Annotated in this window: 688 protein-coding genes, 5 tRNA genes, 9 pseudogenes and 3 riboswitches (2 of these 705 cut by a window edge); of the genes and pseudogenes, 352 read left to right on the forward strand and 350 right to left on the reverse strand. The window is 65.1% G+C overall.

All coding sequences use genetic code 11. The features are described 5' to 3' along the window. Positions 1-263: the 3' end of a CHASE3 domain-containing protein gene (locus ACSQ8Y_RS06950; RefSeq protein ID WP_436269776.1), read on the forward strand. It extends 1,243 nt beyond the left edge of the window; 263 of the gene's 1,506 nt are visible here — the last part of the coding sequence; its start codon lies off the left edge, out of view; the stop codon is at positions 261-263. Here ACSQ8Y_RS06950 and ACSQ8Y_RS06955 read toward each other — a convergent pair. Beyond that, entirely contained in the window at positions 166-975 is an 810-nt protein-coding gene (locus ACSQ8Y_RS06955; protein ID WP_436265718.1) for a Crp/Fnr family transcriptional regulator, read from the reverse strand. The genes ACSQ8Y_RS06950 and ACSQ8Y_RS06955 overlap by 98 nt on opposite strands. Positions 976-1,281: 306 nt before the next feature. Here ACSQ8Y_RS06955 and ACSQ8Y_RS06960 point away from each other — a divergent pair, with 306 nt between their 5' ends. Further along, positions 1,282-1,614 carry a low molecular weight protein tyrosine phosphatase family protein gene (locus ACSQ8Y_RS06960; RefSeq protein WP_436265719.1) on the forward strand — a complete coding sequence of 111 codons (333 nt, stop codon included), beginning with the start codon at positions 1,282-1,284 and terminating at the stop codon, positions 1,612-1,614. 622 nt (positions 1,615-2,236) lie between these two features. Here the strand turns inward: ACSQ8Y_RS06960 and ACSQ8Y_RS06965 are convergent. After that, positions 2,237-4,270: a methyl-accepting chemotaxis protein gene (locus tag ACSQ8Y_RS06965; RefSeq protein WP_436265720.1), complete on the reverse strand. Its 2,034-nt coding sequence runs from the start codon at positions 4,268-4,270 to the stop codon at positions 2,237-2,239. A 188-nt stretch (positions 4,271-4,458) separates the two neighbouring features. Between ACSQ8Y_RS06965 and ACSQ8Y_RS06970 the strand changes: the two genes are divergently transcribed. From ACSQ8Y_RS06970 to ACSQ8Y_RS07015, 10 genes are all read left to right on the forward strand, one after another. After that, a complete protein-coding gene (locus tag ACSQ8Y_RS06970; protein ID WP_436265721.1) occupies positions 4,459-4,794 on the forward strand; it encodes a hypothetical protein in 336 nt (111 codons plus the stop codon). 92 nt (positions 4,795-4,886) lie between these two features. After that, entirely contained in the window at positions 4,887-5,567 is a 681-nt protein-coding gene (locus ACSQ8Y_RS06975) for a response regulator transcription factor (RefSeq protein ID WP_436265722.1), read from the forward strand. Then, entirely contained in the window at positions 5,560-7,011 is a 1,452-nt protein-coding gene (locus ACSQ8Y_RS06980) for a sensor histidine kinase (RefSeq protein WP_436265723.1), read from the forward strand. Before ACSQ8Y_RS06975 ends, ACSQ8Y_RS06980 begins: the two co-directional genes overlap by 8 nt. A gap of 106 nt (positions 7,012-7,117) precedes the next feature. Beyond that, positions 7,118-7,540 carry a type IV pilin protein gene (locus ACSQ8Y_RS06985; protein ID WP_436265724.1) on the forward strand — a complete coding sequence of 141 codons (423 nt, stop codon included), beginning with the start codon at positions 7,118-7,120 and terminating at the stop codon, positions 7,538-7,540. Further along, complete coding sequence (locus ACSQ8Y_RS06990) at positions 7,528-8,166, forward strand: pilus assembly FimT family protein (RefSeq protein ID WP_436265725.1); 639 nt, start codon at positions 7,528-7,530, stop codon at positions 8,164-8,166. Before ACSQ8Y_RS06985 ends, ACSQ8Y_RS06990 begins: the two co-directional genes overlap by 13 nt. A 7-nt stretch (positions 8,167-8,173) precedes the next feature. Continuing rightward, the gene (locus ACSQ8Y_RS06995) at positions 8,174-8,635 is read left to right on the forward strand and encodes a type IV pilus modification PilV family protein (protein ID WP_436265726.1); all 462 of its coding nucleotides are present in this window, start codon (positions 8,174-8,176) and stop codon (positions 8,633-8,635) included. 1 nt (position 8,636) lies between these two features. Continuing rightward, positions 8,637-9,794, forward strand: a complete 1,158-nt coding sequence (locus tag ACSQ8Y_RS07000; protein WP_436265727.1) for a PilW family protein — start codon at positions 8,637-8,639, stop codon at positions 9,792-9,794. Then, positions 9,791-10,381 (forward strand): pilus assembly PilX family protein, encoded by a 591-nt coding sequence (locus ACSQ8Y_RS07005; protein WP_436265728.1) that lies wholly within the window; start codon positions 9,791-9,793, stop codon positions 10,379-10,381. Before ACSQ8Y_RS07000 ends, ACSQ8Y_RS07005 begins: the two co-directional genes overlap by 4 nt. A gap of 45 nt (positions 10,382-10,426) precedes the next feature. After that, positions 10,427-15,109, forward strand: coding sequence for a PilC/PilY family type IV pilus protein (locus ACSQ8Y_RS07010; RefSeq protein ID WP_436265729.1), 4,683 nt, complete (start codon positions 10,427-10,429; stop codon positions 15,107-15,109). A 76-nt stretch (positions 15,110-15,185) separates the two neighbouring features. Continuing rightward, positions 15,186-16,856, forward strand: a complete 1,671-nt coding sequence (locus tag ACSQ8Y_RS07015; protein WP_436269777.1) for a peptide chain release factor 3 — start codon at positions 15,186-15,188, stop codon at positions 16,854-16,856. A gap of 147 nt (positions 16,857-17,003) precedes the next feature. Here ACSQ8Y_RS07015 and ACSQ8Y_RS07020 read toward each other — a convergent pair whose 3' ends face one another. The 6 genes from ACSQ8Y_RS07020 to ACSQ8Y_RS07045 form a co-directional block, all read right to left on the reverse strand. Next, complete coding sequence (locus ACSQ8Y_RS07020; RefSeq protein ID WP_436265730.1) at positions 17,004-17,411, reverse strand: cupin domain-containing protein; 408 nt, start codon at positions 17,409-17,411, stop codon at positions 17,004-17,006. Further along, positions 17,408-17,803, reverse strand: a complete 396-nt coding sequence (locus ACSQ8Y_RS07025) for a hypothetical protein (protein WP_436265731.1) — start codon at positions 17,801-17,803, stop codon at positions 17,408-17,410. Before ACSQ8Y_RS07025 ends, ACSQ8Y_RS07020 begins: the two co-directional genes overlap by 4 nt. A gap of 63 nt (positions 17,804-17,866) precedes the next feature. Beyond that, complete coding sequence (locus ACSQ8Y_RS07030) at positions 17,867-19,996, reverse strand: peptidase domain-containing ABC transporter (RefSeq protein WP_436265732.1); 2,130 nt, start codon at positions 19,994-19,996, stop codon at positions 17,867-17,869. Positions 19,997-20,010: 14 nt separating this feature from the next. Beyond that, positions 20,011-21,300 (reverse strand): HlyD family secretion protein, encoded by a 1,290-nt coding sequence (locus ACSQ8Y_RS07035; protein ID WP_436265733.1) that lies wholly within the window; start codon positions 21,298-21,300, stop codon positions 20,011-20,013. A 111-nt stretch (positions 21,301-21,411) separates the two neighbouring features. Further along, complete coding sequence (locus ACSQ8Y_RS07040) at positions 21,412-21,597, reverse strand: hypothetical protein (RefSeq protein ID WP_436265734.1); 186 nt, start codon at positions 21,595-21,597, stop codon at positions 21,412-21,414. 90 nt (positions 21,598-21,687) lie between these two features. Next, positions 21,688-24,975: an nSTAND1 domain-containing NTPase gene (locus ACSQ8Y_RS07045; RefSeq protein WP_436265735.1), complete on the reverse strand. Its 3,288-nt coding sequence runs from the start codon at positions 24,973-24,975 to the stop codon at positions 21,688-21,690. Positions 24,976-25,124: 149 nt separating this feature from the next. Here ACSQ8Y_RS07045 and ACSQ8Y_RS07050 point away from each other — a divergent pair, with 149 nt between their 5' ends. After that, positions 25,125-26,819: a hypothetical protein gene (locus ACSQ8Y_RS07050; protein ID WP_436265736.1), complete on the forward strand. Its 1,695-nt coding sequence runs from the start codon at positions 25,125-25,127 to the stop codon at positions 26,817-26,819. Between the two features lie 246 nt (positions 26,820-27,065). On the opposite strand, the gene gcvP is transcribed toward ACSQ8Y_RS07050, so the two are convergent. From gcvP to ACSQ8Y_RS07070, 4 genes are all read right to left on the reverse strand, one after another. Continuing rightward, positions 27,066-29,957 carry an aminomethyl-transferring glycine dehydrogenase gene (gcvP, locus tag ACSQ8Y_RS07055; protein ID WP_436265737.1) on the reverse strand — a complete coding sequence of 964 codons (2,892 nt, stop codon included), beginning with the start codon at positions 29,955-29,957 and terminating at the stop codon, positions 27,066-27,068. A gap of 121 nt (positions 29,958-30,078) precedes the next feature. Beyond that, positions 30,079-30,462, reverse strand: coding sequence for a glycine cleavage system protein GcvH (gene gcvH, locus ACSQ8Y_RS07060; RefSeq protein WP_436265738.1), 384 nt, complete (start codon positions 30,460-30,462; stop codon positions 30,079-30,081). Between the two features lie 53 nt (positions 30,463-30,515). After that, positions 30,516-31,649: a glycine cleavage system aminomethyltransferase GcvT gene (gene gcvT / locus ACSQ8Y_RS07065; RefSeq protein WP_436265739.1), complete on the reverse strand. Its 1,134-nt coding sequence runs from the start codon at positions 31,647-31,649 to the stop codon at positions 30,516-30,518. Between the two features lie 55 nt (positions 31,650-31,704). Further along, positions 31,705-31,810, reverse strand: a riboswitch (glycine riboswitch). A gap of 19 nt (positions 31,811-31,829) precedes the next feature. After that, positions 31,830-31,916, reverse strand: a riboswitch (glycine riboswitch). An 84-nt stretch (positions 31,917-32,000) separates the two neighbouring features. After that, on the reverse strand, positions 32,001-32,780 hold the full coding sequence (locus ACSQ8Y_RS07070) for a hypothetical protein (protein ID WP_436265740.1): 780 nt from the start codon (positions 32,778-32,780) through the stop codon (positions 32,001-32,003). A 151-nt stretch (positions 32,781-32,931) separates the two neighbouring features. On the opposite strand from ACSQ8Y_RS07070, the gene ACSQ8Y_RS07075 reads away from it, so the two are divergent. Further along, complete coding sequence (locus ACSQ8Y_RS07075; protein WP_436265741.1) at positions 32,932-33,489, forward strand: ATP-dependent Clp protease proteolytic subunit; 558 nt, start codon at positions 32,932-32,934, stop codon at positions 33,487-33,489. Positions 33,490-33,709: 220 nt separating this feature from the next. Here the strand turns inward: ACSQ8Y_RS07075 and ACSQ8Y_RS07080 are convergent, their stop codons facing one another. Beyond that, positions 33,710-33,922, reverse strand: coding sequence for a hypothetical protein (locus ACSQ8Y_RS07080; RefSeq protein WP_436265742.1), 213 nt, complete (start codon positions 33,920-33,922; stop codon positions 33,710-33,712). A gap of 203 nt (positions 33,923-34,125) precedes the next feature. On the opposite strand from ACSQ8Y_RS07080, the gene ACSQ8Y_RS07085 reads away from it, so the two are divergent. Next, a complete protein-coding gene (locus ACSQ8Y_RS07085) occupies positions 34,126-36,873 on the forward strand; it encodes a DUF1631 family protein (protein ID WP_436265743.1) in 2,748 nt (915 codons plus the stop codon). Positions 36,874-36,879: 6 nt separating this feature from the next. Here the strand turns inward: ACSQ8Y_RS07085 and ACSQ8Y_RS07090 are convergent, their stop codons facing one another. Then, the gene (locus tag ACSQ8Y_RS07090; RefSeq protein WP_436265744.1) at positions 36,880-37,365 is read right to left on the reverse strand and encodes a low molecular weight protein-tyrosine-phosphatase; all 486 of its coding nucleotides are present in this window, start codon (positions 37,363-37,365) and stop codon (positions 36,880-36,882) included. 178 nt (positions 37,366-37,543) lie between these two features. Between ACSQ8Y_RS07090 and smc the strand changes: the two genes are divergently transcribed. The 8 genes from smc to ACSQ8Y_RS07130 all read left to right on the forward strand — a co-directional run bounded on the left by smc (position 37,544) and on the right by ACSQ8Y_RS07130 (position 49,024). Then, positions 37,544-41,083, forward strand: a complete 3,540-nt coding sequence (gene smc / locus ACSQ8Y_RS07095; protein ID WP_436265745.1) for a chromosome segregation protein SMC — start codon at positions 37,544-37,546, stop codon at positions 41,081-41,083. After that, on the forward strand, positions 41,080-42,243 hold the full coding sequence (locus ACSQ8Y_RS07100; RefSeq protein ID WP_436265746.1) for a cell division protein ZipA C-terminal FtsZ-binding domain-containing protein: 1,164 nt from the start codon (positions 41,080-41,082) through the stop codon (positions 42,241-42,243). The genes smc and ACSQ8Y_RS07100 overlap by 4 nt, the downstream gene beginning before the upstream one ends. A 9-nt stretch (positions 42,244-42,252) precedes the next feature. Beyond that, on the forward strand, positions 42,253-44,601 hold the full coding sequence (ligA, locus tag ACSQ8Y_RS07105) for an NAD-dependent DNA ligase LigA (RefSeq protein WP_436265747.1): 2,349 nt from the start codon (positions 42,253-42,255) through the stop codon (positions 44,599-44,601). Next, entirely contained in the window at positions 44,598-45,491 is an 894-nt protein-coding gene (gene galU, locus ACSQ8Y_RS07110) for a UTP--glucose-1-phosphate uridylyltransferase GalU (protein WP_436265748.1), read from the forward strand. Before ligA ends, galU begins: the two co-directional genes overlap by 4 nt. Then, positions 45,488-46,024, forward strand: coding sequence for a peptide deformylase (gene def / locus ACSQ8Y_RS07115; protein WP_436265749.1), 537 nt, complete (start codon positions 45,488-45,490; stop codon positions 46,022-46,024). The genes galU and def overlap by 4 nt, the downstream gene beginning before the upstream one ends. A gap of 553 nt (positions 46,025-46,577) precedes the next feature. Then, on the forward strand, positions 46,578-46,982 hold the full coding sequence (locus ACSQ8Y_RS07120) for a hypothetical protein (RefSeq protein WP_436265750.1): 405 nt from the start codon (positions 46,578-46,580) through the stop codon (positions 46,980-46,982). 389 nt (positions 46,983-47,371) lie between these two features. Further along, positions 47,372-48,700, forward strand: a complete 1,329-nt coding sequence (locus tag ACSQ8Y_RS07125; RefSeq protein WP_436264815.1) for an IS4 family transposase — start codon at positions 47,372-47,374, stop codon at positions 48,698-48,700. A 21-nt stretch (positions 48,701-48,721) separates the two neighbouring features. After that, positions 48,722-49,024, forward strand: coding sequence for a hypothetical protein (locus tag ACSQ8Y_RS07130; RefSeq protein WP_436265751.1), 303 nt, complete (start codon positions 48,722-48,724; stop codon positions 49,022-49,024). A gap of 68 nt (positions 49,025-49,092) precedes the next feature. Here the strand turns inward: ACSQ8Y_RS07130 and recJ are convergent, their stop codons facing one another. Further along, on the reverse strand, positions 49,093-50,787 hold the full coding sequence (recJ, locus tag ACSQ8Y_RS07135; RefSeq protein WP_436265752.1) for a single-stranded-DNA-specific exonuclease RecJ: 1,695 nt from the start codon (positions 50,785-50,787) through the stop codon (positions 49,093-49,095). Beyond that, the gene (locus ACSQ8Y_RS07140; protein ID WP_436265753.1) at positions 50,784-51,899 is read right to left on the reverse strand and encodes a hypothetical protein; all 1,116 of its coding nucleotides are present in this window, start codon (positions 51,897-51,899) and stop codon (positions 50,784-50,786) included. The genes recJ and ACSQ8Y_RS07140 overlap by 4 nt, the downstream gene beginning before the upstream one ends. A gap of 143 nt (positions 51,900-52,042) precedes the next feature. On the opposite strand from ACSQ8Y_RS07140, the gene ACSQ8Y_RS07145 reads away from it, so the two are divergent. From ACSQ8Y_RS07145 to ACSQ8Y_RS07165, 5 genes are all read left to right on the forward strand, one after another. Beyond that, on the forward strand, positions 52,043-53,317 hold the full coding sequence (locus tag ACSQ8Y_RS07145) for a lipoprotein-releasing ABC transporter permease subunit (protein ID WP_436265754.1): 1,275 nt from the start codon (positions 52,043-52,045) through the stop codon (positions 53,315-53,317). 11 nt (positions 53,318-53,328) lie between these two features. Next, a complete protein-coding gene (locus ACSQ8Y_RS07150) occupies positions 53,329-54,606 on the forward strand; it encodes a lipoprotein-releasing ABC transporter permease subunit (RefSeq protein WP_436265755.1) in 1,278 nt (425 codons plus the stop codon). Further along, positions 54,599-55,309: a lipoprotein-releasing ABC transporter ATP-binding protein LolD gene (gene lolD, locus ACSQ8Y_RS07155; protein WP_436265756.1), complete on the forward strand. Its 711-nt coding sequence runs from the start codon at positions 54,599-54,601 to the stop codon at positions 55,307-55,309. Before ACSQ8Y_RS07150 ends, lolD begins: the two co-directional genes overlap by 8 nt. A gap of 2 nt (positions 55,310-55,311) precedes the next feature. After that, on the forward strand, positions 55,312-56,115 hold the full coding sequence (locus ACSQ8Y_RS07160) for a TatD family hydrolase (protein ID WP_436265757.1): 804 nt from the start codon (positions 55,312-55,314) through the stop codon (positions 56,113-56,115). Between the two features lie 102 nt (positions 56,116-56,217). Then, the gene (locus ACSQ8Y_RS07165; protein WP_436265758.1) at positions 56,218-58,770 is read left to right on the forward strand and encodes a DNA internalization-related competence protein ComEC/Rec2; all 2,553 of its coding nucleotides are present in this window, start codon (positions 56,218-56,220) and stop codon (positions 58,768-58,770) included. Between the two features lie 176 nt (positions 58,771-58,946). Here ACSQ8Y_RS07165 and ACSQ8Y_RS07170 read toward each other — a convergent pair whose 3' ends face one another. After that, on the reverse strand, positions 58,947-59,471 hold the full coding sequence (locus ACSQ8Y_RS07170; RefSeq protein WP_436265759.1) for a PEP-CTERM sorting domain-containing protein: 525 nt from the start codon (positions 59,469-59,471) through the stop codon (positions 58,947-58,949). 357 nt (positions 59,472-59,828) lie between these two features. Here ACSQ8Y_RS07170 and ACSQ8Y_RS07175 point away from each other — a divergent pair, with 357 nt between their 5' ends. The 3 genes from ACSQ8Y_RS07175 to ACSQ8Y_RS07185 all read left to right on the forward strand — a co-directional run bounded on the left by ACSQ8Y_RS07175 (position 59,829) and on the right by ACSQ8Y_RS07185 (position 61,973). Then, positions 59,829-60,662: an alpha/beta fold hydrolase gene (locus tag ACSQ8Y_RS07175; protein WP_436265760.1), complete on the forward strand. Its 834-nt coding sequence runs from the start codon at positions 59,829-59,831 to the stop codon at positions 60,660-60,662. 67 nt (positions 60,663-60,729) lie between these two features. Further along, positions 60,730-61,296: a dCTP deaminase gene (gene dcd / locus ACSQ8Y_RS07180; protein WP_436265761.1), complete on the forward strand. Its 567-nt coding sequence runs from the start codon at positions 60,730-60,732 to the stop codon at positions 61,294-61,296. 95 nt (positions 61,297-61,391) lie between these two features. After that, positions 61,392-61,973, forward strand: a complete 582-nt coding sequence (locus tag ACSQ8Y_RS07185; protein ID WP_436265762.1) for a BPSL1445 family SYLF domain-containing lipoprotein — start codon at positions 61,392-61,394, stop codon at positions 61,971-61,973. A 9-nt stretch (positions 61,974-61,982) separates the two neighbouring features. On the opposite strand, the gene ACSQ8Y_RS07190 is transcribed toward ACSQ8Y_RS07185, so the two are convergent. Together ACSQ8Y_RS07190 and ACSQ8Y_RS07195 are read right to left on the reverse strand one after the other, a co-directional pair. Next, complete coding sequence (locus tag ACSQ8Y_RS07190; RefSeq protein WP_436265763.1) at positions 61,983-63,821, reverse strand: HAMP domain-containing sensor histidine kinase; 1,839 nt, start codon at positions 63,819-63,821, stop codon at positions 61,983-61,985. A gap of 2 nt (positions 63,822-63,823) precedes the next feature. Continuing rightward, the gene (locus ACSQ8Y_RS07195; protein ID WP_436265764.1) at positions 63,824-64,513 is read right to left on the reverse strand and encodes a response regulator; all 690 of its coding nucleotides are present in this window, start codon (positions 64,511-64,513) and stop codon (positions 63,824-63,826) included. 175 nt (positions 64,514-64,688) lie between these two features. Between ACSQ8Y_RS07195 and ACSQ8Y_RS07200 the strand changes: the two genes are divergently transcribed. From ACSQ8Y_RS07200 to ACSQ8Y_RS07245, 10 genes are all read left to right on the forward strand, one after another. Beyond that, a complete protein-coding gene (locus ACSQ8Y_RS07200) occupies positions 64,689-65,366 on the forward strand; it encodes a Spy/CpxP family protein refolding chaperone (protein WP_436265765.1) in 678 nt (225 codons plus the stop codon). A 24-nt stretch (positions 65,367-65,390) separates the two neighbouring features. Further along, positions 65,391-66,308, forward strand: a complete 918-nt coding sequence (locus ACSQ8Y_RS07205; protein WP_436265766.1) for an intradiol ring-cleavage dioxygenase — start codon at positions 65,391-65,393, stop codon at positions 66,306-66,308. A gap of 151 nt (positions 66,309-66,459) precedes the next feature. After that, positions 66,460-67,044, forward strand: coding sequence for a hypothetical protein (locus ACSQ8Y_RS07210; protein ID WP_436265767.1), 585 nt, complete (start codon positions 66,460-66,462; stop codon positions 67,042-67,044). A 53-nt stretch (positions 67,045-67,097) separates the two neighbouring features. Continuing rightward, on the forward strand, positions 67,098-67,865 hold the full coding sequence (locus tag ACSQ8Y_RS07215; protein WP_436265768.1) for a hypothetical protein: 768 nt from the start codon (positions 67,098-67,100) through the stop codon (positions 67,863-67,865). Between the two features lie 6 nt (positions 67,866-67,871). Further along, positions 67,872-69,203, forward strand: a complete 1,332-nt coding sequence (locus tag ACSQ8Y_RS07220; RefSeq protein ID WP_436265769.1) for a hypothetical protein — start codon at positions 67,872-67,874, stop codon at positions 69,201-69,203. A gap of 9 nt (positions 69,204-69,212) precedes the next feature. Further along, positions 69,213-71,417 carry a carboxypeptidase-like regulatory domain-containing protein gene (locus tag ACSQ8Y_RS07225; protein WP_436265770.1) on the forward strand — a complete coding sequence of 735 codons (2,205 nt, stop codon included), beginning with the start codon at positions 69,213-69,215 and terminating at the stop codon, positions 71,415-71,417. 8 nt (positions 71,418-71,425) lie between these two features. Next, entirely contained in the window at positions 71,426-72,628 is a 1,203-nt protein-coding gene (locus ACSQ8Y_RS07230) for an aminotransferase class I/II-fold pyridoxal phosphate-dependent enzyme (RefSeq protein WP_436265771.1), read from the forward strand. Between the two features lie 377 nt (positions 72,629-73,005). Continuing rightward, the gene (locus ACSQ8Y_RS07235) at positions 73,006-73,518 is read left to right on the forward strand and encodes a hypothetical protein (protein ID WP_436265772.1); all 513 of its coding nucleotides are present in this window, start codon (positions 73,006-73,008) and stop codon (positions 73,516-73,518) included. 45 nt (positions 73,519-73,563) lie between these two features. Continuing rightward, complete coding sequence (locus ACSQ8Y_RS07240) at positions 73,564-74,232, forward strand: hypothetical protein (RefSeq protein WP_436265773.1); 669 nt, start codon at positions 73,564-73,566, stop codon at positions 74,230-74,232. A 7-nt stretch (positions 74,233-74,239) separates the two neighbouring features. Continuing rightward, positions 74,240-74,971 carry an amidohydrolase family protein gene (locus tag ACSQ8Y_RS07245; protein ID WP_436265774.1) on the forward strand — a complete coding sequence of 244 codons (732 nt, stop codon included), beginning with the start codon at positions 74,240-74,242 and terminating at the stop codon, positions 74,969-74,971. Positions 74,972-74,974: 3 nt separating this feature from the next. Here the strand turns inward: ACSQ8Y_RS07245 and ACSQ8Y_RS07250 are convergent, their stop codons facing one another. The 4 genes from ACSQ8Y_RS07250 to ACSQ8Y_RS07265 form a co-directional block, all read right to left on the reverse strand. Next, complete coding sequence (locus ACSQ8Y_RS07250; protein WP_436265776.1) at positions 74,975-76,477, reverse strand: sigma 54-interacting transcriptional regulator; 1,503 nt, start codon at positions 76,475-76,477, stop codon at positions 74,975-74,977. A 226-nt stretch (positions 76,478-76,703) separates the two neighbouring features. Then, positions 76,704-78,956, reverse strand: coding sequence for an Orn/Lys/Arg decarboxylase N-terminal domain-containing protein (locus ACSQ8Y_RS07255; protein WP_436265777.1), 2,253 nt, complete (start codon positions 78,954-78,956; stop codon positions 76,704-76,706). 171 nt (positions 78,957-79,127) lie between these two features. Next, positions 79,128-79,742 carry a DUF4337 domain-containing protein gene (locus ACSQ8Y_RS07260; RefSeq protein ID WP_436265778.1) on the reverse strand — a complete coding sequence of 205 codons (615 nt, stop codon included), beginning with the start codon at positions 79,740-79,742 and terminating at the stop codon, positions 79,128-79,130. A gap of 34 nt (positions 79,743-79,776) precedes the next feature. Further along, positions 79,777-80,262 (reverse strand): dihydrofolate reductase, encoded by a 486-nt coding sequence (locus tag ACSQ8Y_RS07265; RefSeq protein WP_436265779.1) that lies wholly within the window; start codon positions 80,260-80,262, stop codon positions 79,777-79,779. A gap of 166 nt (positions 80,263-80,428) precedes the next feature. Between ACSQ8Y_RS07265 and ACSQ8Y_RS07270 the strand changes: the two genes are divergently transcribed. The 4 genes from ACSQ8Y_RS07270 to ACSQ8Y_RS07285 all read left to right on the forward strand — a co-directional run bounded on the left by ACSQ8Y_RS07270 (position 80,429) and on the right by ACSQ8Y_RS07285 (position 88,412). Beyond that, positions 80,429-81,202, forward strand: a complete 774-nt coding sequence (locus tag ACSQ8Y_RS07270; protein ID WP_436265780.1) for a PEP-CTERM sorting domain-containing protein — start codon at positions 80,429-80,431, stop codon at positions 81,200-81,202. A 406-nt stretch (positions 81,203-81,608) separates the two neighbouring features. Continuing rightward, a complete protein-coding gene (carA, locus tag ACSQ8Y_RS07275) occupies positions 81,609-82,778 on the forward strand; it encodes a glutamine-hydrolyzing carbamoyl-phosphate synthase small subunit (protein WP_436265781.1) in 1,170 nt (389 codons plus the stop codon). Continuing rightward, positions 82,771-86,628 (forward strand): carbamoyl-phosphate synthase large subunit, encoded by a 3,858-nt coding sequence (carB, locus tag ACSQ8Y_RS07280; RefSeq protein WP_436265782.1) that lies wholly within the window; start codon positions 82,771-82,773, stop codon positions 86,626-86,628. Before carA ends, carB begins: the two co-directional genes overlap by 8 nt. A gap of 14 nt (positions 86,629-86,642) precedes the next feature. Next, positions 86,643-88,412 (forward strand): methyl-accepting chemotaxis protein, encoded by a 1,770-nt coding sequence (locus ACSQ8Y_RS07285; protein WP_436265783.1) that lies wholly within the window; start codon positions 86,643-86,645, stop codon positions 88,410-88,412. A 1-nt stretch (position 88,413) separates the two neighbouring features. On the opposite strand, the gene ACSQ8Y_RS07290 is transcribed toward ACSQ8Y_RS07285, so the two are convergent. Continuing rightward, complete coding sequence (locus ACSQ8Y_RS07290) at positions 88,414-89,481, reverse strand: ABC transporter substrate-binding protein (RefSeq protein ID WP_436265784.1); 1,068 nt, start codon at positions 89,479-89,481, stop codon at positions 88,414-88,416. Positions 89,482-89,660: 179 nt separating this feature from the next. On the opposite strand from ACSQ8Y_RS07290, the gene ACSQ8Y_RS07295 reads away from it, so the two are divergent. Next, complete coding sequence (locus ACSQ8Y_RS07295; RefSeq protein WP_436265785.1) at positions 89,661-90,215, forward strand: hypothetical protein; 555 nt, start codon at positions 89,661-89,663, stop codon at positions 90,213-90,215. Positions 90,216-90,311: 96 nt separating this feature from the next. Then, positions 90,312-90,932: a type 1 glutamine amidotransferase family protein gene (locus ACSQ8Y_RS07300; RefSeq protein ID WP_436265786.1), complete on the forward strand. Its 621-nt coding sequence runs from the start codon at positions 90,312-90,314 to the stop codon at positions 90,930-90,932. A 78-nt stretch (positions 90,933-91,010) separates the two neighbouring features. Here ACSQ8Y_RS07300 and dsbD read toward each other — a convergent pair whose 3' ends face one another. Genes dsbD through mrtJ form a run of 6 tightly spaced genes read right to left on the reverse strand, consistent with a single transcriptional unit; the run spans position 91,011 to position 97,482 of the window. After that, positions 91,011-92,852: a protein-disulfide reductase DsbD gene (gene dsbD, locus ACSQ8Y_RS07305; protein WP_436265787.1), complete on the reverse strand. Its 1,842-nt coding sequence runs from the start codon at positions 92,850-92,852 to the stop codon at positions 91,011-91,013. 29 nt (positions 92,853-92,881) lie between these two features. Continuing rightward, complete coding sequence (locus tag ACSQ8Y_RS07310; RefSeq protein WP_436265788.1) at positions 92,882-94,036, reverse strand: DUF3570 domain-containing protein; 1,155 nt, start codon at positions 94,034-94,036, stop codon at positions 92,882-92,884. A gap of 17 nt (positions 94,037-94,053) precedes the next feature. Further along, positions 94,054-94,293, reverse strand: coding sequence for a DUF4266 domain-containing protein (locus tag ACSQ8Y_RS07315; protein ID WP_436265789.1), 240 nt, complete (start codon positions 94,291-94,293; stop codon positions 94,054-94,056). Beyond that, entirely contained in the window at positions 94,290-94,859 is a 570-nt protein-coding gene (locus ACSQ8Y_RS07320) for a TlpA family protein disulfide reductase (RefSeq protein ID WP_436265790.1), read from the reverse strand. The genes ACSQ8Y_RS07315 and ACSQ8Y_RS07320 overlap by 4 nt, the downstream gene beginning before the upstream one ends. Continuing rightward, the gene (locus ACSQ8Y_RS07325; protein WP_436265791.1) at positions 94,856-97,030 is read right to left on the reverse strand and encodes a choice-of-anchor D domain-containing protein; all 2,175 of its coding nucleotides are present in this window, start codon (positions 97,028-97,030) and stop codon (positions 94,856-94,858) included. Before ACSQ8Y_RS07325 ends, ACSQ8Y_RS07320 begins: the two co-directional genes overlap by 4 nt. Before the next feature lie 23 nt (positions 97,031-97,053). Continuing rightward, positions 97,054-97,482: a JDVT-CTERM system glutamic-type intramembrane protease MrtJ gene (gene mrtJ / locus ACSQ8Y_RS07330; protein WP_436265792.1), complete on the reverse strand. Its 429-nt coding sequence runs from the start codon at positions 97,480-97,482 to the stop codon at positions 97,054-97,056. Positions 97,483-97,653: 171 nt separating this feature from the next. Here mrtJ and ACSQ8Y_RS07335 point away from each other — a divergent pair, with 171 nt between their 5' ends. From ACSQ8Y_RS07335 to ACSQ8Y_RS07345, 3 genes are read left to right on the forward strand one after another with little or no spacing between them, the layout of a single operon-like run. Beyond that, positions 97,654-98,259: an RNA polymerase sigma factor gene (locus tag ACSQ8Y_RS07335; RefSeq protein ID WP_436265793.1), complete on the forward strand. Its 606-nt coding sequence runs from the start codon at positions 97,654-97,656 to the stop codon at positions 98,257-98,259. Beyond that, complete coding sequence (locus ACSQ8Y_RS07340) at positions 98,256-98,999, forward strand: zf-HC2 domain-containing protein (RefSeq protein WP_436265794.1); 744 nt, start codon at positions 98,256-98,258, stop codon at positions 98,997-98,999. Before ACSQ8Y_RS07335 ends, ACSQ8Y_RS07340 begins: the two co-directional genes overlap by 4 nt. After that, the gene (locus tag ACSQ8Y_RS07345) at positions 98,996-100,285 is read left to right on the forward strand and encodes a S8 family peptidase (RefSeq protein ID WP_436265795.1); all 1,290 of its coding nucleotides are present in this window, start codon (positions 98,996-98,998) and stop codon (positions 100,283-100,285) included. Before ACSQ8Y_RS07340 ends, ACSQ8Y_RS07345 begins: the two co-directional genes overlap by 4 nt. Before the next feature lie 38 nt (positions 100,286-100,323). On the opposite strand, the gene ACSQ8Y_RS07350 is transcribed toward ACSQ8Y_RS07345, so the two are convergent. After that, positions 100,324-101,970: a methyl-accepting chemotaxis protein gene (locus tag ACSQ8Y_RS07350; RefSeq protein WP_436265796.1), complete on the reverse strand. Its 1,647-nt coding sequence runs from the start codon at positions 101,968-101,970 to the stop codon at positions 100,324-100,326. A gap of 440 nt (positions 101,971-102,410) precedes the next feature. Here ACSQ8Y_RS07350 and ACSQ8Y_RS07355 point away from each other — a divergent pair, with 440 nt between their 5' ends. Beyond that, positions 102,411-103,106, forward strand: coding sequence for a TorF family putative porin (locus tag ACSQ8Y_RS07355; protein ID WP_436265797.1), 696 nt, complete (start codon positions 102,411-102,413; stop codon positions 103,104-103,106). A 46-nt stretch (positions 103,107-103,152) separates the two neighbouring features. On the opposite strand, the gene ACSQ8Y_RS07360 is transcribed toward ACSQ8Y_RS07355, so the two are convergent. Genes ACSQ8Y_RS07360 through ACSQ8Y_RS07370 form a run of 3 tightly spaced genes read right to left on the reverse strand, consistent with a single transcriptional unit; the run spans position 103,153 to position 106,989 of the window. After that, a complete protein-coding gene (locus ACSQ8Y_RS07360) occupies positions 103,153-104,127 on the reverse strand; it encodes a thymidylate synthase (protein WP_436265798.1) in 975 nt (324 codons plus the stop codon). A gap of 55 nt (positions 104,128-104,182) precedes the next feature. Beyond that, entirely contained in the window at positions 104,183-105,880 is a 1,698-nt protein-coding gene (locus ACSQ8Y_RS07365) for a DEAD/DEAH box helicase (RefSeq protein ID WP_436265799.1), read from the reverse strand. A 14-nt stretch (positions 105,881-105,894) separates the two neighbouring features. Then, positions 105,895-106,989 carry a threonine aldolase family protein gene (locus ACSQ8Y_RS07370; RefSeq protein ID WP_436265800.1) on the reverse strand — a complete coding sequence of 365 codons (1,095 nt, stop codon included), beginning with the start codon at positions 106,987-106,989 and terminating at the stop codon, positions 105,895-105,897. 148 nt (positions 106,990-107,137) lie between these two features. Between ACSQ8Y_RS07370 and ACSQ8Y_RS07375 the strand changes: the two genes are divergently transcribed. Beyond that, positions 107,138-107,818, forward strand: a complete 681-nt coding sequence (locus ACSQ8Y_RS07375) for a PEP-CTERM sorting domain-containing protein (RefSeq protein WP_436265801.1) — start codon at positions 107,138-107,140, stop codon at positions 107,816-107,818. A 50-nt stretch (positions 107,819-107,868) separates the two neighbouring features. On the opposite strand, the gene ACSQ8Y_RS07380 is transcribed toward ACSQ8Y_RS07375, so the two are convergent. From ACSQ8Y_RS07380 to ACSQ8Y_RS07425, 10 genes and pseudogenes are all read right to left on the reverse strand, one after another. Further along, positions 107,869-109,734 (reverse strand): ABC transporter transmembrane domain-containing protein, encoded by a 1,866-nt coding sequence (locus ACSQ8Y_RS07380; protein ID WP_436269778.1) that lies wholly within the window; start codon positions 109,732-109,734, stop codon positions 107,869-107,871. 38 nt (positions 109,735-109,772) lie between these two features. Further along, complete coding sequence (locus tag ACSQ8Y_RS07385; RefSeq protein WP_436269779.1) at positions 109,773-110,819, reverse strand: lipocalin-like domain-containing protein; 1,047 nt, start codon at positions 110,817-110,819, stop codon at positions 109,773-109,775. A 143-nt stretch (positions 110,820-110,962) separates the two neighbouring features. Then, positions 110,963-113,512 (reverse strand): FtsX-like permease family protein, encoded by a 2,550-nt coding sequence (locus ACSQ8Y_RS07390; protein WP_436265802.1) that lies wholly within the window; start codon positions 113,510-113,512, stop codon positions 110,963-110,965. Positions 113,513-113,538: 26 nt separating this feature from the next. Further along, positions 113,539-113,973 carry a DUF4124 domain-containing protein gene (locus tag ACSQ8Y_RS07395; protein WP_436265803.1) on the reverse strand — a complete coding sequence of 145 codons (435 nt, stop codon included), beginning with the start codon at positions 113,971-113,973 and terminating at the stop codon, positions 113,539-113,541. Beyond that, complete coding sequence (locus ACSQ8Y_RS07400; protein WP_436265804.1) at positions 113,970-115,400, reverse strand: FAD-binding oxidoreductase; 1,431 nt, start codon at positions 115,398-115,400, stop codon at positions 113,970-113,972. Before ACSQ8Y_RS07400 ends, ACSQ8Y_RS07395 begins: the two co-directional genes overlap by 4 nt. Beyond that, positions 115,397-115,807, reverse strand: coding sequence for a DUF2069 domain-containing protein (locus ACSQ8Y_RS07405; RefSeq protein ID WP_436265805.1), 411 nt, complete (start codon positions 115,805-115,807; stop codon positions 115,397-115,399). The genes ACSQ8Y_RS07400 and ACSQ8Y_RS07405 overlap by 4 nt, the downstream gene beginning before the upstream one ends. Further along, the gene (gene wrbA, locus ACSQ8Y_RS07410) at positions 115,807-116,415 is read right to left on the reverse strand and encodes an NAD(P)H:quinone oxidoreductase (RefSeq protein ID WP_436265806.1); all 609 of its coding nucleotides are present in this window, start codon (positions 116,413-116,415) and stop codon (positions 115,807-115,809) included. The genes ACSQ8Y_RS07405 and wrbA overlap by 1 nt, the downstream gene beginning before the upstream one ends. A 237-nt stretch (positions 116,416-116,652) precedes the next feature. Continuing rightward, a complete protein-coding gene (locus ACSQ8Y_RS07415) occupies positions 116,653-117,015 on the reverse strand; it encodes a type II toxin-antitoxin system HicB family antitoxin (RefSeq protein ID WP_436265807.1) in 363 nt (120 codons plus the stop codon). After that, positions 117,012-117,188 (reverse strand): type II toxin-antitoxin system HicA family toxin, encoded by a 177-nt coding sequence (locus ACSQ8Y_RS07420; RefSeq protein WP_436265808.1) that lies wholly within the window; start codon positions 117,186-117,188, stop codon positions 117,012-117,014. The genes ACSQ8Y_RS07415 and ACSQ8Y_RS07420 overlap by 4 nt, the downstream gene beginning before the upstream one ends. Before the next feature lie 402 nt (positions 117,189-117,590). Continuing rightward, positions 117,591-117,733 (reverse strand): annotated as a pseudogene (locus ACSQ8Y_RS07425) (IS5/IS1182 family transposase); the annotation flags it as partial. A 152-nt stretch (positions 117,734-117,885) separates the two neighbouring features. Between ACSQ8Y_RS07425 and ACSQ8Y_RS07430 the strand changes: the two are divergent. After that, the gene (locus ACSQ8Y_RS07430; protein ID WP_436265809.1) at positions 117,886-119,262 is read left to right on the forward strand and encodes a YihY family inner membrane protein; all 1,377 of its coding nucleotides are present in this window, start codon (positions 117,886-117,888) and stop codon (positions 119,260-119,262) included. A gap of 193 nt (positions 119,263-119,455) precedes the next feature. On the opposite strand, the gene ACSQ8Y_RS07435 is transcribed toward ACSQ8Y_RS07430, so the two are convergent. Further along, a complete protein-coding gene (locus tag ACSQ8Y_RS07435) occupies positions 119,456-120,256 on the reverse strand; it encodes an alpha/beta fold hydrolase (protein ID WP_436265810.1) in 801 nt (266 codons plus the stop codon). A 1-nt stretch (position 120,257) separates the two neighbouring features. Further along, positions 120,258-121,568 carry an O-acetylhomoserine aminocarboxypropyltransferase gene (locus ACSQ8Y_RS07440; RefSeq protein WP_436265811.1) on the reverse strand — a complete coding sequence of 437 codons (1,311 nt, stop codon included), beginning with the start codon at positions 121,566-121,568 and terminating at the stop codon, positions 120,258-120,260. Positions 121,569-121,754: 186 nt separating this feature from the next. Here ACSQ8Y_RS07440 and ACSQ8Y_RS07445 point away from each other — a divergent pair, with 186 nt between their 5' ends. Continuing rightward, the gene (locus ACSQ8Y_RS07445) at positions 121,755-122,210 is read left to right on the forward strand and encodes a CBS domain-containing protein (RefSeq protein WP_025595507.1); all 456 of its coding nucleotides are present in this window, start codon (positions 121,755-121,757) and stop codon (positions 122,208-122,210) included. A gap of 149 nt (positions 122,211-122,359) precedes the next feature. On the opposite strand, the gene ACSQ8Y_RS07450 is transcribed toward ACSQ8Y_RS07445, so the two are convergent. After that, positions 122,360-124,621 carry a GGDEF/EAL domain-containing response regulator gene (locus ACSQ8Y_RS07450; RefSeq protein WP_436265812.1) on the reverse strand — a complete coding sequence of 754 codons (2,262 nt, stop codon included), beginning with the start codon at positions 124,619-124,621 and terminating at the stop codon, positions 122,360-122,362. A 249-nt stretch (positions 124,622-124,870) separates the two neighbouring features. Between ACSQ8Y_RS07450 and aroC the strand changes: the two genes are divergently transcribed. Together aroC and ACSQ8Y_RS07460 are read left to right on the forward strand one after the other, a co-directional pair. Beyond that, the gene (gene aroC / locus ACSQ8Y_RS07455; protein WP_436265813.1) at positions 124,871-125,974 is read left to right on the forward strand and encodes a chorismate synthase; all 1,104 of its coding nucleotides are present in this window, start codon (positions 124,871-124,873) and stop codon (positions 125,972-125,974) included. A 168-nt stretch (positions 125,975-126,142) separates the two neighbouring features. Then, on the forward strand, positions 126,143-127,291 hold the full coding sequence (locus ACSQ8Y_RS07460) for an MFS transporter (RefSeq protein ID WP_436265814.1): 1,149 nt from the start codon (positions 126,143-126,145) through the stop codon (positions 127,289-127,291). 46 nt (positions 127,292-127,337) lie between these two features. Here ACSQ8Y_RS07460 and ACSQ8Y_RS07465 read toward each other — a convergent pair whose 3' ends face one another. Together ACSQ8Y_RS07465 and ACSQ8Y_RS07470 are read right to left on the reverse strand one after the other, a co-directional pair. Next, complete coding sequence (locus tag ACSQ8Y_RS07465; protein ID WP_436265815.1) at positions 127,338-128,831, reverse strand: HDOD domain-containing protein; 1,494 nt, start codon at positions 128,829-128,831, stop codon at positions 127,338-127,340. Further along, entirely contained in the window at positions 128,828-130,525 is a 1,698-nt protein-coding gene (locus ACSQ8Y_RS07470) for a putative bifunctional diguanylate cyclase/phosphodiesterase (protein ID WP_436265816.1), read from the reverse strand. Before ACSQ8Y_RS07470 ends, ACSQ8Y_RS07465 begins: the two co-directional genes overlap by 4 nt. Before the next feature lie 347 nt (positions 130,526-130,872). Here ACSQ8Y_RS07470 and upp point away from each other — a divergent pair, with 347 nt between their 5' ends. From upp to ACSQ8Y_RS07485, 3 genes are all read left to right on the forward strand, one after another. Continuing rightward, positions 130,873-131,523 (forward strand): uracil phosphoribosyltransferase, encoded by a 651-nt coding sequence (upp, locus tag ACSQ8Y_RS07475; protein WP_436265817.1) that lies wholly within the window; start codon positions 130,873-130,875, stop codon positions 131,521-131,523. Between the two features lie 2 nt (positions 131,524-131,525). Then, on the forward strand, positions 131,526-131,888 hold the full coding sequence (locus ACSQ8Y_RS07480) for an Hpt domain-containing protein (protein WP_436265818.1): 363 nt from the start codon (positions 131,526-131,528) through the stop codon (positions 131,886-131,888). A 288-nt stretch (positions 131,889-132,176) separates the two neighbouring features. Then, positions 132,177-132,380, forward strand: a complete 204-nt coding sequence (locus tag ACSQ8Y_RS07485; protein ID WP_008448165.1) for a cold-shock protein — start codon at positions 132,177-132,179, stop codon at positions 132,378-132,380. Between the two features lie 191 nt (positions 132,381-132,571). Here ACSQ8Y_RS07485 and ACSQ8Y_RS07490 read toward each other — a convergent pair whose 3' ends face one another. After that, positions 132,572-133,489, reverse strand: a complete 918-nt coding sequence (locus ACSQ8Y_RS07490; protein ID WP_436265819.1) for a LysR family transcriptional regulator — start codon at positions 133,487-133,489, stop codon at positions 132,572-132,574. A gap of 150 nt (positions 133,490-133,639) precedes the next feature. Here ACSQ8Y_RS07490 and aceB point away from each other — a divergent pair, with 150 nt between their 5' ends. Continuing rightward, the gene (gene aceB / locus ACSQ8Y_RS07495) at positions 133,640-135,238 is read left to right on the forward strand and encodes a malate synthase A (protein WP_436265820.1); all 1,599 of its coding nucleotides are present in this window, start codon (positions 133,640-133,642) and stop codon (positions 135,236-135,238) included. A gap of 44 nt (positions 135,239-135,282) precedes the next feature. Here aceB and ACSQ8Y_RS07500 read toward each other — a convergent pair whose 3' ends face one another. Continuing rightward, entirely contained in the window at positions 135,283-135,933 is a 651-nt protein-coding gene (locus ACSQ8Y_RS07500; protein WP_436265821.1) for a 2-hydroxychromene-2-carboxylate isomerase, read from the reverse strand. Positions 135,934-135,942: 9 nt separating this feature from the next. Then, positions 135,943-136,734, reverse strand: coding sequence for a hydroxyacylglutathione hydrolase (gene gloB / locus ACSQ8Y_RS07505; RefSeq protein WP_436265822.1), 792 nt, complete (start codon positions 136,732-136,734; stop codon positions 135,943-135,945). A gap of 14 nt (positions 136,735-136,748) precedes the next feature. Here gloB and ACSQ8Y_RS07510 point away from each other — a divergent pair, with 14 nt between their 5' ends. The 4 genes from ACSQ8Y_RS07510 to ACSQ8Y_RS07525 all read left to right on the forward strand — a co-directional run bounded on the left by ACSQ8Y_RS07510 (position 136,749) and on the right by ACSQ8Y_RS07525 (position 138,896). Further along, entirely contained in the window at positions 136,749-137,537 is a 789-nt protein-coding gene (locus ACSQ8Y_RS07510; protein ID WP_436265823.1) for a class I SAM-dependent methyltransferase, read from the forward strand. Beyond that, a complete protein-coding gene (rnhA, locus tag ACSQ8Y_RS07515) occupies positions 137,530-137,967 on the forward strand; it encodes a ribonuclease HI (RefSeq protein WP_436265824.1) in 438 nt (145 codons plus the stop codon). Before ACSQ8Y_RS07510 ends, rnhA begins: the two co-directional genes overlap by 8 nt. A 67-nt stretch (positions 137,968-138,034) precedes the next feature. Further along, positions 138,035-138,748 (forward strand): DNA polymerase III subunit epsilon, encoded by a 714-nt coding sequence (gene dnaQ, locus ACSQ8Y_RS07520; protein WP_436265825.1) that lies wholly within the window; start codon positions 138,035-138,037, stop codon positions 138,746-138,748. 73 nt (positions 138,749-138,821) lie between these two features. Then, a tRNA-Val gene (locus tag ACSQ8Y_RS07525) sits at positions 138,822-138,896 on the forward strand. A 491-nt stretch (positions 138,897-139,387) separates the two neighbouring features. Here ACSQ8Y_RS07525 and galA (ACSQ8Y_RS07530) read toward each other — a convergent pair. From galA (ACSQ8Y_RS07530) to ACSQ8Y_RS07555, 6 genes are all read right to left on the reverse strand, one after another. Beyond that, positions 139,388-142,279: a beta-galactosidase GalA gene (galA, locus tag ACSQ8Y_RS07530; protein ID WP_436265826.1), complete on the reverse strand. Its 2,892-nt coding sequence runs from the start codon at positions 142,277-142,279 to the stop codon at positions 139,388-139,390. Between the two features lie 57 nt (positions 142,280-142,336). Then, a complete protein-coding gene (locus ACSQ8Y_RS07535) occupies positions 142,337-143,866 on the reverse strand; it encodes an alpha-N-arabinofuranosidase (protein ID WP_436265827.1) in 1,530 nt (509 codons plus the stop codon). Positions 143,867-144,079: 213 nt separating this feature from the next. After that, a complete protein-coding gene (locus ACSQ8Y_RS07540) occupies positions 144,080-145,207 on the reverse strand; it encodes a glycoside hydrolase family 27 protein (RefSeq protein ID WP_436265828.1) in 1,128 nt (375 codons plus the stop codon). 642 nt (positions 145,208-145,849) lie between these two features. Then, positions 145,850-147,058, reverse strand: a complete 1,209-nt coding sequence (locus ACSQ8Y_RS07545) for a helix-turn-helix domain-containing protein (RefSeq protein WP_436265829.1) — start codon at positions 147,056-147,058, stop codon at positions 145,850-145,852. A 96-nt stretch (positions 147,059-147,154) separates the two neighbouring features. Further along, positions 147,155-150,055 carry a beta-galactosidase GalA gene (galA, locus tag ACSQ8Y_RS07550; protein ID WP_436265830.1) on the reverse strand — a complete coding sequence of 967 codons (2,901 nt, stop codon included), beginning with the start codon at positions 150,053-150,055 and terminating at the stop codon, positions 147,155-147,157. Then, the gene (locus tag ACSQ8Y_RS07555; protein WP_436265831.1) at positions 150,052-150,291 is read right to left on the reverse strand and encodes a hypothetical protein; all 240 of its coding nucleotides are present in this window, start codon (positions 150,289-150,291) and stop codon (positions 150,052-150,054) included. The genes galA (ACSQ8Y_RS07550) and ACSQ8Y_RS07555 overlap by 4 nt, the downstream gene beginning before the upstream one ends. Positions 150,292-150,732: 441 nt before the next feature. Between ACSQ8Y_RS07555 and ACSQ8Y_RS07560 the strand changes: the two genes are divergently transcribed. The 5 genes from ACSQ8Y_RS07560 (at position 150,733) to ACSQ8Y_RS07580 (ending at position 158,457) form a co-directional block, all read left to right on the forward strand. Further along, entirely contained in the window at positions 150,733-153,261 is a 2,529-nt protein-coding gene (locus tag ACSQ8Y_RS07560; protein ID WP_436265832.1) for a cellulose binding domain-containing protein, read from the forward strand. 16 nt (positions 153,262-153,277) lie between these two features. Then, positions 153,278-153,874, forward strand: coding sequence for a PEP-CTERM sorting domain-containing protein (locus tag ACSQ8Y_RS07565; protein ID WP_436265833.1), 597 nt, complete (start codon positions 153,278-153,280; stop codon positions 153,872-153,874). A gap of 100 nt (positions 153,875-153,974) precedes the next feature. After that, positions 153,975-155,534 carry an alpha-N-arabinofuranosidase gene (locus ACSQ8Y_RS07570; RefSeq protein ID WP_436265834.1) on the forward strand — a complete coding sequence of 520 codons (1,560 nt, stop codon included), beginning with the start codon at positions 153,975-153,977 and terminating at the stop codon, positions 155,532-155,534. A 166-nt stretch (positions 155,535-155,700) separates the two neighbouring features. Continuing rightward, on the forward strand, positions 155,701-156,750 hold the full coding sequence (locus ACSQ8Y_RS07575) for a glycoside hydrolase family 43 protein (protein WP_436265835.1): 1,050 nt from the start codon (positions 155,701-155,703) through the stop codon (positions 156,748-156,750). A 129-nt stretch (positions 156,751-156,879) separates the two neighbouring features. Beyond that, positions 156,880-158,457: a GH39 family glycosyl hydrolase gene (locus tag ACSQ8Y_RS07580; RefSeq protein ID WP_436265836.1), complete on the forward strand. Its 1,578-nt coding sequence runs from the start codon at positions 156,880-156,882 to the stop codon at positions 158,455-158,457. A 182-nt stretch (positions 158,458-158,639) separates the two neighbouring features. Here ACSQ8Y_RS07580 and ACSQ8Y_RS07585 read toward each other — a convergent pair whose 3' ends face one another. The 3 genes from ACSQ8Y_RS07585 to denD all read right to left on the reverse strand — a co-directional run bounded on the left by ACSQ8Y_RS07585 (position 158,640) and on the right by denD (position 163,266). Further along, a complete protein-coding gene (locus tag ACSQ8Y_RS07585; protein ID WP_436265837.1) occupies positions 158,640-159,866 on the reverse strand; it encodes a XylR family transcriptional regulator in 1,227 nt (408 codons plus the stop codon). A 712-nt stretch (positions 159,867-160,578) separates the two neighbouring features. Then, positions 160,579-161,784: a helix-turn-helix domain-containing protein gene (locus ACSQ8Y_RS07590; RefSeq protein WP_436265838.1), complete on the reverse strand. Its 1,206-nt coding sequence runs from the start codon at positions 161,782-161,784 to the stop codon at positions 160,579-160,581. A 528-nt stretch (positions 161,785-162,312) separates the two neighbouring features. Then, positions 162,313-163,266 carry a D-erythronate dehydrogenase gene (denD, locus tag ACSQ8Y_RS07595; protein ID WP_436265839.1) on the reverse strand — a complete coding sequence of 318 codons (954 nt, stop codon included), beginning with the start codon at positions 163,264-163,266 and terminating at the stop codon, positions 162,313-162,315. A 145-nt stretch (positions 163,267-163,411) separates the two neighbouring features. Between denD and ACSQ8Y_RS07600 the strand changes: the two genes are divergently transcribed. Then, positions 163,412-164,182 (forward strand): FadR/GntR family transcriptional regulator, encoded by a 771-nt coding sequence (locus ACSQ8Y_RS07600; RefSeq protein ID WP_436265840.1) that lies wholly within the window; start codon positions 163,412-163,414, stop codon positions 164,180-164,182. A gap of 235 nt (positions 164,183-164,417) precedes the next feature. Here the strand turns inward: ACSQ8Y_RS07600 and ACSQ8Y_RS07605 are convergent, their stop codons facing one another. Further along, positions 164,418-164,855, reverse strand: a complete 438-nt coding sequence (locus ACSQ8Y_RS07605) for a hypothetical protein (protein WP_436265841.1) — start codon at positions 164,853-164,855, stop codon at positions 164,418-164,420. A 211-nt stretch (positions 164,856-165,066) separates the two neighbouring features. Between ACSQ8Y_RS07605 and ACSQ8Y_RS07610 the strand changes: the two genes are divergently transcribed. Together ACSQ8Y_RS07610 and ACSQ8Y_RS07615 are read left to right on the forward strand one after the other, a co-directional pair. Further along, positions 165,067-165,807, forward strand: coding sequence for a substrate-binding periplasmic protein (locus ACSQ8Y_RS07610; RefSeq protein WP_436265842.1), 741 nt, complete (start codon positions 165,067-165,069; stop codon positions 165,805-165,807). A 155-nt stretch (positions 165,808-165,962) separates the two neighbouring features. Beyond that, on the forward strand, positions 165,963-168,260 hold the full coding sequence (locus ACSQ8Y_RS07615; RefSeq protein ID WP_436265843.1) for a TonB-dependent receptor domain-containing protein: 2,298 nt from the start codon (positions 165,963-165,965) through the stop codon (positions 168,258-168,260). Positions 168,261-168,264: 4 nt separating this feature from the next. On the opposite strand, the gene ACSQ8Y_RS07620 is transcribed toward ACSQ8Y_RS07615, so the two are convergent. Further along, complete coding sequence (locus ACSQ8Y_RS07620; protein WP_436265844.1) at positions 168,265-169,473, reverse strand: D-amino acid dehydrogenase; 1,209 nt, start codon at positions 169,471-169,473, stop codon at positions 168,265-168,267. A gap of 327 nt (positions 169,474-169,800) precedes the next feature. Between ACSQ8Y_RS07620 and ACSQ8Y_RS07625 the strand changes: the two genes are divergently transcribed. Together ACSQ8Y_RS07625 and ACSQ8Y_RS07630 are read left to right on the forward strand one after the other, a co-directional pair. Further along, positions 169,801-172,686, forward strand: coding sequence for a ligand-binding sensor domain-containing diguanylate cyclase (locus tag ACSQ8Y_RS07625; protein WP_436265845.1), 2,886 nt, complete (start codon positions 169,801-169,803; stop codon positions 172,684-172,686). A 318-nt stretch (positions 172,687-173,004) separates the two neighbouring features. Beyond that, positions 173,005-173,406: an ATPase domain-containing protein gene (locus tag ACSQ8Y_RS07630; RefSeq protein ID WP_436265846.1), complete on the forward strand. Its 402-nt coding sequence runs from the start codon at positions 173,005-173,007 to the stop codon at positions 173,404-173,406. On the opposite strand, the gene ACSQ8Y_RS07635 is transcribed toward ACSQ8Y_RS07630, so the two are convergent. Further along, complete coding sequence (locus tag ACSQ8Y_RS07635) at positions 173,351-174,679, reverse strand: IS4 family transposase (protein WP_436264815.1); 1,329 nt, start codon at positions 174,677-174,679, stop codon at positions 173,351-173,353. The genes ACSQ8Y_RS07630 and ACSQ8Y_RS07635 overlap by 56 nt on opposite strands. A gap of 138 nt (positions 174,680-174,817) precedes the next feature. Between ACSQ8Y_RS07635 and ACSQ8Y_RS07640 the strand changes: the two genes are divergently transcribed. From ACSQ8Y_RS07640 to ACSQ8Y_RS07670, 7 genes are all read left to right on the forward strand, one after another. Next, positions 174,818-176,224: an ATPase domain-containing protein gene (locus ACSQ8Y_RS07640; protein WP_436265847.1), complete on the forward strand. Its 1,407-nt coding sequence runs from the start codon at positions 174,818-174,820 to the stop codon at positions 176,222-176,224. Positions 176,225-176,230: 6 nt separating this feature from the next. Then, the gene (locus tag ACSQ8Y_RS07645; protein ID WP_436265848.1) at positions 176,231-176,515 is read left to right on the forward strand and encodes a circadian clock KaiB family protein; all 285 of its coding nucleotides are present in this window, start codon (positions 176,231-176,233) and stop codon (positions 176,513-176,515) included. 30 nt (positions 176,516-176,545) lie between these two features. After that, positions 176,546-179,203, forward strand: coding sequence for an EAL domain-containing protein (locus ACSQ8Y_RS07650; RefSeq protein WP_436265849.1), 2,658 nt, complete (start codon positions 176,546-176,548; stop codon positions 179,201-179,203). Between the two features lie 104 nt (positions 179,204-179,307). Then, the gene (locus ACSQ8Y_RS07655) at positions 179,308-180,789 is read left to right on the forward strand and encodes a glycosyl hydrolase family 28 protein (RefSeq protein ID WP_436265851.1); all 1,482 of its coding nucleotides are present in this window, start codon (positions 179,308-179,310) and stop codon (positions 180,787-180,789) included. A gap of 170 nt (positions 180,790-180,959) precedes the next feature. Then, complete coding sequence (locus tag ACSQ8Y_RS07660; RefSeq protein WP_436265852.1) at positions 180,960-183,866, forward strand: TonB-dependent receptor plug domain-containing protein; 2,907 nt, start codon at positions 180,960-180,962, stop codon at positions 183,864-183,866. A 77-nt stretch (positions 183,867-183,943) separates the two neighbouring features. Beyond that, positions 183,944-186,310: a hypothetical protein gene (locus ACSQ8Y_RS07665; RefSeq protein ID WP_436265853.1), complete on the forward strand. Its 2,367-nt coding sequence runs from the start codon at positions 183,944-183,946 to the stop codon at positions 186,308-186,310. Further along, positions 186,307-189,252, forward strand: coding sequence for a heparinase II/III domain-containing protein (locus ACSQ8Y_RS07670; protein WP_436265854.1), 2,946 nt, complete (start codon positions 186,307-186,309; stop codon positions 189,250-189,252). The genes ACSQ8Y_RS07665 and ACSQ8Y_RS07670 overlap by 4 nt, the downstream gene beginning before the upstream one ends. A gap of 78 nt (positions 189,253-189,330) precedes the next feature. On the opposite strand, the gene ACSQ8Y_RS07675 is transcribed toward ACSQ8Y_RS07670, so the two are convergent. From ACSQ8Y_RS07675 to kduI, 14 genes are all read right to left on the reverse strand, one after another. After that, positions 189,331-189,462 (reverse strand): hypothetical protein, encoded by a 132-nt coding sequence (locus tag ACSQ8Y_RS07675; RefSeq protein ID WP_436265855.1) that lies wholly within the window; start codon positions 189,460-189,462, stop codon positions 189,331-189,333. A gap of 77 nt (positions 189,463-189,539) precedes the next feature. Next, positions 189,540-190,205, reverse strand: a complete 666-nt coding sequence (locus ACSQ8Y_RS07680) for an NF038129 family PEP-CTERM protein (protein WP_436265856.1) — start codon at positions 190,203-190,205, stop codon at positions 189,540-189,542. Between the two features lie 11 nt (positions 190,206-190,216). Next, positions 190,217-194,947, reverse strand: a complete 4,731-nt coding sequence (locus tag ACSQ8Y_RS07685) for a discoidin domain-containing protein (protein ID WP_436265857.1) — start codon at positions 194,945-194,947, stop codon at positions 190,217-190,219. A gap of 385 nt (positions 194,948-195,332) precedes the next feature. Continuing rightward, entirely contained in the window at positions 195,333-196,148 is an 816-nt protein-coding gene (locus tag ACSQ8Y_RS07690; protein WP_436265858.1) for a hypothetical protein, read from the reverse strand. A 31-nt stretch (positions 196,149-196,179) separates the two neighbouring features. Further along, complete coding sequence (locus tag ACSQ8Y_RS07695; protein ID WP_436265859.1) at positions 196,180-197,400, reverse strand: glycoside hydrolase family 88 protein; 1,221 nt, start codon at positions 197,398-197,400, stop codon at positions 196,180-196,182. Between the two features lie 22 nt (positions 197,401-197,422). Then, positions 197,423-198,715 carry an oligosaccharide MFS transporter gene (locus tag ACSQ8Y_RS07700; protein ID WP_436265860.1) on the reverse strand — a complete coding sequence of 431 codons (1,293 nt, stop codon included), beginning with the start codon at positions 198,713-198,715 and terminating at the stop codon, positions 197,423-197,425. 92 nt (positions 198,716-198,807) lie between these two features. After that, complete coding sequence (locus ACSQ8Y_RS07705) at positions 198,808-200,484, reverse strand: glycoside hydrolase family 43 protein (RefSeq protein WP_436265861.1); 1,677 nt, start codon at positions 200,482-200,484, stop codon at positions 198,808-198,810. Positions 200,485-200,491: 7 nt separating this feature from the next. After that, entirely contained in the window at positions 200,492-202,423 is a 1,932-nt protein-coding gene (locus tag ACSQ8Y_RS07710) for a glycoside hydrolase family 97 catalytic domain-containing protein (RefSeq protein WP_436265862.1), read from the reverse strand. A 140-nt stretch (positions 202,424-202,563) separates the two neighbouring features. Then, complete coding sequence (locus ACSQ8Y_RS07715; RefSeq protein WP_436269780.1) at positions 202,564-203,487, reverse strand: carbohydrate kinase family protein; 924 nt, start codon at positions 203,485-203,487, stop codon at positions 202,564-202,566. After that, complete coding sequence (locus ACSQ8Y_RS07720) at positions 203,487-204,701, reverse strand: AGE family epimerase/isomerase (protein WP_436265863.1); 1,215 nt, start codon at positions 204,699-204,701, stop codon at positions 203,487-203,489. The genes ACSQ8Y_RS07715 and ACSQ8Y_RS07720 overlap by 1 nt, the downstream gene beginning before the upstream one ends. A gap of 14 nt (positions 204,702-204,715) precedes the next feature. Beyond that, positions 204,716-205,768, reverse strand: coding sequence for a hypothetical protein (locus ACSQ8Y_RS07725; RefSeq protein WP_436265864.1), 1,053 nt, complete (start codon positions 205,766-205,768; stop codon positions 204,716-204,718). Beyond that, the gene (locus ACSQ8Y_RS07730; protein WP_436265865.1) at positions 205,755-206,798 is read right to left on the reverse strand and encodes a sugar kinase; all 1,044 of its coding nucleotides are present in this window, start codon (positions 206,796-206,798) and stop codon (positions 205,755-205,757) included. Before ACSQ8Y_RS07730 ends, ACSQ8Y_RS07725 begins: the two co-directional genes overlap by 14 nt. Then, a complete protein-coding gene (kduD, locus tag ACSQ8Y_RS07735) occupies positions 206,795-207,577 on the reverse strand; it encodes a 2-dehydro-3-deoxy-D-gluconate 5-dehydrogenase KduD (protein WP_436265866.1) in 783 nt (260 codons plus the stop codon). Before kduD ends, ACSQ8Y_RS07730 begins: the two co-directional genes overlap by 4 nt. Positions 207,578-207,587: 10 nt before the next feature. Beyond that, positions 207,588-208,436: a 5-dehydro-4-deoxy-D-glucuronate isomerase gene (gene kduI, locus ACSQ8Y_RS07740; protein ID WP_436265867.1), complete on the reverse strand. Its 849-nt coding sequence runs from the start codon at positions 208,434-208,436 to the stop codon at positions 207,588-207,590. Positions 208,437-208,720: 284 nt separating this feature from the next. Between kduI and ACSQ8Y_RS07745 the strand changes: the two genes are divergently transcribed. The 4 genes from ACSQ8Y_RS07745 (at position 208,721) to ACSQ8Y_RS07760 (ending at position 218,908) form a co-directional block, all read left to right on the forward strand. Continuing rightward, the gene (locus tag ACSQ8Y_RS07745) at positions 208,721-211,669 is read left to right on the forward strand and encodes a TonB-dependent receptor (RefSeq protein ID WP_436265868.1); all 2,949 of its coding nucleotides are present in this window, start codon (positions 208,721-208,723) and stop codon (positions 211,667-211,669) included. Positions 211,670-211,762: 93 nt separating this feature from the next. Beyond that, positions 211,763-214,159 carry a beta-L-arabinofuranosidase domain-containing protein gene (locus ACSQ8Y_RS07750; protein ID WP_436265869.1) on the forward strand — a complete coding sequence of 799 codons (2,397 nt, stop codon included), beginning with the start codon at positions 211,763-211,765 and terminating at the stop codon, positions 214,157-214,159. Between the two features lie 69 nt (positions 214,160-214,228). Beyond that, positions 214,229-215,272: a LacI family DNA-binding transcriptional regulator gene (locus tag ACSQ8Y_RS07755; protein WP_436265870.1), complete on the forward strand. Its 1,044-nt coding sequence runs from the start codon at positions 214,229-214,231 to the stop codon at positions 215,270-215,272. A gap of 60 nt (positions 215,273-215,332) precedes the next feature. Beyond that, positions 215,333-218,908, forward strand: coding sequence for an EAL domain-containing protein (locus ACSQ8Y_RS07760; protein ID WP_436265871.1), 3,576 nt, complete (start codon positions 215,333-215,335; stop codon positions 218,906-218,908). Between the two features lie 190 nt (positions 218,909-219,098). Here the strand turns inward: ACSQ8Y_RS07760 and ACSQ8Y_RS07765 are convergent, their stop codons facing one another. Further along, positions 219,099-219,605 carry a hypothetical protein gene (locus tag ACSQ8Y_RS07765; protein ID WP_436265872.1) on the reverse strand — a complete coding sequence of 169 codons (507 nt, stop codon included), beginning with the start codon at positions 219,603-219,605 and terminating at the stop codon, positions 219,099-219,101. Positions 219,606-219,777: 172 nt separating this feature from the next. Between ACSQ8Y_RS07765 and ACSQ8Y_RS07770 the strand changes: the two genes are divergently transcribed. Together ACSQ8Y_RS07770 and ACSQ8Y_RS07775 are read left to right on the forward strand one after the other, a co-directional pair. Further along, entirely contained in the window at positions 219,778-220,140 is a 363-nt protein-coding gene (locus ACSQ8Y_RS07770; RefSeq protein WP_436265873.1) for a YbaN family protein, read from the forward strand. A 129-nt stretch (positions 220,141-220,269) separates the two neighbouring features. Then, complete coding sequence (locus ACSQ8Y_RS07775) at positions 220,270-220,509, forward strand: hypothetical protein (protein ID WP_436265874.1); 240 nt, start codon at positions 220,270-220,272, stop codon at positions 220,507-220,509. An 83-nt stretch (positions 220,510-220,592) separates the two neighbouring features. Here the strand turns inward: ACSQ8Y_RS07775 and ACSQ8Y_RS07780 are convergent, their stop codons facing one another. Continuing rightward, on the reverse strand, positions 220,593-221,099 hold the full coding sequence (locus tag ACSQ8Y_RS07780) for a hemerythrin domain-containing protein (RefSeq protein ID WP_436265875.1): 507 nt from the start codon (positions 221,097-221,099) through the stop codon (positions 220,593-220,595). A gap of 235 nt (positions 221,100-221,334) precedes the next feature. Between ACSQ8Y_RS07780 and ACSQ8Y_RS07785 the strand changes: the two genes are divergently transcribed. The 7 genes from ACSQ8Y_RS07785 to ACSQ8Y_RS07815 all read left to right on the forward strand — a co-directional run bounded on the left by ACSQ8Y_RS07785 (position 221,335) and on the right by ACSQ8Y_RS07815 (position 228,586). Beyond that, positions 221,335-221,583 (forward strand): hypothetical protein, encoded by a 249-nt coding sequence (locus tag ACSQ8Y_RS07785; protein WP_436265876.1) that lies wholly within the window; start codon positions 221,335-221,337, stop codon positions 221,581-221,583. Between the two features lie 76 nt (positions 221,584-221,659). Further along, the gene (locus ACSQ8Y_RS07790) at positions 221,660-222,064 is read left to right on the forward strand and encodes a BlaI/MecI/CopY family transcriptional regulator (RefSeq protein ID WP_436269781.1); all 405 of its coding nucleotides are present in this window, start codon (positions 221,660-221,662) and stop codon (positions 222,062-222,064) included. Between the two features lie 2 nt (positions 222,065-222,066). Further along, positions 222,067-223,821: a M23/M56 family metallopeptidase gene (locus ACSQ8Y_RS07795; protein WP_436265877.1), complete on the forward strand. Its 1,755-nt coding sequence runs from the start codon at positions 222,067-222,069 to the stop codon at positions 223,819-223,821. 69 nt (positions 223,822-223,890) lie between these two features. Next, positions 223,891-225,990: a TonB-dependent receptor plug domain-containing protein gene (locus ACSQ8Y_RS07800; protein ID WP_436265878.1), complete on the forward strand. Its 2,100-nt coding sequence runs from the start codon at positions 223,891-223,893 to the stop codon at positions 225,988-225,990. Between the two features lie 156 nt (positions 225,991-226,146). After that, positions 226,147-226,719: a transcriptional regulator gene (locus ACSQ8Y_RS07805; RefSeq protein WP_436265879.1), complete on the forward strand. Its 573-nt coding sequence runs from the start codon at positions 226,147-226,149 to the stop codon at positions 226,717-226,719. Next, entirely contained in the window at positions 226,716-227,834 is a 1,119-nt protein-coding gene (locus ACSQ8Y_RS07810) for a sensor histidine kinase (protein ID WP_436265880.1), read from the forward strand. Before ACSQ8Y_RS07805 ends, ACSQ8Y_RS07810 begins: the two co-directional genes overlap by 4 nt. After that, positions 227,831-228,586: a LytR/AlgR family response regulator transcription factor gene (locus ACSQ8Y_RS07815; protein ID WP_436265881.1), complete on the forward strand. Its 756-nt coding sequence runs from the start codon at positions 227,831-227,833 to the stop codon at positions 228,584-228,586. Before ACSQ8Y_RS07810 ends, ACSQ8Y_RS07815 begins: the two co-directional genes overlap by 4 nt. Before the next feature lie 9 nt (positions 228,587-228,595). On the opposite strand, the gene ACSQ8Y_RS07820 is transcribed toward ACSQ8Y_RS07815, so the two are convergent. From ACSQ8Y_RS07820 to ACSQ8Y_RS07835, 4 genes are all read right to left on the reverse strand, one after another. Continuing rightward, a complete protein-coding gene (locus ACSQ8Y_RS07820) occupies positions 228,596-229,087 on the reverse strand; it encodes a hypothetical protein (RefSeq protein WP_436265882.1) in 492 nt (163 codons plus the stop codon). Between the two features lie 107 nt (positions 229,088-229,194). Next, positions 229,195-229,632: an NUDIX domain-containing protein gene (locus ACSQ8Y_RS07825; protein WP_436265883.1), complete on the reverse strand. Its 438-nt coding sequence runs from the start codon at positions 229,630-229,632 to the stop codon at positions 229,195-229,197. 10 nt (positions 229,633-229,642) lie between these two features. Continuing rightward, a complete protein-coding gene (locus ACSQ8Y_RS07830) occupies positions 229,643-230,125 on the reverse strand; it encodes a DUF1854 domain-containing protein (RefSeq protein WP_436265884.1) in 483 nt (160 codons plus the stop codon). Further along, positions 230,115-232,397: an ABC transporter ATP-binding protein gene (locus ACSQ8Y_RS07835; protein WP_436265885.1), complete on the reverse strand. Its 2,283-nt coding sequence runs from the start codon at positions 232,395-232,397 to the stop codon at positions 230,115-230,117. Before ACSQ8Y_RS07835 ends, ACSQ8Y_RS07830 begins: the two co-directional genes overlap by 11 nt. A gap of 202 nt (positions 232,398-232,599) precedes the next feature. Between ACSQ8Y_RS07835 and ACSQ8Y_RS07840 the strand changes: the two genes are divergently transcribed. The 4 genes from ACSQ8Y_RS07840 to ACSQ8Y_RS07855 all read left to right on the forward strand — a co-directional run bounded on the left by ACSQ8Y_RS07840 (position 232,600) and on the right by ACSQ8Y_RS07855 (position 238,427). Then, positions 232,600-234,765, forward strand: a complete 2,166-nt coding sequence (locus ACSQ8Y_RS07840; protein WP_436265886.1) for a cyanophycin synthetase — start codon at positions 232,600-232,602, stop codon at positions 234,763-234,765. Between the two features lie 52 nt (positions 234,766-234,817). Then, on the forward strand, positions 234,818-237,388 hold the full coding sequence (cphA, locus tag ACSQ8Y_RS07845) for a cyanophycin synthetase (RefSeq protein WP_436265887.1): 2,571 nt from the start codon (positions 234,818-234,820) through the stop codon (positions 237,386-237,388). A gap of 62 nt (positions 237,389-237,450) precedes the next feature. After that, the gene (locus tag ACSQ8Y_RS07850; protein WP_436265888.1) at positions 237,451-237,816 is read left to right on the forward strand and encodes an MmcQ/YjbR family DNA-binding protein; all 366 of its coding nucleotides are present in this window, start codon (positions 237,451-237,453) and stop codon (positions 237,814-237,816) included. A 68-nt stretch (positions 237,817-237,884) separates the two neighbouring features. Beyond that, on the forward strand, positions 237,885-238,427 hold the full coding sequence (locus tag ACSQ8Y_RS07855) for a DUF488 domain-containing protein (RefSeq protein WP_436265889.1): 543 nt from the start codon (positions 237,885-237,887) through the stop codon (positions 238,425-238,427). A gap of 26 nt (positions 238,428-238,453) precedes the next feature. On the opposite strand, the gene ACSQ8Y_RS07860 is transcribed toward ACSQ8Y_RS07855, so the two are convergent. After that, positions 238,454-238,891, reverse strand: coding sequence for a hypothetical protein (locus ACSQ8Y_RS07860; RefSeq protein ID WP_436265890.1), 438 nt, complete (start codon positions 238,889-238,891; stop codon positions 238,454-238,456). 6 nt (positions 238,892-238,897) lie between these two features. Next, entirely contained in the window at positions 238,898-239,992 is a 1,095-nt protein-coding gene (locus tag ACSQ8Y_RS07865; protein ID WP_436265891.1) for a LacI family DNA-binding transcriptional regulator, read from the reverse strand. 201 nt (positions 239,993-240,193) lie between these two features. On the opposite strand from ACSQ8Y_RS07865, the gene ACSQ8Y_RS07870 reads away from it, so the two are divergent. The 3 genes from ACSQ8Y_RS07870 to ACSQ8Y_RS07880 all read left to right on the forward strand — a co-directional run bounded on the left by ACSQ8Y_RS07870 (position 240,194) and on the right by ACSQ8Y_RS07880 (position 243,714). Beyond that, positions 240,194-241,450 (forward strand): Hsp70 family protein, encoded by a 1,257-nt coding sequence (locus ACSQ8Y_RS07870; RefSeq protein WP_436265892.1) that lies wholly within the window; start codon positions 240,194-240,196, stop codon positions 241,448-241,450. Next, the gene (locus ACSQ8Y_RS07875; protein ID WP_436265893.1) at positions 241,450-242,124 is read left to right on the forward strand and encodes a 3'-5' exonuclease; all 675 of its coding nucleotides are present in this window, start codon (positions 241,450-241,452) and stop codon (positions 242,122-242,124) included. The genes ACSQ8Y_RS07870 and ACSQ8Y_RS07875 overlap by 1 nt, the downstream gene beginning before the upstream one ends. Before the next feature lie 171 nt (positions 242,125-242,295). Beyond that, positions 242,296-243,714 (forward strand): SEL1-like repeat protein, encoded by a 1,419-nt coding sequence (locus ACSQ8Y_RS07880; protein WP_436265894.1) that lies wholly within the window; start codon positions 242,296-242,298, stop codon positions 243,712-243,714. Positions 243,715-243,734: 20 nt separating this feature from the next. On the opposite strand, the gene ACSQ8Y_RS07885 is transcribed toward ACSQ8Y_RS07880, so the two are convergent. Beyond that, on the reverse strand, positions 243,735-245,540 hold the full coding sequence (locus ACSQ8Y_RS07885; RefSeq protein ID WP_436265895.1) for a GGDEF domain-containing protein: 1,806 nt from the start codon (positions 245,538-245,540) through the stop codon (positions 243,735-243,737). A 139-nt stretch (positions 245,541-245,679) separates the two neighbouring features. Here ACSQ8Y_RS07885 and ACSQ8Y_RS07890 point away from each other — a divergent pair, with 139 nt between their 5' ends. From ACSQ8Y_RS07890 to ACSQ8Y_RS07915, 6 genes are all read left to right on the forward strand, one after another. Next, complete coding sequence (locus tag ACSQ8Y_RS07890; protein WP_436265896.1) at positions 245,680-246,351, forward strand: methylamine utilization protein; 672 nt, start codon at positions 245,680-245,682, stop codon at positions 246,349-246,351. A gap of 8 nt (positions 246,352-246,359) precedes the next feature. Beyond that, positions 246,360-248,798, forward strand: a complete 2,439-nt coding sequence (locus tag ACSQ8Y_RS07895) for a putative bifunctional diguanylate cyclase/phosphodiesterase (protein WP_436265897.1) — start codon at positions 246,360-246,362, stop codon at positions 248,796-248,798. A gap of 92 nt (positions 248,799-248,890) precedes the next feature. After that, positions 248,891-251,080 carry a prolyl oligopeptidase family serine peptidase gene (locus ACSQ8Y_RS07900; protein WP_436265898.1) on the forward strand — a complete coding sequence of 730 codons (2,190 nt, stop codon included), beginning with the start codon at positions 248,891-248,893 and terminating at the stop codon, positions 251,078-251,080. Between the two features lie 83 nt (positions 251,081-251,163). Next, positions 251,164-253,614: a zinc-dependent metalloprotease gene (locus ACSQ8Y_RS07905; RefSeq protein ID WP_436265899.1), complete on the forward strand. Its 2,451-nt coding sequence runs from the start codon at positions 251,164-251,166 to the stop codon at positions 253,612-253,614. Positions 253,615-253,876: 262 nt separating this feature from the next. After that, complete coding sequence (locus ACSQ8Y_RS07910) at positions 253,877-255,079, forward strand: ammonium transporter (protein ID WP_436265900.1); 1,203 nt, start codon at positions 253,877-253,879, stop codon at positions 255,077-255,079. A gap of 2 nt (positions 255,080-255,081) precedes the next feature. Continuing rightward, the gene (locus ACSQ8Y_RS07915; protein WP_436265901.1) at positions 255,082-255,606 is read left to right on the forward strand and encodes a GGDEF domain-containing protein; all 525 of its coding nucleotides are present in this window, start codon (positions 255,082-255,084) and stop codon (positions 255,604-255,606) included. Positions 255,607-255,657: 51 nt separating this feature from the next. Here the strand turns inward: ACSQ8Y_RS07915 and ACSQ8Y_RS07920 are convergent, their stop codons facing one another. Together ACSQ8Y_RS07920 and ACSQ8Y_RS07925 are read right to left on the reverse strand one after the other, a co-directional pair. Then, a complete protein-coding gene (locus tag ACSQ8Y_RS07920) occupies positions 255,658-256,968 on the reverse strand; it encodes a Vps62-related protein (protein ID WP_436265902.1) in 1,311 nt (436 codons plus the stop codon). Between the two features lie 270 nt (positions 256,969-257,238). Further along, positions 257,239-258,057 (reverse strand): annotated as a pseudogene (locus ACSQ8Y_RS07925) (DeoR/GlpR family DNA-binding transcription regulator); the annotation flags it as partial. 314 nt (positions 258,058-258,371) lie between these two features. On the opposite strand from ACSQ8Y_RS07925, the gene glpD reads away from it, so the two are divergent. From glpD to ACSQ8Y_RS07980, 11 genes are all read left to right on the forward strand, one after another. Continuing rightward, positions 258,372-259,910 (forward strand): glycerol-3-phosphate dehydrogenase, encoded by a 1,539-nt coding sequence (glpD, locus tag ACSQ8Y_RS07930; protein ID WP_436265903.1) that lies wholly within the window; start codon positions 258,372-258,374, stop codon positions 259,908-259,910. A gap of 27 nt (positions 259,911-259,937) precedes the next feature. After that, positions 259,938-261,038: an ABC transporter ATP-binding protein gene (locus tag ACSQ8Y_RS07935; protein WP_436265904.1), complete on the forward strand. Its 1,101-nt coding sequence runs from the start codon at positions 259,938-259,940 to the stop codon at positions 261,036-261,038. Further along, on the forward strand, positions 261,025-262,131 hold the full coding sequence (locus ACSQ8Y_RS07940) for an ABC transporter ATP-binding protein (protein WP_436265905.1): 1,107 nt from the start codon (positions 261,025-261,027) through the stop codon (positions 262,129-262,131). Before ACSQ8Y_RS07935 ends, ACSQ8Y_RS07940 begins: the two co-directional genes overlap by 14 nt. Then, the gene (locus ACSQ8Y_RS07945; RefSeq protein ID WP_436265906.1) at positions 262,128-263,018 is read left to right on the forward strand and encodes a carbohydrate ABC transporter permease; all 891 of its coding nucleotides are present in this window, start codon (positions 262,128-262,130) and stop codon (positions 263,016-263,018) included. The genes ACSQ8Y_RS07940 and ACSQ8Y_RS07945 overlap by 4 nt, the downstream gene beginning before the upstream one ends. After that, complete coding sequence (locus ACSQ8Y_RS07950) at positions 263,011-263,835, forward strand: carbohydrate ABC transporter permease (protein ID WP_436265907.1); 825 nt, start codon at positions 263,011-263,013, stop codon at positions 263,833-263,835. Before ACSQ8Y_RS07945 ends, ACSQ8Y_RS07950 begins: the two co-directional genes overlap by 8 nt. Before the next feature lies 1 nt (position 263,836). Then, positions 263,837-264,121 carry a DUF2160 domain-containing protein gene (locus ACSQ8Y_RS07955; protein WP_436265908.1) on the forward strand — a complete coding sequence of 95 codons (285 nt, stop codon included), beginning with the start codon at positions 263,837-263,839 and terminating at the stop codon, positions 264,119-264,121. A 123-nt stretch (positions 264,122-264,244) separates the two neighbouring features. Then, positions 264,245-265,951, forward strand: a complete 1,707-nt coding sequence (locus ACSQ8Y_RS07960) for an ABC transporter substrate-binding protein (protein ID WP_436269782.1) — start codon at positions 264,245-264,247, stop codon at positions 265,949-265,951. Positions 265,952-266,088: 137 nt separating this feature from the next. Next, positions 266,089-267,570: a glycerol kinase GlpK gene (gene glpK, locus ACSQ8Y_RS07965; protein WP_436265909.1), complete on the forward strand. Its 1,482-nt coding sequence runs from the start codon at positions 266,089-266,091 to the stop codon at positions 267,568-267,570. Positions 267,571-267,726: 156 nt separating this feature from the next. Next, complete coding sequence (locus ACSQ8Y_RS07970; RefSeq protein ID WP_436265910.1) at positions 267,727-269,022, forward strand: maltoporin; 1,296 nt, start codon at positions 267,727-267,729, stop codon at positions 269,020-269,022. 70 nt (positions 269,023-269,092) lie between these two features. Beyond that, positions 269,093-270,157: an oxidoreductase gene (locus ACSQ8Y_RS07975; protein ID WP_436265911.1), complete on the forward strand. Its 1,065-nt coding sequence runs from the start codon at positions 269,093-269,095 to the stop codon at positions 270,155-270,157. Positions 270,158-270,166: 9 nt separating this feature from the next. Next, positions 270,167-270,649 (forward strand): heme-degrading domain-containing protein, encoded by a 483-nt coding sequence (locus ACSQ8Y_RS07980; protein ID WP_436265912.1) that lies wholly within the window; start codon positions 270,167-270,169, stop codon positions 270,647-270,649. On the opposite strand, the gene ACSQ8Y_RS07985 is transcribed toward ACSQ8Y_RS07980, so the two are convergent. Continuing rightward, positions 270,626-271,201, reverse strand: a complete 576-nt coding sequence (locus tag ACSQ8Y_RS07985; protein ID WP_436265913.1) for a helix-turn-helix domain-containing protein — start codon at positions 271,199-271,201, stop codon at positions 270,626-270,628. The two genes, ACSQ8Y_RS07980 and ACSQ8Y_RS07985, sit on opposite strands and share 24 nt — an antisense overlap. A 165-nt stretch (positions 271,202-271,366) precedes the next feature. Here ACSQ8Y_RS07985 and kbl point away from each other — a divergent pair, with 165 nt between their 5' ends. The 4 genes from kbl to ACSQ8Y_RS08005 all read left to right on the forward strand — a co-directional run bounded on the left by kbl (position 271,367) and on the right by ACSQ8Y_RS08005 (position 275,872). Continuing rightward, on the forward strand, positions 271,367-272,572 hold the full coding sequence (kbl, locus tag ACSQ8Y_RS07990; RefSeq protein WP_436265914.1) for a glycine C-acetyltransferase: 1,206 nt from the start codon (positions 271,367-271,369) through the stop codon (positions 272,570-272,572). A gap of 19 nt (positions 272,573-272,591) precedes the next feature. Continuing rightward, positions 272,592-273,554: an NAD-dependent epimerase/dehydratase family protein gene (locus tag ACSQ8Y_RS07995; RefSeq protein WP_436265915.1), complete on the forward strand. Its 963-nt coding sequence runs from the start codon at positions 272,592-272,594 to the stop codon at positions 273,552-273,554. A gap of 43 nt (positions 273,555-273,597) precedes the next feature. Beyond that, positions 273,598-274,977: an L-serine ammonia-lyase gene (locus ACSQ8Y_RS08000; protein ID WP_436265916.1), complete on the forward strand. Its 1,380-nt coding sequence runs from the start codon at positions 273,598-273,600 to the stop codon at positions 274,975-274,977. Between the two features lie 409 nt (positions 274,978-275,386). Further along, positions 275,387-275,872: a hypothetical protein gene (locus tag ACSQ8Y_RS08005; protein ID WP_436265917.1), complete on the forward strand. Its 486-nt coding sequence runs from the start codon at positions 275,387-275,389 to the stop codon at positions 275,870-275,872. Positions 275,873-275,897: 25 nt separating this feature from the next. On the opposite strand, the gene ACSQ8Y_RS08010 is transcribed toward ACSQ8Y_RS08005, so the two are convergent. Then, positions 275,898-280,490: a DEAD/DEAH box helicase gene (locus ACSQ8Y_RS08010; RefSeq protein WP_436265918.1), complete on the reverse strand. Its 4,593-nt coding sequence runs from the start codon at positions 280,488-280,490 to the stop codon at positions 275,898-275,900. A gap of 177 nt (positions 280,491-280,667) precedes the next feature. Between ACSQ8Y_RS08010 and thrC the strand changes: the two genes are divergently transcribed. The 3 genes from thrC to moaD are packed head-to-tail and all read left to right on the forward strand — an operon-like array spanning position 280,668 to position 283,633. Continuing rightward, positions 280,668-282,143, forward strand: a complete 1,476-nt coding sequence (gene thrC, locus ACSQ8Y_RS08015; RefSeq protein WP_436265919.1) for a threonine synthase — start codon at positions 280,668-280,670, stop codon at positions 282,141-282,143. Between the two features lie 3 nt (positions 282,144-282,146). Further along, the gene (locus ACSQ8Y_RS08020; protein ID WP_436265921.1) at positions 282,147-283,379 is read left to right on the forward strand and encodes a molybdopterin molybdotransferase MoeA; all 1,233 of its coding nucleotides are present in this window, start codon (positions 282,147-282,149) and stop codon (positions 283,377-283,379) included. Beyond that, positions 283,376-283,633: a molybdopterin converting factor subunit 1 gene (gene moaD / locus ACSQ8Y_RS08025; protein ID WP_436265922.1), complete on the forward strand. Its 258-nt coding sequence runs from the start codon at positions 283,376-283,378 to the stop codon at positions 283,631-283,633. The genes ACSQ8Y_RS08020 and moaD overlap by 4 nt, the downstream gene beginning before the upstream one ends. A gap of 106 nt (positions 283,634-283,739) precedes the next feature. Here moaD and ACSQ8Y_RS08030 read toward each other — a convergent pair whose 3' ends face one another. Beyond that, on the reverse strand, positions 283,740-283,964 hold the full coding sequence (locus ACSQ8Y_RS08030; protein WP_436265923.1) for a hypothetical protein: 225 nt from the start codon (positions 283,962-283,964) through the stop codon (positions 283,740-283,742). 80 nt (positions 283,965-284,044) lie between these two features. On the opposite strand from ACSQ8Y_RS08030, the gene ACSQ8Y_RS08035 reads away from it, so the two are divergent. Then, complete coding sequence (locus ACSQ8Y_RS08035) at positions 284,045-285,298, forward strand: TIGR03862 family flavoprotein (protein ID WP_436265924.1); 1,254 nt, start codon at positions 284,045-284,047, stop codon at positions 285,296-285,298. Positions 285,299-285,327: 29 nt separating this feature from the next. Here ACSQ8Y_RS08035 and ACSQ8Y_RS08040 read toward each other — a convergent pair whose 3' ends face one another. The 6 genes from ACSQ8Y_RS08040 to hpnC all read right to left on the reverse strand — a co-directional run bounded on the left by ACSQ8Y_RS08040 (position 285,328) and on the right by hpnC (position 290,658). Then, the gene (locus tag ACSQ8Y_RS08040) at positions 285,328-286,137 is read right to left on the reverse strand and encodes a head GIN domain-containing protein (RefSeq protein WP_436265925.1); all 810 of its coding nucleotides are present in this window, start codon (positions 286,135-286,137) and stop codon (positions 285,328-285,330) included. A 17-nt stretch (positions 286,138-286,154) separates the two neighbouring features. Beyond that, positions 286,155-286,958, reverse strand: a complete 804-nt coding sequence (locus tag ACSQ8Y_RS08045) for a DUF1700 domain-containing protein (RefSeq protein ID WP_436265926.1) — start codon at positions 286,956-286,958, stop codon at positions 286,155-286,157. Between the two features lie 16 nt (positions 286,959-286,974). Continuing rightward, complete coding sequence (locus tag ACSQ8Y_RS08050) at positions 286,975-287,100, reverse strand: hypothetical protein (RefSeq protein WP_436265927.1); 126 nt, start codon at positions 287,098-287,100, stop codon at positions 286,975-286,977. A gap of 146 nt (positions 287,101-287,246) precedes the next feature. Beyond that, positions 287,247-288,842 carry a hydroxysqualene dehydroxylase gene (locus ACSQ8Y_RS08055; RefSeq protein ID WP_436265928.1) on the reverse strand — a complete coding sequence of 532 codons (1,596 nt, stop codon included), beginning with the start codon at positions 288,840-288,842 and terminating at the stop codon, positions 287,247-287,249. Positions 288,843-288,923: 81 nt separating this feature from the next. Beyond that, positions 288,924-289,757, reverse strand: a complete 834-nt coding sequence (gene hpnD / locus ACSQ8Y_RS08060; protein WP_436265929.1) for a presqualene diphosphate synthase HpnD — start codon at positions 289,755-289,757, stop codon at positions 288,924-288,926. Positions 289,758-289,791: 34 nt separating this feature from the next. Then, positions 289,792-290,658 (reverse strand): squalene synthase HpnC, encoded by an 867-nt coding sequence (gene hpnC / locus ACSQ8Y_RS08065; RefSeq protein ID WP_436265930.1) that lies wholly within the window; start codon positions 290,656-290,658, stop codon positions 289,792-289,794. Between the two features lie 199 nt (positions 290,659-290,857). On the opposite strand from hpnC, the gene ACSQ8Y_RS08070 reads away from it, so the two are divergent. The 12 genes from ACSQ8Y_RS08070 (at position 290,858) to ACSQ8Y_RS08125 (ending at position 304,481) form a co-directional block, all read left to right on the forward strand. Continuing rightward, complete coding sequence (locus ACSQ8Y_RS08070; RefSeq protein ID WP_436269783.1) at positions 290,858-291,961, forward strand: efflux RND transporter periplasmic adaptor subunit; 1,104 nt, start codon at positions 290,858-290,860, stop codon at positions 291,959-291,961. Continuing rightward, the gene (locus ACSQ8Y_RS08075; RefSeq protein WP_436265931.1) at positions 291,958-295,044 is read left to right on the forward strand and encodes an efflux RND transporter permease subunit; all 3,087 of its coding nucleotides are present in this window, start codon (positions 291,958-291,960) and stop codon (positions 295,042-295,044) included. Before ACSQ8Y_RS08070 ends, ACSQ8Y_RS08075 begins: the two co-directional genes overlap by 4 nt. Positions 295,045-295,277: 233 nt before the next feature. Continuing rightward, positions 295,278-295,364: transfer RNA gene (locus ACSQ8Y_RS08080), tRNA-Leu, on the forward strand. Positions 295,365-295,397: 33 nt separating this feature from the next. After that, a complete protein-coding gene (gene tig / locus ACSQ8Y_RS08085; protein ID WP_436265932.1) occupies positions 295,398-296,738 on the forward strand; it encodes a trigger factor in 1,341 nt (446 codons plus the stop codon). 39 nt (positions 296,739-296,777) lie between these two features. Next, positions 296,778-297,395 carry an ATP-dependent Clp endopeptidase proteolytic subunit ClpP gene (gene clpP, locus ACSQ8Y_RS08090; RefSeq protein ID WP_436269784.1) on the forward strand — a complete coding sequence of 206 codons (618 nt, stop codon included), beginning with the start codon at positions 296,778-296,780 and terminating at the stop codon, positions 297,393-297,395. Positions 297,396-297,642: 247 nt separating this feature from the next. Next, positions 297,643-298,911 (forward strand): ATP-dependent Clp protease ATP-binding subunit ClpX, encoded by a 1,269-nt coding sequence (clpX, locus tag ACSQ8Y_RS08095; RefSeq protein ID WP_436265933.1) that lies wholly within the window; start codon positions 297,643-297,645, stop codon positions 298,909-298,911. Between the two features lie 273 nt (positions 298,912-299,184). Beyond that, the gene (gene lon, locus ACSQ8Y_RS08100) at positions 299,185-301,596 is read left to right on the forward strand and encodes an endopeptidase La (RefSeq protein WP_436265934.1); all 2,412 of its coding nucleotides are present in this window, start codon (positions 299,185-299,187) and stop codon (positions 301,594-301,596) included. Between the two features lie 181 nt (positions 301,597-301,777). Beyond that, positions 301,778-302,050, forward strand: a complete 273-nt coding sequence (locus tag ACSQ8Y_RS08105) for an HU family DNA-binding protein (protein ID WP_436265935.1) — start codon at positions 301,778-301,780, stop codon at positions 302,048-302,050. Between the two features lie 53 nt (positions 302,051-302,103). Continuing rightward, positions 302,104-302,179: transfer RNA gene (locus ACSQ8Y_RS08110), tRNA-Val, on the forward strand. A 43-nt stretch (positions 302,180-302,222) separates the two neighbouring features. Then, positions 302,223-302,299, forward strand: a tRNA-Asp gene (locus tag ACSQ8Y_RS08115). Positions 302,300-302,324: 25 nt separating this feature from the next. Beyond that, positions 302,325-302,401, forward strand: a tRNA-Asp gene (locus tag ACSQ8Y_RS08120). A 160-nt stretch (positions 302,402-302,561) separates the two neighbouring features. Further along, positions 302,562-304,481 carry a SurA N-terminal domain-containing protein gene (locus tag ACSQ8Y_RS08125; RefSeq protein WP_436265936.1) on the forward strand — a complete coding sequence of 640 codons (1,920 nt, stop codon included), beginning with the start codon at positions 302,562-302,564 and terminating at the stop codon, positions 304,479-304,481. Positions 304,482-304,549: 68 nt separating this feature from the next. Here the strand turns inward: ACSQ8Y_RS08125 and mnmH are convergent, their stop codons facing one another. Together mnmH and ACSQ8Y_RS08135 are read right to left on the reverse strand one after the other, a co-directional pair. Continuing rightward, complete coding sequence (gene mnmH, locus ACSQ8Y_RS08130; RefSeq protein ID WP_436265937.1) at positions 304,550-305,605, reverse strand: tRNA 2-selenouridine(34) synthase MnmH; 1,056 nt, start codon at positions 305,603-305,605, stop codon at positions 304,550-304,552. Continuing rightward, a complete protein-coding gene (locus tag ACSQ8Y_RS08135) occupies positions 305,602-306,246 on the reverse strand; it encodes an arylesterase (protein ID WP_436265938.1) in 645 nt (214 codons plus the stop codon). The genes mnmH and ACSQ8Y_RS08135 overlap by 4 nt, the downstream gene beginning before the upstream one ends. Before the next feature lie 112 nt (positions 306,247-306,358). Here ACSQ8Y_RS08135 and ACSQ8Y_RS08140 point away from each other — a divergent pair, with 112 nt between their 5' ends. Further along, the gene (locus ACSQ8Y_RS08140) at positions 306,359-306,997 is read left to right on the forward strand and encodes an ABC transporter ATP-binding protein (protein ID WP_436269785.1); all 639 of its coding nucleotides are present in this window, start codon (positions 306,359-306,361) and stop codon (positions 306,995-306,997) included. A 107-nt stretch (positions 306,998-307,104) separates the two neighbouring features. Here ACSQ8Y_RS08140 and ACSQ8Y_RS08145 read toward each other — a convergent pair whose 3' ends face one another. Then, on the reverse strand, positions 307,105-308,610 hold the full coding sequence (locus ACSQ8Y_RS08145) for an NAD(P)H-hydrate dehydratase (protein ID WP_436265939.1): 1,506 nt from the start codon (positions 308,608-308,610) through the stop codon (positions 307,105-307,107). Between the two features lie 142 nt (positions 308,611-308,752). On the opposite strand from ACSQ8Y_RS08145, the gene ACSQ8Y_RS08150 reads away from it, so the two are divergent. Beyond that, positions 308,753-312,442, forward strand: coding sequence for a hydantoinase B/oxoprolinase family protein (locus ACSQ8Y_RS08150; RefSeq protein ID WP_436265940.1), 3,690 nt, complete (start codon positions 308,753-308,755; stop codon positions 312,440-312,442). 190 nt (positions 312,443-312,632) lie between these two features. Next, the gene (locus ACSQ8Y_RS08155; RefSeq protein ID WP_436265941.1) at positions 312,633-313,337 is read left to right on the forward strand and encodes a sulfite exporter TauE/SafE family protein; all 705 of its coding nucleotides are present in this window, start codon (positions 312,633-312,635) and stop codon (positions 313,335-313,337) included. Positions 313,338-313,388: 51 nt separating this feature from the next. Here the strand turns inward: ACSQ8Y_RS08155 and ACSQ8Y_RS08160 are convergent, their stop codons facing one another. The 3 genes from ACSQ8Y_RS08160 to ACSQ8Y_RS08170 form a co-directional block, all read right to left on the reverse strand. Beyond that, positions 313,389-315,026 carry a tetratricopeptide repeat protein gene (locus ACSQ8Y_RS08160; protein ID WP_436265942.1) on the reverse strand — a complete coding sequence of 546 codons (1,638 nt, stop codon included), beginning with the start codon at positions 315,024-315,026 and terminating at the stop codon, positions 313,389-313,391. 76 nt (positions 315,027-315,102) lie between these two features. Then, positions 315,103-316,740 carry a tetratricopeptide repeat protein gene (locus ACSQ8Y_RS08165; RefSeq protein WP_436265943.1) on the reverse strand — a complete coding sequence of 546 codons (1,638 nt, stop codon included), beginning with the start codon at positions 316,738-316,740 and terminating at the stop codon, positions 315,103-315,105. Beyond that, positions 316,740-318,467: a response regulator gene (locus ACSQ8Y_RS08170; RefSeq protein WP_436265944.1), complete on the reverse strand. Its 1,728-nt coding sequence runs from the start codon at positions 318,465-318,467 to the stop codon at positions 316,740-316,742. Before ACSQ8Y_RS08170 ends, ACSQ8Y_RS08165 begins: the two co-directional genes overlap by 1 nt. Positions 318,468-318,754: 287 nt before the next feature. Here ACSQ8Y_RS08170 and purL point away from each other — a divergent pair, with 287 nt between their 5' ends. Continuing rightward, entirely contained in the window at positions 318,755-322,801 is a 4,047-nt protein-coding gene (gene purL, locus ACSQ8Y_RS08175) for a phosphoribosylformylglycinamidine synthase (protein ID WP_436265945.1), read from the forward strand. Between the two features lie 131 nt (positions 322,802-322,932). Here purL and ACSQ8Y_RS08180 read toward each other — a convergent pair whose 3' ends face one another. After that, positions 322,933-323,118, reverse strand: a complete 186-nt coding sequence (locus ACSQ8Y_RS08180; protein ID WP_436265946.1) for a 4-oxalocrotonate tautomerase — start codon at positions 323,116-323,118, stop codon at positions 322,933-322,935. Between the two features lie 8 nt (positions 323,119-323,126). Beyond that, complete coding sequence (locus tag ACSQ8Y_RS08185; protein WP_436265947.1) at positions 323,127-323,906, reverse strand: class II aldolase/adducin family protein; 780 nt, start codon at positions 323,904-323,906, stop codon at positions 323,127-323,129. A 122-nt stretch (positions 323,907-324,028) separates the two neighbouring features. Here ACSQ8Y_RS08185 and ACSQ8Y_RS08190 point away from each other — a divergent pair, with 122 nt between their 5' ends. The 3 genes from ACSQ8Y_RS08190 to sigJ are packed head-to-tail and all read left to right on the forward strand — an operon-like array spanning position 324,029 to position 325,992. Beyond that, a complete protein-coding gene (locus ACSQ8Y_RS08190) occupies positions 324,029-324,466 on the forward strand; it encodes a hypothetical protein (RefSeq protein WP_436265948.1) in 438 nt (145 codons plus the stop codon). Beyond that, positions 324,426-324,989 (forward strand): hypothetical protein, encoded by a 564-nt coding sequence (locus tag ACSQ8Y_RS08195; RefSeq protein WP_436265949.1) that lies wholly within the window; start codon positions 324,426-324,428, stop codon positions 324,987-324,989. The genes ACSQ8Y_RS08190 and ACSQ8Y_RS08195 overlap by 41 nt, the downstream gene beginning before the upstream one ends. Beyond that, positions 324,970-325,992 (forward strand): RNA polymerase sigma factor SigJ, encoded by a 1,023-nt coding sequence (sigJ, locus tag ACSQ8Y_RS08200; RefSeq protein WP_436265950.1) that lies wholly within the window; start codon positions 324,970-324,972, stop codon positions 325,990-325,992. Before ACSQ8Y_RS08195 ends, sigJ begins: the two co-directional genes overlap by 20 nt. A gap of 31 nt (positions 325,993-326,023) precedes the next feature. Here sigJ and ACSQ8Y_RS08205 read toward each other — a convergent pair whose 3' ends face one another. From ACSQ8Y_RS08205 to ACSQ8Y_RS08235, 7 genes are all read right to left on the reverse strand, one after another. Continuing rightward, positions 326,024-326,683 carry a DNA alkylation repair protein gene (locus ACSQ8Y_RS08205; protein ID WP_436265951.1) on the reverse strand — a complete coding sequence of 220 codons (660 nt, stop codon included), beginning with the start codon at positions 326,681-326,683 and terminating at the stop codon, positions 326,024-326,026. Between the two features lie 337 nt (positions 326,684-327,020). Further along, positions 327,021-327,794 carry a peptidylprolyl isomerase gene (locus ACSQ8Y_RS08210; protein WP_436265952.1) on the reverse strand — a complete coding sequence of 258 codons (774 nt, stop codon included), beginning with the start codon at positions 327,792-327,794 and terminating at the stop codon, positions 327,021-327,023. 93 nt (positions 327,795-327,887) lie between these two features. Beyond that, complete coding sequence (locus tag ACSQ8Y_RS08215) at positions 327,888-328,667, reverse strand: peptidylprolyl isomerase (RefSeq protein ID WP_436265953.1); 780 nt, start codon at positions 328,665-328,667, stop codon at positions 327,888-327,890. A gap of 92 nt (positions 328,668-328,759) precedes the next feature. After that, entirely contained in the window at positions 328,760-329,032 is a 273-nt protein-coding gene (locus ACSQ8Y_RS08220; protein ID WP_436265954.1) for a BolA family protein, read from the reverse strand. Next, on the reverse strand, positions 329,029-329,661 hold the full coding sequence (locus ACSQ8Y_RS08225; protein WP_436265955.1) for a septation protein A: 633 nt from the start codon (positions 329,659-329,661) through the stop codon (positions 329,029-329,031). The genes ACSQ8Y_RS08220 and ACSQ8Y_RS08225 overlap by 4 nt, the downstream gene beginning before the upstream one ends. A 28-nt stretch (positions 329,662-329,689) precedes the next feature. Continuing rightward, positions 329,690-330,088 carry a peptide-methionine (R)-S-oxide reductase MsrB gene (gene msrB, locus ACSQ8Y_RS08230; protein ID WP_436265956.1) on the reverse strand — a complete coding sequence of 133 codons (399 nt, stop codon included), beginning with the start codon at positions 330,086-330,088 and terminating at the stop codon, positions 329,690-329,692. A gap of 10 nt (positions 330,089-330,098) precedes the next feature. Then, the gene (locus ACSQ8Y_RS08235) at positions 330,099-331,574 is read right to left on the reverse strand and encodes a protein adenylyltransferase SelO (RefSeq protein WP_436265957.1); all 1,476 of its coding nucleotides are present in this window, start codon (positions 331,572-331,574) and stop codon (positions 330,099-330,101) included. 151 nt (positions 331,575-331,725) lie between these two features. Here ACSQ8Y_RS08235 and ACSQ8Y_RS08240 point away from each other — a divergent pair, with 151 nt between their 5' ends. The 7 genes from ACSQ8Y_RS08240 to ACSQ8Y_RS08270 all read left to right on the forward strand — a co-directional run bounded on the left by ACSQ8Y_RS08240 (position 331,726) and on the right by ACSQ8Y_RS08270 (position 340,625). Further along, positions 331,726-333,375, forward strand: coding sequence for a 3-(methylthio)propionyl-CoA ligase (locus tag ACSQ8Y_RS08240; protein ID WP_436265958.1), 1,650 nt, complete (start codon positions 331,726-331,728; stop codon positions 333,373-333,375). Positions 333,376-333,427: 52 nt separating this feature from the next. Then, the gene (locus tag ACSQ8Y_RS08245; RefSeq protein WP_436265959.1) at positions 333,428-334,657 is read left to right on the forward strand and encodes a branched-chain amino acid ABC transporter substrate-binding protein; all 1,230 of its coding nucleotides are present in this window, start codon (positions 333,428-333,430) and stop codon (positions 334,655-334,657) included. An 80-nt stretch (positions 334,658-334,737) separates the two neighbouring features. Next, positions 334,738-335,682: a branched-chain amino acid ABC transporter permease gene (locus tag ACSQ8Y_RS08250; RefSeq protein WP_436265960.1), complete on the forward strand. Its 945-nt coding sequence runs from the start codon at positions 334,738-334,740 to the stop codon at positions 335,680-335,682. Then, complete coding sequence (locus ACSQ8Y_RS08255; RefSeq protein WP_436265961.1) at positions 335,679-336,959, forward strand: branched-chain amino acid ABC transporter permease; 1,281 nt, start codon at positions 335,679-335,681, stop codon at positions 336,957-336,959. Before ACSQ8Y_RS08250 ends, ACSQ8Y_RS08255 begins: the two co-directional genes overlap by 4 nt. Then, positions 336,956-337,708: an ABC transporter ATP-binding protein gene (locus ACSQ8Y_RS08260; RefSeq protein ID WP_436265962.1), complete on the forward strand. Its 753-nt coding sequence runs from the start codon at positions 336,956-336,958 to the stop codon at positions 337,706-337,708. Before ACSQ8Y_RS08255 ends, ACSQ8Y_RS08260 begins: the two co-directional genes overlap by 4 nt. Positions 337,709-337,719: 11 nt before the next feature. Further along, a complete protein-coding gene (locus ACSQ8Y_RS08265) occupies positions 337,720-338,415 on the forward strand; it encodes an ABC transporter ATP-binding protein (protein ID WP_436269786.1) in 696 nt (231 codons plus the stop codon). A gap of 122 nt (positions 338,416-338,537) precedes the next feature. Continuing rightward, positions 338,538-340,625, forward strand: a complete 2,088-nt coding sequence (locus tag ACSQ8Y_RS08270; RefSeq protein WP_436265963.1) for a 3-hydroxyacyl-CoA dehydrogenase NAD-binding domain-containing protein — start codon at positions 338,538-338,540, stop codon at positions 340,623-340,625. A 101-nt stretch (positions 340,626-340,726) separates the two neighbouring features. Here ACSQ8Y_RS08270 and ACSQ8Y_RS08275 read toward each other — a convergent pair whose 3' ends face one another. Beyond that, positions 340,727-341,338, reverse strand: a complete 612-nt coding sequence (locus ACSQ8Y_RS08275; protein WP_436265964.1) for a GNAT family N-acetyltransferase — start codon at positions 341,336-341,338, stop codon at positions 340,727-340,729. Positions 341,339-341,413: 75 nt separating this feature from the next. Between ACSQ8Y_RS08275 and ACSQ8Y_RS08280 the strand changes: the two genes are divergently transcribed. Beyond that, on the forward strand, positions 341,414-342,163 hold the full coding sequence (locus ACSQ8Y_RS08280; RefSeq protein ID WP_436265965.1) for a substrate-binding periplasmic protein: 750 nt from the start codon (positions 341,414-341,416) through the stop codon (positions 342,161-342,163). A gap of 131 nt (positions 342,164-342,294) precedes the next feature. Here the strand turns inward: ACSQ8Y_RS08280 and nadB are convergent, their stop codons facing one another. Further along, complete coding sequence (nadB, locus tag ACSQ8Y_RS08285) at positions 342,295-343,914, reverse strand: L-aspartate oxidase (RefSeq protein WP_436265966.1); 1,620 nt, start codon at positions 343,912-343,914, stop codon at positions 342,295-342,297. A gap of 255 nt (positions 343,915-344,169) precedes the next feature. On the opposite strand from nadB, the gene ACSQ8Y_RS08290 reads away from it, so the two are divergent. Genes ACSQ8Y_RS08290 through prsR form a run of 3 tightly spaced genes read left to right on the forward strand, consistent with a single transcriptional unit; the run spans position 344,170 to position 349,179 of the window. Next, the gene (locus tag ACSQ8Y_RS08290; protein ID WP_436265967.1) at positions 344,170-345,537 is read left to right on the forward strand and encodes a TIGR03013 family XrtA/PEP-CTERM system glycosyltransferase; all 1,368 of its coding nucleotides are present in this window, start codon (positions 344,170-344,172) and stop codon (positions 345,535-345,537) included. After that, positions 345,537-347,783 carry an XrtA/PEP-CTERM system histidine kinase PrsK gene (prsK, locus tag ACSQ8Y_RS08295; protein ID WP_436265968.1) on the forward strand — a complete coding sequence of 749 codons (2,247 nt, stop codon included), beginning with the start codon at positions 345,537-345,539 and terminating at the stop codon, positions 347,781-347,783. The genes ACSQ8Y_RS08290 and prsK overlap by 1 nt, the downstream gene beginning before the upstream one ends. A gap of 46 nt (positions 347,784-347,829) precedes the next feature. Next, positions 347,830-349,179, forward strand: coding sequence for a PEP-CTERM-box response regulator transcription factor (prsR, locus tag ACSQ8Y_RS08300; protein WP_436265969.1), 1,350 nt, complete (start codon positions 347,830-347,832; stop codon positions 349,177-349,179). On the opposite strand, the gene ACSQ8Y_RS08305 is transcribed toward prsR, so the two are convergent. The 3 genes from ACSQ8Y_RS08305 to ACSQ8Y_RS08315 are packed head-to-tail and all read right to left on the reverse strand — an operon-like array spanning position 349,172 to position 350,938. Next, entirely contained in the window at positions 349,172-349,951 is a 780-nt protein-coding gene (locus tag ACSQ8Y_RS08305; RefSeq protein WP_436265970.1) for a tetratricopeptide repeat protein, read from the reverse strand. The genes prsR and ACSQ8Y_RS08305 overlap by 8 nt on opposite strands. Positions 349,952-349,964: 13 nt before the next feature. Then, positions 349,965-350,210: an acyl carrier protein gene (locus ACSQ8Y_RS08310; RefSeq protein ID WP_436265971.1), complete on the reverse strand. Its 246-nt coding sequence runs from the start codon at positions 350,208-350,210 to the stop codon at positions 349,965-349,967. Beyond that, positions 350,189-350,938 (reverse strand): N-acetyltransferase family protein, encoded by a 750-nt coding sequence (locus ACSQ8Y_RS08315; protein ID WP_436265972.1) that lies wholly within the window; start codon positions 350,936-350,938, stop codon positions 350,189-350,191. Before ACSQ8Y_RS08315 ends, ACSQ8Y_RS08310 begins: the two co-directional genes overlap by 22 nt. Before the next feature lie 142 nt (positions 350,939-351,080). Here ACSQ8Y_RS08315 and ACSQ8Y_RS08320 point away from each other — a divergent pair, with 142 nt between their 5' ends. The 5 genes from ACSQ8Y_RS08320 (at position 351,081) to ACSQ8Y_RS08340 (ending at position 358,520) form a co-directional block, all read left to right on the forward strand. Next, positions 351,081-353,159, forward strand: coding sequence for a glycosyltransferase (locus ACSQ8Y_RS08320; RefSeq protein ID WP_436265973.1), 2,079 nt, complete (start codon positions 351,081-351,083; stop codon positions 353,157-353,159). A gap of 160 nt (positions 353,160-353,319) precedes the next feature. Next, a complete protein-coding gene (locus ACSQ8Y_RS08325) occupies positions 353,320-354,765 on the forward strand; it encodes an oligosaccharide flippase family protein (RefSeq protein ID WP_436265974.1) in 1,446 nt (481 codons plus the stop codon). 16 nt (positions 354,766-354,781) lie between these two features. Continuing rightward, the gene (locus ACSQ8Y_RS08330) at positions 354,782-355,849 is read left to right on the forward strand and encodes a glycosyltransferase (protein WP_436265975.1); all 1,068 of its coding nucleotides are present in this window, start codon (positions 354,782-354,784) and stop codon (positions 355,847-355,849) included. Continuing rightward, positions 355,839-357,347, forward strand: a complete 1,509-nt coding sequence (locus ACSQ8Y_RS08335; RefSeq protein WP_436265976.1) for an MBOAT family O-acyltransferase — start codon at positions 355,839-355,841, stop codon at positions 357,345-357,347. Before ACSQ8Y_RS08330 ends, ACSQ8Y_RS08335 begins: the two co-directional genes overlap by 11 nt. A 3-nt stretch (positions 357,348-357,350) precedes the next feature. After that, entirely contained in the window at positions 357,351-358,520 is a 1,170-nt protein-coding gene (locus tag ACSQ8Y_RS08340) for a hypothetical protein (RefSeq protein ID WP_436265977.1), read from the forward strand. Between the two features lie 47 nt (positions 358,521-358,567). On the opposite strand, the gene ACSQ8Y_RS08345 is transcribed toward ACSQ8Y_RS08340, so the two are convergent. From ACSQ8Y_RS08345 to ACSQ8Y_RS08365, 5 genes are all read right to left on the reverse strand, one after another. Then, positions 358,568-359,335 (reverse strand): class I SAM-dependent methyltransferase, encoded by a 768-nt coding sequence (locus ACSQ8Y_RS08345; protein ID WP_436265979.1) that lies wholly within the window; start codon positions 359,333-359,335, stop codon positions 358,568-358,570. A gap of 36 nt (positions 359,336-359,371) precedes the next feature. Then, on the reverse strand, positions 359,372-360,520 hold the full coding sequence (locus ACSQ8Y_RS08350) for a glycosyltransferase (protein WP_436265980.1): 1,149 nt from the start codon (positions 360,518-360,520) through the stop codon (positions 359,372-359,374). Further along, a complete protein-coding gene (locus ACSQ8Y_RS08355) occupies positions 360,504-361,286 on the reverse strand; it encodes an XrtA-associated tyrosine autokinase (RefSeq protein WP_436265981.1) in 783 nt (260 codons plus the stop codon). Before ACSQ8Y_RS08355 ends, ACSQ8Y_RS08350 begins: the two co-directional genes overlap by 17 nt. A gap of 20 nt (positions 361,287-361,306) precedes the next feature. Beyond that, positions 361,307-362,830, reverse strand: a complete 1,524-nt coding sequence (locus ACSQ8Y_RS08360) for an XrtA system polysaccharide chain length determinant (protein WP_436265982.1) — start codon at positions 362,828-362,830, stop codon at positions 361,307-361,309. Between the two features lie 144 nt (positions 362,831-362,974). Further along, positions 362,975-363,907, reverse strand: a complete 933-nt coding sequence (locus tag ACSQ8Y_RS08365; protein WP_436265983.1) for an EDSAP-1 family PEP-CTERM protein — start codon at positions 363,905-363,907, stop codon at positions 362,975-362,977. 302 nt (positions 363,908-364,209) lie between these two features. On the opposite strand from ACSQ8Y_RS08365, the gene ACSQ8Y_RS08370 reads away from it, so the two are divergent. Beyond that, positions 364,210-364,956 carry an N-acyl amino acid synthase FeeM domain-containing protein gene (locus ACSQ8Y_RS08370; protein WP_436265984.1) on the forward strand — a complete coding sequence of 249 codons (747 nt, stop codon included), beginning with the start codon at positions 364,210-364,212 and terminating at the stop codon, positions 364,954-364,956. Positions 364,957-364,958: 2 nt separating this feature from the next. Further along, the gene (locus ACSQ8Y_RS08375) at positions 364,959-366,599 is read left to right on the forward strand and encodes an FAD-binding oxidoreductase (protein WP_436265985.1); all 1,641 of its coding nucleotides are present in this window, start codon (positions 364,959-364,961) and stop codon (positions 366,597-366,599) included. Between the two features lie 2 nt (positions 366,600-366,601). Here ACSQ8Y_RS08375 and ACSQ8Y_RS08380 read toward each other — a convergent pair whose 3' ends face one another. From ACSQ8Y_RS08380 to ACSQ8Y_RS08420, 9 genes are all read right to left on the reverse strand, one after another. Further along, a complete protein-coding gene (locus ACSQ8Y_RS08380) occupies positions 366,602-367,564 on the reverse strand; it encodes a hypothetical protein (protein WP_436265986.1) in 963 nt (320 codons plus the stop codon). Between the two features lie 139 nt (positions 367,565-367,703). Beyond that, on the reverse strand, positions 367,704-370,481 hold the full coding sequence (gene prsT / locus ACSQ8Y_RS08385; RefSeq protein WP_436265987.1) for an XrtA/PEP-CTERM system TPR-repeat protein PrsT: 2,778 nt from the start codon (positions 370,479-370,481) through the stop codon (positions 367,704-367,706). A gap of 79 nt (positions 370,482-370,560) precedes the next feature. After that, positions 370,561-371,820 carry a SpoVR family protein gene (locus tag ACSQ8Y_RS08390; RefSeq protein ID WP_436265988.1) on the reverse strand — a complete coding sequence of 420 codons (1,260 nt, stop codon included), beginning with the start codon at positions 371,818-371,820 and terminating at the stop codon, positions 370,561-370,563. Further along, positions 371,817-373,085, reverse strand: coding sequence for a DUF444 family protein (locus tag ACSQ8Y_RS08395; protein ID WP_436265989.1), 1,269 nt, complete (start codon positions 373,083-373,085; stop codon positions 371,817-371,819). Before ACSQ8Y_RS08395 ends, ACSQ8Y_RS08390 begins: the two co-directional genes overlap by 4 nt. Before the next feature lie 17 nt (positions 373,086-373,102). After that, on the reverse strand, positions 373,103-375,025 hold the full coding sequence (locus tag ACSQ8Y_RS08400; RefSeq protein ID WP_436265990.1) for a serine protein kinase: 1,923 nt from the start codon (positions 375,023-375,025) through the stop codon (positions 373,103-373,105). A 113-nt stretch (positions 375,026-375,138) separates the two neighbouring features. Continuing rightward, a complete protein-coding gene (locus ACSQ8Y_RS08405; RefSeq protein WP_436265991.1) occupies positions 375,139-375,795 on the reverse strand; it encodes a LuxR C-terminal-related transcriptional regulator in 657 nt (218 codons plus the stop codon). A gap of 143 nt (positions 375,796-375,938) precedes the next feature. Continuing rightward, positions 375,939-376,679 (reverse strand): YoaK family protein, encoded by a 741-nt coding sequence (locus tag ACSQ8Y_RS08410; protein ID WP_436265992.1) that lies wholly within the window; start codon positions 376,677-376,679, stop codon positions 375,939-375,941. A gap of 71 nt (positions 376,680-376,750) precedes the next feature. Then, complete coding sequence (locus ACSQ8Y_RS08415; protein ID WP_436265993.1) at positions 376,751-377,659, reverse strand: LysR family transcriptional regulator; 909 nt, start codon at positions 377,657-377,659, stop codon at positions 376,751-376,753. A 12-nt stretch (positions 377,660-377,671) separates the two neighbouring features. Continuing rightward, positions 377,672-378,079 (reverse strand): hypothetical protein, encoded by a 408-nt coding sequence (locus ACSQ8Y_RS08420; RefSeq protein ID WP_436265994.1) that lies wholly within the window; start codon positions 378,077-378,079, stop codon positions 377,672-377,674. A gap of 548 nt (positions 378,080-378,627) precedes the next feature. Between ACSQ8Y_RS08420 and ACSQ8Y_RS08425 the strand changes: the two genes are divergently transcribed. After that, positions 378,628-381,060 (forward strand): heavy metal translocating P-type ATPase, encoded by a 2,433-nt coding sequence (locus ACSQ8Y_RS08425; protein WP_436265995.1) that lies wholly within the window; start codon positions 378,628-378,630, stop codon positions 381,058-381,060. A 14-nt stretch (positions 381,061-381,074) separates the two neighbouring features. Here ACSQ8Y_RS08425 and ACSQ8Y_RS08430 read toward each other — a convergent pair whose 3' ends face one another. From ACSQ8Y_RS08430 to ACSQ8Y_RS08455, 6 genes are all read right to left on the reverse strand, one after another. Then, positions 381,075-381,950 carry a peptidase gene (locus tag ACSQ8Y_RS08430; RefSeq protein WP_436265996.1) on the reverse strand — a complete coding sequence of 292 codons (876 nt, stop codon included), beginning with the start codon at positions 381,948-381,950 and terminating at the stop codon, positions 381,075-381,077. Positions 381,951-382,068: 118 nt separating this feature from the next. Next, positions 382,069-382,872, reverse strand: coding sequence for a transglutaminase family protein (locus ACSQ8Y_RS08435; RefSeq protein ID WP_436265997.1), 804 nt, complete (start codon positions 382,870-382,872; stop codon positions 382,069-382,071). A gap of 9 nt (positions 382,873-382,881) precedes the next feature. After that, positions 382,882-383,826 carry an alpha-E domain-containing protein gene (locus tag ACSQ8Y_RS08440; protein WP_436265998.1) on the reverse strand — a complete coding sequence of 315 codons (945 nt, stop codon included), beginning with the start codon at positions 383,824-383,826 and terminating at the stop codon, positions 382,882-382,884. After that, on the reverse strand, positions 383,820-385,247 hold the full coding sequence (locus ACSQ8Y_RS08445) for a circularly permuted type 2 ATP-grasp protein (RefSeq protein ID WP_436265999.1): 1,428 nt from the start codon (positions 385,245-385,247) through the stop codon (positions 383,820-383,822). Before ACSQ8Y_RS08445 ends, ACSQ8Y_RS08440 begins: the two co-directional genes overlap by 7 nt. Positions 385,248-385,345: 98 nt before the next feature. Beyond that, on the reverse strand, positions 385,346-386,797 hold the full coding sequence (locus tag ACSQ8Y_RS08450; protein ID WP_436266000.1) for a chondroitinase-B domain-containing protein: 1,452 nt from the start codon (positions 386,795-386,797) through the stop codon (positions 385,346-385,348). Between the two features lie 25 nt (positions 386,798-386,822). Beyond that, positions 386,823-387,620 (reverse strand): YdcF family protein, encoded by a 798-nt coding sequence (locus tag ACSQ8Y_RS08455; RefSeq protein ID WP_436266001.1) that lies wholly within the window; start codon positions 387,618-387,620, stop codon positions 386,823-386,825. A gap of 161 nt (positions 387,621-387,781) precedes the next feature. On the opposite strand from ACSQ8Y_RS08455, the gene ACSQ8Y_RS08460 reads away from it, so the two are divergent. Continuing rightward, positions 387,782-387,979 carry a hypothetical protein gene (locus ACSQ8Y_RS08460; protein WP_436266002.1) on the forward strand — a complete coding sequence of 66 codons (198 nt, stop codon included), beginning with the start codon at positions 387,782-387,784 and terminating at the stop codon, positions 387,977-387,979. A gap of 101 nt (positions 387,980-388,080) precedes the next feature. On the opposite strand, the gene ACSQ8Y_RS08465 is transcribed toward ACSQ8Y_RS08460, so the two are convergent. Next, positions 388,081-388,986 (reverse strand): ZIP family metal transporter, encoded by a 906-nt coding sequence (locus ACSQ8Y_RS08465; protein WP_436266003.1) that lies wholly within the window; start codon positions 388,984-388,986, stop codon positions 388,081-388,083. Positions 388,987-389,249: 263 nt separating this feature from the next. Further along, a pseudogene (locus ACSQ8Y_RS08470) lies at positions 389,250-390,122 on the reverse strand (manganese catalase family protein); the annotation flags it as partial. A gap of 300 nt (positions 390,123-390,422) precedes the next feature. On the opposite strand from ACSQ8Y_RS08470, the gene ACSQ8Y_RS08475 reads away from it, so the two are divergent. The 6 genes from ACSQ8Y_RS08475 (at position 390,423) to ACSQ8Y_RS08500 (ending at position 402,254) form a co-directional block, all read left to right on the forward strand. Continuing rightward, positions 390,423-392,189 (forward strand): glycoside hydrolase family 2 protein, encoded by a 1,767-nt coding sequence (locus ACSQ8Y_RS08475; protein WP_436266004.1) that lies wholly within the window; start codon positions 390,423-390,425, stop codon positions 392,187-392,189. A 10-nt stretch (positions 392,190-392,199) separates the two neighbouring features. Then, positions 392,200-396,063 (forward strand): FAD-dependent oxidoreductase, encoded by a 3,864-nt coding sequence (locus ACSQ8Y_RS08480; protein ID WP_436266005.1) that lies wholly within the window; start codon positions 392,200-392,202, stop codon positions 396,061-396,063. Beyond that, positions 396,060-397,235 carry a UDP-glucose 4-epimerase GalE gene (gene galE, locus ACSQ8Y_RS08485; protein ID WP_436266006.1) on the forward strand — a complete coding sequence of 392 codons (1,176 nt, stop codon included), beginning with the start codon at positions 396,060-396,062 and terminating at the stop codon, positions 397,233-397,235. Before ACSQ8Y_RS08480 ends, galE begins: the two co-directional genes overlap by 4 nt. Before the next feature lie 37 nt (positions 397,236-397,272). Next, positions 397,273-398,421 carry a galactonate dehydratase gene (gene dgoD / locus ACSQ8Y_RS08490; RefSeq protein ID WP_436266007.1) on the forward strand — a complete coding sequence of 383 codons (1,149 nt, stop codon included), beginning with the start codon at positions 397,273-397,275 and terminating at the stop codon, positions 398,419-398,421. Beyond that, positions 398,415-399,842 (forward strand): 2-dehydro-3-deoxygalactonokinase, encoded by a 1,428-nt coding sequence (locus tag ACSQ8Y_RS08495; RefSeq protein WP_436266008.1) that lies wholly within the window; start codon positions 398,415-398,417, stop codon positions 399,840-399,842. Before dgoD ends, ACSQ8Y_RS08495 begins: the two co-directional genes overlap by 7 nt. Positions 399,843-399,953: 111 nt before the next feature. Continuing rightward, the gene (locus ACSQ8Y_RS08500; protein WP_436266009.1) at positions 399,954-402,254 is read left to right on the forward strand and encodes a PAS domain S-box protein; all 2,301 of its coding nucleotides are present in this window, start codon (positions 399,954-399,956) and stop codon (positions 402,252-402,254) included. An 8-nt stretch (positions 402,255-402,262) separates the two neighbouring features. Here the strand turns inward: ACSQ8Y_RS08500 and ACSQ8Y_RS08505 are convergent, their stop codons facing one another. Both ACSQ8Y_RS08505 and ACSQ8Y_RS08510 read right to left on the reverse strand, forming a co-directional pair. After that, on the reverse strand, positions 402,263-403,216 hold the full coding sequence (locus ACSQ8Y_RS08505) for a transposase (protein WP_436266010.1): 954 nt from the start codon (positions 403,214-403,216) through the stop codon (positions 402,263-402,265). Between the two features lie 266 nt (positions 403,217-403,482). Then, on the reverse strand, positions 403,483-405,186 hold the full coding sequence (locus ACSQ8Y_RS08510; RefSeq protein WP_436266011.1) for an MFS transporter: 1,704 nt from the start codon (positions 405,184-405,186) through the stop codon (positions 403,483-403,485). A 225-nt stretch (positions 405,187-405,411) separates the two neighbouring features. Here ACSQ8Y_RS08510 and ACSQ8Y_RS08515 point away from each other — a divergent pair, with 225 nt between their 5' ends. The 7 genes from ACSQ8Y_RS08515 (at position 405,412) to ACSQ8Y_RS08545 (ending at position 412,066) form a co-directional block, all read left to right on the forward strand. Next, positions 405,412-406,590 carry an acetyl-CoA C-acyltransferase gene (locus ACSQ8Y_RS08515; protein WP_436266012.1) on the forward strand — a complete coding sequence of 393 codons (1,179 nt, stop codon included), beginning with the start codon at positions 405,412-405,414 and terminating at the stop codon, positions 406,588-406,590. Between the two features lie 61 nt (positions 406,591-406,651). Beyond that, positions 406,652-408,532 (forward strand): acyl-CoA dehydrogenase, encoded by a 1,881-nt coding sequence (locus tag ACSQ8Y_RS08520; RefSeq protein ID WP_436266013.1) that lies wholly within the window; start codon positions 406,652-406,654, stop codon positions 408,530-408,532. Positions 408,533-408,545: 13 nt separating this feature from the next. Then, the gene (locus ACSQ8Y_RS08525; protein ID WP_436266014.1) at positions 408,546-408,848 is read left to right on the forward strand and encodes a Dabb family protein; all 303 of its coding nucleotides are present in this window, start codon (positions 408,546-408,548) and stop codon (positions 408,846-408,848) included. Positions 408,849-408,864: 16 nt separating this feature from the next. Beyond that, positions 408,865-409,647 carry an SDR family oxidoreductase gene (locus ACSQ8Y_RS08530; RefSeq protein ID WP_436266015.1) on the forward strand — a complete coding sequence of 261 codons (783 nt, stop codon included), beginning with the start codon at positions 408,865-408,867 and terminating at the stop codon, positions 409,645-409,647. A gap of 18 nt (positions 409,648-409,665) precedes the next feature. Beyond that, positions 409,666-410,661, forward strand: coding sequence for an NADP-dependent oxidoreductase (locus ACSQ8Y_RS08535; RefSeq protein WP_436266016.1), 996 nt, complete (start codon positions 409,666-409,668; stop codon positions 410,659-410,661). A gap of 13 nt (positions 410,662-410,674) precedes the next feature. Then, positions 410,675-411,589: an SDR family oxidoreductase gene (locus tag ACSQ8Y_RS08540; RefSeq protein WP_436266017.1), complete on the forward strand. Its 915-nt coding sequence runs from the start codon at positions 410,675-410,677 to the stop codon at positions 411,587-411,589. Between the two features lie 45 nt (positions 411,590-411,634). Continuing rightward, positions 411,635-412,066, forward strand: coding sequence for a GNAT family N-acetyltransferase (locus tag ACSQ8Y_RS08545; RefSeq protein WP_436266018.1), 432 nt, complete (start codon positions 411,635-411,637; stop codon positions 412,064-412,066). A 16-nt stretch (positions 412,067-412,082) separates the two neighbouring features. Here the strand turns inward: ACSQ8Y_RS08545 and ACSQ8Y_RS08550 are convergent, their stop codons facing one another. After that, positions 412,083-412,487: a VOC family protein gene (locus ACSQ8Y_RS08550; protein ID WP_436266019.1), complete on the reverse strand. Its 405-nt coding sequence runs from the start codon at positions 412,485-412,487 to the stop codon at positions 412,083-412,085. Between the two features lie 106 nt (positions 412,488-412,593). After that, positions 412,594-414,018 (reverse strand): MFS transporter, encoded by a 1,425-nt coding sequence (locus tag ACSQ8Y_RS08555; RefSeq protein WP_436266020.1) that lies wholly within the window; start codon positions 414,016-414,018, stop codon positions 412,594-412,596. Positions 414,019-414,142: 124 nt separating this feature from the next. Between ACSQ8Y_RS08555 and ACSQ8Y_RS08560 the strand changes: the two are divergent. Continuing rightward, positions 414,143-415,034, forward strand: a pseudogene (locus tag ACSQ8Y_RS08560) (LysR family transcriptional regulator). Here the strand turns inward: ACSQ8Y_RS08560 and ACSQ8Y_RS08565 are convergent. Genes ACSQ8Y_RS08565 through ygfZ form a run of 5 tightly spaced genes read right to left on the reverse strand, consistent with a single transcriptional unit; the run spans position 415,031 to position 417,698 of the window. Further along, a complete protein-coding gene (locus ACSQ8Y_RS08565) occupies positions 415,031-415,309 on the reverse strand; it encodes a type II toxin-antitoxin system RelE/ParE family toxin (protein ID WP_436266021.1) in 279 nt (92 codons plus the stop codon). The pseudogene ACSQ8Y_RS08560 and the gene ACSQ8Y_RS08565 sit on opposite strands and share 4 nt — an antisense overlap. A 3-nt stretch (positions 415,310-415,312) precedes the next feature. Then, a complete protein-coding gene (locus ACSQ8Y_RS08570) occupies positions 415,313-415,582 on the reverse strand; it encodes a CopG family ribbon-helix-helix protein (protein ID WP_436266022.1) in 270 nt (89 codons plus the stop codon). Positions 415,583-415,610: 28 nt separating this feature from the next. Then, on the reverse strand, positions 415,611-416,354 hold the full coding sequence (locus tag ACSQ8Y_RS08575; protein ID WP_436266023.1) for an NRDE family protein: 744 nt from the start codon (positions 416,352-416,354) through the stop codon (positions 415,611-415,613). After that, positions 416,345-416,635, reverse strand: coding sequence for a DUF4936 family protein (locus ACSQ8Y_RS08580; protein ID WP_436266024.1), 291 nt, complete (start codon positions 416,633-416,635; stop codon positions 416,345-416,347). Before ACSQ8Y_RS08580 ends, ACSQ8Y_RS08575 begins: the two co-directional genes overlap by 10 nt. A 1-nt stretch (position 416,636) precedes the next feature. Next, positions 416,637-417,698 carry a CAF17-like 4Fe-4S cluster assembly/insertion protein YgfZ gene (gene ygfZ / locus ACSQ8Y_RS08585; protein ID WP_436266025.1) on the reverse strand — a complete coding sequence of 354 codons (1,062 nt, stop codon included), beginning with the start codon at positions 417,696-417,698 and terminating at the stop codon, positions 416,637-416,639. Positions 417,699-417,844: 146 nt separating this feature from the next. Between ygfZ and mltG the strand changes: the two genes are divergently transcribed. The 10 genes from mltG to ACSQ8Y_RS08635 all read left to right on the forward strand — a co-directional run bounded on the left by mltG (position 417,845) and on the right by ACSQ8Y_RS08635 (position 425,942). Then, positions 417,845-418,831, forward strand: a complete 987-nt coding sequence (mltG, locus tag ACSQ8Y_RS08590; protein ID WP_436266026.1) for an endolytic transglycosylase MltG — start codon at positions 417,845-417,847, stop codon at positions 418,829-418,831. A gap of 14 nt (positions 418,832-418,845) precedes the next feature. Then, positions 418,846-419,463 carry a dTMP kinase gene (tmk, locus tag ACSQ8Y_RS08595; protein ID WP_436266027.1) on the forward strand — a complete coding sequence of 206 codons (618 nt, stop codon included), beginning with the start codon at positions 418,846-418,848 and terminating at the stop codon, positions 419,461-419,463. Then, the gene (locus ACSQ8Y_RS08600) at positions 419,460-420,482 is read left to right on the forward strand and encodes a DNA polymerase III subunit delta' (protein ID WP_436266028.1); all 1,023 of its coding nucleotides are present in this window, start codon (positions 419,460-419,462) and stop codon (positions 420,480-420,482) included. The genes tmk and ACSQ8Y_RS08600 overlap by 4 nt, the downstream gene beginning before the upstream one ends. A gap of 11 nt (positions 420,483-420,493) precedes the next feature. Next, positions 420,494-420,871, forward strand: a complete 378-nt coding sequence (locus ACSQ8Y_RS08605; RefSeq protein ID WP_436266029.1) for a PilZ domain-containing protein — start codon at positions 420,494-420,496, stop codon at positions 420,869-420,871. A gap of 16 nt (positions 420,872-420,887) precedes the next feature. Then, positions 420,888-421,403, forward strand: coding sequence for an N-acetyltransferase family protein (locus tag ACSQ8Y_RS08610; RefSeq protein ID WP_436266030.1), 516 nt, complete (start codon positions 420,888-420,890; stop codon positions 421,401-421,403). 15 nt (positions 421,404-421,418) lie between these two features. Continuing rightward, the gene (locus ACSQ8Y_RS08615; protein WP_436266031.1) at positions 421,419-422,615 is read left to right on the forward strand and encodes a hypothetical protein; all 1,197 of its coding nucleotides are present in this window, start codon (positions 421,419-421,421) and stop codon (positions 422,613-422,615) included. Between the two features lie 459 nt (positions 422,616-423,074). Next, entirely contained in the window at positions 423,075-423,854 is a 780-nt protein-coding gene (locus ACSQ8Y_RS08620; protein ID WP_436266032.1) for a TatD family hydrolase, read from the forward strand. An 82-nt stretch (positions 423,855-423,936) separates the two neighbouring features. Further along, positions 423,937-424,641, forward strand: coding sequence for an ankyrin repeat domain-containing protein (locus ACSQ8Y_RS08625; protein WP_436266033.1), 705 nt, complete (start codon positions 423,937-423,939; stop codon positions 424,639-424,641). Between the two features lie 83 nt (positions 424,642-424,724). Further along, a complete protein-coding gene (locus ACSQ8Y_RS08630) occupies positions 424,725-425,648 on the forward strand; it encodes a methyltransferase domain-containing protein (protein WP_436266034.1) in 924 nt (307 codons plus the stop codon). 48 nt (positions 425,649-425,696) lie between these two features. Further along, a complete protein-coding gene (locus ACSQ8Y_RS08635; protein WP_436266035.1) occupies positions 425,697-425,942 on the forward strand; it encodes a hypothetical protein in 246 nt (81 codons plus the stop codon). 79 nt (positions 425,943-426,021) lie between these two features. On the opposite strand, the gene ACSQ8Y_RS08640 is transcribed toward ACSQ8Y_RS08635, so the two are convergent. Further along, positions 426,022-427,005: an NAD(P)H-dependent flavin oxidoreductase gene (locus ACSQ8Y_RS08640; protein WP_436266036.1), complete on the reverse strand. Its 984-nt coding sequence runs from the start codon at positions 427,003-427,005 to the stop codon at positions 426,022-426,024. 96 nt (positions 427,006-427,101) lie between these two features. Between ACSQ8Y_RS08640 and ACSQ8Y_RS08645 the strand changes: the two genes are divergently transcribed. Continuing rightward, the gene (locus tag ACSQ8Y_RS08645; protein WP_436266037.1) at positions 427,102-427,737 is read left to right on the forward strand and encodes a TetR/AcrR family transcriptional regulator; all 636 of its coding nucleotides are present in this window, start codon (positions 427,102-427,104) and stop codon (positions 427,735-427,737) included. A gap of 218 nt (positions 427,738-427,955) precedes the next feature. Continuing rightward, positions 427,956-428,156: a hypothetical protein gene (locus tag ACSQ8Y_RS08650; RefSeq protein WP_436266038.1), complete on the forward strand. Its 201-nt coding sequence runs from the start codon at positions 427,956-427,958 to the stop codon at positions 428,154-428,156. 26 nt (positions 428,157-428,182) lie between these two features. On the opposite strand, the gene ACSQ8Y_RS08655 is transcribed toward ACSQ8Y_RS08650, so the two are convergent. Together ACSQ8Y_RS08655 and ACSQ8Y_RS08660 are read right to left on the reverse strand one after the other, a co-directional pair. Next, complete coding sequence (locus ACSQ8Y_RS08655; protein ID WP_436266039.1) at positions 428,183-429,277, reverse strand: phospholipase A; 1,095 nt, start codon at positions 429,275-429,277, stop codon at positions 428,183-428,185. A 112-nt stretch (positions 429,278-429,389) separates the two neighbouring features. Continuing rightward, a complete protein-coding gene (locus ACSQ8Y_RS08660; protein ID WP_436266040.1) occupies positions 429,390-431,000 on the reverse strand; it encodes a methyl-accepting chemotaxis protein in 1,611 nt (536 codons plus the stop codon). A 146-nt stretch (positions 431,001-431,146) separates the two neighbouring features. On the opposite strand from ACSQ8Y_RS08660, the gene fusA reads away from it, so the two are divergent. Next, the gene (gene fusA, locus ACSQ8Y_RS08665) at positions 431,147-433,258 is read left to right on the forward strand and encodes an elongation factor G (RefSeq protein WP_436266041.1); all 2,112 of its coding nucleotides are present in this window, start codon (positions 431,147-431,149) and stop codon (positions 433,256-433,258) included. Between the two features lie 18 nt (positions 433,259-433,276). On the opposite strand, the gene ACSQ8Y_RS08670 is transcribed toward fusA, so the two are convergent. Next, on the reverse strand, positions 433,277-435,250 hold the full coding sequence (locus ACSQ8Y_RS08670) for a bifunctional diguanylate cyclase/phosphodiesterase (RefSeq protein ID WP_436266042.1): 1,974 nt from the start codon (positions 435,248-435,250) through the stop codon (positions 433,277-433,279). 81 nt (positions 435,251-435,331) lie between these two features. Next, positions 435,332-435,865, reverse strand: a complete 534-nt coding sequence (locus ACSQ8Y_RS08675; protein WP_436266043.1) for a hypothetical protein — start codon at positions 435,863-435,865, stop codon at positions 435,332-435,334. Positions 435,866-435,991: 126 nt separating this feature from the next. Here ACSQ8Y_RS08675 and ACSQ8Y_RS08680 point away from each other — a divergent pair, with 126 nt between their 5' ends. Continuing rightward, on the forward strand, positions 435,992-437,722 hold the full coding sequence (locus tag ACSQ8Y_RS08680; protein WP_436266044.1) for a methyl-accepting chemotaxis protein: 1,731 nt from the start codon (positions 435,992-435,994) through the stop codon (positions 437,720-437,722). A 282-nt stretch (positions 437,723-438,004) separates the two neighbouring features. Then, positions 438,005-441,130: a TonB-dependent receptor gene (locus ACSQ8Y_RS08685; protein ID WP_436266045.1), complete on the forward strand. Its 3,126-nt coding sequence runs from the start codon at positions 438,005-438,007 to the stop codon at positions 441,128-441,130. 129 nt (positions 441,131-441,259) lie between these two features. Here ACSQ8Y_RS08685 and ACSQ8Y_RS08690 read toward each other — a convergent pair whose 3' ends face one another. Further along, on the reverse strand, positions 441,260-441,664 hold the full coding sequence (locus ACSQ8Y_RS08690) for a nuclear transport factor 2 family protein (RefSeq protein ID WP_436266046.1): 405 nt from the start codon (positions 441,662-441,664) through the stop codon (positions 441,260-441,262). A gap of 87 nt (positions 441,665-441,751) precedes the next feature. On the opposite strand from ACSQ8Y_RS08690, the gene ACSQ8Y_RS08695 reads away from it, so the two are divergent. Further along, positions 441,752-442,669: a LysR family transcriptional regulator gene (locus ACSQ8Y_RS08695; RefSeq protein ID WP_436269787.1), complete on the forward strand. Its 918-nt coding sequence runs from the start codon at positions 441,752-441,754 to the stop codon at positions 442,667-442,669. Positions 442,670-442,721: 52 nt separating this feature from the next. On the opposite strand, the gene ACSQ8Y_RS08700 is transcribed toward ACSQ8Y_RS08695, so the two are convergent. From ACSQ8Y_RS08700 to ACSQ8Y_RS08725, 6 genes are read right to left on the reverse strand one after another with little or no spacing between them, the layout of a single operon-like run. Further along, entirely contained in the window at positions 442,722-444,191 is a 1,470-nt protein-coding gene (locus ACSQ8Y_RS08700) for an FGGY-family carbohydrate kinase (RefSeq protein WP_436266047.1), read from the reverse strand. Next, the gene (locus tag ACSQ8Y_RS08705; protein ID WP_436269788.1) at positions 444,188-445,186 is read right to left on the reverse strand and encodes an ABC transporter permease; all 999 of its coding nucleotides are present in this window, start codon (positions 445,184-445,186) and stop codon (positions 444,188-444,190) included. Before ACSQ8Y_RS08705 ends, ACSQ8Y_RS08700 begins: the two co-directional genes overlap by 4 nt. 14 nt (positions 445,187-445,200) lie before the next feature. After that, entirely contained in the window at positions 445,201-446,193 is a 993-nt protein-coding gene (locus ACSQ8Y_RS08710; protein WP_436266048.1) for an ABC transporter permease, read from the reverse strand. Then, positions 446,190-447,842, reverse strand: coding sequence for a sugar ABC transporter ATP-binding protein (locus ACSQ8Y_RS08715; RefSeq protein WP_436266049.1), 1,653 nt, complete (start codon positions 447,840-447,842; stop codon positions 446,190-446,192). Before ACSQ8Y_RS08715 ends, ACSQ8Y_RS08710 begins: the two co-directional genes overlap by 4 nt. Positions 447,843-447,854: 12 nt before the next feature. Further along, on the reverse strand, positions 447,855-448,859 hold the full coding sequence (rhaS, locus tag ACSQ8Y_RS08720; protein WP_436266050.1) for a rhamnose ABC transporter substrate-binding protein: 1,005 nt from the start codon (positions 448,857-448,859) through the stop codon (positions 447,855-447,857). Next, entirely contained in the window at positions 448,856-449,722 is an 867-nt protein-coding gene (locus ACSQ8Y_RS08725) for a DeoR/GlpR family DNA-binding transcription regulator (RefSeq protein ID WP_436266051.1), read from the reverse strand. The genes rhaS and ACSQ8Y_RS08725 overlap by 4 nt, the downstream gene beginning before the upstream one ends. Before the next feature lie 289 nt (positions 449,723-450,011). Here ACSQ8Y_RS08725 and ACSQ8Y_RS08730 point away from each other — a divergent pair, with 289 nt between their 5' ends. The 6 genes from ACSQ8Y_RS08730 to ACSQ8Y_RS08755 are packed head-to-tail and all read left to right on the forward strand — an operon-like array spanning position 450,012 to position 459,427. Beyond that, the gene (locus tag ACSQ8Y_RS08730) at positions 450,012-452,111 is read left to right on the forward strand and encodes a bifunctional rhamnulose-1-phosphate aldolase/short-chain dehydrogenase (RefSeq protein ID WP_436266052.1); all 2,100 of its coding nucleotides are present in this window, start codon (positions 450,012-450,014) and stop codon (positions 452,109-452,111) included. A 29-nt stretch (positions 452,112-452,140) separates the two neighbouring features. Further along, complete coding sequence (rhaI, locus tag ACSQ8Y_RS08735) at positions 452,141-453,436, forward strand: L-rhamnose catabolism isomerase (RefSeq protein ID WP_436266053.1); 1,296 nt, start codon at positions 452,141-452,143, stop codon at positions 453,434-453,436. Between the two features lie 21 nt (positions 453,437-453,457). Beyond that, positions 453,458-456,406: a glycosyl hydrolase gene (locus ACSQ8Y_RS08740; RefSeq protein WP_436266054.1), complete on the forward strand. Its 2,949-nt coding sequence runs from the start codon at positions 453,458-453,460 to the stop codon at positions 456,404-456,406. A 23-nt stretch (positions 456,407-456,429) separates the two neighbouring features. Beyond that, positions 456,430-457,917, forward strand: coding sequence for a glycoside hydrolase family 28 protein (locus ACSQ8Y_RS08745; RefSeq protein WP_436266055.1), 1,488 nt, complete (start codon positions 456,430-456,432; stop codon positions 457,915-457,917). After that, positions 457,917-459,116 carry a glycoside hydrolase family 88/105 protein gene (locus tag ACSQ8Y_RS08750; RefSeq protein WP_436269789.1) on the forward strand — a complete coding sequence of 400 codons (1,200 nt, stop codon included), beginning with the start codon at positions 457,917-457,919 and terminating at the stop codon, positions 459,114-459,116. The genes ACSQ8Y_RS08745 and ACSQ8Y_RS08750 overlap by 1 nt, the downstream gene beginning before the upstream one ends. Continuing rightward, a complete protein-coding gene (locus ACSQ8Y_RS08755) occupies positions 459,113-459,427 on the forward strand; it encodes an L-rhamnose mutarotase (RefSeq protein WP_436266056.1) in 315 nt (104 codons plus the stop codon). The genes ACSQ8Y_RS08750 and ACSQ8Y_RS08755 overlap by 4 nt, the downstream gene beginning before the upstream one ends. Positions 459,428-459,435: 8 nt before the next feature. Here ACSQ8Y_RS08755 and ACSQ8Y_RS08760 read toward each other — a convergent pair whose 3' ends face one another. Then, positions 459,436-460,347, reverse strand: a complete 912-nt coding sequence (locus ACSQ8Y_RS08760) for an alpha/beta hydrolase (RefSeq protein WP_436266057.1) — start codon at positions 460,345-460,347, stop codon at positions 459,436-459,438. Between the two features lie 50 nt (positions 460,348-460,397). Between ACSQ8Y_RS08760 and ACSQ8Y_RS08765 the strand changes: the two genes are divergently transcribed. The 4 genes from ACSQ8Y_RS08765 to ACSQ8Y_RS08780 all read left to right on the forward strand — a co-directional run bounded on the left by ACSQ8Y_RS08765 (position 460,398) and on the right by ACSQ8Y_RS08780 (position 466,986). Then, the gene (locus ACSQ8Y_RS08765; RefSeq protein WP_436266058.1) at positions 460,398-461,012 is read left to right on the forward strand and encodes a 3-keto-disaccharide hydrolase; all 615 of its coding nucleotides are present in this window, start codon (positions 460,398-460,400) and stop codon (positions 461,010-461,012) included. A 211-nt stretch (positions 461,013-461,223) separates the two neighbouring features. After that, a complete protein-coding gene (locus ACSQ8Y_RS08770; RefSeq protein ID WP_436266059.1) occupies positions 461,224-465,660 on the forward strand; it encodes a GDSL-type esterase/lipase family protein in 4,437 nt (1,478 codons plus the stop codon). Positions 465,661-465,752: 92 nt separating this feature from the next. Further along, positions 465,753-466,499, forward strand: coding sequence for a DUF6250 domain-containing protein (locus ACSQ8Y_RS08775; protein ID WP_436266060.1), 747 nt, complete (start codon positions 465,753-465,755; stop codon positions 466,497-466,499). Positions 466,500-466,503: 4 nt separating this feature from the next. After that, complete coding sequence (locus ACSQ8Y_RS08780; protein WP_436266061.1) at positions 466,504-466,986, forward strand: nuclear transport factor 2 family protein; 483 nt, start codon at positions 466,504-466,506, stop codon at positions 466,984-466,986. 156 nt (positions 466,987-467,142) lie between these two features. On the opposite strand, the gene ACSQ8Y_RS08785 is transcribed toward ACSQ8Y_RS08780, so the two are convergent. From ACSQ8Y_RS08785 to ACSQ8Y_RS08805, 5 genes are all read right to left on the reverse strand, one after another. Further along, positions 467,143-467,841, reverse strand: coding sequence for a GDSL-type esterase/lipase family protein (locus ACSQ8Y_RS08785; protein ID WP_436266062.1), 699 nt, complete (start codon positions 467,839-467,841; stop codon positions 467,143-467,145). A gap of 25 nt (positions 467,842-467,866) precedes the next feature. Further along, positions 467,867-469,198: a rhamnogalacturonan acetylesterase gene (locus ACSQ8Y_RS08790; protein WP_436266063.1), complete on the reverse strand. Its 1,332-nt coding sequence runs from the start codon at positions 469,196-469,198 to the stop codon at positions 467,867-467,869. Between the two features lie 3 nt (positions 469,199-469,201). Continuing rightward, positions 469,202-471,568 (reverse strand): glycoside hydrolase family 2 TIM barrel-domain containing protein, encoded by a 2,367-nt coding sequence (locus ACSQ8Y_RS08795; protein WP_436266064.1) that lies wholly within the window; start codon positions 471,566-471,568, stop codon positions 469,202-469,204. A 125-nt stretch (positions 471,569-471,693) separates the two neighbouring features. After that, positions 471,694-472,851: an alpha-hydroxy acid oxidase gene (locus ACSQ8Y_RS08800; protein ID WP_436266065.1), complete on the reverse strand. Its 1,158-nt coding sequence runs from the start codon at positions 472,849-472,851 to the stop codon at positions 471,694-471,696. A 213-nt stretch (positions 472,852-473,064) separates the two neighbouring features. Continuing rightward, entirely contained in the window at positions 473,065-473,418 is a 354-nt protein-coding gene (locus tag ACSQ8Y_RS08805; protein WP_436266066.1) for a universal stress protein, read from the reverse strand. A gap of 182 nt (positions 473,419-473,600) precedes the next feature. Here ACSQ8Y_RS08805 and ACSQ8Y_RS08810 point away from each other — a divergent pair, with 182 nt between their 5' ends. Continuing rightward, positions 473,601-474,620: a diguanylate cyclase domain-containing protein gene (locus ACSQ8Y_RS08810; RefSeq protein ID WP_436266067.1), complete on the forward strand. Its 1,020-nt coding sequence runs from the start codon at positions 473,601-473,603 to the stop codon at positions 474,618-474,620. 82 nt (positions 474,621-474,702) lie between these two features. Here ACSQ8Y_RS08810 and ACSQ8Y_RS08815 read toward each other — a convergent pair whose 3' ends face one another. The 3 genes from ACSQ8Y_RS08815 to ACSQ8Y_RS08825 form a co-directional block, all read right to left on the reverse strand. Next, positions 474,703-475,533 (reverse strand): response regulator, encoded by an 831-nt coding sequence (locus tag ACSQ8Y_RS08815; protein ID WP_436266068.1) that lies wholly within the window; start codon positions 475,531-475,533, stop codon positions 474,703-474,705. Further along, entirely contained in the window at positions 475,526-477,265 is a 1,740-nt protein-coding gene (locus tag ACSQ8Y_RS08820; RefSeq protein ID WP_436269790.1) for a PAS domain-containing hybrid sensor histidine kinase/response regulator, read from the reverse strand. The genes ACSQ8Y_RS08815 and ACSQ8Y_RS08820 overlap by 8 nt, the downstream gene beginning before the upstream one ends. A 191-nt stretch (positions 477,266-477,456) precedes the next feature. After that, a complete protein-coding gene (locus ACSQ8Y_RS08825; RefSeq protein WP_436266069.1) occupies positions 477,457-478,182 on the reverse strand; it encodes a Crp/Fnr family transcriptional regulator in 726 nt (241 codons plus the stop codon). 302 nt (positions 478,183-478,484) lie between these two features. On the opposite strand from ACSQ8Y_RS08825, the gene ACSQ8Y_RS08830 reads away from it, so the two are divergent. The 10 genes from ACSQ8Y_RS08830 (at position 478,485) to ACSQ8Y_RS08875 (ending at position 490,867) form a co-directional block, all read left to right on the forward strand. Beyond that, on the forward strand, positions 478,485-479,027 hold the full coding sequence (locus tag ACSQ8Y_RS08830) for a TRAP transporter small permease subunit (RefSeq protein WP_436266071.1): 543 nt from the start codon (positions 478,485-478,487) through the stop codon (positions 479,025-479,027). Continuing rightward, a complete protein-coding gene (locus tag ACSQ8Y_RS08835; protein ID WP_436266072.1) occupies positions 479,024-480,775 on the forward strand; it encodes a TRAP transporter large permease in 1,752 nt (583 codons plus the stop codon). The genes ACSQ8Y_RS08830 and ACSQ8Y_RS08835 overlap by 4 nt, the downstream gene beginning before the upstream one ends. Positions 480,776-480,902: 127 nt before the next feature. Further along, positions 480,903-481,406, forward strand: coding sequence for a hypothetical protein (locus ACSQ8Y_RS08840; RefSeq protein ID WP_436266073.1), 504 nt, complete (start codon positions 480,903-480,905; stop codon positions 481,404-481,406). A gap of 15 nt (positions 481,407-481,421) precedes the next feature. Continuing rightward, the gene (locus tag ACSQ8Y_RS08845; protein WP_436266074.1) at positions 481,422-483,116 is read left to right on the forward strand and encodes a putative bifunctional diguanylate cyclase/phosphodiesterase; all 1,695 of its coding nucleotides are present in this window, start codon (positions 481,422-481,424) and stop codon (positions 483,114-483,116) included. Positions 483,117-483,205: 89 nt separating this feature from the next. After that, positions 483,206-483,610 (forward strand): hypothetical protein, encoded by a 405-nt coding sequence (locus ACSQ8Y_RS08850; protein ID WP_436266075.1) that lies wholly within the window; start codon positions 483,206-483,208, stop codon positions 483,608-483,610. Next, positions 483,603-485,057, forward strand: a complete 1,455-nt coding sequence (locus ACSQ8Y_RS08855) for an RAD55 family ATPase (protein WP_436266076.1) — start codon at positions 483,603-483,605, stop codon at positions 485,055-485,057. The genes ACSQ8Y_RS08850 and ACSQ8Y_RS08855 overlap by 8 nt, the downstream gene beginning before the upstream one ends. 53 nt (positions 485,058-485,110) lie before the next feature. Further along, positions 485,111-486,073 carry a sensor histidine kinase gene (locus ACSQ8Y_RS08860; RefSeq protein ID WP_436266077.1) on the forward strand — a complete coding sequence of 321 codons (963 nt, stop codon included), beginning with the start codon at positions 485,111-485,113 and terminating at the stop codon, positions 486,071-486,073. Between the two features lie 161 nt (positions 486,074-486,234). Then, entirely contained in the window at positions 486,235-487,956 is a 1,722-nt protein-coding gene (locus ACSQ8Y_RS08865) for a PAS domain-containing sensor histidine kinase (RefSeq protein ID WP_436266078.1), read from the forward strand. Between the two features lie 17 nt (positions 487,957-487,973). Then, the gene (locus ACSQ8Y_RS08870) at positions 487,974-488,351 is read left to right on the forward strand and encodes a response regulator (RefSeq protein ID WP_436266079.1); all 378 of its coding nucleotides are present in this window, start codon (positions 487,974-487,976) and stop codon (positions 488,349-488,351) included. Continuing rightward, positions 488,348-490,867, forward strand: a complete 2,520-nt coding sequence (locus ACSQ8Y_RS08875; RefSeq protein ID WP_436266080.1) for an EAL domain-containing protein — start codon at positions 488,348-488,350, stop codon at positions 490,865-490,867. The genes ACSQ8Y_RS08870 and ACSQ8Y_RS08875 overlap by 4 nt, the downstream gene beginning before the upstream one ends. A 10-nt stretch (positions 490,868-490,877) precedes the next feature. Here the strand turns inward: ACSQ8Y_RS08875 and ACSQ8Y_RS08880 are convergent, their stop codons facing one another. After that, positions 490,878-491,675 (reverse strand): substrate-binding periplasmic protein, encoded by a 798-nt coding sequence (locus ACSQ8Y_RS08880; protein ID WP_436266081.1) that lies wholly within the window; start codon positions 491,673-491,675, stop codon positions 490,878-490,880. A gap of 155 nt (positions 491,676-491,830) precedes the next feature. On the opposite strand from ACSQ8Y_RS08880, the gene ACSQ8Y_RS08885 reads away from it, so the two are divergent. Next, the gene (locus tag ACSQ8Y_RS08885) at positions 491,831-492,442 is read left to right on the forward strand and encodes a hypothetical protein (protein ID WP_436266082.1); all 612 of its coding nucleotides are present in this window, start codon (positions 491,831-491,833) and stop codon (positions 492,440-492,442) included. Next, on the forward strand, positions 492,439-492,948 hold the full coding sequence (locus tag ACSQ8Y_RS08890) for a DUF4123 domain-containing protein (RefSeq protein WP_436266083.1): 510 nt from the start codon (positions 492,439-492,441) through the stop codon (positions 492,946-492,948). The genes ACSQ8Y_RS08885 and ACSQ8Y_RS08890 overlap by 4 nt, the downstream gene beginning before the upstream one ends. A gap of 3 nt (positions 492,949-492,951) precedes the next feature. On the opposite strand, the gene ACSQ8Y_RS08895 is transcribed toward ACSQ8Y_RS08890, so the two are convergent. Further along, positions 492,952-493,416, reverse strand: coding sequence for a carboxymuconolactone decarboxylase family protein (locus tag ACSQ8Y_RS08895; protein WP_436266084.1), 465 nt, complete (start codon positions 493,414-493,416; stop codon positions 492,952-492,954). A gap of 179 nt (positions 493,417-493,595) precedes the next feature. On the opposite strand from ACSQ8Y_RS08895, the gene ACSQ8Y_RS08900 reads away from it, so the two are divergent. Together ACSQ8Y_RS08900 and ACSQ8Y_RS08905 are read left to right on the forward strand one after the other, a co-directional pair. Next, positions 493,596-494,267, forward strand: coding sequence for a DNA-binding protein (locus ACSQ8Y_RS08900; protein ID WP_436266085.1), 672 nt, complete (start codon positions 493,596-493,598; stop codon positions 494,265-494,267). A gap of 46 nt (positions 494,268-494,313) precedes the next feature. Next, complete coding sequence (locus ACSQ8Y_RS08905; RefSeq protein ID WP_436266086.1) at positions 494,314-494,955, forward strand: transglutaminase-like domain-containing protein; 642 nt, start codon at positions 494,314-494,316, stop codon at positions 494,953-494,955. 29 nt (positions 494,956-494,984) lie between these two features. Here ACSQ8Y_RS08905 and ACSQ8Y_RS08910 read toward each other — a convergent pair whose 3' ends face one another. Then, complete coding sequence (locus ACSQ8Y_RS08910) at positions 494,985-495,644, reverse strand: DUF6901 family protein (protein ID WP_436266087.1); 660 nt, start codon at positions 495,642-495,644, stop codon at positions 494,985-494,987. A 108-nt stretch (positions 495,645-495,752) separates the two neighbouring features. On the opposite strand from ACSQ8Y_RS08910, the gene ACSQ8Y_RS08915 reads away from it, so the two are divergent. Genes ACSQ8Y_RS08915 through cysC form a run of 3 tightly spaced genes read left to right on the forward strand, consistent with a single transcriptional unit; the run spans position 495,753 to position 497,237 of the window. After that, a complete protein-coding gene (locus ACSQ8Y_RS08915) occupies positions 495,753-496,196 on the forward strand; it encodes a hypothetical protein (protein WP_436266088.1) in 444 nt (147 codons plus the stop codon). Positions 496,197-496,218: 22 nt separating this feature from the next. Continuing rightward, positions 496,219-496,605 (forward strand): hypothetical protein, encoded by a 387-nt coding sequence (locus ACSQ8Y_RS08920; protein ID WP_436266089.1) that lies wholly within the window; start codon positions 496,219-496,221, stop codon positions 496,603-496,605. 14 nt (positions 496,606-496,619) lie between these two features. Beyond that, complete coding sequence (gene cysC, locus ACSQ8Y_RS08925; protein ID WP_436266090.1) at positions 496,620-497,237, forward strand: adenylyl-sulfate kinase; 618 nt, start codon at positions 496,620-496,622, stop codon at positions 497,235-497,237. Here the strand turns inward: cysC and ACSQ8Y_RS08930 are convergent. Together ACSQ8Y_RS08930 and ACSQ8Y_RS08935 are read right to left on the reverse strand one after the other, a co-directional pair. Beyond that, positions 497,225-498,637, reverse strand: a complete 1,413-nt coding sequence (locus tag ACSQ8Y_RS08930; RefSeq protein WP_436266091.1) for an OmpP1/FadL family transporter — start codon at positions 498,635-498,637, stop codon at positions 497,225-497,227. The genes cysC and ACSQ8Y_RS08930 overlap by 13 nt on opposite strands. Positions 498,638-498,803: 166 nt before the next feature. Then, positions 498,804-499,421, reverse strand: coding sequence for a TetR/AcrR family transcriptional regulator (locus tag ACSQ8Y_RS08935; RefSeq protein WP_436266092.1), 618 nt, complete (start codon positions 499,419-499,421; stop codon positions 498,804-498,806). A 147-nt stretch (positions 499,422-499,568) separates the two neighbouring features. Here ACSQ8Y_RS08935 and ACSQ8Y_RS08940 point away from each other — a divergent pair, with 147 nt between their 5' ends. The 5 genes from ACSQ8Y_RS08940 (at position 499,569) to ACSQ8Y_RS08960 (ending at position 507,658) form a co-directional block, all read left to right on the forward strand. Next, positions 499,569-500,648 carry a helix-turn-helix domain-containing protein gene (locus ACSQ8Y_RS08940; protein ID WP_436266093.1) on the forward strand — a complete coding sequence of 360 codons (1,080 nt, stop codon included), beginning with the start codon at positions 499,569-499,571 and terminating at the stop codon, positions 500,646-500,648. A 277-nt stretch (positions 500,649-500,925) separates the two neighbouring features. Next, positions 500,926-502,518 carry a GMC family oxidoreductase gene (locus tag ACSQ8Y_RS08945; RefSeq protein WP_436269791.1) on the forward strand — a complete coding sequence of 531 codons (1,593 nt, stop codon included), beginning with the start codon at positions 500,926-500,928 and terminating at the stop codon, positions 502,516-502,518. A gap of 40 nt (positions 502,519-502,558) precedes the next feature. Beyond that, a complete protein-coding gene (locus tag ACSQ8Y_RS08950; protein ID WP_436266094.1) occupies positions 502,559-504,205 on the forward strand; it encodes an AMP-binding protein in 1,647 nt (548 codons plus the stop codon). 24 nt (positions 504,206-504,229) lie between these two features. After that, positions 504,230-505,678, forward strand: coding sequence for a coniferyl aldehyde dehydrogenase (locus ACSQ8Y_RS08955; RefSeq protein WP_436266095.1), 1,449 nt, complete (start codon positions 504,230-504,232; stop codon positions 505,676-505,678). A 78-nt stretch (positions 505,679-505,756) separates the two neighbouring features. After that, positions 505,757-507,658, forward strand: a complete 1,902-nt coding sequence (locus ACSQ8Y_RS08960; RefSeq protein ID WP_436266096.1) for a fatty acid desaturase — start codon at positions 505,757-505,759, stop codon at positions 507,656-507,658. 98 nt (positions 507,659-507,756) lie between these two features. On the opposite strand, the gene ACSQ8Y_RS08965 is transcribed toward ACSQ8Y_RS08960, so the two are convergent. The 3 genes from ACSQ8Y_RS08965 to ACSQ8Y_RS08975 are packed head-to-tail and all read right to left on the reverse strand — an operon-like array spanning position 507,757 to position 510,532. Further along, positions 507,757-508,578 carry an arginase family protein gene (locus ACSQ8Y_RS08965; RefSeq protein ID WP_436266097.1) on the reverse strand — a complete coding sequence of 274 codons (822 nt, stop codon included), beginning with the start codon at positions 508,576-508,578 and terminating at the stop codon, positions 507,757-507,759. Next, on the reverse strand, positions 508,575-509,834 hold the full coding sequence (locus ACSQ8Y_RS08970) for a sulfotransferase (protein WP_436266098.1): 1,260 nt from the start codon (positions 509,832-509,834) through the stop codon (positions 508,575-508,577). Before ACSQ8Y_RS08970 ends, ACSQ8Y_RS08965 begins: the two co-directional genes overlap by 4 nt. Positions 509,835-509,839: 5 nt before the next feature. Beyond that, on the reverse strand, positions 509,840-510,532 hold the full coding sequence (locus tag ACSQ8Y_RS08975) for a methyltransferase (protein WP_436266099.1): 693 nt from the start codon (positions 510,530-510,532) through the stop codon (positions 509,840-509,842). A 292-nt stretch (positions 510,533-510,824) separates the two neighbouring features. On the opposite strand from ACSQ8Y_RS08975, the gene ACSQ8Y_RS08980 reads away from it, so the two are divergent. Beyond that, complete coding sequence (locus tag ACSQ8Y_RS08980) at positions 510,825-511,529, forward strand: substrate-binding periplasmic protein (RefSeq protein WP_436266100.1); 705 nt, start codon at positions 510,825-510,827, stop codon at positions 511,527-511,529. 52 nt (positions 511,530-511,581) lie between these two features. Here ACSQ8Y_RS08980 and ACSQ8Y_RS08985 read toward each other — a convergent pair whose 3' ends face one another. Next, a complete protein-coding gene (locus tag ACSQ8Y_RS08985) occupies positions 511,582-512,325 on the reverse strand; it encodes a substrate-binding periplasmic protein (RefSeq protein WP_436266101.1) in 744 nt (247 codons plus the stop codon). Positions 512,326-512,491: 166 nt separating this feature from the next. On the opposite strand from ACSQ8Y_RS08985, the gene ACSQ8Y_RS08990 reads away from it, so the two are divergent. Together ACSQ8Y_RS08990 and ACSQ8Y_RS08995 are read left to right on the forward strand one after the other, a co-directional pair. Further along, a complete protein-coding gene (locus ACSQ8Y_RS08990) occupies positions 512,492-513,544 on the forward strand; it encodes a DMT family transporter (RefSeq protein WP_436266102.1) in 1,053 nt (350 codons plus the stop codon). A gap of 143 nt (positions 513,545-513,687) precedes the next feature. Then, positions 513,688-515,667: a sialate O-acetylesterase gene (locus ACSQ8Y_RS08995; protein ID WP_436266104.1), complete on the forward strand. Its 1,980-nt coding sequence runs from the start codon at positions 513,688-513,690 to the stop codon at positions 515,665-515,667. Between the two features lie 36 nt (positions 515,668-515,703). Here ACSQ8Y_RS08995 and ACSQ8Y_RS09000 read toward each other — a convergent pair whose 3' ends face one another. After that, positions 515,704-516,912 carry a DUF418 domain-containing protein gene (locus tag ACSQ8Y_RS09000; RefSeq protein WP_436266105.1) on the reverse strand — a complete coding sequence of 403 codons (1,209 nt, stop codon included), beginning with the start codon at positions 516,910-516,912 and terminating at the stop codon, positions 515,704-515,706. Positions 516,913-517,327: 415 nt separating this feature from the next. On the opposite strand from ACSQ8Y_RS09000, the gene ACSQ8Y_RS09005 reads away from it, so the two are divergent. The 5 genes from ACSQ8Y_RS09005 to ACSQ8Y_RS09025 all read left to right on the forward strand — a co-directional run bounded on the left by ACSQ8Y_RS09005 (position 517,328) and on the right by ACSQ8Y_RS09025 (position 526,953). Continuing rightward, a complete protein-coding gene (locus ACSQ8Y_RS09005; RefSeq protein ID WP_436266106.1) occupies positions 517,328-518,431 on the forward strand; it encodes a helix-turn-helix domain-containing protein in 1,104 nt (367 codons plus the stop codon). 759 nt (positions 518,432-519,190) lie between these two features. After that, positions 519,191-520,732 (forward strand): alpha-N-arabinofuranosidase, encoded by a 1,542-nt coding sequence (locus ACSQ8Y_RS09010; protein ID WP_436266107.1) that lies wholly within the window; start codon positions 519,191-519,193, stop codon positions 520,730-520,732. Positions 520,733-520,791: 59 nt separating this feature from the next. Beyond that, positions 520,792-522,084 carry a hypothetical protein gene (locus ACSQ8Y_RS09015; protein ID WP_436266108.1) on the forward strand — a complete coding sequence of 431 codons (1,293 nt, stop codon included), beginning with the start codon at positions 520,792-520,794 and terminating at the stop codon, positions 522,082-522,084. A gap of 96 nt (positions 522,085-522,180) precedes the next feature. Beyond that, complete coding sequence (locus tag ACSQ8Y_RS09020; protein ID WP_436266109.1) at positions 522,181-525,327, forward strand: TonB-dependent receptor; 3,147 nt, start codon at positions 522,181-522,183, stop codon at positions 525,325-525,327. A 129-nt stretch (positions 525,328-525,456) separates the two neighbouring features. After that, complete coding sequence (locus tag ACSQ8Y_RS09025) at positions 525,457-526,953, forward strand: tryptophan halogenase family protein (RefSeq protein WP_436266110.1); 1,497 nt, start codon at positions 525,457-525,459, stop codon at positions 526,951-526,953. A 232-nt stretch (positions 526,954-527,185) separates the two neighbouring features. Here ACSQ8Y_RS09025 and ACSQ8Y_RS09030 read toward each other — a convergent pair whose 3' ends face one another. From ACSQ8Y_RS09030 to ACSQ8Y_RS09080, 11 genes are all read right to left on the reverse strand, one after another. Continuing rightward, positions 527,186-529,477 (reverse strand): hypothetical protein, encoded by a 2,292-nt coding sequence (locus tag ACSQ8Y_RS09030; protein ID WP_436266111.1) that lies wholly within the window; start codon positions 529,475-529,477, stop codon positions 527,186-527,188. Positions 529,478-529,720: 243 nt separating this feature from the next. Further along, on the reverse strand, positions 529,721-532,057 hold the full coding sequence (locus ACSQ8Y_RS09035; RefSeq protein WP_436266113.1) for a WD40/YVTN/BNR-like repeat-containing protein: 2,337 nt from the start codon (positions 532,055-532,057) through the stop codon (positions 529,721-529,723). A 29-nt stretch (positions 532,058-532,086) separates the two neighbouring features. Further along, positions 532,087-532,725 carry a PEP-CTERM sorting domain-containing protein gene (locus tag ACSQ8Y_RS09040; protein WP_436266114.1) on the reverse strand — a complete coding sequence of 213 codons (639 nt, stop codon included), beginning with the start codon at positions 532,723-532,725 and terminating at the stop codon, positions 532,087-532,089. Positions 532,726-533,394: 669 nt separating this feature from the next. After that, positions 533,395-534,504, reverse strand: a complete 1,110-nt coding sequence (locus ACSQ8Y_RS09045; RefSeq protein ID WP_436266115.1) for a helix-turn-helix domain-containing protein — start codon at positions 534,502-534,504, stop codon at positions 533,395-533,397. A 220-nt stretch (positions 534,505-534,724) separates the two neighbouring features. After that, complete coding sequence (locus tag ACSQ8Y_RS09050) at positions 534,725-536,209, reverse strand: tryptophan halogenase family protein (protein WP_436266116.1); 1,485 nt, start codon at positions 536,207-536,209, stop codon at positions 534,725-534,727. Positions 536,210-536,232: 23 nt separating this feature from the next. Continuing rightward, the gene (locus ACSQ8Y_RS09055) at positions 536,233-537,168 is read right to left on the reverse strand and encodes a PA14 domain-containing protein (protein WP_436266117.1); all 936 of its coding nucleotides are present in this window, start codon (positions 537,166-537,168) and stop codon (positions 536,233-536,235) included. 436 nt (positions 537,169-537,604) lie between these two features. Beyond that, positions 537,605-540,745, reverse strand: coding sequence for a family 43 glycosylhydrolase (locus ACSQ8Y_RS09060; protein WP_436266118.1), 3,141 nt, complete (start codon positions 540,743-540,745; stop codon positions 537,605-537,607). Between the two features lie 4 nt (positions 540,746-540,749). Then, entirely contained in the window at positions 540,750-542,285 is a 1,536-nt protein-coding gene (locus ACSQ8Y_RS09065; RefSeq protein ID WP_436266119.1) for an alpha-N-arabinofuranosidase, read from the reverse strand. A 35-nt stretch (positions 542,286-542,320) separates the two neighbouring features. Further along, positions 542,321-543,415 carry a non-reducing end alpha-L-arabinofuranosidase family hydrolase gene (locus ACSQ8Y_RS09070; protein WP_436266120.1) on the reverse strand — a complete coding sequence of 365 codons (1,095 nt, stop codon included), beginning with the start codon at positions 543,413-543,415 and terminating at the stop codon, positions 542,321-542,323. A gap of 55 nt (positions 543,416-543,470) precedes the next feature. Beyond that, on the reverse strand, positions 543,471-545,861 hold the full coding sequence (locus ACSQ8Y_RS09075; RefSeq protein WP_436266121.1) for a dockerin: 2,391 nt from the start codon (positions 545,859-545,861) through the stop codon (positions 543,471-543,473). A 916-nt stretch (positions 545,862-546,777) separates the two neighbouring features. Next, complete coding sequence (locus tag ACSQ8Y_RS09080; RefSeq protein WP_436266122.1) at positions 546,778-547,227, reverse strand: hypothetical protein; 450 nt, start codon at positions 547,225-547,227, stop codon at positions 546,778-546,780. A 163-nt stretch (positions 547,228-547,390) separates the two neighbouring features. Between ACSQ8Y_RS09080 and ACSQ8Y_RS09085 the strand changes: the two genes are divergently transcribed. Beyond that, the gene (locus tag ACSQ8Y_RS09085; protein WP_436266123.1) at positions 547,391-547,942 is read left to right on the forward strand and encodes a hypothetical protein; all 552 of its coding nucleotides are present in this window, start codon (positions 547,391-547,393) and stop codon (positions 547,940-547,942) included. 141 nt (positions 547,943-548,083) lie between these two features. Here ACSQ8Y_RS09085 and ACSQ8Y_RS09090 read toward each other — a convergent pair whose 3' ends face one another. From ACSQ8Y_RS09090 to ACSQ8Y_RS09115, 6 genes and pseudogenes are all read right to left on the reverse strand, one after another. Then, entirely contained in the window at positions 548,084-550,288 is a 2,205-nt protein-coding gene (locus tag ACSQ8Y_RS09090) for an OsmC domain/YcaO domain-containing protein (protein WP_436266124.1), read from the reverse strand. A 105-nt stretch (positions 550,289-550,393) separates the two neighbouring features. Further along, positions 550,394-551,527 (reverse strand): tyrosine-type recombinase/integrase, encoded by a 1,134-nt coding sequence (locus tag ACSQ8Y_RS09095; RefSeq protein WP_436266125.1) that lies wholly within the window; start codon positions 551,525-551,527, stop codon positions 550,394-550,396. 145 nt (positions 551,528-551,672) lie between these two features. Further along, the gene (locus tag ACSQ8Y_RS09100) at positions 551,673-552,560 is read right to left on the reverse strand and encodes a LysR family transcriptional regulator (RefSeq protein ID WP_436266126.1); all 888 of its coding nucleotides are present in this window, start codon (positions 552,558-552,560) and stop codon (positions 551,673-551,675) included. Positions 552,561-552,597: 37 nt separating this feature from the next. Then, positions 552,598-554,919: an FdhF/YdeP family oxidoreductase gene (locus tag ACSQ8Y_RS09105; protein WP_436266127.1), complete on the reverse strand. Its 2,322-nt coding sequence runs from the start codon at positions 554,917-554,919 to the stop codon at positions 552,598-552,600. Positions 554,920-554,985: 66 nt separating this feature from the next. Continuing rightward, positions 554,986-558,519 (reverse strand): patatin-like phospholipase family protein, encoded by a 3,534-nt coding sequence (locus ACSQ8Y_RS09110; RefSeq protein ID WP_436266128.1) that lies wholly within the window; start codon positions 558,517-558,519, stop codon positions 554,986-554,988. A 35-nt stretch (positions 558,520-558,554) separates the two neighbouring features. After that, positions 558,555-558,845: pseudogene (locus ACSQ8Y_RS09115) on the reverse strand (NAD(P)/FAD-dependent oxidoreductase); the annotation flags it as partial. Here ACSQ8Y_RS09115 and ACSQ8Y_RS09120 point away from each other — a divergent pair. Continuing rightward, on the forward strand, positions 558,820-559,131 hold the full coding sequence (locus tag ACSQ8Y_RS09120) for an Rrf2 family transcriptional regulator (protein ID WP_436266129.1): 312 nt from the start codon (positions 558,820-558,822) through the stop codon (positions 559,129-559,131). The pseudogene ACSQ8Y_RS09115 and the gene ACSQ8Y_RS09120 overlap by 26 nt on opposite strands. 33 nt (positions 559,132-559,164) lie before the next feature. Here the strand turns inward: ACSQ8Y_RS09120 and hmpA are convergent, their stop codons facing one another. Then, positions 559,165-560,349 (reverse strand): NO-inducible flavohemoprotein, encoded by a 1,185-nt coding sequence (gene hmpA, locus ACSQ8Y_RS09125; protein WP_436266130.1) that lies wholly within the window; start codon positions 560,347-560,349, stop codon positions 559,165-559,167. A gap of 251 nt (positions 560,350-560,600) precedes the next feature. Between hmpA and ACSQ8Y_RS09130 the strand changes: the two genes are divergently transcribed. After that, complete coding sequence (locus ACSQ8Y_RS09130; RefSeq protein ID WP_436266131.1) at positions 560,601-562,319, forward strand: response regulator; 1,719 nt, start codon at positions 560,601-560,603, stop codon at positions 562,317-562,319. A 51-nt stretch (positions 562,320-562,370) separates the two neighbouring features. On the opposite strand, the gene ACSQ8Y_RS09135 is transcribed toward ACSQ8Y_RS09130, so the two are convergent. The 13 genes from ACSQ8Y_RS09135 to queE form a co-directional block, all read right to left on the reverse strand. Continuing rightward, the gene (locus ACSQ8Y_RS09135; protein WP_436266132.1) at positions 562,371-563,042 is read right to left on the reverse strand and encodes an aquaporin; all 672 of its coding nucleotides are present in this window, start codon (positions 563,040-563,042) and stop codon (positions 562,371-562,373) included. Positions 563,043-563,167: 125 nt separating this feature from the next. Continuing rightward, positions 563,168-566,434 carry an EAL domain-containing protein gene (locus ACSQ8Y_RS09140; protein ID WP_436266133.1) on the reverse strand — a complete coding sequence of 1,089 codons (3,267 nt, stop codon included), beginning with the start codon at positions 566,432-566,434 and terminating at the stop codon, positions 563,168-563,170. 138 nt (positions 566,435-566,572) lie between these two features. Next, positions 566,573-569,620, reverse strand: coding sequence for an EAL domain-containing protein (locus ACSQ8Y_RS09145; protein ID WP_436266134.1), 3,048 nt, complete (start codon positions 569,618-569,620; stop codon positions 566,573-566,575). 121 nt (positions 569,621-569,741) lie between these two features. Next, positions 569,742-570,620, reverse strand: a complete 879-nt coding sequence (gene nadC / locus ACSQ8Y_RS09150; protein WP_436266135.1) for a carboxylating nicotinate-nucleotide diphosphorylase — start codon at positions 570,618-570,620, stop codon at positions 569,742-569,744. After that, positions 570,617-571,753, reverse strand: coding sequence for a quinolinate synthase NadA (gene nadA / locus ACSQ8Y_RS09155; protein WP_436266136.1), 1,137 nt, complete (start codon positions 571,751-571,753; stop codon positions 570,617-570,619). Before nadA ends, nadC begins: the two co-directional genes overlap by 4 nt. 115 nt (positions 571,754-571,868) lie before the next feature. Beyond that, entirely contained in the window at positions 571,869-573,470 is a 1,602-nt protein-coding gene (locus ACSQ8Y_RS09160; protein WP_436266137.1) for an ABC-F family ATPase, read from the reverse strand. A gap of 88 nt (positions 573,471-573,558) precedes the next feature. Continuing rightward, positions 573,559-574,182 (reverse strand): hypothetical protein, encoded by a 624-nt coding sequence (locus tag ACSQ8Y_RS09165; protein WP_436266138.1) that lies wholly within the window; start codon positions 574,180-574,182, stop codon positions 573,559-573,561. A gap of 68 nt (positions 574,183-574,250) precedes the next feature. After that, the gene (gene ldcA / locus ACSQ8Y_RS09170) at positions 574,251-575,177 is read right to left on the reverse strand and encodes a muramoyltetrapeptide carboxypeptidase (protein ID WP_436266139.1); all 927 of its coding nucleotides are present in this window, start codon (positions 575,175-575,177) and stop codon (positions 574,251-574,253) included. Positions 575,178-575,210: 33 nt separating this feature from the next. After that, entirely contained in the window at positions 575,211-576,122 is a 912-nt protein-coding gene (locus ACSQ8Y_RS09175) for an alpha/beta fold hydrolase (protein ID WP_436266140.1), read from the reverse strand. Between the two features lie 2 nt (positions 576,123-576,124). Beyond that, positions 576,125-576,937 carry an esterase/lipase family protein gene (locus ACSQ8Y_RS09180; RefSeq protein ID WP_436266141.1) on the reverse strand — a complete coding sequence of 271 codons (813 nt, stop codon included), beginning with the start codon at positions 576,935-576,937 and terminating at the stop codon, positions 576,125-576,127. Positions 576,938-577,030: 93 nt separating this feature from the next. Beyond that, positions 577,031-577,564 carry a tRNA adenosine(34) deaminase TadA gene (gene tadA / locus ACSQ8Y_RS09185; protein ID WP_436266142.1) on the reverse strand — a complete coding sequence of 178 codons (534 nt, stop codon included), beginning with the start codon at positions 577,562-577,564 and terminating at the stop codon, positions 577,031-577,033. Beyond that, a complete protein-coding gene (gene queD, locus ACSQ8Y_RS09190) occupies positions 577,557-578,003 on the reverse strand; it encodes a 6-carboxytetrahydropterin synthase QueD (protein ID WP_436266143.1) in 447 nt (148 codons plus the stop codon). Before queD ends, tadA begins: the two co-directional genes overlap by 8 nt. 6 nt (positions 578,004-578,009) lie before the next feature. Beyond that, positions 578,010-578,645 carry a 7-carboxy-7-deazaguanine synthase gene (gene queE, locus ACSQ8Y_RS09195; RefSeq protein ID WP_436266144.1) on the reverse strand — a complete coding sequence of 212 codons (636 nt, stop codon included), beginning with the start codon at positions 578,643-578,645 and terminating at the stop codon, positions 578,010-578,012. A 171-nt stretch (positions 578,646-578,816) separates the two neighbouring features. Between queE and ACSQ8Y_RS09200 the strand changes: the two genes are divergently transcribed. Further along, entirely contained in the window at positions 578,817-579,593 is a 777-nt protein-coding gene (locus ACSQ8Y_RS09200) for a sensor histidine kinase (protein WP_436266145.1), read from the forward strand. 41 nt (positions 579,594-579,634) lie between these two features. After that, on the forward strand, positions 579,635-580,621 hold the full coding sequence (locus tag ACSQ8Y_RS09205; RefSeq protein ID WP_436266146.1) for a diguanylate cyclase: 987 nt from the start codon (positions 579,635-579,637) through the stop codon (positions 580,619-580,621). Between the two features lie 13 nt (positions 580,622-580,634). Here the strand turns inward: ACSQ8Y_RS09205 and ACSQ8Y_RS09210 are convergent, their stop codons facing one another. From ACSQ8Y_RS09210 to ACSQ8Y_RS09250, 9 genes and pseudogenes are all read right to left on the reverse strand, one after another. After that, positions 580,635-582,344 (reverse strand): DUF4214 domain-containing protein, encoded by a 1,710-nt coding sequence (locus tag ACSQ8Y_RS09210; protein ID WP_436266147.1) that lies wholly within the window; start codon positions 582,342-582,344, stop codon positions 580,635-580,637. 132 nt (positions 582,345-582,476) lie between these two features. Continuing rightward, positions 582,477-582,911 carry a GNAT family N-acetyltransferase gene (locus tag ACSQ8Y_RS09215; RefSeq protein ID WP_436269792.1) on the reverse strand — a complete coding sequence of 145 codons (435 nt, stop codon included), beginning with the start codon at positions 582,909-582,911 and terminating at the stop codon, positions 582,477-582,479. 255 nt (positions 582,912-583,166) lie between these two features. After that, positions 583,167-583,691 (reverse strand): annotated as a pseudogene (locus tag ACSQ8Y_RS09220) (GNAT family N-acetyltransferase); the annotation flags it as partial. A gap of 11 nt (positions 583,692-583,702) precedes the next feature. After that, on the reverse strand, positions 583,703-584,275 hold the full coding sequence (locus tag ACSQ8Y_RS09225) for a helix-turn-helix domain-containing protein (RefSeq protein WP_436266148.1): 573 nt from the start codon (positions 584,273-584,275) through the stop codon (positions 583,703-583,705). Between the two features lie 47 nt (positions 584,276-584,322). Then, a complete protein-coding gene (locus ACSQ8Y_RS09230; protein ID WP_436266149.1) occupies positions 584,323-585,075 on the reverse strand; it encodes a YoaK family protein in 753 nt (250 codons plus the stop codon). A 40-nt stretch (positions 585,076-585,115) separates the two neighbouring features. Next, positions 585,116-585,751 (reverse strand): LysE family transporter, encoded by a 636-nt coding sequence (locus ACSQ8Y_RS09235; protein ID WP_436266150.1) that lies wholly within the window; start codon positions 585,749-585,751, stop codon positions 585,116-585,118. A gap of 17 nt (positions 585,752-585,768) precedes the next feature. Further along, positions 585,769-586,020 (reverse strand): hypothetical protein, encoded by a 252-nt coding sequence (locus ACSQ8Y_RS09240; protein WP_436266151.1) that lies wholly within the window; start codon positions 586,018-586,020, stop codon positions 585,769-585,771. A gap of 11 nt (positions 586,021-586,031) precedes the next feature. Beyond that, entirely contained in the window at positions 586,032-586,799 is a 768-nt protein-coding gene (locus ACSQ8Y_RS09245) for a DNA/RNA non-specific endonuclease (RefSeq protein ID WP_436266152.1), read from the reverse strand. A 78-nt stretch (positions 586,800-586,877) separates the two neighbouring features. Then, positions 586,878-587,831: a helix-turn-helix transcriptional regulator gene (locus ACSQ8Y_RS09250; protein WP_436266153.1), complete on the reverse strand. Its 954-nt coding sequence runs from the start codon at positions 587,829-587,831 to the stop codon at positions 586,878-586,880. Positions 587,832-587,910: 79 nt separating this feature from the next. Here ACSQ8Y_RS09250 and ACSQ8Y_RS09255 point away from each other — a divergent pair, with 79 nt between their 5' ends. Beyond that, positions 587,911-588,603, forward strand: a complete 693-nt coding sequence (locus ACSQ8Y_RS09255; RefSeq protein WP_436266154.1) for a LysE family translocator — start codon at positions 587,911-587,913, stop codon at positions 588,601-588,603. 13 nt (positions 588,604-588,616) lie between these two features. Here ACSQ8Y_RS09255 and ACSQ8Y_RS09260 read toward each other — a convergent pair whose 3' ends face one another. From ACSQ8Y_RS09260 to ACSQ8Y_RS09285, 6 genes are all read right to left on the reverse strand, one after another. After that, positions 588,617-588,970 (reverse strand): GFA family protein, encoded by a 354-nt coding sequence (locus tag ACSQ8Y_RS09260; protein WP_436266155.1) that lies wholly within the window; start codon positions 588,968-588,970, stop codon positions 588,617-588,619. Between the two features lie 38 nt (positions 588,971-589,008). Then, entirely contained in the window at positions 589,009-589,341 is a 333-nt protein-coding gene (locus ACSQ8Y_RS09265) for a hypothetical protein (RefSeq protein WP_436266156.1), read from the reverse strand. A 34-nt stretch (positions 589,342-589,375) separates the two neighbouring features. Beyond that, complete coding sequence (locus ACSQ8Y_RS09270) at positions 589,376-590,704, reverse strand: ATP-binding protein (protein WP_436266157.1); 1,329 nt, start codon at positions 590,702-590,704, stop codon at positions 589,376-589,378. Positions 590,705-590,800: 96 nt separating this feature from the next. Next, the gene (locus ACSQ8Y_RS09275; protein ID WP_436266158.1) at positions 590,801-591,790 is read right to left on the reverse strand and encodes a response regulator; all 990 of its coding nucleotides are present in this window, start codon (positions 591,788-591,790) and stop codon (positions 590,801-590,803) included. Positions 591,791-591,819: 29 nt separating this feature from the next. Continuing rightward, a complete protein-coding gene (locus ACSQ8Y_RS09280) occupies positions 591,820-593,175 on the reverse strand; it encodes a sensor histidine kinase (protein WP_436266159.1) in 1,356 nt (451 codons plus the stop codon). An 18-nt stretch (positions 593,176-593,193) separates the two neighbouring features. Beyond that, positions 593,194-594,579: a class I SAM-dependent methyltransferase gene (locus ACSQ8Y_RS09285; protein ID WP_436266160.1), complete on the reverse strand. Its 1,386-nt coding sequence runs from the start codon at positions 594,577-594,579 to the stop codon at positions 593,194-593,196. Between the two features lie 2 nt (positions 594,580-594,581). On the opposite strand from ACSQ8Y_RS09285, the gene ACSQ8Y_RS09290 reads away from it, so the two are divergent. The 4 genes from ACSQ8Y_RS09290 (at position 594,582) to ACSQ8Y_RS09305 (ending at position 598,545) form a co-directional block, all read left to right on the forward strand. Then, positions 594,582-594,758, forward strand: a complete 177-nt coding sequence (locus ACSQ8Y_RS09290) for a hypothetical protein (protein WP_436266161.1) — start codon at positions 594,582-594,584, stop codon at positions 594,756-594,758. 98 nt (positions 594,759-594,856) lie between these two features. Next, a complete protein-coding gene (locus ACSQ8Y_RS09295; protein ID WP_436266162.1) occupies positions 594,857-596,578 on the forward strand; it encodes a methyl-accepting chemotaxis protein in 1,722 nt (573 codons plus the stop codon). Between the two features lie 67 nt (positions 596,579-596,645). Beyond that, positions 596,646-597,716 carry a flavodoxin family protein gene (locus tag ACSQ8Y_RS09300; protein ID WP_436266163.1) on the forward strand — a complete coding sequence of 357 codons (1,071 nt, stop codon included), beginning with the start codon at positions 596,646-596,648 and terminating at the stop codon, positions 597,714-597,716. Between the two features lie 157 nt (positions 597,717-597,873). Next, a complete protein-coding gene (locus ACSQ8Y_RS09305; protein WP_436266164.1) occupies positions 597,874-598,545 on the forward strand; it encodes a hypothetical protein in 672 nt (223 codons plus the stop codon). On the opposite strand, the gene ACSQ8Y_RS09310 is transcribed toward ACSQ8Y_RS09305, so the two are convergent. Genes ACSQ8Y_RS09310 through ACSQ8Y_RS09320 form a run of 3 tightly spaced genes read right to left on the reverse strand, consistent with a single transcriptional unit; the run spans position 598,542 to position 600,614 of the window. Further along, positions 598,542-599,771 carry a glycosyltransferase gene (locus tag ACSQ8Y_RS09310; RefSeq protein WP_436266165.1) on the reverse strand — a complete coding sequence of 410 codons (1,230 nt, stop codon included), beginning with the start codon at positions 599,769-599,771 and terminating at the stop codon, positions 598,542-598,544. The genes ACSQ8Y_RS09305 and ACSQ8Y_RS09310 overlap by 4 nt on opposite strands. A gap of 4 nt (positions 599,772-599,775) precedes the next feature. After that, a complete protein-coding gene (locus ACSQ8Y_RS09315; RefSeq protein WP_436269793.1) occupies positions 599,776-600,435 on the reverse strand; it encodes an HAD family hydrolase in 660 nt (219 codons plus the stop codon). Beyond that, on the reverse strand, positions 600,435-600,614 hold the full coding sequence (locus tag ACSQ8Y_RS09320; RefSeq protein WP_436266166.1) for a hypothetical protein: 180 nt from the start codon (positions 600,612-600,614) through the stop codon (positions 600,435-600,437). Before ACSQ8Y_RS09320 ends, ACSQ8Y_RS09315 begins: the two co-directional genes overlap by 1 nt. A 164-nt stretch (positions 600,615-600,778) precedes the next feature. On the opposite strand from ACSQ8Y_RS09320, the gene ACSQ8Y_RS09325 reads away from it, so the two are divergent. After that, positions 600,779-603,502: a diguanylate cyclase domain-containing protein gene (locus tag ACSQ8Y_RS09325; protein ID WP_436266167.1), complete on the forward strand. Its 2,724-nt coding sequence runs from the start codon at positions 600,779-600,781 to the stop codon at positions 603,500-603,502. Positions 603,503-603,631: 129 nt separating this feature from the next. Further along, complete coding sequence (locus ACSQ8Y_RS09330; protein ID WP_436266168.1) at positions 603,632-605,116, forward strand: methyl-accepting chemotaxis protein; 1,485 nt, start codon at positions 603,632-603,634, stop codon at positions 605,114-605,116. A gap of 10 nt (positions 605,117-605,126) precedes the next feature. Here the strand turns inward: ACSQ8Y_RS09330 and ACSQ8Y_RS09335 are convergent, their stop codons facing one another. After that, positions 605,127-605,600: an ATP-binding protein gene (locus ACSQ8Y_RS09335; protein ID WP_436266170.1), complete on the reverse strand. Its 474-nt coding sequence runs from the start codon at positions 605,598-605,600 to the stop codon at positions 605,127-605,129. A 39-nt stretch (positions 605,601-605,639) separates the two neighbouring features. Here ACSQ8Y_RS09335 and ACSQ8Y_RS09340 point away from each other — a divergent pair, with 39 nt between their 5' ends. The 3 genes from ACSQ8Y_RS09340 to ACSQ8Y_RS09350 are packed head-to-tail and all read left to right on the forward strand — an operon-like array spanning position 605,640 to position 607,478. After that, the gene (locus ACSQ8Y_RS09340) at positions 605,640-606,134 is read left to right on the forward strand and encodes a FecR family protein (protein WP_436266171.1); all 495 of its coding nucleotides are present in this window, start codon (positions 605,640-605,642) and stop codon (positions 606,132-606,134) included. After that, positions 606,134-606,727, forward strand: a complete 594-nt coding sequence (locus ACSQ8Y_RS09345) for an OmpA family protein (RefSeq protein ID WP_436266172.1) — start codon at positions 606,134-606,136, stop codon at positions 606,725-606,727. The genes ACSQ8Y_RS09340 and ACSQ8Y_RS09345 overlap by 1 nt, the downstream gene beginning before the upstream one ends. Positions 606,728-606,737: 10 nt before the next feature. Beyond that, complete coding sequence (locus ACSQ8Y_RS09350; RefSeq protein ID WP_436266173.1) at positions 606,738-607,478, forward strand: substrate-binding periplasmic protein; 741 nt, start codon at positions 606,738-606,740, stop codon at positions 607,476-607,478. A gap of 10 nt (positions 607,479-607,488) precedes the next feature. Here ACSQ8Y_RS09350 and ACSQ8Y_RS09355 read toward each other — a convergent pair whose 3' ends face one another. Genes ACSQ8Y_RS09355 through ACSQ8Y_RS09365 form a run of 3 tightly spaced genes read right to left on the reverse strand, consistent with a single transcriptional unit; the run spans position 607,489 to position 610,955 of the window. Then, positions 607,489-609,600, reverse strand: a complete 2,112-nt coding sequence (locus ACSQ8Y_RS09355) for a CHASE2 domain-containing protein (RefSeq protein WP_436266174.1) — start codon at positions 609,598-609,600, stop codon at positions 607,489-607,491. Between the two features lie 18 nt (positions 609,601-609,618). Then, positions 609,619-610,590 carry an MBL fold metallo-hydrolase gene (locus tag ACSQ8Y_RS09360; RefSeq protein WP_436266175.1) on the reverse strand — a complete coding sequence of 324 codons (972 nt, stop codon included), beginning with the start codon at positions 610,588-610,590 and terminating at the stop codon, positions 609,619-609,621. Continuing rightward, a complete protein-coding gene (locus tag ACSQ8Y_RS09365; RefSeq protein WP_436266176.1) occupies positions 610,587-610,955 on the reverse strand; it encodes an STAS domain-containing protein in 369 nt (122 codons plus the stop codon). The genes ACSQ8Y_RS09360 and ACSQ8Y_RS09365 overlap by 4 nt, the downstream gene beginning before the upstream one ends. A 213-nt stretch (positions 610,956-611,168) precedes the next feature. On the opposite strand from ACSQ8Y_RS09365, the gene ACSQ8Y_RS09370 reads away from it, so the two are divergent. Beyond that, positions 611,169-612,509: a hypothetical protein gene (locus ACSQ8Y_RS09370; RefSeq protein WP_436266177.1), complete on the forward strand. Its 1,341-nt coding sequence runs from the start codon at positions 611,169-611,171 to the stop codon at positions 612,507-612,509. On the opposite strand, the gene ACSQ8Y_RS09375 is transcribed toward ACSQ8Y_RS09370, so the two are convergent. Continuing rightward, complete coding sequence (locus ACSQ8Y_RS09375) at positions 612,510-614,693, reverse strand: hybrid sensor histidine kinase/response regulator (protein WP_436266178.1); 2,184 nt, start codon at positions 614,691-614,693, stop codon at positions 612,510-612,512. It lies immediately after the preceding gene. Between the two features lie 195 nt (positions 614,694-614,888). Between ACSQ8Y_RS09375 and ACSQ8Y_RS09380 the strand changes: the two genes are divergently transcribed. From ACSQ8Y_RS09380 to bla, 3 genes are all read left to right on the forward strand, one after another. Beyond that, positions 614,889-616,187, forward strand: coding sequence for an NCS2 family permease (locus tag ACSQ8Y_RS09380; RefSeq protein WP_436266179.1), 1,299 nt, complete (start codon positions 614,889-614,891; stop codon positions 616,185-616,187). Between the two features lie 363 nt (positions 616,188-616,550). After that, positions 616,551-617,021, forward strand: a complete 471-nt coding sequence (locus ACSQ8Y_RS09385) for an Lrp/AsnC family transcriptional regulator (protein ID WP_436266180.1) — start codon at positions 616,551-616,553, stop codon at positions 617,019-617,021. 76 nt (positions 617,022-617,097) lie between these two features. Then, positions 617,098-617,967 (forward strand): subclass B3 metallo-beta-lactamase, encoded by an 870-nt coding sequence (gene bla, locus ACSQ8Y_RS09390; protein ID WP_436266181.1) that lies wholly within the window; start codon positions 617,098-617,100, stop codon positions 617,965-617,967. A 70-nt stretch (positions 617,968-618,037) separates the two neighbouring features. Here bla and ACSQ8Y_RS09395 read toward each other — a convergent pair whose 3' ends face one another. Beyond that, a complete protein-coding gene (locus ACSQ8Y_RS09395; protein WP_436266182.1) occupies positions 618,038-618,964 on the reverse strand; it encodes a LysR family transcriptional regulator in 927 nt (308 codons plus the stop codon). A gap of 109 nt (positions 618,965-619,073) precedes the next feature. Here ACSQ8Y_RS09395 and ACSQ8Y_RS09400 point away from each other — a divergent pair, with 109 nt between their 5' ends. Then, complete coding sequence (locus tag ACSQ8Y_RS09400) at positions 619,074-619,847, forward strand: SDR family oxidoreductase (RefSeq protein WP_436266183.1); 774 nt, start codon at positions 619,074-619,076, stop codon at positions 619,845-619,847. A gap of 86 nt (positions 619,848-619,933) precedes the next feature. Then, on the forward strand, positions 619,934-620,677 hold the full coding sequence (locus ACSQ8Y_RS09405) for a DUF481 domain-containing protein (protein WP_436266184.1): 744 nt from the start codon (positions 619,934-619,936) through the stop codon (positions 620,675-620,677). A 9-nt stretch (positions 620,678-620,686) separates the two neighbouring features. Here the strand turns inward: ACSQ8Y_RS09405 and ACSQ8Y_RS09410 are convergent, their stop codons facing one another. From ACSQ8Y_RS09410 to ACSQ8Y_RS09420, 3 genes are all read right to left on the reverse strand, one after another. Beyond that, positions 620,687-623,254, reverse strand: coding sequence for a cbb3-type cytochrome c oxidase subunit I (locus ACSQ8Y_RS09410; protein ID WP_436266185.1), 2,568 nt, complete (start codon positions 623,252-623,254; stop codon positions 620,687-620,689). Continuing rightward, the gene (locus ACSQ8Y_RS09415) at positions 623,251-624,171 is read right to left on the reverse strand and encodes a cytochrome c oxidase subunit II (protein ID WP_436266186.1); all 921 of its coding nucleotides are present in this window, start codon (positions 624,169-624,171) and stop codon (positions 623,251-623,253) included. The genes ACSQ8Y_RS09410 and ACSQ8Y_RS09415 overlap by 4 nt, the downstream gene beginning before the upstream one ends. Before the next feature lie 203 nt (positions 624,172-624,374). Next, complete coding sequence (locus ACSQ8Y_RS09420; protein ID WP_436266187.1) at positions 624,375-624,749, reverse strand: c-type cytochrome; 375 nt, start codon at positions 624,747-624,749, stop codon at positions 624,375-624,377. An 81-nt stretch (positions 624,750-624,830) separates the two neighbouring features. Between ACSQ8Y_RS09420 and ACSQ8Y_RS09425 the strand changes: the two genes are divergently transcribed. Together ACSQ8Y_RS09425 and ACSQ8Y_RS09430 are read left to right on the forward strand one after the other, a co-directional pair. Further along, positions 624,831-625,682, forward strand: a complete 852-nt coding sequence (locus ACSQ8Y_RS09425; protein ID WP_436266188.1) for a c-type cytochrome — start codon at positions 624,831-624,833, stop codon at positions 625,680-625,682. Between the two features lie 69 nt (positions 625,683-625,751). Next, a complete protein-coding gene (locus tag ACSQ8Y_RS09430; protein WP_436266189.1) occupies positions 625,752-626,837 on the forward strand; it encodes an AI-2E family transporter in 1,086 nt (361 codons plus the stop codon). Here ACSQ8Y_RS09430 and msbA read toward each other — a convergent pair. After that, on the reverse strand, positions 626,834-628,678 hold the full coding sequence (gene msbA / locus ACSQ8Y_RS09435; RefSeq protein ID WP_436266190.1) for a lipid A export permease/ATP-binding protein MsbA: 1,845 nt from the start codon (positions 628,676-628,678) through the stop codon (positions 626,834-626,836). The two genes, ACSQ8Y_RS09430 and msbA, sit on opposite strands and share 4 nt — an antisense overlap. A 96-nt stretch (positions 628,679-628,774) precedes the next feature. Here msbA and ACSQ8Y_RS09440 point away from each other — a divergent pair, with 96 nt between their 5' ends. The 4 genes from ACSQ8Y_RS09440 (at position 628,775) to ACSQ8Y_RS09455 (ending at position 633,252) form a co-directional block, all read left to right on the forward strand. Continuing rightward, positions 628,775-629,587 (forward strand): crotonase/enoyl-CoA hydratase family protein, encoded by an 813-nt coding sequence (locus tag ACSQ8Y_RS09440; RefSeq protein ID WP_436266191.1) that lies wholly within the window; start codon positions 628,775-628,777, stop codon positions 629,585-629,587. Between the two features lie 111 nt (positions 629,588-629,698). Continuing rightward, entirely contained in the window at positions 629,699-630,856 is a 1,158-nt protein-coding gene (locus tag ACSQ8Y_RS09445) for a choice-of-anchor J domain-containing protein (protein WP_436266192.1), read from the forward strand. Continuing rightward, on the forward strand, positions 630,843-632,306 hold the full coding sequence (locus ACSQ8Y_RS09450; protein ID WP_436266193.1) for a PA domain-containing protein: 1,464 nt from the start codon (positions 630,843-630,845) through the stop codon (positions 632,304-632,306). Before ACSQ8Y_RS09445 ends, ACSQ8Y_RS09450 begins: the two co-directional genes overlap by 14 nt. 64 nt (positions 632,307-632,370) lie before the next feature. After that, positions 632,371-633,252, forward strand: a complete 882-nt coding sequence (locus tag ACSQ8Y_RS09455) for a DMT family transporter (RefSeq protein ID WP_436266194.1) — start codon at positions 632,371-632,373, stop codon at positions 633,250-633,252. A 206-nt stretch (positions 633,253-633,458) separates the two neighbouring features. Here the strand turns inward: ACSQ8Y_RS09455 and ACSQ8Y_RS09460 are convergent, their stop codons facing one another. The 5 genes from ACSQ8Y_RS09460 to ACSQ8Y_RS09480 form a co-directional block, all read right to left on the reverse strand. Next, the gene (locus ACSQ8Y_RS09460; RefSeq protein ID WP_436266195.1) at positions 633,459-634,409 is read right to left on the reverse strand and encodes a hypothetical protein; all 951 of its coding nucleotides are present in this window, start codon (positions 634,407-634,409) and stop codon (positions 633,459-633,461) included. Between the two features lie 243 nt (positions 634,410-634,652). Continuing rightward, on the reverse strand, positions 634,653-635,003 hold the full coding sequence (locus tag ACSQ8Y_RS09465) for a hypothetical protein (RefSeq protein ID WP_436266196.1): 351 nt from the start codon (positions 635,001-635,003) through the stop codon (positions 634,653-634,655). 134 nt (positions 635,004-635,137) lie between these two features. After that, on the reverse strand, positions 635,138-635,488 hold the full coding sequence (locus ACSQ8Y_RS09470) for a hypothetical protein (protein WP_436266197.1): 351 nt from the start codon (positions 635,486-635,488) through the stop codon (positions 635,138-635,140). 234 nt (positions 635,489-635,722) lie between these two features. Next, positions 635,723-637,606: an ATP-dependent nuclease gene (locus ACSQ8Y_RS09475; protein ID WP_436266198.1), complete on the reverse strand. Its 1,884-nt coding sequence runs from the start codon at positions 637,604-637,606 to the stop codon at positions 635,723-635,725. Between the two features lie 214 nt (positions 637,607-637,820). Next, complete coding sequence (locus ACSQ8Y_RS09480) at positions 637,821-638,507, reverse strand: DUF6348 family protein (protein WP_436266199.1); 687 nt, start codon at positions 638,505-638,507, stop codon at positions 637,821-637,823. Positions 638,508-639,174: 667 nt separating this feature from the next. Here ACSQ8Y_RS09480 and ACSQ8Y_RS09485 point away from each other — a divergent pair. The 4 genes from ACSQ8Y_RS09485 (at position 639,175) to ACSQ8Y_RS09500 (ending at position 646,864) form a co-directional block, all read left to right on the forward strand. Beyond that, positions 639,175-639,909, forward strand: a complete 735-nt coding sequence (locus tag ACSQ8Y_RS09485) for a hypothetical protein (protein ID WP_436266200.1) — start codon at positions 639,175-639,177, stop codon at positions 639,907-639,909. A gap of 199 nt (positions 639,910-640,108) precedes the next feature. Beyond that, a complete protein-coding gene (locus ACSQ8Y_RS09490) occupies positions 640,109-641,026 on the forward strand; it encodes an ABC transporter substrate-binding protein (protein WP_436266201.1) in 918 nt (305 codons plus the stop codon). 169 nt (positions 641,027-641,195) lie between these two features. Continuing rightward, on the forward strand, positions 641,196-642,356 hold the full coding sequence (locus tag ACSQ8Y_RS09495; protein WP_436266202.1) for an ABC transporter substrate-binding protein: 1,161 nt from the start codon (positions 641,196-641,198) through the stop codon (positions 642,354-642,356). A gap of 11 nt (positions 642,357-642,367) precedes the next feature. Continuing rightward, a complete protein-coding gene (locus ACSQ8Y_RS09500; RefSeq protein WP_436266203.1) occupies positions 642,368-646,864 on the forward strand; it encodes an EAL domain-containing protein in 4,497 nt (1,498 codons plus the stop codon). 77 nt (positions 646,865-646,941) lie between these two features. Here the strand turns inward: ACSQ8Y_RS09500 and trhA are convergent, their stop codons facing one another. After that, entirely contained in the window at positions 646,942-647,568 is a 627-nt protein-coding gene (gene trhA / locus ACSQ8Y_RS09505; protein ID WP_436266204.1) for a PAQR family membrane homeostasis protein TrhA, read from the reverse strand. A 346-nt stretch (positions 647,569-647,914) separates the two neighbouring features. Here trhA and ACSQ8Y_RS09510 point away from each other — a divergent pair, with 346 nt between their 5' ends. From ACSQ8Y_RS09510 to ACSQ8Y_RS09530, 5 genes are all read left to right on the forward strand, one after another. Then, positions 647,915-649,801 carry a thiamine pyrophosphate-binding protein gene (locus ACSQ8Y_RS09510; protein WP_436266205.1) on the forward strand — a complete coding sequence of 629 codons (1,887 nt, stop codon included), beginning with the start codon at positions 647,915-647,917 and terminating at the stop codon, positions 649,799-649,801. 9 nt (positions 649,802-649,810) lie between these two features. Beyond that, entirely contained in the window at positions 649,811-650,563 is a 753-nt protein-coding gene (locus ACSQ8Y_RS09515; RefSeq protein WP_436266206.1) for an SDR family oxidoreductase, read from the forward strand. Between the two features lie 10 nt (positions 650,564-650,573). Next, positions 650,574-651,437, forward strand: coding sequence for a citryl-CoA lyase (locus ACSQ8Y_RS09520; RefSeq protein ID WP_436266208.1), 864 nt, complete (start codon positions 650,574-650,576; stop codon positions 651,435-651,437). Then, positions 651,434-652,294 carry a citrate/2-methylcitrate synthase gene (locus ACSQ8Y_RS09525; protein WP_436266209.1) on the forward strand — a complete coding sequence of 287 codons (861 nt, stop codon included), beginning with the start codon at positions 651,434-651,436 and terminating at the stop codon, positions 652,292-652,294. The genes ACSQ8Y_RS09520 and ACSQ8Y_RS09525 overlap by 4 nt, the downstream gene beginning before the upstream one ends. 114 nt (positions 652,295-652,408) lie before the next feature. Continuing rightward, positions 652,409-654,532 (forward strand): TonB-dependent receptor plug domain-containing protein, encoded by a 2,124-nt coding sequence (locus ACSQ8Y_RS09530; protein ID WP_436266210.1) that lies wholly within the window; start codon positions 652,409-652,411, stop codon positions 654,530-654,532. Between the two features lie 155 nt (positions 654,533-654,687). Here ACSQ8Y_RS09530 and ACSQ8Y_RS09535 read toward each other — a convergent pair whose 3' ends face one another. From ACSQ8Y_RS09535 to cyoA, 10 genes are all read right to left on the reverse strand, one after another. Next, the gene (locus ACSQ8Y_RS09535) at positions 654,688-655,779 is read right to left on the reverse strand and encodes a serine hydrolase domain-containing protein (protein ID WP_436269794.1); all 1,092 of its coding nucleotides are present in this window, start codon (positions 655,777-655,779) and stop codon (positions 654,688-654,690) included. A 71-nt stretch (positions 655,780-655,850) separates the two neighbouring features. Beyond that, complete coding sequence (locus tag ACSQ8Y_RS09540) at positions 655,851-656,672, reverse strand: arylamine N-acetyltransferase family protein (protein WP_436266211.1); 822 nt, start codon at positions 656,670-656,672, stop codon at positions 655,851-655,853. Positions 656,673-656,679: 7 nt separating this feature from the next. Beyond that, positions 656,680-657,078, reverse strand: coding sequence for a glutaredoxin family protein (locus ACSQ8Y_RS09545; protein ID WP_436266212.1), 399 nt, complete (start codon positions 657,076-657,078; stop codon positions 656,680-656,682). A 150-nt stretch (positions 657,079-657,228) separates the two neighbouring features. Then, positions 657,229-657,768, reverse strand: coding sequence for a response regulator transcription factor (locus ACSQ8Y_RS09550; protein ID WP_436266213.1), 540 nt, complete (start codon positions 657,766-657,768; stop codon positions 657,229-657,231). Further along, positions 657,769-659,094 carry an ATP-binding protein gene (locus ACSQ8Y_RS09555; protein ID WP_436266214.1) on the reverse strand — a complete coding sequence of 442 codons (1,326 nt, stop codon included), beginning with the start codon at positions 659,092-659,094 and terminating at the stop codon, positions 657,769-657,771. It lies immediately after the preceding gene. Between the two features lie 15 nt (positions 659,095-659,109). Continuing rightward, on the reverse strand, positions 659,110-659,976 hold the full coding sequence (locus ACSQ8Y_RS09560) for an SURF1 family protein (RefSeq protein ID WP_436266215.1): 867 nt from the start codon (positions 659,974-659,976) through the stop codon (positions 659,110-659,112). Continuing rightward, entirely contained in the window at positions 659,973-660,362 is a 390-nt protein-coding gene (gene cyoD, locus ACSQ8Y_RS09565; RefSeq protein WP_436266216.1) for a cytochrome o ubiquinol oxidase subunit IV, read from the reverse strand. The genes ACSQ8Y_RS09560 and cyoD overlap by 4 nt, the downstream gene beginning before the upstream one ends. Beyond that, complete coding sequence (cyoC, locus tag ACSQ8Y_RS09570) at positions 660,359-660,970, reverse strand: cytochrome o ubiquinol oxidase subunit III (RefSeq protein WP_436266217.1); 612 nt, start codon at positions 660,968-660,970, stop codon at positions 660,359-660,361. Before cyoC ends, cyoD begins: the two co-directional genes overlap by 4 nt. Beyond that, the gene (gene cyoB, locus ACSQ8Y_RS09575; RefSeq protein ID WP_436266218.1) at positions 660,963-662,957 is read right to left on the reverse strand and encodes a cytochrome o ubiquinol oxidase subunit I; all 1,995 of its coding nucleotides are present in this window, start codon (positions 662,955-662,957) and stop codon (positions 660,963-660,965) included. The genes cyoC and cyoB overlap by 8 nt, the downstream gene beginning before the upstream one ends. Beyond that, a complete protein-coding gene (gene cyoA, locus ACSQ8Y_RS09580) occupies positions 662,941-663,951 on the reverse strand; it encodes a ubiquinol oxidase subunit II (protein WP_436266219.1) in 1,011 nt (336 codons plus the stop codon). Before cyoA ends, cyoB begins: the two co-directional genes overlap by 17 nt. Positions 663,952-664,083: 132 nt before the next feature. Between cyoA and ACSQ8Y_RS09585 the strand changes: the two genes are divergently transcribed. After that, a complete protein-coding gene (locus tag ACSQ8Y_RS09585; RefSeq protein ID WP_436266220.1) occupies positions 664,084-665,427 on the forward strand; it encodes an MFS transporter in 1,344 nt (447 codons plus the stop codon). A 70-nt stretch (positions 665,428-665,497) separates the two neighbouring features. Here the strand turns inward: ACSQ8Y_RS09585 and ACSQ8Y_RS09590 are convergent, their stop codons facing one another. Beyond that, positions 665,498-665,758: a hypothetical protein gene (locus ACSQ8Y_RS09590; RefSeq protein ID WP_436266221.1), complete on the reverse strand. Its 261-nt coding sequence runs from the start codon at positions 665,756-665,758 to the stop codon at positions 665,498-665,500. Positions 665,759-666,110: 352 nt separating this feature from the next. Here ACSQ8Y_RS09590 and ACSQ8Y_RS09595 point away from each other — a divergent pair, with 352 nt between their 5' ends. Both ACSQ8Y_RS09595 and ACSQ8Y_RS09600 read left to right on the forward strand, forming a co-directional pair. Further along, positions 666,111-667,214, forward strand: coding sequence for a porin (locus ACSQ8Y_RS09595; RefSeq protein WP_436266222.1), 1,104 nt, complete (start codon positions 666,111-666,113; stop codon positions 667,212-667,214). A 28-nt stretch (positions 667,215-667,242) separates the two neighbouring features. Next, positions 667,243-669,339, forward strand: a complete 2,097-nt coding sequence (locus tag ACSQ8Y_RS09600; RefSeq protein WP_436266223.1) for an ATP-binding protein — start codon at positions 667,243-667,245, stop codon at positions 669,337-669,339. Here the strand turns inward: ACSQ8Y_RS09600 and ACSQ8Y_RS09605 are convergent. Beyond that, on the reverse strand, positions 669,316-670,182 hold the full coding sequence (locus ACSQ8Y_RS09605; RefSeq protein ID WP_436266224.1) for a phosphate/phosphite/phosphonate ABC transporter substrate-binding protein: 867 nt from the start codon (positions 670,180-670,182) through the stop codon (positions 669,316-669,318). The two genes, ACSQ8Y_RS09600 and ACSQ8Y_RS09605, sit on opposite strands and share 24 nt — an antisense overlap. 176 nt (positions 670,183-670,358) lie before the next feature. Between ACSQ8Y_RS09605 and ACSQ8Y_RS09610 the strand changes: the two genes are divergently transcribed. Next, entirely contained in the window at positions 670,359-671,723 is a 1,365-nt protein-coding gene (locus ACSQ8Y_RS09610; protein ID WP_436266225.1) for an amino acid permease, read from the forward strand. A 99-nt stretch (positions 671,724-671,822) separates the two neighbouring features. Beyond that, positions 671,823-672,596 (forward strand): ferredoxin--NADP reductase, encoded by a 774-nt coding sequence (locus ACSQ8Y_RS09615; RefSeq protein ID WP_436266226.1) that lies wholly within the window; start codon positions 671,823-671,825, stop codon positions 672,594-672,596. A 56-nt stretch (positions 672,597-672,652) separates the two neighbouring features. Here ACSQ8Y_RS09615 and ACSQ8Y_RS09620 read toward each other — a convergent pair whose 3' ends face one another. Beyond that, complete coding sequence (locus tag ACSQ8Y_RS09620) at positions 672,653-674,869, reverse strand: hybrid sensor histidine kinase/response regulator (protein ID WP_436266227.1); 2,217 nt, start codon at positions 674,867-674,869, stop codon at positions 672,653-672,655. 211 nt (positions 674,870-675,080) lie between these two features. Here ACSQ8Y_RS09620 and ACSQ8Y_RS09625 point away from each other — a divergent pair, with 211 nt between their 5' ends. Further along, complete coding sequence (locus ACSQ8Y_RS09625; protein WP_436266228.1) at positions 675,081-676,391, forward strand: esterase/lipase family protein; 1,311 nt, start codon at positions 675,081-675,083, stop codon at positions 676,389-676,391. A gap of 3 nt (positions 676,392-676,394) precedes the next feature. On the opposite strand, the gene ACSQ8Y_RS09630 is transcribed toward ACSQ8Y_RS09625, so the two are convergent. Continuing rightward, positions 676,395-677,165, reverse strand: coding sequence for a Crp/Fnr family transcriptional regulator (locus ACSQ8Y_RS09630; RefSeq protein ID WP_436266229.1), 771 nt, complete (start codon positions 677,163-677,165; stop codon positions 676,395-676,397). Positions 677,166-677,387: 222 nt separating this feature from the next. Here ACSQ8Y_RS09630 and ACSQ8Y_RS09635 point away from each other — a divergent pair, with 222 nt between their 5' ends. From ACSQ8Y_RS09635 to ACSQ8Y_RS09675, 9 genes are all read left to right on the forward strand, one after another. Then, complete coding sequence (locus tag ACSQ8Y_RS09635; protein WP_436266230.1) at positions 677,388-677,603, forward strand: hypothetical protein; 216 nt, start codon at positions 677,388-677,390, stop codon at positions 677,601-677,603. A gap of 185 nt (positions 677,604-677,788) precedes the next feature. Further along, the gene (locus ACSQ8Y_RS09640) at positions 677,789-679,222 is read left to right on the forward strand and encodes an amino acid permease (RefSeq protein ID WP_436266231.1); all 1,434 of its coding nucleotides are present in this window, start codon (positions 677,789-677,791) and stop codon (positions 679,220-679,222) included. Between the two features lie 60 nt (positions 679,223-679,282). Then, on the forward strand, positions 679,283-679,690 hold the full coding sequence (locus ACSQ8Y_RS09645; RefSeq protein WP_436266232.1) for a hypothetical protein: 408 nt from the start codon (positions 679,283-679,285) through the stop codon (positions 679,688-679,690). A gap of 417 nt (positions 679,691-680,107) precedes the next feature. Continuing rightward, on the forward strand, positions 680,108-680,656 hold the full coding sequence (locus ACSQ8Y_RS09650; RefSeq protein WP_436266233.1) for a PEP-CTERM sorting domain-containing protein: 549 nt from the start codon (positions 680,108-680,110) through the stop codon (positions 680,654-680,656). A 150-nt stretch (positions 680,657-680,806) separates the two neighbouring features. Then, a complete protein-coding gene (locus ACSQ8Y_RS09655) occupies positions 680,807-701,986 on the forward strand; it encodes an Ig-like domain-containing protein (RefSeq protein ID WP_436266234.1) in 21,180 nt (7,059 codons plus the stop codon). Beyond that, positions 701,983-703,797 carry an efflux RND transporter periplasmic adaptor subunit gene (locus ACSQ8Y_RS09660; protein ID WP_436266236.1) on the forward strand — a complete coding sequence of 605 codons (1,815 nt, stop codon included), beginning with the start codon at positions 701,983-701,985 and terminating at the stop codon, positions 703,795-703,797. Before ACSQ8Y_RS09655 ends, ACSQ8Y_RS09660 begins: the two co-directional genes overlap by 4 nt. Next, a complete protein-coding gene (locus tag ACSQ8Y_RS09665; RefSeq protein WP_436266237.1) occupies positions 703,734-705,944 on the forward strand; it encodes a hypothetical protein in 2,211 nt (736 codons plus the stop codon). The genes ACSQ8Y_RS09660 and ACSQ8Y_RS09665 overlap by 64 nt, the downstream gene beginning before the upstream one ends. After that, positions 705,937-707,898: a hypothetical protein gene (locus ACSQ8Y_RS09670; RefSeq protein ID WP_436266238.1), complete on the forward strand. Its 1,962-nt coding sequence runs from the start codon at positions 705,937-705,939 to the stop codon at positions 707,896-707,898. The genes ACSQ8Y_RS09665 and ACSQ8Y_RS09670 overlap by 8 nt, the downstream gene beginning before the upstream one ends. Then, positions 707,895-708,815 (forward strand): efflux RND transporter periplasmic adaptor subunit, encoded by a 921-nt coding sequence (locus ACSQ8Y_RS09675; RefSeq protein ID WP_436266239.1) that lies wholly within the window; start codon positions 707,895-707,897, stop codon positions 708,813-708,815. The genes ACSQ8Y_RS09670 and ACSQ8Y_RS09675 overlap by 4 nt, the downstream gene beginning before the upstream one ends. A gap of 138 nt (positions 708,816-708,953) precedes the next feature. Here ACSQ8Y_RS09675 and ACSQ8Y_RS09680 read toward each other — a convergent pair whose 3' ends face one another. The 3 genes from ACSQ8Y_RS09680 to ACSQ8Y_RS09690 all read right to left on the reverse strand — a co-directional run bounded on the left by ACSQ8Y_RS09680 (position 708,954) and on the right by ACSQ8Y_RS09690 (position 710,822). Continuing rightward, on the reverse strand, positions 708,954-709,553 hold the full coding sequence (locus tag ACSQ8Y_RS09680; protein WP_436266240.1) for a LysE family translocator: 600 nt from the start codon (positions 709,551-709,553) through the stop codon (positions 708,954-708,956). Between the two features lie 91 nt (positions 709,554-709,644). Continuing rightward, positions 709,645-709,821, reverse strand: coding sequence for a hypothetical protein (locus ACSQ8Y_RS09685; RefSeq protein WP_436266241.1), 177 nt, complete (start codon positions 709,819-709,821; stop codon positions 709,645-709,647). A gap of 98 nt (positions 709,822-709,919) precedes the next feature. Next, on the reverse strand, positions 709,920-710,822 hold the full coding sequence (locus tag ACSQ8Y_RS09690; protein WP_436266242.1) for a LysR family transcriptional regulator: 903 nt from the start codon (positions 710,820-710,822) through the stop codon (positions 709,920-709,922). Positions 710,823-710,917: 95 nt separating this feature from the next. On the opposite strand from ACSQ8Y_RS09690, the gene hmgA reads away from it, so the two are divergent. After that, complete coding sequence (hmgA, locus tag ACSQ8Y_RS09695; RefSeq protein WP_436266243.1) at positions 710,918-712,213, forward strand: homogentisate 1,2-dioxygenase; 1,296 nt, start codon at positions 710,918-710,920, stop codon at positions 712,211-712,213. 45 nt (positions 712,214-712,258) lie between these two features. On the opposite strand, the gene ACSQ8Y_RS09700 is transcribed toward hmgA, so the two are convergent. The 8 genes from ACSQ8Y_RS09700 to ACSQ8Y_RS09735 form a co-directional block, all read right to left on the reverse strand. Then, a complete protein-coding gene (locus ACSQ8Y_RS09700) occupies positions 712,259-714,313 on the reverse strand; it encodes a TonB-dependent receptor (protein ID WP_436266244.1) in 2,055 nt (684 codons plus the stop codon). Further along, the gene (locus ACSQ8Y_RS09705) at positions 714,310-718,494 is read right to left on the reverse strand and encodes a cobaltochelatase subunit CobN (RefSeq protein WP_436266245.1); all 4,185 of its coding nucleotides are present in this window, start codon (positions 718,492-718,494) and stop codon (positions 714,310-714,312) included. Before ACSQ8Y_RS09705 ends, ACSQ8Y_RS09700 begins: the two co-directional genes overlap by 4 nt. After that, on the reverse strand, positions 718,481-718,819 hold the full coding sequence (locus tag ACSQ8Y_RS09710; RefSeq protein ID WP_436266246.1) for a DUF2149 domain-containing protein: 339 nt from the start codon (positions 718,817-718,819) through the stop codon (positions 718,481-718,483). The genes ACSQ8Y_RS09705 and ACSQ8Y_RS09710 overlap by 14 nt, the downstream gene beginning before the upstream one ends. Position 718,820: 1 nt before the next feature. After that, the gene (locus ACSQ8Y_RS09715; protein ID WP_436266247.1) at positions 718,821-719,438 is read right to left on the reverse strand and encodes a MotA/TolQ/ExbB proton channel family protein; all 618 of its coding nucleotides are present in this window, start codon (positions 719,436-719,438) and stop codon (positions 718,821-718,823) included. A gap of 80 nt (positions 719,439-719,518) precedes the next feature. Beyond that, positions 719,519-719,736: riboswitch (cobalamin riboswitch) on the reverse strand. 47 nt (positions 719,737-719,783) lie between these two features. Continuing rightward, positions 719,784-721,400 (reverse strand): PAS domain-containing sensor histidine kinase, encoded by a 1,617-nt coding sequence (locus ACSQ8Y_RS09720; protein ID WP_436266248.1) that lies wholly within the window; start codon positions 721,398-721,400, stop codon positions 719,784-719,786. A gap of 151 nt (positions 721,401-721,551) precedes the next feature. Continuing rightward, a complete protein-coding gene (locus ACSQ8Y_RS09725) occupies positions 721,552-723,819 on the reverse strand; it encodes a molybdopterin cofactor-binding domain-containing protein (RefSeq protein ID WP_436266249.1) in 2,268 nt (755 codons plus the stop codon). Positions 723,820-723,829: 10 nt separating this feature from the next. Continuing rightward, positions 723,830-724,303, reverse strand: coding sequence for a (2Fe-2S)-binding protein (locus ACSQ8Y_RS09730; protein WP_436266250.1), 474 nt, complete (start codon positions 724,301-724,303; stop codon positions 723,830-723,832). A gap of 107 nt (positions 724,304-724,410) precedes the next feature. Beyond that, positions 724,411-725,280, reverse strand: a complete 870-nt coding sequence (locus tag ACSQ8Y_RS09735; RefSeq protein WP_436266251.1) for an AraC family transcriptional regulator N-terminal domain-containing protein — start codon at positions 725,278-725,280, stop codon at positions 724,411-724,413. 230 nt (positions 725,281-725,510) lie between these two features. Between ACSQ8Y_RS09735 and ACSQ8Y_RS09740 the strand changes: the two genes are divergently transcribed. The 4 genes from ACSQ8Y_RS09740 (at position 725,511) to ACSQ8Y_RS09755 (ending at position 730,105) form a co-directional block, all read left to right on the forward strand. Further along, positions 725,511-725,975, forward strand: a complete 465-nt coding sequence (locus ACSQ8Y_RS09740) for a hypothetical protein (protein ID WP_436266252.1) — start codon at positions 725,511-725,513, stop codon at positions 725,973-725,975. A 50-nt stretch (positions 725,976-726,025) separates the two neighbouring features. Then, the gene (locus tag ACSQ8Y_RS09745) at positions 726,026-727,459 is read left to right on the forward strand and encodes a Dyp-type peroxidase (protein WP_436266253.1); all 1,434 of its coding nucleotides are present in this window, start codon (positions 726,026-726,028) and stop codon (positions 727,457-727,459) included. A 147-nt stretch (positions 727,460-727,606) separates the two neighbouring features. Beyond that, the gene (locus ACSQ8Y_RS09750; RefSeq protein ID WP_436266254.1) at positions 727,607-729,091 is read left to right on the forward strand and encodes an MFS transporter; all 1,485 of its coding nucleotides are present in this window, start codon (positions 727,607-727,609) and stop codon (positions 729,089-729,091) included. Positions 729,092-729,127: 36 nt separating this feature from the next. Beyond that, positions 729,128-730,105: a glycoside hydrolase family 43 protein gene (locus ACSQ8Y_RS09755; RefSeq protein WP_436266255.1), complete on the forward strand. Its 978-nt coding sequence runs from the start codon at positions 729,128-729,130 to the stop codon at positions 730,103-730,105. A 1,022-nt stretch (positions 730,106-731,127) separates the two neighbouring features. On the opposite strand, the gene ACSQ8Y_RS09760 is transcribed toward ACSQ8Y_RS09755, so the two are convergent. Both ACSQ8Y_RS09760 and ACSQ8Y_RS09765 read right to left on the reverse strand, forming a co-directional pair. Further along, a complete protein-coding gene (locus ACSQ8Y_RS09760; RefSeq protein ID WP_436266256.1) occupies positions 731,128-731,772 on the reverse strand; it encodes a hypothetical protein in 645 nt (214 codons plus the stop codon). Positions 731,773-732,362: 590 nt separating this feature from the next. Then, positions 732,363-733,430 carry a LacI family DNA-binding transcriptional regulator gene (locus ACSQ8Y_RS09765; protein WP_436266257.1) on the reverse strand — a complete coding sequence of 356 codons (1,068 nt, stop codon included), beginning with the start codon at positions 733,428-733,430 and terminating at the stop codon, positions 732,363-732,365. Positions 733,431-733,526: 96 nt separating this feature from the next. On the opposite strand from ACSQ8Y_RS09765, the gene ACSQ8Y_RS09770 reads away from it, so the two are divergent. Further along, entirely contained in the window at positions 733,527-735,308 is a 1,782-nt protein-coding gene (locus ACSQ8Y_RS09770) for a glycoside hydrolase family 43 protein (RefSeq protein WP_436266258.1), read from the forward strand. Positions 735,309-735,388: 80 nt separating this feature from the next. Continuing rightward, positions 735,389-735,574, forward strand: a complete 186-nt coding sequence (locus tag ACSQ8Y_RS09775) for a DUF3606 domain-containing protein (RefSeq protein WP_436266259.1) — start codon at positions 735,389-735,391, stop codon at positions 735,572-735,574. 98 nt (positions 735,575-735,672) lie between these two features. Here the strand turns inward: ACSQ8Y_RS09775 and ACSQ8Y_RS09780 are convergent, their stop codons facing one another. After that, positions 735,673-736,839 (reverse strand): 4-hydroxybenzoate 3-monooxygenase, encoded by a 1,167-nt coding sequence (locus tag ACSQ8Y_RS09780; RefSeq protein ID WP_436266260.1) that lies wholly within the window; start codon positions 736,837-736,839, stop codon positions 735,673-735,675. A gap of 119 nt (positions 736,840-736,958) precedes the next feature. Here ACSQ8Y_RS09780 and ACSQ8Y_RS09785 point away from each other — a divergent pair, with 119 nt between their 5' ends. Further along, positions 736,959-737,852 (forward strand): helix-turn-helix domain-containing protein, encoded by an 894-nt coding sequence (locus ACSQ8Y_RS09785; RefSeq protein WP_436269795.1) that lies wholly within the window; start codon positions 736,959-736,961, stop codon positions 737,850-737,852. Positions 737,853-737,860: 8 nt separating this feature from the next. Here ACSQ8Y_RS09785 and ACSQ8Y_RS09790 read toward each other — a convergent pair whose 3' ends face one another. Continuing rightward, entirely contained in the window at positions 737,861-738,634 is a 774-nt protein-coding gene (locus ACSQ8Y_RS09790; RefSeq protein ID WP_436266261.1) for an IclR family transcriptional regulator domain-containing protein, read from the reverse strand. A 139-nt stretch (positions 738,635-738,773) separates the two neighbouring features. Between ACSQ8Y_RS09790 and pcaH the strand changes: the two genes are divergently transcribed. The 5 genes from pcaH to ACSQ8Y_RS09815 all read left to right on the forward strand — a co-directional run bounded on the left by pcaH (position 738,774) and on the right by ACSQ8Y_RS09815 (position 744,523). Then, positions 738,774-739,466 (forward strand): protocatechuate 3,4-dioxygenase subunit beta, encoded by a 693-nt coding sequence (pcaH, locus tag ACSQ8Y_RS09795; protein ID WP_436266262.1) that lies wholly within the window; start codon positions 738,774-738,776, stop codon positions 739,464-739,466. 12 nt (positions 739,467-739,478) lie between these two features. Then, positions 739,479-740,000, forward strand: a complete 522-nt coding sequence (locus ACSQ8Y_RS09800) for a protocatechuate 3,4-dioxygenase (protein WP_436266263.1) — start codon at positions 739,479-739,481, stop codon at positions 739,998-740,000. An 18-nt stretch (positions 740,001-740,018) separates the two neighbouring features. Beyond that, complete coding sequence (gene pcaB, locus ACSQ8Y_RS09805) at positions 740,019-741,500, forward strand: 3-carboxy-cis,cis-muconate cycloisomerase (protein WP_436266264.1); 1,482 nt, start codon at positions 740,019-740,021, stop codon at positions 741,498-741,500. Then, positions 741,497-742,759 (forward strand): bifunctional 4-carboxymuconolactone decarboxylase/3-oxoadipate enol-lactonase PcaCD, encoded by a 1,263-nt coding sequence (gene pcaCD, locus ACSQ8Y_RS09810; RefSeq protein WP_436266265.1) that lies wholly within the window; start codon positions 741,497-741,499, stop codon positions 742,757-742,759. The genes pcaB (ACSQ8Y_RS09805) and pcaCD overlap by 4 nt, the downstream gene beginning before the upstream one ends. A 159-nt stretch (positions 742,760-742,918) precedes the next feature. Then, positions 742,919-744,523: a methyl-accepting chemotaxis protein gene (locus tag ACSQ8Y_RS09815; RefSeq protein ID WP_436266266.1), complete on the forward strand. Its 1,605-nt coding sequence runs from the start codon at positions 742,919-742,921 to the stop codon at positions 744,521-744,523. Positions 744,524-744,559: 36 nt separating this feature from the next. Here ACSQ8Y_RS09815 and ACSQ8Y_RS09820 read toward each other — a convergent pair whose 3' ends face one another. The 3 genes from ACSQ8Y_RS09820 to ACSQ8Y_RS09830 are packed head-to-tail and all read right to left on the reverse strand — an operon-like array spanning position 744,560 to position 747,784. Next, positions 744,560-745,753 carry an ABC transporter substrate-binding protein gene (locus ACSQ8Y_RS09820; protein ID WP_436266267.1) on the reverse strand — a complete coding sequence of 398 codons (1,194 nt, stop codon included), beginning with the start codon at positions 745,751-745,753 and terminating at the stop codon, positions 744,560-744,562. Positions 745,754-745,778: 25 nt separating this feature from the next. Then, positions 745,779-746,756, reverse strand: a complete 978-nt coding sequence (locus ACSQ8Y_RS09825) for a PDR/VanB family oxidoreductase (protein WP_436266268.1) — start codon at positions 746,754-746,756, stop codon at positions 745,779-745,781. Further along, the gene (locus ACSQ8Y_RS09830) at positions 746,753-747,784 is read right to left on the reverse strand and encodes an aromatic ring-hydroxylating dioxygenase subunit alpha (protein WP_436266269.1); all 1,032 of its coding nucleotides are present in this window, start codon (positions 747,782-747,784) and stop codon (positions 746,753-746,755) included. The genes ACSQ8Y_RS09825 and ACSQ8Y_RS09830 overlap by 4 nt, the downstream gene beginning before the upstream one ends. A gap of 115 nt (positions 747,785-747,899) precedes the next feature. On the opposite strand from ACSQ8Y_RS09830, the gene ACSQ8Y_RS09835 reads away from it, so the two are divergent. Further along, positions 747,900-748,376, forward strand: coding sequence for a MarR family winged helix-turn-helix transcriptional regulator (locus tag ACSQ8Y_RS09835; protein WP_436266270.1), 477 nt, complete (start codon positions 747,900-747,902; stop codon positions 748,374-748,376). Positions 748,377-748,523: 147 nt separating this feature from the next. After that, a complete protein-coding gene (locus ACSQ8Y_RS09840; RefSeq protein WP_436266271.1) occupies positions 748,524-748,988 on the forward strand; it encodes a cache domain-containing protein in 465 nt (154 codons plus the stop codon). Positions 748,989-748,994: 6 nt separating this feature from the next. Here ACSQ8Y_RS09840 and ACSQ8Y_RS09845 read toward each other — a convergent pair whose 3' ends face one another. From ACSQ8Y_RS09845 to ACSQ8Y_RS09875, 7 genes are all read right to left on the reverse strand, one after another. Then, entirely contained in the window at positions 748,995-749,696 is a 702-nt protein-coding gene (locus ACSQ8Y_RS09845) for an ABC transporter ATP-binding protein (protein WP_436266272.1), read from the reverse strand. Further along, a complete protein-coding gene (locus tag ACSQ8Y_RS09850) occupies positions 749,689-750,543 on the reverse strand; it encodes an ABC transporter ATP-binding protein (RefSeq protein ID WP_436266273.1) in 855 nt (284 codons plus the stop codon). Before ACSQ8Y_RS09850 ends, ACSQ8Y_RS09845 begins: the two co-directional genes overlap by 8 nt. Continuing rightward, positions 750,540-751,511 carry a branched-chain amino acid ABC transporter permease gene (locus tag ACSQ8Y_RS09855; protein WP_436269796.1) on the reverse strand — a complete coding sequence of 324 codons (972 nt, stop codon included), beginning with the start codon at positions 751,509-751,511 and terminating at the stop codon, positions 750,540-750,542. Before ACSQ8Y_RS09855 ends, ACSQ8Y_RS09850 begins: the two co-directional genes overlap by 4 nt. Positions 751,512-751,639: 128 nt before the next feature. Continuing rightward, positions 751,640-752,506 carry a branched-chain amino acid ABC transporter permease gene (locus ACSQ8Y_RS09860; RefSeq protein WP_436266274.1) on the reverse strand — a complete coding sequence of 289 codons (867 nt, stop codon included), beginning with the start codon at positions 752,504-752,506 and terminating at the stop codon, positions 751,640-751,642. Positions 752,507-752,586: 80 nt separating this feature from the next. Beyond that, positions 752,587-753,789 (reverse strand): 3-oxoadipyl-CoA thiolase, encoded by a 1,203-nt coding sequence (gene pcaF, locus ACSQ8Y_RS09865; protein ID WP_436266275.1) that lies wholly within the window; start codon positions 753,787-753,789, stop codon positions 752,587-752,589. An 11-nt stretch (positions 753,790-753,800) separates the two neighbouring features. Continuing rightward, on the reverse strand, positions 753,801-754,445 hold the full coding sequence (locus ACSQ8Y_RS09870) for a CoA transferase subunit B (protein ID WP_436266276.1): 645 nt from the start codon (positions 754,443-754,445) through the stop codon (positions 753,801-753,803). Then, a complete protein-coding gene (locus ACSQ8Y_RS09875) occupies positions 754,442-755,107 on the reverse strand; it encodes a 3-oxoacid CoA-transferase subunit A (RefSeq protein ID WP_436266277.1) in 666 nt (221 codons plus the stop codon). The genes ACSQ8Y_RS09870 and ACSQ8Y_RS09875 overlap by 4 nt, the downstream gene beginning before the upstream one ends. 165 nt (positions 755,108-755,272) lie before the next feature. On the opposite strand from ACSQ8Y_RS09875, the gene ACSQ8Y_RS09880 reads away from it, so the two are divergent. Next, positions 755,273-756,133 carry an IclR family transcriptional regulator domain-containing protein gene (locus ACSQ8Y_RS09880; protein WP_436266278.1) on the forward strand — a complete coding sequence of 287 codons (861 nt, stop codon included), beginning with the start codon at positions 755,273-755,275 and terminating at the stop codon, positions 756,131-756,133. A gap of 9 nt (positions 756,134-756,142) precedes the next feature. On the opposite strand, the gene ACSQ8Y_RS09885 is transcribed toward ACSQ8Y_RS09880, so the two are convergent. Then, positions 756,143-757,234, reverse strand: coding sequence for a porin (locus ACSQ8Y_RS09885; protein WP_436266279.1), 1,092 nt, complete (start codon positions 757,232-757,234; stop codon positions 756,143-756,145). A gap of 206 nt (positions 757,235-757,440) precedes the next feature. On the opposite strand from ACSQ8Y_RS09885, the gene ACSQ8Y_RS09890 reads away from it, so the two are divergent. Beyond that, positions 757,441-758,616 (forward strand): ABC transporter substrate-binding protein, encoded by a 1,176-nt coding sequence (locus ACSQ8Y_RS09890; protein ID WP_436266280.1) that lies wholly within the window; start codon positions 757,441-757,443, stop codon positions 758,614-758,616. Between the two features lie 30 nt (positions 758,617-758,646). Here ACSQ8Y_RS09890 and ACSQ8Y_RS09895 read toward each other — a convergent pair whose 3' ends face one another. From ACSQ8Y_RS09895 to ACSQ8Y_RS09905, 3 genes are all read right to left on the reverse strand, one after another. After that, positions 758,647-759,081 carry a VOC family protein gene (locus ACSQ8Y_RS09895; protein WP_436266282.1) on the reverse strand — a complete coding sequence of 145 codons (435 nt, stop codon included), beginning with the start codon at positions 759,079-759,081 and terminating at the stop codon, positions 758,647-758,649. 119 nt (positions 759,082-759,200) lie between these two features. Further along, positions 759,201-760,931 carry a tannase/feruloyl esterase family alpha/beta hydrolase gene (locus ACSQ8Y_RS09900; RefSeq protein ID WP_436266283.1) on the reverse strand — a complete coding sequence of 577 codons (1,731 nt, stop codon included), beginning with the start codon at positions 760,929-760,931 and terminating at the stop codon, positions 759,201-759,203. A gap of 11 nt (positions 760,932-760,942) precedes the next feature. After that, a complete protein-coding gene (locus tag ACSQ8Y_RS09905) occupies positions 760,943-762,097 on the reverse strand; it encodes an ABC transporter substrate-binding protein (RefSeq protein ID WP_436266284.1) in 1,155 nt (384 codons plus the stop codon). 152 nt (positions 762,098-762,249) lie between these two features. On the opposite strand from ACSQ8Y_RS09905, the gene ACSQ8Y_RS09910 reads away from it, so the two are divergent. Then, a complete protein-coding gene (locus ACSQ8Y_RS09910) occupies positions 762,250-762,732 on the forward strand; it encodes a MarR family winged helix-turn-helix transcriptional regulator (RefSeq protein ID WP_436266285.1) in 483 nt (160 codons plus the stop codon). A gap of 187 nt (positions 762,733-762,919) precedes the next feature. Here the strand turns inward: ACSQ8Y_RS09910 and ACSQ8Y_RS09915 are convergent, their stop codons facing one another. Continuing rightward, on the reverse strand, positions 762,920-764,764 hold the full coding sequence (locus ACSQ8Y_RS09915) for a sigma 54-interacting transcriptional regulator (RefSeq protein WP_436266286.1): 1,845 nt from the start codon (positions 764,762-764,764) through the stop codon (positions 762,920-762,922). 289 nt (positions 764,765-765,053) lie between these two features. Here ACSQ8Y_RS09915 and ACSQ8Y_RS09920 point away from each other — a divergent pair, with 289 nt between their 5' ends. From ACSQ8Y_RS09920 to ACSQ8Y_RS09955, 8 genes and pseudogenes are all read left to right on the forward strand, one after another. Further along, a complete protein-coding gene (locus ACSQ8Y_RS09920) occupies positions 765,054-766,523 on the forward strand; it encodes a benzaldehyde dehydrogenase (protein WP_436266287.1) in 1,470 nt (489 codons plus the stop codon). Between the two features lie 30 nt (positions 766,524-766,553). Then, positions 766,554-767,321, forward strand: coding sequence for a coniferyl-alcohol dehydrogenase (locus tag ACSQ8Y_RS09925; RefSeq protein ID WP_436266288.1), 768 nt, complete (start codon positions 766,554-766,556; stop codon positions 767,319-767,321). A 74-nt stretch (positions 767,322-767,395) separates the two neighbouring features. Then, positions 767,396-769,108, forward strand: a complete 1,713-nt coding sequence (locus ACSQ8Y_RS09930) for a DUF1302 domain-containing protein (protein WP_436266289.1) — start codon at positions 767,396-767,398, stop codon at positions 769,106-769,108. A 13-nt stretch (positions 769,109-769,121) separates the two neighbouring features. Then, a complete protein-coding gene (locus tag ACSQ8Y_RS09935) occupies positions 769,122-770,480 on the forward strand; it encodes a DUF1329 domain-containing protein (RefSeq protein WP_436266290.1) in 1,359 nt (452 codons plus the stop codon). Between the two features lie 15 nt (positions 770,481-770,495). Then, positions 770,496-771,839 carry a YCF48-related protein gene (locus ACSQ8Y_RS09940; protein ID WP_436266291.1) on the forward strand — a complete coding sequence of 448 codons (1,344 nt, stop codon included), beginning with the start codon at positions 770,496-770,498 and terminating at the stop codon, positions 771,837-771,839. Between the two features lie 32 nt (positions 771,840-771,871). Further along, positions 771,872-774,277, forward strand: a pseudogene (locus ACSQ8Y_RS09945) (efflux RND transporter permease subunit); the annotation flags it as partial. Positions 774,278-774,310: 33 nt separating this feature from the next. Beyond that, positions 774,311-776,059, forward strand: a pseudogene (locus ACSQ8Y_RS09950) (carboxylesterase/lipase family protein); the annotation flags it as partial. Then, positions 776,056-777,339: a thiolase family protein gene (locus ACSQ8Y_RS09955; RefSeq protein ID WP_436266292.1), complete on the forward strand. Its 1,284-nt coding sequence runs from the start codon at positions 776,056-776,058 to the stop codon at positions 777,337-777,339. The pseudogene ACSQ8Y_RS09950 and the gene ACSQ8Y_RS09955, both read left to right, overlap by 4 nt. On the opposite strand, the gene ACSQ8Y_RS09960 is transcribed toward ACSQ8Y_RS09955, so the two are convergent. Then, a complete protein-coding gene (locus ACSQ8Y_RS09960; RefSeq protein ID WP_436266293.1) occupies positions 777,316-777,774 on the reverse strand; it encodes a MarR family winged helix-turn-helix transcriptional regulator in 459 nt (152 codons plus the stop codon). The genes ACSQ8Y_RS09955 and ACSQ8Y_RS09960 overlap by 24 nt on opposite strands. Positions 777,775-777,892: 118 nt before the next feature. Between ACSQ8Y_RS09960 and ACSQ8Y_RS09965 the strand changes: the two genes are divergently transcribed. The 3 genes from ACSQ8Y_RS09965 (at position 777,893) to ACSQ8Y_RS09975 (ending at position 782,164) form a co-directional block, all read left to right on the forward strand. Then, positions 777,893-778,726 carry a p-hydroxycinnamoyl CoA hydratase/lyase gene (locus ACSQ8Y_RS09965; protein WP_436266294.1) on the forward strand — a complete coding sequence of 278 codons (834 nt, stop codon included), beginning with the start codon at positions 777,893-777,895 and terminating at the stop codon, positions 778,724-778,726. A 67-nt stretch (positions 778,727-778,793) separates the two neighbouring features. After that, on the forward strand, positions 778,794-780,260 hold the full coding sequence (locus ACSQ8Y_RS09970; RefSeq protein ID WP_436266295.1) for an aldehyde dehydrogenase: 1,467 nt from the start codon (positions 778,794-778,796) through the stop codon (positions 780,258-780,260). Positions 780,261-780,274: 14 nt separating this feature from the next. Beyond that, entirely contained in the window at positions 780,275-782,164 is a 1,890-nt protein-coding gene (locus ACSQ8Y_RS09975; RefSeq protein WP_436266297.1) for a feruloyl-CoA synthase, read from the forward strand. A 50-nt stretch (positions 782,165-782,214) separates the two neighbouring features. On the opposite strand, the gene ACSQ8Y_RS09980 is transcribed toward ACSQ8Y_RS09975, so the two are convergent. Both ACSQ8Y_RS09980 and ACSQ8Y_RS09985 read right to left on the reverse strand, forming a co-directional pair. Then, positions 782,215-782,673, reverse strand: a complete 459-nt coding sequence (locus tag ACSQ8Y_RS09980; RefSeq protein ID WP_436266298.1) for a cache domain-containing protein — start codon at positions 782,671-782,673, stop codon at positions 782,215-782,217. A 14-nt stretch (positions 782,674-782,687) separates the two neighbouring features. Then, entirely contained in the window at positions 782,688-782,852 is a 165-nt protein-coding gene (locus tag ACSQ8Y_RS09985) for a hypothetical protein (RefSeq protein ID WP_436266299.1), read from the reverse strand. On the opposite strand from ACSQ8Y_RS09985, the gene ACSQ8Y_RS09990 reads away from it, so the two are divergent. Next, positions 782,851-784,398: a methyl-accepting chemotaxis protein gene (locus ACSQ8Y_RS09990; protein ID WP_436266300.1), complete on the forward strand. Its 1,548-nt coding sequence runs from the start codon at positions 782,851-782,853 to the stop codon at positions 784,396-784,398. The two genes, ACSQ8Y_RS09985 and ACSQ8Y_RS09990, sit on opposite strands and share 2 nt — an antisense overlap. Before the next feature lie 22 nt (positions 784,399-784,420). On the opposite strand, the gene ACSQ8Y_RS09995 is transcribed toward ACSQ8Y_RS09990, so the two are convergent. The 10 genes from ACSQ8Y_RS09995 to ACSQ8Y_RS10040 form a co-directional block, all read right to left on the reverse strand. After that, positions 784,421-787,252 (reverse strand): TonB-dependent receptor, encoded by a 2,832-nt coding sequence (locus ACSQ8Y_RS09995; protein ID WP_436266301.1) that lies wholly within the window; start codon positions 787,250-787,252, stop codon positions 784,421-784,423. Positions 787,253-787,339: 87 nt separating this feature from the next. After that, positions 787,340-788,278: a carbohydrate kinase family protein gene (locus ACSQ8Y_RS10000; protein WP_436266302.1), complete on the reverse strand. Its 939-nt coding sequence runs from the start codon at positions 788,276-788,278 to the stop codon at positions 787,340-787,342. Continuing rightward, positions 788,275-789,393 carry an ABC transporter ATP-binding protein gene (locus tag ACSQ8Y_RS10005; protein ID WP_436266303.1) on the reverse strand — a complete coding sequence of 373 codons (1,119 nt, stop codon included), beginning with the start codon at positions 789,391-789,393 and terminating at the stop codon, positions 788,275-788,277. The genes ACSQ8Y_RS10000 and ACSQ8Y_RS10005 overlap by 4 nt, the downstream gene beginning before the upstream one ends. Position 789,394: 1 nt before the next feature. Beyond that, positions 789,395-791,704, reverse strand: a complete 2,310-nt coding sequence (locus ACSQ8Y_RS10010; protein WP_436266304.1) for a GH32 C-terminal domain-containing protein — start codon at positions 791,702-791,704, stop codon at positions 789,395-789,397. A gap of 45 nt (positions 791,705-791,749) precedes the next feature. Further along, positions 791,750-792,727 carry a family 43 glycosylhydrolase gene (locus ACSQ8Y_RS10015; RefSeq protein WP_436266305.1) on the reverse strand — a complete coding sequence of 326 codons (978 nt, stop codon included), beginning with the start codon at positions 792,725-792,727 and terminating at the stop codon, positions 791,750-791,752. A 13-nt stretch (positions 792,728-792,740) separates the two neighbouring features. Further along, the gene (locus ACSQ8Y_RS10020; protein WP_436266306.1) at positions 792,741-793,640 is read right to left on the reverse strand and encodes a carbohydrate ABC transporter permease; all 900 of its coding nucleotides are present in this window, start codon (positions 793,638-793,640) and stop codon (positions 792,741-792,743) included. Further along, positions 793,637-794,707 (reverse strand): carbohydrate ABC transporter permease, encoded by a 1,071-nt coding sequence (locus tag ACSQ8Y_RS10025; protein WP_436266307.1) that lies wholly within the window; start codon positions 794,705-794,707, stop codon positions 793,637-793,639. Before ACSQ8Y_RS10025 ends, ACSQ8Y_RS10020 begins: the two co-directional genes overlap by 4 nt. Then, positions 794,704-796,005, reverse strand: a complete 1,302-nt coding sequence (locus ACSQ8Y_RS10030) for a sugar ABC transporter substrate-binding protein (protein ID WP_436266308.1) — start codon at positions 796,003-796,005, stop codon at positions 794,704-794,706. Before ACSQ8Y_RS10030 ends, ACSQ8Y_RS10025 begins: the two co-directional genes overlap by 4 nt. Continuing rightward, complete coding sequence (locus ACSQ8Y_RS10035; protein ID WP_436266309.1) at positions 796,002-797,054, reverse strand: LacI family DNA-binding transcriptional regulator; 1,053 nt, start codon at positions 797,052-797,054, stop codon at positions 796,002-796,004. Before ACSQ8Y_RS10035 ends, ACSQ8Y_RS10030 begins: the two co-directional genes overlap by 4 nt. 21 nt (positions 797,055-797,075) lie before the next feature. Beyond that, entirely contained in the window at positions 797,076-797,333 is a 258-nt protein-coding gene (locus tag ACSQ8Y_RS10040; RefSeq protein ID WP_436266310.1) for a hypothetical protein, read from the reverse strand. A gap of 54 nt (positions 797,334-797,387) precedes the next feature. Here ACSQ8Y_RS10040 and ACSQ8Y_RS10045 point away from each other — a divergent pair, with 54 nt between their 5' ends. The 4 genes from ACSQ8Y_RS10045 to ACSQ8Y_RS10060 all read left to right on the forward strand — a co-directional run bounded on the left by ACSQ8Y_RS10045 (position 797,388) and on the right by ACSQ8Y_RS10060 (position 799,166). Further along, the gene (locus tag ACSQ8Y_RS10045) at positions 797,388-797,708 is read left to right on the forward strand and encodes a hypothetical protein (RefSeq protein WP_436266311.1); all 321 of its coding nucleotides are present in this window, start codon (positions 797,388-797,390) and stop codon (positions 797,706-797,708) included. Beyond that, on the forward strand, positions 797,698-798,297 hold the full coding sequence (locus tag ACSQ8Y_RS10050; protein WP_436266312.1) for a GNAT family N-acetyltransferase: 600 nt from the start codon (positions 797,698-797,700) through the stop codon (positions 798,295-798,297). Before ACSQ8Y_RS10045 ends, ACSQ8Y_RS10050 begins: the two co-directional genes overlap by 11 nt. 8 nt (positions 798,298-798,305) lie before the next feature. After that, complete coding sequence (locus tag ACSQ8Y_RS10055) at positions 798,306-798,470, forward strand: helix-turn-helix domain-containing protein (protein ID WP_436269797.1); 165 nt, start codon at positions 798,306-798,308, stop codon at positions 798,468-798,470. A gap of 69 nt (positions 798,471-798,539) precedes the next feature. After that, the gene (locus tag ACSQ8Y_RS10060) at positions 798,540-799,166 is read left to right on the forward strand and encodes a glycoside hydrolase family 25 protein (RefSeq protein WP_436266313.1); all 627 of its coding nucleotides are present in this window, start codon (positions 798,540-798,542) and stop codon (positions 799,164-799,166) included. Positions 799,167-799,184: 18 nt separating this feature from the next. Here ACSQ8Y_RS10060 and lnt read toward each other — a convergent pair whose 3' ends face one another. From lnt to ACSQ8Y_RS10080, 4 genes are all read right to left on the reverse strand, one after another. Then, complete coding sequence (lnt, locus tag ACSQ8Y_RS10065; protein ID WP_436266314.1) at positions 799,185-801,617, reverse strand: apolipoprotein N-acyltransferase; 2,433 nt, start codon at positions 801,615-801,617, stop codon at positions 799,185-799,187. A gap of 71 nt (positions 801,618-801,688) precedes the next feature. After that, positions 801,689-802,300, reverse strand: a complete 612-nt coding sequence (locus ACSQ8Y_RS10070) for a hypothetical protein (RefSeq protein WP_436266315.1) — start codon at positions 802,298-802,300, stop codon at positions 801,689-801,691. Positions 802,301-802,309: 9 nt separating this feature from the next. Further along, positions 802,310-803,398 (reverse strand): SGNH/GDSL hydrolase family protein, encoded by a 1,089-nt coding sequence (locus ACSQ8Y_RS10075; protein WP_436266316.1) that lies wholly within the window; start codon positions 803,396-803,398, stop codon positions 802,310-802,312. A gap of 198 nt (positions 803,399-803,596) precedes the next feature. Next, positions 803,597-805,840: a putative bifunctional diguanylate cyclase/phosphodiesterase gene (locus tag ACSQ8Y_RS10080; RefSeq protein ID WP_436266317.1), complete on the reverse strand. Its 2,244-nt coding sequence runs from the start codon at positions 805,838-805,840 to the stop codon at positions 803,597-803,599. Positions 805,841-806,159: 319 nt separating this feature from the next. Between ACSQ8Y_RS10080 and ACSQ8Y_RS10085 the strand changes: the two genes are divergently transcribed. Next, positions 806,160-806,441 (forward strand): type II toxin-antitoxin system Phd/YefM family antitoxin, encoded by a 282-nt coding sequence (locus ACSQ8Y_RS10085; RefSeq protein ID WP_436266318.1) that lies wholly within the window; start codon positions 806,160-806,162, stop codon positions 806,439-806,441. Positions 806,442-806,636: 195 nt separating this feature from the next. Here the strand turns inward: ACSQ8Y_RS10085 and ACSQ8Y_RS10090 are convergent, their stop codons facing one another. Both ACSQ8Y_RS10090 and ACSQ8Y_RS10095 read right to left on the reverse strand, forming a co-directional pair. Further along, entirely contained in the window at positions 806,637-806,984 is a 348-nt protein-coding gene (locus ACSQ8Y_RS10090; protein WP_436266319.1) for a hypothetical protein, read from the reverse strand. A 126-nt stretch (positions 806,985-807,110) separates the two neighbouring features. Further along, positions 807,111-807,833: a ThuA domain-containing protein gene (locus ACSQ8Y_RS10095; protein ID WP_436266320.1), complete on the reverse strand. Its 723-nt coding sequence runs from the start codon at positions 807,831-807,833 to the stop codon at positions 807,111-807,113. A gap of 232 nt (positions 807,834-808,065) precedes the next feature. Between ACSQ8Y_RS10095 and ACSQ8Y_RS10100 the strand changes: the two genes are divergently transcribed. The 3 genes from ACSQ8Y_RS10100 to ACSQ8Y_RS10110 all read left to right on the forward strand — a co-directional run bounded on the left by ACSQ8Y_RS10100 (position 808,066) and on the right by ACSQ8Y_RS10110 (position 815,574). Further along, positions 808,066-808,425 carry a hypothetical protein gene (locus ACSQ8Y_RS10100; RefSeq protein WP_436266321.1) on the forward strand — a complete coding sequence of 120 codons (360 nt, stop codon included), beginning with the start codon at positions 808,066-808,068 and terminating at the stop codon, positions 808,423-808,425. Positions 808,426-808,644: 219 nt separating this feature from the next. Next, positions 808,645-814,302: a discoidin domain-containing protein gene (locus ACSQ8Y_RS10105; RefSeq protein ID WP_436266322.1), complete on the forward strand. Its 5,658-nt coding sequence runs from the start codon at positions 808,645-808,647 to the stop codon at positions 814,300-814,302. Between the two features lie 222 nt (positions 814,303-814,524). Next, a complete protein-coding gene (locus tag ACSQ8Y_RS10110) occupies positions 814,525-815,574 on the forward strand; it encodes a diguanylate cyclase (protein WP_436266323.1) in 1,050 nt (349 codons plus the stop codon). 32 nt (positions 815,575-815,606) lie between these two features. On the opposite strand, the gene ACSQ8Y_RS10115 is transcribed toward ACSQ8Y_RS10110, so the two are convergent. The 10 genes from ACSQ8Y_RS10115 to ACSQ8Y_RS10160 all read right to left on the reverse strand — a co-directional run bounded on the left by ACSQ8Y_RS10115 (position 815,607) and on the right by ACSQ8Y_RS10160 (position 826,993). Further along, complete coding sequence (locus ACSQ8Y_RS10115; RefSeq protein WP_436266324.1) at positions 815,607-816,521, reverse strand: GntR family transcriptional regulator; 915 nt, start codon at positions 816,519-816,521, stop codon at positions 815,607-815,609. A gap of 255 nt (positions 816,522-816,776) precedes the next feature. After that, positions 816,777-817,910 (reverse strand): FMN-dependent L-lactate dehydrogenase LldD, encoded by a 1,134-nt coding sequence (gene lldD, locus ACSQ8Y_RS10120; protein ID WP_436266325.1) that lies wholly within the window; start codon positions 817,908-817,910, stop codon positions 816,777-816,779. Between the two features lie 175 nt (positions 817,911-818,085). After that, positions 818,086-819,831, reverse strand: a complete 1,746-nt coding sequence (locus tag ACSQ8Y_RS10125; RefSeq protein ID WP_436266326.1) for an alpha-L-fucosidase — start codon at positions 819,829-819,831, stop codon at positions 818,086-818,088. Between the two features lie 269 nt (positions 819,832-820,100). Beyond that, on the reverse strand, positions 820,101-820,865 hold the full coding sequence (locus tag ACSQ8Y_RS10130) for an SDR family NAD(P)-dependent oxidoreductase (protein WP_436266327.1): 765 nt from the start codon (positions 820,863-820,865) through the stop codon (positions 820,101-820,103). Beyond that, positions 820,858-822,180, reverse strand: a complete 1,323-nt coding sequence (gene fucP / locus ACSQ8Y_RS10135) for an L-fucose:H+ symporter permease (protein ID WP_436266328.1) — start codon at positions 822,178-822,180, stop codon at positions 820,858-820,860. Before fucP ends, ACSQ8Y_RS10130 begins: the two co-directional genes overlap by 8 nt. Positions 822,181-822,287: 107 nt before the next feature. Next, the gene (locus ACSQ8Y_RS10140; RefSeq protein WP_436266329.1) at positions 822,288-823,154 is read right to left on the reverse strand and encodes a fumarylacetoacetate hydrolase family protein; all 867 of its coding nucleotides are present in this window, start codon (positions 823,152-823,154) and stop codon (positions 822,288-822,290) included. Between the two features lie 13 nt (positions 823,155-823,167). Next, positions 823,168-824,208, reverse strand: a complete 1,041-nt coding sequence (locus ACSQ8Y_RS10145; RefSeq protein WP_436266330.1) for an aldo/keto reductase — start codon at positions 824,206-824,208, stop codon at positions 823,168-823,170. Between the two features lies 1 nt (position 824,209). After that, positions 824,210-825,430, reverse strand: a complete 1,221-nt coding sequence (locus tag ACSQ8Y_RS10150) for a UxaA family hydrolase (RefSeq protein WP_436266331.1) — start codon at positions 825,428-825,430, stop codon at positions 824,210-824,212. Further along, positions 825,430-825,765: a UxaA family hydrolase gene (locus ACSQ8Y_RS10155; protein WP_436266332.1), complete on the reverse strand. Its 336-nt coding sequence runs from the start codon at positions 825,763-825,765 to the stop codon at positions 825,430-825,432. Before ACSQ8Y_RS10155 ends, ACSQ8Y_RS10150 begins: the two co-directional genes overlap by 1 nt. 142 nt (positions 825,766-825,907) lie before the next feature. Continuing rightward, on the reverse strand, positions 825,908-826,993 hold the full coding sequence (locus ACSQ8Y_RS10160) for a 4-oxalomesaconate tautomerase (protein WP_436266334.1): 1,086 nt from the start codon (positions 826,991-826,993) through the stop codon (positions 825,908-825,910). A gap of 230 nt (positions 826,994-827,223) precedes the next feature. Between ACSQ8Y_RS10160 and dctA the strand changes: the two genes are divergently transcribed. Beyond that, complete coding sequence (gene dctA, locus ACSQ8Y_RS10165) at positions 827,224-828,585, forward strand: C4-dicarboxylate transporter DctA (protein WP_436266335.1); 1,362 nt, start codon at positions 827,224-827,226, stop codon at positions 828,583-828,585. Positions 828,586-828,705: 120 nt separating this feature from the next. On the opposite strand, the gene ACSQ8Y_RS10170 is transcribed toward dctA, so the two are convergent. After that, on the reverse strand, positions 828,706-829,623 hold the full coding sequence (locus tag ACSQ8Y_RS10170) for a LysR family transcriptional regulator (RefSeq protein WP_436266336.1): 918 nt from the start codon (positions 829,621-829,623) through the stop codon (positions 828,706-828,708). Between the two features lie 108 nt (positions 829,624-829,731). Here ACSQ8Y_RS10170 and ACSQ8Y_RS10175 point away from each other — a divergent pair, with 108 nt between their 5' ends. The 5 genes and pseudogenes from ACSQ8Y_RS10175 to ACSQ8Y_RS10195 all read left to right on the forward strand — a co-directional run bounded on the left by ACSQ8Y_RS10175 (position 829,732) and on the right by ACSQ8Y_RS10195 (position 835,077). Further along, complete coding sequence (locus ACSQ8Y_RS10175; protein WP_436266337.1) at positions 829,732-830,595, forward strand: FAS1-like dehydratase domain-containing protein; 864 nt, start codon at positions 829,732-829,734, stop codon at positions 830,593-830,595. Continuing rightward, positions 830,592-831,772: pseudogene (locus tag ACSQ8Y_RS10180) on the forward strand (CaiB/BaiF CoA transferase family protein). The gene ACSQ8Y_RS10175 and the pseudogene ACSQ8Y_RS10180 overlap by 4 nt, the downstream one beginning before the upstream one ends. Further along, on the forward strand, positions 831,769-832,599 hold the full coding sequence (locus ACSQ8Y_RS10185) for an HpcH/HpaI aldolase/citrate lyase family protein (protein WP_436266338.1): 831 nt from the start codon (positions 831,769-831,771) through the stop codon (positions 832,597-832,599). Before ACSQ8Y_RS10180 ends, ACSQ8Y_RS10185 begins: the two are co-directional and overlap by 4 nt. Positions 832,600-832,639: 40 nt before the next feature. Then, the gene (gene pcaB, locus ACSQ8Y_RS10190) at positions 832,640-834,004 is read left to right on the forward strand and encodes a 3-carboxy-cis,cis-muconate cycloisomerase (RefSeq protein ID WP_436266339.1); all 1,365 of its coding nucleotides are present in this window, start codon (positions 832,640-832,642) and stop codon (positions 834,002-834,004) included. 77 nt (positions 834,005-834,081) lie between these two features. Then, the gene (locus ACSQ8Y_RS10195) at positions 834,082-835,077 is read left to right on the forward strand and encodes a porin (protein WP_436266340.1); all 996 of its coding nucleotides are present in this window, start codon (positions 834,082-834,084) and stop codon (positions 835,075-835,077) included. A 26-nt stretch (positions 835,078-835,103) separates the two neighbouring features. Here ACSQ8Y_RS10195 and ACSQ8Y_RS10200 read toward each other — a convergent pair whose 3' ends face one another. The 3 genes from ACSQ8Y_RS10200 to ACSQ8Y_RS10210 all read right to left on the reverse strand — a co-directional run bounded on the left by ACSQ8Y_RS10200 (position 835,104) and on the right by ACSQ8Y_RS10210 (position 842,055). Continuing rightward, positions 835,104-836,468 (reverse strand): glycoside hydrolase family 27 protein, encoded by a 1,365-nt coding sequence (locus tag ACSQ8Y_RS10200; RefSeq protein WP_436266341.1) that lies wholly within the window; start codon positions 836,466-836,468, stop codon positions 835,104-835,106. 202 nt (positions 836,469-836,670) lie between these two features. Continuing rightward, complete coding sequence (locus tag ACSQ8Y_RS10205; protein ID WP_436266342.1) at positions 836,671-837,306, reverse strand: NF038129 family PEP-CTERM protein; 636 nt, start codon at positions 837,304-837,306, stop codon at positions 836,671-836,673. Positions 837,307-837,318: 12 nt separating this feature from the next. Beyond that, the gene (locus tag ACSQ8Y_RS10210; RefSeq protein ID WP_436266343.1) at positions 837,319-842,055 is read right to left on the reverse strand and encodes a discoidin domain-containing protein; all 4,737 of its coding nucleotides are present in this window, start codon (positions 842,053-842,055) and stop codon (positions 837,319-837,321) included. Positions 842,056-842,401: 346 nt separating this feature from the next. Between ACSQ8Y_RS10210 and ACSQ8Y_RS10215 the strand changes: the two genes are divergently transcribed. Continuing rightward, the gene (locus tag ACSQ8Y_RS10215) at positions 842,402-843,526 is read left to right on the forward strand and encodes a glycoside hydrolase family 43 protein (RefSeq protein ID WP_436266344.1); all 1,125 of its coding nucleotides are present in this window, start codon (positions 842,402-842,404) and stop codon (positions 843,524-843,526) included. Positions 843,527-843,707: 181 nt separating this feature from the next. Continuing rightward, positions 843,708-845,780 carry a family 43 glycosylhydrolase gene (locus ACSQ8Y_RS10220; protein WP_436266345.1) on the forward strand — a complete coding sequence of 691 codons (2,073 nt, stop codon included), beginning with the start codon at positions 843,708-843,710 and terminating at the stop codon, positions 845,778-845,780. Between the two features lie 78 nt (positions 845,781-845,858). Here the strand turns inward: ACSQ8Y_RS10220 and ACSQ8Y_RS10225 are convergent, their stop codons facing one another. Genes ACSQ8Y_RS10225 through ACSQ8Y_RS10235 form a run of 3 tightly spaced genes read right to left on the reverse strand, consistent with a single transcriptional unit; the run spans position 845,859 to position 850,524 of the window. Beyond that, positions 845,859-846,872, reverse strand: a complete 1,014-nt coding sequence (locus ACSQ8Y_RS10225; protein WP_436266346.1) for a hypothetical protein — start codon at positions 846,870-846,872, stop codon at positions 845,859-845,861. Further along, positions 846,869-848,524, reverse strand: coding sequence for a family 43 glycosylhydrolase (locus tag ACSQ8Y_RS10230; protein WP_436266347.1), 1,656 nt, complete (start codon positions 848,522-848,524; stop codon positions 846,869-846,871). The genes ACSQ8Y_RS10225 and ACSQ8Y_RS10230 overlap by 4 nt, the downstream gene beginning before the upstream one ends. Positions 848,525-848,559: 35 nt before the next feature. After that, complete coding sequence (locus ACSQ8Y_RS10235; RefSeq protein ID WP_436266348.1) at positions 848,560-850,524, reverse strand: glycoside hydrolase family 97 protein; 1,965 nt, start codon at positions 850,522-850,524, stop codon at positions 848,560-848,562. 233 nt (positions 850,525-850,757) lie between these two features. Here ACSQ8Y_RS10235 and ACSQ8Y_RS10240 point away from each other — a divergent pair, with 233 nt between their 5' ends. Continuing rightward, a complete protein-coding gene (locus tag ACSQ8Y_RS10240; protein WP_436266349.1) occupies positions 850,758-853,670 on the forward strand; it encodes a TIM-barrel domain-containing protein in 2,913 nt (970 codons plus the stop codon). A gap of 62 nt (positions 853,671-853,732) precedes the next feature. On the opposite strand, the gene ACSQ8Y_RS10245 is transcribed toward ACSQ8Y_RS10240, so the two are convergent. Next, a complete protein-coding gene (locus ACSQ8Y_RS10245; protein WP_436266350.1) occupies positions 853,733-854,893 on the reverse strand; it encodes a helix-turn-helix domain-containing protein in 1,161 nt (386 codons plus the stop codon). A 142-nt stretch (positions 854,894-855,035) separates the two neighbouring features. Here ACSQ8Y_RS10245 and ACSQ8Y_RS10250 point away from each other — a divergent pair, with 142 nt between their 5' ends. Next, a complete protein-coding gene (locus tag ACSQ8Y_RS10250; protein ID WP_436266351.1) occupies positions 855,036-856,322 on the forward strand; it encodes an oligosaccharide MFS transporter in 1,287 nt (428 codons plus the stop codon). A gap of 284 nt (positions 856,323-856,606) precedes the next feature. Here ACSQ8Y_RS10250 and ACSQ8Y_RS10255 read toward each other — a convergent pair whose 3' ends face one another. Continuing rightward, positions 856,607-857,659: a LacI family DNA-binding transcriptional regulator gene (locus ACSQ8Y_RS10255; RefSeq protein ID WP_436266352.1), complete on the reverse strand. Its 1,053-nt coding sequence runs from the start codon at positions 857,657-857,659 to the stop codon at positions 856,607-856,609. Between the two features lie 306 nt (positions 857,660-857,965). On the opposite strand from ACSQ8Y_RS10255, the gene ACSQ8Y_RS10260 reads away from it, so the two are divergent. The 4 genes from ACSQ8Y_RS10260 (at position 857,966) to ACSQ8Y_RS10275 (ending at position 865,540) form a co-directional block, all read left to right on the forward strand. Next, on the forward strand, positions 857,966-859,009 hold the full coding sequence (locus ACSQ8Y_RS10260; protein WP_436266353.1) for a LacI family DNA-binding transcriptional regulator: 1,044 nt from the start codon (positions 857,966-857,968) through the stop codon (positions 859,007-859,009). A gap of 368 nt (positions 859,010-859,377) precedes the next feature. Next, the gene (locus tag ACSQ8Y_RS10265; RefSeq protein WP_436266354.1) at positions 859,378-862,335 is read left to right on the forward strand and encodes a TonB-dependent receptor; all 2,958 of its coding nucleotides are present in this window, start codon (positions 859,378-859,380) and stop codon (positions 862,333-862,335) included. Positions 862,336-862,427: 92 nt separating this feature from the next. Beyond that, the gene (locus tag ACSQ8Y_RS10270) at positions 862,428-863,918 is read left to right on the forward strand and encodes an alpha-N-arabinofuranosidase (RefSeq protein WP_436266355.1); all 1,491 of its coding nucleotides are present in this window, start codon (positions 862,428-862,430) and stop codon (positions 863,916-863,918) included. Positions 863,919-863,989: 71 nt separating this feature from the next. Next, entirely contained in the window at positions 863,990-865,540 is a 1,551-nt protein-coding gene (locus ACSQ8Y_RS10275) for an alpha-N-arabinofuranosidase (RefSeq protein WP_436266356.1), read from the forward strand. Between the two features lie 176 nt (positions 865,541-865,716). Here ACSQ8Y_RS10275 and ACSQ8Y_RS10280 read toward each other — a convergent pair whose 3' ends face one another. The 3 genes from ACSQ8Y_RS10280 to ACSQ8Y_RS10290 all read right to left on the reverse strand — a co-directional run bounded on the left by ACSQ8Y_RS10280 (position 865,717) and on the right by ACSQ8Y_RS10290 (position 869,595). Further along, complete coding sequence (locus ACSQ8Y_RS10280) at positions 865,717-866,310, reverse strand: PEP-CTERM sorting domain-containing protein (protein ID WP_436266357.1); 594 nt, start codon at positions 866,308-866,310, stop codon at positions 865,717-865,719. Positions 866,311-866,359: 49 nt separating this feature from the next. Beyond that, on the reverse strand, positions 866,360-868,846 hold the full coding sequence (locus tag ACSQ8Y_RS10285) for a cellulose binding domain-containing protein (RefSeq protein ID WP_436266358.1): 2,487 nt from the start codon (positions 868,844-868,846) through the stop codon (positions 866,360-866,362). A gap of 419 nt (positions 868,847-869,265) precedes the next feature. Beyond that, a complete protein-coding gene (locus ACSQ8Y_RS10290; protein WP_436266359.1) occupies positions 869,266-869,595 on the reverse strand; it encodes an L-rhamnose mutarotase in 330 nt (109 codons plus the stop codon). 271 nt (positions 869,596-869,866) lie between these two features. Between ACSQ8Y_RS10290 and ACSQ8Y_RS10295 the strand changes: the two genes are divergently transcribed. The 6 genes from ACSQ8Y_RS10295 to ACSQ8Y_RS10320 all read left to right on the forward strand — a co-directional run bounded on the left by ACSQ8Y_RS10295 (position 869,867) and on the right by ACSQ8Y_RS10320 (position 875,465). Continuing rightward, positions 869,867-870,697, forward strand: a complete 831-nt coding sequence (locus ACSQ8Y_RS10295; protein WP_436266360.1) for a GntR family transcriptional regulator — start codon at positions 869,867-869,869, stop codon at positions 870,695-870,697. A 105-nt stretch (positions 870,698-870,802) separates the two neighbouring features. Continuing rightward, positions 870,803-871,813 carry a zinc-binding alcohol dehydrogenase family protein gene (locus tag ACSQ8Y_RS10300; protein ID WP_436269798.1) on the forward strand — a complete coding sequence of 337 codons (1,011 nt, stop codon included), beginning with the start codon at positions 870,803-870,805 and terminating at the stop codon, positions 871,811-871,813. Position 871,814: 1 nt separating this feature from the next. Beyond that, positions 871,815-872,957, forward strand: coding sequence for a mannitol dehydrogenase family protein (locus ACSQ8Y_RS10305; protein ID WP_436266361.1), 1,143 nt, complete (start codon positions 871,815-871,817; stop codon positions 872,955-872,957). Then, positions 872,954-873,907 (forward strand): sugar kinase, encoded by a 954-nt coding sequence (locus tag ACSQ8Y_RS10310; RefSeq protein ID WP_436266362.1) that lies wholly within the window; start codon positions 872,954-872,956, stop codon positions 873,905-873,907. Before ACSQ8Y_RS10305 ends, ACSQ8Y_RS10310 begins: the two co-directional genes overlap by 4 nt. After that, positions 873,904-874,749: an amidohydrolase family protein gene (locus ACSQ8Y_RS10315; protein WP_436266363.1), complete on the forward strand. Its 846-nt coding sequence runs from the start codon at positions 873,904-873,906 to the stop codon at positions 874,747-874,749. Before ACSQ8Y_RS10310 ends, ACSQ8Y_RS10315 begins: the two co-directional genes overlap by 4 nt. After that, complete coding sequence (locus ACSQ8Y_RS10320; RefSeq protein WP_436266364.1) at positions 874,746-875,465, forward strand: FadR/GntR family transcriptional regulator; 720 nt, start codon at positions 874,746-874,748, stop codon at positions 875,463-875,465. Before ACSQ8Y_RS10315 ends, ACSQ8Y_RS10320 begins: the two co-directional genes overlap by 4 nt. Positions 875,466-875,494: 29 nt before the next feature. Here the strand turns inward: ACSQ8Y_RS10320 and ACSQ8Y_RS10325 are convergent, their stop codons facing one another. Continuing rightward, on the reverse strand, positions 875,495-877,669 hold the full coding sequence (locus ACSQ8Y_RS10325; RefSeq protein WP_436266365.1) for a molybdopterin cofactor-binding domain-containing protein: 2,175 nt from the start codon (positions 877,667-877,669) through the stop codon (positions 875,495-875,497). A 253-nt stretch (positions 877,670-877,922) separates the two neighbouring features. On the opposite strand from ACSQ8Y_RS10325, the gene ACSQ8Y_RS10330 reads away from it, so the two are divergent. The 3 genes from ACSQ8Y_RS10330 to ACSQ8Y_RS10340 all read left to right on the forward strand — a co-directional run bounded on the left by ACSQ8Y_RS10330 (position 877,923) and on the right by ACSQ8Y_RS10340 (position 883,549). Further along, on the forward strand, positions 877,923-880,541 hold the full coding sequence (locus tag ACSQ8Y_RS10330; protein WP_436266366.1) for a glycoside hydrolase family 2 TIM barrel-domain containing protein: 2,619 nt from the start codon (positions 877,923-877,925) through the stop codon (positions 880,539-880,541). Positions 880,542-880,589: 48 nt separating this feature from the next. After that, the gene (locus ACSQ8Y_RS10335) at positions 880,590-883,061 is read left to right on the forward strand and encodes a glycosyl hydrolase family 95 catalytic domain-containing protein (protein ID WP_436266367.1); all 2,472 of its coding nucleotides are present in this window, start codon (positions 880,590-880,592) and stop codon (positions 883,059-883,061) included. 125 nt (positions 883,062-883,186) lie between these two features. After that, the gene (locus ACSQ8Y_RS10340; RefSeq protein WP_436266368.1) at positions 883,187-883,549 is read left to right on the forward strand and encodes a cupin domain-containing protein; all 363 of its coding nucleotides are present in this window, start codon (positions 883,187-883,189) and stop codon (positions 883,547-883,549) included. A 41-nt stretch (positions 883,550-883,590) separates the two neighbouring features. Here ACSQ8Y_RS10340 and ACSQ8Y_RS10345 read toward each other — a convergent pair whose 3' ends face one another. The 11 genes from ACSQ8Y_RS10345 to ACSQ8Y_RS10395 all read right to left on the reverse strand — a co-directional run bounded on the left by ACSQ8Y_RS10345 (position 883,591) and on the right by ACSQ8Y_RS10395 (position 897,655). Further along, on the reverse strand, positions 883,591-884,265 hold the full coding sequence (locus ACSQ8Y_RS10345) for a hypothetical protein (RefSeq protein WP_436266369.1): 675 nt from the start codon (positions 884,263-884,265) through the stop codon (positions 883,591-883,593). Positions 884,266-884,480: 215 nt separating this feature from the next. Continuing rightward, positions 884,481-885,098: a flavin reductase family protein gene (locus tag ACSQ8Y_RS10350; protein WP_436266370.1), complete on the reverse strand. Its 618-nt coding sequence runs from the start codon at positions 885,096-885,098 to the stop codon at positions 884,481-884,483. Beyond that, positions 885,098-885,565 (reverse strand): acyl-CoA thioesterase, encoded by a 468-nt coding sequence (locus ACSQ8Y_RS10355; RefSeq protein ID WP_436266371.1) that lies wholly within the window; start codon positions 885,563-885,565, stop codon positions 885,098-885,100. Before ACSQ8Y_RS10355 ends, ACSQ8Y_RS10350 begins: the two co-directional genes overlap by 1 nt. Before the next feature lie 259 nt (positions 885,566-885,824). Continuing rightward, entirely contained in the window at positions 885,825-888,410 is a 2,586-nt protein-coding gene (locus tag ACSQ8Y_RS10360; protein WP_436266372.1) for a bifunctional aconitate hydratase 2/2-methylisocitrate dehydratase, read from the reverse strand. Positions 888,411-888,558: 148 nt separating this feature from the next. Continuing rightward, the gene (locus ACSQ8Y_RS10365) at positions 888,559-889,008 is read right to left on the reverse strand and encodes a hypothetical protein (RefSeq protein ID WP_436266373.1); all 450 of its coding nucleotides are present in this window, start codon (positions 889,006-889,008) and stop codon (positions 888,559-888,561) included. Next, the gene (locus ACSQ8Y_RS10370) at positions 889,005-889,811 is read right to left on the reverse strand and encodes a thioesterase II family protein (RefSeq protein WP_436269799.1); all 807 of its coding nucleotides are present in this window, start codon (positions 889,809-889,811) and stop codon (positions 889,005-889,007) included. The genes ACSQ8Y_RS10365 and ACSQ8Y_RS10370 overlap by 4 nt, the downstream gene beginning before the upstream one ends. Continuing rightward, on the reverse strand, positions 889,811-891,370 hold the full coding sequence (locus ACSQ8Y_RS10375; protein ID WP_436266375.1) for a GMC family oxidoreductase: 1,560 nt from the start codon (positions 891,368-891,370) through the stop codon (positions 889,811-889,813). The genes ACSQ8Y_RS10370 and ACSQ8Y_RS10375 overlap by 1 nt, the downstream gene beginning before the upstream one ends. A gap of 10 nt (positions 891,371-891,380) precedes the next feature. Further along, positions 891,381-896,018 (reverse strand): amino acid adenylation domain-containing protein, encoded by a 4,638-nt coding sequence (locus ACSQ8Y_RS10380; protein WP_436266376.1) that lies wholly within the window; start codon positions 896,016-896,018, stop codon positions 891,381-891,383. A 682-nt stretch (positions 896,019-896,700) separates the two neighbouring features. Further along, positions 896,701-897,060 carry a HepT-like ribonuclease domain-containing protein gene (locus tag ACSQ8Y_RS10385; protein WP_436266377.1) on the reverse strand — a complete coding sequence of 120 codons (360 nt, stop codon included), beginning with the start codon at positions 897,058-897,060 and terminating at the stop codon, positions 896,701-896,703. Beyond that, on the reverse strand, positions 897,057-897,347 hold the full coding sequence (locus ACSQ8Y_RS10390; protein ID WP_436266378.1) for a nucleotidyltransferase family protein: 291 nt from the start codon (positions 897,345-897,347) through the stop codon (positions 897,057-897,059). The genes ACSQ8Y_RS10385 and ACSQ8Y_RS10390 overlap by 4 nt, the downstream gene beginning before the upstream one ends. A 149-nt stretch (positions 897,348-897,496) precedes the next feature. Next, a complete protein-coding gene (locus tag ACSQ8Y_RS10395; protein ID WP_436266379.1) occupies positions 897,497-897,655 on the reverse strand; it encodes a hypothetical protein in 159 nt (52 codons plus the stop codon). Between the two features lie 206 nt (positions 897,656-897,861). Here ACSQ8Y_RS10395 and ACSQ8Y_RS10400 point away from each other — a divergent pair, with 206 nt between their 5' ends. Beyond that, on the forward strand, positions 897,862-898,563 hold the full coding sequence (locus ACSQ8Y_RS10400) for a GntR family transcriptional regulator (protein WP_436266380.1): 702 nt from the start codon (positions 897,862-897,864) through the stop codon (positions 898,561-898,563). A 128-nt stretch (positions 898,564-898,691) separates the two neighbouring features. Here the strand turns inward: ACSQ8Y_RS10400 and ACSQ8Y_RS10405 are convergent, their stop codons facing one another. From ACSQ8Y_RS10405 to ACSQ8Y_RS10430, 6 genes are all read right to left on the reverse strand, one after another. Continuing rightward, positions 898,692-899,336: an NF038129 family PEP-CTERM protein gene (locus ACSQ8Y_RS10405; protein ID WP_436266381.1), complete on the reverse strand. Its 645-nt coding sequence runs from the start codon at positions 899,334-899,336 to the stop codon at positions 898,692-898,694. 11 nt (positions 899,337-899,347) lie between these two features. Next, positions 899,348-904,357, reverse strand: a complete 5,010-nt coding sequence (locus ACSQ8Y_RS10410) for an OmpL47-type beta-barrel domain-containing protein (RefSeq protein ID WP_436266382.1) — start codon at positions 904,355-904,357, stop codon at positions 899,348-899,350. 101 nt (positions 904,358-904,458) lie between these two features. After that, entirely contained in the window at positions 904,459-906,672 is a 2,214-nt protein-coding gene (locus tag ACSQ8Y_RS10415; protein WP_436266383.1) for a LamG-like jellyroll fold domain-containing protein, read from the reverse strand. Positions 906,673-907,073: 401 nt separating this feature from the next. After that, on the reverse strand, positions 907,074-909,848 hold the full coding sequence (gene galB, locus ACSQ8Y_RS10420) for a beta-galactosidase GalB (protein WP_436266384.1): 2,775 nt from the start codon (positions 909,846-909,848) through the stop codon (positions 907,074-907,076). Between the two features lie 80 nt (positions 909,849-909,928). After that, positions 909,929-912,739: a glycosyl hydrolase 115 family protein gene (locus ACSQ8Y_RS10425; protein WP_436266385.1), complete on the reverse strand. Its 2,811-nt coding sequence runs from the start codon at positions 912,737-912,739 to the stop codon at positions 909,929-909,931. 23 nt (positions 912,740-912,762) lie between these two features. Beyond that, positions 912,763-914,145, reverse strand: a complete 1,383-nt coding sequence (locus ACSQ8Y_RS10430) for an enolase C-terminal domain-like protein (protein WP_436266386.1) — start codon at positions 914,143-914,145, stop codon at positions 912,763-912,765. Positions 914,146-914,426: 281 nt separating this feature from the next. Here ACSQ8Y_RS10430 and ACSQ8Y_RS10435 point away from each other — a divergent pair, with 281 nt between their 5' ends. The 3 genes from ACSQ8Y_RS10435 to ACSQ8Y_RS10445 all read left to right on the forward strand — a co-directional run bounded on the left by ACSQ8Y_RS10435 (position 914,427) and on the right by ACSQ8Y_RS10445 (position 920,721). Next, positions 914,427-917,519 carry a TonB-dependent receptor gene (locus ACSQ8Y_RS10435; RefSeq protein ID WP_436266387.1) on the forward strand — a complete coding sequence of 1,031 codons (3,093 nt, stop codon included), beginning with the start codon at positions 914,427-914,429 and terminating at the stop codon, positions 917,517-917,519. A gap of 130 nt (positions 917,520-917,649) precedes the next feature. Then, complete coding sequence (locus tag ACSQ8Y_RS10440) at positions 917,650-919,245, forward strand: family 43 glycosylhydrolase (protein ID WP_436266388.1); 1,596 nt, start codon at positions 917,650-917,652, stop codon at positions 919,243-919,245. 57 nt (positions 919,246-919,302) lie between these two features. Further along, on the forward strand, positions 919,303-920,721 hold the full coding sequence (locus tag ACSQ8Y_RS10445) for a rhamnogalacturonan acetylesterase (RefSeq protein WP_436266389.1): 1,419 nt from the start codon (positions 919,303-919,305) through the stop codon (positions 920,719-920,721). Between the two features lie 15 nt (positions 920,722-920,736). Here the strand turns inward: ACSQ8Y_RS10445 and ACSQ8Y_RS10450 are convergent, their stop codons facing one another. Next, positions 920,737-922,062 carry a M20 metallopeptidase family protein gene (locus ACSQ8Y_RS10450; RefSeq protein ID WP_436266390.1) on the reverse strand — a complete coding sequence of 442 codons (1,326 nt, stop codon included), beginning with the start codon at positions 922,060-922,062 and terminating at the stop codon, positions 920,737-920,739. Continuing rightward, positions 922,062-922,746, reverse strand: partial view of a cyanophycinase gene (locus tag ACSQ8Y_RS10455; protein WP_436266391.1) — the 3' portion only. Its footprint extends 605 nt past the window's final position; the window shows 685 of its 1,290 coding nt (coding positions 606-1,290); its start codon lies beyond the right edge, outside the window — the gene reads right to left on this strand; its stop codon occupies positions 922,062-922,064. The genes ACSQ8Y_RS10450 and ACSQ8Y_RS10455 overlap by 1 nt, the downstream gene beginning before the upstream one ends.

Below are 922,746 nucleotides of genomic sequence, written 5' to 3' on the forward strand. Positions count from 1 at the left end.
AGTCGAATACGCTGGTGAAGCCGATGTCGCACGGCTTGCTGGGGATGCGCGAGCGGGCGCTGCTGCTTGGCGGCACGCTGACCATACGGCGCGGCCGCAATGACAAGGGCACGTGTATCGAAGTGCATATTCCGCTGCGCGCCAAGGTCGATGCGGCCGAAGGGATCAGCAGCCCGCCACGTCCACCAGCAGGCGATCGTACTCCGTCTTCGCTACCTTATAGCACTCGCCCGCATAGCGTTCCAAGCCTGAACGATCAATGACGGTGATGTTGCCGCGGCGGTAGGTGATCAGGCCGTCTTCCTGCAGCTTGCCGGCGGCGGCAGTGATGCTCTCGCGGCGCACGCCCAGCATGATGGAAATCATTTCCTGGGTCACTTTGAGCTCGTTGCTCAGGGAGCGGTCCAGGCGGTCCAGCAGCCAGCGGCACAGTTTTTGTTCGATCGAGCTGTGGCGCCCGCCGACGGCGTTCTGCGCCATCTGGGCGAACAGCGCATGGTTGTAGCGCATCAGCAACTGGGGCAGGGCGCCGCCCTGGTTGAAGGCTTCGCGCAGGTGCTGCGCCTTCAGGCGGTAGCCGTAGCCGGCGCTTTGCACCACGGCACTGCACATGGCGCGCTCGCCGGGGAACATCGACACGCCCACCACGCCCTCGTGGCCCACCACGGCGATCTCGGTGGTGGCGCCGTCTTCCATCACATACAGCAGGGAGACGATGGCGGTGGTTGGAAAGTACACGTTTTCCAGCTTGCTGCCGAATTCGAACAGTTCCTTGCCGAATGGCATGGCAACCAGTTCCAGATGCTCAAACAGGGATTCCAGGACTTCACGAGGCAAGGCGGCCAGCAGTTCATTCTGCTGTGTACCGCTATAGCTGACAACCGGCCGGGACGCAACTTTGAATTCCCGCGAGCCCACAGGCATCGTCTGGGAGAGCGACTGTTTTGCGGTATCGCTAAGTTGAGTGTTGTTCATTTTATTCCTCACAGGCTAAGTACAAAGTAGCGGTGGACGCCGGTTTGCTGTCTCCGGGTGGGCTTCTGTTCTCGCTCCACTTGATCCATCGCGTTGTTAGTACTTTAAGTTCTTATGTCATTGACGAACATAAGACGGGGCACCGCCCCCGTGTAGGCTCGATGCATGGGGGTTTGTAAGTCTAGTCCTACTGCAACAAATAGCGGCAGAGGGTCTCAGCCGCCGGTGCTGGTGGGAATTCGATAGTTTGCGCGCCTGCCAGTTGTGATATGTTCGGCAAACGAGGCCGATGCATGGAGAATGAGCGTGAAACGAGCACTGTTTATCTGCAGCCAGAACCGGCTGCGCAGTCCGACAGCGGAGCAGGTTTTCGCCTTATGGCAGGACGTGGAAACCGATTCGGCGGGTTTGGGCGGGGACGCGGCCGTGCCGCTGTCGTCCGAGCAAATAGCTTGGTCCAATATTATCTTTGTCATGGAAAAGGCGCATCGGAATCGCCTGTCGGAAAAATTCCGTGCACATTTAAACAGGAAGCGGGTGATCTGCCTCGATATCCCTGATGACTACGATTATATGCAGCCCGAGCTCATCAAATTGCTTGAAATGAAGGCCGGGAAATTCTTGCGCACGGCATCTTAGACGGAGCAAGTTTTCATGAACATTCGAGAAGCGCCGGCAGGCGCTTTTTTTCGCGGATATGGCCAGATACTGGCACGAACACGCCAATATCCGGCATGATCCAAGCGACGTTGCCGGGCGTATGCCCGCAGCGCGGCGCAAGCGGCGAGTTTCAGGTTCTTGGCCGGCAGGAGAATCGCGCCTTGTGGAATGCGCATTCCGGAGAGCTTGCAAAGGCCGAGTCCGGCGCTATTGCCAGCGTTCCGGTCTTACGGCAGGGGAATATGTCGGGCACCCAGGTTAAATATCCCGGCGGCCGCAGTAATAAGTGAAAAGAACAGCTTGGCCACTGAATCCGGAACAGAATTTCAAGTTCGCCGGGTATGCCAGTGCCGTCCACTTTCACAGGCTATGGAGAAGGCAGCTCGAATAAACACCAATTTGTCATTATCGCGCAGCGGGAATCCATACTGCGCCCCGGAGCACGCGATGTATGGGTTGCGCGGCGGCCCGTCGATGCGGAAGGGCGGGTATTTCGAGGTATCCAACAGCCGATCGCCTGAATATTAATCCGCGACTGGCGAAATGGTTCGGGAACGATGACGGCGCTTTAAAATAACAGCGCCGTCCCGCGCGTCTGCGCTTAGCCGATCAGGCGCTTGCGGGATACGATGCTGGGTTTGTTTGCACTCCATTCGTGCGGCGGGGCGACCGTTTCCAGCAGGGCGCGGGCGGCGGGTGCTGCCTTGCCGTCCAGGCGGAAGCGGCTGACCGCTTCGCCCAGGTGCGCCGCTTCTTCGTGCAAGCGGTCCGCGCCGACCGACGCTTGCAGCACCAGTGCGCCGTTCTGGCGCGTCATGTCGTCGATGCGGGCGAGCGCATGGTCGACCTGCTCGATCTCGCCGCGCTGGGCCGCTTCGGCCGCGCTGATCTCTTCGATCAGGGCGGCGGTCTGCTGCACAGAGCGCACCACCTGCGTCATGGTGGCGCCGGCCGAGTTCACCAGCGCGCTGCCGGCCTCGACTTTGCTGACCGAGTCGACGATGAGCTTCTTGATCTCCAGCGCGGCGGCGGCCGAACGCTGCGCCAGGTTGCGCACTTCGCTGGCCACGACCGCGAAGCCGCGCCCCTGCTCGCCGGCGCGCGCCGCTTCCACCGCCGCGTTGAGCGCCAGGATGTTGGTCTGGAAGGCGATGCCGTCAATGACGCCGATGATGTCGCTGATCTTCTCCGAACTGGCGCGGATGCCGGCCATGGTGTCGACCACGGCGGCCACGCTGCGGCCACCCTGCAGGGCGATGTCGGAGGCCGTTTGCACGAGCTTGCGCCCGCTTTCCGCGTGGGCGGCGTTGCGCTGCACATTGGCTGTCAGCGCGCGCATGGAGGCGACCGTGGCCGACAGGTCGCCGGCCTGCGCCTCGGTGTGGCCGGACAGGGCGGTATTGCCGCTGGCCAGTTCGTCGGCGCCGTCGGCGATGCGGCCGGCGCCGCTGCGGATGTCGTCCACCAGCAGCGCCAGCGCCTGCGTCATGCCGCCGAAGGCGTTGACCAGCGCGCCGATCTCGTCGCGCGCCGGAGAGCTGATTTCCTGGGTCAGGTCGCCCGCCGCGGCCGCCTGGACAGCGAGGTTGAGGCTGCCAACGTCGCGCGAGAAGGACAGGTAGAAGCCGGCGAACAGCCAGGCGGCCACGCCCAGCGTGGCCAGCACGGCGGCCAGCATCAGGTTGCGGTGCAGCAGGTCGCGCGCCATGCGCTCGGCCAGCAGCCGGTCCAGCGCCTTGGCGGCGGCGCCGGCAAAACCGTACAGGCGGTCGATGGCTGCGCTGCCGGCGGCGTTGAATTCCTTGCCGCTGGTCTGGTTGTAGGCGTTGGTGACTTCGTTCTTGCCGCGCTCCAGGAAGGCCAGCGCGGCTGGCAACGCGGCCAAGTGCGGCTGCAGGTCGCTTTTCAATTGCGGGTTGTGCTGCAGGATGGCTTCGATCTGCGCCGGCAGGCGGTCGAGCTTGTCCCGTGCCAGCATGGCGGTGGCATTCAGCAGCTGGTCTTCATTGCCTTCCATTAAGCCGCTGTCGATGTAGGCGGCGCCGCGGGCGGCGATGACGGACAGGTCGTCCGCCACTTCCGGCAGCGTTTTCTGGAAAGCTGCGATCAGGTAGTTGGTCTGCACCTCGGGATCCATCCTCAGGCTGGAACGGTCGGCAAGCTGCGCGCCGAGGCGGGCGATGCGGCCCAGCAGGGCGCCATGCAGCGCCAGGCTGTCCTTGGCGTCGGCGCCGCCTTGGCGGCCGGCCAGATCGCTCCAGGCAAGTCGCACCGCGGCCCACTCCGGCAGGCCGGCCATGCCCGCGGCCCGGCCCTGCCAGGCATCGAGGCGCTGCAGCCTGGCCCCGATGTCGGTGCGCAGGGCCTGGACGTCGACTGGCTGTTTGGCGGCCAGGCGCAGCCGCTCCAGCGCGCGGTGCTGCTGCGTCAAGCGTGCCACTTCCTGCAATTGCGCGATGTATTCCACGCCCAGCTGTTCCCGCTCCGTGAGCTGTAGCGATTTCTGCAATTCGCTCATCAGCAAGGCCGTCACTAGCAGCAGCGGCAACAGGAAAATCAGCGTAACGAGCATGAATTTGGGGAACAGGCGCAGGCGTTGCATCAGCGCGATGGCGGGGCGAAGTAGTGTGTTCATCAAGTTTTCAGCCTAGAAGATTTCCGTATCGCAATGGTGCCTGCCAAATATGACGACTTCGTGAATTATTCGCGCACAAGCGTGAGAATTCGATAGATTTTCCACCGCGAAACCTGTCATTCTTGGTAGAATTTTCCAAACGGTAAATTTAGTTGCTTCTGATGAAGGAGTGACAAGAGGGTGGCTACATGGACGCTATATTGTTTTTCTACCTGGGCAGCACGCTGCTGCTGCTGACGCACTGCGTGAGCGCAGCGTATTTCGTCGCCAAGGGAAAGCGGAAATCGAAGCAGGTCAAGGCGGCGATCTTCGTCACGCTGGCCGCCGTCACCAGCGTCATGGTGGCGCTGCTGTTCTTCGAAGTGCTGTTCGCCGGCAAGATGGAACGGCTGGACGCCATCATGCTGATGGTGCCGCTGATCGTCTGCGTCTGCGGCGACATACTGATGTTCCGCGTCTCCGCCACCAAGCGTTACGCCACCGGGGACGGGGTGCGCACGCGCCGCCGCACCGCCACCTTGTAAGCCGCCACTGGCGCGGCTGTACATCGGCCGTGCTTGCCCTTATAGTGCCTGCAGACGCAGCCCGGACTGCGTGAAATACAAAGAGGCAGCCCATGCACGTTTTACTGGTGGAAGATGACGCTGTGCTGGCCGATGGCTTGCACCGCGTGCTGAGCGGGCATGGCATGGCCGTCGACGTGCTGCGCAGCGGCACCGAGGCCGACGCGCTGCTGCAGCGCGCCGAGTCGGCCGAGGTGGCGGTGGTGGTGCTCGACATCGGCCTGCCCGGCATCGACGGTTTTGAAGTGGTGCGCCGCCTGCGCGCGCGCGGCAGCAGCACGCCGGTGCTGTTGCTGACCGCCCGCGACGCCATCGAGGACCGTGTGCGCGGCCTGGAGCTGGGCGCCGACGATTACCTGGTAAAACCCTTTGCGACGCCGGAACTGGTGGCGCGCCTGCGCGCGCTGGTGCGGCGCAACGCGCCCAAGCCCAGCGTGCTGGCCATGGGCGACCTGGTGCTGGACGGCGACACCAAGCGCGCCCGCGTCAAGGACCGCAGCATCGAGCTGTCGGCGCGCGAGTGGGCGGTACTGGAATACCTGCTGCAGCATGGCGCGCGGGTGGTGTCCAAACAGCAGATCATCGACGCCATCCTGCCTTGGGGAGAGGAGCTGACCCTGAACGCGGTCGAAGTGTACATCTCCCGCCTGCGCCTGAAGATCGCCGACGCCGGCATCACCATCCGCACCATACGCGGCTTCGGCTACATGCTGGAGCAAGCGCCGCATGCCTAGCATCCGGCTGCGCCTGCTCAAATGGCTGATCGCGCCCATCCTGGTGATCAACCTGGCGGGCGGCGCGCTGACCTATATGCTGGCCTGGCTGCCGGCCCAGATCGCCTTCGACCAGAGCCTGTCCGACGCCGCCGGCGCGCTGAGCGCGCGGCTGTCGGCCGCAGGCGGCGCCTGGCGCATCGATTTGCCGCCCCAGGCCGAACAGGTGCTGCGCAACGGCGACGCCGACGCCGTGTATTTCGTGGTGCGCGACAGCGCCGGCCGCCTGGTGGCGGGCGACGCCGACTTCCCGGCGCTACGCCAGCCCGGCCGGGCTGCGGTGCCGCTGGCCTACGACGGCGCGATGCGCGGCGAGCAGGTGCGCATTGCCACGCTGCGCGTGCAAGTTGCCGCCGCCGCCGGCCCCGGCGCGGCCGCAATGTCCGGCGCCAGCGCCGCCAGTCCCGGCATCGCCGCCACTGCCGCCGCCGAGCGGCCCGCCGCACCGGTCACGATAGGCGTGGCGCGCACGCTGCGCCAGCGCACGCAGGTGCGGCAGGCCATATTCCGTGCCCTGGTGCTGCTGGACGGCCTGTTCACGCTGGCCTGCGTGGGCTTGATCTGGTTCTCGGTTACCAACGGCCTGCGTCCGCTGGACCGCCTGCGCGCCGCCCTGAACGCGCGCGCCGGCGACCAGCTCGCGCCCATCCAGCAGGCCGACGTGCCCTACGAACTGGAAGCGGTGGTGCATGCCTTCAACGGCCTGCTGGCGCGCGTCAGCGAGGGCGCGCAAGCGCAGCAGGATTTCCTGGCCAACGTGGCGCACCAGCTGCGCACCCCGCTGGCCGGCCTGCAGACCCAGCTTGAATGGCTGGGCAACCGCCACGCCGAGCCGGAAACCGCGCATTCGATCCGCCTGATGCTGTCCTCGGCCGAGCGCATGATACGCCAGACCAACCAGCTGCTGGCGCTGGCGCGCGCCGAGCCCAGCCATTTCGAGAAGACGCGCCTCGAGCCGCTGGCGCTGAACGCGCTGGTGGAGGAGACGGTGCAGCATTTCGTCGAGCAGGCCGCGCGCAAGCGTATCGACCTGGGCTTCGAGTTGCAGCGCGCCACCGTGCTGGGCGACCGTTTCCTGCTGCGCGACCTGATCGACAACCTGGTCGACAACGCCATCCGCTACACGCCGCCGGACGGCGTCGTCACGGTGCGCTGCCTGCCGGGCGACGGCGGCGGCAGGGACGGCGGCGCGCTGCTGGAAGTGGAGGACTCCGGCCCCGGCATCGCGCCGGCGCTGCGCGAGACCGTCTTCAGGCGCTATGTGCGCCTGGACGACAAGGTCGACGGCAGCGGCCTGGGCCTGGCCATCGTGCGCGACATCGTCAGCGCCCATGGCGCCCGCATCGCCATCGCCAGCGGTGCGGACGGACGCGGCGCGCTGTTTTCTGTGCGCTTTCCAGCCTGAATTTGTGTTTGTCAGGAATTTGTCAGTGTTTCTTCAGGGAAATGCAAGCTAGGCGCGCTACCATCCGGTCATGACTCATGACAACAAAGCCGGGGAGGGCGCCAGAATGAAACGCACGCAGCAGGGTTTTTCGCTGATCGAGGTCATGGTGACCATCGCCATCGTCGGCATCCTGAGCGCCGTGGCGCTGCCGGCCTACACCAAATACGTGACCCGGGCGCGGCTGACCGAGGCCTTCACCTCGCTGGGCGGGGCGCAGCCGGCGGCCGAGCAGTTCTGGGCCAACAACCGCAGCTACGCCGGCTTCGACGCGGCCAGCAATTTCCCCGCCTCGACCGACAACTTCGACTACGCGCTGTCGAGTTCGAGCGCCTCGGCCTACGTGATCACCGCCACCGGCAAGGGCAAGACGGCGGGCTTCAGCTTCACGGTGAACCAGAACGGCGCCCGCGCCACCACCGCCACGCCGGCCTGGGGCACCAGCACCAGCTGCTGGGTCGACCGCGAGGGGGGCTTATGCACCAACTAGCGTCCGGGGCGCGCCGGCAGCGCGGCTTCACCATGGTCGAGCTGATGGTGGGGCTGACCATCTTCGCCGTGCTGGCCGCCGTCGGCATTCCCAGCATGGTCAACTGGATCAGCGGCAACAAGGCGATCTCGGCCGGCGAGTTCTACGCCGACGGCTTCGCCATGGCGCGGCGCCAGGCGGTGCTGCACAACGCGGCCAGCCGCATCATGCTCACCCCCAACGTCAACAACGGGCAGATGGACTGGCAGGTCGACCTGTGCTTCCCCAGCCCCGGCGTGCCGTGCTCGGAGAGCAGCGGCGCCTGGTCCACCACCGCCAGCGCGGCCGATCTCGATCCGGACGGCAGTAACGGCTATACATCGGTGTTCCGCCCGGCCGACGCCTTGCCGCCCAGCGAGAAGCTGGTGCCGACGCTGGAGCCGGAGGGCACCTCCGCCGTGTATTTCACGGCGCTGGGCTGGGTCGACACCAACTATAACGACCGGCTGGCCCGCATCCGCCTCGACCCGGCCGGCGCCGGCGCCAGCGAGATCGCGCCGATCGCGGTGGCCGTGTCGCTGGCAGGCATGGCCATCAAGTGCAATCCCGTCCTCGCCGCGCCCGACTCGCGCGCCTGCCCTCCCTGACACCGCCATGACCATCCATCCCATCCCGCGCCCGGGCTTGCGCCCCGGCCCACGTTCCCAGCAGGGCATCGCCATGCTGGAGGCCATGATCGCCATCGTCATCCTCGCCATCGGCCTGCTGGGCACGGTGGGTTTGCAGGCGCGCTCGTATTCGGCGCTGTCGGACGCCAGCATGCGCGCCGAGGCCACCATGGCCGCCGAGAAGCTGCTCGGCCTGATGAGCAACGATGTCGCCAACATCAACAGCTACGCGCTGACCGAGAGCGGCACCGGCAGCACGGCGGTGGCGCCGTGGCTGGCCGAGACCAAGGCCCAGATGCCGGGCGCGCTGGTGTCGGTCCGGCTGACCCCGCAGACCGCGCGCACCATGGTCGTGATCACCATCCGCTGGACCCGCAAGACCGGCAGCGCCGAGAACCGGCACGTGCTGACGTCCTATGTGGCCGGCGCCACGGCGGTGGGGTTCTGACATGGCCGCCGCGCGCATTTCCCGGCCAGGCGGCTTTTCCGTCGTCGAACTGATGGTGGCGGTGACGGTCGGCATGCTGGCCATCATGTTCGCCACCCGCCTGATCATCAACGCCGAACAGAACAAGGCGGTTTCGCTGGGCAGTTCGGACCAGATGCAAAACGGCATGCTGGCGCTGTTCTCCATCACGGAGGACGCGGCGCAGGCCGGCTGGGGCATGAACGACAACCTGGTGGCCGGCTGCAACACCGTGTTCAGCGACACCAGCGGCTACGCGCTGGCGGCGGCGGACCGCGGCGGCGTGGCCGTCACGCCGCTGGCGGCCGTGGTCATCGTCAACAACAGCGCCGGCTCCGACCAGATCAGCCTCAATTCCGGCAGTTCGCCATCGGGCATCGGCTCGGTCAAGGTGGCGGCCGACTACCTTGGCGCCAACAGCCTGAGCATCTCGACGGCGGCGCCGTTCGGCTTCCTGGCCGGCGACGCCATCCTGGTGGCGCCGGAGCCGGCCAACGGCAACTGCGCGCTGGCCCAGCTGACCGCCGACCCGCTGGCCACGACCTTGACCTTCGACGCGTCGGCCGACGCGCGCTACAACCGCAACGCCCTGGGCGCGGCCTTCGCCGCCAACCAGTCGCGCGTGTTCAACCTGGGGCCGGCGCGCAACCTGTCGCTGCATACCTGGTCGGTGCAGAACGGGGTGCTGCTGCTGCGCGCTTCCAACCTGGGCGGCGCCAGCGCCGCCGGTTCCACCGTTGTGGACAACATTGTCGCGCTCAAGGCGCAGTACGGTTTCGGCAACGGCGCTTTCACCGCCGAATTCGGCCAGCAGGTCACGCAGTGGTCCAACACCATGGTCGACGCCGACGGCGACGGCGTCACCGGCGGCGCGGGCGATTACCGCGCGGTGGCGGCGATCCGCGTGGCGGTGGTGGCGCGCAGCAAGTTGCCGGAAAAGCCGAATCCGAGCACCGGCCTGTGCAGCGCCACCGCGACCGCGCCGGCGGTGTTCGGCACGGCCAGCCCGGCCGGCGTGGCGGCGGTGCCGGTGACGGTCAGCGTGGCGCTGGCGGGCGACACCATCAACTGGAAGTGCTACCGCTACCGCGCCTTCGAAACCATCATCCCTATCCGCAACGCGGGCTGGAGGCCGATGTGAAGCAGCTCAGAAAATCCCGCGCAGGGCAGGCCGGCATTGCGCTGCCGGTCATGCTCATCATGCTGGCCGTGATGATGCTCAGCAGCATATACCTGCTGAAGTCGACCACCTCGACCACCATGACCACCACCAACCTGGCCTACGATTCCACGCTGGCCAAGGCGGCCGACCTGGGCCTGCACACGGCCTTCCAGTTCCTGGCCACCGAACCCAAGGCGGCGCTGCTGGCCGACAATGCGGCGGCCGGCTATGTGGCCACGCTGAATCCGGCGCAGGGCGTGAACAACCCGGCCTTCTGGGCCGGCTCGGCCACCGTGACGGACAGCGCGCACAACAGCATCCAGTACGTGATTCACCGCATGTGCATGCTGCCGGGCGCCTTCAATTCTTCTGCGCCGGCCAATAATTGCACCCTGACGGCGGCCAAGCAGATGCTGAACAGCCCGACGCGGCCCGGCGACAGCCTGTCGGCCGACCGCAACGAATACCAGAACATGCCGGAACTGCATTACGTGGTCACGGCGCGCATCTATGGCGCACGCGGCGGCAACGTCGTGACGCAGGCCGTGGTGATGATGGGGCCTTGAGCCCCGTCGCCCGCATCCCCGGCCGCAACTTTGATAGGACCCAGCATGACCAAGCTCAGCTCCGCGCTCTCCACCCTGCTTACCGGCGCCCTTGCCAGCGCGCTGGCCATGCTGGCGCCCGCCGCCCTGGCCGGCACCACCAGTATCGCCCAGGTGCCGCTGCTCAACATCGCCGGCACCGGCTCGGTCAAGCCCAATTTGATGCTGCTGTTCGACAACTCCGGTTCGATGGAGCAGCACTACACGCCGGACTATGTGAACGACAACCTGTGCCGCGCCAACGCCAAGCTCTCCAGCGGCGTGACGGCCTGCAACGTCGGTCATCCGCCCTTCATGGCCGCCGACTTCAACCGCCAGTACTACAATCCGAAGATCCGCTACCAGCCGCCGATCAAGGCCGACGGCACCTACTATCCGGAGAAGACCGCCGCCAACACCAGCACCTGGAGCAGCGTGGTGAGCGACGGCTTCGGCGTCTACAACCGGAATCTGTACGGCGTCAGCGACACGGACATCAACCTGGTCACCGGCTATCCCGACCTGAAATGGTGCGACCCGAACAACACCAGCGACTGCCGCTTCAACAGCGCCACCTACACCTATCCGGACAACACCTACCGCAGCGCGACGGCCATCAGCACCGGGCCGTACTACTACAACATCGCCGTGGCCGAGTACTGCACCGACGAGACCATGACCAACTGCAAGTCGACCGCCGCCGGCGCGGCCGCGCCGGCCGGCTATCCGGTGCCGGTCAAGGTGCGCTGGTGCAAGGAAACCTCGCTGATCACCTGCCAGGCCAAGCGCGTCGGCACCTATATCTACCCGCGCTATTCGACCGCCGCCGGCGCCGTGGCCTCGTTCGGCACCATCGCCATCGGCGCCTCGTCCAGCGCGGCGTCGATGACGATAGCCAGCGTCACCATCCCCGACCCGAGCACGGTGCGCACCATCACCAACGCCGCGGTGACGGCGCCGGCCGGCACCAACACCGCGCTCAAGCAGCAGACCATGGCCAGCGCGCTGGCCGCCAGCATCATCGCCAAGACCGGCTTGACCAACCAGTATTACGCCTGCGTGAAAACGCCCATCGGCCAGGCGACGGTGCCGGCCTGTTCCAGCTTCGGCATCACGCTCACGGCCGAGAACGTGGTGGCGGTGGTGGCGGTGACGTGCAGCGGCACCAAGTCGCTGACGAACTGCCTGCCGGTGAGCGACAACAGCCGCTCTGGCTGGGGCATCACGGTCACCGCGCCCAGCGTCGCCGTGACGGCGGCCGTGCCGCGCGTGTCGCCCACCGCCGTCATCAGTGTCACCGGCACCACCCGCAACGGCGGCTCGCCCTCGCTGGCCAGCGTCAGCTGGGGCGGCAGCACGCTGGCGACCAGCACCACCCTGGGCAGGGCCAAGAGCGCCGCCACGGTGGCTGCGCTCATGATCGCGGACATCGGCACCAGCGCCAACATCAAGGCCTACGCCGCCGGCAACAGCGTCACGCCCATCTGCGCGGCGCAAAGCGGCGACAAGATCTGCCTGGTCGACACCACCATCAACGGCAATTCGAACACGCCGTCGACCGGCGCCCTGACCGACGGCGGCAGCATCGCTTTCGCCTACACGGCCGGCGCCGGCTACGTGGCCGCCGCCGCCGCCGTCAACGATGCCATACCGACCACCACCGCCGCCATGTCGGCCGGCGCGGAACCGCCCAGCACCTTCGTGCGCGTCAACATCGTCTCCGGCAGCACCTATCCGAAGGGCGCGGACCGCGTCGACTGCGTCACCACCGCCGGGGTCTGCACCTACAACGAGGAAATGACCAACTTCGCCAACTGGTACAGCTACTACAAGAGCCGTCTGCAAATGATGAAGACCTCGGTCGGCATCGCCTTCGCCTCGCTCAACAGTAATTACCGCGCGGGCTTCGTGCGCCTGTCGCAGGCGGCGGTCGGCGGCGCCATGGACATGAAGCCGGCCGATTTCGTCGGCAGCGCGCGCACGACCTGGTACAGCACCTTGTACAACACCGTCACGACCGGCTCGACGCCGATCAGGGCGGCGATGGACAACGTGGGCCGCATGTACGCCAACTTGAGCCCCTACGCCTATGCGGCGGGGCAGGAAGTGGTGCAGTTTCCCTGCCAGCCCAACTTCATGATATTGACCACCGACGGCTACTGGAACGGCAGCACCACCGCCAACGTGGTCAACAATGACAACGTGGAGAGCGCCGCGCGCTTCTGCACCCAGGCGCGCGGCTGCGTCGACCCGCGCGCGCAGAGCGAGCCGTCGATCTCGGACGTGGCGCTGCACTGGTACAACGGCGGCTCGAGCACCGGCACCGTGTCGCTGCGCCCAAGCCTGGAGCCGGACATGAGCAAGCCGGGCCAGGTGCCCGCCGCCGGCGGCGAGAATACCCACCTGCACATGAACACCTACACGCTGGGCCTGGGCATGGACGGCGTGATGACCTACGACGCCAACTACGACACCGCGCCCAAGCCGGGCGGCGACTTCTACAACCTGGTCACCGGCGTGGCCACCGGCTGCCCGTGGAACGCCAACGGCGCCTACGTGTGGCCGGACCCGCAGACGGCCAGCACCGCCAGCACGGTGCAGGAGCGGGTGGACGACCTGTGGCACGCCGCCATCGCCGGCCACGGCAAGTACTTCAGCGCCAACGAACCGAAGGAAGTGGTGCAGGGCCTGGCCTCGGCGCTGGCCAATATGCAGGTGTCGGTCGGGGCCGCCGCGGCCGCCGCCACCTCGACGCCGAATATTTCGCAGCAGGACAACGATATCTTCTCCGACACCTTCACCACCGTGAAATGGTACGGCGAACTGTCGGACAAGAAGATCGACCCGGCCACCGGCATCGTCGGCACCACTGCCGTCTGGGTCAGCTCGGACACGGTCGGCCCGCAGGCGATCGCAGGCACGGACGGCACGCCGGCCACCGGGGGCGGGCGCACCATCTATATGCTGGACCCGGCCAATACGGCCACGCTGCGGGAATTCCGCTACAGCGAGATGGGCGGTTCGACGCTGATGCAGGGATGGTTCAACAACAAATGCACCTTGCTGGCGCAATGCACCTTGCTGTCGACGGCGGACCGCGCCATCGTCAACAGCGGCGCCAACCTGGTGAACTGGCTGCGCGGCGAGCAGACCTACGCCAACGACGAGATCTTCCGCGCCTACAGCCTGACGGCCAACACCCCGGCCGGACAGGCCGGACCGGTGCCCATCGTGCTTGGCGACATCGCCTCGTCCAAGCCGGCCTATTTGCGCGAGCCGCGCAAGGCTTACCCGGGGGCGAGCTATGAGACGTTCAAGACCTATTGGACCACGAACCGCATACCGACCGTGTTCACGGCCGCGAACGACGGCATGCTGCACGCCTTCCGCGCCTCCGACGGACACGAACTGTGGGCCTACGTGCCGCGCATCACGATGAAGAAGCTGTACAACCTGGCCAGCACCACCTACGGCACCAACCACCAGTTCAGCACCGACGGCTCGCCCGAGGTGGCCGACGTGGAAATCGGCGGCGCCTGGAAGACCGTGCTGGTGGCCGGCCTGAACGGCGGCGGGCGCGGCTACTACGCGCTCGACGTGACCGACCCGACCGCGCCCCGGGCGCTGTGGGAAACCTGCGCCGACAGCACCGTCTGCGCGCATGCCGATCCCGACCTGGGCCTGACCTTCGGCAATCCGCAATTCGGCACCTGGCGCGGCCAGTGGGTGGTGTTCGTCACCTCCGGCTACAACAACGTGCCGGGCATCGACGGCGTGGCCGGCGGCAGCGGCAAGGGCATCCTGTTCATCATCAACGTCGCCACCGGCGCCATCATCGAGAAGATCTCGACCGAACTGGGCGACACGACCACGCCGTCCGGCCTGGCCAAGATCACCGCCATCACCAACGATCCGGCCAGCGATCCGCTGGTGACCTATATCTACGGCGGCGACAACCAGGGCCGGATGTGGCGCTTCGACCCGGCCGCGCTGACTGTGCGCAGGATGGGCGACGCCGGCGCGCTGCAGCCGGTGACGACCCGGCCTGAAGTGACGCTGTGCGCCGTCAGCAGCACCGACGCCACCACCGGCGTGGTCAGCGTCTACGCCCAGCGTGTGGTGCTGTTCGGCACCGGCCGCCTGCTCGACGTGCCCGACACCGTCAATATCGACCTGCAAAGCCTGTATCTGCTCAAGGACGCCGACACCTGCGCCGGCACCGGCGTCAACTGCATCGACATCCGCGGCACCGGCATGGTGAGGCAGACGCTGGCGCTGCAAGGCTCGAGCAGCAACGTCAACAGTTACACCATCAGCGCCAACGACGTGAACCTGGCCACGCAGAGCGGCTGGTACTTCGACTGGTCGCTCAATGCCGGCGAGCGCATGAACCTGGACCCGAAGGTGGTCAGCGGCGTGGCCAACGTGGTCACCAACCTGCCGACCTCGTCGTCGTCGTGCTCGGTGGGCGGCACCAGCAACGCCTACGCGGTCAACGTGTGCAGCGGCCAGGCGGTGCAGGGCACCCTGGCCGGCAGCACGCTGTCGAACACCTCGGCGGCGGTCGGTTTCATCATCGTGCGGCTGCCGAAAGGCGAGCTGAAGATGATCACCACCACCGCCAAGGGCGAGACCCTGACGCGCCCGCTGATCGAGGAAAACTCGACCAAGGCCCACCGCGCCGGCTGGCGCCGTATCAAAACGGACTGAAAACAAACGGATTGAGGCGAGGGCCGGCCCCGTGTAAAATGATGGGTTTTACGCGGGGCCATTTATGGTCGCGAACATGGCCAACGACATCGAATCCAGCATCCCAGAACAATCAGACGACGCCGCACCGGCAGCCGCCAGCGGCAAGACGCCGGCGCTGATCGCGCGCGAAACCCTGCGCCGCCGCACTTTCGGCATCATTTCCCACCCCGACGCGGGTAAAACCACGCTGACTGAAAAGCTGCTGCTGTTTTCGGGCGCGATCCAGATGGCCGGCACCGTCAAGGCCCGCAAGAGCGGCCGCCACGCGACCTCGGACTGGATGGAGATCGAGAAGCAGCGCGGCATTTCGGTGGCCTCGTCGGTGATGCAGTTCGAGCACCGTGACCACGTCATCAACCTGCTCGACACGCCCGGCCACCAGGACTTCTCGGAGGACACCTACCGCGTGCTGACGGCGGTCGACTCGGCGCTGATGGTGATCGACGCGGCCAAGGGCGTGGAAGCGCAGACCATCAAGCTGCTCGACGTTTGCCGCATGCGCAACACGCCCATCGTCACCTTCATGAACAAGCTGGACCGCGAATGCCGCGATCCGCTGGAACTGCTCGACGAACTCGAATCGGTGCTGAAGATCCAGTGCGCGCCGGTGACCTGGCCCATCGGCATGGGCAAGAACTTCCGCGGCGTATACCACCTGCTGAACGACGAGATCCTGCTGTTCCGCGCCGGTTCGGAGAGCGCCGACCAGGCTGTCGAGATCATCAAGGGCATAGACAACCCGCGCCTGCAGGAGATGTTCCCGCTGGAGATGGACCAGTTGCGCATGGAAGTCGAGCTGGTCAGCGGCGCCTCGCACCCCTTCGACCTGGAACAGTTCCTGGCCGGCATACAGACGCCGGTGTTCTTCGGTTCGGCCATCAACAATTTCGGCGTGCGCGAAATCCTGTCGGCGCTGGTCGACTGGGCTCCGGCGCCGCGCGGACGCGACGCCACCGTGCGCGTGGTCGAGCCGACCGAGCAGCCGTTCACCGGTTTCGTGTTCAAGATCCAGGCCAATATGGACCCGGCGCACCGCGACCGCATCGCCTTCCTGCGCGTATGCTCGGGCCGCTTCGAACGCGGCATGAAGGTCAAGCACTTGCGCCTGGGGCGCGAGGTCAAAGTGTCGTCGGTGGTGACCTTCATGGCATCGTCGCGCGAGCAGGTGGAAGAGGCGTACGCGGGCGACATCATCGGCCTGCCCAACCACGGCAATATGCAGATCGGCGACTCCTTCTCGGAAGGCGAACCGCTGACTTTCACCGGCATTCCCTACTTCGCGCCGGACTTCTTCCGCCAAGTGCGCATCCGCAACCCGCTGAAAATCAAGCAGCTGCACAAAGGCTTGCAGCAGCTGGGCGAGGAGGGCGCGGTGCAGGTCTTCAAGCCGGTGCAGGGCGGCGAACTGGTCCTGGGCGCGGTCGGCGTGCTGCAGTTCGAGGTGGTGGCCAGCCGTTTGATGAACGAATACGGCGTCGATGCCGTGTTCGAAGGCACCAGCATCAGCAGCGCGCGCTGGGTCTCGTCGGACGACAAGAAGGCCCTGGCCGACTTCGAGGCGGCGCTGGGCCACAACGTGGCCTACGACGCGGCCGGCAATATGGCCTACCTGGCCACGTCCGGCGTCAACCTGCGCCTGACGCAGGAGCGCTGGCCCAAGCTGCAGTTCCACGCCACGCGCGAGCACGCGGCCAAGCTGACGTAAGCCTCCTCGCGCGTGTCACTCCCGCGTAAGCGGGAATCCAAGAGGCCTGTCATTCCCGCGAAAGCGGAATCCATGCTGGCTTGGGTCAGCATGGGGCCCGCATCGCTGCACCGCCGTACGACGCGCCTTTACGAGGCGTGCGAGGCCTTACTTGGCGGGGCTGGCCAGCGGCTTGCCTTTCTCCACCACGTACACGCCCACCAGCTTCATCGGCACCGTGCCGACGTTGCGGGCGTCGTGCACGACGCCGGCCTTGATCACGAATGCTTCGCCCGCCTTCACGCGGCGCGGGTCTTCGCCGTCTATCATCAATTCGCCTTCTCCCTCCATCACATAGCTGATCTCGTCGCCCGGATGGGTATGGCGTCCCGCCACGACGCCGGGCGCCAGCTCCACGCTGGCCACCACGGCCTCGCGGCCGGGCACCGACACGTCCTCCTTCTTGACCACGGTGCGCTTGATGCCGGTGCTTTGCGCCGCCGCCATACCGGCGGCCAGCATCAGCAGGCAGGCTGCGAGGGTTTGCGGCAGGGGAGCCGAGCGTGTTGTTCTCATGGTTGTCCTTGATGTTGGGCGGGGTGGCGGGGGTGGTGGGGGGCGTGCACCGGGTCGCAGTGCGGATCGTTGCCGAACAGTAACGCGTCCAGTATGCTGGCGCTCCAGCACAGCACGCAAGCCAGCGTGGCGGCCGTCATGGCCGGACCGTTGGTGCGCGAGGCGGCGATATGCTGGGCGATCAGCGCGACGTCGAAAGGCAGGGCGCCGCTGGCCAGTTGCCCGGCCAGCGCATTTATTTGCTCATATGCAATGCGAACGATATACAGGGCGCCGGCGAGCGTCGGCAGCAGGAACACGCTGCCCCGCGCGAAGCGCTTGAGCACCAGCATTTGGCCCAGCCCCGGGAAAATCAGGCCCGATATCAGAGCCGCCTTGAACGATGGTTTCATGGCCGTCCTCCTGAACAGTGATGGCCCATCTTACCCTTTTTGCAAATGTTTTGGAATTGGCGCTCAACCAGCCGCTTGCATCTCCTGCCTCGGCTCTTGCAGCACGCGCCCGCCGTGTATCCGTATCACGCGGTCCGCCATGGCGATGGTCTCCGGGCGGTGCGCGACAATGATGCGGGTCAGCCCGAGCGCCTTGACCGTCGCATTGACGCTCTTTTCGTTCGCGATGTCGAGCTCGCTGGTAGCCTCGTCCAGCACCAGTATCCGTGGCCGGCGGTACAGCGCGCGCGCCAGCAGCAGGCGCTGCTTCTGGCCGCCGCTGATGCCGATGCCGTTGTCGCCGGTGATGGTGTTGTAGCCCATCGGCATGTGCTCGATCTCCTGCGCCACGGCGGCCTGCTGCGCGCACGCGCGGATGCGCGGCCAGTCCGGCTGCGGGTCGAAAAAGCTGATGTTCTCGGCCACCGAGCCGGAAAACATGCGGTCCTCCTGCATCACCGTGCCGATCAGCTGGCGGTAGCTGGTCAGCCCCAGGCGCTTGATCGGCATGCCGCCCACCAGCACTTCGCCATGTTCCGGGGTGAGCAAGCCCAGCAGAACCTTGATCAGCGTGGTCTTGCCGCAGCCGGACGCGCCGGTGATCGCCACGCATTCGCCGGCGCCTATGTGCAGGTCGATGTTGTCGACCACGAAGGGCTCGGTGGGCGAGTAGCGGAAGCTGACGTTGCGCAATTCCAGGCTGGGCGCGCTGGCGGGAAGGTCCGGCTCGTCGCCGTCGTGCGGCCCCTCGGCCTCGGTTTCGCTCAGCACGATGTCGGCCACCCGCTCGCCGTGCAGGCGCAGCATGCGGAACTCGACCAGCTTGTCGATCAGCGCGGCCAGGCGCTGCGAGAACTGGTCCTGGTAGGCGATGAAGGCGAACAGCATGCCGACCGTGAATTCGCGGTCGAGCACGGCGCGCGCGGCCAGCCAGATGATGAGGATGCGCTCGACACCGAACAGCAGCGTGCGCGCCGTCTCGTGGCTGATGTTGACGCGCTGGATGCGCAGTTCGGCGTTGAACTGCTCGGCCAGGATGTTCATCCAGCCGGTGCGGCGCTGCTCGGCCTTGCCGAACAGGCGCACGCTCTGGATGCCGCCCGCCGTTTCGACGAAGTGCGTGGTCTGGCGCGCGGCGTGGATGATCTGCTCGGCGGTGGCATCGCGCAGCGCGTGCAGCAAGCTCCAGCGCAGCAAGCCGTACAGCGCCACTGCCGCCAGCGCCACCAGGGCCAGGCTGCGGCTGTAGAGCAGCATCATGGCCAGGGTGCCGAACACCATGGCGCCGTCGACCACGGCCTGCACGAAGCCGGTGGTCAAGGTCTTCTGAATAGTGGAGATGGAGCCGAAGCTGGCGATGATGCGTCCGACATGGCGCTTTTCGAAGTAGTCCAGCGGGAGCCGCATCAGGTGCGAGAACACATTGCCCAGCCACTGGAAATTGAGCCTGGCGCTGAGCGCGACGACAAACCAGCCGCGCACGGCGCCGATGGCGGCCTGGATCGCCACCAGCAGACCGAAGCCGAACGCCAGGGTGGCCAGCAGGTCGCGGTCGGCCGACAGCAGCGCCTGGTCGACCACCCATTGCAGGAAGAAGGGCAGGCCGATGGCCACGCACTCCAGCCCCAGGGTCAGCAGCAGGATCTGGCTCAGGCCGCGCTTCAGGCCGGTGATCCGGCCCATCAGGCCGCGCAGGGTGAACTGCAATTCCGCGCGCGCCGGGCGGAAGTCGGTGGCCGGGCTCAGCTCCAGCGCCACGCCGGTGAAGTGCTTGCCGAACTCTTCCAAGGTGAAGCTGCGCCGGCCGACAGCCGGGTCGTGGATCACCACCTTGCGCGCCGAGACCGAGACCAGCACCACGAAGTGGTCCATGTCCCAGTGCAGGATGGCGGGCAGGGCCAGTTCCGGCAAGTTGCCCGGTTCCAGCCGCAGCGGCCGGGTTTCCAGCTTGAGCGCGCGCGCGATGCGCATCAGGCTTTCCAGCGTGGCGCCCTTGCGCGAGATGGGGAAGCGCAGCCGCAGCGCGGCCAGGCCGGCGCGGTAGCCGTGGAAATCGGCCACCATGGCCAAGCTGCACAGCCCGCACTCGGTGGCTTCGGTCTGCAGGAACACGGGCACCTTGCGGCACAGTCCCAGGGTCTCTATGGCGTCCATTCAGTACGGTTCTTTCAAAGCCTGCCCTTGATGCCCAGCAGCGGTTCCAGCGCCCACTCCGCCAGGGTGCGCTGTTCCAGCACCAGGGTGGCGCCCAGCTGCATGCCGGGCATGAGCACGCGCGCCTGGCCGCCGGCGGCTATCTGTTGCGCGTCCAGCCGGACGCGGATGCGGTAGACCGGTTCGCCGGCGCCTGTGCCCGGCATGCCGGCGGCGCCGTTCCCGGCCGCCGTGCCGCCGCCCGAGGCGCGCTGCACCTCGCCCAGCGCCACAGTGGCTTGCGAGATCTCGCGCACGCGGCCCTTGAACTGGCCGAATTTCTGGTAGGGGAAGGCGTCGTAGCGCAGCAGCACCTCGGTGCCCGGGCGGATGAAGCCGGCCGCGCGGGTGGGCGCGTACAGCTCGGCTTCCAGCATGTTGCCGTCCGGCAGCAGGCTCGCTACGCGCTGGTCGGCCGTCACCGCCTGGCCTTCGTCGAGTACGATGGCGGCGATGCGGCCGGCTTGTTCGGCGCGCACCAGCAGTTCGCGCCGCGCTTCGCTCTCGCTGGCCTGCTGCTTCAGCGCCTCGATGTCGCGCTGCAGCTGGGACGCTTCACGCCCGCTTTGCAGCGGCAGGTCGGCGCGGCTGGCGCCCAGCGTGCCGATCTCGCGCTGCATCGCCAGGCGCTCCAGTTCGAGGGCCGAAATGCGCGCTTCCTGCTCCAGCAGCTCGGCGGCCTTGTCGCCGGCGGTGTTGCGCGAGACTGCGCCTTCCTTGGCAAGATCGGCGACGTTGCGGGATACTTCGCGCAAAATCTGTACTTTTTGGCGGCGCAGCGCCAATTCGGCGTGGATCTGCGCGAGGCTGGCCTGCAGATTGGCCAGGCGCCGCTCCAGCTCCTGGCCTTTGTTGCCGTGTTGTTGGCCTTGCTGCGCCAGTTCCCGGTTCAGGTGGGCGATGCGTGCCTGTAATGTGGTGTTGACGGCGGCCTGCGTGGCGCCGGCGGCGCTGGTGCGCTCGCCCGACAGCAAGTACAGCGGGTCGCCGGGCCGCACTGGCTGGCCTTCGCGCATGAACAGCCGGGTGACCACGCCAGCCTGCGGCGTGGCCAGGCGCACCGTGCCGCGCTCGGGCACCAGCATGCCGGATACGGTTTCCTTGCGGCTGAAGCCGAAGTTGAGGGCGAAAGCGATGACTGCCGCGATGATGGCGCAAAACAGCAGCGTCAGCGCGGGATAGCTCCAGGTGCGCGCAAGCAGCACGGTGCCGTGGAAGCGGTGCGACTTGTGGATGATGGCCTGTTCGCGGAACAGGTCGCTCATGCTGTGTATGTCATAAGGCGAGATTCGGGGAGGCCGGACCGGCTGTTGCTCCGGCCCGGCTTGGTTGATGCGTATAGGGCGCCGCCCTATACCTCCGTCACTGCGGTGTGCTTAGATGCTTGACGCTGGAACGGCGTCGGCAAGCGCCAGCGGGATAGGATCGTGCGGGTGATCCGGACCGCCGGCCACAGCCGCGATTTCCATTGCCGACAGTTTGCGCATCGGTGCGGGCGCAACTTGCGCGTTGCCTGCCGAGAAAGTGCCGACCAGCTTGGACAAGATCGATTTGTTCAGCATAATGTGCTCCATATGGGTTAGTTTGGAAAAGTAAAACAAGCAGGCGTTGCGGCATGCCTGTAGGGTGGTGCAACTGCGAAAAAACTCGGTTCAAGGCTTTGCCCCCTTGGCTGGGATGGCGGCAATCGCCTTCATATAATTGAGTTCGTGGTAATTCATGCTCTCCAGTTTGGCTTTCTGGGTTTGCGCCCCCTCCAGCTCGCCCAGGCAGTGTTGGGCCAGAACGTAGGGAGCGAGCAGCGTATAGTTGGAACTTTGCTCGCCCACTGCGCCAAGCAACTGCTTCACTTTCAGGCAGATGCGTTGCGCGGACCCGGAGGCGCCGTTCGCACGCTCCAGGTCGGCCTGCATCAGCAGTCCCATGGCCAGCTTGGGAATGTAGTAACTGTCCCCCTTGCTGGTCTCATACAGACGTTCAAGCATGGCGGTGCTGACGGTCAGTTGGCGGCGCGCCTCGGCCAGGTGGCCCAGCTTGACCTGGGTGGCCGCCAGCGATTGTTGCGCCACCGCCGTCAGTTGAGGCAGCAGGCTCGGTTGTTCCTTGGCACTCAAGGCGCCCAGCGCGGCCAGTTTGGCCAGCAAGTCCAGCTGCTTGGGCAAGGTGCCGGCTGCGTCGCCAAGATCCCTGTCCAGATCGAGCAGCTTCATCTGTACGGTGTACAGGCTGAGCTGCCAATGCCGGTTGCTGAGGTCTTGGTTGACCACCTCGCGCAGCAGCTCCTCGGCGCTCAGCAAGTTGATGCGCGCGCTGCTTTGCTGGCCTAGCGAAATTTTCAGCTCGCCCTGGAACGTCAGGGCGCTGGCCAGGCGGTTGGTCCACGTTGCGTTGCCGGGCGCCGCGTCGTGCAGCGGGCGCAGCAGCTCTTCCTCGCGATGATAAAATTCCATCGCCTCCTTCAGCAAGCCCTGCTTGGCCTTGGCTTCGGCCAGCCATGAGAGCGTGTTGGCCAGGTCGGCCATCAGTTTCTGGTTGCCCGGCTGACTGTCGTGCGCGCGTTGCTTGAGCTGCACCGAGGTTGCAAATTCCTCGGCCGCGCGGACGAACTGGCCGCGCTTCATCGCCATCGCGCCCAGGCCGTTGTGGGCATAGGACTGCTCCATCCAGCCATCGCTGTCGGCCGGATCGATGGCGGCCATGCGGTCGCTCTGGACACGGTATTCCTGGATGTACTGCTCGGCCTGGTCCAGTTCTTCCCGGCGGAAGTGGACCTGGCTTTGGAAAAAGGCGTTGTTGCCCAATGCCTTATACAGTTCCTTGCGGTCGCTATTGGTATGCTCCAGTTTCAGCAGGATGTTGCGCGCGGCCTGCAGCGCCTCGCTCGCCTTGGCCAGGTTGGAGCGTGCAATATTCACTTCGCCGATGACTTGCAGGGCCTTGGCGCGCTGCACCAGCGTGGCCATGCCGACGTTGGTGTTGCGCGTCGATGACAGATAGGTCAGCGCCTTGCCGCTGATGCCGTCGAGCAGGTCGAGGCGGCCCAGCGGGCGCAGTTTTTCCACGAACTCGCCCAGCATATAGCTCATCAGGCCCTCGGCCTCGGTGCGCTGCTGCTCGGCGTCGCGCTCGGCGTTGCGCGCGACTATGCCGAGGATGACCGCCAGGATGGCCAGCAGCGTCACGCCCACCGTCATCGCCAATTTGATGCGCTCGCCCAGTTTGACGCGCTGCACCGAACTGCGCACGAACTCCTGTTCCAGCGGCGCCAGCGTGAAACCGTCCAGGTCCAGCAGCGCCCGTGCCTGGTTGACCTGGCTGCCGCGCGGCAGCAGCAGGTCGCGCGGACGGCTGGCCGCCTGCCAGCGCTCGGCGTCGCGGCCGATGCGGGTGCGCACCTGCAGCGCATTGCGGTGCTGCTCTATCCAGTCGGCCACGCGCGGCCAGCGCCGCAGCAGCGCTTCATGGGTGACGCCGAAGCTGGCCACGTCGCTGGCCAGCTCGCTGACGAACAGGCGCGCCTCGACCAGCGCGCGCACCAGGGCCTGCGCCTCGTCGCTGTGCAGCGAGGACCAGGCGGCGCGGCGCGCGGTGACCGTGCCTTGCTCTTCCGACAAGTCGACCAGCAGCGACAGCACGTGCGGCAGCGCGGCGCGCTGGGCCGGTTCCAGCGCCGCGACCACCTGCTCGGCGCGCGCGGCGATGGCGCCGTCGATCCCGCCCAGGTCGGCAAACACGGAAAACAGCAGCGTGCCGTCTGCGCTGCGCTGGCGGTACAGCTCGTTCAAACAGTATTGCAGCAGCGGCAGGGTGTCCGGGCTGCCGCGTGCGGCGTCGCACAGCACGTCGTCCAGGCTGGCGCCGCTGCCGGCGTCCTGCTCGAAGCGCAGCTGCGCCGCGCGCGCCGGCTGGCGCACGATCTGCGCGATGTCCGCGCCCTCGGGCGGGCTCAAGTCGAAGTGGCCGCCGCGCGATTTCAGCGCCATCAGGGCGGGCAGGGCGATCACGTCGGGATAGAAATCGTTGCGGCAAGCCAACATCACCAGCGCCGCGCCGGAGCGCGCCAGCTGTTCCAGTACAAACAGGAAGTGGCTGCGCAAGTCTTCGCTGACGCCAGGTGCGCGGAAGATCGCCTCCAGGCGGTCGACAAACAGGCCGACGCGGGGCCGGCGCTGGTTCAGGCCCAGGCGCTCGACGACGGCGTCGCTGTGCGGGCCCTCCAGGCGCTTGGCCAGCGCTTCGGCATTGTCGCCGGTAAACACCAGCTTGCCGTCCAGCTCGGTGTCCAGCAGCACCGCCGCCAGGGCCTGGAACAGGCCGCCGTCGGCCATGTCGGCGCAATCGAGGTAGAGCGTGCATTCGAGCGCCACCGGTTCGGTCGCACTGCTGTTTGTCTTCATCAGCTGGGGCAGCAGCCCGGCGCGCACCAGCGAAGTCTTGCCGGAACCGGATGGCCCCAGCACCAGGGCCATGGCGCAGCCGGCCGCAGCTTGCTTGCGCACCACATCGCGCAATTGGGCGATGGCCTGCATGCGGCCGAAGAACACGGCGGCGTGATTTTCCTGGAACGCTTCCAGACCCCGGAACGGCGAACCTTGCAGCCAGCCGCCTTCGTCGGCCGCCACGTTGGCCACGACGGCGGCGATGGCGCGGTAGCCGCGCTTGCGTATCGTTTCGATGAAGCGCGGCTCGGTGCTCGAATCGCCCAGCGCCCGGCGCAATTGGGTGATGGCTTTGTGGACCGGATTGTCGCCCAGCTCGATGTTGCCCCAACAAGCTTGCAACAGCTCTTCGGCGGGTATCACGGCACCCGCGTGGCGGCATAAATAGCGCAAAACGTCCATCGCCCGTGGTTCCAGCTGGTTACGTTCATTGCCATTTTGCAAGATATTGCTTTCTGGCTCGATCTGCCATTCGCCGAAGCGAAAGCCCCTGTCACTCATTTTGCTGCCTATACTGAAAAAATATTTTGATAAAAATCAAACACTTACATCACCGGAAGATTCCAGGAAGGCTCCGGAACGTAATCCGCATTACATTGCGTCTAGTTCGCCAGGCTAGATATTAGCATTTCCTCAAGAGAGAATATAAGATGTCAAATGTTTCCATGTTTACCTTTAGCAACGCTGTCGAGGCTGGCGGCATCCGCGCCTTGAGGCTGCCTCCGCAAGGGTCGGCATTGCACGCGCCGGCCACTTTGGGCGGCTACGACGTGGTCTGGGCGCTGGCGCCCGAGACGCTGCGGGCCCAGTTTGGCGCGCTGCAGCAAGCCGGCCGTTTGCCGGTGGAAGTGCAGGCCGGCAATCTCGACGAGGCCGGTTTGCTGATCGGCGGCGAGGGCGCCGACCGGGTCCTGCTGGCGCCGCCGCAACTGCTGCTGGGCGCTGCCGCGCCGCGCAGTGCCAGCTTGAAGCTGACTTTTACCAGCGGCAACATCAGCTTCTACAACGGCAACCGCAGCGGCGTGCTGAAACAATCAGTTGCCGGATGGAAACTGGCGTTTGCCGTCACTTTGCAGCTGGAGCCGGTGGCGCTGGCCGAGGCGCTGGCGGGGGCGTCGCCGGAGTGCGCCGAGGCGTTGTCGCGCTTCGACGAGAGCCGTTACTGCCTGCACAAGCTGGTGCCGGACTTCGCGCAATGCGATCCGATGCAGGCGGACTGGTCGCACAGCGCTTTGGTCACCGACAATGATTTCCTGAAAGACAACTTCACCAAGCTCATCGGCGCCTGGCTGAAGGACCTGGGCGGCGCCGGCAACCCCTTCGTGCTGGGCTATGCGTCGGTGCGCCTGGCGCCTGGCGACGAGGTGCTCGCGCGCCTGCAGGCCGGCTGCGTGAACCTGTCGTCCGGCGGCACGGTGAATCTGCTGCAGATGCTGGGCCGCAAACCCAGCACGGACGGCCGCAACATGACGTCGGTGGCCGGACTGGCCGATTTGCGGCCGGGCTACGCGCCCGGTTGCGCCGGGCGGCTGGTGGTGGCGCGGGATGTCTTCTTCAAGCGCTTCCTCAAGCCCATGCTGATCGACCCTATCCAGGAGCGTCTGAGTCTGCTGCCCGACTACCGCAATCTGCGGGTCGCCCCGGACGTCGGCCTGAACCGGGACGAATCGTTCAATGAGAAATCGGGCGTGTCGGCCACCTTGGACAACGCCATGCGCGCCGTGTTCGTCGCCAACGCCGGCGGCTGGGGCTACCGCGACCACGTGCTGCTGCACTGGCGCGAAGGCAACCGCCTGTCCCATGTGCGCGAATCCGAGCAGGACTTGCAGTTCAGCGTGACGGTGTCGACCCAGCCCGACGGCGCGGGCGTGCCGCGCCTGACGGTGGACTTGTACAGTTCGCTGATGCGCTACGAATGGGACCGCGCCAGCCAGAAGATGGCGCTGTTCAACCGCAAGGTCAACCTGGGCAAAGGCTGGGCGCGCAGCACCATGCACTGGTCGATGCGGCTGCAGTTCGTGCCGGACGACAGCGGCGTGGTGCGCCTGGCGGTCAATGGCAAGCGGGCGCCGGCGGCCACCGACTCAGGCGTGGTGGGCATGTACGTGGTGTCCGACGCGCTGGCGCACCTGCTCAATATGAACAAGCTGACCAACGACTGGGAAGGCAACCCGGCCAGCCTGGCATCGCTGCAGCAGACCGTGGTGGCCGAGTTCGGCGAGACATCGGCCGAGCTGTTCAGCCAGCTTGCCGGCCAGCTCGTGCTGCCGACCGGTCCGCAGCCCGGCTGCCGCAGCATCCAGCTCAACGAGGAAGGCAACATCGAGCTCGACCTGGGCTGGTAGGCGGTCCACCTCGTAGCATGGCCGATCTTGCGCTGTGCCCCAGCCCACGGGGTCGTCCACCTCACGGGGTTGCCCACCACACGGCGTCGCCCACCATACGGTGGGGGGTCTCGGCGCGCCGTCATTCCCGCGTAGGCGGGAATCCATACTCAGTCAACTGCGGATGGTCGGTATGGATTCCCGCGTGCGCGGGAATGACATATCGTGGTCGCTATATCGGTTCCCGCTTGCGCGGGAATGACACGCTTACTCGTAGTCGCTGATCGGTGCGCAGCCGCACATCAGGTTGCGGTCGCCGTAGACGTTGTCGGCGCGGCCCACCGTCGGCCAGTACTTCTGCTTGCGCAGCGACGGCACCGGGAAGGCGGCCGTTTCGCGGCTGTACTTGCGGTCCCAGCTGTCGGATGTCAGCACTTCGGCCGTGTGCGGCGCGAACTTGAGCGGGTTGTTCTGCTTGTCGAACTCGCCGCTTTCCACTTTGGCGATTTCACCGCGAATGACGATCATCGCGTCGATGAAGCGGTCCAGTTCGCCCTTGGCTTCGGATTCGGTCGGCTCTATCATCAGCGTGCCCGGCACCGGGAAGCTCATGGTCGGGGCATGGAAACCGAAGTCCATCAGGCGCTTGGCCACGTCTTCGTTGCTGATGCCGGTGGCATCGGTCAGCGGACGCAGGTCCAGGATGCACTCGTGCGCCACCAGGCCGTCGTGGCCAGAGTACAGCACGGGGTAGTGCGGTGCCAGGCGGCGCGCGATGTAGTTCGCGTTCAGGATCGCGGTTTCGGTCGCCGCGGTCAGGCCGGCGCCGCCCATCATCGCGATGTACATCCACGAGATCGGCAGGATGGACGCGGAGCCGAATGGCGCTGCCGAGATCGAACCGATGCCGTCTTCGCTGCGCACATAGCCGTTCGAGCGCTGGTTGGGCAGGAATTTGGCCAGGTGGGCGCCAACGCCGATCGGGCCGACGCCAGGGCCGCCGCCGCCGTGCGGAATGCAGAAGGTCTTGTGCAGGTTCAGGTGCGAGACGTCGCCGCCGAATGCGCCCGGCGCGGCCACGCCGACCAGCGCGTTCATGTTGGCGCCGTCTATATAGACCTGGCCGCCGTGCGAGTGGATGATCTCGCACAGTTCCTGGATGCCGTCTTCGAACACGCCGTGGGTCGAAGGGTAGGTGACCATGACGCAGGCCAGGTTCTTCGAATGCTGCTCGGCCTTGGCTTTCAGGTCGGCCAGGTCGACGTTGCCGCGTTCGTCGCAGGCGGTGACCACCACCTGCATGCCGACCATATTGGCCGATGCCGGGTTGGTGCCGTGCGCCGAGGACGGGATCAGGCAGATGTTGCGGTGGCCTTCGCCGCGCGACTGGTGGTACTTCTGGATCACCAGCAGGCCGGCGTATTCGCCCTGCGAACCGGCGTTGGGCTGCAGCGACACGGCCGCGTAGCCGGTCACGGCGCACAGCATTTCTTCCAGCTGGGCGATCATTTCGCGGTAGCCGACGGTCTGCTCGTCCGGCGCGAACGGGTGGATGGTCGAGAATTCCGGCCAGGTCACCGGGATCATTTCGCTGGTGGCGTTCAGCTTCATGGTGCACGAGCCCAGCGGGATCATGGTGCGGTCCAGCGCCAGGTCCTTGTCCGCCAGGCTGCGCAGGTAGCGCAGCATCTCGGTTTCAGAGTGGTAGCGGTTGAAGACCGGGTGCGTCAGGTAGGCCGAGCTGCGCGCCAGCGCTTCGGGGAAGCTGTTGTTCACGCCGGCTTCGACGGTGTCGAAGTCGGGTGCGGCAGGGGCGTTGGCGACGCCGGTGGCAAACACCGTCCACAGCGTGGCGATGTCGTCACGGGTGATGGTCTCGTCCAGCGAGATGCCGACATGGCTGGCGTCGATCCGGCGCAGGTTCACGCCATGGGCGACGGCGGCCGCGTGCAGCGCGGCGGCGTTGCCGGTCTTGACGGTCAGCGTGTCGAAATAGCTGTCGTTGATGGTGTAGCCCAGGGTGCGCAGGTTGGCCGCCAGGATGCCGGTGTAACGGTGCACGCGGGTGGCGATCTGCAGCAGGCCGGCGGGGCCGTGGTAGACGGCGTACATCGAGGCGATCACCGCCAGCAGCACCTGGGCGGTGCAGATGTTGGAGGTCGCTTTTTCGCGGCGGATGTGCTGCTCGCGGGTTTGCAGGGCCAGGCGGTAGGCCTTGTTGCCCTGCTGGTCGATGGTGACGCCGACCAGGCGGCCCGGCATCGAACGCTTGAATTCGTCGCGCGTCGACAGGTAGCCTGCGTGCGGGCCGCCGAAGCCCAGCGGCACGCCGAAGCGCTGCGAGTTGCCGACCACAACGTCCGCGCCCCATTCGCCCGGCGGCGTGAGCATGGTCAGCGCCAGCAGGTCGGCTGCCACGACCACCATGGCGCCGGCCGCTTTCACGGTCTCGACGGCGGCGCGGTAGTCGCGCACCACGCCGTTCACGCCGGGGTATTGCAGCAGCACGCCGAAGGCATCGCTCACGCCGGCCAGTTCGGCCGGGTCGAAGCTCTTCACGGTGATGCCCAGCGGCAGGGCGCGGGTTTGCACCACTTCCAGGGTTTGCGGCAGGACGTCCGAAGCGACATAGAAGGTGCTCGACTTCGACTTGCCCACGCGCTGGATCAGCGTCATGGCTTCGGCAGCGGCCGTGCCTTCGTCCAGCATGGACGCGTTGGCGATGCCCATGCCGGTCAGATCGGTGATCACTTGCTGGAAGTTCAGGATCGCTTCCAGGCGGCCCTGCGAAATCTCAGGCTGATAAGGCGTGTAGGCGGTGTACCAGGCCGGGTTCTCGAAGATGTTGCGCAGCACGACGCCGGGCGTGTGGGTGTTGTAATAACCCTGGCCGATCAGCGATTTGAGCACCTGGTTCTGCGTGGCGATGCCTTTCAGCTTGGCCAGCGCGGTGGTTTCCGGCATCGGCTCGTAGAACTGGCCGAGCGGCAGGGCGCTCTTGTTGCGGATGGACGGCGGCACGATGGCGTCGATCAGCGCGCTGCGGGTGGCGTAGCCGAGCACGTCGAGCATTTGCTGCTGCTCGTTGGCGTCCGGGCCGATGTGGCGGGCGATGAAGGCATCGCGCGCTTCGAGTTGGGTCAGGCTGGTACGGGTCATGATGGCGGGGAGCGGAAAGTGAAATCTGGGCCGGCGGCCTGGCGTTCCCGCGAAGGCGGGAACCTATGCTGCGCCGGCCGGGAGGCGGTGTATGGATTCCCGCATGCGCGGGAATGACACATCAGCCTTCGGTGGTCTTGCCGTAGGCGGCTGCGTCGAGCAGGCCGTTGATGGCTGCCGCGTCGACAGGCTTGAGCTTGAACAGCCAGGCGCCGTAGGCGTCGCTGTTGATCGACTCGGGCGCGTCGGCCACGGCGTCGTTCACCGCCACGACTTCGCCCGACAGCGGCGCGTAGATGTCGGAGGCGGCCTTGACCGATTCCACCACGGCGGCGTCGTCGCCGGCGGTGTAGCTGGTGCCGACTTTCGGCAACTCGACGAAGACGATATCGCCCAGTGCGTCCTGCGCGAACTCGGTGATGCCGACGGTCACGGTGCCGTCCGCTTCAGCGCGTACCCATTCGTGGGACTCGGTGTACTTCAGGTCTGCAGGAATATTGCTCATGTATGGCTCCAGTTGGTTATGTTTGGTGGTACGTTTGGTCGTAACAATTCGGGTCAGGCTACCAGGATTTTACCGTTGCGCACGAACGGCAGCTTCACGACCGTGGCGGCCAGTTTCTTGTCGCGGATTTCCACGTGCACGGTGTCGCCGACGGCCACGCCGTTGGGCACGCGCGCCAGCGCGATGGCTTGCTGCATGGTCGGGCTGAAGGTGCCGCTGGTGATCTCGCCGGCCTGCTCGCTGCCGGCCACGATGACTTTCTGGTGGGCGCGCAGCACGCCGCCTTTTTCGCGCAGGATCAGGCCGACGAACTGGGCGTTCTGCCCCATCGCCTGCAGCGCCGCCTTGCCGATGAAGTCGCGCTCGGACACCAGGTCTATGGTCCATGCCAGGCCCGCGTCCAGCGGATTGACGGTTTCGTCCATGTCCTGGCCGTACAGATTCATGCCCGCTTCCAGGCGCAGCGTGTCGCGCGCGCCCAGGCCGGCAGGCTTCACGCCGGCAGCCAGCAGCGCGTTCCACAGCGCCTCGGCCTGTTCGGCGGCGACGCCGATCTCGAAGCCGTCTTCGCCGGTGTAGCCGGTGCGGGCGATCATCGCCTCGCCGAACGGCGTATCGTGCACGAAGGCGACGTTGAACGGCTTCATGTCGGCGGTGGCCGCCTGCGAGCCGGCGATCACGTCCCACACCTTGGCGCGGGCGTTCGGGCCCTGCACGGCGATCAGCGCCATCGGTTTTTCGTCACCTGCGGCGGCGTCACGGCGCTGGGTGATCGTCACGCCCGAGCCGGTGGCCGCGTTCTGCGCCTGCATCCACGCCACGTCCTTCTCGGCGGTGCCGGCGTTCACGACCAGGCGGAACCAGCTCTCGTTGATGAAGTAGACGATCAGGTCGTCGATGACGAAACCTTGCGGGTTCAGCATGCAGGAGTAGAGCGCCTTGCCGGACACTTGCAGCTTGTCGACATTGTTGGCCAGCAGGCCGCGCAGGAAGGCGCGCGTATTGTCGCCCTTGATGTCGACCACGCACATGTGGGCGACGTCGAACATGCCGACGTCGCTGCGCACCGCGTGGTGTTCCTCGATTTGCGAGCCGTAGTTGACTGGCATGTCCCAGCCGCCGAAATCGACCATGCGGGCGTTGAGGGCGCGGTGAGCGTTATTGAGTGGGGTCGCTTTGAGCGTCATGGGGCAGTCCAATAGATATAGGGGTTAACGGAAGCAGAATGCACAGCACAATGCGACGAACCCCTCTGTCCTTGGTACCTGAGAGATAGCGGATGGGAATCCGCACGCCCCTTCGGTGGGCTGCCGGCGTGACGCCGCAGCCGCTCTCCAGAGTTTGACCCAGCTGCGACGTGCGCCGCTGGCCCTTGACCGGTCCTTTTGCCTGAGAGTTTTTGGGTAGTGCCCCTTCGGCGGCAGCGCAAGTCTGCCCTCTCCCGATCAAGACTGTGGAATATATGTCAGAAGGGTCGGGTTGTCAATCTTGCGCCTTCTCCGAAAGCGCCGGTTTCGCCGTGGAATATTGTCTTATTTTTAACTTCGGGCGCGCGGCGGAGGCACTGGATCGGCGTTTGGCAACAGATGCCTGAAGGTCGGTTCGATATTTTTCGCGTGCAGAAATCGCACGATGTCCTCGAGCGTGGCGTCTTTGAGCAGCAAGCCTGGCTGGGCCGCGGCAGCTTGCGGCGCCGGATCGCCGGCTGCCGGCATGGCGCCGTGCGCTTGCCGGAGCTTGTCGAGTGCGCTCAGGAACTGCGCTTCGCCTATGCGCTGCAGGCCTTGCAGCAGCGCGGTCTGTCCGGCGAACGGCGGCGCCATTTCCAGGCCCGATTCGTCGGCGAAGGACGCGCCCAGGCCGGGGTTGATGAAGGCGGCCCACTTGCCGGTCGCGGGATGCAGGCCGGGCGGCAATTCAAGCGGCGCGCTGGCGGCGTCCGGGCGCAGCGCGATGTCGGGGAAGTAGGCTTGCCTCAGCAGCGCCAGGAACTGTTGCGCCAGGTGCGCCGCGATCGGCTTTTCCAGCGACAGCCACAGCGCGAAGCCGTTCTCGCCGGAGATGCTGACCGCCGGCGCCGGAAAGCCGAGCGCAATTTGCAGGGCATTGGCCACCTCGCACAAGCGGCTCCAGTGCTGCGTGTCCTCGCCGTCGGCCATTTTGGGGAAGGGGATGGCCAGCGCCCGCGTCCGGCCGTCGCTGGCGGCCAGCCTGACCGGATTGGCGGCCTGGCCCTGCACGTGCCGCGCCAGCACGCCCTCCGGCAGGCCGCCGTCCGGAAGGTAGAGCCTGGTTAATTCTGAAATGAGCTTTTGCATCTGATACCTCGAAGTCCAACCGTGCGGAAGCGCAGTGTGGCCGATAACGCCGGGAATTGCCACCCACCCGCGCACGAATGGCGTGCAACTCCCTCTATGACGCCCTATGTTTTGTTAGAATCATTGCATGCATAAAAGTGAGGGCACATTCATGGAAGACGAGGACAAACTGCAGGGGCACGCCTGGTTCACGCTGTCGGGCGACGTCAACAGCGACATGGTGCACCGCCTGTTCGAAGCGGCGGCCGACATGAGCGAAGATATGGTCACCGATGCGCACGTGCTGCTGCAGTCGAACGGCGGCTACGTCAGCGACGGCATCTGCCTGTACAACTACATCAGCAACCTGCCGATCCGCTTCCACATGTACAACGCGGGCGCGGTGGCCTCCATCGCGGTGATCGTCTATCTGGCCGGCCACAAGCGATACGCCAGCAAGACCGCGCGCTTCATGGTGCATAAATCGCACGCCAGCGCGCCGTCCGGTGCGCGGCCGGAGGCGCTGCGCATCATCGTCGAGGGCCTGCAGGCCGACGACGCCCGCACCGAGGAAATCCTGCGCACCCATGTGCGCTTCAGCGAAGAGCACTGGCGCATCCACGCCTATTCCGACCTGCACCTGACCGCGTCGGAGGCGGTGTCCGTCAACATGATCAGCAAAGTGGCCGACTTCATCCCGCCGCCAGGCCGCCGCATCACCAACATCTGAATTCGGCAAGGAAAGGCCGCCCGGGACCTGCGTCACGGGCGGCCTGTTGCGTAAACGAAAACTCCGAAAACGCCGAACTATCGGGCACCTCGAAATACCTGTCGTTCCGCATCGGCGGACCGCCGCGCAGGCGGGAACCCATACTTCGCATGCTCAGAGGAGTAGCATGGATTCCCGCCTGCGCGGGAATGACAATTTAGCGGTTATTCGAGGTTCCCTATCAACGGTTGCGCGACCCGCTGCGGCTCGGGGTACGGCTGACGTCGCTGCGCGCTTCCTCGCTGCGCGAGCGGCGCCCGTCCTCTTTGCGGTCGATGGCCCCGCCCTGGATGTCGGCGCGGCCCACCGACGATGATCCCGGCGTACCCGATTGACGGCTGGCGCTGTTGGCGTCACTATCATGTTGCCGGTCGCTTCTTTGCTTCGATTTCATGTCGCTGTCCTTTACGCAGTGAGAAAAAAATCAAACAAAACCACCAATTGTTTCCTGCGGGCTATTGCCTTGTGGCAAGAATGTGCAAGAATGTGGTATCGCGGCTGTTTTTGATGCACGGACCGGCCCGCCGCAGCAGCCCATCCCACTCAGGTTAGACCATGCTTTCAGATCCGACAACTACAGCAACGCCAAAAAAAGCGGTGACGCCGCGGCATGCGCTGCTGGAGAATCTGATCGAGATCGTCAAGCGGCACGTCAACGACCAGTTTCTGGATTTCACCACCCGTGTTGCGGGGGCCTTGGTGGACGTGGTCGATGTAGTTGCCGACGTGCGCGAACTCCAGGCGCGCATCCGCGCCGGCAATCTGTTGCGCAATGACCACTATCGTTACCTGAATCTCGTCATGAAGGAGCTGGAGCGCGCGCTGCGCCGCGAGATCGCCGAACTGGCGCCCGGCCAGAAGGTGAAGGTGCGCGTCGCCGACCAGCCCTTGTCGCTGGTGCCGTTCGAGGAAATGGACAGCAAGGTGACGCTGGGCGGCATATGCAAGCCCTTCGAGGTGCAGTATTCCGATGCCTTGGCGACGCTGAACGTGCGGCTGGCCTTCCTGCTGGACCGCGAAATCCTGCGTGTGAACCAGAATCCCTTCCGGCCCGAAGTCTTCCTGGACGCGCTGCAGCAAGCCTGGCTGGAGTTCAACCCGGACGAAGAGGCGGCCAATCTACTGCTGGCGCTGCTCAAACCCGGCATGTTCATGGAACTGTCGAGCATGCTGGAGGAACTCAGCCTGACCTTGCAGCGCAAGGGCGTACTGCCGGGCTCGGTGGACGGTTACAAGGCGCGCAAGGCCGACACGCACGACGCCAGCAGCGCCAGTCCGGCGCGCAAGCGCAAACAGCAGGCCGAACTGGCCCAGCAACTGCGCCAGTTTTTTTCGGCCACGCAGGACCCGGCCATCGATCCTGACCTGATGATCCCCGATCTGCCCGACATCGCCAACCTGAAGGCCGGCGCTTGGGCGCAAGGCGCGGCGCAAAGTCCGCAGGGCCGGCCGAACGAGGCGGCGCAGCGGGCGGCGCAGAGCGCGTCCAAACAGCCTTTGTTCAACTACCTGGCGCAGATGCAGCAGAGCGGCATGCCGCCTGCCGGATTCATGATGGCGGGCGGGCAGGGCGGCGGCGCCACGGCGCAGATGCAGGCCCCGTTCGCGGCCGGCTTCATGCCCGCCGGCGGCCTTGCCAGTGCCATGCCCGGCGGTGGTTTTGTTGTCGGCGTGCCGGGTGGCTGGGGCGCTGCGGCTGCGGGGGGCGCGGGGACGCCGGTAGGTGCGGCAGGTGTGGCAGACGCGGGCGCTGCAGGCAGTGCGGGCGTTGCTGCCTTCGGCGGCGGACAGAGCGTGCCCTTCGGCGGCTTCGTGCCGGCCCAAGGCATGATGGCCGTACCGGCCGCAGGTTTCGCAGTTCCCGGCGGCATGCCGATGATGATGGCGGGCGCGAGCGGCTTTGGCGCCCACGGCGGCGCGGCAGGCCAGGGCGGGCAGGGCGGCCAGGGCGGCCAGGCAGGCGGCGGACAAGGCCTGCTCGGCCTGCTGAACGCGGCAGCCAATGCGGCTGGCGCGGGCGGCATGGCCGGCCTGGGTGCGGCGCCCAACGCCGGCGCTTCCGGTGCGGACGGCGCGGCGCCCAACGTCTTTTATCTGCCCAACATCAAGAAGAACGCGCCGGAAGGCAGCCTGACGCGCGCCGACGAGAGCACCATCGATTTGTTGTCGGCCGTGTTCGACACCGTGTTCCGCGACCAGAATATTTCGCCGGAAATCCGCGACCTGTTCCGCTTCCTGCAAATCCCGGTGCTGAAAGCGGCCTTGGTCGACAAGGATTTCTTCTTCCAGGATACGCACCCGGCGCGGCGCCTGATCGACATGCTGTCGCGCATGGGCTGGGAGCAGCGCAAGAGCCCGGACGATCCGCTGTTCCAGGCCATGCAGCGCAGCGTCGAGCGCGTCGGCCGCGATCACGAGATGGAAATGTCGGTCTTCAGCGAAGCCGTCACCGAGCTGGAAGCGTCGATCAAGGCCGAGGAGGCCGCATCGGCCGCCGCCATCGCCGAACCGATCGCCGCCGCGCTGAAACAGGAAAAGATGGCGGTCGCCGCCAAGGCCGCGCAAGGGGCTGTAGCGCTGCGCATCGGCACCGGCGAGGTGATCGCCATGGTCGAGACCTTCCTGGAAAACCGCTGGGTCTCGGTGCTGACCATCGCTTACGGCGTCGAGGACGACAAGCCTGGCGCCGTCAAGAACGCGACCCAGACCATGGACGACCTGATCTGGAGCGTCAAGCCCAAGATCACCCCCGACGAGCGCAAGCAGCTGATCTCCAAGCTGCCCAAGCTGCTCTCGACCTTGAACAAGTGGCTCGACATCATCAAATGGCAGGACGCCGACCGCCTGCAGTTCTTCGCCGAACTGGCCGAGTGCCACGCCTCCATCGTGCGCGCACCGCTGGAGCTGTCGCCCGAGCGCCAGCTGGAGATCGCGATGGAAGTGGCGCAGAAGGCCGCCGAGCGGCGTCTGGAACTGGAAGCGAAGGCCGCCGCGGGCGCCGCCAAGGCCGAGCCCGAACCGCAGTTGCCGCTGGACGACGACGCCACCATCGAAGCGGACGGCCTGGCGCGCGGCATGTGGCTGGAGTTCGACCAGGCCGACGGCAGCGTGCGCAAGGTCAAGCTCGCCTGGATCAGCCCGCTGCGCACGCTCTACATCTTCTCGACCAGTGCGCGGCAGGAAGCGTTCTCGCTGTCCGGCGACGCGCTGGTGCAGCAATTCCGCCAACGCAGGGTGCGCGCCGTGCGCACCGAAGGACTGGTCGCACGCGCGCTGTCCGAAGCCATGGGCGGCCTGGCCGTCAACGACGCCAGCGTCGACCTGCCGGCTGGCGTCGCCGCCTGAACTGGTCTATTTTTCCCGCAGGGCGGCGATCAAGCCGTCCGACGCATCCTCGATGTAATCCAATACCTGGTCGAAGCCATTGGCGCCGCCGTAGTACGGGTCCGGCACCACGTCCGAATCGGAGCGGGTGGCGTATTGCATGAACAGGGCCAGTTTGTGGCGGTGCTGCGGCGGACAGGCCGCCTGCAGCAGCTTCAGGTTGTCGTGATCCATCGCCAGCAGGTGGTCGTAGCGTTCGAAGTCGCTCGCTGCGACCTGCCGCGCGCGCTGGGCGCTCAAGTCGTAGCCGCGCAGCGCCGCATGGCGCGCCGAGCGCGCGTCCGGCGGGGCGCCGACGTGGCAGGCATGCGTGCCCGCCGAATCTATCTCCAAGGCCAGGCCAGCCGCCTCGGCGCGCTGGCGGGACACGCCCTCGGCGGTCGGCGAGCGGCAGATATTGCCCATGCAGACGAATAGCACCGATCTTTCTGTACCCAGTACTTTTACTGTCATGCAAAAACCTCATCGGAGCGATAAAAATAAGACCTTGGGTAAACCGGACTCCAACGCCGAACCCGCATGCTCTAGAGGCGAGCCTCGCCCCGCAGCGCGCGCGTTTTTGGCCTGAATCGGGCGTCGAAATGGTATGATAAGCCACTTTTCATTGTGGCAATTCAATTCGTCCTAAAACGTGCGTCTATCTTCCATCAAATTGTCGGGATTTAAGTCTTTCGTCGATCCCACCAATTTCCAGGTGCCGGGTCAATTGGTAGGCGTGGTGGGTCCCAACGGTTGCGGCAAATCGAACATTATCGATGCCGTACGATGGGTGCTGGGCGAATCGAAAGCGTCGGAACTGCGCGGCGAGTCCATGCAGGACGTCATTTTCAACGGCTCGACGGACCGCAAACCGGCTGGCCGCGCCTCGGTCGAGCTGGTGTTCGACAACAATGACGGCAAGGCTTCCGGCCAGTGGGGCCAGTACGCCGAGATTGCGGTCAAGCGCACGCTGACGCGCGACGGCACCTCCACCTATTACATCAACGGCCAGCCGGTGCGCCGGCGCGACATCCAGGACATCTTCCTCGGCACCGGCCTCGGCCCGCGCGCCTACGCCATCATCGGCCAGGGCATGATCTCGCGCATCATCGAGTCGCGCCCGGAAGAGCTGCGCGTGTTCCTGGAAGAGGCGGCCGGCGTGTCGAAGTACAAGGAACGCCGCCGCGAAACGGAAAACCGCCTGCATGATACGCGCGAGAACCTGCTGCGGGTGGAAGACATCCTGCGCGAACTGAACGCCAACCTGGAAAAGCTGGAGGCGCAGGCTGCCGTCGCGCACCGCTTCCACCAGCTGCAATCGGACCAGGACGAGAAGCAGAAGCTGCTGTGGCTGCTGCGCAAGAACGAGGCGCAGTACGAGCAGACCAGATACTTCCGCGAAGTGGAGCAGGCCCAGACCGACCTGGAAGAGCAGACCGCCAAGCTGCGCAACGTGGAGCTGAGCCTGGAGCAGATGCGCCAGTCGCACTTTTCCTGCGGCGACCGCCTGCACACGGCGCAAGGGCACTTGTACCAGACCAATTCCGAGATCGGCAGCCTGGAGGCGCAGATCAAATTCGTCATCGAGTCGCGCACCCGCTTGCAGAACCAGCTGGGCACGCTGGCCGCGCAGCGCGACCAATGGCAGAACCAGGCCGCCGAGTTCTCGGAGCAGATCGAAGAGGCCGAATTCAACCTCGAAGAGCTGGCCGCCAAGGTCGAACAGGCGCGCATGATGGCCGAGCAGAAGTCGGAGTCGCTGCCGGTACTGGAAGCCGCGTGGCGTGCCGCGCAGCACAAGAGCAGCGAATCGCGCGCCCGCATCATGCAGGCGCAGCAGCAGCTGGAACTCGAATCGGCGCACCAGCGCAACGCCAGCAACATCCTGAACGGCCTGGCCGTGCGGCGCGAGCGCCTGCAGCAGGAAAAGAACGGCCTCAGCCTGCCCGATTCCAGCCATTTGTCCAACCTGAAGATGCAGCTGGAGGAGAAACAGCAGACGCTGGAAGAGCAGAGCTACCACCTGGAAGAGGCGCTGGAGCTGCAGCCCAAGCTGGAGGCTGAGCGCCAGGAGGCCCAGTTGCAAGTGAACGCCGAGTCTGCCGCGAACGCGCAGCTCGAAGCGCGCTTGAACGCGCTGCGCCAGTTGCAGGAGCGGGTGCAGACGCAGGGCAAGGTCACGCCGTGGCTGCAGAAGCACGAACTGGACGCATTGCCGCGCCTGTGGCAAAAACTGCAGATCGAAGCCGGCTGGGAAACCGCGATGGAAGCGATCCTGCGCGAGCGCACGTCGGCGCTGCAGGTGTCCAATATCGAATGGGCCAAGCATTTCTTCAACGACGCGCCGCCGGCCAAGCTGGCGCTGTTCGCGCCGGGCGCCGGCGCGGCGCCGGTACAGCATGAGTACACGCAAGAGCGAGCCGGGCTGAAGCCCTTCATCTCGCTGCTGAAGCTGAACGACCCCGGCCTGCGCGCCGTGCTGCAGGACTGGCTGCACAACGTCTTCATCGCCGACGACGCGGACGCGGCCTTCAAGGCGCGCGGCAACTTGCCTGCGGGCGGCTACTTCGTCACGGCGCAGGGCCACGTCGTCACCCAGTCGAGCGTGCGCTTCTACGCGGCAGACGCGGAGCAGGACGGCATGCTGGGCCGCCAGCAGGAAATCGACAACATCGGCAAGCAACTGCGTGCGCAGACCATGCTGGCCGACGAGGCGCGCGCCCGCTCGGTGCGCGCGGACGCCGCCGTGGCTGCGCACACGCGCAACGTGACGGAACTGCGCCAGAAGATGCAGTCGCTGACGCAGTCGGTGCACACGCTGCAGCTGGAAGTGGTGAAGCTGTCCGAGATCGAAGCGCGCTTCAACCAGCGCAGCACGCAGATCGGCGCTGACCTGGCCGAAATCGCCGCGCAGGAAGCGGAGCAGATGCAGGCCAAGATGGAGTCCGAGGAGAAGTTCGAGCACCTGGACATGGAGCTGGGCAATCTGCAGGGCGAGCACGAGGACGGCCAGACCGAATTCATGCAAAAGGAACAGAAGCTGGCCGACGCGCGCCAGGCGCTGCGCGACATGGAACGCGCTGCGCAGGAAGCCGAATTCGCCGAAAAGTCCCAGCGCAGCAAGATCGACGAACTGCGCCGCAGCATCGCCACCGCCACCACGCAGGCGGCGCAAGTGGCCGAGAGCTTGCACGCCGGCCAGCGCGAGCTGGAAAGCCTGGAAGCGGGCACCGCCAACGAAGGCTTGCAGGAGCTGCTGGACCGCCGTACCCACCAGGAACGCGCGCTGTCGGACGCGCGCCACGAGCTGGACCAGATCACGCAGCAGCTGCGCACCTTCGAGGACGCGCGCATGAACAACGAGCGCAGCCTGCAGCCGCAGCGCGACAGGATCATGGAACTGCAGCTCAAGGAGCAGGCCGCGCGCCTGAACCAGGAGCAGTTCGCCGCGCAGCTGGCCGAGGCGCAGGCCGACGAGGCGGCGCTTTCGGAGAAGCTGAATCCGGACATGAAGGCATCCTACCTGCAGGGCGAAGTCACGCGCCTGAACAACGCCATCTCCATGCTGGGCGCCGTCAACCTGGCGGCGCTGGACGAGCTGGCGCAGGCGTCCGAGCGCAAGAACTTCCTCGACGCGCAGAACGCAGACCTGACCGAGGCGATCAACACGCTGGAAGACGCGATCGCGCGCATCGACAAGGAAACGCGCGATCTGCTGCAGGACACATTCGACCGCGTCAACGGCCACTTCTCCGAGCTGTTCCCGATTTTGTTCGGCGGCGGCCAGGCCAAGCTGATCATGACCGGCGATGAAATCCTGGACTCCGGCGTGCAAGTCATGGCCCAGCCGCCGGGCAAGAAGAACGCCACCATCCACTTGCTGTCGGGCGGCGAAAAAGCGCTGACCGCGACCGCGCTGGTGTTCTCCATGTTCCGCCTGAACCCGGCGCCGTTCTGCCTGCTCGACGAAGTCGACGCACCGCTGGACGACGCCAACACGGAACGTTTCGTCCGCATGGTGAAACGTATGTCCGACCAGACCCAATTCCTCTTCATTTCGCATAACAAGATTGCGATGGAGATGGCTCATCAACTGATTGGTGTGACGATGCAGGAGCAGGGCGTATCGCGCATCGTGGCGGTGGATATGGAAGCCGCCGCCAACTTCGCTTCCGAGGCACAAGCAGCATGACAGACCTTCAAATGAGTTTGATCGCAGCCGGCGGCGTCTTCATCGTCGGCGTTTTCTCGTACAACAAATGGCAGGAGTACAAGGCCAAGAAGAGCGTCGAGCGCGCCTTCTCGTCCGACCACGACGATGTGCTGATGCGCACCGGCGAGGAGGCCGCCGTGCCGCGGCACGAGCCGAGTTTCTCGCTCGACGGCAGCGACCCGGCCACGGCTGCCCCCCATGCCCGCGCGCACACGGGTGGCGGCGGACACGACGGCGGCGCGGCCGGCGGCGCTGCTTATGGCGGCGCTGGCGGTGAAGCGCCGGGCAGCCCTGCCGCCCCGGCCGCGCATGGCGCCGCCGCGCTGACACCGGCCGCCGAGCAGGCAACCAGCCTGGTCGATCCGCTGATCGACTGCCTGCTGCCGCTGGCGCTGGAAGCGCCGGTGCGTGGAGACAAGATCTTGCCGGTGCTGCAGACGCTGCGCCTGGTCGGCAACAAGCCGGTGCACTACATCGGCCTGCACGTGAACGGCGACTGGGAACCCATCGTCCACGGCGGCGTGTACACCGAGCTGCAGGGCGGCGTGCAGCTGGCCAGCCGCAGCACCGCGCTGAACGAACTGGAATATTCGGAACTCGTCACGCGCCTGCGCGCGGTGGCCGACGAAATCGGCGCCGAGCCGGCCATTCCGGACATGATGGAAGTGATGGCGGAGGCGAAGAACCTGCACCGCTTCGTGTCCAGCCACGATGCCCAGCTGGGCGTGAACCTGCACACCAACGGCGCGCCGTGGGCCATCAGCACGCTGCTCGGCGCGCTGGAGAAGCAGGGCTTCGACGTGCGACCGGACGGGCGCTACGTGATGCCGGACGGCGAGGGCGGCCATTTGTTCACGCTGTCGACCAACGTCACGCTGGCCGAGGAAACCACGCCGCGCCTGACGCTGCTGCTCGACGTGCCATGCGTGGCCCCGTCGCGCGACGGCTTCGGCGCCATGATCGCCTGCGCCAAGTCGCTGGTGGCGCGCCTGGACGCGACCATCGTCGACGACTACAGCCAGCCGCTGTCCGACGAGGCCCTGGCCGAAATCGCCGGCCAGGTGCAGGAGTTCTACACCGAGATGGAGTCTTCGGACATTCCAGCCGGCTCAACCCGCGCGCTGCGCCTGTTTTGCTAAGGGTTTGCAATGAGCGACAAGGATTACCAGGCCAAGGTTGAACGCGCGGCCTGGCTGACGACCGAATTGAACCGCCACCTGCACGCCTACCACGTGCTCGATGCGCCAACGATACCGGACGCCGAATACGACCTGCTGTACATCGAGCTGCAAAAGCTCGAAGTGGAACACCCCGAACTGCAAAAGCCGGATTCGCCCACCTTCCGGGTCGGCGCCGCGCCGCTGCCGCAGTTCGCGCAAGTGACGCACACGGTGCCCATGCTCTCACTGAACAACGGCTTCAGCGACGAGGACGTGGAGAACTTCGACCGGCGCGTGCGCGAAGGCCTGGACGTGCTGCAGGTGGAGTATGCCGCCGAGGTGAAGTTCGACGGCCTGGCCATCAATCTGCGCTACGAAAACGGCCTGTTCGTGCAAGCCGCCACCCGTGGCGATGGTTATACGGGCGAGGACGTCACCGCCAATATCCGCACCATCAAGGGCATTCCGCTGCGCCTGCACGGCGACAGCGTGCCCACGCTGCTGGATGTGCGTGGCGAGGTGCTGATGTACAAGAGCGACTTCGCCAAGATGAATGCGCGCCAGCGCGAAGCGGGCCAGAAAGAATTCGTCAATCCGCGCAATGCCGCCGCCGGCAGCTTGCGCCAGCTCGATTCGCGTATCACCGCACAGCGCGCGCTGAGCTTCTTCGCCTACGGCATCGGTGCGCTGGAAGGCGCGGAGATGCCGCCTTCGCATTCCGCTCTGCTGGACTGGTATCGCGCACTCGGCCTGCCTGTGGCCAAGGAACGCGCCGTGGTGCGCGGCGCCGCCGGACTGCTGGAGTACTACCGGAAGATAGGCGGCGAACGCGCCACCATGCCGTACGAGATCGACGGCGTGGTGTACAAGGCCAACCGCCTGGAAGACCAGCGGCAGCTCGGCTTCGTTTCGCGCGCGCCGCGTTTCGCCATCGCGCATAAATTCCCGGCCGAGGAAGCCACCACCATCGTGCAGGACATCGAAGTACAGGTGGGCCGCACCGGCGCCATCACGCCGGTGGCGCGGCTGGAACCGGTGTTCGTCGGCGGTGTCAACGTCACCAACGCCACGCTGCACAACGAAGGCGAGGTACAGCGCAAGGACGTGCGCGTGGGCGACACCGTCATCGTGCGCCGTGCCGGCGACGTGATACCGGAAGTGCTGGCCGTGGTGCTCGAAAAGCGCCCGCAGCCGGAACCGCCGCGCTACGTGCTGCCGAAAATCTGCCCCGTGTGCGGCTCGCACGTGGTGCGCGAAGAAGGCGAGGCGATCGCACGCTGCTCCGGCGGCCTGTTCTGCCGCGCCCAGCGCAAGGAAGCGATCCGCCACTTTTCCGGCCGCCGCATGATGGACATCGAAGGCCTGGGCGACCGCTACATCGACAACCTGGTCGAATGCAACCTGGTGCAGCGCGTGGCCGACCTGTACACGCTGACGCTGGACGACTTGCTGAAGATGAAGCGGCTGGCCGATGAGCGCGAAGGCACCACCCCTGAAACCGTCCAGCAGGGCAAGATCGCCACCAAGTGGGCGGACAATCTGCTGGAAGCCATAGCGGCCAGCAAGAACCCGCCCTTGGAACGCATGCTGTTCGCGCTCGGCATCCGCCACGTCGGCGAATCGACCGGCAAGACGCTGGCCGAGTGGCTGGGCCGTTTCGACCTGATACGCCGCGCGCCGGTGGCCTTGCTGCGCGTACTGCCCGACATCGGCGGCACCGTGGCCGTATCCATTGCCGAATTCTTCGCCGAGCCGAAAAACCAGGAGGCTATCGACGCGCTGCTGGCCGCCGGCGTGCAGCCGCAGGGCGAGCACGCGCCGAGCGCCAAGCTGCGCGACAAGCTCGACACCGTCAAGCTGATGGCCGCTCTGGGCATACCGAAGATGACGGAGCCGCGCTGCAAGCAGCTGGTGGAGCAGGACGTCACGCTCGAAGTGCTGGCCCACCTGGGCGTGTTCACCGTCTTCGGCCTGCCGGCGGCGGTGGCCACGGCGCTGGAGGAATGGATGGCGCAGCCTGGCAACCGCGAGCAGTTGCTGGCGCTGGACGCACTGCGCAAGGAACTGCTGGCGCAACTGCCGGAAGTCGTGGAAAGCGCGGGCGCCTTGGCCGGAAAGACCTTCGTGCTGACCGGTACGCTGCCCAACCTCAGCCGTGACCAGGCGGGGGCGATGATCGAAGCGGCCGGCGGCAAGGTGGTAGGATCGGTATCGAAAAAGACCGGCTATGTGGTTGCCGGCGCCGAGGCAGGCAGCAAACTGGCCAAAGCGGAAGAACTTGAAATTCCAATCTTGGATGAAGCAGCCCTGTTGACGCTTCTGGAGAAAAATCAATGACGCTAATTCGTAAAGCCGTATTCCCTGTCGCAGGCCTGGGCAGCCGCTTCCTGCCCGCCACCAAGGCGCAGCCGAAGGAAATGCTGCCCATCGTCGACAAGCCCTTGATCCAGTACGCGGTGGAGGAGGCGGTTGCCGCCGGCATCACGGACATGATCTTCATCACCGGCCGCAACAAGCGCGCCATCGAAGACCATTTCGACAAGGCCTACGAACTCGAAGCCGAGCTGGAGGCGGCGCAGAAGATGGCGCTGCTGGAGCAGGTGCGCAACATCATCCCCAAGCACATCAACTGCATTTTCATCCGCCAATCCGAGCCGCTTGGACTGGGCCACGCGGTGCTGTGCGCCCGCCCTGTGGTAGGCAACGAACCCTTCGCCGTGCTGCTGGCGGACGACTTCATGGATACCGCCAACGGCACCAAGCCGGTGCTGGCGCAAATGACGGAAGTCTATTCCTACGAGCGCGCCAGCGTCCTGGCGGTGCAGGACGTGCCGCGCGCGAACACGCGCCAGTACGGCATCGTCAGCGCCAGCCCCTACCAGGAAAGGCTGGAGCTGGTGTCCGGCATCGTCGAAAAACCGGACCCCGAACTGGCGCCGTCCACGCTGGCCGTGGTGGGCCGCTACGTGCTGTCCGGCCGCATCTTCGACCATCTGGAACACCTGGGCGCCGGTACCGGCGGCGAAATCCAGCTGACCGACGGCATCGCCGCGCTGATGAAGTCCGAGCGTGTGCTGGCCTACCGCTACGACGGCACCCGCTACGACTGCGGCTCGAAGCTGGGCTACCTGAAGGCCACCACGGCCATGGGCCTGAAGCACCCTGAAATGGGCGAAGAGTTCCGCAAATACCTGCAGCAGATGCAAACCGACCTGGGGCCGAAATGACCGTACGTGAAATCCTGAAGATGGGCGACCCGCGCCTGCTGCGCGTGGCGGAGCCGGTGACCGAATTCGATACGCCGGAACTGCACGCACTGATCGTCGACATGTTCGACACCATGCACCACGCCAACGGCGCCGGCTTGGCCGCGCCGCAGATCGGCGTCAACCTGCAGCTGGTGATCTACGGTTTCAAGAACAACGCCCGCTACCCGGACGCGCCGCAGGTCCCCGAGACGGTGCTCATCAATCCCGTGTTGACGCCGAATTCGGAAGAGAAGGAAGAAGGTTTCGAAGGCTGTTTGTCGGTACCCGGCCTGCGCGGCAGCGTGGCGCGCTATACGCAGCTGCACTATGAAGGCGTGGACCAGTACGGCGTTGCCATCGCGCGCGACGCCGACGGCTTCCACGCGCGCGTGGTGCAGCACGAAGTCGACCACCTGCACGGCATCCTCTACCCGATGCGCATCACCGACTTCAGCAAATTCGGCTACACCTCGGTGATGTTCCCCGACCTCGATCCGAACGACGACGACTGATTTTCTGCGGTCTACCTGCGAAGAGCCTGCTACTCCTTGCCATCTTCTTCGTTGCGTACACCCTCGCGGCCTATGTTTTTCAGCGGTGGATGGCTCGGTCGCGGGTGGCGGCGCTTGCTGTGCGTTCGCGGACTAGCAACAAGGTCCGCGCGCTTGCGTTCACGGGATAGTGTCGCTCGCGTTGGCGCCGCCGCTGGCTGGGCTGGCTGTCCGCTTGCTGCAGGGCGCGCCGTTGGATGATCTGGCGTTTTCTTCATTCATCGTCGCATGGATTATTGCGTCGATTCCGGGCATAGTCGTGAATCGCAGGATTTTAAAGGCAGGTGGAATCAACCCGGATGCCGTGTAAATAGAAAGAACCGCATCGGACCGGCGCCGCAGTACGGTTCTGTCATCTCGGATCCTGCTAATGGACAAGCCGAAAGTCGGCGCGGAGTTTTCTACTTCGTGAACCTGTGGCCCGCGTTTTCTTGGCTTGGTGCTGGTGAGAATGTGTGTATTTCCTACGGTCAACTAGATGCTATCCTTAGCTTTTCCTATAGGAAGGCTCGACATGCCCGACCACAATCCCTACCTTCCACCGCAAGCGGCGCCCGACGGTCTGCACGATTGCGCCACAGATCCTGAGTATGGATGGAATATCGCGCGCGCCCAGAAGGCCCTCATGATTGCGGTGTTGATGCAGATTGGGGGCGGTGTGATTCCAGAATTTGGCTGGTTGATTTATCTGTGCGGGGTGGGCTTGTCTTTTTGGGCAGTATATAACCTTGGTGACGCGCTGCAGACGAAGAAGGAAGGTTTCTCCACCGGTGGTGGCGGAAAGTGGTTACTGCTGATATGGATTCCTTACGTCGGCATCATCGCTCTTTTGATCCTGAATGCGAAGGCCACACGGTTCTTGAAAGAAGCTGGCTATACGGTCGGCCTGTTGGGCGCCCGCCGCAAGGCGATTCACTAGCTCGCCGTGGATTTCATTTTGGCAAGCCGAATCCTGAAGTGAACCATGCGGGTGAGCATGGCGCTGTCGGTATTTACGCTGGGCATTAAATACTAGGGAACCTCGAATAACCGCTAAATTGTCATTCCCGCGCAGGCGGGAATCCATGCTGCGCCTCTGAGCATGCGAAGTATGGGTTCCCGCCTGCGCGGGAACGACAGGTATTTCGAGGTGCCCACTAGTACATAAGCAGGGACTGATTTCGTTCCAGGGTGCTCAAGCCCATGCCCTTATACATAAGTCGGATCTGACCGAAGCGCACCCAGAAAACCCGTTTACATTCAAGGACTTGCAACGCCCCTTGTAAACTACCGCCATTTCGCGTTTACTCTCGCCTTTTAGGTGACGCGTTGACGATAGCATCAGCACACTGGGCGGCCAATGAATTTGCACAGTTGGATCTCGGCGACGCGCGCCTCAACAAGCGAGCGAGGACGTTGATGGAACGATTTGCAGCCGATCCGGTGGCCAGTATCCCGGATGCCTGCCATGGCTGGGGCGAAACGATGGCGGCCTACCGTTTCTTGGGTAACGAGGCGGTCGATTGGCGCGACATCATGGCACCGCACTGGGAGCAAACGCGGCGCCGGATGCAGGAGCACCCCGTGATGCTGTGCCTGCAAGACACGACCGAATTGAATTTCAACGGGCAGGAGACCGAGGGGCTAGGGCCGTTGAGCTACGAGGCCCAACGCGGCATGTATTTGCACCCTACCTATGCCGTGACGCCGGCGCGCGAAGCGCTGGGCGTGCTCGATGCCTGGATGTGGGCGCGCACCAAGAAGGACGACTCCGGCAAGCGGGGTGGTCCGAAGGAAAGCCTGCGCTGGGTGGAGGGCTACGACCGCATTGCCGAGATGGCGGCCGACTTCCCGCATACCAGGCTGGTCTATCTGGCCGATCGGGAAGCCGATTTGATGCCGCTGATGCGGCGTGCTCAAGAGTTGGGAGCGCCAGCTGATTGGTTGATCCGTGCGGCGCACAACCGCTGCCTGCCTGACGGCGGCAAGCTGTGGGACCACACCACGGCCGGCCCCGTCCTGGGCGAGATCGCGTTCACGATGGCCTCCCGGCACGGCGTCAAGGCAAGGCCCGTGCGTCAGCAACTATGGGCTCAGCGCATCGAACTTCCCGCAGGCAAAGGCAGGGTTGCCGTGACCTGCATCGTGGCACGCGAGATCGATGCGCCGAAGGGGGCCAAGCCGGTCGAATGGCGCTTGCTGACGAACCGGCAGGCCACCAGCCGGGACGAGGTCATCGAATTGATCGACTGGTATCGCGCACGCTGGGAAATTGAAATGCTGTTCGATATCCTCAAGAACGCCTGCCGCATTGAAGCGCTTCAATTGTCGCAGGCGGGCCGGCTGGAGCGCGCCATTGCCATGTATCTCGTCGTGGCTTGGCGCGTTGCGCATCTGATGCGCTTGGGCCGTACTTGCCCCGATCTGGACGCTACACAATTCTTTGACCGGGCAGAAATTCAGGCGGCGTACATGCGCAGCAAAGGACCACCGCCGGCATCACCACGCCTGAACGAAGTGCTGCGCCTGATTGCCGGATTCGGCGGCTTCCTAGCTCGCAAAGGCGATGGAGAACCCGGCGTCAAAGCAATTTGGAACGGACTCAGAAAAGTGCGCATGGCAGCCGAGGCCATCCGCGCTGTCTCGACCTATCGATGAAACGGATTTCTGTATAAGGGCATGGCTCAAGCCCCGCAGCAGTCTATGCTAGCTCAGGCGTTTATTATCACTCCCTGCGCCAACGAGCCCGCAATTTATTTTTTCGGGCTATTGGGCGAAGTTCTATTTGATTTTTTTGAGTGGCTAGACAAGGTTGAATCCCTGCTGTCGGGCTATCTGCAGGCCAAGTTTAATTGGATACCACCAGCGACCTGCGCCAGTCCAAATCTGCCTATCGGTTATCCCATAGGCACAACAGTCCTTTATAGTGAATATTTTGTGCTGCACTATGCAATGGATCCGCCCCGTTGCCGTGGTCCATAACGATCAAACGTTAGTCTGAGGCGACTTTGCAGAGACCGGTAATGCGGTGGCACTCTTCAGTCCAGTACTCACGCCGGTTCGGCGTGCTCCACCATCAGCTGCACTTTGGTCGTGCCGTTGTACTCGTTCGCGTCCAGCCTGAACGCCACGCGCGCGCGTTCGCCGATTGAATCAGTGTGTCCGAACCAGATGGCGTCGTAGCGGGCGCCGTTTTTCTCCAGCAGCAGCTTGAGGTGGCGCTCCTTCAGTATGCGCTGGCTCACCACGCGGAACTCGTCGCAGAAGACCGGCGGCGCGAAACCCTGGCCCCATACCTGCCCATCCATCAATTCGATGAACTGCGTCGTGTAGTATGCGTCCTCCAGCGGCCCGTCGGTTTCAATCACGCGTTCCAGTTGCTGTTCGCTCAACCAGGCGCGGCCCACTGCCTCGAACGCCTCCGAGAACGCGTCGAACGCGTCGGCGCGGATGCTCAGGCCGGCGGCCATCGCGTGGCCACCGAATTTGTCGATCAGGCTGGGCGCGCGCTTGGACACCAGGTCCAGCGCGTCGCGCAGATGGAAGCCGGGGATGGAACGTCCGGAGCCCTTGATCCAGCCGTCGCCCGCCGGCGCGAAGGTGATCGTCGGCCGGAAGAACTTCTCCTTCAGCCGCGATGCCACGATGCCGATCACGCCCTGGTGCCAGGTATCGTCGAACACGCTGATGGTGCTGCTGGCCGCTGGTTCGAAGCGGTCCAGGTGCAGCAAGGCAGCATCCTGCATCTCGGCTTCGATCTCTCGGCGTTTCAGGTTGATTTCGTTGAGCTGCTGCGCCAGTTGCCAGGCGCGATCCTCGTCGTCCGTCAACAGGCATTCGATGCCGAGCGACATATCCTCCAACCGTCCCGCCGCGTTCAGGCGCGGGCCGAGCGCAAAGCCCAGGTCGAACGGCGTGGCGGTGCGCGCCTGGCGTCCGGCCACGCGGAACAGGGCGGCCACGCCCGGATGCATGCGGCCGGCGCGCATGCGCTTCAGGCCTTGCGCCACCAGGATACGGTTGTTCGGGTCCAGCTTGACGACGTCGGCCACCGTGCCCAGCGCCACCAGGTCCAGCAGGCTGTCCAGCTTGGGCTGCGTCGCGGCGTCGAATACGCCACGGCGGCGCAGTTCGGCGCGCAGCGCAAGCAGCACATAGAACACCACGCCCACGCCTGCCAGGTTTTTGCTGGGGAAGCCGCAGGCCGGCTGGTTCGGGTTGACGATGACGCGCGCGTTGGGCAGCACGTCGGCCGGCAAGTGGTGGTCGGTGACGACGACTTCGATGCCGCGCCGGTTTGCCTCGGCCACGCCGTCGATGCTGGCGATGCCGTTGTCCACGGTGATGATGATGTCCGGCTGCTTCTCGCGCGCGGTCAGCGCGACGATCTCCGGCGTCAGTCCGTAGCCGTACTCGAAGCGGTTGGGCACGATGAAGTCGACATTGGCGCCCATGGCGCGCAGGCCGCGCATGGCGACGGCGCAGGCGGTGGCGCCGTCGCAATCGTAGTCGGCCACGATCACCATGCGCTTTTGCGCGGCGATGGAGTCGGCCAGGAAGACGGCGGCGACGTCGATGTGCAGCAGGCCGGCGGGCGCGATCAGCGCAGCGAGCTCGCTGGACAGGTCCTTCACGTCGGTCAGGCCACGCGATGCGAACAGGCGCGCCAGTACAGGGTGGATACCGCCTTGGCGGAGCATTTCCGAGGTGCGGAACGGGCAGGAGCGTGTGGCGATACGGGTCATGTCGATAATTTGCTCAGTGAGGGCTTGCGCCAGAATTTGCGCAGCGCGCCTTTTGTTACGGTAATTTCGGCCAGCTTCAGACGGCTGCTCAGCACCATTTTCAGGCTGCCGAGGCGGCCCGACTTCAGCGCGGCCAGCAGCGGCGCAAACCAGTCCTGTTCCAGCTGCTGCATATGCCCCAGCCATGGCGACCAGTCGCCTGCCTTGCCGTCGGCGATCAGTTCTCCCAGCACGACGGTGGCGTCGCCGGGACGCGCGAGCAGTTGCTCTGCGGTGGCGGCGCGCAGCGCGGGTTCGGCAAGCAGCGCCATCCATTCGGGGCAGTTGGCGGTGGCCAGCGTAGTGCCGGCAACTGCCTGATGCCGGTCCGATCCGGTCAGGGTCCCTGCTCGCGTCGCCGGCTCCAGGCCGGCGGCACCGGCGGCATGGGCCGCGCCAGGCACGGCCGCCCCTGCAGGCGCGCCTGCCCACAGCCAGAAGGAGTTGACCGGCGACAGGCCGCGCTGCTGGCGCGCTTCGTTGATCGGGTGCTCGTGCCATAGCATCTGCACTTCGTTCTGCAGCTTGCGGAACTCGCGCTTGGCGGCGCCTTCGGGCATCCAGTCGGCCAGGTTGTCGCCGGCGGCGGCGTCTGGCGACGCTGTGCGCAGCTCGCTCCAGTCGTCGGCGCGGACGAACCACATGTCCGGCGTCGCGTACAGCAGCGGCTTGCCCACTTCGTCGAAGTAGGGTTGGACCAGCTCGAACAGGGCGCGCGCATCGGCTTCGCCCAGGCGCAGATCGCGCGGATCGGCCAGCACCATGTGGGTGCGCGTCAGTTGCAGGTGCACCGGCTGGACGATGAACCAGTAGCCTTCCTGCTGCGGCAGCCCCAGCGCGCGCATGGCCGCCCCGGCGAACGGCGCCGCATCGGACGCGCCCGCCGTCAGCGTGCGCGAGAGCCAGGTCTCGTGCGGCAGCAGGCGGTTTCCACCGTCGTCTTCGCTCAGCGTGAACATGGAATTTCGTTCAAGCAACATTTCCAGTGCCGGCACCTGCATGGCGCGGGCCAGGTCTGTGGCGAGTTCGGGAGGGGTGAGCGAGAAGGGAAGGACGAGGGTAAGCTGATTCATAGACCGGGATTGTATCAGTCCGGCGGGATGCGTTGGCCGGAGCCGCCGGCCTGCGTGCGGTGTTTCACTCACGAAACGTGATTTGTATGGCACACTTCGGGCTCGGACGTTTTCCACCTATGGCATCACCACATACAAGGCCCATGAGCATCATCAAGAATCTGCCTTTCGAATGGCTGGTCGGCCTGCGCTATACCCGCGCCGGCAAGCGCAGCGGGCGCAATAGTTTTCTGTCGTTCATCTCGGCGATTTCCATGGCCGGCATCGGCCTGGGCGTGGCCGCGCTGATCGTCGTGCTGTCGGTCTACAACGGCTTCCAGAAGGAAGTCACGGAGCGCATGGTGTCGGTGCTCGGCCATATTGAAATGTACGATCTGCGCGGCGGCGGCCTGGCCGACTGGAAGGCCACGGCGCAGGAGGCGTTCAAGAACCCGGCTGTCAGGGGCGCGGCGCCCTTCGTCGAGACCCAGGCCATGCTGGTGCACGGCAGCGACAACCTGCGCCCGGCCGTCGTGCGCGGCGTGATGCCGCAGGCCGAAGCCACCGTGTCCGATATCGGCAAGCAGATGAAGCAGGGCAGCATGGATGCGCTCAAGCCGGGCGCCTTCAATATTGTGCTGGGCGTCGGCCTGGCCAAGGCGCTGGACGTGCAAGTGGGCGGCAAGGTTGCCATGGCCTTGGCCGCGCGCGGCGACAACGTGCTGAGCGGCGGCGTACCCAGCATGCGCTACTTCACGGTGGCCGGCATTTTCGAAGCGGGCCACAACGAATTCGACTCGGGCCTGGCCTACGTCCACCTGGGCGACGGCATGGAGCTGCTGCAACTGGACGTGCCGTTTGGCTTGCGCCTGAAGGTGGACGACGTGCAGCGTGCGCCCATGGTGGCGCACCAGCTGAAAATGTCCATGCCGGGCGAGCTGCTGGTTCGCGACTGGTCCAAGCAGAACGCCAACTGGTTTGCCGCCGTACAGACGCAGAAGAACATGATGTTCATCATCCTCACGCTGATTATCGCGGTCGCCGCCTTCAACCTGGTGGCGACGCTGGTGATGACGGTGACCGACAAACAGGCCGATATCGCTATCTTGCGCACGCTGGGCGCCTCGCCGCGCTCCGTCATGCAGATCTTCATGGTGCAGGGCGCGCTGGTCGGCGTGGTGGGCACCGCGCTGGGCGTGGCGCTGGGTGTGCTGCTGGCGTGGAATGTGGACGTCATCGTGCCAGCCATCGAACGCCTGCTGGGCATGAAATTTCTGGCCAAGGACATCTATTTCATCAGCGCCGTGCCGTCCGATCTGCGCCTGGCCGACGTCGGCGTGATCGCCGCGACGGCGGTGGCGCTGGCTTTCGTGGCCACGTTATACCCGAGCTGGCGCGCCGCGCGCGTGAAGCCTGCCGACGCGCTACGCTATGAATGAGACCACACAGCATGCTTAAGAATCTACCCTGGAATTTGCCATATGAGTGGCTGGTCGGCCTGCGCTATACGCGCGCGGGCAAGCGCAGCAGCCGCAACAGCTTCATCTCCTTCATCTCCCTCATTTCCATGGGCGGCATTGCGCTGGGCGTGGCCGCGTTGATCATCGTGCTGTCGGTGATGAACGGCTTCCAGAAGGAAGTCACCGGCCGCATGCTGTCCGTGCTGGCACACATCGAAGTGTTCGACACCCAGGGCGGCGGCATGCCGGACTGGCAGGAGCAGGCCAAGGCCGCGTTCAAGAACCCGGCGGTGAAGGGCGCCGCGCCCTTCGTCGAAACCCAGGCCATGCTGCAGCACGGCGGCGACAATCTGCGCCCTGTCATCGTGCGCGGCGTGCTGCCCGAGCAGGAACCCAACGTCTCCGACGTGGCCAAGCACACCAGGTATGGTGATTTCAACGCGCTGCGCCAGGGCGAATTCAATATCGTGCTGGGCATCGACCTGGCGCGCGCCTTGCAGGTCAACCTGGGCGACAAGGTGACCATGGCGCTGGCGCAGGGCACCGTGACGCCGGCCGGCATCGTGCCGCGCATGCGTTCCTTCACCGTGACCGGCATCTTCCAGGCCGGCCACGCGGAATTCGACGCGGGCTTGGCCTTCATCCATATCGTCGACGCTGAGAAGATGCTGCGCCTGTCCGCCCCGGCCGGCTTGCGCCTGCGCCTGGCGGACATGCACCGCGCGCCGGAGGTGGCGGAAGAACTGAAGAAAATCATGCCAGCCGGGCTGGAGATGCGCGACTGGTCCAAGCTGAACGCCACCTGGTTCGCGGCGGTGCAGACCGAGAAACGCATGATGTTCATCATCCTGGCCTTGATCGTCGCGGTGGCCGCCTTCAACCTGGTGTCGACGCTGGTGATGACGGTGACCGACAAGCAGGCCGACATCGCCATCCTGCGCACGCTGGGTGCCTCGCCGCAGTCCATCATGAAGATTTTCGTGATCCAGGGCGCCATGGTGGGCACCATGGGCGCCTTGCTTGGCGTCGCGGGCGGCGTGCTGGTGGCCTTGAATATCGATGTGATCGTGCCGTTTATTGAACAAACTTTGGGAGTGCAGTTCTTGTCTAAGGATATCTACTACATCAGCACCGTGCCTTCGGACATGCGCTGGCCGGACGTGACCAAGATCGGCGTGGTGGCCGTGGTGCTGGCCTTCCTCGCCACCATCTACCCCAGCTGGTGGGCTGCCCGTGTGAAACCTGCGGAGGCGCTGCGCTATGAGTGACGCAGTCAACAACATCGATACGAATGCCGTGGTGCTGTCCTGCCGTGGCCTGGGCAAGACTTTCACACAAGGCACGTACTCCGTGCAGGTGCTGAACGGGATCGATATCGACGTGCGGCGCGGTGAACGCGTGGCCATCGTCGGCGCCTCCGGCTCCGGCAAATCGACGCTGCTGCACTTGCTGGGCGGGCTCGATACGCCCAGCAGCGGCAGCGTGACACTGCTGGGCAAGGACTTCGCCAACCTGGGCGAGACGGAACGCGGCGACCTGCGCAACAAGTCGCTCGGCTTCGTCTACCAGTTCCACCACTTGCTGCCGGAATTCTCTGCGCTGGACAACGTCGCCATGCCGCTGATGATACGGCGCGTGAAGCGCGCGCAGGCGCAGGAACAGGCGCAGCAGATCCTGACGCGCGTGAACCTGGCCAAGCGCGTGACGCACGTGCCGGGCGAACTGTCCGGCGGCGAACGGCAGCGTGTCGCCCTGGCGCGCGCGCTGGTGACGCAGCCGGCCTGCGTGCTGGCCGACGAGCCGACCGGGAACCTGGACCACAGCACGGCCGAACAGATCTTCGACCTGATGCTGGAGCTGTCCCGCACCCTGGGCACGGCTTTCGTCATCGTTACCCACGACCCCGAGCTGGCGCGCCGCTGCGACCGCGTGTTGCGCCTGACCGACCAGGGCCTGCATCCGGAGAAATAAGCATGTGGATAGACACGCACTGCCATCTGGACGCGCACGAATATGGCGGCGCTTCGCTGGACGTGGCGCGGCGCGCCGGCGAGGAAGGCGTGTCCATGATCGTGATCCCGGCTATCGACCGTGGCAACCTCGATATCGTGGCAGGCCTGGCGGCCAAGGCGGACAATGCCTGCTATGCGCTGGGCATCCATCCCATCTGCGTACCGAAAGCGACCGACGACGACCTGGCGGCCTTGCGCGCGAAGGTGGAGGCGTCGTTGGGCGACCCGCGGATGGTGGGCATAGGCGAGATCGGGCTGGACTTCTTCATCCCCTTGCTGGCCGAGCCGGCAATGCGCGAAAAGCAGGTGCACTTCCTGCGCGAGCAGTTGCGCATCGCGCGTGACTTCAAGCTGCCGGTGCTCACGCACGTGCGCAAATCGCAGGACCAGGTGCTCAAGCACGTGCGCCAGATCCCGCCCAACGGCGGCATTGCGCACGCTTTCAACGGCAGCTTCCAGCAGGCGCAAGGCTATATCGATGTGGGTTTCAAGCTGGGCTTCGGCGGCAATATGACCTTCACGCGCGCCTTGCAGATCCGGCGCCTGGCGGCGGAGCTGCCGCTGTCGGCTATCGTGCTGGAGACGGATGCGCCGGACATTTCGCCCGCCTGGGTCCACCCGGGCGTCAATACCCCTCAGCAGATTCCCCGCATCGGCGCCGTGCTGGCCGAACTGCGCGGCATCGGCGTCGAGGAGGTTCGTGACGCGACCGGCGTCAACGCCCGTGACATACTTCCCCGCATGTCCGAGCTGTTGCCAAGCTAGCAACGCATCAAGCGCCTGCGCATGGCATCGACAAAGCTTGATCTCGAATAGAACGTTCTGGCAAGCATCTGGCAATAATCGGTTCTTTGCCTGGGGTCAATTATGCGATGCGCGCTACTCGGATTCGTCGGCGGTGCGGCATGGCTGCAGACGCAAGCCATGCTGCCGCCGCATATTCCCGAGGTGTTGCTGGCGATTGCCCTTGGGCTGGCTATCGTTCGTGCTGCGCCTGGCCTGCTGCCGCTCGTGCGACGGCGCCCCACATCCTTGCTGGCAGGCGCGCGTCCGCACGCTTGGACCTGGCAGCGCGTGCTCAAGCCGCTCTTCGCACTCTTGGCGGGCTTCGCCATCGGCTTCTACTGGGCCGCCATGCTGGCCCATTCCGCGCTCGCTCCACAGCTAGCGAAAGCGGACGAGGGCAGGGACGTCACGCTGACCGGCACCATAGACAGCCTGCCGAACCGCTTCGAGGGCGGCGTGCGCTTCAACTTCGCGGTCGAGCGTGTGGAAGGCCGCACGATGCAGGTTCCGCCGCGCATCGCGTTGTCGTGGTACGCCGGCTACCGTGGCGCAGTGGTGACTATCGGTGACGTCCAGCCAGGCGAGCGCTGGCGCCTGACGGTGCGTCTCCAGCGGCCGCACGGCAACGCCAACCCCTACGGCTTCGATTACGAACTGTGGCTGCTGGAGCAGGGCGTGCGCGCCACCGGCTACGTACGCGCCGGCACCGGCACCGGCAACGCGCGGCTCGCGTCTTTCGTCTATAGTTTCAGCAACGTCGTTGAGCACTGCCGCGCCGTGCTGCGCGACCGCATCCTGCATACGCTTGCGGGCAAGGAGTACGCGGGCGTGATCGTGGCACTCGTGGTGGGCGAGCAGCGCGGCATACCGCAATCGGACTGGCAGGTGTTCAACCGTACCGGCATCAGCCATTTGATCAGCATATCCGGCCTGCATATCACGATGATCGCCGGCTTGTTCGCGCTGGCGGCGTCGGCGTTGTGGCGGCGCTCCTTCTTCACCCGCGCGCAATTGCCTTTGCTGCTGCCGGCGCAGAAGGTAGCCGCCGTCGCCGGCATGCTCGCGGCACTGGTCTACGTGCTGCTGGCCGGTTTCGGCGTACCCGCGCAGCGCACCTTGTACATGCTGGCCGTGATCGCCGCCGCGCTCTGGCTGGACCGGCTCGCCAGCGTGACCCATGTGCTGTGCCTTGCCGCTGGCGTGGTGGTGCTGTTCGATCCCTGGGCCGTGATGTGGCCGGGCTTCTGGCTATCCTTCGGCGCCGTCGCCACCATCCTGTACGCCACCGTCGGCCGGACTGCCGACCATCATCGCGGCGCCGACGCCGTCGCCGTGGCGGCGGGCGCCGCGATCGCCGGCGCGGCCAGCAGTGGCAACAGGCCGCTGAGCCATGGGCGCCGCCCGCAGTTGAACCGGCGCCAGCGTTTCACGGCCGACCTGAAGGCGGCGGCGCGAGTGCAGTACGCGGTGACGGTCGGCCTGGTTCCGCTGACGATGCTGCTGTTTGCCCAGGTATCCCTGGTCAGTCCTTTGGCGAACGCGGTCGCCATCCCGGTGGTCAGCCTGCTGGTGACGCCGTTGGCGCTGGCGGGCGCGGTGCTGCCGGAGTTGCTGGCCGCACCTGTGCTGCAGTTGGCGCACGGCACCGTTTGGCTGCTGGTGCAGGTGCTCGAGTGGATGAGCGCCAGCCGCGTCGCCGTCTGGACCGCGCCCACGCCGTCGCCATGGCTATTTTGCTGGGCGCTGTTCGGCACGCTCTGGCTGCTGGCGCCGCGCGGCTGGCCGGTGCGCTGGCTGGGCCTCGTGGCTTGGGTGCCGTTGCTGGCGGCCAGCCCGAGCCATCCGCCCGAGGGGACGTTCCGCGTCATCGCCTTCGACGTCGGCCAGGGCATGGCGCTGCTGGTCGAGACCAGCGGCCACCGGCTGCTGTATGACACGGGACCGGCCTACACGCCCGAATCCAACGGCGGCAACCGCGTCATCGCGCCATACCTGCGAGCGCGCGGCATTTCGGCGCTGGATGCCATGATCGTCAGCCATGCGGACGCGGACCATTCCGGCGGCGCCCTGGCCGTCGTTCAGAATATCCGCGTCCTATGGAGTGCAAGCTCGCTGCCGCCCGGTCATCCCATTATCCGCGCCGCAGGCCTGCACACGCGTTGCGAGGCGGGGCAGGGCTGGACCTGGGATGGCGTGCGGTTCGATATGCTCCATCCAACGGCGGCCAGCTATGGCGACAAGACGCTGAAACCCAACGCCCGCAGTTGCGTCCTCAAAATCAGCGCAGGCGGCCAGTCCATGCTGCTGGCGGGCGATATCGAAGCCGCGCAGGAAGCCGAACTGCAGGCCCGCGCGCAAGACCGGATCGCTGCCGACGTGCTGCTGGCGCCTCACCACGGCAGCGGCACATCGTCGACGCCGCCCTTCCTGGCGGCCGTCCGGCCTACGCTGGCCGTGTTCCAGGTCGGCTACCGCAACCGCTACCACCACCCGCAAGCGCAAGTCTACGAACGCTATGGCAGGCTGGGTGTGCGCAGGGCCAGGAGTGACGAGTCGGGCGCGTTGACGCTGGAATTCAATGGTCAGCTCAGCATAGAGAGTTACCGCGACGCGCATCGCCGCTACTGGCGATAGACTTTCACTTCGCCTTCGATGCCCGTCCGGTGCCTGAACCGGGGGTGTTGGCGTGGCCGGCATCGATTCGCGGGGAATGCTCTGCATGCACCGTCGGGCGGGCCGCTGGTCCTGCGATGTGGCGAAAAGAACCGCCATGTCTTGGCGGGCATGGCGGCTTCGTGTTCAGGCGCGGATCAGCTTGCGCGGCGGCGGCGCAGACTTCCCAGCGCCACCAGCCCCAGGCCGAACAGGGCGATGCCGCCCGGTTCAGGCAGCGTGCCCGGCGCCCGAGGCGGCACAGCGTCGGCGGCCAGCAAGGTGATGGTGGCGTTCTGCGTTATTGTGGCGGCGCCGGTGAACGAAAGGTCCGACAGCGAGATCGAATACTGTCCGCTGGTGCCGAAGTTCACCATGACCGGGGCCCAGTCGAGCACATAGTCCACGCCGCTGTCCGATATGCCGCCCGCAGTCGCGGTGGCGGTCGTGAAGACGAAAGGCGTTCCACTGCCAGGCTGGACAAAGGTAAAGGTGACTTTGACGCCCAGGTTGTCCTGTTCGTTTGCGACGATGCCTTGCGAACCGTTCGGCTCGGCCAGTTGCACGGTGCCGATGGCGAATGTCTGGAAATCGCCTGCGTTGGCCAAGCTGAAGTTTTGCGGGGCGAACGAGACGTTGGAGAAACGCACGTCCAGCAGCGTAGGGTTGTTCGATTCGCTCAAGTCCGTCCCGTAACCGTCATCCGCCGCAAAGTTCGCTGCTGTAATGGAGAAAGTCGTCGCCGCAGCCAGTCCAGCCGTAGCCCACGTCGACAGCGCCAATAAACTCTTTCTAAATAAACTCTTTCTAAAGATTGTCATTTTTCCCACCTATGATGGTTATTATGGAAGTGCTACAGTGTCCAAGGCAAGATGTGTTCCAGAAACTAAATAGTGACTATTATCAATGACTTGCGTGGACAAAATTCAATTTAACTTGCCGACATGTAAAGTATTCCGACAGTCGAAGAAAATTAGAGCAAGCGTTCTATTTTTTCTCTGCAGCTCTCCTTACAATGGACCTAAGGAGGCACTACAAAAATGAACAAACCCAAGCTGCACTTCTCGCACGCCAACAGCTATCCGGCAGGCACCTACCGCCGTCTGTTCGAGTTGTTGGGGGCGCACTATGACGTCCAGGCGCTCGACATGCACGCGCATAACCCCGCCTACCCGGTGCAGACCGGCTGGCCGCACCAGGTGCAGGAGCTGATTGACGAGTTGACATCGCGCTACCGCGAGCCGGTCATCCTGGTCGGCCATTCCCTGGGCGGCATGCTGAGCGTGATGGTGGCAGCCATGCGGCCGGACCTGGTGCGCTGCGTGGTGATGCTCGATGCGCCGGTGGTGGCGGGCTGGCGCGCCATGCTGCTGCGCGTGATGCGGCGCTGGCCGGTGGCCGACAAGTTGTCGCCGGCGCGTTTTTCGGCCAAACGCCGTAACGTGTGGCCGGACGAGAGGGCGGCCTACCAGCATTTCGCCAGCAAGGACATCTTCGCGGCCTGGGCGCCGGGTGTGCTGGAGGACTACATCGCCGCCGGCCTGAAACCGCATCCGCAGGGCGTGCAGCTGCGGTTTACGCGCGAGAACGAGACCGAGGTCTACCGCGGCCTGCCGCACCACATTGGCGGCCTGGTGAAAGATGGCTTGGCGGTCCCGGCCGGTTTTATCGGCGGCGACAAGTCGGTCGAATGCCGCCAGGCAGGGCTGGAAGCGACGCGCCGTTTGGTGGGCCGCAATTTCCGCATCATCCCGGGCGGGCATCTGTTCCCGATGGAGTCGCCCGAGATGACGGCGAAAACCGTGCACGAAATGATAACGGGGCTGCTGCCGGGAGTTTGCAAAAATGTTCTGGCAGGCGGGGCTTTCGCGTAAAATCGCGGGTGAAAATGGCGCCGCCGGCCCGGCGCGCCTCCCTGCAATCTTTAAAAGTGGTTTTGCGATGACGATTAAGAGCGACAAATGGATACGCCGCATGGCGGAGCAGCACAAGATGATCGAGCCTTTCCACCCGGACCAGGTGCGCGAGGACAGCGGCCGCAAGGTGATTTCCTATGGCACGTCGTCGTACGGCTACGATATCCGTTGCGCTGACGAGTTCAAGATCTTCACCAACATCAACAGCACCATCGTTGATCCGAAGAACTTCGATTCGAACTCCTTCGTCGATGTCAAGAGCGACGTCTGCATCATCCCGCCGAATTCCTTCGCTCTGGCGCGCACCATCGAGTACTTCCGCATTCCGCGCAACGTGCTGACGGTGTGCCTGGGCAAATCCACCTACGCGCGCTGCGGCATCATCGTCAACGTGACGCCGTTCGAGCCGGAATGGGAAGGTTACGTCACGCTGGAGTTCTCCAACACCACGCCGCTGCCGGCCAAGATCTACGCCGGCGAAGGCTGCGCGCAAGTGCTGTTCTTCGAGAGCGACGAAGTGTGCGAGGTGTCGTACAAGGACCGCAACGGCAAGTACCAGGGCCAGCACGGTGTGACCCTGCCGAAGGCTTGATGCTTCTCAAGCACTGAACGGAAGAGGGAGGCAGTCCCGCGCCGAAGATGTCAGAATCGTAGAGATTCCCTCGACACCGACGACTGGAGATTGCCATGCGTAAGCGTATTTTCCTGTTCAAAACCGCCGCCGCGCTGGCGCTTTTCAGCGCCGTGCTGGCGGGCTGCACCACAACCACCTCGTCCGGCAAGCCCGGCGCGGACGACAGCCGCGCCGAGATCGACGCGGGCTTCGATACGACCCTGAACCGCCTGTATGCGGAAGTGAAGGGCTCGCGCGAGCTGGTGGCGAAATCCCATGCGATCCTGGTGTTCCCGCGCGTGCTCGCCGCGGGCTTTGTCGTGGGCGGCGAGTATGGCAAAGGCACTTTGCGCGTCAAGGGTGCGCACGGCGGCTATTACCGGATGACGTCGGCCTCGGTGGGCCTGCAGGCGGGGGCGCAGTCGAAAGCCGTGGTGATGCTGTTCATGACGAAGGACGCGTTCGAGAAGTTCGGCCAGAGCAAGGGCTGGACGGCGGGCGTCGATGCTTCCGTGGCCGTGGTCAAGGTTGGCGTGAACGGCGAAATCGACACCACCACCGCCAACAATCCGGTCCAGGCCTTCGTGCTGACCAACGCCGGCCTGATGGCGAACCTGACGCTGGAAGGCACCAAGATCACCAAGCTGGAGCTGTAAGCCGGCTGCTCAGGCGTGCTGCGTGATCGGCAGCACGATTTCCACGCACAGGCCGCCGTCCTCGCGGTTGCGGGCGGCCACGCTGCCGCCGTGCGCCTGCACCACCTGCTGCGCGATCGCCAGGCCCAGTCCGTGGCCTTCCACATCCTTGGGCGTGTCGCTGCTGCGGAAGAAGGGGTCGAAGATGGCCTCGAGGTCGGCCTGCGCCACGCCGGGACCGCGGTCGAGCACGCGGATGTGCAGGCGGTCGCTGGCCTCGTCGGTGTCCAGTTCCACCCGCACGATGCCGCCGGCGCGGCTGTGCTTGATGGCGTTGCGCACGATGTTCTCGATCGCCCGCGCCAGCAGGTCGGCGTGGCCGTTGACCGCCACGTCGGCGCTGCCGCGCAGTTCGATGGCGCGGTCGTGCGAGGCCGCTTCGAATTCGGCATCGCCGACGATTTCGTCCATCAGGTCGGCCATGCTGATTTGTTCTTTCGATGCATTCAGCGGACCCGCTTCGAGACGGGCCAGCGTCAGCAATTCGCCCACCAGTTTGTCCATGCGCACGCTTTCGCGCTCGATGCGCTCCATCGATGCGCGCGCTTTGTCCGGCTGCTGGTGCGCCAGACCGATGGCGGCTTGCAAGCGCGCCAAGGGCGAGCGCAGTTCGTGCGATACGTCGTGCAGCAAGCGCGTTTGCGCGTCCATCAGGCTGCGCAGGCGGGCTGTCATGCGGTCGAAATCGCGTCCCAGGTCGCTCAGCTCGTCGCCGCGCTTGCCGCTGACATGGGCGAATCGGGGGGCGAGGTCACCCTGCGAGGCGGCCTCGAAAGCCTGCCGCAGCGAGCGGATGGGGCGCGCGAAATACCATGCCAGCAAGGCCGCGAACAGCAGGCTGGCCAGCACGGCGGCGGCGACGGGGACGAAGGGCGTGAGCGGTTGGAAGCGCGGCGGGCCGTCCGTGCCGGGGCCGCCGGGATTGGGCCCTGGCCCGGCTTCACCTGGCCGGCCAATGCCGCCTTCAGGTGGCCGCTGGCCGAACCCCGGTTGCGCCGCGCCGGAGGCTTGCGTGGCGGAGGCATTCATGCCAGCGCTTGGGCCGCGGCCAGTTGCCGGGCCCGCCTCTAGACCTGCGCGTGGACCGGGGCCCGGACCATAGCCCGGATTCGGACCATAGGCTGGAACATGTCCGTAGCCTGGACTCGGGCCTGACCGTGAACCTGAGCCTTCCCCTGGACCTCGGCCCGGACTTGAGCCTGGACCTGCTCCTGCGCCCAGCCCTGGACTTGGCGCTGGCCCCGGAATTGACCCTGGACCGGGCCTCGGACCTGAGCCGGGATCCGGCCCCGGACCGTGCCAGTGGCCGGGGGCGCGCCCATTGAATGGCGTGTCGGCCAGGCCAGCCAGGTTGCTCAGCGCCGCCCCGGACATCAAATGCCCACCCGGCGGCATGCCGCCCGGGTGCTCGCGCGATGGCAGGAACAGCACATAACGGTGGCCGTCGGCCGCTTTCACCTCGCGTACCACGCGCTGGGTGCCGTCGCGCTTGAGCATCAGGCGCGCCTCCAGCATCATCGCAGGCTTGACGATGCGCCCGAGCAGTTCGCGTCCCATCTCGTTGACCGCGTACACGCGGTGCCGGTTCATATTCTCCAGCAGGCTTTGCAGCGCATGGACGCCGCCGAATTCCAGCGTGGCGGCGGCCGATTCGATGGCATCCTCGGCGCGCGGGCCGGTGTCGATGTCCTGCCTGCGCTGTACTGCGGCCTCGCGGTTCTTGAGCCAGATGGTGCCGCCTATGCCCACTGCGGCCACCACCTGTGCCAGCAGGATGGAGAAGAAGAACTTCCAGAACAGGCGGCCCACGGCTATTCCTTGATCAGCTGGTAGCCGAGCCGGTACACCGTCTGCAGGCAGGAGCGGCCATCGGCGATGGTGCCGAGCTTGTGCCGCAGGCTGCTCAGGTGAACGTCGATATTGCGGTCGAAGCGCGCCATCGGGCGGCCCAGGCCCTGCTCGGACAGCACGTTCTTGCTGACCGGCTTGCCCGCGTTGCGCGCCAGGACTTCGAGCAGGTTGAATTCGGTGCTGGTCAGCTCCAGCGCCGCGCCGGCCCAGGTGGCGCGCCGCTGTTCCGGCCACATCGTCAAGTTGCCGACCACCAGTTGCACGGCGCCGCCCGTATCCATCGCCACGCCCAGCGTGCGGCGCAGGATGGCGCGGATGCGTGCCGTCAGTTCACGCGGCGTGCAGGGTTTGGCCACGTAGTCGTCCGCGCCCAGTTCCAGGCCGACAATGCGGTCGGTGTCGTCGCCGCGTGCCGTCAGCATCAGGATGGGTAATTGGCTGTGGGCGCGGATGCGGCGCAGGGTCTCCAGGCCGTTCATTCGCGGCATCATGACGTCCAGCACGGCGATGGCGTAAAGCCCCGACAGGGCGGCAGCAGCGCCGGCCTCGCCATCATGCGCGGTCTTGACTTCGAAGCCCTCCTGTTCCAGGTATTCCTGGAACATGCCTACCAGTTCAACGTCGTCGTCTATTAACAGTACCTTGCTCATTGCAGCGTGATTCGTGATTTCGATAAACCCATCATAACAAACAAGATGGCGGCGAAAGTGTGCATTTACCCCGATTTACACCAGCCCTCTTTACACGGATTTACCTTGTCCTAACCGCGCTTTACATGCTCCCGCCAGACAATGGCCACTCCCAACGACACATTCGGAGCGCGACATGAAAACCAGGAAGACAACCCTCCAACTATGCCTGCTGGCCGCCGTCATGGCATTGCCGCTGGTTTCCCACGCAGACAACGGCCTCGATGCCTACGGCGTCCAAAGCCAGGAATCCAGCGCTCGCAACGGCGCTGACGCCGGCCCCGGCGCGGACGTTCGTTCCGGTCATGGCGGCCCGGACGGCGAACGTGGCATGCGCGGCCCCCCTAGCCCCGGCCGTCCTGGCGTTTCGGGAGATTTTGGCGGCCCTGGTGGCCGCGGTGGTATGGCTAGTCATGGCGGCCCGGGTGAGATGGGGCCATGGGGCCTTGGCCTCGGTTCCGGACCCGGCTCCGGCCCGCGCAGAATGCCTTTCGGCCAGCCGCCATTCATGCATGGTCTGGCTTTGAGCGAAGCGCAGCAGGACAAAGTGTTTGCCATCCTTCACGCGCAGGCCCCCTATCTGCGCGAGCAGGGCAAGGCTTTCCACAAGGCGCAGGAAGCGCTGCACGCGTTGGGCAGCGCTGATAAATACGACGACGCGAAAGCCGCGTCGCTGTCTCAAGCCGCCGCGCAGGCGATGTCCAATCTGGAATTGCAGCGCGTGCGCACCGGTCAAAAACTGCTGGCCGTGCTGACTGCCGAACAGCGCAAGCAACTGGACCAGCGTAAACCTCCCCATCCTCAACCCCAATAAACCTCGGTACCAATGGAGTAATTAATGAAACATCACGAATCGGAACATCACGAATCGCAGCACCACAGCCTGGCCGACGACCTGAACAAAATGATGCAGATGGCGGCGGGCCGCCGCAAGTCCCTGCGCTGGCTGATAGGCGGTGCCGCCGCGCTGCCCATCCTGGGCTGCGGCGGCTCCGGCGACAGCGCCGCCACGGCCAGCACGGGGAGCGACACCGGCACGTCCACCACCACGCCATCGACGGGAACCACCACCACGCCGTCCACCGGCACCGGCACCGGAACCTCCGGCGCCTGTACCGTGATTCCCGAGGAAACCGGCGGCCCCTATCCGGGCGACGGGACCAACAGCAATGGCAGCGGCGTGGCCAACGTGCTGATCCAAAGCGGCGTGGTGCGCAAGGACATCCGCAGCAGCTTCGGCGGTGCCACCGGCACCGCCGCCGGCGTGCCGCTCACCATCAAGCTGAAAATCGTTAATGCCAACGCCAGTTGCACAGCGGCGGGCGCGATGGCGGTCTACCTTTGGCACTGCGACCGCGACGGCAAGTATTCGCTGTACTCCAGCGGTATCACCGACCAGAACTACCTGCGCGGCGTGCAGGAAGCTGACGCGAGCGGCGAATTGAGCTTTACCACCATCTTCCCCGGCTGCTACGACGGCCGCATGCCGCATGTGCACTTCGAGGTCTACCCGACGCTGGCAAAGAGCAGCAACGCCAGCAACCGCGTCAAGACCTCGCAATTCACCTTCCCGATGGCCACGCTGACCGAGGTCTATGCCGCCACCGGCTACAGCGCCAGCGTGAGCAACCTGGCGCGCACCAGCTACACTTCGGACATGGTGTTCGGCGACGGCTACTCGTTGCAGCTCGCAACCATGACCGGCAACATCACCGACGGCTATGTCGCGACGCTGACACTGGCTGTGATCGCTTAATCCCATCCCGCGCGAAGCACACTTCGCGCAATTCCACCCTCATGGCGGCCGCCGCGAAGCCTTTTTCGGCATCGCGGCGGCCGTTTGCCTTTGCTGCGCGCTGGCACGGGGCTTGCGACGTCTGGTGTACACCGCCAGACCGGAGCCAAGTATGAACCGCCTGCTCGAATACCTGCCTGAAGTCGAGATTCCGCCGCCACCCGGCACGCCGCCAACATCGCTGTCGCTGGAGGCGCCGGAAACGGATCTGGAAATGGTGTACGCGGCCGAACTTCTGGAAGCCAGCGCCGCCAATGGCGCCGGGCTGCCGCCCTTCATTGCCGGGATGATCGCGCGTTCCGGACCGGCGGGCCGCAGCGCCCTGCGCCTGCCGCTGGGCCGCGCACTGATGGGCACGTTGCTGCAAGTGGCGCGCCGCTTGCTGCCCTTCGGCAGCCGGGCCGCGCAGCTGCGCGCGGCCACCATCTTCGGCCTGGAACTGGAAGGACTGAGCCCGGAGGACAAGGAGTTCGCACTGGCCCGCCATTTCGTCCGGCTGGCGCAGGACGTCATCGGCGGCGCACTGGCGGCGGGTGTGCCGGCGCGGGGGCAGGATGCGGGCGGCCAGGTGCAAGCCGCGCTGGCGCAGGCGGCGCGGCGGCATGCGCCAGGGCTGCTGCACCGGGTGGCGCGGCAGGAGCCGGCGGGAGGACGCTGGCAGCGCAGCGGCAAGCGCATCGTGGTCCTCAATTGCTAGTCAGTTGTTTCGTCGTTGTTTAGTCAGTTTTACACCAACATCGGGAGCTAATCATGCATGACATCGATCGTACCACCCTGGAATTCGGCCAGGAAATGGGTTATGAAGGCGAGCAGTACGAGTTCGGCCAGGGCGAATGGAGCGGTGAGGGCGGCTTGCTGTCCGAAGCGGACGAAACGGAATTGGCCAACGAACTGCTGTCCGTCACCAACGAAGCCGAGCTGGAGCAATTCCTCGGCAACTTCCTGAAGAAAGCCGCCTCGGTGGCCGGTTCCGTCATCAAGTCGCCGATAGGCCAGGCGGTGGGCGGCGTGCTGAAAGGCGTGGCCAAGAAAGCCTTGCCGCTGGCCGGCGGCGCCATCGGCGGCTACTTCGGCGGACCGCTGGGCGCCAAGATCGGCAGCGGCCTGGCGTCGGCCGCAGGCGGCGCGCTCGGTCTGGAAGCCGAGGGCGAAATGATGGGCGAGGACCGCGAATTCGAAGGGGCGAAGACCTTCGTGCGGCTGGCGGCCGACACCGTGCAGCGGGCGGCCCAGTCGCGCGGCGGCGATCCGCGCGCCGTCGCGCAGGCTGCGGCCACGGCGGCTGCGCGCCAGCACGCGCCCGGCCTGCTGGCCAAGGGCGGCACGCAGGGAGGCATGCAGGGCGGGCAGTGCACGCAAGCGCGCGGCCAGGCCGGCGGCTTCGGCGGTGCGCAGCGCGGCGGCACCGGCAGCATGGGCAGCATGGGCGGCTCCGGCGCGAGCGGCGGCATGGGCGGCGGCGGTTCTTCGGGCCGCTGGGCGCGCCAGGGCCGCAAGATCATCCTCTACGGCGCCTGAACCATCATGGCCATCAGCTCCTACGCCCTGTGGATGCTGGCGCAAGAAGCGCGCTCGCTGCTCACGCGGCTGGGGCGCGTGCGTCCCTTCGTGCTGATCGAGCCCATGGTGCCGGCGGCGGCGCTGCTGCCGTCGGCGCAGTCGGCCATCGAAGCGTATCTGGCGCAGGGGCGGCGCGAGCTGCATGGCATGGTGAACGGCTATCTGGACTGGTTGCGCAGCCCGGCCGCGCGCAGCGCTACGGCGGCCGAGGCGCAACGCCGCTTCACCTTCGTGCGCCTGAAGTTCAACGCCGCGCTGACGCAGTTCGACCTGTTCAACGACGTCATCACGCAGCGCAGCGAGCATAAGAACGGCATCTGGCTTGCCGGGCTGGACGTGGCCTCGGCCGATGCGCTGGCGCTGCCGGGTGCCTACTTCCGTGCACCGCCCGTGATCTGCTACCTGGACCGCGGGCCCGGTGCGGCCATCCGGCGCGCGCGCACCCGGCTGCCGGGCGGCGGCGACAACCCGGTCGCGGTGGTGCGGGTGCCGCGCGAGCGCATGGTCGGCAGCAGCATCGCGTCGTCCCTGTTCCACGAGGTGGGCCATCAGGGCGCGGCGCTGCTGGACCTGGTCAACTCGCTGCGGCCGGTGCTGCAGGCCATGCAGCGCGGCGGCAGCGGCAGCCTGGGCACGCCGGCGCACGTGTGGCAGCTGTGGGAGCGCTGGATCTCCGAGGTGGTGGCCGACCTGTGGTCGTTGGCGCGGGTAGGCGTGGTCGCCACGCTGGGGCTGATCGGCGTGGTCAGCCTGCCGCGCGTGTTCGTGTTCCGCGTCAACGCGGACGATCCGCATCCCGCGCCGTGGATACGGGTCAAGCTCAGTTGCGCGCTTGGCCAGCAGCTGTTCCCGCATCCGCAATGGCGGCGCATCGCCGCGTTGTGGGAGTCATTCTATCCGCTGGCCGGGCTGGCGCCGCCGCAGCGCGCGTTGCTGCTGCAGCTGGAACAAAGCCTGCCCGCGGTCGCCGCGCTGCTGGCGCGGCACCGGCCGGCCCTGCTGCGCGGCCGCACGCTGCCCGAAGTGATGGCCGTGCGCGCGCGCCAGCCGCGCCGCCTGGCCGGCCTGTTCCGGCAATGGAGCAGGGCGCCGCGGCAGCTGTACGAGGCCGCGCCGTCGCTGGCGTTCGCGGTGATAGGCCAGGCCCGTGCCGACGGCCGCCTCAGCCCCGAGGACGAAAGCGTCCTGCTGGCGCGGCTGCTGACGCACTGGGCTTTGCGCAGCACGCTGGACCTGAGCGCGCTTTGCAGCGACGTGGCGCAGGAGCGCCCCGAATACCGTAGCACTATCCTTTAGGAGATAAACATGGCAAACATCAAGAACGCGGCGGCCAAGGCGGACATGCGCGGGGCGATCCAGGTGACGGTCCACGACAGCCACAGCGGCGCGCCGGTGGTCAACGCCGCGATCAAACTGTACGAGGCGCAAACGCAGCAGGGCGTACCCATGCAGGAATGCAATGTGGATGAGGTGAGAAACTGGCTGCCCGACGAGCAGTTGCTGGTGGCGACCGGCTTCACGGGCGCGGACGGCGCGGTGCTGTTCAGGCAGCTCGATGCCGGCGCTTATATCGCCGCCTACGACAACATCGTGCCGATGAAAATGGACGCGCTGTTCTACCAGTGCGCGGTGGTGCGCAACGGCTGCACGGAGAACGTCTGCTTCGACTTCGCCTTCCGCTCCACCGTGGCCATGACGTTCGAATCGAACTGCCGCGAGGTCGACCAGAACTGCGCCTTCGTGGGCGACAAGGCTATCGCGGAGGTGCACGTGGACGGAGACGGCCCGCTGGCCGAGGACAAGCTGCGCGTGGTGCCGCGCTCGCCGTGGCAGCCGCGCGGCGACGGGCGCCGCTTCACCTCCATCATGCGCCACGCCGGTCCGCAGCGCTTCGAGGCGCAGGTGCTGTTCGCGCGGCGAGGCCGGCCGAACGGCGCGGCGCCGCAGGGCGCGGCCGGCATGCCCATGGTGCGCAGCGGCGGCGCCGGCGCCTCGCTCACGGCCGAGCAGCTGGCCGGCGTGGTCCCGCCGGGTACGATGGCGGCGCTGGGCGTGGGGGCGGACTTCGAAGCCGAGCAGCGCGTGCCCAGCCCCATCAGCGGCAATGTGGGCGTGTCGCTGTCGCGCACCGAGACCGAGCCGACCGAGGACCTGCCGCTGTGGACCCTGATCCGCAACAGCACCGAGGCGCTGTCCTTCACCAACTACCTGGCTTTCATGGACAAGCTGTTCTGCGACCCCAACGGCGGCCTGCCGGACAACGACCGCCAGCGCATCGCCTTCAACAACCTCAAGCAGCGCCGCGCGCTGCCGTTCAACGACTCGGATTCTTACCGCGTGCTGAAGGCGGCCACGGAGGCCTTCGTGATGGTCAACTGCGGCGTGCTGAACCTGCCGCTGGCCTTCCGGCCGGGCGAGGATGCGGCCTATCTGGACCGGCGCGACATTCCCAACGGCGGCAGCCTGGCCGACGTGCTGGCCAACGAGTACCTTGAAACGGTGGACGGCACCACGCTGACCTTGCCCTACCTGGCCGTGATCCGGCGCAAGCTGCCCGACATTCCGATCAACGTCGGCGGCGCCGAGGCGGACCTGTGCTTCGGCATCATCCAGGAGCGGCTGTCCAACCCCTGCCTGGTGGAGCTGATCTGGTCCTACTGGCAAGAGGAGGGCATGCTGGTGCAGACCATGAACGCCATCACGCAGCGCTTCCAGAACCTGCGCGCGCCCGGCCATGGGCTGGACCCGCTGGCCAATACCGAGATCGACATGCTGCGGCCCCTGAACAATCTGCTGTGGGGCTACACGCAGGACGAACAACATCGCCTCACGGTGGTGCGCCGCAACTACGAGTACGACCATCATTACGGCGTGCGGCTGGACGGCAAGGCTGTCCGGCAATTCCGTCCGGCCGACAGCCGCTCGAAATTCCTGGAAGCGTTCCACCATTTGCTGCGGCTGCTAACCTCCTTCTACAAGCAGGACGACGACACCACCGTCAAGGCGGACGCCTTCCCGGTACTGAACGCGCTCAAGGAAGTGCATCTGATCCTGTCGCAGGGCGCGCACAACCAGTTCGGCGACCTGCCGTCCACCGCGCGCATCGAAATGCTGATGCAGCAATGGCTGCTGGGCAGGCCGGAGTTCCGCGAGTTCCTGCCCACGCGCGTCATGGTGGCCTATCCGGAGCCTTGGATGGACCGGGTGGATGCGATGAAGAAGCTGCAGGGTTGGACCGATACCAGCGTGATGCATTTCCGCGCGCTGGCCATGTTCGGCGAACAGCTGCTGCTGTCCATCCGCTACGGCAACTGGAGCGACATCTATGAATCTACCCAAGCGTTCAACTGGGCGCGCTTTTGGCGGCCGCAGGCGCAAGGCTATATCCACGCCTACCGCGCCGCCACCGGTGTCGACCTGTCGGTCGACGGCTCGGACGTGGCCTCGGACGCCACGCTGCCGTCGGTGCTGTTGCGACAGCGCCTGGCGATCCAGCAGCAGCGCGCCTGAGGCGCGCGATGGCGGGCCAGGGGACAAGCAAGGAGCGCGGCGGCGGGACGCGTCCCGCCCCCGCCAAGTCGGCGCGCGGTGCCGCCGGTCCACGGTCCAGCGCGGCCACGCTCGACTTTACGAGTGCGCTGTATCTCGATATGCGCCATCCAGCCGCGGCGCTCGATCCGTGGGCGGCCCTCACACTGGGCAAGCCGGCGGCCTTGGAGGAGCTGCCCGCCGCGCGTGCACTGGCGCGCGAACTGGCGGCTTTGCAATGCTGCGAGGCGGCGCTGCTGCTGCCGTCCACGCTGCATCTGTATTGGGACTTGTTCGCCATGCTGGCGCGGGATCCGGTGGCGCTGCTGGTGGACGGCGCCGCTTATCCGATCGCCCGCTGGGGCGCACAGAGGGCCGTGGCGCAGGGCGCGACCATGCAGGTGTTCCGCCATGGCGATGCGGCCGGCCTGGCGCGGTTGGCGCGGCGCTGGTCGAAGCAGGGCCGCCGTCCGGTGGTGCTGGCCGACGGCTACAGCCCCGGCACCGCCGCTCCGCCGCCGCTGGCCGATTACGCCGAGATCGCCGCACGCGGCGGTGGCTACCTGGTGCTTGACGACACGCAGGCACTGGGCCTGCTGGGCTTGAACGGCGGCGGGTCGGCCGTGCTGCACTGCCTGGCCGGCGCGGCGCCGGACCGGCCCGCAGGTGGGGCGGGGCGGCAGCGCGCCGGGATAGCGGCGCATGGTTGCTCGGGCGCCCCGGTGCTGGTGGGCGCTTCGCTGGCCAAGGCTTTTGGCGCCCCGCTGGCGGCGCTCGCGGGCAGCGCCCCGTTGATGGCGCGCTTCGAGGCGGAGAGCGGCACGCGCGTGCACGGCAGCCCGCCGTCGTCGGCTGCCATCGCCGCCGGCTTGCGCGCGCTGCGTCTGAACCGGAGTTGCGGCGACGCGCTGAGAACAACGCTGCGGCTGCGGGTGCGGCAGTTCCGCGCCGGGCTGGCGGCGGCCGGAATCGCCTGCCGGGGCGGCCTGTTCCCGGTGCAGGTGGTTCCGCTGGCAGCGCACGTTGATGGCGCCGCGCTGCACGCGGCTTTGCAGGCGGGCGGCGTCGCCGCCCTGTTGCAGCGCCACGGCGGCTCTGCGGCATTGACCTTTTTGCTGCGCGCCGGGCACAGTCCAGGCGACGTGGCACGCGCCCTGGCGGCGCTTGAACATCACATCAAGGAGCTGGCATGAACCAGGAATTCGAAGCCCTGCCGTTTGAAATGGGGGGTGAAATGGAGCAAGAGAGGGAGCAGGAGAGGGAGCAGGAGAGGGGGCAAGAGTGGGAGCAAGAGTGGGAATCGGAACGCGGCATGCGGCCGATGGGGCGCGGCATGGGGGCGGCGCGAAGTCCAGCCAGGGGCGGAGGCGGCCGTGTCAGTTCCGCGCGCCCGCCGGGCTCGCGCGTCCAGGCAAAACCGTCGCCCATGGGCAGATCCGGTCGCGCCGTAAAACCGGGCGGTTCCGGGTGGCCAGGGCGGCCGGGGCGGCCGGGTTTTCCGGCGCGGACCTGGCCCGGACGCTGGCCGTACTACGGACCTTACTACGGTGGACTGTGGCCCTACACGGGTGTGCTTGTCGAACCGCGCGAACCGGCCGATCCCGGAGACTGGTCGGATGCAGCGGCGCCTCCTGCCGAACCGGCGTTCGACGACGGCGTGGACCCCGGACCTGTCGAGGGCGAGGTGCCGCCCACGCTGGCCGGGACGATAGGGAGGCTGCCGGCGGCCCAGCGTCCAGCCTACGTCGCGCTGGGCGCGATCACGAACGCCCTGCGCGATCCGCGCGCCACCGGGGCGGGGTTTTACCTGATCGAGTTTACCGTCAACGGCGTGCAGCGCGCCTACAGCGGACAGACCAACAACCTGCGCCGCCGCCTGCAGCAGCACGCGCTGTGCGGCCAGATGATGGGATTGCCGCTGTCCGCGCACTCCGTGTACGTGGCGCAGTCGGGCCTGACGGACGCCCAGCGCCGCGCGGTGGAATACCGCATCCACGACGATATGTTCCGCAACAGCGCCGGCGTGCTGACCAACCAGCGCCGCGAGCTGGAGGCAGAGTTGTTCGGTAGTGGCTGGCGATGACTGGCGATGGCTGGTGCTATAGCGCGAGAACCCAAGGAGAACACCATGTACAAGAAACAATGCAACTGCGCCAATTGCCGCAACGAGGCGGCAGGCACATTCGAAGTGATGGAATTCGGCGGCGCCCAGGAAGGGCCGTTCAACGAAGCGCAGGAAATGGAACTGGCGCTGGAACTGCTGTCGGTGACCAATGAAGCGGAGCTGGAACAGTTCCTGGGCGGCGTCTTCAAGTCGATAGGCAGAGGGCTGAAGAAGATCGCCAAGCCGCTGGGCGGTGTCTTGAAGGGCATCGCCAAAAAGGCCTTGCCCTTCGTCGGCGGCGCGCTGGGCTCCTTCATTCCGATACCCGGCGTCGGCACGGCGCTCGGCTCGGCGCTGGGAAGCGCGGCCGCCAATGCGCTTGAGATGGAATTTAGCGGCATGGAATTCAGCGGCATGGAATACGGGCAGCAGGAATTCGAGATGGCGCGCCGCTTCGTGCGCGTCGCCGGCACCGCCGCGCAACTGGCCGCCGACAGCGACGGCAGCCCGCGCGCGCTGCGCCAGGCTTTGTCCGAATCGCTGGTGCGGCATATCCCCTACTATGAACTGAGCGGGGAAAACCAGGGGGAGGGCGAGGCGGAGGCCTATGGCGGCCGCTGGCGCAAGCGCCGCGCCGAGCGCATCTGCGGCGCCGGCAGCTACGGCTACGGCGGCAGCATCTACGGCCGTTGAGGCGGCGATGATCATCGACTGCCATTGCCACGCCGGCCCCGGTGACGGGCTCACAGGCCCGTGGGACAGCAACGCCGGGCTCGGACGCTATCTGCGGCGCGCGGGCGCGGCAGGCATAGACCGTACCGCGCTGCTGGCCGCATTCCACAGCGACTACGCACGGGCCAACGCCGGCGTGGCACGCATCGTCGCATCGCGGCCGAAGCAGTTCTATGCCTTCGCCTTCGTGCACGCCGTGCGCGACCGGGGGCGGATCGCGGCCATGGTGAAGACAGCGGTCGAGCAGTATGGCTTCATCGGCATCAAGCTGCACCGGCACGACGCGCGCATCACGGGGGAGGTGTGCGAAGCCGCGCGCGTGTTCGGCGTGCCGGTACTGTACGACCCCGTGGGCGAGGTGGCGGTGGCTGAACTGCTGGCCGCGCAGTATCCCGACGTCGATTTCATCCTGCCCCATCTTGGCAGCTTTGCCGACGACTGGGCCGCGCAGCTTGCGCTGATCGACCATCTGGTGCGGCACAAGAACATCTATACCGACAGTGCGGGTGTGCGGCGCTTCGACCTGCTGGAGCAGGCGGTGCGCCGCGCAGGACCGCACAAGGTGCTGTTTGGGTCGGATGGGCCCTGGCTGCACCCCGCGCTCGAGCTGGAGAAGATACGCTTGCTGCGTTTGCCCGAGGGCGATGAGCGGTTGATCTTGGGTGGCAATTTTCTACGGCTGATCCGGCGAGTTGCGTGACCGTCAGCTTGCAGGGCGGGTTGCGGGGGGCGCCGAGCCGGCGTAACTTGCCATCTCGCCCCAGGCCTTGCGCCGCAGCTGCAGCGCGCGGTCCGTCACGCCCAGCCGGGCGGCGGCGCGCTGGTTGTTGTCGCCCTCCTGCTCGAGCACCAGCTGGATCGCCATGTCGCCTGCCGCCTGTGTGATGCGCCCCAGCCCCACGCCCATATCCACCGCGTGCCGGACGGCGTTGGCAAAGCAGCTGTCCGGCCATACGGACGCGCCGTGTGGCCGCTCGTCCGGCGGCACGTCGCCTATGGTCACCGGCCCCGGTCCGCAATGCCTGTGCCAGATGCGGGCCACCGTCTGCCGCAGGTCGCGCACATTGCCGGGATAGTCGCGCGTGAGCAGGTAGTCGCGCACCGCCGGGTCCAGCTCGCAGCCCGGTCCCTCCGGCGCCAGCAAGCGGATGAAGTGCCGGGCCAGCGGCAGGATGTCGCCCTGGCGCTCGCGCAGCGGCGGCGGACGGCAACGCCAGCCGGCGATGCGGTAGTACAGGTCGGCACGGAAGCTGCCGTCCGCCACGCCGGCTTCCAGGTCGCGGTTGGTGGCGCAGACCAGGCGGAAGCGGGTCGGCTGCCAGGTATTGCTGCCGACCCGCTTATACTTCTGTTCCTGTATCACGCGCAGCAATTGCGCCTGCATCGCCAGCGGCAATTCGCCCACTTCATCGAGGAAGAGGATGCCGCCGTCGGCCAGCGCGAAAGCGCCGTCGCGTGCGTTGGCGGCGCCGGTGAATGCGCCGCGTTCGTGGCCGAAGAATTCGCTGCCCGACAGTTCTGCCGACAGCGTGGTGCAGTCGAGCACCACCAGCTCGCCGCGCGCGCCGCCGAGGCGGTGGATCAACTGCGCGATCTGCTCCTTGCCGGTGCCCGTTTCGCCGGTGATCAGCACCGGCGACTGCGAAAACGCCGCCACTTCCACCACGTTGCGCACCAGGGCGCGCCAGACCGGGCTGTCGCCGACCAGGCAGGCCTGCACCAGGTCCGAGTCCATCAACTGCTGCACCGCGTGCCAGCGCCGCAGCCGCGCCGCTGCCTGCGCCGCGATAATGCCGGCTGTGGCTGCGGTGGCCTTGGCCGTGGCTGACGCCGTCGCCGTTGCCGAGTTCGGCCCCGACGCCGTAGCGGCAGTAGCGGCGGTCCCCGCGCCGACGGGCCACTGCAGCAAGTCCGACGCGCCTGCTGCCAGCGCCGCCCACATGGCATCCGCTGCCGGCGGTGCGCTGCCGCAACTGATCGCCAGAACCGTTGCGCGTGCCGACAGCGCCATCACCTGTTCGGCCAGCCCATCGTCCCAGGCACTGAACAGAACGATGCCGAAGCTGCCAGCAGGCGCGGCCGGAAGCTGCAGCGCCTGCGTCTTGATGCCCGTCTTGTCAAGCTCAAGCACCAGGGCCCGGGCGATCTCCTGCTGCGCCTGTCCGACGAGGTGCAGCCACACAGCAAGCGCATCCAGACGTTCCATGGCAGGTTTGGAGGAGGGCGACGCGATACTATGCGCACGCTGCCGGCCGCGGCGTTTGACCTGCGCCAAAAGTGTGCGTTATGCGCGTCGGATTCGCTTACACGCGCGCCCACCGCACCAAATAAGAACGCCAGCGCGAAGGCTGGCGTTGCGGTACTGCATGGATGGCGCTGCCGACTATTGCCGACTATTGCCGACTATTGCCGGTTATTGCCGTTATCGCCGATTATTGCCTGACGCAGTCGACGAAGTAGTCGCGCTTGCCGTTCACTTCGCGCTTGACCAGGCCGTGCACGTCCGTCTCGAAGCCCGGGAAGCGCTCGTTGAAGTCGCGCGCGAAGCGCAGGTAGTCGACGATGGTCTTGTTGAAGCGCTCGCCAGGAATCAGCAGCGGAATGCCCGGCGGATACGGCGTCAGCAGGATGGACGTGATGCGGCCTTCCAGCTCGTCGATCGCCACGCGCTCGATTTCGCGGTGCGCCATCTTGGCGAACGCGTCCGACGGCTTCATGGCAGGGATCATGTCCGACAAATACATTTCCGTCGTCAGGCGCGCCACGTCGTAGGCTTTGTAGAAGTCGTGGATCTGCTGGCACAGGTCGCGCAGGCCCATCGCCTCGTAGCGCGGATTGGCGGCGGCGAATTCCGGCAGGATGCGCCAGATCGGCATGTTCTTGTCGTAGTCGTCCTTGAACTGCTGCAGCGCGGTCAGCAGCGTGTTCCAGCGGCCTTTGGTGATGCCGATGGTGAACATGATGAAGAAGGAGTACAGGCCGCACTTCTCGACGATCACGCCGTGCTCGGCCAGGTACTTGGTCACGATGGACGCAGGGATGCCGGTGTCGCCGAACTGGCCGTCAAGAGACAGGCCGGGGTTGACGATGGTGGCCTTGATCGGGTCCAGCATGTTGAAGCCCGGCGCCAGCTTGCCGAAACCGTGCCAGTCGTCCTCGGCGCGGATGATCCAGTCTTCCTGCGTGCCGATGCCTTCCTCGGCGAAGGTGTTCGGGCCCCACACCTTGAACCACCAGTCCTTGCCCCATTCCTCGTCGATCTTGCGCATGGCGCGGCGGAAGTCCAGCGCTTCCAGGATCGACTCTTCGACCAGGGCGGTGCCGCCAGGCGCTTCCATCATGGCCGCCGCCACGTCGCACGAGGCGATAATGGAGTACTGCGGCGAGGTCGAGGTGTGCATCAGGTAGGCCTCGTTGAAGGCGTCCTTGTCCAGCTTGACCGTCTCCGATTCGCGCACCAGCACCTGCGAAGCCTGCGACAGGCCGGCGAGCAGCTTGTGGGTGGACTGGGTCGAGAAGATCATCGACTCTTTGGCGCGCGGCCGGTCCTTGCCGATGGCGTGCATGTTTTTGTAGAAGTCGTGGAAGGTGGCATGCGGCAGCCATGCTTCGTCGAAGTGCAGGGTGTCGATTTCACCGTCCAGCATCTGGCGCAGTGTCTCGACGTTGTACACCACGCCGTCGTAGGTCGACTGGGTGATGGTCAGGATGCGCGGCTTCTTGTTCACGGCGTCGCGCGCGAAGGGATTCGCCTCGATCTTGCGGCGGATGCTCTCCATCGTGAACTCTTCCAGCGGGATCGGGCCGATGATGCCGAGGTGGTTGCGGGTCGGCATCAGGAACACCGGAATCGCGCCGCACATGATGATGGAGTGCAGGATCGATTTGTGGCAGTTGCGGTCCACCACCACGATGTCGCCGGGAGCGACGGTCGAGTGCCACACCATCTTGTTCGAGGTGGAGGTGCCGTTGGTGACGAAGTAGCAGTGGTCGGCGTTGTAGATGCGCGCCGCGTTGCGCTCGGACGCGGCCACCGGGCCGGTGTGGTCCAGCAGCTGGCCCAGTTCCTCGACCGCGTTGCAGACGTCGGCGCGCAGCATGTTCTCGCCGAAGAACTGGTGGAACATCTGGCCGATAGGGGACTTCAGGAAGGCCACGCCGCCGGAGTGGCCGGGGCAGTGCCAGGAGTAGGAACCGTCGTTCGCGTAGTGCACCAGCGCGCGGAAGAAGGGCGGCGACAGGCCGTCCAGGTAGGACTTCGCTTCGCGGATGATGTGGCGCGCGACGAATTCCGGGGTGTCCTCGAACATGTGGATGAAGCCGTGCAGCTCGCGCAGGATATCGTTGGGGATATGGCGCGACGTGCGGGTTTCACCGTACAGGTAGATCGGGATGTCGGAGTTCTTGTAGCGGATCTCTTCGACGAAGGCGCGCAGCGACTTCAGGGCGTGGTCGGTTTCTTCCACGGTGCCGCCGCCGAATTCCTCGTCGTCAATGGACAGCACGAAGGCCGACGCGCGCGACTGCTGCTGCGCGAACTGGGACAGGTCGCCGTAGCTGGTAACGCCCAGCACTTCCATGCCTTCTTTTTCCATCGCGGCGGCCAGGGCGCGGATGCCTAAGCCAGACGTGTTCTCGGAACGGAAATCCTCGTCGATGATGACGATGGGGAAACGAAATTTCATTGCTGTCTCCAAAAAGAAGAACCGCCCCGGGCTATCGATGACCGGAGCGGGCTGGGCGCCTGCCTATGCGGCGCGGGCGCGAAAAAAATAAGAACGGGATTCTCGCAGAAAACGCCGCCGATTGGTAAAAAAATTACGCTGTTGATGCTGTCGGCGGCATCGGGGCGCATATCAGTGGTGCGCGGCGGCGCCGCCGCCCGTCAGCATGGCGATCGGATCGATGTGCGTGGCGGCGAAGATGCCCAGCAAGATGCCGGCGCCGGCCACCGCGTACGCAGTGTACAGCAGCCAGCGGCGGTGCGTCAGCAGGGTGATGGCGGCCAGCGAAATGGCGATCTGCTCGGCGGTGGTGGCCAGCGCCCACTGGTGGTGCTGGTGCATGGCCGCGTCGGACTTCTTGTTCCAGTCGGAAGAGGACGCTTCCCACTTCTCGGCGTCTTTCTTGATCTCTTCCTTTTCGGCGCGGTAGCGCGCCACGTCGGCCTTGTACTTTTCCGGATCCACGTTCGGCAGCGTCATCGCCAGCTCGGCCAGGTTCTGCTTGTTGGACTTGGCCTGGTAGTAGTTCCAGCTGTTGGACGCCTGGGTCTTGTCGATGGCCGCGTTGTTCTTGAACAGGGCCGCCTCGTTTTGCGTGGCGCCGCCCTGGTAGCCGAACAGCGCGCCTACCGTGGCCAGGATGGCCGTGGTGACGGCGATATTGCCGGAAAATTTGTCGGCGCTGTGCGCCGCGTGTTCCACGGCGTGGTCGTGCGGGCCGTGGACGTGAAAGCCGTGTCCTGACATGGGATTCCTTTGTGGTCTGAGAGAGGGTAGCGAATTACGCCGGCTTGCGGCGCAAGGTAACAAAAGCGTAGGGCAGGCCGTTGGCCGATACATAGTCCTGGCGCTCCATTTGCTGCCATTCCGCGCCCAGGGGCGGGAAAAACGCGTCGCATTCGAAGGTATGGCCGATTTCGGTCACGATCAGCTGGTCCGCCATGGCCAGCGCATCGGCGTAGACCTGGGCGCCGCCGATGATGAAGGCCTCGGTCTCGGACTGCACCAGCGCGCGCGCTTCTTCCAGCGACTGCACCGCCTCCACGCCCTCGGCGCGCCAGCCGGCGTTGCGGGTAATGACGATATTGCGGCGGTTCGGCAGCGGCCGGCCGATCGATTCGTAGGTCTTGCGGCCCATGATGACCGGGTGGCCGGTGGTCAGGCGCTTGAAGTGCGCCATATCCTCCGGCAGCTTCCACGGCAGCTTGTTGTGGATGCCGATGCCGCGCTGGGCGTCAGTGGCGACGATGATGGTCAGGAGTGTCATGGCGCTAGCGGTCACGGTGTTGGCTTGGCCCGACATTATAGCCGCCCGGGGCGCTAGCTGCTTGGCTGGGGGGCTGCACACCGCACAGCCGGCGGTGTTCTTTTTCCTGCTTCAATGCTCTAATCAAAGGGGGAATTAACTTAATATTAATTAAAGAGGGAATGTGATGAACAGGAAACTGATAGTTCTACCCGCACTTATTTCATCTATTGCATTTTCATCGCTGCCTGCCTATGCTGCCACTTCCACAGCGGAGATAGTCGATTTTAATATGCAATTGATTGATCTGGATCCGGCTGACGGTATTGCGCCGGCGTTTTCAATACTTGGCGGCCCTTATATTCACGTACTCAACTATGCGTATGCGCTCGGACAGGGTCTGTTCGATCATTCTGATATCGAAACTTTCGGCACGCTGCAGCATACCTACCCTTACGGCAGCGTATTCAGCATGGCTGCCGCTGATACGTTCGCCAGCCGCGCCGAAGCGGACAAGGCCGGAACATACAGCGGCGTCAGCAGCTTGGGATTCGACTTCTCGCTCACTCCCAACACGTCCGCCGTGTTCACCGCCACGGCAACGGTCAGCGCGCACCCGCGGGACGGCTACCGCACGTACGGCCAGGCATTCATGATGGCAATGCTGTTTGGGGGCGGCGATTTCTACGAGCAGCTGAGCACCGCCGATGCAGCAACGGGAGAGGCAGGCACGCGCGCATTCTATGGAGAGTTGCACAGTGGGAGCGCGGCCATGGCCGGCAGGTTCGACATGGAGGCGCGGGCGACCGCGCAGGTGCCGGAAGTGCCGGAGCCTGGCAGCTGGGCGATGCTGCTTGCAGGCATTGCCGTCATCGGGCTGGCGGGCGCGCGCCGATTAAAACCTCGAATAACCGCTAAATTGTCATTCCCGCGCAGGCGGGAATCCATGCTACGCCTCTGAGCATGCGAAGTATGGGTTCCCGCCTGCGCGGCGGTCCGCCATTGCGGCACCACAGGGAATTCGAGGCGCCCTAAATATCGATATGAAAGCGATTAAGGCGGCATCGTAACCGGTGCCGATAAGCTGTCGTACCATTGATCACCGGGGGTATCCGGTGATTGCAACTTTTAGTTGCCTGGCTTATTCGGCAATGAAAGGTTTGCGGTTTCAATAATGACCGTTGCGTAATTGCGTCACAGCAACTCCGTTGTCTAGGACGTTGAGCCACGAAAACACTTTATTGTGAGTTTTGGATAGAATTTCCCTGCCTTTTTCCCGTATCGTGACCTTCCAGAGGCAGCAATTGATTTCTATCGGGAAATCAAAAACTGCTCAAATGTCAATAGTTGGAGCGGAGGAAACGCAGATGAAACATCCACTCACGCACGCCTTGGGCGAGGTCGAACTCGCCGTACTGGCACTCGCGGATGGCAGTATCTTTGAAGGCGTGGCGATAGGCGCCGCCGGCAGTACCAGCGGTGAGGTGGTGTTCAATACCGCGATGACGGGCTACCAGGAGATACTCAGCGATCCCAGCTACAGCCGCCAGATCGTCACGCTGACCTACCCGCATATCGGCAACACCGGCGTCAACCGGGAGGACGGCGAATCGCCGAAGATCCACGCCGCCGGACTGGTCATCAAGGATTTGCCTCTGCTGGCCTCCAATTTTCGTTCGACCCAGAGCCTGCCGGACTGGCTGCGCGGGCAGGGCATCGTCGCCATCGCCGGCCTCGACACCCGCATGCTGACCCGCATCCTGCGTGAAAAGGGCGCGCAGAACGGTGCCATCGTCGCCGGCGGCACGGCCGCCGAGGCGGCCGCGCAGGCGCTGGAACTGGCCCGCAGCTTCCCCGGCCTGAACGGCATGGACCTGGCGCGCACCGTCACCACGGCCACCGCCTACGAATGGACCGACACCGAATGGAAGCTCGGCAAGGGTTTCGGCAAGCTGCAGCAGCCGCGTTTCCACGTGGTGGCCTACGACTACGGCGTGAAAACCAACATCCTGCGCATGCTGGCCGAACGCGGCTGCCGCGTCACCGTGCTGCCGGCCGAAGCCGGCGCGGCGGCGGCGCTGGCGCTGAACCCGGACGGCATCTTCCTGTCCAACGGCCCCGGCGACCCGCAGCCCTGCGACTATGCGATCGCCGCCGCGCGCGAACTGATCGAGCGCGGCATCCCGACCTTCGGCATCTGCCTGGGCCACCAGATCATGGCGCTCGCTTCCGGGGCGCGCACCATCAAGATGAAATTCGGCCACCACGGCGCCAACCATCCGGTGCAGGAACTGTCCAGCGGCAAGGTGATGATCACGTCGCAGAACCATGGCTTCGCTGTCGATCCGGACTCCCTGCCGGTCAACTGCCGCGCCACCCACATCTCGCTGTTCGACGGCTCGCTGCAAGGCTTCATGCGCACCGACCGTCCGGCCTTCTGCTTCCAGGGCCACCCCGAGGCGTCGCCAGGCCCGCACGACCTGGCCCCACTGTTCGACCGTTTCGTTAATCTGATGGGAGGCCAGCAGCATGCCTAAGCGTACCGACATAAACAGCATCCTGATCATTGGCGCCGGCCCCATCGTCATCGGCCAGGCCTGCGAGTTCGACTACTCCGGCGCGCAAGCGTGCAAGGCGCTGCGCGAGGAGGGCTACAAAGTCATCCTGGTCAACAGCAACCCGGCCACCATCATGACCGACCCGGACATGGCCGACGTCACCTATATCGAGCCGATCACCTGGGAAGTTGTGGCCCGCATCATTGAAAAGGAGCGGCCGCAGGCCGTGCTGCCGACCATGGGCGGCCAGACCGCGCTCAATTGCGCGCTCGACCTGCACCGCCACGGTGTGCTGGAGCAGTTCGGCGTGGAACTGATCGGCGCCACGCCGGAAGCCATCGACAAGGCCGAGGACCGCGCCAAGTTCAAGGCCTGCATGGGCAAGATCGGCCTGGAATCGGCGCGCTCGGGCATTGCCCACAGCATGGCCGAAGCGTGGGTCGCGCAGGAGGAACTCGGCTTCCCCATCGTCATCCGTCCCTCGTTTACGATGGGCGGCAGCGGCGGCGGCATCGCCCACAACGCGGCCGAGTTCACCGAGATCTGCACCCGCGGCCTGGAACTGTCGCCTACCTCCGAACTGCTGATCGAGGAGTCCCTGATCGGCTGGAAAGAGTTCGAGATGGAAGTGGTGCGCGACAAGGCGGACAACTGCATCATCATCTGCTCCATCGAGAACCTGGACCCGATGGGCGTGCACACGGGCGACTCCATCACCGTGGCGCCGGCGCAGACGCTGACCGACAAGGAATACCAGATCATGCGCAACGCCAGCCTGGCGGTGCTGCGCAAGATCGGCGTGGACACCGGCGGCTCGAACGTGCAGTTCGCGCTGAACCCGGCCGACGGCCGCATGATCGTCATCGAGATGAACCCGCGCGTGTCGCGTTCCTCTGCGCTGGCATCGAAAGCGACCGGCTTCCCGATCGCGCGCGTGGCGGCCAAGCTGGCCGTCGGCTTCACGCTCGACGAACTGCAGAACGACATCACCGGAGGCGCCACACCGGCCTCCTTCGAGCCGGCTATCGATTACGTGGTGACGAAAGTGCCGCGCTTCGCCTTCGAGAAATTCCCCGGCGCCGACGAGCGCCTGACCACGCAGATGAAATCGGTCGGCGAAGTGATGGCCATGGGCCGCACCTTCCAGGAGTCGTTCCAGAAAGCCCTGCGCGGCCTGGACATCGGCCTGGACGGCCTGCGCCTGGCCAACACCGGCACCGACGTCATCACCGAGCAACTGCGCTCGCCCGGCCCGCAGCGCATCTGGTACGTGGGCGAAGCCTTTGCCCAAGGCATGACGCAGGACGAGGTGCATAGGCTGTCCCGCATCGACCCGTGGTTCCTGGCCCAGATCCACGACCTGGTGCAAGTGGAGCAATGGGTGCAGGCCCAGGCCCTGGAGGAGTTGAGCAGGCCGGAGCTGTTCCGCCTCAAGCAGCAGGGTTTCGGCGACCGCCGCTTGGCCACGCTGCTGGGCGCGACCGAGAAGCAGGTGCGCACCTACCGCCACCTGCTGGGCGTGCGTCCGGTGTACAAGCGCGTGGACACCTGCGCCGCCGAATTCGCCACCCGCACCGCCTATATGTATTCGACCTACGACCAGGAATGCGAGGCGCATCCGAGCAACGAGCGCAAGATCATGGTGCTGGGCGGCGGGCCTAACCGCATCGGCCAGGGCATCGAATTCGACTACTGCTGCGTGCATGCCGCGCTGGCCATGCGCGAGGACGGCTATGAGACCATCATGGTCAACTGCAATCCCGAGACCGTGTCGACAGACTACGACACCTCCGACCGCCTGTACTTCGAGTCGCTGACGCTGGAGGACGTGCTGGAGATCGTCGCCATCGAACGTCCGATGGGCGTCATCGTGCAGTACGGCGGCCAGACCCCGCTCAAGCTGGCGCTGGAACTCGAAGCGAACGGCGTGCGCATCATCGGCACCTCGCCGGACATGATCGATGCCGCCGAGGACCGCGAGCGTTTCCAGCAGCTGCTGCAGAAGCTGGACATGCGCCAGCCGCCCAACCGCACCGCCCGCACCGAGGCCGACGCCGTGCGGCTGGCCGAGGAAATCGGCTACCCGCTGGTGGTGCGCCCCTCCTATGTGCTGGGCGGCCGCGCGATGGAAATCGTGCACGAGCGCGCCGACCTGGAACGCTATATGCGCGAGGCGGTCAAGGTGTCGCACGACTCGCCGGTGCTGCTGGACCGCTTCCTCAACGACGCCATCGAAGTCGACGTGGATTGCGTGTCCGACGGCGCGCAGGTGGTGATGGGCGGCGTGATGGAGCATATCGAGCAGGCCGGCATCCACTCCGGCGACTCGGCCTGTTCGTTGCCGCCGTACTCGCTCTCGCACGAGACCGTGGCCGAGATCAAGCGCCAGACCGAGCGCCTGGCGCGCGGCCTGAACGTGGTGGGCCTGATGAACGTGCAGTTCGCGGTCCAGCGCAGCAAAGTCGACGGCCGCATGCACGACCACATCTTCGTGCTGGAAGTGAATCCGCGCGCCTCGCGCACCGTGCCTTTCGTGTCCAAGGCCACCGGCCTGCCGCTGGCGAAAATAGCGGCGCGCTGCATGGCCGGCCAGTCGCTGGCGTCGCAGGGCGTCACGGCCGAAGTGGTGCCGCCGTACTTCAGCGTCAAGGAGGCGGTGCTGCCGTTCGCCAAATTCCTCGGCGTGGACACCATCCTCGGCCCTGAAATGAAATCGACCGGCGAAGTGATGGGCTGCGGCCCGACCTTCGGCGAGGCCTACTTCAAGGCGCTGCTGGGCGCCAATGTGCGCTTGCCGCGCGGCGGCCGCGCCTACCTGCGGGTGCGCAAAGGCGACCAGGCGCGCACCGTGGCGCTGGCGCGCGAGCTGTCGGCGGCCGGCTTCGAACTGCTGGCCAGCCATGTCACCTCGCTGGTGATCGCCGCCGCCGACGTTCCGGTGCGCGAGCTGCAGGACGAGCAGGTCATGGCCATGCTGGCCAGCAAGGAGATCGGCCTGGTGGTGGTGACGGTGGACGAGAAACGCACCGCCATCGGCGCCTCGCGCGCGCTGCGGGTGGCCACGCTGGGCTCCGGCGCAGCCTACTTCACCACCATCGCGGCTGCCGAGGCGGCCGTGGAGGCGATGCGCCACGCGGACGACTACAGCCTGCACTCGCTGCAGGAACTGCACCGCCAGGCCGCGCATACGCATCTCGAAACGCAGGCCGCGCAAGTGGCGCGCGACGCCATCGCCGCAGCCAGCGGACGGCGCGAACCCAGCGCCGCCGACCTGGCCGCCGCCGCCACCGAATTGCCGGAACGGCGGCGCGGTCCGCGCGAGCGCAGCGTGGGCGTGGCCCCGCTGAAGCTGTTCATCCGCCAGCCGTTCACAGAGTCAGACCAGCGGCAGCAGCGCATGATCGCCGACATCCTGCAACTGATCGACAGCGCCAACGGCTTGCCGCATCCGTTCAGCTACCTGACCGGCACCGAGGCGCAAAGCGCGGACACTTTCCGCCTGGCCTTCGAGCGCGACCAGCAGCAGCCGTTCACGCCGAAGAATTTCCGCCGCCACCGCCTGCAGATGCTGGACCAGGCGGACGTGATGATCAACATCCGCGTCGGCATGAGCGAGAGCAGCGCGTTCGAGCTGGCCTACCACATATTCCAGGGCCGCCGCACGCCGGTTCTGTTCCTGGTCTGGAAAGGCGCGCCGATCAAGACCACGCTGCTGCGCGAGCTCGACGACCTGTGCGACGTGACCTATATCGAGTTTGACGAAGTAGAAGAACTGCGCGGCGCTTTGCACCGCTTCTTCAGCAGCAAAGCATTACACATCCAAGACTAAGCAAGGAGTATCACATGTTGGCTAATATGAAGATCAAGAACCTGGTGGTAATCGCGCTGGCAATTCTTATATCACTGATCATGGTGATCGGCGCGATGGGTATCTACAGCGCCAATCGCTCCGTCAGTCTGCTCAAGGAGGTAACGCTGAGCGATCAGGCGAACGTCAATGAGCGCAACGCCATCCGTCTCGACATGGAAACCAACCGCAGCCAGATCCTGCAGGCGCTGCAGCACAACACCGCTTTCGAGTGGTCCAAGCTGCACGACCATCCCCTGACCGCACACTGGGGCATCGTCGACGGCGCCTCGGCGCGCGCGGCCAAGAGCTGGGAACACTACCTGGGCAGCATCAAGTCCGAGGAAGAGAAGAAGCTGGCGCAGGAGTGGTATGACAAGAGCGCCGGCCTGGGCCTGGAACACATCAAGGCGGCGGCAGCCGCCATCAAGGCCGAGCAGTGGGACGAGGCCGAGATGGTGCTGATCAAGAAGATCAACCCATCCTACCGCGTCGGCGACGTGGCCCTGAAAGCCCTGGCCGAGTACAGCGACCAGCGCGGCAAGGCCAACGAGGTCACGGTGCAGGCTGGCCTTGACAGCTCGCGCAACTCCACCATCGTCGTGCTGGTGGCGGGCGTCGCGCTGTCCGTGTTTGTCGGCATGCTGCTGGTGAAAGCCATATCGGGCCCGCTGCAGCAGGCCATGGACATCGCCATCCAGGTGGCCGAAGGCGACCTGACCGGCAAGGTGGAAGTGCGCAGCGGCAGCGAGATCGGTTCCTTGCTGACCGCGCTGGACAAGATGAAGACCAACCTGGCGGGCATCGTGGCCGAAGTGCGCGGCAGCACCGACACCATTTCCAGCGCCTCGGGCCAGATCGCCGCCGGCAATATGGACTTGTCCGAGCGCACCGGCCAGCAGGCCGGCTCGCTGGAGGAGACCGCGTCGTCGATGGAAGAGCTGACCGGCACCGTCAAGCAGAACGCCGAGAACGCGCGCCAGGCCAACTCGCTGGCGCAGTCCGCGTCGGAGGTGGCGATCAAGGGCGGCGTGGTGGTGGCGCAGGTGGTCGATACCATGGGTTCCATCAATGACTCGTCCAAGAAGATCGTGGACATCATCGGCGTCATCGACGGCATCGCCTTCCAGACCAACATCCTGGCGCTGAACGCGGCGGTTGAAGCGGCGCGCGCGGGCGAGCAGGGCCGCGGTTTCGCGGTGGTGGCGTCGGAAGTGCGCAATCTGGCGCAGCGTTCGGCGGCGGCGGCCAAAGAGATCAAGGCCCTGATCGACGACTCCGTCGACAAGGTGGGCAGCGGCGCCAAACTGGTTGACCAGGCCGGCGCGACGATGCAGGAAATCGTCACCAGCATCCAGCGCGTGACCAGCATCATGAGCGAGATCACGCAGGCCAGCCAGGAGCAGACCATGGGCCTGGACCAGATCCACTCCGCCATCACGCAGATGGACGGCCTGACGCAGCAGAACGTGGCACTGGTGGAGGAGGCCGCCGCGGCGGCCGAATCGCTGAACGATCGCGCGCAAGGCCTGACCCGCGTGGTCAGCGTCTTCAAGCTCGACGGCAAGCTGGCGGCCGCCGCTTACGCGCCGCAGGCCGCTGTCCGGCCGGCGCGCGCCGCCGTCAAACCGGCCGCGCCCGTGCCCAAGCTGGCTGGTGTTTCCCGTGGCGCTTTTGCCGCAAAACCGGCCACAAAACCGGCCGCGAAAGCCGCGCCCCAGCCGCGTGTCGCCAATGGTGCGGAAAGCGACTGGGAAGAGTTCTGATCTATTCCCAGTCCAGTTGCCAGTAGCCGTTCCTGGCCTGCGTCTTATGGGCCAGGACGGCGTCCGGCAGCGTGATATCCAGCGCCGCCAGCCGGGCCGGGTCGACCAGCACGGTCGGCTTGTCCTGGCGCAGTATCGGCAGCACCTCCGGCTTGGTGTGGTGCTTCAGTATCTTCGCCGCCTGCGCGCCAGCCAGGGCGCCCACCTTGCCGAACTCCGCGCCCACATACAGGGCCGCGCCGGGCACGCGCACCATCGCCAGCGTGACCACCGGCACCTTGTTCTCCACGCCGAAATCACCCAGGTCTATCGCCGCCTCGTAGCGGTGCAGGCCGTAGTAGGTGTCCAGCGGCACCGCGAACATCTGAACGCCTTCTCCCTGCCGGTGCAGCGCTTTCAATGACGGCACGATGCTGTCCGTCTTTGCCACCTGGCGCGAACTCACCGCCATGCCCATTTCCCGCGCGCTGCCGGCCGCCGCAGCGACGTTGGCCACGCCGTTTTCATCGTCGGTGTGGATCATGCCGATGCGGTTCGCATTCGGAAAGACGCGGTGCACCATGCCGAGCGAGTCGCGCATATTGGTATACAGCGTGGAGCCGGTAACGCCTGGGCCGCAGTCCGCGAGCGAGGCGCAGCCCGCGTCCACCGGATCGGCCACGGCCGTGAACACCAGCGGCACCTTGGCGTCCTCCAGTATCCCGCGCGCGTACTTGGTGGCCGGCGTGCCGATGGCCAGCACCAGGTCCGGCTTGGCGGCGGCGATGCGCTGCGCTTCCTGGCGTATGCGCATCACCACGCCGACCTTGCTCCAGAAGCCGCCGCGCTCGACGTCGAAGTCCACCTTCACGCGGTTCACGCGCAGGTTGCGGCCCGTCTCGATCTGGCTGACGCGCAGCGCCTCGATAAAGCCGGCATAGGCTTCCTGGTAGGGTTCGATGTCGGTCACCTGCAACACTTCGATTTTGAATTCCGGCGGCTGCTCCATGGTTTCCAGCGGCAGCGGCTCGATGGCGTGGGCGAGGGCATGGGAGGCGCAGAGCGCGGCGGCAAGGGCAAGTTTTTTCATGAGGTTTCCATGGCTGATGATCGATGGCCCCAATTTAAGCAGGAAACAATAATCATTCGGCAATTATCGACAGACCGCGCGAGCCAATCTGCATTCCGTCTCGGCCAGCGCAACAGTGCAGGGCTTTTCGCCTGGCCTGGGGTAGCATGCAGCCAGAAAAACTTATGTGAGGAGCAGCAATGAAATGGATCACACTGCTGGCCGCAAGCGGCCTGATCGCAAGTTCGGCGCTGGCCCCGGCCGCGGCATCGGCCGCCGCCGCCACACCTGCAGCCACCGCTGCGGCTGGCAGCGCCGCGCCAAGCGCTGCGCAGGTCAAAGCCGCGCACGACCTGCTGGCGTCCATGCAAGCCGAGAAGCTGACGCGCACGGTTGCCGGTGGCAGCAAGTTCGGCAACGAGCAGCAGCGCCTGGCCTTCATGGCCAAGCTGGATAAGGTGCCCGCCGACCAGGTCTACAGCCGCCTGGCCGCACCCGTGGCCAGGCTGGTGTCGGCCGAGACGGCAGCCGAAATGACGCGCTTCTACCAGTCGACCTACGGCCAGAAAGTGCTGTACAAGGCCTATAACGGCGGCCCATCCATGTACGACGAAGCGCCCAAGCCGACGCCGGCCGAAAAAGCCGAACTGGCCAAACCCGCCTATGTCAAAGCCGACAAGGAATTCCAGGCCGCCAAACCCGCCATACGGCACGAAGTCTTCGTTCTGGTGAGCGAACTGTCGAAAGCGAAGTAGGGAAATTCTCGATGGCAGCTTTGAATTCCTTAGCATATTGGCCAGATTGCCAATATCATGACTATTCGGACCGACGCCGGATAGGGAGGAGTTGCCATGAAGATTTATCTGATTGTGCTGAACACGCTGGCCGATTGGGAAATCGGCTACCTGACTGCTGAATTGCACAGCAAGCGCATGATGGCCGATCCCGGCCGGGAATGCGACATTGTCAAAGTCGGGCTCACCGCAGCGCCCGTCGCGACCATGGGCGGCATCGGCTTGACGCCGGACGTCGTCTTCGACGCGGTGCGGATGGAAGCGGACGATTTGCTGCTGATGCCGGGCGCAGACACCTGGCAGGCGCCGGAAACGGCGCCGCTGCTGGCCTTCGCCAAAGACCAGGTGGTGCGCGGCTACCGCGTCGCCGCCATCTGCGGCGCCACCGTCGGCCTGGCGCGGGTGGGAGTGCTGGACGGCAGGCAGCACACCAGCAACGACAAGGGCTACCTCAAGATGACTTGCCCCGGCTATACCGGCGAGCAGCGCTACGTCGAAGCGCCGGCGGTCCGCGACGGGAACCTGATCACCGCTTCCGGGCTGGCGCCGCTGGAATTCTCGTACGAGGTGATGAAAATGCTGGGCCTGTTCCGCCCCGAGACGCTGGACGCCTGGTTCAAGCTGTACTCGACCCGCGAAGCGCACTACTACGACGCCCTGGTCGCGTCGATGCGCTAGGACGCGGCGCTTGCCCAGGATGCCGGGCGTCTTCGAGCGAGCGACCGGCCCGGCCCAGCCCGGTCAACTTGCAGGTACTCAGCTCGGCCTGTGTGCACGCTGCAGCTGTTGGATGAAGGGCTCGGGCGGGATGTAGCCGATCAGGCGGCCCTGCGGTATTTCCTTGCCGTTGGCGTCGAACAGGATGATGCCGGGCGGGCCGAAGAGGCTGAATTTCTTCATCAGCGCGCGGTCGTCGGCGTTGTTGGCCGTGACGTCGACCTGGATCAGACGCATCTTCTTCATTTCCGCGCTGACGGCCGCCTTGGAGAACGTCATGCGCTCCATCTCCTTGCAGGCGACGCACCAGTCGGCATAGAAGTCGAGCAGCACCGGTTCCTTGGCTGCGGCCAGCACGGTTTCCAGTTCGGCCACGTTGCGGATGCGGGCGAAACGCGGTTCGTCGTGGCCCTCGGCCGCCAAGGTGGCCGCGCTGGCGCTGCCGCCGCGCAGATGGGCCAGCGGCTGCAGCACGTCGCGCCCGGCGCTGGCCGCGCCCACCAGTTCGAACAGGCCGCCCACCAGGAACAGCAGGCCAAGCGCCTTGGCCGCATAGGCGCCGGGCTTGCTGCCCGCAGGCAGCGCCTGGCCGACATGCAGGAACACGGCGCACAAGATGGCCAGGCCGCCCCACAGCGCCATCATCACGGCAACCGGGAACACCGGCGAGACCATCCAGATGGCGACTGCGACCAGCAGCAGGCCGAACACCTTTTTCACGCCGTTCATCCAGGCGCCCGCGCGCGGCAGCAGGCTGCCGGCCGAGAGGCCCGTCAACAGCAGCGGCACGCTCATGCCGCACGCCATCGAGAACAGCGCCCAGCCGCCTATCCAGGCGTTGCCCGTCTGGCTGATGTAGAGCAGGGCGCCGGCCAGCGGCCCGGCCACGCAAGGGCCGACGATCAGCGCCGACAGCGCGCCCATGGCGAACACGCCGGCGAAGCGGCCGCCGCGCAGCTTGCCGCCGGTTTCGCTCAGGCGCGTTTGCAGGCCGCCGGGAAGTTGCAGCTGGTAGACGTCGAACATGGACAGGGCGAGGCCGAGCAGCAGGGCACCGAAGGTCAGCAGCACCCAGGGTTTTTGCAGCGCGCCGGCAAGGCCTTCGCCCGCCAGGCCGGCGCCCACGCCGAGCGCCGTGTACACCAGCGCCATGCCCAGGCAGTAGGCGGTGGCCAGCAGCAAGCCCCGGCCGCGCGACACGCTGCCTTCACCGACGATGATGGAGGACAGGATGGGCACCATGGGCAGCACGCATGGCGTGAACGAGAGCAGCAGGCCGAAGACGAGGAAGGCGCTGCCGATACGCCACAAGCTGCCGCTGCGCAGCGTGCGCTGGGCCAGCGTGCTGTCGTCTTCCGGGACGTCGGACGCCGCCGGTGCGGCGGCGCCGGCCACGGCGGCGCCTGGCAGCTCGACCGCTGCAGGCACCAGCGCCAGCGTGCCGGTGCGCGCAGGATCGACCTTGAAGGCCAGCTCCATCGGCGGGTAGCACAGCCCGGCGTCCGCGCAGCCTTGGTAAGCGACCGTCAGCGTGAACGGCGCCGCTGCGCCGCCATTGGCCAGCGGCAGCGTCACCACCAGTTCGCGCTGGTAGGTTTCCATCTCCTTGTTGAAGTTCTCGTCGAAGGTGCGTACGCCGGGTGGCAAGTCCGGCTTGCCCAATGCGGCGCCGCCCTTGAAGGCCAGCCGTTCGCGGTACAGGTGGTATCCGGGTGCGATGGTCCAGCGCAGCACCAGCGTGCTGCTGTCGCGCAGTTCGCCGCGCAGCTGGAAGGCCTGCTCGGGCGCGAGAAAGTCATCGGCCGCCAGTGCGGTGCCGGGCACGCCGGCAAAAGCCAGCATGGCGCACAGCGACAGCAGCCAGTTAAGTACACGTTGCATCAGATCCTCCGATTGTCGATAGCCAGGTTCTACCACTGGCGCGTCAGGCCCAGCTGGATGCTGCGCGCGCGCATCGCATCCAGCCCCGGGCTGCCGCTGTTGAAGGCGCGCCAGGCGCCGCGCTGCTGGTAGGCTTCCACTTTCAGGTCCACGCTCCAGTCGCGGTTCAATTCCTTGGCGACCTTGAAGCCCAGCGTGACCGCCCCGAAGCCCGACAGGCGCTGGTCCGCGGACGAGAAGCGCGTGCCGCCGAACACGTAGCCGGGCGGGAAGGGCTCGCCCAGCCTGGCGTCGTACACCGGGTCGTAATAGAAGCTGGCGGCGCGCTGGCTGTAGTAGCGGACCGAGGGCGTCACCCGCCAGCCCTGCGACAGCGGCTGCACATATTCCGCCCCCAGCGTGTGGGCGCGGATGCCGAAGCTGTCCGTGTAATAGCGGTAGCTCAGGCGGCTGGTGCCGCCGCTGCCGTCGTGATGGTGGTTCCAGCGCGCCAGCAGCGTGTTCTGGTTGCGCTCGCGCGGCCGGTTGTCGAACGCCTTGTAGGGGTCGGAGAAATAGCCGTGGCCGTGGTTGCGCGTCAGGGTCAGCTGGGCGATGTCGCGGGGGCTGAGCACCTGCGTCACGCCCAGCATCACGTTGACAGTCTGCCGGCCTTCGCCGCTGACGATGTTGTTGACCGGGTCGATCGCGTCGTCCGAACCGCCCACGCCGAACGACCAGGTGGTGTTCTTGTCGATGCTGGAAACCGTGCCGGTCAGCGACAGCGCGCGCGACACGTAGTCGTGCTCGGTCGAATAGGCCGCGCCCACGGTCACGCTGCCGCGTGGCAGGTAGCGGGTGACGGCGACGTCGCCGGCGCGGCGCATGTCCTTCATGCGCGAGGCGCCCGATACGGCGGTGTGGTAACGCGGCGACGCGCCCGAGACATGATCCGATGTCAGCGTGCCCGACAGGGACCAGTCGCCGGCCACCGGCGTCACCAGCGCGACCGATGGCGCGGCCACGTGCACCCGGTCCAGGCCGGACTGGCTTTCCTCATAGTTCAGATATTTCACGCTGAGGGAGGCCCGTTCAGGCGGTTCCTCGGCGTGCACGGCCAAGCCCGGCAGCAGCAGCGCGGCTGCCAGAAGCGCGCTGCCCAACGGGGGGCGTTCGGAGAGTTCAGCGGAGTGTTTAGTATTCATGCGCATCCTTTTGCCGTTCAATTGCAGCCGCAGCCGCCGCCACCGACGCCGCCGCCGCCCGAAGCGGCTTCCTTGCTGGCGTAGATATGTTCGTTGTAGCGCGCCTCCAGCAGGTCGCCTTCAATCAGCATCTCGGGTTTGGCCAGCGCGCCCCGTTCCCAGGCCTGCACCGGTTTGACGGCGCCGCAGCCGGTGGCCGCAACAGCGATGGCGGCCAGCGCCGCCAGGCGCGCCAGTGTGGTCGTGGACGGGTTCATTTCGCCACTCCCAGCGCCGCGCGGATACGGCCCTCCAGTTCGACGCGGTCGGCCTCCCGGAATCCGCTGTGCTCGAACAGCACCCTGCCGTCCGGGCCTATCAGCACGCTGCTCGGCATGCCCTTGATGCCGTACTGGCGCGGCGCGGCGCCGGCCGGATCGAAGGCGATCACGAAACGTGCCGGGGTGGCGGCCAGGAAGCTGCGCGCATCGTCGGTCTTGGCGTCGAGGTTGATGCCCACTACCTGCAAGCCTTGCGCGCCGTACTTGGCCTGCATGTCGTTCATCCACGGGAAGGAATGGCGGCAAGGGCCGCACCAGGAGGCCCAGAAGTCCAGGTAGACCAGCTTGCCCTTGTATTGATCCAGGCGCACCGCGCCGCCCGGGCCGGCGAGCTCGAATGCCGGCGCCGCCTGGCCTGGCACGACCGCGGCGTGGATGGTCGGCGCAGACAGCAGCGCAACTGTGGCAGCGGTGGCGGTGGTGGCGACGGTCGTGCCTGCGGCGCCGAGTGCGCTCAGGACGCCCGCCGCGCCACGCAACGCCAGTTTCTGTACGAAGTTCATGCTGCCTCCTTGCTTGTGTTGTCATCGTTGCCTGGCTGGCGCGCCGCGCGGCGCCAGCCGATCACGCCCAGGGCCAGCAGCACCAGCAGTGCCAGCATCGGATCGTTGCCGTCGCGGGCGGCCGAGCAGCCGCCGCCTCCCTGGTTCTGCGCTTGCGCGGCGGTGGCGCTTGCGGCGCCAGCCTGCCCGGTCAGGGCGATGCTCCATGTGGCCGAGCCGTCGCCCTGCAACTTGACGTCGCCGGTGCTGGCGCCGGCGGCAGTCGGGGTGTAGCGTACTACCAGCTCGCAGGAAGCGCCTGGCTGCAAGGTGAACGGCATCGCCGCGCATCCCGTGCTGTCGCTCACGGCTGCGAACGGGCCGGTGAACACGGCGCTGGCCACGTTGAGCGCTGCGCTGCCGGTATTGGTCAGGCTGAAGCGTTTGGTGGGCGCGCTGCCGCCGACGGTGGCGGCGCCGAAGTCGTACGATTGCGGGGAAACGGTCAGCGCCGGGCCGGCCGCGACGGCCACGCCGTTGCCTTTCAGGCCGAGATTGAGCTGCACGTCGCCGTCGGTCACCAGCACCAGGTCGGCGCTGCGCGCGCCGGCCGCGGTGGGTTTGAAGCTACTGTCGATGGTGCAGCTGGCTGCCGGGCTCACGGTGCCGTTCACCGCGCAACTGCCGCCCAGGACGAAGTCGCCCGTGTGCGAACCGCCCAGCAGCAGCGTGGCGATTTTGAGCGCCGTGCTGCCGTCGTTGCGCAGCACGGTGCTGTGCACCGCCGAGCTTTTTCCGAGCTGGGTGTCGGCGAACGTCAGGGGGCTGGCGTCCGACAGCACGGGCTTGGCCGCAGCTGCGGTGGTGCCGGCGCCGGTGATGGCCACTTGCAGGTCCGGCGCATTGGAGCGCACCAGCAGGGTCGCTGCCACGTTGCCGGCGGCGGCGGGAGCGAAGCTCACCGGCACGGCGCAGCCGGCGCCGACGGCCAGCGTGGCGCCGCACGTGCCGGCGCTGGAGGTCACGCCCGCGGCGCCGCTGACGGCGATGGAAGTGATGCCGAGGGCGACGTTGCCGCTGTTGGTCAGCGTGACGTTTTGTGTGACGGCCGCGCCGCCCACGGTCTGCGTCCCGAAAGCGAGCACGCTGGGGTTCGGCGTCAAGGAAGCCGTGGCTGCGGCGCCGCTGCCGGACAGGCCTATCGTGGCATTGCCGTTGCCCGCGTTGGACACCAGGCTGATACTGCCCGAGAAAGCGCCCGCCGCCGTCGGCATTGCCTGCACGGTGACCGTGCAGCTGCCGCCGGCCGCCACCGGCGCGGCCGTGGCGCAGGTGCCGCCCAGCGTGAAGAAGCCGCTGTTGGCGCCGCCCAGGGAGATGCTGGTGAAGCTGAGCGGCGCCTGGCCGCTGTTGCTGACGGTGATGGTCTGCGTGCCGGAGGGCGCGTTGACCAGCAGCGCGCCGAAGTTGACGCTGGTGGCCGACACGGCGATGGTGGGCTGGGCCACGGCATTGCCGGTGCCGCTCAGGGCGACCGTGCTGGCGCCGCCGGTGGCGTTGTGGCCGATGGTGAGCGTGGCCGCGCGCGTGCCGGCCGCCACCGGCTTGAAGCTGACTTGCACGGTGCAGCTGGCGCCTGCCGCGACCGCGCCGCCGGCACTGCAGGTGCCGCCGCTGACGCTATAGTCGCCGGCGGCCGCGCCGGACAGTGCGATGGTGCCGACGTTGAGCGCGGCCGAGCCGGCGTTGGCCAGCGTGGCGGACAGCGCGGCGCTGGTCTGGCCGACGGTGGTGCCGCTGAAGGTCAGGCTGGCCGGAGTGAGCGAGGCGGCCGGCGCGGCCACTACGTTCGGATCGCCGATGAAGGCGGCCAGGTCGGCGATTTCGGCGCTGCTGAATTTGCCGTTGAACAGGCTGCCCATGCCGCCCTTGTTGGCGGCGAAGGCGGCGCTGATCACCGACGGCGCGTTGGCGCCGCGCAGGATGCCGCTGACATTGCTGGCCGGCGAGGGGCCGTGGCAGGAGGCGCAGTTGGCGCCCCCGCCCACTGGCCCGTTGAGGTACAAGCTCTTGCCGTTCAGCGCGTCGGCCGCCTGGGCCGACGCCAGGCTGGCGCCGATTGCCAGCAAGGCCAGGCAGGCGCTGCGCACCTGCCGTGGCAAGCCTGGGTGTTGCGGTCTATATACTGTCATCGCTGCTCCTGGTGGATTCGTTTTTAAAAGTTCGTATTGCAAAAAGTCAGGGCGTAGCCGTTGCACAGCGCGTGCACGGCGGCGCACAGCCGCCAGTCCCGCCAGCGCCGGTACAGCAGGCCCAGGGCGAGACCCGGCAGGAATACGGCGGCCGCCGCGCCCCAGCCGGCGCCGATATGCAGCAGGCTGAAACAGGCCGCCGGTATCAGCACAGTCAGCACAGCCACCGTCCTGCCGGACCCGGACCCGGACCCGGACCCGGACCCGGCGCCGCGCGCGGGGGCCGGCAGCGGGCTGCGCCGCATCAGCCATTCCTGCAGGCCGGCGCGCACTATCCATTCCTCCAGCAGCGGCGCCAGCAACAGCAGGCGCAGCAGCGTGGCCGGGTCCGTTTTCAGCAGGGGCGCGCCGCACAGGGCAGGGAGCGCAAGCAGGGCGGTATCAACTGGCACGGGCGGTCCGGAAGTGGTCATGTCACCCGGTCAATACTGGCAAGTTTGAAAAAGGTTCAAACGAAACCGGATTTATTTTTCGGCAGGGGGTGCCGTGTAAAATGAATTCAAAATTCTTTGAACCTTTTCGGTGCGCGCGCGTATATACCGCCAACAGGGAGAAACAGGCAGATGCGGCAGATGCTGAATGGAGGGGGGGCGGATGGCAGTGGCGCACGCAAGCATCCGGCCGAGGGGGGCGAACCGCAATTGCTGCGGCAGATCGCCGATGGCGACAGGGCGGCGTTCCAGGCCCTGTACCGCATCTATTTTCCCAGGCTGGCCAGGTTCCTGGACCGGATGGTGCGCAATGCGCCGCTGATGGAGGAGATCATCAACGACACCATGCTGGTGGTGTGGCAGAAGGCTCGGACCTTTGACCATAGTTGCAAAGTATCGACCTGGATCTTTGCCATCGCCTACCGGCAGGGGCTGAAGGCGGTAAACGCGCTGGACGAGCCGGTCGAGTCGGATTTCGAGCAGCAGGCCGGTTGCGCCAGCCGGGAGCCCGAGCAGGCTGCCTTGCAGCTGCAGCTGCAGCAGGACGTAGGCCGCGCGCTGGATGCGCTGCCCATGGAGCAAAGGGTAGTGGTGAGCCTGGCCTATTATCACGACATGGCTTACCAGGAGATCGCGCAGACGATGGATTGCCCGGTCAATACGGTGAAGACGCGGATGTTCCACGCGCGCCAGCGCTTGCGCGGCATGTTGTCCGCCCATATGGAAGAAATATCATGACTGTGAAAGAAGACGCGGACACGCACGGCACGGTGCAAGCCTTGCTGCCGTGGTTCGCCAACGAGACGCTGCCTGCGGACGAGATGGCGCTGGTGCGCGAGCATCTGCGTGCGTGCCGGCAATGCCGCGATGACGCGGCCTGGCAGCAGCGCCTGCGCGCGGCCGAGCCGCAATCGCCCGCCGGCCTGGACCCGGAACGTGCACTGGCGCGCCTGATGCCGCTGCTGGAGCCGGCCCTGCCAGCCGAATTCGAGGAGGCTCCGCAAACGGTCCTGCAGCCGCAAACGCAGCCGCAGCCACAGCCGCGAGCGCAACCCCAGCCGCGTCGGCGCGGCACGCGTGCAGGCTGGGGCGATCGCATCGTCTCGCTATGGCGCGGGCTGTGGTCCGGACATGGCTGGATGCCTTGGGCGCTGGCCGGGCAGGGCGTGCTGATCGCCGGGCTGGTGTTCCAGCTGCTGCCCGACGGCGCCAGCGATTACCGGGCGCTGAGCAATGGCGGTGCCGGCGCGCCGCCGCAGGCCGGCAATGTCGTGGTGGCGTTCCGTCCCGAGGTGCAAATGGGCCAGGTGCAGGCTGTCCTGCAGGCGCACGGAGCCCGCGTGGTGGACGGGCCGACCGTGACCGGCGCCTACGTGCTGGACGTGCCGGATGCAAGCCAGCCACGGGTGCTGGCGGCGCTCAAGGCCGATCCCCTGGTACAACTGGCGGAGCCGCTTGGCGCCCGGCGGGCGCCATGAAGCGCGTCCTCATCCTTTGTTGCGCGCTGCTGGCTATCGTCGCAGCCGGTTCGGCAGCGGCCGCCGGTACCGGCCAGGCGGCAGAATCGCACCCATCGCACCCATCGCACCCATCGCAGGCGAAGCAGCCCGCCCGCGAAATCCTCGTCATGCTGCACCTGCCCGCGCCGCACTTCCGGCCGGACAGCTATTACCCGCCCGACTACCGCGACGACGCCGGCCATGCTGCGCGGCGCCGCACGGCCGAGGCGCTGGCCCGCGAATACGGCCTGCGCCTGCTCGAAGACTGGGCCATGCCGGTGCTGAATGTGGATTGCTACCGCATGGCCGAGCCGGAGGACGCGGTGCCAGGCAAGATCGTCGAAGCCCTGTCGCGCGACCCGCGCGTGAAGTGGGCGCAGGCGATCGAGACGTTTTCCGCGCAGGGAGGCGGCGATCCGCTGTTCCCGGTGCAGCCGGCCGCCCAGCAATGGCAACTGGCGGACATGCGCAAGGCCGCCACCGGCCGCAACGTGACGGTGGCCGTGATCGACAGCGGCGTCGAGGCCGCGCATCCGGATCTGGCGGGCCAACTGGCGTACAAGGAGAATTTCGTCGACGGCCAGGCTTACGTGGCAGAGAGCCATGGCACCGGCGTGGCGGGCGTGATCGCCGCGCTGGCCGGCAACGGCGTGGGCATCGAAGGCGTGGCGCCGGAAGCGCGCCTGATGGCGCTGCGGGCCTGCTGGGAGCAGGCCGACGGCGCCACCCGCTGCAACAGCTTCACGCTGGGCAAGGCAATGAATTTCGCGCTGTTGCACGGTGCGCAGGTGATCAACCTGAGCTTGTCCGGACCGCCGGACCGGCTGCTGCGGGAACTGATCGACGTGGCCTGCGCGCGCGGCGTGCGGGTGGTGAGCGCAGTCGATCCGGCCAGCGCCGACGGCGGCTTCCCGGCCTCGCACCCTGGCGTGTTCGCCGCCACGGCCCTGGTGGCCCAGATGGTGTCCGGGCGCGTGCTGCTCGCGCCCGGGCGCGACATACCCACAGCGGCGCCCGGTGCGCGCTGGGGCATGGTATCGGGTTCATCGTTTTCCGCGGCCCACATCTCCGGCATGATGGCTTTGCTGAGCGAACTGCGGCCCGCGATGGCCCTGCCCAAGCTGCGTGCCAGCATCGTCATGCAGCCCGCCGGCCAAGCCCAGGCGGCCGGCATCGACCTGTGCGCCACGGTGAGCCAGCTGACCGGGAAGTGCACCTGTTTGTGCGGCAGCACGGCGAACCTGAAGGATGGGCGCGTTCCCTGACGCGGAACCGGGCAGCGCCCGCCTGCGTGCCGCCGGGATCAGGCGGCGGCCAGGCGCCCGTCCGTCACCAGCCGCAGCCTGGACGCCGCCGGCCGCTGGGGCGCCGCTGCGCCGTGGCCGCCGCCGGCGGTATTGTTGGTGATACTGTTGGTGGTAAAGGCCGCCACCACCTGCGTCAGGCAGGCGGCTTGTTCCTGCAGGGAGATGGCGGCCGCCGCAGCTTCTTCGACCAGCGCGGCGTTGCGCTGTGTGACCTCGTCCAGCTGGCCGATCGCCTGGTTGATCTGGTCCAGGCCCGAGCTCTGTTCCTGGCTGCCGCTGGCGATGTCCGCCATCACGCCGGCCACGCCGTTGATGCCCTGGACCACGGACTCCATGGTGGCGCCTGCCTGGCCGACCAGTTGCACACCTTGTTCAACCTGCTTCACCGAATTGCCGATCAGCTCCTTGATCTCCTTGGCGGCGGTGGCCGAACGGTGCGCCAGATTGCGTACCTCGCTGGCCACGACGGCGAAGCCGCGGCCCTGTTCGCCTGCGCGCGCCGCTTCCACGGCCGCGTTCAAGGCTAGGATGTTGGTCTGGAAGGCGATACCGTCGATGACGCCGATGATGTCGGAGATCTGCCGGGACGAGGTGTTGATGGCATCCATGGTCTGCACCACCTGCGCCACCGCCTTGCCGCCCTCGGCGGCCACGGCCGACGCCGATGCGGCCAGCTGGTTGCCGCGCAGTGCGTGCTGGGCGTTTTGTTTGACGATGCTGGTCAGCTCTTCTATCGAGGCCGCCGTTTCCTCCAGCGCGCCTGCCTGCTGCTCGGTGCGGGTGGACAGGTCTGCGTTGCCGTCGGCGATCTCGCGCGAGGCGATGGCGATCGCGTCGGCGCCGCCGCGCACCTGCTCCACGATGCCCGACAGGCTGCCGTTCATCTCCTTGAGCGCCTGCAGCAGATGGCCGGTCTCGTCCCCCGAGCCGACCTCGATCACGCTGCCCAGGTCGCCCGCCGCGACGGTTTGCGCGACGTGCACCGCCTGATTGATGGGACGGGTGATGGAACGTCCGACCGCCCACGCGGTCAGGCAACCCGCCGCCAGGGCCACGCCGGCCGCGCCCAGCATCAGCGTCAGTGCACGCGTGTTGCTGGCGTCGCTGTCGCGTTCATCCTGGCGGCACTTGGCCAGTTGCACCTCGACATAGCGCTGTATGGCGTCCTGCCAGGCGCCGGTGGCCGGTCCGGCCTGGCGCAGCAGATAGGTGACGGCTGCGTCGCGGTCGGTCTTGCTCAACTGTTGGAACTGGTCGTAGGTAGGCAGGGCGGCGTCGTGGCCGGTCTTGATTTCCGCCATCAGCGTACGGCCGGTCTGGTCCAGTTGCATCCCGTCGAGTGCCGCGTAGGCCTTGTCGTAGCGGGCCTTGGCGTCCACGATCTTTTGCGCCTCGATACGGGCGGCCGCCTCGTCCGATTGCAGGGCGATGGTGCGGATAACGCGCGCGATCACGTGCGTGGACTGGGACATTTCCTCCAGCAGCAGGATCTTCTGGAGATTGACGTCGACGATATGATGCATCGCGTGGCTGGCGGTGTTCAAGCCGGCGATGCCGAACAGCGCGACGCCCGCCAGCAGCGTCAGCACAATTGCGTAGCCGGCCGCGAGCCGCTTGCCGATGGTGAGATTGGTGAGTTTCATGTTTGCCTCCAGAGTAAGTACAGCTACGATGCAGCAGCCTGGAACTGGGGCCGGACGCCGTCACTGCGGCGCGGCCCGGGACGCGGAGGGGGCGTCAAGGCGCTGCATCTACAGGCGAGGACGTGGCCTGAAGGGAAAGTTTGTTGCCACCGTTACATTTGGTGAGAATTCAGGATAGCGTATGCCGCGCGGTTTGTCCCGGAAATACATGAGCTGATTCGAGCTGATTCTATTTTTGTTGTTTGTTTGGTCTCGCGGCGCGTGTCCGCGTCTTCCTGTTCAGCGGCGTGCATCTCTGGCATGATGGCAATAAGCGCAATTGTTAAACCACCGACCGGAAATATTCATGTTGATGCCCCAGCACGGCCAGGCTGAAGACCACCCGCAGTCCCCGCGTTTCCCCAGGTGCCGCGGTGGCCACCCAGGCGGCGGAGGCGCGGTTGCGTAAAGCGTGGGCGATCCTGCTGCTGTGCGGCTGGCAGGGGCGCGAGGCCCAGGCGCAGCTGAGCGGCAGCGCCGCGCTGGTGTCCGACCACGTGTATCGCGGTGTCAGCCTGAGCGACGGCGGGCCGGCGCCCCAGCTCAACCTGAACTATGATGGCGCCGACGGCTGGTATGTCGGCGGTTTCGCGTCCCGTTACAAGCTGCAAGGCAATCCGCGCAGCGGCACGCAATACATCGCTTATGCCGGCTACGCGCAGCGGCTGTCCTCCGGCTTGACGCTGGACACGGGCCTGTCGCGCTATGGCTATACGCCGGGGGCGAGCCTGAATTACAGCGAGGTCTACGCCAGCCTGGCGCTGGACAATCTGAACGCCCGCCTGTCTTATTCGCCGGACTACCTGGGTGCGAATGCGCGCAGCGCCTACCTTGAACTGAACAGCAGCCACGCGCTGGGCGCCGGTGTCAGCCTGTACCTGCATGGCGGCTACCTGGGCTACCTGTCCCCGGTGTCGTCGTACACCCGCCGCCGCACGCTGGACGGCCGCGTGGGGCTGGGTACCGCTTGGGAAGGCTGGCGCTGGCAAGTGGCCTATGCCATGACCCAGGCGCGCCGCAGCGGCTACGCCTGGTCCTATGGCGGCGCTTCCGGGTCGCGCGGCAGCCTGGTGCTGAGCGCCACCCGGCCTTTCTAGCAGCGCCGCTGCGGCGGGATGATGCGCCGATAAAGCGTTGCCGGGTTCAGACCGCCATGGGCGCGCTCAAGGGGGCGTGGTGCCGGTAGCCTTCCAGCATGAAGTCGGCGGGTTCGATCTTCTCCAGCCACTCGGGTTCATACTTGCCGGTTTTCGCATAGTCCGGCACGCGGTCCGAGATGAGCAGCCTGGGAGCGGGGAAGGGCTCGCGCGTGAGCTGTTCCCGCACCATGTCCATATGGTTCTCGTAGATGTGGGCGTCGCCGATGAAGTAGGTAAACCAGCGCGGTGTGTAGCCGGTCAGGCGGCCAACCAGGGCCAGCAAGGCTGCGCCTTCGGCCAGGTTGAACGGCGTGCCCAGGCCGATGTCGTTGCTGCGCACATAGAGGCACAGCGAGATTTCGCTGGTGGTCGCGTTGGGGATGAACTGGTACAGCAAATGGCAGGCGGGCAGCGCGACCTGGTCCAGCACGGACGGGTTCCAGCCGTGGAACAGGATGCGGCGGCTGCCCGGATTGCTGACGATGGTGTCCAGGCATTCGCGCAGCTGGTCGATGGCTTTGTACATCAGTACTTTTTGCACGCCGCCTTCTTCCAGCGGGGCTACCTGGCGGTAGCCGTTCTTTTCGGCGTCGGCGATCTGCGCGGCGGCGGCCGCGTCCAGCAGCTTGTAGCCGGGCCATTCGCGCCATTGCACGCCGTACACGGGACCGAGGTCGTCGGTGCCGGTGCGGTAGGGGTTGTCCAGCCACTGCTGGTTTTCGTTGGCGTTCTGGTCCCACACCTTGCAGCCCAGCGCGCGGAAATCGGCCGCGCTGCGCGAGGCGCGCAGAAAGGCGCACAGTTCGCCCACCACGGATTTGAACGCGAGTTTCTTGGTCGTCACGGCGGGGAAACCGTCCTTCAGCAGGTCGAAGCGCATCATGGCGCCCGGTACGCTGAGCGTGCGGATGCCGGTGCGGTTGTCTTGCCAGCTGCCGGTTTCGAGGACGGTGTTGATCAGATCAAGGTATTGCTGCATGTGTTCTCCAACGTGATGCGTGTTCTTCAGGGTGACGATTGTATCAGGCGGGCGGCTAGCGTTTTACGCTGCCGCGGCCGGTCTTTTTGCTCGGCGCGATGGCCTGCGCGCGGCCTTCGGAACGGGCGGTGGACTTGGCGCCGCGTCCGCCGGTGACGATGACGGCGCCTTTTGGCGCGGACGCAGCGCCTGCGCCCCGGCCTTGGCCCGGGCCCAGGCTACGGCCGGGGGCGCGGCCCGTGCCGCCACCACTACCACCTCCGCCGCCACCACCGGCGGCTTCGGCCAGCGCGCGCAGCGCCGCGGCATTGCTGCCTCGGCTGCCCGGCGCGACCACCTTGCCTGCCGGGGCGCCGGCCTTGCCCGCGCCGGCACCGCGTGGGGCACCGCCGGTGCCTGGTCCGCGTGCCGGGCCGCTGGCACTGGAGCCGCCGCCACCTGCGCTGCGCGCGGCCGCGCCCGCATTCTGGCCGCGCGCCGGGGCACCGCCTTTGCCGCCAGCCGCTTGCGCGCCCGGCGCAGCCTTGCCGCCGGCCGGGCCGGTGAAGGGGCGCTTCTTCTTGCCGCTTGCAGTTTCCTTGCCGGCCGGTTTCGGGCTGCCGGTTTCCGGCACGCGATGGTCGGCCTCGAAACCGGGCTCCTCTTCGCGCCGCAGCACCTGCCTGGTCAGCTTTTCGATGGCCGACAGCAAGTCCACTTCGTCCGCGCATACCAGCGAGATGGCCACCCCTTCAGCGCCGGCGCGGCCGGTGCGGCCGATGCGGTGGATGTAGTCTTCGGCCACGGTCGGCAGGTCGAAATTCACCACCAGCGGCAGCGCCTCGATGTCCAGTCCGCGCGCGGCCACGTCGGTGGCCACCAGCACTTGCACTTCACCGGCCTTGAACCGCTCCAGCGCGCGCAATCGCCCCAGCTGCGGCTTGTCGCCGTGGATGGAATCCGTGCTGATGCCCTGCGCGACCAGTGTCTTCACGAGTGCCTCGACGCCTTTGCGCGTCTTGACGAACACCAGCGCCTGGCCCCAGCGCTTCTTCTTGAACAGGTGCAGGAACAGTTCCGGCTTGTGCGCCTTGTCGGTGGTGATGATCCACTGCTTGACCGACTTGGTGGCCGTGTTGCGGGGGCTGACGGAAATCGACAGCGGGTCGTTCAGCAGTATCTGCGCCAGATCCTGCACATCGTTCGAGAACGTGGCCGAGAACATCAGCGTCTGGTGCTCGTCCGGCAGCGCGAGCAGGATCGCTTCCAGGTCTTGCGCGAAGCCCAGGTCCAGCATGCGGTCCGCCTCGTCGAGCACCAGCGACTGCAACTGTTCGAACTGCACTGCGCCCTGGCGGTACAGGTCCAGCAGGCGGCCCGGTGTGGCCACCATGACGTCCAGGCCCTTGTTCAGTTTCGCGATCTGCGGCTCGATCGGCACGCCGCCGTAGGCGACGTGGCAGCGCATCGGTATGTTGCGGCCGTAGCTGCGGAAGCTCTCGTACACCTGCTCGGCCAGTTCGCGCGTCGGCACCAGCACCAGGCAGCGCACGGCATTCGGCGCGGCGCGCTCGCCGCCGATGGACAGGCGCTGCAGCAGCGGAATGGCGAAGGCGGCCGTCTTGCCGGTGCCGGTTTGCGCGGCGGCCATCAGGTCGCGGCCCGCCAGTACCGGCGGGATGGCTTGCGTCTGGATAGGCGTGGGCGTGGTGTAGCCGACGGTCTCCAGCATGCGCAGCAGTGGATCGATGAGGCCTAGGGATGCGAAAGTCATGGGATTCTTTATTGTTATTGTCTGGAAGCGGCCAGGTCGGCGCTCCAAAGTGAGAGGATGTCGTGCAGGCGCTGGTCCGGAAGGGCCAGCAGGTTGTCGCCCACATACCATTCTGTGACGCAGTGGCCAGGCAGCTGGGCGTGGCCGACGCGGTTGAACAGCCACACGCCGTGTTTTTCAGCGTGCCGGTTGCGGATGGCGACGGCGAGGTCGCGGGCTACCGGCATATGCAGATGCAGCAGGTTGGCCTGCGGGCGCGATGGATTTGCGGTCAGCAGCGGGAAGCTGCGCAGCGTTTCATACAGCGCCTCGGTGCGCTTGAAGTAATGCGGCATGGCGGCCAGGCGCGCGTCGAACTGCATGGCGGCCGCCACGACGTAGGGTGTGCGGTGGATGACGTTGCCGCCCTGGCGCCGGAACCATTCCTGCGCCTTCGCCACGAAGGCGGGATTGCCCAGCAGCACCGCGCCGCCCAGGCCTGCTATGCCTTTGTAGAGCGAGACGTAGACCGAATCGAAGCCGGCGCAGATGTCGCGCAGCGGCTTGCCGTAGGCCGCCGCGCATTCCCACAGGCGGGCGCCGTCCATGTGCAGGTGGATGTTCTGGGCACGGCACCAGGCCTTGATGGCTTCCAGCTCGTCCCAGCTTGGGCACTGGCCGCCGATCTCGCGGGCCGGCAGTTCCAGCGAGACGGCGCCCAGCTGCTCGGGCAGCGCCTGCAAATCCTCCAGCGTCCAGGGGCGGTGCGGATCGCCGATCTGCAGCGCATGGAAGTGGCCCAGCAACTGGTGGTTGCCGCGTTCATGCTTCAGGATGTGGGCGGTGGGATGCAGCCCGACCAGCGTGCTGCCGCGCTCCGCGCAAGCCAGGCGCAGCGCCGTCACCTGCGTCATGGTGCCGGTGATGCAGAAGGCGCCCGCCTGGTAGCCCAGCAAATCGGCGATCTTCTGCTCGAAAGACTGGATCAGCGCGCCGTCGCCGTAGGTGTCATGTTCCACGTTGTTGGCGGCGCACCAGGCGGCCATCGCCGCGAAGGTCTCGGCCGGCGCGGGCTGGCGATGGCCGGGCAATACGGTATGGCACATCTGGCGCAGTTCGGCGTCGGTCACGGGCAGTCTCCTGAAAGACGTGATTCTACAGGAGGCGCGGCGTACCAAAAAATTCACGCCTTGGTCTGGCTGGCAAAAGAATGGTATATAATTGCTTAAAGAAAAACTATGTTGTCATTAAGTACTTAAATCCAGCCGGAATCCACCGATGAATAAATTATTGAAGGCACTCCTTGTTGCCACTATCCTTATCTCCAGCGTTGCTCAGGCGGTCGTCGTGCGCGGCAGCGGCACTACAGCCCTGATCGGCGGCGACCTGACCGATCCTGAGAACAACGGCAATCCCGAGGCGGATGTCGGCTACAACGCGTCCTTCCGTTCTTCCGTTGAGCAGGGCTTTGGCGGCGGAGAATACGCCTTCAACGTGTTCGACAACCAGGTCGGCGGCGGCAACGACAAATGGTGCTGCGACGGCGCCACCGTCTGGGTCGAGGCCAATTTCGGCGCCAAACGCTACAACCTGACCAAGTTCACCGCCGCTTCCGGCAATGACGCCCCGGAGCGCGACGCCGACATTTGGCAGATACAGGGCTCAAACGACGGCATCAACTACACGTCCATCTTCAGCTACAACAACAACGGCGTGTCGGCCTGGGGCGGCAATCGCCTGCAGGTCCTTGAATACAGCAAGGCTGGTGGCGATTTCAGCTCGAATGCCGCGTACAGCATTTTCCGCTACCAGGCGACGTCCGTGGTAGGTGAAGGTGGCATGCACCAGTTGAACGAGCTGGAATTCTTCGGCACCCAGGTGCCGGAGCCGGGCACGCTGGCACTGAGCGCCCTGGGTTTGATCGCCCTGGTTGCCGGCCGCCGCAAGAAGCGCGCATGAGCTGAGCAAGCCTTCGCAAAAAGAAAAGCCGCAATTTGCGGCTTTTTTTCTTAGTGCATCACGTGCACGTTGTGGAACTGCAGCGCGGCCAGGTTGGCGTAGATGCCGCCCAGCGCCACCAGCGAGGAGTGGGTGCCGGTTTCGACGATTCTGCCGTCTTCCATGACGATGATGCGGTCGGCGCGCTGCACGGTCGCCAGGCGGTGGGCGATGATGACGGTGGTGCGGCCCTGCATCGCGGCCTCCAGCGCACCCTGCACCAGGCGCTCGGATTCGGCGTCCAGCGCGCTGGTGGCTTCGTCCAGCAGCAGCAGCGGAGGATTCTTCAGCAGCGCGCGCGCGATGGCGATGCGCTGGCGCTGGCCGCCGGACAGGCGCACGCCGCGCTCGCCCAGGAAGGACTGGTAGCCGTTCGGCAGGCGTTCGATGAACTCGTGCGCGGCGGCCAGCTTGGCGGCCTGGATCACTTCCGCGTCGGTGGCGCCGGCGCGGCCATAGCGGATGTTCTCCATCGCGTCGGCCGAGAAGATCACCGTATCCTGCGGCACGATGCCGATGGCGCCGCGCAGCGTGTGCAGGTCGAGCTGGCGGATGTCGACGCCGTCGAGCTTGACGGCGCCCAGCTGCGGGTCGTAGAAACGCAGGAAAAGCTGGAACAGCGTAGTCTTGCCGGCGCCGGACGGGCCGACCACGGCCACCGTTTCACCGGGCTTGATGTCCAGCGACAAGTGCGACAGCGCGGCCGCGTCCGGGCGCGACGGGTAGTTGAAGGTGACGTCGGCCAGGGTCAGCGCGGCGCCGTTGGCGGCGCGCGGCGGCAGCGCCAGCGGATGCGCGGGGTTCTGGATGTCCGATTTGACCGACATCAGTTCCAGCAGGCGCTCGGTGGCGCCGGCCGCGCGCTGGGCTTCGCCCATCACTTCGGACAGCGCGCCGATGGCGCCGGCCACGATGGAGGCGTACAGGATGAACTGGCCCAGATCGCCGCCGGTCATCGAGCCTGCGATCACGGCGTGCGCGCCCAGCCACAAAACGAACACGATGGTGCCGAACACCAGCACGATGGCCAGCGCAGTCAGCATGGCGCGCGCGCGGATGCGTTTCATGGCCGTGGTGAACGCGCCTTCGACCGAGGCGCCGAAGCGATCCGTTTCGATCTTCTCGTGCGTGAAGGCCTGCACGGTGGGCATGGCGTTCAGGATTTCGCCGGCCACGGCGGAGGCGTCGGCGATGCGGTCCTGCGAGTCGCGCGAGAGCTTGCGCACGCGGCGGCCGAACATCACGATGGGCAGCACGGTCAGGATCAGCAGGCCGATGATGATGGACGAGAGCTTGATGCTGGTGACGAACAGCATGGCCAGGCCGCCGACGAACAGCAGCACGTTGCGCAGCGCCATGGAGATGCTGGTGCCGACCACGGCCTGGATCAAGGTGGTGTCGGTGGTGATGCGCGACAGCACTTCGCCGGTCTGCGTGGTCTCGAAGAAGGCCGGGCTCTGCTTGACGACGTGGCTGTACACGGCGCTGCGGATGTCGGCCGTGACGCGTTCGCCCAGCCAGGACACCGTGTAGAAGCGCGCCGCCGTGGCCAGCGCCAGGACGGTGGCCACGCCGAACAGCGCCAGGAACACCAGGTTCACGTTTTCGATGCTGTGCGCGCCGGCCGAGGCGCCGAAGCCCAGGTCTATCATCTGCTTGAAGGCGGCCGGGATGGCGAGCGTGGCGCCGGCGGCCACCACCAGTGCCACGCCGGCCATGGCGAACTGGCGGCGGTAGGGGCGCAGGAAGGGCATCAGCCCTTTGAAGGCGGCCAGGCTGCCCTTTTTGCTGTCGCGTGCGTCGCTGGGGGAGGATGGCGCGGCGGTGCTGCTTGGGGTGCCGGCGCTGCTGGCGGTGCGGTTGATACTGTCGGTCATCGTGTTGCCGTTGTTATTGGTGAGCGTGGTGAGCGTGTTCAAAGTTTCATGGGCCTTACATAGCCGGTCAGTTCCAGATAGCCGCGCCCGGCGCGCGCGCCGCCGCGGCTGACCGTGGCCGCGCCCTCCCAGTACACCGCGCCCGTGCTGCGGCGCGAATCGAGCTCCTGGTCGTCCTGCAGGGGCGCGATCTGCCACAGCGTGTTGCCTGTGGCGAGCTGGGTGGCGACGGGATACTCGGCATTGGTGCGGGGCGAACGCCACCGCCGTTGCGGGGTAAAGCTGACCTGGTCCGGCGAATACTGCGTGATCTTACCGGATGCATCGCGCCATGTCGCGTGCGCCCATAGTTTAGCACCTGTTTTGCTGCGGATCTGGAATGCCATCAAAGCGCCGCCGTCGTCCAGGTTGGCGCCGACCCAATCCCAGCCGGCGGCGTCGGCGTCGAGCACCTGGCTGGACCATTCGTGATCGAGCCAGGTGCTGCCGCTGACGGCCTGCGGCTGGCCGCCGGCGCGGGTGATGGTGCCGCTGGTCTGCAGATGCGGCTCGCTGTAGTAATAGCTGGCCTGCGCGGGCTTGGCGCCCTTGCGGGAATAGCCCTTATCGCCCTGCAGCAGCGTGGGCTGGGTGGGCGTAAGCGTGAGCTTGAGCGTGAAGCTGGCGGCGGCCAGCGTGACCTGGTAGCTGCCGTCGGCGGCGCGCACCATGCGCCAGTCGTCCAGTTTGACGTCGGTGTTGCCGGGCTTGGCGTAGGCCAGGCCGAAGCCCTCGCGCGCGCTGCGCTGGTCGTGCAGCAGCTTGCCCTGGCTGGCGTCCGACAGCGCCGCGTGGCCGACGATGAGCTGCCGGGGCGCGAATCTGCTGGGGTTGGCGCGGCCGTGGCCGGTGGCGCTGCGGAAAAACGTGACCTGGTAGCCGATGTCCTTGCCATCGGGCGTCTTGAGCCAGCCGGTGGCGTACCACCATTCGGTTTTGTAGTCGGGGTGGGCGCCGAAGTCCTGGGGGAAGGATAGCGCCGTGCCGGGCGGCAGAGGTGTGACGGGCGCGAACTCGGGCGGCGCAGCCAGCGCCGCCGCCGTCATTCCCGCGTACGCGGGAATCCATAGGGCGCGTCCCAGCAGGCGAAGTATGGATTCCCGCCTGCGCGGGAATGACAGGGTGCGCGGGAATGGCAGGGTGCGGGCCAGGCGCGCCAGGAACGACAGGAACGACAGCACGCGGCGCTTCACCAGTCCTCCCGCACCGCGCGGATCGGCGCGCCGGACAGGGCTTGCCTGCCCGCCAGCAGCGCCGTCAGCGCGGCCGCCGCCAGCAGCGCCGAGGCCACGGTGCCCAACAGCCCCCAAGGCAAATGCAGCTGCATGGTCCAGTGGAAGGACTGCGGATTGACGACGAACACCAGCACCAGGCTGATGACCCAGCCCAGCATGGCGCCGGTGGCGATGCCCAGCCCCGTCAGCGCACCGCCTTCGAGCGCCAGGATGGCCAGGATCTGCCGCCGCGTGACGCCGATGTGCCTCAGCATACCGAATTCCTTGGAGCGCGCCAGCGTCTGCGCCGAGAAAGTGGCGGCCACGCCGAACAGCCCGATAATAATCGCTATGGCTTCCAGCAGATAAGTGACCGCGAAGCTGCGGTCGAATATCTTCAGGCTCATGTCGCGCAGTTCCGACAGCGCGCTCAGTTCCAGCGATGCGCCGAAGGGCAGCGCCTTCAGCGCCGCTTTCACGTCCGCCATTTCCGCATCCTTTGCCAGCCAGAAGGCCGCGTTGTTGATGTCCATGTCGCCCGTGATGGCTCGGTAGTCGGCCAGGCGCATCTGCACCGCGCCGGATGAGCGCGCATAGTCGCGCCAGACGCCCGCCACGAAGAACTCCTGCAGCTTGCCCTGCAGCGGCAGTTTGATGATGCTGCCCGCCGTCACGCCATACAGGTCCGACATCGGTTCCGACACCCAGACCGGCCGCCGGCCGGCGGGAACCGGCACCGTGGGGCCGGCCATGGCCAGGGTCTTCTCGGCGTTGGCGGGCTCGATATCGCGCGCCATGAGCAGCACTGGCGGCCGTTCCGGCGCCAGGGTGACGCCGCGCAGGCGCAGGAAGTCGACGCGGGCCACGCCGGGCACGGCGCGCAGCCGCTCTTGTTCGCGCGGCCCGAGGACGGCCGTGTTGCCGCCGCTGGCGCTGCTGGCGTACAGGTCGGCAGGCAGGATCTGCAGCAGCCAGTCGTCCAGCGACACGCGGAAGCTGGACACCATGATGGCCATCGCCACCATCAGACTGAAGCTCGACAGCACGCCGCCGAGCGCGATGCCGGCTTGGCCGGAGGCGTTGGCAAGGCGCGCCAGCGTCAGCGCCAGCACCGGCGAGCTGTCCGCGCGACGTTCGGCCCCGGCGCTCCAGCGCGCGTGCACGAAGCGGAACACGGTGGCCGACAGGCGCGGCATCAATGCGATCGCGCCGACCAGCATCAGCGCGATCGACAGGTAGCCGAAGATGGGCAGTTCCCAGACCGGCGGCAATTGCGACAGCGCGCCGGCTGCCGCGAGGCAGATCAAACCCGGCCAGGCGCGCGACAGGCGGGCCATGGCGGTTTCCTCGCTGCCGGACTTCAGCGCGACAGCGGGCGTGGCGCGGGCCGCCTCCAGCGCGGGCGCCGCGCAGCCGAGCACCGCGACACCGACGCCCAGGGCGAAATAGACCAGCGCCGCCACCGGCGTGAACTGCACCTGCGGCTGCACGCCGGCGAAGTAGCCCGCGCCAAGGTCGCCGCCGAACAGGCGTAGCGCGGCGGCCGCCATGCCGTAGCCCGCCGCGATGCCGGCCAGCGAACCGGCCACGCCCAGTGTCCAGCCTTCCAGCAGGATCTGGCGCAGCAGGCGGCCGCGTTCCATGCCGAGCACGCGCAGCAGCGCGAATTGACTGCGGCGGCGCATGACGGACAGCGCCTGCGTGGAGAACACCAGGAAGGCGCCGGTGAACAGCGCCACCAGCGCGAGCACGCTGAGGTTGACGCGGTAGGCGCGGCTCATATTGTTGTTGCGGCTGTTCTGGTCCTCGTCGTTCGGGCTGCCGACGTGGAAGCGGCCCGGGTAGTCGCGTTCCAGTTCGCGTGCCAGCGCGGCCTTGAAGGCTTCCCGGTCCACGCCGCCGCGCAGCTTCAGGTCCACGCGCGACAGCAGACCGAGCCGGTCCAGGCGCCATTGCAGCGCGCCGATGTCCATCACCCCCAGCCGCTGGCCGGCCCGGGTGCGCTGCAGCGCGCCGGCCACGCGCAGCGGCACCGTTTGCGTGCCCGATTGCAGTGCCAGCCTGCCCTCCTGGGGCTTGAGCCACGCTTGCGCTGCCGGCGACAGGAAGATGGCGTCGTCCGCCAAGGTGTCGAAGACCTGGTCCTCGCCGGGCACGCCGATCAGGTCCGGTGTGACATAAGCGGCGCGAAAGGCGTCCAGGCCGATGATCTGCAGCGCCCCGCGCTGGCCCGGCACCGACGCTTGCACTTCCAGGACTGGCGAGGCCACCGCCACGCCCGCACGTGCGGCCAGCCGCGGGTAGATTTGCTCGTCGAAGGTGGTTTCCGCGCCGGTGACCTGCACGTCGGCCTGGCCGGACAGGCTCTGGATGGCGGACGAGAACTCGTTGAAAGCGGCTGCGTTGATCAAATGGATGGCAAAGCCCAGCGACACGCCGATGGCGATGGCGGCGATGGCCGTGACGGCGCGGACCGGATGCGCGCGCCATTCGCCCAGCAGCAGCCAGCGCGACAGCTTGCGCATGGACCCGCTCAGGGCAGGGGCGCCGCTCAAGCGCCGCACGACAGCTTCAGTTTCTCACCGGCGCGCTGCGCCTTGATGCGGGCGCGTTCCTCATGCTGCGGCTGGGCGCGGCGCATGTCCTCGTCGGCCCACTTCTTTTCCAGCTTGAGTTTTTCGCACGTTTGATGGCGCTTGGCCAGCGTCCTGCTGGCGGCGGCATCCGCGCGCTCGTCGGCGTCTTCCTTCTTGTGGCGCGCCAGTTCCAGCGCGTCGGCCTGTTTTTTCAGGCGAGTCAGGTCGGCGGGGGCGGCTTTGTCCTGCGCCGGAGCGTCCGGCACGGCGATCACGCTGGCCTGGCCGCCCTGGCAGGGCTGTTCCGCATAAGTGACCTTGCCGTCCACCGTGCACTTGTGGACGGTCTGCGCAGGAGCGGGGGCGGAGGCCGCGACCGTCAGCAGCAGCGCGGCAAGGCGCAGGCTCACAGGATTTTCCCCGGGTTCATGATGCCTTGCGGATCCAGCGCGGCCTTGATGGTGCGCATCAGCTTCAGTTCCAGCGGCGACTTGTAGCGCGCCAGTTCCTCGCGCTTGAGCGCCCCGATGCCGTGTTCGGCCGAGATGGAACCGTGGAATTTGGCCACGTTGTCGTGCACCACGCGGTTCACGGCGTCCTGGTTGGCGAGGAAGGCCTCGTTCGTCATACCTTCCGGCGGCGCCACGTTGAAATGCAGGTTGCCGTCGCCGAGGTGGCCGAAGCAGACCAGCTGGCAGCCGGGGAAGGCCTGCTCCAGCAGCGGCGCCGTCTGCGTGATGAAGGCCGGGATGCAGGACACAGGCAGCGAGATGTCGTGCTTGATGTTCTTGCCCGCCTTGGCCTGCGCCAGCGGGATATGCTCGCGCAGCTGCCACAGGCCGCGCGACTGTGCCACGGACGTGGCGACCACGGCGTCGTCGATGACGCGGCGTTCCAGCGCGGCGCCGATGGCGCGCTCCAGCAGGCCCACGGCATGTTCCTCCGATTCGCTGCTCGACAGCTCCAGCAGGACGTACTGCGCGTGCGGCTCGGCGAAGGGCCTGGGCAGATGCGGGAACTGCGCCACCACCAGGTCCAGGCAGAACGACGACATCAGCTCGAAGCCGGTCAGGCTGGCGCCGCAATGGTCCTGCATCAAGGCGAGCAGGCGCAGCGCCGAGGAAGGCGAGGCGAGGGCGGCCAGTGCCGTGATGCTGGCCTTGGGCTGCGGATACAGCTTGAGCACTGCGCCCGTGATGATGCCCAGCGTGCCCTCGGCGCCGATGTACAGGTCGCGCAGGTCGTAGCCGGTGTTGTCCTTGCGCAGGCCGCGCAAGCCGTTCCAGATGTCGCCCTGCGGCGTGACCACCTCCAGGCCCAGGCACAGCTCGCGCGCGTTCCCGTAGCGCAGCACGGCGGTGCCGCCCGCGTTGCTCGACAGATTGCCGCCTATGGTGCATGTTCCTTCAGCCGCCAGCGACAGCGGGAACAGGCAGCCATGGGCGGCCGCCGCCTCTTGCACGTGCTGCAGGATGCAGCCGGCGTCCACCGTCATGGTGCGGTTCAGCGCATCGGTCTCGCGGATGGTGTTCAGGCGCGCCAGGGACAGCACCACGGCCTGGCCGCTGGTGTCCGGCACGCCGCCCAGCACCAGGCCGGTGTTGCCGCCCTGCGGCACGATGGGTATGCTCCACTGTACGCAGGCGCGCACCACATCCGCCACCTGCTGCACGCTGCCGGGCCGCAGCACGGCCAGCGCATGGCCGGTGTGGCGGCCGCGCCAGTCGGTCAGGAAGGGCGCCATGTCCGGGGCGCCGGTCAGTACATAGGTATCGCCCAGCAGTGTGCGGCAATGCGCCAGGAAGGTGCTGCTCATCGCGGTGGAGAGCAGGCTCATTTGGTAGAGTCGACCTTGTTGACCTTCTCCAGCAGATCCTTGGTCATCTGCTTGGCGGCCTTTTTGTAGGGCCGCACATACATGACGGCGCACAGGAAGTAGACCGTCACGACGATGGCTTCGCCCCAGCCCAGCCAGGCGGACAGCTGGCCGGTGTCGCTCCAGCCGCGCACCACGCCTTCGGTGAAGTAGAGCAGGATCACCATCGAAGTCCATTGCAGGGTGTAGACGTCGCGCTTGATGATGCCGGCCAGCGGGAACAGCAGCGGCGCCGCTTTCAGCACCAGCCAGGAGCCGCCCGGCTTCAGCGGCGCGAGCCAGGCTTCCCAGGCCACGCACCAGAGGATCAGCAGCACCATGCTGGCGATGGCGCCCCGGTGGAAGAATTTTTGCGACTTGGTTTCCATTATGTCCCCTGCAGCTTGCGGGCGGTTTCAGCGAGCCGGCGGCCCTGCGCCGCGGCCAGGCGTTTCTCATCTTCCGTCAGCGGCTTGTTGCCGTCAAGGCCGGACCAGTGGCTGGCGCCGTACGGCGTGCCGCCGCTTTCGGTGGTCATCAGTTCGGCGTGGGTGTAGGGCAGGCCCATGACCATCATCCCGTGGTGGAACAGCGGCACCATCATGGTCAGCAGCGTCGATTCCTGGCCGCCGTGCAGGCTGCCGGTGGAAGTGAACACGCAGGCCGGCTTGCCCGCCAGGGTGCCGGACAGCCATTCGGCGGAGGTGCCGTCCCAGAAGTACTTCATGGCCGAGGCCATGTTGCCGAAGCGGGTGGGCGATCCCATGGCCAGCGCCGCGCAGTCGCGCAGGTCGTCCAGTTCCACGTAGGGGGCGCCTTCCGGCGGCACGGACGGCGCGGTGGCCTCGGCCACGCTGGACACGGCGGGCACGGTGCGCAGCCGCGCTTCGCAGCCCGGCACGGCGTCGATACCCTGGGCAATCAGTTCGGCCAGTTTGCGCGTGGCGCCATGGCGCGAATAATATAAAACGAGGATTATGAGATCGGGTGGTGTCATCTTGGTATTTTATGCCAGATTAAGCCCAGAGCTCGCATAGCCACTGCATTTTTCAAGGTTTTGATAATATTCGTTGAATAATCGTTTAAATCACGTAACGCAATACGCAGCCAACCCTGGCCTCGCAGATCGTTGTATTTTGCGGTCGTGGCGGCATTTTTGGGCCCGAGCAGTACTGTCCTTCGTCAAGCAGTTGTGAGCGGCGAGGGACAGCAAAGTGTTCCGTCCCGCATTCCCTCAAGCCGTGAGCGCGTACGAGTTGTCACTCGCCATCAATGACATTTTGAGGACATCCGAAGCCCATTGGTTCAGGCTTTTGCCATCAGCTGCAGCAGCAAGTGCGGCAGCTTCGTGAACTACTGGATCAACGCGAAGAACAAATTTTCCGGAGAAGTTCTTCAATGGCTCGATACCTTTTTCCTTGCATGTCCGAAGGAACACGGCAAGCGAAATGGATCCTTCGCGATGTAGGCCTGCCACGTCTGCCGCGTAAAAATCAGCACCGCCATTCAGTCCAATGAATTCTCCCCTAAAAAGCTCGATCTCAGGGTCGTACGCGATGACGGCCTGATGGCCATCGATTTTCATAATGTTATTCATGGTTTCACTCCGTTTTCTTCAAGCCATTTCCGGATAGATGCGACAGCACCTTTGTCAATGTCAGGCGATGGATGCGGCCGGTGCAGCACTTTCACCTGCCCAAAAAGAACCACCGTTACGCGGGAGCCCTCAGCCTCTGAAATTTCTGCATTGAGGGCCTCAAATAATGACACCGCATCAAGCCACTTGACCCCGGCTGGCGTAGGTCTGGAAAAATGAGTTGCAGGGTTTTTTGGTGTTTGGCTTTCATGGCGAATAGTACTAAAAACTAGTACTTAGTGCAAGTGCGAATGGCAAGTTTATGCGCCAACTTCGGCGACATTCTTGCATCGCAGCCCGACGCCACACAGGGTAGGCGGTGGGCGGCAGTGCCACAGAGTTGCCTCTATGCTCTCTCTGTGGCAACAGCCCTGGAAGCGCCACTGCGCCGGAAAGGGAAGGAGCTAAGTTGTTGATGTGCAATACGGCTTTTAGCTCAGCATTCCGTTTCGTGCTTCGATTCGGTAGTTTTGGGAGGCGAATCATGGCGATTTTTGCGCACGATTCTCCTGAATGGCGTCCCTGCTTGTTGTTCGGCCTGCGTTGCCCAGCGCGGCAATCTCGCCGCCGTGCAGCCGCGCGTGTGCCTGCGTGCCATCGGCCACGTTGCGGCCGTCCCGATCTTGGTGTGGACCAGGTCCGACGTGGCGTCCATGCCGATATGCGCTTTAATCCCGAATTATGGCGGTGCCGGCTCGTCATAAAGCACGTAAGTAATTGATTTTGCGCGACAAACTTCCAATAACATAAAATATTGGTATTATAGGGCGCTTTGGCGGGCGGCAACCAGACCGCGTGCGCGCTGCTATCCCGCTTTCACTACTGAGTTCCATGTTTTCAACCTATATTAATCCGTTTTTCCAGCACCTTTTCCATACCTGCAAGGCCGGCGTGGCCGAGTTGCGGGACCTGTCGTGGCACGAAGTGCGCGACATCTTTCTGTTCGCGCGCCGCCGCCTGAAGGAGGAAAGCCTGCCCCAGGTGGCCGGCAGCCTGACCTTCACCACCGTGTTCGCGCTGGTGCCGCTGCTGACCATTGCGCTGGCCATTTTCACCACCTTCCCCATGTTCGCCGCCCTGCGCAAGGCGCTGGAAGTGTATTTCGCGCAAAGCGTGATGCCGAAGCAGATCGCCACGCCCATCCTGAACAACCTGACGATGTTCGCCGCCAAGGCCACGCGGCTGTCGGCGGTCGGCGCGGTGGCGCTGGTGGTGACGTCGGTGGCGATGATGGGCATGATAGAACGCGTGTTCAACCGCATCTGGCGCGTGAAGGCCGAGCGCAGCTGGACCCGCCGCATCCTGGTGTACTGGGCGATCCTGACGCTGGGGCCGGTGCTGGTCGGGGTCTCGCTCAGCATGTCCACCCACCTTTACATGGCCACCAGCGACCTGGTGGGCGACGTCCCGGTGCTAGGGGCCATCCTGTACACGCTGCTGTCGCTGGCCGCCACGACGGCGGGCTTCACGCTGATGTACGTGGTGGTGCCCAACCGCCAGGTGGACTGGCGCGACGCGCTGTGGGGCGGGCTGTTGGCGGCGCTGTTCTTCGAGCTGGCCAAGCGCGGCTTCGCCATCTTCATCACCCAGTTCCCGACCTATTCGCGGATTTACGGCGCGCTGGCGGCGCTGCCGCTGTTCCTGCTGTGGATCTACCTGTCCTGGCTGATCACGCTGGTGGGGGCGCTGTTCACGGCGGCGCTGCCGGTGGTGAAATACGAGCGCTGGTGGTACGAGGCGGTGCCGGGCGGCGAGTTTGTCGACGCCATGGCCATCCTGCGGGTGCTGCACGTTGCTGCGCATTGCGGCGACACGGCGCTGGTCAACTCGGCGGCGATCCGGCAGCGCACGCGCATGGGCTACGACGAGATGGACTCGCTGCTGGAGCGGATGCAGGCGCAGGGCTGGGTGGGCAAGGTCAAGGCCGAGATGCCGCCGCGCGTGCAGTGGGGCAAGCGGGTCAGCGAAGGGGCCGACAACTGGGTGCTGCTGGCCAATCCCGACCGGCTGACGCTGGCCGATGTGTACCGCGTGTTCGTGTTCGGCGGCATGGCCGTCAACAGCGGCGTGCCGGACGATGAAGAGGACGACCGCGACCGCCAGGCCGCCCGCGACGCGGCCAGCCTGGCGCGCCAGGTCGAAGAGTCGGTCGAGCGGGGGCTGGGGCGTACCTTGGCCGAGCATTTCGGCCCGCTGGACTGCCGCTGAGTTAAGCGATAGGCGCCTTGCATTTGGGCCCAGCATGGATTCCCGCGTGCGCGGGAATGACAAGCAAACTGCCGTTCTCACGCAAGCGCACACCCGTACTACGCGCAGGAATGACAAGCAAACTGTCGTTCCCGCGCACGCGGGAACCCACACTACGTGTGCTGTCCCTCTGACATGGAACTTGCCCGGGGTTTTAGCGCAGGAAGGCAGTCAGGGCGTCCAGGACGGCGTCTGGCTGCTCCGACATCAGCGAGTGGCCGGCGTCGACCTGCACCACCTTGCCGTGGCAGATGGCGCCGGTCAGCAGCTTGGCGGACCTGGGCGGCGTCATCATGTCCTTGCTGCCGAAGATGAACAGCGCCGGGCAGGCCACCGCAGCGGCGGCCGCTTCGCCGTTGGCATAGGCGTTGCAGGCGTAAAAGTCGGTGTAGAACAGCTGCTGTGGGTTGATTGCCGACATGCGCTGCATCAGCCGCTGCGCGCCGCCCATCACCGAGAAGCCGGGGCCGGGACAAGACGGCTTCTGCGCCATCGTCGAGTGCGAAAAGATGTTGACCATGTCGATCGCCGCCTGTTCGTTGTCGCGCGCTGTGTTCAGCAGCGCGTCCGACACCTTCATCGGATACGTGGTGCCCAGCATGGCGAGCTTGCCGACCCGCGCGGGCGCCTTGTGGCTGGCTTCCAGCGCGATCAGGGAGCCCATGCTGTGGCCGACCAGCGCCGCCTGCGTCACTCCGGCCGCATCCAGCACGGCCAGCAGCCAGTCCGCCATTTTTTCGACGCTGCGCCTGGCGGCGCCTTTGCTGCGGCCGTGGCCGGGCAGGTCGACCGCCAGCACGCTGTAGCCGTGGTGTGCGAGGTAGCGGCTTTGCAGCGCCCACACGGAGTGGTCGTTCTGCGCGCCGTGGATGAAGACCACCGTGGGCAGGCCGGCGTCGAACGCCTTGCCGCCGGTGTAGCAGTAGGCTGCCGCGCCATCGATGTCGAACAGCATCTCAGCCCCCTTTCTGCGACAGCTTCAGGCCGCGCGCCAGATCTTCAGTCAGGTCGTCCACGTCCTCCAGCCCGACCGACAGGCGCATCGTGCCTTCGGCGATGCCGGAAGCGGCCAACTGCTCGGCCGGTACGCGGAAGTGCGTGGTGGAGGCGGGGTGGATCACCAGCGACTTGGCGTCGCCCACGTTGGCCAGGTGCGAGAACACTTTCAGGCTGTCGACGAAGCGCCGTCCGGCGGCGCGGTCGCCCTTGACGGTGAACGAGAACACGGCGCCGCAGCCCTTGGGCAGCAGGGTCTTGGCCAGCTCGTAGTCGGGGTGCGATGCCAGTTCGGGGTAGGACACCGATTCCACCGCCGGATTCGACACCAGGAATTCGACCACCTTGCGCGTGTTGGCGACGTGGCGTTCCATGCGCAGGCCCAGCGTTTCTATCCCTTGCAACACGGCGAAGGCGTTGTGCGGGCTCATGACGGCGCCGAAGTCGCGCAGGCCTTCGCGCCGCGCGCGCAGCGCGAACGGGGCCACCGTGGACTCCTCGGAGAACACCATGCCGTGGAAGCCGTCGTACGGCTCGCACAGTTCGGCGAAACGGCCGGTCTTGTCGTAGGCGGCCTGCCAGTCGAAGGTGCCGCCGTCCACCAGCAGGCCGCCGATGGCGGTGCCGTGCCCGCACAGGAACTTGGTGGCCGAGTGGAACACCAGGTCGGCGCCATGGTCGAAGGGCCGCAGCAGCCAGGGCGTGGTGAAGGTGGAGTCCAGCATCAGCGGCAGGTGGTGCTCGTGCGCCAGCGCGGCCACCACGGGCACGTTCAGCACGTCCAGGCCCGGATTGCCCAGCGTTTCGGCGAACAGCACCTTGGTTTCGGGCCGGATGGCGGCGCGCCAGGCGTCGATGTCGCGCGGATCGACGAAGGTGGTCTCTATGCCGAAGCGCTTGAGCGTATAGCCGAGCAGGTTGTGCGAGCCGCCGTACAGCGCGCGCGAGGCGACGATGTGGGAGCCGGCACCGGCGATGGTGGCCAGGCCGAGGTGCATGGCGGCTTGGCCGCTGGCGGTGGCAATGCCGGCCACGCCGCCTTCCAGCGCGGCGATGCGCTCTTCCAGCACCGCGTTGGTGGGGTTGGAAATGCGCGAGTAGACGTGGCCGGCGCGTTCCATGTTGAACAGCGCGGCGGCGTGGTCGGAGTCGCGGAAGGCGAAGGAAGAGGTGAAGTGGATCGGGGTGGCACGTGCGCCGGTGGCCGGGTCGGGCGCGGCGCCTGCGTGCAGGGCAAGCGTATCGAAGCCAGGGTAGTGGGGATCGCTCATGGATGTCTCGTTGGGCTTATTGAGGTGGCAAGATCCTACCCGGATTCGGTTCGCCGCAACAGTGCCGCGCGCGCAGCAATGTTTGATTTTGCGCAATGCTGGATTTTTTCCCGGGCATACGCTACATTCGCTGGTAAGGCTTACAATAACTACAAAACCCCATTCACACGGACAGGACGGCCCAAAATGAAAGTCTCCGAAATTCTTCAAGTTAAAGGCAACATCCTCTACACCATCAAACCGGACCAGCCTTTGGCTGAGGCGGCGAAGACCATGGCCGAGAAGGATATCGGCTCGCTGGTGGTGATGGAGTTCGGCGACCTGGTCGGCATGCTGACCTTCCGCGAAGTGCTGAAGGCGCTGCACGAGAACGACGGCTCGGTCGGCGGCGGCACGGTGCGCAAGCACATGGAAGACCATCCGATCACCGTCACGCCGGATACGGAAGTGAATGAAGTGCGCCGCATCATGCTGGAAAAGCACGCGCGCTATCTGCCGGTGATGAACGCGAAAACCCTGCTGGGCGTGATCTCGTTCTACGACGTGGCGCGCGCGGTGCTGGAGGCGCAGAGCTTCGAGAACCGCATGCTGAAAGCCTATATCCGCGATTGGCCGGCCGAGGAAGAGCAGCCAGCCGACTGAAAACGGCAGGCCGGACGAAAAACGCCATCCATCGGATGGCGTTTTTTTATGCCAACCGCAGTGTCATCCTCGCGCCAGCGGGGATCCACGCTGAGTTGGCGGCGGATGCTGTTTATGGATTCCGGCTTGCGCCGGAATGACATGCGGGCTTACGCGACGCCTTCGAGCGCGTCGTTGCTCAGCCATCCGTTGAGGGCGTCGGCCGTCATCGGACGGGCGAACAGGAAGCCTTGCGCCAGCGGGCAGCCCAGCGACTGCAGGATCTGCGCCTGGCGCTCGTCCTCGACGCCTTCGGCGATCACCGCCAGTCCCAGGTTGCGGCCCAGCTGGATCACCATCTCGGCGATGCTGCTGCCACGCGCCGAACCGGTGATCTCGGTGACGAAGGCGCGGTCTATCTTAAGCCGGTCGATCTGCAGCCGCTGCAGGTAGGACAGCGACGAGAAGCCGGTGCCGAAGTCGTCGATCGCGATGCTGACGCCGGTCTGCTTGATCTGGCCCAGCATCTTGATCAGCAGGTCCGGCTCTTCCATGGCCATCGATTCGGTGATCTCCAGTTCCACGAATTCGGGCGGCGCGCCGGTGTCGGCCAGCGCGCGGCGCAGCATTTCGAGGAAGTAGGGGTGGCGGAACTGCACCTGCGAGACGTTGATCGACATGGTGAAGTTGTCGTGCCCGGCCGCGCGCAGGGCCACCAGCTCGCGGCAGGCGGTGCGCATCACCCATTCGCCGAGGTCGATGATCAGGCCCGAATATTCGGCGATGGGAATGAAGCGGTCCGGCGAGATGAATTTGCCGTCCGGCGTCTGCCAGCGCAATAGCGCTTCGGCGCCGACCGGGCGGCGCGTCACCAGGTCGATCTGCGGCTGGTAGACCACGAACAGCTGGTTCTGGCCGAAGGCGGTGCGCAGCGCGTGCATCATGCGCACGCGCTCGCGGATTTCGACGCCCATGCTGCGCGAGAAGTAGAAGTGGCCGGCGCGCTGCTGGGTCTTGGCGCGCTTGAGCGCGATGTCGGCGTCCTTCAGCGCGTCGGCGCCGCTGCCGTCATGCTCGCCCAGGCGTACCAGGCCCAGCGTGGCGGACAACTGGACGTCCTGGCCGTCGATGCTGAACGGGACCTGGAACAGTGCCAGGATCATGGCCGGGTTCACTTGCGCGGCGTCGCCCAGCACGCAGAAGATGTCGCCGCCGATGCGCGCCACGGTCAGCTGCTGGCCCAGGCGCGACTGCAGCCGGTCGGCCACGGCCAGCAGCAGCAGGTCGCCGAACTGGTGGCCGAGGGCGTCGTTGGTTTCGGCGAAGTGGTCGAGGTCGACCAGGGACAGGGTGGCGTCCTGCTTGGCCGGGCCGAGCAGGGTGGCATCCAGGATCTCGACCAGGCGGGTGCGGTTCGGCAGTTTGGAGAGTTGGTCGTAGAAGGCGGCGTTGTGCAGGTGCGACACCAGCTCGACGTTGTCCAGGCCGACGGCGACGTTGCTGCAGAATATTTCCAGCAGCCGCTCCTCGATTTCGGTAATGTCGCGCTCCACCAGCATGTAGGCGACGAAGGCGCGGCTGGCCTTGCCGGCGAAGTACAGGGTGATGGCGCCGTTGCCGTAGTGGTTGCGGCGCTCGTCGAGCGTGCGCTCCATGGCCGCCGTCACGGCGGGCTCGTTGCGTGCGCTGACCTGGGTGCTGTCGAGATGGGCGTAGCTGCCGGCGGCGGCCATGGCCATCAGCTCGTGGCAGCCGCTTTCCGGGCATTCCTGCACGCACAGCACGCCGTGCGTCTGCTGGCGCAGCAGGCTGGCGATCTGGGTCAGCACGCCGGCGGCGAAATTGTGCACGCCGTGCAGCGACATCAGCTCGGTGCTGGCGTGGACGATCTGGTCCAGGCCGCGCCGGCTGTCGCTGATCTTGCGGATTTGTTCATACGAGCGGATCGCCGCGGTCACCGTGGTGAACAGCTTGATGCGGGTCAGCTCGGACTTGGTCTTGTAGTCGTTGATGTCGTAGTCGCGGATGGCGTCGATTTCCGGCGCGTAGCCGGGCTGGCCGGTGCGCAGGATGATGCGCACGTCGGCCAGTTTCAGCGTTTCGCGGATGTAGCGCACCAGATGCAGGCCGGCGTCGTCCTGTTCCATCACCACGTCGAGCAGGATGACGGCGATTTCCTGCTCGTGCTTGAGCATCTCGCGCGCCTGGCTGGCCGAGTAGGCGTGCACGAACTCCAGCGGACGATGCTGCATGTCCAGGTTGCCGAGCGCGAAAGTGGTGGTCGAGTGGACGTCTTCGTCGTCGTCGATGATCATTACGCGCCATGCTTCCCGGTTGGCATGCGCTGCCGGTTCCGCCGGATGTTCTTCTAAGAATACCAGATCGTCTTGATCGTCCTTGGAGTGTTCAAGGGGCGTGATCGATGGGGGCATGTGTCGCTTCTCCAGGTATCTCGGTGTTCTTGATTCAAGTATATAGCGAATTGTTAAAGAGAACGATCATTTCAGCGCTTTCAGCATGCCTATAAGTAGCGTTTTGCAAGGAATGTCGGTTTTGCGCGCCACTTCGAACCGGGCCGGGCTTAGTACTGATGCGGACTATTTTGGCGCGGCATCACGCGCTTGCCGTCGGACTGGTAGAATTGGGAAGGTTTTTCAATAATTCTTCTACTAAATTCTCCTATGTCCGGCAATTCCTTTGGCAAGCTGTTTTCTGTTAGCACTTTCGGCGAATCGCACGGTATCGCGATCGGTTGCGTCATCGACGGCTGCCCGCCGGGTCTGGTCCTGAGCGAGGCCGACATCCAGCCTGAGCTGGACCGCCGCAAACCGGGCACCTCGCGCCACGTGACCCAGCGCCAGGAACCGGACCGTGTCGAGATCTTGTCCGGCGTGTACCAGGGCGTCACCACCGGCACCCCGATTGCGTTGCTGATACGCAATGAAGACCAACGCAGCAAGGATTACGGCAACATCACGGAAAGTTTCCGTCCTGGACATGCAGATTACACCTATTGGCATAAATATGGTGTGCGCGATCCGCGCGGCGGCGGCCGTTCGTCGGCGCGCCTGACCGCGCCCGTCGTCGGCGCCGCGGCGATCGCCAAGAAATGGCTGCAGCAGCAGTATGGCACCACGTTCAAGGGTTGCATGAGCCAGCTGGGCGACATCCCGGTGCCGTTCGAGGCCTGGGAGCACGTGCCGAACAACCCCTTCTTCGCCGCCAGCGGCGACGCGGCCCTGATCCAGCGCATGGAAGATGCGATGGACGAGCTGCGCCGAGCGGGCGACTCGATCGGCGCGCGCATCGACGTCATCGCGCAGAACGTGCCGGTGGGCCTGGGCCAGCCGATCTACGACAAGCTCGATGCCGATATCGCCTACGCGATGATGGGCATTAACGCGGTGAAGGGTGTGGAGATCGGCGCCGGTTTCGGGTCGGTGGCGCAGAAGGGCTCCGAGCACGGCGACGAACTGACGCCGGAAGGCTTCGTCGGCAACAACGCGGGCGGCGTGCTGGGCGGGATTTCTACCGGCCAGGATATCACCGTGTCGATCGCCATCAAGCCGACGTCGTCGATCCGCACGCCGCGCCGTTCCATCGACAAGGATGGCAATCCGGTGATGGTGGAGACCTTCGGCCGCCACGATCCATGCGTGGGCATCCGCGCCACGCCGATCGCCGAGGCGATGCTGGCGCTGGTGCTGATGGATCACGCGCTGATGCACCGCGCGCAGTGCGGCGACGTGCGTGTGTCGACGCCGGACATCGCCCGCAGCAAGTAGCAAGCCCGTGGCGTCCCCGCGCTGGATTTAGCAGGGGTTTCGTGGGCCATGCCCCACGCCTGCGGCACGGCTTGCGGCAGCAAGGGACGCCATGCTGAGTACGGCTTGCGCAGCGGCGCGCCGCCGCCTGCGCGGGAATGACAACGCGTAGTCCCCATGCCTTCCGCCATGCCCACACAGTTCTTCAGTTACGGTTCCTTCCTCTTCTTTTACTACGCCCACGCGGGCACCTTTTCCACCTACGCCAGCCTGTTCTTCGCCGACCAGGGCATGACGGTGGCGCAGATCGGCGTGCTCATGTCGCTGATCCAGGTGCTGCGCATCTTCGGTCCCAATCTGTGGGGCTGGGTGGCGGACCACTCCGAGCGGCGCGTGGTGGTGCTGCGCATCACCGGCCTGGCCGCGCTGGCGGCGTTCTCCGGCTTCTTCATCGGCTCCACCTTCGCGCACTTCTTCGCCGCCATGGTGCTGCTGAACCTTTTTACCAGCGCCCAGGGCCCGATCTGCGAGGCGCTGATGCTGTCCGAGATGCGCGGCGACCTGAGCAACTACGGCCGCATCCGCCTGTGGGGCTCGGTCGGCTTCATCGTCGCCACCATGCTGACGGCCTACGCGCTCGACCACTGGGGCACGCGCGCGCTGCCGTGGACGGCCGGCGCACTGCTGGCGTGCGTGATCGCGGCCGCGTTCCGCATGCGCGAGGTGCCGCGCCAGTCCCACGCGGGGCCGCGTCCGGCGCTGCTGGCGGTGCTGCGCCAGCGCGAGGTGCTGGCCTTCTTCGCCTCCACCGCGCTGATGGTGTCGGCCCACAGCTCGCTCTACACCTTCTATTCGCTCTACCTGGAGCGTGCCGGCTACAGCAAAACCGTGATCGGCGCCATGTGGTCGCTGGGCGTGATGGCCGAAGTGATGCTGTTCTATTTCCAGGCGCCGCTGCTCAAGCGCTGGGGGCCGCGCCGCCTGTTGATGCTGGCCTTCGCCTCGGGTGTCGCCCGTTTCGCGATGATAGGCGGCGGCGCGCACTGGCTGGCGCTGCTGGTATTGGCGCAGCTGCTGCACTCGGCCACGTTCGCGCTGCACCATTCCTCTTCCGTGCTGGCCATGCAGCGCTGGTTCTCCGGGCCGCTGCAGGCGCGCGGGCAGGCGCTCTACATCAGCATCTCGTATGGCGTGGGCGGCTCGCTGGGCGGCTTGGGATTGTCGCAGTGCTGGGAGAGGCTGGGGCCGGAGTCGGTGTACTACGTGGCCTCCGGCCTCGCGGGCAGCGCCGCCATTGCGGCCGCGCTGTCGTTCCGCTGGCAGGATCGCAAGGCTTGACCGCGCGGCCGGGGCGCTGGAACAAGGCGCGGGCTGGGCGCGCGGCTCAAGCCACGCGGTTGTTGACCGATTCGAGCTGGTGGCGGCGTTCCACGGCTTTCACCACGAGGGCGCGCAACTCATTCAGCAGGCCGAACTCGGCCTGGCTGAGCTGGATCGGCGGGAAGGATTCGTCCCAGTCGCCGTAGATGAAACCGGCCGGCTGCGTATTCGACTGGAGCGGCAGGATCACAAAGCTGCGCGCCTCGGACAGGGTGGACTTCCACCAGGCCGGCAGCTTGGCGGCGAACTTCGGATCGCGCGCGTTCTCGATGAAGATCACACGGTCGCTATTGAGCGCGGCGTGGAACACGTTCGGCTCGTAGGCATCGTCGAAGGACATGTCGCCCAGCAGTTCCTTGACGCCGTCGCCGAAGCACATCTTCGCGGAGTAGCGGCCTTCGCGGCGGTTGCGCACGAACGCCACGGCGCGCGAGAAGTCCAGGCCCTGGTAGACCGTTTCGAGTGCGATGGACACCATCTGGCCCGGGCTGGCAGTGTCGACCAGGTCGCGCATGTCGGCCAGGCCGCTGAGCAGGATCTTGTTGCCCTCGGCGCGCTGGCGTGTCTTGGCCAGGGCCTTGGCGCGCCGTTCGGCCGGTTTCGACAGCGGCGCGATCGACAGGTCGTTGGCGGCCACCACCTTGGCCTTTTCGATGGCCTCGCTCATCTGTTCGGGGTTCACGCCCAGCATGCCGGAATAGCTTTCGGTGATGCGGCGCACTTGCTCCGCGCCTTCCTCGTCGTCGTGCCACAGCGATTCCGCGCAGCGCGCCGACATGGTGGACAGGCCGGCGATCCAGTCGGCATGGCTGACTTCGGCGCCTTCTTCGGCAGGCCCCACGGCGCGCATGCCGCTGATCAGGTTCTTCGGCAGGCCCCAGTGTGCGGCTGCCGCGCTGCCGACCTCCTCCATCGACAGGCCGAGGATGGGGAGCGCGGCATCGTCTTCCTTGCCTGCGCCGGCCGCCTGCTGCATGTCGGCCCAGCGCTCGGGCATGTAGAAGGTGATCATCATGCGGCCCAGCGTGTGCAGCAGCGAGCAGACCACGGCCTCTTCGGCGTGGCGGCTGTTGGCTGTGCTGGCGACCTGCTGCGCCACGATGCCGGCCAGGACGGCCTTTTCCATTTCAACGTGGGCCACGGTGGAGGAGGGCGAGGCGACCGACAGTTCCTCGATCAGCTTCAGGCCCAGCGCCAGGTGGCCGATGGCTTCGGTGCCCAGCACGAGCACGGCCTTGCTGACCGTGTTGACGTGCTGGCCGAAGGCCGAATACATGCCGCTGTTGGCCAGGCGCAGCACTTTCTGCGTCAGCACCGGGTCGGACAGCACGGTTTGCGTCATGTTGAAATCGCTCTCGTCCTCGCCGCGCATGGCGCCGAGGATGGCCGAAATGGCTTTCGCGAAGCCGGGCATGTCGCCCTGCATGCGGGTGCGGTCCCACAGCTGGGACAGCGTCTTGGCGCCGTCCACCGCGGTCTCTTGCACGGCCGCGTTCATGCCTGCACCTGCCGCAATTCGGGCGGCACCAGGTTGGCGTAGGTGCGTTCGCGCAGCGCCGCCATGGCGACGTGGGCGGCCATAGGCTTGCCGGTCAGGTAGCCCTGGATGTACTGGCAGCCGCGTTCCTGCAGGTGGGCCAGTTGCTCCTCGGTTTCCACGCCCTCGGCCACCACGGACAGGTCCAGGTGTTTGGCCAGGTCCAGCACGGCGTTGCAGATGGCGCCGTCCTTTTGCGAACCGGGCAGGTCGCGGATGAAGGCGCGGTCGATTTTCAGCACCGAGATCGGGAAGCGTTTCAGGTAGGCCAGCGAGGAATAGCCGGTGCCGAAATCGTCGATGGCGATGCGCGCCTTGCGCTCGGCCATCTTGGTCAGGATCGTTTCGGCGTGCGCCGGGTCGATCATCAGCGTGCCTTCTGTAATTTCTAGTACCAATTGCTCACCAGGGAGGCCGGAAAACGCCATCGCGTCGTCCAGAACGTCAAGGAATTTGTCATTGCGGAACTGCCGCGGGCTGATGTTAACAGAAATATACAATGGCCGCTTTGCCACCTCTTCAAACTGCTTGAGCTGCACGCAGGCCGCTTTCAGCGCCCAGGCGCCCAGCAGGTTGATCAAGCCGTTGGTTTCGGCGATCGGGATGAAGCGCACCGGCGGCACCATGCCCAGCGTCGGGTGCTTCCAGCGCATCAGCGTTTCGAAGCCCTCGATGTCGCGCGTGCGCGCGTCCACGATGGGCTGGTAGTACAACATGAATTCGCCTTCGCGCACGGCCTGGAACATGGCCGCTTCGAGCGAAATGTCGTGTTCCGGAGGGCCGCCGTGGCGCGCGCTGTAGACCACGCAGCGCGCCTTGCCGGTTTCCTTGGCGCGCGACATGGCGGCGTCGGCCAGCGCGACCAGGCGCACTTCGTCCTCGGCGTGCTGCGGATAGACCGACACGCCGACGGAGCAGCCCAGGTAGATGGTGTGGCTGTCGATTTCGAACGGCGCCTGCAGCGTGGCCAGCAAACGGCCGGTGACCAGCTTGATCTGCGCCTCGGACGCGGTGCCGGGCAGGACGGCGACGAATTCGTCGCCGCCGACGCGGGCCAGCGTGTCCGAATCGCGCAGGGTTTTGCGCAGGCGGGCGGCAGCCATGCGCAGCACGGCGTCGCCGACCGGGTGGCCGAGGCCGTCGTTGACTTTCTTGAAGCCGTCGATGCCCACCGTGGCGACCGAGAAGCCCTGGCCCGAACGGCGCGCCTGGGCGATGGTCATGCGGATGCGGTCGGACAGCAGCAATCGGTTCGGCAGTTCGGTCAGCGCGTCGTGCGTGGCCATGTGGCGCAGCCGTTCCTCGGTGCTGTGCTGCGCGGTGAGGTCGCGTCCCACCACCAGGATGCCGGGTGCGGGACCCGGCTGGCCGTACACGGACAGGCGCAGCTCGAACCAGGTTTCCGCCATTTCACCCCTGAGCCGCATGTCGACCCGGCTGGCGGCACCGGACTGCACCAGCTCCAGCAGCGCGGCCCTGAAGGCGGGCTGGTCGCTTTCGGCGAGCAGGGTGGCGAGGTTATGGCCGTCGAGGCTGCCCTGGGCGCCGTCGTTCAGGCCGATCAAGGTGCTGGCGTGCCTGCTGGCAAACAGCACCATGCCTTGCAAATTCAGGCGGAATACGACATCGCCAGCCTCTTCTAGCAGGCTGTCCATCTCGTTTCGGCTGTCGCGCAGAGGCACGGTCGGGGCACTGGATAGCATCGTGTCGATCTACTCTTTCAGAACTATTGTTGCAAAACCAGAACGAAATGTATCACTGATGAGGCGCGAAAAACATGAAAAATGACAACATATGCGCATGTTTTACAAAAAAGCACGGCGGCGTATCGAAAATGGCCTCCTACAGAGTAGCAGATGGGCACGCTTGTCGTATCAATGTGGCGCTTTTTCGTCTGGGCGGGGAAGGGCGCCGGGGCCGACAATAAATTCGGCAAAACCATTCCATGGCAGGCGGATGACTGGGATAATGCCGGATATAACCGATTAGATATGAGTCCCCCATGAAACAAGACCCGCGCTTCCCCAACCTCTTCATCACCGACCATCCGCTGATCCAGCACAAGCTGAGCCATATGCGCGACAAGTCGACCTCGACCCGCACCTTCCGCGAGTTGCTGAAAGAGATCACGCTGCTGATGGGTTACGAGATCACCCGCGACCTGCCGCTGGGGACGCGCGAAATCGAAACGCCGCTGATGACGATCGCTGCGCCCGTCATTGCCGGCCGTAAATTGGCCATCGTGCCCATCCTGCGCGCCGGCATCGGCATGAGCGATGGCCTGCTGAGCCTGGTGCCTTCGGCGCGCGTCGGCCATATCGGCGTATTCCGCGACCCGGAAACCCACCAGCCGGTCGAATACCTGGTGCGCCTGCCGGATCTGGTCGAGCGCACCTTCATCCTGTGCGATCCCATGGTTGCCACCGGCAATTCGGCCGTGCACGCCATCGATGTGCTGAAAAAGCGCGGCGTAACGGACGAGCAGATCATCTTCCTGGCCCTGGTGGCGGCGCCGGAAGGCATCGAGGTGTTCCAGAAGGCCCATCCGGGCGTGAAGATCTATTGCGCCTCGCTGGACAGCCATCTGAACGAGCACGCCTACATCGTGCCTGGGCTGGGCGACGCCGGCGACCGTATTTTCGGCACCAAATAAGTATGGCGACGCCGGTCGATCCCAATTTTCGTGCGCGCCTGAGTGCGTTGGGCGACAAGTACGCGGCCGGCATCCCCGCCACCCTGCAAGCGATTTCGGACGCCTTGTCGCATTGTTGCAACGCCGATGCGGGAGTGGAATCGTTGCGGAAATTGCATGACTTGCTGCATGGTGTGGCGGGTTCGGCAGCCACTTTCGGCTTCCCCGCTTACGGTGCCGAAGCACGCCGCCTGGAGCAGGAACTGTTGCCGTTGCAGGGGAAACGCCCCGCCGAGGTCGCCGACTGGGCTATGCTGGCCGAGCAGGTGCAGCGCTTCCTGTCCTGGGCAGGCCGAGATCCGAAAGCGGCTGTGTTCGACGCCTGAAACCGAAGTTTGTATGCGCACTTTTGATTTTCCTCAAGCGCGAACTCCGGATCTTGTCTATAGTGCACCTATGCCGCGCGAATGTGTGCACGGGAGATCTGGCTAGATGGCTACACCACCAAAAGTCACATCCTTGCATTTATTTTCGTGGGAACGGAATTTTTCCGTTTCATGCGGTATAATGCGGGATCGTTAGATTCAAGAGTAGTGCAGTTTGTCTGTCATTTCTTACTTGCTTCAAACGATATCACGGGCGTAAAGCCCAACTTAACTGAAATAGGAATTGTAATGGCAACTGGTATCGTAAAATGGTTCAATGATTCGAAGGGTTTTGGCTTCATTACCCCTGACGAAGGCGGCGAAGATCTGTTCGCTCACTTCTCGGCTATCCAATCGGCTGGCTTCAAATCGCTGCAAGAGAACCAGCGCGTTTCGTTTGAAGTAACCGCAGGCCCTAAGGGCAAGCAAGCTTCGAACATTCAGCCACTGTAATACGCTGAATCTTACGAGATAAGAAAATCCACGGTTACCGTGGATTTTTTTTCGTCTGTACCTTTCGTTTGTACCTACAGCTTGAACATTCCATTCATGGCGGGTTAGGGCGTACAGCCTAAGCCGTCCCACGGCGCGGCAGCGGAACGGTAGGGCGGCTTAGATGCGCAGCATCGTAACCCGCCAAGCGCTCACGCGGCCGCCTTCTCCTTGCGCCAATAGCCCTGTTGCGCGTACGTCCTGCGCAAAAAGTCCACGAAGGCCCGTATACGCAGCGGCAAGTGGTTCCTTTGCGCGAACACCGCATAAATATCGTTGCCCGGCGCCGCATACTCGTCCAGCACGGTGCGCAGACGGCCGGCTTCAATGTCGCCGCCCACCTCCCACATCGAGCGCCACGCCAGGCCTTTGCCCGCCAGCACCCAGTCGTGCAGCACCGCACCGTCGTTACAGCCCATATTGCCGCCCACCTTGAGCGTGACGATCTTGCCGTCCTGCCGGAAGGTCCAGCCGCGCTGCGAGCCGTCGCTGCTGATGGCCAGGCAGTTGTGCTTGTTCAAATCATCGAGCTCGCGCGGCGTGCCATGCCGCTTCAGATAGGCCGGCGTGGCCACCAGCACGCGCTGGTTGTCCGCCAGCTTGACGCCGACCAGGCTGGAATCGGTTAGCGAGGCGATGCGGATCGCCACATCCACCCCTTCGCCGATGATGTCGACCACGCGGTCGTTCAGGTTCAGCGTGGCGCGCACGTCGCGGTGCTCGGAGAGGAAGGAGGGCAGCAGCGGCGCCACGTGCTGGCGCCCGAAGCCGGCCGGCGCCGACACCAGCAGGTGACCTGTTGCGCGCGCGCTGCGTTCCGCGACCGCCGCTTCGGCATCTTCGAGTTCGGTGAGGATGCGCTGGCAGTCCTCCAGGAAGGCCGCGCCCTCGTTGGTCAAAGCCAGCTTGCGGGTGGTGCGCTGCAGCAGCTTCACACCTAGCCGCTGCTCCAGCGCATCGAGCCTGCGCCCAATAACGGCGGGCGCTATGCCTTCCGCGCGGGCCGCGGCAGAGAGGCTGCCCTTGGCCACCACTTCGACGAAAGTGGAGATTTGTCTGAACTGACCCATAGGAGTTTTCCTAGTACTTGTGCAAAAAAAGCATAGATGAAGTGATTTATAGTCTAGTTTCTATAACTATTTAGTGAATATACTGCAAAAAACATGTAGACGCCCAGCGCCTATACTGAGGATTCCTCACCTACCACCATCGGAGATCACATGACGCAAGCCACCATCACCCTGCCAGCAGGCATGGAAATCACCGGCGCCATCAAGCCCGGCTACGACACCGTACTGACCCCTGCAGCGCTGGCGCTGGTCGCCAAGCTGACGCGTGCGTTCGAACCGCGCCGCCAGGAGCTGCTGGCCGCCCGCGTGGCGCGCGCCAAACGCCTGGACGAAGGCGAGCGTCCCGACTTCCTGAAGGAAACCGCGCACATCCGCGCCGGCGACTGGACCATCGCCCCGATTCCGAAGGCGCTGGAGTGCCGCCGCGTCGAGATCACCGGCCCGGTCGAGCGCAAAATGGTCATCAACGCGCTGAACTCGGGCGCCGACAGCTACATGACCGACTTCGAAGACTCGAACACGCCGAACTGGGACAACCAGATCAGCGGCCAGGTCAACATGATGGACGCCGTGCGCAAAACCATTTCGCTGGAACAGAACGGCAAATCGTACAAGCTCAACGACAAGACCGCCACCCTGGTGGTGCGTCCGCGCGGCTGGCACCTGGATGAAAAACACGTGCTGGTGGACGGCAAGCGCATCTCCGGCGGCATCTTCGACTTCGCGCTGTTCATGGTGCACAACGCCAAAGAGCAGCTGGCGCGCGGCGCCGGCCCGTACTTCTACCTGCCGAAGATGGAATCGCACCTGGAAGCGCGCCTGTGGAACGACATCTTCGTCATGACGCAGGACGAGCTGGGGCTGCCGCAGGGCACCATCAAAGCCACCGTGCTGATCGAAACCATCCTGGCGGCGTTCGAAATGGACGAGATCCTGTACGAACTGCGCGAGCACAGCTCGGGCCTGAACGCCGGCCGCTGGGACTACATCTTCTCCTGCATCAAGAAATTCAAGCTGGACAAGGACTTCTGCCTGGCCGACCGCGCCAAGGTGACGATGACCGCGCCATTCATGCGTTCCTATGCGCTGCTGCTGCTGAAGACCTGCCACAAGCGCAACGCGCCGGCCATCGGCGGCATGGCCGCGCTGATCCCGATCAAGAACGATCCGGAAAAGAACGAAGTGGCGATGGGCGGCGTGCGCAACGACAAGGCGCGCGACGCGACCGACGGCTACGACGGCGGCTGGGTGGCGCACCCGGGCCTGGTCGAGCTGGCCATGGGCGAGTTCAAGAAAGTGCTGGGCGACGCGCCTAACCAGATCAGCAAGCTGCGTCCCGACGTGGAAGTGCAAGCGTCCGACCTGCTGAACTTCCAGCCGGAAGCGCCAATCACCGAAGCCGGCCTGCGCTACAACATCAACGTCGGCATCCACTACCTGGGCAGCTGGCTGGGCGGCAACGGCTGCGTGCCTATCCACAACCTGATGGAAGATGCGGCCACCGCCGAGATCAGCCGTTCGCAAGTGTGGCAGTGGATCCGTTCCACCAAGGGCGTGCTGGACGACGGCCGCAAGGTCACGGCCGACATGGTGCGCGCGATGATCACCGAAGAACTGCCGAAGGTGAAAGCCTCGGCGCCGGACGGCAGCAGCATGAACTACGAACGCGCCGCCGAGATCTTCGAAGAGATGTCGACCGCCACCGCCTTCGCCGAGTTCCTGACCTTGCCGCTGTACGAAGAAATCTAAGGTCGCGGCGGGTTACGCGGGCGAGGCCCGCTAACCCGCCAGCGTCACGCCGCCTTGCGCTGCGCCAGCGCAGGGCGCTCCAGGAAGGCCTGCAACACAGCCTCGTCGATGCGCTTCCCTGCCACGCGCCACAGCAGGGAGTCGATGCGGTCAGCGCCCCAGAACAATTCCCCCTCGAATTCAAACGTCGGCACGCCGAAGATGCCGGCCGCGATGGCCTGCTCGGTCGCTACGGCCAGCGCCTGCTTGACCTCGGCCGTCGTGGCAGCCTGCGCCAGCGCCTTGCCGTCCAGCCCGCATTCATCGGCCAGGCCCGACAGCACGTCCATGTCCGACACATCGGCGCCACGCTCCCAGCACGCCGCGTACATCGCCGCCACGAAGCGCTTGCGCGCCGCCGCATCGCCGATCGCCGTGCTGATGCGCAGGGCCGGCAGCGGGTTGAATGGATGGCCGGGCGGCCCGGCGAAATGCAGCCCCCTTTCCGCCGCCAGCCGCATCACGTCGCGGAAAGTGTGCACGCGCTTGGCCGGTATCTCGGCCGGGCCTTTCTGGCCGTGCGCATTGAGCATGGCGGCGAACAGCACCGGCACGAACTCAACCGTGCAGCCCGCCGCCTCGATGCGCGCGATATCCTTGGTGGCCAGCCATGCAAAGGGGCTGATCGGATCGAAATAGCATTTCACCTGTTTCATTCAAGCTCGCTAGAAAGTGTTTTTCCACTGCCGGAGGGCCGCGAATACGGCCACCGGCGCTTCGCCGCCCTGCAATTTGCCCGCTGCCACCAACTGCGCGGCGATCTGCGGTTCGGCATACCGCAAAAAGGGATTCGTGTTGCGTTCCAGACCCACGGTGCTGGGCACGGTGGGGATGCCTTGGGCGCGTTTGGCGGTCTCGGCCTCGATGCGCGCCTGCAGCGCCGCGTTGCCGGGATCGACCGCGCTGGCGAAACGCAGATTGGACAGCGTGTATTCGTGCGCGCAGAACACCTTGGCGTCGGCCGGCAGGGCGGCCAGCTTGTTGAGCGAGGCTACCATTTGCGACGGCGAGCCCTCGAACAGCCGGCCGCAGCCGCCGGCGAACAGCGTGTCGCCGCAGAACAGCCAGGGCTCGTCCCCGGCGCGCACGTAGGCGATGTGGCCCAGCGTATGGCCCGGCACTTCGAGCACGGACAGCTGCAGGTCCAGGCCGGGCACGTCCACCGTGTCGCCCTCGGAGAGCGGCTTGGTGACGGCGCGGATGCCGTCCTTGCGCGGCCCGAACACGGGTACCGAGTAATGCTGCAATAATGCCGGGACACCGCCTATGTGGTCAGCATGGTGGTGGGTGAGTAGAATGGCGGTAAGTGTGAGACCATGCGCCTGCAGAGCAGCCAATATCGGCTGCGCATCGCCCGGATCGACCACGGCGGCGTTGACGCCGTCATGGATCAGCCACAGGTAATTGTCATTGAATGCGGGAACTGTGAGTACAGCAAGAGTGCGGGCAGAAGTCATAGGGGAAGGGCGGCATGGATAGCGCGGCATCCGAAAAATCCATTATAGCGCTGGACGGCTGGCTGCAAACGCCGCCGGGCGCCTACGTGCGCGCCTGGGAGCAGGCGCGGCTGGATGAGCTGACGGCCGACATTTTCGGTTTCAACGCGGTCCAGATCGGCCTGCCGCAGATCGACGCGCTGGCGGCCAACCGCATGCCGCGCCAGTGGCTGGCCGACACCCAGCCGCGTCCGCTGCGCACGGCCAACGGCAGCGCGCTGCGCCAGATGGCGCTGACGCTGGACTACGCCGAGCTGCCGTTCGCCTCGCAAAGCCTGGACTTGGTGGTATTGCCGCACGTGCTGGAATTCGCCGCCGAGCCGCACCAGGTGCTGCGCGAAGTCGAGCGCGTGCTGCGGCCGGAGGGCCAGCTCATCATTTGCGGCTTCAATCCCGCCAGCCTGTGGGGCTTGCGGCAGGTCACGGCGCGCCTCACCGGCTCCTATTTCCTGCCCCGGGACGGCGAATTCATCTCTATGCCGCGCCTGAAAGACTGGTTAAAATTATTGAATCTGGGCGCCACGCAAAGCCACTTCGGCTGCTACGCGCCCGCATGCCGCACGGAAAAATGGCTGCAGCGCCACGCCTTCATGGACAAGGTGGGATCGCGCTCATGGCCGTATTTCGGCGCGGTGTACATGGTGCAGGCGGTCAAGCGCGTCAAAGGCATGCACTTGATCGGTCCCGCATGGAGCAAAAAAACGGCCACCGCCCCGGCGGGTGTGCCGGCAACGAATAAAAGACGGGAACAGCAGGATGGATAAGGTTGAGATTTTTACCGATGGCGCATGCAAGGGCAATCCCGGCACCGGCGGCTGGGGCGCATGGCTGGTGGCCGGCGGCGCCGAGAAGGAAATGTTCGGCGGCGAGCTCAACACGACCAATAACCGCATGGAGTTGCGCGCGGTGATCGAATCGCTGAACGCGCTCAAGCGGCCGTGCGAAGTGGTGCTGCACACCGACAGCCAGTACGTGCAGAAGGGCATCAGCGAGTGGATCCACGGCTGGAAGAAGCGCGGCTGGAAGACGGCCGCCAAGGAGCCGGTCAAGAACGCCGACCTGTGGCAGGAGCTGGACCAGGCGCAGTCGCTGCACAAGGTCGATTGGCGCTGGGTGCGCGGCCACAGCGGCCACCCCGGCAACGAACGCGCCGACCAGCTGGCCAACAAGGGCGTGGACTCGGTCCGCAAATAAGGGTGGGCGGCCGCGCTTTGCTATACTGCGCGGCTAGCCTGATTACTCGTCCAACCTGAAGAATTCCATGCGTCAAATCGTCCTCGACACTGAAACCACCGGCATCAACCCCAAACTGGGCAACCGCGTCATCGAAATCGGCTGCGTCGAACTGGTCAACCGCATGCTGACGGGCAATAACTTCCACGTCTACATCAATCCGGAGCGCGAATCGGAAGAGGGCGCGCTGAACGTCCACGGCCTGACCACCGAGTTCCTGCGCGACAAGCCGCGCTTCTTCGAGATTGCCGACAAGTTCCGCGAGTACGTCCAGGGCGCCGAGCTGATCATCCACAACGCGCCGTTCGACATGGGTTTCCTGAACCATGAATTCCGGCTGATGAATTTGCCGCCGCTGGACGATCACATCCACGGCGTGATCGACACCCTGGCTAACGCCAAGGAAATGCGTCCCGGCAAGCGCAACTCGCTGGACGCATTGTGCGACTTCTTCGGCATCTCCAACGCCCACCGCAAGCTGCACGGCGCGCTGCTCGATGCCGAGCTGCTGGCCGACGTCTACCTGTCGATGACGCGCGGCCAGAACAGCCTGGGCATGGATGTGGAAGACGAGGTGCAAGAGGGCGGCATTCTGCTCGAGCCGGTGCCGTTGGCCGACATCATCTTCCTGCCGGCCGATGCCGACGAACTCGCGGCCCACGAAGCGGCCTTGAGCGGCCTGGACAAGGCCGTCAAAGGCAGCTGCATCTGGCGCGCAGCGCTGGCGCTCCCCGCCGCCTGAAGAATGTTGCGCGCGGCATAGCGTTTGGGCCTTTTACAAAAGGATTTCATACGCTATAATGCTCGCACTCAACGGGAGGTTAGCTCAGGGGTAGAGCACTGCATTCACACTGCAGGGGTCACAAGTTCGAAACTTGTACTTCCCACCAAGAATTCCAAGTGATTTCAATCACTTACATCGAAAGCCGATCTAAATACAGGTCGGCTTTTTTGTTGGGTGTAAATTCTGGGTGTAATTCACTTCGCCGCCACATGCTCAGATAGCTTGTCCAGCGCCCAGCGCCCAGCGCCCGGCGCCGGGCGTCCACCTGCAGGTGAGCGTAGCGCTGGGTGGTCTGCACATTGGCAGCTACGAAAACCTCGCAAAGCACGCCGCCACCGCCGTCATGGTGGGCGCGCACCGAGCAGCGCGCCTATCGCGCTATCGGTCGAGCTCAACCTGCAGATCCCCTCGTTCGCCAATGCCCCCGAGGTGGCGCAAAGGCTGCCTAGCCATGAGGCTTACCTGACCCATGTGCTGGGGTCGCGCGGCAAAAAATAGCCGTCACCTTAGAACCAAAACAGCAACGAGAAAAACGTCGTCCCCGCTTTACGCTGGGACGACGTTTCTGCTTGCGCGCGATGAAGCCAGGTGCCTGGCTTAGTGCTGCGGTTCCACCAGCACCTTACCCATGATGCCCGACGGGTGAGCCGGCTGGTTCTGGATCAGCACCGTCAGTTCGCGCTTGCCCTCGGTGGCCGGCAGGTCGACCGGGAAGTTGGTCGCGCCCGGCGATTCCTTCTTCGCCACCAGTTTGCCATCGAGCCAGAACTCGGCCTGTCCGCCTATCCATTCGAAGCGCAAAAGGGCATGCGACAAAGACCTGGTCTGGTTGAAGCTGGTCCGGTACAGCTGGAAGGTGGGGGCCGGGGTCGCGTCGAGCACCATGGCGGGCGACGCCGGCGCCCAGCTGTTCATATCGGTCGGCGACAGCACCTGGTTGGGGTCCGGGCGGGTGGCGCTGGTCGGCGACACGCGCCAGTTCTGCAGGTAGAAGGTGGACGACTGGGTCACCGGCACATAGGCCAGGGTGGTGCCGGGGCGCACCGGGATCTTGATGCGGGCGGGGGCTAGTCCGGGCGCCGACGCTTCCACCTCGACGCTGCCGGAACCGGCGTCATTGGTTTGGACGATCAGCTGGGCCAGGCCGTTGAACAGGCTGCGGGCCGGTCCCTTTTCATCTTCATGCGAGTTGGGGTCGCCATTGCCGTGGCCGATCGAGCGGCCCGCGCCACGCACCGTGAAGGTCGCCAGCGGCGCCGCGGTCGGCACGGCACGTCCCTGGGCATCGAGCGCCCTGACCGTGATCGGCATGGCGTCCTGGCCGTCGCCCAGTAAGCTCTCGCGGTCCGGCACCAGCTCCAGCGATACTGCCGGCCCGGTGGTCTCGACCGCGCTGCGCACGACTTCCTTGCCGTCGTTGTAGCCGATCGCTTCCAGCTTGCCCGGCGCGTAAGGTAGCTGGAAGCTGTTCATGCGGTAGGGATCGGTGTCCTGGGTGCCGATCTCGCGGCCATTGAGCAGCAGCTTGACGGTCTTGGTATTGGCCATGACCATGACCTTGACCGGCTGGCCTTCCTTGCCGGCCCAGTTCCAGTGCGGCGCAATGTAGATCAGCGGACGGTCTTTGATCCATTGCACCTGGTGCATATAGTAGGCGGTCTTCGGAAATCCATTGACGTCCATGATGCCGAAAAAGGAGCTGACCGATGGCCACTCGTACGGCGACGGTTCGCCGCGGTAGTCGAAGCCGGTCCACACGAAGCTGCCGGCCACAAAAGGCCGCTTGGCGATCGCCTCCCAGGCATCGCGGTGGGTATTGCCCCACGATGAAGGTTCTTCGTCATAGCTGGCGAACACCTGTTTCGCTTTGTCGGTGTGGAATTCGCCGCGGGTCATGAAGGCCGAGGTGTCTTCCGAGCTGGTAAACGGCCTGTTCGGATTGGCCTTGTGATACTTGTCGTAGTCGGGCACCTGGTAGTTCGCGCCCAGCACGTCCACCGCATGCGAGACGTTCAGCTTGGTGAACAGGCCGGCGTTCATGGCGGCCGTCACCGGACGGGTGTCGTCGAGCTGCTTGACGCGGGCGATCATGCGGCGCACCAGCTGATAGCCGACCTCGGTGCCCTGGACCGGCTCTTCGTTAAAGACCGACCACAGGACCACGCTGGGATGGTGGCGGTCGCGCTTGATCAGCCACTCCAGCTGCTTCATGTAGTCCGGCGAGGGATTGAAGTTGCGGTTCTCGTCCATCACCAGGAAGCCCATGCGGTCGGTCATGTCCATGATCTCGCTGGCTACCGCATTGTGCGAGAAGCGGATCGCGTTCACGCCCAGTTCCTTCAGGCGGCGCAGGCGGTATTCCCAGATCGCGGCCGGCACGGCCACGCCGACGCCGGCATGGTCCTGGTGGATGCACACGCCTTGCAGCTTGGTGTATTCGCCGTTCAGGAAAAAGCCTTTTTCGGCATCGAAGAGCAGGGTGCGAAAGCCGGTCGACAGGGCCACTTCGTCGATCGTATTGCCCGCCTGGCGCACGCGGGTGGTGACCTTGTACAAGTTGGTGTTCTTGAGCGACCACAGGGCCGGCGCCTTGACAGTGAGCGGCAATTTTGCGGTGGCTTCGCCAAGCACCGGGACGGACAGCGCGCTGGAGGCGCGCGCCACCACTTTGCCTTGCGGGTCGCGCAGCTCGACGTCGACGCTGACTTTGGCGGCTTTCTCGCCGCTGTTGGCCAGTGTGACCGCGACCGGCACCGACCAGTTGCTGCCATTGATGTGGCGCGGGGTCGCATGCACGCCATCCTGGGTCACGCGCACCGGGTTGGTCTTGATCAGCCAGGTGTGGCGGTACATGCCGGCGCCTTCATACCACCAGCCCTCCTGGGCATTGGCGTCGACCCGTACCGAGATGATGTTGCCGATCTCGCCGTACTGAAGGTATGGGGTGAGTTCGATGCGGGTGCTGTTATAGCCCGACCAGTTGCGGTTGACGATGTGGCCGTTGACCCATACGGTCGAATGGGTGGCAATGCCGTCGAACTGTAGTTCGACATGCTTGCCGCGTTCCGATTCGTCGATCTTCAGGTGGCGGCGGTACCAGCCGATGCCGCGCGGGCGGTAGCCCTGCGAGGCGTTGGCTTTGGGGTCGAACGGGCCTTCCACCGCCCAGTCGTGCGGCAGGCTGACTTTGCGCCAGGTGCTGTCGTCGAACACCGGCGCGGCGGCGCCCCAGCCGGCGCCGGCCTTGGCGTTGTGGTAGGACATGCCGTGCCCGCTGATCTCGGGCATGGGCACGTCGCCGAGGTGAAACAGCCAGCCGCGGTCGAGCGACAGCGTGGCGCGTTCGCCGCCATGGGCGGCGCCGGCCAGCATGGTGAAGATCAGCGCCAGCAGGCTGCTTTGCAAGATGCGCGTCCAGCCGGACCAGCGGAAAAATAACAAGATTGCCGGCCAGACTTGCGGCAGCATGGCGGGGGGCACAGCGGGCATGAGATATATCCTATTCAGTAATTAACGAGCCAGATGAAGGAGGTGGGCGAGAGACGTTTACTCCACCAGAGCAACCACCATCACGGCCTTGGCAGGCACCTTGATCGACAGCTTGCCGCCTGCGGCACGCGCGCTGAACGGCGCCGGCTTGATTGCCTGCGGATACTGGAACGTGTTGTGCGCATCCATCGCGGCCGAGGTCAGCACCTTGCCGGCAGCACCTTTTACCTTCGTGCCGGCGACGTCAACGGCGACATCGACCGGCTGGTGCGGATCGGTGTTGACCAGCGCCAGGTACAGCTTGCCGTCCTTGGCACGTGCCGCCGTAGCGCTCACGCCGGGAATGGTCGTCGCGCCCAGGGTGTAGCTGGTGTTATCCTTGATGGCCAGCGGCAGCGTCTTGGCATCCTGGAACGGCACATACATCTGGAATGTGTAGTAGGTGGGGGTCAGGACCATCTTCTCCTTGTCGGTCAGGATCATCGCCTGCAGGACATTGACCATCTGGGCGATGGTGGTCATGGGGACCCGCTCCGCGTGCTCATGGAAGATGTGGAAGCTGAGCGCCGCCACCAGCGCGTCGCGGAGGGAATTCTGCTGGTACAAGGCGCTACTACTGGCGTCCGCATCGGCATACCAGGTGCCCCACTCGTCGATCATCAGCCCGATCTTCTTCTCGGGATCGTTCTTGTCCAGTATGGCCCCGTGATCTTTGATAATCTGATCCATTTTCAAGGTATTGGCAAGGGTCGAGATCCACTCTCCTTCCTTGAAGCCGAGGGCCGCGCCCTTGGTCTCCCAAGTGGCACCCGCGATTGTGTACTGATGGATGCTGATGCCGGTCGTGCGGCCCTTCAGTTCACGGCTCAGGACGTCGGTCCACGTGGTGTCGCCGCCGCTGGCGATTATTTTCGGCTTGTTGTGCTTGGGTGCCCTCAGGAAGGTCTCGTAATTGCTGTACAGGTTCGCGTAGTACTCGGGCTTCAAGTTGCCGCCGCAGCCCCACAACTCATTGCCGATACCGAAGTAGGCGACTTTGAACGGCTTTTCGCGCCCGTTCTGGGCGCGCAGCCTGGCCAGGGGCGAGCCGCCGTCCGCAGTCATGTACTCGACCCAGTCGGACATCTCCTGCACGCTGCCGGTGCCGACGTTGCCGTTGACGTAGGCGTCGGCGCCCAGCATGTCGATCAGGTCGAAGAATTCGTGGGTGCCGACCGCGTTGATCACCTCTACTTCACCCCCGTTGACGTTGCTCGGGCGGGTATCCTGCGGGCCGACGCCGTCGCGCCAATGGTAGGTGTCGGCGAAGCAGCCGCCCGGCCAGCGCACCAGCGGCACATGCAATTCCTTGAGCGCGCCGACCACGTCATTGCGCCAACCCCTGGTGTTGGGGATGTTCGACTTGGGGCCGACCCACATGCCTTGGTAGACGCCGGTGCCGAGGTTTTCGGCGAACTGGCCGTACACGTTCTTGTTAATGACCGGGCCGGGTTTGCCGGCGTCGATGCTGATGCTGACCTGGCCGGCGGCAAAAACCGGTGCCGCGATCATGCCGAGAACGACGAGGCCGTGTTTGATAATGTTCATGCAGACGTATCCAGACAGAAATTATTTAGAGAATGCTATAAAGCCGCCATGGCCGGAACGAATCCCGGCGGGGTGAAGCGCCGGGTCCACGACAGCGTGCGCTGATTGGATTTTCACCCTTCGCGGTGATAACGCCGAAACATCCAGGGCTGCCGCGCTCGGCAAGGGCATCGCCAGGTAAGGACTCCTTGCGCGCCGCGCGGCGGGCGCGCCCTATGGTTTCGCAGGTCCGGTCAGGCGCAGCATCAGCACGCTGTGCGGCGCCAGCCGCGCTTCCAGTTTGCTGCTGGTGTCGCCCGTCTTCTTGCTCCACAGGTCGGACCAGCGGTAGACGGTCTGCTTGAAATCGACCGACCGCTGGCTCAGGTCATCGCTCAGGACTTGCTTCATCCAGTCATGGCGAACGTCAGCAGGCTGGATGGAGCGGTTCAGGAACATCAGTGCCCAATCCCCGCCGTCGAGCGGCTTGGCATAGACCTCCAGTGGACCGTCGGCCAGGACACGCAGCGCCTGCACACCCAGCTTGTCCTGGCTCACCGCGATCACGCCGGGGTTGGTCAGGATGCGGCGGGTCGACTCGGACATGGAACGCAGGTCGTTGCCCAGGATGAGGGGCGAGGCCATCATGGCCCAGATCGACAGATGGGCGCGGTCTTCATCCTCGCTCATGCCGTTGCCCACTTCGAGCATGTCCATATCGTTCCAGTGGCCGGGCCCTGCGAACTTGCGCAGGTTTGCCTCATAGTGCTTGTCGAGGATGCGCAGCACGCCCAGACCCGTCGAGAAACCGGGATTGTATTCGCAGTCGAAGCAATTATAGATATCGGGCGTGGTGCGCCACGAATGGGCGACTTTGCCGGCCCACTCCCACGGCTTGCTCATGCCCCATTCGCACGCGCTGAACACCATCGGACGCCCCGCCTTGGCGATCGCGTCGCTCATCGTGGTGTAGGCCGGTTCGGCGTTCATGCCCGGGGTGTTGCACCAGTCGTACTTGACGTAATCGATGCCCCAGCGCGCATAGGTCCGCGCATCCTGGTACTCGTGGCCGCGGCTGCCGGGACGGCCGCCGCAGGTGGTCGCGCCGGCGTCCGAGTAGATGCCCAGCTTGAGTCCCTTGCCATGCACGTAGTCCGCCAGCGCCTTCATGCCGGAGGGGAAGCGCTTGGGGTCGGGCTGGATGTTGCCGTCGGCGTCGCGCTGGCCTTGCCAGCAATCGTCAATGTTCACGTACTGGAAGCCGGCGTCCTTCAAGCCCGACTTGACCATGGCATCGGCGGTTTCGCGGATCAGGCGCTCGTCGATCTCGCAGGCAAACTTGTTCCAGCTGTTCCAGCCCATTTGCGGGGTGCTGGCCAGGCCTTCAGACTTTTGAGCCCAGCAATTGCCCGCCGCGCCAACGAATAGGGTCAACGCCGCGGCGGCCGCCCTCATTGCCTTGCTCGGGAACAGCGGCTTGTGTGCTACGTGCTTTGTTTTCATTTCTAAATCGCTTTTAAAAAAGGGGAGGCATCGTACAAATCCATGACGCAAAAACCATGCTGAAGTTTCAAATCGTGAAGTCCGGCGGATTGGGGCTAGCTCCAGGTGTAATAGGAAAACAGCCGCACCTGCGCATACAATAAACCGAAGGGCATGATCGTCTCTGTATTTGTATTTTTATAGGGTGCCTCGAATAACCACCGATTTTCCGCGCAAGCGGGAATCCATACTACGCCTCTTAGCATGCGACGTATGGGTTCCCGCGTACGCGAGAACGACAGGTATTTCGAGGTAACTTATAGTAGGAACATATCGGCGCACATACCCACCATTTCATATATATGAAATACATTCAGTGCGTTTTTCAGTGCGTTTTCTCGACGACGGACGTCGACCGACAGCCCGAGCATAGATACAGGGGCCAAGAGAATCTAGCGATACAAGCGAAACCTCTACAAAACTGTAGAAATTGCGATTGCTACTGTCAGGAGTGGAAGAGTGTCAGGCCGGCGAGTCCGCTGCTGACTGCGCCGGGAAACCCTCGACGGGCGCTGATTGTTGCCCCGAAATCGATCGAAACACTTTCGGGGTGCAGCCGTATTCTTCCTTGAACAACTTATTGAAGTACGAAACATTGGCATAACCAACGGAATACGCAATCTCCAGGATCGCGGCGCCGTTATTTTCGGACAGTAAGCGGGCCGCTTCCGTCAGCCGCAATTTATTCAGGTAGCCGGTGAAAGTCATGCCCAGTTCTGATTTCAATAGATCATTGACTTTGGTTCGGTTGATCCCGGTCGCGGTAACAACCGACTCCAAGACCAGGTCGGCATCGGTGTAATTGGTGGCAATATATTTCAGAAGCCCCGCCTTTTCCTTATCCTTATACGGTTCCAGGGTTAATTGACGGTAGGCAGCCATGGGAACATCTTTTCTCAGGCTGGTCGCCACGCTGGCAACCAGCGCGCGCGAATGGGCCCGGAAAAACCAGACCGCAAATACGGCCCAGCTGGCCAACAGCGCCACGGCCATCCATGCGAAAGCGTGATAGTCGCGACCATGCAGCACGAGTTCGCTGATTTCCACTTGGGAATCGACGTCCGGGGAACTATTCAAATTGGCGCCGAAGGAAATTTTTGCCACCTTGTCGAGGGCATAACCCTGGCTCGACATGTCCAGCTTCATCTTGTTGAGCCACCAGTCAGGCAGGGTGAGCCGGGTCAGGTCCAGGGAAACCGGCACCCCTTTCTTATTGCATGAGAAATAGGTGGCCGGAACCCGGTAGGTTTGGAAGTCGGCCTTCTTCGAGATCTTCTCGTCGAAGGTGGTAACGGAAAATACCATCGAATTCGAGGGAGTGCATTTTGCCAGGAAGGTGATGCTGGTGTACCTCGACCAGTTCGCCAGCACGTGCTGTCCTGTCGCGTCGATGAGCATCAGGTCGGCAGTAGCGAACGGGAATGCCACCGCTTTCGTCAGCTTCATGTCGAAACGCAGTTTGTCCGGCTGGTCATCGTGGATGCGGACGATCGAGGTGCCGCCCATCCCGCTATCGGTCCAGCCGGCCGCCTCCAGGCGAACCCCGTCTCCCGCCCAAGGCAACAGGGACAGGGAGCGATAGCTCTGGTAAGTGAAAAAAGACACCATCAGCGCATTGGCGGCCACGAGGAGGATAAGTGCGAGCAGCGCCTTCTTATATATCTCTTGCATTATGTAATATTGACTGAACTCTCGTGAAGCCCAACGCTTGCCAGGCGCCCGGTCCGCATCATAGCAAGATTTCTAAACGCGGCCCCCGATAACAGACTAGCGCAGTTCGAAGCGAAGCGCCATCTCAGTCAGCTTACCGGACGTCGCAGTGAGCGTCGCCGCGCCAGGCTGACCGGTCGACTGCACGATCACCTGCGCCCAGCCGTTAAAGACGCTGCGCTGCCACGGCGCTGCGGGCTCGGTCGTGCGCAGCACGCCCCATTTGCCGGTGCCGGCCGAGGAATCGAACATGGCCTGCACGCCCCCCTTCGGGGTGCTTATCACATAGGTCAGGCTGTTCGAGGCCTTCAGGCTGGCCGCCGCGATCTCCACCACGAGCGCGCCGTCGACCTCTTTCGGCTGAACCTGCTGGCCGTTCAGATACACCTTCTGGTCGCCGCTCAGGCGGTCGATGAACAGCGCCAGCCGGGTGTCACCCTGCATGGCCGGACGGGGGAACTGGCCGCGCAGCACCAGGTGGCTGGTGCGCGGCGGCTGCGCCTCCGGCGCGAGCCCGGCCGACGGGTCGCGCCAAAACGAAACGTCGGCCGTGTCGGCGACGGCTTGCGGCTGGTCGGCACTGTCGGTCGCCAGCACGCGCCATCCGGACAGGCCATGGAAGGCATGCCGTTCGGCCGGATGGTCCGGCTCGTGCGAGCCAGGGTCGCCGTTGCCGACCCCGATGATGCGGATCGGACCGCTGGTGGCGAAGCGGACCGTGTCGCCGGCGGTCGGCACGGTGCGGCCTTCCCGGTCGGCGACGTTGACCCACACGACGGCGACATCACGGCCGTCGGCCGCCAGCGCCGCCTTGTCGGCGGACAGTTTGAGTTGCGCGGGCGCGCCGGTGGTCGCGACTTCGCCGCTGGCGACCGCCTGGCCGCCACGATAGGCGGTGGCAGTCAGCTTACCCGCCCGGTAAGGCACCATCCACTCCAGTTTCGAGTCTTTGACCATGGCGCGGCGTCCCAGCGAGCGGCCGTCCTGGAACAGCTCGACCGCGTCGCCATTGCTGTACACGTGCACCTTGACCGGCTGGCCTTCCTTGCCGGCCCAGTTCCAGTGCGGCAGGATGTGCACCATCGGCTGATCGGTCCAGACCGACTTCAGGTAGTAGGCCGTATCCTTGAGCACACCGGTGGTGTCGAGCATGCCGAATTGCGAGGACACCGCCGGCCAGCCGAACGGCGTGGTCTCGCCGCGGTAATCGAAACCGGTCCAGACGAACATCCCGCCCATCCAGTCGCGCGCCACCACCCGGCGCCAGCCTTCCTCGATGGACAGGCTGCTGCCGGGGCGGGGCTGGTTGTCGTAGGCGTTCAGGTGCGAGCGCTCCGGCGCATCGGCATAGATGCCGCGGGTAGCGTAGGTCGTGCCTTCCTCCGTCATGATGGCCGGCTTTTCCGGGTGGTCGCGGTGGAATTTGTCGACATCGTGCTGGACGCCATAGTTAAAGCCGATCACGTCGGCGGCGACTGACACGCCCGCGCCCGAACCGCTGGCGGCCAGCGTCGTGCGGCGGGTCGGGTCGAGCCGGTGTACATAGTCCTGCATCTCGCGCGAAATGTGGGTGCCCAGATCCTTCCATTCCAGCGCCCACTCTTCATTGCCAACCGACCAGAGGATCACGCTCGGATGGTTGCGGTCGCGCCGCACCATGCGTTCCAGCTGTCCGCGCAACTCGGGCGTGGTGCCCATCATGCGGTGCTCGTCGATCACCAGCATGCCGAGCCGGTCGGCCTCGTCCAGCAATTCCGGGGTCGGCGGATGGTGCGAGGCGCGGTAGGCGTTCACGCCGAAGGATTTGAGCTGGCGGAGACGCCAGGTCTGCAGGCCGTCCGGCAGCGCGACGCCGACGCCGGCGTGGTCCTGGTGGTTGTTGGTGCCCTGCAGTTTCAACGCTTTGCCGTTCAGGAAAAACCCCTTGTCCGGATCGAACACCACGGTGCGGATGCCGAAGCGGGTATCGTAGCGGTCGATCACGCGGCCGCCCTGCAGCACCGTGGTGGTCAAGGTGTAGAGATTCGGCTGATCAAGCGACCACAGGCGCGGATGGGGCACGCTGAGCGTGGCCTTGAACCCGGCTTCGGCGCTGCCGTCGACCGCCACGGTCGCCTGCCGGGCCGGCCCCGCCGGCTTGCCGTCGGGGCCGGCCACTTGATGGCGCAAGGTGAAGGATTCGCGCAGCTTGCCGTCGTTGGCGATGGTGACGTCGACCGCCACCTGAGCCTGCGCGCCCTCGACCTTCGGTTTCACAAAGGTGCCCCACTGCGCCACGTGCAGCGGCGCCGTCTTGGTCAGCCATACATGGCGGTAAATACCCGCGCCTTCGTAGAACCAGCCTTCTTCCACCGTGGCGTCGACCCGCACCGCGACCAGGTTGTCGCCACCCACGTTCAGGTAATCGGTGATGTCGTAGCGAAAACTCGAGTAGCCGCTCGGCTCGGTGCCGATGTAATGGCCGTTCACCCAGACGGTGCTGTTGCGGTAGACGCCGTCGAACTCGAGCGAAATGCGGCGCCCCTTGTCGGCGGCGGGAATGTGGATCAGCTTGCGGTACCAGCCGACACTGCTTTCCGGAAAATTGCGGCCGACCGCCAGCGAGCCGTGGCCGGTGCTGGCGCGCGCATCGAAGGGCTGCTCGACCGCCCAGTCATGCGGCAGGTCCACCTTGCGCCAGGCGGCATCGGGAAATTCGGCGCCGGCCGGTCCGTCGCCGAAACCGGCCTTGGCGAAGAAAAAGGAACGGGTGCCGTGACCGAAGTCCTTGGCCGTGTCGTGCGAGTGGCCGAAGGCGAAGCGCCAGCCGCTGTCGATGTTGATGCGCTCACGGCCCGCCGGCGCCGCCGCTTGCGCGCTCCCCTGGCTGGGGCTTTCGGCCACTGCGGCGGCAGCGGGCACGCAGGCGGCGCTTGCCAGCACGAGCGCCAGCAGAATACGGTTAAATGGATTGCTCACGCATTGTCCTCTCCGGTGTTTTTGTTCAAGATAATCCTGCTGACCGCGCCGATGCGGAATTGGACGCCATTCTTCAAGCGAGCGAAGCCGACGCCATCGCGGCTGGCGAGCTGTGCCGCAGCCACATGTCCGTTCAGGTCAACGCCGGTTTGCACCGGTGCGGCGGCAACTGCCGTCGAGAGCGCAAGTGAAGTGATGGCAATGGTTGCTACGCAGTAGTGCCATGCCAGGCACACGATCCCTCTCTCTCAGTTGAAATCGTTTTCTTTGGCAATCCAATTATGCATCCATGCAAGGTTCTTGAGAATGTGAAACCCACCAATTCTCAAACTTAAATTTAGCAAGAGTGACGGAACCGAACTCGTCCAAACGGCTTTGCGGGCGTTTCCGGCCATCGAATCAAGCACTTACCGAAACCCTCCAAACATCCCCTCTCGATCAGCTTGAATCGGGCTTCCTGCTGCGGGAACGACAAGCACCGGCGGGCCGGGGTCCCTCCGCCACGCCTGCTGATTTTGAGTGTGAGAATTGGTGAGTTTCACATTCTCAAGAACCTTGCATAGATCCACAATCGGATTGCCAAGAAAACGATTTCAACTGAGAGAGGGGTCGTTTCGCGCGGCGAACTGAATGATGTTGCTGCCAGGGCAACCATTTTAAAACTTGTGGAGACGGTTATGCATGTGAAGAAAACAATACTGGCACTGGCGACAGCGTGCCTGATGGTCCAAGGGGCCGGGGCGGCCGAAACTTATCGCTGGGACACCGTTGCAATGGGCGGCGCCGGCTTTGTTTCCGGCGTAGTTACCAGCAAGAGCGAGCGCGGCGTGGTATTTGTGCGCACCGACGTCGGTGGCGCCTACCGCTATGATGCCCAGAACGAGCGCTGGGTGGGCCTGAATGACTGGCTATCCGAAGACAACGCCGGCCTGATGGGCGTCGAGTCGATCGCAATCGACCCGCGCAATGCGGCCAATGTGTACATGCTGGCCGGCACCGAATACTACAACAGCGGCAAGAGCGCGATCCTGCGCTCGACCGACTACGGCAAGACCTTTACCACCACTGACGTGACGGCGCAGTTCAAGTCGCACGGCAACGGCGCGGGCCGCGCGAATGGCGAGAAGCTGCAGGTCGACCCGGGGTCAAGCAATGTGCTGTTCGTCGGCACGCGCAAGAATGGCCTGTTCAAGAGCGTCGATTCGGGTGCGACCTGGAATCGCGTCGACAGCCTGAACATCACCGAAACGCCGAACGGCGCCGGCATCAGCTTCGTGCTGCTCGATCCGACCAGCGTCAAAGACGGCACGGCCAAGCGCATCTACGTCGGCGTGTCGCGTTACGGCTCGGTGGGACCGAACCTGTACCTCAGCAAGGATGGCGGCGCCACCTTCGCCCCGGTCGCCGGCGCGCCGGCTGGCCTGATGCCGCATCGCGCGGCAATCACCAGCAAGGGCCGCCTGTACCTGACCTACGGCAACGGCGCGGGCCCGCACTCGAATTTGGCAAGCGAGCCGCTGAACACGGGCGCGATCTGGGAATACAATACCATCGGCGGCGTCTGGACCAACGTCACGCCGGCCGGCCAGACTGCCGTGTTCAGCGGCATCAGCGTCGACCCGGTCAACCCCAAGCGCCTGGTCGCTACGACCTCCAGTCTCTTTGCCTACCAGACGGCGCAGCCGGCCAATATGTGGGGCGACCTGATCTTCACCTCGATCGATGCAGGCCGCACCTGGACCAACCTGATGGAACGCGGCATGTCGGTCGATACGAACGGCATCGGCTACGCCAACACCGCCTCGATCCACTGGGCCGGCGCGGTCGAGTTCGATCCCTTCGATCCGAAGACCGCATGGGTCATTTCGGGCAATGGCCTGTACAAGACGACCGACGTCGACGCGCCCAAGAGCGTCTGGAAGTTCGACGTCAAGGGCATCGAAGAGAGCGGCGCCTACCAGGCAGAGAGCATCCCGGGCGGGCCGCTGGTGTCGATCATCGGCGACTTCGACGGTTTCAGCCATACCGATCCGTCCCAGTACGTCCAGCGCCATATGCCGGCGATGGGTTCCACCACCGGCCTCGCCGTGGCCGCCCAGGCCACGCACGTGATGGCGCGGGTGGGCAACGAGCTCTACACCTCGACCACCCAGGGAGCGACCTGGGAAAAAGCGCCGACAAAGATGGCCACAAGGGGCAACCTGGCGCTGTCGGCCGATGGCTTCGTGCTGCTGCATAGCCCGGAAAATTCGACCACCACCTATCGCTCGACCGATTTCGGCGCCAACTGGACCCCAGTCACCGGCCTGGCCGTGAACAATGCGCGCCCGGTGGCCGACGCGGTCAACCCGGCCAAGTTCTATGTCTACGACCGCCCCACCGGCACGCTGCTGGCGAGCACCGACGGCGGCGTGTCGTTCAGCCCCAAGGCCCAACTGTCGAGCTGGGGCTCTGACTTCGTGCGCGCCACGCCGGGGCGCGAGGGCGACCTGTGGATGTGCATGGAATGGAATGGCCTCTCCCACTCGACCGATTCCGGCGCCACCTTCACCAAAGTGGGCGCGATCAATTCCTGCAGCGGGGTAGGCCTGGGCAAGGCCGCGCCGGACGCCAGCTATCCGACCCTGTACCTGTGGGGCGCGGTGGACAGCAAACGCGGCCTGATGCGTTCGATCGACCAGGGCGTCAGCTGGGACCGCGTCAACGACGATATCCATCAATTTGGCGGCATGATACCCGGCCGCTTTGTGACCGGGGACATGAACACCTACGGCACGGTCTACTTTGCCGCCAACGGGCGCGGCATCGCCTACGGCAAGATCGACCCGGCCGGCGACGTCAAGGTGACGCCGCAGACGTATGCGCCGCCGCCGCCGCCGCCCTCGCTGAAACCGGCCGAATGCAAGTACATCGTGACTTCCACCTGGTGGGGCGGCGGCGTCGCCGAAGTGCACATCACCAACCAAAGCACCTCAGTCATCAGTGGCTGGACAGTGAACTGGACCTATGCCGACAACTCGGACTTGGAAGGTCGCTGGAGCGCGGCCGTGAGCGGCACCAAGCCGAGCTTCACGGCGACGAACAGCGAGCCTTGGAACCACGACATCTATCCGAACCAAATGGTCTCGTTCGGCTTTGTCTTCAACAATGGCGGCACAGAGAATCCTGGGCCGGCACCGGCTGTCACCGGCGACATTTGCAAGTAAAAGCAAGGAAATTGTCATGAAAAAAATTGTTTGCGCATTCATCGCCGGCGCCAGCCTGATGCTGGCCGGCGCCGCCCATGCTAGTCCAATCGGTTTCGAAGACGTGGCCACTGGCGGCGATTTCGCCAGCCTTTCCGACCTCAACCCTTACGCCGGCCTCTCCTGGGGTTCGGACTGGTATGCAGGCGACGAGAGCATCGACGGCTTCGCCAACGGCGCACATTCCGGCAGCAATTTCGCCGTCAATGGCTTCGGCGACGCCCCCATGAACGTGAGCAGCGCGGCCGGCTTCAACTTCGCCGGCGCCTGGTTCGCCACGCCGGCCGGCGCCAGCGACAAGGCCGGCTGGATCAACATCAGCGCCTACGATGCCTTGAACCAGTTCATCGGCAGCACCGGCAACATCGCCATTGGCGACAGCTACCAGTGGGTGGCGGCCAGCTTCAGCAATGTGGCGATGTTGACCATCACGCGCGACAGCGGCTGGTATGTGATGGACGACTTCACCACCGTGGCCGCCGCCGGCTCGGTGCCGGTGCCGGCCACGCCTCTGCTGCTGGGCATCGGCATGCTCGCGCTGGGGCTGGGCCGGCGCCTGAATCGCCGCGGCTAACAAGTAACCACGTCGTCCCGGCGCAGGCCTTCCCGCCTGCGCCGCGATGGCGTCACGTTTGCCGTCGGGTAGCGACACCACCCTGTTTCGAGAATAGTTAATGAAAAAAATACGTGTAGTGAAGAACAGCTTACTGGCGCTTGCCATGCTGGCGAGCGCGCCAGTATTCGCCGCCGTGACCATCAACATCAATCCGGCCAAGCCTGGCGCCGTTATCAACAAGAACGTTTATGGCCAGTTCGCCGAGCACCTGGGCACCGGCATCTACGAAGGCTTGTGGGTCGGTCCCGGCTCTACAATCCCGAATACCAAGGGTTGGCGCAACGACGTGGTCGCTGCGCTGAAGGACATGCACGTGCCGCTGGTGCGTTGGCCGGGTGGCTGCTTCGCCGACGAGTACCACTGGAAGGACGGCATCGGAGCGCGCGCCAAGCGTCCAGTCAAGGTCAACACCAACTGGGGCGGCGTCGAGGAGAACAACGCGGTCGGCACGCATGAATTTTTCGACCTGGTCGAGCTGCTGGGCGCCGATGCCTACGTCAATGGCAACCTCGGTACCGGCACGGCACAGGAAATGTCGGAATGGCTTGAATACATGACCTCCAACAGCAAGTCGACACTGGCCAATCTGCGCCGCAAGAACGGACGCGGCAAGCCTTTCAAGGTGGACTTCTTTGCGATCGGTAATGAAGCCTGGGGCTGCGGCGGCAATATGACGCCTGAGCACTACGTCAACCTCTACAAGAATTACGAGACGTTCCTGCGCGCGCCGGCCGAATTCCGGCCGAAGATGATCGCCAGCGGCGGCAACGGCTGGGACGCCGACGCCAAGTGGACGGACGTACTGAGCAAGAATCTGAAGAATCAGACCACCGGTATCAGCTTCCACTACTACACGATGCCGACCGGCGAGTGGGGCGTCAAGGGCGCCGCAACCGGCTTTGCGGAGCCGGAATGGATTTCGACGCTGGCGAATACCATGAAAATCGATGCGATGATCAAGAACAACGTCGCCAAGCTCGACAAGAACGATCCGGAAAAGAAGATAGGCTTCCTGGTCGACGAGTGGGGCACCTGGTATGACGCCGAGAAGGGCACCAATCCGGGCTTCCTGTACCAGCAAAATACCCTGCGCGACGCGCTGGTCGCGGCGCTGAACTTCAACATCTTCCATGCCCATGCGGACCGGGTCACGATGACGAATATCGCGCAGATGGTCAATGTGCTGCAGGCGATGATCCTCACCGACAAGGACAGGATGCTGCTGACCCCGACCTACCACGCCTACAAGATGTACGTACCGTTCCAGGATGCGACCTCCTTGCCAGTGGCCTTGAGCGACAACGTCGAATACAAGGTCGGTGCGGTCGGCATCCCGGGCATCAGCGCCTCGGCGGCGCGCGCCAAGGACGGCAAGCTGTACCTGGCGATCGTCAACACCAACCCGAACGAGGCGTCGGACGTGGCGGTCAATGTCGCCGGACAGCAGGTTTCCGGCGTCAGCGGCCAGGTGCTGACAGCGGCGGCGATGGACGCGCATAACACCTTCACGCAAAAGGATGCGGTCAAGCCGGCCCCGTTCGCAGCGAAGGCGGCCGATGGCAAATTGCGCCTGAAGATCCCGGCCAAGGCCGTGGTGGTGGTCGCGGTCGACAGGTGAGCAGGGGTGGCGCGGTGTACCGCGCCCCTGCGCAACGGGCCCGCCTTGCAAGGCAGGCCTCCTGAGCCCAAAGGGTTTTTCGGCGGGCAGAGGTGGCGCGGTGTACCGCGCCCCTGATCACCGGCCCTGCCTTGCAAGGACGATTTAGCTTTTGAATAGTTGACACATGGCCAATATGGATACCTGCATGATAAGTTTCTTGAAAAACAGTAGCGGCCCAAAGTGGCTGGCTTTGATATCGTTATGCGCGGCCGCGCTTACCGTTCCTGCGTGCGCACAACTCAAGCCCGGCAATGCCGCCGGCGCGAACCCGATCATCCGCGATAAGTTCACAGCCGATCCCGCTCCGCTGGTTGTCGGCGACACGCTGTATTTGTATACCGGGCACGACCAGGCGTCGGACAAGGAAATGTTCACCATGCGCGAGTGGCTGGTCTATTCGACCAAGGACATGAAGACATGGACGGACCATGGGCCGATCATGAATGTCAAGGATTTCAAATGGGCCAAATCGGATGCGTGGGCGGCGCAGGCAATCGAAAAGAACGGTAAATTCTATTTCTACGCCTCCGTCTCGAACGATGACAAAAACCCCGGCATGTCCATCGCTGTGGCGGTCTCGGACAAGCCGACCGGCCCGTTCGTTGATGCGCGCGATTCGGCCCTGGTGACCAATGCAATGACGCCCAAGGGCACGCACACCTGGGAAGACATCGATCCCACCGTGTTCACCGATGACGACGGCAGCAGCTGGCTGGCCTGGGGTAATGGCAATTGCTACATCGCCAAACTCAAGCCCAATATGATCGACATCGACGGACCGATCCGCGAAATCACACCGCCGCACTTCGTCGAAGGCCCCTGGCTGCACAAGCGCGGCGAGCTGTATTACCTGACCTATGCGTCGATGGACAGCAAGACGGAGACCTCCGAACACATTTCGTACTCGACGGCGCCAAGCATCAACGGCCCCTGGACTTACCGCGGACTGTTGACGGGACCGGCAAAAAACAGTTTCACCATCCACGCCGGCATCGCCAATTTCAAGGAGAACTGGTACCTGTTCCTGCATAACGCCGCACTGGACATCGGCGACATGAAAGGCTCGGCCGGCCGGCGTGCTGTTACCGTCGAGCATCTGCAATACAATCCGGACGGCACGATGAAGCCGGTCGTGCAGACTGAACTCGGCGTAAGTGTTCCGGGGGCGCGTTAGGACTTGCCCCGGGGCGAGAACGCCGCGTCCGCCGTGGCGCCTATGTCGTTGCGCTGGGGATCTGACCGCGATCTTGCAGGACGCTGGCAGCGCTAAGAATTACAAAGTCTAAAACCAATGGAGATACGAATGAGTAATAAAAAAATCGCGGCGATGCTGCTGGGCGCCTTAGTGGCCTGCGCGCCACTCAGCTGGGCACAGGATCGCGTCATCGACGTTGACGTCAAAGCCGTCAAGGGCAAGTTGAATCAGACGTTCAATCTGACGATCGGTGCCGGCCGCGCGAACGAAGGCTTGCGCGCCGACTGGCAGCAGCAGCTGGCCGAGATCAAACGCGACGCCGGCTTCAAGAACATTCGCATGCACGGCCTGCTCAGCGACGACATGGGCGTCTATGGGGGGACGGACGCGCAGGGAAATGAACGATACAACTTCCAGTACATCGACTCCCTGTTCGACTACCTGCTCAGCATCGGCGTCAAGCCCTTCGTTGAACTTGGCTTCATGCCGCAGGCGATGGCGAGCGGCAGCCAGACCATCTTCTGGTGGCGCGGCAACGTGACTCAGCCGAGCAGCTACGAAAAGTGGGAAAAGCTGATAAAAGCCCTGACCCAGCACTGGACCGAGCGCTATGGCAGGGAGGAAGTGGCCAGCTGGTACTTCGAGGTGTGGAACGAACCGAATCTGAATGAAAACGGCTTCTGGGCGGGAACGCAGGCGGATTACTTCAAGCTGTACGCCCACGCCGCGCGCGGGATCAAGAGCGTCAACCCGCGCTACAAGGTCGGTGGTCCGGCCACCGCAGGTGCCGCATGGATCCCGGAGATGATCGCCTACTGTGTACAGAACAAGGTGCCGCTCGATTTTCTCACCACCCATACCTATGGCGTGGGCGAGGGCTACCTCGACGAGTTCGGCACCAAGGGCACCGTGCTCAGCGCCGACGACACCGCGGTCGTCGGCGACGTGCTCAGGAACCGCAAGGAGATCGAGGCCTCGGCCATGCCCGGGCTGGAACTGCACTATACCGAGTGGAGCTCGTCGTATACGGCGTCCGATCCGACGCACGACAGCTACCACCAGGCGGCGTATATCCTGGACAAACTGAAGCAGGTCGGGAACGCGGCGCAATCGATGTCCTACTGGGTGTTCACCGACATCTTTGAAGAGCCAGGCCCGCGCTTTGAAGCGTTCCACGGCGGTTTTGGCCTGATGAACACGCAGGGGATCAAGAAACCGGCCTACTTCGCCTATCAGTTCTTGAACCAGCTGGGGCAGAACGAGCTGGCCAACTCCGACAAACGGTCGATGGCGACCACCGATGGCAAGGGCAATGTTCAGGTCCTGCTGTGGGACTACACCCACACGCTGCCGGAGAAGGTCAACAACCAGCAGTTCTTCATCAAGGATTTGCCGCCCAAGAACAAAGGAGAGGTGCAGCTCAGCCTGAAGGGGCTGAAAAAGGGCGCGTACACGATGGAAATTTCGCAGGTTGGCTACAAGCGCAACGATGCCTTCACCGCCTACATTGGCATGGGCTCGCCGAAGCAGCTGTCCCGGCCGCAGGTGGCCACGCTCAAATCGATTGCCAACGGCAAGCCGACCGAGCAGAAGAAGGTGCAAGTCGGCGCCGATGGCAAACTCAGCATGAAGCTGCCTTTGCGCGAGAACGACGTCTACCTGCTGAACCTGCGCGCGGCGAAATAAAGGTCTGTACTATCCGGCCGGCCCGGTGGTTGCCGGCTGGCGCGCGAAAGCGACTTGGGATGGTATTGGCCACCCAGTGGACGGGAGAAGGCATGGACGTTCCCAAGCTGTCGCTGCCGGGAGCCTTATTTCCCAGGAATAGGACCTTGCCCCGGGCGAGAACGCCGCGTCCGCCGTGGCGCCTATGCCGTTGCGCTGGGGATCTTGACCTGGACCCCGGCCATCTTTCCGCGCTCGCTGAGCACGCGTTGGCGATAGGCGCGCGGCGTGCAACCAAGCTCGCGCTTGAATACCACGTGCAAGTATTCGATGGACGTAAAGCCGCTGAACAAGGCCACGTCCTCGATGCTGCAATCACTGCTCTCCAGGCCGGCCTTGGCGGCATTGAGTTTGGCGCTCAGGATCATGTCGTGCACGCTGCATCCCAGCTCCTGGCGGAAGTAGGCTTCGAGCCAAGAGCGCGATACCCCCACATGATCGGCCACCTGCTCGGTCTTGATGCCCTGACAGGCATACTGACGAATGAAATGGCGCGCCCGCATCACGTGCGGATGCTTGACCAGCTCGTACTGGCTGGACGCGAGCACGTTGATGCCGGCCGGCGGCATCACGGTCCGCGTGTCCGGCAGGGGCACCCCGCGCAGCAGTTGCACGAGCAGATGGGCTGCCGCGCGCCCCATCTCCTGCGTGCCCTGGATCACGGAACTGAGCGGTATGCGGCTAAGCCTGCGCACCAGCGGATCGTTGTCGATGCCGATGATCGCCACCTGTGCCGGCACGTCGATGCCGGCGATGATACAGGCCTGCAGTAACTGGCGCGCGCGCGCATCCGTCACGGCGACGATGCCTAGCGGTTTGGGCAAGCTGCGCAACCAGTCGATCTGCCGCTGGACCGCCTCGTCCCATGAATGGACGCTGGTTTCGCAGCCGCGGAAGATCTCCGGTTCCAGCTGGTCGCCCTGCATCAGGTTGCGGAAGGCATTCTCGCGCTCCTGCGCCCAGCGGTTTTCCGCGGTGGCGGGAACGCTGAACATGGCGAAACGCTGCAGGCCGACATCGATCAGATGCTGGCGTGCCAGTTCAACCAGCTTGAAATTGTCGGTCGCCACGTAGGGCACCCCGGCCGGGTAATTGGCCGGGTCGGCATAGGAACCGCCGACCGCCACCACCGGTACGCTACAGCGCGACAAAGCTTCTGCCACGGCCGGATCGTCAAAATTGGCAATGATGCCGTCGCCTTGCCACTGCTCGATGCCTGACAGTCGCAGTCGGAAATCTTCCTCCAGGAAAAAATCCACGGCAGCGCGCGTTCTTCCCAGATAAGCGGCGATGCCTTCAATGACTTCGTAATCGAATATATTGTTTGCGTTAAATAGCAACGCGATCCGGTGTACTTTCGTCGTCTTCATTTTAATTGAATGCTTGGAAAGCATTTCCGAGAAAATGAAAACAGCCGCACCAGCGCATACAAAAAACCGAAGGGCATGATCGTGTCTCCAACTGTATTTTTATAATAGAAACATTCCGCTTGCAGGCCAACGGACCTGCCGCAAGCCAGTCCACCCGCGATCACGCGATTCCAGCGCGGTCTTGCATTAAGGCATCACACGCTCAACAGCGGAACTGCGCCCCTTATCTTGCGTCTACGACGGTGCGGTAGCTGGCCCACGCCTACAGCCTAGGCTGTGCATCATGAGCAACACTATCGTCGGCGGGCAAATTTCTTGCAAACCACAGAAATTGCAAGGAAAATTAGCCATAGTGAAAGTCCGCCGCGCCGTGGCAGCTGGCGGAAAGGTCGGGCAAGTGGACCGGGAGACGTGGTTGCCATGCCACGGTCCACTCGTGGAGCAGTCGTGGATCGGCCGGAGAAATGGGCACTGGCAAGGGATGGAATCGCGAATGCCCCCTGCGCCTGGCATAAGCGCGCGATAGCAACGGTTCAGCCGGGGTGTTCAGGCTGAGCAGGGAGGACGAGTGAGCTCAGACCTAGTGGATCGTTTGGCAACAGACCGTGGCATAAAAGCGCGTCTTTTTGCGCCTTGCCTGGCACAAAAATCCGTCGCTTTGATTTGCCACTCCAGTCGCCAAGTAAGCCACTAGTGCCTGGGATGCAGCGGTTCAGGCGAGTGGTGCTGACGGCGCGCTGTCGGCGGGCTGCTCTTGCTGTCGTTGCTGGGCGGCAAGCGTCCTGAATGACTTCGGCGTGCAGCCAAATTCGTCCTTGAACAGCTTATTAAAATAAGGAACATTCGCGTAGCCAACCATATACGCAATTTCCGACACGGCGGCGCTGCTTTTTTCAGTCAGCAGCCTGGATGCCTCAGTCAGCCGCAATTTATTCAGGTAACCGGTAAATGTCATGCCAAGTTCAGATTTCAGCAATTCATTGATTTTATGGCGGTTGGCGCCGGTCGCTTCCACCACAGTGTCCAGGTCCATTTCGGGATCGATATAAGAGCTGGCGATATATCGCAAGACCGACGCCTTCTCCTTGTCCTTGTACGGTTCCAGCGTTAACTGACGATAGGCCACGAACGGCAAATTTATTTTCATTTTTGAATCCACGCTGGCCAACAGCGCGCGGGAATGGGCCAGAAAAAACCAAACGCCAAATCCCACCCATCCACCCAGGATAATGACCACCAGCGCGGCCAAATAGCGGTCATCGCGGCCATGCAATGTCAGTTCGCTGATTTCAATATAGACATCGACATTGTGTGGAGTAGCAGCGCTGGTGCCAAACAGGATTTTCCCGACCTTGTCCAGTTTATAACTCTGGCGCCCCAAGTCCTGCTTCATCGAGGTGTACCACCAATCGGGAATAAGCAGCCGGGCCAGATCGAGCGTCACCGGCATACCCTGTTCATTGCACGAAAAAAACGTTCTAGGTGGAAGGTAAGTCTCGAACTTGCCTGGCTTGGAGATTTTTTCATCGAAGGCGGACACCTCGAAGGCCAAGGCAGTGGCTAGTGAACATTTAGCAACGAAGGAAATGGTACGGAACTTCGACCAATCCTCGTGGATTTTCTGTCCTTTGTCGTCATGGAGTTTCAGGTCGCCGGCGACAAAGGGATACGTGGCCACGTCCTTCAGCTTGAAGTCAAAGCGCAGCCGGTCGGGCGACGTGTCGTGCAAGCGCACTGACGACGCTCCGCCAGCTGCCACATCGGAATACGTTCCGTAATGCCAGCGGGAGCCATCTTTATGCGCCGGCATCAGCGTCTGTGTCGGAAAGGCGCGGTAAACAAGAAATACCGCCAGCAGCGCGTCCACGACGAGCAGGACAATCAGCGCCAGCAGCGCTTTCTTATAGAACTCTTGCATATACGTAGGATATCGAACTGTCTCAGTGCCGCACGTTCTGGACGGGTACGGTCTCCGGCATCATAACAGGCGAAATATGGACGGCCCCAGGTATTTTTGCAGCGGACGAACCTAACTCCGACAGGCTTCTGGTCAAGGATCGCAGTTAAGCCTTGAACCTGTCAATTCCGGATCTTGAACAGCGCGCGCAGGCCAGCCTGGCGGCCGCTCAGGTACAGGGTCAGGCGCTGGCTGGTCGCGGGTCCCTCCGTCTCCCATCCTGTCTACAACGTCAGCGCATCCACACGCCCCGGGATCTCGCGGTCCAGTGGCAGTGGCCCGTGCCAGGAACTGCTTGGAAAAACCGGCGATCAATTCGTCAAGCAAGGCCTTTGCACGGAGCAGAGGCATGCTACGACGAGGAATATGATCGCACGAAACTACACGCTTGGCGACTTGCCCAGCGCCTTGGCGGCCTGCTCCACGAATTCGATCGACGAGTGCGACGGATCGAACAGGCGGTCAACTTGCGGCCGCCGGGCAGCGGCTTCAGCGCGCAAGGTCGTCTTCGATGTAGGCCTGGATGATGGCGTCGACGTTGCTGTCAGCTTCGAAGCCTAGCGCGCCGGCGCGCGCCGTGTCCCAGGCGGCGGGCCAGCCGCCGACGATGCGTTCGACCGTGGCGTCCGGTTCCCAGCGGATGCGGGCGACAGCATCTTCGCCGCCGGCCCGGTGCAGGGCGCTGACCATCTCGGCCACGCTGACCGAGATCCCCGGCAGATTGACGATGCGGCTGTCTTCCAGCGCGGACGCGGGCAGGTCATGGCCCTGTACCAGGCATTCGATCGCCTGGCGCGGCGAGAGCAGCCATAGGCGTGTGTGCGCCGGCACAGGGCAGGTGGCTGGTTCGCGGTTCAGTGGCTCGCGGATAATGCCGCTGGCGAAGGAGGAGGCGGCCTTGTTCGGCTTGCCGGGCCGCACGCTGATGGTCGGCAGGCGCAACACGCGGCCGTCGATATACCCGCGCCGGCTGTAGTCGTTGACCAGCAGTTCGCCGATGGCTTTCTGCATGCCGTACGACGAGCGCGGGCTGAGCGCCGTGTTGTCCTGCACTACGTCTGGCAAATGGCCGCCGTACACCGCCACCGAGCTCGTAAACACCAGCTTGGGCCGGTTGCCGTTGGCGCGGCAGATATCGAGCAGCGCGCGCGTGGTGTCCAGGTTGACGCGCATGCCCAGGTCGAAATCCGCTTCCGCCTGGCCGCTGACGACTGCGGCGAGATGGAAAATCGAGGAGACATCGGCGCCGACCGCTTCGCGCAGCATGCCGCTGTCCGAGATGTCGCCTACCATGCTACGGACCCGCGCATCGCCAAAGTCGTGGGCCGGGAACATGTCCACCAGCGTCAGCTTGGTGACGGCGTCGCCGCCGGTCCGTTGCAGCAGTTTGCGCGCCAGGCGCTGCCCAAGGAAGCCTGCGCCTCCGGTAATCAAGACATGCATATTTTCCCCTTTGCCTTCCATGTTGTCTGAAATCTGTATGTTTTAAGCATATTCGTCTGAAATTTGTATGTCAATCAATTCCTTTGAACTTTTTCAGCAAGAATGGGCTTCGGGTGGGTAAAATGTTCCTATGCACACAGTAAATATGGAAAACAGCTTTCAGACAGGCACCCTGGGCGCACGGGTGGCCGAGCAATTGCTGAGCAAGATACGCGCGGAAGGGCTGGCGCCGGGCACGCGGCTGCCGTCCGAGCAGGCCATGGCGCAGCACTTCGGGGTGAGCCGGACCGTGGTCCGCGATGCGATAGGCCTGCTGAAAGCGGACGGCTTGCTGGAAACCCGGAAGGGAAGCGGCGCCTTCGTGTGCCAGGCCGACGCGGCGCCGGCGTTCCGGTCCGACAGCATGAGAGCGCAATCGATCCAGTCGCTGCTCAACATCATCGAAGTGCGCGAGGGGATGGAGGCCGAGATTGCGGCGCTCGCCGCGGTGCGCCGCACGCCGGGACAGCTGGCCGACATCGAACACGCGCTACGCAAACTGGAAGAAGCGGTGGCTGCGGGCTCGGACGGCGTGGAGGAAGATGCGAATTTTCACCAGTGCATCGCCATGGCGACCGGCAATCCGGCCTGGGTGCGCCTGGTGGACATGTTTGCCGAGCCGATACGTTCGGCCGTGAAGGTCACGCGCGCCAACGAGGCGCGCCGCGAAGACTTTACGCGCCAGGTGCAGGACGAGCACGAGCAACTGCTGGCCGCGATCGCGGCGCGCGACCCCGAACAGGCGCGCGCCGCAGCCAAGAGCCACATGGAGCACGCGGCCAAGCGGGTGCGCGAGGCGGACCGTGAGTTCTGGCGCGGCAAAGGCGGCGAACTGGCGCGCAGCCTGTCGGAACAATCGGCCGACTGGACAAGCTGACGCCAGCCTGAGCCGGCGTTCCGATGTCTGCTCCCACAGAGAGCGCATCAAGCCCGTCATTGCCTCGCCGCTGGAACCGGTCGCGCCTTTCGTGGCGTAGCGCCCCAGCAGAAGCAGGGCACTGATAAAGCACAGCAGTGCGGCGACGGTTCGCACCAGCTTGCTCTGGTTCAAAGTCGCACGTGCCTGAACCAAGTCGCTTGGCGCGCGGAGGGCAGACGGGCGCCTGCCGCCTCTACTTTGGACGGTTCGCAGGGACAGCTTGAGTCGCTGGCGCCGCTTCGGCTGGCGCCGGCTGTGCGTAGACGACTACCGGAGCGGCAGATGCGGGAGGGCACTTGAGACCTGCGCTGCTCAGCAGGAAAGACGTGGCCGAGATTGTTACTGCGGCGCCGCCTATGATTGCACCGACAACCCACCTGATGATTTCGCTTTGGACCCGGTAGACGTTGGCCTCAATCAGCGCCAATTTCGTATTGAGCTCGTCGCGCGCGGACAGTATTCCCGATTTTATCGTTTGGTCCAGCATGTCCATGCGCGCAATTGACTGCGCCTGGTACTCCTTCAGGTTCCCGGCAAATTCGGCATTTGCGAGACGAACTTCGCCAAGCAAGTGGGCGGATGTGCCCTCGAGCTTGGCATCAATGTAGTCCTTATCGGTACTGGCGGCCATACGATCATCATCCGCCCGGACATCGCCAGTGTCAAATGTCCAGGCGGGGAAAGTTAATCCAGGTCAATATTTCGTTTTGCCAAGGCCTTTTGGCGCGCGCCGGAGGCCGGGGCTTTGCTCATGCTGGCGGCCAGCCCATTTTAGGGTAAGCTAGCTCGGTGCTATGTCTCTATGGAATATTTCTGCCCTCACACCATTAGGATGATCCGCCATGAGTATGGTCCCGCTGAAAGTGCTGTCTGTTCTCCTGCCGGGCATCGTCGCGTGCGGCGTACAGGCCAGGGAGATCAAGGTTTACTGGACCGACAATCCGCCGTTGATATGTGAAAAGAATGGCGAACTGGATTGTGTCGCTGGAGTATTGATCAGGAATGCTGCCAAGGCGGGCGGCATCAGTATCCGGAGTGTGGAGATTCCCTGGGCGAGGGCGCCGGGAGTTCTCGACAGAATCCCGAATGCCATTTTTGCTGCCACAGGGAAAAATGAATTCACGGAGAAGAGCTTCAACTGGTTCTTCCAGGTCTATTCCGACAAAGTCAACGTCTTTACCCTCGATGAGAAAACCATCAAATCGGACGCGGAACTGGCACGCCTGGGGAAAATCGCGGTACGGCGTGGCAGCCCATTTATCGACTACCTGAAAAAACGCGGTATTCAGGACAAGGTTCACGAGACCAACGATTGGCGCCAGGCGGTCGCCATGATGGAAATGCGGCGCGTCGATGCGCTATGCCTTACCAACCTGATCGGCACGACGAACATCGTCACCTTGGGCAATGTCAGCGAGTCGCGCCTTAATCGTTACCAGGTGGGGGATATGTCCTGGTACATCATCACCGCTTCGGACCATGCGCTGAACGAAGACCTGCAGCAGCTTCAGGCGCTGATGACAGTGGAAAAGGCGAAACCTTACTTTCAAGAGATACTGAAAGCATACAAGGTGCAGAACTGATGCCTGCTCGGCGTCCACGGGACGATGGGCCTGTGCGGCTAAATGTTTCTGCTGTGTAAAGCCCGTGTAAAGCTGCGTAAATGCAAACTATCTATCGCTGAAGCACGGATAGAATGCGGTCATCCCTTACATGCAGCTCTATTTATCACCGGCCGATGCAAAAAATTTTCCTCACCTGCTGCGTCGCCAGCGGCGCCGCACTGCTTCCCGGTAGCGCCGCTCTGGCGCAGACGAAACCCGCCGCCCCGTCCGAGGTGGTGCTGAAAGCCAAACCGGAGCCCAAGTCCGCCGCCGCGAAGTCCACCGAAACCGGCGCGCCCGTGACGTCGGTGACGGTGGCCGGCGAGCGCCCGACCAACCGCATCGACCGCCAGGTATACGACGTCAAGTCCGACGTCGGCAGCAGCAACGGCACGGCGGCGGACGCCTTGAACAACGTGCCCTCGGTGGCCGTCGATCCCGACGGCACGGTCACTCTGCGCGGCAGCACCAATGTGCAGATCCTGGTCGACGGCAAGCCGTCGGCCATGATGCAGGGCGATAACCGCGGCGCCACGTTGAACGCGCTGGCGGCGGACGACATCGAATCGGTGGAAGTGATCAACAACCCCGGGGCCCAGTTCGGCAACGAGGGCGGCGGCGGCCCCATCCTGAACCTGGTGATGCGCCGCAACCGCAAGCCGGGCGGCTTCGCCACGGTCAACGCCAACGGCGGTACGGCGGGGCGCTACAACAGCGCCGTGTCGGGCAGCTACAACGAGGGCCCGTGGGGCTACCAGGGCGGCATCAACGTCCGCCACGACGGCCGCAACTCGACCGGTGAAACCGTGCGCGACCGGTTCAATCCCGCCACCGGCGCCACCGAGCACAGCACCCAGGCGTCGGTCGCCAAGGGCCTGAACAACATGGCCGGCCTGAACGGACTTGTCAGCTACAACCTCGGCGCGCAGGACACGCTGACCGCCAGCGCGTCCTACAACGCGCGCGGCAACGACCAGACATCGACCGACCGCTACGTCTCCTACGCCGGCGCGGCCACCATCGGCGACTACGTGCGCAGCACGCTGCGCGACGGCGAAGGCAAGAATTACAGCTGGGGCGCGCGCTGGGACCGCAAGGGCGCGCTGCCCGGCGAAACCCTGAAGACCGATCTGCGCGTCTCCGCCTCCGACAACCGCAGCGACAGCGCCTACGCCAACGTGGTCGCCGTGCGCCGTTTCAACGCTGGCGACAGCCGCAGCCGCCAGTCCAGCGAGTTCAGCAACCGCATCGTCGACTTTACCGGCGACTATGAACGGCCGCTGGCGGGCGGCACGGCCAAGCTGGGCTACAAACTGGCCAGCACCAGGAACAGCTTCGACACACTGTATGCCGGCATCAACCTGGCCACGCTGGCGGAAACGGCCGATCCGGCGCGCAGCAACCGCTTCAATCTGGAGGAACGCACGGTGGCGTTGTACGGCTCCTACCAGATGCGCTTGAACGAGCGCTGGGGTGCGCTGGCGGGCCTGCGCGCAGAATACACCGACATGGACATCGAACAGGTCACCAGCGGCACCGAGGCCAGGAACAGCTATGTCAACGCCATTCCCAGCTTCTTCGCCACCTACAAGGCGAGCGACACGGCCAATTTGCGTTTCAGCTACGCGCACCGCATCCGCCGTCCGCTGGCGAACGACTTGAATCCCTACGTTGTTTACCGCGATGAGCTGAACGTCTCGTCCGGCAATCCGATGCTGAAGCCGACCAAGACCGATTCCTTCGAACTGGGTTACGAAACCAGGTTCGGCGCGCTGGAGACCAATCTGCGCGGCTACTTCCGCAGCGACACCGACGCCATCGTCGACCGCCGCTACTTCATCGGCGACAACGTGCTGCTGACCACGCGTGAAAACGGCGGCAGCGGCCATGCGGGCGGCCTGGAGTTCACCGTCAACGGCAAGCTGACGCCGTCGCTGACGCTGAATACCAGCGGCAACCTGGCCCGCAGCGAGCAGACCGCGCGCGACCTGACGGGCGCGGAGATCACGCGGAGCGCGACGTCGCTGAGCGGCCGCGCGCGCCTGAACTACCAGGTCGACAGCGCCACCCAGCTGCAGGCGGCATTGCAAATGCAGGGCAAGACACTGACCGGCCAGGGTTACCGGGAACCGAACCGGACGCTCAATCTGAGCCTGCGCCGCGCGCTGACTCCGCAGCTCAACCTGGTGCTGAACGTGACCGATGTGTTCAGTTCAAACAGGATGGCATCGGTCATCGATACGGCGACGCTGAAGGAAAATACGATACGTCGCTTTGACGGCCGCGTCGCCTACATCGGCCTGTCCTACCGCATAGGAGGCGCGTCGAGCGCGGCCGAGGCGCGGCCGGAGCAGCGTCCAGGACCGGGGCAGGGTCCCGGGCAAGGACCAGGCGGTCCGCCGCGCGGCGAGGGAGCCGGGCCCGTTTTCTGACGCCTCAGCGCCGGCTGTCCCGCAGCACGGCCTCGGCCACCGCGTCGGCGGTGACGGCCGCCAGCGTCCAGCCCAGATGGCCGTGCCCGGTGTTGTAGAACACGCCCGGCGCGCGGCCGCGTCCCACCTTGGGCATCATGTCGGGCATGGTTGGCCGCAGGCCTGCCCACGGCACCACCGAGCGCGTATTGACGTCGGGGAAGCAGCGCTCCACCCAATCCACCAGCGGCCGGATACGGTCGGCGCGGATGTCGCGGTTCATGCCGTTGAATTCGGCCGTCCCGGCGATGCGCAAGCGATCCTGCCCCAGCCTGCTGGCCACCAGCTTGGTGGCGTCGTCGAGCAGGCTCACCTGGGGCGCGCCGAGCTGGCTTTCCGGCGTGGTCAGGTTGACGGTGATCGAATAGCCTTTGACCGGATACACGTTGACATGGTCCCCCAGCATCGCGCCGAAGCGGCGGCTGCCATTGCCGGCGCACACGACGACGCCGTCGTAAGTCGCGCCGCCGCGCGCGCCCACCAGCACGCCGCGGCCGTCTGCGGACAAGCGGCCGATGTCGCTTCCGTACACGCAGCGCACGCCCAGGCGCTCGATGGCCGCCGCCATGCCGACGGTGAATTTGTGTATGTCGCCGCTGGCGTCGCTGTCGGTGTAGAACCCGCCGTAGTAATCGCCGGCCAGCGTTGGTTCGATCGCCCGCATCTCCGACGGCGTGACCGCGCGCCGTTCCAGGCCGCCCTGCGCCAGCAGGCGCGTGACTTGCGCCGCATGGTCGAAGCCGGCCTTGTCGTGGTAGATGTGCAGGATGCCTTTACGCTTGAGGTCGAACTCGATGTTTTCCTCGGCGGCCCAGGCGTACAGATGCTGGCGCGCGGCCACCGCCATGCGCGCCGTCGCGATGGTGTTGTCGCGGTAGCGCGGCATGGCGCCAAGGAACTCGGCGAACCAGGAAAGCTGGTGCCAGCTTGCCGCCGGACGCACCAGCAGCGGCGCATCGTGGCGCCACATCCATTTCAGCCCTTTGAGCACGGTGGACCAGTGGTTCCAGGCTTCCGCGTTCGATGCCGACAGCTGGCCGCCATTGGCGAACGACGTCTCCATGGCAGGGTAGCGGTGACGCTCATACAAGGTGACGTCCAGGCCGCGCTTGGCCAGCGCGTAGGCAGTGGTGACGCCGGTGATGCCGCCGCCGATGACTGCGATAGTCTTCATGGGTCAATATTTGGTCAGGTGAGGCGATAGCGCGCAGTCTAGCTTGCGCATCTTACACGATCCCGGGCTGGCGTGCGGCGGGCTCCGCCTGTGGCTGGGCCGCGTCGGCGGGCCGATTGCGAAGGAATTCTTCTTGGCAAAGGCGGAGCTCCGCCGTAAGCTGATCCTGCGCAATAGTGCAACCATGAACGCAGAGGCCGAGCCTTGCCGGGACGACAAACATTCATCAAAACGCGTGATCGGGCCCCCGGTCCGTATTGCGGACTGCGGACCCTGCGGCCGCTGCTGCTGCTGGCACGGCTGCTGGCACGGCTGTTGGTACGGTTGTTGGCGCCGTTGTTGGCGCCGCTGGTGGTGCTGTTGCTGCCAGCCCTTGCTGCGGCGCAGCAAATGCCTTTGCGGTATTTCGGCCAGCAAGAGGGCCTGGCCAATCTGGCCGTCACGGCGCTGGCGCGCGACGGCGCCGGTTACCAGTGGGTGGGCACCGAGAACGGCTTGTTCCGCTACGACGGCGCCGGATTCCAGCGTTATGGGCAAGCCGAGGGTCTGAGCGATCCCCTGGTCACTGCGGTGCTGGTCGATCATGAAGATAAATTGTGGGTCGGCAGCTACAACGGTCTCTTCCTCAAGGTCGGTGAGGGCTTGCAGCCCGTGCTGCTGGAAGACGGCCGGAAGATCGGCGTGCGGCCGTCCCAGAGCCTGGTCGCCGGTCCCGGCGGGAGCCGCTACCTGGTGAGCGGCCAGCGCGTCCACAGGCTGACGCTGCGCGACGGCCGGGCCCGGCTGCAGCCGGTGTTCTCCGAGCAGCAGATCGCGCAGCACGCCGTGCTGGCCGAGATCGCCAGCGTGCACGCCGACAAGGATGCTAGCCTCTGGCTGGGTTGCGGCCAATCGCTGTGTCAGAGCGGTGCGGCGGGCGTGACCGTGTGGGGCCCCGCGCAGGGCGTGCCTGCCGACAGCTGGCGCGCCATCGTGCGCGATCGCAGCGGACAGTTATGGGCGCGCGGAGACCACCGCATCGCGGCCCTGCCGTCCGGGGCCAAACGATTCGTCGACCGCACCCCGCCGGGCGATCTGCTGCGCAAGACCAATCTGCGGCCGGTGCTGGGCGAGGACGGCCAGGGCCGCATCCTGAGCAATGCCGATGTCGGCCTGCTCCGCTGGGACGGATCGCGCTGGGAACACTACGGTTCCGCCAACGGCTTGCGCACGGCCGGCAGCCTGACCGCGCTGCAGTTCGATCAGGGCGGCGGTCTGTGGATGGGTTCGCGCGGCCTCGGTCTGATTACCTGGCTGGGCTACGGGAACTGGGAAAACTGGACCGCCGCGCAGGGCTTGCCGGACGACGTGGTGCTCTCCTTCGTCCGCGATGCCGCCGGCGTGCTCTACGCCGGCACCCGCTCCGGCCCGGCCAGGTTGATGCCTGGCGCGCAACGTTTCATCCCGGCTGCGGCAGGCGTGTCCGGCGACCAATGGTCCAGCATGGTGCTGGACGGGGGCGGCCAGGTATGGGGCGGCTCGTATTCCGGTGTGCTGACGCGCCTGACCGGCGAGGGCGAGGCGACGTTTCATCCGAGCCGCCTGCCGCTGATTAACCGCTTGCTGGTCGACGAGCGGCAGCGCCTCTGGCTGGCCACGCGCGATGGCATCGCCGTGCTCGACACCACCAAGCCGGAGCAGCCGGCGCATCCTCCGGAAGGCCTGGTGCAGCCCGGCGGCGCCGAGCAGGCTGGCTACACCTCCCTGTGCAGGGGCGGCGGCGGGGCAATCTGGTTCCAGAGCGCGCAGCAATTGCTGCGCCTGGACGGCGGCGGCTGGAGCCGGCATCCCATCGATAAGGCAATCGGCGGCGCGGAGTTGAGCGACATGAGTTGTTCCGCGGACGGCTCCCTGTGGCTGGGCGACACGTCGGGGCGCTTGTGGCGTGCCACTCCCGGCAAGCAAGGCTTGCAGTACCGGGCTATCGACAACCGCCTGCTGGGCGGCGCCAGCATCCTGGGCCTGCACGAGGACAAACGCGGCTGGCTCTGGGTGGGCACGGACGCCGGCATCGCCATCTGGAATCGGGCGCAATGGCGCTTTTTCAACCAGAACGATGGCTTGGTCTGGAACGACACCAACGGCAGTGTCTTTTACGAGGACACCGATGGCTCCATGTGGATCGCAACGAGCAACGGCGCCTCCCATGTGCACCGCCCCGAACTGTTGTTCGCGCCGCAAGACCTGAGCGTGCGGATCCAGGCGGCCCGCAGCGACGGCCAGCCGCTGGCGCTGGGGGCGCCTTGGGCCTTGCCCTGGTCGAGCGCGTCGCTGGAGCTGAATCTGGCCAGTCCGCACTACCAGGACCGCAGCAGGTTGCGCTTTCACTACCGGATGGCCGGGCTCGAAAGCGGCTGGGCCGAGTCCGCCGTTCCGCACGTGCGCTATGCCGCCTTGCCGCCGGGCGACTACCAGTTCGAATACTACGTCAGCAACGCCAACAGCCAGAGTGCATCGGCAGTGCAAACACATGCGGTCAGGGTATCTCCGCCGTGGTGGCGCACCGTGCCGTTCTACCTGCTGAGCGGTGTGCTGGCGGTCCTGGCGCTGACGTTGTTGTATCGCCTGCGGATCCGGCATTTGCTGCGGCGCCAGCATTACACGGAGCAGCTGGTGCGCGAGCGGACGCGGGAACTGGAGCTGTCGCGCGAGCAGCTGGCGCAGCGCGCCCTGAGGGACAGCCTGACCGGCGCCTGGAACCGCGGTGCCATCCTGGACATCCTGGAGCGCGCGCTGGAACAGGCGCTCGCGCAGCAACGCCCCTTGCTGGTGATCCTGCTGGACCTGGACCATTTCAAACGCGTCAACGATACCCATGGCCATGCCGCCGGCGACGCCGTGCTGCGCGAAGCGGTGGCGCGCCTGGGGGGCGCTGTGCGGCTCAGCGACGCCGTGGGGCGCTACGGCGGCGAGGAGTTCCTGGTGCTGCTGCCGGGACTGGACGAGGCCAGCGGACACCAGCGCGTCGAGCAGCTGCGGCAGGCGATCCGCTGCGAACCGATCCGCGTCAGCGAGCAGGAGTCGATCACCGTGACCGGCAGCTTCGGCGTCATCGCTTTCGAACCGCGCCGCCCGCTGGCCTCGGCGGAACTGATCGAGCGAGCCGACCAGGCCCTGTACCGCTCCAAGGAAAACGGGCGCGACCGTATCGAATACGCGGCGGACGGGGGTTGATATTCAAATGAAAGTAAATACCCTCCGCCTTATACGCCGTCGCGGAATCGAATTTTTGCCGATTCGCATACGCATGATGTTCCTGTAAATGTGAGATAGGGCTTGTCCAGAACAGCGGCCGCTGTTTAGCGCTTTTGTGGCCGAAAAACTGATTAAATATATTATTGCCTGAGAATAAGAAGGGTGCGTGCTAAACTGAATTTTACGTTTCCGGCGGCTGAAAAATATTTCAGATGGCCTGTTCTGTCCCGGTCGTATCCTTTCCGCAGCCGGACTTTAGCGCTAGCGGATTTCATCTTATTCATAGGGTATACGGCCATGAACCAAGCACCGACGGCGTCATCGCGGGGATTTTCGAAAGCGTTGACCGGCATTACCGGCCTGAATGAAATGACCGACGGCGGTTTGCCGAGAGGACGGACGACTTTGCTGGCCGGCGGCCCCGGCTCGGGAAAAACCATTTTATCGTTGCAATTCCTGGTGCACGGCGCCCGCGAGTGCAATGAACCGGGCATTTTCGTCGCGTTCGAAGAGGCGTCGGAGCGCATCGTTGCCAACGCCAATGGTTTCGGCTGGGACATTCCGTATTTGCAGGACAAAAAGGCGCTGTATTTCCTCAATGCGCAGCCCGCGCCCGACCCATGCCCTTATACAGAAATCCGTTTCATCGATAGGTCGAGACAGCGCGGATGGCCTCGGCTGCCATGCGCACTTTTCTGAGTCCGTTCCAAATTGCTTTGACGCCGGGTTCTCCATCGCCTTTGCGAGCTAGGAAGCCGCCGAATCCGGCAATCAGGCGCAGCACTTCGTTCAGGCGTGGTGATGCCGGCGGTGGTCCTTTGCTGCGCATGTACGCCGCCTGAATTTCTGCCCGGTCAAAGAATTGTGTAGCGTCCAGATCGGGGCAAGTACGGCCCAAGCGCATCAGATGCGCAACGCGCCAAGCCACGACGAGATACATGGCAATGGCGCGCTCCAGCCGGCCCGCCTGCGACAATTGAAGCGCTTCAATGCGGCAGGCGTTCTTGAGGATATCGAACAGCATTTCAATTTCCCAGCGTGCGCGATACCAGTCGATCAATTCGATGACCTCGTCCCGGCTGGTGGCCTGCCGGTTCGTCAGCAAGCGCCATTCGACCGGCTTGGCCCCCTTCGGCGCATCGATCTCGCGTGCCACGATGCAGGTCACGGCAACCCTGCCTTTGCCTGCGGGAAGTTCGATGCGCTGAGCCCATAGTTGCTGACGCACGGGCCTTGCCTTGACGCCGTGCCGGGAGGCCATCGTGAACGCGATCTCGCCCAGGACGGGGCCGGCCGTGGTGTGGTCCCACAGCTTGCCGCCGTCAGGCAGGCAGCGGTTGTGCGCCGCACGGATCAACCAATCAGCTGGCGCTCCCAACTCTTGAGCACGCCGCATCAGCGGCATCAAATCGGCTTCCCGATCGGCCAGATAGACCAGCCTGGTATGCGGGAAGTCGGCCGCCATCTCGGCAATGCGGTCGTAGCCCTCCACCCAGCGCAGGCTTTCCTTCGGACCACCCCGCTTGCCGGAGTCGTCCTTCTTGGTGCGCGCCCACATCCAGGCATCGAGCACGCCCAGCGCTTCGCGCGCCGGCGTCACGGCATAGGTAGGGTGCAAATACATGCCGCGTTGGGCCTCGTAGCTCAACGGCCCTAGCCCCTCGGTCTCCTGCCCGTTGAAATTCAATTCGGTCGTGTCTTGCAGGCACAGCATCACGGGGTGCTCCTGCATCCGGCGCCGCGTTTGCTCCCAGTGCGGTGCCATGATGTCGCGCCAATCGACCGCCTCGTTACCCAAGAAACGGTAGGCCGCCATCGTTTCGCCCCAGCCATGGCAGGCATCCGGGATACTGGCCACCGGATCGGCTGCAAATCGTTCCATCAACGTCCTCGCTCGCTTGTTGAGGCGCGCGTCGCCGAGATCCAACTGTGCAAATTCATTGGCCGCCCAGTGTGCTGATGCTATCGTCAACGCGTCACCTAAAAGGCGAGAGTAAACGCGAAATGGCGGTAGTTTACAAGGGGCGTTGCAAGTCCTTGAATGTAAACGGGTTTTCTGGGTGCGCTTCGGTCAGATCCGACTTATGTATAAGGGCATGCGCCCGACCTGGTGCTCTCAGGCAACTTCGACCTGAGCGGCATGCTGGCCGCGCTGGAAGGGCAGGCTGCGGCGATGAAATCGAAGCGCATCGTCATCGATGCGCTCGACATTGTGCTGGCCTTGCTGCCCGACGCCATGTCCAAACGGCGCGAAATCTATCGCCTGCACGATTGGCTGCTGCGGCACGAAATGACGGCCATCATCACCGCCAAGACAGGCGAGGGGGCCGACAACTTCATGCCGCAGTCCTTCGGTTTCATGCAGTTCATGGTCGATTGCTCCATCGTCCTGAACCACAGCGTCGTGCTCGGGGTGTCCCAGCGCAATGTGAGGGTGCAGAAATACCGCGGCTCGGCGTTCGATGAAAACGAGTCGCCCTTCCTGATCAGCAAGAAGGGCTTCGAGGTGGCTGTCGCGCGCACCCTGGGCCACGTCGACGCGAACGTGACCAATGAGCGTGTCTCCAGCGGCATCGAACGGCTGGACACCATGCTGGGGGGCGGCTACTACCGCGGCGCCAGTGTCCTCATCACCGGCTTTCCCGGCACCGCCAAGACCACGCTGAGCGGTGCGTTCGCGGAGGCGGCCTGCCGGCGCGGCGAGCGCACCATGTTCGTCAGCTTCGATTCCGACGGGTCGGAGGTGGTGCGCAACCTGTCCTCGGTGGGCATCAAGCTGGACGCCTATGTCAAGAGCGGGTGCCTGAGCATGATATCGGCGCGCACCATCACCGGCAGCGCGGAAACTTACCTGGTGCGCATCAAGACGCTGGCTATCGAGCACGCCGCGCGCTGCCTGGTGATCGATCCCGTCTCGACGCTGTCCAAATCGGGCAACGAGCTGACCGCGCACAGCGTGGCCGAACGGTTGATCGACTGGTCCAAGTCGCAGGGTATCACGCTGGTATGTACCAGCTTGCTCGACGAAATGGCGAGCCAGGCGGAAGGCGGCTCGCCGCTGCAGATTTCGACCTTGGCCGACACCTGGATACACCTCAACTACCTGGTCCAGGCGGGCGAGCGCAACCGTGGCATGTCCATCATCAAATCGCGCGGCACGGCGCACTCGAACCAGGTGCGTGAACTGATCCTCAGCGACACCGGCGTCACCCTGGCCGATACGTACAGCGCCGGCGGCGAGGTGCTGATGGGCACTTTACGGTGGGAGAAGGAGAGCGCGGAGCGGGTCAACGCGGAATTGGCGGAAGTGGCTGCCCAGCTCAAGCAAGTCCGGCTCGATGCCGAGGAGGCGGAACTGGAGGTGCGGCTCAAGGCCGTGCAGACCGAACTGGTCGCCAAGCAGGTCGAGAAGGCGCTGCTGGTCCGCACCATCGAAAGCCGGGAGCGCGAAGTGGTGCGGGGACGCAGCCGGATGGCGGAGTTGCGAGGCGCGGACCTTCATACGGAGAGAGAGTAAGACAGCATGGATTGTACTTCCATTTACAAATTCCGCCTTTACGTGGCGGGCGACGCGCAGAATTCCGTACAGGCCAGGGCGAACCTGCAGGCGCTGTGCGACACCCATCTGGCTCAGCGCTACGAAATCGAAGTCATCGACGTCTTCCGCGAGCAGATGCGCGCGCTGGAGGACGGTGTCTTCATGACGCCGACCCTGCTCAAGCTGGAGCCGCTCGCCGAGCGCAGGATAGTGGGCACCTTGAACCAGACGGGCGACGTGCTGCTCGCCCTCGGCCTGCCGCCGGGATAAGACGCGCGGGCATGCAGGAAGGAGGCCGCCATGGAAGTGACGAAACTGATTGCCACGCTGCACGACAGCGTGGAGCGGCTTGAGCAGCTCACCGGCGGCGAGATCGATTCGATCACCGACCGGCATGGCCGCCCATTTCTGCTGCGCCGCGCGCAGGAGCAGATGCGGCTGAACGAAGCCTCGCGCCAGACCGCCATGCTCAATGCGCTGCCGGCCCACATCGCGATGCTCGGCCCGGACGGCGTCATCATGTCGGTCAACGACGCTTGGCAATGCTGTGGCACGACGGATGCGGTACAGGCGCCCGGGCACGCCGTCGGGGAAAACTATCTTCGGCTGTGCGAACAGGCGCGGCGGGAAGGGACGCGCGGGGCAGAGGCGGCGCTCATCGCTGACGGCATCCGCGCCGTGTTGTCCGGCAAGCAGACCCGCTTCTCCTCCGAATATTCCTGCATGGCGGATGGCCAGCTGGTCTGGTTTCTGCTGACCGCGTCACCGCTGGCGGCGGAATCCCGCCAGGGCGCTGTGGTGATGCACTTGGACATCACCGAGCAAAAGCAGGGACAGGAAGACCTGCGGCGCTTCCGCACGGCGATGGATTCCACCGCCGACGGCATCTTTCTGCTGAATCGGGCGACGATGCGTTTCGTGGAAGTCAACGACACCGCCTGCACCATGTGCGGCTACAGCCGGGAGGAGCTCATGCTGATGGGCTCGGCCGATATTTGTGCCGCGTCGCCGTCCGATCTTGAAGCGCTGTACGACGATCTGATTGCGAAGGGGACCAACGAATGCGCTTTGGCCCGCATACGCCGCAAGGATGATTCCTGGGTGCACGTCGAAATCCATCGCCAGGCCCTGCGTTCCGGTGCCGACTGGATCATCGTTGCCGTGCTGCGCGATATCACAGAACGGAAGCAGGCAGAGCACCGGTTGCAGCACCAGGCCCACCACGACGGCCTGACGGGCTTGCCGAACCGCACGCTGTTCTACAATATCCTCGAGAAAATGCTGGGGCAGGCGCAACTCAATGGCTGGCTGCTCGCGGTGCTCTTTCTCGACCTGGACAACTTCAAGAACGTGAACGACACGCTGGGCCATTCTTGCGGCGACGAGCTGCTGATCCAGTTCAGCGACCGCCTTTCCCAATGCGTGCGCGTGCGCGACACGGTTGGGCGCCTTGGCGGCGACGAGTTCGCACTGATCGTCCTGATGCCGGACGGGAACAATACGGCGGCTGCCGTGGCCAACAAGATACGCGAAGTGCTGCGCCCGCCGTTCGCGCTCGGGGGGCACGAAGTGAACATGACGGCCAGCATCGGCATCACCATGCACCCGAATGACGCGTCGACTCCGGAAGAGCTGATCAAGTACGCCGACACGGCAATGTACCGGGCAAAACAGGCCGGGCGCGATGCTTTTCGCTTCTTTACCGCGCAGATGAACGTCGAGGTGCTGGCCAGGCTGGATTTGGAGATTGCCTTGCGCAAGGCACTGGAGAACGACGAGTTCCTGCTGCATTACCAGCCCAAGGTGCAAGCGGCCAGCGGGCGCATCGTCGGCCTGGAAGCGCTGTTGCGCTGGCAGCGCCCCGGATACGGCCTGGGGTCGCCGCAGGTCTTCATCGGCGTGCTGGAGGAAACCGGCCTGATCGTGGCAGCCGGGCGCTGGGTGATCGGCACGGCTTGCCGCCAGATCGGGGCCTGGCTGCGCTCCGGGATCGGCCCGGTGAATGTCTCGGTCAACGTCGCCGGGCGCCAGTTCGCCGAGGGCGACCTTGGGGCCGATGTGATCGAGGCGCTGCAAACCCACGGCGTGCCGCCGGATCTGCTTGAACTGGAACTGACCGAGAGCTCATTGATGGCCAACACGGAACGGACCATCACCACCCTGAAGAATCTGAAGCGGCTGGGCGTGCAAATATCGATCGACGACTTCGGCACCGGCTACTCGAGCCTGGCCTATCTGCGCCGCTTCCCCATCGACAAGCTGAAGATCGACATCGCCTTCATCCGGGAAGTGACCAGCAATCCGGACGATGCCGCCATCGTGCTGGCCATACTGGGCATGGCGCGCAGCCTGAAGCTCAATGTGATCGCCGAAGGGGTAGAGACGCCCGCCCAGCTGGCGTTCCTGCGGCGCCACCACTGCGACGAGATCCAGGGTTATCTGTTCAGCAAGCCGCTGCCGGTAGCGGCGCTGGAAGCGCTGCTGCTGCAGGATTTGCGCCTGCAACTGCCGGCGGCCCGCGCGGGCGAACTGCAAAAAACACTGTTGCTGGTCGATGACGATCCCAGTGTGCTGTCGTCGCTGCGGCGCCTGCTGCGCCTGGATGGCTACCGCCTGCTGTCGGCCGGGTCGGCGGCGGAAGGGTTCGACTTGCTGGCCAGATACGAAGTCCAGCTGATACTCTGCGACCAGCGCATGCCGCACATGAACGGGACGGAATTTCTCGACCGCGTCAAGGAAATGTATCCGGACATCTTCCGCATCATCCTGACCGGCTATACCGACCTGGAATCGATTGTGCAGGCGGTCAACAAGAGCGCGATCTACCGCTTCTATACCAAGCCCTGGGACAACAAAGTCCTGCGCGACGACTTGCGCGCCGCGTTTCGCCACTATAGCCTGCTGCACGACGTGTCGCTGGCCGATAACGACGGGGCCGATGCCTGTTCCCCGACCTGAGTCTAATATCTTGTGTCGCCCGCGAAAATCCTGATAATATTCGTTGTTGATATCGATAACACGGCCCGGGCATTCCACCCGGCCCATACAGGAGACAGCAAGTGTTGACAAAATATATCGCGGCAGTAGTGTGCGTGCTCGGCTGCGCAGCGGCTGTCCAGGCCGCGCCGGCCGCGCCGGCCGCGGCGGCGGCCAGCGGGGCGGATCGCCTGCAGACGTTCGCCTTCCCCCAGCCCATACGCTACACCCACCACAACGACGACTTCACGGTGCGCGTGCGCACCCCGGGCGGCGTGTGGCAGGACCTGTATGAATACCGGGTCAAGGTCGACCTCGATACCAAGCAGGAAGCGTCCATGGTGTACTTCAATTTCGACGGCAGCGTCGAAGTCGCCGTGCAAAAGAATAACGGCCGCTTCTCGGCGGTGGCGGTGCGGCCGGACGCCAAGGGCATCAAGCCGACGGTGAAGGACGGAGTTGCCTATTTCACGCTGCGCAAGCCTGAGAACCTGAGCGTCGAATTCGACGGCGACCGCCTGCACAACCTGCATCTGTTCACCCATGCGATCCGCAAGGACATGCCGGCCATCCCGGAAGGGCTGACCTCCGAGCAGATCACGCAGGGCACGGCGCCCGATTTCACGCAGCCGACGGTCTTCTTCGGCCCGGGCATCCACGCCGGCGAATTCCGCCTGCGCTCGAACTCCACGGTCTATATCCACGGCAGCGCGATGCTGAAAAATCCGCTGATCATCGACGGCGTGGAGAATGTCCGCGTGGTCAGCGACGGCCTGTTCTACGGCGTCAGCCAGCTGCAGATCCGCAATTCGAAGAAGGTGTCGATCGACGGTCCCATCTTCGTCAACCAGCCCGAAGGCACGATGCGCTGCATCACCTCGCAGGACGTGGAGGAGCGCAGCATCCGCTCCATCGGCGGCGCCCCCTGGTCGGACGGCCTGGGCCATTTCGCCTGCGAACGCGTCAACATCAGCGACAGCTTCATCCGCACCTCGGACGACTGCGTCACCATCTACAACCATCGCTGGGACATCTGGGGCAACTCGCGCGACATCAGCGTGCGCGACTCCACCCTGTGGGCCGACGTCGCGCACGCGGTGATGATAGGCATCCACGGCAACACGCCGAGCGCCGCCCATCCCGAGCCCGAGGTCATCGAGCGCATCCGCTTCAGCAATATCGATGTGCTCGAGCATGACGAGGACGATCCGGAGTACGAGGGCGTCATCGGCATCATGGCCGGCGACGACAACCTGGTGCGCGACGTGGTGTTCGAGGACATCCGCGTGGAACGCATCGAAGAGGGCATGCTGTTCAACCTGCACATCGCCTACACGCCCAAGTACAACACCAGCCCCGGCCGCGGCATCGAGAACGTCACGCTGCGCAACATCGCGTTCTCGGGCAAGGGTTCGCCGAATGCGTCCGTCATCTACGGCCACGACGCGAACCGCAAGGTCAAGGGCGTCTTGCTCGACAACGTCACCGTGGCCGGCAAGCGCCTGACGGGGCCGGAGCAGAATGTCCTGCACATCGGCCCCTTCGTCGAAGGCGTCAGCTACAAATAAGCAGGGCAGGGGCGGCGGCGCCGTCCCTTCGATTCAAGCGTGTGAACGACATTGTCGCCCCGTCTGGCGGCGTGTCGTTGCACGCCTTTTTTTGGCTCGCGCAGGTTATCGATAACATTTGCAAGCGCACCTGGCGCCACCAGGTAATAAAAAAGAGAAAAGAGGAAGACATGAAGAAAAAGTTCACCCTGAACGAACGCCGCTACGCGGCCCCCAGGCCGCAGGTCGCGCTGGCCATACTGGCCAGCGCCGGCTTGCTCAGCGTGAGCGCCGCGCTGGCGCAGGAAGTCGCGCCGGCCAAGGAAAAGGCGAAGGCGGAGGCCGTTAAAAAGGAGGAGGTCAAAAAAGAGGCGGTCAAGAGCGACAGCCAGACCGTCATCGTGACCGGCACCGTGGGCGCGACCGAAGCCAAGTCGGCCAACGTATCGTACTCGGTGCTGGACGCGAAAGACCTGGGCAAGTTCGCGCCGATCAGCGCGGACGACTACCTGCGCGACATGCCGGGCGTGGTCGTCGAGACCAACGAAGGGGTGGCGCGCAACGAATCCTACACCCGCGGCATGAGCGTCGGCACCGGCAGCCCGACCACCGGCAACTTCTGGACCGCCATCCTGGAGGACGGCATGCCCGTGCTGCCGGTGCGCTTCAATAATTTCCAGGACAGCAGCTTCTTCCGCGCCGACATCGGCACCAGCCGCGTGGAATCGGTGCGCGGCGGCTCCGCCGGCACCTCGGTCGCTTCCTCGGCCGGCGCCGTATTTAACTTCATGCCCGGCGCCATCCAGCCCGGCGCGGCCATCCAGACCCGGCTCGGCTTCGAGGGCGAGGATCCGCACCTGTCGTGGAAGCAGGTCGACGGCTATTTCGGCTGGAAGAACGAGACGGGCGACCTGCGCGCCAGCCTGACGGGTTTCTACCGCACCTCGACCGGCGCGACCGACCCGGGTTACCCGCTCAACCTGGGTGGGCAGGTCAAGCTGCGCGTGCTGAAGAACTATGAGAGCGGCGATGCCACCGGTACCGTCAGTGTCACGGTCAAGCACCTGGACGATACCAATTCCTGGAATGGCCAGTTCACCCAGCCTGTGCACGGCTACGTCAATCCGGTGCCCGCGCCTGGCTTCGTACGCAGCGGCAATATGTTCCTGCATGGCGGCCAGCATAACGTGCCGACCGACCTGGTGGACGGCCCCGGCAGCACCCGTTACCATGATCCGGAAAAAGGCGCCAACTACAAGCAGGACGCCATCTGGCTGAAGTGGGACCACGAAACCGGCGGACGCTGGAGTTTCAATTCGGCGCTCAAGGCGCAGAACAGCAAAGCCTTGCTGCAGCAAGGCTTTTACGGCGCCGGACCAGGCTCGCTGTGGGGCAGCAATATTTTGCAGGATGCGTTCATCGTCAACCAGGGGCTGGCCAAGGTCAACGAGTCGGCCAACCTGAACCGCCAGGCGGGTTACTACGAGCTCTACGACATCGGCAGCGGCGCCGTGCGCGCCAAGATCTACAACAACGTGGGCACCTCGAACGGGGTCAACTACCGCACCGGCGCAGCATGTCCTGCCGGCGCCGCCGCCAGCCCCGCGCAATGCGTGGCCTACACCAATTTGCCGAACGCAAACTTCGACATGGCGGGCGGCATGGTGAACGGCGTCATGGTGCCGGCCGGCGGCGGCACCACCAACCAGGACGTGGTGTACGTCACCAATTCGAACTACGCCACCCGCGAGTCGAAAGACCTGATGCTCAACTTCCAGGCCAACTATGCCGGCGACAATTTCAGGCTGCAGGCCGGCCTTTTCGCCGTGCAGGCGAAGCAGGGCCTGGTGACGTATTTTAACGGCCGTGGCATCTCCGCCTTCGGCAACGGCGAAATCGCCAACCTGGGCGCGCGCTTCGTGACCGACAAGGGCACCTACCAGCTGACCGACGAGGGCGGCTGGGGCCGCATCGGCGGCGGCAACGTCGACGGGCTCACCCCCTATGTCTATTCGAGCCGGCAGCGTGACATCCAGCCTATGCTGGGCGGCTCCTGGTCGCCCGGAAAGTGGGACTTGAACGCCAGCTACAAGGGCAACCTGACCCTGGTGAAAACCCACACCGTCCCCTTCCTGACGGCGCCGCAGTCCTACGGCCCCAATTCGCGCAGCTATGGTGGCCTGGACGGCAACCCGCTGACCTGGTACGACAACCAGAACTACGTGCGCGGCGCAACGGTCGATGCGTCCAAGAAGGTGTATTTGAAGAACTACAGCGCCTCGGTCGGCTACAACCTCACGCCGCAGGACAAGGTCTACTACCGCCACAGCTTGGCCGGAAACAACATCATCGGCACCATCAACCGCTATCAAACCCAGTTCGCGGCCGACAACAAGCCTTTGTTCCCGCAGGTCGACCTGAAGCAGGACGAGATCGCCTACGTGTTCGGCCACGGCCCGGTCACGGGCCAGTTGACCGCCTACCGCACCGAAATGCTGGAGTGGATACAGCAAACGCCTGCGGCGGTCGACGGCAGTACCTATGTGGTGGAATACCTGAACCACTACCTGACGAAGGGCCTGGAAGGCTGGCTGAAGTGGCGTGTCACGCCCAACTTCAGCTGGAGCACCTCAGGCCTGTACTCGCAGGGACGCGCGATCGCAGTCGGCAACTGGTCTGCCGGCAGCCCCGGCCCGCAGGACGACCAGCTGACCATGTTCGCCGGCATCATGGCGAAGACGCCGCGCTGGGTGGTGTCGAACACGCTTTCCTACCAGGTGGGCGATGTCCAGATGAACTTGCGCCATCGCTTCATGGACAAGCGCAAGCTGAACAACAATCCGGCCGACCTGAACTACTTGCCGCAGCAGCGTAACTTCGACTTCTCGATACAGTACGCCGGCATCAAGAACCTGCAGATTGCATTGGACGTGCGCAACGTGCTCAACAACAAGTACATCAGCGCGTACGACACCATGCTGCCGACGGTCACCGGCGTCAACAAGAACGACATCATGCAGCAGTTGCCGAACTCCGGCGCATGGGACGTGATGAATCCGCCGCGCTCGTTCTGGCTGACGGCACGTTACGACTTCTAAGCGAAGCAGGCCGGCACGCTCGCGTGCCGGTTTTTCAACGCCGCCCGGACTGAGTCGCCACCTATACGGAAACAATCATGCATCTACCAACTTTGCGTCTGCGCGCGCTGCCGGGCGCGCTGGCGCTGATCATCGCCGCGTTCCCGCCGTCCGCGCGTGCGTCGGACACGATCGATTTGCTGCGTTTCGGGGACCCTGCCTCGGAACGGGCGCACGGCCTGGCAGCCGAGGCCAGCGAGGCCGCCGCCGGCGCGCTGGGCCAGCCGCTGCGCCGCTTCCTGCCGCTGGGCGGTGGCGAGTGGCGCGGCGGTTCGGCCGCGTTCCGGCTCAAGGTGCGCGGCGACGCGCAGAACTACCTCAGCGTGAAGCTGTGGGGGGAGGATGTGAACAGCAACCACGCCACCCTGTACTGCGACGGCAAGCAGCTGGGCCAACGGCATGCCAGCGACGTGGACATACTCGACCAGGGCAGCAAGTACGCGGTGGCGCCCGGGCGCTTCCATTATGTGACCCATCCCTTGCCGCTGGCGCTCACCAGGGGCAAGCGCGAAATCGCCTGCAGGATGCGGGCAAGCGGCCCGATCTGGCGCTACGGCGCCGAGTTCTCCCGCTTCCAGAAGCCGATGACCGAGCCCACGCGCGGCTTCTATGCGCTGCTCGTCCACGGCGGCAAGATGGTCCCGCTCGACAAGGTCGAGGGCAGGGCGCCCGCCGCGCCGGTACAGGCAGGCGGCGGCGCGGCCGTGCTGGAAAGAGTCCAGCAGCGTGTGGACGCGCAAGTGGCGCAGTTGTGGGCGGCGCAGCGGCCGCCCGGCCAACTGGAGATCGCCTTCCTCGGCAAGACCTTCGCTACGGCATGGAGCAAGGGGCACGCAGCGCCGCAGAACCTGGCCGCCATCGTGGCCGGCATCGACGCGATGTGGGAGAACTACAAGAAGGACCGCAGCATCGCCTACTACGACAAGGCGACCCCGAACGAAGGCTGGTTCGGTTTCGGCCTGATCGGCATGGCGCTGAAAACCACCGCGCCGCATCTGCAGGCGGAACTCGATGGGAAAGTGGCGGACGCCGACGGCCGCGCGATCAGCCGCCGCCAGGCGCTGGAGGCCATGTTCACCGACAGCCGCAAGTGGAACAAGGAGCACAGGCGCTTGTACACCAACCAGTCGATGATCAAGGATCTGTATGGCATCTGGTACAACAACGAAGGCCTGATCGCCATCGGTAGCGCGCAGGCGGATCCGCGCGAGCAGCTGCTGGCCTTCTTCTATGAGTCGGTCGGCCTGGCGCCGTGGACCGGCAGCGTCAACGAGCGCGGCGAGCCGACCTACGCGGCGGCGGAGGCGGACGCGAAGTTCGCGGTCGAAAAGGATTATTACGAAACAACGAAAAAAGGCTTGACCAAGGAACTGGGCTACGTCGGCGGCTACGGCGAAGTGCTGGACTGGGTGGCCGAGATTTACGACGCGACCCGCCCGTCCAAGGGGGCGCCGGGGGACCTGCGCATCCGCGAGCAACTGGTCAAGATCGCGCAGGCGCGCGGCTATTTCCGCTATCCGCACTGGGACGCCCAGGGCAACCGTGCGATGCGGCTGGAAGCGGCGATAGGCTGGCGCGACACCTACGGTCCCGGCGACGTGACCTATGCGCAGCGCGCGTCGTGGGATGCATCGCCGCTGCAGGTGGCACTGGCCACGCGCGATCCCAGGCTGCTCGGCTACGCGCAGCAGATGGCGGCGGACCGGCAGTTCTACCCCAGTGTGGAACACATGATGGAGGCCCCCGGGCTGCGCGCCACCATAGGCTTGATCGCCGTCGTCGAGGAGCATGCCGAGATGCAGGCGCTGCCGGCCCAGCCGCATGCCTTGCCGATGACGCCGGGCCAGCCGGATTTCGTGTTCGCCGACGAGGAGGACGGCGTGGTGGCCGTCAAGTACGGCGAGGACATCCTGTACGCCTCGCTGTACTGGCGCGCCAACTATGGCGTATCGGGCCTGGCCCGCGTCCACTACGTGACGCCGGTGACGGACCGTACTGCCACCGTGGCACTGGACCGCCAGGAGTATGAACCGTCCGGTTTGTTCTTCACCAGGCCTGACAATCCGCATATCAACGGCAGCCGCTTCAGCATCCGCTATCCGGACGACGGCGGCGTGTGGGGCGCGGGCGAGCGTCAGCCGGTGGCGAAACTGCCGCCCGGATCGAACTACGCGCCGGGCGAAGACAACGCCCACGCCGGCCGCGCCGACTATTACGAATTGCGCTACGGGCCCTACCTTATCGCGATGAACAGCTCCAAGGACAAGACGTTCACGCTGAAACTGCCACCGCGCAAGGGCATCGTGCAGGAACTGGTCAGTGGCGCCATGATAGGCCAGGGAAAAACCAGCCTGCCGCTAAAGGCGGGCACCACTGCGGTGCTCTTCCTCGGGAGCGGAAAATGATGGCATTGACAGCAAAGCGGGCGCTTGCCCTACCGGTGCGCCGGGCCGGACCCGCAGCCAGGCGGCGCGCGCTCAGCACGCGTGGGCTTGCGCTGGCCGTCCTGTCCATAGGCCTCGCGTTGCAAGCTTGCGCCAAGGCCGGGCAAGGTGGTCTACAGCCACTCCCCCAGGCGGTACTGGTGCCCGGCGTGGAGGCTGGACGCGAAGCGCTGCGGACGCGCATCGCCCGCGACGACGCCAGCGCCAAGCTGTACGAAGCCATCCGCGCGGGCGTGCAGCCCTACGTCGCGAGGCACGCCGGCGATCCGGCCTGGATCGTATCGCGCCTGCAGATGTACTGGCAGGCCAAGCATACGCAGGTCTACGTCAAGAATGGCTACTATGACCATGCCGAAGGCACGGCGCCGGTGGCCACCGTGCGCTTTACCGGCGCGCGCGACACCAGCACAGCCTATGCCACGCCGAAACTGGAGGACGTCAAACCCTACATGGGCGAGAACGACCTGCTCTATCTGCAGAACAGGAGCGCGCCCGGCCAGCCGTGGGAATGGGCAGCGCAGGCCAAGACCGGCCGCATCGTCGAGTCCATCAATATGCGCATCGCCGAACTGGCGCGCGATGCCGCCTTCGTCTACTGGTACAGCGGTGACGAGGCTTACGCCAAATTCGCCTACGACATCTTCGATACCTACATGAGCGGCTTGTACTACCGCGAGATGCCGCTCGACCTGAACCGCGGGCACGACCAGACGCTGGTCGGCTTGCAGTCCTTCGAGGTAATCCACGAGGACATCGCCGGACCGCTGGCCGAGACCTACGACTTCATGCGCGCCTACGCCGCTCAGCGCGCGGGCGACAAGCGCGCGGTGCACGAGGGCGCGTTCAAGAAATGGGCGGACCTGATACTGGCCAACGGCGTGCCCTGGAATAACTGGAATCTGATCAAGGCGCGCTTCGTGCTGCAGATTGCCGCCGTGCTGGGAGACGACGAGCACTATCCGGACAAGCACGGCAAGCGGCACTATGTCCAGGCCGTGATCGAAGGGAAAGGCGCGCGCCAATGGTCGCTGCGCCGGCTGCTCGACGCGGGCTACGACAGCAGGTCGGCCATGTGGAACGAGTCGCCCGGCTACTCGATGAACGTGGTGGGCGACTATCTGGAGTGCCTCGAGATGCTGGAACGCGTGTTCGGCATCGATCTGCTGCCGCAGATGCCAATACTGCCGCGCACCGCGACGGCGCTGCCGCAATACCTGCTGCCGAACGGCCGCACGGTCGGCTTTGGCGATACGCGCTACGACTATATGCGCACTGCCGCGATCGAGCGCCTGCGAAGCTATGCGGTGCAACACGGCCGCACTGCGGACGCCCGGTCATACGGCGCGCTGCTGGACGCGGTACGTAGCGCCGGGGACGGCCAGGCTGCGCGTGCGCCGCAGGGCGACAAGCTGCACTTGCTGCTCGGGGCAGCCGCGCCGGCCAACGCTGAGCCGCTCGCTGCGCCCGGTCTCGGCGCGCGGCCTGCGCCGGCGGCTGGCGCGCTGGCTGCCTATCAGACGCCGACCTACTACGCGCCCAACGCGAGCTGGCTGGTCCAGCGCAACGGCTACGACAAGGAGGGCGCGCGCGGCAACGCACTGGTGATCTCGCAGGTGGGTTCTTCAGGCAACCATGCGCACGCCAACGGCATCGCCATGGAACTGTACGCGCAAGGACTGAGCCTGGCGCCGGAAAGCGGGCGAGGCTCGGGATACTTCCAGCTCGACCACAAGGAGTACTACGCGCAGTTCGCCGCGCACAACACGGTCGTGGTGGACGGAAAATCGACCTATGCGTCGATGAAGAGCAACCACCCGCTGGCGGTGCAGGCGGTCTATCCGCAGCCGGGCACACCCGCTGCCGGCGCCTTCCCGCTGGTGACGTTCAGCGCTGTCGCGTTCCGCGAGCCGGAGACCGATGCAGACCAGCAGCGGGTGATGGGCACCGTGCGGCTTGATGACAAGACCGGCTATTTCATCGACATCTTCCGCTCGCGCCGGCGCGACGGTGCGGACCGCTATCACGACTACATCTATCACAATCTCGGCCAGTCGATGCGCTTCCTGACCCCGTCCGGAGAAGCGCTTGCCGTTGCCGCGTCGTCCAAGCTGGCGTTCGCCGACAACGACTTGATCGGCTATGACTACTGGTGGGACCGCAAATCGCTGACCTCGGGAGGTCCGCTCAAGGCGCAATTCGACCTTGCCCTGCCGGAGCGCAGCGTGAGCATGACGGCCTGGTTGCAGGGCGGCGCCAAGCGCGAGTACTTCTCGGTCAAGGCGCCGCCGTCAACCGCCTGGCCTGCCGGCATGCTGCCCGCCGGAATAGACGCCTTGCCTTTGCCGACGCTGGTGGTGCGCCAGTCCGGCCAGGCCTGGACGCGGCCCTTTACGGCGGTGTTCGAAGCCAGCGGGGGCGGCACCGGCGCCAGCGTGCTCGGTGTCGAGGAAATCGTCCCGGCTGAGGGGGCGGGACACGCGGTCGCGCTGCGCGTGAGCACGCAAGGCGGCCGCCGCCAGACCATCATGTCCGGCGACGGCGACAAGGCCAGCTATGAGCACGCCGGCCAGCGCCTGCTTGGACGCTACGGCATCGCCGCCGAGCGCGCAGGCGCGCTGGACTACTTGTTCCTGGGGCATGGCAAAGAGGTGGCCGGGCAAGGCTATGCGCTGAAGGCCGCCAAGGACGGCGCTTCCGCAGCGCTATGGCAGGCCGAGGGACGCTGGTTCCTGAGCGCCGGACAGCCGGTGCTGCTCAGCGTTCCTGTCGACGGCTGGCCGCGCCAGCTGGCCATCGTGGTAAACGGCAGCACGCTCAACGTGTCGGGGCGTGATGCCACGGCCGGCGGCCGCAGCGTCAGGGTGTACGCCTTGCCCGCCATGCCGCCGACGGCGATTCGTTGAAGGCAGGGGCAGGCAGCCGTGTAGAGAAAATCGTGGAGCAGCTTGCGCTGTCCACGATGATGCATCACGGTCGTGCCATCAGGCCGTGTAGAGCGCCGTGACCGCGGCCTGGTCGAGGGCGCCGCGATAGATGCGGAAATCGTCGATCTTGCCGTTCTTGCAGGCGGTGACGTCGGCCGCCGCCCAGCCGCCGAAGACTATCGATACCATTCCATCTTGAAAAAAAACGCCCCGCCTATCCTGTTACGGAAGGGCGGGGCGCTGCCATTCGGCTTGCTGGTTTAAGCTCAGGCGGCCAGTCCGAAGCCCATGCCCGCGCCGTGACGATGGCGCGGCGGGACGCTGCGGCGCCGCAAGACCAGTGCCATGGCGACCAGGCCGACGGCCATCAGCAGCAAGGCGGCCGGCTCGGGCACGACCGTCACGCTCTGGTTGGACACGGCCAAGCCGAGGCTGCCGCTGCCGCCCTGGGTGAGCGACGGCGTCCAGCTGAAATCGGCCAGCGCGCCGGTCGCCTGGTCGAAGGCGCCTTGCGGTGCGAAGGCCTCGTCGTATGCGGTCACCACGAAGTGCGACACATACTGGGTCAGCGGATCGTAGGCGCCGTCGAAGGCCAGGTCGAAGGACAGCAGGCCGCCGAAGGTGGCGGTGTGCGACAGGTAGTTGGGCGTGTCGTTGCGGAAGCCGAAACCGCCGGCCACCGCGGTCACGCCGAAGTTCAGGTCGATGCCGCCGAAACCGACCATATTGCTGACCACGGCGGTGGCCAGCGGCACGCCGCCGCTGGCGCTAAGCTGCATGTCCAGGTAGCCGCTGGCCGCGTTGAAGGTGGACGTGTCGATAGCCACGTGGATTACGCCGGCCGAGGCGAAACTGCTGCCGGCCGCCAGCGTTACCGCCAGCGCCAGGTGGCGCAGCAGGGAAGAGAAGCGATGCTTGATGTCGATATTCATATTATGTCTCCTTAGAAGTTGCCTTGGTACAGCGCAGGCGTGTAGCTGACGGTGCTGCGGGCCGGGTTGCTGAAGGTCAGCGGTACGTTGACGGTGGCGCCCGCGTTCAATGGGCCGGCCACGGTGACGTAAGGCGCGCCGGCGTTGCTGCCGCTGGCGTTGTCCAGCGTCAGCCCCGAAGTCAGGCCGTTCAGCTTGAGCTGCAGCGGACCGGGCAGCGCCGCGCCGCTGGTGTTGGTCACCGTCACGCTGCCGACGTATTTGCCGGTGGCGCGGTTGAGGGTGGCGCCTTGCTGCGTCATTTTCACGCTGGCGCTGACGTCCGCCAGGTGGTGTATGGTCACGGTAGCCGATTGCGCCTGCTCCACGTTGCCGGCCTTGTCCACGCTCCAGTAAGTGACCGTGTTGCCGCCTTCCGTCGTCAGCACCGCCGCCGTGCCGGTTTGCTGCGCGCCGCCGTTCACCTTGTAGTAGGTGGTGGCGACGCCCGAACCCGAGTCGCTGGCGCTGAAGGTGACGGTGGTGTCCTGGTTCACAGTCGCCGCCGGCGCGTTGCTGGTGGTGGTCGGCGCCGTGGTGTCCGCGCCCTGCACCGTGCCGTGGAAGCGCAGCTCGGCCAGGTTGCCGAACCAGTTGTTGCCGTTAAACACGCGGACATAGCGGTACGGTACGCCGCCGCCCACGGGCAGGGTTTGCCAGTCAGCCGTCGTCACCGCGGCCGCGGTCAAGGTGGTCCAGTTGGTGTTGTCGTTCGACCCCTGGACCACCGTGCCTTTTGCCCTGGCGGTCTGGTCTTGTCTCGCAACGAGTTCCACGCCGCTCAAGGTGGCCTGGTTGCCGGTCTTGAAGTCGAACGTGATGTAGCTGCCGGTGCCGAGGTTGCCGGTTCCGGTGCGGTAGTCCGTGGTCGTGCCCAGGTTGCTGTCGAACAGGGAATTGGTGATCGACAGCGTCGTGGCCGCCGTCCGGTTCACGGTGGAATCGATCAAGGTGGCGATGCTGGTCACGTTCTTGATCGTGTCCGCCTCGTCCACCAGGGTCAGCAGGGTGCCGTCCGTGGTGGCCGTGTTCGGGTAGCCCGCCTTGCCCGCCGCCGTCTTGTAGTTGATGGCGAAGGTCACCGCGCCTGCCGCCGTGCCTTGCGGCAGGGTGGCGGTGGCCGTGAAGTTGACATTGTCCGCCGTGGTCACGGTGGCCGGCACGCCCTGTATGGTGGCGGCCACATTGTTGATGGCTTCCTTGGCCGTGAACGCCACCTTGACCGTGTTGCCCGGCACGATGCGGGTACGCAGCGCCTGCGTCGACGAGATCGACGCGGTGGAGATCATGTTGACCGATTCAACCGCGCCATACATGCGCAGCTCGGCCATATTGCCGTACCACTGGTTGCCGTTGAGTACACGGATATAGCGGTATGGCGTGAGGCTGTTGATCTTCAGCGTCTGCCAATCCGACGAGCCGTTCGAGGCCGGGGAAATCGTGTCCCAGGTCGCGTTGTCGTTCGAACCCTGCACCACGGTCCCATTGATGCGCGAGGCGTACTGGTCTTGCCGGCCGATCACTTCGACCCGGTTCAGCGTGGCCAGGCCACCGCCCTTGAAGTCGAATTCGAGCCAGCCGCCGTAACCGGAGCCGTTGACGCGGAAGTCGGTGAAGGTGCCGAGGTTGCTGTCCAGCAGCGCGTTCATTTGTCCCAGCACGTCGGTCTGGTTGCGGCCGCTGGAGTCGCTCAGCGTGGTGAGGCCGATCGGATTGATCAGGCCGGTCTGGTCGGAAATGAACAGCGAGGAGCTGTCGGTGGTGAACAGGTACGGTTCGGCGTCGGCGCCGGCAGCCGTCTTGTAATTGATCACGAACTTGACCGTGCCGGTGGCGGCGGTGGCGTTCGCGACCCAGGTGGCGGTCCAGTTCAGGTTGTCGGTGGTGGTGATCGTGGCCGGCTGGCCCTGCACCAGGACATTGACGTTGTTGATCGCTTCCTTGGACTGGAACGTCACTTTCACCGTGTTGCCTGGAACGATGCGCTTTTTCAGGCTCTGGTCGGAACTGATGGACACGGACGAGATCTTGTTGACGGTCTCGTAGCGGGCGCCGAAGATGCGGAATTCGCCCACTTCGAGGATGGCGTAGGTCGGCGCCACCATTTGCAGCTTGAAGAAGCGGAAGCGCTGGTTCTTCAGGTCTTCCTGTACCTGCAGGGTCTGCATGTCGTCCGAGATGACGGTCAGGCCCGGCGTCAGACGGGTCCAGTTTTCGCTGTCGTTGGAGCCGAACATCGCCACGCCGCCTATCCGTTCAGGGAAGCTGGCGCGCACCTGCATCTGGAAGGTCGATGCAGAGGCCTTGAAGTCCGGGCCGAAGTCCATGATGTGCGCGAGGTTGGGCGCGTACGTGCCCGGCGCCGTCGACCAGGTGGTGGCCGCGTTGTCCAGCAGCAGCGGCACCGCGCTGCCGAAGGTGGACGTGGTGAACATGTTCAGGAAATTCATGCTGCCGTCGGCCAGCAGCGGGGTCAGTTCCTGCAAGCCGGTCACGGCGGTCGTCAGCGCCGTCAGTTTTTGCTGGAACACCGCGTCGCTGGCGCTGCCCGCCGCGTTGACGATGTCCGCATAAGCCGCGTTATAGGTGTCCAGGCTGGCCGACACGTACAGCGAATTGGGCTTATAGGCGGCGATGACGGTGCTGATGGCGCTCTGACGGTCGCCGGTCACCACGATCTTGACGAGCTTGCTGGTGACGGTGATGCCGTCGGTCGTGGTGACCACGAAGGAATAGGTGCCCGCCTGGGTGGGCAGCCACGAGAATGCGCCGGTGGCGGTGTCGAAGGTGGCGCCGGCCGGCAGGCCGTCGACCTGGTAGGTCAGCACGTCGGTGGTGCTGGCGTCGGTGGCCGCGAAACTGTGGTCGACTGCGGCGCTGGAGGTCGCATAGGTGACCAGGCTCAGGTCGGCATCGCCTTCCGTGAAGGCCGGTGCGGTGAAGGTGCCGCCCGAGACGTTGATGTGATCGATGTCGACGCGGGTGCCGGCGCCCTTGAACGTCAGGAACAGGACGTCGTACAGGCCGTGGTAGTTGTCGAGCGTGAAATTGATGTAGCGCCACTGACCCTTGGTGTCCGGCAGCGCGATGGTGTCGTCGAACGCTTCCAGCGACGCGACGCCGTTGGTGCGGATCTTCATGGCGAAGGTCTTGGTCGAATTGCCGTAACCCACCACCGCCAGCTTGGCGCCGGCCGCCGTGGTATTGACCTGCAGGTAGGACGCGGTTTCGTCCTGCATGGCGGTGATGTCGCCCTCGATCACCGTGTAGCGGTCTTCCACTTCGCGGTATGGGTCGGCGATGGGCTTCATCAGCAGTTGCGCGCCTTCGGCTTCGGCTGCCGCCGGCATGAACAGCCAGTAGTCGCCGCCGCCATCCACGCCGTCCCAGTTGTAGCTGGTGCGCATCGAGAACATGTGGCTGAAGTAGGGGGCGCGCTGCGCGATGTCGATGCCCTTGACGTATTTGTAGTAGTAGTACGGTTCCCAGGTGCTGGAGAACATGCGGCCGCGGTAGCCGCTGGCGATCTCGCGGTAGACCACGGTCGGCACGCCGTTGGCGTCGGTATGCGAGGCGGTCGGGACCCAGGCCGGCTGGTCGCCGGTCATGTAGCGACCGAAGTATTCGGCCGCGTCCAGGATGCGGTCGTTCAGGAATTCGTAGGGACCGACCGCGTCGGGCGCGGTGGAGGCGGTGCCGACTACGGGATCGACCTTGGTGTCCTGCGCGATCAGCAGGCGCGCCAGGATGCCGGCGTTGGTGATGTCGCCACCGCCGTGGGCCTGGTCGCGGCCCATTTCAACGTGCTGCACCACCGGCGTCACGGCTTCGCCGGTGACGTCGTTTTTCTCGACCAGGCGGAACAGCGCCTTGATGGCGCCGTTCTGGCCCTGGTCCTCGGCCGTCTTGTTCACAGTGAACCATTCCACGCCCTCGTTGTAGCGGGCCCGGTTGCCGGTGAAGATATAGCCCGACATCGCGCCCAGCAGCGGATACAGGTGCTGGTTCATGAAGCGGTAGTTGGTGTGCTGGAAGGTCTCGATGACCGGGTTGATCAGGTTGGTCGAGAAATTGGCCGTGTCCTGCTCGGTCCACGCCAGCGCGGGCGTCTGGCAGCTGGTGTAGCGCAGGATTTCGGCGGCGGCGACCATGCGCGACAGCGGAATGCCAGTGTGGATGTGCGAGTCGACGAAGTAGACGTACTGGGCCGGGTCCATCTGCGCCCAGATGCGGATGATGCGCATCGCGTTCGCGCGATAGGTCTCGTCGCCGGTGATGTAATACAGCAGCGCCTGGGTGTAGGCCTTCAGGCCGTCTGCGATGAATTTGGAATTGAAGCCCTGGCTGCTGAAGGCCAGGCTGCCGGGTTTGGTGGGGTCGCTGCCGGAAGCGTTGCTGGAGGTGGCCGTCTTCGACGCGGTGCCCGACAGCAGCATGGCGTTGAAGTGCGTGTTCCACGGTTCCTTTTTCGCCAGCACCTGGGCGCGCACGTTCTCCAGCATTTCCTTGGTCAGGCCGACTGCGGGGTGCTTGAAACCGTTGGCGTCGATGCTCTCGTTAATGGCCGGCTGATAGGCGGTCGCCAGCACGTCGATGGTGTCCGCAGCGGCTGCGGCGTGCGGCAAGAGCGTTCCGATGATGCCGATCGAAAAAAGCATGGCGGCGATGCGCGTGGGCTTGATGCGAGATCCCAGTCTTTTCATTGTGCTCCCCTGTCTCTTTATTTAGTTATTGTGGTGTTATCGATAACACGCATGGGCAAAAAAAATTTAACGCTTTGTGACACCGATTGCGTTGAACCAATTCTATCCAATTGTTTCAGCCGTTACTTATGCCTTTTTTACCGGCATGTATCAATTTCGTATAAGTTTATCGATAACCCGGACAATAAATTGATCACTTTGGCCAGGCGGCGGGCAAAAAAAATCGTGGAGCCAGCTTGCGCTGGTCCACGATAAAGCATCACGGCCGGTAACGTAGCCGCAATACGGAGATCTGGGCAGGGCCGCTATGCGATCAGCGGGCCCTGCGATAAATGGTCGTTATCGATAACAATTTTTTGCGTGAGGATACGGTATTGTGTCTCTTTTAGACAACAAGGATGCCCTGGAGTGAAGAGAAACGGTCTTCCGCCGACCAGCTGCCCTGCAAGCGGCCGTCGGCCGAGAACTCCAGCAGCTGGCGGCCCTTGCTGCCGTTGTCCGGTCCGTGGCCCTGCCAGTTCGCCACCAGCAGGCGGCCGTCGGGCAGTTGCTCGAAGCTGGCGTAGAAGAACGGCGCCACCGCGCCCGGCACCTTGTCCTGTGCGCCGAAGCGCTGGATGCAACGTCCCTCGTCGTCGAATATCGCCATGAAGGCGCCGTAGCCGGCCGACACCAGCGTGCCGCCGTCGGCGCGGCGCTCGGCCTTCCATGCGTGCTCGAAGCCCGGCTCGGCGTAGCGGCGCAGTTCCACCAGTTCCGGCGTGGCTTCCAGGATGTGGTCGTTCATGCACAGCAAGTATGTGCCCTGCGGGGTGGTGCGCATCAGGCGCACGTAGTCGCCGTCGCGGCGCGCCGTGTGGATCAGTTTCAGCTCGCGGTCCAAGGTCAGCACGTTGATGCCGCCGGTGCCGTCCAGGTTGAAGCCGGTGACCAGGGTGTTGCCGTCGGGCCGGCGGCATACCGCCGTCACGTCGACCCAGCGTTCGCACACGGCGGCCACGGTGCCGGTGGCGATCTCCAGTTCGAAGAAGCCGCGGTCGTAGCCGATCAGCACGCGGCCGCTGTCCAGGCGCTGCATGTCGCGCGCCAGCGGATAGGCGGCCAGGTCCCTGGTCCACAGCACGCCTTCTTTACCCGTGTCGACCAGGGAGAGTTGCTGGCGGCCTTCGTCGATCGCCAGGAATCGGTGTTCAATTTTCATCTTGGTTTCTGCTTGCTTTGTCTTTGATTAATTACCAGTACGGTTCCCAGGTGCGCGTCAGGCGCACCAGTGCTTCGAGATAGAAATAGTCGCCCCAGATGCAGCTTTCATCGACGCCGATGCCGTGCGGCTTGTGATACACGGCGTGCTTCAGCAGACCGCCGCCGGGCTGGCCTTCGGTGTTGACGTAGCGTGCGGACAATTCCTGCACCATGCCCAGCGCGGCCGCTTCGTAGCTGGCGCGCAGCGGGTCGAGCAGGGGCAGGTTTTTGGCCAGCTCCAGCAGGCCGCAGGCGGCGATCGCAGCGGCCGAGCTGTCGCGCTCCTGGGCGCCTTCGGTGAAGATCAGGTCCCAGTAGCAGATGCCGTCTTCCGGCAGGCGGTTCAGGTAGTAATTGGCCAACACTTTGGACAGCGCGATCAGGCGCGTGTCGCCGTTGTGGCGGTACACCAGCGGGAAGCCGGAGATGCCCCAGGCCTGGCCGCGTGCCCAGCACGAATCGTCGGCGTAGCCCTGGTGCGTCTTGCCTTCACGCGGCTTGCCGGTGGCGGTGTCGAAGAAGAAGGTGTGGAAGGTCGAGCCGTCCGGGCGCACGATGTGGCGCGCGGCCGCTTCGATATGCTGGTTGGCCGCGTCGCGGAAGGCCGTTTCGCCGCTGTAGTCGCTGGCCCAGTACAGCAGCGGCAGGTTCAGGTTGCAGTCGATGATCATGCGGCCGCTCTGCGCCGGGTCGTTCAGGTCGCCCCAGGCCTGGATGATGCCGGTGCGCGCGTTGTGGCGCTCGAGCAGCAGCCGGGCCGCGCCCATGGCCGCTTCGGCCGCCACCGCGCTGCCGGTCAGCTTGTAGGCCGACACGCAGGACAGGCTGTAGAGGAAGCCCAGGTCGTGGTGGTTGACGTTGTGGCGCTCCAGCTGGCGTTGGTGGAAGCTGCGTACGTGCACTTCGGCCGCGTCGCGGTAGCGCTGGGCGCCGGTCAGCTCGTAGGCCAGCCACAGCATGCCGGTCCAGAAACCGTTGGTCCACTCGCTGTTGTCCATGGCCGGATACACCGAGGCCACGCTGGACGGCTCGGGGAACTTGTCGCCGAAATGCGCCAGGTTGCGGTCGACGGCGGCCAGCGCTTGTTCGATCGCGCGGGCTATGCCGGCGGCGTTGGCGCTGTCCGGCGCCTGGCCGCCTGCGGTCCAGCGCCGCACGGCGGGGGAGGCCGCCAGCGTTTCGATGGCGGCGTTGTTCAGTGGGGCGGTCATGCAAAAACTCCTTGAAAACGGTTCAATTGGCGTTGTGGGGGGCGTTGGCCAGGGCCGCGTCGGTCCCGTTCGCCGCAGCCGGCGGGGCCTTGGCGTCGCGTGTGATTTCCGGCGGCGTCGGCGCCAGCAGCCAGGCCGACAGGACCAGGAAGACCGCGCCCAGGGCGGCCAGCGCCAGGTAGGTGTGGGAAAAACCGATCAGGTCGTAGCTCTTGCCCGCGACCGGCGACAGGATGGACACGCCCAGCGAATGGCCGAAGCTGACGCCCACCATATAGATGGTCGAGGCCAGGCGGTTGTCGAAATGATAGGCGATGTAACGGAACACGGACACCACCAGGATGGGCAGCTCGACCGAGTGTAGCATCTTCATGGCCGAGATCGAGGCCGGGCCGACGGCCAGGCCGGAACCGGCGATGCGCAGCATCATGATGCTGCCGGCAAGCAGCAGGCCGTTCTTGGCGCCGATGCGCTTGACCAGGATGGGCGACAGGAACAGGCCGCAGGCTTCGATGAAGATCTGCAGGGAATTCAGGTAGCCGAACATGGCCGTGCCGGTCTTCGGGTCCGGGAACATGGACGTGAAGTAGCTCGCGAACTGCTGGTCGAACACCAGGTAGAGATTGGTCACGCCCAGGATGAACACCATGAAGCGCCAGAACGAGGCGCGGCGCAGCAGCGACAACGCTTCGCGCAGGCTCACGCCGTCGGCGGCGCCCACGGTTTTGGCGGCGCCGGCGTCGCCGCTGTCGGTGCGCCAGAACAGCAGCAGGGCCAGCATCAGCAGTCCGGCCGACGAGGCCAGCGTGAAGTTGATTTCAGGCGCGATATTGTAGAGGCGGCCGCTGAACAGGGCTGCGCTGGCGAAACCGAGCGAGCCGAACAGGCGCACCCGGCTGTATTCGAAACCTTGGCGGCGGCCGATGCGGTCGATATAGGATTCGATGGCGTAGCTGCCGGCGTTGAAGGTCACGCCCAGGTAGATGCCGCCGACCGCCGCGCCCAGCATGATGTTGGACTTGAGCAGGGGGGCGTAGGCGTAGATGAAGAACAGGGCGCTCAAGGAGCACAGCGCGCTAACCACCCACAGCAGGTGCTTGCGTTCGCCGATCCGGTCGGACACGAAGCCGTAGATCGGCTGCGAGATCATGGCGGCGGTGCCGTTGGCGGCGAACACAATGCCGGTTTCCGTGCCGCTCAGGTGCAAGGTGTTGCGCAGCCAGACCGTCAGCAGCGACACGCTCATGGCCTGGGCGAAAAAATACACAAACACGAACGAGCACAGGAAACGGAAGTGCGATTGCTTGGGGGTCATGATCTCGGGTCTCTCGGTAACGCTATTTTAATTTATTATGGCTGTTATCGATAACATAGCGTAAGCCGAGTCCGCTGTCAAGCACGGCGGCGTTATTGGGCCCGGAATCTGAAGTAATCGACGTCCAGATACGACGTTCCCGGCGCGGCGGCCTCTTTGCCCACGCTGAACAGGCCTACCTGGGCGCCCACCCAGCCGCCCTTGGAGGCCGCGTAGGGCGCGGCGACCGGTTTGAAATCGACGTTGTCGGTACTGTAATAGAAAGTGGCCATGCCGCCTTCCGCCATGCGCATGCGCAGGTAGAGCGAGGAGGGCGCCGACGCCAGCACCACCCAGGTCTTTTCGGTGCAGGCCGGGCCGAACTGGCGGAAGGGGCCGCACTGGGTGTAGACGAGTTCGGTGGCGGCGGGGGTCTTGCGCAGTCCGATCCAGGCGTACTGGATGGCGTTGACGATCAGGCCGGCGCGGTCGCCGTCGGCCGCGTTGTGCAGTTCGATGTGCGTGTCCACCACGAAGGATGGCGCGGGCAGCTTTTGCGCCAGGATGGCGGGCGAATTGCGCACGTAGTTGTCGGCTTGCGGCACGGCCTGCGTGTGCAGCCGCAGCATGCCGGGGCGCGCCGTCAGGCTGTACCACTCGGGCCGGTTGTTGGCGTTCCACTGCCACTGCAGGCCGAGCCGGGGCGCGCTGAACTCGTCGCTGGTGGGCGGCACCTTCACCGGATAGCCTTGCACCGGCTTGTCGTACGTCAGCACCGGCTGGCCGGCGCCGGGCAGGCGGCTGTCCTCGCCGATCACGGGCCAGCCGTCTTTCCAGCGCATCGGCTGCAGATGCACCACGCGGCCATAGGCATACTTGTCCTGGAAGTGCAGGAACCAGTCGCGCCCGTCCTGCGCGCGTATCCAGGCCCCCTGGTGAGGACCGTTGATGGCGGTGTCGCCCTGCGTCATCACGGTGCGCGATTCGTACGGGCCGTAGATGGAACGCGAGCGGAACACGGCCTGGTAGCCCTGTTCCACGCCGCCCGCCGGGGCGAACACGTAGTAGTAGCCGTCGGCCTTGTAGAGTTTCGGTCCTTCCAGCGTGTGCATGCCGAGCACCTGGTTGCCGTCGATGACCACCGGGCCGCTCTCGTCGAGCATGCGTTTGGCGTCGGGCGCCATGGCGCGCAAGGTCACGATGTTGTTCTTGCCCGAGCGGCTGCCGGCCCAGCCGTGCATCAAATAGGCCTTGCCGTCGTCGTCCCACAGCGGGGCCGGGTCGATGATGCCTTTGCCCGGCAGCAGCAGGTGCGGGGCGCTCCAGGGGCCGGCGAAACGCTCGGCCGTCATGACGTAGACGCCGTAGTCGGGGTCAGGATAGAAGAGCCAGAACTTGCCGTCGTGGTGGCGCAGGACGGGCGCCCAGACGCCCTTGGCGAACTGCGGCGTGGCGAACTGCGCCGCCGGCACCAGCGCCGGCAGCGCGTGGCCCACCAGTTCCCAGTTGACCAGGTCCTTCGATTCCAGCAGCGGCAGGCCGGGCGTCTGGGCGAAGCTGGAAGACACCATGTAGTAGGTGTCGCCGACGCGGATCGCGTCCGGATCGGCGTAGTCGGCGTGCAGCACGGGGTTCTGGTATTTGCCGTTGCCCAGGTCGGCCACCCAGGGCTGGTCCGCCGGCGCCGCGGCGCCGAGGCCGCCTGGTGCGCCGGTCTGGCAGGCCGCCAGCGCAAGCGGCAAGGTAATCAGGAGGGCGAGGCGCTGCGCGCGGGGGAAGTGAAGTTGCATGATGTTCCTATTTTGCCAAAGTCAGCCAGACGGCCTGGCCGCCGGATGCCAGCAGCGCCACATCGAGCACGGTGGCCGAATCGACCTGCATGCTGCGTACCGCAACCTTGGTCTTGGTGGGCAGGCTGGCGTCGTCGGCGAAGATCTTCGCCTCGTAGCGCTTGCCCGGCTCCAGGAAAGTCAGCGCCAGCTTGAGCTTGCGGCTGCTGTTGTTGGTGATGGTGCCGACGAACCAGTCCGCGCCCTTGCGCCTGGCGGTGCTGACGAATTCGCCCGGCGCGCCGTCCAGCACGCGCGTTTCATCCCAGGTGGCCGGGATCCGGTCCCAGAACTCCAGCTCGGGGCCGTGGTCCGACATGGCGGGCTTGTCGTACCAGTACAAGGTCTGCAGGGGGCTGTAGTAGATGGCCGCCAGCGCCAGCTGGTGCGCGTGGGTGGTCTTGATGCGCGGGTCGTAATAGCAGATCGTGTAGTCGGCCGCGCCGGCCAGGTAGCGCGTGAAGGGCAGCACCGTGTTGTGGGTGGCGTCCGGCATCTCTTCGTTGCCGCGTATGCCCTCGGACGTCAGCAGATTGGGCCAGGTGCGCTGTTCGCCGGTGGGGCGCCAGTCGTCGTGCACATTGACCATGATGCCCGCTTCGGCGGCCTGCTGTATCGCTTTTTCTATCCAGGTGGTCCAGCGGTGCGAGCCGACCTGCACGAAGCCGAACTTCACGCCTTTCACGCCCCAGTCGCGGTAGGTCTTGAACAGGGTGTCGGATTGCGCCAGCAAGGCTTGCTGGTTGACGTAGAGCCAGACGCCGATGCCGCGCTCCTTGCCGTAGGCGATGATGGCGGGCAGGTCGAAGTCGGGGATGGCGACTTTGGTCGCGTCCGAGGCGAAGGTGAAGGCCGGGCCGTACCACTTCCAGTCGAACAGGATGTATTGCAGGCCGTGGCGGGCCGCGAAATCGATGTTGGCCTTGGCGTCGCCGGTGGTCTGCGTCATCACGCGCATGATCTTGCCGGGCTGGACCCAGCTGTCGTCGCGGATTTTCGACGGTTCGTTCAGGTTCAGGATGAAGTGGCTGTTCTCGGCCAGTTTGGCCGGGGTATCGGCCACCATGATGCCGCGCCACGGGGTGCCGAAGGGCGACACCAGGTCGGCGGCGCCGTGCATGGACGTGACGATGGTGTCGGCCTTGGTCGGGCTCAGCTTGAACTTGGTGCGCGCGTAGTCGACCATTTGCGCTTCCAGCAGGCTGGCGTAGACGCCGCCTGGCAGTTCCAGCGTCAGCGGACGCTCGGATTCGTCCGGCCAGTTCTTCAGGGGCAGCAGCGCGTAGGGCGCTTGCGCCCAGCCGTGGAACCAGGCTTTGGTCCCGGCCGGCAGGGAGAACTCGGTGTTTTCGGCCGTGACGCGGTAGTAGGTGCCCTTTTCATTCTCGGGGAAGAAGAAGCGCAGCGCCACGCCTTCGTTGTAGGCCCGCATTTCCAGCGTCAGCTTGTAGATCGGATTGTCGTCCTTGACCATGTCGATGGCCACCGCGTTGTAGTGGTCGCGGATCCGGCTGCGTTCGCCGGTGCGCGGCGTCCAGGTGCTATCGTTGGCGCTGGGCTTGACGGCGGTCACCGCCAGGTTGTCGAACCAGTGGGCGTGCCGGTCCACCTTGAGCGCCATGGCGTTTTCGGACAGATGGTTGTCCAACTCCAGCTCCAGCTTCGATTCGCGGATGACGGGCTTGCCCTGGTAGCTCAGGGTGTAGCGCAGTTCCCTGGCGCCGCCGTCGACCGGCGTCTGGTACACGTCCAGCACCAGCTTGTGGTCGGGCGACTGCAGCGTGGCCAGGCGCTGGCCGGTGGTGGCTGCAGCCTGGCACGCGAAAGAGGCCAGCGAAGCGGCAAGCAGCAGGGTGCAGGACTTCAGCAAAGCGGACTTGAGCAAATTGAGTTGGTTCATTTAAATCTTACTCCGTTTAGGGTACCTCGACCTGTCATTCCCGCGGGGTGCCGAGCCGCACGCAAGAATGACAAATCGGTGCCTATTGGAAATACCCTTCAGTTCGACAGGCCCGAAGGCCTGTCGTATTTAAGTTGCTTTCAAAGCGACGCCGCTGTGCGGGTCAGCTGGAACAGCCGTTCAACCGCGTCCAGCGCCGGCGGGCTGGCGCCGGCCGACTCGCAGGCGGCGGCGCCGGCGGCCACCGCGAAGCGCAAATGCTCGCCTGGCGGACGCTCGCCATACGTCATCATGCTATAAATCAGGGCGCCGATGGAAGCGTCGCCTGCGCCGACCGTGTCGGCTACGGTCACCGGCGGGGCGGGCGCGTGGCATACCGTGCCGTCCTGGTACAGGCTGGCGCCCTGGGCGCCGCGCGTATACAGGTAGCTGGCGCCGGGATTCATGGCCCGCAAGGCGGCAAAGGCAGCGTCGGCGTCGTCGCAACGGAACAGGCCCTGCAAGTCCTCGTCGGACACCTTGATCACGTCCGCCAGGGCGGTCATGCTGCGCAGCGTGGCGTCGTAGCGCTTGTCCATCAGCGCGCGGAAATTAGGGTCGTAGCTGATGCGCACGCCCTTGACCTTGACCTCCCGCGCCAGCGCAAGCAGCTTGGAGGCCAGCGGTTCGCGCGCCAGGCTGATGCCGCCGAAGTGCACCCAGCGCAGTTCGTCCAGCCAGGCGGCGGGCAGGCGCGAGGCGTCGAAGTGCAGGTCCGCGCTGTCGTCGCCGATGAAGAAGTACTGCGGCGGATTGAGCTCGTGCACCATGGCCAGCAGCGGCGCGCGGTCCAGCTGCTGCAGGAAGCGGCCGTCCAGGCCGGCGGCGGCGTTGGCCGCGGCCAGTTCCTGGCCGAAGACGTCCTTGCTCACGGCGCCGGCGAAGGCGCTGGACATGCCCAGCCTGGCCGCCACGCGCGCCACGTTCCAGGTCGAGCCGCCCACCTGGCTGGACCAGCTGTTCGGGCCGGTCCTGAGCATGTCGGTCAGGGCTTCGCCTGCGGAAACAAAGCGCGGCAGCGGCATCACTGTGCCTCCCCGAGCACGCGCAGCACTTCGTGGCAGGCGCCCATGGTGTGGTAATCCACCTTGCCGGCCGGGCTTTTCTCGGCGGTCAGCTTGCCGTTTTCCGGACTCAGGATGCGGTACCAGGCGCCATGTTCGTGGTCGACGAAGTGCTCCCAGCTATAGGCCCAGATCTTGTCATACCATGCCCAGTAGCGTTCCTCGCCGGTGCGCGCGGCCAGCACCGCCGCCGCCGCCAAGCTCTCGGCCTGGACCCAGAAATATTTGTCGCCGTCGCAGATCTCGCTCTCGGTGCCGAAACCGTAATGGATGCCGCCGTGCTGCGCATCCCAGGCCTTCTCCAGCGCGGTGTCGAACAGCCATTGCGCGCGCGGGGCCAGCCAGTCGGACGGCCCTTCCAGGTGTGCCGCGTGGCGCTCCAGTTGCAGCAGCAGCTTGGCCCATTCGGTGAAGTGGCCCGGCTGGTAGCCCCAGGGGCGGAAGATATTGCTCTTGTCGTTGCGGTTGTAGTCCCAGTCGATGCGCCATTCGGGATCGTAGTGTTCCCAGATCATGCCGCCGGCCAAGGATGCCTGGCGCACGGTGATGTTGTGCGCCAGCGTGGCGGCGCGTTTCACGTAGCGCGGGTCGCCGCTGGCCTCAAAGGCCGCCAGCATCGCCTCGCAGGCGTGCATATTGGCATTCTGGCCGCGGTAGGGATCGGTGACCGACCAGTCGGCGCTGGCCTGGTCGGCGTACAGGCCGTGCACGGGTTCCCAGAAGCGTTGCTCCATCAGCGCGTAGGTTTCTTCCATGTAGCCGCGCGCCTCCTCCAGGCCGGCGGCCAGCGCGTGCGAATAGGCCAGCAGCACGAAGGCCAGGCCGTAGCAGTGGTTGTCGCCGTCGATCAGCTGCTTTTCGCCGTCGCGCCACGCCAGCTGCCAGGCATAGCCGCCGGTGGCGGGATCGCGGTGGGCGTCGCGCAGGAAGGCCACGCCGTGCCGCACCGCCGCCAGGTATTCGGCATTGCCGAATTCGCGGTAGGCCATGGCGAAATTGAAGACGAAGCGGGTGCTGCTCACCAGGTGGCGCGTGCTGTGGTCATAGATCGTGCCGTCGTCCATGTAGAAATGGTAAAAGCCGCCGGACGGATCGACGCAGCGCGGATAGTAGAAGCGCATGGTATGGGCGATATGGGCCTGGAGCATGCCGCGCGAACGGAATTGTGGAGACATAGCGATGTTTCTATTCAAGGTGAAGGGAAGGCTGGTGCGGTGTGCGTCCAGGCCGCAATGCGATAGTGGGTTTCCCATGGCTGTTCCGGCGTGAGCGCCACGCCCAGGCGATCGGCCAGCGGATGGCCGTCCGGTGCGCTGCACACGCGCCCCAGGTCGAACAGGCTGTTGACCGGCTCGGCGCCCAGCGCCACGTGCCTGCTCATCCAGGGGAATTGCGGACGGCCGCCGTTGCTGACCCATAGCATCAGGTCGGGCAGTTGCGCGGTGTTCCACCACAGGCCGACACAGGCGTCGTAATCGAGGTAGTGCAGGGCGAACGGCGCGCCGCCGGTCTCCCGCAGGCCCCGCACCTGCATCAGCTCTTCCGAGCGGCAGGCCTGGGGCAGGCTGGTGAAATCGGCAACACCGCCGGCGGCGGCCATGCGCGACAGGCTGTCCGAGCGGGTGTCCGGCACCAGCCGCGAGATCTCGCCGGCCGACGCGGACGGGTAGCTGAACACGCCGTCGTGCGATCCGAGCAGCACCTGCACCCGGCCGGGGGCAGGCGGCAGGCGGAAGGTCGGATGCAGGCCCACCGGCAGCGTCGCCGCGCGGCGCGACCACACCTTGAGGGCGATGTCCAGCGCCGGGGCGTTGGGATCGACACTGATGGTGCGTTCGAGCCGCCGCACCGCCGATTCGGCGGGGTAGTCGATGGCCAGCGTCACGCTGCCCGCGCTCGCTGCGATGCAGTTCCAATGATGGTTGGAGGCGTAGCCGTGCGGCCAGTTGTCGCTCGGCGCGCGCGCCGTCCATTCCGGGGGCAGGTCGGCGGGCAGGTCGGTGCGGCCGAAGGGCACGCAAGGCCATTCGCCGCGCAGGCGGCGCATCAGCCCGGGCAGGGCGCTGGCGTCGCGCATGCCGGCCCAGGGCGCCACATGCATCACTTCGAGTTCCCGTTCGCCGCCCAGGCGGAAGCAGACCGGGCCCAGCATGCCGCCCAGCGCCTGTACCTCGGCGCTGCCGTGGTCCCATTCCAGGCGCATCGGCGCCCGGCTGGGGAGGGCGGACCTAACGGCGGACATCGAGGCCTCCGCTGCGGATGGCCAGTACCTGCGACTCGCTGGCGGGACTGAAATCGCCGGCCACGGCGTGTTTGAGCGCGCCGGCGGCGGCGCCGAAGGCGATCGTGTCGGCGTCGCTCCAGCCGCGCTGCAAGCCGTGCAGCACGCCGGCCGCGAAGGCGTCGCCGGTGCCGATGCGGTCGACGATGCCGCGCAAGGGGAAGGCGCCGGATTCGACCGAGCCGGCGCGCGTGTGCAGGCAGCCGCGCAGGTCGTGGTTGTCCACGCTGTGCTGGACGCGCACCGTGGAGGCCATGCGCTGCAGCAGCGGGAAGGCGCTGAAGGCGGCGGCCACCGCATCGTTGCGCGCGCTTTCGCCGGCCGATTCGGCCGATTCTGCCAATTCCGGCCGGTCCAGTACCAGCGCGATGTCGCGCTGGTCGGCGAAGGCCAGGTCGCTATGGGCCATCAGTTCGCACAGCACGTCGGCGCCGGTGCGGCCGCGCTGGGCCCACATCGAGGCGCGGTAGTTGCCGTCGAAGGCCACGCGCACGCCCAGGCTGCGGGCGGCGCGCATGGCGTCGACCACCGCCTGCGCGGCATCGTCGCCGACGGCCGGCGACACGCCGGAGACGTGCAGCCAGGCCGCGCCGTCGAGCAGGGCGGGCCAGTCGTAATGGGAGGGCGAGGTGCGCGCGAAGGCCGAGCCGGCGCGGTCGTAGACGATTTCGGAGGGGCGCAGCACGGCGCCCGGCGTGAGGAAATACAGGCCCATGCGGCCGGACTGGAACGTCACCGCGGCGGTGTCCACGCCGTGCGCGCGCAGGCCGTCGCGGGCGGCCAGGCCCAAAGCGTTGTCCGGCAGGGTGCTGACCATGGCGGCGTCATGGCCCAGGTGCGCCAGCGATACGGCCACGTTGGCCTCGGCGCCGCCGATGCAGGCCTTGAGCGCGGGCGACTGCAGCAGCATCTCGCCGGCCGGGGACGACAGGCGCCACAGCACCTCGCCGAAGCAGACGATGCGGCCCTTGGGGTTGGGAGCACGCGTCATCGCGCCAGCCATCCGCCGTCGACCGGCAAGACGATGCCGTGCACGTAGTCGCTGGCGCGGCTGGCCAGGAACACGGCGGCCCCGGCCAGGTCGGCCGGCGTACCCCAGCGCCCGGCAGGGATGCGGGCCAGGATGGCCGGCGCGCGCACCGGATCGTCGCGCAGCGGGGCCGTGTTGTTGGTCTCGAAATAACCGGGCGCCAGCGCGTTCACGTTGATGCCCTGCTGGGCCCATTCATTGGCCAGCGCGCGGGTCAGCCCGGCCACCGCGCTCTTGCTGGCGGTGTAGGCCGGCACCCGGATGCCGCCCTGGAAGGACAGCAGCGAGGCGACGTTGATGATCTTGCCGGCGCCGCGTTCGGCCATGCCGCGCGCCACGGCTTGCGACAGGAAGAACAGCGATTTCAGATTGGTGTTGACGACGGCGTCCCAGTCCTCTTCGGTGACGTCCAGGCTGTCGGCGCGGCGGATGGTGCCGGCGTTGTTGACCAGGATGTCGATGCGGCCATGGGGCGCCAGGGCTGCCGCTGCGGCGGCGACATCGGCTGTCGCGCGCGCGGCGCCGCCGGCCGCGAAATCGGCCCGCACGAAGTGCAGCGTGCGGCCGGCCGCGGCCACTTGGGCCGCCGTCTCCACCGGTTCGGTGCGGCCGGCGGCGATGATGTCGGCGCCGGCTTGCGCCAGCGCGACGGCGATCGCCTGGCCCAGGCCCGTGTTGGCGCCGGTCACCAGGGCGGTCCGGCCCTGGAGGGAAAACAGTTCGGATGACTGAGCGTGCATGATGCTGTTCCTACTTCAACTGGCAGATGTCGAGGACGTTCATATCGGTGTAATCGAGGTTTTCGCCACCCATGGCCCAGATGAAGGCGTAGTTCGCCGTGCCCGAGCCCATGTGGATGGACCACGGCGGCGAGACCACCGCCTCCTGGTTGGCCACGATGATGTGGCGCGCGGCGTCCGGCTCGCCCATGAAGTGGAACACGCGCTCGGACTCCTTCAGGTCGAAGTAGAAATAGACTTCCGAGCGGCGCTCGTGCAGATGGGGCGGCATGGTGTTCCATACGCTGCCCGTCTTCAGTATGGTCAGGCCGAGCAGCAGCTGGGCGGACTTGCACACGCCCGGTATCACGTACTGATAGATGGTGCGCGCGTTGGAGGTCTCGGCGCCGCCGCGTTCCAGCGGGATGGCCTCGGCGTGGGTGATCTTGACCGTCTCGTAGCGCACGTGCGCCGGGGTCGAGGCCAGGTAGAAGCGGGCCGGGTTGGCCGGGTCGAGCGACTCGAACACCACGTCGCCGCTGCCCATCGGCACATACAGGCCGTCGCGCGGCGCCAGTTCGTAGGCCACGCCGTCGACACTGACGCGGCCGGCGCCAGCCGCGACGTTGATGATGCCCAGCTCGCGGCGCACCAGGAATGGCTGGCCTGCGGCCGAGGCCGGTTCGGTGTGGCGCGGCAGCGCTACCGGGGCGTGCACAGGGGCGGCGCCGCCGATGACGAAGCGTTCGTTGTGGCAGTAGTTCAATACGACACGGTCGGCCGCGAACAAGCCGTCGATCAGGTAACGGTCGCGCAACTGCTCGTTGCTCACCTGGGACATCATGTCCGGATGGGTGGCGTGGTAGGTCTTTTCAAACATGTTTTTCTCCGCGTGGGGCTCAGTTTGCAACAATAAACTGATATCGATAACAAGTCTACGGGATAAAACGCTACGCCGTAAAGCCAAAAGTTGTTGCGACACGTCGGAAACAATCTTTTTTAAACTTTTTTTAGGCGATTCCGACAATTTCAGTTGCCAAGCTGAATAGTTATGACTACATTCGTGTTATCGATAACCTGGACAGGGTAAAGAAATCGATGCACAGCTGTAGTAGGCAGGGTATGCCGCCGAGACGGTACGATTCAATCAAATTGGGGACAGTGATGGACAAAAAAGCAGGTTTTTCCTTAAAAGCAACTGGCGTAGCGCTGGCTGTATGGCAGGCGTTCGCGCCGAACGTGATGGCGCAGCAGGCCGCCTCCGACCAGACCGTGGTGGTGACCGGTATTCGTGCCAGCGCCCGTTCGTCGGTGGCGATCAAGCGCGACACGATGGAAGTGGTTGACTCCATCACTGCCGAGGACATCGGCAAGCTGCCCGACCAGAACGTTGCCGAGACGCTGACGCGCATCCCGGGCGTGCAGGGCTACCGCTATGGCGGCGAAGGCGCTTCGCCGGTTGGCGCCGGCTCCGGCCTGACCATACGCGGCCTGAGCAACCAGACCGCTTCGCAAATCAACGGCCGCTCCTTCAACACCGCAGGCGGCCGCGAATTCAATATCGAGAGCGCGATTCCGGGCATGATCGCCGGCGTCGACGTCTATAAAAACCCGTCGGCCGAGCACATCGAAGGCGGTATCGGCGGCCTGGTCAATATCCGCAACCGCAATCCGAGCGATTTCAAGGGCCCGACCTTTGCCGCATCGGTCACCGCGAGCCACAACGACCTGGCCAAGGATACCCAACCTGAACTGTTCGTGATGGGCGCCAACCGCTTCGACCTGGGTGGCGGCAGCCGTATCGGCGTGATGGGCGCGGCGGTCTACCAGAAGAGCACCGGCCGTTCCGACAACAACCCTGCCAACCGCGGCGGCAGCCTGAAGCGCGCGGTCCGCGCCGACAGCGCCGAATACGCGACGCGCGCCGCCGCCAACACGGCCAACAGCCCCTTCCTGCCGATGTCCTCCTATGTGGGCCGCAGCGACGTCAACTTCATGGACAACGTCGGCACCACGGGCGCCAACATGCCCAACCTGGCCGGCCTGAGCGCCGATCAGATCAGCAACGTGATGTCGGGCACGGGCGTGACGACCAACGCGTTCCAGGAAACCATCATGCGCGAGCGCAAGGGTTTGAACCTGGGGGCGGACTATCGCGTCAATAACACCCTGCGTTTCTATGCAGAAGCCAACTATGTGTACTACCTCTACCATCAGAATTACCGCGGCCTGAACTCGGTTGACGGCGCCAACGTGCAAAATCTGCAGACCACGCCGTTCAACTACACCGAATCGCTGGCCAACCGCAACATCAACGGCGGCAGCGACGACGTGCTGGTGAACAAGCGCGCGCTGAGCGGCACCATGCTCAATTCGGCCGTCACCAGCCTCGGCGGCGACGAGCACACCCCTTACACCACCTGGGTAGGCGCGGCCGGCGCCGAATGGAGCCCGACGGCGGAACTGTCGCTGAAGGCCGACTTCTCGTACATCAAGTCCGACAAGACCCAGGACAACCGCTCCGTGATCATGGATTCGGCCCCCGGCAAGCTGTGGTCCACCAACCGCATCGCCGACGGCGCGCCGCACCAGCTGACCTTCACCGGTCCCGATCTGGGCGATCCTTCCAACTTCGTGTTCCGCTCGTATGACAACGGTACCAACCAGAGCTGGGACGACAGCGGCCACGCTACCGCGCTGAGCGGTGCCTACAGCATGGACGTCGGCCCGTTCAACCGCTTCAAGTTCGGCACGCGCTACGCCCACATGGACAGCCTGTACAAGAACTTCCGCTTCGTCGGCAAGCCGCTGACCACCGACGGCCTGCCGCTGACGGCCAGCCGTTCGAACGCCATCAACGCTGCCTCCATGCCCGGCGTGATCCAGAACGCGCCGACCAACTTCATGGACGGCAAAGCCGGCTATGCAGGCGGCTTCGCGGTCTATTCGCCGGATGCCCTGCTGGGCAACGGCGTGGCGACCGCCTTCCCGAAAGCGGGCATCCCGGCGGACGGCGCCTACCCTGAACTCGCAGGCGAGCGCCGTTATGTCGAAGAGAACACGCTGGCCGGCTATCTGGTGGGCGAATTCTCGGCCTTGGACGACCGCCTCAAGGGTAATGTCGGTGTGCGCCTGGTGCGTACCTCCGGCGAGGCCGTGGCGCGCGCGGTGGGCTTGAACGGTGCCCTGGTCGATGTGGTGGGCAAGACCAAGTACACCAACGCATTGCCGTCGTTCAACGCCACTTACGACCTGACGAAGGAATCGCTGGTGCGCTTCGCTTACGGCCGTGGCATGACCCGTGCCGGCATCGGCGACCTGAACCCGTCCATCAGCGGCGTGAACACCACCAACGGCACCGCCAACGTCGGCAATCCGGACCTGCGTCCGCTGGTCGCGGACAGCTACGACTTGTCGTACGAACACTACTTCAACAAGACCAACTACGCGTCGGTCGCCGTGTTCGACAAGGAGATCGATGGCTTCTTCAATTCGCTGATCTCGTGCCAGACGCTGGACCCTGCGGTCGCCGCACCTTACAACGGTCCCACCGGCAATGCCTGCACGGGCGGCCAGTATTCGGTGAGCAAGCGCGTCAATGCTGAAAAAGGTTACGCACGCGGCCTGGAAGTGGCTGGCCAGTACTTCTTCGACGGCGCCGAAGGCATCCTGAAGAACTTCGGCGTATCGGGTTCCTACACCTTCGTGAAGACGTCCAACCCGCTGAACTTCGGCACCGCCGCAGCGCCGCGCGTCGTGTCCATGGCGCAGCCGTTCCAGTCCAAGCACAACTACACCCTGTCCGCCATGTACGAGGACAAGAAGTTGTCGGGCCGCCTGGCTTACACCTGGCGTTCGATGTCGCTGTTCAACGACGTGGCGGTCAACCCGATCGACAGCCGCTCCATCGACGCCTACGGCATCCTGGATGGCGCGATCAACTACGAGTTTGCTGACAACCTGACGCTGTCGTTCAACGCCAAGAACATCACCAACAAGGCGCTGCATCGCTACATCGGCGAGCCAGACTACAAGACCGGCATCGAACTGCAGCACTACGCCAACGGCCGCACCTTCAGCCTGGCACTGCGCTACAAGTTCGGCGCACTGTAATTGGAGGACGGGAGGCGGCTGCTGCAGCCGCTTCCTTTAGTTTTGCCCGATCGGCACGGCATCGCCGTGCCGATCGTCTTTTGAGAGGTCCGAATGACACGCAGCAACCGCCGACACTTCCTGCAGGGCGCCAGCGCGCTCGGCCTGCTGTCCTGGATGCCTGGTTCCGCCATGGCGCAGGCTGTCCCGGCGCGCGCCCGCGCCTTTCCGCTGTCGCAAGTGAGGCTGACACCGTCGCCCTGGCTGGACGCGGTGCAGGCCAACCAGCGCTTCATGATGACGCTGGAGCCGGACCGGCTGCTGGCGCGCTTCCGCGAGAACGCCGGACTGCCGCCCAAGGGCGAAGTCTACGGCGGCTGGGAGAGCGACACCATCGCCGGCCACACGTTGGGCCACTACCTGAGCGCACTGTCGCTGATGCACGCGCAGACCGGCGACGCCGAGTGCCGGCGCCGGGCCGACTACATCGTGGCCGAACTGGCGCTGTGCCAGGCCCAAAGCGCGGACGGCTACGTCGCCGCGCTGGGGCGCCGGGTCGGCGACCAGGTGCACAAGAACGGCAAACCGCTGTTCGACGAGGTGATGCAGGGCCGCATTGATCCGCGCTTCGGCAACCTTAACGGCGGCTGGGCCCCGCTGTACAACCTGCACAAACAGCTGGCCGGCCTGCTGGACGCGCACGCACACCTGGCCAACGCCCAGGCGCTGGCGGTGGCCGCCGGCCTGGCCGGCTATATCGACCAGGTGTTCGCCAAGCTCGACGAGCGCAACACGCAACTGGTGCTCGATTGCGAATACGGCGGGCTGCAGGAGTCCATCGCCGAGCTGTACAGCCGCACCGGCCAGCGCCGCTGGCTGGACCTGGCGCGCCGCCTGCGCCACGACAAGACCTTCCGCCCGGCGGCCGATGGGCGCGACGAGCTGGACAACACACACTCCAATACGGAGATCCCGAAATACGTCGGCGCCGCCCGCCTGTACGAAGTGGGCGGCGGCGAGGACAACGCGGCCGCCGCGCGCTTCTTCTGGCGCGCCGTGACGCGCCGGCGCAGCTATGTCGTCGGCGGCAACGGCGACCGCGAATGGTTCCCGGCCGGAGACGCGCTGTCGCGCCACATCACGGAGCAGACCTGCGAGCACTGCTCGACCTATAACATGCTGAAGATCACGCGCCACCTGTTCCAGTGGGAGCCGGACGCGAAGTGGTTCGACTATTACGAGCGTGCGCACCTGAACCATACCCTGGCCGCGCAGGATCCCGGCACCGGCATGTTCGCCTACATGATGCCGATGATGGCCGGGGCCAAGAGGACCTGGTCGCAGCCGGACGGCCAGTTCTGGTGCTGCATGGGCTCTGGCATGGAGGCGCACGCCAAGCACGGGGACTCGGTCTACTGGCAGGGCGGCGACGCGGCGCAGCCGGTGCTGTACGTGAACGAGTTCATTCCTTCCACGCTGGACTGGCCCGGCGTCGGCGCCTTCGAACTGAAGACCCGGTATCCGCACGGCGAACGGATCGAACTGGTGGTCACGCGCGCAGCGGGCCGGCGGCCGGTGTCCGTCAAGCTGCGCCTGCCAGGCTGGGCGGCGGTGCCGTCGCTCACGCTCAACGGCAAGGCCGTGCCGGCACGCGGAGCCGACGGCTACGCGACGCTCAGCAAGCGGCTGCGCGCCGGCGACCGCATCGTCCTCACTTTGCCGATGGCCGTGTACCGCGAGGCGGCGCCGGACCATCCCGCGCTGCAGGCCTATCTGCACGGCCCCATGGTGCTGGCCGCCGACCTGGGCCGCGACGGCGCGCCGCTGCCGCCGGAGGAGACGCCGGCGGTGTTCGCCGGGGGGGACAGGCCTGCGGCGCAGGCGCCGTCCGGCGGCGTGCCGGCGAGCGCCGGCGCGTTGGCAAGCACACCGGCCGGCACCGACGTCGCCTACACCCTGACCACCACCACGGGCACGGTCTTGACGCTGCGGCCCTTCTACCGCCAGTGGAATCAGCGCACGGCGGTCTATTTCGAAGCCTATTCTCGGCAGGGCTGGGCCGCAGAGGCCGCGCGCCGCGCGCAGGCGGTGGCCGGGCGCAAGCAGGTGCTGGCAGCCACGGTGGACCTGCTGTCGCCCGGGGACCCGGCCTCGGAAGCGGGCCACGCCTGCGCGGACGCGCGCACCGAGCCGGCGCCGTACCGGGGGCGCAGCGGCCGCCTGATCAAGACCGGCGGCGGTTACATGGAGGCCGACCTGCGCTGTGCCGCGCGGCCGATGACGCTGTACGTGACGTACTGGGGCGAGGCCGAGCGCGGCCTGCTCGACATCGTCATCGACGGCAAGCTGATCGCCACGCAGCGCCTGAGCCGCGAGGCGCCGGGCGGCTTCTTCGAGGCAGCCTACCTGGTGCCGTTCGCGTATTCGAAGGGCAAGGACAAGGTGCGGGTGCGTTTCGAGCCGCATGCCAACACGCGCGGGCCTTCCATTTATGAAGTTCGCATGGCCTGAATATTGCTATAATAGTTTTGGAAGGTCGGCCCGGTGCCGGCCTTGTTACTTATCAGCCAGCAAGGGACGATGGAACAACAAAAGCAGAATGATAGCGCCATAAGCGGAGCCACCATTTACGACGTGGCGCGCGTCGCAGGCGTGTCGGCGATGACCGTCTCCAGGGTCGTCAACGGCAGCGCGCAGGTTACGGACGTCACCCGCAAAAAGGTGATGGCCGCGCTCGAGTCGCTGAACTACCAGGTCAACTTCGCTGCCCGCGCCGCGCGGGTGGGCACCTTGCGCGTCGGCCTGCTGTACAGCAATCCCAGCGAAGCCTTCCTGAGCGCCTTCCTGGTCGGCGCCATGGACCAGTGCGGCCAGATGGGTGCGCAGCTGATACTGGAGCGCTGCGACGACCTGCGCAGCCAGCGTGCCGCGATCGGCAAGCTGATCGCGAACGGCGCCGACGGCATCCTGGTGCCGCCGCCGCTGTGCGACACCAAGTCCGCGCTGAAGCAGCTCGACGAGCTTGGCATCCCCACGGTGGCGGTGGCGACCGGACGTCCGTCTCCCGGCGTGTCGGCCGTGCGCATCGACGACTATGACGGCGCGCTCACCATGACGCGCCATTTGATCTCGCTCGGCCACACCGACATCGGCTTCATCAAGGGCGACCCCAAGCACACGCCGGCGCAGGCGCGCTACCAGGCCTTTGTCGACGGCATGAAGGAAGCCGGCCTGGAGGTGCGTCCCGAACGCGTCGCCGAGGGCATGTTCACCTACCGCTCAGGCATGGCGGCGGCCCGCCAGTTGCTGGGGCAGGAGAGCCGCCCGAGCGCCATTTTCGCCTGCAACGACGATATGGCGGTGGCGGTCATCGCGGTCGCGCACGGCTTGCACCTGCAGTTGCCCGACGAGCTGACTGTGTGCGGCTTCGATGACACGCCGGTGGCCACCACGGTGTGGCCGGAACTGACCACCATTCACCAGCCCATCGGCGACATGGCGCGCGCCGCCGTGGACCTGCTGGTCGAGCAGATCCGCCGCCGCCGCGTGGGCGAGGAGAAGCTGGTGCAGCACAAGCTGCTGCCGTTTACCCTGGTCGAACGCGAGTCTTCCACCCGGCACTAGGCCGCGCCCTGCCGGGCTTCTTTCCTCTATAATTTATCAGCCACAACGCAAGGAGTGCGCATGATCAGGAAAGATGACTCGTCTTTTGTCGCCTTGTTTGTCGCCCATCCCACGCCGATGTGGGTGTATGACCTGGAAACGTTGCGCTTTCTGGCCGTCAATATCTCCGCGATCAACCACTACGGCTACAGCGAGGCCGAGTTTCTCGGCATGACGATCAAGGACATCCGGCCCAGGGAGGACTTATCCAGGCTGGGCGCCAACTTGCGCGATGCGCCCTTGCTGACGCTGGAAAAGGCCGGGGTGTGGCGCCACGTAAAAAAAGACGGCTCGCTGATCGACGTCGAGATCACGTCGCACCCTTTGTCCTTCAATGACCGCCCTTGCAAGTTCGTATTGGCGCACGACGTCACCGAGCGCCTGCAGGCGCAGCGCAGGGTCGCGCGCCTGAACCGCATCTATGCCGTTCTGAGCCGTATCAATTCCATCATCATGCGCACGCGGGACCGGGCCGAGCTGTATCGCGAGACCTGCCGCATCGCCAGCGAGGAGGGCGGTTTCGTGGCCGCCTGGATAGTCGAAATTGCGCCGGACGCGCTGGACGGCGTCATCGTCGCGCGGGCCGGAGCAGACCTGCCCTTGCTCAGCGAGGCGCGCCAGACCGTGCGCGCCGGTACGCCCGACAGCGATTGGCCCGCCAGCCGTGCTGCGCGCGAGGGCCGTGCGGTGGTGTGCAACGACGTGTGGGCCACGCCTGAGCTGGCCTGCCTGCTCCAGGGCAGGGACGGGCAAGGCGCTGACGCGGTGGCGGCGCTGCCCCTGTCCGCGGGCCGCCGCGTGGCCGGCGTGCTGGTGCTGTGCGCGGCAGTGGCCGACTACTTCGACGAGGCCGAACTGCGCCTGCTCAAGGAGTTGGCGGCCGACGTCTCGTTCGCGCTCGAATTCATCGAACGGGAAGCGGAACTGTTCCATACCAACCAGCGCCTGGCAGCCAGCGAGGCCGGCTTGCGCCAGGCGCAGCTGACTAACAAGAGCGCGCACATGATCACCGGCCGCGACGGCGCGTTTGAAAGCTGCTCCGACACGCTGCCGGTGCTGCTCGGCCTGGAGCCGGCGGACATGCCGGGCGCGGCGCGGCGATGGCTGGACCGCGTGCATCCGGACGACCGCGAGCGCATCCGCGAGGTGTGCATCGAGGCTGCGCAGCGCGGCGTGCGGATGGGGACCGAATACCGTTACCGGCGCGGCGACGGCGCCATGGTGCAGCTGCGGCACATCCTTGAGCCGCTGCCCGGATCCGGATCCGCATCGGACGCCGGCGCCGTACGCTGGTTCAACACGATCCAGGACATTACGGAACAAACGCAGCAGCAGGAGCGCAGTGCGCGGCTGGGGCGCATCTACGCCGTTTCGAGCGGCATCAATTCGGCGATCGTGCGCATCCGCAAGCGCGACGAATTGTTCCAGGAGGCGTGCCGCGTCGCGGTCCAGGACGGCGCGTTCAGCATGGCCTGGATAGGCGTGCTCGATCCTGACACGCTGGAGGGCACCGTGGCGGCCTGGTTCGGCGGCAAGCCCGGTCTTGCCGAGCGCATCCGGCTCACTGCGCGCGACGACGTGCCGGAGCGCGGGCGCCCAGCGAATACGGCGCTGCGCGAACGGCGGCCTGTCATTTGCAACGACATCGCCAACGACGCGTCGCTGGCCTTCATCGCCGGCGAACTGCTGGCGCGCGGCCACCGCGCCTCGGTGGCGCTGCCCTTGATGCGCGACGGCCGCGCCGTGGCCGTGCTGTCCCTGCTGGCCGATGCCGTTGGCGTTTTCGACGAGGCGGAAATGCAGCTGCTGGACGACGTGGTGGGCGACTTGAGCTTCGCGCTGCAGTTCATCGACAACGAGGAACGCCTCAGCTACCTGGCCTACTACGATGCCCTGACCGGCCTGGCCAACGCCAAGCTGTTCGAGGACAGGCTGACGCAGTTCATCCACGCCGCGCAGGCGGATGGCAGCGGCATCGGCGTGGTGCTGGTCAACGCGGACCGGTTCGCGGAACTGAACGACGCGCTCGGGCGCTACGCCGGCGACGAGCTGCTCAAGCAGCTGGGCGGCCGCCTCGACCAGGCGCTCGAGGGCGGCTGCAGCCTGGCCAGGATCTCCGGCTCGACCTTCGCCATCGCCATACCGGATGTGCGCAGCGATGCGGACCTGGTGCGGATGCTGGAGCAGGACATACTCGACGCCCTCGCACCGCCGTTCGAGCTGGGCGGGCCGGAGGCGCACAAGGAGGTGCGCATCACCGCGCGCGCCGGCCTGGCGCTGTTCCCCGCCGATGGGCAGAACGCGGAAACCTTGTACAAGCACGCCGAAGTGGCGCTCAGGAACGCCAAGAGCGCGGGCGAGCGCTATGCCTATTACGCGCCGGCGATGAACGCGGCGCACGCGGTGCGCCTGCAGCTGGAGAACGACCTTCGCTTGGCGCTCGACGCCGGCCAGTTCGACGTGTTCTACCAGCCCAAGGTCGACCTGGCCAGCGGGCGCATCGTCAGCGCCGAAGCGCTGGTGCGGTGGCGCCACCCGCAGCGCGGCCTGGTCGGGCCGGTATCGTTCATCCCGCTGGCCGAGGAAGTCGGCCTGATCGTGCCGATCGGCGCCCTGGTGCTCGACGCGGTGTGCGTCCAGCAAGCCGGCTGGATCGCGCGCGGCTTGCGGGTGGTGCCGATCGCCGTCAACCTGTCCGCCGTGCAGTTCAAACAGGGCAAGGTGGTGCAAGCCATACGCGAGGCGCTGGCCCGGCACGGCCTGGAGCCGCGCCATGTCGCCTTCGAGCTGACCGAATCCATGGTGATGGGCGACCCGGACCAGGCGGCCCTGCACTTGAAGGCGCTCAAGGCGCTGGGCGTGCAACTGGCGCTGGACGATTTCGGAACCGGCTATTCTTCGCTGGCCTACCTGCAGCGTTTCCCCTTCGACTTCGTGAAGATAGACCGCTCCTTCATCGCCAGCGTGAGCAACAGCCCGGGCGACGCCGCCATCGTCACGGCGGTGATCGCGATGGCGCACAGCCTGCATCTGCGGGTGGTGGCCGAGGGGGTGGAGACCGAGGGCCAACTGCGTTTCCTGCGCGAGCGCCGCTGCGACGAGATGCAGGGCTACCTTTTCAGTCCGCCGGTGCCGGCCGGCGAGTTCGAAATCATGCTGCGGGAGGGCAAGCGCCTGGCATTGGCGGCCGAAGGGGAGGATGAGGGCGACACCTTGCTGATCGTCGACGACGAGGCGAGCAATCTGGCCGCGCTGAACCGCTCGCTGCGGCGCGAAGGCTACCGGATACTGACGGCCGGCAGCGGGCGCGATGGGCTCGGCCTGCTGGCGGTGCACAAAGTGCAGGTGATCATCTCGGACCAGCGCATGCCCGGCATGTCCGGCTCCGAATTCCTCGGCATCGTCAAGGAGCTGTACCCGGACACCATGCGCATCATGTTGTCCGGCTACACGGACCTGAACGCGGTCACCGACAGCATCAACCAGGGCGCCGTATTCAAGTTCATGACCAAGCCCTGGGACGACGCCAAGCTGCGCGACGTGGTCCGCGACGCCTTCAAGCGCCACCGGCCGGCCCGGCAACTCCCGGTGCGGTAAGGCGGCTCAGTAACCATGCTGGCGCTGCGGTCGGGCAGGATACTTGGCGCCCAAGCGAATGCGCCATTGGGGGCCACGGCCTGCGTCGGGTAGGCGTTCGCGGGGTGGCTTGCGCTGGCATACGCGAAGTGCGGCCCGGGCGGACATGGCGCCCGGTACCGCCAAGCCGGTATCGCGTCCCGTAAGTCAATTAGGGGAAGTGAAGCATAATTCTGACAGCCTCCGGCTCGAGATGCGCGGGCAGGCTGAGCAGGTGGGCAGCAGCGCTCGGCGTTCGCGCGCCGCCGACGATCATCCGCTGTGAATGATATGCAAGAAAATCGATCGCAAGCAGGACATTGCCGCCGCGCGGTACATTGTTGGCACTGGCCGTGGTTACCCCTAAATGCAGATGTTCATCCATGAGAGGATTCGGATTCTCTTGATCGTCAAAAAATCGGGAGCCGGCCGAGCTTCCTGTCCTCCATTTGCCCCCTAAGCCTGCATACACATCCGTGATGTTCAGTCCCGCGACCTGAGGCGCGGGCGGGAGCGCCGCCGGCGCGGCGACATGTGGCGGCGCGCCGACCGGCACCGGCGGCGGGCGGTGAATGCGGAGGCGGCCTTGGCCGGGCCGATATAGAGCCTGTTGAGGGCGCTTGGCTGCCGCCGACTTCTTTGCCGCTGCTGGCTTCTTTATTTCATCCTGATTCGGCATAAAACCTCCTGTCGTCTGTGGTGTGGAAATTGTGTATGGAAAGCGTCGCGTTTGCTGTGCTACGTTGGGGGAGGTCGCGACTGTGGTCAATGTATAAATATTTATGATAGTGACTTTGCGACCCGCTGCCGGCTGGCGGTCGCATGGCCGGGTGGTTTATACTGTATCCCCAATGAAATACATTTTGATCGCCCTCGGCGGCATCTTCCTCTTCCTGGCTGTGCTGGGCGTCTTCCTGCCATTGCTGCCGACCACGCCGTTCCTGCTGCTGGCGTCGGCCTGCTTCGCGCGCAGCTCCACCCGTTTGCACCAGTGGCTGCGCACGCACGGCACCTTCGGCCGCTACTTATCGGATTTCGAGGATGGACGGGGCATACCGCTGCGCGGCAAGATACTCGCCCTGGCGCTGATGTGGCCGTCGATGTTGTATTCGATGGTCCGCGTGCCGCTGCTGCCGTTGAAAGTGATGCTGTTGCTGATCGCTTGCGGCGTCACCATCTACCTGCTGAGCTTGCCGACCTCGCGGCGCGATTGAAACAGTCACGCTGTTGACTCGACCATCGCAGCGGTGTGCTTGGTATCGCAAGCATTTCATGCTGCCCAAGGGCGCTGCCGGTAAGAAGGCATTCCTGGAGTTCGAGGGCGCGTCAGGCGGCCGAGGTGTATGCCAACGGCCGACGGGTCGGCCTGCACGAGAACGGACGCCTTCGGCTTGACATCGGCAGCGCGCTGGTGGCGGGCGGCCGGCAGCACGGTGCGCATCGCGCTGGACGGCGCGGCCGATGGGGCCAACGCCATCCAGCTCACCGAAGTGGCCAACCAGGCCAATACCGACACCGGCGCGCACAGGAGCCCGAAAGACGTGCTGTCCATAGTCGAGGCAGAGTTCTACGGAGCACCTTAGGCCATGGGGATACTGGGCCGGGATACCGGGCCGGGATCGCGCCCCGGGCCATGTTGGCGCGCCTGCGGCCACGACCGCGGGCCTCAGGCCGACGGCGGAATCTCTTCCTTGCGCTGAGCCATCTGCTCACCCAGCGCTGCCAGGTCCAGGCCGGCTTTGCGCACTTTCGGGAACAGCTCGCCTTCTTCTTCGCTGACGTGGTGTTCTATCATCTCGGACAGGACTTTGACTTTCGCATCGTACAAGTCGTCGCCCGGGTCCATGGCTTCGATCTCGGCGATCAGCTGCTTGGCCGAGCTGTGCTCGACAAAGGCTTCGTCGATCACGTCCTCGAACTCCTTGCCGGCCGCGCGCACGGCGGGGTAGAAGATTTCCTCCTCCACCATGGTGTGCAGGGTCAGCTCCTGGCAGACCTCGTCAGCCAGTTTTTTCTTGCTCACCTTGGCGCGGTCGCTCAGGTTGTCGAACTGCTCGAACAGGTCTTTTACATGTTCGTGGTCTTGCATCAGCAGGCTGATCGCGTCGGTGTCGCCGGACTTGGTCGCCATCGATTTGGGCATGGCTTTGGATTGTTCGCTTTGGGTACGCATTTGGGCCTCCTCAGGCTGGTAGGTTGAGTGGAGCGAAGCCAGTGTGGGGCAGCGCGGCAGCGTCCTCGGTGCGCCACTTCACTCAAAATCCGATCCCTTCTATGTTCCAGGAGAACTCAGCGCAGTCCTACATCAATGTTGCCTGCGCTCCGATTTTTCCTCATGGATGCGGCGCGCATCATGCGCCTTACCGGTCTACGGCCGGGGATTTTTCAACTTCACAGGAGAAAGCATCATGGCGAATCAGAACTCGAAGGACGATAGCAAAGGCGGTAAATCAAGCGGCTCGCGCGACAATAGCAGCGCAAGCCGCCAGTCCGGCTCGCAGGGTTCGGGCAGCTCGTCCGGCTCGCGTTCCGGCTCCGGCACCCAAGGCGGCACCCATGAGCAGCACGTCGAAGCTGGCCGTCAAAGCCACAAAAACGACGGCAACAAGCAGTCCGGCGGCTCCGGCAGTTCTTCCGGCGGCAGCAAGTCGCGCTAAGCAGCGGTGCTGGTAAAGCACGGCTGCGACAGTTGTCGCATAAAGCGATTGCGAAGTATGCGACAACTGTCGTATGATGGCGTCATCAGTCACATCGGGAGATCCCGTGTCTACGCCATCGGTTACGGAATTGAGTTTATTGAAGTGTTTATGGAAGCAACAGCCGCTCAGTGCGCGCGAAATCCACGAGCGGGTCGCGTCCGAACTGGAGTGGTCGTACTCGTCCACCCGAAAGACGCTGGACCGGATGCTGGAAAAGCAGATGGTGGCGCAACAGGCGCTGCACGGCGTGAACGTCTATTCGGCCACGCTGGAGAAGGTGGCCACGTTGGCCGCGTTCGCCCATGATTTCGGCCAGCGCGTGATGGAGATGGACGCGCCGCTGCCGGTCAATATGTTCACAGGCAGCAAACTGGTGGATGGGCAGGAACTGGCAGCGCTGGAACAGCTGCTGCTGGACTGGCCTGCGGCGAAGGAGTAAGCATGCTGCCGCTGACCTCCCTGATTGCTACTCCCGTATTCTTGCTCGCCAGCGCCACTTGCCTGGCTGCCGGCGGCCTGGCGTGGGCGTTGTTGAAACTGGCTGAACGCGTGTGGCCCGGCATCGCCGCCCAGCGCGCGGTATGGTTGCTGGCGCAGTTCGCCGTCGCAGCGACGTTCGCACTGGCGCTGCTGCCGCGCGATCCCGAATTGAGCATGGTACCGCCGATTGAACTGGCCCGGCCGGCGCAGCGCGCTGCGGATTCGGCTGTCGGTCTGCAAGCGTCCGTCGGCGTGCTGAATCGCATCGGCCTGGACGCCGGACCGGATGGCGGCTACGGCGATGCGGACCTGGATGCCGCCGGCGCTGCTGTGGCGCCGCCCTGGCTGGTGCTGATGTCGCAAGCCTGGCTGGCGTGCTATGGCGCGGGCCTGCTGTATGCCGCTGCGCGCTGGGCCGGCGCCCAGCGTGCCTTGCGCGGCTTGCTCGGAACTGCGGACCGTCTGGGCGGCCCTGCGCTGCGCATGCATGCCGGGTTCGCGGACGAGCTTCCGTATCGCGGCCCGCCGGTACTGGAAACGGATGCGCCGGTGTCGCCCATGCTGGTGGGTTTGCTGGCGCCGCGCCTGCTGCTGCCGGCGCACCTGGCCAGCTTCGACGCGCAGCAACAGCAGCTCATCATCGCCCACGAACTGACGCACTGGCGCCGCCGCGACCATTTGTGGCTGCATGTCAGCCTGCTGCTGGAGACCGTGTTCTGGTTCAATCCCGCGGTGCGTTTGCTGCGCGTCAAGCTGAACTGGGCACAGGAATTGGGCTGCGACCAGCAGGTGCTGGCGGGCCGGCCGGCGCAAGAGCGGCAAAGCTACGCGGCGGCGCTGGTGGCGCAGCTGAAACTGCAGCACGCCATGATGCCGGGCGCATATCCGACGTCGGCGTTCGGCGGAGCCGGGCTGGCGGCGCTGAGCGCGCGCATCAAGCTGATCCGGTCCTACGGAACGGCGCGCAGTCTGGGTGCGCTGGGCAAGACTTTGATGGGCGGCAGCCTGCTGGCGCTGCTGGCGGGCAGCGTGCTGTTGCAGCCTGCGTTCGCATGGCGTAGCACGGCGCCGGCGCCAGCGGCAACGCTCGGCGACGGCGCGGTAGCGCTGGCCGCCCCCGGTCCCGGCGGTCCTGGCGCCCTGGAACGAAGGGGCGCTGCGCAAGCTGATGCCGGTTCGGCTAGCGGTCTCGCGGGCGCCGATGGCCTCGACGGCGCGCAGGCCGATGAGGTCGGGACGGCGGACGGCTGGCGCTGGCCAGCTTGGCGCGCACCGTTGGAACCGGCGCGGGTGAGCAGTTTCTATGGCCGCCGTCCCAAGCCGCTGCCCTCGAGCAGCGGCTTCCACGCGGGAATCGACTTCGCGGCGAAGCGCGGCACGCCCGTGCTCGCGCCAGCCGCCGGCACGGTGCTGCAATCGACCGCGCTGTACGACGGCCAGCCGAAGTACGGCCAGGTCATCGTGATCGATCACGGCAACGGCCTGCGCTCCATGGTCGCCCACCTTGACCGCCGCTCGGTGCGCGCCGGCGACAGCGTCGCCGCCGGCCAGGAGATCGGTTTGTCCGGCGCCAGCGGCCGCGTCACCGGTCCCCACCTGCACCTGGAAGTGCTGCGCGACGGCGAACACGTCGACCCGGCGCGGCTGATAGCCAAACTGGACGACAAGGCCTTCCCATCCGCGCTGCGCGCGCGCGCGGCGGCCCTGGCCGACTGATCCCACTGCTTTAGTACGAAGTCCATGCCCGCGCGGCAGGACTTCGCACGTCCCTATGACTGGAGAAAAATGAAATTACGATTGTGCGCACTGGCCATCGCCATCGCCTTCCCCGCAGCCAGCCTAGCGGCGGACGGGGAAGTGCTGAAGATCGAAGTGAGCGGCGCCAAAGCGGACCTGCGGCGCGAAGAAACCGCGGCGTCCATCGTGGTGGGCAAGGAGGAACTGCTGCGCCAGGGCGACCGCACGCTGGCCGACGCGCTCAAACGCGTGCCCGGCGTCAGCGTCGGCAAGGGCGGCGAGTTGCGGATGCGCGGCCTGGGCAACGGCTACACGCAGGTGCTGCTGAACGGCGTGGCGGTGCCGCCAGGCTTTGCGGTGGACAGCCTGGCTCCTGAGCTGGTCGAGCGTGTCGACATACTGCGCAGCGCGTCGGCCGAGCTGGGAACGCAGGCCATCGCGGGCAGCATCAACATCATCCTGCGCAAGAGCGCGCCGCGTGCGCGGCAGGAGGCCAAGCTGGCGCTGGATGCACTGTCCGGCGAGCGCTCGCCGTCGCTTGCATGGCAGGCTTCGGACAAGCGCGATGGCTACGCCTACACGGTGGCCACGGCTGCCAGCCGGACTACGCTGCCGGCATCGCGCCGCTTCGAGGAGACCTTGGCCGATCCCGACGGCGGTCTGCCTTTGCTGCGCATGACATCGGAGCGTGAGTACAACGTGGCCAGGGCCGCCAGCATTGCGCCGCGCTTCACCTGGAACCGGGGCGGCGACACGCTGGCGTCCCAGTCTTTCCTGAACCTGTATGAGCGCAGCAACGGCTTTGTGGCGCACGAGTCCGCGCTGGCCAGCGCGCCGACGCAGTTTCCGGACAGCGGACGGCATGTCGATTTGCGGGGTTTTTTACTGCGCAGCGATTTGTCCTGGCAACGGCCAATGGAGCATGGCGCGCGGCTGGAGGCCAGGCTGGGCGGCACCTGGAATCCGCGCAGTTCGGACTTCGAGTTCCACTCGCTGGCGGACGGCGTCCGTTCGCCGGACCTGAAAGCGGTGCATTCCGACATCCGCGAACTGGGCGCCACCTTCAGCGGCAAGTACCAGCTGCCGCTGGGCGGTGGCCGTTCCGCCAGCCATACCCTCGCGCTGGGATGGGACGGAGGCTACACGACGCGCTCGCAAACCCGCGTGGAACAGGACCGCACGGTCGGCATGGATTACGACGAGCGCTATCGCGGCAGCATTGCGCGCGCGGCCTTGTTCGCGCAGGACGAATGGGAGATCGCCCCGGCCTGGTCGCTGTCTGCCGGCGTGCGCTGGGAAGTCGTGGAGACCGAGGTGGCCACGCGCGGCCAGGGCGCCACTGCGCAACGCTCGCCGGTGCTCAGCCCCGTGCTGCAGACGCTGCTCAAGTTGTCGCCGCAGCGCCAGATGCGCCTGGCGCTGGCCCGCACCTTCAAGGCGCCGGCCATGCAGGAACTGATCCCGCGCCGCTACACCGTCGACAACAACAACAGCGCCACCAATCCTGACAATGAGGGCAACCCTGCGCTGCGGCCGGAACTTGCCTGGGGACTGGACGCGGGGTACGAGCAGTATTTCGGCAAGGAGGGCATGTTCAGCGCCAGCGCCTACGCGCGCCGCATCGACGACGTCACTTTGCCGCTGCTGTTCCGCGACCGCGATCGCTGGGTCGTCACGAAGGCTAACCAGGGCAGGGCGCAGGCGTACGGGATTGCGCTGGAAGCGAAGGGGGAGTGGATGCCCGGCTTGTCGCTGCGGGCCAACCTCGCGCGCAACTGGTCGCGCGTGGCCAGCGTGCCGGGCCCGGACAACCGGCTGGACCGCCAGGCGCCGCTGAGTGCGAACGCGGGCTTCGATTACCAGGCGCTGCCCGCGCTCAAAGTGGGCGTGGACCTGAACTATCAGCGCGGCGCAAACACCCGGGTGTCGCTGCGGGAGGCGTCCGGCACCGACAGCGTGCGCAAGCTGGATTTATACGCTACCTGGCAGTGGAGCGCGGCCACCCGGCTGCGCATCGGGGCCGCCAACCTGCTGCGCCGGGACGGCGTGGAACTGCAGACCTATACCGACGCGGCGGGCGTGCGGCGCGTGCTGACGCGCACGGACAGCGCACCCACACTGCGCGCCAGCGTGGAACGCAACTGGTAGCAGCGCCGCTTCATCGTTGCGCTTCATCGTTGTTATCGGTGTTTTAGGGCGTTTGTCGCGGGGCCGGGCGCGCTCGTCGCATGCTTGCCAAAAATGGATCGGAATTAGGCAAAGTGGCTGCCATGACAATTTCGTCATGCCATGGGAGAATGCAGCATGAAACCTCATTTCGTTATTTCGGCCGCACTGGCCGCCGTGTCCGTGCTGGCGCTGGCGCAGCAGCCCGCAAGCTTGCCGGAACCCTGGATCGTGGCCGGGGAGTCGCCCAAGATGTACGAGGCCGGCATCGACCTGGACGGCAGCGCGAGCGGCAGCAAGGGCGCCAAATACCTACGGCAAGCGAAGGGCGACGGCAGCAGCTGGGGCACGCTGATGCAGCAGTTTTCGGCGGAAGCCTATCGCGGCAAGCGCGTGCGCTTCCAGGCCGACGTGATGACGCACTCGGTCAGCAAATGGGCCGGGCTGTGGATGCGGGTGGACAGCCCGGCCAAATACAGTTCATCCTTTTATAACAGCCAGGACAAACCGATGAAGGGCACCATGGTGTGGGAACGCCGCAGCGTGGTGCTGGACGTGGCGGAGGACGCGACCGCCGTGTCGCTCGGCGTGATCAGCGCAGGCACGGGCGAGACCTTTATCGACAAGCTGAGCGTGGAAGTCGTCGGCAAGGACGTGCCGGTGGACGTGTTCCCGGCCCGCCGCGCCTTACCGCAAGGCCCCAGCCTGTGACGGTGGCGCTGCCATTTGCTGCCGGCGAACTGGGACCGGCCCCGGCCTTGCGCCGGCTGGCCGGATGCAACGCCCGCCAGGCCAGCGCCAGCGCCGCGCTGGTGCTCGCCCTGTGCGGTCTGGCGTGGCAGCGGCATGCTTATTCCTGGCTGATCCTGTTCGCTGCCCTGCTGGTGGCGGCGGCGCTCGGCCTGGCGCTGTTGCAGCTGGTGCGTCTGGTGCTGTCGGTCCAGCCGGCGTCGCCCGACGGCGGCTGGGGCTGGGCCTGGGGTGGCTTGCTGGCCGCGCTGGCAGCCGGCGCCGGCGGCGCAGCGCTGGCCTATCGCGGCCTGGCGGCGCTGTTGTCGCTGCACAGCCTTGGCGGCGGGCAGGTCTTCGGCAGCGCGCTGGCCTTCGGGGCGCTATTGCTGGCGCTGCCGCTGATGGTGTCGCGCCGGCAGTCGCAGGCGCTGCATCTGGCGGCGCTGAGGCAGGCGGCGCTGTCGGCGGAGCTCAAGTCGCTGCAGGCACAGGTGGAGCCGCATTTCTTGTACAACACGCTGGCCAATACGCGCTATCTTGCGCGCCACGAGCCGGCCAAGGCGGTGGAGATGCTGGACCATTTGATCGCCTATCTGCACACGGCGCTGCCGGACATGCGCACGACCGCGTCCACCTTGGGGCGCGAGTGCGAGCTGGCCGAACACTATCTGGCGCTGATGGCGATCCGCTTCGGCGAGCGCATGTCCTACCAGGTTGAGTGCCCGGCCGGACTGGCGCAGGCGGCCATGCCGCCGCTCATGCTGATGTCGCTGGTGGAAAACGCGGTACGGCACGGCGTTGAGGCCAAGCCGGGCCCGGTGCTGGTGCGCGTGGGCGCCGAGCAAGTCGATGGCAGCCTGCGGGTGCTGGTGGCCGACAGCGGCGCGGGACTGGCCGAGGCGGTGTTCGGCAGCGGCGTCGGGCTGCGCAATGTGCGCGAGCGCCTCGCTGCGCAGTATGGCGGGGCGGGCGGCTTCGAACTGCGCACCGGCGTCGCGGGGCACACTGAAGCGGAACTGCGCTTGCCGCTGGCGTGGACGGAAACAGTCCCCGCGAGGCGAGCGAAAGCGGCAGCGGCGGGAGGGGTGGCTTGAGCGGCTATCCGGCATTGCGCCCCCGCATCCTGATTGCCGACGACGAGCCGCTGCTGCGCGCCGAGCTGCGTGCGGCCTTGAGCCAGATCTGGCCGGAGGCCGAACTGGTGGCCGAGGCGGCCGACGGTTTCGAGGCGCTGCGCCTGGCGCGCGAGCTGGCGCCGGATGTGGCATTCCTCGACATCCGCATGCCCGGCCTGAGCGGCCTGGAACTGGCGCGCACATTCGGCATGCGCACCCACGTGGTGTTCGTCACCGCTTACCACGAGCACGCGGTGGCGGCCTTCGACGAGGGCGCGGTCGATTACGTGCTGAAGCCGGCGGACCCGATCCGGCTGGCGCGCTGCGTCGCCCGCTTGCGCGAGCGGCTGCGCCAGCCGCCGCCTGACCTGACCAGGCTGATGGCGCGCCTGCAGCAGAAAGCTGCCGCGCCGGCGTGGATACAGGCGTCGATCGGCCAGACCATCCATTTCATCGATCTGAGCGAGGTGGTGTACTTCACGGCCGAGGCGAAGTACACGCGGGTGGTGACCGACCGGCTGGAGGCGCACATCCGCACGCCGCTGAAGGAGCTGGCGGACACGCTGGACGATGCGGGGTTCTGGCAGATCCACCGCAGCCACGTGGTGGCGGTGAAGCGCATTGCGGCGGCCAGCCGCGATGGCGACGGGGCGCTGTGGCTGGCGCTGCGGGGGCACGATGCGCGCCTGCCGGTGAGCCAGCGCTACCAGCACCGCTTCAAGGGCATGTAGCGGCGCCGCCTAGACGGCGAACTGCTGGCTTTCGGCTGAGCTGCGGCGGTATTTGCGCTTGCGCGAGATAGGGTCGCGCGCGTACAGCAGGATGCCGGAAACGGCCGCCGTCGCCATGCCGAGCGCGGCCAGTCCCAGCAGGGCCGGGTCAAGCTCGTCGCTGGTGCGCAGCGGGTAGGGGCCGTAGGGGTCGTTGGCGGCCAGATCCGGATCGTTGCGGGGCAGATGCAGCCGGGCCGCGAGGGCGTCGTTGTCGTGGACTTTGGAGAAGCCGTGCGCGGTCAGATAGCCGTTGCTGAAGCTGTTGGCAGCGAGGAAGGCGGTATCATGCTGCTCCAGCCATTCCAGCCCGGTCGCTTCGGCAGGTTCGGCGGGTGCCGCCAGCGGTATCGGCAGTAGCAGCGGTATCGGCGGCGCCACCTCGGCGCGCAGCGGTGCCGCTGCCGCACACAGCAAACCGATAGCCAGCAGCAGCCGGTGGGCGATTGATGTAGGGCGCATGGCTTCCTCCGATGCTGTTTTCGAGGCACATTGTTGCCTCCAGCTACCATGCTATTCCAGTCGGCAAGACTAAGCAATCGAAGTTAATATTTGTTGCTTTTAGGATACTAGGTGGAGGCCGCTTGCGGCGGCTGGCTGCTGAGCTTGTGGGCCCATTCCAGCACGGCGCGTACGCGCGCGCCCAGCAGTGCGCGGGCCTCGTCCACGTCGACCCAGCGGAACTCGTCGTGCTCCGGGAAGCCCAGTTCGGCGCTGACGCCCAGCACCACGTCGCGCGTGGCGCTGACCGCCAGGTAGTAGCGCGCGACTTTGCCGTCTCCATAGGGCGCGGTCTCGATGAATTCTTCGCCCCAGGGGAAGTCCAGGTCCCTGAGCGAGGCTTCCTCTTCGATTTCCCGCTGCGCCGCCAGGAAGGGCGATTCGCCCGGCTCGACCATGCCCTTGGGGAAATCCCAATACTGGAAGCAGCGCATCAGCAGGTAGCGCCTGGCGTCGCCGGCGCCGTGCAGCACCACCGCGCCGGCCGAGAGGGATTTCTGTTTCATTTTTGCGTCATCAAAGGAAACGGTCCAGTATTTTCTTGCTGTGCTTGTCCAGCTCGTACTGGTTGCGTATCAGGAAGTGGATGCCGTGATTGTCCGACACCAGCAGCGACTCGCTGCCGATGCGGCGGATGTCCTCCTCGCCGCGCAGCACGAATTCGGTCGGGCCGCGGTTGGTCTCCACGCTCCAGGTGCACGGCGTGGCGTAGCTGGTGACGGCCTCGATGCGGGTGATTTCGGGCATGAATTCGCGCCCCTGCAGTTCCTCGTGCACCAGCGCGGCGTTGGCCGGCGACAGATCCGCGAAGCTGTCTATCCACGCGATTTCCTTGCCGTCGGTGCTGACCAGGGAGATGCCCCGGTCCGGCGCCTGGATAGGAAAGGCGCGCACCGGCGCCACGTTCTCGTGCACCGCGCCGGCGGCATCGGTCAGGTTCAGGCGGCCGAAGCTGTCGCGCGCCAGCGTGAAGGTGTGGGTGATTACATCAGTCGTCATGTCGTTTTCCTGGGGAGTCGTCGAGGTCGGTGTCGACGTTGCGTGCCTGTGCCATGTAGAGGCGGTAGTAAGCGCCTTCGGCGGCCATCAGTTCATCGTGGCCGCCTTCCTCGACCACGCGGCCGCGGTCCAGCACCACCAGGCGGTCGGCCTTTTGCAGCGTGGACAGGCGGTGCGCGATGGCGATGGTGGTGCGGCCGGTGACCAGGTTGTCGAGCGCCTTCTGGATTTCCTTCTCGGTTTCCGAGTCGACCGAGGCGGTGGCCTCGTCCAGGATCAGGATGGGCGGGTCGATCAGCAGCGCGCGGGCGATCGAGATACGCTGGCGTTCGCCGCCGGACAGGCCCTGGCCGCGCTCGCCGACCATGGAGTCGTAGCCCTGCGCCAGGCGCAGGATGAATTCGTGCGCGTGGGCGGCGCGGGCGGCGGCGATGATCTGCTCGCGGGTCGCGTCCGGCTTGCCGTAGGCGATGTTCTCGGCGATGGTGCCGAAGAACAGGAAGGGCTCCTGCAGCACCAGGCCGATGTTGCGGCGGTAGTCCGACACGCCCAGCGTGCGGATGTCCACGCCGTCGAGCAGGATGGCGCCCTCGGTGACGTCGTAGAAGCGGCAGATCAGGTTGACCAGCGTGCTCTTGCCGGAACCCGAGTGGCCCACCAGGCCGACCATTTCGCCGGCCTTGATGTTGATGCTGATGCCGCGGTTGACGGCGCGGTTGCCATAGCGGAAACCGACTTCGCGCAGCGCGATATTGCCCTGCACCTTGCCCAGTTTGACCGGGTTGGCCGGTTCGGGCACGCTGGACACGTGGTCCAGTATGTCGAAGATGCGCTTGGCGGCGGAGGCCGACTTCTGCGTCACCGAGACGATGCGGCTCATCGAGTCCAGGCGGCCGTAGAAACGGCTCGAATAGGCGACGAAGGCGCTCAGCACGCCGACCGTGATGTGCGATTTCGACACCTGGTAGATGCCGAACACCCAGATCACCAGCAGGCCCAGTTCGGTCAGGAAGGACACGGTGGGCGAGAACAGCGACCACACCTTGTTCAGCTTGTCGTTGACGGCCAGGTTGTGGCGGTTGGCGACGCGGAAGCGGCCCGCCTCGCGCGATTCCTGGGCGAAGGCTTTGACCACGCGGATGCCGGGGATGGTGTCGGCCAGCACGTTGGTGACCTCGCCCCACACGCGGTCTATCTTCTCGAAACCGGTGCGCAGGCGGTCGCGCACCAGGTGGATCAGCCAGGCGATGAAGGGCAGCGGCAGCAAGGTGATGGCAGCCAGCCAGGGGTCGATCGAAACCAGGATGACGCCGGTCATGATGATCATCAGCACGTCGGAGGCGAAGTCCAGCAGGTGCAGCGACAGGAACACGCAGATGCGGTCCGATTCGCTGCCGATGCGCGACATCAGGTCGCCGGTGCGCTTGCCGCCGAAGTATTCCAGCGACAGCCGCAGCAGGTGCTCGTAGGTCGTGGTGCGCAGGTCGGCGCCGATGCGCTCGGACACCAGGGCCAGCACATAGGTCTTGCCCCAGCCCAGTATCCAGGCCAGCACGGCCGAACCGAGCAGTCCGCTCATATACATGGTCACCAGGCCGGTGTCGACCGGCTTGCCGCTCTGGTAGGGGATCAGCACATTGTCCATCAGCGGCATGGTCAGATAGGGCGGAATCATGTGCGCGGCCGTGCTCAGCAGCATGAGCAGGAAGCCGGCCAGCAGCGGCCAGCGGTAGGGCGCGGCGAAGCGCCACAGGCGGAACAGGGTCCAGGTCGACGGCGGCGTGTGGACCACCTTGGTGCAGATCGGGCACTCGTCCTGGTCCGGCTCGAGCGGCGCCTTGCAGCTCGGGCAGACGTGCTCGTCGTCCCGCACGACAGGCTTGCCGCTCACGTGGCTGTCGCGCAGCGCATTGAACTTTTCGGCCAGGCGGATGGCCAGCAGGTTCTGGCCCAGTGTGAAGCGCCAGTTGGCCAGGCGGCCTTGTTTGTTGAATAACTCCAGGTGGCCGACGCCCGCGTGATCGTGCAGTTTCAGCGTCAAATCCTGCTCATAAGGCCAAGATTGCCATACCGTTTCCCCCGGCGCGCGTGCCATAATGCGGCGCTCGGAGACGAGCACGAGCCCCTTGGAAAAATGAAGTCGCGCATCGAGGTCAACCTCCAGGGCACTTGAAACGTTTTCCCCTGTGGCAAGTTGTAGTTGCACCTCGGCACGCCATACTTGCGGTAGTTCCGTATAGCTGAGTTCCGAGGAAAGCGGTATTGTTATCATTGTGCAACGTACTCCAGTGCGGGCTTTGCCAAGTGGCAATGAAATTGAAACGGTGGGAAAATAGCAGGCGAGCAGCGCCGTATGAAAGCGTTTATTTACGGTATTCTGTCAGCTATCGGCCATTTGACGAAATTAAGAGGGGGACCGCCGAGGGCGGCCTGCTTTTGCGGAAGTATACCGCAAGAGGTACAAGAGCAAAAACATGACAAAGAAGAAAGACATTGAATTTCTCCGTGTAACACATCTGCGCGGACCGAATATCTGGACCTATCGCCCGGTGATCGAGGCCTGGCTGGATATTGGCGAGCTGGAAAATTTCCCCTCTGACAAAATCCCCGGACTGTACGAGCGCCTGACGGCGCTGCTGCCCCACCTGGTCGAGCACCGCTGCGGTGTCGGCGAGCGCGGCGGCTTCAACGAGCGCCTGCGCGACGGCACCTACGCCGGCCACATCCTCGAGCACGTGGTGCTGGAGTTGCAGAACCTGGCCGGCATGCGCACCGGCTTCGGCAAGACCCGCCAGACCTCCGAACACGGCGTGACCTACAAGATGGCCTTCCGCACGCGCCAGGAGCAGGTCGGCCGCGCCGCCCTGGCCGCCGGCCGCGAACTGCTGATGGCCGCCATCGAGGACCGCCCCTACGACGTGGCCGCCACCGTGGCCAGCCTGACCGACATGGTCGAGTCGCTGTGCCTGGGTCCGAGCACGGCCAACATCGTCGACGCCGCCACCGACCGCAAGATCCCCTCGATCCGCCTGACCGACGGCAACCTGGTGCAACTGGGCCACGGCTCGCGCCAGCGCCGGATCTGGACCGCCGAGACCGACGCCACCAGCGCCATCGCCGAGGGCATCGCCAGCGACAAGGATCTGACCAAGAGTTTGCTGGCCTCGGCCGGCGTGCCGGTGCCCGAGGGCGAACTGGTGCGCAGCGCCGAGGAAGCCTGGGAAGCGGCCGAGGACATCGGCCTGCCGGTGGTCGTCAAGCCCTACGACGGCAACCACGGCCGCGGCGTGACCCTGAACCTGACCACCGAGGCCGACGTGCACGCTGCCTACGCGCTGGCCGCGCGCAAGGGCGGCAGCAAGAGCGTCATCGTCGAGCGCTTCATCGCCGGCGACGAGCACCGCCTGCTGGTGGTGGGCAAGCGCCTGATCGCGGCCGCCAAGGGCGAGTCGCTGTGGGTGACCGGCGACGGCCAGCACACGATCAAGCAATTGTGCGACCTGCACATCAACATCGACCCGCGCCGCGGCGAGACCGAAGGTTCGCCGCTGGGCCTGATCAAGCCGGACGTGGCGGCCGAGATCATCCTGGAACTCCAGCGCCAGAGCATGACGCACGCGTCCGTGCCGGCCGCCGGCCACAAGGTGCTGATCCAGCCGAACGGCAACGTGGCGGTCGACGTCACCGACCTGGTGCACCCGGACACCGCCGAGATGGCGACCCTGGCGGCGCGCGTGATCGGCCTGGACATCGCCGGCATCGACATGGTGGCGCAGGATATTTCGCGTCCGCTGGAAGAGCAGGGCGGCGCCATCATCGAAGTCAACGCCAGCCCCGGCCTGCTGGCCCACCTGAAGCCCGCCGAGGGCGGCCAGCCGCGTCCCGTGGGCGCCGCCATTGTCGACCAGCTGTTCGCCCATGACGACAGCGGCCGCATCCCCGTGGTGGGCGTGGCCGGCCAGCGCCATAGCGCGCTGATCGCCAAGCTGACCGCCTGGCTGCTGCAGGTGAGCGGCAAATCGGTCGGCCTGAGTTGCGAAGAAGGCATCTACCTGAACGGCCGCAAGGTGCCGCGCGGCCCGTTGTCGGCCTGGGAATCGGGCCAGCGCCTGCTGCTCAACCGCAATGTCGAAGCGGCCGTGTTCCACAACGGCAGCCACATGATCCTGACCGAAGGCCTGGCCTACGACAAATGCCTGGTCGGCATCGTCACCGACACCGGCGGCCACGAGGCGCTCGGCGAGTTCTATATCAGCGATGAAGAGGATATGTACCGCGTGATGCGCACCCAGGTCGACGTCGTGCTGCCGGACGGCGCGGCGGTACTGAACGCGGCCGAGCCGCAAGTGGTGGAGATGGCCGAGCTGTGCGACGGCGCCGTGATTTTCTACGGCCTGGACGAGGAACTGCCGGCCATCGTCGAGCACCGCCAGGACGGCGAGCGCGCCGTGTTCCTGCGCGCCACCGGCTACGTGCTGGCGGCCGGCGCCAACGAAGTGGCCATCCTGCCGCTGTCCTGCAAGCCGGCCGGCCAGGCCGGTAACGAGGAAGCCGTGCTGGCCGCGATCGCCGCCGGCTGGGCGTTGGGCCTGGAGCCCGGGCTGATCGCCGCCGCGCTGCGCACCTTCAAGGCGAACTAAAAATTATCGCTGGCATACAATAAAAAAGACATCACCACACAGGATACAGGTAATGGAAGTTATTCGCATCCGCGCGCTGCGCGGTCCCAATCTTTGGAGTCACCACACGGCTGTCGAAGCCATCGTCTCCTGTTCGCCGGAAGAAGAGAACATCGACAAGCTGCCAGGCTTCGAAGTGCGCCTGCGCGCGCGCTTTCCGGGGATCGCCGCGCTGCAGCCTATCGGCCACGACGACGCGATTCCGATGGCGCACGTGCTGGAACTGACGGCCCTGGCGCTGCAGGCCGAAGCCGGCTGCCCGGTGACCTTCAGCCGCACCACGCAGACGCTGGAAACGGGCATCTACCAGATGGTGGTGGAATACACCGAAGAAGAAGTGGGCCGCCTGGCGGTGGAGCTGGCCGAGCAGCTGATCAAGGCCGCGCTGGATGACGCGCCGTTCGACCTGCCCGGCGCGCTGGCGCAGCTGCATGACCTGGACGAGGACGTGCGCCTCGGGCCGAGCACCGGCGCCATCGTGCACGCGGCCGTGGTGCGCAACATCCCCTTCAAGCGCATGACCAAGGGCTCGATGGTGATGTTCGGCTGGGGCTCGCGCCAGCGCCGCATCCAGGCCGCCGAGATGGATTCCACCGGCGCCATCGCCGAGACCATCGCGCAGGACAAGGAACTGACCAAGAAACTGCTGGACGCGGCCGGCGTGCCGGTGCCGCACGGCCGTTCGGTCGAGGACGAGGAAGACGCCTGGAAGGCCGCTTGCGAAGTCGGCGTGCCGGTGGTGATCAAGCCGAAGGACGGCAACCAGGGCAAGGGCGTGACGGTCAACATCACCACCCGCGACCAGGTCAACAAAGCCTTCGCCGCCGCGCGCGAATTCCGCGACGACATCCTGGTCGAGCGCTTCCTGCCGGGCCACGATTTCCGCCTGCTGGTGATCGGTAACAAGCTGATCGCCGCTGCGCGCCGCGATCCGCCCCACGTGGTCGGCGACGGCGTGCACTCGGTGCGCGAACTGGTTGACCTGGTCAACGCCGACCCGCGCCGCGGTTCCGGCCACGCCACTTCGCTGACCAAGATCCGGTTCGACGACATCGCCCTGGCGCGCCTGGCGCTGCAAGGCTACGAAGCGGACTCCGTGCCGCCCAAGGGCCAGCGCGTCACTTTGCGTAATAACGCCAACCTGTCGACCGGCGGCAGCGCCACCGACGTCACCGACGACGTGCACCCTGAAGTGGCGGCGCGCGCGGTGGAGGCGGCGCAGATGATAGGCCTCGACATCTGCGGCGTGGACGTGGTGTGCGACAGCGTGCTGCAACCGATCGAAGCGCAGGGCGGCGGCGTGGTGGAAGTCAACGCCGCGCCCGGCCTGCGCATGCATCTGACGCCATCTTACGGCAAGGGCCGTCCGGTGGGCGAAGCCATCATCTCGGCCATGTTCCCCGACGGCGAAGACGGCCGCATCCCGGTGGTGGCGGTGACCGGCACCAACGGCAAGACCACCACCGTGCGCTTGATCGCGCACCTGATGGCATCGAGCGGCCTGCGGGTCGGCATGACCAACACCGACGGCGTCTACATCAACGGCCGCCGCACCGACAGCGGCGACTGCTCCGGCCCGCGCAGTGCGCGCAACGTGCTGCAGCACCCGGACGTGGACGCGGCCGTGTTCGAAACCGCGCGCGGCGGCGTGCTGCGCGAAGGCCTGGCCTTCGACCGCTGCAAGGTCGCCGTGGTGACCAATATCGGCGCGGGCGACCACCTGGGCCTGAACTACATCACCACCGTGGAAGACCTGGCGGTGCTCAAGCGCGTCATCGTGCAAAACGTGGACAAGAACGGCGTGGCCGTGCTGAACGCGATGGACCCCATCGTCGCCGCCATGGCAGCCACCTGCCGCGGCAAGGTGACCTTCTTCGGCGCCGACCGCGAGCACCCGGTCATCGCCACGCATCTGGCGCAAGGCCGCCGCACCGTCTACATCGAGGACGGCCAGCTGATCGCCGCCGAGGGCAAGCACGCCGAAGCGGTGGCATTGTCCGAAGTGCCGATCACGCGCAACGGCGCCATCGGCTTCCAGGTCGAGAACGTGATGGCCGCCGTGGCGGCGGCTTGGGGTGCGGGCATAGCCTGGGAGGCTATCCGCAAGGGCCTGGCCACCTTCGCCAACGACAGCGACAACGCGCCCGGCCGCTTCAATATGTTCAGCTACAAGGGCGCCACCGTCATCGCCGACTACGGCCACAATCCGGACGCCATGCTGGCGCTGGTGCAGGCAGTGGACGCGCTGCCGGGCAAGCGCCGCTCGGTGGTCATTTCCGGCGCCGGCGACCGCCGCGACGAAGACATCCGCCAGCAGACCGAGATCCTCGGCCGCGCGTTTGACGACGTGCTGCTGTACCAGGACCAGTGCCAGCGCGGCCGCGCCGACGGCGAAGTCGTCGCGCTGCTGCGCCAGGGCCTGGCCGATGCGCCGCGCACCAGCTACATCGACGAGATCAACGGTGAATTCATCGCCATCGATACCGCGCTGGCGCGCTTGCAGCCGGGCGACTTGTGCCTGGTGCTGGTGGACCAGGTGGAGGATTCGCTGGCCCACATCGCCAAGCGCGTGGCTGAAGCCTGAGCCGTTTTGTGTTCCGGTAAAACCCGCCGCGTGCGGGTTTTATTTTGCCTGGCGGAGAAAACATGAATACTAAACAACTAAAAGCCTACTGCGCGCGCTTTCCCGGGGCCGTCGAGACGTTGCACGGCGCCCCCAGCAACATCCTCGTCTACAAACTGGGCGACAAGACATTCGCCTACTTCAAGACCAGCGAGCCCGAGCAGTGGCGCTTCAGCTTCCGGGCCAGCCCGGACCGTTTCCTCGAGCTGACCGGCATGCCCGGCATCAAGCCCGCGCGCTACATGGGCCGCTTCCACTGGGTCACCATCGTCAACGTCCAGCAGTTCCCGGAGGACTATTTGACCGAGCTGGTGCAATGGTCCTATGACAAGGCCATGTCCTCGCTCAGCAAGTCCAAGCGCATTGCAGCGCTGGCACCGCAAGCCTGAGGCCGCGGACATCCGGGTATGCTGCCGGACGTGCGCTTCGCGCTCCGCGTCCATGCCAGAATACGCGTATGAAAGGGGAACTCGTCTGCACGATAGGCCATTCGAACCGCTCTATCGAAGAGTTCATCGAACTCTTGCGACAGAACGGCGTCGCCTGCCTGCTCGACATCCGCACAGTGCCGAAATCGCGCCATAATCCGCAATTCGGGCAGGACCGGCTGCCAGCCTCGCTGGCCGAAGCCGGCATCGAATACCGCTACCTGCCCGGCCTTGGCGGGCTGCGCCGCCCACGCAAGGATAGCCCGAATGCCGGCTGGCGCAACGTGTCGTTTCGCGGCTACGCCGACTATATGCAGACCGGCGAGTTTGCGGCCAACGTCGACGCGGTCGTCGAACTGGGCCGCAGCAGGCCCTGCGCGCTGATGTGCGCGGAAGCCGTGCCGTGGCGCTGCCACCGCTCGCTGGTGGCCGACGCTTTGCTGGTGCGCGGCGTGCCTGTCGACGACATCATCGATGCCCGCCAGCGGCGCCCGCACAAGCTGACGCCCTTCGCCCGCGTCGACGGCTTGCGCATCACCTATCCGGCGGAGCAGCCGGCGCTCTCCTTATGAGCTCGGCGTGAGCGCCAGGTCCAGGCCTACAGCCGCTGCCAGACCTGCAGCAGCCCCGCCAGATGCAGCACCCCGATGAACAGGCAGACCGCCGAGCTCCAGTACCAGAAGCCCATGCTGCGTCCCAGGTCGATGTTCAGCATGGCCAGCGGCAGGAAGGCGAGGCCGCGCAGCAGGTAGATGCCGGTGATCGCGGCCATGACCCAGCGCATCAGCGGCAGGCTGAAGGCCGCGCCGGCAGCGGCGAAAGCGTAAAGCGACCATCCTGCCAGCACCAGCACGATGATGGAGGTAATGACCGTCGGCAGCAACTGGCCGGCCGCCGCCATCCTGGCCATGTGCTCGCCCGCGCCGAAAAAGCGATACCACTCCGCGCCGAACACGATGCACCCCATGTGCGCCAGCGCGGCCGTCGCGCTCAGCAGGGCGGCGGTGACCAGGAAAGGGTTCATCAGCTCGTTCATAGGGCCTCAGGCGGCCAGTTCGATGCTGGCGGGCGGGGTGAGGCGCGCGGTGGCGCCCTCGATGAACTGCGGCGCGAACATGCGCTTTTCGGCGGCGCCCTCGCTGCATTCCATCAGATTTTGCAACAGTTCCGCGGCAGCCGCAGCCATTTGCTGGATGGGCTGGCGCAAGGTGGTTAAATTATAACTGAGCCAGTTGGACGGCTCGACCGCGTCGAAACCTGCCACCGACAGCTGCTCCGGCACTGAAATGCCCAGTTCGTGCCGTGCGCAGTCCAGGCAGCCGATGGTCATCATGTCGCTGCCGCAGAGGATGGCGTCCGGAATGCTCCCGTTGCCGCGCGCGATGATTTCGCGCAGGCCCAGCTTGCCGCTCGCATAGTCGAACGCACCTCGCACGATCACCGGTGCCGGCAGTCCCAGTTCGGCCAGCTGTTCGCAGGCGCCGCGCCGGCGTTCGCTGGCCACCGTGTTGTCCTGCTCGCCGTCGATGATGCCGAACAGCCGGTGTCCGGCCGCCGCCAGGCGCGCCGCCAGCGCGCGGCCGGCCTCGTACTGGTCGCAGGCCACGGTATTGGCGGCCTGGCCACGCGGGTTGCGGTTGAACACCACCAGCGGCAGCCGCCGCCGCCCGAATTCGGCCACTTGTCCGTCACTCAAGGTGGCTGCCGCGATAACGCCGTCGACCTGGTATTGCCAGACGTCGTTCAGCACGGCTTCCAGCTCGCTTTCCTCCTGTAGCGTGAACAGCAACACGCGCTTGCCACGCCGCCCCACTTCTCTGCTCAGCTCAGACAGCGCCTCGGGGTAATATAGATTGGCGAGGTTGGAGATAATCACCGCCACCATATTGCTGCGCCGCGTGATCAGGCTGCGCGCGGCCGCGTTGGGGATGTAGTCGAGCCCGGCCGCCGCCTTCATCACGCGGGCATAGGTTGCCTTCGATACGCTGGCGCCCGGTTTGAAACAGCGCGACACGGCCGACTGCGAGACGCCGGCCACCAGCGCCACGTCGTAGGACGTGACGCGGCGGTTGTCGCGCAGGATGGCGGCCTTGTGGTCGGCGAGGGTGAGTGCGGGCTCAGGTTTGATTGTTCTCATTATGTCTCGGCCCACGCCATGCTTGTATATAGTTGTTTCTCGAGGATATCGTACAGTCTTACTCAATGGCAATAATTTTGCCCGCAAACGGCCGGCAAGTGTCGTTAAATCGGCGCAGGATGGTTGTCGCTGCGGGCCGGTAGCCGGACTGGGCGGTTTCTGGTAGACTACCGCCCCTTTAGAATTAACTGGAAAACAGACATGGCCATAGCTTGCGGAGTCGATTTTGGCACGTCCAATTCCACGGTCGGCTGGGTGCGCCCGGGCCACGCCACCATGCTGGCACTGGAAGACGGTAAAGCCACCTTGCCCTCGGTGGTGTTCTACAACGCGGAGGACGAGGAAGTGACGTTCGGCCGCGCCGCGCTGGCCGAGTACCTGGCCGGCTACGAGGGGCGGTTGATGCGTTCGCTCAAAAGCCTGCTGGGCACGAGTCTGATCGACGGCCAGACCGAAGTCGGCGGCCGCGCGCTGCCGTTCCGCATGCTGCTGGCCAACTATATCGGCGAGGTCAAGAAGCGCGCCGAGCAGGCCGCCGGCCGCCAGTTCACCTCGGCCGTATTCGGCCGCCCCGTCTATTTCATCGACGACAACGCCGCCAACGACCAGCTGGCCGAGGATACGCTGGCCGAGATCGCCCGCTCGGTCGGCTTCAAGGACATTGCCTTCCAGTTCGAGCCCATCGCCGCCGCCTTCGACTATGAGTCGCAGATCGATCGCGAGGAACTGGTGCTGATCGCCGACATCGGCGGCGGCACCTCTGACTTCTCGCTGGTGCGCCTGTCGCCCGAACGGGCGAAAAAGGCCGAGCGGCGCGACGACATCCTGGCCACCGGCGGCGTGCACATCGGCGGCACCGACTTCGATAAATACCTCAGCCTGTCGGCCGTGATGCCGCTGCTGGGCTATGGCAGCCAGCTCAACAACAACAGCGAAGTGCCGTCGAGCTACTTCTTCAACCTGGCCACCTGGCACACCATCAACCTGGCTTACACCAAGAAGATGTGGACCCAGTTGTCCGAGCTGGTGCGCGACGCGCGCGAACAGGACAAGCTGGGCCGCTTGCAAAAGCTGATCGACCAGCGCGCCGGCCACTGGCTGGCGATGAAGGTGGAGGAGGGCAAGATCGCGCTGTCCGGCGCCGAACACGTGGCGCTCGAACTGGACCGCCTGGCGCCTGCCGTCACGCTGGACCTGAGCCGCGCCGGCTTCGACAGCGCCATCGGCCACCTGGTCGGCTCGGTCGAGCAGACGGTGGGCAAGATGCTGGCCGACGCGGGCGTCAAGCCGGAGCAGGTCGATACCGTGTTCTTCACCGGCGGTTCGAGCGGCGTGCAGTCGCTGCGCGAGAAGATCGCCGCCGTCGTGCCCTCCGCGCGCAAGGTCGAGGGCGACCTGTTCGGCAGCATAGGCGCCGGCTTGGCGCTGGACGCGGTGCGCAAGTTCGGAAACGCGTGATGGCCGTCTACAGCAAAGCGATCGTCATGATCGACTTCGAGACCACCGGCTTGTCGCCCGACATGGGCGACCGCATCACCGAGGTGGCGGCAATCCGCATCGTCGACGGCCGCATCACCGAGCGCTATGTCTCGCTGATCAACTGCCAGGTGCGCATTCCCTCCTTCATCACCGGCCTGACCGGCATCACGCAGCAGATGGTCGACGGCGCGCCGCCTGTGGCCAAGGTGCTGCCGGAACTGCTGGAATTCATCGGCGCCGACGCCTTGGCCGCCCACAACGCCAGCTTCGACGAGAAATTCCTGCGGGCGGAGGCGGCCCGCCTGGGCCTGGCGCCGGCGCACCAGGGCACGGTGTGCTCGCTCAAGCTCGCGCGCCGCGTGTTCCCGGCGCTGGGCAGCTACAAGCTGGGCCAGCTGTCCGGCCAGCTTGGCATCCGCTTCAAAAGCGCGGCCCACCGGGCCGAGTCGGATGCTGAAGTGGCGGCGCAAGTGTTGTTGCATATCGGACAGCACCTGGGCGACAGTTATGGGATCACCGAGGTCGAGCCGGAATTGCTGCTGTCGATCAACAGGCTGGCGGCCGCCAAGGTGCACGCCTATCTGCTCAAGCACGCCGGCGGGGCAGGCGGCGGTGCAGGCGGCGGGGTAGCCGGATTACGCACGGCGCGCTAACCCGCCCCAGGCGTTAGCCGTAAGCCGCCAAATCAGCCCGCCGGAAGCGAACTCGGCGGGCTTTTTTTCGTCCCCGTCCTTGCAATTTGCAATGACGATTGAGCCGCATCAAACGCGCGCCGCTTCATCTGATTAAGCTTTAGACAACGGAAGCGCACGCAAAGGCTCATCATGGAACATCGCCGTTCAGCAACCGACGGTAGCATCTTCGCTTGGTACTTGGCCGCCGCCGAGCGCGGCAATCCCTATGCACAGTTCAACCTGGCCCTGCTGTACAAAAAAGGCAAGGGCATCCGCCGCGACGAGGCGAAAGCCTTCATCTGGATGCGTCTGGCCGCGCTGCAGGGCCTCGCCTTTGCCCAAAACCACGTCGGCGCCATGTATTACAACGGCCGCGGCACGCCGTGCAGGGACGGCGAGGCGGCGTTCTGGTTCCGCCGCGCCGCCGAGCAAGGCGAGGCGTCGGCCCAGCAAAACCTGGGCCAGATGTACCGCAAGGGGCGCGGCGTGCCGCACAGCGAGGTGGACGCGCTGGCCTGGTTCAGCCGGGCGGCCGGGCAGGGCGTGGCAAGCGCCCAGGCCTTGGTCGGCGAGGCCTATATGCTGGGCCTGGGCACCCACCGCAGCGACGCGCTGGCGCTGGCCTGGCTGCGCAAGGCCGCGCTGCAGGGGGACGCCGGCGCCCAGCTCAACCTGGGCCTGATGCACCGGCGCGGCCAGGGTGTCATGGCCAGCGACATCGCCGCGCTGGCCTGGTTCCGGCAGGCTGCGGCGCAGGGCCATCCGGTGGCGCAGCGCCAGGTCGGGGTGGCCTACTCCGAGGGGCGCGGCGTGGCGCCGGACCAGCGCCGCGCCTACTGCTGGCTGGCGCGCGCCGCCGCGCAGGACGACGTCGACGCGCAGTTCAACCTCGGCGTGCTGCTGGCCAACGGCCACGGCGTCGACAAGGACGAGCCGGAAGCCTTCATCTGGTATCGCCGCGCCGCCGAGTCCGGCCATGCGCTGGCGCAGTACAACCTGGGCACCATGTACGCCCAGGGGCGCGGCGTGCAGGCCGATGCCGCCCTGGCGCTCGAGTGGTACTGCCTGGCCGCTGCGCAGGGCGTGGTCAACGCCCAGTTCAACGCGGCCGTGATGTATGCCGACGGCAACGGCGTCGACAAGGACGAAGCGCGCGCGGTCGAGTGGTACCGGGTGGCGGCCGCGCTGGGCGATCCCAGTTCGCAGAACAACCTGGGCGTGATGTACGCCAACGGCCACGGCGTGGCGCAGTGCGACAGCGCGGCGGTGGACTGGTATCGCAGGGCGGCCGAGCAGGGGCATCCGCTGGCGCAATACAACCTGGGCGGCATGTACAGCGGCGGACGCGGCGTGGCGCGCGACCTGGTGCGCTCTTTCATGTGGATTTCGCTGGCCGCCGCCGCCGGCGACAAGAGCGCGGCGGCGCAGCGCGAGCTGCTGCTGGGGCGTTTGACGACGGCCGAACTGAACGCCGCGCGCGAACTGGCGTCACGCTTCAAGCCCCGCACCGCGCGGGTGCCGACCACGCACCGGCGGCGCTCCGCCGACGCCGCGGCGGAGGCGGGCTAAGGCCGCGTCAACAGTGCGTCCTAAGGCTGCTGGCGGCGGTCGATGAACAGGCTGTTGCCGTGTATTTTCTTGGCCTGTTTCTTGGCGTCCGAGGCCAAGGTCGCGATCTGGTGGTGGGAATAATACTGGTGCGGTTCGACCCGTATCGTTCCCAGCGACAAGCTGATCAGCGAATAAAACACCTTCTTGCCCTGCCTGTCCTCGCTGATGTAGCCGCCCCGGTCGCGGTCCTCCAGGCTGTAGAACTCCAGCACATTGCCGGCGAAGCGCTCCAGTATGGCGCGGCAGCGTTCTTCCCAGTCCTCGCTCTGGAACAGGATCATGAAGTCGTCGCCGCCGATGTGGCCGATGAAATCGCGGTTCGGATCGCAGTGCTCGCCCAGGGTGCGGCCCGTCATCTGGATCACGTCGTCGCCGCGCCGGTAGCCATAGACGTCGTTGAAGGGCTTGAAATGGTCCAGGTCGCAATAACAGACCCAGAACCGCGTGCCGCTCTCGAGCAGGCGGTCGATGTGCTCGTTGATCGGCACATTGCCCGGCAGCTGCGTCAGCGGATTGGCGTAGCGCGCCGCGTTGATCTGCATCTGCGTGATTTCGCGCATCAGGTCGTGCCCGGTGCCCATGCCCACGTAGCGCCCGTGTTCGGTAATGATGAAGCCGTTGAACAGGTGGTGCGCCGCCGACTCCACCATGCGATAGGACAGGTCCTGCAGGCTGGTGTCCTTGTCGGCGATCAGCGGATTGGCGTCCATGAACACGCGGCACGACTTCTTGCCGTACAGCTCGCGCTGATAGGGGCGCGCGAAATGGTCGATCATGTCGAAGCGGCTGATCAGTCCCAGCGGTATGCCCTGGTCGACCACGGGAATGATCAGCAACTTGGGCTCGCCCATGAAGATTTCGTACACTTCGTTGTTGCTCATGGACGGCGGCACCACCGCCACCTGGTGCAGCAGTTTCTCGATGCTCACGCTGTGCTTCTCCGTGCCGCGCTGCGGATACACCGCCACGCCGTTGCGGCTCAAGGCCTTGGCCACTTCGGCCGGCAGCGCTTTGGCCGGGGCGGCAGCCGGCCGTCCCAGATGGTAGCCCTGGCCGAAGGCAACGCCGATGTCGCGCAGCACCAGCAGTTCGGCCTGGGTTTCGATGCCCTCGGCGATCACCAGCGTGTCCGACTTGTCGGCGATCTCCTGGATCGAGCGCACGAACTGCAGCTTGACGGGGTCGCTGTTGATGCCCTGGATGAAGTGCATATCGATCTTCACGTACTCCGGGCGCAGCTCCGACCACAGGCGCAGGCTGGAAAAACCCTCGCCCAGGTCGTCGATGGCGATCTGGAAACCCATGTTGCGGTAATGCAGAACCGCTTCGCGCATCAACTCGTAGTCGTAGGTCGGCTGGTTCTCGGTCAGTTCGATGATCACCCGCTCAGGGTTGATGCCGATTTGATGTATGTATTGCAAGGTCTCGCCGCGCGTGCCGTCCGGCTGCAGCAGCAGGCATTCCGGGCTGACGTTGAGGAAGAGCTTGCCCGGCAGCTTCAGCTCGGCGAAGCGCTCCAGCACCACGCGCCGGCACAGGTGCTCCACTTCCACGGTACGGCCGCAGATGCGCGCCGCCTTGAACAGGTTCAGCGGCGAATGCAGCGGGCTGTCCGACGGCCCCCGTATCAGCCCCTCGTAGGCGATGATTTCACCGTCCTGCATGCGCGCGATCGGCTGCAGCAGCGCACTCAGCTGACGGCGTTCGATGATCTCGTTAAGCTGTAGACGCAGCAAGGCTTCCTCGTCGGTATCGGCGCGGCGCAGGTAGGCGACATTGTTCATGATAGGCTGGCAAGGGTGTGACAAGGCTGCCATATTATGTAATGAATGTGACAGCTTGATGAATTCAGGAAACTACTTAACGCCCCCAGCCTCAAGCGCTACAATAGGTTTCCATGATACGCCCAGCGACAGCCACACGATGATCAAGCCGTTCTTCCCCCGCGTTGCCGCTGCCGTCGCAGTCGCAGTCGCCGCCGCTGCCCTGTGCCTGGCGCCCGTCCCGGCCCGCGCGGCTGGCGCCGCCGCCATTTCCGTGCACGTGGCCGACAGCGGCGGGGCGCCGCTGCCGGACGCCGTGGTCTATGTGGAGGCCGAACCGGGTGCGGCCCAGACCCCGCCCAGGGCGCAGAAGGCGGCCGAGATCGAGCAGAAGGGCTTGAAGTTCGTGCCGCTGGTGACCGTGGTGCAAACCGGCAGCCGCATCGAGTTTCCCAACAACGACAGGGTGCGCCACCACATCTATTCCTTCTCGCCGGCGCACAAGTTCGACCAGAAGCTGTACTCCGGCACCTCGGCCACCCCGCAGATCTTTGACAAGGCCGGCGTCGTCGTACTCGGCTGCAACATCCACGACAAGATGGTGGCCTATGTGCGCGTGGTCGACACGCCGCACTTCGGCAAGACCGACGTCAGCGGCCTGGCGCGGGTGGAACTGCCCGCCGCCGGCAAATACGTGGTCAAGGTGTGGCATTTCAATATGGCCGGCGGCCAGCCCGCCGAGCAGGCGGTAGCGGTCAAGGCCGGTGACGCGCCCGCCACGGCCAGCTTCCGCCTGACGATGAAGCCGCCTTCCGGCGGCGACGCGCTGTAGGAGTCCGCATGCGCTTTCAATTCCGCAGCCTGGAGAGCCGCATCGTCACCTTGTTCCTGCTGCTGATCGTCGTGGTGCAGGTGGTGGGGCTGCTGGTGATACAGGGCGGGATCGACAGCAATGCGCGCGCCGCCATCGGCGTCGAATTGAACAACGGCGGCAAGGTGTTCCGCCGCCTGCTGGAGCAGAATGCGCAAAGCCTGCGCTTCGGCGCCCGCCTGCTGGCGCGCGACACCGCCTTCGTCGCCGCCATCGGCAACAACGACGAATCGGACCGCGCCACCATCGAATCGGCGCTGGCCAACAGCGGACGCCGCATCAAGGCCACCGCCTCCATGCTGGTGTCGGCCGAGCGCAAGATCACCGCGTCGACCAGCCATGCGCAGTCGGCCGGCCTGGAAAAGCTGGTCATGAGCATGCTGGACCAGGCCGAGGCGTCCGACGGCGCCAACGGCATCGCCCTGGTCGAGCGCCATCCCTACCAGGTGGTGGTGATGCCGGTCAAAGCGCCCATCGTCATCGGCTACATCGTCATGACCTTCCCGATCGACCGCCAGATCGCCAGCGAGATGCACAATGTCAGCGGCCTGGATACTTCCATCCTGACGCGCGACGTGCAAGGCAACTGGCTGCCGGTGGCGTCCACGCTCGGCACGCCCGTCGTCGCCGGCGTGGTGCAGCGCCTGCAGGGCCAGGGCAAGCAGGGCGCAGCGGAAGTGCCGTTCGACGTCGAGGTGCAGGGCATGCGTTACAGCGCGCGCCGGCTGCTGATCGGCGAGGACGCGGGCCAGAGCGCGAGCGTGGTGCTGACGCGCTCGATCGACGAAGCCATCGCCGAGTACGCTCGCCTGGAGCGCTGGCTGCTGGGGCTGGCGATCGCCGGCATCATCGTCTCGGCGGCCGTCAGCGTGTTTACCGCCAAGCGCATCGCCCAGCCGCTGACCCTGCTGGCCGACACCGCCAAGCGGCTCGAACGCGGCGACTACAAAGGGCAGATCGCATTCAAGCGCGAGGACGAGATCGGCGCACTGGCGCAGGCTTTCGACAGCATGCGCGACGGGATCGCCAAGCGCGAGCAGGAAATCCGCCGCCTGGCGTACTGGGACACGCTGACCGGCCTGCCGAACCGCGCCCAGTTCGTGCTGCACCTGAACGACTCGATCGCCGAGGCGCGCCAGCGCGAAGCGCCGGTGTTCGTGCTGATGATGGACCTGGACCGCTTCAAGCACGTCAACGACGTCATGGGCCACAGCTTCGGCGACGCCTTGCTGCGCCAGGTGGCGGGGCGCTTGCAGCTGCAATTGGCCAACCGCCGCAACACCTCCGCCCAGGTGGCGCGGCTGGGTGGCGACGAATTCGCGGTGCTGCTGCCGGACACCGACCTGGAGCAGGCGCTCGCCATCGCGCGCGAAATCCTGGCCGCGCTGGAGACGCCGCTGTCGCTGGAGGACCAGATGGTCGACATCGGCGCCGGCCTGGGCATCGCCGGCTACCCGCTGCACGGCGACGGCGCCGAGCAACTCCTCAGCATGGCCGAGGTCGCCATGTACGCCGCCAAGCAGCGCAACGACGGCGCCGTGGTGTACGACGCCGGCATCGACAAATCCAGCGCGCAAAGCCTGTCGCTGCTGACCGAACTGCGCAACGCCGTCGAACGCAACGAGTTCCGCCTGTTCGTGCAGCCCAAGCTCATGCTCGGCAGCGGCCAGGCGGTCGGCGCCGAGGCGCTGGTGCGCTGGGTGCACCCCGAGCGCGGCAACGTTTTCCCCGACGAGTTCATCCCCTTCGCCGAGCAGACCGGCTTCATCCGCACGCTGACGCGCTGGGTCATGGAGCAGTCCGCCATGCTGTGCCAGGAGCTGGCGTCGCAGGGCATCCACCTGAAGATCTCGGTCAACCTGTCCACGCGCGACCTGATGGACCAGGACCTGCCTGTCAAATTCGCCGACCTGCTGGCGCGCTACCAGCTTGGCCCCGGCTCGTTCTGCCTGGAAATCACCGAAAGCGCCATCATGGACGACCCGGTGCGCGCCCAGCAGACGCTGGAGCGGCTGCACGCCATGGGCCTGGAGCTGTCGATCGACGACTTCGGCACCGGTTATTCCTCGCTGGCCTACCTGAAACGCTTGCCGGTGGACGAGCTGAAGATCGACAAGTCCTTCGTGCTCAACATGGAAAACGATATCGGCGACAGCAAGATCGTGCGCTCGACCATCGACCTCGGCCACAACATGGGGCTGCGCGTGGTGGCCGAAGGCATCGAAAGCGAAGCCGTGTGGCGCCTGCTGGCGCGCATGGGCTGCGACCAGGGCCAGGGCTACTTCATGAGCCGTCCGATGCCGGCAAGCCAACTGGCCGGCTGGCTCGAAAAATGGCAGCCGCCGCTCGGGCTCGCCGGCGCCGACGCCAGCACGAATCCCGCAGCCGGCTTGACTTTGGCCGAATAAAATCCGTTGCACTGTACGTGGGAACGTTTCATATTTGTCAAATTCCACGCTATGATCGCTGTTCACTTTGACCTGGACAAGACGGAATCCTTATGCAATTACGACGTGCTTCCCTGATTTTCGCGCTGGCCGCCGCCTTGGGCGGCAGCGCGCTGGCGCAAACCTGCCCGGGTAATGGCGCGACGGTCAGCTATCCGCTCAGCAAAAAAGTGGACCAGCAGGACAACTACCATGGCACCACCGTGTCCGATCCTTACCGCTGGCTGGAAGACGCCAACAGCGCTGAGACCAAGGAGTGGGTGGATGCGCAGAACAAGCTGACGCAAAGCTACCTGGGCCAGATCCCGGCCCGCGAAGCGATCAAGGCGCGCCTGACCAAGCTGTGGAACTTCGAGCGCTACAGCGTGCCCTACAACGAAGGCGGGCGCTATTTCTACAGCCGCAACGACGGCCTGCAGAACCAGTCGGTGCTGTACACCCTCAAGTCCCTGGGCGGCACGCCGCGCGTGCTGCTGGACCCGAACACGCTGTCCTCCGACGGCACCGTGGCGCTGGCTGGCGCCGCCGTCAGCCCGGACGGCAAATACCTGGCCTACAGCACCGCCGCCTCCGGCTCGGACTGGAATGAAGTCAGGGTGCGCGCCATCGACAGCGGCAAGGACACCGATGACCACATCAAGTGGGTGAAGTTTTCCAATACCGCCTGGAACCGCGACGGCTCCGGTTTCTACTACAGCCGCTACGACGAACCCACCGAAGCGGCCAAGCTGGCCGGCGTGAACTACTTCCAGAAGCTGTACTTCCACAAGATCGGTACGCCGCAAAGCGCCGACGTGCTGGTGTACGACCGTCCCGACCAGAAGGAATGGGGCTTCGGCGCCGAAGTCACCGACGACGGTCGATATCTGATCGTCAACGCCAGCCACGGTACCGAACGCAAGAACCGCGTGTTCTACAAGGACCTGGCCAGCAAGGACGGCAAAGTGGTGGGCCTGCTGGAGCAGTTCGACGCGTCCTACAACTTCATCGCCAACGACGGTCCGCTGTTCTACTTTGTCACCGACAAGAACGCGCCGAAGTCGCGCATCATTGCCATCGACATCCGCAAACCGGCGCCCGAGCAGTGGAAGGAAGTGGTGCCCGAGAGCGGCGAGACGCTGACCTCGGCCAATATCATCAACCGGCAGCTGGTGCTGAACTACCTGAGCGACGCGCACAGCGCCGTGCGCATTGTCGACCTGAAGGGCCAGGCCGTGCGCGAACTGGCGCTGCCGGGCATCGGTTCGGCGGGCGGTTTCAACGGCAAGGCCAGCGACACCGAGACCTTCTATTCCTACACCAGCTTCACTACGCCGGCCACCATCTACCGCTACGACATGAAGTCCGGCAAGAGCAGCGTATACCGCCAGCCCAAGGTCGATTTCGACCCGAGCGCCTACGAGACGCGTCAACAGTTTTTCACCAGCCGCGACGGCACCAGGGTGCCGATGTTCATTGTCGCGAAGAAGGGCCTCAAGCTTGACGGCAGCAACCCGACCTATCTGTACGGCTACGGCGGCTTCAATGCGTCGATGACGCCGGGTTTCTCCGTGCCCAACCTGGCATGGCTGGAAATGGGCGGCGTCTACGTGCTGGCCAACCTGCGCGGCGGCGGCGAATACGGCGAAGCGTGGCACAAGGCCGGCACCAAGCTGCAAAAGCAGAACGTGTTCGACGACTTCATCGGCGCGGCCGAATGGCTGGTGGCGAACAAGGTCACGTCGCCGTCCAAGCTCTCCATCGGCGGCGGCAGCAACGGCGGCCTGCTGGTCGGCGCGGCGATGACGCAGCGTCCGGACCTGTTCTCGGCCGCCATTCCCGCCGTGGGCGTGATGGACATGCTGCGCTTCCAGAAATTCACCATCGGCTGGGCGTGGACCTCGGACTACGGTTCGTCGGACGATCCGGAAGAGTTCAAGGCGCTGCTCAAGTACTCGCCGCTGCACAATCTGAAGCCGGGCAGCTGCTACCCGGCCACCATGGTCACCACCGCCGACCATGACGACCGCGTGGTGCCTGCGCACAGTTTCAAGTTTGCCGCCGCCGCGCAAGCCGCGCAGGCGGGCGGGCATCCTATCCTGATCCGCATCGACACCAAGGCTGGCCACGGCGCCGGCAAGCCGACCGCGAAGCAGATCGAAGAAGTGGCCGACCGCTGGGGCTTCCTGAGCCGCGCGCTGAACATGACTTTGCCTGCCACTGCCGCCGCGCCATCGGTACCGGTAGCCGGCGGCACCCAGTAAGCCAAACCGTGTCATTCCCGCGTTCGCGGGAATGACGGAGCGCGCCCTCCGGGGCGCGTTTTGCCAACCAACTTCCGCTCCCAATGACCAAGCCCGCCTCGCTGCTGCTCTCCCTCCTGCTGCTGAACGCCGTGCCCGCGACGTCGGCCGACGCGCCGAAATCCCTGGCCGACCACACCAAGGGCCTGCAGCAGCAGCCCGGCTTCATCGACCTCTGGCGCGACGCCGACAAGGGCAGGGTGCTGCTCACCGTGGCAAGCCTGGACCAGCCCTTCCTGCTCATGAGCTCCCTGCCATACGCGCTCGGCTCGAACGACGTTGGCCTGGACCGTGGCCAGCCCGGCGACGTGAAAATGGTGCGCTTCCAGAAACACGGCAACCGCTTGTTCCTGATCCAGGACAACACCCGCTTCGTCGCCAATTCGCGTGACGCCGACGAGCGCGCTGCCGTGGCCGAATCCTTCGCCGGCGCGGTGCTGTGGGCCGGCGACATCATCGCCAGCGACGGCGGCAAGCACCTGGTCGACTTCTCCGGCTTCCTGCTGGCCGACCAGCACGGCGTGGCCGAGCGCCTGGCCGGCGCCAAGCAGGGCGCCTACAGCGTGGACGCCAAACGCAGCGCCGTGCTGCCTGCACTGGCCAAGAGCTTCCCCGACAACATCGAACTTGAATCCCTGCTGACCTTCCAGGGCCCCGGCCAGGCCGACTTCGTCAAGCAGGTCGCTGCCGATCCGGCCAGTTTGTCCATGCGCCAGCACATCAGCATGGTGCGCCTGCCCGATGCCGGCTACCAGCCGCGCGCCTACCATCCAGCGTCCGGCGGCTTCGACGTCGCTTACTATGATTTCGCCACGCCGCTTGCCCAAAGCCTGGATGTGCGCTGGCAGGTGCGCCACCGCCTGGAAAAATCCGACCCGGCCGCTGCCGCCGCCGGCACGCCTGGCGCGGTGAAGAAGCCGCTGGTCTACTACGTCGACCGCGGCGCGCCCGAACCAGTGCGTTCGGCTTTGCTCGACGGCGCGCGCTGGTGGTCGACCGCCTTCGAAAAGGCCGGTTTCAAGGACGCCTACCGCGTCGAACTGCTGCCCGAAGGCGCCGACGCCATGGACGTGCGCTACAACGTCATCACCTGGACGCACCGCGCCACGCGTGGCTGGTCTTATGGCAATGCGCTGGCCGACCCGCGCACCGGGGAAATCATCCGTGGCGCCGTCAACCTCGGCTCCCAGCGCGTGCGGCAAGACATCCTGATTGCTGAAAGCCTGCTCGCGCCCTACGGCAAGAATGCCGGCGCCGGCAAGGCGAAACTCGCCGAAGCGATGGCCCTGGCGCGCCTGCGCCAGCTATCCGCGCACGAAGTCGGGCACACGCTCGGCTTCGCCCACAACTTCGCCGCCAGCCGGCACGGCAACGGCTCCGTCATGGATTACCCGCATCCGGTCCTCAAGATCGATGGCCAGGGCGAGATCGACCTGCAGGATGCCTATGGCGTCGGCGTCGGCCCCTGGGATGATTACATCGTCAAACATGTCTATGGCCAGTTTCCCGGCGATGAGCAAGCCGCGCTGGCCACGCTGCGCCGCGAAGCGCGCGCCGCCGGGCTTGAATACGCGGGCGACACGGACGCGCGCTCGCCCGGTTCCGTCCACCCGCAAGGCTTGCTGTGGGACTTCGGCCCCAACTCCATCAAGACCTGGGACAGCCTGACCGCCGTGCGCCGGCGTGCGCTCGACAACTTCTCGCTCGACGCCTTGCCCAACGAGCGCCAGCTGGGCGAACTCGAAGCGCGGCTGGTGCCCGTCTACCTGCTGCAGCGCTACCAGGGAGAAGCGCTGGCACGCCTGATCGGCGGCGGCGATTTCGAATACGGCACCAGCGGCGACGTCAAGGCCGGCCTCGCGCAAAGCGGCGTGCGCACCGTCCCCGCCATCACCCAGCGCCAGGCGCTGACCCGTCTCGCAGACACGTTGCGCGCCGAATACCTCGCGCTGCCAGCCAGTGTGCTGGACGTGCTCACGCCCCCGGCCCAAGGTTATGAGCGCAACCGCGAATACTTCCAGAGCCGGATGGACAGCGTGTTCGACGCCTTCTCGGCGGTGGAAGCGGGCGCAGCGCACAGCGCCGGCTTCCTGCTCGACCCGGCGCGCCTGAACCGCCTATCCTGGCAGCACGCGCGCGACCCGCAGCAGCCCGGCGTGTCCGAAGTAGTCGGCATGCTGCTGCAGCGCACCTGGAAACGCGACGCCGTGCCAGCTTCCGTGACGGGCGGCGAAGCGGTGCAACTGGCCGCCAACTGGGTGCTGCTGGACGCCGCCCTGAATCTGCTCGACGGCGGCAAGCTGCATCCCGGCGTGCAAGCCGAAACGCGCCAGCTGGTGGGCGAATTCGGCGGCTGGCTGGGCAAGAATCCGGGGCAGGGCACGATTGCCGCCAGCCGCAAGCAAGCGGCCGACCTTATCCGTGCCTACCTGGCCGATCCACGCAGTGTAAAACTTCGCGCTTCGCCTGCGATACCGCCCGGCGCTCCCATCTAGCCAGCCGCGTGCCACGGCGCCGATCCAGCCCATCGGCCTGCCATCCCGCTTCGGCGCAACGCCGTGCACCCGGGAAATCCAATTCAGGAAAAACGCACCATTGCAGTGAGTGCACATGCAGCATTCACTGCAATGGTGCAAGGCGCTGGACTATCCAAATTCAATCAAATCAATACCTTATCACTTTGCACCAAATTGGTACGAATTTTGCTTAAGAGAATACTCTTTATTAAATTTTGCATTCTTTTGGGGAGTGGTTGGTATGGCTGGTAACAATTCTGGTGCAGACGCGCTATTCATCCTGCTCGGCGCCATCATGATTTTGGCGATGCACGCGGGGTTCGCCTTTTTGGAACTGGGCACGGTACGCAAGAAAAACCAGGTCAATGCGCTGGTGAAGATCCTGGTCGATTTCGCGGTTTCCACCATCGCCTATTTCTTCATCGGCTACAGCATCGCCTACGGCGTCGACTTCTTCTCCAGCGCCGACGTGCTGGCAGCCAAGAACGGCTACGAGCTGGTGAAGTTCTTCTTCCTGCTGACGTTCGCAGCCGCCATCCCCGCCATCATCTCCGGCGGCATCGCCGAGCGTGCGCGCTTCCATCCGCAGTTGATCGCCACCGCGCTGCTGGTCGGTTTCGTCTATCCGCTGTTTGAGGGCATGGTCTGGAACCAGCGCTTCGGCTTTCAGCAGTGGCTGCTGCACGCTTTCGGCGCCGAGTTCCACGACTTCGCCGGTTCGGTCGTGGTGCATGCCATGGGCGGCTGGGTCGCGCTGCCGGCCGTGCTGCTGCTCGGTGCGCGTCGCGGCCGCTACATGAAGAACGGCGCAATCGCCGCCCATCCGCCATCGTCCATTCCCTTCCTCGCACTGGGCGCCTGGATCCTGACGGTGGGCTGGTTCGGCTTCAACGTCATGAGCGCGCAGGCACTGGACAAGATGAACGGCCTCGTGGCGGTGAACTCGCTGATGGCCATGGTGGGCGGCACGCTGGTGGCCGTCCTGATGGGCAAGAACGACCCCGGCTTCGCCTACAACGGGCCGTTGGCCGGCCTGGTCGCCGTGTGCGCCGGCTCGGACCTGATGCACCCCTTGGGCGCGCTCGCCACCGGCGGCATCGCCGGCGCCATCTTCGTGTGGATGTTCACGCTGGCGCAAAACAAATGGAAGATCGACGACGTGCTCGGCGTGTGGCCGCTGCATGGCCTGTGCGGCGCCTGGGGCGGCATCGCGGCCGGCATCTTCGGCCTGAAAGGCCTGGGCGGCATCGGCGGCGTATCCTTCGTATCGCAACTGCTGGGCACCGCGCTCGGCGTCGCGATCGCGGCCGGTTCAGGCTACATCATCTACGGCGCCCTGAAAGCCGCCATCGGCCTGCGCCTCGATCCTGAGCAGGAATTCCAGGGCGCCGACCTGTCGGTGCACCGCATCAGTTCGACGCCGGAGCGCGAGTCGAACTGGTAGGTTTGCTCAGTCGCCAAGGAAGAGTACTTGCAACCCTACTATGCCGCCGTTGGGGCTATTCCTGCCACGGCAGGCGCGCTGCGCGCCGGCATCCATGCAAGCGCGTCAACGACACCTACGGCCACGACGCGGGCGACCTGCTGTTGCGGAAAGTCGGCCAGGTCTTGCGCCAGAGTGTGCGCAACTGCGACGTCGCGTGCCGCTTCGGCGGCGAGGAACTGGTGCTCATCCTGCCCGAATGCGACCTGGGCGCGGCGGTGGTGCGGGCCGAGGCGGTACGCGTGGCGGTGGGGGCGATCTGCATCAGCAGCGAGGGAGAGGCGCTGGTGGTATCGGCCTCGCTGGGGGTTGTCTCGTCGCCCGACCACGGCGACAGCGCCGAGGCGCTGCTGCGGGCGGCGGACATGGCACTGTACTCCGCCAAGCAGACAGGCAGAAACCGGGTTGTATCAGCGACGCCGGCGGAGCACCCCGATGGCGGCGTGTCAGGTGAGGCGCATGTGGCGGCGCTGCACGTCGCTCCGTAGATTGGGGCCTGCCTTCGGCAAGAGGGCAGGTGTTTTTAGCGATATGGCCTGTTAGAGCTTGGCGCTGAGTTTAGAACTGATTGCGCGGTGCCTCACCGACGTTTCCTCTACGCTGGCCGGCGGAGGGAATTGCGCGGATCGATAGGCGGTGTTGCTCGCCTTAAATTCAAGTGCTTGACCGACTGGTTCGTTGTTGGCGCGGTAGACCCGCAAGCTGTGCTTCTCCAGCCAGACGGCTGCAGCTTTGCCGGCCGGGATAAGCAATTCAGCATCGTCTTGAGCTGACCTCAGTACCGAAATTCCGGTTGTTGTCGAATACCCCAATTCCAGGCTGATTTCCACGCCGACCTTGGAGGAAAATCCGCCGGCTTCAACCCCGCTTTCATACGACACTTTGATGCCGGTGGTAATGGAGAAGGTTTGACTTTGCTCCGTGGTGACGCCGACTACGATAGAGCGCCGCTTGGTTTGATCTGCTCCGGTATTGTTGTCTTCAAATATGATCAGCTCATAGCAAACCGCGCGTCTGATTTCATAGAATGGCGAGTTTTGCATTTTCCATTCAAAGCTCTTGTCGTTGTCGATGATGGCAGTGAAAGGAACCGTGACTACACGGTCAATTGTCGGGTTCGTGGTTGGGAAGGGCGTAGCGCGGCTCTCCAATGTAGGTTTGGCGGAGTCGCCACCCATATACGTAGGTAGCGGCAAACGCAAGACGTTCACGACGGGTGCCAGGCCGGGGTTGTCGTGCGTATCCACTCCGACGAAGGTGTTTGCGGCGAAAAATCCGTCGGCCGTGTCGTAGTATGCGCTCGAGACGTCGATTTGCCAGGAGCTGAAGTCGCGATCGGCGCCCGAGCCGCCATCATTCCAGACTTGGCGGCCGACTTTCCCCTCGCCAACCAGTTCCGCAGCAACGCACATCACTTGCACGCCGCTCGGCGCATCGTGCCCAAGGACGAACACGTCGCCCAGCGCCACATAGCCGTCGGGCGGGATCGGACGCCAACAGGAACCGTCGTCGTCGGCGCCGGAGCCTGAATCATCCCATATGTAGCCGTATCCGAGCGGAACCGCCAGCGGAGCTTTTCCGCCGACATCGGCGCCGGCTCGCACGCAGATCGCAGCGTACTTCCCGTTCGGGTCCTCCGCGTTGCTCATCGATACCGAGCCCAGTGCGTAGTAACCCTCTGGCGGAATGGGATGATAGAAGGCCACGTCGTTGTCGGCGCCGCTACCGCCATCATCCCAGCGTTTTTCGAAACTTGAGGTGAACGCGAGTTGGAGGTCGCCAAAGCGCATCGTGGACTGTGCTGCTGGCGTGAACTCGCCAAGTTTCGTCGTATCCGAGAGTGTTTGCATGAAGTCGTTCCCTTTTGGGTTGCCTGCTGTTGGAATTCAAAATGCCAAGAGTTTATTCAGACGCATGTTGTTGCGGATCGAAGACTAGCATGCGATCAATTGGAGTTCTGACGGGCAGGGGCATCCGCTTGAGCGGTATCAAGGCAGGGGGATGTGAGGGCTTTTGAATGTCAAAGTCCTGTATGCTGACGAGCCGAAACGACCTGCCGAACCAAGGCACCAGCAGGAGGAGTGGGACCTAATCCAGGCGCTTCAAATGGCGACCGCCTGTTACGGTGCCGGCTGGCCCCCGGCTTCCAATGGATCGGTCACCAGCACTTCAACGCCGGCCTTTTCGAAAGCGTCCAGCGCTTCCGGGGGCACCGGCAGGTCGGTGAAGAATTTGTCCACCTGGGCGATGCTGCCCAGTCGCACCAGCGCGTGGCGGCCGAACTTGGTGCGGTCCGCCACCAGCCACACTTCGCGCGACTGCTCCATGATGGCCTGCGTCACGCGCACTTCCCGGTAGTCGTAGTCGAGCAGGGTGCCGTCGTTCTCGATGCCGGAGATGCCGATGATGCCGATGTCGACCTTGAACTGGCGCATGAAATCGATGGTCGCTTCGCCCACGATGCCACGGTCGCGTTTGCGTACCAGGCCGCCCGCGACGATCACTTCCGCATCCTCGCAGTCCGACAGGATGGACGCCACATTCAGGTTGTTGGTCACCACCCGGATGCCCTTGTGCCGCAGCAGCGCTTTCGACACTTCCTCGGTCGTCGTGCCGATGTTGATGATCAGCGAGCGGCCGTTCTCGACCTGCGCTGCGGCCAGCTCGCCGATGCGGCGCTTGGCGTCGCAGTCCATCACGCGGCGCTGGTCGTAATCGATGTTTTCCACCGTGGACGGAATGCCCACGCCGCCGTGGTAGCGCGCCAGCAGCCGCGCATCTTCGAGTTCGCGGATATCGCGCCGTATGGTCTGCGTGGTCACGCCCAGTATCCGCGCCAGGTCGTCTACGGAGGTGTCGCCGTGCTGGCGGATGTGATCGAGCAGGCGGCGGTGGCGTGGGGTCATGTGGTCTCGATGCGTGAACAGTGAGTGAACAGAGCAGGTGTTCGGACGCGTTCATTATAGTTCACATGAAATACGCACGTTCGTACTATTCCGGTATGATTGCCAGAACAATCACAGCAGGCGAGTCGTGTGACAAACGAACATCCCGTCGCAAGTAAACGAACAACAAAATGAACATAAACGAAAAAAAATGATAATTTTCGGTTGTCGAAATTTTAAATGTGAGTAGAATGACCACCTGACAGAGCGGCATGACCGGTCATAAAAGCTCGTCGAATTCAGCTGAGCGCACAGGGAAACCCTGCGTTGGCGCCTGTGCAGCCACGCAAACCGATGAGAGACTGGATATGAAAACAAACAAACATTTTCGTGACTGCGACCTGCTGATCGTGGGCGGCGGCATCAACGGCGTCGGCATCGCCCGCGACGCCGTCGGGCGCGGCCTCGAGGTCATCCTGTGCGAACAGCACGACCTGGCCCAGCACACCTCGTCGGCCAGCACCAAGCTGATCCACGGCGGCCTGCGCTATCTCGAATACTATGAATTCAAACTGGTGCGCAAGGCCTTGCAGGAACGCGAAGTGCTCTTGCGCGCCGCGCCGCACATCATGTGGCCGCTGCGCTTCGTGATGCCGCACGATTCCAGCCAGCGCCCAGCGTGGATGATACGCACCGGATTGTTCCTCTACGACCACTTGGCGCGGCGTGCGTTCCTGCCAGCCTCGGAAGGCGTCTCGTTGCGCACACACGTGGCCGGCGGCCCGCTGAAAGGCGACTACCGCAAGGGTTTCGTGTATTCGGACGGCTGGGTGGACGATGCACGGCTGGTGGTGCTGAACGCGCTCGATGCCAGCGAGCGCGGCGCCACGATACTGACCCGCACCAAGTGCACCGGCGTCCAACAGGAGGGCACGGGATGGCAGGCGACGCTGGAGAGCGAACAGCACGGCCGTATCGGCGTGCGTGCGCGCGCCATCGTTAACGCGGCCGGACCCTGGACCGGCCAGTTCGCCGAGGCCGCCATGGGCGCGCGCGATGGCCATGGCCTGCGCCTGATCAAGGGTAGCCACATCATCGTGCGGCGCCTGTTCGAGCACCCCTATGCCTACATCTTCCAGAACCCGGACAAGCGCATCATCTTCGCCATCCCCTACCAGGAGGAGTTCACCCTGATCGGCACCACCGACCTGGAATACACGGGCGAGCCGGGCAAGGTCGCCATCAGCGATGAGGAAGTGGACTACCTGTGCGGCATGGCCAACCGCTATTTCAGCAAGCAGATAGGCCCCGCCGACGTGGTCAGCACCTATGCCGGCGTGCGTCCGCTGCTCGACGACAGTTCGCAGAACGCGGCCGCCGTGACGCGCGACTACCTGCTCGAATGCGACGAGGACAGGCCGCCCTTCCTGAACGTCTGGGGCGGCAAGATCACCACCTTCCGCAAACTGTCCGAGGAAGCGCTGGCCATGCTGCAGCGCCGCCTGGGCGGCGGCGGCCCGGACTGGACCGCGCACGCGCCGCTGCCGGGCGGCGACCTTGAAAAACCGGGCATGTTGGCCGGGGACCTCGCTTTCGGCCAGTTCCTGGCGCGTTTCGCGACGCAGTATCCGTGGCTCCCGGCCAAGCTGGCGCAGCGCTACGCGCGCAATTACGGCAGCCGCGCCGTGCGCATGCTGGGCAAGGCCGCCGGCATGGCGGACCTGGGCGAGGAACTGGCGCCGGGCTTATATGAACGGGAAGCGCGCTACCTGGTGAAAGCGGAATGGGCGCGCAGCGCGGAAGATATTTTATGGCGCAGGACCAAATGCGGCTTGTACTGCCAGCCGCACCATGTGGAGCGCCTCCGGCAATGGATGGCGCAAAGCGAAGAGCAGCAGATCGCGTGACGATAGACCGAGGTTAGGAGAAGTGCAGTGATATTAGAGCTTAAAGACATAAGCCTGAGAGTTGGAGCGGAGACCCATCTCTACCCCCTGGACCTGAAGCTGGTGCAGGGCGACATCAACGTTCTGCTCGGCCCCACCCAGGCCGGCAAGACCACCTTGATGCGCGTGATCGCGGGCCTGGACCGGCCCACGGCGGGGAGGGTGCTGGTGGACGGCAAGGACGTCACCGGCGTCAGCGTACGTGACCGCAACTTGGCGATGGTGTACCAGCAGTTCGTCAACTACCCGGCGATGACGGTGTTCGACAACATCGCCGCGCCGCTGCGGCTGCAGCATTGCCCGGCAGCCGAAGTGGCCGAGCGCGTCAACGCCATTGCGGCCAAGCTGCACATCGGGCACCTGCTGCAGCGCCTGCCGGGCGCACTGTCCGGCGGCCAGCAGCAGCGCTGCGCGCTGGCCCGCGCGCTGGTCAAGCGCGCGCCGCTGGTGCTGCTGGACGAGCCGCTGGTCAACCTCGATTACAAGCTGCGCGAGGAACTGCGCATGGAACTGGCGTCGCTGTTTGCCGACGGGAACACCACCGTCGTCTACGCCACCACCGAGCCGCAGGAAGCGTTGCTGCTGGGCGGTCACACCGTGGTAATGGACGCCGGGCGCATCCTGCAGACGGGCCGCACCTTGACCACCTACGAGCGGCCGGCGTCGATCCGCGCCGCCGCCATCTTCAACGATCCGCCGATGAATATCCTCGACGCCCGCGTCGAGGACGAACACACGGTGCGCCTGGCCAGCGGCCCGGCACTGAAGATCGGCGGCGCCGCGCTGGGCCTGGCCAAGGGCAAGCCCTGCAAGGTCGGTATCCGCTGCCATCATGTGCTGCTGTCGTCGGACCACAGCCAGGCCAACCGCCTGGACTGCACGGTCGACCTGTCCGAATTGAGCGGCTCGGAAACCTATGTCCACCTGCACCTGGGCAGTGACAGCCTGGTGGCGCAACTGCCGGGTGTGCACGCGGTGGCGATCGACGCGAAGGTGCAAGCCTGCGTCAGCCCCGACAAGCTATTCTTATTCGACGCGGACGGCGCACTGCTGCGCGCACCAAAGGAGAGCTGCCATGGCGCGCATTGAATTCCGCAACCTGGGCCACGCCTACGGTTCCAACCCCGCCGCGCCGTCCGACTACGCGCTGCAGCCGATGAATATGGTGTGGGAGGACGGCGGCGCCTATGCTTTGCTGGGGCCGTCCGGCTGCGGCAAATCGACGCTGCTGAACATCATCTCCGGCCTGCTGGTGCCGTCGCACGGCCAGGTCCTGTTCGACGGCAAGGACATGACGGGCACGCCTACGCGCGGCCGCAACATCGCGCAGGTGTTCCAGTTCCCCGTGCTGTACGACACCATGAGCGTGTTCGACAACCTGGCCTTCCCGCTGCGCAACCGCAAGGTGCCGGAAGCGGAGGTGCGCAAGCGCGTGCATGAAGTGGCCGAGATCCTCGGCATGGAAAGCGCCTTGCAGCAGCGCGCGGCCGGCATGTCGGCCGACGCCAAGCAGAAGATTTCCCTGGGCCGCGGCCTGGTGCGCAAGGACGTGTCGGCCATCCTGTTCGACGAACCGCTGACCGTCATCGACCCGCACCTGAAATGGCAGCTGCGGCGCCAGCTCAAGCAGATCCACCAGCAGCTCAAGCTGACGCTGATCTACGTCACCCACGACCAGGTGGAGGCGCTGACCTTCGCCGACGAGGTGGTGGTGATGACGAACGGGAAAATCGTGCAAAAGGGTGCGCCGGACGCGCTGTTCGAACGGCCCGACCACGCCTTCGTCGGCTACTTCATCGGCAGCCCGGGTATGAACTTCTACCCGGTCAGCCTGGACCCGGACGACATCGGCGCGGTCCGCATCGGCGCGCACCGGCTGGAGCTCGACAGCGCCACGGTGGCCGCGCTCAAGCGCGCCAAGGGCAGCGGCGGCAATATCAGCATGGGCTTGCGCCCCGAGTTCATCGAACTGGCGCAGCCGGGTTCGCCCGGCACGCTGGAGGCGGAGATCTTCAGCGTGCAGCAACTGGGCACCTGCCAGCTGGTCACCGGTTCGGTGGCCGGGCATCCGCTCAAGGGAAAGCTTGGCAGCGATATTCCGGTGCAGCCGGGGCGGCACTGGCTGCGGCTCGCGCGGCCCGAGACGATCTTCTTCTGCAACGATGAAAGGATAGCGCGGTGAACAAGCCCTATAACAACAAAGCCTGGTTCTTCATCCTGCCGGTGTTCCTGTGCGTGGCCTTCTCGGCCATCCTGCCGCTGATGACGGTGGTGAACTATTCGGTGCAGGACATCCTGAGCCCGACCCAGAGCGTGTTCGTCGGCCTGGAGTGGTTCCGCGCCATGATGCGCGACTCCGAGCTGCACGGCGCGCTGCTGCGCCAGCTGATCTTCTCGGTCTGCGTGCTGCTGGTGCAGATTCCGCTCGGCGTGGGCCTGGCGCTGGCCATGCCGTCCAAGGGCTGGAAGTCGTCCGCCTCGCTGGTCGTGCTGTCCATGCCGCTGCTGATCCCGTGGAACGTGGTGGGCACCATCTGGCAGATTTTCGGCCGCGCCGACATCGGCCTGGGCGGGCACGCGCTGCACATGCTGGGCGTCGACTACAACTACGCCTCGCACACGCTGGACGCCTGGCTGACCGTGCTGCTGATGGATGTCTGGCACTGGACGCCGCTGGTGGCGCTGCTGGGCTTCGCCGGCCTGCGCTCCATTCCCGACGCCTACTATCAGGCCGCGCAGATCGACGGCGCCAGCCGCTGGGCGGTGTTCCGCTACATCCAGCTGCCCAAGATGCGCGGCGTGCTGATGATCGCGGTGCTGCTGCGTTTCATGGACAGCTTTATGATCTACACCGAGCCCTTCGTGCTGACCGGCGGCGGCCCCGGCAACTCGACCACCTTCCTCAGCCAGTACCTGACGCAGAAGGCGGTGGGCCAGTTCGACCTGGGACCGGCAGCGGCGTTCTCGCTGATCTATTTTCTGATCATCCTGCTGTTCAGCTTTGCGCTGTACAACTGGATGCAAAGCGCCGGCAGCAGCGGCAAGACCACGGAGACCGAACATGGCTAATCACTTCCCAAAGAATAACCGGCTGCCGCGCGCCGTCACGCTGCTGCTCTACGTCGCCTTCACGCTGGTGCCGCTGTACTGGATGCTCAACACCTCGCTCAAGACCAACGAGGAAACGCTGTCCGTGTTTACGCTGTGGCCGCGCGACCTGACGTGGAACAACTATAAGACCATCTTCACCGATCCGTCCTGGTACAGCGGCTACATCAACTCCATCATCTACGTGGCGTTGAACACCAGCTTGTCGCTGCTGGTGGCCTTGCCAGCCGCCTACGGCTTCTCGCGCTACCGCTTCCTGGGCGACAAGCACATGTTTTTCTGGCTGCTGACCAACCGCATGACGCCGCCGGCCGTGTTCCTGCTGCCGTTCTTCCAGCTCTATTCGACGGTGGGCCTGATGGATACCCACATCGCCGTGGCGCTGGCGCACATGCTGTTCAACGTGCCGCTGGCGGTGTGGATACTGGAAGGCTTCATGTCCGGCATCTCGCGCGAAATCGACGAAACCGCCTACATCGACGGCTTCTCCTTCCCGCGCTTTTTCATCCGGATCTTCCTGCCGCTGATCAAGGCCGGGGTAGGGGTGACGGCCTTCTTCTGCTTCATGTTCAGCTGGGTGGAACTGCTGCTGGCGCGCACGCTGACGTCGGTCAACGCCAAACCGATCAGCGCCATCATGACGCGCACCGTATCGGCCACCGGCATGGACTGGGGCGTGCTGGCGGCGGCCGGTGTGCTGACGCTGGTGCCGGGCATGCTGGTGATCTGGTTTGTCCGCAATCATATTGCCAAGGGTTTCGCGATGGGGAGGGTGTGAGATGGAACTGACATTTGCATGGATGGCATGGACCGCGCCGGTGGCCCTGTTCTTCATCGGCATCGCGCTGATGCTGGTGGGGATGACGGTGTGGGAGCTGCGCTCGCCGACGATAGAGCGCAAGGGCTTCCTGCCGATGCGTACCACGCGCGGCGACCGCCTGTTCATCGGCCTCCTGACGGCCGCCTACATCAACCTGGCGTGGGTCGGGCTGACCGACATGAACCAGTGGATAGGCGCGGCGCTGGGCTTCATCGCCCTGATTTTCGTGATGGCCAAAGCTTAAAGAAGACGTGGAGGTTCCAGCAGCGGCACCCTTCCGCCGCTGCCGAGGCAGTACAGGGAAGGTAATAAAAAACTTGGAGATGACATGAAACGATGCAAGCAAGCGGCGTTCAAGCTGGGTGTAATGGCAACCGCCGTCATGGCGCTGTGCGGCAATGCCGCAGCGGACGGCAAGTCGGCCGAGAAATGGATCGACAGCGAATTCAAGCCCAGCACCCTGTCGCGCGCGCAGCAGCTCGAAGAAATGAACTGGTTCATCGGCGCGGCGGCCAAGCTCAAGGCCAAAGGCGTCAAGGAGATCCACGTGGTGTCCGAAACCCTGGACACCCATGTCTACGAATCGAAAACCCTGGCCAAGGCCTTCGAAGAGATCACCGGCATCAAGGTGATCCACGATGTGATCCAGGAGGGCGACCTGGTCGAGAAGATGCAGACCTCCATGCAATCCGGTAAATCGATCTACGACGGCTGGGTCAACGACTCGGACCTGATCGGCACCCACTACCGCTACGGCCAGACCGTGGTGCTGTCCGACTACATGGCCGGCGCCGGCAAGGAGTACACCAACCCGGGCCTGGACCTGAAGGACTTCATCGGCACCAGCTTCACCACCGCGCCGGACGGCAAGCTGTACCAGCTGCCGGACCAGCAGTTCGCCAACCTGTACTGGTTCCGCGCCGACTGGTTCGCGCGCAAGGACCTGCAAGCCAGGTTCAAAGCCAAATACGGCTACGACCTGGGCGTGCCGCAGAACTGGTCCGCCTACGAGGACATCGCCGCCTTCTTCACCAATGACGTGAAGGACCTGGACGGCAAGAAGGTGTTCGGCCACATGGACTACGGCAAGAAGGACCCGTCGCTGGGCTGGCGCTTCACCGACGCCTGGCTGTCGATGGCCGGCACCGCCGACAAGGGCTTGCCGAACGGCCTGCCGGTCGATGAATGGGGCATCCGCGTCGCGGCCGACAAGTGCACGCCGGTGGGCGCCTCCGTGGCGCGCGGCGGCGCCACCAACTCGCCGGCGGCCGTCTACGCGCTGAGCAAATACCTGGACTGGATGAAGAAGTACGCACCGCCGGAAGCGCTCGGCATGACCTTCTCCGAAGCCGGCCCGGTGCCTGCGCAAGGCCAGGTCGCGCAGCAGATCTTCTGGTACACCGCCTTCACCGCCAGCATGACCAAGACCGGCCTGCCGGTGGTGAACGGCGACGGCACGCCGAAATGGCGCATGGCGCCCGGCCCGCACGGACCGTACTGGAAAGAGGGCATGCAGAACGGCTACCAGGACGTGGGCGCCTGGACCTATCTGAAAAGCACGCCGCCGGACCGCATGTCCGCCGCCTGGCTGTACGCGCAGTTCGTCACCTCGAAGACGGTCTCGCTGAAGAAATCCATGGTCGGCCTGACCTTCATCCGCGATTCCGACATCCGCTCCAAGGCGATGACGGACATGGCGCCGAAGCTGGGCGGCCTGGTCGAGTTCTACCGCAGCCCCGCGCGGGTGGCGTGGACGCCGACCGGCAACAACGTACCCGACTACCCCAAGCTGGCGCAGCTGTGGTGGAAGAACGTCTCCACCGCCATCTCCGGCGAGAAAACGCCGCAGGGCGCGATGGACACGCTGGCCGACGAGATGGACGCCATCATGGGCCGTTTGCAGCGCGCCGGCATGAAAGCCTGCGCGCCCAAGCTGAACGACAAGAAAGATCCGGCCACGCAGCTGAGCAACACCGGCGCGCCGTGGGCCAAACTGGCCAACGAGAAGCCGAAGGGGGAGACCATCCCCTACGACGAGCTGTTGAAAGCCTGGTCTGCGGGCAAAGTGCGCTAAGCACGACAGCTGCGGCGTGGGCGCTTTGCACCTGCGCTGCGCCCGCGTCCAAACCCACGCGCAAGGCCTGCGCCTCCTCCCGCATGGGAGGGGGCACGGCCGCGCCATCGAACTTTGCACAACTGGATGGATTAGGTATGGCCTATTTGCTGGCACTGGATCAAGGCACCTCGAGCTCGCGCAGCATCATCTTCCGCGACAACGGCGAGGTGCTCGCATCGGCCCAACAGGAATTCAAGCAGATCTTCCCGCAGCCCGGCTGGGTCGAGCACGACCCGCGCGACCTGTGGGAAAGCCAGCTGGCGACCGCCCGCGCGGTGCTGGCCAAAGCTGGCATCGGCGCGCACGAGATCGCCGCGCTGGGCATCACCAATCAGCGCGAAACCACCGTGGTGTGGGAGCGCAGCACTGGACGGCCGATTTTCAACGCCATCGTCTGGCAGGACCGCCGCACCGAGCCGCTGTGCGAACGCCTGCGCGGCGACGGCCTGGCCGACGCGATCAAGCGCAAGACCGGCCTGGTGCTGGATCCGTATTTCTCCGCCACCAAACTGAAATGGATACTGGACCACGTGGACGGCGCCCGTGAACGCGCCAAGCGCGGCGAGCTGGCCTTCGGCACCGTGGACTCTTGGCTGGTCTGGAACCTGACCGGTGGACGCCTGCACGTCACCGACACGAGCAACGCCGCCCGCACCATGCTGTGGAATATCCACGACGGCCGCTGGGACCCGGAACTGCTGGCGTGGCTGGAAATTCCGCCCGGGGTGCTGCCCCAGGTGCACCCGTCCAGCCACCAGTATGGCAGCACGGATGCGCAGTGGCTGGGCGCCGAACTTGCCATCGGCGGCATCGCCGGGGATCAGCAGGCCGCGCTGTTCGGGCAGGCCTGCTTCAAACCCGGCATGGCCAAGAACACGTATGGGACCGGCTGTTTCATGCTGCTCAATACGGGCGCCGACTGCGCCGAGTCGCGCAATGGCTTGATCAGCACCGCCGCCTGCCAGGTGGGCGAGGACAGACAATATGCGCTGGAAGGCAGCGTCTTCATCGGCGGCGCCGTGGTGCAGTGGCTGCGCGACGGGCTGAAAGCCATCGAGGACTCGGCCGACATCGAAGCGCTGGCCGCGTCGGTGCCGGATTCGGGCGGCGTGGTGTTTGTGCCGTCCTTCACCGGCCTGGGCGCGCCGTACTGGGTGCCTGCCGCCAAGGGCGCCATCCTGGGCCTGAGCCGGGGCAGCACCGTCGCGCACATCGCCCGTGCCGCGCTGGAGTCCATCGCCTTCCAGAGCGCGGCCCTGCTGCAGGCGATGGTGGCGGACGCCTCCGCACCCATCACCGAGTTGCGGGTGGACGGCGGCGCCTGCGCCAATTCGCTGCTGCTGCAGTTCCAGGCCGACCTGCTCGGCATTCCCGTCATCCGTCCGCAAGTGACGGAAACCACCGCCTTGGGCGCCGCCTATCTGGCGGGCCTGTCCAGCGGCATCTACCGCAGCACCGCCGAACTGGCGGACCAATGGCGGGTCGAGCGTGTGTTCGAACCGGCCATCAGCCGTGACCGCGCGCAAGCGCTGCTGCATGGCTGGGAGCGCGCCATAGGGCAAGTCCGGCCGGGCTAAGGCCGTTTAAGCCGGGCCTCGGGGCCCGGCGTTCCATCCGATATACCGATTAAAAGCGGCGCACAACCCCGCAGGGGTCCCCTTGCGCCCAGGATTTTGAACCGCCCGGCTCAGGGAGTGGTGCCCTACACCACATATAAAAAACGGAGAAGAAGAATGAACAGCAACGCACGTAACTTGAATACCCGGTCCGCCGCCAAGGCAACCCTGGCCACCATGGTCGCGCTGGCTGCCGCAATGATGGGCAGCGCCGGCATGGCGAGCGCCAGCGAAGCCGAAGGCGAATTCCACGGCTACTTCCGTGCCGGCGCCGGCGTCAGCTCCACGCACGGGGCGCAGACCTGCTACGGTTTGGGCGGCAACTCGATGAAGTACCGGTTCGGCAACGAGTGCGACTCATTCTTCGAAGGCGGCTACACCAAGGAACTGGCCAAGTCCGCCAACGGCGTAAGCTTCGTCGGCACCATCTGGGGCGTGGCCTATACCCCGAACTCGGACTTCGGGGGCGGCAAAGTCGAACTGGCCAAAGCCTACGTCGAAGCCAAGGGCCTGGACTTCCTGAACGGCGGCGTCGCGTGGATCGGCAAGCGCTACTACTTCCGTCCCGACATCCACATGCTGGACCTGCAATATATCAACCTGAACGGCACCGGTGGCGGCCTCGATCGCATCAAGGCAGGCCCGGGAAAATTCAGCTACGCCGTCTTCAAGGACAACGACTTCAATTCGATCGATCCCAAGACCGGTCTGCGCACGGACGCCGCCTCCGCGCTGCGCCAGAACTTCGCCTACGAAGACCTGCCGGTCAACGCCAACGGGACGGTGGACGCGGTGCTGTCGCTGATCAGCGCGGACGCCCAAGGCAAGCATGGCGGCTGGCAGCTGTCGATGTTCCATAGGCAGGGCGATTTCTTTGGCGGTTTCAATAAGGTGGGCGTGCAATACGGCGTCGGCCCCGGAACCGGCATCGGCGGCCCGTGCTGCGACCGCATGGGCGCGGCCGGCAGCACGGACCTCGGCTCGGACGTCAAGCGCTTGCGGATTTTCGACAACATTGTTATCCAGCCCACCGGGAAGTTCAGCATGGAGTTCGTCGCGCTGCTGCAAAAGGATAAGTCCGCCGCAGCTCGCACGCAGACCTGGACCACGCTCGGCGCGCGCCCCGTGTACGCGTTAACGCAGAACTTCAAGCTGCAGGCGGAAGTGGCCACCAGCCGCGTGACGTCGCTCACCGGCGGTGACGCCATGCGCCTGACCAAGGTGACGTTCGCGCCGACGATCGCGGTCGGCCCTGCTTACTGGGACCGCCCGGAGCTGCGCGCCTTCGTCACCTACGCCAAGTGGAACGATGCGGCCACGGCGGCGGTCAACGCCGCCAACAACAGCGGCCCGGTGTTCGGCAGCAAGACCAGCGGTGCGTCCGCGGGCGTCCAGGTGGAAGCATGGTTCTGATCGCGATTTGCGCAGATCGTCTATAGTTGCGGGGTATGTCTCATTCAACACGAACAGTAAAGGCAAGCCCATGCAACCATGTTCCGTAGGCCTTATCGGATACGGCCTCGCCGGCAAAGTATTCCACGCACCCTTGATCGCAGCGGCTGGCGCCGCGGGCCTGAAGCTGGCCCGCATCTCCAGCGGCAGCGCCGACGCGGACGAAATCCAGCGCGACTATCCGGGCGTGATACTGGACCCGAACCCGAAGGCCATGCTGGCGGATCCCGGCATCGGCCTGATCGTTGTCGCGACCCCCAACGCGAGCCACTACGAGCTGGCCCGCGCCGCGCTGGAGGCGGGCAAGCACGTTGTCGTCGACAAGCCTTTCGTGCTGTCGTCGGCGGAAGGCGAGGAGTTGATCGCGCTGGCTAACGCCAAGGGACTGCTGGTCAGCGTGTTCCAGAACCGCCGCTGGGATAATGATTTCCTCACGCTGCGCAGCTGGGTCGAGTCGGGGCGCCTCGGGCCCGTGCATTCCTACTACGCCCATTTCGACCGCTACTCGCCGGAAGTGAAGGTGCGCTGGAAGGAGCAGGAGCAGCCCGGCGCAGGCATCTTGTGGGACCTGGGCTCGCACCTGATCGACCAGGCGCTGCAACTGTTCGGCCTCCCGCTGGCCGTGACTGCGGACTTGTCGGTGCAGCGCGCCGGTGCGCAAGTCGAGGATCTGTTCCACCTGACGATGGACTATGGCCACTGCAAGGCTGTGCTGCGCGCCGGCATGCAGGTGTGCGCGCCAGGGCCTCGCTACGAAGTGCACGGCACGCGGGGGAGTTTCACGAAATACGGCATCGACGGCCAGGAAACGGCGCTGAAAGCGGGCGCGCGGCCGGGCGATGCGGGCTGGGGCGAGGACGACGCCGCCAACTATGCGACCGTGACCTTGGCCTCGGATGGCGCTGCCGCCAGCCAGCGCGTGCGCACGGCTGCCGGCAGTTACGAAAGCTACTACGCCGGCATGGCGCGGGCAATCGCCGGCGGCCAGCCGGTCCCGGTCGCCGCGGCCGACGCGCTCGATGTCGTGCGCGTGATCGAAGCCGCGCGGCAAAGCCACCGCGAGCGCCGCACCGTCGATTTGTCAATATACCTGTAAAGGACCGGCATGCAAGAACAACTCATCCTGCTTGAGGAGCTCGGCCGGCAGGAGGAAGCGCTGCAGTTCGAGCGCTTCTCGAACGAGGACGCCCTGGCGCTGGGCCTGCGGCTGGTGGAGTACGCCCGCCGGAACGGCAAGGCAGTCACGGTCGACATCGCGCGCAACGGCCATCAGCTGTTCCATCACGCGATGGCCGGTACCACGCCGGATAACGCGGGCTGGGTGCGGCGCAAGAACAATGTCGTCCAGCGCTTCGGCCACAGTTCGTACTATATGGGCACGCAGTACCGCAGCAAGGGAAAGACGTTCGAAGAACACAGCGGCCTGGACTTCTCGGAATACGCGGCGCACGGCGGCGCCTTTCCTCTCCTGATCAAGGGCACCGGCCCGGTCGGCACCATCACCGTTTCGGGCTTGCCGCAGCGGGAAGACCACGAACTGCTGGTCACCGTGCTGCGCGAATTTCTAGCGGTGGATCACCACCAGTAATGCTTTGGCCTCGGTCTTGCCCGCGTTGCGGATGGCATGATCGAGGTCGCCCGGGTAGCGGGCAGTGCCGCCCATCTTGATTTTCTTCTTGCTGCCGCCCACTTCCAGTTCCATCGCGCCGTGCAGCACCGTCAGGTGCTCGGTGGTGCCGGGGTCGTGCGCCTGGGACACCAGTTCGCCGCCGGCCGCCAGCGTCAGTTCGTACCACTCATATTTTCCTGCAAGTTCCATCGGCCCCAGGATGCGCATCGTGTAGCCCGCGTGCGCGCCCGGCAGGGTGGGCGTTTCGTGCGCGTCCAGCACCCTGATCGTTTCGACACTCTTCCCGGACTCCGACAGCAATTCGCCGATGGCCACGCCCAGCGCGTTCGCCAGGCGCCAAGTGATGGCGATGGTTGGGTTTGCCTTCTCGCGCTCGATCTGCGACAGCATCGATTTCGATACCCCGGCAATGCGCGACAGGTCTTCCAGCGTCAGCCCGCGGGCCAGGCGCAGGCGTTGCAGGGCGGCGCCGACTTCCGGCGGGGCGTTGCTTGTGGCGGGTGCTTTCATGCGGATTTCAATTTTCTATATATTGCAAAGTTCAATAGAGTTCGGTAATATCCATTATATTGAACTTGAGTTCGAAATAACGGATTTCAAGGGTGTGGTGAAAAAACTGGAGTAAACTCCAAGGATCACGACAGCATAACCCAACCACCATATAAGAGGAAGATCATGAGCGAACAAGCGAAAAACGCCTTCTACACCGGCCTGAAGCAGAACCTGGACACCCTGCGCGAGCAGGGTCTGTACAAGCCGGAACGCGTGATCGCTTCCCGCCAGGGCTCCGAAGTGGTGGCCGACGACGGCCGCACCCTGATCAATATGTGCGCCAACAACTACCTCGGCCTGTCGGGCGAGGAGTGGGTGGCCCAGGCCTCCATCGATGCGACCGAGAAATACGGCTACGGCCTGTCGTCGGTGCGCTTCATCTGCGGCACCCAGACCGTGCACAAGGAACTGGAGCAAGCGATCTCCACCTTCCTCGGCACCGAAGACACCATCCTCTACGCGGCCGCCTTCGACGCCAACGGCGGTGTATTCGAACCGCTGTTCGACGAAAGCGACGCCATCATTTCCGACGCGCTGAACCACGCCTCCATCATCGACGGCATCCGCCTGTGCAAGGCCGCGCGCTTCCGCTACGCGCACAACGACATGGCGGACCTGGAAAAGCAGCTGCAGGACGCGGCCGGCAAGCGCAACAAGATCGTCGTCACCGATGGCGTGTTCTCCATGGACGGCACCATCGCCCAGCTGGACAAGATCGTCGAGCTGGCCGGGAAATACGGCGCGCTGGTGATGATAGACGAATGCCATGCATCCGGCTTCATGGGCAAGACCGGCCGTGGCACGCACGAGCACCACAACGTGGTCGGCAAGATCGACATCATCACCGGCACCCTGGGCAAAGCCCTGGGCGGCGCGATGGGCGGCTTCACCTCCGGCCGCAAGGAAGTGATCGACACGCTGCGCCAGAAATCGCGTCCCTATCTGTTCTCCAACACGCTCGCGCCGTCCATCGCCGGCGCCTCGCTGGCAGTGCTGAAGCGTCTGTCCGCCTCGACCGAGCTGCGCGACCGCCTGCACGAAAACACCGCGCATTTCCGCAAGGAGATCGAGCGCATCGGCTTCACCATCAAGCCGGGCACGCACCCGGTGGTGCCGGTGATGCTGTTCGACGCACCGGTGGCGCAAAAGTTCGCTGCACGAATGTATGAGCTGGGCGTTTTGCTCAGCGGCTTCTTCTACCCGGTAGTACCGATGGGCCAGGCCCGCGTCCGTGTGCAGCTCTCCGCCGCCCACACCCGCGAACAGCTGGACACCGTACTCGCAGCATTCGAGCAGGCGGGCCGGGAACTCGGCCTGCTGAAGAACTAAAAATCAGAGAAAGAACAGCATGGAACGAATCTTAGTCATCGGCGCCAACGGCCAGATCGGCAGCGAACTGGTGGATGCGCTGGCGCAGAAGCACGGCGCACAGAACGTCATCGCCACCGATATCGGCACCCGCAACGTCTACAATGCGGCGCGCTACCAGGTGCTGAACGTGTTGGACAAGGATGCACTCGCCAGCCTGGTGGCCGAAGAGGGCATCACCCAGGTCTACCAGCTCGCCGCCATGCTGTCCGCCACCGGTGAAGCGGCGCCGCTGAAAGCCTGGACCCTGAACATGGACGGCCTGCTGAACATCCTCGAAGTGGCGCGCGTGCGCGGCGAAGAGGGCAAGCCGCTGCGCGTGTTCTGGCCATCGTCGATTGCCGCCTTCGGCCCGAACACGCCGTCGCACGACACGCCGCAGCTGACCGTCATGGATCCGACCACGATCTACGGCATCAGCAAGCTGGCCGGCGAGCGCCTGTGCGAGTATTACTTCCTCAAATACGGCGTGGACGTGCGCAGCATCCGCTACCCCGGCATCATCAGCTATAAGTCGCCACCGGGCGGCGGCACCACCGACTACGCCATCGCGATTTTCCATGCGGCGCTGCGCGGCGAAACCTACGAATGCTTCCTCGGCCCGCAAAGCACGCTGCCGATGATCTACATGCCCGATGCCATCCGTGCCACCGTGGAGTTGATGGAAGCGCCAGCCTCGCAAATTAAAGTACGTTCCTCCTACAATGTGGCCGGCGTGTCGTTCAGTCCCGCGCAATTGGCCGAGGCGATCGCGCGGTCCGTGCCGGGCTTCAAGATCGAATACAAGCCGGACGGCCGGCAGGCCATCGCGGCAACCTGGCCGCACAGCCTGGACGACAGCCACGCCACCGCCGATTGGGGCTGGAGGGCCCGCGTCGGCACCGAAGAGATGGTCAAGGACATGCTGGCGCACATCGACGTCAGCCTGGGCCAGGCCGCCTGAGCGCCACGGTAGACTACCCACAACTACTATAAAGAGACATCCTATGGACATGAGCGTTTTCGACCTGTTTAAAATCGGCATCGGGCCATCCAGTTCCCACACCGTGGGACCGATGGTGGCGGCGCGCCGTTTCCTGGTCGACGCCGGTCCCCTGGATGATGTGATTGAGGTGGAAGCCGCGCTGTATGGCTCGCTGGCGCTGACCGGCGTCGGCCACGCCACCGACAAGGCCGTGATACTCGGCCTGATGGGTGAAACGCCGCAGCATGTCGATCCGGCGCAAGTCGACGCCATGCTGGCGGCCGCCGAAGACAAGAAGGAGCTGCGCCTGCTCGGCACCCACGCGGTGCCGTTTACGCGCGCGGCGAATTTGCTGTTCCACAAAAGCGAAACCCTGCCCGAGCACCCGAACGGCATGCGCTTTACCCTCAAACGGGCCGGCGGCAGCGTCAGCAGCAAGGTCTACTACTCGGTGGGCGGCGGCTTTATCCGCGAAGAGGGCGAGACCGGCGGCATCGACGGCCGTCCCGCAGCGGTACTGCCGTACCCATTCGACACCATGGCGCAGTTGCTGGAACACGGCAAGCGCACCGGCCTGACCATCCCTCAAATGCTGCGTGCGAACGAGCTGACACGGGTCGGCGAAGAAGAGCTGAACGCAGGCATAGACCGCATCTGGCACGTCATGCACGACTGCATCGCCCACGGCCTGGTGACGGCCGGCCAGCTTCCGGGCGGCCTGAAAGTGAAGCGCCGCGCCGCCGACCTGTGGCGTCAAGCCAATGGCGGCGACCGCGCCAACGCGCTGCCGCACGACGCGCTGCACCAGGTCAGCCTGTACGCGATGGCGGTGAACGAGGAGAATGCCGCCGGCGGCCGCGTTGTCACGGCGCCGACCAACGGCGCGGCCGGCATCATTCCGGCGGTGCTGCGCTACTATGCGGAAGACTGCCATCCGAGCGACCCGGTGCAAGGCGTGCGCGTATTCATGCTGACGGCAGCGGCCATCGGCATGCTGTGCAAGCGCAACGCGTCGATTTCCGGCGCCGAAATCGGCTGCCAGGGCGAAGTCGGCGTGGCCTGTGCGATGGCGGCTGCGGGCCTGGTGGCGGCGCTGGGCGGCAGCAATCTGCAGATCGAAAACGCGGCCGAAATCGGCATCGAACACCACCTCGGCATGACCTGCGACCCGATCGGCGGACTGGTGCAGATTCCATGCATCGAGCGCAACGGCATGGGTGCGGTGAAAGCCATCACGGCCGCATCGCTGGCGTTGAAAGGGGACGGCACGCACTTCGTCAGCCTGGATGAAGTGATCGAGACCATGCGCCAGACCGGCGCGGACATGCAGGTCAAATACAAAGAGACCTCGCTGGGCGGCCTCGCCATCCACGTCGTTACTGTCAACCACGCCGCCTGCTAAAGGATAGGAATGGCTACTTGGCAACTGCCTGAGGGGTACCTCGAATGACCGCCCAACTGTCATTCCCGCGCAGGGCTCGGCGCCCCCGCGGGAGTCCATGCAACGCCTCTGCGCATGCGACGTATGGGTTCCCGCCTGCGCGGGAACGACGGGTATTTCGAGGCGCCCTAAGGTTTCCTGAACGGCGATATTGGTAATCGGCCTGGGTGCAGTTATGATTCTGCATACATGGACAATGCAAGTTGTCGTCGATTAAACCGATTGGGCCCACATGAAACATCTCCGTCCGGCAGTTTTTCTGCCCTTGGTCTTGGCACTCGGCGCTTGCGCCGCTCCGCCGGTTGTGCAGCAGTTCACGGAATCGCCAGACCAAAGAGTGCCTGCGCCGCCAAAGAAGAAGGCGCAAATCGTGTTTCTCGAGCCGATCAACCCGGTCCAGGGCGTGCATCCGGTCGGCCTGTTCGAGGTGAACGGCGACACCAGGACCCACCTGGCCACGACGGGATCGCACACCAAGGCCGCGCTCAACTTCACGCCCGGACGCCATCTGCTGATGGCACTGCAAGTTGGCGGACGTGCGCATTTCCTGGAGGTCAATGTCGAAGCCGGGAAGCGCTACTATGTGCTCGAGCGCTTCGTGCACGGCGATGGATTCCAGTTGCTGCCTTTGCGCACCGATGGCTTGTCCGACTACAGTACGATGCACAGGGATTTCCCGGCCTGGATTTCCGAATCGCGCTTTGTCAACATGACGTCCGAGAGCGTTGAGATTTTCGAGAGGAACAAGGACAGCGTGAACAAGCTCCAGGCGGAAGGCTGGAAAACCTGGAATGAAAAGACCCCTCAGCAGCGTGCCGACCTGACCTTGAATCCGGCGGACGCCTTTTTCGATTGACCCGGTGTAGCGCTCATGCCTGGTGCTAATGCCTGCCCACCAAGTGGGCGTGCAGCAGTTCGCGTTCCGCGCCGGGCGGCGAGAGGTAGGCTATCTTTCCGGCGACGATGGTCGCCACCGGTACGCCATCGCGTAAAAGGATGCGGTTGCCGGCCAGTGCGGGCACCTTGTCGCCCGGCAGCAGGGTGCCGCACAGATTGAGCGGATCGACGCCGGAAATGCATACCAGGCTGCCGTCCGGCGCGCGCCGCCGCACTTCGCGCAGCAGCGGAATGGCTTCGGGCAGCGCGAACTGTTCGCCTGAGAAGCCGGCCACGAAACGTCCGCCCCGGATGTCGCCGCGCGCTTCGAGGCGGTGGTACACCGGCAGCAGTTCGCGCCATGACGGCAGCCAGGCTGCTTCCCGTTCCAGCAGCCGCCAGAACATCACACCGTATCGCCTCAGCAAAGTCATTGCGACATGTTCGAGGACGGCTGGATCGGTGCGCGGTTTGCGGGCCGGCTTTGCGGCCAGCTTCCCGGCCGGCGCCGCGGGAGCTGCGGCGGCAGGCGTTTCGGCGCCGGCGCGCCGCACCAGCGCCCAGCGGCCGGCTTCCTCCATGGTCGGTCCGGCGCCGCGCCGCCGCTTCTTGTCGTTGCTGGCGCGCTTGTTCGCGGGGAGCAGCATGGCGCGCATGCCGGCGAAGCTGTCGGCATTGACCAGCCCTGTAGAAACCAGTTCGCCCAGCGCGTTTTCCAGTTCCACGGGCAGCATGCGCACATCGTGCTGCAGGTCGTCGAAGAACATGGCGCCGTCGCGCCGCAAGGCTTCTAGCACGTCGGCTGCGCGCGGCGATATCTCCGGCGCGCCGGCAATGGCGGGCAGGGCTTGCCATTGCGCGGTCTGTCGGCGCGGCAGCAGCACGATGGGCGTGCTGCGTACCGGCCCGCCGGCCGCCGAGCGGGGCGCGCCGACGCGGGTCCAAACTACCTTGCCGGAGCGGCACAAGTCATCCAGCCATAAAGTGGAGTAGTCGCGCAGCCGCAGCGCGAACAGGTCGCTTTCCCAGGCGCCGGCGGCGGCCTCGTAGCCTTCCAGTTGGGCGAGCACGCCCGGCAGCGATTCCTGGCCCTGCAGTTGGGTCTCTGGCGACAGGTGCTGCCAGTCGAACAGGAAGCGCATGAAGTCTTGCCGCTCGACCGGCTCGATTTCGCGCCGCAGCCGCTTGATGGTGTAGCGGTGGATGCGCGCCAGCAGGTGGCGCTCGCACCATTCCTCGTCGCTTGCGCCTGGCGTGAACCGGCCGCGCATGACGTAGCCTTCGCTTTCGAGCTGCGCCAGCGCGATGGCTGCGCTGGTTTCGGGGAGCGCCAGCGCGGAGGCGATGGCCGCCAGCGGCTGCGGGCCGAAACCGCTCAGGCGGGCGCGCAGGATCTCGACCAGCGCCGAGTCGCGTGTCCAGTCCTCGCTGCCGTTGCCGCGGTGGCTGTCGGGGATGGCGAGGAAGGGCGACGCCAGTGCCTGGGGATAGGCGGCTTGCAGGCAGTCCAGCCGTTCCAGCGGCACCCAGAAGTCGGCGCCTCGGCTGTCGCGCAGGCGCGTGGCGCGACCTTGGGCGGCCAGTTCCTCAAGCCAGGCCGGCCAGCCGTCCTGCCCAAGCACTTCCGCCGGCGTGATGCAGGCCAGCGCCACCAGCGCCTCCTGTACTTCGTCGCGGTTGCGGGCATTCGGCCAGGCTTCCTCTGCGACGCTGGCGATGGCGCCGATGTCCAGCGCGCCCAGGTCGTCGGTGGAGGCGGGGTCGGTCCAGCGCCGGCTCATGACGGCTTGGGTCCGGCGTTCTTCGAGCGGCGCGTCGTCCAGGAAGGCGTAGGGGCGGGCGTTGAGGATTTCCATCGCCAGGGGCGAGGGCGCGGGCAGGTCGCGCGACAGCAGCTGGACTTCGCCCGCTTCCATGCGGCGCAGCAGGGCGAGCCAGCCTTCGCTGTCCATGGCGTCGTGCAGGCAATCGTCCAGCGTCTGGTCGACCAGCGGGTGGCTGGGCAATTCGCGTTCCCCCACCACGTTTTCCAGGCATGCCGCCTGGTCGGGGAAGACCGAGGCCAGGAGGTCGTCGCTTTTCATGCGCTGCAGCTGGGGCGCGACTTTGCGGCCACCGGTGTAGCGCGGCAGGGCGAGCGCGGTGGTGGCGTTCCAGCGCCAGCGCACGTTGAACAAGGGGGCGTCGAGCAGTGCCTGGACCAGGATGGGTTCGGCCGTGGCCGCGCGCAGGTAGCGCCATACCTCGTCCAGCGGGAAGCTGTGGCTGGTGGAAAGTGAGAGGATGATGGCGTCTTCGGTGGCGGCAGCCTGCAGTTCGAAGTTGAAGGTACGGCAGAAGCGCTTGCGCAGCGCCAGTCCCCAGGCGCGGTTGATCCGGCTGCCGCAGGGCGCGTGCAATACCAGCTGCATGCCGCCGGATTCGTCGAAGAAGCGCTCCATGATGAGCGTGTCTTGTGTAGGCAGGGCGCCCAGTGCCGAGCGCGCCCGGGCCAGATAGTCGACGATCTGGCGCGCCGCGTCCTCGTTCAGGCCTAGGTGCTCGGTCAACCAGTCCACGGCACGGTCCAGCGCGGCCAGCCCATCGCCGGCGCCCGCGTTGCCGCTTCCACCGCTGCTTTTGCTACCGTCCGTGCCGCCGCGTTTGGCCGCCGGCGCTTGCCTGCGGGTGGCGGGGGCACTGAAGGCACTGGGGGCGCCGGGAACGCCTGACGGCGCCGGATCAGCCAACTGCCGGTCGATCTCCGCGCGCAGCCGGGCCACGCCGGCCGACAGTTCGTCGCTGCGGCCGGGCGCCTCGCCCAGCCAGAACGGGATGTTGGGCGCGGCGCCGTGCGCGTCCTCCACGCGCACCTTGCCGGCATCGACCTTCATGATGCGGTATGAGGTGTTGCCCAGCTGGAATACGTCGCCCGCCATGCTTTCGATCGCGAAGTCTTCGTTGACGGTGCCGACCGACTGGCCTTGCGGTTCCAGCAGCACCGTGTAGTCGGCGTTGTCCGGGATGGTGCCGCCGGACGTGACGGCGGTCAGCTTGCCGCCGCGCCGGCCGCGCAGCGAGCCGGCCGCGGCGTCGCGGTGCAGGTAGGAGCCGCGCACGCCGTTGCGGGTCGTGTAGCCGTCGGCCAGCATGCGCAGCACGGCGTCGTAGCGCGTCCGCTCCAGTTGCGCATAGGGCTGGGCGCGGCGAACCAGTTGAAACAGTTCATCCTCGCCCCACTCGCGGCATGCCACTTCGGCCACGATCTGCTGCGCCAGCACGTCCAGCGGCGCAGATGGAATGCGCAACGCATCCAGTTCCCCGCGCCGGACGCAGTCCAGCAGCGCGGCGCATTCGATCAGATCGTCGCGCGAGGTCGGGAACAAACGGCCCTTGGGCATGCCGCCCACGTGGTGGCCGGAGCGGCCTACGCGCTGCAGCAGCGCGGCGATGTTGCGCGGCGAGCCGACCTGGCAGACCAGGTCGACGTCGCCGATATCGATGCCCAGCTCGAGCGAGGCGGTGGCGATCAGGACCTGCAGTTGGCCACCCTTCAGGCGCTGTTCGGCTGCCAGGCGGTATTCCTTGGCAAGGCTGCCGTGGTGCGCGGCAACGTGCTCCGGACCGAGGCGCTCGCCCAGATGGCGCGCGACGCGTTCTGCCATGCGCCGCGTGTTGACAAAAATGAGCGTGGTACGGTGTAGTACCACCAGTTCCGCCATGCGGTCGTAGACGCGTTCCCATACCTCGTTCGGCATCACCGCTTCCAGCGGCACCGGCGGCAATTCCAGCGCCAGGTCGCGCGCGCGTACGTGGCCGACGTCGACGACGGCACAAGTGGGGGGATGCGTACCGGCGCTGCCGTCAGGGCCGTCGCCCTTTGCTGCGCCGCCACCGCCAACGGCGCGGCCATCGCTATGATCGCCGCCCGGGGCTGCGCCGCCGCCGACAAGAAACGCCGCAACAAGCGACAACGGTTTTTGCGTCGCCGACAGGCCCACCCGCACCGGGCGGCGGGCGCACAGCGCGTCCAGACGCTCCAGGCTGAGCGCCAGGTGGCTGCCTCGTTTGCTGCCGGCCACGGCGTGGATTTCGTCCACGATCACGGTGCGCACCGTGGCCAGCATCGCGCGGCCGCTGTCGGAGCCCAGCAGCACATACAGCGATTCGGGCGTCGTGACCAGGATGTGCGGCGGGCGCTTGCGCATCGCCATGCGTTCGGCCGTCGTGGTGTCGCCCGTGCGCACCGCCGTGCGGATGCCGTGCGGGGGCAGCTTCATGGCGGCCAGTTGGGCGGCGATCCCCTCCAGCGGCGCCTGGAGATTGAGGCGGATATCGTTGGACAGCGCCTTCAGCGGCGACACATACAGTACCTGCGTCTCATCGGGCAGCGGCGCCGCGCTGCTTTCCCGCACCAGCGCGTCGATGGCGGCCAGGAAGGCGGTCAGCGTCTTGCCTGAGCCGGTCGGCGCGGCGACCAAGGTGGGCTTGCCGCCCTGGATCAGCGGCCAGGCGCGCAGTTGCGCCTCGGTCGCGGCAGGGAAGGCCGCACCGAACCACGCCGCGACGGCGGGATGGAAGTCCGCGAGGATGCTGGATAAGGGCGCACGCTTGTTCATGGTCGGTCAGATGTGGGCGGCACGGTTGATGACAAGGCCGGCCGCGTTGTTTTTGGTTATTTTAACAACTCGGCCCCGGGCTAATAATAAACATAAAACTATGCGATCTAACAGTCGGGCGCGAGCCGCACTATAATAGATGCTCGATTTCGCACGCCCAACCGGACTTTCTCATCTATGCAATATGTGTCTACCCGCGCCGCAGCGTCGGCCGCATCGCAATCTCCGCAGCAGTTCTCCGATATTCTACTGGGCGGCCTGGCCCCCGACGGTGGGCTTTATCTGCCGTCCGAATACCCGCAAGTGACCGGCGCCGAGCTCGATGCCTGGCGCAAGCTGTCCTATGCGGACCTGGCCTTCGAGATTCTGAAGAAGTTCGCCACCGACATCCCTGAAGCCGACCTGAAGGCGCTGACCGCGAAGACCTACACGGCCGACGTGTACCGCAACGCGCGCGAGGGCGAAGCCGCCGCCGAGATCACGCCGCTGCGCGTGCTGGAAGAATCCAAGGGCAAGAAACTGGTGCTGCAAGCGCTGTCGAACGGCCCGACCCTGGCTTTCAAGGACATGGCGATGCAGTTGCTGGGCAATCTGTTCGAATACACGCTGGCCAAGAATAGCGCTGAACTGAACATCTTCGGCGCCACCTCGGGCGACACCGGCAGCGCCGCCGAATACGCAATGCGCGGCAAAAAAGGCATCCGTGTCTTCATGTTGTCGCCGCACAAGAAGATGAGCGCCTTCCAGACCGCGCAGATGTTCAGCCTGCAGGATCCGAACATCTTCAACATCGCCGTCGAAGGCGTGTTCGACGACTGCCAGGACATGGTCAAGGCGGTCTCGAATGACCTGCCCTTCAAGGCAAAGCAGAAGATCGGCACCGTCAACTCGATCAACTGGGCGCGCGTCGTGGCGCAGGTGGTGTACTACTTCCGCGGCTACCTGTCGGCCACCGCCAGCAACGACGAGAAGGTGTCGTTCACCGTCCCGTCCGGCAACTTCGGCAACATCTGCGCCGGCCATATCGCCCGCATGATGGGCCTGCCGATCTCCAAGCTGGTGGCCGCCACGAACGAAAATGACGTGCTGGACGAGTTCTTCCGCACCGGCGTGTACCGCGTGCGCAAGTCCGCCGAGACCTATCACACCAGCAGCCCGTCGATGGACATTTCGAAGGCTTCGAACTTCGAACGCTTCATCTACGACCTGGTGGGCCGCGACGCGGAGCGCACCCGCGCGCTGTTCGAGAAAGTGGAGACGCACGGCGGCTTCGACCTGTCCGGCTATCCGGGCAGCGACGGCGACGAGTTCACCAATGTGGCGCAGTACGGCTTCAAGTCCGGCAAGTCCACCCACCAGGACCGCCTGGACACCATCCGCGACGTGGCGGACGACTACGGCATCATCATCGACACGCACACCGCCGACGGCATCAAGGTCGCGCGCGAGAACCTGGAAAACGGCGTGACGATGATCGTGCTGGAAACGGCGCTGGCCGCCAAGTTCAACGAGACCATCCTCGACGCACTGGGCGAGGACGCGGAACGTCCCGCCGGCTTTGAGAACATCGAAGCGCTGCCGCAGCGTTTCGTCGTGATGCCGGCCGACGTGGCGAAGATGAAAGACTACATCGCCACCAACACGGGACTGTAAGCGATGAGCGACGCGGCGAAAACCCAGCCGAAACCCCTGCTGCCGGTGCGCGAGGCGCTGGACTTCATGCTGGCCGCCGCGCGTCCGGTGGCGGACATTGAGTTGCTGTCCACGCTGGAGGCAAACGGCCGCGTGCTGGCGCAGGCGCAGGTGTCAAGCATGCACGTGCCGGCGCAGGACAACACGCAGATGGACGGCTACGCGGTGCGCGCGGCTGACTGCGCGAGCGGCGCCGCCACGCTGACGGTGTCGCAGCGCATTCCGGCCGGCCATGTCGGCCAGCCGCTGCTGCCCGGCACCGCCGCGCGCATTTTCACCGGCGCGCTGATACCTGAGGGCGCCGACGCTGTGGTGATGCAGGAACAGTGCGAACTGGCCGGCAGTGTGGTCACCATCAAGCACGCGCCGGTGCCCGGAGAGTGGATACGCCGTGCGGGAGAGGACATCACCAACGGCAGCATCATCCTGCCTGCGGGCACGCGTTTGCGCAGCCAGGAGCTGGGGCTGGCCGCGTCGGTCGGGCTGGCTGAACTGCCGGTGCGGCGCAAGCTGCGCGTGGCGGTGTTCTTCACCGGTGACGAGTTGGCGATGCCGGGCGAGCCCTTGGCGCCGGGTGCCATCTACAATTCCAACCGCTTTACCTTGCGCGCGCTGCTGGAAAACCTGGGCTGCGTGATCACCGACTTCGGCATCGTGCCGGACTCGCTGGAGGCGACGCGCTCGGTGTTGCGCCAGGCTGCCGAAGGCAATGATTTGATCATCACCTCCGGCGGCGTGTCCGTTGGCGAGGAAGACCACGTGAAGCCGGCGGTGGAAGCCGAGGGCAAGCTGAATATGTGGCAGATCGCACTCAAGCCGGGCAAGCCGTTGGCGTTCGGTGAAGTGAAGGATGCGTTCTTCGTCGGACTGCCGGGTAATCCGGTGTCCAGTTTTGTGACCTTCCTGCTGTTCGTGCGGCCTTTTATCCTGCGTCTGCAAGGGGTAGGCGATCCGAAGGCGCTTGCGCCCAGGACTTACCAGCTGCGCGCGGATTTCAGCTGGCCGAAAGCCGACCGCCGCAACGAGTTCCTGCGGGCGCGGCTGAACGACCATGGCGGTCTGGATCTGTTCGCGAACCAGAGTTCGGGCGTGCTCACTTCCACCGTGTGGGGCGACGGCTTGATAGACAATCCGCCGGGCCGGGTGATACACCCGGGCGATACCGTGCGCTTTATTCCTTTCAGCGAGTTGATATGAACGTGACGCTGAAATTTTTCGCCAGTGTGCGCGAGGCGGTTGGTACGTCGACCGAGGTGCTGGAGTTGCCCGAAGGCGTGGCGACGGTGGGCGGCATTCGCGCCTTGCTGATTTCGCGTGGCGGCGCCTGGGCGCAAGCCCTGGGCGAAGGCCGCGCGCTGCGCATGGCCTGCAACCAGGTGATGTGCCAGCCAGGGACGCTGATTAATGAGGGCGCCGAAGTGGCGTTCTTCCCGCCAGTGACTGGCGGCTAATGCGTATGGATCGCATCGGCGGACCGCCCCGCATTCGCGGGGATGACAAGGGGCCGCTGGCGTTGTCATTCCCGCGAACGCGGGAATCCATGCTGAGCGCCCGAAGTCATGGCCGCTTATTCAGCATATCGCAGGCCGAGCATGCCAGGTTCTTGCGGTAGCGCCGGTACTGCGAACCGATAAATACCCCCGCGGCCACCACGGCCCACGCTGCGGCGCTCAGTATGTCGGCCTGCGTCGGCGTTCCCTTGGCGTATTCCACACCCGCCAGGATGGCGAACAGCGGCACCGCCGCCAGCAAATATCGCTTGATCCAGTACGCTGCGCCCATGACTGCCTCCCAAATTGGTAGATGCATGCCAGTATGCCCTAGAATGCCGGATTGCCTCAATATTTCACCCGGATTCCCCCATGCAGTCAGAGTATAAGAATACCTTCCGCGTCGCCGTGATCGGCGGCGGGCCGGCCGGTTTGATGGCGGCGCAAACGCTGGCCATGTCTGCCGATGCGGCCGCACTGCAGGTCGACGTCTACGACGCCATGCCATCGGTCGGCCGCAAGTTCCTGCTGGCCGGGCGCGGCGGCATGAACATCACCCACGCCGAGCCGTATGAAACCTTCGTCACGCGCTACGGCAAGCGCGCCGCCACGCTGCAACCCATGCTGGACGCCTTCGGTCCGCAGCATGTGCGCGACTGGGTCCATGGCCTGGGCATAGCCACCTTCGTCGGCACATCCGGCCGCGTGTTTCCGACCGAGATGAAGGCCGCGCCGCTGCTGCGCGCATGGCTGCACCGTCTGCGCGAGCACGGCGTTCATTTTCATCAACGCCATCGCTGGACCGGCTGGCGCGAGGACGGCGCGCTCTTGCTCGACACACCGGACGGCGAACTCGCCGTGCAGGCAGATGCCACCATCCTGGCGCTGGGCGGCGCCAGCTGGGCGCGGCTCGGGTCCGACGGCGCCTGGGTGCCGCTGCTGGGGCGGCAAGGCGTCGAGGTGGCGCCGCTGGTGCCGGCCAACTGCGGCTTCGACGTGCAATGGAGCGAGCATTTCAGCGGCAAGTACGCGGGCGACCCGCTGACCACCGTTGCCATCATTTCGACCGACGCCTCCGGGCAGCTTTTGCACAAGCAGGGCCAGTTCGTGGTGACGGCTAGCGGCGTCGAGGGCAGCCTGATCTATGCGCTGTCGGCCGCGCTGCGCGATCAGATCGCGGCCGACGACAGCGCCTTGATTTACCTGGATCTGCTGCCGGACCTGGGCGAGGAACGCGTGCTGGACGAGGTAAGCCACCCGCGCGGCTCGCGTTCGATGGCGAGCCATCTGCAAAGCCGGCTGGGGATCAAGGGAGTGAAGGCGGGACTGCTGCGCGAATGCGCCACGGCGGAAGAATATGCGGATCCGGCCAAGCTGGCGAGGGTGCTGAAAATGCTGCCGCTGCGCCTGCGCGCGCCGCGCCCCATCGATGAAGCGATCAGCACTGCCGGCGGCGTGCGTTTCGAGGCGCTGGAGGGAAGCATGCTGAAGGCGAAGCCGGGCGTGTTCGTGGCCGGCGAGATGGTGGACTGGGAGGCGCCCACCGGTGGCTATTTGCTGACCGCCTGCCTGGCGAGCGGCCAGGCAACGGCTAATGACGTGCTGCGCTGGCGTAACTCGGCGTAACTCGCGGCGCAGCCTGGCCCGCCAGACGCTCAATGGTCCCAGCTGACCTCGCCCGACCCGGTGCGGTTCACGTTGCGGTTATCCGGATTGCCGAACACGCGGATATCGCCGCTGCCGTTCAGGGTCAGCTCGGCTGATTTACGGGCAAACACATTCGTCGTGCCCGATCCCTTCAAATTCACGGTCACCTTGTCGGATGCCAGGTGCTGCGCGTCCAGGTCGCCGGAGCCGGTCAGTTCGGCGTTCAGGGTCTTGCAACTGCCGCTGCTCTTGATCTGGCCCGAGCCCACCATTTCCAGCGTCACCATTTCGCTGGCGCCGGTGTTCAATACCAGGTCGCCGCTGCCGTGCACGCCGGCGTCGACCTTCTTGAAGCGGCCGTTGAAGTTCACATTGCCGGGCCCGTGCAGCTGCACCGACAGCTTTTCGCCGCTGAAGCCATTGATCGTGCTGTCGCCGCTGCCGTGGACTTCCAGTTCGGCCAGCGAGGGCAGCACCAGTTCCACCTGCAGCGGACGGCGGTGATGCAGCAGCATGCCCTTGGTGCCGATGTGCAGCGTTGTGCCTTCCTGCTCGGTTTCCACGTTGCCCAGCAAGCGCTGTTCGCCGCGCACCTTGAGGGAGGGTTTGTCGCCCTGGCGCAAGGTCAGGTCGATCGGGCCGCTCAGCACGACTGACGTGATGCCGCTGCCGATCTCCCGCACTTCACTGGCCGGCGCGCGGCCCTGGGCGCTGGACGGGTTGGTGGCGCCGTGCGCCCGCAGCATGTTGTAGGAGATCGCAATCAGCACGAAGGCCAGCAGCAGCATGCTGATTCCGACTTTGATCAATGAACGCATAATTGCTCCTGTCCGCCTCAGCGGCCCTTTAGCAGGGAAAAATTCATCTGGATGTAGCGCTTGATGCCCATGACGGTGTATTTGGTCACCACCAGGCTAAGCAGGCTGAGCAGGATGCCGAGGATCACCAGGGTCATGCCGAGCACGGACTGGGTCGTGCGCGATTCGCTGTCCAGGTCGGTCGAAATGTGTACCGCGCTGCTGGCCATGCGTTCGGCCTTTTCGATGATCTGGCCCGATTTGCTGTCGCCCTCGCTCTCACTGTCGTTGTCTTCGTTCGGTTTCTGGCTGTAGCCGTCCATCGGCTCCTGGAACACCTGGATGCCGTCGTGGCCGATGGAGACCTTGGTTTGCATGCGGTGGCCATCGTCGCCGTCGTCCGTAAAACGGATCATTTCGCGCAGCGGGCCGTCGAGCACCAGTTCGTTGGTGCCGGACAAACCGCTGGCCGTCACCACGATGCCGCTCAGGTAAAAGCTGAAGGCGCAGACGTAAATCGTGGCCAGCAGCGCGCCGTACACCATGGCGGGCACCACCATGAACAGGTTGAAGATGGCCAGGCCGATCAGCGACACCGCCATGCGGCCGGCGTTGACCGGGGTTTTCTTCTGTTCGAAGTTGGCCATGTGGACATTGGCGCGCAGCGTCATGGCGATCTTGCGCGGATCGCCCAGTTCGGCGGCGATGTCCGCTTCGCTGCGGCCGCTCATGACGCCGTCGACGAAACGCTGCTCGTAGTAGGCCAGGGTCTTGGCGACCGTTTCCGGCGGGAGTCCCGCCAGGGCCTTTTGCAGCGCGTCCAGGTAAGCCTGCTTATCCATCAAAAAACTCCTGCGCTTAAAACGCTGCGTGTTGCGAAATTGGAACTGCCATGACCATCTGTTCGCTCAGCACGATGGCAACCGTGCTGGCTGCCACGAAGGCGACGATAGCCAGGGTCTTCAAAGTCAGTGCCAGTGTCATTTGCTGCTCCATGTATAACCGTTTGTCGATGATGCGACTGTACGCAAACCCACTTGTACAGACCACCGGTGTGCGACAGGATGCGTAAATGGCGGAGCAGACTACGTATTAAGGGGATAGCCGGGGTGTGCCGTGTGCCACCCATGTTATTTTGAAAGCAACTTTTTGGCGGCGGCGACGCCGCTGCGCACGGCGCCTTCCAGCGTGGCCGGGTAGTCGCCCGCCGTGTAGTCGCCCGCCAGCAGCAGGCCGGGCAGGGCGGTGGCGTTGTCCGGACGGGCCAGGCCGGGGCTGCAGGCGTAGGTGGCGCGTTTCTCGGTGATGACCCGGGACCAGGAGGGCTCGGCCAACTCGGGACGGCGCAATACTGCAGCCAGCTGGGCCGCGATGGCGCTGGCCAGGGCCGCCTGGCCGAATTGCGCAGCGCTTGCCGAGGCGCTGATGACAACGGCCAGCATGCCCTGCTGATTGTTGTCGAGTTGGCCACGGTCGAAGACGAACTGGCCCCAGTGCTGAACGAGCGGATCGTCGAGCAAGGCGTAGAAGGGCAAGTCGAGGCGCACGCCGGGTGCGTATTGCAGGTAGCAGGTGGTGATTGCCTCGTGCTCGAAGGCCTCCAGCTGGCCCGTTTGGACAAGGAGGGCTTCGCGCTGCGCGGCGCCGATGGGCGAGCCTGCCGCGGGCTGCCCGGGCGCCGATGCTAGAGCGCCAGCCAAGGCCGGGACCGGCGTCGCAGCGCCGCTTGCAGCGGCCGGCACGGCTGTGAGGTAAGCCGTGAGTGCTGCTGCGCCGCTTGCAGCGGCCGGCACGGCTGTGAGGTAAGCCGTGAGTGCTGCTGCGCCGCTAGTTGCCGCCGCCCGGGTGTCTGCGACCGTACCGGGAGCTGAGCGCGCGAGCAGGTCGCGCAGCAGCGCGGCGCTGCCGGGGGCGCCGGTAGCGAGGACGACGGCGTCGTAGTCTTCGCCCCACGCGCCGCCGAGGGCGCTGCCGGTGGCTGCGACGTGCCAGCGGCCGCCGGGCAGCGGCGTCAGCGCGGCCACTTTGGCGCCCAGTTGGACGCTGCCGCCACGCTGCGTGACGCAGGCCGCAGCGGCCTCGGGGAACAGTGCGCTCAGGTCGGCGCGCGGGATCAGCATGTCGGACGCTTGGCGGCGCGCGCCGAGGCTGTCGCGCAGCACGTTCAGGAAGACCTGGGCCGACGCGCGCTCGGGCGGCGTGTTCAGCGCGGCGAGGCACAGCGGACGCCACATCAGCTGGATCAGGCGCGGGGTCTGGTCGAAGCGCAGCAGCAGTTCATTGACGCTGCAATCGGCGTTGAGTTGCCAGTCCATCCAGCGCGCGGTGGTGGAAAAGCGCGCCAGCGACAGCTTGTCTTCGCGCGCCAGGCCGGTGGCGCGCAGCAGGGCGCCGAGCAGATGCAGCGGCGCGGGCAGGCGCGGCGCCAGGAAATCCATGCCGCCGGAGCCGGGCGGGTAGCGCATTTGCAGCGGCAGCGTCAGCACGGCCTGCTTCATGTCGATGCCGGCCAGTTTCATCACGCGCAGGGATGCGGCGTAGGCGCCGAGCATGATGTGCTGGCCGTTGTCCAGCTGGTGTCCGTCCACCTCCACGCGCCGCGCGCGGCCGCCCAGGGTGCGGGCCGATTCGAGCAGCGTCACCGCGCAGCCGGCGTGCGCCAGTTCCAGCGCCGCCGCGCATCCTGCCCAGCCGGCGCCGGCCACGGCGATTTTGCGTCGCGTCATTTCTCGGGGGCCGGTATGGGTCCCCGCTTGCGCGAGGACGACAGCTTGGCCGTCGTCGCAGCCTGAGGGGCCGCCATGAACTTAGCCACGAATATAGGTCTTCCACGCCAGCCACAGCTTGCGGATCGGCGTCAGCGAGATGCGCTGGGTGAGCACGTGGTAGCCGTCGTTTTCGATTTCGGTGAGCAGGGTGCGGTAGATGGCGGCCATCATCAGGCCGGGGCGCTGGGCGCGGCGGTCTTCTTTCGGCAGCAGCGCGAACGCTTCGTCGTAGGCCTTTTGCGCGCGCGCGATCTGGAACTTCATTAGGTTCTCGAAGTTCTCGGTGTGGCGCGCGTTCAGCAGGTCGGCGGCGGTCACGTTGAATTGCTGCAGTTCGTTGACCGGCAGGTAGATGCGGCCTTTGCGCGCGTCTTCGCCGACGTCGCGGATGATGTTGGTCAGCTGGAAGGCATGGCCCAGCTTCTCGGCGAACTGCAAAGTCTGCGGATTCGTTACGCCGAAGATGCTGGCGGACAGGATGCCGACCACGCTGGCCACGTGCCAGCAGTACTTCGACATGCCGGCGTAATCGAGGTAGCGCGTCTGGTTCAGGTCCATCTCCATGCCGTCGATGATGGCCTGCATGTGCTCCTGCTTCAGATTGAAGGTCGCCAGGTGCGGCTGCAGCGCCTGCGTCACCGGGTGGGCCTGCTTGCCGTCGTACATGCCGGCGATCTCATTGCGCCACCATGCCAGCTTGATACGCGCCACCGATTCGTCGGTGCATTCGTCCACGGTGTCGTCCACTTCGCGGCAGAACGCGTACAGCGCCATGATGGCGCGGCGCCGCTCCTGCGGCAGGAACAGGAAGCTGTAGTAGAAACTGGACCCGCTGGCGGCGGCTTTTTGCTGGCAGTATTCGTCTGGTGACATGGTCAAAAAAGCAAGGGCGAGGCTATCGAAGCCGCTATTCTAAGGGAAGCGCCGCGGCGGAGGGGCTTTTCATGGCGCGTTTCATCCGCGCTTTCATGCGCAAACCGCGCCAGGCGACCTTGATCCAGTCGCGCTTGGTCAGCTTGGGGCGGCGCCGGAACACGTCGTAGTCCACTTCCTCGATCGCTTCCAGGATGCGCAGGCCGCCTTGCACAACCATGCGCAGCTCCAGGCCGATGCGCCCGCGCAGGCGCACGGCCAGCGGCGCGCCGCTCAACATCAGGGCGCGCGCGCGTTCGACTTCGAAGCGCATCAGGCTGCGCCACTTGGCGCTGCCGCCCGGGTGGTCCAGCGACGCCGGCGAGACGGCGTAGCGGGCCAGGTCTTCCAGCGGCAGGTAGATGCGCTCCTTGTGCAGATCGATCGCCACATCTTGCAGGAAATTAATAATTTGCAAAGCTGAGCAAATGGCATCGGAGTCGCGTACATTCTCAGCATCGGCCTTGCCGTACAGCGACAGCATCAGCAGTCCGACCGGGTTGGCCGAACGCGCGCAGTAGTCCAGCAGCAGCTCGTAGCTCGGGTAGCGCGTCACGCTGACGTCCTGCTTGAAGGCGGACAGCAGGTCGCGGAAGGGCTGCAGCGGCAAATCGTATTGCTGTACGACCTCGGCCAGGCGGGCAAACATCGGCTCCAGTCCGGCCTGGCCCTGGGCGATGGCATCAAGCGCCTGCTCATAGGCGGCGAGGGCGGCCAGGCGCTGCTCCGGCGTGGCGTCGCCTTCGTCGGCGAGGTCGTCGGCGCTGCGGGCGAAGGCGTAAATGGCTTCGACGGCGGGCACCAGCCGGCGCGGCAGCAACACCGAGGCGACAGGGAAATTCTCGTAATGGTCTACAGGCATAGTCGGGGTGTCAAATAAATGACGCTAAAGTCATTTGCAAAGATTGTAGCGCAGCTTATAATTTTAATTAACGGAAAGTCATTAACTTTCCAGCAGGATCATAATAGTGGCAATGTGACATCGCCGCAATCAAGCAGCCCGCATACTAAAGGAAAATAACGTGTTCTCCCCGAAAAAACTGCGCACTTTCCCGATATTGATGTCCTGCATCGTTTTGCCCCTGGCCGGGTGCCAGAAGGAAGCGCCGAAGACCGAGGACATCCGTCCGGTGCGCGCCATCGTGCTGCAGAGCAGCGATGTCGACGTGGACTCGGAGTTTTCCGGCGAGGTGCGGGCGCGGGTGGAGTCCAAACTGGGCTTTCGCGTGGGCGGCAAGATCGTGGCCCGCAGCGTGGACGTGGGGGCCGTCGTCAAGAAGGGCCAGGTATTGATGCAACTGGACCCGCAGGATTTGAAGCTGTCGCAGGCGCAGGCGCTGGCCGCGCTGCGCGCCGCCGAGACGGCGCGCGACTTCGCCAGGGCGGAATTGAAACGCTACCAGGATCTGAAGGGGCAGAACTTCGTCAGCCAGACCGTCCTCGATAGCAAGGACTCGGCCTATAAGGCGGCGCAGGCCAACGTGGAGGCGGCGCAGGCGGCCTACCGCGGCCAGTCCAACCAGGCCGGTTACGCTTCCCTGGTGGCCGACATCGACGGCGTGGTGACGGCGGTGAACGCGGAAGTGGGCCAGGTGGTCGCCGCCGGCACGCCGGTGGTGCAGGTGGCGAAGTCGGGCGACAAGGAAATCGTCATCGGCGTGCCGGAAGACCAGGTCGACCGGATGAAGTCCATTTCCGACGTGCGCGTGCGCTTGTGGGCCAATCCGCAGTTGTCGGTGCCCGGCAAGGTCCGGGAAGTCTCGCCGGCGGCCGATCCGGCCACCCGCACTTATACGGTCAAGGTGACCGTGCCTGAAACCCTGCCTGCGAAATTGGGCATGACGGCGGTGGTGCAGTTCGTGTCCAAGACCCCGCAGCCGCTGATCAAGGTGCCGATGACGGCGCTGTTTTACGAGAAGTCCGCGACCTCGGTGTGGGTGGTGGAAAACGGCGCGGTCAAGCTGACCCCGGTCACGTCCGGCGGCGTTGCCGGCAACGACCTGATCCTGGCGTCGGGCGTCAAGCCGGGCCAGACCGTCGTGACGGCGGGCGTGAACGTGCTCAAACCGGGCCAGAAGGTGAAGATACTCGGCGATGAGGTGGCCAGCGCCAAGCCCCCCGCCCAATCCACGATAGCCGCTCCCGCCGTCGGAGCCGCCAAATGAAGGACGGCTTCAATCTCTCGCGCTGGGCGCTCGAACATATTCCGCTGACCCGCTACCTGATGGCCGTGCTGCTGATTGGCGGCGCGCTCAGCTACGTCAACCTGGGGCAGGACGAAGACCCGCCGTTCACCTTCCGCGTGATGGTGGTGCGCGCCTTCTGGCCGGGCGCGACGTCGCTGCAGATGGCTGAACAGATTACCGACAAGCTGGAAAAAAAGCTGCAGGAAACGCCCTTCGTCGATGAAATCAGCAGCTACTCCAAGCCCGGCGAGACGCTGATCCTGGTGCAATTGCGCGAATCGGCCACGCCGGACGAAACGGCCTCTTCCTGGTACCAGGTGCGCAAGAAGATAGGCGACATCAAGGGCACCTTGCCGCAAGGGGTGTCCGGGCCGTTCTTCAACGACGAATTCGGCGACACCTACGGCTCCATCTTCGCGCTGTCCGGCGACGGCTTCACCTACGAGGAGATGAAGGACTACGCGGACTTCGTGCGCCAGCAGCTGCTGGGCGTGTCGCAGGTCGCCAAGGTCGAACTGTTCGGCGTGCAGGAAGAGAAGATCGTCATCGAGTTGTCGCACAAGAAGCTGGCGCAGCTGGGCATATCGATCCCTGAAATCGCCAACCAGCTGGCCACGCAGAACAGCATCGAATCGACCGGCGTGCTGGTGACGCCGACCGACAACATCCAGGTGCGCGTCACCGGCGCGATGAAGACCGTCAAGGACCTGGAGGAACTGGAGCTGCGCGCCGGCGGCGTCACCTTCCGCCTGGGCGACTTCGCCACCGTCAAGCGCCAGTACGAAGACCCGCCAAGCGACAAGATGCGCTTCAACGGCAAGGAAGTGATCGGCCTGGGCGTGTCGATGGAAAAGGGCGGCAACATCATCAAGATGGGCGAGAGCATGGAGAAGACCGTTGCCGCGCTCAGGACCAAGCTGCCGGTCGGCATCGAGCTCAATCGCGTGTCCGACCAGCCGACCGCCGTCAAGGCCTCCGTCGGCGAATTCGTGCGCACGCTGATCGAGGCGGTGCTGATCGTGCTGGCGGTGAGCTTCGTCGCGCTCGGCATGCACACCAAGCCCAAGTTCCGCCTCGACGCGCGGCCCGGCCTGGTGGTGGCGCTGACCATCCCGCTGGTGCTGGCCGTGACCTTTTTGTTCATGCGCATGCTGTCCATCGACCTGCACAAGATTTCCCTGGGCGCGCTGATCATCGCGCTCGGCCTGCTGGTCGACGACGCCATCATCGCGGTTGAAATGATGGTGCGAAAAATGGAGGAGGGCTTCTCGCGCTTCGACGCCGCCACCTTCGCCTACACCTCGACCGCGCTGCCCATGTTGACCGGCACCCTGATCACCGTGGCGGGCTTCCTGCCCATCGGCCTGGCCAAGTCGGCGGCCGGCGAGTACACCTTTACGCTGTTCTCGGTGAACGCGCTGGCGCTGATCATTTCCTGGTTCGTGGCGGTCATCTTCACGCCCTACATCGGCTACCTGCTGTTGAAGGTGACGCCCCATGGTGACGGCCACCACGAGCTGTTCGACACGCCGGGCTTCCGCAAATTCCGCGCCGTCGTCAACTGGTGCGTGGAATGGCGCAAGACCGCCATCGCCGCCACGCTGGCGATTTTCTTCCTCGGCATCTACGGCTTCGGCTTCATCGAGAAGCAGTTCTTCCCGGACTCCAGCCGTCCCGAACTGATGGTGGAGATCTGGATGCCGGAAGGCACGGCCTACGCGGCCAACGAGGCGCAGGTCAAGAAGTTCGAGACCTGGATCCAGAAGCAGGAGGGCGTGGTCAGCGTGACCAGCTATGTCGGCACCGGCAGCCCGCGCTTCTACCTGCCGCTGAACCAGATCTTCCCGCAGTCGAACGTGTCGCAATTCGTCGTGTTGCCCAAGGACTTGAAAGCGCGCGAGACGCTGCGCCGGAAGATCACCGAGATCTTCAAGGTGGACTTCCCCGAAGTGCGCGGCCGCGTCCAGCTGCTGCCGAACGGGCCGCCCGTGCCTTACCCGGTGCAGTTCCGCGTCACCGGCACGGAAGTGGCCAAGGTGCGCGCCATCGCCGACCAGATGAAGGACGTCATGCGCGCCAATCCGAACACGCTGGGCGTGAACGACAACTGGAACGAGTCCGTGAAGGTGCTGCGCCTGGACCTGGACCAGGACAAGATGCGCGCGCTGGGCATCACTTCGCAAACCGTGATGCGCGCTTCGCAGATGATGTTGTCCGGAATACCGATCGGGCAGTTCCGCGACGGCATCAAGCTGATCGACATCCAGGTGCGCCAGCCGCTGGATGAGCGCAGCACCATTTCCGTGCTCCACAACGCCACCGTGCCCACCGCCAGCGGCAAGGCCGTTACGCTGGGCCAGGTCGCGCGCGTGCACTTTGTGTGGGAGCCGGGCGTGGTGTGGCGCGAGGGCCGCGAATGGGCCATCACCGTGCAGTCGGACGTGGTGGAGGGCATACAGGGGCCGACCGTCACCAACCAGATCAACCCCAAACTGGACGAGTTGCGCAAACAGCTGCCGGCGGGCTACCGCATCGACGTCAAGGGCGCGGCGTCCGACAGCAGCGAGGCGGAGGCGTCGATCTCGGCCAACCTGCCGCTGGCCATCTTCATCATCTTCACGCTGCTGATGCTGCAGTTGCACAGCTTCTCGCGCGCGCTGCTGGTGTTCCTCACCGGCCCGCTGGGCGTGGCCGGCGCCGCCGCCGCGCTGCTGTTGCTGGGCAGGCCGCTGGGCTTTGTGGCCAACCTGGGCATCATCGCGCTGTTCGGCATGATCATCCGCAATTCCGTGATCCTGGTCGACCAGATCGAACAGGACATCAAAAACGGCGCAGAGCCGTGGGACGCGATCGTTGAATCGGCGGTGCGGCGCTGCCGCCCCATCATCCTGACGGCCGCCGCGGCGGCGCTGGCGATGATACCCTTGTCGCGCTCCGTGTTCTGGGGGCCGATGGCGGTGGCCATCATGGGCGGGCTGGTGCTGGCCACGGCGCTTACCTTGCTGTTCCTGCCGGCGCTTTACGCAGCCTGGTTCCGGGTGAAAAAACCGGTCCGCGGCTGATTTTGCGGCCGGGTGCGCGCGCCTGCGCACCCGTTAAGCCGGCTAAATTGCATACGAATCAACGCATTACATTTTAATGTTGTGTTTAGGTTAAAAAACCCTTCCGCTCTCTGAAAAAAACAGTAAAATGCTGCGTTGAAGTTGAAAGCCCCTGCCGAGGCGGGGAAGGGCGAAGCGTTTTCAATGGACCTTAATTGAAGACGGGTCGCCCTTTGCTTTTGTACAAATACGCCGCGAGGATGGCGAAATTGGTAGACGCACCAGGTTTAGGTCCTGACGCCAGCAATGGTGTGGGGGTTCGAGTCCCCCTCCTCGCACCACAGTATTCTTTATATTTTTTGGACGATTTTTACATGGCAACTGCAGTCGAAACCCTGGGCAAACTCGAACGTCGTATCACGATCTCCTTCCCGCTGACCGAAGTGCGCGCGGAAGTTGAGAAGCGCCTGAAAGTGCAAGCCAAGTCGGCTAAGGCACCAGGCTTCCGTCCTGGCAAAGTGCCCATGAAAATGGTCGCCGCACAATACGGTTATCAGATCGAGACCGAAGTGCTGAACGACAAAGTCGGCCGCGCGTTCAACGATGCCGCCAACGAAAACGAACTGCGCGTAGCAGGCTACCCGCGCATCGAACCGAAGAACGACGCGCCAGAAGGCCAGCTGACCTTCGACGCCACCTTCGAAGTGTATCCGGAAGTCGTCATCGGCGACCTGTCCACCGTTGAAATCGAAACCGTGAAAGCCGACGTGTCGGACGCGGAAATCGACAAGACCATCGAAATCCTGCGCAAGCAGCGCGTGCACTTCCACACCAAGGGCGAAGCCGGCGAACACGGCGACGGCGGTGCTCCGATCGCCGCCAATGGCGACAAAGTGACCGTGGACTTCGTCGGCTCGATCGACGGCGTTGAGTTCCCGGGCGGCAAAGCCGACGACTACGCTTTCGTGCTGGGCGAAGGCCGCATGCTGCCGGAATTCGAAGCAGCCACCCTGGGCCTGAAAGTCGGCGAAGCGAAGACCTTCGACCTGGCCTTCCCGGAGGACTACCATGGCAAGGACGTGGCCGGCAAAACCGCCCAGTTCACCATCACGCTGAAGCAGCTGGAATGGGCGCACCTGCCGGAAGTCGATGCTGAATTCGCCAAATCGCTGGGTGTTGCCGATGGCGACCTGGCCAAAATGCGCGAAGACATCAAAGTCAACCTGGAACGCGAAGTGACCGGCCGTGTGAAAGCACGCAACAAGGAAGCCGTCATGGACGCCCTGGTGAAAACCGCCTCCCTGGACGTGCCGCAGTCGCTGATCGCCCAGGACAGCGAGCGCCTGGCCGAAATGACCCGTCAAGACATGGCGCAGCGCGGCATGAACGTCAAGGACGTGCCGTTCCCGCAAGAACTGTTCGCCGACAAGGCCGAGCGCCGCGTGCGCCTGGGCCTGATCCTGTCGCAGCTGGTCAACGAAAACAAGCTGCAAGCGCTGCCTGAGCAAGTCAAGGCGCAAGTGGAAGATTTCGCCCAAAGCTACGAAGATCCGCGCGAAGTGCTGAAGTACTACTACAGCGACCGTCGCCGTCTGGCTGAGGTCGAAGCCCTTGTATTGGAAGAAAACGTCGTCAACTTCGTACTGGGCCTGTCGAAAACCACGTCGAAAGCTGTTGCGTTCGACGAGCTGATGGGTAGCAACGCGCAAGCGTAATCCAGCTTCACAGAAGCTGCATCACAAGGAAAATGCATGATGAACCGTAATCCGGCACTCGACACTGAAATGCTCGGCCTGGTGCCGATGGTGGTTGAACAAAGCGGCCGCGGCGAGCGCTCCTATGACATTTATTCGCGCCTGTTGAAGGAGCGTGTGATTTTCATGGTGGGCCCCGTCAACGACCAGATGGCCAACCTGATCGTAGCCCAGTTGCTGTTCCTGGAAAGCGAAAATCCGGACAAGGATATCTCGCTCTACATCAACTCTCCTGGCGGTTCGGTTTCGGCCGGCCTGGCGATTTTCGACACGATGCAGTTTATCAAGCCGGACGTCTCCACCCTGTGCACCGGCATGGCGGCCTCGATGGGCGCCTTCCTGCTGGCGGCTGGCGCGAAAGGCAAGCGTTTCTCGCTGCCGAACTCGCGCATCATGATACACCAGCCATCGGGCGGCTCGCAGGGCATGGCATCGGACATCGAAATCCAGGCCAAGGAAATCCTGTACCTGCGCCATCGCCTGAACACCATCATGGCCGAGCGCACGGGCCAGACGGTGGAACAGATCGCCAAGGACACCGACCGCGACCGTTTCCTGTCCGCCGACGAGGCAGCAGAGTATGGTCTGATCGACAAGGTGTTGACCAGCCGCGGCTAATCCTGGCTGCATGTCATCCCCGCGCAGGCGGGGATCCATGCGGTGCATCTCCCGGCGCTGCTGTATGGATTCCCGCCTGCGCGGGAACGACAGCTTGGCCGGCAGGCTGAAAAAAACGCCCGGACGCTACAACGTTCCGGGCGTTTCTTTTTTATTTCAGGTAGCATGTGCCTATGTGCACCGACGCAGAGTTCCGTTGTGCGTCCGTGTATGCGGCACCAATCTTGCAACTACATAAACAAGTCCCATGTCCGAGAAAAAATCCTCCAGCGGCGAAAAACTCCTCTACTGCTCGTTCTGCGGCAAGAGCCAGCACGAGGTGAAGAAGCTGATCGCCGGCCCGTCCGTGTTCATTTGCGACGAATGCATCGACTTGTGCAACGACATCATTCGTGACGAAACGTCGAGCATCGAATCGGTCACCGGCGCCAAGTCGGATCTGCCGACCCCGCACGAAATCAAGGAATTGCTGGACCAGTACGTCATCGGCCAGCAAACCGCCAAGCGCATCCTGTCGGTCGCGGTGTACAACCACTACAAGCGTCTGAAGCACCTGGGCAAGAAGGATGACATCGAACTGGCCAAGAGCAACATCTTGCTGGTCGGTCCTACCGGCTCGGGCAAGACCCTGCTGGCCCAGACCCTGGCGCGCATGCTGAATGTGCCCTTCGTGATCGCCGACGCGACCACCCTGACCGAAGCCGGCTATGTCGGCGAGGACGTCGAGAACATCATCCAGAAGCTGCTGCAAAGCTGCAACTACGATGTGGAAAAGGCGCAACGCGGCATCGTCTACATCGATGAGATCGACAAGATCTCGCGCAAGTCCGACAATCCGTCCATCACGCGCGACGTGTCGGGCGAGGGCGTGCAGCAGGCGCTGCTCAAGCTGATCGAGGGCACCATGGCCTCGGTGCCGCCGCAGGGCGGCCGCAAGCACCCCAACCAGGACTTCGTGCAGATCGACACCACCAACATCATGTTCATCTGCGGCGGCGCCTTCGACGGCCTGGCCAAGATCATCTCCAACCGTTCCGAGAAGAGCGGCATCGGCTTCTCGGCCACCGTCAAGAGCAAGGAGCAGCGCGCTGCTTCCGACGTGCTGATGGAAGCCGAGCCGGAAGACCTGATCAAGTTCGGCCTGATCCCCGAACTGGTCGGCCGTCTGCCTGTCGTCGCCACCCTGGCCGAACTGACGGAAGAGGCGCTGATCCAGATCCTGGTCGAGCCGAAGAACGCGCTGGTCAAGCAGTACTCCAAGCTGCTCGACATGGAAGGCTCCGAGCTGGAGATCCGCCCGGCGGCGCTGCATGCCATCGCCAAGAAGGCGCTGGCGCGCAAGACCGGCGCGCGCGGCTTGCGTTCCATCCTGGAGCACGCGCTGCTCGACGTCATGTACGAGCTGCCGAACGAAACGAATGTGAGCAAAGTGGTCATCGATGAGAATACGATCACGAGCGGCGCCAAGCCATTGTTGATCTATCAGGAAACGCCAAAAGCGTCTGGTGAAAATTAAATAAGTACTGCACACATGCGCAAAATTCCTTTTGCATCCATGAGGCAAGGCGGTACAATTTAAATCAATAAAAGAATGCAGGCTTCATTCGGAAAGCCACACGCGATGCCTGCGTCGCGCGTGGCTTTTTTATTTGAATTCTGCATATTTTTATAGCACGGCAGTCTCTCTGTTAAGCAATACACAGTATTTCAGAGAATTATTATCTGCCGGGACTTGTGATTTGGCATCTTTGCGCCAATATCTGCAACACGCTTTCACATAAGGTACGCCATGACAACTTCCAAATTAACTGAGCAAACTCAACTGCCGTTATTGCCGCTGCGGGATGTTGTAGTTTTCCCGCATATGGTGATACCGCTGTTTGTAGGACGCCCCAAGTCGATCAAGGCGCTGGAAGCCGCGATGGAGCAGGGCAAGAGCATCATGCTCGCCGCCCAGAAAGCTGCCGCCAAAGACGAACCTTCCGCCTCCGACATCTATGAAATCGGTTGTGTGGCCAACATCCTGCAGATGCTGAAACTGCCGGACGGCACCGTCAAGGTGCTGGTCGAGGGTGCCCAGCGCGCCCGCATCAACAAGATCACCGACGCGCCGACCCACTTCGTGGCCGACCTCACGCCGCTCGATTCCGAGATCGGCGATGATTCGGAAATCGAAGCGATGCGCCGCGCCATCGTTCAACAGTTCGACCAGTACGTCAAACTGAACAAGAAAATTCCTCCGGAGATCCTGGCGTCGCTGTCGGGCATCGACGACGCCGGCCGCCTGGCCGACACCGTGGCCGCGCATCTGCCCCTCAAGCTCGAGCAGAAGCAAGTCATCCTGGAGATCTTCAACGTCGCCAAGCGCCTGGAGCATCTGCTCGGCCAGCTGGAAGGTGAACTCGACATCCTGCAGGTCGAGAAGCGCATCCGTGGCCGCGTCAAGCGCCAGATGGAGAAATCGCAGCGCGAGTACTACCTGAACGAGCAAGTCAAAGCCATCCAGAAAGAGCTGGGCGAGGGCGAAGACGGCGCCGATCTGGACGAGCTGGAAAAGAAAGTGGCCGCCGCCAAGATGCCGAAAGAGGCACTGGACAAAGCCAATGCGGAGCTGAAAAAGCTCAAGCTGATGTCGCCGATGTCGGCCGAAGCCACCGTCGTGCGCAACTACATCGACACCCTGGTCGGCCTGCCTTGGAAGAAGAAGTCCAAGGTCAACAACGACCTGTCGAACGCCGAGAAAGTGCTCGAGGGCGATCACTATGGCCTGGACAAGGTCAAGGAACGCATCCTGGAATACCTCGCGGTGCAACAGCGCGTCGACAAGCTGAAGGCGCCCATCCTGTGCTTCGTCGGTCCGCCAGGCGTGGGCAAGACCTCGCTGGGCCAGTCCATCGCCCGCGCCACGAACCGCAAGTTCGTGCGCATGGCATTGGGCGGCGTGCGCGACGAAGCCGAGATCCGCGGCCACCGCCGTACCTACATCGGCTCCATGCCGGGCAAGGTGCTGCAGTCGCTGGCCAAGGTCGGCGTGCGCAACCCGCTGTTCCTGCTCGATGAAATCGACAAGATGGGCGCGGACTTCCGCGGCGATCCATCGTCGGCCCTGCTCGAGGTGCTGGACCCTGAACAGAACCACACGTTCTCGGACCACTACATCGAAGTGGACTTCGACCTGTCCGACGTGATGTTCGTGGCGACCTCGAACTCGTACAACATCCCGCCGGCGCTGCTGGACCGCATGGAAGTGATACGCCTGTCGGGCTACACGGAAGACGAGAAGACCAATATCTCGCAGCGCTACCTGCTGCCGAAACAGATCAAGAACAACGGTCTGAAGGAAGAAGAGATTTCGGTGTCCGAAGCCGCGCTGCGCGACATCATCCGCTACTACACGCGTGAAGCCGGCGTGCGTTCGCTGGAACGCGAAGTGTCGAAGATCTGCCGCAAGGTGGTCAAGATGCTGCTGCTGAAGAAGACCGAGAAGAAGGTCGCCGTGACGCCGAAAAACCTGGACAAGTTCCTCGGTGTGCGCCGCTACGACTTCGGTGTGGCCGAGAAGGAAAACCAGGTGGGCCAGGTGGTCGGTCTGGCATGGACCGAAGTGGGCGGCGATCTGCTGACCATTGAAGCCGTGACCATGCCGGGCAAGGGCAACACCATCCGCACCGGCACCTTGGGCGACGTGATGAAGGAATCGATCGAAGCGGCCCGCACCGTCGTGCGCAGCCGTGCCAATCGCCTCGGCATCAAGTCGGACATCTTCGAGAAGAGCGACATCCACATCCACGTGCCGGAAGGCGCGACGCCGAAGGACGGTCCTTCGGCCGGTATCGCGATGACGACCGCGCTGGTATCCGTGTTTACGGGCATACCGGTACGCGCCGACGTGGCGATGACGGGCGAGATCACGCTGCGCGGCGAAGTGCTGCCGATCGGCGGCCTGAAGGAGAAGCTGCTGGCGGCGCATCGCGGCGGCATCAAGACGGTCTTGATCCCCGAGCAGAACGTGAAAGACCTGGCTGAAATTCCGGACAACGTGAAGAACAAGCTGGAAATCGTGCCGGTGCGCTGGATCGACAAAGTGCTGGAAATCGCGCTGGAACGCCAGCCGGAAGCCATCGTGGAAACCCCGCCGGTAGAGGCGGTGGCGGCTGCGGCGGTCAAGGTTGACGGGCAAGGGGAAGTGGTCAAACACTAAGCACTTCTTGTTGCTTTAACCATAAACAGGCGCCAGTTGGCGCCTGTTTCCATTTTTACTGTGATTTTATACTGTGTTTCCCTTGACACAAGGTTGCACGGCTTGTTTAATACGGCCTGAGATTTTTCTCTGCCGTGTGAAAACGGTATAAACGATATAAACCTTTGTGACGGGGATGCTTGTGAACAAGACTGAATTGATCGACCATATTGCCACTTCCGCTGACATCTCGAAAGCGGCTGCTGCGCGCGCACTGGATGCGGTGATCGATGGTGTTACTACTACTCTGGCTAAAAACGACAGCGTCACCCTGGTCGGCTTTGGCACTTTCTCCGTGAGCGAACGCGCTGCCCGCACCGGCCGCAATCCGCGCACGAAAGAAGAAATCACGATCGACGCGGCAAAAGTTCCTAAATTTAAAGCTGGCAAAGCTTTGAAGGATGCTGTAAACTAACGGACTTCGGTGAGTTGCTTGCTTATCTGCACACTCGCCGAGGCGGTTTGATTGGGCGCTTAGCTCAGTTGGTAGAGCGGAGCCCTTACAAGGCTTAGGTCGGGAGTTCGAGCCTCTCAGCGCCCACCATTCAAGCCCGAGCAGTAACAGTGATGCTGTACCTGTATTTGCTGGAGCGGTAGTTCAGTTGGTTAGAATACCGGCCTGTCACGCCGGGGGTCGCGGGTTCGAGTCCCGTCCGCTCCGCCAACAAATACACATAAACATCTGACCAGGAGCGGTAGTTCAGTTGGTTAGAATACCGGCCTGTCACGCCGGGGGTCGCGGGTTCGAGTCCCGTCCGCTCCGCCAAGAATTGGAAAGCCCTGCAGCTGAAGAGTTGCAGGGCTTTTTTCATTTCCGCGCGCGCTATTTGCATGCTTGCCGTTTTCTCAAAACTGCGGCTTGTATAGAGCGGTGCGGCGCTGTAAAATCGCGACGGAATATTTCCTCTCCCTAGAATTGGCGGACCATGTTTGAATTTATACGCACGCATCAAAAGTTGATGCAGATTTTACTGGCGATCCTGATCGTGCCATCGTTCGTGCTGGTCGGCGTGAGCGGCTACAACAGCTCGGGCGACGCGGCCAACGTGGTCGCCAAGGTCGGCGACCAGGCGATCACCCGCCAGGAATGGGAAGCGGCCCAGCGCACCCAGCTGGACAACTTCCGCCAGCGCATGGGCGCGCAGTTCGACCAGAAGCTGTTCGACACCCCCGAGTTCAAGCAAAACGTGCTGGAAAACCTGGTGGCAGAGCGCGCAGTGAGCGCCGAAGTGGCGCGCAGCCACCTGACCGTGGCCGACAGCGTGCTGCAGAAATCCATCCTCGACACGCCAGGCCTGAGGAAGGCCGACGGCAGCTTCGACATGGAGCGCTACAAGGCGCTGCTGGGCGCGCAAGGCCTGTCGCCTGCCGGCTATGAGGCGCGTCTGCGCCGCGACATGGCGCTGCAGCAGCTGAGCGGCGCCGTGCAAGGCACCGGTTTCGTTCCGCATGCCGTCGCCAAGCAGATCTCCGATTTCGGCGCGCAGGAACGCGAAGTGCAGGAACAGCTGTTCCCGGCCGCGCAATATCTGCCGCAGGTCAAAGTCACCGACGAGATGGTGAAAGCCTACTACGAGAAAAACGCGAAGCTGTTCGAAGTGCCTGAGCAGGCCAAGATCGAATACGTGGTGTTCAGCGCCGCCGCCGTGGCCGACCAGGTCAGCGTGACGGACGCCGAAATCGCCGCCTACTACGAAGCCAACAAGGCCCGCTTCGGCAGCGGCGAAGTGCGCCGCGCCAGCCACATCCTGGTGAAAGCCGGCAAGGACGCCAAGGCAGCCGACAAGGCCGCCGCCAAGGCCAAGGCCGACGCCATCCTGGCCGAGGTGAAGAAAGCCCCGGCCGAGTTCGCCAACGTCGCCAAAGCCAAGTCGGAAGACGTGGTGTCCGCCGCGCAGGGCGGCGACATGGACGTGATCGAAAAAGGCACGCTGCCGAAAGCGCTGGAAGATGCGGCCTTCGCCTTGAAGCAGGGTGAGATCGCCGGCCCGGTGGAAACCGAATACGGCTACCACATCGTCACCGTCACCTCGCTCAAGCCGGCCGCCACCAAGCCGCTGGAAGAAGTGAAGGACAGCATCGCGGCCGAGCTGAAGAAACAGAAGGCCGGCAAGAAATACGCGGAACTGGCCGAGGCGTTCACCAACACCGTGTACGAGCAGTCGGACAGCCTGAAGCCGGCGGCCGAGAAGCTGAAGCTGAAAGTGGAAACCGCAGAGAACGTGACGCGCAATCCGTCGCCGGCACTGGGGGCCGCGCCGTACAACAACGCCAAGTTCCTGACCGCCCTGTTCTCCAGCGACTCGCTGAAAAACAAGCGCAACACGGAAGCGGTTGAGGTCGCGCCGGCCACGCTGGTGGCAGGCCGTATCGTCGAGTTCAAGCCTGCGGCCAAGCGTCCGCTGGCCGAAGTGGACGCCGCCATCCGCCAGCGCGTGACCGCCGAAGAAGCCGTCAAGCTGGCCCGCAAGGAAGGCGAAGCGAAGATGGCAGCTGCCAAGGCCGCAGGCAGCGCCGAAGGCTTCGGCCCGGCGCAGCTGGTGTCGCGCACCGAAGGCAAGGGCCTGAACCCGCAGGTGCTGGGCGAGATCATGAAGGCCGACGCCGCCAAGCTGCCGGCTTATGTCGGTGTGGAAGTGCCCGGCATGGGCTACAGCGTCTACCGCATCGGCAAAGTGCAGCAACCGGCCAACCAGGATGCGGCGCGCCGCAAATCGGAAGAAGAGCAGATCGCCAACATCGTCGCCGAGCAGGAACTGAGCAGCTACGTCGAAGCGCTGAAGCACAAAGCCAAGGTCAAAGTCCTGGCCAGCGCGGCGCCGGCCAAGACCGCCGAAGCCAAGTAAAAAAATGCCACCTTCGGGTGGCATTTTTCTTGTCTTGTCATTCCCGCTTGCGCGGGAATGACGGGCGACTACCCTTTATGCAAACTATGCGCGGCGGCGAGCATGTCGGCGTCGGCGATGCCGGGCAGCTCGAGCACCAGCGCGTCGGCGATGCGCGGGAAGTTACGGGCTATGGAGCGGGTGTAGGCCGGGTCGTAATGCTCGGCGAGCAGGGCGTCCACCAGCTCGGGCATGCGGCCCTCGCTGGCCAGGCCTTGCCAGTTGCTGATCTTGTCGCGCCCGTGCAGCGTAGCGAGGTAACCCAGCTGCTCGTTCAGCGGACCTGCGTCCTGCGTGTAGTGCTGGTAGTCCTCCATCAGCAACTGCACGCGGTGCGCGCGCGAGAGCTGCAGCGAGATGCAGGCGGACGCGCGGATCTGCTCCATCAGTGCGCCCGGCACGCGCAGCGCGCCCACCTTCTTGCTTTCCGATTCGACAAACACCGGCAGCGCCGGATCGAAGCGGCGCAGACGATCCCAGATCGCCGTCTCGAACGCCTTCTGTGTCGGCTGCGGCTGGCTGGGCAGGCCGCCCAGCACGGAGCCTCGGTGGCAGGCCAGCTGCTCCAGGTCCAGCACCTGCGCGCCGATGGCATCCAGCGTTTGCAGCAAGCGGCTCTTGCCGCTGCCCGTGGTGCCGCAGACCACGCGGAAGTCGAGCACGGGCGGCTGCTCCAGCGCGGCGCTGACGAAGGCGCGGAAGTCCTTGTAGCCGCCTTCGAGCTGCACCACCGGCCAGCCTATCTTGGCCATGATGAGCGCCAGCGAGCCGCTGCGGTTGCCGCCGCGCCAGCAGTAGACCAGCGGTTTCCAGTCGCGCGGCTTGTCCTGCCACAGCGCGTCGATGTGGCCGGCGATGTTGCGCGCTACCATGGCCGCGCCCATCTTGCGCGCTTCGAACGCGCCGACCTGCTTATACGTGGTGCCGACCAGGATGCGTTCCTCGTCGTCGAGCACCGGGCAGTTGATGGCGCCCGGGATGTGGTCGAGCGCGTACTCCGACGGGCTGCGCGCGTCGATGATGGCGTCGAACTGGTCGAGGCGGGGTGCGGTGTCGGCGAAGCTCAGGAGTTCGGGATATTTCATTTTGCTTTCAGGAGCGGCTGCAGATGCGGCCAGATGTTGCCAAGGATGATGGGATGGGCGGACGCCAGCGGGTGCAGGCGGTCGGCCTGGAACAGTTCGGTTTTGTCGGCCACGCCGTCGAGCATGAACGGCGCCAGCGGCGCTTTGACGTCCTTGCTCAGGGCGCCGAACATGGCGAAGAATTTGTCGGCGTAATCGCGGCCATAGTTGGGCGGCATGCGCATGCCGACCAGCAGCACCTGGGCGCCGGCGGCGCGCGCCTGCGTGACCATGGTGCGCAGATTGGCTTCGGCGGCGGCCACCGGCAGGCCGCGCAGGCCGTCGTTGGCGCCCAGTTCGATGATGACGATGGATGGCTGGTGCTTGCTCAGCAGGGCAGGCAGGCGGGTGCGCCCGCCGCTGGTGGTCTCGCCGCTGACGCTGGCGTTGACGATGCGCGCGTCCACCTTCTGGCTCTGCAGTTTCTGCTCGAGCAGCGCCACCCAGCCTGCGCCGCGCGCCAAGCCGTATTCGGCAGAGAGGCTGTCACCCAGCACCAGCACGGTTTTTGGTGCAGAATAGGCGCTTGCGGCGGTGCTCAGCCAGAGCATGGCCGCCAGCGCCAGCCACAGAATCCGACGACCATTTTTCAAGAAGACCATGCCTGAATTTCCTAAAGCGTCCAGCAGTTTTATTCCGGATGCGCCGTCCTTCACGGACAGCGCTCTTGCGCAAGCCGGCGCGCCGGGCCAGGCGGCCATCGTGGTGGCGGGGCTGAGCAAGCGCGTGGCGGACGCCAGCGGCGAGCTGACCATCCTGCACAGCGTGGATTTTACCGTGCAAAAGGCCGAGACGCTTGCCATCGTTGGGGCGTCGGGCTCGGGCAAATCGACTTTGCTGGGACTGCTGGCCGGGCTGGATACGCCGAGCACCGGCAGCGTGCGGCTCGACGGCAGCGATATCTACGCGCTGGACGAGGATGGCCGCGCAGCGGTGCGCAAGGAAAAGCTGGGCTTTGTGTTCCAGTCCTTCCAGCTGCTGGCCCATTTGACGGCGCTGGAGAACGTGATGCTGCCGCTGGAGCTCGCGGGCGACGCGCAGGCGCGCGCCAGGGCCGAGGCCATGCTGGGCAGGGTGGGGCTGGCTAGCCGCTTGAAGCACTATCCCAAGTATTTGTCGGGCGGCGAGCAGCAGCGCGTGGCGCTGGCCCGGGCTTTCGTGGGCGAGCCGCCGCTGCTGTTTGCCGATGAGCCCACCGGCAGCCTGGATGCCGCCACCGGCGAAGCGGTGATACAGCTGATGTTTGAACTGAACCGGGAGCACGGGTCGACCCTGGTGCTGGTGACGCACGACCCGTCGATCGCCGCGCGTTGCGGACGGGTGATTACGATCGCGGCGGGACGGATCGTGTGATACCTGTCGTTCTCGCGTAGGCGGGAACCCATACGTCGCATGCTCAGAGGCATAGTATCGATTCCCGCGTGCGCGGGAATGACAGGCTGGCGGCCCCGGTGGGCAGGCTAGCGGCCGTGGTGCTGCACCATGCGGTTCAAGGCGGTGCGGATCGCCGGTATCAATTCCCCCGCCGTCAGCCCGATCGGCCCCATGCCGTCGGTGACCATCACATCGGCGGCCATGCCGTGCAGCCAAACGCCCGCCAGCGCGGCCTCCCACACCGGCCATCCTTGCGCCAGCAGGCTGCCGCACAGCCCGGCCAGCACGTCCCCGGTGCCCGCAGTGGCCAGCGAGGGGTTGCCGGTGGTGTTGATGACCAGGTGCCCCTCCGGCGACGCCAGCACCGTCCCCGACCCTTTGAGCACCACCACCGCATGCAAGCGCGCCGCCAAGGAACGCGCCGCAGCCGGCCGGTCGGCCTGCACTTCAGCGGCCGAGAGGCCGAGCAAGCGCGCAGCCTCCAGCGGATGCGGCGTGATCAGCGTGCCTCCGACCCGTTCCGCCAGCGCCGCCTGCTGCGCCGGATCGCCCGCCAACAGATTGAGTGCGTCCGCGTCCAGCACCAGCGGCTCCCGGCTGGCAAGCGCGCGCGCCAGCAGTTCCTGCGCCGCGCGCGCCATGCCCAGGCCCGGGCCCGCCACTATCACGGCCGAATCGACATTGAAATCGCGCGCATGGCGGCACATCAGCTCAGGATACGACGTATCGTAAGCCGGCGCTTCCTCGGCGAAGCAGGCGTAGACCCGGCCCGCACCGGTCAGCAGCGCCGCGCGGGCGGCCAGTATCGGCGCCCCGGCCATGCCGTGCGCGCCACCGAACACCGCCACGCTGCCGTAGCTCCCCTTGTGGGTGTTGTGGCGCCGCGCGCGCAGGTGCCGCGAGAAGAATTTGACCTCGTTCAGGTGCTGGCGCGACGGCTGGTACACCGACGCGTCCAGGTCGAGTTTCGATACTTGCACCACGCCCGCGTGATCGCGCCCCTCGCAAGTGTACAAGCCCGGTTTGTCGCCGATGAAGGTGACGGTGTGGGTGGCGCGTACCGCTGCGCCATCCGGGCCGACTATGGCGCCGGTGTCCGCGTCCAGCCCGCTGGGCACGTCGAGCGCCAGCCGCGAGCAGGGCAGGGCGTTGACTGTGTCGACCAGCTCGCGGAGCTGTCCCTCGATCGGCCGCTTCAAGCCTATGCCGAACAGGCCATCGACAAGCAGGTTCCACTCCGAGGTGGCGATCGCTTCCAGGTTGATTTCTGCGAACTTTGCCGCGCTGCCGCGTGCGCGCTGCAGGGCGTGGGCACGCTCGGGCGAAGGCTCGGCGCTGCTTTCGATATGCAAGATGGTGACCTGCGCGCCGGCGTATGCCAGGTGGGCGGCGGCTTCCAGCGCGTCGCCGCCGTTGTTGCCGGGGCCGGCCAGCACCAGCACGCGCGCCCGGGCGGTGGAGAAGGGCAGCAAGTCCAGCGCGGCGTTGGCGCCAGCCTGGCCGGCCCGCTGCATCAGGGCGCCCGCTGGCAGCCGCTGCGCGGCCGTATGCTCGATCAAGCGAATTTCAGCGACGGTGTAGAGTGGATTCATGGCCCGGGGCTAGGAAGGGTGGTGATGAAATTCTAGCATCGAACATTGATTCCCAGCCAATCTGTTTCAGCGCGCGAATCATGGCCCGGATTTCTCCGGTGCGCACTACAATAAGCGCTTCTTGCACAGCATGGGGTGGCGTATGGACTGGCAGTTCTGGATTGACCGGGGCGGTACGTTTACCGACATCGTGGCGCGCCTGCCCGATGGCGGGCTGCGCACGCACAAGCTGCTGTCCGAGAATCCTGAACAGTACCGCGACGCGGCCATCGCCGGCATCCGCCATCTGCTGGGCGTGGCGGCGGGCCAGCCCGTCCCTGCGGTGCAGATCGAAGCAGTGAAGATGGGCACCACGGTGGCCACCAATGCGCTGCTTGAGCGCAAGGGCGAACCGACCGCGCTGGCCATCACGCGCGGCTTCCGCGACGCGTTGCGCATCGCCTACCAGAACCGCCCGCGCCTGTTCGATCGCCACATTGTGCTGCCGGAACTGCTCTACAGCCACGTGGTGGAGATCGATGAGCGCGTCGGTGCGCACGGCGAGGTGGTGCAGCCGCTCGATGCCGGCACCGCGCGTGCCGGGCTGCAGGCCGCCTACGACAAGGGGCTGCGCTCGCTGGCCATCGTGTTCATGCACGGCTACCGCTACCATGAACACGAGGCGGCGGTGGCGGCCATCGCACGCGACATCGGTTTCACGCAGATATCGGTGTCGCACCTGGTCAGCCCGATGATGAAGCTGGTGGCGCGCGGCGACACCACCGTGGTTGATGCTTATCTGTCGCCGATCTTGCGGCGCTACGTGGACCAGGTGGCCAGCGAACTGCCCGGCGTGAACCTGCAGTTCATGCAATCGAACGGCGGCTTGACGGACGCGCGCGCCTTCCAGGGCAAGGACAGCATCCTCAGCGGCCCGGCCGGCGGCATCGTCGGCATGGTGCGCGCCAGCAGCCTGGCGGGTTTCGACCGCGTCATCGGCTTCGACATGGGCGGCACCTCGACCGACGTGTCGCACTACTCGGGCGACTTTGAGCGGGTGTTCGAGACGCAGGTCGCTGGCGTGCGCATGCGCGCGCCGATGATGAGCATCCACACCGTGGCCGCGGGCGGCGGCTCCATCCTGCACTTCGACGGGAGCCGGTTCCGCGTGGGGCCGGACAGCGCTGGCGCCAACCCCGGTCCGGCCAGCTACCGGCGCGGCGGTCCGCTTGCGGTCACCGACTGCAACGTCATGGTCGGCAAGATCCAGCCCGGGTACTTCCCAAAACTGTTCGGCGCCGATGGCAGGCAAGCGCTGGACGCGGCCGCCGTGCGCGAACGCTTCACCGCGATGGCGGACGAGATCAACGCGGCGACCGGCGCCCGGCCCGCTGCCGAAGGGCGCACTGGCGCGGCTGGAGGCGAGGCCGCCGCTGGCCCATCCGTCCAGGCCGACACTGGGGCGGCGCCTGCCGCCGTCACTCCCGAGCAAGTGGCTGCCGGCTTTATCGAAATCGCGGTCGGCAACATGGCCAACGCGATCAAGCAGATTTCCGTGCAGCGCGGCCATGACGTCACCGAATACACGCTGACCAGCTTCGGCGGCGCCGGCGGGCAGCACGCCTGCCTGGTGGCCGACGCGCTGGGCATGAAGACCGTCTTCATCCACTCGCTGGCCGGCGTGCTGTCCGCCTATGGCATGGGCCTGGCCGACCAGACCGCGATGCGCGAGGCTGCCGTGGAAGCCAGGCTGGCCGACTGCGGCGAGCAGCAACTGGAAGCGCGCCTGGCGGCGTTGGGCGAGGAAGCGCGCGGCGAACTGCTGCGCCAGGGCGTCGCCGCCGATCGCATTTCCCTGATCCGCCGTGTGCACCTGCGCTACGAGGGCACCGACTCCGCGCTGATCGTCCTGTTCGACACCAGCGGCAGCATGCAGGCCCAGTTCGAAGCCGCCTACAAGAAGCGCTTCTCCTTCCTCATGCAGCACAAGCCGCTGATTGTGGAAGCCGTGTCGGTGGAAGCGGTCGGCGCCTCGGACGCGCCTGCGGAAGCCGCGCCGCAGCAGGCCCCGCGTGCGGCGAACCTGACGCCATCTGCCGTCGTGCCGATGTTCGCGGCCGGCGCCTGGCGCGACACGCCGCTCTACCAGCGCGAAGACACCCGCATCGGCGACGCCATCCGCGGTCCGGCCATCATCGCCGAGGCCAATGCCACCACCGTGGTGGAGCCGGGCTGGGAAGCCGTCGTCACGCCGCAGGACCATCTCGTGCTCACGCGGGTCGAAGCGCTGCCCGTACGGCGCGCCATCGGCACCACGGCCGATCCGGTGATGCTGGAGATCTTCAACAATCTGTTCATGTCCATCGCCGAGCAAATGGGGCTGCGGCTGCAGAACACGGCCTACTCGGTCAACATCAAGGAGCGGCTGGACTTCAGCTGCGCCATCTTCGACGCCGACGGCAACCTGATCGCCAACGCGCCGCACATGCCGGTGCACCTGGGCTCCATGGGCGAGAGCATCAAAACGGTGATGCGCGAGAATGCGGGGCAGATGCGCGCGGGCGACGTCTACATGCTGAACGACCCGTACAACGGCGGCACGCACCTGCCGGACGTCACCGTGATTTCGCCGGTGTTCAACGAGGAGGGCAGCGAGATCCTGTTCTACGTCGGCTCGCGCGGCCACCACGCCGACATAGGCGGCACCACGCCCGGCTCCATGCCGCCGGATTCGCGCAGCATCGAGGAAGAGGGGGTGTTGATCAACAACTTCAAACTGGTCGACGGCGCTTCCGGCGGCCAGTTGCGCGACGCCGAAGCGCGCGCGCTGCTGCTGGGCGCCAGCTATCCGGCCCGCAATCCTGACCAGAATATGGCGGATTTACGCGCGCAAGTGGCCGCCAATCAAAAAGGCGTGGACGAGCTGCGCAAGATGGTCGCGCACTTCGGCCTGGAGGTGGTGCGCGCCTACATGGGCCACGTGCAGGACAACGCCGAAGAGGCGGTGCGCCGTGTGATCGGCGCGCTGCACGACGGCAGCTACACGCTGAAGCTGGACAATGGCGCGCAGATCCAGGTCGCGGTGCGCGTGGACCGCGCCGAGCGCAGCGCCGAGATCGACTTCACCGGCACTTCCGGACAGCTGGAGAACAACTTCAACGCACCGTCGGCAGTGTGCATGGCGGCGGTGCTGTACGTTTTCCGCACCTTGGTGGACGACGAGATCCCGCTCAACGCCGGTTGCCTGAAGCCCCTGCACGTGCTGATACCGCCGGGCTCCATGCTCAATCCGCACTATCCGGCGTCGGTGGTGTCGGGGAATGTCGAGACGTCGACTTGCATCACCAACGCGCTGTACGGCGCGCTGGGCGTGCTGGCCGCTTCGCAGGGCACGATGAACAACTTCACCTTCGGGAACGCGCGCTACCAGTATTACGAGACCATCAGCGGCGGATCCGGCGCGGGCGAAGGCTTCGACGGCACGTCGGTGGTGCAGACCAATATGACCAATTCGCGGCTGACCGACCCGGAGATACTGGAGTTCCGCTTCCCGGTGCGGCTGGAGAGCTACGAGATCCGCGAAGGATCGGGCGGAGCGGGGCGCTGGCGCGGCGGCAACGGCGGGGTGCGCAAGGTGCGCTTCCTGGAGGCGATGACGGCGGCAATCCTGTCCAACAACCGTATCCACGCGCCGTTCGGTATGGCGGGCGGGCAAGCGGGCGAAGTGGGCCGCAACTCCGTGCAGCGCGCCGACGGCCGCGTCGAGCAGCTCGGCCACATCGGCAAGACGGACATGGCGCCGGGGGACGTCTTCGTCATCGAGACGCCGGGCGGCGGCGGCTATGGCATATAGCGGCGGAGTTCCTGCCACGATCTCTTTCAACTTCCTTTCATTGCTCTGTCAGTATCCTTTCAAGCACTTGGTGGCGAGCAATTGATTGTCTGGCATTGGATATACTGCGCCGGCGATCCTGCCGACCAGGGAATACATAGTCATGATAATCACAGATCCCATCTTTTACTTAGTAGCGATACCAGCGGTCTTGCTGACCGGAATTTCCAAGGGAGGATTTGGCAGCGCTTTCGGTGGCATTAGCGTACCGTTGATGGCACTCGCCATTTCGCCCGCGCAGGCGGCTGCGATCCTGTTGCCGGTGCTTTGCTTTATGGATCTGGTCGGATTCCGCGTCTATTATGGAAAATGGGACGTCGCGAATTTGAAAATCATGGTGCCGGGCGCCATCGCCGGCGTGGCTATCGGGGCACTGACCTTCGGCACCATCCCGGAGGCGCACATCCGGATTGTCATTGGCGCGATCGCGGTGCTTTTTACCTTGAATCAGTGGCTGAACTTCGCATCCAGGCAGGCGCCGGCATCGCGATCGGCCACCAAAGGCGTCTTCTGGGCCGGGATTTCAGGATTCACCAGTTTCCTGGCCCACGCAGGCGGTCCTCCGGCTCAGGTGTATATGCTGCCGCAGCGGCTGGATAAGACCACCTATGTGGCGACGGTCAGCCTGTTCTTCATGATAGTGAACATGGTGAAGCTGATACCGTATGCCTGGCTCGGGCAATTCTCCTCAGCCAATCTATGGACCGCCTTGCTGCTCGCCCCCCTGGTCCCGGTCGGCGTGAAGATCGGCCTGTGGCTGCAGGCGCAGGCGAGTCCCAAATGGTTCTACCGCATTGCTCAAATTTGCCTGCTGCTGACCGGATTGCAGCTGATCTATCAGGGCATGCTGCGATGAAGGGGCGAAAAAAGCCGCAGGTGCGCATGCCAGCGCTATGGCGCCAAGTTTTCACGCAGTGGTGGAAATCCCGTACTTCCGCTGCGTGGCGCTGTGTTGCTGGACGAGTGTGTCAAATTCCGGGTTGCCGCTGTCGATGCGGCGCAGGCGCTCCAGCAGCACGCCGGCCTGTTCGCCCAGCGGCGCCTCCCAGCCCAGCTCGTCGAGCTGGCGCAGCATGGCGCTGATGGTGGCGTACAGCACCGGCAAGTTGCTCGGGCTCTTGCGCAAGGCCATGCCGAGCGTGGTGACCGCCGCGCGGTGGTCGCCCTGGTCGAGGTGGTTTGCCGCGCTCTCCAGCAATTCTTCCACCTGATGTCCGATCTGCTCGCCTATGCCGCGCGCCAGGTCGTGCCGCCCGGCCTGCTCGAACACGTCCACTGCCTGCTCGAGCGACAAACCGCTCTCGGCGTCGTTGGTCATGTCGATGATGACGTCGGCGGCATCCTTGTCCAGTTTGTGCTTGAGGCAGCTTTGTACCAGGCCCAGTTTCAGGCCGCTCGACAAGCCCTTGGCCAAGCCCACCGCGGCAACCGCGTTGCTCAGTTCCGTGGCGGCTGCGGTGTCGTTGCCGCCCAGGTCCTGTAGCAGGGCAACGGAGATGGCACGGCACACTTCGGTGTTGGCGTTGCCCCGCAGGGAACGTTCCAGGTCGCGGATCACGCCGCTGGCCTGATTGGTGTCTCCCTTTTTGACCAGCGCCTTGACCAGGTTGACGTGGTCTTCCGGATCGCGGAATTCGGAATACTTGGCCTTGGCCACCACCTGCTTGAAGGCCTTCTCGGCCACGCCGATGTCGCCCGTTTCGTAGGCCACCGTGCCGAGGTGGCGCAAACGGCTGACCATGTGCGGCGAGATCGCCACGGCGTCCTCCAGCACTTTTTTCGCCTGCACGGCCTGGCCCAGCGCTTCGTGGGTGCGCGCCAGCAGGTCGTAGGCGGCCATGAACTCCGGATTCTGCGTCAGCAGCTTGTCCAGCGTGGCGAGCGCGTCTTCGTAGCGCTGGCCGGCGTACTGGCAACGCGCCAGACCCAGGTGCGCCCAGCCTACCGGCCGCCCGGCCAGGATGGTGTGGTAGGTCAGCTCGGCTTCGGCCAGATGGCCTGCGCCAAAATGCAGCTCGGCGCGCAGGCGGGCGAAATCGGTGGCATGGCGCGGGTAATTGGCTTCGCCCGTGCCGGTCGCGGCAATGGCGTCGCGTACATTGCCCTGGTTGATCAGCTCGTAAATCGGCAGGAAGGAGGTGCGCTTGCCGACCGCGCGGGCGATGCGCTGCAGCAGCACTTCCACTGTGAACGGTTTCAATATGTAATCGGACGGCAGCAGCTCGGCGGCGCTGACCACCTTGCCATAGACACCCTCGGACGTCAGCATGATGAAGATGGTCCAGGGGCCGATCAGCTTGTGGTGGCGCAGGTCTTCCAGCAGTTGCTGGCCGTCCTGGCCGTTGTCGCTGCTGCCGCTGCCCAGGTCGTACTCGCACAGCACGATGTCGTAGGCCTTCTTGCCCAGCTGGCGGATGGCCGTGCCGGAGCTGACGGCGTCGTCGATGCGGGTGATGCCCGACTGGTTCAGCATGTTGCGCAGGCTGGCGCGCATGCCCTGGTTGGGGTCCACCAGCAGGACCGATAGTTCAGCGTAGTCTTGCATTAGCTGGTCTCGACGATGGTGCGTGGGCAGTCCGGGCAAATGGACGTGCGCTCGATTCAATCATAGCCATATACCCTCACGCGGTGGTGGAGATGCCGTATTTGCGCTGGGTAGCGCTGTAATGCTGGAGCAGGCTGCCGAATTGGGGCGCGTCGCCGTCGATGCGGCGCAGACGCTCGATCAGCATGCCGGCCTGCTGGCCGAGCGGCGCTTCCCATCCCAACTCGTAAAGCTGGCGCAGGATGGCATTGGCGGCGGCGTACAGCACTGGCCCGTTGCTTGGACTTTTGCGCAGCGCCAGGTTGAGCGTGCTGACCGCGCCGCGGTGGTCGCCCTGGTCCAGCAGGGCGGCGGCGCTCTCCAGCATCTCATCGACCTGGTGGGAAATCTGCATGCCTATGCCGCGCGCCAAGTCGTGCCTGCCCGCCAGTTCAAACACCTCGACCGCTTCCTCCGTGGACAGATGGCTGGCCCCGTCGTTCACCATGTCGATGACCACGCCGATGGCATCGTCGTCGAGGTTGTGTTTGATGCAGCTCTGCGCAAGATCCAGCCTCAGCGAATTGGACAGTCCCTTGGTCAGCACCACGCCGGCCGCGGCCGAACTCAGTTCCTTGGCGGCCATGCTGCCGTTGCCCGTCACGTCCAGCACCAGGGCCGAGGACAAGGCGCGGCACACCTCCGCGTTGGCGTTGCCGCGCATCGTGCGCTCCAGGTCGTGGATCGTGACGGTGGCCTGATTGATATCCCCTTTCTTCACCAGCACCCTGACCAGCTTGACGTGGTCTTCCGGGTCGCGGAACTGGGAATGCTTGGCCTTGGTCACGACCTGCTTGAAGGCCTTTTCCGCGACGTTGATGTCGCCCGTCTCATAGGCGACCGTGCCGAGGTGGCGCAGGCGCCTCACCGTGTGGGGTGAAATGGCGACCGCCTCTTCGAGCACCTTCTTCGCCTGCACCGCCTGGCCCAGCGCTTCATGGGTGAGCGCCAGCAGGTCGTAGGCCGCCATATACTTCGGATTGAGGTTGATGAGCCGTTCCAGCGTGGCCTGGGCGTCGTCGTAGCGTTGGGCGGCGTGCTGGCAGCGCGCCAGGCCCAAGTACGCCCATCCCAGCGGGCGCGCGACCAGTATGCCGTGGTAGATCAGCTCGGCCTCGGCCAATTGGCCCTGGTCGAAATGCAGTTCGGCCCGCAGCCGGGCGAATTCGGCGGCATGGCGCGGGTTGTGCAATTCGCCGGCGCTGGCGATCGTCAGCGCATCGCGCAGATTGCCGTGCCTGATTTGCTCGTAGACCGGCAGGAAGGCCGACCGGCGCGTCACCGCCCGAGCTATGCGCTGCAGCAAGACTTCGACCTTGAACGGTTTCAGCACGTAGTCGGTGGGCAGCAATTCAGCGGCGCTGACCACCTTGCCATAGACACCCTCGGACGTCAGCATGATGAAGATGGTCCAGGGGCCGATCAGCTTGTGGTGGCGCAGGTCTTCCAGCAGTTGCTGGCCGTCCTGGCCGTTGTCGCTGCTGCCGCTGCCCAGGTCGTACTCGCACAGCACGATGTCGTAGTCCTTCTTGCCCAGCTGGCGGATGGCCGTGCCGGAGCTGACGGCGTCGTCGATGCGGGTGATGCCCGACTGGTTCAGCATGTTGCGCAGACTGGCCCGCATGCCCTGGTTGGGGTCCACCAGCAGCACTGACAGTTCCGCGTAGTCTTGCATTACCTGCCCTCGGCGGTGGCGGCCGGCGCGCCGGCGGGACTCTGGGCCGCCGCGGCTGCGGCTGCGGCAGCCGTTGCCGCCGCGGCCGAGGCGGCCACGGCCGGCGCGTATTTCTGGCGGATCGCCGTGTACTGGGCGATCAGGCCCGGCAGCAGCGGATTGGCCGGATTGTCGTCGCGGATGCGGCGCAGCAGGCCGGTGCACTGGATCGCCAGCGTCGCGTCCCAGCCCTGGTCCATGATCTGGCGCAGCATGGCGGTCGCGGCCACCGTCCACAAGCCGGTGTGCTCGGGGCGCCGCCGCAGCGCCTGCTGCAGCACGTCCACCGCGCCGCGCAGGTCGCCTTCGCGGCTTTTGATGGCTGCCTGGCGCACCATGGAATCGACTTCGGAATCGAGGTTCTTGTCGTATTGCTCGGCCATGTCTTCGCGTCCGGCCTGCTGGCACAGGCTGACGACGTCGGCGTCGGTCACGCCGCTGCCCGGGTCGGCGGTCAGTTCCTTGAACAGCACCGAGGCCTGTTCGTCCATGCGGTTGGCCAGGCAGCTGTGGGCCAGGCCCAGCTTGAGGTTGCTGGACATGCCGGTCGCCTCGGACAGCACGGCCATGGCCTTGGCCAGCTCGGCGGCGGCCTTGTCGGTGTTGCCGTTCAGTTCCTGCACCATGGCGGCCGAGTAGGCGCGGCACACTTCGGTGCCGGGTCCGCTGCGCAGCGAACGTTCCATGTCGCGGATGACGGCGGAGGCGCCGGAGCCGTCGCCCTTCTTGACCAGGGTGCGCACCAGGTTGACGTGGTCGGCCGGGTCGCGGAACTCGGAATACTTGGCCTTGGCCACCACTTGTTTGAACGCTTTCTCGGCACTGTCGATGTCGCCGACGGCAAGCGACACCTCGCCCAGGTTGCGCAGGCGGCTGACCATGTGCGGCGAGATGGCGATGGCGTCTTCCAGCACCTGCTTGGCGCTGTCGTCCTTGCGCTGGGCGCGCAGCACTTGGGCCAGCAAGTCGTAGGCGGCCATAAGTTTGGGATTGGCTGCCAGCAAGGCCTCCAGCTGCGCCTGCGCATCCGGATAGCGCTTCAGCGCGAAAGCGCAGCGCGCCTGGCCCAGCTGGGCCCAGCCCAGCGGCTTGCTGGCGACGATGCCGATGTAGGCCTGCTCGGCCTCAGGCATGCGGTCCAAACTCATCAGCAGCTCGGCACGCAGGCGGGCGTAGTCGGTGGCGTAGCGCGGCTGCGCCGCTTCTGCAGCCAGGCAGGCGGCGATCGCTTCGCGCGCCTTGCCCTGGCCTATCATCTGGTAGACCGGCAGGAAGGTGGCGCGGCGTTCCAGTGCGCGGCCGATGCGCTGCGACAGCACGTCGACGGTGAACGGTTTCAGGATGTAGTCGGTCGGCAGCAGTTCGGCCGCGCTGACGACCTTGCTGTACACGCCTTCGGAGGTCAGCATGATGAAGATCGCCCACTGGCTGATGACGCGGTGCAGCCGCAGGTCTTCCAGCAGTTGCTGGCCGTCCTGGCCGGCTTCGTTGCCGCCGGCGCTGCCGAGGTCGTATTCGCACAGGATGACGTCGTAATTCTTAATGCCGAGGGCACGGATTGCGGTGCCGGCACTGACGGCCTGGTCGACCTTGGTGATGCTTACCTGCGTCAGCATATTATGGATGCTGGCGCGCATGCCCTGGTTGGGGTCGATGATCAGGACGGTCAGGTTGCTGTAGTCAGCCATGTTTCACTCTCTTGGGCGGAGCCAACTCCATATCGCATGAGCATACTCCAAGCATGGGCAAAATAGCTCGCCATCGGGGCCATTTGCCCCTGTAAGCCGTTTGTTTCAGTATAAAAAGACAAAAAATGTTGCTTCCGTGGCACTGGGAGGCCGCCCGGGGCAGGGGAAGGGCGCATTGCTGACCCTGCCCGGGGAGGGGCTAAACGGGTATAATTCGGGGCAAAGGATTTTAGCCGCACCGATTTCTTCTTTAATCCGCAGCCACGCTGCTCAACCACCTCCCAACCATGTTGATTTTGCCGGGCTCCAACGCCCTGTCTGCCTTCCGTAGCCAACGCCTCCTCACCCAACTGCAAGCAGTGCTGCCCGCCATCACGGCCGTGCAAGCGCACCACCTGCACTTCATCGACGCCGCCGGGCCGCTTTCGAGCGACGACACCAGCCGCCTGCAAGGGCTGCTGACCTACGGCGAACCCGCCCATGCCGAGTCGGCAGAAGGCGGCGCGGTCGAAGAATTTGTCGTGATTCCGCGTTTCGGCACCATATCGCCATGGGCTTCCAAGGCCACCGACATCGTGCACAACTGCGGCATGGCCCACATCAAGCGCGTCGAGCGCGGCGTGGCCTACCGCATCCACCTGAAAGCCGGTTTCCTGGGCAGCAGCATAGGCGCGGGCAAAATGTCGGCCGAGCAGGCCGAAGCCGTCGCGGCGCTGCTGCACGACCGCATGACCGACTCCGTGCTGCGCCACGCCGACGAAGCCGCCGGCCTGTTCCGCACGCTGGAAGCGAAGCCGCTGGAGGCGATCGACGTGCTGGGCGCGGGCAAGCTGGCACTGGAAAAAGCCAACACCGACCTCGGCCTGGCCATGTCGGACGACGAGATCGACTATCTGCACGACGCCTTCACCAAGGCCAAGCGCAACCCGACCGACGTCGAACTGATGATGTTCGCGCAGGCGAACAGCGAACACTGCCGCCACAAGATCTTCAACGCCGACTGGACCATCGACGGCGTGGCGAAGGACAAATCGCTGTTCAAGATGATCAAGAACACGCACGAGAAGCAGCCCAAGGGCACCATCGTGGCCTACAGCGACAACTCGTCCATCATGGAAGGCGCCGTGGTGTCGCGCTTCTTCCCGCAGGGGGCCGGCCAGGAATACGCTGCCACCACCGAGCTGACCCACACCCTGATGAAGGTCGAGACGCACAACCACCCGACCGCGATTTCCCCGTTCCCGGGCGCCTCCACCGGCGCCGGCGGCGAGATCCGCGACGAGGGCGCGACCGGCCGCGGCGCCAAGCCGAAAGCCGGCCTGTGCGGCTTCACCGTGTCCAACCTGATGATACCCGGCGCCGTGCAGGCCTGGGAAAACGCCGCCTCCGTCACCGGCGCCAAGACCGCGCTCAACACGGCTAAAGCCTACGGCAAGCCGGACCGCATCGCCTCGGCGCTGCAAATCATGATAGACGGCCCGCTGGGCGGCGCCGCGTTCTCGAACGAATTCGGCCGTCCTGTGCTGGGCGGCTACTTCCGTACCTACGAGCAGAACGTCGGCAGCCAGGTCGCCGGCGCGCCGGACACCGTGTACGGCTACCACAAGCCCATCATGATCGCGGGCGGTATCGGCAACATCTCCGGCCAGCACACGCACAAGAACGACATCCCGGTCGGCAGCCTGCTGATCCAGCTGGGCGGTCCCGGCATGCGCATCGGCATGGGCGGCTCGGCCGCTTCCTCGATGGCCACCGGCACCAACACCGCCGACCTGGACTTCGACTCGGTCCAGCGCGGCAACCCGGAAATGGAACGCCGCGCGCAGGAAGTGATCAACGGTTGCTGGCAGCTGGGCGCCAACAATCCGATCATTTCCATCCACGACGTGGGCGCGGGCGGCCTGTCGAACGCCTTCCCGGAAATCACCAACGACGCCAAGCGCGGCGCGCTGTTCGACCTGCGCAAGATCCCGCTGGAAGAATCCGGCATGGCGCCCAAGGAAATCTGGTCCAACGAATCGCAGGAACGTTACGTGCTGGCCATTGCGCCGAACGACCTGCCGGCGTTCAAAGCCATGTGCGACCGCGAGCGCTGTCCGTTTGCCGTGGTCGGCACCGCCACCGAAGAACGCCAGCTGCAACTGATCGACAAGGACATGGGCAACTTCCCGGTCGACATGCCGATGGACGTGCTGCTGGGCAAACCGCCTAAAATGCTGCGCGACGTGCACCATGTGCAGAACGATTATCCGGCCATCGACCTGACCGGCATCAACCTGGAAGAAGCCGCCAAGCGCGTGCTGCTGCTGCCTACCGTGGGCGACAAATCCTTCCTGATCACCATCGGCGACCGCAGCGTGGGCGGCATGTCCGTGCGCGACCAGATGGTCGGTCCTTGGCAAGTGCCGGTGGCCGACTGCGCCGTCACCACCATGAGCTATGAAGGCTACCTGGGCGAGGCGATGGCGATGGGCGAGCGCACGCCGCTGGCCGTGATCGACGCGCCGGCCTCGGGCCGCATGGCCGTCGGCGAGACCATCACCAATATGGCTGCCGCGCCTATCCGGGCTATCGAAGACATCAAGCTGTCCGCCAACTGGATGGCCGCCTGCGGCCAGCCGGGCCAGGACGCAGCCCTGTACGACACCGTGCAAGCGGTCGGCATGGAGCTGTGCCCGGCGCTGGGCATCTCCATCCCGGTGGGCAAGGATTCGCTGTCCATGCGCACCACCTGGAAGGACGAGGACGAAAGCAAGGCCGTGATGTCGCCGGTGTCGCTGATCGTATCCGGCTTCGCGCCGGTCTACGACGTGCGCAAATCGCTGACCCCGCAGATCCGCATGGACGCGGGCGATACCGTCATGATCCTGATCGACCTGGGCCGCGGCAAGAACCGCATGGGTGCCTCGGCATTGGCGCAGGTGATGGGCCAGCTGGGCAATGAAGCGCCGGACGTCGACAGCGCGGAAGACCTGAAGGCCTTCTTCACCGCCATCCAGCAACTGAACAGCGACGGCAAACTGCTGGCCTACCACGACCGTTCCGACGGCGGCCTGTACGGCACGCTGGCCGAGATGGCCTTCGCCGGCCGCGCCGGCCTGTCGATCAACCTCGACATCTTGACCTTGGAAGAGGGCCACGGCGCCGACCAGGGCGACGCCAAGAACTGGGCCGGCCAGATCGCCGAACGCCGCAACGAGCAGACGCTCAAGGCGCTGTTCAACGAAGAACTGGGTGCTGTCGTGCAAGTGCGCGCCGACGAGAAGTCGCTGGTCATGGACGTGCTGCGCTCGTTCAACCTGGGCGCCTGCAGCCACATCATCGGCAAGCCGAACGACCGTGGCGTGATCGAATTCACGCGCGACGCCAAGCTGATCTACAACCAGCCGCGCGCCGACCTGCACCGCCTGTGGAGCGAGACCAGCTGGCGCATTTCGCGCCTGCGCGACAACCCGGCCTGCGCCGACGCCGAATACGACCGTCTGCTGGACGAAACCGACCCAGGCATCACGCCGAAGCTGACGTTCGACCCCGCCGAGAACGTCGCCGCGCCCTTCCTGGCCACGGGCGCGCGTCCGCGCGTCGCCATCCTGCGCGAGCAGGGCGTCAACTCGCACATCGAAACGGCATGGGTGATGCACCAGGCCGGCTTTGCGGCGGTGGACGTGCACATGAGCGACCTGATTGCAGGCCGCGTCAAGCTGGACGATTTCCAGGGCGTGATCGCCGTCGGCGGCTTCTCCTACGGCGACGTGCTGGGCGCGGGCGAAGGCTGGGCCAAATCCATCCTGTTCAACCCGGCGATGGCGGAGCAGTTCGCGCGCTTCTTCGGCCGCAGCGACACCTTCGGCCTCGGCGTGTGCAACGGTTGCCAGATGATGAGCAATCTGAAATCCATCATTCCAGGCGCGCACGCCTGGCCGAAGTTCACCACCAACAAGTCCGAGAAGTTCGAAGCGCGCTTCTCGATGGTGGAAGTGCTCGATTCGCCGTCGATCTTCTTCCAGGGCATGGCCGGCACGCAAACCGCGATCGCCATCGCCCACGGCGAGGGTTACGCCGACTTCACGCAGACCGGCAACATCGGCGAAGCCATCGGCGCGCTGCGCTTCATCGACAACAAGGGCGCAGCGACCGAAGCCTACCCCTACAACCCGAACGGTTCGCCGCAGGGTTTGACGTCGGTGACGACGGCAGACGGCCGCTTCACGGTAATGATGCCGCACGCCGAGCGCGTATTCCGCAGCGTGCAGCAATCGTGGCACCCCGAATCGTGGGGCGAAGACTCCCCGTGGATGCGCATGTTCCGCAACGCCCGCAAGTTCGTGGGCTAAGCCAAAAAAGCCGGGTCCGCCCGGCTTTTTTTCGGCTCTCGAAAAGGGGCCAGGGTCAAATATTAAAAAGGGTCAGGGATATTTATACGGAATGTACACGTTCCAGATAAATAACCCTGACCCTTTTTTCCTTATTCGTCTGACCAAAGGCGGCCGGCGGTGGCCCAGTGCTCTTTCTTGACTTCGTGGATCAGGATGTCGACCGATTCCGGGCTCGAACCCAGGGTCGCGCAAGTCGCTTCGGTGACGGCCTGGACGAATGCGCGCTTTTGCTCGGGCGTACGGCCTTCGAAGAGCTGGACGTTGATGGTGGGCATGGGACTCCTTAGGTTCGGTAGCTGGGGTTGGTGGCATCGAGCTTGCGCAGCAGGGCAGGCCATTCCAGGCGGCCTTCGGGCGCGCCGTCGCCGACCAGCTCGAGGTGGGCTTTGAGACAAACCGCTTCGGACGGCTGGCGCAGGGGCATGCAGGCGGATTGCGCCAGCAGTTGCAGCTGGCAGGCCTTGTCCAGCGTTTCCATCAGCACGAAAGCTTCGGCGATGGTGCGGCCTACCGTCAGACTGCCGTGGTTGCGCAGGAGCATGGCAGGGCGTTGGCCAAGGCCGGCTGTCAGCCGCGCCTGCTCGGCCGGGCTCATCTCCAAGCCTTCGTAGTCGTGGTAGGCCAGTTGGCCATGGAAGCGAAGGGCGTAGGGCGTCAGCGGCTGCAAGCCGGCTTTTTGCATGCCGACGGCGATGCCGTTGGGGTTGTGCAAGTGCATGACGCAGGCGGCGTCGTGCCGGGCAGCGTGCACGGCGCCGTGCAGCGCGAAGCCGGCCCGGTTGACCGTGTGCTGGGATCGGCAGACGATATTGCCGTTCCGGTCGACTTTCACAAGGTTCGATGCCCGTACTTCGTCGAAGCGAAATCCGAAGGGGTTGATCAGATAATGGCCGGGTTCGCCGGGCACGGCTGCGGATATATGGGTGTAAATGCCGTCGTCCCATCCGAACCTGGCGGCTAGTTGATAGCAGGCTGCCAAGTCGATGCGGGTCTGCCATTCGGCGGGGCTGCTGATGCCGGGCGGCGCAATGGCGGCCTGGGCTAGTGTAGAGAGTCTGTCCATTCGGGCAGCTTAGCAGCCGCCCTCGGCACTACCAATGCGGAGCTGGTAATGGCTCCCATGCGCGCACGCATATATATGTACGCCCGATGTCACATCCATCAGGGCTGCGTCGTCTAATAAGTATGGACAAATCGATATCTCAATGTGCACGTTGGCTGCTCGCTTCCGGACTGTTGTGCAACGCCGCCGCCATGTTGCTTGCGCCGCAGGCTTGGTACCTCAGCATGCCCGGCGTGCTCTATACAGGCCCGTTTAACATCCACTTCGTGCGTGATATTGGCTGTGCTTATGCTATGGCTGGCGGCGGCCTGCTCTGGCGCGCCTGTCGGCCCGCCACCGGCGCTGCTGCTGCCATTGCAGGGGCCGGTTTCCTGCTCATGCACGCCCTTGTTCACTTGGGCGAGACCCTGGCTGGCTTGTGTGGCTGGAGCCAGCTGCTGCAAGACGTCCCTGGCGTCGTGTTGCCCGCGCTGTTGGCAGCAGGGCTTGCGCTTCCCCCTCACTTCAATAGGAATGATCATGATCGACTGGCTGATCCGTTTGCGCCTCGCCGCCTTTGAGAAACGTTATGATTACGATACGAGCTATTTGCGCTGCCTGCTGGGCTTGAGCCGAAAGGGTATGCTAAGTTTCGGTCGCGCGACCGCACTCGGCAAATACCGGGAGGACGTGCCGGTCGCCGCTTGGTATGCTGCCAAAATCGTCGCGGTGCAATCCGAAGACTGTGGACCTTGCGTGCAGTTAGTGATTAACATGGCACGCGAACAGCGGGTCGACGACTTGGTGCTGCACGGCGTGCTGCGCGCGGATGTGGCGCAAATGGGCGTGGACGCGGCGTTGGGCTGGCGCTATGCGTGTGCGGTTGTCGCACACGGCGAGGACATCGCTGCCTTGCGCGACGAGGTGCTGTCCCGGTGGGGGCCGCGCGCGTTGGCGTCGCTGGCGCTCGCCATCACTGCCTCACGCATGTATCCGATGCTCAAATACGCCTTGGGTCATGGTCTGTCATGTCAGCAAGTGCGCGTGGGCGATGCGGCATTGAACGATGTAAGCTGGAGACAAGATGCGCATAAGTCCGCCTGATCAACTCGACGGCACCGTGCAATTTGAAACGCAGCGGCGCTATTTGCGTGCGCTGGCATATCGCATGCTTGGCTCCCGTGCAGAAGCCGAAGACGTGGTGCAAGACTGCTGGTTGCGCTGGAATAAGGTCGACCTCGATACGGTTCGCGATGCTCGCACGTATTTGTCGCAGACGGCTTCCAATCTGTGTCTGGACCGCTTGCAAAGCGCACGCCAGCGGCGTGAGCAATATGTCGGCGTCTGGCTGCCCGAGCCCCTGATCGATGAAGCGCCGGATTACTGCCCCGGCCCAGAAGTCGCGACCGAATATGCGCAAGAAGTCGGCATGGCCTTCATGCTGGCGTTGGAGCGGCTAAGCCCTCTGGAGCGCGCTGCTTTCATCTTGCACGATGTTTTCGACATCGACTTTGATGAAGTTGCAACACGTTTGGGGCGGTCAGGTGATGCCTGCCGTCAACTGGCAAGCAGGGCACGCACGCACGTGAAGAGGTCAGCGGTGCGTTCACAGATGGGCGTGGCGCAGCGCGACCGATTACTCCGGGCCTTCGGCTGGGCTTTGCAACGTGGCGATATTGAAACCTTGTCGGGCATGCTGTCGGCCGATGCCGAGATGCTGAGCGATGGAGGCGGTATTGTGACGGCGGTGCCGAAGGCACTGCAAGGTGGATTGCGCGTGGCCAAGGCATTGATCGGCTTTACCCGCTCATACAGCCCTCTGCAAGTCGAGGTCAGGTCGGCTTGGGTTAATGGCCTGCCTGGCGCGATCATATTCGACCGTAAGACGGGCGCAGCAATCCAGGCACTGGCTCTGGGTGTTGACGAACAGGACCGCGTTGCTGCTGTTTATATCGTGCGCAATCCGAGCAAGCTCACCCATTTACACCGGAGCCGTGACGGATTAACGCCGGGCGGTGGAATTGTAACTGCGCTGGGTAATATGGTGTTGGGGGTCTATTGGCTGCTTGCATGGTCAGCGCGCAAATTCTTACGTGCGCGGTCTTAAGCCGATGACCATTGATGTTTTACGGGCGCGTTTAAAGATGCTTGTTGGCTTCTCTGAAACTCAGCGGAGCCAATAGGCTTTGGTGCCGCAGCGTGAATGCACGGACTTCTTCGGGAGCGTGGCGGGCGTAATCCCTCAAAGCCCAGCCGATTGCCTTCTGAATAAAGAATTCTTTTTCGTGCGCGAGCGTCAGGCAATATCCGAAAAGCCGTTCGGTATCGGTTTTATCGCGCCAGCCTAGCTGGTGCAGCAGGGCAATGCGGCGTATCCAGAAATTGTCGTGCGCAGAGGCGTCGTTCATATAATTGTGCCGATGGCGTAGTACATCGCTAATAATCCCCGCCAAGGCATCCACCGTATCCCACCATGATTTGCGCTGCGCCAGGGAAAGAAGGGCGGGTATATGCTCGGCGTCCAGCGCTTGCTTATGCATGGCCAGAAGATCCAGCGCCGCGTATTGATATTCCCGCTGCGCTAACTCCCATAGCTCGTCGGCTATTTGCAAAAGCAGCGGGGCGCCGTGGCCCTGGAGCTGCCGCAGCAGCGGCTTTAATGCGGCGCGGCGGTCTGGCGTGGGCACGCCGATAAATTCAAATTGATCGCGCATATAGGCGCGCATGCCCGCAGCGCGTTCCGGCTTGGCTGCCGCTGCCAGCGCGGCCTGTAGTTGCTGCTGGAAGTCAGGACTCATAGGCAATCCATGCCATAGTTGGGCTTGATCGCGCCATATTCTAGCATGAATGGCATAAAGAAATGCACCCATCGTGGGCGCGCACTTGCCGTCTCGTGTATCAAAGTTGAAAGCGGCTGGCTATCGGAGCGGGATTGGCCGGTTCGTCCTGAATGGCTGCGGCGGCTTGTTCCACCAGTGTTGCATTCTTTTACGATGGCCGCTGATTCCTGCATCGCCCCTTGATCGCCTTGCCGGGTAATATGCCGAGTGGAGAAATTCCCTGTTGCTGGGTGTTGGCAAGTACAAATAAAAATGGCGCTCCGGAGGGAGCGCCATTTTATTGAATGAAAAACTATTACTGTACTTTGGCTTTCTTGACCAGCTCTTCGCGGTAAGCGGCAACTTTTTTCTGGGTCAGGGACTCGGCGACCTGGCCTTTGACTTCATCCAGCGACGGCAGCTTGGCGGCGCGCGAGCCTTCCAGCTTGATGACGTGGTAGCCGAATTGCGATTTCACCGGCGTTTCGGTGATCTGGCCGTCTTTCAGCGCCACCATGGCGTCGGAGAATGGCTTGACGTAGGACGATGGGGCTGCCCAGTCCAGATCGCCGCCGTTATTAGCCGAACCGTCTTTCGATTGCTTGGCCAGTTCTTCAAACTTGGCGCCGCCTTTCAGCTTGGCGATAATGTCTTTCGCTTGCTGTTCGGTTTCCACCAGGATGTGGCGAGCGTGATATTCCTTGTCGCCGACGGCCGATTTGTATTTGTCGTATTCGGCCTTGATGTCGGCGTCGGAGACGGGATTCTTTTTAACGTAGTCCGCCAGCATTGCGTTGATGATGATGCTTTGACGGGTGTTTTCCAGGGCGGCTTTTACTTCGGCACGGGTGCCCACGCCTTGCTTGTCGGCTTCCTGGATCAGTACTTCGCGGCCGATCAGGTCTTTCTTGATGGCTTCGCGCAGTTGCGGGGAATCGGCCTGTTTGCCTTGGGCGACAACTTGCTTGACGATGGCTTCGACTTTCGAAGCTGGAATGGCTTTGCCGTTCACGGTCGCAACGTTTTGTGCGAATGCCGGAACAGCAACGACGGCGATCAGTGCTAACAACAGGCGGGCTGGCTTGAACATCTTTTCACATCCTATAAAAAAACAAGGGAGCGCATTGCGCATAGCCCAAATAATAGCGGCGCCACCAGGGCGCCGTTCCTTACTGCTGATTCATTACTGAACTTTGGCTTTCTTAACCAGTTCTTCCTGGTAGGCCTGCAGCTTCTTCTGGGTCAGCGCGTCCGCGATTTGCGGCTTCACTTCTTCCAGGGTCGGCAGTTTGGCATCGCGCACGTCGTCCACTTTGATCACGTGGAAGCCGTTCGGGGTCTGGACAGGTTTTTCGGTGACTTGGCCTTTTTGCAGGGCAACGAAAGCGTCCGAGAACACTTTAGGGAAGGACGACGGGGTCGCCCAGTCCAGGTCGCCGCCGTTGGCAGCCGATCCAGTGTCTTTCGAGGTCTTGGCCAGCTCTTCGAACTTGGCGCCGCCCTTCAGCTTGGCGATCACCGCGTTCGCTTCCGCCTCGGTCTCCGTCAGGATGTGGCGAACATGGTATTCCTTGTTGCCGGTTTGAACGACGAACTTGTCGTACTCAGCCTTGATGTCGGCGTCCTTGATCGGGTTCTTCTTCACGTAGTCCGCCACCAGGGCGTTGATGAAGATGGCTTGACGCGCGTTTTCCAGCGCCGTCTTGACGTTGGCGTCCTTCGAGTAACCTTGTTTCTCCGCTTCCTGCATCAGGACTTCGCGGCCGATCATTTCTTTCTTGATGGCTTCACGCAGTTGCGGCGAATCTGGTTGCTGGCCCTGGGCTACAACTTGCTTGACCACTGCATCCACGCGCGATGACGGGATGGCTTTGCCGTTGACGACGGCCAGGTTTTGGGCAAATGCGGGTGCGGCAACAGCAGCGATAAGTGCGATCAGCAGACGGGCTGGCTTCAAATTCATTATTTCAAATCCTAAGGGGTAAAGTTCTTGAAGGTTGCGGAGGCCGGAATATCAGTGATCGCAATGTCTCTTAATCCGAATCTCCGCGCATATCATACTTCAGACGGTGCCAGTGCGGTAATGGCCAATGCGTGTATCTCCCCACGCATCATATCGTGCACGGAATCATACACGAGTCGATGTCTTGTGACGAGTTTCAGGCCTTCGAATTTGGCCGAGACGATGCGCAGCTGATAATGCCCTCCGCCCGATGCCGCTCCGGCGTGTCCGGCGTGCAGCGCGGACTCGTCTTCCAGCACCATTTCGGCCGGCGCCAGCGCTGCGCGCAGCCGCTCTTCAATCTTGCTAATGCGTGGGTCGCTCATGCTTCTTCATCTTTGATGTACTTGGCCAGGAAAATAGTCTGGACGATAATGAAGGCAAATGTCAACCCGGTCGTACCGAAGGCTTTGAAACTGACCCAGGAGGCCGTGTCTGCTTTGAACAGCACGAAGGCGACAAACAGGTTGATGCAGCCGAGGGCGGCGAAAAACACGGTCCACGACAGGTTCAGCTTTTCCCATACCTCGTCCGGCAGGCTGAGCTGGGTGCCCATGGCTTTGCGGATCAGGTTGTTCTTGAAATAGTAACGCGCCACCAGCAGGCCTACGGCGAAGCACCAGTAGATCAATGTCGGTTTCCATTTGATGAAGTTTTCATCGTGGAAATAGATGGTCAGGCCGCCGAAGACGACGAAGAAGAACAGCGACAGCCACAGCATGAAATCGACCTTGCGGCCGCGCGCTTTCAGGTAGACGATCTGCAGGGCGTTGGCCAGGATGCCGGCCAGGGTGGCGATGACCATCGGCGCCTGCTCGGCCGTGGCCGAACCGCCGGCCAGCAGGCTGCTCATATAGGTGTTGACGAAGGCCTGGACCGCTTCCGCGTGCATGCCGCCCAGTTTGTAGCAGGCGAAGAAGACCAGCAGCGGAAGGAAGTCGAAAAGAATTTTCATGTGAGGCTTTTGGATGGTGTCTGGTGGATCAGTCTTGAGGATCGAAGCGCAGCGAGGCTGAATTGATGCAGTAGCGCAAGCCGGTTGGCGGCGGGCCGTCGGGGAATACGTGGCCCAGGTGGGCGTCGCACACAGCACAAATTATCTCTGTGCGCAGCATACCATGGCTGCGGTCGACCACCTCCGTTACGTTGGCGGGATCGAGCGCCTTGAAATAGCTGGGCCAGCCGCAGCCGGAATCGAATTTGGTGTCGGAGGCGAACAGCGGGGTGTTGCAGCACACGCAGGTGTAGATGCCGCGCTCATGGTGATCCCAGAATTTGCCCGTGAAGGCGCGCTCGGTGGCGGCGTGGCGGGTGACCTGGTATTCCATCGTGTCCAGCTGGGCACGCCATTCGGCGTCGGTCTTGGTGACTTTATTGCTCATAATCGCTTTCTTAAGAAGAACAGCTGACTTCCAAATGACTGGCCCAGTCCGGTGGCAGGGCCGCGTATTTCTCATTCTCTGGCTGTTCGTCGAACGGGCGCTGCAAAACTGACAGTAGGCGCGCTACTTCAGTAAAGTCCTTATTCTGCGCCTTTTCAATTGCTATCTGGGCCAGGTAGTTCCGAAGTACGTATTTGGGGTTGACAGCGTCCATTGCAACTTTGCGCGCGGCATCATCGCTGTTTTCGGCGCGCAGGCGCGCCCGGTACAGGCTGGCCCAGGCGTCGAAAGCTTCCCGATTGATGAATTCGTCGCGCAGATCTTCGTCCGGTGCGTCGTCGTAGGCCTTGAGATTGCTCAAGGTCCTGAAGAATTGCGTGAAATCGGCGTGATTTTCCTGCAGCAGGGTGAACATGGCGTCCATCAGCTCGCGGTCGCCGTCCCGGGCGGTGGCCAGGCCCAGTTTGGCGCGCAGCAGCGTGTCGACCTTGGCTGCGAAGGCGGGCTGGTACTGGTCCAGCGCGGCCTGGGCGGCAGGTATTTCGTTAATGAGCGGCAGCAGGGCCTGGCCCAGCGCATAGCAGTTCCAGTGGCCGATCTGCGGCTGGTTGCCATAGGAATAGCGGCCTTGCTGGTCGCTGTGATTGCAGATGTGGCCGCTGTCGAAGGCCTCCATGAAGCCGAACGGGCCGTAATCGATGGTTTCACCGAGTATCGACATATTATCGGTGTTCATTACGCCGTGCATGAAGCCGACCGATTGCCACTGCGCCATCAGCTCGGCCGTGCGGCGCGTCACTTCGGCCAGTAAAGCGGCGTACGGATTCTCTTCGACGCGCAACGCCGGGTAATAACGGTCGATCACGTAGTCGGCCAGGATTTTCAGTTCTTCCGGCTTGTCGCGGGTGGACCAGTGTTCGAAGGAACCGAAACGGATGAAAGTGGGCGCCATACGCAGCACGACCGCCGCCGTTTCCACCGTTTCGCGCATCACGCCCTGATCCGATCCGACGACCGCCAGGGCGCGCGACGTGGGGATGCCGAGCGCGGCCATGGCTTCGGAGCACAGGAACTCGCGGATGGACGAGCGCAGCACGGCGCGGCCGTCGCCCATGCGGGAATAAGGCGTCAGGCCGGCGCCTTTCAGTTGTAGCTCCATCGGACCGCGCTGCGTAGCCACGTCGCCCAGCAGGATGGCGCGGCCGTCGCCCAGCTGGCCGGCCCAGACGCCGAACTGGTGGCCGGAATACACGGCCGACAGTGGTTTGGCCTGTTCGGGTATGGCATTGCCGGCCAGGATGTCGATGGCTTGCTGTTCGGCCAGCGCGGCGGCGTCCAGGCCTATCAGCGCCGCAGCGGGCCCGCTGACTGCTACCATATAGGGAGCGGGCAGCGGAGTCGGCATCAAGCGGGTGTAGAAGGAGGGCGGGAGACTCGCAAACGAGTTGTCCAGAGGCAGCTTATTGATGGCGGTTCCAGTGTTCATGGGTGTGAATTTCAAATTCTAACGCACCGTGCCAAAACGTGGCGGTGTCGCGTTTGCTGCATCGCAGCATAGAAACTGTTTGACGAAAATAGCACGCGCGTACGAATATGGGTTCGCCTTACCAGAAAAACAAAGTTCCGAAGGAGATCAGATGTCGCTTCCGCAGAGTCCCTTGATGGGCCAGATGATGAATCAGCCATTGCTTGTGTCCGGTATTATTGAATTTGCGGCGCGTCATTTCGCCGATAGCGAGATCGTCTCGCGCCGTGTCGAGGGCGATATCCACCGCTACACCTACCGCGACTGCCACCAGCGCGCGCGCCGCCTGGCCAACGCCTTGCACGGCATGGGCATCGCCCTTGGCGACCGTGTCGCCACCCTGGCCTGGAACGGCTACCGCCACCTGGAAGCCTACTACGCCGTGTCCGGCTCGGGCGCCGTGCTGCACACCATCAATCCCCGCCTGCATCCCGAGCAGATCGCCTACATCATCAACCACGCCGAAGACCAGGTGCTGTTCTTCGACCTGACTTTCCTGCCCGCAGTGGAAGCGGTGGCAGCGCAGTGCAAGCAGATCAAGACCTATGTGCTGATGTGCGACCGCGAGCGCATGCCGGCGGAAACGAAAATCGCCGGGCTGGTCTGCTATGAAGACCTGATCGCCAGCCATTCGGACGAGTACGCCTGGCCGCTGTTCGACGAAAACTCCGCCTGCACGCTGTGCTACACCTCGGGCACGACCGGCAACCCCAAGGGCGCGCTGTATTCGCACCGTTCGACCGTGCTGCACGCTTACGGCTCGGCGCTGCCCAACGCGCTTAACGTGACGTCCAGGGACGTGGTGTTGCCGGTGGTGCCGATGTTCCATGTGAACGCATGGGGTTTGCCATACTCGGTGCCGTTGAGCGGTGCCAAGATGGTCTTCCCCGGCGCCGCGCTGGACGGCAAGTCCTTGTTCGAGCTGTTCGAATCCGAGCAGGTGACGTTCTCGGCCGGCGTGCCGACCGTCTGGCTGGGCCTGATCAATTATATGCAGCAAAACAAGCTGCAATTCAGCAGCTTCCGCCGCACCGTGATTGGCGGCTCGGCCTGTTCGCCGGCAATGATGAACACGCTGATGGACGATTTCGGCGTGGAAGTGATCCATGCCTGGGGCATGACGGAGATGTCGCCGCTGGGCACGACCGGCGTATTGCTGGGCAAGCACCGCGACTTGCCGAGGGAGGAGCAGCGCAAGATCCTGCTCAAGCAGGGCCACGCGGTGTATGGCGTGGACATGAAGATCGTCGACGACGACGGCAAGGAACTGCCGTGGGACGGCGTCAGCTACGGCCATCTGCTGGTGAAGGGGCCGTGGGTGATCGCGTCCTACTTCAAGGACGAAGGCGGCGATCCGCTGCAGGACGGCTGGTTCCCGACCGGCGACGTGGCCATTATCGATGCCGACGGCTATATGCAGATCACCGACCGCAGCAAGGACGTGATCAAGTCCGGCGGCGAGTGGATAGGCACCATCGACCTGGAAAACATCGCCGTGTCGCACCCGGCGGTGATGCAGGCCGCCTGCATCGGCGTGCACCACCCGAAATGGGACGAGCGCCCGCTGCTGGTCATCGTGCGCAAACCGGGCCAGGATGTCAGCCGGGAGGAACTGCTGGCCTTCTACGAGGGCAAGATCGCCAAATGGTGGCTGCCGGATGACGTGGTCTTCAGCGACGCGCTGCCGCTGGGCGGCACCGGCAAGGTGCAAAAGAATAAATTGCGCGAGGTCTACAAGGAGCACAAGCTGCCGACCGCATAATGCCGAAGTTGCAACACGTTGGACAATCACAACTAAAAGAAGGATGGAGACCATGACCTACCGCAAGCTCGCCGTTGCTGTCAGCCTTACCCTGTTGTCCACGGCCGCACTGGCCGAGACCGTGAAAATCGCGTTCATCGACCCGCTGTCCGGTCCGTTCGCCCCGGTCGGGCAGAACCAGCTGAAGGGATTCCAGCTGATCGCCGACATGGCCACCCAAGGGAAATGGGCGGGCGACAACAAGATCGAAGTGGTCGGCTTCGACAACAAGGGCAGTCCGCAGGAATCGCTGACCCAGCTCAAGGCCGTGATCGACCAGGGCTACCGCTACATCACGCAGGGCAACGGCTCCGGCGTGGGCCTGGCGCTGCTGGACGCGGTCAACAAGCACAACGAGCGCAACCCCGGCAAGGAGATCGTCTACCTGAACTACGCGGCGGTCGATCCGGACATGACCAACAGCAAGTGCAGCTTCTGGCACTTCCGCTTCGACGCCAATTCCGACATGAAGATGGAGGCGCTGACCAGCTACATGGCGCCGGACAAGAATATCAAGTCGGTCTACATCATCGGCCAGAACTACGCCTTCGGCCACGCGGTGAGCAAGGCGGCCAAGGAATACCTGGCGCGCAAGCGGCCCGACGTCAAGATCGCCGGCGACGATCTGCATCCGATCGGGCAGGTCAAGGACTTCTCGCCCTACATCGCCAAGATCAAGGCGTCGGGGGCCGATTCCGTCATCACCGGCAACTGGGGCGCCGACCTGGCGCTGCTGATACGCGCCGCCAAGGACGCCGACCTGAAGGCCAATTTCTACACCTACTACGGCATCACCACCGGTGTGCCGACGGCGATGGGCGCGGCCGGCGCCGAGCGCACCAAGATCATCGGCAACTGGATGATCAACAATGAGACCTTCAACGGCAAGGAAGTGGTCGAGGCCTTCAAGGCCAAGTACAACGACGACTACTACGCGGCGCAGTCCCACGTCATCATCACCATGCTGTCGCAGGCGATCAAGGCGAGCAAGTCGGCGGACCCGGTGAAGGTGGCGGTCGCGCTGGAAGGCATGAAGTCGCAGTCGCTGAACGGCGGGGTGATGATGCAGAAGGCCGACCACCAGCTGCAGCAGAACCTGTACATCGGCACCTGGACCAAGGTCAACGGCAAGGATGTCAAGTACGACCAGGAAAACACCGGCTACGGCTGGAAGATGGACAAGAAGATCGACGCCTACGTGGCCGGCCAGCCGACCTCCTGCCAGATGAAGCGGCCAGGCTGATTAGTTAAGTTAACGTCAAATTGGATTCCCGCAGTTGCGGGAATCCATAGCGTGCCACCACAACGCCAACGCGGAATTCCATGGAATTTACCCTGTTTACTATGCTCAACGGCATCAGTTATGGACTGCTGCTGTTCATGCTGTCGTCCGGGCTGACGCTGATTTTCAGCATGATGGGCGTGCTGAACTTCGCGCACGCCTCCTTTTATATGCTGGGCGCTTACATCGCCTACACCATCAGCAGCGTGGTCGGCTTCTGGCCGGCGCTGCTGCTGGCGCCCGTCGCGGTCGGCTTGCTGGGCGCGATGGTGGAACGCTACGGGCTGCGTCCGCTGCACAGGTTCGGCCACATCCCCGAGCTGCTGTTCACCTTCGGCCTGTCCTTCCTGATCGTCGAACTGGTGCAGCTGATCTGGGGCCGTGCCGCCGTGCAGTACGCCATCCCCAAGGAACTGGACGGCCCGCTGTTTACGCTGTTCTCGACCAGCTTCCCGACCTACCGCGCCTTCATGATGCTGGTGGCGCTGGCCATGCTGGGCGGTATCTGGCTGGTGCTGACCCGTACCCGCGTCGGCCTCGTGATCCAGGCCGCGCTGACCCACCCGGACGCGGCCGAAGCGCTGGGCCACAACGTGCCGCGCATCTTCATGTGGGTGTTCGGCGGCGGCAGCGCGCTGGCAGGCCTGGCCGGCGTCATCGGCGGCAACGCCTTCGTCACCGAGCCGGCCATGGCGGGCACGGTGGGCAGCATCATCTTCGTGGTGGTGGTGGTCGGCGGCATGGGTTCGCTGGCGGGCGCCTTTGTGGCATCGCTGCTGATCGGCATCATGCAGACCACGGCCGTGGCGCTGGACTACTCGCTGGCGCACCTGCTGGGGCAACTCGGCGTCGCCGTCACGCCGTCCACTCCGGCGTACGCGCTGCTGAACGTCACCATCGCGCAGAGTTCGGCCATCCTGCCGTATCTGCTGCTGGTGCTGATCTTGATCTTCCGCCCGAAAGGCTTGATGGGGACCCGCGAATGAACGAACTTCGATACACGCCGGTCAACCTTGGCCGCTGGATGATCTGGAGCGGCTACGCCGTCATCCTGCTGATCGCGCCGCTGGTGTTCAGCAAGGGCGGCGGGCTGACCTTGCTGTCGCAGATGGGCACGGTGATGATCTTCGGCCTGTCCTACAATATGCTGCTGGGGCAGGGCGGCATGCTGTCCTTCGGCCACGCGGTCTATTCCGGCCTGGGCGCCTTCTTCGCCATCCACGCGATGAATCTGGCGGGCGCGGGTGCGCTGCCGATACCGACCAGTTTGATCCCGCTGGTGGGCGGCATCGCCGGCGTGGGTTTCGGCCTGCTGTTCGGCTACATCACCACGCGCAAGGCGGGCACGACCTTCGCCATGATCACGCTGGGGCTGGTGGAACTGGTGTTCGCCAGCTCGCTGATGTTCCCCGGCTTTTTCGGCGGCGAGGGCGGCATCACCACCAACCGCGTGATCGGCAAGCCTGTCATGGGCATCAGCTACGGCCCGCAGATCCAGGTCTATTACCTGATCGCGGCCTGGCTGTTCGTGTGCACCGCCGCCGTGTACGCCTACACGCACACGCCGCTGGGCCGCATGATCAACGCCGTGCGCGACAACCCGGAGCGGGTCGAATTCATCGGCTACGACACGCAGTGGGTGCGCTACCTGGTGGTGATCCTGTCGTCTTTCTTCGCCGGGATTTCGGGCGGGCTGTCGGCGATCAACTTCGAGATCGTCAGCGCCGAGAACGTCAGCGCGATCCGCTCGGGCAGCATCCTGCTGTTCACCTTCATCGGCGGCATAGGCTTCTTCTTCGGGCCGCTGCTGGGCGCCATCGTCGGCATCCTGTTCTCGGTGCTGCTGTCGGACTTCACGCCGGCCTGGCAACTCTACCTGGGCCTGTTCTTCGTGCTGCTGGTGCGCTACGCGCCGGGCGGACTGGGCAGCTTGATCATGCTGCTGCTGCACGCGGCCAAGTTCGGCCAGTTCGGCCGCATCGCCAAACCGCTGGGCTGGGTTTGCCTGGCGGTGCTGCCGGGGCTGGCCGGCTTCGTCATCGGCGTGGAGATGCTGTACCACCTGACGCTGGAGGCGGCCAACGGCAGCGTCAAGCAGCTGTTCGGCATGGCGGTCGACACGCGCGGCGCCACGCCGTGGGCCGTCGTGGCCGGCTTGCTGGTGGTGAGCGTGGCGGGCTGGCGCAAGGCGCAGCCGGTGTTCGCCGATGCGTGGGGCGAAGCGAGTGCGGCCATTGTGCTGCAGACAAGGAATGCACGATGAAAGCACTGGAATTACTGGACGTGCGCAAGAGCTTCGGCAAGTCGGAGATCATACGCGGCGCCAATCTGAGCGTAGGGCAGGGCGAACGCTGCGCGGTGATCGGGCCGAACGGCGCCGGAAAATCCACGCTGTTCAACCTGATTTCGGGACGCTTCCCGCTCAGTTCCGGCGAGATCAAGCTGAACGGCCAGCGCATCAGCGGCTTGAAACCCTATGAGATCAACCGGCTGGGGCTGTCGCGCAGCTTCCAGATCAGCAACCTGTTCGTCAACCTGTCGGTGTACGAGAACCTGCGCTGCGCGGTGCTGTGGTCCTTGGGCTATAAGTACTCGTTCTGGCACCGGCTGGGCAAGCTGCGCGACGCGCACGAACGGGCCGAGCAGGTGCTGGAGGAGATCGGCCTGCAGCGCCAGCGCCATGTGCCGGCCGGCGTGCTGACCTACGCCGAGCAGCGCGCGCTGGAGATCGGCATCACCATCGCCGGCGGCGCGGACGTGATCCTGCTGGACGAGCCGACTGCCGGCATGAGCCGTTCCGAGTCGGACGCGGCGGTGGAACTGATCCGCAAGGTGACGGTGGGCAAGACTCTTTTAATGGTGGAGCACGACATGGGCGTGGTGTTCGGGTTGGCGGACAAGATCGCCGTGCTGGTGTACGGCGAGGTGATCGCCTGCGACACGCCGGCGCGGATACGCGGCAACGCGGCGGTGCAGGCGGCCTACCTGGGCGGCCACGAGGAGGCGGCATGACGGCACAACACATGCTCGATATCCGCAACCTGCACGCCTATTACGGCAAGAGCCACGTGCTGCACGGCGTGGACCTGCACGTGAGGCCGGGCGAGATCGTCAGCCTGCTGGGCCGCAATGGCGCGGGCCGTTCGACGCTGGTGAAGGCTGCCATGGGCCAGGTCAGCGCCAGCGGCACGGTCAAGCTGAAGGGGCAGGAGATTTTGGGCCTGAAGGCTTACCAGATCGCGCACAAGGGCCTGGGCTATGTGCCGGAAAACCGCGACGTGTTCCCGACGCTGAGCGTGGAGCAGAACCTGGTGCTGGGGCAGAAGAACAGCGCGCCGGGCGGGCGCTGGTGCCTGGACGATATGTTCCGCATGTTCCCGCGATTGGAGGAGCGGCGCGCGGTGCCGGCCGGCGTGCTGTCCGGCGGCGAGCAGCAGATGCTGACATTGTGCCGCACGCTGATGGGCGACCCCGACCTGATCATGATCGACGAGCCGACCGAAGGGCTGGCGCCGAAGATCGTGGCGCTGGTGGCCGAGTATCTGCTGGCGCTCAAGGAGCGCGGCATTTCCGTGCTGCTGGTGGAGCAGAAGCTGGCCATCGCGATGGAGATATCCCAGCGCGTCTACGTCATGGGCCACGGCGCCATCGTGTTCGAAGGCACGCCGGACGCGCTGCGGGCCGACGCCGCCGTCCGCAAGGAATGGCTGGAAGTGTAGCAAAAACGAACACAGTGCTAGGATGGCGGCTAGCCGTTTTCCATAAAATAACACGACCGTTCGTTTTTTTGCGGTATAGTGAGGTTTTACAGCCTGTTCACACTGACAAGAAGGAAGAGACAATGAGTGCCGAATACCAAGTACACGGTTCCGTAGCCGTCATCACGCTGAACAATCCTCCGGTCAATGGCCTGGGACATGCCACCCGTACCGCCGCCGTGCAGGGCATCCAGCAGGCGCTGGCGGACGACGCGGTCAACGCCATCGTCATCACCGGCGCCGGCAAGGCCTTCTCGGGCGGCGCCGACATCAAGGAATTCAACTCGCCCAAGGCGCTGGCCGAACCGAGCTTGCACTCACTGATCCGCACGGTGGAAGAATCGACCAAGCCTGTAGTGGCGGCCATCCACACCGTCTGCATGGGCGGCGGGTTGGAACTGGCGCTGGGGTGCAACTACCGCGTCGCCATGCCGGGCGCGCAGATCGCACTGCCGGAAGTGAAACTGGGCCTGCTGCCCGGCGCCGGCGGCACGCAGCGCCTGCCGCGCGTGCTGGGCCTGGAAATGGCACTGAACATGATCGTCTCCGGCACCCCGGTGGCGTCCGACAAGCTGGCCAAGACCGCGCTGTTCGACGCAGTGTTCGCCGCCGATGCCAATTTGCTGGAATCGGCCATCGCCTTCGCGGGCAAGGTCGCCGACGCGCGTCCGCTGCCGAAAGTGCGCGAGCGCAAGGTCGACTACCCGAACCACGAAGCCTTCCTGCAATTCTCCCGCAACACCGTGAAAGCCATGTCGGGCCCGTTCCCGGCGCCGCTGGAGTGCGTGGAGTGCGTGGCAGCGTCCGTGACCATGAAGTTCGAGGACGGCCTGAAGTTCGAGCGCGATCGTTTCCTCGCGCTGATCCAGACCAGCGAGTCGAAATCGCTGCGCCACGCTTTCTTCAGCGAGCGCCAGGCCAGCAAGGTGCCGGACGTGCCGGCCGACACCCCGACCCGCACCATCAGGAAGGCGGCCGTGATCGGCGCCGGCACCATGGGCGGCGGCATCGCGATGAACTTCGCCAACGCCGGCATCCCGGTCACCATCCTGGAGATGAAGGCCGAGGCGCTGGAAAAAGGCCTGGCCACCATCCGCAAGAACTATGAGAACACGCTGAAGAAGGGCAAGCTGACGCAGGAGAAGTTCGACCAGCGCGTGGCCCTGATCACCGGCACCATGGTGTACGAGGAAATCGGCGATGCCGACATCGTGGTCGAAGCGGTGTTCGAAGACATGGGCGTGAAGGAAATCGTATTCCGCAAGCTGGACGAAGTGATGAAGCCGGGCGCCATCCTGGCGTCGAACACCTCGACCCTGGACGTGGACAAGATCGCCGCCTTCACCAAGCGTCCGCAGGACGTGATCGGCACCCACTTCTTCAGCCCGGCCAACGTGATGAAGCTGCTGGAAATCGTGCGCGGCAAGGCAACCGGCAAGGACGTGCTGGCCACGACCCTGGCGCTGTCGAAGAAACTGAAGAAGACCGGCGTCGTGTCGGGCGTGTGCGACGGCTTCATCGGCAACCGCATGATCGAACAGTACAGCCGCCAGGCCGGCTTCCTGCTGGAGGAAGGCTGCCTGCCGGAGCAGGTGGACAAGGCGGTTGAGAAGTTCGGCTTCGCCATGGGGCCGTTCCGCATGGGCGACCTGGCCGGCAACGACATCGGCTGGTACATCCGCAAGCGCCGTTACGTGGAATCGCCGGAAATCACCTACTCGAAGACGGCCGACCTGCTGTGCGAGATGGGCCGCTACGGCCAGAAGACCGGCGGCGGCTGGTATGACTACAAGGCAGGCGACCGCAAGGCCTATGCCAACGAAGCGGTGAACGCGATGATCGTCCAGCACTCGGCCGACATCGGCGTGGTGCGCCGCAAGATCAGCGACCAGGAAATCATCGAGCGCCTGGTGTATGCGCTGGTAAACGAGGGCGCGCAGATCCTGGAAGAGGGCATAGCGATGCGCGCGTCGGACATCGACATGGTGTATCTGACCGGCTACGGCTTCCCGCTGCATCGCGGCGGTCCGATGTTCTACGCCGACACGGTGGGCTTGCCCAATGTGCTGGGCACCATCGAGCGCCTGGCGCGCGGCCGTCACGGCGAAGCGTGGAAGCCGGCGCCGCTGCTGGTGAAACTGGCGGCTGAAGGCAAGGGCTTCAACGGCTGAGCCTCGTAGGCGGCGGGGCTGGCGGCGGAGATGGCGGCGAGATGGCGAGATATGGGCTGCGCGCTCGGCGCGCCCCGCTCGGCGCGCCCCGCCAACCCGTCCTACGGCTCCATGGTTTGCGCAGCTGCGTAGGGCGGCTTGCTGCCGCAAGGACCTAAGCCGCCTATCTGTTTGCGCATGCGCGCCAGCGGCACGTTCACGCCGCCTGGCAGCGCAATCTCGAATGGTTCGATGACTTCAAAGCCGCTGGCCAGGTAGAGCGGCACGCCGGGCATGGTTGCCGCCAGTTCCAGCGTCCGGAAGCCGGCTGCGGCCGCCTCTTTCTGGCAGTGCTCCATCAGCATGCTTCCCCATCCTTGGCGGGCCGCCGAGGGCGCCACGAAGAAGGCGCGGATGCGGCCGGCTTCCAGCGCCGGGTCGAGCAGGCGGTCCGGGCCGGTCTTGGTGCGGTCGGCGCCGAACAGCGTGGCGCGTTTGCTCCAGCCGCCGCACGCCAGCGCATCCCCATCGCGCTCGATGATGAAATAGCTGCCGTCCTCGATCAGCTGGGTATCGACGCCGAATACGAGTGCCGTCACGGCCTGGGCCTGCTCGGGCGTGTAGAAGCCCGCGCTCAAGGCGACGCCGGACAGCGCGATCAGCGCCTCCATCTGGGGCACGTCGTCCATGCTGGCCGGACGCAGCACGGCGTCTGTCGTTCTGTTTGTCGTCATACGACCATAAAATAGCGCAAATCTTTTGCCAAGTCCACGCCGTTGGGTATCATGTGTCTACCGACAGGAGATGCTGTGCCGACACGTTTGATTCCTCTGCTGCTACTGCTCGCCATGGCGGCTGGCCACGCTTCCGCACGCGATTTGCTGGCGGTGGGCGCGCATTTCGAGCGGGTGTTCGAGCGCCGTGCGGATGGCGAATTCGTCGGTTTGGGACCGGACATTGTGCGCCAGGTTGCGCGCCGCACCAAGGATACCGTGCGGTTCGAGCTGTATCCGTGGGCGAGGGCGCAGGCGATGGTGGCGCAGGGGCTGGCCGACATCCTGGTCGGGCCGTACAAATCGCCCGAGCGGCTGGAGCGCATGTCGTTTTCGCGGTCGGCCTTCTACCGCGACGACATGGTGTTCTACCAGCTGGCCGGCGCCGGCAACACCTGGCAGGGCGACTACGCGGCGCTGGAAGGCAAGCCCATCGTGGCAATGAACGGCTGGGCCTACGGCGTCGGCTTCGACGCGGCGCGCCCGCGCTTGCGCGTCAGCGTGGCGAACAACGTGGAAAACGGCTTGCTGATGCTGACACACAAGCATGTGGCGCTGTTCGCCAGCAACCGGCGCAACACCGAGCCGGTGCTGGCGGCCCTGAAGCTGGGCGGGCAGGTGGAAGCGCTGGCGCAAGTGATCCAGGTGCAGGACGGCTATTTCGCTTTCCCCAAACGCCCGTCCCACGACGCCCTGCGCGCCGGTTTCGACGCCGCCTTCGACGCGATGATAGAGAGCGGCGAGCTGAAACGCCTGGGCCTGCGCCACGACGTCGATGTGCCTTAAGACGAATGTCGCTGCGGGCACGCGGTGGCGGGTTACGCGCGTTGCGCCAAGCCGCCCTGCGGCCCGGCGATTGCGTACCGCGTAGCGGGTTAGACGCAACGCGTCGTAAGCCGCCAGGCAGGCCGGCGGCCTTAGCGCCGGTTCGGCGTCAGGATGCTGGGCAGCGCTTTGGGCAGGGTTTCCGGATAGTCGCGGCTGAAGTGCAGGCCCCGGCTTTCGCGGCGCTGCAGCGCGCTGTTGACGATCAGCCCGGCCACGTCGACCAGGTTGCGCAGCTCGAGCAGATCGCTGGTGATGCGGAAATTGCGATAGTACTCGTCTATCTCCTCTTTCAGCAGGGCGATGCGGTGCTGCGCCCGCTCCAGGCGCTTGGTGGTGCGCACGATGCCGACATAATTCCACATGAAGCGGCGCAGCTCGTCCCAGTTGTGGGCGATCACCACTTCCTCGTCGGCGTCGCTGACGCGGCTCTCATCCCAGTCCGGCAGATAGGGCGTGCCGATCCGTTCCTTGTTTTCGATGTCCTGCGCGCAGGCGCGCCCGATCACCACGCATTCGAGCAGGGAGTTGGAGGCCAGGCGGTTGGCGCCGTGCAGGCCGGTGCAGGCGGTCTCGCCCACGGCGTACAGGCCCGGCATGTCGGTGCGGCCTGCCAGGTCGGTCACCACGCCGCCGCAGGTGTAGTGGGCGGCCGGGACGATGGGGATGGGCTGCCTGGTGATGTCGATGCCCAGTTCCAGGCAGCGCGCGTAAATGGTCGGGAAGTGCTCGATCAGCCAGGCGGCGGGTTTGTGGCTGATGTCCAGGTGCACGTAATCGAGGCCGCGCTTCTTGATTTCGAAGTCGATCGCGCGCGCCACCACGTCGCGCGGCGCCAGCTCGGCGCGTTCGTCGTGCGCCAGCATGAAGCGCTGCCCGGCCGCTGCGCCGGCTTCCGGCGGCAATTTGAGCAGGCCGCCTTCGCCGCGGATCGCTTCGGTGATCAGGAAGGACTTGGCGTATGGGTGGTACAAGCAGGTCGGATGGAACTGGATGAATTCCATATTGGACACCCGGCAACCGGCGCGCCAGGCCATGGCGATGCCGTCGCCGCTGGCGGTGTCCGGGTTGGTGGTATACAGGTAGACCTTGCCGGCACCGCCGGTGCACATCACCGTGTGCTCGGCGGCCACCGTGTGCACTTCGCCGCTGCGCACGTCCTGCACGTACAGGCCGTGGCACTTGGGCTGGCGGTTGATGTGGGTGTGCGGCGTTTTCTGGTCCAGCTTGTCGGACGTGATCAGGTCGATGGCGCAGTGGTGCTCGAACAGGCTGATGTTCGGGTGCGCGCGCACTTTCTGTTCCAGTGTCACTTGCACCGCGTGCCCGGTGGCGTCGGCCGCGTGGATGATGCGTCGCTGGCTGTGGCCGCCTTCCCTGGTCAGGTGGAAGCCGAGTTCGGCGCTGTCGTCGCGCGTGAAGGGCACGCCCTGCTCGATCAGCCATTCGATCGCGGCGCGGCCGTTCTCGACGATGAAGCGGGTGGCGTCCGTGTCGCACAGGCCGCCGCCGGCCACCAGGGTGTCGGCGATGTGCTGTTCGTAGCTGTCGCCCGAGTCGAGCACGGCGGCGATGCCGCCCTGGGCCCAGTTGCTGGCGCCGTCGAGCAGCTCGCGTTTGGAAATAATGGCCACTTTGCGGGTTTCGGCCAGATGCAGAGCCACCGACAGGCCAGCCAGGCCGCTGCCAACTATAGCAACATCAAATTTCATGATTCTCTGTTCACAATGCTGTGTAGGGAAGCAAGACTATAGACGATTTGCGGCTTGCCTGTCGGCCAAGGCTGATTTTTGCGCAAGATGTTGATCTGGCGCTGGTTCGCAGCGCGCTGGGCTTGTGATGCCTCAAGACGGCTGCGCAAAGCTCGCGTCATCATGGCTCGACCACTGCCGGCGCGGTGGCGCGGGCGCCCATCCGGGGCGCGGGAGTGAGCCGTGATCCGAATCTTTAACCATTATGTTCCTCGCATGGCCTTCATTCTGCTGTTGATGGAGCTCATGCTCTTGCTGGCCACGGCCGGCCTTGCTTCGCTGGCCTGGCTGGCCGAGACGCACCGCGTGGCGAGCGCGGGCAACGTCTATCTGACGGCGCTGTTGTTCGCGTTCCTGATCGTGTTAAGCATGAGCACGCTCGGCATGTACCAGCCGGATTTCCGCGTCCACCCCGGCGACGCGCTGCGCGTGACGGTGATGCGCATCCTGCCGGCTTTGCTGCTGGCCTTTTGCCTGCTCAACCTGCTGGCGCGCCTGTTGCCTGGACTCGGGGCGGGCAAGCTGGGCAGCCTGGCCTTCGTGCTGGGCGGCGCCGCGGTGCTGCTGACCAGGCTGTTGCTCTATTCGACGGTGCGCACCGACCGCATGACAGAGCGTCTGATCCTGCTGGGCGACGGCGCGCTGGCGCAGGAATGCATGGAACTGGCCGCCAGCAAGCAGGGCTTCCAGCGCTTCCACGTGGTCGGCTGCGTGGCCGTGGCCGGCGAGCAGCGCTGCGTGCCCGCTGCCCATGTGCTGCCGGCCGGGCCTTCGCTGCTGGAGCTGGCCCGCGAACACGGCGCGTCGGAGGTGGTGGTGTCGCTGGGCGACCGGCGCGGGGGCGCTTATCCGGTGCGGCAGTTGCTCGAATGCGCGCTGGGCGGCGTGCGGGTGGTGGACGCGGCGTCGTTCTTCGAGCGCGAGGCTTGCCAGATCCGCATCGATTCAGTGCAGCCGAGCTATCTGATTTTCGGCGGCGGTTTCGACCAGAGTTTCCTGCGCGCCAGCGTGAAGCGGGCCTTCGACCTGACCGCCAGCGGCGCCATCTGCCTGGCGGCGTTGCCGGTGATGGCGCTGACCGCCCTGCTGATACGGGCCGAGGACGGCGGGCCGGTGTTCTACCAGCAGGAGCGGGTGGGCAAGGACGGCCGCCTGTTCCAGGTGCTGAAATTCCGCAGCATGCGCAGCGACGCCGAGCAGGACGGGCGTCCGGTCTGGGCCGCCGAGGACGATCCCCGCATCACACGGATCGGCCGCTGGATACGCAAGCTGCGCATCGACGAGCTGCCGCAGATGCTCAATGTGTTCCGCGGTGAGATGAGTTTTGTCGGACCGCGCCCGGAACGGGCGTTTTTCGTCGAGCAGCTGGCGCGCGACGTGCCCTACTACGAGGTACGGCACAGCATCAAGCCCGGCATCACCGGGCTGGCGCAGGTGCGCTACCAGTACGGCGCGTCGGTGGACGACGCGGTGCAAAAGCTGCAATACGATTTGTATTATGTGAAAAACAACAGCCTGTTCCTCGATCTGCTGATCTTGATCGATACCGTGCAGGTCGTGCTGTTGGGTAAAGGGAGCCGCTGATGGCTGGCGGGCCGCAGCTGTCCGCGTCCTTTGCCGCCGGCGCCAGCCACGCGCTGCTGGCGCTCGCCTATCTGGGACTGAGCCTGCTGCTGCTGCGCGGCTGGCGGCAGGGCCGGCACGCGACGGCCTTGCTGGTCGCCTGCGGGCTGACCGGGCTGTGGGCGGCGGCAGTTGTAGTGGCCGCCTACGCCGGAAGCGCCGGCCTGCCGGCTGGCGGCGGCCTGCCTGGCGCGCCGGCACCGGTCCGGCCCGACGTCGTCCATGGCGCGCTGGCGCAAGCCGCCGAGGTGCTGGAGGCGGCCCGGACCGTGGGGTGGCTGCTGTTCCTGCTGTCCTTGCTGGGCCGGGCCGGGCAGCGCCGCAACTGGCTGCTGGCCGCGGCCGTGTTTCTGGCCGTCCTGCCCCTGGCGTACGACGAGCTGGCCGGCGCGCTGGAGCAGGGCTTGGCCGTTTATACCACCGAGCCGGCAGGGGCGACGGTGCGGGACGCAGTGCCGGCGGCGGCCGCCGCCGGCACCGATGCGGCGGCCCTGTCCGGTGCCACGGCCGGCCTAAGGACGCCCGACGCCATCCTGCCCATCATCTGCCGCCTGATGCTGGCGGTGGCGGGCTTGCTGCTGCTGGAGCAGCTGTACCGGGGGACTGCGGCGCACGAGCGCTGGGGCGTGAAATACGCCTGCCTGGGCATAGGCGTGCTGTTCGCCTACGATTTCTATCTCTATAGCGACGCGCTGCTGTTCCGCCGCATGAACCCGGACCTGTGGGCCGCGCGCGGCCTGGTGGGCGCGCTGGGGGCGCCTTTGCTGGCGATCGCGGCGGCGCGCAAGCCGCGCTGGACGCTGGGACTGGCGCTGTCGCGCCAGATGCTGTTCCGCTCGGCGGCCCTGATGGGCAGCGCGCTCTATCTGCTGGCCATGGCCGGCAGCGCCTGGTACTTGCGCAGTTTCGGCGGCGACTGGGGGCCGCTGATGCAGGCCGTCTGGCTGGCGGGCGCGGCCATCGTGCTGGCCGGAGTGCTGTTCTCGGGCGCCGTGCGGGCCTACGCCAAGGTATTCATCAGCAAGCACTTCTACCAGTCCCGCTTCGACTACCGCGACGAGTGGCAGCGCTTCACGCGCACGCTGTCGCTGGAAGGGCCGGACCTGGGCCTGCGGGCGGTGCAGGCGCTGGCCGCGCTGGTGGAGAGCCCGGCCGGGGCGTTGTGGCTGCGGCGCGACGGCGACGGCGGCAGCCGCTGCGTGCCGGCCGCCAGCTGGAACCTGGCGCCGCAGCATGGCACCGCCAGTGCCGAGTTCTGCCTGTTCATGGAGGACAGGCAATGGGTGCTGGACGTGCCGGAATGTCTGGCGCGGCCCGAACGCTACGCGGGGCTGGAGCTGCCGCTGTGGCTGCACGGCGTGCCGCAGCTGTGGCTGGTGGTGCCGCTGGTGCTGCAGGGCCGCCTGTACGGCCTGGTGGCGCTGACCCAGCCCCGCACGCCCCTGGAGCTGGACTGGGAAGTGCGCGACCTGTTGAAGATCGCGGGCAGCCAGGCCGCCAGCTACCTGGCGCACCAGGAGTCGTCCGACGCGCTGGCTGTGGCGCGCCAGTTCGAGTCGCTGAACCGCATGTCGGCATTCATCGTGCACGACTTGAAGAACCTGGTGTCGCAACTGTCGCTGCTGCTGTCCAATGCCGAGCGCCACAAGGGCAACCCCGAATTCCAGCGGGACATGCTGGAGACACTGGCCCACTCGGTGCGCAAGATGACGCTGCTGCTGCAGAAGTTGAGCCGTGGGGAGGCGCCGGAACGCAAGCTGCCCTTGCCGCTGGCGCAAGTGCTGGAGCAGGCGGTGCAGGCGCGCGCGGCCGCCCGGCCGCGGCCGCAGCTGGAGGTACGCGATAACAGCTTGCTGGTATTGGCCGACTGGCACCGCCTGGAGCGGGTGCTGGGCCACTTGATCCTGAACGCGGTCGAGGCCACGCCGCCGGACGGCAAGGTGGCGTTGCTGCTGCGCCGCGAAGGCGACAGCGCGGTGGTCGAGTTGTCCGACACCGGCGCGGGCATGAGCGAACAGTTCATCCGCGAACGGCTGTTCAAGCCATTCGACACCACCAAGACGGCCGGCATGGGCATAGGGGTGTTCGAAAGCCGCGAGTACCTGGGCGCGATCGGCGGCAGGCTGGAGGTTGCCAGCGAGCGCGGCGTCGGCACCACTTTCCGCGTCACGCTGCCGCTGCATGCTGCGGCAGCGGCGGCGGCCTGATTGCGAAAATCGAACGAGACGAACTAGAAACCGAACGGAGGAAGGGATGCCGAAGAAGAAGCTGCTGGTGGTGGAGGACGACCCCGGCTTGCAGAAGCAATTGCGCTGGGGGCTGGACGAGTACGAGGTCGTGGTGGCCGAGCGGCGCGAACAGGCGCTGGCGCAGTTGCGCCGCCACCAGCCCGCCGTGGTGACCATGGACCTGGGCCTGCCGCCGGACCCGGACGGCGCCACCGAGGGACTGGCGCTGTTGCGCGACATCATCACCAACGCGCCGGACACCAAGGTGATCGTCCTGTCGGGCAACCAGGACCGCAGCAATGTGCTCAAGGCGGTGGGCATGGGCGCTTATGATTTCCAGCAGAAGCCGCTCGACGCCGACCTGCTGCGGCTGGTGATCCAGCGTGCCTTCTTCCTGCACGGCGTGCAGCAGGACAACCGCCGCATGCTGCAGATCGAGGCCGATTCGCCGCTGGCCGGCATCATCAGCCGCGACCCGGGCATGTTGAAGATGTGCCGCAGCGTGGAAAAGGTGGCGCCGTCGTCGGCCAGCGTGATGCTGCTGGGCGACTCGGGCAGCGGCAAGGAGCTGGTGGCGCGCGGCCTGCACCGGCTCAGCGCGCGGCGTGAGCGGCGCTTTGTCGCCATCAACTGCGCGGCCATCCCCGAGCACCTGCTGGAGAGCGAGTTGTTCGGCTATGAAAAGGGGGCGTTCACCGGCGCCGTGCGCCAGACGCTGGGCAAGATCGAACTGGCCCACGGCGGCACCTTCTTCCTGGACGAGATCGGCGACATGGCGACCGGGCTGCAGGGCAAGCTGTTGCGCTTTCTGCAGGAGCGGGTGATCGAGCGGGTGGGCGGGCGCAGCGAGATCGCGGTGGACGTGCGGGTGGTGTGCGCCACGCACCGCAACCTGAAGGCGCTGGCCGAGGAGGGACGGTTCCGCGAGGATTTGTTCTACCGCCTGAGCGAGATCGTGCTGGCGATACCGCCGCTGCGCGAGCGGGTCGGCGACAGGGTGCTGCTGGCGCAGCATTTCAAGAACCGCTTCTGCGTCAGCGAACGCCGTTCGGCGCTGCACTTCCGCCCGGAGGCGCTGGCCGCGATCGACGCCTACACGTGGCCGGGCAATGTGCGGGAGATGGAGAACTGCATCAAGCGCGCCGTCATCATGGCCGAGGGGTCGCAGATCACGCTGGAGGACCTGGGCCTGCCGGAGGTGGAGTCGCAGGCGCCGGAGAATATCGACTTGCGCCAGGCGCGCGACGCGGCCGAGTACCGGGTGATGATCAAGGCGCTGGCGCGGGTGGACGGGAATATCCTGCGCGCGGCTGAACTGCTGGGCGTAAGCCGGCCCACCCTATATGACTTGATGAGCCATCACGGTATCAAGTAGGCCGGTTCCCGGGCAATGCGTCCGTGGCGGCGGCGGGTTCCGGCTTCTTCTCTTCCTCCGCCTGGCCTTCGTCCGGCTTGCTTTCCTCCTGCTTGACTTCTTCCGGTTTTTCCTGCGTCTTGTGTTCCACCTTCTTCTCCTGCCACTTGCCGGCTTCGGTCAGCTTGTTGCGCAGGCCGGGCAAGGGAAAACCCAGGCCGTAGGCGCGCTGGGCCGACGCCAGCGCGTTGCCGTAGTCCTTCTTCTTCATATACAGCAGACCGAGGTTGTAGTGGTTGGTGGCATTGTCCGGCTCCAGCTGCACCGCCGCGTCCAGGTGTTCGCGCGCGTCATCGAGCTTGTTTTGCGCCAGCTGGTAGCCGGCCAGGATGGAATGGACCTTGGCATCCTTGGGGCGGTATTGCAGGGCGCGCTGGAAATAGCAGTCCACGCTGTATTTCGCGCCTTGCGGCTGGGGCGACTTCTCGCGCAGCGCCAGCTTGGCCAGGGAACTGAGCGCGCGGGGATGGTTGGGATAGTGCTCCAGCGTGTAGGACAAGTCGCCGCCGACGTAGCCGGTCTTGCCGCGCTGCAGGCGCTCGACCTCGGGTGTGAAGTGGTAGCTTTCCACCACGGTCAGGTTGCGGCGGTCGTCGCCGTTGTTGTAGTCGCCGCCGACCACGCCCTTGACATAGGGAGGACAGTCGGCGCGGGCCGCGGCGGCCACCAGCATGAGCAGGGTGATGGCGGAGACCAGCAGGATGGCGGTGTTGGGCTTGATCGGCTTTTTCATCGGGGCCGCCTTCTCAATCGGCAAGCTTGCGCTGGACGAAGGCCGCCAGGCTCCCCAGGGTCTCGAAATGGCGGGCGCTGATCTCGTCGTCTTCGACCTGGATGTGGAACTGGCTTTCGATGGCGGCGATCACGCTGGCCACGCTCATCGAGTCCAGTTCGGGCAAGGCGCCCAGCAGCGGCGTGGCGGGATCCATCGGCAGCGCGGGCAGCGCCAGCGTGGTGCGCAGGATGTCGTTCAACTCGTCGAGACAGGACATGGGGACTCCGGATTGGCGCCGCCTTGCAGGGTGCTGGTGTCGAACAGCAGTTCCGGATAGGCGGCGGGGTTGCGGGAAAAGTGAATATAGGGCGCTTGCGTGGCGGCGGTCCATTGCCAGCGGCCGCAGCTCAGGAAGACTGCCGAACCCAGCGTGACGGCGCCCAGCCGGGCGTGGGCGGCGCGCGAGCCCGGGTTGTAAGCCGAGATGCGGCTGCAGGTCCAGCGCACGCCGCGCTGGCGCATCAGCAGGTGGGCATCGCTCCACAGGCGGCGGAAGGCGGGGCCGAGGCGGTAGGCCGGCGCCACGTAGACGTCGAAGTCCCACAGCGAGTCGGCACTGGCCAGGCGATAGCGCGCGCGCACCTCGTCTTCCTGGTAGGCGTTGGGCAGGAACCACAGGAAGGCGGCCAGTTCGGCGCCGTGCCACGCTTGCAGCGTTTGCGCGCCCTGGGCGAAACGCTGGGCGATCACGGCGCGCGGCCGGGGATGGTTGAGCGGAATGTCGCGCCCGTCGCTGGCCAGGCGCACCGACAGGCCGGCGCCGCGCTGGGGCACGAGCTGCCGGCCCTGCTGCCGGCTGGCCGGCGCATGGGTCGGCTGCGCCACGAAATAGTATTTGCGCAGGCGCCAGCCCTTGCGCTGCAGCAGGCTGTCCAGGCTGTAGCAAAGCGTGTCGAGCAGGCCGAGCTGGGCAATGGAGCGGCGGAGGCGGTCTAGTGGGTTCATTTGTTCATTTGACCCCGTCGGCCGGACCCTGACTTTGAGGCGGCGCAAGCTGTGGTTTGAGCAAGGTCAAGAAGCGACAGCCGCAGGCTCCGTAGACTGGCTTGCATCACTGGACTGGATCATCGATCCGAGGAGAAGCGCCTTGCTCACCGTATTCATGGCAACCCGCAATGGCGCCGCAACCCTGCCGCGCGTGCTCGACGCCTATTGCGCGCTGGCCGCGCCTGCCCAGGGCTGGCGCATGATCGCGGTCGACAATGGCAGCACCGACGCCACGCGCGCCGTCCTGGCCGGCTATGCCCGGCGCTTGCCGCTGACCTGTTTGTACGAGGCGCAGCCGGGCAAGAACGTGGCGCTGAACCGCGCCCTGGCCGAGGCGCTGGCCGTAGCAGGGGACGGCCTGTTCGTCTTTACCGACGACGACGCCACGCCGGCCCCGGATTGGCTGCTGCGCCTGCAGCAGGCGGCGGACGCCCAGCCGGGCTACGCCGTGTTCGGCGGCAGCATCGTGGCCGACTGGGCGGCGCCGCCGCCGGAATGGGTGCTGAGGCTGGTACCGCTGGGCATGACGTTCGGCATCACCTCGCCCAGTCTGCCGGAAGGACCGGTGTTTCCCGGCCTGGTATGGGGTGCCAATATGGCGGTGCGGCGCGCCGTGTTCGAGGCCGGCTACCGTTTCGACGAGAGCGTGGGCCCGAACGGCGGCGCCTATGCCATGGGCAGTGAAATCCAGCTCACGCGGCGTTTGTGCGAGGCCGGCTATTTGCCCTGGTTCTGTCCGGCGGCCAGGGTGGCGCACCACGTCCGCGCGCATCAGACGGAGGCCGGCGAAATCCTGCGGCGGGCCTGGCGTTTCGGGCGCGGAAAGTTCCGGCAGGATAAGAAGGGACCGTATCCCTATTTGTTGCGGGTGCCGCGCTGGATGTGGAAGCGGCTGGCGCTGGAGGGGCTGGGGCTGGCGAAGGCGCTGCTGGGCGGGGACCGCGACGCCCAGTTCCTGCGCCGGTGGGAACTGGCGTATCTGCGCGGCTATATCCACGAGGCCTGGCATGGGCCGCGCAGCGCCGGCCGGCGCGTGCTGATCACCGGCTATTCGGGCGCCCTGGGCGGCATGGAGATGCGGCTGGCGCAGGAGGCGCGCTTTCTGAACGCCGCCGGCTGCGACACCGAGCTGGCGCTGCACCGCTTCCCCGGCAGCGACGCCTGGCGGCGCACCCTGCACGGGGAGCACATCGCCGCCTCGGTGCTGAGCATGCCGCTGTTTTTCGAGGAGTGGCGCTGGCACCGCTGCAACAAGCTGCGCGCGCAGTTGTGGACCGGACTGGCGCTGCGCCGCTACCGGGCCGACCTGGTGCACGTGGCGTTCTGCTGGACCGGTTACGGCGCGTCGGCCCTGTGGCTGGCGCAGCGCTGCGGCCTGCCGACCGTGGTCAGCGTCCACAATGCCTTCCCGCCGGCCGAATACAGTCCGTGGCACCGGACGCTGCTGGATCAGGCGTTCAGCGCGGTGCGCGGCATTTATGCGGTGTCCGAGTCGGCGCTGCAGCACTTCATGGCGCTGTACCACCCTTACGTCCGCCCGGAAACGCGGCTGGCGGTGATACCGAACGGCGTGGACACGCGCCGCTTCCGGCCGTCGCCGGCCTTGCGCGCCGAGGCGCGGCGCACCTGGGCGATACCGCCCGGCAGCCTGGTGCTGGGTTCGGTGGCCCGGCTGGCACAGCAAAAGCGACCGCTGGCCGCGCTGGCGCTGCTGGCCGCGCTGCGCCTGGAGTTTCCGCAGCTCTACCTGGTACTGGTGGGCGAGGGGCCGCTGGAGGCGGCGCTGCGGCAACAGGCGGCCGAGCTGGGGGTGGACGCCTACGTGGTGTTCACCGGTTTCCAGTCCGACGTCGAGCGCCAGTTGCCTGGCATGGACGTGCACATACTGCTGAGCCGCAACGAGGGCTTCGGCATCGCCACCATCGAAGCCATGGCTTGCGGCGTGCCGGTGGTGGGCACCGACGTGCCGGGCACGGCCGACGTGCTGCGCGGCAGCGCCGGCGGCCTGCTGGCGCCGCTGGACGACCCGGATGCGCTGGCCGGCTCGGTGGCGGCGCTGCTGCGCGACCCCGAGCGCCGCGCACGCATGGGCATGGCCGGGCGGCACGAGGTGGAGCGGCGTTACAGCCAGGAGCAAGTGGCCGAGATGGTGCAGGATTTCTACCGCGGCCTGCTATGACGCCCGCTGTGTACCAGCCGATGGGCTGTGGCGGCCGGGCCGCGGACGGAGCGTCTTTGGCCGGCGTGGCCGGAGGGCTGCCGGACTCGCGCGGCTGCGCTGGCCCGACCCGGCCCGCAGCGGGCAATCGGGACCGCACCGGCGCGGCCAGGCGGCAGGCGTGAGCGGCGCGCCCGCCGCAACGCGCCGCTCGCTGGCCGTGTCCTTCGCCGAAAAATACGCGCTGCTGTTGCTGGCGCTGGCCGGCAGCATGGTGCTGGGCCGCTTGCTGACCCCGGCCGAAATCGGCGTCTATTCGATCGCCGCCTTGCTGGCCGGCTTCGCGCAAGTGCTGCGCGACTTCGGCGTCGGCCAGTTCCTGCTGCAGGAGAAGGAACTCACGCGCGACAAGCTGCGCGCGGCGCTGGCGGTCGGGCTGGCGAGCGCGACCGCGCTGGCGCTGGCGGTGCTGCTGCTGGCCGGCCCGGTGGCCGCCTTCTACGGCGCGCCGCGCTTGCGTCCGGTGCTGCAATTGCTGGCGCTGAACTTCCTGCCGGTGCCGTTCACCGCGCTGGCCCTGTCCATGCTGCGGCGCGACATGCGCTTTGCGGCCGTCTTCGCCGTCAACGCCGGCGGCGCGCTGGTCCAGCTGCTATGTTCGGTCGTGCTGGCCTTGCTGGGATACGGCAGCCTGAGCCTGGCCTGGGGCGCGCTGGCGGGCACGGTGGCCGCGCTGCTGGCGAGCGTGCCGCTGCGCCCGCCCGGTCTGCCCTGGCTGCCGGGCTGGCGCGGCGCCGGCCGCATCCTGCACTTCGGCGGCTACGCGGCCGGCGGCGGCCTGATCGACGAAGCCGGCGTGGTCGCGCCCGACCTGATCGTGGGCAAGCTGGTCGGCGTGGCCGAGGCCGGCATCTACGGCAAGGCGCAAAGCGTCATCGGCCTGTTCAACCAAGGCATCACCAGCGCCGTCTCGCCGGTGGCCTATGCGCTGTTTGCCGCGCAGGCGCGCGCCGGGCAGGACGTGCGCGTGGCCTATCTCACCGCCATCAGCTGCATGACGGCCTTGGCATGGCCGTTTTTCGCCTGGCTGGCCCTGATGGCGCTGCCTGTCGTGCGTTTGCTATACGGCGATCAATGGGACAGCGCAGTGCCTTTGATCCAGGTCATGTGTTGCGCGTCCGCGCTCTATAGCATGTTCAGTATGGCGCGCTACCTGTTCCTGGCCGGCGGCCATGTGCGGGCGCAGGCCCGGCTGGACGCGCTGTCGGTGCCGGTGCGCGTCGCCGCGGTGCTGCTGGCCACGCCGTTCGGCCTGGACTACGTGGCCTGGGGCGTACTGCTGGGCGTGCTTGGCCGCTGCTGCTTCACCGCGGGCTATCTGGCGCGGCTGGCGGCGCTGCCGCTGGCGCCGCAGTGGAAGGCGGTGGCGCGCAGCGCGGCGCTGGCCGCCCTGGTGGCGCTGGCGCCGTTGGCGGCGCGGCTGGCCATGCCGCCCGGGCCGCTGCAACTGATGGCGGCGGCCAGCGGCGCGCTGGCGCTGTGGCTGGCGGGCGTGGTGTGGCTGAAGCATGAACTGGCGGACGAATTGGCGCTGCTGCGGCGCAGGCTGCGGCGGCTGGGAACTTAAGGTAAGGGAGGCTGCGATGCGTGTGGGCATATTGTCATATCCAATGCTGTTCCAGCGCGAAGGCGGCCTGCAGATCCAGGTGCGCGAGACCATCGCGGCGCTCAACGGCCTGGGCCGCGTGGATGGACGCGGCCTGGAGGTCGAACTGGCCGACCCCAACCGCGACCGCCTCGATTCCTACGACCTGGTCCATGTGTTCGCCGCCGTCAACGGCAACCACCGGGTGGTGGAGGCGGCCCGCGACATGGGGGTGCCGGTGGTGCTTTCGCCGCTGGTGTCGCCCGGCTGGAACCGTTCCAGCGGCTTGCGCGCGCGCATGGTCGACCGGCTGGCAGGACGCCTGACGGCGTGGAATGTACAGACCAGCTACGCGCAGATGAAGAGTGCGCTGCAGCTGTCGCAACTGGTGATCGCGCTGGGCGAGGCCGAGCGCGCGGCCATCATGGACGGCTTCCAGATCGAAGCGGGCAAGATCCGCGTCTTCCCGAACGGCATCGCGCCGCAGTTTTTCGGCGCGGACGGTGAACTGTTCCGGCGCCACAGCGGCATCGGCGGCCCCTTCGTGCTGATGGTGGGCGGCATATCGCCCTACAAGAATCAGCTGGGTCTGGTCCAGGCGCTGGCCGGCAGCGAACTGCCCGTGGTGCTGATCGGCCGCGCGGCGCGCGAATTCCTGCCTTACCTGAGGAATATCACGGACAAGCCCTGGGTACGCTGGCTGGGCGAGCTGGCGCACGACGATCCGCTGCTGGCCAGCGCCTACGCCGCCGCCGCCGTGGTGGCGCTGCCCAGCCAGGGCGAAGTGCTGCCCTTGTCGGTGCTGGAAGCGCTGGCGGCGGGCACGCCGGTCGTGGTCACCAAGGAGAATGCGCTCCATTTGCCCAACAGCGCCTTCGCGCTGAAAGAGGTGGCCTGGAGTGACGGCCCGGCGCAGCGCGCCGCCATCCTGGCGCTGGCGGCGGCGCAACCGCCGCGCGACAAGGTGAGGGCGCTGGTCGCGCACTACACCTGGCAGCGCGTGGCCACCCAGATCGCGGGCTGTTATGCCGAACTGCTGCCCGAGGGAGTGGCGTGTGCTGTTTAACTCCTTCGGCTTCCTGTTTCTCTACCTGCCGGCGGTGCTGGCGGGCTATTTCCTGCTGGGGCGGCTCGGGGCGCGCTGGGCCATGGCGTGGTTGGCCGCCGCCTCGCTGTTCTTCTACGGCTATTGGAGTTTGCGTTTCCTGCCGCTGCTGTTCGCCTCCATTTGCGCCAACTACGGCGCTGCCATCTTGATCGCGGGCGCCGCCGGCGCCGCCCGCAAGCGCTGGCTGGGCTGCGCGCTGGCCGGCAACTTGCTGTTGCTGGCCTACTATAAATACGCCAATTTCTTCGCCGCCAGCCTGATGCCGGCCGGAGCGGGCTGGAACGCCTGGGACATCGTGCTGCCGATCGGCATTTCCTTCTTCACCTTCACGCAGATCGCCTACCTGGTCGATTGCTACCGGGGCGGGGCCAGCGACAGGCGCTTCGTCCATTACGTGCTCTTCGTCAGCTATTTCCCGCACCTGGTGGCCGGGCCGGTATTGCATCACAAGGAAATGATGCCGCAGTTCGCGGACCCGGACAACGCGCGGCCGCAGGCGGAGAATTTCGCCATCGGGCTGTCGATTTTCGTGCTGGGGCTGGCGAAAAAGGTCTTGCTGGCCGACACCCTGGCGCCGCTGGCCGCGCCCGTGTTCACGGCCGGTGCCCATCCGCAGCTGCTCGAGGCATGGATAGGCGTGCTCGCTTACACGTTCCAGCTCTATTTCGACTTCTCCGGCTACTCGGACATGGCGATCGGGCTGTCGCGCCTGTTCGGCGTGCGCTTGCCGCTGAACTTCAGCTCGCCGTACAAGGCGCGCAACATCAGCGAGTTCTGGCGCTGCTGGCACATGACGCTGTCGCGCTTCCTGCGCGACTACCTCTACATTGCGCTGGGCGGCAACCGCGCCGGCCGGGTGCGCCGCTACGTGAACCTGATGGCAACCATGGTGCTGGGCGGGCTGTGGCACGGCGCGGGCTGGACTTTCGTCGCCTGGGGGGCGCTGCACGGCGCCTTCCTGATCTTGCACCAGGGCTGGCGGCGCATGCGCGGCGCTGCCCAGGCTCCGGCGCCGGGCCGGTGGGGCGTGCCGCTGACGTTTCTGTGTGTGATGCTGGCCTGGGTGCTGTTCCGCGCACCGGACCTGGCGACGGCTGCTGACATCCTGGGCGCGCTGGCCGGCGGCAACGGCGTGTCGTTGCCGCGCGGCCTGCAGTTTCTCGCCGGGGCGCTGGAGCGGATCGGCCTGCATGCCGGCTTCGAAGGCATCCGCTGGATGGCGCTGGACGGCGCCGGTCTGCCGGCCCTGCTGGCGGCGGCCGTGCTGGCGTTCGCGGCGCCGAACACGCAAGAAATATTCTGCCACTACCAGCCCTGCATTGAAAGAATCTTGCGCCATCCGGGCTGGCCCGCATGGCGTCCGAGCCGCCGCTGGAGCGTCGCGATCTCGGCGCTGTTCCTGTGCTGCGTGTTCAATATGAACCGCGTGTCCGAATTCCTCTATTTCCAGTTCTGACCCATGCGTGCCTACCTGAAGCTGTTCTGCGGCGTGTCCGCATCCGTGGTGGGCGCGGTCGGCGCGCTCAACTATGTTGTCGACCCCTACCTGACGCACCAGTGGGACACGCCGCCGATACAACTGCTGCGTCCGGTGCGCGAGCGGCTGGGCCCGTGGGCCAAGACTTACGCGCTGGCGCGCTACCGGCCGGACGTGGTCTATGTCGGCAATTCGCGCACCGAGGTGGGCTTGCCGGCCCTGCCTGCGCTGTTCGGCGGGCGCACGGTGTTCAACGCGGGCCTGTCGGGCGCGACGTTGGGCGACGCGGCCATGATGGCCCAGCATGCGGCGCGGGTGTCGCGCCTGCACACCTTGGTGTGGGGGCTGGACGCGCCGTCCTTTTCGCTCGACGTCGGCAACACCGAAATGGACGCTGCGCTGCTGGCCGACGGCGGCGGCTATCTGGCCAGGCGCGCCATGCTCAACATGAAGCGCGCCGTGAGCCTGGAGATGGCGCGCGACTCCTTGCGTCTGCTGAGCGGAGCGCAAGAAGGGGTGTGCAGGTCCAGCCTGGCTTTCTTGGGGCAGCGCGACACGGCTTGCCTGGTGCACCGCTTTGCGCAAAAGGGCGGCACGGCGGCCGCGGTACAGCCCCGCCTGGGGGAATTCGTGCACGGCGTCGGGCCGACTGCCGACGCGCTCAACGTGTTGCGTGCGCGGCTGGCGGAACTGTGCGGCAAGGGGGCGCGTGTGCGCCTGTACGTCAATCCGACGCATGCGCTGATGCTGGATACGCTGTACTGGGCCGGGAAATGGGGCGCGATGGAGACGTGGTTGCGGGCGCTGGCGGCGGCCGCCGACCAGCGCCGCGCCGGCGGCTGCGATGTGACGCTGGTTGACTTTTCAGGCTTCAACAGCGTGACCACGGAGCCGGTGCCGCAGGCGAGCGGACGGCAGGACATGGCCTACTACTGGGAGCCGTCGCACTACCGCGACAACGTGGGCCGCATGATTTTGTCGCGCATCCTGGGCGATGGCGGGATGGCGCCGGCGGACTTCGGCGTCGAACTGACGACGGCGCGGCTGCCGGCGCACCTGGCCGCGATGCGCGCGGCGCGGGACAAATACCATATGACGCACGCAGCGGAGACGGCGTTCGCGCGCAAGGCGGCGCAGCAGCTGGAACCGTGAACGGTGCGGGGCGCGCGGGCCCGGCTGGAAACTGTCGCGCCAGCGTGCTAGGCGCGCTGCAATAGCGCGCAGCCTTTCTCGCAGGGACGTGTGCTTTGCTTCAGTTCGGGGAATTCCGTGCGCCACAGCGCCAGCATATGCTGCTCGTCGGGGCGGCGGGCGTCGTCGAGGAAGACGGCGGCGCCCGGCGCCAGCAGCGGAAACAGCGCCGGGCCGGCCGGGTAGCGGGCCAGCTTGCGCGTCGCCTGGGGCGGGCCGTCGATGGCCAGCATGTCGATGCCCTGGCCGGGCGGCAGCGCGGCGCGCAGCCGGTCCAGCGCGTACCAGGGCCAGGTCTCCTCGCCAAACTGCTGCGGCTGCAGCGGCGCGTCCAGCACCCGCGCCCAAGCCGTCAAGCCGTGCCGCTCCAGCTCGCGCCGCGTGTGCGTGGCATAGTCTTGATCGTGCTCCAGGCTGTACACCATGCCGCCGCCGTTCAGCTGCATGGAGCGGGCCAGCACCAGGGTGGATGTGCCGCTGCTGCACTCGACCACCACCTGCGGCCGAGCGGCCTGCGCGTGGCGCGCCAGTTCCAGCAGGAAGTCCGGCGAGGCAGCCCAGCCGCGCGTGCCCGGCAAGCTCTTGCCCAGATGCAGTTCGGCGTACAGCCCTTGCAGGGCCTCGAGCTGCCGGTACAAGCCGGCCGGTTCGTGCAGCGCATGGTCGCGCACTTCGTGCAGCAGGATGTGGACCAGCCGCACCTTGTGCAGGGTGTAGCCGCATAGCAGCAGGAGAAAAACGATGAAGAGGAAGGAGGTGGAGGAGAACATCGGCATGCCTTTCCGCTTGCGCTGGACTATGGACGGTGGAATTCAGCGCGCCTGGCGCGCGAGCAGGGTGTCGTACAGGGTGAGGTAGCGGTCGGCGACGGTGGCCAGGCTGTGGTGGGCCAGCACCAGGCGGCGCGCGCGCTGGCCGTGGCGCCGGGCCAGGCCGGGAATGCGGTAGTAGTCGGCCACCGCGTCCGCCAACAGCTCGGGCTGGCCGGGCGGCACCAGCGTGCCGGTCCAGCTTGCTTGTACCAGCTGCGGGTGGGCGCCCGCCATGGCGGCGACCACCGGCAGGCCGCTGGCCATGGCCTCCAGCACGCGCAGGCTGTCGCCGTAGACCGGCGTGGCGGACGGCGCAACGAACACGTCCATTGAGCGCATCAAACGGGCGGCGTCGTCGCGCGCGCCGGGCAGCCACGCCAGGTGGCCCGCGCCGGCGGCGCACAGCATGGCCTTGCACAGATCGCGGCAGGGGCCGTCGCCGGCGATCAGCAGGCGCAGCGGTGTCGCGTCGCGGCCCAGCTCCTCCAGCAGCGCCAGGAAAGCCTGCACCAGCGAGACGTGGTCCTGCGCCCTGTCCATGGGACCGACGGCGCCGATGACGAAGGCGTTTTCGCACAGGAAACCGGGCGGTCCGACAGCAGCGGCGGCCAGTCCCAGGCGCGGATGGAATTGCACGCTGTCGATGGCGCCGTGCGCCGGATGGACCAGCACAGGGCCGGCGCCGAGCGCGTCGGCCAGCCAGCGCCCCAGCGCGTGGCGCGCGGGCAGCGCGTCGGCCGGCTGGGCGTTCGGCAAGCGGATGCGGACGCCGGCCACGGCAGCGAGCAATTGCGCGCGCACGCTGCGCGTATGCAGCAAGTCCGGTCGCAGCCGGCGCAGCAGGCCGTACAGGCGCACGCAGCCGGTCCAGCCCAGGCCGCCGCCCGCGCTCAAGCTCATCACCTGCACCGTGGCGCCGTTGTGGCGCACTTCGCATTCGGCGGCGCCGTTCAGGGTCAGCACGACATGGCGGTAGCGGCCGGCCGGCATCTGGCGCAGCAGCTTGAACAGGCTGTCCTCGCGCCCGTCCTCGGGCAGGCGGTCGACCAGGTGCAGCACCAGCGGCGCAGGCGCGGCGGGGGCGGTCGCGGCGCTGGCAACGGCGGCGGCGGCGGCCAACACGGCGGCGGCCTTATTCGTAATAGCCATAATATTCGGTGCCGGGGAACGCCTTGATCTTGTTGTAGATGAGGTTGACGTGCTTGCACGAGTCGAGCAGGCGCAGCGCTTCGCGCACCGCGTTCTGTGTGGTGGTCTCGGCTTCCACCACCATGACCACCTGGCCCATCTGCGACGCCAGCACGCTCGCCTCCGTGGTGATCAGCAGCGGCGGCGAGTCGAAAATGACGATGCGGTCGGCGTAGCGGTTGGCGATCTCGCTGAGCAGCGTGCTCATGCTGCGGCTGGCCAGCAGCTCGGTGGCGTGCCGGTTGCTGCGCCCGGCCGGCAGGATGCTCAGCGTGGGCACATTGGTTTTCAGGATCACGTCGGCCAGCTCCAGCTCGTCGTTCAGCAGGATGTCCATCAGCCCGGCCTCGGCGCCCAGGCCCAGCACCTTGAGCACCGACGGCCGCGCCACGTCGGCGTCCACCAGCAGCACGGTGATGTCGCGTTCCATGGCGATGCTCATGGCCAGGTTGATGGCGCAATAGGTCTTGCCCTCGCCGGGCAGCGCGCTGGTGACGACGATCAGGTTGCCGTTGCGGATGGTCACGCCGTTGTCGCCGCGCAGATTGCGCAGCAAGGGCCGCTTGATGATGCGGAAGTCCTCGGCGGCCGGCGTGCGGCCGCCCTCGTGCGTCACCATGCCCAGCTGCGCCATGCGCTCCAGGTCCAGTTCGACGTGGCGCTGCACGCGCGCGGCGGGGGAGGGCGCGGCCATGTGCGCGGGCTGGGCGGGTAAATTCTCTGGCATGTTCATGGAAGTCCTCGGCGTTATTGAAGCAGGGTGCTGGCCATCACGCCGCTATAGGACAGCAGCAGGCAGGCGAGGGCGGCGCCGAAGCCGGCCTTGCCGCGCCGCCGCTTGGTCTGCTGGGCCGGCGTCCAGTTCATGGTCACCGTGCCCAGCACCGGCAGGCCGGTGATGGTGCGCAGTTCGGCCGGGCTCAGGAAAGTGGGCCGGATCTGGCTGATCAGCAGCGCCGCCGCCGTGCCCACGATGAGCGCGCCCAGCAGTGCGCCGCTGTAGAGCAGGGCGCGGTTCGGGCCGACCGGCCGCATCGGCACCGTGGGCGGGTCGATGATCTTGAAGCTCATCATTTCGGTCGTCTGGCTCAGGTCGCCCGACAGCTTGGCCACTTCGCGCCGGCTGATCAGTTTTTCGTAATTTTCCTTGTTGATCAGGTAGTCGCGGTTGAGCGCGGCCAGCTGGGATTCGGCCTCCGGCACCGCCTGGCTTTGCGCCTCCAGCCGCGCGTGGCGCGCGCCCATCTCCACCACCCGCACCTTGGCGGCGGCCACTTTGGCGTCGGCCTCGGTCAGCGCCACCTTGAGCTGCTGCAGCATGGGGCTGTAGTTCTTGCCGGGGTCGGCGTTGGCCGGCCGGCTCTTCTCTTCCTCCACCTTGCGCTGCTCCAGTTGCTGCACCAGGCGTTTGGTGGAGACGATGTCGGGGTGCAGCTCGGTGTACTGCAGGCGCAGCGTGTCCAGGTTCTTGTTGAGCGCGCTGATGCGCTCGTCGATTTCGGGATTGACGATGGCCGCCGGGCTGAGCTCACCGAGGATGGGCTCGTCGCCGGTGGTCTGCGACTTGATGGCGTTGCGCACCTGTTCGGCCTCCATCAGTTCGAGCTTGGCGGTGTTGAGCGCGTCGGCCGACATCAGCACCTGCACGCCGTAGTCTATGCCCTGGCGCGGCAGCAGCGTGTTGTGCGCCATCTTGAACTCCTTGACGGTGTTCTCGGCGGCAGCCAGCCTGTCCTCGTAGGTCTTGATCTGGTCGTCGATGAACTGCACCGCCTGTTGCGACTCGCCCTTCTTGCCCTTGAAGCTGCCCTCGACGAAGATGGTCAGCAGCGACTGCACCACGTCGCGCACCAGGCGCGGATTGCTGTTACTGTAAGTGATGGTGTAGATGTCGTAGCTGCCGGTGCTGGCGATCTTGATCTTGCTGAGCAAGTCCTCGACCTGCTGCTCGTGCTCGCGCGCCGTGTTGCTGCTCAGGTCCATGTCCACCATGCGGATCACGCGTTCGATATTCGGACGGCTCAGCAGGGTGCGGCTCATGATGGCGACCTGTTGCTCGACGTTGGGCACGCTGGTCATGCCCGACAGCAGCGGCTTGAGTATGGTCTGCGTGTCGACGAAGACGCGGGCCGAGGTCTGGAAGTTGTCCGGCAGCGAGGCGATCCTGATCCACGCTCCCATCGCCACCAGCCAGGCGATGCCTATGGCCGGCCAACGGTATTTCCAGATCCCGCGCACGCTGGTGAGTAGCTGGTTGATGAAGTCTTCCATGTCCCGGGCTCCTGAAGGTCGGCGGCGGATGCTGCTTGGTGTTCCGATTATAGGAGGGGCTAGACGCGGCTCAGACCGTATGTGGCCTCGGTTTGAGCCGCGTCAAAGTATTGCGGGGGTGGTGCGGTGAATCAGGAACCGGGCCTAGCTTTGACGGCGGCGGCTCAGCAGCGACATGCTCAGCAGGCCCGCTGCCAGGATGGCCAGCGTGCCCGGTTCGGGCAGTTCCTGCTGCAGCGCGTTGGCCAGCGAGTTGTGCTGGATGGTGAGCTGGTAGGCCACGCCGGCCACCAGCAGCGGCGTGGTGGCGGTGAAGAACTGAGAACCCGGCGCGTAGATCAGGTCGTTGGGCGCGCCGTCGGTGGCGCTGACATTGCTGTCGCCGTTCAGGTAGTCGGGCGAGAAGGTCAGCACGTTCGCGCCGGTGGCGATTTCGACGATCCTGAGCGACCAGGACAGGCGCGCGTTGGCGTTCGAGGTCGGACCCGAGCCCGGCGTCACCAGCGCGCGGGTGTAGGGATTGGCGTCGAAGGCGATGGTCATGGCGTCGGCCGAACCCAGCGTGAAGGCGAAGGTGGTCGAGGTGCCCACGTCCGAATTGCCCGAGGCGACCGCATTGACGGCGGTCGACGCGTCGGCCCGGGTCGACGCGTTGGCGCCGGCCGGCGTGGCGCCGATGATGATGGAGGCGCCCGTCAGGCGCTGGTCGGCGTGGCCGTAGGTGGTGAGCACGGGCGGGATGCCGGCGATCGGGGTGTAGGTGTCCGGCGGCACCGGCGGGCAGGTGCCCACGCATTGCTGGGCCATATTAGGCGGCACGGGATTGAGAATGCTGCGCGAATCGGCGTCGTTCGCGAACACGCCGTTCAGTTGCGCGGTGGCGTGCGCGTCGTTGGTGCCGGTCAGCCGCGAGAAATCGGTGGTGCTGAAGGCGGTGCCGGTCGAATCGAGCAGACGGAAGTTGCTGATGTTGAGGATGGACGAGGCGAAGGTGTTGGCATGGGCCGGGACGACGGCGGCCAGGGCCAGGCTGGCTGCCAGCGTCGTTTGCAGAAAACCTCTTTTGACGATGTTCATGGTGTGTTTCTCCTATTAAGTGACTCCACGATGACGGCGCGGGTGGGTGCCGTTGATGTTCATTGAGCAGTAACCGTGCCAGGCGAAATAACCCTTGATAATCAACGGTTTACATGTAGCTGCCGGGGCCTCGTGCGGACGCCGGCCGGGCGCTGGCAAGGAAAGCGACACTGCCGTCTGACGGCCCCAGCAAAAAAATTCGCGTTTTGTTGAACTTCTTCCAGATCTGCCTGTCTGATTCAGATGAGCCCAGCTCGCCGTTGCGAGGTGGCCGCGAAAACGATAAACAAAGGAGTGCGAGCGTGCACCAAGACGACGACACCATCATTTCCTTTGACGCGACGACCGGGTTGAGCGACCTGGTCATCGGCGAAGGACTGGCCGATCCCTCGTTGGATCACGAGATCGACCAGCAGATCTTCCATATCCGCATGGCCAATTCACGCGGCCGGCGCGAAGCCGCCACCCTGTTATTAAAGAAGATGTACGGTTGGCGCGGCTATGATGTCGATCCTTCCGCCCACCATGTGCTGAACCGCATCACGCTGTACGCGGAAACCGGCGGCGAAACCGTGGGCACCATGTCGTTGTGCCTGGACGACCCCGAACTCGGCCTGCCGGCCGATGAAAACTTCCGCGACAAGCTCGACCTGCTGCGCGGCCAGCAGCGCCGTCTGTGCGAGCCGTCCCGGCTGGCGATCGACAAGGGCGTGTCCAAGCGCGTGTTCGCCGCCCTGATCCACATCTCCTATATCTACGCGCACAACATCCACGGCTACACCGACTACGTGATCGAAGTCAATCCGCGCCACGTGATGTTCTACAAACGCATGCTCGGCTTCAAGGACTTCGGCGGCGAGCGCAACTGCAGCAGGGTGGGCGCGCCGGCCGTGCTGCTGCGCCTGGAGCTGGACTTCATGGGCGAGCAGATCCGCAAGTTCGGCGGCCTGATGGAGCAGCAGACCACGGAACGCTCCTTCTACCCCTATTTCTTCCCCATTTGGGACGAGCCCGGCATCACCTCGCGCCTGGTGCAGGGACGGAACTAGCCGTGGCCGGCACCGACTCGGCCGGCCTGGCCGGGCTGTCCGTGGCGCTGGCCCAGTGGCGCGCCCTGCTTGGCGCGCAGCGGGCGCTGGACGACAGCGCGACGCTGGCGGCCTATGCCAGCAGCACCTCCTCGTGGAGCACGCGGCCTGCGGCGGTGCTGCGGCCGCAGCACCGCGGCGAGGTGGAAGGGCTGGTCCGCATCGCCGCGGCGCAGCGCGTGCCGCTGTACCCGATCAGCACCGGACGCAACTGGGGCTATGGCGACGCGTGCGCGCCTTACGACGGGCAGGTGATCGTCGACCTCAGCGGTATGAACCGCATCCGCGAAGTGGATCCCAAGCTGGCCTATGTGGTGATCGAGCCCGGCGTGACGCAGCAGCAGCTGTCGCAGTACCTGCTGTCGGAGGACTTGCCATTGTGGATGGACAGCACCGGCGCCGGCCCGGACACCAGCCTGATGGGCAACATCCTGGAGCGCGGCTTCGGCCACAGCCCCTACGGCAACCGCTTCCAGAACGTGTGCGGCATGGAGATCGTGCTGGCCGACGGCGCGGTGCTGAACACCGGCTTCGGCCACTTCGCGCATGCGCGCAACGCGCGGGTGTTTCCCTACGGCGTGGGCCCCTGGCTCGATGGCCTGTTCACGCAGTCCAATTTCGGCATCGTCACCAGCGTCGGACTGTGGCTGATGCCGAAGAGCGAAGCGATCAACCATTTCCTGTGCATGGTCGAGCGGCACGAGGATATCGCCGCCGTGGTCGACGCCTTGCGGCCGCTGCGGCTGGACGGCACGTTGCGCAGCATCCTGCATATCGGCAACGACTTGCGCGTGATCTCGGGCGGCACCACGTATCCGCATGCGCGGGCGGGCGGGGCGGCGCCGCTGCCGGCCGCGCTGCGGCAAGCGCTGCGCGCCGAGGCCGGCGTCGGCGCGTGGACGGTGTCGGGCGCCCTTTACGGCAGCGCCTGCCAAGTGGCATGCGCGCGGCGCGCGGTGCGGCAGGCCCTGCGGCACACGGCGGCCCGGCCGCAGTTCCTCGACGAGCGCAAATTGGCCGTGGGCGCCGCCGCAGCGCGGCTGCTGGGGCGCTGGCCGCTGGGGAAGCGGCTGCAGGCCAAGGTGGCGCTGGGCCGTTCGCTGTTCGACATGAACCGGGGCATCCCGAACGGACGCTTTCTCGCCGGCGCCTACTGGCGGCGGCGCGGCGGCTTGCCGCCGGGCTTCCCGGCCAACGCCAACCCCGCGCTGGACAACTGCGGCCTGCTGTGGGTATCGCCGGTGCTGCCGATGCGCGGCGAAGACCTGCTGCGGGTGCATGCGCTGGCCGAGCCGATTTTCCGCCTGCACGGCTTTGACCTGTTCGTCACCTTCAGCATGATCAACGAGCGTGCGCTGGGCGGCGTGATCACGGTCGCCTACGACAAGGAGGACGAAGACGAATCGGCGCGCGCCATCCTGTGCTACCGGCAGCTGTTCGACGCCGTGATGGAGGCCGGCTACGTCCCCTACCGGGTCGGCCTGCAGTCGATGGCCGGGCTCGACAGCGGCACCGACAGCTACTGGAACGTGGCGGCGCGCATCAAGCAGGCGCTCGATCCGCAGGGCATCGTGGCGCCCGGCCGCTACCAGCGGCCGGGGTAGGACTAGGCATGCAGGCCGCGCCGGCGGCGCGAAGCCGGCGCCAGCATGGCCAGCACGCCTGCCGCCAGCAGCAGCGGCATGCCGGGCAAGGACAGCTCGACCTGGGCGATGACGGGATCGGCCAGGCGGCTGCTCCAGCCGTTCCTGGCGATGGCCGAGCCGGTGGCCAGCGCGGTCATCGTGTTGATGCCGAAGAAGTCCGCGCCGCCAGCCTGGCCGCTGCTGCGGAAGTAGAGGCAGGCTGGACCGGAAGTGCAATTGGCCAGATAGGTGCCGGTGCCATAGGCAGGGATGGGCAGGCCGTCGAGCTCCTGGAACAGCGTGGTGTAGAGCGGGTCGAAGGCCAGGTTGCTCATGCCGGCCACCGGACCGGTGACCAGGCCGGGCGTGAATTCCCAGCTCATCAGCAACTGGCCGTCGGTGATGCCCTTGAGCTTGTTGAAGGACTGGCGGTCGCTCGCTTTCAGGCCGCCCGCGCCGAAGCCGGGATTGGTGCCGCCGACCAGCTTGTCGAGATAGAAGTCCAGGTGGATCTTGTGGTCGCAGCCGAAGGCGGCGTTGCTGCAGCCCGCGCTGTAGACCCGCCGGCCCGTGCCGCCGGTGCCCAGCGACTGGCTGGTGTCGTTGGCGCCGTACATCATGAAGGAGATGCTCTGGTTGTTCTGGCCCTGCTGCCAGTAATTGTTGGCGGGATTGTCGACCTCGTTGATCGAGGTCATATAGCCCGCGCCGAACGAGGATTCCCTCGCATACTTGGCGCCCGGGTCGGCGCTGAAGGCCTGATAGCCGGTGTATTTGATTTCCACCAGGCCCGGCTTGCTCAGCACGAAGGGGGCCAGCGGCGCCGCCATGGCCAGGGGCGCCAGGGTGGCGGACAGGCATAGCAGCGTGTTGCGCAAGACGGTAAGGCTGGGCATGGTGAATTCCTGCATGGTGAACTCCTGGTTGGTGGGTAACTCATCCATATGTAGCAATATGTGCGCCATGAGTCAGCCGTTCCGTGCTACGCCCGTGGCGTGCAGACCGGCAGGAGCGTACTGGGCCGCAGCGATGCGCATGTGTAAGCAAAAGCGACGCTGGCGGCATGCCGGCCTTCCTGCCCATTCACAACTGCGGCAGCAGCGCGCGCACTTCGGCCTGGCGCGTGAAGGACTTGTCCGCCAGCAGCAGCTCGAACTGGCGCCGCGCCGCGGGCTTGTCGCCGGTTTTCATCAGCGCCGTCGCGTAGTGGAAGCGGATGTCGGCCGCTTGCGGCACCGCCTCGCTGGCCTGCTTCAGCAGCGGCAAGGCCCGCCCGGCCTGGCCTTGCTCCGTCAGCACCCAGCCCAGCGTGTCCTTGATGGCGGGATTGTCGCCGGCCAGCTTGTGGGCGCGCTCGGCGAATTCCAGCGCCCGTTGGTCCTTCATCGACTGCAGCGTCCACGCCAGGTCGTTCAGCGCCATCACGTTGCCGGCGTCCGCTTCGACGATCTTTTCGTACTGCGCAGCGGCGCCCGCATAGTCCTGTGCCGCCAGCAGCGCACTGGCCAGGTAGATGCGGGCCGCCCCGTCGCGCGGATTCAGCTTGAGCCACTGCAGGAAGCGCTCGGTGGCCTCCGGCTTGCGCCCCAGCGTCGTCAGCGCGCGGTGGACGGCGATCATGGCCGGCCCGCTCGGCTCCAGCTTATAGGCATACTCGTATTGCTTCAGCGCCGGCGCGGTCCGGCTTTGCGCCATCAGGATGTCGGCCTCCAGCCTGTAGCCCAGCGGCAGCTGCGGGTTGCGCTTCTGCGCCGCCTGCGCGATGGCGAACGCCTCGTTCCAGCTGCCTTGCTCGACCAGCAGGCGCACCGTGGTCAGTTGCGCCAGCCCGTTCTCCGGCTGCAGCGCCAGGGCCTTGCGCGCCGCCGTCAGCGCTGCGGGCAGCTTGCGCAAGCCCATGTTCGCGCCGGCAATCTGCATCTGCACCATGGGCGAATCCGGCTGCAGGGCGGCCAGGCTGCTGTAGCTGTCGAGCGCGGCCTCGTGGTTGCCGGCCGTGGTCTGCGCCAGCGCCAGCAGCGCCAGCGCTTCCGTGTTGCCTGGATTGCCGGCCTGGATCTTTTGCGCCAGGATCAGCGCCTTCGGCGTGTCGCCCGCGCGCAGATAGTATTTGGCCAACAGCATGGCCGGCGCCAGCGCGTCCGGGTTTTCGCGCTGGGCGCGCTCCAGCCAGGCGATCGCTTCGGCGATGCGGCCCTGGCCGGTGGCCAGCCGGGCCAGCGCCGTCATGACGGCGATGTTCCTCTTGTCCTTGGCCAGCACCGCCTCGTAGCGCTGGCGCGCGCGTTCCGGCTGCTGCTCCAGCACATCGAGCTGCGCCAGATTGTCCAGCGCCGGCTGATAGGCGGGGTCGAGTGAGAGCGCGCCCTGGAAGGCGACGCGGGCGCCGGCGAAGTCCTGGCTGGCGAGCAGCACGCCGCCCTTCAGGTTTTGTACCGCGGGATTGTTGCCCTGCTTTTCAAGCGTGTGCACCGCCGCCAGCGCCTTGGGGTAGTCCCTGGCGCGCAGATGCACCACCACCAGCATGGTGCCGGCGCGGCTAGACTTGCTGTCCAGCCCGCTGGCGCGCTCCAGTTCGGCGATCGCGCGCTGGCCGTCGCCCATGCCCAGGCGGCTGGCGCCCAGCGCGGTGTGCAGCGCGGGCGCGCCTGGCGCCAGCTCCACCGCGCGCTGCAAGTAGTCGGCTGCCTGGTTGAACTGCTGCAGCCGCATGTGGGCGTCGCCTGCCGTCGCCAGCAATTCCGGGTCGTCCGGAAGGCGCTCGAGCAGCGGGGCCAGCAGCGCCAGCGCCTCGGACGGTTTGCCGTTGCGCAGCAAGGTCGCCGCCAGCAGCTTGCTCGCATACAGGTGGCCGGGCTGGCTTTCCAGGAATCGGCGCAGGTGCAGCTCGGCCTGAACATTGTTGTTCAGCTCGTATTGCACGGCGCCGCTCAGCAGCACGCCGGGCATGTAGTCGGGTGCGCCGCGCTGCACCAGTTGCAGCCGTTCCAGCGCGGCCGGATATTTTTGTTCGCGGAAATCCAGCAGCGCTTGCGTGAAGTCCAGGGCCAGGCCACCCTGCGAGATGGTGCGCGCCTTGGCGAGTTGCTGCTTCGCTTCGGCGAAGCCGCCGGCCTGGATCAGCAGGCCGGCGATGTCGATGCGGGTTTGCAGGTCGGCCGGGCGCAGCGCCAGAATCTGGTCGTAGTAAGTGCGCGCCTCGGTAGGCTTGCCCTGCGCGCGCAGCAGGTCGGCCTTGAAGCGCAGGTGGTCGATGTCGGCCGGGTGCAGGGCCAGGGCCTGGTCGGCGTAGGCCATCGCGCCCGCTGGATCGGCCTTCATCAGGGCCAGGCGGGCCTTGCCCAGCAGCGCGAAGCTGTTGCCGCCCTGGAGGGCCAGCGCCGCTTCCAGCAACTGGGCGGCGTCGGCGCGCTTGTCCAGGCCGAGCAGGGCGGCTGCCCGCAGCGCCATCAGGTCCGGCACCTTGCCGTCGTCCGGCAGGGTCGCCAGCACCTCCTTGTATTGCTGCTGCAGCAGCATCACGCGCGCCAGGCGCGGCAGGATCTCGGTGTCGGGCAGGCGTGCCTGGCGCGCGCGGCGGTACTCTTTCTCGGCGGACTGCAGGTCGCCGCCCTCCAGGTAATAGTCGCCCAGCAGCGCGCGCGCGGCGCCGTCGTCCGGATTGGCTTGCAGTATGTTCTTGAGCTGGATGATGGCGGCCTTGATGTCGCCGCGCCGTTGGTACTGCTGCGCCTCGGCCAGCAGTTTGGGCGCATCCGGCTTGCCGGTGCAGGCAGTCAGGCTGCCTGCGAGCAGGGCGGCGCTGAACAGCACGCTGAGGATAGTGCTCGATGGATATTGTTGTTTAGGAAGTGTGGACATGATCTCTCCGGGGCGGACGTAGAGTTCCAGCGTAGGCCCTAGTCCAGCTACGCTTGTTGATTCGCCTCAATGATCGGTCTCAGGGCGGTCCCGGTTCCGCCCGCAATGTGTGGATGACGCCGCGCTCGCCGGATGTTTGCAAGGTGACCGGCCGCTGCCAGACGCGCGCGATGTAGCCCAGCACGCGCTCGGCCTGGGGCAGCGCCAGGCCGCGTCCGTCGCGCCGGTAGTCGTGCATCAGTTTCAGGCCGCCGCCGGCGTCTACTTCCCGCACGGCAATGCAGGGTGCCCCGTAGTTGTAACGCGGCGACAGGATGGCTTCGCGTACCTCGGGCAGGCTGCGGCTGCCGATGTAGGCCGCACCGTCGACTTCCTCTTCGTAGACGAAGAGCTGCAGCCGGTCCGCCAGCGGCTGGTCCAGGTGGTTGCGGATGAAGCCGAAGTCGTCCTCGTCGCGGCAGATGCGGCGCGCGCCGGCGATGCCGTGGCGTTCGATCAGGTATTCCCACATCACGAAGCCCAGATGGTAGGCGCTGAGCTGCAAGGCGGCCCGGCCCTCGGCGCCGCTCGGGCGGACCACGTCGGAATGCGCCTTGATCGCCTCCAGGTACAGGCCTGGCGGCAGGAAGTGCGCCTCGCGTAGCAAACGCGCGTGCCAGTACGAGGCCCAGCCCTCGTTCATGATCTGGCAGGCGAATACCGGGTAGAAGTAGAACGCCTCCTCGCGCACGGCCAGGAAGATGTCGCGTTCCCAGTCCTGCAGGGCGGGGGCGTAGTGGGCGATGAACCATAGCAGGTCGTATTCCGGATGCGGCGGCAGCGTGGCGCCGGGGTAGCGCTGGCGTTGCAACGGGGCATGGATGTCGATATGGGTTTCCAGCGCCAGCGCCGCGTCCAGCACGGCCTCGACCTTGCGCTGGCCGTGGTGCAGCAAGGCGCGCTCGATGCGCCGGGCGCGCGCCGCGCTGTGCTCGATGATGTGCCCGCCCGCCATGTCCATGAAGCGCGCGAACAGCGCATTGCGGCGCGCGAAGTCGGCGTGCCCCAGCACGTGGGCGGTGACCAGCGCGTTTTCCGCCTCGCTATTGCTGTCCATGAGGTAGGCGCGGCAGGGATCGCCCGGGAACATCACTTCGAAGATGTGCGACTGGCCCATGTGCCGCATCACCATCTGGCGCAGGTAGCGCAGGCCGTAGGACCAGTGGCGCATGCGCACCGGCAGGCCGTAGACGGCGATCTCCATGATGAAGCTGGCCGGCACGGTCTCGAACACGACCGGATTGCATTCCAGACCCAGTTCGACGGCCAGCGCTTCGATGGCGGCGGCGTGGCGGCTCATGGCTCCGCCGCCGCGTGCACGAAGAAGCGGCGGATCGCTTGCCAGATGTCCTCCGGCTGCATCAGCACGCTGATGCCGGCCGCGCGGCCGGCATGCTGCTGGGCCTGGAACAGGCGGCGCAGCTCGCTGTCGCGGGCGGCCGCCTGCGCGGCGGCCAGGCCGGGCACGGTCTCCAGGTAGCCCATATAGTTCAGCAGCGGCGCCAGTTGCCCCAGCGCCTGGCTGGCGGCGACCCGGTCTTCGCTGTAGTTCTCGCCGTCGGAGGCGTAGAACAGGTAGACGTTGTGGCGCGCGCCGCCATAGTCGCGCCGCACCAGTGCGTGCGCCAGCTCGAACGCGCTGGACGCTTGCGTGCCGCCTTCGCCGGCGATCTGGAAGAAATCCTGCTCCGGGAATTCCCAGGCGCGGGTGGTGTGGGCGATGAAGCGCACCGCCACTTCGCTGTACTTGCGGCGCAGGCCTTGCAAGGCGAAGTAGAAGAAGGTCTTGGCCAGCTTGCGTTCGGGCAGCGTCATGCTGGCTGACACGTCCAGCGCGCACAGCACGACGGCGCCGCTGGCCGCGCGCGGCCGGGCCACGTGCTGGTGGTAGCGCAGGTCGCTGCTGGCGAAGGCGTGCGGCGGCGCCCCTGTGCTGGCCGCGGCCGGCAGCGCGACGCGGCGCCGGATGGCTTGCTTGACGGTGCGGCGGCGGTCCAGTTGCGACGGTGCGCCGTGCGTGTCCCAGCCGCTGCGCGCGCTCGCCAGCTCGCGCCCGGGCGCCGGCTTGGGCTCCAGCAAGGGCAGGCGCATTTCCTCCCACAAGCAGTCCATGATGTCGCTGGCCGCAAATTCGAGCAGTATGGGAACGCTGTCGCCGTTGTAAGCACCGCCGGCGTCGCTGCCGCCGGCGCCGCCGGAACTGCCGATGCCCTCGCCGTCGCCGCCCCCGCCGTGCACGGCCGCTTCGCCGTCGTGCGGGCCGCCGTCATCGCGTCCGGGCCGCAGCATGTCGCCCGGACGGCCTGCGCCCCTGCCTGCGCCGCTGCCCGCGCCGGGCGGGGCGGCCAGGCGGAAGCGCGCGTGCTCCAGCAGATGCAGCGGTATTTTTACCGGCCGGTCCTGCGGCCCGGTGATCAGGTCCGGACTGTCCAACATGCGCGGCAGGTAGGCGCGCACCGCCTCGCGCACCTTGTCGTTGTGCCGCAGCCAGTCGCGCTCGCCGCGCGAGAACAGCGCATACCAGCGCTGCGGCTGCAAATCCGGATGCTGCTGCCTGTCGCCCATGGAGCACCTCCGGGCCGTCATTCCTGCGCCAGCAGGGTGGTGACGTAGGCCAGCGCTTCGCGCGCGCTGTGGCTGTCGTAGCCGTACTCGTCAACGAGCCGCTGTTCGACCGCGGCGACCCGGCCGCGCATGGCGTCGTCGGGCCGGTGTTCGGAACTGACCAGGCGCAGCACGTCGCGGCGCTGTTCGAACAGGTATTGCTGGATGGCTTCGCGCAGGGGCGCGTGGCTGGCCAGGCTGAACCGCTCACCGCGCTTGTAGGCGCCCATGGCCTTGCGCACCACCTCCTGCCGGAACGACTGCTTGCCCGCCTCGCTGACATGGATCTTTTCCTCCACAGCGCGCAGGAAGCGCTCGTCCGGGCGGCGTTCGTCGCTGGTGATGGGATCGCTGACCTGGCGGTTGTCCAGCATGGCTTCCACCTCGTCCAGGTATTTGTCCAGCAAGTCCTGCGCCTCCCGTTCGAAGGAGACGAACAGCGCGCGGTGCACGTCTTCCTTCACCCAGCCGTTGTAGAAGGCCTTGCGCGCCACCACCAGGTGCGCGATCCAGCGCCGCTTGCACCTGGCGTCGATACGGGCGTCGCCGTCGATCGCTTCCTTCAGCGCCAGCAGCACGTCCATGGTGCCCAGGCTGGCGCGGCCGGAGCGGATGATGGCGTGCGACAGCGCATTGACCACGAAGCGCGGCGATACCCCTGCCAGGCCCTCGTCCGCCGCCCCTTCGCGCGCGCGCGCGGCGGCGCGTTCGGGCCGCTGCATGCCGTCGACGTCTTCGCCGGCCCGCAGCCGCACCGTGCGTATCGCTTCGTCCTCCTTGCCATCGGCGTCCGGCAAACGGCTCAGGATGGCGAACACGGCCGCCGCATGCAGCGCGTGCGGATCCAGGTGCACGTCGCGGAAGGCGGGCGCGGCGGACTTGATCAGCTTGCCGTATATGCGCGCTTCCTCGCGGTAGTCCAGCGTGTATGGCACCTGCACGATGACCATGCGGTCGAGCAGCGCCTCGTTCTCGCTCTCCTGCACGAAACGGCGGAACTCGGCCAGGTTGGTGTGGGCGACGATGGTCTCGTCCAGGTGGATCAGCGGAAAGCGCGCCACCTTGACGTTCTTTTCCTGCGTCAGCGTCAGCAGCAGGTGCAGGAATTCGCGCTTCGCCTTCAGGATCTCTATCATTTCCAGCATGCCGCGGCTGGCGGCGTAGACGGCGCCCGACCAGGACCAGGCGCGCGGATCGCCCTCGTCGCCCACCTCGGCCACCTTGGCCAGGTCGATCGAACCGACCAGGTCGGACATGTCGGCCGTGGACGGGTCGTGCGGCGCGTAGGTGCCGATGCCGCTGCGGCCCGCCTCGGAGATGACCATGCGCTCGACCGGCATTTGCAGGAAGTCGCCGCCGTGCTGCTGCTCCAGCCGCGCGCGGCAGTGCGGACACAGTTCACCGGACGCCTCGGCGCCATAGGTTTCGCGGAAGCTGCCGCGCAAGGTGTGCGGCAGCAAATGCAGCGGCGACTCATGCACCGGGCAGCCGGCGATGGCGTACAGTGCGCCGGCCTCGGTCTGGCTGTATTCCTCGAGGCCGCGCTTGAGCAGGATGACGAGGGTGGATTTGCCGCCGGATGGCGGACCGAGCAGCAGCAGCAGCCGGCGCCCGACTTCGGAGCCGGCCGCCGCCGCCTGGAAATAGCTGGTGACGCGGGCGATGGCATCGTCCATGCCGAACAGTTCTTCTGCGAACAGCCCGCCGGGATGGCTCTCTCCGCTCCAGCGCAGCATGTCCCAGGTGTACTGGTGCGCGCTGCGCGCCAGCAGGGAGGGCGCGGCCGGGGAGGCCGCCAGCACCTGCTCCATGAATAGTCCGAAGTTGCCGCGCCATGGTTCGGCGCGGTGCTGCTGGGTGTAGGCGTGCAGGCAGTTCAGGAATTGCTGATGCTGGGCCACGGTGGTCTCCTCCGGTTTGCCCCAGTATCGTCCGTGGAGCAAAGCAGAGGCTGATCTGGGTCAATGGTGCTGAGGGAACTTTGCGGTTTGCGGAGGTTCAGTCCGCACGAACCTTATTGGAGTGCGGCGTTGTGGAAGCCGTTGACAGGCCGGCGCATCAGGCCCTGGCTCGGGCCGATCAGGCCGCGCTGGGTTGCCACCACCACCGCGTGGGTGCGGGCGGTGGCGTCGAGCTTGCTCATCAAACCCTTCACGTGGGTCTTCACCGTGCCGACGCCGATGCCCAGTTCGCGCGCGATGGACTTGTTGCAGCAGCCCTGGGCCAGCAGGCGCAGCACGTCGGTTTCGCGGCCGGTCAGGGACTCGCGGCTCAGGCTGTCGGCCACGCAGCGGGTCACCGATTCGCTCAGGTGGCGCAGACCCTGGCTCAGGGAACGCGTAGCCTTCACCAGTTCGTCGGCGCTGCAGCCTTGCAGCAGATAGCCGTGCACGCCGCTGTCCATGGCCATGCGCACTTCCCATTCCTTGTCGAACTGGGTCACGATGAGCACGCGCGGGGCCGGGCTGTAGCGGTCCTGCGGCATCTGGCGGGCGGCGGCGATGCCGCCCTGGTAGTCGGCCACGATGACGTGGGCCATGCTGAGGGCATGCGGGCAGACCGCGTGCGTGGAGACGGAGAAGTCGGCATGGTCGCCGAGGATGACGCGCAGACCCGCCGTCATGACCGGGTCTGCATGCATGATGTGAACGTTCAGGGTATGGGGTTGCATGGTGGTTCTCCTGCGTGCTGCAGCAGCGGGCGCTGCTGCTTCTCATGCATACATGATGGACGGGCAACGCAGGCAGGGCAAGTTAAGAGATGTTAATCCGGTTTAACATCGGCTTTGCACGCGGTTTGCGCGCGGCTTGCACGCTAGCCGGCCCGCAGCGCGAGCCAGGCCAGCAGCGCGGCCGGCAGCAGCAAGCCGTAAAAGCCGGCATAGACAAAGCCAAACGCCCCCCCTGCGCAGCCCACGCCGAAGGCCAGGATGGGCCACAGGAATTTGGCGCAGCGGCGGTGGATGGACGTGTCGGCGCCGCCGCGCAGGATGTCGACCAGGTCGATCACCAGCTGCGTGACGTTGCCCGTCATGACCGTGGTTGGTGTCAGGTTGGCGAGCAGCAACTTAGCGGCGGCATTCTGCACGCCCATCGCGGCGGCGCCCAGGGTGCCGGCCAGCAGCGCCAGCGGCGTGTCGGAGGCGGTCAGGGGCAGTGCGGCCAAGCCCGCCAGCATGAAGCCCAGCAGCAAGACTAATTGCAGCCACAATACCGAACGCAGCGGCGCTGCCTGGCCCCGCTCCAGCCACAGGATGTACAGGCGGGTCAGGGCGACGGCCGCCACGAAAGACGCAAAGGCGAGGAATTTGATCGTTACGCTGCTGCCGCCTGGCCGCGCCAGCTCGCTGCCGATCAGCACGAAGTTGCCGGTGACGTGGGCGGTGAACAGCCCGAACAGGGCCACAAAGCCCAGCGTGTCGACGTAGCCCGCGATGAAGCCGAGGGCGACCGCCTGCCTTCCCGCCTGCCGGGCAGCCAGCTGCGCCGCGCCCGGGTCCGCTGCAGGGACCGCCGCCTCGCCGGTTTTACTGTCAATGAGCTTGCCGTCCGCCATGAAATCCTCCACATCCTGTCAATGCAGGCACTGTAACGCAGGCGGCCGCCGTGCGCGCTCTCCCATATGCCCTAGGCGGGCCGTTCCCAGGGCGGCGTTTCCTTGAACGCCTCGGCCAGGAAATCGATCATCACGCGCACCTTGGCGCTCAGGTGACGGCGGCTGGGGTAGACGGCCTGGATGTCGATGTCGGGCAGGTGGTAGTCGGGCAGCACCTGCACCAGGCGGCCGGCGCGCAGGTCGGCGCCGATCAGGAAGGTTGGCTGCCAGATGATGCCCTGGCCGCCCAGCGCAACGGCGCGCGCGGTGTCGCCGTTATTGGTGCGCATCATGAATGGAATCTTCACCGTGTGCAGTTTCTGTTCCAGATCCAGCAATTGCCACTCGTCGCTGGCATGGTAGCTATAAGCTATGCAGTTGTGCTTGAGCAGGTCGGCCGGCGTGGCCGGCATGCCGCGCCTGGCGAGATAGGCCGGCGCGGCGCACAGCATATTGCGGGAACTGGCCAGCTTGCGCGCCACGTTCGAGGTGGGGCCGGCGCGCGAGATGCGCACCGCCATGTCATAGCCTTCCTCGACGATGTCGACCACGCGGTCGATCAGCGCCACTTCCAGCTGCACGTCGGGGTAGCGCTCCATGAAACGCGGCCACAGCGGCGCCAGGTGCTGCACGCCGAAACTGAGCGGGGCATTGATGCGCAGCAGGCCGCGCGGCTGCATGGTGGCGGAGGAGACGATGGCTTCGGCTTCGGCCACTTCGTCGAGGATGGACTTGGCGCGTTCAAACAGCGCTTCGCCGCTGGAGGTGAGCGACATGCGGCGCGAGCTGCGGTTCAACAGCCTGGTGTGCAAATGCGCTTCGAGATCGCTGATATAGCGGGTGACGTTGGCGGGGGAAGTATCAAGCGCTTCGGCTGCCCGGGCAAAGCTTTCCTTGCGGACGACTTCGACAAAAACTTCCAGCGCGCGCAGGCGATCCATCTGGCTGGCAGCTTAGTAGCGGTTCCAGCTGTTGGCGGCGGTGCGGGTGGCGGCGGCTTCCTTGATGGAGCCGAGTCCGGCTTCCCGGATTTCACGGTGCAATTCAGACAAATGCATGACAGCCTGGCTGTCGCCGGCGCTGGCGGCCTCCTCGAACAGCTTGAGCGCTTCATCGCGCCGCGCTGCGTCGGACAGGTACTGGCGGGCCAGTTCGCGGCGCGCCACGGCGGAACCTTGTTCGGCCCATTCGCGCAGTCGCCGCTCCGCAGCAATATTTCCATTTTTATTCATCTGCAATGCCGTCGCTTCGATGACGGGGGCAGGGGGAACCATATCGTCCTTGGCCTGCACACCGATCAGTATGCCAACGGAAACCAGCACCGTTGCCACCAAAACGCCGGACTTGTTGAATAATTCCATCTTCGAGTTTGCCTTTTATGCGAGCCGAATTCTAGCGGCGTGGACTTGGATGATATCACTATTACTCCAAGACAACAAATATTTTATTTTTTTGACATTTGGTGCACTGCATTACATCATGCGCCAAATGCAGAGTGTATGCAAAGTGGAGGCGATATTATCATGCTCATTTTGCAGAAAACGCACACATTCCCACCGGACAGGGTAACAATTGTAACGATGTGTTAAAACCGGTAACGCACGATAGGATTGCACGGGGATCGTTAGGCATTTATGAACAATCCATGAGCAATACTTATGGCTGCGGGCAATGAGCATCAATGCCATGCATGCGACTGGCTAGGCGCGCCCGGCAGCTTCTGTGTGCCAGCTGTTGACTGTCCCGGTGTGAAACGGGCGGCGGCGGCCGCCGGCGTTTTGGCCCAGTGCAGCATCGGCGCGCTGGCCTGCTTGGCACATGAACATGATGTCGTTTTCGACAGCATGCGCTTGACCTTCCCATCATGGTAAGGTCTAGACTGCAAGCTCGATAAGTTTAGGACGGCATCATGGACAATTCGGCTATGCAAGAATCCCCCCAGGAATCCGCGCGGCACGAGATCTCGCTCGACATAGAAGGCATGAGCTGTGGCTCCTGCGTGGGGCGGGTGGAGAAGGCAATCAGGAAGGTTGCAGGCGTCGCCAGCGTCAGTGTCAACCTGGCCACCGAGCGCGCGCACGTCGTCGCGGACCGGGCGGTCGACGCAGGGCAACTGGTGCACGCAATCGCGGCGGCCGGCTACCAGGCCACGCCGGAAGCGGATGCCGCCACGGCCGTGCCGCTGGAGAGCGCGCCTGAGCATGCCGCGGCGCATCGTGCGGCGGCGGACCGGCAGGGCGCGCACGTCGGCATCGCGGCACTGCTGTCGCTGCCGCTCATCGTACCGATGCTGGCGCAGCCGTTCGGCGTCCACTGGATGCTGCCCGGCTGGCTGCAGCTCGCGCTGGCTGCGCCGGTGCAGTTCTGGCTGGGCGCGCGCTTCTACAAGGCCGGCTGGAAGGCGGCCAGGGCAGGCGCGGGGAATATGGATTTGCTGGTTGCCATCGGCACCAGCGCGGCTTTCGGGCTGAGCGTCTACCAGTTGCTCGCTTCCCAGGCAGCCATGCCTCACCTGTATTTCGAGGCCGCGTCCGTGGTCATCACGCTGGTACTGCTGGGCAAATGGCTGGAGGCCCGCGCCAAGCGCCAGACCATGCAGGCGATCCGCGCCTTGCAAGCCTTGCGCCCGGAGGTGGCGCGCGTACGCCGCAACGGCGTGGACGCCGAAGTGCCGGCCGGCGCGGTGCGGGTGGGCGACATGGTGGTCGTGCGGCCGGGAGAGCGCGTGCCGGTCGACGGCACGGTGAGCGAGGGCGACAGCCACGTCAATGAGTCGATGCTGACCGGCGAGAGCCTGCCGGTAGCCAAATATCCCGGTGCGAAAGTGACTGGCGGCGCCATCAACGCGGAAGGTTTGCTGCTGGTGCGCACCGGCGCGGTCGGCGCCGAGACCACGCTGGCGCGCATCATACGGCTGGTGGAAAACGCGCAGGCGGAGAAGGCGCCGGTGCAGCATCTGGTGGACAAGGTCAGCGCCGTCTTCGTGCCGGTGGTGCTGGCGGTCGCGCTGCTGACGCTTGCGGGCTGGTCGCTGGCCGGGGCGGGCGCCGGCACTGCCATCATCAACGCGGTGGCGGTGCTGGTGATCGCCTGCCCGTGCGCGCTCGGTTTGGCGACGCCGGCCGCCATCATGGCCGGCACCGGCGCCGGCGCCCGGCACGGCATCCTGATCAAGGATGCCGAAGCGCTGGAAATCGCGCACAAGGTCACTACTGTCGTCTTCGACAAGACGGGCACGCTTACCGACGGCAAGCCGGCCGTGACCGAACTCGCGGCCGCAGGCGCGATCCGCGCCTTGTCCACTCACGGCGATGCCTATGACGTCGCTGGCACACCCGCTTCGCCGGCAGGACCTGCCAGGGCTGCAGCGGCGCATCCCCAGGCGCGCGCCGCTGAGGCGGGGCACGCCGACGTGGCGACATCAGGGCAGCCTGGAGCGGCGCCGCAGCTTGCCGGGGCGGCAGAGGCGGACGCGGCCGATGGCGACCTGCTGTTGCAACTGGCGGCCTCGCTGCAGCAAGGCAGCGCGCATCCGCTGGCCGGCGCCGTGACCGCGTTGGCGGCCGCGCGGGCCGTGGCGCCGCTGGCCGTGGCGGATTTGAAGGCGCTGCCCGGCAGAGGCTTGTCCGGGGCGGTAGCAGGCATGCGTCTGCTGCTGGGCAGCACGCGGCTGATGCGGGAGTCCGGCGTCGACCTCGCGCCCCTGCAAACGCGGGCCGCCGAACTCGAGCGGGCAGGCAACAGCGTCTCCTGGCTCGCCGCCGCCGGGGACACGCCGCGCTTGCTGGGCCTGATCGGCTTTGGCGACCGGGTCAAGCCGAGCGCGGCCGGCGCGGTGCGCAGGCTGCATGCGCTCGGCGTCAAGACCGTGCTGCTGACTGGCGACAACCAGGGCAGCGCCGATGCCGTGGGCCGGGCGCTGGCGGTGCAGCGGGTGATCGCCGGGGTGCTGCCCGGCGGCAAAGCGGATGAAGTGGCGCGGCTGAAGGCGGCGGGCGAAGTGGTCGCCATGGTCGGCGACGGCATCAACGACGCGCCCGCGCTGACGGCGGCCGATGTCGGCATCGCCATGTCCACCGGCGCCGACGTCGCCATGCACGCGGCCGGGATCACGCTGATGCGCGGCGATCCCGCGCTGGTGGCGGACGCCATCGACATCTCGCGCCGCACCTACAGCAAGATCCGGCAAAACCTGTTCTGGGCCTTCGTGTTCAACCTGGTCGGCATACCGCTGGCGGCGGCGGGGATGCTGAACCCGGTGGTGGCGGGCGCCGCGATGGCGTTCAGTTCGGTCAGCGTCATCAGCAACGCCTTGTTGCTGAAACGCTGGCGGCCGGCCTGACTGCAGCCGCCAGCTTACTGTTGTTTGTTACCGAATTGCTGCGCGAAGGATTGCAGCGGTCCCGGCGCTTCGCGGGTCGTGGAGATGCTGTCCGGCAGCGGCATGCGCACCGGCTTGCTTGCCATATTGCTGGTCGACAGCGCATTGCCCGGCGCCTCGGGGGCGGCGTCCCACACCGGCGCCTCGATGCCTTCGAAGATGGTCTTGAGCTGCTGGCCCCAGGTGTTGCGTATCATCTGGAAGTACTGGTTGCGCTCGTCGATGGTGACGAAGCGCGTCACCGCCAGCGCATTGTCCTCGTAGACCAGCAGATCGAGCGGCAAGCCCACCGAGATGTTGGAGCGCAGCGTGGAATCCATGGAAATGAGCGCACACTTGGCGGCCTCGTCGAGCGAGGTGGACGGCGTGACCACGCGGTCGATGATGGGTTTGCCGTATTTGGCCTCGCCGATCTGGAAATAGGTGTTCTCGTTGTGCGACTCGATGAAATTGCCCGCCGAGTACACCTGGAACAGGCGGCAGCGTTCGCCCTTGATCTGGCCGCCGAAAATCAGGCTGACGTTGAAATCGATGCCGAACTCGGCCAGCGCCTTCGCGTCGCGCTCATGCACCAGGCGCACCACCTCGCCGACCAGGCGCGCCGCCTCGTGCATATTGGGCGCGGTCCAGATGCTGTAGCCGGCCGCGCCGGTGTGCTCGGACAGCAGTTGCCGCACCGACTGCGAAATCGACAGATTGCCCGCCGTCATCAGTACCATCATGCGTTCGCCGGGGTTCTCGAACACATTCAGCTTGCGCGCCGTGCTCACCTGGTCCACGCCCGCGTTGGTGCGCGAATCCGACAGAAAAACCAAGCCCGCTTCCAGGCGCATCCCCACACAGTAAGTCATTTGATAATAATTTATTGGATCAAGGAACTAATTTTATCACCGCCCCAGGCAGGCTCTGGGCATTTTTAATCCTCCGGGGCGCTGATCCCAGCGCCGTCAAGATGCCCAGAACTCGCCGTTATTGGGGGATGATTTGCACATGAACCGACATGGCCTCGTCGCCGCCGCCGCGGCGGACGCCGCGCACCGGCGCGGCGGCGTCGTAGTCGCGGCCGATGGCGAGGCGGCAGTAGGCGTCCGTCATCAGCCGCGCGTGCGTGACGTCGATGCTGATCCAGCCGCTGTAGTCGCCGTCGTCGGCCCAGGCGTCCACCCAGGCGTGGCTGGCGGCGTGGCTGCTGCCGTCCGGGTCGATGTAGCCGGACACGTAGCGCGCCGGGATGCCGTGCGCGTGGCAGCAGGCCAGGAAGATGTGGGCGTGGTCCTGGCACACGCCGATGCCGAGCTGCAGCGCGGCGCTGGCGGTGGTGGTCACCTCGGTCGCACCGCTTTGATACTTGACCGCACCAAAGATGTGCTCCGCCAGCCGCATCAAATGCCGCGTCTGCGCCTTGCCGTCCGGCAGGCAGGCCGCCGCCAGTTCCAGTATGCCGGGGGTGGCCTCGGTCAGCCGGGTCGGCACGGTGTAGATCAGCGGGGACAGCGAATCGCCGTTGGCGATGCGGCCCTCGGCCGGCGTCACGGTCTCCACCAGCCCGTGCGCGACGATGGCCAGCCCGGAATGCGGCGTATTGATGGTCAGCATGTGCGACAGGTTGCCATAGGCGTCGGTGTAGCCGTGGATCTGGCCCACCGTGTTCAAATGCCAGTTCAGCACATGCTGGTGCCCCTCGGCGCGCGGCGTCAGGTGCAGCTGCTGGATCGAATACGCTTGCGGCGCGGTGTAGCTGTAGCTGGTTTCATGGCGTATCGATAATTGCATGGTTCTCTCCTAAGCGGCCAGCGGGACCAGGAAATCGCGGCTGATGCGGTTCCCCAGTTCGTATATCCGGCGCAGAAACTCCGTCAGCGTGTCGTGCAATCCGGCTTGCAGGATGTCGTCGATGCGGCCGAACTGCAGCTCGGCGTGCAGCTTGCCCGCCAGGCGCTCGGTGTCCCTGGACAGGTCGTTGCGCACCTGGTGCAGGTTTTGCACCACCTCGTCCATGCAGGCGAGCAGCGAGCGCGGCATGTCGGCGCGCAGCATCAGCAGTTCGGCCACCCGGGCCGGGGTGATGATGTCGCGGTAGACCTTGCGGTAGATCTCGAAGCCGGACACGGAGCGCAGCAGCGCGGCCCAGTAGTAGAACTCGCGCTGCGCCTGCTCGTCGCCGGGATCCTTGGCGCCGTGGAACTTCACGTCCAGGATGCGCGCCGTGTTGTCGGCCCGCTCCAGAAAGGTGCCGAGGCGGATGAAGTGCACCGCGTCGTCGCGCAGCATGGTGCCCAGGGTCACGCCGCGCGACAGGTGCGAGCGGTACTTCACCCATTCGAAGAACTGGCTCGGGTCGTTTTCCAGCAGGCCGCTGTTCAAGCGTTTCTGCATGTCCAGCCAGGTCTGGTTCAAAATTTCCCACACTTCGGTGGTCAGGGTGCCGCGCACCGCGCGCGCGTTCTCCCGCGCCTCCGTCAGGCAGGCGGCGATCGACGAGGGGTTCGACGGGTCGCGCACCATGAAGTCGACCACGCTGCGCGCCTCCACCGTGGCGTGCTTGCGGTCGTAGGCCGTTTGCAGCTCGGAGATGCCCAGCATGGCCCGCCAGCCTTGCGCGGCGTCGTGCTCGGACTGCGGCAGCATGGACGTCTGCACATTCACGTCCAGCATGCGGGCGGTGTTTTCGGCGCGCTCCGTGTAGCGCGCCATCCAGAACAAATGATCGGCGGTGCGGCTCAGCATGGTTGATCCTTTTCCAGTATCCACGTGTCTTTGGTGCCGCCGCCCTGCGAGGAGTTCACCACCAGCGAACCGTCCTGCAGCGCGACGCGGGTCAGCCCGCCCGGCACCATGGAGATGGTTTTGCCCGACAGCACGAACGGCCGCAGGTCGATATGGCGCGGCGCGATGCCGCTTTCCACGAAGGTGGGGCAGTTCGACAGCGCCAGGGTCGGCTGGGCGATGTAGCCGTCCGGCTTGGCGATCAGCCGGCGCCGGAAGTCCTCGATCTGCTCGCGCGTCGACGCCGGCCCGACCAGCATGCCGTAGCCGCCCGCGCCGTGCACTTCCTTTACCACCAGGTGCGGCAGGTGGGCCAGCGTATAGGCCAGGTCTTCCTTCTTCCTGCACTGGTAAGTCGGTACGTTGTTCAACACCGGCTGCTCGGACAGGTAGAAGCGGATCATGTCCGGCACGTAGGGGTAGATCGACTTGTCGTCGGCCACGCCGGTGCCGATGGCGTTGGCCAGGGTGACCCGGCCGGCGCGGTAGACCGACAGCAGGCCCGGCACGCCGAGCGAAGAGTCGGGACGGAAGGCGAGCGGGTCGAGGAAGTCGTCGTCCAGGCGGCGGTAGATCACGTCGACCCGTTTCGGGCCGTGCGTGGTGCGCATGTACACAGCGTTGTCGGCCACGAACAAGTCCTTGCCCTCGACCAGCTCCACGCCCATCTGCTGCGCCAGGAAGGCGTGCTCGAAGTAGGCCGAGTTGTACATGCCGGGCGTCATGACGACGATGGTGGGGTCGTCCACGCCCATCGGCGCCACCGAGCGCAGATTGTCGAGCAGCAGGTCGGGGTAGTGGTCCACCGGCGCGATCTTGTTGCGGGCGAACAGTTCTGGGAACAGCCGCATCATCATCTTGCGGTCTTCCAGCATGTAGGACACGCCGGACGGCACCCGCAGATTATCTTCCAGCACGTAGAACTCGCCCTGGCCGGCGCGCACGATGTCCACCCCGGCGATGTGGGCGTAGATGTCGGACGCGACCGAGATGCCCTGCATCTCGGGCCGGTACTGCGCGTTGCGGTAGATTTGCTCGGCCGGGATGATGCCGGCCTTGATGATGTTCTGGTCGTGGTAGATGTCGTGGATGAACATGTTCAGCGCTTTCACGCGCTGCACCAGCCCGGTCTGCAGCTGGCTCCACTCGCCGGCGGGGATGATGCGCGGCACGATGTCGAACGGGATCAGCCGTTCCGTGCCCGCGTCGTCGCCGTAGACGGCGAAGGTGATGCCGACGCGGCGGAACATGATGTCCGCCTCGGCCCGCTTGCGTTCTATGGTCTCCGGGGGCTGCTGGCTGAGCCAGCGGCAAAATTCGCGGTAGTGTTCCCGGACTTCCGATCCGCCATCGGCGTGCATTTCATTGAAGAAGGTAGGCATCTGCTCGTTCCCTGGCTGCGATACCTTAACAGTATCAAGAAACGTGCCAGCCGCTCGCACCGTATACGCACGCTTTCGGTGCGCTGCGCCTTCGGGGCTTAGCGTTGCAAGCAGGCGGCGAAATTCTCCACCGCGCCGTAGGCAGGCTGGGCAGGACGGCTGGCGCCGCACAGGTCGATGCCCACATCCGGCTCGCCCCTGGCGCGGCGCGGCGCCTCGCCGCTCCAGGCCAGGTTCAGCGCCAGCGGATCCTGGAACAGCGCGCGTTGCGGATGGAAACCGGCGTACAGGCGGCTCAGGCCGGTTTCCAGGTTGTCGCCCGCGCGCAGGATGGCGCCCCGGTCGGCGCGCACGCGGCCGTCCACGATATTGCCGGCGATGGTGGCGCTGGTCTCGACGTAGCGCACCATGATGCCGGCCGTGTCGATCAGCGTGTTGTGCAGCACCTTGCTGGTGGCGGCGCGGTTCAGATAGATGCCTTCGTCGGAACAGGAGGCGATCAGGTTGGACTCGATGGTGCTGCCGTCCTGTTCGGTGATGCAGCGTCGGTCGCGGCAATAGGGCAGGCCGGTCCCGCCGCCGCCCAGCGACAGGCCGACGCGCTGGCCCGGATGGCCGCGCAGCCGCTGTTCGCAAATCACCACATTGCGCGCGAACACATTGGCCGACCCCGCTCCCTTGGCGTAGCCGCCGTAGCTGACCTGGTCGCCCTGGCCCTTGATGAAGTCGTAGATCAGGTTGGCGCGCAATGACCAGCCGCTGCCGGCCACCAGGTCGATCGGCGTCACCGGGCTGGAGGTCTGGCGCACCGCTGCGTTGCTCAACGTGTTGTGCTCGATTACACCGGCGTCGGGCGCGTGGCCGTTCTGGGCGTTTACCTTGAAATGCGAGTTGAAATCGCTGATGGTGTTGTTGCGCGAGACGAAGCCGCTGGCGCGGCCGGTGACGTGGAAAGCGTGCTCGCACGCGCCCGGATCGGAACAGGCGCCGCGTATCGTCAGGTTCTCGAATGTCCAGTATGGCGCGGACACCAGGAAGCCTTCCGCCAGTTGGGATTCGATGGTGACGCTGCCGGGGCGTTCGGCGCGCACGGTGATCGGCTGCTCCTTGGTGCCCGGCAAAGCGGCAACGATGTAGGGCGTGCCGCTGAAACGGTAGGTGCCTGGCTGCAGCGTGATGACGTCGCCCGGCCTGGCCTGCGCCATCGCCTGGACCAGCGCGCCCGGACTCGCCACCGGCACGATGTGCGCGCCGGAAGCGGTTCCGGGTCCAGCCGGCCGGGCGCCGGCATGCCAGGCCGGCAGCACCGGGGCTGTGCCGTCGCCCCTGTCGAGCACGGCCAGCGTCGAGGCGACGCGGCGGCTCACGCCCTCGATCAAGGCATTGTGGCCGCCGCTGCGGCGTTCGATATACGGACCGACCTGGCGCGGCGTCATGCCGACGGTTTCGATGGCGTAGATCGCCGCTGCGCCGCCGGCGGCAAGCCCCAGCAGGGCCAGGATGGCGTACAGGCGCGCGCGGCCGGGTTTCTTCTTGTTCAGGCGGGACATGTATATTCCGTATGGGAGAGGTTCGTTATTCGTTGAGGCGGTACCACGCCAGGCCTATCCATTCATAGCTGGCGTAGTAGGAAGCTTGCAGTGCGTCCGCGCTGGGCACGAACTCCAGCGGCGACAGCGGGCCGTAGGCCTGGAACATGGTGGGAGCGGGCACCACTTCCAGGCCGGCATGTTCAAAAGCGCGCTGGGCGCGCGCCATGTGCATGGCGGTCGTCACCAGCAGGACGCGGCGCACGCCGGCCTGTTTCAGCATCCGGGCGGAGAAGGCCGCGTTCTCGGCCGTGGTGGCCGATTCCGGCTCCACCCATTGCACCGGGGTGCGGAAGTCGTCGCGCAGCACGCGCGCCATCACGTGCGCCTTGGCCTCCACCTTGCGCGCCGGGTCGGCGTTGCCTCCGCTGACCAGCAGCGGCAGCCCTGTCTGGTGCTGCAGGTAGGCGCCGTAGCGGATGCGCGCCAGGGCGATGGTGTCCGGAATGTCCGCGCCATATTCGGGCGCGCGTTCCATGCTGCCTGCCGCCAGTACGACGATGGCTTGGGCGCCTTGGGCGGGGCGGGTGTCGGGGGGGCTTTCAGGGCCGGGTGCAGCGTAGGCGGCCAGCGGCGCGGTCAGGCTTTCCAGGGGCCGCACGAGCAGGCGCGCGCCGGCATCGGTGCACAGGACTATCAGCGCGACGGAGGCGCCGTACATCACCGTCCTGCCCAGCCGGGGCCAACGGCGCTGCAGCAGCCAGCCCGTCAGCATGGCCAGGAACAGGCTGAGTGGCGGAAGCAGGACGAAATGGGCAATAGAAGTGGTAAAAGAGGCAAACATCCCGGCATTGGAGCAATTGCGGCGATGAAAGTCAAGGAATCGCATAGGAGCGCATAGGATTTATCCCACGCATTGCCAGGGCGCCAGCCGATAGTATCGCCAAAGTGTCTTTCTCATAATGATTTCATGCCTCAGCGGGAGGCGACCACGAGGAGAACGACATGGCTAAGAAAGGCGGCAAGGAAGGCAGCAGTCAGAAGGCGCAGGGCGGGGCTTCCAGGCAGGGCGCGGACGAGGGCTCGAAGCAGTCGGCCGGCACCGGTTCGAAGTCGGCCAGCGGCAAGGAAGCGGCCAGCCATAGCAAGGCGGGCGAGAAGAAGGGGGCGGGCGGCGGCAAGAAGCAGGCGCGCAAGCATTAGGGCATGGTCCGGCAGCGACGCATTGCAACGCATTGTGACGTTTGGCATGGGTTCCCGCGGGGGCGCCGAGCCTTGCGCGGGAACGACAAGGCCGTGGCTATTTAAGCGAGCGCAGTATCCAGCACCATCATCACGATGAACCCGGCCACCAGCGCGCACGAGGCGCCGGTACAGGCGCCGTTCCTGTGCGCCGCCGGCACCACTTCGTGGCAGATCACGAACAACATCGCGCCGGCCGCGCCGGCCAGCCCCCAGGGCAGCAGCGCCGCCGAATAGTCGATCAGCAGGGCGCCGGCAATGGCGGCCAGCGGCTCGGGTACGCCGGACAAGGCGCCCAGCACGGTGCTGTACACGCGTCCGTAGCCGACCGCCCGCAGCGCCATCGCCACCACCAGTCCCTCCGGTATGTCCTGGATGGCGATGCCGGTGGCCAGGCTGTGCGCCTTCAGCGCGTCCACGCCGGCGTAGCCGACGCCGATCGCCAGCCCTTCCGGTACGTTATGTATGGCCACCGCCGCCACGAACAGCCAGGCGCGCCGTAGTGAGACCGCGTCCCGCTCGCGCTCCAGTTCGCGCACCGCCGGCGCAGGCCCGAGCGCCGTGCCGGGTTCGACCGCGCGCTCGAGCAGCAGCACCGCCAGCATGCCGAGCGCGATGCCGCCGGCCGTCACCAGGCTGGCCGTGAGCGGCGTTGCGCCAGCGGCCTTGCTGGCGGCGATTGCCGGTATCACCAGCGAGAACGCGGTGGCGGCCAGCATGATGCCGGCGCCCAGGCCGAGCGCGGCGTCGTACAGGCGCTGCGACACCTTCTGCGCCAGCAGCACCGGCAGCGTGCCGGCCGCCGTGGCGAGCGCAGCGAACAGGCCGCCGGTCAGCGCGCCGCGCATGCTGCCCGGCAGCGCGGAAAGCGCCCCCACCGCGTCGCGCGCCAGCAGCAGCACGCCGGCGGCGCAGACCAGCCAGCCCAATGCCGCGCGCCACGGCGTGCTTGCGCGTGCGGTGCGCATGGCCGTCGTCAGTGGGGCGAAGCCGGCCGCGGACTTGTGCCTGCGCCAGGGTTTGAAGCTGCTGCGGCGCCTTGGCCGTTGCCGGCCCCGGCGCCCGAGCCCGCACCTGCACCAGGGCCGTTGGCCGGGCTGGCCCCCAAGCCTGCACCCGCACCAGGGCTGTTGCCCGGGCTGGCGCCCAAGCCTGCGCTTGCACCGGGGCCGTCGCCGGGGACGCTGCGGCCGCGCGCGCCGGCAGGCAGGCCGCTGCCCTGGCCGTCGGGCGGCGGACCCATGCCCAGTTCGGCCCCGGTCAGCGGATCGGCGTCCGGGTCGGACAGGGTGCGCGCCGCCATCCGGTTCAGCAGCGCCTCCTCTTCGTCGGTCAGCGCGACCGAGGCGCTGCCGTCTCCGCCGTCGACCGCCATCTGCCTCGCCGGGTCGCTGACCACGTCCCACTCGCCGCCGTCGTTCCACGCGCCGCGCAGTTCCGGCCCACCTTGCGACATGTCGAAGTAGACGCTGGTGAACTCCGGCCGCCCCGCCAGTTTCCCCGGCGGGAAGTTGGGCTGGATGGCGTACAGCGCTTTCTCGAATGACTTCTGGTGCGCGATCTCGCGCGTCATCAGGAATCCGAGCGCTTCCTTCACGCCGGCGTCGGTGGTCAGGTTGATCAGCCGCTCGTAGACGATCTTGGCGCGCGCTTCGGCCGCGATGTTAGAGCGCAGGTCGGCGGTCGGTTCGCCGATCGTGTCGATGTAGGCCGCACTCCACGGCACGCCGGCCGAGTTGGTCAGCGCCACGCCGCCGCCGTACAGCACTTGCGTCAGGTGGCTGTCGTTGCCGGCGCCGGTGATCGAACGGTAGATGTCGGCTTCCCGGTCGACGCCTTCGGCCAGCCGGCCCTTGGCGCCCTTGTTGAGCATGGCGACGATGTTGCCGATCACCTCCAGATGGCTCAGTTCTTCGGTGGCGATGTCGAACAGCATGTCCTTGCGGCCGGGGTCGTCTTCTGCCAGCGCCTGGGTGAAGTAGCGCAGCGCGGCCGCCAGCTCGCCTTGCGGGCCGCCGAACTGTTCGAGCATCAGGTTCGCCAGGCCGGGGTTGGTCTCGCCGACGCGCACCGTGTATTGCAGCCGCTTGTTGTGAGCAAACATGGTTCCTCCTTGGTTGGGATGGGGATGGATTGCTTGCGCCGCGCGGGCGATGCCGGCGCCGCAGCAGCCATCTTCTGCGCGGCGCATGCGGGCCGGGATAGGAACGCGTAGCAGGACCGTGTAGGAGTCCGTCCCGCGCGCTGTTGCCGCGCTCGCTTCGCATGCCGATATGGAAGAGACGGCTTACCTAAAGGCGGTACGCGATTTCGGAAAAATAATTTCGAAGCGGAATTGGCACAGCGTCCGGCGTGAATCGTTGTTAAGATTTTCTCCACGACGGACAAACTTGCTGGAGATGAGATGGATGATTTCGGCTATCCCCGACCGCAACTGGTCAGAGCGGACTGGACAAATCTGAACGGCACCTGGGAATTCGCCTACGACGACGCGCTGCTCTACAGCGACCCGCGGGACGACATTTCCTGGGACCGCAGCATCACCGTGCCTTACCCTCCCGAGTCCAGCGCCAGCGGCATCGGCGACACGGGTTTCCACAGCGTGTGCTGGTACCGGCTGGCGTTCCCGCTGCCCATGGACAGGCGCGGGCAGCGCACCATCCTGCATTTCGGCGCGGTGGACTACCTGGCCAAGGTGTGGGTGAACGGCGAACTGGTGGCGCAGCACGAGGGCGGCCACACGCCTTTCTCGGCCGACATCACGGAAGCGCTGGACGCGGACGAACAGCAGGTGATCGTGCTGCGCGCCGAGGACGACCCGGCCGACCTGGCCAAGCCGCGCGGCAAGCAGGACTGGCAGCTGGAGCCGCATTCGATCTGGTATCCGCGCACCACCGGCATCTGGCAGACCGTGTGGCTGGAACCGGTCGGCGCCACCTACATCAAGTCGCTGCGCTGGACCCCGGTGTTCGAAGGCTTCGAGATCGGCTGCGAAATCCTGGCGGCCGGCGACCTCAAGTCCGGCCTGACCGTGGAGGTGAAAGTCTCCCACGGCGGAAAACTGCTGGCCGACGACCTCTACATGCTGGTGGGCCAGGAGGCCAACCGCAAGATCGCCCTGTCCGACCCCGGCATCGACGACTCGCGCAACGAGCTGCTGTGGAGTCCGGAACGCCCGACCTTGCTCGACGCGGAACTGACGCTGCGCGCCGGCGACCAGGTGCTCGACCGGGTGCGCTCGTACACCGCGCTGCGTTCGGTGTCCATCAACCGCGACCGCTTCATGCTCAACGGCCGGCCCTACCACCTGCGCCTGGTGCTGGACCAGGGCTACTGGACCGACACCATCATGACCGCGCCCAACGACGCGGCGCTGCGCAAGGACGTGGAGCTGGCCAAGGCCATGGGCTTCAACGGCGTGCGCAAGCACCAGAAAATCGAGGATCCGCGCTATCTGTACTGGGCCGACAGGCTGGGCCTGATGGTGTGGGAGGAGATGCCGTCCTGCTACGCCTTCAGCCCGCGCGCGGTGAGCCGCATGGTACGCGAGTGGACCGAGGCCATCGAACGCGACTACAGCCACCCCTGCATCATCGTCTGGGTGCCGTACAACGAGTCCTGGGGCGTGCCCAATCTGACGGCGATGCAGGCCCACCGCAACGCGGTCGAGGCGCTGTACCACCTGACGCGGGTGCTCGATGCCAACCGGCCCGTGATCGGCAACGACGGCTGGGAGGCGTCGGCCACGGACATCCTCGGCATCCACGACTACGACGCCGACCCGCACAAGCTGGGCGCGCGCTACGCGGTGAGCGACCCGGCCACCACGCTGTTCGACCGGCGCCGCCCCGGCGGACGCATCCTCACGCTGGACGGTTTTCCGCACCGGGGCCAGCCCATCGTGCTCACCGAGTTCGGCGGCATCGCCTTCGACCCGCGCGCCCCCGCGCACCACACCTGGGGCTATTCGCGCGCCAACACCGCCACCGCCTTCGAGGACAGCTACCGCGCGCTGCTGCACGTGGTCAATGAGACGGCGATGTTCAGCGGCTTCTGCTACACCCAGTTCGCCGACACCTTCCAGGAAACGAACGGCTTGCTGAACGCCGACCGCAGCCCAAAAATCCCGCTGGAGCTGATCAGCTCGGCCACGCGCAACGTGCCGCAATGACGGAGCCCTCATGAGTACACCACCACCTCCCGCTCCGGCAAGCAATCCCTTCCTCAGCTTCTGGCAGGCCGGCTACGAGGGCGCCGACCACATCAACCACGCCGGCCGGGCGCTCGACATGAACGACGTCACCGGCCATCTGCAGCGCGCGCGCGCGGACTACCAGCTGGCGGCCGACCTGGGTTTCCGCACCGTGCGCGAATCGATAGGCTGGCGGCTGTGCGAGCGCGACGGAAAATTCGACTTTTCCGTCATCGAGGGCCGCGCCCGCGCCGCGCAGGAACTGGGCCTGCAGGTGAGCTGGACCTTCTGCCACTACGGCTGGCCGGACGACCTGGACCTGTTCGGGCCCGAATTCGTGCCCCGCTTTGCGCGCTACTGCCGCGCCGCCGCCGAGTTCCTTGCGCCCTATGTCGGACCGGCCCCGGTCTACTCGCCGATCAACGAGATCTCGTTCACCAGCTGGGGCCTGTCGATTCACATGTTCCACATCAAAAACATGCACCATCCGGACGCGGGCGGGGAGGGCAAGCGCCAGCTGGTGCGGGCCAGCATCGCCGGCTGCGACGCGATCCGGGAAGTGGCGCCGGGCGCGCGCATCCTGCAGTGCGACCCGCTGATCCACGTCATTGCGCCGGACCACCGTCCCGACTGGGCGGGGCAGGCGGCCGGCTGGCGCGAATCGCAGTTCGAGGCGCTGGACATGCTGTGCGGCCTGCAGCAGCCCGAACTGGGCGGCGCGCCGCGCTACCTGGACATCATCGGCGGCAACTACTACCACAGCAACCAGTGGGAAAGCGGCACCAATCTGCGCCTGTGGTGGCACCTGGGCGAGCCGCGCCGCATGCCCTTGTACCGCATCCTGATGGAATACCAGCAGCGCTACCGGCGGCCCTTCCTGCTGGCCGAGACCAGCCACGTCGGCAGCGGGCGCGGCATCTGGATCCGCGAGATGGCGGAACAGGCTGCGCTGGCCGTGCAGCACGGCGTCGACTTCCAGGGCATCTGCCTGTATCCCGCCATTGACCGGCCGGACTGGGAAAACGAGGAACACTGGCACCACAGCGGCCTGTGGGACCTGGACCGCGCGGGGCCGGACCCGCTGGCGCGCGTGCTGGTGCCCGGCTATGCCGCTGCGCTGCGGCAGTCGATGCGGCTGACCGACGCGCTGTGCACTACCACTACAACGACAGGGTCAACCACATCAACCAAGGAGAGAACCATGGAAACCGTCATCGTATTCAGCCACTTGCGCTGGGACTTCGTCTATCAACGCCCCCAGCAGCTGCTCACGCGGCTCGCGCAGCACTACAAGGTGCTGTTCGTCGAGGAGCCCCTGTACGATGCCGGTCCCGCCAAGCTGAGCACCTATATCCCGGCGCCCAATATCACCGTGTGCCAGCCGCACACGCCGGTGCAGTCGCCCGGCTTCCACGACGACCAGATCCCCGTGCTGCAACCGCTGCTGGACGGCCTGGTGCCGGACGGCGAGGAACCCATCGTGTGGTTCTACACGCCGATGGCGCTGCCGCTGCTGGCCAAGCTGCACCCTTCGCGCGTGGTGTACGACTGCATGGACGAGCTGTCCGCCTTCAGGAACCCGCCCAAGCAGTTGCTGCAGCGCGAGACCGCGCTGCTCAATATCGCCGACCTGGTGTTCACGGGCGGCCCCAGCCTGTACGAGGCCAAGCGCAGCCGCCACGCCAGCGTGCATTGCTTTCCCAGCAGCGTGGACGCGGTCCACTTCGAGCAGGCGCTGGACCGCAGCAACGGCCATCCGCTGCACCAGGACATCCCGCGTCCGCGGCTCGGCTTCTACGGCGTGCTCGACGAGCGGCTGGACGCCGACCTGATCGCCGCGCTGGCCGACGCGCACCCGGAATGGCAGATCGTGCTGGTCGGCCCGGTCGTCAAGATCAACCCCGCCTCGCTGCCGCAGCGCCAGAACGTGCACTATCTGGGCCAGCATCCTTACCAGGCGCTGCCGCACTTCCTGGCCGGCTGGGACGTGTGCCTGCTGCCGTTCGCGCTGAACGAGGCCACCCGCTACATCAGCCCGACCAAGGTGCTGGAATACATGGCGGCGCGGCTGCCCACTGTCAGCACCGCCATCACGGACGTCGAGCAGCCTTACGGCGACATCGTGGCCATCGGCCACAGCCACGAGGAATTCATCGCCCATTGCGAGGCAGCGCTGGCGCAGACCCCGGCGCAGACGGCCGCCATGGAGGCGCGCATGGCCGACATCGTGGCCGCCACCTCCTGGGACGCGACGGCCGACCGCATGCGCGCGCTGATCGAGCAGACCCCGCCCGGCGGCAAGGGCGCGCGCGCGCCCGGCGCGGCTCCGGCCGCCGCTGCCGCCGCGCAGGCCGAGCCGGCCACAGTCAATCCCTTGCGCGCGGCCAAGCCGGAGCAGAGCTACGGCACCGTCATCATTGGCGCCGGGCCCACCGGCCTGTCGGCCGCCTACCATCTGGGCGCGGACACTCTGCTGCTGGAGCGCAACAAGACCGTGGGCGGCTGGTGCCGCTCGATCAAGGACGCCGGCTTCACCTTCGACCATGCCGGCCACATCATGTTCTCCAACGATCCCTATGTGCTCAAGCTGTACGACACCCTGCTGGGCGACAACCAGCACTGGCAGATGCGCGAAGCCTGGGTCTACAGCAAGCAGGTGTTCACGCGCTACCCCTTCCAGGGCGCCCTGTACGGGCTGCCGCCGGACGTGATCAAGGAGTGCATCGTCGGCGCGGTGGAGGCGCGCTACGGCAAGGCGGCCAACGAGGCGCAGGCCTGCGCTGCGGCCGCGGTCGAGGACTGCTGCGCCGACGGCACGGCGGACGTGGCGAACGCCAGCCAGGCCGCCAGCCGGACCTCCAGCGAGACTGCCGGCGGGGAAACGGTGCGCAACTTCGAGGACTTCATCTACCAGGTGTGGGGCGCAGGCATCGCCAAGCACTTCGCCATCCCCTACAACAAGAAGTTGTGGACCGTGCCGCTCAGTGAAATGGAGACGTCCTGGCTGGGCGGGCGCGTGCCGCTGCCGGACCTGGGGGAGATCATCGACGGCGCGCTGCAGCCGGTGGCCAAGCCGATGGGGCCGAACGCCCGCTTCGGCTATCCGAAGCGCGGCGGCTTCCAGTCGCTGATGAACGGCTTCCTGCCCCACATCCGGGGCAAGATCGAGCTGAACGCGGACGTGGTGCAGCTGCGCCCGCGCGAGAAAGTGGTGGCGCTGGCAGATGGCCGCCGCTTCAAGTACGAGCGCCTGATCAGCACCATGCCGCTGCCGGAGCTGGTCAAACTGATCGGCGCCGAAGCGCCCGAGCACGTGCGCAACGCCGCGCGCGGGCTGCGGCACGTATCCATCCGCTGCGTCAACATCGGCATCGCCCGCACCGGCGTCACGGACAAGCACTGGATCTACTACCCCGAAGACACCATCTTCCACCGCATCTTCGTGCAGGGCAACGCCAGTCCCGAGTGCAACGCGCCGGGCGGCTTCGGCATCACCTGCGAAATCTCCTACTCGCCGTGGAAGCCGCTGCCGGTGGATGGCGACGCCCTGGTGGCGCGCTGCATCGAGGACTGCATCAAGGTCGGCATGATGCGGCCGGACGACCGGGTGCTGACCAGCAGCCTGGTGGACATGCCCTATGCCTACGTGGTGTACGACCAGGCCCGCGCCAGCAACGTCGCCATCGTCCGCAGCTGGATGGAGCAGCACGGCATCGTGCTGGCTGGCCGCTACAGCGAATGGGAGTACTACAATTCGGACCATGCCTTCCTGGCTGGCAAAAAGGCGGCCGAGACGGTCGGCGCGGCCAGGGCCGGCGCCGCCGCAAACAGCGTGGCGAAGGCGGAATCATGACGCCGCGCAACCAGGACCCGCGCCGCGCGCCCCATGTGCTGGTGGTGGGCGGAGCGGGCTACATCGGTTCGCACATGGTCAAGCGCTTGCGCCAGGCCGGCTACCAGCCGATCGTGCTCGACAACCTGTCGCAGGGCCGGCGCGAAGCGACGATAGGGGCGCAGCTGATCGTCGGCGACCTCGGCGACGAGAGCGTGCTGGACGTGCTGTTGCAGGCCTATCCGGTGGCGGCGGTGATGCATTTCGCCAGCCACATCCAGGTCGGCGAGTCGGTGTCCGACCCGGGCAAGTACTACGACAACAACGTCGGCAACACGGTGGCGCTGTTGCGGGCCATGGTGCGGCACCGCGTACAACGCTTCATCTTTTCCTCCACCGCCGCCATTTTCGGCGCACCGGAGTACGTGCCGATAGACGAATGGCATCCGGCGGCGCCGATCAATCCCTACGGGCATTCCAAGCACATGGTGGAGTGCATGCTGGAGGATTTCGACCAGGCATATGGCTTGCGGTCGTGCTGTCTGCGCTACTTCAACGCGGCCGGAGCCGACCCGGACGGTGAGCTGGGCGAGTGCCACGAACCGGAAACGCATTTGATCCCCCTGGTGCTGCAGGCGGCGTCCGGGCGGCGCCCGGCCATCACCGTCTACGGCCGCGACTACGACACGCCTGATGGCAGCTGCATCCGCGACTACATCCACGTGCACGACCTGTGCGAGGCGCACCTGCTGGCCCTGGAAGCGCTGCTGGCGGGCGGCGGCAGCGCGCGCTACAACCTGGGCAACGGCAACGGCTACTCGGTGCTGGAAGTGATCAAGGCGGCGCGCCGCGTCACCGGACGCGCCATCGCCGAAGTGGATGGCCCGCGCCGGGCCGGCGACCCGCCGCGCCTGGTGGCGGACGCCACGCGCGCGCGCCACGTGCTCGGCTGGCAACCCCGCTATGCCGAGCTGGAGACCATCATCGAACATGCCTGGGTCTGGGAGCAGCAGTGGAGCGCGTGGCACGGGCACGCCCAGGCGCCCTCGGCACCGATCCATGCGCGCGCGCCGGCCGGCGCGCTGCACGCAATGCCGGCGCCGGCGCCGACGCATGCGCTGGCGGGCACATGCCTGCCTGACCGGCGCCGGATGATAGAGCGCCGCAGCGCCGGCCTGTCGCTGGTGCGTTAGTGTGCCTTAGTGTGTATACATCAAGCGAGGCGAGGCCATGAAAATCACCCGACTGAGCACCTACCGCGTGCCGCCGCGCTGGATGCTGCTGAAAATGGAAACCGACGAAGGCATCACCGGCTGGGGCGAGCCCGTCATTGAAGGCCGGGCGCGCACGGTGGAAGCGGCGGTGCGCGAATTCGAACCGCTGCTGCTCGGCGCGGATCCGCGCCGCATCAACGACTTGTGGCAAGCCATGTACCGTGGCAGCTTCTACCGGGGCGGCGCCATCCTGATGAGCGCCATCGCCGGCATCGACCAGGCTTTGTGGGACATCAAGGGCAAGGTGCTCGGGGTGCCGGTGTACGAATTGCTGGGCGGCCTGGTGCGGGACAAGATGAAGACTTACAGCTGGGTCGGCGGCGACCGCCCGGCCGACGTCATCGCCGGCATCGCCACGCTGCGCGCGGCCGGCTTCGACACCTTCAAGATGAACGGCACCGAGGAGTTGGGCATGCTCGACAGCTCATCCAAGGTGGACGCGGCCGTGGCCCGCGTCGCCGAAATCCGCGACGCCTTCGGCTACCAGGTCGAATTCGGCATCGATTTCCACGGCCGCGTGGCCGCGCCGATGGCCAAGGCGCTGCTGCGCGAGCTCGAGCCGTTCCGCCCGCTGTTCGTCGAGGAACCCGTGCTGGCCGAGCAGGCCGAACACTACCGCCGGCTGGCCGACACGACCAGCATCCCGCTGGCCGCCGGCGAGCGCATGTATTCGCGCTTTGAATTCAAGCACGTGTTCGCGCAGGGCGGCATCGCCATCGTACAGCCGGATCTGTCGCATGCGGGCGGCATCACCGAGTGCGCCAAGATCGCCGCCATGGCCGAAGCGTACGACATCGCGCTGGCGCCGCATTGCCCCTTGGGGCCGGTCGCGCTGGCGGCATGTTTGCAAGTTGATTTCGTGTCGCGCAACGCCGTGCTGCAAGAGCAGAGCATGGGCATCCATTACAACCAGGGCGCCGAATTGCTGGACTACGTGCTCAACGCGGACGACTTCACGCTCGATCACGGCTACATTGCGCCGCTGCCGCGGCCCGGACTGGGCGTGGTGGTGGACGAGGCGCGCGTCATCGAGGCGAGCCGCGACGCGCCCGACTGGCGCAATCCGCTGTGGCGGCACGCCGACGGGAGTGTGGCGGAATGGTAGGCGCAGCCACAGCCGGCGCGGGCACGGGCGGCGCGGCGCAGACCAAGGCCGCGGCCCGGCTGATCGGCATAGACTGGGGCAGCAGCAGCCGGCGCGCCTACGTCATCGACGGCGGCGGGCGCTGCCTGCACCGGATCGAGGACGAGGAGGGGGCGCTGGCCGCGCGCGGCCGCTACGCCGCCTCCTTGGACGGGCTGCTGGCGCGGCTGGAAAGCGAGTGCGGGCCAGCCAGCGTGGCCGGCTTGCCGGTGGTGATGTCCGGTATGGTCGGCGGCGCGCAGGGCTGGCAGGAAGTGCCCTACATCGATTGCGGCACGCCGCTGGCCAGTCTGCCCGCCGCGCTGGTGACCGTGCTTGACGGCCGGCCCGGCCACGCCTGCCACATCGTGCCCGGCTACCGCTGCGGCGCCGGGGCCGAGGTCGACGTCATGCGTGGCGAGGAGACCCAGCTGCTGGGCGCGGCCGAACTGGGCCTGCGCGAAGGCTGGGCCGTGTTGCCCGGCACGCACAGCAAGTGGGTGCAGTTGCGCGACGGCGCCATCAACAGCTTGTCCACCTTCATGACCGGCGAGCTGTTCGCCATGTTGCAAGCGGGCGGCACGCTGGCGCCGCTGATGGCGGCGGCGCGCGCGCCGGCCGGCAGCGCTGCGACCGCTGCCGCGGCGCGCGGCGCCGCCAGCGGAGGCCTGGGCAGCGGCGGTGGACTTGGCTCCGACGGCGCCAGCGAGGGCGAGGGCGGCGGTGGTGGCCATCGCTCCGGCCTCGCCGCCAGCGCCGGTCTGGGCAGCAGCGGTGGACATCGCACTGGCGGTGTCGCCAGCGAGGGCGTGGGCAGCAGCGGCGACAGTTCCGGCATGGCCCCCGGCCAGCCTGCCGGCAGCCGCAGTGGCCACAGTCCCGGCATAGGGCCCGGCGAGCTCGCAGGCAGCCGCAGTGGCCACAGTCCCGGCATAGGCCCCGGCGAGCTCGCAGGTAGCGGCAGTGGCCGTCCTGGCATGGGCCCCGGCCAACTTGCAGGCGGCAGCGGCGGCTACCGTGCCGGCATCGGGTCCGGCGAGCTTGCCGGCAGCAGCGGCGGCTACTCCGACGCGCTGGCCGCCGGCGCCATGCACGCGCGCCGCCACCCGCCACTGACGCACGCCTTGTTTTCGGTGCGCGCGCGCGTTGTCACGGGCGCCATGCCGGCCGCGCACGCGCGGGACTACGTCAGCGGCTTGCTGATTGGTAGCGAGTTCGTCGCCGCGCAGGACGCCGGATTCGACGGCGCCGAGCCGTTGACGCTGATCGGCGCGCCGGCGCTGGCGGCGCGCTACGGCGCCGTGGCCGCGCTGTTCGACCTGTCCACCATCCCGGTTGATCCCCACCGCGCCTACTGTGCCGCGCTGCGCCGCTTCCTGGCGGCGCGCCCGGACAGCGTCTGAGTGCCGCCACCTGAGGCGGTGTACGGCGGCAAGCCGGTGCCGCGATAGTTCGCTTGTGTTCCGCCCGCAGACAGCCCTATACTCGGAGGAAATGTTAGCGCGGGGCTAAGAATGGGAACAGACTTCGATAGGTTGGTATTGGAACAGGCGCCGGGCGGCGTGGTGGTCACCAACCGCAAGGGCAGCGTGGTGCACTGGACGCGCGGGGCCGAGGCCTTGTTCGGCTACACGGCGGAGGAAGCCGTCGGGCGCCCGCTCTACGAGCTGACCGGCATGCCGGGCCAGGACTGGACCGGCTTCCTGCAAGAACTCGGGCGCAGCGGCGGCACCTACGACTACGAATGCCTGCGGCGCCAGAAGAACGGCTCGCCCATCTTCGTCGACGTGGCCAGCAAGATCATTTTCGACGGCAAGGACCATGCCGAGTACATCCTGTGCACCAAGAAGGACATCACGCGGCAAAAGGCGCTGCGCGACGCCAAACACGTCGAGGCCCGGTTCCGCGACGTGCTGGAATCGACGCCGGACGGCATCATCATGGCCAACTCGACCGGCCTGATCGTCCTGGCCAACTCCCAGGCCGAGCGGCTGTTCGGCTATACCCCCGGCGAGTTGCGGGGCCAGCCCATCGAGGTATTGCTGCCGGAGCGTTACCGGGGCGGCCACGTCAGCCACCGTTCCAACTATTTCACCCAGCCGCGTCCGCGCACCATGGGCGCCGGACTGGAGCTGTACGGCCTGCGCAAAGACCAGGTCGAGTTCCCGGTAGAGATCAGCCTGAGTCCGATCAGCACGGAAGAAGGCATGCTGGTGATGAGCGCGATCCGCGACATCAGCGAGCGGCGCAAGGCCGAGCAGAAGTTCCGCGGCCTGCTGGAGTCGGCGCCGGACGCCATCATCATCGTCAACCGGCAGGGCGAGATCGTATTGATCAATTCGCAGACCGAGCAGCTGTTCGGTTATCAGCGGCGCGATCTGCTGGGCAAGCGGATGGAGGTGCTGATCCCGCAGCGCTACGCCGCCGGCCACCCGCGCTTGCGTACCGGTTTCTTCGACGACCCGCGCCCGCGCTCCATGGGCGCCGGGCTGGAGTTGTACGGCCTGCGCGCCGACGGCACGGAATTCCCGGTCGAGATCAGCTTAAGCCCGCTGGAAACAGAGGGCGAGGTACTGGTATCGAGCGCCATCCGCGACATCAGCGAGCGCAAGCGCATCGAGCACACGCTGCACGAGCAGAAGCTGGAGCTGGAGCGGGCCGGCAAGGCCAAGGACTTGTTCCTGGCCAGCATGTCCCACGAATTACGTACGCCGCTCAACGCCATCCTCGGCTTCACCCAGTTGCTCAACAATGAGAAGCTGCCGGTGACGGAGGCGCAGCGCAAGACCTTCATGGGACACATCCTGAAGGCGGGCGAGCACCTGCTCACGCTGATTAACGAGATCCTGGACTTGGCCAAGATCGAATCCGGCACGGTGCAGTTCTCGATGGAGCCCGTAGGCGTGCAGGACTTGCTGCAGGAAGCCTACCGCATGGTGGAAGTGGCCGCCAGCCAACGCGGCATCCGCGTCATCGTTCCGCCGGTGGCCGATCTGCATGTGCAGGCCGACCGCACGCGGCTTAAGCAAGTGGTGCTCAATCTCTTCTCCAACGCCATCAAATACAACCGCGACCGGGGAGCGGTTGTGGTCGACTGCAAGGCCAAGGGCGGCGAGAGCGTCCGCATTTCTGTGCAGGACACCGGCCCCGGGCTGACTCCGGAGCAGGTTGAAAGCTTGTTCCAGCCCTTCAACCGTTTGGGACAGGAAGGCGGTAGCGAAGAAGGCACCGGCATCGGGCTGGTGGTCACCAAGCGGCTGGTCGAATTAATGGGCGGCACCATCGGGGTATCGAGTTCGCCGGGTACCGGCAGCGCGTTCTGGATCGAGTTGCCACTGACCAGCGCGCCCGCCGATGCCATCGCCGTGATCGCTGCGGCTGCCGCGGTCGAGCGCCCGGCGCCCGCGCCCAGGTTGCCGAACGGCCCGCCGCTATTGCTCTATGTGGAAGACAACCCCGCCAATCTGAAGCTGGTGGAAGAGGTGCTCGGTTTCCGTAGCGACCTCGATTTGCATACTGCGATGGACGGCAATGAAGGGCTGGAACTGGCGCGCAGCCTGCGGCCGGACGTGATCCTGCTGGACATGAATCTACCTGGTCTCAGCGGCAGGGAAATCCAGCGTCATTTACGCGAAGACCCGGCTACGGCCGGCATTCCGGTGCTCGCCATCTCCGCCAACGCCATGCGCAACGACATCGACGCAGCCCTGGACGCCGGCTTCTTCCGCTACCTCACCAAGCCTATCGACATCGCCGCGCTGCACGCCGCGCTGGACGCCGCCCTGGCGACAGTGAAGGCCAAGGCCCGATCATAACCCTGGGGTCAGGCCTGCATTCGTGCATTTTTCATGATTTCCTCGGCATGGGTGGCAATCACTCTCGCGGCACAGTCTGGTTTTTCCGCTAGCATTTTTTGAAGCTGGCGGCTCAGCGTTGATGCATCGCGTCCAAGATGCGCGCCGAGAGCGACCAGCGAGCATTGGCGTCGGCATTTGGCGAGAAATACGACAGCGCGCCGGGCGTCGGCTATTTGACGCATGCCGCTTCCACTACACAATGCAAGCTCGGAAATGCCCGCAGCCAAGCAGACCGCCGCACATATGGAGAGCAAGCTTTCTCGCCGAAGTTCGGACGGCGACCAGGAAGATTTCAACGCCTCTTGCTTAAAGAGGCCTTCACCGACAATTGCTCGTCCGCCGCGTTCACGTTTAAAGTCCGGCGATTCCTGGGTGTCAGGCTCTGCTCCCATGAATTGCGCATATCGCTGGATTGCGGTTGCGGAGTCGACAGCGAATTGGGCGAGTGCCCAGTCTTTAAATATCCAAGGCGTTGCAGCGAGCCCCAGGAAGTCGCGATGGCTGCTCCAAGCATAGTCGGCGGCCGAAACTGTAATGCCTGCACGCACCGGATTCTGATGGATATAGCGTATTAGTTGCAGCAAATAGCTGTCAGAGTCGATCAACAGCGCTTTGTAGCGGCCCTGAAATAGATGCCCCACGTGTTGATGCCGCCAGTTGAAATAGCGCGTGTACCGGAAGCTGAGGTTGTGCATGATCTTCGACAGCGGAATGTCCGCAACTTCGATCGCCAGATGAATGTGATTCTCCATCCAGCAATATGCGTGGATCTTGTGGCCGAAACGGCCGACTCCATCGGCGACCAACTCCTCGAGCTTGTAGCGATCCGCGTCGTCGGAAAAGATACGCCGTTTGTCGTTACCACGCAGCATGACATGATAAAAGGCACCTGAAAAATGTAGCCGAGGTGTGCGAGCCATTGGATCCACCGTCTCAGAGTCGATAGAGAGATGGTAGTACTAGCTGCACCAACGGGCCTTGCGCTCACGCAAGTAATGCACGCATGCACGCCAGGTGTCACGCAAGTAACGCATGAATGCAGGCTCGACCCCAGCCGGAAACTGCATGGATGCAGGCCTGACCCCAGTAAGTGGGCGCAGGTGCTGGGCCCAGGCATAAAAAAGCCGCCCGGAGGCGGCTGCGAACACTGCGGGCGGGCACAGGGGGCCCGCCGTGCCACGATATGTTAATCCGCTGCGTAGATGTCGTTGTGGATCGTTTCCTTGACGAACAGCGTGCCGATGACCGCCGTGATCAGCGCGATCACGATCGGATACCACAGGCCGTAGTAGATGTCGCCCTTGAATGCCACCAGCGCGAAGGCGGTGGTCGGCAGCAGGCCGCCGAACCAGCCGTTACCGATGTGGTACGGCAGCGACATGGACGTGTAGCGTATGCGGGTCGGGAACATTTCCACCAGCATCGCCGCGATCGGACCGTACACCATCGTCACGTACAGCACCAGGATGAACAGCAGCACGACCATCATCGGCTTGTTGATCTGGTCCGGATCAGCCTTGGCCGGGTAGCCTGCCGCCTTGATCGCTGCGCCCGCTTCTTTCTTGAACGCGGTTTCCTTGGCCTTGCTGTCGGCGTCGAAGTTCAGGCCGTCCGGGGTCATGACTGCAGTAAAGGCCGGCACTTCCTTGTCGCCGATCTTGATCACGGCGTTGCTGCCTGCCGGCGCGTCCTGGCGGGTGTAGTTCACGGAGTTGGCCGACAGCACTGCGGTGGCGATGTCGCACGACGATGGGAACTTCTTGGTACCCGTCATGTTGAACTGGAAGTGGCAGGATGCTGGATCGGCCACCACCACCACTGGCGAGTTCTTCAGCGCCGCTTCCAGCGCAGGGTTGCCGAAGTGGGTCAGGCCGCTGAACAGTGGGAAGTAGGTCACGGCGGCAATCACGCAGCCGCCCAGGATGATGTATTTACGGCCGATGCGGTCCGACAGGCTGCCGAAGAAGATGAAGAACGGCGTGGCCAGCAGCAGCGCGACGGCGATCAGGATGTTCGCCGTGGCGATGTCGATCTTCAGCGTCTGCAGCATGAAGAACAGCGCGTAGAACTGGCCGGTGTACCACACCACTGCCTGGCCCATGGTCAGGCCGACCAGCGCCAGGACCACAATCTTGGCGTTCTTCCACTGGCCGAACGCTTCGCTCAGCGGTGCTTTCGAGGTCTTGCCCTCGGCTTTCATCTTGGCGAAGGCCGGCGATTCATTCATCGACAGGCGGATCCAGACGGACACGCCCAGCAGCAGCACGGACACCAGGAATGGCACGCGCCAGCCCCATTCGTTGAACGCTTCTTCGCCGGTGGCCAGGCGGGTGCCCAGGATCACCATCAGTGACAGGAAGAAACCCAGCGTCGCCGTGGTCTGGATCCATGCGGTGAACAGGCCGCGTTTGCCATGCGGCGCGTGTTCCGCCACATAGGTTGCCGCGCCGCCGTATTCGCCGCCCAGCGCCAGGCCTTGCAGGATGCGCAAGGAGACCAGGATGATGGGGGCGGCAATGCCGATCTGGGCGTAACCCGGGAGCAGGCCGACGATGAAGGTCGACAGGCCCATCAGCATAATCGTGATCAGGAAGGTGTATTTCCGGCCTATCATGTCACCCAGGCGGCCGAACACCAGCGCGCCGAACGGGCGGACAATGAAACCCGCGGCAAAAGCCAGCAGGGCGAAAATGAAGGTGGTGGTGGGATCGCCGATAAAGAACTTCTTGGCGATGATAGATGCCAGCGAGCCGTACAGGTAGAAGTCGTACCACTCGAACACGGTGCCTAGCGAGGACGCGAAGATGACTTTCTTTTCTTCTTTCGTCATCGGCGACGATTTGCCGTTCGCCTTGCGCAGGTCATTGGCGGTGCCGGATGCTGTAGCCATGATGTTTGTCTCCATATATTTATTTGAACCCGATAGCCAAATCGTTGTTACTTCTTCAGCTTGAACGCAGTGTGGACGCCTAAGCTTACGTCATGCTTGCTTCAAACTTACGCAAAGCTTACAAATTCGTAAAGAACAGGCCGTTTTAAAAATTTGCGAACGACCGTACTAAAATATGCTATTCTGAACAAATCGACTACAACACTTCCAACCTGGAGACTGAAAATGACTGATGCCGTGATCGTTTCGACCGCCCGTACTGGCCTGGCCAAATCGTGGAAGGGCGCCTTCAACATGACCCATGGCGCGACCCTGGGCGGCCACGCGCTGCAGGCGGCGATTACCCGCGCCAATATTGAAGCGGGCGAGGTCGAGGATGTGCTGATCGGCTGCGCCAATCCGGAAGGCGCCACCGGCGGCAACATCGCGCGCCAGATCGCGCTGCGCGCCGGCTGCCCGGTCACCACCGGCGGCATGACCATCAACCGTTTCTGCTCGTCCGGCCTGCAGACCATCGCCACCGCCGCCCAGCGCATCATTGCCGGTGAAGGCGACATCTACGCCGCAGGCGGCGTGGAATCGATCTCCTGCGTGCAGCAGGAAATGAACCTGCACATGTACAAGGAAGTCTGGCTGTCGCAGAACAAGCCGGAAATTTACTGGTCGATGCTGCAGACCGCAGAGAACGTCGCCAAGCGCTACGGCATCAGCAAGGAGCGCCAGGACGAGTACGGCGTGCAGAGCCAGCAGCGCGCCGCCGCCGCCCAGGCAGCCGGCTTGTTCAACGCCGAAATCGTGCCGATGACCACCACCATGGGCGTGGCCGACAAAGCCAGCGGCATGCTGGTCAGCCGCGAAGTGACGATCTCCGCCGACGAGGGCATCCGCGCCGACACCACGCTGGAAGCCGTGTCCAAGATCCGCACCGCGATGCCGGGCGGCGTGGTCACCGCCGGCAACGCCAGCCAGTTCTCGGACGGCGCCTCGCTGGCCATCGTCATGAATGCGAAAGTGGCTGAAGCCAAGGGCCTGCAGCCGCTGGGCATTTTCCGCGGCTTTGCCGTGGCCGGCTGCGAGCCGGACGAAATGGGCATCGGCCCGGTGTTCGCCATCCCCAAGCTGCTCAAGAAGGCGGGCCTGAAGGTGGAAGACATCGGCCTGTGGGAACTGAATGAAGCGTTCGCCGTGCAGGTGCTGTACTGCGCCGACACGCTGGGTATCCCGATGGATCGCCTGAACGTGAATGGCGGCGCCATCGCCGTCGGCCATCCTTACGGCGTGTCGGGCGCCCGCCTGACCGGCCACGCGCTGATCGAAGGCAAACGCCGTGGCGTCAAGTACGTGGTGGTGACCATGTGCATCGGCGGCGGCCAAGGCGCTGCAGGCCTGTTCGAAGTCGTGTAAGCAGGACCAACGGGCGCTCAAAGAAGCGCCCGTTTCACATAACAACACCCTAGAGACGCGTATGCAATCCAAACTCCTGTCGCGCCGCGACATCGATTTCCTATTGTACGAATGGCTGGACGTGGAGTCGCTGAACCAGCGCCCGCGTTTCGAGGACCACAGCCGCGAGACTTTCAACGCGGCCATCGATACGGCCGAGCAGATCGCCACCGACCTGTTCGCGCCCCACAACAAGAAAAGCGACCAGCAGGAGCCGCATGCCGTGCCGGGCGAGCACTGCCTGGAAGTGAAGATCATCCCGGAAGTGAAGGCGGCGCTGGAAGCGTACACGGCGGCCGGCCTGATGGCTGCCGGCCAGGATTACGAGCTGGGCGGCATGCAGTTGCCGGTCACCGTGGAAAAAGTGCTGGCGGCCTATTTCACGGCGGCCAATGTCTCGACCACGTCCTATCTCTTCCTGACCATAGGCAACGCCAACACCTTGCTCAAGACCGGCACCGCGGACCAGGTGCGCCGCTTCGTCCAGCCCATGTTCGAAGGCCGCTTTTTCGGCACCATGTGCTTGTCCGAGCCGCAGGCCGGCTCCAGCCTGTCCGACATCACCACCCGCGCCGAGCCGGACCCCGTGGCCGGCCCGGAAGGCGAGCGCCAGTACCGGCTGGCCGGCAACAAGATGTGGATCTCGGCCGGTGAACACGACCTGGCCGGCAACATCGTGCACCTGGTGCTGGCCAAGATCCCCGGCCAGGACGGCAAGCTGATACCCGGTGTGCGCGGCATTTCGCTGTTCATCGTGCCCAAATTCCTGGTCAACGACGACGGCACGCTGGGCGAGCGCAACGATGTGGTGCTGGCCGGCCTGAATCACAAGATGGGCAACCGCGGCACCAGCAACTGCCTGCTGAACTTCGGCGAAGGGGTGTTCAAGCCGCAAGGCAAGGGCGGCGCCATCGGCTACCTGGTCGGCGAGCCGCACAAGGGCCTGGCCAATATGTTCCACATGATGAACGAGGCGCGCATCGGCGTCGGCGCCGGCGCGGCGGTACTGGGTTACACCGGCTACCTGCACGCGCTGGACTACGCCCGCAACCGCCCGCAAGGCCGCCATCCGGCCGCGAAAGACCCGGCCCAGCCGCAACTGCCCATCATCGCGCACACCGACGTGCGGCGCATGCTGCTGGCCCAGAAAGCTTACGCCGAGGGCGCACTGGCCCTGGTGCTGTACAGCTCGCGCCTGGTCGACGAGCAGCAAAGCGCGCCGACGCCGGAAGCGCGCGAGTACGCCGGCATGCTGCTCGACTTCCTGACGCCGATCACCAAGTCCTGGCCTTCGCAATGGTGCGTGGAGGCCAACAGCCTGGCCATCCAGGTGCACGGCGGCTACGGCTACACCCGCGAGTACAACGTCGAGCAGTTCTACCGTGACAACCGCCTGAACGCCATCCACGAAGGCACGCACGGCATCCACGGCCTGGACCTGCTGGGCCGCAAGGTGGCGATGCAGGACGGCGCCCTGTTCAAGGCCTTTGCCGGCGCGGTGCGCAAGACGGTGGAGCGCGCTTCTTCCGCCAACGCGCAGCACGCGCTGGCGGCCGAACTGCGCAGCCAGGCCGACGCGCTGTCCGCCGCGCTGCGCCGCACCAGCCATGTGACGCAGGCGCTGTACGCGGTGGGCGACATGAACAAGACGCTGGCCAACGCCAGCACCTACCTGGAAGCGGTCGGCCATATCGTGGTCGCCTGGATCTGGCTGGAGCAGGCGCTGGTGGCCGCGCGCAGCCTGGCCGAGGGGGCATCGGGAGACGAAGCCGACTTCTACCACGGCAAGCTGCAAGCCTGCCGCTACTTCTTCCGCTGGGAGCTGCCCAAGGTGCAGCAGCAGCTCGATTTGCTGGAAAGTATAGACACGACGACGCTGGACATGCAGGATGCGTGGTTTTAATCGGGAGACTCGCATGATCAAGCACATCGTGATGTGGAAGCTGAAAGAACACGCGGAAGGCGCGGACCGCGCCGCCAACGCCTTGAAAATGAAGTCCCTGCTGGACGCCTGCAGCAATCTGGTGCCCGGCATCCTGCACTTCGAGGCGGTGGTGGCACAGCCGGGGCTGGAAGCGACGTACGACGTGGTGCTGTATTCGGAGTTCGCCGACAAGGCCGCCCTGGATGCCTACCAGGAACACCCGCAACACCAAGCCCTCAAGCCATTCTTCGGCGCGGTGCGCGACGCCCGCCAATGCATGGATTACGAAATCTGAACGGAGACAAGACAAAATGCGTACAACCAAAGAATTGTTCAGCCTGGAAGGCAAAACCGCACTGGTGACCGGCGGCTCGCGCGGCCTGGGCCTGCAGATGGCGCTGGCCATGGGCGAGCAGGGCGCCAAAGTGGTGCTGTCCTCGCGCAAGCAGGCGGACCTGGACGAGGCCGTCGCCTACCTGGCTCAACACGGCGTGACGGCCTACGCCATCGCGGCCGACCTGGGCAAGGCGGAGGCGGTCGGTCCGCTGGTCGACGCGGCGCTGGACCTGCTGGGCGGCCATATCGACATCCTGGTCAACAACGCGGGCGCCACCTGGGGCGCGCCGGCCGAGGACCACCCGCTGGAAGCGTGGGACAAGGTGATGAACCTGAACATCCGCAGCATCTTCCTGGTGTCGCAGGCGGTGGGCAAGCGCTCGATGATCCCGCGCAAGTACGGCCGCATCATCAATATCGCCTCCATCGCCGGCCTGGCGGGCAATCCGCCCGGCATGCAGACCATCGCCTACAACACCTCCAAGGCGGCGGTGATCAACTTCACGCGCACGCTGGCGGCGGAATGGGGCGTGCACGGCATCACCGTGAACGCCATCGCGCCGGGCTTCTTCCCGTCCAAGATGACCGCCGGTTTGCTGGCAACGCTGGGCGAGGAGCAGATGGCCAACGAAGCGCCGCTGCGCCGCCTGGGCGATGACGAAGACTTGAAGGGCCCGGTCGTGCTATTGGCGTCCGATGCCGGCAAGCACATCACCGGCCAGACCCTGCCGGTCGACGGCGGCGTGTCGGCGCTGTAATCCGCGAAGGAGCCATCCATGAGCACATATCAACGCATCGTCCTCGCTTCCCGTCCGCGCGGCGAAGTCGAGGCGGGCAACTTCCGGCTGGAGACGGCGGACACTCCCGCCATCGCGGACGGCCAGATCCTGATCCGCAACCACTACCTGTCGCTGGACCCTTACATGCGCGGCCGCATGAGCGACGCCAAGAGCTACGCCGAGCCGCAGCCCCTGGACGCCACCATGATAGGCGGCACCGTCGGCGAGGTGATCGAATCGAAGCACCCGAAATTCGCGCCGGGCGACTTCGTGGCCGGCATGTTCGGCTGGTCCGAAATCGGCGTCTCGGACGGCACGCTGCTGCGCAAGCTGGACACCACGCACATTCCACTGTCGGCCTACCTGGGCCCGGTTGGCATGCCCGGCATGACGGCCTGGTTCGGCATGAACCAGATCATGCAGCCCAAGCAGGGCGAGACCGTGGTGGTCTCGGCCGCCAGCGGGGCCGTCGGCAGCGTGGTCGGCCAGCTGGCCAAGCTGCGCGGCTGCCGCGCGGTCGGCATCGCCGGCGGCAAGGACAAGTGCGACTACGTGGTCAACGAGCTGGGCTTCGACGCCTGCGTCGACTACAAGGCCGGCAATCTGGAAGCCGACCTGGCGGCAGCTACGCCGGACGGCGTCGACGCTATCTTTGAAAACGTCGGCGGCACGGTATTCGACGCCGCGCTGGCCCGCACCAACGCCTTCGCCCGTGTTGCCTTGTGCGGCATGATCGCCGGCTACAACGGTGAGCACGTCGAAATACGCAATGCCCGCCTGCTGCTGACGAATCGCCTCACCGTGCGCGGCTTCATCGTCTCCGAGCACATGGAGCTGTGGCCGCAAGGCTTGACGGAACTGGGCGGCCTGGTCGCGACCGGCAAGCTCAAGTATCGCGAATCGGTGGCGGACGGCATCGCGGCGGCACCGGAAGCATTCATGGGCCTGCTTAAAGGCAAAAACTTCGGCAAACAACTGGTGAAACTCATCTAAGGTAGTCATTCAAATGCAAAACTTCAAAGACAAAGTGGCCGTCATCACCGGCGGCGCTGCCGGCCTCGGCCGCGAATTCGCCCTCAAGGCGCACAAGCTGGGCATGAAACTGGTGCTGGCCGACGTGCAGCAGGACGCCCTCGATGCGACCGTGGCCGAGCTGAAAGAACAGGGCGCGCAAGTGATCGGCCTGATCTGCGACGTGCGCAAGGGCGAGCAGGTGCAGGCGCTGGCAGACGCCACGATGAAGGAATTCGGCTCGGTGCATCTTGTGTTCAACAACGCCGGCGTCGGTTCGGGCGGCCTGATCTGGGAAAACTCGGTCGCCGACTGGGAGTGGGTGCTGGGCGTCAACGTCTGGGGCGTGATCCACGGCGTGCGCATCTTCACCAAGCTGATGCTCGAATGCGCGAAGAAGGAAGAGGGCTACCAAGGCCACATCGTCAACACCTCGTCGATGGCCGGCGTGGTCAACCCGACCACGATGGGCGTGTACAACGTGTCCAAGCACGCTGTCGTGTCGCTGTCCGAGACGCTGTACCACGACCTGAACCTGGTGGACGCCCCGATCGGCGCTTCCGTGCTGTGCCCGTTCTTCGTCCCGACCGGCATCAGCCAGTCGCACCGCAACCGTCCGGCCGACGTCAAGATGGACGCGCGCCCGACCGCCAGCCAACTGGCTTCGCAAGCGATGACCGACAAGGCCGTCACTTCCGGCAAAGTCACCGCCGAAGACGTCGCCAACCTGACCTTCCAGGCGATCGCCGACGGCCAGTTCTACATCTACACCCACCCGCAAGCGCTGGGTGGCCTGAAGACGCGCATGGAAGACATGACCACCGGCCGCAACCCGACCGATCCCCACGAAGCCACGCCGCAGATCCGCAAGATGCTGAAGGATATGCTCACAGGCGGTGGCGCCGCATAAGGGGCGCGTGCGACAATCGTGTTTTTGGATGCATGAGCAACACACATGAGCACTGAGCACGATATCCGCTTCGGCGACTGGCATACCCTGCAAGCCGACTGCAAGGCCATCCGCATGGAAGTCTTTGTGATGGAACAGGGCGTTCCCGCCGAACTGGAAATGGACGACAACGACGCCGCCTGCCTGCACGCGGTGGCGTACGATGCGTCCGGCGCGCCGGTCGGCACCGGCCGCCTGCTGCCGGACGGCCACATCGGCCGGATGGCGGTGCGCAAGATTGCGCGCGGTACCGGCGTCGGCGGCGCCTTGCTGCAAGGGTTGATGGCGCAGGCCAAGGCGCGCGGCGACCATGCCGTGGTGCTAGGCGCCCAAACCCACGCCGCGCCGTTCTACGCCAAGCACGGCTTTGCCATTGTCGGCCAGGAGTGGATGGAAGCGGGCATTCCGCACGTCGAGATGGCCCATACGTTCGGCTAGCATCCGCATAGCAACTTCACGCGGCCTTGGTCGAACAATTGAGCATCCACTGCACACCAAACTGGTCCGTCAACTTGCCGTAGTAGTCTCCCCAGGGCTGTATGCCGAGCGGCGTCGTGACGCGACCGCCTTGCGCCAGGCGGCTGAAAATCTGCTCTGTGAGACCTTGGTCGTTCATCTGCAAAATGTGCGCAGAACCACGCATGGGTTCCGCGTCATCGTTGTCCGACGCAAAGAACAAAATCCCCGGCCCCTCAAACTTCGCGTGCATGATGCGCCCGCGCATGGCTTCGTTGCGGACCGGCATACCGTCGGCACCGTACCGCAGGACGTCTGTCATTTCACCTAGCCCGCAAGCGGTATAGAAGTTCAGCGCTTGCTCGCATGTCGTCGTAAAGAAAAGATAGTTAGAGAGTTGCATGGGCTCGTCCTGGTTGAATGTTTGTTTTTTGCTATGGTCCGCCTATCATACCGAACTGCTGCGGGTGATGGGAACAGATACCGAACGCAAGGTCGGTAGCAAATTATCATCTTGCTGCGCTCGCGCTGCGAACAATGGCTCGGCTCGCATGAACGATAGCCATGGCCGTCAGGACCAGCAGCGCGGCAACGCCGAAGGTGGCCCGCATCCCGGCCTCGACCGCCTCTGGACGCGCCGCTGCGATATCGGATGCCCCGGAGGCAAGGGCGAACACCGCACCCATGGCGGACGCACCTGTGATCAGCCCCAAATTGCGCGACAGATTGAGCAGTCCCGAAAACACGCCGCGCTGGTCCGGCTGGACACCGTTCATGACGGCGGTGTTGTTCGCCGCCTGGAACAGCGCGTAGCCTGCGGTGATGCCGGCCAGCGGCGCGATGTAGCCGGCTATGCCCGTGCCGGCCGGCATCAGCGGCATTGCCGCGGCGGCGACCGCCATGCCGGCCAACCCTGCATTGACCATCTTCTGCGAACCAAACCGGTCCACCAGACGGCCCGACGGAACACCAGCGAATGCGGCGACCAGCGGCCCGCAGGACATGACCAGGCCCACGCTGGCGGCGTCCAGCGCCATGCTGCCCGAAAGGTAGAACGGGCCGACCACCAGGGTCGCCATGACGACTGCTGTGACCAGTGTGTTCGCAGCAAAGCCAGCGCTGAGCGCCCGGTCCCGGAACAGCGAAAGGTGAACCAGCGGCGCGCCGATACGCCGCTCCGCGACAGTGAAAAGCGCGCCACCAGCCAGTGCTGCCAACAGCAGAGCGCCGTTCAGCCAGCCGAAATTGCCGCGACCCAGGGTCATGGCCAGGGCGAAGGCGCTGAGCGCCAGGATCAGAAGCAGTGTCCCCAGGCCGTCGAAACGGGCGCGGCCAGCGCTTGCCGCACAGCAGTCCGGCGGCAGCAAACGCCAGACTAGCAGTCCGGCAAGGGAACCCAGCGGAACATTGATAGCGAAGATGGCGGACCATCCGGCGCTGGCGATCAGCGTCCCGCATAGCGTCGGCCCGAGCGCGGTGCCGACGGCCGACATCGTGCCCAGCAATCCCATGGCGCTCCCGGTCCGGTCCGTCGGCACGGTCTCGGCCACGAACGCCATTCCCAGCGCCATCATGAAGGCTGCGCCCACACCTTGCAGCGCGCGGGCGGCGATCAGTTGCCAGAGCGCCGGGCTCAAGCCGCACAAGGCCGACGCCAGCGTGAACAGCGTGATTCCCGCCAGCAGCACTCTGCGGCGGCCGAACAGATCGCCTAGCCGCCCTGCGCTGACCACCAGCGCTGTGATGGCAAGCAGGTAGGCCAGTACGACCCATTGGACCTGCTGGAAGGTCGCGCCGAAAGCGTGCGCCAGCGTCGGCAAGGCGACATTGGCGATGCTGGTCCCCAAGGAGGACAGCAGCACCGTCAGCGACAGTGCTGCCAGCGCCCGCCGCGCATGTGGGGGGAGGGGAACTCGAATAGCCTGCGTCGTCATGAGGATGTCCTTGTCAGTAGGTCATTCATCGTAGCCGCGCTGGGACAATGGCGGAAGGCACACCATTTGCAGCACATTGGTGCACAGAACGCCATGTACAGTGGGCTCGTGCTATCGTCACGCTATGACGACGCCCGATTTCAATCTGCTCATCACGCTCGACGTGCTGCTCGCCGAAGGCAGTGTCGCGCGCGGCCCGCCGTTTGCGGCTTAGTCCATCCGCGATGAGTCGTGCGCTGGCGCGCCTGAGGGAAACGACTGGCGACCCGCTGCTGGTTCGCGCCGGGCGCGGCCTGGTGCCAACGCCGCGCGCGCTGGAACTGCGCGAGCGTGTCAGCCGCTTGGTGATTGACGCGGAGTCCGTGCTGCGGCCCATGGAGATATTCGACGTCGGCCAGCTGCAGCGCACGTTCACAATCCGCGCCAGGGAAGGTTTCATGGAAAATGTTGGGGCAGCGCTGGTCGCCCAGGTGGCGGCGCAGGCGCCTGGTGTGCGGCTTTGCTTTCTCGACAAGCCGAACAAGGACAGCAGCGCCTTGCGCGACGGCACGGTGGACCTGGAAACCGGCGTGCTGGGGAAAGCAACCGGTCCCGAGGTGCGCATGCGCGCGCTGTTCAGGGATCGATTTGTCGGTGTGGTCCGCGCCGGCCACGCCCTGAGCGCGGACGAAATGACGGCTGAACGCTACGCAGGCGGCAGGCACATCAACGTCTCACGCCAGGGATTGGACAAAAGCCCGTTCGACGACGCGTTGATCGATGCGGGAATCGGGCGCCAAGTCGCAACCATCGTGGGCAGCTTCGCGGCCGCACTCTCGCTGGCCCGCGACGCCGATCTGATCGCCAGCGTCCCCGAGCGTCAAACAGGAAAACTGCGCGCCGGCATGCACAGCTTCCAGTTGCCGGCAGCCGGACCGGAGTTCACCGTATCGATGCTCTGGCACCCGCGCATGGACGCCGATCCAGCGCACCGCTGGCTACGCGGGCTAGTCCACGACATTTGCGCGGCAGACTAGCGCCGCCGCTCGCGTGTATGCCAAATGCGCAATATCAGGATAGTTGAGTTCAATATTTCGTAGTGAAGTTCGTATTCGCGCACCAGGATGCGCCGCACTTCGCGAGGCGCGAAATTCGGTAGAAGTTCTCCCATCCTGGGGAATTGGAGCAACTTTAAGGGCGCACTTGCGAGTGCTTGCGAGGAACTTTTGGCGGCGGAACTACTGATGGGCTGCAAGAATTCATGCAGCCTTGCCAAATCAGACCGAGCCTTGCTGGTCCAATTCAGCTTCATGACTTAAAGCGGCATTTTCTGAGGATTATCAGTATCCAGGCTATCGACCCAAGCCTGAACCACCGAGTGATCGACGATGCGGCCAGCGTCCACATCGTCCAATGCCTCCCGGATCAGTTGTTCATCTTCCGCTTGTCTGCTCATCCACAGGACCAGGGCCTGCTCGACGATCCAATCCGTCGGGCGCTGTATATGCCCTGACAGCTTGTCGAGCTCCTCAGCCAGCGCCTGCTGAATTTGCACTGTCAGTGCCGTGGTTTCTCTCCGGTTCATGCCATCCTCCGCGTATAGAACTACCGCCTCACTGTATCAGCATTTCCTGCAGTACAGCCGGCGCATCCGCGTAGAGTTTGACGACCGTCGAGCTGCGGGTGCCGTAGCCGGGGGACTCGATCCGCACCGCCGACAGCAGCCGCTCGACCTCCAGCGGCACGCCGGTTTCGGGCAGGCGCAAGTCGGGCGCGCGGGTGGTGTCGGCCAGCATTTCGAAGTAGGCGTCGTCCGGTGCGCCCAGGCACAGCAGGCTGGCGAACTGGGCCTTCGTCTTCAACACCTTCGGCCACGGCGAATCGAGCGTGGCGTTGGACAGGCCGTAAATGCCGGGCGCCAAAGGCTGGCCGTTGCGCGGGTCGTCGTCGCCCTTGTTGGAGAACCAGATCAGCGTGTCGCGGTCGCCGACCACCAGGTTGAAACCGTTGTAGGCGTGCGCGCCGGCGCGGATCTGGTCGACGTATTCCGGCGGCGACATGCCGCCGGCCAGAAAGTCGGACACCAGCTGGCCGCGCGAAGGCGCGTCGGCCTTGTGTTCCAGCGGCGCGCGGATGTTGGTGATGGCGGCAAAACGCGGCGATTCGCCGTCGGCCTTGGCCTGGCTGATGCCCATCCAGCTGCCGCCGGCCTTCAGGTCGCGGCCGGCGTAGATGCGCGGCTGGTCCGGCCACGGGGCGGCGGGCGCGGCTTCGCGCGCATAATATTCATCGCGGTTGGCGGCGGCGATCAGCGGCACGGCAGGAACCACCCGCCACGCGAAAACGATCAAGCACATGAGGTCAAATCCGTAAAAACTTCGGTGTGGCGGGGGCCGGCCGTGAGCGGCTGCAGCCCGGATTGCTGGACGGCGGCCGTCAGCGCGGCCTCGAACCCGTCCGGCACCGCCGGATAAACTTCCATCCAGGTCTGCAGCCCATCCTGGGGCTGCGGACGGCGCTTCAACTGCGGCGATACGCCGCAAGCGCTGGCCAGTCCGGCCTGCATGGCCGCGACCGCTCCGTGCAGGGCGGCCATGTCGGCCTCCCGCACTTGGTAGTAGATGTACAAATCGGTCATGCTAGACGTCGAGCTTGTCCAGCACGTAGGGCATGGGCAGGAATTCCAGCGCCACGCCGTCCGCCGAACCCAGGCGCACGGCGCCTGCGTGCGCGGCACCCGCTTGCACGGCGCCCGCTTGCACGGCGCCCTGTTCCAGCGCTTCCAGCTTCATTTCCACCAGTGCGTCCACGCCGCCCAGGCCGTTCGGCGCGGCGTTCACCACCATGCCGCAAGGCTGGGAAGGATCGGATTCGGCGAAGACCTCCGCGCCGGCTGCGACGCCGGCGTCGGCAATGCGCACCAGCGCGGTACGGCGTTTCAGCTTGCCCAGATATTGGCTGCGCGCGACGATCTCCTGGCCCGGGTAGCAGCCCTTCTTGAAATTGACGCCGCCCAGCAGCTCCAGGTTGATCATCTGCGGCACGAACTGCTCTTGCGTGGCGGCGGTCACCTGCGGCACGGCGGCATGGATCTCGGCCAGGCGCCAGGCTTCGTTGCCGCCCACGTTCAGCTTGTCCGCCAGCACGGGCGCTACGGTGTCGGCGATCTCGGACGACGTCAACCACAGGTAGCGCGCGGCGCCGAACGCGTCGGCCACGCGCAGCAGCGTGCCCAGCGGGTGCTCCACCTTGCTGTACGGTTTGGCCGGCAGCGGCTCGAACCAGCTTTGCAGCACGGCTTCGGCCATGCCGCCGCCCAGGCCCAGTACGACTTGCGTGGCGGGCGCGTCGGTGGCGTCGGATAGCTTGGTCTTGGCGCGCAGCACGAACATGCTCAGGCGCTTTTGCAGCGGCGGCTGTATTTCGCGCGGCAATTGCAGGAAGATGGATTCCTCGTTGCGCCACATCAGGAAAGTGGCTTGCAGGCGGCCTTTCGGCGTGCAGTAGCCGGCCAGGCGGACATCGTCCTGGCCCAGGTGTTCGACGTCGTTGGTCAACTGATTGTGCAGGAAACCGGCCGAGTCTTCACCAGCCAATGCGATCAGGCCCTGGTCCGTGACGGGAGCGACGAAACCCACGGCCAGTTCGGTCGGGCTCAGCGGCTTGCCCTGCGGCGTTAAAAGTTGATTCCAGTTACTCATAAATTCCAATAATTTGACGATTAAAGCATTATCATTACGGGCTCATTATAGTGATGTAGCGGAATTCGCGCCGGACGCTGCAAAAAAACGGCTTCCGGCAACAAAGTGGTTCAAACTGCGCGTATCAATCGATAGTTGCTTAGAAGATGGCATTTATAAAAAAGACGATAGTATTGGGATTCCTGGTTGCCGCGGCGGCCGGCGGCGGTTTTGCCTGGTGGGCCAAGCAGCCGATCACCACGGAAGAGCCCGCAATTGAGTTCACCATCGCCCCCGGCAGCGGCGCGCACGCGGCCGGCCAGCAGATCGCCGAGGCCGGCATTCCGATCGAGCCGCTGCTGTTCAACCTGCTGGCGCGTTTCACGGAAAAGTCCGGCAAGCTGAAGGCCGGCGCCTACGAACTGAAACCGAACACCACGCCGCTCAAGCTGATCGACCAGCTGGTGCGCGGCGAGTTCGCGCAGGAGCAACTGACCATCATCGAGGGCTGGACGTTCCGCCAGATGCGCCAGGCCGTGGCCGCCCACCGTGGCTTGAAGCACGACACCGTCGCCATGTCGGACAAGGAACTGATGGCGGTGGTATCGCCGGAATTCAAAGCGCCCGAAGGCCTGTTCTTCCCGGACACCTATCTGTTCGCCAAGGGTAGCAGCGAACTGGCCATTTTCCGCCAGGCCCACACCATGCTGATCGCCAAGCTGAGCGAAGCGTGGGACAAGCGCGATCCCAACCTGCCGTACAAGAACCCCTACGAGGCGCTGACCATGGCTTCCATCGTGGAGAAGGAAACCGGCCAGAAGTCCGAGCGCAACATGATCGCAGGCGTGTTCGTCAACCGCCTTCGCCTGGGCATGATGCTGCAAACCGATCCGACTGTGATCTACGGCATGGGCGCGCGCTACGACGGCAAGATCCGCAAAAAGGATCTGGAGACCGACACCCCTTACAATACGTACACGCGCAGCGGGCTGCCGCCGACGCCGATCGCCTTGCCGGGCATGCAGTCGCTGACGGCGGCGCTGGCGCCGGCCAAGACCGGCGCGCTGTATTTCGTCTCGCGCGGCAACGGCACCAGCCATTTTTCCGAGAACCTGACCGATCATAACCGGGCAGTGAACCAGTATCAACGTTAAATAACCAGAGTTTCATGAATCAATACAGCGGCAAGTTCATCAGTTTCGAAGGCATAGACGGCGCCGGCAAATCGACCCACATCGGTTTTGTGACCGATTACATCAAGGCGCGCGGCATCGAGCTGGTCAGCACGCGCGAGCCTGGCGGCACGCCGCTGGGTGAGAAGATCCGCGAGCTGTTCCTGCACGAGAAAATGCACCTGGAAACGGAAACCCTGCTGGTGTTCGCCAGCCGCCGCGAGCACCTGGCGCAAGTGATCGAACCGGCGCTGGGCCGTGGGGATTGGGTGCTGACGGACCGCTTCACCGACGCCAGCTTCGCCTACCAGGGCGCAGGGCGAGGCCTGGACCGCGCCAAGCTGGAAACGCTGGCGCACTGGGTGCATGCCGACCTGGAGCCGGACTTGACCTTTTTGTTCGACGTGCCGCTGGAAGTGGCGCGCGCGCGCCTGGACTCGGGCGGCAGCCTGGACAAGTTCGAGCGCGAGAAGGAAGACTTCTTTCTCGCCACCCGCGCTGAATACCTGCGCCGTGCGGCCGAAGCGCCGCAGCGCTTCCGCGTGATCGATTCGACCCGCAGCATCGCCGCCATCCAGGTGGAACTGGCGTCGATTTTGGATGGCATATTTTGAACCCGGCACTCTATCCCTGGCAGGAAGCAGCCTGGCAGCAACTGCGGGCGCTGCGCGCACGCATGCCGCACGCCATCCTGTTCCACGGCGCGGCCGGCACCGGCAAGGCCGATTTCATCCAGCACTTCGCCAAGTCGCTGCTATGTGAAAACGCGGGAGCGGACGGCCACGCCTGCGGCGTCTGCGTCTCCTGCGGCTGGTTCGACCAGCAGAACCACCCGGACTACCGCCGCGTGCGTCCCGAGTCGTTCGAGGACGAACTGGGCGAAGGCGAGGAGGGCGAGGACAAGAAGGCCGCCAAGACCAAGACGCCGTCGAAAGAGATCAAGATCGAGCAGATCCGGCAACTGGCCGACTTCATGAACATTTCCACCCACCGCCAAGGCTTGCGCGTGGTGGTGCTGTACCCGGCCGAGGCGCTCAATATGCCGGCTTCGAACGCCTTGCTGAAGACGCTGGAGGAGCCGCCTCCGGGCACCGTCTTCCTGTTGTCGTCGAACAGCCTGGACCGGCTGCTGCCGACGATTTTGTCGCGCTGCCGCAAATTCGCCCTGCCGATGCCGGGCCACGACGAGGCGCTGGCCTGGCTCAAGGCGCAGGGTGTCGCCGACGCCGACAGCTGGTTGCGCGAGCAGGGCGGGGCGCCGCTGGCGGCGCTGGCCCAGTCCGAATCCGGCAGCCGCGAGGAAATGGACATGCTGCTGCAGATGCTGGCGCATCCGAGCGTGGAAGCGGCGCTGCGCGCGGCCGACAAAATGCAGAAAGTGCCGCTCGCTTCGTTGGTTTCCTGGCTGCAGCGATGGTTGTACGATATGTTTTCCTACAAGCTTACTGGAAACATCCGTTATTATCCTCGTTACCGCAAAGAACTGGCCGGGCTGGCGGACAAGGTGAACGTGGCCAGGCTGATGGCGGCGATCAAGAGCGCCAACGACAGGCGGGCCATCGCCGACCACCCTTTGTCGCCCAAACTGTTCATTGAGGATATGCTGCTGGACTACACCGCAAGCTGTGCCTGAAAGGAATTGAATTGACCGGCAGCACCATCGATCCGAACGCCGTACCGATAGCCCGGCCTACCGTGCTGTCGCTGGCCATCAAGGAAAAGGCCGCGCTGTACGCGGCCTACATGCCGTTCCTGAAGAATGGCGGCATTTTCGTGCCGACCCAAAAGCCGTACAAGATCGGCGACGAGATCTATCTGATCCTGGCGCTGATGGAAGACCCCAATAAATACCCGATCGCAGGCAAGGTCGCCTGGATCACGCCGCCCAGCGCCGCCCACAACAAGGCGCAGGGCATAGGCGTGCACTTCCCCGCGGACGAGAGCGGCCAGCGCGCCCGCCTGCGCATCGAAGAGATCCTGGGCGCCGCGCTGCGTTCGTCGCGCGCCACGCATACACTTTAACTTCCCTACTTTCGCCATGTCTTTCCGCCATCGCACCGCCACGCTCAACGATCTGCCGACCATCGTCGCCATTTACAACAGCACCGTCGCCTCCCGTGAAGTGACCGCCGACACCGAGCCGGTATCGGTCGAGTCGCGCCTGGCCTGGTTCCATGAGCACACGCCCGAGCGCCGTCCGCTGTGGGTCATCGAAGGGGCGGATGACGGTTCGGCCGAGCCGGCCATTCTGGGTTGGATTTCCTTTTCCAATTTCTACGGCCGCCCGGCATACTCCGGCACCGCCGAAGTATCGATCTACATAGCCGAAGCGTCGCGCGGGAAAGGCATAGGCCGCTATGCATTGCAGGAGGCCATAGACTTCGCGCCGCAGATCAAGGTGCACACGCTGCTGGGCTTCATCTTCGGTCACAATCAACCCAGCCTAGGCCTGTTCTCCAGATTCGGCTTCGAGACCTGGGCCAATCTGCCCAAGGTGGCCAACCTGGACGGTGTCGAACGCGACCTGATCATCCTCGGAAAACGGGTCGCCTAAAACAAGGATTCCCGCATGCTGCGTCGACTGATACTGCCCGCCATCGTTGCACTTTGCGCCGCCAACCCGGCGCTGGCGGTCGTGGCGGGCAACGCCGAAAGCCAGAAGTTACTTGCCGAAGGCAATGTGCTGCATGGGCAGGGGAAGTTCAAGGAGGCGCTGGAAAAATTTGGTGAAGCACGCAAGGCCTCGCCCGAGGCATCCGCACCGTTGTCGGCGGGCGCGAACCTGTTGATGGTGATCGCCGCCGGCATTCCCGACGATGCGGCCCGCAGCGCCCGCCAGCAGCAAGCTGCGGACGTGGCCCGCGCGGCATTGAAGCTGGACAGCGGCGACATCGTGGCGCTCGAAGTGCTGCGCCTGCTGGCCGACCCGAGCTCGATCAGCGCCTACCAGCCGAACGCTGCCGCAGGCAAGGCCTACGCTGAAGGAGAAGCGCTGTTTCACGCCGCCAAGTACGAAGAGGCGCGCGCCAAGTACCGCGAAGCGCAGCGTGCCGACCCGAAATTCGCTTCCGCCTGGGTGATGGAGGGCGACACTTATTTCATGGAGAAGAACTGGCTGGCGGCCGAAATGCTGTTCCAGAAGGCCACCGTGATCGACCCGCAAAGCGCGCAAGCATGGCGCTTCCTGGCCGATACCTTGGCCCGCCTGGGCAACCGCAACGGCGTCGAGTCTGCGGCCTTGAACGCGATCGCCGCGCAGCCTGGCCAGCAGATGAGCTGGGACAGGCTGGCGATGGTGGCGCAGCTGGACAAGCAGCCGCTGGCGCGTTTGCAGTTCGCGCGCCGCGCCAGCGTCAAGTTCGATCCCGCCACCGGCAAGGCGGCGATCTCGCTTGCCGAAGAGTTCAAGGACGCCAAAGGGGACGCAGCGCCCGAGCGCGCCATCTGGTTGGCTTATGCGCTGGGTCAGGCCAACGCGCAGACGGCGGCGGCCAAGGCCGGCCGCACGCTGTCGCCATATGCGCTGGAGCGGGAAGGCTGGACCGTGGCGATGAAGATGCTGGCCGAGGTAGAGGCGAAGGGGCAGCCGCTGCCGCAATCGCCGGTCTTGCTGGCCATCCGCAAGCTGTATGCGGCCGGTGACCTTGACGCGGCCATCCTGCTGCTGATGTACCGGGAAGCCTACCGGCCCGAGTTCGAAGCCTGGAAGACGGCGCACCCGGACGGCATCAGGCAGTTCGTGGCGGCCCACCGGCTGATGCCCTAGAAATAGTAGTTGAGAAGGTAGGAAAACCTCCAAATCGTCATTCCCGCGCAGGCGGGAATCTATTCGTCATAGGAGAAGACCGCGACGGGAGGCAGGGTCGGAGGCGGGGTCAGTTCCGGCAAGTGGACAAAATGTCCGTTTGCCGGAACTGACCCCGGGCTCGCGAAGTATGGGTTCCCGCCTGCGCGGGAACGACAAGTATTTCAAGGTGCCCACTAGGGCGTCTCGAATAAGCGCCAGTTTGTCATTCCCGCGAAGGCGGAATCCATGCTAGCGGGGAGGCGGGGTCGGGAGGCGGAGTCAGTTCCGTCCGTTTGCCGGAACTGACCCCGGCCTCGGACCCCGGGCTCGCGGGCTCGCCGGGCTCGAATTCCGTCATTCTATCGGCGCTTTATCTCGCAGATCCGTGCCGCCTGCCACTCATTGGCGTGGGCGCCCACGCTCGCGTACAATCACGCCATGTTTATCGATTCCCACTGCCACATCAATTTTCCCGAGCTGGCTGCTCGCATGCCTGAGATTCTCGGCAAAATGGCCGAGAACAAGGTCACCCATGCGCTCTGCGTTTCCGTGGACTTGCCGGACTTTCCGCAAGTGCTGGAACTGGCCGAGCAGCATCCGCACATCTACGCTTCTGTCGGCGTGCATCCGGACTACGAGGACACCCCGGAACCCACCGTCGAACAGCTGGTGCAGCTGGCGGACAATCCGCGCATCATTGCCATCGGCGAGACCGGCCTCGACTACTATCGCCTGACTGGCGACCTGGAGTGGCAGCGCGAGCGCTTCCGTACCCACATCAAAGCTTCCAGAATCACGCGCAAGCCCTTGATTATCCACACCAGGGCGGCCAGCGAGGACACCATCCGCATCATGCAGGAAGAGGGCGCGGGCACCGACAAGGGCGGCGTGGCGGGCGTGATGCACTGCTTCACGGAGTCGCTGGAAGTGGCGCGCGCGGCGATGGCGATGGGCTTCTACATCTCCTTCTCCGGCATCGTCACCTTCAAGAGCGCCAAGGAATTGCAGGCGGTGGCGCTGGAAGTGCCGCTGGAGCAGATGTTGATCGAAACCGATTCGCCCTATCTGGCGCCGATGCCGCACCGGGGCAAGATGAACGAACCCGGTTTCGTCGCGCACGTGGGCGAATATATCGCCAAACTCAAGGGCGTGCCTGTAGAACAGGTCGCGCAGCAGACCAGTGACAACTTCTTCAAACTGTTCAATGTCGAACGCTAACGCTGCAAAAAAATGCCTTGTCGATTCCGCGGCGGCGGCGGTGCGGCGGTGCGCAAGCCATGTTTCGCATCTCGTCCGGAGCATGGCTTCCCGCCTGCGTGGGAATGACGGGCGGCGGCGCCTGCTGCTGTCCGCCTTCGCGCTGCTGCTGGCGGGGCCTGCGCTGGCGGAGTCGGACGACCAGGTGGACTTCTTCCGCGCGGCACAGGTCGACAACACCAGCACCGTGCGTGCCGTGCTCAAGCGTGGCCTGGATCCCAATGTGCACGAGCCGGAACGGGGCGAAACGGGCCTGATCGTGGCCATGCGCTGGGACGCCAACCAGGTCTTCAAGGAGTTGCTGGCCCATCCTAAGGTGAACCTTGAGGAGGTTTCCAGCAACGGCACCACCGCGCTGATGATGGCTGCCTTCAAGCACAACAAGGCGGCCGTGCAGGCGCTGATCGCCAAGGGGGCGCAGGTCAACCGCAAAGGCTGGACGGCGCTGCACTTCGCGGCTGCGGCGGGCGATCTGGAGATCATGTCCATGCTGCTGGAACATCACGCCTACATCGACGCCGGCTCGCCGAGCGGTCTGACGCCGTTGATGCTGGCCGCGCGCGAGGGCATGGAGGATGCCGTCAAGCTGCTGCTGGCGCAGGGCGCGGACGCCACGCTGAAGGACGGCGCCTACCATGTCGACGCCGCCGAATTCGCCACGCGGGCGGAAAAACCCTGGATCACCAAGGCCATCAACGCCCATCTCGCCAAGGCGGCAGCCTCGATGCCTGCCAAAAAGTCAAACTAGCAGGTTTTTCCCCGCCAACTCGCCGCTTAGCTTTGCCCCACGGGCAAAGATAATGGCTACGTTGCGCTAACAAGGGAAAAACCATGCTGAACGAACGCGAAATAGAGAGCTGCTACCTCGGACAATTCATTCCTGTCCACTACCATCACAATATGCTGATGGATCAGAACCGCATGCACAGCTTCAAGTCGGCCATAGCCTATGCCGTGAAGCCCGGCATGAAGGTACTGGAGCTGGGCGGGGGCACGGGTGTGCTGTCCTTCTTCGCCGCCGCCAAGGCCAGCAAGGTGTACTGCGTCGAATTCAACCCGGACATGGTCAAGGAAGCGCGCAAATTCCTGGGCATCAACCCGAACGGCGAAAAAGTGGAAGTCATCCACGCCGATGCGTTCGAATACCTGCCGCCGGAGCCTGTTGACGTCGTCATCTGCGAAATGATCCACGTCGGCATGCTGCGCGAAAAACAGGTGGAAGTGATCGAATCGTTCAAGCGCCGCTACCTGGAGCGTTTCGGCGGCCCGCTGCCCATCTTCATGCCGGAGGCGGTCATCATGGCGGCCCAGCCGCTGCAGCAGGAATACGATTTCGAAGGCTTCTTCGCGCCCATCGTGCAATTCCAGGAAACCCAGGTCATCTATCCCGGCTCGGTGGAGATGGCCCAGCCCGCCGTCTACAGCGTCATCGACTTCACGCAACCGAACGACATGATGTATAGCTGGGAAGGCAACTTCGTGGTCGAACGCAGCGGCTGCGTCAATGCCATGCGTTTCGTCACCAAGAACATCCTGGCGGTGGTAGCCGAGCGCAACAGCACCATCGACTGGCTGAACCACTACATGACCTTGCCGCTGGCCAAGCCCGTGCAGGCCAAGGAAGGCGACATCCTGGCGGTCAGCTTCCAGTACCGCGCGGGCGGGTCCATCCCGTCGCTGCAGACTTCGCTGCGGGTGGAAATCCTGCACGAAACGGCGCTTCAGCCCCGGCATTACGCGCCGGCCTTCGCCTAAACGGCTGCGTGGCGGTATACTCACGGTTTTGATTACAGAGTATTCGCCATGGAACAAGAAGATCGCCGCTACATCGTGCAACAGAAGAAAATCAGCGAGGGCGACAAGCCGGCTGTGTTTGCCAAGGTGATGAAGAGCAAGGAAGGCGCGTTTGAAGGCGTGTCCTTCATCAAGTCGAAAGAGAAGGCGACCATTTTGACGGTCGCCGAGGCGGAACAGGCGATTGCCTGGGCGCAGAAGAAAAAGCCGAACGCAAAAGAGTACGAAACCAAGATCATTTGCGTCGGCCAGTAATTGCCGTCCCCTTGAAAAAGGGGACCCATGCTGACTATGGATTTCCGCTGCGCGGCGCTCCGCCGCTGCGGAATGAAACCTACGCCGCCTGCTTGTCCAGCAAACGCGCGCGCGCGCCGTTGTATTCCTCCGTCAGACGCCCGACCAGCTCGGCCACCGTCGGCGCATCCTCCATCATCCCCACACCCTGGCCAGCGCCCCAGATGTCGCGCCAAGCCTTGGCTTTGGCCGTGCTGCCGGAACCGAAGTCCATCGCCGTCTTGTCGGCCTGCGGCAGCGCTTCCGGGTCCAGGCCGGCCGCCACGATCGATTTCTTCAGATAGTTGCCGTGCACGCCGGTGAACAGATTGGTGTACACGATGTCCGCCGCCGACGACTCGATGATGGCCTGGCGGTAGTCGTCGTCCACGTTCGATTCCTGCGTCGCCAGCCAGCGCGAGCCGATGTAGGCGAAGTCCGCGCCCATGGCCTGGGCGGCCAGGATGGCGTCGCCGGTGGCGATGGAGCCGGACAGGGCGATCGGGCCCTTGAAGAACTTGCGCACCTCGCCCACCAGCGCGAACGGGGACAGGGTGCCGGCGTGGCCGCCGGCGCCGCTGGCCACGAGGATCAGGCCGTCCACGCCCGCTTCCAGCGCCTTCTGGGCGTGGCGGATCGAGATCACGTCGTGCAGCACGATGCCGCCGTAGCTGTGGATGGCGTCCAGCATCTCTTTCGGCGGCGCCCTCAGCGAGGAAATGATGATCGGGATTTGATGCTTGACGCAGATTTCCACGTCATGCGCCAGGCGGGTATTGGACTGGTGCACGATCTGGTTGACAGCGATGGGGCCGATGATGGCGTCCGGATTGGCTGCCTTGTAGGCGGCCAGTTCGGCTTTCAGCTCGGTCAACCAGGTGTCCAGCAGCTCGGCCGGGCGGGCGTTCAGCGCCGGGAAGGAGCCGACGATGCCGGCCTTGCATTGCGCCGCGACCAGTTTCGGGCCGCTGGCGATGAACAGCGGCGAGCCGATGACGGGCAAGGCGAGGTTGCGCAATACTGCTGGAATGTGGTTCGATGTCATGATGTGCTCCTGTTTTGTAGTCATTGAGGAAGTACTCTGATACGATGTTATCAGAAAAAACGTTGTTTTTTACAGTGAATTTTAGAATAGACCTTCATGAGCAAAGCTAAAGTCGTCGATTTTCGTCAGGAGCAGGAGGATTTGCGTGGCGCGTTGCGCCAGGGCATGCTCGATGCCGCCAGCCGCTTGCTGGTCGAGGAGGGGCCGTCGGCGCTGACGGTGCGCAAGGTGGCCGAGGCGGTCAACTGCTCGACCACGCTGTTGTATTCCATCTTCGGCGGCAAGGACGGGCTGACCAATGCGCTGTATCTGGAAGGCTGCGAGCGCCTGAAGCGCGTTTACTTGCAGACGCAACCGGAGCTGGCCAAGGTCGACGCCATCGAAGGCATATGGATCTGGGGCCGCTCTTACCTGGACTTCGCGCGCGCGAACCCGAGCTACTATCTCGTGATGTTCGGCGACGCCTTCGCCGGCTTCATCCCGCCGCTGGAGTCGCGGGTGTCGGCCTGGGGCACGTTCACGCCCCTGGTCGAGCAATTCGAGCGCTGCATGGCGGACGGTTTGCTGCCCCAATCCAGCCCCACGGCGGCCGCGCGCCTGATGTGGGCCGCGCTGCACGGCATCGCCAGCCTGGAGCTGAAGGGTTTCTACCTGAAGAAAGAGCACCCGGACGCGCTGTTCAAGTCCGCCGTGCGCGCCATCTTGCTGTCGCTGAAGACTCCCGAAGCGTAGAAAACAAGTTGGGGTCAGGCCTGCATCCGTGCATTTCCGGTCCAAGTGCAAGAAATGCACGAATGCAGGCCTGACCCCAGAGCGTGACCCCAGGGCGCCGCTCGCCCCGGTTTTTTTGCCATTTGTCGGCGCTGGATGCAGCCGGTCGCATCGCCCTGGCCGGCGCGCGCCCATGGGTTACAGTACGCGTATCGAAACGTACTGCCTTGGAGCGCATTATGCTGAGCTTTGTGTTGTGGCTGGTCTTGCTGTTCTTGTGCTGGCCTTTGGCTTTGCTGGCCCTGCTGCTGTACCCGCTGGTCTGGCTGGTGCTGCTGCCGTTCCGCCTCATCGGTGTCGGCGTCGAGGCGGTATTTGAACTGCTGCGCGCCGTCGTCATGCTGCCGGCGCGCGTGCTGCGCGGCACGCCGGGCCGCTAGACGCGGTCACTGCAGGCCGCCACACGTCAGAACTCGATCAGCACGCCGGCGCCTATCGACATCTGCGCGTAGTTGTAGTCGATCAGGCTCTGGCCATAGCCGCTCGCACCTTGCAGGTAGCCCTTCAGGTTATCCCGCAACGGGAAGGACCAGCCCAGCTGCACGAAGCCGTGTTTGGTGTGCAGGTTGCGCCGGGCCAGCACCGAATATTCGTGGCCGGCGTTGCGGTAGGCCACGCGCAGGTCGCTATTGCCCATGAAATCGTTGATGTCGATGTTGTCGTTGTCCGACTTGGCATTGTCCAGCCGCTTCCACAGGCGGAAGGTGGCGTTGAAATGCTCGCCGAATTCGCCGCCCACTTCGGCATACAGCCGGTTCCAGCTGCGCGACAGCGTGGAAGTCTGGCCATTCGACTGGTGCACCAGGCCGAAGTTCAGGTAGCGCAGCCGCGCTTCGCCTACGCCGAAATTCAACGGCACGACCGCCATCAGTTCGGGCTGGTAGTTCGTTTCACGGAAAGGGCTGGACGCGGAACGGTTGTAGGCTTGCCAGAAACTCTGCTGCGTGTACGCGAACCACAGGTCGAACGGGCTGTTGGCGATTTCTTCCATCAGCTTCATCTTGAAACTGAGCTGGTAGCTCAATTCCACGTGCTGGCTCTTCAGACCGGCCGGCGTAAAGTCTTTGAACGGCCCGTCGTTGGTGCCGTTGCTGTAATTCGTCAGCAGCAGGTAAGTGTCGCGGTGCGGGCGGAAGGTGAATACGCCGCGCTTGGACGGCTGGTCCAGCTCCCAGCGCTGCACCATGCGCGACAGTTCCTTTTCCGGTTCGGCCTGCTGTACCGCCGCCATGGCAGTCGGGGCGGCATCGGCCCTGGCGGCGGCAACGGCCGGACCGATGACGGAGGCGGGGCTGGGCTGGCTGCCCGGCGCCGCGTTGGCCGGCGCAGGCGTGGATGCGAGCGGCGCCTTCCTGGCAAGCGCGTCGTAGCACGCCAGGCGGGTGCTCGGATCGCCGAGCGCGGAGCAGCGCTCCAGCAGCGTTTCGATCTCCGAAGCGCTTTGCGCCTGCGCCAGCAAGGGCAATGCCGCCGCCACCGCGCCCAGTATCTTGATGGTCATAGGCATGATTTACAAACAGTAAAGTGTGTACATCACGCAAGTATATGTTGAATCCGTGCAATGGACGCGCACGCTATCGCGCGCGCATCCCGGCATGGCGGGGCAGGGCGGCTCAGGCCGTCAGCGCCAGCTGTCCCCGTTTGGCGCCGCCCAAGCTCGGGCGGTCGTGTCCGCCCGCAGCGTCCAGCTTGAACACGCCGACCAGCTGCGACAGGTTCTGTGCCTGGTCGAGCATGGCTTGCGCGGCGGCGGCAGCCTGCTCCACCAGCGCGGCGTTTTGCTGCGTGACGTCGTCCATTTCGATAATGGCGCTGTTGATTTGCTCGATGCCGCTGGTCTGCTCGGTGCTGGCATGGCTGATCTGGCCGATCACCTCGTTGACCTTGCGCACGCTGCTGACCACCTCGTCCATGGTGCTGCCGGCGCGCGCCACCAGCGCCGCGCCCGCGTCCACCTGCTGCACCGAATCGACGATCAGCTCCTTGATTTCCTTGGCGGCCGCGGCCGAGCGCTGCGCCAGGTTGCGCACCTCGGAGGCCACGACGGCGAAGCCGCGCCCTTGTTCCCCCGCCCGCGCCGCTTCCACGGCCGCGTTCAGGGCCAGTATATTGGTCTGGAAGGCGATACCGTCGATGACGCCGATGATGTCGGCGATCTTGCGCGAGGAGCCGTTGATGGCGCCCATGGTCTCGACCACCTGCGTCACCACGGTCTTGCCGCGCGCCGCCACCGCGGTCGCCGTCTCGGCCAGGGCGCTGCCTGCACGCGCGCTGCCGGCGTTTTGCTGCACCGCGCCGGTCAGCTCTTCCATCGACGAGGCGGTTTCTTCCAGTGCGCTGGCCTGGCGTTCGGTGCGGCTCGACAGGTCCAGGTTGCCGGTCGCGATCTGCGTGGATGCGGCCACCATGCTGTCGGAGCCGGTGCGCACCTGCTGGACGATGCGGGCCAAATTCTGGTTCATGTCCCGCAACGCGCCCAGCAGCTGGCCGGTTTCATTCGTGCTGCTCACTTCGATGTGTGCACTGAGATCGCCGTCCGCCACCCGCCGCGCCATGCCGATCGCCTCGTTCAGCGGGCGCGTGATGCTGGTCGAAGCCAGCCGGGCCAACAGCGCCGTGCCCACGACGGCGGCGCCTGCCACTGCCAGCATGACCAGTTTGCCGTCCCGGAAGCCCGCTTTTGCCTCGCCGGCATCCTTGGCCATCAATTCGGCCTGCAGGTCCGAGAACTCCTTGAGGCGCAGCGCATAGTTCTGCTCGGAGCGGGCGTTGGCGCTCTGCAGCATGGCGGTCGCCTCCGCCTGTTTGCCGTCTGCGACCAGCTTCAACAGGGCCAGTTGCTGCTGCACGTCGTCGGCGCGCGCAGCCATGATGCCGACGAACAGTTCGCGCCCCCGCGGCACGTTGATCACTTTATCGAGTTGCTCCAGACTCGTCTTGTTGGCTGTGCGCAACGCTGTCATCGCGGCCACCGCTTTTTGCACGTCGGCGGGGCTGCCGGCCAGGATGGCGGAGCGCAGCAGTTGATGGATGATGGCCACGTTGTAGCGCACGCTGCTGGCCAGTTCGATCTTCTGGAAGCGGTCGTCCAGCATATTGCTCATCCGCGTTTCGGCCTCGTTCATGCGGTTGACGGAGACGCCGACGATGGCCAGCAACAGCAGCACCACGATGGAAAAAGCCAGCGCCAGCCGCGTACCGATCTTGTAGTTAGAAATGTTCATGTTGAATCCCCCTTGTTGGCCTGCAAAAGATCTTATTGTTATCGTTGCTGCACTTGAAATCAGACAAGTGCCGCCATACTTCAGATGTCTATTACTGTTAGAATCAACGACGACCCGCTGCCGGGTTTTCGTTCAAGGAGATTGTGATGACCCGCAAGACACCTATCGAGCGTTACCGCAATATCGGCATCAGCGCCCATATCGATGCCGGCAAGACCACGACCACAGAGCGGATCCTGTTTTATACCGGCGTCAATCACAAAATAGGTGAGGTTCATAACGGCGCCGCCACCATGGACTGGATGGAGCAGGAGCAGGAGCGCGGCATCACGATCACATCGGCCGCCACCACGGCCTTCTGGAAAGGCATGGCGGGTAACTTCCCCGAGCATCGCATCAATATCATTGATACCCCCGGACACGTGGATTTCACCATCGAGGTGGAGCGCTCGATGCGCGTGCTGGACGGCGCCGTGATGGTGTACGACTCGGTCGGCGGAGTTCAGCCGCAGTCCGAAACCGTATGGCGCCAAGCCAACAAATATAAGGTACCCCGAATTGCGTTCATCAACAAGATGGATCGCGTCGGCGCCGACTTTTTCCGCGTTCAGCAACAGATCAAGGACCGCTTGAAGGGCACCGCCGTGCCTATCCAGATCCCGCTCGGCGCCGAGGACAACTTCCACGGCGTGGTCGACCTGGTCAAAATGCGCGCCATTAACTGGGACGACGCCAGCCTCGGCGTGAAATTCACGTACGAGGATATACCTGCGGACCTCAAGGAGCTGGCACAGAAGTGGCACGACCACATGGTCGAAGCGGCCGCGGAGGGCTCGCCCGAGCTGCTGGACAAATACCTGAACGGCGAGTCCCTGACCGAGGAAGAGATCAAGGCGGGCCTGCGCGCGCGCACCATCCGCAACGAGATCGTGCCCATGCTGGCGGGCAGCGCCTTCAAGAACCGCGGCGTGCAGGCCATGCTGGACGCGGTGATCGAATACCTGCCGTCGCCGCTGGACATCCCGGCCATCAATGGCCACGACGAGGACGACAAGCCGATCGAACGCCATCCGTCCGACGACGAGCCGTTCGCCGCGCTGGCGTTCAAGATCATGACCGACCCCTTCGTCGGCCAGCTCACTTTCTTCCGCGTCTATTCCGGCGTGGTCAATTCGGGCGATACCGTGTACAACCCGACCAAGAGCCAGCGCGAGCGCCTGGGCCGCATCCTGCAGATGCACGCCAACGAGCGCAAGGAGATCAAGGAGGTCTACGCGGGCGACATCGCGGCGGCGGTCGGCCTGAAGGCCGTCACCACCGGCGACACGCTCAGCTCCCCGGACCACGTGATCGTTCTGGAGAAGATGATTTTCCCCGAGCCCGTCATTTCGCAGGCGGTGGAACCGAAGACCAAGGTCGACCAGGAGAAGATGGGCATCGCCCTGAACCGCCTGGCGCAGGAAGACCCGTCGTTCAAAGTGCACACGGACCAGGAATCGGGCCAGACCATCATGTCCGGCATGGGCGAGCTGCACCTGGAGATCCTGGTGGACCGCATGCGGCGCGAGTTCGGCGTCGAGGCGACCGTGGGCAAGCCGCAGGTGGCGTACCGCGAGACCGTCACCAAGGCGGCCTCGGATGTGGAGGGCAAGTTCGTCAAGCAGTCCGGCGGGCGCGGGCAGTACGGCCACGCGGTGCTGACGGTGGAGCCGTCGGCGCAGGGCAAGGGCTACGAGTTCGTCGACGCCATCAAGGGCGGCGTGATCCCGCGCGAGTTCATCCCGGCGGTGGACAAGGGCATACAGGAGACCTTGCAGTCCGGCGTGCTGGCGGGTTACCCGGTGGTGGACGTCAAGGTAACCTTGACGTTCGGCTCATACCACGACGTGGACTCTAACGAGAACGCTTTCCGCATGGCCGGTTCGATGGCCTTCAAGGAAGGCATGCGGCGCGCCTCGCCGGTGCTGCTGGAGCCGATGATGCACGTCGAGGTCGAGACGCCGGAGGAGTTCATGGGCAACGCCATGGGCGACCTGACGGCGCGGCGCGGCATGGTGCAGGGCATGGACGAGATTCCCGGCGGCGGCGGCAAGATCATCCGCGCGCTGGTGCCGCTGGCCGAGATGTTCGGCTACTCGACCACCTTGCGCTCGCTGACGCAGGGCAGGGCGACGTACACCATGGAGTTCAAGCACTATGCCGAGGTGCCGAAGCACATCCTGGATCAGATCGCGGTGTCGGCCAAGGGCAGGCACTAAGTGTGACAGCGTGCGCGGTCAGCGGCCCAGCATGGCCGCGAATTCGGCGGCGGGGACGGGGCGGCTGTACAAATAGCCCTGTCCCTGCTCGCAGCGCAACAGGCGCAGCAGCTTGGCTTCTTCCTCCGTCTCTATCCCCTCGGCCACCACCTTCAAGTCCAGGTTGTGCGCCAGCGATACGATGGTGCTCACCAGCCCCATGTAGCCGGCGTCGTGCGCCATCTTCATGACGAAGGAGCGGTCCACCTTCAGCACGTCCACCGGCAAGGTCACCAGGTAGGCCAGCGACGAATACCCGGTCCCGAAATCGTCGATCGCGATCGGCACTTCCAGGTTGCGGATACGGGTCAGTATCTCGACCACGCGCGCGTGGTCGGCCACCAGGCTGCTCTCGGTGATCTCGATCGACAGCGGCTGCAAATGCGCTTCGGCGATCTCCAGCACGCGTTCGATGTCGCCGATCAGCGTATCGCAGCGGAACTGCGCCGGCGCCACGTTGACGGCGATCTGCGGCGGCATCAGCCCCGCGTCGTGCCACTCGCGCCAGTCCGTCATCGCGCGTTCCATCACTTGTCGTCCGGCCGCGATCACCAGTCCGCTGCGCTCGAGCACCGGCACGAATTCTATCGGCGCGACGATGCCGCGCGTCGGATGGTTCCAGCGTATCAGCGCCTCGGCGCCGGACAGCTTGCCGGTCTTCAGGTCGATCTTGGGCTGATAGTAGTTGACGAACTCTCCGCGCACGATGGCGTCGCGCAGCTCGGACTCCAGGCTCAGTTCGCGCGCCAGCGCCTGGTCCGCGTGCCGGTCGTAATAGCCGAAGCGTTCCTCCTTGATGCGCGCGCCGGCCAGCGCGTCCCATGCCTTGACCAGCAGGGCGTCGGCCGAGGTGCCGTCCTCCGGCAGCGCGGCGGCGCCGGCATTGATGGTGCACCAGATCCTGTGCTCGTCGACATGGTAGGAGCCCTGCAGCAGCGGCACGATGGTGTCGCGGATGTAGGACAGCGGCGAGCCGTCGGCGTCGGCCGGGAAGAACAGCGCGAAGCGGCCGATGCCGATGTGCGACAGCACCATGTTGGCCGCCACTTCCATGTTCAGCCGTTGCGCGATGGCGCGCATCAGGCCGATCGCGGCGCTGTTGCCGTACGCCGAACTGATCTCGTCGAAGCGGTTGATGTTAATCAGCAGCACGGTGCCGCGCATTTCGGCTGCGGCGAAGGCGGCGATCTGCTCTTCGAAGTGCATGCGGCTGGGCAGGCCGGTGAGCGGATTGGTGCGCGCCAGCCGGTACAGTTCCTGCGTGTTGACCAGGCGCTCCAGGCCGAAGCTCAATTCGGTGCCGATTTCACTGGCGCGCTCGAGATAGAAGGCGTCGAACAAATCGTTCTGCAGCGAGTACAGCGACAGCACGCCCCAGCGCTTGTTGTTGGCGAACAGCGGGATGGCCATGCACGAGGCGATGCGGCGCCGTTGGCAGCCTGTGTTCAGGTTGTTGGAGAACTGCATCTCGCCGCATTCCAGCGCGCTGGCAGCCAGTTCGGGGGCGAACCAGTCCGCGCCGGACTCGTCATCGCCGCTGCGCCATTCCAGCTCGGCGCCGTCGCGCTCGGCCGACACGAACAGGCGCAGCTTGCCGGTCGATTCGTCGCACAGGCTGACGCCTGCGATCTGGATGCCGGCCTGGGTGGCGATGATGCGGCACGTGCCCAGGCACAGCGATTCGAGCGACTTGGCGCGCGACACCACCGGCGTCAGCAGCGACAGCAGGCCGTAGAAACTATCGTGCCGTACCAGTTTTTCCTGCAATTCTGCATGCGAGGCTTGCAGCCGTTCGAGCGCGGCCAGCGCAGTCTGTTGAGCGCCCGCGTCCGCCAGCTGTACGCCGCCGATGAAAGCGGCCAGCTGCGCAGCATCGTCGCCGGGCAACGCCGTGGCGCACTCGGCGGCGGGCGGCAAGGGGGCGACGCTGGGACGGGGCGCGGTCGAAGTCATGATCAAGGTGTCAACTAAAGCTAGCATCATCGCACGAAGAAGGCCGGGTGCGCATGCTACTTAGGTATGGGAAATAATACGCTATTCGCTGAGCTTGAACTTCAGCTGGATGGACAGGGCGCCGTACAGCCTGTCCTTGTAGCGCGGAATGACAGCGATGTTGGCGCCGACCCGCTGGTATTCGACGCTGAGCACAGGGATCGCCGCCAGGAACCAGCCGCCGTCACGCATCTTCGGATAACCGCTGAAGCCGCCCACCACGGCGCCCAGGCGTACCGGACCGATGGCAAGGGGTTGGTAGTACACGCCCGCGTAGTTCGAGTACTGGCGGTCGCTATTGTAGAAGCGGCCCGCCGTGGCCGCCGCGACGGTCGAGAAGCGGTACTCGGCGCCGATGCCGGGATTGCGGTCGTTCAGGTTGCGTTCGCGATCGAAATGGTAGGAGTAGAAGCCGGGGTTGATCCACAGCTCGCCCAGCGGTTTGTTCTCGACCAGCTCGAAGGGATTGTTGTCGGCCGCAGCGGCTGGCAAGGAGGTAGCGAGTGCGGCCAGCGCCAGGTGGACGGCGCAGCCCGCGATGAAGCGCGCGCGACTTGCATGCTTATGATGTGTCATCCCAACAGTCCTCGATAAATGCCCATCCGGCGGTCCCGGCATTATAGCCAAGAGCGGGCGCCGTCGTTACAATAGCAGATAGATAGTTTCCTAGTAACAATTAATCCAATCCCGAGAAGAAATCACATGAACATCACCAAACGCCTGATCCTGACATTGTCTGTGGCGTTATTGGCGCTGCTGTTTGTCGGCGCAAACGGACTACTGCAACTGAACCGGGCGCAGGGCCGCCTGGACAAGGTGCAAACAGGACTGATCCCCAGCATCGCCGGCCTGAACCTGGCCAAGAACGCTGTCTCCGACAGCCGCCTGGCCGGCTACCGCCTGTCGGTGTTCACCGCGCCGGCGCCGGCGGAGTGCCCCGAGCCGTGCAAGCTGCCGAACAAGGCGACCCTGGTGAAGTCCTACAACGACGCCCACGCCAAGTTCGATGAAGTGATCAACAAGTACGAAAAGGAAAACATCACCGACGACACCGACCGCAAGATGCTGGAGGCGGACCGCGAAGCGATGGCCAACTACCGCAAGACGCTAGTGCCCTTCCTGGACGCATCCGCCGCGGGCGACATAGAAGGCGTACGGGCCACGCTGGTGGCCGGTTCGCCGCTGGCCCTGGGCGCGGCCGGCGTGAAGAAGGCGCTGGACGACCATATCGAGTACAACAACAAGCTGATCGCGATTGTGCGCGAAGAGTCCATCGCCGCCTACAATTCGGCCTTCAATCTGCTGGTCGGCGTGATCGTGCTCGCCTTCGTGGTGACCGCGGCGCTGGGCTTCCAGCTGTATCGCATCATCAGCGGCAGCCTGGGCAATATCCAGGGTACGCTGGAAGGCGTCAGCCAGTCGCTGGACCTGACCCGTCAGGTGCAGATCGAGCGCATGGATGAAGTAGGCCACACGGCGGTTGCCTTCAACAAGCTGCTGACCGATATCGGCAACGTGGTCGGCGTGGTGCGCGGGGCGACCGAGACGGTCAGCTCGGCCGCGCAGCAGATCGCAGTGGGTACCGGCGACCTGTCGTCGCGCACCGCCGCGCAAGCGGCCGCGCTGGAGCAGACCGCATCGAGCATGGAAGAACTGAGTTCCACCGTCGGCCAGAACGCCGACAACGCGCGCCAGGCCAACCAGCTCGCGCTTTCGGCGTCGGACGTGGCGGTGCAGGGCGGCAGCGTGGTCGAGAAAGTGACCATGACCATGTCCTCGATCAACGATTCCTCGCGCAAGATCGTGGACATCATCAGCGTCATCGACGGTATCGCCTTCCAGACCAACATCCTTGCGCTGAACGCGGCGGTGGAAGCGGCGCGTGCCGGTGAACAGGGCCGCGGCTTCGCCGTGGTGGCGACCGAGGTGCGCAACCTGGCGCAGCGTTCGGCGGCCGCCGCGAAAGAGATCAAAGTGCTGATCGAAGACTCGGTGGAAAAGGTCGGGTCCGGCACCAAGCTGGTCGAGCAGGCCGGCGCCACCATGAATGAAGTGGTGACCAGCGTGCGCCAGGTGACCGACATCGTGGCCGCCATCAGCGCGGCGACCGACGAGCAGAACGCCGGCATCGCGCAGGTGCACCAGGCCATCACGCAGATGGACCATGTGACGCAGGAAAACGCCGCGCTGGTGGAAGAAACCGCCGCCGCCGCGCAGCTGCTGCGCGACCAGGCGGAGGAACTGGCGCAGGCCGTGGCCGCGTTCACCATCAACGGCGCTTCCACACCGAAGCCTGCAGCGCGCCGCGCTCCAGTGGCGCCCATCGCCTCCGCCGTCGCGCACAGCCGCAGCGCGCCGGCGCCCAAACGTACGCCAAGCAAGCTGGCGGCAAACTCGCCCAAGCAAGCCAGCAGCGATTGGGAAGAGTTCTAAAACAGCTTAAGACGCAGGGCGGATTGGCCGGGGGCGTTGAGCCCGCAGGACGAACCCGCCATCACCAGGCCGCGCCGCTGAATGGCGCGGCTTTTTTTCGTCTAAACAGTTTATATCGTTATGCGTTTTGTGCAGTCGCAGCATGGGGTTTGATCATTTGCTCAACCTCGTGATTCTTTCAACCAGCAGCGCGAAATCCGCTCACCCCTCACATAGAATGCGATCTGAAGCTGATCACTAGAGCACAGGCCAATCAATGGCCGACATCCGGAGGAGAGAGTCGTGAGCGAATACCATTTCAAAGAGAAGCGCCCTGGCGCACGTACGAATAGCGTGATGATGCTGGCCATCGCGTCCCTGTTCGCGGGCAATGGCGCGGTGGCACAGGAAGCCGCGCCGACGGCCAAGGCCGAGGCGGCGAAAGAAAGCGTGGTGATGGTGGTAGGCACCCGCAAGTCGGTCGCCTCCGCGATCGACCGCAAGATCCGCAACGCCACCGTGTCCGATTCGCTGGTGGCCGAGGACATCAACCAGTTCCCCGACAAGAACGTGGGCGAGGCCCTGTCCCGCATCACCGGCGTGCAGCTGACGCGCGATTTTGGCGAAGGCACGCAAGTGGCCATACGCGGCGTCGAGCCGGACCTGAACCGGGTCGAGATCAACGGCATGTCTGTCCTGAGCAGCAACGGCACCGCAGGACGCGGTGCCGAATTGCGCGAACTGGCCTCCGAGCTGATCGCCTCAATCGACGTGTACAAGGGCAGCACCGCCGACATGACCGAAGGCGGCATCGGCGGCACCGTCAGCATCAAGACGCGCAAGCCTCTGGATTTCAAAAAGACCACCATCGCCAGCACCATCTCGGCCGAGCAGGAGACCACCCGCGGCGGCGTGCAGCCGCGCGGCAGCCTGCTGCTGGCCGACAAATTCCTCGACGGCCGCCTGGGCGTCATGGCCAATGTGGTGTACGACAATGTCCTGACCCGCAACGACTACGCGCGCAACACCTCGTGGCGCTTCCTGCGCGACTGGGACTTCTCGCCGGACAAGACCGTGGTCAGCAGGGATCCGGCCGTCGCGGCCATCAACACGGCTGCCGGCTGCAACGCCGCGACGCTGACTGCGGCCCAGAAGACTGCCTGCGCCGCGCAATGGTCGGACTACTCGCCGGGCGTTTCCCGCTATGGCATCTGGACCCGCGACCACAAGCGCTCGTCGGCGGAATTGACGGCACAGTACAAGGTCAGCGACGAACTGACGGCCTTCGTCAGCCACCAGGCCAACTTCCAGGACCAGCGCCTGAACGACCGCAACTACGGCACCGACCTGGGCGCCCCGTCGCGTCTGGCCAACGGCGGTACGGCCCCGGTCTACAACGCATCCGGCGTGCCCACCGCCCCCGGCAGCTGCGGCCCGGTGTCCGCCACGACGACGCCTGAAGGCGTGGTTGTCACCAACCACTATGTCACGCAGTACGTGGTCGGCAACTGCAACTTCCTGGCCGGCGCGGGCGGGCAGGGTGCATTCAGCACTTCGGCGCGCGACTTCAAGCTCAAGATTGATAGCAAGTACAGCTCCGCCGGTTTCAACTACCGCGGCGAGCGCCTGGAAGCCGAAGGCCTGGTCTCCAAAGCCGAATCGAACTACAGCAGCGACAGCAACAGCATCGTGCTGTCCCAGAATGCGCCGGGCCTGAAGGTGACGCTGGACAAGCAGGGCTTGCCGCATTTCGATTTCCCTGCGGCCGTCTCGCCCGAGAATGACAGCTCCTATGTCCAGGCGCAGCTGCAATACCGTCCTGAGGAAACCAAGAACACCGAAGACCAATTGAAACTGGACTTCAAATACAAGTTCGATACGCCTTTCCTGACCAAGATCTGGTTCGGCACGCAGGCGCAAAAGGCCAGCGCCAAGCAGTACAAGGGCGGCGGCTACCTGGCCAGCAACGGCCCGGACCTGGTCAGCACGGCAGACGATATCAACGTCGTCACGGCCAATGTCAACCAGACCGCGGTCTACGATCCGAACTACAAGGGCACGGCGCAGCGCGCACCGGACAACCAGTCCTTCCTGAACACGAGTTACGCCACCAGGTACGTCAACGCCGCCACCATGGCCGCCATGGTGGCCGCCATCCGTGGCCGCTCGCCGGGCACCTTCTTCGAAGGCTACGACAAGGTGAGCAATATGCCGAGTGGCTGGATGAGCCCCAGCTATTCGAGCGCCGCGCAGTACTTCGATACCTCGCACTTCAACCACGACAAGCTGTACAACTCGCCCGGCAGCGACGGCAAGATGTACCCGCAACTGCCATCCTACGCGGTGGACGAGCGCGTGCAATCGGCCTACCTGCGCGCGGACTGGGAGACGGAACTGTTCGGCATGGGTGCGTCCGGCAACATCGGTGCGCGCTACACCCGCACACGCGACATCTCGACCGGCTCCTTCAAGTACCAGGTTCGCGTACCGACAGCTCCGGGCGCGGCCACCTTCGCTGACCGCGTGATCAGCAACAGCACCAGCACCATCGACAACAGCTATCACGATGTGCTGCCCAGCGCGAACGCGATGCTGTGGCTGCTCCCGGACACCTTCCTGGTCCGCGTGGGCTGGGCCAAGGTGATGGCGCGTCCGCGCATCGACCTGCTGGTGCCGAACGCCACATGCACCCTGAACAGCGGGAATCCGCAGTTCGGCGGCGACAGCCAGGATGACTGCACGGCCGGCAATCCGAACCTGAAACCCTTCCGCGCCGCCAACACGGACCTGAGCTTCGAATACTATCCGGGTCCGGACACCCAGGTCAGCATGGGCTTGTTCAACAAGAAGATTTCCAGCTACATCCTGGAGAAGACGCTGGTCAAGAACGTCGACCTGTTCAAAAACGGCACCCTGTTTGACGTGACGCAGCCGATCAACGGCCGCGGCGCGACCACCAAGGGAGTCGAACTGACGGCGCGCACCGCCTTCACCTTCCTGCCAGGCTGGCTGGCCGGCTTCGGCGGCGACACGAACTACACCCGCATGTCGTATAAATACGCGCCGGGAACGGAACGCCTGAACATCCTGGACGGCACGGTGCTGCCATACCCGGGCATGTCCAAGAACAGCTACAACGTCGCGCTGTGGTACGACCAGGGCAGGATCAACGGCCGCGTCGCCTACACCTACCGCGACCGCTTCTACACCGGCGGCAACGACGTGTCGGGTAATCCGAACTTCCAGGAGAAGTCCGGCTTCCTGGACGCGAAGCTGCAATACCGCTACAACGACCATGTCACGTTCTCGCTGGAAGGCAAGAACCTGACCGACCAGGCCCAGATCACCGACGCGGGCGACCTGTTCCGCGTCAACGAACTGGCCTTCTCGGGACGCCGCTACTTCGTCAGCGTGTCGATCAAGAACTGATCGTCTCCTGCCTCCCGCTTTTTCATGAGGGGCATTGATAGCGACACGCCGAAAGCCGTGTCGCTTTTTTTGCAATCGCGTTGCGTCGTGATAATGAAAAGCTTGGTATGTGACCAAAACTGATGAAGATCAGCGAGCCGCCTGGGAAACGGCGAAACTGTCCTCCAGCATTTGGAAGCGCGTGATCTCACCGCCGGCAACGGCCAGCACGAAAGCGAAAGCCGTTTCCACGACCTTGCCCGTGCGCTTAGATCGCGATGCGAGTTCACCCAGGATCACCGCCCGCTTGTCGTTTGCCACGATGTCGTGGACCTCGAAGCGAAGGGGCTCGACCAGGTTGCGCAGGTCACGGACGAAGTCCGCCGCGGCCTGGCGCCCATGTTTCTTCCCGATCCATGGCAGCGCGCCAACATCGCCTGCGATCTCAAACTCGAGATCCGTGCTGAACAGCGCGGCAACGTCGTCGGGTGCGGCACCACTGCCCATGCGGGCAAGGAACTCTTCTGCGATGCGGGTGGTTTCTTCGATACTCATGCTGCTCTCCTTGAAATGAATCAGTGTATCGACGCGGCCCTCTTTTTGAAATAGAATTGATTGCAAACTATCATTGCAAAAATGACGATGTCGAAAATGCCGGATTTTGAAGGGTTGGCGATGTTTGCCAAGGTCGCCGAGGAACGCTCGTTCGCAGCAGCGGCACGGGCAATGGGCGTATCCGTGGCGACGGTTTCGCGCGGTGTCAGTCGTCTTGAAGAGCGGCTAGGCGCGCGGCTGTTGAACCGCACGTCGCGGCAACTGGCGTTGACCGAGTTCGGCCATACGATTGCGGAAAGCGCAAGTCGCATTTACCAAGAGGCCGAAGCGACCGAGGACGCGGCACGGGAACAGTCGGCCTCGCCCCGCGGGCGTGTCCGCCTGGCGGTGCCGATGTCGTTCGGGCTGCGCTGGGTTGCCCCTATCTTGCCGGACTTCTTCCGCGCTTATCCGGATATTTCGATCGATCTCCATCTGTCGGATGCGTCGGTCGACCTGATCGGCCAGGGTTTCGATGCGGCGCTCAGGATTGCGGTACTGCCGGACTCGTCGCTGGTCGCGCGACGGCTCTGCCCGGTGTCGCGCTTTATCGTCGCAGCACCCAGTTATCTGGAGCAGTGCGGCCGGCCCAGGCATCCTCATGACCTGATCGGACGTGCCTGTCTTGGTTATGCATATCGGGCACGGAGCGAAGTCTGGCGGTTCGTCAACGATGCCGGCAATGAAGAGGCCGTTGAACCGGCCGGGCCATTACGCGTGACGAATGCAGATGCACTGGTGCCGACCGTGCTCGCTGGCCTTGCGATCGCTGAGTTGCCGGAATTTATCGCCGGCGAGTATTTGCGCGACGGGCGTATGGAGATACTAATGACGGACTGGACCATGCAACAGGGCGGTCTCTATTTCGTCACGCCCTCGCTGCGCGCACGGCCGGCCAAGGTTGAGGTGCTCGCTGACTTTCTAGCCCAACGCATCTCGCCGTCCGCATGGGCTTGGCGAGGCTAGGCAATACGCAATTGGCACGATAACGGTAGTTGTCTCAGCAGCTTGCCAGTTGTCATTCGGCAGCACGCGTTCCATGTTTCACTTGCCATGCCGCAGCCAGGCTGTCGTGCCAGCGCTGGCGGTATCCGTCGAGACCGGCGAGGCGCATCGGTGACGCGACGGCGTTGCTAGACCTGGGCGTCCGGCCCCAGTGGTGCAGCATCCAGCCACCCGAGGTGGTGCCGCTGGTGTCGTCGGAACAGGATACCTCCTGCTCCCGGCGCAAGGCGGCCAGCAGCGGCGCGAAATACGGATTGCCGGTAAAGCTGCCCTCGACCACGATCTGCCCGGTGTTGGCTCCCAGCGCCGACAGGCAGTAGTCGCTCATCAGCACGCAGTAAAGCGTGGCCAGCGCATAGCGCTCCTGTGCCGTCTCGGGTGCGACGCCGGCGACTTGGCCCGTGTGGCCAGCGAACGGCCCACCGGCAGTGGAAAAGCAGGGCAGTGCCATGGTGCCCCGCTCGATCAACCCTTGCAAGTCATCCTGCGAACAGACGACGGGCGCACTGGCCGCCAGTTCGGCGAATTCCCGCCCTCCCATGAAGCGCATGCACGCCACCGCTTGTCCGAGGGCGTTGCTGTTGGCCAGCATATCCGCTTCCTCGCACAGGCCGTCCAGCGGCATGCCGATCGCCGCTGCGATGACCCAGGTGCCCGTCGACAGCACCGTGCGCGCAGGTAGGGCCGCCGTCGCAGCCGCCGCAGACAGCGCGGGCGTCTTGGTGGCGTTTGGCGCATCCGGTGCGGCCGCAAGGTGGCGCAGCAGCGAGGCGTTGCTGTCGTGGATGCCGCATACGACATGACAGTCGGCCGGCAGGCCGGTTTGCGCCGCCAGTTCCGGCCGCAACGACCCCAGGCGCGCCCATGCCGGCTGAAGCGCCGGGAACAGCGCGTCCCATCCCATGCGGTGCACCAGCGCCGAATACTGCTGGCTGGCCGGCAGCCACAGGTCGGTATGGCAGCCCAGCGACGTCACTTCGCTTGCGGCGGTGCCGCACAAGCGCCAGGCCCAGTATTGCGGATACATGAGGATGTGCCGGGCTCGCGCGAATTGCTCCGGGAAGGCTTGCGCCTGCCACGCCAGCTGGCGCCCCAGGTTCAGGCCCATCGGCAACAGCGGAGAATAGCTCGAAGAGTAAGCGGGCCTTAGCGCGCGGTAAGCCGCGTCGTGCGACTTGGGCAATTCGAATTCATAGTCCAGCACCGGCAGCACCAGGCCATCACCGTCGACCAGCGCGGCGGTGGCGCCGTGCGTGACCGGCACGATGGCAGTGACCCGCGCCTGCAGCGAAAAGCCGCGCATGGTGTCCAGCATCCAGTTCCATATGCGTTCGACGTCGTGGTGCGGATACAGGCCGTCTTGCACGATGGCGTTCGGCATCCGCCGCTCGGCCAGCGTGGCGCCGGCGGCGTCGATCAAAGCCAGCTTGACGTTGGTCTTGCCGATATCGAGAACGACGGTGGCGCCCGCGCCGCGCGTCATTTGGCCACCTTGCGGCCGCGCAGCAGGCGTGGCAGGGCGATGGTCACCAGCAGCAGCACGCCGACCACGATGGTCATGTAGATGCCGGGGATATTCGCCAGCGACAAGCCGTACGTCACCGTACCCAGCGTGAGCACCGCCAGCAGCACGCCGCCTATGGTGCCCGCGCCGCCCGAGATGCTGACGCCGCCCAGGATCACCATCGTGATGACCTCCAGCTCCCAGCCCATGGCGATGTTGGGCCGCGTGCTGCCGATGCGGCCCGTCAGCAGGTAGGCCGCCAGGCCCGCCATGGCGCCGGCCAGCATGAACAGCACCAGGCGGTAGCGGTCTACCGGGATGCCCGAGAAGCGCGCCGCCACCGGGTTGTTGCCGATGGCGTAGACGCGCCGTCCCCAGCTCGTCGCGTGCAGCACCACCGCGAACAGAATCGTGAACGCCAGCAGCACCACGAACTCGCGCGGGATGAAATCGAAGAAGTAGCCCTGGCCCCAGTCCATCATCAGTTGCGGATAGCCGGTGTATGCCTGGTCGCCCAGCACCACGCTGGCCAGGCCGCGGAACAGCGACACCGTGCCGATGGTGACGACGATGGACGGCAGCGCGAAGCGCGTCACCAGCCAGCCGTTCAGGAAGCCGCAGGCAGTGCCGGTGGCCAGCGCCACGAACAGCAGGCTTTCCGGCGGCATGCCGATGCCCTTGGCGTAGCCCATGGCGACCGACGAGAGCGCCAGCGTGCCGGCCACGGAGATATCGATCTCGCGGCAAATGATCAGCAGCGCCATCGGCAAAGCGATCAGTGCCTTCTCGCTGAAGTTGAAGGTGCCGTCGGCGAGATTGTTCAGGTCCAGGAAGTTCGGCAGCAGGGCGCCGCAGACAATGAAGGAAGCCAGCAGCAGCAAGGCCAACAGGCTTTCCCAACGCCCCAGCAGGGCGCCGAAGCGGAACTGGGGACGGTCTTCAATGGTGTAGCGCGACGTGCTCGCCGCAGGCATGACAGGCGCTGGATTCACGCGGCACTCCCGTTAGGTTTGATCAGATGCAGCGGCAGGATCTGGCGTCCCGCGCTCTTGTTGCCACGTGCGTTGATCAGCACTGCGGTCAGGATGACGATGCCCGTCAGCGCGCTTTGCCAGAACGGCGACACCTTCAGCACCGGCAGCGCGTTGCCGATCACGGCCAGGAACAGCGCGCCCAGCACGGCGCCAGCCACGGTTCCCGTGCCGCCGGCGATGCTGATGCCGCCGATGACGCATGCGGCAATGACGGTGAACTCGAAGCCGTAGGCGATTTCCGTGTAGGCGACGGCATAGCGCGCCACCCACAGGTAGCCGCACAGGCCGGCCATCAGCCCGGACAGGCCATAGGTCCACAGCAGGCGCCGCGCGATGGGTATGCCGACATAGCGCGCCGACGCCGGCTCGTTGCCGACCGCATACAGGTCGCGCCCGAAACGGCTATGGCGCGCGACGAATACGGCGGCCAGTACGGCGGCGGCAGCGATCCACACCAGATGGCTCACGCCGAGCAGGCGCGCCAGAGGGAAAGCGATGAAGTCTGGCGGCATCTGGTGCGACGACACCCACGCGCCGCCGGACAGCACGAACACCAGCCCGCGATAGACGCTCATGGTGCCCAGCGTGACGACGATGGGCGGCAATTCGAGATAGCCGATCAGCCAGCCGTTGACCAGCCCAAGCAGCAGGCCGATGGCGACGGCGGACAGCATCACCAGCGCCAGCGGCAGTTCCGGATAGCGGGCCGCCAGCAGTGCCGACATCATGCCCGACAAGGCCAGGTTAGACGCCACCGACAAATCCACGCCGCGCGTGACGATGACCAGCATCTGCGCCAGCGCCAGCATGATCAGCAAGGTGCTGTCCGTCAGCAGGCCGCCCAGGCTGCTCCAGCTCAGGAACACCGGCGCGCGCAGGCCGACCAGCAGCACCAGCGCGCCTATCATCAGCGCCAGGAGCGCCTCTCGTTGTTTCAACATTTTCATGCGCATTCCTCGGCCGGCAGCGCGCAGCCGGAAGCTGCCGCCACCACTTTCTCGGGCGTGCACTCGGCACGCTCGAATACATTGGTGATGTGCCCCTGGTGCATGACGACCACGCGGTCGGCCAGCCCCAGTACCTCGGGCAATTCGGACGACACCAGGATCACCGACAGTCCCTTGGCCACCAGCTCGCTGATGAAGCGGTGCACGGCTGCCTTGGAACCGATGTCGATACCCTTGGTCGGCTCGTCCAGGATGAGCACTTTCGGATTGGTCGCCAGCCACTTGCCCAGCACGACTTTCTGCTGGTTGCCGCCGGAAAGCTCGGATACCAGCTGCGTCAGGTGGTTCGCTTTCAGTTCCAGCTGTTCGCTGAAGTGGCGCGCGATGGCGTTCTCCTGCGCGCGGCGGCCGCGCAGCAGGAAGCCCACCTTGTCCAGTATCGGCAGCGTGATGTTGTGCAGGATGGGCAGCGACAAGTGCGCGCCCTGGTGCTGGCGGTCTTCCGGCACGTAGGCGATGCCGTGCGCGACCGCGTCGGCGGGGCAGGTGATCCTGACGGCTTTGCCGTCCATGCGCACCGCGCCGCGCACATTGGCGCTCAGGCCGAACAAGGCCTGCATCACTTCCGAGCGGCCTGCGCCCACCAGGCCGTAGAAGCCCAGGATCTCGCCCTGGCGTAGCTTGAAGCTGACGTTCTCGAATTCTGTGGGGTGGCAGAATTTGTCCACCTCCAGCAGCACCGGGCCGGGCGTCACGTCGGCCTTGGGATAGGCCTGGTGTACGGCGCGGCCCACCATCAGCGCTACCAGTTCAGGCTCGGTGATGTCGGCCAGGGCGCCTTCGGCAATGAAGCATCCGTCGCGCAGCACCGTGTAGCGGTCGGCCACTGCGAAGATTTCGTCGAATTTGTGCGAGATGAAGATGACCGCCGTGCCGGCCGCGCGCAGCTGGGCGATGATGCGGTACAGCTCCTGTATCTCGCGCTGCGACAGGGAAGCGGTCGGTTCGTCCATGATGACGACGCGCGCATCCTGCGACAGGGCGCGCGCGATCTCGACGAAATGGCGCTGCGCCACGCTCAGGTCTTTCACCTTGGCGCGCACGGGCAGCGATACCTCCAGCCGTTCGAACAGCTTTTCCGCCTCGGCCTCGATGCGGCGCCAGTCCACCCGGCCGAAAGCGCCACGGCAAGGATGGCGGCCGACATAGATGTTCTCCGCCACGGTGAGTTCATCGAACATCACGGTTTCCTGGTGCACGGCGGTAATGCCCGCTTCCATGGCTTCCTGCGCGCTGGCGAAGGCCACCGGCTGGCCGGCCAGCTCCATGCAGCCTTCGTCGGGCCGGTAGATGCCCGTCAGCGTTTTGACCAGCGTCGATTTGCCCGCGCCGTTCTCGCCGATCAGCGCCATCACCTCGCCGGGCCGTACCGACAGCGCCACCTTGTTCAGCGCGACGACGCCCGCGAAACGCTTGCTGATGCCGGTCAAGGCCAGCACCGCCCCCACGTCCCTTCCCGGCGCCGAAGCGGCAGCGGTTGACGCTACGGGGGGGGCCGCTTCGTTCGAGCCTGCGCCAAGCAGCGTGTTGGCCGCAGCCATCCCCGGTGCGGCAGGTCCTTCGCCTCCTGCTAACAAATTGAGTTGCATACCGCGTCCGCGTCAGAAGATTTTGGAGAACTTGTCGACGTTCTCCTTGTTGTAGGTGAACGGCGCGCTCATGGCCGCCTCGCCGCCTGCGTCGATGGCGATGGTGCCCATGCGGCCGGCCGACACACTGCCGCCCGGTTTGGCATTCGGCGCCGCCTTGACGAAATCGTACGCCGCATACGTTGCCGCGTAACCGAGGTCGATCGGATTCCAGATCGCGAACTCGCGCACCGCGCCGCTCTTCACATGGCCCGCCATTTCGGATGGCAGCCCCAGGCCGGTGACGAACACCTTGCCCACCAGGTGCTCGTCCACCACGGCTTTGCTGGCCGCGTTGATGCCCACGGTGGTCGGCGCGATGATGGCCTTCAGCTGCGGATTGCTGCGCAAGAGGCCGATGGCTTCGCGGTAGCTCTTGTCGGACTGGTCGTCGCCGTACACGGTGGCCACCAGTTTCAGCCTGGAGAACTCCGGCTTGGCCAGTTCGGCCTTCATCACGTTGATCCAGATATTCTGGTTGGTCGCCTGTGCCGACGCGGAAAGAATGGCGATTTCTCCTGCGCCGCCAATGGCGTCCGACGCCATCTGGACCTGCTTTAAACCGATCAGCCCCGCGTTCGATGGGTTCAGCTGCATCAATCGGCCGGCCGGCGCCAGGCCGCTGTCGAAGGAGATCACCTTGATGCCGCGCGCCATGGCCTTCTTGGCGATCGGCACCAGCGCATCCGGATCGTTGGCCGAGATGACGATGGCGCTGACCTTCTGGCTGATCAGCGAGTTGACGATTTCGATCTGGCCCTCCGCGCTCGGCGTGGTCGGCCCGGTGTAGATGATCTCGACGTCCTTCAGCTGCGCGGCGGCCTCGTTGGCGCCGGTGTGGGCCGCGTCGAAGAATCCGTTGCCCAGGCTTTTCACGACCATGGCGATGCGCACTTTCTCAGGCTTCTTTTCGCAGCCGGAGAAGGCCACCACCATGCTTGCGGCCAGCGCCGCGATTGCGAGTTTCTTGAGTTTCAATGCGAAGTCTCCGATTGGTACAGGGCAGGGGACTGGAAGTCGTAGGCCGGATTGTAGTTGGGGGTGATGAGCTGGGGCGGCATCGCTTCCGGCTCCACCGTGACGACGCGGATGCCCGACTGCTCCATCAGCTGCACCGCCGAATCGGAGGCGTGCGTATCGGTGATGACGCAGGAGACGCGGTTCAAGCCGCACAGGATCAGGCCAGCCTTCTTCTGGAACTTGGAACTGTCGGCCAAAACGATCAATTCCTCGGCCTGGCTGATCAAACGCTTCTCGGCCTGGATCAGCAGCGGGTCCGCCTCCATCAGGCCAAGCAGCGACAAGCCGTAGACGCTCATGAACATCTTGGCGGCGTAGTGGTGCTGCGTGATGTCGTTGTCGAAGGGGCTGAGGATCACGTTCTGCTCGCGATATACCTTGCCGCCGGGGAGGATGATCTCGTTCTCGCTCGATACCAGCAGGCGCTCGGCCATCAGGAAGGAGTTGGTGAGGATCTTCAGGTGCTGGTCGACCAGGAACTCCGCCATCATGAAGGTGGTCGTGCCGCCGTTGATGATGATGGTTTCGCCGTCCGTGCACATGCCGGCAGCGTAGCGGGCGATGGCGCGTTTGCGCTCCGCATAACACTGGATGTTGTTCTGGAAGGTCTCGCTGGTGAGGGGGAAGCCGCGCTTCTTCTGCTGAAGATTGGTCGCCCCGCCCCGCGTGCGGGTGAGCAGATTGCGGCCGGCCAGCCAGCTGATATCGCGGCGGACCGTGGCGGGAGAGGCGTTGAGCCATTCGACAAGCTGCGGCACGGTGGCCGTATTATGTTCGGCGAGCAGCTTCAACAAACGTTTACGGCGCTTGTGATTTACCATTTCTGTCTCCTTTTATTTTGTGTCTACGCAATGCCGTGCAAGGAATCGGATTCGTTGTACGATGTCTGGTGACTCGTTATTACGGTAGAGACTAATCATTTCGCGGCAGGGCGTCAATCACGCTTCGATCAACCGCTTGATTATTTCTGATGCATCGCAGCATAACGAGCAAGTTTCAATCACCAATCTGATTATTTCGTTCTTAGTCATCATGTTGATTGCTTCCGCATTGACACCCTATGCCCCGCTGATTTCTACTGATTGCATACACCCACAACGGAGAACAGCAATGAAAGACCCGAAGCAGAAAGAACCGATCGCTTCCCTTTGGAACGACAGCGCGGCGGCCGCCATGAGCGAACCGGAACTGCTGCTGTACCGTTCCAATTTGCTCGGCTCGGACCTGCGCATTACCAATTTCGGCGGCGGCAACACCTCCGCCAAGGTCATGATGGCCGACCCGCTGAGCGGCGAACAAGTGGAAGTCCTGTGGGTGAAGGGCTCCGGCGGCGATTTGGGCAGCATCAAGATCGACGGCTTCTCGACCCTCTACATGGACAAGCTGCAGGCGCTGAAGCAGCGCTACCGCGGCCTGGCGCTGGAAGACGAAATGGTGGCCTACCTGCCGCACTGCACCTTCAACCTGAACCCGCGCGCCGCCAGTATCGACACCCCGCTGCACGCCTACATCGACCGCAAGCACGTCGACCATATGCACCCGGACTCTTGCATCGCCATCGCGGCCTGCAAGAACAGCGAAGCCATCACCGCCAAGGTCTTCGAAGGTGAACTGGGCTGGCTGCCGTGGCAGCGGCCCGGCTACGACCTGGGCCTGAAACTGGAAGCGCTGTCGAAATCGCAGCCGCAACTGAAGGGCATCATCCTGGAAGGCCACGGCCTGTTCACCTGGGGCGACACCGCCAAGAGCTGCTATGAAACCACGCTGGCCATCATCAAGCGCGCCGAGGAATGGCTGGCCGCGAACGTGAAGCAGCCGGTGTTCGGCGGCGCAGGCACCACGCCGCTGCCGGCCCAAGAGCGCTTCGCGCTGGCTGCGAAACTGATGCCCCTGCTGCGCGGTAAAATCAGCCAGGAGGAGTACAAGCTGGGCCACTTCGACGACAGCGACACGGTGCTGGAATTCGTTTGCAGCAAAGACCTGGCGCCGCTGGCCGCGCTGGGAACTTCCTGCCCGGATCACTTCCTGCGCACCAAGATCCGCCCCTTCGTGATCGACTTCGATCCGGCCAAGCCTGACTTCGACAGCCTGGTGGCCGGCCTGGACACGCAGCTCGAGGCCTACCGTGCCGACTACCGCGCCTACCACGAGCGCTGCAAGCATGACAACAGCCCGGCCGTGCGCGACGCCAACCCCATCATCTACCTGATCCCGGGCGTGGGCATGCTGTCCTTCGCCAAGGACAAGGCCACCGCACGCATCGCCGGCGAGTTCTACGTCAACGCCATCAATGTGATGCGCGGCGCGAACGGCGTGGACACCTATGTCGGCCTGCCGGAGCAGGAAGCGTTCGACATCGAGTACTGGCTGCTGGAAGAGGCGAAGCTGCAGCGCATGCCTAAACCTAAGAGCCTGGCGGGCCGCATCGCGCTGGTCACCGGCGGCGCGGGCGGCATCGGCCAGGCGGTCGCACGCCAACTGCTGCAGGAAGGCGCCTGCGTCATGCTGACCGATATCGACAGCGAAGCGCTGTCACAGGCGCACCAGGACCTGGCGAAGGCGGCCGGCAAGGACAGCGTGGGCAGCATCGTCGCCAACATCACCAGCGAGCAGGCGGTGGACGACGTGATGAATGCGGCGGCCCTGCGCTTCGGCGGCATCGACCTGCTGATCTCGAACGCCGGCATCGCCTCGTCGGCGCCGCTGGACGAAACCACGCTGGAAATCTGGAACCGCAACCAGGACATCCTGGTCACCGGCTACTTCCTGGCCAGCCGCGCCGCCTTCCGCATCATGAAGCAGCAGAAGCTGGGCGGCAGCATGGTGTTCGTGGCCAGCAAAAACGGCCTGGTGGCATCGGCCGGCGCATCGGCCTACTGCACCGCCAAGGCGGCTGAAATCCACCTGGCACGCTGCGTGGCCCTGGAAGGCGCGCCGCACGGCATCCGCGTCAACGTCGTCAATCCGGACGCCGTCATCCGCGGTTCGCGCATCTGGGACGGGAAATGGAAGCAGGAGCGCGCGCAGTCAAATAAAATCGGCACCGACGACGTGGAAGACTTCTACCGCCAGCGCAGCATGCTGAAACTGAGCGTGCTGCCCGAGGATATCGCCGAAGCCGTGTACTTCCTCGCCAGCGACAAGGCGGGCAAGAGCACCGGCAACATCCTCAACGTCGATGCCGGCAACGCCGCTGCATTCACGCGCTAAGCAGCATAAAAATATATCTGGAGACTGGAATGAGCACTTTGATCGACGCGGGCCGGGTGGCCGAACACAACGCAAAACTGCAGGCTGGCCTGGAGGCGGACTATGCCGCCCTGGGCGGCATGCTGGCCAGGCGCGGCCAGGATATCGAGAAACTGACGGCGCTCGCGCAGACCTTTGCGGTAGCGCTGCCCAGCTGGGGCGCCGGCACAGGCGGCACCCGTTTCGCGCGCTTCCCCGGCAAGGGCGAGCCGCGCAACGTCTACGAGAAAATGGAAGACTGCGGCGTGATCCACCAGCTCACGCGCGCCACGCCCAGCGTGTCGCTGCACTTCCCTTGGGATAAGACCACCGACCCGGCGGCGCTGCGCGAGCAGGCGCACAGCTACGGCCTGGGCTTCGACGCAGTCAATTCGAACACTTTCCAGGACCAGGTGGGCCAGGAGCACAGCTACAAGTATGGCAGCCTGACTTCCAACAACGCGGCGGTGCGCGCGCAGGCGGTCGAGCACAATATCGAGTGCATCGAACTGGGCAAGGCGCTCGGCTCCAAAGGGCTGACCGTGTGGGTGGGCGACGGCGCCAACTTCCCTGGCCAGCACAATCTGCGCGGCGCCCTGGAGCGCTATCTGGACAGCGCGCGCGGCATTTACGCCGCGCTGCCGGAAGACTGGCTGATGTACATCGAGCACAAGCTGTTCGAGCCGGCGTTCTACGCCACCACCATTGCCGACTGGGGCACCAGCTTCGCTTGCGCCCAGTCCCTGGGACCGAAGGCCAAGTGCCTGGTGGACTTGGGCCACCACGCGCCCAATACCAACATCGAAATGATCGTCGCGCGCCTGTCGCAGTTCGGCAAGCTGGGCGGCTTCCATTTCAACGACAGCAAGTATGGCGACGACGACCTGGATTCGGGCAGCATCAATCCCTTCCAGCTGTTCCTGGTCTTCAACGAGCTGGCCGACGCGGAGCAGCGCGACGGCGCCAATTTCAACCCGGCCTACATGCTGGACCAGTCGCACAACGTGACCGATCCGATCGAAAGCCTGATGAACAGCGCCGTCGAAGTACAGCGTGCCTTCGTCCAGGCCGCGCTGGTGGACCGTGCCGCGCTCAAGCAGCACCAGGACAATAACGACGCGCTGCAATCGGCACAGGCGCTGAAGCATGCCTACCGCACCGACGTCAGCGCCATCCTGGCCATGGCCCGTGTGCGTTCGGGCGGCGCGGCCGACCCGGTGGCGCTCTACCGCGCGTCCGGCTACCGCGACCAGGCGGCCGAGCGCCGTCCGGCCAAGGCGGGCGCCAGCAGCAGCGGCATCGTTTAAACGTCCGGACGGGAATCATCTATGAGCAAGCGCAATCTGCGCGGGCCGGCGGCTGGCCGTCTCCTTGTTCCTCCGCCTGTTCGCCTGATGCCATGCGCATGGCTGGTCGCTGCCGCCCTTGGCGGCGCCGCCCACGCCGCCGCGCCGGTGATATCGGACCGTATCGCCGACGTGGCAGCCCGGCTGGCCACGCCGCCGGACGACGCGAAGGCGCTTGTCCGCTGGTGGTGGTTCGGGCCGAATGTGCTCAAGCAGCAGCTGGAGCGTGAAATGCTGGCGATGAAGGCCGGCGGTTTCGGCGGTTTCGAAATCCAGCCCGTCTATCCGATGGAACTGGACGACCCGGCGCGCGGCATCCGCAATGTGCCGTATATGTCGCCGGAATTCCTGGACGCCGTCAGCTTCGTCAACAACAAGGCGCACGAGCAGAATCTGCGCGTGGACATGACGCTGGCCAGCGGCTGGCCATACGGCGGACCGAACGTTCCGGTGACGGAAGCGGCGGGGCGCATGCGCGTTACCGCCGTCGCTGTGGCGGCAGGGGCCGAGTCCTATGCCATGCCGTCGGTGATGAGCGGAGAAAAGCTGCTTGCCGCTTTCGTCGGCGAGGGCACGCCTGCGCAGTATGACGCGACCAGGCTGCAGATGCTGCCTGCCGGCGCCGGCAGCAATGGCAGCGGCGCCGGCAGCAATAGTGCTGCCGTCGCCGGCTCGCCAGCCGGCCCGCGCGGCAGCTTGGCAATCGCTGGCGGCATCGCCTCCGGCCGTGTCGCGGTCGCACCGTCGGCCCAGCCGCGCGTTGCCGTGTACTACATTGCCAGCCGCACCGGACAGCAGGTCAAGCGCGCTGCGCTGGGCGCCGAAGGCTTCGTGCTGGACCACCTGAGCCGCAGCGCCATCGAGCACCACTTGAACACCGTGGCCGAACCATTGCTCAAGGCTTTTGGCGACAAGCCGCCGTACGCCGTCTTCTCCGACAGCCTGGAAGTCTACGGCACAGATTGGACAGACGACTTCCTGTCCGAATTCCAGCGCCGCCGCGGCTACGACCTGAAGCCGCATCTGCCCGCCGTCTACAGCGGCCAAGGTGCGGACGCGCCCGCGCTCAGGCACGACTGGGCGTTGACGCAGACGGAGCTCGTCAACGAACGTTACCTGACTCCGGTCAATGACTGGGCCGTCAAGCACAACACGCTGTTCCGCTCACAGACGTACGGCGAGCCGGCAGTGTCGATGTCCAGCAACCGCCTGGTAGCACTGCCGGAAGGAGAAGGTCCGCAGTTCCGCAGTTTCTCGTTCACCCGTCTCGCCACGTCGGCAGGCCACCTGTACAACCGTCCCGTCATCTCAGCCGAGACCTGGACCTGGCTCAATTCGCCAGCTTTCAGCGCCACGCCGCTGGACATGAAGGTCGAAGCGGACCGCATGCTGCTGCAAGGCGTGAACCAGTTCGTCGGCCACGGCTGGCCATATACACCGCCAGGAGCGCAGGAACCCGGCTACTCCTTCTACGCGGCCGCCGTGTTCAACGACCACCAGCCGTGGTGGAACGTCATGCCCGACGTGAATGCCTACCTGCAGCGCACCAGCTACCTGCTACGCCAGGGGCAGCCCGCCAACGACGTGGCCGTACTGCTGCCGAACGACGACGTCTACGCCGCGCTCACGCCCGGCAAGGTCTCGCTGTCGGCCGAAATGCACAAGCACGTCACGCCACTGCTGACCGAGCAAATCCTGGACGCGGGCCACAACCTCGACTACGTGGACGCCGAATCCATCCTCGCGCTGGGCATCAAGCACTCCGTGCTGGTGATGCCGCACGTAAGCCGGCTTGCGCCCGAAGTGCTGGCCAGACTGCAGGCCTACGTGCGCGGCGGCGGCAAGATCATCGCCATCGGCAGCAAACCGTCGCTGGCGCCAGGCTATGGCGACGCCACGCGCGTGGGCGCGCAGGTGGCGGCCGCCTCGCAGGCCTTGTTCGCCTCCAGGCAAGTGCAACTGGTGGCGGACGACGCAGCCGTGGGCATGGCGCTGAAGAAGACGTTGCCGGGTGACCTGCGCCTGGCAGCGCAAGCCTCCGACGTGGGCTTCGTTCACCGCAAACTGAGCGATGGTGACATCTATTTCATCGCCAACACCAGCAACCGCGAGGTCCGCACCACCGCCACGCTGCGTGCCACGCGCCGCCATGCCGCCTGGTGGAATCCCTTTGACGGCAAAGCGACTGCAGCCAGCGTAAAGCCCGACTTCGCGCTGGTCCTGGCGCCGTACGAGTCGCGCGTGCTGGTGCTGGCCGACACGCCACAGCAGGCCACGCCGGCGCTAAGCGCAGCGTCCGAAACCGGCCCCCAGCCGGTGCGGAGCGGGGTACCGGGGCCGGGGGCGGCATCCGTGCCGGGTCATGGCGCTGCGCCCGTCGCGCCCCTCGTGCTGGCCGACCTGAGCCGCGATTGGCTGCTGGCTTTCCCCGGCGCCAAGGCGCATGCCATGGCCGCGCTGAGTTCCTGGACCGACAGTGCCGCCACCCGCCACTTCTCCGGCGAGGGCGTCTATACCCGGGAAGTCGACCTGGCCGCTGCGCAACTCAAGGACGCACGCGTGACACTGGACTTCGGCCAGGGCACGGCGCTGGAAAGCACGCCCAAAGTCCCGGCAGGCATGCGCGCCATGCTGGAAAGCCCGGTGCGCGAAGCTGCGGTGGTCTACGTCAACGGCGCCCGCGCGGGTTCGGTCTGGCGTCCGCCATACCAGCTGGACGTGACGCCATGGCTGAAGGCGGGCCGTAACCAGATCGAGGTGCGCGTTGCCAACCTGGCGCTCAATGCACTGGCAGGCCAGGAACGGCCCGATTACCGCCTGTTGTCCGCCCGTTACGGACAACGCTTTATCCCGCAGGACACGCACCTGATCGAGCCCAAGCCTTCCGGCATGCTTGGTCCCGTGCGCCTGCTGTCGGAGCAGATCAAATGAGGAACAGCATGCAGTCACGATGGATGGCATCACGATGGATGCGGGCGGCGATGGCCGCCGCGATGGCCGCTGCAATGGCCGGTGTATTGGCGCTGGCGGCGCCGGCGAGTGCGAAGGAGGCCCGGTGGGAGACCTTCCACGACAAGAACTACAGCGTCGAGAACTACGGTGCCAAGGGTGACGGCGCCACGCTCAACACCAAGGCCATCCAGGCCGCCATCGACGCTGCCGCGCAAGGCGGGGGGCGGGTCGTTATCCCGGCAGGGATTTATCTGAGCGGCTCGATTTTCGTCAAAAGCGGCGTTACGCTGTATCTGGACAAAGGCGCCACGCTGCTCGGCTCCCAGCGCATTGAAGACTATCCGGTGATGCCGACCCGGATCGCCGGCATCGAAATGCGCTGGCCGGCCGCGCTGGTCAACATCTACGAGCAGAAGAACGCCACCATTGAAGGCGAAGGGACGATCGACGGCGACGGTAAGGTCTTCTGGGACAGCTACTGGACCTTGCGCAAGCAGTACGAACCGCGCGGCCTGCGCTGGGCCTCCGACTACGACGCCCAGCGCCCGCGCCTGGTCCAGGTGTTCAACTCCTCGAAAGTGAAGGTCGGCGGCGGCCTGCTGTTGCGCCGTTCGGGCTTCTGGACGCTGCACATCTGCTACTCGACCGACGTGACCGTGGATGGTGTTGTCATCCGCAACAACGAAGGCGGCCGTGGGCCGTCCACGGACGGCATCGACATCGATTCATCGAAACGCATCCTGGTGCAAAACGCCGACATCGCCGTCAACGACGACGCCCTGTGCCTGAAGGCAGGCCGTGATTCGGATGGCCAGCGCGTGGCGCGCAGCACCGAGGACGTCGTGATCCGCAATTCCGTGATACGCGACGCGGCGGCAGGCATTACCTTCGGCAGCGAGACGGCGGGCGGCTTCCGCAATATCGAGGCCTACAAGCTCACGGTGGTAGGCAACGTCCCGGTCGGCATCCTGTTCAAGTCGGCGCACACGCGCGGGGGCTTCGGCGAGAACCTGCGCCTCCACGACATCACGATGACGAACATCCCGGTCGTCATGCGCATCACCATGAACTGGAACCCGAGCTACAGCTACGCCACGATTCCGCCGGAGATCAAGGACTATCCGCCGTACTGGAAAGTGCTGGCCACGCCGGTGGCCAGGGAAAAAGGCATCGCCTACTTCCACGACGTGCAGATCTGGAACATCAAAGCCACCGGTGCGACGACGGCCTTTGAGGTCGATGGTTACAAGGAAGTGCCGCTGGAGCGTTTCAGCCTGTCGAAACTGGACATCCAGGCGCAGCAAGGCGGCCATATCTACGACGCGAAAGACTGGCAGTTTTCGGACGTGAAGCTGGCGCTGAGCGCACCGGTGGAACTGGAGAACGCCATCGGCGTGCGCGGCCTGCCGGCCGGCGCCACCGTCGTGCGCCCCGCCAAACCGAAGGAAGACCCTTCCAAGAAAAGCTTTGAAGAACAGGATAAAACGTGATGCTCAACCAAACCATACTGATCGCAGCACTGGGCCTGGCATTCTCGGCCGCCCAGGCGCAAACCGCGCCGCAGCAGAGCTATCCGCTGCCGACGCCGGTCCAGCAGGCCATTGTCGACAAGGACACCAGCCGCCACTTCGGCGACGCGCCGGCCGACGGCGGTCCGCTCGCTACGGACCTGTCGCCGGCCTTGCAATCCGCCGCCATCGACAAGGCCTTGCGCAAAGTGGCCGACTGGCAGCTCGAACGCACCCAGCGCCACCTGGACAGAATCTGGACATCGGCAGTGCTGTTTACAGGCTTCATGGCGGCGTCCGAGGCGACCGGCGACAGCAAGTACCGCGACGCCATGCTTGCCATGAGCAAGCAGTTCCAGTGGGACTTGAAGGGACCATATCCGAACGCGGACGACATCAGCGTTGCACAGACCTATCTCGAGCTGTACGAGCTGTATCCTTCGCCCGAAAAGCTGGCGCCGACCCGCGCCCATCTCGACATCCTGATCGGCCTGAAGACCCTGCGTCCAGGGGACGAGCGCCTGCCATGGTGGTGGTGCGACGCGCTGTTCATGGGGCCGCCGGTCTGGCTGAAGATGTACAAGGCCACCGGCGAGCGCAAGTATCTGGACTATGTGCACGAGCAGTGGCAAAAGACGTCCGAGCTGCTGTACGACAAGGAGGCGCACCTTTACGCGCGCGACGCGAGCTATATCGGCAAGACGGAGCCGAATGGCAAGAAGATCTTCTGGTCGCGCGGCGAAGGCTGGGTGATGGGCGGCCTGGCGCGCACCATAGACTATATTCCGGCGGACGATCCGAAGCGGCCTTTCTATATCCAGCAACTGCGCGAGATGTCGGCGGCCGTCGCCAGGCTCCAGGGGGCGGACGGCCTGTGGCACGCTGGCCTGCTGGACCCTGCGGCCTATCCGCAGCCGGAGATCTCCGGCTCGGCCCTGTTCGTCTACGGCATGGCCTACGGGATAAACAAGGGTTACCTGGATGAAAAAACCTACCGGCCGGTGATCGAACGCGCCTGGGCCGGCATTCTGAAGAGTATCTACGCGGACGGCCGCCTTGGCGGCATCCAGCAGACCGGTGCGGAACCGGCGTTCTACCGGCCCGCGTCCAGCTTCAACTATGGCGTGGGCGGTTTCCTGCTTGCGGCGTCGGAGCTGAAGAAAATGGCGGCCAAAAAATGACAACACGCGCTTTCCGCATGAAGCTCAAGCCAGGTGCGGTGGAGGAGTACCGCAGCCGCCACGATGAGCTGTGGCCCGAACTGAGCCGCGCCCTGCGCGACGCGGGTATCTACGACTATTCGATTTTCCTGGACGAGGAGACGCTGCACCTGTTTGCCGTAATGAAGCTTTGGCCGGACAATATGATCAAAGCGCTGCCGCAGAGGGAAGTGATGCAGCGCTGGTGGGACTACATGGCCCCGTTGATGGAAGTGGAAGCAGGCAACCGGCCGTGCGAGTGGCCGCTGGAGCGCATGTTCCACTTCGCGTGAGTGGCGGCTTACCCCGCCTGCTTCCGCGACAACAATCCCCGCGTGCGCAGCCATTCTTCCGCTCGGCGCGGCCAGTCGGACGAGGTGCCCAGGCCATCCTTCATGCCCATGCCATGCCCGCCGTGCTCGAACAGATACATTTCGGCCGGCACGCGGGCCTTCGTCAGCGCCTGGTAGAACAGTATGCTGTTCTCCACCGGCACCGCCTGGTCTTCCTGGGTATGGATCAGCAGCGTGGGCGGCGTGGCGGCGGTCACCTGTTTTTCCAGCGACATCAGCTGTACCGCGTCGGCGGAAGCCGCCTTGCCCAGCAGGGCCTTGCGCGAGCCGGCATGCACGGCCGGCGCTTCCATGGTGATGACGGGATACATCAGCATCAGGAAGTCCGGGCGGCCGCTGGTGGCGTCCAGCGCGGCGCCGGTCCGCCCGGCAGGCAGGTCGAACAGGGTGCCCGCGCTGGCTGCCAGATGGCCGCCGGCCGAGCTGCCCATGACGCCGATGCGGGCAGGGTCGATGCCGAATTCCGCCGCGCGCGAGCGCACCATGCGCACGGCGCGCAGCACGTCCTGCAGCGGCGCCGGATGGCCGAATTCCTGCATGCGGTATTTGAGCACGAAGGCGGTCACGCCCAGGTGCGACAGCCAGTTGGCGTACTGCGTGCCTTCGCGGTCTGCGGACAGGCGCACATAACCGCCGCCAGGGCATATGATGACGGCTGTGCCGTTCGGCCGGTCCACCGCAGGACCGATCAGCGTCAGCGTCGGCTCGCTGACGTTGGCGATGCGGCCTTCGCTGAGCTGTTCAGCGCCCAGTCCGGGGCGCGCGCCGGGAACGCCTTCCGGCCAAAGTGGAATCACGGATGCCGCGCTGGCCAGGGTCGAAAGACAGGTCATCATCGAAGCTAGTATGAGTTTTTTCATGGTGTGGGAGAGCATATCAGATGGGTAATCGTAGAACGGTGTGTGTTGCGGTGTGTACTGCATTGATGCTGGCTGCCGGCCAGGCGGCCGCGGTGGATTTGTTCAACGGCCGCGATTTCAGCGGCTGGCAGCTGGAAACCACGCCCGCTGCGCCGGTGGAAAGCGTGTTCAGCATACTGCCGGGCGGCGTGGTGGCATCGGCCGGGCAACCGTCGGGTTTCCTGGCCACCACCGCCAGTTATCGCAACTACCGGCTGCACGTGGAATGGCGCTGGAGCGCCAAGCCTGGCAACGGCGGCGTGCTGCTGCACATCAGCCCTGGCCCCATGGACCGTGTCTGGCCGGTGAGCCTGCAGGTCCAGACCAAGAAGGGCAACGTCGGCGATCTGCTGCCGATGGCCGGCTACACATTCGCGGAGCCGCCCACCAGCGCGCCGGGCGCTTCGCCCGTGATCAAGGCGCGGACGGCTGCCGACAGTGAATTGCCTGCCGGCGAATGGAACAGCGCCGACATCGTCAGCCTCGACGGCGTGGTCGAGGTGAGCATCAATGGCGTGGCGCAGAACAAGGTGACGCGGGCCGCGCCCCTGTCCGGCCGCATCGGCTTCCAGCTCGAAGGCGCACCCTACGAACTGCGCCGGGTGGAGCTGACGCCGCTGGAGTGAGCGGCTCATTTCTGTTTCAGCCACGTTTTCGGCATTGGCGCCGGCATCGGCAAGATGCAGATGTTGAGCGTGCGGACCGGAGGGCATGGCATGTGATCGTGAGGTTGCGGGAAGCCGATTGTGGACGCCTTTTCAGGGGCGTAACGCTCATCTTCCTGATTCTTTGCCAGCCACGCGTGATCGGCCAAATTCCTGTCATAGAATTGTCTTCATGAACAAAATCCTCAAGGCGCTGGGCCGCGCCGCATCTTCACTGGCCTGCTGCCTCGCAGTATGGGCTGCTCCCGCGACCCATGCGCAAAGCCCACTTCCTCCAGCCGTCAACACGGATCCGGCCCAGGCCCGGCCGGTGTTGCCCGAACCTGGCAACGCGGCGTTGCCGACGCTGTTCCTGATCGGCGACTCCACGGTCCGCAACGGCCGCGACGACGGTCAGGGCAAGGGCGCCGAAGGACAATGGGGCTGGGGCAATCCCATCGCCGCCTATTTCGATCCGGCCAGGATCAATGTGGTGAACCGCGCCATAGGCGGCTTGAGCAGCCGTACCTACATCAGCGGCGGCCACTGGGAACGCACCCTGGCGCTGGTGAAGCCGGGCGACGTGGTTATCATGCAGTTCGGGCATAACGATGCCAGCGCCATCAATGACACCAGCCGCGCGCGCGGGACCATCAAAGGCACCGGCGAAGAGACCCAGGAGATCGACAACCAGTTGACCGGCAAGCGCGAAACGGTGCGCAGCTACGGCTGGTATCTGCGGCTATACATCGCCAACATCCGCGCCAAGGGCGCGACGCCCATCGTCAGCTCGCCGGTTCCGCGCAAGAACTGGGCGCCGGACGGCAAGATCGTGCGCGGGAGTGGCGACTACGCAGGCTGGGCGGCGGAAGTGGCGCGCAGGGAGCTTGCCGGCTTCATCGACCTGAACGACCTGGCTGCCCGCAAGTACGATGAGTTGGGACGCGAGGCGGTCATGAAGCTGTTCCCTTTGGTGACGCCGGACGAAAAGACGCACACCAACCTGGCCGGCGCTGAATTGAATGCCCGCATGGTGGTGGCCGGGATCAAGGCGCTGCGTGTGCCGGTGTTGCAGGCTGTGCTGAACGCCAGGGCTGCGGAGATTGCGTCCGCCGAGGACGAGCGGCCCGTCGCGGACGCCTCCAAGGTACGCGCCGACACACCGCGCGACCCCGCACTGCCGAATATCTTCATCGTTGGCGACTCGACCGTGCGTGGCGGCGGCGCGAATGGCGCCATCGGCTGGGGGGAGCGCATCGCGCCATATTTCGACACGGGCAAGGTCAACGTCGTCAACCACGCTATCGGCGGGCGCAGCAGCCGCACCTTCTACACCGAGGGGCGCTGGGACAAGGTGCTGGCGCAGATGAAGGCCCGGGATGTGGTGCTGATCCAGTTCGGCCACAACGACGGCGGCCGTATCGGCGACCCGGCCATGAAGGGCAGGGCGTCGGGCAAAGGAACCGGGCAGGAGACGGTTGAGGAAACGAAGGCCGACGGCAGCAGGGAGCAGGTCCACACCTTCGGCTGGTATGTGGCGAAGTACCTTGCGGACGCCAAGGCGAAAGGCGCGTCGGTGGTGCTGTTGTCCCCGGTGCCGCACAAGGATGCCTGGGAACAGGGCCGCGACTTCGCCGCCGTCGCGCAGTGGGATGCGGAAGTGGCGGCGGCGGGCGGTGCGCAATTTGCCGACCTGACCGTGGTGGTCAGCGACGGTTACCGCCAGCTAGGCGCCACCGCCGTCAGCGGCTTCTTCTCCGACGCGCGCACGCATACGAATGACGCCGGCGCCCAATTCAACGCACAGCGCGTGATCGCCGCGCTAAGAGGACTCGCCGGCAATCCCGTGGCGGCTTATCTTTCCGCGCAGGGCAGGTCGGTGGCCGCAGCCGCGCCGGCAAGCGGCAACCCGTCCGGCGCCGCCCCTGCAGCGGACGGCAGCGTGTCCTTGCGCTGGCTCGGGGCTACCGTCCGAGATCCGGCCGCGCAGGCCGGTGTCAGCTGGGGCGTGCCGTGGCCGCAAGGCCGCGTGGGCAAAAGCCAGCCGTTCACGCTAAAGGGCGCCGACGGCAAGGCCTTGCCGCTGCAATCATGGCCGCTGGCCTACTGGCCGGACGGCTCCATGAAATGGACCGGCTTCGCCACCGTGGCAAGCAGCGCCGCCCCAGGTGAGTTGCACCTGGCGCCCGCGCAAACCGCAGCCTCCAACGCCGCAATCGCTTCCGGACCACAGCCCGCCATTGCACTGCGGCAGAAAAACGGCATCGTCGATATCGACACCGGCGCAATGAAGGCCCGCCTGCGCACCAGCGGCGCCAATCTGATCGAATCAATCTCGGTCGCGGGCCGCGAAGTCGCGCGCGCCGGCCAGCTGGTCGCCATCCTGCAGAACGGTCCGGACGCGAACGAGGGCCCGGGCCCTCGCCGGGAAAAATTCCTCAGCGAGGTCCGCCATGTCACCGTCGAACAATCCGGCCCGGTGCGCGCGGTGCTGAAGGTGGACGGTGTCCACAAGGCCCCGAAGGGTACGCGAGCGTGGCTGCCATTCAGCGTGCGCCTGTACTTCTACGCTGGCCAGGAAGCTGTCCGCGTCGTCCATACGATGACGTACGACGGCGACCAGGAACGGGATTTCATTCGCGGCATCGGCCTGACCTTCGCCGTTCCCCTGCGCGAGCAATCGTTCAACCGCCATGTGCGCTTCTCGGGCCAGGACGGCGGCCTGTGGGCCGAACCGATCCAGCCCGGCGCGGGCAACGCCGCGCAAGTGGCCGGTGAACGTATCGACGGCGGCGGCTTCTACGCGCCCAGCGATACCGACCAATACGCCATCTGGAGCGACTACAAGCTGACGCAGTCCACCCCGGACGGCTTCACCATGCAGAAACGCACCAACGAGCGCAGCTCCTGGGTCTTCAGCGGCGCCGGCAAGCGCGCCTCCGGCCTGGCCTACGTCGGCGACACCAGCGGCGGCCTGGCGCTGAGCGTCAAGGACTTCTGGCAGTCCTACCCCAGCGGCCTGGAAGTGCGGGGTGCCGCAACGGACAGCGCGCAGCTGACGGCCTGGCTCTGGTCGCCGGATGCCCCCGCCATGGACATGCGCCACTACGCCACGCGCGCACACGGCTTGCCTGCCACCTACGAGGACGTGCAGGCCGGCATGAGCAAGGCCTACGGCGTCGCCCGCACCAGCGAACTGACGATATTCCCGACCGCCGGCGTCCCCGCGCGTAACGCAATGGCGGCCATGGCGCAGGCGGGCGAACAGCCGCCGCTGCTGGCCGCCAGCCCCGAGTACCTCCACGGCACGGGCGTGTTCGGCGTATGGGGTCTGCCGGACCGCTCCACGCCGCTCAAGGCCGAGATGGAAAACCGTCTCGACTCCATGCTCGCCTTCTACAAGCAGCAGGTCGACGAGCGCTATTGGTACGGCTTCTGGTACTACGGCGACTTCATTCACAGCTACAACAACGCGGCCCACGTCTGGTACTACGACTACGGCGGCCATGCCTGGGACAACACGGAGCTGGGTACGCCGCTGTGGCTCTGGTACAGCTATCTGCGCACCGGCCGCGCCGACGTGTTCCGCTTGGCCGAAGCGCTGACGCGCAACACCAGCGAGACCAACGTCTATCACATCGGCCCGATGACCGGTCTGGGTTCGCGCCACAACGTCGTCAAGTGGGGTGATGGCGCCAAGGAGGCCCGTATCAGCCAGGCTGCGCACTGGAGGCCATACTACTACCTGACGACGGACGAGCGCACCGGCGACATCATGCGCGAACAGCTGAAATCCGACATCGCCGCCATCAAACACGATCCGATGCGGCTGGCACAGCCGGTGCTGCCGCAGGACCCCAAGTATCCGGGCCGCATCCGCATCGGACCGGACTGGTTCGTACTGGCCGGGAACTGGATGACAGAATGGGAGCGCACAGGCGACGTGCGCTGGCGCGACCGCATCAACGCCGGCGTGGACGGTATCCTCGCGATGCCTTACTGGCTGCGCTCGGGCGTGCGCCACGGCCTCAATCCGCTGCTGGGCGGAAGCAAGATCGGCCCCTTGAAAGGCGGGGGCAGCATGACGGTGGGCTATGACCCTGCCACCGGCAAGCTGTTCCCGATTCCCGATCCGGTCGACGGCAAGCAGGTGCCGGTCAACTACAACCTGGCCACCATCCAGGGCGGCGCCCAGGTGATGTTCGAACTGGTGCCACTGCTTGGCCGCGACGATTTCGCGCGCGCATGGCTGCAGTACGCAAGGCTGGGCGGCGCGCCCGCCGAGGTGCTGGACAAGGACCGCTTGACGGGCAACGAAGGCGCCGGCGCCGAATACGTGGAGAAAGGGCAGGGCGGCCCGCGCCTCGCAGCCTATGCCTATGCACACACGAAAGCACCCGCCTACTGCCAGCGCGCTGTCGCCGCGCTGGTGCGCTACCGTGGCGCGGAGCAGCGTCTGGTCAGCGGTGCCGACACGCTCAATCCCGTGCATGAAGCACCGGGGGTGTCGACCAACGACGCCGCCCAGTCCGGCCTGAGCACAATGGAAATCCTCGCCTTGTGCAAGGACGCGCTGCCAAATGAACTGCCGCCCGCGGAAGCCGCAGGCGGACGCAAGGCGGCGCAGTGATGCCCCGCGCCCGCTCGGTTCCCGGCCCATCGGCGGCGCAACCGCATCTTGCCAGCGTCTCAAAATTCCGGTGGCTGGCAGCTTCGTTTTCTTTGGCTGACCTGGCACTTGTTGCCGCCGTCTGCGCCTTGAATGCCGTTGCCGCAGGACCGGCCGCCGCTGCGCACGCGGCGATAGTTCCCCCGGCCTGCCCAGACTGGGGGACGAAAGGCGCGCTGCTGCATGCGGACAGCTTCGACTCCGGCATGCAGCAATGGGTGCCCGAATACCGTTCCGCCGCCGGCTCCAGTGTGGCAGCCAGCCAAGGCAAGCTGACCGTAGACGTCGCTGGTGACGCCACGGTGTGGTTCAAGCCGCGTTTGCAGGGCGATATCCTGATCAGTTACCGCCGAAAAATGATGATGGGCGGCGGGCCGAACGACCGCCTGTCCGACCTGAACCAGTTCTGGATGGCATCCGATCCGCGACATGACTATCTGTTCACGCGCGACGGCACCTTTAGCCAGTACGACGCCCTGAGCCTGTATTACATGGGCATGGGCGGCAACAGCAACACCAGCACGCGTTTCCGCAAATATGACGGCAGCGGCCAGCGGGTGCTGCTGACCGACTTGTCCGACGCGGCCCATTTGTTGCAGGCCAACCGCGACTACGCAATCCAGATCGCTGTCTACCAGGGGTGCACCCGCATGCTGATCGACGGCGAGGAGTATTTTTCCTACCGCGACGCGGCCCCGCTGCGAGCCGGGCATTTCGGGTTCCGCACCACGCACTCCAGGCAGGAAATCAGCGATTTCACGGTCCACCAGCTCATTCCAGGCAACGGCAACGTAAAATAGCGATATGAGACCTGCAGCTCTACTATTCCTGACCGCCGTCCTGCCGCTGGCTCTTCCGCCCAGCGCGCAAGCCGCCTCCTGTCTTCCTGTGCCCGACCTGATCGCGCGCGACGCGCAATACGAGGAGGCGATGCGCATCGGCGACGCTGCTTTCCTGGACAGCCATCTGGCGGAGGATTTCGTCTGGGTGCATAACTTGGTATCTTCGATCGACGACAAGGCTGCAGTGGTTGCGCGGGCGCGGAAGCCCGCCAGCATACCCAAGGCCCGCACCACCAGCGACGTGAAGGCGCAAGTGTTCGACAACACTGTGGTGTTGCGCGGGCTGAGCACCGTGGATGCATGGAACAGCGACGGCAAGACCTGGCGCAGCAACCGCTACCAGTTCATGCGCACCTACGTGAACACCCCAAGCGGCTGCAAGCTGCTGGCGGTGCAGACGATGAAAGTATGGTCCAGCGAAAAGGCGGCCGGGCAGGGCAGGTAGGGCGGGTTAGCGGGCTTCGCCCGCGTAACCCGCCAAAACGGGCGCATCGTACGAACGTCACTCCTGCCGGAGTGACTTAAGAGCAGCGCAGCTGCGTAAGCAGCCAGGTGTGCCGTTAGCGCGCGCCCGGCAGCAGGGCCGCGTCTGCGTTGCGGGTCACTTCAGCACCGCGGTCAGCAGCGCTTCCAGCTCGTCAGCCCATACGCCATAGCCGTCCGTGGTCAGGTGCAGCTTGTCCTTGCTCAAACCCTTCCAGTTATCGCCTTCCGGCAGGAAGCGCGCCGCCAGGTTCAGGTAGTAGATGCTCTTCCGGTCTTCCATGGGCTTTAACAGCTTGTTGACGGCCGCCATACGCTGCTCGGCGCGCGCATTCGGCAAAATACTGACCAGGATGATTTTCACGCCTGCGAATTTCTGCTGCGTCGCGTCGACCACGGCTTTGACACCGGCTGCGATTTCCTCAGGCTCATCCTGCACGTTGTTGGTGCCGATCATGATGACAGCGACCTTGGGCTTGATGAAGGACAGGTCGATGTTCTGCAGGCGCCACAGGGCATGCTGGGTCTTGTCCGAACCCAGTCCGAAATCGAAGGCGCGGTATTCGAAATGGCGGCTCCAGATCGGCGCGCCGGCACCCCAGCGGAACTGCTCGGTGATCGAATCGCCGATGAAAATCAGTTCAGCCGGGCTGCCCTTGCGCACGGCCACATAGTCACCGAAGTAGGTCTGGTAGTTCAGGCGCGGCGCGTAATTCTGGTCGCTTGGCGCGGTGGCTGGCTGGTCCGGCGTGGCGCGGGACGGCAGCGCCGTGCAGAGTGCAAGGGCGGCGGTGGTTGTGAGCAGCAGGCGTTTCATATCGGTCTCCGGTGACGGTGGTTAATTATTGGCGCGCAGCTGATGGACCAGCGCCGGCTTGTATGGCGTGCGCCTCGTCGCCCAGCGGGCGCTGGTTGCTGAAGTTGGGGCTGGGCGGGACAGCGAAGGCCGCCACCGGGTCGGGCTTGGCGGGATCGAAGTTGCCGTAGCCTTCCGCGATGAAGGCGGCGGCGGGCACGCCGGCCTGGCGCAGGCCGGTTGCCACCGCTTGCGCCAACTCGTAGCTGCCGTAGTTGTTGTGGTGCGTGTTGTCGGTGCGGCCAGGTTCCGGTTCGGCGAAGGCGGCCTTGGACTGTTCCGTGCCGAGCGCCTCGTAAAACGGTTTGCTTATCGCGTTGAGGTCGATAAAGGCCACGCCCAGTTCTTGCGCGGACTGGCGCGCCGCGTCGGCGTAGTCGATCAGCGACGGGATCACCTTGCCGCCGGCATCGAAAGCCCGGCGCTCCATGGAGGAGATGACGACCGGCACGCCGCCGTGCGCACGAACGCCGTCCACGTGCTGTTTGATCTCGGCCTGATACGTGGTGAACGGGCCGCCTTTGCCTTCCTTGATCTGTTTCTGGTCGTTGTGGCCAAACTGCATCAGCACCGTGTCGCCGGGGCGCATGGCGCTGAGGACTTTGTCGAGGCGGCGCCGGCTCAGCGAGTCGCGGTAGGTCTCGCCGGACTCGCCATGGTTGGCGACCGCGATGCCCGGCTTCAGGAAGCGCGGCAGCATCTGGCCCCAACTGGCGTAGGGTTCGTTCGGCTGGTCGCACACGGTGGAGTCGCCCAGCAGGAAGATGGTCGGCGTTTGCGCAGGCGTGATTTCAATCCTGCGCACGGCGGGGCTGGCGCCGTTGAACTCGAGGGTCAGGCGGCGGTCCCAGTTCCATGCCTCCTGCACCGTCTCGCGCGGCGCCTTGAGCTTGACGGCGCCAGCGGCGATGCCCGCGCCGGCGGGAATTTGCGGCGTGCGGACGTTGACCGTGAAAGTGCGGGTCTCCGTCTTGCCGGGTGCGGTGCGGACGTTTTCCAGCATCAAGCGCCGCAGCTCGGACTTGATGGTGGTCGTGGACGCGTCCGGCGTTCCTCCCAGCGTCACGGTGACGTTGTAGTTCCCTTCGGGCAGATCAACCGAGAAGAAGGATGGCTTGCCCGGCGCTGCGCCAAGCTCGTAGCCGTAGCCACGGCCGGCGCTGTACCCGGTGCCGGGCGCCACGGCGGTGTAGCCGGCGGCAGGCGCTTGCGTACTGAAGTCGAACTTGCGCGCATCGCTTCCTTCTGGCGCAGCAATGGCAGCGGCCGGGAGAACGCTGGCCGCGGCCAGCAGCAAGCGGCTGATAGTCGGATTCATCGCTTACCGCTTCGCATCGGCTGCGGGGGCGGCGCTGGCAATGCTCACGCTGCCGTCGGCCAGTCCCGGCGCGCTGGCTTTCAGCGTGATGCCGGCGCCCGCCGCGCTGGCCTTGACGATGGCGATGCACTGGCCTTGCGCTACCTTGCATTTGTTGGTCTGGTAGGGCTCGTGGCTGGTGTTGCTGCCGTTGTCCACCCCTGCGAGCGTGCCCGGACCGGCCACGGTGAAGGTGATGGCGGTATTCACATTGGGGTTGACCACGCCGTTTGCATCCACCACTTGCGCGGTGACGTAGGCGGCCGAGTCGAAGTCCGGCGTCAGTTCGGCGCGGTTGGTGGTGAGCACGATGCGTGATGGGGCGCCTGCCGATTTCAGCTCGTCCGCCGCCACTTCCTTGCCGCCATTGCGGGCCACCGCGCGCAGCGTGCCGGGGGCGAAGGTCACGTCCCAGTTGCGCGCGCTGTCGTTGGCGGGCTTTGTTTTGGCGCCAAGCGAGTTCCCGTTCAGGAACAGCTCCACTTCCTCGGCATTGCTGTAGACCTCGATCTTGGCGTCGTCATAGGTGCCGAAGTCGCTTGGCGTCCAGTTTGCGACCCAGGCGCCGGCACCGCCGTTGTCCTGCTTGCGCACAACGCGCACCATCGGCTTGGCCGACCACCAGCTCTGGCGCTGGAAGCCGCGCGGCTTCCAGTTGCCGGCGCGGTCGAACAGCCCCTGGTCGTAGGTGGTGGCCGGCCAGTCGTTCTCGCCGAGGTAGTCGAAGCCCACCCACAGGAACTGGCCGGCGATGAAGGCGTTGTCGCGCATGGCCAGCCAGGCGGCCAGCGTATGGCCGTTCTCGGTACCGATGACCTTGCGCTTGGGATTGGCCTTGTGCGCCGCCACCAGTTCGTTCTCGCGGTAGTTTTGGCCGACGATGTCCATGGTTTCGACGAAGCCGTTCTCGTACACCTTGGACAGGTGGGGCCGGAACAGCGCCATGGTGACAGGACGGCTCGGGTCCAGCTCGTGCACCAGGTCTTGCTGCCGCTTATACTTCTGGAAGCCTTCCGGGTTGTTCAGGTTGTCGTGGATTTCGTTGCCCACGCTGTACAGCACGATGCTGGGGTGGTTGCGGTCGCGGATGACCATTGCGCGCGTATCGGCTTCCCACCACTTGGTAAAGAAGCGGTTGTAGCCTTGCTCGCCATTGGGCTTGGCCTCGTTCCAGGTATCGAAGGACTCGTCCAGCACCAGGAATCCCATCTGGTCGGCCAGGTCCAGGAACTCCGGGGCTACCGGGTTGTGCGCGGTGCGGATGGCGTTCACGCCGGCTTCGCGCAGCAGCTCGAACCGGCGGCGCCACGCATCCAGCGGCACGGCCGCGCCCAGCGCGCCGGCGTCATGGTGCAGGCAGACTCCCTTGATTTTCAGGTTCACGCCGTTCAGCCAAAAACCGCTTGCCGCGTCGAACTTGATGTCGCGGATGCCGAACCTGGTGGTCTGTTCATCCAGCACGGTGCTGCCGCTGCGGAGCGTGGAAACGGCGCGGTAGAGCTGCGGCTGTTCAAGCGACCAGCGCTGCGGCGACGCCACGGTGACGTTCTGCACAAATTCGGCGGACTGGCCGGCCGCCACGGTCTGACGGGTTTCGGCGGTCTGCACCACTTTGCCGCTCGGGTCGTAGATGACGACCTGCAGCGTGTATTCTCCCGTCGCCGCAGCCTTGCTAGCCACGTCGGACTGGATGCGCATCGTCGCGCTGTCCGCGCCGGCATCGCTTGCGCTGACAAACACGCCGCCTTCGCCGAAATGCACAGCTTCGGTACTGACCAGGCGCACATGGCGATAGATGCCCGCGCCGGTGTAATAGCGCGACGCCGGCTGCACCTCGTTGTCCGCGCGGACGGCGATGACGTTGGTCTGGCCCTTGCCAAATTTCAGGTGGCCGGTCAGGTCGTAACTGAAGCTGCTGTAGCCGTAAGGGCGCTTGCCGAGGTGATGGCCGTTGATCCAGACATCGCTGTTGGCCATGACACCGTCGAATTCGATGCGCACGCGGCGTTTGGCTTCGGACGCGGGCAGCGCGAACTGCTTGCGGTACCATCCTATGCCCGCCGGCAGATAGCCGCCGCCGCGGCCGGTGGGGTTGGCCTGGTCGTAAGGCCCTTCTATGCTCCAGTCGTGCGGTACGGCCAGGCTGCGCCACTTGGCGTCGCTGAAGGCGGGCTGCTCGGCGCCTTTGACTTCGGCCTTCTGGAAGCGCCAGCCGGGATCGAAGCTGGTGGTGACGCGGCCGCCGGTCCCGGCCACGGCCAGGGTGGAGAAACTGGCCAGCAGCAGCGCCAGGGTGGCGGCGCGAGGCGCCGCGAGCAGGGGAGTAGTCATTGTCTCTTCGAGTATTTATGGTGTCGCCGTATTCTAGGTGCTGCTCACCCGCCGGCGCACGGCGCGCAAAAAACAATCAGGAAGTTGACCAGTCCTGTGCGCGGGCGCGCGAACGGCGGCTCCCTTTACCAGTGTTTGGGTAGCACGATGTGCGAGCGGTTCGCTTCGCGGATGTCGCGGATGCCGGACAGCGCCATCGACACATCCAGTTCCTTGCGCATGATTTCCAGCGCCAGGGTGACGCCTGGCTTGCCCATCGCGCCCAGGCCGTAGATGTAGCTGCGTCCCGCCATTACGCCGCGCGCGCCCATGGCGCAGGCTTTCAGGATGTCCTGGCCCGAACGGATGCCACCGTCCATCCATACCTCCACATCCGGGTTGACGGCGTGTACCGCCTCCAGCGCGTCCGGCAGCGCGCGGATGGAGCTCATGGCGCCGTCCAGCTGGCGCCCGCCGTGGTTGGACACGACGATGGCGTCCGCGCCGCTACGGGCTGCCAGTTTCGCGTCCTCCGCATCGAGCACGCCTTTCAGTATCAGCTTGCCGTCCCACTGCTTGCGCACCCACTCCACGTCCGCCCAGCTCAAGGTCGGGTCGAACTGCTGGCCGACCCAGGCCATCAGCGTGGACAGGCCCTGCGCGCCTTTGACGTGGCCGTCGAGGTTGCCGAAGGTCTTGCGCTTGCCCATGAGGACGCTGGCGCACCACGAAGGCTTGCGCATCATGTCGACGATGTTGGACAGGGTGGGGCGCGGCGGCACGGTCAACCCGTTGCGCAGGTCGGCGTGGCGCTGGCCGAGGATTTGCAGGTCCAGTGTCAGCACCAGGGCCGAGCACTTGGCGGCTTTGGCGCGGGCGATCAGGTCGGCGGCGAAGGCCCGGTCGCGCATCACATAAAGCTGGAACCAGAACGGCTTGCTGGTGGCGGCCGCCACGTCTTCGATGGAGCAGATGCTCATCGTGGTGAGCGTGAAGGGGACGCCGAATTCCTCGGCCGCCTGCGCCGCCAGGATTTCGCCGTCGCCGTAGTTCAGGCCGGTCAGGCCGACCGGCGCCAGCGCCACCGGCATGGCGGCGTGCTGGCCGGCCAGCGTGGTGGCGGTGTTGCGGTGGTCGACGTTGACGGCGACGCGCTGGCGCAGGTGGATCGCCTCCAGGTCGCTTTTGTTGGCGCGCATCGTGCCTTGCGTGTAGGAGCCCGAGTCGACGTAGCCGAAAATGGCTTTGGCGACGCGCCGTTTTGCCTGCAGGCGCAGGTCTTCGATCTCTGTGATGACAGCCATGGTTGCGGATTGCCGGGCGGGTTGGAATGGGCTCCGAGTATCGGGAGTCCCCTCTTCAGTGTCAACCGGTCCGGCAATGTAATCATCTTTATGAGCGTTGCGGGACGGTGTAGACGCGCTATGTGCTTGAGCCCTATTCGGCGCGGAACACCAGCACGGGAACCGGGCTGTGCACCAGCACCTTGTGCGTCTCGCTGCCCAGCAGCACACCGGTCAGCCCCAGCTGGCCGTGGCGATCAGGTCGCAGCGGCGCGCCAGCGCTGTCTCCAGGATCTTGCGGTGGGGCCGGTCGCCGCGCGCCAGCACGCAGTCGCAGCCGATGCCGCGCGCGGCGGACGCTTCGGCGACGTCGGCCAGCAGCTTGTCGGCGTGCGTGGTGCCGTCGCGCGCAAACACCTGGCGCGCGGCATCTTCGATCTCTGGCGCGTAGCTGAACACATGGGCGTCCGGCAGCACATGCACGGCAGTGATCTTGGCGCCGGTCTCCGCCGCCAGCGACAGGGCGGCACGCACTGCCGCTTCGGAGGCGGGCGAGCCGTCGGTGGGCAGCAATATATGTTTGAACATGGGGTCTCCTCGGCAGTCGGTCGAGCGCCGGCGGGTGCGCGCGACCGTGTGCCGACAGTCTGCGCAGCGGTTCGCCCTGCTGCCTTGATCCAGATCAATTTTCACGTGAAAAAAGACGGCCAGGCTTTGATGCGGACGGTTGCGCGCGGCGCATAATAGCGTAGAGCACGAAGGGAGGCGGTATGGCTATGGCTGGCGGACGCGGTAAGGCGGCTTGGTTGTTCGGCGTGGGCATCGCCGCTTCCCTGTTGGCCGCGACAACGACGGCCTGGCATCTCAAGCGCCTGCTGGAGGCCGGCAAGGCGGATGCGCGCCGCCTGCAACTGGCTGCCAGCGTGTTCAACGCCGCCGCCGAGGGCATCGTGCTGGCCGATGCCGACCAGCGCATCATCGACGTCAATCCGGCTTTTATCGCCATGAGCGGCTATGCGCGCAGCGAATTGCTCGGCCAGCGCACCAGCATCCTGCGCTCGGGCAGGCAGGACCGCGCCTATTACCAGGGCATGTGGCAAACCATCGCCGAGCAAGGCTACTGGCAGGGGCAACTGTGGGACCGGCGCCGCGACGGCGTGTTGTTCGCCGCGCATGTGACCATCACCGAGGTGCGCGACTGCGACGGCCGCGTCAGCCACTATATCGCCCTGTTCGCCGACATCACCGATGAGCGCCTGCGGCAGGAAGAGATCGAACGGGTCGCCCACGCCGATCCTCTGACAGGCTTGCCTAACCGGCGTTTGCTGGCCGATCGCCTGGAACAAGGGCTGGCGCGGGCCGCGCGCAGCGGCTGCACGGTGGCGGTGGGCGCAATCGACCTGGATGGTTTCAAGGAAGTAAACGACTCACTAGGGCACGCCGCCGGCGACGCTGTGCTGGTCGAGGTGGCGGCGCGGCTGCAGCGCGTGGTGCGCGCCAACGATACCGTCGCGCGCCTGGGCGGCGACGAATTCCTGTTGCTGCTGCCGGACCTGGATCCGGCCCAGCCCGGCATTGCGGAGGACATCGTGCGCCGTGCGCTGCTGTCGGTGCGCGAGCCCATCGCCGTATGCGGTGGCGCCAACGCGCTGGTCTCGGCCAGTATCGGGCTGGCGCTGTATCCGGACGACGGTCACGACGCTGCGGCCCTGTTGTGCGCAGGCGACGCGGCGATGTACGAGTCTAAACGGCGCGGGCGCGACCAGTATTGCCGCGCCCGCGCCGCCTAGGCTGCGCGGCCTGCCGGGGCGTAGCAGCCTGGGCGATGGCGCCCAGTCGGGCCGGCGTGCCCACGATGGCGTGCCGCCGCCGCTAGCGGCCCCCTGGGTTCGGCAGCGCCGACAGCAGATGGGTGATGTCGCGGCCCACGCCGCGGAAGCCGCTGAAGCGCCCGCCGGTGTCGAACATGGGCTCGCCGCTCACCTCGACGTACTGTTTGACGCCGCGCGCGGTCATGCGGCTGCAGATCAGGTCGAGGAAGGGCTTGCGGTCGGCGATATTGTCCTCCAGCGCGGCACGCTCGGCCGGGTCCCATGCGCCGGCCGGCTGGCCTGGACCTTGTTCAAGGCCGAGCATGCCGGCCGCGTCGCCCGCGCTGCAGACCAGCACGCCCTCGGCGTCCTGCTCCCAGTACCAGTCCGAGGACAGTTCGGTGAAGCGCTGGAAGCGCGCCTCGCTGGCGCGCAGCTCGGCGGTGCGTTCCTGTACCGTGAACTCAAGTTGCTGGTTGTAGTGGTTCAGGCGGCGGTGCAGCAGGCGCACTTCAAGCATGTTGCGGATGCGCGTCTCCAGCTCCACCAGTTCATAGGGTTTGCTGACGAAGTCGCGCGCGCCGGCCTGCAGGGCGCGCAGCTTCTGGTCGGGCTGGGCGGTGACGACCAGCACCGGCACGTAGAAGTCCGGCTCGATGTCCTGCAGCCCGGCCATCACGCCGAAGCCGTCCAGGCCCGGCATTTGCAGGTCCAGCAGGATCAGGTCGTAGGCGTGCTCCATGTGCAGCGCGCGCACCTGGAAGGGGTCGGTGCAGGAGGTGACGTGCTGATAGCCAGCGTTGCCGAGCATCTGCTCGAGCAGCATGACATTGGCATCCTGGTCGTCGACGATCAGGATGCTGGCGTTGAGGATGGCGGATGCTTCAATCATGATGTTCAACCTTGTTTTCCAACTTATTTTCCAACTTATTGTCCTGCGCATATTGCAAAGCAATGTCGAGCGTATCCATGAATTCGACGACATTGATCGGTTTGGTGAGATAGCGGAAGAAGCCGGCCTCGATGCCACGCTCGACGTCGCGCGGCACCGCGTTGGCCGACAGCGCCACCACCGGGATGCGCGCGGTGGCCGCCTCGGTCTGCAATATCTTCAGGCAGCCGTAGCCGCTGATGCCGGGCAGGTTGATATCCATCAGGATCATGTCCGGCAGGCAGGTGCGCGCCAGCTGCAAGCCCAGGCTGCCGTCGATGGCGGTCAACAGCCTCAAGTCTCCGCGCCGCTCCACCAGTTGCTCGACCAGGCTCAGGTTGGCGGGATTGTCCTCCACGTAGAGCAGCGTGCGCGGCGCCGATGAGGTCGATGGACCTTGCGTCGGCTGGGCGGTATAGGCCGCCACGTCGATCACCGGCGCGGTGCTGGCCGGCAGTTCGATCCAGAACGTGGTGCCCACGCCCGGTTCGCTGTCGACGCCTATGGTGCCGCTCATCAGTTCCATCAACTGACGCGTGACCACCAGGCCGATGCCGGTCCCTTCCTCGCTGCTGTCGTTGCGGCCGAGGCGGTTGAAGGGCTGGAACAGCTGGCCGAGCTGCTCTTCTGTCAAGCCTTCGCCGGTGTCGTCGACGCTGACCCGTACGCTGTTCTCCACGGCGGCGCAGCGCACGGTCACGCTGCCGCCCGGGCGGTTGTACTTGATGGCGTTCGACAGCAGGTTGATCATCACCTGCTTGACGCGGGTGCGGTCGGCATGGGCGAACAGGGTCTGGTCGGCCTCCGGGAAATACATGGTGACGCCACGCTTTTGCGCCAGCGGTGCCACCATGGAATGGCAATCCTTCAGCACGTCGACCAGGCACATCGACTCTTGCGACATGGTCACGCGGCCGGACTCGATCATGGCCAGGTCCAGGATCTCGTTAATCAGGCGCAGCAGATACCAGCCCGCCTTCATGATCTGGTCCAGCGAACGCTGCTGGCGCAGCGGCGGCGGCGGTTTTTCCGACGACAGCAGCTGGGCGAAACCGAGCACCGCGTTGAGCGGCGTGCGCAGTTCATGGCTCATGCTCGACAGAAACTCGGACTTGGCGCGGTTGGCCTTGTCTGCCGTGGCGCGCGCCTTTTCCAGCTCGACGTTGGTTTCCTGCAGCGCATTCTGCTGGTCGCGCAGCCGCTGGTCGAGCACGGCTTGCACCGCCTCTGCCTGCTTGCGGGCGGTGTTGTCGGTGCCCATCAGCAAATAGCCGATCACGTGGTCGCGCCCGTCGCGCAGCGGACTGACCGAGACGATAGCCGGCAGGCGCGTGCCGTCCTTGCGGATATAGGTCAGCTCATAAATGTCCTCGATGCCGCGCGAGGCCTTGAACACCAGCGCCTCGAAGCCCGGCGTAATGACAGTGCCCAGCTCCTCGCTCAAGGAAGCGGCGCGCGCTACCAGTTCGTCGGCGTCCGAAATGCCGGCCGGGGTAATGCGGTTCACCACGTCGACGGCCTGGTAACCCAGCATGCGCTCGGCGCCGACGTTAAACAGCTGGATCACGCCTTGCGCGTCGGTGGCGATGCTGGAGAAATTGGCGCTGTTGAAGATGGCGTGCTGCAGCGCGTCGGCCTTGAGCAGTTGCTGCTGGCCGTGCAGCACCAGATTGCGGTTGCGCATCATCCACATGATGCGCAGATAGATGCCGACCAGGAAGAGGGCCCCGGCCAGCGCAGCGTTGCCGGCCAGGTTGAGGCCGGTCGCTTGGTCCAGCCCGCCGGTCCGCACCACCGCGAAGATCGTCAGCAGCACCAGCAGGGTAATGCCGAAACCGCCCAGCAGCAGGCGTTCGGTGGGGGTCTTCTGTCTAAGGTGCATGATCAACTCCGGTTCTGCCGCACGTCGGACAGCAGGCGCGCAAACTCGGTCTTGACCACCTGGTAGCACTCGCAGACCTCCGACTCCAGTCCCGCGCGGTCCAGCACGGTGATGTGGCCGCGCCGGTAGCTGATGTAGCCCAAGCCCTGCAGGCGCCCGGCGGCCTCGGTGACGCCTTCGCGCCGCACGCCCAGCATGCTGGCGATCAGCTCCTGCGTCATGGTCAGTTCCTTGTCGCCCAGGCGGTCCAGGGTCAGCAGCAGCCAGCGGCACAGTTGCTGGTGCAAAGTATGGTGGCGGTTGCACACGGCGGTCTGCGACATTTGCGTCAGCAGCGCCTGCGTGTAGCGCAGCAGCAAGCGCATCGCCGGGCCGGCACGGTTGAACTCCTCGAGCAGCAGGCTGGAACGCAGCCGGTAGCCGTGGCCGCCGGTTTGCACCACGGCGCGGCTGGGCGTGGTGTCCCCGCCCATGAACAGGGCAATGCCCAGTACGCCCTCGTTGCCGACGCCGGCGATTTCGGACGATCCGCCGTTTTCGAGCAAATAGTGCAGCGAAACGATGGCCGTGGTGGGGAAATAGACATGGGTGAGCTTGCCGCCGGGCTCGTACAGCACGTCGCCCAGGCGCATGGCGACCAGTTCGAGGTGGGGCGACAGGCGCGCGAATTCAGCGTTCGGCAGGGCGGACAGCAGGTGGTTTTGTTGGGGGCCGTTAAGACCGGACATGTCAGGATTCCTGATTCCAGTCGTCAACTAGGTGGGTAGCAGAGGCGGCTGAACGATTGCCGTGTCGACACAGTAACACAGCGCAAGTTTTACTGTCGGTTTCTCCGCAGGCAAGCGAACGGGGATCGCCGCGGCTGGAACGGGCTGCCGGACTGTTGTTTTGCAACACTACCGCCGGCAGCAGCACGGCCTGCACAGGTTTACCTATGAAAAACGGTGGCCCCGGCAATTACCAACGGTGGAATATTCGGGTAAGATCGCAAGCAACAATCGTTTTATATGAACAATACCCGGGACAACTTATGCAAGGACTACTCCGCATTTCGCACTGGCTGGACAAGATAGGCTACCGCTGCGGACAACTGGCCAGTCTGATGATACTGGCCTCATGCGTCATCAGCGCCAGCAACGCGATGATACGTTACGGCTTCGACTGGAGTAACAACTGGCTGCTCGAACTGCAGTGGTATCTGTTCGGCGCCGCCGTCATGCTGGGCGCCAGCTACACTTTCCAGCGCAACGAACACGTGCGCGTGGACCTGGTCTACGGCCACGTATCGGAACGCAAGCAGATGTGGATCGACGTGTTCGGCATCATCTTCTTCCTGTTCCCGGCCTGCTTGCTGTTCGCGTGGCTGTCCTGGTATTCGCTGTTCCTGCCCTCGTGGGATGTGCTCGAACAGTCCAGCAATTCGGGCGGCCTGCCGCGCTACCCGATCAAAATCATCGTTCCCCTCGGTTTCGCGATGCTGACGGTGCAGGGCGTGTCCGAACTGATCAAACGCCTCGCCGCACTGGCCGGCAAAGCCCATCTGGATAGCAAGTATGAAAGGCCAGTGCAATGATTCCTCTCGAGTTGATGCCGCCGCTGATGTTCGGCGGCTTGGTAGTGTTTATGCTGGTCGGCTTCCCGGTGGCGTTCTCGCTGCTGGCGGTGGGCCTGTTCTTCGGCCTGATCTCCATGCAGCAAGGCTTCTTCGGCGTTGCCTTCATGCAGGCGGTGCCGCAGCGTATTTTCGGCAGCGTGCTGGCCAATGACCTGTTATTGGCGATTCCCTTCTTCACCTTCATGGGGGCGGTGCTTGAAAAATGCCGCCTGGCCGAAGACATGCTGGACTCGATGGGCCAGCTGTTCGGCAAGATGCGCGGCGGCCTGGGCTATTCGGTCATCATCGTCGGCTTCATCCTGGGCGCCATCACGGGCACGGTGGCGGCGCAGGTGATCGCCATGGCGATGATTTCGCTGCCGGTGATGATGCGTTACGGCTACCACATGCGCTACGCCACCGGCGTGCTGGCCGCGTCGGGCACCATCACGCAACTGGTGCCGCCGTCGCTGGTCCTGGTGGTGCTGGCCGACCAGCTGAAAACCCAGACCGCCAGCGCCGACGTGGGCAGCATGTACCTCGGTGCATGGGGCCCGTCGCTGGTGCAGATCTTCCTGTTCGCGCTGTACACCTTCATCCTGTCGCGGGTGCGCCCGGACTGGCTGCCGGCCGCTCCGCGCGACGAAAAGACGCTGGAAGGCTGGCCGCTGTGGCAGCAATGCCTGCGCGGCATCGTGCCGGCCGCCGTGCTGATCTTCATGGTGCTGGGCACCATGATGCTGGGCATCGCCACGCCGACCGAGTCGGGCGCCATGGGCGCGCTGGGCGCCGTCATCCTGGCGGTGTTACGCCACCCGGAGTTCAACGCCCGCGACAAGATCGTCTTCCGCGCCGGCATGGCCGCGATGGTGCTCGCCGCGCTGATCGGCACCTTCTACTATGACAAGCTGACGGGCCTGGCGCCGGTCGCCAAGCCTTTCGTGCAAGCCGCGCTGGCGGTGCTCTACGTCGCCGTGGTGTGGCTGATCGTGCGCGCCTGGCGCATCAATCCGCTGCGCGAATTGATCAAGCTGAGCTACCAGTCCACCATGCGCCTGACCGCGATGGTGGTGTTCATCCTGATCGGCTCGACCTGCTTCTCGGTCGTGTTCCAGGGCGTGGACGGCGGCCGCTGGGTCGAGCACCTGTTCACCGGCATTCCGGGCGGCTGGATCGGCTTCCTGCTGGTGGTCAACCTGTTCGTGTTCTTCCTGGCCTTCTTCCTGGACTTCTTCGAGATCGCCTTCATCGTCGTGCCGATGCTTGCGCCGGTGGCGCAAAAGATACTGGCGCCCGAGCTGGAGGGCATCATGGGCAGTCCGGAAGCGGCGGCCTCGGCCTCGCTGGTCTGGTTCGGCGTCATGCTGTGCGTGAACATGCAGACCTCCTTCATGCATCCGCCGTTTGGTTTCGCGCTGTTCTACCTGCGCGGCGTGGCGCCCAAGGAAGTCAAAAGTTCGGACATCTATTGGGGCGCCTTGCCATGGGTGGGCCTGCAGATGATCATGGTGCTGCTGGTAGCGATCTTCCCGCAGACGGTGACGGTCTTCCTCGACCGGGGCACGCCGGGCACGGTGCAAAGCGGCGACCTGAATATCGAACGCCCGGCCGGCGACAATCCGCAAGGCGCGGAGCCGGAGTTCCAGATTCCGACCTTCGAGGACAGTACGCCGGCGGCGCCGGCCAAGCCGGAACCCGCTCCGGCCCCTGCGCCCGACAAGAAGTAGTTGCAAACAGGAAGTAGTTGCAAACAAGCCGCCCACGGGCGGCTTGTTGATTTAGTTTTGCAAATGAACGCCACGCAAGCTGAAATTGTCTTATAGTAAATTCCTTGCTGCTCGAAAACTGCGGCGTATGCCGACTATCGCCATCCTGATGAACAGCATCGTTATGGGTCGTTTGCAGTTCTGGATGGGATGGATCATGGCGACGGACGGTGAATACCCCAACAAAATACTGGCCTGGCTGCAGCCCGCCACAGGGCAGCCGCTGTCGCGGCGCTTTCTGCCGCTCTGGCTGGCCCTGAGATCGGAGCTGGCGCCCATAGTTGGCGACAGCGGATTTTCCGCCTTGTTCGCCCGCTGCCTCTCTATCCGCGGCGACCTGTTCCCTTGGCTGTCGCCGCCGCCGGCCGCCGCTGGCCTGCTGAAAATGGATTTCGGCGAACTGGCCGTGAAGCTGGCGATCACGCTTGAGGAGCAGGCGCCGGACGTGGGGCTGGCAGCAAGCCGGGCGCTGTTTGCAACGTTCTACGACTTGCTGCTGGTGCTGGTCGGCGAGCGCCTGCTAGCCGGCGTTCTCGATGCTGTCTGGAAGCGCCCAGGGTTCCGGGAGTCCGCCGGCCGATTGGCCACCTGACCATGCGAGCGCGCCATGTCCGAGAATAACGACGCCCTCATCGCCGAACGCCGCTTTGGCGGGCGCGACAGCCTGCACGACAGGCGGGTGGGCGGCCAGGTCCGCGACGGCCTGCTGTCCGCGCGGGAGGAACTGGTGACCGCGCGCGAAACGCTGGCAGGCATCCGCGACCGGACCGCCGACGACAGGGAGGTCAGCATCCAGCGGCGCGAACGCACGGTCGGCCTGCGCGAGGAGGCGGCGCTGCGCCAGGAGCAGCACTTGCGCGCCGCCGACAGTCTGCAGCGTACGCAGGAAAGTCATATCGTCAAACTGCGGCAGGCCAACGAACACCTGATCATCACGGCCCTGCAGGCGCAAACGATGACCGAGGAAGTGCAGCGCGCCAAGGACCTGATGGGGCACATGGCCCACCACGATTTCCTGACCGACTTGCCCAACCGCGCCTTGCTGACGGAGCGCCTGGCGCAGGCGATTGCCATTGCCAAGCGGCAAGGTACGCGGCTGGCGGTGCTGTTCGCCGACCTCGACCGCTTCAAGGTCATCAACGATTCGCTCGGCCACGCCGTGGGCGACCTGCTGCTGCAGACGGTGGGGCAGCGGCTGCTGGCCGCCGTGCGGGCCACCGACACCGCCTGCCGCCAGGGCGGCGACGAGTTCGTGGTGCTGCTGTCCGATGTGGCCAACGAGCGCGCCGTGTCCGACATCACCGACAAGATGCGCCGCGCGATCGCCGAACCGTACCAGATGGGCGCCGACACCGCCTACATCGGCGTGACCATCGGCGTCAGCATGTATCCGGAGGATGGCGAAGACGCCGAAACGCTGATACGCAACGCCGACGTCGCCATGTATCACGGCAAGCGCAGCGGGCGCGACAGCTGCTATTTCTATCATGCCGAGATGAACACGCGCGCCATCGCGCGCCAGCGCATCGAGGCCGACCTGCACCAGGCTTTGCAGCTGGGGCAGTTCGAGCTGTACTATCAGCCGCGCGTCGCCCTGGCCAGCGGCACCATCACCGGCGCCGAGGCGTTGCTGCGCTGGAACCACCCCGAGCACGGCCTGGTATCGCCGGCGCGTTTCATCCCGATCGCCGAGGAGTGCGGCTTGATCGTCGAGATAGGCCAGTGGGTGCTGCGCGAAGCCTGCCTGCAAGCCATGCGCTGGGAAGCAGCGGGGCTGGTTTCCGGTACCGTCTCGGTCAACATTTCGGCGCTCGAATTCCGCCACGGCGCCTTCCTGGCCTGCCTGCGCAGCGTGCTGGCCGAGACCGGTTTGCCGCCGGCAAAGCTGGAGCTGGAGATCACCGAAGGGGTGCTGATGCACGACGCCGCCAACAGCGCCGCCGTGCTGCGCGAACTCAAGGATGTCGGCGTGATGCTGGCGGTCGATGATTTCGGCACCGGTTATTCCAGCCTGAGCTATTTGAACCAGTTCCCCATCGACGTGCTGAAGATAGACCAGTCCTTCGTGCGCGATATCGCCGGGGCGCCCGGCGACGGCGTCATCGTCAGCGCCGTGATCGCGATGGGCTCGAGCCTGGGCCAGCGCGTGGTGGCCGAAGGGGTGGAGGACCAGGTGCAACTGAGCTTTCTGCGCGAGCGGCTGTGCGACGAGGGGCAGGGCTTCCTGTTCAGCCGTCCCTTGCCGGCGGCGGATTTCGGTGTGCTGCTGGCGCAGCGGGGAGCCGAACATGGACGCGGCTGAGCCGCAAGGAAAAGATAACTTATTGCCAGCTTGCGATTGGCAGTACACTAGCGGCCAACAACCTATTCGCTTGATTGAACCGACACTCCATGGCGACTAACGACCAGCGGCACAGCTTGATACAGCGCCGCGTAATGCATCGCCCCGGCGCGGTGGCCGAAGACAGCGTGTTGCTGTGGAAACGGCTGGCCGTCGAACTCAGCTCGCTGGTCGGCGAGGCCGCTTTCCAGACCTTGTTCGCCCGTAGTGTCCACTTGGCGCGCGTGACTTATCCGTGGCTGACGGACGGCGCCGACCCTGGTTTCGACCGGCTGCGCGCCGCGCTGGAACAGCAGGACGCGGGGCTAGCGGGCGCAGCGAGCATCGCCCTGTTTACCACCTTCACCGACACGCTGATCCTGCTGATAGGGGAGTCGCTGACCACCACCATCTTGTATACGTCCTGGGGACAGGACGCCGCGGATACCGCCGCAAAGGAACCGAATCATGAGTAACAAAGTCAACATTCATCGCCTGGTTTCCGGCGTGCCGGGCCTGGACGAGCTGCTGGGCGGCGGTATCCCGGAGTATTCCTTCAACCTGCTGGCGGGCACGCCCGGCAGCGGCAAGACCACGATGGCGCACCAGATCATGTTTGCGCTGGCCGGTCCCGAGCGGCGCGCGCTGTTCTTCACCGTGCTCGGCGAGCCGCCGCTGAAGATGCTGCGCTACCAGCAGCAATTTCCCTTCTTCGACGTGGCCAAGGTGAACCAGTCGATCAAGTTCGTCAACCTGGCCAGCGATCTGCTGGAGGGCGATTTCGACCGGGTGCTGGCGCGCATCGCCGACGAGGTGCGCGACTTCGCGCCCAGCCTGGTGTTCGTCGATTCCTTCCGCTCGGTGGTGCAGTCGGCGCAGGCGATGGAGAAGGGCAGTGCCGGCCTGCAGCACTTCGTGCAGCAGCTCGGCATGCAGATGACCAGCTGGCTGGCCACCACCTTCCTGATCGGCGAATACCTGGCGCCGGAAGCGGAGTCCAGCCCGGTGTTCACGGTGGCCGACGGCATCATCTGGATGTCGCAGCTGGTGCACCGCGACGCGCTGGTGCGCAAGATCCAGGTGGTCAAGATGCGCGGCCAGGCGCAGAGCCTGGGTGTGCACACCTTCCGCATCAGCGACGACGGGGTCGAGATCTTCCCGCGCGCCATGCTCAAGGCCGGCGGGCAAGCCGTCATCGTGGGCAACAAACGGCTTTCGCTGGGGGTTGCTGAACTGGACAAGATGCTGGGCGGCGGGGTGCCGGCCGGTTATTCGCTGCTGCTGGTGGGGCCGTCAGGCTCGGGCAAATCGGTGCTGGCCACGCAGTTCCTGGCCGAGGGCGTGCGCCTGGGCGAGGCCGGGGTGATCGCGGCGTTTGAAAAAAGCCCGAACCAGCTGCTGAGCCGGCAGCTCGACTCGCTGATCGAGAGCGGCCAGGTGGGCGTGATCAACACCCGCACGCTGGACTTGTCGATCGACGAGATCCTGGCCGACCTGGTGGCGCTGATAGGCCGGCTCGACGCCAAACGCGTGGTGATCGATTCGCTGTCCGGCTTCGAACTGGCGCTGGCGTCCTCGTCGCGCGAGGACTTCCGCGAATCGCTGTACCGCATGGTGGCGGTGCTGACGGCGATGGGCGTGACGGTGCTGATGACCGCCGAGCTGGAGGACCGCTATGAAATGCTGCGCTTCAGCGCCTACGGCAATGCCTTCCTGGCCGACGCCATCGTCATGCAGCGCTATGTGGAACTGGAAGGCCAGTTCCGGCGCGTGCTGTCGGTGGTCAAGGTGCGCGCCAGCGAACACAGCAAGGAGATCCGCTTCTACGATATCGGCGCGGACGGCATCGCGATCGGCGAACCGCTGTCGCAGTTTGTCGGCGTGCTGACCGGCCGGCCGCTGCCGGCCGGGGGGGCGCTCTGACAAAATTGCAAATAGAATAATTATTTGTAATAAGTAGGGTATGATGTATCACCATGATCCACAAACAGCCGCCGCCTGCGCCCGTGGCAATGCCGGAGCCTCCCAACTTCGTGCTGAACGGGCTGTACGCTTGCCATGTGCAAGAACTGGGGCAAGTGCGGCAGGTCATAGACGAACTGGTTGAATTTGCCGGGGAGCGCGAGAGCGACAGGCAGAAGGCACACCAGTATGCGTCCCTGGTGCCGCAATTGCGCGAGGCCAACGAACATTTGGTAATGGCCACTTTCGGCGCGCAGGATTCACAAGCCGCCGCCGAGGAACTCAATCGCCGGCAGACCGAATTCCTGTCCATGCTGGCGCATGAATTGCGCAATCCCTTGCAGCCGGTGATGCTGGCCAACGACAGGATAGGCAAGCTGTCCTGCTATCACCCGGACCTGCCCATGCTGCACGGCATTATCGGACGCCAGGTCAGGCACCTGGTGCACCTGGTGGACGATTTGCTGGATGCATCGCGCGTCAGCAGCGGAAAATTACACATCGAACCGCAGTTGCAGCCCTTGTCCGACATTCTCGCCAGCGCCATGGAGATCAGCCGGCACGCCTTCGATAGCCGGCGCCAGGAGCTGCAGTTCGAGCAACCGCCGGCCTCGCTGGTCGTGAACGGCGACCGGGTGCGCATGGCGCAGGTGTTTTCCAACCTGCTGCTCAACGCCAGCAAATACACCCATGCGGAAGGCTGCATCCGGCTGGGCGTGCGCGCCGCCGCCGACAAGGTGGAGGTGACGGTGACGGACAACGGGGCCGGCATTCCGCTGGAAACGCAACCCCATATTTTCGATCTGTTCACGCAAGGGCCGCATCCGCCCGGCTTGGCGTCCGCCGGGCTGGGTATCGGCTTGTCGCTGGCGCGTACCATCACGGAGCTGCATGGCGGCACGGTGCGGGTGCACAGCGCCGGCAGCGGCAGCGGCAGCGAGTTCACCGTGACGTTACCCTTGTCGGCGGCTGCATGAGGTAGAACTGAAGCCCACCCGAGGCCGGCGTGCCGTGCGCGGCCGCAATGCCGACCCTGCTATATTGAAGTTCCTCCTCCTCCTTGCCACCGGCCTGTTCGTCATCCAGTGCTGTTCGGCGCCAATCTGCGAGCCCCTCCCGCAGTCTATTGGAAGCGAACATGCATACGACAGGATTTGGCAGCGGCGACACTGAGCGCCCCGGGCTTTCTGCTGGGCACCTCGAATTCAAACGGCAGGCCAACCTGCTCAAAACCGGCGCCTTGCAAGATGCCATCTTCAACAGCGCCTACTTCTCCAGCATCGCCACCGACGAGCGGGGCGTGATCCAGATCTTCAACGTCGGCGCCGAGCGCATGCTGGGCTACCAGGCGCTTGACGTGCTGAACCGCATCACGCCGGCCGACATCTCCGACCCGCTGGAACTGATCGCGCGCGCCGCCACGCTCAGCGAGGAACTCGACACGCCGATCTCGCCGGGCTTCGACGCGCTGGTGTTCAAGGCTTCGCGCGGCATCGAGGACATCTATGAGCTGACCTACATCCGCCAGGACGGCAGCCGCTTCCCGGCCATCGTGTCGGTGACGGCACTGCGCAACGCGCGCGAAGACATCATCGGCTACCTCCTGATCGGCACCGACAACACGGCCCGCAAGCAGGTCGAGGCGGCCCAGGCCGTGCTGGACCAGCGGCTGCGCGACCAGCAGTTCTACACCCGTTCGCTGATCGAGTCCAACATCGACGCGCTGATGATGACCGACCCGCAGGGCATCATCTCGGACGTGAACCAGCAGATGATAGAGCTGACCGGGTGCAGCCGCGACGAGCTGATCGGCGCGCCCAGCCGTACTTTCTTCACCGAGCCGGCGCTGGCAGATACGGCCATCCAGCGCGTGCTGTCGGAGGACAAGGTGCGCGACTATGAGTTGACCGTGCGCGCCAGAAACGGCCTGGAAACCGTGGTCTCGTTCAACGCGGCCACCTTCCACGACCGCGACAGCAAGCTGCAGGGCGTATTCGCGGCGGCGCGCGACGTGACCGAGCGCAAGCGCTTCGAACGCGCGCTGGAGGACAAGAACATTGAACTGGAGCACGCCAGCCGCATGAAGTCCGAATTCCTGGCCACCATGTCGCACGAGCTGCGCACGCCGCTTAACGCCATCATCGGTTTTTCCGAGGCGCTCAAGGACGGCCTGATGGGGGAAACCTCGGCGCTGCAGCACGAATCGATCGACGACATCTTCAGCAGCGGCCAGCACCTGCTGTCCTTGATCAACGACATCCTCGACCTGTCGAAGGTGGAGGCCGGCATGATGGCCCTGGAATTGGAAGCGGTCGACCTGCGCAGCCTGCTGCAGAACAGCCTGGCCATCGTGCGGGAAAAGGCGGCGGCCCAGCACATCGGCCTTGAGCTCGACATCGGCGAAGGCCTGGGCGTGGTGCAGCTGGACGTGCGCAAGACCAAACAGATCGTCTACAACCTGCTCAGCAACGCGGTCAAGTTCAGCGCCAACGGCGGGCCGGTGCAACTGTGCGCGCGCCGCGTGCAGCGCGACGGCGTGGGCCGCCTGAAAGGCGACTGGCCGGTGCACCGCTTCCCGCAGGCGGACAACGAATACAACGACTTCGTGGAAATTTGCGTGAGCGACCACGGCATCGGCATCTCGCAGGACAATATGGGGCGGCTGTTCCAGGCCTTCAGCCAGATCGACAGCAGCCTGGCCCGCAAGTTCGAGGGCACCGGCCTGGGCCTGGCCATGGTCAAGCAACTGGCCGAACTGCAGGGCGGCGCGGTGGCGGTCTCCAGCGCCGAGCGCAAGGGTTCGCGCTTCGCGGTCTGGCTGCCGCTGCGCGCCGCGCCGCACGGCGCCGAAACGGCCTGAGGCGGGGGAACGCGGCCATGGCCAGAGTGCTGGTGATCGAGGACAACGCGGCCAATATGAAGCTGGCCTCACTGCTGCTGCGCAACGCCCATCACAGCGTGCTGTGCGCGGTGGACGCCGAGGCCGGGTTGACGATCGCGCGCACCGAGCTACCCGACCTGATCTTGATGGATATTCAGCTGCCGGGGATGGACGGCCTGGCCGCCACCGCCATCCTGAAAGGCGACCTGGCCACGGCCGGCATCCCCGTCATTGCGTTGACGGCCATGGCGATGAAGGAAGACCAGGAGAAGAGCCGCCGGGCGGGGTGCGACGCCTATATCGCCAAACCGCTCGGTTACCGCCAGCTCTACGCGATGATAGACGCACTGCTACCGAATGGACGCAAACCATGAGCATTTCCTCCCCCACGATACTGATCGTCGACGACGAGCCGCAAAACCGCCGCCTGCTGGCGGTGCTGCTGCGCCCCGAGGGCTACCACACCGAAAGCGCCGCCAGCGGCGAGGAGGCGCTCAGCGCGATCGCCAATTCAGCGCCCGACCTGATCCTGCTCGACATCATGATGCCGGGCATCGACGGCTATCAGGTGGCCAGCATCCTGAAAGGCAACCCGGCCACCGCCAACATCCCCATCATCATGGTCACCGCGCACGGCGAGCGCGGCGCCCGCCTGGCCGGGCTGGAAGCGGGTGCCGAGGAATTCCTGACCAAGCCGGTCGACCGCACCGAACTGTGGCTGCGGGTGCGCAACCTGCTGCGCCTGAAGGCCTTCGGCGACTTGCAGGAGCACAGCTTCGTGCTGGAGCAGCAGGTGGCCGCGCGCACGGCAGACCTGCAGCGTTTCCGCACGGCGATGGACGCCACCGCCGACGCCATCATGCTGGTCAGCCGCGACACCATGCGCTTTGTCGAGGTGAACGCCACCAGTTGCAAGATGCTGGGCTATACGCGCGCCGAGATGCTGGCGCTGGGGCCGGTGGCGCTGGGCGCAGCCACGCGCGGCGAACTGGAGCAGGTGTACGATTCGGTGATCGCCGGGCCGCTCAACCACAAGCTGAGCGAAGCATCCCTGCTGTGCAAGGACGGCTCCAAGGTGCAGGTGGAGGTCAACCGCCAGGCCATGTTGTCCGGCACCGACTGGATCATCGTCAGCGTGGTGCGCGACGTCACCGAGCGCAAGCAGGCGCAGCAGCGGCTGCAGCACCAGGCGCACCACGACGCGCTGACCGGCCTGCCCAACCGCAGCTTCTTCTACGAGACGCTGGGCAAGACCATCGCGGTGGCGGCCGGCCACGACTGGAAAGTGGCGGTGATGTTCATCGACCTCGATCACTTCAAGAACGTCAACGACACGCTCGGCCACGCCATCGGCGACGAGCTGCTGATCCAGTTCAGCAACCGGCTGATGACCTGCGTGCGCATGCGCGATACGGTCGGCCGCCTGGGCGGTGACGAGTTCGCGCTGATCCTGGTGATGCAGCAGGGTCACCAAGGCGCGGCCCAGGTCGCCACCAAGATACGCGAGGCGCTGCACCTGCCGTTCGAGTTGAAGGGCTACGAGGTGATCATCACGGCCAGCATAGGCATCACGGTCCATCCCGACGACGGCACCGATCCGGATGTGCTGATCAAGTACGCCGACACTGCCATGTACCAGGCCAAGCACGCCGGACGGGACACCTATCGCTTCTTCACGCCGCAAATGAACGTCGATGTGCTGCAGCGCCAGGATCTGGAGAACGCCTTGCGCAGGGCCATCGACAAAGAGGAATTCGTGCTGCACTACCAGCCCAAGGTGTCGCTGGCGACCGGCCAGGTGCTCGGGCTGGAGGCGCTGCTGCGCTGGGACCGGCCCGGCCACGGCCTGGTGGTGCCGGCGCTGTTCATTCCGGTGCTCGAGGAGAGCGGCTTGATCGTGCGGGTCGGCAGCTGGGTCATCGCCACCGCTTGCCGCCAGATCAAGGCCTGGCAGCACGACGCGGCCGGGCCGGTGCAGATCTCGGTCAACGTGGCCGGGCGCCAGTTCGTCGAGGGCGACCTGGAGGTCGACGTGGCCAACGCGCTGGCCGACAACGACATCCCGGCCGGGCTGCTGGAGCTGGAGCTGACCGAGACGTCGCTGATGGTGAACACGGCGCGCACCATCGAGTGCCTGCGGAACCTGCGCCGGCGCGGTGTGCAAGTGTCCATCGACGACTTCGGCACCGGCTACTCCAGCCTGGCCTATCTGCGCCGCTTCCCGATCGACAAGCTGAAGATCGACATCGCCTTCATCCGCGACGTCACCAGCAACCCCGACGACGCGGCCATCGTGCAGGCCATCATCACCATGGCGCACAGCCTGAACCTGGAGGTGATTGCCGAAGGCGTCGAGACGGAGGCGCAGCGCGCCTACCTGCTGCGCCACCATTGCGACCAGATGCAGGGCTACCTGGTCAGCCGTCCCTTGCCGGTCTCGCTGATGAGCAAGCTATTGGTGGCGCGCAAGGCCATGGGGCGGCCGCCGGCGGCCGGGCCGGAACGCCAGACGCTGCTGATCGTCGACGACGATCCCTTCATGCTGGAACTACTGGCAAGCCAGTTGGACGGCGAGGACTACCGCGTGCTGCTGGCGCAATCGGGCGCCGAGGCGTTCGAGGCGTTGGCGCAGAACGACGTCCAGGTCATCCTGTGCGACCAGAGCATGCCGGCCATGGAGGGGACGGAATTCCTGGACTGTGTGAAGACTATGTACCCGGACACCTTCCGCATCGTCTTGTCCGGCGAAGCGGACCTCGAGCAGATGATGGCGGCGGTCAATCGCGGCGCAGTCGACCGTTTCTACACCAAGCCCTGGCGACGGGAGGAACTGCTGACGAACTTGCGGCAGGCATTCCTGCGCCAGCGGCAGCCGCCCGCGGCCGCGTGAATTGTTCAGCTCAATTGGCGGCCGGCGCTGGCGCCTTGGGCAAATCCGGGCCGCTCCCAAGCTGGTACTTTTCCAGCAAATGCCGGTACTCGGTGGTCTGCACGAACTTCTTTAGCGCGCTATCGAAGCGGTCGCGCAGCTGTGTCAGTTGGCGACGCTTGGAAAAGCCGACGAAGCTCGGCACGATTTCGATGGGCGGCGACAGCTGGATGATCGTTGCGGCCTCATCCCGAAGGCCCGGCAGGCCGAGCGTGGCTGCCGCCGTGGTGATATTGCTGGGAACCAGGTCGACACGGCCAGCGGCAAGCTTGCGAAAATTCTGTTCGACATTGGCAGCCTCGTCGACGATCAGCCCGGACCGCGCCTGCTCAAACTTCGGCCCGTAATTCATTTGGCGCACCACCCCTACACGCAAACCTTTGATCCGTCCCAGATCGCCATTGAAGGAAGGGCCGGAGTTCCTGCGCGCATACAAATGGATGGTCTGGGCGATGACAAGTTCATGGCTGTAATCCAGAAACAGCTCACGCTCGGCGGAGCGGTAAATGGTGAACACGCAGTCGGCTTCCCCCAGCCGCACCTTGGCCATGGAGCGCTCCCACGGGAACAAGGCAATCGTGACCTCGGCCCCGAGTTGCTGGAAGATGCGTTGAACGAGTTCGACCGCGAAGCCGGACGGCTCGGCGCTGCCCGGCGCCTGGCTGATCAATGGGGGATATTCGAACGACACGCACTGGTAGGATTCAGCGCTGGCTTGATTGGCGCGCAGGAGCAGCATGAGAAATACCATCAATAATCGGCGCAGCATGCTATGTCTCCCTGGCCCGGAAAACCATCTTGAAATAATTCTAACCCAATACCGAACACGGCAGGTGGCCATGGCGTTTTTCCGATAGTTTTAGAGAGAATTGACAGGTGTGAAAGATGGCACAATAGGCACGACTCCCTCACGTCTGCCACGCCATGAACGTCCGTATCAGCGACCATCCCTTCCGGCTTGAACTCAGCGTGTTCCGTGCCTCTGGCGGCGCCGGTTCGGTGCAGCACGCCAATGCCAACGATGTTTACCGTTACCTGAAGGCCAGCAACGGCCGCGCCTCAGCTCCGGACGACTTGCGCGAGCTGCTGGGACGTAACAGCACCCGCGCCTTGCGTTCGGACGAGGACTTGTGGCGCGAAGCGGCGGCCCAGGTGATGATGGGCCAGTTGTTCCTGATTCAGCAGCAAACGCGGTCCCAGGCCGGCGGCGCCGCCGTGGACGCTGCGGAAGGGCCGGTCGCCGAGCGCCCCAAGCGGCCCGGCGTGTCGCCGCCGCCGCCCTTGCCGCCGCCGCGCAAACCGGCCGTGACGGAGGCGCCGCAGCCGGAACCCGAGCTGACCGCTTTGCTGGAGCAGGACGTCCAGGCAGCGGCGCTGGAGCAGGCCGCCGAGAACGGCACGCCGTTCTGCGAAGTGTGCGAAAAGGCCAAAGCGGCACGGGCGCAGGCGGACGCCGACGCGCAGGCTGGCCGGAATGCGGACACGAAGTCGAACGCTGAATTGGGCGCTAAGCCGGACAGCGGGACGGCCGCGTGAGCGTGGCCTTCGATCTCGACGCGGCGATCGCCCAGCTCTGGCCGCAAGGCGACAGCGTCAGGGCGCCGCAAGTGCATATGCTGGCCGACGGCGCGCGCGACCCTGACATCGCGCCCATGATACGGTTCGGCAAGCTCGACTACGATTGCCTGTTTGCCGAACCGCTGTCGCCCCGCCTGCGCGCCGCAGCGCCCTACCTGGTGCACCTGGCGGCGGACTCGCCGCAGTCGCGCGAGATGCTGCGCCGCTGCAGCGAGGACTCCTGGGGCATCCTGGTCAAGGCGCCGTCGCATGTGACCACGCGCCAGTTGCGCCTGCATTTCAAGAAGCTGTTGTGGGTGCAGGACGAGCAGGGCCGCAAGCTCAATTTCCGCTTCTACGACCCGCGCGTACTCAGCGTCTACCTGCCGACCTGCACCCGCGCCGAACGCGAAACCGTGTTCGGGCCGGCGCAGGACCTGTATTGCATGGAGCAGGGCGGCTTGCGCCGCTTCGTCAGCCGCTAGGCCTTACATGCCAGGCGCCGGCACTTCCGGAATCTGGTTGCGCAGGCTCAGGTTAATCATATTCCAACCCTTGATCACGGAGATGGCGAACGCCATTTCGGCGACTTCGGTTTCGTTGAAATGCTCGCGCAGTTCGCCGTAGGCCGCATCGGTGTGGTCGACCTGGGGCAGCGCGTTGACCGCTTCGGCCCAGCCCAGCGCGGCGCGCTCGCGGGCGCTGAAGAAGGGCGCTTCGCGCCAGCCGGCGATGGCGTTCAGGTGGCGATAATCCGCCCCCTGCTTGACGAGGTCGCGCCAATGCATGTCGACGCACACACCGCAACCGTTGATCTGGGAGACGCGCAGATTGATCAGTTCCACCAGGCGCGGGCCCAGGGAGCTTTGCTTGACCGTCATGGACAGGGCAACCATGGCTTTCAGCGGAGCTGGAGCGAGGGTAAAGAAGGGGATGCGGGCAGTGTGGGTCATGATTTGTCTTTCGGTTTGTGGGACGGCACCGGATGTGCCGCCTTCCATACCTGTAAGACGCGGGCCGAAGCGGTTTTGTGACAGCTGAACGAAAAAAATCGGAAAATAGTTCACTCCGGCGTTGAATCATATTAGTATGTAATTACATGGTATGTAATGGAACGCTTGACGGAGAATAAATGGCACGCATCGGACTTGATAAATCGGCCGTCAAGAAGGCCCGCGACGACCTGCTTGCGCAATCGCTCTATCCTTCGGTGGACGCGGTGCGTGTCGCGCTGGGTAATACCGGATCCAAAACCACCATCCACAAATACCTCAAGGAACTGGAGCAGGAAGACGGCGGCGGCGCGCGCAAGGGCGGCATCAGCGATGCCTTGCAAGAGCTGGTCGGGCGCCTGGCGGCAAGGCTGGAAGCAGAGGCGGAAGAGCGCCTTGCGGCTGCCGTGGCCGGGTACGAGGACAAGGAGCAGCGGCATTTGGCGGCCGAAAAACGGATGCAGCAGGAGTTGTCGGAAGCCCTGCGCCGCCACGAGCAGCAAAACCAGCAGTCGCAGGCGGACATCCGCAAGCTGCAGCAGTTGGGCGCTACCGCGCAGGCGGAGGCAACGCGGCTAAATCAGGACAATGCCAAGCTGGTGGCCGACCTGGCACACGCCCGCCTCGCAGCTTACGACGCCCAGCGCGTTGCCAGGGAGCAGGACGCGAAGATTGAGCTCTTGAACGCGCAGGTGCGCGAGCTGGAACTGGAGCTGGCCGGCGCGCGCGCGATCACGGACGGGCAGCAGGGGCTGGCCGCCGAATTGCGCCGCATGCTCGACGGGCACGGCGGCTCCGGAAAGTCTGTCTAGACACGCAAGCAATAACCCACCCCACCCATCAACCAACCCAAAACCTATGAGCGTATCCGATATTCAGGCAGTGCAATTTGAGAATTTTCTGAAGGCCAGCGCGGTGGTCGACTACGGCAGCCCGGCGGTGCAGGCTTTGGCTGCATCCCTGCTCGGTGCCACCGCGGAAGAGACCGCGAAGCGCTGTTTCGAATGGGTACGCGACAACATCGAGCACAGCATCGACTTTCGGCGTGAAGAGGTCACTTGCAGCGCCTCGGATGCTTTGGCTGTCGGTACCGGACTTTGTACCGCGAAAAGCCATTTACTCGTTGCGCTATTGCGCTATCACGGCATCCCCGCGGGTTTTTGCTATCAACGATTGACCTTCGTCGATCCGGCCACGCCGTTCTGCACACATGGCCTGGTGGCAGTATGGCTGCAAGATCACGGCTGGTACCGTTGCGACGCCAGAGGAAACAGCAAACCGGGGATACGTTGCGAATTCACGCCTGGAAAAGAAAACCTGGCGTATCAGGTGCAAGACCCGGGCGAATATATGTTCCCCCACATCTATGCCGCCCCCTGGCCTGAGCTTGTGACAAAAATGCGCGAGCTTGCATCCATTTCGGGCTACTGCAAAACACCGATAGACGTCCATCCGCCAGAACTGCCAGACGATCAGGTAATACGCTTGGCGGCAAATTAGCGCGCAATTGGTGCCGTGGCCGCAAGCGCTCAGCGAAAAGTGGCCTTGATCTCGTCCAACTGCTCGTCGATGGAATATGGCAGCGCCTTGGCCAGCAGATCGAGCAGGATGAAGGCGTTGACGGCGCCATCGGCCAGTACGGCGCTGCGCAGGCGCTTGGCCATGGCGCCGTTGACAGTCTGCAGCGACAGGTAGCGGGCCTTCAAGCCGGCCAAGTCCCAGTCAGCCGCTCCGCCTTCGCGCGCAAGGAAATACTGGCCGAGCAAGTAGGTGGACGCCGCGCGATAAATGGTTTCCTCTTCGGAGGCGAAGGGTAAGTGGAAGTGCGCCATGGGCTTGAGGAAGCCCGTGTGCGGACAGCCGCTGCCGGCAACAAGCAGGCCCATCAAGGCCGAGATGCCGCGCTGCACGGTGGTCGCCTTGCTGACGCTGCGTTCCGGCGTGGTGACGTGGACATCGACCCGGTCGAAGGAACTCAGTTCGCTAATCAGCGTAATGAGCGGCACCAGGCGCACAGCCATCGGGCAATGCGGCGCGCTGGAGGACTGCAAAGGGCAATTGGGGCACTGCTGGAATTCCAGCGCGGTCCAGGCTGGCAATCCGGCCGGATCGACGTCCGGGCTGGCCTCGACCGCGCAGGATGCGCGCGTGCCGTCCGCAAAGCGAAAATGGTACAAAATGTCTTGCACGAGCACTCCTTGGGCAATGCGAACCGTCGTCAGCGTGGCCTGCCCATCTTAGCCGTTTCCTCCTTGGCTTACTTCACTTTTTATGTCGTGACAATTGGAGAGATTTCTATGTCGCGGAATTTGCCATACTTCCATACGATGAGCGACGAGAAGCTGAACCAGCTGATATTCGACGGCTTGCGGGCGCTGGCGGAAGCCGCGTTTCCCAAGCATTGCAAGAACTGCGCGCGCGTGTTCGCCACCGCCGAGGAATTCCTGCTCCAAACGCAGACCGTGCGCCAGGACATCAGCGGCCTGAAGCAAAGCGTCGACGACGAGAACGTGATCATTGTCGAAGCCTACCGGAACTGCCTGTGCGGCTCGACCTTGATGGACTTCTTTTCCGACCGGCGCGACATTTCCAGCGGGGGTCAGCACAGGCGCGAGCTATTCGATAAACTGTTGCCGCACCTGGAGCAAAAAGGCCTGGGGCGGCAGGCGGCGAGGGCGTATCTGCTGCGGCTGCTGCAGGGGCGGCGCCCAACCGAGCCGCCAGCCCTGCACGCACCTTGAACACATAGAGAAACGGCTAGTCATGCAAAAATTGGATTTCCCCGCCTTGCTTCAACTGGCGCACGCGTCGCTTGCAGTGACAGGGCCTTGCAGCTGCAGCACCGTCTCCCTGGGGGGCTGGCAAAAGCTGCCGACGTCGCTCGACCTGGAGAATCTCGAAGAAATCGGCACGCTGGTCGAAGATCCTTACGACGAGCCGACCTTCAGCGAATATCATCCGCAAGGCACGCGCTACGAGAGCGCGGACGCCCCGATAGCGCCGCGCTATTTCCCCGCCAACCGTAGCCAGGCGGTGCGCTGCAGGGCCTGCGGCCGGCATTTCCTGCGGTATAACGAAGCGGGCGGCTATTTCACCGAATTGCGTATCCGCGCCTTGCATCCTGAATTGCTTGTAGACGCCGCGATCTGATCAGAGGGGGGACCATGGCCGCCGACAATCTTTTCCCCCGCCACGGCATGGTGAAGCGCCAGCACCGCGAAGAATTGAATGGCCACCGCGGCGCGGTAGTCTGGTTCACCGGCTTGTCCGGTTCGGGCAAAACCACGCTGGCGCAGGCAGTCGAGGGCCAGCTGTTCCTGGCAGGCTGCCACAGCTATGTGCTGGATGGCGATCATTTGCGCCAGGGCCTGTGCGCGGACCTGGGTTTTTCGGCCAAGGACAGGACCGAGAATATCCGCCGCGCCGGCGAAACGGCGGGCCTGCTGGCCGATGCCGGCATGATCGTGCTGGCGGCCTTTATTTCGCCATTCAACGCGGACCGCGAGCGCGTGCGGGCGCGGATGGCGCTCGGCGATTTCATCGAAGTCCATTGCGACTGTCCACTCGACGTATGCGAACAGCGCGACGTCAAAGGCCTGTACCGGCGCGCGCGTGCCGGTGAGATCCTGCAGTTCACCGCCGTGTCCGCGCCCTATGAAGCGCCGCTCAATCCGGAACTGGTGCTGGACACCGCGCGGCTCAGCCTGTCCGACTGCACCGCCCTGGTACTGGCCAAGCTGCGCGAGCGCGCCATTATCGCCGCTAAGCCTCAGAACTTGTAGTTGTAAGCCACGCTGAGCAGATGCAGATGGGTTTGCCAAATCCCCTTGGTCAGTTCTCCATTGCCGGTGCAACCACTGGTTAAAGGCGAGCAGGAGTTTTTGTAATTGCCCTCTGCATCCTTAAAGTGCAGATAAGAATACGCCAGATCGACCGAAGAGTCGCGGTTCAGCTTCCAGTTCGCTCCAATCGAGAGCTGCGCGCGGCTCTCATCCGGCAGGGCCGGATGGCGCAGCGTGACGCCCGCAACCGGAGACGGGTCATACGCTATCCCACCGCGTAAGGTGAGTTGTTCATTCGACGTGTAGTTCGTCCCTACGGAGAAGCGCCAGGTGTTCTTCCAGTTCTGAAGAATCACCTCGTCGCCCTGCACGGTTCCTGGAAACTGGATGTTCAGGTTGCTTAAGCGCGAACTGCGCGTCCAGGTCGCATCGCCCATCACGGCCCACTTCGGATCGATCTGGCGGAATCCGTTCATGGAGAACGTCTCCGGCGTGCGGATATCCATCAGCACGGCGGAATTGGCCTTTCCCGAGCTGGCGGCAATGATCGTGTTCACCACCGGGTCTGCGGTCACGTTGTAGTCCCATACCGCGTCGCCCTTCAGCTTGTGCGAGATTGCGGAACGGTAGGACAGGCCGAAGCGTGTGTCCTGATCCAACTGGAACAAATAGCCCACATTCCAGCCGAAGCCCCAATCCTTACCCTTCATCGAGCCGTGGCCATCCTTGACGGTTGCCAGGGCTGCCGGGTTGCCGCCTGCCGCGACGATGGCGCGTAGCAGCGCGGTAGCAGCCTGCGTCCCGGCCAAGGCGCCAATCGAACCTGGCACGTCCACGCCTTGGCCGAGCCTGGCTTTCATGAACTGGGCGTTGGCGCCGAAGCCGAATGAATGCTGTTCCGTCAGCTTGAATCCGACCGACGGGTTCAGGCTAATCGATTCCAGCGTCACATCGGTCAGCGCGTAGCGGCCGGACCAGTTGTTGTCATAGTCCAGCTTGGTACCGTAGGGCACGAACAGGCCGACACCGGCGGTCAACTGGTCGCTGATTTTCTTGCTGGCATACAACGAGGGTGCCGCCACCAAGGCCGGCGTATAGTCGTCCTGGACCTTCAGGCCGCCGGAACTGGCGCCGGTGAAGCGCGTGGAACCAGTATCCGAATACGTCGAGTGGGGAAGGACGACGGTCATGCCCCCCACTATCTGGGTGCCCGCCAGGCGGGTCAGGCCTGCCGGGTTGGCGTAGACGGTGGAGGCATCTGCCGCCTCGGCAGCGTTGGCTTCGGCGGTGCCCTGGGCCGACACGCTTTGGGAGCCGAAACGGTAGCCGGATGCATGGGCGGACAGCGATGCGGCGCCGAGGGCGGCGGCCACGGTAAAGCTAAGCAATTTTGGTTTCAAGTGTCGTCTCCCGTTTTTTTTTAATAGACGTATGCTATCGAACGGGTCCGATGTAAACCAGTGCTGAACGCGTCAATGATTTGTCTTAAAGTGCCGTCTTCAAATCTGGGTCTCATCCCGTAACCGGTGACTACTGGTGTCATTGGTCACAGTAAATTTTGTGCGATTACGGCGACAAGCTGCGTAGGACCAGGCTCGAAAGTTGGGCTGGCGCCGCGTCGGTGTGATCCAGGCTGTATTGCAGCAGCAATGGATTAAGGTAGGGGCGCATGACCAGGTAGATCGCCGACGCCGCCTCGTCGAGCGGGGTCTTGCGCTCGAAGTCTTCCGACTCCCGTCCCTGGCGCAGTATGTCTTGCAGCATGGCCTGGATGCGCCCCTCGAAAACGAGCACCGCCGCCCAACGTCCGGTCGCGGCCGAGGCCGCGATGTCATAGAGCTTGCGGTCGTCGAAAAAAAGGCGAAGGCTGGCTTCGACGACCGCCTTGAACATGCGCCGCAGCTTCTCCGGCGGACGCTCGATCCCGTCAATGGCGGCTTTGACGTCCGTCTCGATCTGGCGCAGGCAATTGGCGCAAATCAGTTCCCCGATAGCCTGCTTGGACTCGAAAAACTTGTAGATGTAGGCCTTGGAAAAGCCGATGGCCTTCGCAAGGTCGGAGACGGTCGTCTTCTCGTAACCGTACAGGCGGAAGTGGGCGGTAGCTGCGGCAATGATTTGATCGCGCACCTCGTGGTCGACCGGGCCTCGGGATGGTCCCGGGTGAGTGCTGGCTGTATTCATGGACGACAGCTTACCCCTAGTCTTAAATTTTCACAAACGAGTGACTAAGTGATGATATAGTCACTAAAAACACGACCGCCTTTACGTCGCATGGCCGTTTCAAATGCGCTCCCCGGTACATTGTTCGTCTAGCAGTCAGGTACTTTCATGAAGAAAACTGGCCTAAAAACGCTGGTAACAGTGAATTCGCGTGCAGTCGGCGCGCAGAGCGCTGCGCAGCGCAGCGCATGGTTCGAACCGAGTGTGCACTCCACCTACTACCAGGTCTTCTCCAGACTCCTTGCCAGCCGCAGTCTGGCGGCGCCACGCCCATTCGTGGGGCAGGCGCGATTGCTGCCACTGCTTGATTTCCTGCCGCCGCTGGATTCGATCAATGCACCCGGCGCGCCGGACGCCGGGGTCGATGTGGGTTGCGCCGTTCCTGCCATGGCGCACGGACCGATGGGGATGGCCGCCATCTCCAGCGCCAGCGTCTGGCACGCGATGCAAACCATTGCCCGCTATGCGCCGGTACGCAACCGCATGTTCGATTACCATTGTTCGCGCGCGCAAGGGCAGGCCGGCCTGGTGATATCGCCGCGCATGCCCCTCGGCGGCTACGCCGGGTTCCTGCAGAACGCGACGCTGCATACTATCTTCAACATCTTCCGGTCCATCGTCGACGAAGCGGCATTGCGCGACGCCACCATCGGACTGCCGTGGCCCCCATCCGAGGCCTCTTGTCGGCCGGTTCCCGGGGAGCCGTGGCGTACACAATACGGCAGCCCGAACCTGGTAATCCGGTTCGAAGGTTCAGTGGTCGACCGGCCCCTTGAAACGTCCGATGCCGACTTGCACAGGCGTCTTTGCCGTGCCAGCGACGAGGAGTTGATCAAATTGTCGGGAAACGTCAGCGCCAAGGTGCGCCACCTGATCCAGCTGGCCGAGCCTGAGTGGCCAACGCTGGTGGACGTAGCGCAGGCCTTGGGACTGTCACGCCGGACGCTGGTGCGCAGGCTCGATTGCGAAGGCAATCGCTACCAGGACCTGCTGGATGAAACCCGCAACGAACTCGCCTGTTGGTATCTGCGCCAGACGTCGCACAGCTTGAGCGAGATTGCCGAGCGGATCGGTTTCAGCGACCAAGGCAACTTTGCTCGAGGCTTTCGCAGATGGCACGGCCTGACACCGAGCGAGTACCGCCGACGCTTCTGGCCCGCTGTATCGAGCCGGGCCGACGAGAGTTGACCGCTGGTCGGGCTGGTTGTCCCCCCCCCGAGTCACGCCGACTAGTCCCATTTGAAGGAAAGGGGGCAGCACTTGCTTGGTCACCCCCGCGCTGCGCGCCGACCGAACGCGTACTCCTGACTGCCAGCGTCTTTTGGCCAGCCATCTTCAATAAAGTACACAATTTCCATTTAAAGACGGCACTTTAAGACAAATCATTGACCCGTTCAACACTGGTTTACACCGGACTCGTTCGATAGCATACGTCTATTAAAAAAAGACGGAGACTCACTTGAGCATCATCGAACAGGACTATCTGATCGTCGGCGGAGGCTCGGCTGGTAGCGTTCTTGCCGGGCGCCTCAGCGAGCAGCGGCAGACAAGTGTCACCTTGCTTGAGGCCGGCGGCACGGGGGACAGCCACCTTGTCAAGACGCCGGCGGCCGCGGTCGCCATGCTGCCTACCGGCATCAACAACTATGCGTTCGAGACCGTGCCGCAGCTTGGCCTCGGCGGCCGCCGAGGGTATCAGCCGCGCGGCAAGGCGCTTGGCGGCTCGTCGGCCATCAATGCGATGGTCTACATACGGGGGCACCGCAGCGACTACGACCACTGGGCGGCCTTGGGCAACCCGGGGTGGTCATACGACGAGTTGTTGCCCTATTTCGTGCGCAGCGAGGACAATGCCGACTTCAAGGACGAGTTTCATGGCCAGGGCGGGCCCATGCCCGTGGCCGACCTGCGAACGGGCAATCCGTTTCACGGGATCTATCTCAATGCCGCTCGCCAGGCCGGCTTTGCAGTGACGCCCGATTTCAATGGCGCCAATCAGGAAGGCATCGGGATTTACCAGGTCACGCAGAGGAACGGTGAACGCTGGAGCGCCGCGCGGGCCTATCTGCACCCGCATATCGGCAATCGCCCCAACTTGCGGGTGGTAACGGGAGCCCAGGCGACACGCATCCTGTTCGAAGGACGCCGCGCCGTGGGTGTGGCGTGCACGCATGCCGGACAGGAAAAAATCTACCGCGCCCGCAAGGAAGTGATACTGAGCGCCGGCGTGTTCCATACGCCACAGCTGCTGATGGTCTCCGGGATCGGGCCCGCGCACCAGCTGAGCCGGGTGGGGGTGAAGGTCCTGCACGACCTGCCGGGCGTCGGCCAGAACTTGCAGGACCACCCCGATTTCACCTTTGGCTACGCGGCCAGGAGCCTGGATTTGCTGGGCATCTCCCTCGGTGGCTCGGTGCGCATGGCGCGCGAGATCTTCCGCTACCTGCGTTCGCGCCAAGGCATGATCACCAGTAACTTTGCAGAATGTGGCGGCTTCCTGAAGACGGATCCCTCACTGGCCGCACCCGATGTGCAGCTGCATTTCGTCGTCAGCCTGGTCGAGGATCACGCGCGCAAGTTACACGCCGCGCATGGCTATTCTTGCCACGTCTGCGTGCTACGGCCGAAGAGCCGAGGGCAGCTCACGTTGAAGAGCCCGGACATGCGCCAGGCGCCGGTCATCGACCCTGCGTTTTTCCGGGATGAGGATGATCTGGAGACCCTGGTCAGGGGCTTCAAGCTGACGCGCAGGTTGATGGATGCCCCCGCGCTGGCCAGTCTGCGGCACAAGGACGTCTTCACGGCCGGTGTGCGCACCAACGACGAGATCCGCGCAGTGTTGCGGGACCGCGCCGACAGCGTCTATCACCCGGTGGGGACTTGCCGGATGGGTGTCGATGCGATGGCCGTCGTCGACCCTCAACTGCGCGTGAACGGTCTGCATGGCCTGCGCGTGGTGGACGGTTCCATCATGCCCACGCTAATCGGCGGCAACACCAACGCCGCCATTATCGCCATCGCCGAGAAAGCGGTGGACCTGATCCGCGCGGCGCGCTGAACGCGTCCCGCATTTTTCCAAACCTCCTTAGGAAACTCCCATGCACCAACGTCCCTGGCACGCCAGCTATGGCAGCTCGCCAACAGAAATTGATGCCGACGCCTATCCGTCGGTCGTCGCCATGATGGATGCGGCAACGGCCGCGTTCGCCGACCGGCCGGCGTTCAAATGCTTCGGCCAGACACTGAGCTACGCCGATGTCGACCGGCTGTCGCGCCACTTCGCCGCCTACCTGCAGTCGCGCCTGGGCGTACGCAAGGGCGACCGCATCGCATTGATGACGCCGAATTTCATGGCCTTCCCGATTGCCTTTCTCGGCATCGCCCGCGCCGGTGCGGTGCAGGTGAACGTTAACCCGCTTTACACGCCGCGCGAACTGGAGCATCAACTGCGCGATGCCGGCGCCGAGATCCTTATCGTCTTCAGCGGCGTGTCGGCCACCGTGGCAGAGGTGCAGAGCGGGCCGGGTGCACAGTCCTTACTGCAGACGGTGGTGACGATAGGCCCTGGTGACGGCACTGCCGCAGCGCTGCCCAGCCCGCCGGTCGATGCGCGCCTGCAGGGCACGATTGCCTTCGCGCAGGCGCTGGCGGACGGCGAATACCTGCCCTTCGCGCCGGTGGCGCTGAGTGGAGAGGATTTGCTGTTTTTGCAATACACGGGCGGCACCACCGGCTTGTCGAAAGGGGCGGCGCTGTCGCACCGCAACCTGGTGGCCAACGTGCAGCAGTTCAAGGCCATCATGGCAGACAAGCTGCGCCCCGGCGAGGAGGTGATCGTCACCGCCATTCCCCTGTACCACATCTTCGCGCTGACGGTGAACTTCATCACCTGCTTCTCGGTCGGGGCCGAGAACTGGCTGGTTCCCAATCCGCGCGACATGGATGGCCTCATCGACGTGTTGAAGGCCTCGCGCTGCACGGTCTTCACGGGCGTCAACACGCTATTCGCGGGTGTGGCTGCGCATCCACGCGCGAAGGAGATCGACTTCTCGCGCTTGCGTATGGCCGGAGGCGGCGGTTCCGCCATCCTCGAGCCGACATCGGCGAAATGGAAGGCGTTGACCGGTTGTTTTATTCGCGAGGGCTATGGCATGTCCGAGACCAGCCCCGTGATCAGCTTCAACCTTGTCTCCGTCCGGGACTACAACGGGACCACCGGTGTGCCGGTGCCCTCCACGGACGTCATCCTGCTCAAGGAGGACGGTACCGAGGCCGCGCAGGGCGATGCAGGCGAGGTTTGCGTCAAGGGCCCGCAGGTGATGCGCGGCTATTGGCGGCAAGCGCAAGCCAACGCCGAAGCGTTTACGGCCGACGGCTATTTCCGCACAGGCGATATTGGCCTGTTCACGCCTGACGGCCTGTTGAAGTTGGTCGACCGCAAGAAGGACATGATCAACGTCTCCGGATTCAACGTCTTCCCGAACGAGATCGAGGCCGTGGCCACGGCTTGTCCCGGCGTGCTCGAGTGCACCTGCGTGGGCATGCCCGACGAGAAAACCGGAGAGGCAGCAAAGTTGTACGTGGTGCGCGCGCCCGGTGCCGACGTGCGCGCCGAGCAGATCGTTGAGTATTGCCGTAGCCAGCTCACCGCCTACAAGGTGCCCAAGCTGGTGGCATTCGTCGAGGCCCTGCCCAAATCCACGGTGGGAAAGATTCTTCGGCGCGAGCTGCGCCAGACCGCCTGACTCCACAACCCGCGAGGAACGCACATGAACGCACGCCCCCACGAATTCGATCAGCTTCAGATGCCATTCGAATTCCAACAGTGTTTCGACCACCAGCGCGCAGCCTATCTGAACTATCCGGAACCCACGCGAGCCGAGCGCATGGCCGACCTGGATGCGCTGGCGCGGCTGCTGAAGGACAACCGCAACCGCCTTGTCGAGGCGATCAACCTCGACTACGGCAATCGTTCGGAGTTCGAAACGCTGTTCGCCGAGTTCTTCGTGGTGCTGGAAACAATCAAGCATTCCGCGAAGAACCTCAAGAGCTGGATGAAGCCGCAGCGGCGCCACATCGACGTGATGATGTTTCCCGGCGCTTCTAACCGGGTGATCCCTCAACCGCTGGGCGTGGTGGGTGTGATCGTGCCGTGGAACTTCCCGCTCAACCTGTCTTTCTGCCCGCTGGCCGCGATTTTAGCTGCGGGCAACCGCGCGATGGTCAAGATGTCGGAGAATTCGCGCCATTTGGCAGCACTGTTGATCGAGGTCAGTCCCAAGTATTTCCCCGACGACAAGCTGCGCTTCTTTGACGACGGCGGCGGCCGCGGTCCGGCATTCTCGTCGCTGCCCTTCGATCACCTGCTGTTCACGGGTTCCGGCGCCACCGGTCGCTCAGTGATGGCCAACGCTGCACGCAACCTGACGCCGGTGACGCTAGAATTGGGCGGCAAGGCTCCCGCCGTCGTCGGGCCGGATTTCCCCATCAAGACCGCTGCTGAACGCATCATGTGGGTGAAGATGTTCAACGCAGGGCAGATCTGTACGAATATCGACTACGTGTTTCTGCCTGTCGGGGCTGCCGAAGAGTTCGCCGCGCAATGCAAGCGCCTGTTCGCCGAGCGCTTCCCCGATATCAACGGCAATGACTACACCTCCATCATCGACGAACGCGCGTATGCCCGCCTGACCGCCACGCTGGAGGACGCACGCGCCAAGGGGGCCAGGCTGGTGAACCTGGCAGAAGGCCAGACACCCGATGCGGCGTTGCGCAAGTTCGCGCCGCACCTGGTATTCGACCCGACTCCGCAGATGCTGGTGTCGCAGCGCGAAATCTTCGGTCCCATTCTGCCGGTCCGCACTTATCGCAACGCGCAGGAGGTGGCCGATTACATCAATGCGCACGACCGCCCGCTGGCTATCTACCCGTTCACGCACGACAAGGCCTTGCAAAACTTCTACATCTCGCGCGTCATGTCGGGCGGAGTGTCTGTCAACGAGGCCTTGCTGCACGTGGCTCAACATGACTTGCCCTTTGGCGGGGTCGGCCCCAGCGGCATGGGGCACTACCACTCGCGCGAGGGGTTCAATACCTTCTCGAAACTGCGCCCGGTGTTCTACCAGGGACGGTTCTCGGCCATCCAGATGCTGTTCCAGCCGCCTTACGCGGGCAGGCCCGTCAAGCTGATGAACCTGCTGATCCGCTTCAGGGGCTGAGCCGCGTCGCGTTCGCACACCATCCACACTTGAGAGCGAAGGAACGTCCCCTTGCTCCTACAAATACGGAGATAAAAAATGTTTCAACAAACAGCCGTTTTGGACGGTCACGAATTGCCTGAACGGGCATGTTCGGACCAGGCCCAGGGGGATTGGGCGATGGCGGGCAGCTTGCGGGCCACCCCGGAACTACAAGCTCTTCATGCACTACCCCTTTGGCCGCTGCCAACGTTGTGCCTGCTCCTGGGCTGCTTCGCAGCTTTCGGATTGTCGGCGTACGGTATGGTGGAGGGCTGGATGCCGATTCCCCTCGGCATCATCATCAATGGCTTGGCAATATACGGCGCATTTACGCCGCTGCATGATGGAACGCACCGTGCCGTTTCGCGCAACCGGTTCATCAATGATGTGATTAGTACCGCAAGTGGCCAGTTGCTGCTTCCCGGATGTGAAGTGGCCATCTATCGCATACTGCACCTGGCCCATCACAAGACGACGGGAGAACATCACGAAGACCCGGACGAACCCGCAACCCGTTCGCTGTCCGGGTTCTGGCTTTATGGAATTTTTCTGGAGTTTTATTGGGTCCACTGGTACCTGAAGCGTTTCAGCCAGTGGTCGGCTGCTCAGAACGCGCGGGTCTTCTTGGGCTCCTGCCTGATGGCGAGCTGGTATGCTATCTGGATTGCCTCCCCTTGGGCGCTCGAGTGCTTGCTGATCTGGTGGATACCGCAGCGCATAGGTGCCGTGCTGATCCTCTATGCTTTCGCCTACATCCAACACCCGCCGGGCGTCGAACAGCGTGCGTATCCGATCCGGGCGACCGGGATTCTGCGGCCGAACAAATGGCTCGGACCGTTGATGCTCGGTCAAAACGCCCATCTCATCCACCATCTCTACCCACAAATTCCGTGGTATCGGCTGGAAGCCGGCTGGCGCGCGACGGAAGCACAGTTATTGCGGCGCGCTCCGCCGATCCGCGGCTATTGGGGAGGCTGGGGCCAGGATGCCTTTCCAAACACCGAAACACCCTGGCGCTGGGTTCGGGTCGCCGCGACCGAGGATATCGCCCAGGACATACGCCTGTTCACGTTCGAATCGGCATCTCCCTCGCCGCTGCCGATTTACGAGGCCGGCGCCCATATCGACGTGCGGCTCGAACCCGGCGTCGTGCGTCAGTATTCACTGATCGGCCGGCCGGGCACTACGGGGCGCTGGCAGATTGCGGTAAAACGAGAGGCTGGCGGCCGCGGCGGCTCCATTGCCGCGCATGCGCGTCTTCAACAAGGGACACTCGTCGAAGTCGGCAACCCGCGCAACAATTTCCCTTTGCAGGCGTCCGCTGGGCGCCATGTCTTGATCGCGGGCGGCATCGGCGTGACACCCTTCATTTCGATGGCCTATGCCCTGGCGGCGAAAGACTTTGCGCTGCACGTCTTTGCGCGCACGCCAGCGCATGTTCCTTTCGGCCAGGCGATGCAACGCTTTCCGTTTGCAGCGCGTATCCAGCTGCATTGCGACGATGGCAAAGGATTTGAAAACAGTGAGATCGCGGACGCGCTCGGCCCATACCGGGCAGGCGACCGGACCTATCTGTGTGGACCTGCCGGGTTCATGGAACGTGTCGAGGCAGTCGCTGCAACGGCGGGCTGGCCGGCGGGCGCGGTTGTGACGGAGAACTTCAGCCCGCTCCGTCCTTCGCGGCCCGAGGCGCCTTTCACCATCGAGCTGGCGCGCAGCGGCCGGCGCTTGCGGGTCGAAGTTGGGCAGAGCATCGTCGATGTCCTCGAAGGCGAGCGCTTCTCTGTCGATACGGTGTGCCGACAGGGTGTCTGCGGCACCTGCCGGTGCCGTGTCCTCTCCGGCGAGATCGAGCACCGCGACTCAGTCCTGACTGCAGCGGAACGCGAGGAAGGAAACCAGATTCTTCTCTGCGTATCCAGGGGGGCCGGGAATGGGCTTCTGGTGCTCGACCGCTGACTCCGCGTTATTTCTCGGTAGGGTGGTCCATGGCCGAACTCGTGGCGTAACAGCTTGACCACCGGCGCCTGGTTCAGCGGATCGTCGCGGGCGCTGTGCTAGCCGGGCAGCAGCACCCGCAGCAAGTCCAGGCACGCGCGCGCCGCGCCGTCGTTGCCGTCCTGCTCGGCGTGCCAGGACGAGACCGATACGGCGACCAGCGGGTAGTCGCGCAGGCGCTGGAACAGCGCTGCCATTTGTTCCAGGCCGGGGCCGTCCGGCACATGATATTTCAGCGCCGGCATGCGCTGCGATTCGTCCAGTACGTCGGTATCGAAATGCACGTACAGGGTCTCGTCCAGCGCCAGGTGCGACAGCACCTCGTTGAGCGGGCAGCGCACAATGGCCGAATTGCCCAGGGCCTCGTCCTCGCCCGGATCCAGGTCGCGCGCGTCCGACAGCACGATGCGCGCCTCCGGATAGGGCCGCGCTCCGACCGTTTCGCGGAAGGCGGCGATGCCGTCGCGCTGTTCCTGGCGCCGGTCCGGCCGGCCGACCAGCATGGCCAGCGGCATCCCGCCCAGGTATTGCGTCTGGGTGGTGGCCCAGGTGTGGAAGTCGCCGTGGGCGTCCAGCCACAGGATGCGTTGCGGCTCGCGGCCGGCCTGCTGCAAGCCGGCCAGCACGCCCATGGAGGAGATGCAGTCGCCCGAAATGCTGAGCGGTATCTGGCCCGCCTGCGCCGCCTCGCGCACCTGCTCGGCCAGCAGGGCATACACCCGCCCCATGCTGCGCAGCTGCTCGTTGCGGTCGGCTATGCGGTCGGCAGTCGATTCAGGCGCCCTGACGACAGTCCAGGATCCGCCATGCAGCGCCGTCACGCGCTGCAGGCCATCGCGCCGCTGTCCCATCAGGTAAGGCACCAGCAGCCGTTTGATCATTGCCATGCCTCCGGCCCGGACTGGTAGCCCAGTTCATGCATGGTCCGGGCCACTTCCGGCCGTAGTCCCAAGGGCTGCAGCAGTTCGCTGCGCTTGCGCCAGCGCCCTGGCGCCGGCGCTTCGGTCGCCATTGTTACCGGCAGTGCGCCCATGGCGGCGGCGCTGGCTGGCAGGGCCGGCAAGTCCAGCCAGCCGCAGGCGCGCGCCAGGGTGGCGGCCGGATCGGCCAGGAAATCCTCGAACGCGATGCGCTGGGCCTGGACGCCGCTGTCCAGGATATGCCGGTGGCACGACAGCCACTGGTTCAGGCAGACCTCCTCCAGGCTGCTCGCGGCAAACTGGCGCCAGTTCGGCGGCAGGTCGAATTTCCACCAACGCTGGCCGAAGGTGCGCAGGTCGGAATAGCCCGCGATGGCCAGCTGGACGCCGGAGCGCGCCATGTCATGGGCAAAGAATCCGGTGGGCGACAGCCATCCGTCCATCAGCCCGTTCACGCTCTGCGCGTAGCCGCGCGTCAGGTGGATGTGGCGTACGTCGGCGTGGGGGAACAGTTGCTGGTACAGGCCGGGACGGTAGGCGTCCGAAGGCGTTTTGAACAGCAGGACTTTGCCGGCGACGTCCGCCTCGGTGCAGCGCCGCCGCCGCAGGCCGGGCAGCACGAACGGCGGTTCTTCTATCTTGGCGGCCTCTTCGAAGGGCCGCCCTTCACCCGGACCCGGGACGCCGTCGTAATAGTCCAGCCGCCAGCGCGCCTGCCGGAATACCGTCTCCAGAACGGCATGCGCGAGCGCCTGCTCGGGCACCTGCTTGTCATGCTCGAATGCGTGGCTGAACGCGTCCGCCAGCAGCTGCTGCAGCCTGGCGTATTCCTGCCGCGAGCCGAACAGGGCAGGGAATTGCAGCAGCAGGCGCCTGCTCCAGCGCGCCTGCAGTTCGGCCAGCGGCGCCATGTGCGGCGACGCGATCGTCAGCCCGTCGAAGATGTTGTCGGCCAAGACGTCCGGATTCGCCAGCCGGCTTATCTCGTCGCTGGCGCAGGCGGGATTGGCGCCGAAGCCGTCGCCGCTGAGGGCGAGCAAGGGTTCGGCCTCGCCATCGAGCGACAGGATGTCGGGATGAGCGGCCAGCGCCGCCTTGAACAGCGTGGAACCGGAACGGGAACTGGTCAGGATGACGGCCACGCGCCGCACTTTGGCGCGCCATGGCGCGTGCGGCACGGCGCGCAGGGCATTGACGCTGGCGAGCAGACTGTCCATGTCCGCTAGCGGGGCTTGGCGCGTTCGATCAGGTAGGCATAGAACTGGCGTTCCTCCGCCTCGCCGGGAACGCTGCTGGCCAGCAATCGGATGTCGTAGCCCGCATCCACCGCCAGCCGTTTGACTTCGTCGACCGCGCCGAAATTGGCGTGGGCGAAGTAGATGCGGCCGCCTGGCTTCAAGTGCTTGCCCGCCTCCTTGAAGAAGCGGGTGTTGGTCTGGAAGGCGGTATCCCATTGCGAACGGGCCACCACGTCGTGCGCCGCCTTGTTGCGGAAGGGGAGGTTGGCGGTGATGACATCGAACTGCTCGTCGCCCACCTGTTCGAACAGATCGGAGCGGCGCACTTCCATGATGCCGTCGAAGCCGTGCTCGTGCGCGTTGTGGGTCGCGCTGCGGATCGCGGCCGGATTGATGTCCAGCGCCAGGACGCGCCCGGCCTGCGCATAACAGGAGAAGATGGCGATCACGCCCGAACCGGTGCCGACATCGAGCACGCTCTCGCCGGGCTGGATGCGGAAGTTGCGCACCAGCGGCTGGCTGTCCAGGAAAGGCCAGAATGTGTCGGGATAGACGTGGAATTTCTTGCCCAGGTAGGTGATGGTGCGGCCCTCGTCCGGCACCTCCTTGAACGCCTTTTGCCGGCTGCGCTGCCACCGGTCGACCTTCACTTCGTTGACGGGCAAAATAGTTTCCATGGCGGCACCCAAGAGTTCGACGTGGACCCATACTACGCACGCCCAGTTGCCGAGGCAAGCGTGCGCGGCCTCATGTGCAGGAACCCTACAGCTTGCAATATGCTATCAAATCTCGCCGATTTCTTGCCCACTGCACAATACTTTGCCGCAAGCGATAATTTGTGGGAGCATATGCCAGCCAGAATTTCTGTTTGGAATGGGATAAGGGGACTAATTGAAGCTATTAAGGCTGCTGGGGCTCTGCGCAAGTCTATTGCTGACTGCGTCGACGCTCGCGTCCGAGCGGCCCGCGATGCATTTCGCCACCGAGGAATGGCCGCCGTTCTTCAGCCGCGCCTTGCCGGACAACGGCTTGACCGGGGCGCTGCTGGGCTCGGTGCTGGAGCGCATGGGCTACGTCGCGAGCATCGACTTTTTCCCTTGGAAGCGGGCCTTGGATTACGGCCTGCACAACCCGCGCTACGCCGGCGTGGTGGCGATGTTCCGCACCCCGGAGCGCGAAAAACTGTGCTATTTCTCCAGTGCCGTCGGCAGCCGGCAAAGCGTGATCGCCTATCTGAAGGCGGAAGTGGCGCCGGCGGAGACTTGGGCGGACCTGAAAGGCATACGCATCGGCACCGTGGCGGGCTATTCGAATGGGGAGCAGTTCGACGACATGGCCCGGTCCGGCCAGCTCAGCGTGGAAGAGGGCGTGAACGACGAGACCAATCTGCGCAAGCTGCTGAACAGGCGTTTCAACGCCATGGTCATCGAAAAGCGGATGCTGCGCTACCTGCTCGCCAGCGGCCGCTACACGCAGGCTGAACGCGAGCGCATCGCTATTGCGGAACACTTGTTCAAGGAGCGCTCGGTGCATGTCTGCTTCCAGCGCACGCCGGATGGTTTGAAGCGGCAGCAGGCGTTCAGTGAGGCCGCGCGCGAAGTCGATCTGGCAAGGATAGAGCGCGACTACTGGCGCAGCATAGGCGAGGAAACGCAGCCGGCGGCCCGGCGCTGACAGCGGCTGATTCCGGCAGATTGTTGATGGGCCGCCCCAGTACAGCTCCGGGCTAGAACCACTTCTTTTGCAGCGCGGCGAAAGTGCCTTTCGCCTTGATGACTTCGAGGCCCTTGCGAAACCGTTCGACCAGGTGATCGTCCGTTTTCGGCCCGAACGCCATATAGCTGCCGCCGCTGCCCAGTTCGGTCAACTGGAGGGCCCGGACCAGCACTTGCGACGGGTCGCCTCCATCACGCCGCACGATATCCGTCACGATTATGTCGCTCATGGCCCACAGATCGATGCGCCCAAGCTTCAGTTTTTCATAGGTTGTTGTTGGCAAAGCGTTGCCATGCAGGTGGCGGCCCTTGACGAAACCTTTCGACTCGAGGTATTGCTCGCGCGCGTCGCCGTTGATGGTGCCGATCTTATAGTTGCGCGCATCGTCCAGTTTGTCCAGTTTCAGCTTGCGCGCGCGCAGCGCGAACAAATAGGAACTGTCCGGCGGCGAGACCACGCCGACCCATTTGAACAGATGTTCGCGCTCGGACGTCCTCATGATCGAAAAGATCAGCACATTTTCCGTATGTAGCGCCGTTGCGTATGCACGTGCCCAAGGCATGATCTGGAAGTTGGCCGGCACCTCTATCTCTTTGAGCACGGCTTCGACGACCTCGGTGCTGAAGCCGGTGACCTTGCCGTTTGCCCAAAAGTTGACGGGCCGGTTTTCTTCCGTAACGCAGAGGACTGTGGTGGTTGCATTGGCGATGCCGGCAAAGCATATCAATCCCAGGCAGCACAGCAGGTGCAGCATGTTTACTCCCGAAATTCCGATTTTCAAGGACATGGCTGGCCATTATGCACGGGATCGGCATACCGGTGGTACTGGGCAGGCGGCGCCATGTCGGTAAAATAGGCGAGAGGGGCCTCCGAGCTGGAGACCCGTCGTACAATCGGCAGGATTTTCACCGGACTTTTCCATGCATACAGGCGTCATCTACGCACTGCTTGCCGCCGCACTGTTTGGCGCCAGCACTCCTTTCGCGAAAACCCTGGTGGGTCAGATGCCGCCGGCGGCGCTGGCGGGCGTGCTTTACCTGGGCAGCGGCATCGGTCTGCTGATCTGCTACGCAATACGCGCGGTCGTCAAGCGCAACGCCCAGGACCGGCCGGTCACGTTGACCCGCCACGACTTGCCCTGGTTCGCCGGCGCGGTCGCCGCAGGCGGCGTGGCGGGCCCCTTGCTGCTGATGGCCGGCCTGGGCAGCGTTTCCGCTTCCGCAGCGTCGCTGCTGCTTAATATGGAAGGGGTGCTGACGTCGATGCTGGCGTGGTTCGTCTTCAAGGAGAACTTCGACCGCCGCATCTTCATAGGCATGCTGTTGATTGTGGCGGCCGGCCTGCTGCTGTCGTGGGACCAGTCGCCCGCCACGGGATTGCCCTGGGGTGCCATCGCCATCGTCGGCGCCTGCCTGTGCTGGGGTGTCGACAATAATCTGACGCGCAAGGTCTCGGCCAGCGATCCGCTGCAGATCGCCGGCGTCAAAGGCTTGGTGGCGGGATCGGTCAACCTGGCGATCGGCATTGCGCTGGGCGGCGTCATGCCGGAGGCGCGCACGGTGCTGCTGGCCGGCGTGGTCGGCTTTTGCGGCTACGGCCTGAGTCTGGTGCTGTTCGTGCTGGCGCTGCGCCATCTGGGCACCGCGCGCACGGGCGCCTATTTTTCCGCCGCCCCGTTTGCCGGCGCCGCGCTGTCGCTGCTGATGTTGGGCGAGGTGCCGGGCGCCTTGTTCTGGATCGCTGCGGCGCTCATGGGCGGGGGCATCTGGCTGCACCTGACGGAATCGCACGCGCACGAGCATGACCATCTGCCCATGTCGCACACCCATAAGCACAGCCACGACGAGCATCACCAGCACGAACACGACTTTGACTGGGATGGCGTCGAGCCGCACGCGCACGCTCATCGGCACCTGCCGATGCGGCACAGCCATCCGCACTATCCGGACATCCACCATCGCCACGATCATTGAGCCGGCTATGCGGTCCGGTTCACCGGGCGGCCGCGCAAAAACATAAGCGGATATGAGATTTTTCGTAATCCGGGGGGACTGTTCCAAGGATGGAAATAAGGCCACACTGCTCACGACGAAAACTCCGCCAGCCTGCCATAAACATGAAAAATCATTCTCGCATCCGCTTGGCCGGCATGGCCGCCATCGCGCTTGCCTCGTTGCCGGGATCGCCAGCGTTCGCGCAAACAACGGCGCCCGAATTTGCCGCCATTTTCGGCGATCACGCCGTTCTGCAACGTGGAGAACCGCTGACCCTGTGGGGCACGGCAGCAGCCGGGCAAAGCGTGACGGTGAGCCTGGGCGGCCGGACCGCCGATACGAAGGCAGGCGCGGATGGCCGATGGCGTGTGACGATGCCCGCGATGACTGCTGGCGGGCCGCACACTTTGTCCGTCGCCGGTGCCAAAGGCAGCGGCGGGATCACGCTCCAAGACATCATGATCGGTGACGTCTACCTGTGCGGCGGCCAGTCGAACATGGCGTTTCCGGCGCGGCTGTCGACCGGCGCGTGGTCGGACTTCCCCGCCAATCCGGACCTGCGCTTCGTCAATATCCAACTCGTCAGCGAAGCCGCTATCCAGAGCGATCTGCAACGGCCGGTGGAATGGAAAGTGGTGACGCCGAAGACGGCCGGCGACGCTTCGGCGGCATGCTACTACATGGCCCGTACCTTGCAACGGACCCAGAAGGTGCCGGTCGGTTTCATCGGCTCGAGCTGGGGCGGCACCACCATACAGGGCTGGATAGGCGCGTCATCGCTGAAATCCCTGCCGGCCTACGTCAAGGGGCTGGAGGCGCTGGCGGACATGGCGTCGGACCGCTCCAAGGCGATGGCCGACGAAGCGCGCCGGCACGAGCAATGGTGGGACGCGCACGATCCGCAGGCAAAGGCGCAGCGCGCATGGAGTTCGCCGGGCTTCGACGACGCGGCATGGCCGAGCCTTACACCGACGGGATCATGGAAAAATGCCGGCGCCGCCGCGCTGGCGGACTTCGACGGGGCCGCATGGTTCCGCACCACTGTCACACTGGACGAGGCGCAGGCGCAAGCGGCGAACGCCGTCCAGCTGGGCCCCATCGATACCTACGACAGCACCTGGGTCAACGGCGTGCGCGTGGGCGGGGGCAGCACGGCCTGGGTATGGCGGGATTATGCCGTTCCGGCGGGCGTATTCAAACCGGGCCGCAACGTGATCGCCGTCCACGTCCTTGGCGGCGGCAGCGGAGGCGGGTTGACCGGGCTGCCGGAACAGCGCGGCATCAAGACCGCCGACGGGCAGTTTATCAAGCTGTCCGCGCCATGGAAGTACCAATTGGGCATGCGCTCGAAGGGCCTGTCGATCCCGCCGGCGCCGTGGGATGTACCGACCAGTTTCTCGACCCTGCACAACGCGATGATCGCGCCGCTGGCCGGCTACAAGTTTAAACTGGCGGCGTGGTACCAGGGCGAGTCCAACACCGGGGCCGCCGAAGAATATGAGACCTTGCTGCCGCTGCTGATCGCCGATTGGCGCAAGACCTTTGCCCAGCCGGAGTTACCCTTCCTTGTCGTCCAACTGTCGTCGTTCGGTGCGGTCGCGGCCCAGCCCGGGCCGTCGAACTGGGCGCAGTTGCGTGAAGCCCAGGCCAGGACCGTCAGAAACGACCGGCATGCCGGCCTGGCCGTCACCATCGATGTAGGCGATCGCACCGACATTCATCCGGCGCAGAAAGCCGTGGTCGGCGGGCGCCTGGCGCTTGCGGCCCGCGCGCTTGCCTACGGCGAAGCGATTGCGCCCGGAGGTCCGGAAGCGGCCGGCGTGACGAGGGCAGGTGAGGACCTCGTGGTCAAGTTCAAGAATGCGGGCGGAGGCTTGCGCACCTATAGCGCCGGCCATGCGATCGGCTTCGAAGCGTGCGCCAGTGCGGCTTGCCGGTATGTACTGGCGGTGGCGCAAGGCGACACGGTGACGCTGAAAGGGGCCAACCAGCCAGGCACCACGCATGTGCGCTATGCCTGGGCCGATGCGCCCTACGTGAATCTCTACAGCACCGAAGACCTGCCGGCGGCGCCGTTCGAGATGTCTATCATGGACAAGTGAACATGGGCAAATGAGGAACTGAAGGCGCAGGGCAGGCTAGGTATTGATCGCTTGCGCGGCGCGGACATCGGCGCGGCGGCCGGCCCATGTCGCGCGGTGCCACAGCGCTTCCAGCGGGCCCTGTTTGTGCCCGTTTAACCACCAGACACTGAACCAGCCTTGCAGCAGCGCCAGTCCAAGACCGATCAACAGGCAATGGCTCGCGCCGGTGATCTTGTACAGGCCAAGGCCGTAGCCGTAGTAGATGAATGATCCCACCAACGACTGCGTGACATAGCTGGTAAGGCTCATGCGCCCCAGCGGCGCAAAGATGCGCAGCATGCGCTCCAGCGACCCGGTCTGGAACAGGAGGACAAAGCTCGACACCAGCACCAGCATGAGCGCCAGGCTCGACCAGGTGGAAAGCATGACCCACAGGGGCGAGCGCAGCGCTTCGCTGGCGATCAAACGGCCGAGTTCCGATCTGGCGACCAACAAGGGAACGAATAGCAGCGCAGCCGCCAGCAGGGTCCGGGTCCAGAAGCGCCTGCTTTCGGGCGACGGCACGAATAGCGACATGCGCCCGGCCAGCATGCCCAGCATGAACAGCGATGGCATCTGGAACATGCGCCCGTTCTCCCAGCTCCAGAGCAGCACCCCCATTTTTCCGTTGGTGAAGTTGCCGTACCACGTGGCGAGCACGGAGTCGCCGCTAAGATAGGCGAAGCTCTTGCCGAAGTAGGCCCAGGAGGGCGGATCCGCAGGTTTAAGTTCGGGATGCTGTAGCCCGTCGAGCAACACCAGCCACTCCGCCGGCTGCAGCATCAACAGCAAGGCGATCGCGAAGACGGCCTTGTTGCCCAAGCGCGCGACCGGAATGAGCACCAGTCCGACGACGGCGTAGAACGTGAGGATATCGCCTTCGTAGAACAGGGAATTGACCAGGCCGAATCCAAACAGGAGCGCGAGGCGCCAGGCGAAGCGCGGCCGGAAGTCTTCGCCCCGCTGCTGCCGGGAATGCAGCTGGATGAAGAAGGTGACACCGAACAGCAGCGAGAAGATGGCGTACGATTTGCCGCTGAAAAGAAAAAACACCATGTCCCAGACTATCGAGTCCAGCGACTTCATCCAGGCCGGCAACCCCTGCGCTGTGTAGATCAGATCGAAATGTTCAAGGTTATGCACGAGCATGATCGATACGATGGCGAAGCCGCGCAAGGCATCGATCACGTCAAGGCGGGAGGATGCGGTGTGAGCTTTGATCATGGAAGCCTTTACGTTTCATAACAGCCAACTTTGTGCCGGTAATGCTAATTGAATGGCAAGCAGCCGCATAGCCAAATACCATGGTTCGCAAAAAAACATAACTGGAGATGACGTTTTCCGTTATCGGCGTCCGCACGAAAGAGCAATGCGGCAGCAGCGTCTGCCACTGCTGCAAAGAGCCCGGACAGCAAACGATACGCATCGGGCTGCGGCAAGAGCAAGTCGAAGCCGGGCATCCGTCTATGGCGTGCAACAGCGTCGCAGTGACAGACGGCACGACATGCTGTACATTGCGATACCAGACGACTGTCGCCGCACCGGCGCGCGGCGGGCTCGCTGCTGTTCGACCATAACTATTATTTATATGCACGCGTTATATTCAAAGGCACTGCTTCGCCTGGTTCTGCTTCTCGGTGTGAGCATCCTGATCGGGTACCTGTGCGTGAGCCGCAGCTATCACCGGGCCCCCTTGTTTGAGCAACAAGATTTTTCCTGGCAGTTGCGCACGCACAGCACCAACGACGCGACGACCAACCTGAACGCGAGAGTCGAAGCAGCGCGCCTGATCATGGAATTCGTCCTGTCAGGCAGCAATCCCCATTCTTTAGTATCAAGCGCCCTGTTCTTCACGGACCCCAAGGGCAAACCGGCATTGCTCGACTGGTCCAGATTTGACAAGATCAGTTTCGAGGCACGCTGCTTCCCCGCCGGTACTATCCGGATCGGCCTGACCACCTTCGATGACAAGCTGTCCAAACCGGGTGAGCTGATGACCTACCGCTCGCCATTGGCATACGTCAACTGCAATCCGGACGGGGCCCACGCCGAACTCGATCTGGCGCATTTGACCATTCCGCAATGGTGGGTCGACATGAACAATCTCAACCCGTCCGACCTGGGTTATTCGCTGGCCAAGGTCGCGCAGCTCGAAGTCGGCACCAGCAATGCCAGCCGCGTCGGCACCCTGTCGCGTATCGAAATCGCGAACATCGGCATGCACGAGCGGAAATACGGCTACCTGTATTTTCTCGCCGCGTTCCTGGTACTGGCCTGGGGCGGTTTCGGGTTCTGGTTCGTCAAGCAGTACGCGCTGGCCTTGGCCAATGACCTGCACGCTCGGATGCAGAAGGATCTGCCGCTGGTGGCGTACCAGCAGCTGGCGCTTGAGCCGCACCGGGAAAAGGGAAAATCCGCCATTCTGAGACTGCTGGCGACGCGTTATGCGGATTCGGAGCTGGATCTGGAAACCGTGGTGTCGGAAACCGGCGTCAACCGCAATAAGGTCAACGATATATTGAAGGTGGAAATGGGATACACCTTTATCGGTTACCTGAACAAGCTCAGATTGACCGAAGCATCGCGCCTATTGGTGGAAAACACCAGTGCCAGCATTGCGGAAATCGCCTATTCGGTCGGGTACAAGAATTCCTCGTATTTCAATAAGCTCTTCAAGGAAGAATACCAGTGCACACCCAAGGCATTCCGGGAGGCATGCAAGGCGCGGGAGCCGGCACCATAAAGCCCATATGTGACCGGCAGCGCTGAGCGCGGCCCCGTTCATTTGTATACCTGCCGGCGCCGCCACGCGCGCCCGGTTCAGCACGCGTGCGCGAACAGATGCGCCGCCGTTCTTCGCAGCCCCCATCTGGCAAGCAGCGATTCCAGTAGGGGCGCATCACGTCGCGACCGGGCATATTTCCGAATAGCGCCACAGCTCATCCATCCTCACCCGTCTGCCCTGCCAAGCTTTGCGCAGTGTTTCGAGTACCGCCTGCTTGCATAAGGCAGTCCCGATTCAGCATTGGTCGCCCGGCCTCCACCCGATTTCAGCAATCCAATACGGCGCCATATGGCGCCGTATTGCGCGTCGCCGGCAGGGGCCGGGCAAGCCAAAAGGACACGGGGAAGTCAGCGCCGAAATAGCGCGAATGGTGAAGATCTTACGAGGGTGCAAATAATCGCATTGATGCTGCACTTCCGTGCATTCGGCGGGCAGCGATGGCGGTCCGGCCGCTGGCGCACAGGGTGGGGGCCGCTTCGGACAGCGGGCCTTTACGCGAGCAATAGCAAAATCTGCACGGGTACCGCTACTGGCCGTGCAGAATTTTCGCGCGGGGCCGTCAGGGCAGGCGGCAGCCCATTTCAGCGTGTATTTTTGCCGCAATTTTCGGGATACACTCGGCCGGCTTGCTGGACTGGAAGGGCCTGCTCCCTGCGTCACGCAAGCGAAAGCCAAACTGTCAACGAACAGCAGGCACGAAAATAATATGGAGAAGACATGAGTGTATTGAAGAACAGCGTCCTGGCGCTTGCAATGCTGGCGGGCGCGCCCGTGTTCGCAGCCGTAACCATCAACATCGATCCGGGCAAACCCGGCCCGGTCATCAACAAGAACGTCTATGGCCAGTTCGCCGAGCACCTGGGCACCGGCATCTACGAAGGCATGTGGGTCGGTCCCGGCTCTCAAATCCCGAATATCAAGGGTTGGCGCACGGACGTGGTCGGCGCGCTGAAGGATCTGCACGTCCCGCTGGTGCGCTGGCCGGGCGGCTGCTTTGCCGATGAATACCACTGGAAAGACGGTATCGGCCCACGTAACAAGCGCCCGGTCAAGGTCAACACCAACTGGGGCGGCGTGGAAGAGAGCAATGCGGTTGGCACCCACGAATTCTTCGATCTGGCCGAAATGCTGGGCGCTGACACCTATGTGAACGGCAACCTGGGCACGGGTTCCCCGCAGGAAATGTCGGAATGGATCGAGTACATGACCTCCGACAGCAAGTCGACCTTGGCCGAGCTGCGCCGCAAGAACGGCCGCGCCAAGCCGTTCAAGGTGAATTTTTTCGCCGTCGGTAACGAGTCATGGGGTTGCGGCGGCAATATGTCGCCGGACTACTACGCCAATCTGTACAACAACTATGAAGCCTTCCTGAAGGCGCCGGCGCAATACCGCCCGAAAATGATTGCCAGCGGCGGTCCCTTGAGCGACAAGTGGACCGAGGTGCTGAGCGACAGACTGAAGGGCCGCACCGTCGGCATCAGCTTCCACTACTACACTATCCCGACCGGCAACTGGGACGTCAAGGGTGCGGCCACCGGCTTCCCGGAGGCGCAGTGGATGTCGACGATGGTGAACGCCTTGAAAATCGACACGAGTATCAAGGAAAACGTCGCCGCGCTCGAGAAGAACGATCCGGAAAAGAAGATCGGCCTGCTGGTCGACGAATGGGGCACCTGGTACGACGTGGAGAAGGGCACCAATGCCGGCTTCCTGTTCCAGCAAAACACGCTGCGCGACGCCGTTGTCGCGGCGCTGCACTTCAACATCTTCCATGCCCATGCGGACCGGGTCACGATGACGAATATCGCGCAGATGGTCAACGTGCTGCAGGCGATGATCCTTACCGACAAGGACAAGATACTGCTGACTCCGACCTACCATGCCTACAAGATGTACGTGCCGTTCCAGGATGCGACCTCCTTGCCAGTGGCCTTGAGCGACAACGTCGAATACAAGGTCGGCGCGGCCGGCATCCCGGGCATCAGCGCCTCGGCGGCGCGCGCCAAGGACGGCAAGTTGTACCTGGCGATCGTCAACACCAACCCGAACGAGGCGTCGGACGTGGCGGTCAATGTTGCCGGACAGAAGGTTTCCGGCGTCAGCGGCCAGGTGCTGACAGCGGCGGCGATGGACGCGCACAACACCTTCAAGCAAAAGGATGCGGTCAAGCCGGCGCCGTTCGCAGCGAAGGCGATCGACGGCAGATTGCGCCTGAAGATCCCGGCCAAGGCAGTGGTGGTGGTCGCGGTCGACATGTGAGCAGGGAATTGGCGCGGTGTACCGCGCCTACAAAACAAAACATAAAGGAAATATAAATCATGAGGAGACAACAAATGAAATTCCAGCTTACGGCTATCGGGCTGGCCTGCGCCACGCTGCTGGCTGGCTGCGGTGGCGGTAGCAGTGGCGGTGGTAGCGGCGGCCAAGCCGGGATGGCGCAATCAGTTTCCTTCCCGTTCCCGGGCGGGGAGACGGTAGCTGTTCCGCCGACCATCGCGACCATCTTGCTGAAGGCCACGGCCAGTTCCGGCGGGCCGATCACCTACGTGTCGAACACGCCGGGTACCTGTACCGTCAGCGGCGCCACGCTGTCGCTGCTGAAAGCGGGCGAGTGCTCGGTGAACGCCAACCAGGTCGGCGGGGATGGCTACGCCGCGGCCACGCAACGCCAGCTCTTTGTCATTCCCAAGCGGCCGGCGGCAATCTTCTTCCGCAACCCGGGAGCGCAGCCACTGGACACGCAGCCCTTGCAACTGGCGGCAGAGTCCAGCGTGGCCGGCTCCCCCCCGGTCTTTAGCACCAGCACGCCCACGGTGTGCTCGGTCAGCGGAACCACGCTGCAAAAGCTCGCCGATGGGCTGTGCACCGTCACCGCCACGATGGACGGCGGCGACATCTACGAGACGGTGAAAGTGGTCAAGACCATGCCGATCGGCAGCGCGCTGGCGCCCGAGATCAAGTTCTTGAGCGGCTACAAGAATACAACGACCACCAACGAGGATGGGAAAGTCGACCCGCGCGGAGGCAGCAGCGAGACCGATTGGTGGTGCAAGGGTTGGTGCGATGTCAGCGTTGCGGCAGACGGCAGCAGCATCAGCAACACTTACACCTACAAGAACCAGCCCTACACCGACGGACGCTGGTGGAGGGTTTGGTCGGAAATCGACGTGTACGCACCCCACGTGACGCAGATCTCGAACAGCAAGGATACGTTTGAAGGCGCGCGGATCGATGCCCAGGGGGCGCTGAAGTTCAACTTCTCGCAGAACCAGGAGTGGTTCGCTTCGGGCGAAAACCAGGTCGAAGTCGACTTGATCCTCGGCCACTTCAACCGCAAAAAGGACAACGGCGAGTGCAACGTGCATTTGCGGGCGAGCTTCAAGCCAAGCTCGCCGGCGCCGGCGAACTACAGTCTCAAGCTGAGGGACTTCACCGTTGCCGATTCGTGCGAACTGAAGGATCTGAACCCGTGGTTTGAACTGCAAGACTATTCGGTCGTCGCGATCAGGTTCGCCTCACCGGTCGGCAACTTCAAGGTGCCGAGCCCGACCGCGCCGCCGCCGAATTACCCGACCACGATAACGTTGACCGGGCCGATCACCTTCCAGTGATGGCGCAAGACCATTGACTGCCCCCGCCCGGCGCGGCGGGGAGCCAAAGCAAAACAAGATTTCAAGAGGATAGAGACAATGAGGACAATTGGAACAATGATCAAGCGGGAACCCTTGAGGATGACCACGCTGGCGTTCGCGGCGGCACAGCTCGCAGCGCTCTATAGCGGCGCCGTGCAGGCGCAAACGGCGCCTCCGGCGCCGGCCGCCAAGGACGGGGAGGCCGTGAGCGTGGTCGTGACCGGCCAGCGCGCGGCAATGCAGTCGGCCGCCAGGCTCAAGCAGAATTCCGAGGAAGTCGTCGACGGCGTCGTCGCCGAAGAGGCCGGCAAGCTGCCCGATAAATCGATCACCGAGGTGCTGCAGCGCGTCGTCGGCGTGACGATGGACCGCAACCGCTCGCGCGGCGACCCGGAGCATTTCTCGGTCGAGGGTTCCGGCATTTCGGTGCGCGGCCTGACCTGGGGTTCGTCCACTTTGAACGGCCGCGAATCGTTCTCGGCCGGCTGGCCGGGTCGCGAATTGAGCTGGGGCGACATTCCGGCGGAACTGATGTCCGCGGTGGTTGTGCACAAGAACCCGCCGGCCGAGTTGATCGAAGGCGGCGTCAGCGGCCAGGTCGACTTGCGCACCGCGCTGCCTTTCGATTACAAGGGCGATAAATTCGCGGCCTCGACCTACCTGAACTACAACCAGCTCGGACGGCAAAAATCGCCCGCCGTCTCCGGCCTGGTCTCGAAACGCTGGGAGAACGACTTCGGCCAGTGGGGTGCGCTGCTCAACCTGTCCGCCAACGAGAGCAATTCCCACAACGATACGGTGCAGGTTGACGCCTATTTTCCGCGCACCGACATCGTCGCCGGACAAACCGTGTGGGTGCCCAAATCGGCGTCCTGGCGCACCAACCTCAGCGAGACCGACCGCGTCGGCGCGTATGCCGCGCTGCAGTGGAAGAAGGGGGGCCTCGCGTCCGCGCTCACCTATTTCCACTCGGGTTACAAGGAAACCGGGACCGAGAACGCCCTGTTCACGGGTGTGGAGGACCCCTACAAGGTGACGCTCACCAACCCGGTGTTCGACAGCAAGGGCGTACTGCAGTCGGCCAGGTACACTTATCCGATCGGCGGCCGGGGCGCGAATAATTTCGTGGACGGCGGACTGGGTTTCAATTCCAACCAAACCTATAACGACCGGCGCTCGCAGACCCGCGAGATCGCCTGGAACGCCAAGTGGACCATCAACGAGCGCTGGTCGCTCCAGAACGACCTGCAATGGGTCCACGCCACCAACAAGTCCAGTGGCAACAACATCACCCTGGCCACGTTCGTGCCGAGCATGAATATCGACCTGAGCAAGAATATTGGGGAGATCACCTTCGACGACAAGGCGAAAGATTTCCTGCGGACGCCGGCCAACTACTACCTGGAGATGTTTGCGCCGCAAAGGGAGAAGGCGGACGCCGACCTGTATGCGTGGAAGACCGACGTGCGCTTCAATTTCGACCATCCGGTCATGCGCGACGTGCGCTTCGGCGTGCGCGCGACCAAGCGCACGGCGAACCGCGTCCAGGGGAGCGGCTCGGAATGGTACAGCATCTCCAGGCCATGGGAAATCAGGAATTCGTCCACACCGGGGCAGCCGGCCTCGACGACGGACCTGCCGACCTGGGCGGGGCGCGCCAATTTCACTTACCTGAGCGATCCGAGGGTCGCAGCCCTGGTGCCGACCAGCCTTTACGCCTTCGACAACTTCTTCAACGGCAAGATCCCCAACCCGGGCGCCCTGGTGGCGCCTAGCCTGGCTGCGGTCAAGGACTATCCCAATGCCTACATTCAGGCGGCGAATCCGATCATGAAGATTCAATGCGAGCAGGGCAACGCGCAATCGAATACCAACAACGACTGCTCGAACATACCCGATCCCTGGATGCCGCTCGTCTACGACGGCAACCCGGCCAAAACCTCCCGCCAGTCGGAGAGGACGGAGGCCGCCTACCTGATGACGCGCTTCGGCTTCGACGATCTGCGCTTCCCGGTCGAGGGCAGCGCCGGCGTGCGCGTGGTCCACACCGACACGCGGGCCCGCGGCTATACCGTGTTCAAGCCGGTCTACGGCACCGGCTCCGTGCCGTCGGTGCCGAGGTTTGGGCAGATCGACGAGCCGATCGTCGAGGGCCGCAGCGCCGTCGACGTGCTGCCGAGCCTTAACCTGAAGATGGAAATCACCCCCAAGCTGCAATCGCGCTTCGCGTTCGCGAAGTCGATGTATCGGCCGAGCTTTGGCGACCTGAACGAGTACGTCAAGCTGGAGCAGCAGGTCATTATTGACCAGACCACCAAGGCTGTGACGGGCGTCAACTACAGGGGTGAAAACAAGGGCAACGTCCATATGGGGCCGACCAAGGCCGACAGCTTTGACGCGACGCTCGAATGGTATCCGGGCAACGGCACGTCGCTGACAGGCGCCCTGTTCCACAAGCGGGTGACTGACATCATCATGCGCTCGGCCTATACCCGCGACTACAACGACCTGGCCGGCAACCCGCAAACCTTCATGATCACCGCGCCGGACAATGCAGCGGACGGCAAGGTGACCGGACTGGAGCTCGCTGGCCAGACCTACTTCAACAATGTGCCGGTGTTGGCGGACATACTGCCGGAATGGACCAAGGGCTTCGGCGTCTCGGCGAACTACACCTACATCAAGAGCAAGCAGACGCTGCACCATCCGTACAATCTGAAGTACTGCCCGGCCGCCAGTTCGTTCAACAACAGTTCCTTGAACTTGCTGGGCTGCGACACCAATGGCATGCCGTTCACCGATATGCCATTGCAGTATCTGTCGAAGAACGCCTACAACGTCATGTTCATGTACGACCAGGGGCAGATGTCGATGCGCCTGGCCTACAGCTGGCGCAGCCGTTTCCTGCAGGGCGTGTCCGTCAACGGCACGCAGGGCGACACCGCCACCAGTGCCGATCCGACCCGGGCGACGGTGGTCGATGGCAAGACGGTCTATCCGCGCGACGTGGGCTGGGGCTTGCCGACGTGGCAGGAAGCGGCCGGACAGCTGGACTTCGGCTTCGACTACAGGTTTAACGACCATATCCAGGCCAGTTTCAACGCAAGCAACCTCCTGGATACCGTCGTTAGGCAGACCCAACAGCAGGGTATCGGCAGCATGAGCCGTTCCTGGTTCGAGCCCGGCCGCAGTTATCGCCTGGCGCTGCGCTACACATACTAAGACGTGTCGCAGTCCTGACATCAGGTCCATCGCAATGCAGGCGCAACGGACCTCCCTTCGTCCCCTGCCGCTTTGGCGGCAGTTTTCAGAGGCGGCTCCGGCCGCCTCTTTTTTTAAGTTGGGTTGCCTATGTCTGACCAAGCTATTCGAAGAATCGTCATTGTCGGCGGCGGCGCGGCCGGCTGGATGACTGCCACCGCGCTGGCCACCGCGCTCGCGCCCGCGCTCAAAAGCGGCACCACCATCGAGCTGGTCGAGTCGGAGGAGATCGGCATAGTCGGCGTGGGGGAGGCGACTTTTCCTTCGATCCGCAACTTCCACCGCCTGCTCGGCATTGACGAGGCCGAGTTCCTGCGCGCCACCAACGGCAGCTACAAGCTGGGCATCCAGTTTTGCGACTGGCGAGCGGTCGGCGAAAGCTATTTCCATACTTTCGGCGATTTCGGCGACCTGAGCGGCTCCCGCGCGGTGTGGGGCCAGTACCACCGGCTGGGCGAGGCCGGCCTTGGGTCGCTGGGCGAGCAATGCCTGTCGAGCGTGATGGCCAGCCAGGGCCGCTTCGCGCTGCCGGGAGAAGCCGACCGCTACGATTACGCCTACCACTTCGACGCCGCGCTGTACGCCGCCTTCCTGCGCAAGCTGGGGGAGGGGCGCGGCGTGCGCCGCACCGAGGGGCGCATCGTCGACGTGGCGCGGCGCGCCGACGGCGGCGTCGACCGGCTCACCCTGGCCGATGGGCGCGTGGTGGCCGGCGACCTGTACATCGACTGCTCCGGCTTCGCGTCGCTGCTGCTGGGGCGCACCCTGGGCGAGCCGTTTGTCGACTTCAGCCACTGGCTGCCGGTGGACCGGGCCTGGGCCTGTCCGACCGAACGGATGGGGACCGAACTGGCGCCCTACACGCGCGCCACCGCGCTGGAGGCGGGCTGGATGTGGCGGATTCCGCTGCAAAACCGCACCGGCAACGGCCACGTGTTCGCCAGCCGCTACATCGACGAGGATCGCGCGCGCGCGCAGCTGCTGCAACGACTAGACGGCCCGCCGTTGGCCGAACCGCGCCTGCTGCGCTTCCAGACCGGCCATCGCGCGCGCGCCTGGGTGCACAACGTGGTCGCCCTGGGCTTGGCGGGGGGCTTCCTGGAGCCGCTCGAGTCGACCAGCATCTTCCTGGTCCAGAGAGCAATGGGGCGGATGATCGATTTGCTGCTGTCGGGCGCGCCGTTCACCGAGCAGGTGAAGGCAGACTACAACGGCGAAGTGGGGCTCCAGTTCGCGCGCGTGCGCGATTTCATCATCCTGCACTATTGCCTGAGCGCGCGCCGCGACAGCGCGCTGTGGCGCGCGATGGCGACCATGGAGCTGCCCGACACCCTGGCCTTCAAGCTCCACGCATGGCGCCAGGCGGGCGCGCTGCACCAGTACGACCTGGAGGGCTTCGACGCGACCAGCTGGCTGGCGATCCATGCCGGCATGGGGCACTGGCCCGAGCGCGCCGACCCTACACTGGGCGACCTCGGGCGTGCGGTGGCGCTGCAAGGATTGCAGTGGCGCCGCGAGTGCATCGCCACCGCCGTGGCGGCCATGCCCAAACACGAGGCCTACCTGCGCGGCGTGCTGGGGCGCTGAGTCCATGCTGGAGACATCGTGATGTCATATCCTTGTCTCTTCCACTATACTTGTTGATGCACGACGCAAGTCCGCTATGCCTGGGCCGCGCGAACGCCAGCATTGCAAGCGCGCCAGTACGCTGCTCTTCACTGCACTCATGTCTTCTCCATTATTTTCGGACATGCCATTCACGCGAAAGCCATCCATTGACTGGCTGGCTTTCGCGTGCGAGCGGGGAGCAGCTGCTTGACTAATTGCTTGAGGTGCCGACCATGATGCCGCGCTTGTTGATATAGACCGTGCCGAAGGTCTTGGGATCGCCCGTGATCTTGGACCGGTCATTGTTGGCATGGCCATACTGGCCCTGGGGACTGTCGATGCGCACCCAGGTCGCGCCGGTGTCGGTGGAGCGGTAGACGCCGATTACCCCGTTAATGCTGCCGTCGAGGTACATCGCGGGATAGCTGGCGCCAGGCGCGGCCATGCCGAAGCCGAGCCCCTTGGCGCTCTCCACAGCCGGCATCTTGGTCCAGGCGCCCTGGCCCCTGTTGGTGTTGCGATACAGGCCGTTAGCCATCGATGCCCAGATCTCGCCCTTCTTGCCGAGCGGTACCGAAATTGCATCGCCCCATGCCGGCAAGCCGTTCTCAAGGCCGGGGCCGCCATTGACTTTGTTCAGCAAAGTCCAGGTAGCGCCCTTGTCGTAGCTCGCATAGAAGGCGCCCTTAGGCATATCAAAGGCATAGAACGTGTCCACATCGTCGCCGTCGGCGACGATCATGGCCTCTTGCGGCACGGGGACCTCGGTCCAGCTGGCGCCAGCGTTGCTGGAGATGACGGTTGGCGCGTCCTTGGCGGACCAGAGGATCGTGGTGCCGTCGCCCGAGATCGCTACCCGGCCGCCTTCACCGTTGGCGCTGGGGCCGTTGTTGCCGAAGGGGTTCCAGCTATAGCCGCCGTTCCACGATATCGCGCCGAAGTGCTTCGTATCGGTCCAGTCATCGGTGCCGACCCGCACCACGATCTTCGAATTTTTCTTTGCATAGTCAAGCGACTCGGTGTTCTTGCAGGTCTGGTTGGTGAACTTCGTGGCCGGCGCGGTGTTGACATTGGTGTGGGTAAGGCCGCAGAAGTCGCCCTGGCCGGAAATCAACGGATAGGCATTCCATTCGTTCGGGGTGGGCGAGATCAGGGAGAGCGCGACCGCTTCCTCGACGCCATCTTGGCCGTAGGCCCAGTTGGTTTGGGGCTGGGTCAGGTTCCTGGTCTCCCAAATGGCGCCACCAGAGGTGAGGAAGGCGTGATCCGGGTCGAAGGGGTCGAGCAGCGATCCGCCCGAGTTGCCGAAGGTGAGGTGTCCATCGGAGCGGGCGGACCAGGGCGCGGCGCTCAGGTCCAGGGTCGCATTGGCCCGGATGTCGGTCCAGGTGGCGCCGCCGTCGGTGCTGCGGTACATGGTTTCGATGGGCACGCCGACGTCATACCAGCCTGACGTATTGACCACCACCGTCTGCGGACGGTTAGGATCGACCGACAGGCCGACGAAGGCGTAGGACTTGGGGCTATTGCCGAGCGGGGTGATATTGGTCCACTCGTCGCCGCCGCTCAGGATGTTGACCTTCCAGACCTGACCGTCGCGCATGTGTTGGGCGCTTAATTGGGGATCGAATTTGTTGAAGGTGAGGTAGAGGTAGCCATCCGGGCCGATCAGCCCGCGTTGGGGCACCATCCCATTGGGGGCGCCCCAGACCCGGTTCCAGGTCGCGCCGGCGTCGCTGCTCTTGAACAGGGTGGCGCCGCTCTCCGCGGCGGCCTTGGTGTTGACGGCCGCGTAGATGATGGAGGTGGGCGAACCGGCCGGCTGGTTCCAGTTGGAACCCTTGTGGAAAACGACGAAGGCGACGCCGCCGCCGCTGCCATCGTTCGACAGGGCCGGGAAGCTGGGCACCTTGTTCCAGGTGTCGCCGCCGTTGGTGCTCTTCCACAGGCCGTTGTTGGACGCATTGACGGGGGAATTGGCGGTGCCGTAGTACAGGACATTGCCGAGGTTCGGATCGACTTGCAAACGTTCGCCCATGTGGCGGGCTTCTGAATTGGCGCCGGTCGAGAAGGGCAGCGGCATCTGCTTGAAGGTGCGGCCCTGGTCTTGCGAGCTCAGGAACATTGCGTTGGGGTCGTTAAAGGTGCCGCCGGCGATCATGTAGAATTTTTGCTCATTACTCGGATCGATGGCGATCGTATCGATGCCGTAAAGGTAAGCCTTTTCGGGCGGGGTCCAGTCGTTCAGGGGAATCCAGGCGCTGGTGGCCGCATTGTAGCGGTAGGCGCCGAGGACATCGGTTTTGGCGTAAAACAGGCCGCGCTGGAGCGGATGGGCGATCATGCCGGGGACAAAGCCGCCGCCGCCGACTTTCACATTTTTCCAGGAGTAGGTGGGCCCGGTGGCCTGGGCCTGGGCCGGCAAGACGGTGATCGCCGATGCCGCCAGCAGCGCCGCGGCGAGCATGGTGCGGCTTGCAATGGAAGAAGCAGACAATTTCATATGAAACTCGCTTTCGTTGAAGGTGATGTTGTGTGGCGCCAGACGCAGCATGGGCAAACGGGCGCGTGCATCCTTTCGGCCAAGGCACGTCAGTTGGCGAGCACGCAGCCTTCGGACGGCATCGGGATGCCGGCGGGTTCCTGTCTTCCATGGAGCCCACCGTCGGCGCCGGGAGCTTTCGCGATGCGTACCGGGTCCTGCGAGCCCCCCCCTGCCGGGTGGGCCACAGGACGGGCACCTGTGTCAGTAGCTGAACAAGATGCCGCGGCCGCTGCCGGCCATAAACAGGCGGCCGGGCACCGTCTGATCGGCCGCCAGGACGCCGATACCGCCGAACTGGTGCTTGTCGTCGTTGAAGCGGCGCCAGGTGGTGCCGCCATCATCGGAACGGTGCACGCCCCATACGCCGTTGATCACGCCGGCCACGTACACCGAGGCCGAGTAGCTGGCGCCTGCCGGGGCCTTGCCCAGGGCGATGGAGGTGGCGCCATACACAACCGGCCATGACCAGGTCGGGTGATCACCCCAGATCGACTCTGTCACGCCCAGCTTGGTCCAGGTCGCGCCGCCGTCGAGCGAGTGGAAGATGCTCTGCGAGTCGGCCACCCACACGTCGCCTTCGGCGTTGGCATTGACGGCCAGCGAGGTGTTGGAGACAAACTCGGCACGCGGGCCCAAGGTGGAGAACTGGCTGCTCTCGGTAAAGGTCTGGCCGCCGTCGACCGAATAGTAGAACTTCGGCGCCGGGCGCCACCAGCCGCCGCCCGCCTGGTACGCATAGACCCGGTTCGGATTCTTGCGGTCGGCCGCCAGGCGGTAGCTTGTGCCCGGTTCCACGGCCGGCAGATTGGTGTAGGCCCAGTTCGCCCCACTGTTGGTGGTATAGGCCGGCACGGAATCGGACGGCGCCCAGACGATGTGGCCCGGCTTGGTGACCGCCAGCGTCGAGTCACCGCCCTGGTGGGCCATGCCGTCGGGGTGGTTGGCAGGGAAGGCATTCCAGGTCAGGCCTGAATCGGTGGAGTAGGCGCCAGCCACGTTGGGGTGGTTCCAGGTGGTGGTGCCGATCGTCGCGATGTAAGCCGGATTGGACCAGGCCATGTCGGAGCTGTTGCTGTTGCTGAACCAACCCTTCGGACCGCGTGTCGGTGTCTTGTAGAGTTCGGTATGGACGACCATGCCGATATCGCCCGAACTGTTGAGCAGTTGGTAGTTTGCGCCCGGCGGTGGCGCCATCAGGGCCAGGGTCGCGGTTTCCTCGATGCCGGCAATAATGAAGTTCCAGGTCGGCTTGGCCGCCGACGCGTTCCTGGTCTCCCACACGCCCCCGCCATTCACATGCAGGATGCGTTCAGGATTGTTCGGGTCGATCTCGACGTCGTCGGGCCAGCCCCCCCACATGTCCTGATCGCCGAAGTGCGGGGTCTGGGTGGAAATCTCGCGCCAGGTGGCGCCGGCATCATCCGACATTTGCACAATATGCTGGCCTTCCCAGTTGCCCCAGGAATTGGTCACGCCGAGCGCGATCCGGGTGGTCGCGCCGGTGCCGGACACCGACAGGCCGCCCATGCCGTAGTTGACCCACGTGGGGTCATACTGCTTCAGCAGGGTCCAGTTGCTGCCGTCGAATTTGTACAGCCTTGCAGGACCCTCGGCGCCGGGGCCGGTGGTCTTGGTGAAGGCGACGTACATCATGCCGTCCTTGGCTCGCACCATGTGGGGGATGTAGTAGCCCGTCACGGGGGTGGCGATGCCGGTCCAGGTGGCACCGCCGTCGGTAGTCTTGTACATGCTGTAGCTCAGCCCCGCCACTGCGGCATAGTCCGGCGCAACGGCCGTGTAGATGGTCTGCGTGGCGCTGCCGGTTCCCTTGGTCGAGGTGTCGAAGATTACCTGCTCCATGCCGACCACGCCACGCCATTGGGCGGTGTCGATCTCCTCATTGGTCATCTTGTGCGATGCCAGCGAGGTCAGCTGCTGCCAGGTCTGGCCGCGGTCGGCGCTTTTCCACAGGCCGGTCGTGCGCGTTGCGTAGAACAGGATGGCAGGATCGTTGGGGTCGACCATCAGGCGCTCGCCGACGGCACGGCCCTGGGCGTTGCTGGCCGCCGAGAACGGCAGGTTGACGTAGGTCCAGTTGTCGCCGCGGTCGGTGGAAATGTAGAGGCGCGCGTCGGCTTTATCTGACAGGTACATGCCGGTGCTCATGTAGACGCGCTTGTCGTCGTTTGGATCGAGCGCCATGGTCTCGGAGCCGTGGTAGAAGGTGTCGGCGGCGCCGAAGCCGTCCGTGATCGGCACCCAGGCCGAGGTGGCGGCGTTCCAGCGGTAGGCGCCGCCCATGTCGGTGCGCGCATACAGCACGTCCGGGCTGGTCGGATGGAAGATCAGGCCGGGCACATAGCCGCCGCCGCCGAACTTCACGTTGGCCCATCTGGCTTGCGCTTCCACCCTGGGGCCGCCGGACTTGGAGCCAGAGACGGCGGACGCTGTCGCCGATGAGCCGACGCTGCCACCACCGCAGCCGGACAGCAGGATTGCCACGATACTGGCAATCCCGATGATGTGAATGTTTTTCATATTTTTATCTCCCGCCAATGTTGAATCGATTATTGCCGGCGACGACGCGCCAAGGCACAGACGGCCAGGCCGGCCAACAGCAATGGCAGGGTACCGGGCAGCGGAACGGCAGCGGACGCATTTTCCACGCTGATGTTGTCGATTTCGTTGAAGGCGCCCGAGCCAAGACGCAGCTCGCTGATGCCGTTCAACGCCGTGTTCCAGCTGCCCTCGTCCTGGATGAAACCGGCCGCGGCGCCATCCGCCGATACGCTGCTCAGGTTCGTGTAGTAATCGAAGCCGAGCAGATTGAACAGGCCGCCGCCGACCCGGGTCAAAGTCACGAAGGTATCCAGGCCGTTTTCGATTCCGTCATGCCAGTTGTAGGTTTGCTCCCAATACGTGCCGTCGCTGATATGGGCGGCGCCTGGGGCCGAGTTGGGCGCATGCAAGGTCAGCTGAAAGCCCGCCTCGACATAAGTCAGGTTCTGGCCGTCGTAGCCCATGTTGGCGAGCAGCGATGCGCCGTCGCCGTAGACCATCGCGGTCAGGCTGTCGAAAGTCAGGACGGTGGCACTGGCGCTCGTGGCCACCGTGGCCAGGGCCAGGGCGGCGAAGATCTTCTTCAACTTCATTGACGTCATTTCATTCTCCACTTTCTGTTGTGATTCGAGCTTCTTTTCGCGCATCCGGCATTGCTCGCTGCACTAGGGCGTCCAGGACGGGCAGGCTGTCCATCGACCGGTTGCTTTTTGCTTGCGGGAAGGGGGGCGGGCCCCGCCTGTCCAGCAATTCGGCGGAGTTTATCCCAGATACTTCGGCAAAAATACACGCGAAAATGCGCTGCCGACAGCCATGACGGCTTCGGTGAAAATTTTTGCACGGCAAGTTTGGGTACTTGTGCAGATTTTGCTATTGGTCGATTTCCCGGTCGCTGTTCGATCCGGTCACCACCCTGTGCGCGAGCGGTCGCGCCACCATCGCCGCGCGTCGCATGCAAGGAAGTACAGTATCAATGGCAATATTTGCACCTTGTAACATCTTCGATATTCGCGCTATGGCGGTGCCTCCCCACCCGCGTCGCTTTTGCCGCTCGCCTGTGCCGTGCCGGCGATGCGCAATGAGGCGCCATACTCGTATTTGATTGCCGAGGCAGCACGCAGACCGATCGGCTGCACGCTTTTCATTGGATGGCGCGGTGAGCATATGGGATTGCGCTCATCTGGAATGGCGGCGCTGGGAATGCCCGCGCCGGACCGAGCCAGCGAAGCGCCCTGACGCGATGACGCGGTTTGCGCTTGGGCGCCGGTGGGGGCTGGCACCCCGCGAACGCGGCCGCGCTCAGCGAAATATGGGTTCTACGGCGCCGGCTCCCGCGCCACCTTTTCGAATACTTCGCGGAATGCCTTGGGCGTGCATTCGTATTCTTCCTTGAAGAGCTTATTGAAATACGAGGGATTTTTGTAGCCGACCGAATGGGCGATTTCCGCGATACTGGAGCTGGTGTCCTCCACCAATAGGCGTGATGCTTCCGCCAATCTGAGCTTGTTCAGGTAAGCGATAAAGGTGTACCCCATTTCCGCCTTTAATATGTCGTTGACCTTGGTGCGGTTGACGCCGGTTTCCGACACCACGGTTTCCAGATCCAGCTCCGAATCCGCATAACGCGTCGCCAGCAATCTCAAAAGGGCGGACTTTTCCCTTTCCCGGTGCGGCTCCAGCGCCAGCCGCTGGTACGCCACCAGCGGCAGGTCGTTCTGCATCCGCGCCTGCAGGTCCTTGGCCAAGGCCACCGCGTACTGCTTGACGAACCAGAACCCGAAACCAGCCCAGGCCAGTACCAGAAACGCGGCAAGAAAATACAGGTAGTCGTACTTCCGCTCGTGCATTTCGATGTTCGCGATTTCGATGCGCGACGGGGTGCCGGCGCGGCTGCCATTGCTGGTGCCGACTTCGAACTGCGCGACCTTGTCCAGCGCGTAACCCAGGTCGGATGGGGTGATTTTGTTCACGTCGACCCACCATTGCGGAATGGTCAAATGCGCCAGATCGAGTTCGGACCGGGCCCCGTCCTGGTTGCAGTTGATGTATGCCGATGGCGCGCGGTAGGTCAGCAAGTCACCTGGTTTGGTCAGCTTGTCGTCGAAGGTGCTCAGGTTGACCCGGATGGTAGCGGCGGGGAAGCAGCGCGCCTCGAAACTGATCTTGCCGAATCTTGACCAGTCGAGCAGTGCCGGTTTGCCAGTGCGGTCTGTGAAGAACAGGGCGGCCGATACAGTGGGCTGGGGATTGGTGTCTAACAGGACGAATTCCATGATCAGACGCGCGGCATCGACTTTCGCGCTCAGCTTGGTGGTCGTGTCGTTGCCATGGGCCGTGAATAGCTTCCAGTGAAAGGTTTCTTGCCCAAACAAGGGGACGCGGTGATAGCTGCGGCTGACGCACAGATACCCGATCAGTATGCTCACACCGAGAAGCAGGACCAGCCGAATCAGTGCTTTTGAATATAAGGTGCGCATGTCAATAAGAATTGGATGCTCTGGCAAAGGGCATCGCGCTGCCGCCGCGGCAGCGGAGCGAATGGCTGGCGCGGCTGGCGAAGGTCATGCTGGTCGCTGATCCATACTGACGGTACGCGAATCAAACCACCGCGAAGGTGGTTTGATTCGCCGTCAGGCGCTTGCCGGCTCATCGCCCCAGCATGTGGCGCAGGAAAGCGTCGTGGGTGGGCATGGCCGCCACGACGGCGGCGTAATGGTCGCGCCGCTGGTGCAGGGCTTGCAACGCTTCCGCGAGCGGCACCTCGGCTAGCGCGGGGTCGGCGCGCACGGGCCAGTTCCCCATGCCTGCGTGGATCGCCAGCCAGCTGGTGGCCTCGAAACCTTCTTCGCCGTACATGTTCAGCGAGCCGGTCTGGCGCCAGGCGTGGAGTTTGAAGTCCAGCGTCTCTGGCAGTTCCATGCTGGCCATGTCGCGCCACAGCGCGCTGTCGCGGCGCTCGGTGAGGCAATAGTGCAGGATGATGAAGTCGCGGATGCGCTCGAACACCCTGGTCATGCCCCTGTTGTAGTTCGCCACGGCTGCTGCGGCGGGCGGCGCACCTGGCCGCAGCAGTTCGATCATTTTTTCCAGGCCGCGCTGGATCAGGAGGATGCTGGTCGATTCGAGCGGCTCCAAAAAGCCCGACGACAAGCCGAGCCCGACCACGTTGTGGACCCAGAAGCGCTCGCGGTGGCCGGTCGTGAAGCGCAGCAGGCGCGGTTCGGCCAGCGCCGGGCCGTCCAGCTGCTGCAGCAATTGTGCACGCGCGCGATCCTCGTCGATGTAGCGGGAGGAGAACACGTGGCCGTTGCCGACGCGGTTGCTGAGCGGAATCCGCCAGGCCCAGCCCGCTTCGAGCGCGGTGGCGACTGTGTGCGGCGTGAGTCCGGGTCCGCTAGGCTCGCTGGGCACGGCCCAGGCCCGGTCGACCGGCAGCCAGCGGCTGAAATCGACGAAAGGCTCTTCCAGGGCGCGGCCCAGCAGCAGGGAAACAAAGCCGGAGCAGTCGATAAACAGGTCGCCAGCCACCACGCGGCCATCGTCGAGCTTGAGCTGGCCGACGCCGCCGTCGGCGCGGCGCCTGACTTCGACGATGCGGCCTTCGGTGCGCCGCGCACCCCTGCCGAGCGCGATGCCGCGCAGGAAGCCTGCGTACAGGGAGGCGTCGAAATGGTAGGCGTAACTATACAAATTGGGCTGTTCCCTGGGCGGCGTTACGAAGCGGCCCTGGCTGGCCATCACGCTGGGCAGGCATTGTTCGCCCAGCGCGCCCAGCGCGGCGTCGTCTACCCGGCGGTATTGGCCCCACAGACAGGCGGGGCCGGCCAGGTCGTCGAAATTACCAAAGGTATGGAAGAAGCGGTGGCCCTTGGCGCGCCAGTCGCGAAACTCGATGCCGAGCTTGAACGTGCCATTGGTTGCGCGCAGGAATTCGGCCTCGGCTATGCCGTTCAACTTGTGAAAATCGCGCAGCATTGGGAACGTGGCCTCGCCCACGCCGACGATGCCGATCTCTTCCGATTCGACCAGTTCGACCGTGCTGCCCGGCAGCGCCGTCGCCAGTGCCGTGGCCGCCATCCAGCCGGCTGTGCCGCCGCCAACGACGACGATGCGTTTGTATGCGGTGTTCATGTAACTCTCCTTACGATCGTAGCTCAATCCTTGGGCTGGAGCTGCGCCAGCATGGCTGCCGGCGGCCGCCCTATCAGGCTACGCGGCACGTAGCTGTAATCGGCCGCGCCGGGTTTTTTCCACGCAAGCATCAATGCGAGATCCGGGCCTGGACCCTGGAAGTAGCGCACGCGGAAATTGCGCAAGCCCTTCTCCAGCTTTATCCTGGTCGCCACGGGTGTTGGGGCGTGGATGCCGTCGTTGTCGATCACGTTTTCATCGTCGATGCTGAGAACGGCGCCATCGTCGGCCAACATCATCACTTCCCACGTGGCGGTCTCCTTGATATCGACGGTGAAGCGAATATCCAAACCGAACCATTCGACCGTCGAGCCCAGGCCGGGAAAGCCTTCGAGGAAGGAGCGCGGCGTGATATCGAGCTGGGCCAGGCAAACGCGCTTGATCGGCTTGCGCCGGCGCATTTCGGACACCGATTGGCTGCCGGCACTGAGGCGGTATACGTCGGCGATCATATGCCGATCCGAGGAATCGGCGCATTCTTCGAACAGCTTGGGGGGCGTGCTGGCCGCCGCTTTGGCCATGGGCGGGGGCGGCGGCGGGGGCGGGGGCACGGCGACAGCCGGCGGCGGCGGCGGGGCGGCATCGACTGCGTGCGGCGCGGGCACCGTGGTTTCGGTTACCTTGACGGGAGCCAGATCCGGCATGGGAGGGATCGCTACCGGGGGAGGCTCGAATTTGCTTGGCTCGGGCTGAACTTCGGGATTCTTTTTTTCCGGCGCTTTCGCCTCGAAGACCACGACGTCGACCGTGCTCCGCTCCGGTTTTGGCGAGGGCAGCCGTGAGTTCCACAGCATCACGGACGTTCCCAGCGCCAGATGGAGGAGGACCACGAGGCCTATGGCGTAGCGATTGTACTCGCGCCGCCAGCGTGGCGCACGTTCAGGTTCGGACTCGGGCAAACTGGTTTCTGGCGGTATTGGGCACATACGTTTCTACGGGCAATGAAAATCAATCAAGTTAACTAAAAGGCCGGCTTCTAGCCCCACCGCATTCCGGATCCTAAAAGCAGAACACGTGAATTCAGACGGAGAGCTGGCCAGACGGAGAGCTGGCCTACTGCCCGCCAATCCGGCCGAGTCTATCCCAAATATTGCGGCAGAAATACACGCTGAAATGCGTCGCCGTCTGCCATAACGGCCAGGTGCGAAAAATCTGCACGCCTGCCGTCGGTGCTCGTGCAGATTTTGCTATTGATCGCTTTACAGTCCGTTATTCGATCCGGCTACCACCAGTGCGCCAGCGGCCGCGCCGCTGGCGCCGCATGCCGGATACAAGGAAGCGCAGTATCTATACGATTATCTGCACCCTTGTAATATCTTCACAATCCGCACTATTTCAGTGCCTACCCAGTGTCCTCTTTGCTGCGCGCCTGGTCCGGTCCTGCGGGAGGCGAAGACGCGGATGGCGGTCAGCCGGGCCGCCGCTTTGCCCTATCCGGTAGTAGTCAAAGTCGACACGGCCGCCGGCGGTCCTGGTCGAGTAATAGAAGAGCGCGTAGCGGTAACCCATGAAGTGCGGGAAGGTGTACACAAGGCGCGAGGGACGACCGATAGGGGTCCAGGATTTGCCGTCGAGGCTGTAGGAGAAGCGGGCCAACTCAGGCGCCCCCGGTATGCCGTAGATCTTGGCGCCACCCTCGTCGAGGCCGAAGCGGGCGTCGTCAGGCGCAGACTGAAATACGCTTTCGACCTTGAGGTGAACGGTATTGCCGGAGAGGGGAATGGAGGCGATCTCCTCGGGCAGGCCGGAGTCGGCGCTCACCATGACGAGAGATCTGGCGCCGTCCTTCATCTTTATGCCGACAAAGCCATACTTTGCCTGAAAAGCGGCGATGCCGGCCCAGTCGCCGTCTTTCATGCCGCTCACGTCGATGCTGGTGGTGGCGAAACTGTCAGGGCCAAAGGTGCGCTGGGTGAGGGTATTCCTGGCCTCGGTCAGGCTGGAATCGACCCGGCTGGTGACGAAGCTCATGTAGCCCGGGCGCTTGGTGAGCGACCAGTTGCGCGGCTCGGGATTGTGATTCCATTGCCAGGCGAGGGGCAGGGCGGGGGCGCCGGGCAGGCGCTCGAATTCGTCGGAAGCGACGATGCCGGAGGCGCCCGAGGCGCCCTGTGCGCCGGCGGGGATGTTGAGCGTCATGGGCACCTCGCCGTCTTGGCCGAGCACGGGCCAGCCGTCCTTCCAGGTCACCGGCACAAGGTAGGGGATGCGACCGACGGCGCCGTTGTCCTTGAAAAGATAGGCATACCATTTGCCTTCCGGGGTGTCGATGAGGCCGCCTTGGGCGATACCGCGGTCATCGAGCGCGATGCGGCCCTCGTAGGGACCGTCGATTGCATCGGCGCGGTGGACGATGACGCTGCGCGCCCAGCGGGTGCCGGGCGAAGCGATGTTGAAGAGGTAGTAGCGGCCGTTGATCTTGGAAAGCTGAGAGCCCTCGGCTTTGAGTCCGCCCTGGTCGGCGCCGAAGAGGGCGTTGGCGCTTTCGATAATGACCTTGTTCACGCCGCCGGGCTTGATCCCGGACAGATCGGATTGGAGTTCGGTGAGCCAGATTTGACTGCCCCCGTGAACCATGTAAACGCGACCGTCGTCGTCGAAAAACAGACTGTGATCACCCATTGCTGGCTCGAAACTCGTCTCTTTCCACGGGCCCCGGTCCGGATGCCGCGTGGAGTAGATATGGGTGCGTCCTCCGGCGGTGGCGGAGAAAGTCGAGGCATGGAACACACCGTCGTGGTAACGCAGGCTGCTGGCCCAGGAGCCTGCACCGTAGGCGTTTTTGCCGTTTTCGAGGCGGTAGGCTTCGCTGTCGGCCAGGGTGTCATAGGCGTAGGAGGCCATGCTCCAGTTGACCAGGTCTGTCGACTTCATGATCGGGAGGCCCGGGCTCATGTGCATCGTCGTGCTGCTCATGTAGTAGGTTTTTCCTACACGGATGACTGCGATGTCCGGGACGTCGGCCCAGATAAGGGGATTATGGGCAGGATGCGCCAGTGCCTTGGGCGCCGGCTGAGACGCATCGGCGCCCTGTGAGAATTGCCAGTAATCGAACTTGAACGGTTCTTCTCCGGCCGCACCGCGGAACACGAAGAAGACGTCCTGGACGCCGGAGGCTCCGGAGATCCGGGTCGACTGCGGCTTCCATTGGCCGCCGGTTCCCGAGACCGGCAGCGTGCCGATCAACTTGCCATCGAGCTTGCCCAAGCGAATCTCGATCTTCGCCCCGGTGGCCTCCTTCGCCTTGGCCGTGCTGGAGAGGCTGGCCATGAAGGCGCGTGCGCCGGTCGCGCCGAAATCGACGTTGCGCACCTGGATGTAGGCGCCGTCGTGGATGTCGCGCACATTCTGGCCGCCGGCGCTGCTGGGCTCGATTTTGACACCGGAAGACCAGGCGATGGTCTCGGCTTCCACCCGCTTGTACGGGTCGAGCGTGGCGACCGCAGCCGGCCCTTCCTTGGTTGGCTGCACCGTCGGGACCGAGCCGTCCGGGTTGAACTTCAACTCGTCGACGGACACGGAACGCTTGAAGCCGTCGCCTCCCGGAAGGGCGGCGTTGTGATAGAAGAGGTAGGTCTTGCCTTTGAAATCGACCACGCCCGGATGGTTGGTGAAGGCGCTTTGCGGGGTCATGACGACGCCGCCGTAGGTCCACGGGCCTTCGGCTGTGGGGCCGGTCGAGTAGGCGAGATGCTCAGCGATGGGACCACCGGCGAAAAACAGGTAATTGAGATTCTTGCGCTTATACAGCCAGGGACCCTCTTCGTAGGATGTGCCGCGCAGCGCAGGCGCCGGAAGCGTCGTGCCTTGCGTGTCCGGAGGGGTGCGCTCGCCCAAGGCCTTGACCGTCATCGGATAGCGAATGATGCCATTGTCCCCGACGCTGGTGTCGTAGGAAATCATATCCTTGTTCAGTTTCACCGACCACAGATTGGGATTGCCCCAGGCGAGATAGGCCTGGCCCTTGTCGTCGATGTGGACGGTCGGATCGATGCTGTCGTACAGGCCGCCGGCGTGGCCGGCGATCAGCGGCTTTTTGAGGGGATCGGTGTAGGGGCCGAGGGGATTATCGGCCACCAGAACGCCTATGCCCCGTCCTTGCACCGGGCCATAGAGATACCATTTGCCATCGCGCTCGATCACCTGGGGAGCCCAGGCGCCGTTGTCGAAACCGTCCCAGCCGGAGATCTCCTTGGCCGCCCAGGGGAAATCCCGGAGCGAGGCGATCGCGCCATGCTGGGTCCAGTTCACCATGTCCGTCGTCGTGGCGAGCACCCAGTTCTTCATGTTGAAGTTGTTTTTTTCCCCGACGTCTTCGTCGTGGCTGGAAAACAGGTAGAGCGTGCCCTTGTGGACCATGGGGGCCGGATCGGCGGTATACATCGTCTGGATAACCGGGTTGAGCGCGAACGACGCCACAGGCAGCGACGCCAGCACGGACGAGAGAACGATAGCGGAGCGGGATGTTTTTTTCACGGACTTACTCCTCCAAAGCGACCACCATCACGGCCTTGGCAGGCACCTTGACCGACAGCTTGCCGCCTGCGGCGCGCGCGCTGAACGCCGCCGGCTTGATGGCCTGCGGATTCTGGAACGTGTTGTGCGCATCGATCGTGGCCGAGGTCAGCACCTTGCCGGCCGCGCCTTTTACCTTCGTGCCGGCGACGTTGACGGCGACATCGACCGCCTTGGACGGATCGGTGTTGACGAGCGCCAGGTACACCTTGCCGTCCTTGGCGCGCGCCGCCGAAGCGCTCACGCCGGGAATGGTCGCTGCGCCCAGGGTGTAGCTGGTGTTGTCCTTGATTGCCAGCGGCAGCGACTTGGCATCCTGGAACGGCACATACATCTGGAACGCGTAGTAGGTCGGGGTCAGGACCATCTTCTCCTTGTCGGTCAGGATCATCGCCTGCAGGACGTTGACCATCTGGGCGATGCTGGTCATGGTGACCCGCTCCGCGTGCTCATGGAAGATGTTGAAGTTGAGCGCCGCCACGAGCGCATCGCGCAGGGAGTTCTGCTGGTACAGGGCGCTTTTGGCACCCTTCTCGTCGTACCAGGTGCCCCATTCGTCGACCATCAGTCCGATCTTCTTCTCGGGATCGTTCTTGTCCAGCACGGCCACGTGATCTTTGACAAGCTGATCCATTTTCAAGGTATTGGCAAGGGTCGAGATCCACTCGTTTTCCTTGAAGCCGAGGGCCTCGCCCTTGACCTCCCAGTTGCCGGTCGGGACGGTGTACTGGTGGACGCTGATGCCGACGGTGCGGCCCTTCAGTTCCTTGCTCAGGACGTCGGTCCACGAGGTGTCGAAGCCACTGCCGCCGCTGGCGATCATTTTCGGCTTGTACTGCTCGGGCGCCCTCAGGAAGTTCTCGTAATTCCTGTACAGGCTCGCGTAGTACTCGGGCTTGACGTTGCCGCCGCAGCCCCACGCCTCATTGCCTATACCGAAGAGGGCGACTTTGAACGGTTTTTCGCGCCCGTTCTGAGCGCGCAGCCTGGCCAGCGGCGAGCCGCCGTCCGACGTCAGGTACTCGACCCAGTCCGACATCTCCTGCACGCTGCCGGTACCGACGTTGCCGTTGATGTAGGCGTCGGCGCCCAGCATGTCGATCAGGTCGAAGAATTCGTGGGTGCCGACGGCGTTGATCTCGTCTACGTTGCCCCCGTTGATGTGGCTCGGGCGCTTGTCCTGCGGGCCTACGCCGTCGCGCCAATGGTAGGTGTCGGCGAAGCAGCCGCCCGGCCAGCGCACCAGCGGCACATGCAACTCCTTGAGCGCGCCGACGACGTCATTGCGCCAGCCCCTGGTGTTGGGGATGTTCGACTTCGAGCCGACGTACATGCCTTCGTAGACGCCGGTGCCGAGGTTTTCGGCGAACTGGCCGTACACGTTCTTGTTGATGACAGGGCCGGGTTTGCCGGCGTCGATGTTGATGCTGACCTGGCCGGCGGCAAAAGCCGGTACCGCGATCATGCCGAGCACGGCGAGGCTGTGTTTGATGATGTTCATGCAGGGGTTTCCAGACAATTGATATTTAAAGAGTGTTATAAAACCGGCGCGCCGGATCGGCGGCAGAGTGCGCTTATCGGATTTTCGCCCTTCGCCGTGATAACACCCAAGCGGTACGGGATTTTGATGTAATCGTCTACACGCACTGCAGGGTCATTCCCCTGGAAGAGGTATTCGAGCGGCCGGCAGGGATCGATAGTCATCGTTTGATCGGTATTAGTCCGCACCAATTCACCGTGGGAAATCCCTTCCGACCAAATCTGTTCAACATTATTGCGAGTCGCGAAAGCGTTCATAGGCGCGGAAGAGAATGGCTCCCATTTTCCGTCCAGGCCGTTGCTCTTCCAAATCCGGAAGTAACGTCCTTGTGGAGAAATTGCCTCCACCAGAGTAATGTAGGTATTCGTGTTGGCAATCTTGTAGGTATTGCTCGCCTCGAACACGTCTTCCTTTTTTTCGCTCATGACAGCGACGGTGTTATGGAAGCCATTCGGGAACTGGCCCAATTCGGTTTCGGACCGAAGCAGACGTCCGTTATCGTCGGTACCGAACATATAGCATTTTTTATCATCGCAGATTACCCAAAAATCCAGCCAGCCGACGCCTAACGGGGCCTTGACGATATCGGGGACGACTGGAAAGAACGGTTTCGGCGCACTCCAGGACATCGGATCGCTGATGTCTTTCGAAGTTGAATAAAGCGGATCGGCGCCTTGATAGACGAGATACCATGTCTTCTGCGGAGCGAAATAAAATACTTGCGGCGCTGCGCGATAACCTGGTCCCATAGGAGACTTGTCAAGCGGGACTATTTTGGCTGCCGACGCGTTCGACCACTTGTCAAAGCTTGTGTAGCCCAGCCCCCAACCGGCAGACCCGGCAGTTGTGATAAATACGTGATATTTGCCGTTCGCGTAGACTATCGAAGGATCTTTCACGCCGTAAATTGTCTGATTTTGATCTGCTTGAGGCGCAATAAGCTGCGGGCTCGAAGTCCAGTTAAACGCCAGCTTGGCGGACGGCGCCGCAGGCTCGGCAGGGGTGTTGGCAATTGCATTGTTACCACCACAACCACATACTGCCAAGGCAGCCCACAGGGTCATCCCCATACTGCTCTTTTTTAGTTTCATTAATATCTCCTTTTTGCCGCATCAAAAATTGTCGGCGGAATTCAACAGCTTGCTTTTAGTTATTGAACAATACCCCGCGGCCGCCGCCGCTGACATATAGGCGTCCGACAATGTTCTGATCGGCGGCAATGGCGCCGATACCGCCAAACTGATGCCTATCGTCGTTGATGCGGCTCCAGCTGCCGCCACCGTTGTCGGAGCGGTACACGCCCCACACGCCCTTGATCGCGCCGACCATATACACCGAGGCCGAGTAGCTGGCGCCGGCCGGCGCCTTGCCCAGGGCGATGGCGGTGGCGCCGTACACTTCGGGCCATTCCGAGGTGGGATGGGAACCCCAGATGGACCCGGTCACGCTCAGCTTGATCCAGGTGGCGCCGCCATCGGTCGAGTGGAAGATGCTGTGCCCGTCGGCCACCCACACATCGCCTTCGGCATTGGGATTGACGGCCAAGGAGGTGTTGTGGACAAACTCGGGACGCGGACCCGCCGCGGAGAACTGGCTGCTGACGGCAAAAGTATGGCCGCCGTCGGTCGAGGAATAGAATGTCGGCGCCGGGCCCCACCAGCCGCCGCCCGATTCGTATGCATACACCCGGTTCGGATTCTTGCGGTCGGCCGCCAGGCGGTAGCTGCGGCCCTGTGCCACGGCCGGCAGATTGGTGTAGGTCCAGTTTGTCCCATGGTTGGTGGTGTACGCCGGCACGGAACCGGACGGCGCCCAGACGATGTAGCCTGGCTTGGTGACCGCCAGAGTCGAGTCACCGCCCTGGTTGGCAAGTCCGTCGGGGTGGTTGGCCGGGAAAGCGGTCCAGCTCAGGCCCGCGTCGGTGGAGTAGGCGCCGCCGACATTGGGGTGGTTCCAGGTGGTGGTGCCGATCGTCGCGATGTACGCCGGATTGGACCAGGCCATGTCGGAGCTGTTGCTGTTGCCGAACCAGCCCTTCGGACCGCGCACAGGGGCAGTGGCGAGGTCGGTATGGACGACCATGCCGATGTCACCGGAGCTGTTGAGCAGGCTGTACGAGGCGCCCGGAGGTGGCGCCGTCAGGGCCAGTGTCGCGGTTTCCTCCATGCCGACAGTGGCGTTGGACCAGCTGGGTTTGGCCGCCGACGCATTCCTGGTTTCCCACACGCCCCCGCCATGCACATGCAGGATGCGTTCCGGATTGTTCGGGTCGATCTCGACGTCGTCGACCCAGCCTGACCAGCCGTCCTTGTCGCCGCCGTGCGGGGCCATGGCGGAAATCTCGCGCCAGGTGGCGCCGGCGTTGTCCGACAATTGCACAACAGGCTGACCTTCCCAGTTGCCCCAGGAATTGGAGACGCCGAGCGCGATGCGGGTGGTGGCGCCGGTGCCGGACACCGACAGGCCACCCATGCCGAAGCCGGTCCCTGCGCCCGACGAATCATAGCTCTTGAGCAGGGTCCAATTGCTGCCGTCGAATTTGTACAGCCTTGCCGAACCGCTGGCGCCGGGGCCCGCGCCCTGCGTGAAGGCGACGTACATCATGCCGTCCTTGGCGCGCACCATGTGGGGGATATGGTAGCCCGCCACCGGCGTGGCGATGCCGGTCCAGGTGGCGCCGCCGTCGGTGGTCTTGTACATGCTATACGCCAGCCCGGCCACGGCGGCGTAGTCCGGCGCGACGGCCGTGTAGATGGTCTGCGTGGCGCTGCCGCTACCCTTGGTCGAGGTGTCGAAGATCACTTGCTCGAAACCGACCACGCCGCTCCAAAAGACGGCTTCGATCTGCGCCTTGGTCATTTTGTGCGATGACAGCGAGGTCACTTGCTGCCAGGTCTGGCCGCGGTCGGCGCTCTTCCACAGGCCGGCCGTGCGCGTTCCGTAGAACAGGATGGCAGGCTTGTTGGGGTCGACCATCAGGCGTTCGCCGACGGCGCGGCCCTGGGCGTTGCTGGCCGCCGAGAACGGCAAGTTGACGTAGGTCCAGTTGTCGCCGCGGTCGCTGGAAATGTACAGGCGCGCGTCGGCTTTATCCGAGAGGTACATGCCGGTGCTCATGTAGACGCGCTTGTCGTCGTTTGGGTCGAGCGCCATGCTCTCGGAGCCGTGGTAGAAGCTTTCGGCGGCGCTGAAGCCGTCCGTGATCGGCTGCCAGGACGAGGCGGCCGCGTTCCAGCGATAGGCGCCGCCCATATCCGTGCGTGCGTAAAGGACGTCCGGGCTGGTGGGATGGAACACCAGGCCTGGCACATAGCCGCCGCCGCCGAACTTCACGTTGGTCCAGCTGCTCAGGCTAGGTGCCGGCTGGGTGGGGAGAGCTGGCTCGGGAGGGGCGGTCGGCTGGGCAGGCGCCGCCGGCTGGGCCGACACGGACGGCACGGGAAGCGGGCCGGCAGCAGCGCCGCTACCGCCGCCGCCACAGCCGGCCATCAAGGAAGTCAGCAGCGCTGACAGGGCGAACAGTTGTGTTTTTTTCATTATCTATTTCTGGATCGAGGTGCTGGTCGCGGCCCGCCGGCATTGCTGGCTGCGCACAGGCGTCCAGGCCGGGCATGCTGTCCATTGACAGCGGCTTTCGCTTGCGGGACGGGGAGCAGGCCCATCGGTCCAGCAAACCGGCGGAGTGTATCCCGAATATCGCGGCAAAAATACGTGCTGAAATGCGCCTCCGCCTGCCATGACGGCCTCGGGAGAAAATTCTGCACGGCGGCTTGGGTGCTCGTGCAGATTTTGCTATTGCCAGCTTTCATGGCCGCTGTTCGAGGCGGCTACCAGCTGTGCGCCAGCGGCCGCGCCGTCGTCGCCGCGCATCGAATGCAAGGAAGTACAGTATCAATGCGATTATCTGCACCCTTGTAATATCTTTACGATTAGCGCTATTTCGCCAGAAGATTACGCGGCACGCCGGCTGTTGGACCGGCTTTCGGTCCGCGCTTTCGCCCCAGCTCGCCGCCTTCGCCGCCGGGTTGGCGCTGCTTGCGGCGAGCCGCCAGACGCAGCGAGTAGTGGCCTTCACGACCAACAAAACGCCGATCTCGCCGGGGGCCGCGCATGCGTCGGGGGCGCCAGAATGCGCAGTTTCTCAGCCCTGGAAAGGCGCGCCGTTTGGCAGTGGGGACAAGCTCGGGTGGGGATGCTGTGCCTGGGATGGCCGCGCGTCGATGGGGTTCGGGAGAGCTGCTGAAGTACTAAGGTGCCGACCTGAATTGGAGCTGGACCGCCGCCAGGTTGGCTAGCTAAGGGCAGGGCGCATGAACGCCCACGGTGTCGGCTCAAGATGAGGTGCCCCGTTTGCGTTCGCGGGGGCAGCGTACTTCATTCCAAGGCCACGAACGCAGCGGCGGAGATGTGGCATGGCGCGCTTCTGCGCGCTGCTTGCGGGGTTAAATCCTGATCAACTCGTCTTCTTCCCGCAGAAATACAGTAAGGTCGCGAGAATGCCCACCGCCACGACGACGCTGGCCACGCCGTCTTCATCGCTTGACGACGAAGACGAAGAGGACGACGACGAGGATGACCAGGAGCGTCTGGAGGAGAACAGCATGCTGCGGTCTTCCGCCTTGGAGAGGGCCCTGCCGGCAAACAGCTCTTCGGCGCCGATTGTTGAAATCCCCATCGCGTTGAAGCTGGTGACCCATGAGCCGCGATCCACAGTTTTACCCCCGGTAGCTGCCTTTACCGCCGCCAGCACCGTCCGCTGATAGAACTCCTCGCCCGCCATCTTGCCGAATCTGAATGCGGTCCCGGCCCCGTGAGGCGTGCTGCCGAACACATTGCGGGCGCCATATCCGGCGCTGCGCATGCTGGCGCGAAAGTGACGGAAGAATATTTGTGCATATTTCATGGGCTTGAACTCCGATCTTGGGAAAATGGACACACATGAGAATATGCGCAATCCAACTTGTTAGCAAGACAATGTTACCAGGGCGAATTCGCGACAGAGCTGTGATATTCAGAAGGTAACTGGACCCTTGTGCGGGCCCAGCCGGGAGCGGGCACGACAACGAATGGATGAGGAGAAGGGTAGCGTGGCACGCAAAAGCTTGGTCAGCGACGCGGTGCCGGATCCGGCCGTGCGTCTGGCGGCCCGCCTGCAGGATGAGGCCGATGCCCGTGTGGCTGGCATCTTCGTGGTCTATGCCGACAAGGAAAGCGTTCCCTTGTCTGTTGAGAACCAAGAGAAGCAAGAGCTGGCTGAATCGAAAACCTGGACAAAGCAGTTGGAGACAGACATCCATGTGGAGACCGAGGCTCATGCTGTAACTCGCCAAGTCCAGCAAGCCAAAGTGATCGCGCGCCATATAGCTGAACAGCAGATTTTCGGGTTTGAAAGAACGCCTTGCGAAAACGAGGCGCATAGGGCGTCCCTGGAAGACAAGCACAACCACGCAGGCCAGGCGCTGGAACACTATCGCCAGGCTGCCAACGCAAACGACCAGCAACTGGCGGTGAAAGTGCACGAGCTAGAAATCGCCTTGGCCGGCGCACGCGCCAGGACCGTTGGACAACTGAGTATTGCCATTGAAAGGGAACGACGACGAGAACTGAATTTGACATAATATAGATTATGCGAAGTTCGTGGTATCCGCCAATCGGATGAACAATGGCAGCCTTCGGTGGACAACCACGGTTGCCGGCGTTCATGTCCCCGTGCCGGAACATGAACGCCATCGTAGAGAATTCAGCGCCGACGCGTATCCTTACTGCGATGCCGCCGCCACATTGGCCCGTGCCGAGTGGAGCTTTTTGTAGCTGTCGATCAGGCGCTCGTGCCTGTCGAGGCCTTCCAGCTTCATGCTCGTCGGCGTCAAACCGTAGAAGCGCACACTGCCGTCCACGGATCCCAGTACCGCGTCCATCCGGGCGTCGCCAAACATCCGGCGGAAATTGACCGCGTAATCGTCCAGTTCCATGTCGTCATCCAACTGCACCTCCAGCACGGCATTCAAGGCCTGATAGAACAGTCCGCGCTCGAGCGTGTTGTCGTTGTACTGCAGAAAGGCTTCCACGAGTTCTTGCGCTTCCTCAAATTGCTTCAAAGCGAGTTGAATCAGCAGCTTCAACTCCAGTGTTGTCAGCTGGCCCCAGGCCGTGTTCTCGTCGAATTCGATGCCGATTAACGTGGCGATGTCGCCGTAATCGTCCAGTTCACTGTTCTCCAATCGCTCAAGCAAAGCCTCGAGGCTGGCATCGTCCAGACGGTGCAAGTTCAGAATGTCGGCCCGGAACAGCAAGGCCTTGTTGGTGTTATCCCAGATCAGATCTTCTACGGGATAAACTTCCGAATAACCCGGCACCAGGATCCGGCAGGCAGCGGCGCCCAAATTCTGATACGCCGCCATGTACACCTCTTTGCCCATGTCTTCCAGAATGCCGAACAAGGTCGCGGCTTCGTCGGCATTCGAGTTTTCACCCTGGCCGGAAAAGTCCCACTCGACAAAATCGTAATCGGATTTCGCGCTGAAGAAGCGCCACGACACGATGCCGCTGGAATCGATGAAGTGTTCGACAAAGTTGTTTGGCTCCGTCACCGCATTGCTCACAAAAGTAGGCCGTGGCAAATCGTTCAGGCCTTCGAAACTGCGGCCCTGCAGCAACTCAGTCAGGCTGCGCTCCAGCGCCACCTGGAAGCTCGGGTGCGCGCCAAACGACGCAAACACGCCGCCAGTTCGCGGGTTCATCAAGGTTACGCACATCACCGGGTACTCGCCGCCCAGCGACGCATCCTTTACCAGCACCGGAAAACCCTGCTCTTCCAGGCCCTGAATGCCGGCCATAATGCCCGGGTATTTCGCCAGCACTTCTTGCGGCACATCGGGCAAGGCAATTTCACCTTCCAGGATTTCGCGTTTTACCGCCCGCTCGAAAATTTCCGACAGGCATTGCACCTGGGCTTCGGCCAGCGTATTGCCGGCACTCATGCCATTGCTGACGAATAGGTTTTCGATCAGGTTGGAAGGGAAATACACGACTTCGCCGTCGGATTGCCGCACATACGGCAGCGAACAGATACCGCGCGCTACATCGCCGGAATTGGTGTCGATCAGATGCGAGCCACGTAATTCGTCATCGGGATTGTAGATTTCCAGGCAATACTCATCCAGGATTTCAGCTGGCAGTGCGTCTTTCGGGCCGGGCTTGAACCAGCGCTCGTCGGGGAAATGCACAAACGGCGCAGCGGCCATGTCTTCGCCCCAAAACGTACCGGCGTAGAAATGGTTAAAACTCAGCCGCTCGATAAATTCGCCCAACGCAGACGCCAGCGCGCTTTCCTTGGTCGCCCCCTTGCCATTGGTAAAACACATCGGCGAGTGCGCGTCGCGGATATGCAGCGACCACACATTGGGAACAATATTGCGCCACGAAGCGATTTCAATCTTCATGCCCAGGCCAGCCAGTACGCCCGACATATTGGCGATGGTTTGCTCCAGCGGCAGATCCTTGCCCGCGATATAGGTGCTCGCCTCGCTATCGGACTTCAACGTCAGCAAAGCTTGGGCATCGGCGTCTAAGTTTTCCACTTCTTCAATCACGAACTCCGGCCCGGCTTGCACCACTTTTTTCACCGTACAACGGTCGATGGAGCGCAGGATGCCTTGGCGATCCTTGGCGGAGATGTCAGCCGGCAACTCGACCTGGATCTTGAAAATCTGCTGATAACGGTTTTCCGGATCAACAATATTGTTCTGCGACAGGCGGATATTTTCGGTGGGAATATTGCGAGTTACGCAATACAACTTCACGAAGTAGGCCGCGCACAGGGCCGATGAGGCCAGGAAGTAATCGAACGGCCCAGGTGCGGAGCCGTCGCCCTTGTAGCGGATGGGCTGGTCGGCGATCACCGTGAAATCATCGAACTTGGCTTCGAGACGAAGCTTGTCGAGAAAGTTGACCTTAATTTCCATGGGGTAATTCCAAAATGGTGTACAAAAATGTGTGGTGGCCATTATCCGTTGTTTTAGCCGTACAGCATAGGCTGGCAGTCGGCTGGCAGCCTGCGGCCCGCGCCGTCAGGCTACGGTTCGGCCGTCGAGCGACGCCATGATCTCGTCGTGGCGCTGGTTGTCGGATTTGTGCAGATAGGCGGCCGTGGTGGCGATACTGGCGTGGCCGGCAGTGTCCTGCAGCGTCTTCAGTTGCACGCCGTTGTTGGCGTGGTTGGTCAGCATGCTGTGGCGCAGCCAGTGCGCCGAAGCCTGGCGCAAGGTGGCTGCCATGTCGATATCGCCCAGCGCGGCGGCGGCGCCGCCGGCGGCCGAGAAAACCGCCTTCAGCGCGTTCGACGCCGCCTCGTCGGTTAAACGTGCGCCGACGCTGCCGCGGCTGGACAGCACCAGCGGCATCCGGTCGGCGCGGCTGGTTTGCGGCAACATGCCATAGGCTTGCCGATACGCCCGGTAGCCGTCCAGCAGTTCCGGCGGCACCGGTACGCGGCGCGGCTTGTTGCCTTTGCCGAGCAGGTCCAGCCACCAGCGGCCGGCGCCTTCGCTGTAGATGTCGCCCATGGCGGCACTGACGATCTCGTTCAGCCGCGCGCCCGTGTGCGCGTAGGCCAGCAGCAAAAAGCGGTCACGGGCGCGGCGCCGCAGTTCGGCAGGCGTTTCGGCCGCACGTCCCGCCACCGTGGACAAGGCCAGCGCGATCGCGTCCTGGCTCAGGTAGCGCGTGATGCGGCTGGCGCCGCGGGTTTTGACGTGCTTGACCATGGCGCCGGGATCACGCCGCAGGTAGCCTGTTTGTTCTGCAAACGCCATCAGGCCTTTGACCGCGATCATGGCCTGGCGCCGGCTGGCATCCGACAACGGACCGCTGAACGGCCGGTAACGCGGATCGGTGCGTGGCCACTTGGTGGCCGACACCCAGTCCGCAGGCGGTTCGCGCAAAAATTCCTTGTAAGCGTTCAGGTCGGAAACCTGGAGCTGGCGCAGCGACTTGCCGGCTTCTTCGCGGCACCATGTCAGGAAACGGTACAGTTCTTTTTGCGTGTTGGTGCGCGATTTGGCGCTCAGTTCGCCATGACCGATGAATTCACGGGCAATTTCGCTGTCCGTACGGGCGTCCGTCAATGCGTCTTCCGGCAGTTCGCGGTATGGATTCAGGTCCACGCGCCGCGCCTGCCCGGTCAACGGTTCCAGGTCAATCAAGGTAAATTTACTGGTCATAAACCCAGTATAGCATACAGTATTTTGTACAGTATTTTAACTCGACAATATAAACAGTAATCTCGAGTTGAGGGTGTGGGCTTTGATGGCAGATGCGCATCTTGCCAGACTCGTTTGGCATGAGTTGTTACATATTGGTCCGCTGGGCCATCAGTTCCGTTATCCAGTCGATGAAGGCGCGAACGGTTGGCGACAGATGGCGGTTTTGCGGATACATCACGGAGATCGGAATCCGTGGCAGTGCGTAGTCGGCCAGCAACTGCACCAGTGCCCCCGATTCAATGTGCGGCCGTACCAGGTAGCCTGCCGTACAAATCAGGCCCAGCCCTTGCAGGCCGGCGTCGACATAAGTCGTGGTGTCGTTGACGGACAGGCTGCCGGTCATGTCCACGCGCACCGACTCGCCCTTGTCGACGAACATCCACGGCATCACCCTGCCCGTCCGGCCGTGCAGATACAGCACCGCCTGGTGCTGCCGCAAATCCTCCAGATTCAACGGCGTGCCATGCTGGGCCAGATACTCGGGTGTAGCGCACACCATCCAGCCGAAGCTGGCGATACGGCGCGCCACCAGCGTGGTCGAATCCTCCAGCTGCCCTGCCCTGATCACACAGTCTATGCCCTCTTGCACCAGGTCTACCGGACGGTCGCTTACGGTGACGGCCAGCTGCACTTCCGGGTACCGATGCAGGAACTGGCGGGCCGAGGGGATGACGAAATTGCGCGCGAACGAAGGCGTCATATCCACCCGCAATTTGCCGCGCGGCTGTCCGCCGCCGCCGTGGAAGCTGGCCTCAACCTCGTTCAACTCGTCCAGCAGGCGCCGGCAGTGCGCGTAGTAAATACTCCCGTCCGGCGTTAAACTCAGGCGCCGGGTGGTCCGCTGCAGCAGCCGTACGCCCAGATGCTCTTCCAGCTCCTTCAGCGCCCGCGTCACTGTCGACGGCGGCAGGGACAGGCTCTCCGCCGCCTTGTTGAAACTGTTCACTTCCACCACGCGTGCAAACATCTGCATGGATTCAAGCCTGTCCATCCGGTTCTCCCTGGCTGCGTTATTGGCCTGCGCTGCGGGCCGGCGGCCGTTCGATCAGGATGGGCACTTCCTTGAAAGCCGGCGTGTTCGAGCCGCGCGCCGTCAGGTCGGGGGACGACAGCGGCGTCAGTTCGGGGAAATAGCCGAATACGTCGTCGCCCAGGATGGGATATGCCACCAGGCGATAGCCTTCCACCACGCGCTCGATGCCGTCCAGCGAGGCGGCGCGCAGGTTGACGGTTTCGCCGTCCCGGAAGCCAAGGCGCGCCAGGGTGGCGGCGCCGATGAACAGCACCTTGCGCGTGTTGCGCACGCCCCGGTAGCGGTCCACCTCGCCCGACGGGTCGTGGTAGACGGTGGTATTGTACTGCCGGTGCGCGCGCACCGTGGCCAGGCACACGACGCGTTCGCCGTGCACCGCCCTCGCCCGCTTCATGATGGAATCTTGCGGCAACGCGTGCGGCGCGAAGTTGGCCTTGCCGCTGTCCGTCTTCCATACGCGCAACGCCGCCGTGTTGGGCAGGTGGAAACCGCGCCGTTGGCGGATGTTGGCGTTGTACTGCTCGAAACCGGCCACTGCCCCTTCGGCCACGCGCTCAATCAAGTCGCGCGTGACGTCGTAGTCGCGGCCCATGCTGGTCCAGTCTATCTTCGAATCCGGCAGCGTATGGCGCGCCAGTTCGGTCACGATGTGGGGTTCTGAGCGCAGCTTCCCGCTGGCCGGCCGGTTGCGGCCGGTGGACGCGTGCACCATGCTGGCGGTGTCCTCCACGCTGACGAACTGCTGGCCGCCGGCCTGTTCGTCATGCTCGGTGCGGCCGAGGCACGGCAGCAGCAGGCCCACTTCGCCGGGATACAAATGGGTGCGGTTCAGCTTGGTGGCGATGTGCACCGTCAGCTTGCAGCGCGACATGGCCGCCAGCACGCGCGGGCTGTCCGGACCGGCGACTGCGAAATTGCCACCGAGGCCGGTGAACGCGTGCACCGAACCGTCAAGCAGGCCGTGGATAGTGGCTACCGCGTCCAGTCCCGGCGCCTGCGGCGGGGCAAAGCCGAATACGCGCTCGAGGCCTTGCAGCCATTCAGCCTTGGGCCGGTTGGTGATGCCCACGGTGCGGTCGCCCTGCACGTTCGAGTGGCCGCGTACCGGCATCACGCCTGCGCCCGGCTTGCCCACGTTGCCGCGCAGGAGCATCAGGTTCACCAGCATCTGTATGGTTTCGATGGCGTACTCGTGTTGCGTCAGGCCCATGCACCAGGTGCAGATGGTGGCGTTCGACTTGGCGTACAGCGCCGCGACCTGTTCCATCTGGGCTCGCGACAAGCCGCTGTCCCGTTCAATGTCTGTCCACTGCTGCCCGCCCACCACGTCTGCCAGCGCCTCGTAGCCTTGCGTATGATCGGCGATAAAGTCGCGGTCCAGCAAGCCGCCCGTCTTGGCATCGGCTTCCAGCAGCGCCTTGATGATGCCGGTGAGCGCAGCCATGTCCCCGCCCACGCGCACCTGGTAGTACTCGTCCGCGATGGGCGTGCTGCCGCCGGTCAGCAGTTCACCCGCAGCCTGCGGGTCGGTGAACTTCTGCAGTCCGCGTTCCAGCAGCGGATTGAAGACCACGATTTTGCAGCCGCGCAGCTTCGCATGGCGCAGGTCGCCCAGCATGCGCGGGTGGTTCGTGGCCGGATTCTGGCCGAACACGAAGATGGCCTCCGCATGCTCGAAGTCCTCGCGCAGCACCGTCGATTTTCCGACGCCGATCGACATCCGCAGCGCGTCGCCGGACGATTCATGGCAGTAGTTGGACGAATCCGGCAGATTGTTGGTGCCGAAGGCGCGCGCGAACAATTGGTAGGGAAAAGCGGCCTCGTTGCTGCTGCGGCCGGACGCGTAGAACACGGCGCGGTTCGGGCTATCGAGCGCGCGCAGCGTGTCGCCGGCCAGCTTGAAGGCCTGCTCCCACTCGATCTCACGGTAGGTGTCGCTGGCGCGGTGGTACAGCATGGGCGCGGTGAGGCGGCCTATGGCCTCCAACTGCCATTCCTCGCGGCCGCGCAGTTCGGTCACGGTGTGCGTAGCGAAATGCTCCGGCGTGGCGCGCTTGGGCGTGGCTTCGTGCGATATCGCCCAGGCGCCCTGTTCGCAGAAATCCACCGCCTTATCGGTCGGCGAATCGGGGTAGGCGCAGCCGGGACAATCGATGCCTTGCGGCTGGTTCACATGCACCAGCGTTTGCAGCGCCGGAAAGGCGCCATTACCGGTCAACGCGCTGGCCGTGCCGCGCAAGGAGCCGAAACCGCCCGCGGGCTTGTCGTAGGCTTGTATGGGGATGATTTTGTCGGACAAAGCAAATACTCCAGTGACAGCGCGAGCCGCGCACTTTACCACAGGGCCGTGCGTGCTCAAATGCTATCACGGGACTGCCTCTTTAGCCGCCTCCACTTCTTTAGCCGACTTCCACCGGCGCGCGAGCCAGAGGTACAGTAAAAGGGTGCAATTACTTCCGAACAGGACGAATTTGAGCGCTGTCCAGGGCTGGACCGATGGCATGCCGGCCGTCGGCGGGAAGCTGTCCAGTAGCGCCCATTGCGACCAGTTTTCATAGAAGTCGACACCGGCGCCAAGCGACACCAGTGACAAAGCCAGCGCCCACCAAAGGCGCGGACGGCTTCCACCCGCGCCGCCGCTCAACAACAGCTGATAGCCCAGAACGAAGGCCGCGCTGTATATGGGCACCCAAAGCGTATCGACCAGCAGGAACACATGCAAAGACAACAGGCCGGACGGGCACGACGGATACGGGCCGGATAGGCTGGGACAGGCGCAGTACTGCTGCGCGGCGGCATCCAGGCATGCGGCCTTGAGTACGGTCAGCAGCGCGAAACCGGCCAGTGCCGCTATTGGCATCCATTTTCGTGCCATCCCCAACCAGCCGATGGTTTCGGTCCGCTCGGCCGACGGGGCGGCGGCCTTAGCTTTGCTGTCCGGAGTCCGGGATACCAAACGCTCGCCATGCACCTTCAGGCAGGCTGCCGCAATGTGTTCTCCGAGTTGCCGGTAGCTTTCGAACTGGCTCTCGTCGAAAAACTGGTCGCCCGTCGATTGCTGAGGGAAGCTGGTGTTCTTGGCGCCGTAATTCAACACATCCACCGGTTCCTCGCGCTGCATGCAAAGCGTAGGTTTGATGAATATGAGTGTACCCGCTACATCGTTGCCATAGTCGATCGTCCCGCTCCCATAGCCACGCTGCGGAAGACTCTTGGCGTCCGCAGCTGACCGCAGCGAACTCAGATTGATCTTGATGTCGACCCCGAAATCGATGCGGCACTGCCGTATGGCCCGGCCCAGGTCGTCAAACCCGCGCAGCTCGTCGGCCCCGCCATCCACCACCACGATCAGCTTGCAGCGCCGACGCACCAGTTCATAGATGCCGAGATTTTCAAAGTGCCCGCCGTCCGATAGATTGACGAAGTCCGACTCGTCGTTGGATAGGCCAAACAGTTCCTGCAACAAGCAGCCCAGGCCGAAGCCGGGACTCGGATCGCGCCATCGGGTGCGCGCTGGATTGGGGCTCCAGCGGGCCAGGCGCACATTGAACACGGTCATCAGGAAGGCCAGCGCCGGACTGGTCATGGCTCCCATATTGGGATCGGCGGCCGCACCCGAAGTTGCCATCGCCATGCCCAGGCTGAAGCCGCACTCCTCGCCGTCTCGGTCCGCGTACTTCGACGTGGAGCGGAAAGCGGGTACCGCCTTATTGCTAAGGGCCGTGGTATCGCCTTGCGTAGGGGCCAGCTCGTAGCCGCAATACATCGGTGTCAAGCTGAAAGAAGCGCCCTTGCGCTCCTGCCACGCCAAGTTCTTGCCTTGCGACAGATTCAGTGTTGTATTGATGATGTGATAAGGCCGCTGCACGTCGTTTCCCCGGGCAAACGTCGAGAGCCAGCGATCGTCCTGGTCGTCGAAACCAGTAAAGGGCTGCGGATGCCTCGCCGGATTGCTGGCGCCCAGATAACAGCGCGTCAGGCGGTTTTTGTACATATTGTGCAGTGAGAATTTGTTGACATCCACGCGCATGCCGAATACCACCAGTACCAGGACAGTGGCGCCGAAGGCGCACCACAGGAATGGCAGGCAGTGCACCGTCTTGCGCATAAGCATAGCTAGCTCGTTTGAACGCGCCAGCGCCACGGCCGCCAAACGGGGACCTGCGCCGCTGATGCTGATGTGCTGCTCCTGCCGCGCCCCGCTGCCTGAGATGTTCAGGTCCATGGATGCGCTGACCGCTTGCCGAAGTGGCTGCCTGGCGATGTCGGCGGCACTGGTCAGCGCATGGTCGGTGAGCGCCGCTGCCGCCATGATGAAGCCGACCATGAAGACCGCCGCCGCAAGGTTAGCCAGGAAGAGCAATCTGCCGCCGCCGGCCTGATCGGGAGCGACCGCCTTGCGACGGGCGAGCAGCACGCCAAGCAGGCTGGCCAGCCAACCGGTTCCCACGACGCCTTTCAGCCATAGCCCGGCGGATGCCGCCGCCCAGTCCACCAAGGCCGGCACGTGAAAGGCGCAGAGATTCAGCAGCAGCCAGCCGCTGCCCACCATCATGAAGCAGGCGCTCATCCGGCTCCACCATTCGCGCGACCGTTCAAAAAACACGCGTCCAACCAAACCAACGAAAACCGCCCCGCTGATACCAAACACCGTCAGAAATACCGCTGGACCCAGCGTCAGCAATCCGGCCGCATCGCCTATGGTTCCGGTGTAAGGAAAGCGGTCGTGCAGCCAGCCCAGCAGTGCCATGCTGCTGCCTATCGCAACCACCGTCGCCAGCAGATAGACCGCGCCCTCCTTGAGGACAGAATGCTTCAGGGGTTTGGTCTCCTGATTTGCGCTGAGGTCTTCGCGTGGCTTCCACTCCGATCGCAGCCACATCAGCGCAACCAGTACCAAGAAAAAAACGGTAGCGTAGATCAGTCCGCAAGAAGCAGGCAAAGACTTGTCGGCGTCATTGGCGAACAGCCAGAAGCTGCCTGTGATGGCCGCCACTGTCCCCGGCAACACGACCGTCGCCATGACGCCGGCTGGCGTGCCAAGCCGGTTCATGCAGTAGGATTTGATGGATGACAGATCGATGCCGTACTTGAGTAGCCCGGGCGCCTCGCCCGCCTCAGGAGCCTTGATTGCCTCTGGCCCCTTGCCGGCCTCGGCGGATTTGGCTTTCCTGTTTTGCGGGCGGTTACGCTCATGCAGGCGCTGCAGATTCATGTTGATCGCCGCCGGGAAGAGCAGTGCGCCAAACGCAACTGCGACCCAGCCGAACGCCTCGCCGCCGGACGAAAGCACGGGATACAAGGAAAGCAGCGCAAGGCGGGGCAATAGGAAGAGCGTAGCAAAGAAGGCCAGCAGGATGATCAGGCTCAGCATCACATTGCGCGACCAGATGCTGATCAATGTCAAGGTGTCGGTCGAGAACAGACCGACACGCGGCGTAAGGTAGTTGCTGAAGCGCCGCAGCCAGGCAACTTCCTTCGGCTCGCAGGAGCGCGGCGCCGTATCGGCCCCGCTGCCTCGCTGCCCTAGTTGTGCCTGCACAACGTCCAAGCCGTCCTGCTTTATCCAGGCGCTTAACCAGGCTCCGATGTACCCGCCACCCGAAACCGTGGAGAGGTAGTCGAAAGATGCCAGCTTTTCGGCGCGCGCCAGCGCCTGCAATACGCCCAGGCTAAATGTCGCGCTGCGTATACCGCCCCCGGACAAGGCCAGGCCGGTACCAACCGCATGCCTGTTGTCAGTGACAGCCAACCCGAGCCGTTCGCGCTCAAGCTCAAGCACCTTCTCGAACGAAACGGCTTCATCTTCCGATGGTGTACTTTCGCCAGTCATGCTCTCCCCCTTGCCAGACGGATGCTGCGGTTCATGGCAAGTATGGCAGGTTTGGCAGTTTGACATTCTCTCCAAAATACACTCCGCTTACGAAGGACCGCTCAGGCGGCGACGGAACGGGTTGGGGCTGCCGCGGCGAACGGCAGCGCGCGTTCGGCCGCCGGTGGGTAGATCCACTCGGTGTTGATCTTCACCTTCAGGGCTTTGCCCTCGGAGCCAGTCAGCTTCACCTGGCGATCCCAGCCTTCTGTATACACGGCGCCGGCGCCGCCCAGGTCCAGGCAGGTGGCGTAGTACGGCTGCCGGTGCTCCAGCGTCGGCAAGCCGAGCAGGTCGGCGGCGACGTTGTGGCCCGCGTAGCGGCCCATGTCGATCGCATGCTGGCAGCTCAACGTGGTGGACGCCATAGACGGCAGCAAGGCGTTATTCGACTGCCGCGAGATCCGCCAGCGCTGCGTGCTGTTCGAGGACAATCAGCCCGACTGGTCGCAGGCGAGCCCCTGCTCCATCCAGTCCGTGATGCTGGAAGCGGAAAGCAGCATGCGCGCGGTGCTGGCACGGCATACGCTGGCCGACCTGGCCCGGCGCGTCGAAGCCAAGACTCCGCCCGAATACGGCACCGCCATAGTGCAGTGGCTGGGCCATCGCGCCGCCAGCCGCAAACCTGGCCGCACCTAGGAAAAGGCCAGCATTGCGCTGGCCCCGTGGTCTTTATTGCAGCGCTTCGGCCGGGCCGAAGAACTCGTAGAACGTTTGCGTCTCGGGTACGCCCAGCTCGCGCAAATGCGACTTCATCGCCTTCATGAACGGCGTCGGGCCCAGGAAGTAGGCTTCCACGTCGCGCGACTCGGGCAGCCAGTCGGCCAGCTGCTGCTGGCTCAGATAGCCGGTGGCGTGCGGCTTGGCGGCGCTGGCGCCGTCGTCATGCTCGTACACGTAGTGGCGGCGCAGTTGCGGATGCTGTTCCACCAGTTGCTCGATGTGACCCCGGAAGGCGTGCACGCCGGCGTGGCGCGCGGCGTGGATGAAGTGCACCGGGCGCTGGGTACGCAGCGCGGCGCCCAGCATCGCCAGGGTCGGGGTGATGCCCACGCCGCCGCTGATCAGCACCAGTGGCTTGTCGCTGTCCGCCAGCGTGAAGGCGCCGGCCGGCGGGAACAGCGTGACGCCGTCGCCGGGATGGATGCTGCCGTGCAGGTGGTTGGAGACTTTGCCGCCCGGCTCGCGCTTGACGCTGATGCGGTAGGTCGCACCGTTGCTCTCGGCCGACAGCGAGTACTGGCGGCGCATCTCCGCGCCATCCACCGTCACCAGCACGGTAATGTACTGGCCCGGCTTGAATGCCATGACCTTGCCGCCGTCGGCCGGGGCGAAGACGAAGGATGTGACTTCATCGCTTTCCACGGTCTTGCTGGCGACCTTGAATGCACGCGCGCCGCGCCAGCCGCCTTGGGCTTCCGCGTTGGCATCGTAGATTTGCTCTTCGGCCCCGGCCAGGATGTCGGCCAGCTGGCCGTAGGCCGCGCCCCATGCTTCGATGACTGCATCGGTCGCTACCTGCGCGCCCAGTACCTCGCGGATCGCACCCAGCAGCGCCGCGCCAACCTTCGGATAGTCCTGCCGCTGAATCTGCAGCGCCACATGCTTGTTGACAATGGTATTGACCAGGGGACCCAGCGCTTCCAGCCGTTCAATGTTGGCGGCGTACATCAGGATGGAGTGGGCCAGCGCGCGCTGCTGCGTGCCTCCATGCTGGTGCGCCTGGTTAAAGTATGGAACGACCTCTGGATAGTCGTTGAAAAGCTTCAGGTAGAAGTGGCGCGTCAGTGCTTCCCCGCCTTCTTTCAGGATAGGTACGGTGGCGGTGATGACGGCGCGTTGTTCGGTGGACAGCATGGGGACCTCTTCTCTTGGTGGACTATTCGGATGGCTCAACTATAACGCCGATCGCATAAACATGCAAACATCATGCAGCTTTAATTGGGCGCGGTTCCGCACTGTGCCAAATAGCCGCACCGGCGCATTTGTTGCTCCGCTACAGCCCTCAAGACATGCTATATTGAAATGCAGTTCACACCAGTAGACCCGGCTGGAAAGCCTGGCATTGAACGCCGTGACAATGGTTGTACTCGCCGAAAGGGAATACGATGAGCCAAATGTTTGCCGGCAAGGCGCCGAACGCCGCCACAGCGCGATCCGTCAACTGGGCCGACAAGCACTATCTGGTCGTCGACGATTGCGCCAGTATCCGCCAATTGCTGCGCGAGAGCTTGCGCAACATGGGCGCCAAGCTCATCGACCAGGCCACGGATGGCGCCGAAGCAGTCGCCCTCATCAGCAATAACCGCTACGACATCATCCTGTGCGACTATCACCTGGACGGCGGGCGCAATGGCCAGCAAATCCTGGAAGAGGCGCGCGGCAACAATTGGCTCAAGCCCAGCAGCATGTTCGTCATGGTGTCTGCCGAAAAGAGCGCCGAGTCCGTGATGGGCACGGCCGAATATCATCCCGACGCCTATCTGATCAAGCCGATCACCGAGGGAATGCTGGACACGCGGCTGAACCGCATCTGGCAGAAGAAGCAGGTGTTCCAGCAGATCGACCTGGCCTACGCGCAGAAGGACTACGCAGGCGCCGCCGTGCAGTGCGATTTTCAGATTGCCGCCAACCCGCTGCATGAAAACGACTTGCTGCGCATGAAGGCGACCTTGTTGCTGAAGTGCGGCGAACGCGACGGGGCGCGCGCAATTTATGAGCAGGTACTGGGGCAGCGGAACTGCACCTGGGCCAAGGCCGGCCTGGCCCAACTGTTGATGCAGGATGGCGACTATGCCGGCGCCAGCCTGATGTTCCAGCATGTTATCGAAGGTAACAGCCTGTTCCTGGAAGCCTACGATCAGCTTGCCGCAGCGCATAAACAGATGGGGCAGCAGGAACAAGCCAGCACGGTGCTGGAGCGGGCCGCCAGGATGTCGCCCAATTCCGTGGCGCGCCAGAATACGCTCGGTGAAATCTCCCTGCGGCTGGGCAACGTTGCCTCGGCCGAGAAGGCTTTCCGCAAATGCATCAGTGTGGGCGAGCATTCGATCAGCAAGACGGCCGATCCCTATTTCGGGCTGGCGCGGGTGTGCAGCATCAAAAAAGCGCCCAAGGAGGCGCTGCAGCTCTTGCTCACGGTACAGAAGAAGTTCGCCGGCGAGGCCAGCGACCTGCGGGCCAGGGTCACGGAGGGGCTGGTGTACCTGGACAATGACGACAGGCACAGCGCCACCGTCATCGCCATGGAATTCGAAGCGATGCTGGCCACGGCCAGCGCCGCCGATCTGCCCTCCCCCAATACCTGCATGGATATCGCCACCTTGCTGCTCGAAGTGGGCGCAAAAGACCCGGCAATCAAACTGCTGTGCCACATCATCCAGAACAACGACGACGACAAGAGCGTGCGCGACGAGGTGCAAAAAGTGTTCGCGTACGCACAGATGGCCGAAGAAGGCGCCGCCTTGATCGAGGAAGCGCGCAAGGAGGCGGCCGACATCATGAACCGCGGCGTGCTGTTGTGGAAGACCAACAAGCTGGACGAGGCGGTCGACTGGATGCGCGCCGCGCGCCACAAGATGCCGGGGAACCTGCGTGTTCTACTCAATACGGCGCAGATCCTGATTTCTCATGTGCAAAAGCTTGGCTATGACCAGGCGGTGCTGGCGGAGGCGGCCGAGGTGCTGGCCCAGGTCGAGAAAATTGCGCCCGGCCAGCGCCGGCATACCGAACTGAGCTCGCAATTGGCGGCTATCTTGCCCGACAGCGCTCCTGCCGGCGTGTCTGAATTCCTGGACATCGACGGTCATGCCATGCCCGGTTTGTGAGAAGGCGCAGGCGGGCTGTCCGCTGCCGGCAGCGCGCCGACGCTGAACGGCTTAGCCCGCGCGGCGCAGCGCGCCTGCGTGCATCCAGCTGAACAACGCGCTGGCTGCCGCCGCCCCGGCCAGCTGGGCCAGGATATAGGCCGGCGCGTCGGCCAGGCAGATGCCGCCCGCGCCGCTGCCGACCACGCGCGCCAAGGTCATGGCGGGATTCATGAAGGCGGCCGAGGGACTGAACCAGCATGCCGTCATCACGTAGGCGGCCACCGCGAACGGCGCCGCCGCCGGCCTGCTGCGGCCACAGCCGATGAATACCGCCAGCAAGCCGAAAGTCGCCACGCCCTCGCCCAGCCACAGCGCCGGACCGGCGCGCGCCTGGGTGGCCGCCGCCAGCAAGGGCAAACCGAACATCGCGTGCGCGACCGCCGTTCCCGCGAAGGCACCCGCCAGTTGCGCCGCGATGTAGGGCGCTGCATGGTCCAGCGCCAGCTTGCCGCGCCAGGCTTCGGACAGCGTCAGCACCGGATTGAACAAGCCGCCCGAAACCGGGCCCAGGCTCAGGATCAACACCGCCAGCCCGGTGCTGGAGACCACCGAGCTGACCAGCAGCGCCAAGGCTGGGTCGCCACCCGCCAGCCGTGCCGCCGCGAAACCGCTGCCGCACGATATCGCCAGCAGCATGGCCGTACCCAGGCCTTCGGCCGCCAAGCGCCTAGCTATCCCCATCCCCGCACCTTTTCACATATTGACTGAACAGGTGTCGACTTTAGGGCCAGCAGGCGGCGCCGGGATGGGCGCAACGCTATATGCGCTATGGCCCGCCGCCACGCTTGCCAGCGCAGCGCAGGGTGTCAGGCTGGCGCTGCTTGGACGGCGGCTGCCTCGGCCGGGGTAGCCGGGCCGCTGCCTTGCTGGCCGAAGGCTTGCTGGACGCAGACGCGCAATGCCTCGTCGTTCCATGGCTTGGGGAAGAAGCGATGGACGTCGCCGCTGTTGATGGCCGCGAACACAGGCGCCAGTTCGTCGAAGCCGGATAGTACGATGCGCACCGTTTCCGGATGGAGCTCCCGCACCCGGCCCTGGAATGCGGCCCCGCTCATCTCCGGCATGGCCTGGTCGGACAATACGACCTGCACCGCGTTCTGCGACAACAGCTTCAGCGCGTCGGCGGCGCTGGTGGCAGCCAGGATCTTGTAGCCATCGCCACGCAATACTTTGTTCAGCGCCCGGATATGGACGACCTCGTCGTCCAGCAGCAGCAAGGTGCGCTGGGCGTCCGGCGCGGCCGCAGTTGCCGCAGTTGCGGCAGTTGCCGCTGTCCCGGCCTTGTCGGTTGTGGTGCTTGCAGGGGGGGCTGCAACGGCGGGCAACGGCATTTTCTTGCCGGAGGCGACCAGCTGCGCATACGCGTCCGGCGCCACGGCTTTGCTGAACAGGAAGCCTTGCATCGCATCGCAGCGATGCTTCCGCAAGTAGGCTGCCTGTGCCTCCGTCTCCACGCTTTCCGCCACCACGGCCACCTTCAGGGTATGCGCCAGACTGATCACCGCGTCGCAGATGTCGGCCGCTTCCGGCGTCTTGCCAATGCCGTGCACAAAGGACTGGTCTATCTTCAGGCGCTGGACAGCGAAGTGTTTCAGGTAGCTGAGCGAGGAATATCCCGTGCCGAAATCATCGAGCGCAATCCGTACGCCGAGCGCATGCAGTTCCTGCAGCGTGCGGGTAGCGCCCTCCACGTCCAGCATCAGCGCTTCTTCCGTGATTTCGATCTCCAGCGCACTGCCCGGAACGCCGTGGCTTTCCAGCGCGCGGCGCACGGCCGGTATCAAATCCTTGCGCTGGAACTGGCGCGGCGACAGGTTGACCGCCATCGGCGGCATCTGCAGCCCTTGCGCGCTCCACGCTTTCAGCTGCGCGCAGACGGCGTCCACGGCCCAGGCGCCTATCGGCAGGACCAGACCCGTTTCCTCGGCCATGCGGATGAATTCCAGCGGCGCCAGCATGCCCTTCTTCGGATGCTGCCAGCGCATCAGTGCCTCGCCCCCGATAATGGCGCCGGTCTCCAGGCTGCATTGCGGCTGGTAGTGCATCAACAGTTCGCCCCGCTCCAGCGCTTTGCCCAGTTCCGCCTCCATCACGGCGCGCGAGGCGATGCGCGCGTTCAGCTCGGCGGCGAAGTAGCGGTGCGTATTGCCGCCCTGGTTCTTGGCGTCCAGCATGGCCCTGGCTGCATGCGCCAGCAAGTCGCCCGCTTGTGCGCTGTCGTCCGGGTACACGCTGATGCCGATCGAGGCGGACAGCTTCAGCAGGGGCGTGTCCGGCGGCAGCAGGTCCGGCGCAAGCGCTTCGGCCAGTTTGGCTGCAACCCGGCCGGCGACCACGCCGGCCTGGGCAAGCGACGCCAGCCCTGGTAGCAATATGACGAATTCGTCGGCGTCCAGCCTCGCCAGCACGGCGCCCTCGCCGGCCGCCTGTGCCAGCCGCAGCGCCGCTTGCACCAGGATCTGATCACCGACCTTATAACCCAGCTTTTCGTTGATGACCTCGAAGCTGTCGAGGTTCAGGTGCAGCGCGCCCAACTTCTTCTGCGCCGCCTGCGCCTGTTCGGCCAGCGGCGCAACTTGCCGTTCCAGTGTCTCCTGCTTGGCCAGGCCGGTCAGGTCGTCGTAGTTGATGGGGTGCGGATGGTGCTGCGAACCCGGCTGCCCCGGCGCCGCCGTGCCGCCCCGTCCTTGCGCGCGGTGCAGCAGCAGGCCGAAGGCCAGGTCGTCGGCCAGCTCCTTGAGCAGCTTGATTTCGTCCTCATCGTCGAACGCGTCCGGATTCTCCGAGTAGAGGCCCAGCACGCCGAAGGGCGCCGCTTTCGGGATGGCTGCGGCGTCAATGCCGGCGTCGATGCCGGTGTCCGGGTCGACGCCGTCACCGTCGCCGTCGTCAGGGCCGGGGCTGACATGCCGGCCGCCGCCTTCACGCAAGGGCAAGGCGATGGCGGCGGCCAGGCCGTGCGGAGCCGGCAACTTGCCGGCGCAGCTGAAGCTGCGGTCGGCCCCCAGCTGGCCCGTCTTGCATACTTCGCCTAGCTGTATGGCGGTGCCGAAGCCGCCTTGCTGGCTGACGTCCTCTCCCCAGCTCAGCTGCAGTTTCCAGACGTGGTCCGCGTCCGAGCCGGCGTGCGCCGCCACTTCAATGCTGTGCGCGGCGTCCTGGCGCGCATAGCCTACCCAGGCCGCCGGGTAACCGGCCATCTGGACCAGATGGCCGCACAAGGCCGTCAGCAATTCCGCCTCGTTGGGCGCTCTCAGCAGCGCTTCGCCGCAGGCTGTCGTCAAGGCCAGCGCGCGTTCCACCCGTTCCAGCCGCAAGGCTTGCTCGGCGTCGCGCTTGGCCGCGATGCTGGTTTCGTCGGCGATGCGGTTCATCGACCGCACCAGGATGTCGAACTCGCTGGCGCTGTCGGCATCGGCGTCCATGTGGCGGGCGCGCGCGGCGGGCCTGGCTTTGCTGCCGCCATGGCTGAAATTATGCGTCGCGATCTCGCTGGCGAAGGTGATGCAATCGCGCAGCGTGCCGTCGATGCTGTGGGTGAGCCCGCGCGCCAGCGCAATGCCGACCGCCGTGGCAAGCGCGGGCAGCAGGAACATGGCGGCCAGCGCCACGGTGCCCAGGGTTTTTGCGCGTGCCTGCGCCCGCTCGGCGGCTTCGCCGGCCCTGTCGGCCACCCGCTGCAGCAAAGGCGCCAATGGCGCGGGCGCGTCCAGTTTGGGGTTCTCGTGGTCGTAAGTGAGCTTGGTGACGGCCTGCGCGGCGCGCCGCACCAGCGCCTCGCCGCTGAGCGCGGAGATGTCGCGCATCTGCACGCGCAGGGCCGTCAGCGCTGCCTTGCGCGTGGCCGGGTCGCTCACGGCCGGCAGCGACGCGTTCGCCTTTAGCGCGAGCTGGGCCGCTTCCTGTTCCTGTCCTGCGAAGGCATTCCAGGCCGACACCGCATACAAATGCGCACCGGCCGCCATCAGCGCGGCGATCAGCATGGGCATGGCCAGGCAAACGATCACCGCCCACAGCCTGGAGTGCAGGCTCAGCTTGGCCAGGCTGGCGTGGAAGCTAGCGGCCAGTGCCATTTGCAGCGCTCGAGCGGCAAGAGGGCATGGAGGATGTGTCTCGGGATATCATACGGCGTCTCCTGTTTCTGTTATGTCAGGCGGACAAGCATGTTGGCTACAGGGACATATTACGCCGATTTTTTCCGATAGGAAAGACTATGCGGAGAGCAGCTGCTGGTGGCGGAAGGCTTGCTGTATGCAAGTGCGCAGCTGGGCGTCGTCCCAGGGTTTGGTGAAGAAGCGGTAGACTGCGCCCCGGTTGATGGCGTCGATCACCGACTCGAGGTCGGTGTAGCCGGACAGGATGATGCGGATGGTGTCCGGGTACAGTTCCTTGACCCGGCTCAGGAACTCGACCCCGGTCATCTCGGGCATGCGCTGGTCGGACACCACCACTTGCACCGGATTGAGCGCCAGCAGCTTGAGCGCGTCGGCGGCGCTGGTGGCCGCCAGGATCTTGTAGCCGTCGGGCCGCAGGGTACGGTTCAGCGCGCGCACGATGTTGAGCTCGTCGTCCAGCAGCAGCAGCGTGGGCTGCACTTCGTCGGCCTCGGCCAGCCGCAGCTTCTTGCCTTCCGTGATCAATTGGGCATAGGCGTCCGGCGCCACCGCTTTGCTGAACAGGAAGCCCTGCATCGTGTCGCATTGCCGCCGCCTCAGGTACGCCACCTGCTCCTCGGTCTCCACGCCTTCGGCCACGACCGCTATCCGCAAATGGTGCGCCAGGCCGATCACCGCGTTGCAGATGGCCGCGTCGTCCGGCGACGTGGTGATGTCGCGCACGAAGGACTGGTCTATTTTCAGGTGGTCGATCGGGAAGCGCTTCAGATAGCTCAACGAGGAGTAGCCGGTGCCGAAGTCGTCCAGCGCGATGCCGACCCCGAGTTCCTTCAGCTCGGCCAGCGTGCGGCTGGCCGCCTCGACGTCATGCATGACCGCACTCTCGGTGATCTCGAGCGACAGGGAGCGCGGCGGCAGACCGTTGCTTTCTAGCGCGCGCCGCACGGTGCCCACCAGGTCCTTCTGCCGGAACTGGCGCGCCGACAAATTGACAGCCACCGCGGGCGTCTGCACGCCCGCCGCACGCCAGGCCTTGAGCTGGGAGCAGACGCTCTCGATGGCCCACGCGCCTATCGGCAGCACCAGCCCGGTCTCTTCGGCCAGCCGGATGAATTCGGCCGGCGCCACCATGCCCCGGGTCGGGTGGCGCCAGCGCATCAAAGCCTCGGCGCCGGTGATGACGCCGTTTTGCAGGCTGCATTGCGGCTGATAGTGCATCGCCAGTTCGCCGCGTTCGAGCGCGCGGCTCAATTCCGATTCCATCATGAAGCGCGACGCCATCTTCGCATTGAGCTCGGGCGCGTAGTAGCGGTAAGTGCTGCCGCCCTGCCGCTTGGCTTCCTGCATGGCGAGGCCGGCGTTGCGCAGCAGGTCGGCAGTTTGCACAGCGTCGTCGGGATAGACGCTGACGCCGATCGAGGCGAGCGGCCGCACGGGCGGTGCGCCCGCCGGCAGCAGGCCGGCGGCCAAAGGCTCGGCCAGGCGCGCACCGATGCGCGCCGCCACTTTGCCGGCATCGCTGGCAGCCGCCAGTCCGGGCAGCAGCACCACGAATTCGTCCGCGCCCAGCCGCGCCAGCACCGCGCCCTCGCCCGCCGCCTGCGTCAGCCGCTGCGCGGCTTGCACCAGCACCTGGTCGCCGACGGCGCGGCCCAGGCTGTCGTTGACGTCCTGGAATCGGTCCAGGTCGATGTGCAGTGCGGCCACCACCTTGCGCGCGGCGCGCGCCTCTTCGGCCAGCGGCGCCAGTTGCGCCTGCAGCGTCTCGAGCTTGGCCAGGCCGGTCAGGCTGTCGTAGTTGACGTGGTGGGCCAGTTGCTCCTCGGCGCGTTGGCGCTGTCCGGACTGGCGGCGGCTGACGATGCCGAACGCCAGATCGTCGGCCAGGTCCTGCAGCAGCTTGAGTTCCTCGTCCACGAAAGGGCGCGGCCGCTCCGAATAGATGCCCAGCACGCCGAATGGCGCATCGCGGCCCTCCTCGCGCAGTGGCAAGGCGATGGCCGACGCCAGGCCGTGCGGCGGCGTCGTGCCGCGCCAGCAGGTAAATACCAGGTCCGTGGCCAATTGGGTGGTCGACACCACCCGGTTCTGGTGGATGGCGGTGCCGAAGCCGCCCTGTTTGTGCACATCGCCGCCCCAGGTCAGCTGCAGTTCTTCAATGTAGGCGGCGTCGGTGCCGGCGTGCGCCGCGACGTCGATGCCGCGCTCCTCGTCGTCGCGCGCGTAGCCGACCCAGGCCACGCGGTAACCGCCCAGTTCGACCAGGTGGCCGCACAGCGCCGCCACCATGTCGCGCTCGCCAGCCGCCTTCACCAGTGACTCGCTGCAGGCCGAGCGCAACTGCCACGCGCGTTCGAGGCGCTCCAGCCTCTCGGTCTGCTCGGCGTCGCGTTCGGCGGCGGTGCTGGTTTCGTCGGCGATGCGGTTCATCGAGCGCACCAGGATGTCGAATTCGCTGGCGCTGTCGGCGTCCGCGTCCATGTAGCGCGCGCGCGCGGCGGCGCGCGCGTGGCTGCTGCCATGGCTGAAATTGCCCGCCGCGATCTCGCCGGCGAAGGCGATGCAGTCGCGCAGCGTGCCGTCGATGCTGCGCGTGATGCTCAGCGCGACGGCCAGGCCGCCGGCCGCGGCCAGCGCGGGCAGCAAGATCACGGCGCCCAGCGCGGCCCAGCCCAGCATGGTGTTGCGAGACTGGACGCCGGCCGCTGCCGACGCGGCCTTGGTTCTCAGCTCGTCGAGCAAGGGAAACAAGGTGGCCGGGAGCGTGGCCGGCTCGCCGGCGGGCCGCGTAACTTCAAGTTCGTACGATTGCAGCGTGACGGCCTGCGCGGCGTGGCGCACTTCGGCGTCGGCGCTCAGCGTGGCGATATCGCGCATGGCGGCGCGCAAGGCCGTCAGCGCGGCGCGGCGCGTGGCGGGCGCCTCAATGCGCGCCAGCGTGGCGCTGCTCTCGATCGCTAGCTGCACCGCGCGCTGCTCTTGCGCGGCGAATGCTTGCCAAGCGCCGGCCGCCAGCAGTTGCGCGACCGCCGCCAGCAGCACGGCCGATAGCATGGGGATAGCTAGAAAAGAAAGAACCGTGCGCAGCCTGCCGCGCAAGCTCTGCCTGGCAAGGCGGGAATGGAAGTCAGCGAGCAATGCCATGCAGGGCGCCTGCGAGTAAAACGATATACTGTTCAGGACAAAGCATGCGGTACCTCCCGTGGTTGGCCGGAATAGTGTACCGCTTTTCCCGGGGACGGGATATGCCTTAGGAAATAATGCTTTAGGAAATAATACGCAGCGAATAGTCCGTGGCGCGCACGTCCTTCGTCAGGCCGCCGATCGAGATGCGGTCGACGCCGGTTTCGGCGATGCCGCGCACCGTGTCGAGGTTGACGCCGCCCGATCCTTCCAGCAGCGCGCGGCCGGCGTTCAGCTGCACGGCGGCGCGCATCATGCCGAGGTCGAAATTGTCGAGCAGGACCGAGGTGGCGCCGGCCGACAGCGCCTCTTCCAGCTCGGCCATGTTTTCCACCTCGACCTGGATCGTCACATTGGCGCTGCTGTTTGCCGTGACGCGCTTGGCCGCCACCAGCGCGGCGGTGATGCCGCCGGCCGCCGCGATATGGTTTTCCTTGATCAGGATGCCGTCGTACAAAGCCATACGCTGGTTGGCGCCGCCGCCCACGCGCACCGCATATTTCTGCGCCAGGCGCAGGCCGGGCAGCGTTTTACGGGTGTCGAGGATCTTGGCCTTGGTGCCCTCGACAACCTGCACGTAGCGCCGGGTGGCCGTGGCCACGCCGGACAGCAGTTGCAGGAAATTGAGCGCCGCGCGTTCGCCGGTCAGCAGCGCGCGCGACGGGCCTTCCAGCGTGCAAACGGCGCTGTCGGCCGTCATCAGGTCGCCTTCGGCATAGTGCCAGGTGACGCCGATGCTGCCGTCGACCGCGGCCATCACGCCTTCGAACCACGGCGCGCCGCACAGCACGGCCTCTTCGCGGACGACGACACGGGCGGTGGAGCGGCCCTCGGCGGGAACCAGCTGGCCGGTCAGGTCGCCGGTGCCGACATCTTCCAGCAGCGCTGCCAGCAGGTTGGCTTCGAACGCGGCCTTCAGCGGCGCGTCGAACGGAGCATATCGGTTGCGTAAAGTGCTCATGCCGGTCCTATCCCCGAGAACAATTTTGCCTCGGCGCCCAGGTCGGCGCTCGGCGCGACCTTGGCCTTCCTGGCGGCCGCGAAGTCCAGCATGCGGTTGATCGACTTGACGGCTTGCTGGCCGATGACCGGATCGACGTGGATCTCGTTGCTCATATTCTCAAGCACATCGGCCAGGTTCTGCAGGCCGTTCATGGCCATCCACGGGCAGTGCGCGCAGCTCTTGCAGGTGGCGCTGTTGCCGGCGGTCGGCGCTTCGATGAAGGTCTTGCCAGGCGCGGCCTGGCGCATCTTGTGCAGGATGCCGTTGTCGGTGGCGACGATGAAAGTGTCGGCGTCCATGTTGACGGCGGCGGCGATCATCTGCGACGTGGAGCCGACCACGTCGGCCTGCGCCACAACGTTGGCAGGCGACTCCGGGTGCACCAGCACCTTGGCGTCCGGGTACTCGGCCTTCAGCAGGTCCAGTTCCACGCCCTTGAACTCGTCGTGCACCAGGCAGGAACCCTGCCACAGCAGCATGTCGGCGCCGGTTTCCTTCTGGATGTAGGAACCCAGGTGCTTGTCCGGCGCCCACAGGATTTTCTTGCCCTGCTCGTGCAGGTGCTTGACGATGTCCAGGCCGATCGACGAGGTCACCATCCAGTCGGCGCGCGCCTTGACGGCGGCGCTGGTGTTGGCGTAGACCACCACGGTGCGGTCCGGATGCTGGTCGCAGAAGGCGGCGAATTCCTCGATCGGGCAGCCCAGGTCCAGCGAGCAGGTCGCGTCCAGGTCTGGCATCAGGATGGTTTTTTCGGGACTGAGGATCTTGGCCGTCTCGCCCATGAAGCGCACCCCCGCCACCACCAGGGTCTTGGCGGCGTGGTCGCGGCCGAAGCGGGCCATCTCCAGCGAATCGGACACGCAGCCGCCGGTTTCCTCGGCCAGGTCCTGCAGGTCGGCGTCGACGTAGTAATGCGCGACCAGCACCGCTTCTTTTTCCTTCAGCAGGCGCTTGATGCGCTCCTTCAGGGCGGCACGCTCGTCGGCGCTGGGAGTGGCTGGAGTACGCGCCCAGGCGTGCGCGACGCAGCTGGTGCCTTGTTGCGGGTGTTCGTACTCGACTGGCTTGATGGCTAGGGTCTGTTGCATGGTGCGTTTGGTATAGAAGACGGAATGGCGACGAAGGAAGATGACACTATCGCACATCGGATAAAATTCTGCCCGGCGCCGCTACTGTTCGCGGGGCCGGGCAGAAGCTGAGCAATTAGTTGATGCCCTGGCTTTCCAGGTACTCTTCGTAATTGCCGCGGAAGTCGACGATCTCGTTTTCCTTGATCTCGAGGATGCGGTTGGCCAGCGAGGAGACGAATTCACGGTCGTGCGACACGAAGATCAGGGTGCCGGCGTATTTGTCCAGCGCGATGTTCAGCGACTCGATCGATTCCATGTCCATGTGGTTGGTCGGCTCGTCGAGCAGCAGCACATTGTGGCGGCCCAGCATCAGCTTGCCGTACATCATGCGGCCCTTCTCACCACCGGACAGCACGCGCACCGACTTCTTCACCTCGTCGCCGCCGAACAGCAAGCGGCCCAGGCTGGAGCGCACGGCCTGGTCGTCGTCGCCTTCCTTGGTCCAGCGGCCCATCCAGTCGGTCAGCGTCAGGTCGGTCGCGAATTCCTCGGTCGGGTCCTGCGGCATATAGCCCACGTTGGCGTTCTCCGCCCACTTGATGCGGCCGCTGTCGGCGTGCAGGCCGGCGATGTCGTCGCCGCCGATGCAGCGCAGCAGCGTGGTCTTGCCGGCGCCGTTGGCGCCGATGATGGCGATGCGTTCGCCCGCTTCAACCATGATGCTGAAGTTCTTGAACAGCTGGCGGTCGTAGGCCTTGGAAATGTTTTCCGCTTCCACCGCGAGGCGGTGCAGCTTCTTCTCGCCTTCGAAACGCACGAAGGGGTAGGCGCGCGAGGACGGCTTCATGTCCTCGACCTTGATCTTGTCGATCATCTTGGCGCGCGAGGTGGCCTGGCGGGCCTTGGATTTGTTGGCCGAGAAGCGGCGCACGAAGTCCTGCAGCTCGGCCACTTTCTCTTTCGCCTTGGCGTTGTTCGACAGCAGCTGGTTGCGGGCCTGGGTCGAGGCCAGCATGTACTCGTCGTAATTGCCCGGGTAGATCTTCAGCGTGCCGTAATCCATGTCGGCCACGTGGGTGCACACCTGGTTCAGGAAGTGGCGATCGTGGGAAATGATGATCATGGTGGAGTTGCGCTCGTTCAGCACGTCTTCCAGCCAGCGGATGGTGTTGATGTCCAGGTTGTTGGTCGGTTCGTCGAGCAACAGGATGTCCGGATTGGAGAACAGCGCCTGCGCCAACAGCACGCGCAGCTTCCAGCCCGGCGAGACATTGCTCATCGGTCCCTGGTGCAGCGAGATGTCGACGCCGGCGCCCAGCAGCAGCTCGCCCGCGCGCGATTCGGCGGTGTAGCCGTCGTATTCGGAGACTTTGCCTTCCAGTTCGGCCGCGTGCATGTAGTCGTCGTCGGTCGCTTCCGGGTTGGCGTAGATGGCGTCGCGCTTCTGCATCGCGTCCCACATCTCGGTGTGGCCCATCATGACCACATCCAGCACGCGCATCTCTTCAAAAGCGAACTGGTCCTGGCGCAGCTTACCCAGGCGCTCGTTCGTGTCCAGCGCAACGTTGCCGCCCGACGGCTCCAGGTCGCCGCCCAGGATCTTCATGAAGGTCGACTTGCCGCAGCCATTGGCGCCGATCAGGCCGTAGCGGTTACCGTCGCCGAACTTGACGGAAATGTTTTCGAACAGCGGCTTGGCGCCGAACTGCATGGTAATGTTTGCGGTGGATAACACGTCTGAAGGCCCTTAAAGCGGTAAATTCACAACCCGACATTGTACCACCACTCCATGGGCGTAGAGTTGGCCGGCGCATAGGGGATGCTCAATGAACGTAGCGAGCGATGTAGTAGACGGCCCCGGTGAGCGTGCTGCAAAGTAGAGTAATGAAGCCAATGATGCGCCAGGTCTGCTTGTTGAATTCCTGATACATCTCCGTCCGCAGGCTATGCGTATTGTCATTTGCCTTGACGATTTTTTCATTCAGCGTGACGGTCAGCGTATCGATCTTGTCGTTGAGCGTGCCGGCCACTGCAACAATCTTGTCGTTGAGCGTGCCGGCCACTGTATCAATCTTGTCGTTGAGCGTGCCGGCCGCCGTATCAATCTTGCCGTTGAGCGTGCCGGTCGCCGTATCAATCTTGCCGTTGAGCGTGCCGGCCGCCGTATCAATCTTGCCGTTGAGCGTGCCGGTCGCCGTATCAATCTTGCCGTTGAGCCTGCCTGCCACCGCATCAATCTTGTCGTTGAGCGTGACGGCCAGCGCACTGATTTCGCGGGCAAGGTCTTCCTTGGTCACATAATTCGAACGAATGATTTCAACAGTCGTCCTGACCGCCGCCATTTCGTGTTCGAGGTTGGCAATTCGCGAGAGCATAACCCTATCATTGGCACGACGCGGTTGGAAGTCAAGCGGGCCGGACGGTGGGGACTGGTCGTTGGAGTTCATTGTGGCTCCAGGCGGAAAGTGACTAAAACCAGTATCCGCCTGAAGGAGTGCTACGCACTTGCGAAATATCAAAGCGCCAACGTGGGGTAGCCGCTCGCGGTGAGTGTGAAGCCGTCCGCATCCGCTACCAGGTGCCCCTGAGCGCCAAACGGCAAGGTGCAGCGTTCCTTGATATGGCCGAACGGCAGCCCGGTCAGCACAGGGATGGGCAAGCGCCCCCGGATGTAGGCCAGCATGGCGTCGAAATCGTAGCCGTTGTCGAACGCAGCCAGGCGGTAGCCCGAAATATCGCCCAGCACCAGCGCCTTTTGCCTGTGCAGCACGCCCGCGTGCAGCAGTTGCAGCAGCATGCGCTCGATGCGGTACGGGTGTTCGTTGATGTCTTCGACGAACAGGATGCCGCCGTCGATTTGGGCGAAGTACGGCGTACCCAGCAGGTGGACCAGCATCGCCAGGTTGCCGCCCCACAGCGTGCCCTGCACATCGGCTGCGGGATTGCCCGTGGCCGTGCCGCGCACCGTGTGCGTAGGCCCGCGCAGGCAATCCCACATCTGGTCCAGCGTGTAGTCCACCGGTTCGTCGCGGATGAAGTCGTCGCAGATCATCGGGCCGGCGAAGCTGAGGCGGCCCGTGGCCTGCATCAAGCCCATATGAAAAGCGGTGAAATCACTGTAGCCGACGAACAGCTTGCCGCTGTCGGCCATGGCCTGAAAATCGATTTGCGGCAAGATGCGGCTGATGCCGTAGGACCCGCGCAGCGCCATCACGATCTGCACGTCGGGATCCGCGGCGGCAGCGTTCAGCTGCGCCAGCCTGCCCTCGTCGGTGCCGCCGAAGCGCTGGAACTTGCGTTCCGGTTCATAGTAATTGTGGACCACGCTGCCCTGCGCTTCCATGCGGGCGATGCCGCGCGCCAGCGCCGCCTCGTCCAGCGCGTAGCCGCCCGGCGCGGCGATGGCGATACCGACGCCTTTGCCAATTTTAGAAGGACTCAAATCTGTTCAACCCCAGGTAAAGCACCCGGGCGTTCACGCGGCCTGGGAATGCCGCTTCATCTTACCCTGCACCTGCGGTTCGATCAAGGCGAGCAGGCGCGCGTTCAGTTGCGGCGGCAGGTCGTGTCCCATGCCATCGATGATGTGCAGCGCCGCGCCTTCGATTTGCCGCGCCGTGTCGATGCCGCAGGCGACCGGCACGAGCGGGTCGCTGGCGCCGTGGATCACCAGCGCCGGCTTTCGGATCTGCATCAGCAGGGAGCTGCGGTCGCCGCTGGCGGCAATGGCCACAAGCTGCCGCGCCACGCCGGCGGGACAGACGCTGCGGTCCAGCGTGCGGGCGATGCGCGCCCGCAGTTCTTGTTCGGGGATAGGAAAATCAGGGCTGCCGATGACACGGAACGTTTCGACCAAATGCATCATCAGCTGCTCGCGCGTGCCCCCTGCCGGCGCCGGCGTCAGCAAGGTTTTGCGCGCCGCCGGCGTCGGCCCCGGCAAACCGCGCCTGCCGCTGCTGGACATGATGGAGGTCAGGCTCAGCGTGCTCCCCGGGTGGCGGGCCGCGAACATCTGCGCGATCATGCCGCCCATGGATACGCCGATCACGTGCGCCTGCGCGACGTCCAGGTGCTCCAGCAGCCCGTGCGCATCGTCGGCCATGTCGGCCAGCCTGTAGGCGGTCCGCAGCGGCCAGCCGACCAGGTTCTTCAGATAGGACAGCGGCAGGTTGGGCACGCCCGCCTCGTCGAATTTGGTGGACAGCCCGGAGTCGCGGTTGTCGAAGCGGATCACGTGGCAGCCTTGCGCCACCAGTCCGTCGACGAATTCCTGCGGCCACGAAATGAGCTGCATGCCCAGGCCCATGATCAGCAGGACCGGCGGCCCGGCGGGATCTCCGGACGTTTCGTATGCAATGGTAATGCCGTTGGCGAGGGCGGTAGGCATGATCAGTAGAATCCAAAAAGATTTTGGAAGAAAGGCGTACGCTGCGGATCGAGATAGAGAAGCTTCTTGATGCCGGTATGCGCCTCGTGATCGAAACGCCGCCACTCCCCTTCGCCCTGCGCAAGCCTGTCGGCGACCGCGAACAGCGCGGTGGGATTGGCGACCATGCCGACATGGCTGGCATGGACTTCGATATTCTCGGATTGGGCGGTCTCCTCCTCCATGCTGCACTGCCACGCCACCACGCCGTCGGTGCGGCTGAAGATGGAGGTGGTGGGCACCGGCGGACGCTGCTTCAGCAATGCGAAGCGCGCTGCGTCGATTTCCTTTTCGCCCGACACCAGCTGGTACACACGCCACGCATTGGTCGCTTTCGGATGGCCGGTGAACGGCGAGCCCAGGGTGATCACGACGCGCACCTGCTTGGGCAGCATCTTGGCGATTTCGCGCGCATACACGCCGCCCAGGCTCCAGCCCACCAGGCTGACCTTGCGGCCGGTGTCCTTGTGGATTTGCTTGATCCTGGCGATGCACGCTTCCAGCACGCCCGGCTTGGGACCGAAGTTCAGGCCCTGCTCCCACGCGTAGGTGTCGTAGCCGCGGTCGCTGAGGAAGCGCCGTAAGATGATGGTAGTGGCATCGCCGGCGGCGAGTCCGGGAAAGACCATGACCGGATGGCCGTCGCCGCCGGGGGCAAGGTGGGCAAAGGGGTAGGCCGCGAAGGCCGCACCCAGTTCCCACGGTGCGCGCAACTCCAGGGCCAAGCGCACCACGCCGGGCGCGCTTTCTTCTTCCATTTGTTTTGTGGACCGCATTGATTCTCCTGCTCGCCGGTAATGCTTATTGCCGTTTGCACCAGCATAGCACCAACCGTCCCGGGCTGCGAACGCGAACGCGGACAGTGGCGTTTAATCCACAGCGGGGGCGGATGCGCGGCGCGCTTCGGCCGCAGCTGCGCGGCGCGCGGCGAAGAAGCTTTTCAGGATGCCGGCGCAGTCGTCGGCCAGCACGCCGCCCACGGCCTGCGCGTGGTGGTTGAGGCGTTCCTGTTCAAACAGGTTGACGACGGAACCGCAGGCGCCGGTCTTCGGATCCGGTGCACCGTAGACGACGCGCGACAGGCGCGCATGCATCATCGCGCCCGAACACATGACGCACGGCTCCAGCGTTACATACAGTTCGCAGCCGGGCAGACGGTAGTTGCCCAGCACTTCAGCGGCGGCGCGCAGCGCCACGATTTCCGCGTGCGCGGTCGGGTCGTGCCGGCCGATAGGCTGGTTGTAGCCGCGCGCGATGACCACGCCGTCCTTGACCACCACCGCGCCGACCGGCACTTCGCCCTGGTCCCAGGCCCGCTGCGCCTGCTCCAGCGCCTGGCGCATATAGCCTTCATCGGCGTCGGTGGCAGGCAGCGTCAGGCCGGGCAAGGACAAATCAGGCATCGGTGATCTCGGCCCAGCAGTTCGGGGTTTCATGCAGCACCAGCTTGTGCAGGTGCAGACCGGTCCCGTAGCGGTCCTTGAAAGCCGCCTTCAGGATGTCGAAAGCAACGGCGGCCAGGTTCTCCACGGTCGGTATGCGGTCGATCACCACGGTCTTGTGGTTCGGCAGGGAGGCCAGGAATTCTTTCACCGCGCTGTCCTTCTCGTAGACCAGGAAGGCATGGTCCCACACGTCGACCAGGTGTTCCTTGGCGATGGATTTCACGTCCGAAAAGTCCATGATCATGCCGTTGTCGGAATTGCCTTCGGCGGTGATGACATTGCCCGTCAGCGTGATTTCCAGCGTGTAGCGGTGGCCGTGCAAATTGCGGCACTGGCTTTTGTGGTCGGGAATGCGATGGCCTGCATCGAATTCGAGCTTGCGTGTGATGGTCAACATGATTTGTTATGGTATTTGCAGCAGTTTATGGGTTTGCAGGCTCAGCTTCCACTTCGGATTGCGCTTGCAGGTCTCTATCGCCAGCCGGGTGTTGAATTCGGCCAGCGGGCCGTCCATCGGCTGCACGAAGAAGTTGTCAAAGTCCAGCCCTTCGTAGGCGGACAGGTCCTGGTCTTTCTGCGGGATCACGACCTTGATCTCGTTGCCTTTATGGACCACCAGCCTGGAACCCATCTTCGGGCTCACGCAGATCCAGTCAACGCCGTCCGGCACCGGCAGGGTGCCGTTGGTTTCAATCGCGATCTCGAAACCCGCATCGTGCATTGCCGCGATCAGCGCCGGGTCCAGTTGCAGTAGCGGTTCGCCCCCGGTGAAGACCACGTATTTATGATCCGGGTAGTCCGCCGGCCACAGGCCGGCGATCACCTCGGCCAGCGTCCGCGGTGCGGCGAACTTGCCGCCGCGCTCACCATCGGTGCCGACGAAGTCGGTGTCGCAGAACTGGCAGACCGCCGTGGCGCGGTCGCTTTCGCGGCCGGTCCACAGATTGCAGCCGGCGAAACGGCAGAACACGGCCGGACGGCCCGCGTGGGCGCCCTCGCCTTGCAAGGTGTAGAAAATCTCTTTGATGCTGTAAGTCACGATGATTAACCCGATAGTCAACCTTCGATTATAGCCGAAACCGGCCTTTCCATAAAGCGGGCGAGAAATGATCGCTATGGCGCCGGTCCGATTGACAGTTTGATATTTAACAAAGTGGAGTAGTTGCATTCAGGATATGTTCGAATCTATCCAGACAGTCGGAGGCCTACCATGTATGCATTCCATGTTGAAATCCTGTCCAGCTGTTCCCTGCTGCTGGGCGGCGCCGCCCTCGCCTTGCTGTGGCGTTGCCACGGCTTGACGCGGGCGCTGCGCCTGGCGCGTGCGATGCCCGACTCGATACTGCTCGAGGAGCGCCGCCGCATCGCCAGCGACATCCACGACGACCTGGGCCAGAACCTGCTGACGCTGAAAATCGAACTGGGCGCACTGCACACCCTGCCCGGTCTGCCCCACGCAGCCAGGCGCCAGCTGGCTACGCTGCTGGCCCACACCGACGCCAGCGTGCGCTCCATGCGCAGCATCATCAACGGCTTGCGCCCGGTCGGCCTGGAACAGGGCCTGCGCTGCGCGGTGGAGCGCCAGTTGACGGAATTCTCGCGCATCAGCGGCATCCACTACCAGCTCGAATCCTCGCTGTACGGCAGCGACGCTGCCTGCGCGGCCGACACCACCGTGTTCCGCGTGCTGCAGGAATCGCTGTCCAACATCGCGCGCCATGCCGGCGCCACCGAGGTGCGCATCGCGCTGTGCCGCAACGCCCATGAACTGAGCATGACGGTGCGCGACAACGGCGTCGGCCTGCCGGGTGGACCTCTACGCAGCGGTTGCGGCCTGCTGGGCATCGAGCACCGGGTGGCGGCGGCGGGCGGCTGCTTTGTGCTCGCCAGCGCACCCGGGCAAGGTACGGCGCTGACCATCTCCATCCCGACTGCGCCGGTAGCGGCGAACCAGCCGCATTTCGCGCGCAGCAGGACCACGCATTGATCGCACATTAATCGCACCCATAAAAACTAGAAAGGAAAGCTATGCAACAGGTTCAACATCTGTTTGAAACACCGCAAACCGGCCAGGAACAGGGGTTCGCGCTGAAACTGATGGAACTGCTGGTGATCCCGACCTTCGTGCTGGACCTGCACGGCCGCGTGCTGATCTGGAACCGCGCCTGCGAGCGCCTGACCGGCGTGCAGGCCAGCGAGGTGCTGGGCACGCGCGAGCACTGGCGCTGCTTCTATCACCAGCCGCGACCCACGCTGGCAGACCTGGTGCTGCAGGGCCGCAGCAGCGACGTGGCGCATCTGTACGACAGCCACACGCGCCGCAGCGACGACAACGACAGCCTGACCGCCCGGAACTGGTGCGACATGCCGCGCCTGGGCCGGCGCCGCTACCTGGCGGTGGACGCCAGTCCGGTGTGCGACGGCGAAGGCGCTATCGTCGCGGTGGTGGAGACGCTGCGGGACCTGACCGAAGAAAAGAAGGCCCAGATCGCGCTGGAACAGCTGGCCACGCGCGATGGCCTGACCGGCCTGGCCAACCGGCGCTGTTTCGACACGACGCTGCACGCCGAGTGGCAGCGCGCCTTGCGCCAGCGGCAACCGCTGTCGCTGCTGATGGTCGATGTCGACAACTTCAAGCAATACAACGACGCGTACGGCCACCTGGGCGGCGACGAATGCCTGCAGCGCATCGCCGCAGCGGTCGCCAGCGAAATGCGCGCCAACGACCTGGTGGCGCGTTATGGCGGCGAGGAGTTCGCCGTCATCCTGCCGAACCAGTCCTTGAAAGGGGCGGCCATCGTGGCCGAACGGATACGCTGCCGCGTGGAGCGGCTATGCCTGCCCAACCTGGGCACGGAAAAGCAGTTCGTCACCGTCAGCATAGGCGCGGCGACCGCGCTGCCGGCGCCGGAAAGCGCCCCCTGCCAGCTGGTGGCGACCGCCGACGCGGCGCTGTACCGCGCCAAACACATGGGCCGCAACCGCATCAGCCTGACCAACGGCAGCGAAAGCTAGTCGCCCTGGCTGCTCAGCCAAGATACGGCGTGTAGTCGATGCCGTTGGCAACCAGGGTGGCGACATTGCCCTGGTTTTCGGCCGACTCGGAAAAAAAGGTGAGCACATCGGCGCGGCTGTAGCCGGTATCCAGATGATGGACATGCCAGGCCAGGCCTTCGGCGTCCGGCGCGCGGTGCAGCACATTGGAATAGAGCTGCGTCACGAATTGCGTGCTGTTCAGCGTGCCGTAGGTGTTGCGGAACTCGCTGCTGTCGATGAAATTCTGCGCCACCGTTTCCAGGCTCGCGCCGTTGTCGAGCACGGCGATCCAGTAGCCAAGGCCGGCCAGATCGGGGCTGCGGTTCAGCGCCGCCAGATACAGGCGGTAGCCCTGGCCGCCCGCGCCGTCACGGTCCAACGCCACGTTCATGCCGTCGAAGGCCAGCCTTTCCACGCCGCTGAGCAGATCGACGCTGGCACCGCTGTCGGTGACGCTGTACGATTTGCCGCTTGACTGCACCGTGTAGGCGGTGCGCGCGCCGGCGTAGACGACCGTGTCGAGGCCGGCGCCCAGGTCTATGGTCTCGTCGCCAGCCTGGGCCCGGAACAGGTCGTTGCCGCTGCTGCCGCCGACCGCCACCGGCGGGGCCAGCTCACTGGCCTTGAAGCTGCGGTCTGCGAACTGGATCACCTCGACGCCGGACAGCAGGTCGCGGCCCTCGCCGGTGATCGCCAGCCCGCCGCCGACGCGGCTGACCGTATAGTCGCTGAACTGGCGCAGGAACACGACCGTGTCCTCGCCCAGACCGGCGTCGATGGCGTCATTGCCTGCGCCAACGTAGATGACATCGGCCCCGGTGCCGCCCTTCACCACGTCGCCCGCGTCGTTCAGGTGGACGGTGGAACCGCCGGAACCGGTCAGCACGGTGCTTATCGTCACGTTGTAGGCGATGGACACATTGAGCAAAGTCCTGCCGGTGCCGCTGAAGCCGCCCGCGTGCAGGTCGATCGGCGTAAAAGCGGTGCAGGCTGAGAAGTCGAATGTATTGGCGCCGCCCGCGTCCCATACGCACAAGGGAGCCTGGCTGTTGTTGAACGCGTACACGTCGTCGCCGGCGTGGTAGCGCATATTGGCGCCGTACAGGTACTGGATGGCCTGGATGTCGTACAGCTTGGGCGTGATGTCGTACTTGCCATTGAACGCGGACGAATAGTTATACGACATCACCGTATAGTCGGTGTTGTCGGTCGCCGCGGGCAGGAAGGGGCCGTCGATTTCGCCGCCGGTGGAGTTGTAGTTGCCGGGATGCTTCAGGCCCAGCGTGTGGCCTATCTCGTGCAGCAGTACGCCCGGACCGAAGGAGCCGGGGGTAAAAATGCTGTTGTAATAGCCTTTGTTATTCAGGTACAGGTCCACCGACCCGGTGCCCGCTTGCGGCAGATAGGCGTAGCCGCTGCTGTTGTCGGCGCTCTGGTCATTCGTACCGAAGCGCAGGTTGCCGCCGCTGCCAACTTCGACAAACGTCAGGTTGGCCACCGCCGCCCAGCCATCCAGCGCTGCGCGGGCGGCCTGCTGCTGGAGCGGCGTCATCGCCTGAAAACCGTAGGCATCGCCTGCCGTGGCATCGTCGGGCACGTCGGTCAGGAAGCGGTAAGTGAGCGTTTGCGCCGCGCCGGGCTGAGCATTCCAGCTGCTGTAGACCAGTGCATCGATGGCGTTGTTGCCAGTTATTAAACTCATGATATTGCTGCTGTAGTGAACGAAGCTGGCGCCGATGGTAGCACGCGGAAATGCCCTGGAACTTTTAATTGAGCACATTATTCTTCCGCGCCGTCATTCGACTGTGTCCGCCGAATAGCACCGTCCCCGCGATCAGGCGGTCCGGCATATCACGCTGAAGCAGATCTCGCGGCGCACGGCAAAGCCCAGTTTTTCATAGACCTGCTTGGCGCCGTTTTCCGTTTTCACGTGCAGGAACGGCGTCTTCCCCGACGCCTGTATCTGCGCCATCAGCGCCTGCATCAGGGCCCGTGCATGGCCGGCGCCGCGCGCGGCGGGGCTGGAGCAGACCGCGCTGATCTCGGTGAACTCGTCCAGCGCCATGCGGGTGCCCGACATCGCGGCCAGGCCGCCATCACCGGCTCTGATCCCGAGGTAGCGCCCCATCGCGATGGTCTTCTGTACAAACGGCCCGGGCCTGGTTTCAAGGGCGAGTGCGATCATGTCGGGCACATCGTCCGCGCCCAGCGGCAGCAGCGGCCAGGCGTGCGGCGCAGGCTGCAGGGGGACCTGGCCCTCGTACACCATCTGATCGATATAGCGCGCCCGCAGCACTTTCCACCCTTCCGGCAAGGCCAAGGGCTGCGGCGTCAGCAGCCACACTTCCTCGTCGATGGCCACGATGGCGCGCAAATCCTCGAATGCCTGGGGCGTCGGCTCGCGCAAGCCCGCCAATGGCGACACGTCGCGCGGATAGCGCGCCGCCAGGCCATGCACCTGCGCCAACGCGCCGTGCGCCGAGCTCAATGCATGCCAGACCGGATTGTCCAGAACCGCTGGCCGCAGCCTGCGGCAGTAAAACGCCGTGTCGCACAAGCCGCCTTGCGGCAGCAGCGCGAAGTCCGGCACCACGCCGACACGCTGCCAGCCCTGGCGCTCATACAGGCGCTCGGCGTCCGCGCTGGAGGTGTCCAGCACAAGTACCCACTTGCCGCAGTCGCGCGCCACCTGCTCCGCGTGCCGCAGCAGCGCTTCGCCCAAGCCACGGCGGCGTGCGCGCCCCAGCACCAGCATCTTGGCCACATCGGCGCGGTGCGGCTGGTTGTCCGGCTGCGCCAGCACCAGTTGCACCGTGCCGAGGATGCCTGTCGCGTCCTCCGCCACGATCAGCGCCCGCTCCCCCCGCTCCACGCTGTCGGCCACGCCGCGCCAGAACGCCAGGGCGCGGGCCATCCCGAAAGGCTGCATGAAGCCGACCGAGGCGCCGCCGTTCACGCAATCGGCCAGCACCTCGGCCAGGCCCTGTATTTGCGCTTCGCTGACGGACAGCAGGCGGCGCACACTGTAATCTCTCATCGTGGTGGGCATATAAGCTCCCGTCAGTGACGGCTGGTGGTAATGACGACCGCATAGCGCGTGACGTCGCCGGTGGGATTGTGGAACGCCATGGGCCGGTCCAGCACCATCGCCAGGCAATCGCCCGCGCCGAGCAGGTAGACCTCGTCGCCGTAGCTGATTTCGATGGCGCCGGCCAGCACCCAGACTTGCTGGTGCACTTGCGGCACGCGCGCCGCGGTTTCGTAGGCGACGCGGGCGTACGGCGGGAATTCGACCTCAACCAGCTGGATGGGCGACGCCACGCCGCTTGGCGATACATTGCGGCGCACATAGCCAGAGTGAGGATCGCGCCAGGACTGCTGGTCGACGCGGCGCGATACGGGAACGCCTGCCGCCTCGCGCGTCTCGAACAGGGACGCCAGCGTCACCCCGAGTCCGGTGGCGAGCTTCTCGAGCACCACGGCGGTCGGGCTGCTTTCGCCACGTTCGATGAGGGACAGCATGGAGCGGCTGACGCCGCAGTGCGCCGCCAGCGCTTCCAGCGACAGCCCGCGCGCGGCCCGCAGTTCGCGTACCCGCCGGGCGATGAGTTGATGTAATGTGGATTCCAACATGGTGGATTAATTATCCAGCATATTGGATTTTGATGCAAGCGACGCCCTTATCCGGCTTTCACGCGCAGCCGCAAGTCATCCATCGCCGGCACGATGGCCATCGCCACCAGCAGCACGGCGAGCGGTATCGTCGCCACATAGCCCATCAGCTGGAAACCGAAGGCGCCTGCGACGCCGCCCGCGAAGAAAGCCAATACCAGCGCGGTGAGCAGCGTCAAACGATCGGCATTGGCGCGGACGCGGTGCTGGCCCGGTTCGTGGGTGCCGTTCCAATACATCATCTTTCCAAGCTCAATGCCGATGTCGGTCACGATGCCCGTAATGTGGGTGGTGCGGATCTCGGATTTGGACACCTTGGTGATCAGCGCATTCTGCAAGCCCATGATAAAGCACAGCAGCATCACCGTCAGCGGCACGAACAAGCCGGCGATGCCCGCCAGCTGGGTGCCCAGCACGCCGAATCCCAGCAGCAGCAAGGCCTCCAGCAGCAGAGGCAGCGCATACTCGCCGTGCATGCGGCGCCGCCGGCCATAGTTGACCATGATGGCCGAGCAGGCCGCGCCGGCCAGGAAGGACAGCAAGGCCCCAACGCCGGGCAGCACCAGCTGGTAAGCGCCCAGCGCGAAATTGTCCGCCATCGCCGAGACGATGCCTGTCATATGGGAAGTATAGTGGCGCACGGCCAGGAAGCCGCCCGCGTTGATGGCGCCGGCGACAAAGCACAGCATGACGCCCAGATGGCGGTTGCCGTCGGCGCTGCGGGTGCTGCCGGTCAGTTTTCTGGCGTAGTGTATGGGCATGGTGTGCCCACCACTTTAGCACCGATCGCGCGCAGCGTGCTCATGGCATCGCCAGGCCGGTGAACAGCGACCAGGCGGCGAAGGCCAGCAAGGCGGCCCCGGAGACGGCTTCGATGATGCGCAAGGTGCGCGGCGACACTGCCCGGCGGCTGGCCGAAACGCCGCCGACCAGCAGCGACCACCATGCGGTCGACCCCACGAACACGCCCGCCACCAGTGCCAGCCCGCTGCGCATGCTGCCGTCCGGCGGCGCCAGGGCTGCCAGCAAGCCGGCGAAGGACAGGATGGTCATGGGACTGGACGCGGTCAGGGCGAAGGTGGTGCCGAAAGCGCTGAGCAAGCCCCTGGGCGTGGCGGCTTGCGCGGCCACGGCCTGCGGCGGATGCTGCGCGCGCCGCAGCGCAGCCACGCCCAGCGCCCCCATCAGCAAACCGCCGACGACGCGCAGCATGGCCGCATGCTCCAGCAGCAGCGCCGCCACCGCGCTCACCCCCAGTGCGGCGACCAGGCCATACATCGCGTCGGCGGTAGCGGCGCCCAGGCCGGAAGCGAGCCCGGTGCGGGCGCCGTGCGCAAAGGTGCGGCGGATGCACAGCAGGCCGACCGGCCCCACCGGGGCGGCAATGGCGAAGCCGATCAGGGCGCCGCGCGCCAGGGTTGCGCCTAATTCCATCATGCCCCATCCTCCCTGGATCATGCGAAGGGGTTTTTTACGGTTTTAATGTCGGGAGGCGGCAATTTGGCTGGAAGCGCCTGGGCGTCCATCTTGTCCAGCACGTCCGTCAGCAGCTTGTGCAGCGCGCGCGCGTCGGCCTGGCCCGCCTGGTCCAGCGTCAGGTCGATGTCGCCGGCAATGGTGATGCGGTCGACGCGGTTCTCGATGGTCAGGCCGCCGATATGCAGCACATCGGCTTCGTTAGCGTAGGGCAGGAATTTCTGGGCCATGACGGCTCCTTTCAACGTTTGTCTTTGCGTGGCCTGGCGCCCGGCAGGCGCAGCATGGTCTGCTTCTGGCGGTCCGACAGCGAAGGCAGCAGATCGATGCCGACCTTGGCCTCCAGTTCCGCGACCGTCATGGTCGCATAGTTCACGTCCGCGCGGTTTTCAACAAAATACGCGGCCCCGGCGCGCTGGCGCGGGCTATACACCACTTTGTACAGGTGGCTGGGCACCAGCACATTGCCCACCTTGCGCAAGTCCGAGCCGATGAAGGCCGGACCGGTGATCACGTACAGCGACCCCTCCTTCTTGGCCAGCTTGCGCACCGCCTGCTCGATACCGGCCCAGATATGGCGGTTGTTGTCCGCGTCCTGCGGCACCATATTGGCGAGCGTGAAGCTGTCGCGCTGGCTGGCGCGGTCCGGCATGTCGCCGTTGGGGGCCATATGGCCGCGGTCGAAACCGCTGCGGGCGTAATCGGACAGTTCTGCGCGCTGGTCGCGCGGCAGCCGGGGTTCGGCGTGGAAGGAATTCTCGCGGTCCAGGTCCTGCGCCTGCTCGATCTTGTCGGCCGTCAGGTATTCGGCGGACCACAGCGGCGTGCGCGTGATCCCCGAATGCATCACGCCGAACACGCCGTAGCACAGCTCCCTGGTGGCGGACGCCAGTTTCGCGTTGCGGATCTCCGGCGCACGGCCATCGACATAGTGGCTGGGGCAAGCACCCGCGAACACCCAGCCGGAAGCCAGCGCGAAGGCGCCGGCGGCAATCAATTTCTGAATCATAAATCCTTGAATAAACAGACGCTAGTGGCAGCCCGAGCCCTCGAATGCGGCTCGGCCCGGTGGCGAAGCGCGGGCATTTTAGCGGACGGCGGCGATTTGCGACAGGCGCGCGGCTATGGTGCGGAGCTCGGTCCGCAGCGCGTCGGGCGAAATGACTTCGAATTCGAACGGCAGGCTGGCCAGCTCGCGCGCGAACCAAGCCAGGTCGTCGGACTGGTTGTGCAGCAGCACGCCGCCGCCGGTCTGTTCGAACAGACCGATGACGTCCATCAGGAAACGCTGCGCTGTGTGCAAATTCGTCTTCAGCAGCACGGTGGCGGCGTAGGCGCGCGGCATGGCGGCCAGCGACAGGCGCAGGTGGGCCAGCGCGTCGAAACCATCGGGGCGCTCGAAGCGCTGCGCCATCAGCGCCGCATCGACGATACGGTCCAGGCGGAAGGTACGCATGTCCAGTCGCAGGTGGCAGTGCCCGACCGCGTACCAGCAGCCGCCGTGGAACGCCAGGCCGTACGGGTCGAATCCGCGCTCGCTTTCACCGGCGCCCGGCGGCCGGTAGCGCAAATGGACGCGGCGGCGCGACTGGGCGGCCTCGCTCAGGATGAGCAGCGCGGCGTTGTCCTGCGGCGCCGTGGCACGCGCCAGGTCGAGCCGCACCGTCTCGTCGATGGCGCCGACGCGCTGCTTCAAACCGGCCGGCATGATCCGTTCCAGCTTGGCCTGCGCGCTCGCTACCGCAGGCGCGGCTTCGGCCAGTCCCAGGCTGCGCGCGGCCAGCAGGCCGAGCGACAGGGCCAGCGCCTCGTCGTCGGTGAACATCATCGGCGGCAGTTTGAAGCCCGGCATCAATGCATAGCCGCCATGCCGCCCGCGCTCGCTCAGGATGGGGATGCCGATCTGCTCCAGCATGGCGATGTAGCGGCGCAGGGTGCGCCCGTCCACCTCCAGCCGCCTGGACATGTCGGCGCCGCTCATGCGGCCGTGCGTTTGCAGCAGTTCCAGCACGGCCAGAACGCGGGTAGTGGGATGGTACATGCGACAAAGATAGCAGAGAATCAGGGCGGAATCTGCCCTATTTTGGTTTTATGCTGGCGTCTTCGATAGGGAGACCCATATGAACCAAAGCGCCAATCTCTGGCTGTACTTCGTCGTTGTATTCGGTATCATCGTTTTGCCGGGCCTGGACATGGCCTTCGTCATGGCCAGTTCCATCCTCGGCGGGCGGCGTGCCGGGCTGGCCGCCGTGGGCGGCATCGTCGCGGGCGGCGCGTGCCATTTGCTGATGGCGACCGCCGGCATCGCCGTGCTGCTGAAGCTGTGGCCGGCGCTGTTCCATGTGCTGCTGCTGGCGGGCGCGGCGTATATCGCCTGGATGGGAGCGGTTTTTTTTCGCAGCGACAGCGTGTTCAAGCCGAGCGCAGGGCACGAGGTGCTGGCGCCGGCCGCGATCTTCCGCCGCGCCATGATGACCAGCCTGCTCAATCCCAAGGCCTACATCTTCATGCTGGCCATCTTCCCGCAGTTCCTGAAGACGGACCACGGGCCGTTGTGGCTGCAGTCCGGCGTGCTGGGGATGATTACGGCGCTGACACAGCTGGGCGTCTACGGCGCTCTGGCATTGGCGTCCAGCCAGGCCAGCGGCTGGTTCAACGCGCATCCGCGCGCCGCCACCGTGACGGCGCGCAGCATGGGCGTGCTGCTGATCTTCACCGCCCTGCTCAGCGCAGGCCAGGCTGTGCGCGCGCTGGCGCCGGCGCTGCAGCCGGGCGATGTGGTGGTGGTGGTCGGCGGGCACACGCTGCGTTGATGCCCGCCAAGCCCTAGCGCGACCGCCCGTCGTAATGCTGGACCGGCACCGCGGCCACGTCGAACTCTTCAAGGCAATTGATGTTGAGGGCGGCCATGGCGCTGCCATCGGGGCCTACGCCCTCGCTGTAGGGCTGGATGCCGCAGGTCTTGCAGAACCGGTGGTGAATGACGTGCTTGTTGAACTCGTAGCTGCCCATGGCGTCGTCGGGCGTGAGCAGCTTCAGCCGGTCGCGCGCGAAGAATGTCATCAGCGCCCCCTTGCGCTGGCAAATGGAGCAGTTGCAGGCAAGCGCACTCTCAATCTTGCCGTCGAGTTCAACTTCGAACTTCACATTGCCGCAATGGCAGCTGCCGCGATATTGCATGTCCGTCTCCCTCAAGTTATTGAGCGAGCAGTGTAGCGTTATTTGGCGCGGCGCTCCAGCGCTTCCAGCACGCCTTTGCGGTTCTTGTGCGCAGCCTCAAAGCTGCGCAATTTACGGAGTTGCGCGGCGTTCAGCTCGTCCAGGCGGCTGCGGATTTCGGTGACGGTGAGCTGCTGGTAATTCCGGATGGGCAGCGTACCTGCGGCGTCCTTGCCCTTCTGGTCCTTGGTCTCGCCGCTCTCCTTGCGCTGCTTGTTGACGATGCGCGCCGCCACCTCCTCCTCGCGCCCCTTGTAGCGGCCTTCCTTCTCGAACTTCTCCTCAAGCTCGTTGTACTCGCGTTCCCGTTTCGGGCTGGCTCCTCGTGGCATGGCTGTGCTCCTGGCAATGGAAAGGGTCAGACCATCATACAAAATTGCCATTGCGGACGGCGCGCACTTCGGGCTTCTGCAACGGCGCCGGCGCCGACAGCGGCAGCACGACCGTAAAACATGCTCCCTGCCCAGGTTCACTGCTGGCCTCCACGCTGCCGTGCAAGGCCGCGGTGACCAGCTTGTAGACGATGTGCAGCCCAAGGCCGCTGCCGCCTCGCCCCAGGCGCGTGGTAAAGAAAGGGTCGAACACGCGTCCCAGGTTGGCCTGCGGGATGCCCAGGCCGTCGTCGCGCACGGTCAGCACAACCTGGCCTTCGCTGTCCGGCTGGGCCGCGATGCGCACCGTGCCGGCCACGCCCGGCAAGAAAGCGTGCTGCACAGCGTTCGACACCAGATGCGTCATCACCTGCGCCAGCTGCTGCGGATAGCTGTCCAGCAGGATGCCCGGCGCGATCGCGCAGTGGACGCGGTGGCCGCTGCCCTGGATGGTGTGGTTGAGTTCCGACAGCACGCTGCGTACCATCTCGCCCAGGTCGAAACGGCGCCGGTCGGCTGCGGACTGGTCGTCGACCACCTGCTTGAAACTGCCGACCAGTTTCGCCGCCTGGTCCAGGCTGCGCATCAAGATGCCGGCACCCTGCTCCACCGTGCTGACGAAATCGAGCATGCGGCTGCGCGTCAGGCCCTGCTTCATGTCGACGGCAAAGTCGGCCGCGTGGCATTGCAAAGTGCTGGCGGCCAGCAGGCTGTTGCCGATGGGGGTGTTGAGTTCATGGGAAATGCCGGCCACCACCGCGCCCAGCGCAGCCAGTTTCTCGGACCGCAGCAGCTCGTCCTGCAATGCGGTCAGGCGCTGCAGCGCCGCTTGCAGCTCGGCGTTGTTTTCCAATAATTGCCGTTGCTGCTCGATGACGACGAAGTCGCGCTCGATGCTTTTCTTGATCTCCCACAGCAGCTCGACGTATTTGTCCTGGTAGTTGCGTTTCTTGCTATCGAGGACACAAATGGTACCGAACACCTCCTTGTCCGGCCACAGCAAGGGCACGCCCAGGTAGGACACCATGTTCAGCGCCACGTCCGGATTGTGTTCCCAGTGCGTATCCTCCAGCGCATGGGGCACGTGCAGCAGTGCGCGCGTGGCCATCACGGTTTCACAATACAAGCCGGTATTGAGCTGGGCCTTTTCGTCCGCCTCGTAAGGATTGCCCTCGCTGTGGCTGGACACCAGCACCTCGATCTGCCCGGGCAGCACCCGCATGATCAGTCCCGCCGGGACATCGAAGATGCCGGCCAGGACGTTGGTGGTGGTTTGCCATTTGGCGAGGAAACTGTCGGGAATGTCGCTAGCGTGGTGGGTCACAGCGCGTACCTCACGAGGAACCGGCGGCCACGGGATATTGGCGGCCGATGTTGCCCAATAAATATACTATGGCGGACCGCCGGGGGCAAGCCGCGCCTAAAATTGTTCGACCCAGGCCGCCAGCTGCGCCGGCGTCAGCATAGTGTCCGCCTGGGCCAGTCTGCCCTGCACGCCGCCGCCCTCGCCCGCGCAAATCTGCAGCGACCAACCGTGTCGTCCCAGCCACAGCAGCGCGGCCAGCCAGAAGGCATGCTGCGAGGAGACGGCGTCGCCGGTGGGCGTTTCCAGGAATTCGGCCAAGCCGGCGCCGGGCTTGAACAGCACCCCGGTGTCGCCCAGCGCGGCGCAGTGGTCGCCAAAGGTCTCGGCCAGCATGTCCAGCGCGCGTCCCGGCTCGGCGTGCGGATAGCGCCGTTCGATGTCGCCCAGGTGCTCGCGCACGGCCAGCCCGAAGGCCGCGCTGCGGAAGGCTTCCGAGGCCGTCAGGTCGGCGTGGTCCATCAGCAGCCAGTCCGGTTCGGGCGGCGTCATGCCGGCGCTCAGCGCGGCCGACAGGTAGGCATCCACCGGCAGGTAGGACACCTGCCCGGCGATGCTCGCGCTCAGCGTGTAGACCGTGCCGATGCGCGCGGACACGGTCTGCTGCTGGCGCACCAGCAGCTTCTCGCGCAGGAGTTGCGCGTGCTCCTTGCGCAGCCTGGCCAGGTCCAGCGCCTGCTTCATTTCCATGCGCAGCCCGGCGATGTCCCAGGGTTTCTGCATGTAGCGGTGGATCTGCCCCTGGTTCACGGCTTCCACCGTGTGCTCCAGCTCCGCGTAGGCGGTGGTCAGGATGCGGATGATGTGCGGATATTTGTCCCAGGCATAGAACAGCAGCTCGTTGCCGTAGGCGCCAGGCATGCGCTGGTCGGACACCAGCACGGCGATGCTGTCGGCATGCTGGTCCAGCAGGCGCCTGCCCTCCTCGACCGAGGCCGCCGTCATGATGGGCGCCAGCGTGCCGAGCGCGCGCTGGAAGTACTTGAGAGATGTGACCTCGTCGTCCACATATAATATGGCCGGAGCCGGCTTGCTGTAGTCGCTCATGCTTGTTCCTTCTCTAGACGCGGGAAATGTCATGGTAACGGTGGATGGCCTGCGCAAGGCAGGTCGAAAGTAAACTGGGTCCAGTGCCCGACGACGCTGTCGGCCACCAGCGTGCCGCCGTGGCGCTGCACCACGCCGTAGCTGATACTCAGGCCAAGTCCAAGGCCCTGGCCTACTTCGCGCGTGGTGAAAAACGGTTCGAAAACACGGCCCAGATGCTCGGGCAGGATGCCGGGGCCGTTGTCGCGCACCGACACCTTCAGGCGCCCGCCGTCGGTGTCGGCGGCGATGGCGATCGCCGGCGCAGCCGTGCCGTGCTTGCGCATGGCCAGCGCGGCGTTGCTGATCAGGTTGATCAGCACGCCGATGATGGCCGCCTCGTCGCCGCGCACCATGGTGTCGCCGCGCAGTTCGCGGCCGATCTTCACGCCCTTGGTTTCATGGCTCACCAGGCGCACCGCCGAGTCGAGCGCACGCTCGAACATGAAACGCGTGCTGTCGTGGTCCGCGTTCTGCTTGCGGTAGGCGAAGGTCTTCAGGTCCGAGACGATGTGCTGCACGCGCTGCATGCCCTGCTTGGCGTCGGCCAGGCAATCGCTCAGCAGTTCATTGTCCCTGGCGGCCGGCTCCTCGATGGCCACGTCGATCGCCATCATGCAGTAGTTGACAGGGTTGTTCACCTCGTGCAGCAGGCCGGCGGCCAGCGTGCCGAGCGCCGCCATTTTCTCCTGCTGCAGCATCTGCCCCTTGATTTCGGCCAGGTCGCGGTTGCTCGCTTCCAGCTGCGCGTTGTTGGCCGCCAGTTCGCCTTTCAGACGGTACAACATGAAGCGCGCCTGCTCGTTGTAGAAGGTGCACACGGCGCTGGCGATGGCGGTGAAGACGAGGAACAGGGAATTGACCGCGAACGGCCCGTTCCACTCGACGCCGTTCGGATGGTGGAGGCAGGCCATGAAGTAGCTCAGGTAGGTGAGTCCGCCCAGCGACAGGTTTTGCCACAGGCTGAACGGCAGCGCGATGCCGGATGCGAAGACGGCCAGGTTCAGGCCCGCATAATAGATCGAATTGGCGCCTTCGGTCTGGTTGATCATCCACGCGATCATCAGTTGCGGCGCCAGCAGCCATCCGAAAGTCAGCGATTGCACATTGGCCTCGCCCCATGGCGTGCGCATCGCCAGCACCACCCCGTACAGGGCCGCCGCGCACAGCGCCCGCGCCAGTGCGAACGGCATCTGCTGCCCTGGATAGAGGCTGAAATCGAGCCCGATACCCAGCAGTATCAGGATGATTGCGGTCAGCGCGCCGCCCCTGCTGAAGCGCAGCCGGTAGGCCCGCAACACGGCGGAGTAACTCGATTGCTGCTCCGGTCGCTGGCGCTTAGGCAAAGCGGTGGCCCCGCGCGGTCATGGGACGGATGCTTCCGCGAATACGTTGACGCCGGTGGCGTCGACATAGATGTCGCGCGCGCCGGCATCCGACGGCAGCAGTTGCTGCATCTTCAGCTCGTCGCGGTAGATCAGATACCATTCAAGCAAATGCTCCATGCCCGGCCGCTCGGGATTGCTGGCGTGGACATTGGTCAGCAGCAGGCGGCCGCCGGGACGCATGCGCGCGGTGAAGTGGGCAATCAGTTTGGCGCAGACCTTGTCGGACAGGTAGTCGAACAGGCCGGCGCAGTACACCACGTCGAACTGGCCGGCCTCCCCCGCGCCCACACGCCGCTTCAGCAACTGGTGCACGGAGTCCTGCACGAACCGGAGGCCGGCCGGCCTGGCCAGTCCCTGGTTGATGGACCCGAGCCGTTGGCCGGTCCATTCCAGCGTTTCGCCGCTGAAGTCCACCAGCTCGAAAGAGAGCCAGTGCGGCTCGTCAAACTCCCTGAGGAAGCGCTGGATCTCGGCCGCCGGGCCGCAGCCCACGTTCAGCACCCGGGCCGGCCGCCCTGCCGCGCGCGCGGCGCCGGCCATGCGCTTGAGGAAATCGACCAGGATATCGATGCGGTTGCGGTGCGCCACCGCGACCGCGGTCTGCAGGAAGGCCGCGTTGACGATCTGGAAGTAGGTGCTCGGCCCCTGGCGCGGATCGTCCAGGATCTGGTTCACCATCTGGTAGTCGCCCGCATAGCCCAGCGGTTTGGTATAGGTACGGAACACGAAGGGCGCGCGCAATATCAGCGGATGCAGCGCCGCCTGCGCGAAAGCGCGGTGCGACGCCGACAGCTCTTCCTCCACCCTGGCCGCTTCGGCATTGATGTCGTTGAAATAGCGTTTGGTGCGCAGCACCAGCGGGCCGGCCAGCTCTGCGAACACGTCGGCGCGCAGCTTGCCCTGCTCCTTGGGCAGGGCCGCGGACAGGTCGACCTGCTCCACCCAGCGCGATACTTCGGACAAGTAGGCCCGGGTCTCGTTGATGGCGACCTGGTAGTCGCGACGGATGCGGAAGCGCTCGTTCCACTCCGCCACGAACTGGCTCGCTTCGCGCCCCACCGCGCCCGGCGCCAGCACCACTACGCTCAACTCGCGCCACGCGTCGATCAGGGTCACGGAGACGATGGCGGTCAGTCCGGTGTTGACGATGCTGATCACCACGGCCTTGCCCGCGTAGGCGGTCGTCACGCCCATGCGCACGGTCAGCCCGCTCAATACCTCGCTGGTCTGGACGATGGAATACGGGTTGTATACCTCCATCACCAGCGATCTGCGCTGCAAATTGACGATGGTGGCCCTGACCGTCTCGCCTTGCGCATTCTGGAAACTCAGCACCGGATCGATTTGCGTTTGGGAGTACACGTGTGAACACTTATCTGGTTGAGTCCGGCCTTGCGGCTGGCCGACAGGGTTATGGGATGACAGTGCTTGCGCTGCTGCAACTCGCAGTCGAGTGTACACCGCAGGTGGCGGAAATCGCAACATTTCGCCGCCTGCCAGTTTCACAATGTGTGGCTAAAAAGTTCATCAATTTTCAATAGGAAATATTACTTTCTAAATAAAATTAGCGCTGATACACTGTTTCGCTTCCCCGGAGGAGACGCTGGGGATTTCCAAAAAAAACCACACCGAAACCAAAATGAATATTGCAAATATCAAAATTGGTCACCGCCTTACCATTGCCTTCTCGCTTACCGTCGCCATGCTTGCCGTCGTCATCACCGTCGGCGTTACCCGCCTGCAGGCGGTCAGCGGCGAGATCGGGCGGACAGTGGACGACCGCTACGCCAAGATCCATCTGCTGCACGACATCAAAGACGCCGCCAACCAGCAGGCGCGCAGCCTGCGCAACGCCATGCTGATGCCGCAGCTGTCCGCGGCAAAAGGCGAGCTCGAGCTGGCCGAAGCCAGCGGCAAACGCGCCGACGCCGAGCTGGCCAGGCTGGAAGGCAGCGTGACGCAGGCGGCCGGGCGCGACATCCTCGCGCGCATCCAGGGGACCCGCAACGCCTACGCCCACGGCCTGACCCAAGTGCTGCAGCAGCTCAGGGACGGCGAGCGGACAGCGGCCATCGCCACCATGTACCAGGGCGTGCAAGCCAACCAGACCGCCTACTTTGAAGCCATAGAAAAACTGATCGACTTCCAGGTGGCGCTGATGCAAGCGTCCGGGCAGGAGGCACGGCAAACCGCCGCCGATGCGCGCCTGATCATGGTGGGGCTGGGAGTGGCCGGCGGCCTGATGAGTCTGCTCACCGCCTGGACCATTACACGCGGCATCGTCGGCCCCATCGGCCATGCCGTGAAGGTGGCGCGCACGGTGGCCGACGGCGACCTGAGCTCGGATATCGAAGTACGCTCGTCCGACGAAGTGGGTCAGCTGTCCGCCGCGCTGCGCGACATGAATGTGAGCCTGGTGCGCATCGTGACCCAGGTCCGCAGCGGCACCGACACCATCGCCACGGCCTCGGCTGAAATCGCCGCCGGCAACGCCGACCTGTCGGCCCGCACCGAGCGCCAGGCCGGCTCGCTGGAGGAAACCGCGTCCTCGATGGAGGAACTCACTTCCACCGTCAAGCAGAATGCGGACAACGCGCGGCAGGCCAACCTGCTGGCGCAGTCCGCGTCCGACGTGGCCGGCAAAGGCGGCGCGGTGGTGGCGCAGGTGGTCGACACGATGGCGTCGATCAACGCCTCGTCGCGCAAGATCGTCGACATCATCGGCGTCATCGACGGCATCGCCTTCCAGACCAACATCCTGGCCTTGAACGCGGCGGTGGAAGCGGCCCGCGCCGGCGAGCAGGGCCGCGGCTTCGCCGTCGTCGCCAACGAGGTGCGCAACCTGGCGCAACGCTCGGCCGCCGCCGCGCGCGAAATCAAGGCGCTGATCGCGGACTCGGTGGAAAAGGTCGACGGCGGCGCCAGGCTGGTCGACCAGGCCGGGCACACGATGGAGGAGATCGTCGCCAGCGTGCGGCGCGTGACGGACATCATCGGCGAGATCGCCTCGGCCAGCCAGGAACAGCTGGATGGCATCGAAGGCATCAACGCCGCCATCAGCGAGATGGACGAGACCACGCAGCGCAACGCGGCGCTGGTCGAGCAAGCCTCGGCTGCGGCGGGCGCCATGCGCGAGCAGGCACTGCAGCTGTCCGGCACGGTGGGTGTGTTTACGCTGGCGGCCGGTACGGCCACTGCTGAGGCGGGTGGCGCGCGGCAAGGCGCACAGACGGCATCGGTCAGCCGCATGCCGAAGCGCCGCGCGCTCGCCGGCAGCCGCCTGCCGGCCGTCGCCGTCCAGCCGGCCAAGGCCTCCCGCAGGACCGCCAATGGCGCGGACGACGAGTGGCAGGAACTGTAAACGTACGTTAGCGTACAGAGCGCGCCCTGCTCCGGTGGCAAGCTGAGGCAAACCACCGGAGGCTGTGATGACAGAGATACGCAAGGGCCAGGCGCCCGCCCAGCTGGCGCGCGACGAATTCCATCTGCAGTTCCGCCGCTCCTTCCTCGACCCCGCCTTCGACACCGTGCGCGGCGCGCTCGACCAGGTGGAAGATGTCGCCTGGCGCAACTACCAGGGCAGCCGCAAGGCGCCGCTCACGCAAGCGGCCGGCGAAGGCTACGCCGATCCGGCATACAAGCTGTCGCTTGAATGGGTGGCCACGCGCGAACGGCTGCTGGCGGCCGAGCGCAGGCAGAAGGACCCGGCGACGCGTTCGCGCGTGCTGCTCATCATCGGCGCGGCCCGCAACGACGGCACTTGTCCCGGCGAGGCCTCCAAGACCTGGCGCATGACGCAATGGGCGCGCGCGACGCTGGAGTCGCTGCGCATCGAGACCGACGTGCTCGACCTCAGCCTGCTCACCTCCGCCTACGACCTGCACATCCATCCCTGCAAAGGCTGCGTCTCGACCGCCATGCCGCTGTGCCACTGGCCCTGCAGCTGCTACCCCAACCATGCCGAACGCCAGACCAACGACTGGATGGCGGAGATTTACGAAAAATGGGTGGCGGCGCACGGCGTCATCATCCTGACGCCGGTGTACTGGTATCAGGCGCCCAGCGTGCTCAAGCTGATGATGGACCGCCTGGTCTGCGCCGACGGCGGCAACCCGGACCCGACCAGCACGCACGGCAAGAAGGCCGCGGAAGCGAAGGCGCTGGAACTGGCCGGCTGGGGCTATCCCAAGCATCTGGCGGGCCGGGCCTACGGTCTGGTGGTGCATGGCGATGTTGCCGGCGCGGAAAGCCTGCGCCGCAACCTGTCCGACTGGTTGGGCTGGATGGGTTTGGTCAGCGCGGGTGGCCAGGCCGAACTGGACCGTTACCTCGGCTACTACGAATCCTACGCCGCCAGCCATGAGGTGCTCGACGGAGAAGAAAAATTCCAGCAAGAAGTCCGCGTCGTCGCCCGTGCCGTCGCCGCCTGCGTCGCCAGGCTCCGCAGCGGCGACCCGGTCCGCGCCGACGCGGGACTGCCTCCTCCCCGGCCCAAGTAGCAGGGCTTGCGGCCGCTCAAAGCGGCAGGCCGGATTTGGAGGACAGTAGGGAAATATTCCTTGCCTGGAGCCGATCATGAGTACTGCCCCGGTTGACAAAACCAATCACGCTGCCGAAGATGGACATGGACCCCGAATAGTCCGGCTGGAGGTCAACATGGAAAATGTCACTGCGGTGTTGAAAGCGCTACAAACGCACGTCGATGACGGATTCCTGCGTGTGGACCAGCGCTTTCAAGAATTACGGGCGGAATTGAACGCCTTCCGGGAGTCCATGGAAGCGCGCTTTGACCGCGCCGATGCGAAGTGGCAGGGAAAAATCGACGCCGTCCACGCCAAAATAGATCAGGACCGCGTGGCGCTCGAAGCAAAAATGAGGGAAGACCGGGCTGCCCTCGAGGCCAAGTTGAAAGAAGACCGGGCTGCCCTCGAGGCCAAGCTGAAGGAAGACCGGGCTGCCCACGAAGCAAAGTTGAAGGAAGACCGGGCGGCACTGGAGGCAAAATTAAAGGAGAATCGCCTCGCGCTGGAGGCAGAGTTAAGGGAGAATCGCCTGGTGCATGAGGCGAAACTAAGGGAAGACCGGGTGGAATTTGACCGCAAACTGGAGGTGCAGGTTGCGGAATGGAAACACATCCGTGACCAAAGCGAACTCAGGTACGAGAGATTGCGTTCCGAGAGCGACACAAAATGGCAGCAGGCCCAAGACCGGCGCGACGCAATGGACCGTGAGCATCGGACGAGCATGCGCTGGCTTACGGGCAGCATGGTCACTCTGCTCGTCACCTTGGTTGGCTTGGTGGCGGGGAAGGCAATGCACCTATATTAAACGGAGAGCTCCAAGGCCCGCGCCAGGCGTGCGGCCATTCCTGCTGCGCTGTACCCGTGGTGGCGTGCAGCGAATGCGCGCGCTGCCCGCGCGTAGCCCGCCGTCGCCAGCATGTGGCGAACGAGCTGGGACCAGTCCAGCGGCTGCGTCAACATGGCTGAATTGACACCCATGCCTGCCCCGGCAACCCGGCGAGCGCACAGGAACTGTTCCAGCTGCATCGGAAGCAGGAGCAAGGGAACGCCTGCCAGCAGCGACGACGCAACCGTTCCTTCGCCGCCATGGCAGACGCACAGCTGCGCCTGGGACAGCGCGGCTTGCAGGGAGACGGGGCTGCTTGCATAGGCCAGGTTGGGCGCTGTCAAGGGCGGCGGCTTGCCGCCTGCGACTTCGGGCAGATAGCACAGCACGCGGCAACCTGCTTGCGCCAGCGCCGCCAGGGCTTCCACATGGCCGGCATGCGCAGTCTTCAGGTAGGCGAAGACCTTGGGGCCGTCGCCCTCTGGCCAGCACGGTGCTTCGCCCGCGCCGGGCAGGAAAGCGGGGCCGTACCATTCCACGCCATCGGCGGCCGCGTCTGCCCCTCCCGGCGGCGCGATTGGACCGCTGCGGCCATAATGATCCAGCTCAGGCCAGGTCGTGAGCAGCGCCCTGTCGCCGAGTAGCAAGTCGGCGGCGAAGGCGAAGGGCGCGGCGTTGTGGCGCGTGAGCACAGCGTTGGCAGTTTGCAGCACGCGCTCCTCTGCGGCGGCGAGCCGCTGCGGCGCTATCTTCTCCCATGCACGCAGGCATGGCAGCGGCTGGGCGCGCGGCGGCATGGAAAAGCCGACGCCCACCGATGCGCTGCGCAGGCCCATGCTGCGCGCAGCGAGGACGGCGGTCGGGGCGTAGTCGGCGACCACGACGTCCGGCTTCAGTTGGCGGAACATGGCGCGCCAGCCTGCCACCAGCCCCGTCAGCGCCTTCGCTTCCAGATAACCGCAGGTGAGCAGGATTTCGGCCAGGCTGCCGTGGTTGGAAGGCAGTCCTTCGGTGCGGTGCAGCCAGACCGGTGCTTGCAATACGGGGACATCCAGCGCCGCCAGCACGCCATGCGTCTGCGCCAGGTCGCGCACGCTGAGGCTGACCTGGTGGCCCCGCGCCAGCAAGGCGTCGGCGATGATGCTCAGCCGCCCGGCGTGGCCGAGGCCGCCGCCAAGTTCCCAGCATAAATGGTAGTGGGGCATAGGCTCAGCGCAGGCCAGCCAGCAAGCTGTGCAGTTCGGCAACGCTGTCCACGATGCGCCATGCGCCAGGGAAGTCGTAATGCCGCGTCAACGCGTGCCTCAGCACGATGCAGCGTATGCCTGCGGCCGTGGCCGCCTGCAGCCCGCGTGGCGAATCTTCCACCACCACGCATTGCGCGGCCTGCAGACCCAGGCGTTCCAGGCCCAGCAGATAGGGTTCCGGCGACGGCTTGGGCTGGGCGTAGGCCTCCGCCGTCAGCACGAAAGCGAAGTGGCGCAGCAAGTCCAGCTTACCGTGGATGAGTTCGAAATGGTAGCCCATGGAACTGGTGACGACACCCATGCGCAAGCGCGGCCCGGGAGCGGACAGCGCCGACAGCATCTCCGCCACGCCGGCTATCGGCGTCACGGCCGCGTCCAGCAGCAGCTCGGCATAGCGCCGGTTGCGGTCGTCGCGCAGTTCGGCTATGTGCTGCTGTGTCACGCCGCGCTGTTCCAGCAAGTGCCAGGCGCCGCAATTATCGGCCAGATACCAGTTGAAAAAATCGAGCTCCGACAGGTCTATGCCGAACGGCAGGAAGACCTCGCGGTTGGACTGGTAGAACAGCCTTTCGGTGTCCACCAGCACGCCGTCGTTATCCCAGAGGATGCCCTCGATCCGCATCACAGCTTCGCCAGTTGCCGGCGCGCGGCGGCTGGCCCGGCTGGCCCGGCCGCAGCCGGGGCGCCTGCGGGACCTGGGGCGCTGTCCGGCGCGCGCTGCGCGGTGCGGTAGCCAGCCCCCGGCGAGGCGGCGAGCGTGGTTGCGGCGACGGCGGCCAGCAGGACAGGCTTGGAAATCACGAGAGAAAGACCTTGTTCAGGGTGCGGTGCAGCAATTGTATGGCATGTAAGCTGCTAAAACCATGGCTAGGCCCGGCCGGGTGTGCAATACTCCTGCCAAACGAACAATACGCACATCGCACATGGCCATAAAGGGCTTCCTCCCGCGCAGCCTCAAATCCCGCATGACGACCGTCGTCATCCTGCTGGTGCTGGGCGCCACCACTATCGTGACTACCGTCGCCCTGCTGCTGGCCGAGCGCGACATGAAGGGCGTGATCGGCGCACAGCAATATGCCGTGCTGTCCAGTGCCGCCGCTTACGTGGACGAGCAGCTCGAAGCCAAGCGCGCCATCCTCGCCACCTTGCCGGAAGGCTTACCTCCGGGCATACACAGCGAGCCGGCCGCGCTGCAGGCGCTGCTTGAAGCCCGGCCGGTGGTGCGCGCCGAGTTTTTCAACCTGGTCGCCTTCGACCGCAGCGGCAAGCAGGTTGCAAGCTCGCGGCCCGAACTGGGCGAGTCCGGCGTCGAGGCCGCAGGCCGGCCCTATTTCGACAATACCGTCAAGACCAAGGAAGGCCTGGTATCGGCGCCCTTCCTGAGCCGCTTGTCCGGCCGCCCCATCGTGCTGCTGACCCAGCCGCTGCTCGATCCGCAAGGCGAGATCGCCTACGTCATCACGGCCAGCATCGATTTGCAGAAGTCCGACTTCTTCGGCCCCATCAACGCGCTCAGGCCCGGCAAGACCGGCTTCATGTACATCATGACGGCGGACGGCATTTTGATACACCACCCGACCGCCAGCCGCCTGCTGCACCACATCCACGAGCGCCCCGGATCGAACCGCGCCACCGACATGGCCTTGAAAGGCTTCGAAGGCTGGACCGAGGCCAAGAACAAGGACGGCAGCGAGGGCATCTATTCCTACCGGCGCCTGAAAACCACCAACTGGATCGTCGGCGCGCGCTATCCGACCGACGAGGCGTTCGCGCCTTTGATCGAACTGCGCAAGCAGGCCATCCTGGCCGCCACCGTATTCGCGGCGGTGGCGGGCCTGCTGGCCTGGCTGCTCATCGACCGCCTGCTCGCACCGCTGCAGCAACTGCGCGGCAACCTGGCGCAGATCAGCCAGGGCGGCGCCGCCATCGAGTCACTGCGCAGCCACCGGAAGGATGAAATCGGCGAACTTGGCGACGCCTTTTACCGGCTCACGGCGGAACGGGCCGAGGCGCAGGAGCGCACGCTGGAAAGCGAAACCCTGGTGCGCAACATCCTGGAACACGCGCCGGACGCCTTCGTCAGCGTGGACGCGCAAGGCAATGTCACCGAATGGAACGCGCAGGCCGAACGGACCTTCGGTTGGCGCCGCGCCGAAGCCATCGGGCGCGACGTGGCCGAACTGATCGTGCCGCCCGGGCAGCGCGGCGCCCACGCGGCCGGCATGATGCGCTTTGCCGGCCTGGGCGCCGGCCCGCTGATCAACAACCGTGTGCGCGTCAGCGCCCTGCACCGCGACGGCCACGAAATCCCCATCGAACTGTCGATCGGCGCGCTGCGCCACGGCAGCGCCTTCCTCGCCACAGCCTTCCTGCACGACGTCTCCGAGCGCGTTGCCTACGAGGAAAAGATCGCCGCCGGCGAGCGCCGCGCACGCATGATCGCCGACAGCATGCCGGCGCTGGTCGCTTATGTGGACCGCCACCGCCGCTACCAATTCACCAACGACCACTACCAATACCTGCTGGGCCTGGACCCGCGCAGCATGCTGGGGCGCACCATGGACGAGGTGTTCGGCCCGGCAGTGTATCGCCGCTGGGAAGACAAGATCCAGGCCGCCCTGCGCGGCGAGCGCGTGCACGAGGAACGCGAAAGCGAGCAGATGGGGCGCACCATGCACATGATGGTGGACATGGTGCCGGATGTGCGGCCGGACGGCGAGGTCGCGGGCTTCTACCTGATGTCGATGGACATCACCCACCGCAAAAACGCCGAGCTGACCCAGGCCGCCAGTGAGAAGCGCCTGCGCCTCATCACCGACCACCTGCCCGCGCTGATCTCCTATATCGACCGCGACGACCGCAAATACCTGCTGCGCTTCGGCAACGCCACCTTCCAGCGCTGGCTGGGCATCGACCCCGCCAGCCTCAGCGCGCGTCCGCTGCAGGAGGTGATGGGCGCCACCGGCTACCGCCATTGCCTGCCCTACCTGAAGCGGGCCTTCGGCAATGAGGTGGTGTGTTTCGAGCTGCGCGCCCGCCTGCACGGCGACCTGCGCACGCTGGAAACGACCTTCGTGCCGGACGTGCGGCCCGACGGCAGCGTGGCCGGCGTGTACGCGCTGACGCAGGACATGAGCCGCATCAAGGCAGTCGAGCGGCAGCTGATCGAACTGGCACGCATCGATGCGCTGACCGGCATCGCCAACCGCCGCAAATTCGAGGAGGCGCTGGACCAGGCGACGGAGCGCAGCAAGCGCCACGGCCGGCGGATCGCGCTGGCCTACCTCGACATCGACAACTTCAAGGCCATCAACGACAGCTTGGGCCACGGCGCCGGCGACGAGGTGTTGAAGGAGTTCGCCGGCCGCCTGGTGGGCGCGGTGCGCGCGGTGGACCTGGTGGCGCGGCTGGCCGGCGACGAGTTCATCGTCCTGTTCGAGGACGTGGACCAGGCCGGGGAGGCGGCGCAACTGGCGGCCAAGATCGTGGCCATGGTGCGCGACGGCTTCATGCTGGCGGGCGGGCCGGTCAAGGTCACCACCAGCGTGGGCATCGCGCTCTACCACGGCGAAGGGGAATCGCAAGCCAGCCTGATCAGCCGCGCCGACCGCGCGCTGTATGCGGCCAAACGCAAAGGCCGCGACTGCTATGTGGTGGACGGCGGCCTCGCCCAGACCGCCGCCGTGTAAGCTGCCGAGCGAATCTGGTATCGATCTGTCTCATAATTGCCCACTGTGGTATTTGGTGAGAATTGGCGCACGGTAATGCGGCACAATATCTCCAGACGGCGCGGCCCGCGCCCCAAGGAGGAGCCTGCCATGCTGAAGCGTATGAAGATGGAAACCCGGCTGCATGTCGGCCTGGGCGGTATTGTCATCCTGGTCATACTGCTGGGACTGACGGCCTTCGCCAGCCTGTCCACGCTGATAGGACACTGGAGCAAAATCGAGTCCGTCACCATGGCGCGCCAGGACGCCCTGCTCGCCCTCGTCACCGGCCACGGCAAGGCCGTCCACAATTTCAAGAACTACGTGCTGCGCGGCGGCGAGTATGCCAACAAATTCCGCGCCGACGTCGCCGAGATCGACAAGGCGGTCCACACCTTCCAGGCCACGGGCGACGTATCGCGCGAGGAGCAAGGCCTGCTCAACGAGATCCTGGCGGCCAGCAAGGAATACAACCAGCACATGGCGCACCTGGAGGCGCTGCGTGAAAAGGGGGCCACCCCGCTGGAGCTCGACAAGGCCGTGAAAGGCGCGGACGCCGCAATCAGCAACGCCGGCGCCAAGCTGCGCGAGGTGAACGGCGCCGAAGCGAAGGCCGCGTCGGCCGAGATGGGCGAGACCGCACAGCAAGCCAAGCGCTGGATCTTGTCGTTCGCGGTCGTCATCGCACTGCTCGGCTGCGTGCTGGCGGTGTGGATCTCGCGCAGCTTGGGCGCCATCGTGCGCGAGGTGCAGCAAGTGGTCGCCGTCCTGAGCAGCGCGTCGACCGAAGTGAGCGCCACCGCACAGTCGCTGTCGCAATCATCCAGCGAACAGGCTGCCGGCGTGGAGGAAACCAGCGCGTCGATCGAACAGATGACGGCATCGATCACCCAGAACGCCGAGAACGCCCGCCTCACCGATGGCATCGCCACCAAGGCGGCGCAGGAGGCGGCCAAGGGCGGCGAGGTGGTGAAGGCCACAGCCGCCGCCATGCGCCAGATCGCCAAGAAGGTCAGCATCATCGACGACATCGCCTACCAGACCAATCTGCTGGCGCTGAACGCAGCCATCGAGGCGGCCCGCGCCCACGAGCACGGCAGAGGCTTCGCGGTCGTGGCCGCCGAGGTCCGCAAGCTGGCCGAGCGTTCGCAAGTGGCGGCGCAGGAAATCGGCGAGGTGGCCGCCAACAGCGTGGAGCTGGCCGAACAGGCCGGTGTGCTGCTGGAAGCGATGGTGCCGAATATTCGCCGCACCTCCGACCTGGTGCAGGAGATCGCGGCCGCCTCGGAAGAGCAATCGGCCGGCGTGGGACAGATCAACTCGGCCGTGGTGCAGCTGAGCCAAGCGACGCAGACCAACGCGGCCAGCTCGGAGGAGCTGGCCGCCACGTCGGAAGAAATGAGCTCCCAGGCCGACCACCTGGCGCACCTGATGGCGATGTTCAGGCGCTACACCAGCGACGATGCGCCGCCGGCCCGCGCGGCGAAGAGCAAGGGCACGGCCAAGACGATGTTGCAGAGCGTGCCCTCGTCTGTGCAAACGGGCTACGCGCCCGCCGCCAAGGGGCTGGACGAGTCGCATTTCACCAGGTTCTGACCGGCAGGGTTCAGCCGGACTCCCGTTCCGGCGACACCGTCACGTCCAGGCGGTTGCGGCCGTCCTGCCGCGCATAACGCAGGCTGCGCGCCAGCTGGCGTATCAGCAGCAGCCCGGCGCCGCCCACCGGCTGCTCTTCGATGCTGCGGCCGGGATCGGGCGCGACGCCTTCCGGGCCGTCGGCCAGCGGATTGAACGGCGGAGCCTCGTCCTGGTAGCGAAAGCCGTCCGCCGCCGGCGCGAGCCACACCGGGCTGGCGCTGTCGCCAAGGTAGCCGTGCAGCACGCTGTTGCGCAACAATTCTTCCAGGATCAGTTCGGCGCGCAGCAGCGCCTCGGGCGTCGCGCCCGCCCGCCGCATCTCCGCCGCCAGGTACTCCATGGCGGCCGGGACGCATGACAGCCTGGCCTCGAAGCGCATGCCCAGCTCGCGCGTGCCAATTTCGCAACCGGCCGCGGCTGAATTGGTTTCCTTTTGTTCCATTCAAGCATATTATCGGAATGTCTAGTGTCGGAGGGCATCATGCGCACAATAACAACACCAACGGCCGCGGCGATGCTGCTGCCTGCGCTGGCATTCGCTGCGCTGTCACTGGGCGTGCCGGTCTGCGCCGGCCCGGCGCATGCGGCCGAACCGGCCGGCATGGTGAAAACCTCGAAAGGCAGCGTCACCATCGAGCGCGAAGGCAAGAAGATGGGCGCGCCGGCCGGCGCCGCCGTCATGGCCAGCGACCGCATCGTCACCGGTGCCGACGGCAGCGCCGGCATCACGCTGCGCGACGAGACCCTGCTTGCGCTGGGGCCGAACACCACCCTGGCGCTGGATAAATTCGCCTTCGATACGACGACGCACGAAGGCGCGCTGGACGCCTCGGTCAAACGCGGCACCCTGGCCGTCATCTCCGGAAAATTGTCCAAACAGTCGCCCAAAGCCGTCAAGTTTTCCACGCCCAGCACCGTGCTCGGCGTGCGCGGGACGGAATTCGTCATCGAGGTCGGTGACGGGGCTGGACAATAATGGCCGCCCTGCTCTGGATCGTTTGCCTGGTGGCCGCGCTGTCGCAGCACGGCACCGGGCCCAAGGAACGCATCACGCTGCTGCCCAACCAGGACGGCCGGCCCAGCGCGCTGATCGTCACCTCCGCCAAAGGGGAAACGGTGCTGGACCAGCCCTACCAGAGCGCCGCCGTCGACAGCGCCGCCGCGCTCACGGCCCAGCCTTCCAGCGCCGCCGAGGTGGGCAGCCGCTATGGCGCCGCGCTGTCCGCCCTGCCCAAAGGCGCGGCCGTGTTCACCGTCTATTTCGAAACCGCCACGGACAAGCTGGTTCCCGAATCGGCTGCGCGCCTGGTCCAGATCAAGACCGAGCTGGCGCAGCGGCCGGCGCCGGAAGTGATCGTCATCGGCCACAGCGACCGGGTCGACACCGTGCAATTCAACGACGCCTTGTCGCTCAAGCGCGCCGAAACCGTCAAAGCCCTGCTGATCGAAGCTGGCGTGCCGGCGGAGGCCATTTCGGTCTCCGGCCGTGGTGAACGGGAACTGGCGGTGCAGACCGCCGACGGCAAGGCGGAGCTGCGCAACCGCCGCGTCGAGATCAGGGTGCGCTAGGGAGGACAGCATGGAACGCCGTGATTTCCTAGGAGCGGCTGCCTTGCTGGCCACGCTGCCCGTTCTGTACGCTGCGCCGGCACGCGCCAACGGCGCGGCGGAAGCAGAGCAAAAAGTGATGCGCATTTCCACTCTGCTGGAAATCGACCCTGCCACGGCCATCGCAGAGCAGGTGCTGGGCGAAGCCTACAAGCGGCTCGGGATGATCTTGCAGGTGCAAAAATATCCGGGCGAGCGCTCGCTGGTCAGCGCCAACGACGGCAGCACCGATGGCGAGCTGTACCGCAAGGTCGGCATGGAACGCGACTACCCCAACCTGATCATCGTGCCGGTGGCGTTGCAAACCTACGAGATCGTGATCTTCACGCGCGGCACCACCTTCATCGTCAACGGCTGGGAGAGCCTGCGGCCGTTCACGGTGGGCTTTGTACGCGGCATCAAGATCGTCGAGCAAAGCACGCTGGGCATGCGCACCGAGGCGGTGCCGACCATGCAGCAAGCTTTCCAGAAAATGGTGATGGGCCGCACCGACGTGGTGGTCGGCAACCGCCATTCTGGCCTGGCGGCGATCAAGGCGCTGAAGCTGGACGACGTGCGCATCATGGCGCCGCCGCTGGCCTCCTTCCCGGTCTACCACTACCTGCACAAGAAGCACGAAGCGCTGGTGCCGCGCCTGACGGCCGTGCTGACGCAGATGCAGAAGGAAAAAGTGATCGAGCGCATACAGAAGGCGGTGCTGGCCGAGGAATAGCGGCCCGGGGTCAAACCGCGCCATTCCAGCGCACCACCAGCAAGGTCAGGTCGTCCCACGGTTCGGCGGCGCCGACGTGGATGCGGACGTCTTCGCGCGTGGCGGCCACGATGGCTTGCGGATGCAGACCGTGTCCGCGCGCCAGCAAGGCGTCCAGCCGTGCCATGCCGTACTGGCCGCCCTCCTCGTCCATGGCCTCGCTGATGCCGTCCGTGGCCAGGCACAGCGTATCGCCGGCGCACAGCTGGTAGTGCTGCACCGGGTAGTCGAAATCCTCCATCACGCACAGTGGCGGGCCGTCCGCCGGCAACATCTTTTCCAGCGTGCCGTCCGCGCGCAGCAGGCGCGGCGCGTCGTGGCCCGCGTTGCACAGCACCACCTCCCCGGTGCGCGCGTTCAGAATACCGGCGATGGCGGTGACGAACAGCATTTCGGGATTTTCGCGCATCAACTCGCGGTTGGCGCGGTTCATGATGCCGCCCAGGTCCGGCACGGCGGCGGTCTCACGCAGCGCGATACTCTTGGACAAGGCCTTGGCCACCACCATGAACAGGCTGGCGGGCAGGCCTTTGCCGGACACGTCGCCGATCAGGAACAGCAGCCGCTCCTGGTCCAGCATGAAGAAGTCGTACAGGTCGCCGCCCACCTCGCGCGCGGGTTCGAGCAGCGCTTCCACGGTGAAGCGGTTTTCGAAGGGGAAAGCGATGGCCGCCAGCGGCAGGCTGGCCATCTGGATGCGCCGCGCCGCGCCTAGTTCGCCTGCTGCCTTGGCGGCGGACTCGCGCGCCGACTGCAAGGCGCGCTCGCTGCGTTTGTGCTCCGCCTTTTCGTTGACGAACAAGCTGGCCAGCAGGCTGACGCTGGTCAGGCTCATGGCTATCCAGACTGCCAGCGCGTCGAATAGCAGTCCGGCCTGCAAGAACAGCAGCGCCCCGCCGCCGAACAGCAGCAGCGACAAGGCGCCCCCGGCCAGGGCGGCGTAGCGCAGCCGCAGGCGCGGCAGCAGCCACACCAGCAGCAGGCTGCAGATGATCAGCGCGCCCGATTCGGCCCAGCGCATCCAGTCTGGCCGCAGCAGGAAGCGGCCGTCGATGAAGCTTTCGATCAATTGCGCGTGCACATCCACGCCGGGCAGGAAATCGCCGCGCGCATTGGTCTTGTAGTCCATCAGCCCCAGCCCCGTCAGCGCGACGATCGCCAGCTTGTCGCGCAGCAGGTCCGGCGGCGCGCGGCCGTCCAGCAGTTCAGTGGCGGAGATATAGCGCTCGGGCGCCTGGCGCGTGAAATGCACCCATGCCGCGCCGGTGGGCTGGGTCGGCACCTGCAGGTCGCCCACGCCGACATGGCGCACGCCGCCCGGCCCCAGCGCCACTTCCACCGCGCCCGAGCGGGTGGCCACGCGCAGCATCTCCATCGCCAGCGAAGGCAGCATCGCGTCGCCCACCCTGGCCACCAGCGGTACGCGCCGCACCACGCCGTGCTCGAGGTCGGCAGACAGCAGCGCCTGGCCGCTGGCGGCAGCCTGCAGCGCCGGCAGGCTGGCCAGCGCCAGCGGGAAATGGCGCACGTATCCGGCCGGATCGCCGCCCTTGCTGCGCACGGGCCAAGCGCGCAAGGCGTCGGTGGTGCCGGGCGTGGGCACGTCAAAGCCGGCGGCGCCCAGCACCACCGGCGCCTTGCGTATCGACTCGGCCAATACCTCGTCGTAAGCGGGCAGCTTCAGCAGCCTGTCCTTGAGCGCAATTTCACCGGCGGGCAGGCGCGCGGCCAGCGCTTCGGGGGAAGTGGTGTCGGCCTCCGGCATGAAGATGTCGAGGCCGATAGCCAGCGGCTGCTGCGCGTTCATGCGGTCTATCAGTTCCGCCAGCCGGGTGCGCGGCCAGGGCCACTGGCCGTAGCGCTTGAGCGACGCTTCGTCGATGGCGACGATTTCAACCGGACCTGACATGCGCTCGCGCGGCATGGTGCGCTGGTAGGTGTCGAACAAGGACAGGCGCAGGCCCGGCAGCAGGCCTTCGCCGGGGGCCGCCAGCAGGACCGCGAAAACCAGCGCCAGGACGAGGGCCAGCGGCCGCCCGCGCACGCGCAGGCCGACGGCGAGCCGCTTCAGGAAGCGGCGCATGGGCCGATCCGCCGCAGGCTACAGCTCAATTTCCATGCCGTCGTAGGCCGACACCACGCGCAGCGGCGCTTCGCCGGTGATCTCCGCGTAGCGCCGCGTCTCGGCCAGCACGCGGGCGATTTGCGCGTCATCATAGATGGGCTCGTGGTGGAACAGGCACAGGGTGCGGGCGTTGGCCAGTTGGCACAGCTCCACGCCCACCACGTTGCTCGAGTGTCCCCAGTCGGCTTTCACCGAGATGGAATCGGCCAGCGAGTACATGGCGTCGAAGATGACCAGGTCGGCGTCGCGGAAGAAATCGACGAAGCCCTGGCGCGCTTGCGTGTCTTCCAGCTTGTGCTCGGAGTCGGTGGTATAGACCAGCGTACGGCCGCCGTGCTCCAGGCGGTAGCCGTAGGAGTCGCCCGCGTGCAGTTGCAGCTTGGCCGTCACGCGCAGGCCGTTGATCTCCAAGGGCACGCCGGGCTCCATGCGGCGGAATTCGATGGCCGCGCCCAGCTGGTCGAAACCGACCGGAAAACTGATCGATTCCTGCTGGCGCCGGAATGCGGTTTCCAGCTGTTCGTGGCAGCCGTGGATGATGATGCGGTTGCCCGGTATATAGGCCGGCGTGAAGAAGGGGAAGCCCATGATGTGGTCCCAGTGCAGATGGGACATGAACACGTGGTAAGTCTGCGGCTTGCCGGGACCGTAGCGCGCCAGCTTGGCGCCGCCCAGCGGACGCACGCCGCTGCCCATGTCGAGGATCACGTGTTCATCGCTGCCGCCGGCCGACGGCGCCCACACTTGCACCTCCACGCAGCTGGAGTGGCCGCCGAAGGTGCCGCGCACGTCGAAGCCTAGCTGGTCCACATAGCTGGCGACCTTGTCGCTGCTGTCCAGATTTAGTCCGATGGCGCCTTCCAGCGCGGCCACGAGCTTGGCGCGGATCTGCTTGTGGGTGAGCGCCACCGGCAGTGAGCCGCGCGCGCCCCAGATGAGCGCCTTCATGCGGCGCCGCCCTCGCCCGCCGGCGCCAGCGCGGCCACCGCCGCCTGCTGATCGGCGAAGATCTCGAACAGCATGTCGAAGCGGCTGATCTTGAACACTTCCAGCACCAGCGGCGTGAGCCCGGCCAGCACCAGCCGCCCGCCTTGCGCCTTGACCTGTTTTATGGCCAGCATCAGCGCGCGCAAGCCTATACTACTGATGTAGCTGACGCCCGCCATGTCGATCACCAGCCTGGCGCCGCCGGTGCCGCAATCGCGCAGGTGCGGCGCCATGGCTTGCTGGAAATCGTCCGCATGGGTGTGGTCGATGCGGCCTTGGGGGCGCAACACCGTTGCGCTGCCTGCGGCTAGGGGCTGAAGTTCCATGATCTTGGACACCTGTGGCGCGTTGAACAGAGAGACTGTGATTTGCAGTTCAGTGTACCACCGGCAAGGAAAAAAATTACTTATTTACATGACTTTTTACCATGAGGCGCTACTCTGTCAGTGTAGTCTTACAGCGCGGCGGGCATATGACCGCTACGCGCACGGATAACAATTTTGCATACTGGAAAAAACTCAAAGCTACCCGAGACATCCATGTTGAATCACGTTGCCATTAATTCCCCCGACGCCCCGCAGCGCCTCTACGCGGCCTTGACCGAAGGCGGCGAGGCCCTGTGGTCCGCCGATGCCGCCAGCTACCTGCGCAGCCAGCTCGACCTGTCGGCGGCCCAGCCGGCGCAATTGCCGCAGCAGTACGACCAACTGGCCGGCTGGATCAGCCACCATGCGCAGAGCATGGCCGACGCCTATCACCGCTACCAGGTGGCGCGGGAATACGGTGCGCCGCGTCGCCATTTCGCCACAGTGGCGCAGGCCCGGCGCTTCCTGCGCGAAGCCGCCCCGGCCCGGCTGGCCGATGGCGCCTCGCTGTACGGCGTGGTGGAACGCTGGGACGATATCGATTTCCAGCCCATGATCGCCAGCTACCTGGAATTGCTGGGCAACGGCGTGCCTGACCGCAACCGCCACGTGGTGTACCGCGATTTGCTCGCTGCGGCGGCCGGCAGCGGCTGGACCGGTACGGGGGCCTTGCCGCCGGAGCGCTACGTCAGCGCGGCCGTGGAACTGGCGATGGCTTACAACGGCGATGATTTTCTGCCGGAACTGATCGGTTACAACATGGCGCGCCAACAGCCGTCGAGCGAACTGTTGGTCGCACGCCACGAATTGTCGGAACTGGGTCTGGATGCGGATTCCTTCGCGCCAGTAAGCGCGGCGGCGGGGAGCGGACCGTCAGCCCTGCTCAGCTTGCGCGGCGTGATGGCCAGGGTGGGTGATCCCGCCGCGTTCTACCGCCGCGTGGCCGACGGCTACCGCCTGCACACGCTGGTGGCCCATTTGCCGTTGCCGGCCGCCGCCGACGCCGGGGCGCCGCTGCAGGAAGCGCACACGCCGGCGATAGCGCCGGATGCGGCGGCCGGCGCGGCGGCCAGCCATGCCCCGGCCGGTGCGCGCGCGGAGGACAGGCTGGGCACCGCACAGCCGGACTACGCCGAGCACCTGGACAGCCATACTGGGGGGGCACACGGTGGACATCGGGCGGGCGCAGCGCCAGCGGGCAGCCAGCCGGCACACGGCCAGCACGCGGCCCGGCATGCCGGCGGGCGCGGTGCACTGCACGCGGTCGAAGCGGGCATGCACGCGGAACAGCCTGCCCACGCGGCGCGGCCCGTGATCCGTCACCATTTCCCCGCCGACGAACACGCCTGGGAAACTATAGGCTGCGAGCTGCGCCTGCTGGAAGCCCGGCTGGCCGCGTCGGACAGCAAGGAGGAAGCCATGGCGACACTGTCCCGTCTGCTCTCGCCTGCGCTGCAGCATTCGCCCGCCGGCTTGATGGCCGGCCGCATCTACAGCCAGCTGTTCAATCTGTAGTCAGCCCGTTTGCACGGTATCCAGGCGCCACAGCAAGGCGCTCAGGCCGTCCAGCGACAGCGGCTTCGTCACGTGCTGCGAAAAGCCCGCCTGGCGCGCGCGTTCGCGGGCGTCTTCGCTGCCGTAGCCGGTCAGGGCGACCAGGCAGATGCCGCTCGTCGCCGGGTCGGACTGCAGGGCGCGCGCCAGCGCATAGCCGTCCATTTCCGGCAAACCGATATCGATCAACGCCAGGTCCGGCTGCCCGGCCGCCGCCAGCGCCAGCGCGCTGGCGCCATTCGCCGCGGCGAGCACGCGACAGCCGTGCAGTTCCAGCATCATGGTCATCATCCCGCGCGCGTCGTCGTTGTCCTCCACCAGCAGCACGGTCAATCCACGCTGGACTTGGGCGCCATCCTCGCCGCGTGGCGCGTCCGGCCTGCATGCGGCCGCGCCCCCCGCGGGCGGCAGGTCAGCCGCCCCGGCCGCGAGCGGCAACAGCACCGTGACGCAAGTGCCGCGGCCCGCGCCTTCGCTCGCGATGCGGATGCTACCGCCATGCATCTCGACCAGGCGGCGCACCAGCGTCAACCCTATGCCCAGGCCGCCCTGCAGGCGCTGCAAGCTTTGCTTTCCCTGCACAAACACATTGAACACATGCGGCAGCAGTTCGGGCGTGATGCCGACGCCGTCATCGCGCACGGTCAGTTCGGCCATACTGCCGTTTCGCGCGACGCGGATGGCGATGGCGGAATCCGGGGCGCTGTATTTCAGCGCGTTGTCGAGAATATTGTCGAGCACCTGCGCGAGCCGGGTGGCGTCCGCCAGCACCGGCGCCTGTGCCAGGTTCAGTTCCACGCGTTGCGCAGACAGGCGCCCGCTGGCCAGCAGCGTGTCCAGGCAAGCGCGCACCACGTCGGCCAGGTCCAGCTCCTGGCGCACCAGGGCCAGCTTGCCCATCAGCGCGCGGTTCACCTCGAGCAGGTCGTCCACCAGCGAGCGCAGATGCGCAGTCTGGCGCCGCAACACCTCGCGCGCCCGGTCACCGGCTTGCGGCGGCACGCCGGGCTGGCCGCTGCGGTCCAGCACAGCCACCGCGCTGGTGATGGCCCCAAGCGGGTTGCGCAGCTCGTGGCCCAGCATCGCCAGGAATTCGTCCTTGGCCGCGTTCTGGCGTTCCGCATGCTCGCGCGCCGCGCGCTCGCGCACCAGCAAGTCATTGCGCTCATCCTCGACGTTGGCGCGCGACTGCATTTCGGCCCGCAGACGGGTGTCGGCATCGCGGATGGCGTCGTTGAGCGCCTCCATTTCGCCGATATTCGAGTGGTGCAAACCGGTCACCGGCTGCTGTCCGCCCAGCGCACGTGCCGCTGTCGATGCGCTCGATACAAAGCGTACCAGCCGCCGCCCGGTATGCACGCCCAACGCCACCGCCAGCGCGATGGCAATGACAAAGCCGGCGATGGCCACCGCCATGCCGCGCAACACCGCCGCGTTGATCTCCGACGCCGGGGCCGACACGATGACCGCCCACCCCGACAATCCCGAATGGACGAAATGGGAATACAGTTCCATGCCGTCGCCGCCGGTATGCCGCAACGTGTCGCGCGGCGCGCGCTTGACGGCGGCCAGCAGGTCCGCCTGCACCTGCTGGCGCTCGGCGCCGGCATCCATGCCGCGCGCGGCGACAATGACGCCGGCGCCGTCGACGACCGTGGCCCGCCAGGTTTCGGGGATCGCGCTGCCTGCGAAGGTGCGGAGGAAATAAGAAGGCGAATACGCCTGTGCCAGCACGCGCGCTGCGCCCGCTGCGGTAACGATGGGCTGCTCCACGGCGACAAAGGGGCGCTTCAAGGCCGGGCCCCATTTAACGCCGGACACGACGCCGACGCCGCTGTCGATTTGCCGCGCCACGACTTCCGGGTCGGGCCGGACCGGCAGGCTGGCGCCAAAGGGCAAGCGCGTATTGAGCAGTTGCTGGCCATCGCGCTGGTACAGGATGATCCAGCTGCCCTGGCCGGCGTTGGCGGAACTGGCTTCGTCATGGAAGCGGCGCATATCGCCGCTGGCCAGCGCCTGGGAATACGCCAGTGCGCGCAGCACGGATTGGGCGCGGCGGATTTCCGCGTCGATTTCCAGGGTCGCCGAACGGGCACTTTCTTCGATATGCCGCATGGCGGACGCGCGCTGCGACGTGAGCAGCATTTCAAGCGCAATGCTGAAGAACACCGCTACCGGAAGCACAATTGAAAAAGCCAGTAACCAATAGTGGGTACGTAATCGCATCGCCGGGTCGTAGGTCTTATGGATGCCTATTGTACAACGCCGGGTCCGCGCGGCAACAGGGGGCGCTTGAGCCAGAAATGCTATGCTCCCTTGGACATCATCCCGGGAGCTGCAATGACCATCGCTGAGAAGCTATTCAAATTAAAGGAAGCCGGTACCGACGTCCGTACCGAAACGGTGGCGGGCATCACTACCTTCCTGACCATGGCCTACATCATCTTCGTCAATCCGGCCATCCTAGGTGATGCCGGCGTGCCCAAGGAAGCGGTCTTCGTCGCCACCTGCCTTGCCGCCGCCCTGGGCACGGCCATCATGGCGCTGTACGCGAATTACCCGATCGGCATGGCGCCCGGCATGGGCTTGAATGCCTACTTCGCCTATGCCGTGGTGCTGGGCATGGGCGTGCCCTGGCAATCGGCGCTGGGCGCGGTCTTCATTTCGGGCTGCCTGTTCGTCATTGTCAGCCTGCTGGGACTGCGCGGCATGATCGTCAACGGTATTCCGCATTCCCTGCGTACCGCCATCACGGTCGGCCTCGGACTGTTCCTGGCGCTGATCGCGCTCAAGAGCGCGGGCATCGTCACCGCCAACCCCGCCACCATGGTCGCGGCGGGCGACCTGCACAAACCGCCCGCGCTGATGGCCATCTTCGGCTTCATGCTGATCGTGGTGCTGGACCGCCTGAAAGTGAAAGGCGCCATCCTGATCGGCATCGTCGTGGTGACCTTGCTCAGCTTCGTCTTCGGCGGGAACACTTTCCACGGCGTCTTCTCCGCTCCGCCTACCCTGGCCCCGACCTTGCTCCAGCTGGATATCAAGGGCGCGCTGTCGGTTGGCATCGTCAACGTGGTGCTGGTGTTCTTCCTGGTCGAGCTGTTCGACGCCACCGGCACCCTGATGGGCGTGGCAGCGCGTGCGGGCCTGCTGGTCGGCGGCAAGATGGAACGCCTGAACAAGGCGCTGCTGGCCGACAGTGTCGCCATCGTCGCCGGATCGCTGCTTGGCACGTCCAGCACCACGGCTTACGTGGAGAGCGCTGCGGGCGTGCAGGCCGGCGGCCGCACGGGGCTGACGGCTCTGGTGGTGGCCATGCTGTTCCTGGCGTGCCTGTTCATTTCGCCGCTGGCCGGCGCCGTGCCGGCCTACGCGACGGCGCCCGCGCTACTGTTCGTAGCCTGCCTGATGCTGCGCGACCTGGTGGACCTGGAATGGGGGGAAACCACCGAGAGCGTGCCGGCCGCCATCACGGCCATCATGATTCCTTTCACCTATTCCATCGCGCACGGCATCGCCTTCGGCTTCATCACTTACGCGGTGCTCAAGCTGTTTACCGGACGCGCGCGCGAAGTCAAGCCTATCGTGTGGATCATCGCCCTGGTGTTCGCGTTCAAGTACGCCTACCTTCCGGGATGATGGCTTGGGCGCCGGCGATTCCTTGATCGCCAGTATGCCGACAACGTTGTGCAGCCGCATGCGGCACAACGTCAGAAGATCCTCCTCCGGCGCTGCCAGCCGCATCCATACCTCCAATCCCTGCGCGTCTGCGCTAATTCGCATTCCGTCCAGCGCAATTCCTGCCCGGCGCACGATGGCGAGCGCGTTTTCGAGCGTGGCGAGGGCTGCATCGGCTTCGATGGTGAAGCGCAGGCTTTTTTGGGCAGGGGTGGTTGGCGTGTTCATGCAAGAAGTATGCAGCCGCGCCCGCAAAATAGGCATCCAAATATTGTCCGGTTTTGGCTAGAATGGAGAATATTCTTCTTTCCTCAATCCAAAACCATGAACAACCATCCTGACATCGATGAAACCGACCGCCGCATCCTGCGCGCCCTGCGGCGTGACGGGCGTCTGAGCAATACCAAGCTGGCCGAACAGGTTGGCCTGTCCACCACGCCGTGCTGGAACCGGGTGCGCGCGCTCGAGGAAAGCGGCGTGATCGAAGGCTACACGGCGCTGTTGAACCAGCACGCGCTCGGCCTGCCGGACACCGTTATCATCGAAGTCACGCTGGACCGGCACGACGACGAGATCTTCGGAAAGTTCGGCGAGGCGCTTGCGGAGTTGCCCGAAGTGATAGAAGCCTATCTGCTGACCGGCGAGTATGACTACCTGATCAAGGTGGCGGTGGCCGGCACGGCGGGCTACGAAGAATTCCTGCGCCGCAAACTCTACAAACTGCCCGGCCTGCGCCACAGCCGCTCGACCTTCGTGCTGCGCTGCCTGAAGCGCGCGCACTCGGTTGAACCTTAAACAGTAATCTCTTGACACGGTTGTGACCAGTGTCGCATTATAGTGGCATTCGTCGCAAACCTGTGAAAGAAGAGAAATGACACGATTGAAACGCTTGCTCCTGTCCGCCGCCCTCGCAGCCAGCCTGCCGCTCGCGCCGGCAGCCGGTTCGGACTGGAACGATCCGCAGGAACCGTTTGCCATCTTTGGCAATACTTACTACGTGGGGCCGAAGGGCTTGAGCTCAGTGCTGATCACCTCCCCTGCGGGCCACATCCTGATCGACGGCGGCAGCGCCAGGTCGCCGGTCCAGATCGCCCAGCATATCCGCAAGCTTGGATACAAGCTGACGGACGTCAAATACATCCTGAATTCGCATGAACACCACGACCACGCCGGGGGCATAGCGGAACTGCAGCGCCTCACGGGCGCCGCCGTGCTTGCCAGCGTCAAGGGCGAGTCCGTGCTGCGCACCGGCCTGGCCAACAGCGGCGACCCGCAGTTTGCCGACCTGTCGCCTTTCAGCCCGGTGGCCAACACGCGCGCGGTGGGCGACGGCGAAACCGTCACACTCGGGCCCTTGGCGGTGACCGCGCATTACACCCCCGGCCATACGCAAGGCGGCACCAGCTGGACCTGGCTTTCCACCGAAGGCGGCAAGACCGCCAGCATGGTGTACGCCGACAGCCTGAATGCGCTCTCGGCCGGCACCTTCCGCTACAGCGGCGACCCGGCCTACCCGAACGCGCGCGCCGACCTCGAACAGTCCATCGCCAGGGTCGCCGCCCTCGATTGCGACATCCTGGTCTCGGCCCACCCCGAAGCGTCCGACCTGTGGGCCCGAAAGGCGAAGCAGGGTCAGGCGGGAAATTCGGCGTTCATCGACGCGCAGGGCTGCCGCAACTATGCCGCGCTGGGCCGCGCGAAACTGGAACGCAAACTGGCCGAGGAAGCTGCAAAGCCTTGACGGGCTACTAAAGGGAACCGCGAGTACCTGTCGAAGTCCCCTAAAGTGTGCCACAGCAGGCCAGGCGCCCCTAGCGCCGGCTGTCGAAGATGGCCGCCACTTCCGGCTGCCGGAAATGCTCCACCACGCAGTCCACAAACGCCCGGGTTTTCGCGGGCAGGAACTTCTTGCTCGGGTAATAGATCGACACTGGCCCGGCGTCCGCACACCAGCCCGGCAGCAGCCGTAGCAGCGCGCCGCTTCTCAACCAGCGCGATGCATGCGGCATCGGCAGCAGCGCCACGCCAAGGCCGCGCATGGCCGCATGCGCCATCGCCTCCGGGTCGTCGAATATCGCGCGCGGGCGGCTGGCCGCCATCCCCTCGTCGCCGTCGTCGTGCAGCAGCGTCCAGACCTTGACGCGGCCCGTGCCCGCCGAGCGGCGCACGATGCCGTCCAGCTGCGCCAGTTCGTTGGGATGCTGCGGCATGGCCCGCCCGGCCATATAGGCGGGCGACGCCACCGCCACGACATCGACGCTGACCAGCTCCCTGGCTATCACCCCCGGTTTCAGCTCGATGCCGCCGCCCACCGCCGCGTCGAAACCGCCGCCAACCAGGTCGACGGCGCGGTTGTCGAAATGCCAGTCCGGCAGCACTGCAGGGTAACGCTGAAGGAAGTCGTCCAGCAGCGGCAGCAGATATTCGCGCCCGAACGCCAGCGCCATCCCCACTTTCAGCACGCCCGACGGCTCCCCGTCGTCCGAGGCCGCGTTGGCAATGGCATCGCGCACGGTGGAAAAAGCGCCCCCGACCTGGTGGAGGAAGCGTTCCCCGCCGTCGGTCAGCGTGAGGCTGCGCGTGCTGCGCTGGAACAGCCGCAGTCCCAGGCTGGCCTCCAGGCGCGCCACGTTCTTGCTGACCGCGGCCGGGGTCAGCCCCAGGCGCCGCGCGGCGGCGGAAAAGCTGCCGGTCTCGGCGGAGTGGATGAAGGATTCAAGGTAATTGAGGGCTTCCATTGGTCCATTTTATACCATTGGTTGAAACTCCTATGCGGGATTACCGGCTACCGGAGAGGCAATAACAAGGACATACTGAATTCATCAACCCACCTCAAGGAGATTCAAAATGACCACCACCAACATCACCAGCGGCACCAGCAACACCACCTTCGCCAACAAAGTCGCCTTCGTCACCGGCGGTGCACGCGGCATCGGCGCGGCAGTCGTACGCCGCCTGGCCCAGGGCGGCGCCGCCGTCGCCTTCACCTATCAGTCCTCGTCCGAAGTGGCCGACGCGCTGGCCGCGAGCATCACCGCAGCAGGCGGCAAGGCCCTGGCGCTGAAGGCCGATGCCGCCGACGCGGATGCCGTCACCGCCGCCATCGGCCAGGCCGCCAAGCAGTTCGGCAAGATCGACATCCTGGTTAACAACGCCGGCGTGTTGCGCATGGGCGATGTGGCCGAGTTCTCGCTGAAGGACTTCGACGACACCGTGGCGGTCAACATCCGCGCCGTGTTCGTGGCTGTGCAGGCGGTGCTGCCGTTCATGGACAAGGGCGGCCGCATCATCAACATCGGCAGCACCAACGCGAACCGCATGCCGTTCGCCGGCGGGGCCGTCTACGCCATGAGCAAGTCCGCACTGCTCGGCCTTGTACAAGGCCTGTCGCGCGACCTCGCGCCGCGCGGCATCACCATCAACAACGTGCAGCCCGGCCCGGTCGACACCGATATGAACCCGGCCAATAGCGACTTTGCCACCGTGATGCATGGTTTGATGGCGATCCCGCGCCACGGCCGCCCTGAAGAAATCGCCGGCATGGTCGCATACGTGGCCAGCCCTGAAGCGGCTTTCGTCACCGGCGCCAGCCTGATGATAGATGGCGGCTTCGCTGCATAAGCCAATACGTAAGGAAATGTCACACGTGCGGGCGAGCCAATGGCGTTCAGGTACAATACCGGCTCACCGCACGCGTCAAAAATGACATGAAACTGATCCCGATATTCGCGCTGACGCTCGCCGTCGCGCACGGCGGCGCAGCCGCTCAAGACATCCCGGAACGCACCTGGAGCACGTCCGCCGAGCTGGGCGCCATCACCACCACCGGCAACACGGTCGGCACTTCCGTGACCGGCAAGATCGATGCGCGTCAGGAACTGGACAGCTGGAGCAACGAGTTCATCCTCAGCGGCTACTTCAAGGAAGACGAGAAGCACCTGGAGAATGGCGAGAAGCAGCGTATCCGCTCCGCCGAGCGCTTCGCCGCTTCCGCCAAGGCGGCGTACAAGCTGCTTGACGAGAACAAGAAACTGTTCGTGCTTGGCTCGCACGTGGACGACAAGTTCGGCGCCTACACCACATACAGTTCGCTGGCGGTCGGCCATAGTTCGCGCTGGTTCAAGTCGCGCGACAAGACGCTGGACGTCGAACTGGGTCCGGGCTACTTCAGCGGCACCCGCGCCACCGGCGAATCGGAAAACGGCGTGACGGTGCGCGGCGCCGCGTCGATGCGCTGGCAGGTCAGCCCGTCCGCCCTGTTCACGCAAACGGTCAGCATGGAGCGCGGCACGTCGAACCTGCACTCGCAGGCCGAATCGGCGCTCAGCACGAAGATCAACGGCACCATGCAGATGAAGGCCGCCTTCAGCGCCCGCAGCGACACCAACGTGCCTGAGAAGAAAGAGAACACCGATACGCAAACGTCGCTGACGGTGGTGTACTCCTTTTAAGTGCTCCCTTTAAGCGGCCATGGCGCACAGCAGCACCGCCGCTGCCAGCCCTTGCGCCGTGGTGTAATGCCAGATCAGCGCCGCGTTCTTCAACGTCGCCTGACTGGCCGCCGTCAAGTGCCCGCTCCAGGAACGGACGCACAGGTAGGGCGCCACCAGCGCCAGGAGCAGCACGTGCAAGCCCTGATAGGCTACGATTACCGCCACCGAGGCACTCCAGCCATCCCGCGCGGGCTGCAGCCGCACCAGCAACTGGCCGGCGAGGTCGCAGCCGAAAGATCCCAGCATGCAAAACAGGCTTGCCATGACGAGCAGGCGCAATCCACGTTGCGACGGGGTTTGTGAACCCGCTTGCGAACCTGTTTGTGCCAGATGGTGCGGCCTGCAGGCAAACCACATCGCGGCCGACCCGGCCAGCAGCAAACCACACGACAGCCAGGACCACATCGGCGCAGGCAAACTTGCGCCGGGCGGCGGACAGACCGCGAGCCGCATCGACAAGTGGATGTACGTGAAGGCGAAAGACGCAAAGATGCATGCGTCGACCACCAGCATGACGACACAGGCCCACCACGAGTGCCCAGCCCGGCCGCGCTCGCCGACCGGCAACAGAGCTTCATCGCCCCCATTATCCGCGCCGGCGGGCAAGGCCGCATCCGCCACCCGCGCCAGCGCCATGGCCGGCGGCCGGTCCGACTGCCACAGCCACGCGATGATGGCCGCCACCGCGACGACAGCGCACAACCAAGCAGCCAGCGTCCATTTGACCGTCAGCAGCAGGAAGAAGCCGGCTGTCCCGGCGGCGGCAAGGAGCGGCGACCAGCCGTCGCCCGGCAGTATCAGCAGGTAGAGCGGCTTGGCCCGCAGCGCGCTGGTATAGATGGTTTCGCGCCGGCCTGTGGCGGTCCCCGGCAGATAGTGAGCGCCCTGTTCAACCTCCTTGGCCAGGCCAGGCCGTTCCCAAAGCGGATAGAGCGAAGCCACCGACGGGATGCTGCGCATGCCGTAGTCGGCGTCCGGCAGCCATTCCATGGTCGGCGCATTCCATGGATTGCCCTTCGCTTGCCTGGGGCGGAGCAGCGTGCGCGCCATGTCCAGCGTAAACAGCAACACCCCGGCGGCGAACACGAATGCGCCGACGGTGGACGCCATGTTCAAGCCATTCCATCCCAGATCGGGCGCATAGGTATAGACGCGGCGCGGCATGCCCTGCAGGCCGGTGATGTGCATGGTGAAGAAGCCGAGGTTGAAGCCGGCAAACATCAGGGCGAAGATCCAGCGCGCCAGGCGTTCGGACATGGTGTGCCCGTTCACCAGCGGCAGCCAGTAGTAGATGGCGGCGAATACGGGGAACAGCATGCCGCCGACCAGGACGTAGTGCAGGTGGGCGACGACGAAATAGGTATCGTGCACCTGCCAGTCGAACGGCAGCACGGCGACCATCACCCCGGTCAGGCCGCCAAGCGAAAAGATGAACAGGAAGCCGAGCGTGAACAGCGCGGGCGCGTTCAGGCGCACCGTGCCGCTCGCCAGCGTGGCGATCCAGGCGAACACCTGCACCGACGCGGGCAGCGCAACCACCATGCTGGCGCCGGACACCAGGCTGGCCGACAGCAGCGTCAATCCGCTGGCGAACATGTGGTGTGCCCACAGGGCAAAGCTGACGACGCCGGTTGCTATCATCGACCAGATCACGGCGCGCCGTCCTGCCAGCGGCGTGCCCGCGATGGCGGGCAGCATGGTGGAGACCATGCCCGCGGCGGGCAGAAAAATAATGTAGACCTCGGGATGGCCGAAGAACCAGAACAGGTGCTGCCACAGCACCGGGTCGCCGCCGCGTTCAGCGATAAAGAACGGCCAGCCGTAGGCGCGTTCCAGTTCCAGCAGCGCGGTGCCCGCGATCACGGCCGGGAAGGCGAACACGATCATCACGCCGACCACCAGCATGGCCCAGGCGAAGACCGGCATCTTCGCCAATGTCATGCCCGGCGCGCGCGTGAACAGGATGCCGACGATCAGCTCTATCGCGCCAGCGATGGCGGAGATTTCGATGAAGCCTATGCCCAGCAGCCAGAAGTCCGCGCCGAGGCCGGGCGAGTAGGCTTTGCCGGTCAGCGGCGGATACATGAACCAGCCGCCGTCCGGAGCGAGGCCCGCGAACAGGGTGCAAAAGAAGGCCAGGCCGCCGATGGCGTAAGCCCAATAGGCATAGGCGGAAAGACGCGGAAACGGCAGGTCGCGTGCGCCCAGCATATTCGGCAGCAGGTAGACGGCAAAGGCCTCCACCACGGGGATGGCGAACAGGAACATCATCACCGTGCCGTGCATTGTGAACACCTGGTTGTAGGTGGCCGCGTCCAGCAGGGTATTGTCCGGGACGGCGAGCTGCAAGCGCATCAGCAAGCCGAGCACACCGGCCAGCACGAAAAACAGCAGTGCCGTGGCGAGGTAGAGGCGGCCGATGTTGGTGTTGTTGACAGTGCTCAGGAAGCGCCAGCCGCTGGGTGTGCGCCACGCTTTTTCAAGCTGTTCGAGCTCACCGGGCGGACGTGGCAGCGAATTGGGAAGCGTGCTCATTTCAGCTGCTCCAGGTAGGCTGCCAAGGCGAGCAGGCTGGTACCGTCAAGCCCGGTGGCCGAAGGCATGCGGGCGCCGGCCTTGTGCGCCTGTGGATCGGCGATCCAGGCGGCCAGCGCGCCGGGCTGGTTGCGCAGCGTGCCGGCGGCGAGGTACAGGCGGCTGCCGACGTGCGTCAAGTCGGGCCCCGCGCCGGCCAGCGTTTGCTGTGACACGCCGCGTATCGTGTGGCACACCGCACAATGCGCGGAAAACGCTTCCCGTCCGCGCGCAAGCACGCTCGCCGCCTCGGGCTTGCCCGCCCCTGGCCTGGCCGTATCGGCACCGTTGCCGGCCGCCGCGAACCACTGGCCGTCCGACGCACCGGATACCCCACGGACAGAGCCCTCGCCGGTCTGCGCCTGGGCAGACCTCTCTGTGGATTGCGCCGGGGCAGAGCCCGCGGCGGGCTGCGCCTGGCGGGCCAGCCATGCGGCGAACGCTTCCGGCCGCTCGGCGACGACGTGCAGCGCCATGCGGGCGTGCTGGGTCCCGCAGTATTCCGCGCACTGGCCGCGGTACACGCCCTCCTTCGTGGCGCGCACGCTCAGTCCCGTCATCCTGCCCGGTACCATGTCCACCTTGCCCGCCAACGCAGGCACCCAAAAACTGTGGATCACGTCCGAACTGGTGAGCGCGAGGTAGACCGGGCGCCCCAGCGGAAGGTGCAGCTCATTGGCCAGCACGACCTCGCCCGAGGCATCCTGGTAACGCACCTCCCACCACCACATCTTCGCCGTCACCGACACCACCAGCGCCCCGCGCGAGGACGGCATGCCTAACTGCGCGCTGCGCCAGACGTTGTACGCCATCAGCGCGGACAGCACGGATACGGGCAGCAGCAGGCCGCCACCCACGATCCACAGGCGTGGCCGCAATGCCTTGCCGGTATGCGCGCCTGCCGCGCCACCTGAGCGTTCTGGGCCTTCCGTGTTGTCCGCATCCCCCCGCCGCCGCAAGCTCAGCCCGAGCAGCAGCATGACGCCGCCGAATATCAGCGTTCCCCCGGCAATCAGCACCCATGCCATCTGCGCTATGACAGCGGCATCGGCGCCGGCCGGGGTGAGCACGGCGTCCATGGTCAGCGCAAGGTGTAGAGGTAGGCCGCCATGTCGCGCGCATCGCCGGGCGGCACGCCCATATAGGGCATCGTGGTGCCCGGTTTTAGAGAGGGCGGGTCGGCGATCCAGCGCTGCATCGCCTCCGGATAATTTGGAATATGGCCGGCAATATAGCTTGCGCGGCCTATCACATCCAATGCCGGTCCCCTGTTGCCTTGGGCGCCCGCGACGCCCGGAATGCGATGGCACTCGGCACACTGGTAACGCGCCAGCAGCACCCGGCCCAGTTCCGCCCGCCCGCCCGGTACCCGGACCGTGACCGGTCCGTCGTCGCCGCATGCTGCAAGCAGGGCGGCGACCAGAGGCATGGCGAAGGCTGTCCGTAGGGTGCGCACCGCGCGACTCCTGTCCTGGTGGGTGAATGGCTATAATACAAGAATGCCAATTGGGCCAATTTTCAATAGAACGCGGGGCATATGGGATCGAACCGGCGCCGTCTGATACTGCTCACCCTTGCGGCGGTCGCCGCCGGGGCGGCTGCGCTCGGGGCGCTGGCAGCGGTGGCGGTGCTGGAATGGGGCTGGTATGACGTGGCAGCCAACCGCCAGCACTTCCAGCCCGTGCACAGCGCGCTGGAGCAAGCCATGCACGCGTCGGTGCGCAAGCACGCAAGCGGGATCAAGGCGCCGGCGCTCGCCAGTCCGGAGCTGATCCGGCGCGGCGCGGCTATCTATCAGGCACACTGCGTGGCCTGTCACGGCGGACCGGGCGTGCCGCAAGAGGTTTTCGGCATGGGCATGCAGCCGGTGCCCGGTCCTCTGGTCGATGCCGCGCGCCGCTGGAAGGCCGCCGAGATGTACTGGATCGTCCGGCATGGGATCAAGATGAGCGGTATGCCGGCCTGGGAATACCATCTCGGCGACGCTGACATCTGGGCCACGGTCGCTTTCCTGGCCGAATTGCCGAAGCTGACGCCGCAAGCCTACTCGGCGCAGGTGGCCGCCGCCGGGCATGCCGCCGGGCCGAGCGCAAGCGCCCCGGCGCGGCCGCCCGACCAGCAGCGCGGCCGCGTGGCGCTGACGCAATACGCCTGCCAGGCCTGCCACATGATCCCCGGCGTCACCGGCTCGCGCGTCTACGTGGGGCCGCCGCTGGAAGGCGTCGCCAGCCGCGTTTTCATCGCCGGGCGCCTGCCCAACTCCGCCGACAGCATGGTCGCCTGGATACGCAACCCGCAACACACCGATCCGCGCACCGCCATGCCCATGCTCGGGGTATCGGAACAGGATGCGCACGATATCGCCGCCTATCTGCAGTCCTTGCACTAGGACCGCACCGACATCGCGGCAGCGGCGCAACGTGCGTCACGGCTTTACGAAATGCGCAATCATGTACGGATGAGCGACGATCAACTCCCGGCGGCCGACTCCAGCCAACGCGGCTTTCTGCACCGCGTCGTGCTGATGGACGGCATTGCCGCCATGTTCCTGCTGACGCTGGCCGCGCTGTGGTTCGCGGCGGATGCGCTGTTGCTGATCTTCGCCTGCATCCTGTTTTCCATCCTGCTGTGCGCCCTGACCCGCATCGCCCAGCGCCGCCTCGGCCTGTCCTCGCGCCGCGCCGCCTTGGCCCTGGTGCTGGCGCTGCTGGCCGCGCTGCTCGGTGCGGGCGCCTGGCTGATGGCGCCGCAGTTGTCCGATCAGGCCAGTCACCTGGCGCAAGTCGTGCCCACGTCGCTCGACCAGGTGCGCGAAGCGATCGCGCGCTACCCCAGGCTGCGTTCGCTGCTCAATGAATTGCCTTCCACCAAAGAGATCGGCCGCCAGATGGCCGCCATGGTGCCGAACGCGGGCCTGTTCTTTTCGGGCGTGCTCGGTGCGCTGGGCAACGCCGTCATCATCCTGGCGGTAGGCATCTACTTCGCCATCCGCCCGCGCCTCTACATCAACGGCATCATCACGCTGATACCGCCGTCGCGCCGCCCGCGCGCCCGCGAGGTGCTCGACGAAATCGGCACCACGCTGTCCAAATGGCTGGTGGGGAAAGCGTGTTCCATGCTCGCGGCGGGCGTCATGACGGCAGTCGGGCTATCCCTGCTCGGTGTGCCGCTCGCGCTGCTGCTGGGGATCATCGCGGGCCTGCTCGACTTCATCCCCTATGTGGGGCCGCTGATGGCCGGCGTGCCCGCCGTGCTGATCGCGTTCTCGGACAGCCCGGCGCAAGCGCTGTATGTGCTGCTGCTGTTCTGCGGCATCCAGCTGGTGCAAGGCTATCTGATGGAACCGCTGATAGACCAGCGCACGGTAGCCCTGCCGCCGGCGCTCACCATCACCATGCAGGTGACGTTCGGCGCCGTGTTCGGCATGGCGGGGGTGGCGCTGGCCACGCCGATGACGGCGGTGCTGATCGTGCTGGTGGTGATGCTCTACGTCCAGGACGTGCTGGGCGACGACGCGAAAACGCCGGCCCAGCTAAGGGATTAGCCCGGCACCGGTGCCTGTTTCTGCGTCTGGTACAGGCGGGCATAGTGGCTGCCCTTGGCCAGCAGCGCGTCGTGGCTGCCTGCTTCGGCGATGCGGCCGGACTCCATCACCACGATGCGGTCGGCCTTCTCGATGGTCGAGAGGCGGTGTGCGATGACGACCGTGGTGCGGCCCCGCATCAGCACTTCCAGCGCGGCCTGCACCTGGCGCTCGGACTCGGTGTCCAGCGCGCTGGTGGCCTCGTCCAGGATCAGGATGGGGGCGTTCTTGTACAGCGCGCGCGCGATCGCCATGCGCTGGCGCTGGCCGCCGGACAGGCGCGAACCGTTTTCGCCCACCTGCGTCGCATAGCCCTGCGGCTGTTTCATGATGAAGTCGTGCGCATAGGCCGCGCGCGCGGCCGCCTCGACGCGGGCCTGGTCCGGCGCCGGATCGCCGTAAGCGATATTGGACGCCAGCGTGTCATTGAACAGCACCACATCCTGGCTCACCAGCGCAATCTGCGAGCGCAGGTCGGCCAAGCGGTATTCGCGCAGGTCGTGTCCGTCGAGCAGGATCCTTCCGCTGCCGACGTCGTAGAAGCGCGGCAGCAGGCCCGCCAGCGTGGTCTTGCCGCTGCCCGAGCCGCCCACCAGCGCGACGGTCTCGCCGGCCGCGATGTCGAGCGACACGTCGCGCAGCGCGGGCGCCGCATCGGGGTCGGACGCGTTGTAATGGAAGCCTACCGATTGCAGCGAGATGGCGCCGCTGGCGTGTTTCAGCGGGCGCGTACCCTCGTCCACTTCGGCCGGCGCGTCGATCAGGCCGAACACGGACTTGGCCGCGGCCAGGCCGCGCTGCAACGGTTCGTTCAGCTTGGTCAGGTTCTTGATCGGCGACTGCATCGCCATCAGCGACACCATGAAGGCGACGAAGGCGCCCGGCGACAAGTGGCCGGCACGCGCGCGCAGCAGCGCAAAATAGATCACCGCCGACAGCGTAATGCCGACCAGCATCATGATCGCGCCCGAGTTCACCGCGGCGGTGGCCGCGTGCTTTACCGCCAGGTGGCGGTTGTGCTTGACCACGTTGTGGAAGCGGCGCTGCTCGTACTGCTCGCCGCCGAAGATCTTCACCACGCGCTGGCCGCCGATGCTCTCGTCGAGCACGCTGCTCAGCTCGCCCATCGCGGCTTGCGCGTCCTCGGCCAAGCGGCGCATGCGGCGTCCCGCCACCGTCACAACCACGGCCACCAGCGGCAGCAAGCCGAAGCAGAAAGTGGCCAGTTGCCAGTCGATGGTGATCAGCAAAATCAGGTAGCCGATGGTGGCGACGGAATCGCGCACGAAGACGTTGACCACGCTCAAGCCCGCTTGCGCCACTTGCGCCGCGTCGTAGGCCACGCGCGACAGCGTGGCGCCGGTCGAGGTCTTGTCGTAGTAGTTGTTGGGCAGGCGCAGCAGGCGTGCGAACATGCTCTCGCGCAAATTGGCCTGCACGCGGCTGGTCAGCCATGCCGCGCCATAGTCGCCGCAGAAAGTGCTGACCATGCGCAGCAGCGCCAGGGTCGTGATGACGAGGGGAATGCTCCACAGCGCCGCCTCGGCCGGATTGCCGGGCAGAATGGAATCCAGCCAGCTTTGCACCGCCACCATCATGCCGCCGGACGCACCCTGGATAGCCCCCAGCGGACCGGCCGCCGAAGCGGCGGGGCGCAAGGCATCCACCACGTTCTGCAATTGGCGGATCAGCATGACATCGGTGGCCGACGCCACGCCGACAGCGAACACCGTGGCGATCGCTGCGCCGAGGTAGGGACGGAACTGGGCGAGCAGGCGGAAATAGAGTTGGCGGCTTTGCACTAGAGCACTGTTTCTAATAACGGAAGCTGCATTGTAATCGCATAAAATGCCTTAGGCACCCCATAACCTTAGAACAATCCAACAAAAGAGACCACCATGAGCTACGAAACCCTGCAGGTTAGCCTCGAAGAGCACATCGCCGTGATCCGCCTGAACCGCCCGGACAAGGCCAACGCCATGAACCTGGCCATGTGGCACGAGATCCGCACCGCGTTCGAGTGGGCCGACAGCACGCCGGAAGCGCGCGTGGTGGTGCTGGAAGGCGAAGGCAAGCTGTTCACCTCCGGCATCGACCTGCAGATGATGATGGGGCTCGCGTCCTCGATCCGCCACGACTGCGACGGACGCACGCGCGAAAACCTGCGCCGCACCATCCTCGACCTGCAGGATTGCCTGAGCAGCCTGGAGCGCTGCCGCAAACCGGTGCTGGCCGCCATCCACGGCGCCTGCATCGGCGGCGGCATCGATTTGATCACCTGCGCCGACATGCGCTACTGCTCGGCCGATGCCTGGTTCAGCGTGAAGGAAATCGATATCGGCATGACGGCGGACGTCGGCACCTTGCAGCGGCTGCCCAGGCTGGTCGGCGACGGCATGGCGCGCGAACTGGCCTATACCGGGCGCAAGGTGGGCGCGGCCGAAGCGCGCGAGATGCGTTTGGTGAACCGTGTATTCGACACGGCCGAGGCGCTGAAGACGGGCGTGCGCGAAATCGCCGCAGGCATCGCAGCCAAGTCGCCGCTGGCGGTGCGCGGCACCAAGGAAATGATCACCTATGCGCGCGACCACTCGGTGGCGGACGGCCTGAACTATATCGCCACCTGGAACGCGGCCATGCTGATGTCGAACGACCTGCAGGCGGCCATGATGGCCAATATGACAAAGCAGGTAGCGAAATTCGACAACTAATCGCTTGATGCAGAACAAATATCAATATCTTAATATTGTCTTTCCTTACACTTGAATCGCGCGGGGCATATTGCGCTGCGCTGACTAGATCGGTGAAAAGGAGAGTGCATCATGAAAACTCGTTATGCCGTCGTGGCCATGGCAATGACGGCGGCAATCCTCGGCGTCACGCCCGCGCAGGCCGCCCCTCCCATCCTCAGTACAGGCTTCGACGACGTGGCAGCCTTGGGCGGATGGACCTTCATCAACCAGAGCGTGCCCGCCGGACTGAGCTGGTTCCAGGGCAACGGCGGCGTCTTCCCGGCGCAGGCAGGGGGCGTCAATGCCTACGTCGCAGCTAACTTCCTCAGCGTGGCCGGCGGCAGCGGCAGCATCGACAACTGGCTGATCACGCCGCAGTTCTCGCTGCCGGCCATGGCCACCCTCACCTTCTACACGCGCGGCACCGGCACGCCCGGCTTCAGCGACCAGCTGGAGGTGCGCTATTCGACCGGCGGCAGTGCGCTCGGCGATTTCAGCAATCTGCTGCTGACCGTAGGCGGCGCCAGCGCCTATCCGTCCAGCTGGACGCAATACAGCGTCAACGCCGATCCGGCCGCCGTGCGCTTCGCCTTCCGCTATACCGGCGCGGGCGACACTGCCGACTACATCGGCGTGGACAGCCTGGTCATCGCCGCCGTGCCGGAGCCATCGGCATGGCTGATGCTCGGCGGCGGCCTGGCCCTGCTGCTGTGGCAGGCACGGCGCGCGTGCTTGCGGGCAGGAAGCTCAGGCGGCCCCGGCACCCCAAGCGCGCCGGCCGGTGCCGGGGAGGCGCCGCCATTCGCGCCCGCGCGCGCAGCGCTACGGGCCGCATCGGCTGTGCGCCGCCCTTACCGGCAAAGCCTGTTCGCAGGACTGAGTTTGCTGCTTGCCGGCACGACCGCAATGGCCACAGCGCAGGACGGCATGATCATGGTGCGTGACACAGTGACCGGCGCCATGCGGCCCGCCACCCCGGCCGAGTTCGCCGCATTGCGGGCCCAGGAAGTGCGCGTGCCGCTGGCGGCGCCCCAGGTCAGCGTGCGGGCGGACGGCACGCGCCAGTCGCGCGTCAGCACGCGCGCCGTGTACTCGGTGGCCACGCGCGACGCGGAAGGCAAGCTCGTCACCTCCTGCGTCGAGGGCGCCGACGCTGCCACGGCTGCGGTCCAGCGCGACGGCTCCGCTGCCCCCGCCCAGTCCCGGTCCGGCCAACTACGCGAGGAGCACAGCCATGACGACCGCTAGCTTGCCCGCGCTGCGCCGCGCACTGGCCGCCGCAAGCGCCGCGCTGCCAGCAATCCTGACTCTCTGCGCCTGCCTTGGCGCGGCCACAGCCACGGCCGCCGTACCCGTTGTCGTCCTCAACGGCGACGCTGCAGGGGAAGGCTTCAACGATCCGACCCCGGCCGCGCCTGTCGGCGGCAACGCCGGCACCACGCTGGGAGAACAACGCCTGATCGCGTTCACCTATGCCGCCAATATCTGGGGCAGCCAGCTCACCAGCACGGTGCCGATCCGCATCCTCGCCCGTTTCGACCCGCTCCCCTGCACCGCCAGCAGCGGTGTACTCGGCTCCGCCGGGGCTTGGGACGTGTACGCAGACTTCCCCGGCGCGCTTAAGCCCAACACCTGGTATCCCGCCGCGCTGGCCAGCAAGCTGAGCGGTACGGACCAGTCGCCTGCCAGCGATCCGCACATCGGCGCCACCTTCAACTCCCGGCTGGGCCTGGCAGCGGACTGCCTGCCCGGCGCCGGCTTCTACCTGGGGCTGGACGGCAACTTCGGCAGCGGCACCGACCTGGTCACCGTGCTGCTGCACGAGATTGCGCACGGCCTCGGCTTCCAGACCTTCACCGACGAGGCCAACGGCGCCTATTACGCCGGCACGCCGTCGATTTGGGACCACTACCTGCTCGACAACCAGCTCGAGCGTTCCTGGGTGGAAATGACGCCGCCGCAGCGCGCCGCGTCGGCCATTAGCGGGAACGGGCTGTCCTGGAACGGTGCAACGGTGAACGCCTCCGTGCCCGGCGTACTCGGCCCGGTATCCAGGCTAGGCATTTCCGGCCCCGCAGCCGGCCCGGCGGCACACGACTACGAGGTCGGCGACGCTTCGTTCGGGCCGCCTCTGGCAAACCCGCCGCTCACCGGGCAGGTGCTGCCGGTGGTCGACCAGTCCAATGGCACCGGCCTGGCCTGCGCCCCGCTGTCGCCGCTCAACGCACTGGCCGTCAAGCACAACGTGGCGCTGGTGGACCGGGGTAGCTGCCCCTTCGTCCAGAAAGCGCTCAATGTGCAGAACGCCGGCGCCATCGCCATGATCGTTGTGGATAGCGTACCGGGACCTCTGACCGGGCTGGGCGGCGCGGATCCCGCCATCACTATTCCGGCCATCCGGGTCAGCCAGACCGACGGCAACGCCATCCGCGGCCAGTTGCTGCGGCGTTCGCGCACTCGGTCGGGCGTAATCGCCAGCCTGGGCGTGAACCCGATGAGACTGGCCGGCACGGATGCCGAGCGACGCATCCTGATGTATGCGCCGAACCCCGTGCAACCCGGCTCGTCCGTGTCACATTACAGCACCGACGCCAAGCCCAACCAGCTGATGGAACCCTTCCTCAGCGGCGACCTGTCGCACGACGTGGCGCCGCCGCGGGATCTGACCTTGCCGCTGCTGAAAGATATTGGTTGGTAAGCGGCGCCACAAATCCATAGGCAATCCCCGCGCCATGGGGTTTAATGGGCATCCCTGAACTCCCATGGCCGCGATGTCCCGCACCAGCGCCCTGCTCAAACTTCATCTCGCCGCATTGTTGTTCGGCAGCACCGCGCTGTTCGGCCACGTCTTGACGGCCAGCCCGACCATGATCGTGCTGGGACGGACAGTGTTCGCCGTGCTGGCGCTGGGCCTGTTTTCGGCTGTCAGCAGGCGTGTTCCCTGGCAGGGACTGGCCGCGCGCGACATGGTTAAGCTGATGACGGGGGGCGTCGTGCTGGCGCTGCACTGGGTGACCTTCTTCATGGCGGTGCGCAGCGGCGGCGTGGCGTTGGCCACGCTGGGCTTCGCCTCCTTTCCCGTGTTCGTGGCGCTGCTGGAAGTGGCCATTCTCGGTGAACGGCTGCGCGGCAAGGACGTGGCGATCCTGGTGCTGGTATTGGCCGGGCTGACGCTGATTACGCCCGCCTTCGATCCGCGCAACGGCGCCACGGCCGGGCTGCTGTGGGGGATCTTGTCAGGTGCGATCTACGCCTGCATCGCCGTGTTCAACCGCTACCTGTCCAGCGCCGCCAGCGCGGCCCAGTCCTGCTGGTGGCAATGCCTCGCTGCCGCCTGCGTGCTGGCGCCCTTCGGCTGGCGCGAGGCGCTCACGCTGGATGGCAGGGAATGGCTGCTGCTGGCCTGCCTGGGCGCGGTCTGCACCGGCTTGGCCTACACAATGCTGATCCACGCGCTGGAACAGGTGAAGGCGCAGACCGTCGCGATCGTCATCTGCATGGAGCCCGTGTACGCGATCATGCTGGCTTGGCTGGTATTCGGCGCCGCGCCGAGCGCCACTGTGCTGCTGGGCGGGACGATGGTTATAGCCGCCGTGCTGGTATCCAGCTTGGTGCGGCCGAAAAAGCCAGCCGAAGGCGGATAGTTAATCTGGATAAGATCCGGCCACTCCTCCGTCCGGTCCCGCCCCATAGCGGACACAACGAAGTCATAATATGCCAAAAGTGAAATCGAGGACGGCGGCATGCGGCACAAGAGAAAAAGCTCGCTATTACTCACACATCGTTAGGTCAAATTCAGAATAGCTTGACATTCAATGCAGCGTATCGCGTGACGCAGCATTGCGGTTCCCTAAACAAAAGACAAAATGGTTGGCAAATTCAGAGTATGAGCTGGAATCGAGTTCGCCATTACTTTAAAAGCATCAACCCTGGAGATCGATTGAATTTTTTTGACCATTAATGGAATCAGGGGGTCATGCTGAAATGAACCAAGCTCCTGTACTCCCAGTTGTGCAGTCAAAGTGATCGCAATAACTCCACCAACGTGTACAATTGATCGGGGATTACTCAATGCATTGGACACCATTGCGCCTACTTCACGTGGTAGACACGATAGAATCGAAGGTAGCACATTCAAGGGCATATCAAAAGAACCCGCAAAAGCCATGCCTTCAATCATTTCAGGCGACGCAGTAGCAGTAAGCACGCCTCCTGCGGTATGCCCAAGAGAGGTAATCCGTGCATCTATGAAGGTAAAATCATGGACCTGGTCAAAACCAGCGTTTTTCAGAAAAAAACCCAAGTCAGGTTGAAAAGCGCGATGACTGTGATTAAGTAACGCCACTGGAGAGAAGTGCTTGAGTACGTCATTCCAGCGATCGTTTATCTCAGCCATTTTTACGAGAAACACAGGGCCAGCTCGATCAATGTCGTATAGCACCAGCTCATGGCCGTTGCAAAGGGCATAGCTTTTAGTTCTAATTTCCGGGTGAATCGCATAGCTGAAAGCCTGTTCAACATGCTGAGATTGGACCACTGCTTCGGAAGGCCGTTTGGCATCCAATATCAAAATTGCTTGATCCTCATGAAATAACGTGTAGTCGGGGATCACTTGAATTTTCCGTTTTTGGCTTCCAATCATTACAAAAGGATGAGGCAGCGATTGGCTTCTCTGCATTCGCTGTTTTCCGGTTGGTTGATAACCAAGTTCCTTCAAAAGGGGGGATATCAAATCCTCCCGGACCGAGTCTTCTTTGTAGTTCGGATCGTTGAGTACGGTGAAATCGAAATTTTCAAACATTTAGATACCTAAAAGGGAAAAGACTGTCAATCATAATGTACAGCAGTCAAAATTTCATCCAACAGTTTGGCCTTGTTTAAGGGAGAGCACTCAGTTCAGCATCGGATCAACGTTCACGCTAACCCTAACCATCTTTACATCGGCGCGAATGGCCGCCGCTAGTCGATGTCGAACGAAAAAAATGCGCAGACTGTCACAACCGCCGAAATCAACCCTTTTCTGACCTTCGCAATTAAGCAATAATCAAATTTTCCCGGATTTACCACATAAATCACAGCGGGACTGTCTGCTGGGAGGGCCACCGCAATTCACATGGTTACTATTTTTCAAGCATATCGGATTAGCCTTAGGAGTTAATATCCCCTCAAGACTCGAAACAAATGCAAAAACCCTGATGCTATCGATATCGGTTTTTACTTGTTCAATAAATTTCGCAAATGAATCCGTGTCTACTTTATTTGCCAGGAGTGTTGGAACGACTTCTAACAAAATCACTATTGCTTCGGCCATTTTTCTTTTTGTAGCATGATCTTTAATCTCATTAAAGGCGCAAACGGCTTGATTAATGAGAGTATATGCGTGTCGAAATTCCATATTATTCGATATCCACTTAAAGTTGGGGGCTGTCAGCCGGTACACGGAGAAGTGCAGAAAAATTAGATCAGCTCTATTCTAGTGCAGTGAGGATATTTCAAAAATTGGCAACGTCTGCTCTTGGCCGTTTTTTGTCAACTGACATGTGTTGCGTGAGTGATTTTTTTCCATGCATTTAGATACGGTCGCAAAGATTCTTTTATGACGGACTCTTTGTTCACTTTGCGACTTACACCAAGTTGTTTTGAACTACCTTTCTCCGTCATTGCTTCTTTTTTCGTCATTATATAGAAGTGAGGTATATAATCGTATTCCGGTTTGAGATCGTCAGTTTCGCCGCTACCAGCAGCTACCTCTACTATTTCTTTCCTATCTACGATTACTATGACAATGAAATCATATCCCTTCTCAAGTCCAGCGATAGAGTTGTTAGTGCTTTCATTCCACAGTGTTGTAGTTTTAACCTGCACTCTCACAACCTTCATATCTCGAGCAATTACAGTGACGTCGAAATCATCCTGATTGGATTTAATAGCCGAATAAGCCTCAATCTTTAATTCAAATAATTTGCCAGAACTCGATATTCGCCATACTTTCCGATGTAATCAATTTTTTTAATATGTAAAAATATTCAACGGTTGCATTTGACCGAATGCCGTCACGCTATCCCTACAGGCAAGGTTCAGTGCTTTCTGCCAACAATCAGAATTACATCCCACCTAATAGCTGCCCATTGCTTTCGACATTATTTGTGCAAGCATAACCGGCACATTACCTGCTGCTTTCAGCGTCGCAGTCCGATAAGCAAGTTGATTCTTCGCCAAATCAATACCCGCAGCTGCTTCGACCTCCTTGCAGGCGGTATCCCATTCTGGCCAATTCGTTATGAGAAACTCCTCAAGGTGGTCTTCAAAGTTCGCAACTTGATCAGAAACAATCACAGGAGGAAAATCGACTTCCTCTAGACCAAAATATCTAAGGATTGCACGGTTTTGTTTTGCATGGTTGCTGCGCTCTTCATCTATTTTTTCCTGCTTCTTACCTTTTTCTTTAGCTCGAGCCTCGCACCCAGCATCAGCATCGAAAAGCGCATACGAAGAGATCCCGATCGAAGTCAGTATCGCGTGCGCCAAAGGAATCGAAGTCTTCCCCCCAACTGGGACGATCGCGATGCCGGCAGCTTCTAACGCACCAGGAGCCGATTTATCACCGATGCCGTGGAAGACCGAGGCTTCAGTAGTTCCTTCGACAAGCAAAGCACGGTGGGCAAATAACGCGACGGACAATTGACTAGCGATGATGCCATCAAGCTGACGCTCGACGGTCTCAGCATTGACAACCCCATCTAATTTTTCCTTTACATGCTCGACAGTGGCCGAGTGAATTGAAACAACGGGCGTATCTTCTGCCGATCTAGTTAGTCTTCTAACTTGGTTAAAATATCGAGCTTCGAGGAAGTAAGGGCTATGCGTCGCATAGGTCACCTGAATTCGCTTGCCAGCGTCCTCGGCAAGCGATCGCAAAACCTTCGCAAAGGTCTGTGCTTGAATAGGATGTTGGAAGAGTTCGGGCTCTTCAATCGCTATACAGATCACCCCGACTTCTGAAGCTGCACCTGATTGCGCAAGCAATTGCAGGGCCGAGATCAATAACGTCCGCTGAAAACCGTGTCCTTGACGCTCAACAGATGTTTGTGTGGAACCATCCAGAACCGCAACTTCAAACGTCATTTTAGGTGCTTTAAGTTCGATATTAGCTGGTGACACAGCGACCGCCCGCCCGGGGGAATAAGAATTCACGACTGCATTGAGCTTTGTCGTCATAGTCTCGAGCTGAGACTTAAACTTGTCCTCATACACTTTTTGCTGTAGCGCCCGCGATTCTTCAACAATTTTGGCAATCTCTTCATCAGCCGCAGCGCGATCTACTGAGCGCTCCAAAATTCGCCCTATGATACTCGACTTGCCATCAGTGGATTCCTCACTTGCACGAAGATCAGCGGTGACTAAAACAAAGTCGAAGAGTCCACTCATCTTGCCACCACTGTTGAACCCAAAGAAGTTTGTCTGAAGTGATTCAGGCGCGTCCGTTAGTAGATCTGTGTGCGCAGCCTCCCAGGCCGTCATTGCCTGCTCAATCGCCGCTGCCGTCGAGGCGCTCGGAAGATCCCATTCCTGCTTTTCGTTTCGCAGGCTTGAATACAGTTCCTTCTTCTCACCCGCAGTTCCAGCAGCTTTAATTGCATTAAAGCTCGTGAAGCTCTTTGCATTAGCGGACAGGACCTCTGATCCATCGGGCGCTCGACGCTTCCACGCAGTAAAGGTGGCAGCTCCTTCAGGAGCGTACTTGCCAAGCGCTTCCCTATCCTTATCTGTAAGGTCACTGAATGTGACCTGAACTTCTATGTTTTCGGTATCTGCGCCAAACGAGCAATCCTTCTCTGTCAATGATCCAGGCTTGCCGTTAAAGAACCAATCCAGTGCGCGAAGAACCGTCGATTTCCCGGCACCGTTTGGGCCAATAAAGGTCGTAACGGACTCAAAAGTAATCGATACATCTTTTAATGTCCTGAAATTCTTGATTTGAACAGATTTAATCTTCATCTCAGCATTCCTTCCCATTTTCTTGCTCTATTTTTTTTATTTGATAAACGACCAGCGATGCCGAAAAGATATTTAACAACTAGAACGTTATAGATTGGATCAGCTGCTGCCCTTTTTAAAATGGAGGAGAGCCATTGCTGAACGTCGGCTCCTGGCCGAACCTTGCCTCACGTTTCATTGCAGCTCTAATTTTTCCATCCTTTGGGACCATCGGCTAACTGGCGCGGAGAGCCACAAACAATCGGACGCTGTAGTAGCCCATACTGTCCGCCCATTGAACGCCTTCAAGACAGCGGGTTCCTGCCTCCCAAATTTCATTATCCTTTAATGCTTCAAATGTGCGTTGTCCAGCGACGTTGCAGAAGAAGAATCGAAACCAATGCAGGTTGCCCATCAGAGAGTCAAGTTTGATGACGTTCTCTAGTTGAGCGAATAAGTCAGCCGGTATGTCCGCTGTAACTCCTTCTGAGCCACGAGTCCCGAAGTTTCCTATAAATGCAGTGTATCGCCTCCCACCAATACTCCAGTCTTCCGTGGTTACTTGGGTTTCATCGTTCTGATTCCAAAGTGCAGCAAGCAGGACATAAAAGGAGTTAACGGTGAAGTTCGTCAGGGCATCGTTTAGACCAACTTCACCTTCGCCGATGCCTGCAAAGCACTCGTCAATCGTCACACCCTCTCTGACAAACGCTTGTACATCTAAACGCCCGCTCGATGAACCCGGGAACCACGTCGCTCTTAAGGCCGGAAGTTCAGAATTTGGAACAACCCAATCGTTGTGGGTCGTACACTCGATACCGTGCCCCTCGAACAAGCGAACAAGAAAGTCTGAGGTCCTAGGACTCGCAGATTCTGGGATGACCTGTTTCGCAGAAAATCGTCTAAGTAGATATCGCAGCATTTACCATGTAATGAAATTTTTCTGTCGCGTTTCGGGCCTGCCCGGCAGTGTAGGCGCGGACTGCATTTACTCAACCTCTACTCAAAGCCCGGGCAAACCGGAAGGGCTACTTCTGGCCGCATGCAGCCTGCAATATTTCTACATCGTGGATATCTGCTTTTGGCCGTGAAGAATCATTGCGGCGATGATATGGATTGAATAAACCGCTTTCCGCGCCCAGTTGCACGAAATTCCATCATCCCACCTCCCGTCATCGTAGTGTGCAACAATTGCCCTTGCCCCGGCAGATGCCCCATCATTTCTCACTTGTCCGTTCGACAGATTCAATCTCTATTCCTGCCCGCGAAAGTCCAAAGATAAGTTTCCCTGTAGCTTCGTACCCAGCTCCGGAGCGCAGGCACAGTCTCACGTGTCTAACTTGATGTTTTATTAAAATATTAACCATATCCACCGAACTGTAAACTATTCCAAGGGCGGTACTTATCTCAACTTCGCCAACCAGTACTTCTAAAACGTCTGCGGTCATTGTTCAATGCCTTCCGTGCGGATCTTCTCGCTGTACCGAGCGAGCGTCGAATTTGTCCGGACTCAGCATGGATTCCCGCTTTCGCGGGAATGACAGCTCGTGATCGGCTGCGCTGAGCATAGCATCTTGCCGTCTAGAAAAATGCGCGAATTGTCACAGTTCAGTCCTGCCTGCTTTCAGCAAGTCATTCCTGGACTGCGTTGCCATAATGGTAAAATATGGATCCCGTCATTTCACATCGCGTCCATGAAAAGAGATCGGAAGTTGCTAGCCGGTGCGGCCGTTTCCTTGCTGCTGCATGCCGGCCTGCTATTCACCCTCAACGCGCCGACTCATAAGGAGCCGCTGCCGGATGCTCGCCGCATGATGGTGTGGCTGATGCCGAAACCGCTGGCAGCGCCCGTGCCGCCGCCAGCGCTCATCCCGCCAGACGCGACCATCCTGCCCCGGCGGATGAGGAAACCACCCCCAACTGACATGGCCATCACGCCGCCGCAGCCGCCCGCTACCCGGGAAGCCCCCGCCGCCGCGCCTTCCACCGAAGCGGTGAACATCGCGCAAAAGCCCGTCGATATCCAACCGGACCCGTTCGCGTCCCCATCCGCGTCCGTCAAAGGCAAATTCGACGTCAACGCCGCCATGAAGTCGGCGCGCAAGCTGGCCACCGCCAAATCCACGAAGGACGACCCGCCCGTGGCGCAAATTTACGACAAACCGCTTTACGGCATGCCCAGCGACACCCCCCTCGGCACCGCCGTCGCCCGCACCGCGCGCGCAGACTGTAAAACGGCCGCCGCAGGCACGGGCATCCTGGCGCTGATCATCATTCCTGCCATGATACTGACCGACAAGAAGGACTCAGGCTGCAAATGGTGATGTATCAACATAAGTAAATACACAACATGCCTGGGAGCAGCTACCCTGCCCGTGTTACATTTTTGTGCGAAACTCCCGCCCAGCCAGTTAAACTGTTTCCTACTTGCAAATACTAGCTGCTATATTCGAGAAGCACGCCTTTCGGCCATCACACGACTTGCCAGACTTGGACTCACGCCACCGCCGAAACCTGATTGTATTGCTGCCGGCACTGTGCGCCGCGCTGCATTGCGTGCCTATCCTGGCGGCCACCAGTCCCGACGCGATCGCCGTGATCTTCCCCGACATCGGCCAGCCCCACCGCAAGATCTTCACCGAAATCCTGGAAGGCATCGAGGAGCACACCAAGCTGCGCGTGCGCGGCTATCCGGTGGCCGCCAATGCCGACTTCGCCGAACTGCAAGCCACATTGAAGCGCAACGGCGGCAAAGTGGTCATCGCGCTGGGCCGCCAGGGGCTGCAGGCAGCAAACGCCTTCGACAGCTCGACCGGGGTGGTGATCGGCGGGGTCAGCTCGGTACCGGACAGCGAACGCCTGCGCGGCATCAGCCTGGTGCCCGACCCTGCCCTGCTGTTCGCCAACCTGAAAAGCATGATGCCGGCGGTGAAGCGCGTCATCGTCGTCTACAGCCCGCAGGTCAGCCAGCACATGATCAAGCTGGCGCGGGAGGCGGCCCGTGCCAACGGCCTGGAACTGGTGGCGCTGGAAGCGCCCGACCTGGCCACGGCCGCGCGCCGCTATGAAAGCGCGTTCGCCTCGGCCGACGGCCGCCACGACGCGCTCTGGCTGCCGCCCGACCCGGTAACGGTGGACGAGTCCACCATCGTGCCGCTGGTGCTCAAGGAATCCTGGAACCGCAACGTGCCCATCTTCTCGAGCAGCATCCTGCACGTGAAGAAAGGCGCGCTGTTCGCCCTTTATCCCAACAATTTCGAGCTGGGCCGCGATCTCGCCACCTTGGCCCTGGGGGTGCTGAACGGCGAAAATCCCCGTCCGGGCATCACCCCGCTGCGCGCGGTGCGCATCGCTTTCAACTGGCGTTCCGCAGGCCACTTCGGGCTCACCGTTGCCGCTGGACAACAGCGAACTTTCGATTCCATCTTCCCCGAGCCCTGATTGCCTTGCCTTCGCCTCAACGCCTTACAAAGTTGTTAATTGTTTCCCAAAGAAATTAAATTTCTTTCTAATACACCAAGTACTTAGCGTATACTACCGGCAGTATTCTGGCCCCTGCGCGGCACTAGCTGGATGACGTAGTCGGCCTGGGGCAGCACCGGACAGCATAATGATTAAAACGACAATGAAGGCCGGCCGCCGCCTGCGCGCGGGCACGGTACTGCTAATGGCACTGGGGATGGCTTGGGTTCCGGCCGCGGTGGCCGCCGACCAGGGCGACGCCGACAACTACATCGAACTGCCCGGCGCCGGCGCGTCCGCCCGTTCCAGCGTTGGCGAGCTGATGGCGCGCATCGAATCCGGCAATTCGGGCAGCGCTTCGATTGCCGCACCGGCCTATGTGCGCCCCATCACCCTGGCCCAGCTGGAAGACCATCTGCGCCGTCCCGATGTCCAGGCCTCCATCGGCAAAGGCACCATCGCGGTGCTGTATCCGAACGTGGACGGCCAGTCCCGTTCCGCGTTCACCAGCATGATCCAGGGCATCGAGGAACGCACGCGGCTGCGCGTGCGCAGCTACCCGGTCGATCCCAAGGTCGATACGGCCGAGCTGAATGCCGCGCTCAAGCAAAACGGCACCAAGGTCGTCATCGCGCTCGGCCGCCAGGGCTTGAATGCCACCGCTGGCCTGGACCGCGAAATCACCGTGCTGGTGGGCGGCGTGCTGCTGCTGACCGATACCGACAACGTGGCCGGCATCAGCCTCACGCCCGATCCTGCCTTGCTGTTCGCCCGCCTGCGCGCGCTGCTGCCCGAACTGCGCCGCGTTGTGGTTGTCTACGACCCGCAGAAAAGCGACTGGCTGATCAAGCTGGCGCGCGACGCCGCGCGCGCCCAAGGCCTGGAACTGGTGTCCCACGTGGCCACCGACCTGTCCAGGGCCGCGCAACTCTATCCGCAAGTGATCGGCGCCGCCGACAGCCGGCGCGACGCGCTCTGGCTGCCGCACGACAGCACCACCGTCGAGGAAAGCACCATCCTGCCGCTGGTGCTGCGGGAATCCTGGAACAGCGGCGTGCCGGTGTTCTCGTCGAACATGCTGCACGTGAAGAAAGGCGCGCTGTTCGCCATGGCCCCCAACAATGTGGAACTGGGCCGCACGCTGGCCAGTTCGGCGCTGAGCGTGATCGCCGGCGAGAACAAACGCCGCAGCCTGACACCGCTGCGCGAACTGCAAACCGCCATTAATCTGCGCACCGCCAGCCATATGGGCCTGAACCTGGGCCACCAGCAGCAGCGCAGCTTCGACTTCGTATTCCCGCAGCCTTAACACGGTAGATTATGTTTCATAACTATTTGCGCCGTACCGGTTTTCGCCGCCAGCTGACTGTCATCGTCTCCGCCGCCATCCTGGGACTTGCGCTATTCTCGTCGCTCATGAACTCATGGGAAGCGCGCGGCCGCATGCGCGACCATTTCACCGAGCAGGGCCAGCGCATCGCCGACAACCTGGCGCGCCAAAGCACGCTGGCGCTGCTGTTCCACTCCGCCGAGAACGCGCGCGACGTGGTCAGCACCACGCTGGCCTTCCCGGACGTGGTGGGCCTGCAGATCAGCGACGCCAAACACAAGCCGCTGCTCTCGCAAGGTCCGCTCAGCGCCAAGCTGTCTGACATGAGCGCGGCGCAGGCCAGCCCCGCTCACGCCAGCCTGATGGGAGAAAACTCGGATGCCTGGCTGTTCGGCGCGCCGGTGTTCGGCGGCCAGACCGAGGCCTCGCCGTTCGATATGCAGGAGCAGAAGCCGCAGCTGCTCGGCTACGTCCACGTCCAGGTCGGCAAGGACACGCTGAACCGCCTCACCTGGTCTCTGCTGGTCGGCAACATGGCGCTGACGCTGTCCTTCGCCGTGATCCTGCTTGGCCTGGTGCGCCTGCTGACGCGCCACATGATCAATCCCCTCAACGCGCTGTCGAACCTGATGCGCCGCGCCGAGGCGGGCGAGTCGGGCATGCGCGCCGCGCCGGCCGGTCCGCGCGACCTGATCGAAATGGCGCTGGCCTTCAACAAAATGATGAACGTGCTGGAACAGCGCGAGGCCGAACTGAAGGAATCGCGCGACGCCGCCGTCAACATGGCCGAGATGAAGGCGCAATTCGCCGCCACTGTCAGCCACGAGGTGCGCACGCCGCTGAACGGCGTGGTCGGCATGCTCGACATGCTGAAGGAAATGCGCCTGACGCAACGCCAGCAGGAATGCGTGGACGTGGCATGGAACTCCTCGCGCACGCTGATCGACCTGATTAACAATGTGCTCGACTTCTCCAAGATGGACGCCGGCAAGCTCAGTCTGGAAGAGACAGACTTCGACCTGCGCAAGCTGCTGGAGGAAGTGATCGAGCTGGTGGCCCGGCCGGCCCAGCAAAAAGGCGTGGAAGTGGCGTATGCGCTGGCGCCCGGCGTCCCCGAGCGCATCACCGGCGACGCGCTGCGCCTGCGCCAGATTCTGATCAACCTGCTGGGCAACGCCGTCAAGTTCACCGAACAAGGCGAAGTGTCGCTGCGCGTGTCGGTGCATGCCGGGGTGGATTTCGGCCTCAGTTTCGAAGTGCGCGACAGCGGCATAGGCATGAGCCGCGAGGTGCAGCAGCACCTGTTCGAATCCTATGTCCAGCCCGACCCGTCCACCACCCGCCGCTACGGCGGCACCGGCCTGGGCCTGGCCATCTGCAAGCAACTGGTGGGCCTGATGGGCGGCGAGATCAGCGTGAGCAGCACGCCGGGCAGCGGCACCACTTTCCTGGTGACGGTGTGCTGCCGGCCGGCGCTCACCCAGCTCAGTTTCGAAGCCGATCCCGCGCTGGCCAATGTGCGCGTGCTCGCCATCGACGAGAGCGAAACGGTGCGCACCTTCCTCAAGCATGCGCTGGTGCAGCAGAACATGGCCTGCTACCTGAGCAGCTGCGGGCGTGAAGCCATGGTGGAGCTGAAGCAGGCCGCCGAAGCGGGCCAGCCCTACCACGTGGTCATCATGAACCTCGGCGCCACCGACGACCAGGGCGCCGACGTCGCCGAACGCATCGCCGCTGCCGGCCTCGCGCCGCACCTGCTGCTGCTGGACCGCCACGGCGGCACCGTCCACGCCGGCGGCACGGCGGGCAGCCACGCCGCTGCCGGCAGCCATCCCGTGCTGGCCAAGCCGCTGCGCCAGGCGCGCCTGCTCAACGCCCTGCACGAACTGCTGGCCGGCCACGTGGACAGCGAACCGCAGCATCCGCAACAAGGCGGCTCCCTGCCCGCGCGCCAGTTCCGCGTGCTCGTGGCCGAAGACAACCGCACCAACCAGATGGTCGCCGCGGGCATGCTGGCCATGAACAACTGCGTCTGCGAATTCGCCGCCAACGGCCGCGAAGCCGTGGAGGCCGCGAAGCGCTCGCGCTTCGACCTGATCCTGATGGATTGCAGCATGCCGGAGATGGACGGCTACGAAGCGACCGCCCACATCCGCGTGGCGGAAGAAGCCGCCGGCCTGCGCACGCCGCTGGTGGCGATGACCGCCAACACCCAGCGCGGCGACGCCGAGAAGTGCATGGCGGCCGGCATGGACGACTACCTGGCCAAGCCGATCACGCTGGTCGAGCTGCGCCACAAACTGCAGAAATGGCTGCCGCACGGCGGCGAGGCCTACGGCGAACGCGCGCCGGGCGCGCAGGCCCAGTCCGGAAACCCGGGCGCGTCGGGCCTGTCGGGCTCGAGCGCGCCGCCGGCCGACACGCTGGAAGCGCCGCCGATCGACATGGAAGTATTCGGCAAGCTGCGCGAGATCCTCGGTTCCGCCCTGGCGCACGCCGTCTCGCCCTACCTGGAAGATTCACCGGTCTACTTGAACGAGCTGGAGCAGGCTGTGCACAGCGGCGACATCGACACCGCGCGCGCCCGCGCCCATGCGCTGAAGGGCTCGTCCGGCAACCTGGGCGCCAACGAACTGGCGCGCCTGGCCCAACAGATCGAAGAACTGGCGATCGAGCGCCGTCTGGGCCACATCGCGCCGCTGCTGCCGACACTGCGCGCCATGTACGGCACCGTGGCCGGCTTCCTCAGCGCGGAAATGAACGAGGACGGCCAGGAAACCCATATCCCGCAAGAGGAACTGGCCTCGGTGCTGGTGGTCGACGACGACCGCAGCACCCGCAGCACGCTGCGCTACACCTTGCAGCGCGACGGCTTCCAGGTCGAAGAGGCGTCCGACGGCGTGCAGGCGCTGGCCATGCTGAAACGCTTCCAGCCCGACGTGATCCTGATGGACGCGGTGATGCCGGTGATGGACGGCTTCACCGCCTGCGCCCGCCTGCAGGAAATGCCGGGCGGCAGCTCGATCCCGGTGCTGATGATCACCGCGCTGCAGGACAACTCCTCGGTCGAGCGCGCCTTCGCGGCCGGCGCCAGCGACTACATCCCGAAACCGATCCACTACGCGGTGCTGTCGCAGCGCGTGCGGCGCATCATCGAGGCCAACCGCGCCGAGAAGCGCATCCGCCACCTGGCTTATAACGATCTGCTGACCGGCCTGCCGAACCGCACGCTGTTCTTCGAGCTGCTGGCGCAAGGCATCCAGCAGGCCGGCGCCGACGGCAACCTGCTCGGCGTGCTGTTCATGGACCTGGACCGCTTCAAGTACGTCAACGACAACCTGGGCCACGACGTCGGCGACCGCCTGCTGGTGGCCGTGGCGCAGCGCGTGCGCCACAGCGTGCGCAATGTCGACACCGTCGCGCGCCTGGGCGGCGACGAATTCACCGTGGTGCTGGGCGATCTCGACGGTCCGGCGGCCGCGGCCACCGCCGCGCACAACATTTGCCGCGTGCTGGCCGCGCCGTTCCAGATCGACGGCCACGACATCTTCGTCACCAGCAGCGTCGGCATCGCCATGTACCCGCACGACGGCACCGACGTCGCCACGCTGGTCAAGCACGCCGACAGCGCCATGTACCGCGCCAAGAAAACCAACACCGGCTTCCAGTTCTACGAAGCGTCGATGGAGCAGTCGATCTCCGAGCACGTGCGCCTGGAAAGCGATTTGCGGCGCGCGCTGGAGCAGGAGCAGCTGGAAGTGTATTACCAGCCGCAGGCCAGGCTGGAGGACGGGCAGATCATCGCCATGGAAGCGCTGGTGCGTTGGCGCCATCCGACGCGCGGCATGGTCTCGCCGGTGGAGTTCATCCCGCTGGCCGAGGAGACCGGCCTGATCAATCCGCTCGGCGACTGGGTGCTGCGCACCGCCTGCGCCCAGTTGCGCAGCTGGATACAGCAAGGCTTGCCGCCGCTGCGCGTGGCGGTCAACCTGTCGGTGCGCCAGCTGCTGCAGAAGGAATTCGCCGCCACGGTGGAAGCCGTGCTGGCCGACACCGGCCTGCCGCCGCACCTGCTCGAACTCGAGATCACCGAGAGCACGCTGATGGAAAACGCGCAGGACACGCTGAAAGCGCTGCACCGCCTGCGCAGCCTGGGCGTGCGCCTGTCGATCGACGACTTCGGCACCGGCTACTCCTCGCTGTCCTACCTGAAGCGCTTCCCGGTCGACATCATCAAGATCGACCGCTCCTTCGTGCGCGACGTGCCGATGGACGCCGACGACGTGGCCATCGTCACCGCCATCATCGCGCTGGCGCACAGCCTGCGCCTGGAAGTGGTGGCCGAAGGCGTGGAGACCGAGGCGCAGCTGAACTTCCTGCGCGGCCGGCACTGCGACCTGATGCAGGGCTACCATCTGAGCCCCGCCATCCCCGCCGAGCAGTTCGCCGCGCTGATCCGCCAGCACGAACAGACCGTGCGCACGTAGGGCTGGTTAGCCGTCAGGCGTAACCCGCCATGAGCCGCTGCGGCGCTTGGCGGCTTACGGCATTCGCCCAACCCGCCCTACGCTGTCGCCGCCGGCAGCACATACAGCGCAATCGCCGCGTAGTGCAGCGCACTGCCCAGCACCACGAACAGGTGCCAGATGCCGTGCGCGTGGCGCATGCGTGTGTCGATGATATAGAACACGATGCCCACCGTGTACACCAGGCCGCCGCCCGCCACCAGGCCGAAGCCTGTGTCGCCCAGCGACGCGCGCAGCGGCGACAGCAGAAGGATGGCAGCCCATCCCATCGCCAGGTAGATCGCCACCGACAGCCAGCGGTTCCCTTTCTGCAGCACTTCCTGCGCGATGCCCGCCAGCGCCAGGCCCCACACTACCGCCAGCAGCAGCCACCCCGTTGAACTGTTCAAAGCGAGCGCGCAGAACGGCGTGTAGGTGCCCGCGATCAACAGATAGATCGCGTAGTGGTCGAACTTGCGGAAGCGCTCCTTGATCGGCCCGCTGCTGCCGTGGTAGAGCGTGGAACAGGCGTACAGCAGCATCAGCGTGCCGCCGTAGACCGCCACGCTGGCCAGCCCCTGCCAGGTCCCGCCCCACTGCTGCGAGAGCAGGTAGAGGGAGCCGATGGCCGCCAGCAGCGCGCCGCCCAAGTGTGTTGCGGTGTTGAACCGTTCGCCGATATCCATGAGCCCATTGTAGCGTGCGCGGCGCAAACGGCGCTCGACTATGCGGAATCCGCCGCCCGGTGCATGGAAACCGGCAGGAAAGCGCCCCGCACCACGCCTGTTACTTGCATTTTGATAGCAACGTGAACAGCAAGGCGTGCGTGTCGTTTATAACCATACGGAAACTTACGTTATGAAAGCTTTAATAGAATATTTTCACTAAATCTCTCCAAATGTCACCACTTGCCACAAATTTAAGCTATTATCTCGCACTGCAACATTTGTTGATTTAAAACATACAAAGTTGCTATATTGCTAGAAAATATCGGCTGATCGGATAGCCGATTCGCCCATATTGAGGAGCCTTATGTTTGACGATGTCGAGTTTGAACGGCAGGAGATGTTACGTCCCGCAACCACTGCAAGCGCATCGGCCGCCGCGCCAACCACCCCTTCCGCCATGGACATGGCCGACTTGCTGGTCGCCTACCTGGAGCAAATGGGCGTCGACTACGTGTTCGGGGTTCCCGGCGGCGCCATCGAGCCGCTGTACGACGCCATCGCGCGCAACTTGCGCAAGGGTGGCAACCTGAACCACATCGTAGCCCGCCACGAAGCCGGCGCAGCCTTCATGGCCGACGGCTATGCGCGCGAAACGGGCAAGATCGGCGTCTGCGTGGCCACTTCCGGCCCGGGCGCCACCAATATGCTGACCGCCGTCGCCACTGCCTACGGCAATGGCGTGCCGATGCTGGTCATCACCGGCCAGCCTGCGCTGCCCTCGTTCGGCAAGCACACGCTGCAGGAATCGTCCTGCACCGGCATCGACGTGCTCGGCATGTTCCGCCACTGCACCCGCTATAACTCGCTGGTCTCCCATCCGCAGCAACTGGAATGGAAACTCATTACCGCACTACAGCACGCTTCTCGCACGCCGGCCGGCCCGGTGCACCTGAGCGTGCCGGTGGACGTCTTCCGCGCGCCGAGCAATGTGCGCGCGCCGAGTTACGACATGACCAGCCTGCTGCAACCGTCCGCGCTGCTCGACGAGGGCGGTCTGGCGCGCCTGCGCGAACTGCTGTCGCGCGCACGCAACGTGGTGCTGATGGTCGGCGCCGACTGCGGCGACTCCATCCATTCCATCCTGCAGTTCGCCGCATTGAAGGGCGCCACCTTCGTCACCACGCCCGACGCCAAGGGGCTGGTCAGCCCCCAGCATCCGCTGTACCGCGGTGTGTTCGGCTTCGGCGGCCATGCCACCGCCGAGGCGGCGCTGCGCGACCCGTCGGTCGACCTGGTGCTGGCAGCGGGCAGCAGCATGGGCGAATGGAATACCGGCGGCTGGTGCGACAGCCTGCTGAACAACCGCCTGGTGCACATAGACGAATCCGAGGAGCACCTGGCGCGCACACCGATGGCCCGCCTGCACGTGCGCGGCAGCGTGCGCGTCGTCTTCGACCACCTCGCCGCCCACCTGCAGCAGCAGGAGCCGCAGGACGCCCAGGCCATGGCGCACCGCCGCGCCATGCGAGAACTGTCCTTCAAGTCCTGGCGCAGTTCGGACATGCTGGAGGCGCCGCATTCCTATTTCAGCGATGCCACGCCGGTCAAGCCGCAGCGCCTGATGAAGGAATTGGGCGAACTGTTCCCGCACAACACGCGCTTCCTGGCCGACGCCGGCAACAGCGTGGCCTGGGCCGCGCATTACCTTCAGCCGCAGGACCGCCGCATGGGCGAGCGCCGCAGCGCCGCCGGCGAGCGTTCGCGCGACCTGGGCAAGCGCCGCAGCACCGCCGGCTGGCTGCGCCTGACCTGCCACTTCGCGCCGATGGGCTGGGCCATCGGCGCGGCCATCGGCACGGCGGCGGCCAACCCGTCGGCGCCGGTGGTGTGCATCACCGGCGACGGCAGCATGCTGATGAGCGGGCAGGAACTGTCGGTGGCCGTGGCCGAGCAACAGTGCGTGATCTTCGTCATCCTCAACGACCGCGCGCTGGGCATGGTCAAACACGGCCAGCGCCTGGCCGGCGCCGAGCAGATCGGCTACGAACTGCCGCCGACCGATTTTGCCGCCCTGTCGCGCGCCCTGGGCGGCCGCGGCCACACCATCCGCACCGTCAAGGAACTGCAGGAGCTCGACATCAAGGGCATCTGCAATTACCCCGGCCCGACGCTGCTGGACGTCTACATCGATCCGGACGAAGTGCCGCCTATGGGCAGCCGCCTGCGCGTGCTGATGGACGACGGTCAATAAGGAGGCGCCGTGCACAAGCTACAAGACAAGGTGGTACTCGTCACCGGCGGCAGCAGCGGCATTGGCCTGGCCAGCGCACAGCTGTTCCAGGCGCAGGGCGCGCAACTGGCCGTCACCGGCCGCGATCCGCAAACCCTGGAACAGGCCAACGACGCCCTCGGCGGCAAGGCCCTGGTGATCCGCAGCGATGCCGGCCGGCTCGACGCCATCGACGACATGATGGCGCAGGTGCGCGCCCGCTACGGCCGCCTCGACGTGTTATTCATCAACGCCGGCGTGGCCAGGCCGGCTCCGATCGAACTGACCAGCGAAGAGGCCTTCGACGAGCAGATGGGCGTCAACCTGAAAGGCGTGTTCTTCACCATCCAGAAGGCCCTGCCGCTCTTCGCAGATAACGGCGGCAGCATCATCGTCACCACCTCGATCACCAACCAGCTCGGCTCGCCGAACTTCAGCGTGTACGGCGCCGCCAAGGCCGGATTGCGCTCCCTGGTCAAATCGCTGGCGCTGGAACTGGTGGGGCGCGGCATCCGCGTCAACGCCGTCAGCCCCGGCCCGATCGCCACGCCCATGTTCGACCGCCTCGGCCTGCCGCCTGAACTGGCCGCCGCCAAGAAGCAGGCCATCGCCGACAAGTCGCCCAGCCGCCGCTTCGGCACGGCCCATGAAGTGGCCAAGGCCGCGCTATTCCTCGCCTGCGACGACTCATCCTACCTGGTGGGCGAAGAGATCGTGATCGATGGCGGCATGAGCTTGCTATGAGGAAAGTCCCATGAACCGCTCCGCACCATGCCAGACTCCCGCCCAGGCGCCGGCCCCCTCGCCCAAAGACCTGATCCACACCGCCATCTGGCAAGAGGTGCCGGAAGCGGACAACCCCTTCGCCACCCGCACCGCTTATTGCCGTGGCTACGACGTCTACGGCAGCATGGCCGGCCAGGCCCGCTGGGTCGAGATGCTCTGGCTGCTGCTGCGCAGCGAACTGCCGGCCGGCGCCGAGCTGGACGTCCTGGAAACACTCGCCGTCGCACTGGCCAATCCTGGCCCGCGCGACAGTTCGGTACATGCCGCCATGTGCGGCGGCGTCGGCGGATCGCCCGCCGCCGCCGCGCTGATGGCCGCGCTGGCGGTGGGCGCCGGCCGCTCCGGCGGCGCGCGCGAAGTACACGACGCCATGACCATGTGGCTGCACTGCGGCCCGGACCTGGACGCATGGCGCGACTACAACGCTGCCAGCGCGAACGACCCGGTCGATGTGTGGCCCGATCGCGGCCACATTCCCGGCTTCGATCCGCATGGCGTGTCCACCCCCTTGCATGTGCGCCAGTTGCTGGCCACCTTCGCTCGGCTGGGCGCCGGCACCCGCGCCGCGTGGCTCCAAGCGAACCTGGAACAGGCGCACGCCGCAATCGGCCTGCCGCTGGCCATGTGCGGCGTGGCGGCCTGCGTGTTTGGCGACCTTGGATTCAGCCCCGACGAAGGCGAGATGCTGTATCTGCTGCTGCGCCTGCCCGGCGCGGCCGCGCATGCGCTGGAGCAGCAGGCCGGCGGCTTCAAACAATTCCCCTTCTACAAGCTTGAACTTGACCCGGCTGCCACGCCGCCGGCGCCCGGCGCCGCCAAGGAGACATCATGAGCGCCCCCATGAACGCAGCGGCCGAAGCGCCCTTGCGCGGCCCCGCGCTGCTGCAACACCACGCCGGCCGCCTGCACACCAAGGTGGGCGCGGCCTTCCCTGGCAGCCACGCGGTGTTCCGCGGCCACGACCTGCACCGCGAACTGCGCGAACTGGAATGGGTGCAGCTATACGCTTACGGCATCACCGGCCGCCACCTGACGCCCGCGCAGGCCGAACTGGTGCAAGCCCTGTGGACCCATACCGCCTATCCCGACGCGCGCCTGTGGAACAACCGGGTCGCGGCCCTGGCAGGCAGCGCGCGCAGCAGCGCCACCCTGGGCATGGTGGCCGGCATGGCCGTCTCGGAAGCCACCGTCTACGGTGGTCAGGCGGCCCTGCTGTCCATGTCTTTCCTGCAAAACGCGCTGCGCCGCGTGCAGGCCGGCGAGGTGCTGGCCGACGTGGTCTGGGCCGAGACGGCCCGCAGCAAGATCTACGGCTACGGGCGTCCCATCAACTCCACCGACGAGCGCCTGCCCTGGATCATGCAATTGGCCGAGCGGCTCGGCCTGCACGATGGTCCCCACCTGGCGCTGGCCTGGCAGGTCGAACAGGTGCTGCTGACGCGCTATACGCAATTGCGCATGAACTACACCGCGCTGCATGCCGCCATCATCGCCGACATGGGATTGTCGGTGCGCGAGTACCAGTTGTTGCGGGTGCCCGTGTTCATCGCCGGCATGGCGCCCTGCTTGGCCGAGGCGGCCGAGAAGCCGGAGGGCGTGCTGTTCGCCACGCCCTGCAGCGCGGTCGATTACAAGGGGGCGCCGCCGCGGCCGTGGCATGGTTCCAAGTCGCCAGCGCCGCCTGCATAACCCCGCACGGGCCGCTTACAAGCTGCATGCTTGCAACAGTTGTTGCTGTTTTGCCCCATGGCGCGGGAATGCCACGCTACAATGGTTCAAATTTGACATTCTGGAGATCGGACTTTGAAGTCTTCCCGCGCATCCCGTATCTGGCTGGCCGTGGCCATGGCCCTGCCCGCCCTGATCGCACAATCGCACGCCCACGCGCAAGCCGGGCCAAATAGCGAAGAAGACGAGCTGAGCATGGTGTACGGCGACGCCGACAGTGTCAGCATCGCCACCGGCAGTATGCAGACCTTGCGCCGCGCACCGGCGGTGGCCTCGGTGGTGACCGCGGCAGACATCGCCGCCATGGGCGCCACGGACCTCGACCACGTGCTGGAAACCGTGGCCGGCATCCATATTTCACGCAGCCCCAACAGCTATACGCCGCTGTACATCATACGCGGCGTGTTCAGCCAGTATGGCCCCCAAGTGCTGGTGCTGCAGAACGGCGTGCCGGTCACCACCCTGTACATCGGCAACAAGGGCAATATCTGGGGCAGCTTCCCGGTCGAACATATTTCCCGCATCGAGGTAATACGCGGCCCCGGCTCGGCCTTGTACGGCTCGGACGCCTTTGCCGGCGTCATCAATATCATCACCAAGGGGCCGGCCGAGGCGGCGGGTACCGAAATGGGTGCGCGCCTGGGCTCGTTCCAGACACGCGACGCCTGGATGCAGCATGGCGGCAAGCTCGGCCCTATCGAGATCGCCGCCTACCTGCGCGTCGGCAGCACGGACGGCCAGCGCAGCATCCTCGCCGCAGACGCGCAATCCCGCAACGACTTCCTGCTAGGCACCAAAGCCAGCCTCGCGCCCGGCTCCGTGAACACGGACAGCGAATCGATCGACGCCAATCTCGAAGCGGGCTATGGACAGTGGCGCGCACGCTTCGGCTATAAGCTGCGCGACAAGCTCGGCAGCGGCGCCGGCATCGCTTCCGCGCTCGACCCGGTCGGCGAGGGCCGCAGCGAACGCATCACCGGCAGCCTGGCCTGGGCCGATCCGCAATTCACGCGCGACTGGGGCCTGGGCGCCAGCGTCAGCACCCAGTTCTACTCGCAGGAAATTCCGACTCCCTACATCCTGCTGCCGGCCGGCACGCGCTTCCCGACCGGGCTGTTCCCAAACGGCATGATCGGTGCGCCAGAAACCTGGGAGCGCGCCACCCGCCTGACCGGCTATGCCGATTACAACGGTTTCGCAGGCCACCACGTGCGCTTGGGCGCCGGCCATGACGAGCTCAACATCTACCGTACGCGCGAGATGCGCAACTTCACCTACGCCGCCAACGGCACGCCCATCCCGCTGCCGGCGCTGGCCGATTTCAGCCAGTCCAATCCCTTCATACGGCCGCATCTGCGCCGTATCGACTACGTGTATGCGCAGGATGAATGGCGCATGGCGGCCGACTGGACCTTGACCGCCGGCGTGCGGCACGACCGCTATTCGGACTTCGGCGGCACCACCAATCCCCGCATGGCGCTGGTTTGGGACGCCACCTTCGACCTGACCGCCAAGCTGCTGTACGGCCGGGCCTTCCGCGCACCGTCCTTCAACGAAGCGTACAGCTTGGCCAATCCCGTCGCGCGCGGCAACGCCGACTTGAAACCCGAAACCGACCGCACGCTGGAGGCGGCATTCTCCTGGCAGGCGCAGGCCGACGCGCAACTGAACCTGACGCTGTACCGCTACGAGATGAGCGACATTATCCGGCTCGTGCCGAACGCCGTCGCCGGGACCGGTTCCACTTTCGCCAACCAGGGCGACCAGACCGGTCACGGCATGGAACTGGAAGGCAACTGGAACCTGAGCCGCGAATTGCGCCTGGTGGGCAACTACGCGTGGCAACGCTCGGTGGACAAGAATACCCAGAAAGATGCCGGCTACGCGCCGCGCCATCACCTGTTCGGCCGCGCCGACTGGCAATTCGGCGGCAGCTACACCGTATCGCCACAGCTGAACTGGGTGGCCGGGCGCCAGCGCACCGCCAACGACCTGCGCAAACCGGTGGCCGACTACCACACCGTGGACCTGACCCTGTCTACCAGGCGCGGCAAGAACCAGTGGAACTTCTCGGCTGCCGTGCGCAACCTGTTCAACGCCGACGCGCGCGAACCGACCTTGGCGCCCGGCCTGTCCCTGCCGTTCGACCTGCCGCTGGCGCCGCGCGCGTTTTCGCTGCAGGCCAACTACAAACTCTGACGCTGCACCATCGCTGACGGCAAGGCGCAACACAGCGCGCCTCTCCCTGCGCTTCCCCAAGCCTTAATGCGGCCTGCCATGGTCAGTGACCGGGCGGCCTGATCCGGCAGCCCGGTCTCCGGCGCGCCTTCCCGGCAGAGTGAAACAATCGGGAGCTAAAAGCACAAACGCAGTGTGTTGCAGAAGAAATTAAGAATATCGACGCCCAGCAGGGAAGACTGGAAAAGTTTATGCTCGCCCGGCAATATCTTCTGCGTCATGGGTTCTGCCAGTTCCATGCCATTCTCACTGTTGGTCAGCATCACCAGGCCGTCTCCCGTTCGGAGCGAGGCGATGACGAAGGCGCGGTAGCCGGTGTTGTTACCCCACTGCCAGATATAGCGATCGTCCTGATTGCCCTCAATTCCCCAGCCCAGTCCCCAGTCCAGGCCCAGGCTGCGGTCGACCGTGGCAGGCGATGCGGTCAGCCGTTTGAGCATATCGTCGTCGTTCAGCAGCGCGACGAGGAATCTCCCGTAATCCGCCGCCGTGGTGTAGAGGGAGAAAGCGGCGTTCGGGGATTTCAAGTCCATGGTCACCCTCGCCGCCCCATTTGCCTTGGTCCCAGGCAGCAGTTTCTGTGCGATGCCTTCGTTCCAAACGTAGCTGCTATGGTTCATGGCCAATGGCGCGAACACCTGTGCAGCCATGAATTGATCGAGTGTCTGGCCGGTGACCGCCTCCACTGCCCGCTGCAGCAGCACGTATCCTTCCCCTGAATAGGACCATGCCGTGCCGGGCGTCGAGTCAAATTTCAGCGGCCCCGAAGCCCAGTTTGGCAATCCTGAAGTGTGGTTCAGCACCATACGGACGGTAAGCGCTTGAAGTCTGGGATCGGTCACCAGATCGGTAGGCTGCGCAGCCAAGGGATGGAACTGGTGCCGATAGCCTTGCGGTAAATACCCGACTACCGGCGCATCAAGTTCCAGTTTTCCCTGCGCTACCAGTTTCAGCACCGCATAGGCAAAGACCGGCTTGCTAAGCGACGCCGCTTGAAAGACACTGTCGTGACTCGGCGCCGAGGCTGGCCGGCAGCCAGTCGCGGAATCAATCGAATCGAGCTGCCTGTTCTTGATGACAGCCAGCGCCACCTTGCACACGCGGTGCTGTCCCGCGAGCACTTCTAACGTTTCGCGCGCACTCTCTGGCATCGAACCAGTCCGATCGCAAGTGGCACAGCCGGACAGGAACGCGGAGATGAACATCATCGGCAGCAAGCAGCTGCCGCGCCGGGCCGCCGCGACGGCTAGAAAAATCCCCGGCCTGCACCGCCGCGCCGTCAAGGCGCGTCCCATTGCGTGGCTGCGGCCGCTTCAATGACCGGGCGCCACGTGGGATCGACCGGCAACCGGAAGATGTCGCGCAAGGCGCGTTCTATCGTGTCGGCATCCAGATAGCTGCGCTCGGTGGAACCGTCGGCGCCGCGTATCGTCAGCCGGTTCTGCAGCAGCGCGTGGCGGGCCTTGGGCGTGGTGCGCGCGACGATGAGCTTGTGGCGGAAATGCGAGCCGGGATAGGTCGCCGTGTAGTAGTTGGCCATCTCGTAGTCGCCGGCGGTTTGCAAGGCCGGCGAGATCTGGTACACCGGCTGCCATTCGCCGCCGATCTCAAGTTCGAGCAGGTGCTCGTTGCCCACGGGAGTGAGGCGGAAACGTTCGTGCGGCGTCGCTTGCGGCGTGGCCAGGTCGAAACGGAGCGGCGCGGTCAGCACGGCACTGCCGAAACCGACATCGGCCAGCCAGGGCGTGCCATCCACGGTCACGCGCAGCACCATGTGCGTGCGCGGACGCGTCAGCCCGTCCTCGCCGAGTTGCCAGCGCACTTGGGCAATCAACCCCTCCACGCGGAAGCCCAGCGCCTGCAGCGCGCGCTTGAACAGATTGTTCTGTTCGAAGCAGTAACCGCCGCGCCCCGCATGGATCAGCTTGGCGTCGATGGCCTCGGGCGCGAGCTCGACCGGCCGGTGCAGCAGCACGTCCAAGGCCTCGAACGGTATCGAAGCCGGGTGCAGTTCCTGCAGCGCCCGCAGCGTGGCCAGCGTGGGTGCACGGGAACCCGTATAGCCTATGCGCGCACAGTACGCGTTCAAAAATGCCTGCATTTAGTCCTCACGATGAAGTTTGTCGTAGCAGCTTCAGGAACACACCGGTCTGGAAACCCTCGTGCATCTGTTGCCCGCGCACGACCAGGAAAGGCGTGCCATGCGCGCCGTAGCCGTTGAAGGCCTCGCTGCAAGCGCTGTCCACGCTGATATTGCATTCGGTATAGGCCACCTTGTGCTGGTCCAGCCATTCCTTGGCCAGCTTGCAGTAGAGGCAGTCGTTGATGGTGTACACCACCACCTCGCCCGGCTTTACCTGCGTCGCCAAGGCGGCGATTTGCCCGGACGAGACTTCACCGTCCGCCAGGCCGCGCATCTTGCCGATCCCGCCGAAGGACACGAATGCGATCAGCGCCACGACGATCAGCAGCTTGAACCAGGGGATATCGAAACTCGGCAGCGTCATGGGCAGTCCTTTAACGATGGCTTTGCATACCATACTAGCGAACTTCCCGCGCCGGCGCCGACGCTGCCACGACGCCCCCGTGCCACTGCTTCTCGCTACTTGCGGATGGCAAGCCGCTCCGCCACCTTGCTCGCGGCCGCACGGGCTTGTCTACTTCACTCTTTGCTTTTCCAGCTTGCGCGCGAGGGTGCGGCGGTGCATGCCGAGCCGGCGCGCGGCTTCGGAGATGTTGAAGTCGGTCTCGGCCAGCACTTCGTGGATGCGCTCCCACTCCAGCGTCTTGATCGACGTCGAGCGGTTCGTCATCTCCACGTCGGCGCTGCCGGCCACGTGCGCGAAGGCGGCTTCGATGTCGTCCGTGTTGGACGGCTTGGCCAGGTACTGGCAGGCGCCCAGCTTGATCGCCTCCACCGCCGTGTTGATGCTGGCGAAACCGGTCAGCACCACGATCAGCATGTCCGGGTCGTGCGCGTGCAGCATCTGCACGCACAACAGGCCGGAGGTGTTGTTCTTCAGTTTCAGGTCGACCACCGCGTAGCCGGGCGAGTTGTCCTCCAGCAGCGCCTCGGCCTCCTCCAGGCTGGCCGCCAGCAGCACCTGGTAGCCGCGCCGCTCGAAGGAGCGGCCCAGCGTGCGCGCGAAAGCCGCATCGTCCTCGATAATCAGCAGCAGGCGTACTTCTTCAGTCATTTATTCCTCTCCAACGGCGATCGCCGCCAGCGGCAAGGTCAGCAGCACGGCGGCGCCGCCTTCGGGCCGGTTGCTGGCCGACACGCTGCCGCCCAGGGTGCGCGCCACGTTGACGCTCAGGAACAGTCCCAGCCCCCTGCCCGCCTGTCCCTTGCTGGACTGGTAGGGCTTGCCGAACTGTTCCAGGATGGCCGGCTCGAAGCCGGGCCCGCTGTCGGTCACCAGCAGTTTCAGCGCGTCCGCCTCGCAAGTCGCTTCCAGCCGCACCCACTCGGGCGAGGCCTCCAGCGCGTTGTCCAGCACGTTGCATATCATTTGCTTCAGGGCGGAGTCGAACACCACGGGCTGGTCCGAGATCCGGTTGTCGTACTCCAGCGACGCCACCGGACGGCTCTGGCGCCATTCGGCCACCAGTTCGTCGAGGAAGGTGTTGATGGTGGTGCGGGTCGACGACTCGCCGCGCGCCTCGCCCGCCGACAGCAATATGCCGCTGACGATGGCTTTGCAGCGCGCCAGTTGCGCCTGCATCTCGCCGATCTCTTCCAGCAGTTCGGGGTTCTTGCCGAACTCCGGCATGCGGCGCCAGTCGCCCAGTATGACCGACAAGGTGGCCAGCGGCGTGCCCAGTTCATGCGCGGCGCCCGATGCCAGCAGGCCCATGCGCACGATGTGTTCTTCCTCGGCGGCGCGCTGGCGCATGCCGGCCAGCAGCGCGTCGCCGGCGCGCAGATTGCTCATGATGCGGCTGATGAACACCACCAGCAGCGCCGCGTTCAGCGCGAAGCAGATCAGCATGCCCTGGATATACAGGCTGAAGTAGCCGCGTTCGTGGAACAGCGGCAGCGCGATCGGCTTGGACCACACGGCCAGGCCGGCCAGGCAGGCGCTGGTGATGGCGACGATGGTCCAGGTGGACCACGCCTCCAGCAGCACCGCGCTCAGGATCACCTGCAGCAGATAGAGATAGACGAAGGGGTTGGAGGTGCCGCCGCTCAGGTAGAGCTGGGCGGTGAGACTGGCCACGTCGACCAGCATGGCCAGGAACAGCTCGCCGTTCGAGACCGCCCATTTTTCATGCCAGCGCAGCTGACTGGCGACGTTGAAGGCGATCAGGCAGGCCAGCACTTCGAGCATGTAGACCAGCGGCAGCTTGATGCCGAAGCCCCCGGCCACGACGCCGATGGTGGTGACCTGGCCGACCACGGCGATCCAGCGCAGCTGGATCAGCGCCTGCATGTTCTGGTGCCCGGCCGCCTGGCCGCCGCTGGCGGCCGCCATGAAGGACGGCAGCTTGGCTATCGATAGCAGTTCTGATTTTCCCGACATTGTCCCTCGCCCGGTTTATGCGTCCGCTGCACGACCCGCGCGGCGGCGTTCGTCGCGGATCGCCCACGCCAGCGCGGCGGCCATCATGGCGGCCAGCGCGTACCAGGTGAGAGCATAAACCAAGTGGTTGTTGGGGAAGGAAATAACTGTCATGCCGCCGAACGGGCGCACGGCCTCGTCCAGGTCGGCCACGTACTGGCCGGCGTCGGCATCGACGAAATACGGCGCCACGCGGGCCGTGTTCAGGCCGCGCGCGGCGGCGATGGCGTAGACGTCGCGGCCATACCAGCGGTTTTCCGCAGGCGCGTTGCTGCGCAGGCCCAGCGGGCCCTTGCCCGTTTCACTGACCCGCAGCAGGCCGTTCAGGCGCACCGGGGCGCGGCCGGCCAGCGCGGCGGCCACGCAGGGGTCCGTGCCGACCGGGACCACGTTGGACACGCTGCCATCCAGCCCCGCCGCCGCGGTCAGCGGCACGAAGCCGCGATTGACGAGGACGGTGCCGCCGGTGACACAAAGGGGGGTGAGCAGCCAGAAGCCAGGGCCACGCTCGGTGGAGGCCTGCACTTTGGTGGCGTATTCGGGGAGCAAGGTGCCAGTCAGGTGGACATGGCGGTATTCGTCGGCTTCAGCCGAGATGTGCGCCCAGGCCGACGGCCCGGGGGCGGGAAGCGGCGCCGCGTGCACGCGCGCATCGACGCGCGCCGTCAGCGCCAGTTTCCATTGCAGGCGCTGGACTTGCCACGTGCCCAGCGCGAGCAGTACTGCAACAATCAGCACCGCGCAGGCCACCAGCGTGTAGCGCAGGCCTGCGGATCGCAGGCGCGGTACAGAGGCGGCGGTGGCGGCGGAAGACTCCGCCGGTCCGCGCGGCGCGGACATCATGGCATGTTGCGCATCTGATGCGCGTCCATGCCTGGCATCATGTTGGCGTTCATGTGGTACATGACCCAGATCGAGCCCGACAGGACGATGACCACCAGGATCAGCGTGAACATCATGGCCAGCAGCGACCAGCCGCCCTCCACTTTCGCGTTCATGTGCAGGAAGTAGACCATGTGGACGACGATCTGCACGGCCGCGAAGCCGAGGATGGTGAAGGCGGTGGTGGCCGGGTTGGCGAACACATTGCCCATCACCAGCCAGAACGGAATGGCGGTCAGGATGACCGACAGGATGAAGCCTATGGTGTAGGACTTCAGGCTGCCGTGGTTGTGGTCGTCGTGACCGTGGCCGTGGTCATCATGGCCGTGGTGATTGTGGTCGCTCATGGCAGTACTCCCATCAGGTAGACAAAGGTGAACACGCCGATCCAGACCACGTCCAGGAAGTGCCAAAACATGGACAAGCAAGTCATGCGGCGCATGTTTTCATGCGTCAAGCCGTGCTTTTTCAGCTGGAACAGCAGCGTGATCAGCCAGACGATGCCGAAGGTCACGTGCAGGCCGTGGGTGGCCACCAGCGCCCAGAACGAGGTCAGGAAGGCGCTGCGCTGCGGACCGGCGCCTTCATGCAGCAGGTGCATGAATTCGTACAGTTCCAGCGAGATGAAGGCCGCGCCGAACAGGCCGGTGACGATCAGCCAGCCCATGGTGGCGCCCAGGCGTTTGCGGCCCGCTTCCAGCATGGCGAAGCCGTAGGTGATCGACGACAGCAGCAGCATCGAGGTGTTCAGCGCCACCAGCTTCAGGTCGAACAGCTCGGCGCCGGTCGGGCCGCCCGCGTAGTTGCGGCCCAGCACGGCGTAGGTTGCGAACAGGACGGCGAAGATCAGGCAATCGCTCATCAGGTAGATCCAGAAACCGAGCAGGGTGCCGTTTTCCGGATGGTGCTCGCGGACGTAGTAGCGCGAGCTTGGGTTCAAAGTAGCGTCAGACATGGGCATTCAGCAGTTGGGTGCGAGCATTTTCGGTACGGACGACTTCGTCCGCAGGAATGTAGTAATCGCGTTTGTAGTTAAACGTGTGCGTGATGATGGCTGCCAGCATGGCCACGAAGGCCACGCCTGCGACGATCCACATCTGCCAGATCAGGGCGAAACCGACCGCCGCGCTGATGGCCGCGACCACGAAACCGGCCCAGGTGTTCTTGGGCATGTGGATGGCGACGTAGTCCGTCAGCGGACGCTGGTAGCCGTTCTTCTTCATGTCGGCCCAGGTGTCGTTGTCATGCACCATGGGCGTGAACGCGAAGTTGTAGTCCGGCGGCGGCGACGAGGTCGACCATTCCAGCGTGCGGCCGTTCCACGGGTCGCCGGTGACGTCCATGTTCTGCTTGCGGTCGCGGAAGGAGACCCAGAATTGCATCAGCATGGCGCCGATGCCGCCGGCGATCATGACCGCGCCCACGGCGGCGATCTGGAACCAGATCTGCAGCGAAGGATCGGTGAAATGGCTCATGCGGCGGGTCACGCCCATCAGGCCCAGCACGTACAGCGGCATGAAGGCGAAGTAGAAGCCGACGAACCACAGCCAGAACGACCACTTGCCCCAGTATGCGTTCAGTTTGTAGCCGAACGCCTTCGGGAACCAGTAGTTGATGGCCGCGAACACGCCGAACACCACGCCGCCGATGATGACGTTGTGGAAGTGGGCGATCAGGAACAGCGAGTTGTGCAGCACGAAGTCGGCCGGGGGGACGGCCAGCAGCACGCCGGTCATGCCGCCGATGACGAAGGTGATGATGAAACCGATGGTCCACAGCATCGGCACTTCGAAGCGGATGCGGCCGCGGTACATGGTAAACAGCCAGTTGAAGATCTTGGCGCCGGTCGGGATCGAAATGATCATCGTCGTGATGCCGAAGAAGGAGTTCACGCTGGCGCCGGAGCCCATGGTGAAGAAGTGGTGCAGCCATACCAGGTAGGACAGGATGGTGATCACGACGGTCGCGTACACCATGGAGGTGTAGCCGAACAGGCGCTTGCCGCAGTAGGTCGAGACGATTTCCGAGAACACGCCGAACACCGGCAGCACCAGGATGTACACCTCCGGGTGGCCCCAGATCCAGATCAGGTTCACGTACAGCATGGGGTTGCCGCCCAGCTCGTTGGTGAAGAAGTTGGTGCCGAAGGTGCGGTCCAGCGACAGCATGCCCAGCACGGCGGTCAGCACGGGGAACACGGCCACGATCAGCGCGTTGGTGCACAGCGCGGTCCAGGTGAACACCGGCATCTTCATCATGTCCATGCCGGGCGCGCGCATTTTGACGATGGTGACCACCAGGTTGACGCCGGACAGCAGCGTTCCCACCCCGGCCACCTGCAGCGACCATATGTAATAGTCGACGCCGACGTCGGGCGAGGCCAGGATGCCGGACAGCGGCGGATACGCCAGCCAGCCGGTGCGCGCGAATTCACCCACGAACAGCGAGGCCATCACCAGGATCGCGCCGAAGGCGGTCATCCAGAAGGAGAAGTTGTTCAGGAAGGGGAAGGCCACGTCGCGCGCGCCGATCTGCAGCGGCACCACGTAGTTCATCAAGCCGGTCACGAAAGGCATGGCCACGAAGAAGATCATGATCACGCCGTGGGCGGTGAAGACCTGGTCGTAGTGGTGCGGCGGCAGGAAGCCGGCCGAGTCGCCGAAGGCGAAAGCCTGCTGGGCGCGCATCATCAGCGCGTCGGCGAAGCCGCGCAGCAGCATGACCAGACCGAGTATCATGTACATGATGCCGATCTTCTTGTGGTCGATGCTGGTGATCCAGTCGCGCCACAAGGTGCCCCACAGGCGGAAGTAGGAGATGCCGCCGAGCAGCGCGGCGCCGCCCAGCAGGACGCCGGCGAAGGTCGCCAGCAGGATAGGCTCGTGGAAGGGAATCGCTTCCCAGCTCAGCCGTCCAAAGATGAGATCAGTATCGTGTTGCATTATTGCTCTTCAAGGAAAGATTAGGCGTTGCGATGGGCGCGGTTGGCGTATTGCACAGCTCGGCCGCGGTCTTGGCGCGAACGATGTCGTCAGCCATCATCTTGTTGATGCAGGTCGCGCCGTCGCCGACGCAGCGGTTCAGGATCGCGTCGTACAGGTCGGCCGACACGGCGCCGTAGTAGCGCACCGGCTCTTTTTCGCTCGGCTTTTCCAGCACCTGGTAGTTGGCGCGGTCCAGCACGGCGGTGCCGGCGCTGCCCGAGGCCTTGACCTTGGCGACCCACTGCTCGAACTCGGCATTGCTTACGCCGTGGTACTTGAAGCGCATGTGCGAGAAGCCGGCGCCGCTGTAGTTGGCCGAGAAGCCGTCGTACACGCCGGGCTTGTTGATGACCGCGTTCAGCTGCGTCTCCATGCTGGGCATCGCGTAGATCATGCCGGCCAGGGCGGGCACGTAGAAGGCGTTCATGACGTTGGACGCGGTGATCTTGTAACGCACGGGCACGTCCACCGGGGTCACCAGTTCATTGACGGTCGCGATGCCCTGCTCCGGGTAGATGAACAGCCATTTCCAGTCCAGCGCCACGACCTGCACTTCCAGCGGCTTGACGCCGACGGCCAGCGGGCGCTGTTCGTCGATGCGCGACAGCGGACGGTAGGGGTCCAGCTTGTGGGTGCTGATCCAGGTCAGCAGACCCAGCACGATGATGATCAGCAGGGGCGCGCCCCAGATCACCAGCTCGAGCTTGGTGGAATGATCCCAGTCGGGTTCATATTTGGCTTCGGTGTTGCTCTGGCGGTATTTCCACGCGAAGAACAGGGTCAGGGCGATGACCGGGACGACGATCAGCAGCATCAGCAAAGTGGACACGACCACGAGGCGTGCCTGCTGGGCGGCGATGTCGCCGGACGGGTTCATCACCACGGTGTTGCAGCCTGCCAGCAACAACAGTGGCAAAAGAGCCAGTCCACGGTGTTTCATAGGAGATTTCATGCGGGAATGTACGTTACATAAAATGAATAACATGGTACTGTAACCATAACGGCTGGCCTTGGACATTGGACACTTTGTCCTACCCTGGGGCGGTCCGTTGTATAACTATTATGCGAGACAAGGAATATGGCCATGACGATAACATTCAACGGCGATCTTCCCGCCGAACATCCATCGCGTCAAACTAGTCAGGGCGCACGTAACATCAATGCCAGGGACGGGCATATTGCCCCCGGTGAAATAGCCATCGGGGTAGTGATAGGCCGGGCATCCGAGTATTTCGACTTCTTCGTCTACGCCATCGCCTCAGTGCTGGTGTTCCCGCAAATCTTCTTCCCCTTCGAAAGCCGCCTCGACGGCACGCTGTACTCCTTCGTCATCTTCGCCTTCGCCTTCATTGCACGACCGATAGGTTCCATTTTGTTCATGGAACTGCAGAAGCGGCTCGGGCGCGAAGCCAAGCTGACCGCCGCCCTCTTCCTGCTCGGCACCTCCACCGCCGGCATCGCCTTCCTGCCCGAATACGCGGACTGGGGCGTTACGGCCATCATCATGCTCTCGCTGCTGCGCATCGGCCAGGGCATTGCCCAAGGCGGTTCGTGGGACGGCCTGCCCTCGCTGCTGGCGCTGAACGCGCCGGAGAAGAAGCGCGGCTGGTATGCCATGCTGGGCCAACTGGGGGCGCCGGTCGGCTTCATCATCGCGGCCGGGCTGTTCTCCTTCCTGCTGGCCGAACTGGACACGCTGGACTTCCTGAGCTGGGGCTGGCGCTATCCTTTCTACGTCGCCTTCGCCATCAACGTGGTGGCGCTGTTCGCCCGCCTGCGCCTGGTGTCCACCGCCGAATACTCGAAGCTGCTCGACGAGCACGAACTGGAGCCGACCGGCGTGGTCGAACTGGCCCGCTCGCAAGGCCGCAACGTGCTGATCGGCGCCCTGGCCGCGCTGGCCAGCTACGCGCTGTTCCACCTGGTCACGGTGTTCCCGCTGTCCTGGATTAACATCTATTCGACCCGTTCGCTGAGTGCATTCCTGCAGTTGCAGATGGTGGGCGCGGTATTGGCGGCGGGCGGCATCGTCGCCTCCGGCCTGCTGGCCGACCGCTTCGGCCGCCGCACCACGCTGGGCGCGCTGGCGGCGCTGATCGCCGTGTTCAGCGGCTTCGTGCCGATGCTGATGGACGGCGGCGACACCGGCCAGAACGTGTTCCTGATGGTGGGCTTCAGCCTGCTGGGTCTGTCCTACGGCCAGGCCGCCGGCGCCGTGACCGCCAACTTCCAGACCAAGTTCCGCTATACCGGCGCGGCCTTGACGTCCGACCTGGCATGGCTGGTGGGCGCCGGCTTCGCCCCGCTGGTCGCGCTGGGCCTGTCGGCCAACTTCGGCCTTGCTTATGTCAGCCTGTACCTGCTGTCCGGCGCGGTCGGCTCGCTGGCGGCACTGAGCCTGAACCGGGCGCTGGAAATCCGCGACTGACGATCCGCGAGCGACCCGCCCGCGGCGGCGCCGCAAAGACGAAGCCCCTGCATCACCTGCAGGGGCTTTTTTACGTCCGCAATTGCTTGGCGTATCCGCTCTCCCGGCGCCGGGCGGCGGCGTTGGACAACACACGCAGTATGGTTTGCGGATCGACCGAATGGGCCATCAGATAGGCCCAGGCGTTGGCGGCGCCCTTGACGGCGTCTATCTGTATGCCTTCGTCAATGACGCGGGCGAGGACGTGGTTGGTCCTGGTCCGCGTCGCTTTGCCGCCATTGCTGCCATTGTTGCCATTGCCGCCATTGCCGCCATTGTTGCTACCGTTCATCGCTATCGTCTCCTTCGTGCTGCCTACGAGCATTCTAGGTAGGCAAGTGCCGCATAGGCACGGAGGGTTGCGCTGGTTCGAGGCGCAAGTATGGTCGTAGACCGTCTGTCCTAGACAGTGCTGAAAATAGTAGCATGGAATGCGACGCCTTGGTTAATACCAATTCGCTATTAACCACGGTTGAGTGCGCTATGGCGGGCAGACCACCCGGCGGCCGCGCGCGCCGGTTCTCGCTGATCTACCCGCCGCGCCGTGGCTGCACGGAATTTCCAAGAAACTATTATTCGCGTATGCAAGGTGTTACCATCAAGCAGAGCGCCACGGTCCGCCGCTGGCGCATGAGGAGCCCGGCATGCAATGTTCAGCACGCTTCTACCGCAACGCCGCCGCGCTGCTGGCGGTCTGCGCGAGCAGCCACGCGCAGCACAGCGTGGCGCCCTTCGGCACGCTGGACGTCACGTTCGAGTCCGTGCGCGCAGGGCCGCCCGCCTCCGCGCTGCGCGTCAGCAGCAACAGCTCGGGCTTCGGCGTGCGCGGCAGCGAGCAGCTCGGCGGCGGCATGCAGGCCTTCTACCAGATCGAAGGCGGCTACAGCGTCGATACCGGCATCGGCGGCCTGAATACGCGCGACACCTTCGCCGGCCTGTCCGGACCGCTCGGCAGCGTGCGCGCCGGGTTCATGAGCACGCCGCTGCGCGCCCTGGGCGGACGCCTCAACTTCGTGCCCGGCGGCACCTCCATCGCCAACAATATGGGCGTGATGAGTACCCTCAACGGCTTGCACGCCGGCCTCAACGCGCGCCTGCCCAATTCCGTGCAATACACCGCGCCGCCGGTGGCGGGCGTTGCCGCCACGCTGCTGTACGCTCCCGGCGAGGCGCGCCCCGGCGGTTTGAACGACTACAGCACAGGCGCCGGCCTGGCCTACGACAGCGCGCCCTGGTATGCCGGCTGGGCCTACGAAAACCGGCACGCGCAGCAAAAGCAGTCGCTGGGCAACTCCAGCGACTGGGAAAACCGGGCCGTACTGCGCTACACCCAGGGCGCGCTGGCGCTCAACCTGGGCTGGGACCGTCTGGGCTCGCGCGGCCTGTACGGCGGCGCCCACGGCGCCGTCGCGCGCGACGCCTGGACCGTCGGCGCCATGCTGCGGCACGGTCCCCACGATGCGATGCTGCACTATACCCGCGCAGGCCGCCTGAAGTGCAGCGGCGCCGCCGACAGCGGCCAGTGCGCGCCAGCCCTGGTGGGCGCCACCGGCGCGCGCCAGCTGTCGCTGTTGTACCACTACACTTTCAGCCGCCGCACCATGCTGATTGCGTTCTACAGCAGGATCAGCAACGGCGCCCAAGGCCGCTACGACTACGACGCCAATCCCGTCGTCGCGGCGCTGGGCTCGCGTGCGCCCGGCGCCGATCCAACCGGCGTAGGCTGGGGGCTGCGGCACTCGTATTAGAATGGCGGCCCCGACAATCTGACAGCCAATGAACATGTTCAAGCATTTCAAGCCGGGCTCGTTGCGCTTTCGCGTGGTGATTGCCAGCGTGGCAGTCGAAGCCGTACTGCTGACGGTCATGATAGGCAATTCGGTGAGGCTGATCGACAACGCGGCGCAAGCGAGCGTCGCCGCCGCGCTGGCCCAGGCCGTGCCCATGCTGAACGCGGCCGCCGCGCCCTACCTGCTGGAGCGCGACTACTCCGGCCTGCAGGATTTTCTGGACGCCATCGTCGGCGCCGAAAGCCGCGAGCTGAGCCAGGTCAGCATGAGCGAGGCCAGCGGGCGCGAAGTGGCGCGCGCCGGTCTGCCGCGCGGCGCCGCGCTGGCACCGCCCAGCGCCAGCGTGGCCCAGGCGATGGACGAAGGCGTCTACCGCGCGGAGCGCCCGGTCGCCATCGGCGGCGAGCGGCTCGGCACCATGCGCATCGGCCTGTCGACCCGCATCGTGGCCGACACGCGCGCAGCGATGGTACGGCAGGGCTTGCTGATCGCGCTGGCCGAGATCGCGCTCAGCGTGCTCGTGCTGGGCCTGCTCGGTTTCTGGCTGACACGCCACCTGGAACGCGCGGCGGCCGCCAGCCGGGCCATCGGCGACGGCGACTACACGATACGGCTGTCCGAGCAGGGGGGCGGCGAGGTGGCTGGGCTGGCGCGGGCGGTCAACCGCATGGCCCAGGAGGTCGAGCACCGCGAACACGCGCTGCACGCGCTGAACACGGCGCTGGAACAGCGCGTCGCGGAGCGCACCAGCGCGCTTGCGCTCAGCGTGCAGGAGCAGCGCACCATCCTCGACAACGCCATCGTCGGCATCATCTTCATCCGCGACCGCACCATCTTGCGCTGCAACCGCGGCTGGGCCGATCTGCTGGGCTACAGCTGCGAAGAGCTGGAGGGCCGCAGCACCCGCATCTATTATCCGTCGGACGAAGCGTACGGCTGCCTCGGCGAACAGCTCTACCCTTCCATCGCGGCCGGCCAGGCCATCTACGGGGAATCGTCGTTCGCGCGGCGCGACGGCAGCCTGATCGACTGCAGCTTCCAGGGCAAGGCCATCGATCCGGCAGACCCGTCCAAGGGCAGCATCTGGGTACTGCAGGACATCACGGCGCGCAAGGCCGCCGAGCGCGAGCTCGATCAGCGCACCCGCGCCCTGCAGGATTCGCTGGCCCAGCTGCGCAGCACCCAGCTGCAACTGGTGCAGGCCGAGAAGCTGGCTGCGCTGGGCCAGCTGGTGGCAGGCATCGCGCACGAGCTGAACACGCCGATCGGCAACATCGTCACCATGACCTCGGCGCTCGACGACATGATGACGGACGCGTCCGACGCGCTGGCGCGCGGCCAGCTCACGCGCATCAAGTTTGAACGGCTGGCCAGCGAGGGCAGCAAGGCCAGCGAGGTGGTGCTGCGCAACGCCGCCCGGGCCGCCACCTTGATCGACAAGTTCAAGCTGGTGGCGGCCGACCACACGCAGGATCATCGCTGCCGCTTCGGCCTGGGCGCCCACGTGCGCAACGTGCTGGCCGGCGTGGAACAGACCTTGCGCGGCCAGGGCGTGGCGCTGACGGTCGACGTGGCACAGGAGGTGCAGATGGACAGCTACCCCGGCCTGGTGGCGCAAGTGCTGATCGGGCTGGTCAACAATGCGCTGGACCACGCCTGGGGCGGCATCGCCGAGCCGCTGCTGCGGGTGCGGGTGGACGCATTGCCGGATGGCCGGGCAGCCATGGTCGTCAGCGACAACGGCCGCGGCATCGCCGCCACCGTGCTGCCGCGCATCTTCGAGCCCTTCTACACCACCCGGCGCGGCGCCGGCCATGCCGGGCTGGGCCTGCACATCCTGCACAACGTGGTCACCGCCGCGCTGGAAGGCGAGATCCATGTCGCCAGCCAGGCCGGTATCGGCACCGCAGTCTCGTTGACACTGGCCTGTGCGCCCGGCTTGGCCGACGGCGCCGGCCAAGGCGCACGCATGGAACGTGTCGAACGCGGCGAGCAATCCTCGCCCTCCGCGCAGGCCGGGCCGCCTGTCGCGGCCACGGCCACGGCCACCGCATCCGGCCTAGGGCCGCTTGCCCAGTCCTAGCTGCTCGAACTGCTTGCTGGCGGCGCGCACCGCGTCAAAATCGCTGTCGCGCGTTTCGCCGAAGCCGCGTACCGAGGCGGTCGCCAGCGCCTTCTTGCCCTGCGGGCTGCGCGAAATGCGCAGGATGGCCTGGGTGATGCGCGCCAGTTCCGCGTCGCCCATGTCCGGGCGGGCTATCCACACGCCGTGCGGGATGGGCGGCGAGCTCCACAGGATGCGCAGCTCGTCGAGCTTGACGCCATACTTTTCGGTGAGCTGGTTGTCCGCCATGGCGCCCGCGTCGGCCAGGCCGTTGTAGACCGCGATCGCCGCGTTCGGCTGCTTCTTGACATGGTCGATCCGGCCCAGGTCGGCCAGTCGCACGCCCTGGCGCGCCAGCTCCAGCACCGGCATCAGGTAGCCGGAGGTCGATTTGACGTCGGTGAAGGCGAAGCGCTTGCCGCGCAGCTGGCGCACCGACGTGATGCCGGAATCCTTGCGCACGAAAATGATGGCGTGGTAGGAGTCGCCGTCGTCCTCGATGTAGCGCACCAGCAGGCGGGCGCCGAAGCCGTCGCGCGCGCTGACGTAGCCGAAGGCGCCGGTGCCCGCAATATCGACCTGGCCGGCGCGCAGCAGGCGCAGCGTGTCCTCGTAGTCGCGCCCAGCCACCAGCCGCACCGGCACGCCCAGCTCGGCCTCCAGCTCGCGCGCGAAGGGGCCGAAGTTGTTCAGCAGCTCGATCGCCGACAGATTGGGATTGGCGGCCAGCCGCAGCACCGGCGGCGCCGGCAAGCCTTGCGCCGTGGCCCGCCAGGGCAAAGCCGCGCCCAGCAGCGACATCATGAAAATACGCTTGTCCAAGCGCGCCTCCTTCTTTATTGCCCATCATCCCACGGCGTGGCCACTGTTGCAACGGCGGACTTTGGCGGCCCGGATCTCCCCCGCAGCGCCGTCTATGCTTTAGAATCACTGGCTTCCACGTGTTGCATGATTATCCACATCGGCACGTTTTTAAAAAAGATCAGGGACCAAGAGACATGATTGAAGACGGGAAGAACGAACTGAAACGCGGCCTCAAGAGCCGCCACATCCAGCTCATCGCGCTGGGCGGCGCCATCGGCACCGGCCTGTTCCTGGGCATCGCGCAAACCATCCAGATGGCCGGCCCATCGGTGCTGCTCGGCTACGCGCTGGCCGGCGTGATCGCCTTCCTGATCATGCGCCAGCTGGGCGAAATGGTGGTCGACGAGCCCGTGGCCGGTTCCTTCAGCTACTTCGCCGACAAATATTGCGGCAACATGGCCGGCTTCGTGGCGGGCTGGAACTACTGGGTGCTGTATATATTGGTGAGCATGGCCGAGCTGACCGCGGTCGGCATCTATGTCCAGTACTGGTGGCCGGCCGTGCCGACCTGGGTGTCGGCGCTGGCCTTCTTCCTGATCATCAACACCATCAGCCTGCTCAACGTGAAGGCCTTCGGCGAGATGGAGTTCTGGTTCGCCATCATCAAGGTGGTGGCCATCGTCGCCATGATCGTGTTCGGCGTCTACCTGCTGGCGTCCGGCGCCGCCGGTCCGGAAGCGTCCGTGGCCAACCTGTGGCGGCACGGCGGCTTCTTCCCCAACGGCCTGGGCGGACTGGTGATGGCCATGGCCGTCATCATGTTCTCCTTCGGCGGGCTGGAACTGGTGGGCATCACCGCCGCCGAGGCGGACGATCCCTCGGTGACCATCCCGAAGGCCACCAACCAGGCCATCTACCGCATCCTGATCTTCTACATCGGCGCGCTGGGCGTGCTGCTGTCGCTGTACCCGTGGACCAAGGTGGTCACCGGCGGCAGCCCCTTCGTGCTGATCTTCCACGCGCTGAACAGCAATCTGGTGGCCAACGCCCTCAACGTGGTGGTGCTGACGGCCGCGCTGTCGGTGTATAACAGCGGCGTGTACTGCAACAGCCGCATGCTGTTCGGCCTGGCCAAGCAGGGCAACGCGCCGCGTTCGCTGCTGATCGTCAACAAGCGCGGCGTGCCGCTGGCGGCGCTGGGCGTGTCCGCGCTGGCGACCGGCATTTGCGTGGCCGTCAACTACTTCCTGCCGGCGCAGGCCTTCGGCATGCTGATGGGCCTGGTGGTCTCGGCCCTGATCATCAACTGGGGCATGATCAGCTGGATCCACCTGCGCTTCCGCGCGCAAAAGCAGCGCGCCGGCCAGGCCACCAGCTTCCGCAGCCTGGGCCATCCGCTGACCAACTACCTGTGCCTGGCCTTCCTGGCCGGCATCCTGGTGGTGATGTATCTGACGCCGGACCTGCGCCTGTCGGTCTACCTGATCCCGGTCTGGCTGCTGGTGCTGGGCGTGGGCTACTGGAGCAAACAGCGCCGTTTACAGCCGGCCGGCGTATAAGCATATAAGTATCGTGTCGCAGCGCCCCCGAGACAGGAGGCGCTGCCATCCGCTACAATGTCAGTTACGCCATTCATTTTTCAATCGGGATTTAGACCAATGAGCAACATGAACGAGGAGCGCGTTTTAAGCGTGCATCACTGGACGGACACCCTGTTCTCCTTCACCACGACGCGCGACCCCGCTTTGCGCTTTTCCAACGGCCACTTCACCATGATAGGTTTACGCGTCGACGGCAAGCCGCTGCTGCGCGCCTACAGCATCGCCAGCGCGAACTATGAAGACCACCTGGAATTCTTCAGCATCAAGGTGCAGGGCGGTCCGCTGACCTCGCGCCTGCAGCACCTGCAGGTTGGCGACACCGTGATCGTCGGCCGCAAGCCGACCGGCACCCTGGTGTCGGACTACCTGCTGCCGGGCAAACGCCTGTACATGCTGTCGACCGGCACCGGCCTGGCGCCGTTCATGAGCATCGTGCGCGATCCGGAAATCTACGAGAAGTTCGACCAGCTGATCCTGGTGCACGGCGTGCGCCAGGTCGACGAACTGGCCTACCACGACCTGCTGGTGGAGCATTTGCCCAACCACGAGTTCCTGGGCGAACTGGTGTCGAGCAAGCTGCGCTACTACCCGACCGTGACGCGCGAAGAGTACAAGAACATGGGCCGCGTGACCGAACTGATCGAGAGCGGCAAGCTGTTCGAGGACCTCGGTGTGCCGGAACTGAACCCGAATGAAGACCGCGTGATGATCTGCGGCAGCGCCGACATGCTGCGCGACCTGAAGGAAATGCTGGAAGCGCGCGGCTTCAACGAAGGCAACACGTCCACCCCTGGCGACTTCGTCATCGAGCGCGCGTTCGCAGAGAAGTAAGCCTGCGGCACCACCCCAAAAACCCTGACTGGCTCAGGGTTTTTTTTCGGCCGGCTTCAGGCCTCGCCGGCGATGGCCCGCTGCAGGTCGCCGATGTCGGCCGGCTTGGTGAGGTGCATGTCGAAGCCGGCGGCACTGGCACGCTGCTTGTCCGCCGCCTGGCCGTAGCCGGTCAGGGCGATCATGCGCAGCGGCCATTTGGCCTTGGCCCGCAGCGCGGCAGCCAGCTGGTAGCCGCTCATGTCCGGCAAGCCGATATCGACCACGGCCACTTCGGGCCGCAGCGCCGCGAAAGCGTCAAGCGCGTCGAGCGCGCTATGCGCGGCCAGCGCTTCGTGCCCGCTCAGCTCGAGCAGATTGCGCAGGCTGTCGGCCGCGTCCTGGTTGTCGTCGACGACCAGCACGCGGCGCGGCGCGGCCGGCTGCGGCGGCTCGGCGCCGTCGCGTATCAAAGCCGGCTCGGCGATGGCCGGCAGCAGCACTTCGAAGGCGCTGCCCTGCTCCTGCCCGGCACTGCTGGCGTGGACGCGGCCGCCGTGCAGCAGCACCAGGTTGCGCGCGATGGCCAGGCCCAGCCCCAGGCCGCCGGCGGCGCGCGCCAGCGGCTGCGGCGCCTGGTAGAACGGTTCGAAGATGTGCTCCAGCATGGCCGGCAGCATGCCCACGCCGTGGTCGCGCACCACCAGGCGCGCGTGCATGCCGCTGGCCTCCAGCATCACGACGATGGCGCCGTCGCCGCCGAAGCGCACCGCGTTCGACAGCAGATTGGTCAGCACCTGCACCAGCCGGCTTTCGTCGCCGAACACCCACAAGCTGCCGGGCATCTGCACCGCGATGGCCGGGCCGCGCGTCTTGGCCGCGTTGGCCGCGTCCACCGCCTGCGCCACCACCGAGCACAGGTTGACCGGCGCCTTGTTCAGTTCCAGCTTGCCGCGCGTGATGCGCGACACGTCGAGCAAGTCGTCCACCAGGCGCTTCAGGTGCGTGACCTGGCGCCGCATCACATCGCGCTCGCGCTGGTAGACGCCCTGCTCGCGCGCGGCCATCAGGTCGAGCGCGCTGACGATGGGGCTGAGCGGATTGCGCAGTTCGTGGCCCAGCACGGCCAGGAAGTCGTCTTTGGCGCGGCTGGCGCTCTCGGCCCGCGCCAGCGCGTCCTCCTGCGCTTTCAGCGCGCGCTCGAGCGAGGCCAGCAAGCGGCTGCGCTCCTGCTCGTGCGCGGTGCGCTGGTAGGCCGCCGCGTCCAGGGCCAGGCCCATCAGGTTGACTTCATAGATGCCGGACGGCGCGATGTGCACCGGTTCGCCGCGCCCCAGGCGCACGGCCTGCTCTTGCATCGCGCTCATGGCCGACACGGTGCGGCGCGCGATCATCGCCGCCAGGCCGGTGCACAGCAGCAGCGAGGCGATGATGGCGCCGGCGTAGATCGCCACGCTTTGCAGCAGCGTACGGGTCAGCTCGGCGGTCGGCGCGCCGACCGCCACGGTCCAGCCGTGGCGCGACTGGCGCGTGTAGGCCGTCCTCACTTCCTGGTTTTCCAGCGTGCGCGTGACGCCCACGCCTTCCATCGGCCCGGTCTGCAGCAACTGCGCCAGCGACGGGCTGGCGCCGGTGGCCAGGGTGTGCTCGTGGTCGAGCGAGCGGGCCACGCGCAAGCCCGTACTGTCGAGTACGCTGATCACCCAGCCGTCCGGATTCTTCTGCCGTTGCACCAGCTTCAGGATGCGGCTGGGCTGGATGGCGGCTGTCAGCACAAACTGGCGGTTGGCGCCGTCGCTGACCGGCACCCGTACCGGGAAGGCCGGCCTGGACAGCTGGCCGAACGCGATGCGGCCGACCACGGGCTGGCGCAGCGCCATGGCGCGCTGCAGGCTGTCCGGATCGATCACGCGGCCGTCCTGCGAACCAAAGGGCAAGGAGGTCTTGAACACCATCTCGCCGGTGGCGTCGGTCAGCACCACGCTGGACCAGTCGGACTGGGTCTGCACCTGCTCCTTGGCAAACTCGTAAAAAGCTTCCATGTCGCCGTTGGCCAGCGCGGGCGTGCGCGCCATGGTGCGCAGCGTGGCGATCCAGCCGTCCAGCTCGGCATCGACCGCGCTCGACAGGGCGCGCGACAGGTCCAGCATCGAACGCTCCAGCTCGCGCCGCTGGTAGTCGGCCGTGGTTTTCACGCCCCAGGCGCCGATCAGGATCAGCGGCAGGAACCCGATGGCGGTCAGCAGGACCAGCAGATGGCGCAGGCGGACCGGGGCTCGGGTGTGGGATAGCATCTGGGAAATGGGAGGTGGTTTGCACCATTATAGCGCTGCTGTTGCCGCGTCCGGTTCCGTTACACACGGCAATTTTTGCGATTATTGTCCATGACAAGGCTTGCCGATCCATGCGATTGGCTCGCGCGGCAGCATCGCGGCGGGCCGGCAGCGCCGCCGGGCGTGGTGAAATGGTGTCAGCGCAACCTTACCCACCACCGGAGACCGCACCATGAAATTGCTGGCAAAAATCGCCCTCACCGCCTGCCTCGCCACACCGGTAGCACACGCAGCCAACAACCATCCCATCGTGCTGGTGCATGGTTTCCTGGGCTTCGGCCCGGATTCGCTGCAAGGCACCGGCTTCTCCTACTGGGGCGGCTTCAACGACATCGCCGCCCATTTGCGCAGCAGCCAGCATCCCGTGTACGCCGCCGGCGTGGGGCCGGTCAGTTCGAACTGGGACCGGGCGGTGGAACTGTACTATCAGATCAAGGGCGGCTGCGCCGACTACGGCGCGCAGCACGCCGCGCAGCATGCAGCCGACGGCGAGATCCAGCAGCCGGCTGGCAAATGCTGGGCGGCGGACCCCGCCAATAATCCGAACAACTATCCGCTGGCGCTGTACCCGTCGTGGGACGCGCAGCATCCCGTCCACCTGGTGTCGCACAGCCAGGGAGGGCAGACCGTGCGCACGCTGATCCAGTTGCTGGAAAACGGCTCCCCCAACGGCAACGAGGGCGGCGGCGCCCTATATACAGGCGGAAAAATCGGCTGGGTGACCAGCGCGGCCACCATCGCCACCCCGCACAACGGCACCACGCTGCGCGACGTGATCGTCGACTTCGTGCCCAAGGTATCCGAACTGGCGGGCCAGATCGTCGAGGTGGCGGGCCTGGGCGGCAGCACGGCGGCTTACAAGTTCCGCCTGGAACAATACGGCCTGGCGCAAGGGCCGGCCGAATCGATCGCCGACTTTATCGGCCGCACCGACGGCGCGCCGTTCTGGAACCTGGACAACCACGACGCGGCGCAATGGGACCTGGGCCCGGACGGCGCCGCCGAACTGAACGCCTGGGTCAAGACCTCGCCCAACGTCTATTACTACTCGATCGGTTCGCGCGCGACCGCGCAAGGCAGTTTCTGCTGTAACGACACCGACCGCCTGATCGCGCCCTTCCAGAGCAGCAGCTACCAGTACGCCCGCAACGACATGATCTTCTTCCTGAAGAACACGGCCGGCGAATGGGTGGTGCCGTCCATCCTGCAGCCGGGCATGGGCTCCTACCGCCAGAGCGCGGCAGGCCGGGTGCCGACCGACTCGACCTGGTATCCGAACGACGGCGTGGTCAACACGGTGAGCATGCGGGCGCCGGCCGGGCAGCCGGTGCGCAACTACAACGGCAGCTCGGTCAAGGGCAGCTGGAACTATCTGGGCTATGTCGACCAGTACGACCACTTCGACGTGATCGGCTGGGACCAGCTGCCGGGCGGGGTCTATCCCATCTACGACAATCTGGCGGCCATCCTGTACGGGCTGTAGGCCTCAGGCGGAAAGCGTGTCCGGCGCGCTGGCCAGGCGGGCGGCGAAGTAGCAGCCGCAGCCCGCGCCCAGTTCGAGGCCGCTGCGGTCGAGCACGACGATCACGCCGCGGCGGCACTGGATCACGCCCTCTTGCTGCAGCTTGCAGGCGGCCGCCGTAATGCTTTCGCGGCGCACGCCCAGCAGGTTGGCGATGGTTTCCTGGGTCGCCTTGATCTCATTGCCCAAGGAACGGTCCAGGCGTTCCAGCAGCCAGCGGCACAGTTTCTGGTCGATGCTGCTGTGGCGGCTGCTGACCACGTTCTGCGCCAGCTGGGCGAACATGCGGCTGGTGCAGCGCATCAGCTGGTGGGCCAGTTCGCCTCCCTCGGCGAACATGTCGCGCAAGGTGTCGGCATCCAGGCGGTAGCCATAGCCTGCGGCTTGCACCACGGCGGTGCAGCTGGCGCGCTCGCCGCGGTAGATGGCGACCCCTGCCACGCCTTCGCGGCCCACCACGGCAATCTCGGTGGTGGCGCCCTCCTCGTTGATATATTGCAGGGACACGATGGCGTTGGTCGGGAAATAGGCGTATTCGAGCTGTTCGCCGAAGTCGTACAAGCGCTTGCCGGGGCTCAGCTGCACCAGTTCCAGTTCGGGGAACAGGCGTTCGAGTTCGGCCAGGGGCAATGCGCGCAACACTTCGTTTTGCTGGGCACCGGCCAGGGATACGGCCTGCGGGCCCGTGGTCTGTCGGGTCGCTGCGCAGGACTCGGTCGTGATGGCGTTGTACATGGAAGGCACCTGGTCAATGTTGTTGTTTTGCTTGCCTCTACTTTATTGCCTGCAATAGCTCAGCAGTATCGGAGTGGGGGATGGCCGCGTGTAGTACATCGGCATGCAAAAATGTCGTCTTATTCCTACGTAAGGTGAGGTAACGCACATTCAGCCGTGCCGAGCTGCCTGATAATGGAGTCTCCAGCAGCCCAACGCTTAACTTCAGTTCGACCTATTCCGATGGACAACTACGCTCAAGCCCTGTACGCCCTGAAACGCCAGAAACTCGCCGTCGAGCGCACGCTCGGCGCCAGGTCGACCGAAGAATGCGTGGTGGCATCGCGCTGGGTGAGCGCCTGGCAGAAGCTGGTGCAGGCCAAACTGGAGCGCAGTCCCGGCGCGCCGGTCGCGCAGAGCCGCTACGTGGATCACCGCACGGGCCGCTTATTGCACTGACGTTGCGCCGAAGTTGCACTGATGCCGCGCTGATATCGCGCTCAGCAGCGCCCCCTCCAAACTGTCTCCCTGCCATGGTGCGCGCAGTGTGCCGTGTGCTAGTATGCGGCAGCATCCGGCCATGATCTGGCACGGGCTAAAACATACAAAAACTCAAGACAGAGACACATTGGAGAACCCAGATAGTGAGCATCTTTAGAACCAAGAATCTAGACGACATGGTGGCCGCCAGCCGCCGCCCCGGCGGACTGGCCAAAGTACTGGGGCCGTTCGACCTTATCCTGATGGGCATAGGCGCCATTGTCGGCACCGGCATTTTCGTGCTCACCGGCACCGGCGCGCTGACCGCCGGCCCCGCCCTCACCATCTCCTTCGTCATCGCCGCAGTCGCTTGCGGCTTCGCCGCGCTGTGCTACGCCGAGTTCGCCTCGTCGGTGCCGGTGGCCGGATCGATCTATACCTACAGCTACGCCACCCTGGGCGAAATCGTCGCCTGGATGATAGGCTGGGACTTGCTGCTCGAATACGGCCTGGCCACGTCGGCCGTGTCGGTCGGCTGGTCCGGCTACCTGCAATCGCTGCTCGCCAGCGTCGGCTTCCGGCTGCCGGTCGAACTGACCGCCGCGCCTGGCGCGGTGCCCGGCGTGAGCACGTGGTTCAACCTGCCGGCCCTGCTCATCATGGTGGTGCTGACCGCCATGCTGTCGCTGGGCGTGCGCGAATCGGCCCGTGTCAACAACGTCATGGTCGCCATCAAGATCGGCGTCGTGCTGCTGTTTATCGCCGTCGGCATAGGCCATGTCGAGCCGGCCAACTGGCAGCCGTACGCGCCGTTCGGCGTGACCGGCATCATGAGCGCGGCCGCACTGGTGTTCTTCGCCTTCATCGGCTTCGACGCGGTGACCTCGGCCGCCGAGGAAGTGAAACGCCCTGAGCGCGACTTGCCGATCGGCATCATCGGTTCGCTGGCCGCCTGCGCCGTACTGTACGTGGTCGTGTCGGCCATCATGACCGGCATCGTGCCTTACCAGAAATTCCTCGGCGTCGACCATCCGGTCTCGCTGGCGCTCGAGTACGCCGGTGAAAACTGGGTGGCGCGCTTCGTCAACCTGGGTGCCATCCTGGGCATGACCACGGTGATCCTGGTGATGGCTTACGGCCAGACCCGCATCATCTTTGCCATGTCGCGCGACGGCCTGCTGCCGAAAAAGCTGTCGGAAGTCCATCCGAAGTACCACACGCCCTTCTTCGCCACCTGGATGGTGGGCCTGATCTTCGGCGGCATCGCCGCCCTGGTGCCGCTCAACGTGCTCACCGAGCTGATCAATATCGGTACGCTGGCCGCCTTCTGCCTGGTGTCGGTCGCCGTCATCATCCTGCGCAGGAAGCGCCCCGACCTGCCGCGCGCCTTCCGCTGCCCCGGCGTGCCCTACGTTCCGGCGCTGGCCGTGGTCCTGTGCCTGACCTTGATGAGCTTCCTGGCCTGGTTCACCTGGATCGCCTTCGGCATCTGGCTGGTGATCGGCCTGGTGGTCTACTTCGGCTATGCCCGCTCGCGCTCGCTGCTGAACGGCGCAACGGCCGCCACCGCACCGGGCGCCGCCCCTGCCAAATTGTAGAGCACAGTAAATCCGGCGATGGCTTATGATGGCGTTTTCGCCAACAAGCCGGAGCCGGACATGATCGAAGGAAAATCCCTGCGCAGCGACCTGCAGCAACTGTCGCGCGCGCTGAGAGCGCTGCACAAAGCCTTGCTCGATGTTGAGACCCAATATTTCGGCCAGGTGGGCAGCGCGCTCGAGCACCTGCAACTGGTCACCAGCCACCCGCATTTCGCGTGGCTGCAAAAGCTGTCCGGCGTACTGAGCGAACTGGATGAATGCCTGGACGACGAGGAAGCCCTGGTGGTCGACCTGGAGCGGCGCTTCCGCGCCGAAGTCGAGGGCCTGATCGGCCCCCTGCCCCCCACCAACGACGATTTCCGCACGCGCTACAACGCCATGCTGCATGACTCGCCGGATGTGGCCATGGCCCACGGCGCGGTGCGCAAAGTGCTGAGCCAGTTGCCAGCCCATCCCCGCGACTGAGCGCTGTCCAGAACAGCCATTCCTGAAGTAAGCGTATCTCATCCGCCACGCCCGCCATCCCGGCGGGGCCTCCCCACGCCGCAGTGCAGCATGCTAGTTTCATAGCTGCCATCATGGCGGACCGCGCAAAATTATCCCTCTCCACTTGAACCTGCATCAAAGTTTTCGGTCAGTATCGGCATTTTTTCTTGACGAATGTGCACTTAATTATCATAATTATACCATTGTCGTAACAATATGTAACGGGTGTAACATTTAGCTCCAGTTATATTTTGCAAGTAACGCTGCTTTGCAGCATATGTTTTTACTCGGCAATAGTATCGTTGATATCCCGGACTTAGCACCCTAGACACCCGCTTTGAAGCGGGGGCATTGCCCTGGCCTTATTCAAGCTGTCCACTACAAACTGAGGATTCTATGAAGATGCGAAAGATGGTGTCGGCGCTCGCCTTGGGCGCGGCCCTGGCCTGCGCCGGGCACGCTGCCAAAGCCGAATTGATCTATGAGGTGATAGACACGGTCGACAGTCCCGGCGCTCCAAACCGCATGAAATACATCTACCATTACAGTGAAGCCACGCCAGCCTTCCATGGCCTGACGATCACCTTCGACGCCGCCCTGTACGCCGAACTGGACGCATTGACACCGGGCAGCGGCGACTGGCTCGCGAGCGTGACCCAGCCCGACCCGACAGTTCCACTGGAAGGCGTGTCCAGCTTCATGGCGCTGAACAGCCTGCCTGCCGGGAAATTCGATTTCGAGGTGGGCTTCACCTGGCTGGGCACGGGCACGCCCGGCGCCCAGTCCTACGAGCGCGTCGACGACCTGTTCAACGTCGTCGCCAGCGGCCGCACGGCGCTCGCTTCCCAAGTGCCCGAGCCCGGCACCGGCCTGCTGTTCCTGGTCGGCGCGCTGGTGCTGGCCCGTCAATCGGCGCGATACCGCACCAAGCCAAAACCGCAGTAATTCCACGAGCCCGGCCTTTCCCGCCGAGGCAGTGCCTCGGCGACAGGGCGGCCGCGCCCGTTCCAGCCTCGTCCGCCGCTTTCCGTCCCAAGGGCTCGGAGGGACGGCTGCCGCCCCAAATATCGCATCAAGCATTGATGGAGAATGATCATGGCCCGCCGTTCCCGCACCGCACGCAATTCGAACCACGTCCACCGCCGCAGCGGCATCAGCGCGCTGATGGTACGTTTGCTCAGCCGCATTGGCGGCTGGATCTGGCGCGATTGGCGGCGCCTGGGCATGGCCGCGCGATCCTGGCTGGGCGAGCGCCTGGCGCAGGCGCGCCGCGCGCGGCCGGCGCCGGCTGCCGGCAGTGCGCCGGCGCCGTTCGGCTCGCCCTTCAGCTCGCCGTTCAGCTTCGAGGCGATCGAACCGCGCGTGCTGCTGTCGGGCGACCTGAGTTTCGGCACCGCTTCCTTCGCGCCTGCGGGCGCCGCGCCGGGCGGCGCCGCCAGCGCCACCATCCAGCTGCTCAAGCAAGGCGACGACGCCCTGGGCGACGCGGTCCGGGTCAAGGTCTACGCCTCGCCCGATGGCCAGCTGGACGGGACCGACCGCCTGCTCGGCCAGTTCGACGTGCCTCCGGCCCAGTTCGGCGCGGGCGGCGCGGCGCAAATCCAGATCCCGCTCGACACGGGCGCAGTGGAGCTGCCTGGAAACTACCGCCTTATCGCGGTGGCAGACAGCGAGAACAGCTACGCCGAGACCGATGAAGGCAACAACACCGCCGTCATGCCCGGCACGCTGGCGCTGGCCGGCGTGGCCGGCGAAACACCGGACGGCATCATCCCCGCCATCACGCTGACCGACGCCGACGGCACCCGCTTTACCCTGTCCATCAGCGGCAAGGGCACGGTGGCGGTGGCAGGCGGCGCCGGCGGCTACACCCTGCAGGTGACGGGCAGCGACGCGGCGACCCAGCTCGCGCTGACCGCTGCCGGCGGCGACGGCCGCGTGCTGCTGGCCGGCGTCACCGTGGCCGGCAGCATCAAGTCCATCAGCGGCGCCGGCGCCGACCTGGCCGGCGCGCTGACGGTCTCAGGCGCGCTGCGCACCCTGGTGCTGCGCGACGCGGCCGGCGCACAGATCAGCACCTCCGGCAGCGGTCTGCTCGACATCACGGCCCGCAACTTCAGCGGCGTGCAGTTGCAGACCACGCAGGTGGCCGATGTCGTCAAGTTCAATGCCTGGACCGGCAGCGCCGGCGCACCGTCCAGCTTCAAGGCCGCCGGCCTGAACAACCTGACCGCCGCCCAGCAGTTCACCGCCGACCTGGTGCTGTCCGGCGTGGGCGCCGGTCCTCTGGTACTGGGCAACTTCAAGGCCGGCGGCAGCGTCGGCGCCGGTTTATGGTCCATCGGCGGCCGCGCCGGCAACATCGCCTTCGGCAGCAGCGAAGCGGGCTGGCACGCCAACGTCAAGGGTGCACTCAGCCAGCTGGCCGTCAGCGGCAACCTGTCCGGCCTGCTGGCGGTGGCCAGCCTGCAGATGCTGCAGGTGAGCGGCTCGGCGGTCGGCTTCACCTTGCTGGCCGGCGCCGACCTCGGCAGCGATGCCGCCCTGGGCGGCACCGGCCCGGCAGCCGACAAGTTCGGCGCCGGCACTGTGGCGCGCATCCGCATCAGCGGCGCAGTGACAGGCAGCGCCTTCCTGATCGGGGCCGACCCCGTCAACGGCGTATTCGGCGACGGCGACGACGCCCAGCTCGGCACTGCCACGAACAAGCTGCAGGAACTGTACATCGGCGGCGCGCTGGACGCCGCCAGCCGCCTGGTCGCGCCCGCCTTCCCCGCCACCGTCAACGTCAACGGCGCCGTGGTGGCCCCTGCCAGCTTGCCGCAACTGAGCAGCGTGCCGCGCGACACGGCCGCCCCGCTGCTGACGGCCGCACTGTCGGTCGACACCGGCGCCAGCACCAGCGACGGCATCACCAGCAACCCCGCCGTGTCCGGCACGGCCATCGATCTGAAGGGCACGACCGCGCTGTTCGCCGTGCTCGACCCGGCCGGCGCCGCGCTGCCCTCGGTCGACCTGAGCGCCAGCCTGCAGGCCAACGGCGCGTTCACCGTCAGCGCCGCGCAACTGGCCGTGCTGGCCGGCGGCGCGCTGGCGCAGGGCGCGCACACGCTGCGCCTGCAGGCGCGCGACGCCGCCGGCAATCTGTCGCAACCCGTCGATGTCGCTTTTACGTTCGATTCGCTGCCGCCCGCCGTCACCGCCTTCGACCTGGATGCCGCATCCGACACCGGCGTGGCCGGCGACCACAGCACCACGGCCGCCACCGTCACCCTGGCCGGCGTGGCCCTGACGGCGGTCAGCGTCAAGCTGCTGGGGCCGGACACCGTGCTTGCGGTCGGCGCCGACGGCAAATTCGAATTCGCCGGCCTGGCCCTGGCGCTGGGCGTCAACAGTTTCACCGTCGCCGCCACCGACGCGGCCGGCAACACCAGCCAGCACATGCTTGAGATCACCCGCACGGGCACAGGCAGCGGTACCGCTCCCTCGCTCAGCGCGGCCCTGCTGCACGACACCGGCAGTTCCAGCATCGACGGCCTGACCAACGACCCGGCTGTACACGGCGTCGCCGGCGGCACGGTGAAGGCCGCGCGCCTGCTGGCCACGCTCGATCCCGACGGCAGCGCACTGCCGCTGACCGACGTGTCGGCCAGCCTGGCCGCCGACGGCAGCTATACCATCAGCGCCGCCCAGATGGCCGCGCTGGCCGGCGGCGCGCTGGCCGACGGCGCCCACGTGCTGCGCCTGCAAGCGGTCGACGCCGATGGCAACAAATCGGAACTCGTCGATGTCAGCTTTACACTGGACCGCGCTGCGCCCGCCACATTCAGCTATGCGCTGTCCGCAGCCGATGCCAGCAATGCCGACCTGACCACGGCCACCTCGGCACGGGTGCAGATCAAGGGCCAGGCCGAAGAAGGTGCCACCGTCGCGCTGTCCAGCCAGGGCCTCAGCGCCGTCGCCGGCGCCGGCGGCGTCTTCATCCTGCCGAATGTGACGTTGGCCATGGGCGAGAACCTGATCACGCTGACGGCGACCGATGCCGCCGGCAACGCGTCCAGCCTGGCCCGCACGTTCACCCGCGTCGCACAGCTTCAGCAAGACGCCGTGCTGACCTGGAACAACATCGCGCTGAAGGCGATCCAGCTCGACGTCAGCGATCCGGCCATCGCCACCCGCGTCCTGGCGATCCAGAGCCTCGCGGTCTACGACACGCTGGCCGCCATCGAGGGCACGCCAGCCTACCTCGTGCAACGCAATGTCACCGGCCCGCTTTCGGCCGAAGCGGCGGTGGCCGAAGCGGCCTACCGCGTGCTGTACCAGCTGTACCCGGGACAGCGGGCCATATTCGATACGGCACTGGCCGCCAGCCTGGCATTGATCACCGATGGCGCCGCCAAGGATGCGGGCGTGGCGCTGGGCAAGAGCATCGCCGAGGACGTACTTGCCGTCCGCGCCAACGATGGCTATCTCGATTTCGCCGCCGACGACGGCAGCAGCGAGCTGGGCAAGTGGCGCCCCACAGGCCCCGCATACCTGGTCGCGCAGCTACCACAATGGGGCGAAGTGACGCCGTTCGCCCTGGCCTCGGGCAGCGAATTCCGCTCCGGGCCGCCGCCCGCGCTGGACTCCGCGGAATACGCCGCCGCGCTCGAGCAGACCCGCCTCATAGGCGGCGCGACCGGCAGCACGCGCACCGCCGACCAAACCCAGCAAGCGCACTTCTGGGCCGACGGCGGCGGCAGCATCACACCGCCGGGGCATTGGAACCAGATCGCCGCGCAGGTGGCCGCAGCCGAAGGCAACAGCCTGTCGGCCAACGCCCGCCTGATGGCGCAGCTCAACGTGGCGCTGGCCGACGCGGCCATCGCCTGCTGGGATGTCAAATATACCTACGACGCGTGGCGGCCGGTGACCGCAATCCAGGAGGCCGGCCAGGACGGCAACGCCGCCACCACGCAGGACGACAACTGGCAGCCGCTGCTGATCACCCCGCCGCATCCGGAATACGTGTCGGGCCACTCGACGTTCAGCGCCGCCGCCGCCGGCATCCTGACCGCCGCCTTCGGCGACAACGTCAACTTCAGCGCCACCAGTTCCACGCTGCCTGGCGTCACGCGCAGCTTCGCCAGTTTTGACCAGGCCGCGCAGGAGGCGGGGGAAAGCCGCATCTACGGCGGCATCCACTTCGAGTTCTCCAACCAGGCCGGGATGGCCTTGGGCAAAAATGTCGCCACCGCCGTGCTGAGCAGATTCGCGCTGACCGAAGACAAGCAGGCGCCGAGCGTGGTGCTCGGCGACTCCAAGGCGGCGAGCAACGCCAACCTCACACTCACCGGACAGGTGCTCGACAATCTGTCGGGCGTGGCAAGCGCGCAATACCGCGTCGACGGCGGTGCGCTGCAAACGCTGGACTTCGACGGGACCGGCAAGTTCAGCCTCACCACCGCGCTCGCGCTCGACGGCAGCGCCGACGGCGCGCACACCATCACCCTGCTGGCGCGCGACGCTGCGGGCAATCTGAGCGCCGCTTACACCCGCGACTTCACGCTCGACACCAAGGCCCCCGCGCTGGCATTGGCCAGCATCGCGAACGGGGACGCGCTCAACGCCGCGTCGCGCCTCAGCGGCAGCGCCGATCCCACCGGCTCCGCGCTCGTCAGCCTGAACTACAGCATCGATGGCGGCGCCAGCAAATCCTTGACCTTCGATCCGGCCACCGGCACGTTCGACCAGGCGCTGCCGCTCGGCGAGCTAGCCATAGGCGACCATACGCTGATGCTGAAAACGCAGGACGCGGCAGGCAATATCAGCACCCTGAGCCGCAGCATCAGCGTCGCACAACTGACGCCGTTTGCGGTGAGCAAAGTCACGCCGGCAGACGGCAGCGGCGATGTCGGCACGACCTTCCGTCCGCAGGTCTACTTCTCCCGCGCGGTCAACCCGGCCACGCTGACGGCGCAGACCTTCTACGCCACCGGCCCGGACGGGAGCAAACTCGACGCGATCATCGTGCCGGCGCTCGACGGCAGTTTCGCGTGGCTGTTCTTCAACGCGCCCATGCCGGGCGGCAGCACCGTCACCTTGCATCTGAATGGCGCCGGCATCCGCGCCGCGCAGGACGGCAGCTTCCTCGATGCCGACGGCGACGGCGCCAGCGGTGGTGACCTGGCCTGGAGCTTCACTACGGTCAGCACCACCACCATCGCCGGCACCAAGCTGGTCGGCAAGGTGGTCGACCCGGGCGCCGACCTCCAACCGATGACCTTCGACGACATCCGGCGCGGGGCCGACGGCGTGATCCACACGCCGGACGATGTGTTCCTGCTGCCGATCGCCAACGCCAGGGTGTTCATCGTCGGGCGTCCCGACCTGAGCACCTACACCGACGCCGACGGCAATTTCTCCTTCGACGGCGTGCCGGTGGGCGACGTGAAAGTCGGCATCGACGGCCGCAGCGCGACCAATCCGCCGGCCGGCGTGTTCTTCCCCGAAATGGTGATGGACGTGGAACTGCGCCCCGGCATCACCAACACACTGATGGGCAGCATGGGCTCGCTGGATGCGCAGCAGGCCAACGCCGACCGCGCCGAAGTCTATCTGCCGCGCGTCCAGACTTCATCGCTGCAGCAGGTCAGCAACAGCACGCCGACCACGATCACAGTGGACGAAAAGTCGGCCCCTGCGTTGACCGACGAGCAGCGCAACGAACTGACCTTGACCGTGCAACCGGGCAGCGCGGTCGGCTTCGACGGCCAAGTGCTCGACAACGTGAAGATCGGCATCAACACCGTGCCACCGGCGCTGGTGAAGGACATGCTGCCGCCGGGCGTGATGCAGCACACCTTCGACATCACGATCCAGGCGCCAGGCGTGGATACATTCGCGGAGCCGGTGCAAATCACCTTCCCGAATGTGTTCAATGCAGCGCCGGGCACCAAACTCAATATACTGAGTTTCGACCACACCACCGGCCGCCTGGTAATCAACGGCACGGCCACCGTGTCGGCGGACGGCAAGACGGTGGTGTCGGACGAAGGCTCGGGCATCCTGGCGCCGGGATGGCATGGCATGACGCCGCCAGGCGGCCCGAGCGATCCGCCGTGCGACCCGACGGTGCCGAAGGACAAGGAGGTCCCGCCGGTGCCGCTCGTCAGCGGCGTCCAGGACTATTTGTTCAAGGACGATGCAGGCACGTTCACTATCAGCGTGGGCAACAATGCGGCCAAACTGGACCCGAGCAAGGACGCCTGCGATCCGGTCAACGAGCATGCGACGCCATTGGTCGTGAAGATCACCGTGGAAGGCAACACGGGCAGCGGTGAATTCCTCACCGGACTGATGCCGGCGCTCGTGTTTTCCCTGGCGCCACAGCAGATCAAGAACATCAAAGTCGACATGAAGGCCCTGCTCACGGCCGCCAATCTCGATGCTGCGCTGGCCGACATCCTGTACGGCGCACGCATCAAGATCGAAGGCTACAAGTCCGACAGCAGCGGCGCCGCGTCCGGCGGGGACTTGATCAACAAGCAGATGTTCGTGTATCGCTTCTTCGATGCCGCGGATAACAAGCACGACGATGGGCAGGTCGACTTCATCAAGACGCTGGCCGACGGGCTGGGCAAGGTATACAACGACATCCCCTATCTCGAAGAGATTCCGGCGTCGGCCAAGCCAACCTACGCCATGGCCTCGAGCGGCGCGCCGACCGGCACCAATTTCGAAGTGCATACCTCGGCGCTGCGCTTCGATCCCTTCCAGATTACCGGGGACCGCAACGACACGATACAGATCAAGACGCCCGAGGGTAAGAGCGCAGGCACCCTCGCCACGCACGGCGTGGCCACCGCGCCGCAGGTGGTCAAGTTCTCGAAGGCCGAGTTCCTGGCGTCGCTGACGACTGTCGTCGACGACCCCATCGGGACGATGAACAAATTCCTTTCCATACTGCCGCCGGTCGCGAGTCCAGGCGACAAACCGAGCACCGCGCCGGGGTTCGCGGCCTTCGCCAATACGCTCTATACCGACGTGGTCAAGGCTGTCTACGCGGACTTTGCTACCGTCGATCCGTTGACCGCGTCGGCGCTGACGCTCGCCGACACCACGGCGGGCGACGGCATCCCCGTCCAGTGGGCCAATACCTACCGGACGCTGTTCGGGCTGGTCACCGTCAATCCGCTCGGCGGCACCACTGCCGCCAATGCAAAGTGGGCGGACTTCAGCAACACGCTGTTCCAGCAGGACGTGACTAACGAGGGCAGCATGTCCTGGCTGCAGAGCGCCTACTCGTTCTCGTCCTACACGAACCGTGCGCCTAGCGATTATCTCAACGTCAATCTGAACCAACTCGCCAACAACAACGACATCTACAGTCCCCAGACCACCACGCTGGCCGGATTTTCCCAGCTTCTCGGCAACATTCTCACGCATGAGATCGGCCACGACCTTGGCGCGATCCACTATCGGGGCCTCGCACCCGCGGATACCTATGTCTGGGGCAGCATCATGGGCTACGACGCCAACCTGGACACGGTCGCAAGTTTCGGGCCCAGCTTCGGCGCCATCGTCAACTACTCGCTGGGCCTGCCGGTGGCGCAGGGTGTGTTCAACTCCACGTATGGCTATTACAAGACGTATGCGCAGCTCGACACCTACTACGCATTCGACAATGCACCGAGCCCGCGCCATGGCGATCAGCACGACATAGAGGATTTTGCGGACCTGCGCGTGTTCGCACAGCCGTTCATGCCGGGAGACCCTGCACCGGATGAAGTCTTGAGCGTCGATTTCGGCCGCACGGTCGCGGACGGCGCGCACGGGCAACTTGCCAGCAAGACGCTGTATCTCGTCAGCGACGGCACCGCTCCGGTCACCATCAACAGCATCCATATCACCGGCGCGAGCGGTCCGTTCACGGTGTCGCTCTCCGGCACGCTGCCCATCACGCTCGACGAGCACGACTTCACCGAGGCAGGAACGGGATTCGCGACCCAAATCATCACCGTCAGCTACGACCCGGCCACAGTGGGCATGGATAGCGCAGTCCTGCAGATCGACAGCAATGTCAACGACGGCTTGACGCCGCTGAAAATCGCGCTGCGCGGAACCGGCGCGTACGCCGGCGCAGCGGTCGCCCTCGACGTCCCGAACAACAACCTGGGCGGCCAGTCCTTAACAGGCGGCACCAAGACCGCGTCGAATTTCGCCACCATACGCAACGACGGTTCAGAGGCGCTGACGATTACCCAGGTCCGGGTCAGCAACGGTGCCGGCAACTTCAGCATTGTGAACCTGCCGACGGTGGATGCGGCCCATCCGCTGGTGCTGAACGCCGGCGCATCCCGCACCTTCGATATGTCGTTCACGCCGTCGCAGCTCGGCCTGCAGCGCGGAACCCTCGAGATCGTCTCCGACGATCCGCGTACCCCGGTCAAATCGATCGGGCTGGTCGGAACCGGGGTTGGCGAACTCACCAAGACGCTGCAGTACCACGACAACTACGTCGCGCTTGAGAGCCTCGACACCCCGGGCCTCCCGATGCGCACGATCAGCGACTCGGCGGGACACTGGAGCTTCTTCCTGCCGCCGAACGAACGCGTGCACTACGTCATATTCGATGCGGCCAGCGGCCTCGTGTCGCACGGCTACGATCTGACCTCGCCCAGCGGCCAGAAGACCGAGCTGATCGGTGGCACCTTCCAAGCCAGCACGGCGCCGGATTCCGATGGCGACGGCTTGCCCGACGATATCGAATTCGCCATCGGCTCCAGCCTCAACAGCAAAGACACGAATAAGGACGGTCTCGACGATTTCGCCTCCATCCAGCAAGGCGTCAATCCGCTTGGCAACCTGGCGGTGCCGACAGGCGTGCTGGCGGCCGTCAACCTGCAGGGCACGGCCGAAGCGGTCGCGGTCGCCGGTTCGGCCAACGACCCGGGCCAGCTCACCGCCTATGTCGCCACCGGCAACCAGGGACTCGCCATCGTCGATGCATCGAAGTTCACCAAACCGTCCTTGCTCGCTGAGCTTGATTTACCAGGCAACAACACGGACGTGGCGGTCGACGCCGCGCGCAACTTGGTCGCGGTCGCCGCCGGCGACGCCGGCCTGCACCTGGTCGATGTCAGTACGCCCACGGCACCGGCACTGCGCCAGACCATCACCTTCACCAGCCCGGTCACGCACGTCGAGGTGCGCGACGGCATCGCCTATGTGACTGCCGGCGAGGCCGTTGCGACGGTCGACCTGAACACCGGCGAGATCCGCGCGACGCTCGATCTCGGCGCGCTGGGCGGCAGTACCCTGACCGACCTGGCCTTCGACGGCAACACCCTGTATACGATGGATGCCAATCGCATATTGCGGGCCATCACGGTCGCTGGCGATCTGCTGACGCCGCGTGGCGCGATCACGCTCGCCAACGGCGGCGGCAAGCTCTTCGTCGGCGGCGGCGTGGCCTACATTGCCGGCCAGAGCGGCTTCCAGCAGGGGTACAGCACGGTGAATGTGTCCAACCCGGCAAGTCTTGTCCTGCTGAGCAACCCCGATGCGACCAATATCGCCAACGCTGCGATCGTGGCCAATGGTTCCGGCCTGGCGGTCAGCGTCGGCGTGCTGCCTGCCATCGGCAACGTGGTGCACGTGGTCGATGTTTCCGACCCCGCCCGCACCGACCGCTTCATCACGCAGTACGCCTTGCCCGCCGCCCCCAGGGATGTGGCGCTCGCCAACGGCCTGGCCTTCGTGGCCGACGGCACGGGCGGCTTGCAGGTCGTCAATTTTGTCGGCTTCGACACCCAGGGCGTGGCGCCCGCCGTCTCGATCGCCGTCGACGCGGTCGACGTCGACCCCGCCAAGCCCGGCATCCAGGTGCTCGAAGGGCGCACGGTCAGTGTCCGTCCCACGGTCGGCGACGATGTCCAGGTGCGGAACGTCGAACTGCTGGTCAACGGCACGGTGGTGTCCGACGATGCAAGTTTCCCTTGGGAGATCACCGCGCAGGCGCCGTCCATCGCGAACGGCGGCAGCACGCTGACGCTGCAGGTGCGCGCCACCGATACCGGCGGCAACGCCACGCTGTCCCAGTTGATCACGCTGGACGTTGTGCCCGACACCTTCCCGCCGGTGCTGGCGGCGATCAATCTCGAAGAGGGCGCGCGGCGCTTCTTCGTCCGCTCGGTGGACCTGAGCTTCGATGAACCGCTCGATCCGGCCCGCCTGGACGCCGGCGGCGTGACCATGGTGCGGGCCGGTGCGGACGGGCAGTTCGGCACTGCCGACGACGTCGCCATCGCCGTCCATCTCGACACCCGCAACTTCAGCCAACGGCTCAGCATCCTGACCGACACCTTCCTGTCGCCCGGCTCGTATCGCCTGCGCATCGATCCCTCCATCATCGCCGACCGCGCCGGCAACGAGCTGGCAGCGCCCATCGTGCGCAACTTCACCGTGCGCCCGGCCAGCGACATCCGCGCGGCCACAGGCGTGCCGGAGATCCCGACCGCGCCGTCGGCCAACCCCGGCCAGCAGATCGGCGTCGCCGTGCCCTTCGACCCGGCCACGGCCAAGCTGCAGGTCACCGTCGGCGACAGCAACGGCGGCACCAGCCAGCAGGTGGTGGGCGTCACGCGCTGGGACGCGGCAACCGGCACCGCCTGGTTCAACCTCCCCGCGAACGCCGTCAGCGGCGACGCCGTGGTGTATGGCATGGTCGGCAGCGTCCGCACCGATTTCGCCGACGGCACATTCCCGCTGCAAATCGTTCCGGTGGTGACCGGCGTCGAGGTGCAGTCGGTCAGCGCCGACGGCAGCAGCGCCACCCTGATCCTGCGCGGCAGCGGCTTCGTCGAGGGCCATGACAGCGAATACCGCTTCGGCAGCGGTGCCGGCGCGGTCGTCGTCGCCGACCCCGGCAACGGCACCGGCCCCGACGTGCAGCAAGTCTACGACCCCTACTACGCGCAATACATCAACGGCCAGGTCTACCTGACCGTGCCGCTGGCTAACGGCGCCTTCGGCCCGATCAGCGTCAAGACCGCCGGCGGCGTCAGCGCCAGCTTCACCGCCAGCCTGGGCGCGGTGGTCGCCACCGCGCTGTCGGGCACGCCCGCCGACCCGGCCAAGGCCTCGGCCAACGCCGGCCAGGCCGTCAAGCTGACCGGTTCCGGCCTGTCCACCGACAGCGACGTGCTGCTGCGCTACACCGGCATCGACGGCGCGCCGGCCATGCTGCGCCTGAGCCCGGTCTCGGCCAGCGCCGACGGCAGCGAGGCCACCTTGCTGCTGCCGGCCGAGGCGAACGGCGTGTTCGCGCTGCAGATGTTCGGCTCGGCCAGCCAGCCGCTGCTGCAGATCGTGCCCACCCTGAGCCGCATCGACGGCACGAGCACGCTGTACGGCAGCGGTTTCGTCGAGGGCGCCACCAGCTACACCCTGCCCGGCGGCACCGTCAGCGACACGGCCGTCGCCGCCGGCATCGACGTCGGCTACTACTACGACGCCCAGCGCGGCATCTACGTCTACAACGGCGCCGCCAGCTTCGGCAGCGCCCTGCCGGTCCACTTCGGCTTCGGCTCGGCCAGCGTCACCACCGCCGGCGGCACCTCGGTGACGCTGCCGGTGACCGCCATGCGGCCCGGCACCGCCACCGCGGCCGTCGGCGCCATCGCCGACGTCGCGGTCGACCCGGCCAGCGGCGCCTTGTGGACCCTGGACCAGGACAACCCCGGCCACCTGCTGCGCATCGACCCGGCCAACGGCCTGGTGCTGCAGTCCATCGCGCTGACGCCGGCCTTCGGCAACCAGTACACGGCCAACTACGCCGGCCTGCAGATCGCGGCCCAGGCCACCAGCCTGGCCGGCACCGCCGTGCCCGCCGGCTCGCTGCTGCTGTTCTCCGGCTACCCCTACAACGGCGGCAACAGCGTGGCGGCCATCAATCCGGCCACCGGCGCGCTGATCGCCAAGCTGGTGCTGCCGGTGAACTACTACGCCACCGCCGGCGTCGTCGACCCCGTCAGCGGCCACCTGTTCCTGCTGTCGCACCAGTTCAACCAGATGGTCGAGCTGAACGCGGCCACCGGCGCCGAGATCGCCCGCGTCAACGTGCCGTTCAACGTGCAAAGCTACGCCGGCATGGCGCTCGATCCGGTGGACGGCAACTTCTGGATCGGCAGCTACGGCAACATCGGCGAGCTGGTCAAGGTGAACCGCGCCGGCGTCGAACTGCGCCGTGCAGACATCTCGGGCCAGGGCCTGAACAGCAACCAGATCACCGGGCTGGCCTTCGCGCCGGACGGCAGCCTGCGCATCGCCACCATCGCCGGCCTGATCCACCGCGCCACCCTGGGCGACGACTTCAGCGTCAAGGCGCCCACGCTGACCGGCCTGGCCGGCAGCGCGCTGCAGGGCACGCCGGCGCAGGCCACCGTGGCCAGCGCCAACGTCGGCCAGGTGGTCGAACTGGCCGGCAGCAACTTCGGTCCCGGCACGCAAGTGCTGTTCAACGTGCGCGACAACGCCGGCGTCTTGTCGGTGCTGGCCGTGCGGCCGCAGCTGATCAACGCGGCCGGCACCCGGCTGCAGGTGCTGGTGCCGGACCAGGCCGCCAGCGGCGACGTGCGCGTGTCCAACATCGGCACCGCCAACGCCGGCTTCGGCAGCCAGAACGACGCGGTGCACCGCGCCCTGACGTTCACCTTCACCGCCGCCGGCGCCACCAGCACGGTGCGCTTCGCCGACGGCGGCCTGGAGGCCATCGACAACGAGAGCTGGGGCCTGGACAACGTGGTGGTGCGCAACGGCGCGACCGTGGTGTTCGCCGACGACTTCGAGGGCGGCGCCAGCGCCGCCTGGAGCGATCCGCTGGTCAACAGCAACAGCGCGCAATCGCTGTCGGCGTTCTCGGGCCGCTTCAACAACGGCAGCCAGACGCTCAGCCTGGCCGGCCTGACCGCCGGCCAGAGCTACACCGTCAGCTTCGACCTGTATGCGCTCGACACCTGGGACGGCAGCGCCGGCAATCCGGACCAGCTCAGCGTGGCGGTCGACGGCACCACCGTGTTCAGCCGCACCATCAGCAACAGCCTGCTGTCCGCGCAGACGGTCAACGCCACGCCCGGCATCCGCCTGCAGGTCGTGCCGACCCTGGCGGCCGTGGTCGGCCGCCCCGGCCAAGACGACCTGTTCACGCTGCAGGGCTCCGGCTACATGGAGGGCGCCACCACCGTCACGGTCGGCGGCATCGCCGTGACGGACCCGGGCAGCAACACCTATCCCTTCGACGTCAGCGGCGCGCGCAACGACAGCGTCAACGTGGTCGCGCCGCGCACGCTGGACGGCCCCATCCGCATCACCACCGACGGTGGCTATGCGGAACTGGCCGGCGCCCAGTTGCCGCAGCAGGCGCAGGTGGCGTTCACCGGTATTGCCGCCAGCGCAAGCGCCGGCCTGGCGGCCGATCCGGCCCACCCGTCGGCCAACACTGGCCAATACATCGTGCTCTCCGGCCAGGGACTGAGTTCGGCCACGCTGGTGCAATTCCAGGCGCTCGACGACAGCGGCAAGCCTGGCACGGTCACCGTGGGCGGCAGCCCCTCCGGCGACGGAAAAACGCTGACGGTGCGCGTGCCTGTCCTGGCGCGCAGCGGCGCCGTGGCCGTGCTGGGCAGCAATGCCAGCTTCGACCTGCAAGTCGTGCCCGTGCTGCGCGGCGTGGGCGGCACCGTCACGCCCGGCCAGACCCTGCTGATCGAAGGCACCGGCCTGGTCGCCAGCGAACTGGCGATCCAGGTCGACGGCCGCGGGGTCGGCGCGTTCGAAGTCGACACCATCAATGCAGGCACCAGCGCCGGCTACGGCGACCAGCAACTGCTGCGCCTGACCGTGCCGGCCGGCGCGGGCGCGGGCGTCATCACCGTCAGCACCGCCGGCGGCAGCGCCACCATCCGCAGCGGCGCCAGTCTCATCACCGCGCTGCCGGACGCCACGCCGGCCGACGCCGGCGCCACGCTGGCCACGTCGATCGCGGCCGCGGTCGGACTGAACCAAAGCCTGGCCCTCAAGGCCGCGCTGGCCGACGGCACCGATATCGACCTCTACCGCATCGACCTGGCGGCGGGCGACCAGCTGGTGGCCTACCTGTCCAGCAATCCTTACAGCCATCTGCGCTTGTTCGACGCCGCCGGCGCCGAACTGCGCGCGGGCTACCGCGCGGCCGGCGACGCCACGCCATTGAACATCACCGCGCCTGCGGCCGGCAGCTACTATGTCGGCGTCAGCGCCTACTACAACAGCAGCTACAACCCCAACGTGGCCGGTTCCGGCAACAACGGCTCGTTCTCGGGCAACTACACCCTGAACCTGACGCGCCTGCCGGCCGGCGCCACCCGCATCGCCGGCATCGCGGCGGTCGCCGCCAGCGGTACGCCGGCCCAGGCCGCGCTGGCCTCGGCCAACACGCTGCAGACCATCACGCTCAATGGCAGCGGCCTGCTGGCCGGCGACCAGGTGGTGTTCAGCATCCTGGACGACTACGGCCAGCTGTCCGAAACCACCGTCGCGCCCGCCAGCGTGGCAAGCGACGGCAACAGCCTGACCGTGGCCGTGCCGATGAGCGCCACCACCGGCACCGTGCGCCTGGCGCGCGACGCCGCCGGCGTCGTGCTGCAGATCGTGCCCACGCTGACCGGTGTCGAGGCCAACAACGGCAACCAGTACAACGGCGGCCCGCTGCGCCTGACCGGCAGCGGCTATGCCGAGGGCAGCACCGCCGTGCTGTTCGGCGCGCTGCGGCTGGACGACATCAGCCGCAACTACGGGCTCGACGTCAACGACAGCGGCCGCGCGCTGAACCTGACCGTGCCCGACGGCGCGCCCTCGGGGCCGATACGCGTGCGCACCATAGGCGGCACCAGCGCCGCCTTCAGTCTGCGCCTGACCGGCATCAGCGCCACCGCCGCCAGCGGCACCGGCGCCGTGCCGGGCCAGGCCTCGGCCATACCGGGGCAACTGGTCACGCTGAGCGGAGTCGGCATGACCGCCGCCACCAGCTTCGCCTTCCGCACACTCGACGCCAACGGCACCGCGGGCGAGATCATCGTGCGGCCCACGCTGCTCAACGCCGACGGCACCCAGGCCCAGGTGCGCGTGCCGGCCGCCGCCGTCACCGGCGACGTGCGCATGGTGGGCGACATCAGCGGCACGCTGCTGCCGCTGCAAATCATCCCGGTCGTCACCGGCGTCGAGGTGCAGTCGGTCAGCGCCGACGGCAGCAGCGCCGTCCTCATCCTGCGGGGCAGCGGCTTCGTCGAGGGCAATAACAGCGAGTACCGCTTCGGCAGCGGCGGCACCGCCCAGGTGATCGTCGACGCGGGCGCCGCGCTCGGGCCCGACGTGCAGCAAGTCTACGATCCGGCCGTCGGCCAGTACACCAGCGGCCAGGTCTACCTGACCGTGCCGCTGTCTAACGGCGCCTTCGGCCCGATCAGCGTCAAGACCGCCGGCGGCGTCAGCGCCAGCTTCACCGCCAGCCTGGGCGCGGTGGTCGCCACCGCGCTGTCGGGCACGCCCGCCGATCCGGCCAAGGCCTCGGCCAACGCCGGCCAGGCCGTCAAGCTGACCGGTTCCGGCCTGTCCACCGACAGCGACGTGCTGCTGCGCTACACCGGCATCGACGGCGCGCCGGCCATGCTGCGCCTGAGCCCGGTCTCGGCCAGCGCCGACGGCAGCGAGGCCACCTTGCTGCTGCCGGCCGAGGCGAACGGCGTGTTCGCGCTGCAGATGTTCGGCTCGGCCAGCCAGCCGCTGCTGCAGATCGTGCCCACCCTGAGCCGCATCGACGGCACGAGCACGCTGTACGGCAGCGGCTTCGTCGAGGGCGCCACCAGCTACGCCCTGCCCGGCGGCACCATCAGCGACACCGCCGTTGCCGCCGGCATCGACGTCGGCTACTACTACGACGCCCAGCGCGGCATCTACGTCTACAACGGCGCCGCCAGCTTCGGCAGCGCCCTGCCGGTCCACTTCGGCTTCGGCTCGGCCAGCGTCACCACCGCCGGCGGCACCTCGGTGACGCTGCCGGTGAACGCCATGCGGCCCGGCACCGCCACGGCGGCCGTCGGCGCCATCGCCGACGTCGCGGTCGATCTGGCCAGCGGCGCCTTGTGGACCCTGGACCAGGACAATCCCGGCCACCTGCTGCGCATCGACCCGGCCAACGGCCTGGTGCTGCAGTCCATCGCGCTGACCCCGGCCTTCGGCAACCAGTACACGGCCAACTACGCCGGCCTGCAGATCGCGGCCCAGGCCACCAGCCTGGCCGGCACCGCCGTGCCGGCCGGTTCCCTGCTGCTGTTCTCCGGCTACCCCTACAACGGCGGCAACAGCGTGGCGGCCATCAATCCGGCCACCGGCGCGCTGATCGCCAAGCTGGTGCTGCCGGTGAACTACTACGCCACCGCAGGCGTCGTCGACCCCGTCAGCGGCCACCTGTTCCTGCTGTCGCACCAGTTCAACCAGATGGTCGAGCTGAACGCGGCCACCGGCGCCGAGATCGCCCGCGTCAACGTGCCGTTCAATGTGCAAAGCTACGCCGGCATGGCGCTCGATCCGGTCGACGGCAACTTCTGGATAGGCAGCTACAGCAACATCGGCGAGCTGGTCAAGGTGAACCGCGCCGGCGTCGAACTGCGCCGCGCCGACATCTCGGGCCAGGGCCTGAACAGCAACCAAATCACCGGCCTGGCCTTCGCGCCGGACGGCAGCCTGCGCATCGCCACCATCGCCGGCCTGATCCACCGCGCCACCCTGGGCGACGACTTCAGCGTCAAGGCGCCCACGCTGACCGGCCTGGCCGGCAGCGCGCTGCAGGGCACGCCGGCGCAGGCCGCCGTGGCCAGCGCCAACGTCGGCCAGGTGGTCGAACTGGCCGGCAGCAACTTCGGGCCCGGCACGCAAGTGCTGTTCAACGTGCGCGACAACGCCGGCGTGCTGTCGGTGCTGGCCGTGCGGCCGCAGCTGATCAACACGGCCGGCACCCGGCTGCAGGTGCTGGTGCCGGACCAGGCCGCCAGCGGCGACGTGCGCGTGTCCAATATCGGCACCGCCAACGCCGGCTTCGGCAGCCAGAACGACGCGGTGCACCGCGCCCTGACGTTCACCTTCACCGCCGCCGGCGCCACCAGCACGGTGCGCTTCGCCGACGGCGGCCTGGAGGCCATCGACAACGAGAGCTGGGGCCTGGACAACGTGGTGGTGCGCAACGGCGCGACCGTGGTGTTCGCCGACGACTTCGAGGGCGGCGCCAGCGCCGCCTGGAGCGATCCGCTGGTCAACAGCAACAGCGCGCAATCGCTGTCGGCGTTCTCGGGCCGCTTCAACAACGGCAGCCAGACGCTCAGCCTGGCCGGCCTGACCGCCGGCCAGAGCTACACCGTCAGCTTCGACCTGTATGCGCTCGACACCTGGGACGGCAGCGCCGGCAATCCGGACCAGCTCAGCGTGGCGGTCGACGGCACCACCGTGTTCAGCCGCACCATCAGCAACAGCCTGCTGTCCGCGCAGACGGTCAACGCCACGCCCGGCATCCGCCTGCAGGTCGTGCCGACCCTGGCGGCCGTGGTCGGCCGCCCCGGCCAGGACGACCTGTTCACGCTGCAGGGCTCCGGCTACATGGAGGGCGCCACCACCGTCACGGTCGGCGGCATCGCCGTGACGGACCCGGGCAGCAACACCTATCCCTTCGACGTCAGCGGCGCGCGCAACGACAGCGTCAACGTGGCCGCGCCGCGCACGCTGGACGGCCCCATCCGCGTCACCACCGACGGCGGCTACGCCGAACTGGCAGCACCTTCGTTCGGCGCGGCGCTGCCCGCGACCTTCACCGCCATCACGGCGGTCAGCGCGCGCGGCCAGGTGGCCGATGCCGCCGTGGCGTCCGCCAACAGCGGGCAGACCATCGTGCTGTCCGGCCAGGGCTACACCGCGTCCACGCTGGTGCAGTTCCAGGCGGTGGACGATAGCGGCAGGCTCGGCACGGTCACGCGCTCGGGCACCGCCTCGGCCGATGGCCGCGAACTGGCGGTGCGGGTGCCGGCCCTGGCGCGCAGCGGCGCCGTGTCCGTGCTGGGCGCCAGCGGCAGCATCGCGCTGCAAGTGGTGCCGCAAGTGCGCGCCGTCAGCGGCACGGTCGCGGCCGGCAACACCTTGCTGATCGAGGCGACCGGCCTGGCCGTCAATACGCTGACGGTCGACATCGACGGCAAGGCCGCCACCGTGCTTGGCGTGCAGACCGTGACCGAGGGTTCCGGCAGCAGCGCGCTGGACCAGCAACTGTTGCGCGTGCTGGTACCGGCCGGCACCACCGCAGGCGTGCTGACGGTGCATACCGCAGGCGGCCTCAGCACCGTGCGCACCAGCGCGACGGCCATCGTCGCGCTGCCCGAGCAAACCCCGGCCGACGCCGGTGCCACGCTGGCCACCGCCATACAGACCGGCCTGGGCGGCAGTCAAAGCGTGAAGATCAAGGCGGCCGTGGCCAACGGCAGCGACATCGACCTGTACCGCGTCGACCTGAACGCAGGCGACCGGCTGCGCTTCTCGCTGGCCGACCATTACTACAGCCAGCTGCGCCTGTTCAACGCCAGCGGCGCGCAGCTGGCCGCAGGCTACCGCTCGGCCGGGGAAACCACGCCGTTCGACTTCACGGCGGCCAGCGCGGGCGCCTACTATATCGGCGTCAGCGGCTATTACAACAACAGCTACGATCCCAACGTGGCCGGTTCCGGCACGGACGGCGTCTACAGCGGCAACTACAGCCTGAACCTGACGCGCCAGATCTCCGGCACCACCCGCCTCAGCGGCATCGCGGCCAGCGCGGCAAGCGGCACCGCCGCCCAGGCCGCGCTGGCGTCGGCCAATACGCTGCAAACCATCACCCTCAACGGCAGCGGCCTGCTCGCCGGCGACCAGGTGGTGTTCAGCACCATGGACGACAACGGCCAGCTGGCCGAAACCACCGTCGCGCCCGCCACGGTGGCGGCCGACGGCGGCAGCCTGACCGTGGCCGTGCCGGCCAACGCGACCACCGGCAGCGTCCGTCTGGCACGCGACGACGCCGGCGTGCTGCTGCAAATCGTGCCGACGCTGACCGCGCTCGACACCAGCCCTGGCGGCCCGTTCGACGGCGCCACCCTGCGCCTGAGCGGCAGCGGCTATGCCGAAGGCGCGGTCAGCGTGCTGTTCGGCAACCGCCGCATCGACGACATGGGCCGTTCTTACGGCATCGACGTCTACAACGGCAACGGCGAGCTGAACGTGGTGGTACCGGACGGCGCCGCCAGCGGGCCTATCCGCATCAGCACCGTGGGCGGCACCAGCACCGCGCTGGGCGCCACCTTCACCGGCATCAGCGCGACCGCCAGCAGCGGCACGCCCGCCGATCCGGCCCAGCCGTCGGCGGTGGCCGGCCAAGTGGTGCAGATCAATGGCAGCGGGCTGAGCACCGGCAGCGAGTTCATCTTCTCCACCATAGACAGCAACGGCAGCCTTGCCGAGCTGATCGTCAAGCCCGCTTCGGTCAACGCCGCCCAGACCCAGGCGCAGGTCAAAGTGCCTGCGGGAGCCATCTCCGGCAGCGTTCGCCTGGCCGGCGACCTGAACGGCGCCAGCCACCGGCTGCAGGTGGTGCCGGTAATGACCGGCCTGAACGTGCAGTCGGTGGCCGCCGACGGCAGCACCGCAACCGTGCTGATCTACGGCAGCGGCCTGATCGAAGGCCAGGACAGCAGCTACACCTTCGGCAGCGGCGCCGATGCCGTGGTGGTGACCGACTTCGGCAATGCCATCGGCCCGGACGTGCAGCAGGTGTATGACCCGGCTCTGGGCCAGTACACCAGCGGCGCAGTCTACCTGACGGTGCCGCTGTCGAGCGGCGCCTTCGGGGCCATCACCATCCGCACCGCAGGCGGGGCCAGCACCTCGTTCAGCACCGGTCTGGCCGGCATCACCGCCACGGCGGCCAAGGGCGCGCCGGCCGATCCGGCCCAGGCCTCGGCCAATACGCGCCAGTCCATCAAGCTGACCGGTACCGGCCTGAGCACGGACAGCTCGCTGCTGCTGCGCTACACCGACTACAACGGCGCGCCGGCCATGCTGCGCCTGCATCCGGAATCGGCGCTGGCCAACGGCACCGAGGCGACGCTGCTGGTGCCGCTGGAGGCCAACGGCGCGTTCACGCTGCAAATGCTGGGCTCGAGCGCCCAGCCGCTGCTGCAGATCGTGCCGACCATCGACAGTTTCAGCGCGGCCGGCACCCTGCTCGGCAGTGGCTTCGTCGAAGGCGCGACCCAGTACGGCATACCCGGACTGGCCGTGATCACCGACAGCGCCACGACGGCCGGACCCGACGTCAGCTACTACTACGACGCGGCCCGCGGCGGCTACCAGTGGAACGGGCAGGCCAACTTTAGCGCGGCGCTCCTGCCGCACTACGGGACCGGCACGCTCACCGTGGCCACCGCCGGCGGCAGCGCCTCGCTGGCGGTCGACACGGTGCGGCCGGGCACGGCCGACGCGTCCACCGGTCCACTGGCCGATGTCGCCGTCGACCGCAGCACCGGCGCGCTGTGGACGCTGGACCAGGAGAATCCCGGCCACCTGCTGCGGATCGACCCGGCCAGCGGCCTGGCGCAGCAAAGCATCGAGCTGACGCCGGCCATGGGCAACCAGTACACGGCCAACTACGCCGGCCTGCAGGTGCTGCCGCAGGCGAGCAGCCTGGCCGGGGTGGCCGTGCCGGCCGGCAGCCTGCTGCTGTTCGCGGGCTATCCCTACAACGGCAGTAACAACGTCGCGGCCATCAATCCGGCCACCGGCGCGCTGATCGCCAAACTGGTGCTGCCGGTGAGCTACTACAGCACCGCCGGCCTGTTCGACGCGGCCAGCGGCCACCTGTTCCTGCTGTCGCACCAGTTGAACCAGATGGTGGAGCTGAATCCGGCCACCGGCGCCGAAATCGCGAAGTTCAACGTGCCGCTGAACGTGCAAAGCTATGCGGGCATGGCGATCGATCCGGTGGACGGCAACTTCTGGATCGGCAGCTACAACGGCGCCGGCAGCGTGGTCAAGATCAGCAGGACCGGCGTGGAAATACGCCGCGTCGAACTGGCCGCCCAGGGCGTGGACAGCAACGAGATCAACGGCCTGGCCTTCAACGCCGACGGCACGCTGCGGGTGGCGTCGACGCGCGGCGTGATCTACCAGGTCAGCCTCGCATGAGGACGGGCTCGACGCAGGGGACTGCGGCGGCGGACGGCAGCATCAAGCCAGCCGCCTGGGTGGCCGGAAGCCCTGCCGCCTGGCTGGACCAGACTTGCCGCGGCCTGTCCGGCACACTGGCCGGCATCGTAGTGCGCCATATGCCGGAAGGCGGCGCCTATGTGCTGGCGGCCGCGTGGCCGGGCCAGGCCGCCGGCCTGCACCTGCTGCCCTTGTCCGAGCGCTGCCTGGCGGCGCGCGAAATGGTGCTGCACGACGCAGGCGGCGCCCTGGTCGTCGCGGTCCCCTTGCCGGCAGGCCCATCCTCATCGGGCCCGCTGGCCGGTGTGCTGGTGCTGGAGGCCGAGACGGCGGTGCTGAGCGCGGCCGACATCATCGCCGCCGCCACGGTGGCGGCACGCTACCTGAACCAGATCGTCATGGGCAACCTCGGCGCCGGCGAGGACGCCGCAGGCGCCCAGCTGCGCCGCCAGGGCGAACTGCTGCGCGTGGTGTGCGGCCCCGCCGTATTCCCGCACGCCGCGCTCGACACCGTCAACTGGCTGGCCAGCCAGTTCGACTGCACACGGGTCGGGCTGGGCATGCTGCGCAAGGGCCGCATCGTGCTGCAGGCGTTGTCCCATTCGGCCTGGTTTGAACGCAAATCCCACGCGGTGGCGGCAATGGAAAGTGCGATGGACGAAGCCTGCGACCAGCGCCGCAGCGTGGTGCTGCCGCCGGTGCCCGGGCTGCGGCCGGCGCTGGCGATCGCGCACCGCGCGGCGGCGGGCGGCATGTCGGTGTGCAGCGTGGTCCTGGCCGGCGGAGACGGCCTGGGCGCCGGCGTGCTGTATTTCGAACGCGCGCCCGGGCGCGGCTTCTCGTTGGCCGAGGTCCAGGTCCTGGAACAGATCGGCCAGAGCGCCGGGCCGGTGCTGGAGGCGAAGGACCAGGCCTACCGCTGGCTGGGCGGGCGCACGCGCCTGGCCCGCGCCCGCCTGCTGGCGCATCTGCGCGACCCGCGCCGCCCGGCCCTGCGCGCGGGCCTGGCGCTGGGCGCGGTCGCCCTGGCTGCCCTCACCCTGCTCGACGCCACCTGGCGCGTCGGCGCCGACGCCGCCATCGAGGGCGAGCAGCAGCGCGCCATTCCCGCGCCCTTCGACGGCTACCTGGCCAGCGCCGCCGTCAAGGCCGGACTGGTGGTGCGCAAGGGCCAGGCGCTGGCCGAACTGGACACGCGCCAAATCCGTCTCGAGGCCCAGCGCTGGCAAGCGGAGGCGGCCCAGCACGAAAGCCGCTACCGCGATGCGATGGCCCGCCACGACCGCCCCGCAGGCGCCCTCGCGCAAGCCCAGGCACAACAGGCCCAGGCGCAATTGATGCTGGCGCAGGACAGGCTGGCCCAGGCCGCGCTGACCGCGCCGTTCGACGCCTACGTCGTGTCGGGCGACCTGACGCAGCGCATCGGCATGCCGGTCGAGCAGGGCAAGACCCTGTTCGAACTGGCCCCGCTGGACGCCTACCGCGTCATCGTCAAGGTCGACGAGCGCGACGTGCGCGCCGTGCAGCCCGGGCAGCGCGGCGAACTGGTGCTGTCCGGCATGCCGGGCCAGCGGCTGGCCTTCCGCGTCACCAATATCGCCGCCGCCGAGGCGGCCGACGGGCGCAACGCCTTCCGCGTCGAAGCCCGCCTGGAACAAGCCGCGCCGGCGCTGCGCCCCGGCATGCAGGGCGTGGCCAAGATCGAGGCCGGCCAGCGCAGCCTGCTGTGGATCTGGACCCACTCGGCCTGGCACTGGCTGCAGCTGCAGCTGTGGAAGTGGCGGCCCTGATGGCCGGCGCCTTCCTCAGCGACAGCTGGTACCGCGTGGCGGCGCTGCGTCCGCGCGTGCGCGAGCATGCCCGCTTCAGCCGCCAGCGCGTGCGCGGCAAAGCCTGGTACATGGTGCACGACCCGCTGACCAACCGCGTGCACCGTTTCTCGCCCACCGCCTGGTGGGTCGCCTCGCAGCTGGACGGCGGCTGCACGGTCGACGCCGCGTGGCAGCGCGCGCTCGACGAGCTGGGCGACACCGCCCCCTCGCAGGACGAGGTCATCCAGTTGCTGTCCCAGCTGCACGGGGCCGACCTGCTGGTCAGCGAGGCCGCGCCGGAAAGCGATGAACTGCTGGAGCGCAGGAGCCGGCAGGACAAGCCGAAGTGGCTGTCCGGCCTGATGAACCCGATGTCCGTGCGGATGCCGCTGTGGGATCCGGACGCCTTCCTGGCCGCCACGCTGCCGGCGTTACGGCCGCTGCTGTCGGTCTGGGGCCTGGCGGCCTGGCTGCTGCTGGTGCTGCCCGCGCTGTTCCTGGCCGGCCAGCACTGGACCGAACTGGGCGGCAACCTGTCCGACCGCCTGCTCTCGGCCGGCAACCTGGCCGGCCTGCTGCTGGTCTATCCTGTGGTGAAACTGCTGCACGAACTGGGCCACGGCTACGCGGTCAAGGCCGGCGGCGGCGAAGTGCACGAGGCGGGCGTGATGCTGCTGGTGTTCGCGCCCTCGCCCTATGTCGACGCATCCTCCTCCAACGCCTTCCGCTCCAGGCACTACCGCGCCTTCGTCGCGGCGGCCGGCATGATGACCGAGCTGCTGCTGACCGCGCTGGCCATGTATGTCTGGCTGGCGGTGGAGCCCGGCGTGGTGCACACCATCGCCTTCAACGTGATGACGGTGGCCGGCATCTCCACGCTGATATTCAACGGCAACCCGCTGCTGCGCTACGACGGCTACTACATGCTGTGCGACCTGGCCGAATTGCCCAACCTCGGCCAGCGCGCCAACAGCTACTGGAGCTGGCTGCTGCGGCGCTATCCCTTCGGCGACCACGAAGCCGCCGAGCCTGACGCCTCGCCCACCGAACGCCGCTGGCTGCTGTTCTACGCGCCGGCAGCCTTCCTCTACCGCGCGACAGTGGCGCTGTCGATCGCCCTGTTCATCGCCAACGAATACTTCTTCCTCGGCGTGCTGCTGGCCCTGTGGTCCGTGGCCGGCCTGGTGCTGGTGCCGGCCTTCAAGTCGCTGCGCTTCCTGATCGCCAGCCCAGCGCTGGAGCGCAGCCGCACACGCGCGCTGGCGGTCAGCGGCGGCGCCGCCGCGCTGGTGCTGCTGTTCGGCGCCTTCGTCCCGCTGCCGCATTCCTCCACCGCCGAAGGCGTGGTCTGGGTGCCGCAAGGCGCCGAAGTGCGGGCCCAGGCCAGCGGCTTCGTGCTCGATGCCCCGGTGCGGCCGATGAGCGCCGTGCAGCCCGGCCAGCTCCTGCTGGTCCAGCAAGACCGCGCCCTGGCCGCGCGCCACCATGAGCAGCTCGCCCGGGTGGCCGAGCAGGAAGCCCAGGCCCTGCTCGACCTGGCCACCGACCGCGCCCGCGCCTTCCAGACCCGTTTGGCGCTGGAGCGCGAACGCGCAGCACTGGCCGACATCGAAGAACGCGTGGCGCAGCTGTCCACGCTGTCCGGCGCCGCCGGCGTGTTCCTGCGCCCGCGCGGCGAGGATGCGCCGGGCAGCTATGTCAAACGCGGCGACCTGGTCGGCCACATCGTGGCGCCCGGCCAGCGCGTCGTACGCGCGGTGGTCGAACAGGCCGACGTGGCCCTGGTGCGCGGCGAACTGCGGCAGGTGGAGGTGATGCTGTCCGACCGCATCGGCGAAGTGTTAACGGGCCGCGTGGCCCGCGCCGTGCCGCAGGCCGACGAAGGCCTGCCCAGCAAGGCGCTGGCCGTCGAGGGCGGCGGCACGCTGGTGCTCGATCCGCGCAATCCGGACGCCTTGCGCACGCTGGAGAAGGTGTTCCAGTTCGACGTGGACCTCGACGGCGCGCCGGCGGACCTGCGCATCGGCACCCGTGCCCACCTGCGCTTCCGCTACGCGCCCGAGCCCCTGTTCAGCCAGGCCTTCCGCCGCGTGCGCCAGCTCTTCCTGGCGAGGCTGCATGTCTAGGGCCACGCTAGCCGGATGGCGCTGCAGCCCGGTCGCGGACTGGCTGGCGCCCGAGCGCCAGAGCCCGCCCGCCGGCGCGCTCGACCGCACGCTTGCGCGCCTGGGCGCGCGCCTCGCCGCGCCGCTTGAATGGCTGGAGCAACGCCGCCTGCGCAGCTTCGCCAGGCTGGCCATGGCGCAGGGCGAGCGCCTGCGCGGGATGGATGCGGCCGCGCTGGCGGCGGCAGCGGACGCGCTGCGTCTGGCGCTGCACCGCGACGGCGTCACGCCGGCGCTGGCCGCGCGCGCGTTCGCGCTGGCCGGCGAGGCCAGCGCGCGTACACTGGGCAAGCGGCCCTATGCCGTGCAGCTGCAGGGCGGCTACGGCATGCTGCGCGGCCGCCTGATTGAAATGGCCACCGGCGAGGGCAAGACGCTGACCGCCCTGTTGCCGTCGCTGACCCTGGCGCTGGCCGGGGTGCCGGTACACGTGGTCACCGTCAACGACTACCTGGCGCGGCGCGACGCCGACTACGTGCGGCCGGTGCTCGAACTGTTCGGCTTCACGGTCGGCGTCGTCACGCACGAGGAAGAGGACGATGCGCGCCGCGCCGCCTACCGGGCCGACGTCACCTACTGCGTCAACAAGGACCTGGTGTTCGACTATCTGCGCGACGGCCTGCTGCCGCCCTGCCAGGCCGCCGGCGGCCGCAAGCAGCGCGGCCTGTACTTCGCGCTGGTGGACGAGGCGGACGGCATCCTGGTCGACGAGGCCCGCACCCCGCTGGTGATCGCGCGCGAACGGCCGGTGGAACAGGAGCGCCAGGACGCGGAGCTGGCGCTGCGCCTGGCCCGCTCGCTCGCCGCGAGCCACTACCGCGCCGAGCAGGAAGGCCGCCGCTACCGGCTGACGCACGAAGGCCGTTTCCACCTGTCGGCGCAGGAAACGGCGCTGGCCGCCGCCGCGCCGCCCTGGCGGCTGGCGCGCGTCCGCGAAGAGCGCGTCGAGCAGGCGCTGTGCGCGCTGTATGCCTTCCGGCGCGGCGGCCATTATGTGGTCCTCGACGGCAAGGTGCAGATCGTCGACGAATTCACCGGCCGCATCCTGCCGGACCGCAGCTGGGAACGCGGCCTGCACCAGATGATAGAACTGAAGGAAGGACTGGACGTGACGGCGCCGCGCGAGACCATCGCGCGCCAGACCTATCCCGAATATTTCGGACGCTACCTGCGCATCGCCGGCATGACCGGCACCGGGCGCGAGGTGGCGGCCGAGATCCGCGCCAATTTCGGCATGCGCATCGTCGCCATTCCCACGAACCGGCCGCGCATCCGCCGTTTCCTCGGCACGCGCCTGTTCGCGTCGTCGGCGCAGCGCTGGGAGATGGTGGCGCGGCGCGCCATGGCACTGGCGGCGGACGGGCGCGCGGTACTGGTCGGCACCCGTTCGGTGCTCGCGTCCGAGGAACTGGGCGCCGTGCTTACCAGCCTCGGACAGCCGCACCGCGTGCTCAACGCCATGCAGGACCACGAGGAGGCCGCCATCGTGGCGCAAGCGGGGCAGCCCGGACGCGTGACGGTGGCCACCAATATGGCCGGGCGCGGCACCGATATCGACCTGGCACCCGAGGTGCGGGCCGCCGGCGGCCTGCATGTCATCCTGTCCGAGTTCCACGAATCGCGCCGCATCGACCGCCAGTTGTACGGGCGCGCAGGACGCCAGGGCGACCCCGGCTCCTGCGAAGCCATCGTCAGCCTGGACGACGAGCTGTTCACGCAGTTCGCGCCCTGGCTGGCGCGCTGCGCACGGCTGAGCCATCCGGGCCGCGCTGAACTGCCGGGCCTCTGGGGCAGGCTGCTCGGCTACTGCGCCCAGCAGCGCGCCGAGCGCAGCAACAGCGGCGTACGCCACCATTCCGCCCAGCGCGACGCAGCCATGCGGCGCGCCATGGCATTTTCAGGAGTAAAAAAATGAAACCGCTGTCCTCTCCGATTCTCGCCGTGCTGCCGCTGCTGGCCGGCGCGCTGTCCGCCCTCTCCGTCGCTTCCGCCCACGCAGGCCTGGTCGACTGCCTGATCGAGCCGCGCCAGACCATCGAAGTGCGGCCCTACACAGAGGGCCTGGTGGCCAAGGTACTGGTGCAGCGCGGCGACACCGTGCGCGCGGGGCAAGTGCTGGTCGAACTGGAGGCCGGCCTGGAACGGGCCAGCGCCGACGTCGCGCGCTACCGCTCCCAGATGGTGGGCACCGTCAAGTCGCGCGAAAGCCGCCTGGAATTCCTGGCGCAGAAGGCCGGCCGGCGTGAAAAGCTGGTCAAGGAAAACTACATCTCGGTGCAGGACCGCGACGAATCGGCCGCCGAGCACCGCCTGGCCCAGGCCGAATTACTGGACGCCGAAGACACGCGCAAGCTGGCCGGGCTGGAATACCAGCGCAGCATGGAACAACTGCGCCTGCGCACCATCCGCAGCCCGATCGACGGCATCGTGGTCGACCGCATGATCAACCCGGGCGAACTAGCCGACAACCGCGACATCCGCAAGCCGCTGCTCAAGCTGGCCGAAATCAACCTGCTGTACGTGGAAGTGCTGCTGCCGAGCGCCGCCTACGGCGCGGTGAAAGCGGGCGAGCAGATCGAGGTGATACCCGACCAGCCGGCAGGCAAGCGTTTCACCGGCACGGTCAAAGTGATCGACAAGGTGTTCGACGCCGCCAGCGGCACCTTCGGCGTGCGGCTGGCGCTGCCCAATCCGGGCGGCGTGATACCGGCCGGCGTCAAATGCAAGGCCGAATTCGCGGCCGTCCCCGGCCCGGCAAGGCCGCATATGAGCAGCTACTCGCCCAGTTATGCGCCGAACCATGGGCCGGCCAAGCCCGCGACAACTAGATAGGCGCCGTCATGCCCTTAGTCCAGGTGAAGAGCCATCGTCATTCCCGCGAAAGCGGGAATCCATAGAGCGCTTGCTAGCCAAATGCACGTGGAATCCCGTTTTTGCGACGGTCCGCTCAGTAGCGGCACCGACGTGAAACTACATCCAGATCGCCAGCGCCGAATAGGCGGTCAGCGCTATCATCACGCCGCAGAAGACCTTCTGCCACAGCGGGTTGGCAAGGAAGCGGCGCAGCAAGGCGCCGGCGCCGGCCCACACCGAGATGCACGGCAGGTTGACCGCGCAGAACACCAGGCAGTACACGGCGATCGCGAGCGACACCGGCGCCAGGTCGGGCAGGAAAGCGGCGCCGCCCGTGATGGCCATGATCCACGCTTTCGGGTTGGCGAACTGAAACATGGCCGCGCCCGCGAAACCCATGGGCTGGTGCGCCTGCTCGGCCTCGCGGTCAAAGTTCATGGCGCGCATCTGCCAGGCCAGATAGAGCAGATAGCCGGAACCGCCCACTTTCAGCACCGTTTGCAGCGCAGGCACCGCCATCACCAGGGTGCCTATGCCTGCCGCGCAGATCGCCAGCAGCACGCCGAAGCCTATGGTGATGCCCAGCATGTGCGGGATGGACCGGCGGAAGCCGAACCAGATGCCCGAGGAGGCCAGCATGATGTTGTTCGGTCCCGGCGTGATGGACGAGACGAAGGCAAACGTCATCAGCGGGGCAAGTGGCAGCAGCAGGTCCATGGGATACTCCTTATTGTCGAGTCCCATGCTAGCCGATCACACCTGTACAGTACCTATACACCCAGCCACAAACGCATGCAAACTGTAATGGTCATTCAGCCAATACAAAGGGTTCCGGCACATCCCGCTCCGTTTCATTGGCCGCGATCAATCCCCAGCCGAGCTGGCGGCGGATTTCCGGCATCGATGGCGGCGGACACTGCTGCGCCTGCCGCGATTCCATGTATTGCCGGATCTGCTCTTTGCTCGGTTGTTGTTGCTGTCCCATCGTCGTCTCCAGATTAATGTGCTGCGGGTTTCATCTTAGGAGCTGGAGGCATAGGTTTCCAATAATGAATTTCACATAAGCGATATCGGTTTGGATATCTAGTCAGCAAAAACATCGGTCATCAGCCCGCGCAGCCACAGATGGCCCTCGTCCTGGGCATAGCGGCGGTGCCAGAACATATTGGTCTGCAAGGTGGGCAGCTTCAGCGGCGGCACGACATACTGCAGCTTGAACGGCGCGGCGGCCCGCTCGGCCAGTTTCTGCGGCACCGTCACCACCAGGTCGCTGCCACTGACGATATAGGGCACGGCCGTGAAATGCGGCACGCCGAAGCGGCCCTCGGCCTGCGCGCCGGCATTGCGCAGCAAGTCGTTGACTTTGTCGTAGGGGCTCTCGTTCGACGCCACCAGCAAATGGCGCGCTGCCAGGAACTGCTTGAGCGTCGGCGTGCCCTTGCCGAGCGGATGGCCGGCGCGGAACATGCTCACGTAGTGCTGGCGGAACAGCCGCTTCTGGTACAGCGCGCTGGACACATTGTCGAAGGCGCCCAGCGCCAGGTCGATGCGGCCCGCCGCCATTTCCTCCTTCAGGTCGACGCCGCCCGGCCGCACCGTGACGATGCGCGCACCCGGCGCGAGCCTGCCGCAGTGCTCGATCAGCGGCGGCATGAAGTACACCTCGCCCACGTCGGTCATGGCAATGGTGAACTGGCGCTCGCTGGTGAGCGGATTGAAGGGCTCCTGCCGGTTCAGCGCCTGCGTCACCGCCGCCAGCGCCGCGCCGATCGGCTCGGCCAGCTGCTCCGCATACGGCGTGGGCTGCATGCCGTTCGCGGTGCGCACGAACAGCTCGTCCCCGAAAGTGCGCCTGAGCCGCGCCAGCGCATTGCTCACGGCCGACTGCGACAGCTTCAAGCGCCTGGCCGCAGCCGAGATCTGCCCCTCCCGCAGCACCTCCTGGAACACCACCAGCAGGTTCAAGTCCATGTCGCGCGGTTCCATCCTGGTCCCCAGTATTTACCAAATCAATATTCTACATTTTTGTATTGATCCAGCAAACTTGCTACATTAACGCATCGTCATCAAGGAGCACTGCAATGAATGAACGCTACCAGTCCGGTTTCGGCAACGAGTTCGCCACCGAAGCCCTGCCCGGCGCTCTGCCCGCGCACCAGAATTCCCCGCAGCGGGTGGCTTACGGGCTGTACGCCGAGCAGGTCTCCGGCACCGCCTTCACCGCGCCGCGCAGCCACAACCGCCGTTCATGGCTGTACCGCATCCGCCCCGCGGCGATGCACCAGCCCTTCAGCCAGGTCGGCAACGGACGCATCGTCAGCCGCTTCGACCAGATCCCTGTGCCGCCCGACCAGCTGCGCTGGGATCCGCTGCCGATGCCGGACAGCCCGACGGACTTCATCGACGGCTGGATCACCATGGCCGGCAACGGCTCGCCGGAGGCGCAGAGCGGCAACGCCATCCACCTGTACGCGGCGAACAAGGACATGGACGGGCGCTATTTCTACAATGCGGACGGCGAACTGCTGATCGTGCCGCAGCAAGGCCGGCTGGCCATCTTCACCGAGTTGGGGCTGATCGAACTGGAGCCGCAGGAAATCGCCGTGATACCGCGCGGCGTGCGCTTCCAGGTGACACTGCCGGACGGCGCGGCGCGCGGCTACATCTGCGAGAACTACGGCGCCCTGCTGCGCCTGCCCGACCTGGGCGTGATCGGTTCCAACGGCCTGGCCAACCCGCGAGACTTCCAGACCCCGCGCGCAGCCTACGAGGACAAGGAAGGCGACTTCGAACTGCTGTCCAAATTCTGCGGCAATTTGTGGTCGGCCCGCATCGGCCATTCTCCGCTGGACGTGGTGGCCTGGCACGGCAATTACGCGCCGTACAAATACGACCTGCGCCATTTCAGCCCGGTCGGCGCCATCGGCAACGACCATCCGGATCCGTCCATTTTCCTGGTGCTGCAGGCGCCGAGCGACACGCCGGGCGTGGACACGCTGGACTTTGTGGTCTTCCCGCCGCGCTGGCTGGTGGCTGAGAACACCTTCCGACCGCCATGGTTCCACCGCAACGTGGCCAGCGAGTTCATGGGCCTGATCTTCGGCCAGTACGACGCCAAGGCCGACGGCTTCGCGCCGGGCGGCGCCAGCCTGCACAACTGCATGACCGGCCACGGCCCGGACGCGGCCACCTTTGAAAAGGCGAGCGCCAGCGACACCACCAAGCCGCACAAGATCGACCAGACCATGGCCTTCATGTTCGAGACCAAGCACGTGATCTGTCCGACAGCGTACGCGCTGGCCTCGCCGCAGCTGCAGCCGAACTACTTCGAATGCTGGAGCGGCATCAAGAAAAACTTCAATCCGGAACGGGCCTGAAGCGGGCCGGAAGCCGCCCTGCTTCAGGCCGTGCCGCACTGCGCGCTAGAAGCGGGCGCGCAGCGTCAGCCGATAGGAGCGCGGTTCGGCCGGATGAAAATGCATGCCGTTGACGCCTTCGGCCGGCTCGCCCGGCAGGCGCGAGGTGTAGTAATAGTCGATGTCGTTGATGCGGCGGCTGAACAGGTTGAAGATGTCCAGCGACAGCTGCCAGCGGCGATCGAACCGGTAGCTGGTGCGCAGATAGGCAACCGCGCTGGAGCCCGAGCGCTGGCTGTTGTCCTCGATCAGCGGGCGCGGGCCGAAGTAGCGCAGCTGGAAGGCGCCCGACCACGGCCCCATCCCGGTCACGGTGGCGCCGAACGAAGCGACCTTACCCACCGCGCCGGGAATGTAGTCGCCCGCCGCGTCGGTCTCGGTGTAGCGGGCACGCGAGTAGGCCAGGTCCAGGTCCAGCAGCAGCCAGCTGTTGACCACATAGTGGTTGTTCAATTCCACGCCCGAACGCTTGCTGCCCCGGCTAGCGCTGGTGTCGCCCGCGTCCCCTGAGAACACCAGCTCGGAGGCCGAGCGCAGACGCCACAGGGCCAAGGAGCTTTGCAAGCCGGGGATCGGCTCGCTGCGCAGGCCGACTTCGGAGCCGCGCGTGCGCACCAGCGGCGTCACCGGATCGGCAGGCTCCCTCTCTTTGGGCGTCAGATGCACGGTGGTGCCGCGCGCGTCGTTGCTGTGGAAGCCGCTGCCCGCGTTGAGGAAGAACTCCGTCCCCTTCCAAGGCCCCAGCACCACCGCCAGCTTGGGCGATGCGATATGGGCGTCCACCTTGCCCGAATTCTCGGCGATGTTGCTGGCAACGTCGAAGCGGTAGCCGTCGTAGCGCGCGCCGGCCACGGTGCGCAGCCAGCCGGTCCACTGCACGGTATTGTCGAACCACAGGCCGGCGCTGCCCTGTTTCACCGCCGACTGCGAGATGGTGTGCAGGATGCGTTGCTGCGACGAGGCGTAAACCGCCGGTACGATGTCGTCGTAGCGGGTCTGCAGGCCGACGCGGTTGCTCATGTCCATGCCGGCCAGCTTGCCGAACCAGGTCTGGTTGATGTCGAAGCCGACCAGCTTGCGGCGCTCGGTCTGACGCAGCTGGTCGCCGTTGACCGGGTCGTCCAGGTAATAGGTGTAATTGCCGAACAGCGTCAGGTCGGAGCGCACGGCGTAGGCGCTGGCGTGGAACTGGCTGGCGGCGCTGCGCTTGTCCATCGCGGCCGACAGGCTGTAGCGCGCGGTGGCGCCGCCGTCGCTGGGATCCGCCGTGCCGAACAAGGACAACACGCCGCTCTCCACCGCGCGCTGCGGGATCTGGCTGCTGGCGTGCCAGCCTCCCTTGTAGGCCATGGCGGTCACGCTGAACCGGTTCTCCCTGGTCCCGGCGCTGTAGCGCAGCACGCCGGCCTGCTTGCGGAAGGATTCCGGCACGTCCCACGGGCCGTTGTTGTGCGCCAGTTCCAGCGCGTACAGCAGATTGCCGCCTGCCAGCGGCGTCGAGCTGGCCACCAGGCCGCGCAGGTATTGGCCTTCCCCTGCCGTCAGCGTCGCGGTGCCTCCCTTCAGCGTGTTGGCGATGGCCATGCGTGCCGCGCCTGCCGAGGCGAAGTCTCCCTCGTCGGCGTAATAAGTGCCCTTCTTGTAGCTGATGCGGTCCACCAGTTCGGGGATCAGGAAATTCAGGTCGGTATAACCCTGACCGTGCGCGTGGGTGCGCATATTGATGGGCATCCCGTCGACATAGGTGGCGAAGTCGGTGCCGTGGTCCAGGTTGAAGCCGCGCAGGAAGTACTGGTTGGCTTTGCCGTCGCCGCTGTGCTGGGTGACGATCACGCCGGGCACGAACTCCAGCAGTTCGCCCGGACGCAGTGCGGGACGGTTGGCGATCAGCGCGGCGGTGACCGTGCCCTGGCTGGCTGCATCCGAGGTGCCGACGCTGTTGTCGTAGTGGCCCTGCACCTGGACAGAGGCGATGGCGGCGGCTGCGACTTCTTCGGCCGAGGCGCCGGCTGCCACCATCATTGCCAAGGAAATGGCGGCGTTCATGGTCTTGCGTATCATATTAATTCTTTCAATTTGCGCGAACTGGCGCGACGCAGCAGGTAGCCGGCGCCGAACAGGCCGAACGCGAGCGCCAGCATGACCAGCGTGCCTATGGTTTTCTGCACGGGCGTCAGGTTCTGCAGGGCTTCCATTTCGAAGCCTTTTACCAGCGAGTCGGCTGGAGGGGCTTTTGCCTCCGGCGCCGGTACCGGCGCTGGGGCAGGCCGGGCTTTGGCCGGCGATGCGGCCGGCGGAGAGGCCAAAGGCGCAGGCGCTGGGACAGCCTGGCCGGCGTCGGCTTGCGCCGGCTGCGGTGCTTGCGACGCCGCCAGCTGCTGGGACGGCGGCGATTGCGGCGCAGCGTGAGGCACGGCGGCGCGCGCGGCCTGCCATGAAGACGACGCCCCCATGGCCGGTGCGGCGCCGGCGGCCTGTGCGGCTTGCACCGCCAGCTCCGGCACCAGCTGCATGGTGGCGCGGCTGCAGGAATCGGCGCTGCAGGCGACGCCGGCGTCGGTGATGGCCTGCGCGTTCTGGGCCTGCAGCTCCTTGTGCACCGCGTCCGACGGCTTCCAGTAACCGCGCTCGATGGCGCTCAGCATGCGGTCGGTGACCGCCTGGTAGGCGCGCAGGTTGCCGCTGTCCTTGAAGCGCTGGCGCACTTTCAAGCCGTGGCGGTCCGCCACGTAGGTGTCGTACATGCGCTGCCACTTGCCGCTGTCGACCACTTCCGGCACCGTAACCTGCCATGCCCACAGGTAGTCCACCACGCGGTTGATGAAGCGCGCGCCCGAATAACCTTCCTTGAGCATGCTGTCGGCCCAGCGGGGGTTCAGGTAACGGCTTTGCAGTTCCTGCCCCATGTACTGCTCCAGCGACTTGTGGCTGGGCCGGCGCGGATTGGCCAGGTCGCTCACCATCACTTCCGGCGTCTTGCCGTCCACGCTGCGGATCGCCATCGCCGTGCCGCCCAGGTACTGGAAGAAATCGTCATTGTCTAGCGTAGCGAACAGGTTGCTGGAACGGCTGTGCAGCGCCACCTTGCTGCCGGACAGCGCCTGGCGGAACAGCTCGCGCCGCAGCGCGGGGTCGGCCTTGTCGTCGCCCCAGTAGCCGTTGCCGAAGGGGTGGCTCATGCGGTTGATGAATACGTCCGCGACCTGCTTCTCGTCCTGCCAGGCATTCGTCAGCGGTATCAGCTTCTCGATCTGCGTGCCGTAGGAACCGGACGGCAAGCCGAAGATGCGTACACCGGCCATCTTTGCCGCCTCGTCCGCCGGCACGCCGCGCAGCATCAGCGCCTCGGCGTTCTTGCGGCTGTGTGCCTGCAGCGGATTGCCGCCGGCGGGATCGCCACCGGCGCCGCCACCCGGCTTGCCGTCGTCCTGCTGCTGCGCCAGCTGCGCCGCCTGGTCCAGCAGCGTCAGCAGATTGCCGAACAGGTCGCGGAACAGGCCGGACGACACCATCGTCACGTCCACGCGCGGCCGGCCCAGCTGCTGGCGCGATATCGGCTCCACGCCGGTGACGCGGCCACGTTCGTCCCACACGGGCCGCACGCCCATCAGCGCCATCGCCTGCGCTTCCATGATGCCCTCGTGGCGCGAAGTCTCCACGCCCCACAAATTCATGGTCAGCTTGTCCGGCCAGGCGCCGTGGCGCTTGCGGTAGTCGTCCGCCAGTTGCTGCGCCAGTTTGGCGCCCTGCTCATACGTGGTGCGGCTCGGGATACGCGATGGATCCAGGCCGAAGAAGTTGCGCCCGGTCGGCAAGGCGTCCGGGTTGCGCACGAGGTCCGCGCTGGCGCCGGTGGGAATGAAGCGGCCGGACAGCGCCTGCATCAGCCGTGCCAGTTCCAGCTCCGCACTGGTGACGATGTCCTGGTCCAGCTGCGCGATGCGCTTGGCGCGCTGCTCGGCGCCGAGCGCCGTGTCCAGGCTGACCACGGCGCGCGCGGTGGCGTCCCGCTGCTCCGGCGAGGGCGCCACGCCGAAGGTGTGCAGGCCGAAGGGCGTGAGCTTGTTGCCGGTGTCGTCCAGGTATTCCTCCAGCGCTTCCATGTCCGCCTCGGACTTCAACTCGCTGCGCTTCATGTCCTTCAGTACACCCGCCTTCGCGGCCAGGCGGTTCATGGCGGTCAGGTGGCTGCGCGCCAGCAGCGGGCTTTTTTGCTCGGCCACGCGGTAGTCGTTCAGCAGTGCCAGCAGCTCGCGCAGGTCAGGGTTCAGCCCCGCCGTGTCGAACGGCGGCGTCATATGGTCGATGATGGTAGCCATGCCGCGCCGCTTCGCCTGCAAGCCTTCGCCGACGTCGTCCATCACGTAGGGATAGATGTTGGGCATGGCGCCGATCAGCGCTTCGGTGGCGTCGCCGGCCGACAGACCGGCTTCCTTGCCGGTCAGCCATTCCTGGGTGCCGTGGGTGCCGATGTGCATGACCGCGTTGGCCTCGAAACCGTGCTGCAGCCACAGGTAGAAGGCGATGTACTCGTGGCCCGGGGGCAGCGTGACGTCGTTGTGCAGCTTGGCCAGGTTCTGTTCCCATGCGCGGCCGGGTTGCGGCGCCAGCAGTACATTGCCGTGGCGGCGTGCCGGATAGACGAAACTCGCCTGTCCCTGCGCGTTGCGCCACAGGACGGGCGACGCTTCCGGCTTGCCCCAGGCTTTTTCCACCGAGGCGCGCAGGACGGCGGGCAGCGCGCCATACCAGCGCTGGTAGTCGGCCAGCGGCACCAGCAAAGCCTCGCCGCTGTTGGCCAGCTTCGCCAGACCCGCCAGGTAGTCCTGGCCGCTCTTGCCGGGGTAGTTGCCGTAGGCCTGGATCTCATCCTGCAGGCCGCGCCGGTCAGCGGCAAAGCGCTTGCCGGTGTCATAGCCGTCCCGCTTCATGCGCTGGGTGATTTGCCACAAGCTCTCCGGCAGCACGTTCAGGTAGGCCGCCCCTATGGTTTCCGAACCGTGCGGATAATTGAAATACAGGACCGCCACGCGCTTGTCCGCGTTGGGCTTGTGGCGCAGCGCCAGCCACGCGGCGATGCGCTGGTCCAGGCGCTCGATACGCTCGGCGATTGGCTGCTCCTCGACATAGGCCAGGCCGGTGTGGCTGTCGCGCACTCGTTCGCGGCTGGCCACCACCGTCGGCTGCACCAGGCCCGCGATCTCGGCGCCCGCCATTTGCCAGGTGCGCTCGATCAGGTCCAGGCCGATCTTGGACTGCTCCCATTGCGCCGCCGTCTGCTGGCTCAGCGTGATGGCGTTGATGGCCGGGACACCGATCTGGTTCAACAGCGCGCCGGTGGCGGACGTGCCGCCCACCTTCATGCCGAGGGCGACGATGAGGTCCACCCTGCCCTTGCCCTGCTCGTCGAGAAAGTATTTCAGCGGCACGTCGTAGGGATAGCCGAACACCGGCATGACGTTGTAGCCGCTGCGCTCCAGCCTCTCCACGATGGCGGCCAGAGGCAAGGTCTGGCCGGACACCAGGTTGGCGCGGTAGAAGACCACGCCCACCCATGGCGCGCCGGGACGGTGCTTCGCGTAGCCCTGCAGGTACTGGGCGTAGCTGGTGGCGGTGCGGTTCGCGGCCACGTCGTACAAGCCGGCCTCCGGCATCGCCTGCAACGGCGGCACGGTGACCTTCGCGTTGAACACATTCTTCAGCACGTAGCGCAGCAGGCTGCCCATGTTCTCGACGCCGCCGGTGCGGTGGTAGTCCCGGATGGCTTTGTCCTCGCGCACGCCCAGTTCGCGCAGCGCGTCGTCCGGCACGCCGCCGACCGCGTAGACCGCGTGGCGCTGGCGCTGCATCGCCTTCAGTTCGGGCGCCAGGGCCTGCGTTTGCTGGCTGTTCTTCACGTCCAGCAGCACGGCATCGGCCGCGACGAGGGCGGCGCGGTCGGCGGGCGCCATGCCGTTCGCGGGGATGATGCGCACGCTGATGTCGTGCGCTTTCAGCTCGGCCTGCAGACCGCGCACAGCCAATACGGCGGGACGCGATTCCACGTCGCCAAGCAACAGCGCCAAGGTGCGCGGCGCGGCCTGTGCGGCGGAAGGCATCAGCGCGCCGCACAAGGCGGCACAGACGATGGCCACCCTCGCAGAAAGCGGCGCCGCCGGCGGCATGGTAATCGGCACGGCGGTCGGCATGGCGATCCACCTGGCCAAGCGCGGCAAGGCCTCCTTCACTTTATTCAGGTACATAGACGACCTTTCCATCCGGGAGCTGGTACGCGGTGCCGAGGCGCTTGCCGCTGCCCGACAAGGGTTTGTCGCTGACGCGGGTCACCTTGATCTCGGACCCCTTTTTGGTCAGTATTTCCACCTTGCCGTCCGCGCTCTTCTTGGCGATGGTGACTTCGGAGTTGGGGTCGAGCAGGTCCATCATGTTCCAGGCGGAGAACAGGGCGAGCATCATGGCGACGATGAAGACGATGCTGGCGTCGAACAGGTTGGCGACGCCCGCCAACGGGTCTTCGCCGCCAGAGCCGTCGTGACGGCTGTAGCGGTGGCGATTGAGGTAGCGCATGTCAGCCTCCGGAGCGCAGCAGGTGCGGCGCCGCAGGCACGGCCTGGGCTTCCAGGCCGGCCTGCCCGGCCAGCAGCGTCTCGGCCGCATAGGCGACGTCGGTCAGGTCGTTGCGCAGCCAGTGCTCGCGCGCCAGCGTCAGCACGTAGGCCGTCACGCTGCAGGCCAGGCCGACCACGGTGGCGGTGAACGCTGTGGTCATGCTCTCGGCCATTTTCGGCAGATTGCCTTGCGCCAGGCCGGCCAGCGAGATGCCCATCGGGATCAGGGTGCCCATCAAGCCCAGCGCCGGGCCGACGCGGACGACGAAGCGCACCGAATCCAGGCGGCGCACGCCGGCCGCGTCGGTGCGCTGCACCAGGCGTTCCAGGCGCACCTCGAGCGGCGGGTTTCCCTGCTGCGCGGCGGCGGCCTGCATCTGCGCGGTGGCCGCGTCGACCAGCACGCGCACGCCGCGCCGGCGCTCGTTCCATTCGGCGACGAAGGTGCCCAGGCAGACCAGCATGTGCAAGGTCAACGCGGCGATGCCCAGCAACACAGGCAGGTACAGCAAAGTGGAAATCGAATACAGCAAGGTTTCGATGGCGCGCACGGCACCGTCGATAGGCAGGTCTGGCATGGAATGTTCCTACGGAGCGGCAATCCTCCCCACTTCCCCGTAGGCGCGATTGCTGTCAGAAGCGCGCCACGCACGGCAGCGCACTTCCACCTGCTCTGGCCGGTATCCGGGCTCGCAAGCCTAGCTGTCCGACCTTCCCATGCCGAAGCACAGTGGTGTTGGGAGACAGCCTGCCGTCAAGGACGACGCTTGCTAACCGTTGCGGGGGCAGCACACCTGACCGCTTGCGCGGCCTGTGTTTCCCGTTTAACTGCGCACGAAGACTACGCGCGCGGGCACCAGAGCGAGCGCATTATACGTTTGGCATGCGCCGCCAGTCCAGTCCTCCGGACCAGTCACTTCAAATTAGCAAGCCTGCTCCAGCGGCAGACAAACCGTGAAGCTGCTGCCGCACCCCGGCCCGGCGCTGTGGGCCGCCACGCTGCCGTGGTGCAGCTCGACCAGGCTCTTCACCAGCGCCAGTCCTATTCCCAGCCCGCCGGACGTGATCTCTTCATGGCCGCCATCCTGCTCGCCTTGGGCGAACAGCTCGAAGGCGCGCTCCAGCAACTCCGGCGCCATGCCGACACCGTTGTCGCGCACCGTCATCCGAACCTGCGGCTGCGCAGCCTCGCTTTCCACTTCCACGCGCAGCACGATCTCGCCGCCGGCCGGCGTGTACTTGGCGGCATTGTTAAGCAAATTGGTCATCACCTGCACCAGGCGCTTATGGTCGCCGCGCAGCCAGACCTCGCCGGGCGGCACCTGCACCGTCAGGCGCTGGCTTGCGGCTTCGATCGCCGGGCGCGCCTGCTCGACGGCGTCCGCGGCGACGCGTGCCGCGTCGATGCAATCCCACCGCAGGCGGACCAGGCCACGCTTCACACGCGACACGTCCAGCAAGTCGTCCACCAGGCCGGTCATATGCCTGACCTGGCGCGAAATCACCCCGCCGGTCTGTTTCAGGCATGCCTCGTTCAGGCCGCCCATGGCCAGCAAGTCGGCCGCCGCGCTGATGGGAGCCAGGGGGTTGCGCAACTCGTGCGCCAGCATGGCCACGAATTCGTCCTTGCGGCGGTCGGCCAGCAACAGCGCTTCCTCGCTGCGCTTGGCTGCGCTGACGTCCTTGAACAAGATGGCGACCCTGCACTCGGCCGGGTCGTCGACGCGGAAGGCGTATAAGTCGAACCAGCGCCCCATCGCCTTCGCTTCGTAAGACGTGCGTACCGGTTCGCCCGTGAGCGCCACCTTGCCATAGGTCTCGAACCAGAATTCTTCGTGCTCGGGCACCAGTTCGCGCATCAGGCGTCCCTCTGCGGCCGGCAGGCCGGTCACGCCGGCAAAGGCCCGGTTGATTTCGCGGAAGCGGTAGTCGACCGGCTTGCCTGCCGCGTCAAACACCAATTCGATGATGCAAAAGCCTTCATCGATCGAATCGAACAGCGAGCGGTAGCGTGCCTCGCTCAACTTTAGCTGCGCCTCGGCAAGCTTTTTGTCATGCACATCGGTCGAGGTGCCGAACCAGCGCAGCACGGCCGCCCCGCTTCTCCCCTCGATATTGCGCTGGGGCTCGGCGCGCGCCAGGAACCAGCGGTATTCGCCGCTGGCCGAGCGCACCCTATGCTCGACGGAAAATACTTCGCCGTTCGCTTTGGCGACCGCCCATGCCGCCAAGGTCGCGGGGATGTCGGCGGGATGGATGAAGCCAGTCAGCTGATCCGGGCCGGTGGCGGCCAGGTCGGCGCCGGTGTAGCTCATCCATTGTTTGTTGACGAATACGGCCCGGCCCGCGCTGTCCAGTATCCAGATCAATTGCGGTATCGAGTCCGCCATCAGGCGGAAACGCCGCTCGCTTTCCCGCAGGCGGCGCTCGGCCTCGTGGCGCGACGTGGCGTGGCGCAGCCGCGCAGGGTTGCCGCCCGCGTCCTGTTTGCTGGCGGCGCTCCGGATAACCGGGGGCTGATCCCTTGAACTCGCTTGCACGTGGCGCTCCGTTTCTCTGGACGAATGCCACAGTATATTCTTAGCTTGCCGAGCGCGACGCGCCGCATCGGCCGAGGGTGCTCCCCGCCGGCGCCCCGGGTTGCGCCGCTACAACGAGCCCCTACCGTCGGCCAAGCCACGCCGGCGCCCCCTACCCTTTGAGCTGGAACGGCAGTGCGCGCAGCGGCTTGCCGGCGAGCCGCGCGATGGCGTTGGCGAACGCGGGCGCCAGCGGCGGCAGGCCGGGTTCGCCGATGCCGGTGGGCGGCTCGGCGCTGGGCACGATGTGGGTGGCGAAGGCCGGCATGTCCGTCATGCGGGCCACGGTGAAGTCGCCGAAATTGCTCTGCTCGACGACGCCGTCCTTGAGCGTGATGGCCGCGCCGGGCAAACACATCGACAGTCCCATCACGGCCGCGCCCTGGATCTGCGCCTCGATGGAACGCGGATTGACGGCCAGGTTGCAGTGCACGCCCGCCGTCACCGCATGCAGCCTGGGCTGGCCGCCTTGCAACGACGCCTCCACCACATAAGCCACCACGGTCTCGAAGGACTCGTGCACCGCCACGCCCCAGGCGCGTCCTGCCGCCAGCTTGCGTTTGCCATAGCCGCTCTTGTCCACCGCCAGCTGCAGCGCGGCGCGGTGCCTGCTCTGTTTCTCGCCGAACATGCGCATGCGGTAAGCCACCGGATCCTGCTTCGTGGCGCGGGCTATCTCGTCCACCAGCGTCTCCATGACGAAGGCGGTGTGGTTGGAACCCACGCTGCGCCACCACAGCACCGGCACGTTCTGCTTGGGATGGTGCACGGTCAGGCGCATCGGGAAGGGATAGGGATCGCGCATGCCTTCGGTCGCCGTGCCGTCGATGCCGTTCTTCACCTGGAAGGGCTCGAACACGGAACCGGTGGTGATGGACTGGCCGACGATGGCGTGGTCCCAGGCCAGCACCTTGCCGCTCGCATCGAAGCCTATTCGTGCTCTGTGCAAATGCATGGGCCGGTAATAACCGCCACGCATGTCGTCCTCGCGGCTCCACACTGTGCGCACCGGCGCGTTCAGGCCCGCCGTGCGCGCGGCCTTGGCAATGCCGCAGGCTTCCATTACAAAGTCGTTGCTGCTGGAGGCGCGCCGGCCAAATCCGCCGCCCGCCATCTGCACGTGTACCTTCACCTGATCGGGCTTGATGCCCAGCACGCGTGCGGCAGCTGCACCGTCGCCGCCCGGGACCTGAGTGCCGACCCACAGTTCGGCGCCCTCATCGCTCAGTCGAACCGTGCAATTGAGCGGCTCCATCGAAGCGTGCGCCAGGTAAGGGAATACAAACTCCGCGTCGATATGCATGGGCGCGGCGGCCAAGGGCGCCATGTCGGCGTCGAACTTGAGCGGGCCCGAACGGCCGGCCAGTTCGCGGTACTCGGCAAGCTGGCGCGCGCTGTCCACCTTTTCCACGGCGCCGGCGTCCCACGCCAGCTTCAGCGCGTCGCGGCCCTGCTTGGCGGACCAATAGCCGGCGGCGACGATGGCCACGCCTTCCGCGCCCCGGTCCAACGGCACCCGCAGCACCGCCTTCACGCCGGGGACGGCGCGCGCCGCGCTGTCGTCCACCGATGCCAGGCGGGCACCGAACACAGGCGGACGCGCCACCAGCGCGGTGAGCTGACCAGGCAGGCCGGTGTCCATGCCGAAGGACTGACGGCCGCTGCTCTTGGCGCCCGCGTCCAGCCGCGCAGTCGGTTTGCCGATGATACGGAAAGCTGCAGCATCCTTCAGCACCACCTTTTCGGGCACCGGCAAGGCCATGGCGGCTTCGGCCAATTCGCCGTAGGCCAGCTTGCGGCCATCGGGCGCCAGCACGGCGCCGGCCTGCGTGCGCAGCGAGGCCGCGTCCACATTCCAGCGCGCCGCGGCCGCCGCCACCAGCATGGCGCGGGCGCGGGCGCCCAGTTCACGGTATTGCGTGAAGCTGTTCTTGATGCTGTTGGAGCCACCCGTCATGTGCATGCCAAAAACCGGGTCGACGTAGGCAGGATGGTTCGACCCGGGCACGCTACGCACCAGGGACCAGTCGGCGTCCAGTTCCTCGGCCAGTATCATCGGCAGCGCGGTCTGCACGCCCTGTCCGAATTCGAGCCGGTTGATGGTGATTGTCACCTCGCCGCTGGGCGCGATCTGGACGAAGGCTGACGGCTGCTGGGTCGGCTTGAGCGCAGCGGCGGGCTGGGCTGCGCCGGTGTCGGCGGCCGATGCGGAGAGCGCCGGCAGCACCGGGAAGGCGCCCAGCACCAGCCCGGCCGAGCCCAGCAGTTTGAGGAAGGAGCGGCGCGGCGGCGCAGTGTGGGCATCGGCATTGGCCTGGTCCCTGGCCATCATTTTCTGCAAGGCGCTGGGCAATTCGCGCGGATCTATATTGTGCAGCATGGCTAATCCTTCAGGCTAGGGAACGGGCGGCGTCGGCGATGGCGGCGCGGATGCGGGCATAAGTGCCGCAGCGGCAGATATTGCCGGCCATGGCGGACTCGATGTCGGCCACACTGGGCTGTTTTCCGCGCGGCAGCGATTTGAGCAAGGCGATGGCGCTCATGATCTGGCCGCTCTGGCAGTAGCCGCACTGCGCCACGTCGTTGCGGATCCAGGCGGCGTGCACGGCGGCGCCGACGCGGTCGCTACCGTCGGTTGCCGCCTCGATGGTGGTGATCTGCTTGCCCTCGGCGGCGGAGATGGGCGTGACGCAGGAGCGGATGGCCTGGCCATCCAGGTGCACGGTGCAAGCGCCGCACAGCGCCGCGCCGCAACCGAACTTGGTGCCGGTCATGCCCAGCGTGTCGCGCAGTGCCCACAGGATGGGCGTGCCGGGGTCGGCGTCTACCGCGCGCTGGCGGCCGTTGACAGTGAGCGTGCTCATGATGGGGCGGTTCTCCGTAGATGGTCAGTGCCGAAAGTATGCACGGCCGCCCCCGGTTAACGCTTGCCCCTTCCGAGCGCATTCTTGCCCGTTTCGACGAATTCAGCTCAGACCTGCAGGCGCCGGATGTCGCGCAGCGGCGGCGCGCCGAACAAGCGCGTGTATTCACGGCTGAACTGCGACGCGCTCTCATAGCCGACCCGGACCGCGGCGCTGCCCGCGTCGATGTCCTCGTTCAGCATCAGCTGCCGCGCATCCTGCAGGCGCAACTGTTTCAGGTACTGCAAGGGGCTCATGCCCGCCACGGCGCGGAAGCGCTGGCGGAAAGTCGACGGGCTCATATGGGCCTGGACGGCCAGGTCGTCCATGGGGAAATCCTCGCGGTAGTGTCCCTTCAGCCAGGAGATGACCTTGGCGATCTGCTGGCTGGGCGTACCGGCCGTCACCAGATGGCGCAGCGCCGGCCCATGCGCCCCGCTCAGCAGCCTGACGATGATCTCCTGCATGGTCAGCGGACCGAGCAAGGGAATCAGCTGCGGCTCCGCCGTGAGCCCGATCAACCGGGTCAGCGCCTCCAGCAAACCCTGGTCCAGCGTAACCACCGCCATCGCGCGGGCACTCCTGGCGGCCGGCTGGCCGGTAAAGTCCATGCTGGCGGCCACCTGGGCGATCGTGCCGGCGTCCAGCTCCAGCCCCACGGCCAGATAGGGCTCGGCCGCGCTGGCGCGCGTCACGTAGGAGACCACCGGCAGGTCGACCGACGTCACCAGCGACTGCCCCGGCCCGTAGTCAAAAATCTCCCCGCTCAGCGAGACGCGCTTGCCCCCTTGCACCGTGATGCCCAGGCCCAGGCCGTAGATGCAGGGCATAGGATCGGTAGTCTTGCTGCGCCTGTAGACCCTTAGCGCCGGGATGGCGGTGCCGTGGTCGCCGTCGGTTTGGGCAAGAGCGCCCAGGCGTTGCAGCAATGTGTCCATCCCGTCCTCCCGAGTCGCTCAAGGGTATGAGCCTAGCACGGGCAGCGGCCGCGCATGCCGTTGCGGCCGCGAACTCAGCGGATCGGGCAATAAAGGCATCGGATCCGGCAAGTATCCGACTTGCATGTTGCTATAGTGTAATTATTACAACAAAGAAAATTCATTTTTGACAATGCGAATACATCGGCGTAGCGTCGGTCCTCCCGATCACCACACTGAGGAACCGTATCATGGCCAACGCACTTTGCTTGATGATGCCTGTACTGCCCGGCACCAACCTGACCGCCCTGGCAGCCACGCTGGCGGAATACCAGACCCAGATCAATGCCGCGCTGACCAGCATCGGCACCGTGCATTTCGCGCGCTTCACGCTGCTCGACCGCTCCCAGCCCAATCTGCTGCCTGACCTCAGCTCGCCGGTGGCGTCCAATACCCTGGTGATCGGCGTCATCACCGAGTACGACGGCGACTTCAACCGCTACATCGGCGATTTCTCGGCCAAGCTGGGCGCGCCATTCGACGCCTTGCTGAAGTTTGTCGTCGGCGGCGCGGCCATCGTCCCGGTCAATAGCCACCTCAGCGCCTTCCAGGCCTTCATCAAACTGAACGACGCATCCCAGCACTTGCCCAACACCGGGCTGTTCTCTGCCTACCCCATGACCGTCCAGCAAATTCTCGCAAAAAAACCGGCCTAAGCCCGGCGGCGTTGCCTTCCGCGCCAGCCCTTGTGAACAGGAGAAACAGCATGGCAAACACCAGCATCGATTTCGACGACGTTCAAGGCACCGTTCTGCGCGGCTACCGCGTGGAGCTGGCGCGCCATTTCGTCTTGCGCATCACCGACGCGGCGCAAGCGCGCAAGACCATCGCCGCTCTGCTCGACGGCAGCGACGGCCTGCCGCAAATTACCACGGCGCGGCGCACCCGGCCCAAGCCGGCCTATTTCATGAATCTCAGCTTCACGGCGCCCGGCCTGGCGCAGCTCGGCGTGAGCCAGGACCAGCTGGCCACTTTCGACCAGGCTTTCCAGCGCGGCGCGGCCGACCCGGACAGCACCGGCGCCGTGGGCGACGTCGGCGCCAGCGCGCCCGAGAACTGGCTTGGCGGCCTGGGCGCGGCAACCCAGGCCGGGCAGGTGCACGCACTGCTGAGCTTGTGGATCAGCGAATCCCCCCAGCTCTTGGAAACGCTGTCGGCGCGCCTGCGGAGCGCTTTCGCCGCCGGCTGGCGCGAGCTCTACGCGCACGACGCCGCCGCATTGCCCGACAACCGCGTCCATTTCGGCTACCGCGACAGCATCGCCCAGCCGGACGTCGACGGCGTGCCCGGCCGCAAGCACTACGAACCGGTCGCGGGCAACAACGTGCCGACCGGCGAAGTCCTGCTGGGATACCCGAATGCCGCCGGCGGCATCTATAGCGTGCAACCGCCGCAGCTGTCGGCCAATGGCAGCTATGCCGCCTTCCGCATCCTGGAGCAGGATGTGCCCGCATTCGAGGCGATGCTGGCGGAGTGCGCGAAAACTTCAGGCCTGAGCAGCGAAATGGTGGCGGCCAAGTTCTGCGGCCGCTGGCGCAACGGCAACCCGCTCGAGCTGTGTCCGGAGGAAGCCGGACCGGTGCTGCCGGACGACCGCCTGAACAACTTCCACTATATCGACAGCGAGCGTGCCGCGCTGGACGACACGCTGGGCATGAAGTGCCCGATCGGCGCGCATATCCGCCGCAACAATCCGCGCGACGCGGCCGTGACCGGCACGTCGGCCAGCCACCACCGCATCGTGCGGCGCGCCATGCCCTATGGCAGCGAATATGACCCGGCCGCCCCGGTAGCCGAGTCGCGCGGCCTGGTCGGCTACTTCATCAACGCCAGCATCTACAACCAGTTCGAGTTCCTGATGAGTGAATGGAATGACCGCAGCGACTTCGTGATGTCCGCCGAAGGACCGCTCGGCCCCAACGCCGGCAACGCCGTGTTCAATATCTCCGGCGAGGACGTATTCCTGGGCGTCAACGACCCGGCAGACAGCTCATTCACCTTGCCAGGCCTGGGCGCCGACGGCAACGGCAATACAACGCTGCAGCACTTCGGGCGCACCATCACCACGCGCGGCGGCGTTTATTGCTTCTTCCCGGGCATAGGCGCGATGCGCTATCTCGCCGGCCTGGGCGGGGCATGACGCCAGAGGCGGCGCCCAGGCGCTGCCTCTTTTTTTGACGCCAAATGGTTGCGCTATTCATTTGGTATGTTTCAATGATACTATAGCCAGGCATGCACCCAGACCCATGCGCAAGCGGCGGGTCTTAAGACTACATAAAGAGACACCATGACAACCATCGACAGCACCAACGCCAGCCTTTCGGCCATCGAAAAGATTGGCTACAGCCTGGGCGACCTGGCCGCCAATCTGATCTTCCAGACGCTGCTGACCTTCATCGCCTTCTTCTACACCGACGTGGCGAAGATCGCCCCCAACGCCGCCGCCACCATCATCTTCGCCGGCGGACTGGTAGGCGCCTGCTTCAACCCACTGATGGGACTGATCGCCGACCGCACCAGCACGCGCTGGGGCAAGTTCCGGCCCTGGATATTGTGGACCTCGGTGCCGTTCGGCCTGATCGCCATCCTGGCCTTCAGCGTGCCCGACCTGGGCCCGCAAGGCAAGATCATCTACGCCACGCTGACCTATGTGCTGCTGATGCTGATCTACTCGGCCAACAACCTGCCCTATTCGGCCCTGAGCGGCGTGCTGACGGGCAGCATGGAGCAGCGCAATAGCCTGTCGGCTTACCGTTTCGTGGCCGTGATGGTGGCGCAGTTCATCATCCAGGTGCTGCTGCTGCCGCTGGTGCTGATACTGGGCGGCGGCGACAAGGTAGCCGGCTTCCAGAACACCATGATGATCTTCGCCGTCGCCGGCACCGTCTTCTTCCTCGCCACCTTCTTCACGACCAAGGAGCGCGTGGTGCCGACCGCCGCGCAGCGCTCCAGCATCCGCCAGGACATCGCCGACCTGCTCGGCAACCGGCCGTGGGTGGTCATGCTGGTGCTGACCATCCTGGTATTCATTACCTTGGCCCTCAAGGGCGGCATGTACATCTTCTACTTCAAGAGCTATTTGAGCGAAGCGCACCTGGCGGCCTTCCTGCGCGACGTCGGCTTCGTGGGCTTCATCGATGGCCTCAACGCCGCGCTCACCAGCGTCGGCCTGACCAAGTTCCAGTGGCCGGAAGACGCCGCCACGTCCGGCTTCAGCCTGTTCAACGCCGCCGGCATCGTGATGATGATCGTCGGGATCGGCTTTTCCAAGCCGCTGGCCGACCGTTTCGGCAAGCGCGACGTGTTCGGCGCGGCGCTGCTGGTGTCGACGCTGTTCATGCTGGCGTTCTATTTCTACGCCCCCAGCTCCATCGGACTGGTGTTCGTCTCCCAGACCCTGCACGGCTTCTTCTACGGCATCACCATCCCGCTGCTGTGGGCCATGATCGCCGACGTGGCCGACTACTCGGAATGGAAGAACAACCGCCGCGCGACCGCCCTGCTGTTCTCCGCCATGATCTTCGGCCTGAAGGCGGGCCTCAGCATAGGCAGCGCGCTGGTAGCGGGCCTGCTGTCGACGATAGGCTACGACGCGCTGCTGGCAGTGCAGCCGGCCAGCGTGGCCGACGGCATCCGCATGTCGGTGAGCGTGTACGCCGCGATTCCTTTCCTGCTCGGCGTCGCCAGCCTGGCATTCTACGACATCAGGAAATCGACCGAACGCACCATCGAACACGACCTGGGCCTGCGCCGCGCGGCAGCCCAGCAATAAACAAGCCCACCATCAACTACACACCAGGTAACAGCAATGCCAGACCAAGTACTCGTCAGCCACATCTACACCGCCGACCCGTCGGCCCACGTATTCGAAGGCCGCATCTACATCTACCCGTCCCATGACATCGAAGCGGGCATCGCCTTCAACGACAACGGCGACCATTTCGCGATGGAGGACTACCACGTCCTGTCGCTGGACGCGCCCGGCGGCACGGTGGTCGACCACGGGGTGGCGCTGCATGTGAAGGACGTGCCCTGGGCCGCGCGCCAGATGTGGGCGCCGGACGCCGCGTGCAAGGACGGCAAATACTATCTGTACTTCCCGGCCAAGCGGGCCGACGGCATCTTCCAGATCGGCGTGGCGACGGCGGACAATCCCTCCGGCCCGTTCGCGCCCGAAGCCGCGCCGATCGAAGGCAGCTACTCGATCGACCCGGCCGTGTTCGAAGACGACGGCGAGTACTACATGTATTTTGGCGGCATCTGGGGCGGACAATTGCAGAAGTACCGCGACAACGAGTACGGCGCATCGAACGAAGAGCCGGTCGGAGATGAGCCCGCGCTGCAGCCCCGGGTCGCGCGCCTGGGCACCGACATGAAGCAATTCGCCGAAGCGCCGCGCGCCATCGTCATCCTTGACGAGCAAGGCAATGAACTGCGAGCCGACGACCATGACAGGCGCTACTTCGAAGGCCCGTGGATGCACAAATACCGCGGCAAATACTACTTCTCCTATTCGACCGGCGACACCCATTTGCTGTGCTACGCCACCGGCGACAGTCCCTACGGCCCGTTCACCCACCAGGGCGTGATCCTGACGCCGGTAATAGGCTGGACCACGCACCACTCCATCTGCGAAGTCGACGGCCGCTGGTATTTGTTCTACCACGACAGCAGCCTGTCCGACGGCGTGACGCACCTGCGCTCAGTCAAGATGACCGAACTGCACTACGACGACGCAGGCAAAATCATCACCATTTCACCTTACCCGGAAGCCGACTTCAAATAACCCCCACCTTGTCGTTCCCGCGCACGCGGGAACCCATGCTGCGCCCGCAAGCATGCGGACTCGGGATTTCGCCTCAGGGGCACCCCGAATAACCGCCAATTTGTCATTCCCGCGAAGGCGGGAATCCATGCTTGGCTCTGAGCATGCGACGTATGGATTCCCCTTGCTGCCGCAAGTCGTTCCGCAGGCGTGGAGCGTGCCCCACGAATTCCTTGCTACACCCTGCGCGGCGGTTCGCCGATGCGGAATGACGGGTATTTCGAGGTACCCTCAGGACTGGGTAGGCCAAATCGCCCTTCGGTCTACTCCAGTCTAATTGAGCCCATTTTGGTCTAATCCAGTCTAAAATACCCTGGCGATTGTCTAGAATAGTCTAAAGAAGTATGGTCCAAGTCTAATTCGGTCCCTTTCCACGCAACGATAGTCTAAAGCGAGCTATATTCCGTTTCCTCGGTTCAATCTTTAGGCTCGTTTCGACAGCGGATTCAATTACGCAAAAATGGCCGGGCGAAGCGCAGATTTGAATGGAAGGATGAATATCTTCCCGCCGACGGAAGCCGCACCGCCGACTGCAGAATCCGCTTTGAAGAACAGCAGCGAAAGCAGTCTAAAAGAAAAATCGAGAAGTCTAGGACGGTCTAGCCGCACGTACCCAAAAGGCTAATCTAGTCTACGAATTTCCTTACGAAGTCGAATTCGGTCTAGAAAAAATGGTGCATGGGAGATTCTAGACGTTATTAGACCGAACTCGCGCCGTTTAGACCAAATTAGACTGACTGCAGAAAAGAGACACCCCATCCCCATGCCAAAATTCTTTGCGCTAAGCCGTACGGCCCGTCTAGGTGGCAAATCGAGTGGCGCTTGCTAGCCTTCGGGAGGATCTCGATTCAAGCAACTGCCGCGACTGGCCGCTGTCATCCGCACCCATTGCGGACCGTCGCATTTACTTTCCCAAACGCCACTACTCACGGAACGTTACGATTTTGGCTTTTTATCGAAATCACTCTACCACGAACTTCCACCTAAATCTCAACTTGGTCTCTACGCCTGAATTTCTGTAGTTCCCAGACCGATAGACTAGATGGGTGGGCCTGGAGCAAAAGAGAAGCAATAGCATTTTCGTACTCGGCTCGAGAATTGCTTGTCGTCCAATCATAGTTGAGTCCCGCAAGGTCACGAATTATGCCATCGACAGGGCAATGCGGAGGTTCCTCAATAAATCCACCCACCCATAGGTATTTTAAATGAAGGTTCACGAGCTTTTGAGCGACACCAAATCGTAGGTGTCCACTGTGAAGATATTTACTGTGGGTTTGGCTGACCCTTTCAGCTAAAGAGGAAATGTAGTCGCAGTGAAATACCTCAGATACGCGTCCGTTCGAGTATACCTTTTCAATCGCTTGCAATTCTTCGCGTAACGCATCTTTGAAAGGGGTTCGTTGGTATTCTCGGAAAGCGCTAGCGTAAATTGGAGCTTCCCCATTTCGCGTCGATAGCGCGGCCTTTAGCGTAAGTATGCCCAGTTCGTAGCGCAAGAATGTAGTCTTATCTTGATGCAAGGCATGGCATATTTCGTCGGTCTCAGAAATACCATTTCTGACAATGAAATTGCATCCGCCGATGTGGATGCGCCCGTCTTCCGAATTAAATGTCAGAGCATGATCCATTTTCTATATTCAGTCTTCAATAAATTGCATAGCCAGACGCCGACCCACCGACCGGCTGCTACTGGCCGGCAACGACCCAACCTCGTTCACGCAGCACAGCATATCATGTTGCCTCAATGGAAAATACGCGAATTCTCACACTCGGCATACTGGTCGGCCTGCGAAAATGAAAAAGCCCGGCATCACCCGGCCTGCTTGGCCTTGCCTTCTTTGTCTACGCTTTTAGATGGATGTGCGCAGCGACAGCGAATAGCTGGCGCCTGGCTTGTACTCGTCGAACACCATTAGCGCCACCCAGCACATCCAAACCCGTGTCGGCGTCGACTCTGATGCGCCGGCGTCAAACAAATGATGCCGAACATCTGCTCCAGCCGCGCCAGCGTGTAGCTGGCTGCGATCTCTTGGTCAAAAAAAAAATGCCGGGGCCATGCAATGGCACCCGGCGAAAAGACCTTATGGAAGCGCTAGCAATCCAGTGTTAAAGATACGACTAACATGAAACTGATAGCGCAACCATTTCAGTCTAACCCCATGCATAGACGTTGTCAACCAATGTCCGAGCGACTGTCGCTACTTAGTTCAAACCCGGCTCAAAGCCACTCGCGCATAGGCGGGCGCACCCGTGGCGCGGCGTCGGACTGGCGCCGTATCAGCGAGAAATCAGCCAGCAAGTGTTCGGCCTCGTGCGGCAGCAGGTCGCGTTGCGCCTGTACATGCCGCGCCACGCAACGCACCGCCAATTCGGCCATGTCGGAAATCGGCTGGCGCACCGTGGTGAGCGCGGGCCAGATGGTCATGGCCAGCGCCGTATCGTCGAAGCCGGTGACAGTGAGGTCGCCCGGCACGTCCAGCCGCAGCCGGTGCGCCACGGCGACGGCCGCAGCGGCCATGTCGTCGTTGCTGGCGAAGATGGCAGTGGGCCGGTCGGGCAAGGCCAGCAGGCGCTCCGCCGCATCCAGCCCCGAGCGGTAGTTGAACAGGCCGGGGGCCACCAGTTCGGGCGACAAGTCGCCGCCAAACTCCCGCAGCGCCGCCTGGTAGCCGGCCAGCCGCGGCAGGCTGACGGATTGCTCGGGATGCCCCATCACGAAGCCGATGCGCTCGTGGCCCAGCTCGATCAAATGCTGCGTCATGCGGTACGCCGCTTCGCGGTCGTCGATGCTGACCGCGTTGACGCGCTTGTCCGGGCGCCCGGAGGCCACCACAACCAGGGGAATGCCTGCCTCGGCGATCAGGTCGACGATGGCAGGGACGTCGCACAGCGGCGGCGGCAGGATGATGCCATCCAGGCTGCTGTCGATCAGCCTTTGCGTTTGTGCGATGGCCGGCTCCCCCAGCTCGCATTGTTCAACGAATAATTGCGCATTGTTCAAGCTCGCCTGGCTCAACAGCCCCAGCAGAAACTCGGCGAGGTAGGCGCCGCTCGGCTTGCTGTACAAAAAGCCGATCCGGATCGGTTTCAAGCCTGCAATGCTGCGCGCCTCCGGGTTGGGCGCGTAGCTGAGCGCGGCCACGGCATCGGAAACCCGCTTGCGGGTACTGCCCCGCACATTGGCCTTGCCGCTCAGGACCCTGGAAACTGTCATGGGAGAGACACCTGCCAGCTTGGCGACATCATGCATGCTGGGAATGCGTTTCGGCTCAGGTGTGTTCTGCATCGCGGCTAAATTCTCAAAGTTGACTGATACATTATGATACGCTGGAAAGAAATAGATTGCGCTACCATTCTAAAAAAAGACTTACAAAGGAGATATATGCAACATCAGGAAACCATGCTATCTACCGACGGCAAAGGACAAGCCGCTGCGAGGAGGACGTTAGGCCATATCCAGCAGATCGCCAGCGTCTTTGCCTGCATCGTCTCCGCTGCCGCGCTGAGCGCATGCGTCGGCGGCATCGGCGGCGCAGGCAGCAGCGGCGCAGCCAGCAAGGCGGCCGACGGCGCCGCCCGTTTCGAACACTTCAGCTACGAAGGCCGGACGCAGGAAATCGTCCAGCCCGGTTCCGGCGAATTCCGCAACCCCATCCTGGCAGGCTATTACCCAGACCCGTCGATCACGCGCGCGGGCGAGGACTACTACCTGATCAATTCCTCGTTCACGAACTTCCCCGGCATACCGGTGTTCCACTCGCGTGACATGGTCAACTGGAAGCAGATCGGCAACGCCATCAGCCGCCCCGGCCAGGCCAACTTCAATGGCCTGACCTCGTCGCGCGGCATCTACGCTCCGGACATCTCCTACCACGACGGCCTGTTCTACATCGTGACCACCTGCGTCGACTGCGGCGGCAACATCGTGATGACGGCAGCGAACCCTGCCGGGCCCTGGTCCGATCCGAAACCGCTCAAATTCAACGGCATCGACCCGTCGATCTTCTGGGATACGGACGGAAAGGCCTACATTGTCAATAACGATGCCCCCAACGAGACTCCCCGTTACGAAGGCCATCGTGCGATCTGGGTGCAGGAATTCGATCCGAAGACCTTGGCAATGACGGGCGAGCGCACGCAGATCGTCAACGGCGGCGTCGACCTGGCCGCCAAGCCAATCTGGATCGAGGGCCCTCACCTGCTGAGGCGCGGCGGCTACTATTATCTGAGCGCGGCCGAAGGCGGCACCAGCGAGCAGCACTCCCAGGTCGTGTTCCGCTCACGCAGCCTGCGCGGACCTTTCCAGCCCTTCGCGCACAACCCCATCCTGAGCCAGCGCTCCCTCGATCCCAAACGCAGTAATCCCGTGACGTCGGCGGGCCACGCCAAGTTCGTGCAAACGCAGAACGGCGACTGGTGGGCCACCTTCCTTGCCACGCGCCCCTACGGCGAAGACCAGTACAACATCGGCCGCGAGACCTTTTTGCTGCCTGTGAGTTGGACGGATGACTGGCCCATGGTGCTCGAAGCGGGCAAGCGCATCCCGTTCGCGCTCCCCAAGCCCAAGCTGCCGGCGCAGCCCCGCCCTGCCCTGCCGACCACCGGCGACTTCACCTATACCGATGAGTTTAACGGCACCGCGCTGTCGGACCAGTGGATAGGCGTGCGCACGCCGGTGCAGCCCTTCCAGCGCCTGGAGAACAATGGCTTGCTATTGGCTTCGGCCGGCAAGCTGGGCGACTTGAAATCCACCCCGGCATTCATCGGGCGGCGCCAGCAGCACCATATCGCCAAGGTGGAGACCAGCTTGACCTTTGATCCAGCGAACGACGGCGACCGGGCCGGGCTGGTGGCCTACCAGAGCGACCAGTCTCACCTCTTCTTTGGCTTGGCCCGTATTGCGGGCAAGAATGTCGTAGCGCTCTACACACGCGCCAAGGCGGATGCGGACGTCCTGGTCGCCAGCGCACCGGTGGACAGCGACGCCATCGGCTTGACCATGCTGGCCGACGGCGGCCGCATGAAGTTCACCTACAGCGTCGCCGGCGAGCCTAAAACGCTGGCGGACAACGTGGACGCGACCTTCCTGTCGACACGCAAGGCGGGCGGTTTTGTCGGCACGGTCATCGGCCCCTATGTGTGGCGAGCGCGGCCGGCGCCATGAAGATTCGGCTGAACGTGCGCTAACGCACAGAGGACGGGCTGCGGCATCGCTAGAATAGTGCGCAAAATTCAGGAGTACACATGCCGGAAAATTTTGTAGATCTGTTTCAGCGAGACCGCTCCCGTATCCACGTGGATAAAGAATGGGAAGTCGCTTACTGGAGCAAAAAGCTGGGCGTCCCGAAGGATACGCTCGTCGACATCGTCGGCGAGGTCGGTCCCGTGGTCGAAGATGTCGTCAAGAAACTGAAGGAATCCAGCCACTGATAAGAGAACGCCCCTCCAACGCCGCTGGCCAGCCAGCGGTCCACCCTCGCCTCCCGCTTCACTCATGCCTGCGCTGATGCCCGGCTACGGCGCATCCCTTAGAAAGCGCCGACGTAATTCTCCGCCAGGGCTGTCGCCATGGCACGCGAACTGACCACGCATTCCAGTTCGGCGCGCTGCACCTCGCGCTGGAACGGCGTGGCGTCGGCGAAGGTGTGCAGCAAGCTGGTCATCCACCACGAGAAGTACTCGGCGCGCCAGATGCGTTTCAGTGCACCTGCCGTGTACCCTTGCAGCCTGTCGTCCTTGCCCTGACGGTAAAACTGCTCCAGTCCCTGTGCCAGCAGCTGCACGTCCGACACGGCCAGGTTCATGCCCTTGGCGCCCGTGGGTGGCACGATGTGCGCGGCGTCGCCGGCCAGGAACAATCGGCCGGCTTGCATCGGCGTCGAGACGAAGCTGCGCATGCCGATAATATTCTTCTGGAAGATGCGTCCCTCGTTGACCCGCCAGCCGTCGTTGTTTTCCAGGCGCGCGTGCAGCTCCGCCCAGATGCGGTCGTCGGACCAGTTGTCCACGTGGTCGGACGGGTCGCACTGGAAGTACAGCCGCTGCACCGCCGGCGTGCGCGTGCTGACCAGCGCGAAGCCGCGCTCATGCCGCGCGTAGATCAATTCATCCGACGACGGCGCCGATTCCACCAGGATGCCGAACCAGCCGAAGCCATAATTGCGCTGGAAATCCTGCCGTCCCGGCGCCGGCATCGCAGGCCGCGTGACGCCGTGGTAGCCGTCGCAGCCGATGACGAAGTCGGCCTCGATGCGCGCCACCTCGCCGCCGTGGCTGAAGGTCACCGAAGGCGTCGTGGTATCGACGCCATGCAGTTCGACCGCGCTCACTTCGAACAGCAGCTGCGCCTGCGCCGCCTGCCGCGCCGCCACCAGGTCCTTGATCACCTCGTGCTGCGGATAGACGGTGATGGACTTGCCGGTCAGCTCCGTCAGGTCGATGCGGTGGCGGCGGCCGCCGAAGGCCAGCTCGATGCCGTGGTGCAGCGCGCCTTCGGCCCGCATGCGGGCGCCGACGCCTGCGTTGTCGAGGATGTCCATGGTTCCTTGTTCCAGCACGCCGGCCCGTATCGTGGATTCGATCTCGGCCTGGCTGCGCGACTCCAGCACGATGGATTCTATGCCGTTCAGATGCAGCAGATGGGATAGCAGCAGGCCCGCTGGGCCGGCGCCGATGATGGCAACCTGGGTACGCATGATGTCTCCGATATCGTTGTGATGTGCAGCCATCGTAGCGCCGGGACGATGAAATAAAAATGGAACAAAACGCTTAAAACTTGTACTATTTTTACTCGCCATCCATTCCACGGACCAACCTGCCCATGCCACGCAATAAAAAACCGGCACTGCCCGACGCCCCGCGATTCGCCCTGTACGGCGAGGAGAGACGGGCTGACAATGCCGAATCCGTGCACATCGAGCTGATTGAAACGCGCAGCCGGGTGCACCAGTGGCATATCGAGAACCACACCCACAGCGGCCTGTTTCAGGTACTTTTTCTGTTCGGCGGCGAAGTCAGCGCCAGCATCAACGGCGCGGTCTGGGCCTGCGCCGCGCCAACCGTGATCACCATCCACCCGTCGGTCGTGCACGGCTTCGACTTCTCGGCCGAGGCGCACGGCTACGTGCTGACGGTGGACCAGAACGTGCTGTTCGCAGCGGCGGAGGACCATGGCGGCCTGTACGCTCCGCTGTTCGTGGAACCGCTGGCGCTGGACCTGGCCGGCGTGGCGGAGTGCGCGCGGCTCGAATCGCTGCTGCGGCATCTGCTTGAGGAAGCGGCATGGCCGCAGTACGGCCATACGCTGATGCTGGAATGGCTGGCGCGCAGCGCCCTGCTGCTGCTGGTGCGCCTGCACGCGGAGCGCCGCTTCGCCGACCAGTCCGGGCGCGGCGACTTCGAACTGTTCAGCCGCTTCCGGGCCGAGGTGGAGCAGCACTACAAGGAGCAATGGCAGGTCGGCCAGTACGCCGAGGCGCTGCGGGCGGCGCCGGCGCGGCTCAACCGCCTGTGCCTTAAACTTGCCGGCAAATCGGCCTTCGACATCACCCAGGACAGGCTGATGCTCGAAGCGTGCCGCAAACTCACCTATCTGCCGTCCAGCATTGCCAGCATCGCTTATGAACTGGGATTCCAGGACCCGGCCTATTTCAGCCGCCTGTTCAAGAAGCGCATGGGCCAGACGCCCAAAGAATTCCGGGCCGGCTGACCTTCCCGTTACAGCAGCGCGTTCAATTCAACCTGGATCTTGATCAGTGCCGGCAGGCAGCGCTCCACCATCTGCTCGCGCGGCATGCGGCCGGCGTGCACGCTGATGTTCATGGCCGCCACGATATCGCCCCTGAAATTCTTCAGCGGCACGGCGATGGTGCGCAGACCCAACTCCAGTTCCTGGTCCACCAGCGCGTAGCCTTGCGCGCGGGTACGCGCGATCTCCTGCGCCAGGGCGTCCTTGTCGACGATGGTGTATTCGGTGATCCGCTCCGGCTGCGCGCGCTCCAGGAAGGCGTCGAGCTGCGGCTGCGGCAGGTGGGCCAGCAGCACGCGGCCGTTGGCGGTGCAATAGGCCGGCACCCGGGTGCCCGGCTGCAGCGTCACCGACACGAGCTGCCCGGCGCTGACGGCCGCAACGCACACCAGCTGGTCGTGATCGAGCACCCCGGCCGACGCCGCCTCCCCCACCGTATAGGCCAGCCGGTACAACAAGGGCTGCACGATGCGCGGCAGGCGCGCCGAATGCAGGTAGGACTGGCCCAGCCGCAGCACCATGGGCGTCAGCGAGAACAGCTTGTTCTCGTGGCGCATATAGCCCAGGTGCGTGAGCGTGATCAGGTAGCGGCGCGCCGCCGCCCGCGTCAGGCCGGTGCATTCGGCCACTTCCGCGATCGACAAGCGGCTGCGCTCCTGGTCGAAGGCGGCGATCACCTGCAAGCCCTTTTCCAGTCCCGCCACCATGTCGCGCTTGGCCGGGAGTTCGTCTGCAGTGTCCATGGCGTCGAAATAGAGTGATTTGTGCGAGTATCGCACAAAACGTGCGACTAGCGAATACCGCCCGACACAGCCCCATTGTGGCGCCGCGCGGCATTCCATACCATGGCTCATTACTGCACCAGCCCACAGGAGACCTGCCTTGAAATTCGATGCTGCCGCGTCCGGCGTCTATCCGGAACTGATCTACCCGCCCTACAAGTCCACGCTGAAGCGCGGCCCCACCCAGCCGCTGCTGCGCATCCGCGCCGAGCAGCCGGTGCGCGACAACCTGCAGCCGTCGCCGCGCATCCTGCTACCCAACGATATGGACCTGACGGCGCACGGCGATGGCGAACCGCTGGGCGAGAAAATCGTCGTCACCGGCCGCGTGGTGGACGAAGACGGCAAGCCGGTGCGCGACTCCCTGCTGGAAGTGTGGCAATGCAACGCCGCCGGCCGCTACCGCCACAAGCGCGACCAGCACCACGCGCCGCTCGACCCCAACTTCAACGGCTGGGGCAAGATGATGACCGACGCCGACGGCCGCTACCGCTTCGTCACCATCAAGCCCGGTCCCTACCCCTGGGGCAACCACGAGAAGGCATGGCGTCCGGCGCACATCCACTTTTCGCTGTTCGGCAATGTGTATGCGCAGCGCCTGGTCACGCAGATGTACTTCCCCAGCGACCCGCTGTTCGACTACGATCCGATCTTCCAGAGCATTCCGGACCTGGCCGCGCGCCAGCGCCTGATCTCCCGCTACAGCCTGGAACACACGGACAGCGACAAGATGCTGGGCTATGAATTCGACATCGTCCTGCGCGGCCGCGACGCCACGCCGATGGACAACTAAGGGAGCCGCCGCATGAGCCACTTCACCACTTCGCAAACCATCGGTCCCTTCTCGCATGAAGCCTGGCAATGGGCGGTTGACGCCAGTGCCGCCAGCCAGCTGGAAACGAGCGCCGCCACCATCACCATCAGCGGCGCCATCTACGACGGCGACGGCGTGCCGGTCAACGATGCCCAGATCGAAGCCTGGCAACCGGAAGCCGCCGGCGCCGAAGCAACGCAAGCGCTGCCCGGTTTCCGCCGCGTGCCCAGCGGCGACCAGGGCGAATTCAGCCTGCGCCTGTCGCAGCCCGCGCCGCCGTCCACCGGCGCGCCCGCCACCTTCATCACCGTCTTCGCGCGCGGCCTGGTCAAGCACCAGTTCAGCGCCGTGTTCCTCGAGGACGACAGCGGCCTGGCGCAGTCGGAGATACTGCAACAGGTGCCGGCCGAACGCCGCCCCACGCTGATCGCCCGCAAGACCGCGCCGGGCGTCTATCATTGGGATATCTGGATGCAGTCCGACAAGGAAACCGCATTCTTCGACTATGTCTGACCTGGCAGCGGAGTTCTCTTGAGCGTATCGATATTCGACAGTTTCCTCACCACGCCGGACATGATCGCCGTGTTCGACGACGCGGCCATCGTGCAGGCCATGCTGCGTTTTGAACAGGCGCTGGCGCAGGCGCAGTCCGTGCAAGGCATGCTGGCGCCGGAAGCGGCGCGCGCCATCGCCGGCGCCTGTGACGCGCGACTGTACGACATCCCGGCCATCGTCGCCGCCGGCCGCCGTGCCGGCAGCCTGGCGATCCCGCTGGTGAAGGAACTGACAGGGGCCGTCGCGCAGCGCGACAGCGAGGCGGCCACGCGCGTCCATTGGGGCAGCACCAGCCAGGACGTGATCGACACGGCCATGGTGCTTGCCACGCGCGACGCCCTGCAACTGCTCGACGACGGCCTGCACGACCTGTGCGGCCACCTTCTGCAATTGACGGAGCAGCATGTCGCCACGCCTATGCTGGCGCGCACGCTGATGCAGCCGGCGCAGGTGAGCAGCTTCGGCTTCAAGGCGGCCGGCTGGCTGGCGCCGCTGGTGCGCGCCCGTTCCCGCCTGCGCGAGTGCGCGGCCCGCGCACTGCAGCTGCAACTGGGCGGCGCGGTCGGCACGCTGGCCGTCATGGGCGAACAAGGAGACGCCGTGGCGGCCCTGGTGGCCGCCGACCTGGGCCTCAAGCTCGCCGACGCCGCCTGGCACACGCAGCGCGACGAATGGGTGCGCCTGGGCCTGGAGGTGGCGGTGCTGACCGGCAGCCTGGGCAAGATCGCCACCGACGTCAGCCTGATGGCGCAGGGAGAAATCGCCGAACTGGCGGAACCGTCCGGCAACGGGCGCGGCGGATCGTCGGCCATGCCGCACAAACGCAATCCGGTATCGGCCATGATCGCGCTGGCCGCCGCCACCCGCACGCCGCAGCACGGCGCGGCGCTGCTGGCCAGCATGGGGCAGCAGCACGAGCGCGGCCTGGGCAACTGGCAGGCCGAACTCGCCGAATGGCCCGGCCTGTTCCTCAGCGCGCACGGCGCCCTGCAGGCCTTGAACGACGCCTTCGCCGGCCTGCAGGTCGACCGCGCGCGCATGCAGCGCAATATCGACGCCTTGCAGGGGCTGGTGTTCGCCGAGGCCGCAGCGGCCTGGCTGGCGGCCGGCATCGGCCGTCCGGCGGCGCACCATCTTCTGGAAAAACTCAGCGTGGAGGCGGTCGCCAGCGGGCGTCACCTTCGCGACTTGCTCGCCGAAGCCCTCCCGGACATACGTGTCGGGACGCAGGCTGCATCTCCCGCTGCCATGGCCGCCGCGCCGGCTGCCACGCTAAGCGATACGGGGCCGGCCGGCAGTCCGCATGTTCCACTCGATCCAGCCGCGCTGGCCGCGCTATTCGACCCGTCCACCGCCGCCGCGCCGGCCCGGCGCCTGGCGCAACAGCAATTGCACCGCCTGCGCGCCGACATCGCCGCATTGAACGCCACCCCTTGCCATCACAGGACCGCCACATGAGCTTCGATCCCATCGACCACGACTTCGAGCGTGGACTGAACAACCGCCGCGCCATCCTCGGCGACGCCTGGGTGGACCGTTCGCTAGGCAACGCCAACAGCTTCAACGCCGAGTTCCAGAACCTGATCACGCGCTTTGCCTGGAACGAGGTCTGGGGTCGCCCGGGCCTGGAGCAGAAGACCCGGCGCGCCATGGTGCTTTCCACCACCATCGCCCTGGGCCGTTGGGAGGAGTTCGACCTGCACGTGCGCGCCGCGCTGCTGGGAGAGGCATCGAACCGCCTGTCGCCGGACGAACTGAAGGAAGTGCTGATCCAGTCGGCGATCTACGCCGGCGTTCCCGCCGCCAATACCGCCTTCACGCACGCGATGGTCATACTGCGCGAGCTCGGCCCGCAAATCGGCTACGTGCTGGAGCCCATGGCGCCGGCCGGCGCCGCCCATCCGGCCGCAGGCCGGGAGAGCCGCAGCGCCGGCCAGCCGTCGCTGCACTACACGGTGCGCGAGCCCCGCAACGGCAAGGCGCCGCGCCATACCGTCGTGCTTAGCCACGCCCTCGGCTGCGACCTGACGATGTGGGACGCGCTGGCCGGCCAGCTGGCTGCCGACTGCCGCGTGATCGCTTACGACCATCGCGGCCACGGCAGCTCGGACGCGCCGCAAGGCCTGTACTCGATGGCCGACCTGGCGGACGACGCGGCCGCTCTGCTGCGCGAACTCGATTCCGGGCCGGTGGTGTGGATAGGCGTGTCCATGGGCGGCATGACGGGCCAGGAACTGGCGATCCGGCATCCCGCGCTGGTGCGCGCGCTGGTGCTGTCCAACACCACCTCGCGCTATCCCGAGGCAGCCCGCGAGGCATGGCGCCAACGCATCGCGACCGTGCGCGAGCAAGGCATTGAAGCCATTGCGGACGCGGTGATGGGCCGCTACTTCCACGACGGTTTCCGTAGCACGCACGCGGCCACGGTGGCACGCTTCCGGCGCCGCGTGGTCACCACCGGCGTGCAAGGCTATATCGGCTGCTGCAACGCCGTAGGCACGATCGACACCACAGCACGGCTGGGAGGGATCGCGGCGCCGGTGCTGGTGATCGCCGGAGAGCAGGACCAGGGTACCCCGCCGGACATGGCGCGCACGCTGGCCGACGCCCTGCCCGAGGCGCAACTGCTGGTGCTCCAGGAGGCCTCGCACCTGGCTAGCATCGAACAGCCGCGGGCATTCGAACAGGCGGTGCGCAGCTTTATGGCAGCGCTTTAAATTCCGCGACACTGCCTAAACGCCGCCGAGCACCGCCTTAGGAATTTCCCTACGGCGTCTCTCATGCATCCCCACAGTCAAGCAATACTATCCCTATAGCAATAGTCATTGTCGAGCTATACCATGCTGCGACACGACGTCACGCCATAGGGATTCATCATGTTGCACCGGTTACGCACCATCAGTATCGCAAAGAAACTCGCTCTCCTGAACGCCAGCGCCATACTCGGCACCGTGCTGCTCGCTGCCGTACTGCTATGGTCCGAACGCACCCTCATCCGGGACGAACGGCAAGCTGTAGTGAAGCAGCAGGTGGAAACCGTGCATGGCCTGCTGGCGCACTACCAGCACCTCGCCGAGCAAAACCAGCTGTCCGCCGACGCCGCGAAACAGCAGGCGATCGCCGCCGTCAGAGCCCTGCGCTACAACGGCGACGACTACTTCTGGATCAATGACATGCAGCCGCGCATGGTCATGCATCCCACCAAGCCGGCGCTGGAGGGCAAGGACCTGAGCAGCAACGTCGACCCCAACGGCCTGCACCTGTTCGTCGAGTTCGTCAATACCGTTAAAGCCAGCGGCGGCGGTTTCGTGTTCTACCTGTGGCCCAAACCTGGTAGCGAACTGCCACAGCAAAAGGTTTCCTACGTCAAGGGCTTCGCCCCTTGGGGCTGGATTATCGGCTCCGGCGTCTACCTCGACACCGTCAACGATACCGTGCTGGAACGGCTGCTGGAGTTTTCATTTGGCACAGTGCTGCTGGCCTGCGTGCTGTTGGGCCTGGGCCTGCTGATCGGCCGCGGCATGCTGCTGCAACTGGGCGGTGAACCGGACTACGCTTCCAGGATCGTGCGCCGGATAGCCGAGGGTGATCTGAGCGTCCCAGTCGCCACCCGGCCCGGCGACCGCGGCAGCCTGTTGTTCGCCATGGGCGAGATGCGCAACAGCCTGCTGCGCATGGTCGGCGAGGTGCGCAGCGGGGTCGACACGATCGCGGCGGCGTCCAGCCGGATCTCCAGCGGCAACCGGGACCTGTCGACGCGCACCGAGCAGCAAGCCCAGGCGCTCGAACAAACCGCCGTATCGATGGCGCAACTGACGACCACCGTGGAACAGAACGCCGGCCACGCGCAGCGCGCCCATACGCTGGCGGCAACCGCATCGGACGTCGCCACCCGGGGCGGCGCCGTTGTGGCGCAGGTGATCGACACTATGGGCGCCATCAACGACTCGGCGCGCAAGGTGGTGGACATCATCGGCGTCATCGACGGCATCGCCTTCCAGACCAACATCCTGGCCCTGAACGCGGCGGTGGAGGCGGCGCGCGCCGGGGAACAAGGGCGCGGCTTCGCGGTGGTCGCTTCCGAGGTGCGCAACCTGGCGCAGCGCAGCGCGGCGGCGGCCAAGGAAATCAAAGGCCTGATCGGGGATTCGACGGAGCGGGTCGACGCCGGCAGCAAGCTGGTGGCCGAGGCCGGCGCCACCATGACGGAAATCGTGACCAGCATCGGCCGCGTGACCGGCATCATCAGCGACATCAGCGGCGCCAGCCAGGAACAGACCATCGGCCTGCAGCGCATCAACCAGGCCGTCACGCAGATGGACCAGGCCACCCAGCGCAACGCCGCGCTGGTGGACGAAGCGGCCACCGCGTCGATGGCGATGCAGGAACAGGCGCAGCACCTCGCTCAGGTGGCCAGCATGTTCAAGCTGGAGGAAGAGCGCCGCCCCGCCGCGCCGCAACGCCCCCTGCTGGCGGCCTGACGCAAGGCCGCCAGCAGGGGGGGCGGCTCCGATTGCCTACACGCCCGGATCGCGCACCTTGTCCACCTGGTCGAATTCGACATTGTAGAAAGAGCCGCCGCCCGCTTCGGCCTTGCGGATGTAGACGGTCTGAACGATGTCGCGGGTGGCCGCGTCGATGCTAACCGGGCCGCGCACGCTGGTCCAGGCCATGCCCTTCATGGCCGCCAGCAGCTTGTCGCCGTTGCTGTCGCCATTGGTCTGCTTCAAGGCTTGGTACAGCAGATGCATGCCGTCGTAGGCGCCCACCGAATGGAAGTTGGGCCGCATGCCCTTGTTCGCCTTGCCGAACGCTTCCACATAAGCCTTGTTCTCGGCCGAGGGATGGGCCGCCGAGTAATGATGGCTGCTGACCACGCCCGCCGCGGCGGGGCCTATGCTGGCCATCAGGTCGTCGTCCAGCACGTCGCCGGTGCAGATCAGGCGGATGCCGGCTGCCGCCAGTCCGCGTTCGGTGAACTGCTTGAGCACGGCGGCGCCCTCACCCGAGGGCACGAAGACGAACAGCGCATCCGGCTTCAAGTCCTTCACGCGCGCCAGGAAGGGGGCATAGTCCGGATTGCGCAGCGGCGCGCGCAGGCTGTCGGCCACCTTGCCGCCGCCCTCGCCGAAATCCTTGGCGAACACCTTTTCCGCATCCAGGCCCGGCCCATAGTCGCTGACCAGGGTGACCACGCTTTTGATCTTGTTCCTGGCCGCCCACTGCGCCATCGGCGCCGTCACCTGCGCCAGCGTAAAGCCGGTCCGCACGATATACGGAGAACGCTGCGGTATCACCGAAGTGGCGGCGGCCATCACGATCATCGGCACCTTGGACTGCGTGGCGACCGGCGCGGCCGCAAAGGCCAGCGGCGTCAGGCCGAAGCCGGCCAGTACCTGCACCTTGTCGCGCGTGACCAGCTCCTGCGCCAGCCGCTTGGTGACGTCCGGCGACACGCCGCCGTCGTCCTTGAGGATGATTTCAATCTGGCGGCCGGCCACGCTGGCGCCGTTCTGCTGCATGTAGAGCTTGACCGCCGCGTCGATCTGGCGGCCGGTGGACGCGAACGGGCCCGACATCGGCACGATCAGCCCGACTTTCAGCGGTTCAGCGGCAGCGGCGAAGGATGTGGTGGCGGGCAGCACTCCGGCCGACAGGGCGGCGGCGCCGAGCAGCAATTGGCGGCGCTGGCGGTTGATATTGTGTGGCATGGTGTCTCCTCGAATTCTCTAGTGGTTATAAGTCCAGCAGCAAGGTGCCGGTTTTGGAACGGGAACAGCAAGGGGTGAAGCAATCATTGGCGGCCTGCTCCGCCTCGTCCAAGTACAGGTCGCGGTGGTCGGGCACGCCGTCCAGTACGCGCGTCAAACAGGTGCCGCACACACCCTGCTCGCAGGATGCGGGGATGAACACCCCGGCATCGCTCAGCACGCGCAGCACGGTGCTGCCAACCGGCACGCTGTACACCTTGCCGCTCGATGCCAGCCGCACTTCAAAGGGCTGCTCGCCCTCGCCGCCCGCCGCATCCGCCGCCGGCGCGGCGGCGCCGAAGTACTCAAGGTGAAATTGCTCCCGCGGCCAGTCATGCGCCTCGGCTACGGCCTTCACATGGCCGATGAAGCCGGCCGGCCCGCAAAGGTAGATGTGGGTGGCCCGGTCCAGGCGCTTCAGCAGCGCCGGCAAGTCCAGCTTCTGCGCGTCGCCGCCGCCGTCGTAGTGGAAGTGCACCTGCGGTGCGAACGGCGCGTCGGCAAGGCGCTGGCGGAACGCGGCGCGTTCGGGCGAGCGCGCGCAATAGTGCATTTCGAACGCCGCTCCGCGCGCCGCCAGCGTCTCGGCCATCGCCAGGATGGGCGTGACGCCGATGCCGCCTGCCAGCAGCAGGCTGGATGCTGCTTCAGCCAGCGGAAAGTGGTTCTTCGGCGCGCTGATTCGCAGCGTGCCGCCGGCCCGCACCTCGTCGTGCATGGCTTTCGACCCGCCGCGCGAGTCCGGGTCGCGCAGCACGCCGATCAGATAGCGGTGGCGCTCCCCGGGCGGGTTGCACAGCGAGTACTGGCGCACCAGGCCCGCGCCCACGTGCACGTCGATATGGGCGCCGGCCGTGAACTCCGGCAGCGGCGCGCCGTCGGGGCTGACCAGTTCATAGCTGTGGATGCCCTCGGCCTCCTCGTGCTTGCGCTCGACCCGTACCGTCAGCAGACCCGCGCTCATGCCGCCTGCTCCTTCTCCAGCCACTGGTCCAGCAGCCGGCGCGACTGCACGCCGCCGGCATCGATGTTCAGCATCAGCAGCTTGCGCTCCGGATGGCGCAGGATATTGGCCTGCTGCAGTTCCAGCATCGCCTGGTCTTCGCCGAAGATCTTGCCCTGTCCCTCGCGTATGGTCGCGGTCAGCTCCGCGTCGTCCGGCTTGAAGTTGCGCGCCATGCCCCAGAAATACCAGTGCGAAGTTTCGCTCTCCGGGGTGATGAAGTCGACCACGATGCTCGACGCCTTGTGCTCCGGCGCGGCGTCGTAGCCGCCCTTGCCGGCATGCGCCACGCCGACTTCGATCATCACATGGCTGGGCGGCGTGAAGCGGCAGATCTGCCAGCGGTCCACGGGCACATCGTCGGCCAGGCCGTTGCCGCGCAGCGCGGCGCGCCAGAACGGCGGCGCCATGATGTTCTCCATGTAGCGGCTGGTCACAACCTGCTCGCCCTCCACCCTGGTACTCACGGGCGCCTCGTCGATTTCCTTCTGGCCTATGCTGGACGCGTGCACATAGGTCTCGTGCGTCAGGTCCATCAGGTTGTCTATCATCAGGCGGTATTCGCAGTTGATGTGATACAGGCCGCCGCCATAGGCCCACTCCGGATTGTCCGCCCATTCGAGATGGTGGATCAGGGCCGGATCGGCCAGTTCGCGTTCGCCGGTCCACACCCAGATGAAGCCGTAGCGTTCCTCCACCGGATAGCTGCGGATGCAAGGGAAGCCGCGCACGCGCTGGCCCGGCATGCTGATGACTCTTCCGTCGCAGCCCATTTCCAGGCCGTGGTAGCCGCACACCAGCTGGCCGTCGCGCACAAAGCCCAGCGACAGCGGCGCGCCGCGGTGCGGGCAGAAATCTTCCACCGCCGCCACCTTGCCCTCCGCGCCGCGATAAAACACGATCTTCTCGCCGCAGATCTGGCGCCCCAGCGGCTTGCCCTCGATCTCGTCCGGGGTGCAGGCCACGTACCAGGTATTTTTAGGGTACATCTCGTCTCCTTGTTCGGTTTTCTTTGATATTCAGTACACTGAATGTTATAAAGTATAGACTGGAAACCGGCGAAGTAAACGCCTGTGACGAATTCTTTTTACGTGGGACCACGCCATGCCGGAAACAGAGAGCAAATTGACCAACCTGTACGAACACCCGGGCCACCTGCTGCGCCGGGCGCAGCAAATCTCGGTGTCGATCTTCCACGACGAGATGGGCGGCGAGCTGACCCCCGTGCAATATGCGATGCTGCGCAACCTGGCCGGCCAGCCCGGCATCGACCAGGTATCGCTGTCGGCCGCCAGCGGCATCGACACCTCCACCGGCGCCACCGTGTGTGCGCGGCTGGAGGAAAAAGGCCTGCTGACACGCACCGTGATTCCCACCAACCGCCGTCAGCGCGCGCTCACCATCACCGCTGCCGGCGAACAGCTGCTGGCCGACCTGATCCCGGGCTCGCAGCGTTTGCGCCGCCGCCTGCTGGCGCCGCTCACGGGCCCCGAGCAGCTGCAGTTCATGGAACTGCTGACCAAGCTGGTGCAGGAAAACAACGAACAAAGCCGCGCCCCGCTGGCGGCCAGGAGCGATTGAGCGGGCGCGTTGCGGTACTTATCGAAACCGTTCGATAACCGCCCATGTGGGTGTTAATCGCACACCCGCTAAGGTACTATGCTTTACCGGTAATCGACTGCATCATGCGGCAGCCGGACCGCCTTCCCACCACAACAAGGAGACACCATGAAGCGATCCCACCTCACCCACATGGCCGGCGCGCTGCTGCTGGCGGCCGTGCTGCCCGCATCCGCGCAAAACGCCAGCAAAGCCGAGGCCATCGCGCTGGCCGACAAGGCAGCGGCCAACATACAGAAGAAAGGCGTCGAGGAAGCGTGCAAAGAGTTCGCGGACCCGAAGGGCGAATACATCCGGGGCGAGCTTTACGTGGTCGTGCAGGACATGCAATGCAAGATGGTGTGCCACGCCCTCAATCCCAAGATGAACGGCAAGGACATGCTGGAACTAAAGGATGCCAACGGCAAGCACTTCACGCAGCAGATGCGTGATATCGCGGCAGCCGACAAGACCGGTTGGGTAGACTATGTCTGGCCCAATCCGGTCTCGAAAGCGCTGGAGCCCAAGTCCGCCTACGTGCGCAAGGCGAACGAGAAGACCATGATCAGCGTCGGCATCTATTCCCAGAAGTAGCCGCCGTCAGGCCACGGCCACCAGGCGGTCCAGCTTGGGGCCGTCGGCCAGCAGGCTGGCGCTGTCCGAGTCATGGACGATGCGGCCGCGATCGAGCACGATGGCGCGCTGGGTCAGCGACAGCGCCAGCCGCGCATGCTGCTCCACCACGATCACCGACATGCCCTCTTCCCGCACCAGCGTGCGGATCACGCGCACCAGTTCCTGCACGATGATGGGGGCCAGGCCCTCCATCGGCTCGTCCAGCAGCAGGATGCGCGGATTGGTCATCAGCGCGCGGGCAATCGCCACCATCTGCTGCTCGCCGCCGGACAGCTGGTTGCCCATATTGCTGCGGCGTTCGAACAGGCGCGGGAAGATCTGGTAGACCTTCTGCAGATTCCACGGCCCCGGCCGCGCCACCACCGTCAAATGCTCCTCCACCGTCAGCGACGGGAACATATGCCGTTCCTGCGGCACCCAGCCCAGGCCGACCCGCGAACGCCGGTAGGTGGGCATGCGCGCGATGTCGCCCCCGTCCCAACGGATGGAGCCGCCGTGCAGCCGCGTCAATCCCATCAGCGTCACCAGCAAGCTGGTCTTGCCGACCCCGTTGCGGCCCAGCAGGGCCAGGCTGTCGCCCTCGTTCAATGTGAACGACACATCTTCCAGCACGATAGACTCGCCGTAACCGGCAGTGACTTTATCGAGCGCCAGCAATTCACGCATGCTCCGCCTCCCCCAGATAGACTTCCTTGACACGCGGATCCGCCGCGATCTCCGCCGGCGTGCCCTCGGTCAGCACTTTGCCGCCCACCATGACCGTGATGCGGTCGGCGAAGCGGAACACCAGCCCCATGTCGTGTTCGATGAACAGCACTGTCACGTCGCGCGGCAGTTGCGCCAGCACTTCGAACAGCTCCTTGCTTTCCGCCTGCGGAATGCCGGCGGCCGGCTCGTCCAGCAGCAGGATACGCGGCTTGGTTGCCAGTGCCAGCGCGATTTCCACCAGCCGCTGCTTGCCATAAGCCATGCTGCTGGTGACGCTGTTGGCCTGGTCGGTGAGCTTGAGCGTGGCCAGCAGGGCCATGGCCTCGTCGATCACCTCGGTATGGCTGGCCACCGTCTTGTACCAGACCGACTGCAAACCGCGCCTTTCGAAGATCGCCAACGCCACCGATTCCAGCACCGTCATGCCCGCAAACAGCGTGTTGAGCTGGAAGGTGCGCGTCATGCCGCGCCGCACCCGCTCGTGCTGCGGCAACTGGGTGATGTCCTGTCCGCCCAGATAGACCTTGCCGCCGCTGGGCATCAAGCCGCCGGTCAGCAGATTGATGAAGGTCGTCTTGCCGGCGCCGTTCGGGCCGATCAGCGCATGCCGCGCGCCCGGCTCGAACGTCAGGCTCACGTCGCTGTTGGCGACAAAGCCGCCCCAGCGCTTGGTCAGGCCTTCAGTGCGCAGCGTGATGTCCGCGCTGTTGTTTGCGCTGTTGTTTGCGCTGTTGTTTGCGCTGTTGTTTGCGCTGTTGTTTGCGCTGTTATTTACGCTGTTCTGCGCATTATTCTGCTTGCTCATGCCTGCTCCTTCCGTTTGAAACGGCCAGCCACCTTTTCCAGCCCGCCCAGGATGCCGCCGCGCGCGAACAGCACGATCACCACCAGCAGCAGGCCGATGTAGAACTGCCAGTAGGCCGGATTGAGGCCGGAGATATAGTCCTGCGCCAGCATGAACACGGCGGCGCCGACCAGCGCGCCGTACAGGCGCCCGGTACCACCCAGCACCAGCATGATCAGCAGCTCGGCCGAGCGCGGGAAGCCCAGCGAATCCAGGCCAACGAACTGCGTCGTCTGCGCCAGCAGCGCACCCGCCAGGCCGGCCACCGCGGCGGCGACCGTGAACACGGCCACCAGCCGGCGGTTGACGTTGACGCCGAGTGCGGGCATGCGGCGCACGCCTTCGCGAATGCCGACCAGGCTCAGGCCGAACGGCGACTTCACCAGCCGGCGCATTGCCACGAACACGATGAACAGCACGGCCAGGCTGTAGCAATATGCGACGTTGCCGTTCAAGTCGAACTCGAAGGCGCCGAACAGTTTGCCCACCATCATGCCGGACAAGCCATCCACGCCGCCGGTCAGGAAGGAGGCCTTGTTGGCGGCCTCGAACAGCATCAAGCCTATGCCCAGCGTGACCATCAGCCGCGTCAGATCCTGGCCGCGCACGACCAGGAAGGACATGGCGAAGCCGGCAACGCCCGCCACCGCGGCGCCGGCCAGCAGCCCGCTGAGCGGTTCGCTCCAGCCGTGCACCGACAGCAGCCCGGCCGTGTACGCGCCCAGGCCGAAGAAGGCGGCGTGGCCCAGCGAGACGATGCCGGCGTAGCCCAGCAGCAGATCCAGCGACAGGGCGAACAAGCCTACGATCATGATCTGACTGATCAGCACGAGGTAGCCGGGGAAGGCGAAATACGCCGCCACCGGCAGCAGCCAGAAGGCGATTTCCAAAGGCGACCAGCGGTCGTTGGGCAAACGGAGTGGACTCATTTTGCGTGCCTGGTCGATATTGTCGGGGGTGGCCGGCGTGCCGGCCGGGGTGCCGGCCGGGGTGCCGGCAGACGTGCCTGCGGACACGGCACCTGGAACCGTCTTGGCGTTTGTTTCGGCGACTGCGTTCATGCTTTCCTCCTGATCAGGCCGGCCGGGAACAGGATCAGCAGCACCACCATCAAACCATAGATGACGAAGGCGCCAATCTGCGGCACATAGTATTTTCCGGCCACGTCGAACACGCCGAGTATCAGCGCCGCCAGCAGCGGCCCCTTGATGGTGCCGGCGCCGCCCACCGCGACCACGAGCAGGAAGTAGACCATGTATTTCAGCGGAAACGTCGGGTCCAGGCCCAGCACGTCGATACCGAGGCCGCCACCCAGCCCGGCCAGGCCGGAGCCCAGCGCGAAGGTGAGGCTGAACACCAGGCCGACGTTGATGCCCAAGCCGGCGGAGGCGGTCTGGTTGTCCACCGCTGCGCGGATCTGCGCGCCGAAACGGGTGCGCTCGATCAGCAGTCCCAGCGCCACCGTGACCAGCACCACCACGCCGATCAGGAACAGCCGGTAGGCGCCGACGTCCAGGCCAAGCAGCGGCACCTGCCCGCGCAGCCAGTCCGGCAAAGTCACCGGCTGCTGCGTGGGGCCGAACAGCCAGGTCGCGCCGGCCACCGACATGAAAGTCAGGCCGATCGAAAACAGCACCTGGTCGAGGTGGCTGGCGCGGTACAGGCGGCGGTACAGCAAGCGTTCCAGCACCAGCCCGGCCACCGCCGATGCCAGGAAGGCCAGCGGCAGCGTGGCCAGGAAAGGCACGCCCAGGCGCGACAGCACGGTCACGCTGACATAGCCGCCCAGCATGGCGAAGGCGCCATGGGCCAGGTTGATGAAGTTCATCATGCCCATCGTGACCGACAGGCCGACGCTGATCAGGAAGAGCAGGCTGCCGTAGGCGATGCCGTCGAACAGCACGCCGGCGAAGTTGGCTAGCATGTGCGCCTCCCGCGTTGATTTTGTTTTTTCATTTTTGTCTCCACTATTTCTATCGCAACGCTATTGAATCACACTCTGATTCAGACCTTCTCTATGATCATCGCAATGCCCTGCCCCACGCCTATGCACATGGTGCACAGCGCGTAGCGCCCGCCGCTGCGGTGCAGCTGGTAGGTCGCCGTAGTCACCAGGCGCGCCCCGCTCATGCCCAGCGGATGGCCGAGGGCGATGGCGCCGCCGTTCGGATTGACGCGCGCATCGTCGTCGCGCAGGCCAAGCTGGCGCAGCACCGCCAGGCCCTGCGCGGCGAAGGCTTCGTTCAGTTCGATCACGTCCATCTGGTCCAGCGTCAGGCCGGTCTGGCGCAGCAGCTTTTGCACCGCGGGCACCGGGCCTATGCCCATCACCCGCGGCGCGACGCCGGCCGTGGCCATGCCGACGATGCGCGCCAGCGGTTTCAGGCCGTGGCGGCTGGCCGCGTCGGCGCTGGCGATCAGCAGTGCGCAAGCGCCATCGTTGATGCCGGATGCGTTGCCGGCCGTGACGCTGCCCTCGGGCCTCACCACGCCCTTCAACTTGGCCAGCGCCTCCATGGTGGTGGCGCGCGGATGCTCGTCCTGCGCGAACAGCAGCGGCTCGCCTTTCTTCTGAGGCACCGGCACCGTCATGATCTCGCGCTGGAATATACCCTCGGCAATCGCCAGTGAGGCCTTGCGCTGGCTTTCCAGCGCGAACGCATCCTGGTCGGCGCGGCTGACGCCGTAGTCCTGCGCGACATTCTCCGCCGTCTCCGGCATGGTTTCCACGCCGTAGGCATCCTTCAACGCCTTGTTGATGAAGCGCCAGCCCATGGTGGTGTCCTGCAGCGACGCGACGCGCGAGAACGCGCCATCAGCCTTGCCCATCACGAAAGGCGCGCGCGTCATCGATTCGACGCCGCCGGCGATCATCAGGCAGGCGTCGCCGGCCTGGATCGCGCGTGCCGCCGTGCCGATGGCGTCCATGCCGGAACCGCACAGGCGGTTGACGGTCGATCCCGGCACTTCCTGCGGCAGCCCGGCCAGCAGCGACGACATGCGCGCCACGTTGCGGTTGTCCTCGCCGGCCTGGTTGGCGCAGCCGTAGATCACGTCGTCCACCTGGTCCCATTGCACGCCGGGATTGCGGCGCATCAGTTCACGCAGCGGCAGCGCGCCCAGGTCGTCGGCGCGCACATCCTTCAGCGCGCCGCCGTAGCGGCCGATCGGGGTGCGTACAGCATCGCAGATATAGGCTTCGTTCATATCGTCCTCTTTCATTTCATGGGCAGCAGCGGCGCGCCGGTGGCGGCCTGCAATGCTTCAAAAGTCAGTCCCGGCGCCATTTCGAGCACCGCCAGGCCGGCCGGCGTCACGTCCAGCACCGCCAGGTCGGTATAGATGCGGTTGACACAGGCCACGCCCGTCAACGGATAGCTGCACTGGGCGACGATCTTGCTCTCGCCGCCCTTGGTCTGGTGTTCCATCATCACGAACACCTGCTTGGCGCCGATCGCCAGGTCCATCGCGCCGCCGACCGCCGGTATCGCGTCCGGCGCGCCGGTGTGCCAGTTGGCCAGGTCGCCGTTGGCCGCCACCTGGAAAGCGCCCAGCACGCACACGTCCAGGTGGCCGCCGCGCATCATGGCGAAGGAATCGCCGTGGTGGAAATAGGCGCCGCCGGTCAGCAGCGTGACCGGCTGCTTGCCTGCGTTGATCAAGTCCTCGTCCTCCTCGCCGGGCGCGGGCGCCGGGCCCATGCCCAGCAGGCCGTTCTCGCTGTGCAGGAAGACTTCGCGCTCGGCCGGCAGATGGTCGGCCACCTTGGTCGGCAGGCCGATGCCCAGGTTGACGTAAGCGCCTTCCGGAATGTCCTGCGCCACGCGCGCCGCCATTTGATCGCGGGTGTATTTGTTGCTCATGCCGCCTCCCTTACCACGCGCTGCACAAAAATCCCGGGCGTGACGATCACTTCCGGATCGAGTTCGCCCAGGGCGACCACTTGCTGCACCTGCGCGATGGCGGTCTTGGCCGCCATCGCCATGATGGGGCCGAAATTGCGCGCGCTCTTGCGGTACACCAGGTTGCCCCAGCGGTCGCCGCGCAGCGCCTTGATCAGCGCGAAGTCGGCGTGGATGGGCGCCTCCAGCACGTAGTGCCGGCCATTGATGAGGCGCGTCTCCTTGCCCTCGGCCAGCAGCGTGCCATAGCCGGTCGGCGAGAAGAAGCCGCCGATGCCGGCGCCGGCCGCGCGGATGCGCTCGGCCAGGTTGCCCTGCGGGGTCAATTCCAGCTCGATCTCGCCGGCGCGGTACAGCGCGTCGAAATGGTGGGAATCGGCCTGGCGCGGGAAGGAGCAGATGATCTTGCGCACGCGCTTGGCCTTGAGCAGCGCGGCCAGCCCCGTTTCGCCGTTGCCTGCATTGTTGTTGACGATGGTGAGTTCGCGCGCGCCCTGCGCGATCAGCGCGTCGATCAGCGCCGACGGCATGCCGGCGTTGCCGAAGCCGCCGATCATGACCGTCGCGCCGTCGTGGATGTCAGCCACGGCGCGCTCCAGTGATTCATAAGTTTTATCGATCATATGCCTGCCCCGTGTAGTTCGTATGGTTCGTATGGTTCATGCGGTGCCTGTTGTGCGATAATCGAACTAATGATTGTTTATCGCACACCCAGTGTAACAACGTGATCTCGTCGAGGTCAACAAAAAAACAGCTATCGAACTTGCCGACTACATTAAAATTGCGCCATGCCCAAGACAACCAAGCCCACCAAACCCACTCCCGCCGCCAAAACCGGCGCGGCGGCAACGGAGCAGGACCGCGAGCCCAGCATCTCCGAGCAGATCGACGCGCTGACCGACCCCAGCTTCATGACCTCGCTGGCGCGCGGCCTCGCCGTCATGCGCGCCTTCAGCGATTCGCGCAAGCCGCAGACCATCGCCAATATCAGCCAGAAGACGGGGATACCGCGCGCCGCCGTGCGGCGCTGCCTGCACACGCTGCGCGAACTGGGCTATGTGGATGCCGAGCTGAATAATTTTTCGCTGCGCCCCAAGGTGCTCACGCTGGGCTATTCCTACCTGTCGTCGACGCCGCTGACGGTGTCGGCCCAGCCCTACCTGAACAACATCAGCCGCGCGCTGAACGAATCGAGCTCGCTGGCGGTGCTGGATGAGGACGAAGTCTTGTACGTGGCGCGCTCGGCCACCTCGCGCGTGATGTCGGTGGCGCTGAACACCGGCAGCCGGCTGCCGGCCTATTGCACTTCCCTGGGCCGCGTGATGCTGGCGCACCTGCCGCCGGAGGAGCTGGACCGCTACCTGGCCCGCGCCAAGCTGCGTCCCATGACGGAAAACACGGTGACCAACCAGAAGCGCCTGCGCGAAGTGCTGGCCGGCGTGCGCCAGGCCGGCTACGCCGTCAACGACGAGGAACTGGAACTGGGACTGCGCTCCATCGCCGTGCCGGTACGCGGCGCGTCCGGCACGGTGCTGGCGGCGCTGAACGTGGGCGTGCAAGCGGCCCGTGTCAGCGTCAAGCAACTGGAGAAAGAGTTCCTGCCCGTGCTGCTGCGCGGCGCCCAGGAACTCTCCATACTGCTGCCTTAGCGCGTCTGCTTAGAAGCTGTGGCGCATGCCGGCCATGACGCCGTTCTGCGTCTTGCCCGCACCCACGGTGCCGCCGGCGTCCAGCGCCACGGCGGAGGCGCCGGAGTTCTTCATGCGGCCCAGCGCGCCGTATGCGGCGGTGCGCTTGGACAGGTGGTAGGTCATGCGGGCCACCACCATGTCCACGTCCGAGGCGCTGTTCTTGGTGTCGCGGCGCGCCACCTGGAAGTCGAAGGTGGTCAGCGGCGTGAACGGGTAGCTCACACCCAGGTAGTACAGATCCGATTCGCTCAGGCCCGTCACCGCGTGCGTGGTGCGGTCCACCACGCCGCCGGCGATCTTGGCCGCGCCCACTTTCACATAGCCGTTGACGGTGACGCGCTTGTCGCTGTTGGCGCTGCTGGTCAGGCCGGCGGCCGCGCCTGTGTTCCCGTACAGGATGTCGTACGAGGTGTTCAGGCCGAATTCCGGCGTCTCGTAGCCGAACAGGCCGGTGACCTGGCGGCAGGCCTTGGAATTGCCCGGCGTCTCGCCAGGGCAGTTGGTGGCCGCGGGGCCGCCGGCGGCCGAGGCGTCGCGCCCGGTGCTGTAAGTGGCGCCCACGACGAAGTTGCTGAAGTTGCCCAGGTAGCCGACGGCATTGTCGCTGCGCGCATTCGGCAGATAGCCGTCGATGCTGCCGATGGCGAACAGGTTGGGTCCCATCACGTCCGACTTGAGCATGGCGACATAGCTCATATTGACTTGGCGGCCCAGCGTGACGGTGCCGAAGGCCCCTTTCAGTCCGATCGATGCCTGGCGGCCGAACAGGCGGTTGCCCTGCCCCATGCTGCCGGTGTCCAGCGACAATCCGGTTTCCAGCGTGAACACGGCCTGCAGCCCGCCTCCCAGGTCCTCGGTGCCGCGGAAGCCTATGCGTGAAGGGAAGGAGCCGGTCAGCGACGGCATCTTGGTGATATTGTCGCCCGCGGCGTTGATGTTGGTCGTATACACCAGGCCGGTATCCACCAGGCCGTACACCGTGACATTGCTTTGTGCCATGGCGGCGGATGCGCTCATTCCTGCCACAAGCGCTGCTGCGCATCGGATTGCTTTGTTCATTACTATCTCCAGTTATTGCTACGGTTATTATTTTGTCGTTGTGCGATTATCGAACAAGCGCTTGTTAATCGCACACATATTAGATACTATGGATCAAGCGATGCGCTGTCAACAAACGTCGTGCGGCAGAGTGGAAAACTGCCACACGAACAGCGGCCGCGAACAGTCACTCTTCATAGAGAAACAGAACGATAACGGAGACCAGCATGACCATAAAAAAATTTGTACCGCTCGCAACACTGGCAGCCGCCGCGTGGTGCGCAATGCCGCTGGCGCAAGCCGAAGACACCATCAAGGTCGGCCTGATCGCGGCCTTCTCCGGCCCTTTCGCCGACTACGGCAAGCAGATGGAAGGCGGCGTGAAGGCGTGGATGGCGCAGAACGGCGCCACCGTCGCGGGCAAGCGCGTCGAAATCATCATCAAGGACACCACCGGGCCTTCGCCTGAAATCGCCAAGCGGCTGGCGCAGGAACTGGTGGTGCGCGACAAGGTCGACTTCCTGGCCGGCTTCGGCCTGACGCCGGAAGCACTGGCCGTGGCGCCCATCGCCGAGCAGGCCAAAAAGCCGATGATCATCATGAACGCCGCCACCTCGGTGGTCACAACCAAGTCCAACTACATCGCGCGCTTCTCGATGACGCTGCCGCAGATCTCCGCGCCGATGGCGACGTGGGCGGCCAAAAACAACATCAAGAAAGTGGTCACCCTGGTGGCCGACTACGGTCCGGGCATCGATGCCGAGGCGGCGTTCAAGAATGAGCTGGTGAAAGGCGGCGGCGCGGTGACGGAGGCGATCCGCGTACCGCTGCGCAATCCGGAATTTGCGCCCTACATCCAGCGCATCAAGGACGCCAAACCGGACGCGGTGTTCGTCTTCGTTCCCGCCGGCGAACAGGGCATCGCCTTCATGAAGGGCTACCGCGAGCGCGGGCTGGCCGAAGCCGGCATCAAGGTCATCGCCACCGGCGACCTGACCGACGACCACGTGCTGCCGGCCATGGGAGACGCCACGCTGGGCGTGATCACCACCTTCCACTACTCGGCCGCGCACAAGTCGCCTGAAAACGCGGCCTTCCTGAAAAGCTTCGCCGCCGCCAATCCGGACGGTGGCCGCCCCAACTTCATGGCCGTGGCGGCGTACGACGGCATGGCCGCCATATATGAAGTGGCGCGCAAGCTGAACGGCAAGATAGACGGCGACCAGGCCATGGCCATCCTGAAGAACATCAAATTGAACAGCCCGCGCGGGCCGATCGCCATCGATCCCCAGACCCGCGACATCGTGCAGACGGTCTATGTCCGCAAGGTCGAAAAGGTCGGCAACGAGGTCTACAACATCGAGTTCGACCAGTTCGCGCACCAGAAGGATCCCGGTAAATAAGCTGCGTGTGGATAGTGTGTGGATTGCGCTTCAGCCGAGCTGCTCGGCGAGCGCAACAATGATGCCCTCGGGGCCCCGGATGTAAGCCAGGCTGTACGAATTCTCGTACTGCATTTCGCCGATCAGCTCCGCTCCGTGTTCAAGCATATGCGCCACCACGGCGTCGATGCCGTCGACGGAGAACATGATGCGGCGCAGCCCCAGCGTGTTCACCGGCGCGTCCACGGGCCCAAACCTGACCGCGTCCGGCGTATGGAACTTGTCGAGCTCAATACCTTGCCCATCGGGCGTCCGCATCATCGCGAGGGTAGCGCGGACGTCCTTAAGGCCTATCAGGCTCCCGACCAGAGGCCCTTCCACCGTCGTCTCGCCCTCCAGTTCGAGGCCAAGTTCGATGAAGAACGCTTTGACCGCTTCGAGATCATCGACAACGATGAGGATGTTATCCATGCGTTTGATCGCCATATTTCGCCCCTCCATCATCGCCGATACCTGAATTTAACACACAACGAGGCATCGACGAACACCCCGCGATGCGGGGGCGGTAGCCACCGGAAGACAGACCGGGGCCGCCGCCATCACAACTACTTGCAGCTGAAGCTTGCCGCATCCTCGACGTTGCCGCTGCCGTTGTATTGCGCCACCTGCGGATAGGGGCACAGCGGCCGGGTGCGCGTGGCGGACCAGGATGCAGGGACGTCGGCGTTGGCGCCGCCCGCATTGCCTGCGCCGCGCACGCTGGCGACTACTTTCGCCGGCGCCTGCCCTTTCTCGACCCAGTTGACCAGCGGCGTCAGCATGTCGAACTGGTCGGCCGCCGGGCCGCCGGAACAATGGTTCATGCCGGGTACGCGGAAGAAGCGCGCGAAGCCGGATGCGTCGCCGCCGTTGGCCGCCCGCAGGCTGTCGTACCAGGCCGCCGTGTCGTCGCTGGAGAAGATCGGATCGCTGGTGCCGTGGTACAGCATCATCTTGGCGCCGCGGTTCTTTATCGTGCTGTAGTCGGCCGGATGCGGCGGCAGCATGAAGGACATGGCGCTTTCCGTATAGGTCGCATCGGTCGCGGCCACCTGCGCCAGCAGCGTGTCGATATTCGACGACAGGGCGAACGCCGCGCCGTTGAAGGTCGCCGGATCGACCGGCGGCACCTTCCAGATCATCGCCACCGCGCCAGAATCGAGCTGCAATGGACTGAAGAATTTCCAGAACGCCCAGTTGCCGGTATCCAGGCCAGCGTCGTAAGGGAAGCTCGAATAGAACTTGGTCCCGGCGCCCGTGAGCGCGCCGGAGAACAGCCGTCCGATCGCGCCCTTTTGCGCGGTGCTCAGGCAGCTGCCGTCGCGGCCCGACGCGCCGCAGGTGGGCACGTCGCGCTCAAGGCTGAACGCGGCCTGGCAGGCGCCGGTGTCCTGCACCATGCCGTCGCTGGCGCCGTCGAGCGCATCGCACTTGCCCAGCACCGCCTTCGACACCAGGGTGCGCTCGGCCGCCGTGAAACCTGTCGACAGGTCGCCCGGCGTGGTCGCCAGCGACGCGTAAGCCTGGCCGCCGGCGATGTTGGCGATGGCCGCCAGCGGAAGCCGGAAGCCGGGGTTGCCAACCAGGTAGCCATCGAACTGTTCGCCATAGCGTGCCGCGGCCACCATGGTGTGGCGCCCGCCGTTGGAGCAGCCGCCGAAGTACGAGCGGTCCGGCCCCCTGCCGTAGGCGGTCTGGATCACGCTCTTGGCCATAGGCGCCAGCTTGCCCGAGGCCTGGTAGCCGTAGTCCAGCCGGGCTTGCGGGTCGAGCCCGAACAAGGGCGTGGCCGCGCCGTGGCCGGCGTCGGAACTGATCACGGCGAAGCCCTGGCCCAACGCAGTGTCCAGCTGCCCGCCGCCGCCCACCTCGCCTCTCGCAGTCAGGACGGCACCGTCAAGGCCGCCGTTGGCCTGGTAGAAGAAGCGGCCGTTCCAGTCCACCGGCAGCCGCATCTCGAAACCGATCGCGTAGCTTTGCTTGTCGACCGGGCTGACACGCTGGTGCATGGAACCCTTCACCAGGCAGTGCGCCTGCACCGGCTTGCCGGCCACCGTCAGCACGCCCGCCTCAACCGAAACAGCACTGGCGATAGCCGTGTTGGGATAGGAGATTTTGCTGGCCAGATCCGAGCAGTTGGCGAGCTTGCCGCCGCCGGCCGCGCTCAGTTGCGGCAGCGACACTGCGCCGGGAGCGGCGACAACGCCATCGCGCCCGCCGCAGGCATTCAGGGCCACGGAAGCCAGGCAAAGCGCCGCCAGCGGCGCGCCCTTCAAGACACGTCGTTGTTTGCTCATGTCCTGTCTCCTTAGTTGGGGCTGACGTCGCGCAGCACGCCGATAGGGTCGTTGACCAGCTTGCCGTTAATGCGCTTGACCTCGCGGATGTACATGTTCTGCACGATGTCGCGCGTGGCCGGATCGATGCTGATCGGTCCGCGCGGACTCTCGCGCTTCATCCCGGCCAGCACCTGCATCGCCTTGTCGCCGGTGACAGCGCCGCCGAGTTTGCGCACCGTCTCGTAGATCATGCCCATGGTGTCATAGGCCGCCACCGTCACGAAGGTGGCAGGCGGACGGCCCGGATTGGCCATCGCGTAGGCTTTCAGGAAGGCCTTGTTGGTTTCGTTGTCCAGCGTAGGCGCGTAGTTCAGCACCGTCACCGCGCCCAGCGCGCGGTCGCCCAGCGCCTCCAGCGTCGGCATTTCGCTGGTCATGTCGCCCACGCCGAGGAACTTGATGCCCGCCTTGTCCAGGCCCTTGTCGCTGAAGGCCTTGAGCACGCCGATGCCGTCCTCCACGCCGGGCGCGAAGAAGAACAGCGCATCCGGTTTTTCATCCTTGATGCGCTGGATGAAGGGGGAATAGTCGGGATTGGCCAGCGGCGCGCGCGCCGAACCCACCAGCTTGCCGCCGCCGGCGGTGAACTCCTTGCCGAAGCGCGCCTCGGCATCCAGGCCGGTGCTGTAGTCGCTCACCAGGGTGTAGACCTTGCCGATCTTGTTCTTCGCGGTCCAGGTGCCGAACGGGCCGGTCATCTGGTGCATCGTCATGCTGGTGCGCAGCATGTAGGGCGACTTGGCGGTGATGCCGTTCGTCACCGCGTTCATGACGATCATCGGCATCTTGGCCTGCGTGGCGATGGGTGCAACCGCCAGCGCGCTCGGCGTGAGCGAGAAGCCGACCAGGAAGCTGACGTGGTCGCGCGTGATGAGTTCCTGGGCCGCGCGCTTGGACTGGTCGACGTTGGTGCCGCCGTCGTCGCGGTAGATGATCTCGATCTTCCTGCCCGCCACCGAGTCGCCAAACTGCTGCATATAAGTCTTGATGCCGTCCTCGAAGGGCTTGCCGGTGTTGGCGAACGGCCCGGTGAGCGCGGCGATGACGCCGATGCGGATGGGCTCCTGGGCAAAAGCCTGGCCGGCGGCCAGTAGCAAGGCAAGGGTAAGCGCGCTGCGTTTCATCGTGTCTCCTCGATGGGGTTGGTTTTAGGGTAATTAGTTATGTTTTATAATGATTATAGACTATACGGATATGCGCCGGAATGCAAGCACGGGATGGCCGCGCCGGCGGTTCTTTGCTAGAATCACGCCCACCCCCAACCCGACTGCTTACCATGCCGCCCAAGAAGCAGAGTGAATTCATCAACGCAGTGCAGGAAGCCGCCGAGCAGCCCATCGACCAGGGCGTACTACTGAGCCTGGTCGGCTACAACTGCCGCCGGGCTTACATCAGCATCATGCCGGTGTTCGAAAAACGCATGGCGAAATACCAGTTGCGGCCCGTGGATTTCAGCGTGCTCAGCCTGCTCAAGGCCAATCCCAACATCAATCAGAAACGCCTGTCGGAGGCGGTCAACGTGTCGCCGCCCAACCTGGCCATCTTGCTGGACAAGCTGCAGCAGCGCGGGCTGCTGCTGCGCCAGCGCAGCCCGCTGGACCGGCGTTCGCAGACCCTGGCGCTGACCCCGGCGGGGCTGGCCATGTGCAGCAAGGCGGAAAAGACGGCCGGCGACCTGGAGGCGGACGCCACCGCCGCGCTGACCGACGACGAACGCGCGCAGCTGATCACGCTGCTGCAGAAGATCTTCCTGGCTTAGCAGCCCAAGGGGACCGCGAAATACCCGTCGTTCTCGCGTAAGCGGGAACCCATACGTCGCATGCTTGGAGGCGTAGCATGGATTCCCGCCTGCGCGGGAACGACAAATCGGTGCTTATTCGAGGTGCCCCCAACTTGGCAGCTCAACTTAGCAGCCCGGCCTGGCGGCCCGGCCGCCCCACAGCAGGCTAGCCTGGCTGTAGCTTGGCGCCGGCCTCCTGCAGCTTCTTCATCCGGTAGGACAGCTGCGCCCTGCTCAGCCCCAGCATGCGCGCCGCCGCCGACAAATTGCCGTCGACCCGCTGCACGGCCGCCAGTATCAGCGTGCTTTCCAGATGGTCGAGCGACCAGCCCTGGCCCTGCCCGGCCTCCTGCTCCAGCATGGCCGGCAGCACGTCCAGCAAGGCGCCTGCCGATGCGGAACCCGCGGACGCGCCAGCGGCCGGCAAGGCGCCGCCATGGCTGGTCAGCCCTCCGGTCTGCGCCAGTGAAAAATAGGAAGTCTGCGACTCTTCGCCGCTGGTGAACAGGTGCGGCAAGTCGATCGGGCCGTCCTCGTCGGCGAAGATGACGCCGCGCTCCACCAGGTTTTGCAGCTCGCGGATATTGCCCGGGAAATGGTAGTTGAGCAGCGCGTCGACCGCGCGCGCGGTGAAGCCGGTTACGCGGCGCTGGTGCTTTTGCCCGTAGTGGCGCATGAAATAGCCCATCAGCAGCGGGATGTCGTCGCGCCGGTCGCGCAGCGGCGGCAGGCGGATCGGAAACACGTTCAGGCGGAAGAACAAATCTTCGCGGAAGCGGCCCTGCCGGATCTCTTCGCGCAGGTCGACATTGGTCGCCGCCACCAGCCGCACATCCACCTTCACGCTGCGCACGCCGCCCACCCGTTCGACCTCGCCTTCCTGCAGCGCGCGCAGCAGCTTGCCCTGCGCCACCAGGCTCAGGGTGCCGATCTCGTCGAGGAACAAGGTGCCGCCCGAGGCACGCTCGAAGCGCCCCGGGCGCGACTGGCTGGCGCCGGTGAAAGCGCCGCGCTCCACTCCGAACAGTTCGGACTCGATCAGCGTCTCCGGTATCGCCGCGCAATTGACGGCGACGAAGGGTTGTTCCTTGCGCCGGCCGATCTGGTGCAGCATATAGGCGAACAGCTCCTTGCCGACACCGGATTCACCGGTGAACAGCACCGTTGCGGCGGTCGGTGCCACGCGCTTGAGCATATGGCAGGCCGCGTTGAAGGCCGAGGACACGCCCACCATCTCCTTGTCGCCGTAGGCGCGCCCGTCGTCGCCCGGCAGCACGGCGGCCTGCTGCGGTCCCGGGCCGCCGTAGGCCGTGGTGCTGACGAACGATTCCGCGTTCAGGAAGCGCAGGTCTTCCTCCACATTGTCCCATTCGTCGGCCGGCTTGCCGATCAGGCGGCAATGCTTGTGGCCCATGGCCGTGCACTCGACCTCGCGGTAGATGGTCAGCCGCCCTATCATTGCGCTGGTATAGCCGATGGCGTAGCCGGTCTGCATCCAGCACGCCGCTTCGGTGCCGACGCCGAAATCGGCCGTGTGCACCTCCGCCTCACTGGAATGGTGCCACAGGAATTCACCGTGGTAAGTGCCGCGCTCGAAATCGAATTCAAAATGCAGCGGTTCGACCTTGACCGCCCCTTCCAGCGAATGCATGCGCGGCCCGGCCGCGAACAGCGAGCCCGGTTCGGCGTCGGGCCAGCGCTCGCGCAGCAGTTGCGCGTCGCGCGAGCCGGCCGAATACCCGACCCTGGTCAGCAAGCCGCGCGTGCGGTCGGCCCCTATGCTCTCCAGCAGTTCGCGCCGCAGCGCGCCCAGCGAGGTTGTGTGCAGCAGCTGCATGCGCTGGCCATTGAGCCAGATGCGGCCATCGCCCGGCGAAAAGTGCAAGCTCTTCGTCAGGTCCTCCAGCGTCGGCGCCGCGCCTGCGTTCAGGTGCAGGCTGTCGCCCTGCGCCAACATCTTGCCGGTGGCGCGCGACATCTCCGCCAGTGAAACGCGTTGGGGTTTGCTCATGTCTCCACTTTCTCCGTCTTTTACCAAATCATACATCGGCAGTTCTCCCATTTGATCATTTCATCAATCGTCTGCACGCGAATGATTTTGCTGCGGCGCGCCACGCGGCGCCCGAAACAAGCCCGTCTTCATAGAGCCGCAGCCGCATGCTGCGCCGCGATGGCGCCGCGCCGCCGCGAGCTGGCACGCAACTTGTAATAGCTAATGCAAGAGCGGCAAACGGGAACTGCATGCAACTTGTGTGCAAGCGGCCCGATTTCCCCACCACCCATCAACACAAGGAGACAGCATGACCGACGCAAATGCGCTGTTGCGCCCCGCGATCTGGCGGGACAGCATCTTCAACGGCGAATGGATCGCCGCCCAGGGCGGCACCCACATCTTCCTGGAGCCGGCCACCGGCGAACAACTGGGCCGGGTCGGCCTGGCAAATGCCGCCGACGTGGCGCGCGCCGCCACCGAGGCGCGCGCCGCCCAGCCGGCATGGGCCGCCAGCGACTACAAGGAGCGCGCCGCCATCTTCCGCCGCGCCGCCGCCGTCATCGCCGAGCACCACGACGAACTGTCGACCTGGATCGTGCGTGAAACCGGCGCGATCCGCCCCAAGGCCGACCTGGAACTGCGCGAGGCCAGCGCCCACCTGCAGGAAGCCGCCGCGATGCTGACCCAGCCCAAGGGCCAGCTGCTGGCCTCCGCCAGCGGCCAGATGAGCATTGCGCGGCGCGTGCCGCACGGCGTGGTGGGCGTGATCTCGCCGTTCAACTTCCCGCTGATCCTGTCGATCCGTTCGATCGCGCCGGCGCTGGCCACCGGCAATGCCGTGGTCCACAAGCCGGACCTGCAAACGCCGGTCAGCGGCGGCGTGCTGATCGCCCGCATCTTCGAAGAGGCCGGCCTGCCCAAGGGCGTGCTGCAGGTGCTGCCCGGCGCCGCCGAGGCGGGACAGGCCATGTGCAGCCACCCCGACATCGCCATGATCGCCTTCACCGGCTCCACGGCCGTGGGCCGCAGCATCGGCGAACTGGCCGGCCGCAACCTGAAGAAGATGTCGCTGGAACTGGGCGGCAAGAACTCGCTGATCATCCTGGACGACGCCGATCCCGACGTCGCCGCCGCCAACGTGGCCTGGGGCGCCTATCTGCACCAGGGCCAGATCTGCATGGCCTCCGGCCGCATCCTGCTCCAGCGCGGCATCGCGGAGGCCGTGATCGAGCGCCTGGTGGCCAAGGCCAAGAACCTGCCGGTGGGCGATCCGATGAGCGGCCAGGTCGCACTTGGTCCGCTGATCAACCCGCGCCAGGTGCAGCGCGTGCACGCCATCGTGCAGGACAGCGTGGCGGCCGGCGCCACGCTGCTGGCCGGCGGCACCTACCAGGACCAGTTCTACCAGCCCACGGTGCTGACCGGCGTGCAGCCCGGCATGCGCTGCTTCGAGGAGGAGCTGTTCGGTCCGGTGGCCTCGATCACCGTGTTCGATACGGACCAGGAAGCCATCGCACTGGCGTCGGCGACCACCGGCTGCCTGGCCCTGGGCGTGATCTCGCCCATGCTGTCGCGCGCCATGTTCATCGCCGACCGCGTGCCGGCCGGGCACGTCCACATCAACGACCAGACCGTGCTGGCCGAGGCCCATGCGCCGTTTGGCGGCGGCGGCACCTCGGGCAACGGCGGCCGCCATGGCGGCACTTCCGACTGGGACGAGTTCACCCAGTGGCAGTGGATGACGCTGAAGACCGAAGCGCCGCGCTACCCGTTCTGACCGGTCCGACCACCCAAACAAGGAGAGCACATGAAGTTACGTAACAAGACCATCGTCGTCACCGGCGCAGCATCCGGCATCGGCGCCGAAGTGGCGCGCCTGGCGCGCTTCGAAGGCGCCACCGTGATCGGCATGGACCGCAACGAACCCGGCCTGACGCTGGACGGCTTTGTCGCCGTCGACATGGGCGATACCGCCAGCATCGACGCCGCCATTGCCAGCCTGCCACAGCGGGTCGACGCACTGTGCAACATCGCCGGCGTGCCCGGCACGGCCGATCCTGCGCTGCTGGCGCGGGTCAACTACCTCGGCCTGCGCCACCTCACCGAAGGCGTTCTGGCGCGCATGCCGGCCGGCGCCTCCATCGTCAACGTGGCCTCCATCCTGGGCGCCGAATGGCCGCAGCGCCTGGAGCTGCACAAACAGCTGGCTGCCGTGCAGGGCTTCGCCGAAGGCCAGGCCTGGCTGGAGATGCATCCGGTCCCGGCGGACACCTGCTACCAGTACTTCAAGGAGGCGCTGATCGTGTGGAGCGCCGCCCAGTCGCAGAAGTGGTTCCTGGCCAATTCCGTGCGCATGAACTGCGTGGCGCCCGGCCCGGTCTTCACGCCCATCCTGGGCGACTTCGTTTCCATGCTGGGACAGGAGCGAGTCCAGCGGGACGCCCACCGCATGAAGCGTCCCGCCTATGCCGACGAGGTGGCCGCGGTCATCGCCTTCCTGTGCAGCGACGACGCGCGCTGGATCAGCGGCGTCAACCTGCCTGTGGACGGGGGGCTGGCTTCCACCTTCATCTGACGACCCGGATCCGATGCCTGCCATCCGCCCGGCCGCGCGTTAGCGGCCACACAAATATAACAAGGAGACTGGAAATGCAAACAACACAAGCACGCAAGCGCCTGAGCCCGACCCTGCTGGCGCTGGCCGTGGCCGCCGCCCTGCCGGCCGCCCACGCCCACGAGTTCGAGACCGACAATCCCGAGCTCAAGATCAGCTGGAACAACACCTTCAAATACAGCAGCGCCTATCGCCTCAAGGACGCCGATTCCCGTTTGCTGGCTGGCGGCTATCCTGCGGCGGGCCCGGGCGACTTCACCGGCTACAACCTCGACGACGGCAACCAGAACTTCCGCAACAAGGGCATCGTTTCGAGCCGCGTCGACTGGCTCTCCGAGTTCGATGCCGGCACCCGCAACCTGGGCATGCGCATCAGCGCCGCCGGCTGGTATGACAGCGTATACAACCGCAGCACCGACAACGCCTCCCCCGCCAGCAATGCGGTCACGCTGGCCGGCCAGGCCGGCAACAGCTTCGCCAAGGGCACCCGATTGCTGCACGGCCGCAATGCCGAACTGCTGGACGCCTTCGTCTTCGCCAAGGGCGCGCTGGGCGAGCTGCCGGGCACCGTACGCGTGGGCCGCCACACGCTGCAATACGGCGAAAGCCTGTTCTTCGGCGCCAACGGCATCGCCAACGCGCAGGGACCGGTGGACCTGGTCAAGCTGCTCAGCGTGCCGGGTGCGCAGTTCAAGGAGATCCTGCGTCCGGTCAACCAGGTGTCGGGCCAGCTGCAGGTGCTGCCCAATGTGTCGATAGGCGGCTACTACCAGTTCGAGTGGCGTGCCACGCAGATTCCCGGCGTCGGCAGCTATCTGAGCTCCTACGACGCGGCCGGCGCCGGCAGCACCGCCTTCCTGGTGGCGCCGACCAACAGCGGCGCGCCCGCCTTCCGCACCATCGCCGACATGAAGGCCAAGAATTCCGGCCAGGGCGGCTTGCAGCTCAAGTATGCGCCTAGCGGATCGGACGTCGAATACGGCTTCTACGCGGCACGCTACCACGACAAGACGCCTTATTTCTACCTGGGCTTCGCACCCGGCTTCCCGCCCGGCGCGCCGTCCACCGTGCAGGCAGTGTACGCGGAAGGCGTGCGCACCTTCGGCGCCAGCGCCAGCACCGTGCTACTGGGCGCCAATGTGGCAGCCGAGGTGTCCGTGCGCCGCAACTCGCCCCTGGTGAGCGACCCCACGCCCAACTTCCTGTCGCGCGCCGGCGTCGGCCAGTTCGCAAACAACAGCGGCAATCCAGCCTATGCGGTCGGCAACACGGCCCACGTCAACCTGTCCGCGATCTATGTGATGCCGACCAATCCCTTCTTCCAGGGCGCCTCGCTGCTGGGCGAGCTGGCATGGAACCGCGCCACCAGCGTGTCCTTCCTGGGTTCGCTCGACCCCAACACTACCCGCGACGCCACCTCGGCCCGCATGATCTTCGAGCCCTCCTACTACCAGGTGATCGACGGGCTGGATATTTCCATCCCGGTCGGCGTCGGCTACAACATCGACGGCCGCTCGCGCGCGGTGTTCAACTTCAACGGCGGCAGCTCGCACGGCGGCGACTTCAACATCGGCGTCAACGCCACCTACCACCAGGACTGGAAGTTCGGCGTCAGCTATGTGCGCTTCCTCGGCACCGCCGGCACTTTCCTGAAGAACAACCCGGTCACCAATATGCCCATCCTGAGCTATGCCCAGTCGCTGGCGGACCGCAACTACATCTCCTTCAATATCAAACGCGCATTCTAAGGACGACACCATCATGAAGACGACCCTGACTTCCGCCGCCGCCGCACTGGCGCTGGCCTTCGCCCTGCCGCACGCCGGCGCCGCCGTCTCCGCCGATGAAGCGGCCAAGCTGCGTTCAACGCTGACCCCGCTGGGCGCCGAGAAAGCCGGCAACAAGGAGGGCACCATCCCGGCCTGGGAAGGCGTCTACGCCAAGGTGCCGGCCGGTTTCAAGGCCGGCGACTTCCGCGCCGATCCCTTCGCCGGCGAAAAGCCGACGCTGGCCATCACCGGCAAGAACGTCGACCAGCACGCGGCCAAGCTGTCGGCCGCCACCGTTGCGCTGCTGAAGAAATATCCGGACTACCGGATCGATGTCTACCCGACCCACCGCACCGGCGGTGCGCCGGGCTGGGTGTACGACAACACCTTCAAGAACGCCACCCGGGCCAAGTCCATCGACGGCGGCTTCGGTGTGGAGGGCGCCTACGGCGGCACGCCCTTCCCTATCCCGAAAACCGGCTACGAAGCGATCATGAACCACCGCCTGGCCTGGACCGGCGAAACCACCGTGTTCCCGCTGCGTACCACCATCGTCACCCCGGACGGCAAACGCGCCACGGCCACAGAGGCCGAGCAGACCATCATGCGGCCCTACTACTACAAGGAAGGCAGCCTGGAAAAATTCGACGGCGTCTACCAGTTCGGCCGCCTGATCACGCGCGCGCCGGCGTCCAAGGCGGGCGAGGGCATCCTGGTCCACGACGGCATCAGCGAGGCGCAGCCGCGCGCGATCTGGCAATACCTGGTCGGCCAGCGCCGCGTGCGGCGCGCGCCGTCCGTGTCCTACGACACGCCGGACTCGGTCACCTCCGGCATCGGCCTGTTCGACGAGGCCTTCATGCTGTTCGGCCCCATCGACCACCACGAACTGAAACTGGTCGGCAAAAAGGAGATGTACATCCCCTATAACAACAACCGCGCCGCGTCCGCCAAGATCAGCGACCTGGTCGGTCCGCAGTTCCTCAATCCCGACCTGGTGCGCTGGGAACTGCACCGCGTATGGGAAGTGGAAGCGACCCTGATACCGGGCAAACGCCACGTGGTGGCCAAGCGGCGCTACTACCTGGACGAAGACACCTGGCAAATCATCCTGGTCGACGGCTACGACGCGCAAGGCCAGATCTGGCGCGGCAACTACACGCTGACGCTGCTGACGCCGGACGTGCCGGCTGTGGTGGGCAACATCATGTGGGGCACCTACAACGTGCAGACCGGCGCCTACCTGCTGAACGAGGCGTCCAACGACCTGCAGTCCCAGTACAAGACCATACCGCGCCTGCCGGCCAGTTATTTCGGGCCCGAGGAACTGGCCAACCAGGGCTCGCGTTAAATGAAGGGGCCAGCGATGAACAGACGCATTCCACGCCCGGGCCGGATACCCGCACCGGCCGCGGCGCAGACGGCGCACACCCCCTCGCCCTTGGCAGGGAACAGGCTTGGAACTGTGGCGGCGGCCAAGGCCGGCGCAGCGTCCACGGCCGGACCTGGGGCCGGGCCGCTAAAGACGTCGGCGTCGCTGGCCGCGGCTGTCGCGCTGGCCGCGTGCTGCATGCTGGCGCCGGGCGCACGGGCCTCTGGTGCGGAAGCCGTCGCAGGCGCGGCTTCCACCGCCGGTGCCGCCGTCCCGGCGGCGCTTCGGCAGCCTGCGCTGATCACGCCCAAGGCGCTGCAAGCGGCCATGCTGGCCGTGGCCAGCGCCGGCAAGCGGCTCGTCGCCGCCGGCGAGCGCGGCACCATCCTGTATTCGGATGATGCCGGCGCGTCCTGGCGCCAGGCCAGCGTGCCGGTCAGCGTCAGCCTGACGGCGCTGCGCTTCGTCGACGCCAAGCTGGGCTGGGCAGTCGGCCACCAGGGCGTGGTCCTGCACAGCGCCGACGGCGGCGCCACCTGGGCCAGGCAGCTGGACGGCATCCAGGCCGCCGCCCTGGTCCTGCGGGCGGCCTCCGAGGTCGCCGGACCGGAGCAGGCGCGGGCCGTGGCCGACGCCCAGCACCTGGTGGACGACGGCCCGGACAAACCCTTCCTCGACGTCCACTTCGAAGACGCACGCAAGGGCTACGTGCTGGGCGCCTACAACCTGCTGTTCAAAACCGTCGACGGCGGCACGACTTGGCAGCCTTGGCAAAGCCACGCAGCCAATCCCAAGGGCTTGCACCTGTACGGCATGGGCGGCGGCGGCCGCGCACTGTACCTGGCCGGCGAACAAGGCTTGCTGCTGCGTTCGACCGACCAGGGCGCCAGTTTCACCGCGCTCGCCTCGCCGTACAAGGGCAGCTATTTCGGCCTGCTGGCCGCGCGCAGCGGCGCCTTGCTCGCCTATGGCCTGCGCGGCAACGCCTACTGGTCCGGCGACCAGGGCGCCAATTGGACCAAGGTCGATACCGCCGTGCAGGCTTCGCTGGCCGGCGGCGCCGAACTGGAGGACGGCACGCTGGTGCTGGTAAGCCAGGGCGGCGACGTGCTGCTTAGCCGCGACCAGGGCCGCAGCTTCTCCGCGCAGACCGGCGCCGCCCTGCCCCTGGCCGCCGTGGCGCAAGCCAGCGACGGCGCGCTGGTCGTTGCCGGGCTGCGCGGCCTGCGCAAGCTGGCCGCAGCGGCACCGCCGGCGTCGGCAGCTGCGACGGCGACCCTGGCAGCCGCTGCCGCCCGGCCCGCCCCCGCGCCAGTGGCTGCATCCCGGCCGCGCTAGCGACTCCCTTACACCTACACGGTTGAAACATCATGCATACAGATCAAGATTTGGAACAACAGCCGGTGGTCAGGCGGCTGCAGGATTTCGACACCGGCTCAGGCAACCTGGGCGAGCGCGCGCTGTTCAACTACCGGCCGCTGGTCATCCTGCTTTGCCTGCTGGCGACCATCGTGTTCGGCTACCAGGCCACGCGCATCAAGCTCAATGCCAGCTTCGAGAAGATGATCCCCAGCGCCCATCCCTATGTGCTTAACTACCTGGCCAACAAGGCCGACCTGAACGGGTTGGGGAACTCGGTGCGCATCGCCGTCGAAGCGGGCGGCGGAACCATCTACGAGCGCAGCTACCTGGACACCCTGCAGCGCCTGAACGATGAACTGTTCCTGCTGCCCGGCGTGGACCGCCCCTTCATGAAATCGCTGTGGACGCCGAGCACGCGCTGGGCCTCGGTCACCGAGGACGGCCTGGATGGCGGCACCGTGATCCCGGACGGCTACGACGGCTCGCCCGCCAGCCTCGCCCAGTTGCGCGCCAACGTGGCCCGTTCCGGCGAAATCGGCCAGCTGGTGGCGTCCGACTTCAAGTCCAGCATCGTGTTCGTGCCGCTGCTGGAGCTCAATCCGCAGACCGGCCAGGCGCTCGACTACGGCGCCCTGTCGCAGCGGCTGGAGCAGATCCGCGCCAAGTACCAGAAGGAAGGCGTGCGCATCCACATCACCGGCTTCGCCAAGATCGTCGGCGACCTGATCGAGGGCCTGCAGCAGGTGCTGATGTTCTTCGTGCTGGCGATCGCCATCGCCGGCGCGGTGCTGTTCTGGTACACGCGCTGCTGGCGCAGCACCACGCTGGTGGTGGTGTGCTCGCTGGTGGCGGTGCTGTGGCAGTGCGGCCTGCTGGCCGCGCTGCACTATGAACTCGATCCCTACTCGGTGCTGGTGCCCTTCCTGGTATTCGCCATCGGCATGAGCCACGGCGCGCAAAAGATGAACGGCATCATGCAGGACGTGGGGCGCGGCACGCACCGCGTGGTGGCCGCGCGCTACACCTTCCGCCGCCTGTTCGCCGCCGGCCTCACCGCCCTGCTGTGCGACGCGGTCGGCTTCGCGGTGCTGGTCAGCATCCGCATCAAGGTGATCCAGGACCTGGCCATCATCGCCAGCATCGGCGTGGCCGTGCTGATCTTCACCAATCTGGTGCTGCTGCCCGTGCTGCTGTCCTACACCGGTGTCAGTGCAAAGGCGGCAGCGCGCAGCTTGCAAGCAGATAGCGCCGAGGGGGCCCAACCCTGGCTGTGGACCTTCCTCGACCGGTTCACGCAGCGCCGCTGGGCCGCCGCCACGGTGGCCGCCAGCCTGCTGCTGGGGGGCCTCGGCTACCTGTACAGCCTGAACCTGCAGGTGGGCGACCTTGACCCCGGCGCGCCGGAACTGCGCGCCGACTCCCGCTACAACCGCGACAACGGCTTCATGGTCGCCAACTACGCGGCCAGCTCCGACATCCTGGTCGTCATGATCAAGACCGCATCCGACCAGTGCACCCAGTACGGCACGCTGGCCAGCGTCGACGCCCTGGCGTGGAAACTGGAACAGCTGCCTGGCGTGGACTCCACCAATTCCATGGCGGCCTTGAGCAAACTGGCCACCGCAGGCTACAACGAAGGCAACTTCAAGTGGTTCGACCTGATCCCCAACGCCGGCGCGCTGGGGGCGGTGCAGACCCGGGCGCCGCGCGAGCTGTTCAACCAGAGCTGCTCGCTGCTGTCGCTGTACGTCTACCTGAAGGACCACAAGGCCGCCACGCTGACCGGCGTGGTGGACGCGGTCGAGGCCTACGCGAAAGAACACGACACCAAGGAAGTGCAATTCCAGCTGGCCGCCGGCAGCGCCGGCATCGAGGCCGCCACCAACATCGTCGTCAAGCAGGCCATGCACGACATGCTGTTCTGGGTCTACGGCGCGGTGATCCTGCTGTGCTACGCGACCTTCCGCAACTGGCGCGCGGTGGCCGTCGCCATCCTGCCGCTGGTGCTCACCTCCATCCTGTGCGAAGTGCTGATGGTGGTGCTGGGCATGGGTGTCAAGGTCGCCACGCTGCCGGTGATCGCGCTGGGCGTCGGCATCGGCGTCGACTATGCGCTGTACGTGCTGAGCGTGATGCTGACGCGCATGCGCGCCGGCGCCAGCCTGTCGGACGCCTACCTGCACGCGCTGCGCTTCACCGGCCGCGTGGTGATACTGACCGGGGTGACGCTGGCCGTGGCCGTCGCCACCTGGCTGTTCTCGCCGATCAAATTCCAGGCCGACATGGGCATACTGCTGGCCTTCATGTTCCTGTGGAATATGGTGGGCGCGCTGGTGCTGGTGCCGGCGCTGGCCTACTTCCTGCTGCCCGCAAAAGCCGCTGCCCCGGCCGGCGCCCCGCAGACAGCGGCGGTTCCCGACCCCGTGACCTTGCGCAGCACCGCGCTGGGCGACGTGATAGGCCGCGCCGACCGGCACAATACCCACGCCTGGCTGGGAATGCCCTACGCGCAGCCGCCCGTCGGCCCCTTGCGCTGGAAGGCGCCACGCCCGCCGCAAGCCTGGACCGGCGTGCGCGAGGCCCTGGCCTGCGGCCACGCCGCCATGCAGCTGGGGGGCATCACGCTGGAACTGCCGCCTGACCAGTGGGGCCAGCCGGCCGGCTCGGAAGACTGCCTGACGCTGAACGTCTTCGCGCCGCAGTTGAGCGCGGAGCAGGCGCAAAGCGCCGCGCTGCCGGTGATGTTCTGGATACACGGCGGCGCCAACACGGCGGGCACCGCCGCCACCTACACCACGCTGCGCAACCTGGCGGCCCAGGATCGCGTGATCGTGGTGTCGGCCAATTACCGTCTCGGCATCCTCGGCTGGTTCAGCCTCGAGGAACTGGCCGCGCAGGACGACACGGCCGCGGACCGCTCCGGCAATTTCGGCACGCTGGACCTGGTGGCGGCCCTGCAATGGGTGCGCCAGCACATAGGCGCTTTCGGCGGCGATCCGCGCAACGTCACCGTATTCGGGGAATCCGCCGGTGCCCTGAACACTTACACCCTGCTGGCCTGCCCGCAGGCCAAGGACCTGTTCCACCGCGCCATCCTGCAGTCGCCGCTGACGGCCAGCTACACCATGGAGCAGGCGCGCAACTACCGCGACGACGCCCAGCCCGGCCATGCCCTCAGCTCGCGCGAGCTGCTGTGCGAGTGGCTGCAGCGTGCCGGCCGCGCCACCGACCGCGCCGCCGCCAAGGCACTCATCGCCGCCATGCCGGCCGCCGAACTGGCCGCCTGGGTGCGCGGCCTGCCGCCGGCCGCCCTGCTGGCGCCGGTCACGCCGGGCGCGTTCAGTTTCTACGACGCGCCCTGCGTGCTGCAGGACGGCCACGTGCTGCCGGCCATGCCGCTGGCCGAGGTCTTCGCCGACCGCTCCCGCTACCACGCGGTGCCGGTCATCATCGGCACCAACCGCGACGAGTACAAGCTGTTCATGTCCAACAATCCGGACTATGTGCGCATGCTGTTCGGCAGCATCCCGGTCATGCGCAACCGCGCACGCTACCAGCGCCACGCGGCCTATATGTCGGCCCTGTGGCAGGCTGCCGGCGCACTGGCGCCGGCCAGCGCCATGGTCGCATCGGGCCATCCGGACGTGTGGGTCTACCGCTTCGACTGGGACGAGCAGCCGGCCGTGCCGCTGATCGCACCGCGCGTGCTGCTGGGCGCCGCCCACGTGCTGGACGTCGCCTTCGTGTTCCGCGACCTGGACGGCGAGTTCGATCCCTTCCGCTCCTTCACCACCGGCAATCTGCCGGGCCGCAAGGAAGTGTCGGATGCCATGGCCGGCTACTGGACCCATTTCGCGCGCCACGGCCAGCCCGCCGGCGGCCCGGGCGGCATGCTGCCTGACTGGCGGCGCTGGAGCGGCGACGCCAACCAGCCGCGCCTGATGGTCTTCGACACCAGCGCCGACGGCGGCACCCGCATGGTGGTCCACCACAGCAGCCTGGCCACGCTCAAGGCCGCGCTGGCGGAGGATCCCGCGCTGCGCGGCAATCCGCGCGAACGCTGCGAGCTGTATGGCCGCATGTTCCTGTGGTCCATTTTCGGCGGCCAGGAAGCGCCGCAGGCGCTGGCCGCCTACGCACAGACGCATGGCTATACCGGCCGTACCGACCAGCTGCGCCCGGGCTACTGGCCATGAGCGCGCACGCCAAACAAGGCTTCTTCCGCAGTTATGAAGACCTGTGGATGATAGACGGCCTGCGCACGCCGCTGGCCGACTACTGCGGCGCGTTCAGCCACGTCTCGCCGACGGACCTCGGCATCAAGGCCGCGCGCGCGGTGCTCAGGCGCAGCGGCGTCCCGGCCGCCGACATCGGCTCCGTCATCACCGGCAGCATGGCGCCGGGCGACTGCTACCAGTACATGCTGCCGCGCCATATCGGCCTGTACGCCGGCGTGCCGCTTGCGGTGCCGGCATTGAACGCGCAGCGCATCTGCGGCACCGGCTTCGAACTGTTCCGCCAGGCCGGCGACCAGATCGCCCTGGGCTACGCCGACGCGGTGCTGGTGGTGGGCACCGAATCGATGACGCGCAATCCGATCGCCGCTTTCGGCCACCGCGCCGGCTTCAAGCTGGGCGCCCCGGTCGATTTCCAGGACTTCCTGTGGGAGGCGCTGACCGATCCGGCGCCGGGCATCACCATGCCGCAAACGGCTGAAAACCTGGCGCGGCAATACGGCATCACGCGCGCCGAGGTGGACCGCTACGCGGCGCTGTCGCACGCCAGGGCGCTGGAGGCGCGCACCGCCGGCTTCCATGCCGGCGAGATCGCCGCCGTCGGCAACGAGACCTTCACCTTGGACGGCTATGCCGACCGCGCCATCCGGCTAAGCGGCCCGGTGGCCGAGCTGGCGCACGACACCCATCCGAGGATTTCGCCGCCGTCGGTGCTGGCCACGCTGCGCCCGCTCTACCCGGACGGCGTCCAGACCGGCGGCAACAGCTGCGCGCTGGCCGACGGCGCAGCCGCCGCCATCATCGCGTCCGGCGCGTATGCCAGGGCCGGCCAGCACAGGCCGCAAGCCCGCATCGCGGCGGCGGCGGTGGTCGGCGTGGCGCCCGAACTGATGGGCATAGGTCCCGCGCCGGCAATCCGCCTGCTGCTGCAGCGCTGTTGCCTGGGCATTGAGCAGATCGGCCTGTTCGAGATCAATGAAGCGCAAGGCGCGCAGGTGCTGGCGGTGGAGCGGGAGTTGCAGTTGGACCGGAGCCGCCTCAATATCCACGGCGGCGCGATCGCGCTCGGCCATCCGCTGGCGGCCACCGGCGTGCGCCTGGCCATCACGCTGGCGCGCGGGCTCGAACTGCGCGGGCAGCGCTATGGCGTGGCGGCGGCCTGCGTGGGCGGCGGACAAGGCATCGCCCTGCTGCTGGAGAATCCGGGCTGGCGCCGCTCAAAGCACGATGGCGCTCAATGAACGCAGCAACTGCCGCAGTTGCCCATGCAGCGCGCTGCGCTCGTCGACGCCCAGTTCGGCCAGCATGGCGTGCTCCAGGCGCGCCACCGCCGCGTGGCCCTGGCGCAGCAGGGCTTCGCCGTCCGCGCTCAGGCGCAAATGGATGATGCGGCCATGGTTGGCGTCCGCCTGGCGCACGATCCAGCCGCGCGCCTCCATCGCCTTGACCATCTCGTTGGCCGATTGCGGCGAGATCATCGAGCGCTCGGCCAGCTGCGCGTTCGACAGCTGCTGCTGGGTGTCCAGCACCGACAGCGCCGTGTACTGGGCCGCCGTCATGCCCAGCAAGCCCAGGCTGTCGCGCAGGCGGCGGCTCAGTACATGGTCGATGCGGCCGATCAGGTAGGCGATGCCGCTGGGCTTGTCGTGCGCGGCGGCGGGCGGGTCTTTTTTCATGGAGGATCCGAAAAGTTCAAACAGCGTTCAAAAAGCGCTTGCATTGCAGGCCAAGCAGAATATATTATAAGCCATATATCAGGCAACCTGATATTAACCTAACATAAGAGAGAATGAGATGAGCCAATACGACAAGCGCTGGAGCACCGTGAAAGTTGAAGTGGCCGACGGCATCGCCTGGGTAACGCTGAACCGTCCGGAAAAGCGCAACGCCATGAGCCCGACGCTGAACCGCGAAATGATCGACGTGCTGGAAACGCTGGAACTGGACGCCGATGCGCAAGTGCTGGTGCTGACCGGCGCCGGCGACAGCTGGACCGCCGGCATGGACTTGAAGGAGTACTTCCGCGAAAACGACGGCAAGCCCGAGATCTTCCAGGAAAAGCTGCGCCGCGACTGCTCGCAGTGGCAATGGAAGCTGCTGCGCATGTACAGCAAGCCGACCATCGCCATGGTCAACGGCTGGTGCTTCGGCGGCGCCTTCTCGCCGCTGGTCGCCTGCGACCTGGCCATTTCGGCCGACGAAGCCGTGTACGGCCTGTCGGAAATCAACTGGGGCATCCCGCCGGGCAACCTGGTCAGCAAAGCGGTCGCCGACACCATGGGCCACCGCCAGGCGCTACACTACATCATGACCGGCGACACCTTCACCGGCAAGGAAGCAGCCGCGATGGGCCTGGTCAACAAGAGCGTGCCCCTGTCGGAGCTGCGCGCCGCCACCGTCGAACTGGCCGAAAAGCTGCTGGCCAAGGCGCCGACGGTGCTGCGCATCGCCAAGAACGGTTTCAAGCGCTGCCGCGAACTGACGTGGGAGCAAAGCGAGGACTACCTGTATGCGAAAGTCGACCAGTCCAACCACCGCGATCCGGAAAAAGGCCGCGCCCAGGGCCTCAAGCAATTCCTGGACGATAAGACCATCAAGCCGGGCCTGCAGACCTACAAGCGCGCCTAATACGCGGCGGCAGCAGCAGTCCGCAGCACAGTCGCCATGCACCGCCCAATAACAAAGGAGATACGCCATGCTTGAAGCACGTTTTAAAGCCGGCCTGCTGATCGGAGGCCTGGACCAGGCCGCATCCGGCGGCGCCACCTACCAGCGCCTCAACCCGGCCACCGGCGACACCGCCTCGGTGGCGGCCGCCGCCACCCTGGCCGATGCCGACGCCGCCGTCGCCGCCGCGCAGGCGGCCTTCCCCGGCTGGTCCGCCACCGCGCCCGGCGAGCGCCGCCGCCTGCTGCTCAAGGCGGCCGACTGCCTGCAGGCCCGCGCCCCCGAATTCATCGCCGCCGGCGTGGCCGAAGCGGGCGGCGTGGCCGGCTGGTACGGCTTCAACGTGATGCTGGCCGCCGGCATGCTGCGCGAAGCGGCATCGCTGACCACCCAGATCGCCGGCGAAGTGATTCCTTCCGACGTGCCGGGACTGATGGCCTTGGGCATGCGCCAGGCTTGCGGCGTGGTGCTGGGCATCGCGCCGTGGAACGCGCCGGTCATCCTCGGCACGCGCGCCATCGCCACCCCGCTCGCCTGCGGCAACACGGTCGTGCTCAAGTCCTCCGAAGTCTGCCCCGCCCTGCACCGCCTGATCGGCACGGTGTTCGAGGATGCCGGCTTCCCGCCCGGCGTGGTCAACGTCATCAGCAACGCGCCTGCGGACGCCGCCGCCGTGGTGGCGCGCCTGATCGCCAATCCGGCGGTCAAACGGGTCAACTTCACCGGCTCGACCAAGGTGGGACGCATCATCGCCCAGCAGGCGGCGCAGCATTTGAAACCGGTGGTGCTGGAACTGGGCGGCAAGAACCCGCTGCTGGTGCTGGACGACGCCGACCTGGACGAGGCCGTGCAGGCCGCCGCCTTCGGCTCCTTCTTCAACCAGGGCCAGATCTGCATGTCGACCGACCGCATCATCGTCGACCGCAAGGTGGCTGACGCCTTCGTCGAGAAACTGCGCGTCAAGACCGCCGGCCTGGTCGCCGGCAAACCCGGCCAGGAAGGCGCGGTACTGGGCGGCATGGTCGACGCTTCCGCCGCCAGCCGCGTGGCGGCCATGGTGGACGACGCCAGGGCCAAGGGTGCGACCCTGGTCTGCGGCGGCGGCGCCAGCGACGGCAACGTGCTGCAGCCCGCCATCATCGACCACGTCACCCCGGACATGGCCGTGTACCAGGAGGAATCGTTCGGCCCCATCGTCGGCATCATCAGGGTCGACAGCGACGAGCAAGCGCTGGCCGAGGCCAACGCCAGCGAATACGGCTTGTCCGCCGCCATCTTCAGCCGCGACATCCCGCGCGCGCTGGCCCTGGCGCGACGCGTCGAATCCGGCATCTGCCACATCAACAGCTCCACCGTGGCAGACGAGGCGCAGATGCCGTTCGGCGGCGTCAAAGGCAGCGGCTACGGGCGCTTCGGCGGCAAGGCCGGCATCGCCGAATTCACCGACCTGCGCTGGATCACCATCCAGAGCGGACACCGCCACTACCCGGTGTGATGGAGGAGCAAGCGATGACGCAGCCCTCCCATACCGCCACCGTGGCCGCCGCCGCGCTGGACCTGTCGCGCTACCGTCCGGTGCGCGTCGGCGGCGCAGCGGTGCGGGTCGAAGCCGACGCCCGGGGCCAATGGCGCCTGACGTCGCAGGAAGCCTTGGGCGACTACCCTGAGCGCCTCACCGATTGCCTGGTGCGCGGCGCCGAGCGCCATCCCGAGCGCACGCTGGCCGCGCAGCGCGGCCCGGACGGTGAGTGGCAGCACGTCAGCTACCGCGAGATGCTTGAACGCGCGCGCGCCGTCGGCCAGGCGCTGCTCGACCGGGGCCTGTCCGCCGAGCGCCCGCTGATGATCTTGTCCGGCAACGACCTGCAGCACCTGCAGCTCGCGCTGGGGGCGCTGTATGCCGGCATACCGTATTGCCCGGTGTCGCCGGCCGCCTCCGCAGCCTCCGCCAGCGGCGACTACACCAAGCTGACCCATTTCGTGCGCCACCTCACCCCCGGCATGGCTTACGCCACCGACGGCGGCGCCTGCGCCGCCGCGCTGGCGGCGGCGGTGCCGCAAGACGTCGAGATCGTCATCGACCGGGGCGACGCCGGGCGGGCCGGCACGCCGCTGGCCGATCTGCTGGCGACCGCGCCGCGCACGGTGGACCAGGCCAACGCGGCGAGCGGTCCGGACACCATCGCCAAATTCCTGTTCACTTCGGGTTCGACCAAGCTGCCCAAGGCCGTCATCACCACCCAGCGCATGCTGTGCGCCAACCAGCAGATGCTGCTGCAAAGCTTCCCGGCCTTTGGCGACAAGCCGCCGGTGCTGCTGGACTGGCTGCCGTGGAGCCACACCTTCGGCGGCAGCCACAACGTCGGCATCGCTCTCTACAACGGCGGCAGCTATTACATCGACGACGGCAAGCCGACCCCGCGCGACTTCGCCGTCACGGTGCGCAACCTGAAGGAGATCGCGCCGACGGTGTTCTTCAACGTCCCCAAGGGCTGGGAACTGCTGACCGCCGCGCTGCGCGACGACCCCGAACTGTGCCGCCGCTTCTATTCGCAGATGGAGCTGTTCTTCTTCGCCGGCGCCGGGCTGTCGCAGGCCGCGTGGGACGCGCTGGAAAGCGTCAGCGAACAGCATTGCGGCCAGCGCATCCGCATCATGGCCGGCCTGGGGATGACGGAAACGGCGCCTTCCTGCACCTTCACCACCGGCCCGGTGATGATGGCCGGCTACGTCGGCCTGCCGGCGCCCGCATGCGAGGTCAAGCTGGCGCCGGTGGATGGCAAACTGGAGGCGCGCTTCCGCGGTCCGCACGTCATGCCGGGCTACTGGCGCGCGCCGGAAGCGACCGCCGCAGCCTTCGACGAGGAAGGCTATTACTGCAGCGGCGACGCGGTGTGCTTTGTCGATCCGGCGCGGCCGGAACTGGGATTGATGTTCGATGGCCGCATCGCCGAAGACTTCAAACTCAGCAGTGGCACCTTCGTCAGCGTGGGGCCGCTGCGGGCGCGGGTGATCAGCGCCGGCGCACCCTACATCCAGGACGTGGTGGTGGCCGGCATCAACCGGGACACCATAGGACTTCTGGTATTCCCGCGCCTGGAGCTATGCCACACGCTGTCCGGACTGGATGCCGGAGCCGACGCCGCCGCCATCCTGTCCAGTGCGCCGGTGCGCCAGCATTTTGAGCGCTTGCTGGTGCAATTGAACGCCAAGGCCACCGGATCGGCGTCCCGCGTCGAACGCATGCTGCTGCTGGAGGAAGCGCCGTCGGTGGAAGCCGGCGAGCAGACCGACAAGGGCTCGATCAACCAGCGCGCCGTGCTGACGCGGCGCGCCATGCTGGTCGAGGCGATGTACGGCCGTGCGGCGGGAACCGGCACGGTGCTGCTTACCGGGTGAGAGCGCGGCGCGGCGTCGCTTGGGGGCGATGCGTCCCGCCGCCGTGCCGCTTATTTACCCTTGAAGATCCCTGCGTCCAGGATCACATCCTGATACTTGAAGAAGTAGGTGGACTTCTTCTCGATTTCACCGGTAGTCGGATTGTTATACCTGTAGTCGACCCAGCCCTTGCCCTTCGTCTTGGCCTGGTCAATGATCTCCTTGCGGAACAACTTGCCATCCGCGTCCGGCAGCACTACCAGGTTTTTTCCGATCAGCTTCGGGTTGGTCGGGTGCGCCAGCTGCGTGCCGTCCAGCGCACGCACGGTCAGGTAGATGGAGCCGTCGATGAATTCAGGATTCTTGCTGTTGACTTCCTTGATCAGGGCATCTTTGCCATTCTTCTGCATGTAGGCGACGCCCTTTTCCACCATCGCAACGGCGGTGGCGGCAGGATCGGCGGCAAACGCCGGCATGGCGGACAGAACGGACGCGCCAAATAGCGCCGAAATGATTGCATTTTTCATCATGTCTCCTGGTTTCTCTAGTTGTAAGTGGCCGCAGCGTTGGCGGTCAGCCTACTATACCAGCGCAACTTGGCGACCGGCGACAAGCCTGATACGTGATTTCCACTACCGGCACGAATATTTCTGTAAGGAATTTCGTCCTTCGTGCGACTATGGCTAATCAACCACAGGGTGTTAATCATGACATTTTCCAACTTAAAAATTAAACATCGCCTCGGCGCTGGATTCGCCCTGCTTTTGCTCATCATGGCCGGCATGATCGCGGCAAGCATGGGACAACTGGCCGCCATCGACACCAGTGTGCGCGGCATCGTCGAGCGCGATTGGCCGGGGGCCGCCGCCGCCGCCGCCATCGACTCGGCCGCGCGCGAGGACGCGCGCCGCACGCTGGCCCTGTTCATCGTGACCGACCGCACACTGCGCGCCAAGAGCTACGAGCAAATCGACCTGGACAAGAAAGCCATCGACGCCGCGCTCGCCACGCTCGGGCAACTGGCGGACACTGACGAGGAGCGCGGGCTGCTGGCAAAGATCCAGGCCGCGCGCGCCGCATACAGCACGTCCTTCCTGCAGGTGGCCGACCTGGTCGAGGCGGGCGACAGCGCCGCCGCCTCTGCGCTGATGAACAGCGCGACCTTTCCGCGCCTGGATGCGCTGCTCGAGCTGAGCAAGTCCATGGTCGCGCTGCAGCAGCAGCAGATCACCGCCGGGGGCACGCAGGCGACCGGCAATATCGGCTTTTCGCGCCGGCTGCTGCTGGCAATGGGCGCCGCAGCGCTGCTGGCCTCGCTCGCGCTGGCGGTCTGGCTGACCTCCTCCATTACCCGGCCGCTGAGCCACGCCGTGACCATCGCAAAGGCGGTGGCGTCGGGCGACCTGGGCACCCGCATCACCGTCGACAGCAGCGACGAAACGGGCGAACTGCTGGCGGCCCTGGCGGAGATGAACCGCAGCCTGTCGCGCACCGTGAGCGACGTGCGCGACAGCACCGGCAGGATCACCGTGGCGTCGGGCGAAATCGCAGCCGGCAACCTGGATCTGTCCGCCCGCACGGAAAGCCAGGCCAGCGCGCTGGGCGAAACCGTGAATTCCATCGAACAGTTCACCGCCACCGTCAAGCAGAACGCCGACAGCGCCTCGCGCGCCAACGAACTGGCGATCAGCGCCTCGTCGGTGGCCACCCAGGGCGGCGCCCTGGTGGCGCAAGTGGTCGACACAATGGGCTCCATCAAGACCAGCTCACGCAAGATCGTCGACATCATCGCCGTCATCGACGGCATCGCCTTCCAGACCAACATCCTGGCCTTGAACGCGGCGGTCGAGGCCGCCCGCGCCGGCGAGCAGGGGCGCGGATTCGCGGTGGTGGCATCCGAAGTCCGGGGCCTGGCCCAGCGCTCGGCGACGGCAGCCAAGGAAATCAAATCGCTGATCGACGATTCGGTGCGCCGGGTCGACGGCGGCAGCGCGCTGGTTGACGAAGCCGGGCAGACGATGGAGCGCATCGTCCTGTCGGTCAAGGAGGTGACCGACATCATGGGCGAAATCACCTCTGCCAGCCAGGCGCAAAGCATGGACATCGAATCGGTCAACCAAGCCCTGGCGCGGATGGATCACATGACGCAGCAGAACGCCGCGCTGGTCGAAGAAGCCGCCGCCGCGGCGCAAAGCATGCTGGACGAGGCCAACACGCTGTCCGCGTCGGTCAGCATCTTCAAGACGGCGGCTTAGGACCGCCGCCGGGACATCGCTGCTAGAACATATACGTCAGGCTAAAACGCACGGTACGGCCGAACAGCGGCCTGGCCACGCCCCGGTTGCGCGTGCCGTCGGGCGACAGCAAGTCGTTGAACAGCGGATCGCCTTCCGTAAACGAGAGCTGGTTGGTCAGGTTGGACACGTGCAGGTGGGCGCTCAGCCGCTCGCTGACCTGGTACTGCGCGCCGGCGTTGATGATGTGGTAGGCCGGGTACAGCGTCACGTTGCTGTCGGTCGCCTCCGAGAAGCGCGAGCCGTAGTACTGGTATTGCGCGTATACGCTCACCGGCACATCGGTCAGCGGCTTCAGGTCTAAGGACGGCATGAGGTTGACCATCACTTTCGGCAGGCGGCGCGGACGGCGGCCGTCCTCGCTGATCTGCACGTAATGGTAGCCGCTGATGACGCCCTGCGCATTCTTGTCCTCCTGGGTGACGGTGTAGTTGGCGCCCGTGACTTTGGGATTCTGCAGCACCACGTTCCCCTTCAGTTCAAGTCCGTCGACGGCCGCCGGACGCCAGCTCAGTTCCACCTCGGCGCCGATGTTGCGCACGCCGCGCTTGTACAGCTGCGCCACTTCCGGGCAGGAGTTAATCTGCGTCACGCCGCCCTGCGTGGCGCAGGTGGCGGACGTGATGTCGCGGTAGATGTTGACCGAACTGCGCGGCGAGAAGTTGTTGTAGAACGTCGCCACCGACGCGCCGAAGCCGCGCGTCAGGTAGCGCAGGCCCATCTCGTACTGGCGGATATGCTCGACCGCGTTGATGTCGACGGTCTTGCCGTTGACGACGGTGGCCGAGGCGGTGCTCAGGTCGTTCAGGTCCTGCAAGCTGGGCAGGCGGAAGGAATTCGACGCCAAGCCATAGACGGCGAATGCCTTGCTGAAGCTGTAGTTCGCGCCCAGCGACCATCCGAGGCCGTGGAAGGTCTTGTTCAGCGTATGCGGATCGCCCGGCAAGCTGATTTCGTTGTCGGCTGTCGTGTCCTGGGTGGATCCGGCGACGACGCCGGACGGGGTCAGGTCGGTGCTGACGTTGCGGTCGCGCCGCGTCACGCCGGCCTTCAGGTCCTGCCAGCGCACGCCGACGTCCATTTTCAGCTTGTTGCCCATGGTCTCCCAGTGGTCCAGCAGATAGGCGGCGTTGCCGTCGCCGTGGATCTGGCTGACGAAGCCGAACCAGCCCGGCAGGATGGCGCTGCCGGATGTCAGGCTGGGGCCGACCTGCCGGCCTTGCGCATCAACGGCGATCAGGTCCATCGGACGCGATTGCGCGGCCACGTCGGTGACCAGCAAGGCGGCCTGGAAGTTGGGCGCGTAATCGTAGCGGCTCTTGTAGACACCGAAGGTCAGGTCGTGCGAGCCCTTGAGCTGGAAGGACTTTTGCGTCTTCAGGTCGAGCGAGGTGCTGGAGGCGTCGACGTCGGCAACAAACGGCACCTGGAAGTTCAGCGTGGCCGTGGCCGGCACGGCCGAGCCGTCGTTGAGGTAGCGCCCCGCCACGCCGGTGGCCTTGGCGTATTTCTTGATGAAGTCATCGCGGCTGATGTTGGCGAATGCCGCGCAGGCGTTGCTGGCCGGGACATTGAAGTAGCCGATCAGCTTGGCGTTGTTCAAATTGCAGCCCAGGGCCGCGCCGTGCGCCGGCGAGATCACGTCGTTCTGGTAGCGCGCATTGAGGAAGTTGCTCGCCGTCGCCGTGTCGTTGCCGGTGAAGACCGCGTTGAAGCCGTTGCTGCCGGTGGTGTGGCGCAAGCCGGCCGACAGCTTCCAGCCGTCCGCCAGTTCCTTCGAGCCGCTCAGGGTGAACATCTTGAAGTCAGGGTGGATGCCGTCGGCCTGGTCGATGGTGCGCGTGCCGTACTCGCCTATCATGCTGAAGCGGCGGTTGTAGGGCGAGGCCGTGGTGCCATGCGCGAAATCGATGCCCAGCGGCTGTATGGTGTCCTGGTTGATGACGGTCGGACTGGACGGCGTGCCGGGATTGCTGAAGCGCGGCACCGAGATCGGCAGGTTCTGGAAGAAGGCCGTGCGGTCGTTGATCATCAGCGCATCGAGGCGGGCGGTGGCCGTGCGGTCGTCGCTGGTGTAGATCAGGTTGCCCCGCACCTGGCCGCCGCGGTCGGCGGTGTAGCCGGTGTCGCGCACGCCGTCGCTGCGGCGATAGAAACCGCCGACGGCGCCGGTCAGGTTGCGGCCGAGCGGACCGGAAATGAAGGCGTCCTGGCGCAGGAAGCCGTAGTCCGCATACTCGATCTTGTAACCGCCGGCCAGATGGTCGCCGCCGGTGCGCGTGACGTGGTTGACGGTGGCGCCCAGGCCGTTGGAATACAGGATCCCGCCCGGGCCGCCCTTCACCACTTCGACGCTTTCGGTCATCAGGTCGTCGCGCACGAAGACGTCGTTGTTCATGAAGGGCGCTTCCGGCTCCTCGTAAGCCGGCAGGCCGTCGACCAGCTGCGGCGCATAGCGGTAGCCGCCGGTGACCGGCAGGCCGCGCACGGTGATGTTGTTGCTCGCCTCGCCCGCGCTGCTGCCCTCCGAATAAATGCCGGGGAAGTTGGCCAGCAGTTCGGCCGTGCTCATCGGCGCCAGGCGCTGGATTTCCTCGCTGCCCAGGGTGTTGACCGAGAAGGTCGCGTTCTTCTTGGTCGTGGTCTTGGTCACGCCGGTAACGATGACGACCGCCGCCGGGTCGGCCGCTGCCAGCTCGGCTGGCGGCTGGGCGGCGGCCGTGTTGGCCTGCTGCTGGGCGAACACCAGCGCTGGCGCCAGGCAAATGGCCATTGCCGCCGAGCGGCTGATGTAACGGGTAATCGAATAGTTCATGCTGCGTCTCCTTTTATGATTATCGGGCCCCTTGCGGCAGCCCGTGCGAATTTCCATGTCTAACGTTGTCATGCCTGCTACAGCTACTTAATCGTCCGTCCGCACCTCCTTCAGGCGTGGCATGTCCGCGCCGCGCCGGGAACAGGTGATGGCCGCCGCCCTGCCGGCGAATGCGAGCGCGGACCGCAGCGCGGGCGCGTCCAGGCCTCTTAGCGCGGCCCGCGTCAGCAGGCCATGGCGCGACAGATGCGACAGCAGCGCGGCCTGGAAGGTGTCGCCGGCGCCGACCGTGTCGATCACGTCCACCTTCAGCGCCGGAAGTTCGACCGGCGCCAGCGAGGACGTCGCAGCGAGGACGCCGTCGCCGCCGCGCGTGACCACCACCAGCGACACGCCGGCACGCAATGCGATCTCGATGAACTCTTCCGGCACCAGGCCCGGATAGAGATGGCCGATGTCCTCGTCGCTGATCTTCAGCAGATCGGTGCGGGGCAGCATCCATGCGACGGCGTCGGTCCACACCTTGCGGTCCGGCTGTATTGTCAGGCGCACATTGGGGTCGAAGGCGATCAGGCTGCGGCCGTGCTGGCGCGTGACCAGCGCCCGCAGCGTACCGGCCACCGGTTCGACCGCCATGCAGTAGGAGCCGACGTGGATGGCGGCGGCATCGGCCGGCACGCGGGCCAGGTCCGGCAGCGTCAGCGCGCGCTCGGCGGTCGCCGTGCCGTACAGGGTGTAGGCCGGCACGCCGCCCTCGCCGACATCGACGGTGACCAGAGCGGTGGCCGCAGCCGGCCGGGGCGCGCAGCACAGGTCGACGCCCTCGCCCTCCAGCGTGGCGGCCAGCTTGCGGCCGAACATATCGGTCGAAAGGCCGCCGAAAAACATCGGCCGAACGCCCAATCGGGCCAGACCGATGGCCAGGTTGAACGGCGAGCCGCCGACACGCGCCGACAGCGCATAGCCGCTGGGGGTGTCGCCGTCGTTGAACACATCGAACAGCGCTTCTCCGCAAACGATAATCATGCCACCTCCGATAAACCGGCCGAGCCGGCAATTGCCTTGTTTTCCAACGCAGCCGCTTCAATGCGGCGCCCGTCCTGGTCGAACACGTGAACCCGGCCCGCCACGGGCCCGACCCGCCAACGCGCCCCGGCGGCGGGCGGCTCGTCCTGGACCACCACCATCAGCGCCTTGTCCAGCCCCGCGACCATCAGGTGCACATAGGATTCCGCGCCCAGGCGCTCGACCAGCAGCACCTCGCCTTCAATGGCGCCGTCCGGATCGGCCTGCAGGTGCTCGGGGCGGATGCCGACGGTCAGCTGCGATGGAGCGCCGGACGGCGGGCGCCACGGCAGGCAGGCCGCTCCCAGGCGCAACTGGCCGCCCGCGTCCAGCGTGCCCGGCGCCAGGTTCATCCTCGGGCTGCCGATAAAGCCGGCCACGAACACATTGGCCGGTTTGTCGTACAAGTGCATGGGCGCGCCGATCTGCTGCACGCCGGACGGGCCAAGCACCACGATGCGGTCGGCCAGCGTCATCGCCTCGACCTGGTCGTGTGTGACGTAGACCATGGTTGCGCCCAGTTGCTGATGCAGCCGGGCGATTTCCACCCGCATGTCGGCCCGCAGTGCCGCGTCCAGGTTGGAGAGCGGCTCGTCGAACAGGAAGGCGCGCGGCTTGCGCACGATGGCGCGGCCGATGGCGACCCGCTGACGCTGCCCGCCCGACAACTGCGGCGGCCGGCGCTCCAGCAGATGCTCCATCTGCAGCATTTTCGCCACCGACTGCACCGAGGCCTTGATCTCGGCCTTGGGCACGCGCGCCAGCTTCAAGCCGAAGGCGATGTTTTCAAACACGCTCATATGGGCGTACAAGGCGTAGCTCTGGAACACCATGGCCAGCCCCCGCTTGGCAGGCGGCGTGTCGTTGACGCGTACCCCGGCAATGCTGATCTCCCCGGCGCTGATTTCCTCCAGCCCCGCGATCATGCGCAGCAGCGTCGACTTGCCGCAGCCCGACGGCCCCACCAAGACCACGAATTCGCCGTCCTCGATGGTGAAGCCGACGTCGCGCAAAATGTACTGCGCTTCCTTGCCAGGGTAGGTCTTGCCGACGCCCTGTAATGCGATCGATGCCATCTCAGTTTCCTTTTTCCGTTGTGCCCATCGCCCAAACCTTGAGCGAGACGATGCGGTCGCCGGCCGCCGCCAGCAGCGCCAGCCCGTTGGCATTCGCGCGCGCCGCGTAGATGCGGCTGGTCAGGCTCTTGCGTTCATTGACGTAGGCCTCGACCATCGAATGGTCGAGGAAGACCCTCAAGCGCAGCGGTTCGCCCTTCAACTCGAAGTCGCCGCCCTGCACCCCGTAGGCCTGTTCGCCCGATGTGCGCGTACGGTCGATCTCCAGCCGGCCGCGCGCGGTGTCCACGTACAGCGCTGTCAGCTCGGCGCCGCCGGGCGCCACGCGCAGGTTCAAGCCGCGCTTTGCAGCAACGGCGGACGGCGCCAGTTCAAGTTCGATTTCCAACGCGTCACTATGGACCGAGGCCAGCGCGGCAGCGGCATCGGCCACGCCGACGTCGCGCAGGTCGAGCAGTTGCCGGCGGCGCAAGCTGGCCACTTCGCTGATCGGCGCCACGCGCAGGTCGCCGTCGGCGCCCAGGGACAGCGTGACCGGCAGTCCGCCGTTGTGCGCCCAGCCGGCGTCCCATTCGTCCTGCAGCTTGCGTTCGCCCTGGGCGATGGAAAACACGATGGTGCGGCCGGTCTTCGGATCGACAAAACCGCTCGGGCCGGAGAAATGGCCCTGGCCGACGTCGAAGGTGCGCGGCGCCTCGACGTCCGGCGTAAAGCGCGCGCTGTCCGGATCGAACACGCCGGTCCAGTAGTAGGCCTGCCCGCGCACGTCGTTGAGGAAGACATGGCGCTCGCGCCCATCCATGCCTTTACCGACCGGCAGCAGGACCGGCAGCTCCCAGGTCGGGTCGAAACCTGGAAAGCGTTTGGCATCGATAGAGAACAAGGGGCCGCGCGGCGTCCAGTTGCGCAGGTCGGCCGATTCATACACCAGCGCGGTGCCGCTGCGTCCCGGCAGCGCCGAGCCCACCAGCTGGAACCAGCGCTGACGCGCATCGTCGCGGAACACGAAGGGATCGCGGAACTCGCCATGGCGCCCTTGCCCTTCCTGCTGCAGGGTGACCGGCGTCGGGTATTTGTCCCAGCGCGCCAGGTCCGGATCACGCAGGTCGTGCGGCGTAGCCATGGCGGTACGCTGGTTCGGCTTGGCGCTGTCGTTTCCGGCCGTGAAGAACAGCACGGGCGAGCCGTCCGCCGCGTAGGTGGCGCTGCCCGACCAAACGCCGTCGGTCGCCAGGCCGTCATCCTCGGGCGCCAGCGCGATCGGCAGCTCGCGCCAGCGCACCATGTCGCTACTGACCCAGTGGCCCCAGTGGATCTGGTGCCAGAACGGCCCGAAGGGGTTCTTCTGGAAGAACAGGTGGTACTGCCCTGCGTAGTAGAAGGGGGCGTGCGGTTCGTTCATCCAGCCCGCGTCCGGCATCAGATGATACTGCGGCCGGTGGCGGTCGCCCTCGAATACCGACGGGGGAATGCGCATGTCCGCCAGCGACAGTTGCGGCGCCTTGCTGCCGCGCTGCGCCAGGTCGTCCTTCAGGCTGCGCGCGACGGCGGCTGCATCCGATGGGCCGGCGGCGACACGCACCTCGTCCATCAGGCCGAGGAAAGTATTGAGCTTGAACACGCCGCCGATCTGCTCGGGCTGCGAGTAGCGGCCTATCGTCAGCGGCTGTTGCGGCATGGCGAACTCCCCCTGCGCAGGCGCAGGCACGTTGACCAGCCGCTCACCGTTGAGGAACAGCGCCACCAGCCGTTTGGCTGGATCGTAGCTGGCCGCCACATGGGACCACGCATCGCGCGGCAGCTTGCGGTCCTTTACACGCATATCGACAATGGCATCGCCGAAGCCGAGCTTGATGCCCCAGGTGCCGAAGCGGTGCACACCGAACGAGAAGCCTTGTTTGGCTTCCGCGTCGAACTGGCTCAGGAAGGCCGAATAATGGCCGCCGTCTCCCCATTCGAAGGCATGCGGCGCAACCCAGGCGCTCAGCGTGAAGCCCTGCGCCAGTTGGGCCGAAGTCAGGGCCGGAGCGGCGATGTCGGTCGAATAGCCGTCGAACAGCAGGCAGCCGCCATGGATGCAGCTGCCCGCCGTGCGCCATTGCGGCGCAGAATTGGGCTTGAAACGGGCGCGGTTGAATACGTAGTTGACCTGGTCGCGGCGCCCGGACACCGATTCCAGGGCCTGGCTACCGCCTTGTTCATCCAGGCTCCACTGCGCGAGCAAGGGTCCGTGGCCGCTGGCCATGCCACTGGACAAACAGCTTGCCAGCAGCAGGGCAGCGGCGGCCCGTGTCAGATGCTTGTGACTCATCGTGTCTCCTCCATTTTTTTAATTATCGGGCGATGTCTATCGTTGTCATTTATCGGCCAAAAGATCGTCGATGAGGTACAGGCCAGCTTCCATCCGCAGCGGAATCGGGTCGCCGATGCGGCCGGCGAACTGGCCGTCGGCGCCGGTGTCATCGAACGCCATCAGGCAGTCATTGCCGGTGACGGGATCGCGCAGGATTTTACCGGCGTAACGGCGGCATGGAATGTCTCCGTCGAGGAAGCCCGGCGCAGGCTGCCATGGCCCCAATGGATGGTCGGCCACCAGGTAGTGCGTGCCGGAGACGCCGCCGTTGTGCTTCGCCCGCATCTCTTCCGTCCAGTGCGCCGCGATGTTGCAGAACACGCAGTACCAGCGGCCGTCGCGCTCGAACACTTGCGGCACTTCCAGCTGGCCATAGTGCCCGCCCGCGTACACCGGCGCAGTGGCTTCCCATTCGATCAGGTCGGCCGACACAGCATGGCCGATCACGCCGCGCTCGTATATCGGACCGTCGTTGCGGCGGGCGGTGTAGAACATGTGGTACATGCCGTCGATCTTTTCCGGCAGCACCCAGGGATCGCGCAGCGCGCGGTCGTGCCAGCGGCCTTCCTGGAATTCCTCGTAGTAGCGCTGGTCCAGGTCCAGTGCCAGCCCGCTGCCGACGCGCTGCCAGGGGCCGTTAATGCTGTCCGATACCGCGTGCCCGATGCGCTGGCGCATGCCGTTCTCGGCGCGGCAGGTGCCGGTGTAGAACAGGTGGTAACGGCCCTCGGCCCTGATCACCGAACCGGTCCAGGTGGTGTAGTCGTCCCATGCCGGACCGGCCTGCGGACCGAAGGCTGTGCCGAGCGGCGTCCAGTTGCGCAGGTCCTGCGACACGGCGTGGCCGACCGTGACATTCCAGTGCCGCAAGTCGGGATTGCCGATGGCGCGGTCGGCTTGCAGGAAGAACAGGTGCTGCTCGCCCGCTTCCTCGAAATGCCAGAAGTCCCAGATGAATTTGTCGCTGATGTGTAATGTCATGATGCTTCCAAAGTTAACCCTTGACCCCGGAGCCGGCCACCGAGGCGACGAACTGCCGCTGGAAGGCCAGGAACACCGCGAGCACGGGTAAAGTAATCACCGTCGCGTAGGCCATGATCTGGCCCCACGAATTGGTGCGTCCGAAGAACTGCTGTATGCCGGGCTGCACCGGCCGGAACGCCTCGCCCTGGATCACCATGATGGGCCAGAGGTACTGGTTCCACGCCGAGATGAACAGGACGATGGCGGCGGTGGCGATCACCGGGCCGCTGTTGGGCATGATGATCCTGGCGTAGATCGTCCACGGCCCGGCGCCGTCCATCTTGGCCGCCTCGTCCAGTTCCGGCGGAATGTCGCGGAAGAACTGGTAGAACAGGAAGACGCAGAAGGCGTTGGCCAGGAAGGGGATCACCTGCACGTGCAGGCTGTTGAACCAGCCTGTATGCAGCACCAGCTGGCCGTGCTCGAAGCCCGGCCACGGCAGGCGCGCCACCAGCGACAGCAAGGGGATCGCGATCACCTCGAAGGGCACGATCACCATCGCCACCACCAGGGCCAGCGCCAGGTGCCGCCCGCGCCAGCGCATGCGGGCGATCGAGTAGGCCAGCATGCTGTTGACCAGGATGCCGCCGACCACCACCAGCGCCGCGATCAGCGTGGAGTTGAGCAGGAAGGACGGCAGGTCGCTCTTCTCGAACACCGCGCTGTAGTTGCGCAGCGACCAGTCGGAGGACGGCAGGTAAGCCGACCAGCTATTGAGCTTGTCGAAGATGGCCGCGTCGTTCTTGAACGAGGAAATGAACATGAACAGCAGCGGCGCGATGAAGACGATACCTATCGCGCTCATGGCCAGGAACAGCGCGGCGTCGCGCAGGTTTTTGCGCCAGTTGGCATTTCGCATGACAGGGTTCATTTACCGTCTCCTTTCGATACCAGCATCCGCTGCAGCAACGACAGCGCCAGCACGATGAAGAAGAACACCAGCGTGACGGTCGAACCGTAGCCGATATCCTGTTCCTTGAAGCCGCTGCGCACCGCGTGGTACACCACGGTCGACGTCGAATCCAGCGGGCCGCCGGAAGTCATCACGTCGACCTGGGTGAACAGGCCGAAGGCCAGCAAGGTGGTCGACACCAGCACGAAGATGATGGTGTTGCGCAAGCCCGGCAAGGTGACGTGGACGAAGCGCTGCCAGGCGTTGGCGCCCATCAGCGTCGCGGCCTCGTACAGTTCGGGAGAGATCGACTGCAGGCCGGCCAGGAACACCAGCATCTGGAAGCCGGCGCCCTGCCAGGCCGACATCAGCGCGATGGCGGGCAAGGCGTAATGGCTGTCGCCCAGCCAGTCCGGGCCGGCATTGGGGTCGTTCAGCAGGCCGCGCAGCAGTTCGTTGAGCATGCCACGGTCGGTGTTGAGCATGAAGGCCCAGACGATGGACGCCACCACCATGGAAGTGACCACCGGCGCGAAGTAGACGGTACGAAAGAAGATCCGGCCGCGTATTTTCTGGTTCACCAGTATCGCCAGCCCGAGGGCGGCTCCGCACTGCAGGGGCAGCACCAGGGCGGCGAACAGGAAGGTGTTGATCAGCGACCGGTAGAACAGCGGATCGCTTGCCGCCAGCACCATGCGCTTGCCGCCGGCGTCGAGGTGGATAGCCTCGCGGTAGCCCGCCAGCTCCGGATGCAGCTTGCGGACCTGGCGCCAGGTCGGGAAACGCACGCCATCCTCATCGCGCAGCACCTCGCCGCCCTCGCCGCGCAGCGGCTCGATCACGACCATGTCCAGCGCCAGCAGCCGGCGGTAGTTGTCGAGACCGACGTATTGGGTCGGCTCGGGCGACATCAGCCGGTGGTTGGTGAGCGTGGCGCCGGCCGCCAGCAGCATCGGCAGCGCGACGAACAGCAGGAACAGCAGCAACGCCGGGCTGGCGAACAGCGCCACCGCGAGCGGGCTGTCCTGGCCGAGTTTTGCTTTCATAGACCGCCTCCATTCTTGCGCGCCGCCAGGCCGTAGCCATAGCCGTTGTTGCGCGACATATTGTGTTCCATCGCATCGACCGCCTGGTCCAGCGCCTCAGCGGCATCCTTGCCGCTGCGGATGTCGACCAGCGCCTTCTCGAAGGCCGACGACAGTGCCGGGTAAGCGGGACTGGCCGGCCGCGCAACAGCGTAGCGTTTGGCGAATTCAAAATAAAGGCGCCAGTCGCCGCCTGGCCGGTAGTGTTCCGTCAGCGCTGCGCCCTCGGCGCTCACCGGCACCAGCCCGGTCGTGCGCGAAGCGGCGGCGATTTCCTGCGGCGAGATCAGATGGGCGAGGAAGGCCGCCGCGCCCTCGGGCTGTTTGCAGCTGCGCGTGATGCCCCATTGCCAGGAGGCGGCGCCTATCTTCGGGCCGTGACCGAAATCGGGCGGCGGCATCACCACCAGGTCGTCGCCGAAGCGCTCGCTGTATTCGTGCGCCTTCCATGATCCGGTGTAGTGGAACAGCACGCGATTCTGCTCGAACGCCTTGTCGTCGGCCGGGTTGCGCTCGGCCAGCTTGTCCTTGAACAGGCGGCCGTAATAGCGTCCGACACCGACAGCCGGGTCGCTGTTGAGCACACCGTCCACTCGCACGTAGCTGGTGCGGTCGATCAGGTCCGTGCCCGCGCTTTGCAGCCAGGGCGAGAACGCATAGCTGTACCATTCGCCGGTGAAGCGCGCGTTCAGGTCCAGCGGAAAACGGAAACGGCCGCTGCGCTTCGCTTGCGCCAGGATGTCGTGGAATTCAGCCGCCGTGTAGGGCTGTTCCATCGTCGCCGCGCGCACGCCCAGGGCGGACAGCTGCGAGCGGCGCGCGAACAGCGCCAGGACCACGTCGAGCTGGCCGACGCTGTACAGCTGTCCCTTGTAGGTGCCGCGCCCGCCTTCCAGCAGCGTGGCCACGGCATCGGCCGGCAACAGCCCGTCGAGCGGGCGCACATGGCCGGCCCACGCGAAATTGGGCACGATGGGCTGGTCCATCGCAATCACGCAAGGCAGCTGGCCGACCATGGAGGCCGCGGTGATGGATTCGGTGTACGAGCCTTGGGGAATCGCCTCGACCGTGACTTTCCAGCGCGACTGCGAGCGGTTGAAGCGCTCGACCGCCGCCCTCCCCGCCGTCATTTCCAAGTCGCCGGTGTCGTGGCGCCACAGCTTGATCTCGGCCGGCGCGGCCAGCGCAGGCGCTGCCGCTGCCCCCAGCATGGCCAGGGTAGCCAGCAGGGATGAGGGGATGATCACGGCGCGCTTCATGGCTTGGCCTTCCCGGTCGGCGATGCCGAGGCCCGTGCCTTCGCCGGTGCAGCGACGGTGCCGCGCATCACCGGCAGGCACGGCACGCGCACGGTGCTGGCGGGCGCGTCGCCCTGCTCCAGCACGTAGCGGCCTGACAGTTCGCCTATCTCCCGGTATGGCAGCGCCACCGTGGTCAGGCCGGGGTCGAGCGCTTCGGAAATGAGCCGGAAGTCGTCGAAGCCGACGATGGAAACGTCGGCCGGCACACGCAAACCGCGCCGCTGCAGGATGAAGATGACGCGCATCGCCATCTTGTCGTTGCCGCACAGGATGGCGGTCGGCCGGTCGGCACTGGCGAACAACAGGTCGACCGCGCCTGCCAAGTGCGAAAACTCGTCGGCATCGTCCGCCTCGGCGCCGTGGATCAGCCATGCCGGGTCGGGCGTCACGCCGTGCTCGCGCATCGCAGCGTGGAATCCGCGCAGGCGCAGGCCGGTCGCCACCATGCCGGGGATCAGCTGCAGGAAGGCGATCTTGCGGTGCCCGGCATGCAGCACGATCTGCGCCGCCGCGTAGCCGCCGCCCTCGTCGTCCGGAATCACCTGCATGTAGCGGCCGGGTTCTTCGAAGCAGTTGGCCAGCGCCGTGGGCGTGCCGCCCAACAGCGGCTCCAGCGCAACCTGGCGGTGGAAAGGCGTGGCGAACAGGATGGCTTCCACGCGCCGTTCGCGCATGTCGGCCACCAGGCGGCTGGCGATGCCGGCATGGCCGCCGGTCTCGCCGATCAGCAGTACCTTGCCCATCTGTTCGCACACTTGCTGGATGCCCTTGATGATCTCGGACGAATCCGGCGTCGTGGTCAACTTCTCGGCAATGACGGCGACCAGGCCGGTCGGCCTGCCGCGCAGCATGCGCGCCGCCGCCGACGGCGTGAATTCGAGCGAGCGCATGGCCTGCTCGATGCGCATGCGCGTCTTTTCCGACACCTCGGTACCACCGTTGAGCACGCGCGATACCGTCTTGATCGACACGCCAGCCTTCTCGGCCACATCATGAATCGTTGCCAAACCCGTCTCCTAGCATCATTTTTATACGCCGGCATCGCGGCGCACCGCAAAATGTCCAACGTTGTCATTTGTTAGATGATAGGCAAAACAATCGACGCCGTCAACAGAATTATCTGCCGGCAGCGCCGCATGCAATGCTTGCCGGCGGCGCACGTTCAAGGGTTCCGCAATGATCAAAACGACAAAGAATGTCAGGCAGGAATTGCCCGCCTCACCAGTTTGCACGGTGTGACGACAGCTTTGGAAGACTTTCGTGGCTATTTTGGCAATGGAGACCATTCCAATAGATAGAATCAATCGCTTAATTTTGCATCCACGTCTAGAATCTCAGGTATGAAGAAATATTCCGTAAAAATTTCGAGCGGCGCCGGGCGAGGCAAGGTCGTCCAAGTGAGTGGCCGAGCAAGCTCGAAGGGCTCCACCACCGTCACGTTCGAGCCTAGTGGCGTGGTGCGGGGCGGTACTGTCATCATTCGTAATTACAGCTTCAGCGAACGCCAGGCTAAGGAACGTGCAGGCCGGCAACTCGCCCAAATTGCTAGCTCTCCGATCAGTGATGATCAAAGAGCGCGCGCGAAAGAACTCGTCGATAAGGCGAAGCATGCCAGCGAGTCTGCGGTGACCGCAAAATTCCGCCGCACTCATGCTGCGTAAAGATGGCTTCTCCGGCCTAATTCCTTTACACGAGGTCGCACCTGAGGCGCTCGCATGGGTAGAGCAATTCGAGTCGGGGCGACCTAAGCTTGATGCCTTCCTTAAAGAAGAGGCCAAGGACTTGCATGACGACAATCTGAGTCGTACAAGTTTGATTTTCCATGAAGACTTTCAGGGTGTCGTCGGCTACATTACGTTGGCCAATGATGGTATCCCATTGACGATGTTTGAAGTTGGGGAACTTGGCTTGCGCAACAATTACAGCTTGCGTGATTTTCCTGCAGTGAAGATTTGTCGCTTGGCCGTCAACTCGCAACTGCGTCGTCAAGGTGTCGGCAGGCTGATAGTCAACTTCGCACTTGGTCAGATCATTGAAAGCCATAAAATAACGTCCGCTCGATTACTCGTGGCCGACGCGGTAAACGAACCGGATGTTTTGGCGTTCTATACAAGTATGGGTTTCTTTGACTCGGGTTGGGCGAATGAGCAGGCTGATAAAGCCGAGAAGCGCGGCCCGAAGGATGCCAGGAAAGGGCAGCAGCAGCGGGAGACGATCAAGATGCTTCGTGATATCTATGGCACTGAGTAGGTGCTAGGATTCAAACCCGGAGCAGGCGCTACGCGATGCCTGATCTCTCCATCGCGCGCATCGCCGCGCACTGCGGCTTTGCCTCGGCCGAGGCCATGCGGCTGGCGTTCAGGCGCCACCTGGATATCGCCCCGAACGATGTCCGCGCCCGCTTCCGCAGCGCCGGACCATGAACAAGCCCGGAAGGCTGGTGTCAGCCTTTCGCGATCCCCACCCGACACGCAATCTAAATAAGGAAAGTCATGCTAAATGGAATAGACGTCTACGCCGGCGATGGCGGCATCGAATGGCACAAGGTGGCCGAGGACAATAACGCCTTCGTGTTCGTGCGCGGCGCCTACGGCAACGTCATGGACAAGGCCGTCGCGGCGAATGCCGCCGCGGCGCGCGCCGTCGGCTTGAAGGTCGGTGTCTACCACTTCCTGCGCGCACGGATGGACCCGCAAAGCCAGATCGACACCTTTACGCAAGCGCTGAAGCTCGCCAATGTCGGCCCGGGCGACTTGCCGCCCGTGCTGGACATGGAAGACAATCCCGCCTACGACGGCCCCTGGAAGACTGTGGACAACGAAGCCTACCTGGCCAGCGTCAGCGCCTGGATCGCCAATGTGAAAGCGCTGTACGGCAAGCCGCCCATCATCTACACCCGCGCCAGTTTCTGGACCGAGCTAGGCAATCCCACAACCTTCGGCGACAGCCCGCTCTGGGTCGCCAGCTACCGGAACGACGCACCAACACTGCCGGCCGCTTGGCCGGACTACACGTTCTGGCAATACAGCGACGCAGGCACCGTGTCCGGCATCACGGGCCATGTCGACGTTAACTACTTCAACGGCGACCTCCCAAAACTGCAGGCTTGCCTCATCTGAATTGAGCCGGGTGGCTCCTCACGCGCCATAAAGGTTGAACAGAAGCCAGGCGGGCAGGCCCAGATACAGCGCCGCGTGGCTGGCGCGTTCGAGCCGGCGCCGGATGGCGATCGTCCAGCCGGGACGCAGCAGCGCCGCCAGCAGCGTGCCGGCCTCGATCACCGCGCGCAGCACCGCCGCGCTCAGCACCACGCCGATGGACCATGCCGCCCACCACAGCGCGAAGGCGCTGAGGTAGGCCCTCAGTCCGAAGCTGTAGTACTCACCCAAGGCACTGCCGTAGGCGATATGCTGGTGAAGGTGGAAAGCCGGAACGGCCAGCGCCAGAGGGAGCAGAAGGAATTTCGCCAAGGGCCGGTCGAGCTTCCAGCGCCGTAGTCCAAGGCTGGCTTGCGCGTACGCGCTCATCGCCGCGCGCGGCCGCGCCGGGAACGGCGAGCCGCCCGCCTTGGCTATGGCATCGGCCAAACCGACGGGGTCGGCCAGCGCCAGTCCGTAACGCCAGCGCTGGCCGGACGCCAGCCGCAATGCCACGCCGGCTCCGGGAACCGGCAGGCGCCACAAGTCGACCGCAGCTACGCCGCGCGCCGCCAGTTCGATGCGCTGGCCGCCGCGCGTCAATACCAGGCTGCCGTTGCTGATCGTCGCCTGCGCGGCAAAGGCGCGCAGCACGCACCACGCTATCACCTCGGGGATCAGGAAAAAGGCCGCGAACATGCGGATTTGCGCCAGCGTGTTGGTCCGCAATGCGTCGTTGAGCAGCAGCGCAATGCACATGCCGAGCAGGCCAAGTCGCGCCCCACCGCGCAGCATCCCCGCCACAAGACGGGCTGCCGGCGGCAACAAGGCAACCTTGGCCGGGAAGGCCATCCCGGGCCGCGCGGCCGATGGATCGTCCTCGCCCAACAGGCGCCTCCCCGGAACCGCCATCGCCGACATTGCCGCCAGCAACAGCAGGAAGGCGCAAGCTGCCAATCCCACCCAGTCTCCCCACAGTACCATCAAGGTGGGCGCGGGCCGGCGCACCGGCACGTCGGCGATCACCAGCGCCGGTTCGCCCATGGGCGTCGCTGCGAGCACACTGCCGGTGGCGTCGATCACCGCGCTATAGCCGTTGGTGGTGACGCGAAACTGCGGCAGCCGCGTTTCAATGCTGCGGAAGGCCGCCACCGCCTGATGCAGTTGCGCGCCCTGCCGGTCTGCGCTGAACCATGAATCGTTCGACATGGTCAGGATGGCCTGCGCGCCCAGGCGGGCGCCGTTGATGGCCAGGCCCGTGTCGACATCGTCGAGGCAGATCATGGGCAGCACGGGGATCTCGCGGCCGTCGGCGAGGCGCAGCGGGAAGACCCGCGCTCCGCTGCCGGGCCGCCAATTTCCCGTCCACGGTAACAGGCGCCGCAACCCCGGCCCGTCGAGCCACGCGGGCACGTACTCGGTGAACGGGAATATGCGCGTCTTGCGGTAGAAGCCCAGCAGGCCGCTGCCGGGCAGCACAAAAGCAGCGGCGTTGTATTCACCGGCGCTGTCGCGGTCATAGGTGCCGAATACGAAGGGCACGCCGGAGGCGCGCACGTTGGCCAGGATCTCGCGGTCGAACTCCGCCCCCGCTTCGCTCTTAGGCTGGCCGAAGGTGGTGGGATAGGCAGTCTCCGACCATAGCACCGCGTCCGCGCGTTGGCGGACGACGGCGTCGTAGCTCATCGCGAAGTGCCGGTCGAGGACCTCGCGCACGACCGCATGCGCCCCCTTGCTCCGGCGCTGGCCTTCGTAATCGACCAAGTTCGCTTGCACCAAGCCCATGCGCAGCGGCTTGCCTGCCGGCTCAGGGCTGACGGACAGCGCGGCCAGACCGTAGCCCGCCAGCAGCAGCGGCACCAGCGCCGCCATTGCGAGCGGCTTGACGATCTCACGCCAGGCGCCAGCGCGCCGCGCGTGCGCCGCCGCAATGCCCTCGTTGGCCAGCAGCAGCAACAACGTCAGGCCGGCGCCGCCGCCCAGGTCGGCGGCCTGGCGCAGCAGGCGGGACGGATGCAGGCCGTAGCCCAACGTGTCGCCGAGCAGCCGTGGCACCAACCGTTCCGTCGCAACCCAGGCAGCCGCTGCCGCCAGCGCGCCCAACGCCGGACCATAGCGGCGCACACTGGCATGGCGCACCAGGGCGTAGGCGAAAAACTGCGGCTGGAACAGCGGCGCGGCGAGCAGCAGCACGGCCAGACCGGTGGCCCCGCCCACTTGCGTGTACTGCCCAAGCGCGGTACCGAACCACGCGAAGCCAGCCGCCGTGAATGCAACCGACATCGCGTAGGCGCGCATCAGCGTTCCCGCCAGCGACAGGCTGATGTCCAGTGCGCGCAACCACGGCACCAGGATCACGAAACCGAGCATCCAGCCGGCGCCGCCACGGACATACAAGGCGGTCATCGCCGCACTCGCAAGTATGCAAAGCACGGTGGGCGCGGCCGTGCGCACCCCGACACCGGCCACGTTCACGTTCGAACAGCTAAATTTCTTCATGTATTCTAGCGGCCCAATCCGGCCGGTTCAGTAGGTGCGGGAATGACGATGCGCCGGATCGGGAGCCCGGGCGGCGCCAGTTCAGGCGGCACGACGCGGTCTTTGGGCATCTCGACCGGTTGTTTTGCGGCGTCGTATAGTTGAAAATCCGGCGCGAACATCAGGATGGCTTCGATCGGCTGGCCGTCGTCGGTCGCCTGGTGGTGGCGCACGTAGCCTTTCGGCAGTTCAAAGTCCTCCGGCACCGCGAGCCCGACCAGCGGCGGGCTGGTGCCCGGCGGCGAAAACGCGCCTAGGCCGGTGTGCACGCCGCGCTCGTGCAGGCGCTTGATCACCTCCGCCATGCTCGGACTTTCGCCGCGCGCGACATAGCTTTTCAGGTCCCGCGTCGGGTCGGCGTCGCCCTCGGGCGGACGTTGCGGGGGGCGCTGCATCTTGTTCGGCTGCGGGCCGGGAGCCGGCGCCGGCGCGCCGGCAGCCGTTCTCCCCGCCGCCGCAGCCGGCGCGGCCTCGGTGGAGTCGTCGCCGTCGGACCACAACCACAGGAAGAACAGCAGGCTGATGCCGCCAAGGGCGAGCATCAGCGCGGCGGCCAGATAGCCGGTGCTGGGACGCATGCCCGGCCGTTATGGCGTCGGCAAGTTGAAGGTCGATACGGCCCAGCCCATGCGTTCGTGGCCGTACTGGTTCCACAACGGGCTCTTGCCGCCGGAGAACGTGGTGTAGCGTGCCGCGCCGGTGCCGGTGGTGCCGCCAAACAGGCCGGCGGTAACGGTGCTGCCGTTGTAGGTCGGATGCGTGTCGTCGGACTGGATGTAGTCGTAGCTGCTGCTGCCGGACACGAATTTCGTGTTGGCGTCCCGTATGGTCGAACGCAAGGTCGACGTGATGCGGGTGACATAGCTGGCCTGGCTCTCCCCGGCGACATAGCGCAGCGCCTCGGAGTCGACCTGGCCGTCGCCGTTGCTGTCAAAGTCGGAGCCCATGTACTGGGCGAAGTTGTCCGCGCACTGGAAGCCCTTCTGGCGCGCGACGTCGCACATCATGTGGTTGATCCTGGCCAGCGAAGGCAGGAATTTGTCCTGCATTTTCACCGTGGCGCCGGTGTTCGGATCCTTGCAGGTGCTCTGGGTGTTGTCGGCGGCGTAGCCCGGATAGTGCAGATTCGAGATCACCTTCAGCTTGACGCCGGCATAGGCGTTGGCGTTGATGTAGTCCATCGATGCCGTCACATAGGTCTTGCAGCTATTTTCCGCCGCCGTCAGCACGGCGTCGTCGCAGGTGCCGGACTGGCTCTTGTAGGCGGTGCGCGCCTGCAGGCCGTCATTGCCGCACATCTCGAAGGTGACGACGCGCGTGTTGCTGGCTTGCATGTACGAGCGCTCGGCGACGATCTTGTTGTTGTACACGTCCTCTGCGACCGCGCCGGATTTGGTGCGGCGCACGCTTTCGATGTCGGCGTTCCACTGCGCGGACAGGTATTCCGCGTCCACCGTCGGCGCCGAATATTTGGCCGCGCTGACGGTCGAACCGTTGTAGCCGGCAAAAATCGAATCGCCGTAGGCCACCACGCGGTACTTGTTGGTGGTGCCGGCGCGGTCGATGGTCCAGGAAACGTTCTGGTTCAAGGTGCTGGCCGAGGCCTCGGCGCCGAAAGTGAGCAAGGCCAGCGCGGGCAAGAGCGACCGCAAGGAATGGTTGAAGCGAGCGTGCATGTAGTGTCTCCGGTCTGTGGGAAATTTTTATAATGGTTCTCGACATGAAGCTGAGCCCATCTTAACCACGCGACCATTTGCCACTCGCCATCACCTTCGCTTTGGCTCCCCGGGACAAGAGAATGGCTCCGCAGGCCATACTCCTGTCGCGGCGCAAGCACAGCGGACAGGCGACTTCAGATAAAAAAGCCTCTTAAATCATATGCTTGAGTCGGCGCTGGCCTCGCCCTGCCTGGCCAGCAAGGCCGCAAGCTGCATGGGCCGGCCCGGCAGATAGCCTTGAATCAGCGCGCAGCCAAACTGCCTCAGGAAACCGAGGTGGGCATCCGTCTCCACGCCTTCGGCGATGACCAGGAGTTTCATGTTGCGCCCCAGGTCGATGATGGAACGCACGATGGCGCAATGGTCGTGGTCGTGCGGCACGCCCTGGAGGAAGTAGCGGTCGATCTTCAGGGAGCTGATCGGCAAGGCCTTCAGCAGGGACAGCGAGGAATATCCCATGCCGAAATCGTCCATCCCGATTTCGAAGCCCAGGCGCACCAGCTCGGTCATGATGGGCAGCGCCGTCTCGATGCGCTGCATGATCACGCCCTCGGTCAGCTCCAGGCAGATCCGGCGGGGATCGATACCCGCTGCCGACGTAATGGCCATCAACTGGCGTGGCAGCTCGCCGTCCAGGAACTCCGGCGCCGCCATGTTGACGTGGACCCTGACGTCGGGCAGGCCGCCGGCCCGCAACAGGGGCAGGTCGCGGCACACCTGCTCGATGACCCATCTGCCGATCAGCACGATCAGCCGGCTTTGCTCGGCAACCGGGATGAACTGGTCCGGCGGCACCACGCTGCCGTCCGCCTTGCGCCAGCGGATCAGGGCCTCCAGCGCCACCACCCGCGTGTCCTGCGTGTCGCAGATGGGCTGGTACTCGAGAAAGAATTCATTGTGCTGCAGCGCATCCTGCAGCGCCGACAGCATCAGCAACTGGGCCGCCACCGCGCATTGATGCGTATCGCCGTCCGGCCTGAAATAGCTGATCAGATTGCGGCCGTTGCGCTTGCTGACATACATGGCGGCGTCGGCCGCGTGCAGCAACTGCGCGGTATCCTGTGCATGCTGGGGGAACAGCGCAAGACCGATGCTGGCCGACACCGACAGTTCGTGGCCCAGGTAGTTGAAACGGGTGCGCGCCGCCTCCAGCACCGCGCTGGCCAGAGCGTCTAGCCCGGACTCGCTGAGCCCGGCGGGCGCCATCAGCGCGAATTCATCGCCGCCCAGGCGGGCCACCGTGGCGCCGGCGGGCGCGAGGGCGCGCAAGCGGGCGGCGAACTGGCGCAGCACCTCGTTGCCCGCCGCGTGCCCGAAGCCATCGTTGATGGGCTTGAATTGATCGAGGTCGATATACATCAAGCCGAACTGCGTGCCAATCGCGCAGGCGGCATCGAGCAGCTCATGAAAGTGCGCGCGGTTGAACAAGCCCGTCAGTTCATCGGTCTGCGCCAATACCCGGACACGCTCCTGCTGCACCATGCGCTGGGCGGTCTGAGCGATCAGCGCGGAGATCGATTCGGCCAGGCCCGGCAATTGCGCTTCGCGCTGGCGCGGCGCGGCGCTGAAAAACTCCAGCACGCCGGCGCACAGCAAACTGCCGTCGGCGGCGATATACGTGACCGGAAAGAAAAAGCCCGATTGCAGGCCGCAGCGTTGCGCCGTGCGTACCCGCGCCAGGTCCGCATGCGCGGCGCTGGCGTCGACCCATTGCGCCTGCCCGGTAAGCCAGGTGTCGCCGACCAGCCCCTCGCCCGGCCTGATCGCCAGCGCGGCCGCCGCGCTGCGAAACGCCGAATAGTCGCGGTCGGCGGTATGCCAGACGTGCCGGCAACGCAGCGTTTCCTGGCTGCTGCCCTGCTCCCGCGCCCAGAAGGCGCCCCAGTCCCAGCCCAGCTCCTCGCATACCAGGTGGATGATTTTATAGACCGCCTCGTCGAAGGTGTCGGTGCCTATCAGATAGCGGGTCAGCGCGAAGTTGAAGCGCTCGCGCATGGCGGCGCGTTTCACCGCCGTGACGTCGGTCAGCAGGCCGTCGACCGTGGACCGTCCCTCCGCCGGCAGCGACTGCAGGCGCAGCCAGCGTATGCCCTGCTCGCGTTCGATGACGCGGAACTCCCAGGCCTCGGCGGCGCCATGCTCGCAGATGGACGTCAGCACAGCGGTCAGCGCGGCCGTGTCCTCGGCGACGACAGTCCTCGTCCACTCCCCGCCCGACGTATCGTCCAGGCCAAGCAAGCGCACGGCGACGGCCGACAGATTCATGTGCGCGTCTCCCCTCGCCATGGACCAGCGGCCCAGTCCGGCGATCTCGTCGATCGGATCGGTGCTTGGCGGCAGATGTCTGTCGTTGCCGTGCGCAGACGATGCAGGACGAAGGGATAACACGTTGTTGACCATGGCGGTTCCTGAAAATAGTGGGGGCAGTCCTCACCTCACCAATTGCGCCGCCGGCCCAAAACGCACTGGTATCGATCACACGCACCAAGGCGAGGATTTTCTGCACCACACTGTGGCACTGCGTCGGTAAAGGCTTGTCCTTGGGTAACTACGGAGTATGCATGGTGGGGTGCTTGCCGCTTGCAAGCGTTATCAATGCAGAATCCATGCCAACATGCAAATGACTATCATCTTGCATTGAAGATTGACGCGCTCGTGCGAGGGAAATATACTCAACTTTGTCCTAATTTGGACTTAATTTGGACCTATGGGATGCATCATGGATGTGATTAAACGCTACCGCCCGATCTCCTACCTTAAGACCAACACGGCAGACGTCGCCCGTCAATTAAACGGCGAGACAGACAGCCTGATCATCACGCAGAACGGTGTGCCTGCTTTCGTGTGCGTAAGCATGCAAGAGTATCAGCAGACCCGCGAGACCAACGCCCTGCTTCGTATCCTGGCGCTCGGCGAGCGCGAAATCCAACGCGGCAACACACAGTCTCTGGCGTCCGCCAGAGCCGAACTGGACAAATCACTGTTCGGCGACAAGGAATAAGCTTGACTTACACCGTCAATATTCTGCACTCGGCGAAGATTGATATTGAAGACCGGATCGGGTATGCCATGGCCGTATCGGATAGACGAGGAAAAACGGACTGTCGACATTCACATGGTCTACGGCAGCCGCCAAAACTTCCAAGACCTGCTATACAAAAGAATCATCCGCTTCGTTGAGTAGAAGGGCCGGTTTTCAGCGCACGGGGATCAGCGAGATGGTGTTTTCATCAATCGCGCGGCCGCGCGCGAATTGATTGTAAATTTCGCTGCAGGCGCCCGGGTTGGGCTGGCCGGCTGAATTGCCGCACCACGTGATTTGGCCGACCCAGTTGGGCCCGAATTTGGCTACCGCAGCCCTTGGATGGACGACATGGTGCAGCGTGTGGTTGGTGGCCCAGAACACCGGCGTGCGCCCGGTCGGGTCCGGCCCGTCGCGGAAGGAAATCAGCCCCTGGAAATTGGGGTTTGGTTCATCGGCGCCAGCCGTGCCGACAACGCATGTTATGGCTATGAGCAGGGCGGCTTTGACTTTGGTGTTCATGGCTAGTCTCCTCAGCGTGGAGCGGCCGGGCGACCGCTTGAATTCATTGTCATTCAGAACTAATTATTTCTCAAAATTAATTACAAACCGTTGCAATCTATGGGCCGACGGCGTGTCAACGCATTGCTATTCCGCTTTGAAGGCGCGTCCGGTGGCGGCCCAATATATCCCGCCATACAGGTGATGCAGGAATACCGGATCGCCATAGGTCGCCGGCAAGTGTCCAAGCGCGGTATAGAACGAGCGCCCATGGTCGTAGTTCTGATACCAGCTGACCGGATGAAAGGCCCCCATGCCCTTGCCCTGCCGGCCGCCGCCCGCGGTTTCCGGTTTGTAGGTGCTTTCATCGACCGTCAGCAGGTATTTAAGCTGGTCCGAACGCGGCGGCCCGAACTCATACCATTCCTCGGTGACCAGCGAGCGCGCCGCGAAGCGCTCCATGCCTGGGAAATTGCGGTCCTCGACCTTCAAGACCGCAGTCTGCACGGCCGGGTGGGTATGGAACATGCGCCCCACCAGGCTGGTGTACCACGGCCAGCCATACTCGGTGTCCGACGCGCTGTGCACACCGACAAAGCCGCCGCCGGCCCGGATGTAGCGCTCGAACGCGGCCTGCTGGCCATCGTCGAGCACATCGCCCGTCGTCAGCAGAAAGACCACGGCCTGGTATTTGGCAAGTTCCTTGTCATTGAAGACGCGGCCCGCGTCCTCGGTCCAGAAGGTCTTGAAGTCATGCAGCTTGCCCAGTTGCTCAACCGCCGTGACGCCGGCATGGATGGACTCGTGGTGCCAGCCGGCGGTCTTGGAGAACACCAGCACGTTGAACTGCTCGGCGTGGGCGCAGGACATGGCGGCCATGCCGCAGAGGGAGAGGACAACGGCAGGGACTAGCTTCATCGGGCGGCAAATGGAAGGCTGTGGAACTCGCAAGCTACCGGGGGGCCATCGTTTTGTCAATGGCGAGACGGACGGCAGGCGCAACGACGGTCGCACGATGCCCGCAGAGATCACGTCTTGAAATTTAGCAATAGTAGAAGGGCTTCCAATTGACAAACCGGCGGCTAGCGAGAATGATCAAGACATGGGCGCCGCTACCGAAAAAGACTACATGGACGCGAAACTGGAAACCATCAATACCAGGATGGAAGGACGGTTTTCGGCCCACGAAGCGGCGGTGGATTCCAAATTTTCGGCACTGCGGTCCGACATGCATAAAGGCTTTGCCGACATGACAAAATGGATCGTCGGCACCGTGGTCGGCGTCGCCGCCGTCTCCGTGACGACCATGACCTTCGTTCTCAATAACGCAACGCCCAAAGGGCCATTGCCCTCACCGGCTCCCATTGTGATCTACGCTACGCCGCCGGCTTCGGCTGCCGCACCGGCGGCGACCGCCCCGCCCGCGAACCATCCCCCAGTTTCACAGCAAGAAAAACACTAAGGGTGCCCAACGTTCTCCGCACTCCGGGGGCAATGTTGTTATCGATCCCATATGACATCGATATCACTGAAGATCTTGTTGCTCAAAATTCCCAGTGAGCATATATTCTCCTGACAAAAGCTTGCAAAGGCGCCCGGCATCAGGGTTTGCCGCCATTCTGAAATTTTTTTGCATGCCTATGTTATCGATAACAATTATTATACGCAAAACGGGAGCAACATGGAGTCATCCAAGTACGGCAATGCGCGCACGCGCAGTGTGGCGTCACTATTCTTCGCGGCAATGGTGGGCATGGCCCTGCTGTCGCCCCCGGCCGCCGTGGCCGCCGACACGATATTGACGCTGGCCACCAGTTACCAGCCGACCATCCAGGAGACGACGGACGCGGCCGGCTTCAAGCATCCCGGCGTCGGCCTGACCAAGCCCATCCTGGAAAACCTGCGGACCCAGATACGGGCGCAGAAGGAACCCTGGAATACCAATTTCAACAACATGCTGCTCTCGTCCGCGGCGTCGAAGACTGTCACCTCGAGCAACCGGGGCAGCGACCCGACCAAGCCGGCCAGCTACGCGTTCAACAGCCAGAGCTTCAACGGGCGCTTCATCTCGGATGGCCAGAAAGCCTTTACCCAGGCCATCCTGTACTACATTACCGGCGACGAGACCTACCGCGCCAACGCCCTCGCCATCCTGCGCATCTGGGAGCAGATGGACCCGGCGCAGTACACCTACTTCAACGACGCGCACATCCATACCGGCATACCCATGTACCGCATGGTCACGGCGGCCGAACTGCTGCGCAGTACCAGCTACCAGACGGCGACCCTGCAATGGACCGACGCCGATACCACCAGCTTGACCAACAACCTGATCGTCCCGGCCACCGAGACCTTCAATTACAGCAACTCGCACTTCATGAACCAGCACCTGTATCCGCTGCTCGGTTCCATGGCGGGCTACATCTTTACAGGCAACCGTGCACGCTACAACGAGGCCGTGGAATGGTTTACCGTCAACGCCACGGCGGTAGACCAGGGAAAGAACGGCGCCATCAAACGCCTGCTGCGGCTGGTGGACACCAATGACCTGACCGGCGAAGCCGTCAGCCCGCCGGTGGTGCAGCTGGTGGAAATGGGCCGAGACCAGGCGCACAGCTCGGGCGACGTCACCAATATGGACATCCTCGCGCGCACGCTGATGGCGCAGGGCACCAAGGTCGATCCGGTCAACGGCACGCCCTCCACCGCCGCCAACGCCGTCGGTCCCTACGAATTCCTGAGCGACCGCATCCTGGACGCGGCCGACTACTGGGGCCGCTACATGCTCGGCTACGACACCCCATGGGTGCCCACCGCCGCCTACTCGAACGCGGACGGCACGCCCAACATCGTGTACAAGGCGCTCTCCAGCGGTTATCGCGGCCGCCTGACGATGAACACCTGGGGTTCGTATTACTACTACAAGTACACGCGCGGTTTCGATATGGACCAGCGCGCGCCCTACTTCACCGAGGCCTACCGGAGGCGCAATTTCTACAACTGGGACAGCGTCGATGGCGGCGGCGAGTTCTGGTTCTACATCCCGGCGGCAGCCGAAGCCGAAGGGTCGCAATTCCTGGTCCGGCCCATCGTCGAACCGCTGCGTGAATTTGAAGACCGCTTCACCGCGCTTGACAGCAACTCGGTCGCGATGAGCGACGCGACGGCAAAATACGCCCGCGTCACCGCCACGGCCGCCGGCAGCAAGATCGCGCTGACCAGCTACGCCAATTCCAGCAAAAACATCGCATTCCACGTCCGGACCAATGGCGTGGCCACCCTGCTGGCCTTCGGCGACAGCATCGAGGTGCCCGACACCAAGGGCCAGTGGCGCTATGTGACCTATACGCTCAACGAATACCAGGGGATCGGCGACATGTTCTTCATCACCGTCACCGGATCGGGCGCCACGGTGGACCTGGACTACATCAACCTGAAGCCGGACACATTGACGGCCCCGGTCTTCAACGAGGGCGACGCGGACGTCGGCCTGTTCACCTACGCCGCTTCCACCAGCACGATCACGCGCAGCTTCGCCGCCACCGACGCCAACGCTGGCGACGTCGTGAGCTACCAGATCGACAATATGCCGGCGGGCGCCACCTTCAACACCAGCACCGGCGCCTTCTCGTGGAAGCCCACCGCGGCCGGCACCTACACCTTCGCCGTCACGGCCACCGACGGCAGCACGGTCAAGACCAAGCTGGTGAAGGTCGTCGTGACCGCCGACCGCCAGTCGGCGATTGCCGCCGCCAACGCTGGCGTCCAGGCCGGCGTCGCCTACACCAGCGCGACGCTGACCGCCTACAACACCGCCTACGCCGACGTTGCGGCCGCCGTCAGCGGCGCCACCGACGACGTATTCGCCGTCAAACTGACGGCCCTCGGCAACGCGGTCGCCGGCCTGCAACTGCTCACGCCGCTGATCGCAGACGGCAGCATGGATTATTCCAAAATGCTGGCCACCTCCACCTTCGGCACCAGCGTGCCGAACGCGCTGGACAGTTCGCCCGACACCTTCGTCGTCTACACCCAGGCCGTGAACCTGGCCCACACCCTCGATTTCGGCGTCGGCTACAAGGTCTCGGCCAGCGCATTCCAGATACAGGTGCGCGCCAGCTTCCCGGTGCGCATCGGCGGCGTTGCGATGTTCGGCTCCAACGACAGTGAAACCTGGACCCGTTTGACGCCCGGCCTGACCGAAGCCATCGAGGACATGCAGACGCTGGCGGTGCAGGACGACCTCAAGGAAAAGCGCTTCCGCTTCATCCGCATCCAGATGGTCCAGCCCAGCAGCCAGCTGCTGGAGCTGTCGGAGTTCCGGATAGTCGGCGCCAGGCACGAAGCCGTCAACCAGCTGTCGGCCGTCACGATCAGCTCGGACCAGAGCGTGAAGAAGCGCGTTGTGCCGGGCGATACCGTGAAGCTGGCCATCACCGCCACCGCCCCCATCAGCAACGTACGCCTCACGCTGCTGGGCCAGCCGGTCACCGTGACCAGCACCGACAACCTGAACTGGACGGCGAGCGCTATCGCACCGGCCGTCACCGGCACCGCCAACGTCAAGTTTGTGCTCGACTACAAGACGTCCGCCGGCTTCGATGCCGACACCACTTACTTCAGCACCGACGGCAGCACGCTGTTCATCTCCGACCAGAGCAGCCTCATCGGCAACGTGCTGGACATCACGACCCAGAGCGATTCGAATGGGAGGACCGCGGCCGACGTGAAGACAGTGGCGAACCTGCTGTTCGACGCCAATATCGGCACATCCACCGACTTCCGCCTCAACGGCAGCGGCTCGGGCGGCTATCTGACCTTCGACTTCAAGGACGACGGCAGCGCCACCTTGTCGCGCGTGGAATTGCTCGCCCGCCAGGACCAGCCGGGCCGCGCCGCCGGCACCGTGGTGCAGGGTTCGAACGACAACGCCAGCTGGACCACGCTGTCGGGTGCCGCCGTCTCGTCGACCGAATGGCAGCAACTGACGACCAGCAACGCCCAGCCTTACCGCTACATCCGGATCTATAACGGCGGCGCCTGGTACGGCAACATGTCCGAGCTGCGGGTGCACGGCGTGGCGCGGTCCAGCAAGATCGCGGCAGTGTCGATCAGCTCGACGCAGGCGCTGCGCAACCGCATCGTGCCCGGCAATGCCGTCAAACTGAGCTTCACCGCCAAGGAAGTGGTGAACACGGTGAGCGCCACCATCCTGGGCCAGGCCGCCACCGTGGTTACCTCGGACAACATCAACTTCACCGCCACTGCCACCATGCCGCAAGGCGTGACGCCAGGCACGGTGACCTTCGCCATCAACTACAAGCTGGCAAGCGGCATGAACGGCGTCGCCAGCACCGCGACCACCGACAGCACATCGTTGTATCTGGCCGACGAATCCGACGTGATCGGCAACGTCGGCGCCATCGCCACGCTGATCGATTCTTCCGTCAACCGCACGGCGGCCGACACGCTGGCGCAGGTCAACACCCTGTTCGACAGCTCGCTGGCCAGCGTTTCCGATTTCCGCACCGGCACAACCAACTCGGGCACCGGCGCCTACATCACCTTCGACTTCAAGCAGGACGGCACGGCCGCGCTGTCGGGTGTGGACCTGCTGGGCCGCCAGGACCAGTACTACACCCGCACCGCCGGCACCGTGGTGCAAGGCTCCAGCGACAACATCAACTGGACCACCATTTCGGGCGCCGCAGCCTCCTCGGCCGAGTGGCAGCAGATGGCGATCGGCTCCCAGCCTTACCGCTATATCCGCATTTACAATAGCGGCACATGGTTCGGCAATATCGCCGAGCTGCGCATGCGCGGCGTGGCGCAGTCCAACAGGCTCGCCACCGTGTCGATCAGTTCAACGCAGGCAATGCGCAACCGCATCGTGCCGGGCAACACGGTCAAACTGAGCTTCACGGCCAAGGAAGCGCTCAACACCGTCAGCGCCACCATCCAGGGCCAGGTCGCCACCGTTGCCACGTCGGACAACATCAACTTCACTGCCACCGCCATCGTGCCCCAGGGTGCGACACTGGGTACGGTGACCTTCGCGATCAAGTACAAACTGGCGAGCGGCATGAATGGCGTCGCCAGCACCGCGACCACCGACAGCACCACGCTGTATCTGGTCGATGAATCCGATGTGATCCGCAACCTGCCCGCCATCGCCACGCTGATCGATTCCACCGTCAACCGGACTGCGGCGACCACGCTGGCGACGGTGAACGCCCTGTTCGACGGCGTGATGGGCAGCGTCTCCGACTTCCGCACCGGCACCAACAACGTCGGCACCGGCGCCTACATCACCTTCGATTTCAAGGCGGACGGCAGCGCCACGCTGACAGGCGTCGACCTGCTGGGCCGCCAGGACCAGTACTACACCCGCATCGCCGGCACCGTGGTGCAGGGCTCCAACGACAACGCCACATGGACCACGATTTCCGGCGCCGCAGCCTCGTCGGCCGAGTGGCAGCTGCTGGCCATCAGTCCGGTCCAGGCCTACCGCTACATCCGCATCTACAACGGCGGCAGCTGGTACGGCAACATCGCCGAGCTGCGCCTGCGCGGCGTGGCCCAGGCCAACAAGATCGCCACCGTCTCGATCAGCTCGCCGCAAGCGCTGCGCAATCGCATCGTGCCAGGCAATTCAGTGCAGCTGAGCTTCACGACCAAGGAAGCGGTGAACAGCGTCAGTGCCACGATCCAGGGCCAGGCGGCCACCGTGGCCACGTCGGACAATATCAACTTCACCGCCACCGCGACCTTGCCCCAAGGCGTAGCGGCCGGCGCCGTGACGTTCGCCGTCAACTACAAGTCGCAAGGCGGCGCCAGCGGTTATGCAGTCACCGCCACCACCGACAGCACCGCGCTCTACCTGGTCGACGAAGCGGACGTGATCCGCAACCTGACCACCATCGCGACCCTGATCGACTCGAGCTATAACCGCGCGCCAGCGACCACTGTCGCCCAGGTCAACAGCCTGGTCGACGGCAATCTGGGGACGTTCTCGGACTTCCGCATCGGCACCAACAATGCCGGCAACGGGGCCTATATCACGTTCGACTTCACGGGCAACGAAGTCATACTGAGCAGTGTGGAACTGGCCGCGCGCCAGGACAATTACTATACGCGCGCCAGCGGCGTGGTGATCCAGGGCTCGAACAACAATAGCACCTGGACCACGCTGACCTCCCCGGCGGCGTCGACCATGGATTGGCAAACCCTGCCGGTCGCCGGCGGCGTGCCATACCGCTACATCCGCGTCTACAACTGGGCGGCCTGGTATGGCAACGTGTCGGAACTGCGCTTCCATGGCGTGGTCCAGCCCAACTGAAGCTGGCGCCAGGTCCGGCCGGGGTGCGCCCCGGCTTCCCTGTCGCGCATCGTTTGCAGCAGCGTCTTGACCATCGGTGCCGCAAGGCAGCTTCTCCCCGTCTGGTCAAGACGCGCAAGCTGAATGCCGTGCCGGCCGCCGGCTCATCACTTGTTCCTAAAAACAACCAATTACATTGACGTAACTTTTAGACTTGGGCCATCGCATCAGTTGAGACGTGCCATGGCAAACAACGCGGCTGTTCCCGACCACAAGACAAACAGATCGCGCGGCGGACGAGCTTACTGGGAAATGCAGCGGCGCTGCGTCTTGATAGCCGGCTCAGTCAACGTACTGATGCTGATCGTATTTTCCTATGTCGGCCTCCGCACGCTCGCCCTGCTCAGCCTGGCCAGCATGGCCGCGTACGCGCTGGCCTACGTCTGCCTGAAACAACGCCGCAATCTGCTTGCCACCTCGCTCATGTGGAGCGAAGTGATACTCCACGCCGGCTTCGGCTTTCTGCTGGCCGGACCGGACAGCGCGTCCCAGTACTACTTTCTGTTGTTTTTTCCGGCAACTTTCCTGAGCGCTCCGCCCAGGAAGGCCATGCTGCCGGCAAGCTGCATCCTGGCCATCTATCTGGGACTCGACGCCTATGTGTATGCCGCCGGCACCATAGAGCGGGTATCGGCTGCCAACCTGGCCATCATGCGCTATTTCAATATCGCGGTCTTCGTCGGCATGCTCAGCTATCTGGCGGCTTATTACCGCAACCGGGTCGTCCAGTCCGAGAAGCAATTGCGGATATGGGCCACTTCCGATCCCCTGACGGGACTGGCCAACCGGCGCTCCATGGATGCGACCATCGTGGAACTGGAGCGGGCACGCTCGTTCGACGTGGCGGTGATCATGGCTGATATCGATCATTTCAAATCCATCAACGACCGCTACGGCCACAACGGGGGCGACATCGTGCTGCGCAGGGTGGCGCAAGCCATCGCCGGCTGCACCCGGGACAGTGACTATGTCGCGCGCTGGGGCGGCGAGGAGTTCCTGATCATCCTGCCGGTGGGGCCGGCCAGTCGGGTCGCGGAGATGGCCGAACGTATCCGGCGCCACATCGAAAGCATGCGCTTCGACGAACTGGGCGGTGACGGGGCGCCGCTGACGGTAACCGTCACGCTGGGCGTCGCCCAACGGCACGCAAACGAAGCGCTGCAGGCAACCATCCGCAAGGCCGACGAGCGCCTGTATGACGGCAAGCGACTGGGGCGAAACCGGGTCTGCTGACGCTATCGAGTCAACTGACGCTGGCGGCAGGATCAGCCGGCGTGCGCCCTGCTTTCCCTGTTGCTGATCGCCTGCAGCAGCGTTGTGCGCGACGAAGCCAGGTGGGTGCGCATGGCCTCGCGTGCGCCTGCGGCATCGCGCCGCGCCAGCGCCCGCAGGATGGCCAGGTGCTCCTGCACCGCGAACTGGTTGCGCGTCATCTCCTCCCGCTTGTCCCACTGGTAGTGGTAGTGGAACACCAGGGAGACGATGTCGTAGAAGCCCTCGGCGAAGCGGTTGTGGAGCAAGCCGATCAAGAACGTATGGAAGTCGCGGTCGAGCGCAGGGAAATCCTGGTGCCGCGCCGGCATCACGGAACCGAGCTGCTCGTGCCGGGAAATCAGGTCGGCCAGCGTGGCGAAGGCCGGATCGTCCGGCGGCAGCGCCGCCAGGTGTTCGACGGCGGCGAATTCGAACATCTGCCGCACATCCGCCAGTTCCATCGCAAAGGTGCGGTCGAAGGCGCACAGGCGCCAGCCGCCGCGCGGCTTCTTCTCGATCAGGCCGAAGCGGGAGAAGCCGATCAGGAACTCGCGCACGCTGATGGTGCTGGCGCCGGCCGCGCGCGCCAGTTCCGCCTCCGAGAACTCGGTCCCCGGCGGCATGTCCTTCTGGTAGATGCGCTCCATCAGCACTTGCTGGATGCGGTCGGCGCCCGTTTGCAGTTCGGCCACGTCGAAATAGTCGCCGGGCTGCGGCTTGCGCAGCAGGCGGCGCTCCTTCAAACCGCTGATCAGGCCGCGCTCGTGGAAATAGACGATCGAACTGCGGATCGCCGTGCGGCTGCCCTCCCCCAGTTCGGCCATCCGGGCTTCAGTCGGCAAGACCTCGCCAACCGGCACATAGGCGGCGATATGCTGCAGCAGCAGATTGGTACTGCGCTTGAAGATGGTAGGTGATCTGGCCATACAGTCCGAAGGATGCCGTGAAAACTGCAGAAGTATTGCAGGCAAGGCATTCTACAGAATTTTCGCCCGCCCCGATTGTATACCGCGAGTTCAAAATATATCAAATACATTCTGACAATCGACGATCAGTGTCGCCGCCGTGCGTGAAGGGCAAGCTGGCCTGTCGACCGGCTTGCCCGATTTGTCTTTGGGACACCGACAATATCAACGGAATGCGCGGCGGCCCGCGCCCGAGACCTGCCGCCATGGACGACGTCAGCCGGCCAGGAGATGCGGGCCGATGTCGCGGACCGACTTCGCCCCGGTCAGCACCATGGTCGTGCGTATCTCTTTTTCCATGATGGCCAGCAGGCGTTCCACGCCCGCCTGGCCTTGCGCGGCCAGCGCATAGACGAAGGCGCGGCCCAGCAGGACACCGTCGGCACCCAGGGCCAGCATGCGGAACACGTCGGTTCCGGTGCGCACGCCGCCATCGGCGAATATCGTCATCTGCCCTTTCACAGCGTCGGCAATCGCCCTCAAGGCGCAGGCGGTGGACAGCGCGCCGTCCAGCTGGCGTCCGCCGTGGTTGGAGACCACGATGCCGTCCGCGCCAAAGGCCAGCGCGGCGCGGGCATCGTCGGCTTCCAGTATGCCCTTGATGATCATGGGGCCATCCCACTCGTCGCGTATCCACTGCAGGTCTTGCCAGCCGATGTCGGGATCGAAATTGGCACCCAGCCAGCCTATATAGTCTTCGAGGCCCGTCGCATGGCCGCGATAGGCTGAAATATTGCCCAGGTCATGGGGACGCCCGCGCAGGCCGACATCCATGGCCCAGCGCGGATGCAGCATGGCTTGCACCATGCGGCGCAGCGCGGCATTCGCCCCGCTCATGCCGCTGTGGGCATCGCGGTAGCGCGCGCCGGGCACTGGCATATCGACTGTAAATACCAGGGCTGCGGCGCCCAGCGCCTTCGCCCGCTGCAGTACGTCGCGCATGAAACCGCGGTCCTTCAGCACGTACAGCTGGAACCAGATCGGCTTGTCGGCCTGCCCTGCGACCTCCGCTAGCGAACAAACCGATACCGTCGACTGTATGAAAGGAATATTACGCGTGCACGCTGCGCGCGCCGCCTGCACCTCGCCTCGGCGCGCATACATGCCGGTCAGCCCGACCGGCGCCAGGGCAAGCGGCAAGTCATACTTGACGCCGAACCATTCGGCAGCGAGGTCCAGCTCCGAACTCCCTTTCAGCACCCGCTGGCGCAAGGCTACCTCCTGCAGGCTGTCGACATTGGCCTTTAGCGTCTGCTCGCTGCCCGCGCCCCCATCCAGGTAGTGGAACAGAAACGGCGGCAATTTGCGGCGCGCCGCCTCACGGAAATCGGTTGCGGATGAAATGATCATGGCATTGCTTTACCCGTCTAATTGTTATTCACCCGGCAGGCCTGTCGGCACGATCGCGAAACTGCCGCTCGCTGGTGCCGGTTCGCTGCGGTATTTTACGTGCGCCAGGCCTTCGGCGCAGCCGCAGAACGACTTCTTCGTCGCTTTTTTTTCGAAAAAGCAGACAACGTGCGGCTCACCGGATGTTGAAGGCGACCGCAGTGGCGAATGGCATAGCCGACGGCACGGTGATAACCAGGGCATCGGCTTCCTGCTTCCAATGCAGGGGCGCGCCCTGGTGTCCGAGCAGCGAGACGGAACTGACCGGCTTGCCGAGCAGATTTGCGCTGGCGCCCAGCGAACTGATACGGATCTCGCTGCCCGCCGCCGGAACCGCCATGCTGAATGCATACAGCGTACCGTCCTTGCCTGACGTGAAGCGGAAATCCTTGGGGCCGAACTGGAACTCGGCCTGCCTCTTGTTGATCGAGCCGCCGGGCAAGGTACGCAGTTTGCCGTTCTCGCCTTCACCGAGCACACGCCAGGCCTTGCTGCCATAGATGCCTTCGCCGTTGATACGCATCCAGGCGCCGATCTCTTTCAGCATGCGGGCGCTTCCATCGTCGAGGGATCCGTCCGGCAGAGGCGAAATGCAAATGGCGGCATTGCCGTCGCGCGCCACTTGCTCGAGGATGTAGTGGATCACCGCACCCGAGTCATAGCTGAAACCAGGCCCGTAATACCAGTCGCCCACCGGCGTTTCCGCTATCCATGGCTGGTCGGACTTGATGCCGGCCGGGATGGTCCCCTCTTCCGTGTTCACGGTGCCGTTGGTGGTCGGCCGGAATTTGATGATGCTGAAGGTGTCGACCTTGCCGCGTTTTTTCAGGGTCTGGTTATAGAAATCGGCGATCACGCGCTGGGTGGCATCGGCCTTGATGCCGGTGCCGGTGTGGCTGCCGCTGAAAGGCTGGGCCCCGGTGCCATCGGTATAGATGAAGTCCGGCTCGTAGTGTTCGACCACGTCCATGATGCGGCGCGCCCATTGCGTGGCGTACCACGTGGCATAGGCAGTGTGGCGGCCGAACACGCCGGCCGGCGGCGGACTCCAGGGAGAGTGGGCCGCCGCGTTGACGCCCTTGTATTCGCGCAGGTCGGCGTTGTACAGCAGACGCGGGTCCAGCCCCTCCCACCATTTTCCTTTGCCGTCGGCGAGGGTGAGATTGCCGTCGTAGGGAACGCCCGCCAGTTCGCCTTGGGTGTCGCTGCCGAACGCGGTCTGCCACCACCACCAGGAATACTCATGGTGGAACGCCACGCCGTAGCGCATGCCGGCCGCCTTGGCCGCCTGGGACCACTCGCCCACAAAGTCGCGCCTGGCGCCCATGCGGGTCGAATTCCAGGGATGATGACGCGAATTCCACAGATCGAAATTATCGTGATGCACGCCCTGGACGATCAGGAAGCGCGCACCGGCGTCCTTATAGATTGCGGTCAGCTTGGCCGGGTCGAGCTTGCGAGGATTCCAGTCGCGCAGCACCTCCTTGTATCCTTCCACCGACGGATGGCCATTGTTCTTGAGATGGTTGTTGTAGGCGGGCGTGCCGGGAACGTACATCTTGCGCGCATACCAGTCCCCGCTCATACCCGCCGCCTGTGGACCGAAATGCACCCAGATGCCGAATTTGGCGTCGCGCAGCCACGATGGCGTGCCCGGATATTGCTTCTCGATCGACTCCCAGGTCGGCTCGAACGGGCCGGGCGTGATCGCCAAATCGAGCTTCACTTCCGACGCGGAGTTCACATCCCCCATGGGCACACTGTCGATCGGCAGGCGCGGCGGCAGCGGCGGAACCTCGGCTTGTGCGCCAACGCTGACGGCGAGCAGGCCATATGCTGCGAGTAATCGCAGGGCTGTTGGTATGTACTTCAATTTAAACATCTTGCTATGCTCCGGTAGATTGTGCTCGCACGCCGATCACGGCGCACAGCGTTTTGCGTGAAGTGTCCACATGTTTTCGCATGACACGCAACGCTTGTAAAGATGGTTGGCGCTCTTGAACCGCTTACCTCTGATTTTTTTGGTATTTTAAATTTAAAATACCAATTTACTCAAAAAATAAGCACGGCTGATGCGTGCTGGATTGCCGCGGCGGGGAGCCCTCCGGACTAGGAGGGCAATCTTCTTGTCGTATTTGTTGTCGCTGCGCATCAAGAATTCAGTGTGATAAACCCGCCATCGATAGGGTAATCGCTACCGGTGATGAAAGCCGCTTCGTCGCTGCACAGATACAGCGCCAGCGCGGCCACCTCGTCCGGCCGCGCCATCCTGCCGATCGGCTGCGTTTTCGACAAGCGCTCGAACATCTCGGCTTCCCTGCCCGGGTATTGCTTGGCGATGAAACCGTCGACGAAAGGCGTATGCACGCGGCCAGGTGAAATCGAATTGCAGCGGATCTTGTCCTGCAAATAATCCTTCGCCACCGACAAGGTCATGGCCATCACGGCACCCTTGGCGGTCGAATAGGCGAAACGGTCGGCGACCGCGACCCACGATGCCACCGACGCCATATTGATCACCACGCCGCCGCCGTTCTCCCGCAGACGCGGAATGGCGGCGTGCAGGCAGTTGTAGACCCCTTTCACGTTGACGCCGATGACGCGGTCGAAGTCCTGCTCCGATGTGGTGTCCGCCTTGCCAATGTGCGCAATGCCGGCATTGTTGATCAGGATATCCAGCGCGCCGATGGCTGCGAACGTTGCGTGCACCGTGTCTTGCCGCGTCACGTCGCAGGCGTGGGCGACCACTTGCCCGCCCGCCGCGCGGATTTCAGCGACCGCCTCCTCGCAGGCTGCCTCGCTGATGTCGACGATGTGGACAGCCGCTCCCTGTTGCGCGAACAGGCTGGCGATGGCCCTGCCGATGCCGCTGCCGCCGCCGGTGACGACGGCCTTCTTTTGCTTCAGTTCAAACATGCTTCAATGCTCCAGTAGATGTGTTGGCTGCCGGCGCGCGCTGCTCCTGCTCCGCCGCCCGCGCGGCCCACGCGATCACGACGAAACAGAACAGCGGCGCGGCGTAGCCGAATTGAAGGTTGTGGGTCGCGTCGCTGATATAGCCGAACAACAGCGGCAGCACGGCGCCGCCCACGATGCTCATGACGATCAGGCTGCTGCCCATCTCCGTGTCCGGGCCGGCGTCACGGATGCCGAGCGCGAAGATGGTGGGGAACATGATGGACATGAAGAACGCGATGCCGATCACCGCAGCGAGGCTGGCCGCACCACCGGCAAACATCGCGACGCCGGACAAGGCCGTGCAGATCACCGCATAGATGAACAACAGGCGCGCCGACGCGATATATTTCATCAGGAAGGTACCGGCAAAGCGTCCGGTGACAAAGGCCAGTCCGCAGCCCCAGCCCAGGTAGTCCGCCGCCGCGATCTGCGACAGCCCAGCAGCGTGCGACGCATACAGGATGAAGAAGCTGAACACGCACACCTGCGCCCCGACATAGAAGAACTGGGCGATCGCCGCGCGGCGGATGGCCGGCTGGCGCCAGGCCCGCGCAAGCGCCTCCCCAACCGGCGTGGCGGACGGCGCTTGCCTGGCGCCCGCCCCTGCCCCAGCCGCGCCGACCTCGGGCAGTTTGAGGAAATAGAAGATCCCTGCGATGACCGCGATCACCAGCGCTACCGCCAGATACGGCCCCTTCACGCTGGCCGCTTCAGCCGCCAGCGTCGCCTGCCGTATGGTTTCGGGCATGGCCTGCAGTTGCGCATCGCTGGCGCCGTCCACCAGGATCAAACGGGCGCCGACGATGGGCGCCAGCGTCGCGGCCAGGCCGTTGAACGACTGGGCCAGGTTGAGGCGCTGGATGGCACGGTCCGGCCTGCCCAGCAGCGCGATGTAGGGATTGGCCGCCGTTTCCAGCACCGTCAGTCCGCAGGCGATGATGAACAGCGCGCCCAGGAAGAAGGCGTAGCGCTGCGTATCTGCGGCCGGAATGAACAGCAGCGCGCCGATGGCGAACAGCGCCAGGCCGGAGATCATCGTGCGCTTGTAGCCCGCCTTGCGGATCAGCAGGCCGGCCGGCAGCGCCATCAGGAAGTAGGCAATGAAGACTGCCGAATCCACCAGCGCGGATTGCAGCACGCTCAGGCTGAACGAGCGCCGCAGGTGGGGAATGAGAATAGGATCGAGATTATGGACGAAGCCCCACATGAAAAACAGCGAGGTGATCATCACAAAGGCAAACGCGTAGGATTGCCGGCTGGTTGGTTCGTTCATGGCCCTGGTGTCTCCAAGTCAGGCACTCTTTAACGGTGCCTTGTGGTTTTTTTTGGGGTGGCGGCATGCGCTAGTCAGCCGCCGGTCCGCCGTAGATCAGCCGTCGGTCAACCGTCGATCAGCTCCGGATTCCATGCGTGGACGGTCTGGTTTTGCTGGCCCAGGCCGGCGATGCCCAGCGCCATGCGGTCGCCCGCGCGCAGGTACACCGGCTCCGGCTTCTGGCCCAGGCCCACGCCCGGCGGCGTGCCGGTGCTGATCACGTCGCCCGGATTGAGCGTCATGAAGCGGCTGATATAGCTCACCAGCTGCGCCACCGTAAACACCATGGTACGCGTATTGCCGCTCTGGTAGCGCTTGCCATTCACTTCCAGCCACATGTCCAGGTTCTGCGGGTCGGGCACTTCGTCGGCGGTCACCAGCCAAGGGCCGACCGGGCCGAAGGTGTCGCAGCCCTTGCCCTTGTCCCACTGGCCGCCGCGTTCAAGCTGGTACTCGCGCTCGGACAGGTCGTTCACCACGCAATAGCCGGCCACGTAATCGAGCGCGCTATCCTCATCCACGTAGCGGGCACGCGTGCCGATCACCACGCCCAGTTCCACTTCCCAGTCGCTCTTGACCGAATCCCGCGGCATCACGACCGCATCGTTGCAGCCGATGATGGCGCTGGTAGCCTTCGTAAACAGGACCGGCTCCGACGGCACGGCCATGCCCGATTCGGCCGCATGGTCCGAATAGTTGAGGCCAACGCAGATCATCTTGCCGATGTCGGCCACGATGGGGGCCATGCGTACAGGCCCTTCCACGGCGGGCAGACCGGCGGGATCGATGGAAGCCAGCTTGTCCAGCGCGGCGCGGCCGAGGTGGGCCGAGGTCAGGTCCGGCAACACGCCGGACAGGTCGCGCAACACGCCATTCGCATCGAACAGGCCTGGTTTTTCGTTGCCCTTCGGGCCGTAGCGCAGCAATTTCATGTCGTTCCTTCTTTTATCGGGTCAAAAAATTTAAGTGTTTTAGCGCGGCGCCAGGGGTCGGCGCCTGGCTATCTATCAGGCCGCGCCGCCGCAATTCGTCCCACAGGGCGGCCGGCAGCGGCTGCGCGAACCAGGCTGCGTTCTGGCGCAGCTGCTCGGGACTTTGCGCACCGGCGACGCAGGACACCACCGCGGGATGGGCCATCGGGAACTGCAGGGCGGCGGCTTGTATCGGCGCATCGTACTCGCGGCAGACCGCCTCGATGGCCTCGACGCGGGCGACGATGTCCGCCGGCGCGTCTTCATAATTGAATTTCCTGGTGCCGGCCAGGATGCCGGAATTGAACGGCCCGCCAATCACGATGCCGATGCCGCGCAAGGCGCAGCGGTCCAGCAGCGGTTCGCGCGCAGCCTGTTCCAGCAAGGTATAGCGCCCCGCCAGCAAGGCGCAATCGATATCGCACGCGTCGATCGCCTCGGCCACGATTTCCCATTCGTTGACGCCCAAGCCGATGGCGCCCACGCTGCCTTCGTCGCGCAACTGCGTCAGCGCGCGGAAGCCGCCCCCCTGCGTCAGCTGCTCCCAGTAGTGCTGGTGCAGCGCGCCATGGGTGACGCTGCCGATGTCGTGCACATACAGGATGTCGACGCGATCCATGGCCAGGCGCCGCAGGCTCTCTTCGTGCGAACGCTTGATGCCGTCGTAGCTATAGTCGAAGTGCGGGCTGAACGGCAGGGGCTGGGCCCAGCCGTTGGTACCGGGCCGCACGTCGGCGTCCGGCAGCATCAGACGCCCCGCCTTGGTGCTGACCGCATAGCTGCCGCGCGCGCGCCCGCGCAGCGCCGCGCCCAGGCGGCGCTCGGACAGCGTATGGCCGTAATATGGCGCGGTGTCGAAATAGCGGATGCCCAGCTCCCACGCGGCATCGACGATGGCGCCCGCTTCGTCCTCGCTCATCGCCACATACAGGCCGCCAAGCTGGGCGCAGCCCAGGCCCAGGCTGCTGAGCGCGATGCCGCCGCGCGGCAGCGTGCGCAGGTCGTTCGCGCGCATGTCAGGCCGCCTTCAAGGGGAAGCATCCGGGGCCGGTGGCCTCGAATTGCTTGTACGTGAGGATGAACTCCTGGTGGCCCAGCGCTTCCGAGCAGCTTTGCTCGCCGTTGGCCACGCGCGCCACCAGGTCCACGATCTCGCTGCCGACCTCCTGCAGCGTCGCCTCGCCGCTGAGGATGCGGCCCGCGTTCACGTCCATGTCCTCGGACAGGCGCTGGTAGGTCGCCGGGTTGGCGCAGACCTTGATCACGGGGGAAATCGCGGAGCCGACCACGGAGCCGCGCCCGGTGGTAAACAACGTCACGTGGGCGCCGCAGGCGATCAGTTCCACGATCTCCGCATTGTCCGAGATGTTCGGGAAGCCGAACCGCACTTCGCCGTCGGGCACCACGTCCAGCAGATACAGGCCGCCGGCTTGCGGCTGGTCGCCCGGCTTCAGGATGCCGCTGATCGGCGAAGCGCCGCTCTTTGCGTACGCGCCCAGCGATTTTTCTTCCAGCGTCGTCAAACCGCCGTCGGCATTGCCCGGCGCGAAGCTGCCATGGCCGAGCACCGTGTAGTAGCGGGCCGCCTTGTCCACGCAGGCCACGATGGCGTCGCCCAGTTCCGGCGTGGCGGCGCGCCGCTTCATGTGGAATTCACAGCCGACCAGTTCACCCGTCTCTTCGAAGATGCAGGCCGCGCCGGCCGCGACCAGCTGGTCGAAAGCCACGCCGACGGCCGGGTTGGCGGTGATGCCGCTGGTGCTGTCCGACCCGCCGCAAATGGTGGCCACCACCAGTTCGTGCGCCGCCATCGGCACGCGCTGCTGCGGCGCCAGCGATTCCAGCGCCCAGCGCACCCATTCCACGCCGTCCGCCACGCTGGTGCGGGTGCCGCTGTTGTTCTGGATGGTGATGGTGTGGACCGGCCGGCCGGCGGCGGCGGCCTCGTCTTCCAGGCCGACGCGGTTGAAGCTTTCACAGCCGAGCGAGATGATCAGCGCCGCGCCCACGTTGGGGTGCGTGACCAGGCGCCGCATCATCTTGTCGGCGTAATCGTTCGGGTAGCAGCCCGGGAAGCCGATCAGGTGTACTTCCTGTCCCGGGAAAGCGTTGACGATCAGGCGCGCCACATGGTGCGCGCATTCTACCGTGTAGGCAACGACGACGATATTGCGGATGCCCTTGCGGCCGTCGGGCCGCAGGTAGCCCGACAGTGCGGGCATGGAGGTGGTGCTCATCAATGGGTGCTCCCGATGAAGGAATGGGCGTCCTCGCCCAGTGTATAGGTAGGAATATAATCGCTGACGAGGTTGTGCGTGTGCAGCATTGCGCCGATTGCCACCTCGGTGGTGACGGTGCCGATCAAGGCGCCGTAGCGCAGGACCTTGTCGCCGGGGCGCAACGCGTGGCGGGCGACCTTGTAGCCCAGCGGTATGGCTTCAGGCAAGATGGTGGCGGCGCCGTCTATGGTCACCGTCTCGCCCGCCGCCAGCGTCGTGCGGGCGATCAGGCAATTGTCTTCGGGCGACATCAACAACAGGCGTGGCGCGTCGGGCGCCGGGGTGCTAGGCATGGGGAGTCCTTCGGGCTAAAAGCAGCGTTGTACATAATTTATATAGTACCACAGTGCTTTTAGTTTGTTCCGTAAATATGCAGAACAATCACCTATGCGGAACTGCCCCCGCATCCCAGGCGGGGAAACCGATAGCAGCGGATCAGGCCGCCTCGGGTAGCGCTTCCTGTGCGCGGACGTAGACCTGGCCACTGAACAGCGGCCGCGCGGTGCGCACGATGCCGGCGCTGAGCACGCTTCCATCCGCCCCGAACTGCACGGTGGCTTCTATCTTGCCGGCCGGATGTTCGATCGCCAGCGCACGCTGCTGCCCCCGCTCGCCAGGGGCCAGCAGCGCCGCGACGCTGCCGGGGATGCAACAGGCCGCCGCGACGCAGGTGGCGCCGGTGGCGGCGTGCGCCGCGTGGCAGTTCCAGGGCACAAAGTAGCGCGAGCTGATGGTGCCGCCGAAGCGTGGCGCACCCAGCAACGCCAGCTTGGGCAGCACCTTGCCGGTGACGTCGCCCATACCCATCAGTACGGCCGCCTTCAGGCGCAACTGCTCCAGCCGCGCCAGCAGCTCGGCGTCGCCGTCCAGGTCGGCCTTGCTTTCGTGGCCGGTCTTGCCGAGCGAGGCGGCGCCGATCAGCACCATGGGCGTGGTGAAGTCGACGCAGGACAAGGGCACGCCGTCGACCACGTCCAGCGCACGGCCGGTGGGCAGCAGCGCGCCGGTCTTGGCGCCGGCCGCGTCGAGGAAGTTGAGCTCGACGCCGGCGCCGGTGCCCGGCACGCCATCGACGCGCACATCGCCCTCGTAGGTCACGCGCCCCTGCGGGGTCTGCACCACCGCCTCGATCACCTTGCCCGTGTTGATGTTGAAGATGCGCACCCTGGTAGCGGGACCGGCCACGCGCACCAGGCCGCGCTCGATGGCGAACGGTGCCACGCCGGCCAGCATGTTGCCGCAGTTGGGACCGGTGTCGACCGTGTGCTCGGTCAGCGACACTTGCGCGAACAGGTATTCGACGTCGATGCCCGGCCTGGAAGAGGCGCCCACGATGACCGCCTTGCTGGTCAGGGTGCTGCCCCCGCCGATGCCATCGATCTGGCGGGCATCGGGCGAACCCATCGCCGCCAGCAGTGTCTGGTCGCGCAGGGCGGGATCGGCAGGCAGGTCGCTGGCGAGGAAGAACGGGCCTTTGGACGTGCCGCCGCGTATCAGCATGCAAGGGATGGAAGTAAGCATAATGGTTCCTGAGACGAGTAAGAGCAATGGACACCATCCTAAAGAAACCGGACCTCGCTGTTAATTGCATTATTTGACGGGATTAATGCAGTATGAACATCAATAATTAATACGTTTTACGCATCAATGGAACGGAATTTTGCACTTTACAGATCAGTGACCGTGCCCGAAACTGCCTTCCATACACCGCAGCGGGCCGCCAGCCCGGGGTGACAATCAAGGAGATGAAAATGAAGAAAACACCGGCAATCCATCGCTCGCTCTACTTCCAGGTGCTGATGGCCGTCGTGGCGGGCATCGTCGTGGGCCATTTCTGGCCGGAGTTCGGCGCAGGGCTCAAGCCGCTGGGCGATGCCTTCGTCAAGCTGATCAAAATGATGATCGCGCCCATCGTGTTCTGCACCATCGCGCTAGGCATTGCCAATATGAGCGACATGAAGGGGGTGGCGAAGACCATGGGCAAGGCCATGGGGCTGTTCTATGCGCTCACCATCATCGCGCTGATGACCGGCCTGGCGGCCGTCTACCTGATCCAGCCCGGCGTGGGCATGAATGTGGATCCTGCCCTGCTGGATCCCGGTGTGGCCGCGAAGTACATGAAGAACGGCGCGCCTGCCGGCTTTGTGCCCTTCCTGATGCACATCATCCCTACCACCTTCTTCGGCGCCTTCGCCGAAGGCGAGGTGCTGCCGGTGCTGCTGCTGGCGATCCTGATGGGCTTCGCTTTGTCGCGCGCCGGGCAGCTGGGCAAGCCCGTGCACGAGGGCATCGAGGCGTTTTCGCACGTGCTCTTCATCGTGTTCGGCTTCCTGATGAAGCTCGCCCCCCTGGCCGCCTTCGGCGCCATGGCGTTCACGGTCGGCAAGTACGGCGTCAAGTCCATCAGTTCGCTGGGCACGCTGATCGGCACCTTCTACGTGGCCTGTTTCTTCTTCGTCTTCATCGTGCTCGGTACGCTGGCGCGGTTGCACGGCTTCAGCCTGTTCAAGGTGCTGCGCTACTTCAAGGACGAGCTGATCGTCGTCCTCGGCACGTCCTCGACCGAGCCGGTGCTGCCGCGCATGCTGCAGAAACTGGAACAGCTCGGCTGCAAGAAAAGCGTCTCCGGGCTGGTGCTGCCGATGGGCTATTCGTTCAACCTGGACGGCACGGCGATCTACCTGACCCTGGCCAGCGTATTCATTGCCCAGGCATGCAATATCCACCTGTCGCTCGGCCAGATCCTGGCCATGCTGGCGGTCATGCTGCTCAGTTCCAAGGGCGCGGCCGGCGTGACCGGCAGCGGCTTCGTGGCGCTGGTCGCGACCCTGACGGTGATGCCCGAGATTCCGGTGGCCGGCGTGGCCCTGATCGTCGGCATCGACCGCTTCATGTCCGAGGCCCGCGCCCTGACCAGCCTGGTCAGCAACGCGGTCGCCAGCGTCGTGGTATCCCTATGGGAGGGCGCTTGCGACCGCACCGTCCTGCAGCGCGAGCTGAACAGCGGTTACGTCGAAGCGGCGCCGGCAGCAATCCCGGCCGCAAAGTCGGCCGCCGAACCGGCCAGCCTGTCGACCGAACAGCAAACCGCCTCCCTGCGGGCCGTGCTTTAGAGTACCTCGAATAACCGCCAATTTGTCATTCCCGCGCAGGCGGGAATCCATACCACGCCTCCAAGCATGCGACATACGGGCTCCCGCCTGCGCGGTAACGATGGATATTTCGAGTCCACTTTAACCTGAGGCCTGGCCGCTTGCGCGGGGCCAGGTTGTCTCGATCAAGTCGTACAATTTGCGCGCGGCCGGCGTCAGTTCCCGGCCGCGGCGCCGTATCAGCCCCACATTCCGTTCCACCTCCGGCTCGACCAGCGCCACCATGGCCAAGGTCGCATGCTCGCCCTGCGGCATGGACAGGCGCGGCACCACCGCCACCCCCAGCCCCGCTTCGACCAGCCCCAGCAGTGTGGACACGTGTTTGGCCTCGAAGCACCAGCTCGGCCGCACGTTGGAGTTCGCCAGCGCCAGATCGACCAGCAGCCGGTTGCCGCTGCTCTTGTCGACCGTCATGAAATCATATTTGGCCAGTTCCGCCCAAGCCACGTGCTTCAGGCCCGCGAGCGGATGGTCGCGGTGGCAGGCCACCACGAAGGGCTCCTTCAAGATCACCTGGAAGTCGATTTCGGGTTCCTGGGTACCGATGATGTTGATGCCGAAGTCCGCTTCGCCGCGCGCCACACTCTCCAGCGCGGCGTTGGCGCTGTCGTCGATGATGCGCACGCGGATGCGCGGGTACTGCTCGTGGAAAGTGCGCAGCACCTTGGGCAGGAAGTAATACACGGCCGACGGCACGCAGGCGATCACCACTTCGCCCAGCTGCGACGCGGCCACGGCATGCATGCTCATCAAAGAATTTTCCAGGTCATTGAGCAGGGTGCGCGCCTTGTGCGAGAAGTCGCGCCCGACCGCCGTCAGGCTGACGCTGCGGGTCGTGCGTTCGAACAGCCGCACGCCCAGGGCCAGCTCCAGCTTCTCCACGCGCCGGCTCAAGGCGGGCTGGGACAGGTGGATCGAATCGGCAGCCGCCCGAAAACTGTTCAACTCGGCCACGGCCACGAAGGCGCGCAGATCGGCCAGATCAAAATTCATGTTCATGACGCATTAATCCTACAGAAATTTGCAATATACAAATCAATACGGTAGCGCGAAACTGGCTCTATTGCAAGCGGCCAAATAGCCGCACCACACCAAAGGAGCAGCACGATGAATCTTGCAGACTGGATCGGCGCCAGCGAGACGGTGACCGACATCCTGGCAGCCACACCCTGCGCCGCGCTGGCGGCGACGCTGGACCGGCCCGCCGAACGCCCGCCTGCGGGCACCGTCCTGCCGCCCCTGTGGCACTGGCTCTACTTCCTGCCGCTGTACCGGCAGTCCGAGGTAGGCGCCGACGGCCACGCGAAGCGCGGCGGCTTCCTGCCGCCGGTGGCGCTGCCGCGCCGCATGTGGGCCGGCAGCCAGTTCACCTTCCATGCGCCGCTGCGCATCGGCGACGCGGTGACGCGCACCTCCACCATCGACAAGGTGACGGAGAAGGAGGGCCGGACCGGCAAGCTGGTGTTCGTCAAGGTACGGCATGAGCTGCGCCGCCAGGGACAAAGCGAGCTCGCACTGACCGAGTTCCACGACATCGTTTACCGCGAAGCGGCGCTGCCGGAAGCGGTAGCGCCGGCCCCCGTCGCCGCTCCGGGCGGCGCGCAGTGGGAACGCCGGGTCATGCCCGACGACGTGCTGCTGTTCCGCTACTCCGCCCTCACCTTCAACGGCCACCGCATCCACTACGACCGCCGCTACGTGACGGGAGTCGAAGGCTACCCTGGCCTCGTGGTGCACGGCCCGCTGGTCGCCACCCTGCTGCTCGACCTGCTGCGCGAGCACATGCCCGACGCGGTCGTGGCAGGCTTCGCGTTCCGCGCCCTGCGTCCGGTATTCGACATTAATCACTTCTTCGTGTGCGGCGAGCGCATGGCGGATGGCCGGATACACCTGTGGGCCCGCGACCACGAAGGCTGGCTGACGATGGACGCCACCGCCACCCTGCGCGACACGGACCGGAGCGCGTCATGAGGCCGCTCGAAGGCATCACCGTCGTCACGCTGGAGCATGCGATCGCCGCGCCGTTCGCCACCCGCCAGCTGGCCGACCTCGGCGCGCGCGTCATCAAGATCGAACGCCCGGGCGTGGGCGACTTTGCGCGCGGATACGACGAGCGGGTGCGCGGCATGGCCTCGCACTTCGTCTGGACCAACCGCTCCAAGGAGAGCCTGACGCTCGACGTCAAGCATCCCGAGGCGCAAACGATACTCCAGCGCCTGATCCTGGAACAGGCCGACGTCCTGGTGCAGAACCTGGCGCCGGGCGCGGCCGCGCGGCTCGGCCTGTCGTACGCGGCGCTGTCCGTGGCGAAGCCGGAGCTGATCGTGTGCGACATCTCCGGATACGGCAACGACGGCCCTACCGCGACAAGAAAGCCTACGACTTGCTGATCCAGAGCGAGGCGGGGTTCGTGTCGGTGACCGGCGGCGCGGACGAGCCGGCCAAGGCAGGCCCCTCGATCGCCGACATTTCCGCCGGCATGTACGCCTATAGCAACATCCTGGCCGCGCTGCTGGAACGCGGCAAGACCGGGCGCGGCCGGCACATCGACATCTCGATGCTCGAGTCGCTGGTCGAGTGGACCAGCTACCCGCTGTACTACGCCTTCGACGGCGCGGCCCCGCCGCCGCGCACCGGCGCCAGCCACGCGACCATCTACCCTTACGGGCCTTTCCCCGCCGGCGACGGCAAGACCGTCATGCTCGGCCTGCAAAACGAACGCGAATGGGCGCTGTTCTGCGACAAGGTGCTGCAGGCGCCCGGGCTCGCCACCGATCCGCGCTTCGCCAGCAATTCGAAACGCAGCGCGGCCCGCAGCGAGCTGCGCGCCCTCATCGTCCAGGCCTTTGCGGGACTGACGGCGGCCCAGGTCGTGGAGCGGCTGGACCAGGCCCAGATCGCCAACGCCAACGTCAACACCATGCACGACGTGTGGGCACATCCGCAGCTGCGCGCGCGCGGCCGCTGGACCGAGGTAGACACCCCGGCCGGCCCTATCCCCGCGCTGCTGCCGCCTGGTTCATGGGATGAACGCCAACCGCGCATGGACCCGGTGCCCGCGCTCGGAGAACACACGGCGGCGCTGCTGGCCGAACTCGGCTACGCCCCTGAGCGCATCGTCCAACTCCGCAGCGAGCAAGCCATATGAGCGCCGGCTTCACGCCCTCCCCGCGCAGCTATCTATTCGTGCCGGGTAACCGCCCCGAGCGCTTCGGCAAGGCCTTCGACGCTGGCGCCGACGCCGTCGTCGTCGACCTCGAGGATGCGGTGGCGCCGGACCAGAAAGACGCAGCGCGTGCGGCGCTGTCGGCCTGGCGCGCCGCCGGCCACGGGCACGGCGCGCGGCTGGTGGTGCGCATCAACGACGACGCCAGCCCCTGGTTCGCGCGCGACCTGGACATGGTGCGCACGCTCGGCGCCTGCGAAGTGATGCTGCCCAAGGCCGAGTCGGCGCCCCAGCTGGAACGGCTGGCCGCAGCCCTGCCTCCGGGCACGGGCGTGATCGCGCTGGTCGAGTCCGCCCGCGGCGTGCTCCAGGCGGAAGCCGTGGCGGCCGCCGCCGGCGTGACGCGCCTCGCTTTCGGCACGATCGACTATGCGCTCGACCTCGGCCTGGACGACGATCCGCGCGGCCTGCTGTATCCGGCCAGCCGCATCGCCCTCGCCTCGCGCGCGGCAGGGCTGCCATCGCCTGTCGCCGGCGTCACGGCCGGCTTCGACGACGACGCCGCGCTGCACGCCGATTTCGCCCTGGCTCGCGCCAGCGGCTTCGGCGCCAAATTGTGCATCCACCCGCGCCAGGTCGGCGTGGTGCACGCGATGCTGGCGCCCAGCGCCGAACAACTCGACTGGGCGGCACGCGTCGCCGCTGCCGCCCAGGCCGGCGGCGGCGGAGCGGTCCAGGTCGACGGAAAAATGGTCGACCGCCCGGTGCTGCTCCGTGCGCACGCCATCCTGGCCAGACGCACTGCGTGACCGGCCCACGCACTTTTATAAACCTATCAGGAGAATCGTGATGCCCGCAACTATAGTGGACTCGGCAATTTTTGGAGACATCTTCAGTACCGCCGCGATGCGGCAAATCTGGTCGGACGAGAACCGTACCCGGAAATACCTCGACATCGAGGCCGCGCTGGCCCGGGTCCAGGGCCGGCTGGGCATCATTCCGCAAGAGGCGGCCGATGAAATCGTGCGCAACTGCGTGCTCGACAAGATCGACATGGCCAAGCTGGCGGAACAGACCAAGCGCATCGGCTACCCCATCCTGGGCGTGGTCTCCCAGATCAACGCCCTGTGCCGCGACAAGCTGGGCGAATACTGCCACTGGGGCGCGACCACGCAAGACATCACCGACACCGCCACGGTGCTGCAGATGCGCGAGGCGCTGGAGCTCGTCGACGGCGAACTGGCCGCCATCTCGGCCGCCATGGCAGCCCTGGCCGAGCGCCACCGCGACACCCCGATGATAGGACGCAGCAACCTGCAGCAAGCCGTTCCGATCACCTTCGGCTACAAGGTCGCCGGCCTGCTGAGCGCGGTCGAACGCCACCGCGAGCGGCTGCAACAGCTGCGCCCGCGCGTGCTGGTGGGCGAGTTCGCGGGCGCCTCGGGCACGCTGGCCTCGCTCGCCCATGGCGGCCTGGAGACGCAGGCCGGCCTGATGCAGGAGCTCGGGCTGGGCCAGCCGGACATCGCCTGGCACACCATACGCGACAACATCGCCGAGGCCGGTTGCTTCCTGGGCCTGGTCACCGGCACGCTCGGCAAGTTTTCGACCGATGTCAAGCTGATGATGCAGACCGAGGTGGGCGAGGTGTACGAGCCCTTCGCCCACGGGCGCGGTTCGAGCAGCACCATGCCGCAAAAGCGCAATCCCATTTCGTCCTGCTACATCCACGCCTGCGTCAGCGTGGTGCGCCAGCATGTGGCGGCCCTGCTGGACGCCAACGTGGCCGACCACGAGCGTTCGACCGGGCCGTGGGAAATCGAGTGGATCGTGCTGCCGGAAATGTTCTGCCTGACCGCCGGCGCCCTGGCCCAGTCGCGCTTCGTGCTCGAGGGCCTGGAGGTGGACCCGGCCCGGATGCGCGCCAATCTCGACCTGACCAAGGGCCTGGTGGTGTCCGAGGCCGTGATGATGGGGCTGGGGCCGTATCTGGGACGGGAATACGCGCACGACCTGGTCTACGACATCTGCCGCGTCGCCATCAAGGAGGACCGTCCCCTGCTCGACCTGCTGGCCGAGAATCAGGAAATCTCCAAGCACCTCGACCGGCCCGCACTGGCAGCACTCTGCGACCCCGGCAATTACCTTGGCCTGTCCGGCGAAATGGTCGACCGGGTACTGCGCAGCAGAGCCAGGCGCGCGGCCGCGGCCTGAACGCCCCCACCGCATCACCACTAGCATCATCAGGCGGCCATTTGGCCGCCCTGTCCATAACGAGAAAGAGACATGCAATGAACAAATCCCTCTTGACCCTGGCATTGACGGCCCTGGTTTCGGCAAGCGCGCTGGCGCAGAGCAAGGTCACGGTGTACGGCGTGGTCGACGCCGGCCTGGTGCGCGAGAGCGGCGCCCCGACCGGCGCCGTCAGCAATCTCAGCAGCGGCATCGCCTCCGGTTCGCGCCTGGGCTTCAAAGGCAAGGAGGACCTCGGCGGCGGCATGACGGCGGTGTTCCTGCTTGAAAACGGCTTCAACGCCGACACCGGCGCCGCCGGGCAAAGCGGCCTGCTGTTCGGACGCCAGGCCTTCGTGGGCCTTACCGGACAGTTCGGCGCCGTCACCCTGGGGCGCCAGTATTCGCCCTATTACAAGGCCCTGCGCGACGTGGGCGACCCGTTCGGCGCTGTCAGCCTGGCCGGCCGCGCCGGCAATCTGCTCGCCACCAATACCCGCACCGACAACATGGTGGAGTACCTCAGTCCCGCGTATGCCGGCATGCGCGCCGACCTCGCCTACGGCGCCGGCGAAATGGCGGGCGACAGCGCAAAGAACCGCTCGCTCAGTGGATCATTGGGCTATGCGGGCGGACCGCTGAGCGTGCAGCTGGCCTACCACCGGACCGACAACGCAACGGCGACCGACGCCACCCGGAACGCTCTGCTGGCGGCCAATTACAACGCCGGCTGGATCACCGCCTATTTGTCGTACGCGGTCAACAAGGGAACCGGCACGGCCCGCAGCAACGATCTGGTCGCCGGCGTGGCCATCCCCGTAGGCGAGAACAAGGTCCTGCTGTCCCACGTGCGCCATGACGACCGCGCCGCCGCGAACAGGGACGCGGCCCAGTGGGGTATCGCCTACCTCGTTCCGCTGTCGAAGCGCACCGACATCTATGCCGCGTACGCCGCCATCGACAACCGCAACGGCGCCACATTCAAGGTGGGCAACGCCACCGACAAGGGCAGCGGCGACCGGGCATTCAATCTCGGCGTCCGCCACAACTTCTAACGACCACACATTGCGAGCGAAGGCGGTCACGCCACCAGGCGCAACAGCAGCGAACCGTGGGGAGCCAAGGTTTGGCGTACGCCCCCGCTCGCCGGCGCAAGGTCCCGGCGCTGCCACAGGTCGCGCAGAGCCACGGTTTTACCGCCCAGGTTAAGGCGCGACAGGTCGAACGCAATCTCCACCGGCGCATCCTCGGTATTGAACAGCGCCAGGTAATGGACCGCCTGGGTGCCGTTCGCCCGCGCACTCCAGATGCGCGTGCCCGCATCCGCGCGGTGCGGATGGTTCTGATGGCTCTTCTGATTGACCGCGATGACTTCCGGGTTGGTCAGCAAGGCCAGCGTGGCGGCGTCCAGCTTGCGCAGGTCGCCGCCCATGATGAGCGGCGAGCGCGCGATAGTCCACAGCGTCATCAGCGTCTGCTGCTCGTCCGGCGTGAATTTCGTGTCCCGATCGCCCATCGCGAGGCGGCCAAGGGGCAGCATGTCGGCATCCGGCCAGGCGTTGGGCGCCATGGTGGGGTTCCAGTTTTCAAGGCGCTGGAACTGCTCCTTGAGCAGTTTCCATTCGTCCCAGAAATCGTCAGAGATGCGCCACATCTGCGCGTAGTGCGGCACATGGCTGGCCCATTTGAGATCGGTCTCTCCGGGCGACAAGCTGAGCGTCATGGCGCGGCCGGATGCCTGGATGGCTTTATGCGCCGCTTCGATCTGGCGCCAGTTCTTGTCGTAGGGACGAGACATGTCATCCATCTTGATGAAGTCGACGCCCCACGACGCATACAGCTTGAAAATCGAATTGTAGTATTCCTGCGCGCCCGGCTTGCTCATGTCGACGCCGTACATGTCGCCGTTCCAGTCGCAGATCGAACTGGTGTCGGCGATATCCTGCGCGCGCAAGCCCGTGCCCAGGATGGGCGTATTCATCCGCACCGCCTGGCGCGGAATGCCGCGCATGATGTGGATACCGAATTTCATGCCCATGCGATGAATCTGATCGGCGAGGGCTTTGAATCCCAGGCCCTTGGCGGCGGACGGGAACCTGTTCGGCGCCGGCAGCAGGCGGCCGTACTCGTCCATCGTCAATACGGCGTCCTTGCGGTACTCGTAGCCGGTGGCATTCGGCTCATACCACTGGATGTCGACCGTGAATATGTCATAGCCCGACGGCAGCAGCTTCTGCGCCATGATGCGCGCGTTGTCGAGCACCTGCGCCTCGGTGATGGTGGTGGCGAACGAGTTCCAGCTGTTCCAGCCCATCGGGGGCGTGGGGGCCAGTGGCATCTTGCCGGCGGTTTTAGGTGTTGCGGCAAGCGCTGCGCCAGGCAGGGTGGCGGCAGCGGCAGTGGCCATGGCGGTGGCAAGGAGGTGGCGGCGAGGCAGGTTGGTCATGGGATTTCTATAGGAGACTGGTATTTAAAGGGACATATTTCCGTACGGGCAGGATAGCGCGGCCTGCGAGCCTGATCGATTGCGAATTTCACCAATCCTGCCACAAAAATGCTCAACGTAAAAATGCTGCCATGGCCGGTCAAGGCCATGGCAGCATCAACGGATAGGCGGCTGCACGCTACGTCAGCGCGCAGCGCCCTCCTCAGCCAGCCCGGCGCCGCGCCAACGCGAACGCCGCGAGGCCGATACCGAACAACAGGCACTGGCCCGGTTCCGGGACCACGGTCACGTTCGGGGCGGCGACGCCAAAGCCGATCTGCCCGTCCGTGCCCTCCGTCAGCGCGGGCGTCCAGGCGAACGCCGCCAGGGCGCCGGTCACGGGATTGTAGTTGCCGAGCGGCGTGAAGCCGTCGCTGCCGAAGGCCGACACGACGAATTTCGAGACGTAGCTCGAGACCGGATCGATCTCGCCGGCGAAGGCGAGATCGAAGGACAGCAAGCCGCCGAAATCGACGGACTGGAACAGGTCATTCGACTCGTGGTTGCTGAACTGCCAGCCACCGGCCACCGCTGTCAGGCCCCAGGACTCGACATAAGGCGCGCTCTGGAATCCGGCGAAGTTGGTCACCGTCGCCGTCTCCAGCGCCACGTTGTCGCTGGTGCTGAAGTTCATATCGACGAAGCCGCTGCTGGTGCCGAAGGACGCGGTGTCTATCGTCACGTGGATCACCCCGGCCGACGCCGGACCGCAGCCCGCCGCCAGCGCCAGGGCCAGCGCGCTGCGGGTCAGGAAAGAAGCAAGTTTGTGTTTAACATTGTTACTAACATCGTTACGCATGATGCATCTTCCTTATAAGGAGCCGCGGAGCAGCTGCGTCGTGTAAGTGACGAGGGCCCGGTTGGGATTCGAGAACGTGAGGTTGACAGTCACCGACGCGCCGGCCGCGAGCGGATTGGCGAGCGCGACATACGGCGCGCCGCTGGCATCCGTTCCCGTGGCGTTGTCGAGTACCAGACCGTTGCTCAGGCCGTTCAACTTGAGCTTCATCGAACCGGTCAGCGTGGTGCCGGTGATGTTGGTCACCGTGACGGCGCCCACATACTTGCCGGTGGCGCGGTTCAGGGTCGCGCCCTGCTGCGTCATCTTCACGCTGGCGCTCACGTCCAGTGGCGCGACGTTCACGGTCAGCGAGCGAGCCTGCTCCGTGTTGCCGGCCCAGTCCACGCTCCAGTACACCAGCGAGTGGCTGCCTTCCGTGTTGAACGCGATAGCCTTGCCGGTCTGCTGGGCGCCGCCATCGACCGTATAGTAGGTGGCCTGCACGCCCGAATCCGCATCCGTCGCGGACAAGGTCACGGTCGTTCCCAGGCTGACGGTGCCGCCGGGCGCGTTGTCCTGCGTCGCAGGCGCCGTAGTATCCGCGCCGTGCAGCGAACCGTGCAGCCGCACTTCCGCCATATTGCCGCACCAGCTGGCACCGTTGAAGATGCGGATGTAGCGATACGGTACGGGGCTGGTGACCGCAAAGGTCTGCCAATCCTTCGTGTCGGCGCCAAGGCCGGTGATGTTGACCCACGCCGAATTGTCGTTCGAGCCCTGGAACACGATGTATTTCGCACGGGCGGTCTGGTCCTGGCGCGCCAGCAGTTCGACACTGGACAGGTTGACCTGGTTACCGGACTTGAAGTCGAAGGTGATGTAGCTGCCGGTACAGCTATTGCTGCTGCCGATGCGGAAGTCCGAGGCAGAAGTGATATTGCTGTCGAACAGTGTGTCAACGGTGGACTTGGTCGTCGCGGCGCTGCGGTTCAGGGTCGAATCGATCAAGGTCGCCACGGTCGAGATGTTGCGGATCAGGTCAGACTCGTCCACCACATAGGCTCCGCTGCCGTCCGTCGTGGCCGTGGCTGGATAGCCGCTCGAACCGTCTTGCAGCTTGTAGTTGACGGCGAAGTTCACCTTGCCCGCCGTCACGCCTTGAGGCAAGGTTGCGGTGGCCGTGAAGTGGATGTTGTCCGCCGTGGTGACCGTGGCCGCCAGGCCCTGGATCGTGGCCGTCACGTCGTTGATGGCCGTCTTGGCCGTGAACGTCATCGTCACGGTGTTGCCCGCAACAACACGCTTGTTCAGCGAACTCGTGGCGCTGAGCGACTGCGCCGAGGTCATCGACACCGTGGAGATCTGTGCGGACGACTTGACGATACCGTGCAGGCGCAGTTCCGCCATATTGCCGTACCAGGCGTTGCCGTTGATAACACGCAGATAGCGATACGGCGTGGCGTTCTTGACCGCCAGCGTTTGCCATTCCACAGTGTTGCCCGCCGCATTGGTGATCGTCTCCCAGCTCGCATTGTCATTCGAGCCTTGCACGACGGCGCCGTTGATGCGGCCCGGCTGGTCCTGGCGGGCGATGATCTCGACGCGCGACAGGTTCACGGTGCCGCCGCCGCGGAAGTCGAATTCCACCCAGCTGCCGTTGCCGCTACCGTTGAGGCGGTAATCGGTGGCCGAGGACAGGTTGCTGTCGAACAGCAGATTCGCGGTCGTGATCGCGTCGGCTACGTTGCGGCCGGCCGAATCGGTCACTGCGGCAAGCGTGGTCACGTTGTTGATCTGATTGCTCACGTCGGCCAGGGTCACCCAGCTGCTGTCCGTCGTGAAGATGGTCGGTTCGGCGTCCACGCCGGCGGCCGTCTTATAGTTCAGCAGGAAGCCCACCTTGCCGGTCGGCGCCGTGGCGTTGGCCACCCAGCTCGCGGTCCAGTTCAGGTTGTCCGTCGTGGTCACCGTCGCGGGCTGGCCCTGGATGGTGACGTTGACGTTGTTGATCGCTTCGGTCGTCACAAACTTCAGCTTGACCGTATTGCCCGGGATGACGCGTTTTTGCAGCGCCTGGTCCGAGCTCATGCTCACCGACGACACCTTGTTCACGGTCTCGTAGCGGGTACCGAAGATGTGGAACTCGCTCATCTCCAGCAGGGCGCTCGACGGCTCGATCATGGCGATCTTGAAGAAGCGGTAGCGCTGGTTTTTCAGCTCGTCGGAGACGGGCAGGTTCTGCATGTCTTCCGTCACCGTGGTCAGGCCCGGCGTGAGGCGGGTCCAGTTCGCCTTGTCGTTGGAAGCGTACACCGTGGTGCCGCCGATGCGTTCGGGGAAGCTGGTACGCACTTGCAGGCCGAAGGATTCTGCCGCCACCTTGAAGTTGGGTCCGAAGTCCAGGGTGTAGGTCTGATTCTCGGCCAGGTAGTAACCGACGAAACTGTCCGGATTGTTATCCAGCGCATTGGGAACCTGCGTGCCGAAGGTGGAGGCCACCAGCATATTGGTGTAGTTCAGGCTGCCGTCGCTGATCACCGGCGTCAGCAGTTGCAGGCCTTCCACGGCCGACCTCAGCGTTGCCAGCTTCTGGAAGTACACGGCGTCGGTCGCGCTCGAGATCACGCCCTGCATGTCGTTGTAGGCGGCATTGTAGGTGTCCAGCGTCGATGTGACATACAGCAGGCTCGGCTTATACGCCGCGATCAGGAGGTTGACCGTCGCCTGGCGGTCCGCGCCGACGAGCACGGTGAAGCGCTTGCTCGTCACGGTCGTGCCATCCTTCGCCGATACGACGAAGTTGTAGGTGCCAGCCTGGGTCGGCGACCACGAGAACGCGCCCGTGCTGGTGTTGAAGCTGGCGCCCGCCGGCAGGTTGTCGATCTGGTAGCTCAGCGTCGCGCTCGCGTTGCTGTCGGTCGCGGCGAAGCTGGCGGTCACGGCCTGGCCTGCGCCTGCGTAGCTATAGGCGGTCAAGTCGGTATTGCCGCCCGTGAACGTGGGCAGGCTGAGGCTGCCGCCGTTGACGTTGACGTGGTCGAAGTCCACCGTCGTGCCGGCGCCCTTGATCGTCACTTCCAGGTAGTCCAGCATAGACCCGGGGTAATTGACGTACATCCACTGGCCACCGGTGTCCGGCAGCGCGAACGAGGTGTAGAAGGCTTCCATGGTGGCGATGCCATTCGTGCGGATCTTCATACCAAGGCTGCTCGTGCCGTAGCCATTGCCGTAGAGGGCGAACTTGCTGCCAGCCTCGGTGGCCGTGGTCGAGATGTAGGTAGCAGTCCCGTCCGTCTTGACGACGGAATTGGCGTCCAGCGGCGTGTAGCGGAATTCGGCTTCGCGATATGGATCAGTGGGCAGCTTGGCCAGGTATTTGCTGCCCTCGCTGGCTGCGGCAGCCGGGATGAATATCCAGAAGTCGCCGCCGCCGTCAACGCCATCCCAGTTATAGCCGCCGCGATTGGCGAAGAAGCGCGTGTAATTAGGGGCGAACTGCTCCATGTTCATGCCGCGGGTGTACTGGTAGTAGTAGAACGTTTCCCAGGTGTTCTGGCCCACGCGGCCGCGGTAGTAGCCCGACACCCCGCGGTATACGACGGTCGGGTTGCCGCTGGCGTCGGTGTGCGACGCGGTCGGGATCCACGGAATCTCGTAGCCCTGCATGTAGGTGCCGAACAGTTCGGCCGCCTGCAGGATGCGGTCACCCAGGAATTCGTAAGGGCCGACAGCATTGGGCTCCGTGGAGACGGTGCCTGCCACCGGATCGACCTTGGTGCCCTGCCCCATCATCAGGCGCGACAGGATTTGCGCGTTGGTGACGTCGCCGGCACCATGGGCCTGGTCGCGCCCCATTTCGACGTGCTGAACCGCGGGCGTCACGTCCTCGCCCGTCATATCGTTCTTGGTCACCAGGCGGAACAATTGCTTGATGGAGCCGGTCTGCCCTTGGTCCACCGCGTCTTTGTTGACGGTGAACCATTCGACGGACTTCTCGTATAAGGCACTGTTTCCGGTAAAGATGGCACCGGACATCGCAGCTATGGTCGTATAGAGATGCTGGTTCATGAAACGGCAATTGCAACTGTTGAAGGTCTCGACGACCGGCACGACCAGATTGGCCGTGAAGTTCGTCGAGTCCTCGTCGGTCCATGCCAGAGCAGGCGTCTGCGTGCTGGAGTAGCGCAAGATTTCCGCCGCGCTCACCATCCGGCTCAGTGGAATGCCGGTGTGAATGTGCGAATCGGTGAAATACGCGTATTGCGCCGGATCCATTTGCGCGTACAGGCGGATGATGCGCATGGCGTTGGCGCGATAGGTCTCGTCGCCTGTCACGTAATACACGATGGCCTGGGCATATGCCGTGTTCGCATCCTGGATGAACACGCCATTTATCCCCTGCGACGAGAGGCCGTAATAGCGCGGCTTCGACGGATCGGAGCCGGCGTTCTTGATCGACGGCGTCTTCGAGGCGGCGCCGGACAACAGCATGTTATTGAAATAGGTGGTCCAGGGTTCTTGCTGCGCCCGCACCTGGGCCCTCATGTTGTCAAGAATGTCCTTGGTGAATCCCATGCCGGGATGCTTGAAGCCGCTCGCATCGATCGTCTCGCTGATCGTCGGCTGGTAACTGGTGGCCAGGGTTTGTATCGTGTCCGCCGCATAGGCGACGCGCGCCGGCACGGTGGCAAGCGCCGTGACAACGGCCGCCGACATGGCTATGTGGACAACCCGCCTGAGCGACATGTCCAATCTCTGTATTCTCATCTTTGTCTCCTCCCTTTTATGAACTACCCCGGTGTCAATTCGACATCGTTTGTTTTTTATATTTAAAGCACACTCACACTCAAAAAAAACCGCACTGCAGCATGAATACTCAGCACACAACCAGACTGTTATCGATACCAAATACTAGTCCATTGATGTGTGCCTGTCTACGCTTTTTTCGCAGTCCTGTTTCGCGCGGGGCCATGCCGTGATGGGCGCCCGGGCGCCGCCGCAGGGCCAGCCGAAGCTCAATTGTGTGTTGCATACAACAAGCAAACTAACTACCATCAACTGTCGTTCCGCATCGTCAAAGCTGTCGATGTGTCCAACTTACTTAAGAACAATTATGAAAACACCTATTTTCCTGACTTTGGCGATAGGCCTGCTATGCGCGGGGCCTGCCTTGGCGCAAACGGACAAGGCGTTTGAACCAGGCGCGGTCTGGCCGGACGACAAAGGCGTCCATATTAACGCGCATGGCGGCGGCATCCTTGAGCACGCGGGTGTCTATTATTGGTTCGGCGAGCACAAGACCGAAGGCGGCGCCGGCAACCTCGCCCAGGTCGGCGTGCATGTGTACAGTTCGCGCAACCTCACCGACTGGCGCGACGAGGGCATCGCGCTCGCGGTTGCGGACGATCCGCTGAGCGATATCGTCAAAGGCTCCGTCATCGAACGGCCGAAGGTCATCTACAACCCCGGGACGCGCAAGTTCGTCATGTGGTTCCACCTGGAGTTAAAGGGGCAAGGTTACAGTGCGGCGCGTTCGGGTGTGGCAGTGGCCGACAAGGTGACCGGGCCCTATGTTTACCAAACTTCGTTCCGCCCCAATGCCGGCGCCTGGCCCATCCATCTCGCCGAGGATCAGAAAGATCCTGCCACGAGCGTGATCGCGCGCGACCATAAAACCGGGCAGATGGCGCGCGACATGACCCTGTTCGTGGATGATGACGGTGCCGCCTACCACCTGTACGCGTCGGAAGAGAACCACACACTGCACATCTCGCGCCTGAGCCCGGACTTCCAGCGTCCCGCCGGCGAATACGCGCGCATGATGCCGTTCGCCGACGACGAGGCGCCGGCCATCTTCAAGCGCGAAGGCAGCTACTACCTGGTGACTTCAGGACTGAGCGGGTGGGCGCCGAACGCGGCCAGGTCCTACGTGGCCAGCCACATCTACGGACCATGGACGGCGCTGGGCAATCCGGTGCGCGGCACGCCGGAGCAAGCCAAGATCACCTTCGGCGGACAATCGACCCATGCCATGACGCTCAAGCGCAAAGGCTGTGAGCGGCAGATTCTCATGCTGGACATATGGCGCCCCAAGAATGCCATCGACGGACGCTATGCCTGGTTGCCTGTGGAATGGGAAGCCGGCAAACCGGTTGTGCGCTGGCGCGAGCGCTGGACCCTGGCCGATCTGGATGCGCTGCCGTGCCACAGCGCTGCAACACCGGAGGCTACGCCCTGATTGATTGGAACGGGCGTACAGTGCATGTCCTGAATTTTGTAAATCGCATTGATGAATTTTGTAATGGTTGCCGGGGATTCGGAGTGGCACGATAGATGCCGCAGCCCGCAGGGGGCGGCTCTGTCTCGCGGGAACGATGCGCCCCCCTGAGCTAGCATGCTGCGCAATCATTGGAGAAGACATGCTTAAGAACGCCCTGGCCGCCGCGGTCGCGCTGGCCCTGCTTGCCAGCGCCCACGCCGCACCGGCCACCCGCGCCGCTCCCGCCCCGTCCACCTGGACGCCCGACAACGGCAACGGCACCTTTACCAACCCCATCTTCTACGACGAGTTCTCCGACCCCGACCTCATCCGCGTAGGCGAGTGGTTCTACCTGACCGGCACCACGATGCATTCGATGCCGGGCCTGCCCGTGCTGCGCTCGAAGGACCTCGTCAACTGGGAATTCCTGTCCTACGCGGCCGAGCGGCTCGACTTCGGGCCCGCATTCCGGCTGGAGGACGGCAAGGACATCTACGGCCAGGGCATCTGGGCCCCCAGCCTGCGCTACCGCAACGGCACCTTCTACATCTTCAGCAACGTCAACGGGCGCGGCACGCAGGTCTATTCGGCCACCGACCCGCGCGGGCCGTGGAAGCACCACGAGATGAAGCGCGGCCTGCACGACCTGTCCGTGCTGTTCGACGACGACGGCCGCACCTGGGTCGTGTGGGACCACCAGGACATGCACCTGGCCCAGCTGAACGACGACCTGACCGACATCGTGCCCGGCACCGAGAAGATCCTGTTCGCAAAAGACGCCGGCATGGGCGAAGGCGCGCACTTCTACAAGATCGACGGCAAGTACTACATCATCTCCGCCAACTACATGGGCGGGTTCCGCACGCCGGCCGCGCGCGCCGACCGCGTCGACGGACCCTATGAAGTCAACCAGACCATCAGCCAGGACGAGGACTTCGGCGCCCTGCCCGCGAACGGCTTCGGGGGCGGCCGGAAAAACTTCTCCATCAACATGGCGAACCCCACCGCCAAGCACCGGGCCACCTTGCACCAGGGCGGCATCGTGCTGACCCCGGCCGGGGAGTGGTGGGGCTTCTCGATGATGGACTCGAACTCCGTCGGCCGCCTGCTGGGCATTTCCCCGGTCACGTGGAAGGACGGCTGGCCGTGGTTTGGCCTGCCGGGCAACCTGACCCGCACGCCGCGCACCTGGACCAAGCCCAAGACGGCCACGCCGCAGCCTGTGCGCGTGCCGTTCGAGCGCAGCGACGATTTCGCCGGCGCCACGCTCAAGCCCATCTGGGAGTGGAACCATGCGCCGGTCGGCGGCAAGTGGTCGCTGACCGAGCGCCCCGGCTTCCTGCGCCTGCACACGCTGCCTGCAACGTCGTTCTGGGACGCGCGCAACACCCTCACGCAGCGCGCCATCGGCCCGCAATCGACGCCCACCGTCAGCCTGGACGTCGCCGGCCTGCAGGTGGGCGACGTCGCGGGTCTCGGCCTGCAGAACTTGCCGTACGCGGCCCTGGGCGTGGAACGCACGGCCGACGGCCTGCGCCTGGCGCTGGTGGACCAGAACCGCGGCACGACGGTGCACGCGGCGCTCGACCTGAAGCTTGGCGCTGCCCAGCGCGTATGGCTGCGGGCCGACTGCAGCTTCTTCACCGAGCAGGCGCGCTTTTCCTACTCGACCGACGGCCGCCATTTCGTGCCGGTCGGCGAACCCTTCACGATGGTATACCAGACGATCACCTTCCAGGGCATACGCTACGGCCTGTTCGGCTACAACACGGCGCAGCGCGAAGGCGGCTGGGTCGATGTGGACGCGGTCGACGTGGCCCAGCCCTACCCGCGCGGCCTGATGCGCCCCATCCCGTACGGGCGCGCGGTGCAGTTCACCTCGTTCAAGCGCGACGACGGCCTGCATGGCGACAGTGCGGGCCTGGCCCGCGGCGTGCCGACTTCGTTCAAGGTGCGCGACATGGGACTGGGGCGGGCCGCGCTCGGCGTGGGCTCGCGCTGGCTGAGCGTGGACGGCGCTGGCAAGGTGGAACTGCGGGCCGGGCGTCCCGCTGCGGCCCAGAGCTTCCAGTGGATCGAGACGCCGACGGGCGAACTGGCGCTGCTCTCGCTCGCCACGCACCGCTACCTGCGCATCGACCCGGCCACGGGGACGATCACGGCCGACAGCCCCGGCCCCGTCCCCGACGGCAGTGACGGGGTGCGCCTGGTGTGGCGCACGGCCGGGAACTGAGAACCCGGCCCCTGAACCATGCGGCGCATGGGTTGCGCGGCGGCGCACCGCCGCCCACGCGAGAACGGCAGGTATTCGCTATGGGGACGGGGCGTGGAGCTGGAACGACAAATCCGCGTCGCGATCGACGAGCAGCTTGCCGTCCTTGTAGACCAGCTCCGCGACCTGGATGACCGTGCGCTGGTTCCAGCGTGGATCCGTGGCCGCTTCGGCCTCATTCTGCTGGTGCACAAAATAGTAGATGAACGCGCGGTCGCCATCGACGACGACGTCCGCGTGCTGCCCCTTGTGCCGGTCGGTCGCCTTCCGGCCCGGCGCGCCGAGGATGTAGCCAGGCAGTTCCGTCCAGTTGAGCGCATCGTCGGAACGCAGCACCATCAAGCCCTTCCACACGTCGGCGATCAGCCAGTAGTGTCCCTTGAAGCGGAACACTTTCGCGCCCTCGCCCTTGGTGGGATTGACCGGCTGGTCGCTGACCTTGGTCCAGGTGCGCAAGTCCTTGCTGTCGGCCGCCAGGATACGGCTGCCGGCACGTTCGTCCTTGTACCACATGCGGTAGCCCTGCCCCAGTTTCACAACGGTCGGATCTATCATGCGCCCCGTGTCCAGCTTCACCGTACCCGCGCATTCCCACTTGGACAAGTCGGTGCTGGTCAGATGCTCGATGCGCCCTTCCGCCCCTTTTACACCCCAGCGATGGAATATGCCGGGCACGATGGTGAGCCACATGTGATAGGTGCCGTCTTCGTAAAACACGTCCGGTGCCCAGAGCGTCGCGTCCGTGCATGCCTTCGGAAAATCCGCCGTTCCCTGGTACTGCCATTTCACGCCGTCCCTGGAGGTGGCGATGCCGATAGCCGTGCCATGCACCCATTCGACGTCATCCGGATCGGGCAGTTTCATCATCGCCCGGCGATTCGTGTAGAACATCTTCCACAGCTTCGCAGCGCGGTCGTAGATAATCGAAACGTCGGCCGCGCCGTCGAACACAGGGTCGCGGTACAGCGGCTTGGGCGCGATGTCGGCGGCGTTCGCCCAGCTTGGAACAGCAAGGCTTACCGCGATGGCGAGGGTAGACAGTAGCGACTTCATTTGATCTCCGTATGTGGGTCAGCACCGATGACGTAGCTCACCGCGTCGACATCGACGTAGCCCTGCTCCGCAACGGGATTGAAGGTGAACAGACCGGCGCGGCTGCCCCGGTAGGCGCCCCAGGTCAACTGGAAGTCGGCCAGCACAGGCAGGAACTGCTTGCCGTCGGCACTGACGGACAAGGTGGTTCTGCCGTCCATTCCCCAGCTCGACCGCAGCCAGATCGCGTCCTGCGGCCAGGGCTGCAGGCGGGTATAGCTGCCGTCGCGCGAGACTTCCACGTAACGCTGGCCATCCATCATCACGATGCCGGCCGACGCCGTGGACTCGGCCGAATTCCTGGATCGGGGCTGTGCCGTAAAGTGGGCCAGGCCGGTATGCTGGCCGTCGGCCATCCCCTTCAGTTCAAGCCGCGCGACGAAGGACTGGCCGCTGCCGCGCACCACGCGCTGCGTCAGCACGTTGCCGACCTTGAGCAGGTTGCCGCCATCCAGCCCGGCAAAGCCATGCAGGCGCATGAAGCCGGGACGGGCCGACATCGACCACTTGTCCATCCGTGGCTGGTAGTTCCATTCCCATACAGGCGCGAGTGGCCCTGCGTTGAATTCGTCGCTCCCCTGCGGGAACTGGCGCGGCGTACCCAAGGCCGGCATGGCGCCCTCCCAGACCATGGTGCCGATGCCGGCGGCGTCGGGCTGTCCTATCACCGGCCAGCCGTCGATCCAGTGGACCGGCAGCAGGCTGGCGCCGCGCCCTTCCCAGCTGCCATCGCCATGGTGGGTGAAGAAATACCAGTTCTTGTCCGGACCCTGGACGATGCCGCCCTGGTTCGGCTGTCTGGCGGCCAGGTCGGCATGCATGAGCTGGCGCTTGTCGGACCAGGGTCCGCGTATGGACGGCGCGCGCCGCATCATCATCACGCGGGTGTCGCCCTGCACTTCGCTGAAAAAGTGATAGTAGATGCCGTTGAACTTGTACAGCTTGTTGGCTTCGCTGCCCTTGGACTGGTAGATCACCCGGTCCGATTCGGGTATCAGCGTTTTGTTGTCCGCGCTCATCTCCCACAAGTGGATCTTGTAGCCGTCCTTGAAGTTGGTGCCGATGAAATAGCCCTTGCCGTCGTCATCCCAAAACGGTGCGCAGTCGTCCCACCCGGCTGCGGGCAGCATGCGGTGCAGCGGGGCCCACGGGCCTTCGGGGCGTTCCGCGCTGGTCATGAAGTAGCCTTCTTCCGGGGTGCCGAAGTAGATCCAGTAGCGGCCAGCATGGTGGCGGATGGCGCCGGCCCAGACGCCCCTGCCGTAACGGTTCATCCGGTCCCAGTTCAGTTCTGGGGAAACCTGGGTCAGGTCGGGCACCGCGTGGCCGACGGTCTTCCAGTTGACCAGGTCGCGGGATTGCAATATCGCCATCCCCGGCGAAAACTGGAAGGTCGATGAGATCGCGTAGTAGTCGTCGCCGACTCGGATCGCGTCCAGATCGCTGTAGTCGGCCGGGAGGACGGGATTGCGGTAGCGGCCGTTACCAAGGTCGCCCCACTGCGCCCGGCCGCCCCAGGCGCCCTCCGCCCCGGCCTGGCAATGGCCGGCCGGCGCCGCGGCGGCAGCCAGGATGGCGGAAAGTACAAGCGGGTATCGCCAGCGGAAGGTCATGTCAGTGTTTCCAAAAAGGTCAAAACGTCAAGTTGTTATTGCGCGCTGCGGTCAGGGATGGGCTCGAGGATCACTGCAGCGCCCCCTGCCGACGCCAGGCGCAGCTTGAGCACGTCGCCGGCAGTGACTTCGCGTTCCACGCGCACGACGTCGTTGGCCGTGGCGCCATCTTCCCACACCGTGGCGCGGTATTTCCCGGCCGGGAGGAAGCGCAGCGGCACGTCCTGCGTGCGGCCCCCGTTCGCGTCGTCCGCCATCATCGCGCCGACGTACCAGCTGCGGCCCTGCCGGCGCGCCAGCACGATGTCGCGTCCCGGCTCCCCGGACAGGAAGCGCGTCTCGTCCCAGACCGTCGGCACGCGCTTGATGAAATCGAATCCGGCGGCATCGCGGTAGGCGTCCGGGTCGTCGGACACCATTTGCAGCGGGCTTTCGTACACCACGTACATCGCCAGCGCCTGGCCACGCGTAGTCTGCGTCAATGGCATGTCCGCGCGCACGGCGAAGCTCGCCGGCGTGCCGTTGCGGAAGCCGCCCGGCGTGTAGTCGATCGGGCCGGCGAGCATGCGCGTGTACGGCAACATCAGATTATGCCGGGGCGTGATTTTCTTGCCCATCTTGTTCCATTCCGCGCCCATCACGCCTTCCTGGGTGAGGAAGTGCGGATAGCTGCGCTGCAGCCCGGCGGGGACGTAGGCGCCGTGCAGGTCGAGCAGCAGCTTGCGCTTGGCAGTGGCCTCCGCGATGTGATGGTAGAACTCGACGATTTCCTGGTCGTCGCGGTCCATGAAGTCGATCTTGACGCCCTTGATGCCCCAGCGCGCGTAGGTGTCGAGCACCTCGTCCATGCGCGGCGCGACATGCTCCCAGTGCGCCCACAGCATCAGCCCCACTCCTTTGCCGGCCGCGTAGCGCACCAGCGCCGGCATGTCGATGCCTGGCTCGGCACGGGTGATGTCGGTGGTCGGCAGCGCTTTCCAGCCAGGGTCGGCGGAGCCCAGGGCCCAGCCCGCGTCTATGAGGTAGTAGGGGAATCCGGCGGCGGCGGCGAAATCGATGTAGCGTTTGTAGTTGTCCATGTCGGCCTTCATGCCGGCCATGGGGCCCGACCACCAGTCCCACGCTGCCTTGCCCGGCTTGACCCAGCTGAAGTCTGCGGCTGGCGGCGGATTCAGGTTGCCGATGAGATGCGAACCTATCAGGTCGCCTGCGCGGTCGCCCATCATGACCACGCGCCAGGACGTCGTGAGCCCTGCCTTGGACACGAACGCCGGAGCGGGCCGCTTCGGCGGCGCCGATAGCCGGACCTGCAATGCGCCGCCGTCACGCCACAGCGACGCCCCCGTATAGCCTGCCAGATTGGCCTGGGTGATGGCGTACGAGGTGCGCCCGGACGCCGTGCTGCAGACAATCGGAACATCGTAGGCCTGGCCGGCGCGCAGCTGCGACACCTTCATGCGTTCGAACGGCACTTCGTGCGCCCCCGTCGCGACCGACACCAGGCATTCCGGATCCCCCGCCGGTACAAAGGCAGTGCGCTCGCCGCGCAAGCGCACCGGTTCCGCGCCGTCGACGCGGTAGCGGAAGGCTACCCCATCATCGTAGGCGCGCACGTCGACATACAGCCGGCGCCCGGCGGCCGCGCGTTCGCGGAACACCAGGGTGGCGCCGCGATAATGGTCGCGCGCTTCGGACGCCTTGGTGGCGGCCAGCGGGATGGTGCGGTCGATCCTGACGTCGTCGCGTTTCTCCAAGGCCAGTGCGCCAAAGTCGGGAACGCCGTCGAGTTCCAGGCCCAGCGGCGACGCGGCAATCACGGTCTCGCCTCGGCGCGAAACCGAGAAGCTGCTGGCATCCCGTTCAATCCGGATGGCGGAACCGCCGTTTGGCGACGAAATGACCAGAGGCCCCGGCGATGCCGCCGTAGCGCTAGTCACGCCGAGCAAGGGATACAACGCGAACGCAGCTGCAGCCGCACTCACCGGGGAAAATCGTTTCATTTAACACTCCAAAGTTTAGCCGCGAACGGTACAATATGCTTTGGTACGTAATATATCGAAAACAATCCTGAGACGCAAACCTTATTTACCGCGCTGCGATGCCGTTTTTGATATCGAAAACCGACAATTAGGAATTGGTGCGGATCGGAATATCCTGCTAACTTCCGGCTCTACGCCGGCTCGCAGCAGAAGTCCAATTCATCTACAAACTTAACCACATACCCGGGAAACCAATGGGAAAACATACCGCGCTACCGGCCTTCGCGCTGCTGGCCGTCCTCGCCGCAAACGCCGAGGCGAAGCTGCCTGCAGGCCTCGACGCCAACGGCCACCTGTCGCAGCTCGCGGCCACGACAGCGCCCTTTTCGTATTCGCTGATCGAGCACGGTGTGCAGGTCCGTGTGGCCGGCGTGACCAAGAACGTCATCTTCTACGGCCCCACGACGGTCCGTGTGAACACGACGCTGGCCGAAAACTACTGGCGCCATCCGAGCATTGTCGTGACCGGCAAGCCTGCGGCCATCGCTTTTACAACGCGCGACAGCGCCGGCGCCTTGACGCTCGAAAGCAAATCGCTGCACATCGTCATCGACAAAGCGACCGGCGCCCTCACCTTCATGGATGCGAAAGGCAAGATCTATACGCGGGAAAACCAGGCCGCGCCGCAGACCCTGAAAAAGATTGAAGTGGCCGGCTCGCCGACCTATGAAGCGCAGAACACCTTCACGCTCAAGCCCGATGAAGGCATCTACGGCTTCGGCTTCGTGGGCGAAGGCGAACTCAATCGCCGCAACAAGGAACTGCTGCTGGTGCAGACCAATATCGGCATCGTCATTCCGGTCATGATGTCGTCGGAACGCTACGGCATCCTGTGGGACACGTATTCGAAGATGCGCTTCAAGGACAGCCCCGAAGGCGCATCGCTGTGGGCGGAGAGCGCGCCGGGCGGCGTGGACTACTACTTCATGGCCGGCGCCACGCTGGACGATGTCGTTGCCGGCTACCGCAGCCTGACGGGCGCGGCGCCGATGTATGCGAAGCAGGCCTTCGGTCTGTTCATGAGCAAAGAGCGCTACGAGACGCAGGCCCGTCTGCTTGAAGTGGCGCAAACCTTCCGCAAGGAGCAGTTCCCGCTCGACTACATCGTCCAGGACTGGCAGTACTGGGGCAGCGACAAGGACGGCAGCTGGAGCGGCATGACCTGGAACCGCGAACGTTTCCCCGATCCTAAGGGCATGACCAAGGCGCTGCACGACATGAACCTCAAGCTCATGGTCTCGATCTGGCCTTCTATCGGCAACGACACGGCGCTGGCCAAGGAACTCGACCAGCAAGGCTTGCGCTTCGAACCGCTGCACTGGATCTCCAAGAAGGCCCGCATCTATGACGCCTTCAGCCCCGAGGGGCGCAAGATCTACTTCAAGCACGTCAAAAAGGGCCTGCTCGACGCGGGCGTGGACGCGCTGTGGATGGACGGCACCGAAGTCGAAGTCGGCACGGCAGCCCATAGCGCCGCCGACAACGAACGCGACATCAAGGGGCTCGGCACCAATGCCATGGGCGACTTCACCCGCTACCTGAACCCCTATTCCCTGATGACCACCCTGGGCACGTACGAGGGACAGCGCGCCACCAGCAACCAGCGCGCCCTCACCTTGACGCGCTCGGCCTGGGCCGGCGCGCAAAGGACGGCCGCCACCTCGTGGTCCGGCGATACGCGCGCCAGCTGGAAAACCCTGCAGGAGCAGATCAACGGCGGCGTCAACGTCACCATCACCGGCAATCCGTACTGGACCCAGGATACGGCCGGCTTTTTCGTTCCCACTGATTTTCCCGGCGGCGAAAAGAATGCCTCCTACCGCGAACTGTACGCCCGCTGGCTGCAATACGCCGCATTCAATCCGCTCATGCGCATCCACGGCACCAACGTCGAGCGCGAGCCCTACATTTTCAAGCAATCCGATCCCGAGATGTACAAGGCGCTGCGTGATGCCGTCCACCTGCGCTACCGGCTCCTGCCTTACATCTATAGCCTGGGCTGGAAGGTCACCCACGACGGCTATACGATGATGCGCGCGCTGCCGATGGATTTCCCTGATGACCGCAGCGTCCACAGTATCAACGACGCCTTCCAGTTCGGACCGTCATTCCTGGTCCATCCGGTCACGCGCCAGATGTACCGCATGCCGCCGCCTCCCGCCACCACCATCCCGGCGACGGCATTGCGCACGCCGGATGGCAAGCCGGGGCTGGCCGGCCAGTTCTTCGACGGCCGCAGCTTCGAGACGCCGAAGGACCGGACCGTCGACGCCACCATCGACTTCCAATGGCCAGGCCCGCCGCTGGCGGACATTCCGGCGGGACTGGCTAGCCTGGAGAATTTCTCCGCGCGCTGGAACGGATTCATCGTGGCGCCGGAGGACGGCGAGTACGAACTGGGCGTGGAAGGCGACGACGGCTTCCGCCTGTTCATCGACGGCAAGCTCGCCGTGGAAGACTGGAAGAACGGCGGCAGGCGCTATGTCGACACCAAGGTCACGCTGAAGCAGGGCCAAAGCGTGGCGGTCAAGCTGGAGTACTACCAGGGCATCTCGGACCGCAACCTGCGCCTGGCATGGCGCACCCCGTCGCAGATCGCCAGCGCGGCGAAGGCTGCCGGCGTGCCGGACACCATCATGCAGACCTACCTGCCCACAGGCACGGATTGGTACGACTTCTGGACGCACGAGCGCTTCGGCGGAGGCCAAACGGTGAGCAAGCAGGTCCCGCTCGACGTCTTCCCGCTCTACGTGCGCGCCGGCGCCATCGTGCCGATGGGTCCTGTCGTCCAATATGCGACCGAGCGGCCAGACGCGCCGTACGAGATCCGCGTCTATCCCGGCGCCGACGGAAAATTCACCGTCTACGAGGATGACAACGAAACCTACGACTACGAAAAGGGCCGCTACGCCACCTATGAGTTGACCTGGAACGACGCCGCCAAGTCCTTGACCGTCGGCGCCCGCAAAGGGGCTTATCCGGGCCTGGTCAAGACGCGCAAGCTGAATGTGGTACTGGTCAGTCCTGCGAACGCCACGGCGATCGAACCGGCAAGCGCCACGAAGTCGATCAGCTATTCCGGCAAGCCGGTGTCGGTGAAGTTCTAGCCTTGTACGACCGGAGGGGCCACGGCCTCCTCCGGTCAGTTCCAGCCGGCTGGCCTGCCAGGCTAAGCGGAAGGCGCGGCAAGGGAGCGGAAGGCTTTTGGCGTGCAGCTGTACTCTTCCTTGAACAGCTTGTTGAAGTATGAAACGTTCGCATAGCCGACCGAGTAAGCGATCTCCGCCACGGCGGCACTGTTCTTCTCGGCCAGCAGCCTGGCCGCCTCCATCAGCCGCAATTTGTTCAGGTAGGCGGTAAACGTCATGCCGAGTTCGGCTTTCAGCACCTCGTTGACCTTGTTCCGGTTGGCGCCCGTTGCATGGACGACGCGCTCAAGGTCGAGCTCGGGATCCATATAGTTCGTCGCGATAAATTGCAGTATCGACGCCTTTTCCTTGTCCTTGTACGGTTCCAGGGTCAGCTGGCGGTACGCGACCAGCGGCAGGTCTTTTTCCATTTTGGAATCCAGGCTGGCGGTCAAGGCACGCGCGCGGCCATGGAAGAACCACAGCCCGAATCCCAGCCAGCCTATCAGGCAGAGCACGGTCAGCGCGACGACATGGCGGTAGTCGCGGCCATGCAGGGCCAGTTCGCTGATTTCAAGGTAGGAATCGACGTTACGGCGGCCGTGGGCGCTGGTCCCGAATACGATTTTCGCTACCCTGTCCAGCGTGTAGCCCTGGTCGGACCGGTCGAGTTTCAATTGGTCAAACCACCAGTCGGGAAGCGTCAACCGTGTCATGTCCAGGGACACCGGAACGCCCTCTTCGTTGCAGGAAAAATAGCTGCCCGGAGACCGGTAGGTCTCGAATTTTCCAGCCGTGGAGATTTTATCGTCGAAGGTGGAGATGACCAGTGTCATCGAACCGGCTGGCGCGCATTTGGCGAGGAAGGTGATGGTGTCGTACTTCGACCAGTCCGCCTGCGCCGGCCGGCCATGCTTGTCGTCCAGCGCCAGTTCGCTGGAAACGAAGGGATAGGACGCCGCATCCGTCAGTTTGAAGTCGAACCGCATGCGCTCACGTGTCGCATTGTCGAGACGGACGGACGAAGAGCCGCCCGTCGTGCGGTCCGAATACGTCTGGTAATGCCAGCGCCCGCCATCCCCCCGCGCGGGCAGCAGCGAGAGCGACGGGTAACTCAGGAAAATCAGGAAGCACGCCAGCAGCGCCTCTGCAACTACCAGCAGAAGGACCGCGATCAGTGCCTTCTTATAAAACTCTTGCATTGCGGTATGAAGTGTATGGCTGCGTCCTTACATCATACCAGTTCAGTTCACGGGCAGTACCGGCAGAGTCTGGTTCGAACTGTTCAAGCCGCTGGAAACAAGGTACTGTTACGAGCGTGCCCGCACGGCTAAGGATGTCGATATGACCAGCAAGCAGTCCCAATACACTTTCCTGTGCAGCTACGTGTTCGCGTACTTCTTCGCCCAGGCGATGAGCGTCTCGCTGCTGGCCATTTGGCTGCGCTCCACGCTGCAGCTGAACGGGACCGAGACCGGCGTCGTGTTCTCCGCTAACTTCATCGCCGCCATGTGCTCGCAACCGGTGTACGGCTTCCTGTCCGACAAGGCAGGCATGCGCAAGCACGTCCTGTGGGTGGTGGCAGTCATGGTCATGCTGTCCGGCCCCTTCCTGGTGCATGTCTACAGCCCCCTCCTGAAGAGCCAGCTCCTGCTGGGCGCGGCGCTGGGCGGCATCTACCTGGGCATTACCTTCATCGCGGGCGGCTACGCGGTCGAGTCCTACGTCGACCGGGTCGGCCGCGCCTACGGCTTCGAATACGGCCGCGTCCGGATGTTCGGTTCACTCGGCTTTGCCGCTGCCGTCAGCTTCAGCGGGCGCCTGTTCAGTGTCGATCCGCACCTCAACTTCTACCTGGCCTCGGCAGCGGGGCTGGCCCTGGTCGCCCTGCTGCTGATGTGGCGCGTCCCGGTCCAAGGGGCGGCCGCCATCCCGGCCGCGCGCGTGGGCATGGCGGACGCACTGGGCATCCTGCGCGACAAGCACTTCTGGCGCTTCATGCTGTTTATACTCACAGTCACCAATGTGTATCTGGTATTCGACCAGCAATTCCCCAGCTATTTCGCTTCGCTGTTCCCGACCAGCGAAGAAGGCGCGGCGATGTATGGCTACCTGAATTCGGTGCAGATCTTCCTGGAAGCAGGCGGCCTGTTCCTGGCGCCCTCGCTGGTCAGGCGCATCGGCGCCAAGAACGGCCTGCTGCTGGCCGGGGCCATCATGCTGCTCCGGATCGCGGGATCCAGCCTGGCGGTTGGACCGCTGTCCATTTCCTGCATGAGATTGTTGCATTCGGCCGAAGCGCCCATCATCCTGGTCTCCGTATTCCGCTACGTCGCCTGTCATTTCGACAACCGCCTGGCATCGACCGTGTATATGGTGGGCTGGAGCTTCGGCCACTCGATCGGCCTGGCCCTGCTGTCGCCGCTGGTTGGCAAGTGCTATGACCTGTACGGTTTCCAGCAGGTCTATATGCTGCTGGCGGTCCTCGGCCTGGCATTCCTGCTCCTGTCCGCCTGGGGCCTGGAAGACACGCCGACAGAGATTTCCCTTGCAGGCGCGCCGCCGGCGGACACTGCAGGCAGCGCGCCCGTGGCTGCGGCCGCCGGCGTCGAACCGCCCCGTCAAACGTGAAGCGGAGCTGCACTTGCATGTAGCCTACCTCGATTCACTGCCAATTCGTCGCTCCCGCGGGGGCGCCGAGCCCTGCGCGCCGGTCCGCTGGTGCGGAACGACAGGTATGGCGAGGTATCCGGGACGCCTCGAATAAGCACCAATTTGTCATTCCCGCGCACGCGGGAATCTATGCTACGCCTCTGAACATGCGAAGTATGGCTTCCCGCAGGGGCGCCGAGCCCTGCGCGGTGGTCCGCCGGTGCGGAACGACAGGTATGGCGAGGTATCCTGTGGCGACCGCCTCAGGCGCTTGCCTTCCAGTCCCTTGTCGAGGACAGGCGCGGCACGACATTGTAGGGCAGCAGCCTGTGCTCCACGACACTGGGCAGCCGCTTGCGCTGGCAACGGATCTGCTCGCTGATCAGTTCGACCGCCACCTGTCCCATCTCGCCGATCGGCTGGTGCACCGTGGTCAGGTTCGGCCACACCGTGGTGGCCAACGGCGTGTCGTCAAAGCCGCACACCGCCAGATCCCTGGGTACCTCGAGCCGCATGCCATGGGCCACCGCCACCACAGCGGCTGCCATGTCATCGTTGCAGGCGAAAATGGCGCTCGGCCGCTCGCTTTGCTCCAGCAGCCGGCGCGCCGCAGGCAGGCCTGAGCGGTAGGTAAACATGCCTTCTGCGACCCGCGCAGGCGGGACTTCCAGGCCGGCTTCCTCCATCGCGTCCAGAAACGCCCGATAGCGCAGCTGGGCTGGCGTGTGCTTCGGGTCACCCTTGATGAAGGCGATGTCCCGGTGCCCGAGCGAGATCAGGTGGCGGACCATCGACAAGGCGCCCTCGTAGTCGTCTATGCGTACCGCCGATGTCGATTTGCTGGGCCGTGCGGTCGCTACCGCCACAGCCGGTATGTCCAGTTCAGCCAGCAGCTTGAGCACAGGAAGGGAGTCGCACAGCGGCGGCGTGAGCAGGATCCCGTTCACGCCGCCCGCGACGAGGTTGTCGATGGCATCGCGCCAGCCGCGCTGGCCCTCGCATTTCTCCAGGATCAACCGGGCCCCGCTTGAGCTGCACTGGTCCATCGCCCCGACCAGGAAGGCGCTCAGGAACGCTGCGCTCGGATTGCTGTACAGCAGACCGATGCGCAAGCTGCCGACGCGCGCAGCGCGCGCTGCCACGTTGACTTCATACTTCAGTTGCGCGGCGGCGGTGGCCACCCGTTCGCGCGTATCGTCATTGACGCGTTTGGTGCCATTGATGACCCGCGACACCGTCATCGCGGACACGCCGGCCAGGCGGGCTACGTCATACAGGGTGGCGTCGCCCTGGGCTACTCTTTGTTTTTCAATCATCGCTTGCACCAGCGCCTGGAAGGCCGGAAGGAAAGGGGAAAGGAAGTCGGCACATTTTTGGTAACGATACCACTTTTTAGCGCAATGTACTAAGCGCATATCGTTGTCCGACCAAAATTCCCTTACCGTTCATACTGCCAGGACGGCTTCCCTCCGGGTAAGCAGCGGAGAAGCGGCGCTGTCGCGAGGGCGATTTTCATAGGTAACGATAACAATTTCCTCAGCCCGAGTTGTTCGTTGAGAGCGAGTTACATCCGTGCTACAGTTAGTGCGTTTCACTATCCCCGCACCATGCCGCGACCTTTCATGATCAAACCCAAGCCGCCCAACGCCCCTTCCAGCATCACCTTGCATGACGTTGCAGCCCACGCGGGCGTGTCGGCGATGACCGCCTCGCGCGCACTCAGCGGCGAAGGCGCCGTTTCCCGCCGCAGCAAGAGCAAGGTCATGGCGTCCGCCGCCGCCCTGGACTACGTGCCAAACGTCTCGGCCCGCGTGATGCGTGGCGCCCGCTCCCACGTGCTTGGGATCATGCTCAACGATCTGACTTCCGCGCACCTCAGTGCCATTGTGATGGAGATCAGCAAGGCCGTGCGCAGTCACAACCGCGATCTGGTGATCTACAACATGTTCTACACCAACGAAGCGCCCCGCGAAGGATCGAGCGTCAATTTGCTAGGCGGCGTGTGCGACGGCTTCCTGGTCTTGCAAGGCATCACCGACACCCTGCTGCGCGTGCTGGAGAAAAGCACCAAACCTATTGTTCTCGTCAACTTCTGGCGGGCCCCCACCAGCCTGCCAGTGGTGCGTGCCGATAATTTCGTCAGCGCCCGCGATGCCGTCCGCCACCTCATCGAGCTGGGCCACAAGCGCATCGCCTTCATCGGCGGCACGCAGAATTCGGGCCAGAGCAACCAACGCCTGCAAGGCTACATGGCCGCCTTGGCCGAGCAAGGCATCCAGCCGGCCCCGCAATGGCTGGAGACGGGGAACTTCAGCCACCTGTCCGGCCTGGAAGCGGGAAAACGGCTGTTGAATTTGCGGCAACGGCCAACCGCCATCTTCGCCGTCAGCGACATGGTGGCCTTCGGCGTCATGGAGGCGGCCCGCGCTGCGGGCCTGCGCCTGCCCCAGGACCTGTCCATTGTCGGATATGACGACACCGAGGCGGCCGCGCTGACCGATCCGCCCCTGACCAGCATACGCCCGCCCCTGCAGCGCCTGGCCGAAGCGGCCGTGCAGGAATTGATCGCGCGGATTGAGAATTCATCGGAGCAACACTCCTGCATCGAACTGCCTAGCCAGGTCGTGATACGCGCCTCGACGGCCCGTTGCCCCATCAAACGCTGATCCCACCGCAGCGCCGCAAAGCGTCGATTCGCCAATTTCCGCAGCCACCCGATGTCGCGCCCAAGCGACATCAGCCGATGTTCATCCAACTTTTTTGCAAATTTTTACTAGACAGGCTGCGGATATTACATATAATCAACGCATCTGTTATCGATATCAAGCGTGCTCGCTGAATTGGTATCGATACCGGAAAATTGACATCACGGCAGTACCGTGATAATCAACCCTGAAAAATGGCCGATTTCATCCAATTTAGGGGAAAACCGGTGGCTGGTTGGTAGCGATATCAAATGTAATCCTGCAAGAAGATCTGTGCCAAGGGCGCTGAAGAGCTGCCCATTAATATCAATTTAGAGAGAGACGAAGTAATGAATACGAAACTCAAGTTATCCCTTAAGGTCACCGGCATCGCTCTTGCGGTCAGCCAGGCATTTGCACCCTGCGCCATGGCGCAAGAGGCAGACTCTTCAGTCGTGGTCGTGAAAGGCCTGCGTGCCAGCGCCCGTTCGTCGGTGGCGATCAAGAAGGACGCGATGGAGGTGGTCGACTCGATTACCGCGGAAGACATCGGCAAGCTGCCGGATCCGAACGTCGCCGAAACCCTCACCCGCATTCCGGGCGTGCAGGGCTACCGCTACGGCGGCGAAGGCGCCTCCCCGGCCGGCTTCGGCTCCGGCCTGACCATCCGTGGCCTGGCCAACCAGACCGCCTCGCACGTGAACGGCCGCTCCTACTTCACGGCCGGCAGCCGTGAATTCAACATCGAAGACGCCATCCCCGGCATGATTGCCGGCGTGGACGTCTACAAAAATCCATCGGCCGAGCATATCGAAGGCGGTATCGGCGGCCTGGTGAATCTGCGCACCCGCAATCCGAGCGACTTCAAGGAATTCACAGCATCCCTGAACGCCAACGTGCGCCACAACGACCTCGGCCAAAAAACCGATCCGGAACTGTTTGGCCTCATCGCCAACCGCTTCGACCTGGGCGGCGGCTCGCGCATCGGTGTGATGGCCGCGGTCGCTTTCCAGAAGAGTACCGGCCGTTCCGACAGCACGCCCGCCGGCCGTGGTCCCGACTATCGCCGCATGGTGCGCGGCGACAGCCAGGAATACGCCAACCTGGCCAGCGCAAATACGGGCAACAACCCGGGCCAGCCGATGGCTGCCTATGTCGGCCGTTCCGACATCAACTTCCTGGCCAACGTGCCGACCTTCCCGACCTCAGCCACCATGGGCGCCAACATGCCCAACACGGCGGGGCTGAGCAGCGACCAGATCAACAACATTATCTCCACGCCCACCGTGGGCGCCAACGTGTTCCAGGAAACCATCTTGCGCGAGCGCAAAGGCCTGAACCTGGCAGCGGATTATCGCGTGGACAACACCTTGCGCTTCTACGTGGAAGGCAATTACACCTCCTACCTGTACCATCAGAATTACCGCTTCCTGTTCATCGACCAGGGCGCCAACGTGCGCAACCTGCAGACGACGCCATTTGCTGTGACCGAAACCCTGGCCAACCGCAACTACAACGGCGGCAGCGACGACATCCTGGCCAGCAAGCGCTTGTTGAGCGGCACCTACCTGAATTCGGCCATCCGTCCATGGGGCGGCGACGAACACAGCCCTTACGTGACCTGGACCACGGCGACCGGCGTGGAATGGAGCCCTACCCCGGCCCTGTCGCTCAAGGGCGATATCTCCTACATCAAATCGGACCGCAAGCAGGACAACCGCAGGGTCGAGATGGCCACCGCGAGCGGCCGGTCGTGGGAAGTCAACCGCGTAGCCGAAGGCGAGCCGCACCAGGTCTCGTTCAACGGCCCGGACCTGTCCGATCCGCGCAACTTCGTCTTCAATGTCTACGCCCCTGCCACCTACCAGACCTGGGACGACAACGGCGCCGCAGCCGCGCTCAACGGCGCTTATTCCTTCGACAGCGGCCTGTTGAGCAGGCTCAAGTTCGGCACGCGCTACGCCAAGCAGGAAAGCCTGTATAAGGCCAACAACGGCTTTGGCAACAGGAATCTGACGACCGACGGCCTTGGCCTTGCCGGGAACCAGGCGAACGCCATCTCGGTGGCGAGCATGCCAGGCGTCATCCAAAACGCGCCGAGCAACTATATGCGCGGCGACGCCGGCTACTCCGGCGGCTATATCGTGTACAACCCGGACGCGCTGCTGGGAAATCAGGTCAGGGATCAATTCCCCAAAGCCGGGATGCCGGATGAGGGAGCGTACCCTGAGATCGCGGCTGCCCGCAGGAGCATTGATGAAAGCACGCTGGCCGGCTATGTCGCGGGCGAGTTTTCCGCCTTCGACGAGCGCCTGAAAGGTAGCGTCGGCGTGCGCGTGGTGCGCACCGAATCGAAGGCGACGGCACGCATCACCAATCCTTCCGCACCAGGCCTGATCGACAATGTACGCTCGGTCAGCTACACCAACGTGCTGCCGTCCCTGAACGCGACCTACGAGATCAGCAAGGACTTCCTGGCGCGCTTCGGTTACGGCCGCGGCATGACCCGTCCGCAGACCGGTGACCTGAACCCGTTCGTGAACATCAACTCGGCGCTCGGCACCGGCAGCGAGGGCAACCCTGCGCTCAAGCCGCAAGTGGCCGACTCGCTCGACCTGTCGTTCGAGCGCTATTTCAGCCCGACCAACTACGTGGCGCTCGGTCTGTTCAACAAGGATATCAAGGGCTTCTTCAACGATATCGTCGAATGCCAGACGTCCTCGTTTGCGCCGGCTTATACTGGCTCCACGAGCAACACCTGCACCAATGGCCAGTACCTGATCACCCGCAAGGTCAACGGCGAAAAAGGCTTTGCGCGCGGCGTAGAGGTGTCCGGACAATGGTTCTTCGACGCCAAGAGCGGCTTGCTGGCGAACTTCGGCGTAGCGGGTTCGTACACCCATGTCAATACGTCGAACCCGGTCAATTCCGGCACCGTGGCGGCGCAGCGCATCATCAACGTTGCGATGCCGTTCGTGTCCAAGGACAGCGCCAGTGCCAGCCTCATGTACGAGGACGCGAAATTCTCCTCGCGCCTGGTGTACACGTGGCGCTCCTCCCAGCAGTTGGGTGGCGTCAACCCGGCCACGCCGTTCGGCTCCAGCTACGTCCCGGCCTACGGCTTGCTCGATGCCTCGGCCAACTACGCCGTCAACGACCATTTGACCTTGTCCTTCAATGTCGCGAACATTACCGACAAGACGCTCAACCGCCTCGTCGGTGAAGCCAACACGTATGAGACGGGCCTGGAGCACCAGCACTTCGCCAACGGCCGCACCTTCATCATGGGCTTGCGCTACAAGTTCTAAGATGCAGATGCGCGCATAAGCCGCAAACGCCCGAGCCGGCCCGCAATTCGGGGCCGGCTCGCACGCATTCAACAACAACACTAGGACTGCCCGTGAAGTACCTTCAATTCCCCATCATGGCCGCTGGCCTGCTGGTGGCCGCGTCGGCCTGGGCCGCGCAAACCGTGGACATCGACATCGATGCGGAACACCCGGGCGCGGTCATCAGCAAGAATCTGTATGGCCAGGCGGCCGGGCATAGCGATGCCGGCAATTTCGGCGGCATGTGGGTCGGTCCCCGGTCGAAAATTCCCAACATCAAGGGCTGGCGCAAGGATGTGGTGGCTGCGCTGAAGGAGCTGCACGTGCCGGTGCTGCGCTGGCCGAGCGGCTGCGCCGCAGACGAATACAACTGGCGCGACGGTATCGGACCGCGCGCAAGAGCCGCGGCCGGCAACGCCGTCGGCACGCACGAATTCTTCGACCTGGTCGAGCTGCTCGGCGCCGACGCCTACGTGAACGGCAATATCGGCACCGGTTCGCCGCGCGAAGCGGCCGATTGGGTCGAATACATGGCCGCGCCGAGCGGTTCGACGCTGGCGCAATTGCGGACGAAAAACGGCCGCGCCGAACCATACAAAGTGGCATACTTCGGCGTTGGCCGCGCGCCCTGGGGCTGCGGCGGCAACATGACGCCGCAATACTACGCAGACCTGTACAACCAATACGCAGTGTTCATCCGCGGAAAGGGCAAGGAGCCGCCCAAGCTCATCGCCAGCGGCAGCGGCGCCGAATGGACCGATGAACTCAGCACCAAAAAACGCATCCGCGATTACCGCGACGGCATCAGCGTGCACCGTCCACCGGCTGCGGGCCGTGACAGCAAGAGCGCGGCGCCCGGCTTGGCCGAGGAGCAGTGGATCGGGGCCTTGAGCCGGGCCTGGCAGATCAACGAGTTCATCGACAGCAATGTCGCCATGCTCGACAAGAACGATGCGACGAAAAAAATATCCCTCGTGATGGGCGAATGGGACGGGGGCGACGCTACGGCGCAGCAGCGGTCGCAGCAGAACGCACTGAGCGACGCGCTCGTGGCGGCCCTGCACTTCCATGCCTTCCATGCCCATGCCGGCCGCCTGGGCATGGCCAACATTGCTCAGCAGGCCCCAGGCCAGGAATTGATCCAGGCCGAAGGGAAGGCGATGGTGCTGACGCCGACGTATCACGCGTTCAGGATGCACGTGCCCTTCCAGGATGCGGTCTCGCTGCCGGTCAAGCTCACCAACAACCCGACGTACAGCCTGGGCAGCATCGCGCTCCCGACCGTCAGCGCCTCGGCCGCGCGCGCCAGGGATGGCAAGCTGTACCTGTCGCTCGTCAACACCGATCCGAAGGAAGCGGTGACCGTCACCGTCGGCGTGGCGGGTGTGGTGGCAAAGGCGGCCAGCGGCGGCGTGCTGACGGCTGGCGCCATGGATGCCTACAACAGCGCGGCAGCGCCCGGCTCGGTTGCTCCCGCGCCGTTGATGGCGCGCGCCGAGCAAGGCAAGCTCCTCCTGACGCTGAAGGCAAAGTCGGTGAGCGTACTGGCGATCGAGGAATAGACAGAGGAAACGGCAGCCGCTTGCGTATGCAGTGGCAGCCCCCTCCGCAGTTGAATATAGGAATACAAGTCATGAAATCGATCAAGCGTGCCCTGTGCTGCATCAGCATGCTCGCGGCCCAGGCTGCCCTTGCAGCCCCGGAAGTGGCCGTCACTGTCGACGTGGCCAAGCCGGGCGCCGTCATTAACAAGAATGTCTACGGCCAGTTCGCCGAGCACCTCGGCACCGGGATCTATGGCGGCATGTGGGTCGGTCCCGAGTCGAAGACCCCCAACGTCAAAGGCTGGCGCAAGGACGTCCTGGATGCGTTGAAGGACCTGCGGGTGCCGGTGGTGCGCTGGCCGGGCGGCTGTTTCGCCGACGAATACGACTGGCGCGACGGCATCGGCCCGCGCGGCAAGCGCCCGGTCATGGTGAACACCAACTGGGGCAACGTGGTGGACAACAACGCCGTGGGCACGCACGAATTCTTCGACCTGATCGAGCTGATCGGCGCCGACGCCTACGTGAACGGCAATGTCGCTACCGGCTCGCCGCGCGAAACGGCGCAATGGCTTGAATACATGACCGGCGAGGGCCAATCGGAGCTGGCGCGGCTGCGGGCGCAGAACGGACGGGCCAAGCCGTTCAAGGTTGCGTTCTTCGGCATCGGCAACGAGAACTGGGGCTGCGGCGGCAACATGACGGCCGCCTATTTCACCAATCTGTACAACCACCACGCGACCTTCGCGCACGCAACTGGCGCGCAGGCGACCAAGCTCATCGCCGGTGGCGGCCTGGACGGCAACGTCGACTGGACCGACTACCTGAGCCGCAACATCCGCGCCCCCGCGAGCGCCATCAGCCTGCATTATTACACGGTGCCGGGCCGTGGCAGCAGCAGCAAGGGCCCCGCCACCGGTTTCGGCGAAGACCAGTGGATCTCGGCTTTGAAGGACGCCTTGCACATGGGCGAACTGCTTGCCAGCAACGTGGCCAAGCTCGAGCAGAATGATCCCCAGAAGAAGCTGACGCTTGCCGTCGACGAATGGGGCACCTGGTACGAGCCGACGCCCGGTACCCCGCCGCGCTTCCTGCAGCAGCAGAACTCGCTGAGGGACGCGCTGGTGGCGGCCCTGCACTTTCACATCTTCCACGCCCATGCCGACCGGGTGAGCATGGCCAACATCGCCCAGATGGTCAACGTCCTGCAGGCGATGATACTCACCGAAGGGAAGACGATGCTGCTGACGCCGACTTATCACGCGTTCAGGATGCACGTGCCCTTCCAGGATGCGGTCTCGCTGCCGGTCAAGCTCGACAACAATCAGCAGTACAGCCTGGGCAGCGTTGGCATTCCCTTGCTGAGCGCATCAGCGGCGCGCGGAAAGGACGGCAGGCTGTATCTGTCGCTGGTCAACACCAGTCCGAAGGACGCTGTCGCGGTCTCCATCGCGCTGGCTGGCGCAGTGGTCAAGTCCGCCAGCGGCAGCATGCTCACGGCCGCCACCATGGATGCGCACAACAGCTTCGCATCGCCCAAGGCCGTGCTGCCTACGCCGTTCCAGGCGCAGGCCGACCATGGCAAGCTGTCCATCACCTTGCCGCCAAAGGCGGTGGCGGTCGTCTCGGTGAACGAATGAGCGCAGGGCGGCGTGGGCGGCGACACAACAAGGTCCCCGCAACAAGGTGTTCTTGGATCCGGTAAGGTCCGCCAACGGAAAAACAGCCCACTTATTGGCGGGCTGTTCTTGTTTCTATCGATACTATGGTCGGGACCTAACTTAGCCAGACAGATATTCAGGCCGCCCGCATTCCCTCAGTTGCCCTGTCTGCGACGCCTTGCCCATGCCAGCGCCGCCACGCCCAATCCCATCAGCGCCATGCTGCCGGGCTCTGGCACCGACGTGCCGCTGCTGACGTTCAGGTCGTCCATGACGAACCAGCCCTTGTCGCGTGCGATATCGAGGCGCGCAACGTTGCCGAAGTTGGCCGCGATGAGCGCGTAGCTGGCCGAAATGGCGATGTTGCCGGTACTGCCGATCAGCTGGTTAGCGCTGTCGTAGGCGGTGATATTGATCCAGCTGGCCCTGGAGCCGTTGGTGTTCGGTGCGGCGAACCAGGCGCCGCTAAAACTGAACGGCGTCGCGCTGCTGATGCCCAGGTGGTTGACGCCGAAGCCGTTGGAGACAAACTCGTTGCCCGAATGGGCGCCATTGTCGTAGCCGCCCACGGTGGTGTCGCCCAGGAACCAGCTGGCGCTCCATGTCAAGCCGGCGTACGGGGCGGTCTTGGCCAGGCTGGCCAGCTTGCCGCCCGCGTCCAGTTCATCAAAGTTGATCACGCTGGCCTGGGCTGCGGAAGCGAGCAGCAGGCCGGCGCTGGCCATCAGGCCGATAATACAATTTTTCATAGCATCCTCTTGTGCGGTGGGGAGGCGCCAGCGGCGCCTCCGGTCTCTATCAGTTGCAGGCGTCGCCGGTGACGGCCGGCACTTGCGTGGCGTTGTAATTGCCGACGACCATGCCGAAACTGGCTGTCGCGCCGGGCGCGATGACGGTGTTCCAGCTCTCCGAGGACGCGCCCGTGAAAGTCGGCGAGGTGCCGGAGACCGCGCCGTTCCACCAGCCATCGACCGTCGAGTTCTCGCTGTAAGTCCAGCTGACCGACCAGCCGTTGACGGACACGGAACGGTTGTTGGTGATGCGCACATCGGCGAGATGGCCGCCCGACCAGGACGTGGTGATCACGTACTCGCATTTGTTGGCCGGCTCCTTCGGTCCGCTGTTCGGATCGGTCGGCGTGACCAGGACGTCGCCGTCCGCGGCCACCATGCCATACACCGCGCCGCGTCCCATCGAATTCATGTACACCGCGCCGTAGTTGTTCATGTCGCCGGTAATGACCGGGGAATAGCCGATGCCGCCAAACTGGTGCGCATCGTCGTTCACGCGCACCCAGCTCGCGCCCAGGTCGGTGGAACGCAGCATGCCGCGCGCGGCGCCCACGGTGCCCCAGACATAGAGGGCGGGATAAGCTGCGCCCGGCGCGGCCTTGCCCACGCCGACCGTCGCGCAGTTGCTGACGGCGCTGATCTTGCCGAAGGTCGCGCCGCTATCGGTCGAGTGCGTCAACCCGCCGGACATGCATGCCCACACGTCGCCCTCTATCCCCGGGACGGCCGTGATGAACTTCGAACCGCCCAGTCCCGGATTGCCCTGCGGCGCGAAGGAAGCGCCGCCGTCGGTACTCACCAGCATGCGCCCGCTGCTGCTGTCGTAGGCGTAAAACTTCAGCGGGTTGACGGTGTCGGCGACCGGACGGGCGTCCGACTGGTTCAGACCGGTAACCGGGATCCAGCTGGCGCCATAGTCGGTGGAGCGGTAGGTGGTGGAAGAGCTCTCGGGATTGTGCAACAGCACCTGGCCGTCGGCGGACACGGCAAGCTGGCCGGCGCGGCCATTGATGACCGGGGACTGGGTCCAGCTGGCGCCCGTGTTGGTGGAATAGTAAAGCTGGTTGCCGACCCGCGCCAGCACGCGGCCGTCGCTGCTGGCGGCCAGGCTGGTGGTGGTCCCCATGGACGGGCTATGGCGCGGACCATACTGCGACGGGTCGCTGTGGATGAAACCGTCGTAGTCGCCAATCGCAGTCGCCAGTTTCCCGTTGGGCAGGCTGACCACCGAGAATGCGCCGCTCTCCTCCACGCCCGCCACAGCGAAGTCCCAGGTCGTGGCAGGTGCATCGATATTGGTGGTGCGGAAGACGCCGTTGCCGGAAACGACCCAGGCCGTCTTGGTATCGAAAGGATCGAACTGCACATCCGAAGCCCAGTGGATGGAGCTGCTGGTGATCCAGTTGGCGCCTTTCGGGTCGATCGCGAACGGGCGTGCCATCACATTGGACCAGGTGCGCCCGGCATCGCGCGAGGTATAGATCTGGTCGCCCCAGCCGCCGCCCTGCGGCTGCCAGACGTTGGTGGTGGACGCCACCAGGTGCAGCGGGTCGGCCGGATCCATGCTGATGCCGCCGAACGGGCCGTTCATGCCGGCCGGGGTGATATTGGTCCAGTTGCCGCCCGCCGCGTCATATTCCCATACCTGGCCCTGGTTCATTGCCTCCAGTTCGGTGGGATGGGGGCCGCCGCCGTTGGCGTACGTGATATACAGCTTGCCTTCGGGCGACATGACGGCGCGCTGCGGCATCAGGCCGGTGGGGCCGCCTTCGACCGGCTCGAATGTCTCGCCGCCGTCATAGCTGAAATAGAAGTTGGGGCCGACCGAGTCCAGGCGCGACACGCCGACGAAGATGCGCTGGGCGGAGCCGCCGTCGACGCTGGTGGGGTCGAGCAGCACGACGCCGATGCCGTTGTCGTTCGGCGTGGAGCTCACCGGCAGCGATGCCACGCGGTTCCAGGTCGAGCCAGCGTCCGTGCTCTTGAACAGGCCATCGCGGCGGGTGCCCGCATACAGCACATTGCTGTCGCCCGGGTCGACCTGCAGCCGCTCGCCGTTGCCGCGTCCCATGCCGTTGCCATGCGCCTTGAATTGCGGCGTGGTCTCGACAATGTCGAAAGTCTTGCCATAATCGCGGGAACGCAGGATGGCGCTCTTGCCGCCGTTGAAGTATTGGGTGCCGACCATCAAATAGACGTTGGCGGCATTTTTCGGATCGACCGCCACCGATTCCACGCCCATGAAGCCGGTGCGTTCCTCGCCTATCCAGTCCTGCAATCCGATCCAGCGCTCGCGCTGGGCATCCCAACGGTAAGCGCCGCCCACGTCGGTGCGCATGTAAATCACGCCCCGCTCCGATTTACTTGGAATCACGCCGGTGACATAACCGGCACCGCCCATGGCAACGGTATCCCATTTATAGGATTCCGCTTGGGCGGCAGGCGCCATGAACAAGGCCGCAGACAGCACCGCGCAGATTTGCTTCAACTCCATATCTCCTCCGTTAGGATGTTCTTTAGACTTCGGACACGGCGACCGCCTCACCTGCACACCCGGCCCATCTTCGCTACGCAAGGCGGCCGAAACCGCCCGCAAAACTAGCTGTAACGCAGTGAAGAAGACGAAGCAGGAGCGAAGGAATAGCAGACCATCCCGGGGGGCCGGCGCCGACCGCAAGCGGGCAGCGCAAAATCGCCGTGCATGCATTGTGTGATCAGCGCCATGGCGCCGCAATTCCAAAAAACGTCAAGACGGAAAATGAAATTGCCCAAGCGGCCGGATCGAGAAGAGAGAGGAGAGAGAGGGAGAGAAAAACCGATGATGCAACGTCAAAGTACCCCGAAATACCTGTCGTTCCGCATCGGCGGGCCGCCCATGCGGAATGACAAATTGGTGCTTATTCGAGGCAGCCGTCAGTCCACATGGAACACGGGGCGCATCATGGCCCAGTGCTCTCCATCGGCCCGGCTCGCCAGCGGTACCTGGCACGGCGCGCAGAAGGTCCACCAGCGCTGGGTCTCGGGGTCGGCCGCCACGCCGCGCATGTCGGCATCAAAATCGCTGCCGTGGTATTCCCAGTAGCCGAACAGCAGATTCTCCGGCTCGCGCAAGAAGATCGTGTAGTTGCGCACGTTCGCTGCGGCCAGCGTGGCCAGCACCTGCGGCCACACTGCCGCATGCAGGGCTTTGTACTCGTCGATCTTGCCGGGTTCTATCCCGATCACCATGCCCATGCGTTCCATCGCCTGTCCTTGTTCCAGTTGATAAAGAAATGCCGCCGCAGCACGCGCCGGCGAGCTGTAGTGTATTCAATGTATAAAGGACATTCAACAACTTTCGGCCCTTTATTGCGCAATGGGGGCCGGGCGGCGTTGGTTGTAAAATAGCGTTTCGTCCCCTATCCGCCGCCATGGCGCCCCATACCCGAAAATGTCCAAGCTTCCCATCACTACCCGGCGCAGTGTCAACCTGCTTCTGGATCATGCCGCAAGCCATATGAAAGTTGGCGACCCCATGCCAACCGAAATGCGGATGACCGAGATCGTGGAGAGCAGCCGCACGGCCGTGCGCAGCGCGTTGGCTCACCTGGCCGATCACGGGCTGATCGAAGGCATGAAGCAGCGCTATCTGCTGCGCAAGCCCAAGCCGGCCGACTACTTCGACGTGTCGGAACTGCACAGCGCCACGGACCAGCTGCAGCAGGTGCTGATGGAGCGCATCTATGCGCGCGACCTGCCGCCGGGGGCGGAGTTCTCGGAGGTGGAGCTGTCGCGCGCAGCCGGGGTCAGCACCATCGCCGTGCGCGAATTCCTGATCGGCTTCGCGCGCAATGGCCTGATCGAGAAGAATCCGCGCGGCGGCTGGCGCCTGTGCGCCTTCGACACCAAATACGCCGAGGAGCTGGGCGAAGTGCGCGAGATGTTCGAACTGAAGGCGATCGAGCGCATAGCCGCGCTGGCGCCGGACGACCCGGTATTCGCCCGGCTGCGCGAGCTGCTGGCGCGTCACGAGGCGCTGGGCAGGAAGCCGGCCGAGGCCCATGCCGCATTTCCCGACCTGGACCGTGAATTCCACACCTTCCTGATCGGCCTGCTGGACAACCGCTTCGCCGAGGGCCTGAACGACGCCGTGTCCATGGTGTACCACTACCACTATCAATGGGACAAGCGCGACGAGATCCCGCGCAACCAGTACGCGCTGCAAGAGCACCTGGCCATCCTGCGCCCGCTCGCCCAGGGCGACGTTGCGGCCGCGCTGGCGGCGATGCGCAGCCACCTGCGCTCGTCCCGCGAGACCATGCTCAGCTCGCTGCGCCAGAGGGAAAACAGGGCCCACGCGGCCTGAGGCTGATCAAAAATATAATAGCAAAGGCGGATTTTTTCACTCGGATGTTTTGAATATATGAGATACAATCGAAACATACTCAACATCCATTCGGAAATTCCCATGATGAAAACAGTCGTATGTCACTCCCCGGGCGAGCTGGAACTGGTGGAACGTCCGTTGCCGCAAGCGGCCCCCGGCGAGGTGCTGCTGCGCGTGCGCCGCATCGGCCTGTGCGGCACCGACATGCACATCTTCCGCGGCACCCAGCCCTTCCTCCAGTACCCCCGTGTCATGGGCCACGAGCTGTCGGGCGAAGTGGTCAGCGCCCCCAAGGGCAGCGAACTGGCGACCGGCGACCAGGTGTATGTGATGCCCTATCTGTCCTGCGGCGACTGCATCGCCTGCCGCCAGGGCAAGACCAACTGCTGCACCAATATCCAGGTGCTGGGCGTGCACCGCGACGGCGGCATGACCGAGTACCTGGCGCTGCCCGAACGCTTCGTGTTCAAGACCGACGGCATTTCCCTCGACGACGCCGCGATGCTGGAATTCCTGGCCATCGGCGCTCACGCTGTCCGCCGCGGCAATGTTCGCCCAGGCCAGAACGTGCTGGTGGTCGGCGCCGGCCCGATCGGTATCGCCGTGGCCCTGTTTGCCCAGCTCAAGGGCGGCAACGTCACGGTGCTGGACGCGCGTGAAGACCGCCTGGCGTTCTGCCGCAGCGCGCTCGGCATCAAGCAAACGGTGCAGGTGGACGAGAACGACAAGGCCCGCCTGTCGGCGCTGACCAACGGCGAGTTCTTCAACGTTGTCTTCGACGCCACCGGCAACGTGAAGGCGATGGAGCGCGGCCTGGAATTCGTCGCGCACGGCGGCGCCTACGTGCTGGTGTCGATCGTGCTGGACCGCATTTCCTTCGCCGACCCCGAATTCCACAAGCGCGAAACCAGCTTGCTGGGCAGCCGCAACGCCACCGCGGAAGACTTCAGCGAGGTGCTGGCGGCGATGAAGGCGGGCCTGGTTCCCACCGGCCTGATGAACACGCACCGCACCACCCTGTCCGAATTCGTCGACGTGCTGCCGCAATGGATGGATCCGGCCGCCGGCGTCATCAAAGCCATCGTCGAGGTATAAGATGACTTCCGCTATCCTGCAATTCGGCACCAGCCGCTTCCTGCAAGCGCACGTGGACCTGTTCGTCGACCAGGCACTGCAACGGGAACAGGCGCTGGGCCGTATCACCGTGGTGCAAACCACCGGCAACGCCCAGAGCGCGCAGCGGGTGGACGCCTTCAACGCGCCGGGCGGCTACCCGGTGCGCATCCGTGGCTGCGTGGATGGCGAGGTGATCGAGCAGGAGCACAGGGTCACGGCGGTCGAAGCCGGGCTGCATGCGGACCGCGACTGGGCTGCGATCCGCGAACTGGCCTCCACGTCGGTACAGGTGATCGTCTCGAACACCGGCGACAAGGGATACGAGCTGTCCGACCAGGATGGGCCCGAGCTGCTGGACGCGGCGCTGCCGCCGCGCAGTTTCCCCGCCAAGCTGCTGGTACTGCTGCACCAGCGCTATCTGCGCGGCGCCGCGCCCGTCACGCTCTACCCCTGCGAGCTGGTGGCCGACAATGGCACCGTGCTGCGCGACCTGGTGCGCAGGCTGGCGCACGCATGGAAGCTGGACAGCGGTTTCATCGTCTACCTGGGCAAAGGCTGCGTGTGGGTCAACTCGCTGGTGGACCGCATCGTCTCGGAAGCGATCGAGCCGGCCGGCGCGGTCGCCGAGCCTTACGCCATCTGGGTGATCGAGGCGCAAAAAAAGATGGTGCTGCCGTGCACCCATCCGCAAATCGTCGTCACGGACAAGCTGGAGCCCTATGAGAGGCGCAAGCTGTTCCTGCTCAACCTGGGCCACTCTTTCCTGGCCGAACACTGGCAACAGCACCAGCGTCCGCAGGACGAGACGGTGCTGCAGGCCATGTCCAATCCCAAGGCGCGCGCGCAGCTGGAAGCGGCGTGGGAAGAAGAAGTGCTGCCCGTGTTCGACGCGCTGGGCGAGGGCGACATCGCCAGGGCCTACTTGGCCGAGGTGCGCGACCGCTTCTGCAATCCCTTCCTGGCGCACCGCCTGGCCGACATCGCCCAGAACCACGAGGAAAAGAAGCGCCGCCGCATGCTGCCCGTGGTGGCATTGGCCAACAAGATGGAGCTGCCTCTGGCGCAGCCGCGCCTGCGCGCCGCGCTGAAGCTGGCGGCCGCGCGCGCCGCGCAAGCCGCATGAGCGCCTCGACTAACATGGCCGGTATCGGGCAGCGCGCTGCGGACGGCGCGTGCTGGTCCGTCGGCGAATGCATGCTGGAGCTGCGGCCGCAAGCGGACGGCAGCATCGTCCACGCTGCGGCCGGCGACAGTTTCAACACCGCCGTCTATCTGAAACGGCTGGCGCCCGCCTTGCCCGTGCGCTACGTCAGCGCGCTGGGCGACGACACGATGAGCGGATTGATACGCAAGCACATGCAGGCCGAAAGCATCGACGACAGCCTGGTGGACACCTTGCCCGGCGGCACGCCCGGCCTGTACGCGATCGAAACCGACGCCGCTGGCGAGCGCCGCTTCGTCTATTGGCGCTCGCAGTCCGCTGCCCGTACCATGCTGTCGGCCGCACACCTGGCGCAACTGCAGGCAGCACTGGACGGATGCCGCATCCTGCTGCTCACCGGTATCACACTGGCCATCCTGGACGACGAACGGCGCGCAGCCCTGCTGGCACTGGCGGCGCGACTGCGCGAAGCCGGCGCCTGGGTAGTGCTGGACAATAACTACCGCGCCGCCCTGTGGGACGCGGCGACCGCCCGCCACTGGATGGACCGCGCGGCGCAGGTCTGCACGCACGCCCTGTTCAGTTTCGACGACGAGGTGGCGCTGCATGGCACGCGCAGCCCGGCGGAGGCGCTGGCACGGATGGAAGCCTTCGGCATGCGCGAAGCGGTGCTCAAACTGGGCGCCGGAGGCTGCCTGGTCGGCGGCGCCGCGGGCCGCGCCGTGCACGTGCCGGCCCTGGAGACACGCGCCGTCGACACCACCGCCGCCGGCGACAGTTTCAGCGCCGGCTACCTGGCGCGGCGCCTAAGTGGCGCGGACAGCGTCCAGGCCGCGCAATTCGGCTGCACGCTGGCCGCAGCCGTGGTGGCGCACCGGGGCGCCATCATTCCCATGGAGGCCATGCCATGATGCGCATCGACGCCCACCAGCATTTCTGGCGGCTGGCCGCGCGCGCAGGCGCCTGGCCGCCTCCGGACCTTGCCCCCATCTACCGCGATTTCTATCCGGACGACCTGGCCGGCCTGCTGCAGCAGAATGGCATCGCCGCCACCGTGCTGGTGCAATCCATGCCGAACGAGGCCGACACCCGCTTCATGCTCGACCTGGCCGACCAACACAGCTTCATCGCCGCCGTGGTGGGCTGGGTGGACCTGAAGGCGGTAGAGGCCTCCTCGCGCATCGCGGTCATGGCGGCCCACCCCAAACTGCGCGGCCTGAGGCCCATGCTGCAGGACCTGAAAGACGACGGCTGGATCAACGATCCCGCCCTGGCTCCGGCGGTTGGGGCCATGCTGCGCCACGGCCTGCGTCTCGACGCATTGGTGCTGCCGCGCCATTTGCCATCGCTGCTGGCCTTTGCGCGCCGCCACCCCTCCCTGCCCATCGTCATCGACCATATGGCCAAGCCGGCCATGGGCGCCGTCCCGGACGCGCAGTGGCTGGACGACATGGCGCGCCTGGCGGCCGAGCCGCAGGTGCATTGCAAGCTGTCAGGCATGGTCACCGAGGCCGGCCCCGGCTGGACGGTGGAACAGCTGATGCCGTATGCACGCCACGTGCTGCAGGTATTCGGGCCGGAACGTGTGATGTGGGGCAGCGATTGGCCGGTGCTCCGGCTGGCGGCCGATTACGCGGCGTGGCTAGCGGCCAGCGACGCGCTGCTCGCACATCTGGACCAAGGGCAACGGGACGCGGTATTCGGCTTGAACGCCGCGCGCTTCTACGGCATCGAACAGACGGGAACAATATGAACGACATGACCGAAACCAAAGCGTTCCAGGCACCGGCCACGCGTCCGCCCGAGGTCCGCATGTACCGGGTGGTGGCCGGACGGATACAGGAAATGATCCGGGAGCAGCAAATGACGCCGGGCGCGCGCCTGCCCGCTGAACGGGAGCTGGCCGCGTCGCTGTGCGTGAGCCGCGCGTCGCTGCGCGAAGGCCTCATCGCGCTGGAACTGGAAGGCGTGATCGAAGTGCGCGGCGGTTCGGGCGTCTACGTCAGCAAGCACCCGGCCCCTCCCGCCGATGTCGCGGAAGCCGGCCCGGGGCCGTTCGAAGTGCTGGCAGCCCGCAGCTTGATAGAGACGGAAGTGGCGGCCACTGCGGCCAGGAATGCGTCCCCCGCCGCGCTGGACGCCATCCTCGCGGCCGTGCTGGAGATGGAACGCAGCCATGAAGACCGGTCCAGCAACGAACAGGCGGACCGCAATTTTCATATCGCGATCGCGCACGCGACCGGTAACTCGGCGCTGGTCGGCGTGATCGACTACCTTTGGCGCCAGCGCAGCAGCCTGTGGCACCGGCTGAAGGAGCACTACCGGACCGAGGAACTGCGCCAGGCAACCCTGCTGGACCACCGCGCGATACTGGAAGCCATCGTCAGGCGGGACGAGTCCGGCGCCCGCAGGGCCATGCGTACACACCTGGAGCGCGTGACCCGCACCTTCGCCGGCGGCGGCGCCTGAGCGCGTGGCCAGGCAGCCGGGCGCGCTGCCTAGGCGGCCGCCAGGTCGAACGGCAGCCTGCGCAGGCGCTTGCCGGTGAGGCTGAAGATGGCGTTGGCGTAGGCCGGCGCCAGCGGCGGCAGGCCGGCCTCGCCCATGCCGGTGGGCGGTTCGTCCGACGGCACGATGAAGACATCGACCTGCGGCATGTCGGGCATGCGGGCCACCGTATAGTCGCCGAAATTGCCCTGTTCGACTACGCCGTCCTTGAGCGTGATGGCGGAACCGGGCAGCGTGGTCCCCAGGGCCATCAGCACTGCCCCCTGCACTTGGGCTTCTATGGTCAGCGGGTTGACGGCGGTACCGCAAGCCACACCGGCCGTGACCTTGTGCAGCCTGGGTACGCCGTCGGTGACAGAGACCTCCACCACGTAGGCCACGACGCTGCCGGACGTCCCGTGCAGCGCCACGCCCCAGCCATGTCCGCTGGCCAGCTTGCGCTTGCCGTAGCCTGACCTGGCCACCGCCAGGTCGAGCGCCGCCAGATGCCGCGGATGCTTGCCGTCCAGTAGCCTGCGGCGGAAGGCAACCGGGTCGACTCCGGCCGCGTGGGCGGCTTCGTCGAGCAGCGTTTCCATGACGAAGGCGGTGTGGGACGAAGCCGCGCCCCGCCACCACAGCACCGGCACATTGGCCTTGGCGTGATGAACCGTCAGGTTGACCGGCAAGGCGTAGGTTTCGCCGACGCCCTCGATGGTCGTCGCGTCCACGCCGTTCTTCATCAGCGCCGCTTCGAACGGCGTACCGGCGCTGATGGCCTGGCCGACGATCACGTGGTCCCAGGCCAGTATGCCGCCTTGGGCGTCGAGGCCTATGTCGACCTTGTGGATGTGGGACGGACGATAGTACCCTCCTTTGATGTCATCTTCGCGGCTCCAGATCACTTTCAGCGGACCGCGCTTCCATGCCATGGCGATGTTGACCGCTTCAATCAGATCGTCCGAAGTGGCCACGCCACGGCGGCCGAAGCTCCCGCCGGATGCCATGGTATGCAAGGTCACCTGCTCCGGCTTGAGGCCCGACGTGGCGGCGATGGCGGCATGGTCGAAAGTCTGGAACTGCGAACCTGTCCACACCGTACAGTGGCCGGCCCGTAGATCAACCACACAGTTGATGGGTTCCATCGGCGCGTGCGCCAGATAAGGGAATTCGTAGACGGCCGAGATTTTCCCGGGCGCCGATGCCAGCTTGCTGGTATCCGCCATCCTGGCCGGCAGGCCTTTGCCGAGTGCGAGCGCGCGGTATAGCTCCATCTGCCGCGCCGAACTGACTTTTTCGACGGCGCTGGTGTCCCAGGCGATCACGAGCGCGTCGCGGCCCAACTTGGCTGGCCAGTAGCCGTCCGCGATCACCGCCACGCCGGTGCCGCCGCTGCCGGCCGCCAGCTCGAGCACGTCGATCACGCCCCTGATGGACCTGGCCTTCGCGGCGTCCAGGCTGCGCACGGTGGCACCGAACACCGGCGGGCGCGCAACCACGGCGACCTTGGCGTCGGGCGGTTTGAAGTCGATGCCGAACTGCTGCGTGCCATTGGACTTGACGCGCGCGTCCAGGCGCGGGACCGGCTTGCCGATGTAACGGAACGCGCCTGAGTCCTTCAGCTTGACCGTTACCGGCACCGGCTGCTGCATGGCGGCATCGGCCAGCGAGCCATAGCCGGCCTGCTGGCCGGCTGGGCCGATCACCATGCCCTGTGCGGTGCGGCATTGCTCGGGTTTGATCTGCCACAGCCTGGCCGCCGCCGCGATCAGCATCGCGCGGGCGCGCGCCCCGGTTTCACGGTAGTGGGTGTAGGAATGCGCCACGGAGAGGGAGCCGCTGGTCATCTGGATGCCGTAGAGCGTATCCTTGTAGGCCAGGCCGGCAGGCGCCAGTTCGCCGCGTATCTGCGACCAGTCGGCGTCGAGTTCCTCGGCGATCAACATCGGCAGCGCAGTATGCACGCCCTGGCCGAATTCGAGCCGGTTGACGATCACGGTGATGACGCCGTCCGGCGCAATGCGCAGGAAAGCGTTGGGCGCGGACGGCTCGCCAGCGCCGGCCGCGCGCGCCTGTCGCTGAGTTCCCGGGACCACGAAGCCCAGTATCAGGCCGCTGGCGGCAACCGTGCCGGCCTTGAGAAAATCGCGGCGCGACAACGCCGCGCGCTTGCATTCAGGCCGCATGCGGCGCTCCTTGGGCTAACATGGCTACGATAAAAGAGGATACGCGGCGATGGTACCCGCTCCCTGGCTCGACACCGTTATGAATATGACCAGCCCGCATATCAAAATTACTGCTGTGAGAAGGAAAAACAGTTTGAGTGCACTAAATATATAGAATACAATCACAGCCAATCGAACAGCAAGACAGCGGTACGGCGGCGCCTCCTGACGACGCCCTTCGCCGCCCTTGCCCCCTTACCCAGGAAATAAACGAATGCGCTGCACCATCCTCCGCTTCCACCGGTTTTTCCAGAAGCATGCATTACCTCTGCTGGCCATCCTGTTACTGGCCTTGCCCGGCGCCGCCCCGCAAGCGGCCGGGCAACCCCGTGAAATCATAGACATGAACCGGGCTTGGCAGTTCACCCTGGGCGACCCGAAAGGCGCGATGGACACCGCTTTCGACGACAGCCGGTGGGACGTGGCGCACCTGCCGCACTCCTTCAGCACGCCCTATTTTCTGGGCACGGGCTTTTACGTAGGCTACGGCTGGTACCGCAAGACGATCAGCGTGCCGCCGGCCTGGCGGGGCAAGCGCCTGAACCTCGAATTCGACGGCGTGTTCCAGGACGCGGAAATCTTCGTCAACGGGCAAAACGCCGGTCGCCACCGCGGCGGCTACACCGGCTTCAGCATCGACATCACGCCGCACGCGCGGCCGGGCGCCAACACCATCGCGGTACGGGTCAACAACCTGTGGGACGCCAGGCTGTCGCCGCGTGCGGGCGAGCACGTCTTCTCGGGTGGCATCTACCGCGACGTGCGCCTGGTGCTCACCGAGCCGGTGCACGTCAGCTGGTACGGCACCTTCGTGCAGACTCCGCAGGTGTCCAAGGAGCGCGCCACGCTGACCATCGAAACGGAGGTCGGCAACGCTACGGCGCAGGCGCAATCCATGCTGCTGGTGTCGAGCGTCTACAGCCCGTCGGGCAAGCTGGTTACCAGTGTCCGCAGCCGCCGCGCCGTGCCGGCCGGCGCCAGCGCCACCATACTGCACACTCCGCCCCCGGTCGCCAGACCCGAACTGTGGCAGCCGGGCCGCCCGGCGATGTACAGCCTCAAAAGTGAAGTCTACGTCGACGGCAAGCTTGCCGACGTCTTTACCACTCCTTTCGGCATCCGCTCCATCAAATGGACTGCGGACAGCGGCTTCTTCCTGAACGGCGAGCACGTCTACCTGGTCGGCGCCAATGTGCACCAGGACCAGGCCGGATGGGGCGACGCCGTCACGCGCTCGGCGTCGCGGCGCGACGTGAAAATGATCAAGGACGCCGGCTTCAATTTCATCCGCGGCTCGCACTACCCGCACTCCCCCGCCTTCAGCCAGGCCACCGACGAACTGGGCATGCTGTTCTGGTCCGAGGCGCCGTTCTGGGGCATAGGCGGCTTCAGCGCCGATCCCGGCTGGCTTTCCAGCGCCTACCCGCCCAAGCCCGAGGACCGGCCTGAGTTCGAGGCCAGCGTACTGGCGCAAAGCGCCGAAATGATACGCATCCACCGCAACCATCCGAGCATTGTCGTCTGGAGCAACGGCAACGAGACCTTCTTCAGCGCGCCCGAGGCCATGGGCGCGCTGCGCGAATTCACCAAACGCCAGGTCGCCCTGATGCGCAAACTCGATCCGTCCCGGCCGGTCGCCATCGGCGGGTCGCAGCGCGGCGAGATCGACAAACTGGGCGACATCGCCGGCTACAACGGCGACGGCGCCGCGCTGTACCTCAATCCCGGCGTGGCAAGCGTGGTCTCCGAGTACGGCTCCACGATCACCGACCGCCCCGGCGCCTATGAACCGGGCTGGGGCAACCTGAGCGACCCGCCGGACCAGCAGGGCAGCACCGCCGCCTATCCGTGGCGCTACAAGTGGCGCAGCGGCGAGGCGATCTGGGCCGGCTTCGACCACGGTTCGATTGCCGCGATTGAATTCGGCTCCATGGGCATGGTCGATTACTTCCGCATCCCGAAGCGCCAGTATTACTGGTACCGTAAGCAGTACGCGGGCGTGCCGCCGCCGGCCTGGCCTGTGCCGGGCACGCCCGCCAGGCTGGATCTGAGCGCCGACAAGACCGTCATCCGCGGCACGCAGGGGCACGACGACGTGCACCTGCTCGTCACTGTGAAGGACAAGGATGGGCGCGCATTGAGCAACTCGCCGGATGTGACGCTGGCCATCGAAAGCGGCCCCGGCGCATTCCCGACAGGCCGCAGCATCACCTTCTCAGGGAAGTCCCTGGTGGCAATACGCGACGGCCAGGCGGCGATCAACTTCCGCTCCTACTATGCCGGCAAAGCGCGTATCCGCGCTACCTCGCCGGGCCTGTCCGACGCAGTGATCGAGATTGACACCGACGGCCCGGACCCTTACGTTGAAGGCAGCAGTCCGCTGGCAAAACCGATGACGGTGGCGACTTACCTGCCCGCGAAAAAGGACAAAACGCAGACCGCCGTCAACGTCAGCCTGAACCGGCCCACGTCCGCCAGCGCGGCCGTCGCGGGCAGTTCGGCCAGGCTGGCCAACGATGGCCAGGACAGCACCCAGTGGCAGTCCTCGGCGGAGCAAGCCGTGTGGTCGGTCGACCTGGAAAACATCTACGATGTGCGCAGCATCGGCATCGATGGGCCGGCGCCGGGCACCGCCTTTGTGGTCGAATCGTCGCTGGACCGGCTGGCGTGGTCGCCGGTCGGCAAGGCCGAGGCAACGCAAGCGAAGTATGCACTGGCGGACTTCGCCGCACCCGTCAAAGCGCGGTTCATGCGCATCCGTTTCCTCAGCCTGCCGGCCGGAGCGCCGGCCACTGTGAAAGAATTCGAAGTCTATGCCGTTCCGGCCAACTGACATGCAATGCAGCCCTCAACCTCTACAGCCACTGACAGGACCGCTCCAATGATCTCTATACGCATCGCGCTTGCCGCGCTGGCGGCCACCCTGGCAGCCGCCGCCAACGCCCGCGCACCCGGCCCCGACGCACTGGTCCTGCACTACGACAAGCCGGCAGCCGCGTGGACGGACGCCCTGCCGGTCGGCAACGGCAGGCTGGGCGCCATGGTGTTCGGCCGCCCCGAGCAGGAGCTGCTGCAGTTGAATGAAGCCACGCTTTGGAGCGGCGGGCCGGTCGACAAGAATCTCAATCCGGGTGCCTTCGAAGCGCTGGGGCAGGTGCGCAATGCGCTCGGCGGCGGCGACTACGCCTCGGCCTATGCGCTGACCCGTAAAATACAGGGCCGCTACACGGAAGGCTATCTGCCCCTGGGCGATCTGCTGATCCAGCAGGACCTGAACGGCGCCGGCGTGGCCGATTACAGGCGCGCCCTAGACATCCGCGACGGCGTCGCCACCACCAGTTTCACCGCCAACGGCGTGCGGTACAGGCGCGAGGTGTTCGCCTCGGCGCCGGACCAGGTGATCGTGGTGCGCCTGACGGCGGACCAGCCGCGCGCACTCAATCTCGCGCTGGAAACGCGCAGCCAGCTGCGCGCCGAGACCACGGCTGCGGACAACATGCTGACCCTGCGCGGCAAAGCGCCGGCGCACGTCGATCCAAGCTACGTCAACGACAACCCGGAGCCCGTGGTCCAGGACGATCCGTCCCGCTGCAAAGGCATGCGCTATGAGCTGATCGCCAAGCCCATCGTGACGGACGGCACGCTGACCGCGCAAGGCGGCCGCCTGCGAGTCAGCGGCGCTTCGGAAGTGGTGCTGCTGCTATCGGCCGCGACCAGCTTCGCCGGCTACGACCAGTGCCCGGACAGCGCCGGCAAGGACCAGCACGCGCTGGCCGCCGGCCACCTGGAGCGCGCTGCGCGGCGCGGCTACGCAGCCTTGCGCGCAGCGCACGTTGCGGACTTCCACGGTTATTTCGACCGCCTGTCCTTGGACCTGGACCAGGACAAGGGCCAGCGGGACCGCAGCGCCATCCCCACCGACCGCCGCCTGGCCGACTACACCGACGGCCAGGCCGACCCGGCCCTGGAAGCGCTGTACGTCCAGTTCGGCCGCTACCTGCTGATTTCCTCGTCCCGCACCAAGGACGCCCCTGCCAACTTGCAAGGTATCTGGAACCAGCTGGTGCGTCCGCCGTGGAGCAGCAACTACACCACCAACATCAACGTGCAGATGAACTACTGGCCGGTGGAAAGCGCCAACCTGGGCGAGCTGTTTTCACCCATGAATGACCTCATCCGCAATCTGTCCGTCACCGGCAAGGAAACCGCGGCGTCGTTCTACCACGCCCCCGGCTGGGTGGTCCACCACAATTCGGACATCTGGGCAGCCAGCAACCCGGTTGGCGATTTCGGCAAAGGCGACCCCAAATGGGCCAACTGGGCTATGGGCAGCGCATGGCTGACCCGCCATCTGTGGGAGCACTACCAGTTCACCGGCGACCGCGCCTACCTCAAGGAGGCCTATCCAGTCATGAAGGAGGCGGCGCGCTTCCTGCTCGCCTGGCTGCAGCCGGACGCGCAGGGCCGCCTGGTCACCGCGCCGTCCACCTCCCCGGAAAACGCGTTCCACTACGGCGACAAAAAAGTCGGCATCGTCAGCGTGGCCTCCACCATGGACATGGCGATCGCCCGCGACCTGTTCACCAACCTGGAGGCGGCCGGACGGGTGCTCGACACCGACCATGCCTTCCGCAAGGAAGTGCAGGCTGCCGAACAAAAGCTGTTCCCCTTCCAGATCGGCGCCAAGGGCCAGCTGCAGGAGTGGTACAAGGACTTCGACGAGGTCGAGCCGGGCCACCGCCATGTGTCCCACCTGTACGCGCTGCACCCGGCGCACAGCATTTCGCCGCTGGCCACGCCGGAGCTGGCCCAGGCCGCGCGCCGCACGCTGGAACTGCGCGGCGACGAAGGCACAGGCTGGAGCCTGGCATGGAAAGTCAACTTCTGGGCCCGCCTGCTGGATGGCGACCGCGCCTACAAATTGTTCCGCAATCTGCTGCGCCTGACCAGGCCGGGCGACTCGCATGGCGGTGCCTACGCCAACTTGTTCGACGCCCATCCGCCTTTCCAGATCGACGGCAACTTCGCCGGCGCGGCGGGGGTAATCGAGATGCTGCTGCAAAGCCAGAACGACGAACTGCACCTGCTGCCCGCGCTGCCCGCCGCGTGGCGGGACGGCGAAGTGAAGGGGCTGGTCGCACGCGGCAACTACGTGGTGGACATGGCCTGGAAAGGCGGCACGCTGCAAAGCGCCCGCATCGAAGCCCGCCAGGGCGGCCAGTGCGTGGTCCGCACTGCAGTGCCGGTGACGGTGGATGGCGTCGCTGCGCGCAGCCAGCGCAGCGCAATCGGCTATACCCTGACGTTCAAGGCCGCCAAAGGTAAGACCTACCGCGTGCGGCCCAAGGCCTGACCGGCGAGCCGCCGCACTACTGCAATTCGAGGACGGTGAAAGCGAACGCCATGCATCAGCATGGCGTCAGCAAGCCTTGGGTGCGCATGTACAATCACCCATCTTTACTTTCCCGCTTTCGCAACATGCCAGCTATTACCGATTTCGGCGCCCGGACGCCGCTGCCCGAATACGACCATCCCCGCGAAGCGCGCCGACTGGTGGGCAATCCCGCGCGCACGACCTGGAACCACTTCACCAGCGCGAGCGGCGACATGTCAGCAGGGATATGGGCTTGCGAGGTGGGCAGTTGGCGCATCGCGTTCGCCGAGGGCAAGGATGAGTTCTTCTTTGTCACCGAAGGCCGGTGCCGCCTCATCGACGACCAGGGCCACGCCGTTGAGGCAGGCCCGGGTTCGGCACTGGTGATTCCGGCCGGCTTCCAGGGCGTGTTCGAAGTGATCGAACCGGTCAAGAAGCACTACGTCATCGTCGAACGCAAGGAATGACGCGGCAGTATGCCCCTGCCGCAATCCAGCTTGCTTTGATACTATCGTTTCTTGGAAAGATCCCGTACTTTTTTATGCTTCGCACCGAATATGGGATCCCATTTCGTTAGCCCAAGGCTCATCGCCATGGCATAAACAGTCTCGACGTCATCGGCGCTCCACTCCCCGCCGCCCTTTTTCACGATGTGTTTATGCTGCGGCGGCAGGGTCTGGTCACGATGGGTGCCAATGTGGCGCGGGTCGGCCTGCGTCAACTCGTATGAACCCACGAATTCTTCGTAGATCGCATCGGCCAGCGCCGATATCCCGCCACCGGCACCGCCTACCGTCATATTGGTCTCCAAGGACAGGATACGGTTCCCCATCACGGTCATCGACTGAAGCTTCGCCGATTGGGCGCCATCGTCGATCACCGTGTGGTTTACCGAGCGCCGAGGATTCCACAGCATGGTGACATCGGGCTTGGCCATGGGCTCAGCCTTGAATTGCTGGAGTATGCCGTCTGCCAGGTGGGGCCACATGCCCAGGTCGACCCACCACAACACTCTCTTCTTGTCGCCCTCGATCTCGAGCTCCTCCACGCCTTCCACCACCTTGGTCTGTATCGTGTTGTATTGCTGTCTGGCAAGTTTTATGTAGGCTTCTTTGCCCTCGATGACATAGGCGATATCGTTATCGGCCATGATAGCCTGCAGTTGTTCTTTGGTCTTATTCACGCACTTCGCTCCGGTATGGTTCTGACAAGATTCTTTTATCGGGAAGGCCGCCGGGCATGATGGTCAATTTCTGGCAGCTTACTTCCTGGCACGTCTTGCCATCTTCCAATCTTTCTCGATATTTCGCAAGACCAGGAACGGCAAATCCGCCACCTCGTTACGTGATCGTGCGCTGGATGGGATAATTAGGGCCAGTTCGCCTCCCATGCGACACGCTAGCGCGGCGGCACCGGACGCGCCAGCATGAAGCCCGCGTGCGTGGTGCAATAGCCATCCCCTCCCAGCTTGCCCACCGCATCCAGCCGCGCCGGATCGACGTTGCCGCGCGCATCGAGCACCGCATCGTCCACGCTGACGTGCACCACATCGAGCAGCACCAGCTGCCCTGCCAACGGCTGCGCGCCAAAGCGCACCACTTCGCGCAAACGGCATTCAAAGCGCACGGCGGCGTCGCGCAGCGATGGCGCCGCCACGCTGTGGCTGTCCGCCATGGCCAGGCCGGCCAGCGCGAATTCGTCGCACTCTGCCGGAAATTCGCCACTGCTCAGGTTCATCGCCTCGGCCATCGCCTGCGCCACCGTATGCACAACGCAATCGCCACCCTGCAGCAGGTTGGCCAGGGTGTCCTTGTCGCGCTGGTCGCGCCGGTTAACGTGGCTGAAGGCAAGCACCGGCGGATCGATGCTGGCAACGGTGAAGAAGGAAAATGGCGCCAGGTTGGCCACGCCCTGCGCGTCCCGGGTGCTGATCCAGGCGATCGGCCGCGGCAGCACGCTGCCGCTGGCGATGCGATAAAAGTCTTGCGGCCGCAGGCCGGCGATCGGGCTGTCCATTAGCGTACCTGCGCCGATTCATCCTGCGGCTGCGGCCCGCGGAAGCGCAGCAACGCCGCGCGCAGGTCCTCCGGCAGCGCCACCGCGCCGCCCTGGTGCACCGCAGTCGCCACCAGCACGCTATGCAATTCAAAGCGCACCTGGCCGCCGTCGACGCCGCGCACCGCCAGCCCGATCGACGAATTGCCGATGCGCTCCACCGACAACTGCCACTCGATTTCGCTGCCGAACACGCCGGGCGACAGGAAGGCGCACTCCAGCTTGACAGTCGGCAGGCCGAATTTGCGCGTCGAGATGAACTCCGCGTAGTTGATACCCAGCGCCTCGTCGAACCAGTCTTCGACCAGATCGTTCAGCTGCGCCAGGTAGCGCGGAAAGAACACCATGCCGGCTGGATCGCAGTGTGAAAAGCGCACCTTGCGCGTCTGGCGGAACAGATTCGGCTGGGCGGTTAGGGGCACGTTCATGGTTCGACCTTGTGATAGTGACGGGTTGCGCGACAGCATAGAACGGACTGGGCCAGGGCGTCAAATCAGCCTAAAGCATAGTGCGGATCGGCCCTCCTTTTTTCTGCACCGCGATGCAGTTTTCTTCTTATGGCTTTCAGCCCATTGATGAAGCTGCATCCGCAAAACAAAAAGCCCTGCAAAAGCAGGGCCTAGTGTCATACATGTGACGGCTCAAGCAGGGCCCACCGAAGTGATGCCCTGTTCACGAGCGCCGGCGTCAGACTTGCACGGAATCGGCCACGTCGCTGAATTCCGCGATCTTGTCGAAGTTCATATAACGGTAGATGTCGTCCGAATTCTCCGCGAGCACGCCGGTATGCGCCATGTACTCGGCCTTGGTCGGGATGCGGCCCAGGGCCGAGCACACCGCCGCCAGCTCGGCCGAACCGAGGTAGACATTGGTGTCGATGCCGAGACGGTTCGGGAAGTTACGGGTCGACGTCGACATCACGGTGGCGCCCTTGCGGATTTGCGCCTGGTTGCCCATGCACAGCGAGCAGCCCGGCATTTCCATGCGCGCGCCGGTGCGGCCCAGGGTGCCGTAATGGCCTTCCGAGGTCAGCACTTGCGCGTCCATCTTGGTCGGCGGCGCGATCCACAGGCGGACCGGGATGTCGGACTTGCCTTCCAGCACTTTGGAAGCGGCGCGGAAGTGGCCGATGTTGGTCATGCAGGAGCCAACGAACACGTCGTCGATCTTGGCGCCGGCCACTTCGGCCAGGGTCTTCACGTCGTCCGGATCGTTCGGGCAGGCCACGATAGGCTCGTGGATGTCGGCCAGGTCGATTTCGATGACGGCAGCGTACTCGGCGTCCGCGTCCGGCGACAGCAGCTCAGGCTTGGCCAGCCAGGCTTCCATGGCCTTGATGCGGCGCTCCAGGGTGCGCTTGTCCAGGTAGCCGGTGGCGATCATCCACTTCATCAGCGTGATGTTCGAGTTCATGTACTCGATGATAGGTTCCTTATCCAGGTGCACCGTGCAGCCGGCGGCCGAGCGCTCGGCCGAGGCGTCGGACAGCTCGAAAGCCTGCTCGACCTTCAGCTTGGGCAAGCCCTCGATTTCCAGGATGCGGCCGGAGAAGATGTTCTTCTTGCCCTTTTTGTCCACCGTCAGCATGCCCTGGCGGATCGCGTACAGCGGGATCGCGTTGACCAGGTCGCGCAGGGTCACGCCAGGCTGCATCGTGCCCTTGAAGCGCACCAGCACCGATTCCGGCATGTCCAGCGGCATCACGCCGGTGGCGGCGGCAAACGCCACCAGGCCGGAGCCGGCCGGGAAGGAAATGCCGATCGGGAAGCGGGTGTGCGAATCGCCGCCGGTGCCCACGGTGTCCGGCAGCAGCAGGCGGTTCAGCCAGGAGTGGATCACGCCGTCGCCCGGGCGCAGTGCCACGCCGCCGCGGTTTTCGATGAAGGCAGGCAGTTCGCGGTGCGTCTTGACGTCCACCACTTTCGGGTAGGCGGCGGTGTGGCAGAACGACTGCATCACCAGGTCGGCCGAGAAGCCCAGGCAAGCCAGGTCCTTCAGCTCGTCGCGGGTCATCGGGCCGGTGGTGTCCTGGGAGCCGACGGTGGTCATCTTCGGTTCGCAATACGTGCCCGGGCGCATGCCCTTACCTTCCGGCAGGCCGCAGGCGCGGCCGACCATCTTCTGTGCCAGCGAGAAGCCGCGGCCGGTGTCGACCGGGTTCTGCGGCAGGCGGAACAGGTCCGACGGCGCCAGGCCCAGCGCTTCACGCGCCTTGGACGTCAGGCCGCGGCCGACGATCAGCGGAATGCGGCCGCCGGCGCGTACTTCGTCGAACAGCACTTCAGATTTGACCTTGAACTCGGCGATCACAACGCCGTTCTTCAACGCCTTGCCTTCATACGGACGCAGTTCGACCACATCGCCCATTTCCATCTGCGTCACATCGAGTTCGATCGGCAGCGCGCCGGCGTCTTCCATGGTGTTGTAGAAGATCGGAGCGATCTTGGTGCCCAGGCACACGCCGCCGAAACGCTTGTTCGGGATGAAAGGAATGTCTTCGCCGGTGAACCACAGCACCGAATTGGTGGCGGACTTGCGGGAAGAGCCGGTGCCGACCACGTCGCCAACGTAGGCAACCAGGTGGCCCTTGGCTTTCAGCGCTTCGATCTGCTTGAGCGGACCGATCTGGCCTGGCTCGTCCGGATTGATGCCGGGACGGGCGTTCTTCAGCATGGCCAGCGCGTGCAGCGGGATGTCGGGACGGGTGGTGGCGTCCGGCGCGGGCGACAGGTCGTCGGTATTGGTTTCGCCGGAGACCTTGAATACGGTCAGGGTCAGGCTTTGCGGCACTTCAGGACGCGAGGTGAACCACTCGGCGTCGGCCCACGATTGCAGCACGCCCTGGGCGCTGACGCTGCCCTTGTCGGCCAGTTCCTTGACGTCGTGGAAGTAGTCGAACATCAGCAGGGTCTTCTTCAGGCCTTCGGCCGCGACGGCGCCGACCACCGGGTCGTCCAGCAGGTCGATCATCGGCTTGATGTTGAAGCCGCCCAGCATGGTGCCCAGCAGGCGGGTCGCGACTTCGCGCGAAATCAGCGGGCTGGATTCGCTACCTTTGGCCACGCTGGCGAGGAAGGCGCACTTGACCTTGGCGGCATCATCCACACCGGCCGGAACGCGGTAGGTGATCAGGTCAACCAGGAAGGCTTCTTCGCCGGCGGGCGGATTTTTCAGGAGTTCGACCAGTTCCGAGGTCTGGGCTGCGGAAAGCGGCAGTGCGGGAATGCCGAGGGAAGCACGTTCGGCGACGTGGTCGCGGTAGGCAGCTAGCATGAAAAACTCCTTCAGTTTTGGGTTAATAGCAGCGGACGCGGGGACGCGGCCGCCTGTTGTATGCGCTATTGTACCTCAACAACTCTTCTATAAGACATAAGACAAAGAATTGTGCTGAAATTTTCACGGCACCTGGCCGACGCGGAAGTCAGCAAGTAGATGCCCCTGGAATCACGGGCCTGTTATCGGACCGGCCCGCTTCCCTGGCCCAACGAAAGGCAAGGCAGCCCACCCAGATCGCCAGGCCATGATGCGCGAAGTCGAGCAGATGCAATATGTCGAACGCAACTGGTGAAACGATGACAGAATAGAAAGCATGAACGATCAGCGCTCCCAGCAACAGCGTCAGGCCCGCTATGGCCCAGCGGAACCAGCGTGCGCTGAACGTATAGATCAGCATCGGCACAAAGGCGTGCAGCACCAACAGTGCCGCCATCACCTTTAATCTGACACCCCCGCCTTCGCTTCCCTGCGCGCAAATCACTTCGTTCATGAACTGCGTCGCCAACATGGCGACCAAAATCAGGCACATCAGAATCCAGCCCTGCGCCACGATACTTCCGGTTGAAAACTGCTCATTGCTCTGGTCATTCATCATTCGATGCTCTCCTTTGTGTTGGCGCGCCATTCCGCGCTCCATTCTGTTAAATACTGCGCAAGCGCCTGCGGTTGCGCGGCCAGGTAGAAATGGTCGCCGCTGAACCGGTGAATTTTGCTGCTGCCGGTGCTGCGCCGCCGCCATGCCGCGACCGCATCGATCGAAACCGCGTGATCCCGGTCGCCGGCGCAGGCGAGCAAGGGGCAGGACAGCACGCTGTCCGGACTGTCCGTGCAGGTTTCCAGCACTTCGTAGTCGGCGCGCAGCACCGGCAATAGCAGCCGCATCATCTGGCTGTCTTCCAGGATGGCTGCGGGCGTGCCGCCCAGCCGGGCAAGGTTGGCGATGAACGCGTCATCGGTGGCGGTGTGCCAGTGCCTGGCGTCCGGCTTGCCGCAGCCGGGCGCGCCGTATCCGGACAGCACCAGGGCGTCGGACCCGCGCCCGGTCCTCGCTTGCAAGGCCAGCGCCATGCGATACGCCACCAGGGCGCCCATGCTATGCCCGAACAGCATCAGCGGCCGGTCCCGCAGCGCGGCGATATCGTTAAACACATGGTCGACCACCTGGTCCATGCGCAGCAGCCGGGTTTCGCCAAAGCGGTCTTCCCTCCCCGGCAACTGGACGGCGAGCAGCTCGATGTGTTCCGGCAGGCACGCAGCCAATTTGCGGTAAACGGAGGCGCCGGCGCCGCACCATGGAAAACACACCAGGCGCATCTCGGGCTGCCGGCAGGTGCCGTAGCGGCGCAGGCTGCCCCGCCGTTCCGAACCCGGCTGTTGCGCGAGCGCGGTAGCCATCATCAAGCCCATTGCCGGAATCCGGCCGCCATTTTCTCGGCCACCATGATGGTGGCGAGATGCGGCGGTGCGCTGGGCGCACTCGGCATGACCGAGGCGTCGGCGACCCATAGATTGTCGACACCGAAGACCTGCCCTTGCGGATCCACCACGGCGCCGCCCTGCGGCGATCCGCCCATCCTGGCCGACCCGCACAGATGGGCGTTCGGTCGCACGTACGCCATGATCGCGCGCTCCAGAACCGTGTCCGAGGAAAACATTCCGCCACTCCAGCCCAGCATACGCTCGAACAAGCACTGCAGTTGCGGCCGCTGCAGCAGTTCCCAAGCCAGCCGGACGCCATTCCTGAGGGGAGCCATGTCGCGCGGGTCGGAGAGATGGTTGAGCATCACCTTCGGCGCCGCATGAGGATCGGCCGAAACAAGCTGGACATAGCCACGCGAGCGGGACTTGGCCAGGCAGACGCTGAGCCCGGCGACATGCGTCAGCCCCGCGGTCGATGCACGCGAGGCGAACGCCGTGTCGAAGTCGCCGGCCATCATGCGGATATGGATATCGCTGGCATACGGCGAGGCATGGGATGAGCAGCGCAGCAGTGTCTCGTGCAGCGGCTCCCGCTCAGCGCGTACGCCGGCTTTTGCGATGCCCCAGATGCCGACGCCTGGATGGTCCATCAGGTTTCTGCCCACACCGGTCAGCGGCCGCACCACCTTGATACCGAGAGGATCGAGTATGGCGGGGTCGCCTATGCCCGAGCGCATCAGCAGCGTCGGCGTGTTGATCGCGCCGGCACAGAGCACGATCCGGTCCGCATGGATAACGTAGCGCCGCCCGTGCGCTTCCACCTCGATTCCCTTGCAGCGCGCTTCGTCTTCCCAGATAAGCCGGCACGCATGCGCGTCTGTCAGGATGCGCAGGTTTTCTCGTGCGCGTGCGGCGGCAAGATAGGTCATTGCAGACGACATGCGCACGCCATCGACGGCGTTCTTGGGTATCATGCCGATGCCCGGCAAGTCCGGATTGTTGTGGTCGTCGCTTTCAGGGAAGCCATGCGCCACGCACGCATCCACCAGGGCACTGTGCAAGCGTGTCAGATTCTCCTTTTTCTCGCGCCGGATCGGTACCGGTCCGCCCGTCCCGTGCAAATTCCCCGGCGCGGCCGGGTCGTCTTCCAGCGCCCGGAAAAATGGCAAGACGTGCTGCCACGACCAGCCCGGCCCGCATTCCTGCGCCCAGTCGTCGTAGTCGGAAGGCATACCCCGCAAGGCCTGCACCGTGTTGACGGCGGAAGACCCGCCCAGCACTTTGCCGGCTTCATAGTCCCAGGTGCCAGCCGTCGCGCCGTCGCCCTTGATAAAGGCCTTGATCTTCCAGTTGAGACCGGGCCTGACCGCCGGATAATTGGCGTCGCGCACCGCCAGCCGTGCCTCCTGCGTTGCCGGCTCGGCCGGGCCGGCTTCCAGCAGCAAGACCTTGCGCTGTCCACCCTCGCTCAAACGGCTGGCGACCACGGCGCCGGCGGCACCGGCGCCGACCACGATAACGTCGTAAAAATCGTCCATATCGGCTTCCTTATCCGGTTTGCACTGGCAACCAGCCGGCATGGAGGCGGACAGCGCGCCAGTAGTCCGGCGGGGTGAGTTGGGCCAACCTCGGCGCATAGCCATGTCCGTCGTCCAGGTAGCGGGTGTGGAATTCATGGCCGCTGAACATATTGTCCACCGCCATGCCCACCGACCTGTGGCTGAACAGCAGCTTGATCAGCGCTTCCTCGTGGTGCGACAAACCGTCAACGTGCAGTGCGCAACGCGCCTTCCACTCGTCGAGCGACACCAGCGGCGCTGCCTTCCCCTCCAGCAGCACGGTCAGCAAATCCTTGAAATTGAGCGGGTCGCGGTTCTCGACATGCACGATGCCGCTGTGATTCCCGGGGCTCAGCGTATCGTCGACGATCAGCCGGCACAGCACATCCACCGGCAGGCCGGGCAGCCGCGAGTCGGTCCAGTCGGGCACGACACCGACCCGGCAGGCAACCTTGAGAACGGTGTTGTAGGTATCGTTCGGCTTATGCAGGCTGGTGCGTGCCGCCGGCAAGGCGTGCGAACTGCGGTAGATGCGCACCGGCAGGCCGCGCGCCGCGGCTGCCAGCAGCACCTGCTCCGCCGCCCATTTCGACTGCGCATACGCGCTCAACAAACCGTGCGGATGCTCCTGGCCGCGCTCTTCCTGGAAGACGGCCAGTTGGCCATCGAGATGGCGGCGGCATACCGTCATCGGCGACATGGCGTACACCGGCTTGACGTGATGCTCACTTGCCAGACGAACGATACTGCCTAGCGGCTGCACATTGCTGCGGCTCAGCGTGACGTAGTTGGCCGTCACATTCAACGATGCGCCGAAGTGGTGGATCGCATCGACCGAGGCGGCCAGCCCTTGCCATGCAACGCCGTCAAGCCCCAGCGCCGGCGCCGTGAGATCGCCGCACACGGCCTCGATGCGGGCCAGCTGCGCGGCATCGGGCGCGATGCCGCATCGGCCCAGTTGCTCAAGCACGCGCTCACGCGCATGTTCCCTATCGTTCGCGCGGACCAGGCAGTACACCATGGCGGATGTCTGCGCCAGCAGTTCCGCCAGCGCGTGGCATCCGATCCAGCCTGTGGCGCCGGTTAGCAGCACGGCGCGCGGCTGGGCGCGCCGCATGCCGGCCGGGACGTCGAATCGCAGCGCAGCGAATCCGTCCACCGCGCGCTGTACATCGTCCTGCACCGCGACAGGATCGGCCAAGGTCAGTTCGGCCATGCCCAAGACGGCGGATGCCGCGCCCGCGCCGCCGCTGTGCGCGGCAATCTTCGCGTCGTACGCTGTGGCCAGCGATTCGATCGTGAGGTTTTCAAAGAGTTCGTGCATTTCCAGCACCACCGGAAGGGCCGCGTTAAGTTCGCGCATGAGATGGGTGGCCATCACCGAATCGCCGCCCAGCTCGAAGAAGTTGTCGGTGATGCCCATCTCCGTGCCGGCGAAAACACGCGACCACGCATCGAACATGGCGCGCTCGGTGGGCGTGCGCGGCAACATGCGCGAGCCGGCGGCGCACTGCTCCTCCTCGGGCACGGGCGGCAGCGCGCGCAGATCCACCTTGCCGTTCGCCGACACCGGAATGCGGTCGATCACCATCACATGGCGCGGCACCATGTAGTCGGGCAGGCGCTCGCTCATGTGCTGGCGCAGCTCCGCGATGCCGGATGGCTGCGCGCAATCACGATGGAACTCGGCATAAGCGGCCAGTTGGCGGCGTTCGGGCGACACACCGGTGGGGACGACCAGCGCCTGCCGGACGGACGGGTGCTGGCGCAGCACCGCCTCGATCTCGCCCAGTTCCACGCGATGGCCCCGGATCTTGACCTGGCCGTCGTCGCGCCCGAGGATGACGATATTGCCGTCCGGCGCATAGCGTCCCAGATCGCCGGTGTCGTACAAGCGCTCCCCGGTCTGCGGATGGGTGATGAAACGCGCATCGGTCTTGGCGGCATCGCGCCAGTAGCCGATGGCCAGGCCGATGCCGCCTATGTAGATGCGCCCCTTCACATGGTCCGGGCAAGCCCTGAAGGCCTGGTCGTACACCCACACGGTCTGGTTCGGCAACGCCGCGCCGTAGGGGATGCTGGCCCACGCCGGGTCCACTTCCCGCACCGGATGGTAAATCGACCAGATCGACGCTTCCGTCGCCCCGCCCAGGCTGACCACCTGCGCCCCGGTGTAATGGCGGCGCAAACGGTCGGGCAGGTCGAGCGGGATGAAGTCGCCGCTCAGCAGCACGGTGCGCAGCGGCGCCTCCTGCACCTCGCCCGCCGCCAGGCTGTCCGTCAGCATGCGCATGAGTTGCGGTGCGGAGTTCCACAGCGTGACACGGTGCCGCGCCAGCAGTTCGCGCCAGTGGACCGGGTCGTGCCCCTTGCGATAGTCGGGCAGCACCAGCGCGCCGCCCGCCGCCAGCAGGCCGAAGATGTCGTACACCGACAGGTCGAAGCTCAGCGACGAGACGGCCAGCACGCGGTCCTGCGCGCCGACCCCATACATGCGGTTGATATGCGCGATCGTGTTGACGGCGCCGCGATGGTCTGTCACCACGCCCTTGGGCACGCCGGTCGTCCCCGAAGTGAAAATGACGTAGGCCGCCTCGTCGAGCGGCGCTTGCAGGGAACGGGCATGCGCCGCGCCGTAGACGCCCCTGGCGCCGGCCCGGACCGCGTGGATACGCCATGCGCCGGTATCGAGCTCACCGCCCACAGCATCCGGCTGCGCCAGGACGTGTTCGACCTCGCCGATGCGCAACAGCTCCAGCCGGCGTTGCGCCGGCAGATCCGCGTCGACCGGCATATAGGCGCCGCCGGCCAGCAGCGTGCCGAGCACCGCGACCACCTGCTCCCAGCCCTTGCGCATCACGACGGCCACCGGCTGGCCGGCGCGCACGCCCGATTGCAGCAGCCAGTCGGCGACGGCCGCGCTTTCCGCCAGCAATTCGCCATAGCTCATGCTGCGGTCGGGCGACAGGACGGCGGCGGCTTGCGGCTGCAACTGCGCCTGCTCGACGAAGCCCGCGTGCAGGCGTTGCCGAGGCAGTGCCGCTTGCGTGCGGCTGGCGGCCTCGCGGCGCTGCTCCATGGCGGCGGGCAGCGCCACGCGGGCCCTGCTGTCACGGCTGTCCCACAGCGTGTCGTCGCCGGCTAGGCCTTCGACCAGCGTGCGGTAGGCGTCGAACATGGCGTCCAGCACGCCGTCCTCGAAGACCGCGTCGGCGGCATCCCAGATGAGCACGAGGTCGCCGTTCAGTTCCATCACATGGTGGTCCAGCCAGACCTGCGACGTCTGGCTGATGCTGTAGACCTTCTTGCCGAACTGTTCCAGGTCGCCCGGCTCCTCGCCGCCGCTCCAGATCAGGCCGCTTGAAAAGACCACCGGCATGGCAGCCTGCAAGCCCAGGCCGCGCCGCCGGGTCCATTCCCGCATCACGCTCACGCCGCTCACTTCGCGATGGTCCAGATCGGCCAGGAACTGTTGCTGCAGGCGGAGCGCCCGCTCCAGGAAGGTCGCGCCGCTGTCGCACAGGTCCACTTCCTGCAGCAGCAGCGAGGTGAAGTCGCCCAGCAGGCTATTGACCTGCTCATGCACCGGCAAGCGGTTCGACACCGTCACGTTGAGCGTGAAATGCGGCGTCGCGCTCCAGCGCGCCAGGACTTCCGCATAGCAAGCGAGCAGCAGGCCGGACGGGGTCAGGCCCCTGGCGCGGGCAGCGGCGCGCAAGCGCTCCCAGCGCGGCCGCTCCAGGCGCGCCTCGCGGCGGCTGAAACGGGGCGACCGGCGCGCGGACGGATCGGCGCGCAGCGGCAATTCGGGCGCGGCGGGCAAGGTGTCCACCCGCGCCATCCAGTAGGCGTGCGCACGCTGGTGCGCCGGCGTGCCCTGGATCTGCTGTTCGGCCAGCACGTAATCGCGGAAGGAAATCTCGAGCGCCGGTCGCGTGGCGTGTGGGTTGTCGTACAGGGCGTGCCATTCCTTGAAGAACAGGAAGATGCTCCATGCATCGAGGATCAGCAGGTCCAAGCTGACATGCAGACGCACGCGCGCGGCCGGCAGCAGCGTCGCACGCACCTCGAACAGCGGCCAGCGGTCCGCCTGCAGCACCTGGTGCGAGAGCGCGTCGCGCGCGGCGAGCACCGCCCGTTCCGCCGCCTCGGGCGAGGCGCCGGATACGTCGGTGGCGGCGATGCGGTAGCGCGGCACCACCGGCAAGATGCGCTGCATGCCGTCGCCGCCGACCACGGCGCGCAGCATGTCATGGCGCTCGATCATGCGGCACAAGGCATCGTTGAGACGTTCGATATCGAGCGCCGCGCCATCGAGTTCGACATACAGATGGGTGGCCACGCTGCCCATTTCCATGGCGCTGTCGCGGCCGAGCCAATAGGCGTGCTGCAGCTCGGTCAGCGCAAACGGCTCGGCCCGCCCGGCCGCGTCGGGCGCCAGCTGCGGCAGCGGATTTTCCGCTATGCCGCTGGACCGCAGCAGAGGCAGGATGGCTTGCTTGTGCTCCCGCAGCAACTGCCGCAGCTCGCCGGTCAACGCACCCTGCGGGGCGTTGACGCGCAATTCGTCCCCTTCGAGCCGGAGCTTGATGCCCAGTCTATTCAATTCAAGCAGCAGAGCTTGCATATGTTCTCCCATAGTTATTATTTTTCGGTGTCGGGGATGTCTCTGGCCGTGCATGGCGCGCACCCCTCCCCCGTGGCTTGAAGCCCCGTATTTCCGCGATGAGCGGCGTGTTCCGGCGAACGCCCCCACTGGGCATGACGTGGCATTGCGCACGGAGAGCTACTGTGATTGAGTCACTTCCCTGGCAGCAAACTCGCAAGGAGTCGCGAATGGCCCGGAAATCGGTGTACTGCTCAGCGAAGGCTGAGGTCGATGGATGGTGTGGCCGGCATGTCTATCCTTTATTTTTTATAGGTGCCTAAATGACAAGGTGCCCAAATTGTAGGTAGCTAAGCGCTGCGCCACAATCACTAAGACTACGTAGATCATGTAAGTATAAATACTGATAGACCGGCATGACATTACGTGCTGATGATTGATCGTCCCACGGCTTTTTCTCTACAACAAACCGTATGCAAAATACGCAAGGGGACTGCGAACCGGCCCCCATCGCTCAGGAAGGAAAAATGGCATCGATACTATTGGCGCATGAAAAAGCCTGAACAGTTTGAATCGACGAGACTCCACGTACTGAACATGCTGGCCAAGCAGCCTCGGCGCTGGGTCGCATCGCGCAGGTCGACGACCTGATCCGTTTCAGACGGCCACGCGTGCGCTGTGGGGGCAACGCCGCAGCCGCAACTCATTCAATGTCCGAAATGACATCTTGCACCTGGCTGTACAGTACCGGAAGATCCGCTTGAATCGTCTTCCAAACAATCTCGTAATCCACCTTGAAATAGCCATGCGCAACCGCATTCCTCATCTGGTAGACGAACGCCAGCGGCAACTCGGAGTGTTGTGCCGCGAACTCCGGATAGTGCTTTTGAGTGTTGTTGCTAGCCTCGCCAAGGATCTCCAAGTTGCGGATCACTGCATCCTGGACCAGTTCATTTTGCAGGAAGGCAACTTCGTCCAAGTCTTCAGTGTAGCGGGTGATGCGTTCGATTGCCTGCAGCATGTGCGCCAAGTAGTCGATCAAACGCTGCTTGTCCTTGCTCATACAGGAACTGCTTCTGCGAGAACGGTTTCCCGGAATTTCTCCGGCAGAGCCTTTGGTGTCAGCACATCAACTGGCACCCCCAGTAGCTCAAGAAGTTCATGGCGGATTGCACCGATATCGAACAGAGTGGTTTCCGACGTCGGATCAACGAGCAAGTCCAGGTCGCTATCTTCAGTGTCGCTACCTTGAAGCACGGATCCGAACACCCTCGGGTTGCAGGCACGATGCTCCTCTACGATCCTGCGGATCGCATCACGATGTGCTTGGAACAAGATTGATGGTTTCATTTGAATAAGCGTGCTTAGATCGGCGCTACTGCAAAGCATTGTAACAGCGAGCGATGCCGCATCTCAGTTTCCAGCCGATCTACGCGCGCTCCGGTTCCGGCGCGACGTTGAGCCGTGCCTGTGCGTGCTCAACGCCGTCCGCGCACGGATCAAGCCGGGTCCTCGATGGTGTTGAACTTGTCCTCGCCGTGGTTGATCTCCGTCTTGCCGCTGGCGGTGGGGTCAGCGACCCATGCTACCAGGGCCGTCTTGTCGAGCACGCGCAGCAGCGCGTCCTCGGCGTGCATGCTGGGGGGGCGAATTACCACAAATCTATTGATACCCATTAATATTTTAGTGAATCGCTTAATTGGAAATGACACCGTCTGAGGCGTGGTTATACCTGCTCCAACCTTCCGGCTGCACCGCCTTTTGCCCAGGTTTCCAGGAATTGAAAATGAGTAATGCATTAGTCGATCTCAAATATGAATTAAAATGGGCATTCGTACCACGTTGGTAGCATTTAACGATAAGCATGAGTGATCTTACATTTCCCAAACCGTTCGTTCTAGACCGCACACGTAGCGCCGCAGCGCAGGTGTTGGAATTTTTGCGAGAGAATATTGTAAATTTAACCCTCCAGCCTGCCACCCCCTTGGACCGGCAAGAGCTGGCAAGGCAATTTGATCTGTCGCAGACGCCGATACGGGACGCGCTATTGCGCCTCGAGGAAGAAGGACTGGTCGATATCTATCCGCAACGGGCCACCGTCGTGCGGCGAATCGATGTCAAATCCGCGCGAAGGGCGCACTTCCTTCGCCAAGCCATCGAGCTCGAAGTTGTGAGGGCTCTGGCGGCGTCGCCATCCGCCGAGCTTGCCTCCCGTCTCGCAGCCATACTAAGTCAGCAGGCGAATGCGCTCGAATGCTTTGACTTCCCGCGCTTCGTCTGGGCTGACCAGACTTTTCACCGAATGATGTACGAGGCTGCCGGCGTCGAGCCATTGTGGGACGTGACGCGCCGGCTGAGCGGTAATCTCAATCGCTTGAGGCATTTACATGTGCCCATGCCGGGAAAGGCCGCGAATGTCATCATCGAGCACCAGCGCATTTTGGATGCAGTGGCCAATGGGGACCTCCTCGAAGCGGAACATGCAGTGCGGTCCCACTTGACCGGCACCTTGAACCATCTGGATGAAATACGCGAACAATACTCGGATTTCCTGTTGGAAGACTAAGATGCGCGCAATGACGGGACCGCGCGCATGATGCATCCGGTTTGCTGATCGGTTGCATGGCTTTGATCCCCCATCCCTCGCGGGACGGGGGCGCTACCGGATTGTGGCTTAGGCGGCGACGCCGAGGGTCATGCCCGCGCCGCCACGTTGCTCTGGAACGACCGGCGTCGCACGCGCCGTGATACCTGCGCCATGGCGGCAAGGCCCACGGCTATCAGCAGCCAGTCGGACGGCTCGGCGAGCACCGTCACGGCTTGATCCGACACGCTTACGCCAAAGCCGCCGTCGCCTTGTACGCCATGCGTCCATCTGAAAACGGCCAGCGATCCAGTGCTCGGATTAATCGCGCCCAGCGGCGAGAAGGCTTCGTCGAAGGCCGATAGCATGAACGTCGACACGTACGTGGTCAGCGGATCGTAGTCACCGCTTAGCGTCAGGTCGAAGGCCAGCACGCCGCCGAAGTTGACGGTATGGGACAGGTAGTTCGACATGTCGTTGCGGAACGCGTAACCACCCGCCGTCGTGCTCACGCCATAGTTCAGGTCGATGCTGCCGAACCCAACCATGTTGCTGACGGCTGCGGTCGCCAGCGGCGCCGCAGCGCTGGCGCTGAGCTGCATGTCAAGGTAGCCGCTCGCCGCGCCGAAGTTGGACGTGTCGATGTTGACGTGGACCACTGTTGCCGAGGCCATGCCGCTGTTCGCCGCCAGCGCAAATGCCAGCGCCGCGCCGAACAGCAGGGACGAAAGCCTATGTCTGATATCGATGCTCATGATCGGTCTCCTTAGAAGTTGCCCATGTAAAGCGCTGGGGTGTAAGTGACCACGCTGCGGGCCGGGTTGGTGAAGGTCAGCGGTGCGCTGACGGTGGCGCCCGGGTTCAGCGGGCCGGACAACGTGACGTAAGGCGCGCCGCCGTCGATGCCGCTGGCGTTGTCCAGGGTGAGCCCCGGGGTCAGGCCGTTCAGCTTCAGTTGTAGCGGAGCGGTCAGCGCAGCGCCGGTGACGTTGGTCACCGTCACGCTGCCGACGTATTTGCCGGTGGCGCGGTTGAGCGTGGCGCCCTGCTGCGTCATCTTCACGCTGGCGCTCAGGTCCAGTGGGCCGATGTTCAAGGTCAGCGTGCGCGCCTGTTCCACATTGCCGGCCTGGTCCACGCTCCAGTAGCTCACGGTGTGGCTGCCCTTGGTGCTCAACGCGACCGCGTTGCCGGTCTGTTGCGCGCCACCGTCCACCGTGTAGTAGGTCGCGGCGACGGGCGAGCCGGCATCCGCGGCGACGGATAGGCCCAGCGCGACATCGCCCGCGTACCAGCCGCTTGCCGGCGCGGCGGGATTAGAGCTCACGCTGGTGACCGGCGCGCTGCGGTCGATGGTCACCGAGGCCGTGCGCTGCTGCTCGACGTTGCCGGCCCTGTCCACGCTCCAGTAAGTCAGCGCGTGGGTGCCTTCGGTGGTCAGCGCCACCGCGGTGCCGGTTTGCTGCGCGCCGCCGTTCACCTTGAAATATGTTGCGGCCACGCCCGAACCGCTGTCGGTGGCGCTAAAGGTGACCGTGGTGTCCTGTTTCACCGGCGCGGCTGGCGCATTGCTGGCGGTGCTAGGCGCCGTGGTGTCCGCGCCCTGCACGGTGCCGTGGAAGCGCACCTCGGACAGGTTGCCGAACCAGGCGGTGGCGTTGTAGATACGGATATAGCGGTATGGTACGCCGCCGCCGACGGGCAGGGTTTGCCACTCCGCCGTCGAAGCCGCCCCCGCCGTCAGGCTGGTCCAGTTGGAATTGTCGTTCGAACCCTGGACTACCGTGCTTTTGGCCCTGGTGTAGTACTGGTCCTGCCGCGCCGCCAGTTCCACGCCAGTCAGCGTGGCCTGATTGCCAGCCTTGAAATCGAATATGATGTAACTGCCGGTGCCGGAGTTACTGGTGCCGATGCGGAAATCCGAGCCCGTGCTCAGGTTGCCATCGAGCAGGTTGTTCACCTGTCCCAAGGTGGTTGCCGCCGGCCGGTTATAGCTGGAATCGATCAGTGTGGCGATGGCGGGGATGTTGTAAATCACATCCGATTCATCCACCAGTTTCAGCAGCGTGCCGTCCGTGGTGGCCGTGTTCGGGTAGCCATCTTTGCCGCTCTGCGTCTTGTAGTTGATGGCGAAGGTCACCGCGCCCGCCGCCGTGCCTTGCGGCAAGGCAGCGGTGGCCGTGAAGTTGATGTTGTCCGTGGTAGCCACGGCCGCCGGCACGCCCATGATGGTGGCGCTGACGTTGTTGATGGATTCCTTGGCCGTGAACGCGACCTTGACGGTGTTGCCTGGCACGATGCGGGTACGCAGCGCCTGTGCCGACGAGACCGATGCGGAAGCGATCATGTTGACGGACTCGACCGTGCCATACATCCGGACCTCAGACATATTGCCGTACCAGGCATTACCGTTGGTCACGCGGATATAGCGGTATGGCGTCGCGCTGTTGATTTTCAGCGTCTGCCAGTCCGACGAGCTGGATGCCCCGGGGGATATCGTGTCCCACGTCGCGTTGTCGTTCGAGCCTTGCACCACAGTGCCGCCGATGCGCGAGGCGTACTGGTCTTGCCGTCCGATCAGTTCGACGCGGTTCAGCGTCGCCATCCCTCCGCCCTTGAAGTCGAATTTGAGCCAGCCGCCGTTACCCGAACCGTTGAGGCGGAAATCAGTGAAGGTGCTGAGGTTGCTGTCGAGCAGTGCGTTGACCTGGCCCAGCACGTCGGCCTGGTTCCTGCCGGTCGAGTCGCTCAAGGTGGTCAGGCCGATCGGGTTGATCAGGCCGGTCTGATCGGCGAGAGTCAGGGACGACCCGTCGGTGACAAACAAGGCCGGATCGGCATCGGCACCCGCCGCCGTCTTATAGTTGATCACGAATTTGACGTTGCCGGCGGGGACGTTGGCACTGGCGGCCCAAGTGGCTGTCCAGTTCAGGTTGTCGGAGGTGGTCACTGTGGCGGGCTGCCCCTGCACCAGCACGTTGACATTGTTGATCGCCTCCCTGGATTGGAACTTCACCTTTACCGTGTTGCCGGCGACGATGCGCTGTCTCAGGCTCTGGTCTGAGCTGATGGACACGGACGAGATCTTGTTGACGGCCTCATAACGCTGACCGAAGATGCGGAATTCGCCCACTTCGAGCAGCGGGAACGTTGGCTGCACCATTTGCATTTTGAAGAAGCGGAAGCGCTGATTCTTCAGGTCTTCCTGCACCTGCAGCGTTTGCATATCGTCCGAGATGGCAGTCAGGCCCGGCGTCAGCCGGGTCCAGTTCTCGCTGTCGTTGGAACCGAACATCGCCACGCCCCCGATCCGTTCCGGGAAGCTGGCGCGCACCTGCATCTGGAAGGTCGACGCCGACGCCTTGAAGTCCGGGCCGAAATCCATGATATGGGCGAGATAGGGCGCGTAGGTGGCGGGCGCGCCCGACACCGTGTACGGCGAACCGTCCAGCAGTTTTGGCACATTCGTGCCAAAGGTGGACGAGACAAACATGTTCACGTAATTCATGCTGCCGTCGGGCATCAGTGGCGTCAGTTCCTGCAATCCCGTCACGGCCGCACTCAACGCGGCCAGCTTTTGCTGGAATTCCGTATCGCTGGCACCGGGCAGCGCAGCCACGACAGCCGCATGCGCCGCGTTGTAGGTCTCCAGCGTCGACACGACATACAGCGTATTCGGCTTATACGCGGCAAGCAGCGTGTCGACGGCGGACTGCCGGTCGCCGGCCACCACGACCTTGACGGCCTTGGTGCTTACCGTGACGCCGTCGGTCGACGTGACCACAAAGCTGTAAGTGCCGGCCTGCGTGGGCGTCCAGGAAAACGCGCCGGTGGCGCTGTCGAAGCTGGCGCCGGGCGGCAGGTTGTCGACCTGGTACATGACCGTATCGGCCGCGTTGGCGTCGGTGGCGGCAAAGCTGCGGGTGATCGCCGCACTGGAGCCAGCGTAAGTGACCAAGTTCAGCTCCGCCTCGCCGTCGGCGAACACCGGCGCGGTCAAGGTCGCGCCCTGCAGGTTGATATGGTCGATGTCGACTTGTGCGCCGCCCCCCTGCACCCTCATGAACACCGTATCGCCGAAGCTGTGGTAGACGTCCAGCGCGACGCTGATATAGCGCCACTGCCCCTGGGTATCCGGCAGCGCGAGCGTCTCGCCGAATACCTCTAGCGTGGCGACGCCGTTGGTGCGGATGCGGAATGCCACGTTCTTCGATGCGTTGCCATAGCCGACCACGGCCAGCCGGGCACCCGCCGGCGTGGTGTTGATGCGCACGAACGATACGCTTGGCGATACCCCGTCATCCTGCATCACGCTGGCGTCGCCTTCGAGCACCGTGACGCGGTCTTCCAGCTCGCGGTAGGGCTCGACGACGGGTTTCTTCAGCAATTGCCCGCCTTCGATTTCCGCTGCGGCGGGAATGAACAGCCAGTAGTCGCCGCCGCCATCGACGCCATCCCAGTTGTAACTGGTGCGCATCGAGAACATGCGGCTGAAATACGGCGCGCGCTGGCCGATATCGATGCCCTTGACGTACTTGTAGTAATAGTAGGGTTCCCACGTGCTGGAACTCAGGCGGCCCCGGTAGGCGGGGGCCAGCTCGCGGTAAACAATGGTTGGCACGCCGTTGGCGTCGGTATGCGACGCGGTCGGTACCCATGGTGTGTCGTAACCGGTCATGTAGCGGCCGAAGTATTCGGCCGCGTCCAGGATGCGGTCGTTCAGGAATTCGTAGGGACCGACCGCGTCGGGCGCGGTGGAGGCGGTGCCGACCACGGGATCGACCTTGGTGTCCTGCGCGATCAGCAGGCGCGCCAGGATGCCGGCGTTGGTGATGTCGCCACCGCCGTGGGCCTGGTCGCGGCCCATTTCAACGTGCTGCACCACCGGCGTCACGGCTTCGCCGGTGACGTCGTTTTTCTCGACCAGGCGGAACAGCGCCTTGATGGCGCCGTTCTGGCCCTGGTCCTCGGCCGTCTTGTTCACAGTGAACCATTCCACGCCCTCGTTGTAGCGGGCCCGGTTGCCGGTGAAGATATAGCCCGACATCGCGCCCAGCAGCGGATACAGGTGCTGGTTCATGAAGCGGTAGTTGGTGTGCTGGAAGGTCTCGATGACCGGGTTGATCAGGTTGGTCGAGAAATTGGCCGTGTCCTGCTCGGTCCACGCCAGCGCGGGCGTCTGGCAGCTGGTGTAGCGCAGGATTTCGGCGGCGGCGACCATGCGCGACAGCGGAATGCCGGTGTGGATGTGCGAGTCGACGAAGTAGACGTACTGGGCCGGGTCCATCTGCGCCCAGATGCGGATGATGCGCATCGCGTTCGCGCGGTAGGTCTCGTCGCCGGTGATGTAATACAGCAGCGCCTGGGTGTAGGCCTTCAGGCCGTCTGCGATGAATTTGCCATTGAATCCCTGGCTGCTGAAGGCCAGGCTGCCTGGCTTGGTGGGATCCGAGCCCTGATTGCTGGACTTGACGGTCTTCGACGCGTTGGCCGACAGCAGCATGGCGTTGAAGTGCGTGTTCCACGGTTCCTTTTCAGCCAGCACCTGGGCGCGCACGTTTTCCAGCATCTCCTTGGTCAGGCCGACGCCCGGATGCTTGAAGCCACTCGCGTCGATGGTTTCGTAAATGGCCGGCTGGTATGCGGTTGCGAGCGTCACGATGGTGTCGGCTGCCCGCGCCTGCCCCGGCGCCGACAGCAAGGTGGCGGCCATGCCCCATACCGCCAGTGCGGCGGCGATGCTTGCCGCCAGCCGTTTGCTTTGAATATTTTCCATATTTGTCTCCCCTTTTTTTAATTGCTATGTGCGGACCGACGCCATCCTGACGTGCGGCGCCTCCACTGGTGTTGTCCGCGCCTGGCGCGGTATCAGGTGCATCAACTGTTAAACAGCGCCAGCACGGCCGAGGCGCTTAGCGCGCCGCGGTAGATTCGGAACTCGTCGATCTTGCCGTTGAAGTAGGGATTGATCGCGTATTGCGAACGGCCCAGCCAGTTCTGGCTGGTGCTTTGCAGACGGAACGGCGCGTGGAACATGCCTGTGTTGCTTGCAACCGGGGCGCCGTTGATATACATGGTGCCGGTGCTGCCGGACAGCGTGATCGCCACATGCACCCATTGCCCGGTCGGCAGCGGTGCCGTGTGGTTGATGCCCTGCTCCCCCATGCCGCCGTTGACCGTGATCGCGAAGCGCGCAAAGCCGGCGTTGGTACACGGTGTTAGGAACAGGTATTGGCCAGTGCCCGAGCCGAGGTCGAAGATGCGCTCCCGGTTGCGCGACGCGTTCCAGTACACCCAGGCGGCGATCGTAAAGTCGCCGACATCGATCAGGAGGTCGGACGGCAGGCTGACGTAGCCGGCGCTGCCGTTCAGCGACACCGCACTGTTTTTCCTGCCCGTTGCCCAGCTGGCGCCGCCGACCAGCGTACCGGTGTGCCCCAGGCCCGTCGAGTCGGTGGCGGTGGCGCCGCTGCCGGCGTCGAACGCCAGGTGGGTGTGCAGCGGCACGCCCGTGACTACCAGGGCCTGGTTGGACGGCCCGGTTTCGCCGGACGGAGTGATGGCCGTGACCACGTAATAGCAATCGCCAGCGGGCGCCGTGGTGTCGGTATAGGTCAGCAAATCCGTGATGCCGGTTTGCAGCGTGGTGTACGGGCCGCCCGGCAGGCTGGCGCGTTTGACCGTGTAGCCGCTGGCATAGGCGCCGCCCCACCACGACAGGACCACGGCGCCGGCGCTGACGTAGCCGCTCAGGCCGCTGGGCGCAGCGCCGCCGGCGATCGCGTCCAGCGTGCAAGTCAGGGTGCCATAGCCGAGCTGGTCGTAGCCACCACTGTTGGGATCGTAGTAGCCACCGCCGCCCTCGGGCGTCATCTGCAGCGCGAACTTTTTAGAGTACGGCGCCGCCAGACCCTTGCGGTACACATAGTGGTTATACACCAGCGCCCAGCAGGGCCTGAGATTGCCCCGGCTGTTCAGCGAAAGAGCCGTATGATTGGGATTATCGACGTTGTTGTAGCTGACAAACGGCACCGTGTAATACGTGGTGCCCGATTCGATCAGGTTGGCCTTGGCGACATATTCCGCGCCAGCCAGGAAGCGGTTGTTGTCGTAGCCATACAGATCGACGCCCTGGTTCCAGGCCATTTCACAGAATGCGCCCATCAACGCAATGCCCAGCGTGTTGTGGCCCTGGTCGCGGCCGGATTCCTGCCACTGCCCCAGGTAACCCGGGTGCATGTAGTAGACGGCCTGCGCTGGCGCGCCGTTGCCCGCTCCGTTCTTGAAATAATCGACCGCTTCGTCGAACAGCGCGCCATCGTCGCACAGCACGCCGATCGCCACGACGGCGCACATCGCGCACAAGTCCCAGTTGGCCCAGTAGTGGGTGATGTCCGCATTGTTATGGCGGGTCAGGAAGTCGTGGCACATCGGGTAAAAGATGTTGCGCATCATGTTTTTGAAGCTGACCTGGTCCGCTGCCGCCCAGCCGCTGTAAGTCCGCATGATCTCGCCCGCATTCGCGAATTCATAACCGTAAATGCCGGAGGCCAGCAGCGCGTCACTGCCGCCGGCGATGCCGACCAGGGTGGATGACCACGCATTCATGATTTGCACGGCCTTGTCGGCGTAGACCGTCTCGCCTGAGACTTTCCAGCGCAGCGCGCAGGCATAAGCAGCCGCCACGTCGTTGTACAACTTGCTGTAGTTCTGCGCATGCACGCCGTCGTCGCCCCGGTACACCCAGGCTTGCGCCGAAGGGAAATAGGTGGTCTTCGCGTGCGAGTTGGCAGTCAGGAGGTTCCAGCTGCCCAACCACGGGCTGGTGGTGTACTTCTGCTGCATGCGCGTGAAATCGGCGGCCGTATGCAGCAGGCCGGGATGGGCGAAAGGCGTGGGCCCGCCGGCGGCGCGCGGCGCGAAAGCGGAGGCCTGCGCGGCCAGCTCGCCCGCGCCGCCGCCACAGCCGGCGAGCGCGAGCGCGCCCAGGCTGTACAGGAAACTGCGGCGTGACAGATGCTGCGCCAGCGCGGTTTCAAGTTCAACGGACGGGGCGACGATGTCATCGGCTGGGCGGGTCAACTTCTTCATCTGTGGTCTCCATAAAGGTGGGGCGACGGTTGCCGTTCAGAATCTTAAACAGCACGATGATTGTCTCACATGCACTAATATATTAGCTATAGAATTTTGGTATCGATACCAGAATTGGTGAAGGCGCCTTCATATAGGTGATTCAATTACTCGGTTGCTCTCGCCGCGGCTCCGAGAATGAACAAGGATGAAAAGGCAACAGTGGAAGAGGATGCGACGCCTGCGGACTGGGAGTCCTGCCACGCGGCGCTAGAAGAACACCGATGCGTGTCGGCACGGGGCGCACTCAATGTCACCGTCGTTGAAACACTAAAATATCAAATCAGAGCCGCCAGTGGGAACGGCATTCCAATTCCAAAAACAAAACGGGCCGCCGGCACGGCGGCCCTCCGGGGCTATGATTACTGCGCAAGAATAGTCGCCGCTGCGGGCGCCAGGCCGCCTGCCTCGGCACGGACCGTGATCTTTCCTGGTTGGCCAGGCTTGCCACGGACGATCACCAATACCTGGCCGTTGAACGCCTGCCTGTCATGGGCCTGGAACGGCTCCATGTTGGTCTGGTCGCCGTTGTCCGTGGCCACGATCTCGCCCGGCCCGTCAATCGAAAAGCGCACCCGGTTGGCAGCGCGCGGCGACAGCCGCCCCTCCTTGTCCGTGACGCTCACCGACACGAAGGAAAGGTCTTTGCCGTCGGCCCGGATACGCTCCCGATCCGGCGAGGCGGCAAGCCGGGCGGCGGCGCCGGCGGTTTGCACCGCGCTGCGCGCCCACTCCTTCTTGTCCTTGTAGACCACCACCGCCACTTCGCCGGGCTCGTACTTCACGTAGTCCCAGCGGAAACGGTACTCGTAGGGTGAGCGCGCGGTCACCTTGGCGATCCGGCCCAGCGACTTGCCGTTCACGAACAGCTCCGCCTCGTCGCCCGACGAGAACACGTGGACCGGCGTCACCTGGCCGACGCGGTCCGGCCAGGTCCAGTGCGGCAGGATATGGGCGAAGGGCAGGTCCGCCCGCCAGCGCGACTGGTACAGGTAGAAGCGGTCCTTCTTGAAACCGGCCAGATCGACGATGCCGAAGTAGGAGCTGCGCGCCTCCTTGAAGGGTGTCGGCTCGCCCAGGTAGTCCCAGCCGGTCCAGACGAACTCGCCGGCGACATACGGGTTCTGGTCGTCGGTCGCGAACTGGCGGTCGGGTGTCACGCCCGGATCGGTCGCGAACAGTTCGTACGCGCTCACGTGATGACGCTCGAAGTCGCCACCTATGCCCGGCCGTATCTGGTGGCCGAAGTAGCCGCCGGGGACGGGGAACATATACTCGCCCCTGCTGCTCAAGGTCGACACGGTCTCGCTGCCATAAATCAGCTTGTCGGGGAACTTGGCCCGGTAAGTCGGGTACTGCGCGGGAATCGAACGCATGCCGGCGCCCCGGTAGTTGATGCCTATGGTGTCGAACACGCCCGTCAGCGGATCCTCCGCGCGCGCCAGGTGCTTGCCCGCCGTCGCGGGGCGGCCCGGGTCTTCCTGGTGGCTGATATCGACCAGCATCTTCGCAATCTCCGCGCCCCGCTCGGTGGTCTGTTCCAGCACCTCGTTGCCGACGCTCCACATGATGACGGAGGGGTGGTTGCGGTCACGGCGTATCATCGCCCGCAAGTCCTGTTCATGCCAGTCCTTGAACAGCAGGTGGGAGTCGAAGTTGGTCTTCTTGCGCTCCCAGGCATCGAAGATTTCGTCGATCACCAGGATGCCCATGCGGTCGCACAGCTCCAGTACCTCCGGCGCGGGCGGATTGTGGCTCAGGCGCAGCGCATTGAAGCCCATCTCCAGCATTACCTCGAGCTGGCGTTCGGCCGCGCGATAATTGAAGGCCGCGCCCAGGGCGCCGAGATCGTGGTGCAGATTGACGCCCTTCAGCCTGACCGGCACGTCATTGACGAACAAGCCTTGGTCCGGGTCGAAACGCAGGGACCGGATGCCGAAGCGGGTTTCATAGCGGTCCACCGCCTGGCCCTTGCTGGATACGGTGGTCACGGCGACATAGCGCTGCGCACGCTGTTCGGGCGCGGGGCCCCATAGGCGCGGGCTGCCGATGGCAGCCTCGCCCGTCACCGTCGCGCTGCCGTTGGCTTGTACGTTGAGCGCCGCCCCGGCAATGCTGGCCACCGCCGCCCCCTGCCGCTTACCTTCCGCATCCAGGGCATAAATCTCGGTCGCCACCCGCGCCACCGCCGGCGCATGGCCGCGATTATCGACGGTCACCTCCAACGCCACTGTCGCCACCTCCTTCGACACCTTGGGCGTACGGATGTGGGTGCCCCAGTGCGCCACATGCAGGGGACTGGTTTTGGTCAGCCAGACATGCCGGTAAATGCCGCTGCCGGAATACCAGCGCGAAGAGTCGACGGGATTGTCCAGTCTGAGCACCAGCTGGTTCTTGCCGCCCAGGATGACGTACGGCGTAAGATCGACGCGCCACGAGCTATAGCCGAACGGCCATCCCCCTACCAGCTTGCCATTCAACCAGACGGTCGCGTAAGACATCGCACCGTCGACATCCAGGAAAATCGACTTTCCCCTGTCCTGCGCGGGAATGTCCAGCGCCTTCCGATACCAGACCGCCCCCCAGCTTTTCAGACGGCCTATATTGCTGTACGGCCCATCCTTGAGGAAAGGGCCTTCGATCGCCCAGTCATGAGGCAAGTCCAGCGCGCGCCAGCCGCCATCGTCGAAATCGCTTTGCACAAAGGACACGCCGCCCCCCGGGTGCCCTTGGGGCCGCACGTGGCGTTGCTTCTCATCTTTGATGAAGGCGTTCCCAGTGGGCAGGATCCAGGCCTTCAGTCCCCCGCCGCCCACCTTGACGTCCGGGCCGCGCGGCGTCCACTCCTCCGGCTGCCCTTCCGTCCACGCGCCGCCACTGCGAACCTCGTAGGCGAGCGAATTGCCCGCGTCCGCAGGGTCGCCCTGGTGAAAGCGCCAAGCGCTATCGATAAGCACGCGCTCCCGCGGCGCCAGCTGCGCGGAGAAGGCATCGGGCTGAAGCACCTGCGCACAGGCCGGCGCCGGCGCCTGCAGGCAGATCAGGACGGCGCCGGCGAGGTATTTAATGCAGTGTGACCGCATGGCCGCTGCAGCCAGCGCCAGCTTGAATCTGTTTTCTTTGGTGACCATGGTCATTGAGCTTCCAAGGTTGCGGGCAAAGCGTGGAGCAGGGAATTGGCGCGGTCTACCGCGCCCCTGCGTAACGGGCCTGCCATTCAAGGCAGGCCTTCTTGGCCGGATCCAAATGGTTCTTGCAAGGCCTTGCCATAATATTGAGGCGCGCCGTCGAAGGCGACCTCAATGCGATCGAGCACCACGCCGGGATCGAGGGCGTACACTTTCAGCCGGTGACGGCCGGGGACGAGCGCACGCACTTCGCGCACCCGCACGGCGGTATTGGACAAGGTGTTGTGCTTCCACTCGTCACTGCGGCCGAACGTTTCGAAGTCCAATAATTGCAAGGGGCTGTCATCCAGGCTGTAGGCCAAGCGAACGCCATTGGCAGACGTCAGCGCGTGCGCCGGCACCGTCACGAACTTGAGCCGCGCCGCGCTTTGCGTGTGGCTCACAAAGTCGTATTCCAGCGGCGGGCGAGTGCCTGCGGCGCTCAGGTCCACCGACGCCTGCTGGAGATCGGAGCGCATGCTTGCGCCGTAGCTACCCAGACCAGGCGACACGGTCCACCCCGCAGTCGCCTTCGCGCTGGCCGATGGCAAGGCGACGATACGGTCATGCTCGGTCGGCAACAGCTCCCCGGCGCCCGGGGTCAGCGCGAGATTGGCCTCCACCATGGCCGCACCGCATTCCAGGCCCAACCGCCCGGCCTTGGCCTTGCCGTCGTAACGCACCTGTATGCGCTGCTCGTAGCCGTTCGCGCCATCGAGTTCGCCGCCGTTTGGCGTTAAGGCATAGCCATCGGGAACCGCCGTGGCTTTCCAGCGCACCGCGCCCGCGCCATAGTTGACGAGTGTGATGGTCTTGGTCTCAGCCCGGCCGGTGGTGAACGCCAGGCGGTCGGACCAGGCCGAAAGCGGAGCCGGATAGGCCACCACGCAATCCTTGCGCACCGGCTTGCCATAGCTGGCCACTACGGGCGGCTCGAATACGGGCAGGCGGCGTGGCGCCGCATCCATCATGCCCTGCCATTTGCCCTGGTTATACGTCCTGGTGTCCTCGGCGATGGCGCGCTGGGCGCGTTCGGCCTGGCGGGCATAGCGCTCGGCGGCCGGCCGGCCCGCACGGGCCAGTTGCGCCGCCAAGTCCTGCTTCAGGATGCGCGCGTTCAGATTGGCGCTGGCGCGCACCGGATACAGCACCAGCTGGAAGTAGGCGTCCCGCTGCGCGGCAGGCAGCGCAGCGTGGACGGCCTCCGCGCGCCGCACCAGCGCGGCGTATTTCGCCAGCCGCTGCTCGGCCTCTTCGCCGCCGGACTGCATATAGTCGGTCTGGCGCGTGACCGTGGTCGGCTCGGTCTGGCTGAAGCCCATGAACTCGGGCCGGCGCTCCCACGCCAGATCGTAATAACCCAGCAGAATGTCCGCGATCTCTTCCGCGCGGCCGGCATCGAATTGCGCCGACAGCCATTGCGTCAGGTGCTGCCGCGGGGACAGGGCCAGTTGCTTCTGATCGAAAGCGATGTCGAGGAAATACTGGGTCAGGTACTCGAGCGGCTTGATATCGCCGACGTTGGCGATCCAGACCTTGTTCGTGCCCGTCACCGTGGCCCGCTCCAGCTGGTCGCGGATCAGCGCCGGATGCGTGGTCCCCAGCCACAAATAATCGTGCGGGCGGCCCCAATAGGACAGATGGTAGTACAAACCGGCGCCGCCACCGCGCCGCGCCTCCTGCGGAGTACTCAACTGGTGCATATAGCCATAGTTATCGTCCGGCCAGACGAGGGTGATGTCGTCCCTGACTTGCAGGCCGGCTTTATAGATGTCGAGCACTTCCTTGTACAAGGTCAGCGCCTGCGGGATGTGCTCGGCGGGCTTGCCCTGCGCTGCGCTCAGCAACTGGCGCTGGACATCGATCACGGCAGCCGTGCCTTCGAGCTGCTTCGCCACCGTGTCCGCCCCCTCCATGGCGCTGTCATGCACGCCACGGATCCCGACCGAGTAGATGTTTTCGAACTGTTTGACCTCGTTCACCCGCTGGTCCCAATAGCTTACCAGCGCGTCGCGGTTGGTGAAGAAGTTGAAGGCCCCTTGCCGCTTGTCCCACTCGCGCACATTGTTGCGCATCATGGGCTCCGCGTGCGAAGTGCCCATCACGATGGCGTAGTCGCGCGCCATCCGCGCATTGCCAGGAATCTGGTAGAAAGGCTTGGTGGAATCGTGCATCGCGGGCCAGATGATGTTGGCCTTCAGGCGCCACAGCAACTCGAAGATCCGGGAATAAGTCTCCGGTCCGATATCTTTCGCGGGGTCGCGCTTCGCGGCCCAGGGCTGCAGGCCCCAGTCCTCGTCATTCAGGAACACGCCGCGATACTGAACCGAGGGACCGCGCGAAGTAACCGCTTCGGCCGCCACTTCTATGCGCTTACGCTGCGCGGGATGCACGTCGGCCCACCACTCCCAGGCGGAAACGCCCATTTCCCGGGTCAGGTCGATGACGCCATAGACCGTGCCGCGCGTGTCGGAGCCGGCAATCAGCATGATCTGGCGGGCCGCGCCGCGGCGCGAATCGAACACCACGCGCTGATACCGTTCCCAGCCGCCCTTCAGCGCGGAGAGGTCTATGCCCTCCTCCTTGGCGATCCGCTGGACCAGGGCGCTGTCAAAGCGGCCGATCACCACGCAGCGCCGCCGGCATTGCTCCATGCGTGTCGCGGTGACTGCCTGGACGCCGCTCACCGCTTGCACATCGCGCTGCAGCAGTTTCGCCGACAGCCGCATGGTGGCGTCGTCTTCGTGGATGATGTCTGCGCCCCCTGCCGGGCCGGCGAGTTCGAAGCCGGCATGGCTGGCCGGCGCGCAGGCGAACAAACCGAGCAGCAAGCAAAGGCGGCGGAAAGGGATATTTATCATGGTTGATTTATTTAAGTGCCACGTTAGGACTTACGCCCCAGGCTGGCCTGCTTGGGATGATACGTCCAGCCGGGCACAAGATAGCGCATCGCCATTGCGTCGTCACGGGCGGTGCCGGCGACTTTTTTGTAGAGATCATGGGCTGCCGCGATGCGGGCAAAGTCAGGTTCTATCCCCAGGCCCGGCGCCTTGGGCACCGCCACTTCGCCACCGACGATCGTCAAAGGCTCGCGGGTAAGGCGTTCCCGGCCCTCTTGCCAGATCCAGTGGGTATCAATGGCCGTGATCTCGCCAGGTGCGGCGGCCGCCGCGTGCGTGAACATGGCCAACGAAACGTCGAAATGGTTGTTGGAATGCGAGCCCCAGGTCATGCCCCAGTCGGCGCACAGCTGAGCCAGGCGAACTGAGCCCTGCATGGTCCAGAAGTGCGGATCGGCCAGCGGGATATCCACCGCACCAAGGAGATGCGAATGCGCCATTTGACGCCAGTCGGTGGCCACCATATTGGTCGCGGTGCGGATGCCGGTGGCACGCTTGAACTCCGCCATGACCTCGCGGCCCGAGTAGCCGTTCTCCGGGCCGCAGGGGTCTTCCGCGTAGGCCAGCAGATGGGCGTTGCCCTTGCAGATGGCGATGGCTTCGCTCAGCGACCACGCCCCGTTCGGGTCCAGCGTCACGCGCGCCTCCGGGAAACGGGCCTTGATCGCCGCCACTGCTTCCATTTCCTCCGCGCCCCGCATGACGCCGCCCTTCAGTTTGAAGTCGCGGAAACCGTACTGCGCGACCGTGGCGGCGGCCAGGTCGGCGATGGCCTCCGGCGTCAGCGCTTCCTGATGGCGGCGCTGGTACCAGCCCTCCCCCGTCGACGGCAGATAAGGCAAATCGGCGCGCTTGCGGTCCCCTATATAGAACAGATAGGCCAGCATGGGCACGCTGTCGCGCTGCTGGCCGTTGCCGAGCAGTTCACACACCGGGACGCCCAAGTGCTGGCCCAGCAGATCCAATAGGGCCGCCTCGACGGCCGTGACCACGTTCTCCAACCTTAGATTGATTTCGTGCGGCTGCTTCAGCACTTCGGCCTCGGCGGCCGACGTCACCTGGTGCTGGTGCGTGCCGTCGCGCGGCGCGACGGCATTGCGCACGGCATTGAGCGTGCGATTGTAGCGGCCGATCTCGCTGCCCACCACCAGTGGGATGGTCTGTTCGAGCGCCTTCAATATACCGCCCCCCCCCGGCACCTCACCCATCCCCACACGGCCAGCGTTGTCCTCGAGCAGCACGAGGTTGCGCGTGAAGTACGGCGCGTGTGCGCCGCACAGGTTCAGTAACATGCTATCGCGTCCAGCGACAGGGACAACACGCATTGCCACAACGATAGGCGTCCCGGTATTTGCCACCACACTCATATTTTTTCCTCACCCCTAAAATCGATAAAACAGTCGCAGCGGATAGCTAGTACCCACGTTGCCGCTTTTCAGTAATATTTTAGTGCATTATGATGGATGTGTCACTATAGCCTCAAACTGTCTCACCCATTGTATTGCTCAATACATATATCTCATCTAAAATATTAGTGCATTAAGATGATTGCGTGCCAACGGCGGTCAAACATTGCATGGCACCCCTGACCGGTCAGCGCCTGTGGCTGCCGCTATCAATCAAGCAACTAAAAAAACGGGAGACAAGTATGAAAAAGAATTGGAAAGGCGGACGCCGGGACGTGTTTGCCATGGGGATCATGGCAAGTCTGGTGGCGGGTGCGTATGCGCAGACGCCGGCCGGGCAGGACCAGGCGCCCGCAAGCGTGACCATCACGGGTTACCGCAGTTCGCTGGCGCTGTCCGCCAACGAAAAGCGCGACAACGTTGGCTTGACCGACACCGTGTTCTCCGAGGACATGGGCAAGTTCCCCGATCCGAACATCGCCGATGCGCTGGCCCGGGTGCCCGGTGTGCAGGTGACGCGCGCGGCGATCGATGGGGAAGGCATGAACATCTCCATCCGCGGCATGGGCCCGGCCTTCACCCGCGTGCTGCTGAACGGCGCCCCGATGGCCTCGGCCTCGGGGGGCAACTGGGGCGGTGGTGTCAGCGCCAACCGCGAAGTGGACATGGACTTCCTGCCGGCGGAACTGTTCCGCAGCGCCAGCGTATACAAGAGCCAGCAGGCCGAGCTGGTCGAGGGCGGCTTGGCCGGCACCGTCAACATGCGCAGCGTGCGCCCCTTCGACAAGAGCGGCTTTCGCTCCGCCTTCACCCTGAGCGGCAACTATCGCGATCAGGACAAAAAATTGGGGAACACCGGGTCCGCCCTGATCAGCAACACCTGGAATACGCCTTGGGGCAAGATGGGTCTGCTGGGCGGCGTTGCCTGGGGCAACAGCAACTACTACACGGACGCATTCCAGTCCGTGGAGATGCGCAACCTGCAGCTCAGGCCCTCCCAGTCCAATGCGTCGGACAAGCCGAACAGCACCGGCGGCGGCTCGCAATCGACGCCCGACACGGTGCCTTCCGGCCTGCCGCTGGACCTGCTGCCGGCTTATGCCCGTTCCGTCCTCATCCCTGGCGCAAAGATCGACCGCGCCATGCTGCTGGCCCTGAACCCCGGCGCCACCATCCAGCAAATCGACAACGGCCTGATGGGCCGCCTGGGCCGCCACATCGTCTACAGCGGCGAGCGCAAGCGCAAGGGCGAAGTGCTCAGCTTCCAGTGGCAGCCGAACGACCAGTGGGACGTCTACCTCGACACCCTGTTCGCCCAGAAAGGCAACCAGATGGTCCAGCAAGGCATGAACGTGGGCACGCGCGCCGCCACGCCCATCCCCATCGGCCTTGAATTCGACCGCAGCGACTGCACCTACGGCTGCACCATCACCAAGGGCGTCCTGGCCAACACATTCTGGGCGCTGGAATACCGGCCGATGGTGGAAAATACCCACTTCCGCAGCATCAATCCGGGCTTCGAATGGCGGCCATCGGACAAGTTGACCATCGACGGCCACGTGAACTTCACCAAGAGCTCATTCTACCGCGAGATGCCGACGGTGCTGCTGGCGACCCAAGCGGCGCCCTCGGTCATCACCTACGACAACACGGTGCCGGGCCAGTCCCCGACCTTCACCGGCAACCTCGATCCCAACGACCCCGCCAACTTCGGCTGGTACCAGGGAGGCCAGGGCTTGTCCGGCCTGCGCATGGACAAGTTCGAGCGCACCAACACGACCAAGGGCACGCGCCTGAACATCAAGTGGGGCGACGACGACTTCAACGTCAAGTTCGGCGGTGCTTACGACGACACCGAGCGCCGCTACCGCAGCTACAATGTGGCCGACTCGTGGATGAACGTCGCCTGCGGGAATAACCTCAACGTCCGCTACTTCGCCCCCAACACCCGTCTGCGCGGCGGCTGCGATGGCCGCAGCGCGCCCGGCGTCGGCGACGCGAATACCGCCTATCCGGGCTACGGCACCGGTTCGACGGCCGGCATGACGACGCCCCTGACCTACCTGGGCTCGGTGGTGACGAACGCGAAGGTGACGCAGTACGCCCAGCCGTCCAGTCAGGGCTTCATCACGCTGGACTGGAACAAGTTCGCGGCCGACACGGACTACCAGTATTTCAGCGATAAGCTCTCCAGCGGCCCCGCTGGCGGCGGCTACATCCGCGAGAAGGTGGCGGGCCTGTACACGGAAGTGAACGGGCGCGCGCCCATCTTCGGCCGTACCCTGCGCTACAACGCGGGGGTGCGTTACGTGCAGACGGAGCAGATCATCGGCGACCTGAGCTCGACGGCCGATCCCCGCAATGCGACGCTGAAGGATGGCGGCTACTATCCCAATGTGCTGGGGTGGAAATACGAAGCGGTCAAGTACCACAACATGATGCCGTCGGCGACCTTCGCCTACGACATCACGCCGTCCTTGATCGCGCGCGCGTCGGGCTCGCGCACCATGACGCGCGCCAATCCCGCCGACCTGCGCCAGACCAGCCTGTACGTCGGCGACCAGGGCGCGCGCCAGGGTAGTGTGACCAACCCCAATCTCAAGCCCTACGAGTCGAACAACCTGGACCTCGGCCTGGAGTACTACATGACGCGCGAGGCCTACGTCGCATTGAGCGGCTTCGCCAAGGACATCGTCAGCCGTCCCGGCATCCGCATCAGCAACTACTCCTTGGCGCAGCTGGACCAGATGTACGGCACGGTCACCTTGTCGGACGCGCAACTGATATCGGTGGCCACTAGCGGTGGGCGCGACAAGCACACGATCGAGATCGTGGAGCCCTACAACGTTGCCAGCAAGCTGAAGGTGCGCGGTCTCGAGTTCACCTGGCAGCAGCCGCTGGACATGCTGCCTGTGAAGGGCTTCGGCTTCACGGGCAACCTCACCTACGCCCGCCAGACGGACGACGCGCCCAACGCGCCGCCGGTGGCCGGCGTGCCGCCGCGCACCAACAACCTCACGCTCTACTACGAGCGCGACGGCGTGAACCTGCGCGTGGCGCGCCAGTACACTTCGGCTATGATTACCAACACCAGCACCGGCCTCACCGCGCCTGGCGGGGTGTACGCGTACTCGACACCGCGGGCGCAGGTGGACATGTCGGCGGGCCTGAACCTGAAGCAGGTGTTCGGCTTCTCCCACAATGCCGACCTGACCCTCAGCGTGTGGAACCTGAACAACGCGATCACCAAGAACTACACGCAGTTCACCAACGCGGTCTTCGACGAACTCAAGCCGGGCCGCAGCTACTCGATGTCGCTGCGCATGACGTTCTGATGCACTGCCCTCGGCCCGGCATGGGCCTTGGGGGCGAGCGGCCCCTGGCGCGCTGGCAGCGCGCTGCGCATGCGACGCGGGCGCAGACTTACTTAATGGAGATTTACATTTGGCAAACCGAAGAGACGCGTTGAAATCGTTGGGCATCGCCCCCCTGATGCTGAGCGCACCGGCAACGCCGCAGATCAGTGCGCCTGCCCATCAGGCCCAGGGCGCTATCTGGAGCGCGGGGCCGGAAGGCCAGCGCAAAGCCGACCTGGGCAACGGCACCTTCCTCAACCCCATCCTGGCCGGCGACCATCCCGATCCTTCGATTCTGAAGGACGGGAAGGACTACTACATGGCCTACTCGACTTTCGACGCCTATCCCGGTTTGCTGATCTGGCACAGCCAGGACTTGGTCAACTGGGAACCGATCGGTCCCGCACTCAGGAAAAACATCGGATCGGTGTGGGCGCCCGAACTCTGCAAACACCAGGGCCGCTTCTACATCTACATCCCGACGCGCGAGACCTCCGCGGCAGGCTCCCGCAACACGTCCTGGGTGATCTGGGCCGACCACATCGAGGGGCCGTGGTCGGAGCCGGTGGACCTTGACCTGCCCAAGCATATCGATCCTGGCCATGCCGTCGGTGAAGACGGGTCGCGCTGGCTGTTCCTGTCCGACGGCGACCGCGTCAGGCTGTCGGACGACGGCCTGGCCACTGTCGGCAAGCCTGAACACATCTACGATCCCTGGCGTTTCCCCGATGACTGGGACAGCGAAGGCTTTTCCCCGGAGGGCCCCAAGATCACCCGTCATGGCGAGTATTTCTACATGATCCTCGCGGTCGGCGGCACCGCCGGCCCAGCCACCGGCCACATGGTGATCGCGGCGCGCTCGCGTTCGATCCACGGGCCGTGGGAACACCATCCGCGCAATCCCCTGGTGCGCACCGGATCCCAGCAGGAACGCTGGTGGTCCAGGGGCCACGCGACCCTGGTCGAAGGCCCAAACGGCGACTGGTGGTCTGTGTACCACGGATACGAAAACGGCTTCTGGACCCTCGGACGCCAAACCCTGCTGGCGCCAGTGTCGTGGACCCGGGACGGCTGGCTCGAATTCGGCGGCGACGACCTGTCGCTGCCCCTGCCGAAACCGAAAGGTGGGCGCGCCGGCCCCCACGGCCTGGCGCTGTCGGACGACTTCACGAGCGACAAGTACGGCATTCAGTGGAGCTTCTTCAACCCGGCGCCCGACGAGGCGTCGCGCCTGCGGCGCGGCAATGGGGTGCTGCATCTCGCCGCGCGCGGCGCAGCGCCGTCCTCCTCGCCACCGCTGCTGTTTATCGCCGGCGAGCAGGATTATGAGTTCGAGTGTGAAATCGAGGTGGATCCGGGCGCGCGCGCCGGCTTGCTGCTGTTCTATGACAGCGCGCTGTATTGCGGCGTGAGCTTCGACGCGGAACACTTCATCGGCCACAAGTACGGGATCGAGCACAGCCGCTATCCCAATCCGCTCGGACCGCGCATGTTCATCCGCATGCGGAACATGCGCCATATCGTGCGCGTCCATATCTCGGCCGATGGCAAGCACTGGAAACGCTTCGAACGGACGTTCGAGGTCTCCGGCTACCATCACAACGTGCGCGGCGGATTTCTCGCGCTGAGACCCGGCATTTTCGTCTCCGGCAAGGGGGAAGCGCGGATTCGCAACTTCAAGTACCGGGTGCCGCTCGATGGCTGAGCATGGTCCAACTTTCACTCCCTGTCCCGAAGGACAGGGTTTCCCGGAGCACTTCTGATGATATTCACCACATTTCCTTCGTTGCGGAAGCCGCTCGCCGCTCGCTTTGATTGCACCTTTCCGCCCAACGCATCGCGGCTCGACGTCACCGCCAGCGGCGCGGCGCATCGCAACCGGCCGGGTGCAATGACCCGCTGCTTCGCGGCCGGCGTCGTGGCTGCGCTAAGCGTGGCCGGCGTAAACGGGACCGCGTGCGCCGCGGCGGCGGCGCAGCGTTTCGCCTTCAACGGCGAGCCGGCCGGCACGGCTGTGGAGACGAGCTATACGGAGGGTGCGGGGTTTGGCCTGCTGTCGCGTCCGGGCAGCGGCGATTTTGCGTTTTCGGTCAAGGCGGCGCCGGGCGACTATCAGGTCACGCTGACCTTGCGCAGCGATCGGCCGTTGCGCGCCATGTTGTGGGCGGAGGATCGCCGTCTGGCGACCACGCCGGTGGAACTTGCGTCCGGCGTAACGGTGACCCGTCGCTTCCTTGTCAATGTGCGCAATCCGGAGCTGGTCAAGGTATGGACCGACCTGGTGTCCAAGCCCACGGTAAGCCTCGGTGACGAAGAGGCGCGCGGGCGGGCCTGGGACGACCAGCTCACGGTCAGCCTGGCTGGCCTGGAGGATGCCATCCGCGCGATCGAAATTCAGCCGGTGGCCGCCCGCCGCATCCTGCTCGCAGGCGACAGCACGGTGGCGTCGCAAGCAAAAGGCGACGCGGCCTCGTGGGGCCAAATGCTGGCGCGTTTCATCGATCCAGCGCTGGTGGTAGCCAATCACGCGCGCAATGGCCACTCGTTGAAGTCTTTCCTCACCAGCCTACGCTGGGACAAGCTCACCGCCGACATCCGCCCCGGCGATATCGTGATTCTGCAGTTCGGCCACAACGACGAGAAGAAGGAACACGCGCGCACCTATTCCGCGCCGGACCAGGCGTACAGCGCCTTCCTGGCTGCCATGGTCGCGGACGTGCGTCAGCACGGCGGTTTTCCCGTACTGGCCACGCCGGTCGCGCGGCGCACATTCAATGCAGCCGGCACGATCGAGAACAGCCACATGGCTTATGACGAAGCGGTACGCACGCTGGCAATGCAGCGGCGGGTGCCGCTGATCGACCTGACTGCCATGGGGACAACGATGTACCAGGCGCTGGGACCGGCGCTCGCGCCCCAGGCGTTCGCCCAAGGCGGGCAGGACCCCACCCATCACAACGCCTACGGCGCCTACGTCCTCGCCTGCCTGGTCGCGCGCGGCCTGCACGGGCACGCCGAACTGAAGGTAGGGCTGGCGGATGCCGCACCAGCCTGCACACCAAGCAGCTTCCCATCGCCCTCTCAGTATGAGCTGCGTGACCTGGGCTGGAGCAAATTCACGGCGTCGGCCAACCCAGGACCCAGCGACAAGCCGGGTAGCAAAATCAGTGAAACGGAATAGTGATTCCCCATGCTTTCAGTCACCGGTCAAATAATCAGCGGCCAGACTGGCGAGCGCGCGCACGCCCGTCAGCAAGGCCGCCTCGTCGGGATTGAAACGCGGTGAGTGGTTGGCGGCCCACTGTGCCGGATCGGCCCCGGGCGGATTCACGCCGAGGAAAAACAACATGGAAGGGACGTGCTGGCCGTAATAGGAAAAGTCTTCCGCCGTGGTACTCGGCGCTGCATCGCTCAGCAACTGCGCGCCCGCCACGCGGCGCAGGCTGGGTAGCATTTTTTCCGTCAGCGCAGGATCGTTCCATGTCACGGGATAACCGGGATCAAAACTCACCGCGGCAGTGGCGCCGGCCGACCGCGCCAGATGTTCTGCCGTACGCTTGACTTGCAACAGCAACTGCTCGCGCATGGCCGGATCAAAACTGCGTATGGTGCCGCTCATTTTGACTTCATCGGGCACGATGTTGGCGCGCTGGCCGGCGTGCAATGTGCCAACCGTGACCACGGCTGGTGCAACCGTCAAATCGGTCTGACGGCTAACGATGGTTTGCAGCCCCAGCACGATCTGCGCCGCCACCACGACCGGATCCACCCCATTCCATGGCAGGGCACCATGGGTCTGGCGCCCCTGCACCACGATCTCGAAGGTATCGCTGCCGGCCATCAGCCCGCGTGCACGGGTGGAAATGGTTCCCGTAGGCGCCGGCGTAATGCCGACGTGCAGGCCAAACATGGCCGATACTTTGGGATTGTCCAGCACACCCGCCTTGACCAGCCGTTCGGCACCATTCGGTTCATTGGGCACGCCCTCCTCGGCAGGCTGGAACACCAGCTTGACGGAGCCCGACAACTGCCCGCGCATCGCGGCCAGCACGCGCGCTGCGCCCAGCAGCATGGCCACATGCATGTCATGGCCACAGGCGTGCATGAGGCCGACCTCCATCCCGACCTCCCTGCCGCCCGTCCGCACCCGCTCGCGCGAAGCAAACGGCAGGCCGGTTTCTTCCGTCACGGGCAAGCCATCCATATCGGCCCGCAGGGCTACCACCGGGCCGGGACGCCCCGTTTTCAGCAAGCCGACCACGGCCGTCCCGGCCAAGCCTCGCGTCACTTCATAGCCCATGCGGCCCAGTTCTTTCGCCACCAGGTCCGCTGTGCGGCGCTCCTGAAACGCCAGTTCAGGATGGGCGTGCAGGTCGCGCCGCCAGTTCACCACTTCCGGCAGCACTTTCGCTGCCTCGGCATCGAGCTGGGTGTGATAGCGGGCCGGCGGAGCCAACTGCGCCACCGCGGTGACGGACTGGCTGCACAGCAGCAGACTTGCGATCCAATGTCCCGCCGTCATTACCACGCCTGATAGTAAGGTGTTTTCAGGCGCACAGGCCGCACATCAAGCCGCGCATCGAAGATGGAGTATTCATTATTGTCCAGTCCGTCATTATCCCAGCCGTGCGTATGCTCATCACGCCGCAGCATGAACTCGAAACCCAGTTCGGGGGCAGGATCGGGCACGGTCGCGTCGGGGAACTGCTCGAGGTCGAAGGCGATGCCCCGGACATGGTCGCGCGGGCCATCCACCAGTTGCGTCAGCGCGCGCAGGATAGTGTTTTCGCCGAGGATGTCGGTGTAAGCGGGACGCATATATTCCAGGTCCGAAACAGCGCCAGGCTGAAGGAACTTGATCTCGCCCCTGGCCTGTTTGGCCGCCAGTACCTGCCCCTTCAATTTGCCAAGGTCGTAACGGTCGCCATTGTCGAGATAGGAGATTCGGGCATTGCGCACGTTCACAGGGCCAGCCTCCCGCGTCGCCTGACGCAAGTCCAGCAACAGCGCGCCGCTGCCGCCGACGATTTCGATTTCGGTACCGTGAATGATAGCCGCGGTATTCTCGTCCACCCCGAGACCCACCTTATAACCTTTGGCCAGCATCAGCGCCAGCATGCGCCCCACCCTGCCGCGTTTGATGAAATGCTGGTCAATGAACAGCTGGTCGCCGACAAACCCCAGCCCCCGGTCGATTTCCTTACCA

The sequence above is a fragment of the Pseudoduganella sp. LjRoot289 genome (assembly GCF_964252925.1).
GTDB lineage: Bacteria > Pseudomonadota > Gammaproteobacteria > Burkholderiales > Burkholderiaceae_D > Rugamonas.

Bases quoted from the DNA above. Each gene is read 5' to 3' on its own strand.
- ACSQ8Y_RS08340 (WP_436265977.1), top strand. From the start codon at position 357,351: ATGCGTGCCTACCTGAAGCTGTTCTGCGGCGTGTCCGCATCCGTGGTG.
- ACSQ8Y_RS09650 (WP_436266233.1), top strand. From the start codon at position 680,108: ATGAAGATGCGAAAGATGGTGTCGGCGCTCGCCTTGGGCGCGGCCCTG.
- ACSQ8Y_RS10040 (WP_436266310.1), bottom strand. From the start codon at position 797,333: ATGGTCTCCATTGCCAAAATAGCCACGAAAGTCTTCCAAAGCTGTCGT.
- ACSQ8Y_RS08630 (WP_436266034.1), top strand. From the start codon at position 424,725: ATGCTGAACGAACGCGAAATAGAGAGCTGCTACCTCGGACAATTCATT.
- ACSQ8Y_RS09915 (WP_436266286.1), bottom strand. From the start codon at position 764,764: ATGAGCAAACCCCAACGCGTTTCACTGGCGGAGATGTCGCGCGCCACC.
- ACSQ8Y_RS10335 (WP_436266367.1), top strand. From the start codon at position 880,590: ATGATCTCTATACGCATCGCGCTTGCCGCGCTGGCGGCCACCCTGGCA.
- ACSQ8Y_RS06995 (WP_436265726.1), top strand. From the start codon at position 8,174: ATGACCATCCATCCCATCCCGCGCCCGGGCTTGCGCCCCGGCCCACGT.
- ACSQ8Y_RS08755 (WP_436266056.1), top strand. From the start codon at position 459,113: ATGACAACACGCGCTTTCCGCATGAAGCTCAAGCCAGGTGCGGTGGAG.
- ACSQ8Y_RS07885 (WP_436265895.1), bottom strand. From the start codon at position 245,540: ATGAACAATGTCGCCTACCTGCGCCGCGCCGATACCGACGAGGAAGCC.
- ACSQ8Y_RS09850 (WP_436266273.1), bottom strand. From the start codon at position 750,543: ATGAGCAAGCAGAATAATGCGCAGAACAGCGTAAATAACAGCGCAAAC.
- ACSQ8Y_RS10105 (WP_436266322.1), top strand. From the start codon at position 808,645: ATGGAGTCATCCAAGTACGGCAATGCGCGCACGCGCAGTGTGGCGTCA.
- ACSQ8Y_RS09585 (WP_436266220.1), top strand. From the start codon at position 664,084: ATGACGATAACATTCAACGGCGATCTTCCCGCCGAACATCCATCGCGT.
- ACSQ8Y_RS10390 (WP_436266378.1), bottom strand. From the start codon at position 897,347: ATGAAACCATCAATCTTGTTCCAAGCACATCGTGATGCGATCCGCAGG.
- ACSQ8Y_RS07670 (WP_436265854.1), top strand. From the start codon at position 186,307: ATGATGGCATTGACAGCAAAGCGGGCGCTTGCCCTACCGGTGCGCCGG.
- cphA (WP_436265887.1), top strand. From the start codon at position 234,818: ATGGAAGTTATTCGCATCCGCGCGCTGCGCGGTCCCAATCTTTGGAGT.
- ACSQ8Y_RS10125 (WP_436266326.1), bottom strand. From the start codon at position 819,831: ATGTTTAAATTGAAGTACATACCAACAGCCCTGCGATTACTCGCAGCA.
- ACSQ8Y_RS09210 (WP_436266147.1), bottom strand. From the start codon at position 582,344: ATGAGTTTAATAACTGGCAACAACGCCATCGATGCACTGGTCTACAGC.
- prsK (WP_436265968.1), top strand. From the start codon at position 345,537: ATGGCTGGCGGGCCGCAGCTGTCCGCGTCCTTTGCCGCCGGCGCCAGC.
- ACSQ8Y_RS10415 (WP_436266383.1), bottom strand. From the start codon at position 906,672: ATGAAGAAGTTGACCCGCCCAGCCGATGACATCGTCGCCCCGTCCGTT.
- kduD (WP_436265866.1), bottom strand. From the start codon at position 207,577: ATGCACGCTCAGTCATCCGAACTGTTTTCCCTCCAGGGCCGGACCGCC.
- ACSQ8Y_RS07540 (WP_436265828.1), bottom strand. From the start codon at position 145,207: ATGGGCTGGAACAGCTGGAACAAGTTTGCCTGCGAGATCGACGAGCGC.
- ACSQ8Y_RS09885 (WP_436266279.1), bottom strand. From the start codon at position 757,234: ATGAACAAAGCAATCCGATGCGCAGCAGCGCTTGTGGCAGGAATGAGC.
- ACSQ8Y_RS07950 (WP_436265907.1), top strand. From the start codon at position 263,011: ATGGCTAATCACTTCCCAAAGAATAACCGGCTGCCGCGCGCCGTCACG.
- ACSQ8Y_RS08525 (WP_436266014.1), top strand. From the start codon at position 408,546: ATGATCAAGCACATCGTGATGTGGAAGCTGAAAGAACACGCGGAAGGC.
- ACSQ8Y_RS08860 (WP_436266077.1), top strand. From the start codon at position 485,111: ATGATCCACAAACAGCCGCCGCCTGCGCCCGTGGCAATGCCGGAGCCT.
- ACSQ8Y_RS07730 (WP_436265865.1), bottom strand. From the start codon at position 206,798: ATGACGCGTGCTCCCAACCCCAAGGGCCGCATCGTCTGCTTCGGCGAG.
- ACSQ8Y_RS10265 (WP_436266354.1), top strand. From the start codon at position 859,378: ATGAATACGAAACTCAAGTTATCCCTTAAGGTCACCGGCATCGCTCTT.
- ACSQ8Y_RS07285 (WP_436265783.1), top strand. From the start codon at position 86,643: ATGTTGGCTAATATGAAGATCAAGAACCTGGTGGTAATCGCGCTGGCA.
- ACSQ8Y_RS07000 (WP_436265727.1), top strand. From the start codon at position 8,637: ATGGCCGCCGCGCGCATTTCCCGGCCAGGCGGCTTTTCCGTCGTCGAA.
- ACSQ8Y_RS09480 (WP_436266199.1), bottom strand. From the start codon at position 638,507: ATGCTGCGATATCTACTTAGACGATTTTCTGCGAAACAGGTCATCCCA.
- ACSQ8Y_RS10295 (WP_436266360.1), top strand. From the start codon at position 869,867: ATGCCAACCGAAATGCGGATGACCGAGATCGTGGAGAGCAGCCGCACG.
- ACSQ8Y_RS09660 (WP_436266236.1), top strand. From the start codon at position 701,983: ATGAGGACGGGCTCGACGCAGGGGACTGCGGCGGCGGACGGCAGCATC.
- ACSQ8Y_RS09040 (WP_436266114.1), bottom strand. From the start codon at position 532,725: ATGCGCGAAAAGAAGCTCGAATCACAACAGAAAGTGGAGAATGAAATG.
- ACSQ8Y_RS09010 (WP_436266107.1), top strand. From the start codon at position 519,191: ATGAGTGTATTGAAGAACAGCGTCCTGGCGCTTGCAATGCTGGCGGGC.
- gloB (WP_436265822.1), bottom strand. From the start codon at position 136,734: ATGACTTCTGCCCGCACTCTTGCTGTACTCACAGTTCCCGCATTCAAT.
- ACSQ8Y_RS07450 (WP_436265812.1), bottom strand. From the start codon at position 124,621: ATGCCCCCATCGATCACGCCCCTTGAACACTCCAAGGACGATCAAGAC.
- ACSQ8Y_RS08575 (WP_436266023.1), bottom strand. From the start codon at position 416,354: ATGTGCTTGATCGTTTTCGCGTGGCGGGTGGTTCCTGCCGTGCCGCTG.
- ACSQ8Y_RS10175 (WP_436266337.1), top strand. From the start codon at position 829,732: ATGAATCTTGCAGACTGGATCGGCGCCAGCGAGACGGTGACCGACATC.
- ACSQ8Y_RS07780 (WP_436265875.1), bottom strand. From the start codon at position 221,099: ATGCGTACCCAAAGCGAACAATCCAAAGCCATGCCCAAATCGATGGCG.
- ACSQ8Y_RS08825 (WP_436266069.1), bottom strand. From the start codon at position 478,182: ATGTCCGGTCTTAACGGCCCCCAACAAAACCACCTGCTGTCCGCCCTG.
- ACSQ8Y_RS09425 (WP_436266188.1), top strand. From the start codon at position 624,831: ATGGGATCGAACCGGCGCCGTCTGATACTGCTCACCCTTGCGGCGGTC.
- ACSQ8Y_RS08900 (WP_436266085.1), top strand. From the start codon at position 493,596: ATGGCACGCATCGGACTTGATAAATCGGCCGTCAAGAAGGCCCGCGAC.
- ACSQ8Y_RS07790 (WP_436269781.1), top strand. From the start codon at position 221,660: ATGGCGTCATCAGTCACATCGGGAGATCCCGTGTCTACGCCATCGGTT.
- ACSQ8Y_RS08870 (WP_436266079.1), top strand. From the start codon at position 487,974: ATGGCCAGAGTGCTGGTGATCGAGGACAACGCGGCCAATATGAAGCTG.
- ACSQ8Y_RS08570 (WP_436266022.1), bottom strand. From the start codon at position 415,582: ATGAACCGGAGAGAAACCACGGCACTGACAGTGCAAATTCAGCAGGCG.
- ACSQ8Y_RS10185 (WP_436266338.1), top strand. From the start codon at position 831,769: ATGAGCGCCGGCTTCACGCCCTCCCCGCGCAGCTATCTATTCGTGCCG.
- ACSQ8Y_RS09780 (WP_436266260.1), bottom strand. From the start codon at position 736,839: ATGCGTACCCAGGTTGCCATCATCGGCGCCGGCCCAGCGGGCCTGCTG.
- ACSQ8Y_RS09900 (WP_436266283.1), bottom strand. From the start codon at position 760,931: ATGAGCAAACAACGACGTGTCTTGAAGGGCGCGCCGCTGGCGGCGCTT.
- ACSQ8Y_RS08150 (WP_436265940.1), top strand. From the start codon at position 308,753: ATGGACTGGCAGTTCTGGATTGACCGGGGCGGTACGTTTACCGACATC.
- ACSQ8Y_RS07400 (WP_436265804.1), bottom strand. From the start codon at position 115,400: ATGAGCCTGCTCTCCACCGCGATGAGCAGCACCTTCCTGGCGCATTGC.
- ACSQ8Y_RS10240 (WP_436266349.1), top strand. From the start codon at position 850,758: ATGGGAAAACATACCGCGCTACCGGCCTTCGCGCTGCTGGCCGTCCTC.
- ACSQ8Y_RS10170 (WP_436266336.1), bottom strand. From the start codon at position 829,623: ATGAACATGAATTTTGATCTGGCCGATCTGCGCGCCTTCGTGGCCGTG.
- ACSQ8Y_RS09385 (WP_436266180.1), top strand. From the start codon at position 616,551: ATGAACAACCATCCTGACATCGATGAAACCGACCGCCGCATCCTGCGC.
- ACSQ8Y_RS07560 (WP_436265832.1), top strand. From the start codon at position 150,733: ATGCATGTGAAGAAAACAATACTGGCACTGGCGACAGCGTGCCTGATG.
- ACSQ8Y_RS08135 (WP_436265938.1), bottom strand. From the start codon at position 306,246: ATGGTCTTCTTGAAAAATGGTCGTCGGATTCTGTGGCTGGCGCTGGCG.
- ACSQ8Y_RS09980 (WP_436266298.1), bottom strand. From the start codon at position 782,673: ATGATGAAAAATGCAATCATTTCGGCGCTATTTGGCGCGTCCGTTCTG.
- ACSQ8Y_RS07510 (WP_436265823.1), top strand. From the start codon at position 136,749: ATGGATAGCGCGGCATCCGAAAAATCCATTATAGCGCTGGACGGCTGG.
- ACSQ8Y_RS09340 (WP_436266171.1), top strand. From the start codon at position 605,640: ATGCGCACAATAACAACACCAACGGCCGCGGCGATGCTGCTGCCTGCG.
- ACSQ8Y_RS07750 (WP_436265869.1), top strand. From the start codon at position 211,763: ATGACACGCAGCAACCGCCGACACTTCCTGCAGGGCGCCAGCGCGCTC.
- ACSQ8Y_RS07480 (WP_436265818.1), top strand. From the start codon at position 131,526: ATGGCGACGCCGGTCGATCCCAATTTTCGTGCGCGCCTGAGTGCGTTG.
- ACSQ8Y_RS09630 (WP_436266229.1), bottom strand. From the start codon at position 677,165: ATGTACAACGCCATCACGACCGAGTCCTGCGCAGCGACCCGACAGACC.
- ACSQ8Y_RS10090 (WP_436266319.1), bottom strand. From the start codon at position 806,984: ATGAACACCAAAGTCAAAGCCGCCCTGCTCATAGCCATAACATGCGTT.
- ACSQ8Y_RS07960 (WP_436269782.1), top strand. From the start codon at position 264,245: ATGGCAACCGCCGTCATGGCGCTGTGCGGCAATGCCGCAGCGGACGGC.
- ACSQ8Y_RS06985 (WP_436265724.1), top strand. From the start codon at position 7,118: ATGAAACGCACGCAGCAGGGTTTTTCGCTGATCGAGGTCATGGTGACC.
- ACSQ8Y_RS09745 (WP_436266253.1), top strand. From the start codon at position 726,026: ATGGCAAACACCAGCATCGATTTCGACGACGTTCAAGGCACCGTTCTG.
- ACSQ8Y_RS08455 (WP_436266001.1), bottom strand. From the start codon at position 387,620: ATGTTTGCCTCTTTTACCACTTCTATTGCCCATTTCGTCCTGCTTCCG.
- ACSQ8Y_RS09405 (WP_436266184.1), top strand. From the start codon at position 619,934: ATGAAACTGATCCCGATATTCGCGCTGACGCTCGCCGTCGCGCACGGC.
- ACSQ8Y_RS07050 (WP_436265736.1), top strand. From the start codon at position 25,125: ATGTCAAATGTTTCCATGTTTACCTTTAGCAACGCTGTCGAGGCTGGC.
- ACSQ8Y_RS08705 (WP_436269788.1), bottom strand. From the start codon at position 445,186: ATGCCTGCGGCGAGCACGTCGCGCTACACCATTGAAGACCGTCCCCAG.
- ACSQ8Y_RS08565 (WP_436266021.1), bottom strand. From the start codon at position 415,309: ATGAAGCTGAATTGGACCAGCAAGGCTCGGTCTGATTTGGCAAGGCTG.
- ACSQ8Y_RS07405 (WP_436265805.1), bottom strand. From the start codon at position 115,807: ATGGAAACCAAGTCGCAAAAATTCTTCCACCGGGGCGCCATCGCCAGC.
- ACSQ8Y_RS07175 (WP_436265760.1), top strand. From the start codon at position 59,829: ATGAACAAACCCAAGCTGCACTTCTCGCACGCCAACAGCTATCCGGCA.
- ACSQ8Y_RS08355 (WP_436265981.1), bottom strand. From the start codon at position 361,286: ATGCCAGAGAATTTACCCGCCCAGCCCGCGCACATGGCCGCGCCCTCC.
- ACSQ8Y_RS09440 (WP_436266191.1), top strand. From the start codon at position 628,775: ATGAGCTACGAAACCCTGCAGGTTAGCCTCGAAGAGCACATCGCCGTG.
- ACSQ8Y_RS07245 (WP_436265774.1), top strand. From the start codon at position 74,240: ATGATCATCGACTGCCATTGCCACGCCGGCCCCGGTGACGGGCTCACA.
- ACSQ8Y_RS10150 (WP_436266331.1), bottom strand. From the start codon at position 825,430: ATGAGCACCACCTCCATGCCCGCACTGTCGGGCTACCTGCGGCCCGAC.
- ACSQ8Y_RS07600 (WP_436265840.1), top strand. From the start codon at position 163,412: ATGGAAAACAGCTTTCAGACAGGCACCCTGGGCGCACGGGTGGCCGAG.
- ACSQ8Y_RS07335 (WP_436265793.1), top strand. From the start codon at position 97,654: ATGCGGCAGATGCTGAATGGAGGGGGGGCGGATGGCAGTGGCGCACGC.
- ACSQ8Y_RS08515 (WP_436266012.1), top strand. From the start codon at position 405,412: ATGACTGATGCCGTGATCGTTTCGACCGCCCGTACTGGCCTGGCCAAA.
- ACSQ8Y_RS08830 (WP_436266071.1), top strand. From the start codon at position 478,485: ATGCAAGGACTACTCCGCATTTCGCACTGGCTGGACAAGATAGGCTAC.
- ACSQ8Y_RS10070 (WP_436266315.1), bottom strand. From the start codon at position 802,300: ATGCGTCCCAGCACCGGCTATCTGGCCGCCGCGCTGATGCTCGCCCTT.
- ACSQ8Y_RS07685 (WP_436265857.1), bottom strand. From the start codon at position 194,947: ATGAAAAGACTGGGATCTCGCATCAAGCCCACGCGCATCGCCGCCATG.
- ACSQ8Y_RS09890 (WP_436266280.1), top strand. From the start codon at position 757,441: ATGACCATAAAAAAATTTGTACCGCTCGCAACACTGGCAGCCGCCGCG.
- ACSQ8Y_RS07100 (WP_436265746.1), top strand. From the start codon at position 41,080: ATGACAGACCTTCAAATGAGTTTGATCGCAGCCGGCGGCGTCTTCATC.
- ACSQ8Y_RS08435 (WP_436265997.1), bottom strand. From the start codon at position 382,872: ATGCAATTATCGATACGCCATGAAACCAGCTACAGCTACACCGCGCCG.
- ACSQ8Y_RS09540 (WP_436266211.1), bottom strand. From the start codon at position 656,672: ATGCAGGCATTTTTGAACGCGTACTGTGCGCGCATAGGCTATACGGGT.
- ACSQ8Y_RS07995 (WP_436265915.1), top strand. From the start codon at position 272,592: ATGGAACGAATCTTAGTCATCGGCGCCAACGGCCAGATCGGCAGCGAA.
- galB (WP_436266384.1), bottom strand. From the start codon at position 909,848: ATGACCATGGTCACCAAAGAAAACAGATTCAAGCTGGCGCTGGCTGCA.
- ACSQ8Y_RS07290 (WP_436265784.1), bottom strand. From the start codon at position 89,481: ATGAAAAAACTTGCCCTTGCCGCCGCGCTCTGCGCCTCCCATGCCCTC.
- ACSQ8Y_RS07910 (WP_436265900.1), top strand. From the start codon at position 253,877: ATGGCTGGTAACAATTCTGGTGCAGACGCGCTATTCATCCTGCTCGGC.
- ACSQ8Y_RS08850 (WP_436266075.1), top strand. From the start codon at position 483,206: ATGGCGACTAACGACCAGCGGCACAGCTTGATACAGCGCCGCGTAATG.
- ACSQ8Y_RS08885 (WP_436266082.1), top strand. From the start codon at position 491,831: ATGAACGTCCGTATCAGCGACCATCCCTTCCGGCTTGAACTCAGCGTG.
- ACSQ8Y_RS08535 (WP_436266016.1), top strand. From the start codon at position 409,666: ATGAGCACATATCAACGCATCGTCCTCGCTTCCCGTCCGCGCGGCGAA.
- ACSQ8Y_RS10080 (WP_436266317.1), bottom strand. From the start codon at position 805,840: ATGGTCAACAACGTGTTATCCCTTCGTCCTGCATCGTCTGCGCACGGC.
- ACSQ8Y_RS07580 (WP_436265836.1), top strand. From the start codon at position 156,880: ATGAGTAATAAAAAAATCGCGGCGATGCTGCTGGGCGCCTTAGTGGCC.
- ACSQ8Y_RS07980 (WP_436265912.1), top strand. From the start codon at position 270,167: ATGCAAGAACAACTCATCCTGCTTGAGGAGCTCGGCCGGCAGGAGGAA.
- queD (WP_436266143.1), bottom strand. From the start codon at position 578,003: ATGTTGACCATCACACGCAAGCTCGAATTCGATGCAGGCCATCGCATT.
- ACSQ8Y_RS09400 (WP_436266183.1), top strand. From the start codon at position 619,074: ATGACCACCACCAACATCACCAGCGGCACCAGCAACACCACCTTCGCC.
- ACSQ8Y_RS08020 (WP_436265921.1), top strand. From the start codon at position 282,147: ATGAGCGACGCGGCGAAAACCCAGCCGAAACCCCTGCTGCCGGTGCGC.
- ACSQ8Y_RS08680 (WP_436266044.1), top strand. From the start codon at position 435,992: ATGAACATCACCAAACGCCTGATCCTGACATTGTCTGTGGCGTTATTG.
- ACSQ8Y_RS08880 (WP_436266081.1), bottom strand. From the start codon at position 491,675: ATGCTGCGCCGATTATTGATGGTATTTCTCATGCTGCTCCTGCGCGCC.
- ACSQ8Y_RS08390 (WP_436265988.1), bottom strand. From the start codon at position 371,820: ATGAGCCGCCACGCCGCCGCCATCGAAGCGCTGGCCGTCGAACTGGGT.
- ACSQ8Y_RS09500 (WP_436266203.1), top strand. From the start codon at position 642,368: ATGTTTCATAACTATTTGCGCCGTACCGGTTTTCGCCGCCAGCTGACT.
- ACSQ8Y_RS07800 (WP_436265878.1), top strand. From the start codon at position 223,891: ATGAAATTACGATTGTGCGCACTGGCCATCGCCATCGCCTTCCCCGCA.
- ACSQ8Y_RS10075 (WP_436266316.1), bottom strand. From the start codon at position 803,398: ATGCACGCTCGCTTCAACCATTCCTTGCGGTCGCTCTTGCCCGCGCTG.
- ACSQ8Y_RS08750 (WP_436269789.1), top strand. From the start codon at position 457,917: ATGCTCAACCAAACCATACTGATCGCAGCACTGGGCCTGGCATTCTCG.
- ACSQ8Y_RS06980 (WP_436265723.1), top strand. From the start codon at position 5,560: ATGCCTAGCATCCGGCTGCGCCTGCTCAAATGGCTGATCGCGCCCATC.
- ACSQ8Y_RS09920 (WP_436266287.1), top strand. From the start codon at position 765,054: ATGACCGACGCAAATGCGCTGTTGCGCCCCGCGATCTGGCGGGACAGC.
- ACSQ8Y_RS07675 (WP_436265855.1), bottom strand. From the start codon at position 189,462: ATGGTATCGATAGTCTTCGGCGGCTGGGCGGCGGCCGACGTCACCGCC.
- ACSQ8Y_RS10060 (WP_436266313.1), top strand. From the start codon at position 798,540: ATGCTAAATGGAATAGACGTCTACGCCGGCGATGGCGGCATCGAATGG.
- ACSQ8Y_RS07615 (WP_436265843.1), top strand. From the start codon at position 165,963: ATGCAAAAAATTTTCCTCACCTGCTGCGTCGCCAGCGGCGCCGCACTG.
- ACSQ8Y_RS09100 (WP_436266126.1), bottom strand. From the start codon at position 552,560: ATGCAGATGTTTGCACGCGTGGTGGAAGTGAACAGTTTCAACAAGGCG.
- ACSQ8Y_RS08185 (WP_436265947.1), bottom strand. From the start codon at position 323,906: ATGGACAGACTCTCTACACTAGCCCAGGCCGCCATTGCGCCGCCCGGC.
- ACSQ8Y_RS09455 (WP_436266194.1), top strand. From the start codon at position 632,371: ATGGCCGCGATGTCCCGCACCAGCGCCCTGCTCAAACTTCATCTCGCC.
- tmk (WP_436266027.1), top strand. From the start codon at position 418,846: ATGAATCAATACAGCGGCAAGTTCATCAGTTTCGAAGGCATAGACGGC.
- ACSQ8Y_RS07240 (WP_436265773.1), top strand. From the start codon at position 73,564: ATGTACAAGAAACAATGCAACTGCGCCAATTGCCGCAACGAGGCGGCA.
- ACSQ8Y_RS07015 (WP_436269777.1), top strand. From the start codon at position 15,186: ATGGCCAACGACATCGAATCCAGCATCCCAGAACAATCAGACGACGCC.
- ACSQ8Y_RS07770 (WP_436265873.1), top strand. From the start codon at position 219,778: ATGAAATACATTTTGATCGCCCTCGGCGGCATCTTCCTCTTCCTGGCT.
- ACSQ8Y_RS08715 (WP_436266049.1), bottom strand. From the start codon at position 447,842: ATGCAACTCAATTTGTTAGCAGGAGGCGAAGGACCTGCCGCACCGGGG.
- ACSQ8Y_RS10435 (WP_436266387.1), top strand. From the start codon at position 914,427: ATGAAAAAGAATTGGAAAGGCGGACGCCGGGACGTGTTTGCCATGGGG.
- ACSQ8Y_RS07940 (WP_436265905.1), top strand. From the start codon at position 261,025: ATGGCGCGCATTGAATTCCGCAACCTGGGCCACGCCTACGGTTCCAAC.
- ACSQ8Y_RS09735 (WP_436266251.1), bottom strand. From the start codon at position 725,280: ATGGACACATTGCTGCAACGCCTGGGCGCTCTTGCCCAAACCGACGGC.
- recJ (WP_436265752.1), bottom strand. From the start codon at position 50,787: ATGACCCGTATCGCCACACGCTCCTGCCCGTTCCGCACCTCGGAAATG.
- upp (WP_436265817.1), top strand. From the start codon at position 130,873: ATGAAACAAGACCCGCGCTTCCCCAACCTCTTCATCACCGACCATCCG.
- ACSQ8Y_RS09300 (WP_436266163.1), top strand. From the start codon at position 596,646: ATGACAGAGATACGCAAGGGCCAGGCGCCCGCCCAGCTGGCGCGCGAC.
- ACSQ8Y_RS09035 (WP_436266113.1), bottom strand. From the start codon at position 532,057: ATGAAAAACATTCACATCATCGGGATTGCCAGTATCGTGGCAATCCTG.
- clpX (WP_436265933.1), top strand. From the start codon at position 297,643: ATGTCCGAGAAAAAATCCTCCAGCGGCGAAAAACTCCTCTACTGCTCG.
- ACSQ8Y_RS09215 (WP_436269792.1), bottom strand. From the start codon at position 582,911: ATGGTGTACGAGGGCCAGGTCCCCCTGCAGCCTGCGCCGCACGCCTGG.
- ACSQ8Y_RS08405 (WP_436265991.1), bottom strand. From the start codon at position 375,795: ATGCAACCCCATACCCTGAACGTTCACATCATGCATGCAGACCCGGTC.
- ACSQ8Y_RS09085 (WP_436266123.1), top strand. From the start codon at position 547,391: ATGGATGAGGAGAAGGGTAGCGTGGCACGCAAAAGCTTGGTCAGCGAC.
- ACSQ8Y_RS08615 (WP_436266031.1), top strand. From the start codon at position 421,419: ATGCTGCGTCGACTGATACTGCCCGCCATCGTTGCACTTTGCGCCGCC.
- ACSQ8Y_RS07210 (WP_436265767.1), top strand. From the start codon at position 66,460: ATGAACCGCCTGCTCGAATACCTGCCTGAAGTCGAGATTCCGCCGCCA.
- ACSQ8Y_RS09610 (WP_436266225.1), top strand. From the start codon at position 670,359: ATGATTGAAGACGGGAAGAACGAACTGAAACGCGGCCTCAAGAGCCGC.
- nadC (WP_436266135.1), bottom strand. From the start codon at position 570,620: ATGAGCACTTTACGCAACCGATATGCTCCGTTCGACGCGCCGCTGAAG.
- ACSQ8Y_RS07905 (WP_436265899.1), top strand. From the start codon at position 251,164: ATGACCAAGCCCGCCTCGCTGCTGCTCTCCCTCCTGCTGCTGAACGCC.
- ACSQ8Y_RS07820 (WP_436265882.1), bottom strand. From the start codon at position 229,087: ATGCGCCCTACATCAATCGCCCACCGGCTGCTGCTGGCTATCGGTTTG.
- ACSQ8Y_RS10320 (WP_436266364.1), top strand. From the start codon at position 874,746: ATGAACGACATGACCGAAACCAAAGCGTTCCAGGCACCGGCCACGCGT.
- bla (WP_436266181.1), top strand. From the start codon at position 617,098: ATGACACGATTGAAACGCTTGCTCCTGTCCGCCGCCCTCGCAGCCAGC.
- ACSQ8Y_RS07850 (WP_436265888.1), top strand. From the start codon at position 237,451: ATGAATACTAAACAACTAAAAGCCTACTGCGCGCGCTTTCCCGGGGCC.
- ACSQ8Y_RS09600 (WP_436266223.1), top strand. From the start codon at position 667,243: ATGAACATGTTCAAGCATTTCAAGCCGGGCTCGTTGCGCTTTCGCGTG.
- kduI (WP_436265867.1), bottom strand. From the start codon at position 208,436: ATGTTTGAAAAGACCTACCACGCCACCCATCCGGACATGATGTCCCAG.
- ACSQ8Y_RS09755 (WP_436266255.1), top strand. From the start codon at position 729,128: ATGCCAGACCAAGTACTCGTCAGCCACATCTACACCGCCGACCCGTCG.
- ACSQ8Y_RS07150 (WP_436265755.1), top strand. From the start codon at position 53,329: ATGCTTAAGAATCTACCCTGGAATTTGCCATATGAGTGGCTGGTCGGC.
- ACSQ8Y_RS08985 (WP_436266101.1), bottom strand. From the start codon at position 512,325: ATGCTGCACCTGCTGTGCTGCCTGGGATTGATATGCTTTGCCGGCATC.
- ACSQ8Y_RS08430 (WP_436265996.1), bottom strand. From the start codon at position 381,950: ATGACTTACTGTGTGGGGATGCGCCTGGAAGCGGGCTTGGTTTTTCTG.
- ACSQ8Y_RS10010 (WP_436266304.1), bottom strand. From the start codon at position 791,704: ATGAGTCACAAGCATCTGACACGGGCCGCCGCTGCCCTGCTGCTGGCA.
- ACSQ8Y_RS07610 (WP_436265842.1), top strand. From the start codon at position 165,067: ATGAGTATGGTCCCGCTGAAAGTGCTGTCTGTTCTCCTGCCGGGCATC.
- ACSQ8Y_RS10400 (WP_436266380.1), top strand. From the start codon at position 897,862: ATGAGTGATCTTACATTTCCCAAACCGTTCGTTCTAGACCGCACACGT.
- ACSQ8Y_RS07895 (WP_436265897.1), top strand. From the start codon at position 246,360: ATGCGCTTTCAATTCCGCAGCCTGGAGAGCCGCATCGTCACCTTGTTC.
- dsbD (WP_436265787.1), bottom strand. From the start codon at position 92,852: ATGCAACGTGTACTTAACTGGCTGCTGTCGCTGTGCGCCATGCTGGCT.
- ACSQ8Y_RS08965 (WP_436266097.1), bottom strand. From the start codon at position 508,578: ATGATCAAACGGCTGCTGGTGCCTTACCTGATGGGACAGCGGCGCGAT.
- ACSQ8Y_RS10300 (WP_436269798.1), top strand. From the start codon at position 870,803: ATGAAAACAGTCGTATGTCACTCCCCGGGCGAGCTGGAACTGGTGGAA.
- ACSQ8Y_RS07265 (WP_436265779.1), bottom strand. From the start codon at position 80,262: ATGACACTCCTGACCATCATCGTCGCCACTGACGCCCAGCGCGGCATC.
- ACSQ8Y_RS08010 (WP_436265918.1), bottom strand. From the start codon at position 280,490: ATGAACAAGCGTGCGCCCTTATCCAGCATCCTCGCGGACTTCCATCCC.
- ACSQ8Y_RS09120 (WP_436266129.1), top strand. From the start codon at position 558,820: ATGTCGATCGCATGCTGGCAGCTCAACGTGGTGGACGCCATAGACGGC.
- ACSQ8Y_RS09485 (WP_436266200.1), top strand. From the start codon at position 639,175: ATGCGCGAATTGTCACAGTTCAGTCCTGCCTGCTTTCAGCAAGTCATT.
- ACSQ8Y_RS09590 (WP_436266221.1), bottom strand. From the start codon at position 665,758: ATGAACGGTAGCAACAATGGCGGCAATGGCGGCAATGGCAACAATGGC.
- ACSQ8Y_RS08055 (WP_436265928.1), bottom strand. From the start codon at position 288,842: ATGACGCGACGCAAAATCGCCGTGGCCGGCGCCGGCTGGGCAGGATGC.
- lon (WP_436265934.1), top strand. From the start codon at position 299,185: ATGACAACTTCCAAATTAACTGAGCAAACTCAACTGCCGTTATTGCCG.
- ACSQ8Y_RS08235 (WP_436265957.1), bottom strand. From the start codon at position 331,574: ATGAACACTGGAACCGCCATCAATAAGCTGCCTCTGGACAACTCGTTT.
- ACSQ8Y_RS10285 (WP_436266358.1), bottom strand. From the start codon at position 868,846: ATGGAGTTGAAGCAAATCTGCGCGGTGCTGTCTGCGGCCTTGTTCATG.
- ACSQ8Y_RS08920 (WP_436266089.1), top strand. From the start codon at position 496,219: ATGCAAAAATTGGATTTCCCCGCCTTGCTTCAACTGGCGCACGCGTCG.
- ACSQ8Y_RS09260 (WP_436266155.1), bottom strand. From the start codon at position 588,970: ATGCAATATCGCGGCAGCTGCCATTGCGGCAATGTGAAGTTCGAAGTT.
- ACSQ8Y_RS09510 (WP_436266205.1), top strand. From the start codon at position 647,915: ATGTTTGACGATGTCGAGTTTGAACGGCAGGAGATGTTACGTCCCGCA.
- ACSQ8Y_RS08670 (WP_436266042.1), bottom strand. From the start codon at position 435,250: ATGACTTCGACCGCGCCCCGTCCCAGCGTCGCCCCCTTGCCGCCCGCC.
- prsT (WP_436265987.1), bottom strand. From the start codon at position 370,481: ATGTCCACACTTCCTAAACAACAATATCCATCGAGCACTATCCTCAGC.
- ACSQ8Y_RS07725 (WP_436265864.1), bottom strand. From the start codon at position 205,768: ATGTCCGCCGTTAGGTCCGCCCTCCCCAGCCGGGCGCCGATGCGCCTG.
- ACSQ8Y_RS10380 (WP_436266376.1), bottom strand. From the start codon at position 896,018: ATGCAAGCTCTGCTGCTTGAATTGAATAGACTGGGCATCAAGCTCCGG.
- ACSQ8Y_RS08675 (WP_436266043.1), bottom strand. From the start codon at position 435,865: ATGACACATCATAAGCATGCAAGTCGCGCGCGCTTCATCGCGGGCTGC.
- ACSQ8Y_RS09715 (WP_436266247.1), bottom strand. From the start codon at position 719,438: ATGCCAGACCTGCCTATCGACGGTGCCGTGCGCGCCATCGAAACCTTG.
- ACSQ8Y_RS10020 (WP_436266306.1), bottom strand. From the start codon at position 793,640: ATGAACCCTGTCATGCGAAATGCCAACTGGCGCAAAAACCTGCGCGAC.
- ACSQ8Y_RS07195 (WP_436265764.1), bottom strand. From the start codon at position 64,513: ATGAGCAAGGTACTGTTAATAGACGACGACGTTGAACTGGTAGGCATG.
- ACSQ8Y_RS09030 (WP_436266111.1), bottom strand. From the start codon at position 529,477: ATGAAATTGTCTGCTTCTTCCATTGCAAGCCGCACCATGCTCGCCGCG.
- ACSQ8Y_RS07445 (WP_025595507.1), top strand. From the start codon at position 121,755: ATGAAAGTCTCCGAAATTCTTCAAGTTAAAGGCAACATCCTCTACACC.
- ACSQ8Y_RS08550 (WP_436266019.1), bottom strand. From the start codon at position 412,487: ATGCAACTCTCTAACTATCTTTTCTTTACGACGACATGCGAGCAAGCG.
- ACSQ8Y_RS09635 (WP_436266230.1), top strand. From the start codon at position 677,388: ATGGACAACTACGCTCAAGCCCTGTACGCCCTGAAACGCCAGAAACTC.
- ACSQ8Y_RS09065 (WP_436266119.1), bottom strand. From the start codon at position 542,285: ATGAACATCATCAAACACAGCCTCGCCGTGCTCGGCATGATCGCGGTA.
- rnhA (WP_436265824.1), top strand. From the start codon at position 137,530: ATGGATAAGGTTGAGATTTTTACCGATGGCGCATGCAAGGGCAATCCC.
- ACSQ8Y_RS08660 (WP_436266040.1), bottom strand. From the start codon at position 431,000: ATGAACATTTCTAACTACAAGATCGGTACGCGGCTGGCGCTGGCTTTT.
- ACSQ8Y_RS08160 (WP_436265942.1), bottom strand. From the start codon at position 315,026: ATGCAAGACTACGCTGAACTATCGGTCCTGCTGGTGGACCCCAACCAG.
- ACSQ8Y_RS08905 (WP_436266086.1), top strand. From the start codon at position 494,314: ATGAGCGTATCCGATATTCAGGCAGTGCAATTTGAGAATTTTCTGAAG.
- ACSQ8Y_RS09935 (WP_436266290.1), top strand. From the start codon at position 769,122: ATGAAGACGACCCTGACTTCCGCCGCCGCCGCACTGGCGCTGGCCTTC.
- ACSQ8Y_RS07590 (WP_436265838.1), bottom strand. From the start codon at position 161,784: ATGCAAGAGTTCTATAAGAAAGCGCTGCTGGCGCTGATTGTCCTGCTC.
- ACSQ8Y_RS08540 (WP_436266017.1), top strand. From the start codon at position 410,675: ATGCAAAACTTCAAAGACAAAGTGGCCGTCATCACCGGCGGCGCTGCC.
- ACSQ8Y_RS08820 (WP_436269790.1), bottom strand. From the start codon at position 477,265: ATGTGGATGATGCGCAACCGCAATCTGGTGCTGCACGGCCAGCAGCAA.
- ACSQ8Y_RS10110 (WP_436266323.1), top strand. From the start codon at position 814,525: ATGGCAAACAACGCGGCTGTTCCCGACCACAAGACAAACAGATCGCGC.
- ACSQ8Y_RS09860 (WP_436266274.1), bottom strand. From the start codon at position 752,506: ATGCTAGCCAACTTCGCCGGCGTGCTGTTCGACGGCATCGCCTACGGC.
- ACSQ8Y_RS07070 (WP_436265740.1), bottom strand. From the start codon at position 32,780: ATGCAAAAGCTCATTTCAGAATTAACCAGGCTCTACCTTCCGGACGGC.
- ACSQ8Y_RS09240 (WP_436266151.1), bottom strand. From the start codon at position 586,020: ATGGCCCAGAAATTCCTGCCCTACGCTAACGAAGCCGATGTGCTGCAT.
- moaD (WP_436265922.1), top strand. From the start codon at position 283,376: ATGAACGTGACGCTGAAATTTTTCGCCAGTGTGCGCGAGGCGGTTGGT.
- ACSQ8Y_RS07430 (WP_436265809.1), top strand. From the start codon at position 117,886: ATGTTTTCAACCTATATTAATCCGTTTTTCCAGCACCTTTTCCATACC.
- ACSQ8Y_RS07020 (WP_436265730.1), bottom strand. From the start codon at position 17,411: ATGAGAACAACACGCTCGGCTCCCCTGCCGCAAACCCTCGCAGCCTGC.
- ACSQ8Y_RS08760 (WP_436266057.1), bottom strand. From the start codon at position 460,347: ATGAAAAAACTCATACTAGCTTCGATGATGACCTGTCTTTCGACCCTG.
- ACSQ8Y_RS08465 (WP_436266003.1), bottom strand. From the start codon at position 388,986: ATGCGCACCGCACGCGCAAGCACGCCGTGGCGCGCGGCATTGGGCTGG.
- ACSQ8Y_RS07200 (WP_436265765.1), top strand. From the start codon at position 64,689: ATGAAAACCAGGAAGACAACCCTCCAACTATGCCTGCTGGCCGCCGTC.
- ACSQ8Y_RS08640 (WP_436266036.1), bottom strand. From the start codon at position 427,005: ATGACATCGAACCACATTCCAGCAGTATTGCGCAACCTCGCCTTGCCC.
- ACSQ8Y_RS08170 (WP_436265944.1), bottom strand. From the start codon at position 318,467: ATGGCTGACTACAGCAACCTGACCGTCCTGATCATCGACCCCAACCAG.
- ACSQ8Y_RS09310 (WP_436266165.1), bottom strand. From the start codon at position 599,771: ATGCCCCACTACCATTTATGCTGGGAACTTGGCGGCGGCCTCGGCCAC.
- ACSQ8Y_RS09395 (WP_436266182.1), bottom strand. From the start codon at position 618,964: ATGGAAGCCCTCAATTACCTTGAATCCTTCATCCACTCCGCCGAGACC.
- ACSQ8Y_RS09535 (WP_436269794.1), bottom strand. From the start codon at position 655,779: ATGATGTTCATCTCCGCGTTCCTGTCCGGCTGTGCCACTTGCGATCGG.
- ACSQ8Y_RS07785 (WP_436265876.1), top strand. From the start codon at position 221,335: ATGGCGAATCAGAACTCGAAGGACGATAGCAAAGGCGGTAAATCAAGC.
- ACSQ8Y_RS07630 (WP_436265846.1), top strand. From the start codon at position 173,005: ATGAACCAAGCACCGACGGCGTCATCGCGGGGATTTTCGAAAGCGTTG.
- ACSQ8Y_RS09075 (WP_436266121.1), bottom strand. From the start codon at position 545,861: ATGAAAAAAACACAACTGTTCGCCCTGTCAGCGCTGCTGACTTCCTTG.
- ACSQ8Y_RS10260 (WP_436266353.1), top strand. From the start codon at position 857,966: ATGATCAAACCCAAGCCGCCCAACGCCCCTTCCAGCATCACCTTGCAT.
- ACSQ8Y_RS06970 (WP_436265721.1), top strand. From the start codon at position 4,459: ATGGACGCTATATTGTTTTTCTACCTGGGCAGCACGCTGCTGCTGCTG.
- ACSQ8Y_RS07260 (WP_436265778.1), bottom strand. From the start codon at position 79,742: ATGTCAGGACACGGCTTTCACGTCCACGGCCCGCACGACCACGCCGTG.
- ACSQ8Y_RS09020 (WP_436266109.1), top strand. From the start codon at position 522,181: ATGATCAAGCGGGAACCCTTGAGGATGACCACGCTGGCGTTCGCGGCG.
- ACSQ8Y_RS08785 (WP_436266062.1), bottom strand. From the start codon at position 467,841: ATGAAACGCCTGCTGCTCACAACCACCGCCGCCCTTGCACTCTGCACG.
- ACSQ8Y_RS10015 (WP_436266305.1), bottom strand. From the start codon at position 792,727: ATGACATTACACATCAGCGACAAATTCATCTGGGACTTCTGGCATTTC.
- pcaB (WP_436266339.1), top strand. From the start codon at position 832,640: ATGCCCGCAACTATAGTGGACTCGGCAATTTTTGGAGACATCTTCAGT.
- ACSQ8Y_RS07955 (WP_436265908.1), top strand. From the start codon at position 263,837: ATGGAACTGACATTTGCATGGATGGCATGGACCGCGCCGGTGGCCCTG.
- ACSQ8Y_RS07295 (WP_436265785.1), top strand. From the start codon at position 89,661: ATGAAATGGATCACACTGCTGGCCGCAAGCGGCCTGATCGCAAGTTCG.
- trhA (WP_436266204.1), bottom strand. From the start codon at position 647,568: ATGGATATCGGCGAACGGTTCAACACCGCAACACACTTGGGCGGCGCG.
- ACSQ8Y_RS10430 (WP_436266386.1), bottom strand. From the start codon at position 914,145: ATGAGTGTGGTGGCAAATACCGGGACGCCTATCGTTGTGGCAATGCGT.
- ACSQ8Y_RS09090 (WP_436266124.1), bottom strand. From the start codon at position 550,288: ATGGAAATTAAGGTCAACTTTCTCGACAAGCTTCGTCTCGAAGCCAAG.
- ACSQ8Y_RS10325 (WP_436266365.1), bottom strand. From the start codon at position 877,669: ATGCGGCCTGAATGCAAGCGCGCGGCGTTGTCGCGCCGCGATTTTCTC.
- ACSQ8Y_RS09815 (WP_436266266.1), top strand. From the start codon at position 742,919: ATGTTGCACCGGTTACGCACCATCAGTATCGCAAAGAAACTCGCTCTC.
- ACSQ8Y_RS08380 (WP_436265986.1), bottom strand. From the start codon at position 367,564: ATGGATGAGTTACCCACCAACCAGGAGTTCACCATGCAGGAATTCACC.
- ACSQ8Y_RS09365 (WP_436266176.1), bottom strand. From the start codon at position 610,955: ATGGAACTTCAGCCCCTAGCCGCAGGCAGCGCAACGGTGTTGCGCCCC.
- ACSQ8Y_RS09330 (WP_436266168.1), top strand. From the start codon at position 603,632: ATGCTGAAGCGTATGAAGATGGAAACCCGGCTGCATGTCGGCCTGGGC.
- galE (WP_436266006.1), top strand. From the start codon at position 396,060: ATGACGCCGCGCAACCAGGACCCGCGCCGCGCGCCCCATGTGCTGGTG.
- ACSQ8Y_RS08730 (WP_436266052.1), top strand. From the start codon at position 450,012: ATGAAAGACCCGAAGCAGAAAGAACCGATCGCTTCCCTTTGGAACGAC.
- ACSQ8Y_RS08495 (WP_436266008.1), top strand. From the start codon at position 398,415: ATGGTAGGCGCAGCCACAGCCGGCGCGGGCACGGGCGGCGCGGCGCAG.
- ACSQ8Y_RS08270 (WP_436265963.1), top strand. From the start codon at position 338,538: ATGAGTGCCGAATACCAAGTACACGGTTCCGTAGCCGTCATCACGCTG.
- ACSQ8Y_RS08215 (WP_436265953.1), bottom strand. From the start codon at position 328,667: ATGAATTTGAAGCCAGCCCGTCTGCTGATCGCACTTATCGCTGCTGTT.
- ACSQ8Y_RS08835 (WP_436266072.1), top strand. From the start codon at position 479,024: ATGATTCCTCTCGAGTTGATGCCGCCGCTGATGTTCGGCGGCTTGGTA.
- ACSQ8Y_RS07585 (WP_436265837.1), bottom strand. From the start codon at position 159,866: ATGAAGACGACGAAAGTACACCGGATCGCGTTGCTATTTAACGCAAAC.
- ACSQ8Y_RS08250 (WP_436265960.1), top strand. From the start codon at position 334,738: ATGGAATTTACCCTGTTTACTATGCTCAACGGCATCAGTTATGGACTG.
- ACSQ8Y_RS10330 (WP_436266366.1), top strand. From the start codon at position 877,923: ATGCGCTGCACCATCCTCCGCTTCCACCGGTTTTTCCAGAAGCATGCA.
- mnmH (WP_436265937.1), bottom strand. From the start codon at position 305,605: ATGAAATATCCCGAACTCCTGAGCTTCGCCGACACCGCACCCCGCCTC.
- ACSQ8Y_RS10365 (WP_436266373.1), bottom strand. From the start codon at position 889,008: ATGATGAATGACCAGAGCAATGAGCAGTTTTCAACCGGAAGTATCGTG.
- ACSQ8Y_RS07350 (WP_436265796.1), bottom strand. From the start codon at position 101,970: ATGAAACTCACCAATCTCACCATCGGCAAGCGGCTCGCGGCCGGCTAC.
- ACSQ8Y_RS08395 (WP_436265989.1), bottom strand. From the start codon at position 373,085: ATGGGCGACAGGCAGCAGCATCCGGATTTGCAGCCGCAGCGCTGGTAT.
- ACSQ8Y_RS09965 (WP_436266294.1), top strand. From the start codon at position 777,893: ATGAGCCAATACGACAAGCGCTGGAGCACCGTGAAAGTTGAAGTGGCC.
- ACSQ8Y_RS08190 (WP_436265948.1), top strand. From the start codon at position 324,029: ATGGACAAATCGATATCTCAATGTGCACGTTGGCTGCTCGCTTCCGGA.
- ACSQ8Y_RS09410 (WP_436266185.1), bottom strand. From the start codon at position 623,254: ATGAGCACGCTTCCCAATTCGCTGCCACGTCCGCCCGGTGAGCTCGAA.
- ACSQ8Y_RS09015 (WP_436266108.1), top strand. From the start codon at position 520,792: ATGAGGAGACAACAAATGAAATTCCAGCTTACGGCTATCGGGCTGGCC.
- ACSQ8Y_RS07975 (WP_436265911.1), top strand. From the start codon at position 269,093: ATGCAACCATGTTCCGTAGGCCTTATCGGATACGGCCTCGCCGGCAAA.
- ACSQ8Y_RS07890 (WP_436265896.1), top strand. From the start codon at position 245,680: ATGATCAAGCCGTTCTTCCCCCGCGTTGCCGCTGCCGTCGCAGTCGCA.
- ACSQ8Y_RS07830 (WP_436265884.1), bottom strand. From the start codon at position 230,125: ATGACGACTGATGTAATCACCCACACCTTCACGCTGGCGCGCGACAGC.
- ACSQ8Y_RS10410 (WP_436266382.1), bottom strand. From the start codon at position 904,357: ATGGAAAATATTCAAAGCAAACGGCTGGCGGCAAGCATCGCCGCCGCA.
- ACSQ8Y_RS09675 (WP_436266239.1), top strand. From the start codon at position 707,895: ATGAAACCGCTGTCCTCTCCGATTCTCGCCGTGCTGCCGCTGCTGGCC.
- ACSQ8Y_RS07745 (WP_436265868.1), top strand. From the start codon at position 208,721: ATGGACAAAAAAGCAGGTTTTTCCTTAAAAGCAACTGGCGTAGCGCTG.
- ACSQ8Y_RS09205 (WP_436266146.1), top strand. From the start codon at position 579,635: ATGCAACAGGTTCAACATCTGTTTGAAACACCGCAAACCGGCCAGGAA.
- ACSQ8Y_RS08970 (WP_436266098.1), bottom strand. From the start codon at position 509,834: ATGGACAGTCTGCTCGCCAGCGTCAATGCCCTGCGCGCCGTGCCGCAC.
- ACSQ8Y_RS09555 (WP_436266214.1), bottom strand. From the start codon at position 659,094: ATGTCGGGAAAATCAGAACTGCTATCGATAGCCAAGCTGCCGTCCTTC.
- ACSQ8Y_RS09790 (WP_436266261.1), bottom strand. From the start codon at position 738,634: ATGGACACTGCAGACGAACTCCCGGCCAAGCGCGACATGGTGGCGGGA.
- ACSQ8Y_RS09560 (WP_436266215.1), bottom strand. From the start codon at position 659,976: ATGATGTCCGCGCCGCGCGGACCGGCGGAGTCTTCCGCCGCCACCGCC.
- ACSQ8Y_RS08225 (WP_436265955.1), bottom strand. From the start codon at position 329,661: ATGAAAATTCTTTTCGACTTCCTTCCGCTGCTGGTCTTCTTCGCCTGC.
- ACSQ8Y_RS08635 (WP_436266035.1), top strand. From the start codon at position 425,697: ATGGAACAAGAAGATCGCCGCTACATCGTGCAACAGAAGAAAATCAGC.
- ACSQ8Y_RS09460 (WP_436266195.1), bottom strand. From the start codon at position 634,409: ATGTTTGAAAATTTCGATTTCACCGTACTCAACGATCCGAACTACAAA.
- ACSQ8Y_RS10115 (WP_436266324.1), bottom strand. From the start codon at position 816,521: ATGGCCAGATCACCTACCATCTTCAAGCGCAGTACCAATCTGCTGCTG.
- ACSQ8Y_RS07040 (WP_436265734.1), bottom strand. From the start codon at position 21,597: ATGCTGAACAAATCGATCTTGTCCAAGCTGGTCGGCACTTTCTCGGCA.
- ACSQ8Y_RS09760 (WP_436266256.1), bottom strand. From the start codon at position 731,772: ATGGATCATGCTCTGACATTTAATTCGGAAGACGGGCGCATCCACATC.
- ACSQ8Y_RS08415 (WP_436265993.1), bottom strand. From the start codon at position 377,659: ATGGATCGCCTGCGCGCGCTGGAAGTTTTTGTCGAAGTCGTCCGCAAG.
- ACSQ8Y_RS10030 (WP_436266308.1), bottom strand. From the start codon at position 796,005: ATGAAGCGCGCCGTGATCATCCCCTCATCCCTGCTGGCTACCCTGGCC.
- ACSQ8Y_RS07230 (WP_436265771.1), top strand. From the start codon at position 71,426: ATGGCGGGCCAGGGGACAAGCAAGGAGCGCGGCGGCGGGACGCGTCCC.
- sigJ (WP_436265950.1), top strand. From the start codon at position 324,970: ATGCGCATAAGTCCGCCTGATCAACTCGACGGCACCGTGCAATTTGAA.
- ACSQ8Y_RS08260 (WP_436265962.1), top strand. From the start codon at position 336,956: ATGAAAGCACTGGAATTACTGGACGTGCGCAAGAGCTTCGGCAAGTCG.
- ACSQ8Y_RS07795 (WP_436265877.1), top strand. From the start codon at position 222,067: ATGCTGCCGCTGACCTCCCTGATTGCTACTCCCGTATTCTTGCTCGCC.
- ACSQ8Y_RS07715 (WP_436269780.1), bottom strand. From the start codon at position 203,487: ATGCCGCTGCCGCGCTTTGTTTCCGCAGGCGAAGCCCTGACCGACATG.
- ACSQ8Y_RS09180 (WP_436266141.1), bottom strand. From the start codon at position 576,937: ATGCGGTCCACAAAACAAATGGAAGAAGAAAGCGCGCCCGGCGTGGTG.
- nadA (WP_436266136.1), bottom strand. From the start codon at position 571,753: ATGCAACAGACCCTAGCCATCAAGCCAGTCGAGTACGAACACCCGCAA.
- ACSQ8Y_RS08240 (WP_436265958.1), top strand. From the start codon at position 331,726: ATGTCGCTTCCGCAGAGTCCCTTGATGGGCCAGATGATGAATCAGCCA.
- ACSQ8Y_RS09955 (WP_436266292.1), top strand. From the start codon at position 776,056: ATGAGCGCGCACGCCAAACAAGGCTTCTTCCGCAGTTATGAAGACCTG.
- ACSQ8Y_RS10025 (WP_436266307.1), bottom strand. From the start codon at position 794,707: ATGAAAGCAAAACTCGGCCAGGACAGCCCGCTCGCGGTGGCGCTGTTC.
- ACSQ8Y_RS08950 (WP_436266094.1), top strand. From the start codon at position 502,559: ATGCACCAACGTCCCTGGCACGCCAGCTATGGCAGCTCGCCAACAGAA.
- kbl (WP_436265914.1), top strand. From the start codon at position 271,367: ATGAGCGAACAAGCGAAAAACGCCTTCTACACCGGCCTGAAGCAGAAC.
- ACSQ8Y_RS07250 (WP_436265776.1), bottom strand. From the start codon at position 76,477: ATGGAACGTCTGGATGCGCTTGCTGTGTGGCTGCACCTCGTCGGACAG.
- ACSQ8Y_RS07035 (WP_436265733.1), bottom strand. From the start codon at position 21,300: ATGAGCGACCTGTTCCGCGAACAGGCCATCATCCACAAGTCGCACCGC.
- ACSQ8Y_RS07010 (WP_436265729.1), top strand. From the start codon at position 10,427: ATGACCAAGCTCAGCTCCGCGCTCTCCACCCTGCTTACCGGCGCCCTT.
- ACSQ8Y_RS09775 (WP_436266259.1), top strand. From the start codon at position 735,389: ATGCCGGAAAATTTTGTAGATCTGTTTCAGCGAGACCGCTCCCGTATC.
- def (WP_436265749.1), top strand. From the start codon at position 45,488: ATGACCGTACGTGAAATCCTGAAGATGGGCGACCCGCGCCTGCTGCGC.
- ACSQ8Y_RS06955 (WP_436265718.1), bottom strand. From the start codon at position 975: ATGAACAACACTCAACTTAGCGATACCGCAAAACAGTCGCTCTCCCAG.
- ACSQ8Y_RS08125 (WP_436265936.1), top strand. From the start codon at position 302,562: ATGTTTGAATTTATACGCACGCATCAAAAGTTGATGCAGATTTTACTG.
- ACSQ8Y_RS09050 (WP_436266116.1), bottom strand. From the start codon at position 536,209: ATGAACACCGCATACAAACGCATCGTCGTCGTTGGCGGCGGCACAGCC.
- ACSQ8Y_RS10255 (WP_436266352.1), bottom strand. From the start codon at position 857,659: ATGATTGAAAAACAAAGAGTAGCCCAGGGCGACGCCACCCTGTATGAC.
- ACSQ8Y_RS08620 (WP_436266032.1), top strand. From the start codon at position 423,075: ATGTTTATCGATTCCCACTGCCACATCAATTTTCCCGAGCTGGCTGCT.
- ACSQ8Y_RS09670 (WP_436266238.1), top strand. From the start codon at position 705,937: ATGTCTAGGGCCACGCTAGCCGGATGGCGCTGCAGCCCGGTCGCGGAC.
- ACSQ8Y_RS09370 (WP_436266177.1), top strand. From the start codon at position 611,169: ATGTTGAATCACGTTGCCATTAATTCCCCCGACGCCCCGCAGCGCCTC.
- ACSQ8Y_RS09925 (WP_436266288.1), top strand. From the start codon at position 766,554: ATGAAGTTACGTAACAAGACCATCGTCGTCACCGGCGCAGCATCCGGC.
- ACSQ8Y_RS08420 (WP_436265994.1), bottom strand. From the start codon at position 378,079: ATGGAATTATTCAACAAGTCCGGCGTTTTGGTGGCAACGGTGCTGGTT.
- ACSQ8Y_RS09345 (WP_436266172.1), top strand. From the start codon at position 606,134: ATGGCCGCCCTGCTCTGGATCGTTTGCCTGGTGGCCGCGCTGTCGCAG.
- ACSQ8Y_RS10340 (WP_436266368.1), top strand. From the start codon at position 883,187: ATGCCAGCTATTACCGATTTCGGCGCCCGGACGCCGCTGCCCGAATAC.
- ACSQ8Y_RS09615 (WP_436266226.1), top strand. From the start codon at position 671,823: ATGAGCAACATGAACGAGGAGCGCGTTTTAAGCGTGCATCACTGGACG.
- ACSQ8Y_RS07970 (WP_436265910.1), top strand. From the start codon at position 267,727: ATGAACAGCAACGCACGTAACTTGAATACCCGGTCCGCCGCCAAGGCA.
- hpnD (WP_436265929.1), bottom strand. From the start codon at position 289,757: ATGTCACCAGACGAATACTGCCAGCAAAAAGCCGCCGCCAGCGGGTCC.
- ACSQ8Y_RS09875 (WP_436266277.1), bottom strand. From the start codon at position 755,107: ATGATCGATAAAACTTATGAATCACTGGAGCGCGCCGTGGCTGACATC.
- ACSQ8Y_RS08205 (WP_436265951.1), bottom strand. From the start codon at position 326,683: ATGAGTCCTGACTTCCAGCAGCAACTACAGGCCGCGCTGGCAGCGGCA.
- ACSQ8Y_RS09910 (WP_436266285.1), top strand. From the start codon at position 762,250: ATGCCGCCCAAGAAGCAGAGTGAATTCATCAACGCAGTGCAGGAAGCC.
- ACSQ8Y_RS07215 (WP_436265768.1), top strand. From the start codon at position 67,098: ATGCATGACATCGATCGTACCACCCTGGAATTCGGCCAGGAAATGGGT.
- ACSQ8Y_RS09250 (WP_436266153.1), bottom strand. From the start codon at position 587,831: ATGTACCATCCCACTACCCGCGTTCTGGCCGTGCTGGAACTGCTGCAA.
- ACSQ8Y_RS08770 (WP_436266059.1), top strand. From the start codon at position 461,224: ATGAACAAAATCCTCAAGGCGCTGGGCCGCGCCGCATCTTCACTGGCC.
- ACSQ8Y_RS10220 (WP_436266345.1), top strand. From the start codon at position 843,708: ATGCTTAAGAACGCCCTGGCCGCCGCGGTCGCGCTGGCCCTGCTTGCC.
- ACSQ8Y_RS08740 (WP_436266054.1), top strand. From the start codon at position 453,458: ATGAGCAAGCGCAATCTGCGCGGGCCGGCGGCTGGCCGTCTCCTTGTT.
- ACSQ8Y_RS09895 (WP_436266282.1), bottom strand. From the start codon at position 759,081: ATGGCGATCAAACGCATGGATAACATCCTCATCGTTGTCGATGATCTC.
- ACSQ8Y_RS09940 (WP_436266291.1), top strand. From the start codon at position 770,496: ATGAACAGACGCATTCCACGCCCGGGCCGGATACCCGCACCGGCCGCG.
- ACSQ8Y_RS07270 (WP_436265780.1), top strand. From the start codon at position 80,429: ATGAACAGGAAACTGATAGTTCTACCCGCACTTATTTCATCTATTGCA.
- ACSQ8Y_RS07755 (WP_436265870.1), top strand. From the start codon at position 214,229: ATGGAACAACAAAAGCAGAATGATAGCGCCATAAGCGGAGCCACCATT.
- ACSQ8Y_RS09725 (WP_436266249.1), bottom strand. From the start codon at position 723,819: ATGCTGCACAATATAGATCCGCGCGAATTGCCCAGCGCCTTGCAGAAA.
- ACSQ8Y_RS09470 (WP_436266197.1), bottom strand. From the start codon at position 635,488: ATGAAGGTTGTGAGAGTGCAGGTTAAAACTACAACACTGTGGAATGAA.
- ACSQ8Y_RS08350 (WP_436265980.1), bottom strand. From the start codon at position 360,520: ATGGCTATTACGAATAAGGCCGCCGCCGTGTTGGCCGCCGCCGCCGCC.
- ACSQ8Y_RS07225 (WP_436265770.1), top strand. From the start codon at position 69,213: ATGGCAAACATCAAGAACGCGGCGGCCAAGGCGGACATGCGCGGGGCG.
- ACSQ8Y_RS09620 (WP_436266227.1), bottom strand. From the start codon at position 674,869: ATGCTATCCCACACCCGAGCCCCGGTCCGCCTGCGCCATCTGCTGGTC.
- ACSQ8Y_RS07470 (WP_436265816.1), bottom strand. From the start codon at position 130,525: ATGGACAGCCTGCTAGAAGAGGCTGGCGATGTCGTATTCCGCCTGAAT.
- ACSQ8Y_RS09140 (WP_436266133.1), bottom strand. From the start codon at position 566,434: ATGGCACTGGCCGCTAGCTTCCACGCCAGCCTGGCCAAGCTGAGCCTG.
- wrbA (WP_436265806.1), bottom strand. From the start codon at position 116,415: ATGACACCACCCGATCTCATAATCCTCGTTTTATATTATTCGCGCCAT.
- ACSQ8Y_RS09960 (WP_436266293.1), bottom strand. From the start codon at position 777,774: ATGAAAAAAGACCCGCCCGCCGCCGCGCACGACAAGCCCAGCGGCATC.
- ACSQ8Y_RS07575 (WP_436265835.1), top strand. From the start codon at position 155,701: ATGGCCAATATGGATACCTGCATGATAAGTTTCTTGAAAAACAGTAGC.
- ACSQ8Y_RS07435 (WP_436265810.1), bottom strand. From the start codon at position 120,256: ATGCTGTTCGACATCGATGGCGCGGCAGCCTACTGCTACACCGGCGGC.
- ACSQ8Y_RS07695 (WP_436265859.1), bottom strand. From the start codon at position 197,400: ATGACCGCCCCACTGAACAACGCCGCCATCGAAACGCTGGCGGCCTCC.
- denD (WP_436265839.1), bottom strand. From the start codon at position 163,266: ATGCATGTCTTGATTACCGGAGGCGCAGGCTTCCTTGGGCAGCGCCTG.
- ACSQ8Y_RS10425 (WP_436266385.1), bottom strand. From the start codon at position 912,739: ATGATAAATATCCCTTTCCGCCGCCTTTGCTTGCTGCTCGGTTTGTTC.
- ACSQ8Y_RS09350 (WP_436266173.1), top strand. From the start codon at position 606,738: ATGGAACGCCGTGATTTCCTAGGAGCGGCTGCCTTGCTGGCCACGCTG.
- ACSQ8Y_RS09070 (WP_436266120.1), bottom strand. From the start codon at position 543,415: ATGAAACTAAAAAAGAGCAGTATGGGGATGACCCTGTGGGCTGCCTTG.
- ACSQ8Y_RS07710 (WP_436265862.1), bottom strand. From the start codon at position 202,423: ATGAACCAACTCAATTTGCTCAAGTCCGCTTTGCTGAAGTCCTGCACC.
- ACSQ8Y_RS07360 (WP_436265798.1), bottom strand. From the start codon at position 104,127: ATGCAGCAATACCTTGATCTGATCAACACCGTCCTCGAAACCGGCAGC.
- ACSQ8Y_RS08700 (WP_436266047.1), bottom strand. From the start codon at position 444,191: ATGACGCGCGGCGCGGGCGCCACCGTCGTTCTCGATATCGGCAAGACC.
- ACSQ8Y_RS07535 (WP_436265827.1), bottom strand. From the start codon at position 143,866: ATGAACATTATCAAACACGGCCTCGTCGTTCTCGGCATGATCGCGGCA.
- ACSQ8Y_RS08845 (WP_436266074.1), top strand. From the start codon at position 481,422: ATGTCCGAGAATAACGACGCCCTCATCGCCGAACGCCGCTTTGGCGGG.
- ACSQ8Y_RS08445 (WP_436265999.1), bottom strand. From the start codon at position 385,247: ATGCCTACCTTCTTCAATGAAATGCACGCCGATGGCGGATCGGAAGTC.
- ACSQ8Y_RS07645 (WP_436265848.1), top strand. From the start codon at position 176,231: ATGGATTGTACTTCCATTTACAAATTCCGCCTTTACGTGGCGGGCGAC.
- ACSQ8Y_RS07145 (WP_436265754.1), top strand. From the start codon at position 52,043: ATGAGCATCATCAAGAATCTGCCTTTCGAATGGCTGGTCGGCCTGCGC.
- ACSQ8Y_RS09135 (WP_436266132.1), bottom strand. From the start codon at position 563,042: ATGGGGATAGCTAGGCGCTTGGCGGCCGAAGGCCTGGGTACGGCCATG.
- ACSQ8Y_RS08315 (WP_436265972.1), bottom strand. From the start codon at position 350,938: ATGAACCCACTAGACCGCCTCCGCCGCTCCATTGCCCAGCTCGGCCTG.
- ACSQ8Y_RS08210 (WP_436265952.1), bottom strand. From the start codon at position 327,794: ATGTTCAAGCCAGCCCGCCTGTTGTTAGCACTGATCGCCGTCGTTGCT.
- ACSQ8Y_RS08510 (WP_436266011.1), bottom strand. From the start codon at position 405,186: ATGGCTACAGCATCCGGCACCGCCAATGACCTGCGCAAGGCGAACGGC.
- ACSQ8Y_RS09740 (WP_436266252.1), top strand. From the start codon at position 725,511: ATGGCCAACGCACTTTGCTTGATGATGCCTGTACTGCCCGGCACCAAC.
- ACSQ8Y_RS09235 (WP_436266150.1), bottom strand. From the start codon at position 585,751: ATGATGGAATTAGGCGCAACCCTGGCGCGCGGCGCCCTGATCGGCTTC.
- ACSQ8Y_RS08580 (WP_436266024.1), bottom strand. From the start codon at position 416,635: ATGACCGATTTGTACATCTACTACCAAGTGCGGGAGGCCGACATGGCC.
- ACSQ8Y_RS08940 (WP_436266093.1), top strand. From the start codon at position 499,569: ATGAAGAAAACTGGCCTAAAAACGCTGGTAACAGTGAATTCGCGTGCA.
- ACSQ8Y_RS07165 (WP_436265758.1), top strand. From the start codon at position 56,218: ATGCGATGCGCGCTACTCGGATTCGTCGGCGGTGCGGCATGGCTGCAG.
- ACSQ8Y_RS08710 (WP_436266048.1), bottom strand. From the start codon at position 446,193: ATGAAAATGTTGAAACAACGAGAGGCGCTCCTGGCGCTGATGATAGGC.
- ACSQ8Y_RS07130 (WP_436265751.1), top strand. From the start codon at position 48,722: ATGGCTCAAGCCCCGCAGCAGTCTATGCTAGCTCAGGCGTTTATTATC.
- ACSQ8Y_RS07705 (WP_436265861.1), bottom strand. From the start codon at position 200,484: ATGCAACTTCACTTCCCCCGCGCGCAGCGCCTCGCCCTCCTGATTACC.
- ACSQ8Y_RS08690 (WP_436266046.1), bottom strand. From the start codon at position 441,664: ATGAGTATCGAAGAAACCACCCGCATCGCAGAAGAGTTCCTTGCCCGC.
- ACSQ8Y_RS07075 (WP_436265741.1), top strand. From the start codon at position 32,932: ATGGAAGACGAGGACAAACTGCAGGGGCACGCCTGGTTCACGCTGTCG.
- ACSQ8Y_RS08695 (WP_436269787.1), top strand. From the start codon at position 441,752: ATGTCGAAAATGCCGGATTTTGAAGGGTTGGCGATGTTTGCCAAGGTC.
- ACSQ8Y_RS06990 (WP_436265725.1), top strand. From the start codon at position 7,528: ATGCACCAACTAGCGTCCGGGGCGCGCCGGCAGCGCGGCTTCACCATG.
- ACSQ8Y_RS08810 (WP_436266067.1), top strand. From the start codon at position 473,601: ATGGCTATGGCTGGCGGACGCGGTAAGGCGGCTTGGTTGTTCGGCGTG.
- purL (WP_436265945.1), top strand. From the start codon at position 318,755: ATGTTGATTTTGCCGGGCTCCAACGCCCTGTCTGCCTTCCGTAGCCAA.
- ACSQ8Y_RS07390 (WP_436265802.1), bottom strand. From the start codon at position 113,512: ATGCGCAAGCTGTCGCGCTGGCTGCTGCTGGGCGAATGGCGCGCGCAT.
- ACSQ8Y_RS09690 (WP_436266242.1), bottom strand. From the start codon at position 710,822: ATGGAACCGCGCGACATGGACTTGAACCTGCTGGTGGTGTTCCAGGAG.
- ACSQ8Y_RS08545 (WP_436266018.1), top strand. From the start codon at position 411,635: ATGAGCACTGAGCACGATATCCGCTTCGGCGACTGGCATACCCTGCAA.
- ACSQ8Y_RS06965 (WP_436265720.1), bottom strand. From the start codon at position 4,270: ATGAACACACTACTTCGCCCCGCCATCGCGCTGATGCAACGCCTGCGC.
- ACSQ8Y_RS09970 (WP_436266295.1), top strand. From the start codon at position 778,794: ATGCTTGAAGCACGTTTTAAAGCCGGCCTGCTGATCGGAGGCCTGGAC.
- ACSQ8Y_RS10210 (WP_436266343.1), bottom strand. From the start codon at position 842,055: ATGAGAATACAGAGATTGGACATGTCGCTCAGGCGGGTTGTCCACATA.
- ACSQ8Y_RS09985 (WP_436266299.1), bottom strand. From the start codon at position 782,852: ATGATTAACACCCTGTGGTTGATTAGCCATAGTCGCACGAAGGACGAA.
- ACSQ8Y_RS09000 (WP_436266105.1), bottom strand. From the start codon at position 516,912: ATGATCAAAGCTCACACCGCATCCTCCCGCCTTGACGTGATCGATGCC.
- tadA (WP_436266142.1), bottom strand. From the start codon at position 577,564: ATGCCTGATTTGTCCTTGCCCGGCCTGACGCTGCCTGCCACCGACGCC.
- ACSQ8Y_RS09255 (WP_436266154.1), top strand. From the start codon at position 587,911: ATGAACCAAAGCGCCAATCTCTGGCTGTACTTCGTCGTTGTATTCGGT.
- galU (WP_436265748.1), top strand. From the start codon at position 44,598: ATGACGCTAATTCGTAAAGCCGTATTCCCTGTCGCAGGCCTGGGCAGC.
- ACSQ8Y_RS09990 (WP_436266300.1), top strand. From the start codon at position 782,851: ATGACATTTTCCAACTTAAAAATTAAACATCGCCTCGGCGCTGGATTC.
- ACSQ8Y_RS09625 (WP_436266228.1), top strand. From the start codon at position 675,081: ATGAAATTGCTGGCAAAAATCGCCCTCACCGCCTGCCTCGCCACACCG.
- cyoB (WP_436266218.1), bottom strand. From the start codon at position 662,957: ATGCAACACGATACTGATCTCATCTTTGGACGGCTGAGCTGGGAAGCG.
- gcvP (WP_436265737.1), bottom strand. From the start codon at position 29,957: ATGACCCGTACCAGCCTGACCCAACTCGAAGCGCGCGATGCCTTCATC.
- ACSQ8Y_RS07985 (WP_436265913.1), bottom strand. From the start codon at position 271,201: ATGAAAGCACCCGCCACAAGCAACGCCCCGCCGGAAGTCGGCGCCGCC.
- ACSQ8Y_RS07855 (WP_436265889.1), top strand. From the start codon at position 237,885: ATGAAAGGGGAACTCGTCTGCACGATAGGCCATTCGAACCGCTCTATC.
- ACSQ8Y_RS07570 (WP_436265834.1), top strand. From the start codon at position 153,975: ATGAAAAAAATACGTGTAGTGAAGAACAGCTTACTGGCGCTTGCCATG.
- ACSQ8Y_RS07440 (WP_436265811.1), bottom strand. From the start codon at position 121,568: ATGAGCGATCCCCACTACCCTGGCTTCGATACGCTTGCCCTGCACGCA.
- ACSQ8Y_RS10000 (WP_436266302.1), bottom strand. From the start codon at position 788,278: ATGATTATCGTTTGCGGAGAAGCGCTGTTCGATGTGTTCAACGACGGC.
- ACSQ8Y_RS08505 (WP_436266010.1), bottom strand. From the start codon at position 403,216: ATGGCTCGCACACCTCGGCTACATTTTTCAGGTGCCTTTTATCATGTC.
- cysC (WP_436266090.1), top strand. From the start codon at position 496,620: ATGGCCGCCGACAATCTTTTCCCCCGCCACGGCATGGTGAAGCGCCAG.
- ACSQ8Y_RS09770 (WP_436266258.1), top strand. From the start codon at position 733,527: ATGCAACATCAGGAAACCATGCTATCTACCGACGGCAAAGGACAAGCC.
- ACSQ8Y_RS09130 (WP_436266131.1), top strand. From the start codon at position 560,601: ATGAGCCAAATGTTTGCCGGCAAGGCGCCGAACGCCGCCACAGCGCGA.
- ACSQ8Y_RS07920 (WP_436265902.1), bottom strand. From the start codon at position 256,968: ATGCAAACACTCTCGGATACGACGAAACTTGGCGAGTTCACGCCAGCA.
- ACSQ8Y_RS10155 (WP_436266332.1), bottom strand. From the start codon at position 825,765: ATGCCTAGCACCCCGGCGCCCGACGCGCCACGCCTGTTGTTGATGTCG.
- carB (WP_436265782.1), top strand. From the start codon at position 82,771: ATGCCTAAGCGTACCGACATAAACAGCATCCTGATCATTGGCGCCGGC.
- ACSQ8Y_RS08425 (WP_436265995.1), top strand. From the start codon at position 378,628: ATGGACAATTCGGCTATGCAAGAATCCCCCCAGGAATCCGCGCGGCAC.
- ACSQ8Y_RS09305 (WP_436266164.1), top strand. From the start codon at position 597,874: ATGGAAAATGTCACTGCGGTGTTGAAAGCGCTACAAACGCACGTCGAT.
- ACSQ8Y_RS07545 (WP_436265829.1), bottom strand. From the start codon at position 147,058: ATGCAAGAGATATATAAGAAGGCGCTGCTCGCACTTATCCTCCTCGTG.
- dnaQ (WP_436265825.1), top strand. From the start codon at position 138,035: ATGCGTCAAATCGTCCTCGACACTGAAACCACCGGCATCAACCCCAAA.
- ACSQ8Y_RS09880 (WP_436266278.1), top strand. From the start codon at position 755,273: ATGCCCAAGACAACCAAGCCCACCAAACCCACTCCCGCCGCCAAAACC.
- cyoC (WP_436266217.1), bottom strand. From the start codon at position 660,970: ATGTCTGACGCTACTTTGAACCCAAGCTCGCGCTACTACGTCCGCGAG.
- ACSQ8Y_RS08800 (WP_436266065.1), bottom strand. From the start codon at position 472,851: ATGGCTGTCATCACAGAGATCGAAGACCTGCGCCTGCAGGCAAAACGG.
- ACSQ8Y_RS09265 (WP_436266156.1), bottom strand. From the start codon at position 589,341: ATGCCACGAGGAGCCAGCCCGAAACGGGAACGCGAGTACAACGAGCTT.
- thrC (WP_436265919.1), top strand. From the start codon at position 280,668: ATGCAATATGTGTCTACCCGCGCCGCAGCGTCGGCCGCATCGCAATCT.
- ACSQ8Y_RS07485 (WP_008448165.1), top strand. From the start codon at position 132,177: ATGGCAACTGGTATCGTAAAATGGTTCAATGATTCGAAGGGTTTTGGC.
- ACSQ8Y_RS08220 (WP_436265954.1), bottom strand. From the start codon at position 329,032: ATGAGCGACCCACGCATTAGCAAGATTGAAGAGCGGCTGCGCGCAGCG.
- ACSQ8Y_RS08310 (WP_436265971.1), bottom strand. From the start codon at position 350,210: ATGTCCTGTCTCGACGAGTTGAACGACATCCTGCGCACCACGCTGGCG.
- ACSQ8Y_RS10205 (WP_436266342.1), bottom strand. From the start codon at position 837,306: ATGCGTAACGATGTTAGTAACAATGTTAAACACAAACTTGCTTCTTTC.
- ACSQ8Y_RS10160 (WP_436266334.1), bottom strand. From the start codon at position 826,993: ATGCTTACTTCCATCCCTTGCATGCTGATACGCGGCGGCACGTCCAAA.
- ACSQ8Y_RS08195 (WP_436265949.1), top strand. From the start codon at position 324,426: ATGATCGACTGGCTGATCCGTTTGCGCCTCGCCGCCTTTGAGAAACGT.
- ACSQ8Y_RS10405 (WP_436266381.1), bottom strand. From the start codon at position 899,336: ATGAGCATCGATATCAGACATAGGCTTTCGTCCCTGCTGTTCGGCGCG.
- ACSQ8Y_RS07090 (WP_436265744.1), bottom strand. From the start codon at position 37,365: ATGACAGTAAAAGTACTGGGTACAGAAAGATCGGTGCTATTCGTCTGC.
- ACSQ8Y_RS08180 (WP_436265946.1), bottom strand. From the start codon at position 323,118: ATGCCCACCATCAACGTCCAGCTCTTCGAAGGCCGTACGCCCGAGCAA.
- ACSQ8Y_RS09495 (WP_436266202.1), top strand. From the start codon at position 641,196: ATGATTAAAACGACAATGAAGGCCGGCCGCCGCCTGCGCGCGGGCACG.
- ACSQ8Y_RS07300 (WP_436265786.1), top strand. From the start codon at position 90,312: ATGAAGATTTATCTGATTGTGCTGAACACGCTGGCCGATTGGGAAATC.
- ACSQ8Y_RS08780 (WP_436266061.1), top strand. From the start codon at position 466,504: ATGAGACCTGCAGCTCTACTATTCCTGACCGCCGTCCTGCCGCTGGCT.
- ACSQ8Y_RS08265 (WP_436269786.1), top strand. From the start codon at position 337,720: ATGCTCGATATCCGCAACCTGCACGCCTATTACGGCAAGAGCCACGTG.
- ACSQ8Y_RS08610 (WP_436266030.1), top strand. From the start codon at position 420,888: ATGTCTTTCCGCCATCGCACCGCCACGCTCAACGATCTGCCGACCATC.
- ACSQ8Y_RS08855 (WP_436266076.1), top strand. From the start codon at position 483,603: ATGAGTAACAAAGTCAACATTCATCGCCTGGTTTCCGGCGTGCCGGGC.
- ACSQ8Y_RS09525 (WP_436266209.1), top strand. From the start codon at position 651,434: ATGAGCGCCCCCATGAACGCAGCGGCCGAAGCGCCCTTGCGCGGCCCC.
- ACSQ8Y_RS07380 (WP_436269778.1), bottom strand. From the start codon at position 109,734: ATGACCGACAGTATCAACCGCACCGCCAGCAGCGCCGGCACCCCAAGC.
- ACSQ8Y_RS08960 (WP_436266096.1), top strand. From the start codon at position 505,757: ATGTTTCAACAAACAGCCGTTTTGGACGGTCACGAATTGCCTGAACGG.
- ACSQ8Y_RS09445 (WP_436266192.1), top strand. From the start codon at position 629,699: ATGAAAACTCGTTATGCCGTCGTGGCCATGGCAATGACGGCGGCAATC.
- ACSQ8Y_RS08915 (WP_436266088.1), top strand. From the start codon at position 495,753: ATGTCGCGGAATTTGCCATACTTCCATACGATGAGCGACGAGAAGCTG.
- ACSQ8Y_RS09355 (WP_436266174.1), bottom strand. From the start codon at position 609,600: ATGCGCCGCTTCCTGAAGCGGCTCGCCGTCGGCCTGCGCGTGCGCGGG.
- lldD (WP_436266325.1), bottom strand. From the start codon at position 817,910: ATGATCATTTCATCCGCAACCGATTTCCGTGAGGCGGCGCGCCGCAAA.
- ACSQ8Y_RS09825 (WP_436266268.1), bottom strand. From the start codon at position 746,756: ATGAGCGCGGGTCTGCTGACGGTACGGGTCGAGCGCAAGCACGAGGAG.
- ACSQ8Y_RS07385 (WP_436269779.1), bottom strand. From the start codon at position 110,819: ATGACGGCGGCGGCGCTGGCTGCGCCGCCCGAGTTCGCGCCCGTCACA.
- ACSQ8Y_RS08980 (WP_436266100.1), top strand. From the start codon at position 510,825: ATGCATTTCGCCACCGAGGAATGGCCGCCGTTCTTCAGCCGCGCCTTG.
- ACSQ8Y_RS09080 (WP_436266122.1), bottom strand. From the start codon at position 547,227: ATGAAATATGCACAAATATTCTTCCGTCACTTTCGCGCCAGCATGCGC.
- ACSQ8Y_RS08645 (WP_436266037.1), top strand. From the start codon at position 427,102: ATGAGCAAAGCTAAAGTCGTCGATTTTCGTCAGGAGCAGGAGGATTTG.
- ACSQ8Y_RS07340 (WP_436265794.1), top strand. From the start codon at position 98,256: ATGACTGTGAAAGAAGACGCGGACACGCACGGCACGGTGCAAGCCTTG.
- ACSQ8Y_RS08365 (WP_436265983.1), bottom strand. From the start codon at position 363,907: ATGAACATCGTCAAAAGAGGTTTTCTGCAAACGACGCTGGCAGCCAGC.
- ACSQ8Y_RS07025 (WP_436265731.1), bottom strand. From the start codon at position 17,803: ATGAAACCATCGTTCAAGGCGGCTCTGATATCGGGCCTGATTTTCCCG.
- lolD (WP_436265756.1), top strand. From the start codon at position 54,599: ATGAGTGACGCAGTCAACAACATCGATACGAATGCCGTGGTGCTGTCC.
- ACSQ8Y_RS09175 (WP_436266140.1), bottom strand. From the start codon at position 576,122: ATGCCTACCGCCCTCGCCAACGGCATTACCATTGCATACGAAACGTCC.
- ACSQ8Y_RS08040 (WP_436265925.1), bottom strand. From the start codon at position 286,137: ATGCGTTCATTGATCAAAGTCGGAATCAGCATGCTGCTGCTGGCCTTC.
- ACSQ8Y_RS07900 (WP_436265898.1), top strand. From the start codon at position 248,891: ATGCAATTACGACGTGCTTCCCTGATTTTCGCGCTGGCCGCCGCCTTG.
- ACSQ8Y_RS07375 (WP_436265801.1), top strand. From the start codon at position 107,138: ATGAATAAATTATTGAAGGCACTCCTTGTTGCCACTATCCTTATCTCC.
- ACSQ8Y_RS10085 (WP_436266318.1), top strand. From the start codon at position 806,160: ATGGATGTGATTAAACGCTACCGCCCGATCTCCTACCTTAAGACCAAC.
- ACSQ8Y_RS09430 (WP_436266189.1), top strand. From the start codon at position 625,752: ATGAGCGACGATCAACTCCCGGCGGCCGACTCCAGCCAACGCGGCTTT.
- ACSQ8Y_RS08475 (WP_436266004.1), top strand. From the start codon at position 390,423: ATGGATGATTTCGGCTATCCCCGACCGCAACTGGTCAGAGCGGACTGG.
- ACSQ8Y_RS08440 (WP_436265998.1), bottom strand. From the start codon at position 383,826: ATGCTGAGCCGCACCGCCGATCATTTGTTCTGGATGGCGCGCTACACG.
- ACSQ8Y_RS08935 (WP_436266092.1), bottom strand. From the start codon at position 499,421: ATGAATACAGCCAGCACTCACCCGGGACCATCCCGAGGCCCGGTCGAC.
- ACSQ8Y_RS08955 (WP_436266095.1), top strand. From the start codon at position 504,230: ATGAACGCACGCCCCCACGAATTCGATCAGCTTCAGATGCCATTCGAA.
- ACSQ8Y_RS08070 (WP_436269783.1), top strand. From the start codon at position 290,858: ATGTCCTGCATCGTTTTGCCCCTGGCCGGGTGCCAGAAGGAAGCGCCG.
- ACSQ8Y_RS08035 (WP_436265924.1), top strand. From the start codon at position 284,045: ATGCAGTCAGAGTATAAGAATACCTTCCGCGTCGCCGTGATCGGCGGC.
- ACSQ8Y_RS08145 (WP_436265939.1), bottom strand. From the start codon at position 308,610: ATGAATCCACTCTACACCGTCGCTGAAATTCGCTTGATCGAGCATACG.
- ACSQ8Y_RS10005 (WP_436266303.1), bottom strand. From the start codon at position 789,393: ATGGCATCGATCGCATTACAGGGCGTCGGCAAGACCTACCCTGGCAAG.
- ACSQ8Y_RS08480 (WP_436266005.1), top strand. From the start codon at position 392,200: ATGAGTACACCACCACCTCCCGCTCCGGCAAGCAATCCCTTCCTCAGC.
- dcd (WP_436265761.1), top strand. From the start codon at position 60,730: ATGACGATTAAGAGCGACAAATGGATACGCCGCATGGCGGAGCAGCAC.
- ACSQ8Y_RS08745 (WP_436266055.1), top strand. From the start codon at position 456,430: ATGGCATCACGATGGATGCGGGCGGCGATGGCCGCCGCGATGGCCGCT.
- ACSQ8Y_RS09110 (WP_436266128.1), bottom strand. From the start codon at position 558,519: ATGTCAAACTGCCAAACCTGCCATACTTGCCATGAACCGCAGCATCCG.
- ACSQ8Y_RS07650 (WP_436265849.1), top strand. From the start codon at position 176,546: ATGGAAGTGACGAAACTGATTGCCACGCTGCACGACAGCGTGGAGCGG.
- ACSQ8Y_RS07345 (WP_436265795.1), top strand. From the start codon at position 98,996: ATGAAGCGCGTCCTCATCCTTTGTTGCGCGCTGCTGGCTATCGTCGCA.
- ACSQ8Y_RS08290 (WP_436265967.1), top strand. From the start codon at position 344,170: ATGGCCTTCATTCTGCTGTTGATGGAGCTCATGCTCTTGCTGGCCACG.
- ACSQ8Y_RS09275 (WP_436266158.1), bottom strand. From the start codon at position 591,790: ATGAGCGACTACAGCAAGCCGGCTCCGGCCATATTATATGTGGACGAC.
- ACSQ8Y_RS07605 (WP_436265841.1), bottom strand. From the start codon at position 164,855: ATGGCCGCCAGTACCGATAAGGACTACATTGATGCCAAGCTCGAGGGC.
- ACSQ8Y_RS09025 (WP_436266110.1), top strand. From the start codon at position 525,457: ATGTCTGACCAAGCTATTCGAAGAATCGTCATTGTCGGCGGCGGCGCG.
- ACSQ8Y_RS09765 (WP_436266257.1), bottom strand. From the start codon at position 733,430: ATGCAGAACACACCTGAGCCGAAACGCATTCCCAGCATGCATGATGTC.
- ACSQ8Y_RS08805 (WP_436266066.1), bottom strand. From the start codon at position 473,418: ATGTTCAAACATATATTGCTGCCCACCGACGGCTCGCCCGCCTCCGAA.
- ACSQ8Y_RS07315 (WP_436265789.1), bottom strand. From the start codon at position 94,293: ATGAACCCGTCCACGACCACACTGGCGCGCCTGGCGGCGCTGGCCGCC.
- ACSQ8Y_RS07875 (WP_436265893.1), top strand. From the start codon at position 241,450: ATGGCCGTCTACAGCAAAGCGATCGTCATGATCGACTTCGAGACCACC.
- ACSQ8Y_RS07835 (WP_436265885.1), bottom strand. From the start codon at position 232,397: ATGATAACAATACCGCTTTCCTCGGAACTCAGCTATACGGAACTACCG.
- ACSQ8Y_RS09295 (WP_436266162.1), top strand. From the start codon at position 594,857: ATGAATATTGCAAATATCAAAATTGGTCACCGCCTTACCATTGCCTTC.
- ACSQ8Y_RS08790 (WP_436266063.1), bottom strand. From the start codon at position 469,198: ATGAATCCGACTATCAGCCGCTTGCTGCTGGCCGCGGCCAGCGTTCTC.
- ACSQ8Y_RS07460 (WP_436265814.1), top strand. From the start codon at position 126,143: ATGCCCACACAGTTCTTCAGTTACGGTTCCTTCCTCTTCTTTTACTAC.
- ACSQ8Y_RS07500 (WP_436265821.1), bottom strand. From the start codon at position 135,933: ATGAAACAGGTGAAATGCTATTTCGATCCGATCAGCCCCTTTGCATGG.
- ygfZ (WP_436266025.1), bottom strand. From the start codon at position 417,698: ATGAGTAACTGGAATCAACTTTTAACGCCGCAGGGCAAGCCGCTGAGC.
- ACSQ8Y_RS07660 (WP_436265852.1), top strand. From the start codon at position 180,960: ATGAAGAAAAAGTTCACCCTGAACGAACGCCGCTACGCGGCCCCCAGG.
- ACSQ8Y_RS08275 (WP_436265964.1), bottom strand. From the start codon at position 341,338: ATGACGACAAACAGAACGACAGACGCCGTGCTGCGTCCGGCCAGCATG.
- ACSQ8Y_RS10100 (WP_436266321.1), top strand. From the start codon at position 808,066: ATGGGCGCCGCTACCGAAAAAGACTACATGGACGCGAAACTGGAAACC.
- ACSQ8Y_RS09520 (WP_436266208.1), top strand. From the start codon at position 650,574: ATGAACCGCTCCGCACCATGCCAGACTCCCGCCCAGGCGCCGGCCCCC.
- mltG (WP_436266026.1), top strand. From the start codon at position 417,845: ATGGCATTTATAAAAAAGACGATAGTATTGGGATTCCTGGTTGCCGCG.
- hmgA (WP_436266243.1), top strand. From the start codon at position 710,918: ATGAATGAACGCTACCAGTCCGGTTTCGGCAACGAGTTCGCCACCGAA.
- ACSQ8Y_RS10280 (WP_436266357.1), bottom strand. From the start codon at position 866,310: ATGAAAAATTGTATTATCGGCCTGATGGCCAGCGCCGGCCTGCTGCTC.
- ACSQ8Y_RS10045 (WP_436266311.1), top strand. From the start codon at position 797,388: ATGAAGAAATATTCCGTAAAAATTTCGAGCGGCGCCGGGCGAGGCAAG.
- ACSQ8Y_RS09145 (WP_436266134.1), bottom strand. From the start codon at position 569,620: ATGGCATTGCTCGCTGACTTCCATTCCCGCCTTGCCAGGCAGAGCTTG.
- glpK (WP_436265909.1), top strand. From the start codon at position 266,089: ATGGCCTATTTGCTGGCACTGGATCAAGGCACCTCGAGCTCGCGCAGC.
- ACSQ8Y_RS09995 (WP_436266301.1), bottom strand. From the start codon at position 787,252: ATGAACTATTCGATTACCCGTTACATCAGCCGCTCGGCGGCAATGGCC.
- ACSQ8Y_RS08165 (WP_436265943.1), bottom strand. From the start codon at position 316,740: ATGCAAGACTACGCGGAACTGTCAGTGCTGCTGGTGGACCCCAACCAG.
- ACSQ8Y_RS08625 (WP_436266033.1), top strand. From the start codon at position 423,937: ATGGCTTCCCGCCTGCGTGGGAATGACGGGCGGCGGCGCCTGCTGCTG.
- gcvH (WP_436265738.1), bottom strand. From the start codon at position 30,462: ATGAGCAATATTCCTGCAGACCTGAAGTACACCGAGTCCCACGAATGG.
- ACSQ8Y_RS07620 (WP_436265844.1), bottom strand. From the start codon at position 169,473: ATGAAGACTATCGCAGTCATCGGCGGCGGCATCACCGGCGTCACCACT.
- ACSQ8Y_RS09855 (WP_436269796.1), bottom strand. From the start codon at position 751,511: ATGAGTCCACTCCGTTTGCCCAACGACCGCTGGTCGCCTTTGGAAATC.
- dctA (WP_436266335.1), top strand. From the start codon at position 827,224: ATGAAGAAAACACCGGCAATCCATCGCTCGCTCTACTTCCAGGTGCTG.
- ACSQ8Y_RS07365 (WP_436265799.1), bottom strand. From the start codon at position 105,880: ATGACTTTCGCATCCCTAGGCCTCATCGATCCACTGCTGCGCATGCTG.
- ACSQ8Y_RS09750 (WP_436266254.1), top strand. From the start codon at position 727,607: ATGACAACCATCGACAGCACCAACGCCAGCCTTTCGGCCATCGAAAAG.
- ACSQ8Y_RS07720 (WP_436265863.1), bottom strand. From the start codon at position 204,701: ATGTCTCCACAATTCCGTTCGCGCGGCATGCTCCAGGCCCATATCGCC.
- ACSQ8Y_RS09830 (WP_436266269.1), bottom strand. From the start codon at position 747,784: ATGTACCCTAAAAATACCTGGTACGTGGCCTGCACCCCGGACGAGATC.
- ACSQ8Y_RS09165 (WP_436266138.1), bottom strand. From the start codon at position 574,182: ATGAACTCCAACGACCAGTCCCCACCGTCCGGCCCGCTTGACTTCCAA.
- ACSQ8Y_RS07140 (WP_436265753.1), bottom strand. From the start codon at position 51,899: ATGAATCAGCTTACCCTCGTCCTTCCCTTCTCGCTCACCCCTCCCGAA.
- ACSQ8Y_RS09545 (WP_436266212.1), bottom strand. From the start codon at position 657,078: ATGACGCTGCCGAGTTTCGATATCCCCTGGTTCAAGCTGCTGATCGTC.
- fusA (WP_436266041.1), top strand. From the start codon at position 431,147: ATGACCCGCAAGACACCTATCGAGCGTTACCGCAATATCGGCATCAGC.
- ACSQ8Y_RS07490 (WP_436265819.1), bottom strand. From the start codon at position 133,489: ATGGGTCAGTTCAGACAAATCTCCACTTTCGTCGAAGTGGTGGCCAAG.
- ACSQ8Y_RS07565 (WP_436265833.1), top strand. From the start codon at position 153,278: ATGAAAAAAATTGTTTGCGCATTCATCGCCGGCGCCAGCCTGATGCTG.
- tig (WP_436265932.1), top strand. From the start codon at position 295,398: ATGGCAACTGCAGTCGAAACCCTGGGCAAACTCGAACGTCGTATCACG.
- rhaI (WP_436266053.1), top strand. From the start codon at position 452,141: ATGAGCACTTTGATCGACGCGGGCCGGGTGGCCGAACACAACGCAAAA.
- ACSQ8Y_RS08725 (WP_436266051.1), bottom strand. From the start codon at position 449,722: ATGGTAAATCACAAGCGCCGTAAACGTTTGTTGAAGCTGCTCGCCGAA.
- ACSQ8Y_RS10350 (WP_436266370.1), bottom strand. From the start codon at position 885,098: ATGGACAGCCCGATCGCCGGCCTGCGGCCGCAAGACTTTTATCGCATC.
- ACSQ8Y_RS06975 (WP_436265722.1), top strand. From the start codon at position 4,887: ATGCACGTTTTACTGGTGGAAGATGACGCTGTGCTGGCCGATGGCTTG.
- ACSQ8Y_RS07465 (WP_436265815.1), bottom strand. From the start codon at position 128,831: ATGAACGCGGCCGTGCAAGAGACCGCGGTGGACGGCGCCAAGACGCTG.
- cyoA (WP_436266219.1), bottom strand. From the start codon at position 663,951: ATGAAATCTCCTATGAAACACCGTGGACTGGCTCTTTTGCCACTGTTG.
- ACSQ8Y_RS10355 (WP_436266371.1), bottom strand. From the start codon at position 885,565: ATGAACGTGCCCCTAACCGCCCAGCCGAATCTGTTCCGCCAGACGCGC.
- ACSQ8Y_RS07775 (WP_436265874.1), top strand. From the start codon at position 220,270: ATGCCAACGGCCGACGGGTCGGCCTGCACGAGAACGGACGCCTTCGGC.
- ACSQ8Y_RS07690 (WP_436265858.1), bottom strand. From the start codon at position 196,148: ATGAAAATTGAACACCGATTCCTGGCGATCGACGAAGGCCGCCAGCAA.
- ACSQ8Y_RS07870 (WP_436265892.1), top strand. From the start codon at position 240,194: ATGGCCATAGCTTGCGGAGTCGATTTTGGCACGTCCAATTCCACGGTC.
- ACSQ8Y_RS08305 (WP_436265970.1), bottom strand. From the start codon at position 349,951: ATGAAAAAGCCGATCAAGCCCAACACCGCCATCCTGCTGGTCTCCGCC.
- ACSQ8Y_RS08045 (WP_436265926.1), bottom strand. From the start codon at position 286,958: ATGGATAAGCAGGCTTACCTGGACGCGCTGCAAAAGGCCCTGGCGGGA.
- ACSQ8Y_RS10315 (WP_436266363.1), top strand. From the start codon at position 873,904: ATGATGCGCATCGACGCCCACCAGCATTTCTGGCGGCTGGCCGCGCGC.
- ACSQ8Y_RS10095 (WP_436266320.1), bottom strand. From the start codon at position 807,833: ATGTCCTGCGCCCACGCCGAGCAGTTCAACGTGCTGGTGTTCTCCAAG.
- ACSQ8Y_RS07080 (WP_436265742.1), bottom strand. From the start codon at position 33,922: ATGAAATCGAAGCAAAGAAGCGACCGGCAACATGATAGTGACGCCAAC.
- ACSQ8Y_RS10275 (WP_436266356.1), top strand. From the start codon at position 863,990: ATGAAATCGATCAAGCGTGCCCTGTGCTGCATCAGCATGCTCGCGGCC.
- ACSQ8Y_RS08530 (WP_436266015.1), top strand. From the start codon at position 408,865: ATGCGTACAACCAAAGAATTGTTCAGCCTGGAAGGCAAAACCGCACTG.
- ACSQ8Y_RS10445 (WP_436266389.1), top strand. From the start codon at position 919,303: ATGATATTCACCACATTTCCTTCGTTGCGGAAGCCGCTCGCCGCTCGC.
- ACSQ8Y_RS09335 (WP_436266170.1), bottom strand. From the start codon at position 605,600: ATGGAACAAAAGGAAACCAATTCAGCCGCGGCCGGTTGCGAAATTGGC.
- ACSQ8Y_RS08050 (WP_436265927.1), bottom strand. From the start codon at position 287,100: ATGACACTGGCACTGACTTTGAAGACCCTGGCTATCGTCGCCTTCGTG.
- ACSQ8Y_RS08255 (WP_436265961.1), top strand. From the start codon at position 335,679: ATGAACGAACTTCGATACACGCCGGTCAACCTTGGCCGCTGGATGATC.
- ACSQ8Y_RS09315 (WP_436269793.1), bottom strand. From the start codon at position 600,435: ATGCGGATCGAGGGCATCCTCTGGGATAACGACGGCGTGCTGGTGGAC.
- ACSQ8Y_RS09680 (WP_436266240.1), bottom strand. From the start codon at position 709,553: ATGGACCTGCTGCTGCCACTTGCCCCGCTGATGACGTTTGCCTTCGTC.
- ACSQ8Y_RS09840 (WP_436266271.1), top strand. From the start codon at position 748,524: ATGAAGCGATCCCACCTCACCCACATGGCCGGCGCGCTGCTGCTGGCG.
- hpnC (WP_436265930.1), bottom strand. From the start codon at position 290,658: ATGCCTGTAGACCATTACGAGAATTTCCCTGTCGCCTCGGTGTTGCTG.
- ACSQ8Y_RS09835 (WP_436266270.1), top strand. From the start codon at position 747,900: ATGCCGGAAACAGAGAGCAAATTGACCAACCTGTACGAACACCCGGGC.
- aroC (WP_436265813.1), top strand. From the start codon at position 124,871: ATGTCCGGCAATTCCTTTGGCAAGCTGTTTTCTGTTAGCACTTTCGGC.
- ACSQ8Y_RS09685 (WP_436266241.1), bottom strand. From the start codon at position 709,821: ATGGGACAGCAACAACAACCGAGCAAAGAGCAGATCCGGCAATACATG.
- ACSQ8Y_RS10310 (WP_436266362.1), top strand. From the start codon at position 872,954: ATGAGCGCCTCGACTAACATGGCCGGTATCGGGCAGCGCGCTGCGGAC.
- ACSQ8Y_RS09360 (WP_436266175.1), bottom strand. From the start codon at position 610,590: ATGAAGGCGCTCATCTGGGGCGCGCGCGGCTCACTGCCGGTGGCGCTC.
- ACSQ8Y_RS09730 (WP_436266250.1), bottom strand. From the start codon at position 724,303: ATGAGCACGCTCACTGTCAACGGCCGCCAGCGCGCGGTAGACGCCGAC.
- ACSQ8Y_RS08000 (WP_436265916.1), top strand. From the start codon at position 273,598: ATGGACATGAGCGTTTTCGACCTGTTTAAAATCGGCATCGGGCCATCC.
- ACSQ8Y_RS10375 (WP_436266375.1), bottom strand. From the start codon at position 891,370: ATGGACGATTTTTACGACGTTATCGTGGTCGGCGCCGGTGCCGCCGGC.
- ACSQ8Y_RS08815 (WP_436266068.1), bottom strand. From the start codon at position 475,533: ATGATTGAAGCATCCGCCATCCTCAACGCCAGCATCCTGATCGTCGAC.
- ACSQ8Y_RS08245 (WP_436265959.1), top strand. From the start codon at position 333,428: ATGACCTACCGCAAGCTCGCCGTTGCTGTCAGCCTTACCCTGTTGTCC.
- ACSQ8Y_RS10245 (WP_436266350.1), bottom strand. From the start codon at position 854,893: ATGCAAGAGTTTTATAAGAAGGCACTGATCGCGGTCCTTCTGCTGGTA.
- glpD (WP_436265903.1), top strand. From the start codon at position 258,372: ATGAAAACAAACAAACATTTTCGTGACTGCGACCTGCTGATCGTGGGC.
- ACSQ8Y_RS09700 (WP_436266244.1), bottom strand. From the start codon at position 714,313: ATGATACGCAAGACCATGAACGCCGCCATTTCCTTGGCAATGATGGTG.
- ACSQ8Y_RS10235 (WP_436266348.1), bottom strand. From the start codon at position 850,524: ATGAAACGATTTTCCCCGGTGAGTGCGGCTGCAGCTGCGTTCGCGTTG.
- ACSQ8Y_RS10305 (WP_436266361.1), top strand. From the start codon at position 871,815: ATGACTTCCGCTATCCTGCAATTCGGCACCAGCCGCTTCCTGCAAGCG.
- pcaF (WP_436266275.1), bottom strand. From the start codon at position 753,789: ATGAACGAAGCCTATATCTGCGATGCTGTACGCACCCCGATCGGCCGC.
- ACSQ8Y_RS07160 (WP_436265757.1), top strand. From the start codon at position 55,312: ATGTGGATAGACACGCACTGCCATCTGGACGCGCACGAATATGGCGGC.
- fucP (WP_436266328.1), bottom strand. From the start codon at position 822,180: ATGAACGAACCAACCAGCCGGCAATCCTACGCGTTTGCCTTTGTGATG.
- ACSQ8Y_RS08840 (WP_436266073.1), top strand. From the start codon at position 480,903: ATGCCGACTATCGCCATCCTGATGAACAGCATCGTTATGGGTCGTTTG.
- ACSQ8Y_RS08450 (WP_436266000.1), bottom strand. From the start codon at position 386,797: ATGTCCCGCCTGAACAAGAAGAAACCCGGCCGCGCGCGCCTGTACGCC.
- ACSQ8Y_RS08975 (WP_436266099.1), bottom strand. From the start codon at position 510,532: ATGGAAACTATTTTGCCCGTCAACGAAGTGAAGGTCGACCGGTGGCAG.
- nadB (WP_436265966.1), bottom strand. From the start codon at position 343,914: ATGAAATTTGATGTTGCTATAGTTGGCAGCGGCCTGGCTGGCCTGTCG.
- pcaCD (WP_436266265.1), top strand. From the start codon at position 741,497: ATGAGCTTCGATCCCATCGACCACGACTTCGAGCGTGGACTGAACAAC.
- msrB (WP_436265956.1), bottom strand. From the start codon at position 330,088: ATGAGCAATAAAGTCACCAAGACCGACGCCGAATGGCGTGCCCAGCTG.
- ACSQ8Y_RS08795 (WP_436266064.1), bottom strand. From the start codon at position 471,568: ATGACTACTCCCCTGCTCGCGGCGCCTCGCGCCGCCACCCTGGCGCTG.
- ACSQ8Y_RS08995 (WP_436266104.1), top strand. From the start codon at position 513,688: ATGAAAAATCATTCTCGCATCCGCTTGGCCGGCATGGCCGCCATCGCG.
- ACSQ8Y_RS08895 (WP_436266084.1), bottom strand. From the start codon at position 493,416: ATGACCCACACTGCCCGCATCCCCTTCTTTACCCTCGCTCCAGCTCCG.
- ACSQ8Y_RS07310 (WP_436265788.1), bottom strand. From the start codon at position 94,036: ATGAATACTAAACACTCCGCTGAACTCTCCGAACGCCCCCCGTTGGGC.
- ACSQ8Y_RS08650 (WP_436266038.1), top strand. From the start codon at position 427,956: ATGCTGAGCTTTGTGTTGTGGCTGGTCTTGCTGTTCTTGTGCTGGCCT.
- ACSQ8Y_RS08360 (WP_436265982.1), bottom strand. From the start codon at position 362,830: ATGGAAGACTTCATCAACCAGCTACTCACCAGCGTGCGCGGGATCTGG.
- ACSQ8Y_RS09705 (WP_436266245.1), bottom strand. From the start codon at position 718,494: ATGTACCTGAATAAAGTGAAGGAGGCCTTGCCGCGCTTGGCCAGGTGG.
- ACSQ8Y_RS09800 (WP_436266263.1), top strand. From the start codon at position 739,479: ATGAGCCACTTCACCACTTCGCAAACCATCGGTCCCTTCTCGCATGAA.
- ACSQ8Y_RS07255 (WP_436265777.1), bottom strand. From the start codon at position 78,956: ATGAAATTTCGTTTCCCCATCGTCATCATCGACGAGGATTTCCGTTCC.
- ACSQ8Y_RS07840 (WP_436265886.1), top strand. From the start codon at position 232,600: ATGACAAAGAAGAAAGACATTGAATTTCTCCGTGTAACACATCTGCGC.
- ACSQ8Y_RS10140 (WP_436266329.1), bottom strand. From the start codon at position 823,154: ATGAAATTGCTGCGCTACGGCCCGAAGGGCAACGAAAAACCAGGCCTG.
- ACSQ8Y_RS10250 (WP_436266351.1), top strand. From the start codon at position 855,036: ATGACCAGCAAGCAGTCCCAATACACTTTCCTGTGCAGCTACGTGTTC.
- ACSQ8Y_RS08330 (WP_436265975.1), top strand. From the start codon at position 354,782: ATGCGTGTGGGCATATTGTCATATCCAATGCTGTTCCAGCGCGAAGGC.
- ACSQ8Y_RS10290 (WP_436266359.1), bottom strand. From the start codon at position 869,595: ATGGAACGCATGGGCATGGTGATCGGGATAGAACCCGGCAAGATCGAC.
- ACSQ8Y_RS10145 (WP_436266330.1), bottom strand. From the start codon at position 824,208: ATGCGCGCGAACGACCTGCGCACGCTGCCGCGCGGCGGCATCGCGCTC.
- ACSQ8Y_RS09200 (WP_436266145.1), top strand. From the start codon at position 578,817: ATGTATGCATTCCATGTTGAAATCCTGTCCAGCTGTTCCCTGCTGCTG.
- ACSQ8Y_RS09325 (WP_436266167.1), top strand. From the start codon at position 600,779: ATGACGACCGTCGTCATCCTGCTGGTGCTGGGCGCCACCACTATCGTG.
- ACSQ8Y_RS07045 (WP_436265735.1), bottom strand. From the start codon at position 24,975: ATGAGTGACAGGGGCTTTCGCTTCGGCGAATGGCAGATCGAGCCAGAA.
- ACSQ8Y_RS09450 (WP_436266193.1), top strand. From the start codon at position 630,843: ATGACGACCGCTAGCTTGCCCGCGCTGCGCCGCGCACTGGCCGCCGCA.
- ACSQ8Y_RS08875 (WP_436266080.1), top strand. From the start codon at position 488,348: ATGAGCATTTCCTCCCCCACGATACTGATCGTCGACGACGAGCCGCAA.
- aceB (WP_436265820.1), top strand. From the start codon at position 133,640: ATGACGCAAGCCACCATCACCCTGCCAGCAGGCATGGAAATCACCGGC.
- ACSQ8Y_RS09905 (WP_436266284.1), bottom strand. From the start codon at position 762,097: ATGAAACGCAGCGCGCTTACCCTTGCCTTGCTACTGGCCGCCGGCCAG.
- ACSQ8Y_RS10200 (WP_436266341.1), bottom strand. From the start codon at position 836,468: ATGACCAACCTGCCTCGCCGCCACCTCCTTGCCACCGCCATGGCCACT.
- ACSQ8Y_RS10130 (WP_436266327.1), bottom strand. From the start codon at position 820,865: ATGTTTGAACTGAAGCAAAAGAAGGCCGTCGTCACCGGCGGCGGCAGC.
- ACSQ8Y_RS09975 (WP_436266297.1), top strand. From the start codon at position 780,275: ATGACGCAGCCCTCCCATACCGCCACCGTGGCCGCCGCCGCGCTGGAC.
- ACSQ8Y_RS10215 (WP_436266344.1), top strand. From the start codon at position 842,402: ATGAAAACACCTATTTTCCTGACTTTGGCGATAGGCCTGCTATGCGCG.
- ACSQ8Y_RS10450 (WP_436266390.1), bottom strand. From the start codon at position 922,062: ATGACGGCGGGACATTGGATCGCAAGTCTGCTGCTGTGCAGCCAGTCC.
- ACSQ8Y_RS09380 (WP_436266179.1), top strand. From the start codon at position 614,889: ATGACCATCGCTGAGAAGCTATTCAAATTAAAGGAAGCCGGTACCGAC.
- ACSQ8Y_RS08990 (WP_436266102.1), top strand. From the start codon at position 512,492: ATGCATACAGGCGTCATCTACGCACTGCTTGCCGCCGCACTGTTTGGC.
- ACSQ8Y_RS09930 (WP_436266289.1), top strand. From the start codon at position 767,396: ATGCAAACAACACAAGCACGCAAGCGCCTGAGCCCGACCCTGCTGGCG.
- ACSQ8Y_RS07205 (WP_436265766.1), top strand. From the start codon at position 65,391: ATGAAACATCACGAATCGGAACATCACGAATCGCAGCACCACAGCCTG.
- ACSQ8Y_RS10370 (WP_436269799.1), bottom strand. From the start codon at position 889,811: ATGATGGCTACCGCGCTCGCGCAACAGCCGGGTTCGGAACGGCGGGGC.
- ACSQ8Y_RS10195 (WP_436266340.1), top strand. From the start codon at position 834,082: ATGAACAAATCCCTCTTGACCCTGGCATTGACGGCCCTGGTTTCGGCA.
- ACSQ8Y_RS10230 (WP_436266347.1), bottom strand. From the start codon at position 848,524: ATGACCTTCCGCTGGCGATACCCGCTTGTACTTTCCGCCATCCTGGCT.
- ACSQ8Y_RS09655 (WP_436266234.1), top strand. From the start codon at position 680,807: ATGGCCCGCCGTTCCCGCACCGCACGCAATTCGAACCACGTCCACCGC.
- ACSQ8Y_RS07665 (WP_436265853.1), top strand. From the start codon at position 183,944: ATGCATCTACCAACTTTGCGTCTGCGCGCGCTGCCGGGCGCGCTGGCG.
- ACSQ8Y_RS07765 (WP_436265872.1), bottom strand. From the start codon at position 219,605: ATGCCGAATCAGGATGAAATAAAGAAGCCAGCAGCGGCAAAGAAGTCG.
- ACSQ8Y_RS07865 (WP_436265891.1), bottom strand. From the start codon at position 239,992: ATGAGAACAATCAAACCTGAGCCCGCACTCACCCTCGCCGACCACAAG.
- ACSQ8Y_RS08030 (WP_436265923.1), bottom strand. From the start codon at position 283,964: ATGGGCGCAGCGTACTGGATCAAGCGATATTTGCTGGCGGCGGTGCCG.
- ACSQ8Y_RS09645 (WP_436266232.1), top strand. From the start codon at position 679,283: ATGATCGAAGGAAAATCCCTGCGCAGCGACCTGCAGCAACTGTCGCGC.
- ACSQ8Y_RS07680 (WP_436265856.1), bottom strand. From the start codon at position 190,205: ATGAATATCGACATCAAGCATCGCTTCTCTTCCCTGCTGCGCCACCTG.
- ACSQ8Y_RS09465 (WP_436266196.1), bottom strand. From the start codon at position 635,003: ATGGAATTTCGACACGCATATACTCTCATTAATCAAGCCGTTTGCGCC.
- ACSQ8Y_RS08500 (WP_436266009.1), top strand. From the start codon at position 399,954: ATGGGAACAGACTTCGATAGGTTGGTATTGGAACAGGCGCCGGGCGGC.
- ACSQ8Y_RS09595 (WP_436266222.1), top strand. From the start codon at position 666,111: ATGCAATGTTCAGCACGCTTCTACCGCAACGCCGCCGCGCTGCTGGCG.
- ACSQ8Y_RS08655 (WP_436266039.1), bottom strand. From the start codon at position 429,277: ATGACCATCAAGATACTGGGCGCGGTGGCGGCGGCATTGCCCTTGCTG.
- gcvT (WP_436265739.1), bottom strand. From the start codon at position 31,649: ATGACGCTCAAAGCGACCCCACTCAATAACGCTCACCGCGCCCTCAAC.
- ACSQ8Y_RS07185 (WP_436265762.1), top strand. From the start codon at position 61,392: ATGCGTAAGCGTATTTTCCTGTTCAAAACCGCCGCCGCGCTGGCGCTT.
- ACSQ8Y_RS07760 (WP_436265871.1), top strand. From the start codon at position 215,333: ATGATCAGGAAAGATGACTCGTCTTTTGTCGCCTTGTTTGTCGCCCAT.
- cyoD (WP_436266216.1), bottom strand. From the start codon at position 660,362: ATGAGCGACCACAATCACCACGGCCATGATGACCACGGCCACGGTCAC.
- ACSQ8Y_RS09710 (WP_436266246.1), bottom strand. From the start codon at position 718,819: ATGCGCTACCTCAATCGCCACCGCTACAGCCGTCACGACGGCTCTGGC.
- ACSQ8Y_RS09820 (WP_436266267.1), bottom strand. From the start codon at position 745,753: ATGCCACACAATATCAACCGCCAGCGCCGCCAATTGCTGCTCGGCGCC.
- ACSQ8Y_RS07325 (WP_436265791.1), bottom strand. From the start codon at position 97,030: ATGACAGTATATAGACCGCAACACCCAGGCTTGCCACGGCAGGTGCGC.
- ACSQ8Y_RS08345 (WP_436265979.1), bottom strand. From the start codon at position 359,335: ATGCCGATGTTCTCCTCCACCTCCTTCCTCTTCATCGTTTTTCTCCTG.
- ACSQ8Y_RS08520 (WP_436266013.1), top strand. From the start codon at position 406,652: ATGCAATCCAAACTCCTGTCGCGCCGCGACATCGATTTCCTATTGTAC.
- galA (WP_436265826.1), bottom strand. From the start codon at position 142,279: ATGCCCGCTGTGCCCCCCGCCATGCTGCCGCAAGTCTGGCCGGCAATC.
- ACSQ8Y_RS08865 (WP_436266078.1), top strand. From the start codon at position 486,235: ATGCATACGACAGGATTTGGCAGCGGCGACACTGAGCGCCCCGGGCTT.
- hmpA (WP_436266130.1), bottom strand. From the start codon at position 560,349: ATGCTGTCCACCGAACAACGCGCCGTCATCACCGCCACCGTACCTATC.
- ACSQ8Y_RS07860 (WP_436265890.1), bottom strand. From the start codon at position 238,891: ATGAACGAGCTGATGAACCCTTTCCTGGTCACCGCCGCCCTGCTGAGC.
- ACSQ8Y_RS07120 (WP_436265750.1), top strand. From the start codon at position 46,578: ATGCCCGACCACAATCCCTACCTTCCACCGCAAGCGGCGCCCGACGGT.
- ACSQ8Y_RS08555 (WP_436266020.1), bottom strand. From the start codon at position 414,018: ATGACGACGCAGGCTATTCGAGTTCCCCTCCCCCCACATGCGCGGCGG.
- ACSQ8Y_RS07700 (WP_436265860.1), bottom strand. From the start codon at position 198,715: ATGACCCCCAAGCAATCGCACTTCCGTTTCCTGTGCTCGTTCGTGTTT.
- carA (WP_436265781.1), top strand. From the start codon at position 81,609: ATGAAACATCCACTCACGCACGCCTTGGGCGAGGTCGAACTCGCCGTA.
- ACSQ8Y_RS07030 (WP_436265732.1), bottom strand. From the start codon at position 19,996: ATGGACGCCATAGAGACCCTGGGACTGTGCCGCAAGGTGCCCGTGTTC.
- clpP (WP_436269784.1), top strand. From the start codon at position 296,778: ATGAACCGTAATCCGGCACTCGACACTGAAATGCTCGGCCTGGTGCCG.
- ACSQ8Y_RS10225 (WP_436266346.1), bottom strand. From the start codon at position 846,872: ATGAAGTCGCTACTGTCTACCCTCGCCATCGCGGTAAGCCTTGCTGTT.
- ACSQ8Y_RS09225 (WP_436266148.1), bottom strand. From the start codon at position 584,275: ATGTTGGAATCCACATTACATCAACTCATCGCCCGGCGGGTACGCGAA.
- ACSQ8Y_RS07805 (WP_436265879.1), top strand. From the start codon at position 226,147: ATGAAACCTCATTTCGTTATTTCGGCCGCACTGGCCGCCGTGTCCGTG.
- ACSQ8Y_RS09870 (WP_436266276.1), bottom strand. From the start codon at position 754,445: ATGAGCAACAAATACACCCGCGATCAAATGGCGGCGCGCGTGGCGCAG.
- ligA (WP_436265747.1), top strand. From the start codon at position 42,253: ATGAGCGACAAGGATTACCAGGCCAAGGTTGAACGCGCGGCCTGGCTG.
- ACSQ8Y_RS09230 (WP_436266149.1), bottom strand. From the start codon at position 585,075: ATGCCCATACACTACGCCAGAAAACTGACCGGCAGCACCCGCAGCGCC.
- ACSQ8Y_RS09550 (WP_436266213.1), bottom strand. From the start codon at position 657,768: ATGACTGAAGAAGTACGCCTGCTGCTGATTATCGAGGACGATGCGGCT.
- ACSQ8Y_RS10360 (WP_436266372.1), bottom strand. From the start codon at position 888,410: ATGCTAGCTGCCTACCGCGACCACGTCGCCGAACGTGCTTCCCTCGGC.
- ACSQ8Y_RS08075 (WP_436265931.1), top strand. From the start codon at position 291,958: ATGAAGGACGGCTTCAATCTCTCGCGCTGGGCGCTCGAACATATTCCG.
- ACSQ8Y_RS10050 (WP_436266312.1), top strand. From the start codon at position 797,698: ATGCTGCGTAAAGATGGCTTCTCCGGCCTAATTCCTTTACACGAGGTC.
- ACSQ8Y_RS07320 (WP_436265790.1), bottom strand. From the start codon at position 94,859: ATGAACTTCGTACAGAAACTGGCGTTGCGTGGCGCGGCGGGCGTCCTG.
- ACSQ8Y_RS07415 (WP_436265807.1), bottom strand. From the start codon at position 117,015: ATGAATAACATTATGAAAATCGATGGCCATCAGGCCGTCATCGCGTAC.
- ACSQ8Y_RS09475 (WP_436266198.1), bottom strand. From the start codon at position 637,606: ATGAAGATTAAATCTGTTCAAATCAAGAATTTCAGGACATTAAAAGAT.
- ACSQ8Y_RS08410 (WP_436265992.1), bottom strand. From the start codon at position 376,679: ATGGCGGACGGCAAGCTCATTGACAGTAAAACCGGCGAGGCGGCGGTC.
- ACSQ8Y_RS09245 (WP_436266152.1), bottom strand. From the start codon at position 586,799: ATGATTCAGAAATTGATTGCCGCCGGCGCCTTCGCGCTGGCTTCCGGC.
- ACSQ8Y_RS07220 (WP_436265769.1), top strand. From the start codon at position 67,872: ATGGCCATCAGCTCCTACGCCCTGTGGATGCTGGCGCAAGAAGCGCGC.
- ACSQ8Y_RS09845 (WP_436266272.1), bottom strand. From the start codon at position 749,696: ATGCGTGAATTGCTGGCGCTCGATAAAGTCACTGCCGGTTACGGCGAG.
- dgoD (WP_436266007.1), top strand. From the start codon at position 397,273: ATGAAAATCACCCGACTGAGCACCTACCGCGTGCCGCCGCGCTGGATG.
- ACSQ8Y_RS07880 (WP_436265894.1), top strand. From the start codon at position 242,296: ATGGAACATCGCCGTTCAGCAACCGACGGTAGCATCTTCGCTTGGTAC.
- prsR (WP_436265969.1), top strand. From the start codon at position 347,830: ATGCCGAAGAAGAAGCTGCTGGTGGTGGAGGACGACCCCGGCTTGCAG.
- ACSQ8Y_RS08460 (WP_436266002.1), top strand. From the start codon at position 387,782: ATGGCTAAGAAAGGCGGCAAGGAAGGCAGCAGTCAGAAGGCGCAGGGC.
- ACSQ8Y_RS07825 (WP_436265883.1), bottom strand. From the start codon at position 229,632: ATGAAACAGAAATCCCTCTCGGCCGGCGCGGTGGTGCTGCACGGCGCC.
- ACSQ8Y_RS09375 (WP_436266178.1), bottom strand. From the start codon at position 614,693: ATGCTGCTCACGTCGCAGCGCGCGTCCGCCATGCGGCATATCGAAGAA.
- ACSQ8Y_RS10385 (WP_436266377.1), bottom strand. From the start codon at position 897,060: ATGAGCAAGGACAAGCAGCGTTTGATCGACTACTTGGCGCACATGCTG.